Annotated in this window: 786 protein-coding genes, 3 tRNA genes, 3 rRNA genes, 12 pseudogenes and 2 riboswitches (2 of these 806 only partly in view); of the genes and pseudogenes, 392 read left to right on the plus strand and 412 right to left on the minus strand. The window is 60.7% G+C overall.

Annotated elements, in window-relative coordinates:
* Both HU722_RS10330 and HU722_RS10335 read right to left on the minus strand, forming a co-directional pair.
* Window positions 1-28: the 5' end (the start) of a bifunctional diguanylate cyclase/phosphodiesterase gene (locus HU722_RS10330; protein ID WP_065872617.1), read on the minus strand. Its footprint begins 1742 nt before the window's first position; the window shows 28 of its 1770 coding nt (coding positions 1-28); its start codon is at window positions 26-28; its stop codon lies beyond the left edge, outside the window.
* 118 nt (window positions 29-146) lie between these two features.
* The gene (locus tag HU722_RS10335) at window positions 147-2228 is read right to left on the minus strand and encodes a carboxy terminal-processing peptidase (RefSeq protein WP_186755201.1); all 2082 of its coding nucleotides are present in this window, start codon (window positions 2226-2228) and stop codon (window positions 147-149) included.
* Between the two features lie 138 nt (window positions 2229-2366).
* On the opposite strand from HU722_RS10335, the gene HU722_RS10340 reads away from it, so the two are divergent.
* Window positions 2367-3329: a zinc-binding dehydrogenase gene (locus HU722_RS10340; protein ID WP_065882514.1), complete on the plus strand. Its 963-nt coding sequence runs from the start codon at window positions 2367-2369 to the stop codon at window positions 3327-3329.
* Between the two features lie 142 nt (window positions 3330-3471).
* Here HU722_RS10340 and HU722_RS10345 read toward each other — a convergent pair whose 3' ends face one another.
* The 6 genes from HU722_RS10345 to HU722_RS10370 all read right to left on the minus strand — a co-directional run bounded on the left by HU722_RS10345 (window position 3472) and on the right by HU722_RS10370 (window position 8823).
* The gene (locus HU722_RS10345; RefSeq protein ID WP_065872614.1) at window positions 3472-4125 is read right to left on the minus strand and encodes an HAD family hydrolase; all 654 of its coding nucleotides are present in this window, start codon (window positions 4123-4125) and stop codon (window positions 3472-3474) included.
* A 29-nt stretch (window positions 4126-4154) separates the two neighbouring features.
* Window positions 4155-5144: an ABC transporter ATP-binding protein gene (locus HU722_RS10350; RefSeq protein WP_065872613.1), complete on the minus strand. Its 990-nt coding sequence runs from the start codon at window positions 5142-5144 to the stop codon at window positions 4155-4157.
* Window positions 5141-5941, minus strand: a complete 801-nt coding sequence (locus HU722_RS10355) for an ABC transporter permease (protein ID WP_186755309.1) — start codon at window positions 5939-5941, stop codon at window positions 5141-5143. Before HU722_RS10355 ends, HU722_RS10350 begins: the two co-directional genes overlap by 4 nt.
* Window positions 5928-6764: an ABC transporter permease gene (locus HU722_RS10360; RefSeq protein WP_065872611.1), complete on the minus strand. Its 837-nt coding sequence runs from the start codon at window positions 6762-6764 to the stop codon at window positions 5928-5930. Before HU722_RS10360 ends, HU722_RS10355 begins: the two co-directional genes overlap by 14 nt.
* A complete protein-coding gene (locus tag HU722_RS10365) occupies window positions 6761-7567 on the minus strand; it encodes an alkaline phosphatase family protein (RefSeq protein ID WP_065872610.1) in 807 nt (268 codons plus the stop codon). The genes HU722_RS10360 and HU722_RS10365 overlap by 4 nt, the downstream gene beginning before the upstream one ends.
* A gap of 179 nt (window positions 7568-7746) precedes the next feature.
* On the minus strand, window positions 7747-8823 hold the full coding sequence (locus HU722_RS10370; RefSeq protein ID WP_049709160.1) for an ABC transporter substrate-binding protein: 1077 nt from the start codon (window positions 8821-8823) through the stop codon (window positions 7747-7749).
* 347 nt (window positions 8824-9170) lie between these two features.
* Between HU722_RS10370 and HU722_RS10375 the strand changes: the two genes are divergently transcribed.
* Entirely contained in the window at window positions 9171-9884 is a 714-nt protein-coding gene (locus HU722_RS10375; protein WP_065872609.1) for a UTRA domain-containing protein, read from the plus strand.
* Window positions 9885-10038: 154 nt separating this feature from the next.
* Here the strand turns inward: HU722_RS10375 and HU722_RS10380 are convergent, their stop codons facing one another.
* From HU722_RS10380 to soxR, 9 genes are all read right to left on the minus strand, one after another.
* A complete protein-coding gene (locus HU722_RS10380) occupies window positions 10039-10998 on the minus strand; it encodes a metal ABC transporter substrate-binding protein (RefSeq protein ID WP_065872608.1) in 960 nt (319 codons plus the stop codon).
* Entirely contained in the window at window positions 10998-11897 is a 900-nt protein-coding gene (locus HU722_RS10385) for a metal ABC transporter permease (protein WP_049709157.1), read from the minus strand. Before HU722_RS10385 ends, HU722_RS10380 begins: the two co-directional genes overlap by 1 nt.
* A complete protein-coding gene (locus tag HU722_RS10390) occupies window positions 11894-12640 on the minus strand; it encodes a metal ABC transporter ATP-binding protein (protein WP_065882517.1) in 747 nt (248 codons plus the stop codon). The genes HU722_RS10385 and HU722_RS10390 overlap by 4 nt, the downstream gene beginning before the upstream one ends.
* Window positions 12637-13569, minus strand: a complete 933-nt coding sequence (locus HU722_RS10395) for a metal ABC transporter substrate-binding protein (RefSeq protein WP_065882518.1) — start codon at window positions 13567-13569, stop codon at window positions 12637-12639. The genes HU722_RS10390 and HU722_RS10395 overlap by 4 nt, the downstream gene beginning before the upstream one ends.
* A 19-nt stretch (window positions 13570-13588) precedes the next feature.
* Window positions 13589-14149 carry a DUF6162 family protein gene (locus tag HU722_RS10400; RefSeq protein ID WP_049709154.1) on the minus strand — a complete coding sequence of 187 codons (561 nt, stop codon included), beginning with the start codon at window positions 14147-14149 and terminating at the stop codon, window positions 13589-13591.
* Window positions 14146-14475, minus strand: a complete 330-nt coding sequence (locus tag HU722_RS10405) for a hypothetical protein (protein WP_065872604.1) — start codon at window positions 14473-14475, stop codon at window positions 14146-14148. Before HU722_RS10405 ends, HU722_RS10400 begins: the two co-directional genes overlap by 4 nt.
* Complete coding sequence (locus HU722_RS10410) at window positions 14472-15008, minus strand: PA2404 family protein (RefSeq protein ID WP_065872603.1); 537 nt, start codon at window positions 15006-15008, stop codon at window positions 14472-14474. The genes HU722_RS10405 and HU722_RS10410 overlap by 4 nt, the downstream gene beginning before the upstream one ends.
* Window positions 15005-16207: a PepSY-associated TM helix domain-containing protein gene (locus HU722_RS10415; RefSeq protein WP_065882522.1), complete on the minus strand. Its 1203-nt coding sequence runs from the start codon at window positions 16205-16207 to the stop codon at window positions 15005-15007. Before HU722_RS10415 ends, HU722_RS10410 begins: the two co-directional genes overlap by 4 nt.
* A 197-nt stretch (window positions 16208-16404) precedes the next feature.
* Window positions 16405-16854, minus strand: coding sequence for a redox-sensitive transcriptional activator SoxR (gene soxR, locus HU722_RS10420; protein WP_065882524.1), 450 nt, complete (start codon window positions 16852-16854; stop codon window positions 16405-16407).
* Between the two features lie 101 nt (window positions 16855-16955).
* Between soxR and HU722_RS10425 the strand changes: the two genes are divergently transcribed.
* Window positions 16956-17321, plus strand: coding sequence for an antibiotic biosynthesis monooxygenase (locus HU722_RS10425; RefSeq protein WP_065872600.1), 366 nt, complete (start codon window positions 16956-16958; stop codon window positions 17319-17321).
* Here HU722_RS10425 and HU722_RS10430 read toward each other — a convergent pair.
* From HU722_RS10430 to msuE, 4 genes are all read right to left on the minus strand, one after another.
* On the minus strand, window positions 17310-18413 hold the full coding sequence (locus tag HU722_RS10430) for a sigma-54 interaction domain-containing protein (RefSeq protein WP_049709147.1): 1104 nt from the start codon (window positions 18411-18413) through the stop codon (window positions 17310-17312). The two genes, HU722_RS10425 and HU722_RS10430, sit on opposite strands and share 12 nt — an antisense overlap.
* Before the next feature lie 11 nt (window positions 18414-18424).
* Entirely contained in the window at window positions 18425-19612 is a 1188-nt protein-coding gene (locus tag HU722_RS10435) for an acyl-CoA dehydrogenase family protein (RefSeq protein WP_065872599.1), read from the minus strand.
* Between the two features lie 184 nt (window positions 19613-19796).
* The gene (gene ssuD, locus HU722_RS10440) at window positions 19797-20942 is read right to left on the minus strand and encodes an FMNH2-dependent alkanesulfonate monooxygenase (protein WP_065872598.1); all 1146 of its coding nucleotides are present in this window, start codon (window positions 20940-20942) and stop codon (window positions 19797-19799) included.
* A gap of 9 nt (window positions 20943-20951) precedes the next feature.
* Window positions 20952-21515, minus strand: coding sequence for an FMN reductase (gene msuE, locus HU722_RS10445; protein ID WP_065872753.1), 564 nt, complete (start codon window positions 21513-21515; stop codon window positions 20952-20954).
* Between the two features lie 400 nt (window positions 21516-21915).
* On the opposite strand from msuE, the gene HU722_RS10450 reads away from it, so the two are divergent.
* The 3 genes from HU722_RS10450 to HU722_RS10460 all read left to right on the plus strand — a co-directional run bounded on the left by HU722_RS10450 (window position 21916) and on the right by HU722_RS10460 (window position 25437).
* A complete protein-coding gene (locus tag HU722_RS10450; protein WP_065891418.1) occupies window positions 21916-22185 on the plus strand; it encodes a hypothetical protein in 270 nt (89 codons plus the stop codon).
* 233 nt (window positions 22186-22418) lie between these two features.
* Window positions 22419-23579 (plus strand): cysteine desulfurase family protein, encoded by a 1161-nt coding sequence (locus HU722_RS10455; RefSeq protein WP_065891419.1) that lies wholly within the window; start codon window positions 22419-22421, stop codon window positions 23577-23579.
* Window positions 23580-23628: 49 nt separating this feature from the next.
* On the plus strand, window positions 23629-25437 hold the full coding sequence (locus HU722_RS10460; protein WP_186755311.1) for an aminopeptidase P family protein: 1809 nt from the start codon (window positions 23629-23631) through the stop codon (window positions 25435-25437).
* A 51-nt stretch (window positions 25438-25488) separates the two neighbouring features.
* On the opposite strand, the gene HU722_RS10465 is transcribed toward HU722_RS10460, so the two are convergent.
* From HU722_RS10465 to rhtA, 4 genes are all read right to left on the minus strand, one after another.
* Window positions 25489-26079, minus strand: a complete 591-nt coding sequence (locus HU722_RS10465; RefSeq protein WP_065872752.1) for a 2-hydroxychromene-2-carboxylate isomerase — start codon at window positions 26077-26079, stop codon at window positions 25489-25491.
* A 35-nt stretch (window positions 26080-26114) separates the two neighbouring features.
* Window positions 26115-26846 (minus strand): SDR family oxidoreductase, encoded by a 732-nt coding sequence (locus HU722_RS10470; RefSeq protein ID WP_065872594.1) that lies wholly within the window; start codon window positions 26844-26846, stop codon window positions 26115-26117.
* A 111-nt stretch (window positions 26847-26957) separates the two neighbouring features.
* Window positions 26958-27239, minus strand: coding sequence for a hypothetical protein (locus HU722_RS10475; RefSeq protein ID WP_049709138.1), 282 nt, complete (start codon window positions 27237-27239; stop codon window positions 26958-26960).
* A 164-nt stretch (window positions 27240-27403) separates the two neighbouring features.
* The gene (gene rhtA / locus HU722_RS10480) at window positions 27404-28291 is read right to left on the minus strand and encodes a threonine/homoserine exporter RhtA (RefSeq protein WP_065872593.1); all 888 of its coding nucleotides are present in this window, start codon (window positions 28289-28291) and stop codon (window positions 27404-27406) included.
* Window positions 28292-28988: 697 nt separating this feature from the next.
* Here rhtA and HU722_RS10485 point away from each other — a divergent pair.
* The 6 genes from HU722_RS10485 to mrdA all read left to right on the plus strand — a co-directional run bounded on the left by HU722_RS10485 (window position 28989) and on the right by mrdA (window position 36355).
* Window positions 28989-30525: ribosomal RNA gene (locus HU722_RS10485) — 16S ribosomal RNA — on the plus strand.
* An 82-nt stretch (window positions 30526-30607) separates the two neighbouring features.
* Window positions 30608-30684 (plus strand) — tRNA-Ile (locus HU722_RS10490).
* Window positions 30685-30714: 30 nt separating this feature from the next.
* Window positions 30715-30790, plus strand: a tRNA-Ala gene (locus tag HU722_RS10495).
* A gap of 249 nt (window positions 30791-31039) precedes the next feature.
* A 23S ribosomal RNA gene (locus HU722_RS10500) occupies window positions 31040-33931 on the plus strand.
* A 156-nt stretch (window positions 33932-34087) separates the two neighbouring features.
* Window positions 34088-34203 (plus strand): 5S ribosomal RNA (gene rrf / locus HU722_RS10505).
* The 16S, 23S and 5S rRNA genes sit together here with 2 tRNA genes alongside, the layout of an rRNA operon.
* 259 nt (window positions 34204-34462) lie before the next feature.
* Window positions 34463-36355 carry a penicillin-binding protein 2 gene (gene mrdA / locus HU722_RS10510; RefSeq protein ID WP_065874593.1) on the plus strand — a complete coding sequence of 631 codons (1893 nt, stop codon included), beginning with the start codon at window positions 34463-34465 and terminating at the stop codon, window positions 36353-36355.
* Window position 36356: 1 nt separating this feature from the next.
* Here the strand turns inward: mrdA and HU722_RS10515 are convergent, their stop codons facing one another.
* On the minus strand, window positions 36357-36758 hold the full coding sequence (locus HU722_RS10515; protein ID WP_065874594.1) for a GFA family protein: 402 nt from the start codon (window positions 36756-36758) through the stop codon (window positions 36357-36359).
* A 97-nt stretch (window positions 36759-36855) separates the two neighbouring features.
* On the opposite strand from HU722_RS10515, the gene HU722_RS10520 reads away from it, so the two are divergent.
* The gene (locus HU722_RS10520; protein ID WP_049709134.1) at window positions 36856-37323 is read left to right on the plus strand and encodes an SRPBCC family protein; all 468 of its coding nucleotides are present in this window, start codon (window positions 36856-36858) and stop codon (window positions 37321-37323) included.
* A gap of 42 nt (window positions 37324-37365) precedes the next feature.
* Here the strand turns inward: HU722_RS10520 and HU722_RS10525 are convergent.
* Window positions 37366-37953, minus strand: a pseudogene (locus HU722_RS10525) (hypothetical protein).
* Window positions 37954-38098: 145 nt separating this feature from the next.
* Between HU722_RS10525 and HU722_RS10530 the strand changes: the two are divergent.
* The 3 genes from HU722_RS10530 to HU722_RS10540 all read left to right on the plus strand — a co-directional run bounded on the left by HU722_RS10530 (window position 38099) and on the right by HU722_RS10540 (window position 41901).
* Window positions 38099-40456, plus strand: coding sequence for a DNA polymerase II (locus HU722_RS10530; protein WP_065910731.1), 2358 nt, complete (start codon window positions 38099-38101; stop codon window positions 40454-40456).
* Between the two features lie 66 nt (window positions 40457-40522).
* Window positions 40523-41155 (plus strand): glutathione S-transferase N-terminal domain-containing protein, encoded by a 633-nt coding sequence (locus HU722_RS10535; RefSeq protein ID WP_065889176.1) that lies wholly within the window; start codon window positions 40523-40525, stop codon window positions 41153-41155.
* A 164-nt stretch (window positions 41156-41319) separates the two neighbouring features.
* The gene (locus HU722_RS10540; protein WP_065874597.1) at window positions 41320-41901 is read left to right on the plus strand and encodes a DUF4174 domain-containing protein; all 582 of its coding nucleotides are present in this window, start codon (window positions 41320-41322) and stop codon (window positions 41899-41901) included.
* Window positions 41902-42147: 246 nt separating this feature from the next.
* On the opposite strand, the gene HU722_RS10545 is transcribed toward HU722_RS10540, so the two are convergent.
* From HU722_RS10545 to HU722_RS10600, 12 genes are read right to left on the minus strand one after another with little or no spacing between them, the layout of a single operon-like run.
* Window positions 42148-43197 (minus strand): acyltransferase family protein, encoded by a 1050-nt coding sequence (locus HU722_RS10545; RefSeq protein ID WP_065889180.1) that lies wholly within the window; start codon window positions 43195-43197, stop codon window positions 42148-42150.
* A gap of 22 nt (window positions 43198-43219) precedes the next feature.
* Entirely contained in the window at window positions 43220-44629 is a 1410-nt protein-coding gene (locus HU722_RS10550; protein ID WP_065910730.1) for a lipid II flippase MurJ, read from the minus strand.
* Window positions 44629-46056, minus strand: a complete 1428-nt coding sequence (locus HU722_RS10555; protein ID WP_065910743.1) for an O-antigen ligase family protein — start codon at window positions 46054-46056, stop codon at window positions 44629-44631. Before HU722_RS10555 ends, HU722_RS10550 begins: the two co-directional genes overlap by 1 nt.
* A gap of 2 nt (window positions 46057-46058) precedes the next feature.
* Complete coding sequence (locus HU722_RS10560) at window positions 46059-47162, minus strand: glycosyltransferase family 4 protein (protein ID WP_186754586.1); 1104 nt, start codon at window positions 47160-47162, stop codon at window positions 46059-46061.
* The gene (locus HU722_RS10565) at window positions 47153-48370 is read right to left on the minus strand and encodes a glycosyltransferase family 4 protein (protein ID WP_065874601.1); all 1218 of its coding nucleotides are present in this window, start codon (window positions 48368-48370) and stop codon (window positions 47153-47155) included. Before HU722_RS10565 ends, HU722_RS10560 begins: the two co-directional genes overlap by 10 nt.
* 8 nt (window positions 48371-48378) lie before the next feature.
* Window positions 48379-49707: a GH39 family glycosyl hydrolase gene (locus HU722_RS10570; RefSeq protein WP_065874602.1), complete on the minus strand. Its 1329-nt coding sequence runs from the start codon at window positions 49705-49707 to the stop codon at window positions 48379-48381.
* The gene (locus tag HU722_RS10575) at window positions 49697-50887 is read right to left on the minus strand and encodes a glycosyltransferase (protein WP_065874603.1); all 1191 of its coding nucleotides are present in this window, start codon (window positions 50885-50887) and stop codon (window positions 49697-49699) included. Before HU722_RS10575 ends, HU722_RS10570 begins: the two co-directional genes overlap by 11 nt.
* A complete protein-coding gene (locus tag HU722_RS10580; RefSeq protein ID WP_065874604.1) occupies window positions 50887-52878 on the minus strand; it encodes a GumC family protein in 1992 nt (663 codons plus the stop codon). Before HU722_RS10580 ends, HU722_RS10575 begins: the two co-directional genes overlap by 1 nt.
* 15 nt (window positions 52879-52893) lie before the next feature.
* Window positions 52894-53670 (minus strand): polysaccharide biosynthesis/export family protein, encoded by a 777-nt coding sequence (locus HU722_RS10585; protein WP_065874645.1) that lies wholly within the window; start codon window positions 53668-53670, stop codon window positions 52894-52896.
* 29 nt (window positions 53671-53699) lie between these two features.
* Window positions 53700-54611, minus strand: a complete 912-nt coding sequence (locus HU722_RS10590) for a glycosyltransferase family 2 protein (RefSeq protein WP_065945884.1) — start codon at window positions 54609-54611, stop codon at window positions 53700-53702.
* A gap of 1 nt (window position 54612) precedes the next feature.
* Entirely contained in the window at window positions 54613-56073 is a 1461-nt protein-coding gene (locus tag HU722_RS10595; RefSeq protein ID WP_065945885.1) for a mannose-1-phosphate guanylyltransferase/mannose-6-phosphate isomerase, read from the minus strand.
* Complete coding sequence (locus HU722_RS10600; RefSeq protein WP_065874607.1) at window positions 56073-57512, minus strand: undecaprenyl-phosphate glucose phosphotransferase; 1440 nt, start codon at window positions 57510-57512, stop codon at window positions 56073-56075. The genes HU722_RS10595 and HU722_RS10600 overlap by 1 nt, the downstream gene beginning before the upstream one ends.
* A gap of 657 nt (window positions 57513-58169) precedes the next feature.
* On the opposite strand from HU722_RS10600, the gene HU722_RS10605 reads away from it, so the two are divergent.
* Window positions 58170-58799: a LysE family translocator gene (locus HU722_RS10605; RefSeq protein WP_065874646.1), complete on the plus strand. Its 630-nt coding sequence runs from the start codon at window positions 58170-58172 to the stop codon at window positions 58797-58799.
* Window positions 58800-58813: 14 nt separating this feature from the next.
* Here the strand turns inward: HU722_RS10605 and inhA are convergent, their stop codons facing one another.
* Window positions 58814-59494, minus strand: a complete 681-nt coding sequence (gene inhA, locus HU722_RS10610; RefSeq protein WP_065874608.1) for an isonitrile hydratase — start codon at window positions 59492-59494, stop codon at window positions 58814-58816.
* 89 nt (window positions 59495-59583) lie between these two features.
* Here inhA and HU722_RS10615 point away from each other — a divergent pair, with 89 nt between their 5' ends.
* Window positions 59584-60564, plus strand: a complete 981-nt coding sequence (locus HU722_RS10615; RefSeq protein WP_065880032.1) for a GlxA family transcriptional regulator — start codon at window positions 59584-59586, stop codon at window positions 60562-60564.
* On the opposite strand, the gene asnB is transcribed toward HU722_RS10615, so the two are convergent.
* The 6 genes from asnB to HU722_RS10645 form a co-directional block, all read right to left on the minus strand.
* On the minus strand, window positions 60522-62396 hold the full coding sequence (gene asnB / locus HU722_RS10620) for an asparagine synthase (glutamine-hydrolyzing) (protein WP_065874610.1): 1875 nt from the start codon (window positions 62394-62396) through the stop codon (window positions 60522-60524). The genes HU722_RS10615 and asnB overlap by 43 nt on opposite strands.
* A gap of 84 nt (window positions 62397-62480) precedes the next feature.
* Window positions 62481-63356 carry a TauD/TfdA family dioxygenase gene (locus HU722_RS10625; RefSeq protein ID WP_186754587.1) on the minus strand — a complete coding sequence of 292 codons (876 nt, stop codon included), beginning with the start codon at window positions 63354-63356 and terminating at the stop codon, window positions 62481-62483.
* Window positions 63353-64342 (minus strand): L-tyrosine/L-tryptophan isonitrile synthase family protein, encoded by a 990-nt coding sequence (locus HU722_RS10630; RefSeq protein ID WP_065874613.1) that lies wholly within the window; start codon window positions 64340-64342, stop codon window positions 63353-63355. The genes HU722_RS10625 and HU722_RS10630 overlap by 4 nt, the downstream gene beginning before the upstream one ends.
* 520 nt (window positions 64343-64862) lie before the next feature.
* The gene (locus HU722_RS10635; protein ID WP_065880030.1) at window positions 64863-65792 is read right to left on the minus strand and encodes an alpha/beta fold hydrolase; all 930 of its coding nucleotides are present in this window, start codon (window positions 65790-65792) and stop codon (window positions 64863-64865) included.
* Between the two features lie 122 nt (window positions 65793-65914).
* The gene (locus HU722_RS10640) at window positions 65915-67738 is read right to left on the minus strand and encodes a glycoside hydrolase family 15 protein (protein ID WP_065874615.1); all 1824 of its coding nucleotides are present in this window, start codon (window positions 67736-67738) and stop codon (window positions 65915-65917) included.
* On the minus strand, window positions 67731-68531 hold the full coding sequence (locus HU722_RS10645) for a glucose 1-dehydrogenase (protein WP_065874616.1): 801 nt from the start codon (window positions 68529-68531) through the stop codon (window positions 67731-67733). Before HU722_RS10645 ends, HU722_RS10640 begins: the two co-directional genes overlap by 8 nt.
* A 254-nt stretch (window positions 68532-68785) precedes the next feature.
* Here HU722_RS10645 and HU722_RS10650 point away from each other — a divergent pair, with 254 nt between their 5' ends.
* The 15 genes from HU722_RS10650 to HU722_RS10720 all read left to right on the plus strand — a co-directional run bounded on the left by HU722_RS10650 (window position 68786) and on the right by HU722_RS10720 (window position 83497).
* Entirely contained in the window at window positions 68786-69490 is a 705-nt protein-coding gene (locus HU722_RS10650; RefSeq protein WP_065874617.1) for an HAD family hydrolase, read from the plus strand.
* Window positions 69491-69515: 25 nt separating this feature from the next.
* Entirely contained in the window at window positions 69516-70739 is a 1224-nt protein-coding gene (locus tag HU722_RS10655; RefSeq protein ID WP_065874618.1) for a transaldolase family protein, read from the plus strand.
* Window positions 70736-71464 (plus strand): sulfotransferase-like domain-containing protein, encoded by a 729-nt coding sequence (locus HU722_RS10660; RefSeq protein ID WP_065880029.1) that lies wholly within the window; start codon window positions 70736-70738, stop codon window positions 71462-71464. Before HU722_RS10655 ends, HU722_RS10660 begins: the two co-directional genes overlap by 4 nt.
* A gap of 10 nt (window positions 71465-71474) precedes the next feature.
* Window positions 71475-72200, plus strand: coding sequence for an SDR family NAD(P)-dependent oxidoreductase (locus HU722_RS10665; protein WP_065874620.1), 726 nt, complete (start codon window positions 71475-71477; stop codon window positions 72198-72200).
* Complete coding sequence (locus tag HU722_RS10670) at window positions 72197-73333, plus strand: SDR family oxidoreductase (protein WP_065874621.1); 1137 nt, start codon at window positions 72197-72199, stop codon at window positions 73331-73333. The genes HU722_RS10665 and HU722_RS10670 overlap by 4 nt, the downstream gene beginning before the upstream one ends.
* Window positions 73334-73340: 7 nt before the next feature.
* Window positions 73341-74111 (plus strand): class I SAM-dependent methyltransferase, encoded by a 771-nt coding sequence (locus HU722_RS10675; protein WP_186754588.1) that lies wholly within the window; start codon window positions 73341-73343, stop codon window positions 74109-74111.
* 10 nt (window positions 74112-74121) lie between these two features.
* Window positions 74122-75351, plus strand: coding sequence for an MFS transporter (locus HU722_RS10680; RefSeq protein ID WP_065874647.1), 1230 nt, complete (start codon window positions 74122-74124; stop codon window positions 75349-75351).
* A complete protein-coding gene (gene cysC / locus HU722_RS10685) occupies window positions 75348-75962 on the plus strand; it encodes an adenylyl-sulfate kinase (protein ID WP_065874623.1) in 615 nt (204 codons plus the stop codon). Before HU722_RS10680 ends, cysC begins: the two co-directional genes overlap by 4 nt.
* Before the next feature lie 107 nt (window positions 75963-76069).
* Window positions 76070-76714, plus strand: coding sequence for a CGNR zinc finger domain-containing protein (locus HU722_RS10690; RefSeq protein WP_186754589.1), 645 nt, complete (start codon window positions 76070-76072; stop codon window positions 76712-76714).
* Between the two features lie 84 nt (window positions 76715-76798).
* Window positions 76799-77299, plus strand: coding sequence for a sigma-70 family RNA polymerase sigma factor (locus HU722_RS10695; protein WP_065874625.1), 501 nt, complete (start codon window positions 76799-76801; stop codon window positions 77297-77299).
* A gap of 25 nt (window positions 77300-77324) precedes the next feature.
* Window positions 77325-78278 (plus strand): FecR family protein, encoded by a 954-nt coding sequence (locus HU722_RS10700; RefSeq protein WP_065874626.1) that lies wholly within the window; start codon window positions 77325-77327, stop codon window positions 78276-78278.
* A 97-nt stretch (window positions 78279-78375) separates the two neighbouring features.
* Window positions 78376-80781, plus strand: coding sequence for a TonB-dependent siderophore receptor (locus tag HU722_RS10705; RefSeq protein ID WP_065880027.1), 2406 nt, complete (start codon window positions 78376-78378; stop codon window positions 80779-80781).
* Window positions 80782-81042: 261 nt separating this feature from the next.
* On the plus strand, window positions 81043-81942 hold the full coding sequence (locus HU722_RS28825) for a hypothetical protein (protein ID WP_225930682.1): 900 nt from the start codon (window positions 81043-81045) through the stop codon (window positions 81940-81942).
* Between the two features lie 168 nt (window positions 81943-82110).
* On the plus strand, window positions 82111-82365 hold the full coding sequence (locus HU722_RS10715) for a hypothetical protein (RefSeq protein WP_065880026.1): 255 nt from the start codon (window positions 82111-82113) through the stop codon (window positions 82363-82365).
* A 217-nt stretch (window positions 82366-82582) separates the two neighbouring features.
* Complete coding sequence (locus HU722_RS10720) at window positions 82583-83497, plus strand: hypothetical protein (RefSeq protein WP_065874628.1); 915 nt, start codon at window positions 82583-82585, stop codon at window positions 83495-83497.
* A gap of 62 nt (window positions 83498-83559) precedes the next feature.
* On the opposite strand, the gene HU722_RS10725 is transcribed toward HU722_RS10720, so the two are convergent.
* Window positions 83560-84711 carry an MFS transporter gene (locus HU722_RS10725; protein WP_065880025.1) on the minus strand — a complete coding sequence of 384 codons (1152 nt, stop codon included), beginning with the start codon at window positions 84709-84711 and terminating at the stop codon, window positions 83560-83562.
* Window positions 84712-85060: 349 nt separating this feature from the next.
* Here HU722_RS10725 and HU722_RS10730 point away from each other — a divergent pair, with 349 nt between their 5' ends.
* The 5 genes from HU722_RS10730 (at window position 85061) to HU722_RS10750 (ending at window position 92132) form a co-directional block, all read left to right on the plus strand.
* The gene (locus HU722_RS10730) at window positions 85061-86047 is read left to right on the plus strand and encodes a diaminopimelate epimerase (RefSeq protein ID WP_065874630.1); all 987 of its coding nucleotides are present in this window, start codon (window positions 85061-85063) and stop codon (window positions 86045-86047) included.
* 305 nt (window positions 86048-86352) lie between these two features.
* A complete protein-coding gene (locus tag HU722_RS10735; RefSeq protein WP_065880024.1) occupies window positions 86353-88371 on the plus strand; it encodes a type VI secretion system Vgr family protein in 2019 nt (672 codons plus the stop codon).
* Window positions 88371-89207, plus strand: a complete 837-nt coding sequence (locus HU722_RS10740) for a DUF4123 domain-containing protein (protein WP_065889207.1) — start codon at window positions 88371-88373, stop codon at window positions 89205-89207. Before HU722_RS10735 ends, HU722_RS10740 begins: the two co-directional genes overlap by 1 nt.
* Window positions 89200-89967 carry a hypothetical protein gene (locus HU722_RS10745; RefSeq protein WP_186754590.1) on the plus strand — a complete coding sequence of 256 codons (768 nt, stop codon included), beginning with the start codon at window positions 89200-89202 and terminating at the stop codon, window positions 89965-89967. Before HU722_RS10740 ends, HU722_RS10745 begins: the two co-directional genes overlap by 8 nt.
* A gap of 14 nt (window positions 89968-89981) precedes the next feature.
* Window positions 89982-92132 (plus strand): lipase family protein, encoded by a 2151-nt coding sequence (locus tag HU722_RS10750; RefSeq protein WP_065910721.1) that lies wholly within the window; start codon window positions 89982-89984, stop codon window positions 92130-92132.
* A gap of 9 nt (window positions 92133-92141) precedes the next feature.
* Here the strand turns inward: HU722_RS10750 and codA are convergent, their stop codons facing one another.
* From codA to HU722_RS10785, 7 genes are all read right to left on the minus strand, one after another.
* Window positions 92142-93377 (minus strand): cytosine deaminase, encoded by a 1236-nt coding sequence (gene codA, locus HU722_RS10755; RefSeq protein ID WP_065880021.1) that lies wholly within the window; start codon window positions 93375-93377, stop codon window positions 92142-92144.
* Between the two features lie 27 nt (window positions 93378-93404).
* Window positions 93405-94610, minus strand: coding sequence for a PucR family transcriptional regulator (locus tag HU722_RS10760; RefSeq protein WP_065874635.1), 1206 nt, complete (start codon window positions 94608-94610; stop codon window positions 93405-93407).
* Window positions 94607-95875: a cytosine permease gene (gene codB, locus HU722_RS10765; protein ID WP_065874636.1), complete on the minus strand. Its 1269-nt coding sequence runs from the start codon at window positions 95873-95875 to the stop codon at window positions 94607-94609. The genes HU722_RS10760 and codB overlap by 4 nt, the downstream gene beginning before the upstream one ends.
* Before the next feature lie 191 nt (window positions 95876-96066).
* A complete protein-coding gene (locus HU722_RS10770) occupies window positions 96067-96690 on the minus strand; it encodes an NUDIX hydrolase (RefSeq protein ID WP_065874637.1) in 624 nt (207 codons plus the stop codon).
* A gap of 3 nt (window positions 96691-96693) precedes the next feature.
* Window positions 96694-97140 (minus strand): GNAT family N-acetyltransferase, encoded by a 447-nt coding sequence (locus HU722_RS10775; RefSeq protein WP_186754591.1) that lies wholly within the window; start codon window positions 97138-97140, stop codon window positions 96694-96696.
* 92 nt (window positions 97141-97232) lie between these two features.
* Window positions 97233-97589, minus strand: coding sequence for a 6-carboxytetrahydropterin synthase QueD (gene queD / locus HU722_RS10780; RefSeq protein WP_019692825.1), 357 nt, complete (start codon window positions 97587-97589; stop codon window positions 97233-97235).
* A 75-nt stretch (window positions 97590-97664) separates the two neighbouring features.
* The gene (locus HU722_RS10785; RefSeq protein WP_186754593.1) at window positions 97665-98744 is read right to left on the minus strand and encodes a patatin-like phospholipase family protein; all 1080 of its coding nucleotides are present in this window, start codon (window positions 98742-98744) and stop codon (window positions 97665-97667) included.
* 158 nt (window positions 98745-98902) lie between these two features.
* Here HU722_RS10785 and HU722_RS10790 point away from each other — a divergent pair, with 158 nt between their 5' ends.
* From HU722_RS10790 to HU722_RS10805, 4 genes are read left to right on the plus strand one after another with little or no spacing between them, the layout of a single operon-like run.
* Complete coding sequence (locus tag HU722_RS10790) at window positions 98903-99205, plus strand: PepSY domain-containing protein (protein ID WP_065874640.1); 303 nt, start codon at window positions 98903-98905, stop codon at window positions 99203-99205.
* Window positions 99205-99516 (plus strand): PepSY domain-containing protein, encoded by a 312-nt coding sequence (locus HU722_RS10795; RefSeq protein ID WP_065874641.1) that lies wholly within the window; start codon window positions 99205-99207, stop codon window positions 99514-99516. Before HU722_RS10790 ends, HU722_RS10795 begins: the two co-directional genes overlap by 1 nt.
* Complete coding sequence (locus HU722_RS10800; RefSeq protein ID WP_065874642.1) at window positions 99516-100184, plus strand: response regulator transcription factor; 669 nt, start codon at window positions 99516-99518, stop codon at window positions 100182-100184. The genes HU722_RS10795 and HU722_RS10800 overlap by 1 nt, the downstream gene beginning before the upstream one ends.
* Window positions 100181-101494, plus strand: a complete 1314-nt coding sequence (locus HU722_RS10805) for a sensor histidine kinase (RefSeq protein ID WP_065910717.1) — start codon at window positions 100181-100183, stop codon at window positions 101492-101494. Before HU722_RS10800 ends, HU722_RS10805 begins: the two co-directional genes overlap by 4 nt.
* Before the next feature lie 129 nt (window positions 101495-101623).
* Here the strand turns inward: HU722_RS10805 and HU722_RS29365 are convergent, their stop codons facing one another.
* Window positions 101624-103771, minus strand: coding sequence for a methyl-accepting chemotaxis protein (locus tag HU722_RS29365; protein ID WP_065872388.1), 2148 nt, complete (start codon window positions 103769-103771; stop codon window positions 101624-101626).
* Window positions 103772-104010: 239 nt separating this feature from the next.
* Here HU722_RS29365 and HU722_RS10815 point away from each other — a divergent pair, with 239 nt between their 5' ends.
* On the plus strand, window positions 104011-105330 hold the full coding sequence (locus tag HU722_RS10815) for a Na+/H+ antiporter family protein (protein ID WP_175403022.1): 1320 nt from the start codon (window positions 104011-104013) through the stop codon (window positions 105328-105330).
* Between the two features lie 72 nt (window positions 105331-105402).
* Window positions 105403-107082 carry a methyl-accepting chemotaxis protein CtpM gene (gene ctpM, locus HU722_RS29370; protein WP_186754595.1) on the plus strand — a complete coding sequence of 560 codons (1680 nt, stop codon included), beginning with the start codon at window positions 105403-105405 and terminating at the stop codon, window positions 107080-107082.
* A 145-nt stretch (window positions 107083-107227) separates the two neighbouring features.
* Here ctpM and trhP read toward each other — a convergent pair whose 3' ends face one another.
* Complete coding sequence (gene trhP / locus HU722_RS10825; RefSeq protein WP_186754596.1) at window positions 107228-108550, minus strand: prephenate-dependent tRNA uridine(34) hydroxylase TrhP; 1323 nt, start codon at window positions 108548-108550, stop codon at window positions 107228-107230.
* A 237-nt stretch (window positions 108551-108787) separates the two neighbouring features.
* Between trhP and HU722_RS10830 the strand changes: the two genes are divergently transcribed.
* Together HU722_RS10830 and HU722_RS10835 are read left to right on the plus strand one after the other, a co-directional pair.
* Window positions 108788-109996: a cytochrome c biogenesis protein DipZ gene (locus HU722_RS10830; RefSeq protein WP_065872384.1), complete on the plus strand. Its 1209-nt coding sequence runs from the start codon at window positions 108788-108790 to the stop codon at window positions 109994-109996.
* A 103-nt stretch (window positions 109997-110099) separates the two neighbouring features.
* Window positions 110100-111167, plus strand: coding sequence for an AI-2E family transporter (locus HU722_RS10835; protein WP_065872383.1), 1068 nt, complete (start codon window positions 110100-110102; stop codon window positions 111165-111167).
* A gap of 3 nt (window positions 111168-111170) precedes the next feature.
* On the opposite strand, the gene HU722_RS10840 is transcribed toward HU722_RS10835, so the two are convergent.
* The 3 genes from HU722_RS10840 to HU722_RS10850 form a co-directional block, all read right to left on the minus strand.
* A complete protein-coding gene (locus HU722_RS10840; RefSeq protein ID WP_065872382.1) occupies window positions 111171-111353 on the minus strand; it encodes a hypothetical protein in 183 nt (60 codons plus the stop codon).
* 90 nt (window positions 111354-111443) lie between these two features.
* The gene (locus HU722_RS10845; RefSeq protein ID WP_010211349.1) at window positions 111444-111638 is read right to left on the minus strand and encodes a hypothetical protein; all 195 of its coding nucleotides are present in this window, start codon (window positions 111636-111638) and stop codon (window positions 111444-111446) included.
* A 226-nt stretch (window positions 111639-111864) separates the two neighbouring features.
* Window positions 111865-112239: a hypothetical protein gene (locus HU722_RS10850; RefSeq protein WP_065872381.1), complete on the minus strand. Its 375-nt coding sequence runs from the start codon at window positions 112237-112239 to the stop codon at window positions 111865-111867.
* Between the two features lie 155 nt (window positions 112240-112394).
* Here HU722_RS10850 and HU722_RS10855 point away from each other — a divergent pair, with 155 nt between their 5' ends.
* The 3 genes from HU722_RS10855 to HU722_RS10865 all read left to right on the plus strand — a co-directional run bounded on the left by HU722_RS10855 (window position 112395) and on the right by HU722_RS10865 (window position 116339).
* Window positions 112395-113213 (plus strand): shikimate 5-dehydrogenase, encoded by an 819-nt coding sequence (locus tag HU722_RS10855; protein WP_065910713.1) that lies wholly within the window; start codon window positions 112395-112397, stop codon window positions 113211-113213.
* A gap of 95 nt (window positions 113214-113308) precedes the next feature.
* Window positions 113309-114454 carry a nitric oxide-sensing protein NosP gene (gene nosP / locus HU722_RS10860; RefSeq protein ID WP_065872379.1) on the plus strand — a complete coding sequence of 382 codons (1146 nt, stop codon included), beginning with the start codon at window positions 113309-113311 and terminating at the stop codon, window positions 114452-114454.
* A complete protein-coding gene (locus tag HU722_RS10865; RefSeq protein WP_065910712.1) occupies window positions 114396-116339 on the plus strand; it encodes a PAS domain-containing hybrid sensor histidine kinase/response regulator in 1944 nt (647 codons plus the stop codon). The genes nosP and HU722_RS10865 overlap by 59 nt, the downstream gene beginning before the upstream one ends.
* A 130-nt stretch (window positions 116340-116469) precedes the next feature.
* On the opposite strand, the gene HU722_RS10870 is transcribed toward HU722_RS10865, so the two are convergent.
* Together HU722_RS10870 and HU722_RS10875 are read right to left on the minus strand one after the other, a co-directional pair.
* Window positions 116470-117135 carry a response regulator transcription factor gene (locus HU722_RS10870; RefSeq protein ID WP_065872377.1) on the minus strand — a complete coding sequence of 222 codons (666 nt, stop codon included), beginning with the start codon at window positions 117133-117135 and terminating at the stop codon, window positions 116470-116472.
* Between the two features lie 27 nt (window positions 117136-117162).
* A complete protein-coding gene (locus HU722_RS10875) occupies window positions 117163-117702 on the minus strand; it encodes a PQQ-dependent catabolism-associated CXXCW motif protein (protein WP_065880011.1) in 540 nt (179 codons plus the stop codon).
* Between the two features lie 155 nt (window positions 117703-117857).
* On the opposite strand from HU722_RS10875, the gene HU722_RS10880 reads away from it, so the two are divergent.
* On the plus strand, window positions 117858-118484 hold the full coding sequence (locus HU722_RS10880) for a response regulator (protein WP_065872375.1): 627 nt from the start codon (window positions 117858-117860) through the stop codon (window positions 118482-118484).
* Between the two features lie 140 nt (window positions 118485-118624).
* On the opposite strand, the gene HU722_RS10885 is transcribed toward HU722_RS10880, so the two are convergent.
* Both HU722_RS10885 and exaA read right to left on the minus strand, forming a co-directional pair.
* The gene (locus HU722_RS10885) at window positions 118625-119272 is read right to left on the minus strand and encodes a pentapeptide repeat-containing protein (protein WP_065880010.1); all 648 of its coding nucleotides are present in this window, start codon (window positions 119270-119272) and stop codon (window positions 118625-118627) included.
* A 167-nt stretch (window positions 119273-119439) separates the two neighbouring features.
* The gene (gene exaA / locus HU722_RS10890; protein ID WP_083207129.1) at window positions 119440-121332 is read right to left on the minus strand and encodes a quinoprotein ethanol dehydrogenase; all 1893 of its coding nucleotides are present in this window, start codon (window positions 121330-121332) and stop codon (window positions 119440-119442) included.
* 254 nt (window positions 121333-121586) lie between these two features.
* Here exaA and pedF point away from each other — a divergent pair, with 254 nt between their 5' ends.
* The 10 genes from pedF to HU722_RS10940 all read left to right on the plus strand — a co-directional run bounded on the left by pedF (window position 121587) and on the right by HU722_RS10940 (window position 133466).
* A complete protein-coding gene (gene pedF / locus HU722_RS10895) occupies window positions 121587-122048 on the plus strand; it encodes a cytochrome c-550 PedF (protein ID WP_065872372.1) in 462 nt (153 codons plus the stop codon).
* A gap of 3 nt (window positions 122049-122051) precedes the next feature.
* Window positions 122052-122783, plus strand: coding sequence for a quinoprotein dehydrogenase-associated SoxYZ-like carrier (locus HU722_RS10900; RefSeq protein ID WP_186754597.1), 732 nt, complete (start codon window positions 122052-122054; stop codon window positions 122781-122783).
* A complete protein-coding gene (locus HU722_RS10905; RefSeq protein WP_065872370.1) occupies window positions 122780-123745 on the plus strand; it encodes a quinoprotein relay system zinc metallohydrolase 1 in 966 nt (321 codons plus the stop codon). The genes HU722_RS10900 and HU722_RS10905 overlap by 4 nt, the downstream gene beginning before the upstream one ends.
* Window positions 123742-125262 (plus strand): acetaldehyde dehydrogenase ExaC, encoded by a 1521-nt coding sequence (exaC, locus tag HU722_RS10910; protein ID WP_065872369.1) that lies wholly within the window; start codon window positions 123742-123744, stop codon window positions 125260-125262. The genes HU722_RS10905 and exaC overlap by 4 nt, the downstream gene beginning before the upstream one ends.
* Window positions 125263-125496: 234 nt before the next feature.
* Window positions 125497-125568: a pyrroloquinoline quinone precursor peptide PqqA gene (gene pqqA / locus HU722_RS10915; protein WP_010209364.1), complete on the plus strand. Its 72-nt coding sequence runs from the start codon at window positions 125497-125499 to the stop codon at window positions 125566-125568.
* 128 nt (window positions 125569-125696) lie between these two features.
* Window positions 125697-126860 (plus strand): alcohol dehydrogenase-like regulatory protein ErcA, encoded by a 1164-nt coding sequence (gene ercA, locus HU722_RS10920; RefSeq protein ID WP_186754598.1) that lies wholly within the window; start codon window positions 125697-125699, stop codon window positions 126858-126860.
* Window positions 126844-128214, plus strand: coding sequence for an ATP-binding response regulator (locus tag HU722_RS10925; protein ID WP_065872367.1), 1371 nt, complete (start codon window positions 126844-126846; stop codon window positions 128212-128214). The genes ercA and HU722_RS10925 overlap by 17 nt, the downstream gene beginning before the upstream one ends.
* Before the next feature lie 65 nt (window positions 128215-128279).
* Window positions 128280-129752, plus strand: a complete 1473-nt coding sequence (locus HU722_RS10930; RefSeq protein WP_186754599.1) for a DASS family sodium-coupled anion symporter — start codon at window positions 128280-128282, stop codon at window positions 129750-129752.
* 922 nt (window positions 129753-130674) lie between these two features.
* Window positions 130675-132321 (plus strand): MFS transporter, encoded by a 1647-nt coding sequence (locus tag HU722_RS10935; protein ID WP_065880004.1) that lies wholly within the window; start codon window positions 130675-130677, stop codon window positions 132319-132321.
* The gene (locus HU722_RS10940) at window positions 132318-133466 is read left to right on the plus strand and encodes an HlyD family secretion protein (protein WP_186754600.1); all 1149 of its coding nucleotides are present in this window, start codon (window positions 132318-132320) and stop codon (window positions 133464-133466) included. The genes HU722_RS10935 and HU722_RS10940 overlap by 4 nt, the downstream gene beginning before the upstream one ends.
* Before the next feature lie 237 nt (window positions 133467-133703).
* On the opposite strand, the gene HU722_RS10945 is transcribed toward HU722_RS10940, so the two are convergent.
* The 9 genes from HU722_RS10945 to copC all read right to left on the minus strand — a co-directional run bounded on the left by HU722_RS10945 (window position 133704) and on the right by copC (window position 142265).
* Window positions 133704-134633, minus strand: coding sequence for an aldose 1-epimerase (locus tag HU722_RS10945; protein WP_186754601.1), 930 nt, complete (start codon window positions 134631-134633; stop codon window positions 133704-133706).
* 59 nt (window positions 134634-134692) lie between these two features.
* Window positions 134693-135973, minus strand: coding sequence for a TRAP transporter large permease (locus tag HU722_RS10950; protein ID WP_049709055.1), 1281 nt, complete (start codon window positions 135971-135973; stop codon window positions 134693-134695).
* Window position 135974: 1 nt separating this feature from the next.
* Window positions 135975-136502: a TRAP transporter small permease gene (locus HU722_RS10955; protein WP_065872363.1), complete on the minus strand. Its 528-nt coding sequence runs from the start codon at window positions 136500-136502 to the stop codon at window positions 135975-135977.
* 63 nt (window positions 136503-136565) lie between these two features.
* On the minus strand, window positions 136566-137528 hold the full coding sequence (locus tag HU722_RS10960; protein WP_049709053.1) for a TRAP transporter substrate-binding protein: 963 nt from the start codon (window positions 137526-137528) through the stop codon (window positions 136566-136568).
* 51 nt (window positions 137529-137579) lie between these two features.
* Window positions 137580-138455 carry an SMP-30/gluconolactonase/LRE family protein gene (locus HU722_RS10965; protein WP_065872361.1) on the minus strand — a complete coding sequence of 292 codons (876 nt, stop codon included), beginning with the start codon at window positions 138453-138455 and terminating at the stop codon, window positions 137580-137582.
* Window positions 138456-138485: 30 nt separating this feature from the next.
* Complete coding sequence (locus HU722_RS10970) at window positions 138486-139304, minus strand: NAD-dependent epimerase/dehydratase family protein (protein WP_065889244.1); 819 nt, start codon at window positions 139302-139304, stop codon at window positions 138486-138488.
* A gap of 233 nt (window positions 139305-139537) precedes the next feature.
* Window positions 139538-140800 carry an OprD family porin gene (locus tag HU722_RS10975; protein WP_186754603.1) on the minus strand — a complete coding sequence of 421 codons (1263 nt, stop codon included), beginning with the start codon at window positions 140798-140800 and terminating at the stop codon, window positions 139538-139540.
* 238 nt (window positions 140801-141038) lie between these two features.
* A complete protein-coding gene (gene copD / locus HU722_RS10980) occupies window positions 141039-141896 on the minus strand; it encodes a copper homeostasis membrane protein CopD (protein ID WP_065872358.1) in 858 nt (285 codons plus the stop codon).
* A gap of 3 nt (window positions 141897-141899) precedes the next feature.
* Window positions 141900-142265 (minus strand): copper homeostasis periplasmic binding protein CopC, encoded by a 366-nt coding sequence (gene copC, locus HU722_RS10985; RefSeq protein ID WP_065879999.1) that lies wholly within the window; start codon window positions 142263-142265, stop codon window positions 141900-141902.
* A gap of 116 nt (window positions 142266-142381) precedes the next feature.
* On the opposite strand from copC, the gene HU722_RS10990 reads away from it, so the two are divergent.
* On the plus strand, window positions 142382-143002 hold the full coding sequence (locus HU722_RS10990; protein ID WP_186763699.1) for a TetR/AcrR family transcriptional regulator: 621 nt from the start codon (window positions 142382-142384) through the stop codon (window positions 143000-143002).
* A gap of 122 nt (window positions 143003-143124) precedes the next feature.
* On the opposite strand, the gene preA is transcribed toward HU722_RS10990, so the two are convergent.
* The 3 genes from preA to hydA form a co-directional block, all read right to left on the minus strand.
* Window positions 143125-144399, minus strand: coding sequence for an NAD-dependent dihydropyrimidine dehydrogenase subunit PreA (gene preA, locus HU722_RS10995; RefSeq protein WP_065889248.1), 1275 nt, complete (start codon window positions 144397-144399; stop codon window positions 143125-143127).
* Window positions 144399-145766: an NAD(P)-dependent oxidoreductase gene (locus HU722_RS11000; protein ID WP_065872394.1), complete on the minus strand. Its 1368-nt coding sequence runs from the start codon at window positions 145764-145766 to the stop codon at window positions 144399-144401. Before HU722_RS11000 ends, preA begins: the two co-directional genes overlap by 1 nt.
* Window positions 145767-145927: 161 nt before the next feature.
* Entirely contained in the window at window positions 145928-147367 is a 1440-nt protein-coding gene (hydA, locus tag HU722_RS11005) for a dihydropyrimidinase (RefSeq protein WP_186754605.1), read from the minus strand.
* 591 nt (window positions 147368-147958) lie between these two features.
* On the opposite strand from hydA, the gene HU722_RS11010 reads away from it, so the two are divergent.
* Window positions 147959-149446 (plus strand): NCS1 family nucleobase:cation symporter-1, encoded by a 1488-nt coding sequence (locus tag HU722_RS11010; protein ID WP_065879996.1) that lies wholly within the window; start codon window positions 147959-147961, stop codon window positions 149444-149446.
* 160 nt (window positions 149447-149606) lie between these two features.
* Window positions 149607-150890 carry a Zn-dependent hydrolase gene (locus HU722_RS11015; protein ID WP_065872353.1) on the plus strand — a complete coding sequence of 428 codons (1284 nt, stop codon included), beginning with the start codon at window positions 149607-149609 and terminating at the stop codon, window positions 150888-150890.
* Window positions 150891-150901: 11 nt separating this feature from the next.
* On the opposite strand, the gene HU722_RS11020 is transcribed toward HU722_RS11015, so the two are convergent.
* Together HU722_RS11020 and ocd are read right to left on the minus strand one after the other, a co-directional pair.
* Window positions 150902-151399 carry an Lrp/AsnC family transcriptional regulator gene (locus HU722_RS11020; RefSeq protein ID WP_016974875.1) on the minus strand — a complete coding sequence of 166 codons (498 nt, stop codon included), beginning with the start codon at window positions 151397-151399 and terminating at the stop codon, window positions 150902-150904.
* A gap of 121 nt (window positions 151400-151520) precedes the next feature.
* A complete protein-coding gene (gene ocd / locus HU722_RS11025; protein ID WP_186754607.1) occupies window positions 151521-152567 on the minus strand; it encodes an ornithine cyclodeaminase in 1047 nt (348 codons plus the stop codon).
* A 333-nt stretch (window positions 152568-152900) separates the two neighbouring features.
* Between ocd and HU722_RS11030 the strand changes: the two genes are divergently transcribed.
* Window positions 152901-153794, plus strand: coding sequence for a GNAT family acetyltransferase (locus HU722_RS11030; protein ID WP_083207137.1), 894 nt, complete (start codon window positions 152901-152903; stop codon window positions 153792-153794).
* Window positions 153795-153928: 134 nt separating this feature from the next.
* Here HU722_RS11030 and HU722_RS11035 read toward each other — a convergent pair whose 3' ends face one another.
* The 5 genes from HU722_RS11035 to HU722_RS11055 all read right to left on the minus strand — a co-directional run bounded on the left by HU722_RS11035 (window position 153929) and on the right by HU722_RS11055 (window position 160111).
* Entirely contained in the window at window positions 153929-154948 is a 1020-nt protein-coding gene (locus HU722_RS11035) for a branched-chain amino acid aminotransferase (protein ID WP_065872351.1), read from the minus strand.
* A 224-nt stretch (window positions 154949-155172) separates the two neighbouring features.
* Window positions 155173-156552: a dihydrolipoyl dehydrogenase gene (lpdA, locus tag HU722_RS11040; protein WP_065872350.1), complete on the minus strand. Its 1380-nt coding sequence runs from the start codon at window positions 156550-156552 to the stop codon at window positions 155173-155175.
* 3 nt (window positions 156553-156555) lie between these two features.
* The gene (locus HU722_RS11045; protein WP_186754609.1) at window positions 156556-157815 is read right to left on the minus strand and encodes a dihydrolipoamide acetyltransferase family protein; all 1260 of its coding nucleotides are present in this window, start codon (window positions 157813-157815) and stop codon (window positions 156556-156558) included.
* Window positions 157816-158874, minus strand: a complete 1059-nt coding sequence (locus tag HU722_RS11050) for an alpha-ketoacid dehydrogenase subunit beta (RefSeq protein WP_065879992.1) — start codon at window positions 158872-158874, stop codon at window positions 157816-157818.
* A gap of 1 nt (window position 158875) precedes the next feature.
* Window positions 158876-160111 (minus strand): 3-methyl-2-oxobutanoate dehydrogenase (2-methylpropanoyl-transferring) subunit alpha, encoded by a 1236-nt coding sequence (locus tag HU722_RS11055; RefSeq protein WP_065872348.1) that lies wholly within the window; start codon window positions 160109-160111, stop codon window positions 158876-158878.
* A gap of 195 nt (window positions 160112-160306) precedes the next feature.
* Here HU722_RS11055 and bkdR point away from each other — a divergent pair, with 195 nt between their 5' ends.
* Window positions 160307-160795, plus strand: a complete 489-nt coding sequence (gene bkdR / locus HU722_RS11060; RefSeq protein ID WP_065872347.1) for a Bkd operon transcriptional regulator BkdR — start codon at window positions 160307-160309, stop codon at window positions 160793-160795.
* A 137-nt stretch (window positions 160796-160932) separates the two neighbouring features.
* Here bkdR and HU722_RS11065 read toward each other — a convergent pair whose 3' ends face one another.
* A complete protein-coding gene (locus HU722_RS11065; protein WP_065872346.1) occupies window positions 160933-161796 on the minus strand; it encodes an MBL fold metallo-hydrolase in 864 nt (287 codons plus the stop codon).
* A gap of 168 nt (window positions 161797-161964) precedes the next feature.
* Between HU722_RS11065 and HU722_RS11070 the strand changes: the two genes are divergently transcribed.
* Together HU722_RS11070 and HU722_RS11075 are read left to right on the plus strand one after the other, a co-directional pair.
* Window positions 161965-163209 (plus strand): NAD(P)/FAD-dependent oxidoreductase, encoded by a 1245-nt coding sequence (locus HU722_RS11070; RefSeq protein ID WP_065872345.1) that lies wholly within the window; start codon window positions 161965-161967, stop codon window positions 163207-163209.
* Window positions 163210-164016 carry a sulfite exporter TauE/SafE family protein gene (locus tag HU722_RS11075; protein ID WP_065889261.1) on the plus strand — a complete coding sequence of 269 codons (807 nt, stop codon included), beginning with the start codon at window positions 163210-163212 and terminating at the stop codon, window positions 164014-164016.
* Window positions 164017-164058: 42 nt separating this feature from the next.
* Here HU722_RS11075 and HU722_RS11080 read toward each other — a convergent pair whose 3' ends face one another.
* On the minus strand, window positions 164059-164706 hold the full coding sequence (locus tag HU722_RS11080) for a YceH family protein (RefSeq protein ID WP_065910696.1): 648 nt from the start codon (window positions 164704-164706) through the stop codon (window positions 164059-164061).
* A 115-nt stretch (window positions 164707-164821) separates the two neighbouring features.
* On the opposite strand from HU722_RS11080, the gene HU722_RS11085 reads away from it, so the two are divergent.
* The gene (locus HU722_RS11085; RefSeq protein ID WP_065872342.1) at window positions 164822-165331 is read left to right on the plus strand and encodes a DUF1993 domain-containing protein; all 510 of its coding nucleotides are present in this window, start codon (window positions 164822-164824) and stop codon (window positions 165329-165331) included.
* Between the two features lie 63 nt (window positions 165332-165394).
* On the opposite strand, the gene sstT is transcribed toward HU722_RS11085, so the two are convergent.
* Entirely contained in the window at window positions 165395-166615 is a 1221-nt protein-coding gene (gene sstT / locus HU722_RS11090) for a serine/threonine transporter SstT (RefSeq protein ID WP_065872341.1), read from the minus strand.
* Window positions 166616-166854: 239 nt separating this feature from the next.
* Here sstT and HU722_RS11095 point away from each other — a divergent pair, with 239 nt between their 5' ends.
* Window positions 166855-168009, plus strand: a complete 1155-nt coding sequence (locus HU722_RS11095; protein WP_065910695.1) for an MFS transporter — start codon at window positions 166855-166857, stop codon at window positions 168007-168009.
* Window positions 168010-168018: 9 nt separating this feature from the next.
* Here the strand turns inward: HU722_RS11095 and nhaR are convergent, their stop codons facing one another.
* The gene (gene nhaR, locus HU722_RS11100; protein WP_065910742.1) at window positions 168019-168921 is read right to left on the minus strand and encodes a transcriptional activator NhaR; all 903 of its coding nucleotides are present in this window, start codon (window positions 168919-168921) and stop codon (window positions 168019-168021) included.
* Between the two features lie 134 nt (window positions 168922-169055).
* On the opposite strand from nhaR, the gene HU722_RS11105 reads away from it, so the two are divergent.
* From HU722_RS11105 to mnmH, 4 genes are all read left to right on the plus strand, one after another.
* Complete coding sequence (locus HU722_RS11105) at window positions 169056-169307, plus strand: hypothetical protein (protein WP_049709023.1); 252 nt, start codon at window positions 169056-169058, stop codon at window positions 169305-169307.
* Window positions 169308-169348: 41 nt separating this feature from the next.
* Entirely contained in the window at window positions 169349-170098 is a 750-nt protein-coding gene (locus HU722_RS11110; RefSeq protein WP_065872338.1) for a TerC family protein, read from the plus strand.
* A gap of 94 nt (window positions 170099-170192) precedes the next feature.
* Window positions 170193-171227 (plus strand): selenide, water dikinase SelD, encoded by a 1035-nt coding sequence (gene selD, locus HU722_RS11115; RefSeq protein WP_065872337.1) that lies wholly within the window; start codon window positions 170193-170195, stop codon window positions 171225-171227.
* Window positions 171227-172330 carry a tRNA 2-selenouridine(34) synthase MnmH gene (gene mnmH, locus HU722_RS11120; RefSeq protein ID WP_065879989.1) on the plus strand — a complete coding sequence of 368 codons (1104 nt, stop codon included), beginning with the start codon at window positions 171227-171229 and terminating at the stop codon, window positions 172328-172330. The genes selD and mnmH overlap by 1 nt, the downstream gene beginning before the upstream one ends.
* Here the strand turns inward: mnmH and HU722_RS11125 are convergent.
* Together HU722_RS11125 and HU722_RS11130 are read right to left on the minus strand one after the other, a co-directional pair.
* The gene (locus HU722_RS11125; RefSeq protein ID WP_065879988.1) at window positions 172320-173375 is read right to left on the minus strand and encodes a permease; all 1056 of its coding nucleotides are present in this window, start codon (window positions 173373-173375) and stop codon (window positions 172320-172322) included. The two genes, mnmH and HU722_RS11125, sit on opposite strands and share 11 nt — an antisense overlap.
* Window positions 173376-173419: 44 nt before the next feature.
* Window positions 173420-174124, minus strand: coding sequence for a histidine phosphatase family protein (locus HU722_RS11130; protein ID WP_065872334.1), 705 nt, complete (start codon window positions 174122-174124; stop codon window positions 173420-173422).
* 254 nt (window positions 174125-174378) lie between these two features.
* Between HU722_RS11130 and HU722_RS11135 the strand changes: the two genes are divergently transcribed.
* The 3 genes from HU722_RS11135 to hemB all read left to right on the plus strand — a co-directional run bounded on the left by HU722_RS11135 (window position 174379) and on the right by hemB (window position 177012).
* Window positions 174379-175077, plus strand: a complete 699-nt coding sequence (locus HU722_RS11135) for a glutathione S-transferase N-terminal domain-containing protein (RefSeq protein WP_065872333.1) — start codon at window positions 174379-174381, stop codon at window positions 175075-175077.
* Between the two features lie 3 nt (window positions 175078-175080).
* Window positions 175081-175923 (plus strand): PhzF family phenazine biosynthesis protein, encoded by an 843-nt coding sequence (locus HU722_RS11140; RefSeq protein WP_186753055.1) that lies wholly within the window; start codon window positions 175081-175083, stop codon window positions 175921-175923.
* A gap of 114 nt (window positions 175924-176037) precedes the next feature.
* Window positions 176038-177012, plus strand: a complete 975-nt coding sequence (hemB, locus tag HU722_RS11145; protein WP_065872331.1) for a porphobilinogen synthase — start codon at window positions 176038-176040, stop codon at window positions 177010-177012.
* A gap of 67 nt (window positions 177013-177079) precedes the next feature.
* Here the strand turns inward: hemB and HU722_RS11150 are convergent, their stop codons facing one another.
* Window positions 177080-177694, minus strand: a complete 615-nt coding sequence (locus HU722_RS11150; RefSeq protein WP_186753054.1) for a LysE family translocator — start codon at window positions 177692-177694, stop codon at window positions 177080-177082.
* A gap of 146 nt (window positions 177695-177840) precedes the next feature.
* Here HU722_RS11150 and HU722_RS11155 point away from each other — a divergent pair, with 146 nt between their 5' ends.
* A complete protein-coding gene (locus tag HU722_RS11155) occupies window positions 177841-178926 on the plus strand; it encodes a DUF1615 domain-containing protein (protein WP_065872329.1) in 1086 nt (361 codons plus the stop codon).
* Here HU722_RS11155 and HU722_RS11160 read toward each other — a convergent pair whose 3' ends face one another.
* Entirely contained in the window at window positions 178927-179721 is a 795-nt protein-coding gene (locus tag HU722_RS11160) for a DUF4349 domain-containing protein (RefSeq protein ID WP_065872328.1), read from the minus strand. It abuts the gene before it with no gap.
* A 159-nt stretch (window positions 179722-179880) separates the two neighbouring features.
* On the opposite strand from HU722_RS11160, the gene HU722_RS11165 reads away from it, so the two are divergent.
* Window positions 179881-180297, plus strand: a complete 417-nt coding sequence (locus HU722_RS11165; RefSeq protein WP_065872327.1) for a PaaI family thioesterase — start codon at window positions 179881-179883, stop codon at window positions 180295-180297.
* 136 nt (window positions 180298-180433) lie between these two features.
* Here HU722_RS11165 and HU722_RS11170 read toward each other — a convergent pair whose 3' ends face one another.
* Genes HU722_RS11170 through HU722_RS11180 form a run of 3 tightly spaced genes read right to left on the minus strand, consistent with a single transcriptional unit; the run spans window position 180434 to window position 183019 of the window.
* A complete protein-coding gene (locus HU722_RS11170) occupies window positions 180434-181615 on the minus strand; it encodes an acetyl-CoA C-acetyltransferase (RefSeq protein ID WP_186753053.1) in 1182 nt (393 codons plus the stop codon).
* 11 nt (window positions 181616-181626) lie between these two features.
* Window positions 181627-182286 (minus strand): CoA transferase subunit B, encoded by a 660-nt coding sequence (locus tag HU722_RS11175; RefSeq protein ID WP_065872325.1) that lies wholly within the window; start codon window positions 182284-182286, stop codon window positions 181627-181629.
* 34 nt (window positions 182287-182320) lie between these two features.
* Window positions 182321-183019, minus strand: coding sequence for a CoA transferase subunit A (locus tag HU722_RS11180; protein ID WP_010211319.1), 699 nt, complete (start codon window positions 183017-183019; stop codon window positions 182321-182323).
* 133 nt (window positions 183020-183152) lie between these two features.
* Between HU722_RS11180 and HU722_RS11185 the strand changes: the two genes are divergently transcribed.
* Window positions 183153-184058: a LysR family transcriptional regulator gene (locus HU722_RS11185; RefSeq protein WP_065872324.1), complete on the plus strand. Its 906-nt coding sequence runs from the start codon at window positions 183153-183155 to the stop codon at window positions 184056-184058.
* Between the two features lie 61 nt (window positions 184059-184119).
* On the opposite strand, the gene HU722_RS11190 is transcribed toward HU722_RS11185, so the two are convergent.
* From HU722_RS11190 to HU722_RS11215, 6 genes are all read right to left on the minus strand, one after another.
* Entirely contained in the window at window positions 184120-184449 is a 330-nt protein-coding gene (locus HU722_RS11190; RefSeq protein ID WP_025854475.1) for a hypothetical protein, read from the minus strand.
* Between the two features lie 545 nt (window positions 184450-184994).
* Entirely contained in the window at window positions 184995-185840 is an 846-nt protein-coding gene (locus HU722_RS11195) for an NAD-dependent protein deacetylase (RefSeq protein WP_065872323.1), read from the minus strand.
* An 8-nt stretch (window positions 185841-185848) separates the two neighbouring features.
* Entirely contained in the window at window positions 185849-186289 is a 441-nt protein-coding gene (locus tag HU722_RS11200; RefSeq protein WP_065872322.1) for a CBS domain-containing protein, read from the minus strand.
* 130 nt (window positions 186290-186419) lie between these two features.
* Window positions 186420-188369 (minus strand): DNA topoisomerase III, encoded by a 1950-nt coding sequence (locus HU722_RS11205; protein WP_065910689.1) that lies wholly within the window; start codon window positions 188367-188369, stop codon window positions 186420-186422.
* Window positions 188370-188586: 217 nt separating this feature from the next.
* Entirely contained in the window at window positions 188587-190212 is a 1626-nt protein-coding gene (locus HU722_RS11210) for an MFS transporter (protein WP_065872320.1), read from the minus strand.
* Window positions 190213-190277: 65 nt separating this feature from the next.
* Window positions 190278-191924 (minus strand): GMC family oxidoreductase, encoded by a 1647-nt coding sequence (locus HU722_RS11215; protein ID WP_065872319.1) that lies wholly within the window; start codon window positions 191922-191924, stop codon window positions 190278-190280.
* A 130-nt stretch (window positions 191925-192054) separates the two neighbouring features.
* Here HU722_RS11215 and HU722_RS11220 point away from each other — a divergent pair, with 130 nt between their 5' ends.
* Window positions 192055-192948, plus strand: a complete 894-nt coding sequence (locus HU722_RS11220) for a LysR family transcriptional regulator (protein WP_065872318.1) — start codon at window positions 192055-192057, stop codon at window positions 192946-192948.
* Between the two features lie 69 nt (window positions 192949-193017).
* On the opposite strand, the gene HU722_RS11225 is transcribed toward HU722_RS11220, so the two are convergent.
* From HU722_RS11225 to HU722_RS11235, 3 genes are read right to left on the minus strand one after another with little or no spacing between them, the layout of a single operon-like run.
* Window positions 193018-194115, minus strand: a complete 1098-nt coding sequence (locus HU722_RS11225; RefSeq protein WP_065889281.1) for a DNA alkylation repair protein — start codon at window positions 194113-194115, stop codon at window positions 193018-193020.
* Window positions 194116-194145: 30 nt separating this feature from the next.
* A complete protein-coding gene (locus tag HU722_RS11230) occupies window positions 194146-195492 on the minus strand; it encodes a glutamine synthetase family protein (protein ID WP_065889282.1) in 1347 nt (448 codons plus the stop codon).
* Between the two features lie 11 nt (window positions 195493-195503).
* Window positions 195504-196061, minus strand: coding sequence for a helix-turn-helix domain-containing protein (locus tag HU722_RS11235; RefSeq protein ID WP_065872392.1), 558 nt, complete (start codon window positions 196059-196061; stop codon window positions 195504-195506).
* Between HU722_RS11235 and HU722_RS11240 the strand changes: the two genes are divergently transcribed.
* The 3 genes from HU722_RS11240 to HU722_RS11250 all read left to right on the plus strand — a co-directional run bounded on the left by HU722_RS11240 (window position 196050) and on the right by HU722_RS11250 (window position 198140).
* Window positions 196050-196475 (plus strand): nuclear transport factor 2 family protein, encoded by a 426-nt coding sequence (locus HU722_RS11240; protein WP_225930683.1) that lies wholly within the window; start codon window positions 196050-196052, stop codon window positions 196473-196475. The genes HU722_RS11235 and HU722_RS11240 overlap by 12 nt on opposite strands.
* A gap of 85 nt (window positions 196476-196560) precedes the next feature.
* Entirely contained in the window at window positions 196561-196869 is a 309-nt protein-coding gene (locus HU722_RS11245; protein WP_065879977.1) for an RcnB family protein, read from the plus strand.
* A 77-nt stretch (window positions 196870-196946) separates the two neighbouring features.
* Window positions 196947-198140, plus strand: coding sequence for an MFS transporter (locus HU722_RS11250; RefSeq protein WP_065872313.1), 1194 nt, complete (start codon window positions 196947-196949; stop codon window positions 198138-198140).
* Here the strand turns inward: HU722_RS11250 and HU722_RS11255 are convergent.
* Both HU722_RS11255 and HU722_RS11260 read right to left on the minus strand, forming a co-directional pair.
* Window positions 198103-198375 (minus strand): DUF1652 domain-containing protein, encoded by a 273-nt coding sequence (locus tag HU722_RS11255; protein ID WP_065872312.1) that lies wholly within the window; start codon window positions 198373-198375, stop codon window positions 198103-198105. The two genes, HU722_RS11250 and HU722_RS11255, sit on opposite strands and share 38 nt — an antisense overlap.
* A 132-nt stretch (window positions 198376-198507) precedes the next feature.
* Complete coding sequence (locus tag HU722_RS11260; protein ID WP_065872311.1) at window positions 198508-200001, minus strand: PAS domain S-box protein; 1494 nt, start codon at window positions 199999-200001, stop codon at window positions 198508-198510.
* Between the two features lie 196 nt (window positions 200002-200197).
* On the opposite strand from HU722_RS11260, the gene HU722_RS11265 reads away from it, so the two are divergent.
* Complete coding sequence (locus HU722_RS11265; protein WP_065872310.1) at window positions 200198-201166, plus strand: hypothetical protein; 969 nt, start codon at window positions 200198-200200, stop codon at window positions 201164-201166.
* Between the two features lie 48 nt (window positions 201167-201214).
* Here the strand turns inward: HU722_RS11265 and HU722_RS11270 are convergent, their stop codons facing one another.
* From HU722_RS11270 to HU722_RS11280, 3 genes are all read right to left on the minus strand, one after another.
* Window positions 201215-202378, minus strand: a complete 1164-nt coding sequence (locus tag HU722_RS11270) for a hypothetical protein (RefSeq protein WP_175403024.1) — start codon at window positions 202376-202378, stop codon at window positions 201215-201217.
* Between the two features lie 14 nt (window positions 202379-202392).
* Window positions 202393-203280: a nitrilase family protein gene (locus HU722_RS11275; protein ID WP_065872309.1), complete on the minus strand. Its 888-nt coding sequence runs from the start codon at window positions 203278-203280 to the stop codon at window positions 202393-202395.
* 112 nt (window positions 203281-203392) lie between these two features.
* Window positions 203393-205342: a flavin monoamine oxidase family protein gene (locus HU722_RS11280; RefSeq protein WP_065872308.1), complete on the minus strand. Its 1950-nt coding sequence runs from the start codon at window positions 205340-205342 to the stop codon at window positions 203393-203395.
* A gap of 261 nt (window positions 205343-205603) precedes the next feature.
* Between HU722_RS11280 and HU722_RS11285 the strand changes: the two genes are divergently transcribed.
* From HU722_RS11285 to HU722_RS11315, 7 genes are all read left to right on the plus strand, one after another.
* Window positions 205604-205948 carry an FKBP-type peptidyl-prolyl cis-trans isomerase gene (locus tag HU722_RS11285; protein WP_065872307.1) on the plus strand — a complete coding sequence of 115 codons (345 nt, stop codon included), beginning with the start codon at window positions 205604-205606 and terminating at the stop codon, window positions 205946-205948.
* 12 nt (window positions 205949-205960) lie between these two features.
* Entirely contained in the window at window positions 205961-206560 is a 600-nt protein-coding gene (locus HU722_RS11290) for a GNAT family N-acetyltransferase (RefSeq protein WP_065872390.1), read from the plus strand.
* A 563-nt stretch (window positions 206561-207123) separates the two neighbouring features.
* On the plus strand, window positions 207124-209829 hold the full coding sequence (gene mgtA / locus HU722_RS11295; RefSeq protein WP_065879974.1) for a magnesium-translocating P-type ATPase: 2706 nt from the start codon (window positions 207124-207126) through the stop codon (window positions 209827-209829).
* Between the two features lie 16 nt (window positions 209830-209845).
* Window positions 209846-210562: an MgtC/SapB family protein gene (locus tag HU722_RS11300; protein WP_025854501.1), complete on the plus strand. Its 717-nt coding sequence runs from the start codon at window positions 209846-209848 to the stop codon at window positions 210560-210562.
* Window positions 210563-210855: 293 nt separating this feature from the next.
* The gene (locus tag HU722_RS11305) at window positions 210856-211482 is read left to right on the plus strand and encodes a response regulator transcription factor (protein WP_065872305.1); all 627 of its coding nucleotides are present in this window, start codon (window positions 210856-210858) and stop codon (window positions 211480-211482) included.
* 1 nt (window position 211483) lies between these two features.
* Window positions 211484-215098: a transporter substrate-binding domain-containing protein gene (locus tag HU722_RS11310; protein ID WP_186753052.1), complete on the plus strand. Its 3615-nt coding sequence runs from the start codon at window positions 211484-211486 to the stop codon at window positions 215096-215098.
* A gap of 134 nt (window positions 215099-215232) precedes the next feature.
* Window positions 215233-215667, plus strand: coding sequence for an ANTAR domain-containing protein (locus HU722_RS11315; RefSeq protein ID WP_065872303.1), 435 nt, complete (start codon window positions 215233-215235; stop codon window positions 215665-215667).
* On the opposite strand, the gene dkgB is transcribed toward HU722_RS11315, so the two are convergent.
* On the minus strand, window positions 215664-216482 hold the full coding sequence (gene dkgB / locus HU722_RS11320; protein WP_065872302.1) for a 2,5-didehydrogluconate reductase DkgB: 819 nt from the start codon (window positions 216480-216482) through the stop codon (window positions 215664-215666). The two genes, HU722_RS11315 and dkgB, sit on opposite strands and share 4 nt — an antisense overlap.
* 214 nt (window positions 216483-216696) lie before the next feature.
* Window positions 216697-217776: a 3-deoxy-7-phosphoheptulonate synthase gene (locus HU722_RS11325; RefSeq protein WP_065872301.1), complete on the minus strand. Its 1080-nt coding sequence runs from the start codon at window positions 217774-217776 to the stop codon at window positions 216697-216699.
* A gap of 608 nt (window positions 217777-218384) precedes the next feature.
* Here HU722_RS11325 and HU722_RS11330 point away from each other — a divergent pair.
* From HU722_RS11330 to HU722_RS11360, 7 genes are all read left to right on the plus strand, one after another.
* Complete coding sequence (locus tag HU722_RS11330) at window positions 218385-219134, plus strand: carbon-nitrogen hydrolase family protein (protein WP_186753051.1); 750 nt, start codon at window positions 218385-218387, stop codon at window positions 219132-219134.
* A complete protein-coding gene (locus HU722_RS11335; protein ID WP_065872299.1) occupies window positions 219135-219566 on the plus strand; it encodes a GNAT family N-acetyltransferase in 432 nt (143 codons plus the stop codon).
* A gap of 92 nt (window positions 219567-219658) precedes the next feature.
* Window positions 219659-220009 (plus strand): helix-turn-helix domain-containing protein, encoded by a 351-nt coding sequence (locus tag HU722_RS11340; RefSeq protein WP_065879971.1) that lies wholly within the window; start codon window positions 219659-219661, stop codon window positions 220007-220009.
* A gap of 166 nt (window positions 220010-220175) precedes the next feature.
* Window positions 220176-220817 carry a response regulator transcription factor GacA gene (gene gacA, locus HU722_RS11345; protein ID WP_003190387.1) on the plus strand — a complete coding sequence of 214 codons (642 nt, stop codon included), beginning with the start codon at window positions 220176-220178 and terminating at the stop codon, window positions 220815-220817.
* Between the two features lies 1 nt (window position 220818).
* Window positions 220819-222642, plus strand: coding sequence for an excinuclease ABC subunit UvrC (uvrC, locus tag HU722_RS11350; protein WP_065879970.1), 1824 nt, complete (start codon window positions 220819-220821; stop codon window positions 222640-222642).
* Window positions 222643-222675: 33 nt separating this feature from the next.
* Window positions 222676-223236 (plus strand): CDP-diacylglycerol--glycerol-3-phosphate 3-phosphatidyltransferase, encoded by a 561-nt coding sequence (gene pgsA / locus HU722_RS11355; RefSeq protein ID WP_049708976.1) that lies wholly within the window; start codon window positions 222676-222678, stop codon window positions 223234-223236.
* 63 nt (window positions 223237-223299) lie between these two features.
* A tRNA-Gly gene (locus HU722_RS11360) sits at window positions 223300-223375 on the plus strand.
* Between the two features lie 178 nt (window positions 223376-223553).
* Here the strand turns inward: HU722_RS11360 and HU722_RS11365 are convergent.
* The 17 genes from HU722_RS11365 to HU722_RS11445 all read right to left on the minus strand — a co-directional run bounded on the left by HU722_RS11365 (window position 223554) and on the right by HU722_RS11445 (window position 251215).
* Entirely contained in the window at window positions 223554-224912 is a 1359-nt protein-coding gene (locus HU722_RS11365; protein WP_225930684.1) for a coiled-coil domain-containing protein, read from the minus strand.
* Window positions 224909-231220: an AAA domain-containing protein gene (locus HU722_RS11370; protein ID WP_186753050.1), complete on the minus strand. Its 6312-nt coding sequence runs from the start codon at window positions 231218-231220 to the stop codon at window positions 224909-224911. The genes HU722_RS11365 and HU722_RS11370 overlap by 4 nt, the downstream gene beginning before the upstream one ends.
* 14 nt (window positions 231221-231234) lie before the next feature.
* Window positions 231235-231879 (minus strand): 4Fe-4S single cluster domain-containing protein, encoded by a 645-nt coding sequence (locus HU722_RS11375; protein ID WP_065872295.1) that lies wholly within the window; start codon window positions 231877-231879, stop codon window positions 231235-231237.
* Window positions 231880-231881: 2 nt separating this feature from the next.
* Window positions 231882-233714: an AAA family ATPase gene (locus HU722_RS11380; protein WP_065872294.1), complete on the minus strand. Its 1833-nt coding sequence runs from the start codon at window positions 233712-233714 to the stop codon at window positions 231882-231884.
* A gap of 401 nt (window positions 233715-234115) precedes the next feature.
* Window positions 234116-235063 (minus strand): toll/interleukin-1 receptor domain-containing protein, encoded by a 948-nt coding sequence (locus HU722_RS11385; protein WP_065872293.1) that lies wholly within the window; start codon window positions 235061-235063, stop codon window positions 234116-234118.
* A 1070-nt stretch (window positions 235064-236133) separates the two neighbouring features.
* Window positions 236134-236889: an ABC transporter ATP-binding protein gene (locus tag HU722_RS11390; protein WP_065872292.1), complete on the minus strand. Its 756-nt coding sequence runs from the start codon at window positions 236887-236889 to the stop codon at window positions 236134-236136.
* On the minus strand, window positions 236883-237929 hold the full coding sequence (locus HU722_RS11395; protein WP_065872291.1) for a FecCD family ABC transporter permease: 1047 nt from the start codon (window positions 237927-237929) through the stop codon (window positions 236883-236885). The genes HU722_RS11390 and HU722_RS11395 overlap by 7 nt, the downstream gene beginning before the upstream one ends.
* A complete protein-coding gene (locus tag HU722_RS11400; protein ID WP_065872290.1) occupies window positions 237926-239080 on the minus strand; it encodes an ABC transporter substrate-binding protein in 1155 nt (384 codons plus the stop codon). Before HU722_RS11400 ends, HU722_RS11395 begins: the two co-directional genes overlap by 4 nt.
* Window positions 239081-239144: 64 nt before the next feature.
* Complete coding sequence (locus HU722_RS11405; RefSeq protein WP_065945940.1) at window positions 239145-241559, minus strand: TonB-dependent receptor; 2415 nt, start codon at window positions 241557-241559, stop codon at window positions 239145-239147.
* Between the two features lie 101 nt (window positions 241560-241660).
* On the minus strand, window positions 241661-242638 hold the full coding sequence (locus HU722_RS11410) for a FecR domain-containing protein (RefSeq protein ID WP_065872288.1): 978 nt from the start codon (window positions 242636-242638) through the stop codon (window positions 241661-241663).
* On the minus strand, window positions 242639-243154 hold the full coding sequence (locus HU722_RS11415) for a sigma-70 family RNA polymerase sigma factor (protein ID WP_065945939.1): 516 nt from the start codon (window positions 243152-243154) through the stop codon (window positions 242639-242641).
* A gap of 85 nt (window positions 243155-243239) precedes the next feature.
* Window positions 243240-244424 carry an aminotransferase class V-fold PLP-dependent enzyme gene (locus HU722_RS11420; RefSeq protein ID WP_065872286.1) on the minus strand — a complete coding sequence of 395 codons (1185 nt, stop codon included), beginning with the start codon at window positions 244422-244424 and terminating at the stop codon, window positions 243240-243242.
* Between the two features lie 15 nt (window positions 244425-244439).
* On the minus strand, window positions 244440-245684 hold the full coding sequence (locus HU722_RS11425) for an MFS transporter (RefSeq protein WP_065889286.1): 1245 nt from the start codon (window positions 245682-245684) through the stop codon (window positions 244440-244442).
* Between the two features lie 16 nt (window positions 245685-245700).
* Window positions 245701-247551, minus strand: coding sequence for an IucA/IucC family protein (locus tag HU722_RS11430; protein ID WP_065889287.1), 1851 nt, complete (start codon window positions 247549-247551; stop codon window positions 245701-245703).
* A 37-nt stretch (window positions 247552-247588) separates the two neighbouring features.
* Window positions 247589-248737 (minus strand): NAD/NADP-dependent octopine/nopaline dehydrogenase family protein, encoded by a 1149-nt coding sequence (locus HU722_RS11435; protein ID WP_065889289.1) that lies wholly within the window; start codon window positions 248735-248737, stop codon window positions 247589-247591.
* 25 nt (window positions 248738-248762) lie between these two features.
* Window positions 248763-249806, minus strand: a complete 1044-nt coding sequence (locus tag HU722_RS11440; RefSeq protein ID WP_065872282.1) for a PLP-dependent cysteine synthase family protein — start codon at window positions 249804-249806, stop codon at window positions 248763-248765.
* A gap of 14 nt (window positions 249807-249820) precedes the next feature.
* Entirely contained in the window at window positions 249821-251215 is a 1395-nt protein-coding gene (locus HU722_RS11445) for a Y4yA family PLP-dependent enzyme (protein WP_065872280.1), read from the minus strand.
* Between the two features lie 611 nt (window positions 251216-251826).
* Between HU722_RS11445 and HU722_RS11450 the strand changes: the two genes are divergently transcribed.
* The 3 genes from HU722_RS11450 (at window position 251827) to HU722_RS11460 (ending at window position 255443) form a co-directional block, all read left to right on the plus strand.
* Window positions 251827-252717 (plus strand): HpcH/HpaI aldolase/citrate lyase family protein, encoded by an 891-nt coding sequence (locus HU722_RS11450; protein WP_065879966.1) that lies wholly within the window; start codon window positions 251827-251829, stop codon window positions 252715-252717.
* A 26-nt stretch (window positions 252718-252743) separates the two neighbouring features.
* The gene (locus tag HU722_RS11455; RefSeq protein WP_065872277.1) at window positions 252744-253145 is read left to right on the plus strand and encodes a ParB N-terminal domain-containing protein; all 402 of its coding nucleotides are present in this window, start codon (window positions 252744-252746) and stop codon (window positions 253143-253145) included.
* A gap of 99 nt (window positions 253146-253244) precedes the next feature.
* Entirely contained in the window at window positions 253245-255443 is a 2199-nt protein-coding gene (locus tag HU722_RS11460; RefSeq protein ID WP_065872276.1) for a TonB-dependent receptor, read from the plus strand.
* A 292-nt stretch (window positions 255444-255735) separates the two neighbouring features.
* On the opposite strand, the gene HU722_RS11465 is transcribed toward HU722_RS11460, so the two are convergent.
* Window positions 255736-256779 (minus strand): LLM class flavin-dependent oxidoreductase, encoded by a 1044-nt coding sequence (locus HU722_RS11465; RefSeq protein ID WP_065872274.1) that lies wholly within the window; start codon window positions 256777-256779, stop codon window positions 255736-255738.
* 344 nt (window positions 256780-257123) lie between these two features.
* Between HU722_RS11465 and HU722_RS29235 the strand changes: the two are divergent.
* Window positions 257124-258008, plus strand: a pseudogene (locus HU722_RS29235) (cache domain-containing protein); the annotation flags it as partial.
* Window positions 258009-258317: 309 nt separating this feature from the next.
* A pseudogene (locus tag HU722_RS29240) lies at window positions 258318-258914 on the plus strand (methyl-accepting chemotaxis protein); the annotation flags it as partial.
* Between the two features lie 182 nt (window positions 258915-259096).
* Here HU722_RS29240 and HU722_RS11475 read toward each other — a convergent pair.
* A complete protein-coding gene (locus tag HU722_RS11475; protein ID WP_065872272.1) occupies window positions 259097-259582 on the minus strand; it encodes a flavin reductase family protein in 486 nt (161 codons plus the stop codon).
* 322 nt (window positions 259583-259904) lie between these two features.
* Between HU722_RS11475 and HU722_RS11480 the strand changes: the two genes are divergently transcribed.
* Window positions 259905-261311 (plus strand): purine-cytosine permease family protein, encoded by a 1407-nt coding sequence (locus HU722_RS11480; RefSeq protein WP_065872271.1) that lies wholly within the window; start codon window positions 259905-259907, stop codon window positions 261309-261311.
* On the opposite strand, the gene HU722_RS11485 is transcribed toward HU722_RS11480, so the two are convergent.
* The 7 genes from HU722_RS11485 to HU722_RS11515 all read right to left on the minus strand — a co-directional run bounded on the left by HU722_RS11485 (window position 261299) and on the right by HU722_RS11515 (window position 269138).
* Window positions 261299-261865, minus strand: a complete 567-nt coding sequence (locus HU722_RS11485; protein ID WP_065881111.1) for a sarcosine oxidase subunit gamma — start codon at window positions 261863-261865, stop codon at window positions 261299-261301. The genes HU722_RS11480 and HU722_RS11485 overlap by 13 nt on opposite strands.
* Window positions 261866-261868: 3 nt before the next feature.
* Window positions 261869-264766, minus strand: a complete 2898-nt coding sequence (locus HU722_RS11490) for a 2Fe-2S iron-sulfur cluster-binding protein (RefSeq protein ID WP_186753049.1) — start codon at window positions 264764-264766, stop codon at window positions 261869-261871.
* Window positions 264763-265062, minus strand: a complete 300-nt coding sequence (locus HU722_RS11495) for a sarcosine oxidase subunit delta (RefSeq protein WP_012723544.1) — start codon at window positions 265060-265062, stop codon at window positions 264763-264765. Before HU722_RS11495 ends, HU722_RS11490 begins: the two co-directional genes overlap by 4 nt.
* Window positions 265063-265075: 13 nt before the next feature.
* Complete coding sequence (locus HU722_RS11500; RefSeq protein WP_065881107.1) at window positions 265076-266317, minus strand: FAD-dependent oxidoreductase; 1242 nt, start codon at window positions 266315-266317, stop codon at window positions 265076-265078.
* A complete protein-coding gene (gene folD, locus HU722_RS11505; protein WP_065881106.1) occupies window positions 266299-267204 on the minus strand; it encodes a bifunctional methylenetetrahydrofolate dehydrogenase/methenyltetrahydrofolate cyclohydrolase FolD in 906 nt (301 codons plus the stop codon). The genes HU722_RS11500 and folD overlap by 19 nt, the downstream gene beginning before the upstream one ends.
* Window positions 267201-268067 carry a formyltetrahydrofolate deformylase gene (gene purU / locus HU722_RS11510; protein WP_065881104.1) on the minus strand — a complete coding sequence of 289 codons (867 nt, stop codon included), beginning with the start codon at window positions 268065-268067 and terminating at the stop codon, window positions 267201-267203. The genes folD and purU (HU722_RS11510) overlap by 4 nt, the downstream gene beginning before the upstream one ends.
* Before the next feature lie 471 nt (window positions 268068-268538).
* The gene (locus HU722_RS11515; RefSeq protein WP_027603577.1) at window positions 268539-269138 is read right to left on the minus strand and encodes a helix-turn-helix domain-containing protein; all 600 of its coding nucleotides are present in this window, start codon (window positions 269136-269138) and stop codon (window positions 268539-268541) included.
* A 282-nt stretch (window positions 269139-269420) separates the two neighbouring features.
* Here HU722_RS11515 and glnT point away from each other — a divergent pair, with 282 nt between their 5' ends.
* The 5 genes from glnT to HU722_RS11540 all read left to right on the plus strand — a co-directional run bounded on the left by glnT (window position 269421) and on the right by HU722_RS11540 (window position 275171).
* Window positions 269421-270755, plus strand: coding sequence for a type III glutamate--ammonia ligase (gene glnT / locus HU722_RS11520; protein ID WP_065889295.1), 1335 nt, complete (start codon window positions 269421-269423; stop codon window positions 270753-270755).
* 22 nt (window positions 270756-270777) lie between these two features.
* On the plus strand, window positions 270778-271686 hold the full coding sequence (locus HU722_RS11525) for a class II glutamine amidotransferase (protein WP_012723550.1): 909 nt from the start codon (window positions 270778-270780) through the stop codon (window positions 271684-271686).
* Window positions 271687-271697: 11 nt separating this feature from the next.
* Window positions 271698-272372, plus strand: a complete 675-nt coding sequence (locus HU722_RS11530; RefSeq protein WP_065872261.1) for a GltB/FmdC/FwdC-like GXGXG domain-containing protein — start codon at window positions 271698-271700, stop codon at window positions 272370-272372.
* 14 nt (window positions 272373-272386) lie between these two features.
* On the plus strand, window positions 272387-273709 hold the full coding sequence (locus tag HU722_RS11535; protein ID WP_012723552.1) for an FMN-binding glutamate synthase family protein: 1323 nt from the start codon (window positions 272387-272389) through the stop codon (window positions 273707-273709).
* A gap of 136 nt (window positions 273710-273845) precedes the next feature.
* Entirely contained in the window at window positions 273846-275171 is a 1326-nt protein-coding gene (locus HU722_RS11540) for an ammonium transporter (RefSeq protein WP_065881101.1), read from the plus strand.
* 135 nt (window positions 275172-275306) lie between these two features.
* Here HU722_RS11540 and HU722_RS11545 read toward each other — a convergent pair whose 3' ends face one another.
* The 9 genes from HU722_RS11545 to HU722_RS11585 form a co-directional block, all read right to left on the minus strand.
* Entirely contained in the window at window positions 275307-276269 is a 963-nt protein-coding gene (locus HU722_RS11545; RefSeq protein ID WP_083228088.1) for a bifunctional 5,10-methylenetetrahydrofolate dehydrogenase/5,10-methenyltetrahydrofolate cyclohydrolase, read from the minus strand.
* A gap of 16 nt (window positions 276270-276285) precedes the next feature.
* Complete coding sequence (locus tag HU722_RS11550; protein ID WP_065872257.1) at window positions 276286-277965, minus strand: APC family permease; 1680 nt, start codon at window positions 277963-277965, stop codon at window positions 276286-276288.
* A 74-nt stretch (window positions 277966-278039) separates the two neighbouring features.
* A complete protein-coding gene (locus HU722_RS11555) occupies window positions 278040-280349 on the minus strand; it encodes a trimethylamine N-oxide demethylase (protein ID WP_186753057.1) in 2310 nt (769 codons plus the stop codon).
* A 2-nt stretch (window positions 280350-280351) separates the two neighbouring features.
* A complete protein-coding gene (locus tag HU722_RS11560; RefSeq protein WP_186753048.1) occupies window positions 280352-281719 on the minus strand; it encodes a trimethylamine monooxygenase in 1368 nt (455 codons plus the stop codon).
* A 20-nt stretch (window positions 281720-281739) separates the two neighbouring features.
* Entirely contained in the window at window positions 281740-282606 is an 867-nt protein-coding gene (gene purU / locus HU722_RS11565) for a formyltetrahydrofolate deformylase (protein WP_065872252.1), read from the minus strand.
* Between the two features lie 30 nt (window positions 282607-282636).
* Entirely contained in the window at window positions 282637-283767 is a 1131-nt protein-coding gene (locus HU722_RS11570; protein WP_186753047.1) for an aminomethyl transferase family protein, read from the minus strand.
* A 30-nt stretch (window positions 283768-283797) separates the two neighbouring features.
* Complete coding sequence (locus HU722_RS11575) at window positions 283798-284814, minus strand: heme-dependent oxidative N-demethylase family protein (protein WP_065872247.1); 1017 nt, start codon at window positions 284812-284814, stop codon at window positions 283798-283800.
* Window positions 284815-284825: 11 nt separating this feature from the next.
* Complete coding sequence (locus tag HU722_RS11580) at window positions 284826-285755, minus strand: PDR/VanB family oxidoreductase (protein WP_065872243.1); 930 nt, start codon at window positions 285753-285755, stop codon at window positions 284826-284828.
* Window positions 285752-286198: a dimethylamine monooxygenase subunit DmmA family protein gene (locus HU722_RS11585; RefSeq protein WP_065910673.1), complete on the minus strand. Its 447-nt coding sequence runs from the start codon at window positions 286196-286198 to the stop codon at window positions 285752-285754. The genes HU722_RS11580 and HU722_RS11585 overlap by 4 nt, the downstream gene beginning before the upstream one ends.
* A gap of 250 nt (window positions 286199-286448) precedes the next feature.
* Between HU722_RS11585 and HU722_RS11590 the strand changes: the two genes are divergently transcribed.
* From HU722_RS11590 to HU722_RS11600, 3 genes are read left to right on the plus strand one after another with little or no spacing between them, the layout of a single operon-like run.
* On the plus strand, window positions 286449-287495 hold the full coding sequence (locus tag HU722_RS11590) for an ATP-binding protein (protein WP_046035770.1): 1047 nt from the start codon (window positions 286449-286451) through the stop codon (window positions 287493-287495).
* Complete coding sequence (locus HU722_RS11595; protein ID WP_046035758.1) at window positions 287464-288123, plus strand: response regulator; 660 nt, start codon at window positions 287464-287466, stop codon at window positions 288121-288123. The genes HU722_RS11590 and HU722_RS11595 overlap by 32 nt, the downstream gene beginning before the upstream one ends.
* Window positions 288124-288864 (plus strand): PAS domain-containing protein, encoded by a 741-nt coding sequence (locus tag HU722_RS11600; protein ID WP_065881486.1) that lies wholly within the window; start codon window positions 288124-288126, stop codon window positions 288862-288864.
* Between the two features lie 104 nt (window positions 288865-288968).
* On the opposite strand, the gene HU722_RS11605 is transcribed toward HU722_RS11600, so the two are convergent.
* The 5 genes from HU722_RS11605 to ribBA form a co-directional block, all read right to left on the minus strand.
* On the minus strand, window positions 288969-290123 hold the full coding sequence (locus HU722_RS11605; protein ID WP_065881483.1) for an ABC transporter ATP-binding protein: 1155 nt from the start codon (window positions 290121-290123) through the stop codon (window positions 288969-288971).
* A 17-nt stretch (window positions 290124-290140) separates the two neighbouring features.
* Window positions 290141-290950, minus strand: coding sequence for an ABC transporter permease (locus HU722_RS11610; protein WP_065871982.1), 810 nt, complete (start codon window positions 290948-290950; stop codon window positions 290141-290143).
* A 6-nt stretch (window positions 290951-290956) separates the two neighbouring features.
* Complete coding sequence (locus HU722_RS11615) at window positions 290957-291874, minus strand: ABC transporter permease (protein ID WP_064052598.1); 918 nt, start codon at window positions 291872-291874, stop codon at window positions 290957-290959.
* A complete protein-coding gene (locus HU722_RS11620) occupies window positions 291871-292896 on the minus strand; it encodes an ABC transporter substrate-binding protein (protein ID WP_065876286.1) in 1026 nt (341 codons plus the stop codon). The genes HU722_RS11615 and HU722_RS11620 overlap by 4 nt, the downstream gene beginning before the upstream one ends.
* Before the next feature lie 228 nt (window positions 292897-293124).
* On the minus strand, window positions 293125-294234 hold the full coding sequence (gene ribBA, locus HU722_RS11625; RefSeq protein WP_065876285.1) for a bifunctional 3,4-dihydroxy-2-butanone-4-phosphate synthase/GTP cyclohydrolase II: 1110 nt from the start codon (window positions 294232-294234) through the stop codon (window positions 293125-293127).
* Between the two features lie 69 nt (window positions 294235-294303).
* Here ribBA and HU722_RS11630 point away from each other — a divergent pair, with 69 nt between their 5' ends.
* Window positions 294304-294597 carry a DUF1330 domain-containing protein gene (locus HU722_RS11630; RefSeq protein ID WP_065876284.1) on the plus strand — a complete coding sequence of 98 codons (294 nt, stop codon included), beginning with the start codon at window positions 294304-294306 and terminating at the stop codon, window positions 294595-294597.
* Window positions 294598-294744: 147 nt separating this feature from the next.
* On the opposite strand, the gene HU722_RS11635 is transcribed toward HU722_RS11630, so the two are convergent.
* Genes HU722_RS11635 through HU722_RS11665 form a run of 7 tightly spaced genes read right to left on the minus strand, consistent with a single transcriptional unit; the run spans window position 294745 to window position 299934 of the window.
* Window positions 294745-295308: an NUDIX hydrolase gene (locus HU722_RS11635; protein WP_065876283.1), complete on the minus strand. Its 564-nt coding sequence runs from the start codon at window positions 295306-295308 to the stop codon at window positions 294745-294747.
* Between the two features lie 2 nt (window positions 295309-295310).
* A complete protein-coding gene (locus HU722_RS11640; RefSeq protein ID WP_049708916.1) occupies window positions 295311-296063 on the minus strand; it encodes a GntR family transcriptional regulator in 753 nt (250 codons plus the stop codon).
* A gap of 23 nt (window positions 296064-296086) precedes the next feature.
* Complete coding sequence (locus HU722_RS11645; protein ID WP_065876282.1) at window positions 296087-296476, minus strand: carboxymuconolactone decarboxylase family protein; 390 nt, start codon at window positions 296474-296476, stop codon at window positions 296087-296089.
* 13 nt (window positions 296477-296489) lie between these two features.
* Window positions 296490-296975 (minus strand): flavin reductase family protein, encoded by a 486-nt coding sequence (locus HU722_RS11650; protein ID WP_010567340.1) that lies wholly within the window; start codon window positions 296973-296975, stop codon window positions 296490-296492.
* A gap of 12 nt (window positions 296976-296987) precedes the next feature.
* On the minus strand, window positions 296988-298469 hold the full coding sequence (locus HU722_RS11655; RefSeq protein WP_065876281.1) for an aldehyde dehydrogenase: 1482 nt from the start codon (window positions 298467-298469) through the stop codon (window positions 296988-296990).
* Window positions 298466-299299 (minus strand): alpha/beta fold hydrolase, encoded by an 834-nt coding sequence (locus HU722_RS11660; protein WP_049708912.1) that lies wholly within the window; start codon window positions 299297-299299, stop codon window positions 298466-298468. Before HU722_RS11660 ends, HU722_RS11655 begins: the two co-directional genes overlap by 4 nt.
* A 44-nt stretch (window positions 299300-299343) precedes the next feature.
* A complete protein-coding gene (locus HU722_RS11665) occupies window positions 299344-299934 on the minus strand; it encodes an amino acid synthesis family protein (RefSeq protein ID WP_049708911.1) in 591 nt (196 codons plus the stop codon).
* 424 nt (window positions 299935-300358) lie between these two features.
* On the opposite strand from HU722_RS11665, the gene gabP reads away from it, so the two are divergent.
* Both gabP and gbdR read left to right on the plus strand, forming a co-directional pair.
* On the plus strand, window positions 300359-301768 hold the full coding sequence (gene gabP, locus HU722_RS11670) for a GABA permease (protein ID WP_065876280.1): 1410 nt from the start codon (window positions 300359-300361) through the stop codon (window positions 301766-301768).
* Window positions 301765-302841: a choline metabolism transcriptional regulator GbdR gene (gene gbdR, locus HU722_RS11675; protein WP_065876279.1), complete on the plus strand. Its 1077-nt coding sequence runs from the start codon at window positions 301765-301767 to the stop codon at window positions 302839-302841. Before gabP ends, gbdR begins: the two co-directional genes overlap by 4 nt.
* Window positions 302842-302843: 2 nt before the next feature.
* Here the strand turns inward: gbdR and HU722_RS11680 are convergent, their stop codons facing one another.
* The 4 genes from HU722_RS11680 to HU722_RS11695 all read right to left on the minus strand — a co-directional run bounded on the left by HU722_RS11680 (window position 302844) and on the right by HU722_RS11695 (window position 307942).
* Window positions 302844-304187 (minus strand): c-type cytochrome, encoded by a 1344-nt coding sequence (locus HU722_RS11680; protein WP_065876278.1) that lies wholly within the window; start codon window positions 304185-304187, stop codon window positions 302844-302846.
* A 16-nt stretch (window positions 304188-304203) separates the two neighbouring features.
* Window positions 304204-306429, minus strand: a complete 2226-nt coding sequence (locus tag HU722_RS11685) for a xanthine dehydrogenase family protein molybdopterin-binding subunit (protein ID WP_065876277.1) — start codon at window positions 306427-306429, stop codon at window positions 304204-304206.
* The gene (locus HU722_RS11690; RefSeq protein WP_065876276.1) at window positions 306429-306884 is read right to left on the minus strand and encodes a (2Fe-2S)-binding protein; all 456 of its coding nucleotides are present in this window, start codon (window positions 306882-306884) and stop codon (window positions 306429-306431) included. Before HU722_RS11690 ends, HU722_RS11685 begins: the two co-directional genes overlap by 1 nt.
* Before the next feature lie 149 nt (window positions 306885-307033).
* Window positions 307034-307942, minus strand: a complete 909-nt coding sequence (locus tag HU722_RS11695) for a LysR family transcriptional regulator (protein WP_065876275.1) — start codon at window positions 307940-307942, stop codon at window positions 307034-307036.
* Window positions 307943-308048: 106 nt separating this feature from the next.
* Here HU722_RS11695 and HU722_RS11700 point away from each other — a divergent pair, with 106 nt between their 5' ends.
* Window positions 308049-309410: an MFS transporter gene (locus tag HU722_RS11700; RefSeq protein ID WP_065876295.1), complete on the plus strand. Its 1362-nt coding sequence runs from the start codon at window positions 308049-308051 to the stop codon at window positions 309408-309410.
* The gene (locus tag HU722_RS11705) at window positions 309407-310681 is read left to right on the plus strand and encodes a glucarate dehydratase family protein (RefSeq protein ID WP_065876274.1); all 1275 of its coding nucleotides are present in this window, start codon (window positions 309407-309409) and stop codon (window positions 310679-310681) included. Before HU722_RS11700 ends, HU722_RS11705 begins: the two co-directional genes overlap by 4 nt.
* Window positions 310682-310736: 55 nt before the next feature.
* On the opposite strand, the gene HU722_RS11710 is transcribed toward HU722_RS11705, so the two are convergent.
* Window positions 310737-312419 carry an AMP-binding protein gene (locus tag HU722_RS11710; RefSeq protein ID WP_186753046.1) on the minus strand — a complete coding sequence of 561 codons (1683 nt, stop codon included), beginning with the start codon at window positions 312417-312419 and terminating at the stop codon, window positions 310737-310739.
* Window positions 312420-312783: 364 nt separating this feature from the next.
* Between HU722_RS11710 and HU722_RS28830 the strand changes: the two are divergent.
* A pseudogene (locus tag HU722_RS28830) lies at window positions 312784-313269 on the plus strand (XdhC family protein); the annotation flags it as partial.
* Window positions 313270-313284: 15 nt separating this feature from the next.
* On the opposite strand, the gene HU722_RS11720 reads toward HU722_RS28830, so the two are convergent.
* The 4 genes from HU722_RS11720 to HU722_RS11735 are packed head-to-tail and all read right to left on the minus strand — an operon-like array spanning window position 313285 to window position 317943.
* Window positions 313285-313767 (minus strand): response regulator, encoded by a 483-nt coding sequence (locus HU722_RS11720; RefSeq protein WP_049708892.1) that lies wholly within the window; start codon window positions 313765-313767, stop codon window positions 313285-313287.
* Complete coding sequence (locus HU722_RS11725) at window positions 313764-316097, minus strand: ATP-binding protein (RefSeq protein WP_065876272.1); 2334 nt, start codon at window positions 316095-316097, stop codon at window positions 313764-313766. Before HU722_RS11725 ends, HU722_RS11720 begins: the two co-directional genes overlap by 4 nt.
* The gene (locus HU722_RS11730) at window positions 316094-316747 is read right to left on the minus strand and encodes a response regulator (protein ID WP_049708890.1); all 654 of its coding nucleotides are present in this window, start codon (window positions 316745-316747) and stop codon (window positions 316094-316096) included. The genes HU722_RS11725 and HU722_RS11730 overlap by 4 nt, the downstream gene beginning before the upstream one ends.
* Complete coding sequence (locus tag HU722_RS11735) at window positions 316744-317943, minus strand: sensor histidine kinase (RefSeq protein ID WP_065876271.1); 1200 nt, start codon at window positions 317941-317943, stop codon at window positions 316744-316746. Before HU722_RS11735 ends, HU722_RS11730 begins: the two co-directional genes overlap by 4 nt.
* A 172-nt stretch (window positions 317944-318115) precedes the next feature.
* Here HU722_RS11735 and HU722_RS11740 point away from each other — a divergent pair, with 172 nt between their 5' ends.
* Window positions 318116-318634, plus strand: a complete 519-nt coding sequence (locus HU722_RS11740; RefSeq protein ID WP_065876270.1) for an SgcJ/EcaC family oxidoreductase — start codon at window positions 318116-318118, stop codon at window positions 318632-318634.
* A 202-nt stretch (window positions 318635-318836) separates the two neighbouring features.
* Complete coding sequence (locus HU722_RS11745; protein ID WP_065889343.1) at window positions 318837-319613, plus strand: ABC transporter substrate-binding protein; 777 nt, start codon at window positions 318837-318839, stop codon at window positions 319611-319613.
* A gap of 200 nt (window positions 319614-319813) precedes the next feature.
* Here the strand turns inward: HU722_RS11745 and HU722_RS11750 are convergent, their stop codons facing one another.
* The 4 genes from HU722_RS11750 to HU722_RS11765 form a co-directional block, all read right to left on the minus strand.
* Window positions 319814-320440 carry a helix-turn-helix transcriptional regulator gene (locus HU722_RS11750; protein WP_065876268.1) on the minus strand — a complete coding sequence of 209 codons (627 nt, stop codon included), beginning with the start codon at window positions 320438-320440 and terminating at the stop codon, window positions 319814-319816.
* Window positions 320427-321572, minus strand: a complete 1146-nt coding sequence (locus HU722_RS11755) for an NAD(P)/FAD-dependent oxidoreductase (RefSeq protein ID WP_065876267.1) — start codon at window positions 321570-321572, stop codon at window positions 320427-320429. Before HU722_RS11755 ends, HU722_RS11750 begins: the two co-directional genes overlap by 14 nt.
* Window positions 321569-322513, minus strand: a complete 945-nt coding sequence (locus tag HU722_RS11760; protein ID WP_065946268.1) for an ornithine cyclodeaminase family protein — start codon at window positions 322511-322513, stop codon at window positions 321569-321571. The genes HU722_RS11755 and HU722_RS11760 overlap by 4 nt, the downstream gene beginning before the upstream one ends.
* Window positions 322514-322581: 68 nt before the next feature.
* A complete protein-coding gene (locus tag HU722_RS11765) occupies window positions 322582-323520 on the minus strand; it encodes a LysR family transcriptional regulator (RefSeq protein WP_065876265.1) in 939 nt (312 codons plus the stop codon).
* Window positions 323521-323629: 109 nt separating this feature from the next.
* Here HU722_RS11765 and HU722_RS11770 point away from each other — a divergent pair, with 109 nt between their 5' ends.
* The 3 genes from HU722_RS11770 to HU722_RS11780 all read left to right on the plus strand — a co-directional run bounded on the left by HU722_RS11770 (window position 323630) and on the right by HU722_RS11780 (window position 327810).
* A complete protein-coding gene (locus HU722_RS11770) occupies window positions 323630-325129 on the plus strand; it encodes a CoA-acylating methylmalonate-semialdehyde dehydrogenase (RefSeq protein WP_065910669.1) in 1500 nt (499 codons plus the stop codon).
* 240 nt (window positions 325130-325369) lie between these two features.
* Window positions 325370-326308, plus strand: a complete 939-nt coding sequence (locus HU722_RS11775; protein ID WP_065946269.1) for a pectate lyase family protein — start codon at window positions 325370-325372, stop codon at window positions 326306-326308.
* Window positions 326309-326559: 251 nt separating this feature from the next.
* Window positions 326560-327810, plus strand: a complete 1251-nt coding sequence (locus HU722_RS11780; RefSeq protein ID WP_186753044.1) for a glycoside hydrolase family 68 protein — start codon at window positions 326560-326562, stop codon at window positions 327808-327810.
* Window positions 327811-328061: 251 nt separating this feature from the next.
* On the opposite strand, the gene HU722_RS11785 is transcribed toward HU722_RS11780, so the two are convergent.
* From HU722_RS11785 to xylA, 4 genes are all read right to left on the minus strand, one after another.
* Window positions 328062-329198 (minus strand): sugar ABC transporter permease, encoded by a 1137-nt coding sequence (locus HU722_RS11785; protein WP_065881450.1) that lies wholly within the window; start codon window positions 329196-329198, stop codon window positions 328062-328064.
* Window positions 329199-330743 carry a D-xylose ABC transporter ATP-binding protein gene (xylG, locus tag HU722_RS11790; protein WP_175403056.1) on the minus strand — a complete coding sequence of 515 codons (1545 nt, stop codon included), beginning with the start codon at window positions 330741-330743 and terminating at the stop codon, window positions 329199-329201.
* Between the two features lie 5 nt (window positions 330744-330748).
* The gene (xylF, locus tag HU722_RS11795) at window positions 330749-331750 is read right to left on the minus strand and encodes a D-xylose ABC transporter substrate-binding protein (protein WP_065876259.1); all 1002 of its coding nucleotides are present in this window, start codon (window positions 331748-331750) and stop codon (window positions 330749-330751) included.
* A 101-nt stretch (window positions 331751-331851) separates the two neighbouring features.
* On the minus strand, window positions 331852-333168 hold the full coding sequence (gene xylA / locus HU722_RS11800; protein ID WP_186753043.1) for a xylose isomerase: 1317 nt from the start codon (window positions 333166-333168) through the stop codon (window positions 331852-331854).
* A 139-nt stretch (window positions 333169-333307) separates the two neighbouring features.
* Between xylA and HU722_RS11805 the strand changes: the two genes are divergently transcribed.
* Both HU722_RS11805 and HU722_RS11810 read left to right on the plus strand, forming a co-directional pair.
* Window positions 333308-334480 (plus strand): XylR family transcriptional regulator, encoded by a 1173-nt coding sequence (locus tag HU722_RS11805; protein WP_065876257.1) that lies wholly within the window; start codon window positions 333308-333310, stop codon window positions 334478-334480.
* A gap of 88 nt (window positions 334481-334568) precedes the next feature.
* Complete coding sequence (locus tag HU722_RS11810; RefSeq protein ID WP_065876256.1) at window positions 334569-335546, plus strand: sugar-binding transcriptional regulator; 978 nt, start codon at window positions 334569-334571, stop codon at window positions 335544-335546.
* 185 nt (window positions 335547-335731) lie between these two features.
* Here HU722_RS11810 and dhaL read toward each other — a convergent pair whose 3' ends face one another.
* The 5 genes from dhaL to HU722_RS11835 are packed head-to-tail and all read right to left on the minus strand — an operon-like array spanning window position 335732 to window position 340655.
* Window positions 335732-336379, minus strand: coding sequence for a dihydroxyacetone kinase subunit DhaL (dhaL, locus tag HU722_RS11815; RefSeq protein ID WP_065946271.1), 648 nt, complete (start codon window positions 336377-336379; stop codon window positions 335732-335734).
* 3 nt (window positions 336380-336382) lie between these two features.
* Window positions 336383-337384, minus strand: a complete 1002-nt coding sequence (locus HU722_RS11820; RefSeq protein ID WP_065910666.1) for a dihydroxyacetone kinase subunit DhaK — start codon at window positions 337382-337384, stop codon at window positions 336383-336385.
* 36 nt (window positions 337385-337420) lie between these two features.
* Window positions 337421-338179 carry an SDR family oxidoreductase gene (locus tag HU722_RS11825; RefSeq protein WP_065876253.1) on the minus strand — a complete coding sequence of 253 codons (759 nt, stop codon included), beginning with the start codon at window positions 338177-338179 and terminating at the stop codon, window positions 337421-337423.
* A 14-nt stretch (window positions 338180-338193) separates the two neighbouring features.
* Window positions 338194-339171: an ABC transporter permease gene (locus HU722_RS11830; protein ID WP_186753042.1), complete on the minus strand. Its 978-nt coding sequence runs from the start codon at window positions 339169-339171 to the stop codon at window positions 338194-338196.
* Window positions 339168-340655 carry a sugar ABC transporter ATP-binding protein gene (locus HU722_RS11835; protein WP_065881446.1) on the minus strand — a complete coding sequence of 496 codons (1488 nt, stop codon included), beginning with the start codon at window positions 340653-340655 and terminating at the stop codon, window positions 339168-339170. The genes HU722_RS11830 and HU722_RS11835 overlap by 4 nt, the downstream gene beginning before the upstream one ends.
* 255 nt (window positions 340656-340910) lie before the next feature.
* On the opposite strand from HU722_RS11835, the gene rpiB reads away from it, so the two are divergent.
* Window positions 340911-341393: a ribose 5-phosphate isomerase B gene (gene rpiB / locus HU722_RS11840; protein ID WP_049708865.1), complete on the plus strand. Its 483-nt coding sequence runs from the start codon at window positions 340911-340913 to the stop codon at window positions 341391-341393.
* 6 nt (window positions 341394-341399) lie between these two features.
* On the opposite strand, the gene HU722_RS11845 is transcribed toward rpiB, so the two are convergent.
* The 5 genes and pseudogenes from HU722_RS11845 to HU722_RS11860 all read right to left on the minus strand — a co-directional run bounded on the left by HU722_RS11845 (window position 341400) and on the right by HU722_RS11860 (window position 348419).
* Window positions 341400-342665, minus strand: a complete 1266-nt coding sequence (locus HU722_RS11845) for a carbohydrate porin (protein ID WP_186753041.1) — start codon at window positions 342663-342665, stop codon at window positions 341400-341402.
* Window positions 342666-342720: 55 nt separating this feature from the next.
* Entirely contained in the window at window positions 342721-345129 is a 2409-nt protein-coding gene (locus HU722_RS11850; RefSeq protein WP_065910665.1) for a glucose/quinate/shikimate family membrane-bound PQQ-dependent dehydrogenase, read from the minus strand.
* A 309-nt stretch (window positions 345130-345438) separates the two neighbouring features.
* Window positions 345439-345975, minus strand: a pseudogene (locus HU722_RS29245) (methyl-accepting chemotaxis protein); the annotation flags it as partial.
* 324 nt (window positions 345976-346299) lie between these two features.
* Window positions 346300-347382: pseudogene (locus tag HU722_RS29250) on the minus strand (cache domain-containing protein); the annotation flags it as partial.
* A 146-nt stretch (window positions 347383-347528) separates the two neighbouring features.
* Window positions 347529-348419, minus strand: coding sequence for a bestrophin family protein (locus tag HU722_RS11860; protein ID WP_065876247.1), 891 nt, complete (start codon window positions 348417-348419; stop codon window positions 347529-347531).
* A gap of 261 nt (window positions 348420-348680) precedes the next feature.
* Here HU722_RS11860 and HU722_RS11865 point away from each other — a divergent pair, with 261 nt between their 5' ends.
* Genes HU722_RS11865 through HU722_RS11875 form a run of 3 tightly spaced genes read left to right on the plus strand, consistent with a single transcriptional unit; the run spans window position 348681 to window position 351045 of the window.
* Window positions 348681-349559: a hypothetical protein gene (locus HU722_RS11865; RefSeq protein ID WP_225930685.1), complete on the plus strand. Its 879-nt coding sequence runs from the start codon at window positions 348681-348683 to the stop codon at window positions 349557-349559.
* Window positions 349544-350590, plus strand: coding sequence for a GGDEF domain-containing protein (locus HU722_RS11870; protein ID WP_065876245.1), 1047 nt, complete (start codon window positions 349544-349546; stop codon window positions 350588-350590). The genes HU722_RS11865 and HU722_RS11870 overlap by 16 nt, the downstream gene beginning before the upstream one ends.
* Window positions 350587-351045 carry a metallophosphoesterase family protein gene (locus tag HU722_RS11875; protein ID WP_065889366.1) on the plus strand — a complete coding sequence of 153 codons (459 nt, stop codon included), beginning with the start codon at window positions 350587-350589 and terminating at the stop codon, window positions 351043-351045. Before HU722_RS11870 ends, HU722_RS11875 begins: the two co-directional genes overlap by 4 nt.
* An 8-nt stretch (window positions 351046-351053) precedes the next feature.
* Here the strand turns inward: HU722_RS11875 and HU722_RS11880 are convergent, their stop codons facing one another.
* Entirely contained in the window at window positions 351054-351353 is a 300-nt protein-coding gene (locus HU722_RS11880) for an ArsR/SmtB family transcription factor (RefSeq protein WP_065876294.1), read from the minus strand.
* A gap of 92 nt (window positions 351354-351445) precedes the next feature.
* Between HU722_RS11880 and HU722_RS11885 the strand changes: the two genes are divergently transcribed.
* Both HU722_RS11885 and HU722_RS11890 read left to right on the plus strand, forming a co-directional pair.
* Window positions 351446-352537 carry an NADH:flavin oxidoreductase/NADH oxidase gene (locus HU722_RS11885; protein WP_065876243.1) on the plus strand — a complete coding sequence of 364 codons (1092 nt, stop codon included), beginning with the start codon at window positions 351446-351448 and terminating at the stop codon, window positions 352535-352537.
* Window positions 352538-352712: 175 nt separating this feature from the next.
* A complete protein-coding gene (locus HU722_RS11890) occupies window positions 352713-354836 on the plus strand; it encodes a TonB-dependent siderophore receptor (RefSeq protein WP_065876242.1) in 2124 nt (707 codons plus the stop codon).
* Window positions 354837-354857: 21 nt separating this feature from the next.
* On the opposite strand, the gene HU722_RS11895 is transcribed toward HU722_RS11890, so the two are convergent.
* Both HU722_RS11895 and HU722_RS11900 read right to left on the minus strand, forming a co-directional pair.
* Entirely contained in the window at window positions 354858-355580 is a 723-nt protein-coding gene (locus tag HU722_RS11895) for a FadR/GntR family transcriptional regulator (RefSeq protein ID WP_049708856.1), read from the minus strand.
* A gap of 48 nt (window positions 355581-355628) precedes the next feature.
* A complete protein-coding gene (locus tag HU722_RS11900; RefSeq protein WP_065881437.1) occupies window positions 355629-357365 on the minus strand; it encodes an IlvD/Edd family dehydratase in 1737 nt (578 codons plus the stop codon).
* Between the two features lie 193 nt (window positions 357366-357558).
* On the opposite strand from HU722_RS11900, the gene HU722_RS11905 reads away from it, so the two are divergent.
* From HU722_RS11905 to araH, 7 genes are all read left to right on the plus strand, one after another.
* Entirely contained in the window at window positions 357559-358881 is a 1323-nt protein-coding gene (locus HU722_RS11905) for an MFS transporter (RefSeq protein ID WP_065876240.1), read from the plus strand.
* A 15-nt stretch (window positions 358882-358896) separates the two neighbouring features.
* Entirely contained in the window at window positions 358897-359886 is a 990-nt protein-coding gene (araD1, locus tag HU722_RS11910; protein ID WP_065876239.1) for an AraD1 family protein, read from the plus strand.
* Between the two features lie 11 nt (window positions 359887-359897).
* A complete protein-coding gene (locus tag HU722_RS11915) occupies window positions 359898-361478 on the plus strand; it encodes an aldehyde dehydrogenase (NADP(+)) (RefSeq protein WP_065889372.1) in 1581 nt (526 codons plus the stop codon).
* Window positions 361479-361501: 23 nt separating this feature from the next.
* Entirely contained in the window at window positions 361502-362365 is an 864-nt protein-coding gene (locus HU722_RS11920; protein ID WP_065876237.1) for an SMP-30/gluconolactonase/LRE family protein, read from the plus strand.
* A 37-nt stretch (window positions 362366-362402) separates the two neighbouring features.
* Window positions 362403-363407, plus strand: coding sequence for a substrate-binding domain-containing protein (locus HU722_RS11925; RefSeq protein WP_049708850.1), 1005 nt, complete (start codon window positions 362403-362405; stop codon window positions 363405-363407).
* A gap of 63 nt (window positions 363408-363470) precedes the next feature.
* Window positions 363471-365003 carry an L-arabinose ABC transporter ATP-binding protein AraG gene (gene araG, locus HU722_RS11930; RefSeq protein ID WP_065876236.1) on the plus strand — a complete coding sequence of 511 codons (1533 nt, stop codon included), beginning with the start codon at window positions 363471-363473 and terminating at the stop codon, window positions 365001-365003.
* 9 nt (window positions 365004-365012) lie between these two features.
* The gene (gene araH / locus HU722_RS11935) at window positions 365013-365981 is read left to right on the plus strand and encodes an L-arabinose ABC transporter permease AraH (RefSeq protein ID WP_065876235.1); all 969 of its coding nucleotides are present in this window, start codon (window positions 365013-365015) and stop codon (window positions 365979-365981) included.
* Between the two features lie 72 nt (window positions 365982-366053).
* Here the strand turns inward: araH and HU722_RS11940 are convergent, their stop codons facing one another.
* A complete protein-coding gene (locus HU722_RS11940) occupies window positions 366054-367202 on the minus strand; it encodes an aldose epimerase family protein (RefSeq protein WP_065876234.1) in 1149 nt (382 codons plus the stop codon).
* Window positions 367203-367338: 136 nt separating this feature from the next.
* Here HU722_RS11940 and HU722_RS11945 point away from each other — a divergent pair, with 136 nt between their 5' ends.
* Window positions 367339-368106 carry an SDR family NAD(P)-dependent oxidoreductase gene (locus HU722_RS11945; RefSeq protein ID WP_065876233.1) on the plus strand — a complete coding sequence of 256 codons (768 nt, stop codon included), beginning with the start codon at window positions 367339-367341 and terminating at the stop codon, window positions 368104-368106.
* A 134-nt stretch (window positions 368107-368240) separates the two neighbouring features.
* On the opposite strand, the gene HU722_RS11950 is transcribed toward HU722_RS11945, so the two are convergent.
* Window positions 368241-368837, minus strand: coding sequence for a glutathione S-transferase family protein (locus HU722_RS11950; protein ID WP_065876232.1), 597 nt, complete (start codon window positions 368835-368837; stop codon window positions 368241-368243).
* 80 nt (window positions 368838-368917) lie between these two features.
* Window positions 368918-369916 (minus strand): AraC family transcriptional regulator, encoded by a 999-nt coding sequence (locus HU722_RS11955; protein ID WP_065881492.1) that lies wholly within the window; start codon window positions 369914-369916, stop codon window positions 368918-368920.
* A gap of 65 nt (window positions 369917-369981) precedes the next feature.
* On the opposite strand from HU722_RS11955, the gene HU722_RS11960 reads away from it, so the two are divergent.
* Both HU722_RS11960 and yghU read left to right on the plus strand, forming a co-directional pair.
* On the plus strand, window positions 369982-371205 hold the full coding sequence (locus tag HU722_RS11960; protein WP_065889380.1) for an MFS transporter: 1224 nt from the start codon (window positions 369982-369984) through the stop codon (window positions 371203-371205).
* A 103-nt stretch (window positions 371206-371308) separates the two neighbouring features.
* Window positions 371309-372142 carry a glutathione-dependent disulfide-bond oxidoreductase gene (gene yghU / locus HU722_RS11965; RefSeq protein WP_065876230.1) on the plus strand — a complete coding sequence of 278 codons (834 nt, stop codon included), beginning with the start codon at window positions 371309-371311 and terminating at the stop codon, window positions 372140-372142.
* 114 nt (window positions 372143-372256) lie between these two features.
* Here the strand turns inward: yghU and HU722_RS11970 are convergent, their stop codons facing one another.
* From HU722_RS11970 to HU722_RS11980, 3 genes are read right to left on the minus strand one after another with little or no spacing between them, the layout of a single operon-like run.
* Window positions 372257-373183, minus strand: a complete 927-nt coding sequence (locus HU722_RS11970; RefSeq protein WP_186753040.1) for a sugar ABC transporter substrate-binding protein — start codon at window positions 373181-373183, stop codon at window positions 372257-372259.
* Between the two features lie 19 nt (window positions 373184-373202).
* Window positions 373203-373982 (minus strand): TIM barrel protein, encoded by a 780-nt coding sequence (locus HU722_RS11975; protein WP_065876228.1) that lies wholly within the window; start codon window positions 373980-373982, stop codon window positions 373203-373205.
* The gene (locus HU722_RS11980; protein ID WP_065889382.1) at window positions 373979-374998 is read right to left on the minus strand and encodes a Gfo/Idh/MocA family oxidoreductase; all 1020 of its coding nucleotides are present in this window, start codon (window positions 374996-374998) and stop codon (window positions 373979-373981) included. The genes HU722_RS11975 and HU722_RS11980 overlap by 4 nt, the downstream gene beginning before the upstream one ends.
* Window positions 374999-375183: 185 nt before the next feature.
* On the opposite strand from HU722_RS11980, the gene HU722_RS11985 reads away from it, so the two are divergent.
* On the plus strand, window positions 375184-377145 hold the full coding sequence (locus HU722_RS11985) for a sigma-54 interaction domain-containing protein (RefSeq protein WP_186753039.1): 1962 nt from the start codon (window positions 375184-375186) through the stop codon (window positions 377143-377145).
* A 13-nt stretch (window positions 377146-377158) separates the two neighbouring features.
* Here HU722_RS11985 and rtcR read toward each other — a convergent pair whose 3' ends face one another.
* Window positions 377159-378739 (minus strand): RNA repair transcriptional activator RtcR, encoded by a 1581-nt coding sequence (gene rtcR / locus HU722_RS11990; RefSeq protein WP_186753038.1) that lies wholly within the window; start codon window positions 378737-378739, stop codon window positions 377159-377161.
* Between the two features lie 213 nt (window positions 378740-378952).
* Between rtcR and HU722_RS11995 the strand changes: the two genes are divergently transcribed.
* From HU722_RS11995 to rtcA, 3 genes are read left to right on the plus strand one after another with little or no spacing between them, the layout of a single operon-like run.
* Window positions 378953-380179, plus strand: coding sequence for an RtcB family protein (locus HU722_RS11995; RefSeq protein ID WP_065876224.1), 1227 nt, complete (start codon window positions 378953-378955; stop codon window positions 380177-380179).
* A 13-nt stretch (window positions 380180-380192) separates the two neighbouring features.
* A complete protein-coding gene (locus HU722_RS12000; protein WP_186753037.1) occupies window positions 380193-380981 on the plus strand; it encodes a nucleotidyltransferase domain-containing protein in 789 nt (262 codons plus the stop codon).
* An 8-nt stretch (window positions 380982-380989) separates the two neighbouring features.
* Window positions 380990-382015 (plus strand): RNA 3'-terminal phosphate cyclase, encoded by a 1026-nt coding sequence (rtcA, locus tag HU722_RS12005; RefSeq protein WP_186753036.1) that lies wholly within the window; start codon window positions 380990-380992, stop codon window positions 382013-382015.
* Here the strand turns inward: rtcA and HU722_RS12010 are convergent.
* Window positions 382012-383055: a substrate-binding domain-containing protein gene (locus HU722_RS12010; RefSeq protein ID WP_065881422.1), complete on the minus strand. Its 1044-nt coding sequence runs from the start codon at window positions 383053-383055 to the stop codon at window positions 382012-382014. The genes rtcA and HU722_RS12010 overlap by 4 nt on opposite strands.
* Before the next feature lie 162 nt (window positions 383056-383217).
* Between HU722_RS12010 and HU722_RS12015 the strand changes: the two genes are divergently transcribed.
* The 4 genes from HU722_RS12015 to HU722_RS12030 are packed head-to-tail and all read left to right on the plus strand — an operon-like array spanning window position 383218 to window position 386680.
* On the plus strand, window positions 383218-384312 hold the full coding sequence (locus tag HU722_RS12015; protein ID WP_065876220.1) for a fatty acid desaturase family protein: 1095 nt from the start codon (window positions 383218-383220) through the stop codon (window positions 384310-384312).
* A 28-nt stretch (window positions 384313-384340) separates the two neighbouring features.
* Complete coding sequence (locus tag HU722_RS12020; RefSeq protein WP_032888397.1) at window positions 384341-384661, plus strand: MocE family 2Fe-2S type ferredoxin; 321 nt, start codon at window positions 384341-384343, stop codon at window positions 384659-384661.
* A 2-nt stretch (window positions 384662-384663) separates the two neighbouring features.
* Window positions 384664-385863 carry an NAD(P)/FAD-dependent oxidoreductase gene (locus HU722_RS12025; RefSeq protein WP_186753035.1) on the plus strand — a complete coding sequence of 400 codons (1200 nt, stop codon included), beginning with the start codon at window positions 384664-384666 and terminating at the stop codon, window positions 385861-385863.
* Window position 385864: 1 nt separating this feature from the next.
* Window positions 385865-386680, plus strand: coding sequence for a sugar phosphate isomerase/epimerase family protein (locus HU722_RS12030; RefSeq protein ID WP_065881418.1), 816 nt, complete (start codon window positions 385865-385867; stop codon window positions 386678-386680).
* 73 nt (window positions 386681-386753) lie between these two features.
* Here the strand turns inward: HU722_RS12030 and HU722_RS12035 are convergent, their stop codons facing one another.
* Window positions 386754-387626: an undecaprenyl-diphosphate phosphatase gene (locus HU722_RS12035; protein WP_065876217.1), complete on the minus strand. Its 873-nt coding sequence runs from the start codon at window positions 387624-387626 to the stop codon at window positions 386754-386756.
* Window positions 387627-387806: 180 nt separating this feature from the next.
* Here HU722_RS12035 and HU722_RS12040 point away from each other — a divergent pair, with 180 nt between their 5' ends.
* Both HU722_RS12040 and HU722_RS12045 read left to right on the plus strand, forming a co-directional pair.
* Entirely contained in the window at window positions 387807-388313 is a 507-nt protein-coding gene (locus HU722_RS12040; protein ID WP_065881414.1) for a GNAT family N-acetyltransferase, read from the plus strand.
* Between the two features lie 80 nt (window positions 388314-388393).
* Entirely contained in the window at window positions 388394-388660 is a 267-nt protein-coding gene (locus HU722_RS12045) for a hypothetical protein (protein ID WP_065876215.1), read from the plus strand.
* A 5-nt stretch (window positions 388661-388665) separates the two neighbouring features.
* On the opposite strand, the gene HU722_RS12050 is transcribed toward HU722_RS12045, so the two are convergent.
* Complete coding sequence (locus HU722_RS12050) at window positions 388666-389601, minus strand: GlxA family transcriptional regulator (RefSeq protein WP_065876214.1); 936 nt, start codon at window positions 389599-389601, stop codon at window positions 388666-388668.
* A gap of 172 nt (window positions 389602-389773) precedes the next feature.
* On the opposite strand from HU722_RS12050, the gene HU722_RS12055 reads away from it, so the two are divergent.
* The 3 genes from HU722_RS12055 (at window position 389774) to HU722_RS12065 (ending at window position 392281) form a co-directional block, all read left to right on the plus strand.
* The gene (locus HU722_RS12055; RefSeq protein WP_065881410.1) at window positions 389774-390403 is read left to right on the plus strand and encodes a TetR/AcrR family transcriptional regulator; all 630 of its coding nucleotides are present in this window, start codon (window positions 389774-389776) and stop codon (window positions 390401-390403) included.
* Complete coding sequence (locus HU722_RS12060) at window positions 390400-391077, plus strand: type 1 glutamine amidotransferase domain-containing protein (protein WP_065876212.1); 678 nt, start codon at window positions 390400-390402, stop codon at window positions 391075-391077. The genes HU722_RS12055 and HU722_RS12060 overlap by 4 nt, the downstream gene beginning before the upstream one ends.
* Before the next feature lie 79 nt (window positions 391078-391156).
* Window positions 391157-392281 carry an alkene reductase gene (locus tag HU722_RS12065; protein ID WP_186753034.1) on the plus strand — a complete coding sequence of 375 codons (1125 nt, stop codon included), beginning with the start codon at window positions 391157-391159 and terminating at the stop codon, window positions 392279-392281.
* Window positions 392282-392414: 133 nt separating this feature from the next.
* Here the strand turns inward: HU722_RS12065 and HU722_RS12070 are convergent, their stop codons facing one another.
* Together HU722_RS12070 and HU722_RS12075 are read right to left on the minus strand one after the other, a co-directional pair.
* Entirely contained in the window at window positions 392415-393413 is a 999-nt protein-coding gene (locus HU722_RS12070) for an NAD(P)H-quinone oxidoreductase (RefSeq protein WP_065876210.1), read from the minus strand.
* Entirely contained in the window at window positions 393410-394642 is a 1233-nt protein-coding gene (locus tag HU722_RS12075) for a YbfB/YjiJ family MFS transporter (protein WP_186753033.1), read from the minus strand. The genes HU722_RS12070 and HU722_RS12075 overlap by 4 nt, the downstream gene beginning before the upstream one ends.
* A gap of 112 nt (window positions 394643-394754) precedes the next feature.
* On the opposite strand from HU722_RS12075, the gene HU722_RS12080 reads away from it, so the two are divergent.
* On the plus strand, window positions 394755-395630 hold the full coding sequence (locus HU722_RS12080; protein WP_065876208.1) for a LysR family transcriptional regulator: 876 nt from the start codon (window positions 394755-394757) through the stop codon (window positions 395628-395630).
* A 77-nt stretch (window positions 395631-395707) separates the two neighbouring features.
* The gene (locus HU722_RS12085; protein ID WP_186753032.1) at window positions 395708-396094 is read left to right on the plus strand and encodes a DoxX family protein; all 387 of its coding nucleotides are present in this window, start codon (window positions 395708-395710) and stop codon (window positions 396092-396094) included.
* A gap of 55 nt (window positions 396095-396149) precedes the next feature.
* On the opposite strand, the gene HU722_RS12090 is transcribed toward HU722_RS12085, so the two are convergent.
* From HU722_RS12090 to HU722_RS12100, 3 genes are all read right to left on the minus strand, one after another.
* Entirely contained in the window at window positions 396150-396968 is an 819-nt protein-coding gene (locus tag HU722_RS12090; protein ID WP_049708817.1) for an alpha/beta fold hydrolase, read from the minus strand.
* 90 nt (window positions 396969-397058) lie between these two features.
* Window positions 397059-398450, minus strand: a complete 1392-nt coding sequence (locus HU722_RS12095; protein WP_065876206.1) for an alginate export family protein — start codon at window positions 398448-398450, stop codon at window positions 397059-397061.
* Window positions 398447-399343, minus strand: a complete 897-nt coding sequence (locus HU722_RS12100) for a VOC family protein (protein ID WP_065876205.1) — start codon at window positions 399341-399343, stop codon at window positions 398447-398449. Before HU722_RS12100 ends, HU722_RS12095 begins: the two co-directional genes overlap by 4 nt.
* Window positions 399344-399483: 140 nt before the next feature.
* On the opposite strand from HU722_RS12100, the gene HU722_RS12105 reads away from it, so the two are divergent.
* Window positions 399484-400551 (plus strand): NAD(P)-dependent alcohol dehydrogenase, encoded by a 1068-nt coding sequence (locus tag HU722_RS12105; RefSeq protein WP_065946284.1) that lies wholly within the window; start codon window positions 399484-399486, stop codon window positions 400549-400551.
* A gap of 159 nt (window positions 400552-400710) precedes the next feature.
* On the opposite strand, the gene HU722_RS12110 is transcribed toward HU722_RS12105, so the two are convergent.
* Window positions 400711-401010, minus strand: coding sequence for a hypothetical protein (locus HU722_RS12110; RefSeq protein ID WP_065881398.1), 300 nt, complete (start codon window positions 401008-401010; stop codon window positions 400711-400713).
* Between the two features lie 202 nt (window positions 401011-401212).
* On the opposite strand from HU722_RS12110, the gene HU722_RS12115 reads away from it, so the two are divergent.
* From HU722_RS12115 to HU722_RS12125, 3 genes are read left to right on the plus strand one after another with little or no spacing between them, the layout of a single operon-like run.
* Entirely contained in the window at window positions 401213-401872 is a 660-nt protein-coding gene (locus HU722_RS12115; protein ID WP_175405991.1) for a TonB family protein, read from the plus strand.
* On the plus strand, window positions 401869-402414 hold the full coding sequence (locus tag HU722_RS12120; RefSeq protein WP_065876202.1) for an RNA polymerase sigma factor: 546 nt from the start codon (window positions 401869-401871) through the stop codon (window positions 402412-402414). The genes HU722_RS12115 and HU722_RS12120 overlap by 4 nt, the downstream gene beginning before the upstream one ends.
* A gap of 37 nt (window positions 402415-402451) precedes the next feature.
* Window positions 402452-403378, plus strand: a complete 927-nt coding sequence (locus HU722_RS12125; protein ID WP_186753031.1) for a FecR family protein — start codon at window positions 402452-402454, stop codon at window positions 403376-403378.
* Here HU722_RS12125 and HU722_RS12130 read toward each other — a convergent pair.
* Entirely contained in the window at window positions 403375-403995 is a 621-nt protein-coding gene (locus HU722_RS12130) for a type II secretion system protein GspJ (protein ID WP_065876200.1), read from the minus strand. The genes HU722_RS12125 and HU722_RS12130 overlap by 4 nt on opposite strands.
* A complete protein-coding gene (gene gspH / locus HU722_RS12135; protein WP_186753030.1) occupies window positions 403992-404444 on the minus strand; it encodes a type II secretion system minor pseudopilin GspH in 453 nt (150 codons plus the stop codon). Before gspH ends, HU722_RS12130 begins: the two co-directional genes overlap by 4 nt.
* A 93-nt stretch (window positions 404445-404537) precedes the next feature.
* Here gspH and HU722_RS12140 point away from each other — a divergent pair, with 93 nt between their 5' ends.
* Complete coding sequence (locus HU722_RS12140; protein WP_049708807.1) at window positions 404538-404969, plus strand: type II secretion system protein N; 432 nt, start codon at window positions 404538-404540, stop codon at window positions 404967-404969.
* Here the strand turns inward: HU722_RS12140 and gspI are convergent.
* The gene (gene gspI / locus HU722_RS12145; RefSeq protein WP_065876199.1) at window positions 404956-405321 is read right to left on the minus strand and encodes a type II secretion system minor pseudopilin GspI; all 366 of its coding nucleotides are present in this window, start codon (window positions 405319-405321) and stop codon (window positions 404956-404958) included. The genes HU722_RS12140 and gspI overlap by 14 nt on opposite strands.
* Window positions 405322-405469: 148 nt before the next feature.
* On the opposite strand from gspI, the gene gspG reads away from it, so the two are divergent.
* From gspG to HU722_RS12240, 19 genes are all read left to right on the plus strand, one after another.
* Window positions 405470-405919 carry a type II secretion system major pseudopilin GspG gene (gspG, locus tag HU722_RS12150; protein ID WP_049708805.1) on the plus strand — a complete coding sequence of 150 codons (450 nt, stop codon included), beginning with the start codon at window positions 405470-405472 and terminating at the stop codon, window positions 405917-405919.
* Window positions 405920-405927: 8 nt separating this feature from the next.
* Entirely contained in the window at window positions 405928-406797 is an 870-nt protein-coding gene (gspK, locus tag HU722_RS12155; RefSeq protein ID WP_186753029.1) for a type II secretion system minor pseudopilin GspK, read from the plus strand.
* Window positions 406794-407852: a type II secretion system protein GspL gene (gspL, locus tag HU722_RS12160; protein WP_065876198.1), complete on the plus strand. Its 1059-nt coding sequence runs from the start codon at window positions 406794-406796 to the stop codon at window positions 407850-407852. Before gspK ends, gspL begins: the two co-directional genes overlap by 4 nt.
* Window positions 407845-408357: a type II secretion system protein M gene (locus tag HU722_RS12165; RefSeq protein ID WP_049708802.1), complete on the plus strand. Its 513-nt coding sequence runs from the start codon at window positions 407845-407847 to the stop codon at window positions 408355-408357. Before gspL ends, HU722_RS12165 begins: the two co-directional genes overlap by 8 nt.
* Entirely contained in the window at window positions 408354-410654 is a 2301-nt protein-coding gene (gspD, locus tag HU722_RS12170) for a type II secretion system secretin GspD (RefSeq protein WP_186753028.1), read from the plus strand. Before HU722_RS12165 ends, gspD begins: the two co-directional genes overlap by 4 nt.
* Before the next feature lie 727 nt (window positions 410655-411381).
* Window positions 411382-412800, plus strand: coding sequence for a type II secretion system ATPase GspE (gene gspE, locus HU722_RS12175; protein ID WP_065876196.1), 1419 nt, complete (start codon window positions 411382-411384; stop codon window positions 412798-412800).
* Entirely contained in the window at window positions 412800-414011 is a 1212-nt protein-coding gene (gspF, locus tag HU722_RS12180) for a type II secretion system inner membrane protein GspF (RefSeq protein WP_012723647.1), read from the plus strand. The genes gspE and gspF overlap by 1 nt, the downstream gene beginning before the upstream one ends.
* Before the next feature lie 379 nt (window positions 414012-414390).
* Complete coding sequence (locus HU722_RS12185; protein WP_065889406.1) at window positions 414391-415575, plus strand: substrate-binding domain-containing protein; 1185 nt, start codon at window positions 414391-414393, stop codon at window positions 415573-415575.
* 186 nt (window positions 415576-415761) lie between these two features.
* Window positions 415762-427812 carry a filamentous hemagglutinin family protein gene (locus HU722_RS12190; RefSeq protein ID WP_186753027.1) on the plus strand — a complete coding sequence of 4017 codons (12051 nt, stop codon included), beginning with the start codon at window positions 415762-415764 and terminating at the stop codon, window positions 427810-427812.
* A 443-nt stretch (window positions 427813-428255) separates the two neighbouring features.
* Window positions 428256-428849: a transposase gene (locus tag HU722_RS12195; RefSeq protein ID WP_186753026.1), complete on the plus strand. Its 594-nt coding sequence runs from the start codon at window positions 428256-428258 to the stop codon at window positions 428847-428849.
* 59 nt (window positions 428850-428908) lie between these two features.
* Complete coding sequence (locus HU722_RS12200; protein ID WP_186753025.1) at window positions 428909-430492, plus strand: ShlB/FhaC/HecB family hemolysin secretion/activation protein; 1584 nt, start codon at window positions 428909-428911, stop codon at window positions 430490-430492.
* 24 nt (window positions 430493-430516) lie between these two features.
* Window positions 430517-432316 carry a DUF2341 domain-containing protein gene (locus tag HU722_RS12205; protein WP_065946368.1) on the plus strand — a complete coding sequence of 600 codons (1800 nt, stop codon included), beginning with the start codon at window positions 430517-430519 and terminating at the stop codon, window positions 432314-432316.
* An 11-nt stretch (window positions 432317-432327) separates the two neighbouring features.
* Window positions 432328-432753 (plus strand): ExbD/TolR family protein, encoded by a 426-nt coding sequence (locus HU722_RS12210; RefSeq protein ID WP_010211136.1) that lies wholly within the window; start codon window positions 432328-432330, stop codon window positions 432751-432753.
* Window positions 432754-432756: 3 nt separating this feature from the next.
* Window positions 432757-433464, plus strand: a complete 708-nt coding sequence (locus HU722_RS12215) for an energy transducer TonB family protein (RefSeq protein ID WP_065910648.1) — start codon at window positions 432757-432759, stop codon at window positions 433462-433464.
* A 43-nt stretch (window positions 433465-433507) separates the two neighbouring features.
* Window positions 433508-435208, plus strand: coding sequence for a putative porin (locus HU722_RS12220; RefSeq protein ID WP_065910647.1), 1701 nt, complete (start codon window positions 433508-433510; stop codon window positions 435206-435208).
* An 18-nt stretch (window positions 435209-435226) separates the two neighbouring features.
* Window positions 435227-435853, plus strand: coding sequence for a DNA repair protein (locus tag HU722_RS12225; RefSeq protein WP_065910646.1), 627 nt, complete (start codon window positions 435227-435229; stop codon window positions 435851-435853).
* Window positions 435854-435873: 20 nt separating this feature from the next.
* A complete protein-coding gene (locus tag HU722_RS12230; protein WP_065881380.1) occupies window positions 435874-436332 on the plus strand; it encodes a YbjN domain-containing protein in 459 nt (152 codons plus the stop codon).
* On the plus strand, window positions 436329-437270 hold the full coding sequence (locus HU722_RS12235) for a peptidylprolyl isomerase (RefSeq protein WP_065876186.1): 942 nt from the start codon (window positions 436329-436331) through the stop codon (window positions 437268-437270). The genes HU722_RS12230 and HU722_RS12235 overlap by 4 nt, the downstream gene beginning before the upstream one ends.
* Window positions 437271-437321: 51 nt before the next feature.
* Window positions 437322-438299, plus strand: a complete 978-nt coding sequence (locus HU722_RS12240; RefSeq protein WP_065889415.1) for a LysR family transcriptional regulator — start codon at window positions 437322-437324, stop codon at window positions 438297-438299.
* 245 nt (window positions 438300-438544) lie between these two features.
* On the opposite strand, the gene HU722_RS12245 is transcribed toward HU722_RS12240, so the two are convergent.
* The gene (locus HU722_RS12245; protein WP_065910644.1) at window positions 438545-439411 is read right to left on the minus strand and encodes a LysR family transcriptional regulator; all 867 of its coding nucleotides are present in this window, start codon (window positions 439409-439411) and stop codon (window positions 438545-438547) included.
* A gap of 93 nt (window positions 439412-439504) precedes the next feature.
* Here HU722_RS12245 and HU722_RS12250 point away from each other — a divergent pair, with 93 nt between their 5' ends.
* From HU722_RS12250 to HU722_RS12265, 4 genes are read left to right on the plus strand one after another with little or no spacing between them, the layout of a single operon-like run.
* Window positions 439505-440047 (plus strand): DUF4865 family protein, encoded by a 543-nt coding sequence (locus HU722_RS12250; protein ID WP_065889419.1) that lies wholly within the window; start codon window positions 439505-439507, stop codon window positions 440045-440047.
* Window positions 440048-440101: 54 nt separating this feature from the next.
* Complete coding sequence (locus tag HU722_RS12255) at window positions 440102-440656, plus strand: histidine phosphatase family protein (RefSeq protein ID WP_186755161.1); 555 nt, start codon at window positions 440102-440104, stop codon at window positions 440654-440656.
* Window positions 440657-440701: 45 nt separating this feature from the next.
* Window positions 440702-441457, plus strand: a complete 756-nt coding sequence (gene cobF, locus HU722_RS12260; RefSeq protein ID WP_065910643.1) for a precorrin-6A synthase (deacetylating) — start codon at window positions 440702-440704, stop codon at window positions 441455-441457.
* 11 nt (window positions 441458-441468) lie between these two features.
* The gene (locus HU722_RS12265) at window positions 441469-442197 is read left to right on the plus strand and encodes an alpha/beta hydrolase (protein WP_065876181.1); all 729 of its coding nucleotides are present in this window, start codon (window positions 441469-441471) and stop codon (window positions 442195-442197) included.
* A 60-nt stretch (window positions 442198-442257) separates the two neighbouring features.
* On the opposite strand, the gene HU722_RS12270 is transcribed toward HU722_RS12265, so the two are convergent.
* Together HU722_RS12270 and HU722_RS12275 are read right to left on the minus strand one after the other, a co-directional pair.
* Window positions 442258-442812: a DcrB/PsbP domain-containing protein gene (locus HU722_RS12270; protein ID WP_065876180.1), complete on the minus strand. Its 555-nt coding sequence runs from the start codon at window positions 442810-442812 to the stop codon at window positions 442258-442260.
* Between the two features lie 72 nt (window positions 442813-442884).
* A complete protein-coding gene (locus tag HU722_RS12275; protein WP_065889427.1) occupies window positions 442885-444693 on the minus strand; it encodes a monovalent cation:proton antiporter-2 (CPA2) family protein in 1809 nt (602 codons plus the stop codon).
* A gap of 246 nt (window positions 444694-444939) precedes the next feature.
* On the opposite strand from HU722_RS12275, the gene HU722_RS12280 reads away from it, so the two are divergent.
* Together HU722_RS12280 and HU722_RS12285 are read left to right on the plus strand one after the other, a co-directional pair.
* Window positions 444940-445305, plus strand: coding sequence for a type II toxin-antitoxin system RelE/ParE family toxin (locus HU722_RS12280; RefSeq protein ID WP_065910642.1), 366 nt, complete (start codon window positions 444940-444942; stop codon window positions 445303-445305).
* Window positions 445298-445603, plus strand: coding sequence for an XRE family transcriptional regulator (locus tag HU722_RS12285; protein WP_049708781.1), 306 nt, complete (start codon window positions 445298-445300; stop codon window positions 445601-445603). The genes HU722_RS12280 and HU722_RS12285 overlap by 8 nt, the downstream gene beginning before the upstream one ends.
* 48 nt (window positions 445604-445651) lie before the next feature.
* On the opposite strand, the gene HU722_RS12290 is transcribed toward HU722_RS12285, so the two are convergent.
* Window positions 445652-446554, minus strand: coding sequence for an EamA family transporter (locus tag HU722_RS12290; RefSeq protein ID WP_065889429.1), 903 nt, complete (start codon window positions 446552-446554; stop codon window positions 445652-445654).
* Between the two features lie 206 nt (window positions 446555-446760).
* Between HU722_RS12290 and HU722_RS12295 the strand changes: the two genes are divergently transcribed.
* The 3 genes from HU722_RS12295 (at window position 446761) to HU722_RS12305 (ending at window position 450576) form a co-directional block, all read left to right on the plus strand.
* Window positions 446761-447558: an AraC family transcriptional regulator gene (locus HU722_RS12295; RefSeq protein ID WP_065876177.1), complete on the plus strand. Its 798-nt coding sequence runs from the start codon at window positions 446761-446763 to the stop codon at window positions 447556-447558.
* Between the two features lie 103 nt (window positions 447559-447661).
* Window positions 447662-449215, plus strand: a complete 1554-nt coding sequence (locus tag HU722_RS12300) for a DUF726 domain-containing protein (protein ID WP_065876176.1) — start codon at window positions 447662-447664, stop codon at window positions 449213-449215.
* Between the two features lie 41 nt (window positions 449216-449256).
* Entirely contained in the window at window positions 449257-450576 is a 1320-nt protein-coding gene (locus tag HU722_RS12305; protein WP_065876175.1) for an Nramp family divalent metal transporter, read from the plus strand.
* A gap of 27 nt (window positions 450577-450603) precedes the next feature.
* Here HU722_RS12305 and HU722_RS12310 read toward each other — a convergent pair whose 3' ends face one another.
* The 3 genes from HU722_RS12310 to HU722_RS12320 form a co-directional block, all read right to left on the minus strand.
* Window positions 450604-450981, minus strand: a complete 378-nt coding sequence (locus HU722_RS12310) for a type II toxin-antitoxin system VapC family toxin (RefSeq protein WP_065876174.1) — start codon at window positions 450979-450981, stop codon at window positions 450604-450606.
* The gene (locus tag HU722_RS12315; protein ID WP_175403072.1) at window positions 450978-451337 is read right to left on the minus strand and encodes a type II toxin-antitoxin system Phd/YefM family antitoxin; all 360 of its coding nucleotides are present in this window, start codon (window positions 451335-451337) and stop codon (window positions 450978-450980) included. Before HU722_RS12315 ends, HU722_RS12310 begins: the two co-directional genes overlap by 4 nt.
* A 140-nt stretch (window positions 451338-451477) precedes the next feature.
* Window positions 451478-452410, minus strand: coding sequence for a LysR family transcriptional regulator (locus HU722_RS12320; RefSeq protein ID WP_065876173.1), 933 nt, complete (start codon window positions 452408-452410; stop codon window positions 451478-451480).
* A gap of 116 nt (window positions 452411-452526) precedes the next feature.
* Here HU722_RS12320 and HU722_RS12325 point away from each other — a divergent pair, with 116 nt between their 5' ends.
* The 3 genes from HU722_RS12325 (at window position 452527) to HU722_RS12335 (ending at window position 453732) form a co-directional block, all read left to right on the plus strand.
* A complete protein-coding gene (locus HU722_RS12325) occupies window positions 452527-453015 on the plus strand; it encodes a DMT family transporter (RefSeq protein WP_065876172.1) in 489 nt (162 codons plus the stop codon).
* 4 nt (window positions 453016-453019) lie between these two features.
* Complete coding sequence (locus tag HU722_RS12330) at window positions 453020-453472, plus strand: DMT family transporter (protein ID WP_065876171.1); 453 nt, start codon at window positions 453020-453022, stop codon at window positions 453470-453472.
* An 89-nt stretch (window positions 453473-453561) separates the two neighbouring features.
* Window positions 453562-453732 carry a metallothionein gene (locus HU722_RS12335; protein ID WP_082224326.1) on the plus strand — a complete coding sequence of 57 codons (171 nt, stop codon included), beginning with the start codon at window positions 453562-453564 and terminating at the stop codon, window positions 453730-453732.
* Between the two features lie 120 nt (window positions 453733-453852).
* Here HU722_RS12335 and HU722_RS12340 read toward each other — a convergent pair whose 3' ends face one another.
* Complete coding sequence (locus tag HU722_RS12340; protein WP_186755153.1) at window positions 453853-454125, minus strand: hypothetical protein; 273 nt, start codon at window positions 454123-454125, stop codon at window positions 453853-453855.
* A gap of 16 nt (window positions 454126-454141) precedes the next feature.
* The gene (locus HU722_RS12345) at window positions 454142-454384 is read right to left on the minus strand and encodes a DUF6555 family protein (RefSeq protein ID WP_049708769.1); all 243 of its coding nucleotides are present in this window, start codon (window positions 454382-454384) and stop codon (window positions 454142-454144) included.
* 116 nt (window positions 454385-454500) lie between these two features.
* Between HU722_RS12345 and HU722_RS12350 the strand changes: the two genes are divergently transcribed.
* The 3 genes from HU722_RS12350 (at window position 454501) to HU722_RS12360 (ending at window position 456519) form a co-directional block, all read left to right on the plus strand.
* Window positions 454501-455265, plus strand: a complete 765-nt coding sequence (locus HU722_RS12350; RefSeq protein WP_186755163.1) for an AraC family transcriptional regulator — start codon at window positions 454501-454503, stop codon at window positions 455263-455265.
* Between the two features lie 89 nt (window positions 455266-455354).
* The gene (locus tag HU722_RS12355; RefSeq protein WP_082224325.1) at window positions 455355-455528 is read left to right on the plus strand and encodes a DUF1427 family protein; all 174 of its coding nucleotides are present in this window, start codon (window positions 455355-455357) and stop codon (window positions 455526-455528) included.
* A 31-nt stretch (window positions 455529-455559) separates the two neighbouring features.
* Window positions 455560-456519 carry a quinone oxidoreductase family protein gene (locus HU722_RS12360; RefSeq protein WP_065881369.1) on the plus strand — a complete coding sequence of 320 codons (960 nt, stop codon included), beginning with the start codon at window positions 455560-455562 and terminating at the stop codon, window positions 456517-456519.
* A 16-nt stretch (window positions 456520-456535) separates the two neighbouring features.
* Here the strand turns inward: HU722_RS12360 and HU722_RS12365 are convergent, their stop codons facing one another.
* From HU722_RS12365 to HU722_RS12375, 3 genes are all read right to left on the minus strand, one after another.
* A complete protein-coding gene (locus HU722_RS12365; protein WP_065876167.1) occupies window positions 456536-457564 on the minus strand; it encodes a purine-nucleoside phosphorylase in 1029 nt (342 codons plus the stop codon).
* A 14-nt stretch (window positions 457565-457578) separates the two neighbouring features.
* A complete protein-coding gene (locus tag HU722_RS12370) occupies window positions 457579-458541 on the minus strand; it encodes a nucleoside-specific channel-forming protein Tsx (protein ID WP_065876166.1) in 963 nt (320 codons plus the stop codon).
* Between the two features lie 155 nt (window positions 458542-458696).
* Window positions 458697-459635 (minus strand): AraC family transcriptional regulator, encoded by a 939-nt coding sequence (locus tag HU722_RS12375; RefSeq protein ID WP_065876165.1) that lies wholly within the window; start codon window positions 459633-459635, stop codon window positions 458697-458699.
* A gap of 210 nt (window positions 459636-459845) precedes the next feature.
* Between HU722_RS12375 and HU722_RS12380 the strand changes: the two genes are divergently transcribed.
* Window positions 459846-461156 (plus strand): ABC transporter substrate-binding protein, encoded by a 1311-nt coding sequence (locus tag HU722_RS12380; protein ID WP_065876164.1) that lies wholly within the window; start codon window positions 459846-459848, stop codon window positions 461154-461156.
* A gap of 18 nt (window positions 461157-461174) precedes the next feature.
* Window positions 461175-461948, plus strand: coding sequence for an L-iditol 2-dehydrogenase (locus HU722_RS12385; protein WP_186755155.1), 774 nt, complete (start codon window positions 461175-461177; stop codon window positions 461946-461948).
* A 145-nt stretch (window positions 461949-462093) separates the two neighbouring features.
* Here the strand turns inward: HU722_RS12385 and HU722_RS12390 are convergent, their stop codons facing one another.
* Window positions 462094-462786, minus strand: coding sequence for an NUDIX hydrolase (locus tag HU722_RS12390; protein ID WP_186755157.1), 693 nt, complete (start codon window positions 462784-462786; stop codon window positions 462094-462096).
* Between the two features lie 146 nt (window positions 462787-462932).
* Between HU722_RS12390 and HU722_RS12395 the strand changes: the two genes are divergently transcribed.
* From HU722_RS12395 to HU722_RS12415, 5 genes are all read left to right on the plus strand, one after another.
* Entirely contained in the window at window positions 462933-463580 is a 648-nt protein-coding gene (locus HU722_RS12395) for a nicotinamidase (RefSeq protein ID WP_065876161.1), read from the plus strand.
* Window positions 463581-463591: 11 nt separating this feature from the next.
* Window positions 463592-464809, plus strand: coding sequence for a nicotinate phosphoribosyltransferase (pncB, locus tag HU722_RS12400; RefSeq protein WP_065881362.1), 1218 nt, complete (start codon window positions 463592-463594; stop codon window positions 464807-464809).
* A gap of 1 nt (window position 464810) precedes the next feature.
* Window positions 464811-465620, plus strand: a complete 810-nt coding sequence (nadE, locus tag HU722_RS12405) for an NAD(+) synthase (RefSeq protein ID WP_065876159.1) — start codon at window positions 464811-464813, stop codon at window positions 465618-465620.
* A 210-nt stretch (window positions 465621-465830) separates the two neighbouring features.
* Window positions 465831-466961: a hypothetical protein gene (locus HU722_RS12410; protein ID WP_175403071.1), complete on the plus strand. Its 1131-nt coding sequence runs from the start codon at window positions 465831-465833 to the stop codon at window positions 466959-466961.
* 278 nt (window positions 466962-467239) lie between these two features.
* The gene (locus HU722_RS12415) at window positions 467240-468595 is read left to right on the plus strand and encodes an MATE family efflux transporter (RefSeq protein WP_065876158.1); all 1356 of its coding nucleotides are present in this window, start codon (window positions 467240-467242) and stop codon (window positions 468593-468595) included.
* Here HU722_RS12415 and HU722_RS12420 read toward each other — a convergent pair.
* Entirely contained in the window at window positions 468579-469166 is a 588-nt protein-coding gene (locus HU722_RS12420) for a TetR/AcrR family transcriptional regulator (protein WP_065876157.1), read from the minus strand. The two genes, HU722_RS12415 and HU722_RS12420, sit on opposite strands and share 17 nt — an antisense overlap.
* A gap of 141 nt (window positions 469167-469307) precedes the next feature.
* On the opposite strand from HU722_RS12420, the gene HU722_RS12425 reads away from it, so the two are divergent.
* Window positions 469308-470480: an MFS transporter gene (locus HU722_RS12425; protein ID WP_065910637.1), complete on the plus strand. Its 1173-nt coding sequence runs from the start codon at window positions 469308-469310 to the stop codon at window positions 470478-470480.
* On the opposite strand, the gene HU722_RS12430 is transcribed toward HU722_RS12425, so the two are convergent.
* On the minus strand, window positions 470481-470846 hold the full coding sequence (locus HU722_RS12430; protein WP_065876155.1) for a type II toxin-antitoxin system HicB family antitoxin: 366 nt from the start codon (window positions 470844-470846) through the stop codon (window positions 470481-470483).
* Entirely contained in the window at window positions 470843-471094 is a 252-nt protein-coding gene (locus HU722_RS12435; RefSeq protein ID WP_038846635.1) for a type II toxin-antitoxin system HicA family toxin, read from the minus strand. The genes HU722_RS12430 and HU722_RS12435 overlap by 4 nt, the downstream gene beginning before the upstream one ends.
* Before the next feature lie 209 nt (window positions 471095-471303).
* On the opposite strand from HU722_RS12435, the gene HU722_RS12440 reads away from it, so the two are divergent.
* Genes HU722_RS12440 through HU722_RS12450 form a run of 3 tightly spaced genes read left to right on the plus strand, consistent with a single transcriptional unit; the run spans window position 471304 to window position 503608 of the window.
* The gene (locus tag HU722_RS12440) at window positions 471304-482238 is read left to right on the plus strand and encodes a non-ribosomal peptide synthase/polyketide synthase (protein ID WP_210172778.1); all 10935 of its coding nucleotides are present in this window, start codon (window positions 471304-471306) and stop codon (window positions 482236-482238) included.
* A gap of 3 nt (window positions 482239-482241) precedes the next feature.
* The gene (locus HU722_RS12445; protein ID WP_186755385.1) at window positions 482242-490023 is read left to right on the plus strand and encodes a non-ribosomal peptide synthetase; all 7782 of its coding nucleotides are present in this window, start codon (window positions 482242-482244) and stop codon (window positions 490021-490023) included.
* Between the two features lie 10 nt (window positions 490024-490033).
* Complete coding sequence (locus HU722_RS12450; RefSeq protein ID WP_225930686.1) at window positions 490034-503608, plus strand: non-ribosomal peptide synthase/polyketide synthase; 13575 nt, start codon at window positions 490034-490036, stop codon at window positions 503606-503608.
* 111 nt (window positions 503609-503719) lie between these two features.
* On the opposite strand, the gene HU722_RS12455 is transcribed toward HU722_RS12450, so the two are convergent.
* Both HU722_RS12455 and HU722_RS12460 read right to left on the minus strand, forming a co-directional pair.
* Entirely contained in the window at window positions 503720-506140 is a 2421-nt protein-coding gene (locus tag HU722_RS12455; protein WP_202895328.1) for a TonB-dependent siderophore receptor, read from the minus strand.
* Between the two features lie 109 nt (window positions 506141-506249).
* Entirely contained in the window at window positions 506250-507902 is a 1653-nt protein-coding gene (locus HU722_RS12460) for a cyclic peptide export ABC transporter (RefSeq protein ID WP_065876022.1), read from the minus strand.
* A 200-nt stretch (window positions 507903-508102) separates the two neighbouring features.
* On the opposite strand from HU722_RS12460, the gene HU722_RS12465 reads away from it, so the two are divergent.
* On the plus strand, window positions 508103-508930 hold the full coding sequence (locus HU722_RS12465; RefSeq protein WP_065876023.1) for a formyl transferase: 828 nt from the start codon (window positions 508103-508105) through the stop codon (window positions 508928-508930).
* A gap of 135 nt (window positions 508931-509065) precedes the next feature.
* On the opposite strand, the gene pvdO is transcribed toward HU722_RS12465, so the two are convergent.
* From pvdO to pvdM, 3 genes are read right to left on the minus strand one after another with little or no spacing between them, the layout of a single operon-like run.
* The gene (pvdO, locus tag HU722_RS12470) at window positions 509066-509938 is read right to left on the minus strand and encodes a dihydropyoverdine dehydrogenase (protein ID WP_065876024.1); all 873 of its coding nucleotides are present in this window, start codon (window positions 509936-509938) and stop codon (window positions 509066-509068) included.
* 34 nt (window positions 509939-509972) lie between these two features.
* Entirely contained in the window at window positions 509973-511244 is a 1272-nt protein-coding gene (gene pvdN / locus HU722_RS12475) for a pyoverdine-tailoring periplasmic protein PvdN (protein WP_065891207.1), read from the minus strand.
* Window positions 511245-511262: 18 nt separating this feature from the next.
* Window positions 511263-512612 carry a pyoverdine-tailoring dipeptidase-like protein PvdM gene (pvdM, locus tag HU722_RS12480; RefSeq protein ID WP_065876026.1) on the minus strand — a complete coding sequence of 450 codons (1350 nt, stop codon included), beginning with the start codon at window positions 512610-512612 and terminating at the stop codon, window positions 511263-511265.
* Between the two features lie 142 nt (window positions 512613-512754).
* Here pvdM and pvdP point away from each other — a divergent pair, with 142 nt between their 5' ends.
* Window positions 512755-514383 (plus strand): pyoverdine maturation tyrosinase PvdP, encoded by a 1629-nt coding sequence (gene pvdP, locus HU722_RS12485; RefSeq protein ID WP_065891208.1) that lies wholly within the window; start codon window positions 512755-512757, stop codon window positions 514381-514383.
* Window positions 514384-514430: 47 nt separating this feature from the next.
* On the opposite strand, the gene HU722_RS12490 is transcribed toward pvdP, so the two are convergent.
* A complete protein-coding gene (locus HU722_RS12490) occupies window positions 514431-515108 on the minus strand; it encodes a response regulator transcription factor (protein ID WP_175405799.1) in 678 nt (225 codons plus the stop codon).
* Window positions 515109-515651: 543 nt separating this feature from the next.
* On the opposite strand from HU722_RS12490, the gene HU722_RS12495 reads away from it, so the two are divergent.
* The 4 genes from HU722_RS12495 (at window position 515652) to HU722_RS12510 (ending at window position 519787) form a co-directional block, all read left to right on the plus strand.
* Window positions 515652-516242: an antibiotic biosynthesis monooxygenase gene (locus tag HU722_RS12495; protein WP_065876029.1), complete on the plus strand. Its 591-nt coding sequence runs from the start codon at window positions 515652-515654 to the stop codon at window positions 516240-516242.
* The gene (locus HU722_RS12500; protein ID WP_065891210.1) at window positions 516239-518077 is read left to right on the plus strand and encodes an amidohydrolase; all 1839 of its coding nucleotides are present in this window, start codon (window positions 516239-516241) and stop codon (window positions 518075-518077) included. The genes HU722_RS12495 and HU722_RS12500 overlap by 4 nt, the downstream gene beginning before the upstream one ends.
* A 28-nt stretch (window positions 518078-518105) precedes the next feature.
* Window positions 518106-518723 (plus strand): isochorismate family cysteine hydrolase YcaC, encoded by a 618-nt coding sequence (gene ycaC, locus HU722_RS12505; RefSeq protein ID WP_065881774.1) that lies wholly within the window; start codon window positions 518106-518108, stop codon window positions 518721-518723.
* Between the two features lie 182 nt (window positions 518724-518905).
* Window positions 518906-519787, plus strand: a complete 882-nt coding sequence (locus tag HU722_RS12510) for a LysR family transcriptional regulator (protein WP_065876031.1) — start codon at window positions 518906-518908, stop codon at window positions 519785-519787.
* 124 nt (window positions 519788-519911) lie between these two features.
* Here HU722_RS12510 and HU722_RS12515 read toward each other — a convergent pair.
* From HU722_RS12515 to HU722_RS12540, 6 genes and pseudogenes are all read right to left on the minus strand, one after another.
* Window positions 519912-520314: pseudogene (locus tag HU722_RS12515) on the minus strand (NAD(P)-dependent oxidoreductase); the annotation flags it as partial.
* Complete coding sequence (locus HU722_RS12520; protein ID WP_186754667.1) at window positions 520311-521480, minus strand: acyl-CoA dehydrogenase family protein; 1170 nt, start codon at window positions 521478-521480, stop codon at window positions 520311-520313. The gene HU722_RS12520 and the pseudogene HU722_RS12515, both read right to left, overlap by 4 nt.
* Window positions 521481-521696: 216 nt before the next feature.
* Complete coding sequence (locus HU722_RS12525; RefSeq protein WP_065876034.1) at window positions 521697-523046, minus strand: LLM class flavin-dependent oxidoreductase; 1350 nt, start codon at window positions 523044-523046, stop codon at window positions 521697-521699.
* A gap of 12 nt (window positions 523047-523058) precedes the next feature.
* The gene (locus HU722_RS12530; RefSeq protein WP_065876035.1) at window positions 523059-524033 is read right to left on the minus strand and encodes an ABC transporter substrate-binding protein; all 975 of its coding nucleotides are present in this window, start codon (window positions 524031-524033) and stop codon (window positions 523059-523061) included.
* Window positions 524034-524117: 84 nt separating this feature from the next.
* The gene (locus HU722_RS12535) at window positions 524118-525701 is read right to left on the minus strand and encodes a rhodanese homology domain-containing protein (protein WP_186754669.1); all 1584 of its coding nucleotides are present in this window, start codon (window positions 525699-525701) and stop codon (window positions 524118-524120) included.
* Window positions 525698-526309: a cysteine dioxygenase family protein gene (locus HU722_RS12540; protein WP_065881765.1), complete on the minus strand. Its 612-nt coding sequence runs from the start codon at window positions 526307-526309 to the stop codon at window positions 525698-525700. The genes HU722_RS12535 and HU722_RS12540 overlap by 4 nt, the downstream gene beginning before the upstream one ends.
* 217 nt (window positions 526310-526526) lie before the next feature.
* Between HU722_RS12540 and HU722_RS12545 the strand changes: the two genes are divergently transcribed.
* Both HU722_RS12545 and HU722_RS12550 read left to right on the plus strand, forming a co-directional pair.
* Window positions 526527-527432, plus strand: coding sequence for a LysR family transcriptional regulator (locus tag HU722_RS12545; protein ID WP_065876038.1), 906 nt, complete (start codon window positions 526527-526529; stop codon window positions 527430-527432).
* Between the two features lie 370 nt (window positions 527433-527802).
* Window positions 527803-528597: a class II aldolase/adducin family protein gene (locus HU722_RS12550; protein WP_186754671.1), complete on the plus strand. Its 795-nt coding sequence runs from the start codon at window positions 527803-527805 to the stop codon at window positions 528595-528597.
* Between the two features lie 121 nt (window positions 528598-528718).
* Here HU722_RS12550 and HU722_RS12555 read toward each other — a convergent pair whose 3' ends face one another.
* Window positions 528719-529801 carry an LLM class flavin-dependent oxidoreductase gene (locus tag HU722_RS12555; protein WP_065876040.1) on the minus strand — a complete coding sequence of 361 codons (1083 nt, stop codon included), beginning with the start codon at window positions 529799-529801 and terminating at the stop codon, window positions 528719-528721.
* A gap of 268 nt (window positions 529802-530069) precedes the next feature.
* On the opposite strand from HU722_RS12555, the gene HU722_RS12560 reads away from it, so the two are divergent.
* Complete coding sequence (locus tag HU722_RS12560; protein WP_065881756.1) at window positions 530070-530690, plus strand: hypothetical protein; 621 nt, start codon at window positions 530070-530072, stop codon at window positions 530688-530690.
* Here HU722_RS12560 and HU722_RS12565 read toward each other — a convergent pair.
* Both HU722_RS12565 and HU722_RS28835 read right to left on the minus strand, forming a co-directional pair.
* A complete protein-coding gene (locus HU722_RS12565; protein ID WP_065876042.1) occupies window positions 530642-530974 on the minus strand; it encodes a hypothetical protein in 333 nt (110 codons plus the stop codon). The two genes, HU722_RS12560 and HU722_RS12565, sit on opposite strands and share 49 nt — an antisense overlap.
* Window positions 530971-531279 (minus strand): phosphomannomutase, encoded by a 309-nt coding sequence (locus tag HU722_RS28835; protein WP_225930687.1) that lies wholly within the window; start codon window positions 531277-531279, stop codon window positions 530971-530973. The genes HU722_RS12565 and HU722_RS28835 overlap by 4 nt, the downstream gene beginning before the upstream one ends.
* A gap of 230 nt (window positions 531280-531509) precedes the next feature.
* On the opposite strand from HU722_RS28835, the gene HU722_RS12575 reads away from it, so the two are divergent.
* The 18 genes from HU722_RS12575 to HU722_RS12660 all read left to right on the plus strand — a co-directional run bounded on the left by HU722_RS12575 (window position 531510) and on the right by HU722_RS12660 (window position 550730).
* On the plus strand, window positions 531510-531950 hold the full coding sequence (locus HU722_RS12575) for a low molecular weight protein-tyrosine-phosphatase (RefSeq protein WP_065881754.1): 441 nt from the start codon (window positions 531510-531512) through the stop codon (window positions 531948-531950).
* Window positions 531951-531991: 41 nt separating this feature from the next.
* Window positions 531992-534211, plus strand: a complete 2220-nt coding sequence (locus HU722_RS12580) for a polysaccharide biosynthesis tyrosine autokinase (protein ID WP_186754673.1) — start codon at window positions 531992-531994, stop codon at window positions 534209-534211.
* Window positions 534212-534217: 6 nt separating this feature from the next.
* Window positions 534218-535531: a lipopolysaccharide biosynthesis protein gene (locus HU722_RS12585; RefSeq protein WP_065876046.1), complete on the plus strand. Its 1314-nt coding sequence runs from the start codon at window positions 534218-534220 to the stop codon at window positions 535529-535531.
* Window positions 535528-536715 (plus strand): O-antigen ligase family protein, encoded by a 1188-nt coding sequence (locus tag HU722_RS12590; protein WP_065876047.1) that lies wholly within the window; start codon window positions 535528-535530, stop codon window positions 536713-536715. Before HU722_RS12585 ends, HU722_RS12590 begins: the two co-directional genes overlap by 4 nt.
* Window positions 536712-537875 (plus strand): polysaccharide pyruvyl transferase family protein, encoded by a 1164-nt coding sequence (locus HU722_RS12595; RefSeq protein ID WP_065876048.1) that lies wholly within the window; start codon window positions 536712-536714, stop codon window positions 537873-537875. Before HU722_RS12590 ends, HU722_RS12595 begins: the two co-directional genes overlap by 4 nt.
* Window positions 537872-538423: an LbetaH domain-containing protein gene (locus tag HU722_RS12600; protein ID WP_065876049.1), complete on the plus strand. Its 552-nt coding sequence runs from the start codon at window positions 537872-537874 to the stop codon at window positions 538421-538423. The genes HU722_RS12595 and HU722_RS12600 overlap by 4 nt, the downstream gene beginning before the upstream one ends.
* Window positions 538420-539397: a nitroreductase family protein gene (locus tag HU722_RS12605; RefSeq protein WP_065891218.1), complete on the plus strand. Its 978-nt coding sequence runs from the start codon at window positions 538420-538422 to the stop codon at window positions 539395-539397. Before HU722_RS12600 ends, HU722_RS12605 begins: the two co-directional genes overlap by 4 nt.
* A 1-nt stretch (window position 539398) precedes the next feature.
* On the plus strand, window positions 539399-540334 hold the full coding sequence (locus HU722_RS12610; RefSeq protein WP_186754675.1) for a glycosyltransferase family 2 protein: 936 nt from the start codon (window positions 539399-539401) through the stop codon (window positions 540332-540334).
* A 69-nt stretch (window positions 540335-540403) separates the two neighbouring features.
* Window positions 540404-541525, plus strand: coding sequence for a GDP-mannose 4,6-dehydratase (gmd, locus tag HU722_RS12615; RefSeq protein WP_065891220.1), 1122 nt, complete (start codon window positions 540404-540406; stop codon window positions 541523-541525).
* A 2-nt stretch (window positions 541526-541527) separates the two neighbouring features.
* Window positions 541528-542505 carry a GDP-L-fucose synthase gene (gene fcl / locus HU722_RS12620; RefSeq protein WP_065909577.1) on the plus strand — a complete coding sequence of 326 codons (978 nt, stop codon included), beginning with the start codon at window positions 541528-541530 and terminating at the stop codon, window positions 542503-542505.
* Entirely contained in the window at window positions 542505-543713 is a 1209-nt protein-coding gene (locus tag HU722_RS12625) for a glycosyltransferase WbuB (protein WP_065881743.1), read from the plus strand. The genes fcl and HU722_RS12625 overlap by 1 nt, the downstream gene beginning before the upstream one ends.
* 4 nt (window positions 543714-543717) lie before the next feature.
* Complete coding sequence (locus HU722_RS12630) at window positions 543718-544176, plus strand: GDP-mannose mannosyl hydrolase (RefSeq protein WP_065876055.1); 459 nt, start codon at window positions 543718-543720, stop codon at window positions 544174-544176.
* A 23-nt stretch (window positions 544177-544199) separates the two neighbouring features.
* Window positions 544200-545609 carry a mannose-1-phosphate guanylyltransferase/mannose-6-phosphate isomerase gene (locus tag HU722_RS12635; protein ID WP_065881742.1) on the plus strand — a complete coding sequence of 470 codons (1410 nt, stop codon included), beginning with the start codon at window positions 544200-544202 and terminating at the stop codon, window positions 545607-545609.
* Between the two features lie 180 nt (window positions 545610-545789).
* Complete coding sequence (locus HU722_RS12640; protein WP_065881740.1) at window positions 545790-546029, plus strand: hypothetical protein; 240 nt, start codon at window positions 545790-545792, stop codon at window positions 546027-546029.
* A gap of 86 nt (window positions 546030-546115) precedes the next feature.
* A complete protein-coding gene (locus tag HU722_RS12645) occupies window positions 546116-547228 on the plus strand; it encodes a polysaccharide biosynthesis/export family protein (protein ID WP_065876058.1) in 1113 nt (370 codons plus the stop codon).
* 12 nt (window positions 547229-547240) lie between these two features.
* Complete coding sequence (locus tag HU722_RS12650; RefSeq protein WP_275959820.1) at window positions 547241-547894, plus strand: YjbF family lipoprotein; 654 nt, start codon at window positions 547241-547243, stop codon at window positions 547892-547894.
* Complete coding sequence (locus HU722_RS12655; protein WP_186754678.1) at window positions 547891-548658, plus strand: capsule biosynthesis GfcC family protein; 768 nt, start codon at window positions 547891-547893, stop codon at window positions 548656-548658. Before HU722_RS12650 ends, HU722_RS12655 begins: the two co-directional genes overlap by 4 nt.
* A complete protein-coding gene (locus tag HU722_RS12660) occupies window positions 548655-550730 on the plus strand; it encodes a YjbH domain-containing protein (RefSeq protein ID WP_065881736.1) in 2076 nt (691 codons plus the stop codon). The genes HU722_RS12655 and HU722_RS12660 overlap by 4 nt, the downstream gene beginning before the upstream one ends.
* A 136-nt stretch (window positions 550731-550866) precedes the next feature.
* On the opposite strand, the gene HU722_RS12665 is transcribed toward HU722_RS12660, so the two are convergent.
* From HU722_RS12665 to HU722_RS12685, 5 genes are all read right to left on the minus strand, one after another.
* Window positions 550867-552258: an undecaprenyl-phosphate glucose phosphotransferase gene (locus HU722_RS12665; RefSeq protein ID WP_065876062.1), complete on the minus strand. Its 1392-nt coding sequence runs from the start codon at window positions 552256-552258 to the stop codon at window positions 550867-550869.
* 230 nt (window positions 552259-552488) lie between these two features.
* Complete coding sequence (locus HU722_RS12670; RefSeq protein ID WP_065876063.1) at window positions 552489-553145, minus strand: winged helix-turn-helix domain-containing protein; 657 nt, start codon at window positions 553143-553145, stop codon at window positions 552489-552491.
* Between the two features lie 31 nt (window positions 553146-553176).
* Window positions 553177-553872 carry a YuxH family protein gene (locus HU722_RS12675; protein WP_065876064.1) on the minus strand — a complete coding sequence of 232 codons (696 nt, stop codon included), beginning with the start codon at window positions 553870-553872 and terminating at the stop codon, window positions 553177-553179.
* A complete protein-coding gene (locus HU722_RS12680; RefSeq protein WP_065876065.1) occupies window positions 553865-554593 on the minus strand; it encodes a winged helix-turn-helix domain-containing protein in 729 nt (242 codons plus the stop codon). Before HU722_RS12680 ends, HU722_RS12675 begins: the two co-directional genes overlap by 8 nt.
* A 432-nt stretch (window positions 554594-555025) precedes the next feature.
* On the minus strand, window positions 555026-555568 hold the full coding sequence (locus tag HU722_RS12685) for an acyl-CoA thioesterase (RefSeq protein ID WP_186754680.1): 543 nt from the start codon (window positions 555566-555568) through the stop codon (window positions 555026-555028).
* A gap of 108 nt (window positions 555569-555676) precedes the next feature.
* Between HU722_RS12685 and HU722_RS12690 the strand changes: the two genes are divergently transcribed.
* Window positions 555677-556636, plus strand: coding sequence for a GlxA family transcriptional regulator (locus tag HU722_RS12690; protein ID WP_186754682.1), 960 nt, complete (start codon window positions 555677-555679; stop codon window positions 556634-556636).
* An 87-nt stretch (window positions 556637-556723) separates the two neighbouring features.
* A pseudogene (locus HU722_RS12695) lies at window positions 556724-557056 on the plus strand (zinc-binding dehydrogenase); the annotation flags it as partial.
* A 61-nt stretch (window positions 557057-557117) separates the two neighbouring features.
* On the opposite strand, the gene HU722_RS12700 reads toward HU722_RS12695, so the two are convergent.
* Both HU722_RS12700 and HU722_RS12705 read right to left on the minus strand, forming a co-directional pair.
* Window positions 557118-557465 carry a hypothetical protein gene (locus HU722_RS12700; protein ID WP_083213999.1) on the minus strand — a complete coding sequence of 116 codons (348 nt, stop codon included), beginning with the start codon at window positions 557463-557465 and terminating at the stop codon, window positions 557118-557120.
* A 146-nt stretch (window positions 557466-557611) separates the two neighbouring features.
* Window positions 557612-558334: a pirin family protein gene (locus HU722_RS12705; RefSeq protein ID WP_065909592.1), complete on the minus strand. Its 723-nt coding sequence runs from the start codon at window positions 558332-558334 to the stop codon at window positions 557612-557614.
* A 181-nt stretch (window positions 558335-558515) separates the two neighbouring features.
* Here HU722_RS12705 and HU722_RS12710 point away from each other — a divergent pair, with 181 nt between their 5' ends.
* Both HU722_RS12710 and HU722_RS12715 read left to right on the plus strand, forming a co-directional pair.
* Window positions 558516-559466, plus strand: coding sequence for a GlxA family transcriptional regulator (locus tag HU722_RS12710; RefSeq protein WP_065876071.1), 951 nt, complete (start codon window positions 558516-558518; stop codon window positions 559464-559466).
* A 95-nt stretch (window positions 559467-559561) separates the two neighbouring features.
* Window positions 559562-561085 (plus strand): ATP-binding protein, encoded by a 1524-nt coding sequence (locus HU722_RS12715; protein ID WP_065881728.1) that lies wholly within the window; start codon window positions 559562-559564, stop codon window positions 561083-561085.
* On the opposite strand, the gene HU722_RS12720 is transcribed toward HU722_RS12715, so the two are convergent.
* Window positions 561032-563794, minus strand: a complete 2763-nt coding sequence (locus HU722_RS12720; RefSeq protein ID WP_186754684.1) for an ATP-binding protein — start codon at window positions 563792-563794, stop codon at window positions 561032-561034. The two genes, HU722_RS12715 and HU722_RS12720, sit on opposite strands and share 54 nt — an antisense overlap.
* A 57-nt stretch (window positions 563795-563851) precedes the next feature.
* Window positions 563852-564250: a helix-turn-helix domain-containing protein gene (locus HU722_RS12725; protein ID WP_065876074.1), complete on the minus strand. Its 399-nt coding sequence runs from the start codon at window positions 564248-564250 to the stop codon at window positions 563852-563854.
* 204 nt (window positions 564251-564454) lie between these two features.
* On the opposite strand from HU722_RS12725, the gene HU722_RS12730 reads away from it, so the two are divergent.
* Together HU722_RS12730 and HU722_RS12735 are read left to right on the plus strand one after the other, a co-directional pair.
* Window positions 564455-565363 carry a LysR family transcriptional regulator gene (locus tag HU722_RS12730; RefSeq protein ID WP_065876075.1) on the plus strand — a complete coding sequence of 303 codons (909 nt, stop codon included), beginning with the start codon at window positions 564455-564457 and terminating at the stop codon, window positions 565361-565363.
* Between the two features lie 894 nt (window positions 565364-566257).
* Entirely contained in the window at window positions 566258-566695 is a 438-nt protein-coding gene (locus HU722_RS12735) for a carboxymuconolactone decarboxylase family protein (protein ID WP_049708741.1), read from the plus strand.
* Between the two features lie 4 nt (window positions 566696-566699).
* Here HU722_RS12735 and HU722_RS12740 read toward each other — a convergent pair whose 3' ends face one another.
* Window positions 566700-568844, minus strand: a complete 2145-nt coding sequence (locus HU722_RS12740) for a TonB-dependent siderophore receptor (protein WP_186754686.1) — start codon at window positions 568842-568844, stop codon at window positions 566700-566702.
* A 193-nt stretch (window positions 568845-569037) separates the two neighbouring features.
* On the opposite strand from HU722_RS12740, the gene HU722_RS12745 reads away from it, so the two are divergent.
* A complete protein-coding gene (locus tag HU722_RS12745) occupies window positions 569038-569817 on the plus strand; it encodes an acetoin reductase (protein ID WP_065876077.1) in 780 nt (259 codons plus the stop codon).
* A gap of 69 nt (window positions 569818-569886) precedes the next feature.
* Here the strand turns inward: HU722_RS12745 and HU722_RS12750 are convergent, their stop codons facing one another.
* Window positions 569887-571749, minus strand: a complete 1863-nt coding sequence (locus HU722_RS12750) for a sigma-54-dependent Fis family transcriptional regulator (RefSeq protein ID WP_065876078.1) — start codon at window positions 571747-571749, stop codon at window positions 569887-569889.
* Between the two features lie 310 nt (window positions 571750-572059).
* Here HU722_RS12750 and HU722_RS12755 point away from each other — a divergent pair, with 310 nt between their 5' ends.
* From HU722_RS12755 to HU722_RS12765, 3 genes are read left to right on the plus strand one after another with little or no spacing between them, the layout of a single operon-like run.
* A complete protein-coding gene (locus HU722_RS12755) occupies window positions 572060-573037 on the plus strand; it encodes a thiamine pyrophosphate-dependent dehydrogenase E1 component subunit alpha (RefSeq protein ID WP_186754688.1) in 978 nt (325 codons plus the stop codon).
* Window positions 573038-573064: 27 nt separating this feature from the next.
* Entirely contained in the window at window positions 573065-574084 is a 1020-nt protein-coding gene (locus HU722_RS12760) for an alpha-ketoacid dehydrogenase subunit beta (RefSeq protein WP_049708736.1), read from the plus strand.
* Window positions 574081-575184, plus strand: a complete 1104-nt coding sequence (locus tag HU722_RS12765) for an acetoin dehydrogenase dihydrolipoyllysine-residue acetyltransferase subunit (protein WP_186754691.1) — start codon at window positions 574081-574083, stop codon at window positions 575182-575184. Before HU722_RS12760 ends, HU722_RS12765 begins: the two co-directional genes overlap by 4 nt.
* Window positions 575185-575242: 58 nt before the next feature.
* Here the strand turns inward: HU722_RS12765 and HU722_RS12770 are convergent, their stop codons facing one another.
* Window positions 575243-576139, minus strand: coding sequence for a helix-turn-helix domain-containing protein (locus HU722_RS12770; protein ID WP_186754693.1), 897 nt, complete (start codon window positions 576137-576139; stop codon window positions 575243-575245).
* A 138-nt stretch (window positions 576140-576277) separates the two neighbouring features.
* Between HU722_RS12770 and HU722_RS12775 the strand changes: the two genes are divergently transcribed.
* Together HU722_RS12775 and HU722_RS12780 are read left to right on the plus strand one after the other, a co-directional pair.
* Entirely contained in the window at window positions 576278-577366 is a 1089-nt protein-coding gene (locus HU722_RS12775; protein ID WP_186754695.1) for a polyamine ABC transporter substrate-binding protein, read from the plus strand.
* Window positions 577363-578655 carry an NAD(P)/FAD-dependent oxidoreductase gene (locus HU722_RS12780; protein WP_065881714.1) on the plus strand — a complete coding sequence of 431 codons (1293 nt, stop codon included), beginning with the start codon at window positions 577363-577365 and terminating at the stop codon, window positions 578653-578655. The genes HU722_RS12775 and HU722_RS12780 overlap by 4 nt, the downstream gene beginning before the upstream one ends.
* Before the next feature lie 28 nt (window positions 578656-578683).
* On the opposite strand, the gene HU722_RS12785 is transcribed toward HU722_RS12780, so the two are convergent.
* Window positions 578684-579577, minus strand: coding sequence for a LysR substrate-binding domain-containing protein (locus tag HU722_RS12785; RefSeq protein ID WP_065881713.1), 894 nt, complete (start codon window positions 579575-579577; stop codon window positions 578684-578686).
* 128 nt (window positions 579578-579705) lie between these two features.
* Here HU722_RS12785 and HU722_RS12790 point away from each other — a divergent pair, with 128 nt between their 5' ends.
* Genes HU722_RS12790 through HU722_RS12800 form a run of 3 tightly spaced genes read left to right on the plus strand, consistent with a single transcriptional unit; the run spans window position 579706 to window position 581968 of the window.
* On the plus strand, window positions 579706-580710 hold the full coding sequence (locus tag HU722_RS12790) for an aldo/keto reductase (RefSeq protein WP_065881710.1): 1005 nt from the start codon (window positions 579706-579708) through the stop codon (window positions 580708-580710).
* Between the two features lie 17 nt (window positions 580711-580727).
* Window positions 580728-581525 (plus strand): SDR family NAD(P)-dependent oxidoreductase, encoded by a 798-nt coding sequence (locus HU722_RS12795; protein ID WP_065881707.1) that lies wholly within the window; start codon window positions 580728-580730, stop codon window positions 581523-581525.
* Window positions 581526-581551: 26 nt separating this feature from the next.
* Window positions 581552-581968: an SRPBCC family protein gene (locus HU722_RS12800; RefSeq protein ID WP_186754696.1), complete on the plus strand. Its 417-nt coding sequence runs from the start codon at window positions 581552-581554 to the stop codon at window positions 581966-581968.
* A gap of 70 nt (window positions 581969-582038) precedes the next feature.
* On the opposite strand, the gene HU722_RS12805 is transcribed toward HU722_RS12800, so the two are convergent.
* Complete coding sequence (locus HU722_RS12805; protein WP_186754697.1) at window positions 582039-583433, minus strand: sensor histidine kinase; 1395 nt, start codon at window positions 583431-583433, stop codon at window positions 582039-582041.
* The gene (locus tag HU722_RS12810; RefSeq protein ID WP_065876088.1) at window positions 583411-584094 is read right to left on the minus strand and encodes a response regulator transcription factor; all 684 of its coding nucleotides are present in this window, start codon (window positions 584092-584094) and stop codon (window positions 583411-583413) included. The genes HU722_RS12805 and HU722_RS12810 overlap by 23 nt, the downstream gene beginning before the upstream one ends.
* Before the next feature lie 436 nt (window positions 584095-584530).
* Between HU722_RS12810 and HU722_RS12815 the strand changes: the two genes are divergently transcribed.
* Window positions 584531-585436, plus strand: a complete 906-nt coding sequence (locus HU722_RS12815) for a hypothetical protein (protein ID WP_065876089.1) — start codon at window positions 584531-584533, stop codon at window positions 585434-585436.
* Window positions 585437-585594: 158 nt separating this feature from the next.
* Here the strand turns inward: HU722_RS12815 and HU722_RS12820 are convergent, their stop codons facing one another.
* Window positions 585595-586824 carry a multidrug effflux MFS transporter gene (locus HU722_RS12820; protein WP_065881700.1) on the minus strand — a complete coding sequence of 410 codons (1230 nt, stop codon included), beginning with the start codon at window positions 586822-586824 and terminating at the stop codon, window positions 585595-585597.
* A gap of 92 nt (window positions 586825-586916) precedes the next feature.
* Between HU722_RS12820 and pdxR (HU722_RS12825) the strand changes: the two genes are divergently transcribed.
* The gene (gene pdxR / locus HU722_RS12825; RefSeq protein ID WP_186754703.1) at window positions 586917-588329 is read left to right on the plus strand and encodes a MocR-like pyridoxine biosynthesis transcription factor PdxR; all 1413 of its coding nucleotides are present in this window, start codon (window positions 586917-586919) and stop codon (window positions 588327-588329) included.
* 6 nt (window positions 588330-588335) lie between these two features.
* Here pdxR (HU722_RS12825) and HU722_RS12830 read toward each other — a convergent pair whose 3' ends face one another.
* Entirely contained in the window at window positions 588336-589244 is a 909-nt protein-coding gene (locus HU722_RS12830) for a MurR/RpiR family transcriptional regulator (RefSeq protein WP_065876092.1), read from the minus strand.
* Window positions 589245-589527: 283 nt separating this feature from the next.
* Between HU722_RS12830 and HU722_RS12835 the strand changes: the two genes are divergently transcribed.
* The 13 genes from HU722_RS12835 (at window position 589528) to HU722_RS12890 (ending at window position 605031) form a co-directional block, all read left to right on the plus strand.
* A complete protein-coding gene (locus HU722_RS12835; RefSeq protein ID WP_186754705.1) occupies window positions 589528-591465 on the plus strand; it encodes a bifunctional 5-dehydro-2-deoxygluconokinase/5-dehydro-2-deoxyphosphogluconate aldolase in 1938 nt (645 codons plus the stop codon).
* Window positions 591466-591631: 166 nt separating this feature from the next.
* Window positions 591632-592540 carry a myo-inosose-2 dehydratase gene (iolE, locus tag HU722_RS12840; RefSeq protein ID WP_186754707.1) on the plus strand — a complete coding sequence of 303 codons (909 nt, stop codon included), beginning with the start codon at window positions 591632-591634 and terminating at the stop codon, window positions 592538-592540.
* The gene (gene iolB / locus HU722_RS12845) at window positions 592537-593325 is read left to right on the plus strand and encodes a 5-deoxy-glucuronate isomerase (RefSeq protein WP_065876095.1); all 789 of its coding nucleotides are present in this window, start codon (window positions 592537-592539) and stop codon (window positions 593323-593325) included. The genes iolE and iolB overlap by 4 nt, the downstream gene beginning before the upstream one ends.
* A gap of 23 nt (window positions 593326-593348) precedes the next feature.
* Window positions 593349-594170 (plus strand): TIM barrel protein, encoded by an 822-nt coding sequence (locus HU722_RS12850; protein WP_065909617.1) that lies wholly within the window; start codon window positions 593349-593351, stop codon window positions 594168-594170.
* Window positions 594171-594319: 149 nt separating this feature from the next.
* The gene (gene iolD / locus HU722_RS12855) at window positions 594320-596251 is read left to right on the plus strand and encodes a 3D-(3,5/4)-trihydroxycyclohexane-1,2-dione acylhydrolase (decyclizing) (RefSeq protein ID WP_065891235.1); all 1932 of its coding nucleotides are present in this window, start codon (window positions 594320-594322) and stop codon (window positions 596249-596251) included.
* A gap of 19 nt (window positions 596252-596270) precedes the next feature.
* Entirely contained in the window at window positions 596271-597281 is a 1011-nt protein-coding gene (gene iolG / locus HU722_RS12860; protein ID WP_065876098.1) for a bifunctional inositol 2-dehydrogenase/D-chiro-inositol 1-dehydrogenase, read from the plus strand.
* A gap of 156 nt (window positions 597282-597437) precedes the next feature.
* Complete coding sequence (locus tag HU722_RS12865) at window positions 597438-598466, plus strand: Gfo/Idh/MocA family protein (RefSeq protein ID WP_065881691.1); 1029 nt, start codon at window positions 597438-597440, stop codon at window positions 598464-598466.
* A gap of 127 nt (window positions 598467-598593) precedes the next feature.
* Window positions 598594-598779 (plus strand): hypothetical protein, encoded by a 186-nt coding sequence (locus HU722_RS28840; protein WP_083214000.1) that lies wholly within the window; start codon window positions 598594-598596, stop codon window positions 598777-598779.
* A gap of 49 nt (window positions 598780-598828) precedes the next feature.
* The gene (locus HU722_RS12870) at window positions 598829-599764 is read left to right on the plus strand and encodes a sugar ABC transporter substrate-binding protein (protein WP_065876100.1); all 936 of its coding nucleotides are present in this window, start codon (window positions 598829-598831) and stop codon (window positions 599762-599764) included.
* Window positions 599765-599829: 65 nt separating this feature from the next.
* The gene (locus HU722_RS12875; protein WP_065876101.1) at window positions 599830-601383 is read left to right on the plus strand and encodes a sugar ABC transporter ATP-binding protein; all 1554 of its coding nucleotides are present in this window, start codon (window positions 599830-599832) and stop codon (window positions 601381-601383) included.
* Between the two features lie 26 nt (window positions 601384-601409).
* Complete coding sequence (locus tag HU722_RS12880; protein WP_049708715.1) at window positions 601410-602432, plus strand: ABC transporter permease; 1023 nt, start codon at window positions 601410-601412, stop codon at window positions 602430-602432.
* 421 nt (window positions 602433-602853) lie between these two features.
* Window positions 602854-603258, plus strand: a complete 405-nt coding sequence (locus tag HU722_RS12885; RefSeq protein WP_003191666.1) for a TraR/DksA family transcriptional regulator — start codon at window positions 602854-602856, stop codon at window positions 603256-603258.
* Between the two features lie 546 nt (window positions 603259-603804).
* A complete protein-coding gene (locus HU722_RS12890; RefSeq protein WP_371914131.1) occupies window positions 603805-605031 on the plus strand; it encodes a methyl-accepting chemotaxis protein in 1227 nt (408 codons plus the stop codon).
* A 221-nt stretch (window positions 605032-605252) separates the two neighbouring features.
* On the opposite strand, the gene HU722_RS12895 is transcribed toward HU722_RS12890, so the two are convergent.
* The 3 genes from HU722_RS12895 to HU722_RS12905 form a co-directional block, all read right to left on the minus strand.
* The gene (locus HU722_RS12895) at window positions 605253-605489 is read right to left on the minus strand and encodes a DUF2789 domain-containing protein (RefSeq protein ID WP_049708713.1); all 237 of its coding nucleotides are present in this window, start codon (window positions 605487-605489) and stop codon (window positions 605253-605255) included.
* 68 nt (window positions 605490-605557) lie between these two features.
* Complete coding sequence (locus tag HU722_RS12900; protein WP_065876103.1) at window positions 605558-605788, minus strand: hypothetical protein; 231 nt, start codon at window positions 605786-605788, stop codon at window positions 605558-605560.
* Window positions 605789-605894: 106 nt separating this feature from the next.
* Window positions 605895-606176, minus strand: a complete 282-nt coding sequence (locus HU722_RS12905; RefSeq protein ID WP_065876104.1) for a hypothetical protein — start codon at window positions 606174-606176, stop codon at window positions 605895-605897.
* A 417-nt stretch (window positions 606177-606593) separates the two neighbouring features.
* On the opposite strand from HU722_RS12905, the gene HU722_RS12910 reads away from it, so the two are divergent.
* Window positions 606594-607043 carry a hypothetical protein gene (locus HU722_RS12910; RefSeq protein WP_050554011.1) on the plus strand — a complete coding sequence of 150 codons (450 nt, stop codon included), beginning with the start codon at window positions 606594-606596 and terminating at the stop codon, window positions 607041-607043.
* Window positions 607044-607178: 135 nt separating this feature from the next.
* Entirely contained in the window at window positions 607179-608195 is a 1017-nt protein-coding gene (locus HU722_RS12915; RefSeq protein WP_186754709.1) for an ABC transporter substrate-binding protein, read from the plus strand.
* Between the two features lie 138 nt (window positions 608196-608333).
* Here HU722_RS12915 and HU722_RS12920 read toward each other — a convergent pair whose 3' ends face one another.
* Window positions 608334-610460: a TonB-dependent receptor gene (locus tag HU722_RS12920; RefSeq protein ID WP_065876106.1), complete on the minus strand. Its 2127-nt coding sequence runs from the start codon at window positions 610458-610460 to the stop codon at window positions 608334-608336.
* Window positions 610461-610555: 95 nt separating this feature from the next.
* Entirely contained in the window at window positions 610556-610945 is a 390-nt protein-coding gene (locus tag HU722_RS12925; protein WP_065891241.1) for a DUF2946 domain-containing protein, read from the minus strand.
* A gap of 93 nt (window positions 610946-611038) precedes the next feature.
* Here HU722_RS12925 and HU722_RS12930 point away from each other — a divergent pair, with 93 nt between their 5' ends.
* Window positions 611039-611476: a DUF3995 domain-containing protein gene (locus tag HU722_RS12930; protein ID WP_065881684.1), complete on the plus strand. Its 438-nt coding sequence runs from the start codon at window positions 611039-611041 to the stop codon at window positions 611474-611476.
* A 6-nt stretch (window positions 611477-611482) separates the two neighbouring features.
* Here HU722_RS12930 and HU722_RS12935 read toward each other — a convergent pair whose 3' ends face one another.
* Window positions 611483-611866, minus strand: a complete 384-nt coding sequence (locus HU722_RS12935; protein ID WP_065881683.1) for a hypothetical protein — start codon at window positions 611864-611866, stop codon at window positions 611483-611485.
* A gap of 1 nt (window position 611867) precedes the next feature.
* On the minus strand, window positions 611868-616481 hold the full coding sequence (locus HU722_RS12940) for an RHS repeat-associated core domain-containing protein (protein WP_186754639.1): 4614 nt from the start codon (window positions 616479-616481) through the stop codon (window positions 611868-611870).
* 253 nt (window positions 616482-616734) lie between these two features.
* On the opposite strand from HU722_RS12940, the gene HU722_RS12945 reads away from it, so the two are divergent.
* Both HU722_RS12945 and HU722_RS12950 read left to right on the plus strand, forming a co-directional pair.
* Window positions 616735-619236 carry a TonB-dependent siderophore receptor gene (locus HU722_RS12945; RefSeq protein ID WP_186754638.1) on the plus strand — a complete coding sequence of 834 codons (2502 nt, stop codon included), beginning with the start codon at window positions 616735-616737 and terminating at the stop codon, window positions 619234-619236.
* Window positions 619237-619326: 90 nt separating this feature from the next.
* Window positions 619327-619656: a hypothetical protein gene (locus HU722_RS12950; RefSeq protein WP_049713356.1), complete on the plus strand. Its 330-nt coding sequence runs from the start codon at window positions 619327-619329 to the stop codon at window positions 619654-619656.
* A gap of 4 nt (window positions 619657-619660) precedes the next feature.
* On the opposite strand, the gene HU722_RS12955 is transcribed toward HU722_RS12950, so the two are convergent.
* The gene (locus HU722_RS12955) at window positions 619661-620560 is read right to left on the minus strand and encodes a LysR family transcriptional regulator (RefSeq protein ID WP_065876112.1); all 900 of its coding nucleotides are present in this window, start codon (window positions 620558-620560) and stop codon (window positions 619661-619663) included.
* Between the two features lie 109 nt (window positions 620561-620669).
* Here HU722_RS12955 and HU722_RS12960 point away from each other — a divergent pair, with 109 nt between their 5' ends.
* The 3 genes from HU722_RS12960 (at window position 620670) to HU722_RS12970 (ending at window position 622538) form a co-directional block, all read left to right on the plus strand.
* Window positions 620670-621722 (plus strand): AbrB family transcriptional regulator, encoded by a 1053-nt coding sequence (locus tag HU722_RS12960; RefSeq protein ID WP_186754636.1) that lies wholly within the window; start codon window positions 620670-620672, stop codon window positions 621720-621722.
* A 104-nt stretch (window positions 621723-621826) separates the two neighbouring features.
* Complete coding sequence (locus tag HU722_RS12965) at window positions 621827-622273, plus strand: GNAT family N-acetyltransferase (RefSeq protein WP_065876114.1); 447 nt, start codon at window positions 621827-621829, stop codon at window positions 622271-622273.
* Window positions 622274-622277: 4 nt separating this feature from the next.
* Window positions 622278-622538, plus strand: coding sequence for a hypothetical protein (locus tag HU722_RS12970; protein ID WP_083214001.1), 261 nt, complete (start codon window positions 622278-622280; stop codon window positions 622536-622538).
* 266 nt (window positions 622539-622804) lie between these two features.
* On the opposite strand, the gene HU722_RS12975 is transcribed toward HU722_RS12970, so the two are convergent.
* Window positions 622805-623749: a sensor domain-containing diguanylate cyclase gene (locus tag HU722_RS12975; protein ID WP_186754634.1), complete on the minus strand. Its 945-nt coding sequence runs from the start codon at window positions 623747-623749 to the stop codon at window positions 622805-622807.
* Window positions 623750-623889: 140 nt separating this feature from the next.
* Here HU722_RS12975 and HU722_RS12980 point away from each other — a divergent pair.
* Window positions 623890-624024 (plus strand): annotated as a pseudogene (locus HU722_RS12980) (DUF1652 domain-containing protein); the annotation flags it as partial.
* On the opposite strand, the gene HU722_RS12985 reads toward HU722_RS12980, so the two are convergent.
* The gene (locus tag HU722_RS12985; RefSeq protein WP_167345841.1) at window positions 624021-624161 is read right to left on the minus strand and encodes a hypothetical protein; all 141 of its coding nucleotides are present in this window, start codon (window positions 624159-624161) and stop codon (window positions 624021-624023) included. The pseudogene HU722_RS12980 and the gene HU722_RS12985 sit on opposite strands and share 4 nt — an antisense overlap.
* 213 nt (window positions 624162-624374) lie before the next feature.
* Between HU722_RS12985 and HU722_RS12990 the strand changes: the two genes are divergently transcribed.
* The 6 genes from HU722_RS12990 to HU722_RS13015 are packed head-to-tail and all read left to right on the plus strand — an operon-like array spanning window position 624375 to window position 627101.
* Window positions 624375-624686, plus strand: coding sequence for a YXWGXW repeat-containing protein (locus HU722_RS12990; protein WP_065876116.1), 312 nt, complete (start codon window positions 624375-624377; stop codon window positions 624684-624686).
* 29 nt (window positions 624687-624715) lie between these two features.
* A complete protein-coding gene (locus HU722_RS12995) occupies window positions 624716-625294 on the plus strand; it encodes an RNA polymerase sigma factor (protein ID WP_186754632.1) in 579 nt (192 codons plus the stop codon).
* On the plus strand, window positions 625291-625722 hold the full coding sequence (locus HU722_RS13000; RefSeq protein ID WP_065876118.1) for a hypothetical protein: 432 nt from the start codon (window positions 625291-625293) through the stop codon (window positions 625720-625722). Before HU722_RS12995 ends, HU722_RS13000 begins: the two co-directional genes overlap by 4 nt.
* Window positions 625719-626186, plus strand: coding sequence for a periplasmic heavy metal sensor (locus HU722_RS13005; RefSeq protein ID WP_065946424.1), 468 nt, complete (start codon window positions 625719-625721; stop codon window positions 626184-626186). Before HU722_RS13000 ends, HU722_RS13005 begins: the two co-directional genes overlap by 4 nt.
* Window positions 626183-626395 (plus strand): hypothetical protein, encoded by a 213-nt coding sequence (locus HU722_RS13010; RefSeq protein WP_139132535.1) that lies wholly within the window; start codon window positions 626183-626185, stop codon window positions 626393-626395. The genes HU722_RS13005 and HU722_RS13010 overlap by 4 nt, the downstream gene beginning before the upstream one ends.
* Entirely contained in the window at window positions 626388-627101 is a 714-nt protein-coding gene (locus tag HU722_RS13015) for a transporter substrate-binding domain-containing protein (RefSeq protein ID WP_186754630.1), read from the plus strand. The genes HU722_RS13010 and HU722_RS13015 overlap by 8 nt, the downstream gene beginning before the upstream one ends.
* Here HU722_RS13015 and HU722_RS13020 read toward each other — a convergent pair.
* The gene (locus HU722_RS13020) at window positions 627087-627449 is read right to left on the minus strand and encodes an NUDIX hydrolase (protein WP_065876121.1); all 363 of its coding nucleotides are present in this window, start codon (window positions 627447-627449) and stop codon (window positions 627087-627089) included. The genes HU722_RS13015 and HU722_RS13020 overlap by 15 nt on opposite strands.
* 125 nt (window positions 627450-627574) lie before the next feature.
* On the opposite strand from HU722_RS13020, the gene HU722_RS13025 reads away from it, so the two are divergent.
* Together HU722_RS13025 and HU722_RS13030 are read left to right on the plus strand one after the other, a co-directional pair.
* On the plus strand, window positions 627575-628555 hold the full coding sequence (locus HU722_RS13025; protein ID WP_065876122.1) for a Gfo/Idh/MocA family protein: 981 nt from the start codon (window positions 627575-627577) through the stop codon (window positions 628553-628555).
* A gap of 36 nt (window positions 628556-628591) precedes the next feature.
* Window positions 628592-629221, plus strand: coding sequence for a ribonuclease T2 family protein (locus HU722_RS13030; protein ID WP_065876123.1), 630 nt, complete (start codon window positions 628592-628594; stop codon window positions 629219-629221).
* On the opposite strand, the gene HU722_RS13035 is transcribed toward HU722_RS13030, so the two are convergent.
* Window positions 629218-629655, minus strand: a complete 438-nt coding sequence (locus HU722_RS13035) for an Rrf2 family transcriptional regulator (protein ID WP_186754628.1) — start codon at window positions 629653-629655, stop codon at window positions 629218-629220. The genes HU722_RS13030 and HU722_RS13035 overlap by 4 nt on opposite strands.
* A 142-nt stretch (window positions 629656-629797) precedes the next feature.
* Here HU722_RS13035 and HU722_RS13040 point away from each other — a divergent pair, with 142 nt between their 5' ends.
* Both HU722_RS13040 and HU722_RS13045 read left to right on the plus strand, forming a co-directional pair.
* Entirely contained in the window at window positions 629798-630682 is an 885-nt protein-coding gene (locus HU722_RS13040) for an NAD(P)/FAD-dependent oxidoreductase (protein WP_065876124.1), read from the plus strand.
* Between the two features lie 159 nt (window positions 630683-630841).
* On the plus strand, window positions 630842-631429 hold the full coding sequence (locus tag HU722_RS13045; RefSeq protein ID WP_065876125.1) for a LysE family translocator: 588 nt from the start codon (window positions 630842-630844) through the stop codon (window positions 631427-631429).
* Here the strand turns inward: HU722_RS13045 and HU722_RS13050 are convergent.
* From HU722_RS13050 to gloB, 8 genes are all read right to left on the minus strand, one after another.
* Window positions 631371-632264 (minus strand): AraC family transcriptional regulator, encoded by an 894-nt coding sequence (locus HU722_RS13050; protein ID WP_065876126.1) that lies wholly within the window; start codon window positions 632262-632264, stop codon window positions 631371-631373. The genes HU722_RS13045 and HU722_RS13050 overlap by 59 nt on opposite strands.
* A gap of 201 nt (window positions 632265-632465) precedes the next feature.
* Entirely contained in the window at window positions 632466-634067 is a 1602-nt protein-coding gene (locus HU722_RS13055) for an ABC transporter ATP-binding protein (RefSeq protein ID WP_065876127.1), read from the minus strand.
* A 1-nt stretch (window position 634068) separates the two neighbouring features.
* On the minus strand, window positions 634069-635088 hold the full coding sequence (locus tag HU722_RS13060; RefSeq protein ID WP_049708686.1) for an ABC transporter permease: 1020 nt from the start codon (window positions 635086-635088) through the stop codon (window positions 634069-634071).
* A 1-nt stretch (window position 635089) separates the two neighbouring features.
* Window positions 635090-636166 (minus strand): microcin C ABC transporter permease YejB, encoded by a 1077-nt coding sequence (locus HU722_RS13065; protein ID WP_049708685.1) that lies wholly within the window; start codon window positions 636164-636166, stop codon window positions 635090-635092.
* A complete protein-coding gene (locus HU722_RS13070; RefSeq protein WP_186754626.1) occupies window positions 636167-638011 on the minus strand; it encodes an extracellular solute-binding protein in 1845 nt (614 codons plus the stop codon).
* The gene (locus HU722_RS13075; protein WP_065891248.1) at window positions 638008-639837 is read right to left on the minus strand and encodes an extracellular solute-binding protein; all 1830 of its coding nucleotides are present in this window, start codon (window positions 639835-639837) and stop codon (window positions 638008-638010) included. The genes HU722_RS13070 and HU722_RS13075 overlap by 4 nt, the downstream gene beginning before the upstream one ends.
* 234 nt (window positions 639838-640071) lie before the next feature.
* A complete protein-coding gene (locus HU722_RS13080; RefSeq protein WP_065876130.1) occupies window positions 640072-641481 on the minus strand; it encodes a lytic transglycosylase domain-containing protein in 1410 nt (469 codons plus the stop codon).
* Window positions 641482-641579: 98 nt separating this feature from the next.
* The gene (gene gloB, locus HU722_RS13085) at window positions 641580-642347 is read right to left on the minus strand and encodes a hydroxyacylglutathione hydrolase (protein WP_186754625.1); all 768 of its coding nucleotides are present in this window, start codon (window positions 642345-642347) and stop codon (window positions 641580-641582) included.
* A 65-nt stretch (window positions 642348-642412) separates the two neighbouring features.
* Between gloB and HU722_RS13090 the strand changes: the two genes are divergently transcribed.
* From HU722_RS13090 to HU722_RS13110, 5 genes are all read left to right on the plus strand, one after another.
* Window positions 642413-643171, plus strand: coding sequence for a class I SAM-dependent methyltransferase (locus HU722_RS13090; RefSeq protein ID WP_065876132.1), 759 nt, complete (start codon window positions 642413-642415; stop codon window positions 643169-643171).
* 30 nt (window positions 643172-643201) lie between these two features.
* Complete coding sequence (gene rnhA, locus HU722_RS13095) at window positions 643202-643654, plus strand: ribonuclease HI (protein WP_010210917.1); 453 nt, start codon at window positions 643202-643204, stop codon at window positions 643652-643654.
* Between the two features lie 70 nt (window positions 643655-643724).
* Entirely contained in the window at window positions 643725-644465 is a 741-nt protein-coding gene (gene dnaQ / locus HU722_RS13100) for a DNA polymerase III subunit epsilon (RefSeq protein WP_175403081.1), read from the plus strand.
* 371 nt (window positions 644466-644836) lie between these two features.
* Window positions 644837-647092, plus strand: a complete 2256-nt coding sequence (locus tag HU722_RS13105) for an Orn/Lys/Arg family decarboxylase (RefSeq protein ID WP_065876134.1) — start codon at window positions 644837-644839, stop codon at window positions 647090-647092.
* A gap of 8 nt (window positions 647093-647100) precedes the next feature.
* Window positions 647101-647676, plus strand: coding sequence for a GNAT family N-acetyltransferase (locus HU722_RS13110; RefSeq protein ID WP_065876146.1), 576 nt, complete (start codon window positions 647101-647103; stop codon window positions 647674-647676).
* 2 nt (window positions 647677-647678) lie between these two features.
* Here HU722_RS13110 and HU722_RS13115 read toward each other — a convergent pair whose 3' ends face one another.
* Window positions 647679-648572, minus strand: coding sequence for a LysR substrate-binding domain-containing protein (locus tag HU722_RS13115; RefSeq protein ID WP_065876135.1), 894 nt, complete (start codon window positions 648570-648572; stop codon window positions 647679-647681).
* Between the two features lie 109 nt (window positions 648573-648681).
* Here HU722_RS13115 and HU722_RS13120 point away from each other — a divergent pair, with 109 nt between their 5' ends.
* Window positions 648682-649026 (plus strand): hypothetical protein, encoded by a 345-nt coding sequence (locus HU722_RS13120; protein ID WP_065876136.1) that lies wholly within the window; start codon window positions 648682-648684, stop codon window positions 649024-649026.
* A 61-nt stretch (window positions 649027-649087) separates the two neighbouring features.
* Here the strand turns inward: HU722_RS13120 and HU722_RS13125 are convergent, their stop codons facing one another.
* Window positions 649088-649324 carry a hypothetical protein gene (locus HU722_RS13125; protein WP_016979714.1) on the minus strand — a complete coding sequence of 79 codons (237 nt, stop codon included), beginning with the start codon at window positions 649322-649324 and terminating at the stop codon, window positions 649088-649090.
* A 227-nt stretch (window positions 649325-649551) separates the two neighbouring features.
* Here HU722_RS13125 and HU722_RS13130 point away from each other — a divergent pair, with 227 nt between their 5' ends.
* Window positions 649552-650109 (plus strand): NADPH-dependent FMN reductase, encoded by a 558-nt coding sequence (locus tag HU722_RS13130; protein ID WP_049708674.1) that lies wholly within the window; start codon window positions 649552-649554, stop codon window positions 650107-650109.
* 128 nt (window positions 650110-650237) lie between these two features.
* Here HU722_RS13130 and poxB read toward each other — a convergent pair whose 3' ends face one another.
* The 3 genes from poxB to HU722_RS13145 form a co-directional block, all read right to left on the minus strand.
* A complete protein-coding gene (gene poxB, locus HU722_RS13135; protein ID WP_065876137.1) occupies window positions 650238-651962 on the minus strand; it encodes a ubiquinone-dependent pyruvate dehydrogenase in 1725 nt (574 codons plus the stop codon).
* Window positions 651963-652214: 252 nt separating this feature from the next.
* Window positions 652215-652709 carry a DUF934 domain-containing protein gene (locus tag HU722_RS13140; RefSeq protein ID WP_048727764.1) on the minus strand — a complete coding sequence of 165 codons (495 nt, stop codon included), beginning with the start codon at window positions 652707-652709 and terminating at the stop codon, window positions 652215-652217.
* Window positions 652693-654351, minus strand: coding sequence for a nitrite/sulfite reductase (locus HU722_RS13145; RefSeq protein WP_065881088.1), 1659 nt, complete (start codon window positions 654349-654351; stop codon window positions 652693-652695). The genes HU722_RS13140 and HU722_RS13145 overlap by 17 nt, the downstream gene beginning before the upstream one ends.
* Window positions 654352-654761: 410 nt before the next feature.
* Here HU722_RS13145 and HU722_RS13150 point away from each other — a divergent pair, with 410 nt between their 5' ends.
* The gene (locus tag HU722_RS13150) at window positions 654762-655823 is read left to right on the plus strand and encodes an ABC transporter substrate-binding protein (protein ID WP_065881086.1); all 1062 of its coding nucleotides are present in this window, start codon (window positions 654762-654764) and stop codon (window positions 655821-655823) included.
* Here HU722_RS13150 and HU722_RS13155 read toward each other — a convergent pair.
* Window positions 655820-656038: a DUF2970 domain-containing protein gene (locus HU722_RS13155; protein ID WP_065876141.1), complete on the minus strand. Its 219-nt coding sequence runs from the start codon at window positions 656036-656038 to the stop codon at window positions 655820-655822. The two genes, HU722_RS13150 and HU722_RS13155, sit on opposite strands and share 4 nt — an antisense overlap.
* A gap of 206 nt (window positions 656039-656244) precedes the next feature.
* Window positions 656245-659955 carry a methionine synthase gene (metH, locus tag HU722_RS13160; protein WP_065946419.1) on the minus strand — a complete coding sequence of 1237 codons (3711 nt, stop codon included), beginning with the start codon at window positions 659953-659955 and terminating at the stop codon, window positions 656245-656247.
* 165 nt (window positions 659956-660120) lie between these two features.
* Between metH and HU722_RS13165 the strand changes: the two genes are divergently transcribed.
* From HU722_RS13165 to nfuA, 3 genes are all read left to right on the plus strand, one after another.
* Window positions 660121-662412 (plus strand): fatty acid cis/trans isomerase, encoded by a 2292-nt coding sequence (locus HU722_RS13165; protein WP_065946418.1) that lies wholly within the window; start codon window positions 660121-660123, stop codon window positions 662410-662412.
* 87 nt (window positions 662413-662499) lie between these two features.
* Window positions 662500-663525, plus strand: a complete 1026-nt coding sequence (locus HU722_RS13170; protein ID WP_065946427.1) for an acyltransferase family protein — start codon at window positions 662500-662502, stop codon at window positions 663523-663525.
* A 59-nt stretch (window positions 663526-663584) separates the two neighbouring features.
* On the plus strand, window positions 663585-664169 hold the full coding sequence (nfuA, locus tag HU722_RS13175) for a Fe-S biogenesis protein NfuA (protein ID WP_065876144.1): 585 nt from the start codon (window positions 663585-663587) through the stop codon (window positions 664167-664169).
* 190 nt (window positions 664170-664359) lie between these two features.
* Here the strand turns inward: nfuA and cobM are convergent, their stop codons facing one another.
* From cobM to HU722_RS13195, 4 genes are all read right to left on the minus strand, one after another.
* Window positions 664360-665106 carry a precorrin-4 C(11)-methyltransferase gene (cobM, locus tag HU722_RS13180; RefSeq protein ID WP_065910628.1) on the minus strand — a complete coding sequence of 249 codons (747 nt, stop codon included), beginning with the start codon at window positions 665104-665106 and terminating at the stop codon, window positions 664360-664362.
* Window positions 665107-665176: 70 nt separating this feature from the next.
* Window positions 665177-665569, minus strand: a complete 393-nt coding sequence (locus HU722_RS13185; RefSeq protein WP_065876395.1) for a cobalamin biosynthesis protein — start codon at window positions 665567-665569, stop codon at window positions 665177-665179.
* Window positions 665566-666270, minus strand: a complete 705-nt coding sequence (locus HU722_RS13190) for a CbtA family protein (protein WP_065910627.1) — start codon at window positions 666268-666270, stop codon at window positions 665566-665568. Before HU722_RS13190 ends, HU722_RS13185 begins: the two co-directional genes overlap by 4 nt.
* An 11-nt stretch (window positions 666271-666281) precedes the next feature.
* Window positions 666282-666470 (minus strand): CbtB domain-containing protein, encoded by a 189-nt coding sequence (locus HU722_RS13195; RefSeq protein ID WP_012723860.1) that lies wholly within the window; start codon window positions 666468-666470, stop codon window positions 666282-666284.
* A 96-nt stretch (window positions 666471-666566) separates the two neighbouring features.
* A riboswitch (cobalamin riboswitch) is annotated at window positions 666567-666780 on the minus strand.
* A 385-nt stretch (window positions 666781-667165) separates the two neighbouring features.
* Between HU722_RS13195 and HU722_RS13200 the strand changes: the two genes are divergently transcribed.
* The 5 genes from HU722_RS13200 (at window position 667166) to HU722_RS13220 (ending at window position 675498) form a co-directional block, all read left to right on the plus strand.
* A complete protein-coding gene (locus tag HU722_RS13200) occupies window positions 667166-668557 on the plus strand; it encodes a M10 family metallopeptidase C-terminal domain-containing protein (RefSeq protein WP_175403077.1) in 1392 nt (463 codons plus the stop codon).
* Between the two features lie 168 nt (window positions 668558-668725).
* A riboswitch (cobalamin riboswitch) is annotated at window positions 668726-668925 on the plus strand.
* Window positions 668926-669017: 92 nt separating this feature from the next.
* Window positions 669018-670079: a cobalamin biosynthesis protein CobW gene (cobW, locus tag HU722_RS13205; RefSeq protein WP_065876393.1), complete on the plus strand. Its 1062-nt coding sequence runs from the start codon at window positions 669018-669020 to the stop codon at window positions 670077-670079.
* Window positions 670080-670082: 3 nt separating this feature from the next.
* Entirely contained in the window at window positions 670083-673844 is a 3762-nt protein-coding gene (gene cobN / locus HU722_RS13210) for a cobaltochelatase subunit CobN (protein WP_186754624.1), read from the plus strand.
* Window positions 673844-674842 (plus strand): magnesium chelatase ATPase subunit I, encoded by a 999-nt coding sequence (locus HU722_RS13215; protein WP_065946416.1) that lies wholly within the window; start codon window positions 673844-673846, stop codon window positions 674840-674842. Before cobN ends, HU722_RS13215 begins: the two co-directional genes overlap by 1 nt.
* A 53-nt stretch (window positions 674843-674895) precedes the next feature.
* On the plus strand, window positions 674896-675498 hold the full coding sequence (locus HU722_RS13220) for a vWA domain-containing protein (protein WP_065881592.1): 603 nt from the start codon (window positions 674896-674898) through the stop codon (window positions 675496-675498).
* 135 nt (window positions 675499-675633) lie between these two features.
* On the opposite strand, the gene HU722_RS13225 is transcribed toward HU722_RS13220, so the two are convergent.
* Window positions 675634-676581, minus strand: a complete 948-nt coding sequence (locus HU722_RS13225) for a DUF1853 family protein (RefSeq protein WP_065876389.1) — start codon at window positions 676579-676581, stop codon at window positions 675634-675636.
* Between the two features lie 145 nt (window positions 676582-676726).
* Here HU722_RS13225 and HU722_RS13230 point away from each other — a divergent pair, with 145 nt between their 5' ends.
* The 8 genes from HU722_RS13230 to HU722_RS13265 all read left to right on the plus strand — a co-directional run bounded on the left by HU722_RS13230 (window position 676727) and on the right by HU722_RS13265 (window position 685077).
* Window positions 676727-677617, plus strand: coding sequence for an NAD(+) kinase (locus tag HU722_RS13230; RefSeq protein WP_003217892.1), 891 nt, complete (start codon window positions 676727-676729; stop codon window positions 677615-677617).
* Window positions 677614-678588 (plus strand): metallophosphoesterase, encoded by a 975-nt coding sequence (locus tag HU722_RS13235; RefSeq protein ID WP_371913935.1) that lies wholly within the window; start codon window positions 677614-677616, stop codon window positions 678586-678588. Before HU722_RS13230 ends, HU722_RS13235 begins: the two co-directional genes overlap by 4 nt.
* Window positions 678585-679454 carry a rhomboid family intramembrane serine protease gene (locus HU722_RS13240; protein ID WP_065881589.1) on the plus strand — a complete coding sequence of 290 codons (870 nt, stop codon included), beginning with the start codon at window positions 678585-678587 and terminating at the stop codon, window positions 679452-679454. Before HU722_RS13235 ends, HU722_RS13240 begins: the two co-directional genes overlap by 4 nt.
* Before the next feature lie 14 nt (window positions 679455-679468).
* Window positions 679469-679729 (plus strand): YeaC family protein, encoded by a 261-nt coding sequence (locus tag HU722_RS13245; protein WP_049708657.1) that lies wholly within the window; start codon window positions 679469-679471, stop codon window positions 679727-679729.
* Window positions 679726-680556 (plus strand): DUF2797 domain-containing protein, encoded by an 831-nt coding sequence (locus HU722_RS13250; protein ID WP_065876386.1) that lies wholly within the window; start codon window positions 679726-679728, stop codon window positions 680554-680556. The genes HU722_RS13245 and HU722_RS13250 overlap by 4 nt, the downstream gene beginning before the upstream one ends.
* Before the next feature lie 14 nt (window positions 680557-680570).
* Entirely contained in the window at window positions 680571-683228 is a 2658-nt protein-coding gene (gene pepN, locus HU722_RS13255; RefSeq protein WP_065889701.1) for an aminopeptidase N, read from the plus strand.
* A gap of 80 nt (window positions 683229-683308) precedes the next feature.
* A complete protein-coding gene (gene zapE / locus HU722_RS13260; protein ID WP_065881584.1) occupies window positions 683309-684412 on the plus strand; it encodes a cell division protein ZapE in 1104 nt (367 codons plus the stop codon).
* A gap of 173 nt (window positions 684413-684585) precedes the next feature.
* Window positions 684586-685077 (plus strand): GNAT family N-acetyltransferase, encoded by a 492-nt coding sequence (locus tag HU722_RS13265; protein ID WP_065876383.1) that lies wholly within the window; start codon window positions 684586-684588, stop codon window positions 685075-685077.
* A 97-nt stretch (window positions 685078-685174) separates the two neighbouring features.
* Here the strand turns inward: HU722_RS13265 and HU722_RS13270 are convergent, their stop codons facing one another.
* The 4 genes from HU722_RS13270 to HU722_RS13285 all read right to left on the minus strand — a co-directional run bounded on the left by HU722_RS13270 (window position 685175) and on the right by HU722_RS13285 (window position 689967).
* A complete protein-coding gene (locus HU722_RS13270) occupies window positions 685175-685378 on the minus strand; it encodes a hypothetical protein (protein ID WP_065881583.1) in 204 nt (67 codons plus the stop codon).
* Between the two features lie 151 nt (window positions 685379-685529).
* Window positions 685530-687755: a TonB-dependent siderophore receptor gene (locus tag HU722_RS13275; protein WP_065881581.1), complete on the minus strand. Its 2226-nt coding sequence runs from the start codon at window positions 687753-687755 to the stop codon at window positions 685530-685532.
* 114 nt (window positions 687756-687869) lie between these two features.
* Entirely contained in the window at window positions 687870-689627 is a 1758-nt protein-coding gene (locus HU722_RS13280; protein WP_065876380.1) for a phosphoethanolamine transferase CptA, read from the minus strand.
* Between the two features lie 160 nt (window positions 689628-689787).
* Window positions 689788-689967, minus strand: a complete 180-nt coding sequence (locus HU722_RS13285; RefSeq protein ID WP_139113268.1) for a DUF6026 family protein — start codon at window positions 689965-689967, stop codon at window positions 689788-689790.
* Window positions 689968-690237: 270 nt separating this feature from the next.
* Here HU722_RS13285 and gnd point away from each other — a divergent pair, with 270 nt between their 5' ends.
* Genes gnd through HU722_RS13300 form a run of 3 tightly spaced genes read left to right on the plus strand, consistent with a single transcriptional unit; the run spans window position 690238 to window position 693562 of the window.
* Window positions 690238-691221, plus strand: a complete 984-nt coding sequence (gnd, locus tag HU722_RS13290; RefSeq protein WP_065876379.1) for a phosphogluconate dehydrogenase (NAD(+)-dependent, decarboxylating) — start codon at window positions 690238-690240, stop codon at window positions 691219-691221.
* Window positions 691218-692741, plus strand: coding sequence for a glucose-6-phosphate dehydrogenase (zwf, locus tag HU722_RS13295; protein ID WP_065876378.1), 1524 nt, complete (start codon window positions 691218-691220; stop codon window positions 692739-692741). Before gnd ends, zwf begins: the two co-directional genes overlap by 4 nt.
* Entirely contained in the window at window positions 692738-693562 is an 825-nt protein-coding gene (locus HU722_RS13300) for a Cof-type HAD-IIB family hydrolase (RefSeq protein WP_065876377.1), read from the plus strand. Before zwf ends, HU722_RS13300 begins: the two co-directional genes overlap by 4 nt.
* A 66-nt stretch (window positions 693563-693628) precedes the next feature.
* Here the strand turns inward: HU722_RS13300 and HU722_RS13305 are convergent, their stop codons facing one another.
* Window positions 693629-693889, minus strand: coding sequence for a hypothetical protein (locus tag HU722_RS13305; protein ID WP_065881580.1), 261 nt, complete (start codon window positions 693887-693889; stop codon window positions 693629-693631).
* A 343-nt stretch (window positions 693890-694232) separates the two neighbouring features.
* Here HU722_RS13305 and HU722_RS13310 point away from each other — a divergent pair, with 343 nt between their 5' ends.
* Entirely contained in the window at window positions 694233-695558 is a 1326-nt protein-coding gene (locus tag HU722_RS13310) for a sigma-54 dependent transcriptional regulator (protein WP_065876375.1), read from the plus strand.
* Window positions 695559-695643: 85 nt separating this feature from the next.
* Here HU722_RS13310 and fapF read toward each other — a convergent pair whose 3' ends face one another.
* From fapF to HU722_RS13345, 7 genes are all read right to left on the minus strand, one after another.
* Entirely contained in the window at window positions 695644-696948 is a 1305-nt protein-coding gene (gene fapF / locus HU722_RS13315; RefSeq protein WP_065876374.1) for a fibril amyloid transporter FapF, read from the minus strand.
* A gap of 49 nt (window positions 696949-696997) precedes the next feature.
* Window positions 696998-697741 (minus strand): fibril amyloid subunit FapE, encoded by a 744-nt coding sequence (gene fapE, locus HU722_RS13320; protein WP_065889705.1) that lies wholly within the window; start codon window positions 697739-697741, stop codon window positions 696998-697000.
* A gap of 38 nt (window positions 697742-697779) precedes the next feature.
* Entirely contained in the window at window positions 697780-698460 is a 681-nt protein-coding gene (gene fapD, locus HU722_RS13325; RefSeq protein WP_065876372.1) for a fibril amyloid maturation endopeptidase FapD, read from the minus strand.
* A gap of 75 nt (window positions 698461-698535) precedes the next feature.
* A complete protein-coding gene (gene fapC, locus HU722_RS13330) occupies window positions 698536-699273 on the minus strand; it encodes an amyloid-like fimbrin subunit FapC (protein WP_065881575.1) in 738 nt (245 codons plus the stop codon).
* A gap of 67 nt (window positions 699274-699340) precedes the next feature.
* Complete coding sequence (gene fapB, locus HU722_RS13335; protein ID WP_065876370.1) at window positions 699341-699892, minus strand: fibril amyloid subunit FapB; 552 nt, start codon at window positions 699890-699892, stop codon at window positions 699341-699343.
* Window positions 699892-700341 (minus strand): fibril amyloid chaperone protein FapA, encoded by a 450-nt coding sequence (gene fapA, locus HU722_RS13340; RefSeq protein WP_225930689.1) that lies wholly within the window; start codon window positions 700339-700341, stop codon window positions 699892-699894. Before fapA ends, fapB begins: the two co-directional genes overlap by 1 nt.
* Before the next feature lie 327 nt (window positions 700342-700668).
* Window positions 700669-701664 (minus strand): FecR family protein, encoded by a 996-nt coding sequence (locus HU722_RS13345; protein WP_065910619.1) that lies wholly within the window; start codon window positions 701662-701664, stop codon window positions 700669-700671.
* 143 nt (window positions 701665-701807) lie between these two features.
* Here HU722_RS13345 and HU722_RS13350 point away from each other — a divergent pair, with 143 nt between their 5' ends.
* Both HU722_RS13350 and HU722_RS13355 read left to right on the plus strand, forming a co-directional pair.
* On the plus strand, window positions 701808-702077 hold the full coding sequence (locus HU722_RS13350) for a PepSY domain-containing protein (protein ID WP_065910618.1): 270 nt from the start codon (window positions 701808-701810) through the stop codon (window positions 702075-702077).
* Window positions 702078-702550: 473 nt separating this feature from the next.
* Window positions 702551-703588, plus strand: coding sequence for an Ldh family oxidoreductase (locus tag HU722_RS13355; protein WP_186754623.1), 1038 nt, complete (start codon window positions 702551-702553; stop codon window positions 703586-703588).
* A 34-nt stretch (window positions 703589-703622) separates the two neighbouring features.
* On the opposite strand, the gene HU722_RS13360 is transcribed toward HU722_RS13355, so the two are convergent.
* A complete protein-coding gene (locus tag HU722_RS13360; protein WP_010172915.1) occupies window positions 703623-703943 on the minus strand; it encodes an ElaB/YgaM/YqjD family protein in 321 nt (106 codons plus the stop codon).
* Between the two features lie 163 nt (window positions 703944-704106).
* On the opposite strand from HU722_RS13360, the gene HU722_RS13365 reads away from it, so the two are divergent.
* Window positions 704107-704361, plus strand: a complete 255-nt coding sequence (locus HU722_RS13365) for a hypothetical protein (RefSeq protein WP_049708634.1) — start codon at window positions 704107-704109, stop codon at window positions 704359-704361.
* On the opposite strand, the gene HU722_RS13370 is transcribed toward HU722_RS13365, so the two are convergent.
* Window positions 704333-705247: a LysR family transcriptional regulator gene (locus tag HU722_RS13370; RefSeq protein ID WP_186754622.1), complete on the minus strand. Its 915-nt coding sequence runs from the start codon at window positions 705245-705247 to the stop codon at window positions 704333-704335. The two genes, HU722_RS13365 and HU722_RS13370, sit on opposite strands and share 29 nt — an antisense overlap.
* 82 nt (window positions 705248-705329) lie before the next feature.
* Here HU722_RS13370 and HU722_RS13375 point away from each other — a divergent pair, with 82 nt between their 5' ends.
* Complete coding sequence (locus HU722_RS13375) at window positions 705330-706256, plus strand: carbon-nitrogen hydrolase family protein (protein ID WP_065876364.1); 927 nt, start codon at window positions 705330-705332, stop codon at window positions 706254-706256.
* Between the two features lie 22 nt (window positions 706257-706278).
* On the opposite strand, the gene HU722_RS13380 is transcribed toward HU722_RS13375, so the two are convergent.
* The 3 genes from HU722_RS13380 to HU722_RS13390 are packed head-to-tail and all read right to left on the minus strand — an operon-like array spanning window position 706279 to window position 708737.
* Entirely contained in the window at window positions 706279-706830 is a 552-nt protein-coding gene (locus HU722_RS13380) for a GNAT family N-acetyltransferase (protein WP_065876363.1), read from the minus strand.
* 5 nt (window positions 706831-706835) lie between these two features.
* Window positions 706836-707297, minus strand: a complete 462-nt coding sequence (locus tag HU722_RS13385) for an LEA/WHy family protein (RefSeq protein WP_025857294.1) — start codon at window positions 707295-707297, stop codon at window positions 706836-706838.
* 12 nt (window positions 707298-707309) lie between these two features.
* A complete protein-coding gene (locus HU722_RS13390; protein WP_186754621.1) occupies window positions 707310-708737 on the minus strand; it encodes a nucleobase:cation symporter-2 family protein in 1428 nt (475 codons plus the stop codon).
* Between the two features lie 234 nt (window positions 708738-708971).
* Here HU722_RS13390 and HU722_RS13395 point away from each other — a divergent pair, with 234 nt between their 5' ends.
* Window positions 708972-710597: a methyl-accepting chemotaxis protein gene (locus HU722_RS13395; protein WP_065881563.1), complete on the plus strand. Its 1626-nt coding sequence runs from the start codon at window positions 708972-708974 to the stop codon at window positions 710595-710597.
* Window positions 710598-710728: 131 nt separating this feature from the next.
* On the opposite strand, the gene HU722_RS13400 is transcribed toward HU722_RS13395, so the two are convergent.
* The 10 genes and pseudogenes from HU722_RS13400 to HU722_RS13445 form a co-directional block, all read right to left on the minus strand.
* Window positions 710729-711706, minus strand: coding sequence for a 2-hydroxyacid dehydrogenase (locus HU722_RS13400; protein ID WP_065876360.1), 978 nt, complete (start codon window positions 711704-711706; stop codon window positions 710729-710731).
* On the minus strand, window positions 711703-712995 hold the full coding sequence (locus HU722_RS13405; RefSeq protein WP_065876359.1) for an MFS transporter: 1293 nt from the start codon (window positions 712993-712995) through the stop codon (window positions 711703-711705). The genes HU722_RS13400 and HU722_RS13405 overlap by 4 nt, the downstream gene beginning before the upstream one ends.
* Before the next feature lie 45 nt (window positions 712996-713040).
* Window positions 713041-713982, minus strand: coding sequence for a sugar kinase (locus HU722_RS13410; RefSeq protein WP_065876358.1), 942 nt, complete (start codon window positions 713980-713982; stop codon window positions 713041-713043).
* Window positions 713975-714757 (minus strand): sugar phosphate isomerase/epimerase family protein, encoded by a 783-nt coding sequence (locus tag HU722_RS13415; RefSeq protein WP_065876357.1) that lies wholly within the window; start codon window positions 714755-714757, stop codon window positions 713975-713977. Before HU722_RS13415 ends, HU722_RS13410 begins: the two co-directional genes overlap by 8 nt.
* A 144-nt stretch (window positions 714758-714901) precedes the next feature.
* A complete protein-coding gene (locus HU722_RS13420; protein WP_139115321.1) occupies window positions 714902-715930 on the minus strand; it encodes a LacI family DNA-binding transcriptional regulator in 1029 nt (342 codons plus the stop codon).
* A gap of 108 nt (window positions 715931-716038) precedes the next feature.
* Window positions 716039-716626 (minus strand): LysE family translocator, encoded by a 588-nt coding sequence (locus HU722_RS13425; protein ID WP_186754619.1) that lies wholly within the window; start codon window positions 716624-716626, stop codon window positions 716039-716041.
* A 54-nt stretch (window positions 716627-716680) separates the two neighbouring features.
* Window positions 716681-717520: pseudogene (locus HU722_RS13430) on the minus strand (AraC family transcriptional regulator).
* Between the two features lie 73 nt (window positions 717521-717593).
* Entirely contained in the window at window positions 717594-718235 is a 642-nt protein-coding gene (locus tag HU722_RS13435; RefSeq protein WP_065876353.1) for a DUF1345 domain-containing protein, read from the minus strand.
* Window positions 718236-718457: 222 nt separating this feature from the next.
* Complete coding sequence (locus HU722_RS13440; RefSeq protein ID WP_186754618.1) at window positions 718458-721550, minus strand: multidrug efflux RND transporter permease subunit; 3093 nt, start codon at window positions 721548-721550, stop codon at window positions 718458-718460.
* Window positions 721551-721562: 12 nt separating this feature from the next.
* The gene (locus HU722_RS13445; RefSeq protein ID WP_186754617.1) at window positions 721563-722720 is read right to left on the minus strand and encodes an efflux RND transporter periplasmic adaptor subunit; all 1158 of its coding nucleotides are present in this window, start codon (window positions 722718-722720) and stop codon (window positions 721563-721565) included.
* Between the two features lie 316 nt (window positions 722721-723036).
* Between HU722_RS13445 and HU722_RS13450 the strand changes: the two genes are divergently transcribed.
* Both HU722_RS13450 and HU722_RS13455 read left to right on the plus strand, forming a co-directional pair.
* The gene (locus tag HU722_RS13450; RefSeq protein WP_065876350.1) at window positions 723037-723738 is read left to right on the plus strand and encodes a response regulator; all 702 of its coding nucleotides are present in this window, start codon (window positions 723037-723039) and stop codon (window positions 723736-723738) included.
* A gap of 3 nt (window positions 723739-723741) precedes the next feature.
* Window positions 723742-725043 (plus strand): ATP-binding protein, encoded by a 1302-nt coding sequence (locus HU722_RS13455; protein WP_186754616.1) that lies wholly within the window; start codon window positions 723742-723744, stop codon window positions 725041-725043.
* Here HU722_RS13455 and HU722_RS13460 read toward each other — a convergent pair whose 3' ends face one another.
* From HU722_RS13460 to HU722_RS13470, 3 genes are read right to left on the minus strand one after another with little or no spacing between them, the layout of a single operon-like run.
* Window positions 725044-725712 (minus strand): anti-sigma factor, encoded by a 669-nt coding sequence (locus tag HU722_RS13460; RefSeq protein WP_065881549.1) that lies wholly within the window; start codon window positions 725710-725712, stop codon window positions 725044-725046.
* Complete coding sequence (locus tag HU722_RS13465; protein WP_186754615.1) at window positions 725709-726224, minus strand: sigma-70 family RNA polymerase sigma factor; 516 nt, start codon at window positions 726222-726224, stop codon at window positions 725709-725711. Before HU722_RS13465 ends, HU722_RS13460 begins: the two co-directional genes overlap by 4 nt.
* A gap of 50 nt (window positions 726225-726274) precedes the next feature.
* A complete protein-coding gene (locus tag HU722_RS13470; protein ID WP_186754614.1) occupies window positions 726275-726796 on the minus strand; it encodes a DUF3455 domain-containing protein in 522 nt (173 codons plus the stop codon).
* A gap of 141 nt (window positions 726797-726937) precedes the next feature.
* On the opposite strand from HU722_RS13470, the gene HU722_RS13475 reads away from it, so the two are divergent.
* Complete coding sequence (locus tag HU722_RS13475) at window positions 726938-727708, plus strand: class I SAM-dependent methyltransferase (RefSeq protein ID WP_186754613.1); 771 nt, start codon at window positions 726938-726940, stop codon at window positions 727706-727708.
* Window positions 727709-727799: 91 nt separating this feature from the next.
* Window positions 727800-728585 (plus strand): sulfite exporter TauE/SafE family protein, encoded by a 786-nt coding sequence (locus tag HU722_RS13480; RefSeq protein WP_065876344.1) that lies wholly within the window; start codon window positions 727800-727802, stop codon window positions 728583-728585.
* Between the two features lie 794 nt (window positions 728586-729379).
* On the opposite strand, the gene HU722_RS13485 is transcribed toward HU722_RS13480, so the two are convergent.
* Window positions 729380-730618 (minus strand): acyl-CoA dehydrogenase family protein, encoded by a 1239-nt coding sequence (locus HU722_RS13485; RefSeq protein WP_065889723.1) that lies wholly within the window; start codon window positions 730616-730618, stop codon window positions 729380-729382.
* A gap of 254 nt (window positions 730619-730872) precedes the next feature.
* Between HU722_RS13485 and sfnG the strand changes: the two genes are divergently transcribed.
* On the plus strand, window positions 730873-731958 hold the full coding sequence (sfnG, locus tag HU722_RS13490; RefSeq protein ID WP_065889724.1) for a dimethylsulfone monooxygenase SfnG: 1086 nt from the start codon (window positions 730873-730875) through the stop codon (window positions 731956-731958).
* 119 nt (window positions 731959-732077) lie between these two features.
* Here sfnG and HU722_RS13495 read toward each other — a convergent pair whose 3' ends face one another.
* Complete coding sequence (locus HU722_RS13495) at window positions 732078-733175, minus strand: GNAT family N-acetyltransferase/peptidase C39 family protein (RefSeq protein ID WP_186754611.1); 1098 nt, start codon at window positions 733173-733175, stop codon at window positions 732078-732080.
* Between the two features lie 94 nt (window positions 733176-733269).
* On the opposite strand from HU722_RS13495, the gene HU722_RS13500 reads away from it, so the two are divergent.
* A complete protein-coding gene (locus HU722_RS13500; protein ID WP_049708609.1) occupies window positions 733270-734856 on the plus strand; it encodes a RimK family ATP-grasp domain-containing protein in 1587 nt (528 codons plus the stop codon).
* A gap of 7 nt (window positions 734857-734863) precedes the next feature.
* Window positions 734864-735802: a magnesium transporter CorA family protein gene (locus HU722_RS13505; protein WP_049708608.1), complete on the plus strand. Its 939-nt coding sequence runs from the start codon at window positions 734864-734866 to the stop codon at window positions 735800-735802.
* A 232-nt stretch (window positions 735803-736034) separates the two neighbouring features.
* Here the strand turns inward: HU722_RS13505 and map are convergent, their stop codons facing one another.
* Window positions 736035-736790 (minus strand): type I methionyl aminopeptidase, encoded by a 756-nt coding sequence (gene map / locus HU722_RS13510; protein ID WP_065876340.1) that lies wholly within the window; start codon window positions 736788-736790, stop codon window positions 736035-736037.
* Window positions 736787-736990 carry a ParD-like family protein gene (locus HU722_RS13515; protein ID WP_065876339.1) on the minus strand — a complete coding sequence of 68 codons (204 nt, stop codon included), beginning with the start codon at window positions 736988-736990 and terminating at the stop codon, window positions 736787-736789. The genes map and HU722_RS13515 overlap by 4 nt, the downstream gene beginning before the upstream one ends.
* Window positions 736991-737266: 276 nt before the next feature.
* Between HU722_RS13515 and ilvA the strand changes: the two genes are divergently transcribed.
* The gene (gene ilvA / locus HU722_RS13520) at window positions 737267-738307 is read left to right on the plus strand and encodes a threonine ammonia-lyase, biosynthetic (protein WP_083214658.1); all 1041 of its coding nucleotides are present in this window, start codon (window positions 737267-737269) and stop codon (window positions 738305-738307) included.
* A 225-nt stretch (window positions 738308-738532) separates the two neighbouring features.
* The gene (locus HU722_RS13525) at window positions 738533-738802 is read left to right on the plus strand and encodes a DUF1652 domain-containing protein (RefSeq protein ID WP_065876338.1); all 270 of its coding nucleotides are present in this window, start codon (window positions 738533-738535) and stop codon (window positions 738800-738802) included.
* On the opposite strand, the gene HU722_RS13530 is transcribed toward HU722_RS13525, so the two are convergent.
* From HU722_RS13530 to HU722_RS13585, 12 genes are all read right to left on the minus strand, one after another.
* On the minus strand, window positions 738799-739197 hold the full coding sequence (locus HU722_RS13530; protein WP_065876337.1) for a hypothetical protein: 399 nt from the start codon (window positions 739195-739197) through the stop codon (window positions 738799-738801). The genes HU722_RS13525 and HU722_RS13530 overlap by 4 nt on opposite strands.
* Window positions 739198-739277: 80 nt before the next feature.
* Window positions 739278-739535 (minus strand): DUF2790 domain-containing protein, encoded by a 258-nt coding sequence (locus HU722_RS13535; RefSeq protein WP_065876336.1) that lies wholly within the window; start codon window positions 739533-739535, stop codon window positions 739278-739280.
* Window positions 739536-739729: 194 nt separating this feature from the next.
* Entirely contained in the window at window positions 739730-739999 is a 270-nt protein-coding gene (locus tag HU722_RS13540) for a DUF2790 domain-containing protein (RefSeq protein ID WP_065909142.1), read from the minus strand.
* 87 nt (window positions 740000-740086) lie between these two features.
* A complete protein-coding gene (locus tag HU722_RS13545) occupies window positions 740087-741022 on the minus strand; it encodes a carbohydrate kinase family protein (protein ID WP_186755318.1) in 936 nt (311 codons plus the stop codon).
* 12 nt (window positions 741023-741034) lie between these two features.
* Window positions 741035-742516 carry a xylulokinase gene (xylB, locus tag HU722_RS13550; protein ID WP_186755316.1) on the minus strand — a complete coding sequence of 494 codons (1482 nt, stop codon included), beginning with the start codon at window positions 742514-742516 and terminating at the stop codon, window positions 741035-741037.
* Between the two features lie 78 nt (window positions 742517-742594).
* On the minus strand, window positions 742595-744076 hold the full coding sequence (locus tag HU722_RS13555) for a mannitol dehydrogenase family protein (RefSeq protein WP_186755314.1): 1482 nt from the start codon (window positions 744074-744076) through the stop codon (window positions 742595-742597).
* A gap of 18 nt (window positions 744077-744094) precedes the next feature.
* The gene (locus tag HU722_RS13560; RefSeq protein WP_065876331.1) at window positions 744095-745198 is read right to left on the minus strand and encodes an ABC transporter ATP-binding protein; all 1104 of its coding nucleotides are present in this window, start codon (window positions 745196-745198) and stop codon (window positions 744095-744097) included.
* 38 nt (window positions 745199-745236) lie between these two features.
* Window positions 745237-746067: a carbohydrate ABC transporter permease gene (locus tag HU722_RS13565; protein ID WP_064053806.1), complete on the minus strand. Its 831-nt coding sequence runs from the start codon at window positions 746065-746067 to the stop codon at window positions 745237-745239.
* A gap of 10 nt (window positions 746068-746077) precedes the next feature.
* Window positions 746078-746971, minus strand: a complete 894-nt coding sequence (locus HU722_RS13570; RefSeq protein ID WP_049708596.1) for a carbohydrate ABC transporter permease — start codon at window positions 746969-746971, stop codon at window positions 746078-746080.
* A 181-nt stretch (window positions 746972-747152) separates the two neighbouring features.
* Window positions 747153-748424 carry an ABC transporter substrate-binding protein gene (locus HU722_RS13575; protein WP_371905507.1) on the minus strand — a complete coding sequence of 424 codons (1272 nt, stop codon included), beginning with the start codon at window positions 748422-748424 and terminating at the stop codon, window positions 747153-747155.
* A gap of 218 nt (window positions 748425-748642) precedes the next feature.
* Window positions 748643-749548 carry an AraC family transcriptional regulator gene (locus tag HU722_RS13580; RefSeq protein WP_065876328.1) on the minus strand — a complete coding sequence of 302 codons (906 nt, stop codon included), beginning with the start codon at window positions 749546-749548 and terminating at the stop codon, window positions 748643-748645.
* 72 nt (window positions 749549-749620) lie between these two features.
* A complete protein-coding gene (locus HU722_RS13585; RefSeq protein WP_065889737.1) occupies window positions 749621-750910 on the minus strand; it encodes a glycosyltransferase in 1290 nt (429 codons plus the stop codon).
* Between the two features lie 158 nt (window positions 750911-751068).
* Here HU722_RS13585 and tpx point away from each other — a divergent pair, with 158 nt between their 5' ends.
* The 7 genes from tpx to HU722_RS13620 all read left to right on the plus strand — a co-directional run bounded on the left by tpx (window position 751069) and on the right by HU722_RS13620 (window position 764101).
* Complete coding sequence (gene tpx / locus HU722_RS13590) at window positions 751069-751569, plus strand: thiol peroxidase (RefSeq protein ID WP_065876326.1); 501 nt, start codon at window positions 751069-751071, stop codon at window positions 751567-751569.
* A 231-nt stretch (window positions 751570-751800) separates the two neighbouring features.
* On the plus strand, window positions 751801-753099 hold the full coding sequence (locus tag HU722_RS13595; RefSeq protein ID WP_065881531.1) for an MdtA/MuxA family multidrug efflux RND transporter periplasmic adaptor subunit: 1299 nt from the start codon (window positions 751801-751803) through the stop codon (window positions 753097-753099).
* Window positions 753096-756197 (plus strand): MdtB/MuxB family multidrug efflux RND transporter permease subunit, encoded by a 3102-nt coding sequence (locus HU722_RS13600; protein ID WP_186755313.1) that lies wholly within the window; start codon window positions 753096-753098, stop codon window positions 756195-756197. The genes HU722_RS13595 and HU722_RS13600 overlap by 4 nt, the downstream gene beginning before the upstream one ends.
* On the plus strand, window positions 756194-759301 hold the full coding sequence (locus HU722_RS13605; RefSeq protein WP_065876323.1) for an efflux RND transporter permease subunit: 3108 nt from the start codon (window positions 756194-756196) through the stop codon (window positions 759299-759301). The genes HU722_RS13600 and HU722_RS13605 overlap by 4 nt, the downstream gene beginning before the upstream one ends.
* A complete protein-coding gene (locus HU722_RS13610) occupies window positions 759298-760767 on the plus strand; it encodes an efflux transporter outer membrane subunit (RefSeq protein WP_065909151.1) in 1470 nt (489 codons plus the stop codon). The genes HU722_RS13605 and HU722_RS13610 overlap by 4 nt, the downstream gene beginning before the upstream one ends.
* A gap of 436 nt (window positions 760768-761203) precedes the next feature.
* Entirely contained in the window at window positions 761204-763300 is a 2097-nt protein-coding gene (locus tag HU722_RS13615) for a putative bifunctional diguanylate cyclase/phosphodiesterase (RefSeq protein WP_065946399.1), read from the plus strand.
* A 54-nt stretch (window positions 763301-763354) separates the two neighbouring features.
* Complete coding sequence (locus HU722_RS13620) at window positions 763355-764101, plus strand: SDR family oxidoreductase (protein ID WP_065881524.1); 747 nt, start codon at window positions 763355-763357, stop codon at window positions 764099-764101.
* 82 nt (window positions 764102-764183) lie between these two features.
* Here HU722_RS13620 and mapR read toward each other — a convergent pair whose 3' ends face one another.
* From mapR to HU722_RS13635, 3 genes are all read right to left on the minus strand, one after another.
* Complete coding sequence (gene mapR / locus HU722_RS13625) at window positions 764184-765593, minus strand: GntR family transcriptional regulator MpaR (RefSeq protein WP_049708586.1); 1410 nt, start codon at window positions 765591-765593, stop codon at window positions 764184-764186.
* 90 nt (window positions 765594-765683) lie between these two features.
* On the minus strand, window positions 765684-767093 hold the full coding sequence (gene ccoG, locus HU722_RS13630) for a cytochrome c oxidase accessory protein CcoG (protein ID WP_065876319.1): 1410 nt from the start codon (window positions 767091-767093) through the stop codon (window positions 765684-765686).
* A gap of 184 nt (window positions 767094-767277) precedes the next feature.
* Window positions 767278-767517: a DUF3203 family protein gene (locus HU722_RS13635; protein ID WP_065889745.1), complete on the minus strand. Its 240-nt coding sequence runs from the start codon at window positions 767515-767517 to the stop codon at window positions 767278-767280.
* 121 nt (window positions 767518-767638) lie between these two features.
* Here HU722_RS13635 and HU722_RS13640 point away from each other — a divergent pair, with 121 nt between their 5' ends.
* Window positions 767639-768130: an MgtC/SapB family protein gene (locus HU722_RS13640; protein WP_065876317.1), complete on the plus strand. Its 492-nt coding sequence runs from the start codon at window positions 767639-767641 to the stop codon at window positions 768128-768130.
* On the opposite strand, the gene HU722_RS13645 is transcribed toward HU722_RS13640, so the two are convergent.
* A complete protein-coding gene (locus HU722_RS13645; protein ID WP_186755109.1) occupies window positions 768108-768284 on the minus strand; it encodes a hypothetical protein in 177 nt (58 codons plus the stop codon). The two genes, HU722_RS13640 and HU722_RS13645, sit on opposite strands and share 23 nt — an antisense overlap.
* A 204-nt stretch (window positions 768285-768488) precedes the next feature.
* Here HU722_RS13645 and HU722_RS13650 point away from each other — a divergent pair, with 204 nt between their 5' ends.
* The 4 genes from HU722_RS13650 to HU722_RS13665 all read left to right on the plus strand — a co-directional run bounded on the left by HU722_RS13650 (window position 768489) and on the right by HU722_RS13665 (window position 777433).
* The gene (locus HU722_RS13650) at window positions 768489-770477 is read left to right on the plus strand and encodes an alpha-1,4-glucan--maltose-1-phosphate maltosyltransferase (protein WP_186755107.1); all 1989 of its coding nucleotides are present in this window, start codon (window positions 768489-768491) and stop codon (window positions 770475-770477) included.
* Window positions 770478-770633: 156 nt separating this feature from the next.
* Window positions 770634-773981, plus strand: a complete 3348-nt coding sequence (gene treS, locus HU722_RS13655; protein ID WP_186755105.1) for a maltose alpha-D-glucosyltransferase — start codon at window positions 770634-770636, stop codon at window positions 773979-773981.
* Window positions 773978-776215: a 1,4-alpha-glucan branching protein GlgB gene (gene glgB / locus HU722_RS13660; RefSeq protein ID WP_186755103.1), complete on the plus strand. Its 2238-nt coding sequence runs from the start codon at window positions 773978-773980 to the stop codon at window positions 776213-776215. The genes treS and glgB overlap by 4 nt, the downstream gene beginning before the upstream one ends.
* 90 nt (window positions 776216-776305) lie before the next feature.
* On the plus strand, window positions 776306-777433 hold the full coding sequence (locus tag HU722_RS13665; protein ID WP_083207214.1) for a GGDEF domain-containing protein: 1128 nt from the start codon (window positions 776306-776308) through the stop codon (window positions 777431-777433).
* A 73-nt stretch (window positions 777434-777506) separates the two neighbouring features.
* Here HU722_RS13665 and HU722_RS13670 read toward each other — a convergent pair whose 3' ends face one another.
* The 6 genes from HU722_RS13670 to HU722_RS13695 form a co-directional block, all read right to left on the minus strand.
* Window positions 777507-779687, minus strand: coding sequence for an ATP-binding protein (locus tag HU722_RS13670; RefSeq protein ID WP_186755101.1), 2181 nt, complete (start codon window positions 779685-779687; stop codon window positions 777507-777509).
* Between the two features lie 151 nt (window positions 779688-779838).
* Window positions 779839-780690, minus strand: coding sequence for a CAP domain-containing protein (locus HU722_RS13675; RefSeq protein WP_065876311.1), 852 nt, complete (start codon window positions 780688-780690; stop codon window positions 779839-779841).
* 81 nt (window positions 780691-780771) lie between these two features.
* On the minus strand, window positions 780772-782097 hold the full coding sequence (locus tag HU722_RS13680) for an MFS transporter (RefSeq protein ID WP_186755099.1): 1326 nt from the start codon (window positions 782095-782097) through the stop codon (window positions 780772-780774).
* Between the two features lie 58 nt (window positions 782098-782155).
* Window positions 782156-783349, minus strand: coding sequence for an L-2-hydroxyglutarate oxidase (lhgO, locus tag HU722_RS13685; RefSeq protein WP_065876309.1), 1194 nt, complete (start codon window positions 783347-783349; stop codon window positions 782156-782158).
* Window positions 783350-783460: 111 nt separating this feature from the next.
* Window positions 783461-784171, minus strand: a complete 711-nt coding sequence (locus HU722_RS13690; RefSeq protein ID WP_065876308.1) for a FadR/GntR family transcriptional regulator — start codon at window positions 784169-784171, stop codon at window positions 783461-783463.
* A gap of 46 nt (window positions 784172-784217) precedes the next feature.
* On the minus strand, window positions 784218-785402 hold the full coding sequence (locus HU722_RS13695; protein ID WP_186755097.1) for an MFS transporter: 1185 nt from the start codon (window positions 785400-785402) through the stop codon (window positions 784218-784220).
* A 112-nt stretch (window positions 785403-785514) separates the two neighbouring features.
* On the opposite strand from HU722_RS13695, the gene HU722_RS13700 reads away from it, so the two are divergent.
* Together HU722_RS13700 and HU722_RS13705 are read left to right on the plus strand one after the other, a co-directional pair.
* The gene (locus tag HU722_RS13700; protein ID WP_065889751.1) at window positions 785515-786423 is read left to right on the plus strand and encodes a LysR family transcriptional regulator; all 909 of its coding nucleotides are present in this window, start codon (window positions 785515-785517) and stop codon (window positions 786421-786423) included.
* A gap of 20 nt (window positions 786424-786443) precedes the next feature.
* Window positions 786444-787118 carry a GNAT family N-acetyltransferase gene (locus tag HU722_RS13705; protein WP_065889756.1) on the plus strand — a complete coding sequence of 225 codons (675 nt, stop codon included), beginning with the start codon at window positions 786444-786446 and terminating at the stop codon, window positions 787116-787118.
* Between the two features lie 328 nt (window positions 787119-787446).
* On the opposite strand, the gene HU722_RS13710 is transcribed toward HU722_RS13705, so the two are convergent.
* The gene (locus HU722_RS13710) at window positions 787447-788040 is read right to left on the minus strand and encodes a TetR/AcrR family transcriptional regulator (protein ID WP_186755095.1); all 594 of its coding nucleotides are present in this window, start codon (window positions 788038-788040) and stop codon (window positions 787447-787449) included.
* A gap of 69 nt (window positions 788041-788109) precedes the next feature.
* On the opposite strand from HU722_RS13710, the gene HU722_RS13715 reads away from it, so the two are divergent.
* The gene (locus tag HU722_RS13715) at window positions 788110-788709 is read left to right on the plus strand and encodes an NAD(P)H-dependent oxidoreductase (protein ID WP_065889758.1); all 600 of its coding nucleotides are present in this window, start codon (window positions 788110-788112) and stop codon (window positions 788707-788709) included.
* Window position 788710: 1 nt separating this feature from the next.
* On the opposite strand, the gene HU722_RS13720 is transcribed toward HU722_RS13715, so the two are convergent.
* The 3 genes from HU722_RS13720 to HU722_RS13730 form a co-directional block, all read right to left on the minus strand.
* Complete coding sequence (locus HU722_RS13720; protein ID WP_065876302.1) at window positions 788711-789100, minus strand: hypothetical protein; 390 nt, start codon at window positions 789098-789100, stop codon at window positions 788711-788713.
* 32 nt (window positions 789101-789132) lie between these two features.
* Window positions 789133-790389: a 3-phosphoshikimate 1-carboxyvinyltransferase gene (locus tag HU722_RS13725; protein ID WP_065881505.1), complete on the minus strand. Its 1257-nt coding sequence runs from the start codon at window positions 790387-790389 to the stop codon at window positions 789133-789135.
* A gap of 145 nt (window positions 790390-790534) precedes the next feature.
* The gene (locus HU722_RS13730; RefSeq protein WP_065889760.1) at window positions 790535-791089 is read right to left on the minus strand and encodes a UPF0149 family protein; all 555 of its coding nucleotides are present in this window, start codon (window positions 791087-791089) and stop codon (window positions 790535-790537) included.
* A gap of 185 nt (window positions 791090-791274) precedes the next feature.
* Between HU722_RS13730 and HU722_RS13735 the strand changes: the two genes are divergently transcribed.
* Both HU722_RS13735 and nudC read left to right on the plus strand, forming a co-directional pair.
* Window positions 791275-792087: a crotonase/enoyl-CoA hydratase family protein gene (locus HU722_RS13735; RefSeq protein WP_065876299.1), complete on the plus strand. Its 813-nt coding sequence runs from the start codon at window positions 791275-791277 to the stop codon at window positions 792085-792087.
* Window positions 792088-792092: 5 nt separating this feature from the next.
* Window positions 792093-792926, plus strand: coding sequence for an NAD(+) diphosphatase (nudC, locus tag HU722_RS13740; RefSeq protein ID WP_065881500.1), 834 nt, complete (start codon window positions 792093-792095; stop codon window positions 792924-792926).
* Here the strand turns inward: nudC and HU722_RS13745 are convergent.
* The 5 genes from HU722_RS13745 to HU722_RS13765 form a co-directional block, all read right to left on the minus strand.
* Window positions 792894-793673, minus strand: coding sequence for a TSUP family transporter (locus tag HU722_RS13745; protein WP_049708563.1), 780 nt, complete (start codon window positions 793671-793673; stop codon window positions 792894-792896). The genes nudC and HU722_RS13745 overlap by 33 nt on opposite strands.
* A gap of 193 nt (window positions 793674-793866) precedes the next feature.
* On the minus strand, window positions 793867-794583 hold the full coding sequence (gene pcsA / locus HU722_RS13750) for a phosphatidylcholine synthase (protein ID WP_049708562.1): 717 nt from the start codon (window positions 794581-794583) through the stop codon (window positions 793867-793869).
* A 149-nt stretch (window positions 794584-794732) separates the two neighbouring features.
* The gene (locus HU722_RS13755; protein ID WP_065889762.1) at window positions 794733-795647 is read right to left on the minus strand and encodes a class I SAM-dependent methyltransferase; all 915 of its coding nucleotides are present in this window, start codon (window positions 795645-795647) and stop codon (window positions 794733-794735) included.
* Window positions 795648-795697: 50 nt separating this feature from the next.
* On the minus strand, window positions 795698-796186 hold the full coding sequence (locus tag HU722_RS13760) for a DUF1289 domain-containing protein (protein ID WP_049708560.1): 489 nt from the start codon (window positions 796184-796186) through the stop codon (window positions 795698-795700).
* A 16-nt stretch (window positions 796187-796202) separates the two neighbouring features.
* On the minus strand, window positions 796203-797102 hold the full coding sequence (locus HU722_RS13765; RefSeq protein ID WP_065889763.1) for a LysR family transcriptional regulator: 900 nt from the start codon (window positions 797100-797102) through the stop codon (window positions 796203-796205).
* 97 nt (window positions 797103-797199) lie between these two features.
* On the opposite strand from HU722_RS13765, the gene HU722_RS13770 reads away from it, so the two are divergent.
* Both HU722_RS13770 and HU722_RS13775 read left to right on the plus strand, forming a co-directional pair.
* On the plus strand, window positions 797200-798210 hold the full coding sequence (locus HU722_RS13770) for a zinc-binding alcohol dehydrogenase family protein (RefSeq protein WP_065889766.1): 1011 nt from the start codon (window positions 797200-797202) through the stop codon (window positions 798208-798210).
* 86 nt (window positions 798211-798296) lie between these two features.
* A complete protein-coding gene (locus HU722_RS13775) occupies window positions 798297-798596 on the plus strand; it encodes a putative quinol monooxygenase (RefSeq protein ID WP_065889768.1) in 300 nt (99 codons plus the stop codon).
* 86 nt (window positions 798597-798682) lie between these two features.
* On the opposite strand, the gene HU722_RS13780 is transcribed toward HU722_RS13775, so the two are convergent.
* The 5 genes from HU722_RS13780 to HU722_RS13800 all read right to left on the minus strand — a co-directional run bounded on the left by HU722_RS13780 (window position 798683) and on the right by HU722_RS13800 (window position 804464).
* On the minus strand, window positions 798683-798907 hold the full coding sequence (locus HU722_RS13780; RefSeq protein ID WP_083207212.1) for a DUF2188 domain-containing protein: 225 nt from the start codon (window positions 798905-798907) through the stop codon (window positions 798683-798685).
* A gap of 343 nt (window positions 798908-799250) precedes the next feature.
* Window positions 799251-800501 carry a ribonucleotide-diphosphate reductase subunit beta gene (locus HU722_RS13785; protein ID WP_186755093.1) on the minus strand — a complete coding sequence of 417 codons (1251 nt, stop codon included), beginning with the start codon at window positions 800499-800501 and terminating at the stop codon, window positions 799251-799253.
* Window positions 800502-800874: 373 nt separating this feature from the next.
* Window positions 800875-802179 (minus strand): ATP-binding protein, encoded by a 1305-nt coding sequence (locus HU722_RS13790; protein WP_065876406.1) that lies wholly within the window; start codon window positions 802177-802179, stop codon window positions 800875-800877.
* A complete protein-coding gene (locus HU722_RS13795) occupies window positions 802176-802916 on the minus strand; it encodes a response regulator (RefSeq protein ID WP_065876405.1) in 741 nt (246 codons plus the stop codon). Before HU722_RS13795 ends, HU722_RS13790 begins: the two co-directional genes overlap by 4 nt.
* 144 nt (window positions 802917-803060) lie before the next feature.
* Complete coding sequence (locus HU722_RS13800) at window positions 803061-804464, minus strand: aminotransferase-like domain-containing protein (RefSeq protein ID WP_065890844.1); 1404 nt, start codon at window positions 804462-804464, stop codon at window positions 803061-803063.
* 123 nt (window positions 804465-804587) lie between these two features.
* Between HU722_RS13800 and HU722_RS13805 the strand changes: the two genes are divergently transcribed.
* The 3 genes from HU722_RS13805 to HU722_RS13815 all read left to right on the plus strand — a co-directional run bounded on the left by HU722_RS13805 (window position 804588) and on the right by HU722_RS13815 (window position 807639).
* Window positions 804588-805220 carry a LysE family translocator gene (locus tag HU722_RS13805; RefSeq protein WP_065890845.1) on the plus strand — a complete coding sequence of 211 codons (633 nt, stop codon included), beginning with the start codon at window positions 804588-804590 and terminating at the stop codon, window positions 805218-805220.
* A gap of 82 nt (window positions 805221-805302) precedes the next feature.
* Window positions 805303-806361 (plus strand): diguanylate cyclase, encoded by a 1059-nt coding sequence (locus tag HU722_RS13810; protein WP_186755091.1) that lies wholly within the window; start codon window positions 805303-805305, stop codon window positions 806359-806361.
* Between the two features lie 48 nt (window positions 806362-806409).
* Window positions 806410-807639 (plus strand): M20/M25/M40 family metallo-hydrolase, encoded by a 1230-nt coding sequence (locus tag HU722_RS13815; protein WP_065890847.1) that lies wholly within the window; start codon window positions 806410-806412, stop codon window positions 807637-807639.
* A 289-nt stretch (window positions 807640-807928) separates the two neighbouring features.
* Here HU722_RS13815 and HU722_RS13820 read toward each other — a convergent pair whose 3' ends face one another.
* The 4 genes from HU722_RS13820 to HU722_RS13835 form a co-directional block, all read right to left on the minus strand.
* Window positions 807929-808318 carry a hypothetical protein gene (locus tag HU722_RS13820; protein WP_065890848.1) on the minus strand — a complete coding sequence of 130 codons (390 nt, stop codon included), beginning with the start codon at window positions 808316-808318 and terminating at the stop codon, window positions 807929-807931.
* On the minus strand, window positions 808318-812973 hold the full coding sequence (locus tag HU722_RS13825; protein ID WP_225930699.1) for an RHS repeat-associated core domain-containing protein: 4656 nt from the start codon (window positions 812971-812973) through the stop codon (window positions 808318-808320). Before HU722_RS13825 ends, HU722_RS13820 begins: the two co-directional genes overlap by 1 nt.
* A gap of 134 nt (window positions 812974-813107) precedes the next feature.
* Window positions 813108-816191: an efflux RND transporter permease subunit gene (locus tag HU722_RS13830; protein ID WP_065873236.1), complete on the minus strand. Its 3084-nt coding sequence runs from the start codon at window positions 816189-816191 to the stop codon at window positions 813108-813110.
* Window positions 816192-816193: 2 nt separating this feature from the next.
* Window positions 816194-817300: an efflux RND transporter periplasmic adaptor subunit gene (locus tag HU722_RS13835; RefSeq protein ID WP_065889449.1), complete on the minus strand. Its 1107-nt coding sequence runs from the start codon at window positions 817298-817300 to the stop codon at window positions 816194-816196.
* A 101-nt stretch (window positions 817301-817401) separates the two neighbouring features.
* Here HU722_RS13835 and HU722_RS13840 point away from each other — a divergent pair, with 101 nt between their 5' ends.
* The 6 genes from HU722_RS13840 to HU722_RS13865 all read left to right on the plus strand — a co-directional run bounded on the left by HU722_RS13840 (window position 817402) and on the right by HU722_RS13865 (window position 823607).
* Window positions 817402-818607, plus strand: coding sequence for a multidrug effflux MFS transporter (locus HU722_RS13840; protein ID WP_065889451.1), 1206 nt, complete (start codon window positions 817402-817404; stop codon window positions 818605-818607).
* Between the two features lie 76 nt (window positions 818608-818683).
* Window positions 818684-819550, plus strand: coding sequence for a pirin family protein (locus tag HU722_RS13845; protein WP_065880439.1), 867 nt, complete (start codon window positions 818684-818686; stop codon window positions 819548-819550).
* A gap of 312 nt (window positions 819551-819862) precedes the next feature.
* Window positions 819863-820795, plus strand: coding sequence for an IS110 family transposase (locus HU722_RS13850; RefSeq protein WP_065875287.1), 933 nt, complete (start codon window positions 819863-819865; stop codon window positions 820793-820795).
* Window positions 820796-820977: 182 nt separating this feature from the next.
* Window positions 820978-822423, plus strand: a complete 1446-nt coding sequence (locus HU722_RS13855; protein WP_065873232.1) for a mechanosensitive ion channel family protein — start codon at window positions 820978-820980, stop codon at window positions 822421-822423.
* A gap of 47 nt (window positions 822424-822470) precedes the next feature.
* Entirely contained in the window at window positions 822471-822797 is a 327-nt protein-coding gene (locus tag HU722_RS13860; RefSeq protein WP_256534803.1) for an aldehyde dehydrogenase family protein, read from the plus strand.
* Window positions 822798-822992: 195 nt separating this feature from the next.
* Entirely contained in the window at window positions 822993-823607 is a 615-nt protein-coding gene (locus tag HU722_RS13865) for an LbetaH domain-containing protein (RefSeq protein WP_083213991.1), read from the plus strand.
* Here HU722_RS13865 and HU722_RS13870 read toward each other — a convergent pair.
* The 9 genes from HU722_RS13870 to HU722_RS13910 all read right to left on the minus strand — a co-directional run bounded on the left by HU722_RS13870 (window position 823604) and on the right by HU722_RS13910 (window position 833033).
* On the minus strand, window positions 823604-824926 hold the full coding sequence (locus HU722_RS13870; protein WP_186755320.1) for a carbohydrate porin: 1323 nt from the start codon (window positions 824924-824926) through the stop codon (window positions 823604-823606). The genes HU722_RS13865 and HU722_RS13870 overlap by 4 nt on opposite strands.
* A 184-nt stretch (window positions 824927-825110) precedes the next feature.
* Window positions 825111-825881 carry an L-rhamnose 1-dehydrogenase Lra1 gene (gene lra1, locus HU722_RS13875; RefSeq protein WP_049708534.1) on the minus strand — a complete coding sequence of 257 codons (771 nt, stop codon included), beginning with the start codon at window positions 825879-825881 and terminating at the stop codon, window positions 825111-825113.
* 28 nt (window positions 825882-825909) lie between these two features.
* Complete coding sequence (rhaT, locus tag HU722_RS13880) at window positions 825910-826968, minus strand: L-rhamnose/proton symporter RhaT (protein WP_065880441.1); 1059 nt, start codon at window positions 826966-826968, stop codon at window positions 825910-825912.
* A 40-nt stretch (window positions 826969-827008) separates the two neighbouring features.
* Window positions 827009-827329: an L-rhamnose mutarotase gene (rhaM, locus tag HU722_RS13885; protein ID WP_175403029.1), complete on the minus strand. Its 321-nt coding sequence runs from the start codon at window positions 827327-827329 to the stop codon at window positions 827009-827011.
* Window positions 827329-828210: an amidohydrolase family protein gene (locus HU722_RS13890; RefSeq protein ID WP_065891032.1), complete on the minus strand. Its 882-nt coding sequence runs from the start codon at window positions 828208-828210 to the stop codon at window positions 827329-827331. Before HU722_RS13890 ends, rhaM begins: the two co-directional genes overlap by 1 nt.
* Before the next feature lie 70 nt (window positions 828211-828280).
* Window positions 828281-829714 carry an aldehyde dehydrogenase gene (aldA, locus tag HU722_RS13895; RefSeq protein ID WP_065891031.1) on the minus strand — a complete coding sequence of 478 codons (1434 nt, stop codon included), beginning with the start codon at window positions 829712-829714 and terminating at the stop codon, window positions 828281-828283.
* An 11-nt stretch (window positions 829715-829725) separates the two neighbouring features.
* Window positions 829726-830526, minus strand: coding sequence for an HpcH/HpaI aldolase family protein (locus HU722_RS13900; protein ID WP_065891030.1), 801 nt, complete (start codon window positions 830524-830526; stop codon window positions 829726-829728).
* A gap of 10 nt (window positions 830527-830536) precedes the next feature.
* The gene (gene rhmD, locus HU722_RS13905) at window positions 830537-831721 is read right to left on the minus strand and encodes an L-rhamnonate dehydratase (protein WP_065891029.1); all 1185 of its coding nucleotides are present in this window, start codon (window positions 831719-831721) and stop codon (window positions 830537-830539) included.
* Window positions 831722-831737: 16 nt separating this feature from the next.
* Window positions 831738-833033, minus strand: a complete 1296-nt coding sequence (locus HU722_RS13910) for an MFS transporter (RefSeq protein WP_065891028.1) — start codon at window positions 833031-833033, stop codon at window positions 831738-831740.
* Window positions 833034-833149: 116 nt separating this feature from the next.
* On the opposite strand from HU722_RS13910, the gene HU722_RS13915 reads away from it, so the two are divergent.
* The 4 genes from HU722_RS13915 (at window position 833150) to HU722_RS13930 (ending at window position 836103) form a co-directional block, all read left to right on the plus strand.
* Entirely contained in the window at window positions 833150-834091 is a 942-nt protein-coding gene (locus tag HU722_RS13915; RefSeq protein ID WP_065873221.1) for a LysR family transcriptional regulator, read from the plus strand.
* Window positions 834092-834183: 92 nt separating this feature from the next.
* On the plus strand, window positions 834184-834702 hold the full coding sequence (locus tag HU722_RS13920; RefSeq protein WP_049708526.1) for a sigma-70 family RNA polymerase sigma factor: 519 nt from the start codon (window positions 834184-834186) through the stop codon (window positions 834700-834702).
* A complete protein-coding gene (locus tag HU722_RS13925; protein ID WP_065891027.1) occupies window positions 834699-835607 on the plus strand; it encodes a FecR domain-containing protein in 909 nt (302 codons plus the stop codon). The genes HU722_RS13920 and HU722_RS13925 overlap by 4 nt, the downstream gene beginning before the upstream one ends.
* A 280-nt stretch (window positions 835608-835887) precedes the next feature.
* Window positions 835888-836103, plus strand: a complete 216-nt coding sequence (locus HU722_RS13930) for a TOBE domain-containing protein (RefSeq protein ID WP_065891026.1) — start codon at window positions 835888-835890, stop codon at window positions 836101-836103.
* 516 nt (window positions 836104-836619) lie between these two features.
* Here the strand turns inward: HU722_RS13930 and HU722_RS13935 are convergent.
* Genes HU722_RS13935 through HU722_RS13950 form a run of 4 tightly spaced genes read right to left on the minus strand, consistent with a single transcriptional unit; the run spans window position 836620 to window position 839330 of the window.
* Window positions 836620-837771: a MalY/PatB family protein gene (locus HU722_RS13935; protein ID WP_065873218.1), complete on the minus strand. Its 1152-nt coding sequence runs from the start codon at window positions 837769-837771 to the stop codon at window positions 836620-836622.
* Between the two features lie 59 nt (window positions 837772-837830).
* The gene (locus tag HU722_RS13940; protein WP_065873217.1) at window positions 837831-838424 is read right to left on the minus strand and encodes an FMN-dependent NADH-azoreductase; all 594 of its coding nucleotides are present in this window, start codon (window positions 838422-838424) and stop codon (window positions 837831-837833) included.
* The gene (locus HU722_RS13945; RefSeq protein WP_065873216.1) at window positions 838421-838861 is read right to left on the minus strand and encodes a GNAT family N-acetyltransferase; all 441 of its coding nucleotides are present in this window, start codon (window positions 838859-838861) and stop codon (window positions 838421-838423) included. The genes HU722_RS13940 and HU722_RS13945 overlap by 4 nt, the downstream gene beginning before the upstream one ends.
* Complete coding sequence (locus tag HU722_RS13950; protein WP_065873215.1) at window positions 838854-839330, minus strand: carboxymuconolactone decarboxylase family protein; 477 nt, start codon at window positions 839328-839330, stop codon at window positions 838854-838856. The genes HU722_RS13945 and HU722_RS13950 overlap by 8 nt, the downstream gene beginning before the upstream one ends.
* 130 nt (window positions 839331-839460) lie before the next feature.
* Here HU722_RS13950 and pdxR (HU722_RS13955) point away from each other — a divergent pair, with 130 nt between their 5' ends.
* The 3 genes from pdxR (HU722_RS13955) to HU722_RS13965 all read left to right on the plus strand — a co-directional run bounded on the left by pdxR (HU722_RS13955) (window position 839461) and on the right by HU722_RS13965 (window position 843661).
* Entirely contained in the window at window positions 839461-840840 is a 1380-nt protein-coding gene (gene pdxR / locus HU722_RS13955; RefSeq protein WP_065891025.1) for a MocR-like pyridoxine biosynthesis transcription factor PdxR, read from the plus strand.
* Between the two features lie 122 nt (window positions 840841-840962).
* Window positions 840963-842687 (plus strand): gamma-glutamyltransferase, encoded by a 1725-nt coding sequence (gene ggt / locus HU722_RS13960; RefSeq protein WP_065873213.1) that lies wholly within the window; start codon window positions 840963-840965, stop codon window positions 842685-842687.
* A 179-nt stretch (window positions 842688-842866) separates the two neighbouring features.
* Window positions 842867-843661 (plus strand): exodeoxyribonuclease III, encoded by a 795-nt coding sequence (locus tag HU722_RS13965; RefSeq protein ID WP_065873212.1) that lies wholly within the window; start codon window positions 842867-842869, stop codon window positions 843659-843661.
* Window positions 843662-843670: 9 nt separating this feature from the next.
* On the opposite strand, the gene HU722_RS13970 is transcribed toward HU722_RS13965, so the two are convergent.
* From HU722_RS13970 to HU722_RS13980, 3 genes are all read right to left on the minus strand, one after another.
* Window positions 843671-844198 carry an AAA family ATPase gene (locus HU722_RS13970; protein WP_065891024.1) on the minus strand — a complete coding sequence of 176 codons (528 nt, stop codon included), beginning with the start codon at window positions 844196-844198 and terminating at the stop codon, window positions 843671-843673.
* On the minus strand, window positions 844195-844758 hold the full coding sequence (pnuC, locus tag HU722_RS13975) for a nicotinamide riboside transporter PnuC (protein ID WP_049708513.1): 564 nt from the start codon (window positions 844756-844758) through the stop codon (window positions 844195-844197). The genes HU722_RS13970 and pnuC overlap by 4 nt, the downstream gene beginning before the upstream one ends.
* A 204-nt stretch (window positions 844759-844962) precedes the next feature.
* The gene (locus HU722_RS13980; protein ID WP_065891023.1) at window positions 844963-846597 is read right to left on the minus strand and encodes a methyl-accepting chemotaxis protein; all 1635 of its coding nucleotides are present in this window, start codon (window positions 846595-846597) and stop codon (window positions 844963-844965) included.
* Between the two features lie 219 nt (window positions 846598-846816).
* On the opposite strand from HU722_RS13980, the gene HU722_RS13985 reads away from it, so the two are divergent.
* Window positions 846817-847647, plus strand: coding sequence for an undecaprenyl-diphosphate phosphatase (locus HU722_RS13985; protein ID WP_065873209.1), 831 nt, complete (start codon window positions 846817-846819; stop codon window positions 847645-847647).
* Window positions 847644-848027 (plus strand): DUF1294 domain-containing protein, encoded by a 384-nt coding sequence (locus HU722_RS13990; RefSeq protein ID WP_065880453.1) that lies wholly within the window; start codon window positions 847644-847646, stop codon window positions 848025-848027. Before HU722_RS13985 ends, HU722_RS13990 begins: the two co-directional genes overlap by 4 nt.
* Window positions 848028-848533: 506 nt before the next feature.
* Here the strand turns inward: HU722_RS13990 and HU722_RS13995 are convergent.
* Together HU722_RS13995 and HU722_RS14000 are read right to left on the minus strand one after the other, a co-directional pair.
* A complete protein-coding gene (locus tag HU722_RS13995) occupies window positions 848534-848890 on the minus strand; it encodes an MmcQ/YjbR family DNA-binding protein (protein ID WP_065873207.1) in 357 nt (118 codons plus the stop codon).
* Window positions 848887-849795 carry a LysR substrate-binding domain-containing protein gene (locus tag HU722_RS14000; RefSeq protein ID WP_065873206.1) on the minus strand — a complete coding sequence of 303 codons (909 nt, stop codon included), beginning with the start codon at window positions 849793-849795 and terminating at the stop codon, window positions 848887-848889. The genes HU722_RS13995 and HU722_RS14000 overlap by 4 nt, the downstream gene beginning before the upstream one ends.
* 124 nt (window positions 849796-849919) lie before the next feature.
* Here HU722_RS14000 and HU722_RS14005 point away from each other — a divergent pair, with 124 nt between their 5' ends.
* Together HU722_RS14005 and HU722_RS14010 are read left to right on the plus strand one after the other, a co-directional pair.
* Window positions 849920-850531, plus strand: a complete 612-nt coding sequence (locus tag HU722_RS14005) for an FMN-dependent NADH-azoreductase (RefSeq protein ID WP_065880454.1) — start codon at window positions 849920-849922, stop codon at window positions 850529-850531.
* Between the two features lie 241 nt (window positions 850532-850772).
* Complete coding sequence (locus HU722_RS14010; RefSeq protein ID WP_065891022.1) at window positions 850773-851810, plus strand: alpha/beta hydrolase family protein; 1038 nt, start codon at window positions 850773-850775, stop codon at window positions 851808-851810.
* On the opposite strand, the gene HU722_RS14015 is transcribed toward HU722_RS14010, so the two are convergent.
* The 3 genes from HU722_RS14015 to HU722_RS14025 all read right to left on the minus strand — a co-directional run bounded on the left by HU722_RS14015 (window position 851804) and on the right by HU722_RS14025 (window position 856181).
* The gene (locus HU722_RS14015) at window positions 851804-852979 is read right to left on the minus strand and encodes an MFS transporter (protein WP_065880455.1); all 1176 of its coding nucleotides are present in this window, start codon (window positions 852977-852979) and stop codon (window positions 851804-851806) included. The two genes, HU722_RS14010 and HU722_RS14015, sit on opposite strands and share 7 nt — an antisense overlap.
* Window positions 852980-853213: 234 nt before the next feature.
* Window positions 853214-854800, minus strand: a complete 1587-nt coding sequence (locus HU722_RS14020) for an ABC-F family ATPase (RefSeq protein ID WP_082224316.1) — start codon at window positions 854798-854800, stop codon at window positions 853214-853216.
* Window positions 854801-854942: 142 nt separating this feature from the next.
* The gene (locus tag HU722_RS14025; RefSeq protein ID WP_186754965.1) at window positions 854943-856181 is read right to left on the minus strand and encodes an MFS transporter; all 1239 of its coding nucleotides are present in this window, start codon (window positions 856179-856181) and stop codon (window positions 854943-854945) included.
* Between the two features lie 155 nt (window positions 856182-856336).
* On the opposite strand from HU722_RS14025, the gene HU722_RS14030 reads away from it, so the two are divergent.
* Window positions 856337-857149 (plus strand): class I SAM-dependent methyltransferase, encoded by an 813-nt coding sequence (locus tag HU722_RS14030; protein ID WP_065873201.1) that lies wholly within the window; start codon window positions 856337-856339, stop codon window positions 857147-857149.
* A gap of 138 nt (window positions 857150-857287) precedes the next feature.
* On the opposite strand, the gene HU722_RS14035 is transcribed toward HU722_RS14030, so the two are convergent.
* Window positions 857288-857674, minus strand: coding sequence for a TIGR03067 domain-containing protein (locus HU722_RS14035; protein ID WP_065880457.1), 387 nt, complete (start codon window positions 857672-857674; stop codon window positions 857288-857290).
* A 401-nt stretch (window positions 857675-858075) separates the two neighbouring features.
* Between HU722_RS14035 and HU722_RS14040 the strand changes: the two genes are divergently transcribed.
* Together HU722_RS14040 and lpxO are read left to right on the plus strand one after the other, a co-directional pair.
* Window positions 858076-859392 carry an LPS O-antigen chain length determinant protein WzzB gene (locus HU722_RS14040; RefSeq protein ID WP_065880458.1) on the plus strand — a complete coding sequence of 439 codons (1317 nt, stop codon included), beginning with the start codon at window positions 858076-858078 and terminating at the stop codon, window positions 859390-859392.
* A gap of 253 nt (window positions 859393-859645) precedes the next feature.
* Window positions 859646-860545 (plus strand): lipid A hydroxylase LpxO, encoded by a 900-nt coding sequence (gene lpxO / locus HU722_RS14045; protein WP_065873198.1) that lies wholly within the window; start codon window positions 859646-859648, stop codon window positions 860543-860545.
* 19 nt (window positions 860546-860564) lie between these two features.
* On the opposite strand, the gene ligD is transcribed toward lpxO, so the two are convergent.
* Both ligD and ku read right to left on the minus strand, forming a co-directional pair.
* A complete protein-coding gene (ligD, locus tag HU722_RS14050; RefSeq protein ID WP_186754963.1) occupies window positions 860565-863042 on the minus strand; it encodes a DNA ligase D in 2478 nt (825 codons plus the stop codon).
* Between the two features lie 3 nt (window positions 863043-863045).
* Window positions 863046-863879 carry a non-homologous end joining protein Ku gene (gene ku / locus HU722_RS14055; RefSeq protein WP_065891019.1) on the minus strand — a complete coding sequence of 278 codons (834 nt, stop codon included), beginning with the start codon at window positions 863877-863879 and terminating at the stop codon, window positions 863046-863048.
* A 184-nt stretch (window positions 863880-864063) separates the two neighbouring features.
* Here ku and HU722_RS14060 point away from each other — a divergent pair, with 184 nt between their 5' ends.
* Together HU722_RS14060 and HU722_RS14065 are read left to right on the plus strand one after the other, a co-directional pair.
* Window positions 864064-864378 (plus strand): hypothetical protein, encoded by a 315-nt coding sequence (locus tag HU722_RS14060; protein WP_065873195.1) that lies wholly within the window; start codon window positions 864064-864066, stop codon window positions 864376-864378.
* Window positions 864379-864390: 12 nt separating this feature from the next.
* The gene (locus HU722_RS14065; protein WP_065873194.1) at window positions 864391-865548 is read left to right on the plus strand and encodes a PQQ-dependent sugar dehydrogenase; all 1158 of its coding nucleotides are present in this window, start codon (window positions 864391-864393) and stop codon (window positions 865546-865548) included.
* A gap of 84 nt (window positions 865549-865632) precedes the next feature.
* Here HU722_RS14065 and HU722_RS14070 read toward each other — a convergent pair whose 3' ends face one another.
* Together HU722_RS14070 and HU722_RS14075 are read right to left on the minus strand one after the other, a co-directional pair.
* Window positions 865633-866112, minus strand: coding sequence for a nuclear transport factor 2 family protein (locus tag HU722_RS14070; RefSeq protein ID WP_186754962.1), 480 nt, complete (start codon window positions 866110-866112; stop codon window positions 865633-865635).
* Between the two features lie 53 nt (window positions 866113-866165).
* Window positions 866166-866729 carry a TetR/AcrR family transcriptional regulator gene (locus HU722_RS14075; RefSeq protein ID WP_065891018.1) on the minus strand — a complete coding sequence of 188 codons (564 nt, stop codon included), beginning with the start codon at window positions 866727-866729 and terminating at the stop codon, window positions 866166-866168.
* A 125-nt stretch (window positions 866730-866854) separates the two neighbouring features.
* On the opposite strand from HU722_RS14075, the gene pssA reads away from it, so the two are divergent.
* Window positions 866855-868198, plus strand: coding sequence for a CDP-diacylglycerol--serine O-phosphatidyltransferase (gene pssA / locus HU722_RS14080; protein ID WP_065891017.1), 1344 nt, complete (start codon window positions 866855-866857; stop codon window positions 868196-868198).
* Window positions 868199-868259: 61 nt separating this feature from the next.
* Here pssA and efeO (HU722_RS14085) read toward each other — a convergent pair whose 3' ends face one another.
* Genes efeO (HU722_RS14085) through efeU form a run of 4 tightly spaced genes read right to left on the minus strand, consistent with a single transcriptional unit; the run spans window position 868260 to window position 872483 of the window.
* Entirely contained in the window at window positions 868260-869078 is an 819-nt protein-coding gene (gene efeO / locus HU722_RS14085) for an iron uptake system protein EfeO (RefSeq protein ID WP_065891016.1), read from the minus strand.
* Window positions 869079-869105: 27 nt separating this feature from the next.
* Window positions 869106-870410 (minus strand): iron uptake transporter deferrochelatase/peroxidase subunit, encoded by a 1305-nt coding sequence (gene efeB / locus HU722_RS14090; RefSeq protein WP_065891043.1) that lies wholly within the window; start codon window positions 870408-870410, stop codon window positions 869106-869108.
* A gap of 14 nt (window positions 870411-870424) precedes the next feature.
* On the minus strand, window positions 870425-871627 hold the full coding sequence (efeO, locus tag HU722_RS14095) for an iron uptake system protein EfeO (RefSeq protein WP_065880462.1): 1203 nt from the start codon (window positions 871625-871627) through the stop codon (window positions 870425-870427).
* A 10-nt stretch (window positions 871628-871637) separates the two neighbouring features.
* On the minus strand, window positions 871638-872483 hold the full coding sequence (efeU, locus tag HU722_RS14100) for an iron uptake transporter permease EfeU (RefSeq protein ID WP_065873188.1): 846 nt from the start codon (window positions 872481-872483) through the stop codon (window positions 871638-871640).
* A gap of 169 nt (window positions 872484-872652) precedes the next feature.
* Between efeU and HU722_RS14105 the strand changes: the two genes are divergently transcribed.
* The gene (locus HU722_RS14105) at window positions 872653-873669 is read left to right on the plus strand and encodes an AraC family transcriptional regulator (protein WP_065880463.1); all 1017 of its coding nucleotides are present in this window, start codon (window positions 872653-872655) and stop codon (window positions 873667-873669) included.
* A gap of 74 nt (window positions 873670-873743) precedes the next feature.
* Window positions 873744-874280 (plus strand): hypothetical protein, encoded by a 537-nt coding sequence (locus tag HU722_RS14110; RefSeq protein ID WP_139113199.1) that lies wholly within the window; start codon window positions 873744-873746, stop codon window positions 874278-874280.
* A gap of 122 nt (window positions 874281-874402) precedes the next feature.
* Here the strand turns inward: HU722_RS14110 and HU722_RS14115 are convergent, their stop codons facing one another.
* The 5 genes from HU722_RS14115 to HU722_RS14135 all read right to left on the minus strand — a co-directional run bounded on the left by HU722_RS14115 (window position 874403) and on the right by HU722_RS14135 (window position 881741).
* Window positions 874403-875818: an efflux transporter outer membrane subunit gene (locus HU722_RS14115; RefSeq protein ID WP_065880464.1), complete on the minus strand. Its 1416-nt coding sequence runs from the start codon at window positions 875816-875818 to the stop codon at window positions 874403-874405.
* A complete protein-coding gene (locus HU722_RS14120; protein ID WP_065880465.1) occupies window positions 875815-878994 on the minus strand; it encodes an efflux RND transporter permease subunit in 3180 nt (1059 codons plus the stop codon). Before HU722_RS14120 ends, HU722_RS14115 begins: the two co-directional genes overlap by 4 nt.
* Window positions 878995-879009: 15 nt before the next feature.
* Entirely contained in the window at window positions 879010-880248 is a 1239-nt protein-coding gene (gene mexE / locus HU722_RS14125; protein ID WP_065891042.1) for a multidrug efflux RND transporter periplasmic adaptor subunit MexE, read from the minus strand.
* Window positions 880249-880510: 262 nt separating this feature from the next.
* Complete coding sequence (locus HU722_RS14130; RefSeq protein ID WP_065873182.1) at window positions 880511-881035, minus strand: sterol desaturase family protein; 525 nt, start codon at window positions 881033-881035, stop codon at window positions 880511-880513.
* Window positions 881036-881156: 121 nt separating this feature from the next.
* Window positions 881157-881741: a TetR family transcriptional regulator gene (locus tag HU722_RS14135; protein WP_065891015.1), complete on the minus strand. Its 585-nt coding sequence runs from the start codon at window positions 881739-881741 to the stop codon at window positions 881157-881159.
* A 192-nt stretch (window positions 881742-881933) separates the two neighbouring features.
* On the opposite strand from HU722_RS14135, the gene HU722_RS14140 reads away from it, so the two are divergent.
* Window positions 881934-882722 (plus strand): SDR family NAD(P)-dependent oxidoreductase, encoded by a 789-nt coding sequence (locus HU722_RS14140; protein WP_065880467.1) that lies wholly within the window; start codon window positions 881934-881936, stop codon window positions 882720-882722.
* Window positions 882723-882751: 29 nt separating this feature from the next.
* Window positions 882752-883753 (plus strand): NADP-dependent oxidoreductase, encoded by a 1002-nt coding sequence (locus HU722_RS14145; RefSeq protein ID WP_065891014.1) that lies wholly within the window; start codon window positions 882752-882754, stop codon window positions 883751-883753.
* A 9-nt stretch (window positions 883754-883762) separates the two neighbouring features.
* On the opposite strand, the gene HU722_RS14150 is transcribed toward HU722_RS14145, so the two are convergent.
* The gene (locus tag HU722_RS14150; protein ID WP_065891013.1) at window positions 883763-884695 is read right to left on the minus strand and encodes a LysR family transcriptional regulator; all 933 of its coding nucleotides are present in this window, start codon (window positions 884693-884695) and stop codon (window positions 883763-883765) included.
* 117 nt (window positions 884696-884812) lie between these two features.
* On the opposite strand from HU722_RS14150, the gene HU722_RS14155 reads away from it, so the two are divergent.
* Window positions 884813-885208, plus strand: a complete 396-nt coding sequence (locus HU722_RS14155) for a RidA family protein (protein WP_065873178.1) — start codon at window positions 884813-884815, stop codon at window positions 885206-885208.
* 18 nt (window positions 885209-885226) lie between these two features.
* On the opposite strand, the pseudogene HU722_RS14160 reads toward HU722_RS14155, so the two are convergent.
* Window positions 885227-885685: pseudogene (locus tag HU722_RS14160) on the minus strand (transketolase C-terminal domain-containing protein); the annotation flags it as partial.
* Between the two features lie 147 nt (window positions 885686-885832).
* Window positions 885833-886414, minus strand: coding sequence for a helix-turn-helix domain-containing protein (locus HU722_RS14165; RefSeq protein WP_186754961.1), 582 nt, complete (start codon window positions 886412-886414; stop codon window positions 885833-885835).
* A 153-nt stretch (window positions 886415-886567) separates the two neighbouring features.
* Between HU722_RS14165 and HU722_RS14170 the strand changes: the two genes are divergently transcribed.
* Window positions 886568-887461, plus strand: a complete 894-nt coding sequence (locus HU722_RS14170) for a DMT family transporter (RefSeq protein ID WP_065873176.1) — start codon at window positions 886568-886570, stop codon at window positions 887459-887461.
* Between the two features lie 488 nt (window positions 887462-887949).
* Here HU722_RS14170 and HU722_RS14175 read toward each other — a convergent pair whose 3' ends face one another.
* From HU722_RS14175 to HU722_RS28845, 3 genes are all read right to left on the minus strand, one after another.
* Window positions 887950-888603, minus strand: coding sequence for a hypothetical protein (locus tag HU722_RS14175; protein WP_127927330.1), 654 nt, complete (start codon window positions 888601-888603; stop codon window positions 887950-887952).
* 136 nt (window positions 888604-888739) lie between these two features.
* The gene (locus HU722_RS14180; protein ID WP_065873174.1) at window positions 888740-889087 is read right to left on the minus strand and encodes a chorismate mutase; all 348 of its coding nucleotides are present in this window, start codon (window positions 889085-889087) and stop codon (window positions 888740-888742) included.
* Between the two features lie 88 nt (window positions 889088-889175).
* Window positions 889176-891038, minus strand: a complete 1863-nt coding sequence (locus HU722_RS28845) for an NAD(P)-binding domain-containing protein (protein WP_225930618.1) — start codon at window positions 891036-891038, stop codon at window positions 889176-889178.
* Between the two features lie 119 nt (window positions 891039-891157).
* Here HU722_RS28845 and HU722_RS14190 point away from each other — a divergent pair, with 119 nt between their 5' ends.
* Window positions 891158-892018 (plus strand): LysR family transcriptional regulator, encoded by an 861-nt coding sequence (locus tag HU722_RS14190; RefSeq protein ID WP_065873173.1) that lies wholly within the window; start codon window positions 891158-891160, stop codon window positions 892016-892018.
* A gap of 1 nt (window position 892019) precedes the next feature.
* Here HU722_RS14190 and HU722_RS14195 read toward each other — a convergent pair whose 3' ends face one another.
* Window positions 892020-893477, minus strand: coding sequence for an MFS transporter (locus HU722_RS14195; RefSeq protein ID WP_065873172.1), 1458 nt, complete (start codon window positions 893475-893477; stop codon window positions 892020-892022).
* A 222-nt stretch (window positions 893478-893699) separates the two neighbouring features.
* On the opposite strand from HU722_RS14195, the gene HU722_RS14200 reads away from it, so the two are divergent.
* Entirely contained in the window at window positions 893700-894458 is a 759-nt protein-coding gene (locus tag HU722_RS14200; protein WP_056860326.1) for an SDR family oxidoreductase, read from the plus strand.
* 79 nt (window positions 894459-894537) lie between these two features.
* On the plus strand, window positions 894538-895044 hold the full coding sequence (locus HU722_RS14205; RefSeq protein ID WP_083207141.1) for a nuclear transport factor 2 family protein: 507 nt from the start codon (window positions 894538-894540) through the stop codon (window positions 895042-895044).
* A 60-nt stretch (window positions 895045-895104) separates the two neighbouring features.
* Here the strand turns inward: HU722_RS14205 and HU722_RS14210 are convergent, their stop codons facing one another.
* Together HU722_RS14210 and HU722_RS14215 are read right to left on the minus strand one after the other, a co-directional pair.
* A complete protein-coding gene (locus HU722_RS14210) occupies window positions 895105-896499 on the minus strand; it encodes a heavy metal sensor histidine kinase (protein ID WP_065873171.1) in 1395 nt (464 codons plus the stop codon).
* Window positions 896472-897167 carry a heavy metal response regulator transcription factor gene (locus HU722_RS14215; protein WP_056859943.1) on the minus strand — a complete coding sequence of 232 codons (696 nt, stop codon included), beginning with the start codon at window positions 897165-897167 and terminating at the stop codon, window positions 896472-896474. The genes HU722_RS14210 and HU722_RS14215 overlap by 28 nt, the downstream gene beginning before the upstream one ends.
* Before the next feature lie 215 nt (window positions 897168-897382).
* Here HU722_RS14215 and HU722_RS14220 point away from each other — a divergent pair, with 215 nt between their 5' ends.
* The 4 genes from HU722_RS14220 (at window position 897383) to HU722_RS14235 (ending at window position 900796) form a co-directional block, all read left to right on the plus strand.
* Window positions 897383-897994 carry a hypothetical protein gene (locus HU722_RS14220; protein ID WP_056859944.1) on the plus strand — a complete coding sequence of 204 codons (612 nt, stop codon included), beginning with the start codon at window positions 897383-897385 and terminating at the stop codon, window positions 897992-897994.
* Between the two features lie 71 nt (window positions 897995-898065).
* The gene (locus HU722_RS14225) at window positions 898066-898689 is read left to right on the plus strand and encodes a cytochrome b/b6 domain-containing protein (RefSeq protein ID WP_056859945.1); all 624 of its coding nucleotides are present in this window, start codon (window positions 898066-898068) and stop codon (window positions 898687-898689) included.
* Window positions 898682-899452, plus strand: coding sequence for a molybdopterin-dependent oxidoreductase (locus tag HU722_RS14230; RefSeq protein ID WP_056859946.1), 771 nt, complete (start codon window positions 898682-898684; stop codon window positions 899450-899452). Before HU722_RS14225 ends, HU722_RS14230 begins: the two co-directional genes overlap by 8 nt.
* A 951-nt stretch (window positions 899453-900403) precedes the next feature.
* Entirely contained in the window at window positions 900404-900796 is a 393-nt protein-coding gene (locus tag HU722_RS14235; RefSeq protein WP_056860328.1) for a RidA family protein, read from the plus strand.
* A 154-nt stretch (window positions 900797-900950) separates the two neighbouring features.
* Here HU722_RS14235 and HU722_RS14240 read toward each other — a convergent pair whose 3' ends face one another.
* The 4 genes from HU722_RS14240 to HU722_RS14255 form a co-directional block, all read right to left on the minus strand.
* On the minus strand, window positions 900951-901892 hold the full coding sequence (locus tag HU722_RS14240) for an AraC family transcriptional regulator (RefSeq protein WP_065873168.1): 942 nt from the start codon (window positions 901890-901892) through the stop codon (window positions 900951-900953).
* 26 nt (window positions 901893-901918) lie between these two features.
* Window positions 901919-902752, minus strand: coding sequence for an oxidoreductase (locus tag HU722_RS14245; RefSeq protein ID WP_065873167.1), 834 nt, complete (start codon window positions 902750-902752; stop codon window positions 901919-901921).
* Window positions 902753-903428: 676 nt separating this feature from the next.
* Window positions 903429-903785: a type II toxin-antitoxin system RelE/ParE family toxin gene (locus tag HU722_RS14250; protein ID WP_065873166.1), complete on the minus strand. Its 357-nt coding sequence runs from the start codon at window positions 903783-903785 to the stop codon at window positions 903429-903431.
* Window positions 903786-903787: 2 nt separating this feature from the next.
* The gene (locus HU722_RS14255; protein WP_057010991.1) at window positions 903788-904078 is read right to left on the minus strand and encodes a type II toxin-antitoxin system ParD family antitoxin; all 291 of its coding nucleotides are present in this window, start codon (window positions 904076-904078) and stop codon (window positions 903788-903790) included.
* 302 nt (window positions 904079-904380) lie between these two features.
* On the opposite strand from HU722_RS14255, the gene HU722_RS14260 reads away from it, so the two are divergent.
* Both HU722_RS14260 and HU722_RS14265 read left to right on the plus strand, forming a co-directional pair.
* Window positions 904381-905364, plus strand: a complete 984-nt coding sequence (locus HU722_RS14260; RefSeq protein ID WP_065873165.1) for a 5'-nucleotidase — start codon at window positions 904381-904383, stop codon at window positions 905362-905364.
* 146 nt (window positions 905365-905510) lie between these two features.
* Window positions 905511-905669, plus strand: a pseudogene (locus HU722_RS14265) (hypothetical protein); the annotation flags it as partial.
* Window positions 905670-905678: 9 nt separating this feature from the next.
* On the opposite strand, the gene HU722_RS14270 reads toward HU722_RS14265, so the two are convergent.
* Window positions 905679-905996, minus strand: a complete 318-nt coding sequence (locus HU722_RS14270) for a hypothetical protein (RefSeq protein ID WP_057010989.1) — start codon at window positions 905994-905996, stop codon at window positions 905679-905681.
* Window positions 905997-906229: 233 nt separating this feature from the next.
* Here HU722_RS14270 and HU722_RS14275 point away from each other — a divergent pair, with 233 nt between their 5' ends.
* From HU722_RS14275 to HU722_RS14285, 3 genes are read left to right on the plus strand one after another with little or no spacing between them, the layout of a single operon-like run.
* Window positions 906230-911386, plus strand: coding sequence for an AAA domain-containing protein (locus HU722_RS14275; RefSeq protein WP_083213990.1), 5157 nt, complete (start codon window positions 906230-906232; stop codon window positions 911384-911386).
* Complete coding sequence (locus tag HU722_RS14280) at window positions 911379-912401, plus strand: hypothetical protein (RefSeq protein WP_065873162.1); 1023 nt, start codon at window positions 911379-911381, stop codon at window positions 912399-912401. Before HU722_RS14275 ends, HU722_RS14280 begins: the two co-directional genes overlap by 8 nt.
* Window positions 912398-913420, plus strand: a complete 1023-nt coding sequence (locus HU722_RS14285) for a hypothetical protein (protein WP_139114572.1) — start codon at window positions 912398-912400, stop codon at window positions 913418-913420. Before HU722_RS14280 ends, HU722_RS14285 begins: the two co-directional genes overlap by 4 nt.
* Before the next feature lie 85 nt (window positions 913421-913505).
* On the opposite strand, the gene HU722_RS14290 is transcribed toward HU722_RS14285, so the two are convergent.
* Entirely contained in the window at window positions 913506-913712 is a 207-nt protein-coding gene (locus HU722_RS14290) for an RNA polymerase sigma factor sigma-70 region 4 domain-containing protein (RefSeq protein WP_057010985.1), read from the minus strand.
* Window positions 913713-913903: 191 nt separating this feature from the next.
* Here HU722_RS14290 and HU722_RS14295 point away from each other — a divergent pair, with 191 nt between their 5' ends.
* Window positions 913904-914992, plus strand: a complete 1089-nt coding sequence (locus HU722_RS14295; protein WP_065873160.1) for a hypothetical protein — start codon at window positions 913904-913906, stop codon at window positions 914990-914992.
* Between the two features lie 32 nt (window positions 914993-915024).
* Here the strand turns inward: HU722_RS14295 and HU722_RS14300 are convergent, their stop codons facing one another.
* The 3 genes from HU722_RS14300 to HU722_RS14310 form a co-directional block, all read right to left on the minus strand.
* Window positions 915025-915375: a hypothetical protein gene (locus tag HU722_RS14300; protein WP_186754959.1), complete on the minus strand. Its 351-nt coding sequence runs from the start codon at window positions 915373-915375 to the stop codon at window positions 915025-915027.
* 3 nt (window positions 915376-915378) lie between these two features.
* Complete coding sequence (locus HU722_RS14305; RefSeq protein WP_225930700.1) at window positions 915379-915891, minus strand: thioesterase II family protein; 513 nt, start codon at window positions 915889-915891, stop codon at window positions 915379-915381.
* A 173-nt stretch (window positions 915892-916064) separates the two neighbouring features.
* Entirely contained in the window at window positions 916065-916979 is a 915-nt protein-coding gene (locus tag HU722_RS14310; protein WP_065873157.1) for a LysR family transcriptional regulator, read from the minus strand.
* A gap of 247 nt (window positions 916980-917226) precedes the next feature.
* Between HU722_RS14310 and HU722_RS14315 the strand changes: the two genes are divergently transcribed.
* The 4 genes from HU722_RS14315 to pgm all read left to right on the plus strand — a co-directional run.
* Window positions 917227-918249 (plus strand): zinc-dependent alcohol dehydrogenase family protein, encoded by a 1023-nt coding sequence (locus HU722_RS14315; protein WP_049708388.1) that lies wholly within the window; start codon window positions 917227-917229, stop codon window positions 918247-918249.
* A 705-nt stretch (window positions 918250-918954) separates the two neighbouring features.
* Window positions 918955-920379 (plus strand): hypothetical protein, encoded by a 1425-nt coding sequence (locus HU722_RS14320; protein WP_186754955.1) that lies wholly within the window; start codon window positions 918955-918957, stop codon window positions 920377-920379.
* Window positions 920376-921782 (plus strand): aminotransferase-like domain-containing protein, encoded by a 1407-nt coding sequence (locus HU722_RS14325; RefSeq protein WP_065891010.1) that lies wholly within the window; start codon window positions 920376-920378, stop codon window positions 921780-921782. The genes HU722_RS14320 and HU722_RS14325 overlap by 4 nt, the downstream gene beginning before the upstream one ends.
* 105 nt (window positions 921783-921887) lie before the next feature.
* Window positions 921888-922746 carry the 5' portion of a phosphoglucomutase (alpha-D-glucose-1,6-bisphosphate-dependent) gene (pgm, locus tag HU722_RS14330; RefSeq protein ID WP_065880479.1) on the plus strand. The gene runs 785 nt beyond the window's last position, so the window shows 859 of its 1644 coding nt (coding positions 1-859); the start codon lies at window positions 921888-921890; its stop codon lies beyond the right edge, outside the window.

Consider the following 922746-nt stretch of genomic DNA (forward strand, 5'->3'; position numbering starts at 1 on the left):
GTGCATTCAGCTGTTCGGTCATGGTCATGGCGATCTCAATCGAAAAAAAAGGACCGCAGGCTGGAAACCTGCGGTCCTTCATTTCACGACAGAATGATGTCTATATGATGACACTCCGAGGAGCGATCACATTAAATCGCCATCGTTTACTGTTTGGCCACCTGCTTGGTGATCTTCAGGTAGTCCAGAAGGATCCTGCCAGTCTCGGCCAGGTAGGCGTCATCTTCCGGCTTGGTTTTGTCAGCCTCGGCTGGCAGCGCATCTTCGTCTTCTTTCTTCAGCTCCTTGAGTGGATCTTCACCCTTGGCCTTGCGGCGGATGTTTTCCAGTACAAGCTGCTTGTTCTCGATGTCGGAGTGCTGCGCGCGACGGTCCACTTCGTTCAGGCTGACGGTTTTTTCTTCCATCAGCTTCTTGGCCAGGGCCAGCTTGTCGCGGATAAACACGAACTCGGCATCCTTGGCGGAGCGGGTGTCGTGGTCAGCCTTCAACTGCGCCAGGAACGGCTTGAACGGATCCGACGCCGGCTTGATCGCGGGGCGGATGGTGTCCCACGGCATGGCTTCCGGCAGGGCGCTTTCGCCGATTTCCTTGGTGTCGATGATCGACGGGAAATCGATGTCCGGCAGTACGCCCTGATGCTGGGTGCTCTGCCCGGAAACCCGGTAGAACTTGGCCAGCGTGAGCTTCAGTTCGCCATGGTTCAGCGGCTGGATGGTCTGCACGGTGCCTTTGCCGAAGGTCTGGCCACCGACGATCAAGGCACGGTGATAGTCCTGCATGGCACCGGCGAAAATCTCCGAGGCCGACGCCGAGAGGCGGTTGACCAGCAATGCCATCGGGCCTTTGTAGAAGGCGCCAGGGTTCTCGTCTTCGAGCACGTCGACACGGCCGTCAGCGTTGCGTACCAACACGGTCGGGCCCTTGTCGATAAACAGGCTGGTCAGCTCAGTGGCTTCCTGCAGGGAGCCGCCGCCGTTGTTGCGCAGGTCGATGACCACGCCGTCGACTTTTTCCTTCTGCAGCTCTGTCAGGATTTTCTTAACGTCACGGGTGGTGGACTTGTAGTCTGGATCGCCGGCACGGAAGGCCTTGAAGTCCAGGTAGAAGGCCGGGATTTCAATCACGCCCAGCTTGTAGTCCTTGCCATCCTGCTTGAGGTTGAGGACTTTCTTCTGCACGGCCTGGTCTTCGAGCTTCACCGCTTCACGGGTGATCGACACGATCTTGCTGGTCTGGTCGTTCGGCGCATTGGTGTGCGGAATCACTTCCAGGCGCACCACGCTGCCTTTTGGCCCACGGATCAGCTTGACCACTTCGTCGAGGCGCCAGCCGACCACATCGACCATCTCTTTGTCGGCCTGGGCTACACCGATGATCTTGTCAGCCGGAGCGACCTGCTTGGTCTTGTCAGCCGGACCTGCCGGCACCAGACGCACGATCTTCACCTGGTCATTGTCGCTTTGCAGGACGGCACCGATGCCTTCCAGCGACAGACTCATGTTGATATCGAAATTTTCCGCGTTATCTGGCGACAGATAATTGGTGTGCGGGTCGTAGGACATCGCGAAGGTGTTGATGTAGGCCTGGAAGATATCTTCGGCACGGGTCTGGTCCAGACGCGCCAATTGATTCTTGTAGCGCTTGGTCAACAGCTCTTGAATCGCCTTGGGTTCTTTGCCAGCGATCTTCAAACGCAGCACTTCGTCCTTGACGCGTTTGCGCCAGAGGTCGTCAAGCGCAGCGGTGCTGGTCAGCCAAGGGGCGTCCTTGCGGTCCACCAGAAGGGTTTCCTTCTGGGTGAAGTCGAGCTTGTCGACGCCTTTGTTCAACTCACCCAGGGCGAAGTCCAGACGCGCTTTGACGCGGTCCAGGTAACGCTTATAGATGGTGAAGCCAGGCTGCAGGTCGCCGCTCTTGAGGAGGTCGTCGAACTGCGTCTTCCACTTGTCGAACTCAGCGATATCGCTGGCCAGGAAGTAGCTGCGCGACGGATCCAGCAGCTTGAGGTAGCTGTCATAGATGATCACCGAGCGAGCGTCGTCCAGAGGCGGCTTGCTGTAGTGATGACGCTTGAGCAACTCGACGACGTTAAGGCTGGCAATCACCTCATCGCGATCCGGCTGAAGGTTGTCCCAGCTGTTGGCTGCGAACGTATTGGTCGACATCGACGCGAAGCCGAGACCAATGAAAAGAGCGAGGGCGGTGCTGGGTAACAAATGCTTCATGCTGATTCGACGCGGGGGCAATTGATAACGCATATTAGGCCGTCTTTGAGGGAGCCGGTTCCATATGGTCCGGTCGCATAATGCAAAAAGCCCGGCGATACAGCTACGGGCTCAGTCCAGACTCACTATGGAGGCACTGTGAAAGCATTGCAAGGCGTTGACGGTCATGTGGAGTGGTTGGAAGAACCCAGTCCTACCTGCGATGTAGGGCAAGTTCGCATTCGTGTGGCGGCAGCGGGCCTCAATCGCGCCGATTTATTACAGCGTGCGGGGCTTTATCCACCCCCGCCGGGCGCCAGCCACGTGCTGGGCCTGGAGTGTTCCGGGGTGATCAGCGAAGTGGGGGCGGGTTCATCCTGGCAAGTCGGCGACCGCGTCTGCGCGTTGCTCGCCGGTGGCGGCATGGCCGAAGAAGTGGTGGTGGATGCACGCCACGTATTGCCGGTACCGGAAGGCCTGTCGCTGATCGAAGCGGCCGCGTTGCCTGAGGTGTACAGCACGGCGTGGCTCAATCTGTTCCAACTGGCGAGCCTCAAACCCGGTGAAAAAGTGCTGTTGCACGCAGGCGCCAGCGGCGTGGGTTCCGCGGCGATCCAGTTGTGCAAGGCATTTGGCAGCCCGTGCTGGGTCAGTGTCGGCTCGGCGGAGCGCCTGGCCTATTGTGAGGAACTCGGCGCCCAGGGCGGCGTGGTGCGGACCGACGGGATCGAAGGGCTACGGGATTTCGGGCCGTTCGATGTGATTCTCGACCCGGTGGGCGGCAACTATGCGGCGCTGGACCTCAAGCTGCTGGCCCTGGATGGGCGCTGGGTGTTGATCGGTTTGATGGGCGGGCGCGACGCGCAGTTGGACTTGGCGCAGGTGCTCGGCAAGCGTATTCAACTGTTGGGCTCGACCCTGCGAAGCCGCAGTGATCAGTTCAAGGCGGACCTGCTCAGTGATTTGAGCCAGCATGTTTGGCCGTTGTTTGTTGAAGGGCGGCTGAGCCCGCAACTGGCCAAGACCTTCCCGATCGGGGATGCCGAGGCGGCGTTTGCCGAGTTGGCGACCAATCAGATTTCCGGGAAGTTGGTGGTGGTGATTGACGAGAGCCTGGCCTGATTTCAATCTCGAATTGGAATCAAATTCAAACTGTGGGAGCGGGCTTGCTCGCGAATGCGGTGTGTCAGATGAAACATTCTTTACAGGGACACCGCATTCGCGAGCAAGCCCGCTCCCACATTTGATCGCATTGAAGTCGGTTTCAGACCCAGTGATGGATCGGCCAGCCAGCCCTTTCGGCATGCTCGCGCAACACCGGATCCGGATTCACCACCTGCGGATGATCCACCTTCAGCAGCAACGGCAAATCATTGCGCGAGTCCGAATAGAAGTACGCGCCTTCCAGCGATTCGCCTTCCTGCTCAAGCCACTCCATCAACCGCGTGATCTTGCCTTCGCGATACGTCAGCACACCCATCGTCCGCCCGCTGTACACGCCATGGCTGACTTCAAGGTTGATGCCCAGCACTTGATCAATGCCGATCCGCGCCGCAATCGGCGTGACCAGATGCGTGCCCGATGCGGAGATCACCAGAATCCGGTCGCCGTTCGCACGGTGGCGGGCGATGGTCTTGGTGGCGTCGCTGTAGATCAACGGTTCGATCACGTCCTCGACCCATGGCTCGACCAGATGCTCGATTTCCTCCGGCGTGCGGCCGATCATCGGCTCCAGGCTGAAGTCCATGAAGTCTTCCATCAACAACTTGCCCTGGCTGTAGGCGTCCATCAGTTCATTGTTCTTGCGCATGAACGACTCAGGGTCGACCCAGCCCAGGCGGCCCATCTGTTCGCTCCACAGGGTGGCGCAGTCGCCATGGATCAACGTGTCGTCCAGATCAAAAATTACCAATGCCATCGGTCATGCTCTCTCAATAAAACGTTGCATCAGGCTACTTCACACAGGGCGCTTGGGTCGATGGTAAGTGCCAGGCGTTGCCCGTCAGGGTGCAGATCGTCGGCCGAGCGGTTGAGTACGTCCACCACCAATTCCACACCTCGTGCTTCGATGCGGTAGCGAATCACGTTGCCCAACAGGCTATGGCTGCGCACCAGGGCATCCAGCTCGCCGGTGCGGCTGAGTTCGATGGCCTCCGGGCGAATCGCGATGCGGCTATTGAAAGGGCGTTGCAGCAGTTGCGCAGCCTTGTCGGCGTCCAGCAGGTTGTAGTTGCCGATGAAACCTGCGGCGAACACGTCGACGGGGGCTGTGTAGAGGGTTTCGGCATCGCCGCTCTGCACGATCTTGCCCTGGTTCATCAGGAAGATGCGGTCGGACATGGTCAGGGCTTCTTCCTGGTCATGGGTCACGAAGATGGTGGTCAACCCCAGCTCGCGCTGGATCTGGCGGATCTGTTCGCGCAGGTGCTTGCGAATCCGTGCGTCCAGCGCCGACAGCGGCTCATCCAGCAGCAGCAGGCGCGGGCGGGTAACCAGGGAACGCGCGAGCGCCACGCGCTGGCACTGGCCGCCGGACATCTGGTGCGGATAGCGGCCGGCGAGGTCCTTGAGTTCCACCAGTTGCAGCACTTCCTGCACGCGCTTGTGGCTGTCGTCGGCGTTGACCTTTTGCATGCGCAGGCCGAAGGCGACGTTTTGTTCCACGGTCATGTTGGGGAACAACGCATAGCTCTGGAACACCATGCCGATGTTTCGTTTCTGCGGGCTCAGCGGGACGATGTCCTGCCCATCCAGCAGAATTTTCCCACTGTCCACCGAGGTCAGCCCGGCGATGCAGCGCAGTAGGGTGGACTTGCCGCAACCTGACGGGCCGAGCAGGGTGACGAACTCACCCTTGGCGATCTCGCAGTTGATATCACTGAACACCGGGGTGCCGGCGTAGCTTTTTTGCAGGTGTTGGACGCTGACGAAGCTCATTGGCTTTTGTCCTTGTTCAAGATGTTGGCGGCCCAGGTCAGCACCAGCACAAAGAAGAAATAGGAAATCACAACGGCACTGGTGAAGTGGCCGCTGCTGTTGCGCATATTGTTCAGGTACACCTGCAGGGTTTCGTAGCGGGTGCCCACCAGGATGTGGGCAAACACGAACTCACCGAACAGGAACGAAAACGACAGCAACAGCGCGACCATCAGGCCTTTGCGCAAATTCGGCAGCACCACAAAGATCGCGGCCTGCCAGGTGCTGGCGCCGAGTAATTGTGAAGCGTCCATCAGGTCGCGCAGGTTGATGGCTTGCAAGTTGTTGGTGATCGCCCGGTACATGAACGGCAGGGCTACGGTGAAGTAGCAGCCGATCAGGATCCACGGCGTACCGACCATGGCCAGCGGCCCGGAGCCATAAAGTTGCAGCAAGCCCACCGACGACACCACCGGCGGCACCGCAAAGGGCAGCAGGATGAGGATGTTCATCAGCGCATCCAGCTTGGGGAAGTGGTAATGCACCACGAACAGCAGCGGCAGAATCAACACCACCGACAGTATCAGCGCCCCCACGCACACCAGCAGCGATTGCCCGAAGGCCATCAAGAAGCGCGGGTCGCTCCACAGCTGCACGTACCATTTCACGGTAAAACCGGCGGGCAGAATGGTTGCCGACCAACTGCTGGCAATGGAGTAGACAAAGGTGCCCACCAGCGGCAACACCAGGATCGCAAATAACAACCACACCACTACCCGATGGTAGAGGGAGGCCGGGCCGGCTTCAGCGCGAGACATGGTAGCTCCTCTTGAGCAGCAGTTGATGGACCACGGTGACCACGGTCATCAGCGCCACCAGCACCACGGCCAGGGCGCTGGCCATGTTCGGGTCGAGGGACACATCGCCGGACACCAGGCCCGCGATGCGGATCGGCAGCACGTTGAAGTTGCCGGTAGTCAATGCGTAAACCGTGGCGTAGGCGCCCAAGGCATTCGCCAGCAGAATCACGAACGTACCGAGCAGGGCAGGGGTGAGCACCGGCAGGCCGATATGCCGCCAGAACTGCCAGCCATTCGCGCCGAGCAAGGCGGCCGACTCACGCCAGTCTTCGCGCAGCGCGTCGAAGGCCGGGTACAGCAGCAACACGCCGAGCGGAATCTGGAAGTAGGTATAGAGGATGATCAACCCGGTTTTGGAATACAGGTTGAAGTCCTGAATGATCCCCGCCTGCTTGAGCATGATGGTGATGCTGCCGTTGAAGCCCAGCAGGATGATGAACGCGAACGCCAGTGGCACGCCGGCGAAGTTGCTGGTCATGTTGGCGAAGGCGGTGACGAAATTGCGCAGCGGCGAATCCACCCGGCGCAACGAGTAGCTGCCCAGCGTGGCGATGATGATGCCGAAGATGCTGGAGTAGACGCTGATCTCCAGGCTGAACTGAATGGCTTGCAGGTAGAACTTCGAGCTGAAGATGCGTACGAAGTTTTCCAGGCCCCAGCCGGCTTCTTCAGTCTGCAGGCTGTTGATCAGTACCCAGACGAGCGGGGCAATCTCGAACACGATAAAGAACAGTGCGAAAGGCACCAGGCACAGCAGTGCCAGCCATTTGCCACGGGTCATTTCAACAGCTCCCGGCATACAGGTTTGTCGTGGGGCACGCCGAGCAGTTCGCAGACGGTGCCGCAGAGGTCGGTTTGTTTCGGCGTGGCAGTGGTGTCCAGGCTGAACGCATCGCCGAGCACAAACAGTGGTACTTCGCGTTCTTCGGGCAACAGGCCGTTATGGGAGCGGTCGTTGTTCATGCCGTGGTCGGCGGTCACCAGGACCTGGTAGCCAGCGTCGAGCCAGGCTTGCAGGTAATCAGCCAGGATGATGTCGGCCGAGCGTGCGCTGTTGCGGTATTGCGCGGTGTCGAGGCCGTGCTTGTGGCCGGCGTCGTCGATGTTCATCGGATGAACCACCAAAAAATTCGGCGTGTGTTTGAGGCGCAGGCTTTCGGCGTCGGCGAACAAGTGGGAATCCGGGTAATGGTCATTCCAGTAGAAATGCCCGTGTTGTATCGCCAGCGCCTTGTCGTCGGTATGACGGTCGCGGGCGGCGATAAAGGGCGTGCGGTTATACAACTCGCTGACCCAGTGGTAGGCCGCCGCCGCAGTGGTAAGGCCGGCGTCGGTGGCGTAATGAAAAATGCTGCGCTGGTTGGACAGGCGCGAGACGTTGTTGTGGACGATACCGCTCTGGATCGGAGGCACGCCGGTGAGGATGCATTCATACAGCGGGCGGGACAGGGCGGGCAGTTCACATTCCAGCTTGTAGAGGGCTGCGCGTCCTGCGCCGACATAGGCCTGCAAGTGCCCCATGGCGTGCCGGGCAACCTCGAAGTTCAGGCCGTCGAGCACCACAAGGATGACATTGTGCTTCATGGGGGCTGGCGCTCCGCAACAGTAGGCTTGACTCAATTTCTCTGACACAAACGGGTCAAATTGTGGGAGCTGGCTTGCCTGCGATGGCGGTGCATCAGTCGACACAGAGGTTGAATGTCAGACCGCTATCGCAGGCAAGCCAGCTCCCACACTGACTGCATTTCAGGCCGGGAGCCTGATTACTTCATCTCTACGATGACCTGCTCGTTCCACAACTGAGGCAGCTTCTTGGAAGTCGCCTCCCAGGCATCGGCATCCTTGATCGGCTGCGGGTTGGCCTTGGTGTACTGCTCGCCCGGGATCAGGTTCTTGGCGATATCGGCCGGCAGTTTCAGGTCGGTTTCAGCGCGGATCGGACGTGCGTTGCCTTTCGCCAGGTTGAGCTGGCCGGCATCGCTGAAGATGTATTCGCGAGTCAGCTTGGCGGCGTTCGGGTGCTTGGCGTATTTGTTGATGATGGTGGTGTAGCCGGATTTAACCGAACCGTCCGATGGGATCAGCACTACATAGTCATCCGGGTTGGCCATCTTGGCCTTATAGCTCAGGCCGTTGAAGTCCCAGACGATACCCACTTCGACTTCGCCTTTTTCCATGGTGGCAATGGTCGGGTTAGAGAGGCCGAGACGACCTTGCTGGGCAATCTTGGTGAAGAATTGCAGGCCTGGCGCGATGTTCTTCTCGTCGCCTTTGTTGGCAATGGCGGCGGCGAGTACGGCGTTGGAGGCTTGGGCCGCGGTGCTCACGTCACCGACGGAGACCTTGTATTTGCCGGTCTGCAGGTCAGCCCAGCTGGTAGGCACCTCGGAACCGTGCAGCAGCTTTTTGTTGACGATAAACGCGATGGTGCCGGTGTAGGCCAATGCCCAGTGACCGTCTTTATCTTTCGCCCAATCCGGAATCTGGGCCCAGGTCGACGGTTTGTACGGCTGGGTGACTTCCTGCTTCACCGCAATCGGGCCGAAGGCTGCGCCCACGTCGCCGATATCGGCACTGGCGTTGTCTTTTTCGGCTTTGAACTTGGCGATTTCCTGGGCCGAGCTCATGTCGGTGTCGATGTGCTTGAGGCCGTAGGTCTTGGCCAGGTCTTCCCAGGTGCCTTTCCAGTTGGCCCAGTCATCGGGCATGCCGACGCTGTTGACGGCGCCTTCCGCTTTCGCGGCGGCTTCCAGAGTTTTTAGATCGGTATCAGCGGCCATGGCGGCGGTGCACATGGCAATGGTCGAGCCTAACAGTGATGCCAGGAAAAGCTGTTTCATCCGAAGCTCCTTTGGGCGTTTTCAACGCGGCGGTTTTTTCTACGGTGTTGTTGGTCTAGGTCAGAGCAATACCTGAGCCAATCTAGACGCGATGGATGACAGTTTCATGTCGATGTCGTTTTCAAAGCGCCGATGTCGCAGCGCGCAGGCTTAGCGTAGACCATGCCCAAGTGCCCGCTGCGGTTGGACTTGGCCGATGTATTGCAGGGTGTGCTGTGCGGGATCGACGCGGACTGTCATCTGTCGGTCATCTGTAATGCCTAGGCTGGCACGCAGCAGCGCAAGCCCAATTACGGAGCGGTTTGTGCACCTGATCGGTGCTGGTCTAGTCCAGATAGGTAACGTTGATGCGTGATGAGGCAATCAAGGCGGTGACATCCATCGGCCTGGCGCTGCAAGAGCAGATCGACCACGGCCTGCTGCCGCCTGCAAGCAAACTGCCCGCCGAACGCAAGCTCAGCGAGTTGTTTGGTACCACTCGGATTACCGTGCGGGAAGCCTTGTTACAACTGGAGGCCCAAGGGCAGATCTATCGCGAGGAACGTCGCGGCTGGTTTGTCTCGCCGCCACGGCTGGCCTACAACCTGATGCAGCGCAGCCACTTTCACGCCATGGTCGGTGACCAGGGGCGGGTGGCTTCCACTGAAGTGATCTCTGCACGGCTGCAACCGGCGTCGGCGGCGGTGTGTGCGTGGTTGCAGTTGCCGGCGTTGTCCCGCGTGATCCAGATCTGCCGGGGCCGGCGGATTGATGGGCGTTTGGTGTTGTATGTGGAGCACTACCTGAACCCGCAGTATTTTCCGGGCATTCTGGACTGCGACCTGAACCAGTCGATGACCGAGCTGTATGCGCGCAAGTACGACTTGCACTATGGGCGGGTGCGTTTCGAGATTGTGCCGACGTCATTGCCGGTAGAGGCTGCCGCTGCGTTGCGTGTGTCGGTGGGCAGCCCGGGCTTGCGGATAGCCCGGGTCAATTATGACCAGCACCAGAGGCTGATCGATTGCGACCTGGAGTTCTGGCGGCATGATGCCATCCATGTCGGCGTGGATGTGGTGTGACATTCAGGCGGGGACTGATTCAACTGACGCACAGCGATCTAAGTGTGGGAGCTGCGATAGCATCAACTTGACCTGTCTGGTGTACCGAGGCGCCTGCATCGCAGGCAAGCCAGCTTCCACATTTGAACCAAGCTCGACATGATGGATCGCTCACCTATGGCGTGAGTGCCTTGATCACCTGATCCACATTGGTCTCCAACTCCGTCACCGGCTCCGCACCGTCGACATTCAGTACCAACAATTTCGCTTCCCCCGCCGTCACAGCGGCCTTCACCGCTTCACTCGGCTGACGATGATGCAGCACCACCGCCACATCGTTGTCCTTCAACTCTGCGCTGAGTTTCTGCAACGCCTCAGGCGTCCAATCCGCGTCAGGCCGTGCATCGGTGCTGAGCACTTCCAGGTTCAAACTGCTGACCAGATACGCGAAGTGGTCGCTCAGGCTGACCACGCTGAGATTATCCGCCTTGGCCAGCCGCGCTTCGCTGGCGGCGCTCAGTTTGAGCAGGCGCTGCTTGAGGGCGGCAAGGTTGGCGTCGATCTTCGGCTTGGCGTCGGGGCTCAGGCGGCTCAGGTCCGCGGCCAATACATCGGCCATGCGTCCCATATTGTTACTCGACTGCCATGGCTGGCTGTTCAAGCCATCGGTGACGCCCGGCTGCACGGCGATGCCCGGCAAGCCGCCGTCCACCGGGCGTGCGGCGTCGACTTCGACGATGCGGATATTGCTGCGTCGCGCCACCGGGTACAGCGGGTCGTCGGCCCACAGCGAGCGCAGGCCAATAGTGGCGTCGGCGTCCAGCGCCAACGCGCTCAATGCCGGCGCGCCACGACCGGTGAAGTAGGACACCTGCCGCGAACCGGGCAGGTTGGCCGGGGCGGCGCGCTCCAACTGCACATCGGTGCCTTTGAGCAGCACCTCGGCCAGGCCGTAGGTGATCGGCAGCGAGGCTAGGACCTTCACCGGTTTTACGGACTTGGCCTTGCTCAGTGCGGCGTGACCCAGGCCGGGATGGATTTTGAGGGTCTTGGGTTCTGCACCATCGACAGCCAGTGCCGAAGTGCTGATCAAACAAGCGATGGCCAGGGCCAATGGACGAAAGACAGGGCGCATTATCCAAGATTCCCTTTGAGGCTGGGCACTGTACCGCGCGCGATGGCGGCCAGGGCGAAGGCGATACCGGCAACCAGAATGATCGCGGCGCCGGATGGGATCGGCAGGTCGAAGATGATCGGCAGCAGGATCCCGCACAGTGTGCTGACGGTGGCAATCACCACCGAGACCCAGAAGAACCCCTTGAGCGACTGGCTCAGCAGGCGCGCCGCTGCGGCCGGAATCACCAACAGCGCGCCTACCAGGATCGCGCCGATGACCTTGACCGCCGCGACGGTGATCAGTGTCACCAGAATCACAAACAAGTAATCCAGGGTCTTCACCGCCACCCCGCGCACTGCCGCCAGTTGCGGGTTAAAGCTGGCCAGCATGATGCGGTTGTACAGCGGCAAGGCCAGGGCCATCACCAACGAGCCGACAATCGCCAGCACCAGCAGGTCATTGCCATTGACCGTCAGCACCGAGCCAAACAGCACGTTCTCCAGAATATGCACGTTGATCTTGCCGGCGAGGATCAGCAACAGGCTCGCGCCCAATGCCAGTGACACCGACAGGAACACACCGATCAAGGTATCCGGCGCCAGGCCGGTGCGGTTGCGCAGGTAGTTGAGCAGGATGCCGAACAGCAGGCAGTAGCCGAACAGGCTGCCATAGGGCCCGGTGTAGGGTTCGCCCAGCAGAATACCCACGGCCACGCCGGTCAGCGCGGCATGGCCGACCGCTTCGGAGAAAAACGCGAAGCGCTTGACCACCACCAGCGTGCCCAAACCACCCAGCACCGGGCCGATCAGCAGACCGGCGAGCAGCGCGTTGACCACAAACCCATAGGCCAGCGCCTCCGGCAGATAACCGGAAGAGGCCCAGCCCTGGACCATCAAGCGAAAGGCTTCATAACTCATTGCGCCGGGCTCCGAGGGTGGGTGGAGAACAGGGTCAGCAGGCGATCCGGGGTCAGCGCCTCTTTCGGCGTGGCGTCGAACAGCACGCGGCGGTTCAGGCCGGTGACGCGGTCGGCCAGGCGGCCCACGGCTTCCAGGTCATGCTCGATCCATAGCACGGTGATCCCTGCCAGGCGCCAGTCACTCAGCAGGCGTTCGAACACCTGGATTCCGGCTTCGTCGAGCGCCGACATCGGTTCATCCAGCACCAGCAGTTGCGGCGCCGGGATCAATCCCTGGGCCAACAACACGCGCTGGCGTTCACCGCCGGACAGGGCGCCCATGCGCCGCTTGCGTTTGTCCTGCATGCCAACGCGCTCGAGCGCATCACCTATCGCGCCGGCGTAATGTTTGGACAGGCCAAGAAACGCAGGGCGCCGCTGGCACATGGCGGCCATGAAATCATCAACGGTCATCGGCAATCCGCGGTCGAACTCCAGGGCCTGGGGCACATATCCGATGGTGCCGGGAGTGGTCGGCCAGTGCAGGCTCAACCGCCCCTGATGCGGCGTTTGCCCCAGCAAGGTCTTGATCAGCGAGCTTTTGCCACCGCCGTTGGGGCCGACCAGCGCGTGGATGCTGCCCGGTTGTACCTGGAAGCTCACGTCATCAAGGATCACGGTACGACCCAGGGTCAGCGACACCTTGTCGAACGCCAGCGTCGGGCCGACGCTAAGCGCATTCAGTTGCTGCGCCGCGGTCATGACCCGGACTCCTGAATTGCGCGGACCACGGTGTTGAGGTTGCCGGTCATTTCCACTTCGTACTTTTCAGCGCTGTATTCGCCGTAGGAAATGTGCGACAGCGGGTACAGCTTGACCCCGGACTCACGCTGGATGGTGTCGACGTAGGTGGACGGGAAGTCCATCTCCGAGAAGATTACCTTCACGTCCAGTGCGCGTAGTTCATCAATGGTTTTCTTCAACTGGCTGGGGCTTGGCTCAATGCCGTGGGCCGGTTCGACCACGGCGGTGACTTCCAGGCCGAATTCGCGCAGCAGGTAGTCGTAGGCCGCGTGCACGGTGGCCACGCGCAGGTCCGGGTTGGGCGCGCTGGTCAACTTGGCCAGGGCATCGGCGCGCATCTGGCGCAGGCGCTTGCCGTAGGCGCGGGCGTTCTGGGTGTAGGTCTTGGCGTTGTCCGGGTCGAGCTTGCCCAGTTCGCGGGCAATGTTGTTGACCTGGGCAATCGATGCGCTGATCGACAGGAAGGTGTGCGGGTTGACCACCTTGCCCGCACCGCGCGCGGCATTGCCGGTGGCGGCCAGCAGCGGCACATTGGCGTTGGCTTCGATCACCGGAATGTCCGGGCGCTCGCTGGTGGCGATCATGCGATCGGCGAAATCATCATGGCCGACGCCGTTGAGCACGATCACGTCCAGGGTGCCGATGCGCTTGATGTCCTCGGCGCGGGGCTCGTAGGCATGCGGGTTGAAGCCGGCCGGAATCAGCGGCACCACCTCGGCCTTGTCGCCGACGATATTGGCCACGTAGCTGTAATAAGGGTGAAGCGTGATGCCGATACGCAGGCGTTTAGCCGGCTCTGGGTTTGAGAGTGCATTGGCCAGGGGAGCGAGCATCAGGCTGAACAGACCAACCAGCAACAGACGCAACAGGGGAGATGAAATAGACATGGGCAATCGGTCTTCTCGTTCAGTGACGGTGCTGGCGGGTGACGCCGGCATCGAATTGCGCGACCACCTGCTGCCAGCCGGCTGCGATCAGCGCCTGGTCAGTGAGGTCGGAAGGGGCGGCGAGGTTGGCTTGGCGATTGAGCCAGATATCCGGTTCGGCACCGTGCACGCGCATGAGCAGCGAGCCGCTGGTGCCGGGCACTTGGCTCAAGCCCAGGTAGGCCGAGGGTTCCAGCAACTGCCAGCGATGATCGCCACGGCTGACCGAGCTGGCGTCCTGGGCAAACGGCGCGAAGCCCTCTTCGGCCAGTTGCGCCGGGGTGGGCAGTGCACTTTGCTCCTGCTGCAACAGCTGGATCTCATCCAGGGTCACCCGCAGGTCGGCGTAGATGCCTTGCTCGGCGGCGCTCAGGTCGCGACGGGCGTCCAACTGGTGGCTGGGCACGGCCGCGACTTCCTGGGTTTCACCGTGCAAGGCCACCACCGTGCCGGCCACCGCAAGGATGATCAGGCACAACAGCAGCACGTAGAGGGTTTCGTGACCGGCCCCGGCGGGGCGTACAACCTGTGTGGTACTCATTGCGGCTGGATATCCGCTTGGTCGATTTCCACCACGTGGCCCGGGCCTGCATCAAACAGCACATAGAACTCGGCGGACGGCTTCTTGAAGGTCAGGGTCGAGTCTTCGCCAAGCTTGCCGGGCACCAGGATGGTTTCGTCATAGCCGATCACGTCCAGGGTCACGCCGGGCGCGCCGCTACCGTCAGAGAAACCGCCTTTGCATTGGATCTGCTCGCCGGGAATTTCCTTGCACTCGCACATCGGGTTGTGGGCCAGGGCGACGGTACTGAAACCGGCGCAAGCCAACAGGACGGCACAGGCGCGGGTCAGGCGCATCAAAGTCATGGTTTAACTCCTTGCTTGTTCAGCCAGGCAATGGTGGCAGGCGAGGCCTGGCTCAACGGGATGGAACCTTGGTGCATAGCGCCGTCCCAGCCTTCCATGGTGACCCACAGTTCGGCGTCGGCTGGTGTGCGTTCCGGGATCGGCAGGGCAGCGCCCATGCGGTACGGCGTACCGAAGAAGATCACCCCAGCGGCCCGCAGGCTGCGTGGCTTACCGATACGCAGGTAGGTGGCCTTGACCTGGTCGGCGCAGGTGGCGCACAGGGCAGCGTTGAAAAACTTCATCGGGCCGGCCGGGTCTGGGCGCGGTCCTTCATTACGGAATTCGGCGAGGGTCAGGCTCCAGGGCCCGACCTGCACTTCACCGGCCACACGCTCGCCGATGCCAGTGTCGCCGCGAAACAGCGCTGCATCGGCGAAGTACTTGGGCATGAAGCCCAGCGGCACAAGCAACAACAGCACATTGATGTGGAAGCGCCATTTCAGCCAGAAGGCCCGCAGCGGCGAAGGCTTTGCGGTAGCGACCTTGCTCATGATCGAGCCTCCGAGGTTTCAGCCTGCCTGGCCGGAATGGAAACAGGCTTGCGCTGGGTCTTGGCTTCGCGCTTGAGCGCATTGAGGGTGGCCAAAGCGGTGCGCTTGGTCCAGATCAGCAGGCCGCTCAACACCATCATGCTCATGACCAGGCCGAAGAATGCCCAGATCAGTTTGATCCACAGCCCGCCAAAGTCGCCGGTGTGCAGCGGGCGCATGGATTCGGTCACGAACTCCAGCTTTGAACGGTCGGACAGCAAGTGCGCCGCAGCGACTTCGCCGTCATACGGGTTGATTTGCGCGGTCTGGAACATCAGTGGGTACCAGCCTCGCCCGCCAATCTGCAGGTGGCTGTAGGCATTGAGCGGCAGGCTGATGAAACTCGGCTCCAGGCCAGGAATACGCTGGGTGGCGATCTTGATCGCCTCGTCTACCGGGATCATCGGCGCTGGCACGCCGGGTGCCGACATCGGCACTTTCTCCCGGGCAATCACTGGGATGACGGGTTCGGTGGAAATCGAAATCTGGTTGTCGCCCAGGATCGCCCGGATCAAGAACCAGATGCCGGTGATAGAAATCACTGCGATAAACCAGATTGACCAGATACCGCTCAAGCGGTGGAAATCACCCCAGAAGATCCGCGCGCCATGGCGCACACGCAGGGTCGGGCGCAGGAAACCCTTCCAGAACTTCTTGTACACCACCAGTCCGGTGACCAGCGACGCCAGCAGCGGGATGCCGAGCGCCGACACCAAATACCAGCCCCAGCTGTAGCCATTGGTAAACGGCACCAGCCACCAGCCGTGCAGGGCGCGTGTGAATTGCTGGAAGTTGAAGGACGGGCTGATGCCCTGGATCGCTCCGGTGTACGGGTTGACGTAAACCTCCACGGAGCGCCCGTCGGGGTAGCTGAGGTCGACGCTGAGGGCGAAATGCGATTCATCAGGGCGGCTGATCGACTGGACGAATACCTGAGGTTCATCGCGTTTGATCGCGGCGATCACCTGGTCGTAACTCAGTGGCTCGGCATCGTCGGACGGCTTGCTCGCACGGATATCCGGGTTGGCCAGCCAGACGATCTCCTGGCTGACCACCGCCAGGGTGCCGGTGACGCAGACGATCAGTACAAAGAACCAGATGGGCAATGCCAGCCAGCTATGCACGAGAAACCAGAGTTTGGAGCGTGACTTCTTCGACATGTGAATGAGGGTCTTGATCGGAGGGGGGCAGTGAAGGCCCAGAAAAGGCCAGTCGTAGCTTTTGCTGACGCGACAGGCTGTATCTAAGTTAAGACGGATGAGAATGAGAAATCCCTAACCCAGATATGAAAGAAAATGTTTCAGGTTCACATTCAGCGCGTTCGAACACCTGCACCCACAGTGATTGGGGGGGCAGGTCAGGTTTCGGGTGTTGGCTCAAGTAATTGAGCTCCAGGCCCACGCTCACCCAACTGATCATCCTGATTACGCAACGGACACGCTTCCATCGACAGGCACCCACAGCCAATACAACCACTGAGCTTGTCCCGCAGCAGCATCAGCTTATTGATGCGCTCGTCCAGGTCCTCCCGCCACAGCGCCGACAACCGCTCCCAATCCTGAGCGTTGGGCGTGCGTCCATCCGGCAACGTTTGCAACGCGTCACCAATGGTTGCCAGCGGAATCCCCAGACGCTGGGCGATCTTGATCACCACCACGCGGCGTAATACATCCCGTGGATAACGGCGTTGGTTGCCCGCGTTGCGATTGCTCTTGATCAGCCCCTTGGCCTCGTAGAAGTGCAGGGCCGTGACGGCCACACCGCTGCGTGCTGCCAATTGGCCGACAGTGAGTTCTTTTGTAATCATGCAAAAACCCCCAAACAGCGCTTGACCTTGACTTAACTAGAGGTTTTACCCTGCGTGGCATCGAATCACAAGATTCTGCCTACAGAGGAAGGGGAGTGTTCATGCAGGTAACAGAGAAGAATCGCAGTTTCACTCAGGTGATCGAGTTTCAGATCGAGCCCCAGCAACAACTCGCCCTGGTGGCGGCCTTGAGCACCCAGAGTGAGCGTCTGGCGCAGGGCCATGGCGGTTTTATCAACGCAAGTGTGCAGGTCAGCGATGACGGGCGGCGGGTGTTGAATTACCTGCAATGGCGCACGCGCGAAGACGGCGAGGCGGCCTTTAAGTGCTTTGAGCACGGTGAGGAAGATTTCTGGACGCTGATTCGCGCCCACCAGGCGACCGCCGTGACCTTTGGTTCGTTCCAGGTGCTGCGCAGTATTGAGCGCAGCCATGACAACGCGTTGCACTGCCGCCTAAATGGATAAGTGCAGCATGCGCTCGCCCTGCACGTTCTCGCCAGGGCGGCGCTTGTTGACCGCCAGCTCGCCGATCTTGATCAAGCGGGTGCGCGTGACGTTGCGGCTCAGGCCCAACAGATTGGCGGTGTGCACCTGGTTGTAATGGCTGAAGCGGTAAGCGGCGCGGAGCAGGGCGTCTTCAACCTTTTCATGCAGGGCCCCGGCCTGTTCCTCGAACAGTTTCTGGAAGGCGCGCGCCAGCAACGCTTCGGCGCTGTTGTCGGTGCCGTGTTGGCTGTCGTCCTGGCGCTCGATGCGCATGTTCGACAGGCGCAAATCGTCGCGTTCAATCAGGCCGTTGCGGCAGATCAACAGGGTGTGGTGAATCACGTTTTCCAGCTCGCGGATATTGCCCGGCCAGCTGTAGCTTTTGAGTTTGTGCTCGGCTTCGCGGCTGATGGTGATCGGGCCATAGCCAAGGCGTTGGCTGTAGGCTTCGATGAAGTGCCGGGTCAGCGGCAGGATATCGCCAGGGCGGTCGCGCAGCGGGCTGAGTTCCAGGCTGACCACATCGAGACGGTAGTAGAGGTCTTCGCGGAAATGCCCGGCGTTGATGGCTTTTTCCAGTTGCACGTTGGTCGCGGCAAGCACCCGCACATCAATCGGAATGCTCTTGCGCGAACCCAGGCGAACCACCTCGCGCTCTTGTAGGACGCGCAGCAGCTTGACCTGGATCGCCATCGGCAAATCGCCGATCTCATCGAGGAACAAGGTGCCGCCGTCGGCCTCTTCAAACCAGCCGGCCTTGGCACTGAGGGCGCCGGTAAAGGCGCCTTTTTCATGGCCGAACAGTTCGGCTTCCACCAAAGATTCGGAGAACGCCCCGCAGTTCACCGCCACGAACGGCCGGTTACGCCGCGCACTGAGGTTATGGATATGGCGCGCCACCAGCTCTTTACCGGTGCCGGTCTCGCCGATGATCAGCACGCTGGCTTCGCTGGGCGCCACTTGCTGGATATGGTCGAGCAGCGCCTGGGATTTCGGGTCTTCGAAGACCTGTGCCGTGGCGCGGATCGACGTCGCAAGGGCGGGCGAGGGCGGTAAGGTCAAAAGCTGCATGGGCACCTCTCTTAGGAATAGAACGTCGGAATTGGCAGGGATTGGTTCAACGCCCAATCCCCCAGTTCATGGAGCTTGTAGTCCACCGGGTCGTGCAGGGTCTGCGTGCGCAAGTTGCGCCAGTGACGGTCCAGGCGCAGCGAAGCATGGGTGGAGCGCGCGCCGGTGACTTCGAACAGGCGGCTGCATAGCTCCAGGCCCTGGCGGGTCGCGGCCACTTTGGCGGTGGCGATGGCAATCGCCAATTGGCCGCGCTCGTGTTCGCTGAGGTTCGGCCCCTTGGCCCAGGCTCGATCGAGCAAGTCGGCGGCGCGTTCGACTAGAAGACGCACGCCTTCCAGCGCCACCCAGAACTCGCCGTAGTGATGCAGCACGTAAGGGTCTTGGCGAACATCTTCGGCGCTGGATTTATGCCACGAACGGGTTTCGGTAAGCGTGTAGTTGCGCGCCTCTTCAAAGGCGCCCTCGGCAATGCCGAGAAACATGTGCGTGAACGTCAGTTGGGCGATCAACGGGCGCAGGCAGGCGAAGGGCGTACTCAATGGGCCGGGATCGAGCAGCAGTTCCGATTCCTCGACGCGCACCCGTTCGAAGCTGGCGCTGCCGCTGTCGGTCTGGCGCTGGCCGATATTGTTCCAGTCGTTGTGCAACGTGATGCCGCTGCGACCACTGGGAATGGCAGCGATCAACAGCGTGCCGCCGGCGGTCTCATCCACCGCTGAGGCAATCAGCATTTCCGAGTCGCTGGCGCCGGAGCAGAAGCTCTTTTTGCCGGAGAACTCGCGCCAGCCGCCAAAGTCCTTGACCACCGTGCGCGTGTCCAGCGGGTTGAGGGCGTTGCCCCAGAACCAGTTTTTGCGTGCGGTCTGTTCGAACCAGGGTTGCCATTGCTCCGGGCGCGAAAACAGCCGCACCGTGGCGAGCATCAGGTGGTGAAAGCCAAAGACATGGGCGATGGAGCTGTCGACCTTGGCGAACTCGCGGACGATTCCAAGGGTGTCGCTCCAGCGTGCGCCGAGGCCGCCGTATTGGGTGGGAATGCTCAGGGCCAGCAGGCCGCTCTGGCGCAAGGCGTCGCGTTCGGCCTTGGGTGTGCCAGCACGCTCGTCACGTTCGACGGCGGTGAGAGCGAACTCGGCGGCCAGCAGTTTGGCGGTCTGCAGCGGTGAGGGCAGGACGCTGTGGGGTTTGGCTGTCACGCGGTGTTCCTCAATTAGGTCAAAGGCCAAGCGCTATCTGATGGGTGATGAACGTCAAATGTGGGAGCTGGCTTGCCTGCGATTGCATCACTGCGGTCCTACTGGCAGATCGCGTCGCCTGTATCGCGGGCAAGCCCGGCTCCCACAGAAAACCAGGCTCTACCTTCAGCAGATGTAAACGTCCTCAGGTCTTGTTAGTCGTTGGCAATACATCGTTGGCAATCATTTCGCCGAACGGGCCAGTGAGGTTGGTGATGCCACGTCCGGCCAGGCTGGCATAGGGTTCCGGCAGCAATGGAAACACCCGTTCAGCAAAGCGATAGGCTTCTTCCAGATGCGGGTAGCCGGAGAATATGAAGCTCTCGATGCCCAAATCCGCGTATTCCTTGATGCGCTCGGCCACTTGTTGCGGGTTGCCGACCAGCGCGGTACCGGCACCGCCGCGCACCAGGCCGACGCCTGCCCACAGGTTGGGGGCGATTTCCAGATTGTCGCGGCGCCCGTCGTGCAGGGCGGCCATGCGGCGCTGGCCCTCGGAGTCAAAGCGTGCGAAGGACTTTTGCGCGGTGGCGATGGTTTCGTCGCTGATGTGCTCGATCAACTTGTCGGCGGCTTTCCAGGCGTCCTCTTCGGTCTCGCGCACGATCACATGCAGGCGTATGCCGAACTTCACAGCGCGCCCGTGGCGCGCGGCACGTTCACGCACATCCGCGAGTTTTTCGGCGACGGCGGCAGGCGGTTCGCCCCAGGTCAGGTACACATCGACCTGCTTGGCGGCGAGATCGTGGGCGGCGTCGGAAGAACCACCGAAATACAGCGGCGGATAAGGCTTCTGCACGGGAGGGTAAAGCGCTTTGGCGTTCTGGACCCGCAGGTGTTTGCCTTCAAAATCTACCGACTCGCCCTGCAATACGCGGCGCCAGATCTGTAGGAATTCGTCGGAGACTTCGTAACGTTCGCTGTGATCGAGGAAACTGCCGTCGCCACGGTTTTCGTCAGGGTCGCCGCCGGTCACCACGTTGATCAGCAAGCGGCCGTTGGACAGACGATCAAGGGTCGCTGCCATGCGCGCCGAAACGGTCGGCGAGATAATCCCCGGACGAATCGCCACCAGGTAGCGCAGGCGTTCGGTCAGCGGCACCAGCGCCGAGGCGATGACCCAGGAGTCTTCGCACGAGCGTCCGGTAGGAATCAGCACGCCGTGGTAGCCGAGGCTGTCAGCCGCCTGGGCGACTTGTTTCAGGTAATTGAGGGTGACGGGCCGCGCACCTTGGGTAGTGCCCAGGTAATGACCGTCGCCGTGGGTGGGCAGGAACCAGAAAACATCCATGACAAATCCTTAAGCGATTTTCAGCAGAGAGGAGGAATGCGCAGCGAACAAAGGCGCAGCGCGTTCTGCCGCCAGTTGAATACGGGCTTTTAATAATTCACTGGTGATTTGATAGTCGGTGAAGTCGGCTTCGGTGGCGTACACGCCAATCGGCAGGGTCAGTGCCTGGAAGAAGCTGAACAGCGGGCGCAGTTGGTGATCGAGTACCAGCGCATGGCGTTCGCTACCGCCCGTGGCAGCCAGCAATACGGGTGTGTCGATCAATGCGTTAAGGCCGACCAGATCAAACAGGTGCTTGAGCAAGCCTGGGTACGAACCGCGATAGACCGGCGCGGCGACAATCAACAGGTCGGCTTGTTCGATGGTCAGCAATTGGGATTCGACCTCAGCCGGCAGTTCATCACGTGACAGCGCACCGCCCAACGGACGCGCAATGTCGCCCAGTTCGATCAGGGTGGTCTGGATCGGCAGCAAGGTGGTCAGTTCAGCCAGTATGGCTTGGGTCAGCACGAGGGTACGAGACGGGCGCCAGGTTCCGCCGGAGAGGGCAACGACATTCAGGGGACGGGTCATGAACAGTTCCTTTTTCAACAGTGGTTCGTCGCAGGTGGAGTACAACCGGTTGAGCAAGAGCTGTACCAACGGGTGCAGGCCTTGATCGGCGGGGGTTGCAGGCTCACTGCTGAAAAATGCTGCTGTTGTCTGACTGGTGATTTGTTGAACGGCTGTTGCCAGGGCAACAGTTGCGTGGGCAACAGTGCCGTTGGGGCGTAGCAACATTTATAGAGGGTTAGGTTTATTCCGTAAATGAACGTATTTCCATATTTATAGATCATAAAGAAATATGAAGGCGCCGCCATCGGAGGTGCCTTGGCGGTTGATAGCAACTATCACGGGAGGTGATTTTTCACCGTGCGAGGGCGGGAGTAGCCTGTGTTCATTGACTCGAAACCTCTTCTGCAGGGCTACCGCCATGAACCGATTCTTCGCTGTTTCCTTATTGATTGTCAGCTCTGTCCTTGCCGGATGTGCGACCCATCCTTCGCCTGAATTGCGCCCTTACACAGCGGAAGAAACCAGACAGTTGTCCCTGGAAGCGTTAAGCCGTCGTGGGTTGTCGTTTGATGAGTATCAACAACAGCGCGCGGCACTGACCGGCCAACCACAGAAACCTTTCGGTTTTGATCGCCAGGGTGAAATGAACGCCGAACGCAGCGTGACCCTGCATGGTCGTGCCAGTTGAGCCTGCGCTCAGCGGCAAAAAGCCCGAGGCTTCCTTTAAGGAACCTCGGGCTTTTTGTTTGCCATGGCGCGACTTCAGCCTGTTAAGCTGAATTTCAGGAGCGTTCCTACGCACATTTTCATAAAGTGGTCCTTCTTTAATGGCATCCGATCGGTTAAACCTGACGACCTCTGTTCCGGTCGGTGCCCCTGAGACGCTGCTCTCGGGAACCTGCTCTGCGAGTTTTTAACGTCATGAATAAACGTCCGTTGTATTTCGACTACGCCGCCACTACCCCGGTAGATGAGCGGGTTATCCAGGTGATGGTCGAGTGCCTGGGCTTCAATGCCAACTTCGGTAACCCTGCGTCCAGTTCCCATGCGTTCGGCCAAGCGGCCCGGCAAACGGTTGAGCAGGCGCGTCGCCAAGTGGCCGAACTGGTTGGTGCCGATCCCGAGCAAATCGTCTGGACCTCTGGCGCCACTGAGTCCAACAACCTGGCGATCAAGGGCGTGGCCCAGGCGCGGGGTGTGGCGGGTGGGCATATCATCACCAGCCAGATCGAACACAAGGCTACGCTGGATACCGCACGGCAGCTGCAGGAAGCCGGCGTGGCGGTGACCTATCTGGTGCCGGACGCGGATGGGTTGATCAGTGTCGACGCGGTCAGCGAAGCGTTGCGCGAAGACACCTTCCTCGTGTCGCTGATGCTGGTGAATAACGAACTGGGCACCTTCAACGATATCCCGGCCATCGGCGCTCGCGTGCGTGAGCATGGCGCGCTGTTGCATGTGGATGCGGCGCAAGGCGCGGGTAAGGTGGCGATCGACCTTGCGCAGTGGCCGGTGGACCTGATGTCGTTTTCCGCCCACAAGCTGTATGGCCCCAAAGGTATCGGCGCTTTATATGTTGGGCCGCGGGCGCAGCAGAAAGTCTTGGCGCAGATTCACGGCGGTGGGCACGAAGGCGGCCTGCGCTCCGGCACCCTGGCAACCCACCAGATCGCCGGCATGGGCACTGCGTTCGCCCTGGCGGCGGCGTCTTTTGCTGAGGAAAAAGCAGTGATCGTCGCCTTGCGCCAGCGCCTGCTGGATCAGTTGGCATCGGTGGCGGGCGTGCGCCTGAATGGTAGCGCTACACAACGTATTCCCCACACCCTGAGCCTCACGTTCAGTGAAGGCGAATTCAACTCCGCTGCGCTGAGTGCGGGGATCGCGTTTTCCGCGACCTCGGCCTGCAATTCGGCGAGCAATGCACCGTCCCATGTGTTGCTGGCGCTGGGCCATGATGCTCGCAGTGCTGGCCGTACCATTCGCTTGAGCCTGGGCCGGTTTACCACCGAGCAGGATATCGACCAGGCGGTGCAATTGATCAAGGCTTCCCTGGCCAGTGCGCCGGCGTTCTGGGCGGTCTGATTCATCTATCGCAACACATAATAATTATTCGTGGTTAGCAGGAGACACAATGAGTACGCAGCCTTTGACCCATGGAACGGTTACCCAGCGCCTGGCGCATACCCGTGAACTGATGAGCCGCGAGGGCATTCATGCCTTGCTGGTGCCGTCGGCCGACCCACACTTGTCCGAGTACCTGCCGGGTTACTGGCAGGGGCGGCAATGGTTGTCGGGGTTTCATGGCTCGGTGGGAACGCTGATTGTCACCGCGGATTTCGCCGGTGTGTGGGCCGACAGCCGTTACTGGGAGCAGGCCACCAAGGAACTCAAGGGCAGCGGCATCGAATTGGTGAAGCTGCAACCGGGCCAACCTGGCCCGCTGGAGTGGTTGGCCGAGCAAACGCCGGAAGGTGGTGTGGTGGCGGTGGATGGTGCGGTGATGGCTGTGGCCTCGGCACGTACCCTGGGCGGAAAATTGGCGGAGCGCGGTGCACAGCTGCGTACTGATATCGACCTGCTGAGTGAGGTCTGGAAAGACCGCCCGGCGCTGCCGAACCAACCGATCTATCAACACCTGCCACCGCAAGCCACCGTCAGCCGTGGCGAAAAACTCGCGGCACTGCGCGCCAGCTTAAAAGAGAAGGGCGCCGACTGGCACTTCATCGCCACCCTGGATGACATTGCTTGGCTGTTCAATTTGCGCGGCGGTGATGTTTCGTTCAATCCGGTGTTTGTGTCCTTTGCGTTGATCAATCAACAGCAGGCCACGCTGTTTGTGGCATTGAGCAAAGTCGATGCCGAGTTGCGGGCAGTGCTGGAGCTGGATGGCGTGACACTGCGCGATTACAGCGAAGTGGCAGAGGCGTTGCGCGCGGTGCCGGCGGGCGCCAGTTTGCAGGTCGACCCAGCGCGCGTCACCGCCGGCTTGCTGGAAAACCTTGATGCCGGTGTCAAGCTGGTCGAAGGACTCAACCCGACCACATTGGCCAAATCCCGCAAGAGCCTGGCCGACGCGGAGCACATCCGCCAAGCCATGGAGCAGGACGGCGCGGCCTTGTGCGAGTTTTTCGCCTGGCTGGACAGTGCGCTGGGTCGTGAGCGCATTACCGAACTGACCATCGACGAACACCTGACCGCTGCGCGCACCCGTCGCCCGGGTTATGTGTCGCTGAGTTTCAACACCATTGCCGCGTACAATGCCAACGGTGCGATGCCGCATTACCACGCCACTGAAGAGGAGCACGCGCTGATCGAAGGCGATGGCTTGTTGCTGATTGATTCGGGTGGCCAGTACCTGGGTGGCACCACGGATATCACCCGGATGGTGCCTATCGGTACGCCGAGCGAAGAGCAGAAACGTGACTGCACCCGTGTGCTCAAAGGTGTGATTGCGTTGTCCCGTGCGCATTTCCCAAAAGGCATCTTGTCACCGCTGCTGGACGCGATTGCCCGCGCGCCGATCTGGGCCGAAGGCGTGGACTACGGCCACGGTACCGGGCACGGTGTAGGCTATTTCCTCAACGTGCATGAAGGTCCGCAAGTGATTGCCTACCAGGCTGCCACTGCCCCGCAAACGGCGATGCAGCCGGGGATGATCACCTCCATTGAGCCGGGCACTTACCGTCCGGGACGTTGGGGCGTGCGTATCGAGAACTTAGTGTTGAGCCGCGAAGCGGGCAAGACCGAGTTCGGTGAATTCCTCAAGTTTGAAACCCTGACCTTGTGCCCGATCGACACGCGCTGTCTGGAACCGTCGCTGCTGACGGCGGACGAGCGAGAGTGGTTCAATGCTTACCACGCCCAAGTGCGTGAGCGCCTAAGCCCATTGCTCAGTGGCGCGGCGCTTGAATGGCTGCGGGTGCGTACGGCGGCTATCTGATCGCTTGCCGTTCCGGCGCCTTGATCAGGGCGCCGGCTATAGTGTCGACAGCTAACTCAGGGCTTCGCGCACAAACTCCAAACGGTCCTGACCGAAGAACAGCTGGCTGCCTACAAACATGCTGGGTGCACCGAACACGCCGCGCTTAACGGCCTGTTCGGTGTTGTCCTTGAGGGCCGCCTTTACAGCGTCGTCATTGGCAAGGGCCAGGACCTTTTCTGGATCGAAACCGTGCTCGGCAAGCACGGCAGCCACGACCTGGGGGTCTCCCAGGTGACGGCCCTCTACCCACAGGGCACGGAACAGGCAATCCACAAAGTCGTCGAATCGTTCAGGTTGGTGCAATTGGATGCCGGTGACTGCACGCATCAACATCAGCGTGTTGATGGGGAAGTGCGGGTTGAACTTGAGCGGTACGTTGTAGCGACGTGCATAGCGCGCCAGGTCATCAAACATATAGCGACCTTTTGCGGGAACGGTGATTGGAGAGGCGTTGCCGGTAGCCTTGAAAACACCGCCCAGGAGCATGGGCTGATAAACCAACTGCGTGCCGGTTGCCGCGCACAACGCCGGTAGCTGGGTGTAGGCCAGGTAGGTGGCAGGGCTACCGAGATCAAAGAAGAATTCCAGGGTTTTACTCATGGTCGATGCTCGCTGCTTATTGTTATGGGGCATGCTTACCAGGGTTCATTCCAGGGGCGCAGGTCCAGTTCAAATGTCCAGGCGTCACGTGGCTGGCTGTGCAGGTACCAATAGTTCTCTGCGATATGCTCGGGGTTGAGGATGCCGTCCTGGTCCTTGAGCGCGTACTTCTGCGGGAAATTGTCGCGAATGAAGTCGGTGTCGATGGCGCCATCGACCACGATATGAGCAACGTGGATGTTCCTGGGCCCCAATTCCCGCGCCATGCTCTGCGCCAGCGCCCGGATGCCGTGCTTGGCGCCGGCGAATGCGGCAAAACCCGCCGCACCGCGCAGTCCAGCGGTGGCACCCGTGAACAGAATGGTGCCTCGATTGCGTGTGACCATGCGCTTGGCCACTTCGCGGGCATTCAGGAAACCGGAGAAGCAAGCCATCTCCCAGATTTTGAAATACTTGCGCGCGGTTTCTTCCAGGATGCTGCAGGGCACGTTGGCGCCGATGTTGAACACGAAGGCCTCTATAGGGCCCACTTCGGTTTCGATGTGTTCGATCAGCGCGATGACGTCTTCTTCTTTGCGCGCATCGCAGGCAAAGCCATGGGCTTCGCCGCCCGTCAATTGGATGCTGTCAACTAACGGCTGTAGTTTGTCGGCGCTGCGGCGGGTCACGCAGGCGACGTAGCCTTCGCGGGCGAAGCGTTTGGCAATGGCGCCGCCGGTTGCATCACCGGCGCCTACTACCAAGACGATTTTCTTATTGTGCGTCATGGGAACTCCCTTGGCTCGAATGTCGAGCAGGAGTCTAGTCGCAGATGTGCAAAGGGCCGGGTTTGTGTCGGAAACTAGATGTGAGCAGCCAGGAGGTGACTGCTCAAGCGATTACTTACAGATGACGATCATGCTGCGGCTGGTGTAGCCGGCAGGGTTGAGGCCGAAGGGGTAGTCCCCTGGCTCCTCGGAATTGTCACCGGACTTTGCGATTACCCGGTAGCCCTTGGCGCCGCAGGCGTTGGTAGCACTGGTGTAGCACTGGTCCCAGGAAGAAGACAGGCCGGAACAGTTGATATGCAGCCCTTTTTTGCCACGTTTTACTTCTGTCTTGGTGGTCGCGGCGCAGCCAGCAATGGCCATGACCATTAACAGTATCAAAATTCGCTTCATTCCTATCCTTAATAGCCGCCTCGCAAAGAGTGAAGCTTGCTCTACTCGCTCTCGGGTGTCGCGTTCGCGCTGTCCTTGTCGAAATTCTCCATGAAAGACATTCGTTTACGGCTTAAACATGGCCTAAATGCGCGCCAAATGCCAGAGCTACATTCAAACAGATTTCAATCCGCTGGAACCAACGGCTTTGACTCGCTGCGCATCGTTACCGTGGCACCTACGGAGGCCAGAATGATGCAAGTAATTGCCAGCCACTGCGCCAAGGACAGGTGCTCGTGCAGGAAGAACAGGCCAGAGAGCGCGCCAAACGCCGGTTCGATGCTCATGAGGGTGCCGAAGGTGCGGGCGGGGAGGCGCGTCAGTGCGACCATTTCCAAGGTGTAGGGCAGGGCGGTGGACAGGATAGCGACACCGATGGCGACCGGGATCAGCGCGGGAGTCAGTAACGCGCTGCCTGCATGGACGATGCCGATCGGCGCGACAAACAATGCGGCAATCATCACGCCGAGGGCGGCGGTTTGTACGCCGTTGTCATTGCCGGCTTTCTGGCCATACAGAATGTAGAGCGCCCAGCAGACCCCAGCGCCCAGGGCGTAGCCTGCGCCTACCAAGTCGATGCCGCTGCTGGCCTCACCCATTGGGATTAACAGGAGCAGGCCGGTGATCGCGAGGGCTATCCACAGAAAGTCTACCGCTCGACGCGAGGCGTAGATCGCCACGGCAAGCGGCCCGGTGAATTCCAGGGCAACGGCAATACCCAGGGGCACGCTGCGCAAGGACATATAGAAGAGGAAGTTCATGCCGCCGAGTGCCATTCCATAGACGATCACCGTGCGCAGGGACTTGGCTGTCAGTTTGGCGCGCCAAGGACGCAATAGAAGCAGCATGATCACACTGGCGAAAATCAGACGCAGGGTCGTAGTGCCTTGTGCGCCGACGAGAGGGAACATGCTCTTGGCCAGCGAGGCGCCGGATTGGATGGAAGCCATGGCGATCAGCAACAGGCCGACAGGGAACAATGTCGAGCCCAGGCTGCGGGGGGAGGTATTCATTGGGGTGTACGTCCGAGGTCATATTAAGAGAAGCGTCGGCGCTATGATGCTTAACTGTCGGGGGTTGAGCAATATATTGCTCAATTATCCTAGTAGGCAACTTACAGAGTGCGAGTTTTGAGGTTTTCAGCCACTTTGATAGAAAAACCAAATTAAGGGTTGACGGCAGATTCTGGAAGTCTATAATTCGCCCCACTTCCGGCGCAGTCGAAACGGAAAACTCCTTGGTAAACAAAGAGTTATGCGAGATTCGACAGCGAGTTGCTTCAGTTGATCGAAGCCCAGAAGGAGTTGGTAGAGCAGCGTTGTTTGGCTCTATTAACGTTTCGATCCTCTCGGTCGAAAGCGGAGAAAAAGAGGTGTTGACAGCAGCGTTTAACGCTGTAGAATTCGCCTCCCGCTAACGAGAGATCGGAAGCGCAAGTGGTTGAAGTTGTTGAAGAATTCTTCGAAAACTTCTGAAAATAATCACTTGACAGCAAATGAGGCTGCTGTAGAATGCGCGCCTCGGTTGAGACGAAAGATCTTAACCAACCGCTCTTTAACAACTGAATCAAGCAATTCGTGTGGGTGCTTGTGGAGTCAGACTGATAGTCAACAAGATTATCAGCATCACAAGTTACTCCGCGAGAAATCAAAGATGTAACCAACGATTGCTGAGCCAAGTTTAGGGTTTCTTAAAAACCCAAAGATGTTTGAACTGAAGAGTTTGATCATGGCTCAGATTGAACGCTGGCGGCAGGCCTAACACATGCAAGTCGAGCGGTAGAGAGAAGCTTGCTTCTCTTGAGAGCGGCGGACGGGTGAGTAATGCCTAGGAATCTGCCTGGTAGTGGGGGATAACGTTCGGAAACGGACGCTAATACCGCATACGTCCTACGGGAGAAAGCAGGGGACCTTCGGGCCTTGCGCTATCAGATGAGCCTAGGTCGGATTAGCTAGTTGGTGAGGTAATGGCTCACCAAGGCGACGATCCGTAACTGGTCTGAGAGGATGATCAGTCACACTGGAACTGAGACACGGTCCAGACTCCTACGGGAGGCAGCAGTGGGGAATATTGGACAATGGGCGAAAGCCTGATCCAGCCATGCCGCGTGTGTGAAGAAGGTCTTCGGATTGTAAAGCACTTTAAGTTGGGAGGAAGGGCAGTTACCTAATACGTGATTGTTTTGACGTTACCGACAGAATAAGCACCGGCTAACTCTGTGCCAGCAGCCGCGGTAATACAGAGGGTGCAAGCGTTAATCGGAATTACTGGGCGTAAAGCGCGCGTAGGTGGTTTGTTAAGTTGGATGTGAAATCCCCGGGCTCAACCTGGGAACTGCATTCAAAACTGACTGACTAGAGTATGGTAGAGGGTGGTGGAATTTCCTGTGTAGCGGTGAAATGCGTAGATATAGGAAGGAACACCAGTGGCGAAGGCGACCACCTGGACTAATACTGACACTGAGGTGCGAAAGCGTGGGGAGCAAACAGGATTAGATACCCTGGTAGTCCACGCCGTAAACGATGTCAACTAGCCGTTGGAAGCCTTGAGCTTTTAGTGGCGCAGCTAACGCATTAAGTTGACCGCCTGGGGAGTACGGCCGCAAGGTTAAAACTCAAATGAATTGACGGGGGCCCGCACAAGCGGTGGAGCATGTGGTTTAATTCGAAGCAACGCGAAGAACCTTACCAGGCCTTGACATCCAATGAACTTTCTAGAGATAGATTGGTGCCTTCGGGAACATTGAGACAGGTGCTGCATGGCTGTCGTCAGCTCGTGTCGTGAGATGTTGGGTTAAGTCCCGTAACGAGCGCAACCCTTGTCCTTAGTTACCAGCACGTCATGGTGGGCACTCTAAGGAGACTGCCGGTGACAAACCGGAGGAAGGTGGGGATGACGTCAAGTCATCATGGCCCTTACGGCCTGGGCTACACACGTGCTACAATGGTCGGTACAGAGGGTTGCCAAGCCGCGAGGTGGAGCTAATCCCAGAAAACCGATCGTAGTCCGGATCGCAGTCTGCAACTCGACTGCGTGAAGTCGGAATCGCTAGTAATCGCGAATCAGAATGTCGCGGTGAATACGTTCCCGGGCCTTGTACACACCGCCCGTCACACCATGGGAGTGGGTTGCACCAGAAGTAGCTAGTCTAACCTTCGGGAGGACGGTTACCACGGTGTGATTCATGACTGGGGTGAAGTCGTAACAAGGTAGCCGTAGGGGAACCTGCGGCTGGATCACCTCCTTAATCGACGACATCAGCTGCTCCATAAGTTCCCACACGAATTGCTTGATTCATTGAAGAAGACGATAAGAAGCAGCCCGAAATTGGGTCTGTAGCTCAGTTGGTTAGAGCGCACCCCTGATAAGGGTGAGGTCGGCAGTTCGAATCTGCCCAGACCCACCAATTTTGTGTGGGAAACGCCTGTAGAAATACGGGGCCATAGCTCAGCTGGGAGAGCGCCTGCCTTGCACGCAGGAGGTCAACGGTTCGATCCCGTTTGGCTCCACCACTACTGCTTCTACGTTATGAAAGCTTAGAAATGAGCATTCCATCGTTATGATGGTGAATGTTGATTTCTAGTCTTTGATTAGATCGTTCTTTAAAAATTTGGGTATGTGATAGAAAGATAGACTGAACGTTACTTTCACTGGTAACGGATCAGGCTAAGGTAAAATTTGTGAGTTACTCAGTTTTGAGTATTATCGAATTTTCGGCGAATGTTGTCTTCACAGTATAACCAGATTGCTTGGGGTTATATGGTCAAGTGAAGAAGCGCATACGGTGGATGCCTTGGCAGTCAGAGGCGATGAAAGACGTGGTAGCCTGCGAAAAGCTTCGGGGAGTCGGCAAACAGACTTTGATCCGGAGATGTCTGAATGGGGGAACCCAGCCATCATAAGATGGTTACCTTACACTGAATACATAGGTGTATGGAGCGAACCAGGGGAACTGAAACATCTAAGTACCCTGAGGAAAAGAAATCAACCGAGATTCCCTTAGTAGTGGCGAGCGAACGGGGACTAGCCCTTAAGTGGCTTTGAGATTAGCGGAACGCTCTGGAAAGTGCGGCCATAGTGGGTGATAGCCCTGTACGCGAAAATCTCTTAGTCATGAAATCGAGTAGGACGGAGCACGAGAAACTTTGTCTGAATATGGGGGGACCATCCTCCAAGGCTAAATACTACTGACTGACCGATAGTGAACTAGTACCGTGAGGGAAAGGCGAAAAGAACCCCGGAGAGGGGAGTGAAATAGATCCTGAAACCGTATGCGTACAAGCAGTGGGAGCCCACTTTGTTGGGTGACTGCGTACCTTTTGTATAATGGGTCAGCGACTTATTTTCAGTGGCGAGCTTAACCGAATAGGGGAGGCGTAGCGAAAGCGAGTCTTAATAGGGCGTCTAGTCGCTGGGAATAGACCCGAAACCGGGCGATCTATCCATGGGCAGGTTGAAGGTTGGGTAACACTAACTGGAGGACCGAACCGACTACCGTTGAAAAGTTAGCGGATGACCTGTGGATCGGAGTGAAAGGCTAATCAAGCTCGGAGATAGCTGGTTCTCCTCGAAAGCTATTTAGGTAGCGCCTCATGTATCACTGTAGGGGGTAGAGCACTGTTTCGGCTAGGGGGTCATCCCGACTTACCAAACCGATGCAAACTCCGAATACCTACAAGTGCCGAGCATGGGAGACACACGGCGGGTGCTAACGTCCGTCGTGAAAAGGGAAACAACCCAGACCGTCAGCTAAGGTCCCAAAGTTATGGTTAAGTGGGAAACGATGTGGGAAGGCTTAGACAGCTAGGAGGTTGGCTTAGAAGCAGCCACCCTTTAAAGAAAGCGTAATAGCTCACTAGTCGAGTCGGCCTGCGCGGAAGATGTAACGGGGCTCAAACCATACACCGAAGCTACGGGTATCACGTAAGTGATGCGGTAGAGGAGCGTTCTGTAAGCCTGTGAAGGTGAGTTGAGAAGCTTGCTGGAGGTATCAGAAGTGCGAATGCTGACATGAGTAACGACAATGGGTGTGAAAAACACCCACGCCGAAAGACCAAGGTTTCCTGCGCAACGTTAATCGACGCAGGGTTAGTCGGTCCCTAAGGCGAGGCTGAAAAGCGTAGTCGATGGAAAACAGGTTAATATTCCTGTACTTCTGGTTATTGCGATGGAGGGACGGAGAAGGCTAGGCCAGCTTGGCGTTGGTTGTCCAAGTTTAAGGTGGTAGGCTGAGATCTTAGGTAAATCCGGGATCTTAAGGCCGAGAGCTGATGACGAGCTAACTTTTAGTTAGCGAAGTGGTTGATGCCATGCTTCCAAGAAAAGCTTCTAAGCTTCAGGTAACCAGGAACCGTACCCCAAACCGACACAGGTGGTTGGGTAGAGAATACCAAGGCGCTTGAGAGAACTCGGGTGAAGGAACTAGGCAAAATGGCACCGTAACTTCGGGAGAAGGTGCGCCGGTGAGGGTGAAGGACTTGCTCCGTAAGCTCATGCCGGTCGAAGATACCAGGCCGCTGCGACTGTTTATTAAAAACACAGCACTCTGCAAACACGAAAGTGGACGTATAGGGTGTGACGCCTGCCCGGTGCCGGAAGGTTAATTGATGGGGTTAGCTAACGCGAAGCTCTTGATCGAAGCCCCGGTAAACGGCGGCCGTAACTATAACGGTCCTAAGGTAGCGAAATTCCTTGTCGGGTAAGTTCCGACCTGCACGAATGGCGTAACGATGGCGGCGCTGTCTCCACCCGAGACTCAGTGAAATTGAAATCGCTGTGAAGATGCAGTGTATCCGCGGCTAGACGGAAAGACCCCGTGAACCTTTACTATAGCTTTGCACTGGACTTTGAATTTGCTTGTGTAGGATAGGTGGGAGGCTTTGAAGCGTGGACGCCAGTCTGCGTGGAGCCAACCTTGAAATACCACCCTGGCAACTTTGAGGTTCTAACTCAGGTCCGTTATCCGGATCGAGGACAGTGTATGGTGGGTAGTTTGACTGGGGCGGTCTCCTCCTAAAGAGTAACGGAGGAGTACGAAGGTGCGCTCAGACCGGTCGGAAATCGGTCGTAGAGTATAAAGGCAAAAGCGCGCTTGACTGCGAGACAGACACGTCGAGCAGGTACGAAAGTAGGTCTTAGTGATCCGGTGGTTCTGTATGGAAGGGCCATCGCTCAACGGATAAAAGGTACTCCGGGGATAACAGGCTGATACCGCCCAAGAGTTCATATCGACGGCGGTGTTTGGCACCTCGATGTCGGCTCATCACATCCTGGGGCTGAAGCCGGTCCCAAGGGTATGGCTGTTCGCCATTTAAAGTGGTACGCGAGCTGGGTTTAGAACGTCGTGAGACAGTTCGGTCCCTATCTGCCGTGGACGTTTGAGATTTGAGAGGGGCTGCTCCTAGTACGAGAGGACCGGAGTGGACGAACCTCTGGTGTTCCGGTTGTCACGCCAGTGGCATTGCCGGGTAGCTATGTTCGGAATAGATAACCGCTGAAAGCATCTAAGCGGGAAACTAGCCTCAAGATGAGATCTCACTGGGACCTTGAGTCCCCTGAAGGGCCGTCGAAGACTACGACGTTGATAGGTTGGGTGTGTAAGCGCTGTGAGGCGTTGAGCTAACCAATACTAATTGCCCGTGAGGCTTGACCATATAACACCCAAGCAATTTGACTACTCGAAAGAGCATCAGATTGCGGTGTGTGAAGACGATAGAACCGAAAGTTCGATCTCACGAAAACACCGAAAGCTGTCACATACCCAATTTGCTGAAGCGAGGCCATCTGGTCACGACTCAGTACCCGAATTTCTTGACGACCATAGAGCATTGGAACCACCTGATCCCATCCCGAACTCAGTAGTGAAACGATGCATCGCCGATGGTAGTGTGGGGTTTCCCCATGTGAGAGTAGGTCATCGTCAAGATTAAATTCCAGAACCCCTGTTTGCTAACGCGAACAGGGGTTTTGTTTTGGACGGTCGAAAAGTCTCAGGAGTAAGGGCCTGTCACCGTTCCCCTTGCCGTACCCCGAACCTCCATGAAAAATCCCTCATCCGGCATACCGTTGGGGAAATCGATACAAAGTGTTTCTGCATTTTTGGTATGGTGCAGCACATTTTCACAGGGATTGATCTTTCATCCGCAGGACGCGGCGTCGACCTTCTTTAACGAGATGCTGTAGAAATGCCTGAACCGATACCGATCAAAGATCACGAAAAAGAAAACCGCCTGGTCAACAAGCGCCTGCTCGCCTGCGCACTGTTAGTGATCGGCATCACCTGTGCCTTGGTAGGCCGCATGTATTTCCTGCAGGTGGTGCAATATGACTATCACTCTACGATTTCTGAAAACAACCGTGTCCACGTGTTGCCCATCACACCAACGCGCGGGTTGATCTATGACCGCAATGGTGTGGTGCTTGCCGACAACCGCCCCAGCTACAACCTGACCATCACCCGTGAGCGCACCACTGACCTCAAAGGTGAGCTGGATGCCATCGTCAGTTTGCTGCACCTGCCCATCGAAGACCGTGCAGTGTTCGACAAGGCGCTAAAACAAGCACGCCACCCCTTCGTGCCTGTGACATTGTTTTACGAGCTGACCGAAGAACAGATTGCGCTGCTGGCTGTGAACGAGTTCCGCCTGCCTGGGGTAGACGTAGAACCGCAATTCGTTCGCCACTATCCTCTGGGCGCCCACTTTGCCCATTCCATCGGGTATGTGGGGCGGATCAATGAGAAAGAATCCAAAGCCCTCGACTCTGTGGAGTATCGCGGTACGCAATCCATCGGCAAGACCGGTATCGAGCGCTTCTACGAGTCCGAGCTGCATGGTCACGTAGGCTATGAAGAAGTCGAGACCAATGCTCAGGGCCGCGTACTTCGCGTACTCAAACACACGGATCCGATCCCGGGTAAAAACATTGTGCTGAGCCTCGACGTGCACCTTCAGGAAGCGGCGGAAGAAGCCCTCGGTGATCGCCGCGGCTCGGTGGTTGCCCTCGACCCGCAAACCGGGGAAGTGCTGGCCATGGTCAGCAAGCCGAGTTTCGACCCAAACCTGTTCGTTACCGGCATCAGCTTCAAGGAATATGCCGCGTTGCATGACTCCATCGACCGGCCACTGTTCAACCGCGTCCTTAGAGGGCTTTACGCGCCGGGCTCGACCATCAAGCCTGAAGTCGCCATTGCCGGCCTCGACAGCGGTGTCGTCACGCCGCAAACCCGTGTCTTCGACCCTGGTTACTACCAACTGCCGGATTTTGACCACAAATACCGCAATTGGAACCACAGCGGCGACGGCTGGGTAGACATGGACGCCGCCATCATGCGCTCCAACGACACCTACTTTTACGACCTGGCCCACAAGCTTGGCATTGACCGCTTGCACGACTACTTGGCGGAATTCGGCCTGGGCCAGAAAGTGTCGCTGGATATGTTCGAAGAGTCAGCCGGCCTGATGCCATCCCAGGCCTGGAAGCGCGCCACCCGGCGTCAGCCGTGGTTCCCGGGTGAAACCGTGATTCTCGGTATCGGTCAGGGCTATATGCAAGTCACGCCGCTGCAACTGGCCCAGGCCACTGCTTTGATCGCCAATAAAGGTGTGTGGAACCGACCGCATCTGGCCAAGACCATCAACGGCGTGCCGCCCGTGGATGAAAATCCTATGCCTAACGTGGTCCTTAAGGACCCGCGCGATTGGGAGCAGGTCAACCACGGCATGCAACTGGTGATGCACGATCCACGCGGTATTGCCCGCGCGGCGGCACAAGGCGCGCAATACCGCATTGCCGGCAAGAGTGGTACGGCGCAAGTGGTGGCGATCAAGCAGGGTGAGCGTTACAACCGCGAAAAGACCCTGGAGCGCCACCGTGACAATGCCTTGTTCGTCGGCTTCGCGCCAGCGGAGCACCCAAAAATCGTGATCTCGGTGATGATCGAAAACGGCGAGGCCGGCGGCCGCGTCGCGGGGCCGGTAGTGCGTCAGATTATGGATGCCTGGTTGCTCGATCAGGAAGGCCACCTGAAGCCGCAATATGCAACCCCGGCCAAGGCGCCTGGCGACCCAAAGGTTTAAATCAAACCTGCCATTCCTCCCACTGCTCTACGCCTTCGTAGGCAAGCCAGGGCACATCATGGGCTGTCCAGATATGCGCGGTGGGCGTGACGCCTGGATCATCATCCAGCGTCGCCACCCGCACGATGACATGGGGTTGATGCCCACGCTCTGCCATCAGATGTGAGCCACAGCGCGAGCAGAAATGCCTGAGTTTGCCTGGCGAAGATTCGAAAGACGCCAGCAGCTCCACGCCCCGCGTCCAGCGAAAGTGTTCGCGCATCACGCCGGCCGTCGCCACAAAGGCCGCCGCGTGCACCTTGCGGCAGCTGTTGCAGTGGCAATGGCTGATGGGCATGTCGAGGCAGTCCACCTGGTAGCGCACGCCTTTGCAGAAGCAACTTCCATTCAATGGGTCAGTCATAACGTATTGCCGGTTCAAGGAAGGGTCATCATCATTGCTTACAACCCCAGGTTGCGCATTGTTTGATGTCGCCTACTGTCAATGGAGGAGGTGACTTATGCACGTATTAGATCGCATAGAACGTAAAGTCCTGCTCGACGCATCACGTAAACAGGTGTGGGAAGCCCTCACCGACGCCGAGCAATTCGGCGATTGGTTTGGTATCGCCCTCAAAGGTAAGACCTTCGTTGTGGGGCAAAGCATCGAAGCGCCGATCACTTATCCGGGTTACGAGCATGTGGCCTGGAAGGCCAGGATCGAACGCATCCTGCCGCAAACGTTGTTCTCTTTCTGGTGGCACCCTTTTGCGGTAGAGGCGGGGGTCGACTACGACCAGGAAACCCCGACACTGGTGGAATTTACCATCGAGGACCGTGCACCGGGCATTCTGCTGCGTGTGGTCGAGTCCGGTTTTGACACCGTGCCCGAAGCCCGTCGGCAAAAAGCCTTCAAAATGAACTCCCGGGGCTGGGATGAGCAAATGGGCAACATCGAAACTTACCTGAGCCAAGCCCGTCAGGCTTGACCGCAACGGGCATCAGGGTTGATGCCCGCCTCTGCACCGTACTCAGCTTTCGTGAGCGGTGGTGATCTCCAGGGTGTCGGTGTAAGTCACCACCACACTCTGCCCGACTTTAAGGTCTTTGAGGCCGGCGCGAATCTCCGGTTTTTCAACGTTCAACACTTTCGTCGCACCCGCTGGATTCTCCAGGGTCACCTGGTTTTTCTTCAGGTCGATATGGGTAATCTTCAGTTGCACCTGCACCTGGCGGAAGGCTGCACCGCCGGGGTTGGGGTTGTCGGCAATGGCACGGATTACGCCGGTTTTTTCGCTGGCATCCGGTGCGCTCTTGTCTACGTCGGTATCCAGCACGGCCGCGACCGAGTGTGTGGTCAGCACCTTGACCTAGTCGCCGACCTTGAGGTTTCCCAGGTCCTTGGCAGCGTCGGTGAGTTGCACATGCACCTCACGGCCCTCAGCGCCTGCAAGCACAACCTGATGCTTGGCCGCGTCCACCGCCAGCACCTTGGTGGTGACTTCATCGGCTTCAAGGGATTTGGACAGCGGGATATCGGCGGCGTGGGCCACCAGGTGGCCGGCGGACAGGAGGGTAGCCAGGGCAACCGCCTGGCGCAGGGAACGAAATAGCCTCATTGATGAGACTTCCATGTGAGAGGAGTCTTGAGTCTAGTGATGAGTCAGCGATGCGCAAATTCTGCTTTCGCGCACTTAGCCTGCCGCGTGATCGCGGATGCCGAGTAGAATCACGCCCTGAAAGCGATTCCTGAGGTGCGTTACGGTGGATTTACAGCAGGGTTTTGTCCTGACCCGGCATTGGCGTGATACCCCGGCGGGCACGGAGGTGAGCTTTTGGCTGGCGACCGACCACGGCCCTAGGTTTATACGCCTACCCGTGCAGACCTCGGTGATGTTCATCCCCGAAGCCCATCGCAAGCCGCTGGATTGGCTGCTCAAGGGTGAGCGCGATATCGAATTGCGCCCGTTGCAGCTGTGCGATTTTCATCATCGCCCGGTCCTGGGTCTCTACACCCGCCAGCACCGCCAGGCGATGGACGTGGAAAAACGCCTGCGCGCTGCCGGTGTGGATGTCTACGAAGGTGACGTGCGCCCACCCGAGCGCTACATGATGGAGCGTTTCATCACCGCACCGGTGTGGTTCGGTGGCACTCCCGACGCAAACGGCGTGCTCTGCGACGCGCAGATGAAACCCGCGCCCGACTACCGCCCGCCGCTGAAACTGGTGTCCCTCGACATCGAGACCACTGCCCAGGGCGATCTCTATTCCATCGCCCTCGAAGGCTGCGGCGAGCGCCAGGTGTACATGCTCGGCCCGCCGAACAAAACCGACGCGGTGAACTTCAAGCTCGACTACTGCGACACCCGCGTGCAATTGCTCGAACGCCTCAACCAATGGCTTGCCCAGCACGACCCCGATGCGATCATCGGTTGGAACGTGGTGCAGTTCGACCTGCGTGTCCTCCACGAACACGCCCAGCGCCTCAACGTGCCGCTGATGCTTGGTCGTGGCGAAGAGCCGATGGCCTGGCGCGAACACGGTAGCCGTAATCACTACTTCGCAGCGGCGCCGGGGCGGCTGATCATTGATGGCATCGAGGCCCTGCGCTCGGCGACCTGGAGCTTCGAATCGTTCAGCCTGGAGAACGTCGCGCAAACCCTGTTGGGCGAGGGCAAGGACATCTCCACGCCATACCAGCGCATGGACGAAATCAACCGCATGTTTGCCGAGGACAAGCCCGCCCTGGCACGCTACAACCTCAAGGACTGCGAGCTGGTCACGCGGATTTTCGAGAAGACCGAGCTGCTCAAGTTCCTGCTGGAGCGCGCCAGCGTCACCGGGTTGCCGGCTGATCGCAACGGTGGCTCTGTCGCCGCGTTCACCCATTTGTATATGCCGTTGATGCACCGCCAGGGCTTTGTCGCGCCAAACCTGGGCGACAAACCACCCCAGGCCAGCCCCGGCGGATTTGTCATGGACTCGCGCCCCGGCCTCTACGAGTCGGTGTTGGTACTCGATTACAAAAGCCTCTACCCGTCGATCATCCGTAGTTTCTTGATCGACCCGGTGGGCCTGATCGAAGGCCTCAAGTACCCCGATGACAGTGCGTCGGTGGAAGGCTTTCGCGGCGCGCGTTTTTCCCGCACCCGGCACTGTCTGCCCTCCATCGTCGCGCGGGTCTCCGAAGGCCGCGAAGTGGCCAAGCGCGAGCACAATGCGCCGCTGTCCCAGGCCCTGAAAATCATCATGAACGCCTTCTACGGCGTACTCGGTTCCAGCGGCTGCCGTTTCTTCGATACACGGCTCGCGTCGTCAATCACCCTGCGCGGTCACCAGATCATGCGCCAGACCCGCGAACTGGTCGAAGCCCAAGGCTATGAGGTGATCTACGGCGACACCGACTCCACCTTCGTCTGGCTCGGCAGTGCGCATTCCCAGGAAGAGGCCAGCGGCATCGGACGGGCGTTGGTGCAGCACGTCAACGACTGGTGGCACGAGCACCTGCAAACGGCGTTCGGCCTGCAAAGCGCCCTGGAATTGCAATACGAAACCCACTTCACGCGCTTCCTCATGCCCACCATTCGTGGCGCGGAGGAGGGCAGCAAGAAGCGCTACGCCGGCCTTGTCGTGCGTAGCGATGGCAGCGAAGAAATGGTTTACAAAGGCCTGGAAACCGTGCGCAGCGACTGGTCGCCCCTGGCTCGCCGATTCCAGCAGGAGCTGTACCAGCGCATTTTCCATCGCCTGCCCCATCAGGACTACATACGCGACTACGTGCGCCGTACCCTGAGCGGCGAATTCGATGAGTTGCTGATCTACCGCAAACGGCTGCGCCGACGGCTGGACGATTACGAGCGCAACGTGCCGCCGCATGTGCGTGCTGCGCGCCTGGCGGACGAATACAACGACCGCCTGAACCGCCCCCGTCAATACCAGCGCGGTGGCTGGATCAGCTACGTGATCAGCGTCAACGGCCCGGAACCCCTCGAAGTGCGGCAAGCACCCATCGACTACGACCACTACGTCACCCGGCAATTGCAGCCGGTGGCCGACGCGATCCTGCCGTTTGTGAATGACGATTTCAGCACGCTGGTCGGCGGGCAAATGGGCTTGTTTTAAAACACTTGATTCGACTCCGTGGTTACTTGCACTCTTGGGCACAGGCACCGCTAGGAGGACAGGCCCATGTACACGCTCTACGGCATCGACGAATCCGGTTCCTGCATGATTGAAATCGCCCTGCAACGATGTGCGGTGCCGTGGCGAAGGGTAGACGCGGCCTCCTGGGCGGAAGGTGAGGGCAGTGATGAGCTGGCCCGTATCAACCCGCTCAAACAGGTGCCCACCCTGGTCACCCCCGACGGCCAGGTGCTGACGGAAAGCGCAGCGATCCTGATCCACCTGGGCCTGGAGTTTCCCGGCTCCGACCTGCTGGCCGGCAACCGTGCGCAGATCATTCGCGGCCTTGTGTATATCGCAGCCAATTGCTATTCGGCGATCGGCATTATCGACTACCCGCAACGCTGGATCGGCGACGTCGACGAAACGGTGCAGGCGCAGCTTGTTGCGGGCACCCGGCGCTACCTGCACCAGGCCTGGGTGGTATTTGCCGATCAGTTTGCCGGGCAGTTGTTTGGCCCGAACCATACGCCGAATGCACTGGGCTTGATGGCCGCAGCGGTGTCGCGCTGGGACGAGGCACGGGACGCGTTGAACGGGCTGGCGCCGAGCTTTGCCCAGAGCCTGGGGCAAGTGGATGCCGATCCCATTGTCGCCCCCGTATTTGCGAGGCATTGGCCGGAGTGGAAGGTCGCATGATGTTTCCGCAATCAGTGGAAACAATGACGGTTGAACCCATCAAACCCTTGCGCAGCGGGCGCCCTGACCTACGCTTTCTTAAAGTGGTGTAGGAATCATCCTTGAATTTGACTGTCGCAGACATGAAACTCAAGAACCCTGCATGGAATTCAAAGGAGGTGCGCATGCTCATCCGGTCGCTGACCCTGGCTACCTTGATGGCTTTAACGGGGCCGCTGTTGGCTGCTGATGATATCAACCCGCTCAAGCAGGACTTGGGCAAAGCCCGGCCGCTGGTGGTGGTGGAGCTTGATTCTGGCAACGACACCTTGGCGACCCTCAAGAAACAGTTGGACGAGCCTGCGACCAAGCAGTCCTTTGAAGAGCGCAGCATGGTGTTCTACACCGTGAAATTCGGCAGCATCGGTGCCGAAGGGGAGAAGTTCGCCAAGGACCCAAAGGACAACAAAAAGCTCACGCCGCCTGAAACCAACGCGCTGATTCGTGCCCTCAAACTGGGCGCCGGCAGTGGCACTAAAGTGATCCTGGTGGGCAAGGACGGTGAGAAGAAAGTCGAGAAGACCGTGCCACCGGATACCCTTGATCTGAAGGAGTTCTTCAGCGCCATTGACCAGATGCCGATGGCCGAAAAAGAAGCTGCCGCCGCTGCAGAACCTGAACCCGCAGCCCCCGCTGCTGCGCCGGCCAAGGGTGCCAAACCGGCCAAGCACGGCAGCAAGCCAGCCCCGCAACAACTCGACGACTGAAATAAACAACCCACTGTGGGAGCGGGCTTGCCCGCGATGGCTATAAGTACCTACACAACCCTGTAGTGAGCGGGCTTGCCCCGCGCTGGGTGGCGAAGCCGCCCCCATAGAGGCACCGCCGAGTTCCAGACAAAACCAAGTCGCCTGGTTTGGGGCGGCTTCGCCACCCAGCGCGGGGCAAGCCCGCTCACTACAGGTTGCTCTCGAGATGTGTAGCTACCAATGCCGCGCATCTTCCAGTGTTCCTTAAGTTGCCGCCTTCTCCCCGGTCGCCTTACGCAACGGAAAGTAGAAGAACCGCAAAAACGCCACCCGCTTGATCACTTCCCCGATCAACAACGGCACCACCACCGCCACCACAAAACCCACGCACGCCGCCGGCAGCGCAGGCAGCCCCAAGCGCTCCATCAGGTCGAAGGTCTTGTGCTGGATCTCGCCGTGGAAGATCAGCAGGATCAAGGTGTTCTGGCCGATGTAGGTCATGGCCCGCGTGACCCTGTCCGAGACCATCATTACCCGCGCCAGTGCCCAGCAGGCGTACACGCCGATCGCGGCCGACAGGGTGGTCCAGAACCAGTGATCGTAGCGCCGCTGCGCCAGGTCCATGGTGTCCCAGGTGAAGGTGAACACCAGGGCAAACGACGCGATCGAGACCAACAGCGTCAGCCAGGAACCCGAGTGCCGGCGCAACCAATCGCGCAACAGGTAGCCGACAATGAAGTAAGTGCTGCTGATCAGCGTGATATCCAGGCTGAACGGCAGGCCGGGCAGCACCCACGTATGCTCGCCGAAGGTGACCGGCAGTTGCCAGAACCACGGCAGCATCCAGGCGCCCACGATCAATTGCAGTGCCACCAGCGCGAGGCTCAACCACAGCGACAGCTTCAAGCGCTGGATCAACCGCAGCATCACCCAACTGAACAGGATCGCCACCCAGAAGTGCGGCAGAAACCACAGCGCCTGCCACGGGATGGTGTCCACCGAGGCATACAGCACGCCACCCACATCCGGTAGCAGCGGCTGGCCGCGCAGAATGCTGCGCACGATCACATAGGTGAGCATGGTGAAGAAAAACGGCTTGAGCAGGCCATCGGCCTTGCGCACCGCCATCTCCACGAACGGTTGTTCAGGCTTGAAGAATACCCCGGACAAAAAGAAGAACAACGGCAAGATAAACGACGCCAGTACCGGGTACAGCAAGTCCGGCGAGGTGGCGACGAACCAGCTGTGGGCAAATACGATCACCAGGATGCCGATACCCTTGGCAATATCCATTTGAATCCAGCGATGTTTCATCTGAGTCGTCCCGATTGATCGTTCATGCCTTGCGCCACGGCTTCAGCCACAGCCCCATCCCGAGCAACACCACCGCGCCGGCCAGGGTGCTCAGCCCCAGTTGCAGCCACACGTCTTCAACCCGAAACAGCGCCAGCGCCGCCGCGCCCATCAGCACTGCGCTGAGCAGCCAATGCCGGGCCCAGTGCAGGGCGCCAAGCAAGGCCTGGCGCTGCATCAGCAGTAGCGCGGTGCAGATCACCCCGGCCAGCGCAGCCAGGGGAATGCCCGCCATGCCGAACACAAAAGGCAGAGCGCTGAGCAGCAGCACATTGACCAGGCTACCGAGCAATTCGCAGCGCAGTGGCTGGCGCGTATCGCCGGCGGCATAGGCATAGCGCGCGAGCAAGGCGTTCCAGGCGCCGAACACCAGTGGCACAGCAAACCAGGCCAGCAACAGCGGCAACGGCGAGTCCACCGATTGCTTGGGCAGCAGCAACGCCACCAGGCTCGGTGCCGCCGCCACCAGGCCAACGCCAGCGGGCAGGGTCAGCACGCTGGCGGTTTCCAGGCCGCGCTTGAGCAGGGCCAGGCGTTCATCGCGCTGGCGACGGCTCATCATGCCCAGCAGCACCTGGTTGAGGCTCATTAGCGCAATCAGCGGCAGGTTCATCAGCTTGCGCGCCAGGTTGACCCAGGTCACCGCGCCTTCCCCCAGCAACGACGCCACCAGCCGCTCGATCAGCGCCAGGCCCTGGCTCGCGCCATTGCTCAACAACAGCGGGCCGATGCGCTGGCCCAACTCCCGTAGTGGCGCCAATGACAATTGCCAATGCCATGGCCGCCAACCCTGACGCCACATCGACGGCAGCAGCGCCAACGGCATCAACACGCTGCCGGCCAGGCAGGCCAGTGCCAGGGCGTGCGGTTGGGTGGCGGTGCCTGCGAGCGCGAGGTAGGTCACCGGCGGCAGGTTGAACAACAATGAGCCCAAGCCTGCCAGCACAAAACGCTCGCTGGCCTGCAACGGAATACTGAACAGTGCATGCAGCATCAGACCCGGCACGCACCACGCGACAATCTGCAAGTTGCTGCTTGCCAACGCCGTCGCACTGGCCGCCAAGCCCGGCCCGAGCAGTTGCACCAGCCACGGCGCCACCAGCGTCAGCAGCAGGCTGATGAACAGCGCGATCAGCAGCAATGCCGGAAACAACACCGCCAACCAGCCCAGCCGCTCGTCGTCTTTGCGCGCGAGATAAAGCGGCAGCGCAGCGGCACTCAGCACACCGCCAGCCAGGGACATGCGCAACGCCTCCGGCAAAAACAGCGCGATCAGGAACGCATCACTGCGCTCACCCGCCCCCCAGGCCGCCACCAGCAACCATTCGCGGGCGAAGCCCAGGCACAAGCCCAGCAGTGTCGCCAGGGTCAGCCAGACGGCGGAGCCCAGCATCAGGGTTGCGCGCCATTAATCAGCGGTTTGCGCAACGCCACGCTTTTTACCTGTGGCAGGCGCGCCGGAAACAGTCGGCGGGCTTCCAGCACATTGATCCCCACCATCAGCCAGAACAGCGCGACCATCACCACCGCAAAGCTGAAGTAGTGGTCGAACAGGCCGCTGACCAGCGCCGAGAGAATCCCGGCGCTGGTGCCCAGCCATAGCGCATTGTCCTTAGTCAGGCGGATCGGGCCGCTGTCCGGGCGCGCTTCACGCCACCAGCGCACCGTCACCGCCACAAAAAACAGCATGCCGACGATGCCGGTCTTGTAGATGAAGTTCAGCCACAGGTTCGAGATGCCTAGCAAATGCGTGCCTGGCACGGGCGGATCGACCTTGAAGCCAATACCGAACGGGTACGACACCACCGCCTGCGGGAACATGCGGTACTCGTCTAAACGCACTTCGGTACTGGCGTTATCCGACGAAAAGATCGTCGCCAGGCGCTCCTGTAAAGGTGGATAAGCCATCACCAACGCCACCGTCAGCGCCGCGCCGATCATCAGCAGGCGGCCGGTGTAGGGCACCCGGCGAGTGGCCATCCACAGCAGCACCAATGCCAGGCTGACCATCGCGCCGCGGCTGCTGGCCAACAGCAGCGCCGCCGCGCCCAGGCACGCCACGCTCAGGCCCAGCGCGCGTTTCCAGCCTTGCTCGGTCATGCCGAAACAGAAGGCCAGGGGCAGCAGCAACGCCATGATCCCGCCGATGGCATTCGGGTGCATCCACGGCGAGCCCATGCGCGAAGACATGGCCTCCAGGCCAAACTTCAACATGTCGAAGTTGGCGTAGTTGAACAGCCCCAGGATCGGCGCAATGCTGGCCCCGGAGCGCGTGCGCACAAACACTGCAATCGACAGCACCAGCATCGCCAGGCTGCCCAGCAGCAGGGCGATTACCAGCGATTCGCGGTGCTTGTGATCCACCAGCAATTTGGCGCAGAGGAATACCGACGACAGGCTCAACAACCAGCGCAACCAGTTGGCCACACCGCTGGTGTCGGCGTGGATGGTGACCTGGCCGACGATAAACGGGAACACACTGAACAGCATCAGCCACAGCAGCATCTGGTCGGTAGGCCGGCGGGAGAGGCTCGGTGTGTCGGGCAAGCGGGCCAGGAAGTTGTGCCACAGCACCGCGCCCCATGTCAGCGCCAGGATGGCTTCGCTGACGGTACTGCGAATGCCCAGGTTGACCGTGGAGTACGGCATGAACGTGGCGATCAGGGCAAACAGCAACAAGCCCCAGAGCGGAAAGCGCAGAATGGTCACGGTCCCGGCCAGGCCGATCACGGCGAGGAACGCCTTGGCCGGTGACAGCAGCAGCGCGAGGGCGCCAAACAGCAGGCCGAAGAGGATCGCGAAGAGGCTGGGCAAGTTTATTTTCACTTCAGATCCTCAATCAGTTCGCCCAGGCGCCTGCGATAGGCGTGATGGTTGAAGCGCTCCGCCCACTGGCGCTGTTGCTCGGGCAATTCCTCATTGGCGCGTTCGCCCAGGCTGATCATCAACTGCGTCAGTGCCGGGCCATCGGTGGGCGAGAAGCGCGGTGCCGACGGCGGGGTGATTTCATCCAGCGACGTACCGCTGGCCACCGCCACCGGGGTGCCCACGCTCAGGGCTTCGATCACAGGCAGACCAAAACCCTCGGCATACGAAGGTTGCCACAAGCGCGATGCCCGGCGGTACAGCGCGTGCAATTCGGCATCCGACACGCCACTCAGCGCGCGAATGCCCGGCAGGGTGCGCTGGGCTTCGGGCAAATGGTCGAGGCTGCCCACCAGCACCAAATCCGGCACGGCAGGGGATTGGCGTCGCGCTTTCTGCCAGGCCTCCACCAGGAATGGCACGTTTTTGCGCAGCTCGCGGGTGCCCACCAGCAGCCAGTAGTGCTGGGGGAGTTGGCGGGCGCTGAGGTCCGCCGCCAGTTCGGAAAACCCATCGACCTGATTGGGCAGCACACGAATTTTGCCCGCCGACTTGGGAAACAACCGCACCGTTTCATCGGCACTGTATTGCGACGGCGTCCACACCCGGTCGGCGCTGTGCACCGCGTAGGCAATCGACAGGCGATCGCTGGTCTTGTAGATCAGCGCCTTCAAACGGTTGGCGTGGTAGTTGTCCAGGGTGATTTGAAACAGGTCATGCAGCAGCACCACGGTGCGCAATCCTTTCGGCCTGGGCGGCAACGGCAGGCCCATGTTAAAGGTGCTGATGTACAGATCGATATGCTGCTCACGCAACGCGCGCGGTAGAAAACCGGCCTCGAAACGCAGGCGATTCTGCGGCTGGTGCATGGCGGTCTTCGCGCAGCCCCAGGCTGGGCAGTGGGCCTGCAAACGGGTTTCATCGCCCAGGGGCGCCACGGTAAACCGTTCAAGCTCAATGCCCGGCAGGCTGTGCAGGGCGCTTTCCAGCGCGTACACCTGGCGGCTGATGCCCGATTGCGGCGAGGTGCCGACGGTGCGGTAATCCAGGCCTACACGCATACGGGCTCCTTTTGATTCAACGGCGAAAGGCTCGCGTACACCTGCTCCAGCTGGCTGGCGGCGACGCTCCAGTCATGGGCGCGACGCACGTACGCGCGTCCCGCTTCACCCATGGGCACGGCGGCATCGGGGAACTGCAGCAGGCGCACCACGGCGTCTGCCAGGCTCGCGGCGGTCTGTCCGCCCAGGTAGTCCAGGCCTTCTACCAGGTCGAGCCCCGAGACACCTTGCTCGGTACTCGCCAGCGGCAGGCCGGCGGCCAAGGCTTCAAGCACCTTGAGTTTGGAACCGCCGCCATGGCGCAACGGCGCAAGAAAAACCGAGCAACTCGATTGCAGGTCTATCAGGTTGGGCACAAAACCTTGCCACTCAATGCGCGGGTCCTGCCAGCGCTCGCGCCAGCTGGCTGGCATGCCGAAACCACACACGCTCATGCGTGCCTGCGGGCAGCGCTCCCAGACCTTGGGCAGGATCTCATCCAGCGCCCACTCGATAGCGTCCACATTGGGGGCGTATTCGTAATTGCCCAGGAACAGCACGCGGCGTGCCGATGGATCGGGACGGGCCACCGCGAAGTGATCGCAATCCACGCCATTGACCACCACCGACACCGGTTTGCCGGCGATCTTCGTCAGGGTCTGTGCATCGCTGTCAGTCACCGCCACGACCTGCGTGGCCTGGCGCATCACACGACGTTCCCAGCGCGTGTAGCGCCATTGATCGTAGCGAATGAAGGGCAGCGCCCAGCTCGGCAAACGGTCATAGGTGGCCGCGCCGAGGGCCGACTCGACATTGTGTTCGGTCAGCACGAACGGCTGGGATTTACGCGCCAGCGCGTCCTCGTAAGGCTGGAAGCTGTAGCTGTGCTCAACCTGCACCACGTCCCAATGGTCACCCAGCAACCAGTTGAAGGTTTCCTGCAGTTCATTCGACAGGCCATTCACACTGGCCAGCAGCGGGTAGGGTGCAAACAGCCCGGCCACGAGGGTCTTCACACTGCGCAACGGGCGGCGCGGCAGGATGATCAGTTGTTCGAGAAATGCTTCCAGCACCTGGCGGTCTGTGAGGGAGACCGGGTGCTTGTCATGCAGCAGCAGGGTGATCCGATGCCCGCGCGCGGCCAGGCTGCGCAGCAGGTGAAACTGGCGCGTCTTGCCGCCGCTGGTGGCGGGCCAGGGTGAGTAGGGCAGGATCCATAAAATACGCATCGCAGGCCTCAATCCCATAACAGAATTTGCAGGTTCGACTTGACCGGTACAGTCAGGCCGTTGGTGCCGCTCACCGGGGTCTGGGTGCCGCGCAACGGGTCGTACAAGGTGGCGCTGGCCAGGCCCGGCAAATGTGCGTCGCCGCCCTGGGCCGACCAGAAAAACCACAGCTTGCGCCCGTCCGCACGGGTCCAGCCGATGCTGAACAAACCGCCGGGCAACTGGTCGGCAACCGGTGGGTCGCCCGGCGTGAGTTGCGGCCCGCTGACGTCGAGGAAGTTTTTCAGCGCGGTGTAGGCGGGCTTGGGGTTGGCGTCGATATCGAGCAGGCCATACGACTGGTCGCGCACGCTGGCGCGCTGGTCGAGGTCGCTGAGGGTGAACAGGAAGATTTTGTCGTAATCCATCGCGCTCATCAGCGCCACGCGCCGCACGATGTAATCGGCCTGGGCTTTTAGCGTGATGATGTCCTGGGCGTCTTTTGGCCCAGGGTAAGTCGACCAGCCCCACTCGGTGCTCCACAGGGTTTGCACGCCGCCGTTGCGCAGGGCCTGGTTGAGTTGGGTGGTCTTGGCGATGAAGTCCAGGTTCGCCGGATCGTTGCCTTCAGGCAGTTGGGTGTAGGGGTGATAGGAAATTACCGTATTCAAGCTGGCCACACCCAGCGCACCGAGGGCCGCGAGCATGGTCTGCCCATTAGGCATTTCACTGAAGAACGCCATACCAGCGGCCACCACCGGCTTGTTCGGGTTCACGGTGCGCAAGGCATTGGCGGTGGTCGTCAACAGGGCGGCATAACCGGCCGGGTCCGCCACCGGGCGCCAGAAGCCCAGCAGGTTCGGCTCGTTCCACACCTGCCAGGCATCCACACTGGGATAACGCTGGGCCAACAGCGCCATGCGGTTGGCGAACACGTTCGGATCCTTGGGCGGGTATTGATCCTGATACGGCGCACCGGCTGGCGCGGTGGTCGCGAAGGGCGCCGAGCCGACCAGGTAGAACACCGACTTGAGCTGGTTGTCCTGCAACTTGCCGACCAACTGATCCAGGGTTGCGACCTGGTACTGGTTCTCGGCAGGTTCAAGCTGATCCCAGTGCAGATCCAGGCGCACCCATTCCAGGCCCAGGGCCTTTAGGCGGTCGATCTGCATCTGGTAACGCGCAGGGCTGAACCACAGGAATTGCGCGTTCACCCCCAGGAAATCCTTCCACACCACGACCTTGCTGCCCTTGAGCACATGGTTCTCGGCATCGGCCTGGCGCCCCCACAAAAACGCGCTGAGACCCAGGGCTGCGACCACCGCCAGGGTGGCCAGGTAAGTGCGTTTACGCGACATGGCGGGCTCCGACGATGGCCTCGTCAAACAGCGTGACAAATTTCTGCGCCGTCAACGGCCACAACCGTTCGCGACCAATTTCCCCGGCACGCTCGGCCCAATCCCGCGCCAGCAGCGGCGTGCGTGCCAGGCGTAACAGTTGTTCGCCGAGCGCAGCCACATCACCCTCTGGGTAAATGGCGCCGTTGCCACTGGCGACTTCCTCGGCAAACGCGCGCGCATCGGAGGTGATCGCGCCGCGCCCGCAGGCGGTCGCCCAGGACAACGCCCCACTGGTGCCGCGCTGGCGCCCGAGCAGGCCGAGTTTTTTCGATTCGCGGTACGGCAGCACCATCGCATGGTGGGCCTGGATGGTGTGGGCAATTTCATCGGCAGGCAGGTTCAGCCGCCAGTCGATGGACGCGGTCAGGCCCAGTGACGCGATCTGCGCGTTCAGTTGCTCCAGGTAATTACCGCCCGCGCCAAACGCCATCTCCGGGGCAGTGCCGCCGGCCAGGGTCAGGCGCACGCGGTCGCGTAATTCGGGGGCTTGCTTGAACACATCCGCCAGGGCCTGCACCAGGTCTTCGATGCCCTTGCCGCGGTAGATGAAGCCGAAGTACAGCAGGTGCAGCGTGTCCAGTGACGGCAGCGGTGCCGGTGTAATCGCCAGGTTGGCATGGTTGATCACCGCCACTTTGCCGGCGGGCAATTGCATGCGCTGGCTCAAGCACTCGGCACCCAGGCGGGTGAGGGTCACCAGCCGGGTCAGCCCTTTGGCGACCTGGCGTTCTTCGCGCAACGTCAGCGGGTCGGCCAGCACCACGGCCGCCTGGGGCAATGGGCTGGGTAAACGCTCCAGCAAGCTCAAAGGGAACGGCAGATGCTCACGCCGCCACACCATGCGTTCCGGGTCATGCACGGTGGCGGTCAGTGGCAGTTGCGGGTAAGCCTTGCGCAGCTCGCGCAGGGCCAGGAACTCCCCCAGCCGCCCGCCGCCCAGCTCGGCGTGCACCACGTCGACGGTTTGCCAATCGAAGCCAGCAATGGCCAGCTTTATCGCCTCGGCGTTGCCCGCCACTCCGGCCAACGGCGTCAGCACCGTCACACCGAGTTGTTCCAGCGCCGTACGGAAATGGTTCGCGTAGTCGGCGATGCCGTTTTTTTCCGGTGGCAAGGGCGCGAGCAGGGCGATACGCATCAGAACGCTCCCCGGTATTTGCCAATGGTCTGCAGCACCTTGCTCGGCACTTCGAACTTGCGCCGGTTAATGATGATGCCGTCCACCTTGCCGAACGCCGTGTTGAGAATCGACAGCGCATGCTCCACCACCGGCACGGTACTTTTGCGCGCCTCCACCACCAGCGCGATCAGGTCGGCGCGGCGCAGGGTCACAAACGCATCGCGGTTAGCCAGCAACGCCGAGGCATCCAGCAGCACCACCTCGCCGGGCGCCGCCGCTTCAAGCCCTCCGACCCGCACATTGATGCCGTTTTCGGCCAGCAACTGGCGCAGTTGTTCGACCACAAAGGTCACCCCCTCGCCGTGACGCGCCGAGGTCAGCCCGAGTGTCAGGCCCTGTTCAGCGATACGGGCGGGCTGCAGCAAACTGTACAGCCGGTAGATGCTCGCATTGAACGCGTTGGCGCTTTGCGCGGTGGTGGTGTCCAGCTCGGGCAGGGTGGTCCACAGCGGCAGGCCAAACTTGCGCTCCACCAGGCCACCGTCGTGAATACGCTGGTCGAGCAGGTAGCACAGGTAGATCACCAGCAAGCCGACGACGATCGCAAACGGGATTGCCAGGACTAGCATCACCAGGGTTTTCGGGAAGATGCGGCCTGGGTTCAAGGTTGCTTCTTCGATCACGGCAATGTTGCTGATCTGGCTGTTGTCCAGCTCACGGTCGATGCGCGATTTTTCTAGGTTATCCACGTACAACGCGTAATTGCGCTCGGTGGTGTTCAGCTCGCGGGAGAGGCGGGCCAGCTCCGGTTCTATCTCCAGGGCTTGCTTGCGCTGCGCTTCCAGGTTCACCAATTGTTTCTGCTGTTGAACCAGCTGCGTGCGCAGTGCCAGGTTGTTACTGGTTTCATCCAGCAGCACGCGCTGCAAGTGGATTTCCAGGGTGTTCGGCGCGCGGTTTTCCGAGGCTTGAATGGTGTTGCTCTCGCTGGCGACCTGGACCTGCATGGCACGAATCGACGCGTCCAGGGCTTTGACCGGCGGCGCATTGTCCGTGTACGTGCGCATCATGTCGGCCTTTTCCAGCAGCTTCTGGTTAAGCAGGCGACGCAAGTCCTGCTGCTGCGGGTTCAGAGCGATCTGGCGCACCGTGGTGACTTCCTTCGGCTGGCCCTTGAGTTGATTGCGCGTGCTCTGGATTGCGCTGTCGGACGAGGCGATCAGCCGCGTAGTGTTGAAGGTCTCGCCGCGCAGTACGTTGATGCGCTCGGACAAGTCTTCCAGGCGGTCGGTGATACTCGCCGCGCCGATCTCGTTGAGGTGCGTGAGGATCTGTTGCTTGTAGCTCTTGATCTCGGTCGCGCTGTTGGCCGCCTGGCCTTCATAAAAGGCATACAGGCTCTTGCGCCCCAGGGCCTGGGTGCGTTCGTTGATATAGGTTTCGACCCAATCCTTGACCACCGCCTGGGCGATTTGTGGGTCGCCCCACTTGAAGCTGATATCCATCACCGTCGAACCGGCGGCGTGACTCACTTCAAAGTTCTTCTCCAGGCCGGCGGCCAGGCGTTCAACCGGGGTAGTCTTTTCAACCACGCCAACGGTTTCCAGCACCACGCGCAGGCCATCGAATACCGCACCCACGCCGCTCTTGACGTAGTACTTGGTGCGCTTCCAGAAACCTTCCGGCGGTGGCGCGTTGTCGATCACTTCCAAGTAGTGTTCAGCCACCGCGCGCACGATCGGGCGACCGGTGAGCAGGCGCTCTTCGTCGACAATCGGGTCACGCTGCGTGCTGGGCATCACCAGCGCCTGGCGGTTGCTGATCTCGATGGGCAGGGTCGAATCCCGCCCAGGCTTGACCAGCAGGCGCGCAGTGGATTCGTACTTGGCCGGCAGCAAGAAAGCCCCCAGCAGGATGATCACCAGCGCGGCAATCGCCGCCAGTTTGAACTCGCGCCGGAAAATGAAGAACAAACGCAGAAGATCACGAAAAGAACGGATCTCGATCATAGGGATGTCGCTCCTTTAGTTACTGCCGCCGCTGGTTCGTGTGTAGTTGTAGCCAACCCCAATGGACTTGGTGAAGGGGATCAGTTGGTTCAGGTAGGTATCCACCCCTTGGATGCGCTCGCCCACGTTGGATTTGGGCACGAACACCACATCGCCGCGTTGCAGGTGCACGGGCTTGCGCCCGTTGGGGCCGGTCTTGAGCAGTTGGCTGAAGTCCAGGAAGTAGGCGTGATAGGCACCCTGTGCGTCTTCACGCAGCAGGGCGACCATGCTGGCATTGCCCGCCGGGCTGACCCCGCCGGCACCGATGATTGCCTGCTCAAGGGTGTTGGCCGTGGCAATCTGCACTGCCGTCGGGTTGTTCACCGCGCCACCGACGATGATCGAGCTGCCCGGTGCCTGGTTGATGTTTACGGTCACGCGCGGTTCGCGGTAGGTCGGCGCGAGCTTGGTGGTCAGCTCCGTGGCCAATTCCGAAGGCTGGCGCCCGGCCACTTGGATCGGCCCCAGGAACGGGTAGTTGATCTTGCCGTCGGTCTGCACCGTGTACAGCGTCAGCTCATAGATGGTGCTGACGTTGAACGCTGACAGCGTCGGCATCTCACCGGCATCGCGCACGATGCGCAGCTGGTCGCCGATGCGGATACGTTCCACCGCCGGCGGTAGCTGTGCGAGCTGGTCGAGGGCGCGCTTGCCTTCTTCGACGGTCTTGCCGTCCGGCGGCACAATGCGCGCCGGCGTGTTACAGCCTGCCACCGTCAGCAGGGCGAGCACGAGCAGGGTCTGTTTGATCAAGGGGGACTTCCTGTAGGTCATGATGCTCACCTCCAATAACCGGGAAACATGCTGATGCGCCGCTTGAGGGCGAGGGGGAGACGGCGCTCCAGATGGCCCAGCCGGTAGCCGAGCAATTTGAACGCGCTGCGCACCAGCACTTCGGGAATGCGGTGCAGGGCGCCGGCCTTGCGCAAAGCCCTGAGTTCAGCCAGCACATAGCGCTTGCCTTCGCCACCCGCATCGCCGAAGGCCTGCTTGATCCACGGCTCGCGGCCGTAGAACACGCCAATGTCGAAGTAGCGGTGAAACTCATCCATGAGTTTGTAATCGTGGGAGTGGTGCACCATCGCCGTGGCGGCGTAGCGCACCTTGTAGCCTTCGAGCAGCATGCGTGCGGCCACGAAGGCGTCTTCGCTGCCGATCACGTCTGCCGGGAAACCGCCCACCGCTTCCAGCACGCTGCGCCGGTACACGGAAAACGAGTCGGAACTGAAGCAGGTCTTGATCCCTAATTCCGGTGCATCGGCCAGGCTCTTGCTGCGGCTCTGTTCCGGGTAGTTGAAGTGCCGCGATTGCGCGCCCAGCACACCGGCATCGGGGTGTGGCAGTTGGCGACCGTAGGCCACGCCGTTGAGCGGGTCTTGCTGCAATTCTGCGAGCAGGTTGGCGAAGGTTTCCGGGGCGGCGGGGATCGCGTCCTGGGTCATCACGATCAGCGCCTCACCGCCTACTTGTTCGCTGGCCCAGCGCCGCGTGCCGCCATGGTTGAAGTCGCGCGCGTCGATCACCTCGACCCGTGCACCAAACGCGCGAAAGCGCGCCACGGTGTCATCGCTGGAGGCGCTGTCCACCACCAGCATCTCGTCAGGTTGCAGGGTTTGCATCTCCAGCGCCGGCAGCAGGCGTGCCAGGTGGCTGGAGGCGTTACGGGTCGGGATGATCAGAGACGTACGCATGTCATTTTTTCACTTCAGCCGGGGCGCGCCCGTAGATGTCGTCGAAGCGCACGATGTCGTCTTCGCCCAGGTATTCGCCGCTCTGCACCTCGATCATCACCAGGTCGATGATGCCGGGGTTGGTCAGGCGGTGTTTATGCCCGGCGGGGATGTAGGTGGACTCGTTGGCGTTGATCAGGAATTCGCGCTCGCCGTTGGTGATCTGCGCGGCGCCGCTGACCACTACCCAGTGTTCGCTGCGGTGGTGGTGCATCTGCAACGACAGCGACGCCTGCGGCTTGACCACGATGCGCTTGATCTTGAAGCGGCTGCTTTCCTCGAGCACGGTGTAGGTGCCCCACGGCCGGGTGACGGTGCGGTGCAGGCTGTACGCCGGATGGTTCTGGCGCTTGAGTTCGGCGACGATGTAGCGCACATCCTGGCTACGGTGGGCGTCGGCGATCAGCAGCGCGTCGGGCGTGTCGACGATGATCAGGTCGCGCACGCCCACCGCGCCGAGTACGCGCTTGGGCGAGTCGATGTAGCAGTTGTGCACGTCATGCAGAATCGCTTCGCCATTGACTTGGTTGCCATGGGCGTCGCTGGGGGTGAGCTGGCGCAGGGCTTCCCACGAGCCGATATCGCTCCAGCCGATGTCGCAGGGCACCACGGCGACTTGCTTGGACTTCTCCATCAAGGCCACGTCGATGGAAATATCCGGCGCGCTGCCGAAAGCATCCGCGTCCAGCTCACGCTGGCGCGAGGTTTTGTTTTGCAGGCTCTGGCTATGGTCCAGCGCGTTGCGGGCGGCTTCCAGCACGTCGGGCGCATGGGTGGCGAGTTCGTCCACCAGGGTGCTGGCCTTGAAGCAGAACATGCCGGCGTTCCACAGGTGCTTGCCGCCGTCGAGATAGCCCTGGGCGGTGGCCAGGTCGGGTTTTTCGACGAAGCGTTTGACCCGGTTGCCCGTGCTTAGCGGCTCACCCTGTTCGATGTAGCCAAAGCCGGTTTCGGGGTGATCCGGCTGGATACCGAACGTCACCAGGTAACCGGCTTCGGCCAGGTCGCGGGCCTGGGTCACGGCCTCGGCAAACGCCACTTCATTGAGGATCAAATGGTCGGCGGGCATCACCAGCAACTGCGCATCGCCGCCAAAATGCTCCTGCACGTGCAACGCCGCCACCGCAATTGCCGCTGCCGTATTACGCCCGAACGGCTCCAGCAGCAGGTCCAGGGGCAGGTGCGCCTTGTTGACCAGGCGGTAGTCATCCAGTGTGCGGAACAGCAGGTCGCGGTTGGTCACCGTCAACACGCTTTCCACGCCGGGCAGTTTGGCCGCGCGCTGAAAGGTTTTCTGCAGCAGGCTCATGCCATCGCGCATGCGCATGAACGGCTTGGGCATGTTCTGCCGGGACACCGGCCACAGCCGCGTGCCCGAACCACCGGAAATGATGCAGGGAATTAATCCGTTGAGGGTGTTCATCAATAGACTTCCTTGGTGGAAAGGACGGCCGGGACCGTCATGAAGACGATGTACAAGTCAAACCACACCGACCACTTGGAGATGTACTCCAGGTCGTACTCGACACGTTTCTGGATCTTGAACAGGGTGTCGGTCTCACCCCGGTAACCGTTGATCTGCGCCCAGCCGGTGATACCCGGCTTGACTCGGTGCCGCGAGCTGTATTCGCTGACCGCCACTTCGAAGGGCACGCCTGCGGCCTTGGTTGCCGTGGCGTGCGGGCGCGGGCCGACGATGGACATGTTGCCCAGCAGCACATTGAACAGTTGCGGCAGCTCGTCGATGCTGGTCTTGCGGATGATGCGGCCCACGCGGGTGATGCGCGGGTCTGCGCGCGTTGTTTGGCGTTCGGCGGTGAAGTCGCTCTGGTCGGTGTACATCGAGCGGAATTTGAACACGCGGATTTCGTTGTCGTTGTAGCCATAGCGGTTCTGGCGAAACAGCACTGGGCCCTTGGAGTCGAGCTTGATCGCAATCGCTGTCGCCACCATCAGCGGTGACAGGCACACCAACGCCAGGCTGGCCAGCAGGAAATCCTCACAGCGCTTGATCACCGGCGACCAGCCACGCAACGGCAACTGTGAAGTGTTGAACATCAGAATGCCGCCCACATCGGTGATTTTGCTGTGGCCGTAGCGCAGGGCCGCCATGTCCGGCACCAGCATGACGTTCACTGACAACTGCCGCAGGCGGTTGACCAAGCCGTGGATGCGTTGCTCGGCGGCCCAGGGCAGGCAGATCATCACTTGGTTGACCTGCTCGGCACGGATCAGTTTTTCGAGGTCGCGGGTATTGCCCAGCAGGGGCAGCTTGCTCAGCTCCTTGGGAATGCGCTCGGTGCGGTCGTCGATAAAACCGACCAGGCCGGAACGGATATCGCCGTTGCGCTGCAGGTGATCGGCGACGTGCACAGCGGTCTCGGTAAAGCCCAGGATCACCGTGCGTTGCAGGTATTTGCCAGCCCGCATCAGCCTGCGATAAAGGCGCAACATCATCAGGCGTTCCAGGCAGAACAACGCCAGGCTGGCGACGTACCACGTCGCCAGGTTACGCGGGGTTAATTGCGGGAACATCTGCAGGATCTGGTACATGAACAACAGAATGCAAAACGCCGCCGACCAGGCTTTGATCTTGGTTTTCAAGCGCAGCCGGTTGCTGAACAATTCTTCGGAATATATGCCCAGGGCCTGAAACAGAATAATGGTCAGGACCGCGAAAAAAACCAGCAGGCCCACGAAATGAGGGCGCAGTTCAGGGTCCATCGGGTCCAGGAAAAGCACCAGGACCAGAGGGGGCAAAATGGCCGTCAGGCCGTGGATCAATTTGACGAAAACGACAAAGAACTCAACAAAACCAGCACGTGTTAAAAACAAGCTGTCGACTGACGACTTCTCTCGCATAAAACCATCCCTCATTGCACTCCAGGCTGCACTGTTCGACTGTTTGCTCAATAAAGCAGCGGGCTGCTTTAGCGTTCAGCTCGAACTGGTTGCACTGGGTAATACGCAACTTTCCAATTCAAATGCACCATCCAAACACAGCTATTCATTTGAAGTGTTTTTGCGGGGGTAGTGACTAAAGGACTGTTCCCTTTATGTGCTCAGTCAATAAATTGACAATGGTGCGGGAGCTGCGTAGTAGACAGTTTTATCATTCTTTTTAGTGGCATTTTATTGACATTCCTTGTCCGAACACGCGGTGATTGGGTGTGTTTTTGAGTGTAGGAACAAATAAGGAATTTTTCCTGCTTAAAGGAGAAAGCTTTTTTGCAGCGCGGTGGGAAAGAGGGACAAAACAGCGGTGGCAGGGCGCACTAAGTGCCCTGCCCATGGGGCTTTCGCCCGATCAGAAGTTACCTTTCAAACTCACCATAAAAATTACGCGGTTCACGATAGAAGTTGCCGCAAAAGCTACGCCTGCGTTCCATTTCGACAGGGCAGTGTCGAACCGGTAGTCACCCCACTCGCGATTACCAGAAACAATGTATCCAGCACAATTTTTTGTTCGCACACGGTACGCCGATTAATCTGCAGGCTTTTGCGGTGGATGGCTTGAGCATGATTGACCTTGCAACCCTGGCGGTTTTTTCGGGGGCTGTGCTGTTGCTGCTGTTATCGCCTGGGCCGAACATGGCCTTTGTGATCAGCCACGGCGTGACTCATGGCTGGCGCGGGGGAGTGACATCAGCCTTGGGTATCAGCGTGGCCGACCTGTTGCTGACCGCATTGACCGCCACAGGGGTGACGGCATTGGTCGCCAGTTGGCCGCCATCCTTCGATTTGATCCGCTATGCGGGAGTGGTTTACCTGCTGTGGCTGGTGGTCAAGACGTTGCAGAAAACCCCAGGGCTGGGCGCGGCCCAGGTCAATCGCATGCCCCTGGGACGAGTGTTTCTGCAGGCCATGTTCAACAGCCTGCTCAACCCCAAGGCATTACTGTTTTTCGTGGTGTTTTTGCCGCAGTTTGTACGGCCGGAGGCGGGGTCCATTGCCGTGCAGTTGATGGTGCTCGGGGGCGTGCTGACGTTAGTCGCTGGGGTGTTTCATGCGGTGCTGGGCATTTTTGGTGGTGCGCTGAGCCGATTCTTCGCCAGGCGCTCAAAAGGCGCCTGGCTACAGAAATGGGGCTTGGCGACGGTGCTGATGGTGCTGGCCGTGCGCCTGGCGGTGATGTCTCGCCCAAGCTGATTCAACTCACGGTGTTAGCCCAGGCGTGCAGCTGCGCGTGCGACGATCTCGCCGCGTACTCTGCGCGATTCGGCCGTGCGGTTGTTGGCTTCCTCCAATACGTGCTTGGGCGCAGTGTCCGGTCGGCCTGCATCGAACGGTGGCGCTGGCGCGTATTCAATCTGCAACTGCACCAGTTGCGCCGTCGCGTCGCTGTACAACTCGGCCGCCAGGGTCAGGGCGAAGTCGATGCCGGCGGTGATGCCGCCACCGGTGAACAGGTTGCCGTCACGCACCACGCGCTCTTGCACCGGGGTCGCGCCGAGCGGGGCGAGCAGGTCGTGGTAAGCCCAGTGAGTCGTCGCCCGGCGCCCGCGCAGCAAACCCGCCGCGCCCAGTACCAGCGAGCCGGTGCACACCGAGGTCACGTAGCGTGCGGTTTGCGCCTGGGCCTTGAGGAAGTCCAGCGTGAGCGGGTCTTCCATCAACGCGCCCACGCCGGAACCGCCGGGCACGCAGATCACATCCAGCAGCGGGCAGTCGGCGTAGGTTATGGTCGGGGTGAACATCAGGCCGGTGCTGGAGGTGACCGGTTCCAGGTCTTTCCACACCAGGTGCAATTTCACGTCCGGCAGCGAACCAAGTACGTCATAAGGGCCGGTGAGGTCAAGTTGCTGGATGCCGGGGAACAACACAAAGCCGATCTGCAAGGTCATGGATAGCGCTCCGATAAAGGGGTGGACGGCTTCACTTTAGTGATTCAGGATTTGGCCTACACGCCATTACGCCCACGAATTACGCCAACATGACAAAAATTATCCATGTACTCGCCTTTCCAGGCGCTCAGATACTTGATGTTACCGGCCCCTTGCAAGTGTTCTCGTCCGCCAATGACCTGGCGCGACAACGGGGCTTCGCGTTGCCGTACGCGGTCAACGTGATCGCTGCTCAGACCTCGGCGGTCATGACCTCGGCAGGCCTTGCAGTGGTGGCTGAGCCCTTGCCGGTGATTGATGCCCCGTGCGATACCCTGGTGATCGCCGGTGGTTGGGGGGTTTATGGCGCTGCCGAGGACGCTGACCTGGTGGATTGGGTGCGACAAAAGAGTGTCAACTCACGCCGGACGGCGTCGGTCTGCACGGGCGCTTTTTTGATGGCGGCCGCAGGCTTGCTCGATGGCTGTCGTGTGGCTACCCATTGGACGCGTTGTGAGGAATTGGCGCTCAAGTATCCGAAATTGCAGGTGGAGGCTAACCCGATTTTTATCCAGCAAGGGGCGCTGTGGACGTCAGCGGGGGTCACCGCCGGTATTGATTTGTGCCTGGCCCTGGTGGAAGACGATCTGGGTGCCGCCGTCGCCCTGGAAGTGGCACGGCACTTGGTGGTGTTTCTGAAACGCCCGGGAGGGCAATCCCAGTTCAGCGTCACCCTGTCTCTGCAACAGGGCAGTGGTCGGTTTGCTGAGTTGCATGCCTGGATCGCCGAGCGTCTGACGTTGAATTGGAATATCTCGACACTGGCGGCCCAGGCCGGGATGAGCGAGCGCAGTTTTGTGCGTCACTACCGGGCTGAAACCGGACGGACGCCAGCACGGGCAGTGGAGCTGATACGAGTGGAAACCGCACGGCGGCGACTGGTTGACGAAGACACGCCGATCAAGCGAGTCGCCTCGCAGTGCGGTTTTAAATGCGAAGAAACCATGCGGCGCAGTTTTCTGCGCGTGCTGGCGGTGACTCCGCAGGCTTACAGGGAGCGATTTTCTCGAATATCAAGCTCGACAGCGTAGGTGTCAATCCAACGGCTCAGCCGTTCGGCAGACTCCACCAGAATACGCTCGAGATCGGAAAAACTGCCAGTGTCACTCTTCGCGCCTAGTTGCTGCAGTGCGACAGGGTCGATGTACGACGTCAGTGAGCCGTCGTGGTTCTGGATGGAGGCGTTGAGCCTGGCGATCAGTCCTTGGTCGTAGCCCGGGTCCTGAATCGACGGAAAGGCTGATTTACCTCTACGCAGGATCGAGTCAGGCAACAGGTCAGCGGCAGCTGCCCGCAACAGCGCTTTGCTCTCGCCGTTGAAGATCTTCATGGCCCACGGGATGTTGAATACGTACTCCACCAGGCGGTGATCGCAGAACGGGACTCGCCCCTCAAGGCCGCTGGCCATCCCCATGCGATCTTTTTTGTCGAGCAGCATCGGCAGCCATCGGGTGAGTGTGAGGTAGTTCAACTCGCGAGTACGTCGCTCTTCCGCAGACTCTCCGTCGAGCCTGGGGACCTCGGCCAACGCTGTGCGGTAGAGTTCGGCTTCATAGTCGTCCAGTTTCAGGTCATCGATAAACTGTTTATGAAACAGCGCTTTGGGGGACAGCCCGCGATGAGCCCCGAGTTTTAGCCATGGAAAGGTTTGCGCCGCCCGAGCCTGCGGGTCAGAAATCCACAGGTAGCCCCCGAATAGTTCATCGGCAGCCTCGCCGGAAAGCGCGACGGTGGCGTGTTGGCGCACGTTGGCAAACAGTTGATGCAGTGAGATGTCCAAGTCGCCAAAGTTGAAGGGCAAGTCCCAGGCACGCATGACTTTTTCACGCAGAGTCGGGTCAAGTAAACTTGCGCGATCCAGGACGATGTTGTGGTGCCGGCTGCCGATGTGGCGTGCGGCTTCGGCTGCGAAAGGCGCGTCGGCGGAGGGCCGGACGGGATCCGGCCGATAGTTTTCAGTGTGTCCCACAAAGTCGATGCAGAACGTCGATAGTGGATCCTCGCCATTGGCCAGACGCTTCTTTTGTGCGAGTGCAGCGACGGTACTAGAGTCCAACCCTCCCGATAGCAGTGCACACAACGGAACGTCAGCAATCATTTGTCGGGCCACAATGTCATCGAGTAGCTCGCGGATGGTGGCAATGGTGGTTTCAAGATCGTCTGTGTGCGGTTTTGCTTCGAGCGCCCAATAGCGTTCTTCGCGTATTTGTCCACGACGCACCCGCAGCAGGTGGCCAGGCTTGAGTTCTTTCATACCGCTGAAGGGCACTTGCCCCGGAGTACGTAAAAATAGGAGTGCGTCGCAGAGGCTTTCACGAGTGGAGAGTGCTTTGACGTCAGGGTTGGCCAGGAGCGCCTTGGGTTCCGAGCCGAAAAGAACGCCGTCGGCCGTTGGATAGTAAAACAGTGGTTTTACCCCAAGCCGGTCCCTGACCAAAATCAGTTCATCATTCGCGCTGTCCCAAATTGCAATTGAGTACATGCCGTTAAGGCGATGCACGAAGTCAGCGCCCCAGTGCAGGTATGCCTGCAGCACCACTTCGGTATCGCAATGCGTCGCGAATCGATAGCCCGCCTGCATCAGTTCAGCGCGCAGCTCGATGAAGTTGTAGGTTTCGCCAGCATAGGAAATGACGGCTCTGGGCAGATTGCCAGGGCCTGTCTGCTGGCTCTGCATCGGTTGCAAACCACGTTCTGGGTCAATGATCGATAGCCTGCGGTGACCCAGGGCTACGTGCTTGTCGATCCAAACACCGCGTGCGTCAGGGCCACGCAGTTTCAGGGTGTCTGTCATCGCGTCGATGGTGGCTGTTTCGTGTCTCAGGTCGTGGGCAAAGTCAACCCAACCGGTTATTCCACACATGGGAATGTACTCCGCTGAAAAAGAGAAATAATGGGTGTCCCTGACACCTCCCCTTGGGTTAGGACCAGGCGTCAGGACCAGGCGTCAGGCCTGAGATGGGATATGAGGGTTGAGCAATGGCGGATCGCTGTGGATATGAACCCGGCGCAGATGTCGACCATTTTTGCTGGTGAAGCTCTCTCGGCCGTGGAGCAGGCTGAAGTTGTCGGTGAGCACGACATCGCCGGTTTGCCACTGATGGGCGTAGTAGGCACGCGGGTCATGCAATGCGGCGCCAAGGCTATCGAGTAATGCGGCGTGCTCGCTGTCGTCGATCCCGCTGAAAGTGTATTGCGATGGATTTATGAAGTCAGTGTCCCCCGCAACCGGTTGTTCGCAATATCGCAGTACAGGGAATTCCCTCCGCGGATGTCGATTGATGATAGGTGCGCTGGCGCAGTTGCTGTAGAGCTCCACCGTTCGTCGGTACGTGCCTTGGGCCCGGCTCCATAAGTTGCGTGTTTCGGGCGTTGCGATGCGCAATGCAACGGGCGTGCAGGCGAACGTGGTGCGCCCACCGTGGGGACAATCGTCGGCTCTCACGCAATGAAATATCTGGAATTCGGGTACGCTCTCCAGATACATGCCGTCCCAATGCAGTGGTACGTAGCTGTTGGAGAAAATATGGTCGTCCGGTGCCAGTTGCTCCTGCAGCTCCAGTACAGCGCCAAAAGGCCACATCATGATTTCGCCGAACGTAGAGCAATATCGCGTGAGGCTTTCTGCTGTATCAAAACTGTCAAAACCGCGAAGAATGACGAGCTGGTGGTTATGTACCAATATGCGGAGCCAGGCAGTCGATAGCTCCCCGAGATGGACGTCGGGATGCCGTGGTGTGATCATCACGCCGAATTCAGGTGGAGTGAGTGTGGCAGGCAGACGCGCCGTGGTGATCAAGTGTGACAGGTTCGGGTCCGTCATACTGCAGCCGCCAGCAAGGAGGTCGTTTGGGATGAGTCAATCGCATAGTGGCTGCGCAGGTCATCTTGCATGATCAGGTGGGCTCCACAGCGTTGTGCGTCCTTGCGGTTCATTAGCTTGAAGTCATCTCCCATACCTACCGCTACGCCATGCCAAGGCGTAATCCAGCTGTCCTGGGCCGGCATCATATGAATGCCTATCTTCAAGCTGCTAACTGGCTGCGGATGGATGGATAATCTGATGGCGTTGGGGAACTCCTGTGCCAAGAGTTCGCCCCACGCCCAACTGCGTTGAATGACCTCGACGGACAGCAGCTTGGCTTTCTTCTGTAGGGCACTTCGTGATCCTGAATAGCCGGGTATCAGGTTGTCTTCAAACATGAAGCGGGTGATTGCCCGATACAACTCAACGCCCTCTGGCGTTTTCATTAACGTTTTTTTAACTGTCGTCAGTGGTTCTGCATAGCCCTCGATCAATAGCCTACGCAACTGGTCAAAGTCATCTGTTAACGCATTGAGTCGAGTGCAATCTTCGAGATTATAGAGCCGTAAATGATGGGCGTGTTTTTGCGCAATTATATGGCCGATTGCAGATTGATACCGACTCACATCTTCGTCATCGACACCTATCACATCGCTGAATACACGCCCATCTGAGCAGATGGTCAGCCGCGCGCCTGGCGCGTAGTGGGATTTTATATCGGTGCATAACTTATCCAGAGACTGTAAGGAAATTCTTTCCGCCAGATCAGGAAGTCGGCCGATCACTTTATCCGGATTAGGCGATTTGGCGGGAAAGGCAGGCAAGACCAATTCGATCGGTCTACCCGCTTCCACGAATCGTTGGATCCGTGGAATCTGAATGGAGTGGATTTGATCGGCTTCCTCGTCCAGCGCGATGGGCAAGGAGGCCCGCTCATCTCGCCGACGAATACGCAGAATTTCGTTCAGAATAATAGAGGACGTATCACTTGGCATGTTATGCATCGGATGTACCTTTTTTGTAGTTGTTTGGTCATTGTTTTTAAGGCGCGGTTTTTTCTGTTTTGGATGGTATTGCCAGCTGCCGTGCACGGCGCTGGCGTAAAAAATAGTTAAAATGTTAGCGATGCCTCGAGCAAGCCTGTACTAACGTTTTGTTACTTTTGCTTTTTTTTGGGTTGGCTTTTGTTTATGTTTTTTCAAGGTTGAGAAAGTACTGGGGGCAGCATTCTTTTTACGCAGGGGTGGCTGAAGTGTCTGTGCTGTATGGCGTTGAGGATTTTTGATGGTGAATGAGTCGCGCGCTGAGGTGGTTTCTAAAGTATTTATATGTACGCATGTTTAAAGTTTCAAAGGGTTGTGTATATTTTTCTGTTTGTGTCGACATAATGATTTGTTATTTTTTTTGGCGTTTCTTCATTGGTAGGTAGGTTTTTCTTTATCTGTGCGTCGAAATTGGTTCGAACGCGTAGCGCAATGACTTACAGCAAAGTGTCGCCGAAGAGGGTAGGCATGTAGCACTGATCTACTGCGAAAAAATCCTGCGTCCCTTGTCAAATGCGAGTAATTCCAATAGCGCGTCAAGGGTAGTCTGCGGCGCTTCCTGGGGGATATTGTGGCCCACGCCGGGCAGCACCTGGCGCCGGTAAAACCCGCTGAAATGCGCCACGTCATCATCCTCTTCGGGTGGCGGGCCCACCCCATCATCGGCACCGCACAGCGAAATGCTTGGCACCGAAATCGGCGGCTGCAATACCAGGGCTTGCTCGATGGCTTCGAGTGCGGGGTCACCAGGCGCATACATAAAACGGTGGCGATAGGAATGGATCACCACCTCGACAAAATCCGGGTTATCAAACGACGGCGCCGTCTGCTCATACAGCCCCGGTCCTTCGGTCCAGGACGGCGACCACAGTGACCACAGCAGTTCGCAGAGTTCGCGACGGTTGGCGGTCAAGCCGTCGACACCGCGCTGGGTATGAAAGTAGTACTGGTACCACAAGCGGTGTTCCGTCTCGGGTGCCCGTGGCGCCAGCGACTCGGCGATGTCCTGGATGTTGTAGCCGTCACCGGTCACCAATCCACTGACGCGATCGGGCCACAGCGCCGCGACGATACACGCGGCACGTCCACCCCAATCGTAGCCGGCGAGGGTCGCCTGTGGGATGCCCAGCGCATCCATGAAGTCCAGCAGGTCCTTGGCCAACGCCGCCTGCTGTCCGGAGCGCATGACGTGTTCGTTGATAAAACGCGTCGGGCCGTAACCGCGCAGGTACGGCACCAGCACCCGCAAGCCATGCCCGGCCAGTACGGGCGCTATCGCGTCATAGGCGCGAGGGTCGTAGGGGAAGCCGTGCAGCAGGATCACAGGTTTTCCATCAGCGGGGCCGTGGGCTTCATACGCCACATCGAGCATGGACGTACGGACGTAAAGCAGCGGGGCAGTGGTGGTCATGGTGAGCGTTCATCGGCTGGCCAGAGGTGCTGGAACTCTAGCCGAAAGCCGTGAACGGGAGGGGTGGAATTTAAGGCAATAGGCTGACGTGTGTAGCCCGAGGTCAGCGCCGTTCGGCGACCTCAGGGTTGCCAGGTGGTTTTTTCCCCGCTGAGCTTACGGTCCAGGAAGGTCGCAGCGCTGATCAACGCCAAGTGGCTCAAGGCTTGCGGCGTATTGCCCAAGTGGCGGGCCTGGCTGTCGAACTCTTCTGCGTACAGCCCCAGAGGGTTGGCGTAACGCAGCAGTTGTTCGAATTCCAGGTGGGCCTTTTCCACTTGCCCGGCGCGGGCCAGGCATTCGACGTACCAGAACGAGCAGGCCGCAAATGCGCCTTCAGTGCCTTGCAGGCCGTCGATCTGGCTGTCGTCGTTGCGATAGCGGTAGACCATGCCGTCGCGCACCAGGCTTTTCTGGATGGCTTCCAGCGTTGAGAGCCAGCGTGGATCGGTCGCCGCGACGAAGCGCACCAACGGCATCAGTAGCATCGAGCCGTCGAGCGCAGTGCTGCCGATATGCTGCACAAAATGTCCGCGTTCTTCGTTCCAGAAGTTGCTCCAGATGTCGGCATAGATCGCTTGGCGGGTCTGGTCCCAACGTGCAAAAGGCGCCGGCAGCGAACGCTTGGACGCCAGGCGGATGGCGCGGTCCAGCGCGACCCAGCACATCAGTCGCGAGTGCAGGAAGTGATGCTGCTCGCCGCGCATTTCCCAGATGCCTACGTCTTTGGTGTTCCAGATCTCGCAGACCTGATCGGCGACTTCTACCGTATGTTTCCAGCCCTCATGAGAGATGGCTTCGCCGTACTTGTTGACCAGGTACACCGCGTCCATCAGTTCGCCGTAGATGTCGAGCTGGATCTGGTCGAACGCCTCGTTGCCAATGCGCACCGGCTTGGCGCCGCCGTGGCCGCTGAAGTGGTCCAGCTCGGCTTCCGGCAGCTCCTGGCGACCATCGATGCCGTAGAGAATATTGATTTTGGTCGGCTGGCCGCAGCAGTCACTGACCCGGCCTTTGAGCCAGCGCATATAAGCGTTGGCTTCTTCGACAAACCCCAGGCGCATAAAGGCGTAGACGGTGAACGAGGCGTCGCGGATCCAGGTGTAGCGGTAGTCCCAGTTACGTTCGCCACCGGGCGTTTCCGGCAGGCTGAAGGTGGCAGCGGCGATGATTGCGCCGTGTTTGCGCGAGGTCAAAAGCTTGAGCGCCAGGGCCGAGCGGTTGACCATTTCGCGCCAGCGGCCACGGTAGTTCGACTGCGCGATCCAGCCGCGCCAGAACTTCAAGGTGTGGGACAGCGCCAGGTCGGTGCAGCCGCCGTCGACGCGTTCATCCTCCTGGCCGCCCAAGACGAACTCGGCACCTTCTTCCTGGTCCAGGGTAAAACTGGCCACGGCGGCGCCGTCCTTGATCTGCAACGGCTGGCTGCTGGCCAGGCGCAGGCCAGGTTGGCCGTCGGCGCTGAAACACACCTTGCCGTTGTCGAGGCTGGCGTGGGTAGGCGTGCGTGCGTAGTCGTGGCGCACCGCGCAACGCAGATGAAGGGTGGCCTTGCCACTGACCACGCGCACTCGGCGGATCAGCAGCGGCAGGTCTTCGATTTCTTCGCTGATGACCAACAGATCAGTGATCTCCACCACGGCTTCGTCGCTGAGCCAGCGGGTCTGCAGCACGTTGGTGTCGGGCAGGTAAATTTGTTCGCGCCGCGCGTTGGGCAGGTCCGGGGCGAGTTGGAAAATGCCGGCGTCGGGGCTGTCCAGCAGCGAGCAGAAGATCGACGGGCTGTCGAATTCCGGCCAGCAGAAGAAGTCGATGCTGCCTTTATCGTTTACCAAGGCCGCACTGCGCATATCGCCGATGATGCCGTGGGCATCGATGGCGCTTTGTTGTTCGTTCAAATCAACCATTGCCACGAAACTCCGGATAAAGGCTCATGCCGCCATCGATAAAGAGCGTGCTGCCCACGACGTAGTCGGAAGCATCACTGGCCAGCCACACCACGGCGTTGGCTACATCTTCTACATCGCCGACGCGGCCATAGGGAATCAGCTTCAGCAACTCCTTCTCTGCGGCACCTTCAGTGGCCGCACGGTTGATCGCCGTACGAATCGCGCCGGGCGCAATGCCGTTGATGCGGATGCGCTGTTCGCTGACTTCCTGGGCGAGAGTGCGCATCAGCATTTCCACGCCACCTTTGGACGCCGCGTAATTCACATGCCCGGCCCAGGGGATCAACTGGTGCACCGAGCTCATGTGGATGATTTTGCCTGCCGCCCGCGACACACCCTCGCGCACGCCCTGGCGATTGAAGATCCGCACAGCCGCCCGCGCACACAGAAACTGGCCGGTGAGGTTGACGCCGATCACTGCGTTCCAGTCGTCGAGGCTCATGTCGACCAGGTTGGCGTCCTTTTGCATGCCGGAATTGGCCACCAGGATGTCCAGGCGGCCAAAGGCATCCAGCGCCTGGGCAAACAGCCGCTCCACGTCCGCTTCTTTAGACACGTCGGCGCCGATCGCAATCGCCCGGCCGCCGCTGGCATTGATCTGTTCGGCAAGGGCTTCGGCGGGCGCCGCCTGGGCATTGTAATTCAGCACCACGGCCGCTCCGGCCTGTGCCAGAGCCTTGGCCGCGCCGGCACCGATGCCGGAACTGGCGCCTGTCACCAGTGCCACTTGTTGTTCCAACGAAATATGCATTGCTCACCCAGCCTTAAATCCGTGAGTTCAAGTAGCTGACTGATAGCGCGCAAGGGAAGTTCACCCGTGTGAAATTAGCGACTACAACCATGGTGAAAAATGGAATAACAGAACTATAAAAAATAACCATAAGATACTAAAAAACCGCTCAAAAGCGTTTGACAGGCTTTTTCGCCCCGTGTCTTATAGGCACACCTCAACCCGCTCCGTTGGTAGTTCGGAAGTCATCGCGGGGCCAGCAATAAGAGATATCTATGTGCCTCTCGGCCGATATAGGGGAACAGCCCGTTCAGGAAACAGCCGCTGCCTTAGTTGGCGTGCCTAAGTTAGTTATCTTCGATTGCGACGGTGTGCTTGTCCAAAGCGAAGAAATAACCCTGTCTGTGTTGATCGCCCTGCTAAATGCGTTAGTACCGGACGACGCGATGTTAGATGCCACACGTTTTATCGAACACTTCCGTGGGCGCAAGGTTGTTGAGTGTTTACGCGAGGCGGAACAGCTTTTAAATGTTCGCCTGGACAGTGAGTTTGAACAGCGCTTTCGAAAGCAGGCATTGGACGCACTGACAAAACGTTTAAAAGCCACTGATGGAATGATTGAAGTACTGCAAGCGCTGACCGTTCCTTTTTGCGTAGCGTCCAGTGCGCCACGTGACAAGATAGAACACTGTCTGCGCCTTACCGGGCTGCTCTCTTATTTCGAAGGGCGAATATTCAGTTGTTATGAGTTGGGCAGTTGGAAGCCTGATCCCTTAGTGTTTCTGACGGCGTGTGATGCTTACGGTATTGATGTGAGTGATGCATTGGTTGTTGAAGACAGTGTGACCGGTATTCAGGCTGCTGTTGCCGCCCATCTACGTGTCTTGGGCTTTGGCCCTCCGCATCGGCATCCGCAGTTAGTGGCTGCCGGCGCACGGCCGATTGCCGATATACGTGAAATGCTGGCCGTTTTTAATTGATCTTATTACTCAGGGAGGAGGCGTCGTGAATATACGTGGTTACGTAGAACGGCTTAAACGCAACAATCATTATTCAGAAGTGTGGTGGGATTCATCGCCTGCCGTGTACCTGCCTTATAAACAGCACTTGTTGGAAAAGTACCCGGCGGCGACGACTTATATAGATGCGTTGATGCCGGATGATATCGCCCAGCCCAGAGGCTTGTGCAGTGTGACCACCAACCCGCGGTTGGTGACGGCCGTTATCCTCGAAAAGCGCGAGTATTGGTCATCGCGTTTCAACCTCGCGAGCCTGTCTCCCAGTGAGCTGCGCAAGCAGTTGTACAACGAAGTCATCCTCGAAGGCGCCGCGACGCTCAAGCCGCTGTGGGTTCAATCGGCGCAGGTCGAGGGCTGGATTTCCGCCCAGGTCGACCCGGTGGATGTGCGCTGCACCGAGCGCATGACCGCCAGGGGCCTGGAACTGCATCGCCTCGCACCTAACGTGATGGTCAAGGTGCCGGGCAGCCTCGAAGGGATGGCGACTGTAGAACAGCTGGTCGCCCTGGGCGCGTCGGTGAATATCACCTTCTGCTTCACGGTGGCGCAGTTCCAGGCCGGTATCCAAGCCATCGAACGCGGCCTGGCGACTGCACGCCGCAACGGTATCGACACCCGTCGCTGCAAGTACGTCATCACCTTCATGATTGGGCGTTTCGCCTGCCAACCTGAGTTCACGTTGCAGGCGGCGGAGCGTGGTCTGGTCTTGAGTGCCGAGGAACTGCGCTGGGCTGAATTGATGATCTACGAGCAGGTCCAGGCGCTGGTCGCGGCCTCGACCGTGCCGGTCAAAACCTTGCTTTCCAGTATAAAAATCGACGTGGACGAGCGTGGCAACAAGCACTGCTGGCACTTGGAAAAGACCGGGCAGACGGCGACCTGCTACACGCTGACGCCGGAGGTGGTGGAGTTTCTGATCGAGCGCGAGAGCCATGGCAAGCCGGTGGTGCCTGCGGTGGAACCCCAGAAGCCGCCTGCGTCGACCTTCGCCAAGCTGATCCGCATCCCGTATTTCTACGAAGCCTATTTCATCGACAGCATCGAGCCGTACGACTTTGGCAACCACGAGGCGTTTATCAACGCCTGCAATGAAGCCAACAGCGCACACCGGCGCCTGGCGGACTACTGCGTGCGGCTCTGCCCGGTAACCAAACCCTTCAAGCGCGCGCTCAACGCGCTGCTGGCCGCCGAATTCGGGGTGATCGCATGAACCGGATGATCGGGTTGTGGGCCCACCCACGTTCGCGCTCCACCGTATTGGAGCGCGTGTTTATCGAGCGGGGGGATTTCGAGGTCTTCCACGAGCCCTTTGCGCATATGGCGTTTTCAGAGGACTCGGCGATCCCTTCGGATGAGTGGGATCACAGTTTGCCCACCACTTACCAGGGCATAAAAGAACACTTGGTCACGGCGCGCGAACGAACTAACGTTTTTCATAAAGATATGTGTTACCACTGTTTGGATGATTTGAAAGTTGATGTCGGCTTTCTGGCGCAACAGGATAATATCTTTCTTATTCGCGAACCCGCCAGCAGCATTATTTCCCATCATCGAGTCCACCCCGATATGCCGTTGCAGGCCATCGGGCATAAAGCGCTGTACGACATATTCTGTGTGGTCACTAAACTCACAGGCCACGTTCCTTATGTCATTAATGCAGATGATTTGGCCGCCGAGCCGGAGCGGGTGATTCGCAAACTGTGTGATCACTTGGGTATTGAATTTCTGCCGCACGCAATGACCTGGAAACGCGAGTGTCCACAACAATGGAAAACCTGGCGGAGTTGGCATGTGGCTGCGGAAAATAGCGATCGCATTGTTTCGCCGGATCATCACACTATCGATATCGAGGCTTTCGAACAGTACCCAAAGTTAAAGAAAATGTATGAATACCATCGGACTTTTTACGCGCGCATGAATGAGTTTTGTCAATAAGGATATTTGTATGAAGAAGCTGATTATCACCGGAGCGGCCAACGGAATTGGTCGAGCGACTGTCGAGATGGCTATTCAACAGGGTTACTTTGTTATCGGCGCCGACAAAGATGCCGGGGGGCTGAAAGTGTTGCAGGACCTTTACAGCGCGGACGTGTTTGAAGCACAGGTTGCCGACTTTTCTGATATGACCGTTATCAAAAGTTTTATCCCAACCCTGTATGAGCGCCACGCGACTGTTTATGGACTGGTCAATAACGCCGGCCTTTATCACGGCAAAAGTGTCTACGCCTATTCCGATGAGCAAATAGACGAGATCCTCAACGTCAACCTCAAGGCGCTGGTCTATCTCTCCAAAGACTTCGCCGAACGGGAAATGAAGCACGAGGCCCCGCGCAGCATCGTCAATATCGCCTCGGTGGCCGGTGAAGTCGGCAGCTGCGATGCCCTCTACGGTGCCACCAAGGCAGCGGTGATCGGCCTGACCAAGGCCAACGCCTGGAATTTCGCACCGTTTGTGCGGGTGAACGCGGTGTCCCCGGCGCTGATCCACGAAACCGCCATCTACGACACCATCCCTGAATACCGGCGTGCCGAGTACGCACGCCAGGAAGTCCTCAAGGACCCGATCCTGCCCAGCGGCGTTGCCGAGGTCATCATGCTGCTGGTTGGCGATGCAATGCGCCACATCACCGGCAGGGTCATTCCGGTCGACAACGGAGCCTACCCACGATGAGCCAGTCGATGCCCAGGAAAAAACTGCTGCTGGTCGGCGCCGGCAACCTGTGCCTGCAGATCCTCAAGATTCTCGGCCCCAAAAACGCTTTCGACTTTGTAGTACTGGGCCGCAATGAAGAGTCGACGATTCGGCTGTGTAACCTGGTAGAGCTGTCGTGTGCGCAATTAGGGCAATTCATTGCCATCAAGCCGGTGGTCGCCGACCTGACAGATATCGCGACAGTCGCGCAATTGCTGCGTGAAGAAGCGCCGGATATGCTGGTGAACTGCGCGTCGCTGCAGTCCTGGCGGGTTATTACCGGGTTGCCCAAGCTGTCGTTCGAGAAGCTTGACCAAGCTCAGTTCGGTCCCTGGCTGCCCATGCACCTGACGCTGATGCATTGCCTGATGCGAGCGGTAAAAGCCTCGGGCATCACCACTAAAACCGTTAATGCAGCGTTCCCCGATGCGGTCAATCCGATTCTGGCGCGCATTGGCCTGGCGCCGGATATCGGCGTGGGCAATGTGGCCAACCTGGTTCCCGCTGTGCGGTTTTCCATCGCCCGCTTGCTCGAATGCGCGCCCGCTGATGTGCAAGTGCAGCTGTATGCCCAGCATTACTTCAGCCACTACGTGCCGCGTGGTGGCTTGCCCCCGCGTGCCAGTTACCGGTTGTTGTATGAGGTGCGCGATCGGCCGGAGCTGGCTGGTCCGTCGGCCGAGGCGATTTTCTCTACGGTGAAATCCGAATTCCGTCGCCTGGGCGGGGTGGATGGGCAGTTCCTCACGGCATGTTCCGCCGTCACCGTCATCGAAGGGCTGTTCTCACCCACGCCGGTTGTGGTGCACGCACCAGGCCCCCTCGGGCTTCCGGGCGGTTACCCGGTGTTGCTGCACGAGGGGCGGATCGAGGTGCAGTTCTCCGAGGCTTGTCCAAAGGACGAAGCGGTGCGCATCAACACCATTTGCCAGAGCCAGGATGGCATTGACGAAATCCATTGTGACGGCTCAGTCAGCTACAACCCCCAGTGCATGGCCGTCATGCAATCGATGCTGGGGTATTCCAAGAACACCATGTCTATCGAGCAGTCCGCCGAGTTCGCCCTCGAGTTGGCGAGCAAGTACCTGTCCTTCAAGAATTCAACCTGGTAGGTGTGTGATGAATCAGATTTCCGAGCGCAAGCACAACGAAGTTGCCAGTTATTCCACGCAGTACTCGGCGGATTTCGTCGAGCGTTGGGATGAGTTGATCGACTGGGAAAAACGCAAGGCAGGGGAGGGCGGGTTCTTTGAAAACCTGCTGCACAAGCACGGCGTGCGCTCGGTCATAGACGTATCGACGGGCAGTGGTTTTCATGCGGTGCAGCTCAAGCAGGCGGGCTTTGATGTGGTCGCCACGGATGGCAGCAGCACGATGTTGACCAAGGCGCGGGCGAACTTTCGCAAACACGGGCTGGACATTGAGTCCAATTACCGCGACTGGCACTCACTGGACCCGCAGGAGCTGGGCCAATTCGACGCCGTGGTGTGCCTGGGCAGTTCGCTGTGCCATGTGTTCGCCGCTCACGACCGATTGAGCGTGTTGGCGAAGTTCAGGGCATTGCTCAAGCCGGGTGGCCTGTTGATTGTGGACCAGCGTAATTTCCTGGCTATTCGCGCAGGTAATTTCAAGGCCAGCGGCAATTATTATTACTGCGGTACAAACGCATCCGTGAGCTTGGGGCAGGTCGATGAGCACCTGTGTGAGTTCATCTACAACTTTGATAACAAAGAACGCTACACGTTGAAGGTTTACCCGTTGTTGCCGGGCGAGTTGGCCACTGAAATGCTGGCTTCCGGGTTTCGCGCCCATGAGAGCTACGGTGATTTCAAGTCTGTCTACGACATGATGAATTGCGATTTCGTCATCCACACCGCGGGCGCTGAATGAGAGGTCGATGATGAGCACACTGGTTCAGAGCAATACCCGCCCCTTGGACAGCGTCGTATTGGCGGTCGTCCTCACTGGCTTCGTGGCCAGCACCTACGGGTTTGGTGTCTACCTGTTCGCCAACCTCGTGGTGGACATGCGCCGCGACATCGGCTTCGACTACACCACGGTGGGCTTGATCACCGGCGGCGCGCAGATCGGATTCCTGCTGTTCTCGTCGGTGACAAGCGTAATCAGCCGGTTTTTCGAGGGCTGGAAAATCAGCCTGGTGTCCACGGTGATGACCTCCCTGGCGCTGCTGGGCCTGAGTATCAGTGACAGTATCTGGTTGTCGGGCGCTCTTTTGATCCTGCTCGGTGGCTGTTCCGCCTCGGTGTACATCCCGTTGGCGGAAATCGTCACCAAGGGTTTCAGCCCGGGTAATCGCTCCCGGGTCATGGGGCTGATTTCCAGTGGCACCAGCTACGGCGTGTTTATCAATGGCTTGCTGGTGTCGTTCCTGACATTGAATGGCGGCTGGCGCTCGATCTGGCTTACCGCAGGCCTGATATCGGTTGTGCTGTGCGTGGTGGCGTGGTTTCTGTTGCGCACCCTGGCCACGAGCCGGGACACCGGATTTTCCGGGGAGCGCGCCGCTGCATTTGACAGTCAACGACCCTGGCTCAGCCGTTCGTTGTACCTGACGTGGGCCATCGCCTTTCTCAATGGCATGGCACTGCTGCCGTTCCAGACGTACCTCGCGCCGTTCCTGCGTGATGAATTGGGCGTGTCGGTACAAGACGCCGGGTTTATCTGGACCACCATCGGTGCCGTGGGCATGGCGTCGGGCTTTCTGGTGGGGTGGATTGCCGACAAGGTCGGTGTGCGGGCGTCGCTGGCGATGTGTTTTCTCAGTGCCGGGCTGGCCGCCACCCTGGTGTTCAGTTTCAACAGCCTCCCGCTGTTCTACCTGGCGGCGTTTCTGTTTGCACTGGCGTTTTACCCCATCTTCGGGTTGGTCCCCAGTTACATCGGGCAAATCGTGCCGGTCAACCGGTTGACCCAGGCCTTTGGCATCGCCAACGTTCTGATCGGCTTGGGTGGGGTGTGCGGCAACTTCCTGGGCGGCTTTTCCAAGGACCTGACCGGGTCGTTCTCGACGGTCTACTGGGTGGTTGCGCTGTTGCTGTTCGTGCAATGCGTGATGGTGTTCATGTTGGGTAAACAGCCTGTTTCGGTCGAGGAGGGCGAGCAGTCATGAGTTATTTTCCAAACAGTCAAAACCAGAATCTGCATGCGTTTGCGTTCAGCCACCGGCGCGCCGAACACGTGCGGATGAACCACAAGCCTGCCGTCATCTGGATGACCGGTATCTCTGCTTCCGGCAAGTCGACCATCGCTGATGCGTTGGACATTGCCCTGCAGGAACAGGGGCGGATCACGGCCATTATTGACGGCGACTCGGTACGTGGTGGGCTGTGCCGGGACTTGGGTTTTACCGACAGCGACCGCGATGAGAATATCCGCCGGGTCGCCGAGGTCGCGCGGCTGATGCTCGACGCGGGGCTGATGGTGATTGTCGCGCTGATTTCACCCTCGTCGGCCAGCCGGCACTACGCGCGCTCGATTATCGGCAATGAGTACTTCGTGGAAGTGCATGTGGACGCGCCGCTGGAAACCGCCGAACAGCGTGATCCTAAAGGCCTGTATAAAAAGGCCCGCGCGGGGTTGATCAAGAACTTCACCGGTATTGACTCCAATTATGACGTGCCGGTGTTTCCGGAAGTGCACTTGAACACCCAGGCGCTTTCCGTGGCGCAGTCTGTGGCGGCTATCCTTGATTGGGTGGCGCATAACGACAAGCGCACCTAGCCGTCTGTCTTTGCGTCGGGTTTGCGCCGGGATCGCAATGTCTGCCATTCGAAAAAACAAGGTAATCTGCGCCATCGCAAGGAGAATGCGTTTTTTCGGGAGCAGGCATGACACATTTTACGGGCACTGCAAAATCGATCCGTCTGATTGGTGGGGCTCGGGTATTGGACTTTATCAATACCACCAATGGTCGTCGTCCCGGCACCGGACTCAAGGTCCTGGAAGAGCGACTCACGAGCTTTCAGTTCTTCTTTGAATGGGCATTCCATGCGTCGTTGATCTCGGCCCAGGAGTTTGCGGACTACAAGCCGATGGTGCTTGGGTCATCGATCGCCTACCAACCGGACCTGGACGCCGTTATCGCATTCAGGGAGTGCCTGTACGAGGTGTTCTATCCGTTGTCGTTGCGCGGCGCTGCACCCGATGAGGCGTTGCAGCAGATTAACCAAACGTTCCAGCACGGTGTTGCACGGCGCGTGCTGCGTACTGTCGACGGCAAGCCTACCTGGGAGTGGAAGCCTTGCAGTACGGCACAGGAACTGACGGCCACGGTGCTGGGGCGCCTGGCGATAGACGCCACGCAATTGCTGGTATCGGGTGATTTGCAGGCGTTGCGCAGTTGCACCTCGACTGACTGCGATTGGGTGTTTCTGGACATCTCCAAGAACAAACAGCGCAAATGGTGCCAGATGAGCGTGTGCGGCAGCCGCGAAAAACTCAGCCGACTCAAGCAGGTTGGCGGCGCGCAGTAGTTTCGAGGTCATACGGCGGGTAGCAATTGCTCCACTTAATAGGAAGCATTACTATTCACGCCCCGCCTCACCAGTGCACCCGCAATGATCCCTCAGCCGCCCCGCAGAACAGGCTTTTTCGAACACTACGAAGAGTTGATCGGGACCTGGACGCGCCGCCTGAGAAACCGTCAGCAGGCCGAAGACCTGGCCCATGACACCTTTGTGCGGGTCCTTGAATCAACCGCCTCCGAGGTTGCGCAACCGCGCGCCTACCTGCATCAAACTGCGCGCAATATCGCCGTGGACGCCTATCGACGCGAAGACCGTCGCGAGGCCCTCACGCTGCAAGCCTGTGATCAGCGTTCGCCGCACAGTGACGACCCGGAGCATTTCATGCACGCGATCCAGTTGGCGGACTCTATCGAGCGGGCCCTGGCGGAGCTGCCGCTCAACTGCCGCCGAATTTTTATCTGGCAGAAAATCGAGGGCCTGACTCAACAGGAAATCGCCGAACGCCTGGGGCTGTCTAAAAACATGGTGGAAAAGTATATGATCCGCACCCTGCGGCATTTGCGCGACCGCCTGGACGCGATGGCGCCATGACCGCCCGTTTGAAACAGGATCTTCCATGACGGATAACCGTGCCCGAGACGAAGCCGCGCAATGGTTTGTGCGCCTGCAAGACGCCGAGTTGAGCGCTACCGAGCGCCAGCACTTCGACGCATGGCGCAATGCGCATCCCGACCACCAATACGAATTCGATGTGCTGCAAGGCGTGTGGCGCGCTACCGATTTGCTGCCCAAAGCGCATCTGCAAGCGCTGTGCGAAGCCCCGGTGGTGCGGCCCAAGCGTCGCACCGCTTTGCGTTACGCGGTGGCGGCCAGCGTGGTCGGTGTTGCTCTGGGATTGGGCCTGTTCAGCGGGCTTGGTGATCCCAAGCCTTTCAGCGCGGAGTTCAGTACACGCTTGGGCGAGCATCGTCAGGTGGCATTGCCCGATGGCTCGGTGATGGACCTCAATAGCCGCAGCATCGTCGCGGTGCACTATGAAAAAGGCCGGCGCGGTGTGGAGCTCAAGCGGGGCGAAGCGATGTTCAGTGTCGAGCATGACACCCGCCGGCCTTTCGTCGTGGCCGCCGGGGCAGGGCAGGTGACAGTGACCGGCACGCGGTTCGATGTGCGCCGTGATGAAGATCAGACCCGCGTCATGGTCGAAGCCGGTACGGTGAAGGTGCAAGGTAGTGCGCCGGACAACGTGGTGACGCTGACGGCGGGCCTGGGCACCCATGTCGACAATAAGGGGATGGTAGCGGCAGCTTACTCAGTGAATACCGAGGAACTGACCGCCTGGCGCACGGGCAAGCTGGTCTTCAATAACGCTACGTTGGGCGATGTGGCGCGGGAGGTCTCGCGTTACCGCGAGCAACCGCTGCGGGTCAGCACGCCGGCCGTGCGCGACCTGCGGCTGACCAGCGTGTTCAAGGCCAACGATACCGACGCCTTGCTCAAAGCCTTGCCGCACATCCTGCCGGTGGCCCTGCGAACCTTGCCAGACGGCAGCCAGGAAATTATTTCACGCTGACATTCAGGTTTTTTCCACGTTCTTCGTCTTCTCCTGCAACTGCAACTGGTTTGCATTAACAGCCGCGCACTCTTGCGATCACAGGACTGGGTTCGACGTGAAAAAACTTGCCGTCAACAACAATAAAATCTCCCGATGGGCGCCACTGGCCCTGGCGCTCGCGGTCAGTGCCGCGCTTCCTGCGGCTTATGCCGCCGACGCCATTCATATCGAGGCCCAGCCCCTGGGCGCGGCGCTGAGCCAATTGGGCCAGCAGACGGCCCTGCAAGTGTTCTTCAGCCCCGACATGGTCGCTGGCAAACAAGCGCCAGCGGTAGACGGCAACCTTTCCCCTGAACAAGCCCTGCGCCAGTTGCTGCAAGGCAGTGGCCTGGATTACCGGATAGATGCAGGCTCCGTGACGCTGCGCCCGCTGAGCGTTGGCAGTGGTGAGACCGGCTCCCCGCTGGAACTGGGCGCCACTGATATCAAGGTGGTGGGCGACTGGCTCGGTGATGCCAACGCCGAAGTGGTGCAGAACCACCCCGGGGCACGCACGGTGATCCGCCGCGAAGCCATGGCGGAGCAGGGCGCAATGAACGTCGGCGACGTGCTGCGGCGCGTGCCCGGTGTGCAGGTGCAGGAATCCAACGGCACCGGCGGCAGTGATATTTCCCTCAACGTTGGTGTACGTGGCCTGACGTCGCGCCTGTCGCCACGCTCCACCGTGCTGATCGATGGCGTACCGGCTGCATTCGCGCCGTACGGCCAGCCACAGCTGTCGATGGCGCCGATTTCGGCGGGTAACCTCGATAGCATCGACGTGGTACGCGGCGCCGGTTCCGTGCGTTATGGGCCACAAAACGTCGGCGGTGTGATCAACTTCGTGACCCGCGCCATTCCCGAGAAATTCTCCGGCGAAGTCGGCACTACCCTGCAGACCTCCGCCCACGGTGGCTGGAAGCACGTCGAGAACGCCTTTATTGGCGGCACTGCCGACAACGGTATCGGCGTTGCGCTGCTGTACTCCGGTGTCAATGGTAACGGGTACCGTACCAGCAACAATTCCAACGACATCGACGATGTGATGCTCAAGACCCACTGGGCGCCCACCGATCAAGACGACTTCTCGCTGAACTTCCACTACTACGACGCCAGTGCCGACATGCCCGGCGGCCTGACCCAGCGGCAATTCGACGCCAACCCTTACCAGTCGGTACGCGACTGGGACAACTTCAGCGGCCGCCGCAAGGATGTGTCCTTCAAGTACATCCGTCAGATCGACGACCGCACCCAGGCAGAAGTACTGACCTACTATTCCGACAGTTTCCGCGGCAGCAACATCGCTAACCGCGACTTGCGCACCGTTGGTTCTTATCCGCGCACCTACTACACCTTCGGCATCGAACCGCGAGTGTCCCATGTGTTCGATCTGGGCCCGAGCACCCAAGAGGTCAGCGTGGGTTATCGCTACCTCAAGGAAGGCATGCATGAGCAGGCCAGTAGCCTGGGCCTGGTCAACAACGTACCGACGCCGGTCGGTCGCAGTGATGGCCATGTCTACCAGGACCGTACCGGCGGCACCGAGGCCAACGCCTTTTACGTCGATAACAAGATCGATATCGGCAAGTGGACTATCACGCCAGGCATCCGCTTCGAGGATATTCGAACCGAATGGCACGACCGTCCGGTCATCCCTTTGACCGGTCCGCGCACCCTGGAAAAACGCCGCGAAGTCCACAACAACGAGCCGCTGCCGGCGTTGAGCGTGATGTACCACGTCTCTGATGCCTGGAAACTGTTCGCCAACTACGAGACTTCGTTTGGTAGCCTGCAATACTTCCAGCTGGGCCAGGGCGGCACCGGCGACCAGACCGCCAACGGTTTGAACCCGGAAAAGGCCAAGACCTACGAGGTCGGCACGCGCTACAACGACGCTGTCTGGGGCGGTGAGCTGACGTTTTTCTACATCGACTTCTCGGATGAGTTGCAATACGTCAGCAACGATGTGGGCTGGACCAACCTCGGTGCTACCAAGCACACGGGTATCGAAGCCTCGGCCCACTACGACCTGGCAAACCTGGACCCACGCCTGGACGGCCTGACCGCGAACGTCGGTTTCACTTACACCAAGGCCACCTCCGAAGGCGACGTACCGTTCAAGGGCCGTGACCTGCCGTTGTATTCCCGTGAAGTGGCGACGTTGGGCCTGCGTTACGACGTCAACCAGTGGACCCACAACCTGGATGTGTACGCCCAGTCAGGCCAGCGTGCGCCAGGTACAACGAGCACCTACATCACCCAAGGTACCGCCGATGGTCAATTTGGCGATATCCCCGGCTATGTCTCGGTCAACGTGCGCAGTGGCTATGACTTTGGCGAGCAGTTGTCTAACTTGAAGTTGGGAGTCGGCGTGAAAAACGTTTTTGATCAACAGCACTACACCCGTTCGAGCGACAACAATGCCGGGCTGTACCTGGGGGAGCCACGTACGTTCTTTGTACAGGCAAGCGTCGGGTTCTAAGCCTGCATTGACTCGACATGTCCGCTCATCCTGGCCAGGTTGGGCGGCCACCCATGCCGATGGTGTGGTTTGTCTCTCACGCCTTCAGACGTTCTTCCTACCTCGATTCTGGAAACTTTCAGCGGCCTCAGGAACCGGCTCCCACAGTTATGCCACACAGGATATGCCTGCCTCCACTGGTTTCCCTGACGACTCATTAAGCGCCGGGGTCGCTGGAACAGTGAGGCCAGGCACCTGAATACACCGAACTGGAGAACTAGAATGTCGGTATCAGCATACAACCAGAGCGTCGCTCCTTCCCTCGATAACGCCTCCCTCGCAGATGCAAAGCCCAGCACCGAGCGGTCTGCTACCGCGTCTAGTGCCCAGGTCACGATAGGCGTCAACTTCAGCTCGCAGCCTGATCAATGCGGCCCAGTATTCGGTGGCCCGCCGCCGCGCCCAGTCCCAGAAAACGTGCGCCCCAATCCCGGCCCGCCGCCGCGCCCAGTCCCAGAAAACGTGCGTCCCAATCCCGGCCCGCCGCCGCGCCCAGTCCCAGAAAACGTGCGTCCCAATCCCGGCCCACCTCCGCGCCCGACCCCCACGTTGCCAGACCCTTACTACTCCAAGCAAAGCAATGAGCAACTGGCCCAGGGGCTTTTGAATAATTATGACGCGTTCAAGGGCCGCTGGCCTTCGCGCGAGGTCACGCGCCAGAGCTTGCAGAAAATGGCCGATCAACCGTTAACGGGCAACCCCTATAAGGACCCGAACATCCGACTGGCAAACGAGGTGCTGCGGCGTCCCGGGTTGCTGCAATCGCTTGACCGAAATGGCAGCACCGGTGCATTGGATGGCCGTTTGTCCAAGGACGATATCCGGAGCTTTGTTCGTTCAGATAACCCCTTGAAACTGAATGACGACAAGCAGATCGTCCAAGACGTACTGAATAATTTCAACGCATTGAAAGGTGGCTACTTCAGCAGCACGATAAAGCTCAGGGAACTCAACGCACGCGCCATGCAGCCGTTGACGGGCAACCCTTACACCGACCATCTCACCCAGCTGTCGAGGGAAGTCATGTCCCGTTCAGATCTGAGGTCGGCGATGGACAATATTGTCAGTTGGCAACGCGATGGCAAGATCTCTCGACAGGAACTGTACGCGCTGCTTCGTTAGACCTGGCTGTCTTCTGCCGTGCACACGCGGCAGAAGTTGGCAGGCGTTTGATGCAGTAAATACAACCCAGGCGTGCAGAAACCGTTTACGAAAATGCACCACCAAGAAAATATCCACCGGTCATTGATTACCGGTGGGGGCCTTCATCTACCGGATTAGGTCTGGACCATGAATTCGACATCATTTGAATCCCGTCACTCCCAGTACAACGCCTCGGCCCTGGTCGGGCTTGCGCAGGAGGCAGAAAGCCCAACAGCATCCCGGCTACAGGGGCTCAACCTCACATCCTCGCCCAAGTCCAGCTTCAAGGCGCCCACCGCCGAAGATTTTGACAAAGGCTCTCGGGTGTTCATGGAAGAGCCGGCGCCCAGCCCTGTACTTTCGATGTTTGCCAGCTTTTGGAGCAAGTTGTCCCGCCGCTAGCAGGCCGTTCCAGGCCATGGATGGCCCACAAAACTGAGGCGGTTACAAACGCTCAAGGTTCACCGGGGCATATCGGGCGTCTTGGACGACCGTCTGCGGAACCATTGTTTTCTGAGAGCCACTCAGTCGGTGCTTGTGCCATGTTGATTTCGAGGCGTTTTCGAGGATCAGGCAATCAGGCCCAGGCTACGGAATCTAGATAGGGTGGAGGTGAATCATGATTGGTAGTGTCAATAATCCGGGCTTTACGCAAATGGCGGCGCCAGCGACATCAGGGTCGGCGGGAAGCGGTCACTCTCGTTTTGAGGTCGATGCTCGCGCATTAGGTAAACCGCTGCCAGCGGCGCAGCCAATCAACTCCCGATTCGCGAATGGCGCCGACCGGCACTTTGACGGTCAGAATCTGTACGGAGGCATGACGAAGGTTGGTAACCCCTTTGTCAGCTCAGACGATCATCTGTTGGCGACTGACCTGAAGAACAACCTGCCATTGCTGGACGCCTTCAAAAAAGAGGGACGACTGACCCAAAGCTCTTTGCAGGAGATTGCCAAAGAGGAACCCAGCAGCAGTAAGGTCTCCGAGCGCACGATTATGTTGGCGCGAGAGATACTCAACCGCCCCCGGCTGAACGATGCCATTACTGCAAAGGGCGGTGAAATCACCCATGAAAGCCTTACCTCGGCGAGCGACTCACAGATCGGTAATACCAACCCCAACACGCAGAGCGCGGATCCGTTCCATGGGAAAACTAACGCGCAGGTCGTCCAGGCATTCAAGGGGAAATTCAATGATTGGCGGGACAAGTCACAAGACAACGATATTTTGTTTGGATTAGAAAAACATCGCTACGTTCGAAGGGAGACAATTATTGAGATTAGCAAGGACCCTAACGTAACGGATGCTAAGGGTGAGGTTGTGCGGGATCCGCGCACCGGGTTCCCTTTGAAAAAATACAGCGAGGATGAGGTATATCTGGCCAAAAATCTTGTGGGGAGACCAGGCTTATTGGACTCTCTGGACAGTTACAAGGCTAACGGTTACAACATCTTCGGTAGCCGTAACGACGATGGGTGGTTGAAGAACTACAGCATTGATCGCTGGCTGGAGAACGACAAGAAAGAGAGAGGGTAATTAAAGAAGCGCACAGCGGCATGAGCAGCTGAAAGACTCAAGCTGCTCATGCCGCTGTGCGGTCATACCCGCAGTATTTTCCCACTGACCGCCACTGCCGCCAGCAACATGCCTATCAACAGGAAGGCGGTTGCCAGGCTGCTGCCATGGGCGATAAATCCAATCACGGCAGGCCCGGCCAATATCCCCGCGTAGCCCAGGGTTGTAATGGCCGGCACGGCAATGTGTTCTGGCATGACATTCTGTTTGCCAACCGCGGTATAGAGCACCGGGACAATATTGGAGCACCCGGCACCTACGAGTGCATAACCCAACAATGCCACTTCCCAGGCTGGGGATAATGTGGCGAGGAATGTGCCGGCGGCGGCGAGGGCGCCACCGGCCACGATGACCCAGGTCGCGCCCAGCCGGCGCACGATTGCGTCACCGGTCAACCGCCCGGCAGTCATGGTCAAGGCAAATGCCGCGTAACCCAGGCCAGCATAGGCTTCGTCAAGGCTGCGCTCGTCACTGAGGAACACTGCGCTCCAGTCGAGCACCGCACCTTCGGCAAGAAACACGATAAAGCACAGGCAACCGATGAACAGCACCACGCCGTGGGGCACGGCAAAAGCCGGGCCCGAACTCTCACTGCCATAAGGCAACAGATGCGGTGCGGCCTTGAGCAGCGCCGCCAGCGTAATGACGATCACCACGAGGGTTGCCTGCAGCGGCGACAGGCCCAGCCCCAGCAATGCCGAAACCCCCGCCGCGCCGACGATTCCTCCCAGGCTGAACAGCCCGTGAAAGCCAGACATCATGGTTTTGCCGCTGGCCCGCTCCACGATCACCGCCTGCAGGTTGACGGTGGAATCCACCGTGCCCAAGCCAGCACCAAACAGAAACAAGCCCGCCATCAGTAACGGAATTGAACTGACCGTCGCCAGCATCGGCAACGCCAGGCAAATCATGATTGTCCCGGCGCTCAACACCTTTCGGCAGCCATAGCGCGAAGCCAGCGCACCCGCTGCGGGCATGGCGATGATCGAGCCGACACCCAGGCACAACAACAGCAGGCCCAGCGTACCTTCGCTCAGCCCGGCGCGCGCCTTGGCATACGGCACCAGTGGCGCCCAGGCCGCGATGCCGAAACCGGCGATAAAGAAAGCGATACGGGTCGACATTTGCTCCAGCCGCCCGGGAACCACGGGCGCTGAGGTGGGGATGGCAGTCATGAATAATCCTTGGTCTTGCGTTCAACGAACGATGTCCGGCGCGACATCGTTGCATATCAGGCCGTGGCACGCGAGCCGGGCTCCCCTGGGATTCTGCTGGTCGTGGATTTTGTTTTAAAAACCTGGAACGTAAGGGCAGTTTGCAGCCACGTATGCCGTATCGAGTGTGTAGGAGGCGGTCTGGAAGGTGCGTAATCCCTGTGGGCGCTTTTGAACCCCTGGGTGCTCACGGTGGATTACCACCTTCCAGCCCGCCTCCCATCATCGGTAGGTTCTGTAATACGCTGTTGTCTCAATAGGTAGGCAAGCGCACGGACTCATCGATGAAACACTTCAGGCAAACAACGTCATGACCCTGTTCTATGACGCCCGCGGCAATATCTACGGCGTGGTCAGCCCGGCCTCATTAAGAAGCAAGGGTATTGATCTGCCCGAAAGCGCTGCCTTGGCCGCGCAGACTCGTGACCGTTGGGCAACATCCGCCATCGCCCGCGAATGCGATTGGGGCTCGACACCGCGCCCGGCCGGCGCAAAGGCCCACCGCAGCGACGGTCTGCTGGTCGGCCCGTTCCAGGCCGAGCCGCCGTTTGACCTGCTGATCGTTAACACCGACGGCTCTTTGGCCGAGCGCAGTGGCAATGGCTTGACGATTTTCGCCCAGGCGCTCACTGACCAGGGCCTGATGACTGGAGCCAGTGAGTTGCGGGTGCATCACGACAAGTCGGATGCGTTGACACCGGTACCGACACGGGTTGAGCCGGCAGTCCACGAACAGGTTGCCGGGTTCTGGCTTGAGCTGGGTTTTCCAGCTTTCGGGCCCATGGCGGTGGGGGCGCAGGCCGTTGGGCGGACGATGCTAGGCGCAACTGAACTGAGCCACGTGAGCGCGTTGGCGGTGATCAACCCACAGTGGGCAACCAGTCAGTTTGTGCGGGTGGGCAACCCTCATTGTGTGACGCTGGTCGAGCACGTTTCGGCATTGCCGGATAACGCACAGATGCGGCAGCCAGCCCTGTTCGAACCCTTGAAAGCGATTGCCTTCGCGCCCCCAGCGGGTGGCGGTGAACCCTGTGTGGCCGGTATCAACTTGCAATGGGCGGCGCGCCAGCCCGGCAACCGAGTCATCGCACGGGTGTTTGAGCGCGGGGAAGGGCCCACTGCGTCTTCCGGAACCAGCGCCAGCGCTGTGGCTTGCGCGGCATGGCGTGCTGGATGGGTTGAGAGCGGTGAGGTTGCCGTGGTGATGCCGGGTGGCATTGCGCCGGTGCGTTTGCACGCTCAGGGCGAGACGTTGCTGAGTGTCAGTCTCTTCGGGGCTGCACAGCCGCAGGCGTGAGGTTGTTCAGCCGCTGACGCTGCGATCCGGTGTCAGCTGTTTCTCTATCAGTTAGTCATTCCAGCGAAAGTTTGCGTAGGGCATTTCTTATTGTTAGGAAGTGGCTCATTGACTCATTTTCTTATTTTGTAAAAGACACTTCCAACTTCGTCGTACGAAACTTCTTTTTTATTTTAAAACGGCCGATTTTTGCCTGGAATCGCTAAGCTTCGAGGCGTTCAAGGACTTTTTCTCAGCAACTTATTCCATGTTTAGCGAGAGGAAGTATCTCAGGGCGCTCATTCATTAACGGCGGGTAACAACGGATGGTTAACGCGTTTGTTTCGTCACGTTTCAATCTGATTCTTCCACGCATAAATATCGACTTACAAGTACTGGCATTCAAAGGCAGTGAGGTCCTTGATCAACCGTTCTTTATCCACGTGCAGGTGGTCAGTGAAAACCCTTCCCTTGATCTACAGGCGTTGCTTCACCAACCCGCCTACCTGGACTTCGGCGAAATCAACGAAGGCCTGCATGGTCAGGTTTACGCCGTGGGCCGGGATGACCCGGGCCGGCGCATTACTCGTTATCACCTGACCCTGGCGCCCCGCCTGGCTTACCTTGCACACCGGCATGACCAGCGGATTTTCCAGCAGCGCAGCGTGCCGCAGATCATCGCGGCGGTCCTGGAACAGCATGGCATCCTGGCGGACGCCTATGCATTCGAGCTAGGCCCTGTGGTTTATCCGCCGCGCACGTTCTGTGTGCAGTACGCGGAAAGTGACTTGCACTTCATCCAGCGGCTGTGTGAAGAGGAGGGTATTCACTACCATTTTCGTCACAGCGCGGACGCTCACCTGTTGGTCTTTGGTGATGACCAGACCGTGTTTCGCCGCTTGCCCGTGCAGCGCTACTGCCCTGACGGCGGGCTGCAAGCCGATACAAAAGTGATCCAGCGTTTCGACCTGCGCTTGGCCATCCGTAGCCAAAAGACGGTGCGCCGGGATCACGACTTTGAACATCCCTCGTTGCACCTGCAGGACAGCGCTGGTTCTGCTTCGATACTCCCGCTTGAGGACTATCGGTACCCCGCAGGTTTTGCCGGCCATGCCCGCGGCAGGCAATTGGCGCGTCGAGGGCTGGAGCGTCACCAACGCGACCGGCATCGGGCATTGGGCAAGAGTGATCAACCCGCACTGCGCAGTGGGCATTTCCTTGAACTGCGTGATCATCCCGACCCCTCCTGCAACGACCTTTGGCTGATCACTTCGGTGCGTCACGAGGGTTATCAACCGCAGGTGCTGGAGGAGGCTACACCTGCGGCTGACGTGTTCCGGGGGTATCGCAATCGCTTTATCGCGACACCCTGGCAAGCTGTGCATCGGCCGCCCCTCAAGCACCCCAAACCGACCATCAATGGCAGCCAGACCGCAACCGTGACGGGGCCAGACGGTGAGGACGTGCATTGCGACGCCTATGGCCGGGTGAAGGTGCGCTTTCACTGGGACCGCCTGGACAAGGCGGACGACAAAAGCAGTTGTTGGGTTCGGGTTGCGTCCGGGTGGGCCGGAGACGGGTTCGGCGCAACGATGATCCCGCGCGTGGGCATGGAAGTGCTGGTGACCTTCCTGGAAGGGGACCCGGACCGGCCGCTGATCAACGGTTGCCTGCCGAACGCGCTGCATCGGCCGGCCTATCCTTTGCCCCAGCACAAGACCCGCAGTGTTTTGCGCAGCCGCAGTTCCCTTGGCGGCGAGGGCTCCAACGAAATGTACCTGGAAGACCGTCGTGGCGAAGAGCTTGTTTACCTGCGTGCGCAGCGCGACCTGGAGCAACGGGTCGGTCATGACAGTCGGTTGGAGGTCGCGGGGGAACGGCGAGAAGTTATCCATGGTTTAAGCACGACTCACGTTGAAAGTGAAGAGCATCGTCATGTCACCGGCGATCGCAAAGTCGTGCTCAAGGCGAGCGATTACCTTGATGTGCAAGGCGATAGCCGGACCCACGTGACTCAGAACTTGGTCATTGAGGCGGGGCAGCAGCTTCACCTCAAGTCCGGTGCCAGCCTGGTGATCGATGCCGGTGCGCAACTGAGCCTCCGAGCGGGAGGAGAGCATCTGGTCATCCAGGCGGGCGGCATCTTCAGCAGTCGCCCTATCACCCAGGGGGGCTCACCGTCAGGGGGCCTACTGGAGAACACCTTTACGGTGTCCGATGTGCCACGGGTCTCCAAGGTACAAAGCAGCATCATGAACCTGTCCAGGCACCTGGGGGCGGATTACTGCCCGGTGTGCGAGCGCTGTCGTGAAGGCCAGTGTGAGCTGCCGGGGAGGGCTGCCTGATGCAGAACTTGCCAGGCCAATGGATGGCTCAACAGCAGCAGGCTGGGCGACAGCTGTGTTTGATCCTTGAGGGGCACAGTAACGCGCGACAGCCGCTGCTGGCGGCGCGCAGTTTGTCAGAGTATCGCAGCCTCTATGGCCAGACCGTGCTGGCGGAACTGGCGGTGGAGGGCCCGGTGATCCTTCTGTTGAAACAGATGAGCGAGCCCGCGCTGCTCAACCTCTTGCAACAGCCCGAAACGAACTGGGGCTGGCTGGGCGCTTTGCCATGCGAGGACCTGACAGGCGTGGCTCAACACTGGCGCGACCGTTTGCTGGTGGGGCAGGAAGGCGAGCAATCGCTCTACCGTTTTCACGACAACCGCACTCTGGCGCGTGCATTGGCCTATCTGTGCCTGGAGCACTGGCCGGTATTCCTCGGCCCGTTGATCAGCGTGTGCTACTGGCACGAAGACCGCTGGCGCACGGCTGACAACCCAGCCCCCGGTGAGCATTCGCTGCCTGACCCGGTCCCTTGGCTGAACACGCCCAACCCAAACGCCGAAGCCATCCTGCACGCCAATATCCTGCGTTACCTGTTGACCGAACACAGCGAAGACTTGGTCGCACTGGTGGAATTCCAGGACCCGAGAATCTGGCTGACACAGGTGCTGGAACAGGCGCGGGCCTGGCAATGGCAGGGGCCGGAGCAGTTGGAGTTTTTGGTGGTACGCAGGTTGGAGGAGGCCACAAGGAACAGCTTTATCCGGTGGCAACCGAAAGTGGGAGAAACACCGCAGGATCATTTTCAACGGATGGTGGAGCAGTGGGAATTGATGGGGGAAAAGGATGGGTAGGCGAAGTGTTGGAGTGTTGGTCGCGCTGGGTCTAATGGGTTGTGCGGGAGAGCCGGTTGATAGCGTTACGTTGGAGGTGGATTTACCAGCGGAATTTGAACTCAAAACGGCTGCGAATTATCTGCCCGCGACTGGTGAGACCTGCACTTTGCCGCGACGTCGAGGCAAGGGTTCGGAACGGAAAGTGTTCTTTACTGATTACAAATCTTTGCCAAGTCGGGTGAGCTATGAACTACCGCTGAGTGAAAAAATCGAGGGTTGCCCTTCGGTGCTGCGAAGTCTGGAGTTTGAGTTTTATGCGAAGTGGGGTAAGCGTGATACGGACGTAGGTGGGGATCGTGCAGGTATTGCCATTCGAGATGGCTGGAATGATCAACCTGGTATGCCTGAGTCGGGTGTACAGGAGCTAATCGGGCAATGTCAGTGGCGGTTCAGGACGGTGGGGCCGTTTCATGCGATCAGGAAGCTTCTGCGATGTCGCTCGATGAATGAAAGGGGAGAGTTGCAGAATTCTCTGGCCGGTGGTGTTGCTCAACGTGATCAGTTAGCAGGGAAAACGCTCAGGATGGTGCTGACGGTCACTGATGAGGAAGAGCCAGCTGTTGGGGATAACTGGGTAGTCGTACCAGGAGGCTGGAGGCGTTGTAAAGGTAAAAACTTTGAGGACCTTTACGGCTTTTGTGACGGCAATACCACCGACTTTAAGCCTATAAAAATGCCGGATGGTCGTGTTTGTGATGTCTATCCATCGTGTAAATAACAAGGAGCAAGTTCATGACGCTGGATGCATGGAAGCAATCTTTTTTCAGTGATAGAAAGCCGGCCTGTTCAGTGCGTGGGCATTGGGTGAGCTTTTGCCTCGTCGATGAACTGGGCGTGGGAACGGCATACGGTGGCCTGCCTTACACTGTCCACGATAGTGCAGGGCAGCAGTACAAAGGCAGGTTAGATGGAGAAGGGTTTGCCAAGTTGCAAGATATTTATTGTGGGCCTGTGGTGCTTGTTTTTGATGACCTGTATTCAGGTACAGAGCAGCCCTATCATTGGCTGATGTTGCGTTCCACCTACAAGCTACCTATCACCGAGCTTCAAATTCGGGCGGAGCAGACTCGGTTTGCTGCTTCTGATGGCCGGCGGCCCGACAGTAATCCTGCTCAGCAAAAGGCCAACCGGTTTTATCAAGTTGAAGTGCGTGATTTAGTCCGTCATGTCGCCCACTTGCCACCGATTATGCGACGGACTTATCAACCCCAGCAGCATGCATTGAAAATGATGGGTGACTTGGGATTCGGGCCCCCTCAGTCGATCTTGGCAGGAATCGTGTTGTTTCCCAACAACCACACCGCTATGGAGGTTCGACCACTGCGGGCCTTACGCCCGATGCTTTCAACGGCAGACAGTTTCTGTGCCTTGAACCTTTATCAGCTGGCACTGATGGCCACCTTGAGTTATTGCCATTTCGGCCAGGAGCCACCTAAAAAGCCTCACGACCAGGTTCAATTCCCCCTCAACCCAAGCGTCGGCCATCTATTTGCCGAAGAGCTATCGGGTTACCACGAGGCTTGGCGATTTGATGCAGAGCAAGTGGACCGTTTCTACCCCCTTTACGAAGAGGTCCCTTACTCCCGGCGTTTTGAGATTCTACCTTTCGATCCTGAGTTATACCCACAAAACCAACCGGAGCTGGAGGATGAGCAGGAGCACCCAGCCAATTTGCACTTTTTCGATGATGAAAAGTTTGGGACGGATACCCAGGCTTTTATCACCCATCACGATGACGTAATCCTGATTGCCGTGCGTGGTACCGCGAGCGCTGCAGACGGGTTGCGAGATGCCAACGCCCATCAGGTGGATTTTCTCGAGGGTGTCGGCAAGGCTCACGAAGGTTTTTATGAGGCCTACCGGGCAATGCGTAATTTCGTGCTGCGCTACCTAGACCAATTCCACACCGACCAACGAATAATCATCTGCGGCCACAGCCTGGGCGGCGCAATCGCTTTGCTTTTGGCAGAAGGCCTACGCCGAGCACCGGATGCCAACTACAACATCCTCCTCTATACCTACGGCGCCCCCCGCGCCGCTGATGCCGAATTCACAGCAGGCGCCTCCACCTTGGTCCACCACCGCATCGTCAACCACAACGACCCAGTTCCCAGCGTCCCGGCGCCATGGATGAACACCACCGCCAAACTCTGGGTCCCTGGTGCCGTCACCCTGTTCAGTGCCCCTGCACCGGGCGGCCTGCTGTTCGCCGCCGGTCTGGTTCGTTTCGGTGGGAACCCTTATCAGCACCATGGCGAACAACAACACTTCATGCCGATCATGCTCGCGGATGGCACGCGTTCTTCGGTGCTTTGGAAGCCCGGTTGTGAATCCATTCAAGAAGCGGGTTGCAACCGAGCGTTGCAAGTCCACGGCGACATGCCCGACCGCGAAAACCTGCTAAAACAGCTGTTCCAGGCCAACCAGCACTTCATGACCGCCAGCTACATCCCGGCTGCCTGGGCGACGTTGCGTCGCTGGCAACAAACCCAGGAAAGCGACGGCCCATTGGTCACGCCAAGAGAGTTTGAATTACTTGATCATGCACTGGAGGGCATGCGCCAGCAGTTGCGAAACAAACGCAGGGAACTGGCCCGGCTAAGACCTGCCAACGACCGTGGCTATGAACACAACGAAGCCTTGAACGCCGAGATCGATCGCTTGCACACCAGCCGCGAGCGCCTTGCCACCCTGCGCTGGCGCCGTCTGGACGCCCGTGATGTCTACGGCAGTCACGCCCACGGCGCTCATTTGCAACCCAGCCTCAAGCGCTGGTTCAGCCACCGTGAAAACCGTGAACCGGCCCAGGTCGCCAGTATCCCTCCCGCCACGCAAACCGAATGGGGGAGGGCGCAAACGCTGGATATCGACTCGATCGTATGACCGAGACGTTTACATAAACTCCACCTGCGCTGGCTGACGCTTCATCAACACGTTGCCATTGCGGATCGAGTACAGCGGCAAGCCCTGGCTGCGGATGACCTCGTAGTCGCTGTCCGCCGACAGGATCAACAGGTTGGCTGGCCGTCCAGGCTCCAGGCCGTAGCGGTCACCCAGGGCCATGGCCTTGGCGCTGTTGTCGGTGACCAGGTCGAGGGCGCTTTGCAGGTTGCGGTAGCCGAGCATGTGGCAGATGTGCAAACCGGCTTCGAGCACCCGCAGGATGTTGCCGTTGCCCAGGGGGTACCAGGGGTCGACGATGGAGTCCTGGCCGAAGCACACGTTCATGCCGGCTTCCAGCAGTTCGTTGACCCGGGTGACGCCGCGGCGTTTCGGGAAGGTGTCGAAGCGGCCTTGCAGGTGAATGCTCTCGGTGGGGCAGGAGACGAAACTGATACCTGAGTGCCCGAGCAAGCGAAAGAGTTTGGCGCAATAGGCATTGTCGTAGGAGCCCATGGCCGTGGTGTGACTGGCGGTGACGCGGGCGCCCATGTCGCGGCTGCGGGCTTCTTCGGCCAGCACTTCGAGAAAGCGCGAGTGCGGGTCATCGGTTTCGTCGCAGTGCACGTCCACCAGGCAGCCGGTCCGTTCAGCCAGGTCCATCAGGAACTTCACCGAACTCACGCCTTGGTCGCGGGTGTATTCAAAGTGCGGGATACCACCGATCACGTCGGCGCCCAGGCGAATGGCTTCTTCCATCAGCTCGCGGCCGTTGCGGTACGACTCGATGCCTTCCTGGGGGAACGCGACGATCTGCAGGTCGATCAGGTGCGTGCTTTCTTCACGCACTTGCAGCATGGCCTTGAGTGCTGTGAGGTCCGGGTCGGTGACGTCGACGTGGGTGCGCACATGCTGGATACCGTGGGCGGCGAGGGTCTGGATAGTCTTTTTGGCGCGGGCCTTGGTGTCTTCCTGGGTGATGGTGGCTTTGCGTTCGCCCCAGCATTCGATGCCTTCGAACAGGGTGCCGCTCATGTTCCAGCGCGGCTCGCCGGCGGTCAGGGTGGCGTCGAGATGGATATGCGGTTCGACAAAGGGTGGAATCACCAGGTTGCCGGCGGCGTCCAGGGCGTCGGCCGCCGCACTCGGTGCGCCCGATTGTGGGGTGATGCTGGCGATCCGGCCATGTTCCAGGTGCAGATCATGCAGGCCTTCACGGTTGCGCAGGCGGGCGTTGATGATGTGCATGGGCAAGTTCCTCTTGGCTAAAAACAGTCAGGCAGACAGCCGCCAGATCATCAGCGCAATGCCGATGTCCAGGCGATCATAAGCATTATCCAGCGTCAGCCCGCACAGGGCTTCGATGCGCTGGACGCGGTGCGTCAGGGTGTTGCGGTGCACGGCCAGGCGCTGGGCGGCGGCCACAAGGTTACCATTCTCGTGAAACCAGGCTTCCAGCGTGGGCATGAGGCTGGGGCCATGGTGCCGGTCGTGGCGCAGCAAGGGGCCGAGGCGTTCATTCAGGAATTGGTCGAGCAGGGCGCGATCACGCACGCCGCTGAGCAGCTTGAGCACGCCCAGTTCGTCGTACACGCATAGCCCGGCGCGTTCGCTGAAACGCCGCGCAGCCGCGAGTGCCTGGCGTGCTTCCTCCTGCGCCTGGGCCAGGCGTGCGGGTGGGTGAGCGGCGGCGCTGAGGCCAATAAACAATTTAAGCGGCGACAGGCGCAGATTCAGTGGGTTGAGCCAGTTGGCCAATTGCTGGCGGTTGGCCAATGCTGCGGCAGCGTCCTGTGCCGGCAGCAGCAACGTCCATTGGCCGGCTCGACCCTGCACCGGCAACCCGGCCGAGAACTGACGTAAACGGCGGCTGATGGCGTCGTGTTGTCGGGCCAGTTGCGCCTCCACAGAAGCCGCATCACCCTGGGCAAACAGCGATTCACTGCCTTCCAGTTGCAGTTGCACCACCTGCCAATGCCCGGCCAGCGGCATGCCCAACTGCGTGGCCCGGTGCAACAAGAGATCCAGGGATTGGTAGTCGCCGGTCAGCAAGCGTTCCAGTACGTCATGCCGCGAGCGCCCCAACTGCTCGGACTGGATCAGCGCCGAACCGATAGCTTGGGTCACCAATACCATTTTCAGCGAGTAGGGCTGTTCGACCAGCGGCATGCCGGCGGCTTCGGCAGCGTCGAGTAAGCGCTGGGGGATCGCCTGGATATAGGACGGCCCGGTCAGAACCACCAACCCAGCCACTTGACGCTCGCAGGCTTCCTCCAGCAATTGCAGCAGGTTGGCTTCGTCGCGCGGGTGATTGATCCCGGTGACGAATACCAGTTCGCCGCCCAGCACCCATTCGGCGATCCCGCTGTTTTCCGCCACATAAGGCCAGCGCACGCCGTTATCCAGGCCCGCCTCGCCCGCGCGCAGGCGCATGGACTCCAAGCCTGGCAGTGCGAGCACATCGGCAAGGGTCAGGCTCATGCTTGAGCGTCAGCCAACGGCGCTCGCACCCGTAGTACGGCGGTGAGCGCGATGTAGGTCAACGACGCGGCGACGATACCCACCAATGGCGCGACCCAGGGCGAGTTGAACGCCAGCACCGTGCCCACGGCATAGGCGACCAGTCCTGGCCAGTTGAACGCAGGCAGGCGGGCGTCGGCCAGGCGTGGATAGTGGCCGCGATAGCGATAGAAGAAGTCCGCCATGATTACCCCACCAATCGGCGGGATCACCGTACCCAGCACAATCAAATAGGGCACCAGCAAGTCGTACATGCCGAGTAACGCCAGCAGGGTGCCGATCACCGCACCGGCCAGGGTCACGGTCTTGCGCCGTTTGGTGCGCAGCAAGTTGCAGCCGGCCACGGCGAAGTTGTAGATGGTGTTGTCCTGGGTACTCCAGATATTGAGTAGCAACATGGCCATCGCCGCCATGGCAAAGCCTTGCAGCAACAACACTTCGACTACGTCCGGTTGCTGGTAGACGATGGCACCGTAGGCGCCGATCAGCACCATCAAGCCGTTGCCGATAAAGAAACCGATCAGGCTCGCCAGCACCGCCACCTTGGCCGAACGCGAAAACCGCGTCCAATTGGTGGCCTGGGTCGCACCGCTGACAAAGGTGCCGAACACCAGGGTAATCGCCGTGGACAAGTCCAGCTCAGCGGTCGGTACCACTGCCAGCAGTCCGTCCAGTCCACCGACTTTCACTGTGGCTACCCACATCGACAGAAACAGCAGAATGCCCATGGCCGGCACCGCGATATAGGACAGAATTTCCAGCCCACGATAACCAATGTAGGCCGTGGCGCAGAACACCAGACCAAACAACACCATCAACGCAAGCACACTGCCCTGGCTCAGTTCGAAATACTTGCCAAGCACTACGGCAGCAGTGGCAGTACCCCAGGCATACCAGCCGATTTGAGTGAAGCCGAGGATCAAGTCGCTGAGTTTGCTGCCCACTTCGCCAAAGCAGAAGCGCCCCATCAACACTGAATTCAGCCCGCTCTTGAAGGCGATGTAACCCAGGCCTGCGGCGTACATACCCAACAAAAGGTTACCCAGGGCCACCACGCCGAGCATGTCGACGAAACTGAACGCCACCCCCAGCTTGCCGCCGGCAAACATGGTCGCGGTAAAAAAGGTAAAGCCCAGCAGCACCATGGCGGTTGATGCCAGACCCTTGCGCGCATGCATGGGGACTTCGCTGAGGGGGTAGTCGTTGCCCGGTTCTTGCTGCGTCATGTGCCTTGCTCCCTGAGTGAGTGACGCAGCCCTGTTGCACCGTGCGTGCCAAATCGGCAGCAGTGACAAACGCACGGTGGGCGCTGTGCACCGTGCACAGTTTTTATAGCGAAAGAGGGGGGAAGCACAGCAAGGAATGGTCGCAGTGCCCAGTCGGGCACGAAAGCAGTGCAGCAGTGATACAAAGTGGATCAGTCAAACAGCGTCTGAGTCGTCTCGCCGCGATGGAAGGCAAAGGCGGCCTCCAGATCACTTTCGATGGTGCGCCCACGGGACAGCGGCGGCAGTGCACCGAGGCGGAAAAAGCCCACGTCAGTGGTTTCGAACCCGGCCATCGGTGCCGACTGATCCACCGATTCACACAGGAAGTACAGCTTGTAGAAATCCCGCACATCCGGTCGATACAAGCCTTTGGCCTTGTGCGTCACGCTGTACAGTGCCCTGGCGGTTACCGTCAGCCCGGCTTCCTCGCGAATCTCTTTGACGATGTTTTCGGCTGCCGACAAGCCGATATCCGCATACCCACCCGGCAACGCCCAGCAGCCATCGGTCAACTCCCGCACCAACAAAATCCGGTCGCCTTCGATAACCGCACCGCGCACGTCAATCATTGGCGTCGAATAACGCTGGGCAAAATCTGTGACCAGCCCGCAGATACGTTCCAACGGGACATTGCCCAATTGCGCCAGCATGCTGTGGGCAATCTCGGCAATTTCTTCCAGGCGCTCGCGCTCGAAATCATCAGTGCAAAAGTGCAGCCCCGTGGACGCCAGCGCCTGCAAGCGTTTGGCTTGGGCCAGCCAGATGTTTTCCATGGGTTACTCCTGGAGAGGCTTGGTCATGTACACGCGCCGCAGGCCGTGTTCCTCGGCGCGATGGGTTTCAACATAGCCGCGGCGATGGTAGAGCGCGATGTTCTCGGTCATGGCTTCATTGGTGTACAGGCGGATCACAGCGAAACCTGCGTCGATCGCCTGCTGTTCGGCAAAATCCAACAGCAACCGCCCGAAACCCAGGCCCTGGGTCTCAGGGGCGGCGGCCAGGTTATCCAGCAACAGCGCGCAGTCGGCCTCCAGCAGGACAATAAAGCCCTGGACTTGCCGGGCGTTTTCCAGCACGTGCACGTCGCCGGCTTCCACCCGTTGGCGATAATCCTCGAGCATCGGCCCGGGCTTACGGCCGATCCGTGCGATATACGGCGAGTAAGCTGCCTGGACGATGGCCTCGATGGCTGCAACATCATGGACAGTGGCGGGGCGCATCATTGCCGCGTGCTCCTTGTGGCAGGGAAGCCACGACTGTAAGGGAGGCAGGCACAAAAAAACCACCGCGTGGGTGGTTTTTTCATATCGCAGGCTTACTCGCCGTGATAAATGCAGCCGCTGGTGCAGGTCTCGTGGATGCGAATCGCACTGAGCTCAGGCAGCAAGGGTTTCAGCTCATTCCAGATCCACTTGGCGAGCACTTCGCTGGTCGGGTTTTCCAGGCCAGGGATGTCATTCAAGTAGTTGTGGTCGAGGCGTTCATAGAGCGGCTTGAAAATCGCCTTGATCTCCGAGAAGTCGCGAATCCAGCCGGTATGGGGATCCAGGTCGCCGCTCAGGTGGATCGCCACCTTGAACGAATGCCCATGCAGGCGCCCGCATTTGTGGCCTTCCGGTACGTGGGGCAGGCGGTGGGCGGATTCGAATGTAAATTCCTTGAAGATTTCCACAGTGTTTTCAGCTCGGTCGGTGTCTGGCAGGCGGCGAGTTTAACAGCTTGATCCCTTGCCGCGCATACCGCTTGGTCATAGCGCCAGTAAGTGCTCGCCCAATTTGCCGTTATCCGCCAGCTCAAGAAACTCATCCCCCAACCGCCGGCTTTCGCTCATCGCGGTCTGCCAATATCTGTTGCGGCTCGGGTCGTCGCCCATAAAGCGCTTGAAGTCGCTGCGGTCCGGCAGTTTGCCGTGGGGCAGGCGGGCGAGGTAGTCCTTGGACGGCGCCAGCAGCAACACGTCCTGCAAACCCTGTGGATTGCTGCGCCGCCACGGCAGGCCTTTGTCGAACCAGCCGGGAATGACCCGGTCAGTAAAGTGCGGGTACAGCACAATGTCATCGCCTTGATAAGGCAGGTCGAGGTGGTAGTCGAGCAGGCCGCCGTCGCGGTAGGTGCCGGCGCCCGCGCCGGGCAGGTCGCGTACGCCTTGCATCACCATGGGAATCGAGCCCGACGCCAGCAGCGCCTGGCGCAGGTTGCCCAATTCCAGGGCGAGGAAGCGTGACGGGAAATCCTTCAACGGATGCACTGGCGGCGCCTGGCGCGGGTCGTGGATGATCAGCCGTTCGAAGTGCCGCGACAGCCGTGCGCGGCCACGCAAATTATCGGCAATCACCGACGACAGGCCCAGCCCGAGGCGCCCACGGTGATCATCGGCAAGCAGTCCGTGGCTCTTGACCACCATGATGTTGAGGCGATAGTTGGGGTTTTCCAACACCTGCGCATCGCGGCCGGCCAGCAGGTCGTCGAGCATGCGCTGGCAGCTCTGGCTGACCGCAGCCATGGTCACGCCTTTGGCAAAGCTTTGTTCGTTATACAGGCGCCCGAGGTCCAGCAGACCTTGCACCGGGTCCGGCAGGCACGCACTGGCAAACCGCCAGGAGCCGATGGACGCGCCGATCAGCGCGCGTTCCCGTGGTGCACGCGGCAACCAATCGCCAAACAGCGCCAGGTCCAGGCCTTGGATACCCAGCGCCTTGGGGCCGCCGGCCGCGCCAGGCAGGATGCCAACGTCGGCAGACGCCAGGCCCTGTTCGCGAATGCGCGCAAAGGCGCGTTTACCGGCCTTTAAGGTCAGGGCGGAAAACTTGATGTGAATCGCTGTCATACCGGTCTCTGTGGAAGCGAGCAGGGTTGTATAGGAAATCTCGCACAATAACTGGGGAAGGAGGATGTCGGAAATTGCCATGGTGGCAATTCAGTTTCAATTAAGTTGCTACAGGTACGGTGGCCGACGTAGGAAAAATCTTGAAACGGAGACTCCCCATGAAGCGCCTTACAGGGCTGGTCGCCGCCGGTATCATCGCCTTCACGGCGATCCAGGCCCAAGCCGTGGACCCCGACAAACCACTGAAAGTGCCTGCCACTGTTACAATTATCGCCTTTGATCAGCTGGAAGCTACGGCCCTGGCCTTGCACCCGGGTTCAACACTGCTGGATACCGACCTGGACGAGGAATACGGCAAGTATCTTTACCAAGTTGAACTGGAGGATACCGACGGCATCGAGTGGGAGGTTGAATTGGACGCGCTCACCGGGCAGGTTCTCAAGAATCATCAGGAAACGTAATGAAGGTAAATTTATACGCCGGCAGTCGAATGGCGTTGCTGCTCCTGGTTTTTTGCTCAAGCCTGGCAGCCCGCGATCTTGATCAGGACGAGGCCTTGGTCCTGCGCCAGAACGGCGTGATCCTGCCGCTGGAGCAGTTGCTGGAACAGGCCATGGCGCGTCATCCGGGTTCGCGCCTGCTGGAGGCCGAGCTTGAGAAAAAGCACGGTAAATATGCCTATGAAGTGGAACTGGTCACCGCCGAAGGCGTGGTGCGTGAGATCAAGTTGGATGCATCCACGGGTGCGCTGATCAAAGACGAGGAAGACTGATGCGCCTGCTTTTGGTGGAAGACAACGTACCTCTGGCCGATGAACTGTTGGCCGGCTTGCAGCGCCAGGGCTATGCCGTCGATTGGCTGGCTGATGGCCGCGATGCTGTGTACCAGGGACGCAGCGAACCCTATGACCTGATCATCCTCGACCTTGGCCTGCCCGGTTTGCCTGGGCTTGAAGTACTCGCGCAATGGCGCGCCGCCGCGCTGGCCATCCCGGTACTGATTCTCACCGCGCGCGACTCCTGGGCCGAGCGCATCGAAGGGCTCAAGGCTGGCGCCGACGATTACCTGAGTAAACCGTTCCATCCCGAGGAACTGCACCTGCGCATCCAGGCACTGCTGCGCCGCTCCCATGGGCAGACCAACCAGCCCACCCTGCAGGCGGCCGGCCTGCACTTGGATGAAGGGCGTCAGTGCGTGTTGCGTGATGGCGCAGAGATCCAGCTGACCGCCGCCGAATTCCGCCTGTTGCGCTACTTCATGCTGCATCCCGAGCAAATCCTGTCGAAAAGCCACCTGGCCGAGCATTTGTATGATGGCGAAACCGAGCGCGACTCCAATGTGCTGGAAGTCCACGTCAACCACCTACGCCGCAAGTTGGGGCGCAGCGTGATCGAAACCCGGCGCGGCCAGGGTTACCGGTTTGGCGCCAGCGCCGAATGAGGTCGATCCAGCGGCGCCTGAGCCTGGGCCTGGTCAGCGTGATGGTGATTGTCGGCGTTGCGTTGGCGCAAACCAGTCTGTGGTTGTTCGAAACGGGTTTGCAGCGCTACCTGGAAGCGGGGCTGCGCAACGACAGTGAGAGCCTGCTGGTGGCGCTGGTACGCGGCCCGGATGGCTTGCAACTGCATGAAAAGCGCCTATCGCCAGCGTATCAACGGCCGTTTTCCGGGCACTATTTCCGGATTGATTTCGCCGATACGCACTGGCGCTCCCGCTCGCTGTGGGACCAGGACCTGCCGCAACTGCCCGAGGCCGGCCTCAAGGGCAACCTGCAACTGGGGCCGGAAGGTCAGCAACTGTTGGTGTTGCGCGAGGACTACAAGCGCTTCGGGCAGTCGATTTCCATCAGCGTGGCCCAGGACTACACGCCGGTGCGGGAAAGCTTTCGCCTGATGCGTCAGATCGGGCTGGTGCTGGGGCTGGCGGCGCTGCTGCTGGTGTTGATCCTGCAACGGCTCACCGTGCGCCGCGCCTTGCGACCCTTGGAAACCGCGCGTAACCAGATTGCTCAACTGCAACAGGGCCAGCGTTCGCAACTCGACACCCAGGTGCCACTGGAGCTGGAGCCGCTGGTGGCGCAGATCAACCACTTGCTGGCCCACACCGAAGACAGCCTCAAGCGTTCGCGCAATGCCTTGGGCAACCTCGGACACGCCCTCAAGACCCCGCTGGCGGTACTGTTGAGCGCGGCGTCAAGCGAAGCGCTGAAGGATCACCCTGAACTGAGCAAGCTGCTGCGTGATCAGTTGGAACACGTGCAGCAACGTCTCAACCGTGAACTCAACCGCGCGCGCCTGGCCGGTGAAACCTTGCCGGGTGCGTTGTTCGACTGTGACAAGGAATTGCCGGGCCTGCTCGCCACCTTGAACATGATCCACGGGGAGCACCTGGACCTGAGCTATCACGCCGCGCCCGGGCTGCAACTGCCCTGGGACCGTGAAGACCTGCTGGAGCTGCTGGGCAATCTGTTGGATAACGCCTGCAAATGGGCGGATGCCGAGGTGCGCCTGACCGTCACAGAGACTGCGCACAGCTACGTGCTGGCGGTGGAAGACGACGGTCCCGGTATCCCCGAAACCCAGCGCGATCAAGTCTTCAGCCGCGGTGCACGACTGGATGAACAGATTGATGGGCATGGCCTGGGATTGGGCATCGTGCGGGATATCGTCGAGGTGTGGGGCGGGGTGTTGCAGTTGCAGGAAAGTGCGTTGGGCGGTTTGAAAGTAACGATTGAGTTGCCCAAGCGTTAGTGCTGACACACCACAATCAAAATGTGGGAGCGGGCTTGCTCGCGAATGCAGTGTGTCAGTCACTGAATATGTCGACTGATGTACAGCATTCGCGAGCAAGCCCGCTCCCACATTGGATCTATTAAACCTTCAGACCCGGAACTGATCCATCAACCCCTGCTGCTGATTCGCCAGGCTATTCAGCGCCTGGCTCACCCGCGCTGATTCATTCGCCTGTTCCGACAGCGATTCGGTCACATCGCGAATCGTCGCCACATTGCTGTTGATTTCCTCGGCCACCGCGCTTTGCTCTTCGGCGGCGCTGGCGATTTGCAGGTTCATGTCGCTGATCACCGTGACGGCCTCGCCGATCTGGCGCAGGGCGGTCACCGCCTCGCCAACTTGTTCGACGCTGCCCTGGGCCTGGCGATAGCTGTTGCCCATGGCGCTGACGACCTCTTCGGTGCCGCCTTGCAACTGCTCGATGACCTGGCGGGTTTCTTCGACCGACTCCTGGGTGCGTCGCGCCAGGTTGCGCACTTCATCAGCCACCACCGCAAAGCCACGTCCAGCCTCACCGGCGCGGGCTGCTTCGATGGCGGCGTTGAGCGCCAACAGGTTGGTCTGTTCGGCAATACCGCGAATCACTTCCAGCACCGAACCGATTTTTTCACTATTGGCAGCCAGGCCTTCGACCTGGTTCATGGCCGTGCTCATATCCGCCGCCAACTCCCCGATATTGCGGGTGGTGCGGTCGATTACTGTGAGGCCGTCGCGGGTCGCCTGGTCGGCATCGCGTGCAGCTTGGGCCGCCTGCGCAGCGCTGCGCGCCACATCCTGGGCGGTGGCACTCATTTCGTGGGACGCGGTGGCCACCTGGTCGACCTGACGATATTGCTGTTCCATGCCGGCACTGGTTTGCGTAGCAATCGCGGCGGACTGGTCGGCGGTGCCACGGGCGTCCTGCACCGAGCGCTTCACCTCGGCGATAATCGGTTGCAGCTTGTCCAGGAAGCGGTTGAACCAGCCGGCCAGTTGGCCCAGCTCGTCCTGCTTGTCGTAGGCCAGGCGGCGGGTCAGGTCGCCTTCGCCGCTGGCAATGTCTTCGAGCATCTGCGCCACGCCGAGGATCGGCCGGGTCACGCTGCGTGCCATCAGCCACACCAGGATCAGGCCGACCACCGCCGCCAGCAGGCCCAGGCCCAGTTCCAGCAGGGTGCCGCGCGTGTTATCGGCGTCCAGTTGCGCCTTGAGCGCTTCGGCCGGGCCTACCAGGACTTTTTCCGGCACATCCAGCAACACGCCCCACGGCTTGCCATCCGGGATCGGCGCGAACGGCGCCAGCACCTTGAGTTGGTGGTCGCTACGCAGGCTGCGGATGTGGGTGCTGCCAGACAGGGCGCTGATCAATTGCGCGCCGTTGGCGCTGTCGACCTGGTCCAGGCGCTGACTGAGCTTGCTGGCGTCCGGGCTGTGGCCGGCGAGCAAACCTGTAGGGCTGAGGATGCTGACCTGGGTCTGGCCGTCATACAGCTTGTGGCTGGCCTGTTGGCTCACGGCCTGCAGGCTGTTGAGGTTGATGTCGACCGATAACGAGGCGATGACTTTGCCATCGACCATCAATGGGAAAACGATGCTGGTCATCAGCACGTTTTGCCCGTCGATCACATAAAAGTAGGGTTCGATCACGCACGGCTTGAGGGTGGTGCGCGGGCAGGTGAACCAGGCGTTGGCCTTTTCACCGCTGGGGCCGACGCTGGCGTCGGTCATGTCGCTTTCCGGCAAGGCCATTGAGGTCAGCTTGCCGGGTGTCGGCTGCGACCAGTACAGGGCGAAGCGGCCTTTGTCGTTACTGCCCAACTCGGCTTGGCCGGCGAACAACTCATCCTTGCCATCCAGGGCATTGGCTTCGAACACCAGGGACAAACCGAGCAAGTCCGGGTTGGCCTGCAACGCGGCCCTGACCTGGCGGGTCAGGTCTTCGCGGGTGTCGAAGGCGTCGAGAAAGCGTTTTTCCGCCTGTTCGCGCAAGAACAGCACCTGACGGGAAAAACCATGGCCGTACTGATAGGCGTCCATGAACTGCTGCCGAATACCCAGCGCCTGCACTTCGCCTTGGGCTTCGATGCGCGCTTGGGCGGCTTCATCCAGCATCTGCATGCTGGACGCCTTGACCTGCTGCGAACTCTGCTCCATGCGATACAGCGACAGACCCACCAGCAGGGTCACGATTCCCAGCAGGCACAGGCCGGCGAGCAGGGTGATTTTCCATTGAATGGAGAGCTGCCTAAGCGACATCGGTACATCCTTACCTGAAAACACATAGAGCCCGGTTATCGGCTGATTTCACATTTTCTTAATTCAAACGATCAATTTAACCCTGAAAGCGGCGCCGCTTTTTGACATGCGCGCCCACCTGCTGCAAAGTGCGCGCCCTCTAATAAGACCTCCTTCAAGCCTGTACGCCGGCTGCCGCCCGATGGCCGCCCGGGCGCAGGCATGCCTGTTGTTTACGTTTTTTGCTTGAGGTAACCATGATTAACGCAGTTATTGCCGCGGTCGGCACCATGCTGGTGCTCAGCCTGTCCCGCGTGCATGTGGTCATCGCCATCATTGTGGGCGCGCTGGTGGGCGGCCTTAGCGGTGGGCTGGGCATCGAGGCCACGCTCACGGCCTTCAACGGCGGTTTGGGCGGTGGTGCCACCGTGGCCTTGTCCTACGCCTTGCTCGGCGCTTTCGCGGTGGCAATTGCCAAGTCTGGCCTGGCCCACGCCCTGGCCGACAAGGCGCTGCTGCTGGTGGACCGCCAGGAAGCCAGCGGTGGCAGTCACGTCAAATGGCTATTGATCGGCCTGCTGTGGGTGGTGGCGATTGCCTCGCAGAACATCCTGCCGATCCACATTGCGTTTATCCCGTTGCTGGTGCCGCCGCTGTTGTATGTGCTGACCAAGCTGCAACTGGACCGCCGCCTGATCGCCTGCGTGATGACCTTCGGCCTGATCACGCCCTACATGTTCCTGCCGGTGGGCTTTGGCAATATCTTCCTCAACCAGATCCTGCTGGCCAACGTGGCCAAGAGCGGCGTGGACATCAGCCAGGTCAACGTCACTCACGCCATGAGCCTGCCGGCCCTGGGCATGGTGGTTGGCCTGCTGGTGGCGGTGTTTATCAGCTACCGCAAAAAGCGTGTGTACGACCTGGAAAAAATCGAGCGCGTCGAGCAGGTAGCGGTGCAGTACAACCCGTTGACCCTGCTGGTGGCCGGCGTGGCGATCGCCTCGGCGTTCATCATTCAGCTGTGGCTGGACTCGATGATCATCGGCGCGCTGGCCGGCTTCCTGATTTTCTCGGTGTCGGGCATCGTGCGCTGGCGCGATACCGATGACCTGTTCACCGAAGGCATGAAGATGATGGCGATGATCGGCTTCATCATGATTGCCGCGTCGGGGTTTGCCGAAGTGCTCAAGGCCACGGGCGATGTGCGCTCGCTGGTGGAAACGTCGGCGGCGTTCATCGGCCACAGCCGTGGCGTGGGGGCATTGCTGATGTTGCTGGTGGGGCTGCTGGTGACCATGGGCATCGGTTCGTCGTTCTCCACCGTGCCGATCCTGGCCGCGATCTTTGTGCCGCTGTGTGTGCAACTGGGCTTCAGCCCGGTCGCCATCGTGTGCATCGTCGGCACGGCGGGTGCCTTGGGTGACGCCGGCTCACCGGCCTCGGACTCCACCCTCGGCCCAACCTCCGGCCTGAATATCGACGGCCAGCACCACCATATCTGGGACACCGTGGTGCCGACGTTCCTGCACTACAACCTGCCATTGCTGGCGTTTGGCTGGCTGGCGGCGATGACGCTCTGACCGGATCGTCCTACAGAAACTCGACCATTGGCCGTTAACCTCTCAAGTCGCCACTAATAAGAGAGAAAAGCCATGCGTCTGAGCCTCAAGGCCAAAGTCCTGTCCCTCGCCGTAGTGCCGGTGTTGCTGTTTGCGGTGGTCATCAGCCTGACCACCGTGTGGATCTTGCAAGGACAGGCGCGCAACGAGGTGGATGAAACCCGCCAGCGCCTGCTCAACGACGCCAAGGTTACCCTGCAAAGTTATGTAGAAGTGGCCATGAGCACCGTCAAGCCGCTCTACGACGCGGCTGCGCCCGGTGATACCGCCGCGCGCGCAGAGGTGGTCAAGTTGCTCTCCAACACCAGCTACGGCAAGGACGGCTACTTCTTCGGCTACGACTCCGAGACCATCCGCCTGTTCAAGGGCAACAGCCCAGACGGCGTGGGCAAGAGCTTCAAGGACAACCGCGACCCCAACGGCGTCTACGTCAACCGCGACCTGGTCAAGGTCGGCAAGGACGGCACCCACTACCTGCAATACAGCTCGACCCAACCGGGGCAGACCGAACTCGTGCCCAAAATGGGCTACACCGAATACCTGCCTAAATGGGAAATGGTCATCGGTACCTCCGTCAACCTGGACGGCATCGAAGCCCAGGTCGCGGTGGTCGAGGCCAAGGTGCAGAAACGCATGGAAGGCGTGTTGCTGAGCATCCTCGGCGTGGCCGTGGTGGTGCTGCTGGTGATCGCTGCCGTCGGCTTGGTGCTGGCCAATACCATCCTGCGTCCGCTGAACTTGATGAAAGCCAACCTCGACGACATCGCTGCCGGCGAAGGCGACTTGACCCGCCGGCTGGCCATCACCAGCCAGGACGAGCTGGGCGATCTTGCCGGCGCGTTCAACCGCTTTGTCGACAAGATCCATGGGCTGGTGCGCCAGATCACCGAGATGACCACCCAACTCACCGGCCTGGTCAGCCAGGTCTCCGACCAGGCCCAGCGCTCCGAACAGGCCATGGAACGCCAGCGCCACGAGACCGACCAGGTGGCGACTGCGATCAACCAGATGTCGTCCGCTGCGCAAGAAGTGGCGCGCAGTGCCCAGGGCGCCTCGGTGGCTGCCCAGCAAACCGATGCCGAAGGCCAGGCCGCCAAGCGCGTGGTGGACGGCAGCATCGCGCAGATCCATGCGCTGGTGAACGACATCCGTAGCAGCGGCGTGTCCCTCGACAGCTTGCAGCAAGACGTGTCCTCCATCGTCAGTGTGCTCAGCGTGATCCGCTCCATCGCCGAGCAAACCAACCTGCTGGCGCTCAACGCGGCGATCGAAGCGGCGCGGGCAGGGGAGGCCGGGCGTGGTTTTGCCGTGGTCGCCGATGAAGTGCGTGCCCTGGCCAGCCGCACCCAGACCAGCACCCAGGAAATCCAGGGCATGATCGACCGCCTGCAAAAAGGCACCGAAGCCGCCGTGGAGGCCATGCGCCGTTCCAGCGATGCCGGGGACGGCACCTCGGCCCAGGCCAACCAAGCCGGCGCGTCGCTGGACACCATGGCCCAGTTGATTGGCACCATCAATTCGATGAACGCCCAGATCGCCAGCGCCGCCGAAGAGCAGACCGCCGTGGCCGAAGAGATCAACCGCAGCGTGCATCAGATTGCCGTGGCGGTGGACAGCGTGGCCGACGAGACCCAACTGGGTGCGCAGACCTCACGTAGCCTGGCGGATTTGGGGCAACGGTTGGGGCAATTGGTCGGCCAGTTCAAAATCTGACCCCTTCGTAGCAGCTGTCGAGCTTAAGCGAGGCTGCGTCAGCGGCGCGCCTGACACTCCGCAAACGCAGCCTCGCTTAAGCTCGACAGCTGCTACGCAAGCTGACACCACCCATGCTCGGCGGTGTTAAGCCGGTATACAGCGGCTATAAGACATCACGCATCAGCAAGCCAAAGCGCACCTCCATCTCCGCCGGGACCGGTACATACACCGTGTGCCCATCTCCCGGCGCCACCTCGACAGCCTCGCCCCGGCTGTTGTGCATCCTCTCCAGATCAAAGTGAAAATTGCCGGCCGGGGTCATCAATTCCAGGTGATCGCCCACCGCAAAGCGGTTCTTCACCTTGACCTCGGCCAACTCGCCCCTACGCTCGCCGGTCAGTTCTCCGACGAATTGCTGGCGCTCCGACACCGAGCTGCCGTTCTGGTAGTTCTGGTACTCATCGTGCACATGGCGGCGCAGGAAACCCTCGGTGTAGCCGCGTTGGGCCAGGGATTCGAGGTCGTTCATCAGGCTGCGGTCGAAGGCGCGACCGGCCACCGCATCATCGATTGCCCGGCGATACACCTGGGTGGTGCGCGCGCAATAGAAGTGGGACTTGGTGCGGCCCTCGATCTTCAGCGAATGCACGCCCATGTGGGCCAGGCGCTCCACGTGCTGCACCGCGCGCAGGTCCTTGGCGTTCATGATGTAGGTGCCGTGCTCGTCTTCGAAGGCGGGCATCTGCTCATCGGGGCGGTTGGCCTCTTGCAGCAGGAACACCTGGTCGGTTGGTGTGCCAATGCCCAGGGTCGGTTCCGGTTGAAACACCTGGACGATATCGCCCGTGGCGTTTTCCACTGCCGGCGTGGCCTGGTATTTCCAGCGGCACGCGTTGGTGCAGGTGCCCTGGTTGGCATCGCGCTTGTTCATATAACCGGAGAGCAGGCAGCGCCCTGAATACGCCATGCACAAAGCGCCGTGCACAAACACTTCCAGTTCCATGGCCGGTACTTGCTGGCGGATCTCGCCGATCTCTTCCAGGGACAGTTCCCGCGACAGGATCACCCGGCAGATCCCTTGCTGCTGCCAGAACTCTACGCTGGCCCAGTTCACGGTATTGGCCTGCACAGACAGATGGATCGGCATCGATGGGAAGTGTCGGCGCACCAGCATGATCAACCCGGGGTCGGACATGATCAGCGCATCCGGGCCCATGGCGATCACCGGGGCCAGGTCCTTGAGGAAGGTCTTCAACTTGGCGTTGTGCGGCGCGATGTTCACCACCACGTAGAAACGTTTGCCCAGCGCGTGGGCTTCCTTGATACCGAGAGCCAGGTTGGCGTGGTCGAACTCGTTGTTGCGCACGCGCAGGCTGTAGCGCGGCTGGCCGGCGTAGACCGCATCGGCGCCGTAGGCGAAGGAGTAGCGCATGTTTTTCAGGGTGCCGGCAGGGGCGAGCAGTTCGGGGGCGAGGATGGGAGGCATGGGCACGGGTCGCAAAAGGTCGCGAAGGTAGCCGAGCGGTCACGACGGTTTATTGATCCAGGTCGTCGTTTGGGCTTTTTGTATCGCTGTGCATCGACAGGCGCTGTTGATACGTATCGATTTGCCCGCGCGGGTTCTCGACACAGGCGCGATACCTCAGGGGCATTTAATTGACTCCAACGAGGCACACACCGCCTCCACTCCTGAAACCTGGCGTCAATCCATAAGGTGAACATCATGCTGATTATCGCGTTCCTGGGCGGCATCCTGACCGTCCTCAGCCCTTGCATCCTGCCAGTGGTGCCGTTCCTTTTCGCCGGCGTTGACCGCACTCGCCGTTCGGTCCTGCTGACCCTTGGTGGCATGGTCCTGACCTTCGCGTTGATATCCAGCCTGGCCGTGGTCAGCAGTGAGTGGGTGGTGCAGGCCAATGACACCGGTCGCCATGTGGCACTGGTCGTGATGGTGCTGTTTGCGCTGTCGTTGATCTCGGCGCGGGTCGGCAGCTGGCTGGCACGCCCGTTTTTACGGTTGGGCAACCACATCGATCCCGACAGCCGCACACTGTCCGGGCCACTTAAATCGCTGTTGATCGGCGTCGCCACCGGCCTGCTGTGGGCGCCGTGCGCCGGGCCTATCCTGGGGGTGATCCTGACCGGTGCGATGCTGCAAGGCGCCAGCGCGCAAACCAGCTTGCTGCTGGTGGCGTACGGCCTGGGCAGCGCGTTGTCCCTGGGCACCTTGCTGTTTGCCGGACGCGGCCTGGTCAATCGGCTCAAGCGCTCGATTCCCGTCACCGGCTGGCTGCGCCGTGGGGCTGGGGTGGCGGTACTGGCGGCGGCGGTGGTGATCTCAACCGGTACCGACAAAACCTTGCTGGCCGGTACCTCATCCGAAGGTGTCAGCAGGCTGGAAAAAGGCGTGCTGGAAAGCGTCCCCAAGGCGGTCGATTACGTGGTGAGCAAGATCAAGGCCGAGCCGGCGCCGAGTGAAGAACAGGGCGCCATGCCATCGCTGGCCGGTGCGGTCGAATGGCTCAACTCGCCGGAACTGACTTCGCAGGCTCTAGAAGGCAAGGTGGTGCTGGTGGATTTCTGGACCTACGACTGCATCAACTGCCAGCACACCCTGCCCTACGTGAAAGCGTGGGCAAAAAAGTACGAGAAGGACGGTTTGGTGGTGATCGGCGTACATACCCCGGAATACGGCTATGAACGCATCATCGGCAACGTCAAGGACCAGGTGCGCAAGCTGGGCATCACTTACCCTGTGGCCATCGACAACAACTACGCGATCTGGCGCAACTTTGAGAACCAATACTGGCCCGCCCATTACTTGATCGACGCCAAGGGGCAGGTGCGTTACACGCATTTTGGCGAAGGCCGCTATGAGGCCCAGGAGCAGATGATCCAGGCGCTGTTGAAGGAGGCCAAAGCCCTTCAGTGAGGCGGTCTATGCTTGTTCGATAACCGAGGGCACTCCCAGGTTTCGCTGCGGACTAAGCAACAGGGCCTACACGAGGCCACTGCTTTTCTGACATGGACCGGACATGAATCAAACCAACCTGCAATTCAAAACCCTGCTGTTGCTGCTGGTCCTGGTGACCATTGCCTTTATCTGGATATTGCTGCCGTTTTACGGCGCGGTGTTCTGGGCGGTGATCCTTGGCATTATCTTTGCCCCGATGCAGCGCCGCCTGCAGCAACGCTTTGGCTGGAACCGCAACCTCACGTCCCTGGCCACCTTGAGTGCCTGCTTGATCATTGCGATCCTGCCGGTGATCTTCACCAGCGCCTTGCTGGTGCAAGAGGGCGCGACGCTCTATAAAAACGTCGAAAGCGGTAAGTTGGACGTGGCGGGGTATATCGAGCAGTTCAAAAACGTGCTGCCGCCGTATTTCCAGCACCTGCTCGACCGCTTCGGCATGGGCAACCTGGAAGGCTTGCGCGAAAATATCGTCAAGAGCGCGATGCAGGGCAGCCAGTTCTTTGCGACCCAGGCGTTCAGCTTCGGCCAGGGCACGTTCGATTTCCTGGTGAGTTTTTTCATCATGCTGTATTTGCTGTATTTCCTGCTGCGCGACGGCCCGGAGCTGGTGCGCAAGGTGCGCACGGCGGTGCCGTTGGCCGAGCCGCAGAAGCGCCGGTTGCAGCTTAAGTTCAATCGGGTGGTGCGTGCCACGGTCAAGGGCAATGTGCTGGTGGCCGTGACCCAGGGTGCGCTGGGCGGGTTGATCTTCTGGTTCCTCGATATCCCGAGTGCGTTGCTCTGGGCGGTATTGATGGCGTTTCTGTCATTGTTGCCGGCGGTGGGCGCGGGGATTGTGTGGGGGCCGGTGGCCGCTTACTTCCTGTTGAGCGGCTCGATCTGGCAGGGCGTGGTGCTGGCGCTGTTTGGCGTGTTTGTGATTGGTTTGGTGGACAACGTGCTGCGCCCGATCCTGGTGGGCAAGGACACCAAAATGCCGGACTACCTGATCCTGATCTCGACCCTGGGCGGGCTGTCGGTGTTTGGCTTGAACGGCTTTGTGATCGGGCCGCTGGTGGCGGCGCTATTCATGTCCAGCTGGGCGTTGTTTGTGGAAAGCAAGCCGCGGGTCAAGTTGCCATTACCCTGAGCCTCAGGCGTGCAACCTGAAGGTCGAGGCGTGTTGCAGCTGTTTTTCGGCGGCGGACAAGGACGTGAGCGGGCCGCTGATGGCTTCGCCATCGCGTACTACGTACCAGCAGGCGAGCAAGCCCAGCTCTCGAAGAGGGGCGGGGACGGCGCTGCCGATGACGGACATGATCTGAACAGTGGGCATAAGGACCTCCAATCGCTATGGAGGTCACCTTACGGGGCTGGGCGGCGTAGGAAAAATCAACTGTCTCGATAGTCGACATCAACGCGAGCGTCAGTCCACCACCTGATCAAGCATGTTCACCACTTCCTGCTCACTGAGCAGACCCTTGCGCACCAGGTTTTCTGCCAGCAGTGCGAGGAATTTGGCGCTGCGGTGGCCTTCCAGGTGCTTGAGCTCGGTGAGGGCGCTGTACACCTTGCTGGACGTGCAGAGGCCAGCGGTGCGGTGTGGGTTTTGCGTAGGCATGGTCAGTCGTCCTTGTTGTTATTGGGTGGACAGGCTCGATAGTGGGAGTGTGTCGTGACACAAACATGACAGCGTGAGGCCCGGTCGAGCAAGTAGACATTGGTGTTGATGATGTGCGATTACGCGGCGGGCATTGTCCTCGGAGCGACCTTTGCAGGATGAATCCAGACTTTTCAGGCAAAAAAAAAGGCCCCGCAACCTGCGAGGCCCGTTTCAGCGGGATCAATTACCAGCCGCGGCCGTAGTAGCCGTGGGGAGGGCCGTAGCCGCCGCGCGGTGGGCCGTAATAGCCACGCGGTGGACCGTAATACACCGGCGCCGGGCGGTAGTAGACCTGTTGTTGCACATACACCGGTGGCGGCGGTGCGTAGTAGACCGGCGGCGGCGCGGCATACACCGGCTGCGGTTGCACATACACCGGCTGCTGCACATAGACCTCACGTGGCTGGCTGGCAACCACGGAGCCCACGACTGCTGCGCCGACCAGGGCACCCAATACGGCCGGGCCACCCCAACCACCACCGTGGGCGGAGGCTTGGCCTGCCATCGCGAGTGCGCCAACAAGCAAGGCGATCTTGGGGATTGTACGAATCATGGTCATTCCTCGGTTAGCCCCTGCGCTTGTGGTCTGCAATCAATAGACTCAAGTAATGTCGCGGGGATACTTTTAAGACAACGTATTTCTGAAAAACAGCACAGCCGCTAGGTAAAGGTTGTGTAAGGTCTGTATCGAATCGCTTACTCAAGGAGTTACCCATGCAGATGCACCCCAACAAGGACACTCGGCTGTGCATGTCACTGTCGGCGCGCCCCGGGAATTTTGGCCTGCGTTTTCATAACCACCTGTACGAACAGTTGGGTCTGAACTTCTACTATAAAGCCTTCAGCAGCCAGGATTTGCCCGGTGCGATCGGTGGTATCCGCGCGTTGAACATCCGTGGTTGCGGGGTTTCCATGCCGTTCAAGGAGGCCGCCATTGCCTTAGTGGACGAACTCGACGATTCAGTTCAAGCCATCGACTCGCTGAACACCATCGTCAACACCGATGGGCATCTCAAGGCCTACAACACCGATTACATCGCCATCGAGCAACTGCTGAAACAGCACGCCGTGCCGCAGTCATCCACATTCGCCCTGCGTGGCAGCGGCGGCATGGCCAAGGCCGTGGCCAGTGCCTTGCGCGATGGCGGCTACGCGAATGGCGTAATAGTGGCGCGTAACCAAGCCGCAGGCCGCGCCTTGGCGCAGAACCTGGGCTATGAGTGGTTGCCCGAGCTAGGGGACTTGCGCCCGCAGATGCTGATTAACGTGACACCTATCGGCATGACCGGTGGGCCTGAGGCGCACGCCCTGGCGTTTGATGCTGAAGCCGTGGATGCTGCCGAAACGGTGTTCGATGTGGTAGCGATCCCCTCTGAAACCCCATTGATCGTGCGCGGCCGTGCCAAAGGCAAACGGGTAATTACCGGCTTGGAAGTGATCGCGATCCAGGCGTTGGAGCAATTTGTGCTCTATACCGGTGTGCGTCCGACCCCAGAGCAATTCGAGAAAGCCGTGGTGTTTGCGCGTGCCTGAAACCTCATCCCATCGCATCCCCCACCCAGTACCCAAGTAGCATAGGTCTCCCCCCTGGCCCTTCGTACACTTGTGTCTCAGAGGGGGAGCCAACGATGCACAACAGTGAAGGCGTAGTCAGTGCCATGTCCCAGGCCACCGATGCCGGGCAGGCCGCCGAAGAGCTGGCGCGGCAACTGTTGCATCCGTACCTGGGTTTCGTGCTGTTTTTCTGCTCTGCCTCCTATGATTTGCAGGCCCTGGGCCACGCGCTGCAACAGTGCTTCGGCAGCGTGCGCGTGGTCGGCTGTACTAGCGCCGGCGAGATCACGTCCCAAGGCTATGGCCGCAACTGCATCACGGCGGTGGGCTTCAACCACGCGCACTTTTCCATCGCCACTGAGCTGATTGACCAGGTGGAACACTTCAGCCTGATCAACGCCCAGGACATGGTCGAACGCCTGGTCGGCGGTTGCCGCAGCAATACGCTGGCGCCGATCAAGGGCAACACCTTCGCCCTGACCCTGCTCGATGGCCTGTCCAGCCGAGAAGAAATGGTACTCGCGGCCCTCAGCGCCGCGTTGGGTGATATCCCGCACTTTGGCGGTTCAGCGGGTGACGACAACTTCCTCACGCACACCCATGTCTACTTCAACGGCGTGTTCCACAGCGGCGCAGCGGTGGTGGTACTGGTCAATACCTGGCTGGATTTCGAGGTGTTCACCACCCACCACATCCTGCCGCGCTCGGAAAAGCTGGTGGTCACCGGCGCAGACAGCCCGTCGCGACGGGTCTTCGAACTCAACGCCGAGCCTGCCGCCGAAGAATACGCGCGGCATATCGGTGTGGCCGTGGCCAACCTCGACCACCGCACCTTCGCCGCGCACCCGCTGGCGGTGCGCATCCACGACCAATACTACGTGCGCGCGATCCAGCAGGTGCACGAAGACCTGAGCCTGAGTTTCTACTGCGCGGTGGAAAACGGCATCGTCCTGACCGCGATGAAGCCCGGCCCGATCCTGCCGAACCTGCAAACCCTGTTCGACGGCCTGCAGTCGCGCCTTGGCGACCTGCTGCTGACCATTGGCTGCGACTGTTTCCTGCGGCGCCTGGAACTGGAAGACAACGGCACCCTCGAGCAGATCGGCAGCTATCTGAGCGACCAGCGGGTGATGGGCTTCAACACCTACGGAGAACAGTTCAATGGCATGCACATCAACCAGACCTTCACCGGGGTCGCCATTGCCCGAGGCCGACGCTGACCTGCTCGCCCAGGTGGCGCGACTGCAACAGGACAACCACAAGCTGGCGCGGATCAATGCGGCTCTGATCGAGCGCATCGAGTCCGGCATGACCCAGGGCAACAACCCCTACACCACCTTCCAGCATTCGGTGGTATTGGCCGAGCAAGTACGCGAACGCACTGATGCGCTGAACCAGGCGATGGCTGAACTCAAGGCCAGCAACCACCTGCTGATCAACGCCCGGCTGCGCGCCGAAGCCCTGCGCGGCGAACAGGCAGCGGCGCAAAAGGCCCAGGAAAGCGAACGCTGGATCCGCCTGATCACCGACAACGTGCCGGCGCTGATCGGCTACCTGAACGCTGAGCTGGTCTATGAATTCACCAATAAAGTCTATGAAGAATGGTACTGCTGGCCGCGCGGCATGATGCTCGGCCAGAGCCTGCGCGAAGTGCACAGCGAGCAGCATTGCCAACGCCTGGATGCCTACGTCGCCCGCGCCCTGGCGGGGGAAAGCGTGACGTTCGAATTCGCCGAAACCAACATCAACAACCAGGAGCGCTACATGCTGCGCTCCTATGTGCCGAACCTGTTGGCCAGTGGCGAAGTGGTGGGGATCTTCGTATTGATCCGCGACATCACCGAACGTCGTCGCACCGCTGAGGCCTTGCACCAGGCCTACCAGCACCTGGAGCAACGCGTGGCCCAGCGCACCTCGGAACTCACCTCGCTCAACGACCAGTTGCTCAAGGAAATCGACGAGCGCCGGCGCATGGAAACCCGCTTGCGCGAAGCCAAGCGGGAGGCCGAACAAGCCAACCTGTCGAAAACCAAATTCCTCGCCGCCGTCAGCCATGACCTGCTGCAACCGCTGAACGCCGCGCGCCTGTTTACCAGCGCATTGCTCGAACGCCCCAGCGAAACCCTGGTGCGCAACGTCAGCAATTCCTTGGAAGACGTGGAAAACCTGCTCGGCACCCTGGTGGATATTTCCAAGCTGGATGCCGGGGTGATCAAGGCCGATATCGCGCCGTTTGCCCTCCGTGAGTTGCTGGACAACCTCGCCGTCGAATACACCGAACTGGCCCGCGCCGAGGGGCTGGCGCTGCACTTTATCGGCTGCTCGGCGCTGGTGCGCAGCGATATCCAGCTGCTGGCGCGGATCCTGCGCAACCTGCTGAGCAATGCGATCCGCTACACCTACAAGGGCCGCGTGGTGCTGGGTTGCCGACGCCAGCATCAGCGCGTGTTGATTCAGGTATGGGACAGCGGCATGGGCATTGCCGAAGAGCGTCTGGAGGAGATTTTCCAGGAGTTCAAGCGCGGCGACGTGCAGCGCCCCGACCAGGATCGCGGGTTGGGCCTGGGCCTGGCCATCGTGGAAAAGATCGCCGGGATTCTCGGCCATCGCATCAGCGTCAAATCCTGGCCGGGTAAAGGCTCGATGTTTTCGGTAGAGGTGCCGTTGAGCGCCACCGCGCCCAAGTCCTTGCCGGCGCCGTGCATGAGCGAGCCGATGCTCGAACGCTTGCAGGGCGCGCGCGTGTGGGTGCTGGATAACGACGCGGCGATTTGCGCGGGCATGCGCACGTTGCTCGAAGGCTGGGGCTGCCGGGTGGTCACCGCGCTGTCGGAGCAGGACCTGGCGCGACAGGTAGACAACTACCATGCCGAGGCGGACTTGCTGATTGCCGATTACCACCTCGACAACGACCAGAACGGCGTTGACGCGGTGGCCCGCATCAACGCGCGACGGGGCCGAGCGATACCGGCGATGATGATTACTGCCAATTACAGCAATGAGTTGAAACAGCAGATTCGTGAACTGGGGCATACGTTGATGCATAAGCCGGTGCGGCCGATGAAGCTGAAGACCGCGATGAGTCATCTACTCAGTCGGCCCTGACACAGGCAATCTAAATGTGGGAGCGGGCTTGCTCGCGAATGGGGTGTATCAGACAGCACATCTGATACTGATGCACCGCATTCGCGAGCAAGCCCGCTCCCACATTTGGTTTTGTGTTCTGTCTGGAGGTTCAGCGCCGCAGGTAGGAGCCGAAATCAATATCCCCGGCACTGAGTATCGCCTGCACCCGATTATGCACATTCAACTTGCGCAGGATCGCCGACACATGCGCCTTCACCGTGGTCTCGGCAATCTCCAGGGTGTACGCAATCTGCTTGTTCGACTCGCCCTTGGTCATCCGTTCCAACACCAGCAGTTGCTTGCGCGTCAGCGCCTGCAACAGTTCCGGGGCGAAACCGGGGTTGTCGTTCATGCGCCGTTGCCCGGTGTTTTTCTGGGAGCGGATGATGTCCGGCGGCAGGTACACGTTGCCGTTGAGAATCTGCTGGATCGCCTCGGTCATTTGCAGGCGTGGCGAGGACTTGGTGATAAACCCCACGGCGCCATACGTGATGGCTTGCAGCACGATTTGCTTGTCCTGTTCGGCCGAGACAATCACCACCGGGATGGTCGGTGACTCGTTGCGCAGGTTGATCAAACCGTTGAGGCCGTGCATGCCGGGCATGTTCAAATCCAGCAGGATCAGGTCGAGGTCGTCGTGTTCCTGGGTCAGGGCGAGGGCACTCTCCAGGTCGGCGGTTTCCATCACCTCGCTGCCGGGAAAGCCGTCGCTGATAACGTTGTGGATCGCCTCGCGAAACAGCGGGTGATCGTCGGCAATCAAAATTTTGTACATGGCCGTTCACCTTCTTGTTGTGGTTTTTTATTCAAAGGGTTCGGGTGTCGCAGCCATCACTGGCAGGTTTGCCGCTTCCCATGCATCCAAGCCATCGCGATACCAGTACACAGAGGTATAGCCCAGCTCGGCGGCTCGTTTTACCGCGTTCCAACTCAGCCAGCAATCGGAGCGGCAGTAGAACACCAGCGGGCGTGCCAGGTTGCCGCCGGTGAACTTGTACAGATGTCGCACGAGATAGCCTTGCCATTCCGGTGAGAGGTCACCGTCGCCGGTGTTGGCCAGCCAGTGGCTGCCGGGCAGGTTGGCGTGGGGCTGGTCTTCGATGAAACGGCCTTGCAGCCACTGGCGCCGGTACACGTCGATCAGAACCGGTGCGGGCGTCTGGTTGAGCAGGGCTTGCAGGGCCGGGGTGTCGACGATGGTCGCACCGGGCAGTTGATCGGGCGTAGGACTGCGGTACAGGCTGATGCGGTAGCCGTCGGCGGAAAACAGGGGTGGGTCGGCGTGTACGTGCGTGATGAACAGGCACAACAGGGCCGCTAGGGGCAGTCGAACGGGCAGCATGGTGGGTCCAGTCGTTATCGTTATGCACCTATTACACGCCAGTCCCGCTGCCTTGGGAATGCGACGATAGACAGCAAAACCAGTACCAAAGTAGTAGGTCGCGGCGCGGCGCGGGGTTCTAGCATGGGACGAGAGCCGCTGCCATTGGAGGCATTATGAATATCCTGTTGGTCGATGATCACGCCGTGGTCCGCCTGGGCTATGCCGGACTGTTGCGCAGCGGCCTGCCGGGCGTGGTGGTGCGTGACGCGGCCAGTGGCGAAGAAGCCCTGGCGCGCGTGCATGAGGCGGTGCCCAACCTTGTGATCATCGGCTTCGGCCTGCCGGGCATCAGCGGCCTGGAAACCACCCGCCGCCTGCGCCAGCGCTTGCCGCAGTTGCGCGTGCTGTTTTTCAGCCAGCACGCCGAGTTGCCCCTGGTGCGCCAGGCTCTGGAGGCGGGCGCATCGGGCTACCTGACCAAAAGCGCGTCGCCTGCGGTGATGCTGGATGCGGTGGAGCGCATCCTCGACGGTCACACCTATATCGAACAGGACTTGGCGACCCAACTGGCCTATCACCCCACAGACCGCCGTTTGCAGAGCATGACCCAGCGCGAACTGGAGATTTTCCTGATGCTCGCCAGAGGTACCCCGGCCCGCTCGATTGCGGCCCAGCTGAGTATCAGCAGCAAGACCGTGTCCAATTACCTGACCTTGCTCAAGAGCAAGCTGCAGGTGAGTTCCCATGCTGAGTTGGTGCATTTGGGGATTGATATGGGGGTGGTGCGGGTGGCGGGATGACAGTGGCGACGCAAATCCCCTGTGGGAGCGGGCTTGCTCGCGAATGCAGTGTGTCAGTCACCCAATCCATTACTGATCCACCGCATTCGCGAGCAAGTCGAATCGTCGCACCGCCGCTCCCACATTTGGATTGCGTTGTCTCAGCGATCCCAAGTTGTGGGGCAGTCCGTGCAGCCCTCCATATTCGCATCCTGAAAGTTCGCATAGTGCTGGCGACTCCCCGTGAGCGTGGCCTTCTCCAGGTTGCTTTCACCGAACTTGGCCTCCTGCAGATTGGCATCACTGAGGTCCGCGCCTTGCAGGTCGGCCTTGCTCAACCACGTCATTTCCAGGTCAGCCGCACGAAGGTTGGCCTTGTGCATCTTCGCCCCTGACAACCGAGCAAATTGCAGGTAGGCCGCGCTGAGGTTGGCGTTTTCGAATTGCGCGCCCTGGGCAAACATCCCCCAGCCTTGCACGGCCATCAACGTGGCACCGGTAAAGTCGGCCAGGCGCAGATTGGCTTGCTGCAGGCTGGCGCGGGTCAGGTTGGCGCCTTGCAGTTGGGCTTTTTCCAGATTGGCGAGGTCCAGGTTGGCGTGGCGCAAATCCGCATCGCGCAAATCGGCACCGGCCAGGTTCATTTTGCTCAGGTTCTGGTTGCGCAGGTTGGCGCCCTTGAGGTTGGCGCCGGGGCACTGGCTGTGTTCGGCGATGGTGCAACCGTTGATGATCAGGGGGGCGTCGTCGCCGTCGTCGGCATGGGCGAAGGGTAGGGACAGTAGCAGTAATAAAGGCAGGTAGTTCATCTCGAAACCTTGTAGTGAGCGGGCTTGCCCCGCGCTGGGCGGCGAAGCCGCCCCAACAGGGACGGCGCCGTGTTTCAGAGAGACCGAGACGCCTGTGTTTGGGGCCGCTTCGCAGCCCAGCGCGGGGCAAGCCCGCTCACTACAAAGGCGGTCTCGTATTCACAAGGTTATTTCTGGGCGGTCTTGTTATCCCAACTCGGGATCTTGAACACCCAGAACGATCCACCCTGTGCCACCGGCTTGGTCAGCTCGGCCATGTCGCCGCCCCACAGCGGCACCGCGCCGCCATAGCCGACCGTCACGCCGACGTACTGCTCGCCATCCTGTTCCCAGGTGATCGGCGGCGAGACGATGCCGCTGCCGGTCTGGAACTTCCACAGTTCCTTGCCGGTTTTTGCGTCGAAAGCCTTGAAGAAACCGTCGCCGGTCCCGGTGAACACCAGGTTGCCCTTGGTCGCCAGCACGCCGGCCCACAGCGGCAGGGCTTCCTTGTGTTCCCACACCACCTTGCCGGTGGTCGGGTTCATCGCACGCAGGGTGCCAACGTGGTCGTCATACATACGCTTGATGCGAAAGCCCATCCCAAGGTAAGCCGAGCCTTTCTTGTAGTTGACCTCTTCGGTCCAGTACTCCTCTTTCCACTGATTGCCCGGGATGTAGAACAGGCCGGTGTCCTGGCTGTAGGCCATGGGATTCCAGTTTTTGCCACCAAGGAACGGCGGCGAGACTTCCACCGGCTTGCCCTTGGTTTCACCGGGCAATGGCTTGGCCGGACGCTGGCCTTCGTTCTCCACGGGGCGGCCGGTCTTCAGGTCGATGTGGCTGGCCCAAGTGATGTTGTCGACAAACGGGAAGGCGTTCTGCAGCTTGCCGTTGTTGCGGTCCACCACATAGAAGAAGCCGTTGCGGTCAGCGTGGCCGGTGGCCTTGATGACCTTGCCGTCCTTGTCCTTGTAGTCGAACAGCACCAGTTCGTTGTTGCCGGAGAAGTCCCAGGCATCGTTCGGCGTGTGCTGGTAGAACCACTTCACTTCGCCTGTGCTGGGGTCGACGCCGACCTGGCCCGAGGTGTAGAGGCTGTCGAAATCGTGGGGGTTGCCGTCCTTGGAGGTGCGCGCCCAGGTGTTCCATGGGCCAGGGTTGCCGGCACCGACGATGATGGTGTTGGTCTCGGCATCAAAGCTCGCGCTCTGCCAAGGCGCGCCGCCGCCGTGGCTCCAGGCCTCGACTTTGCCGGTTTCGGTGGTCGGGTCATCTGGCCACGAAGGAGCCTTGACGTCGCCGGTCGGGGTGCTGTCCTTGCCGTTCAGGCGGCCCATATGGCCTTCCACGAACGGACGCATCCAGACCTCTTCGCCGGTGTCCGGGTCGCGCGCAAACAACTGGCCGACCACGCCAAATTCATCGCCGGAGCTGCCGTGGATCAGCAGCACCTTGCCGCTGACCTTGTCTTTGACCAGCACCGGGGCGCCGGTCATGGTGTAGCCGGCGGCGTGGTCACCAAACTTCTTGTTCCACACCACTTTGCCGGTGTTTTTGTCGAGGGCAATCAGGCGCGCGTCGAGGGTGCCGAAGTAGATCTTATCGCCAAAGATCGCCGCGCCACGGTTGACCACGTCACAGCACGGGCGAATGTTGTCGGGCAGGCGGTGGTTGTAGGTCCACAGGCGCTTGCCGGTCTTCGCATCAAGGGCGAACACACGGGAATACGAGCCGGTGACGTAGACCACGCCGTCATTGACGATGGCCTGGGATTCCTGGCCGCGTTGCTTCTCGTCGCCGAACGAGTAGGACCAGGCCGGGGTGAGCTTGAACACGTTCTTGTCGTTGACCTGGGCCAGGGGGCTCCAGCGTTGGGCGTTGGTGCCCATGCCGTATTGCAGCACGTCCTTGGTCGTCAGGTGGTCGTTGGCGATGTCTTCCCAGGTGACGTTGTGGGTTGGCTTCGCAGGTTCGGCGGCAGCAGAGCTTGCAGCACTGAGGGACAGGCTGCCCACCAGCAGAAAGGCTTGCACGGCAAGGCTTAGGGGTGAGCGGGCGGGTAGCGATCTTATTGTCATGGTTGCAGTTCCCAGTGGAGGTTTTGGCCTGCACAGGTTGCTGCCTGGACGGGTTGGCGAATACGGAAAAAGTCCCGGTGTTGCCGGGACAATTTCCCGAACCGCCTCTGATTTAGCAGTGCCCCACAAGGCCTGCTACCAACGGATGAGAACCCGCCCACCAAAGCAGCATTCGGGTGCTGCCGGGCGCTTCCTAAGATGGTTGCCATAGCCTCTGCCAAGAGGTTTTGCGTGCACTCCTGAGGGAAAAAATAATGACAACAAAACGCAACGCCTTGCTGACCGCCTGCCTCCTTACCGCTGCGATAGGTGCCGGTTCCGCCTGGGCCCACGGCAACGTGACCCCAACGGCCGTGGAAACCAAAGGCCTCACCCCGATCAAGGAGGCCGGCGTGCCGCTGGACGCCGATGGCTGGGCCGCGACCAACCCGTATCGCACCTCCCCAGAGCATGACAAGGCCGTCGAAGTCGGTGCCTCGGCGTACAACCAGAACTGCGCGGCGTGCCATGGCCTGGAAGCCAAGTCCGGTGGGATCGCCCCCGACCTGCGCATGCTGGATGCCGGTGACGCCGGGGATGAGTGGTTTGTCGAGCGGGTCCGCCACGGCGCCGTACGCGATGGCCGGGTGTACATGCCGAAAATGGCTGACTACCTGAGCCAGGAAGCCCTGTGGGCGGTGCGCACCTACCTCGACAGCGTGCACGTCGAGGAGTAAGCCATGCTTCTGCGCGGGTGGTGGGTCTGCTGTTTGCCGATGCTGGCCTGGGGCGCGCCCGTCGACCCGGTGCCCTCGGTGATGTGGGGCTACTACCACCAGCGTTTCCTCGACAATGCGCCGTTCGTATTCGACGCGCGCGTGAAGCTCTTGGCGCCGCCGTTCGCCGAGGACGCGCGCCAGGTGCCGCTGGAGATTGATGCTCGTGCGTTCAAGGGCGAGGTGGTGAAGATCCTTGCCTGGGCCGAACTCAACCCGCTGCCACAGATTGTCGACTTCCAGCCGGTGCAGCGCGTGCTGCCGTGGCTGTCGATCCGGATTCGCATCGAACAGGCCACGCCGTTGCGCGCAGCGGTGTTGACCCGGGATGGCATGTGGCACGTCGTCGATGCCGCCGGCGGCGGTTGCACGGCGCCGAGCGTGGTGCGCACGCAAGCGGGTTGGGAAGACCACCTCGGCGAAGTGCTCGGCGGGCGCTACCCGCGCGCCGAATTCAGCCGGGTGAAGCTGCAAGTTGCCCATCCGATGGATAACGGCATGGTCAGCGGTATCCCCGAGTTCTTCATCAACAGCGCTGAGTTGCGCGGCGCTGATAACGCCGTCTTGGCGCGCCTGGAACTGTTCCCCGCCGTCAGCGAAAACCCCAACCTGGCCTTCGACATCGAAGGCACCGGCCCCACGCGTTTGACCTTGCGCGACACCAGCGGCAGTCAATTCGAAGCGGTCATCCCATGACCCGGCGCTGGATTCTGCTCTGGCTGATCATGCTCAGCCAGCCGGTGCTGGCCGAGCTGGATTACGGCCTGAAACCCCGCCTGATCGCCGACGACACCTGGCTGCTGGAGGGCAGCACCGACAATTTCGGCAAGGACAATGGCGGCAACATCGTCAACGTCGGGTTCATCGTCACCGAACCCGGTGTGGTGGTGATCGACACCGGGCCGTCCAAGCGCTACGGCGAAGCCTTGCGACAGGCCATCGCCAGCGTCACCGATAAGCCGGTGATCCAGGTGTTGCTGACTCACCACCACCCCGACCATGCGCTCGGCAACCAAGCGTTCAAGGCGGTGCCCATCGGCGCCCTGGCCGGCACCGCCGAGTTACTGCACGAGCAGGGCGACAGCATGGCCGAGAACCTGTACCGCAGGGTTGGCGACTGGATGCGCGGCACTGAAGTGGTGTTGCCGAGTGAAGTGTTGCAAGCGGGTGTAAAAACCTTCGGCAGCCACGACCTGCAACTGCTGCACCTGCGCGGCCATACCGGTGCCGACCTGGCGATACACGACCGGAAGACCGGCGTGCTGTTTGCCGGTGACCTGGTGTTCTACCAGCGCGCGCTCACCACGCCCAATTCACCGGGCCTTGCACTGTGGCTGGCGGATATCGCCACCCTGCAAGGCTTGCCCTGGACCCTGATCGTGCCCGGCCACGGCCCTATTGCGGCGGATGCAAAACCCTTCGAACAGATGCGCGACTACCTCACCTGGCTCGACCAGCTCCTGCGTGACGGCGCCGTCCAAGGTCGCGATATGCCTGAGCTGATCCGCAGCCCGATCCCCGAACGTTTCGCGGCGATCAACCTCAGCCGCTACGAACTGATCCGCAGCGTGACCCACCTGTACCCGCAGTACGAACGCGAGCAGATGCAACGCCTGCACCCCAGACAACACCCACAACAAACAGAGGCCTCACCATGATCTACGCACAACCTGGCACCCCCGGCGCCATCGTCAGCTTCAAGCCGCGCTACGGCAATTACATCGGCGGTGAGTTTGTCGCGCCGATCAATGGCGAGTACTTCACCAATACCTCGCCGGTCACCGGCGAAGTCATCGCCGAGTTCCCGCGCTCCAGCGCCGCCGATATCGACAAGGCCCTCGACGCCGCCCACGCCGCCGCTGATGCCTGGGGCAAGACATCGGCCCAGGACCGCTCGCGGGTGTTGCTGAAAATCGCCGACCGCATCGAGCAGAACCTCGAAGTGCTGGCCGTGGCCGAGACCTGGGACAACGGCAAGGCCGTGCGCGAAACCCTCAACGCCGACGTGCCGCTGGCTGCTGACCATTTCCGCTACTTCGCCGGTTGCATCCGCGCCCAGGAAGGCGGCGCCGCCGAGATCAACGAACTGACCACCGCCTATCACTTCCACGAGCCATTGGGTGTGGTCGGGCAGATCATTCCGTGGAACTTCCCGCTGCTGATGGCTGCTTGGAAACTTGCGCCGGCGTTGGCCGCCGGTAACTGCATCGTGCTCAAGCCGGCTGAGCAGACGCCGCTGTCGATCATGGTATTTGCCGAGCTGATCAATGATCTGCTGCCGCCGGGCGTGCTCAACATCGTGCAAGGCTTTGGCCGCGAAGCGGGGGAGGCGTTGGCCACCAGCAAGCGCATCGCCAAGATCGCCTTCACCGGCTCCACCCCGGTGGGCGCGCACATCATGCACGCGGCGGCCGAGAACATTATTCCGTCCACCGTAGAGCTGGGCGGCAAGTCGCCGAATATCTTCTTTGAAGACATCATGCAGGCCGAGCCGCAATTTATCGAAAAAGCCGCCGAAGGCTTGGTGCTGGCGTTCTTCAACCAGGGCGAAGTGTGCACCTGCCCATCGCGGGCGCTGGTGCAGGAGTCGATCTACGATGCGTTCATGGCCGAGGTGATGAAGAAGATCGTCAAGATCAAGCGCGGCAACCCGCTGGACACCGAAACCATGGTCGGCGCCCAAGCGTCCGAGCAGCAATACGACAAGATCCTCTCTTACCTGAAGATCGCTCAGGAAGAGGGCGCGGTACTGCTGGCTGGCGGCGCGGCCGAGCGTCTGGAAGGCGACCTGTCCAGCGGCTATTACATCCAGCCGACCCTGCTCAAGGGGCACAACAAGATGCGCGTGTTCCAGGAGGAAATCTTCGGGCCGGTAGTGGGCGTGACCACCTTCAAGGACGAGGCCGAAGCGTTGGCGATAGCCAATGACAGCGAGTTCGGTCTTGGCGCCGGTTTGTGGACCCGCGACATCAACCGCGCGTACCGCATGGGCCGAGCGATCAAAGCCGGGCGTGTGTGGACCAACTGTTATCACCTGTACCCGGCGCACGCGGCGTTTGGTGGGTACAAGAAGTCGGGCGTGGGGCGTGAGAACCACAAGATGATGCTCGACCATTACCAACAGACCAAAAACCTGCTGGTGAGCTACGACATCAATCCCCTCGGTTTCTTCTGACAAAACGCGGTCAAAACTGTGGGAGCGGGCTTGCTCGCGAATACGGTGGATCAGTCAACTTAGAGGTAGCTGACCCACCGCATTCGCGAGCAAGCCCGCTCCCACATTTTGATTGATGTGCATCCGAGACTAATGCAGTGCGGCGGCTACTTCGAAAGTAGCATTCGCCACCGTTGATCTGCGTGCATTAATGAAATCACCGGAACCCTCCGGCACAACAAGAGGACTACCCCCATGTGGACCAAACCCGCCTTTACCGACCTGCGTATCGGCTTCGAAGTGACCATGTACTTCGCCAGCCGTTGACCTCCACCCGGCCAGCCCAGCGCTGGCCGGTGCTTGTCGCAGGCATGCCCCTTTGGTCTGATTGCAATCGCAGCCGGATGAGTTAGTGTGAAGCGCATTCTTCCAAAATAATAAAAACAGGCTTTCCAATGAGCCCAAATCTGAGCCTTCTGCGTAAATTCGTCTCGCCTGAAATCATCTTTGGTGCCGGCTGCCGGCACAACGTCGGCAACTATGCCAAGACCTTTGGCGCGCGCAAGGTGCTGGTGGTCAGCGACCCTGGGGTGATCGCCGCCGGTTGGGTGGCTGATGTGGAAGCCAGCCTGCAAGCCATTGGTGTCGACTACTGCCTGTACACCGCCGTGTCGCCCAACCCCCGCGTCGAAGAAGTGATGCTCGGTGCCGAGGTGTACCGCGAAAACCACTGCGATGTGATCGTGGCCATTGGCGGCGGTAGCCCGATGGATTGCGGCAAGGCCATCGGCATTGTGGTGGCCCACGGGCGCAGCATCCTTGAGTTCGAGGGCGTGGATACCATTCGTGTGCCCAGCCCGCCGCTGATCCTCATCCCAACCACCGCCGGCACCTCGGCGGATGTCTCGCAGTTCGTAATCATCTCCAACCAGCAAGAACGCATGAAGTTCTCGATCGTCAGCAAGGCGGTGGTGCCGGACGTGTCGCTGATCGACCCGGAAACCACCGCCAGCATGGACCCGTTCCTGTCCGCCTGTACTGGTATTGACGCACTGGTGCATGCCATCGAAGCGTTCGTCTCCACCGGCCATGGTCCGCTGACCGACCCGCATGCGCTGGAGGCGATGCGCCTGATCAACGGTAATCTGGTGCAGATGATCGCCAACCCCGGCGATATTGCCCTGCGCGAGAAAATCATGCTCGGCAGCATGCAGGCCGGCCTGGCGTTTTCCAATGCGATCCTTGGCGCGGTGCATGCCATGTCCCACAGCCTTGGCGGCTTCCTCGACTTGCCCCATGGGTTGTGCAACGCAGTGCTGGTGGAGCATGTGGTGGCGTTCAACTACAACTCGGCGCCGGAGCGTTTCCAGGTGATTGCCGAGACGTTCGGCATCGACTGCCGCGGCCTCAATCATCGGCAGATCTGCGGACGGCTGGTGGAGCATCTGATCGCACTGAAGCACGCGATTGGCTTCCATGAAACCCTCGGCCTGCATGGCGTGCGCGTGGCGGACATTCCGTTCCTGTCCCAGCATGCGATGCATGACCCGTGCATCCTCACGAATCCGAGGGAGTCGAGCCAGCGCGACGTCGAGGTTGTCTATGGCGAAGCGCTCTGAGGACCAGCAACGCGCCCTCGCGGGGTTGCTGGGGCTGGGCAATCACTCCGCGCGCAAGAGCCATTACCCGGAACTCGCCGCGCGACTGGACGAGCTGGAGGCCGAGCGCAACCGCTATATCCGCCTCAACGATGAGCTGGAACAGCGCGTCGCCGCGCGCACCGATGAACTGCTCGAAGCCAACCTCAACCTGCAACAGCAGATCGCCCAGCGCGAACAGATCGAACAGGACCTGCGCGATGCCCGTGACGCCGCCCAGGCCGCCAACCGCAGCAAGGACAAATACCTCGCCGCCGCCAGCCATGACCTGCTGCAGCCGTTGAATGCCGCGCGATTGCTGATCGCCACCTTGCGCGAGCGACAGTTGCCCAGCGTTGAGCAGGTGCTGGTGGAGCGCACGCACCAGGCGCTGGAAGGTGCCGAGGATTTGCTCACCGATTTGCTGGATATTTCGCGGCTGGATCAGGCGGCGGTCAAACCGGATGTGGCGCTGTATCGCCTCGACGAGCTGTTCGCGCCGCTGGTCTCGGAGTTTCAATCGGTGGCCCAGGCGGCCGGGTTGAACCTGCGGGTGCGCACCGGCTGTTATGCGATCAATACCGACCTGCGGCTGCTGACGCGGATTCTGCGTAATTTCCTCAGCAATGCCTGTCGTTATACCGACGAAGGTTGCATCCTGCTCGGTGCTCGACGCCGAGGGGATCGCCTGCGCCTGGAAGTGTGGGACACCGGTCGCGGGATTGCGGCCGACCGGCTGGAGGCGATCTTCCTCGAGTTCAACCAGCTCGACGTCGGCCGCGCCTCGGACCGCAAGGGGGTAGGGCTGGGGCTGGCGATTGTCGAGCGTATCGCCGAGATTCTGGGGTATCCGATTGCCGTGCGTTCCTGGCCGGGGCGGGGTTCGATGTTCAGCATCGAGGTGCCGTTGAGTGACGAAATGCCCCTGCCGATCAGCCAGTTGCCGGTGCAACCGACCACGGGCAACCCGCTGCCGGGGCGGCGTTTGCTGGTGATCGACAACGAAGTGAGCATCCTCGAGAGCATGCGCGCGCTGCTCGGGCAGTGGGGCTGCGAAGTGGTCACCGCCACCGACCAGGCGGGTGCGTTGCTGGCCTTGCAGGGCAGGGCGCCGGAGCTGATCCTGGCGGACTATCACTTGGACCATGGGGTGGTGGGCTGTGCGGTGGTCAAGCACCTGCGCGAGCATTTCGAGCAGCACATTCCTGCGGTGATCATCACGGCTGACCGTACTGACCAATGCCGACGTGCCTTGCGTCGCCTCGAAGCACCGCTGTTGAACAAACCGGTTAAGCCCGGCAAATTGCGCGCGGTGTTGAGTCAGTTATTGGCCTAGGTCAACACGCCGCAGGTGGTTTTGCCCCATGCTCAGGGCTCTGATCTAGAGCCTTGGAGCACCCGATGAGCGCGGCATCCTTTAAATTACCCTTGGGCCTGGTTATCGCGGTGCTGGTAATGACCGGCGTGCTGCTGTTGCCGCTGCCCGCCGACTTGCCGGTGGCCGGGCACCGCATGCTGGCGATCCTCGCGTTTGCCGTGGTGGTGTGGATCACCGAAGCGGTGTCCTATGAAGCCAGCGCGATCATGATCACTTCGCTGATAGCGTTTTTGCTGGGTACCGCGCCGTCGCTGCAAGACCCGACGCATGTGATCGGCACCAGCCCGGCGATCAGCATGGCCCTTACCGGGTTCTCCAACCCGGCGTTGGCGCTGGTGGCCGGCGCGCTGTTTATCGCCGCCGCCATGACCCACACCGGCCTGGATCGGCGCATCGCCTTGGTGACGTTGAGTCGGGTCGGCACCAGCACCCGGCGCATCCTGCTGGGGGCGATTGCGGTGACTATCCTGCTCAGCCTGGTGGTGCCTAGCGCTACGGCGCGCAGTGCCTGCGTGGTGCCGATCATGATGGGTGTGATCGCGGCCTTTGGTGTCGACAAACGCTCGAATATCGCCGCCGGCATCATGATCGTCGTCGCCCAGGGCACCAGCATCTGGAACGTCGGCATCCAGACCGCCGCCGCACAGAACCTGCTGACGGTTGGCTTCATGGACAAGATGCTGGGGCAGCGCGTGTCATGGATCGACTGGCTGATCGCCGGCGCGCCGTGGGCATTGATCATGTCGGCGGTGTTGCTGTTCCTGGTGCTCAAATTGCTGCCGCCGGAAACCGACAGCATCCCCGGCGGTAAAGAGGCGGTGGCGCAGTCGCTGGTGGAGATAGGGCCCATGACCGGGCCGCAGAAGCGCCTGTTGAGCGTTTCGGTATTGCTGCTGCTGGCCTGGGCCACGGAAGGGCGCCTGCACAGTTTCGACACCACCTCCACGACCTACGCCGGGCTGGTGTTTCTGCTATTGCCGGGTATCGGCGTGATGACCTGGAAGGATGTGCAGTCACGCATTCCGTGGGGCACGGTGATTGTGTTCGGGGTTGGCATCAGCCTCGGCACGGCGCTGCTGACCACCCAGGCCGGGCAATGGCTGGGTTCTGCTGTCGTGGCCCACACGGGGCTGGATCAAGTTGGGCCCTTGGGTGTGTTTGCGATTCTTGGCGCATTCCTGATCCTGATTCACCTGGGATTCGCCAGCGCCACGGCGTTGACCTCGGCGTTGCTGCCGATTTTGATCGCGGTGCTGCAGACCTTGCCGGGGGATTTCAGCCGGTTGGGCATGACCATGCTGTTGGGGTTTGTGATGAGCTATGGGTTTATCCTGCCGATCAATGCGCCGCAGAACATGGTGTGCCTGGGGACGGGGACGTTTACGGCGCGGCAGTTTGCCAACGTGGGGATTCTGGTGACGCTGATTGGGTACCTGTTGATGTTGGTGTTTGCGGCGACTTATTGGAGTTGGTTGGGTTGGGTTGGGTTTGATTGAGTGCATATCCGTTATTTAGGTAAGGGCTGCTATTGGTTCCGCTCTTACAGCGGGTCACTTTTGGAAAGGAGCCCGGAATGCCGGCCCAGCCAAAAGTAACCAAAAGGGCTCTTGCCCCAACACTCGGCACCTCGCCTAGGCTCGGTGTGCCGTAACGAAGGCTTTGGAGCGTGGGCCGCCGCGATGGGCCATCCTTGGCCCAGCGCTGCTAACCCGGCGTCCTGCCGGGTTACCCACGCTCCAAAGCCTGCGTTCGGCCAGCGTGTTTGACGGGGCGCCTCAGATCAAAAGCCAAATCAAAAGCGCGGCGGCCTTAGAGCCGACCGGTTTCAAACTGTCGATCTTGGTCAAAATGTGGGAGCTGGCTTGCCTGCGATGCAGACACCTCGGTGTATCAGGCATACCCAGTTGATGCCATCGCAGGCAAGCCAGCTCCCACAGAAAAGCAGAGCACACAAAATCGCTTTTGATCCACACCACTCAGGCCGGCTGTCAGGCCGCCGTGCTTTTGCTTTTGATCTGAGGCGCCCCGTCAAACACGCTGGCCGAACGCAGGCTTGAATCCGTGGGTAACCCGGCAGGACGCCGGGTTAGCCGCGCTGGGCCAAGGATGGCCCATCGCGGCGGCCCACGGATTCAAGCCGGAGTGAGGGCACACCGAGCCTAGGCGAGGTGCCGAGTGTTGGGGCAAGAGCCCTTTTGGTTACTTTTGGGGCTCTTTTCCAAAAGTGACCCGCCGTAAGGGCGGAACCAATAGCCGCCATGACCGCAAAAACGGATATGTACCCAATCCCCCCAGGCCAGCCTAAAGGCCGCCACACCAATTCCACCCCCAACATGGCAAGATGAACTCCGCTCAGGTTTACTACTCCCTGAGTAACCGTTTTACCGACTCCCCCCGTCGGGTCATCTAGGTCACCGAATGAACACATACACTCCCCACACCTGGGAACCCCACGAGCGGCCAAGCCTCCCCGGTTCACCGTCAACCCCGCTGCACCCCACGCACAAGCGTTGGCTGTTCGCGATGGTCGGCGTGCTGGTGGCAATCACCGGGGGCCTGGGCAACGCGCTGGTGATCGCCAACCTGCAATACCTGCAAGGCGCACTCGGTGCGACCACCGCCGAAATGGCCTGGCTGCCCGCCGCCTATGTCATGACCAACGTATGCATGAACCTGTTGCTGGTGAAGTTCCGCCAACAGTTCGGCCTGCGCGCATTCACCGAGGTGTTCCTGGTGCTCTATGCCCTAGTCACTTTCGGCCACTTGTTCGTCAACGACCTCAGCTCAGCCATCGCCGTGCGGGCGGCCCACGGTATGGTGGGCGCGGCGCTGAGTTCATTGGGTTTGTACTACATGATCCAGGCATTCCCGGCCAAGTGGCGTTTGAAGGCGCTGGTGCTCGGGCTGGGCACGGCGCAACTGGCGTTGCCATTGGCGCGGTTGTTCTCCGAAGATTTGCTGCAAATCGCCGAATGGCGCGGGTTGTACCTGTTCGAGCTGGGCCTGGCGCTGATCTGCCTGGGCTGTGTGTTCCTGCTCAAGTTGCCGCCGGGCGATCGCTTCAAGACCTTCGAAAAACTCGACTTCCTCACCTTCGCCATCCTCGCGACCGGCGTCGCCTTGCTCTGCGCAGTGCTGTCCCTGGGCCGCATCGACTGGTGGCTGGAAGCCCCGTGGATCGGCGTGGCCTCGGCCTGCTCCCTGGTGTTGATCATGGCCGGCCTCGCCATCGAGCATAACCGCAGCAACCCGATGCTGATGACCCGCTGGCTCGGCAGCGGCACCATGATTCGCCTGGCGCTGGCGGTGGTGCTGATTCGCATGGTGCTGTCCGAGCAGTCCACCGGCGCCGTGGGTTTCATGCAGATGCTGAACATGAGCTACCAGCAGATGCACACGCTGTACGTGGTGATGCTGGCCGGGGCAATTGCCGGGCTGGTGGTGAGTGCGTTGACGATCAACCCGGCGCACTTGCTGATGCCGCTGGTGATTTCCCTGGCGCTGATGGCCACGGGGTCGGTGATGGACAGCTTCTCCAGCAACCTGACCCGTCCGCAGAATCTGTACATCAGCCAGTTCCTGCTAGGCTTCGGCGGTACGTTCTTCCTCGGGCCGACCATGGTGCTGGGCACCAAGAACGTGTTGACCAACCCGCGCAACCTGGTGAGTTTTTCGGTGATGTTCGGTATTTGCCAGAACCTCGGCGGCCTGATGGGTGCGGCGTTGCTTGGCACCTTCCAGATCGTGCGCGAGAAGTATCACTCCAGCATGATCGTCGAGCACCTGACGCTGCTCGACCCGCGTGTGGCCGCGCGAGTGCAGAGCGGCGGTTCAGCCTACGGCGGTATTGTCGCCGACCCCGAGCTGCGTAATCTGATGGGCATTCGCAGCCTCGCCACGGCGGCCACCCGTGAAGCGAACGTGATGGCCTACAACGATGTCTTCATGCTGATCGCGATCATCGCGATACTGACCATGAGCTGGATCTTTATCCGCAGTCTGTGGCTGATGAGCACCACCAAGGCAGCAACCACTCCCGTTCAACCCAGCGGCGCACCTTCATGACCGAACCTTCAACCACCACCACCACCACCGCCATCGCTTCCACCCCGGAGGGCAGCACGCCACCAGGCGCCGTGCCTACCGAGTTGCGGCCGTTGCGGGTGCGGATTATCTCGTCCCTGGGCTTTGCCGCGATTGCCATCGTCGGTGTGCTGATCGTGCTGTACGCCTGGCAATTGCCGCCGTTCAGCAGTGCGGTGGAAACCACCGAAAATGCCCTGGTGCGTGGGCAGGTCACGATTATCGGGCCGCAGCTCAGCGGCTACGTGTTCGAAGTGCCGGTGCAGGATTTCCAGTACGTGAAGACCGGCGACCTGCTGGTACGTCTCGACGACCGTATCTACAAGCAGCGCCTGGACCAGGCGCTGGCGCAACTGGCGGTGCAGAAGGCATCGTTGGCAAACGTGGTGCAACAGCGCAACAGCGCCGAGGCCACGATCAAATTGCGCCAGGCCGCGTTGGCGGACAGCCAGGCGCAGGCGCGCAAGAGCACGGCCGATCTGCGCCGTAACGAAGCGTTGATCAGCGACGGCTCGGTGTCCAAGCGCGAGCTGGATGTGACCCGCGCCGCCAACGCGCAGACCATCGCCGCTGTGGCGCAAGCCCAGGCCAGCCTGGAAATCGCGCGGCAGGACTTGCAGACGGTGATCGTCAATCGTGGCTCCCTGGAAGCCGCCGTGGCGAGTGCCGATGCGGCCGTGGAGTTGGCACGTATCGACCTGTCCAACACCCGCATCACGGCGCCGCGTGACGGCCAACTGGGGCAGATCGGCGTGCGCCTGGGGGCTTACGTCAACTCCGGTGCGCAGTTGATGGCGCTGGTGCCGCCGCAGCTGTGGGTGATCGCCAACATGAAAGAAACCCAGATGGATAATGTGCAGGTCGGCCAGCCGGTGACTTTTACCGTGGATGCGCTGAACCACCGCAAATTCCACGGCACGGTACAGCATATTTCCCCGGCCACCGGTTCGGAGTTCAGCCTGTTGCAGGCGGACAATGCCACCGGCAACTTTGTGAAGATCGCACAGCGGGTGCCGGTCAGGATTACGGTGGATCCGGATCAGGCCGAGAGCGAGCGGTTGCGCCCGGGGTTGTCTGTAGTGGTCAGTATCGATACCGCAGGCCGCCTCAAAAACAGCCCACCCTGACGGAATGCGGTCAATGTGGGAGCTGGCTTGTCGAATCGTTGAACCGCTGCGATAGCTCTCTGTCAGCTGATGCAGCGCTCACTGATGTACCGCTATCGCAGCACAGGTATCTACACATTTTAGATGTGATAGTGCGTAGCAGCTGTCGAGCCCTGGCGAGGCTGCGTCAGCGGTGTGTCAGACAGACCGCAAACGCAGCCTCGCCAGGGCTCGACAGCTGCTACGCAGAGGACTCGCTCAAGATGTGTAGATACTTCTGTCTATCGCAGCGGGTCGACGATTCGACAAGCCAGCTCCCACAGTTGGACTGTATTTCAGGGTGAAATCGAGGCGGGTGGACTGGTTTTGTTCCAGCAGTCTCAGGCCCGGCCTGCCGGGCAGGTGATGAGCATTCACCGGATGGCTCACTGGCTCGATGCAAAAGAACCCCAGCCCCGGTGGGCAATACAGCAGGAAATAATCGGCGCCGCTGGCCTGGCATTTCAGCGTATAGCCCAGCTCTGGTTGCTCGATCAGGCAATGCCCATCCCACTGGCAAAAGCCGTTGTCTACCAGGCTTTCGGGCAGGGTTTTCAGTTCCCGGAAGTCCCAGGCATCCGGCACTGGCGCTAGCACCGTAGGCAACTTGGACGCGTCACTCATCCACACCTGTGACGCCTCGGCCTGTAAGCGTGTGCCCGGCCGACGTGGCAAGTAGGGATGCAATCCCAGGCCATGCCACGCGGGCGCTTGCGCCAGATGGGTCACGCTCAGCGCAATGCTCAGTTCACCCTTGCTCAATCGAAAGCGCTGCTCGGCGCGATAGGCGAACGGCGTGTCGCACTCCACTGCCAGTACCACTTCACTTGCTGACTGGCTCACCACCTGCCACGCCTGCTGCCAGGCTGAGCCATGAATCGGCAAGGGGTCCGTGAGGCTATTGGGCGCCAGGGCCAGCCAGCCGTCGGGGTTGTCGAAACCCCCTTGGGCAATTCGGTTGGACCAAGGGGCCAACGGATAGCAGCCCAGCTTGCCCGGCAAACCGGTGTTCAGCGCTTGTTGGTCACTATGGCGCAGCAAAGGCTGCCCGGTGGTGCGTACCGTCCAATTGACGATGCTGCCACCCGTGGCCGGCGCGAGGGTGAGGTGGGTGAGTTGATCGCTGAGTTCGATGAAGGATGAAGACATGGTGTCCCGCCGTATGAAATAGACCCAACGCAGAGGTTCAATGTGTATTTGATAGAGGTTTACAGCACCACGCTCGGCAGCCACAGGGACAATGCCGGGATGTAGGTCACGGCGATCAGCACCAAGAACAGCACGGCGTAAAACGGCAGCAACGCCTTCACGGTCTTCTCGATGGTGGTCTTGCCCACCGCCGCGCCCACGAACAGCACCGCGCCCACGGGCGGGGTGATCAAACCAATGCCGAGGTTCACCAGCATGATCATGCCGAAGTGCACCGGATCGACGCCAATACCCAGCACCACCGGCAGCAGAATCGGCGTAAGGATCAGGATCAGCGGCGCCATGTCCATCACCGTGCCGAGCAACAGCAGCATGGCGTTGATGCACATCAGGATCACGTAGCGGTTGTCTGACAGGGTCAGGAACATCGTGGTGATCTTCGCCGGGATCTGCATCAGGGTCATGATGTAGCCGAAGCTGGCGGCGAAGGCGATCAGGATCATCACGATGGAAATGGTGCGCACCGTGCGGTGCATCAGCTTGGGCAGCTCGCTCCATTTGTAGTCGCGGTAAATGAACATGGTCACGAAGAACGCCCACAGCACGGCGATCGCGGCGGATTCAGTGGCGGTGAAAATGCCCGAGAGGATGCCGCCGAGGATGATCACCATCGCCATCAAGCCCCAGAGCGCGTCGGCGGCAATTTTCAGCGCCTGCTTCAAGGGAATGACTTCACCTTTGGGGTAGTCACGCTTTTTCGCGAAAATCAGGCACAGCACCATCAGGCATGCGCTCATCAGCAAGCCCGGGACCACGCCGGCCATGAACAGCGAGGCGATCGACACCGTGCCGCCGGCTGCCAGGGAATAGAGCACCGAGTTATGGCTGGGCGGGGTCAGCAGGGCCTGCACCGAGCCGCTGACGGTCACCGCCGTGGCAAATTCGCGGGGGTAACCACGGCGTTCCATTTCCGGGATCAGCACCGAGCCGACCGAGGCGGTGTCCGCCACCGACGAGCCGGAAATCGCCCCAAAAAACGTCGAAGCCATGATGTTCACCAAGGACAGGCCGCCGCGTACAAAGCCCACCAGCACCCCGGCAAACGCCACCAGCCGCCGCGACATGCCGCCCTCGGCCATGATCGCCCCGGCCAGCACAAAGAACGGAATCGCCATCAGCGAAAACTTGTTCACCCCGCCGGCCACCTGAATCATCAGGGCCTGGAACGGGATGTCGATCCACCACGCGCCGATTAGCGCCGACAACCCGAGGGCGTAGGCCACCGGCATGCCGATCAGGATCAAGGCGATAAAGCTGCCCAACAGAATCAATGCGTCCATATCAGGCGGCCCCTTCGCTTTCTTCAACCAGGTCGAAGCGCACGACCCGACGGTTGCTCTGGTCACCGAGCAGGAGTTTTTCCACGACAAAAATCAGCGTCAGCAGCCCGCCAATCGGGATCGGCATGTAGGTGATGCCCACCCGCAGAGTAGGAATGGCGCTCATGAACTGGTTCCAGGTGGACATGCATAGCTTGGTGCCCCAGATCGTCATGAACAGGCAGACCGTCGCCATCAGCAATTGGGAAAAAATGCTGACGAGGCGGCGTTGTTGCGCCGGCAAGCGGTCAGTAACCATGGCCACCGACATATGCGCCCCGGCGCGGTAACTCGCGGCGGCGCCGATAAAGGTGAACACCAGCATCAGCAGGATGGCGGTAGGTTCCGGCCAACTGGAGCCGGTGCCGAGGACGTAGCGAGCGAAGATGCCCCAGGGGATGATCAGGGCGACCCCCAATACCGAGAGGCCGGCGACCCAGATGCAGGTCATGTAGATGCGGTCGTTGATGCGCAGCAGTAAATTCTTCATGGCGTTCACCGTAACCGGGCGCGTCAGTGCGGACCGCGCCTGGCCTTGCTAGGAGGAGGGGCGTTATTGAACGGCGTCGATACGCTTGATGATGTCGGCGTAAGGCGCGCCGTACTTCGCACGCACGGCGGCGGTGGCGTCATAGAAGGGTTTTTTGTCGACGGTGATGAACTCGACGCCAGCGGCCTTGAGCTTGGCTTCGCTGCTGGCGGACTTGGCGTCCCACAGCACGCGCTCGTCAGCCTGGGCGGCCTTGGCGGCTTTCTTGACCATGTCCTGTTGCGCAGGGGTGAGTTTGTTCCAGGTGATTTTCGACATCACGATGGGTTCAGGCAGGATCAGGTGCTCGGTAAGGGTGTAGAACTTGGCGTTCTGGAAGTGGTTGTGTTCCAGCATCGTCGGCGGATTGTTTTCCGCGCCGTCGATAACGCCGGTCTGCAGGGCGCTGAAGATCTCGCCGGTGTCCATGGCAATGCCGTTGGCGCCCATGGCATTGAAGGCGTCGATGAACAACGGGTTGCCTTGCACGCGAATCTTCATGCCCTTGAGGTCTTCGATCTTGCGCACCGGCTTTTTCGTGTAGAGGTTGCGTGTGCCGCCGTCCATCCAGGCCAGGGCCACCAGGCCGAACTCGGAGTCGGTGATCTTGGCGAGGATTTCATCGCCGATTTCACCGTCGATGACCTTGCGCATGTGCGCCTGGTCGCGGAACACGAACGGCAGGTTGAACACGTTCACGTCCGGCACTACCGGCCCGACGATGCCGAGGCTGACGCGGGTCATCTGGATGGCACCGACCTGAGCCTGTTCGACCACTTCTTTCTCGGAGCCGAGAACGCCGCCAGGGAAATACTTGAAGGTCAGTTCGCCGTTGCTTTCTTTGGTCAGGGCTTTGCCCATGTTCTCTTCTGCAACGACGGTGGGGTAGCCGGCGGGGTGGATGTCGGCGAATTTGATTTCCAGCGCGTGGGCGGCGCTGCTGAGGGTGAAAAATGCCGCGGCGAGCAAGGTGCGTTTGAAGTCCATGGGGTTTCATTCCTGTCTTGTTATTGTTGTATTCAAGTCACAGCGATGCAGCTAGAGGGTGAACGTGGGCTCCGGTAGACCGGTGATGCCTGGGTTGAGGGCAAACACGCCGCCGGACAGCGACTGCTCACTTTGGTCATCACGGATCGAGGTGACGAACAGGGTGTCCAGGCGGCTGCCGCCAAAGGCGCACATGGTGGGTTTTTTCACCGGTACGGTGAGGGAGCGATCGAGGCGCCCCTCGGGGGTGAAGCGGTGGATGAGCCCGGCGTCATTGGCGCAGATCCAGTAGCAGCCGTCGGCGTCCACCGCCGCGCCATCGGGGCGGCCGAGGTGTTTGTGCATATCCACGAACACGCGGCGATTGGACGGCGTGCCGCTGTCGATGTCGTAGTCGAACGCCCAGATCTGCTGCACCAGCGGGTGCGAGTCCGAGGCGTACATCGTGCGGCCGTCGGGGCTGAAGGCCAGGCCGTTCAGGGTCATGAAACCGTCCAACTGAGCGTGGGGCGCCAGGCCTGACGCGTAGCGGTAGAGGACGCCCTCGGCCGCGTTCAAACCCATGTTCAGCACCATGCTGCCGGCCCAGAAACGACCCTGGCGATCACAGCGGCCATCGTTCAGACGCATGTCCGCGCGTGGGTGCGTAACACTCGCCAGCGGCGTGGTGTCGAGGCTGCCATCGTTGTGAGGGGTGAGCTGGAAGAAGCCGGTTTCCATCCCGGCAACCCAGTTGCCCGCATCGGTGCGGGCGATGCAGGCGAGCATCTGCGGGGCTGTCCACGCAGCGATATGCCCAGTGGCGGCGCTCCAGCGTTGCAGGCCGCCGTTGGGGATATCCACCCAGTACAGGGCGTTTTCCTCGGGCACCCACACCGGGCATTCGCCCACGGCATTGCGCGCATCGACAATCAGTTCAGCGGTCATGGCAACTCATTCCCTTGGGTGGGTGTGCGCTCAGTCACCGAACGGCCCAGCAGCGCAGAATGCGCCACCCTGGTAGACCTTGGCCGGGTCGTCGGCGGCGACCGGTGGCTGGGTTTCGACCTGGGCGCGGAACACTTCGGAGCTGTCTTTGGGGACGAAGCCCAGGTGCGCGGCGTAGCGGTTGTCCCACCAGGTGTCGAGGTTATCCGACATGCCGTAGACCACGGTGTGGCCGACGTTGGGTGTGTACAGCGCGCGTTCGAGCAGTTGGGTCAGGTCGTCGAAGCTCAGCCAGGTGTGCATCATCCGGCGGTTCTGCGGTTCCGGGAACGAGGAGCCGATGCGGATGCTGACGGTCTCGATGCCGTAGCGATCGAAGTAGAAACTGGCCATGTCTTCGCCGTAGGACTTGGACAAACCGTAGTAGCTGTCTGGACGGCGAGGGGAGTGGGCGTCGATTTTCTCGCCTTGTTTATAGAAGCCGATGACATGGTTGGAGCTGGCGAAAATCACGCGCTTCACACCGTGGCGGCGGGCGGCCTCGTAGATATGGAAAATGCCGCTGATATTGGCGCCGAGGACTTCTTCGAACGAACGCTCCACCGAAACGCCGCCGAAGTGCAGGATCGCGTCGACGCCTTCTACCAAGTGGTGCACGGCTTGTTTGTCGGAGAGGTCGCAGGTTTGCACTTCTTCGGACGCGTCGGCAGCCGGGGCCATGTTGGCGATGTCGGACAGGCGCAGCACGTGGGCATAAGGACGCAGGCGTTCACGCAGGACTTTGCCCAGGCCGCCGGCGGCGCCGGTGAGTAGCAGGCGGTTGAAGGGAGCAGGGGTGGTCGTGGTCATGGGGATTCCAAATTTTTGTTGTAGGTTGTCATATGACTATGTCGAAGTATTGTGAGTGATCCCCCAGGTTGTCAACGTCCTTCCGGTCAGGTGATGGCCAGAATGTGGGAGCGGGCTTGCTCGCGAATACGGTGTGTCAGTCGACTCATTCGGGTCTGATATACCGCATTCGCGAGCAAGCCCGCTCCCACAGGGGGTTTGTGTTGGCTGCCAGTCTGGGTCCGACGCGAAACCTACAACAGTGAGATGGGATAGCTGACAAAAATCCGGTTCTCATCAAACTCGTTATTGCTGAAATCCCGACGCATGGTCGAGTTGCGCCATTTGACGTTGAGGTTCTTCAGCGCGCCGCTCTGCACCGTGTACGCCAGCTCCGATTCCCGACCCCATTCCTTGCCATCGGTGATCGCCCCGGTGTGCACGTTACTGCCGCTGATATAGCGGTTCATCATGGTCAGCCCCGGGAGGCCGAGCACCACGAAGTTGAAGTCATGGCGCACCTGCCAGGATTTTTCCTTGGCGTTGTCGTAGCTGGCGTTGTAACTGTCGTTGGCCAGGGTGCCGCCGCTGGTGCCGTTGATCCGCATCCACGCGCTGTCGCCGGTGAGTTTCTGCAGGCCCACGTAGAAGGTGTTGCCATTGTATTTGGCCGAGAGCAGGGCGAAGGCGGTCTTGTTGTCGAGGTCGCCAGCCAGGGCGCTGCCGTCTTCCTTGCCATTGAAAAAGCCGAGGTTAACGCCCAGGGTCCAGTCGCCCACGGGTTGGCTGTGGGTCAGGTTGAAATATTGTTGCTGGTAGATATCGCTGAGTTCGGCGTACCACACGCCGACCTGGGTGCGTTTGTCGTTGAACGTGTACTCGCCACCGCCGAAGTTGAAACGGTCCGAGGTGAACGCGGCTCTGCCGTTCATGAACATGTCTTCCATGCTCGCGTCGTTGCGCGGGCTGTTGCCGCGGAACTGACCGCCGTAGAGGGTCAGGCCGGCAATTTCGTTGGAGGTCACCTGGCCGCCGCGAAACGTCTGGGGCAGGGAGCGACCATCATCGGAGCGCAGGATTGGCAGCACGGGCATCCATTCGCCCACCTTTAATTCCGTCTTCGACAGCCTGGTTTTCAGCGCCACGCCCAGGCGCCCAAAATTATCGGCGGGGCGGCCGTCATCGTGGATCGGCAACAACTGGGTGCCGCCGGTGCCTTTGCCGCCATCGAGCTTTTGCGAGTACAGGCCCAGCACGTCAATCCCGAAGCCGACCGTGCCTTGGGTAAAGCCGGATTTGGCATCGAGAATGAAGCTCTGCGTCCACTCTTCGGCTTTGCCCTGCGGGTTGGTCGGGTTGGTGAAGTTGCGGTTGAAGTAGGCGTTGCGCAGGTTTAGCGTGGCTTTGGCGTCGTCGATGAAACCTTCGGCCTGGGCATTGAGGGGCAGGGTGAACGCCAGGCTGCTGAGGCCGAGAAGGCCGATACGTGCGCAGGAATTGCGGGCGAATTGACTCACAGTGAAGCTCCCTTCTATTGTTGTTTTTATTATTTGTCATACGTTGTCGTACAACATTGGGCGGGATATTTGCGGGGATTTCGTGCCGTGTCAAGCGGAAGTTATACGATGACCTGCCGTGATATGGTCGAGAGCGGGCACAGTCAATGTGGGAGCCGGCTTGCCTGCGATGCGGGCGCTGTGGTCTGGCAGGAGGACCGCAGCGATGCCATCGCAGGCAAGCCAGCTCCCACATGATTTAGCCAGCGATGACCATCGGCGGCAGGGTTCCGAGGAGGGAGACAGCGGCTACCGCTGAAACACCTAGTAACCATTCAATCATCACACTGGCCTTCAAGGCGCCCAGTCGCTGTTCGCAATGCTCAAGACGCAATCGATTCAGCAACGCCAGGGCCAACATACCTAACACTAACATCACCTTGATCAACAGAATCAGCGCAAACCCGCTGAACAATGGCGTCGGCCACAGCTGCCCGGTCAACACGCGCACATTAATCAACCCGGTCACCAGCAAACCGGCAACCAAGCCATAACCCACGCCGCTGAAACGCCGCAGGACTGGCTCCAGCGCAATACCTTGCGGTTGCCGCAGGATCAGCACCAGCACCAGCAACCCCCCAAGCCACGCGCCCACGCAGACCAGGTGCACCACCTGATTAAGGATCAGCAATTGCCCGCTGAGCCCATCCAGCATGGCGCCATGACCCACAGGGGCGAGGGTCGCCAGCAGCAATGCGGTCAACGGCAAGCGCAATAGCGGCCAGGGGGTGATCAGCACCATCACCAGCAACAGGTTCAGCAGCAAATGCCAGACCCACACCTGGCCAAAAAAGGTTTTGCCCAGCACCAACTGGAGGGTGGCCGGTTGCAACGCCGCGTCCCAGCTGCCCGCCATACTGGCGGTGATCAACAGCAGCCAGGCGACGCCGGAGAACAGGCCCAACCCAGCGAGGCTGCGGGTGATACGTTCGAGTTGCCGGTCCAGCACCGGCTGCGGTTCAGCGCCCAATAGCCAGGGCCTGAACGCACAAGCCCCGAACATCAGCAACACGACGATGAAATGCAGGAAACGGCACAGCACCAGCAGGGTCGCCATGGGTTATCGGCCGACCTTGAAACTGTATTCGCCATTGCTCTTGTGGGTATCGACCGAGACGGCGTTCCACACCACTTTGTAGTTACCAGCAGCGAGTGGGGCGGCAGGCGTCACTACCAGGGTTTTCTTGTCGGCGTCCGGGGTTTCCAGGCCCTTGATGGCGATTTCCGTGCCGTCCTTGCTCAGGGACACCTTGGTGAAGGTGGCCTCGACGCCTTCACTGAAGGTCAGGCGCAGAGCATCGGGGGCGGCGACGGTGCTGTCGGCGGCGGGTGTGGCGCTTTTCAGGTGAGCATGGGCAAACGCTGCCGAAGCCCCCAGTAAGGATGCGAGCAGGGCGACGGAGGTCAGGGTTTTCTTGATCAACATTGTTCAATACCAATCAATGGGCAGGAGCAGGCAGTGTACGAAGTTTCGGTTCAGCCTGTCGCCCCGATCTAGAGCGGATGGTAGTCTTTGGGCTCTCTCGTTGTCAGGGAGCCCTCATGGGCAATCACAAGATCGGAATTCGTCGGGTCAACGTCGAAAAAATCCTGCTGGCGGCGGAGAAAATCTTCGCCGAAAAAGGCTATGGCAGCACCGCCATGGCGGATATCGCCGAAGAAGTGCAACTGCCGCGCTCCAACCGGCACTACTACTTCACCACCAAAAGTGAGCTGTACAGCGCGGTGCTGTTCGACCTGCTGGAAGTGTGGAAGCAGGACGCCCTGAGCTTCGAGACCTTTGATGACCCGCGGGTGGTGCTCAGCAGTTACATCCGCGCCAAGATGCAGCGCTCGCGCACCCGGCCGTATGGTTCGAAAGTCTGGGCCAATGAAATCATCCACGGCGCGCCGACACTCGGTGAGGCGCTGGATGAAAGCCTGTACGACTGGGCCAAGATGAAGGAAGCGAAGATTCGCCAGTGGGTGGAGGACAAACGCATCCTGCCAGTTGAGCCGTCGAGCCTGCTATACATGATCTGGGCCTCGACCCAGCACTATGCCGACTTTGATCATCAGGTGAAGATCCTGAATGATCACCAGCCGTTGTCGGATATGCAGTTCGAGAAGGCGATACAGACGGTGACGGGGGTGATTCTGCGGGGGATAGGGTTGGAACCTTGAGCTGTGCGGTGAGGCTTAAGGCCCCATCGCAGGCAAGCCAGCTCCCACAGTTGAGCGCATTTTTCCTGGAGGAATGCAGTCGAATGTGGGAGCTGGCTTGCCTGCGATAGCGATCTAGAGAACTACACAGCCTCGCGATAGGGATTCCTCGGATCCTGCGTCCAGTTCAAATACGGCTTGCCCGAGTCGATCGGCACCATCTCGATGCAGTCGGCCACCGGGCAGGTGATCTGGCACAAATTGCAGCCCACACATTCATCATCGATCACTTCGTACTTATGCGTGCCATCCGCCAATTTCAAACTGGCAATCGCCTGGTGCGACGTGTCCTCACAGGCAATATGGCAACGCCCGCAGCCAATACAGGCTTCCTGATCGATCTTCGCAATCACCTGATAGTTGATATCCAGGTACTTCCAATCCGTCGTATTACCCACCGCGCGCCCGGAAAACTCCTGCAGGCTGGCGTAACCCTGGCTGTCCATCCAGCGCGACAGCCCGTCCTTCATCTCTTCCACAATCCGAAACCCATGCAGCATTGCCGCCGTGCACACCTGCACCGCGCCACAGCCCAGGGCAACGAATTCCGCCGCGTCGCGCCAGTTGCCGATGCCGCCAATGCCGCAGATCGGCAGGCCCTGTGTCTGCGGGTCACGGGCGATCTCGGCGACCATGTTCAGCGCAATTGGCTTCACCGCTGAACCGCAGTAACCGCCGTGGGTGCTTTGCGTGCCGACCACTGGCAGCGCGACCATGCGTTCCAGGTCGACGCTGGTGATGGAGTTGATGGTGTTGATCAGCGACACCGCATCCGCGCCACCGCGATACGCCGCGCGCGCCGCCACGCGAATGTCGGTGATATTCGGCGTGAGCTTGACGATCACCGGCAGCGAGCAATACGTCTTGCACCAGCGCGTGACCTGCTCCACATACTCCGGCACCTGGCCGACCGCCGCGCCCATGCCTCGCTCGGGCATGCCGTGGGGGCAGCCGAAGTTCAGCTCAATACCGTCGCAACCGGTGGCTTCTACCAACGGCAGGATGTTTTTCCAGGATTCCTCAACGCACGGCACCATCAGCGACACGATCAGCGCGCGGTCGGGCCAGTCCTTTTTCACCTGGGTGATTTCCCGCAGGTTGATCTCCAGGGAGCGGTCAGTGATCAGCTCGATGTTATTGATGCCCAGCACTTCACGGTTGGCGCCGTAGTGCGCCGAGTAGCGTGACGACACGTTGACCGCCGCCGGGTCTTCGCCCAGGGTTTTCCACACCACGCCGCCCCAGCCGGCTTCAAAGGCACGGACCACGTTGTAGGCCTTGTCGGTGGGCGGCGCGGAGGCCAGCCAGAACGGGTTGGGGGCTTTGATACCGGCGAACACAATCGAGAGATCGGCCATTACGCAGCCTCCACATTCAGCATGAGTTGGGCGTGCATGGCTTCAGCGGCCAGCTTGCCGTGTTGCACTGCCTGCACGGTGAGGTCCTGGCCGAGGCTGACGCAATCGCCGCCGGCGTATACACCGGGAATGCTGGTGCGCAGTTGTTCATCGACGAAGATTCTTTCACCGACACGCTGCAGTTGCTGGGCCAGCGGATCGTGCAGGGCCTCGCTGTCAAACCCTTGGCCGATGGCCTTGAAGATTGCATCGGCGGCCAGTTCGAAGGTTTCGCCGGTAGGGTGCAGGCGCCCGTTTTCCAGGCGCGTGCGCTGGAAGCGCATGCCGCGCACGTGGCCCTGCTCATCCAGCAGCACTTCTTCAGGCTGGGCCCAGGTCAGCAGGCGGACCTGGTTGGCTTTGGCGATGTCCTGTTCGTGGTGGGTGGCGCCCATATCTGCCAACCCTCGACGGTAGACGAGGTTCACATCACGAGCACCGAGGCGGGCCATTTGTACGGCCATGTCGATGGCGGTGTTGCCGGCACCGAGCACAATGCAGCGGTCGGCCAGGGGCAGTTGGGTCAGGTCGTCGGCTTGGCGCAGCTCGCGGATGTAGTCGGTGGCGGCGAGCAGGCCGGGCGCGTCCTCGTGGGCTAAACCGAGCTGTTTACTGGCGGCCAACCCGAGGCCGAGGAAGACTGAGTCGAATTGCTGGTGCAGGTCGCTCAAGGTCAGGTTGTCGCCCAGGCGCTGGCCGTGGCGGATCTCGATGCCGCCAATCTGCAGGAGGAAATCCAGTTCCTTCTGCGCGAAGTCATCCACCAGTTTGTACTTGGCGATCCCGTATTCATTCAGGCCACCGGCTTTTTCCCGGGCTTCGAAGATCACCACGTCATGGCCGTGCAAGGCGCTGCGATGGGCGCAGGCCAAGCCTGCCGGCCCGGCGCCGACCACGGCGATGCGTTTGCCGGTCGGCGCGGCGCGGTGGAAGGGGTGTTCGCTGAAGTGTGCGTTGTCGATTGCATAACGTTGCAGCAAGCCGATCAGCACCGGGGCGCATTCTTCGGCGTTGTTACGCACGCAAGCCTGCTGGCAGAGGATCTCGGTGGGACACACCCGAGCGCAACTGCCGCCAAGGATATTGGCCGAGAGGATCTTCTGCGCGGCGCCTTGCACGTTTTCGGTGTGGATATTGCGGATGAACGACGGAATGTCGATTTCGCTGGGGCATGCGTTCACGCACGGTGCGTCGTAGCAATACAGGCAGCGCGAGGCTTCCAGTTGGGCCTGGCGGGCGTTGAGTGGTGGCGCCAGGTCGGTGAAATGGCTGGCGAGCGTGGGTCCATCCTCAGCGGGATGGGGGAGGTGGGTCAGGGTCTGGATCACGGTGTTGGCCTCACGGTAGTTGAGGTACTGCCTCTGATGGGCATTGGTTTTTTGTTGTCTGTGCTGGCCTCTTCGCAGGCAAGCCAGCTCCCACATTTGGTCGGGTTCACACAGTTCAAATGTGGGAGTCGGGCTTGCCCGCGATAGGTCGAAGGCCGCTTTCAGCGTTTCACAGCAGTGGGCTTGGAATACGCCGCCCGCTTGCTCAACTGCTCAAATACCGCCGGATACGCCGGCCGCTCCACATACCGCCCGGCACCGCGTTCGGCGCGCAGGTCGCCATCGGCCCAGACCAGCTTGCCCTGGCTGATGGTATGGCTCGGCACGCCGCGCACGGTCTTGCCTTCGAAGATGTTGAAGTCGATTTTCTGATGATGAGTCTTGGCGGAAATGGTCCGTGTACCCTCGGGGTCCCACAGCACCAGATCCGCATCGGCGCCCACGCGGATCGCGCCTTTGCGCGGATAGAGGTTGAAGATCTTCGCGGTATTGGTGGAGGTCAGCGCAACGAACTCCTGCATCGACAGGCGCCCGGTGTTGACCCCCTCATCCCACAGCAGCGCCATGCGGTCTTCGATACCGGCAGTGCCATTGGGGATCTTGCTGAAGTCGTCACGACCAGCGGCTTTTTGCTCGGCGCAGAAGCAGCAGTGGTCGGTCGCGGTGGTGTGCAGGTTGCCAGACTGCAAACCATGCCACAGCGCTTCCTGATGCCCGCGCGGGCGGAAGGGTGGGCTCATCACGTAGCCGGCGGCGGTTTGCCAGTCGGGGTGTTGGTAGACGCTGTCGTCCAGCAGCAGGTGGCCGGCGAGCACTTCGCCATACACCGGTTGGCCTTTGCTGCGGGCGTAGGTGATTTCATCCAGCGCTTCCTTGGTGGACACGTGCACCAGGTACAACGGCGTGCCGATGGTTTCGGCGATGCGAATGGCGCGGCTGGCCGCTTCGCCTTCTACCTGGGACGGGCGCGACAGCGGGTGCGCTTCCGGGCCGGTGATGCCCTGGGCCATCAGCTTGCGTTGCAGGTGATACACCAACTCGCCGTTCTCAGCATGCACCGTGGGCACCGCGCCCAGTTCCAGGCAGCGTTCGAAGCTGGCGACCAGAGTGTCATCTGCCGCCATGATCGCGTTCTTGTAGGCCATGAAGTGCTTGAAGCTGTTGATGCCGTGGTGGCTGACCAGTTCGGCCATTTCCTCGCGCACCTGCTCGCTCCACCAGGTGATCGCCACGTGGAAACCGTAGTCGGAGGCGGATTTTTCCGCCCAGCCACGCCACTGGTGAAACGCTTCCATCAAGGGTTGCTGTGGGTTGGGAATCACAAAGTCGATGATCGACGTGGTGCCCCCCGCCAGGCCTGCCGCCGTGCCACTGAAAAAGTCTTCACTGGCCACGGTCCCCATGAAGGGCAATTGCATATGGGTATGGGGGTCGATGCCGCCGGGCATCAAGAATTGGCCGCTGCCGTCGAGTGTTTGAGTGCCTGCGGGAATCTCCAGATTCGTGCCAATGGCCCGAATTAGACCGCCTGCGCATAAAACATCGGCGCGGTAACTTTCATCATGGGTAATAACGGTGGCGCCACGGATCAACAGCGACATGTCGAGTTCCTCACAGGCTTGACCGGCTTGTGCCAGTTCTAAGTGTTGTAATGCTGCTTACCGATGGCGGGGTGATTCCTGTCATCGGTGACAGGAATAGAAGCTAGCCCGAGTTTTTCGATTGGGCAAGAAGATTTTTTATAAGCATATATCCATATTAAGTTATTGATTTATATGTATAAAAAACATAAATCACCAAAATGTAGCGCTCGCTCACCATTTTGACGCACTTGACAGGTTCTTAAATTGAGCAACATTTCTTATTGCAAATCAGACGCTTGAGATATGCCTCTTGACGGGGGTGGGAAATAAAAATAATTGTGTTGCACCAGATTGAGTCCTGAAGGTTCGGACAACTTTCGCATTGTTTAGCCTGAGCAGTGCGGCAAGTACCGAGGGATAAATCGGAAAGCTGATAAACATCAGCACGTTATATAAGCGGTGCGGGTTCAAGGTGGGTTGTCGGCACGGATATTGAGTGCAGTGGCGGCTGGCCGGACCCGTGATGTCATGTTGTTTACGAGGTACTCCGGCCATCCAGCGCACAGCGCTGGATGAGCAAAAATAATTCGAAAAAATCGTGGAGCGGCCATGCAACAGAACAGATCGCAAGTCATTGAACGCAACGGCCTGTACGAGCTAGACGCCGGCCCCGACGTCCTCGACAGCCCTCGCTATAACCACGACATGGCACCGACCAAGGTGCACGAACGCACTTGGAACAAGTGGCACATCACCGCGTTGTGGGTCGGCATGTCGATCTGCGTGCCCACCTATACGCTGGGTGGGGTGCTTACCGCGTATTTCGGGTTGTCGGTGGGTGAAGCGCTGATGGCGATCCTGCTGGCCAATATCGTGGTGCTGATCCCGTTGACCCTCAACGCCTTCCCTGGCACCAAGTACGGCATACCGTTTCCGGTGTTGTTGCGCTCATCGTTCGGCATCCTCGGTTCGAATGTGCCGTGTCTGATCCGGGCGCTGGTGGCGTGCGGCTGGTTTGGTATCCAGACGATGTTTGGCGGGCTGGCGATTCACCTGTTCCTGGGCTCGATTTTCGAGGGCTGGAAGTCCCTCGGCGGGACCGGTGAAGTGATCGGTTTCATGGTTTTCTGGACGCTGAATCTATGGGTGGTACTGCGCGGCGCCGAGTCGATCAAACGCCTGGAAACCCTGTCGGCACCGCTGCTGGTGGCAGTGGGGATTGGTTTGCTGGTGTGGGCGATGCCTAATGTGTCGATCAGCGAGTTGATGGCGATCCCACCCAAGCGCCCCGAAGGGGCGAGCCTCACCGGTTACTTCATGGCCGGCCTCACGGCGATGGTGGGTTTCTGGGCGACGTTGTCGCTGAATATTCCGGACTTCAGCCGCTACGCCAAAAGCCAGAAAGACCAGATTCTCGGGCAGATCTTCGGCCTGCCGCTGACCATGTTCCTGTTCGCCTCCCTTGGCGTGATCATGACCGCCGCGTCGGTAAAACTGGTGGGTGTGAGCGTGTCCGACCCGGTGACCCTGATCGGCCATATCCAGAGCCCGGTGTGGGTCGCCGTGGCGATGGCGCTGATCATCGTCGCGACCTTGTCCACCAACACCGCCGCGAACATTGTTTCACCCACCAATGACTTTCAGAACATCGCGCCCAAGCTGATCAACCGCACCACCGCCGTGATGCTCACCGGTCTGGTCGGGTTGGCGTTGATGGGGCATGAACTGCTGAAGAAGCTCGGGTTGATCGTTTCCGATGTGAGCCTGGAAACCGTCTATTCCAATTGGTTGCTGGGTTATTCAAGCCTGCTGGGACCGATCGCCGGGATCATGGTGGTGGACTACTTCATCACGCGAAAACAACAGCTCGATCTCGCAGGGCTGTACCGCGACGACGTGTACCCGGCGTGGAACTGGAGCGGATTTATCGCGTTTGGCGTGCCGGTGGTGCTGACCCTGCTGTCGCTGGGCAGCGATGCATTCAGCTGGTTCTACAGCTACGGCTGGTTTACCGGATCGGCGCTGGGTGGCGTGTTGTATTACGGGCTGAATGCGAAGCGTGGTGTCAGCCCGGCCGCAGTGAAAACACCGCTGTAAATAAGTTGAAATGCAATCCAAATGTGGGAGCGGGCTTGCTCGCGAATGCGGTGTGTCAATCACCGCATTTATCAACTGACAGACTGCATTCGCGAGCAAGCCCGCTCCCACATTTTTGACCGCATTCCAATCATAAGAAATATTGCCTGAGGAGATCCCCATGAACGCTGCCCTCGACGTACTGCAATCCACCCATCAGCACATCAACCGCGACCGCCTGTGGCAGTCGTTGATGGACCTGGCCAGACTCGGCGCCACCCCCAAGGGCGGTGTGTGTCGCCTGGCGCTCACCGACCTTGATCGCAAGGCCCGCGACCTGTTTGTGCAGTGGTGCGAAGAGGCGGGTTGCACCGTGACCGTCGACGGCATCGGCAACATCTTCGCCCGTCGCCCGGGACGCAACCCCAACCTGCCGCCAGTGATGACTGGCAGCCATATCGACACCCAGCCCACCGGCGGTAAGTTCGACGGTTGCTTCGGTGTGCTGGCGGGTGTGGAGGTGCTGCGTACGCTCAATGACCTCAACGTTGAGACCGAGGCGCCATTGGAAGTGGTGGTGTGGACCAACGAAGAGGGTTCGCGCTTTCCGCCCTGCATGATGGGCTCGGGGGTGTTTGCCGAGAAATTCACCCTGGCGGACACCCTGGCCAAGGTGGACGTGGACGGCGTCAGCGTGGGCGACGCGCTGAACGCGATTGGCTATGCGGGTTCGCGGCCGGTCAGTGGGCACAAGGTAGGCGCCTATTTCGAGGCGCATATCGAACAGGGGCCGATTCTTGAAGACGAGAAAAAGACCATTGGCGTGGTGCTGGGCGCCCTTGGGCAAAAGTGGTTTGACCTGAAACTGCGCGGGGTCGAAGCGCACGCGGGACCGACACCGATGCACCTGCGCAAGGATGCCCTGGTGGGCGCGGCGGCGGTGGTGGCGGCGGTCAATGCGGCGGCGCTTGGGCATCAACCGCATGCGTGCGGCACCGTTGGCTGCCTGCAGGCTTACCCCGGTTCGCGCAACGTCATTCCGGGGGAAGTGCGCATGACCCTGGACTTCCGTCACCTGGAGCCGGCGCGGCTGGACTCGATGATTGCCGAAGTACGCAAGGTGATCGATGAAACGTGCGCCAAGCACGGTTTGAGTTTCGAGATGGAACCTACGGCAGATTTTCCACCACTGTATTTCGACAAGGGCTGCGTGGACGCTGTGCGTGATGCCGCGAATGGGCTGGGGTTGTCGAACATGGACATCGTCAGCGGGGCAGGGCATGACGCGATCTTTGTTGCCGAACTGGGCCCGGCGGGGATGATTTTTGTGCCCTGTGAAGGCGGCATCAGCCATAACGAAATCGAAAACGCCGCACCGGATGACTTGGCGGCGGGGTGTGCGGTGCTGCTAAGGGCGATGGTGGCCGCGTCGGCGGCCATCGCCAGCGGCAAACTGGCGGCCTGAATGGCGTCCGCTCAGGCCAATTCGGTGGCGGTGTTTTTCACCACCGCCAACTCCGGATGCGCCACCAATTTATCAATGTGCAACTCGTCATTGTTCAACCAGGTCTCGGTCAGCACCCGGTAGTGCTCCATGTCCCGGCAGCGCATGCGCAGGCTGTAGTCAAACGGGCCGCTGATCAGCTGGCACTCGAACACCTGCGGGCAGGCCTTCACACACGCTTCGAAGGCTTTTTGCGCCGAACGCCCGCTCTGGTTGGACAAGGCCACCAACACCAGCAACGACAGGCCTGGTGAGACCATCTGCACATCAATGATCGCCCCATACCCACGGATCACCCCGCGTCGCTCCAGCTTGCGCACCCGCTCCAGGCAGGGCCGAGGCGTGAGGTGCACCAGCGACGAGAGCTTTTCGTAGGTGATACGCCCCTGGTGCCGCAGCACTTCGATGATGGCTTCATCGATGCGGTCCAGCGCGGGGGAAGAATGGGGTCCGTTGGCCTTGGTATCCATGGGGTTCACTTCAAACGGTTGAGAAAAAATGGCGGCAAACGTCTCGCGTTTGCCGGACCCGTCACATGGTACGGCCTTCCTCCGTCAACGTCTGTATGCGGTTGAGGGCTTGCAACACGCCTCAGGCGCGCTTTTTCTGTTGCACGCGTGGTTGCTGCGCCAGGCGTGCGAACAGGTCTTTCGGGTCGGCCAGGTCCGGCACCAGCTCCAGGTCGCTGCCCACGTCCAGCGCCTTGGCCACGTCCAGCACGTAGCGCAGGGCCGAGTAATCTTCGATGGCAAACCCCACCGAATCGAACAGGGTCACTTGGTGCGCATTTTCGCGGCCGGGCTGCTGGCCGTTGATCACTTGCCAGAGTTCGGTCACCGGCGAATTGTCCGGCATGTGCTGGATTTCACCTTCGATGCGGCTTTGCGGTTCGTACTCGACGATCACCCGGGCGCGCTCGACGATACGTCGGTCCAGCTCGGTCTTGCCGGGGCAGTCGCCACCGACCGCGTTAAGGTGCATGCCGGGTTCGATCATGTCATCGGTGAGGATAGTGGCATAGGCCTTGTCGGCGGTGACGGTGGTGACGATGTCCGCACCTTTCACGGCTTCGGCCACGCTGCCGGCCAGGATCACCTTGATCGCCGGGAACGCCTTGAGGTTGGCCGCCAGTTTGGCGGTGGCCTTGGCATCGATATCGAACAGGCGGATCTCATTGATGCCAAGCATGGCATGGAAGGCCAGGGCCTGGAATTCGCTCTGCGAGCCGTTGCCGATCAGCGCCATGCTGCGGCTGTTGTCGCGGGCCAGGTAGCGGGCGACCAGGGCCGAGGTGGCGGCAGTGCGAATCGCGGTAGTCAGGGTCATTTCCGCCAGCAGCACCGGTTTGCCCGTGTCGACATCGCCCAGCGCGCCGAAAGCCATCACGGTGAGCATGCCGGCCAGGGTGTTCTTAGGATGGCCATTGACGTACTTGAAGGCATACAGCGACGCGTCGGATACCGGCATCAGTTCGATCACGCCATCCAGCGAGTGGTTGGCCAGGCGCGCGCATTTTTCGAAGTCCTGCCAGCGCAGGTAGTCAGCGCGGATGTACTCGGCCATCTCGGTGATGCAGGTGGACAGGCTTTTTTGCGAGACCAGGTAGCAGAGGTCGTTGACGTCGATGTAGCGGGTCATGTGAGGCTCCTTGTTATTCGAGGGGGCATTCAGCGTTTTCTGCTGCGCGTGAGGCGGCACCGCAGGCAAGTACAGTCGGGTTATTGTGTGGGTTATCGGCGGATTATCCCGGCTGAAACGCAGGGATGGCTCAGCCGGGAAAGCTGAAAAGGACAGTGGCGCAGCCGAATCGGCTGTTTAGTCTGAAGTGCACTAAAAATGTGGGAGCTGGCTCGCCTGCGATGGCGCTGGGTCAGTGCCGCAGATGTCGACTGACGGACCGCCATCGCAGGCAAGCCAGCTCTCACATTGGTATGGTGGTGGTTGTTATAGCTGTGTCAGTCAGGAGGAATCATGTCGACCGCCGTACGTCTTGCCCAACCCGCCGATGCCGAGGGGATCAGCCAGGTCATCCTGGCGGCTTTGCACAGCAGCAATGCACGGGATTACCCGGCGGATGTGATTGCGCGGGTTGCGACCCATTTTACCCCGGAGGCCGTGCTGGCGCTGCTCACGCGCCGGGTGGTGCTGGTGGCGATCAAGGATCAGGTGATCGTTGCCACGGCGGCCCTGGACGCCAATGTAGTGCGCTCGGTGTTCGTCAATCCGGCGCTGCAAGGGCAGGGCATTGGCCGGCTGTTGATGATCGAGATCGAACTGCGCGCCCGTGAGGCCGGGGTGACGGTACTGAGTGTGCCGTCATCGCTGACCGCCGAGCCGTTCTATACCAAACTGGGGTTTCACACCGTGCGCGATGTTTACCATGGCAACGAGCGCACGTTGGTGATGGAAAAGGCGCTGCTGTCCCGGCATCCCATCGGCCCGTATCGCGACCGTCAGCATCGGGCGCAGGTGGTTGCGTTATGGCAGGAGGCTTTTGGTTACGAGACGGCGCATAACGTGCCAAGCCTGGCGATCGATAAAAAGCTGGCGGTCAACGATGGGCTGTTTTTCGTCGCGACGGATAAAAAGGCCGTGATCGGTACGGTGCTTGCCGGGTATGACGGGCATCGTGGGTGGCTGTATTCGGTGGCGGTGCACGCGGATTATCGGCGGCATGGCCTGGGTTCCTCGCTGGTGAGGCATGCGGAACAGGCGTTGACTGCCTTGGGTTGTATGAAGATCAACCTGCAGATCACCGGGGGGAATGATGCGGTTGTGGGGTTTTATGAGGCGCTGGGGTATGGGGTGGAGCCGAGAATAAGTATGGGGAAGAAGCTTTTGGGGAATATTCCGGCTCAATCCTGAGAACACTGGAAACAAATGTGGGAGCTGGCTTGCCTGCGATAGCGGTGTGTCAGTCAATATTGACAGTGACTGATCTACTGCTATCGCAGGCAAGCCAGCTCCCACAGGGTTTTGTGGTGTAGCGGGTGTTCTGGTTAGACCTTGACGATCCAGCCTGCTGGGGCTTCGACTTCGCCGGTCTGTACGCCGGTCAGCTCTTTGTAGAGCTTCTGGGTGATCGGGCCGACTTCGGTTTCGCTGTGAAACACGTGCAGCTTGCCGTTGTACTGGATGCCGCCGATTGGCGAGATGACCGCAGCAGTACCGCAGGCGCCGGCTTCCTTGAACTGGTCCAGCTTATCGATGAGCACTTCGCCCTCGACCACTTTCAGGCCCAGGCGGGTCTGGGCCAGTTCGATCAGCGACAGGCGGGTGATGCCTGGCAGCACCGAAGGCGACTTCGGCGTGATGAACTGGTTGTCGTGGGTGATCCCGAAGAAGTTGGCCGAGCCGACTTCTTCGATTTTCGAGTGAGTCATCGGGTCCAGGTAGATCGCATCGGCGAAACCGGCTTTTTTCGCTTCCGAACCTGGCATCAGGCTGGCGGCGTAGTTGCCACCGACCTTGGCGGCACCGGTGCCTTGTGGCGCGGCGCGGTCGAAGGTGGAGATCTGGAAGTTGTGTGGCACCAGGCCACCTTTGAAGTAGGCGCCGACCGGGATCGCGAATACCGAGAAGATGAACTCCGGTGCGGTACGTACGCCGATGTTTTCACCGGTGCCGATCACGAATGGGCGCAGGTACAGCGCGCCGCCACTGCCGTACGGCGGGATGAACCGCTCGTTGGCCTTGACCACTTGTTTGCAGGCGTCGATGAACACGTCGGTCGGCACATGCGGCATCAGCAGACGGGCGCAGCTGCGCTGCATCCGGGCGGCGTTCTGGTCCGGGCGGAACAAGTTGATCGAGCCGTCCTTGCAGCGGTAGGCCTTGAGGCCTTCGAAGCATTGCTGACCGTAGTGCAGGGCGGTGGAGCCTTCGCTGATGTGCAGCACGTTGTCGTCGGTCAGGGTGCCTTCTTGCCATTCGCCGTTTTTCCAGACCTGGAGAAACCGCTTGTCGGTCTTGATGTAGTCAAAACCCAGCTTGTCCCAATTGATGCTTTCGTTACCCATGACACCCTCTATCTCTGGTCAACCGCCTGGTCAGAAGCAGGCTTGTCGGTTTTTTACTGGATGGGCGCAACAATACTTCATTCTTGGCCGGTGTGGGAGCAGGTGGGTGGGCCATTCAGCCTGTGTATTGGCTGATCCGCCGCTATCGCAGGCAAGCCAGCTCCCACATTTGGATTGCATTCTTCTGTGGGAGCTGGCTTGCCTGCAATCGCCTCGCTGCGGTTTTACAGGTGTAGCGCGTGGCCCAGGGCCCTTAAGGCGGCTTCCTGCACGGCCTCGCCGAGGGTCGGGTGGGCGTGGATGGTGCCGGCAACGTCTTCCAGGCGTGCGCCCATTTCCAGGCTCAGGCCGAACGCGGTGGACAGTTCCGAGACGCCAACGCCAACCGCTTGCCAGCCGACGATCAGATGATTGTCACGGCGTGCAACGACGCGCACGAAGCCGGTTTTCGACTCCAGGGTCATGGCCCGGCCATTGGCGGCGAACGGGAAGCTCGACACGATGCAGTCCAGGCCGGCAGCCGTGGCCTCGTCTGGGGTCTTGCCGACCACTACCAGCTCCGGGTCGGTAAAGCACACCGCCGGGATCGCGGCCGGGTTGAATTCGCGGGATTGACCGCTGATCAGTTCGGCCACCATTTCGCCCTGAGCCATGGCGCGGTGCGCAAGCATCGGTTCGCCGCTCAGGTCGCCGATGGCCCATACGTTGCGCATGCTGGTCTGGCAGTGGTTGTCGATCTTGATCGCCGCACCGTTCATGTCCAGGTTCAGCGCTTCGAGGTTCCAGCCTTGGGTATTGGGTTTGCGGCCTACGGCGACCAGCACCTGGTCCGTTTCCAGCGACAACGTGTCGCCATTCGGATCGCGCACTTGCAGGCAGTTGTCCGCAAAACCGGTGACGCTGTGCTTGAGGTACAGTTTTACCCCCAGTTGCTTGAGGGATTCATTCACAGGTTGGGTCAGTTCGGCGTCATAGGCTGGCAGGATGCGGTCCTGGGCCTCGACCACACTGACCTCGGCGCCGAGCTTGCGGTAGGCAATGCCCAGCTCCAGCCCGATATAACCCCCACCTACCACGATCAGCCGCTTGGGCACGCGTGTTGGCGCCAGGGCTTCGGTGGAGGAGATGATCGGCCCGCCAATCGGCAGCATCGGCAAGTTGACGCTTTTCGAACCGGTGGCCAGCAATAGATGTTCGCACTGAATGCGTTGGTCGCCGACGTCGACGGTCTTGCCGTCCACCACCGTGGCCCAGCCGTGGATCACTTGCACCTTGTGTTTCTTCAATAGCGCAGCGACGCCCGTGGTCAGGCGGTCGACGATGCCGTCTTTCCATTCCACGCTTTTGCGGATGTCCAGGGTCGGCACATCCACTTCAATGCCCAGTTTCGAGCTCTGGCTGTGGTGGATGGTTTGCTGGAATTGCTCGGCCACGTGGATCAAGGCCTTGGACGGAATGCAGCCGATATTCAGGCAGGTGCCGCCGAGCGCCTGGCCTTCCACCAGGATGGTCTGGATGCCCAGTTGGCCGGCGCGAATCGCTGCCACATAACCGCCAGGGCCGCCGCCGATAATCAGCAGCGTGGTATTCAAGGTCTGAGACATGCCTTACTCCAGAAACAGGCTGGCGGGTTGTTCGAGCAGGCCACGAATGGCCTGGATGAATTGCGCCGCGTCCATGCCATCGACCACGCGGTGATCGAAGGAGCTGGAGAGGTTCATCATCTTGCGCACCACGATCTGGCCCTTGATCACCATTGGCCGTTCGACGATGCGATTGACGCCAACGATGGCCACTTCTGGCAGGTTCAAGACCGGCGTGCTGACGATGCCGCCGAGTGCACCCAGGCTGGTCAACGTGATGGTGGAACCTGACAGCTCATCGCGGCTGGCCTTGCCTTTGCGCGCGGCGGTGGCCAGGCGTGCGATTTCCTCGGCATTGCCCCACAGGCTGCGGGCTTCGGCGTGACGTACCACCGGCACCATCAAGCCGACGTCGCTCTGGGTGGCGACGCCCACATGCACCGCGCCGAGACGGGTGATGACCTGGGCTTCGTCGTCGTAGCGCGCATTGATCTGTGGGAAGTCACGCAGGGCCACAACCATGGCGCGGACGATGAATGGCAGCAACGTCAGCTTGCCGCGCGTGGCGCCGTGTTTTTCGTTGAGGTGCACACGCAGCTCGTCGAGGGCGGTGACGTCGATCTCTTCCACATAGCTGAAATGCGCGGCGCGCCGGGTGGCGTCCTGCATGCGCTGGGCGATCTTGCGGCGCATGCCGATCACCGGGATCTGTTCCTCGGTGTTGCGTTCGGCGTAGGGGTTGGCTGCGTTTTTATTTTGCGTCGGACCCTGGAGCAAGTAAGCGTCCACATCTTCGTGCAGAATCCGGCCCGCCGGGCCCGAGCCCTGGACCAGGCGCAGCTGAATCCCGGCGTCCAATGCGTGTTTGCGCACAGCCGGGGAGGCCAAGGGGCGTTCGTCGGCTTCACGTGCAACAGGCGCCGGGGCCGCGGTCACCGGTGCAGGTTTGCTCTCAACCGCCACCGGCGCAGGCTTGGCCTCCACCACAGGGGCGGCCTTCGGCGCTTCCTTCGCGGCGGGCGCTTCCTTGGCGTTGCCGGCACCTTCCACTTCAATACTGATCAAGATACTGCCTACGGCCATGACTTCGCCTGGCTCGCCGCCGAGGGAAATCACCTTGCCATGCACCGGCGAGGGGATATCCACCATCGCCTTGTCGGTCATGACATCCGCCAGCACCTGGTCTTCGACGACCATGTCGCCGACCTTCACGTGCCAAACCGACAATTCAACTTCTGCGATGCCTTCGCCAATGTCCGGCATCTTGATAACGTGCGTGCCCATTCAGACCTCCATGACCCGTTTCAACGCCGCGCCCACTCGGGACGGGCCTGGGAAATACGCCCACTCCTGCGCGTGCGGGTAGGGGGTGTCCCAACCGGTCACGCGTTCGATCGGCGCTTCCAGGTAGTGGAAGCAATGCTCCTGAACCAGCGCTACCAGCTCGGCGCCAAAGCCGCAGGTACGGGTGGCTTCGTGCACCACCACACAACGACCGGTCTTTTTCACCGACTTGACGATGGTTTCCAGGTCCAGTGGCCATAGGCTGCGCAGGTCGATGACTTCGGCGTCGATGCCGGTTTCTTCGGCGGCGACTTGCGACACATACACGGTGGTTCCGTAGGTCAGCACGGTGACGGCCGAGCCGGGACGCACGATGGCGGCCACGTCCAGCGGCACGGTGTAATAACCGTCCGGGACTTGCGCTTGCGGGTGTTTCGACCACGGGGTTACCGGGCGGTCGTGATGGCCATCGAACGGGCCGTTGTACAGGCGTTTTGGCTCAAGGAAGATCACCGGGTCATCGTTTTCGATGGAGGCGATCAGCAAACCCTTGGCGTCATACGGGTTGGACGGCATGACCGTGCGCAACCCACAGACTTGGGTGAACACCGCTTCGATACTTTGGCTGTGGGTCTGACCACCGTAGATACCGCCGCCACACGGCATGCGCATGGTCAACGGTGCGGTGAACTGGCCGGCCGAGCGATAACGCAGACGTGCGGCTTCGGAGATGATCTGGTCGGTGGCGGGGTAGACATAGTCGGCGAACTGGATCTCGGCGACCGGGCGCAGGCCGTAGGCACCCATGCCCACCGCCACGCCGATAATGCCGCTTTCGGAGATCGGCGCGTCAAACACGCGCGAGCTGCCGTATTTGGTCTGCAAGCCTTCGGTGCAACGGAATACGCCGCCGAAATAGCCCACGTCCTGACCGAAAACCACCACGTTGTTATCACGCTCAAGCATCACGTCCATGGCCGAGCGCAGCGCCTGGATCATGGTCATGGTAGTGGTGGTCATGGCGGTTTCCACTTCAATACTGTTGTTGTGATCGTTCATGTCAGATCCCCAACTCTTGACGCTGGCGCTTCAAGTGCTCCGGCATCTCTTTATAAACGTCTTCGAACATGGTCGCGGCGCTTGGAATCTGGCCGCCGGCGAGGGTGCCGTACTGTTCGGCTTCTTTCTGCGCCTTGACCACTTCGGCCTCAAGTTCGGCACTGATTACCGCGTGTTCCTCTTCGGACCACTGGCCAATGCGGATCAGGTGCTGCTTGAGGCGGGCAATCGGGTCGCCCAGGGGGAAGTGGCTCCAGTCATCGGCTGGACGGTATTTCGACGGATCATCAGAGGTGGAGTGCGGCCCCGCGCGGTAGGTGACCCACTCGATCAGCGTCGGCCCGAGGTTGCGGCGCGCACGCTCGGCGGCCCAGGCGGAAGCGGCGTACACCGCGATGAAGTCGTTACCGTCCACGCGCAGGGAGGCGATACCGCAACCCACGCCGCGTCCGGCGAACGTTGTGGCTTCACCGCCGGCAATGGCCTGGAAGGTGGAGATGGCCCACTGGTTATTCACCACGTTGAGAATCACCGGCGCGCGGTACACGTGGGCGAAGGTGAGGGCCGTGTGGAAGTCGGACTCGGCGGTGGCACCGTCGCCGATCCAGGCGGAGGCGATCTTGGTATCGCCCTTGATCGCCGAGGCCATGCCCCAGCCCACGCCTTGGACGAATTGGGTGGCGAGGTTGCCGGAAATGGTGAAGAAGCCGGCGTCTTTTACCGAATACATGATCGGCAACTGGCGACCCTTGAGCGGGTCACGCTCGTTGGACAGCAGTTGGCAGATCAGGTCCACCAGTGGCACGTCGCGGGCCATCAGGATGCTTTGCTGGCGGTAGGTGGGGAAGCACATGTCGTCGATGTTCAAGGCCAGGGCCTGGGCGCTGCCGATGGCTTCTTCGCCAAGGCTTTGCATGTAGAACGACATTTTTTTTTGACGCTGGGCGACCACCATGCGGTTGTCGAAGATCCGCGTCTTGAGCATGGCGCGCATGCCTTTGCGCAAGATCTCGACGGGGACACCTTCGGCCCACGGGCCCAGGGCCTGGCCCTGGTCGTCGAGCACGCGGATCAGGCCTTTGGCGAGGTCGGCGGTGTCGGCAGGTTCTACGTCGATGGCGGGTTTGCGCACCAGGCCCGCGTCGGTCAGGCGCAGGTAGGTAAAGTCGGTCTTGCAGCCTGGGCGGCCCGAGGGTTCAGGGACGTGCAGGCGCAGTGGTTCATACTGCTGGGTCATGGCTTTCTACGCTCTATCTTGTGAATTTCTTGTAGTGGGCGCGCTAGCTGACAGTCAGTCTCCGGATAGGAGAAATCTTGTCCTACAACAATCATAGGCGGGGCGTAGAAGAATATTTATCTGTGTTTCATTGCGCTCGGGATCATTTGCGGATAAAAAAACTGCATAACCATAATAAACAGGTGATTTTGTCTCATGCGCAAACTGGACCGTACTGATATCGGCATTCTCAACGCCTTGCAGGAGAACGCCCGCATCACCAACGCCGACCTGGCCCGCTCGGTCAACCTGTCGCCCACGCCGTGTTTCAACCGGGTGAAGGCGATGGAGGAATTGGGCTTGATTCGCGAGCAGGTGACCTTGCTGGACGCCGACCTGCTGGGGCTGCACGTCAACGTGTTCATCCACGTCAGCCTGGAAAAACAGAATGAGCTGGCGTTGCAACAGTTCGAAGGCGCAATCGCCGACCGCCCTGAAGTGATGGAGTGCTACCTGATGGCCGGCGACCCGGACTACCTGATTCGCGTGCTGGTACCGACGATCCAGTCACTGGAACGCTTCATGATGGACTTCCTGACCAAAGTGCCAGGCGTCGCCAACATCCGCTCCAGCTTTGCCCTCAAGCAAGTGCGTTACAAAACCGCACTGCCGCTACCCGCCAACGGCATCAACCTGGGTTCCTGAACACCACCGATCTCACTGACCAAACACAGTCCAAAATGTGGGAGCTGGCTTGCCTGCGAAAGCGGTGTGTCAGTAGCAAGTGAGCCAACTGGCCCACCGCTATCGCAGGCAAACCAGCTCCCACAGGGTTAAACATTTCAAAGTTGATTGAGTGGGATCTTCAGGTAAGTCACCCCATTGCTCTCTGCCGGCGGCATATTCCCCGCTCGCACGTTCACCTGGATCGCCGGCAACAGCAACGTCGGCATCCCCAGCCCCGCATCGCGCGTTGTACGCATCTCTACAAATGCCGCCTCATCCACCCCGTCATGCACATGAATGTTACCCGCGCGCTGCTCAGCCACGGTCGTCAGGCATTTCGCCTCACGCCCCTCAGGCGGGTAGTCGTGGCATACGTACAATTCGGTCTCCAAAGGAAAGGCCAGCAACGTGCGCATCGACGCATACAGCTGCCGCGCATCCCCACCGGGAAAATCACACCGCGCCGTACCCACATCCGGCATGAACAACGTGTCACCCACCAGAATCATTCGATCGTCGATCAAATAGGCCATGTCCGCCGGCGTATGCCCAGGCACGTGCAGGGCCTGTGCCTTGATGTTGCCGATATAAAAGATTTCATCCGGCGCAAACAAGTGATCGAACTGCGAGCCGTCGGCACGAAACTCCGGTTCGAGGTTGAACAGGTTCTTGAACACGCCCTGCACTTTGCTGATGGACTGACCGATGGCGATCTTGCCGCCCAGCGTGCGGCGCAAGTACGGCGCGGCGGACAGGTGATCGGCATGGGCATGGGTTTCCAGCAGCCATTGCACCTGCAAGCGATGTTCACGCACATAGGCGATTACTTTGTCGGCCTGGCGTGTGTCGGTGCGCCCGGAGGCCGGGTCGTAATTGAGCACCGAGTCGACGATGGCACAGGGGCCATCATCCGCTTCATGTAGGACATAGGTGTAGGTCGACGATGCCTCATCCAGAAAGGCTTGAATCAACGCGGGCATGGCGGCGGTCCTTGGTAGCGGATTGCGGCTTACATTCGAGATGTTTTCCACATAGGCTTGCGAGCTTAAGGGAAAAAAACGGTCCGAGGCAAAGGATCGACCTGTAACGGGACGTGACGCCATACGGCAACGCCCCTTGTGTGCATTGACGATAAAAGGCGATAGACCATGACCGAACAACACTGGGGCCCAACCATCAGTGGCGATATCGTTGTCATCGGCGGCGGCTCGGCGGGCATCGGCCTGGTGGCCAGCTTGCTCAAGCGCGACTCCCAGCTGAATATCACGCTGATCGAACCGAGCGAATACCATTGCTACCAGCCTGCCTGGACGTTGGTCGGCGGCGGCGCATACGACGTCAAAAAGACCCGCCGGCCCCTGGCCGACGTACTGCCCAATGGCGTCACCTGGGTGCAAGCCGCCGTCACCGAACTGCTGCCGGACGAGCAAACCCTGGTCCTCGACAGCGGCCAGCGCGTCAGCTGGAACAACCTGATCGTCTGCCCCGGCCTGCGCCTGGCCTGGGAAAAAGTCGAAGGGCTGCAGGACACCCTCGGCCAGCATGGCGTGACGTCCAACTACAGCTACGAGCACGCGGCCTACACCTGGCAGCTGGTGCAGCAACTCAAGGGCGGCAAGGCGATCTTCACCCAGCCGGCCATGCCGATCAAATGCGCGGGTGCACCGCAAAAGGCCATGTACCTGTCCTGCGATCACTGGCTAAAACAGGGCACTCTGAACAACATCGACGTGGAATTCAACTTGGCCGGTGCAGCACTGTTTGGCGTGGCGACCTTTGTGCCGCCGTTGATGAAGTACGTGGAAAAATACAACGCCCGCCTGGCGTTCAACGCCAACCTGGTGAAAGTCGACGGCCCGGCCCGCAAGGCCTGGTTCGAAGTGAAAGACGCCGAAGGCAGTGTCAGCGTTGAAGAAAAATCCTTCGACTTGCTGCACGTGGTCCCACCGCAAGTGTCCCCGGATTTCATCCGCCAAAGCCCACTGGCTGACGCTGCCGGCTGGTGCGAAGTGAACCCCCATAGCCTGCAACACTTGCGCTACCCGCACATCTTCGGCCTGGGTGATGTATGTGGCACCACCAACGCCAAGACCGCCGCCGCCGTGCGCAAGCAGATCGTGGTGGTCGCCGAGAATCTGCTGGCCCTGCGCAAGCAGGCGCCTCTGCCGCTCAAATACGACGGCTACGGCTCGTGCCCGTTGACGGTGGAGAAGGGCAAGGTGGTGCTGGCCGAGTTCGGCTACGGCGGCAAGTTGCTGCCGACCTTTCCCCTGGACCCGACCCAGGCCCGACGTTCGATGTGGTTCCTCAAGGCCACCTTGCTGCCGTGGTTCTACTGGAACGGCATGCTCAAGGGCCGCGAGTGGCTGACCCGTTTGAGCAAGGTGGACTGAATGCTGCTGGCCAGTGTGTTGGGATTATTGATGGGCCTGGTCATGGGCCTGACGGGCGCGGGTGGCGGCATCCTTGGCGTGCCGGCGCTGGTGCTGGGCTTGGGCATGAGCATGACCCAGGCTGCGCCGGTGTCGCTGCTTGCCGTCGGCGCGGCGGCAGCGGTGGGGGCGATCGACGGTTTGCGCCATGGCTTGGTGCGCTACCGCGCCGCGTTGCTGATTGCCTTGCTCGGCGCGCTGTTTTCGCCAGTGGGGGTGTTTCTCGCCCACCAGTTGCCGGAAGCGGTGTTGATGGGCCTGTTCAGCGGGTTGATGGTGCTGGTGGCCTGGCGCATGTTGCAGCGCGAAAAGCGCGAGGCCGGGCCGAGTGACCATGGCACGGCGTCCTGGGGCCAGAAGAACTGCATGCTCAACCAGCAGACCGGGCGCTTCGCCTGGACCGCCAAATGCAGCGCGACCCTGGCCGCCCTCGGCGCTGTCACAGGGGCTGTATCGGGCTTGCTCGGCGTGGGCGGCGGCTTCCTCATCGTGCCGGCGTTCAAGCAACTGACCGATGTGCAGATGCGCGGGATTGTCGCCACCTCCCTGATGGTGATCAGCCTGCTCTCACTGGTCGGTGTGGCTGGCGCGTTTCATGCTGGAGTGCGTATCGAGCCGGTGGGCTGGGTATTTATCGGCGCAAGCATCGTCGGCATGTTGGCGGGTCGACGCCTGTGTTCGGTCATCCCTGCGCGCACCTTGCAGGTCGGGTTTGCCAGCCTGTGCGTACTGGTGGCCGCCGGGATGCTATTTAACGCCTTGCGCTGAACCTGTGATGAGGGAGCAGGCTCCCTCACACCGAGGATGCCGTCAGGCCTTTTCTAACTGAGCCAGCCGTTCTTCAAGCGCCGCGATCCGCGCTTCAAGTTCTTCAAGGCGGTCTACCGAAACCCCAGCCCCGCGCTCCACCGGACTGCCACGCGCCGCGAGTATCAATTCGATATCAGCCGGATCACCCAGCGCATGGGTGTAGCGATCTTCGCGCTGGCCCGCCTGACGCGGCACCAACACCGCCAGCCCTCGCGCAATCAGGCGCTCAAGCTGATGCACCACCTGTTCGGCATCTTCAAAATCATGCATGCGCCCGCTGCGGGTGAGCAGTTCATTGACGGTCTGCGGCCCGCGCAAAAACAGCAGCCCGGTCAGGATCACCTGGGCCGGCACCAGTTCCAGCGCCTTGTCCACGCGATGCTCCCAGCGGTCGGCGCGGCTGCCCATCACCAGGCGGGTAAAACCTTGGCCTTCCAGCGCGCGCAGGCTTTGGCCGACCTGGCCCTGGCTCAGGTTCATCACCGGCTCGCGGCTGGTCTTCTGGTTACAGGCCAGGACCAAGGCATTGAGGGTCAGGGGATAGGTTTCCGGGTTGGTCGCCTGTTTTTCGATCAGGCAGCCCAAGACGCGGATTTCCGTGCTGTTCAGGCGCGGCTCAGGGGGGTCGGTGTCGTGCTCGGCGGTCATCGCGCTTTCCCTATGCAGTGAACTGCCTAGCCTAATCCTGAAAAAATAAAAGACAAGCGACGGGCATGGCTATAATCGCCGCTGGTTCCAATCCTGCCATTACCGCGAGACAGCCATGACTATTTCCCTGTACGCCGCTTCCATCCCAGTCTTCAAGCAAATGCTCACCGCCCTGAGCGGCGTGTTGACCAAAGCCGAAGCCCACGCCACCGCCAAGAACATCGAGCCCAACGCCTTGCTGCAAGCGCGCCTGTTCCCGGACATGTTCCAACTGGTACGCCAGGTGCAGATCGCCGTCGACTTCGCCAAGGGCGTTTCCGCGCGCCTGGCCGAGATTGAAGTGCCGAAATATGAAGATAACGAAGTCACCTTCGCCGACCTGCAAGCGCTGATCGCCAAGGTCCTGGCGTTTATCGACACCCTCAAGCCTGAGCAAATCGACGGCAAGGAAGGCATCGAGATCATCACTCGCCCAGGCACGCCTAAAGAGAAGCGCTTCAGCGGCCAGTCCTACCTGCTGACCTATGGCCTGCCGCAGTTCTTCTTCCACGTCACCACGGCTTACGCCTTGCTGCGTCACAACGGTGTGGAAGTGGGCAAGCGCGACTACATGGGCGCGTTCTAAACACCCATAAAAAAACCGGGGCGGTTCATTCAAGAATCGCCCCGGTTTTTTTATACGCGGCGTTTAAGCCGGTTGTTCTTCTTTGCCCAGGCATGCAGCTGCGGTGAACAGCACATCAGTGGACGAATTGAGGGCTGTTTCCGCCGAATCCTGCAGCACGCCGATGATGAAGCCTACGGCCACTACCTGCATGGCGATTTCACTGGGAATGCCAAACAGGCTGCACGCCAGCGGGATCAACAGCAACGAACCGCCCGCGACGCCGGATGCGCCGCAGGCGCAGATGGCTGCAACCACGCTGAGCAGCACGGCGGTGGGCAGGTCGACGGCGATGCCCAAGGTGTGCACGGCGGCCAGGGTCAGCACGGTGATGGTGATCGCGGCACCGGCCATGTTGATGGTGGCACCGAGCGGGATCGACACCGAGTAGGTGTCTTCATGCAGGCCCAGGCGCTTGCTCAACGCCAGGTTGACCGGGATATTCGCTGCCGAGCTGCGGGTGAAGAACGCGGTGATGCCGCTTTCGCGCAGGCACAGCAGCACCAGCGGGTAAGGGTTGCGGCGCAGTTTCCAGAAGACGATGGCCGGGTTGATCACCAGCGCCACAAACAGCATGCAGCCGATCAGCACCACCAGCAGGTGGGCATAGCCGAGCAGGGCGCCGAAACCGGAAGTGGCCAGGGTCGAGGCCACCAGGCCAAAAATGCCCAGCGGCGCAAAGCGGATCACCACGCGTACGATCAGCGTGACGCCGTTGGACAAGTCATCCAGTACCGTGCGGGTGGTTTCGCCCGCATGGCGAATGGCAATGCCCATGCCGATGGCCCAGGCCAGGATGCCGATGAAGTTGGCATTCATCAGTGCGCTGATCGGGTTGTCCACCACACTCAGCAACAAACTTTGCAACACCTCGCCGATACCACCAGGGGCACTGACCGTCGCATCGTGGGTAGCGAGCACCAGCGGCGAGGGGAACAGTGTGCTGGCGATCACGGCGACCACGGCGGCGGCAAACGTGCCCAGCAGGTACAGGAACAGAATCGGTTTGATATGGGTTTCCTGGCCATGCTTATGGTTGGCGATCGACGCCATCACCAGTACAAACACCAGGATCGGTGCCACAGCCTTGAGCGCCGCGACGAACACCTTGCCGATAAACCCGGTGGTTTTCGCCGCCTCGGGCAGCAGCAAGGCCAGCAGAATGCCCGCGATCAGGCCAATGACGATTTGCGTGACCAGGCTGACGCGCGCGAGTCGTTGCAGGAGGGAAGGGGCAGCAGTCATAAGCAGTTGTCTCTAGTTTTTTTAGTAGGGCGCAGCATTGCAAGCAGGAAGGGTATGGGAAGCAGGTGCGGAGTCTAACATGCTGTAGGAAATGTCCCTGCCGGTGCGGCATTCCGTCACCCGCGTTCTCAGGTTTTCGCCTGGCCGGACAGACTCTGTTAAGATTCTCGCCTCTCACGTTTCCTATCCTTCAGCGAGCCCTTCGGGTTGTCGTTGATGTCGTTGTTTCTGGAGTTTTCATGTTGTTTCCTATCCTGCTGCTGTCGGCTGCCGGCTTCACTGTGCTGACCACAGAATTCGTCATTGTCGGCCTGTTGCCGTCCATTGCCCGCGACCTGAATGTCAGCGTGTCCCAGGCCGGGCTGCTGGTGACGTTGTTTGCGTTCACCGTGGCGGCGTTCGGCCCGTTTCTGACGGCCTATTGCGCGCGTTTCCCACGCAAGCGGCTGTTTATCAGCATTTTGATCATGTTTGGCGTGGCGAATACCGTGGCGGCACTGGCACCGAACATCTGGGTGATGGCGGTGGCGCGTTTGATTCCGGCGCTGGGTTTGCCGGTGTTCTGGGCCCTGGCCAGTGAAACGGCGGTGGACATCGTCGGCCCCGAGTTCGCTGGGCGCGCCATCGAGAAGATTGGTTTCGGTATCGTCTGCGCCACGGTGTTCGGCATTCCGGTGGGCACGCTGATTTCCGACATGTTCGGCTGGCGCAGCGCGTTTGCCATTCTCGCGGTGGTGGCGGTGGCCAAGGCCTTGTTGTTGTTTATCTACCTGCCAGTGACGGCGCCGAAGAACGATGAAGTGACGTTGCGCTCGCAATTCAAGATATTGCGCAACCCGCTGATGCAGGGCCATATCCTGCTGTCGATCCTGGTATTCAGCGGCATGTTCACCGCTTACACCTACCTGGCAGACATCCTTGAGCGCCTGGCCGGGTTCGATGGCACGTTGGTGGGCTGGTGCTTGATGGGCTTTGGCGCGGTCGGTCTGATTGGCAATTCATTGGGTGGGCGCGCGGTGGATCGCCATCCGTTGATCGCGTCCATGGTGTTCTGCGGCTTCATGATCGCCGGCATGGTGGCACTGGTGCCGGCGATTCACTCCACTGTCGGCCTGGCGGCAGCGATGGCGGTGTGGGGCGTGACCCAGGCGGCGATGTTCCTGGTCAGCCATGTACGGCTGATGAAAGCCGCGCCCCATGCGCCTGCGTTTGCTGCATCGCTGAATATTGCCGGGGCCAATCTGGGGATCGGGCTGGGGGCGCTGGTCGGCGGCCATGTGATCGACACACTCGGCCTGGGCAGCCTGGGTTTTGCGGCGTCCGGGTTTATCCTGGTGTCGATCCTGCTGGCATTGTGGCTGATGACGGCGAAATCGGTGTCGACCTGTGCCTGATTCATGTGGTCAGGGCAGGGTGGTAAACAACTCGCGTCTGGCCCCCTCGGTAATCGCCACGATACCGGGGTGCTTGACCTTGCGTTCCACCGAGATCGCGTAGAAGGATTCGGTCACCGCGACGGTCTGGCCAATCAGTGCAACGCCATACTGGCGCACCACCTCATCGGCGATCACGCTGGGAGCGATAAAGATCCCGCTGCCGGACTGGCCAAACGCCTGCATCAAGGCGCTGTCATCGAACTCACCGATGATCCGTGGTTGAATCTGTTGCTCGGCAAACCAGCGCTGCAAACGGCTGCGGACGACGGTTTCCGCCCCCGGAATCAATAGCGGTGCGCCGTGCAGGCACTGTGGAAAATCGCCGCCATATCTGTCAGCCAAGGCTTGGGTGGCGAAAAAACTGATGCCACATTCTCCCAGCTTCTGGCTGTAGCCTTTGATATCCAGGTGCGTCGGCATGGGGCTGTCGGAAATCACCAGGTCCAGGCGCTGGATCGCCAGGTCAGCCAGCAGGCGTTCGAGTTTGTCCTCGCGGCAGGTGATGCGGATCGGCTCGCTCAGCTCCATGGTCGGCGCGATCAGCCGGTAGACGATGGATTTGGGCACCACGTCCGCCACCCCGACGCGAAACTGGATCTGTTGTTCGTCGGGTTGTGCGCGCAGCATGGCTTCCAATTCATTACCGGTCTGGAACATCTGCTCGGCATACGGCAAAGCCTGGCGCCCGGCTTCAGTCAGCTCCAACTGGCGACCGACGCGCTGAAACAGCGCGACACCAAAGGTCTGCTCAAGCAGGCTGATCTGCCCGCTGATGGTCTGGGGCGTGAGGTTAAGCTGCTCACAGGCGCGCACGATGCTGCCAGTCTTGGCCACCACCCAGAAGTAGTGCAGTTGTCGGTAATTGAGCATGGCGGCCATCACTTCGTAAAAACCGAAGTATACTCGAGAAAAATACGAATTTTCCTGAACTGTTCTCCTGCATAGAATGCCTCGCTATCGCGGGGCCACTATTTGGACCCAATGGTTCTAACGAGGAATACATCATGAAACTCAATTCTCTGGGCGCGGCATCGTTGCTTGCGCTTTCATTGGTAGTGATCAGTGGGTGTGATCAGGTCGAAAAAAGCGCACAGCAAGTGTTGGGCAAGGCTACCGAGTCGGCCAAGCAAGCGATCGATGACACCCACAAAGCCGCCGAACAGGCATTGAGTGAAGCGACAAACGGCCTGATCACCCCGCAGAAGAAGGATGATCAGCAAGAGAAAGAATCAGAATCGAACAGTAAAGAAGCCTAACTTCCCGCACTTAATTTCCCGCACAACGTCAGGACTGACCTATGGATTACCTGTTACAGCTGGCTGCCAGCCCCACCGCCTGGGTTGCCCTGGCCACCTTGATCGTCATGGAAATCGTGCTCGGCATCGATAACCTGATCTTTATCTCGATCCTCACCAACAAGCTGCCGGAGAAGCATCGGGCCAAGGCACGGCGCATTGGTATCAGCATGGCGTTGATATTGCGCCTGGGCTTGTTGAGCACCATCGCGTTTATCGTGCAACTGACCACGCCGGTATTCGAAGTACTCGGCCAGGGTTTCTCGTGGAAGGACATGATCCTGATCGCCGGTGGCCTGTTCCTGGTGTGGAAGGCGACCACCGAGATCCACCACAGCATGGACCCCGAGCCAGAAGAGAAGGCCAGCGTCGGCAATACGGTAGCCATCGGTTTCGCCGCGGCCATCGGGCAGATCCTGTTGCTTGACCTGGTGTTCTCCATCGACAGCATCATCACCGCCGTGGGCATGACCGAGCACTTGCCGATCATGATCATTGCCGTGGTGACCTCGGTGATCGTGATGCTGGTGGCGGCCGAGCCGTTGGCCAAGTTCATCAATGACAACCCGACCGTGGTGATGTTGGCCCTGGGCTTCCTGATCATGATCGGTATGACGTTGATCGCCGAAGGCTTCGGTGCCCATGTGCCTAAAGGCTACGTGTACGCGGCCATGGCGTTCTCGGCGGCAATCGAGTGCTTGAACATCGCCCGACGCAACCGCCACAAGCGCCTGCTCGCCGCGCGGCAATAACGGCTGACACGTAAAGGCCGGCTGTGCTCACAAGAGCCCAGCCGGCTTTTTGCTGTCTGTTAGAATCCGCGCACTTGATAGCGTGAGGTCCACCATGAACGAGCCGATTCGCCTTACCCAGTACAGCCACGGCGCAGGGTGTGGCTGCAAGATTTCGCCGCAGGTCCTGGAAGTGATCCTCGCCGGCAGCGGCGCACAGAACCTCGACCCCAACCTGTGGGTGGGCAACGCCTCCCGGGACGACGCAGCGGTGTACGCCATCGACGACGAGCGCGGCGTGGTCTCCACCACTGATTTTTTCATGCCGATTGTCGATGATCCTTTCGACTTCGGCCGCATCGCCGCCACCAATGCGATCAGCGACATCTATGCCATGGGCGGCGACCCATTGATGGCCATCGCGATCCTCGGCTGGCCGGTCAATGTCCTGGCGCCGGAAGTTGCCCGGGAAGTGATCCGGGGTGGCCGTTCCGTGTGCGACGAAGCCGGCATTCCCCTGGCCGGCGGCCACTCCATCGATGCCCCGGAACCGATCTTCGGGCTGGCCGTGACCGGCATCGTGCAAAAGCGCCATATGAAGCGCAATGACACCGCCACCGCGGGTTGCCGGTTGTACCTGACCAAGCCCCTGGGCATCGGCATCCTCACCACCGCCGAAAAAAAGGGCAAGCTGCGCGAGGCGGACATCGGCCTGGCCCGCGACTGGATGTGCACCCTCAATAAGCCGGGTAGCCGTTTCGGTAAATTGGCGGGTGTCACCGCCATGACCGATGTCACCGGTTTCGGTCTTTTAGGTCATTTGGTGGAAATGGCTGACGGCAGTGGCGTGACTGCCCGTATCGAATACAACAAAGTCCCACGCCTGCCGGGGATCGAGGACTACCTCGACCAGGGCTGCATGCCCGGTGGCACCTTGCGCAACTTTGACAGCTATTCAAGCAAGCTCGGGCGCCTGCAGGAATTGCACAAGCGAGTGCTGTGCGACCCACAGACCAGTGGGGGGCTGTTGATCGCTGTGACCCCGCAAGGCGATGCCGAATTTCACACGGTAGCTGCCGAACTGGGCTTGAACCTTGAGCCGATCGGCGAATTGGTTGAGCGACAGACCCACGCGGTAGAGGTGTTCTGATGGCAATGGATATCACCGACTACCGCGACATCTTTCTGAGTGACCGGCCGATGATGGACACCCGCGCGCCGGTCGAATTCGCCAAGGGGGCATTCCCTGGCGTGATCAACCTGCCGTTGATGACCGACGACGAGCGCCAGCAGGTCGGCACCTGCTACAAGCAGCAGGGTCAGCAGGCGGCAATTGTGCTGGGCCACGCATTGGTGTCCGGGGCGATCAAGGCCGAACGCATCGAACAATGGGCACGGTTCGCCCTGGCCAATCCCGATGGGTACCTGTACTGCTTTCGTGGCGGGCTGCGCTCGCAGATCGTGCAGCAATGGCTGAAAACCGAAGCCGGTATCGAGTATCCGCGCGTCGGCGGCGGCTACAAGGCCATGCGTAGCTTTCTTTTGGAGACGGTCGAACAGGCCACCGCGCAGTGTGATTTCGTGCTGCTGGGCGGCATGACCGGCACCGGCAAGACCGAAGTCCTGGGCCAGTTGCGCAACGCCCTGGACCTGGAAGGCCACGCCAACCACCGCGGCTCAAGCTTCGGCAAACGGGCCACGGCGCAACCGTCCAACATCGATTTCGAAAACCGCCTGGCCGTGGACGTGTTGAAAAAACGTGCGGCAGGTATCGAGCAGTTTGTGGTCGAGGACGAGAGCCGCATGATCGGCAGTTGTGCGTTGCCCTTGCCGTTGCACAAGGGCATGCAGACATTCCCGATGGTGTGGCTGCAAGACAGCGTCGAAGGCCGGGTCGAACGGATCCTGCGCGATTACGTGGTCGACCTGTGCGCCGAATTCATCGCAGTGTTTGGCGAGCGGGGCCAGGCGTTGTTTGCCGAACGCCTGACCCAGAGCCTCGCCAATATCCACAAGCGCCTGGGGGGCGAGCGGTTCCAACGGTTGCAGGTACTTTTGCAGCACGCCCTGGCGGAACAGGCGCGCAGTGGTTCGGTGGACCTGCATCGCGGTTGGATCGAAGGGTTATTGCGCGAATATTACGACCCGATGTACGCCTTCCAGCGGGAAAGCAAAGGCGCACGCATCGAGTTCGCCGGGGATCAGGACGCCGTCGTGGCGTATTTGCGCGAGCGCGCCCTGATCACAAGATAAGCGCCCCGATCAGCCCACACGCCACGCCCACCAGCATGGTCAGCCCGGCCACCGTCACCAGCACCCGCGCGTCGAAATCCTTGCGCAGCATCAGCAGTGACGGCAGGCTCACGCTCGGCAGGGTCATCAGCAGCGCCACGGCCGGGCCGGTGCCCATGCCCAGGGCCATCATTGTTTGTACGATGGGGATCTCTGCTGCTGTAGGAATTACGAACAGCGTGCCGACAATCGCCAGGGGCACCAGCCATACCAGGCTGTTGGCCATGGCGCCGTCCACATGGGGGAACAACCACACCCGCGCTGCGCCGAGCACCAGCACCGCCAGGATATACACCGGGATTGTGCTCCAGAACAATTGCCACAGCGTGCGCAACCATCGGCTGAAGAAGGGTTGCGATTCAACCACGCTGGCCTCGGCCACGGCGCCCAGTGCCACGTCCGGCACCTGCTCCGGGCGCGCAATGCGTTGCGCTACCAGCGACACGCCCACCACCAGCACGATACCCGCCACCAGCCGCAACGCGGTAAAGCCCCAACCCAACACAAAGCCCATGAACACCAGGGTCGCCGGGTTCAACACTGGGTTGGCGATCCAGAAGGCCAGCGCCGCACCTACCGACACCTGCTGGCGTCGCATGCCCGCGGCCACTGGGGCCGCGCAGCAACTGCACATCATCCCCGGCAAGGCGAACAGCCCGCCGCGCAAGGTCGAACCCAACCCGGCGCGACCGAACAGGCGCAGCAGCCAATCGCGGGGGATCAGCACTTGCAGCAATGAGCCGAGGATCACCGCCAGCACGGCGGCTTTCCAGATTGCCAGGAAGTAAACCTGGGCATAGGCCAGCGCGGCCGCCAGTGGCGAGCTTTGTTGATCGTTGAGAATCGAGGCGCCGATGCTGTGGTTATCCGCCGCGACAAACGCCTTGAGGTAGTAGGGCGACCATTTAACGTAGTAGAGGCCGACGCACGCCACCAGCAGGAACAGCGCAGGCTTGTACCAGAAGGACCAACCCCGGGCGGGCTGGGTAGGGGAAAGATGAGGCATGGTGATGATCCGCAGGTGAGTCAGTAGCGGCGCATCATACGCTGTCAGCTGTTATCGGCACTCACCTGCGTCGACGGCGGGCAGGATTCTTCACCATGGTTCAAGCCCTGCTTGTAGTTGCGACTGAGCAGCGAGGCCTTGCCGTTGTGCCAGGTCAGCGTCAGTACATACAAGGTGTCGTAGTCACTGCCGGACCAGTCGTCGGTGATGGTGTGTTTTTCGCCGGAAGCTTCACTCGCCACCTTGTTGATCAACTCCGGCAGGTAGCCGTGGGACCAGGCCGTGTAGATCGTGGCGTTGTGATACTTGTCTTCTACCAACTCATCGGCCAGGTCACTGGTGTCATTCGCCGAGAAGTTGATATTGACCGGCAGGCCGAGCTTGATTGCACTGGGGCTGATGGTCATCAGCGGGCGGATGTAGCTGTAGGAGTTGTCCTGCTCGCCTTCCTCGACGTTGCGCGTCGGGTTGGCGGCAAACACAAAGTCGGCATTGCCGAATTTTTCCGGCAACAGGGTGGCCAGGTTCATTGCCCGGTTCAGGCCCTGGCAATTGAGTTGGCCCAGGCCGCCGGCGGGTTTTTCGGCGTGGCGCAGGAACACCAGGGTTTGCACGCCATCCACCGGTTGGGCGCGGCTTTCGCGGGCATCGAGGGCCGCGACCAGAGCGCCGCTGACCAGCAGCATCGGTAATACGGTGAAGGAGTAGCGTTTGAGTTGTTGCATAAGGCGCAGAGGCTTGATCGTCATTATAGTTCGAGTCTTCGTGCGTCACGTTAAGGCGGACAAGCCTGGCCCCAATGACGCCGTGGGCGCCTTGTGGGGGATTCCTTGTCGATATAGCCAGGTGCCTCCATTCACCGTAAGCGCGCACTTAAGAGTGCACGCGGGCGTATTGGTTCGCCCATGCGGGATAATAGCCAGCAGATGTTGCGCATTGATGACCCATGCAGGACACCGGGTAGGTGTCTATCATGGGGGCTTTCTGCAAGGGGAAGAACCCGATGAACCCGCTCGCCGCCTTTCCGATCAACCGCAAATGGCCCGCTCAGCATCCAGAGCGCTTGCAACTGTACTCGCTGCCTACGCCCAACGGGGTAAAAGTCTCGATCATGCTCGAGGAATTGGGGCTGCCCTACGAGGCGCACAAGGTCAGTTTCGAGACCCAGGACCAGTTGTCCCCCGAGTTCCTGTCCCTGAATCCCAACAACAAGATCCCCGCGATCATCGACCCCAACGGCCCGGCCGGTCAGCCTCTGGCGCTGTTTGAGTCGGGTGCGATCCTGATCTACCTGGCGGAAAAAACCAGCCAGTTGCTCTCCGAAGATCCGGCGACACGTTATGAAACTATTCAATGGCTGATGTTCCAGGTGGGCGGTATCGGCCCAATGTTTGGCCAACTGGGTTTCTTCAATAAATTCGCCGGCAAGGCTTACGAAGACAAACGCCCTCGTGACCGTTACGCCGCCGAGTCCAGACGCCTGCTGGATGTGCTGGAAAAACGCCTGCTGGGCCGTACCTGGATCATGGGCGACGAGTACAGCATCGCCGACATCGCCACGTTCCCCTGGGTGCGCAACCTCATCGGGTTTTATGAGTCCGGCGACCTGGTTGGCATCGCCGACTTCCCCAATCTACTGCGCGCGCTGGATGGCTTTGTGGCCCGGCCGGCGGTGATCCGTGGTCTCAACATACCGAGCTGAAGCATGCCGACTTTCGATTTCAAACAACTGGATGTGTTCAGCAGCGTACCGCTCAAAGGCAACCCGCTCGCGGTGGTATTGGGCGCTGACAGCCTGACCGACCAACAGATGGCCGACTTCGCTCGGTGGACCAACCTCAGTGAAACCACATTTTTGCTGACACCCCGCGATCCCCAGGCGGACTACCGGGTGCGAATTTTCACCACCTTGAAGGAGCTGCCTTTTGCCGGGCACCCGACGTTGGGCAGTTGCCATGCCTGGTTACAGGCTGGCGGCGTGCCACGAGGCGCGGAGATTGTCCAGGAGTGCGAAATCGGCCTGGTGCGTATCCGTCACCAAGGTGATGAGTTGGCCTTTATCGCGCCGCCGTTGTTGCGCTCAGGTGCCGTGGACGCGCCGTTGTTGGAGCGTGTGCGCCTGGGGTTGGGCCTGGCACAGGGCGCCATTGTGCGCAGCCAGTGGGTCGATAACGGCGCCGGTTGGCTCGCGGTCATGTTGGCCAGCCGTGAGCAGGTCCTGGCGTTGCAGCCGGATTATTCGCAACTGCTGGGGTTGGCCGTGGGCGTGATTGCCCCCTGCGACCCTGCTCGCGACGACGTCGACGCGCAATTTGAAGTGCGTGCCTTTGTCGCAGGCGACGGCGCCCAGGAAGATCCGGCCACCGGCAGTCTGAATGCCGGTGTCGCGCAATGGCTGCTGGCCGAAGGCCTGGCGCCTGAGCGCTATGTGGTCAGCCAGGGCACTGCGTTGGGACGTGCGGGGCGTATTCGCATTGAACGCCAGGGCGAGGAAATCTGGGTGGGTGGTGCTGTCGCGGTGTGTATCGAAGGGCGCCTACAGCTCTAGATCAATAAATTGTTACGGCCCTCGCAATACACTATTGGGCCCTCCGGGTTTGTGTTGCCGGGGCCGGGGGGCATAAGCTTCGCCCCAAAGTGTTGACCTTTATCCAGGATTGCCATGACCAGCCAGTTCCCCCAAGCCCGTCCACGCCGCCTGCGCCGCTCCCCGGAGCTGCGTGGCTTGTTCCAGGAAAGCGAGTTCACCCTCAACGACTTGGTGCTGCCGATTTTCGTCGAAGAAGAAATCGACGACTTCGTGCCCATCACCAGCATGCCGGGCGTGTTACGCATCCCCGAGAAAAAACTCGCCGGTGAAATCGAGCGCTATGCGCGTGCCGGCATCAAGTCGGTGATGACCTTTGGCGTGTCCCACCACTTGGACGCCAACGGCAGCGACACGTGGAAAGAACGCGGCCTGGTTTCGCGCATGTCCTCGATCATCAAGGACGCGGTGCCGGAAATGATCGTGATGTCCGACACGTGCTTCTGTGAATACACCGACCATGGCCACTGCGGCGTGATGCACGGTGCGCATGTCGACAATGACGCGACGCTGGTGAACCTCGGCAAGCAAGCCGTGGCCGCTGCCCGTGCGGGCGCTGATGTAATCGCCCCTTCGGCAGCGATGGACGGTCAGGTCCAGGCCATCCGCCACGCCTTGGACGACGCCGGTTTCACCCACATCCCGATCATGGCTTACTCCACCAAATTCGCCTCGGCCCTCTACGGCCCGTTCCGCGAAGCCGGCGGCAGCGCGCTCAAGGGTGACCGCAAAAGCTACCAGATGAACCCAATGAACCGCCGCGAAGCCGTGCGCGAATCGCTGCTGGACGAACAGGAAGGTGCCGATGCGCTGATGGTCAAGCCGGCCGGTGCCTACCTCGACATCATCCGTGATATCCGCGAAGCCTCGCGTTTGCCAGTGGCGGCGTATCAGGTCAGTGGCGAGTACGCGATGATCAAGTTCGGCGCCCAGGCCGGTGCGATTGATGAGGACCGTGTGGTGCGTGAGACCTTGGGCTCGATCAAGCGCGCGGGCGCGGACTTGATCTTCACCTACTTCGCGATGGACCTGGCACTGGCCGGGATCTAGAAAACACCGCAAGTCTAAATGTGGGATCGGGCTTGCCCGCTCCCACATTATTTGATTGCAGTGTTTATCAGCGCTGCGCAAACGCCAGGTTCAAGCCCAACCCCGCAAAGGCCGCCGCAAAACTGCGGCGCAACCAGTTCTGCACCCGTGGCGACTCGATCACTGCGCGGCGAAACACATTGGCCAGCAGGCCATACATCACGAACACCGCAAACGTCATCACCATGAAAACGGCGCTCAGCACCAGCATTTGCAGGGCAGGGGCCGTGCTGCCTGGCGTGACGAACTGGGGCAGGAAGGCCAGGAAGAAAATGGTCAGCTTGGGGTTGAGAATATTCATCAACAGGCCGCGCCACATCAGGGTTCGCGCACTTGAAAGCGTAGGGGTGTCGCTGACCGCAAACGCCGAGCGATCCCTCCAGGTGGCGTATGCCACGTACAACAGGTAGGCGACGCCCGCGTACTTCAGCATATCGAACGCTAATGCACTGGTGTGCAATAGGGCGGACAGACCAAGAATCGACGCCAGTAAGTGAGGGATGATCCCGGCGGTACAGCCCAGCGCGGCGAACACACTGGCGCGCTTGCCGGCGGTGAGGCCTGTGGACACGGTAAAAATCACGCCGGTGCCGGGAATCAGCACGACGATCAGGCAGGTGATGAAGAAGTTCAGGCTGAGCATGGCATTCAAACTCCGTGTACGAATGGTCGATGACAGATCCTGTCACGTTTGTGATTGACTGGCGAGCACGCCAGGGCGGCGAACCCTGGTTAGACTTACCGGTCGATATCTGCAACGCCCGGCCCGCCGCCATCCAAGGAAACCCCATGTATTCAAGCCGCCTGATCCTCTGCCTTGCCACTTTGCTGGTGCTGGCCGGTTGCTCTACAACACGCAACCCGCAACAGCCGGAGCGCAGCGAGGCCGAGGTGAAGGCGCAGATCGTGCGCCTGCTGCCGGCTAACGTCTCGGACCGCAACGGTTGGGCCCAGGACATCTACACCGCCTTTGACACCCAGAAAATCTACCCCAGTACGGAGAATATCTGCGCCGTGCTGGCGGTGACCGAGCAGGAATCCACTTACCAAGTCGACCCGCCCGTGCCGAACATGGGCAAGATCGCCCAGGATGAAATCCTGCGACGTGCCGGTAAGGTCCATGTGCCAGCGTTTGTCGTGCGCAGCGCACTTCAATTGCGCTCGCCCACAGGCAGGACTTACGCCGATCGCCTGAACGCTGCACGCACGGAGAGGGACCTGAGCGGCATCTTTGATGACTTCATCAGCATGGTACCCCTGGGCAACACGTTATTCGGTGGTTTCAACCCGGTGCATACCGCAGGCCCGATGCAGGTCAGCATCGACTTTGCACAGAAACAGGCACGGGGTTATCCCTACACGGTGGACGGCACCATTCGCCGCGAAGTCTTCACCCGCCGTGGCGGCATGTACTTCGGTATCGCGCATTTGCTGGGTTACCCGGTGAACTATGACCAGCCTCTGTACCGCTTCGCCGACTTCAATGCCGGTTGGTACGCCAGCCGCAACGCCGCGTTCCAGGCCGCCGTCAGCCGTGCCTCGGGCACCGAGTTGGCGCTGGATGGGGATTTGATTCGGTACGGTTCATTGCTGCCCGGCACCACCGAGCTGGCAGTGCGTTCCTTGGGGGCGAAGCTGGATATGCGCAACCCGAGCATCCGCAGCCAGCTGGAGCAGGGTGAGCAACTGGATTTTGAAGAGACCACCCTCTACAAACGCGTGTTTGCACTGGCGGACAAAGCCGCTGGCAAGCCGATGCCACGGGCGATCCTGCCGGGCATCGTGCTCAAGAGTCCCAAGATCACCCGCAACCTGACGACGGCGTGGTTTGCCAAGCGGGTGGATGAGCGGTATCAGCGTTGCATGAAGCGCTGATCAGGTGCGGCGTTTGACAAAGCGGCGCCACAGCCACACCCACAACCACACCACTGGGAACGCCAGGATCACGAACGGCAGCACATAGCTTGAGCGTTCCAGGGCGTCGGCAGTGCCCTCGACCATATTGTCCCCCAGGTTGCTGAACATCCGACTGAACCGTGACGGCTGGTTCGCGCCGTCAGAGGAACGGAAGTTCAGGGTCACGCGGTTGGTGTCGAGACGGCGTTGCTGGCCGGCAGCGACTTGGGCGAGCTCCTGCAATTCGTTCTCTATACCCGCCTGTTCCTTGCTCAGGGCGATCAGGTCACTGACCGTGATGTCCTTGCGTTTGGCCAATTCATCCAGGCGTTGTTGCTGGGCCAGCAGGCGGTCCTGGCGGCGGCGTACGTCGGCGACCGCATCGGCCAGGTCCTCGGCGGTGGTGATGCGTTGGCCGAGTTTGCCGCCTTCAGCGGCCATCGCGACCATCGGCTCCACGCCCGTCGGCGCGATACGCAGGATGATCTGGCCACCGTTGCCGTCTTCGGTGATGCCCAGGATATTGCACGCGCCAAAGCGCGCTGTTTCGCAGGCCTCGCGTGTCGCCTGCATGCGCGGCGCGAGCAGGGCGCCGGGCAGGGCCAGGCTCAGCTCGTGCTCGTAGGCCAATTGTGCGCCGGCGCGGCCTTTTTCGCCGTTGATCACCGTGGCGCGGTTGTGGTCCTTGGGCGAGCAGCCGACCAGGGCCAGGCCGGTGATCAAGATCATTAAGCCGGTGCGAAGCGGATGGGGCTTGCCGTCCAGATGGCGCATTGCTGTTCCTTGCGGGGGGGGCGGGGGAATTTGACGGCGATTAAAGCGGGTCTGGTGGATTAACGCAAAGCATCGTGGGGGATTTGCGTGGTTGATGGTAATGGCCGCTGCGTGTGGCGTGGCGTACATCTCACTCTTCACTTCAAGGAAGAGACCGCCATGATCGCCCACGCCGTGCCCGAAGGTTTCGTTTCGCTGCCCCGCAGCAGCCCTTTGCTTGATCTGCTTGGCCCGGCGTATTGCCGGGGTGAGGGCGTGCACCTGGAAATCGCCCTGCGTGCCGACAATCGCCACGCCAATGGGCGCGGCACGGTGCACGGCGGCGTGCTGGCGACCCTGGCGGATGTCGGCATGGGCTACGCGATGGCGTTTTCCAGTGAGCCGCCACTGCCGCTGATTACCGCGAGCATGACCATGGATTACCTGGGGGCGGTGCAGGTGGGGGAGTGGATTGTGGTGCGCTTGGAGCATCACAAACGCGGGCGACAGATGGCGTTTGCTACGGTGAGCCTGCAGGTGGGGGAGAAGGTGGTGGCGCGGGCGAGTGCGGTGTTTGCGGTGCCGCGTTCTGACTGACCTGTAGTGAGCGGGCTTGTCCCGCGCTGGGGTGCGAAGCAGCCCCAATAGGGCCGCCGCGTTTTTCAAGTAAAGCGCGGCGTCAGGTTTTGGGGCCGCTTCGCAGCCCAGCGCGGGACAAGCCCGCTCACTACAATCAGCTGCGTTCGAGAGCGAGGGCCACGCCCTGGCCGCCGCCGATGCACAGCGTTGCCAGGCCTTTCTTGGCGTCGCGTTTGATCATTTCATGCAGCAGGGTCACCAGCACGCGGCAACCTGAGGCACCAATCGGATGGCCGATGGCGATGGCGCCGCCGTTGACGTTGACCTTGTTGGCGTCCCATTCCAGCTCTTTGCCTACCGCCAGGGATTGCGCGGCGAAGGCTTCGTTGGCTTCGATCAGGTCCAGGTCGCCCAGGCTCCAACCGGCTTTGTCCAGGCAGCGGCGGGTGGCCGAGACTGGGCCGATGCCCATGATGGCCGGGTCGACGCCGGCGTTGGCGTAGCTGGCGATGCGCGCCAAGACCGGAAGACCGAGGGCGCGGGCCTTGTCGGCACTCATCAGCAGCACCGCAGCGGCGCCATCATTCAGGCTGGACGCGTTGCCGGCGGTGACGCTGCCGTCTTTCTTGAAAGCAGGTTTGAGCTTGGCCAGGGACTCGGCGGTGGTGCCGGCGCGCGGCTGTTCGTCTACGGCGAAGGCTACCGGGTCGCCTTTGCGCTGGGGAATCAGGATCGGGGTGATCTCCTCCACAAAGCGGCCGGCTTCGATCGCAGCAGTCGCTTTCTGCTGGGAGGCGGCGGCGAACGCATCCTGGGCTTCACGGCTGATGCCGTACTTATCGACCAGATTCTCGGCGGTAATGCCCATGTGGTAGTCGTTGAACGCATCCCACAGGCCGTCGGTGATCATGCTATCGATCATCTTGGCATGGCCCATGCGCAAACCAGTGCGCGCGCCAGGCAGTACGTACGGGGCCAAACTCATGTTCTCCATGCCGCCGGCAATGATGACCTCGGCGTCACCGCAACGGATGGCTTGGGCGCCCAGGTGCAGGGCCTTGAGGCCAGAGCCGCAGACCTTGTTCAAGGTCAGGCTTGGCACCGCATGGGGCAGGCCGGCGAGGATCGAGGCCTGGCGCGCCGGGTTCTGGCCGCTGCCAGCGGTCAGCACCTGACCGAGGATCACCTCATCCACTTCGGCCGGGTCCAAGCCGGTCTGTTCCAATAAACGACGAATCACGGCGGCGCCCAGTTCAGGTGCCGGGATATTGGCCAGCGAACCCTGGAAGCTGCCCACGGCGGTGCGGGTGGCAGCAACAATCACGACGTCTTGCATGGGATCTGTCCTCACTGGAAGTGCATTTCTGGAACGTGGTCCGGGACGATCAGTTTACCGGCGGTCTTGCTCACAATCTCTTCAACGCTGACGCCAGGTGCGCGTTCCTTGAGGACAAAAGCGCCATTTTCGATTTCCAGGTACGCCAGGTCAGTCAGCACACGCTTGATGCAGTTCGCACCGGTCAGCGGCAGGCTGCACTGGCTGAGCAGCTTGGATTCACCGTCCTTGGACGCGTGGGTCATGATCACGATGATGTTTTCTGCACCGGCCACCAGGTCCATGGCGCCGCCCATGCCTTTGACCAGCTTGCCGGGGATCATCCACGAGGCGATGTTGCCCTGTACGTCCACTTCAAACGCGCCGAGCACAGTGAGGTCGACGTGGCCGCCGCGAATCATCGCGAAGGACTCGGCGGAGGAGAAGATCGACGCACCGATGCGTGCGGTGACGGTTTGCTTGCCGGCGTTGATCATGTCGGCATCAATGGTGTCTTCGGTCGGAAACGGGCCCATGCCGAGCAGGCCGTTTTCCGATTGCAGCATCACTTCCATGCCTTCGGGGATGTAGTTGGCCACCAGGGTCGGGATGCCGATGCCAAGGTTGACGTAGAAACCGTCCTGCATTTCGCGGGCGACGCGTTGAGCCATTTGTTCGCGGGTAAGAGCCATTTTATGAGTCCTTATTGTTCGGGCTGGAGGCGGATTATTTGCGCACGGTGCGCTGTTCGATGCGCTTCTCGAACGTGCCGCAGATGATCCGGTCGACGTAGATGCCAGGGGTGTGGATCTGCGCCGGGTCCAGCTCGCCCGGTTCGACGATTTCCTCGACTTCGACCACGGTGATCTTGCCCGCAGTGGCGGCCAGGGGGTTGAAGTTCTGGGCGGTGTGGCGGTAGATGACGTTGCCGAAATGGTCGGCTTTCCAGCCTTTGACGATGGCGAAGTCGCCGGTGATGGATTCTTCCATCAGGTACGGGCGACCGTTGAACTCGCGGGTTTCCTTGCCTTCGGCAACCGGGGTGCCGACGCCGGTTGCGGTAAAGAAGGCTGGGATGCCGGCGCCGCCGGCGCGCATTTTCTCGGCCAGGGTGCCTTGGGGGGTCAGCACCACTTCGATTTCGCCGCTGAGCAATTGCTTCTCGAACAGGGCGTTTTCACCGACGTAGGACGCGATCACTTTGCTGATCTGCTTTTCTTCCAGCAGCACGCCCAGGCCAAAACCGTCGACGCCGCAGTTATTCGAAACCACGGTCAGGTCGCGGGTGCCTTTGCGCTTGATCTCGGCGATGAGGTTTTCCGGAATGCCACACAGGCCAAAACCGCCGGAGAGGACGGTCATGCCGTCTTCCAGGCCTGCCAGTGCTTCCTCGTAGGACGCCACGCGCTTATCGAAACCTGCCATATGCACCTCTATTATTGTTTGTGGGCCAGCCAATGAACCGAGTGTTGCTCCGACGGATTGATTTGTTAAGTTGTTTTTTAAGGTTGATTGATTTAAAAAACAGCATAGTCGCCCAGCCGTTTGGAGTTGCGTCATGACAGTTAAACAGATGAGGGCGTTTCTCGCCGTGGCCCAAAGCCTGAGTTTTGCCGCCGCCTGCGAGCGCCTGCATCTTTCCCAATCGGCGCTGAGCCTGACCATCAAGGGGCTGGAAGAAGGGTTGGGCGGGCGCCTGTTCAGCCGCAATACGCGTAACGTCGCGTTGACCCCTGAAGGCGAATCCCTGTTGCCCCTGGCGCGTCGACTGATGGCCGACTGGGACAACGCCGAAGACGAACTGCGCCAACGCTTCACCTTGCAGCGCGGGCGCGTCACGGTGGCGGCGATGCCATCGTTTGCCGGCAATTTGCTGCCGCCGATCCTGAAAATATTCCGCGCGCGTTACCCTCAGGTAAATGTGACCGTACATGACTTGATCAATGAGCAGGTGCTGGAGATGGTTCGCGATCGCCAAGTGGAACTGGGCGTGGCATTCGAGCCCTCTGAAGGATCATCGCTGGCGTTTACGCCGCTGTACCTGGACCGGTTTATTGCGGTTGTGCCGGGTGACTCAGTCTTGGCGCAATGCAACGAAATCGATTGGAAAACCCTGCTGGAGCAGCCGTTCATTACGCTGCAACGGCCTTCGACGGTGCGGGTGATGCTGGAAGAACACCTGGGCGCCCTGCAGATGAAGTTGCCGGTAGCACTGGAGAGCCATCAACTGGCGACAGTGGGCAAGATGGTGGCGAATGGTTTGGGGGTCAGTGCCGTACCTGCATTGTGCGCGCGGCAGATGATCGAGGCGGGGGCCCATTGCATCACCTTGAGCAATCCGGTGATTGAACGGCCGATTGGGGTGCTGACCAAGCCTGGGCATGAACTTTCGGCGGCCGCTCAGGTGCTGTTTGATATCTTTTGCGACGAGGCGGGTAAGGGACGGTTACCCGCGTTGTTGTAAAACACCTATTAAAAAGCCCGCTCGAATTAACGAGCGGGCTTAAATGTTTAAGGCCGTGTTATCAGCAGTATCTATCAATCACTTTAACCTGCGATTGGCCTTTGAGGTTCTGCCATTCGGTATTAAGTGTGTGGAAGACCTGTTCGATAAAGTTGCGATCGGCAGCAGCCTTCTTACCCACATAACCTTGGCCACGGCGGTACATCTTCAGGCGCGCCGCCAGTTCACGGTTATTGCGGTCGAACTCGGCTTCTTCGGTATGGGGCGCCAGGCAGTCAATTTGGACTTCGCCCGATTTGCCAATCCACAGGATATGGTCGTCGAGTGTGTCTTTTTGCGCTGCGAACATCTCAGCCAATTCATCGATAGTTGGTTGGTTGTTCAGATTCATGTGTAAGCCCCTTGACCAGTTGGCGATCTATCAATTGATTCGTTAAAACTGCTTAGTTGTCTCCGGTCTTGAATACCGGGCGTCAGCGACTGTCTGCCGAATACGGGCAGGGTCTTGAACCTGATGCATGTAGTCTTGCTGATGAACTGCTACGCAATGCTTTCTCAACGAAGACAAGCAGCATTTGCGCTCCTTGTACCGATCCTCTCGGGCCGGTCAGCTTCATCAATCCGCCTTGTGGGCAGTGCACATCCGGAAAAAACAGCTCGGCGGTCAGACGAGCTCTTTCAAAACGCTTGTTGCCAACGCTCCCGATCCGGGAGACGTCTCGATAATGCAAGGACAAAAACGTTACGTCAACGATTATGTAGTGATTATTTTTGGTCACTACATAATTTGTTGTGGGGGCAGGGGAATGCGGAGAAACGTGACTTGGGCGTCATTTTTTGGAGGGGTGGGTCGTAAGGGCGCGATGGGCAATCCAACACCGAACCCTTGTGGGAGCTGGCAAGCCAGCTCCCACATTTTGATTTGTGGCGTTCTTTCTATCCTAGCCGCTCAACCAGCAACGGCAACAAACGCTCGCAGGACGCCTCGATCTTCACCTGCAGCAGCTCATCCCCCCGAGTCTTGCCCAGGTTGATGGCGATCACCGGTTTGCCTTGCTCGACCATCGCTTTGCACAGACGAAACGCCGAATAGGCCATGAGCGACGAACCCACTACCAGCAAACCTTCCGCATGCTCCACCGCAGCCATTGCCTTGGACGCTGTCGGTGGGGCTACGTTTTCGCCAAAAAACACCACGTCCGGCTTCAGGCGTTCGCCGTTGCAATGGGGGCAGCGGGGGACCTGGAAGCGCTCTTCGAACGCCGGGTCCAGCAAGGTGTCGCCATCGGGCGCTTGCACGGCATCGACGCCGGCCAGGTAGGGGTTTTCGATTTCCATCACGTGCTGGATCACGTCACGCTCGCTGCGCTGCAGGCAATCCAGGCACAGCACCCGGTGCAGGCTGCCGTGCAGTTCGATCACTTCATCGCTTCCGGCTTGATCATGCAGCGTATCGACGTTTTGTGTGATCAGCCCGCTGATGCGCTCGCGATGCTGCAGTGTCGCCAGCGCCAGGTGGGCCTTGTTCGGTTGCGCAATGCGTACCCTCGGCCACCCGAGCATCGCCCGCGCCCAATAACGGCGCCGCGCCTGCGGGGTAGCAAGGAACTCTTGATACATCATTGGCGCTTTACCTCGACGCACGCCTTCGCTGTCGCGGTAGTCGGGGATGCCCGACGACGTGCTGATCCCCGCACCGGTCAGCACCACAAAGCGCCGTTCGGCCATGGCTCGGTGCAGGGTGTCGAGGTGATCCTCTTGATGTTCCAGCGTGTCGAGCATGGGTTCCCCTATTCGCCGCGGATGTATTGCTCCAGCTGCTTGATCAGGTCAGCCTGTTCGGCAATGGCTTCTTTCACCAAGTCACCGATGGACAGCAGGCCCAGCAGTTTGCCTTCTTCCACTACAGGCAAGTGGCGCAGGTGACTGTCGGTCATGATGTTCATGCATTCATCGACGCTCTTGTGGGTGTCGACGGTTATCACCGGAGAGCTCATCACCTCATGGACTTTTGTGGTGACCGACGATAGTCCCTTAAGCATGATTTTGCGTGCGTAATCACGTTCACTGATGATGCCTACCACCGCGCCATCCTGGACGACCGGCAAGGCCCCGACGTTTTTCTCCGACATCCGGACCAGTGCTTCAAACACGGTATGGTCATGTTTGATGGTATGGACGTCCTGGTTTTTCTGGTCCTTGGCTTTGAGCAGTTGTGCAACGGTTTTCATGACGGCCACTCCGGTGTTGTTGTTAGGTAGTCGAGCTCCCCTACAGAATCCTAGACGGCCCGCGCCGGAGCAAGGACCAAAGCGGCGTTAAAACCGTCGAAAAACGTCATCCGCTGGATTTTTTCAGTGTTTACCCGGCATTTGTCGGCTTTTTAGCTCGCTTGGGGCTGGCGGTTGTCTTGCGTGGCGCGCTCTTGCGTTTCTTTTTCCACGGCGCGGCGCCTTGACCCGCCGGGCTGGCCGGGCCGGTGATGGTCATGCGCATACCATTGCAGCGCGCCACTTGCTTGCTCATCCAGGCTGCTTGTTTGGCGACGAATTCCTCCAGGCTCATCTCGCCGCTTTGCACCATATCCAGGGCCTGCTCCCAGATTGCGGTGGTGCCCGGATCTGCGATGGCACGTGGCACCGCGTCAATCAGGCTGAATGCCGCCGGGGTAGCCGACAGCGACTTGCCATTCTTCACCAGGTAACCACGGTCCAGCAGCCCCTGGATAATCCCGGCGCGGGTGGCTTCGGTGCCAATACCGGTAGTGTCCTTGAGCTTTTGCTTGAGCAGCGGGTCCTCCACCAGCTTGGCGACGTTTTTCATTGCCTTGATCAGGTCGCCTTCGGTAAAGGGCTTGGGCGGTTGGGTCCACAAGTCCTTGAGGTTGACCTTGGCCACCGCGTAATCCTGGCCCTGCACCAATGTCGGCAGCGCTTGGGGGACTGGCGCCTCACGCCCCTTGGCTGGCGCGAGCGCTTCGGGCAAGGCGCGTTTCCAGCCCGGTTCGATCACCACTTTGCCCACTGCGCGCAACGCTTGGCCGGCACATTCAAAATCCGCCTGGGTACGATCGTATTCATGGTTGGGCAGAAACTGCGCCAGGTAACGTGCGCGAATCAAGGTGTAGACCGCACGATGCTTGCCGGTGAGTTGCCCGACATCCTTGCCGGCGCCGGTAGGAATGATGCCGTGGTGGGCGCTCACCTTGGCGTCGTTCCAGGCCCGCGAGCGCCGCTGGGCATCGATATGCGGCATCAACTCGTCCACCGCTGCATCGGCGCGCCCCAGTGCCGCAAGGATCTTCGGTGCTTCACTGTGCTGACTCACCGGCAGGTAGCCGCAATCGCTGCGCGGATAAGTGATGACTTTGTGCGTCTCATACAGTGACTGAGCGATATCCAGGGTTTCCTGCGCGCCGAGCCCGAGTTTCTTGGAGCAGATTTCCTGCAGGGTGCCGAGGTCGAAGGGCAGGGGTGCCACTTCGCGCATGCGCTCGGTACGCAACTTCACCAACCGTGCGGTGGCGGCATTGCGCATGGCATCAGCCGCGTCCCGCGCCAGTTGCGGGTTGAGGCAGCGGCCGTGGTCATCACAGGCGTCCTCGGCCGCGCGCCATTGGGCGGTGAAGGTCATGCGCTCATGGTGCAGGTCGACATCGATGGCCCAATAAGCCACCGGCACGAAGTCAGCGATGCTGCGGTCGCGGTCCACCACCAGGCGCAAGGTCGGTGTTTGCACGCGGCCAACTGGCAGCACGCCTTGATAACCCGACTGGCGCCCAAGCAATGTAAACAGACGGCTCATGTTCATGCCGATCAGCCAGTCGGCGCGGGAACGGCCCAGGGCCGAGTGATACAGGCTGAAAGTCTCGGCGCCTGGCTTGAGTGCCGCCAGGGCCTTGCGAATGGAGGCATCATCCAGCGCAGACAGCCACAGCCGCTGGATCGGCCCGCGATAGCGGCAATGCTCCACCAGCTCGCGCGCAATCATCTCGCCTTCACGGTCGGCGTCGGTCGCAATTACCAACTCCTGCGCTTCCCCCAGTAGACGCTTGACCGCCTTGAATTGGCTGGCGGTCTTGGGCTTGACCCGCATCTTCCATTTTTCCGGGACGATCGGCAGGTCGGCCAGCACCCAGCGCTTGTACTTGGCGTCGTAGGCATCCGGCGGGGCGGTTTCCAGAAGGTGGCCGATGCACCAGGTGACGGTGACCCCATTGCCCAGCCAGCACCCATCGCCGCGCCGGCTGGCGCCGAGCACAGCCGCAATATCCTTGGCCTGGGAGGGTTTTTCACAGAGGTACAGCCGCATGGTCGTCACATCAGATCGGGTTGATGCTGTGCAGGATGCTTAGTCAGCGGCGTTCAGGCAACCATTATCTGTATGGATGTACAGCAAATTGTGTGGGCAGCACAAAACAAATGTGGGCTTGCTCGCGAAGACGGTGGATCAGTCAATTCAACTGTGACTGATCCACCGCATTCGCGAGCAAGCCCGCTCCCACAGGGGATCTTCGGCGTGTTGTAGATCAGTTGTTATCGATATCCACGTGCCGCGTTTCCTTGAGGCAGATCATCCCCACAATCAGGCTCACCCCGGTCACCACCACCGGGTACCACAGGCCGTAGAAGATATCGCCGGTGTACACCACCAGGGCAAACGACACGGTCGGCAGGAACCCGCCAAACCAGCCGTTACCGATGTGGTAGGGCAGCGACATCGAGGTGTAGCGGATACGCGTCGGGAACAGTTCCACCATCAGCGCTGCCAGCGGGCCGTAGCACATGGCGGCGATCAGGATCAGCGCCACGATCAGCACCACCACCATGGTCTTGTTGACCTGGGCCACATCCGCCGAAGACGGGTAGCCGGCCAGGGTCACGGCGCCACGCAGGGCTTTTTCGTCAAACCCGTCGATACGCACGTCACCCACGCTTACCTGCACCGGGCTGCCGGCAGGTGCCACGGCGCTGCTGTAGGGCAGGCCTTGCTTGACCAGGAAGGTCTTGACCTTGTCGCATGGGCTGTCAAATTTCGCCTTGCCCACCGGGTCGAACTGGAAGGTGCAGGTCGCCGGATCGGCCAGTACGGTGATCGGTGCCTGGCGACTGGCCTGGTCCATCGCCGGGTTGGTGTAGTGCGCCAGGCTCTTGAAGATCGGGAAGTACAGCACGGTGGCCAGCAGCAGGCCGAGCATCAGCACCGGCTTGCGGCCCACTTTGTCCGAGAGCCAGCCAAAGAAGATAAAGAACGGTGCGCCGATCACCACGCTGATGATCAACAGCATGTTGGCCAGGGCAGGGTCCATTTTCAGGAACTGCGTGAGGAAGAACAGCACATAGAATTGCGCCGCGTAGAAGGTCACCGCCTGGCCGCCGTTGATGCTGAACAGGGCGATCAGCACGATCTTGAGGTTCTCCCATTTGCCGAAGGACTCGCGGATCGGCGCCTTGCTGACCTTGCCTTCCTCTTTCATTTTCAGGAACGCCGGCGACTCATGCAGGCTCATGCGGATCCAAGTGGAAATACCCAGCAGCACAATGGAAAACAGGAACGGAATCCGCCAGCCCCACACTTCGAACTGGTCACCGGTAAAGTAACGGCAGGCCAGCACCACCAGCAGCGACAGCAGCAAGCCGATGGTCGCGGTGGATTGAATCCAACTGGTGTGGAAGCCACGTTTGCCGGCGGGTGCATGCTCGGCCACATAAGTCGCCGCGCCGCCGTATTCGCCGCCCAGTGCCAGGCCTTGCAGCATGCGCAGCACGATCAGAATGATCGGTGCCGCAATGCCAATGCTGGCGTAAGTCGGCAGCAGCCCGACGCAGAAGGTCGCCACGCCCATCAAAATAATGGTGACGAGGAAGGTATATTTACGCCCGATCATGTCGCCCAACCGGCCAAATACCAACGCACCAAACGGCCGCACCACAAAGCCGGCCGCAAAGGCCATCAAGGCAAAGATGAACGCCGTGGTGTCGTTGACCCCGGCAAAGAACTGCTTGCTGATCACCGCCGCCAGGGCGCCGTAGAGGAAAAAGTCATACCACTCGAACACCGTCCCAAGGGACGAGGCGAAGATGACTTTCTTTGAGTCGTTGCTGGTGCTGGCGGTGGTGACCGCCGAGCCCAGGGGTTGAGCACGTTCTGACATCGGGTAGCCCTCACAGTGATTATTTATTGTTGTTCCACTGTCGGCGCCAGTTTCAGCGCCGCTATTCAGATTGCATGAACCAGTTCTTTCTCCGGGGCGAGACTCCTTGTATTCGGCGAAAGGATCAGCTGAGCGGCCTTCTCCGCGATCATCAGCGTAGGTGAACAGGTGTTGCCGGACGTAATGCGCGGCATGATCGACGCATCGGCAATGCGCAATCCAGGCACGCCATGCACGCGCAGCTGGGCATCGACCACCGCGTCTTTATCGCTGCCCATGCGACAGGTGCCAACCGGGTGGAAGATAGTCGTGCCGATGCGCGCGGCGGCTTCGTGCAGTTCGTCCTCGGTTTGCAGTGAATCGCCCGGCAGGTATTCCACTGGCTTGAATTGGCTCAGGGCCGGGGCTGCGACGATGCGACGCGTCAGGCGGATGGCATCGGCGGCCACGCGCAAATCTTGCGGATGGCTGAGGTAGTTAGGGCGGATCAGCGGTGCGTCCGCCGGGTTGGCCGAGCGAATGTCGATACGTCCGCGACTTTGCGGGCGCAGGTCGCAGACCGACGCGGTAAACGCCGGGAACGCGTGCAGCGGTTCGCCAAAGCGCTCAAGCGACAGCGGTTGCACATGGTATTCAAGGTTGGCCGAGGTTTGCTCCGGCCCCGAGCGGGCAAATGCGCCGAGCTGGCTGGGCGCCATCGACAGTGGGCCGCTGCGGTCGTACAGGTAGCGCAGGCCCATGCCCATCTTGCCCCATACGGTGCCAGCGATCTGGTTGAGGGTGCGGGCGTTTTCCAGCTTGTAGATCAGCCGTAATTGCAGGTGATCCTGCAGGTTACCGCCCACGCCCGGCAGTTCATGCAGCACGTCGATGCCCAGCGGCTTGAGCACGCTGGAAGGCCCTATTCCCGAGCGCTGCAAAATCCCCGGCGAGCCGACGGAGCCGGCGCACAGCACAATCTCTTTGCGCGCCTTCCAGCTCACCTGCTGGCCCTGCTGACGACCAACCACCTGTGAGGCCCGGCCGTTTTCCAGCAGCACGCGGTCTACTTCCACTTCGGTCAGCACGGTGAGATTGGGGCGCTGACGGATCGGCTTGAGAAATGCCTTGGCCGCGTTCCAGCGCACACCGGCCTTCTGGTTGACCTGGAAATAGCCGCAGCCTTCGTTGTCGCCCTGATTGAAGTCGCTGATCGGCGCGATGCCACTTTGCGCCGCCGCGTCACGGAAGGCGTCTAGGATCGGCCAGTGCAGGCGCTGTTGTTCGACTCGCCACTCGCCCCCATTGCTATGGAATTCGGAGCCACCGGCAAAATGATTTTCGCTCTGCTTGAACAACGGCAGCACGTCTTTCCAGGCCCAGCCGGCGTTGCCTTCTGCCGCCCAGCCGTCGTAATCCTGGGCCTGGCCGCGCATGTAGATCATGCCGTTGATCGATGAGCAGCCGCCCAGCACCTTGCCGCGTGGATAGCTCAGTGCACGGCCTTGCAGGCCTTCCTGGGCTTCGGTCTTGAAGCACCAGTCGGTGCGCGGGTTGCCGATGCAGAACAGGTAGCCGACGGGGATATGGATCCAGGGGTAATTGTCGCGGCCGCCGGCTTCAAGCAGCAGCACGCGGTGAGCGGGGTTGGCGGACAGACGATTGGCGAGCAGACAGCCCGCGGGGCCGGCGCCTACGACGATGTAATCGTATTCAGCAGTTGCAATGGGCATCTGAAGGTCTCGCTTGTTTTTCTTATTGGTTCCATCCTAGTTGTTAGTTTTCGTCTTAAAAATGTTAGTTTTTACCCAGCTGCTGTGCGTTTTTAAACAGCACGACCCAGGGGCACGGAATGGAGGCGTCATGTTCGATTGGAATGACCTGCGGTACTTTCTCGAGTTGCAGCGTAGCGGCCGCCTGCTCACCGCCGCGCAACGCCTGAAAACCACGCACGCTACTGTGGCCCGGCATATCGAGGCGATCGAGAAAAGCCTCGGCACCGCGCTGTTTGTGCAGCATGCCCAGGGCTACGAACTGACCCCTGCCGGCGAAGCCTTGCTCAAACACGCCGAAGCCATGGAAAACGTCGCGCTGCTGGCCGAGGACGAACTGACCCACTCCGCCGCGCCTTTGGGCAAGATCCGCCTGGGCGTCGCCGAAGGGTTGGGCGTGATGTTCCTGGCCAGCCGCATGGGCGGGCTGTTCGAACGCTACCCCGGGCTGGAAGTGGAGCTGGTGGCCGTGCCGCGCTTTGTCAGCATCCTCAACCGCGAGGCGGAAATCAGCATCCACCTTGAACGGCCCAGCGTCGATCAATTGGTCACGCGCAAACTCACCGACTACCGCCTGGCCCTCTACGCCAGCCGCGCCTACCTGGACCGTAACCCGCCGGTCGAAAAGCGCGAAGACCTTGCGGTGCATGCGTGGATCGATTACGTCGACGACCTGCTGTTCAGCCAGGAGCTGAAATTCCTCAGCAGCTTCTGCCGCAACCCCAAAGTGGTGTTCCACAGCACCAGCGTGATCGCCCAGCACCAGGCGGCACGCTCAGGGTTGGGCATTGCGGTGTTGCCGTGTTTCATGGCCTCGGCTGATCCGGAGCTGGTGGCGTTGCTGCCGGGGGAGGGGATTCAGCGCAGCTACTGGATCAGTTCGCGGCGGGAGTTGCACAAGTCAGTGCGGCTGCGGGTGTTGTGGGATTACGTGGTGGAGTTGTGCGCGCGGGAGCAGGGGTTACTCCTCGGTGAATCCAGCTGAAACCGGATTAACTAGGTGGGAGAGGCAAGCCAGCTCCCACATTGAATCTACGGTATTTCTGAAACCAAGTCAGGCGCGCAATTCGAACTCCGCGCTGCCCAACCGCTCTCCATTCACCAACACGTGCACGCTATGCCTGCCGGGGTAATGCCTGCGCGTGGTCAGCTCGCGGATATGTTGCTCGCGCCGGATGCTGAGATGTTCCCCCGCGCCGAGAGTAAACGCCTTGAGCTTGAACACCTTTGCCGCGCTGTGCCCGGCACTTTTCACATAGTCGATGGCGTAATCCACCACCAGTTTTTGCGCAGTGTCGGCGGTAGATTCCAGGCTGAAGGACAACTCGATCCGTTCCCCCAGGTTGATCACCGCCGGCGTCACCTTAAGGTCATGGATCGTCACCTCGGCCCTGGCCCCGGCGCCCATGATCGTCAGCGCCCGGGTATTGCCTTGCTTGATCAGGCTGCGCAAGGCGTGGCGGGCGATCCAGGCGGTGTGCGGGTTGTCCAGGTTCCAGCCCTCGATCAGGCTGAGCACCCACTCCGGGTGGTCCTTGGTGATGTCGTTGAGGTGGTTGGCCACGGACTTGCGCACATAAAGGCTGCCGTCAGCCTTGAGGTTGTCGAGGATTGACGCGCACAGTTCGGGGTTCGCCTGGACTTCGGCCAGGCGGAACGACCACGGCAGACGCGGCCGCGAGCCTTCGCTGGCGAGGCGGCGCACGTGTTCGTTGTCATCCAGCGACCATGCCTGCATCACCGCCAACGTGCGTTGGAAGTCATCCAGCAGGAAGTGGCGGATGGCGAATTCGGCGGAGCCAAAGGTGGTGAAGTATTTGAGTGCAGCCATGGAGCGCTTGAAGTCATCCCGCCCGTAATTCGCCACGAAGTGCGGCAGGAACAGGCTGACGAACGCGCTGTTCAGGCGCGGGGCGAGGGCGTAAAGCAGCTTGAGGGTTTGCGCATAATCCAGCGGGATCACTGCATGCAGGCTCTCGCTGACCCGCGCCATGCGCTGCATCACCGACAACTCCGTCAGCCCGGACTTGGCGTGCTGGAGGAAGCCCTTGGCGTCGAACGCCGGGTACACCGCCGTCATTTCCGTGGCGATGTGGTGCAGGCGTTCGAGGTTGAAGATTTCCTTGAGCGCCGGGGCGCTTTGTTCGGTCATCGGTGATTCCATGCAGGTGTATGGGCAGATTCAGAGAAACCAGCGGTATTCCCGCGCAGGGATCTCCTGCTGGAAAGCCAAGTGGTCCTGGCGTTTGTTCTCGCAGTACACGTCGATAAATTCGGCGCCCAGCTTATCGCGCAATACCGGTTGATGCTGCATGGCGCGCACGGCGTCGAGCATTTCCACGGGGAAGTCGGTGCCGCTGTTGCGGTCCTCGTTCAATGGGGCGATGGGTTCGCGCTTGGCTTCCAGGCCGTGCTCCAAGCCCACCAAAATCGCCGCCAGCACCAGGTACGGGTTGGCATCCGCACTGGCTAGGCGGTGCTCAATGCGCAGGTTGCGCGGGTCGGACTCGGGAATGCGCACGCACGCATCACGGTCTTCAAAGCCCCAACTGGCGTGCGTTGCCGCGTTGACCGCGCCGCCCAGGCGGCGAAAGGCGTTGTGGTTGGGCGAAAAGATCGGCATGCAGTGCGGCAGCAATTCCAGGCAACCCGCCACGGCGTGGCGCAGCGGTTGTTGCTGGTGCGCCGCCAGCAAATTATTGCCCGCGCCGTCATACAGGCTGACATGCACGTGCATGCCGCTACCGGGGAATTGAAGATAGGGTTTGGCCATGAAGCTCGCACGGTAACCGTGCTTGAGCGCTACGCCGCGGGTGCTGCGACAGAACAGGGCGGCCCAGTCGGCGGCGCGCATACCGTCGTCGAGGTGACCGAAGTTGATTTCGAACTGGCCGGGGCCGATTTCGGCGGTGATCACTGTGATGTCGATGCCTTGGTCCTTGGCGGATTGCGCCATGTCGTCGAGCACTTCGCTGAAGCGTGACAGCCGTTCGATATGCAGGTTGGGTTGGTCGTCAGGGTCATCACTCAGTGGGTCGCGGGCGCATTGCGGCAGGCCATTGTCGAGTTTCTTATCGAACAGGTAGAACTCCAACTCGAACGCTACCACCGGGTGAATGCCCTTGTCTTGCAGGCGTTCCAGCACCCTCGCCAGCACTTCACGGGGTTCGAATTCGATGGGGGCTTCGGTGCCGTCTGAGGTGATCAGCATCTGGCCCAGCGGCTGCGACTCCCAGCTCACCGGCTTGAGCGTGCCCGGCACCAGACGGCGGTTGGCATCCGGGTCGCCGTCGTTGAAGCAATAGTCACCAATCTTGAACAGCCCTCCCTGAACCCCCAGCAGCACGGCGTTCTGCGGCAGCTTCAGCGGGCTGCCGGCGGCGACTTTTTCCAGCATCTCGATGGGGTAACGCTTGCCGTAGAAGTGCCCTGGAATGTCCAAGGCGATCAGGTCTACGTACCGCACGTCGGGATGGTTCTGGCGAAAGGTCCGTACTTCGGCCAGTAACGTGGTGGCATGGCTTTTCACGGGTGCAGCTCCTAGTTGTAAACCCACAACACGCGGGCGGGCAGGTCGGTCAGATTGGCGTAGCGGCAATGGGCGAAGCTGGCCAGGTGGAAGCTGTCGCCGGGGCCGAGGGTGACCGGATCGGTCTCACCTTCGACCCACAGCGTCAATTCGCCCTCCAGTACAAAACCGGCCTGCTCGGCGCGGTCGCTCATGGTTTGTTCACCGCTGTTGGCGCCGGGAGCCAACAGACTGTCGAGCATCGAAAAGGCGCCGTTCATGCTTGGCGAGACGAGGATGTCGGTGATGCCATTGGCGTAATACACCGTGCGCCGCTCGTTGGGCCGGGTGATCCAGTCCACCGCCTTGGGTTTAGGTTGGCTGTAGAAGTACGTGGTGGGGACGTCGAGGGCATGGCTGATGGCGGTCAAATCGGCCACGGTCGGGCGTGACAGACCGCGTTCGACCTGGGACAGGAAACCCACGGAACGCTCGATTTTTTGCGCGAGCTGGGCGAGGGTGAGCTTCTTGTGCTTGCGCAGGTCGTGGATCAGTGCGGCCAGGGTGGCGAGTTCTTCTTGTGGAGTCATGAAATTTATTTCGATAAATTTCATGAAAAATTACAGGATTTATTTCATGGAGGCAATGAAATGGATTTAGGCGCGCACTTGTTTGAGCTTGAACAGGAGCTACAGCAAACGGCTACCCGTTCGAATGCGGCCCGGTTGGCGCAGCTGTTGGCGGATGATTTTGTTGAGTTTGGTGCCAGTGGAAATGTATGGGGCAGTAAGGCAGAGGTGATTTCCGGACTGCAGGATGAGGTGTTTTCTGCGCGCCGTATAACTGATTTCACGGTGAAAAGGCTGACTGAAGGTGTGGCTCTTGTGACCTATCGCTCTCATCGGGACGCAGGTGGGGCTTCGCTGCGCAGCTCGGTATGGCGAGTAGAAGAAGGGCAGTGGCGGATGGTGTTCCATCAAGGCACACCTGTGGCAGTTGCCTAGCTCACTCCGAGGCAAGGCTTGATTGAATGATCAGACGCGCCAGCGGTCCGAACCTGGGTAAGCGCCATTAATTGAAGGAGCACCCATGAAGTCCAAGTCCCTAATCGCCTGCCTGTTGGTTGCCGCCAGCCTGTCCACCGCCAGCTTTGTCGTGCAAGCCGGTGATACCCCCCAGGAAACCGTGCAGCCTTCGACTATCAACGCCCGTGACTTGAAAGAGGGCGACCGCGCGCCGGATATGTTGATGCGCAAGGAATCAGCCGTCAGCGACTGGAAAAAACGCGGCCTCAAGCAGCCTGAAGAAGACAGCCAGTGGGCGCGGGTGGGCGATAAATTCGTCCTGCTCAAGACCACCAACGGCACCATCCTTGAGATCACTCCCGTCAAGAAATGACCTTGCATTTTTGCCCTGTTCCTGAGTTAAGGTAGCCGGCCGTAATGGCCGCGTTACCTTCCAGGAAAGAGAGCAGGATGCTTGCCACAATAAGAAATTACCCCCGCACCGTTAACCTGTTGCTGTCCGCCACGCTGATGCTCACGTTGGCCAAGGCGATCACATTTCCGTACCTGGTGATCTACCTCACCAGCCACTTTGCCCTCGATATCACTCAGGTCGGCCTGGTGATCGGCAGTTCGCTGATTGTCGGCTCGCTGCTCAGTGTGTATGGCGGCTTTCTGGTCGACCGTATCAACAGCTACCGACTGTTGCTCGGCATGAGCGTGCTGTTTGTACTGGGCTTTATCGGCACGCTGCTCGCGCAGGATATCTGGACGTTCTACAGCTGCCTGATCCTGATCAACCTGGCTTACGCGGTGATCGATATTGCGGTCAAAGCCGGTTTTGCCAGCTTGTTGCCCGAAGAGGCACGCAGCGAAGTGTTTTCCATCAAGTACACCCTGACCAATATCGGTTATGCCGTAGGGCCTTTTTTCGGGGCGATGATTGCCAAGCTGGACATCAGCTTGCCGTTTATCCTTTCGGCGCTATTGGGGGTAGGGTTTTTCCTGCTGTATTGGCGTTGGGGTGACCGTACGCTGGCGACCGTCGATGCCACGCAAAAGCCGGTGCCCTTTCTTGCCGTTGGCCGCGTGCTGTTGCGCGATCGTCGCCTGGTCTGCTTCACCGTTGGCGGCGTGCTCAGTGCCGTGGTATTTGGTCAGTTCACCGCATGGCTGTCACAATATTTGGTCACCACCACCACCGCCGAATACACCTACACCGTGGTCAGCGCCGTGCTGACCACCAACGCCGTGTTGGTGATTGCCCTGCAGTATGTGATTGGTCGGCGCATCTCGCATCGCTACTTGGGCCAGTGGCTGATCGCAGGACTGGGCATGTTCATGCTGGGGATCATTGGTTTTGCGCTGTCCACCAGCGTGCTGTGGTGGGTATTGGCAATGGCGGTGTTCACGGTGGGGGAGATCATCGTGTTTCCGGCCGAGTACATGTTTATCGACCGCATCGCTCCGGACCACCTGCGCGGCATGTACTACGGGGCGCAGAACCTGTCCAATCTGGGGGCCGCCCTGGGGCCGGTGTTGTGTGGGCTGGTGCTGGCCAGCCTGCCGGCCCACTACATGTTTTACATGCTGGGGGCGTTTATCGTTGGGGGCGGGGTGTTCTATTTCATTGGTGCGTCGCTGAAGGCAAGTCATCCAGCGTGAGCTTGCCGACGGTGTTGCATTGCAGTTCGTAACGCAGCTCTTCCACCATTTTTTCAACTTCTTGCGGGGTCTGCAGCCGGTTCGTGCTGATCCCGGTGACGACCAGATCAACCCGGCCGGTCTCCGCGTCGTAGACCTTGAGGGTCAGCGAAGCGTCCCGGCACAGGGTGAATTCGCACGTCAGTGGCGACAGACCTTCTTCGATGCAATTGCGCAGTTGAGAGAGGGTAAACATGGGGGTTCCTTCAGGGTGTAAATGCGGTGGCACACGATCAAAGCCTTGTGCCCACGCCCTGAAGGTTAGGGTTTACTTGCCCGCGTCATAAGTTGAATTCGCACTAGCCGCACTAGTGCATTTGCACCGCGTTCACTTGTTCTTGAGCCGCAACTCGCCGGCAAACAGTCCGCGTTCGCGGGCCCAAACGATCGCTGCACTACGACTATGCACCCCCAGCTTGGAGTACACCGTGGCCACATGGTTACGCACCGTGTTGGGCGCCAGTTTGAGGCGCGAGGCAATTTCCTTGTCAGCCAGCCCTTCGCAGATCAACCCCAAAACATCCCGTTCGCGGGCCGTGAGGTCGGTGAACGCGACATTCGGCAGGTTCGGGCTGTTGACGCTTTTGGCGTTCGCCAGTTTCTCGATCAGTGTCTGGCTGAACCATGAAGCGTCTTGCATGACTTCCTCGATGGCGGCCACCAGTTCCAGCTCCGAGCGCTTGCGTTCGGTGATGTTCATCAGCACCAGCAGGTAGCAGGGCACATCCTGAATGATCACGGTGTCCGCGGACACGACACAGTCGATAACCTCATCGCCTTTCTTGCGCACCTTCAAATCCTGGCCGTCAAAGCTTCCGGCTTTTTCCAGGGTGGTGAACAACAGGGCGCCAGCCGGTGCGCTGTCGATAAAGCCAATTTCTTCGATGGCCTTGCCGATCAATTCTTCGCTGGTGTACCCCGTGATCGTCATGAACGCCTCATTCACATCCACCACTTGACGGTTCGCGGCGCTGCAGACCAACGTCGGCACCGGGGTCAGGCGAAATGATTTGGCAAACCGTTCTTCACTCTGGCGCAGCGCGGTTTCGGCCTTGCGCCGAGGCTCCAGGTCCGTGAAGGAGAACAGCATGCAGGCCTCTTCGTTCATGTCCAGCGGCTGGCCGGCGACGATCACCAGTTTGCTGCCGCCTTCGGGCAATCTCAGTTCGGCCTGCATCTGCGGTATGGTCGCGCCATCGCCCAGGCGCTGGATCGCCAGGTCCTTGCGCTCGGCCTGCTCCAGCACGTCCAGCTCATAGACGGACTTGCCGATGACTTGGTCGCGGTTGTAACCGGTCATCTCCAGAAAGCCTTGGTTGACCTTGATATAGCGCAAGTCGCTCAGACGGCAGATCACCGCAGGCGCCGGGTTGGCATTGAAGGTTTTCTCGAAGCGCTGCTCGGCACTGGCCCATTCGGTGGCGTCGCTGAGGATCAGTACCAGCAGCTCCGGTTCGCCACGCGAGTCGGTGATCACCAGACTGCGCAGGCGGTGCACCCAGGTTTTGTCCGAATCGGCGTTTGGAATCACCTCCACCACGACGTCGCTGAATTCGTCGCCAGCAGCAGCACGGGCCAGGGGATAGTTTTCCAGCGTCAGTGGGTGATTGTTGCGATAGCGCAGCGTGAAGCGCTCGGCATACTCCTGCGCATTCGCGCCTAGCCCCATCACGTCGCCCACGCCGTGCATGTTCAGTGCGGCTTCGTTGGCCCACAGGATGGTCTGGTCGACCTCGGCGAGAATGATCCCATCGGATAGTCCGGAAATGATCTGCTGCAGTTGGCGGCGGTTGGTTTCTTTGGCGAGGACGTCCTGGCTCATGATTTCTCCGGATAAAAGCGTATAAAAACTCCGACATCCACGCTTCAGGATAGTGCAGAGAATGTGAGGGGGCCCAAGTGCGAATGCATCAGGCGATCTGGTGCATTTGCGCCACGACCGAACGGATGTCGTTTCGCCACACTCCCACTCAACAAGGCACATTGCCTTGCTCCCATAACTTGTGAAGGACCTCTGTATGACCACTGTCTATGAAACCAATCGCTCGCTGTTTCGCGTGTCCTGGAGCTCGGTATTGGCCGGTAGTGCAATTGCCCTGGTGACCTACCTGGTCCTCAGCGTGCTCGGCACTGCCATTGGCGCCAGTGCAGTTGAACCAATGGAAGCGGGCAACCCATTGAGCGGTTTCGGCACGGGCGCGGGCATCTGGCTGTTTGTCTCCACCCTTGTAGCGATCGGCGTCGGCGCCTTTGTCGCCGGCCGTACTGCACCGGATCGCGGTGGCCTGCACGGCGTGTTGACCTGGACCGTCACCACCTTGCTCACCACTTGGCTACTCGCGGGTCTGGCTGCCAGTGTGGTTGGCACCGCCGGCAACATGGTGGGTAAAGGCTTGTCGGCTGCCGGTAGCGGTATTGCCGCGGCGGCGCCTGGCATTGGCGACAGCGTCAAGCAGCAACTGAACGAACAAGGTATTCAACTGGACTGGAACAGCCTGCAGGGCGAACTCGATACGTTGCTCAAGCAGAGCGGAAAACCAGAATTGGACCCTGCGAACGTCGAGCAAAAAGCTGACCAAGCCAGCGCTGATGGCAAGCAAGCCGCGACGGATGCAGCGACCAATCCCGCACAGGCTGGCGACCAGTTGAAGCAGTGGTTTGAACGCGTGAAAGCGTCCGGTGAACCTGCGCTGAACGCGGCGGATAAAGAAGCACTGGTCAACATCGTGGCGGCGCGTACCGGCAAGAGCAAGGAAGAGGCCACGCAGATCGTCGATAACTACGCCCAGGCTTATCAGCAAGCCATGCAGAAGGTCGAAGAGCTGAAGCAACAGGCTGAACAGAAAGCCCGTGAAGCGTCTGAAGTGGCTGCCAAGCAGATTTCCCGTGCGGCCTGGAGCGCCTTGGCGATGCTGCTGTTGGGTGCGGCGCTGAGCTTCTTTGTGGGTCGTATGGCGCTGACTAATCGTCGTGTGCCGTTGGCCTGACTTCTTGTGATGAGGGTGGTGAGAGGGGGACCTCTCACCACGCTTTTGCTAAACCACTAACCCTCCCACGACTGGCACGATGATCAGCGTACTCAACGCCATAGAAAGCACGTTACCGATGTAGGGGTGGAAGTGAGCCGGCAACTTTCCCGCGATGGCGCACGCTAAAGGCGGAGCAATCAATGCACCGAGCAGCGCACTTGAACCCATCACCATCCAACTTCCTCCATGGGTCAACACGGCAGCCGGTACCACTGACACCAAGGGAACATAGGTGGGATACCATCCTCGCTTGATCCACTCATGTCGCCAGATGACCACGCCCAGCGCAGACGTCAATGCTTGCGCGCCTATCAGGTGCAATATGAGGCCTGAGCCGTACGCCGGGCTCACGGGATTCAGGGCGTACGCCAATAGGACTCCCGCCAACAGACCCAGACTGGCTAGCTCGTTGCCGAAAAAAGGGGCTTCGGAGAAATCTGCCAGCACCCGGCGCAGGCTCCAAGTCACGCCATAAGTGGGAAGAGCGGCAGGCTTCGGTTTGGCCGGTGGGGTAAAGTCCGAGCGCACCATAGAGGGCATCCAACGACATAGCATAAACGCGATCACGCTACCGATAGCCATGCCCATCACGTTGCCAATCACCGCCGGCAACCCCAGCGGCACGCAGACGACGTTGACGATCAACAGGCACATCGGCGTAACCAGCACTGCGCCGAGTGCTGCGCCAGTGAGGGTGACCTTCCACCCGCCGCCAAACATCAGCACCATGGCTGCCGGCAACGAGACGAACGCCGCGAACGTCGGTTGCCATGTCTCAGCGGTGACAGCCCATCCCCACAGCAAGTTGCTGAGTAGCAGGCCGAGCAACGAGCTGGTTATCAGCCAAGGCCATAATCCGGTCCCATAGGAAATGGAGAAACCTTGCCAGGCCTTCCCCTTCCGGCTGGCCCACCAGGCCAGGTAGGCACCTCCCAGCAGGCCGAGCGACGCCAGTTCATGTTTGTAGAAAGCGACCTCGCTGATATCGCCAAGTACCCAGCGCAGCCAGGCAACGGGGTGTGGAAGGCTTTGCACCATATCGGTGTAGCCAGGCCAGGGCTCGGTGAACGCTAACCACACAATGATCAGAGCGCTGGTCAGCGCAATCACAACAACAGTCCTGTCAATGTTGGGCCAGGGGGTTCGTGGTTTTTCTAAGAGGTTACCCATAGTCAACCCTCCAATCAGCGCGGCAGGGCAGGGTGTTGGGCGTAACCGAGCATTTGATCGTAGAGATCATTGCGTCGATCGCGTTGCAGGTCGTTGAGGCTGTTCCAGATCGGTGCACTGCGGGCGCTGGTGATATCAATGTCGGCGAACAAAATCTCCTGGCGATTGGCCGAAGCGACAGCGCCAATCGGCCAGCCATTGGTTCCGGCAATCAATGAGCATCCGAGGTAACGGGCGTTTCGCTCCTCGCCAATGCGGCTGGCGGCAGCGATAAACACGTTGTTGACGTGGGCGGCGGTCATCGTCAGGTATGACGCCATGCATTTGCCCGCTTCATCGAATAGCGGCGGTGGTGTCCACACCCAGTTGTTCAGGCTACAAATAATATCTGCGCCTTGTTGGCTGAGAATGCGTGGCACCTCCGGGAACCAGATGTCCCAGCAAATCAGCAAGCCAATACGGCCGATCGGCGTTTCAAATACCGGAAAGCCTGTATCGCCGGGGGTGAACCAAAGCTTTTCCAGGTTCCACAAATGCGCTTTGCGGTATTTTCCGATGTAGCCTTCGGGCCCTAACAGCACGGCCGTATTGAATAGCTGCATACCGTCTATTTCACACAGGCCTGCTACCAGATACACCTGGTGCCTGCAGGCAAACTCTATCCACGCTTGCACGCTGGTACCGTCTGGCACTCGCTCTGCGTGATCAAAAGCATCCTGGCGGCTGCTGAAGAAATACCCGCAATTGGTGAGCTCGGGCAACACGATCAGGTTGGCTCCGCCGCTCGCGGCTTCGGCCGCCAGTGCGAGGCTCTGACTCAGGTTATTGGCGCGGTTGGCCATGCCGACCTGTGGATCAAGTTGAATGACCGCTACGCGTGCAGGGCTTACTGGTTCGCTCATTGAGGTGACCTCTTATTGTTATACAACCGGAAGATGGTTGGATGTTTATAAGAGGCGACAATATGTTTAATTAAAAGTCAGACGGTTCTCGTTGCTACGTAGTCTATTTCCTTTATTGCTCGGTTTTGTATTCTGGGTAGTCCTGCATATCAAAGCCGCCGTTGAAGTTGGCGCGTGTTTTATTGCAGATGTTTATCACTGTGTCGACGGCGCCTCTGAAGCAAGGCTCAGTCCAGCCAGCATCAACGGAAAACGACTCGCCGCAGAGATAAAGTCCCGACTTATGAGAGAAGTCCCTGTTGTATTTCATTAAGGACACCGCGTGGTAGTAGGTGCCTGCGCGATAGAGCTTTGCACAACCCAGCGAGTGTTTGTCGTTCATCCAGCGTTGAACGACTGCCTGTTTACGGCCTATATACGGTGAGATTTTTTCTTTGATGTTTGTGGACTTCAAGAGGATTCGGTCTAGCTCCTTTATGCATTTATCGACCAGTTGTTCGTCGTCAAATACCGATAGCTTGGTAGCGTCGTCTTCCCACGTGTAGCTGAGCAGGATGCAGTCATAGGTATTATTATTGTGGTAGCGGTAGGTATATACATCATGTAGCCAGCTGTCCGTAATGATCGCTTGAGGTATGTTTTTGTTATCTGAAAGAAACGACTTTTTCAGTGGGGCGTAGACTTTGCAGCTGGTTTCCCAGTGGGCGGTTTTATAGGCTTCTATAATGTCGAATGGGAGTGTTTTCTGGTTGAAGTTTTCAATTGGTATTTGTGTCTCGATCAGCCAGGAGGGGAGTGTCATTACGACAGAGTCACAATCGATAAATACGTTTTCCGTTTGATCTTTTTGTGTGGCGTTCCAGCTGTAATACACGCGTATTTTTCCGTCCTTGAGTTTTTTCAGTTTTGTCACTGCACTGCGGGTCAGTAAACCGGATGGGCTCTTTAAAAGGTGTTCGTACAAAGATTCATCAGTCTCGTCGGGCTTTATGAATAGCAGCGATTCCGCCAGCGATCCAAGGCCAATATAGTGTGGTTTGTTAAATTTAAGCCCTCTGGAGTCCAGGGTCTCTTTAGCATCCAGGTACGGTGCGTCCATGGGGGTACCGTCTGCGTCAACCCGACCGTGAATCAACTGCAGATGACTGCTGAATCCAAATATCGCCGTGCGCAGAGGGTAAAGCGCGCATACGTCATAGAAGGCGCCCCAACTACCATCACCAATTCCGATGGCGTAGAAAACCGCAGATTCCTGGGCACTCATACCCAGGCCGCCAAAGTTTCCAGGATCACTGTGGTGCCACGTATCAATACTTGGCAGCTTGACCAGGTCCCGAAAGGACATACCTTCGTATTTTCTTACTATCGATGCCCACATGTCCTCCCAGCGTTCGGATCCGTAATATTCGGAGACGCACAGCGTCATACGCTCGGCAAATGTCTTCCATTTCGCGAAAACGTTACCCAGCGTTTGCCCTGGCGGGGCTGTTTTTCCATCGGCGTTTTTCCATATCAGTAGGGTGGGTTCACTGCTGTTATCTATGCTCCCTTCTCTTAGGAATATACCGGTTGAGCGGACTGCCGGGCTGCCCGGGTTTGGAAAGTCTGAATGGCGCAAATCGAATTCGTTAGCGTAATAGGCCATCAGTGAACGACCGTCTTTGGGCGGCTCATTTGTCTTGTTGAAGAACGGCATCCTCATTGCACCCATCTCGAAAGGGGGCCTGCCTGGCGTGTTGGTGTGATTGCTCCCAAGGGCGGTAAGGTGTCGGCCGCCAATACGCTTGGATTTTTCAAGTAAGGTAATGTTTGTGAACCCGCACCTGTAAAGCTCGCGCGCAGTCGTCAGGCCGGTAATGCCAGCGCCAATAACGCAGATTTTATGATCGGGTTCAGTGGCGTGGGCAATCCCGTTTACCTGTTCAACCAACGCGCGATAGTCAAAGCACAGGTCGGGTGGATTGGGGAATGTTGCCCTCCATTTGTTCTCGGTAGAGCGCTTTTCTCGATGCTGCCGCTGGGCAATGTCTGCGGGGTAGTTGAAGCCGGAACCGATGGTCATTCTGATATTCCCTATTCAGAGTAATGAACGCTTCATAGGTTGAGCGTTGGCACTGGACGCGAGAAATAGTCTGAAGGTGTTTTTGGGGGAGGGAGCGTCGTGTTTTTTTGTAAGTGCATTTCAAGCAGCAAGCGCAGAGAGAACCCTCTCCCCCTGAAAGGCGCTGCGGCGTGTCGCAACTATCAGTGTTGCGTTTGAAGCTTGCCAAACCCGTTTGATTCTGGGAAAAACGCCATCCTTTGCGTCCTAATGAGACCCCCCATGAGCCACGACGAACTCCAGATCACCGACATCCGCCTCGGCACCGGCAAAGCCGTGGTCAAGGGCGCGTTGATTAACACCCAATACACCGGCACCCTGGAGGACGGCACGGTATTCGATTCGTCCTGGGAGCGCGGCAAGCCGTTCCAGTGTGTGATCGGCACCGGGCGGGTGATCAAGGGCTGGGACCAGGGTTTGATGGGTATGCAGGTGGGCGGTGTTCGCACCTTGTTCGTGCCGGCGCATCTGGCGTATGGCGAACGGTCGATGGGCGCGCATATCAAGCCCAACAGCAACCTGCGTTTTGAGATTGAGTTGTTGGAAGTGCTGACGCGAGATGATTGAGGGCGGATGAACATGGATGTTGATGAGCACGTGTTGCCCGCTTGCTCTGTTGCAGGTATTCGGGTGGTTGAGCTGTGCGCTAGCGACGAGGCCGATCTGCAACGGTTTTTCGAGCGAGCGCCGGATTATTTCATTGCGGTGAACGGCGAGCCGGCCACGCCGACTGAGGCGTGCGAGGAGTTGCACGGGCAACTGCCCACAGGATGGACCTGCCGCCGGATGTATTGGCTGGGTTATCGCGATGCTGACGACCGATTGGTCGCGGTGGTGAACATTGCCGCTGACTTGCTGGCGAGCGGGGTGTGGCATATCGGGCTGCTGCTGGTCGATTCGTGCCTGCATGGCACTGGCCTTGCGCAACGACTGCATGCGGACCTTGAAGTATGGGCTGCGAAGAAGGGCGCCCAATGGCTGCGGTTGACGGTGGTTATCGGCAATATCAAAGCCGAGCGTTTCTGGCCCAGGCTTGGGTATGTGCAGGTACGTACGCGGGAGGGCGTGACGATGGGACGGCAGGTGAACCGGGTGTCGATTCAGGTCAAGGCGCTGGCGGGTGGGGCGGTTGAGGATTACTTGAGGCGGGTGGCGAGGGATCGACCGGGTACGCCATAGCAACGGATGTACGCCAATCGGTGTGGGAGCTGGCTTGCCTGCGATGGCGGCCTTTCAGCATAGCCCCATTGCCTGACACTGCGCCATCGCAGGCAAGCCAGCTCCCACATTTGATCTTCAGCGTATCCGGGAAAACGGCTTTCCTGAACCCACCCTGAAGAATCTTCTCATTCCCCATCGGGAAACTTTCCTACGGTTTACTCTCCTGAAGTCGGGGCGTAAGCTTCGCGCGTTTTCATCAATAGCGGAGACCCTCAGTGGGTACTTGTTCGAGTGACAGTAGTCGGCCGGTTCTGGTAACCGGCACAGGCTTGGCAAGGTAACGCGCATTCTTCCGATGCCGTTGTCTCGCCAATAAAAGCGAGAAGCGGCATCCCGGCAGTAGCCAGTCCTGGCGCCTGCCCGAATCCCTCTCATCGACGCTGACCAGCACCTGACTCACCTCGGGATGCTACGGACGCGCCTGCCTTTACGGTGGGCGGGCCAAGCTGACTGTGCCTGTAAAATGGCGCGGGGCAGACGGCCGTACCTGCACGAGTGTTTCCTCGCGCAGGAGTAACACCATGAACTTCACGCTGCTCAAAGAGTTCTTCGCCGGCTTCCTGCGGACCCGGCATATTGCCCGGCATTTCCGCCGCCTGGCGATGCTCGAAACCGTGACCGACGCCAGTGTCAGCCGCGAAGTACCACCGACCCTGGCACAAACCCTGGTGGTCTCGGCCAACAACAGCGCCGTGCAATTGCTAGGCACGCTAGGCAGTCATTCCGAAGGTTTGAACACCCAAGAGGCCGATGCCCTGCGCGTGCAATACGGCTTCAACGAAGTCGAGCATGAGCAGCCGCTGCCCTGGTGGGTGCACCTGTGGCACTGCTACAAGAACCCGTTCAACCTCTTGCTGACCCTGTTGGCAGTCATCTCCTGGCTGACCGAAGACATGAAGGCCGCCACGGTGATTTTCTCCATGGTAGTGCTGTCGACGCTGCTGCGTTTCTGGCAGGAGGCCAAATCCAACAAGGCCGCCGATGCACTGAAGGCCATGGTGAGCAACACCGCCACGGTGCTGCGTCGCGATGAGGCCAAGCGCATCGAGTTACCGATCAAGCAGTTGGTGCCCGGCGACCTCATTGTGCTTTCGGCCGGCGACATGATCCCGGCCGACTGCCGTGTGCTCAGCGCAAAGGACCTGTTCGTCAGCCAAGCGGCGATGACCGGGGAATCGATGCCGGTGGAGAAGTTCGCCCAGCAGCAGGACGCCAACACCCGCAACCCGCTGGACCTGGAGAATATTCTGTTCATGGGCACCAACGTGGTGTCCGGCGCGGCGACGGCGGTGATCCTGACCACCGGTAACAGCACCTATTTCGGCGCGTTGGCCCAGCGTGTGACGGCCACCGACCGCGCGACCACGTCGTTCCAGCACGGCGTTAACAAAGTCAGCTGGTTGCTCATTCGGTTCATGTTCGTGATGGCGCCACTGGTGCTGTTCATCAACGGTTTCACCAAGGGTGACTGGACTGAGGCGCTGCTGTTTGCATTGTCGATTGCCGTGGGCCTCACCCCGGAAATGTTGCCGATGATCGTCACCTCCACCCTGGCCAAGGGCGCGGTGTTTCTGTCGCGCAAAAAGGTCATCGTCAAGCGCCTGGACGCGATCCAGAATTTCGGCGCCATGGATGTGCTGTGCACCGACAAGACCGGCACGCTGACCCAGGACAGGATTTTCCTGGCGCGCCATGTGGACGTGTGGGGCGAAGAGTCCGACGATGTGCTGGAAATGGCCTACCTCAACAGCTACTACCAGACGGGTCTGAAAAACCTGCTGGACGTGGCGGTGCTGGAGCACGTGGAGGTGCATCGCGAGCTGAAAGTCGGCACCGCGTTCCACAAGGTCGATGAGATCCCGTTCGATTTCAATCGTCGCCGCATGTCGGTGGTAGTGGCCGAGGAAGGCTTGCCGCACCTGTTAATTTGCAAGGGTGCCGTGGAGGAAATCCTCTCGGTGTGCAACAACGTGCGCCATGGCGACACCAACGAGGCGCTGACCGATGAACTGCTGGCACGTATTCGCCAGGTCACCGCTGCGTTCAACGAAGAAGGCTTGCGCGTGGTGGCCGTGGCCGCGCAACCGATGGCACCGGGGCGCGACACCTACAGCCTGGCGGATGAGCAAAACCTCACGCTGATCGGCTACGTGGCTTTCCTCGACCCACCGAAGGAAAGCACCGCACCCGCCCTCAAGGCGCTCAAAGCCCATGGCGTCGCGGTAAAAGTGCTGACCGGTGACAACGAGCTGGTCACCGCCAAAATCTGCCGCGAAGTGGGCCTGGAGCAACAAGGCCTGCTGATGGGCAACGACATCGAGGACATGACCGACGCCGAGCTGGCAGAGGCTGTGGAAACCACCAACGTGTTCGCCAAGCTGACGCCGAGCCACAAGGAGCGCATCGTGCGCCTGCTCAAGGCTAACGGACATGTGGTGGGCTTTATGGGCGATGGCATCAACGATGCGCCGGCGTTGCGTACCGCTGACATCGGTATTTCGGTGGACAGCGCGGTGGATATTGCCAAGGAAGCCGCCGACATCATCCTGCTGGAAAAGAGCCTGATGATCCTGGAGGAGGGCGTGCTGGAGGGGCGGCGTACCTTCGCCAACATGCTCAAGTACATCAAGATGACCGCCAGTTCCAACTTTGGCAACGTGTTCTCGGTGCTGGTGGCCAGTGCATTTATCCCGTTCCTGCCGATGCTGCCGATGCATTTGCTGGTGCAGAACCTGCTGTATGACATTTCGCAGATCGCGATTCCGTTCGATAACGTCGATGAAGAAATGCTCGCCAAGCCACAACGCTGGCAACCGGGCGATGTCGGCCGTTTCATGCTGTTTTTCGGGCCGATCAGTTCGATCTTTGACATCACCACGTTTGCACTCATGTGGTATGTCTTCGATGCCAACACCCCCGACCACCAGACCCTGTTCCAGTCCGGCTGGTTTGTGGTGGGGCTGCTGACCCAGACGCTGATCGTGCACATGATCCGCACCCCGAAAATCCCCTTCCTGCAAAGCCGTGCGGCGATGCCGTTGATGGTGATGACCGGCGTGATCATGGCCGTGGGGATTTTCCTGCCGATGGGACCGTTGGCGCATTACTTTAAATTGCAGGCGCTGCCATCGCTGTACTTTGTGTTCCTGCCCGTGATCCTGCTGGCGTACATGGCCCTGACCCAGGCGGTGAAGGGTTACTACATCCGTAAGTTTGGCTGGCAATAAACAGGGACGATTTCCTATGCAAGCAATCAATAATATCAACCTCAATTCCCTGATCGACACCCTGGTCAGCCTCACTGCGGCATTCATCCTCGGTGGCCTGATCGGTTTCGAACGTCAATACCGCCAGCGCACCGCAGGTCTGCGCACCAACGTGCTGGTGGCGGTGGGCGCGGCGATTTTCGTCGACATGGCCAACCGTCTCGGCGGTGCAGAAGGCGCGGTGCGCGTAGTGGCGTATGTCGTGTCGGGTATCGGCTTTCTCGGCGCCGGTGTGATCATGCGTGAAGAGGGCAATGTGCGCGGGCTCAACACCGCCGCCACGCTCTGGGCGTCGGCGGCGGTGGGGGCTTGCGCGGGTGCCGACCTGATCCTCGAAGCGCTGCTGGGCACGCTGTTCGTGCTGGCGGCCAACACCTTGCTGCGGCCGATCGTCAACAATATCAACCGCCAGCCGCTGGATGTGGTGTCGGCAGAGGTGACCAATATCTTGTATGTGATCGCCCGGCGTACCCAGCAGAAAGCCGTGCTGGCGTTGCTGGAGGCCGAGCTGGCGCGTTGCAATTACCCAGCCAGCGATGTTGACGTGCGCCCCTTTGGCACGGAGGAAGTAGAAATCGAAGCTACCCTGGCCGTGACATCGGTCGACGGTGACGAGTTGGACGCCCTGGTGGCAAGGATATCGATGTCGACTCTGGTGGTGCAGGCGTTCTGGAGTCCGAGTACCACCGAGTAATCTCCAGCTGTAGGGATTTATCCCGCGCAAAGTTGACTATGCTAGGAAAAGTCCCACAAGCAATCAGGACTATCCCTTCATTTGATAAGGCGCCACGTTGCTAAGGTTGCGCGCTTGCGCCTCAGGAACAAGGGCGCGGTTCGACGTGTTTACTGTGCTTTATCAAAAGGAGGGGGTCTGTACTGCCTGAAGTGTCATGCAGAGTAATCAGCACCGTTTGTCGGAACTGTTACTTTTCACAGGTAGATAGGTCCCGTGTGATATGTAAGCGTACCGATCCCTCGGGGAGTCTTATGAGCAAAGCTTTAATTGTGGATGATCACCCTTTCATACGCTCAACCGTGAAGTTTCTGTTGAAGCAGGAAGGCTTCGACAAAATATTTGAAGCAGGCAACGGTGCTGACGCCATGCAGATTGCGCGTGAGGAACGCCCCGATCTGGTCATCCTCGACTTGGCAATGCCCAAGCTCGGCGGCCTGGAGGTGATCAGCCGGATCAAGGCACTGGAACTGCCTTGCAAAATTCTGGTGCTGACTTCGTACTTGGCAGTGTTCTTCTCTACCCGCTGCATGCGCGCCGGAGCCATGGGCTTTGTTGCCAAGACGGGTGAACTCGACGAGTTGCAAAAGGCTATCAGGGCGATCAGGTCCGGTTACAGCTGCTTCCCCAGCGTGGCCACCAGTTCGGTGCGCCGTGATGATTTGCAGACCACCGAGCAAGAACTGGTGGACGCGCTGTCGGATCGCGAATTGACGGTATTGCAAAAACTGGCGCTGGGCCTGGGCAACAAGGAAATCGCTGAGGACATGTTGTTGAGCCACAAGACCATCAGCACCTATAAGACGCGACTCAAGGAGAAGCTGCGTATGTCCTCGGTGGTGCACCTGTCCAAGTTCGCCCAGCGCAATCATCTGATCTGAAATGACCATCTCCCGGCTGTTGATATTCACGGCCTTCCTGCTGATGGGGCTGTTGCCCTGCGCGGCGATGGCCCTGGATGAGCCACATACACTGCGACTGTTCGGCCATTCCACGCTTGAAAACCCACGCCTGGAACTTGAGGAAAGTGACTGGCGTTGGCTGCGCGAGCGACGGGTGTTGGTGATGGGAGTGTCAGCGCCCGACTACATACCTTTCGACCAATCCAACGAAAACGACTTTGAAGGCATCACGGCTGACTATACGTGGCTGATCAGCCTTATTTTAAACATACCTATCGAGGTTCGACGCTACGACACCCGTGATGAAGTCATCGAAGCGCTCAAACGGGGCGAGGTGGATTTAGTCGGGTCTGCCAACGGTTACGAAGCGGCCGATAAGGAACTGATACTGTCGCGTTCCTACGCCAATGATCAACCCGTGTTGGTGACTCGCACGGGTGACAGCCATTCATTGAGCGTCGACCTGGCTGGCAAGCGCGTAGCGATGCTTTACCACTATATGCAGCCTGACGCTGTCCAGGCCTTTTATCCCCAGGCGCAACTGCAGCTGTACGGCTCGACTCACCAGGCGATCGGTGCCGTGGCGTTCGGTCAGGCGGATGTCTACTTGGGCGACGCCATCAGCACTCGCTATCTGATCAACAAGAACCACCTCAATAACGTCCGCATGGCAGATTTTTCCGCACTGGAGGTCAACCCGTTCGGGTTCGCTTTCAACCAGGACAACATCCGTCTGCTGAACATCATCAATGCAGCGCTGGGCATTATCACGCCCAGCCAGCAGATGGAAATCCTGCGCCGCTGGAGTGCAGGCGACAGCGGTTCCCTGGCCGCTGACCGGTTGCGTTTGAGTGAGAGTGAGCAGCGCTGGCTGATAAAGCACCCACGCGTAACAGTGGCTGTGCTCGACAAGTTCATGCCGCTGTCATTTTTCAATGAGCAAGGCCAACCGGTGGGTTTGAGCGACGAGGTGTTGTCGCGGATCAGCTTGCGTACGGGTTTGAAGTTCGAAGTGGTGCAAGGCAGCTCGTTGCCTCAGCAAGTTGACGACGTCAGCACCGGCAAAGTGGACATGCTGGCGGTGATCACGCCCAGCGTCGAGCGTGCCGAAAAGCTGCGCTTTACCCGACCCTATCTGTCCAATCCTTATGTATTGGTGGCGCGCGCCGGCGACGAACGTTTGGTTACGCTCGAAGACATGCCCGGAAAACGCCTGGCGTTTATTGGCGGCAACAGCCTCGCCGCGCAAATTGCCCGCGACTATCCAGGTATCGAATTTGTCGACGTCGCAAACCCGGAGGACGCCATGGATTTGGTCGCCAAGGGCAGTGTCGATGCGACCGTTATTTCGCTGATCAGTGCACGCTACATGATTGCGCGCCATTACCGTGATCGCTTGCGTATCACCAGCACCGTCGGTACGGAGCCAGCGCGGATTGCTTTCGGTGTCAATCGCAGCCAACTGGAGCTGTATTCGATCCTCGAGAAGGCGCTGTTGAGTATCACGCCTGAAGAAATGGACGAGCTGACCAACCGTTGGCGCAGTGAGATCATCATCGAAGACAGCTATTGGATCAGTCATCGCAACGTGATTATCCAAGGATTTGGCGTGGCCGCGTTGCTGCTGCTGATCACCCTGGGCTGGGTGCTCTACCTGCGCAACCTGATTCACAAGCGAACACAGGCCGAACGGGCCCTGAGCGACCAGATGCGGTTCATGAGCGTTCTGATCGACGGCACTCCGCACCCAATTTACGTGCGCGATCGCCAGGGCCGGTTAATGGCCTGCAATAACGCTTACCTCGATGTATTTGGCTTTAAGTTGGAGGATGTGATCGGCAAGACCGTGGTGCAAACCGATACGGGCAACCCGCCCCAGGCACAGTCGTTCCACGCCGAATACTTGAGCTTGATGGCGCGGGGTGAGCCGCAGATCCAGGATCGCGTACTCAAGGTTCCCGATGGCAGTGTGCTAACCATCTACCAATGGATGCTGCCGTACCGAGATAGCAATAGCCACGTTGTAGGCATGATTGCGGGTTGGGTGGATGTGAGCGAGCGCCAGCGGCTGTTGAGCCAGTTGCAGGCAGCCAAGGAGGACGCAGACTCGGCAAACCGCGCCAAGACCACATTCCTCGCGACCATGAGCCATGAGATCCGCACGCCGATGAATGCCGTGATCGGCATGATCGAATTGGCCCAGAAAAACGCCGAGCAGGGCCGCGTCGATCAGGATGCGCTGGAGGTGGCGTCGATGGCCTCGCGAAGCATGCTGGAATTGATCGGCGATATTCTGGACATTGCGAAGATAGAATCCGGCCACCTGTCCCTGACCTTGGCGCCGGCCAATCTCCACGAGTTGTTGGCATCTGTGGCGCGTGTGTTTGAGGGGCTGGCGCGGGACAAAGGCTTGCAGCTGCGAGTGGAGCTCGATCCGATGACTGCCCGCTCGGTGCTCATCGACCCTTTGCGCTTCAAGCAAGTGGTGTCCAATCTGCTGGGGAATGCCATCAAGTTTACCGCCACCGGTCAGGTTCGCCTGGGTGCACAGTGCGCCCCGGCGTTGGCCGGTGACCACTTGAACCTACGGTTGTATGTCGAAGACACGGGGGTTGGCATCAGTGCTGAAGATCAGCAGCGTTTGTTCAACCCATTTATCCAAGGGAGTAATAACGAACAGTCGGCGCGCAGTGGTTCCGGCCTCGGGTTAGTGATCAGTCGCAACCTGTGCGAGATGATGGGCGGTCAACTGCGCTTGAGCAGTGTGCTGGGCAAGGGGACGCGGGTGGACGTGACGTTGGCGCTGGCGTTGACCAGCGCAGCACAGGTTTCGACTCCCGTCGCACGTGTTCCACCGACGCAGGCGTTGAACCTCCTGGTGGTCGACGACTACCCGGCCAACCGCTTGTTGCTGACTCGTCAGCTGAGCTTCCTTGGGCATCACATCGTCACGGCCGAAGATGGCGCCGAGGGCTTTGCACTGTGGCAGGCCGAGCATTTTGATGGCGTCATCACGGATAGCAACATGCCGGTTATGGACGGTTACACGCTGGCACGTAATATCCGTGCCCAAGAGCGTCAGCGTGGTCTGGTGCCGTGCCTGCTGCTGGGGTTCACTGCCAACGCCCAGCCGGAGGAAACCGAACGCTGCAGGCAGGCGGGCATGGATGGTTGCCTGTTCAAACCGACCGGCCTTGATGATTTGCGTGCGGCGCTGGCACCTCGCAGCGCAGCAGCCGTGACGGGTGAGGTCGAGCCGGCGTACGACCTCAGTACGCTGACTACGCTGACAGGCGGTGACACTGCCGCGCTTAACGAGTTACTCGTGCCATTGCTCATCAGTCTTGCAGAAGATCGCCTGCTGCTGCCGACGCTGCAAAATCACGCGGATATCGCCAAGTTGCATGACCTGGCTCATCGCGTGAAAGGGGGCGCTCGCATGGTCAAGGCCCACAGGTTGGTCGCCTGTTGCGAAACCTTGGAAGGGGTGTGTGAAAGACATGACCACCAGGCATTGGCGGCCGCGATACAGGCGCTGGACGCGGCCATCGATGGTTTGCATCACAGCCTGAGCCGGCACAGCAAGCAGGCTTGACTGAGGTGGATAGCCATTCGGCGGATTTGGGAGAACTCCTACATGGAAGGGGAACAAGCCTGATTTTGTCTTCGGCATATGTCTGGAAAATGGGCCTCGCTCACTGACGAGCACTGCCTGCCCAGGGGTTTGCCATGCCAAACAAAGCACTGACTATCCTGATTGCCGATGAGCAACACCTGCAACGCCTGTACATCGAGAAAATGCTCAACAAGCTGGGGTATCACCGGATCGTACCGGTGCAAACCTTCGAAGAGGTCCAGCTACTCACTGCTATCCCGGCCCAACCCTTTGACGTGCTGATCATCAATGCGGGGCTGGCGGTCCACGCTTGCGGGCTTCAACCTCAGGCGCATCATGTGCTGGTCTACGATCACCAGGACCTGAGCCTGGATATGGACGCCACCGCCGACGCAACGCCGGCGGTGCTGGTGCGGCTGCCCGGCGTGCCGGATAGCGTCAACCTCGAACACTTCATGGACATCATCGACCCACCCGCAGCCACCACCGGCCTGCGGGTTTTACCGTGGCTGCGGGAGTTATCGCGCGCGCCCGTGGCCGGGGCCTAGTCCCACTCTGGTGCGATACCTTTCGGGCTGGTCAGGCGGTGGCCGCGCTCCAGCTCGGCAATCTGCGCCATGTCGGCAGCACTCAAGGTCAGTTGCAGGGCCCTGAGGTTGCTTTCCAGGTTGGCACGTTTGGTCGACGATGGGATGACCGCGTAGCCCAGTTGCATGGCCCAAGCCAGCGTCACTTGCGCCGGGGTAGCCTGATGGCGCTCGGCGATTTGCTCGATCACCGGGTCTTTGAGCACTTCGCCGTAGGCCAGGGTCATGTAGGAGGTGATCTGGATACCGTGAGCGGTGGCAAAATCCACGACCTTGCGATTTTGCAGGTAGGGGTGCAGTTCGATCTGGTTAGTGGCGATGTTCTCGGCACCAACGGCAGCAATCGCTTGCTTCATCAGGTCGACGGTGAAGTTGGAGATGCCGATCTGGCGGGTCAGGCCCAGGCGTTTGGCTTCCAGCAGTTGGCCCATGAATTCGGTGACAGATACCTGGTCTTCCGGCGATGGCCAGTGGATCAGGGTGAGGTCCAGATAGTCGGTTTTCAGTTTGCTCAGGCTTTCGCGCAGGCTTGGGATCAACTGGCCTCTGGCGAAATTGGCGATCCAGATTTTGCTGGTGATAAACAGCTCATCGCGCGGGATGCCGCTGGCGGCAATGGCTTGGCCGACGTCTGCTTCGTTCTCATAGATCTGCGCGGTGTCGATGACGCGGTAGCCCAGTTCCAGGCCGGTGCTGACAGAATCGATCACCACCTGGCCTTGCAAGCGGAAGGTGCCTAGGCCGAAGGCCGGAACGTTTTGCGTTGGGATAGACATCAGTAACTCCAGAAGGGGTGTAAACAATGGAGTCGAGTATCCGCTCGTCGTTCCTCTGGAAAAACCGCCGAATCCGAAAAGGACTTTTTACCCCACGTCACGAATAGCGCCTGGGAGCTGGCTTGCCTGCGATGGCGGCGTGTCAGGCTACAAGTCTGTAGCTGATGTACCGCGATCGCAGGCAAGCCAGCTCCCACATTTTTATCTCCATCCGTCAGTTGGCTTTGTGTTGTTCGCGCAACCGCTCCGCCGCACTGCGCAGCAGTTGCTCGGTGCCGCTCCAGCCCAGGCAGCCATCGGTCACCGACACACCGTACTTCATCGACGCGCTCAACGGCTGGCAACCTTCGAACAGATGACTTTCGAGCATCATGCCGATCAGCGCGGTGTCGCCCTGCAGGCGTTGCTCCAGTACGTCGTTGAATACGGCCGGTTGACGCAACGGGTCCTTGCCGCTGTTGGCATGGCTGCAGTCGACCATGATCCGCGCCGCCACCTTGGATTTGGCCAAGTCGTGCTTCACCTGCGCCACGCTTTGCGCATCGTAGTTCGGCCCACGGTGACCGCCGCGCAGTACCAAATGAGTATCGGGGTTGCCCGGGGTCTGGATGATCGCCGGGTGGCCCTGGCTGTCGACGCCGAAATGGCGGTGCGGGTGTGAAGCCGAGCGCATCGCGTCACAGGCAATCGCCACACCGCCGTCGGTGCCGTTCTTGAAACCCACGGGCATGCCCAGGCCACTGGCCATTTCGCGGTGGATCTGCGATTCGGTGGTGCGCGCGCCAATCGCGACCCAACTGAGCAGGTCATCGAAGTAGCCGGCGGCCATGGGTTGCAGCAACTCGGTGGCTACCGGCAGGCCCAGGCGCAGCATTTCGCGCATCAGTTCGCGCGACAGCGTGAGGCCGGCAGCCATGTCATCGCTGCCATCCAAATGGGGGTCGTAGGCCAGTCCTTTCCAGCCGATGGTGGTGCGCGGTTTTTCGACGTAGGCGCGGATCACCAGCAGCATCTGGTCGCTGACTTCAAGCGCGAGCTTCTTCAGGTTGCGCGCGTATTCCATGGCCGATTTCGGATCGTGGATCGAGCACGGGCCGACAATCACCAGCAACCGTGAATCGTCGCCATTGAGGATGGCGCGCACAGCTTGGCGATGGGCGTGGACTTGCTCGTTGAGGAACGGGCTGAGCGGCAGCTTGTGTTTCAACTCAAGCGCACTGGGCAGGCGCTGGGTCAGGGCTTCATTGGCGCTGGTCAGGGCAGAGAGGGGCAGGGCGGCGGTGGCAGTGTTCATATTCAAGGCTTCCTGGGCAAGCGGCGGGCTATTCCCGCGCGCTCTGCCCTACTGGGGTGTTCGACAATTGGCCGTATCGGCTACGTGTGCTGGTGTGCCACCAATAGGTGACCGATCGGAGGCGGCAGGCTGTCCCGAGCGGAGCTTGCTAAATCGCCATGCAGTGGAAGTGTCGTAGCGGTAATAGGTGGCGTAGTTCATGTCATGAGTCCTTTAAGTGTTCTTGCAAAATTGATGGAGGCCTGAAAAAACAAAACCCCCGGTCGGGGAGCCGACCGGGGGTTAGATTTCTCTGGTAGGCGACCCCTTGAGTAGTGGGCGCCGATTTCAGGTATCAGGCGCGCCAGTGGCTAAACCAATACCCAAAATAAAAGCATGCCGCTGCGCTCGAACCGTTCACGCGGGTAGCCGATACCAGGCGCGGGGCGCTGGCAGCAGGGCAAACCTGAGTGTGGGTGAGTTGCAACACGGTATGTCTCCAAATGATGGGGGCAGCTTACTAGAGGCACGCGGGGGGATTCAATCAGAAATTTCTATCGTGCCGGGGTACTTACTGCTATCGGCCGGGATATGCTTGTAACACTTCAACAATTTGCTTGGACGCGACCATGACTGCCCTGACCCTTGCTGCGGCTCAATCCATTTCCATTGCGGGTGATGTGCCGGCCAATATCGAACGGCACGTGGCGTTCATGCACGTGGCGGCCGAACATAATGTGCAATTACTTGTATTTCCCGAGCTGTCGTTGACCGGGTACGAGCCGTCATTGGCTGCCGGTTTGGCGATTACGCCAGATGACCCAGTCTTGGCGCCGCTGCGTGAAATAGCCCGGGTGTTGCGATTGACGGCGGTAGTGGGAATGCCTGTCCGCCTCGCACCCGATGCCGGTGTGTTGATTGGCGCGCTGGTATTGGGCGCGGATGGCTCCCTGGCGCTCTATACCAAGCAGCATTTGCACCCAGGCGAAGAGGTTGCGTTCGTCCCGGGCCAGGGCGGTGCGGCCCTCGAGTGGGAGGATGAGCAGATAGCATTGGCCGTGTGCGCGGACTTCTCCCACGCCAGTCATCCGCGCCTGGCGGCGGAGGCGGGCGCCACTGTCTACGCCGCTGGCGTGCTGGTGAGCGAGGGCGGCTACGCAACGGACAGCGCGTTACTCCAGGGCTATGCGGCTGAGCATGGCCTGCTGGTGTTGATGGCCAACCATGGCGGTCCGTCCGGTGGCTATGTTTGCGCCGGTCGCAGCGCCATCTGGGCGGCTGATGGCGGTTTGCTGGCCGCCGCTCCCGGTGTTGGCGACGCGCTGGTGATTGCCCGTCGTGTTGACGACGTGTGGGCTGGCCAAGTGGTTGCTCTCTAAATGGCGTTCCACTTGCGCGCGGCGACGGACCACGACCTGGCGTTCGCGCGGACGTTGACTTTCGAAGCCATGAGCCGCTACTACGTGCAATACGGCCTGGTGTGGTCCAACGATGGCTTTGATGTTGCCTGGGCGGGCCGTGAAAACTGGCTGATCTGCAATGATGACGTCGTGCTGGGTTTTATCAGCCTGAGCCGCGACAGTCGCGCGCTCTATATCCGTGAGTTGCATATGCTCGAGGCGTGTCGCGGGCTGGGCGCGGGCAGTTGGGTATTGGAGCAGATGGCAATCAAGGCTCAAGCCTTGGGTTTGTTACGCTTGACGGTGTTCAAGGGTAATCCTGCCAGGCAGCTCTATCAGCGCAGTGGGCTGAACGTTGTGGGTGAAGAGGATTGCTTCTGGCGCATGGAGCGTGCCTGTCAATCGAGCTAATCCCTGTGGTCCATTCTAATAAGCGCATACTGGGTACAGCAGGCGACTTTCTTGTTGTCGCTTCAACGTGTCAAACAGGAATATGCATTCAAATGAGTGGAATTGGTTCGCGTTTGAGACAAGAAAGGGAGCGACTTGGCCTGTCGCAAAAAGTGTTTGGTGAAATTGGCGGTGTTGAAGCCAACGCACAGGGTAAGTACGAAAGCGGAGGGCGAGCGCCCAAGGCCGACTACTTGTCGCGTGTCGCCGAAAGAGGTGTAGACGTGTTGTACGTGCTGACCGGTGAAACCACGCCGCTTCAACTGGAGAATCTCAGCCAGATTGAAGAAAAAGTACTGGGGGACTACCGCGCGATGTTCAAGGAAGACCAGGCTGCAATCCGTCGTTTGACGTCTAGCCTTGCCGAGCATTGTGTGACGCATAACGGTAAAACCATGCCGTAGCCCCGGGATTCCTGACCTGTTGCCCAGAAAATTGAGCCGTCCGGCCCGCACTGGGCGGCTACTGTGTGTGCTAACGCTATATATATGACGCTTGCAGCTAGGTCTGCGCCTAGGTTTTTTGCTAAGGTGTTCAGCAACCTATAAGACCATATCGCGAGGTGTCTGCTTGATTAGGGTGCTAGTAGTCGATGACCATGATCTCGTTCGTACAGGCATTACACGAATGCTGGCTGACATCGATGGCCTGCAAGTAGTCGGCCAGGCCGAGTCCGGGGAAGAGTCCCTGATCAAGGCCCGGGAGTTGAAACCCGATGTGGTGCTGATGGACGTCAAGATGCCTGGTATCGGTGGTCTTGGCGCCACGACCAAGTTGTTGCGCAGCCACCCGGACATCAAAGTCGTGGTGGTGACCGTGTGTGAAGAGGACCCGTTCCCGACACGCCTGTTGCAGGCGGGTGCGGCCGGTTACCTGACCAAGGGCGCAGGCCTGGCGGAGATGGTGCAAGCGATTCGCCTGGTATTTGCGGGCCAGCGTTACATCAGTCCGCAGATTGCCCAGCAACTGGCCATCAAATCCTTCCAGCCCACCAGCGACTCGCCATTTGATGCGCTGTCGGAACGGGAAATCCAGATCGCCTTGATGATTGTCGGTTGCCAGAAGGTGCAGACGATTTCAGACAAGCTGTGCCTGTCGCCCAAGACCGTCAACACCTACCGCTATCGCATTTTCGAGAAGCTCGCCATCAGCAGTGATGTTGAATTGACCCTGCTCGCGGTGCGCCACGGCATGGTGGACGCCAGCGCCTGACATGACCACATTGTTTGATCCAAGTGCTTTCCTCTCGACCTGCAGTGGCCGCCCCGGCGTGTACCGCATGTTCGACAGTGAGGCGCGCCTGCTGTATGTCGGCAAAGCCAAGAACCTGAAGAACCGTTTGGCGAGCTACTTTCGCAAGAGCGGTCTTGCGCCCAAGACCGCTGCGCTGGTGGCGCGTATCGCCCAGGTCGAAACCACCATCACCGCCAATGAAACCGAGGCGTTGCTGCTCGAGCAGACGCTGATCAAGGAATGGCGGCCGCCGTACAACATTCTGCTGCGTGACGATAAATCCTACCCCTACGTGTATTTATCCGACGGTAATTTCCCACGCCTGAGCATTCATCGTGGCGCGAAGAAGTCGAAGGGCAAGTATTTCGGACCCTATCCCAGCGCCGGCGCGATCCGCGAAAGCCTGAGCCTGCTGCAAAAGACCTTTTTTGTGCGCCAGTGCGAAGACAGCTTCTACAAGAACCGCACCCGGCCGTGTCTGCAGTACCAGATCAAACGCTGCAAGGCACCCTGCGTGGGACTGGTTGAGCCGGCCGAGTACGCCGAGGATGTGCGCCATTCGGTGATGTTCCTCGAAGGACGCAGCAATGCGCTCACCGACGAACTCTCCAGCGCCATGGAGCAAGCTGCCAGCACCCTGGATTTCGAGAAGGCCGCCGAACTGCGCGATCAGATCTCCCTGCTGCGTCGCGTGCAGGACCAGCAGAGCATGGAAGGCGGCACCGGCGACGTCGACGTGATCGCAGCCTTCGTTAACCCGGGTGGTGCGTGTGTGCACCTGATCAGCGTGCGTGGCGGGCGGGTGTTGGGCAGTAAGAATTTCTTCCCGCAGACCGGTATCGACGAGGAGGTCGCCGAAGTCATGGCGGCATTCCTTGGCCAGTACTACGTCAGCAGCCCCGAGCGCGACCTGCCAGCGGAGCTGATCGTCAACGTGGTGCATGAAGACTTCCCCACGCTGATCGAGGCGATCCACGAACTGCGCGGCCGCGAGCTGGATATCAGCCACCGCGTACGCGGCACCCGCGCGCGCTGGCAGCAATTGGCCGTGACCAATGCCGAACAGGCCCTGGGAGCGCGCCTGGCCAATCGACAGCATGTCGCAGCACGCTTCGATGCCCTGGCCGAAGTCCTCAACCTGGACGAGCCGCCACAGCGTCTTGAGTGCTACGACATCAGCCACTCCAGCGGCGAGGCCACCGTGGCGTCCTGCGTGGTGTTCGGGCCGGAAGGGCCGATCAAATCCGATTACCGGCGCTATAACATTGAAGGTGTCACCGCTGGCGATGACTATGCGGCCATGCACCAGGCCCTTACGCGACGGTTCAGCAAGCTGAAGGAAGGCGAGGGCAAACTGCCCGATATCCTGCTGGTGGACGGTGGCAAAGGCCAGCTGTCCATGGCTCGCGATGTGCTCAACGAACTGGCCGTGCCCGACCTGATCCTGCTCGGCGTCGCCAAGGGCGCCACACGCAAAGCCGGTTTCGAAACGTTGTACTTGAATGATGCCGCCCACGAGTTCACCTTGAAGGGCGACTCGCCTGCGTTGCATTTGATTCAGCAGATCCGCGACGAAGCCCACCGTTTCGCCATTACCGGCCACCGTGCCCGCCGAGGTAAAACCCGGCGAACGTCAACCCTGGAAGGGGTGGCGGGGGTTGGGCCGACACGGCGTCGCGACTTGCTAAAACATTTTGGTGGCTTGCAGGAGCTGTCCCGTGCCAGCATTGACGAAATAGCCAAAGCACCCGGTATCAGTAAAAAGCTCGCTGAGTTGATTTATGCGAACCTGCATAGCGAATAGAATGCCCTTTCCACCTCGTAGCCAGTTGTGCCGATGAATATCCCTAATCTGATCACCGTTCTACGCGTCCTGCTTATCCCTATTTTCATTCTGTTGTTCTATTTGCCGTACGAATGGAGCTATATGGCCTCCAGCTCGGTGTTTGCGTTTGCCGCCGCCACCGACTGGCTCGACGGCTACCTGGCACGTCGCCTGGAGCAGAGCACCCCGTTCGGCGCGTTCCTCGACCCCGTGGCCGACAAGCTCATGGTGGCCGTCGCCCTGGTCCTGCTGGTGCAGGAACACGGCAACCTGTGGCTGACCCTGCCGGCTGCGGTGATCATCGGCCGCGAGATCGTGGTGTCGGCCCTACGCGAATGGATGGCTGAAATCGGCGCCCGCGCCCACGTGGCCGTCTCCAACATGGGCAAATGGAAAACCGCCGCGCAAATGCTCGCATTGGTGATTCTGCTGGCCAACCCGTCGGATTTCTCTTTCTGGGTCCTGACCGGCTATGCCTTGCTGCTCATCGCCGCCGGCCTGACCTTGTGGTCCATGCTCCAGTATTTGCGCGCCGCCTGGCCGCATCTGCGTACCACTGTTGAAAAGAAATAAAACTTTTTTGAATCAAGGGGTTGACGGGTTCTGATATTTCTATAGAATGCGCACCACCAAGACGCGGGAATAGCTCAGTTGGTAGAGCACGACCTTGCCAAGGTCGGGGTCGCGAGTTCGAGTCTCGTTTCCCGCTCCAACATTCAGAAAAAGCCACTCAAATGAGTGGCTTTTTTTGTGCCTGAGAAATACCCGCACTCATTTCGATAGGATGCTTTTGGCCAAAAAACGGACCCTGTCTTGGACGTTCAGTTTCCAAGAAGGACACCCTCAAGGGCTGGAGTTCGATTGAGGTCAAGGCGCCTGTAGTTAGCGGTTCATTTATGAAGTGTCTTTTGCTGAGCAGTAATTGTTTCTACGCCCGGCTCGGAAATATTCGTTTCTTTAAGTGGGACTTCGCCTACCGAAAGCGCACGCTCTATGAGTAACTCGCTGCCTTTGTCTTTCAATAAGTCCTGCAGTCGCTGGAATTCGCCGCACCAGATGGTTTCAATGTCGCGATCCCGTGCCCTATCGCGATCGCTGCTGAGGGCTACAGCGCGAACCTGCAGGCGGCCATTGTCGGCTTTTCCACCCACTTCCACTCCATAACCGGGGGTAGCGGCTTTGCGCAGTACGATCTTGCCGGTTTCTGCCCAGGCAGTCGCCATGCCTTCGCGCACTTCGTAGCCGAGGCTGGCCAAGCCGCTGAGCACGGCTTCGCGGCGGGCGAGGGCGGCCTGGTCCTGTAAGTGGGAAGCGATAAGCGCTTTACACTGCTCGATCAATCCGGTGGTTATCGAAAGCTCGGTGTCGGTTGTAAAAGCGCCAATATGATCGAGCAGGGTCGCGTGTTCGATGCCTGTGTAGGTTTTGACTTCGCTGGCCAGATCCTGCAGTTGTTCGAGACACTCGCGTTGGCGTCGGAAGTTTCGGGTGGACGCGGCGAGGTCGAGTACTAGGCTGTCAAGCAGCAGGTTGCGTCGCTTAGCATCGGTTTGCGTTTCAGCTCTTTCCAGTGCCAAGAGGAACGGCGCGGCACATTCAGCGCCTTGCAACAGTTGCAGCTCCACGATGTGGCGGTCAATGCGTAGCAGCCGTGCGTCGCGCGTTGCATCCGGTTCCCGGGCCGCAATCCATTCGCGCAGGGAAACCTCGGGTTCGTCGACCTTGAGTTGCTGCGCCAGGGCGCGTTGGGTATCGCTCAGAGCTGGCTCCTCGCTTGCCTTGCTCAAGTGGGCGAAACCCTCGGCTAGCAGACGTTCGGCATCTTCCCGACTGGCACCGCTGGCCAGTCGTAAGAGAGACTCCAGCAAGGCCTTATCGACGTTTTCGGGGTTGGCTTGCAAGGCGTCAAGCAGGGTTTTTGCGTTTTCCTGGACGCGTCGGTCGCGTTGGCGTCGCTCGGCGGCACGAATTATCGCGCGTTCTTCGCGGTCCTCCAGGTCACGGCGCAGGTGCTCGATTTCCACTGGTACGGCCTTCTGCAGTTCCGCCAATCGGTCTTCTGCCAGCAGAGTGCGAAGGCGAGTGTGTCGCTCCAGGAAGGCTGAGCGCTCCTGGTCACTAAGTTCGCCCAGCCTTGTGGCCTGTGTCTGCCAGCGGTCCACGGCGCGTTCCAGGCGTTGCATGTGGCCCTCACAAATGGCGATGATTTCTTCGCGGGTAACAATGCGAACGACCTTGGGACCACTCATTGGCAGATTTCCGTATCAACTGAAGTAGGGCTGGGTTGCGGCGGTTGCTCGGCTTGCATGGCGTATTCGATTGCTTCACGCAGTCGTGAGCGTTCGCTGTCGCCGCTGTGATACCAGGCTTGCGACGACACACGATGGATGTGCGGGATGGCGCGGTGCAGCACGGACGGGCGCCAAATTTCCCGGGCGCGGGCACGTTCCAACAGATTATGGCAAGGCGCATCGCACTCGATGCCTATTGCGTACAGGCCCGTGCTTGGATTCTCGATGGCGAAATCGAGCCCGAAAGCGTCGCCTTCACTGGCGGGAGCCGCCTGCCATCCCAGGGAATGAATGAATTCACCGACCAGCCTGACAAAACCATCACTTTGCTGACCTTGCTCACGACGCTGGCTGCTGCTGCGGTCGGTCTGCAGGCGCTCCAGCAACTTGGTGCTGTTGCTGAACTCGCCCGAGGAGAGCGCGCGAGCATATTCCAGATAGCCTTGCAGATAGTCTCTCGGGCTGTTGGGCGCGCGGTGCGTGTTTAGCATGTCCGAGATATCGGCGATTGGCATCGACGTGATCATCACCACCTTGCGACGCGCGCGGGTCACCGCCACGTTCAGGCGTCGTTCGCCCCCCGTCTGCCCCAGTACGCCGAAGCTACGGCGGAATGTGCCTTGGCTGTTGCGCCCAAAGGTGGAGGAGAAGACGATGATGTCGCGTTCATCCCCCTGCACGTTCTCCACGTTCTTGACGAACACCGACATATCCTCGCCGTCTTCGCTGCGCTCGCGCTCCTGGGCGTAGGCGGCGCGGAACAGTTCATCCTGCTCTGCACGCTGCTCCAAGTGCTCCTCGATGAGGTCAGCCTGCTTGCGGTTGAAGGTGACGACACCCACCGAAGGGCGCTGGTCGTAGGGCTTCTGCCACAATTCGCTCAGGTACTCGACGACCCGTTCGGCTTCCTGGGCGTTACTCTGGTTCTGATACAGCCCGCCGACCTGGATCAGCTCCAGCGGCTTAATGCGTTGGATGTTCGCCTGCGGGTGACGGACCGGAACGTTCAGGCGATTGCCATAGAACGAAGCGTTGGAAAAGCCGATCAGTTCACGGTAGGCCGAACGGTAGTGGATCTGCAATGTGGTGCTGGGCAGGGCGTTGCGCGCCAGCTGCAGCAGGTCGGGACAATCCTTGATCTCACGACGGTTCCAAGTGTCTTCGAACGCTTCGCGCTGTTCCTCATCCGCGTCGTCGTCAGGTTCGTCGCCGTCAAACACTTCGGCTTCGTCGCTTTCGATGCGACTGGAAAAGAATGCCGTCGGCGGCATTTGCTTTTCATCGCCGCTGACAACAGTGACCTGACCGCGGAACAGGGTCGGCAGGGCGAACTCAACCGGCATCTGCGAGGCTTCGTCATAGATGACTGTATCGAACAGGCCTGCCTTGAGCGGCAGTACACGACTGGCGACGTCCGGGTTCATCAGCCACACCGGACGCAGGCTCATCAAACCGAGGTTACTACCCAGTTCGATGAATTCACGCAGGCGCCGCGAGCGTTTGCCAGTCAGGCGGGTAACATCCTCCCATTGTTTGCGATTGCCCAGGTTATCGAGGTTGATGCCTTTGGCCAGCAGCTCACGATTGAGCAGCCGCATCTGTGCGTCGGCTTGCGCGAGGCTGCCGACTTTGGCGCGGGCTTCGTCCTGGCTGAGCAGCAGTTCGGGATTGGTTTGCTCTACGCGGTGTTTCCAGCCCAGTCGGGCTTCGCGGTTGAGCAGGCGCCGCACTTCGGCTTCAAGTTGCTCGGGCGCAATGTTGTCCAACTGTTCCTGGCGTTGGCGCAGCAATGCGAGCAGCTCCAGGTCGGCTGCTGTCAACTGAGCGGCGCGCCCGCGGAATGCCTGGTAGGCGGCCAGGAAGGGCAGCGCTTCATGCAGCCGATCAAGAGACAGTTGATTGCTCAGATTGTGCTCGATGGCGTGCTGCAGTTGCTGCACCAGTTCTTCGCCCAGCCAGTCGCCGAGTATCTTGAGTTGCTCGAGGCTGGATTGGCGAACGCCATGGCGCATCAGCGAAGCATCGAGATCGCTGAGCAGCGCCTCGAGATGGTGTTTGTCGCCGGCGAGGGCGGCCTCGTCGGCCTGCCGAGCGCGAGGCGATTGCGCCAGCGCCATGGCCAGAGCCTGGATTTCCAGCAGGTGGCGGATGTCGCTCTTCACGAAGCTGATCAATTCCAGGCAGGCTTGCTGACTCACAGCTTCCAGTTCCAACGCCTGGTGCAGCGTACTCAACTCGGCGCGCAATGGTCGCCACTGGCTTTCAAGGCGGATGGCTGCCTGTAGGGTTGGTAGTGCTTCAATAACACGGCTTTCTCCCTGGCCCTGAAGGAAATTGCGCAGTCGGTTGCGCCGCAACAGATTCATCGGGTTGATGTTCGCCAACCAGGACCGGGTTGCCATGACCTTGGTGCAGTCTTGATCCAGATGCCTGAGGGCCTTGTTTTCGAGCAGGCAGAGGGCCGGTGACAAGGCGGGGGCGTAGTGGTCCTGATCCAGTTGGCCGAGTTGCTGATCCAGTTGCTGTAGTTCACCGAGAATCGACTCTCCCCGTGGAGGTTGGTCCGCTTCGCGGCTGCGGAAAAGCGGTAGCCAGCGCGCAAGGCGCAGACGTTGCTCTTGCTTCAGGTCGAGCAGGGCAGCGACATGGGCCGCTATCCAGTTACGGTACGGCGCCGGGTCGTCGATTTCGAAGCTGGCAGGGTGTGCTTGCAGCGTGGCCTGACGGTTGTGTTCGGCTTGGGTGAAACTGTGCAGATTGTCGGTGAAAGCCTGCAAAGTCGCCCGGTCGGCGGCGAACGACTGCAACTGGGCCAATGGGCTGCCTTCGTAGCGTGCGGGTAACCACAGGCGAATCAGAGGGGCGCAGCTTTCTTCCAAGCGTGTCAGGCTGGCGAGGTCCAAGGAGGCCAGGCGTTGGCGCAGGGCCGGAAACTCGAGCGGGGCCGGGCCGGATTCCAATTCAATTAACTCGCCGAGCAGCCTGCGATAGCTGAGGCCGGTATTCTCATCCAGGCGATGCAGGCTCTGGTGGAAGCGGTCGAGCTCGCCCTCCAGGGCCTCGATGCGGGCCGCGACCTGCTCGCGCTGGCGCTGCCAGCCCTGAGCCTGGCTGCCGTTCGTGAACAGGCTTTCCAGTTGTTCGCGAATACCGCGGATGACGGGCTCGCGGTCTCGGTTCACGTCATTGAGCATGACGATGCGTTGGCCAAGGCCCTCGGCGACCAGGCGTTTGTACACCACCTCGAGCGCCGCATGCTTCTGGCAGACGATAAGCAAGCTGCGCTGGCGGCCGATGGCGTCGGCGACCATGTTGACGATGGTCTGGCTCTTGCCGGTTCCAGGCGGCCCCTCGACCAGCAGTCCCGGGCTTTGTCGGGCCTGGATCACGGCCGCTTCCTGGGAGGGGTCGCTGGCCACGGTGAAATAGCGTTGCAGCTCGCCTGGAGGTGTCTCGTGCGTGGTTTCATCGGCGGTCTTGAGGCGCAACGCCGTTTCCAGGCCGGTACCGGCGGGCGACAGGGTTTTCAGTTGGCGCAGGTCCTCCCCGATGGCTTGTCCCATGAAGGTCACGTGAAACAGCACCGCCGCGCAGTCCAGCTCGTCTTGGTAGGGCGCGATCTCCACGCTGCTGGCGGGCAGGTTGCCAAGGGCGCGTGAGCGAATGGTGGCGAGCATGCCGAAGGCGTCCATCACATCCGTCGCACGAATTGACGAGCGGCCCAGCAGTTCATCGACGGTCTTGCGCCAACGTTTGCAGGTTTCGGCGCCGAGCACGCTTTCCAACGCGGGGTTGAGCCGCACTTCCTCGCGCTCACTGTCAAACGCCAAGGCGGCGTGACCACGAGAACCCAGTTCCAGCAGCAGCTTCACTGGCCATAGCAGCAGCGGGATAATCCGTGTGCGCGTGGTGCCGCGAGGGTCGCGATTGAGCAGGAAAGGGAAGCCCAGGTACAGGCCGTCGATGCCGGTGTCGCGTTTGTACAGCGCGCTTTGCCGGTACAGGGCATGCAGGCGCGATTCCAGCTGGCCGTTGAGCTGAAAACTCTCTGGGTCGAGGCTCACTGCCCGGGCATTACGTTGCAGCAGGTGATCGAGCAAAGCCGCGGCCGGACTGCGCTCGCTGTTCAGTTCACTGATGTCGACCCGTGCGGTGGTCTTGCCGATGCTCATACGCACCAGTGGCCCGCGCATCACTGCGGTCACCACCTTCTTCTCGAAGAAGTCGAGGATCTGTGAGACGTACTGCTGTTTCTGTGGTTCCAGCCAATGACTGGACGGGATGGCCAGCAACACCAGTGCCTGGGCCAACGGCATACGTCGCTCCAGGCGGAACTGCTCGGCCCACTCGTCCACTGCCGGCACGCCACACCGGGCAAAGCCTTGGATGCGTTCATCGACACTGCGGTACAGCTCAAGTCGCGAATGCAACAGCAGTTGGGTTGCCGCTTCGGAGTCGAACCAACCGACATCGGCAGCCCTGGCGAGCTCGGCGGCGGCCTCTACGATTGAGGCCCCCGAACGGAACTGACTGATCGCCGCGCTGAGCAGCACGATCAGGTCTTCTTCGGCGATCACCCGGCGCTCCGACAGAGAGCTCAGTCCCGGATGGTCGGTGTCTGGAAACAGGCGTTGGCGCTCTTGCCATTGCGTGGACAGCTTGGCTCGCGAGGTCGATAGCAGGAATATCCGCAGTTGTTCTTCGACCAACTCGATGTGTTGGTGCAGGGCACGCTGACGTACGTTTTCGGCGCGGGATTTGAGACGCGACAGCCAGTTGTCGGTCTGCAATTGCTCAAGCAGGTCCGGGACCGACCCGCTGATCAGACGATAGCCTTCCAGTGGGTGCTCCAGTAGCCATCCTGGTGTGACGATGTCGCCACGATGAATCAACGGGATTTCCGGATTGAGGATTCTCAGCGCCAGCATTAGACGGAAATCGTCCTCGATCCCTTCGTGCTGAACGACCTGACGCAAGCCGGCGACTAGAGAGGGGGCGAGACTGACCTGCTCGGCCCAGGTCACGATCACACCGCGCAGCAAATGGTCCAGAGCCTGTTGCCAGTTATCCGCCTGGGCTGCCGCCAGGGCGAATACGCCGGGCTTGTGGAAGCGGCGCTCGCCCAGCAGCAGGGTCGCACCTTCACCTTCGTCCGTTTGCTGGACGGAAGAGGCCGGAGCCTCGACCGTAATACCGTTGAGCCAGCCTTCGACCTGTGGCCATTGCCAGCGTTGATGACGGTCGCGCGCCAACAGACCTCGCAGCAGCAGGTGCAGGCGCGGGTCGAGGTCGTTGGGGATCGGTACTCCGTTGGCCAGCACGTGAATAAGAAATGCATTGGCATTGATGCCGTCGAAGCAGGCGCCCTGGGTCAGTTGCTCAAGCAGGATCATGCCCAGGCTCCACCAGTCCGAGGCAGCCGCAACGCCGCCTGCGATGGCTTCGGGCGCCATGTAGCGGCTGGTTTCCAGTGGCGATACGATGTCCAGGTCGAACTCGGACAGGCGTGCCGAGCCGAAGCCGCTGATGACCAGGTCCAGCGGTTCGCGGGAACGTACCAGCAGGCTGGCTGGGCGCAGGTCACGATGGCGCAGGCCAGCCTCGTTGAAAGCGTGCAGCGCCAGGCCCAGTTCGTTGACCACATGGTGCACGCTGTCGCTGTCGCGGATCACGCTGCCAAGTTCTGCCAGGCTCCCGCCGGTGAGTTCTTCAATGACCTCATAGGCACGGTCATCCCAGCGGCCGGTGGCAATGATTTCGGGGACGTGCTCGCGTGGCAGTCGGCGGATCACATCATAGATCGCCGGGTCCGGTTCGGCGCCAGGTCGATACAGGGTCAGGACCGCTTGTTGCGCGGTTTCCTCGTGCTTGGCGAGGTATCGTTCTCGCACGCCGTCGGTACTGCTGATCTGACGAATCAGCCGCCAACCATCGATCAGGGTCTGGGCGATGCCCTCTGGTTCGCTGCTGTCTGGCTGGGCGTCGTAGGACGTTACTTGCGCAAGTGAGCTGCCACATTCAAGGCACATCAGGTCGCCATCGACCATCGGGTGACCATTTTCGCAGAGCAGGTCAGGGACATTCCCTTGAGCCGGACTGACTGGCGGGAGGGTTTCCTCAGTGAAGACGGCTTGCGGCCGCCAGCCGGCGGCACGAATGGGTTCGCCAGCGAGGTCCCAGCCGCAGGGTTGTTCCTGAATGAGCCCTTCGCAGAACATTTCCTGGAGGGCGCGCTCGGTTTTGCAGTTAGGGCAGAAACGTATCATGGGGTGTGCTCCACTCAGCGGCGTCGCGACGCGTGTGCGCTGATCTGTAAATGATGGCCTTGTTCATGCAGCAGATCGCGTAAGCGCAATAGATCGTCACGTCGTGGGATGCCGGCCATCCAGACGCTGCCACTTTCGTCAAACATCAGGTCGAGCGCCTTGTCGGCGGGTTCGAGCGGGCGTTCGTAATGACCCAGGCGTGCCCGGCCCAGTGGCGTGAGCAGGCTCAGGCGTTGATTGTCACTGCCGCGCAAGGCCATGGTCTGACTGAGTGCTTCGATATAAGGGTCGCTGATCAAGGCATCTATCAAGCCCTTGGTCTGGAGCAACGACTCATTGAGTTGCTCCAGGGAGTAGCCACTGTAGACCAGGATGTCGAGCTCGCTGAGCCGACGCAGGCCTTCGAGCAGTGATCGCAGGGCGTCGAACTGGTCAAACGGTTCCCCTCCGGAAATGGTGATTCCTTCGGCCTCGTGCAGCCAGGGGGTTATCTGTTCAAGCAGTTGCTCCAGCGACAAGCGTCTGTGCCCTGGCCCCCAGGTATCGGCAGAGATGCATCCTGGACAGCGGATGCTGCAGCCCTGGAACCAGATACCAATACGCCGCCCCGGGCCGAGGGTAGTGACCGGAAAATGCATGCGCGACAGGCTAAGGTCCATGTTCAGCGACGTTCCATCTTCAGTCCAGTGATGTCCAACTCGGTGATCGTGAAGTGCTCGCCCGGTTGCGCGTCCTGATCGAACAGTGCCCGCGATAGGGGATTGAGCAGGCGTGCCTCTAACTGGTTGCGGATGCCCCGGCCACCGTTGGACAGGTCCTGCAGACAGAGGCTGTGCAGTGTCTGGCGTGCCTGGGGGGCCAATTCGATAAACAGGTTCTGTCCCTGCAGGTCGTCGAAGGTGGCGTTGACCATTTGTTCGAAGATCTGCACTGCAACGCCTTCGCGAATGAAGTCGAAGACGATGATGTTTTCGCCGATTCGATTGAGGATTTCTGGACGATTGAGCACGAGCTTGAAATACCGGTCGATCTCGCTGTGCACCTTCTCCTGGACTTGCTCGAAGGCTTCGTCAGGCAGGACGTTGGCAACGCGTTCGCCATTGTCGCCCTGGCGATAGATTCCCAGGTTGGAAGTGAACACGATCAGGGCCTCCGAAAAGTACACCCGATCACCGCGGCCTGAAGTCAGCACCCCGTCGTCGAGGATCTGCAGGAACTTGTCGAGAATCCGTGGGTGGGCTTTTTCGATTTCATCGAATAACACCACGCTGAACGGTTTCTCGCGGATAGCATTGGTCAGCTCACCGCCGACGTCATAGCCGACGTAGCCGGGCGGTGCGCCGATAAGGCGTTGATCGGCATGCTCGGCGCTGAACTCCGACATGTCGAAGCGGATATATGCACTTTCGTCGCCGAACAGCAGGCTGGTAATCGTTTTGGCGAGTTCGGTCTTGCCTACGCCGGTCGGTCCCGCGAGAAAGGCTACGCCCCGTGGACGGTTGCCCTTGCGACTGGCGCCGACGCCTGTCATCGCACGCTTGACGATGTCGAGCATGTGCGTCACCGCATGCTCCTGGCCTTTGACACGCTGATGGACGACCGCGTCCGCATGCCGGATACGCTGACGGTCGATCTTCAGCCACGGGTCCTCGGTGACACCGATCTTGTAGCGGCGCACCGCATCGGCAATCTGTTCCATGGCTACACCCTCGACCCGCGCCAGTTGCGCAATGGCGCTGAGATCGAGCAGCAGCAATCCCTCGGTGTTCTGGACGAAGGCTTCTACAGCCTGATGCATGACCACTTCGCTGGCGCCCTGGCTGCCACTGAGCCCTTTGAGCAACGCCGGTGCCAATGCACGGCGGGACAATTGATCAGGTTTGGACACGGGGATGTGGCGCAGGCGTGGGTTGTCGACCAGCAACCAGTCGGGCAAATCGCCTTCTTTTTCCACCAGCCATAGCAGGGTATTGAAGAACGGTTTGCGCAGCTCCGTGGCCGGACGGCTGCGAGCCTGATGGGATTGCACCAGGGCCTGGGTGAAGAGCTGGTGTTCAGCCGCGCTGAGGGAGTCGTTGCGAACCACCAGGCGCGAGGCGAAGTCGATGATCAGCGCGATAGGTTCGCCAGCACGACCCACCAGTCGTGGCAGGGTGGCGCCCAGCAGATCGATACCTGCGGGTGCTACGCCATTTACCGGAGTCAGGCCAAGTTCCTGAAGCAACGTCTTGCCGGCTTCAGGGGCGGAACCGGGTTTGTCGACTACCCGGAAACCCGACACGGGATCCCAGGCGATGACCTGGGTGTAGCCAGCATCGAGTAGGGCATTACAGAGGGTTTGGTTGAAGCTCTGCGCGGTCACCGTGCCGGGCGTCACTTCACTGGCCTGCAGGTCGCGGATGTTGCCGGACAGGACGAATTGGCTCTTCAGCGGCAAGAAGCGGAGAAGATCTCGTAGCCAACGTGGGCTTTCAAATATGGCAATCCCTGACATGTTTCAGCTCGTAACGTTGGGGCGGTACGGGCAGGGTATTGCTCAATGCGCCCATTTGCCAGTGCGCTGTTACGAAAAGTTGTGTTGAGAGAGCGCGTCTGACGAGGCGCTTGTTTCACTGGGTGCTTTATGCAACTTGATCGAGAGTCCGTCGGCGTACGAGCTGGGCGGGAAGGGTATCGACCCCCGCGATCAGCGTTGACTCGTGCGCAATGCCTGTTGCCCGGAAAAGCATCTTTCGCCTTTGATACTTGGAGGCGCCTACGAACTAAGGGCGAGCTACGCTGTATTATCGCTTCGGGGCTTCTTTTAACGCGTTTAACGTTCGAACTCACGCTGGAGCCCGGCCTACTGAGCGTGAGTGTTTTGATGCAGTGCATACACTCCAATTCGTGTGCAAGTTACCGCTGCAGCGGTCCGATGAGTATTGACCAAAACAGTTCTGCACCGCCTTCCTGAGTCAGTTTTTGTGAGCGTGAGACATGCATAGCCATACCCAGTGACTTAAGAAATAGTGATTGATCATCATGATCCACCGAAAGCATCTCGTTAAAGCCACCACGAGCAGATGCACTGCTGGAGAATTCAATACTTCGTCCGCCCATGCCGCCAAGTGTTACGGAACATTCGCTGGCTTTGTTGCCCTGGCGATAGATCGCGCCGGTGAAGGTATTGCCGTCGATGCGGCGAAACTGACAGCTGATCCCGTCATTGCGAGCTTCCAGCTCCTGCAGCGAACCTTCGAAAAAGCGTGAGATGAAGTCAAACGATTCCTGCAAGTACCTATCAGCATCCAATTCACTGAACGTCTTTTTAAGGGCGAGGTTGCTGGAGCGAGAGGGGGCAACTACCGACGCTGGGAAAGAGGGCGCAGTTGGAACGGCAAGCGGGGTAGGCGAGTTCACTGACGGTGACATGCGTGTCACCACAGCTCGGATCTGCCTCGCGACATCGGTGTAGGCCTCGTCGTAATTCGGCCACGTCGTGATGGCTTTGCCATCCTTGGGTGCAGCGAGCAGATTGCCCAGCGGGGTTGAATGCCAATCGCAGGGTCGGACGATCACCGGGATGATCTGTGCTTCTCCTGCGGCATTTCGCTCCAAGGCTCGTGCCATTTCGATGGAGTAGCAGTAGCGAGAATCGAGAAAGCTTGAGCTGACGAGCAACAGGATGACGTCGGCCGCATTGATTTGTTGGTCTATTTCATTTCCAAGATGCTGTCCAGCCAGAATTCGCCTGTCGTGCCATGATTCGATGAGCCTTTCATGGCGTAACGATGCCAGGTGTTTTTCTAACTGATCACGGTATTGCTCGTCATCGTGAGAATACGAAAAAAAGACCTTTGCCATTGTCACTCCTAACCTGCCCGTTGATGAATATGCGCTTCCGAATTGTCGTGTCGAAATAGATCATGTGACTTGTGACGACTCAAGGCATATTCGCACAAGGCTGCGCCGGGCGCTCATACGCTTAACACATCAAGGTGGTGACTGGAAGGCGAAACAACGGCAGCGTATGCCAGTAGCTGTCTTGACACCCGAAATTTCGGTTATGCCACTTGAGCTGAGCACTCTGCCGGCTTTCGACCCAAGCTGGAGCTGCTGTGCTGTACCCTGTGCGGGAAGCCCTGTCGGGGAGGCGGATGGAAGTAAGCGTCAGGTTAGTTTATATGTTCATGGCTTCTGACAGAGTTTGACGCGCCCAGCCTTGGTCATTGAGTATCCGGCCAGGCAGTTCATCCAAGACCTCAGAGCCTCGCGGGGGCGCCTGCCCCACCAATAAATCATCTGCCCATCGACGTTACCTGGTTCATCTCTGGTGATTGGCAGAAGGCGCGAATCCCTCAGCTTGGAATAAACTCCCTCTTGACCTTTGAAACACTTCAAAAACAAGTCCAGGATTAAGTCCTTTCCTGCATCGGAAAGAAAATAAAACCTTTAGATTTCAATGGGTCGGACGCTAGATACGAGTTTCGTTTCCCGCTCCAAAATTTGATCTGCGGATGTCCATTGGGCACTGGGATCCACGAAATAGACGCTTAGGCGTCTTTTTTCGTTTCTGCGGGAAAACACTGAAATCCAGGGCAATCCAATCCGGTACGTTTAAGTATCGTTTTAAGTACTGTCTAACGGACAGGCTCAAATTTGTATTGTTGCTGGGTCCTCTCAGGTCTTCAGACGAGTGTCCATCGACGACTCCTGCGATATCCTCCCGTGCCAAGACGGCTAAAACGCCTATCGCTGCTGTAGCTCCCCAGAAAAAACAACCGCTGATCACGCCGGCCTCCAGCAGGGGTGCAGGCTTACGACCTTGATGCATTGCCGCGCCCATAATCCGCATGTTGCTGGGGCCGGAGCTCGCCGCTCTAGCGATACTTGCGAGTCGTCTGTCGCGCTTGCTGGCGCGCGTTGGGTTGCTGTCAAGTTATCCCATCGATCAAAATATGTCGTTGCCCACGGCTGCATTGCTCAATCCGCGCCTCAACCTGGTACACCTCGCGAAGCATGTGTTCGGTGATCACCTCATGACTCGCGCCGCTGCCCTGCGCGGTGCCGTCGGCAATCACCAATACCTGGTCGGCAAAGCGCAACGCCTGGTTCAGGTCATGCAGGGCAATAAACACGATCACCTTCTGTTTGCGGGCCAGTGCGCTCATGAAGTTCAACACTTGCACCTGACGATGCATATCGAGGGCGCTGGTGGGCTCGTCCATCAGCAGGATTTCCGGCTCGCGCACCAAGGTCTGGGCGATTGACACCAGTTGCTGCTGGCCGCCGCTGAGTTCGCCGAGGTTGCGAAAGGACAAGTCACTGATGCCAAGGGCCTCGAGCATTTCGTCCACCAGATTCAGTTCGTCATCGTGGACGGTCCATTGCGGCGACAGTTGCTTGCGGGCCAGGAGCACCGATTCATAGACCGTCAACCGTGCACTGGCATTCAAGCCCTGGGGCATGTAGCAGATGCCTTGCTGGCCCTTTTTCGAGTCCTGCAGGATCACCTGTCCAGGCCCATCGATCAGCCCGGCCATGCGTTTAAACAAGGTGGATTTGCCCGCGGCATTGGGGCCCACCACGGCGACCACCTGGCCGCCGTTGAACGCGGCAGTGGTAACGCCGCGGATGATCGTGCGCTGGCCATAGCGGGCACCCAGGTCTTGCAGCTGAATCTTCACCATGAGTTTTTCTTCCCGCTGAGGATCAGAGATATGAAGAACGGCACGCCGATCAGTGAAGTGACCACCCCGATCGGGAAGATGGCGCCGGGGATCAGGGTTTTGCTCACCACTGAACTGGCGGACAGAATCAGTGCGCCGGTCAGCAGCGAGGCCGGCAGGAAGAAGCGCTGGTCCTCGCCGATCAACATCCGCGCAATATGCGGGCCGACCAGCCCGATAAAGCCGATGGTGCCAACAAAGGCCACGGGGAACGAGGCGAGCAGGCTGACCATGATCAGCGTCTGGAAGCGCAGGCTGCGCACGTTGATCCCGAAACTGGCGGCCTTGTCGTCGCCCAGTCGCAGCGCGGTCAGGGCCCAGGCTCGTTTGGCAAAGATCGGCAGGGTGATCACGATCACCAGGCAGATCACCCCCAGTTTGGGCCAGGTGGCTTTGGTCAGGCTGCCCATGGTCCAGAACACCACGGCCGCTACGGCTTGCTCGGTGGCGAAAAACTGCACCAGAGCCAATAACGCGTTAAACGTGAACACCAGGGCGATACCCAGCAGCACGATGGTTTCTGCGGTGACTCCGCGACGCATGCTCAGAAAGTGAATCAGCAGCGCCGAAAGCATGGCCATGATGAACGCGTTGACCGGCACCATGTACTGCGCCGCTAATGGAAACAGCGCCACACCAAACGCCAGCCCCATGGCCGCACCAAAACTGGCGGCGGCGGAAATGCCCAGGGTGAAGGGGCTGGCCAGCGGGTTATTGAGGATGGTCTGCATCTGCGCGCCGGCCAGTGACAACGCCGCACCCACGGCAACCGCCATCAGGGCGATCGGTAGGCGGATGTCCCACATCACCACGCGAACCTGTGCCGGCGCACTGTCCGGCGCAAAGAGTGCACCGAGCACCTCATTGAAGCTGTAGCTCGCCGGCCCCAGAGCCAGGTCAAGCAGCACACTGCACGACAGCAGCAGGGCCAGGCCCGCGAGGATCAGGCGCTTGCGCAGCACCAGGCGCCGGTAGGTGTCGCGTTGAATCACGGCGCTCATGGCTTGAGGCTCACGAAGTACCCAGGCTCATAGGGCACCGGCAGGAATCGCTCGTGCAATTCGCGAAACGAGGCTTCAGGGTCCAGGTCGGTAAACAATGTCGGATGAAACCACTTGGCCAACTGCTGGATGGCCACGAACTGATAAGGGCTGTTGTAGAACTGATGCCAGATCGCATGGAACGCCTGGTCATCCTGCGCCTTGATCCCGGCATAGGCCGGGCGCTGGGTGTACCAGGCCAATTTGCGCCGGGCTTGCGCCATGTCGGCACCGGGGCCCACACCGACCCAATGGCCACCGGGGGCAAAGGCTTCCCAGTTGGCACTGGTGACCACCACCTGCTCCGGGTTGGCGACGATCACTTGCTCGGGGTTCAACTGGCCGAAGGTGGTGGGAATTATGTCTCTGGCGATATTGTTGCCGCCTGCCATATCGACGAAAAGCCCAAAGTTTTCATTGCCGAAACTCAGGCAGCAATCGTCGGTGTAGCCGCCGATGCGCTCGATGAATACGGCGGGGCGCGAAGGGTGCTGCGCTTTGATCACGTCGGTGACACGACGGATCTGCTGGTTACGAAAGTCGATAAAGGCTTCTGCACGTGCTTCTTTGCCGAATAACTGGCCGAACAGGCGCATGGTCGGTTCGGTGTTTTGCATCGGGTGGTTGCGAAAGTCGACGTACACCACCGGAATCCCCAGGGCGTCGAGCTTCTCGATGTATCGCGCATCCTCGGTAGCATGTTGGGCCTCGATATTGAGGATGATCACATCGGGATGCTGGGAGATGGCCTGCTCGATATCGAAGGTGCCATCTTCAAAGCCGCCGAAGGTGGGGATTTTGGCGATGTCGGGAAATTTACGCAGGTAAGCGCCATAGGTGTCCGGGTCGGACTGGATCAGGTCCTTGCGCCAGCCGACGATTCGCTCGATCGGGTTTTGCGTATCCAGCGCGGCAACCAGGTACAACTGACGACCTTCCCCCAGAATGACGCGCCTGACCGGCAGGTGCACCTTGACCTGACGTCCGAGCAAGTCGGTGACGGTGCTGCGTGTTGCCTGCGGCTCGGCCGCCGCTGACGGCAGTGCCCACCCCAACAAACCAGCAAACAGCAACCCGGCGAAGGCGTGGCTGCGTCGAACAATGGTAACCATGGTTAAAGCCTTTGCAGTGGTCGGGCCGGATGGCGGTGCAGCTAGCCGTGCCGGGCCGAAGGTTTCAGAAATCGACCGTGGTCGACAGTAGAAGGGTGCGTGGCGAGCCTTGAGAGAACGCACCATAGGAAGCGACGCCCGACCAATACTCACGGTCGAACACGTTCTGTACCGTGGCGCGGAAGGTCGTCGGCCGCTGGGCGATACGCGTGCTGTAGCGCACGCCCATGTCGAAGCGAGTCCAGGGGTCCAACTGCTGGGTGTTGGCCTGGTTCACATATTGGCTGGCGGTGTACAGCGCCCCGCTGGTCAGCGTCAGCCCCTCGACCCAGGGCACGTCCCACTCGGCCCAGAGATTGGCTTGCACCTTGGGCACCCCCACCGGGGTATTGCCCCGGTTGGCGGCAACCGCGCTTTTGGTCAGTTGTGCATCCAGCAGCGTCACCCCGCCGAGCAGGCGTGTACCTCGGCCGGCCTCGCCGGATACGTTGAGTTCGAGGCCCCGGTTGCGCTGTTCACCCTGTACCGCAAAGGTTGTGCCTGACAGTTCGCCGCTGGGTTTGGTGATCTGGAACAGCGCGAGTGTGGACATAACCGTGCCGTAGTCGAGCTTGACCCCGACCTCATGCTGGCGTGAGACGTAGGGGGCAAAGATCTGGCCCGCATTCGAGGCTGTGGCGGGAGCGATATCGCCTTTGCTCAAGCCTTCCAGGTAGTTGTAGTAGAACGACACATGATCCCAGGGGCGGACGACTGCCCCGAACAGCGGCGTCGTCTTGCCATCGTCGTAAGCCGTGGTCACCGCACCTGCCGCATCATAGTTGTTGGAGCGGATGGTCTGTTTGCGCAGGCCGACAGTCACCTGCAGGCGCTGATCGAGCATCGACAAGGTGTCGGCAACCGCGACGCCGGACAATTCGGTCGCCGAGACTTTCGGCGTGGCAGGCGTTGGAATGTCTACCTCCGGCCGGGAGATAGGGTGGTAAATGTTCGACAGGATCGGCGGGCCGGAAATAATGCCGCGCGACAACTCATCGCGATAGCGCGTGACTTGCAGCGTGGTGCTGTGGCTGATCGGCCCGGTGTCGAAGCGCAGTCTGGCGCCGGTGTCGACCGTGTAGCGCCGGACCTTGAATTTGTAATAGCCGGGAATCGACGAGGTGTCCCCGGCGGTGTTGACGATGGTCGGGGTCTGGTCGGAAAGGCGTGCCACGTTCGACTTCCCACCGCCGGCATGGGCGAACAGGGTCAGTGCGTCGTTCACGTCATACTCGCCACCCAGCAATGCCGACTCGTCGCGGGTTTTGGACCAGCCCCACGCCTGGCTGACGTTGGTACGCCCGTTGGCGGCGTGGGGAATCGGCACACCGGGAGCGATCAGAAATGGCCGTGAAGCCGCGTCAAATTGCTCTTGCTGGGCGATCAGGTCCAGGCTGGTGCGCAGGCGATCACCCTGGTAATCCAGGGAGATGGCACTCACCCCGACGTCTCGCGATTGCTTGTCGATGACGGTGTCACCCTGCTGCGCGCGGCCGTTGACGCGCACGCCGAATCGCCGGTCCTCGCCAAACCGCCGACTCAGGTCGATGTGGGTGCCCAGTTGCAGGTCTTGGCCATAGGTGGCCGTGACGCGGGTCAGGTCCTCGTCCAGGGAGCGCTTGGGGACCACGTTGATCACGCCACCGACGGCGCTGTTCGGGGACATGCCGTAGAGGAGGGCGCCGGGGCCTTTGACCACTTCGATGCGTTCGGCATAGTCGGTGAAGACCCGGTAATTGGAGGCCACGCCGTACACGCCGTCGAACGCCAGTTCCCCAAGGTTGCCTTCGCCCACCGGAAAACCACGAATAAAGAATGAATCGACGATACCCCCCGTCTGGCCGGTGGAGCGGACCGAGGAGTCGCGCTCCAGCACGTCGCCTACGGTTGTCGCCTGCTGGTCTTTGATCAATGACGCGGTATAGGTGCTGATGCTGAAGGGCGCGTCCATCACATCCGTATTGCCCAGTAGGCCGAGACGCCCGCCCTCGGCTACCTGGCCGCCCGGGTACACCGGCGGCAGGCTATCGGTATGTTTTTGCGCCGCCTCCACCGTGGTCGCCGACAACGTTAGCCGGCGCGGTACCAGGGTGTAGCTGCCATCGCTGCGCAACACCATCTCCAGGCCGCTGCCTTCGAGCAAACGCGTGACAGCCTCCTGGGTGGAGTAGGTCCCGCGCAGTTCGGGGCTGATCAGTCCCTCCGTGAGCGACGGCTGGAACGACAGGGCAATGCCGGCGTCCACGGCAAAGCTTGAGAGCGTTGCGCCGAGCGGGCCGGGGGCAATGTGGTAGGCCTGCAAAGCGACCGCGTCCAATTGGGCCGGTTCGCCCGCCAATGCTGCCGGGCAGACGGCACCGGCCAGTAGCAGGCTGAGCACGACGCCGTGCACCATCGGTTTGAACGGACGAGCCGGACGCAGGGGCCGTGCTACAGGCATGAAAGGAGGACCCAATGGACGAGAGGAAAAGGCTGTTCCTGTCTTTGCCAGCCGAGATCGAAAAAAGTATCACCCCGACCGCCGTTTATTTTTGCGTGAAATCAGGCAGGCGACAGGGTGACCCAATAACCGCGCAAATGACTGTTCGCCAGCACGGGGTAGGTGTGCACCAGCATACTCAAAGTGCGATCGGTATCACCGACCGGAAAGGCCCCGGAAATGCGCAGGTCGGCGATGGCCGGATCACAGCGCAGGAAGCCTCGGCGGTAGCGCGTCAGTTCCGCGACGAAATCCGCCAGGCGCATCTTGTCGGCCATCAACATGCCTTGGGTCCATGAGCCGATATAGCGATCGGTCGGCGCCAGCTCACCAAAGGTCTGTGAGGAGAAGTCGGTGCGCTGCCCGGCGTTGACGATCAACGGTGGGGTCTGGCGGTTATCGGCCAATATCACGCTCACCGCGCCGTCGATCACGGCGAGGTGCGTGCGTGGGCTTACTTCTCGTACGGTAAAACGTGTGCCCAGCGCCTGCATGCGCCCCTGGCGGGTGCTGATCAGGAACGGCCGGGGCTGAGGGGCGTTGTCCACGGCGGTCTGCACCAGGATTTCGCCTTCGCGCAGGTGAATAAGGCGTTGGCGGTCGTCGAATACGACGTCGATAGCGGTATCGGTGTTCAGGGTGATACGCGAGCCATCGGCCAGGGTCAGTTCGCGGCGCTGGCCAACGTCGGTGCGGTAGTCTGCTGACCATTGCTGCGATTGCGCCAGCTTCCAGCTTCCCCAACCCACAGGCATCACCGCCAGCAGGATCGCCAGCTTGCCCAGTGCTGCACGACGTTCCGGGCTGTTTGGCCGGTCCAGCGCCGACATCGCCAGGGAGGGTGGCAGGCCGCCGAACTTGCTCTGCAGCAATTGAGCACGCGACCAGGCACGATCACGCTCCGGGCTGCTGACCTTCCAGCGCTCCCATTCGGCACGCTCGTGCTCGCTCAGTTCGCGTTCGTTCAAGCGCATCAGCCACTCGGCGGCTTCTTCGAGTACCTGCGGGTCCAGCGGTGGCTCCCTGCGCAGACCGAGCATTCATTCCACCAGCATCAGGCATTGTACGAAGGCCTGTTTCATGTAGCGCTTGACGGTGATCAGCGATACACCCAGCTGCTCGGCGATGTCGTCGTACTTGAGGCCGTTGATCTGCGACAGCAGGAAGGCCCGCTTGACCAGCGGCGCAAGGCTATCGAGCATGACGTCGATTTCGTACAGGGTTTCCAGCACCATGAAGTGCGCCTCGGGCGACGGCGCTTCGTGGGTGGGCACGTTCGCCAGTGCATCCAGGTAGGCGCGCTCCAGTGCCTTGCGCTGGTACCAGTTGACCAGAATGCCCTTGGCCACGCAGCTCAAGTACGCCCGTGGCTGGTCAATCACCGTGACTTGTGAGGCGAGGATCCGGGTGAAGGTGTCCTGGGCCAGATCCGCCGCATCCATGGCGTTACCCAGTTTTCTCTTCAGCGTGGCGTACAGCCAGCCGTGATGCCCGCTGTATAGGGCCTCGATGGCACGCAGGTGATTGAGATGATTCGCGGAAGAGGTTTCGCTCATGGCGGCAGATTTGTTTGTAATTGAGAAGTATTCCCAATGCTAGTTGACAACCCGACTTGAGCGCAAGCGCGATTGTCTCCCGTGATCAGGCATGTGACAGGCGTATCAAGGCGTCAATCAATGAATCGATTTCGGCTTCGGTGTTGTAGGCATGAACTGACGCACGGCTGACCTCACGCAAGCCCCGATGTTGCATGTCGAGCAGGGTGGAGCCTGCGTTAGAGGTGCTCACGTTGATACGTTTGGGTTGCGTGGCGAGCCACTGCTGCACCTGTGGGGCGCTGCTGTACCGATGACTGAACGTTACGATGCCGGACTTTACAGGTCCCAGGTCCTGGGGAGTGATAGCCGTCACTTCCGTCAGTCGATGGCGTAAGTAGCCTGCCAGGTGCTGGATGCGCTGCCACATCGGTTCGATGCCCTGCGCCAGCGCATACTCCGTCGCTGCCCCCAGGCCCAGCTTGGCCGCGACGTTGCATTCCCAATTTTCAAAACGTCGGGCATCAGTGCGAATTTTAAAGCTATCCGCCGTGAGCAACGAGGCCGCGTGCAGGTCAAGAAAAACCGGCTCCAAGCGCTGGCACAGGGACGGCTCGATGTACAGGAACCCCATGCCCCTGGGCCCGCGCAGATATTTTCGACTGGTGGCGGTGAGCATATGGCAGCCGATCTTTTGCACATCGATCGGTACCTGCCCCACCCCCTGGCAAGCGTCCAGCAGGAACAATACGCCCGCCGCCCGGGCGAGGGCACCGATCTGCTCGACGGGTTGCACAGGCCCGCCATTGGTGGCGATCATCGGCAGCGATACCAGGGCGACGCGCTCGTCTTCAAGCAGGGTCGCCAAGGCCGCGAGGCACACCTGGCCGTGTTCATCGTTGGGGATGATCCGGATCTCGATCCCGCGCTGCTGCCTCAATTGCAGGTATGGGATGTAGTTGCCGGCGTATTCGGTCATTGATGTCAGCACGGTATCGCCGGGCTTGAGCGCCAGTGAATAGAACGCCATGTCCCAGGCCCGGGTGGCGTTTTCGACCACTGCGATTTCATTGGGACGCGCATTGATCAGGCGCCCGATGGCGGCGTAGACATTTTCCAGTTCAGCCGCGCATTGGGCGGCCGCTTCATACCCGCCGAGGCGCGCTTCCTGTTGCAAGTGCCCAGTGATGACCTGGACCACCGGCTCAGGCATCAGCGCCGCACCGGCATTATTGAAATGGATCAAATGCTCGACACCCGGTGTGTCGGCACGCAGTTGTTCAACGTTCACACCCTCACTCCTTGTTCAGTCGCCGTCCGCAACGCGATTGGAAGGCGCGGACACCGACCAGTACCGCAACGCGATCATGGGAATCAGCGCCACTGCATAGGCCAGGCACACGAAAAGATAGGTGTATTGCAGGCCATAGACCTGGCTCAGCAAGCCACCAATGGAGATGCCGGCAATCGAGGCGAACTGCGCCGTACTTTGAGCAATACCCAGTACGTAGCCTTGTCGCGAGCTGTCGGCGGTTTTCGAGACCAATGCCATCAGTACAGGGGTGGTCGCCCCCAGCAGCACCCCCCAAATGAAGTAGGCAACGATAAATACCACGGGGCTGCGCGTTACGCCTGCCACGGCAGTCAAGGCAATGCAGCCCATGACGATATACGTGATGCGTTGCAGGGTTTCTGCCTGGGAACGATGCTCGAAGTAGCGCGACCACGCCGTTGCCGACAGGATAAAGCCCAGGGCCAGCAACCCATAGCACAGGCCGACGACTGAGTTGCTGACCTCGAACGTCGAGCTCACGTACAGCGAAAAGGATGTCTGCGGCAACATGCGCGCCAGCAGCAGGATCCCCATGACACACAGCAGCGACAGCAGGGGAGAGCTGCGCCATACGCTGTCGGTGTCTGCGGCCGGCGTGCGGGTGGCCACCGCCGGTTTTTTCGGTACGGGAGGCACATCCGGCAACGTCACGGCGGCGATGACGGTACAGAGTGCACAGAGCACTGAGGCGACGATATTGATCCAGAAAAACGTCGCGAAATCGAGGATCAGGCCGCCTACGACCGCGCCCAGCAGTGAGCCGACATTGGTCGATATCTGCAGGATCGCAAATAACCGGGCCCGTCGCGACGGGGCTTCGATACTGACCCCGTAAGCCTGCGCCGGGGCTATATAGCCAGCAAAGGCGCCCTGCAGAAAACGCAGGACCAGGATGACCCAGATGTCACTGAAAAACGCCAGCCCGAGCTGGGTCAGGGACAACCCCGCGAGTGCGCGGATCATCATTAATTTGTGGCCGTAGCGATCGCCGATGCGGCCCCAGAATGCACTGGTCAGCATGATGCCCAGCATCGGCCCGACGTACACGGCGATGCTGGCGAAGCTGAATATCGACTCCGAAGAGGCCAGCCCGCGCAGGTGCACGGGCCAGAACGGCCCGCTCATTTCCATCGCGCCCATGGAGACCAGTTGGATCGCGAACAGAAGATAAATAAGGATTCTCACACTTGAACCCTGGATGGCACCTGCTTGGGACATGAGACGGCCTCGATCGTTAAACGGCAGCTAGCGGGTTGGTCAGGGTGTGCTGCAAACGGTAGTTGGAATACTGCATCAGATGCATGCGCAGCAATGAACGGGTAGGCCAAGGATCCTCGACAAAGGCCTGGCGTTCCACTTCCCACACCTGCGGCGAAACCCGATCGCGTACGGCGGCGAAGGCGTTTTCGGTTTCCTCGCGCAATACTGCCCACAAGCGCGTGTTGTCCATGCCGTATTCCTTGGTCAGCCATAGGGCCATTTCATGCAGGTGCGTGAGGAACGCGGCGTCCAGTACAAACATGCGCACCGGTTCGATATCACCGGTAAAGACCGTAGGCAGAATGCCAGGCTGCACGTGTGGCTGTAACGTATAACCGCGTTCCTCCAGCAGCGGGGCGTAGGTCCTGCCATCGCCAAAGTCGCGGATCAGCAGGCTGCGCGGCAAGCCATCGGGTGAGAACAGCACCATGGTGTTCTGCTGGTGCGCTTCGAGCCCGATACCGTACAGCAGGTAGATTGCCACCACGGGGTGGGTGACGACTTTGGCATAGTGGCGAAACCACCGTTCTACGCTGGCGGCGTCGGCGCGCTCCCCGTCGCGTTCGATCAGGTCGGTAAACAGCGGCCGACCGCTGCCCGGCAAACGGGTGAACAACGAAGCTACAGTGATCGGCAGGCGATCATCGTTGCGTTCGAACGCTTGCCGGCTGGCACGAAATACCACGGACAGGTGTTTTCCCGGTACGTCGTCCTGGGTGATCGCGTGTCGGTAGCGCACGCCGATTTCTTCAGGGAAGATTTCCAGTTGCTGGTCGAAACCGTTTTCGGCTTCCAGGATTTGCGTGATCACCGTGCTGATGCGCGGCCCCATATGGATCGACTTGGCTTGCAGGCTGCGCAACTCGCTGGTCATCCACAACGCGATGGGCAATTTGATCAGCGGCGCAGCGTGGTCCAGTACCGGCATCATCGTGCGGTATGACATGGTCGGCAACGTCTGAATATCCGGCCCCTCGGTGATCAGGAGACCTTCTTCGATTTCTGCGGCAAACGTCTTGAGCACATAGGCCTGCAAATGCCAGCCATGAATCGGCAGTGGCAGCCATTGTGTTTCATCCAGTCCCTTAGCGTTCAGCGCCGCCTTCCATTGCTCCCAGTGTGCCGGGAAGTTGCTGGCGAACCAGGCGGGGTAGCTGGTCACGTGGGGCATGCTTTCGCTTTTGGCCATGTCAGCACGCAAGGCGGCAATTCGCAGGGGTACCTGGGCGTTGAACTCCGGAGACAGTTGCTCGACCTCAGAGTCATTCAGTCCGGGGCGGGCTTTCCAGGTCGGGTAGTAGGGGTGACCTTCCAATGAGCCCCACTGGTCCAGCAGGATGGCGGCGTCCTTGGTGCTCGAATGCCGGCGTAAGTAATCGGTAAGGCTGATGAGGCCCTGGCGTTGAGCGGCCTGGGCCAGGCGTGCGTTCCAGTGTTGGCGATACTGGCGTGCATGGGCGTCGTTCAGCAGGCTGTTTTCCATATCCGACTTGAGACCGGCCACGCCTTCGTCGCTGGGCTCAAAGTCGAAACTGTCGCGCAGTACATCCAGCAAGTCTTGATGGCGGGTGATCGCCTGGCGCACGCCTTCGGCCGTCAGCAGCACCACGTCGCCGTCATTGACCAGCGTGTCGGCCGGCCCCAGTGCAATCTCGGAGAAAAACAGCTGCGCGCCGCGCTGCTTGAGCGGGTAGGTGGCCTGGCGGCCGTCAGGGGTAAACGCCAGCGCCGAACGATCCAGGATATTTTCCGCAAACAAGCAACGAATCAGTCGGCGCAGGGCGTTTTTGCGGGAGTAGGCGATCAAGGTGTTGAGGTCATCCATATCAGCTATCTGCTCGTTGAGTCATTCATTAAAAGGGTTATGCCGTGCGAGGCCATTGGCTCGGGAAGTAATCCAGCGCCGAGTCGCGCAGGCCTTGCATGTAGGCAACGCTCCAGTGCAGGACTTCTTCGATATAGGGCACTTTCAGTTCAAACCGCCTGGCCATTTCCACCAGCAACACCAGCCCATAGGCGACGTCTTCGTTGAACGCGCGGCTCTCACGCTCGATCACATACCCGGCGCGGTTATCGCCGGCCGGCACCATGGGGGCGAGGATGTCGTTGTAGGCCTGGTTGGTGCGCAGAATCGACAACATGCTGCTCTGGTCGCGAATCTGATCGCCGTACGCCTCGACGATTTCCTGTTTCAAGGATTTGACGGACGACAGATCGACGCCCATGCGCTCACTGATGACCGCGCACAGTTCCTGGCTTTCCTGATCCATGCGTTCCAGGAAGTAAGCGCCCAGTTCGGGGCACTCCGTCCACCAGCACAGGCGCTGCGGAAAGATCTTGCGGTGCCATTGGCCGTAGGGGCCGATCAACCCGTAGATCACCGAGCTGTGCATGATCGGGTTGCCGGGCGTCAGGGTGATTTCCAGGTAGTGATCGAGCAGCGTGACGCAAGGGCCGTAGAGCCGTTTGAGGATGTCGTGCAGGTGCTGGCGCGACGCCTGGGATTCTCGCGAATGGGTCGCGACATACAACTGGCTTTTGCCGCCGCCCATTTTTATCGACCGGCCGGGTTTGAGTTCGAAGGCGGTATGAGGCACGTCCTTCATGCCCCATATCACCAGGTTCGGGTGATTTGCCAGTGTGGCCTCGGCCAGCCAGTCGAACCCGCAGAAGCCCGGAATCGCCCCGATGTACACCGGTTTACTCGTGCTCAGTTGCGGCGCGATGGCTTGCAGGATTTTGGCGCGGGCATGGGCTGGCACCGTGATGATGACGATATCGGCGTCTTCGACGGCGGGCCTGGCCTCGGCGGTCACCCGGTCCAGCCGGGCGGTCAGCGTGGATCCGTCCGGCAGCACAGCCTGGAGCGGCACCTGCCGGGCGTGGTGGTCGATGACGTCCAGATTGCTGGTCAGCAGCGCAACCTGGACGTCGGGCAGTTGTTTGAACAGGATGGCGTTGAGATGACCGGTCCGGCCACCGCCGCAAATGGCGACTTTCAGCGGTTTCATGAGGCGTTCCTTAGTCGAAAGAGGGTCATGCAACGCTGAGTTGCAGCGGGGCGGAGCTGGACTCCTGCCAATGGTTCTTGCCCAACCAGGCATCCAGCTGCGACGCGACGCCGGGGTCGAGCAGGTCGCGTTCGTCCAGCCACTTATCATCGAAGACCGTGTGCAGGTATTTTTCGCCGCCATCGGCAATCGGCACCACTACGTTGCCGCTCAGTACACCTTTGTGAATCAGTTCCAGGGCCTTGAAAATCGCACCACCGGTTGAGCCGCCTACGAGCAGGGCGAGGTGGCGGGCGATATAGCGGGAGGTCTCGAAGGCTTGTGAGTCGGTAACCTGCACGCCCAGGTCGATGCAGCTGTAATCGAGCACCAGCCCCACTGTGTCCCCGGCAGGCGTGCCGGTACCGGACTGATAATACGGATAGCCGGGGTGCCCGAAGACGATGGAGCCTGCGGGTTCCACTGCCACTGTGACGATGTCGGGGTTGTGCTGTTTAAGGCCTCGGGCAATTCCGGTCATCGACCCGCCGGTACCGACGCAACCGACATACGCGCCGATAACACCTTCGGCCTGAACGATGGTTTCCCGCACAAAGTCGCTGTAGCCGCCGGCGTTGGCCGCGTTATCGGACTGGTTCATGAACACGGCGCCCGGGATCTGCTCGGCGAGTTCGGCCGCCAGGCGCTGGCGCTCTACCACCGCGACTTCATCTTCGCGATAGGTCCCCGCGACAAACCGAATATCCGCGCCCAGTGCCTTCATCACCGCGATCTTGTCCTGCGCCGCGTGATGGTCAACCACCGCGATAAACTGCAGGCCGAATTCAACGGCGGCCATGGCCAGGCCGATGCCGGTATTGCCCGACGACGACTCGACCACCACACCGCCCGGTTTCAGGCGTCCGGATTTGAGCGCGGCGAGTACCATGTTGCGCGCCATGCGGTCTTTGATACTGCCACCGGGGTTATTTTTCTCTATCTTTAATAACAGCCGGGCGTCAGTTCCCGGGATATAAATACCCAACATGGGCGTATTACCAATCAGTTCGGAAACTTTGTTCAGTATCATAGGAAGTACTCCCTCTAGTAGTCAGGTGAAAACGCGTAGTTACCGTGCGTGCAACAGGTCGCCACCATTCGCCGAGGTAAGGGGTGACGATGAAACTCGTTCTCCAGCAAGTCCATTTGGTAGCCGGCGGTATTGGCATAAATCAATAAGTCGCCGGCCTTGGGGGACGTAGTAAAGTTGATCAGGCGCTGGGTGATGACGTCATCATCCAGACAACTATGCCCGGCAATATAGGCTTGCATCGGCGTGGCCGATGTTGGTGCCGCGCTGATTAATATCGGGTCGACCAGGTATTCCGACGCGAACCATGTTTCGCACGCGCTGAAACTACTGCCTTCGACAAACAACACAGTTTTGTTATTTGCCAGTTTTTTGCTGCGTGTAATGCGGAACACTGAAATGGCGGCTTGGTCCACCAGGCTTCGGCCTGGCTCCAATCCCAGTGTGATGTTGTTGGCTTTCAAATACTGGGCAATGTTCTGGTGCGGCGAGTAGGCACTTTCCAGAAATGAATGCAGCCACTGGCTCGCCGTCAAGTTGCTGCCGTAAGGGTAGTAAGAGTTGGGCACGGATTGGTTGTAATAGTGACTGGGTGTATTGTCGTTGTGTATAAAACGATCGTAGGCGTGTGGCTCAATATAGCGAATGGGCAAGCCTCCCCCGATATCGATCATGGTCGGGTTCAATCCCATCTTTCGAGCCTCATCGACGAAATCCGTCACTTCACGAAAGGCCTGTGCTCGGGATTCGAACCCATAGCCACCCAGGTGGAAATGGAAACCCTCGAAGTCAAAAAAAGCCCGAAGCCCGGTCAGTAAGTGCAAACACACCAACACGTCCGAGGCCCCCATTCCGAAGCGGCTGGTCGCACAGTTTTTGGGCCTGTAACGCAATAAAACCCGGGCTTTGATGGCCTTGCTGCGGGCTTCGAGCAGTGTTTTCAAATGGTCGAATTCTTCCAGTGAATCCACGCAGATCAGTGCGCCGGCCTGGACGAGCTGCCGATGAAAATCCTCGGTTTTGGCAGGACCGGTGGCACACAACTGATCGGCTGGCACACCGGCGCGCAGTGCTGCCTGCATCTCGTAAAGGCTGGAAACGTCGACGCCGATACCGGACGCCTTGGCCGCGCCCAGCAAACATTGCGACTTGTTGGCTTTGGCGCCATAGAAGATCGCATGCTGGACTTCATGCTGTTCCAGCACTGATCGCAATGCGCAGGTGTTCAGTGCAAAAGCATGTGGCCATACAAGATTCAGGGGCGAGCCGTGTTGTGCAACGAGTTCAAGCAGGGTGTCGGGCTGGCTATGTAACAGCTGTGCGATGCTTACATCCAATAATGGATTAAGCATTTTCGAAAGATGAACTTCAGTGCGCACTTTATTTGGGTGCGTTGTTGCAATGGACATAACTATCCCCTGGCGCTTATAGCGTCGTCATTCATATTTTAATCTCTAAAAGAGATCGATGAATGCGGTCTTGTCGCTTGTCGTGTTTTTACGCTTATGTGTTTGGCGGTGGATGCCACACGAATCCTGCAGGCGAAACTGTGGCTTTGACAGTCATAATCGGTTCACAAAACAATTGCATAAGAACCCCATTTCATAAGGTTTATACGGATGTAGCGATCAGCCACTAACTGCTGATTTTCTTGATCTAATTCACCGGCGAGTGATGGGTAAATGATGTCGCGAGGCCATACTTTCGGTGAACATTAGGATTTGCATGTGCACAAGAAAAGTTTCTCTTGGCGGCGTGAACAATATTGCTACCGAGAATGATTATCAAGTAAGGTTTTCAAATATTTCACATTAATGCCCGCTGAAGATCAGTGCGCGAACCCGTATTTGCACGCTCTTTCGGGCGTTCGTCCCTAGTTTGAAAGCGTTGTTAATTCATTGATCAATAAGGGGTTAAACGTTGATCGGCGAGGGTGACGCCAGAGGCGCAATTTACCCCCTCGGTGCCCCTGAAAATTTTTTTCAAAAACCACGACTGATGCACGCCAAGGAGAGATGCCATGAACACTGATCGTCAGAGCACGACCACGCTGCTTCCCATCAGCTACCTGTTCGTTCCGGGGAACCGTCCGGAGCGCTTTGCCAAAGCCGTTGAGGCCGGGGCGGATGCAATCATCCTGGACCTCGAGGATGCGGTTCATCCCGAGAGCAAAGCCGCTGCCCGAGCTGCCGTGTGGGCGTGGCAGGAAAGTACGTCGAGCGTTGCGTGCCAGCGGTTTATCCGGCTCAACAGTGTCGGCAGCGCGTTGTTCCGCCAGGACCTGACGTGGTTGGGCGACATGCGTTACCCCGAGCGTTGCACCGGGGTATTCCTGCCCAAGGCCGAGGCTCCCCAGGCGTTGGCGCGGGTGGTCGAGCAGCTGCTGGCATGGCAACCCCAGTTGCACATTGTCGCGATCATCGAGACGGCCAAAGGCTTGCAGCAGGTGGAGGCGATTGCCGCGATTCCCGGCCTGGCGCGCCTGGCCTTCGGCTCGCTGGATTTTTCCCTGGATATCAATTGCGGCCAGGTGCCCGAGGCGTTTCTGTACGCACGCAACCGCATCGTGCTGACCTCTCGCACTGCGGGTTTGCCGGCGCCAATCGACGGGGTAACGCCTGCGATCAACGACCTGGCGGTGGTCGCCCAGGACTCGCTTTACGCGCGCTCCCTCGGGTTCGGGGCCAAGCTGTGCATCCATCCCGCGCAGCTGTCGACGGTGCAGCGCGCGTTCTTGCCCGATGCCCACCAATTGGCCTGGGCGGATCGGGTGATGAGTGCCGTGGCCGGCGGTAGCCACGCGGTGCAAGTTGACGGAGAAATGGTCGATCTGCCGCTGATCGAGCAGGCGCAACGTCTGCTGGATCTGGCCCATCGATACGCAGCGGTCGCCAAGACCGGGACCTGCTGAACATGCTGCCAGGGCAGGGGGGAACCATGGGGCAGACCTATCAGATTGCGCTGCGGCCGGTGTGCGAAGTACGGCAATCGGAACAGGTGGACCCAGCCAATGTTCAGTGGCTATGCGACTCGATTATCCGCGCAGGGCATTGGCTGGAACCGATCATCGTCGAGCGCTCGCATGGCATCGTGATGGACGGTAACCACCGCCTGAATGCAGCGTTGCAGTTGGGTCTGTGTCGAGTACCGTGCATCCAGCTCGACTATACGGACCCACGGGTGTGCGTAAGGCACTGGCGCACGGGGCATGCGTTCGAGGTCGCGCGGATTTTCAACACCATCGCTCGCGGCGAGATCTTTCCGTACAAGACCACGCGGCATGTGTTTGATCCGGCGTTGCCGGTCATCGCGATACCGCTGGATCGCCTGTACGAATGAGCCGTGCAAAAAAAATCATGGGGAGGGTGATACTTTTTCGCACGTCGACTGGCATTAGGAGTGATTCCCATTTTCCCTCGTTGAAAGGATCCTCTCGTCATGCCTGTTGCCAGTCGGCCCTGCGGTGAGCGCGTGTTAACACTCGCCATTCGAACCGCCCTGTTGAATTTTGTCATGGTCGCAGCGGGCGCCAATGCCTGGGCTGAGACACCAACGCCTGCCGCCACGGATGACAGCACGCCCAGCCTGACACTCGACACCACCACCATCGACGGTCGCTACAACGGCCCGACGGCGCTGCCCGACGTTCTCCCCGGTGGGCAGGTAGCGCGCGGCGCGCGGCTGGGCATGATGGGCAACAAAGACGTGATGGATACACCCTTCAGCGTCACCAGCTACACCGCCAAAACCCTCGCCGACCTGCAAACCGTCACCGTTGCCGATGCGCTGGAACGTGACCCCTCGGTGCGCTCCACGGGGCAGACGGGCGGGATCGTCGATTCGTTTTTCATTCGCGGCTTTGCGATTGGCGAAGGCAACCTGGGTGAGCTGGCCTACGACGGCGTGTATGGCGTAGCCCCCAACTACCGGGCCTTTACCGAGTACGCCGAACGTGTCGAAGTGCTCAAGGGGCCGGGCGCCTTGATGTACGGCATCTCGCCCAACAGCGGTGTCGGGGGGGTCATCAACATCGTGCCCAAGCGGCCGCTGGAGCAGGACCTGACCCGTTTTACCGGCAGCTACGCGTCGGACTCCCAAACGGGCGGACACCTGGATATCAGCCGGCGTTTCGGTGAGGAAAACCAGTTCGGCGTGCGCTTCAACGGCAGCCTGCAGGGCGGCGACACGGCCGTGAACGACCAGCATCGCGACGTGGGGATCGGTGCGATTGCCCTGGATTATCGCGGCGAGCGGCTGCGCCTGAATCTCGACTACATCAGCCAGAAAGAAAGCTTCGACGGCGCATCACGCCCGTTTACCATCGCACCGGGCGTTGACGTGCCATCCGCCCCGAATGGCCGCACCAGCCTGCCGCAGAAATGGGGTTGGTCGGATACCAAGGAACAGTCCGCGTTGCTCGGCGGTGAATATGATCTGAGCGACAACCTCACCGTGTTCGCGCATGCAGGGGGCGGCAAGTCGGATGTGAAGCGCCTGTCTGACCAGGTGCCGCGCATCCTCAATGATGCCGGTGACACCAGCAACGTCCCGGGCTATTACAAATTCAACGTCGACCGTTCTACCGCCGATGTGGGGATGCGCGGGCTCTTCGCCACCGGCCCGGTCACCCATACCACCACGTTGATGGCGACCCGTTACCAGGATGAGCTGTCGCGGGGCATCAACAACGGCACGACAATCCTCTCCAATATCTACCACCCGGTGGACACGCCCAAGCAATACATCAATACGCCCAAGGTGCTGCGAGTCTCCGAGTCGGAGTTGTCCGGCGTGGCGTTGACCGACACCTTGGGGATGCTGGATGACCGTTTTCAACTGACCCTGGGCGTGCGCCGGCAGTTTATCGAGTCACGTAACTATAATGCTGCCGGCTCCGTCAGCTCTCGTTACAACGCCAACGCCACCACGCCGTTGCTGGGTGTGGTGGTCAAGCCCTGGGAGGACGTCTCCCTCTACTACAACTACGTCGAAGGGCTGAGCAAAGGCGATGCGGCACCGGGCACGGCGAGCAACGCCGGGGAAACCTTTGCGCCGTACGAGTCCAAGCAACACGAACTGGGGGTGAAGTATGAACACGGCACCTTCATGACCACGCTGGCGTTGTTTCAGATCGAGAAACCAGCCGGTGAACTGGGCGCCAATGGCGTGTATTCGGTGCAGGCCGAACAGCGCAACCGTGGCCTGGAACTCAGCGTGTTCGGCGAAGTGGCCACCGGCACCCGTTTGATGGGGGGAGTGACCTTCCTTGATGGCGAGCTGACCAAATCTGCGACTGCCGCTAACCAGGGCAACAAGCCGGTCGGCGTGCCCGACATCCAGGCCAACCTGTGGGCGGAATACGACACCCCCTGGCTGGAAGGTTTGACCCTTACCGGTGGCGCGATCTACACCGACAGCCAATACGTCAACCAGGCCAACACCCAAGCGCTGGACGCCTGGACCCGTATCGATGCAGGCGCGCGCTATGCCACCAAAATTGAAGGGCGGCCGACGACTTTCCGCGCCACGGTGCAGAACGTATTCGACCGTGAGTATTGGTCGGGCGTGGCCTCTTATAGTGCGTTTTCCCCGGGGTATCCGCGCACGTTACAACTATCGGCTACCGTCGATTTTTGACGGGGGCCGTTTGATTTCAATGACTCGGACGCCAGATGCGAGTCTCGTTTCTCGCTCCAAATACAAGAAAAAGCCACTCTGGTGAGTGGCTTTTTTTTGCCTGCGATTTATGAAATGGACGCTTAAATGTCTATTTTGTAAAAACCGTCAGTAGCCTGCTGTGCAGGCGTTTATCCCCAAGCAGATGGATCCTGCCCGAACCCGTAAGAGCGGTGAGGAGCGGGGGACAAGCGTTGCACCCCGGCTTCACCCAGTGTCCGCAGCTTTTCAATCTACGCAGTTCACCGCGTACTCAACGAAACGCCGGCACCACATGCTTGATAAACAATTCCAGGGATTTTTTCTTCTCTGCGTGGGGCAGGCTGTTGTCACACCAGAAGCTGAACTCGTCGACACCCAGTTCCTGGTAGTACTGGATGCGCGGAATGATCTCTTCCGGCGTTCCGATCATCGCGGTCTTATGCAGGCTTTCCAGTTCAAACTCAGGGCGACCGGCGAATTTTTCTTCCGGGCTAGGGTCGAGGAAGCCGTTGACCGGCACGCTCTTGTTACCAAACCAGGCATCGAAGGTGCGGTAGAACTTCGAGATTGCCTTGGCCCCGACTTTCCAGCCTTCCGGGTCGTCAGCCGTATGCACATGGGTGTGGCGCAGCACCATCAGTTGCGGGCGTGGTACGTCAGGGTTGTTGTCCAGGGCGGCCTGGAATTTGTTTTTCAGGTCGAGGACTTCTTCATCACCCTTCATCAGCGGCGTGACCATTACATTGCAGCCGTTGGCGACGGCGAAGTTGTGGGAGTCCGGGTCGCGGGCGGCGATCCACATCGGCGGGTTGGGCTGTTGGATTGGTTTGGGCACGCTGGTGGAGGTGGGGAATTTCCAGATATCGCCGTCGTGGGCGTAGTCGCCTTTCCACAGTGCACGTACCACCGGCACCATCTCGCGCAGGGCCTGACCGCCGCTTGAGGCGGGCATGCCACCAGCCATGCGGTCAAACTCGACCTGATAGGCGCCCCGGGCCAGGCCGACTTCCATACGCCCGTTGCTGATCACGTCGAGCAGGGCGCATTCGCCTGCCACCCGCAATGGATGCCAGAACGGCGCAATGATGGTGCCAGCGCCCAAGTGAATGGTGGTGGTCTTGGCCGCGAGGTAAGCCAGCAGCGGCATCGGGCTTGGCGAGATGGTGTATTCCATGGCGTGGTGCTCGCCAATCCATACGGTGCTGAAACCACCGGCCTCGGCCATCAGGGTCAGTTCGGTCAAGTCTTCGAACAGCTGGCGATGGCTGACACTCTCATCCCAACGTTCCATGTGTACGAACAGGGAAAACTTCATGACGCTTACCTCGGATCTATTGTGATCGGCCTGTCGACTGCGGGCCCTTAAGTGCTCTCGCCACTGTGAAGCGTGCCGGTGATAACGGCTGTTCGGCGGATTGATTGTTGGTATACCATAATACGGAATATCCGCAAAACTTTTCTCTCCAACGGTTGCACCCTCACCTCACAAGGAAGGCGAGCTCGATGAACATAAAACAAAAATTAATCCTGGCCTTTGCGGTGATCGCCAGCCTGCCGGTGATTCTGGTGGCTGTGCTGATCATCCTCAATGTGCGCCATGAGGCCAGGGACGGCTTTGTCGACAGCAGTGGGCGCGAGATCCGCCAGGTGGACAACGCGATGCAGCTGTTTTTTGAAGGCATCAGCCAGAACGTCGCCTATCTGGCCGGACACCCGCAGTTGCAGAGTATCAATGGTGATGTGAAACGCTACTTGGCCAGTGATGCGGCGCAGATCGCTCCCGGCGCGCGTGACGGGCAACTTTTCACGTTGTTCGAGGGCCTGGCCAAGAGTCACTCGGCCTACACCTATCTGTCCCTGGGCACCGAGGACGGCGGTTATGTGTTCTGGCCCGGCGACCCCAAGCTAGCCAACTACGACCCACGCACACGGCCTTGGTATAAAACGGCCATGGCCCAGCCGGGCAAGACCCTGCGCACCGAGGCCTATTACTGGGCCGCCGACGATGTGGTGCTGGTCAGCACCGTGCAAAGCTTCAACGATCGCCAGGGCAAGGCGAGTGGGGTGGTGAACATCGACGTGTCCCTCAAGCAACTGACCGACCTGGTCAAGCAGATCAAGCTGGGCGAGAGCGGCTACCTGATGCTGATGGAAGCCAATAACACCGTGCTGGTGGACCCGAATGACCCGTCCCACAATTTCAAGAAGCTTGGCGAGCTGGGGGAAGGCTATCGGCAGTTGAGCGAAGCCGGCCAGGGGCTTGTGCAAGTCGAATTGGCGGGTGAGCGCTATATGGCCTTGGTATGGCCATCAAAGGCCTTGGGCTGGCGGTTTGTCGGGCTGGTGCGCGAGAGTGAAGTGATGGCCGGCGCAGCACGCCTGACCTGGCTGATTGCGGCCATTGCGCTGGTGTGCGGTGCGTTATTCGCGGTGGCCGGCGCCTGGTTTGCCGGGCTGATCGTCAAGCCGATTCGCGGCGTGGCCAGCGGCCTGGAAGGCATTGCCCAAGGTGAGGGCGACTTGACCGCGCGCCTGGATGTGAAAGGTCGCGATGAAACGGCGCAGCTTGCCGGTTGGTTCAACCAGTTCCTCGAAGCCATCCGCACGCTGATCCAACGTATCGGCCAGGCCGCCGCGCAGATCCACACCAGCTCAGGCAGTGCCACTGAAGTCTCGGTGGAGATGGCCGAAGTCGCCGAGCGACAGCGTGAAGCGGTGGATATGGTTTCGACGGCGTTTCATGAAATGGTCGCCACCTCCAACGAAGTCGCGCGCTCCTGCAGCCAGGCGGCCGACTCGGCCGACAACGGTCAGCGTCAGGCCCATACCGGGCAGCAGCAGATCGACGCGGCGGTGAGCAGTGTCGGGCGCTTGAGCCAGGAAATCGGCCACTCCGCCCAGGCCATGGAGCAGCTGGAAAAAGACAGCAATGACATACAGTCGATCCTCGGCACCATCCGCTCCATCGCCGAGCAGACCAACCTGTTGGCGCTGAACGCCGCTATCGAAGCCGCGCGGGCGGGTGAGCAGGGTCGCGGTTTTGCGGTAGTGGCGGACGAGGTGCGCGCACTGGCCAAGCGCACCTCCGACTCCACCGGTGAAATCGACGGACTGCTCGGCAACCTGGCACGCCGCACTCATCAGATGGGCAAGCAGATGCATGCGAGCTTGGAGGTGTCCCAGGAAACGGTGGTGTCGATCAACGACGCGCGGGCCAGCTTTGGCCTGATCCGCGAGTCGGTCGACGTGATCCGCGACATGAACACGCAAATCGCCACCGCCGCCGAAGAGCAGCACCAGGTTGCCGAGGACATCAATCGGCACATCAGCCAGATTCATGGGGATGCGCAGTTAGTGGCAAGCCTGGCCGACTCCACGCGCCAGGATGCGCAGCAATTGACGGCGTTGTCGCAGACGTTGAATCAATTGGTCAGCCGCTTCCGCACCTGACTGGCACCCTAGCGCAAACATGGACACCGGCAGACACGCTTTGGAATGCAGTCAAAACTGTGGGAGCGGGCTTGCTCGCGAAGGCGGTGCATCAGTCACTGAATCCAACGACTGAAATACCGCCTTCGCGAGCAAGCCCGCTCCCACATTTGATCTTCGGTGTTTTCAGAAAGGGTCGGGGATCAGGCAACCAAGGGCAGGGCGCCCATCTTGCCGTGGCAATACACCAGTGGCCCGGCGTTCTGCTGGGGCACGATCAGGTTTTTCACCGAGCCGACCATGATTGCGTGGTCGCCGCCTTCATATTCGCGCCACAACTCGCACTCGATCACCGCCGTGGCATTGGCCAGGATCGGGTTGCCCAACTCACTGAGCGTCCATTCGATGCCCTGGGCCTTGTCCTTGCCTTTGCGCGCAAAGGCATAGGCTTCGGTTTGCTGCCCCCCGGAAAGCACGTGAATGGCAAAGCGCTTGTTCTTGATCAACACCGGGTACGAGTCGGAGCTGTAGTTGGGGCAGAACAGCACCAGGGCCGGGTCCATGGACAGTGAACTGAAGGCACTGGCGGTCAACCCGACGATTTGCCCCTCGTCATCGAGCGTGGTGATCACGGTGACACCGGACGGAAACGAACCCATCACTTGTTTGTAGATAGCGGCATCAATCATGGGACGGTCCTCTGCGGGTAATGTGGTTTTTATGAGTTTGTAGGTCTGATGGTATACCGTAATACAATCGATGCAACCGCTTTTTCAATCGCCCGATGAACGTCAATTCTGGGGCTTATCATCAATAAATACGGGAGCTATGGCGGGAAATAACAGGGTGCGCTGTGGCACAATTGCGGATCAGATGCGCGCTAAGACTACGGATCAGTCTTGTGAAAATGTTGGAATACCATAATATGGTGTTCATCTGAGGGGCAGCCAGAGAGCTCCCCCGGTTTGGCGTCAAACAACTATAAGATCAGACAAACGCGAGTTCATTTCCATGCCCCAGATGTCCCGGCAAGACCCCCTGATCGAGCATCACACGGTCGATTACGTCCCCCTCGCAGAGCGCCATGGAAAGGCCCGCGACCTGTTCACGTTATGGTTCAGCACCAACATCGCGCCGCTGCCGATCGTCACGGGTGCCATGGTCGCCCAGGTGTTCCATCTCAATCTGGTGTGGGGGCTGCTGGCGATTGCCCTCGGGCACCTGCTCGGCGGCATCGTGATTGCCCTCGCATCGGCCCAAGGCCCGCGCATGGGCATCCCGCAGATGGTGCAGAGCCGTGGCCAGTTCGGCCGTTACGGCGCGCTGCTGATCGTGTTCTTCGCCGCGCTGATCTACATCGGCTTTTTCATCTCCAATATCGTCCTGGCTGGCAAGTCCATCGTCGGCATCGTGCCGTCGGTGCCGGTGCCGGCGAGCATCCTGATCGGCGCCCTCAGCGCCACCGCCATCGGCGTGATCGGCTATCGCTTTATCCATACCCTCAACCGCATCGGCACCTGGGTGATGGGCAGCGCTTTGCTGGCCGGTTTTATCTACATTTTTGCCCATGACCTGCCGGCAGATTTCCTTACCCGTGGCGGCTTCAACGCGGCGGGCTGGTTGGCTACCGTGTCGCTGGGGGTGATCTGGCAGATCAGCTTTTCGCCCTACACCAGCGACTACTCGCGCTACCTGCCGGCGGACATTGGCATCACTCGGCCGTTCCTCGCCACCTACCTGGGCGCGACCCTCGGCACCATCCTGTCCTTCGCCTTTGGCTTGGTAGCTGCACTGGCCACGCCCGAAGGCACCGAAGCCATGGTCGCGGTCAAGCAAGCCACCGGCTGGCTGGGGCCGATCCTGATGGTGCTGTTCCTGCTCAATATCATCAGCCACAACGCCCTGAATCTGTACGGCGCGGTGCTGTCGATCATCACCTCGGTCCAGACCTTCGCCAGCCACTGGACACCGAGCATCAAGGTGCGCGTGGCGCTGTCGGGCGTGGTCCTGGCCGGTTGCTGCGTGGTGGCGTTGGGCGCGTCGGCGGACTTCATCTCGCAATTTATCGGCCTGATCCTCGCGCTGTTGCTGGTGTTGGTGCCGTGGGCGTCAATCAACCTGATCGACTTCTACATCATCAAGCGAGGGGTCTATGACATTGCCTCGATCTTCCAGGCCGATGGCGGGGTGTATGGGCGTTTCAACCTGCATGCGATCGTGGCGTACTTCATCGGCATCATCGTGCAACTGCCGTTTGCCAATACGTCGCTGTATGTGGGGCCGTGGGCCAACCTGGTGGAAGGCGCGGACTTGTCGTGGTTGGTGGGGTTGGTGGTGACGTGCCCGTTGTATTACTGCCTGGCGACACGTCAACACACCCAAAAGGTCAGGGCGGCGCGGTTGGGCTACACCGACTGACCCACGCCGCCGAACTCCTCCAGCGCATCCCGCAACGCGCCCTCGAAGTATGCCTTCGAGGCGCGATCCCAGAGGATATGAAACGCCGGCAGCTCCACACTGCCTGTGTGGATGACAATCGCATTGACCCGCGCCACCGAGGTCTGTGCCACCATCCCCGGCTTGAAGGCCGGGAAACTGAGATCCACCCCGCACAGCTTCGCCATCACCTGCGCAATCACCTCCCCGCTGAGCCGCACACAGGCATGGCTGTCCTGGCGCGGCAGCCGGTAGTTGGCGCGGTGGTCCAGTTCCCAACGCGCTTCTTCATCGGCAATCCGTTGCCCCTGATCCTGCAGGCTGCCCAGCACCAGGTATTCGTTCTGCGACAGGCGCGCCACCCAACTGCCGTCCGCTTGCGCGCAGGCTTGGTTAGGCGCGCCTGGCAACGTGAAGCCGCGCGCCGTGAGGTACTCGGCGCTTTGTGCGCCGCGAAAGCCGACCCGGGGCAGGTCGGTCTGGTCCTGCAGTTGGCAGGGCGGCGTGAACAATTCGTGGGCCTTCAGACTGGTCATGGCTTAACCCTCCTGGCGTTGGTTAGTGGGGTCGAAGAACGGCAGTTGCACCACCTCGGCCTGGACGACGATGCCGCCTTCGACGCGAATCGGAATACGCTGCCCCGGTGTGCTTTGGTCGATCCCGGCGTAGGCCAGCCCGATGATGCGGCCCAGGCTGGTGGAGTATTCGCAGGAGGTGACGTTGCCGCTGATGTCCGCGCCGTTGAGCACCAGGTGGCCTTCCAGCGGTTGCACACTGCCCTTGGGCAGGCTGAAACCCACCAGTTTGCGTTTCAGCGGCTGGGCTTCGAGGATGTCCACCGAGCGGCGGCCGACGAAGAACGGCTTGTTGCGGCTGACTGCCCAGCCCATGTCGATTTCCGCCGGGTGGGTCATGCCATCGGTGTCCTGGCTGATGATCACGTGGCCTTTTTCCAGGCGTAGCAGGCGCTGGGTCTCGACGCCGAAGGGGCGAATGTCAAAGGCCTTGCCGGCCGCCATCAACGCGTCCCACAACGCCAGGCCGTGGCGTGCCGGTACGTGGATTTCATAGCCCAGTTCGCCGACGAACCCGACCCGCAGCAGGCGTGCCTTGATCCCGGCCACCGTGCCCTGGCGCACGCCCAGATAGGGAAAACCTTCGGCACTGAGGTCGAGATCGCTGCACACCTGCGCCAGCACCTTGCGCGAGTCCGGCCCGGCCACGTTGACCGCACAGATCGCGGCGGTGACGTTGGTCACGTCCACATCCAGGCGCCACTGCGCGTTCCACTTGAGCATCTGCTGGTAAATACGATCGACGCCGCTGGTGGTGGCGGTGACGTAGAAATGGTTGTCGGCCAGCCGCGCGCACACGCCGTCGTCGATCACCACTCCGTGCTCGTTGGTCATCAGCGCATAACGCGAACGGCCCACCGGCTGCTTGAGGAACGCAAAGGTGTACATACGGTTGAGCAATTCGGCGGCGTCCGGGCCGCGCACGTCGAGACCGCCGAGTGTGGACACATCGATCAGCCCGACCTTGTTGCGCACGTGCAGCGCTTCGGCCTGCATGCACGCTTCGCGGTCCTGGGCCTTGCCGTAATAGGCCGGGCGCTGCCAGATCCCGGCGGGCATCATCTTCGCCCCGGCTTGCACATGGCGCGCGTGCATCGGTGTTTGGCGGTAGGGGTCGAAGGCGCGTCCGGCGACATGCGCGAGTTTCTCCGCCACGAACGGCGGCCGTGCGGTGGTGACCCCGGTTTCGCTGATAGTGCGCTGGGTCGCCCAGGCCACCAGCCGTGCGGTCGGCAGCGCTGAGTGGCGCCCCTGGGACGGGCCCATGCCGACCGTGGAATAGCGCTTCACCAACTGCACATCGCGGTAGCCAATGCGGGTGGCGTTGACGATGTCCGCCACCTGCAGGTCTTCGTCGAAGTCGACGAAATCCTTGCCCTTGGGGTGCGGGAAGATCGGCCAGGGGAAGTTGACCTGAGCTTCAGGGCGCAGCGCTGCAGGCGGGCTGGAGCTGTTCAATCCGAGGGCGAGCAGGCTGTCGGCGGCGGCGTTGGTCGCATCCGCCAGCACATTGTCCAGTTGATGCCGACCGTGTACGGAACCGGCCACGCCCAGATTGCGCGGCAGGCCACTGAGGCTGAACTCCGCCCGCGAGTCTTCATAGGCCAGCTTGCCACCGGCCTGGCACAGCAACTGATAGACCGGCATATAACCGGCCGACATGCACAGCAGGTCGCAGTCGATCACTTGCCCGCTGGCGCTGACCTGGCCCTGGCCAGTGATCTGGCGCACGTCGACGCCCTTCACATGGCGCAGGCCTTTTTCATGCAGGGCCTCGAACACCGTGCTGTTGCTCAGGCACGCGATCTTGCGCTGGGCCAGGGCGCCCGGCAGGGCTTTGTCCGCCGGGGCCTGACGCAGGTCGATCACGGCGGCCACGTCCACGCCCTGGTCATGCAGGTCGAGGGCGGCCAGGTAGCCGTCATCGTTGCCGGTGAGCACCACCGCGCGCCTGCCGGGCTTGACCGCATACAGCTTCATCAGGCGTTGCGCGGCGCTGGTGAGCATCACGCCCGGCAGGTCGTTGTTGCGGAAGACCACCGGTTGGTCGAATGAACCGCTGCACACCAGGCACTGTTTTGCGCGCACTTTGTACAGGCGCTTGCCCTGGATCACCGGCAGGTAGTTGTCGGTGAACCAGGCATTGCAGGTGGCGTCGGTGAGCACCTGGATATTCGCGTGTTGCTGCACCGCGCCCAGCAACTCGCGGCGCAAGGTGTCGGCACGGGTGCCGGCAATATCGAAGCGCGCGTAGGTCAGCGACCCGCCGAGGATCGGTTGCTGCTCGATCAGCAGCACCTTGGCGCCGGCATTCGCGGCGGTCAGCGCGGCCTGCAGGCCAGCGGGGCCGGCGCCGATCACGGCGAGGTCGGTAAACAGGTAGGCCTTGTCGTAGTACTCGGGTTGGAACGTCAGGTCGAGCACGCCCAGGCCGGCCTTTTTGCGGATGATCGGCTCCCAGACTTTCCACATGCCCTTGGGCTTGTAGAACGAACGGTAGTAGAAACCCACCGGCATGAACTTGGAGAACTTGCCCAGGTAGGCGTCCTTGTCGTTGTCCAGCGAGCCGTTGACGTTCTGCGCCGTCACCGCCAAGCCGGCGGACAGCGCGTGGGCGTCGGCTAATACGTTGGGTTCGCGAGGCAGTTGCACCAGGCTGTTGGCGTCCTGGCCGGCCATGGTCAACGGGCCGCGTGGGCGGTGGTATTTGAACGAGCGCGACATCAGGAAACGCCCGTTGGCGAGCAGGGCGCTGGCGATGCTGTCGCCCTGCAAACCTTGGTAGGGCAGGCCGTCGAAGCTGAAGTCGAGTGGCTGGTCACGCTGGATCAGCAGGCCCATGGGGGCGGGGAGGCGGTTCATCCGGCGATCTCCTTGGCGGTGGTGAAGTCGACGCGGGTGGTGAACACTTCGCGCGGATCGAAGGTGCGCACGATCTCGTCGGTGACCGTGTGGCGCTCGGCGAGGAACCAGTAGCTGGACGGCGTGTGCATCCACCATTCGCGCACCACGCCGGCAAGGTTGTCGGTGTTGAACACGTAGTCGGCCCATTCGGCATCGCTGCAGGTCAGCGGGTCGGGCATCGGTTTGAATTCACCGCCGTAGGTGAACTCGCTGATATTGCGCGGCCCGTTGAGCGGGCAAATCATGATTTTCATCGTCTGCTCTCCGTCAGTGGCTGGCCGCTGTGGCGCCCATTTCGTTGACTTGCTGGAAGGTTGAAAAGCGCTCGAGGCCGAAGGGTTTGATCAAGTCCGGCACCTTACCGCCGCTGGCGACCAGCTCGGCCATGGTCTTGCCGCAGATCGGCGTGGCCTTGAAGCCCCAGGTGCCCCAGCCGGCGTCGAGGTAGTAATTCTTCACCGGCGACAGGCCCATGATCGGGCTGTAGTCGGGGGTCATGTCGGTGATCCCGGCCCACTGGCGCATCAACTTGGCGTTAGCCAGGAACGGGAACATCTCGATGGCATGGGCCAACAGGCTTTCCTTGAGGTCCAGGGTCGAGCGCGTGTTGAACAGCGGGTACGGGTCGGAACCGCCACCGAACACCACTTCGCCACGGCTGGTTTGCTGCACGTAGCAGTGCAGCGCCGAGGAACTTACCAGCGGATCGAGGAACGGCTTGAACGGCTGGGTGACCATGGCCTGCAGCGGGAACGTCTGGATCGGCGAGCGGATGCCGGCCTTGGCCATCAGCAGCGAACTGTGCCCGGCAATCGCCTGCACCGCGCAACCACACTTGATGGTGCCGCGATTGGTTTTCACGGCGGTGATAGTGCCGTTTTCGATGACCAGATCCTGCACTTCAGTGAGCTGGTGGATTTCCACGCCGCGCTTGGCCGCCTGCTTGGCGTAGCCCCACGCCACGGCATCGTGGCGCGCGGTGGCGCCGTCGATATGCCAGAGCCCGGCGATCACTGGCAGGTGGCCGGGGTCGAGGTTAAGGCTGGGCACCAGCTCGCGGATCTGCTGGCGATCGATCATCTCGGTACGCCCGCCGAAGTGCTTGTTGACCTCGGCGCGCTGGCGGAACGAACGCACGGTGGCGTCGGTGTGGGCCAGGGTCAGTTGGCCGCGCTCGGAGTACATGATGTTGAAATCGAATTCGTTGGACAACGACTGGAACATCTTCACCGACTCGGCGTAGAAACGAACGCCTTCGCTGGTGAGGTAGTTGGAGCGGATCACCGCCGTATTGCGCGCGGTATTGCCGCCACCCAGGTAGGCCTTTTCCAGCACCGCGATATTGGTGATGCCGTGGTACTTGGCCAGGTAGTAGGCCGTCGCCAGGCCGTGGCCACCGGCGCCGATGATCACCACGTCGTAACTCGACTTGAGTTCCTTGGGCGGTGGCAGGTCCACCTCCACCGGGTACTCGGAACTCAGCCCGTATTTCAATAGATTGAATGGCATACGGCCTCCGATTGGCTGCGTAGGGCGTGGTGTTGCGCCTGGGCGGCGGCCACGGTGTTTTTCATCAGAAAGGCAATGGTCATCGGCCCGACACCGCCGGGCACCGGGGTGATGGCGGCGACATGGGGCAGGGCGCTGTCGAAGTCGACATCACCCACCAGGCGGCTGCGGCCGTCGTCGTCGATGCGGTTGATGCCGACATCGATCACCACCGCGCCGGGTTTCAACCAGCTCGCGTCAATCAAGCGGGCGCGGCCCACGGCAGCGATCACGATATCGGCCTGGCGGCACAGGGCCTGGGCGTCGTGGCTGCGCGAATGCAGCACGGTCACCGAGCAATCCGCCTTGAGCAGCAGCGCGGCCATGGGCTTGCCAACGATGTTCGAGCGGCCGATCACCACCGCGTGTTTGCCGCGCAGGTCGCCGCAGGTGTGTTCCAGCAGGTACAGGCAACCACTCGGCGTGCACGGCGTGAGCACCGCGCGCCCTTGGCTGAGGCCGCCGACGTTCTGGCTGTGAAAACCGTCGACGTCCTTGTCCGGCGCGATGGCCTCCAGGGCGCGCAGTTCGTCCATCTGCGCCGGCAACGGCAATTGCAGGAGGATGCCGTGGATCGCCGGCTCGGCATTCAATTGGCCGATCAGGATCAACAATTGTTCGGTGCTGGTATCGCTCGGCAGGCGATGCTCCACGGAGCGGATGCCCACCTCTTCGGCGCGCAGGATCTTGTTGCGCACATACACCTGGCTGGCCGGGTCGTTGCCCACTAGGATCACTGCCAGCGCCGGTTGAATAGCCTGCCCATGCAGACGCGCCACGTCCTCGCGCACTTGCAGCAGCACCTGTGCGGCGGCGGCTTTGCCGTCGATCAGTTTATGCGCGTTCACCGGAACACCACCGTTCTGTCCTGATTGAGGAAGACCCGGTGCTCCAGGTGGTACTTGACCGCCTTGGACAGGGCCACGGTTTCGGTGTCGCGACCGATGGCGACCAGGTCGTCGGGCTTGTACACGTGGTCGACACGCTGCACTTCCTGCTCGATGATCGGGCCCTCATCCAGGTCGCTGGTCACGTAGTGCGCGGTGGCACCGATCAACTTCACGCCGCGTTGATAAGCCTGGTGATAGGGCTTGGCACCCTTGAAACCGGGCAGGAACGAATGGTGGATATTGATCGCCCGCCCCGACAGTTGCCGGCACAGGTCGTCGGAGAGGATCTGCATGTAGCGCGCCAACACCACCAGTTCGGTGTGGGTGTCGTCGACGATCTTCATCAACTCGGCTTCCTGCGCGGCCTTGTTGTCCTTGGACACCGGCAGGTAGATAAAGCGAATGCCCTCGCGCTCGGCCATCGGCCGCAGATCGAGGTGGTTGGAGACGATGGCGGTGATGGTCATGTCCATCTCGCCCTTGTGGTATCGGTAGAGCAGGTCGGTGAGGCAGTGGTCGAACTTGCTCACCATCAGCATCACGCGCATCGGCTCGCGGGTGTCGTGCAGCTCCCACTGCATGTCGAAGGCCTGGGCGACATCGGCGAAACCGTCTCTGATCTCTTGCAGGTTGCCTTCGTGGCCATCGTTGAAGCGGAACACGGCGCGCATGAAGAAGCGGCCGCTGAAATCGTCATCGAACTGCGCCATTTCCCCGATGTAGCACGCGTTGTCCGCCAGGTAAGTGGTGACGGCCGCAACGATGCCGGACACGGCGGGGCACGTCACCTTGATGATGAAATGGTTTTTTTCGTGTTGCATGACACGTCCTCGGGATGATGGCGGCAGCTCATCGCATAGCGAAAAAATGTCTGAGGACAGCAGGCTCATTCCTTGAGCGCGTTTTCTTGTGGGGAATAAAATATTCCTGAAGTGGCTTTATAGGGGAATGAAGGCGGGGCGTCCAGGGGTTTTGGGAAAGATTTTTAACTGGGGGGAATTTTTTGCGGGGCGACTGGGAGGTCCAATGCGATCAAAGGTGGGCGCTGGCTTGCCTGCGATGGTCATAGGTCTCTGCAAAAACTGTAGTGAGCGGGCTTGCCCCGCGCTGGGCGGCGAAGCCGCCCCAAACCAGGCGACTTGGTCTTATCTGGAACTCGGCGATGTTTTTACTGGGGCGGCTTCGCCGCCCAGCGCGGGGCAAGCCCGCTCACTACAAGGTGCTCATGTGCCTTTAAAAGATGTGCAGATACCCATCAGGCTCCCACAGCAGAGCCGCTCTCGGTTCGTTCATCACTCTTTGTCGTTACCGTAGTTCATGATCGACAACAACCGAATCGGCACCCGCACCAACTCCTCAGGCCCATGGGGAATCTCGCCCTCAAACGTCAGGCTGTCCCCGGCCTCCATGCGATACAACTGGTTGCCGTGGCGATAAATCAGCTCCCCTTCAAGCAGGTGCAGAAACTCGGTCCCTGGGTGCGCAAACGTAGGAAACTCCTCACTGGCGTCATCCATGCTGACCATGTACGCCTCGAAGCTCTTCTTCGGCCCGCGCGTATGGTTGAGCAGGTGATAGGTATGCCCCTTCTCGGTCCCCCGGCGCACCACTTCCATGCCTTGGTCGGCCTTGACCAGCAAGGCGCTGCCATCCTGCTGGTCGTATTCGCTGAATAATTTCGAGAGCGGCAGCCCGAGCACATCGCACAGGCGGCTCAAGGTATCGAGGCTGGTGGAGACCTGGGCGTTCTCGATCTTGCTCAACATGCCCTGGCTGATATCGGCAATTTTTGCCACGTCAGATAGCTTCAGGTCCTGGGCCTGGCGCTGGCGTTTGATCTGCAGCCCCAGGTATTGCTCGAGCTTGAGGCGCGGGGCGGTTTCGGTGGACATGATCATCGGCTCCTGCACGGTTTCCGTTCAGTAATATTATTTTCGCACTGGGAAAGTGCAACGTCTGGCGCTTAAAGGCCACCCTGCTGTACGTATTCCTGCAGGGAAAAGAATTTTCCCATATATACAGCACAAAAGCGCTTTCACCGGCACGTCAAACAGCCGTCCGCGAATCTGGCAAGGGTATTGCATTCCTGTAGGGAAACTAACTTTCTTTTTAGGAATAAAAAGACAGCCTAGGCCCACCCACACGGTTTTGCCTTTCGCGAGGAGTGACACGCAATGTTGCCAGCAGAAACCCAGCGCATCATCGACAAGCACGGGATCAAGTACGTGCTTGCGCAGTTTGTGGATATACACGGTGCGGCCAAGACCAAGTCGGTGCCCATCTGCGGGCTCAAGACGGTGGCCGAAGAGGGCGCGGGGTTTGCCGGGTTTGCCATCAGCGGCATGGGCATGGAGCCCCACGGTCCGGACTTCATGGCGCGCGGCGATCTGTCGACATTGACCCCGGTACCCTGGCAGCCAGGTTATGGGCGCGTGGTGTGCGTCGGCCATGTCGACGGCAAACCCCACCCCTACGACAGCCGCTACGTGTTGCAGCAACAAGTGCAGCGCCTGCAGGACAAGGGCTGGACGCTGAACACCGGCCTCGAACCCGAGTTCAATCTGATGCGCCGTGACGAGCAGGGCACGTTGCAATTGGTCGACCCCAGCGACAACCTCGACAAGCCTTGCTACGACTACAAGGGCCTGTCGCGTTCGCGGGTGTTCCTCGAGCGCCTGACCGAAGCCTTGCAGGCGGTGGATTTCGAGGTCTATCAAATCGACCACGAAGACGCCAACGGCCAGTTCGAGATCAACTACACCTACAGCGACGCCCTGACGTCCGCCGACCGTTTCACCTTCTTCCGCATGGCCGCCGGCGAGATCGCCAATGACCTGGGCATGATCTGCTCCTTCATGCCCAAGCCCGACCCGAAACGCGCCGGCAATGGTATGCACTTTCACCTGTCGATCAGCAGCGCCGAGAACAAAAACCTGTTCCATGACGCCAGCGACCCGAGCGGCATGGGCTTGTCGAAACTCGCCTATCACTTCGCCGCCGGCTTGCTCGCCCACGGCCCGGCGCTGTGTGCGTTCGCTGCGCCCACCGTCAACTCGTACAAGCGCCTGGTGGTCGGCAACTCGTTGTCCGGCGCCACCTGGGCCCCGGCCTTCATCGCGTTTGGCGCCAACAACCGCTCGGCCATGGTGCGCGTGCCGTACGGTCGCCTGGAATTTCGCCTGCCGGATGCCGGCTGCAACCCCTATCTGGTCAGCGCCGCGATCATCGCCGCGGGCCTGGACGGTATCGATCGCCAGCTGGAAATCGACCACGTCTGCAACGAAAACCTCTACAGCCTGAGCCTCGAGCAGATCGCCGAGCGCGGCATCAAGACCCTGCCGCAGTCCCTCAAGGAAGCCTGCGACGCGCTGGAAGCCGACGCGCTGTTCGCCGAAGTGCTCGGCCCGCAGATTGTGGGTGAGTTCATCAAGCTCAAGCGTATGGAGTGGGTGGAGTACAGCCGCCATGTGAGCGACTGGGAAATCCAGCGCTACACCGAATTTTTCTGACACCGTGTGACGGAGACTTGTTATGTGTGGAATCGTAGGCCTGTACCTGAAGAATCCGCAGCTGGAACCCCAGCTCGGCAAGCTGTTTGAACCCATGCTGCAAGCCATGACCGACCGTGGCCCGGACAGCGCCGGTTTCGCCATCTACGGCGATGAAGTCGCCGATGGCTGGGTCAAGCTGACCCTGCAAGCCACCACCGAAGCCTTCGACTGGAAAGGCTTGATGGGCGAGCTGGAAGGGCGCCTCGGCTGTTCCCTGGATTGGTTCCAGAACGCCAGCGCCGCTGTACTTAAGATCCACGCCGACGAAGCCCCGGTACGCCTGGCCCTGGCCGAACTGGCGCCGAGCGTGCGCATCATGAGCGCCGGGCAGAGTATCGAGATCCTCAAGGGCATGGGCCTGCCCCAGGAGATTTCCCAGCGCTTCGGCCTGGCAAACATGCAGGGCAGCCACATCATCGGCCATACGCGCATGGCCACGGAAAGCGCGGTGACCATGGAAGGCAGCCACCCGTTTTCCACCGGCGCCGACCTGTGCCTGGTGCACAACGGCTCGCTGTCCAACCACTTCCGCCTGCGCCAGGAACTCAAGCGCGAAGGCATCCATTTTGAAACCGACAACGACACCGAAGTCGCCGCCGGCTACCTGACCTGGCGTCTGCAACAGGGTGATTCGCTCAAAGAGGCGCTGGACCATTCCCTGGAAGACCTCGACGGCTTCTTCACCTTCGCCATCGGCACGCGCAACGGCTTTGCGGTGATCCGCGACCCGATTGCGTGCAAGCCGGCGATCCTCGCCGAGACCGACGATTACGTCGCCATGGCCTCCGAGTACCAGGCGCTGTCGAGCCTGCCGGGCATCGAGAACGCGCGGATCTGGGAGCCGGCACCGGCCACGTTGTACATCTGGGAACGCGAGTCAGCAGCTTAAGGAGCGCACACATGAAAACCATCGATCTTTCCACCGCCACCGTGCGTGACCTCAACCAGGCGTTGCACGCCCAGGCCATCGACAACGAGTGGCGCGTGACCCATTCCAACGGCAAGCACAATCTCGCCGTGGGCGTGAACCAGGCCGTGTCCATCGATATCGAGGGCCACGCCGGTTATTACTGCGCAGGCATGAACCAACAGGCCTCGATCACCGTGCACGGCAATGTCGGCGTGGGCTGCGCCGAGAACATGATGTCCGGCTTTGTGCGCGTCAAAGGCAGCGCGTCCCAGGCTGCCGGGGCCACGGCCCATGGCGGTCTGCTGGTGATCGAGGGCGACGCGGGCGCGCGTTGCGGGATTTCCATGAAGGGCATCGACATCGTCGTCGGCGGTAGCATCGGCCATATGAGCTGCTTCATGGGCCAGGCCGGGCGTCTGGTGGTGTGCGGCGACGCCGGCGATGCGCTGGGCGATTCGCTCTACGAAACCCACATCTACGTGAAAGGCACGGTGGAGTCCCTGGGCTCGGACTGCGTCGAAAAAGAGATGCGCAGCGAACACCTGCACGAGCTGCAGGAACTGCTCGACCGCGCCGGTTTCGCCCACCAGGCGGCAGATTTCAAGCGCTACGGCTCGGCCCGTCAACTCTACAACTTCAAAGTCGATAACGCCTCCGCGTACTGATCAGGAGCTCCACCATGACTGAACAAACCCCTCCGGTCCTGCGCGAGTCGGCCACCTTCGACCGCCTGACCATCCAGGAAATCCAGCGTGCCGCCGAAACTGGCATCTACGATATTCGCGGCGGCGGCACCAAGCGCAAGCTGCCGCACTTCGATGACTTGCTGCTGCTCGGCGCCAGCGTGTCGCGCTACCCGCTGGAAGGTTATCGCGAGAAGTGCGGCACCGATGTGATCCTCGGCAATCGCTTCGCCAAGAAGCCTATCCACCTGAAGATCCCGGTGACCATCGCTGGCATGAGTTTCGGTGCGTTGTCGGCCAACGCCAAGGAAGCCCTGGGCCGTGGCGCGACCATCGCCGGCACCAGCACCACCACCGGTGACGGCGGCATGACCCCGGAAGAGCGCGGCCAGTCCCAGCACCTGGTGTATCAGTACCTGCCGTCGCGCTACGGCATGAACCCGGATGATCTGCGCAAGGCCGACGCCATCGAGATCGTCCTCGGCCAGGGCGCCAAGCCCGGCGGCGGCGGCATGTTGCTCGGCATGAAGGTCACCGAGCGTGTGGCCGGCATGCGCACCTTGCCCATCGGCGTGGACCAGCGCAGCGCCTGCCGCCACCCGGACTGGACCGGCCCGGATGACCTGGCGATCAAGATTGCCGAGCTGCGTGAAATCACCGATTGGGAAAAACCGATCTACGTGAAAATCGGCGCGAGCCGGCCGTATTACGACGTGAAGCTGGCGGTCAAGGCCGGTGCCGATGTGATCGTGCTCGACGGCATGCAAGGCGGCACCGCCGCGACGCAGGAAGTGTTTATCGAGCATGTGGGCATCCCGATTTTGTCGGCCATCCCGCAAGCGGTACAGGCTTTGCAAGAGATGGGCATGCACCGCAAGGTCCAGTTGATCGTGTCGGGCGGGATTCGCAACGGTGCCGATGTGGCCAAGGCCATGGCGATGGGCGCGGACGCGGTGGCCATCGGCACGGCGGCGCTGATTGCTCTGGGCGACAACCACCCACGGCTGGACGCGGAGCTGAAAAAGATCGGCTCGGCCGCCGGCTTCTACGACGACTGGCAGAACGGCCGCGATCCGGCGGGCATCACCACTCAGGACCCGGAGCTGTCCAAGCGCCTTGACCCGGTGGAAGGCGGGCGGCGGTTGGCCAACTACCTTCGGGTGATGGTGTTGGAGGCACAGACCATGGCGCGTGCGTGCGGCAAATCGCACCTGCACAACCTCGACCCCGAGGACCTGGTGGCGCTGACCGTGGAGTCGGCCGCCATGGCCCGGGTACCGCTGGCGGGGACCCGTTGGGTACCCGGTTCCGGCTACTGAGTTTACCCCCCTGTAGGAGCGAGCTTGCTCGCGAAGGTCGTCAACGATAACGCAGGCATCCTGGATGCCCACGTTGCCTGCGCGTTTTTCGCGAGCACGCTCGCTCCTACACATTTCTTTTGCAGGAGCTTTGAACATGGTCAATCGTCTTCTCGGCAAATCCCTCTTCGGTTTATTAGTGGCCGGTGCCTTTGCACCCTTGGCGTACGCCGCTGATGCACCCACTTTGAACACCGGCAGCACCGCCTGGATGGTCACCGCCGCCGTGCTGGTGCTGTTCATGTGCTTGCCGGGGCTTGCGCTGTTCTACGGTGGCCTCGTCCGTGCGAAAAACATGCTTTCGCTGTTCACCCAGTGCTTCGGCATCGCCGGGTTGGTGGGCGTGCTGTGGGTGATCTACGGCTATAGCATGGTGGTCGACACCACCGGCATGGTCGAAGGGCAGGTGACCTTCAACAGTTTTGTCGGCGGCCTCAGCCGGGCCTTCCTGGCAGGCATGACCCCGGAGAGCCTGGTGGGGGATATCCCGGAAGGGGTGTTCGTGACCTTCCAGATGACGTTCGCCATCATCACCCCGGCCCTGATCGCCGGCGCCTTTGCCGAACGCATGAAGTTCTCGGCGGCGCTGTGGTTCATGGCGCTATGGTTCACCCTGGTGTATGCCCCGGTGGCGCATATGGTCTGGGGCGGTTCGGGGGCCTTGATGCATAACTGGGGCGTGCTCGACTTTGCCGGCGGCACCGCCGTGCATATCAATGCGGGTGTGGCCGCGCTCGCCGCGTGCCTGATCCTCGGCAAGCGCAAGGGCTATCAGAACACGCCGATGCCTGCGCATAACCTCAGCCTGACCATGGCCGGCGCGGCGATGCTCTGGGTCGGTTGGTTCGGCTTCAATATCGGCTCCGGCGGCGGCCTCAGCGGCACCTCGGGCATCGTCATGCTCAACACTCAGTTGGGCGCCTGCGCCGGGATTCTCGGCTGGATGTTCACTGAGTGGTTCAAGGTCGGCAAGCCCAGCGCCCTTGGCCTGGCCAGCGGTGCATTGGCGGGGTTGGTGGGGATTACCCCGGCGTGCGCTTATGTCGGTGTCGGCGGTGCATTGGCCATCGGCTTGCTGTGCGGGGTGTTCTGCTACCTGAGCGTGACCGTGTTGAAGCGCCGCTTCGGCTACGACGACAGCCTCGATGTGTTCGGCTTGCACGGCATCGGCGGCATGATCGGCGCGGTGTTGACCGGCGTATTCTGCGTGCCGTCCATGGGGGGGCTGGTGGAAGGCGTGACCATGGGCGGTCAGGTGGTGGCGCAAATCAAGGGCGTACTGTTGACCACGGTGTATTGCTTTGTGGTCAGTTGGATCATCCTCAAGGTGGTCAATGCGCTGGTCGGTCTGCGTGCCCATGAATCGGTGGAAGAGATGGGGCTGGACCTCGCCGAGCATAACGAGCGGGCTTACAACCACTGATCATCCGATTGCATGAATGCAGGTCAATAATGTGGGAGCGGGCTTGCTCGCGAAGGCCGTGGATCAGCCAAATGCATAGGCTGACTGACACGCCTTCGCGAGCAAGCCCGCTCCCACATGGGGTTTGTATCAGGCTCAGACTGCCGCCAGTACCTGGGGCAAGGCGGCGCGCTGCAACTGCGCAGCCACCAGCGTGTTCTTCAGCAAGTAGGCAATCGTCATCGGCCCCACACCGCCGGGCACCGGCGTGATTGCGCTGGCCACGGTGCGTGCGCTGGCGTAATCCACATCCCCCACCAACCGCGTACCGGTCTCGGTCGTGATGCGGTTGATCCCCACGTCGATCACCACCGCGCCAGGCTTGAGCCAACGGGCATTGATCAACTGCGGTCGGCCCACGGCGGCGACGACGATGTCGGCCAAACGGCACAAGGCCGGTGCATCGACGCTGCGCGAGTGCACCACGCTGACCGAGCAGTTGGCTTGCAACAGCAAGGTCGCCATGGGCTTGCCGACAATGTTCGAACGACCGATCACCACCGCGTGCAAGCCGCTCAAGTCGCCGCAGGTTTCGTGCAGCAGGCGCATGCAGCCGCTGGGTGTGCAGGGCGTGAGCACCTCGATGCCTTGCACCAGGCCGCCGACGTTTTCGCGGTGGAAGCCATCCACATCCTTGATCGGGTCGATCGCGTGGATCACCGCCGCTTCGTCGATCTGCGCCGGCAGCGGCAATTGCACCAGGATGCCGTTGACCGATGTGTCGGCATTCAACTGGGCAAGCAGGTCCAGCACCTGCGCCTGGCTGGCATCCTCCGGCAGCCGGTATTCCAGGGAGCGAATCCCGACGTCCTTGGCCCGCAGCAGTTTATTGCGCACGTAGACGTGGCTGGCCGGGTCGTCGCCCACCAGCAATACTGCCAGGGCCGGGTAGATCTGCTGTGAGGCAAGCAGCAGGACCTCTTCGCGAACCTCGTCGAGCACCAGGGCAGAGATGGCCTTGCCGTCAATATCGCGGGCAAGCGTGGGGAGAGAACTGGTCAAAAGCGTCACCGTTGTCTGGGGAATCAAGGCGCTGAGGGATAAGAATCCCTCAGCCATAGGCAGGCCAGAAGGCTCAGGCTACCAGTTGATGGCAGGCATACACCACCAGCACACCGGCGACCAGCGTGGCATAGGGCAGCCAGCCGGCGCGGCGTTGCCCGTCATCGGCCTGTATATACAGGTCAGTGAGCATGGCGGCGGGGAAGCGGCCCTTGTCCTGCACATAGTGGCGGTAGCAGAACACCGGCAGGATCAGCAGCGCCAGCAACAAACCGGTGACCAGCGTGCCCGCGCCCCAGATGTCCGCGCCCAGGCCCATGCAGGCCAGGTTGACGAAACTCAGCACGCCGCCGGCCGCCAGCAGCACGGTGGGGGCTTTGTACGGGCGCACCCAGTCGGGACGGTCCAGGCGGTGGATCCAGCCGGCATTGAGGTTGAGGAAGTTGAAGATGATGTAGCTGACGTTTGAAGCCGCAAGCACGAATACATAGTCCGACATCAGCAACAGCAGCAGGTTGAACGACAGGTCGGTCCACATCGCCGCCGTCGGCGCGCCATGTTCGTTGGTGCGCCCCAGGTACTTGGGCAGCCAACCGTCCACCGACGCCTGGTACAACGTTCGCGACGAGCCGGACATCGAGGTCATGATCGCCAGCAACGTCGCCAGCACCAGCATGATCAATACGATATTGGCCACCACCTTGCCGCCGCCAATGCTGTCGGCCATCACCTGGCCAACGCCCATGCCGCTGTAGATCGCCGGCGAAAGCAGGCCGCTGTACACCGCGGGCGTGACGACTGCGCCGCTGCCATCGAGCACCGCTGGCGTCACCAGCTGCCCCAGCCCGAGGCTGCCTTGAAACGCCAGCGGCACCAGGGTGAACACCAGGATGCACAGCAGGCCGGCGTAGAAAATCGCCTTGAAGGTGTCGCGCTTGGGGTCCTTGAACTCGCGGGTGTAGCACACCGCCGTTTCAAACCCGTAGGTGGACCACGCCGCCATGAACAGCCCGCCGGCCATCAATGACCAGCCGGACATATCCCATGGCCCATCGATGACTTGCCCGGCTGCGTCATGGGCCAAGGGGAACAGCGGCAGGAAGTTGGCCTGGGTCGCATCCCCGGTGAACAACGGCACCACGCCCACCAGCAGCAGCGGAATCAGCGAGGTCACGCCGAGCACCAAGGTCAGGCGCGCCGAGCGCAGGATGCCGCCATGCTGCACGGCAAACACCGTGAGCAGAATCAGCAGGCCAATACCGAACGTCGCGTTGATGCGCAACGACAGACCGCTTTTCACCCAGCCCAGGTCCAGCAGGGTCAGTTGCCAGGTGTTGATCAACGCATCGGCGGGAAACAGCGCCGTGAGGATATACCCCGCCGCCAGCCCCGAACCGATGGACAGCACCGGTGACCAAGCCAGCCAGTTGCACCACACCGACACCGGGGCGATCAGCTTGCTGTAGCGCACCCACGCCACCGCGCCGTACACCGAGGCGCCGCCGGATTTGTGCGGGAACAGCCCCGCGATCTCGGCGTAGGTGAAGGCCTGGATAAACCCGAACAGGATCGACACGATCCACACGATCCACGCCGGTTTGCCCACCGTGGCGGCAATCGCACCGATGGAGAACAGCACCAGCGCGGGTACGCCACTGGCGACCCAGAATGCCCCGCGCCAATCGATCTTGCGGTGCAGGCTGCCCACCGAGCCGGCAGCCTGCGGTACAGCCTCGAACGTCGTCGCTTCCATCTTCGTATTCCCATGTCTGAATAGCGGTTAGGTTGGGGCAGTCAAAATGCGCTGGCACTCCCGTTTCGGGACGATCAGCTGCGCACCCGGCTTTTGTCCGGGTCGTAGAAAATCGCGGCGCTGACCGTGGCGCTGATGCGCTTCTGCAGGCCATCGACTTTGCCGATCTCAAGTTCAGTGCCGGGCTCGGCGCAGCTCACGTCGACCCGGCACAGCGCGATATTGCTGGCCAGCAGCGGTGAGCGGCAGGCACTGGTGATTACCCCGACCTGGGCGCGGCCCTGGTACACCGGGTCGCCGTGGTGGGCGACCTCATTGCCGCTCAGGTGCAGGCCGACCAGTTTGTGGCTGGGGTGGGCGCTGCGCCGTAGCAGGGCGTCGCGACCGATAAAGTCATCCGTCTTGCTCTTGAGCGGCACGCTGAAACCGATACCGGCCTCGAACGGATCGGTCTGGTCGCTGAACTCGTAGCCGGCGAAAATCAGCCCGGCTTCGATGCGCAGCAGGTCCAGCGCTTCCAGGCCCAGGGGCACCAGGCCCAAGGGTTGGCCGAGTTGCCAGATGCGGTCCCAGACCTGTACGGCGTCTTCGGGCTGGCACCACACCTCAAAGCCCAGTTCGCCGGTGTAGCCGGTGCGCGAAATCATCAACGGGCAGCCGTCGAAACCGTCCAGCCGACCGACCAGGAAGCGAAACCAGCCGAGGGTCTCCACACTCGGTTGCGTGGGCGGCGTCCAGACCATCTGCTTGAGCAGCTCGCGACTCAGCGGCCCTTGCACCGCCAGGTTGTGAATGTGCTCACTGGCCGACTTGACCCACACCTTCATGCCCAGTTTCTGTGCCTGCTCGCGCAACCACACGCCGGCGTAGTCTTCGCCGCAGATCCAGCGGAAGTTGTCCGGGCCCAGGCGCAGCAGGGTGCCGTCGTCGAGCATGCCGCCGTGGGCGTGACACATCGCCGAATACACCACCTGGCCCACCGCCAGGCGCCGTACGTCGCGGGTCAGGCAGTACTGCAACAGGGCTTCTGCGTCGGGGCCGATGATTTCGAATTTGCGCAGGGCGGTCAGGTCCATCACCGCCACCCGTTCGCGGCAACCGAGGTATTCCTCAGTCACGCCGTAACCGTCGTAGCGCAGCGGCAGCCACCAATTGCGGTAGTCGGTGAAGCTGCCGGTGAGGGCGCGGGTGCGTGAGTGGAACGCGGACTCACGGGTGAGGATCGGGTCGGCATCCGCCGTGGTTCGAGTGCTCATGGCGATGGAAAAACGCTCCTTCTCGCTGTAGATGCGGACATGGATATCGGTCGGGTTCCAGCCGTTGGCCGGGTCAATGTCATCCGGGCACGAGGTACTGCCGCACAGCAGGTCGTTCATTGCCCGCAGCAGCACGTAATCGCCGGGCCGCGACCAGGGTTCATCCAGGGTCATCTGCTGGTGCGCATCGATGCCGGTGTTGAAGAAGAAATTGATCGCCGGCCAGCCGTTGCGCGCCTGCACGCCATGGGGCGCAAGGACGCGGCTGAGGTTGTCGCTGCAGTTGTCGTGCCCGAAATAGCCATGGGTTTCGTAGTAGCGCGCCGCGCAGGCCAGGGCGAATGAATCGTGGCGCCCGACTGTGTCTTGCACCACCTCCAGCATCGGTTGCATATGGCGGTCGAAAAACTTCGAGAACAGCCCCGGTGCCGGGTAGGCGCTGCCGTTGAGCGTACGTGTGACGGTCTGGTCCAGGTCCAGCTCCACGCCGCGATCCAGGGCGCGACGGTCGAGGGCGACGAAGTCCGAACACTGGCGGCCCGCCACGTCCAGCACCTGGATGTACTGCCCCTTGGCGACGGTGTAGCTGCGCGCCGTACCCGCTCTCAGGGTGAATTCGTCCAGCACGTCGCCCAACGGCTCGGGCAGGGCGGGCACCAGCAGCGGCGACGGGTTGGCCCGCGTCACTATCAGGCGCAGCTCGCTGGGCCGGTATTGCCGGTCGACGGCCGTAGCCTCGGCGGGTGCGGCGACAATCACCAGCAGCGCGTCCTCGGCGACAAACTGTCGGCTGTGGCCGGGCGGGCTGTCGGCGTCCCATAGCGAGGCGGCCAGCGGCAATGCCTGTGCGTCGATGCCGCGCCGCTGGAGCGCCTGGCCGATACGCCCAGGCACACGGCAAGCCGTTGACGCGTTCAGCCCCCAGCTTGCCAGGGCGCTGCGACCGCCAGCGTCGAGGGCCAGCAGTGTGCAGGTTTGCCGGCCTTCGACGTCGATCACTTGCAGGCCGTCGCCGGGTTGCAAGTCGACCAGGGTCACACCGCCGGCGGCCACGCGGTAGCGTTCCAGGTTCGGCGCGCGGGCAAACAGCCCGGGCTCTCGGGGATGGGAAACACGGGGTGCATTCATCATCAGCCGACCGACTTGATGGGGGTCGTGGGCTCTCCCAAGTAGGCCGCCATCGAGTCATCCAGGGCCTGCAACCAAGGCGTGTGGTGCGGCGGCGACTGGGTGCCGGTCATCAGCGAGCGATAGGACTTGTCGCGATAGCCCATGATGTTTTCCGCCTTGTCGTGCTTCCAGTGCAGAAAGGTTTCGTTGACGGCGGCGATGTCGAAACTCGGGTAGTCGGTGGCGTCCACCAGTTGCTGGATGTAGGCGCCCTGGTACTCGAACATCTGCTGGTTGGTTTCCAGGGCCTGTTCCCGTGCGTGCCACGCTTGGCTGTCGGCGACCATGTCAGCGTGGCCGGGCAGTGGTATGCGCCCGAGGATCACATCGCGGGCATACCAGGCCTGGGCGTCGAACATGTTGAAGGAGTACCACTGGTCCTGCATGCCCAAGTAGATCAGGCGGGGGTTGGGTTCCCAGAACACGCCCTTGTAGAGGTTCATCGGCCACAGGCGGTTTTCGGTCTTGAGGCTCAGTTCGTCCGGCAGGAACGGGAAGTGGTGCTTGTAGCCGGTGCACAGGATCACCGCGTCGATGTGCTTGCTGCTGCCATCCACAAAGTAGGCGCGGTTGTTTTCCAGGCGCTGGAGCAGCGGTTTTTCTTCCCAGTTATCCGGCCAGGCATAGCCCATGGGCGCGCTGCGGTAGCAACTGGTGATGCTGCGCGCGCCGTACTTGTAGCATTGCGAGCCGATGTCCTCGGCCGAATAGCTGCTGCCGATAATCAGCAGGTCCTTGTCCTTGAACTCCAGCGCCTCGCGAAAATCGTGGGCATGCAGGATGCGCCCGGCGAACTGTTCGAAGCCTTCGAAGTACGGCACCTTGGGCGTGGAGAAGTGGCCGCAGGCGTTGATCACGTAGTCGAATGCTTCGCAGGTCAAGGTGTCGCTGGTGTAGTCGTGGGCGTAGACGGTGAAGCGCTGGCTCTGTTCGTCGAAGGTGACTTGGCGCACCACGTTGTTGAAGCGAATGTAGTCGCGCACGCCGGCCTTTTCCACGCGGCCCTTGATGTAGTCCCAGAGCACTTCACGCGGCGGGTAGGAACCGATGGGCCGGCCGAAGTGCTCTTCGAAGGTGTAGTCGGCAAACTCCAGGCATTCCTTGGGGCCGTTGGACCACAGGTAGCGGTACATGCTGCCGTGCACCGGCTCGCCGTTCTCGTCGAGGCCGGTGCGCCAGGTGTAGTTCCACATACCGCCCCAGTCCTGCTGTTTCTCGAAGCACACCAGTTCGGGGATGGCGGCGCCTTTGTCGCGGGCCGACTGGAAGGCGCGAAGTTGCGCCAGGCCGCACGGGCCGGCGCCGATGATTGCAACACGTAGGGTCATGAGCGTGCCTCCTGAAGGGTTCAGCGAAAGATCACTGTCTTGTCCTGGTTGATGAACACCCGGTGTTCCAGGTGGTATTTCAGGGCTTTGGAAAGGGCTACGGTTTCGGTGTCACGGCCGATGGCGACCAGCGAGTCGGGCAAGTGGGTATGGTCGACGCGCTGGATTTCCTGCTCGATGATCGGGCCCTCATCCAAGTCGCTGGTGACGTAGTGGGCGGTGGCGCCGATCAGCTTGACGCCTCGGTCATAGGCCTGGTGGTAGGGCTTGGCGCCCTTGAAACCGGGCAGGAACGAGTGGTGGATATTGATCGCCCGGCCCGACAGTTGCTGGCAGAGGCCGTCGGACAGGATCTGCATGTAGCGCGCGAGCACCACCAGGTCGGTCTGGGTGTCTTCGACGATGCGCATCAGCTCGGCTTCCTGGCTGGCCTTGGTGTCCTGGGTGATCGGCAGGTAGATGAAACGAATGCCTTCGCGCTCGGCCATCGCCCGCAGGTCCAGGTGGTTGGAGACCACGGCGGTGATGTGCATGTCCATCTCGCCCTTGCGGTGGCGGTAGAGCAGGTCGGTGAGGCAGTGGTCGAACTTGCTGACCATCAGCAGCACGCGGGTCGGTTGGCGTGAGCTGAACAACTGCCAGTGCATGTCGAAGCCACCGGCGAGGTCGCCGAGGCCGTTGCGCAGGGCACCGATGTCGCCGCTCACGCCGGTGTTGAAACGGAACACCGCGCGCATGAAAAACTGCCCGGTGAACTCGTCGTCGAACTGCGCCAGCTCGCTGATGTAGCACTGCTGTTGGGCCAGGCACGCGCTGATCGCGGCGACAATCCCGGACGCCGCCGGGCAGGTGATCTTGAGGATGTAATGTTCGCGTGAGGCGTCCATCGAAGGCTCCTGAATTCGGTGAAGGAAGGCTCAGCCCTTGGCCGTGCGCTTGGTTTTTTGCGGGTCGTCGAAGGGCAGGGCGTGGGTGCTGGCGCTGACCTCAAGGCTGCCGCGAACCTGCAAGGCAATACCGGGTTCGGAACAGGCGACGCTCATGCGCGCGATGGCCATCGAGCGTTTGCTCAGGCGCGAATACATGCCGCAGGTGATCACGCCGACTTGCTGGTTGCCTTGCCACAAGGTGTCGCCAGCCTCGGCGGCGCGGACGCCCTCAAGCAGCACGCCGGTGATCTTGAAACGCTCCTGGCCGCGCAGGCGCAGGTGTTCTTCGGCGCCACGGAAGGCGTGCTTGCCAGGGGAAACGGTGAAGTCCAGGCCCATTTCCCAGAGGGTGTCGCCGGCCTTCTGGTCGGCGAAGGGGTACATCTGCGAGTTGTCGTAAGGGAAGAACATCAGCGAGCTTTCCACCCGCAGCCAGTCCAGGGCGGTGAAGGCGCAGGGGATGATCCCCAGGCTCGCCCCTTGTTCAAGAATGCTGTCCCACAGGAACGGCGCATCGGCGGCCTTGCAGAAAATCTCGTAGCCGCGCTCGCCGGTGTAGCCGGTGCGGGAGATCATCACCGGGCGGTCGAACAGGCGGGTTTGCAGGTGATGGAAGTACGCCAGTTGGCGGATGCCGGGCACGTGTTCGGCGAGGAAATCCACCGCCAAAGGACCTTGCAGCGACAGGTCGTGCAGGTCGTCATCGAACAGCACCGCCACTTGCCGGCCCTGGGCCGAGCGCACGAGCATTTCATGCCCGGTGCCAGCGCCATGCACCACCATGAACGCATTCGGACCGGTGCGATAGACGATGCAGTCATCGACGAACTTGCCGTCCTCGTCGAGCATCGAGGCATACACCGATTTGCCGGGGTAGAGCTTGGCAATGTCGCGGGTGGTGGCCCACTGCAACAGGCTCTCGGCGTGGGGTCCCACGTAGTGGACTTTTTTCAGCCCCGACACGTCCATCAGTCCGGCGCGGGTGCGGATCGCCTGGTGGTGGTCGGCGAGGTCGCTGCTGTAGGTCCAGGCAGTGCCCATGCCGTTCCAGTCTTCGAGATTCGAGCCGAGGGCGCGGTGCCGTTCGGCCAATGCAGAAATACGCCATGAGTGGGTCATGTGAGGTTCCTTGTCGTAGAAGAGGGGGCGTCAGGCCTGTGGGTCGAACTGGCTCAGCCACTCGACCAGCGTGTGGCGGTAGCGGGTCATGCCCTTGTAGTCGGCGATGGGGTCGGGCAGGTCGCGCAGCACGCGGTGCAGGCGGCAGCCCCAGCCGGGTTGCGTAACCAGCTCGTCCAGGCTGATCAGGTAGGTACGGATGCTGAACATCACCGCGTGGCTGCGCGGCAGGCGCGCCATCACTTGCAGCTCGACCCGCAGGTGTACCTGCTGCCCGACGTTTTGCGCGGTGATCTGGCCGCGATCGGCGCCCCATTCATGGAAGGTTTCCGGCGACGAATCCAGGCGCGGGTTGATGGTCAGGGTCCAGTTCAAGCGCCGTACCGGTTGGCCGACCTGCAAGTTGAGCAGGTACTTCAGTGCCCGCTCGAACACACCCATCTGATGGGCCATGGGCACCGGTGCGTGCCATTGCTTGAAACTCATGCCGGCGTCGAACGCCAACGACCAGTCGGCCGGGCTGGTGACCAGGCCGGCGTCCATGTACAGGTCGCCGTCGCGCTGGTCGAGCAGGGCGAAATCCCCCTGCACCTGGCGGCCGATGTACTCCAGCGGCGCGCAGGGCAGGCTGGTGGTATCGCCGAAGATGAACGGCTGGTCGATGTCCAGCAGGTGGTTGCGCCACTGCCAGCGCTCGCCGTCTTGCACCAGGCTGAACCACTGCGGGTAGTCGGTAGCCAGGTGCTCCATGATCATCTGCAGTGCATCCCAGGCGGCCACTTGCATGTGTGGCATCACCAGGTAGCGGCGCGGGTCCTTGTCCAGCACCAGGGCGCGCTCGGCCATTTCCGAGCGGTAGTGTTCGTCGATGTCGAAGGCGTGCTCATAGATCGAGCCGGGGTCGCGGGAGATGGCCGGTTCGATGTTCACCGAGTACAGGTAGCTGTCCTCGATAAAGGGAAAGGGAAAACGGCGGATCGCTGCCGGGCTGTTGCGAAAACTGAAATCGTCGCGATAGCTCAGCACGGGGCTCGTTTGCAGAGGCATGGCACTCACTCCTATAGGTCCAGCGAAACGCAGGGGCCGCTGCCGCGCGAGACGCAGGGCATCAGAAAGTCGGCCTGCTCGGCCGGGCTGAGGAAGCTGTCACGGTGTTCGATGGCGCCGCCTTGGTGGCGCGTGATGCATTGCCCGCAGACCCCGCCACGGCACAGGTTGGGCACTTGCAGGCCGGCCTGCTCCAAGGCTTCGAGCAGGCTTTGCTCGGCTTCGACCCGCAGTCGTCGGCCGCTGCGCAGCAGCTGCAGGTCGAACGGCTGGCCGGGTTGTGCGCCCTTGAAGGCTTCCGAATGCACACGCTTACTCGGCCAACCGAGGCGTGCGGCGTGTTGCTCAACCGCCTCGAGCAAGGGCTGCGGACCACAGGTGTAGACGTGGCTGCCCAGCGGCCGGTTGTCGAGGATTGGGTTCAGGTCCGGGCGCCGGTCGTAGGTGTGCAGGCGCGGGCCGAGGCGCTGTTGCAGCTCGTCGAGATAGGCGTCGCTGAGGCCCCGGCGGAACAGGTAATGCAGTTCGAAGTCGGCCTGCTGTTGTTCCATTGCGGCGATATAGGCCATGAACGGCGTGATCCCGATCCCGGCGGCGATGAGGATATGCAGGCGCGCGGTGCCATAGGGCGCGAACAGATTGGCCGGCGGCGAAATTTGCAAGGTGTCGCCGACCTGCACCTGCCTGTGCAGGTACTGCGAGCCACCGCGCGAGGCGTCTTGCAGGCGCACCGCGATTCGGTAGTGCTGGGGGTACGCCGGGTCGCTGGTGAGTGAATAGGCGTTGCGCACCGTGCCTTCGGCCAGCGGCAGATGCACCTGCACATGGCTGCCGGGCGAGAAGCCGGGCAGGCTGCCCGTGGCGGGCGTCAGGGTGAATTCGCGAACTACGGGCGTGAGCATGCGTGCTGCGCTGACTTGGACGTTGAGGGCCGCGCTCATGGCTGGAACCCCGCGTAGGGCTGGTCAGGGTTGATGCACACGCCGAGGTACGCCCCCAGGCGCCGGGAAAAATGCGTGCGGACCTCCAGCCCGACGTGGCAGCCAATGCAGTTCAACAGCGGGGCCGGCCCGGCCGCCTGGGTCAGGCCGCAGTGCGCGCAATACACTTGGCGCAGGCCCGGCGTGGTGCAGGTCATGTCGATCTCGTCGTCTTCCAGGCCCGCGGCGCGGGCCTCGCCGTGCACACGCCAGATAAAGGCTTCGTCGCCCAACAGGTAGAGCCGGCACCCCACGGTGGCGCTGGCCAACGCGTGTTGCAGGCGCCGCGCAAAGTCAGGGTGTTCGCCGTTCAACAACACGGGCATGTGCAGTTCACTGATGAACGCTGCGCGGGCGGTGGCGGATTGCATCACCACGATGGGGCGGCTGCGGGTGAACGTCATGCGGGCTCTCCACGGTGCGTTTTTGTTTCCTGTTGGGAGAGATACTTTCCTATGGGGAAAATGTTCTCAATCTGGAAAAAGGGCTATGCCTTTGGAGATAAGCCTTGTGCGCCGGCCATTCGGGGCATGGAAGTTGCTGGGCTTCTTGACCACGCAGAGCAACCGGACGGGGAGTTATCAAAGAGTGCTGACACGACCAAAAGGCTGGCCGCTCTGGTTGGGGCCTGTACGACCCGAACAGGCGCGCAGCGTGCGCAGGTTGTTGGCCGGGTTGCCCCTGCACGCTGACGGTGCCTTGTCGGGTTTCCTGGACCGTTTCGACGCACTGCTGCCGCCTGCCAGGCTTAACCTGATCCTCGGCGGCGAAGACCTGGGCCCGACGCGGCGAGGGGCGGTCGACGGCTGCCAGGCCGTCGCGCGCTGCCCCTGGCGCGACGCCAGCGTGACGGACGCTCCCCAAGCCTGCGGACCTTGCCGGCAAAGGGGCGTGCACCGTCTGGTGTGCGCCTTGCCCGAGGGTGAAAAGGGCGCATTGCTGCTCGACACCCCTCGGCGGGCCGGTGCCAGTTGGCGCCGGATACTGGAAGAGGCGGCGCAGGCGGTGGGCGTGACCGTACGCCTGCGCTGCCACAACCGTGAGCAGCAGCGCAAACAGGCGACTTCCCGCCACGGCGCCCTGGCCCGTGAGCTGCACGATTCGGTGGCGCAGCAGTTGGGCTACCTGTCGTTCCAGGCCCATGGCTTGCAGTCGCAACTGGGCGAGCCGGCCCTGCAGGACCTGTGCACCGGCCTGAGCCAACTGCAACGCCAGGTGCGCGAGCTGATCACCAGTGCGCGCCTGACCATGGACGGGCGCTCGCTGCGCCAGGCCCTGGCCGATTCGGTCGCGGAGTTCTCGCGGCGTTGCATCATTGTCTTCGAACTCGACAACCGCCTGGCCGACGACGCCCTGAGCCCGGAAACCGAATTGCAGATCCTGCAGATCATCCGCGAGGCCCTGACCAACGCAGTGCGGCATTCCCACGCGCGCCACGTGCGGATCGAACTGCGCCAGACCCAGGAGGGCGACGCCTCGGTGTCGGTGGAAGACGATGGCATCGGCTTGATCCCGGCCTGCGACGAGCACAACCATTTCGGCCTGGCGATTATCCGCGAGCGCGCCGCCAGCATCGGCGCACGGCTGAGCATAGAGGCGATCCGTCCGCACGGGGTGCGTGTGCACCTTGGCCTGCGTCGCCATCACGATCTGCCACAGGGGAGTCTCGATGGACTGCACGACCTTATTACTGATCGATGATCACCCGTTGTTTCGCAAGGGCCTGGCGCAGTTATTCGATGCCAGCGGCGACTTCGAAGTGGTGGGGCAGGCGGCCAGCGGCCGAGAGGGCATCAACCTAGCCGTGAGCCTGACGCCGCAACAGGTGCTGCTGGATTTGCACATGCCCGGCCTCAGCGGTTTGCAGGTACTGGACGAACTGCGCCAGTTGCGCCTGGATTGCCAGGTGGTGGTGCTCACCGCCTCCATGGACCGCGCCGAGTTGCTCACGGCCTTGCGCCTGGGCGCCAGCGGTTATGTGCTAAAGGAAACCGAGCCGGATGCATTGCTGGCGTATATGCGCAACTGTCACAAGGGCGCGATCGTACTGGACTCGACCCTGATTGCCTTGCTCGCCGACCAGGCTGAGCCGTCGCCGTCGTGCGACCCCATCGACAGCGGCAACCTCACCGAGCGCGAAGGCCAGACCCTGGCGCTGATCGCCGCCGGCATGAGCAATAAACAGATCGGCCGCGAACTGGGAATCAGCGACGGCACGGTGAAGATCTACGTGCGCAGCCTGCTGCAGAAACTCGGCCTGCATTCGCGCCTGGAGCTGGCGGCCTGGGTGCACAGCGGCGCCTTGATGAAACACGAGGAGCGCCACTAGATGAGGGACAGCCCCGAAGCGTTTGCGCCGCCGCCCATGGACGTGATGGATTGCTTTCCCGCCGCCTTAGTGCAACTGCGCGACAACGGCCAGATCGCCCACTCCAACCTGGCCTGGGCCGCGTTGATGGGCCCGCACGGCGCGGAGCGTAACCTGATGGACTACGTGCACCAGGAAGACCGCCCGCTATGGCGCCAGGCCTTGAATGAACTGCGCCGCCGCCCCGACACCTCATTCAACCAGCGCCTGCGTTTTGTGCACCCCAGCGGCGAATTGCGCTGGTTCGAGATCAGCCTCAAGCGCGGCCCCCAAGGCTTCTACCTGGTGGCCGGGGACGTTACGGCCCACAAACGCCGCGAAACCGCCTTGCAGGCCAGCCAGCGCAGCAGCATGAGCTTGCTCGACAGCATGCCGGGCCTGATCTATCGCGGCCGCAACAACCGCGACTGGACTATGGAATTCGTCAGCGCCGGCTGCCTGCAACTCACCGGCTACCCCGCCGAGCGCCTGGTGGACAACCATGAGTTCACCTACAACAGCCTGATTCTCGCGCAGGATGCCGACTACGTCTGGCGTGAGGTGCAAAATGCGTTGTCGCGTCAGGAGCCGTTCGAACTCAGTTACCGGATTCGCTGTGCTGATCAGTCGATCAAGCAGGTGTGGGAGAAAGGCGTGGGGATTTATGCCGATACCCGTGAGGTGCTGGGGATCGAGGGGGCGATTTTCGAACGCACGCTTTAACGGGCAAACGCAGTTCAAAATGTGGGAGCGGGCTTGCTCCCACATTTTGGATCGAGGTGTATCAACCGCCCCGTGCAACTTTAAAAGAGGGACCCAAGGGTGACTCAATGCGCGCCAGCCGCCTTGTTCAGGTCGCTTTCGGCCCACTCCGTATACACACACGCATCCGCCGTCGCCCAGCGCACACGTACCGGGTCGCCGGCCTTGAGCGGCATGCCCGCAGCGGACAACGCCTTGACCGTCATCGACGTGCCACCGAGGGTTTTCACCGTGCAGGTCTGGCTTTCACCGAGGAACAGCACTTCACCCACGATCGCCGATACTTCATTCCAGCCCGCCGCCAACGGCTGCTCGGCGGCCTGTTCGACATTCAGCGCCAGGGCTTTTTCCGGGCGCACCATCAACAGCACATCCTGCTCGGTGTGCAGCCCGATGGTCAGGCGGATCGACAGCGCCTGGCCTTCGAACGACGCCACTGCGTTGCCCTGGGCCTTGAGCTTGAGGAAGTTGGAGTTGCCGAGGAACGAGGCGACAAACGCGTTCGGCGGGTTCTGGTAGAGGTCGAAGCCGCTGCCCAGGCCGACGATCTTGCCGTGGCTGAAAATCGCGATGCGCTGGGACAGGCGCATGGCTTCTTCCTGGTCGTGGGTCACGTAGACGATGGTGATGCCCAGGCGCCGGTGCAGTTGGCGCAGTTCGTCTTGCAGGTCTTCACGCAGCTTCTTGTCGAGGGCGCCGAGGGGTTCGTCCATCAGCAGGATGCGTGGCTCGTACACCAGCGCGCGGGCGATGGCGACCCGTTGCTGCTGGCCGCCGGACAGTTGCGATGGGCGGCGATGGGCGAACTGTTCCAGCTGCACCAGCTTGAGCATGGCGTCGACGCGCTTTTCGCGTTCGGCGCTGGCCAGTTTGCGAATCGCCAGGGGGAAGGCGATGTTGTCGCGCACCGACAAATGCGGGAACAGCGAGTAACGCTGGAACACCATGCCGATGTCGCGCTTGTGCGGCGGCACGTTGACCAGGGATTGACCGCTGACCAGGATCTCGCCGCTGCTCGGCGTTTCGAAGCCGGCCAGCATCGACAGCGTGGTGCTTTTGCCCGAGCCGCTGGAGCCGAGGAAGGTGAGGAATTCGCCGTCCTGGATGTCCAGCGAGATGTTGTCCACGGCAGCGAATTCACCGTAGTGCTTGTTCAGGTTGCGCAGGCTGACCAGGGGGTGGCCGTGGCTCTGTGCGACATCGTTGATCACTGCACTCATGTTCTTCTCCTCGGCGCTCAGGCGCGGGTTTCGGTACGCCGGCGAACGGCGGCGGCAATCACCATGACCAGTACCGACAGGCCGATCAGCAGCGTCGACGCGACGGCGATCACAGGCGTCAGGTCCTGGCGCAGGGTGGTCCACATTTTTACGGGAAGGGTTTGCAGGGTCGGGCTGGCCATCATCACGCTGAGCACCACTTCGTCCCACGAGACCAGAAAGGCGAACAATGCGCCGGCCACCATCCCCGGGCGGATCGCCGGGAAGGTCACCTTGAACACCGCCTGCAAGCGCGAGGCGCCGCAGATCACCGCCGCGTCTTCAATCGACTGGTCGAACAGCTTCAGCGAGTTGATGATCGAGATGATGGTGAACGGCAGCGCAACGATCACATGGCTGACCACAAAGGCGAACATCGTGCCGGTGTAGCCCAGCTTGAGGAACAGCGCGTACACCGCCACGGCGATGATCACCAAGGGCACGATCATCGGCAGGGTGAACAGGCCGTAGAGCAGCTCGCGGCCGGGGAAACGGCCACGCACCAGGGCAAAGGCGGTGGGCAAACCCAGCGCCACCGCGAAGATCGTGGTCAGCACCGCCACCTTGAGACTGGCCATCGCAGCGTTCATCCAATCCGCGTTGGAGAAGAACTGGCCGTACCATTTGAGCGTCCAGCCGGGCGGCGGGAACACCAGCCATTGCGATGAACCGAACGACAGCAGCACGATAAACACAATCGGCAGCAGCAGGAACAGGCCAATCAACCCGGTGGTGGTGTAGAGGCCCAAGCGCATCCTGCGACTCATGGCATTGGGGGTCAGGAGCATGACGGCTTACCTCGCGTTGCTGGCGCCAACCGGGGATTCCGGCTGGAGCTTCAGGTAGAAGTAGAACAGCACCAGCGTGATGAAGATCAGCAACGCGGCGCCGGCACTGGCCAGGCCCCAATTAAGGAACGATTGCACCTGCTGGATGATGAACTCGGGCAACATCATGTTCTGCGCACCGCCGAGCAGCGCCGGGGTGACGTAGTAACCGAGGGACATCACGAACACCATCAGGCCGCCGGAAAACAAGCCCGGCCGGCACAGCGGCAGGAAGACGCGGAAGAAGTTGGTCCACGGGCTGGCGCCGCAGATCGAGCCGGCCTGCAGGATCATCGGGTCGATGGCCTGCATGGTCGCCTGCAACGGCAGCACGATGAACGGGATCATGATGTAGCTCATGCCGATCACTACGCCCGTGAGGTTGTGCACCATCTCCAGGGGCACATCGATGATGCCCATGGCCATCAGCGCCTTGTTGATCACCCCGGAGGCTTGCAGCAAGACCAGCCAGGAGTAGGTGCGGGCGAGCAGGCTGGTCCACATCGACAGCAGCACGATGTTGAGGATCCAGCGTCCCCAGCCGCGTGGCACCAGGGTGATCGCCCAGGCCAGCGGAAAGCCCAGCAGCAGGCTGAACAAGGTCACCAGGCCCGCCACCGAGAACGTGTTGAGCAGCACTCGGGCGTAGGCCGAGTTGGCGAACAGTTGTTCATAGTTGCCCAGGCCCGGCACCGGCTCCAGCACGCCGCGCAGCAACAGGCCGATCAGCGGCGCCAGGAAAAACAGGCCGAGGAACAGCAGGGCCGGGATCAGGTTGCTCGACCCCCGCCAGCGCTGCGCCAGGGACGGCGCCCCGGCCTTGGCCGAAACCGCGCCGGCAGCGCCGAGGGCGCTCCCGGTCGGTGTGGTTGCCGTCATTTTCATTTGACTAGCCATTCATTCCACCGTGTCGCAATGGCCGGGCCGTTCTTGGCCCAGTAGGCGAAATCGAGGGTGATCTGATCCTTGACGTAGGCGGTCGGCAGGTTCGGCGCGAGTACCGAATCCAGGCGCTGCACACTGTCGATATTCACCGGTGCGTAGGCGGTCAGGTTGGAGAAGTCAGCCTGGCCCTTGGCGCTGCTGGCGTTGGCCAGGAATTTCATCGCGGCGGCTTTGTTCTTGCTGCCTTTAGGCACGACGAGGATGTCGGCCATCACCAGGTTCTGCTTCCAGCTCACGCCAACCGGCGCGCCGTCTTCCTGCAGGGCGTGAATGCGGCCGTTCCAGAACTGGCCCATGCTGACTTCGCCGGAGGCCAGCAGCTGTTGCGACTGCGCGCCGCCGCCCCACCAGACGATGTCTTTCTTGATGGTGTCGAGTTTCTTGAAGGCGCGGTCCAGGTCCAGCGGGTAGAGCTTGTCGGCGGCTACGCCGTCGGCCAGCAGCGCCAGTTCAAGCACGCCAGGGCTTGGCCATTTGTAGAGGGCGCGTTTGCCAGGGTAGGTCTTGGTGTCAAACAGCGCGGACCAATCCTGAGGCTTGCCAGCGCCGAGCTTGCCTTCGTTGTAGCCGAGCACGAAGGAGAAGAAGAACGAGCCCACACCATGGTCGGAGACAAACCGCGGGTCGATCTTGTCGCGCTGGATCACCGAGAAATCGAGGGGTTCGAGCAGGCCTTCGGCGGCGGCGCGCAGGGCGAAGTCGGCTTCGACATCCACCACGTCCCACTGCACGTTGCCGCTTTCGACCATGGCCTTGAGTTTGCCGTAGTCGGTGGGGCCATCCTGGACCACGGTAATGCCGCTGGCCTTGCTGAACGGGTCGGCCCAGGCCTGCTTCTGCGCATCCTGGGTGCTACCGCCCCAGCTCACGAAATTGACGCTTTCGGCTGCCAGGGCCGCGTGAGTGGCCGTAGCCAATAAACCCGCGAACAGCACCGCGGTTGCACGTTTGTTCAACACCATTTTCACGCCCTCATTTGTTTTGTTATTGAGCGGGCTTGGTAATGCCCGCCTATCGGGAGCAGTAGGTCCATCGGGAGCCTCTGATCGAGACCCCAAAAGGCGACCGTGCCAAGGGCTTTTATTGGTGCTCTCCCTGGCGGGCGCACTTGGCAGAAGCGTTCGGTCTATGGAATATCATATTATGGTATTCCAAACTTTGTGCAAGCATTTTGCCTTACCGGTTATCCGTCATTCGGTGAAGGGAATGCTCTCGATCACCTCCAGGTTGTAGCCGGTCAGCCCGGCGTATTTGAGGGGCGGGCCGAGGTGACGCAGCTTGCCGACGCCGAGGTCCTGCAAGATCTGCGCCCCGGTGCCCACTTCAGAATAGATGCGCGACTGCGAACGGTTGAACTGGCGCGGCGCCTGGGTCAGTTGCGGCACGCGTTCCAGCAGCGCCTGGGACGACTCATGGTTAGCCAGCACCACCACCACGCCGCTGCCTTCAGCGGCGACACGTTGCAAAGCCGCCCACAGCGTCCAGTTGGACGGGCCGCTGTAGTCGGCGCCGACCAGATCGCGCAGCGGGTCGATCACGTGCACGCGCACCAGCGCAGGTTCATCGCGGCGCAACTGGCCCATCACCATCGCCATGTGCACGCCGCCGTCGATGCGGTCTTCAAAGGTGATCAGGCGGAACGTGCCGTGCACCGTGGGTAGGTCGCGTTCGCCGATGCGCACCACGGTGCGTTCGGTGCTGAGGCGGTAGTGGATCAGGTCGGCGATGGTGCCGATCTTGATCCCGTGTTTGCGCGCGAAAATTTCCAGTTCGGGACGCCGCGCCATGGTGCCGTCGTCATTCATGACTTCTACGATCACTGAGGCGGGCGTGTGCCCGGCCAGGCGCGCCAGGTCGCAACCGGCCTCGGTATGGCCGGCGCGGGTCAGTACACCGCCGTCTTTAGCGCGCAACGGGAAGATATGCCCCGGCTGCACGATATCGGCAGGCCCGGCATTAATATCGACTGCGGCCGCGACGGTGCGCGCGCGATCGGCGGCTGAGATGCCGGTCGTCACGCCGGTGGCGGCCTCGATGGACACGGTAAACGCCGTGCTGAACACGCTGCCGTTGCTCGGCACCATCTGTTCCAGGCCCAGGCGCTGGCAATGTTCATCGGTGAGAGTCAGGCAGATCAGGCCACGGGCTTCGCGGGCCATGAAGCTGATAGTCTCGGCGGTGCAGCACGCTGCGGGCAGCAACAGGTCGCCTTCGTTTTCTCGGTCTTCGTCGTCCACCAGGAGCACCATCTTGCCCTGGCGGTAGTCTTCAATGATGTCTTCGATGCTGTTGAAGGACATGTAGGATGCTCGGTCAGTTGGTTGTATGTATTATGGTATACCACAAAAATACAGCAAGAGGATGTCACGATGAAGGCCTACTGGATTGCTCATGTGGATGTGTCTGATGCAGAGCAGTACACGCAATACACCCAACGCGCGCCGGCGGCGTTTGCCTTGTATGGCGGACGATTCCTGGCCAGGGGCGGGCGCAGCGAGGCGCTGGAAGGCGGGCCGGCACGCCAGCGGAATGTGGTGATCGAGTTCGACAGCTACGAGCAGGCGGTGGCTTGTTATGAGTCGGCGGAGTATCAGGCGGCGAAGGCGCACCGAGAGGGCGTGGGACAGGCGCAGATTATTATTGTGGAAGGCCTGGCACCTTAGATTTTTCGGGTGTAAGCCGATTTAAATGTGGGAGCGGGCTTGCTCGCGAAAGCGGTATGTCAGATACCGAATGAATCGACTGAAACTCCGCCTTCGCGAGCAAGTCGAACCGCCGCTCCCACATTTGTAACCGGTTCGGCCTGGAGGTTAGCGGATGAAGTGGATTTTTCCGCTGTCGTCATTCCCGATATAAATGCCATACACCCCAGCCTGCCGCTCTTCGATATACCGCTCGAGAATCTGCCTGATCGCCGGGTAGTAGATACTGTCCCAGGGAATATCCTCAGGCGCGAAGAACTTATAGTCCATGGTCTCCGGCCCGAACTCCCCGGTGATCTCCAGCGCAATGGCGCGGAAGATGATGTACACCTCGCTGATCCTGGGCACGCTGAAGATCGAGTAGGGCGAGAGGATCTCCGCGCGTACACCGCTTTCTTCCCAGACTTCGCGCAATGCGGCCTGTTCGGTGGTTTCGCCACCTTCCATGAAGCCGGCGGGCAGGGTCCAGGTGCCGGGGCGCGGTGGAATCGCGCGTTGGCACAGCAGGTATTTGCCGTCCTGCTCAATGATGCAGCCAGCGATGATCTTGGGGTTGATGTAATGGATATAGCCGCAGCCCCGGCACATCAGGCGCTCATGGGTATCGCCCGGTGGCAGCTGGTGACCGAGGTCACTGCCGCCGCATGTCGGGCAAAAGCTGGGGCTGGGCATGGTCAGTGACCTATGCGCGGTTCTTTGAGCGCGATGGGCAGGGTGATCTCGGGGAGTTTGCCGGTCTCTTCCTGTTTACGCTTGAGGTAATCCAGGGCCACGGCGGCGGCGGCGCGCACGTGATCGACACAGGCCTGGTGGGCGGCGAGGGGGTCACCGCTCTTGATCGCCTGGACCATGCGTTCCATTTCCTGGTTGCTGGCGCCACGGCGGTTTTCCTGGGACACCGAGGTCGCTCGCAAGTAGCTGATACGCGCCTGCAACTGGCGCAGCTGGGTGGCGGCCACATGGTTGCCGGAGCCTTCGAGCAGCACGTCGTAGAAACCCTGCACCGAATCGATCACTTGCTGCAATTCGCCTTCCTTGAGGGCCTTGCGGTTTTCCTCGAGGGCTTTTTCCAGGGCCTTGATGTCCTTGGCCTTGGCGCGCAGGGTGAATAACTGCACGATCAAGCCTTCAAGCACGCAACGCAGTTCATAAATATCGACGGCATCGGCGAGGGTAATGATCGCCACCTGCGGACCCTTGGCATCGGCGAACTCCACCAGACCTTCCGACTCCAGATGGCGCAAGGCTTCGCGCACCGAGGTGCGGCTGACGCCGAGGCGGTCGCACAGGTCGCGTTCCACCAGGCGGTCACCGGGCAGCAGTTGGAAGTTCATGATGGCGCTGCGCAGTTTCTCCAGCACGATTTCGCGCAGGGTGACCGGGTTGTGATTGACCTTGAAGCTGTCGTCGAGGGGCGCGCGTTTCATGGGGTCTGCTCTGAATGTAACGGTTAACTGGAGGCCTCGGCATCGGCTTCGGCGAAGGCTTCTCGGGCCAGCCGGAAGCTGTCCACGGCGGCGGGAACCCCGCAATAAATACCGACTTGAAGCAAAATTTCGCGTATTTGTTCACGACTCAGCCCGTTACGCAAGGCGCCGCGTACATGCAGCTTGAGTTCGTGGGGCCGATTGAGGGCCGAAATCATTGCCAAGTTTATCATGCTGCGTTCTTTAAGCGACAAGCCCTCCCGGCCCCACACGTGGCCCCAGCAGTACTCGGTGACCATCTCCTGCAGCGGCCGGGTAAAGTCGTCGGCATTCTCGATCGAGCGCTGCACGTAGGCTTCACCCAGGACCTGAGTACGAATCTTCAGGCCCTGCTCATATTTGTCGTTACGCATGCTTCAGCACTCCTCAGGCCAGGGTGGGCAGCGGGCCCAGCTTGCCTTTGTGATAGATCATCGGTGTGACCGGCTGCTCGGGCAGGATCAGGTTCTTCACCGCGCCGACGATGATCGCGTGATCGCCGCCGTCGTATTCGCGCCACAGTTCGCACTCGATGATCGCGGTGGCCTTGGCCAGCAGCGGGTTGCCCAGTTCGCTCAAGTGCCACTCGATACCTTTGGCTTTTTCCTTGCCCTTGCTGGCAAAGGCATAGGCTTCGGCGGTCTGGTCGGCTGACAGTAAGTGAATCGCAAAGCGCTTGCTGTCGCGCAGGATCGGGTAGGTGTCGGAGGCGTAGTTGGGGCAGAACAGCACCAGCGCCGGGTCGATCGACAGCGCGCTGAACGCACTGGCGGTAATGCCGACGATGCCGCCGTCCGGGTCAAGGGTGGTAACCACCGTGACGCCGGAAGGGAAGGAGCTCATGACGTCTTTGTAAATGCCGGGTTCGATCATGGTGGTGGACTCTTAACGCATCACAAAAGGATCAGGCATGGGCGCCTGGGAGAGGTTGATCCACACCGTCTTCAGCTCGGTGTAGGCCAGCACCGAATCGATGCCGCTTTCACGTCCGTAGCCGCTGTTCTTGAAGCCGCCGATGGGCGCCATGGCCGAGACGGCACGGTAGGTGTTGACCCAGATGATACCCGAACGCACGTCGCGGGCCAGGCGATGGGCGCGGCCCAGGTCACGGGTCCAGATGCCGGCGGCAAGGCCGAACTGCGAGTCGTTGGCGATGGCCAGCGCTTCGGCCTCGTCCTTGAAACGGATGACCGACGCCACCGGACCGAACACTTCTTCCTGCATGATCTTCATCGAGTTGCGGTCGCACTCGAACAACGTCGGTTCGTAGAACCAGCCTTCGCCAAGGTTCTGCGGGCGCTTGCCGCCGGTACGCAGGCGTGCACCTTCAGCGATGGCATCCGCCACCAGGCCTTCGACCACGGCCAGTTGCTGTGCGGTGGCCATGGGGCCCATTTCACTGGCGTCGTCCTGAGGGTTGCCGATGCGGATACGCTGGGCGCGCGCCACCAGGCGCTCGACGAACTCGTCGTAGATTTCATCCTGCACCAGCAGGCGCGAACCGGAGACGCAACTCTGGCCGGACGCAGCATAAATGCCGGCAATCGCACCATTGATGGCGCTGTCCAGGTCCGCGTCGGCAAAGATGATATTCGGTGACTTGCCGCCCAATTCCAGGGATAACTTGGCGAAGTTCTCCGCGCTGCTGCGCACCACATGCCGCGCCGTGGCCGCGCCGCCGGTAAAGGCGATCTTGCGCACCAGCGGGTGGCGGGTGAGGGCGGCGCCGGTACTGGGGCCATACCCTGTGACCACGTTGACCACGCCAGGTGGGATGCCCGCTTCCAGGGCCAGGCGCGCCAGTTCGAGGATGGTTGCCGAGGCATGCTCGGAGGGTTTGATTACGATGGTATTGCCTGCTGCCAGGGCCGGCGCGAGTTTGATCGCGGTCAGGTACAGCGGGCTGTTCCATGGAATGATCGCGGCGACCACGCCCATGGCTTCGTGCACGGTGTAGGCGAAGAGGTCGGGCTTGTCGAGGGGCAGGGTGCCGCCTTCGAGCTTGTCGGCCAGGCCTGCGGTGTAGTGGAAGAACTCCGGCAGGTAGGTGACCTGGCCACGGGTTTCGCGGATCAGCTTGCCGTTGTCGCGGCTTTCCAGCTGGGCCAGTTGCTCTTTGTTCTCGGCGATCAGGTCACCGAGGCGGCGCAGCAGTTTACCCCGCGCGGTGGCGGTGAGGCCACGCCAGGCCGGGCTGTCAAAGGCCGTTTGGGCCGCCTGTACGGCGCGCTCCACATCCGCTTCGTCGGCGTCGGGCAGTTGCGCCCAGGGCTCGGCCAGGGCCGGGTTAAGGCTGTCGAAGGTCTTGCCGGAAAGGGCATCGACCCATTCACCGCCGATGCACATCTGGAAGCGTTCAAGCGTCATGCAACGATCCCCTTTATTGGATTATTTTGGGCGTATACGGTGTCAAGAAACCCCAGCAGCAACTGATTGACCAGGCGCGGCGATTCCACCGGCATCATATGCCGTTGCTCAGCCAGCACCGCAACCGTGGCCCCCGGAATACGATCGGCGAGTTGCCGGGCCATTTCCGGCGTCGAGCCGGGGTCCAGTTCGCCGGTGGCGACCAGGGTGGGGGCGCGCAGACCCTTGAGGTCATCGGCGCGGTACATGTCCTGGGTTGCAAACAGCTCATACGTGGTCAGGTAGCCTTGGGGGTCGTTGCCCGCCAGGGTCTGACGCAGCGCGGCGATCTGCGCCGGGTTGGCCGCCTGGTATTCGCGGCTGAACCAACGCGACAGCGCCGCTTCGGCATTCGCATCCGGCCCGTGTTCGGCGGCCTGGGCGGTGCGTTCGATCACGCCGGCACGCTGCTCGGGGCTGCGGTTGAACACACTGTTGAGCACCACCAGGCTTTTGAGGCGGTCGGGGTAGTGCAGGGCAAACGCTCGCGCCACCAAACCGCCCATGGAAAACCCGATCACAGTGGCCTGGGGCAGTTGCAGGTGGTCGAGCAGCTCCAGCAGTTGGTCGGCATAACCCAGCAGCGGCGTGCCGGCGGCCGGGCGCGGGCTGGCGCCATGGCCGAGCATGTCGTAGGTGATCACGCGGTAGTGTGTGGCCAGGCCAACGACTTGCCCGCCCCACATTTCTTTGTTCAGGCCCACGCCGTGGATCAAAACCACAGGCTGGCCTTGGCCGGTCGCCAGATAACTGGTGCCAGCCGGGGTGCGTTCAGCGGTGAGCCGAATCATGGAGCGCTCCTGCATGCCTTTTTTTATTGGGGGGCTTGCCTGGCTTACTGGGCCTTTTCGGCGGCCAGTTCTTCCAGGTCGATATACCGGTTGCCGATGCGCGGGTGCAGGCGGCCGCCATCGGCGCAACCCAGCACCACGACGATTTCGTCGGCCCGCGGCGCGTCTTCGATCTGCATTTCCAGGGTGATGTAGTGCGAGCGCAGGCCTTCGTCGTCCTTGTGCATCATCGGGATCTGGATCGAGGTGCCCGGGCCGCCGCGCTTGTTGGTGAAGCTCAGGTAGCTTTTGGCTTTGACCGCTTCGCGGTAGTGGTTGCCGAAACGCAGGGTATGGATGATCGCGCTGGCATGTTCGATCTCGCCGTCGGCACCGACCACAGCCGCTTTACCGTAGGCCTCAATGTTCTCGGCACCGCCGATGATGCCCACCAGGCGCTCGACCATCAACGCGCCGAGGTCGGAGCAATTGGCACGGATCTCCGGCTTCAGGTCTTCGACAAAACCACGGCCCAGCCAGGGGTTTTTCAGCACAACGGCCAGGCCGACCATTTTCACGGGGGTGTCGGAGGCTTTGCCGCCTTCGATGAAGGTTTCTTCTACGTAGCTGACGATCTTGCGGATTTCGAAACTCATGGCTGCTCCAACGGGATGCGATTGGTTTGCGTATGATGGTATACCATAATACCAGAAGCGCAAGAGTCAGAAATAAACCGAGGACGCAGTGATGCGATGAAAGGTCCAAGAGATGACTTTTTGTGGCGGGGTGTAAACGTCTGCTCATCAAGGTGAGTGGTGTGGAGCAGGGAGCACCAAGTGGTCATGAACGTTGTCGACAATCAGCAAGGCGAACACGCCGGGGCTCCGCGAGAGTCTGCCCATAACAGAGCGGTATAAACGCAGGCCCCGCACCGATGTCGATATCAGACCAATCCCTGCCGCTTTCAGGCTGTTTTCAGGAAAGTCAGGCCGCGTAAGGTGACCCATCATTAAGAAATGATGATCGCCTGACCCTTCAGTCAGTACGCCCTGACGTCGATCACCGAGAACAACAAAAACAATGAATAGCCTGAATTCCAACGATTCGAACGGCCAGTTGGCGCAGGGCTTCAAGCCGCGTCATGTCACCATGCTTTCCATTGCGGGCATCATCGGCGCGGGGTTGTTCGTCGGTTCCGGACACGCGATCGCCGCGGCTGGGCCGGCAGTGCTGCTGGCCTATCTGTTCTCCGGCACGCTGGTGGTGCTGGTCATGCGCATGTTGGGGGAGATGGCGGTGGCCAACCCCGATACAGGGTCATTCTCGACCTATGCCGACCAGGCCATCGGCCGCTGGGCCGGGTTCACCATCGGTTGGTTGTACTGGTGGTTCTGGGTGCTGGTGATCCCCATCGAAGCCCTGGCCGCCGGGCATATTCTCAACCAGTGGTTCCCACAGATCGACGCTTGGCTGTTTGCCTTGCTGTCGATCTTTTTGTTGGTGGTCACCAATCTGTTCAGCGTGTCCAAGTACGGTGAGTTCGAGTTTTGGTTCGCCATGGCGAAAGTGATTGCGATCATCGGCTTCATCGGTCTGGGCTTCGCGGTGTTGATGGGCTGGATTCCCGAGCGGGAGGCCAGTGGCTTGAGCCGATTGATGGAGGACCATGGCGGTTTTGCGCCTAACGGGCTGTCGGCAGTGGTCGGGGCTTTCATCACGATCATGTTCAGTTTCATCGGCACCGAAGCGGTCACCATCGCAGCGGCCGAATCCAGCAACCCGGCGCAGAACATCGCCCGGGCCACGCGCTCGGTGATGTGGCGCATCGGCGTGTTCTACCTGTTGTCGATTTTCGTGGTGATTTCCGTGGTGCCATGGAATGACCCGCTGTTGGCGTCTGTAGGCTCGTATCAACGGGCGCTGGAGCTGATGAACATTCCCCACGCCAAACTGCTGGTGGATGGGGTGGTGTTGATCGCCGTGGCCAGTTGCATGAATTCCTCGATCTACATCGCCTCGCGCATGCTGTTTTCCCTGGGCAAGCGGGGCGACGCACCCAAGCTGATGAGGAAGACTTCGGCGGCGAGCGTGCCGAGGGCGGCGGTGATTGCCAGCACGATCCTGGGCGCGGGAGTGACTCTGTTCAGCTACTTCGCGCCGGCCGGGCTGTTCCAGTTCCTGCTGGCCAGTTCGGGCGCCATCGCCTTGCTGGTGTACCTGGTGATCGCCATTTCCCAGTTGCGCATGCGCAAGATCCTACGGCAGCGCAACGTCACGCTGACCTTCCAGATGTGGCTGTTTCCGTGGCTGACCTGGTTGGTCATTGCGTTCATCTGTACCGCATTGACGGTGATGCTGGTGACCCCCGAGCACCGTTCTGAAGTGTCCTCGACAATCGGCCTGGCCTTGATAATTTCCCTGATCGGCTTGCTCACCGCGCGGCAGCCTGAACGCGCGCAAAAAACAGTGGCCGCAGCTTCGCAGCCATGAGTGCCCGTCCTGTCAGCAGCATCGTTTTCGTGTTGCTGGACCAGTTCACCTTGATGTCACTGGCGGCTGCAGTCGAGCCGTTGCGCATGGCCAATCAGCTGTCCGGCCAGGAGCTTTACAAGTGGCATACCGCGAGCCCGGACGGCAACCCTGTGTGGGCCAGTGACGGCGTGCCCATCACGCCTGACGGTTCGATACTCGGCGTGCCGCCAGCCGACATTGTGATTGTCTGTGGCGGCATCGGCATCCAGGGCACCGTGACTGGCGAGCTGGTCAAGTGGTTGCGCAGCCAGGCGCGTTACGCCAAGCGACTGGGCGGTATTTGTACCGGTAGCTTTGTGTTGGCGCGGGCCGGCTTGCTGGATGGCTATGAATGCAGCGTGCATTGGGAGTGGTTGGCCGCCATGCAGGAGGCCTTCCCACGGGTGACTGTCAGTTCCAGCCTGTTCAGCCTCGACCGGGACCGTCTCACCAGCTCGGGCGGTACCGCGCCCTTGGACATGATGCTGCACTTGATCGGTCGGGATCACGGGCATGAGCTGTCGGCGGCCATTTCCGACATGTTTGTGTACGAGCGGATCCGCAACGAGCAGGACCATCAGCGCGTGCCCCTCAAGCATATGCTGGGCACCCAGCAACCCAAGTTGCAGGAAATCGTGGCCTTGATGGAGGCGAACTTGGAGGAACCGATCAACTTGGACGAGCTGGCCGCGTATGTCGCGTTGTCGCGTCGCCAACTTGAGCGCATGTTCCAGAAGTACCTGCACTGTTCGCCTTCGCGCTATTACCTCAGGCTGCGGCTGATCCGTGCGCGGCAGTTGCTCAAGCAGACACCCATTTCAATCGTGGAATTGGCCGTGCTTTGTGGCTTTGTGTCCACGCCGCACTTTTCCAAGTGCTACCGCGAATACTTCGGCGTACCGCCCAGCGATGAGCGTTCAGTCACGGACAGCGAGCGATCCGTCGTGCTCAAGCCGGTGCTGCACGCGTTGCCTGCGCCCGCGCCCATGAACGTGTTGGAGCAGGCGCGGGGCGAGGCAACGTTTGCCAGCGTGAAGAACCTGAAGTCCTGAATTCAGCGCATATGCAGGATGATCGGGCTGCTGCTCGCCGGGTCGGTATGCCCGCGCAACTTGCCCACCGCCTTCGCCTCAACCGCACCGCCGTTATTACCCCAGGTGCCGCGCACGTAGCTCAGCACCTCAGCAATTTCCTGGTCGGACAATTGCTCGCGAAACGCCGGCATGCGGTAGGCGTCGGGTACGCCGGCGGCGACCACGCGTTGCGAGCCGTTGAGGGTGATGTTGATCGCGGAGGCGCTTTCCTTGGCCAGTGCCGACGTGGCGCCGGCCAGGGGCGGCATCCACTCGGGCTGGCCCTTGCCGTCCAGGCCATGGCACGAGGCGCAACGGGTCGCGTAAGTGCGGGCGCCGGGGACGTCCTGGTTCGTGCTCACCGCCTGATACTGCCAGGGCGTGCCGTCGCGCTGCGGGTCGCCAGGCAGCGACTTGAGATAGCGCGCGATGGCGGCCAAGTCGTCGTCCTGCATGAACTGCGTGGAATTGTTGAAGGCTTCGGTCATTGAGCCATAGACCACTGCATGCGCGTTACGCCCGGTCTTGAGGAACTGCACGATCTGCGGCTCAGTCCAGCGTCCCAGCCCGGTGTTGGGGTCCTGGCGCAGGCTCGGTGCGTACCAGCCGTCGAGCAGGGCGCCGGCGAGGAACGGCTTGCCGGATTCATCCAGGGCTTTTTCGTTAAAGGCCAGGCCGCGTGGTGTGTGGCAGCTGCCGCAGTGGCCGGGGCCCTGGACGATATAGGCGCCGCGGTTCCACAGCGCGTCCTGGTCTGGCTTGGCTGCATAGGTAGCGGTTGGGGCGAACACGCCGTTCCACAGTGCGATGGGCCAGCGCATATTCAACGGCCAGGGAATATCGCTGGGGATATTCGGTTGGTTGGCCGGCTGTATGCCCTGCATGAAGAACGCGTACAGCGCTTTTATGTCGTCATCGCTGAGTTTTACGTAGGACGGGTAGGGCATGGCCGGGTACAGCCGTCGCCCACCCGGCGCCACGCCATGGCGCACTGCGCGGTCGAAGTCAGCCAGGCTGTAAGTGCCGATCCCGGTGTTTTTGTCCGGCGTGATGTTGGTGGCGTGAATCGCCCCCAACGGCGTGGCCATTTCCAGCCCTCCGGCGAACGGCGCCTTGCCTGCCAAACTGTGGCAGGCCACGCAATCGCTGAGGCGGGCGACATACTCGCCACGGCTGACCAAGGCGGGTTCGAAGCTGGCACCCGCCTGTTCCTGTTCGAACGCAGTAGCAGGTTCACGGGTGACATACCAGGCCAGCAGGCCTGCGGCGACCAGGCAGGGCAGCGCCAGCCAGCCTGCGGTTCTTGCGAATCGACGGTTGTTCATGGGCGTTTCCTGAGGGTCAGCTGAAAGTGTGTCGGCTCAAAGGCAGGCTGCGCACGCGCTGGCCCGTCAACTGCGCCACCGCATTGGCCACGGCCGGTGCCACGGCGGGCAACGGCGGCTCGCCGATACCGCCCATTTTTTCGCCACTCTCGACCACCCGTACATGCACCCGCGCCATCTGTGCGGGCGCCAGGATCGGGTACAGGTCGTAGTTGCGCGCCCGTGGTTTTCCATCCACGTACACCGCTTCTTCCAGCAAGGTCTGGGACAAGCCCAACGCCACGGCACCATTGACCTGCGCCTCGACAATCGCCGGGTTGACGATGCTGCCCGGGTCGATGGCCTGCCAGATATCGTGCACCTTGACCTTCCCATTCTCGATGGACACTTCGGCGATCGCTGCCGTGTGGGAGCCGAACGGCGAGGCCATGGCCACGCCGCGAGCGCGTCGGGTGCCGTCCTCGGCGGTGAAGGGGCCACGCTTCCAGCCACCGGACAATTCACCCGCCACTTGCAGCAACGTGGTCAGCCGTGGGTTGTCGCGCAGCAAATGCAAGCGCAGCTCATAGGGATCATGTCCGCCTTTGTCCGCCAGCTCGTCGAGAAACGACTCATAGAAGAAGTCGTTGAGCGAGTTGCCCACCGAACGCCAATAGCCGAGCATGGGCGCGCCTTTGACGTAGATCTGCGCGATGCGTTTGTTGGGAATGGTGTAGGACTTGCCCGACAACCCTTCGAGGGCCGTGGGGTCGATTTTATCGCCCTGTTTGCCGGCAAGCGCTTCGGTCGGGCCTTCGGTCGCGCTGACCGCTTCGATGGCCACCGGGAAGCCTTTGTCATCCAGTGCGGCACGGAACTTGACCACGGCCACCGGGCGCAGCACGTCGCGCAGGAATTCTTCTTCACGGCTCCAGATCAGCTTGATCGGACGCCCCACTGCCTTGGCCAGCGCAATGGCCTGCGGGTAGGGGTTGGCCGAGTCATACAAGAAGTGCCGCCCAAAAAAGCCCCCCAGCAATGGCGAGTGCAGGGTGATTTTGTCGAGGTCGAGGCCGGTGCGCTTGGCGATGTCGGCGCGGAACATGTCCGGCGCCTGGTTAGGCAGCCAGATCTCCAGAGTGCCATCGGGGTTGAAGCGTGCGAGGGCGGATGGCGGTTCCAACTGGGCGTGGTTGAGGTACTGGTTGTGATACGTCGCTTCGATTTTGGTCTTGGCGCCTGACAGTGCGGCCGCCACGTCACCTTCATTTTCGTCGTCACGGGCCGGGCCTTGCTGAGCGGCGAGGAAGTCGCGGTGCTTGTCGCTGGAGAAGTCCGCCGGCATGACGCGCAGTGTCGAGTCGGCAGCCGCTTCTTGCCAGTCGACCTGGACCGCTTCAACCGCACGCTTGGCGTGCCACCAACGTTCAGCCACCACCGCCACTGCGCCGGGGAGCACGTGCACCGAATGCACGCCTTTCATGGCTTGCACGTGTGACTGGTTACGCAGGCTGCCCACGGTCATGCCCAGGCGTGGCGCATGCTGCACAGCCGCGTGAAGCATGCCGTCGACTTTCAGGTCGATGCTGTATTGCGCCTTGCCGGTGGATTTGTCGTAGGCATCCAGGCGTTTGACCGGCTTGCCGATCCAGCGGAACTGGCTTGGGTCGCGCAGCGTGATGCTGGCCGGGTCGGGCACCGGCATGTCCAGGGCGCGACTGGCCAATTCGCCGTAGCCCAACGAACGGCCGGAAGCCGTATGTACCACCCGGCCAGGCTGGGTGGTCAGTTCGGCAACCGGTACACCCAACTGCGCGGCACCGGCTTGCAGCAGCATCGCGCGGGCGAGGGCGCCCAGGCGGCGCATGGTCGGGTAGCTCATGCGCACCGACATGCTGCCGCCGGTGATGCGCAGGCCGTTGTCCATCACCACATACGCTTCGCCGGGTGGCGCGGCTTCGACGATAAACGTAGCGGGGTCGGCATCCAGCTCTTCGCCGACAATCTGCGCCATGGCGGTGTGGGTGCCTTGTCCGCCTTCCATGAACGGACTGAGCAGGCGCACCGTGCCGTCCGGGCGAATTTCAAGAAACGCCGGCACCTGAGTGCCACGTTCTGCCGCGTTGGCCGTGGCCGCCTGCACCCTCGACGCGCCAAGCGGCAGGCCGAAACCGATCACCAGCGCGCCCACCGCCGTGCTCGCCAGGAAGCGGCGGCGCGACAGGTTTACCGGTGCTTCGAGCAGTTCATTGAGGATGCTCATCAGACGCTCTCCTGCTTGGCCAGTGCGTCGACCGCCGCATGGATGGCGTTATAGGTGCCGCAACGACACAGGTTGATCATCGCCGCGTCGATCTGCGCCTTGCTAGGGGCGGGGGTGTGCTTGAGCAGCGCAGTCGCGGCCATTACCTGCCCGGACTGGCAATACCCGCATTGCGCCACCTGATGCTCGACCCAGGTCGCGACCACACGCTTGCCCACCTCATCGTCTTCAATCGCTTCGATGGTGGTGATTTCACGCCCGACCACGCCGGCCACTGGCGTGACACACGAGCGCACCACATTACCGTCCACCAGCACCGAGCAGGCCCCGCACTGGGCCAGGCCGCAGCCGTATTTGGTGCCGGTCAGGCCCAGGTCGTCGCGGATCACCCATAGCAGTGGCGTGTCGGCGTCGGCTTCGACCTGATAGGTTTTCTGGTTGATTCGTAATTCCATGGCTCACCTGCTGATCATCGGTGTATGCGGCCATTTTTAGTATGAGGTTGCGGCGGCCGCTCATTGTCGAACTCTAGACCACGGTGCAAGGGCTATCTATCCGAAATCCGAGAAGTCGGAGGATCAGGCAAGTATTCAAGAGGATTGAGCTAGCGTGCCTGATCCCATTCTTGACGTACCGCACTGCGAATCCCGTCCAGCAACATTGCAAACGCCGGGTTGTCGTTGTTCTCGCGCCAGATCAAATGCAGCTCACTTTGCGCCCCTTCGCCCAAGTCGATATCGCGGAACACCACGTTCTTGAACACCACACTGCTGGCGCAACGCGGCACCAGTGCCAGGCCCATACCGGCATTGACCAGCGCCAGGATGGTCAGGGATGACCCCAGCCACTGCACAAACTCCGGAGCAACGCGCGCTGAGCGCAGCAGGCCGGTGAGCAGTTCGTTGAACGGCGGGTAGGCCGAGTGGGCGTACATCAGGAAGGGCTGGGCGTCCAAGTCGTGCACGCTGACCGTCTCGGCATTGGCCAACCGATGGCTGCTGGGAACTGCCAGCACGAAGGGCTCGCGCACCAGGCATTCGGTGGCGTAGCCCGGCTCCAGCAGCGGCGCGCGGACAATCCCCAGGTCGATCCGGCGGGCGCGCAGCGCTTCATATTGCTGGTAGGTGTTCATCTCTGACAGGTCGATCTTCACCTGGGGCTGCCGGAGCCGCGCCTCGGCGATCACGCGTGGCAAAAACTCGTACACCGCGCTGCCGACGAAGCTGATATTGACCGTGCCGATATCGCCCTCAGCGAAGCGACGCGCCGTCACCGCCGCTTGCTGGGCACGTTCCAGCAAGTTCTGCGCCTCGATAAAAAAGGCGCGGCCGGCGGCGGTGAGGGCAACGCTGCGGGTGGTGCGGGCAAACAGTTCGACCCCCAAGTGATGTTCCAGCAATTGGATCTGTCGGCTGAGCGGCGGCTGGGTCATGTTCAGCCGTTCGGCCGCGCGCCGAAAATTCAGCTCGGTGGCCACAGTGGTGAAGCAACGCAGTTGAGTGAGTTCGAACATTGATCTAATCCAGGTATCAATCGGATGCCAAGTTAGATTAGACGGGATCAATGCCCGACGTCCATGATCAACGCGTCCCTAAAAAAACAATGATTGGGAGTTGCCCTTGGACACTGTTCAGAATCCGCCAGACCCGACCGTGCTCGCCCGTGCGGCCACCAAGGTCAAGCGTCATGTACTGCCATTATTTGTGGTGATGTTCATCGTCAACTACATCGACCGGGTCAACATTGGCTTTGTGCGCAGCCATTTGGAGATCGACCTGGGCATTGGCGCGGCCGCCTACGGCCTCGGTGCCGGTTTGTTCTTCATTGGCTACGCGATCTTTGAAGTGCCGTCCAACCTGCTCCTGCAGCGCTACGGCGCAAGGGCCTGGCTGACGCGCATCATGTTCACCTGGGGCGCGGCCGCGATGGCCATGGCCTTCGTCAAAGGTGAAACCAGTTTTTATGTCCTGCGTTTTGTCCTCGGCGCCGCCGAGGCCGGTTTTTTTCCCGGTGTCATCTACTACTTCACGCAGTGGCTGCCAGCCTCCGAGCGCGGCAAGGCCATGGCGATTTTCCTCAGCGGCTCTGCCATTGCCTCGGTGATTTCCGGCCCGGTGTCGGGGGCCTTGCTGCACATCAATGGTTTTAGCCTGCATGGCTGGCAGTGGATGTTTCTGATTGAAGGGTTTGCCTCGATCGTGCTCTGTGGCTTTGTATGGTTCTGGTTGCAGTCCCGTCCCGATCAGGCGACATGGCTCAGCGCAGAGGAAAAACACGCGTTGGTGAGTGCCATCGAGGCGGAACAGCTAGCGCGTGAAGCCGTCCGGACTGTCCGACCCTCGATGTTCAAGCTGCTCGCCGACAGACAAATCGCGCTGTTTTGCTTTATTTACTTTTCCATCGCCCTGACCATCTATGGCGCCACCTTCTGGCTGCCCAGCATGATCAAGAAAATGGGCAACCTGGGCGACTTCCAGGTGGGCTTGTTCAATTCGATTCCCTGGTTGATTTCCATCGTCGCCATGTACGGTTTCGCCGCCCTCGCCAGCAAATGGAAGCACCAGCAGGCATGGGTTGCGCTGATGCTGGTGATTGCCGCGTTCGGTATGTTCATGTCTACCACCGGCGGGCCGGTGTTCGCCTTTGTCGCCATCTGTTTTGCCGCGATTGGCTTCAAGGCCGCCTCTGCCTTGTTCTGGCCAATTCCCCAGGGTTATCTGGATGCCCGGATCGCCGCGGCGGTGATTGCCTTGATCAATTCGGTCGGCAACCTGGGAGGCTTTGTCGCCCCCACCACCTTTGGTTTGCTGGAACAGACCACCGGCTCCATCGAAGGCGGGCTGTATGGCCTGGCCGCTACCTCCCTGGTGGCGGCGGTGGTGGTGTTTTTTGCGCGCACCGCACCAAGGGGCACCGTGCCCCCCACACCGACTACACATCAGCACGCTTCGCGTCCAGGCCCACAGGGAGCAGCCTCTTGAAAATCGTCCGCGTTACCGTCACGCCCATTGCCTTTCGCGACCCGCCGCTGCTTAACGCCAGCGGTATCCACGAAGCCTTCGCGCTGCGCTCGATCATCGAGGTCGAGAGCGACACCGGCTACATCGGCCTTGGCGAAAGCTACGGCGATGCCCCGGCGCTGGCGATCCAGCAACAGGTGCAGCCGCAACTGATCGGCCTCGATCCCTTCAACCTGAACGGGCTGCGTGCAATCGTCCAGGCCACGGTGGCCGCGCACAAGCCCGTGAGCCTCAGCGGCGCAGAACTGGCGCCGGGCTCCCACGCCAGCAAGGCCGTGAGCAATGCCTATTCGGCGTTCGAAGTGGCCTTGCTCGACCTCCAGGCCCACGCCTTGAACGTGCCGCTGGTGGACTTGCTCGGTGGGGCGATCCGCGACCGGATCCCGTTCAGTGCCTACTTGTTTTTCAAGTACGCCGAACACATCGACTCGCCCTACAAGCCCGACAGCTGGGGCGAAGCGCTCAACGAAGAGCAGATCGTCGCCCAGGCCCGGCGGATGATCGAAGCCTACGGCTTCAAAAGCATCAAGCTCAAGGCCGGCGCGCTGGAACCGGAACATGAGGTGCGCTGCATCAAGGCGCTGAAAAAAGCTTTCCCCGGCGTGCCGCTGCGCATCGACCCGAATGGCAATTGGTCGCTGGAAACCTCGATTCGCATGGCTGAACTGCTGGGCGATGACCTGCAGTATTACGAAGACCCGACCCCGGGCCTGGACGGCATGGCCGAGCTGCACAAACGCACCGGCCTCCCGCTGGCGACCAATATGGTGGTCACCGATTTCGACGAATTCCGCCGTAGCGTAGCGCTGAACAGCGTGCAGATCGTCCTCGCCGATCACCACTACTGGGGCGGCCTGCGCGACACCCAGGTGTTGGCCAAGATGTGCCAGACCTTCGGCCTGGGCGTGTCGATGCACTCCAATTCACACCTGGGCATCAGCCTGATGGCGATGGCCCATGTGGCTGCGTCGGTGCCCAACCTTGATTACGCTTGCGACACCCATTACCCCTGGCAGGAGCCGGACGAGGAAGTCATCAAGGGTGGCAAGGTGCCGATTGTCGATGGCTGCGTGACGATTACCCGTGCACCGGGCCTGGGCCTGGAACTTGACCATGACCAACTGGGCAAGCTGCATGACCAGTACCTCAGTTGCGGCATTCGCCAGCGCGACGACGTAAAACAGATGCAGCGTTACCAGCCGGATTGGAAGACTGTGAAACCGCGTTTCTGAAGCTTGGTCGCTTCGCTTTGCCCGGTGACACATCCGCGTGTGTCACCGGGCTTTTTTATGCGAAATCTTCCTCGAAGTGTTCCTGCTCGCCGCGTGTATCGCTCTGACGACGCAGTACCTCCATCTGGCGCAGTTCAACGCGGCGGATCTTGCCGGAAATGGTCTTGGGCAGCTCGGTGACGAACTCGATACGTCGCACCCGCTTGTAGGGCGCTAGGTGTTCGCGGGCAAAGGCAAGGATATGCCGGGCCAGCTCGGCGCTGCCGGGGGCATCATGGGCCAGGATCAGGAATGCCTTGGGCACGGCGAGGCGCACGGGATCGGGGCTGGGCACTACGGCCACTTCCATCACTGCCGGGTGTTCGATCAATGCGCTTTCCAGCTCGAATGGGCTGATGCGGTAGTCGGAGGCCTTGAACACATCGTCGGCGCGGCCCACGAAAGTGATGTAGCCGTCGGCGTCGATTTGCGCGGTGTCGCCGGTGCGGTAATAGCCGTCACGCATGACTTCTGCAGTTTTTTCCGGGCTGTCTTCGTAGCCCAGCATCAGGCCGAGCGGGCGCACGTCCAGAGGCAGGGCGACTTCGCCTTCATTGGCGGGGTTGCCATCCGGGTCGAGCAGGGCCACGTGATAGCCCGGCAGCGGGCGGCCCATGGAGCCTGGCTTGAGCAACTGCCCAGGAGTGTTGCCCACCAGCGCCGTGGTTTCCGACTGACCGAAACCATCACGCAGCGGCAACCCCCAGGCCTGCTGGATCTGCTCGATGATTTCCGGGTTCAGTGGCTCACCGGCGCCGACCAGTTCGCGCAGGTTCAGGCGCGATTTGTAGCTGGCCAGATCTTCCTGGATCAGCATGCGCCACACGGTGGGCGGCGCGCACAGGCTGGTTACGCCGTAACGTTCCAATGCACTGAGCAAGGCCGGCGCGCTAAACCGCGCGACGTTATGGATAAAAATGCAGACGCCGGCGTTCCACGGCGCAAACAGGCAGCTCCAAGCATGCTTGGCCCACCCCGGTGAGGAAATATTTAGGTGCAGGTCGCCCGGCTGCAGGCCGATCCAGTACATCGTCGACAGATGGCCCACCGGGTAGCTCTGGTGGCTGTGCAACACCATCTTCGGTTTTGATGTGGTGCCCGAGGTGAAATACAGCAGCATCGGGTCGGTGGCCAGGGTGCGGCCTTCGGCTTCGAACTGCTCGGGATATTCATAGGCGGCGCTGTGTGCGACCCAGCCGGCAGGCGCCGAACCCACGCAGATGCGGCTGCAGCCTTCAGCCAGCCCGGCGAATTTGCTCACATGTGCCTCGCCGACCACCAAGTGACGAACCTGCCCGCGCTCAATACGGTCACGCAGGTCGTCGGCATTCAGCAGGGCGGTGGCGGGGATGACCACTGCACCGAGCTTGAAGGCGGCGAGCATGGTTTCCCAAAGCGCCACATCATTGCCGAGCATCAGCAGTACGCGATCACCGCGCCCAACCCCGTGGGCGCGAAGGTGGTTGGCCACTTGGTTCGAACGTGCGGCCAGTTGCTCGAAGCTGTAGCGCTGCTCGCTGCCGTCTTCCTCGACGATCCACAGCGCATTGGCCGCATTGCCCTCCGCCAAGGCGTCGAAATAGTCCCGGGCCCAGTTGAATTCGAGCAGTTGCGGCCAGCGGAAATCCCGTACGGCGGTGGCGTAGTCGGTGCGGTGAGCGAGTAGAAAATCCCGAGCGGCCAGGAAGGGCTGGGTCATGGTGGCTGTCCTTAATTATTGTTGTGGGACTGGCCCTCGGCTGAACCGAGAGGCTGGGCCGAGTATAGGCACGCATAAATCAGAGCAGAACGCCCAAAAACACCAGAGCGTTGTGCAAAAAAGTCATGTCTGTGGCATTCCTCATATGAGGCCGCGTGTTCAGGCTTGTCGTTGGATTGGGCAACAAAATCCCTCGATCAGGCAATTGCCCCAGCGCGTCACCCCACATACTCAAGTCAATACAGTCCGAGTTGAGAGGGCCGGTTCGCAACGCATGAAAAATCTAGACCTTCAGGTAATCCAGCAAGCACTGGCATGGCTCGAGCAAGGCCATAGCGTATGGCGAGGGAGGGCTCGCGCCGTCATTGGCGCTGCCCAGCGCCTGCTGATTGCCGGTCTGTCGCCAGTGGCGGAGTTCTGTGCCAGTTTTGCAGCGGCGTTGGGTTTTGAAGTGATTGTGTGCGACCCGCGACCCGAGTTGACGGACGGTTTCACGATGGCGGGCGTTGAGTTGGTCAAGCTGTTTCCAGCCACCTATATTGCTCAAGGGGGTTGCCACGCCGCCACGGCCATCGTGGCCCTGACGCATGACCCGCGCATGGACGATCTGACGTTGTTGGAGGCGGTCAGGACTCCGGCGTTTTACATCGGCGCCATGGGTTCCAGGCGCACTAGCGAAAAGCGTATGGAGCGTGTCCAGCGTATTGGTGGAATAGGGCAGCAGGACCTTGACCGCATTCATGCACCGATTGGCCTGAAACTTGGCAGCAAGACCCCGGCAGAGATTGCCCTTGCGGTCATGGCGGATATCGTTCGCGTGAGCAACGGTGTCTCGCGTGACCAGTTGTAGACCTGACCTTGTGACCTAGCAGCGGCGGATGTTCGGTGCGGTAGATGTCGAGTCGCGCCGTTGCAGCAATTCAATCTGGTCCGCCGGCACCAAGGTGCGCAGCCGCTTGTAGAGCATGCGGGTTTCCAGCAGGTTCCACACCCGCAGCATGGTTTCCAGCGCGTCCAACGGTTTACTGATGAAGTCCCTGGCGCCCAACGCCAAGGCGCGCAGGCGCGTGTCGCGGGTAGCGTCGGCGGTCAACACTAGGATCGGCAGGTATTCGCCGCTCGGGATGCGCCGGTTGAGCTGTTCCAGCACCGCGAACCCGTCGAACTGCGGCATGTGCAGGTCGAGAATCACCAGGTCCGGCTCGAAGCTGTTGAACAGGTCCAGGGTGCGCAGCGGCTCGGTGCTGCTCAGCACGTTGGTCAAACCCTCGCGCGCGAGCAGTTGCTCGACCAGGTCGAGATTGGGGCGTTGGTCGTCGATGATCAGGATACGCAGGTCGGTGGTCACACGGGCTCCGGGAAGCAGTGGTCAAGGTGGGCGAGAAACGACGGCACGTTGATCGGCTTGCTCAGCACCGCCGTCGCGCCAGCGTCGTGCAAGGCCAGGCGGGTGAGGGTGCTGGCGTCGGCGGTAATCATCAGTACTGGCGTGTTGCGCGTGATCGCGGACTGACGCAGGCGCCTGAGCACGCTCAAACCATCGATGTCCGGTAGCGACACGTCCAGCACGATCAACTGCGGCGCGTGCTGCGCGGCCAGGTCCAGCCCCAGTTGGCCTTGCATGCTGGAGAGCAGCTTTATCCCCGGACGACGTTGCAGCAAGGTTTCGATCAGCGCCAGGCTGGAGAGGTTGTCTTCGATACACAGCACCTTGCCCTGGGTGGCCGGGGAGGCGAGGGCAGGCGCCGGCGTCGGCGTCGGGCTCTCGATGACGGCGACGGTCATGCCTTGAGGCTCTGGCAACCGCGCATACGGTAACGCCAGGGTAAAGCGCGAGCCGCTACCAACCTGGCTTTGCACGTTCAGGCTGCCTTGCATCATCTCCAGCAAGCTTTTACTCAGCGCCAGGCCAAGGCCGCTGCCTTCCACATTGGGGTCGGCCCCCAGGCGTTCGAATGGCTTGAACAACTGGCCCTGGCTATCCAGGGCAATACCGTTGCCCGTGTCGCACACCGATACGCGGAGGTGCGGTGGCTCAACCTCTACCTCAATGCTGACCTGGCCCTGCGGCCGGTTGTACTTGATCGCGTTGGACAGCAGGTTCAGCAGCACCTGGGTCAGGCGCTGCCGATCAGCAACAATCCCGAGGTCGGCGGCAAGGGCGGGCACCGGTTTCAACTGGATTCCCGCGTCAGAGGCCATGGGCGACACCAGTGTCAGCGCCTCGTGCAGCGTGATCGCCAACGGGATCGATTCGATGTTCAACGGCAAGCGCCCGGCTTCGATCTTGGCAATGTCCAACACTTCGTTGATCAGCGTCAGCAGGTGTTGACCGGCACGCAGGATGTGGCCGATCTGTGCCTTCTGGCTGCTCGGTGCGTCCATGTCCAGCAGTTGCGCAAAGCCCAGGATCGCGTTGAGCGGGGTGCGCAGCTCGTGGCTCATACGCGACAGAAACTCGCTTTTGGCCCGGCTCGCACGTTCGGCTTCCTCACGCGCGGTGCCCAGCGCAATCTCGGCCGCACGGCGGTCGGTAATGTCGCGGGTGATCTTCGAGAAGCCGCGTAATGCGCCGGTCGCGTCAAACTGCGCAGTGATCACCACGCTGGCCCAGAAGCGCGTGCCATCCTGGCGGCAGCGCCAGCCTTCTTCCATGTAATCACCGTTGCGGGTGGCTTCGGCCAACGCCATGGCCGGGTGTTGCGGGCATTCCTGCGGCAGGTAGAACACCGAGAAGTGCTGGCCGAGGATTTCCTCCTCGGTGTAGCCCTTGATCCGCTCGGCACCGGCATTCCAACTGGTGACGTGGCCCGCCGTGTCGAGGGCGAAAATCCCGTAGTCCTTGACCCCGTCGATGATCAGCCGCAGGCGCTCTTCGTTCTCGCGCAACGCGCGTTCGCGCTCGGCCAGCAGCATCCCGGCTTCCACCAGGCGCGTGCCCAGTTGGCCAATTTCATCGTTTTCCGGGGGTTGCGGCAGCAGGGGCTGACCCAATGCCAGGCGTTGCGCATTGCCTTGAACATTCTGCACGCGCGCGACAATGCCCTTGGACAGAAACAGCACCGCAACGATGGCCCCGAACAGCCCACAGATGGCGGCCAGCCAGGTCGACAGCAGTAGCCGCTGGCGCGTTTCGGCCGCGGCTGCGGTGCGCTCGGCGAGCAACGAGTCCTCAAGGGTGAGCATGGTGCCGATGTGCTGACGCAAGGCATCCAGGATGTGCTTGTTGCTGACCAGAATCGTGGTGATCGATGCCTGGTTGGTGGTCGGGTCGCCGAGCATGTCCTCCAGGCCGTCGATTTTGCTGTTGATCAGCGGCGTGATCGCCGCGAGCTGTTCACGCACCCGTTGATCACGAACGTTGCCGTCGAGCCGGCGCAGGGCCGATTCGATCTGCGGCTTGGCGTTGCGGTAACTCGGCAGGAAATCCTCGCGGCGGGTCAGCAGGTAACCTCGCACGCTGGCGGCCGCTTCTGCCAGCAGGGTATGCACGGCGCGGATGTCGCCTTGCACCCGCAGTACACGGCGCACGTCTTCTTCGGCGCGGGCGGTCTGGCGCTCGGTGATGTAGATCAGTACCAGCGACAACAGCAACACCACCAAGGGCAGCGAAATCACCACGAGGGCCTTGCCCCGTAGCGGCAGGTCAGCCCAACGCCTGGCGTAGAAGACCTTCATGCGTGTGTCACCAGGCCCAACGCGATGCCCCGCACGGCCGCCTGGGTGCGATCTGCCGCACCGAGCTTGCCGATGACCCGTTCCACATGGGCTTTGGCGGTGCCGGTGGTAATGCCCAGCTGTTCACCTATCTCGCGGTTGCTCTTGCCGTTCGCCACCAGCCCCAGCACCTGGCGTTCGCGTGGCGTGAGGTTTTCCGTGGGGGTGGCGCCTGCTGCGCTGCGCTCGGTCATGCGCCGCAGCAAGCGTGCGCTGACGGCGCTATTGAGCGCTTCTTCACCCGCTGCGACCTGTTGCAGTGCATGGATCACTTCATCACGGCTGGCGTCTTTGAGCAGGTAGCCCACGGCGCCGGCGTTCATCGCCGCTTCCAAGTGATCAACGCTGTCGTCCATGGTGAACATCACCACCTTCAGCGCCGGCAGCCGTTGTTGCAGCAGGCGCGCGGCACCGAGGCCATTGAGCACCGGCATACGAATATCGAGGATGACGATGTCGGGCAGCAACTGCTCGCACAGGTCTACCGCTTGCTGGCCGTCACGCGCCTGGCCGACCACTTCGAATTGCGGATGACCGGCCAGCAGCGCGACGAACCCCGTGCGCGTGACTTCATGATCGTCCGCCAGTACCAGGCGTAATACGTGGGTCATTGCGGCGCTCCATTCAGTTGAGCCGGCACGCGGGCGTGCAGTTGGGTACCGCAGTCGATTGCACTGGTGCACGTGAGCTGGCCACCCAGCAGGCTCGCGCGTTCCTGCATGGTGGCCAGGCCCAGATGCTGAGCGTCCTGGGTGTCGAGCGGTTGGTCGAAGGCAAAGCCTTTGCCGTTATCGCTCACGCGCAATGAGACAGCGTGCTCGTGCAGTCCCAGGGCCAGTTGCACGTGGCTTGCCTGCGAATGCTTGAGGACGTTGTTAATCGCTTCCTGGCCGATCCTGAACAAGGCGATTTCCACCTGGCTGGGCAAGCGCCCCGTGTAACCTGCGCTCCACTGCACGCTGATGGCGGCGTCGCGCAGGCGGTCGGCCTCTTTGTCGAGCGCTTTGAACAAGCCGAAGTCATCCAGCACGGTGGGGCGCAGGCCGGCGATCAGTTGCCGGCCTTCACCGACCGAGTGCTGGGCCAGGGCCAGGATCGCCTGCAGGTCCGCGTCCAAGGTGCCTGGCAGTGTCGGACAACGGCCGGCAAACCCTTGCAGGCGCTGATGCAAGCCGGCGAGGGTTTGCGCCAGGCCGTCGTGCAGGTCGTAGGCCACGCGCTTGCGCTCGTCTTCCTGGGCACGCAGCAGTTGGTTGACCAGGTCCGACAGGGTCCGGTCGCGGGTCTTGAGGGTGGTCAGCAGCCGGTCGTTTTCCAGGTGCGCGGCCAGCAGCGTGGCGAGCAATTGCAGGGACTCGCTGTCTTCATTATCCGGCGCCCGCAGGCTGACGCTGTTGGCCAGGATCAAGGCGCCGAAGGCATTGCCGTCACCCCCGCGCAACGGCACTTGCAACACACTGGGCAGGGCGCCGTCCGGCAACTCCTGCCAGCAGGGCGTGCGTAAGCGGCGGTCAGCAATGCCGGTCAGGCTGCCCAAGCGCGCCTGGCTGCCGTGGCTGGCGGTGGTGCTGACGTTGCCCTCGGCGTCCCACTCCTGCAGCACGCCATGGTCCATCGCGAGAAATGCGCACGCCCGCGCCAGCACCCTCTCGCGCATGGCGTGTGGGCTCAGTTGGGTTAATTCCTGGCCGGTCTCGACCAACAGTCGCAGGCGCGCAGTGCGGCTCTCGGATTGCCGATAGTGCGCGCGAATAGCCAAGGCGCTGTTGGGATCAGGGGGCGTGGCGTCGTGTGGCGGGTTTTGCATGTTTCGGCTCCGGTACGGGCACACGCTGCGGGCGCAGGCGCGGTTATTAAACCGCGTTAACCGCACGGGGCGCCATCTGCCAAATGGCATAGATAAACGGCCCCGGTTGGCCGATGTCCGGTGGCCGGCGGGTTGGCAAAGTGTGCTCACGGACCACCACTGGAGTATCGCCATGAAGTTCAACACCGCCACGCTTGCCCTGATGTTCGCCTTGAGCGCCCCGTTTGTCCAAGCGGCTCAAACAGTCCCGTACGTGTACCGCGACGTGGCTCAGGCACCGGCCAATGTCAAAGACCGCGAGATTGCCGGTTTGTTTGACCGTTGGAACAGCGCTTTGCAGACCGGTAACGTGCAAACGGTGGTCGACTTGTATGCGCCGGGCGCGGTGTTGCAGCCCACTGTGTCCAACCAAGTGCGCACCACCCCGGATCAGATCAAGGACTACTTTGATCACTTCCTGGCGCTCAAGCCCGTCGGCCAGATCAACTACCGTGAGATCCGCCAACTGGGCAGCAACGTGGCCATGGACAGTGGGGTCTACACCTTCACCCTGACTGAAGCGGGCGGCAAGGTCCGTCATGTGCAAGCGCGCTACACCTTTGTCTACGAGCAGGTCGGTGGCCAGTGGAAGATTCTCAATCATCATTCTTCGGCGATGCCTGAAGCCCAGGCGAAACACGCCAAGCAATAAACGCTTGAGCAAAAATGTCCACGCCCTTTGCAGGGCGTGGACATTTTTTATTTGATTCGGGAGAAGATTTACCTGACAGCCTGGGAGTCGATGTGATTGACGATTAATACATAAAAGTCCAGTATGGAATTATAAGTACAAAAAAGTGACTCATCTTTTTCTTCAATCTTGCCAAACCAACAACAACTTGCGAGAAACCCTCATGAAGAAACTTCCCCTCATCACCGCCCTGGCCCTCGGCCTGATCGCCTCCAGCCATCTACTGGCCGCCGAGAAAACCCTGCGCATTGGCATCGAGGCGGCTTACCCGCCGTTCGCGTCCAAGACCGAGGAAGGCAAGATCGTCGGGTTCGACTACGACATCGGCAATGCGCTGTGCGCGCAGATGAAGGTCAAGTGTGTGTGGGTTGAAGGTGAGTTCGACGGTCTGATTCCTTCCCTCAAGGTGAAGAAAATCGACATGGCCCTGTCGTCCATGACTATCAACGAAGACCGCAAGAAGTCGGTGGATTTCACCCACAAGTACTACTTCACCTCGTCTCGGCTGGTGATGAAGGAGGGGGCGGTGGTGGATGACCAGTACGCCAGCCTTAAAGGCAAGACGGTGGGAGTGCAGCGCGCTACCACCACTGATCGTTATGCCACCGAGGTATTTGAACCCAAGGGCATCAACGTCAAGCGCTACAGCAATAACGAAGAGATCTACATGGACTTGGCGGCAGGGCGGCTGGATGCGATTTTCGCCGACACCATCCCGTTGAACGACTTCCTGCAGATGCCGCGTGGCAAGGGCTACGCGTTTGTCGGACCCGAACTCAAGGACCCGAAATACGTGGGCGAGGGCGCCGGGATTGCGGTGCGCAAGGGTAACAGCGCGTTGGTCAGCGAGTTGAACGCGGCCATCGATGGCATTCGGGCCAGTGGCGAGTACCAGAAGCTTTCGCAGCAGTACTTCAAATCCGACATCTACGGCGATTGATTGTGAGCACGGAATCTTCCGAGGGCACGGGGCAACTGTAGTGAGCGGGCTTGCCCCGCGCTGGGTGGCGAAGCCGCCCCAAATCAGGCGACTTGGTTTTATCTGGAGCTCGGCGTTGTCTTTATTGGGGCGGCTTCGCCACCCAGCGCGGGGCAAGCCCGCTCACTACAGGCAGCAAACCAGCCCCCCAGTTGATTTGTTCAGCCCTTCAATTCCTTCAAATGCTTGTAGACCGTCGCCCGCCCCATGCCCAGCACATTGGCCACATAGTTCGACGCGCTCTTGCCCTTGAACGCCCCTTCGGCATGCAGCGCCAGCACCAGCTCACGCTTGTGGTCACGGTTCAGCAGGTTCAGGCTCAACTGACGCTCGCGCATCCAGGCATGCAGGAAGGTATTGATGCGCTCCTGCCAGTCATCGCGAAACAGCGAGTCCGGTTGCGGGATCAGTTTGCTCGGCGACAGGAACAGGTCCAGCGCCGCCTTGGCGTTTTCAAACAGTGAAATATTCAGATTGATGCACAGTACCGCCAGCCGACGACCTTTATGGTCATGCAGCACCGTGCTCAGGCTGCGGATTTTCTGACCGTCCCAGTTGAGCTTTTCGTACGGGCCGATGTTCACTTCGCTGACGTCATCACTGAGCATGTCCTCCAGCGCCGAGTCATCGCCGATGCTGCGCTTGGACAGGTTGTTGGCAATGTAATCGACTTTTTGCGAGCGCAGGTCATGCAGCACCACTTCCGCATGGGGGAAAAACAGGGTGGCAATGGCGTCGGCCATCGCGCGGAAGTTCTGCATGACGTGGTCTTGTTCAACGGTGTTCATCGAGGGGCTCCAGGCGGGCAGGGGAGAGCATACCAGCGTCGAGGCCGAACCGCGTCAATCCCTCTGGCAGCGGTGCGCCGCGCACCAGTGCCGCACTGGCCTGGCCCATGGCGGGAGAGGTCTGGATGCCATAGCCGCCCTGTGCCGCCACCCAAAACAAGCCCGCTACCCGAGGGTCATAACCCGAAATCAAATCACCGTCGTGCACAAAACTGCGCAGACCGGCCCAAGTGCGCGTCGGGCGGCGAATGGTCAGCGTGGTGGCTTCCTCGATCTGGTAGATGCCCATGGCGATGTCGAGCTCTTCGGGCTGGATATCCTGGGGTTCGACCGGGTCGGCGTTGGCCGGTGAACCGAGGAACATGCCAGCGTCGGGTTTCATATAGAACGACTCGTCCAGCGCCACCAGCATCGGCCAGTGATGGCTGTCGACGCCTTCGGGGCCGGCGAAGATAAACGCCGAGCGGCGCTTGGGTTGCAGCCCGATGGACGCGGCCCCGGCAAGCCCGCCGATGTGATCAGCCCAGGCGCCGGCGGCGTTGATGATGATCGGCGCGGTATAGGTCGTGTCCTGGGTCTGCACCTGCCAAACGCCGGCGGCGTCGCGACTCAAACCGAGCACGTGGCTGTCGGTGCGCACTTCGCCGCCGTTGCGGCGGATACCGCGCAGGTAGCCCTGGTGCAGGGCGTCGGTGTCGATGTCGCTGGCAGTCGGGTCATACAGCGCACCGCGGACTTTTTCGCGGCGCAGGATCGGCAGCTTCGCGCAGGCTTCGTCGGCGCTGAGCAGTTCAACCTGCGACACGGTGGCCTTGGCGCTGAGGTACTGGGCGTTCAACTCGGCTGCATCGCCAATGAAATCCACCGTCATTTCGCCGCGTGGCGTAAGCAATGGATGTTCGCAAAAGCCCGGCGGCGGGTTGTCGAAAAACTCGCGGCTGGCCAGGGTCAACGCGCGCACCTGCGGTGTGCCATAAGCGGCGGTATACAGGGCTGCAGAACGCCCGGTGGAGTGATAGGCCGGGTGGCTTTCGCGTTCCAGCACAATCACCTTGCCGTGCTGCGACAGCCAGAACCCCGTGGAAGCTCCGGCAATGCCGCCGCCGATGATGATGAAGTCTGCGTGGCTCATAGTTGTCTCCAGAGGGCATTGGCCAGTGCGATGTCTTCCAGGCCCAGGCCGATGGAACGGAAAAATACGTGGCGGTCGTAGGACGGGCGCTGGACGTGGTCGCTGAGCAGTTCGGGCAGGTCGCCGACCACAGCGCGCGGGTCCCAACCGTGTTGTTCAGCGGCGATCAGCATTTCACCGGCTGAGCCTGGGGTGGTCTGGCGATAATCGCAGAAAACCTGCATGCCATTGAGGGACTGCGACGGTACTTCATGGGCGCGCGGGGCGTTGGTGCTGATGGAAGTAATCAACGCCGGTTTGCTCAGGCGCGTCGGGTCGAGCACCGGCCCGGCTGACGAGGTGCACAGCAGGATCACGTCGGCGTCTTCTACCGCCTCATCACAGCTCTTGGCGATGACCACACGTGGGTCCAGGCTTTTGAGCTGCTCGATGGTCTCGGCGGGCGCCTTGGCCAGGCTTGGCGAATACACGCTGATGGTCTGCCAATCCCTGAAATCCTTCACATAGTGCAAATGCGCTTGCGCCACCTTGCCACTGCCAATAATCGCCAAACGCCGCGCGGCTAAAGGCGCCAACGCATCCACCGCCAGTGCAGTCGTAGCGGCCGTACGTGCCGTGGTCAGCTCGGCGGCATCGCACAGCAGCAGTGGCTGGCCGGTCTGCATTGACATCAACAAGGTCCATGCGGTCACCAGTGGCCCCTGCTCACGCACGATATACGGCGAGGTCTTGACCCCGTACACCCCATCCTCGGCCAGCACGCCCAGGTAATTGATGAAGTCGCCAGCCGCTTGCGGGAACTCCACCAGTTGCTGCGCCGGCTGTACTGCTTGCCCGGCCGCCAGGTCATGGAACAGCTTGCGCAGGATCTGCGGCACATCGATTTTGGCGAGCAGTTCGCGGGCCTGGGCCTGGTGGATCACGTGAGGTGTGCTGGGCATGAGTGTCTCCGCAGGTAAACTAATTTGTCCATTATGGACTTTTGGTTCTGCTGAGCAAGAGGTAAACCTCACCTCGTAAATCGAAATCCACTCGACAGTTTGTCCTTCAGGTAGCCGACCAACACACTCACCGCCTTCGGCACATGCGGCGAATACGGCCGGATCAGGTAGATCTCATCAGCAAACGCGCCCTTGAGCACCCAGCCTTTGAGCACCTGCACCAATTTGCCGCTGGCCAGCGCGGCGTGAGCGCTGAAATCCGGGAGCAGGGCGATGCCCAGGTGGTTGAGCGCCGAGTCGCGCAAGGCTTCGCTGTTATTGGTGGCGAAGCTGCCGGAGATCGGCACGGTGAGGCGTTCGACGTTTTTAGTGCCGCGCTCGAAGGTCCAGGCGGGCTGGTCGGTGCCGCGCGGGTAGAACAGGCAGTTGTGCGCGGACAGGTCGCCGGGCTCGCGGGGTTCACCGTGGCGTTGCAGGTAATCCTGGGTGGCCACCAGCACCGAGCCGGTATCGCACAATTTCCACGCCACATGGGTTTCCGGCACCTGGAAACCGTGGCGCACGGCCAGGTCGTACCCTTCGGCGGCCAGAGAACTCAGGGCGTCCGACACATCCAGTTGGATGCGCACCTGCGGGTACTGTTGCAAAAACTCCGACAGATGCGGCACCAATTGCTGACGGGCAAACGCCACGGGCGCCGTCAGCCGCACCAGCCCGCGAATCTCTCCGACCGAGTCGCGCACAGACGAGAAGCTGCGGGCGATTTGCTCGTAGGCGCTGCGCACTTCACGGGTCAGCGACAACCCCGCATCGGTCAGCCTGACGCTGCGTGTGGTCCGCGTTACCAGCCGCGTCCCGGTAGCCTTTTCCAGGTCAGAAATGCGCTGGCTCACGGCGGACTTACTGACGCCCAGACGCGCGGCAGCGGCGGTGTAGGTGCCTTGTTCTTCCAGCACCGACAGCCAGTGAATATGGGTCCACAGCCCTTCGATCTCAGCTTTTTCCATAATTGTATTGTTCGCATTAATGGACAATAAGTTCTGGATTCTGCTCTGGTTTGGAACAAATCGAAAGCCTATCGTGTGTCCCAACGCTACCCACCTGGGATTTACTGCCATGACAACCACAATCGAGCACTACATCAACGACCAGCGCGTGAGCCGCGATGATCGCTATCAGGACGTCTACAACCCGGCCACCGGCGAAAAGACTGGCCGCGTCGCCTTGGCCAGCCGCCAAACTGTCTCCGAAGCCGTTGCCGCTGCCCAGGCTGCCTTCGCCGACTGGGCCGACACTCCGCCCATCCGCCGCGCCCGCGTGTTGTTCGAATACCTGCACCTGCTGCGTGCACGCAAGGATGACCTGGCGCGCATCATCGTCGCCGAGCACGGCAAGGTCTTTACCGACGCCCAGGGTGAAGTCGACCGTGGCATCGACATTCTCGAATTTGCCTGCGGCATTCCCAACCTGCTCAAGGGCGAACACTCCGACCAGGTTTCCCGTGGCATGGACAACTGGACGATGCGCCAACCGCTCGGCGTTGTGGCCGGTGTTACACCGTTCAACTTCCCGGTGATGGTGCCAATGTGGATGTACCCGATCGCCATCGCGGCGGGCAATACCTTCATCCTCAAGCCAAGCCCGACCGACCCAAGCGCGTCGCTTTTCATGGCCGAACTGCTGCGCGAAGCCGGCTTGCCCAAAGGCGTGTTCAACGTGGTGCAGGGCGACAAGGAATCGGTTGATGCGCTGATCGAACACCCGGACGTCAAGGCCGTGAGCTTCGTTGGCTCTACCCCGATTGCCCAATACATCTACGAGACCGGCGCGCGTAATGGCAAGCGCGTGCAAGGCCTGGGCGGCGCCAAAAACCACATGGTGGTGATGCCCGACGCGGATATCGAAAAAACCGTCGACGCCCTGATGGGTGCCGCCTACGGCAGTGCCGGCGAACGCTGCATGGCCATCTCCGTCGCCGTGCTGGTGGGTGATGTGGGTGACAAAGTCATCGCCGCCTTGACCGAGCGTGCCAAGCAACTGCGCATCACCGACGGACGCGACCTCAAGGCCGAAATGGGCCCGATCGTATCCCGCGCGGCGCTGGAGCGTATCAGCGGCTACATCGAACAAGGCGTACAGGCCGGCGCGCAACTGCTGCTCGACGGGCGCGACTACGTGCCCACCGAAGCGGGCCTGGAAAATGGCTTCTGGCTCGGCGCGACCTTGTTCGACCACGTGACCAAAGAGATGAGCATCTACCGCGAAGAAATCTTTGGCCCGGTGCTGGCGTGCGTGCGCGTAAATGACTTCGCCGAAGCGATCAAACTGGTCAACGACCACGAGTTCGGCAATGGCGTGAGCTGCTTCACCCGCGACGGCAATATCGCCCGCGAGTTTGCACGACGGATTGAAGTGGGCATGGTCGGCATCAACGTACCGATCCCGGTGCCGATGGCATGGCACGGGTTCGGCGGCTGGAAGAAGAGTCTGTTCGGCGACATGCATGCCTACGGCACTGAGGGCGTGCGCTTCTACACCAAGCAGAAGTCGATCATGCAGCGCTGGTCGGAGAGCATCGAGCAGGGCGCGGAGTTTGCGATGCCTGTGTCCAAGTAACGGCCAAAAGAACACAGCAGGGCAAATGTGGGAGGGGGCTTGCCCCCTCCCACATTTTTTGGCTGCGTAAGGGTTGACGATCCAGTGAATCGAGAATACTGTACATAAACACAGTTTTTAAGCGCTGATCGACCAACACCCGGCAACCTCAGTCCTGCCAAACACTGTGTGCAAGTTAACGGATTAACTTGATGCACAGGCTCGTCTTACCGAGCCATTTTATTGATAGAGAGGGAACTCATGTCCTATCCAGAAAGCAAACTCGCCGGTTTGACCGGTTTCGCCCAAGCGGCAAAAGTGACAGGTGGCTGGTCCGGCCCTGTGGTCAGTATCACCACACTCGATCAACTCAAGGCTAATATCGGCGATACCACCCCACGGGTACTGGTGATCAACAGTAATATCTCGGCGTCGAGCCTGACCAAAGTCAACATGGGCGCCAACAAGACCCTGATTGGCTCGTTCCAGAACCGCACCCTGGAGAATATTCACCTGCGTGCAACGGCGCAGTCGCAGAACATTATTCTGCAGAATCTTATCTTCAAGCATTCGGCAAATATCAAGGCCAATGACGATATTCAGGTCTACTTGAACTACGGCAGCAAGTATTGGATTGACCATTGCTCTTTCGTCGGGCACAGCTGGTCCATCACTGACGGCAGTGAAGATAAACTGCTGTATATCGGTGAAAAGGCCGATTATGCCACCATCAGCAACTGCTTCTTTGGCAGCCACAAGTATGGCCTGATCTTCGGCCACCCGGCCGATGATAATAAAGCAGAGTTCAATGGTTATCCGCGCCTGACGCTGTGCCATAACCGCTTCGACAACATGGAAGTGCGTGCGCCTGGCTTGATGCGTTACGGTTATTTTCATGTGTACAACAACTACATCAATAACTTCCACCTCGGTTTTACCCTGGCACAAAACGCCAATATCCTTTCTGAAAGTAACTACTTTGGCGAAGGCAGCCAAAATAAAGGCATGTTGGACGACAAAGGCACTGGCACGTTCACCGATACCAACAGTGTCCCGCCGATCACCAACCAGAAGTCGCCTAAAGCGCAATGGACGGCCCTTTCCAACTATGGCTATACCTTGAAGACCGCCGCACAAGCCAAGGACTTTACCCAGAAGAATGCCGGCGCCCAGTCGGTAGCCCTGATCTTTGGTAGTTGATTAGCTAGCTTTCTACTTAACGATCATTTAATACGGGTGCCACTGTATTTATATCAAGGATATAAATACAGTGATGGCCTTTGTAATCTAAATAATTCTTCATGTTGCGACAGGTAGGCTTCCATGTTAAACCTTATTTCGCACTTGCAGAGCCAACTATCTCTTGCTCTTTCAGCCACTATTAAGTTGTTGGCTGTCATGTGCTATTTAATCTTCGCTTGTCACTTAAGCGTCAGCAAAAGGACATCATCATGAAACACGCGAATCACACACCCACTCGCTGGACACGGGCCGATGCGCTGAAAGTTAATGAGAATGACCCGACGACGACACAGCCGTTAGTGAGTCCTGACTTTCCTGTCATGAGTGACACGGTCTTTATCTGGGACACCATGCCCTTGCGTGAACTGGATGGCACGGTGGTATCGGTCAATGGCTGGTCGGTGATCTTCACCCTGACCGCCGACCGTCGCCCCCATGATCCACAATTCATCAACGCCGATGGCCGCTACGACATCAAGCGCGATTGGGAAGACCGCCATGGCCATGCGCGTATCTGCTATTGGTACTCGCGCACCGGCAAGGACTGGATCTTCGGCGGCCGGGTCATGGCCGAAGGGGTTTCGCCGACCACGCGTGAATGGGCAGGCACACCGATCCTGCTGAATAACAACGGTGATATCGACCTGTACTACACCTGCGTCACACCGGGCGCCACCATTGCCAAAGTCAGGGGCCAAGTGGTTACGTCGGATACCGGCGTTACCCTGCAGGGCTTTGATCAGGTCAAATCACTGTTTGATGCCGACGGCATCTATTACCAAACCGAAGCGCAAAATTCGACCTGGAACTTTCGCGATCCCAGCCCCTTTATCGATCCCAAAGATGGCAAGTTGTACATGGTGTTTGAAGGCAACGTTGCCGGCGAGCGCGGGACTCACGAAGTGGGCCCGAATGAAATAGGCCTGGTGCCGCCAGGGCATGAAGATGTCGGCGGGGCACGTTATCAGGTTGGCTGCATCGGCATCGCCGTGGCCAGAGACCTTAACGGTGACGAGTGGGAAATTCTGCCGCCCCTGGTCACTGCCGTGGGGGTCAACGACCAGACCGAGCGTCCGCACTATGTGTTCCAGGACGACAAGTATTACCTGTTCACCATCAGCCACAAATTCACTTACGCGGACGGCGTGACCGGCCCGGATGGCGTTTATGGGTTTGTCAGTGATCACCTGTTTGGTCCCTATACGCTGATGAACGCTTCCGGTCTGGTGCTTGGCAATCCGCCTTCGCAGCCATTCCAGACGTATTCCCATTGCGTGATGCCCAATGGCCTGGTGACCTCGTTTATCGACAGCGTGCCCACCAGCGGCGATGACTACCGCATCGGCGGCACCGAAGCACCCACCGTGAGGATTGTATTGAAAGGCGATCGCTCGTTTGTGCAGGAGGCTTACGACTACGGTTACATCCCGGCGATGCGCGATGTTGTGTTGAGCCAGTAACTGACTAAAAAGCCACTCTTCGGAGTGGCTTTTTTACGCCTGTTTTTTATGCCTGCGCTGTTGATGGCTTCAGGCGCGCGAGGGTGGATCGCAGGCTCGCCATTGATTCCTGCAGGCACAAGGCGACAAAGATTGTCTAGGAAACGTCCTGCAATTAAACGCGACACGCCTTGCTGGCGCTTCTCAAACCATGACCAAATGCCGCTAACGCCACCTCTCAAATGTGGGAGCTTCGGTGTTTTTCCGGACCGTTACCGACGACCTGTCCGCGTACTCACATCCACCCACACCGCCAACACCAGAATGCTGCCCTTCACAATCATCTGCCAGTAACTGTCCACATCCAGCATCGACATGCCATTGTCCAGGCTGGTAATCACCAACGCGCCCAACAACGCGCCGTACACCGTGCCCGAGCCGCCACGCATGGACGTGCCGCCGATAAAGCACGCAGCGATGGCATCCAGCTCGCCCATATTCCCCGCCGACGGCGAACCGGCAGCGAGGCGGGCGGTGTTGACCAGGCCGGCGAGGGCGCACATCACGCCCATGATGCCGAAGATCCACAGCTTCACCGCCTGCACGTTGATGCCCGACAGGCGCGTGGCTTCCATGTTGCTGCCCACCGCGTAGACGCGGCGGCCGAACACGGTCTGGCTGGTGACGTAGCTGAATACGCCCAGAAGCACGAGCAGAAGTAAGACGGGGACGGGAATGCCGTCGTAACTGTTGAGCGTGGTGACAAACCCGGCCAGCACGGCGCCGATAAGTACCACGCGCACCAGGTCACGCACGAGGGAATGTGCCGCAAGACCATGCAGCGCGCGATTGCGTCGTTGTTTCCACGTGAGGAACAGCGTCAGTGCAAACAACAAGACGCCGAGCCCAATACCCACCGAATGCGGCAGATACCCCTGGCCCACATACACCAGCGACGGCGAAACCGGCGCAATGGTGGTACCGCCCGTGATCCCCAGCAGAATCCCGCGAAATGCCAGCATCCCACCCAAGCCAACGATAAACGAAGGAATCCGCAGGTACGCGGTCATGTAGCCGTTCGCCAGGCCGATCATCAGCCCACACAACGCCACCAGGCTCAGGTTGGCCAGCAGCGGCACGTGATAAACCACATCGAGGATCGCCGCCAACCCGCCCAGCAACCCGAGCAATGACCCCACTGACAAATCGATCTCGCCGCTGATGATCACCAGCACCATGCCGCACGCCAATATCCCGGTGATCGACATCTGCCGCAGCAGGTTGGACAGGTTACGTGGTGTGAGAAACCCGCCCTCGGTCTGCCAGCTGAAAAACAGCCAGATCACCGCCACGGCGATCACCAGGGCGAGCATTTTGTAGCGGGTAAACAGCTGTTTGAGCTGATTCATCTACGCGGTCTTCCGATCATTATTGTTATGGCTGAGCGCAGCCGCGAGCACCTGTTCCTGGGTGAGGCCGTTGTTGACGAAGTCACCGCGCAGCTGGCCTTCGCCGATCACCAGCACGCGGTCGGAGACCCCGAGTACTTCGGCCAGCTCCGAGGACACCATGATAATTGACACCCCTTCGGCCGCCAGGGCGTTCATCAACTTGTAGATCTCATATTTGGCGCCCACGTCCACGCCGCGCGTGGGTTCGTCGAGGATCAACACCTTGGGTTTGGCCATCAGCATTTTCGCCAGCACGGCCTTTTGCTGATTACCCCCGGACAGGCTGGTGATCGGCAAAAACGGGCTGGAGGTCTTCAGGTGCATGCGTGCGATCTGCTGGTCGATGCTGCCCAGTTCGGCTTCGGCATCGATACGCGTCATGTGCGCATAGGTATCGAGCACCGCCAGGGTGATGTTCTGGCCCACGCCCAGGTCGGGAATGATGCCCTGGCGCTTGCGGTCCTCGGGCACCATGCACAGCCCGGCGCGGATGGATTTGAGCGGCGTGCGTGTGTCGATCACCTGGCCGTCCAACCACACCTCGGCGCTGTAGCGCCCTGGGTAGGCGCCGAACAGTGCCGACACCAGTTCCGTACGCCCGGCGCCCACCAACCCGGCAATGCCGAGGATTTCCCCGCGTTTGAGCACGAAGGAAATGTCGTCCACACGCTTGCGCTTGGGGTTGTCGACGTCATAGCAGGTGACGTTGCGCGCCTCGAAAATCACCTCGCCTACGTCATGCGGCTCGGTGGGGTAGAGGTTGCTCATCTCGCGGCCGACCATTTGGGTGATGATCTGCGCGATGTCCATGTCGGCCATGGCCGTGGTCGCGATGTGCTTGCCATCGCGGATCACCGCAATGGTGTCGCACACCGCCGCCACTTCATCGAGCTTGTGGGAGATGTACACGCAGGCCACGCCCTTGGCCTTGAGGCCGCGGATGATGTCCAGCAGTACTTCGATTTCAGAGCGCGTCAGGGCCGAGGAGGGCTCATCGAGAATCAACAGGCGCGCCTGTTTATTCAGGGCCTTGGCGATTTCCACCAGTTGCTGGTAGCCGCCGCCGTACTGCGACACCGGCAGCGCGACGTTCATGTCCGGTACCTTGAGCTCACGCATCAAGGCTTCGGCGCGGTGGATCATCGCCGGGTAGTTCATGCGCCCACCCGGCAAGGTCATTTCGTGGCCCATGAAGATGTTTTCGGCCACCGACAAGTCAGGCACCAGGGTCAGTTCCTGGTGAATGATCACGATCCCCGCCGCCTCGGTCTCGCTGATTGACTGAGCCTCGAGCGGCTGCCCGTCCCAGAGGATTTCACCGTCCCAGGTGCCGTACGGATAAACCGCCGACAGCACCTTCATCAGGGTTGATTTACCGGCGCCGTTCTCGCCGCACAGGCCGACGCATTCCCCCGGCCGTACCTTGATGTCGATGCCGTTGAGGGCGTTGACACCGCCAAAGGTTTTGACGATGCCGTTCATTTGCAGCAGGTAGTCGGACATGGCGGTCACTGCCCGGCAATCTGCTCTTTGGTATAGAACCCGTCTTTCTCCAACAGATCGATATTGGCTTTGGTCAGCGGGGTAGGCGTGAGCAGGATGGTGTCGACCTTCTTGCTGCCGTTGTCGTACTGCGAGCTGTAGGTCGGCTTCTCGTTACGCGCCAGTTGCACCGAGAGCTTGGCGGCTTCGGTGGCGATCAGCTTGAGCGGCTTGTACACGGTCATGGTTTGGGTGCCGTCGATCACACGCTTGATCGCGGCCAGGTCGGCGTCTTGCCCGGAGATCGGCACCTTGCCTGCCAGTTTCTGCGCGGCCAGGGCCTGGATTGCACCGCCGGCGGTGGCGTCGTTGGAAGCCACGATGGCGTCGATCTTGTTGTTGTTCCGGGTCAGGGCGTTTTCGACGATGCTCAGGGCTTCAGTGGGGTTCCATTCTTTCACCCACTGCTGCCCGACAATCTTGATGTCGCCCTTGTCGATGGCCGGTTGCAGCACCTTCATCTGGCCTTCGCGCAGCACTTTGGCGTTGTTGTCGGTGGGCGCTCCGCCGAGCAGGAAGTAGTTGCCCTTGGGCGCCGCTTGCAACACGCCGCTGGCCTGCATTTCGCCGACCTTTTCGTTATCGAAGGAGATGTAGGCGTCGATGTCAGCGTTAAGGATCAGGCGGTCATACGACACCACTTTGATCCCGGCTTTCTTGGCTTCGGCGACGGCGTTGGTGAGGACGGTAGCGTTGAAGGGCACGATGACGATCACGTCGACACCCCGGGAGATCAGGTTTTCGATCTGGGAAATCTGCTTCTGCTCGTTGGCATCGGCGGACTGGACGAAGACCTTGGCATCGAGTTTTTCTGCCGCCGCGACGAAGTAATCACGGTCACGGGACCAGCGCTCCAGGCGCAGGTCATCGATGGAAAAACCGATTTTCGGGTGGGCTGAGTCGGCCATGACCGGCAGGGCGAGCAGGGCCAGGGCAGTGGCGAGCAGGGTACGTTTGAATGACTTCATGGTGGTGCGTCCTTTTATTGTTGTTGGAAAGACACAGCGTGATGCGGGTAAAACTGTAGAGCGTCCTTCGACGCTCTGTGCAGAGATTTGTCGCGCAAATGTCACCGGTAGATAAAGCGATTCACGACACCTTCAAGCATCTCCTGGCGACCACTCACGGCCTGTGGGTTCAGTTCATGGGCAAACGCATGTTCAGCCAGCGACTCCAGGCTGAATTCTCCCGCCAGCACGGCCTGGCCCAACGGTTGCTGCCAACCGGCGTAGCGCTGGTCCTTGAACTGCTGCAATCGATCGTTCTCGACCATAGCCGCCGCGCGTTCCAGGGCCAGGGCCAATACATCCATGGCGGCTACATGCCCATGGAACAGGTCCACATCGTCCAGGCTCTGGCGGCGCACTTTGGAGTCAAAGTTATAGCCGCCGTTCTTGAACCCGCCAGCCTTGAGGATTTCATAGGTGGCGAGGGTCATCTCCTCGACGCTGTTGGGGAACTGGTCGGTGTCCCAGCCGTTCTGCGGGTCGCCGCGGTTGGCGTCGATGCTGCCGAAGATGCCCAGGGACACGGCGGTGGCAATTTCATGGTGAAAGCTGTGCCCGGCCAGGGTCGCGTGGTTGGCCTCGATATTCACCTTGATCTCATGCTCCAGCCCGTATTCATGCAGGAAGCCGAACACGGTGGCGCTGTCGTAATCGTATTGGTGCTTGGTCGGCTCCTGGGGCTTGGGCTCGATCAGCAGGTCGCCTTTGAAGCCGATCTTGTGCTTGTGCTCCACGACCATGCGCATAAAGCGTCCAAGCTGCTCGCGCTCACGTTTCAGGTCGGTATTGAGCAGTGTTTCGTAACCTTCACGGCCGCCCCACAGCACATAGTTGGAACCCTTGAGCCGCAAGGTCGCATTCATGGCGCTGAACACTTGGGCGGCGGCGTAGGCAAACACCTCCGGATCCGGGTTACTGGCAGCGCCGGCGGCAAAGCGTGGGTTGCTGAAGCAATTGGCGGTGCCCCACAGCAGCTTGATCCCTGTCTGTTCCTGGTGACGCTCCAAGTGATCGACCATCTGCGCAAAGTGGTGGCGGTATTCCTTGAGCGAACTGCCTTCGGGGGCGACGTCCGTGTCGTGAAAGCTGTAGTAGTCGATGCCCAGCTTGGAGAAAAACTCAAACGCTGCGTCCGCCTTGCCGATGGCCAGTTCCATTGGGTCGCCGTTGCGCTGCCATGGCCGTTTGAAGGTGCCGACGCCAAACATGTCCGCCCCTGGCCACACGAAGGTGTGCCAATAGCACGCAGCCATGCGCAGGTGCTCGCGCATGGGTTTACCGAGGATGATTTTGTTGGCGTCGTAATGGCGAAAGGCGAGGGGGGCATCGCTGCTGGGGCCTTCGAAGCGAACCTTCTCGACACCGGGGAAGTACGGCATGGCGTTTTCCTTATTGTTCTTGGCGGTGTCCCGATACTAGCAACGGCGGTGGGGCTGCCGATTATGAAAATCACCAAGGGAGGGTGCGATTTTGAGTGGCAGGGGCTAGTCTGTGTCCACCGGCCCCAGGATAAAAACAATGAAAACCCTACCGCCCGTGCACCGCATCGCCTTGCTCTTCAACGGCAGCAAAATCTATGACCGCGGCATCATCGCCGGCATTGGCAACTACCTGAGCAGCACCCGCGCGTCCTGGGATTTGTTCCTCGAAGAAGACTTTCTGTGCCGCCTCAAAGGCATTGAGCGCTGGCAGGGCGACGGCATCATTGCCGACTTCGACGACCCGCTGATCGGCGAAGCGCTGGCCGGGAGCAAGGTGCCGGTGGTGGCGGTGGGAGGCTCCTATGAGGATGCGCGCGCCTACCCCAAGGGCATTCCCTACGTGGCCACGGACAACGATGCCTTGATGAAGATGGCGTACGCGCACCTGATCGAGGCTGGCCTGACCCGCTTTGCCTGTTTCAGCCTGCCCGAAGCCCAGGCCAATCGCTGGGCCCAGGAACGGGAAAAAGCTTTCAAGCGTTTGATGCAACGGGATGGTTTGCCGGTGCAGATCTATCGCGGCCTGGGCACCAGCGCGCCACTGTGGGACAGCGCGGTTGAGCAGCAAATCGCCTGGCTGCAAAGCCTGCCCAAGCCCATCGGTATCATCGCTGTCACCGACGCCCGCGCCCGGCAACTGCTGCAAGCCTGTCTCACCGCCGGCATCGCGGTGCCGGAAGAAGTGGCACTGATCGGCATCGACAACGACCCGCTGACCCGCACCCTCACACGCGTACCATTGAGTTCGGTGATCCAGGGCACCGAAACCATGGGCCGCACCGCCGCTGCCCTGTTGCATCAGATGCTGCACGGCAAGCCCTGCGAGGGCACGCAGGTGCTGGTGCCGCCGGATGCGATCAACGTGCAGGCATCCAGCCTGCATCAGCCGTTGGGGAACCCCTACGTGATGCAGGCGCTGCTGTTTATCCGCCAATACGCCTGCCAGGGCATCAAGACTGCCCAGGTAGCGGCCTATGTCGGCGTGTCGCGTTCATCGTTGGAGTCGCACTTTCGCAAGGCGCGCGGCTGCAGCGTGCATGACGAGATCCTGCGCTTCAAGCTCGCCAACGCCGCCAAGGGCCTGCAGGGCAACCACCTGGCGATTGCCGATATCGCCCAGCAATGCGGCTTCAAATCCGCGCAGTACCTGCACACCGTGTTCCGTCGCGAGTTCGGCTGTACGCCACGCGAATACCAGCAGAGTCATTAGAAACTTTGCCGGCCAGGCCTATTCGCTGCTGGACTTGCACCGTACAGACTAGGGAGAATGGTTTTTTGTGGCGTAAATGGAAGCTCCCATGACCGACAGTGCCCAGCGTGCCGCCAGCGACATCGACCTGATGACCGAAGTGGCCATGCTTTATTACCTCGACAACATCACTCAGGAAGCCATTGCCAAGCGCTTCGACCTGTCTCGGGTCAAGGTCAGCCGGTTGCTCAAGCGCGCCCGTGATGAAGGGGTGGTGGAGGTGCGGGTGTTGCAACACCCGGCGCTGAACACTGAGCTGGAGCAGGCGCTGGTCGAGCGCTTCCAGCTGGACCGCGCGTTGATCGCGGTCGACCACGGCGACCCCGACACCCAGCGTTCGGCCGTCGCCAGCCTGGTCGCCAACTACCTGAATAAAACCCTCAGTGACGGCATGATCATCGCCGTCGGCATGGGCCGCAATGTCGGCGCGGTGGCCGACAATGTGTTCCTGCCGGTGACGCGCAACTGCACCTTTGTGTGTGCGATTGGCGGCTCGCTCAAGGCCGGCGAATACATGAACCCCGACCATATCTGCCGGCGCCTGGCCCTGCGCTTCGGCGCCGAGAGCGAAACCCTGTACGCACCGGCCCTGGTGGCCAACCCGGAACTGCGCAGTGCGCTGATCAACAACGACACCGTACGCTCGACCCTCGACCGCGCGCGGCGCGCCGATATCGCCTTGATTGGCATCGGTGACATGAGCGAGAACAGCAACATGGTGCGCATGGGCTGGTTCTCGCCCCAGGAAATTGCCCAGGCCCGCGTATCCGGTACGGTCGGCGACATGATGGGCTACGACTTCATCGACATCCACGGCCAGCCGGCGGTCAACGCCATGCAGGGCAGGGTGATTGGCTTGTCGGTGCAGGAACTGGTGCGTATTCCGGATGTAGTGGCGATTGCCAGCGAGAACACCAAGGCGGCGGCGACCCTCGGCGCGTTGCGTTCCGGGGTGATCAACACCCTGGCGACGACCGTGTCGAATGCCTACACGATCCTCGCCCTGGATGATGCGACGCGCCGTTAGGTGCATAGGAGCGCAGCCTTGGCGGGTGCGTCGGATCTTCGCTCCCACAAGGATGGGGGGTGTGCTCAGTTGACCGGCCAGGCGCAGAACCCAATGTGGGATCTGGCTTGCCTGCGATAGCGATGGGGCAGCCAGCATTTATGCCAACTGACACACCGCCTTCGCGAGCAAGCCCGCTCCCACAATTACACCACCAGTCGCGCCTCCACCGAATCGGCGAGGTTGGTGAGGATCAGGCAGCAAGACACCGCGCCTGCGTCCAATACTCCCAGCGAACGTTCGCCCAGACGGCTGGCGCGGCCGATTTTTGCCACCAGGTCGCGGGTAGAATCGCGGCCCTGGGAGGCCGCATTTTTCATCTGGCGCAAGGCTTCGGCAAACGAAGCGCCGCTGGCTTCGGCCCGTTCAAAGGCCTCCACGGCCGGAATCAACGTGTCCATCAAACACTTGTCGCCCACCCCCGCATCGCTGATGTCTTGCAGTGACGTGAGGCCGCCGCGCAGCAGCCTGGCGAAACTCGCCGCGTCAATGCTGTCGCGGCCGCGCACTTCGTCGGCCATGCCGATAAACAGGCTGCCGTAGAGCGGGCCCATGGAGCCGCCGATGCCCTCCATCAGCGCCAGGGTCAGTTCGTCCAGCGCCTCGGCCAGCGACAGTTCGCGCCCTTCCAGGGTCTTGCCGCAGCGCGAGAACCCCTTGGCCATGTTGATGCCGTGGTCGCCGTCGCCGATGGCGCCGTCCACTTCGCTGAGGTATTCGCGGTTGGCAACGATGATCGACACCAGGTTGGTGACGATGGCGCTACCGGTGTTGCTCAGGAAATGCTCGCTCATGCTTCACTCCGACTGTGTCATGCCGATGGAGCGGCAGGGTTGGTCGATCAGGGTGGTCAGCTCGGCATCGAGGCCGAGCAGGGTCAGGGTCACGCCCATCATTTCCAGCGAGGTAAAGTAATTGCCTACGTAGCAGCGGTGAATGCGCAGACCCTTGGCACGCAGTTGCTGCGCGACCTCGGCGTAGAAAATGTACAACTCCATCACTGGCGTGGCGCCCAGGCCCGAGACCAGCACCACGACGCTGTCGTCTGCGCTGAAGTCGCGGTCGGCCAGGATCGGCGCGAGCATGCGTTTAGCCATGGCGGCCGCGGATTCCACCGGCACCACTTCGATGCCGGGTTCGCCGTGGTGGCCTATGCCCAGTTCCATTTTGCCGCTTTCGATCTGGAAGTTGGGTTTGCCGACTGCCGCAATGGTGCAGGGCGTAAGGCCCACGCCGATGGAGCGGCACCGGTCCACGGCTTTCTGGGCCACGCGGATCACGCCGTCGAGGTCGTAGCCCTGGGCAGCGGCGGCTCCGCCGATCTTCCACATGAAAATCTCACCGGCCACGCCGCGCCGCTTGGCGATATCCGCCGCAGGGGCAGAGGCCACGTCATCGTTGGCGACCACGGTGCGGATGTTCATCTCTTTGCTGGCGGCCATTTTCATCGCCAGCTTCACGTTCATATTGTCGCCGGCATAGTTGCCGTACAGGCAGGCCACGCCCGCGCCCTGGTCCGCGGCGCGGAAGGCATCGAAGAAGCTTTTGGCGGTGGGTGAGGAGAAAATCTCGCCGACCGCCACCGCATCCACCAGGCCAGGGCCGACATAGCCGAGAAACGCCGGCTCATGGCCCGAGCCGCCGCCGGTAACAATGCCCACCTGGCCGGCCGGTGACGTTTTACGTTTGCGGATGACCCGTGGATTGCTCTCGTACTGCACCAGCTCCGGGTGCGCCACGAGAATGCCCGCGAGCATGTCCTCGACCACCAGGTCTGGGTCGTTTATCACTCGATTCATGCGCTGTTTCCTTATTCTTATTCGTGAGCAAGCGGATTACTGAATGCTGTAGCCGCCGTCGATCACCACGTTCTCGCCGGTGATCATCTTGGCTGCGTCGCTGACCAGGTAGAGCACCAGGCCGGCGATTTCTTCCGGCTGAGCGAAGCGCCCCACCGGGATCTGCAATTTGGCGCGCTCGCCCAGTTCACCGGCCCAGGCCTTCTTGCCCAAGGCTGTTTCGACGATGGTTGGCGACACGGCGTTGACGTTGATGCCGTGGGGCGCCCATTCCATGGCTAACACCTTGGTCATGCCGACCACGGCGGCCTTGCTGGCGCAGTAGGCCACATGGCGATCCAGCCCGATCACGGCGGCCTGGGAAGCGAGGTTGACGATGCGCCCGCCGCCGCTTTCGATCATGTGCCGGGCACAGGCCTGGGCCACGAAGAAGCTGGCCTTGAGGTTGATGTCGAGGGTGGTGTCCCAGGCGTTTTCGCTGACCTCCAGCGCCTTGTCCAGCAGCGCAACGCCGGCGCTGTTGACCAGGTAATCGATACGCCCGAGCGCGGCGGCAGCCTGGTCGACGGTGGCCTGTACCGAGTCGAGCTGGCGCAGGTCGACCACCAGGCCCAGGTGGCCGGCGCCGAGGCTGGCGGCGACATCCACCACCGCCGGGTCGCGATCCAGCAGGGCCACCCTGGCACCTCGTTCCACCAATAAGTTGGCACAGGCCAGGCCGATACCGGCCGCGCCCCCGGTGATCACGGCGCAACGGCCGGTGAGGTCGAACGCCTGGTTCCAGAAATTGGACATTGCACACACTCCCCTTAGCGTTTTTTCTTGCGCCAGACATCGATCAACACGGCGAGCACGATGATCAACCCCTTGGCCACTTGTTGGTAATACGACGACACCCCGAGCAGGTTCAAGCCGTTGTTGATCACGCCGATCAACAGCGCGCCGAACAGCGTGCCGACGATACTGCCGGTGCCGCCGGACAGGCTGGTACCGCCGATCACCACGGCGGCAATCGCGTCCAGCTCATACGACACGCCTGCCTGGGGCAACGCCGAGGTGGTGCGCGCAGCCAGCACCACACCCGCCAGGCCCGCCAGCAGGCCGGAAATCACATACACCGAGAACGTCACCTTGCGCACGCCGATGCCGGAGGTGCGTGCGCTTTTTTCATTGCCGCCCACGGCGTACACGTAGCGGCCATAGGTGGTGTAGCGCAGCACCATCCAGAAAATCAGCGCGACCACCGCAAAGATAATGATTGGTACGCCAATGGGCCCGAACTTGCCGATACCCATGGCGAGGAAGCTGTCGGGCAGGTCGGTGACGGGACTGCCGTCGTTCAGAATAAAGGTCATGCCCCGCGCCACGCTGAGCATGCCAAGCGTGGCGACAAACGGCGGGATGCTCAGGTTGGCGACCATAAAGCCATTGACCACACCCAGCATGGCCCCGGCAAACATCCCCGCACTCACCGCTGCCAGCAGGCCATAGCCCTGGGTGGCGACCAGCGCGCTGCACAAGCCGGCAAACGCCAGGATCGAACCCACCGACAGGTCGATGCCCTTGGTCAGGATCACGTAGGTCATGCCCACGGCGAGGATGCCGTTGATTGAGGTCTGGCGCAGGATGTCCATCCAGTTGCGCCACGTCATGAAGTACTCGCTGGAAAACGCCATCACCACGCACAACAGGATAAACACCAGCGGCAGGCCGAAGCGGTCCAGGGATAGGCGCAGGCGATTGCGCGGCGCGGCGGTCACGGGTGCAGCAAGGACTTTGCTATTCATGAGGCAAGACTCAACAAGGCTTCCTGGGAGAGGGCGGTGTCGGTGCTGACGGTCACCAGGCGGCCGCCCTTGAATACCGCGATGCGATCACTCAGATGCAGCAGCTCCGGCGCTTCGGACGAGACCACGATGGCCGCGCCGCCGGCACGCACAAATTCATCGAGCAGGTGATAGATCTCCTGCTTGGCGCCCTCGTCGATGCCGCGCGTGGGTTCATCGCAAAGCAGGCAGATCGGCTGGGTCGACAGGCATTTGGCGAGCACCACCTTTTGCTGGTTGCCGCCGCTCATGGATTCCACCGGCAGGTCCAGGGACGAGACCTTGATCTGCAGGCGCTTGACCATGCTTTGCGCCAGGGCTTGCTCCTTGCGTGCGTTGATCACCGACCAGCTCGACAGCTGCTTGTAGGCCGACAGCGCGATATTCGCGAGGATGCTGGCGCTGAGCACCAGGCCACTGTCTTTGCGGTCTTCGGTGACCAGTGACATGCCGGCGCGAATCGTCGCGGCCGGGGTGCCGGTGGGCAGGGGTTGGCCTTGCAGGGTGGCACTGCCGGCGTCGGGCACGGTGAGGCCATACAGGCAGTTGAGGAACTCACTGCGGCCCGAGCCCATCAGCCCGTAGATACCGAGGATTTCGCCTTGGCGCAGTTGCAGGCTGATGTCCTGGAATTCGCCGTTGCGGCTCAGGCCGTTGACGTCCAGGCAGGTGGCGGCGGCGCATTCGCGGCCGGCTTTGTGGTCGATGCGTTGCAGCTCCTGGCCGACGATACCGCGTACCAGATGAGCGCGGTCGATATCGGCCATGCGCCCGCTTTCGACAAAGGCGCCGTCGCGAAAGATGCTGTAGTCGTCGGCGATCTGCGCCAGTTCGCTGAGGCGGTGAGACACATAAATGATGCCGGCACCGCGCTCGGTGAGGCGGCGGATGGCCTTGAACAGGGTTTGCGCCTCGTGTTCGCCGATGGCCGAAGTGGGCTCGTCCATGATCATCACCTGGCAGTCATGGCTGAAGGCTTTGGCAATTTCCACCAGTTGGATCTGCGCCACGCTCAAGCGGTGCATCGGGCTGGTGGCATCCACGTCGAATTCGAGGCTTTGCAGGAGTTCGCGGGTGCGCCGGTTGAGCGCCTTGCTGTCGACAATGCAGCCGGCGCGCCGCGGCTCGCGACCCAGCCAGATGTTCTCGGCGACGGTCATGTAGGGAATCGGTTCCAGCTCCTGGGTGATCATCGCCACGCCGGCGGCGAGTGCCGCGCTGGGGCGATCGAACTGCACCGGCTGGCCGTTGAGCAGGATGCTGCCGGCGTCGCGCCCGGTGATGCCCATCAAGATACTGAGAAAAGTCGATTTGCCGGCACCATTGCCGCCGCACAGCGCGTGCACGCTGCCGGCACGCAGGGAGAGGCGCCCGTCGCGCAGGGCCGGAACCCCCGCGTAGGCTTTGGAAACGTGTTCAGCGTGGAGCAGTAATGGCGGGGCCATTGGTGTGTCCTCTTGCTGATTTTCTTATTAGGTGTTTTATCCAGTAGCCTGATCATATGATCGGATAGTGATCATATGTTTAAACTGCTTGAGTCGGTTTTGTCAATGGCTCGGTACAACGTCTTCCAGTGCTATGGCAGTTTTGAACGGTTTGATCACTTAAATAAGCCTTGACACCACCCTGCCAGTCGTCCGCTAATGGTTGTGCATAATTTCAGTGAGTGATCATTTGATCGGACTGGTGGAGAAACAGTGATGGGTGCACAAACGACGTTTTCGGTGGCCGTCGGATGCGACGAGGCGGGCTTCGAGCTCAAGGAATTGCTCAAGCGCTTTATCGAAAGCCTGGGGTATGGAGTTGAGGACTTTGGCTGCCATTCGTCCAGCCCGGTGCTCTATCCGGATATCGCGGCGGCTGTCGCGATGGCGGTTGGTGCCGGTGAGCAGCGCCTGGGTGTGTTGATTTGCGGCACGGGCATCGGCATGGCGATTTCAGCCAACAAGATCAAGGGGGTACGAGCGGCCCAAGCCCATGACACGTATTCCGCCGAGCGGGCGCGCAAAAGCAACGATGCGCAGATCCTGTCGATCGGTGCACGGGTGATCGGGCCCGAGCTGGCCAAGAGCATCGTGAAGGTGTTTCTCGAGTCAGAATTCGAAGCGGAGCGCTCCGGGGCGAAAGTCGAGCGCATCACTGCGCTCGAACGGGCGAACAGGGCGTTGCCGTCAGACGACTGAGCCGGGTCAGAAGACTGCTTTGACCTGCAGGCCCAGCACCAAAGCGTTGTCGATGTTGTCACCGGAAAACGCTCCCGGCTTGATGATGTATTGCACATCCGGGCGCAGGGTCAGCCATGGCGTAGCCTGGTAGCCATAGCTCAGTTCGATCAACTGTTCGGCATTGTTCAGGTTGGGATAATCCGTGCCGGCGTTGACGGCGGCCAGTTCCTGCGCGTCACGGCTGCGCGGGTTCGGTACGGCGCGACCATAACCCAGGGCCAGGGTGTCACGCGGCCGGCCTTCGAACGGTTTGTACAGCACCACGCCTGCGCCGTACCACTTGCTGAACGGCGACGCCGCTGCGCTGGCAGCGGAGTATTGGCCGAAGGCGTGTAGCACGCGGCCGGCGGACGAGTCCGACGCCCACACCGCCTGGTCGATCAGCAGGTAGTGACCGCCGCGTCCGCTGACCTCCTTGTTGCTGCCGATGCGTTTCACGTCGGAGCTGTCGTAGTAATAGCCCAGTTTGTATTCGCCCGGCAGCGTGCCCGCGTGTTTGTACACCAGCTCTATCGGCACCACGGTGCCGGTGGTGTGCTTGGGGCTCAAGTGCCAGGCGCGGCTGGAATCGCCATTGCTGTCGGGGTCCACATTGAACGCGGCGACGCGCAGTTGCCAGGACGGCGAGAAGTCATATTTCACCCGCGCACCCAGGCGCGCGTTCGGGTAGTTGGTCCAGCCGCTGCCGCCGGACATGTTCAGTGGGTGCCCGCAGAAACCGGCGTTCATGAAGTTGCACAGGATGCCGCTGTCCAGGCCGCCGAGGTCATTGCCCATGGCCATGTAGCCGAGCTTGACGTTCAGTGCCGGGGTGAAGAGGGTGCGTTCGTAACTCAGCTCGGTCAGGCGGGTGTAGAGGCCACCGTAGTTTTCCTGGATCGGCAGGCGGTTGCCGACCAAATCCTCGGAAGCACTGTTGCCGCGCCGGTCATTGATCGTGACCTGAATGCGGTCGCCATGGTTGAAACCGTAGAGCTTGCCCAGGTCGAACTGCACGCCGAGCTTGAGGTTTTGCGAATAACGCGCCGAGCGGTGTTGGCCGCCGTGGGCGTTGTAGGCGGTTTCGCCGCTGTAGTCGCCGGTGAAGCGGATGCCTTGTTCGTCGAGTTCACGGCGCAGGCCGCCCCAGTCGCCGGTCAGGGTGGTATCACTGGCTTGAACGGGCAGGGCGGCGCCAAAGGCCAGGCCGAGCAACAGGCGCCCAAGGGAAAGATGAGAAACGGGGGGCATGCGGGTTCTTCCAAAGCAGAAGGCGCGGTGCAAAGCGCACCGCGCTTGAAGGAGGTTATGGCAGGGCGTAAGCGATCACGTAGTCGCCACGGTCAGTGGACTGGCGTGCGCCGCCAGCGGTGACGACCACGTACTGCTTGCCGGTTTTCGGCGAGACGTAGGTCATCGGCCCACCCTGGCTGCCTACCGGCAGGCGGGCTTTCCAGACTTCCTCGCCATTGCCGCTGTTAAAGGCGCGCAGGTAGAAGTCCTGGGTGCCGGCGATGAAGATCAGGCCGCCCTGGGTCGACAGGGTGCCGCCAAGGGTCGGCAAGCCGATCTTGATCGGCAGGTGCATGCGGATACCCAGCGGGCCGGTGTCCTCCACGGTGCCGACCGGCACTTGCCAGGCGACTTTCTGGGTCTTCATGTCGATCGCGGTCAGGGTGCCGAAGGGCGGCGCCTGGCACGGAATGCCGGCCACCGACAGGAAGCGGTTTTTGTTCACGGCATACGGCGTGCCCTTGAGCGGCACGGCGCCCATCCCGGTGTTCAGCGCTTCGCCACCGGACGCGGCCAGGGCCTTGTTCTGCGACGGTATCATCTGGATCCACAGGCCCAGGCGCATGTCGTTGACGAAGATAAAGCCGTGTACCGGGTCGGTGGAAAGACTGCCCCAGTTCATGCCGCCCAGCGATCCCGGGAAACTCAGCGATTTGTCCGTGCCCGGCGCGGTGTACAGGCCGTCGTAGCGCATGCCTTTGAAGTCAATGCGGCACAGCAATTGGTCAAACGGCGTGGCACCCCACATGTCCGATTCGGTCAGGGTTTGCGCGCCGATCTGCGGCATGCCGACGGATTTTGGCTGGGTGGGCGAGTAGGGCTCGTTAGGGATGTTCGCGGCCTTGACCGGTACTTCTTTAACCTCGGTCAGTGGCTTGCCGGTGGCGCGGTCGAGCACGTAGATCTGCCCGGCCTTGGTGCCGATCACCACCGCTGGCACAGCCTTGTCGCTGCCGGGCGGGGTGAAGTCGATCAGGCTTGGCTGCATCGGCAGGTCGAAGTCCCACAGGTCATTGTGGACGGTCTGGTAGACCCATTTTTCCGCGCCGGTGGAGGCGTCCAGCGCCAATACTGAAGCACCGTATTTATGGTTAAGCTCGGTGCGCTCCACACCATAGATGTCGGTGGACGAACTGCCCATCGGCAGGAAAACCGTGTTCATCAGCGGGTCATAGGACATGGGTGCCCAGCTGTTCGGGGTGCTGCGCACATAGGTGCTGCCGTCGGCCGGGGCCTGCTTGTCTTGCGGGTTGCCCGGGTCGAAAGCCCAGCGCATCTGGCCGGTGATCACGTCGAAACCACGGATCACGCCGCCCGGCATGTCGGTCTGTACGTTGTCGGCCACGCGGCCACCCACCACTACAGTGGTACCGGCGATCAACGGAGCGGAGGACAGTTGGTAGTAGCTGTCCGGCACGTTACCCAGGCCGGCTTTCAAGTCGACTTGGCCGTGGCTGCCGAAGTCTTCGCAGAATTTGCCGGTGTCGGCATCCACCGCGATCAGGCGCGCATCGATAGTGTTGGTCAGCAAGCGACGCTGGCATTGCGCACCGGCCGGAACGCTGGCGGCGATGATCGGCGAGCTGTTGGGCTGGCTTGGCTGGGCAATCGGCGCGGTGGCGTCGAAATACGCCATGCCACGGCAACGTTGCCACACCGCGGATTTGGCGTTGACCTCGTTCTTCCACAGCTCTTTGCCGGTGTCGGCGTCGAGGGCGATCAGGTTGTTGTGCGGCGTGCAGATGAACACTTTGTTGCCGATCTGCAAGGGCGTCAGTTGGTCTTCGGCGCCGTTGCCGTCGCTGATTGCCACGTCGCCGGTGTGGTAGGTCCACGCCACTTTGAGCTGGTTGACGGTGTCACGGTTGATCTGGTCCAACGCGGCGAAGCGGCTGCCGCCTTCGGTGTTGCCGTAGTGCGCCCAGTCTTTCTGAGCATCGGCGGGGGCTACCGGCGTGATGCCAGGGCCGGTACCGGTCGGAGCCACGCTGGGGTGGGCGACAAACATATTGCCCGCCGCCACGGCCACGCCGACCGCCAATACCGCGGCAACGCCATAGGCACCGCGTGCAGGCTTATTGACGAGCAGCGGGTAGACCAGCGCTACCACCATGCCGATGGCCGCAAACATGAATACACGCGAGAACAGCGGCCAGAACACCAGGCCCACATCCGCCACCGCCCAGATGGCCGTGCCGACCAGGAAAGCCGCAAACAGCCACGCGCCCGCCGGTTTGCGCCGGGCAATCAGCAAGCCGGCAATCGCCATGGCCAGGCCGCCGATCAGGAAGTACCAGGAACCTCCCAGGCTGACCAGTTTGACGCCGCCGATGGCCAGCGCGAGGCCGAGCAGGGCGATGATTACGCCCAGGCCCAGCAGTAAAAATCTAGAGGCGCCAGCGGCGCGCGATGCTCGTTTCATGTCGAAAGGACTCGAATGTGAGAGGGCAAAGACGCGATTTTAGCAATATAAGTAACTGGTTAGTACATTAGAGTCCTGCAATAGACTATTACAGGTGGTGCGATGATGGGTTGAGGCTAAATGTCGCGTATGGCGGCGCTCTGTAGTGAGCGGGCTTGTCGCACCGCCCGCGCTGGGTGGCGAAGCCGCCCCAATAAGACCGCAGCGTTTTTTCAGAAAGAACGCGGCGCCTGGGTATGGGGCGGCTTCGCCACCCAGCGCGGGGCAAGCCCGCTCACTACAGGCGGGCTGGACGGGTAGCGCGTCAGGTTAGAACTTGAACCGGCCCACCAACCCCTTGAGCTGACCCGAAATATCCGTCAGTCGCCCTGATCCGGTCTGCGCCGAGTGGGCAAACTCTTCGACCAATTGCGCATCGGCATGGATCTGCGCGATATGCCGGTTGATCTCTTCGGCAACCTGGTGCTGTTCTTCGGCGGCCGTGGCGATCTGGGTATTCTGGTCGCGGATCGAGTCCACCGAGCCCCGGATCTTGTCAAAGCTGTCGCGGGCCTGCTGGATGCGTTCCACGCTGGTGTGGGACACCAGCAGGCTGCCTTGCATCTGCTGCGTCACTTCCTGGGTGCGGCGGGCGAGGTTGCCGAGCAGGCTGTCGATTTCGCCGGTGGAGTCGGCGGTGCGGCGGGCGAGGGCGCGGACTTCGTCGGCAACTACCGCAAAACCTCGGCCCTGGTCACCGGCACGCGCGGCTTCAATGGCCGCGTTGAGCGCCAGCAAGTTGGTCTGTTCGGCAATCGAACGGATGGTGTCGAGGATGGTGTTGATGTTTTTACTGTCCTGCTCCAGCAATTGCATGGTCTGCGTGGACTTTTGCAGGTCTTCGCTCAACTTGAGCACGCTGCCGGTGGCTTCGCCAATGTGCTGCTGGCCGTCGTGCACGTCGCGGTAGCCTTCGTCGGCACTGGTGGCGGCAGCGCTGCAGGAGCGTGCGACTTCGTTGGCGGTGGCCACCATTTCATTGAACGCGGTGCTCACCAGTTCCACGGCTTCACGTTGACGGCCGGCCGCCTGGTTCATGTTGTTGGCGACTTCGCTGGTGTCAGCGGCGGCGGTCTGCAGGTCGGACGAAGCATTGCCGATGCGCTGCACCAACTGGGCGATCATGCCGAGGAACTGGTTGAACCAACCGGCCAAACTGGCGGTTTCGTCCTTGCCTTGTACCTTGAGCTGGCGGGTCAGGTCGCCTTCACCTTCGGCGATTTCTTGCAGGCCCTCGGCCACGCCGCGAATCGGGCGCACGATCACGCTGGCAAAACTGGCGCCGACAATCGCGAACACCAATGCCAATACCGCTGCGATGGCCCCAATTAACCACGTCAGGCGGGTGGCGCCGGCCATCACTTCATCACGCTTGATCAGGCCGATAAAGCGCCAGCCCAGGTCTTTGGAGCTGACCATGTTGGCCATATACGCCACGCCATCAATGTCGATCTGGGTCACGCCGTCGCCGCGCTTGGCCAGTTCGGCATAGTTGGGACCCAGGTCGGCCAGGGGTTTGAAGTTGTGCTTGGCATCGCTGGGGTCGACCAGCACGTTGCCGTTGCCTTCCACCAGCATCAAGTAACCGCTGTCACCCAGCTTGATGTTGCGCACCAGTTCGGTGAGTTGCTTGAGCGATACGTCCAGGCCAACCACGCCGAGGATATTACCGCTGGCATCGGCGACGGTGTGCACGGTGCCGATCAGCGTCACATCATCGGGCGCCCAGTAGTAGGCGCCGGTGCGCACGGTTTTACCCGGCGCGGCGATGGCCGCCTGGTACCAGGGGCGTACGCGCGGGTCGTAGTTATTCAGTTTGGTGTCGTCGGGCCAACTGGCGTAGCCGCCGTCCTTCAAGCCCAGGGACAGGTAGGCCGTGCTCGGATGGCTTTTGGCAAACTGGTCGAAAATCTCCAGCAGCTCTTTGTTGGTCGGGGTCAGCGGGATTTGTGCGGCGTCGGCACCGGCGTAGCTCTTGAGGTCCTTGGCCGCGACAACGCGCGGGTCCTTGGCCACAAAATCGACGTTCTGGCTGATGCCGTCGAAGAACTGCTTCATGCCATTGTCGATCTGGCGGATCTCGCGGCCGCTGCTGTCGAGGAAATTGGCCAGGGCCCCCTCGCGCAGATTCAGTACCACCAACACAGCGACCAAAATGACCGGCACGCACGCGATGGCGGCAAACGCCCAGGTCAGCTTTTGCTTGATATTCATGACTTCACCCGCGGGTATTTATAATTTTGGCAAGGAGAAAACAGTAGCGTCGAGCGTCGCATGTGTTGTTATGACGGAAGGTGTGGACCATGCGTACCCCCTGTATATCGACTGCGGGGGCACGCACTTGAGGCCGAAGGGAGTGTTTAACCGATGCGCTCGCCACCCTGCGCATCACGCTGCATCGACTGCAGGTTTTTCTCGATGGTTTCGCAGATGCTTTCCATCTGGATCTGATGCTCGCTGGAGCTGAACGGGCTTTGCAGGTCGGTGCCGATCCGTTCGATGGCCAGTAGCATAAAACCGACTACCGTCGAGGCCAGCGGAGTGAACCAGCCAAGGGATTCCACCAGGCCCACCGGCACGATCAGGCAGAACAAAGAGATAAACAGGCGCGGGAAATACACGTAGGGGTAGGGCAGTGGCGTGTTGGCGATACGCTCCATGCCGCCCTGGGCGTTGGACAAGTCCACCAGCGTCGACTCCAGCCGCGCCAGGCGGATGCTGTCCAGGTGACCGGCCTTGTATTCCTTGGCCAGCAGCGCGGCCGAGCCGGTGAGGATGTCGTTGGCGAAGTTATTGGTGGCGCCATTGCGGGCGAATTCCTCGGCGGGAATAAACGCGCGCACTTCTTCGGGGCACGGCTCGCCCTTGAGGTGAGCGGCCAGGCAGTTCACGTAGGCCACGTGGCGGCGCAGCAGGGTGGATTTGACCGGGTTCACTTCATGGTCAGGGTCGTCGAGCAGGGTCAGCACCTGACGCGCAAAGCTGCGTGAGTTGTTGACCATCGCGCCCCACAGCGTGCGGGCTTCCCACCAACGGTTGTAGGCGCTGCTGTTACGAAAGCTGATCAGCACCACCAGGGCCGAACCCAACAGAGTGAGGGGCATCAGCGGCAAATTGATCTTGGCGGTGAGAAACAGCATGAAGTCCACGGTGACGGCGACATCCCACAGCAACAGCCAGAACAGGGCCCAGCCCACGTAGCCCATGGTCTTGATGATCAGGCGGTACTTTTTAATGATAGCGGCTTTCAAACGAGGCCCTCGCGGCGAGCAGTAAGCAACAGTGCCTAACTCGGACGTCGGCTTGCGGGGAAGGTTCGCTGCGGCGACTGAAACGGTTAAGCCATCGAGGTCTTTTTGGAACAATTTTGGTAGCGACGGTGTCCTCTGCGCTAATCACGATAGATTGCGCTCAAGGCGAAACGCCATTATCGGTGCTGCAATTGAGATCAGTGAATCCAAGTTGTTTGATCAGGGCTCTTTCTCATGTGCGGTGGTTCGTTGAAGTTGGCGATGGAACAGTCGGCGCGGGCGTTTGAGCGCCATGTGGATTTTGAAGCGTGTATTCGTTCCCATTATTCGATTTTGTTGGAGTCCTATTCAAAAAGACCGTTTTTCTATAAGACCGCACTCAAGTTCAGTCGCTTGATGGTGTCCTATACCTTATTGAGCACGTATTTCTCCAAGCCCGTTCCCTTACTGTCCGAGGTGAAGGCGTTTTGTGTGACGCGCGGGTTCTGTTCCAGAAACAGCCTGGAGTCGATCTTCCTGCTGTTCAGGGCGCTGGGGTTCATGACGGTATCCAGGCATCCGGATGACAGCCGTTTGCGGGTATTCAGCCCGTCATCCCAAGCCTGCGAGGAGATCCGGCGGATGCTCACCTCCGTGGTCGAGCCGCTGGGTGTGATGTGCTCGGAAACGGCGGTGTGCGGGTCAATGGGCGGGTTGGATGATCGCGCCTATCTGGCACGTTATTTCAAAGGGTTTTCGGTCCTTTTCTCCCATAACGTGACCATCGACCTGTTGATGCCTGATTGTTATTGGCTGGTAAAACGCGATGCCGGGCATATGTTGATGCTGGCGATCTATAACGATGCGTGTGCGCTCGATAATCAAGGGGCAAGTTTCAGGTCTTCATCCTACCTTTCCATCGCTGAGCAACTCTCGGTGTCCAAGACCCACGTTATTCGTCTGGTTCAAGAGGGGGCCGACCGGGGTTATTTCAAGATTCATTCCAAGACATTGCTTGAAGTCCTGCCACCTTTTATGGTGTTGGTCAGGCGGTTTATGGCTTACTCGTTTGCGACCTGCCTCCACAGTCTTCAACTGAGTCATGCCGATAGCACACCGGCCACTCATGCACAGGGAGTGACGGGATGCCGGCTAATGTGAAGCTCAGGCCACGGATGCAAAGACTGTTGTCGCCCGCGATCGCCAAGGCTGAACTGATCGGGATTTTTGCCTGGCTGGCGGTGTTGCTGGTGGACCGCTGGGCGATGTTTGGCTGGCCGGTCGCGCTGGTCACGATGGGGCTGTGCGGGGTGTATGGGGTTCACCGAGTGGTGACTCATTATGTGCTGTGGCGGGCGCTGGGGGTGGCCTACATGGTGCTGCTGTCTGCGGGTTTTGCCTATGTGGTTCACGTCCATCCCGCGCTGCAGGTGTTTGCCTTGCCGCTGGCCGTGACCTTGGTGCTGAGCAGTGCAATCCTGTTTATCGTGGTTCAGGATTTTCTGGTCTGCGCCGCCTTGGTCTGGTTACTGACGTGGCCCAGCATTCAGATGAGCCTTTACGAAGGCGTCGATATCTACGTGTTTATCTTTTGTGCCGCGTCGGTGGCGATCGGTTTTATCTTGAATGTCTACTACCTGAAGAACCTGCGTTCGGTGTTAATGGTGGAGAGTGAGTTTCGAGAGTTGGCCGAGACCGATTACTTGACCTCCATCCTGAACCGGCGGGCCTTCATGGAGAGCTTCGCCAAACTGATTGCGGCCGGCGATACCGGCTACTTCATGATGCTGGATATCGACAGTTTCAAATTAAAGAATGACCAGTTCGGTCATGACGTCGGCGACAGGATTCTCTGCGCCATGGCCGCGTGCCTTAAATCCACCCCAGGCAGCCACAGTTTCGGCAGGATTGGCGGCGAAGAATTCGGGGTGCTGCTGGTGGGCGATGACCCTTGTCTCGCCACCGATTACGCGCTGCGCCTGCTGCAAGCGATCCGCAGCAGTGTGGCGCCGCCCCATGACTACACCTGCAGTGCGGGCATGACGCATTTTGCGCTCGGGGCCGATATGTCGGCGGTCCTCAAGCGTGCCGACCGCAACCTCTACACCGCCAAGGGCAACGGCAAGGACCGCGTGTATCTAGATGGCGCGCTAGTGTCTCACGGTTCGATTTCCACCCCGGAGGCCCTATGAAAGTTGGCGTGATTTCCGATACCCATGGCCTGCTGCGACCTGAAGCGGTCGCAGCTTTGCAGGGATGTGAGCAGATCATTCATGCCGGCGATATCGGCACCTCTGAAATTCTTGAGCAATTGTCACAGATCGCGCCGCTGCACGCGGTGCGTGGCAACAATGACCTACAGGCGCCGTGGGCACGGCAGGTGCCTGATTATCTGATGCTTGATGTGGACGGATGGCAAACGTTGCTGGTGCATGACATCGCCGACGTACCTGCATTAATCGATACGTCTACGCGGCTGGTGATCACCGGCCATTCGCACAAGCCCCTGATCGAATGGCGCGGCGCAACGTTGTACGTGAACCCCGGCAGCGCAGGACGGCGGCGCTTCAAGTTGCCGGTGACGTTGGTGGTGCTGGAGGTGTTGGAGACGTCCATCGAGCCGCGCTTGATTGCGCTGCTGGACTGAGTCGGGTCTTACCGCTGCGCAAGAATGCTTTGCAGCAATCCCGGGAAGCGCTCCTCGAGCAGATCGGCGCGCAACGAGTTCAGATGAGTGGTGCCGGCACTGCGGGTCTGCACCAGCCCGGCATCGCGCAACACGCGAAAGTGATGGGACATGCTCGACTTGGGCCGCCCGCCGTCCAGCTCGCCACACGTGGCTTCGGGCACACCCGCCAGGCAGCGCACGATTTCCAGGCGCACCGGATCACTCAGCGCGTACAGCAGGCGCTCGAGAGTCAGGTCTTGAAGAAGTGGGTGTTTAAAGGCTCGCATGAAACGAATCATAACAGGGGGGTATCGCTGAATACTATAGTTCGATTACCATCGAACAATCGAATCAGCCATTCACTCCCTGGAGCTCTCTAATGTCCGCTTTGTTCGAACCGTTCAAACTCAAAGACGTCACCCTGCGCAATCGCATCGCCATCCCGCCAATGTGCCAGTACATGGCCGAGGACGGCATCGTCAACGACTGGCACCTCGTGCACCTGGCCAGCATGGCCCGTGGCGGTGCCGGCCTCCTGGTGGTCGAGGCCACTGCGGTCGCGCCGGAAGGCCGTATCACCCCAGGCTGTGCTGGTCTCTGGAGCGACGCCCACGCCGAGGCCTTCGTGCCGATGGTCAAGGCCATCAAGGCCGCCGGTTCAGTGCCAGGCATCCAGATCGGCCATGCCGGTCGCAAAGCCAGCGCCAACCGCCCTTGGGAAGGGGACGACCATATGCCTGCCTCCGATGCTCGCAGTTGGGAAACCATCGCACCTTCGGCCATCGCATTCGGTGCCAACTTGCCCCAGGTCCCGCGCGCCATGACCCTGGACGACATCGCCCGTGTGCGCCAGGACTTTGTCGACGCTGCCCGCCGTGCCCGTGACGCCGGCTTTGAGTGGATCGAACTGCACTTCGCCCACGGCTACCTGGGCCAGAGCTTCTTCTCCGAGCACTCCAACCAGCGCACCGACGCCTACGGCGGCAGCTTCGACAACCGCAGCCGTTTCCTCCTGGAAACCCTGGCGGCCGTGCGTGAAGTCTGGCCGGAAAACCTGCCACTGACCGCGCGTTTCGGCGTGATCGAATACGACGGCCGTGACGAGCAGACCCTCACCGAGTCCATCGAACTGGCGCGTCGCTTCAAGGCTGGCGGCCTGGACCTGCTGAGCGTCAGCGTTGGTTTCACCATTCCCGACACCAATATTCCGTGGGGCCCGGCGTTCATGGGGCCTATCGCCGAGCGCGTGCGTCGCGAAGCCGGCATTCCGGTCACTTCGGCTTGGGGCTTTGGCACGCCACAACTGGCAGAAGGTGCGTTGCAAGCCGGGCATCTGGACGTGGTCTCGGTGGGTCGTGCGCACCTGGCTGATCCACATTGGGCGTACTTTGCAGCCAAGGAACTGGGCGTCGAGAAGTCGTCCTGGACCTTGCCTGCACCGTATGCGCATTGGTTGGAACGCTATCGCTGAGTCGAAATAGCCCAGCGTCAAACATCGAAAGCCACTCCCAGGAGTGGCTTTTTTTCATCTGTCGAAAAGTAACGAATGAGAATACATGTCAATCGTTAATTGTTTGCTATAACATGCGCGCCAAAATAATTGGCAAATATGCCGCTCCATCTGGCTCATTTACTAGGTCATTCCCATGCGTCGTACCCTGCTTTCAATGTGTGTGCTTCAGGCGTTTTCCCCGTTGAGTTGGGCAGCGGTCGAGCCGGTTGAAAAAACCGGCATCGAGCTGCAAACCACCAGCATCACCGGCACTGCCGACTATGAAACCGCGCAGGGGCCGGTGCAGGGCTACCACGCCACCCGCTCGGCGAGCGCGACGCGTACGGATACCTCGATTCATGAAACGCCGCAGTCCATCACCGTGGTGTCCAAAGATGTGGTCGAGGACATCGGCGCCACCCGTTTGCAGGACGCGCTGGACTACGCCGGCGGTGTCGGCCGCGCCAACAACTTCGGCGGGCAGGGCCTGACCACGTTTACCGTGCGCGGCTTTACCACCGGCGAGTTCTACCGCAATGGTTTCCCGATCAACCGTGGCTACCCAAATATGCCGGACGCCAACACCATCGAGCGCCTGGAAGTGCTGCGCGGTCCGGCGACCATGCTCTACGGCCGTGGCGATCCTGGCGGCACCTTCAACGTGGTCTCCAAGCAACCGCTGGCCGAACGCACGGTCACATTAGGCAGCCAGTTGGATGATCAAGGCATGAAGCGCGGCACCCTGGATGCCTCCGGCCCGTTGGATGAGGAGGGCCGCCTGGCCTATCGCCTGAACGTGGTGGGTGAGGGCGGTGACACCTTCCGTGACCATGTGGAAACCGAGCGCTACGGCGTGACCCCGGTGATCACCTGGCAAGCCACCGATGACACTAAGCTGATCTTCGAAGGTGACTTCATGCGCAACAACCACCCGCTGGATCGTGGCTTGACCCGCTTCGCCACTCAGAAAGGCACGGCGTCCCGCGATACCTTCTGGGGTGATAAAGACGTTGGTAAATTGCACAACGACAACAGCATGGCACAGCTGCGTTTCGAGCATCTGCTCAATGAAAACTGGACCCTGGGCGGCGGTTTCCAATGGCTCGACGGTACGTTGCAAGGCAACGCGATTGAAGCCAATAGCTTGGCTGCTGACGGGCACACGCTCAACCGCAATTTTAACTACCGCAAGCTGGAGTGGACGGACAAGGACACCCAGCTCAACCTCACCGGGCATTTTTCCACGGGTGGGTTCGATCACACTTTGCTCACGGGCGTCGAGTTTGAAGATTACGACTACAAGTCGATCATCCAGCGTTCGTCCGCTTCCTACACCAGTGATATTTTCAACCCAGTCTATGGAAAGCCGCGTCCTGCGCTCACCAGCACGCCTACCCATGACAAGGAAAACCTCAAGACCTACGCAGCCTTTGTTCAGGATCAAGTCGCCCTGACCGAGCGTCTGAAAGTATTGGCTGGCGCGCGTTTCGAGCGTTTTGAGCACCAGTACGAGAGCTATGTGCCGGGTACAAAAAACTGGGAAGCCAGCGATAACGCCGTAACACCACGGGTTGGAGTGATCTACGACCTGACCGACTCGCTTGCCGTGTACGCCGATGCAGCGCGTTCATTCAAGCCCAATACTGGCGCCGCCCGCACAGGTGAAGGCTTTGAACCGGAGAAAGGCAAGTCGTATGAAATGGGCATTAAGTGGGAAGCGCTGGATCACCAGTTGAGTGTCGACGCTGCGATTTACCAGATCGACAAAAAGAATGTGCTGACCACCGATCCTGCGGACCCCACCGCCACCTTCAAGGTCGCAGCGGGCCAAGTACGCAGCCGTGGTTTCGACTTGAACGTCGCCGGCAACCTTACTCCAGAGTGGCGCGTGATCGGTGGCTATGCCTATGTGGACGCAGCAGTGACCAAGGACAACACCCTCCGTGTTGGCTCGCACCTGGCCAACATCCCGCGCAACAGCTTCAGTCTGCTGAACGTCTACGAATTCCAGGATGGCAGTCTCAAAGGACTTGGGCTGGGCGCGGGAGCGAAATACGTCGATGAGCGTGTCGGCCAGACCTCCAACACCCCGTTTACGATGGACGCCTACACCGTGGTCGATCTGCTCGGTTACTACAAGGTCAACGAAAAAGTCCGGCTCAACCTGGATGTGAAGAACTTGTTCAATCGCGACTTTGAAGAGGGTGCGTTCGGTAACTTCTACGCCTACCCAGGCGCGCCACGCACGGTGCAGGTGGGCATCGCCTACACCTTGTAACTCCTGAGCAACGGCCCCGCTTTAAAGCGGGGTCAATACATTCATCACCGTATCCAACGCCACCCGCGTGTCATCCAACTGCACCAGCGACGCATGCCGCGCCCCAAGGGCGTCGCGGTTCTGGATCGCGGTGAGGATCGCCTTGTGCCGGGGCAGGCTCAAACCCTGGATATCCGGGCGGCGGTTGGTGATGTTGATCGACTCGCGCAGCGGCAACGACAGCATGTTGCACATATACGCGAGCAGGTCGTTGCGGGTGGCGTCGGCAATGGCGCGGTGGAAGTCCAGGTCGGCCTGCAACAGGTCTTCGTGGGTCTTCGCGGTTTCCATGCCTGCGTAGGCTTTTTCGATGGTGGCGATGTCTTCATCGGTGGCGGTAGTCGCGGCCATGGCCGCGATTTCCGGTTCAAGGATGCGCCGCACACCGGCCAACGTGTTGAAGAACTCGCTGTGGGGCGTGGACTGCATCAACCAGGACAACACGTCCGGGTCGAGCAGGTGCCATTTCAACCGTGGTCGCACCACCGCGCCCACCCGTGGCTTGGAATACACCAGGCCCTTGGCGCTGAGTACCCGCGTAGCCTCACGCAACACCGAGCGGCTGACCTTGTACTCCTCGCAGAGCGTGGCCTCCATGGGCAGCCGTTCTTCGGGCTTGAAGCGACCGGAAACGATGTGCATGCCCAAGTCTTGAACGATCTGGGCATGCTGGCTCTTGCGCGGCTTGGGCGGCTGGTGATCCATAACGGGAGAGATGCTCTGACTTAAATTCGCGGCATCATAGCATCCCACTTAGTGGGAATGCCGTGGGACTTCCGCGCCTCGGCAACCTACCAGGAAGTCAAAGTCGCAACCCTGGTCGGCCTGCAGCACATGGTCGATGTACAGCTGGCGATAGCCGCCGACGATGAGCTTTTCAGGTGGCGCAAGGTCTGCCATGCGCGCCGCCAGCTCTGCGTCGGGGATGTCCAGGTGCAAACGGCCATTGGCGCAGTCGAGTTCGATCCAGTCGCCTTCCTTCACGGTGGCTAACGGTCCGCCGGCAGCGGCTTCCGGGGCCACGTGCAACACCACCGTGCCGTAGGCCGTGCCGCTCATGCGCGCGTCGGAAATCCGCACCATATCCGTCACACCCTGGGCCAGCAGCTTGGCCGGCAGGCCCATGTTGCCGACCTCGGCCATGCCTGGGTAACCCTTGGGGCCGCAGTTTTTCATGACCAGGATCGAGTTGGCGTCCACGTCCAGCTCGGGGTCGTTGATGCGTGCCTTGTACATGTCGAAGTTTTCGAACACCACGGCGCGGCCACGGTGCTGCATCAACGCCGGGCTGGCGGCGGACGGCTTGAGGACCGCGCCGAGTGGCGCCAGGTTACCGCGCAATACGCAGATGCCGCCGTCAGCGCGGATCGGGTTGTCGAGGGTGCGGATCACTTCATCCTGGCCGTAGATCGGCGAGTCCTTGGTGTTCTCGCCCAGGGACTTGCCGTTCACGGTCAGGGCGTTCGGGTGCGGGATCAGGTTGGCTTCACCGAGGCGACGCAGCACGGCGGGCAGGCCACCGGCGTAGTAGAACTCTTCCATCAGGAAGCGCCCGGACGGTTGCAGGTCGACGATGGTCGGCATGCCACGGCCCATGCGGGTCCAGTCATCCAGGTCCAATTCAACGCCGATGCGCCCGGCGATGGCTTTCAAGTGAATCACCGCGTTGGTCGAACCGCCGATGGCGGCATTCACGCGGATCGCATTTTCAAACGCTTCTTTGGTGAGGATCTTCGACAGCTTCAAGTCTTCGCGCACCATCTCTACCGCGCGCATGCCCGACATATGCGCCAGCACATAACGCCGTGCATCCACCGCCGGAATCGCCGCGTTGTGGGGCAGGGAAGTACCGAGTGCCTCGGCCATACAGGCCATGGTCGACGCGGTACCCATGGTGTTGCAGGTGCCCGCCGAACGCGACATGCCGCCCTCGGCCGCGAGGAAATCATCCAGCGTAATGGTGCCGGCCTTGACCTGTTCGCTGAGCTGCCACACCACCGTGCCCGAGCCAATGTCCTGGCCCTTGTGCTTGCCATTGAGCATCGGCCCACCGGTGACCACGATGGCCGGCACGTCGCAACTGGCGGCGCCCATCAGCAAGGCCGGGGTGGTTTTGTCGCAGCCGGTCAGCAGCACCACACCGTCAATCGGGTTGCCGCGAATGGCTTCTTCCACGTCCATGCTCGCCAGGTTGCGGGTGAGCATCGCGGTGGGGCGCAGGTTGGATTCGCCGTTGGAGAACACCGGGAATTCCACGGGGAAGCCACCGGCCTCGATCACGCCGCGTTTGACGTGGTCGGCGATCTGGCGGAAATGCGCGTTGCACGGCGTCAGCTCCGACCACGTGTTGCAGATGCCGATGATTGGCTTGCCATGGAACTGATGGTCGGCAATGCCCTGGTTCTTCATCCAGCTGCGGTACATGAAGCCGTTTTTGTCGGCAGTACCAAACCACTGGGCGGAGCGTAGGCCGGGCTTTTTATCAGACATGATCGATTCTCTTATTGTATGACTATATGTTCTATCTGTGCCTAAACATAAGCGCAAAATCGATGCTTTGGAAGAGTTGTTTTGTAAATAGTCCTACTATATAGTTTGGCTTAACTGAGGTATGACCCTGGCGGAATTTCGCGAGAGGCGTCCCCCGAGCTTCTATAAAAACAACAATCGGAGATCGACCCCCATGAGCCAGGAACTGCGGCTTATTCGGCGCATTACGCTGAAACTGATTCCCTTCCTGATCCTGCTGTACCTGATCGCCTACGTAGACCGCTCCGCCGTGGGCTTTGCCAAATTGCACATGGGCGCCGACGTCGGTATTGGCGACGCCGCCTATGGCCTGGGCGCGGGGTTGTTCTTTATTGGCTACTTCCTTTTCGAGATCCCCAGCAACCTGATGCTCGACCGCTTCGGCGCGCGGCGCTGGTTTGCGCGGATCATGATCACCTGGGGCGCCATCACCATCGGCATGGCCTTTGTGCAGGGCCCACACAGCTTCTATGTGATGCGCTTTCTGCTTGGCGCGGCGGAAGCGGGATTCTTTCCGGGCGTTCTCTACTACATCACTCAATGGTTCCCGGTGCGCCATCGCGGCAAGATCCTCGGGCTGTTTATCCTGTCGCAACCCATCGCAATGATGATCACCGGCCCGGTGTCCGGCGGCCTACTAGGCATGGACGGCATTCTTGGTCTGCACGGCTGGCAGTGGCTGTTTATCGTGATCGGCAGCCCGGCGATTCTGCTCACCTGGCCGGTGCTGCGCTACCTGCCGGACGGCCCCAAGCACGTCAAATGGATGAGTGAGGAGGAAAAAGCCTGGCTCGCCGGCGAGTTGAACAAAGACTTGCAAGCCTACGGCCAGACCCGCCACGGCAACCCGCTGCATGCCTTGAAAGACAAGCGGGTGTTGCTGCTGGCGCTGTTCTATCTGCCGGTGACCCTGAGCATTTATGGCCTGGGCCTGTGGTTGCCGACGTTGATCAAACAATTCGGTGGCAGTGATTTGACCACCGGCTTCATCTCCGCCGTGCCGTATATCTTCGGCATCATCGGCCTGCTGATCATCCCGCGCAGCTCCGACCGTTTGAACGACCGCTACGGCCACCTGGCGGTGCTTTATGTACTCGGTGCCATCGGCCTGTTCTTCAGCGCCTGGCTGAGCGTGCCGGTGCTGCAAATGGCGGCGCTGTGCCTGGCGGCGTTCGCGATGTTTTCTTGCACGGCGGTGTTCTGGACCTTGCCGGGTCGGTTTTTTGCTGGCGCCAGTGCAGCGGCGGGCATTGCGTTGATCAACTCGGTTGGCAACCTCGGCGGCTACATCGGCCCGTTCGTGATCGGCGCGCTCAAGGAATACACCGGCAACCTGGCATCGGGCCTGTACTTTTTGTCCGGGGTGATGCTGTTCGGGCTGGTCTTGACCTTTGTGGTCTACCGCTTGCTGGAGCGCAAGCATGTGCTGCCTGCCGACCAATTCGCCGCCAGTGCCCGTGGCGCGACACGTACTTAATCTGGGAGAAGTTTCATGCGTTTAGTTCAGTTCGAGTTAAGCAATGGCGAGCGTCGGGTCGGCGTTGTAGAGGGCGACAGCCTGCGCGAAGTCCAGACGGCGCGCAGTGTGCGCGAATTGGCCCTGGCCGCCATCGAAGCGGGCGTCGGCCTGGCACAACAGGTGAACAGCCTCGGTCTGGGCGACAGCCACGACTACGCCGCACTGCTGGCCGAGCTGAAAATCCTGCCGCCGCTGGATCACCCGGACCCGGCGCACATGTTGATCAGCGGTACCGGCCTGACCCACTTGGGCAGCGCCTCGGCGCGGGACAAAATGCACCAGGCCGGCGATGAAACGGCACTGACCGATACCATGCGCATCTTCAAATGGGGCGTGGAGGGCGGCAAGCCAGCAGCGGGTCAGGCGGGCGTGCAACCGGAGTGGTTCTATAAAGGTGACGGCAGCATCGTCGTGCGCCCAGGCGCCGCCTTCCCGGTGCCACCGTTTGCCGAAGATGCCGGCGAAGAACCGGAGATCGGCGGTCTGTACGTGATCGGTCCGGACAGCAAGCCCTACCGTGTGGGTTTTGCGGTGGGCAACGAATTCTCCGACCACATCATGGAGCGCAAGAATTACCTGTACCTGGCCCACTCCAAGCTGCGCAGTTGCAGCTACGGCCCCGAGTTGCGCGTGGGCGAGTTGCCCCAGCACCTGGCGGGCACCAGTCGCCTCCTGCGTAACGGTGAGGAAATCTGGCGGAACGAATTCCTCAGCGGCGAGGCCAATATGTGCCACAGCCTGGAAAATCTCGAGTATCACCACTTCAAATACCGCCAGTTCCTCAAGCCCGGCGATGTGCATATCCACTTTTTCGGCACCGCCACCTTGTCATTCGCCGACGGTATACGTACTCAACCGGGCGATGTGTTTGAGATCAGCCAAGCCGAGTTCGGCGCGCCATTGATCAACAGCGTCGGCAGCAGCGATGCGGCATTCGAACCCGGCCACGTCATCACCCTTTAATGGAGAACCCCATGACCCAGTTCCTCGGCCACAACTACATCGGCGGCCAGCGCAGCGCCAACGGCAGCGTCAAACTGCAAAGCGTCGATGCTGCCACTGGCGAAGCCTTGCCCCAGGATTTCTACCAGGCGACCCCGGAAGAAGTCGACGCCGCCGCCAAGGCTGCCGCGCAGGCTTACCCTGCGTACCGTGCCTTGAGTGCGGCGCGCCGCGCGCAGTTCCTCGATGCGATTGCCGATGAGCTGGATGCGTTGGGCGATGACTTTGTCGAGCTGGTCTGCCGCGAAACCGCGCTGCCGGCTGCGCGTATCAAGGGCGAGCGTGGGCGCACCAGCGGCCAGATGCGCCTGTTCGCGACCGTGCTGCGTCGCGGTGATTTCTACGGCGCGCGCATCGACAAGGCGCTGCCGGATCGCCAGCCGATGCCACGCCCGGATTTGCGCCAATACCGCATCGGCCTCGGGCCGGTTGCTGTGTTCGGCGCTAGCAACTTTCCCCTGGCCTTTTCCACGGCGGGCGGCGACACCGCAGCCGCACTGGCGGCGGGCTGCCCGGTCGTCTTCAAGGCGCATAGTGGGCATATGGCGACCGCCGAGCGGGTGGCCGATGCGATCATTCGGGCGGCCGAAACCACCGAGATGCCGGCCGGCGTGTTCAATATGATCTTCGGCGGTGGCGTCGGTGAAGCGCTGGTCAAGCACCCGGCGATCCAGGCCGTAGGCTTCACGGGTTCGCTCAAGGGCGGGCGCGCCTTGTGCGACATGGCAGCGGCACGTGCGCAGCCGATCCCGGTGTTTGCCGAGATGTCGAGCATCAACCCGGTGATCGTGCTGCCCCAGGCTCTCACAGCACGGGCTGAAAGTGTTGCGCGTGACCTGACCGCCTCGGTGGTGCAAGGCTGCGGCCAGTTCTGCACCAACCCAGGCCTGGTGATCGGTATCGCTTCGCCTGCATTCACGGCGTTTACTCAACAGGTTGCGCAACTAATCGGTGAACAACCGACGCAGACCATGCTCAACGCCGGCACCCTGGGCAGCTACGGCAAAGGCCTGGAAAAACTGCTGGCGCACCCCGGCATCCAGCACCTGGCGGGCAGTGCCCAGGCCGGTAACCAGGCACACCCGCAATTGTTCAAGGCCGATGTGCGCCTGTTGATCGACGGCGATGAAGTGCTGCAAGAAGAAGTGTTCGGTCCCACCACGGTATTTGTCGAGGTCGCCGACCAGGCCCAACTCAGCGCTGCCTTACATGGCCTGCACGGTCAATTGACGGCGACGATCATTGGCGAGCCGGCAGACCTGCAACAGTTCGCCGAACTCACGCCACTGCTCGAACAGAAAGTCGGGCGCATCCTGCTCAACGGCTACCCGACCGGTGTGGAAGTCTGCGATTCGATGGTGCACGGCGGACCGTACCCCGCGACGTCCGATGCGCGTGGCACCTCGGTCGGCACCCTGGCCATCGACCGTTTCCTGCGCCCGGTGTGCTTCCAGAATTACCCTGATAGCCTGCTGCCCGACGCGTTGAAAAACGCTAACCCGTTGCGTATCCAGCGGCTCGTGGATGGCACGCCTTCGCGCGACGCGCTGTAAACAACAATGAACCAGGAGGTTTCATGTCGCTGAGCGCCGTCACCGCGCACCGTGCGCAATTGGGGGAGGGCCCGTTCTGGGACGTGCCCACCCAGGCCCTGTACTGGGTCAACATTGCCGGCAAACAGGCATTGCGCCTGATGGACGGGCAGTTACAGGTCTGGCAATTGCCCGAGCATGTCTCGGCGTTTATCCCGTGTGAAAGCGGCGATGCCGTGGTGACCTTGAGCAGCGGCGTGTACCGCCTGGACCTGGTCACCGAAGCCTTGACCTTGCTGTGTGTGGCCGACCCGCAATCGGGCAACCGTGGCAATGAAGCGCGCTGCGATGCCCAGGGCCGCCTGTGGCTGGGCACTATGCAGAACAACATTGGCGAGCAGGGCGAAGACCTGCCCATCACCCGACGCTCCGGCGGCCTGTTTCGCATTGATGCCGATGCGCAGGTCACGCCGTTGCTGAGTGGCCTGGGCATTCCCAACACCTTGCTGTGGAGTGATGACGGCCGCCATGTGCATTTTGGCGACAGCATGGAGGGCACGCTGTACCGGCATGGGATTCTGCCGAACGGCCAACTCGAGCCCGCACACGTCTGGTTCGGCCCACATGAACGTGGCGGGCCGGACGGCTCGGCCATGGACGTCGAAGGCTGTATCTGGAATGCGCGCTGGGACGGCAGTTGCCTGCTGCGCCTCACGCCCGAAGGTGAAGTGGACCGCATCATCGAGTTGCCCGTGAGCCGCCCCACCAGTTGCGTATTTGGTGGCCCGAACCTCACCACCCTCTATATCACCAGTGCCGCCAGCCCATTGGATCACCCTTTGGACGGCGCGGTATTGGCCATTGAGGTCGACGTGCCAGGCAAACCCTGTCACCGCTTTGCCGGCTAAATCCCGATTTTAAAAACAACAACAAGGAGTCACCCGTATGAATCGTCGTCGAGGTTTGCGTTCCCTGTGCTGCGCCGCTGTGGCGGTCTCGGCCATGAGCCTGAGCGGGCTGCTGCTGGCCGCTGAGGAAGTGAAGATCGGTTTTCTGGTCAAGCAGGCTGAAGAGCCTTGGTTCCAGACCGAATGGGCCTTTGCCGAAAAAGCCGGCAAGGAGCATGGCTTCACCGTGATCAAGATCGCCGTGCCCGACGGCGAAAAAACCCTTTCGGCCATCGACAGCCTGGCGGCCAACGGTGCCAAGGGCTTTGTGATCTGCCCGCCGGACGTGTCCCTGGGCCCGGCCATTGTCGCCAAGGCCAAGGCCAACGGCTTGAAAGTGATTGCCGTGGATGACCGCTTCGTCGACGCCAAAGGCGCCTTTATGGAGGACGTGCCGTACCTGGGCATGGCCGCGTTTGAAGTCGGCCAAAAGCAAGGCGCCGCCATGGCCGCCGAAGCTAAAAAACGCGGCTGGGACTGGAAGGACACCTATGCGGTGATCAACACCTTCAACGAGCTCGACACCGGTAAAAAACGCACCGACGGATCGATCCAGTCCCTGAAAGAGGCCGGCATTCCTGACGACCATATTCTCACCGCTGCGCTTAAAACCCTCGACGTACCCGGCAGCATGGACGCCACCAACTCGGCGCTGGTCAAGCTGCCCAGCGGCGCGAAAAACCTGATCATCGGTGGCATGAACGACAACACCGTACTCGGCGGCGTACGTGCGACCGAAAGCGCGGGCTTCAAAGCCGCCAATGTAATCGGCATCGGCATCAATGGCACCGACGCTATCGGTGAACTGAAGAAAGCCAACAGCGGCTTCTTCGGTTCGATGCTGCCTAGCCCGCACATCGAGGGTTACAACACTGCGCTGATGATGTACGAGTGGGTCACCAAAGGCACCGAGCCGCCGAAGTACACCGCCATGGACGAAGTGACCCTGATCACCCGCGACAACTTCAAGCAGGAACTGGAAAAGATCGGCCTGTGGAAATAAGGCAGTTCGCTTTCCTCGGCAGCCCCGGCAACGGGGCTGCCTGATCGGTGTGATGAGGTGGTTATGCACGCGCAAGTCAATGAACAACAACACACTGCCGGGGCCAGTCTGCGTTTTGACGGCATCGGCAAAACCTTTCCCGGGGTCAAGGCGCTGGATGGCATCAGCTTCACCGCCCACCCTGGGCAGGTGCACGCCTTGATGGGCGAGAACGGCGCGGGCAAGTCGACGCTGCTGAAGATCCTCGGCGGCGCCTACATTCCCAACAGCGGCACGCTGCAGATCGGCGAGCAGACCATGGCGTTCAAGAACGCGGCGGACAGCATTGCCAGCGGCGTGGCGGTGATCCACCAGGAATTGCACCTGGTGCCCGAAATGACGGTGGCCGAGAACTTGTTCCTCGGGCATTTGCCGTCGCGTTTCGGGGTGGTCAATCGGGGACTGTTGCGCAAGCAGGCCTTGGCTTGCCTCAAGGGCCTGGCGGATGAAATCGACCCTGCCGAGAAGCTCGGCCGCCTGTCCCTGGGCCAACGGCAACTGGTGGAAATCGCCAAGGCGCTGTCCCGTGGCGCCCATGTGATCGCGTTTGATGAACCCACCAGCAGCCTGTCGGCGCGCGAGATCGACCGCTTGATGGCGATCATCACGCGGCTGCGCGATGAGGGCAAAGTGGTGCTCTACGTATCGCACCGCATGGAGGAAGTGTTCCGCATCTGCAACGCGGTCACGGTATTCAAGGACGGTCGCTACGTGCGCACCTTCGAGGACATGAGCGCGCTGACCCATGACCAGTTGGTGACCTGCATGGTCGGGCGCGATATCCAGGACATTTACGACTACCGCCCGCGTGAGCACGGCGAGGTCGCGCTCAAGGTCGATAGCCTGCTCGGTCCCGGCCTGCGTGAGCCGATCAGTTTCAACGTGCGCAAGGGCGAGATTCTCGGCCTGTTCGGGTTGGTGGGGGCTGGGCGTACCGAGTTGTTCCGCTTGCTCAGCGGCTTGGAGCGTGCGAGCGCCGGTCAACTGGAGCTCTGCGGTCAAGCACTGCAACTGCGCTCACCGCGCGATGCCATCGCCGCGGGCGTGCTGCTGTGCCCGGAAGACCGCAAGAAGGAAGGCATCATCCCGCTGTCCAGCGTCGCCGAGAACATCAACATCAGCGCGCGCGGCACCCACTCCCGATTCGGCTGGCTGTTGCGCGAGGGGTGGGAGAAGGGCAACGCCGACCAGCAGATCAAGGCGATGAAGGTCAAAACGCCCAACGCGGCGCAGAAGATCATGTACCTGTCCGGCGGCAATCAGCAGAAGGCGATCCTGGGTCGCTGGCTGTCGATGCCGATGAAAGTCCTGCTGCTGGACGAGCCGACCCGTGGCATCGACATCGGCGCCAAGGCCGAGATCTACCAGATCATCCATAACCTCGCCGCCCAAGGCATTGCAGTCATTGTGGTGTCCAGCGACCTGATGGAAGTGATGGGCATCTCCGACCGCATCCTGGTGCTGTGCGAAGGCGCACTGCGGGGTGAACAAACCCGCGAGCACGCGACTGAATCCAACCTGCTGCAACTGGCTTTGCCGCGCAGCCTGGCGAACTGAGAGACGACTATGACAACCCAAGACAACGCGTTGCCCTCGGCACGCAAACCCCTGGACATGCGCGCACTGCTCGACAACTGGGCGATGCTGCTGGCCGCGGTGAGCATCTTCCTGCTGTGCGCCTTGCTCATCGACAACTTCCTCTCGCCGCTGAACATGCGCGGCCTGGGCCTGGCGATTTCCACCGTGGGCATCGCCGCGTGCACCATGCTGTTCTGCCTGGCGTCGGGGCACTTCGACTTGTCGGTGGGCTCGGTGATTGCCTGCGCCGGGGTGGTGGCGGCGATTGTGATGCGCGACACCGACAGCGTCATGCTCGGTATCGGCGCCGCCTTGCTGATGGGCCTGGTGGTGGGGCTGATCAATGGCATCGTGATCGCCAAGCTGCGGGTCAATGCGCTGATTACCACCTTGGCGACCATGCAGATCGTGCGCGGGCTGGCGTATATCTTCGCCAACGGCAAGGCGGTGGGCGTGTCCGAGGAGCAGTTCTTTATCTTCGGTAACGGCCAACTGCTGGGCGTACCGGTGCCGATCCTGATCACCATTTTGTGCTTCGTGTTTTTCGGCTGGCTGCTCAATTACACCACCTATGGGCGTAACACCATGGCCATCGGCGGCAACCCGGAAGCGGCGTTGCTGGCGGGTGTGAACGTTGATCGCACCAAGATCCTGATATTTGCCGTGCACGGTGTGATCGGCGCCCTGGCCGGGGTGATCCTGGCGTCGCGCATGACCTCCGGCCAGCCGATGATCGGCCAAGGTTTTGAGCTGACAGTGATCTCGGCGTGTGTGTTGGGCGGGGTGTCGTTGAGTGGTGGGGTTGGCATGATTCGCCATGTGATTGCCGGCGTGTTGATTTTGGCGATCATTGAGAATGCGATGAACCTGAAGAACATCGACACGTTTTATCAGTACGTGATTCGCGGCTCGATCCTGCTGCTGGCCGTCGTCATCGACCGCATGAAGCAACGCTGAACCCTTGCCATGTGAAGATCCAAATGTGGGAGCTGGCTTGCCTGCGATAGCGGTAAGCCAGCTCCCACAGTTTTAATCGGCGGAGAACTTGAAGACGGTGTTCTGGGTGTAGGTCTGCCCTGGATTCAGGCGGGTTGATGCAAACTTCGGCTGATTAGGCGCATCCGGAAAATGCTGGGTCTCCAACGTGAAACCGCTCCAGTGCAGATACGTCTTCCCAGCCTTGCCCTTCACCGAACCATCGAGGAAGTTGCTGGTATAGAACTGCACACCGGGCTCTGTGGTGTAGAGCTGCAACCGCCGACCCGACTCAGGATCATGCACCTCGGCAGCCAACTGTTTCACGTCACCCTTGGTATCGAGTGCCCAGTTGAAGTCAAACCCGCCCTGTTTCGGCTCGGCGAATTTGAGCTGTGGATGATCCTCCTTGATGTGCTGACCGATCGGCGTCGGTTTCAGGAAGTCCATCGGCGTGCCTTTCACCGGCGCGACTTCGCCGGTTGGAATCAAGGTGGCGTTCACCGGCGTGTAATGGCTGGCATGCAAGGTCGCCACCTGCTTGAGAATGTCACCATTCCCCGCACCGGCGAGGTTGAAATAGCTGTGGTTGGTAAGGTTGAGCACCGTGGGTTTGTCGGTGGTGGCCTTGTAGTCGATGTGCAGTTCGTTTTTCTCGTTGAGGCTGTAGGTGACCTCGGTTTTCAGGTTGCCGGGAAAGCCCATTTCACCGTCCTTGGACAGGTAGGTGAGGGTCACGCCGACCGAGTCCTTGCCCTTGACCTGTGCGGCCTTCCACACCTGTTTGTCGAAGCCCTGGGCGCCGCCATGCAGTGAGTTGGGACCATCGTTGAGCGGCACCTGGAAGCGCTTGCCGTCGAGCTCAAAGGCACCGCCGGCCAAGCGGTTGCCGAAGCGCCCGATGGTCGCGCCGAAAAACGCCGTGCCGGCCTGGTAGCCTTGCACGTCGTCAAAGCCCAGCACCACGTCGTCGATCTTGCCGGTTTTGTCCGGCACTTTCAGCGACTGCAACACGCCGCCGTAGGTGATCACCGTGGCTTGCATGCCATGGCTGTTGCGCAAGATGTACTGCTCGACGGCGGTGCCGTCGTTGGTTTTACCGAAAGGCTTGTGTTCACTGGAGAGGCCTGCGGCGTGGGCGCCGCCACTGGCGATCAATACGGACATGGCGAGACCTGACAGCAGATAACGAGGGTGCTTCATGGTCGAACTTCCTTTTGTTGTTTTGAGTGGAATAGTTCTACTAATAGCGATATTTTGTCGGTAGGACAGCGAATTTATAGCCTTAAAAGCCGTTTTTGCAAAATAAAATAAGACTAATTGAGCGAGGCAAGATGTTATGAGTACTCAACACGCCGTGTATCCCGACCTTGAAGGCAAAACCGTCCTGATCTCCGGAGGGGCCTCAGGGATCGGCGAATTCATGGTGCGGGCCTTCGCCGCCCAGGGCGCCAAGGTGGGCTTTGTCGACCGCGCGCAAAGCCAGGGCGAACGCCTCGCGGCGCTGCTCAGTTCCCGCGGGCACACGGTGGAGTTCGTGAACTGCGACATCACCGACGAGATTGCCTACAAAGCCGCCATCGCTCGTTTCGAACACTCGCTGGGGCCGATCACCGTGCTGGTAAACAACGCCGCCAATGACGTGCGTCACACCCTGGAAGAAGTCGACTCGGAAATGTTCGACAGGCTGATCTCCGTCAACCTCAAACACGCTTTCTTCGCAGCCAAGGCTGTGGTGCCCATGATGAAAAGCGCCGGTAGCGGCTCGATCATCAACCTCGGCTCGGTCGGCTGGATGATGGCGTCCGCCGGCTACCCGGTGTACGCCGCCAGCAAGGCCGCCGCCCACGGCATGACCCGCGCGTTGGCTCGCGAACTGGGGCCGAGTCGCATCCGCGTGAATACGCTGGTGCCGGGTTGGGTGATGACAGAGAAACAACTGGCGATGTGGGTCGACGATGCCGCCAGGGAACTGATCAGCCGCAGCCAATGCTTGCCGGGCAGTGTGCTGCCTGAACACATCGCCAATATGGCGTTGTTTCTTGCTTCCGATGCGTCGGCGATGTGTTCGGCACAGAACTTTATTGTGGATGGCGGCTGGGTCTAGGCACACGGACCTGAGGACGAAGGAGAGCAATGTGGGAGCTGGCTTGCCTGCGAAGGCGGTGTGTCAGCGACTACAGCGCTGAATGACACACTGCTATCTCAGGCAAGCCAGCTCCCACAGTTGAACGGCGGTGTTTATTCGATCGGGTACTTCTTGAAAACCGGGTGCTGCTCCAGGCGCTCGGCGTGGCGCTTCAAGTTGGGAAACGCATCCGCCTCAACCACCGACGCCACGGTGAACTGGCTGAACGACCAGGCCACCGCCGCTGTAATCGAAGCCTGAGTCAGCGCCTCGCTGTCGGCCAGTTGCTTGTCCAGCAGCGAATAAGCCGCCAGCAATTGCCCGCTGACACGCTCAAGCCAAGGCTCATGCAGCTTCTCGGCCGGGCGCAGGTTGTGCTCATACACGATCTGCACGCTCTTCTCACAGGCCGCCAGCGCCAGCCCAAGTACATGCAAGTCATGGGCGCGCGCGGCGGGCTGCTGGGGCAGCAGCTTCTTGTCAGCCGGGGCGAGGGTTTCCAGATAGTCCAGGATCAGGCTGGAATCCATCAGCACCGTGCCATCGTCCAGCACCAGGGTCGGGGCCTTGACCACCGGGTTGATCTGCGCGAATTCGTTGAAGGTGCGAAACACCGACAGCGGTTCATGCACGAAATCCACGCCGTACAGCTCCAGGGAAATCGCCACGCGGCGTACGTAAGGCGAGTCCAGCATGCCGATCAGTTTCATGAAGCCTCCATTGCTTGCTAGGTGGTGAGCTCAAGAGAGTAAGGGCGCGGGATCAGCCTGCGCAATGGCTTGGCGCTGGTTTATGCCGGGCTTCGGGCGCCCTGGCGGCTGGCGCCAGGCGGCTGGCCGGTGATGCGCTTGAATGCGCGACTGAAAGCTGCCTGGGAGGTATAGCCCAGGCGCAGCGCCACTTCTTCGATGGGCAATCGCTCAAGCGTCAACCATTGGCTGGCCAGGCGCATGCGCAATTGCGTCACGTAGCGCAGCGGCGGAAGACCCAGGGTGGCCTGGAAGCGTTCGGCGAACACCGAGCGGGAGGTATGACTGCGCGCGGCCAACTCGGCCACGCTCCAATCGCGGCCTGGTTGCTGATGCAGGGCAAGCAAGGCACCGGCCAGCCGTGCGTCGCGCAACGCTGCCACCAGCCCCGATGCATTGCCGCAGGCGCATTCCACCCAACCCCGCACGATCATGGCGGCCACCACATCGGCCAGGCGCGCGAGGATGCCCGAATAGCCAACGCGAGCACTGGCGACTTCGCGCTCCATCACCGCCAGGATCGGCATCAGGCCGGGGTAACGCTGGCCCTTGGTGTCGATCAGCATCAAGGCCGGCATGAGGCTGCCGAGCCCCTGGATACTGCCGAGTTCGAATTCCATGCAGGCGCTGAACAGCAACGTGCTGGGGGGCGTGTCGGGCGATGCATCCACGGCGCAGACGGTATCGCCCAGCGGGGTGGCGTCAAATCCATTGATGTCCTGCACAGCGACATCCGCCGTGGACAACAGCGCATGTGCGCCGCCGTGGGAGATGAACACGGCATTGCCCGCCGACAATTCAAACAGGTTGCCGTCGTCGGTGCGCAGGGTGGCCACACCTGCGGCGAGGAAGTGGAAGTAGGCGTGCCCGGGTTTGGCGTCGAAGCCCATGCCGAAGCGGGGTCCGGCTTGGATGCGCTGGTACTGCACCCCGCGCAGGCGCATGCCGCGCAGCAGCTCATCGATAAGGTCGGAGGACAGATTGAACGGGGCCGGTGCAGTCATGTTCGGGGTTTCGGTCAAAAACTCAAGGGTTTGCATCATAGATCATCCGGGTTGGCGAACCTAGACTGGCGGTCGCGCTAATTTCCTGAGGATGTCGTGTAATGAATGATTGTGTAGCTCAAGCCTCTATCTGTTCCAAGGCGGAGCCCGCTACCCCGGCCTGGATGGCGGTGTTTTCCCTGGCCATGGGGGTATTCGGGTTGTTGACGGCAGAATACCTGCCGGCCAGCCTGTTGACGCCGATGGCGATGGACCTTGGGGTGTCGGAGGCCCTGGCTGGTCAGGCAGTAACCGTGACGGCGGTGGTGGCGTTGTTCGCTGGCTTGCTGGTGCCCGGCCTGACGCGCGGGATCGACCGGCGCGTGGTGCTGCTGGGGTTTTCCATGCTGATGATTGCGTCCAACCTGTTGGTGGCGCTTTCTTCGAGCCTGGCGGTGCTGCTGTTGATGCGCATCCTGCTGGGCGTCGCCCTGGGCGGTTTCTGGAGTATGGCGGCAGCAGTGGCGATGCGCCTGGTGCCGGCGGCGTTGCTGCCCCGTGCGCTGTCGATCATCTTCAGTGGCATTGCGGTGGGCACGGTGGTTGCCGTGCCGCTGGGCAGCTACCTCGGCGATGTGTATGGCTGGCGCAGTGCGTTTGTGGCTGCGGCCGCCGTTGGCGTGGTGACACTGGCGTTCCAGCTGTTCACGCTGCCACGCCTGGCCCCCACTGGCAGTGCACGCCTGCGCACGGTATTGGATGTGCTGCTGCGCCCTGGCATCGCCATCGGCATGTTTGCCTGCGTATTGGTACACACCGCGCACTTCGCGCTGTTCACTTACATTCGGCCATTCCTGGAAAGCACCACGGGCGTGCAGACTCAAGGGCTGGCCTTGATGCTGCTGGGGTTCGGCGCCGCAAACTTCATCGGCACGCTGCTGGCCGGTTGGCTGCTGGTGCGCTATCCGCTCGGCACATTGGTGCTGATGCCGGTATTGGTCGGCGTCGCGGCGCTCGCCCTGGTGCTGGTGCCTGCCTCTCTGCCAGGCCAGGCGCTGCTGCTGGCGCTGTGGGGCATGGCCTTTGGCGGGGTGCCCGTGGCCTGGTCGAACTGGGTGGCTCGCGCCGTGCCGGATCAAGCTGAAAGTGCGGGTGGCATGGTAGTGGCTTCGGTGCAGTCAGCCATCGCGGCGGGGGCGGCCGGTGGGGGGGCGATGTTCAGTGTCAGCGGCATTGCCGGTGTGTTTCTCGGCGCCGGTGTGCTGATGTTGTTGGCAGCCTTGTTGATTGCGCTGCGGGTACACGTGCCGCGTGATGGCGCCGCTGGCGTACCGTTGCATCTTTAAACCGACCTTGCAGATTGGCCGGCATTCACGGTGTGACGCGCCATCAACCTTTGGTTTAGTCTGGGGCGCTTCGCTGATCGCAAACGCCTCTGGAGCAGTAAGCATGACCGATTACGTACCCCCGAAAGTCTGGACCTGGGACACCGAAAATGGCGGCACCTTCGCCAGCATCAACCGACCCATCGCCGGCGCGACCCATGATCAGCAACTGCCGGTGGGAGAGCACCCGCTGCAGGTGTACTCCCTGGCCACGCCTAACGGTCAGAAGGTCACCATCCTGCTCGAAGAATTACTGGCCCTGGGGCACAGCGGGGCAGAATACGATGCCTGGCTGATCAAGATCGGCGACGGCGACCAGTTCGGCAGCGGCTTTGTCGGGGTCAATCCCAACTCCAAGATCCCGGCATTGCTGGACCGCAGCGGCGCCACGCCGATTCGTGTGTTTGAATCTGGTGCGATTTTGCAGTACCTGGCAGAAAAGTTCGGCGCATTCTTCCCGACTGAGCCTGCGGCGCGTGCGGAATGCTTGTCGTGGTTGTTCTGGCAGATGGGCAGTGCGCCTTACCTGGGCGGTGGTTTCGGGCATTTCTATGCGTACGCGCCAAGCAAAATGGAGTACGCGATCAATCGGTTTGCCATGGAGACCAAGCGACAGCTGGATGTATTGGATCAGCGCCTGGCGGTGAGTGAATACATTGCCGGGGATGAGTACACCATCGCCGATATCGCGATCTGGCCTTGGTATGGCGGGTTGGTAAAAGGCCGTTTGTATGGCGCGGCGGAGTTTTTGGCGGTGCATGAGTACACGCATGTGTTGCGCTGGGCGGATGCGATTGAAGCGCGGCCGGCGGTGCAGCGGGGGCGTAGGGTGAACCGGGTATCCGGCGAGCCTGCGGAGCAGTTGGCCGAGCGCCACTCTGCAAGCGACCTGGATTAAAACTGTGGGAGCGGGCTTGCTCGCGAATGCGGTGTGTCAGTCAACAGATTCATTGGCTGATCCACCGCATTCGCGAGCAAGCCCGCTCCCACATTTGGATTTGTGTACCCAAGTTTATTTGTAGCGCTGCTCAAACACCGCCACCTGTTCCGGCTTGATTAGCTCAAACGGCACCCACACTTCCGATTCAATCGGCTCGCCCTTGATCATCCGGATCGCCGCCTGCACCGCTTGGGTTGCCTGGGCTTTCGGGTCCTGAAACACCGACGCCGTCAGCAAGCCACGCTTGATCGCCGCCAGGCCATCGGGCAAGCCGTCGATGCCGATAATCGCCACCTCGCCCTTGGCTTTGCCGGCTTGCTGCAACGCCATGGCTGCGCCAATCGCCATTTCATCGTTGTTGGCGACGATCGCATCGAACTGTGTACCCGCCAGTAACCAGTTGCTGGTCAAGTCCATGCCCTTGCTGCGTTGCCATTCGGCGCTTTGCTGCTCCACCACCTTGATGCCGGGAAAGTCCTTGAGCACCTGTTTGGCGCCCTCGGTGCGGTCATGGGTGGCGTTTTGCGCAAGGTCACCCATGATGATCGCCACGTTGCCCTTGCCGCCAAGTTTTTCCGCGAGGTAGCGCATCTGCAATTGCCCGGCCTCGATGTCGTTGGAGGCCACGGTGACGACGCCCTTGGGCAGCGTGCGTTCATCCGGGTGGCGGTTGACGTACACCAGTGGCGTCTTCGCGGCGGTGGCTGCGCGGGTGATGTTGGCGGTGGCGGCGGTATCCACCGGCAGCACGATCACCGCGTCGACTTTCTGGTTGAGAAAGCCTTCGACCTGGTTGAGCTGGCGCACCACGTCGCCCTGGGCGTCTTCGAACTGGATCTGCACGTCCTGCTGTTGGGCGGCGGTTTCGAGGCCGGTGCGCACGTAGGTCATGAAGTTGTCGTCGACCCGGGCAATGCTCACGCCGATACGGTAAGCGGCGAACGTCCATTGGCTGAACAGCAGTAACAGCGTGGCAACGAACAACGAATAGCGGTTCATAAGGGTGATCCTTTTATTGTTATAGGGTGAATGCTTGGCGGAAACGCTCCAAGGCCAGTTCGCTGTCGCCGCTGGCCCAGCCTTCCAGTCCGACCACGCCGCTGTAGCCCATGGCGTGCAACGCCCTGGCAATGGCCGGGTAGTGGATTTCTCCCGTGCCGGGTTCCTGGCGGCCCGGCACGTCGGCGACCTGGATTTCACCGATGGCGCTACCGGCGCGCTGGATCAATTCGATCAGGTTTCCTTCGCCGATCTGCGCGTGGTACAGGTCCAGGTTCATCTTCAGGTGTGGGCTGCCCACGGCTTCGATCAGCGCCAGGGTGTCGTCGGCGCGGGCGAATGGGGTGCCGGGGTGATCGACGTCGGTGTTGAGGTTTTCCAGCAGGAACACGCGGCCGGCGTCTTCGCCCAGGCGGGCGATTTTTTCCAGGGTTTTGCAGGCGCTCAGCCACATGCGCGCGGTGGTCCGGGACACCGGCTGCACGGGCAGGCCGCCGTCACCCAGGCCGGTGCCGTGCAGGTTGAGGCTGGGGCAGTTCAATTGCTCGGCTACCCTCAAGGATTCGCGGGCGCTGTCGAGCAATTGGCGGATGCCGTCGGGGTCGGTGAGGGTGCCGGTGATGTAGCCGGTCATCGAGGTGAAATCGGCACCGGTGGCGGCGAGGGCATTGATGTCCTTGTCGGTCCAGTTCCAGATCTCGGCGCTGAACCCCAGCGCGTGAATACGCTGTACGCGCTCGATAAAGGGCAGGTCGAGAAACACCATCTCGGCACTGACCGCCAGTGTGAACGGGATCATCGCTGGGCTCCCTGCACGGCGACGGCCTTGCCCGTTTCGAACGACTCGATGCAGGCGCGCGCAATCGCCAGGGCCGCGCGCGCATCTTCGCCGCTGGCCAGGGGCTTGGCGCCGCTGCGCAGGCAGTCGACGAAGTGGTTGAGCTCGGCAATGTAGGCGTCGCGCAGCAGGTCAGTGTCCAGGCGTAGAGTGTCGGCCTGGATGCCTTGGGCCAGGTAGCGCACCAGGTCGGATTCAGTGACGCTGCCCATGCTCAGCATGCCTGCGCTGCCGAACACTTCGCCGCGCACATCGTAGCCATACACGGCCTGGAAGTTGGCCTCGGCGGTGGCAATCGCGCCATTGTCGAAGCGGATCGTGACCACGGCGGTGTCGAGGAAACCTTTGCTTTTGTATTCCGGAGCGATCAGGGCGTCGGCCATTACGTACACCTGTACCGCTTCGGCGCCGGGGTTGAGGTAGCGCAGGGTGTCGAAGTCGTGGATCAGGGTTTCCAGGAAAATCACCCATTGCGGTGAAGCGGCCGGGTTGTTCAATGCCGGGTCGCGGGTCAGCGAGCGCAACAGTTGCGGCGTGCCGATACGGCCGGCGACGACGTCGAGGTGGGCAGTACGGAAGCTTTTGGCGAAACGCCGGTTGAAGCCGACCTGCAAGGGCACCCGCGCATCGGCTGCGGCGGCGATGGCGCGGTCGGCTTCGTCCAGGGTGATGGCCATCGGTTTTTCGCAGAAGATGCCTTTGCCGGCGCGCGCGGCGCTGATCACCAGTTCGGCGTGGCTGCGCGCGGGGGCGGCGATGAGTACGCCGTCGATATCCGGGTCGTCGAGCAGTTGTTGCGGGTCGGTGTAGACCTTGGCTACCCCCAGTTCAGCGGCAAGGCGGGCGGCTTGGCCCGGAGTCGGGTCGGCAATGGCGGCCAGGCTGGCACCGGGGATGTGTCGCGCAGCCGTGAGTCCGTGGAAGCTGCCCATGCGACCAGCCCCGATCAAGCCAAGGCGGATGTTCTGTGTACTCATGAAATAAACCCCTTTTTATTATTGGCCTCAGGACAGTCCTGATGGGCGAAAAGGTAGGAGCAAGGGCTGTGCCAATTCATAACTTGCTGATATTTATGAATTTATAAATGCATATAAACAAAAAGTGTTCATTCTGATGACATGTCTATACTGACATGTCAAAAACATGAACACGGATGCCCCCAATGACCATGACGTTCAGCGTGCAAGACCTCGACTACCTGACGGCCTTGGGGCCTGCCGCGCTGAATGACGGACCTGTGTCCGCGCTGGAGCAGGCGTGGCGGGAGTGCCTGGCCGGCCGGGTCGAGCGCCCTGGCGACGTCCGGCAAGTCATCTGGGATTCCTGGCGGCGCAGCGTCGAGGCCGGTATCGATCCCGATGACAGCGGGTATCGCTTCGTGGCGCCCCGCGACCTTGATGCCACCCTGGCAACTCACCGCGTGCTGATCGCTACCGCCGCGCAAGTCATGCACGGCTTGCTGGCCTACAACCCGCGCGGCCATATCAACCTCACTGATGCCGACGGCACCACCCTGTATTTCTGCGGGCTGGACATCACCCCGGTGGGCAGCCGCCTGCTGGAATCCGTGCAAGGCACCAACTGCACCGGGTTGGCCCTGGCCGAAGATCGCCTGGTGTATGTGCTGGCCGAGGAAAATTTTGGTCGTGGCCTGCGCCAGCGCCGCATGCACTGCGCCGCCGCGCCGATCAAGAATGCCCAGGGTGAAACCCTGGCGATGCTGACACTCACCGCCGAGCCCGGCTGGTTTCACTTTCATACCCTCGGCACCGTGCAGGCGGCGGCCGAAGCCGTATCACGGCAGATGGCCCTGCAAGGCCTGCTGGAAGAACAGCAAACCGTCCTCGAAGTGCTCAACGAAGGCCTGGTGGTGCTGGACGCGCGCGGCTGCATCAAGGCGCTCAACCGCTATGCCCGGCAATTGTTCCGGGTGGGGCTGGAGCTGATCGGTCGCCCGTTCCAGCACCTGGGCCGCAGTGAGTTGGGTGATGCGACGGGGGAGCCTGTGCGCGACCTGGATTGCACCTTTCATCTGCACGACCGCAGCCAGCTCGCTTGCCTGGTTTCAGTCTGCCCGCTGGAGCAGGGCGGGGTGATCGTATCGGTGCGCGAGAACCGCCGTATCCGCGAAATTACCCGGCGCATTATCAGCACCCAGGCCCGCTACACCTTTGAAACTATCCAAGGCCACTCGCGCGCTATCCAGGACGCGCTGCACCTGGGCCGCATCGCCAGTCGCAGTGAGTCCACCACCTTGATCCTCGGCGAAAGCGGTACCGGCAAAGAGCTGTTTGCCCAAGCGATCCATAACGGCAGCGACCGTTGCACTGGGCCCTTTGTGGCGGTCAACTGCGGCGCCATCCCGCGAGACCTGGTGCAAAGCGAGCTATTCGGGCATGTCGAAGGCGCGTTCACCGGCTCAGCCCGTGGCGGCTCAGCGGGCAAGTTCGAACTGGCGGAGGGCGGCACTATCTTCCTGGATGAGATTGGCGACATGTCTTTCGATGCCCAGGTCAGCCTGTTGCGGGTGTTGCAGGAGGGTGAAATCACCCGCGTGGGGGCGAAGAGTTCGCGCCAAGTGAACGTGCGCATCATCGCCGCCACCAATCGCAATTTGAGCCAGGCGGTGGCAGAGGGCGCGTTTCGCGAAGACCTCTACTACCGCCTCAACGTGTTGAACCTGACCGTGCCGCCACTGCGCATGCGCCGCGACGATATACCGCTGCTGGCGCGGCACTTTCTTGCCCGCTGCGCGCGTTCACTGCGTAAATCGGTGCAGGGTTTTTCCCCGGACGCCATGGCGCTGCTCTCGGCCTACGGCTGGCCGGGTAATGTGCGGGAGTTGGAAAACAGCATTGAACGGGCAACCAACCTGGCGACGGGTGAACTGATCCAGCCTGTCGACCTGCCCTTGGAAAGCAAGCCGCGCGCAACGCTGCGCACTGACGAAGCGCAACCGCCCCAGAACCTGAGCAGCCATGAAATGCACGCCATCGTCGCCGCGCTCGAAAGCACCCGCGGCAACATCCGCCTGGCCGCCCGGCAGCTAAACGTGTCGCGGGGCGGGTTGTATAACAAGATGAGCCGGTTCGGCCTGAATGCCACGGATTTTCGTGGCGGCTGACCGCGTCGCAGGGCTAGGGCTTCAACTGCTTCCAGTCAATCGCAAAGCGCGCCAGGTATTTACGCAGGCGATCCGCATCGTTGGGCTGGGCCTTGGCCTGGCGGGATACACCGAACAAGCGGCGGCCGGCGTCGGATAGGCTATCGGATTGCAGGCACACCTCGATGACGGCCTTGAGTTGCAACTGGTCGAACAGGTCCAGGTCGGCGGGCAGCAGGGTGTGTGGCTCGGACAGCCCCCAGGCGTAGCGCAGGCGTTGGATTTCTTCTTCGGCCTGGGCCTCATCGATACGTCCGCTGTCGGCCAGGGTCGCCATGCGCGTGATCGACGCAGACAGCTCGCGAAAGTTACCCTGCCACGCCGCTTCGCTGGAACAGGCGAACGCCAGGTAGCGGCGGCGCGCTTCGAGGTTGAAGCGCACGCGGCGGCCTTGCTCGCGGGCGTGGCGCTCCAGCTCGAAATCGATATTGGGCTCGATGTCTTCGCGCCTCCCCGCCAAGCCCGGCAGATCAAAGGTCCACAGGTTGATGCGCGCGTACAGGTCTTCGCGGAACAGCCCTTCGGCCACGCGCCCGCGCAGGTCGCGATGGGTGCCGGCGATGATCAGGAAGTCACTGGCCACTTCGCGGTCGGCGCCCATGGGGTAGAAGCGCTTTTCTTCGATGGCTTTAAGCAGCATCGCTTGTTCATCAGGGCCCAGTTCGCCGATTTCATCAAGGAACAACATGCCGCCATCCGCCGCGCGCAGCAGGCCGTCGCGCGCGTTTTGTGCGCCGGTGAAGGCGCCCTTGGTATGCCCGAACAACGCCGACATAGCACCATCGCCGCGCAGCGTGGCGCAGTTGACTTCCACGAAGCGCCCTTGCACTTGATGGCGGCTGCGCTTGAGTTCGTAGATGCGGCGGGCGAGGAACGACTTGCCCGCGCCCGTGGGGCCGATCAGCAGCATCGGCGCCGTGGAGCGCACGGCCACGCGTTCGATCTGCTCGATGGAGGCATTGAACGCGCTGTTGCGTGTGGCGATCCCCGACTTGAGAAACGCCAGGCCTTCCAGGCGCTGGTGGGCGAAGCGTGAGGCGATGCGGTCGTAGCGTGACAGGTCGAGATCGATCAGGGTGTGTGTGCCCGTGGCGGGCGCGGTGTCGTCAAGGCGGCGGCTGGGCGCGGTCTGGATCAACCGAGCGGGCAGGTTGCGCGCCTCGGTCAGCAGGAACCAGCAAATCTGCGCCACGTGCGTACCGGTCGTGATGTGGACCAGGTAGTCCTCGTGTTCGGTGTCGAAGCGGTAGTCGGTGGTGAAGTCGTGCAGCGCGCCGTAGACCTCTTCGAAATCCCAGGGGTCGTTCAGCGGCATGGGGTGCAGGCGCACCTCGGTGTGGGGCGAGATCTGCTGGACATCGGCGCGCAGCCGCTCGGCGAGGCTGACGTCCCGGGCGTCGATGTCGTGGATCAGCTCCAGGCGATCAATCTGCAGGGTGTCCTGCTGGCACAGGCCGACGCTGGGGCGCCAGTGGTTCCAGCGGTTGGCACCTTTGCCGACGCGATCCAGTTTGGAGCCGATAAACCCGATGGCGACGGTGCGCTTGTGTTTCATGGGTAGACCAAAATATAAGTAACGATATGTGAGGATATGAAGTTGACGATCGGCTTGTCATGGTTTTTTTAGGTGTGAGTTATCATTTGTTAAAAATAACGATATAAAACAATTAGATAAGTATTTTTAGAACGGCTTTTAAAAAACTGGCACGCCCGCTGCTATGTCTCTATCAACGCCGCAGCGCCGGCTTTCAAAAAAAGAATCGAGATCATGCAAGAGAAAACCTACCAACTGCTGGAAGTCGCCGACGGCAAGCCGATCAAACTCTGGACCCAGGGCGTGCCCGTCGAGCCCGAGGCCCGCCAGCAACTGATGAATACCGCCAAGATGCCGTTTATCTTCAAGCACCTCGCGGTGATGCCGGATGTGCACTTGGGCAAGGGTTCGACCATCGGCAGCGTGATCCCTACCGTGGGCGCAATCATCCCGGCAGCGGTGGGCGTGGATATTGGCTGCGGCATGATCGCCGCGCGTACCACGCTGACCGCCAGCGACTTGCCCGACAACCTCCACGGCCTGCGTTGCGCCATCGAGGCCGCCGTACCCCATGGCCGCACTCGCAGCCGTAAAGGCCGCGACAAAGGGGCATGGGAAGACGTGCCGGCCCAGGCCGATCAGGCATGGACGGCGTTGCATCCGCGCTTCAAGGCGATCACTGACAAGTACCCGCAACTGGAACGCAGTAACAACCGCCAGCACCTCGGCACCCTGGGCGGCGGCAACCACTTTGTCGAGGTGTGCCTGGATGAAGCCAACCGTGTCTGGTTCATGTTGCACAGCGGTTCGCGTGGCGTGGGTAACGCCATCGGCAACCTGTTTATCCAGTTGGCCCAGGCGGACATGCAGCAACACCTGGCGAATTTGCCGGACCGCGACCTGGCGTATTTCGAAGAGGGCAGCCAGCACTTCGATGACTACGTGGAAGCGGTGGGCTGGGCTCAGGATTTCGCCCGGCAGAACCGCGAGTTGATGATGCGCGCGGTGGTCCAGGCCACACGCCAAGTGATCAGCAAACCGTTTGAAGTGGCGCTGGAAGCGGTGAACTGTCATCACAACTACGTGCAAAAAGAGCGGCATTTTGGCGAAGACATCCTGGTGACGCGCAAGGGCGCGGTGTCGGCGAAGAAGGGCGAGCTGGGGATTATTCCGGGCTCCATGGGCGCCAAAAGCTTCATCGTGCGTGGACTGGGCAACGAAGAGTCGTTCTGCTCGTGCAGCCACGGCGCCGGCCGCACCATGAGCCGTACCAAGGCGAAGAACACCTTCACCCTGGCCGACCAGATCCGCGCAACAGCCCATGTGGAGTGCCGCAAGGACGCCGATGTGATCGATGAAATTCCGATGGCCTACAAGGACATCGACCAAGTCATGCACGCCCAGCGCGAGCTGGTGGAAGTGCTTCACACCTTGCGTCAAGTGGTGTGCGTCAAAGGATAAGAGGGGAATAGAGATGGAAAGGGAAGAACGCCACCCATTGAGCGACGCCATGCGCGCGCGGGTGCTTCAGGAGTTGGAGCGCATAGAGCGCGAGCGCAATGTGACGGTGCTGTATGCCTGCGAATCCGGCAGCCGGGCCTGGGGTTTTGCCTCCACCGACAGCGACTACGACGTGCGTTTTGTCTACGTGGAAAAACCTGATTGGTTCATGCAGGTGGATACGCCGCGCGACGTGATCGAACGGCCGTTGGATGACGAGTTGGACGTGAGCGGCTGGGAGTTGCGCAAGACCTTGGGCCTGTTGCGCAAATCCAACCCCACGCTGCTGGAATGGCTTGATTCGCCGCTGGTGTATCGCCAGGAGACCGCGGCCACGGCGCAATTGCATGCCCTGGCCGAGGCGTTCTACAGCCCGCCGGCGGCGCGCAATCATTACCTGTCGATGGCCAAGAAGAACTTTCGCGGCTATCTGCAAGGCGACACGGTGCGGTTCAAGAAGTACTTCTACGTACTGCGACCGTTGTTGGCAGTGCGTTGGATCGACCTGGGGCTGGGGCGGCCGCCGATGACCTTCGCCGATTTGTTGAGCACAGTGGATGACGCACAACTGCTCGATGAGGTCGCAACCCTGCTGGTGTTGAAACGCAATGCCGGGGAAGCGGCCTACGGGCCACGGCGCCCGGCATTGCACGCCTACATACAGCGTGAACTGGAACGCGAAGTGCCGGTATTGCCACGCACCCATGAAGACTCCCAACAACTGGACCACTACCTGCGGGACACGGTCAAACGCTTTGCTTAAGGATAGATATGAAACAGGACCTCATTGAACTCGACGGCGCCATCGGCGGTGGCCAGGTACTGCGCAGCGGGCTCAGCCTGTCGATGGTGACCGGGTTGACCCTGCGCATCAAAAACATCCGCGCCAAGCGCAGTCGGCCAGGCTTGATGCGTCAACACCTGACCGCCGTGCTGGCGGCGGCGCAGGTCTGTGGTGCCAAGGTGCAAGGTGCTGAACTGGGCTCGCAAACACTGGTGTTCGAACCCGGGCCGATTCAAGGGGGCGAATACCGGTTTTCAATTGGCACAGCCGGCAGTTGCACCCTAGTGCTGCAGACCTTGTTGCCGGCATTGCTGCGCGCACCCACGGCCAGCCGCGTGACGATCTGCGGCGGCACCCATAACCCGCTGGCACCGCCGGTGGACTTTCTGCAGCGCGCCTGGCTTCCATTGTTGCAGCGTATGGGCGCGCGCATCGAATTGAGCCTGAACCGCTACGGGTTTGTACCGGCTGGCGGTGGTGAGTTAGAGGCGTTTATCCAACCCAGCGAGCTGATGCCGCTGCAGTTGATGCAGCGCGGAAAACTGCTCGCAGCCCGCGCGGTAACCCTTAACGCAGGGTTGCCCGCCCAAGTGAGCGAGCGCCAGTTCAAGCGCGTGCGCCAGCGTCTATCGTTTGCGGACACGCAACTGTTCCCGGTCGAGATTGACCCGGAACAGGGCCCAGGCAACGTGCTGATGCTGGAGTTCGTCCACGAGCATGTCACCGAACTATTCAGTGCCTTTGGCATGGCCAAGGTGCGCGCCGAAACGGTGGCCGACCAGGCTATCGACCAGGCCAGTGAGTGGCGAGGCACCGACACGGCAGTAGGCGAACACCTGGCCGATCAGTTGCTGTTGCCAATGGCACTGGCGGGTGGTGGCCGTTTCACCACGTCGCACATGAGCGAGCATTTGCACAGCAACATGCTGGTGATCCAGCGCTTCCTGCCCGTGGTGATCGAGAGTCACATTCTGGAGGCGGGCGGCTTGAAGGTCGAGTGCCGAGCGCGCTAGAGATTCTCCGACGTCACAATCTGCGGCGGTATATGCACCCGATGCCGCACCGGATCGAACCCCTCGGCGCTCTGCAATTCCACCATCAACGCCACCAATGCCACGGCCGTCCGCCCCGGCTGCGAGTCCATCACCACATCAATCAAACCCTGGCTCAGCGCTTGGCGCGACAGCTCGGTCGATTCCTGCAAAATGCAACACAACGTCGGCCGTTTGGGCAGTTGGGCCAGGGCGCTGATGATGCCATCACCGCCGCCGCCCACCACGCACAGCCCGCGCAGGTCACTGTGACGGCTGATCAGGTCGAGGGTGGCTTCTTCGGTGATGTCGCAGTTATCCAGGTTGATCAGCGGCTCCAACGGCTTGAGCCCCGGCGCGTGCTCGGCCAGGTAGCTGTGCAGGCCTTCGACCCGCGCCTGGTGGCCGAGAAAACGATGGCCGCCGAGCAAGATCCCCACGCTGCCTTTGCGTGCGCCGCAGGTGCGGGCGAGCAACCAGCCCATGGTGCGGCCGACCACGTGGTTGTCCTGGCCCACATAGGGCTCCTCGGCGTTTTCGTGGATATCCGAAAGCAGGGCGACCACCGGCACGCCGGCTGCGCGGATCTGCGTCAGGCAGGCGTTGATCAGTGGGTGGGCAAAACTGACCACCGCGAGGCCATCGCACTGCACGGCCAACTGTTCGATTTGCGCGACGATGGCGCTGGGCGTGCGATCGATGATGTATTCGAACTGGCATGTGAGGTTGGCACCGGCATGCTGCTCGGCTGCATCGCTGATGGCACGGGCCAGGTTGGCGTAGAACGCCTGGGCGGTGCCCAGCAACAGGATGCCTAGGCGGTAGGTCGGGCGCCGTTCGCGAATGCGCTGGCCAATCAGCCGCGCGGCAAAGTAACCCACGGCTTCGGCGGCCTGGAACACCTGTTCGGCTGTGTCAGGATTGACCGGCGCACGGGCATTCAATACCCGGTCGACGGTGGCCACACTCAGCCCGGCCTGGGCGGCGACGGTGGCAATGGTTGGGCGTTTATTGTTGTTCATGACAAGCCCCTTGAGCGTCTTGATAGAAAACTATCAAGCTCCGCTGGGCCTGGATGATAGCTTGATAGGGAATGGATTCAAGGCCTTGAGGGTGATTTAGGCGTTCTCTATCGTGGGTTTCACAAAGCACCTGAAACCACCCGCTTGCGGAGAACAATAACAATGCCTGAACACACCGCTCATCCCGCCCGCCGCGACTACAGCCTCACCGGCCCCGAAGCCGCCCGCGCTTTTGATAAAGGCCTGGTCTCGGCCAGTTGGTACCAGTCGCCCGTCTCGCGTAAACGCATGAAAGAACTGATGCAGCGCCGCGACGGCCCGGCCTTGCTCGACACCGCCATCTGGATGACCGCGCTGTTCGCCACTGGCTTTGGCGGCTATTGGTTCTGGGGCACCTGGGCCTGCGTGCCGTTTTTCCTGGCCTATGGCGTGCTGTACGGCACCGCGTCTAACCCGCGCTGGCACGAAACCGGCCATGGCACGGCGTTCAAAACCCGTTGGATGAACGACGTGCTGTACCAGGTTGCAAGCTTCATGTGCATCTTCGAGCCCCATGTGTGGCGCTGGAGCCATGCCCGTCACCACACCGACACCATCGTCGTCGGCCGCGATCCGGAGATTGTCGAGCCGCGCCCACCGCGCTTCTCGATGATGTTCTTGAGCCTGTTCAATTTGCCCCTGGCCTGGAAGACATTCAGCGGCGTGGCGCGCCATGCCATTGGCCGGATGAGTGCCCAGGAGGCAGACTTTATCCCCGAATCCGAATGGCCCAAGGTGTTCCGCGCGGCGCGAATCTGGGTCGGCATCTACGCCGTGGTGATCGGCACCGCCTTGTACCTGCACAGCTGGCTGCCGCTGATGCTGATTGGCCTGCCGAGTATCTACGGTGCCTGGCTGGGCTATGTTTTCGGCCTCACTCAACACGTGGGCCTGGCCGAGGACGTGCTCGACCACCGCAGCAACTGCCGCACCATTTATATGAACCGTGTGCTGCGCTTTATCTACATGGACATGAACTACCACCTCGAACACCACATGTACCCGATGGTGCCGTATCACGCCCTGGCGCAATTGCACGAAGAAATACGCGGCGACTGCCCGCCGCCGTACGCGAATATTTTCGAGGCGTACAAGGAAATCCTGCCGACCATCTGGAAGCAGCGCAGTGATCCAAACTATTTCATCCAGCGCCCGATACACCCGCGAACCGAACCGGCGGCCAATGCCCCGGTGCATGCAGAAGCCGCTGCCGGCTGAACTCCCTCCAAGAACAAGAGAAAACGCCATGAACGATCAATGGATCGACGTCTGCGCCGTGGGCGAAATAGACGAAGAAGACGTGCTGCGCTTCGACCATGGGCCGCACACCTACGCGGTGTACCGCTCGGCCGACAATGAATTTTTCGCCACCGCGGGTCTGTGCACCCACGAAAAAATTCACCTGGCCGACGGCCTGGTGATGGACCACATCATCGAGTGCCCCAAGCACAACGGGCGCTTCGATTACCGCACCGGCAAGGCCATGGGCGCGCCGGTGTGCGTCAACCTCAAGACCTACCCGGTGCGGGTCGAAGCGGGGCGGGTATTGCTCGCCGTCACGGCTTGATGATGAACGAGGCTCTGATTATCGTCGGCGCCGGCCATGCCGGTGGCCGTGCGGCGCTGACCTTGCGCGAAGAAGGTTATACCGGGCGGCTGATACTGATCGGCGATGAGCCGCACCTGCCCTACGAGCGGCCGCCGCTGTCCAAAGGCCTGTTGCAGGGCACAGCGGATTTGGCCGGGTGCAGCCTGTGCGACAGCGCGCGGCTGGCCGAACTGGACATTGAGCATATCGCCTGTAATCCGGTGACTCGCTTGGAGCCGCAACACCATCGCCTGCAACTCGCCGACGGCCAGTGGCTGCCGTATGCCGGTCTGCTGTTGGCCACTGGCGGCAGGGCACGACGATTGCCTCAGGCGCAGGCCAATGTGCTTTACCTGCGCACCCACGATGAGGCGCTGGCCTTGCGCAGTGTCCTGAACCCCGGCACGCGGCTGATGGTGGTGGGTGGCGGGTTTATCGGGCTGGAAGTGGCGGCGACAGCACGCGGCCTGGGTTGTGAGGTGACGGTGCTGGAAGCCGGACCGCGCCTGGCGGGCCGGGTGTTGCCGGCGGTTATCTCCCAAGCGTTGCTGGATTTGCATCGTCGCCAAGGGGTGGATGTGCGTTTGAACGTGGCGCTGGAATCCATCCAGGCCGACGCCGTGCTGTTGGTGGACGGGCAGCGGTTGCCCTGCGACTGGGTGGTGGTCGGCATCGGCATGCAGCCCAACATCGAACTGGCCGCATTGGCAGGGTTGGAAGTAGGGCAGGGCATTCGTGTCGATGCGTACCTGTGCACCAGCGCGCCGAACATTTATGCAGCCGGCGACGTGTGTGAGTTTGAGCGCGACGGCCTTTATCAGCGTCAAGAAACCTGGCGCAACGCCGAAGCCCAGGGGCGGCATGCGGCGCTGAATATGTTGGGGCGCAATGTGCCGTTCGAGACACTCCCCGGCTTCTGGTCCGATCAGTACGATTGGGGTGTGCAGACCGTGGGTGTGATCACGCCGCTTACGGTCAGTCGGCCATTGCCGGGCGGCGGCTTGCTGCTGTTCTACCTGGATGCCGAGCATCATCTGCACGGTGCGTGCGGTTGGGCGCCGGGCAACAGCGTGGCCAAGGACATCAAGCTGTGCGAACGCCTGATCACAGCACGCGTTGCGCTCAATACGACCAGCCTGGCCGACCCCGAACTGTCCCTCAAACACATCCTGCGAGGCTGATATGCGCCAATTCCTGGTGTTCCAATCCCTGTGGGCCATGCAAACCGAGCCCGGCCCCCTCGAAGCCCAGCTCGAGCGCATCAAAGCCGCCGGTTTCGACGGCATCACCGACCATTACTTCAAGCCCGCCGACGTTTCACGCCTGCACGCCGCCGCCACGGCCAGGGGCTTGCAGATCGAAGGCCAGCTGTTTCCGCAATCGGTGGATGATCTGGCGGCGGCACTGGACGTAATCAGCCGCTACGGCTGCCACCACCTCACCCTGCAAGCCGACGTGCGCCCGCGCACCCAAGCCGAGGCCGCGCGGTTGGTCGAAGGCTGGCAGCGCTTGGCCGAGCAGGTGGACTTTCCTGTGCTGCTGGAAACCCATCGTTATCGGCTCACCAATGATCTGTTGTTCACCCTCGACCTGCTGGCACAGATGCCCGATTTGAAGCTGCTGGCCGACCTGTCCCACTACGTGGTTGGGCGTGAGTTGCCGGAGCCAGGGGCCGATGAAGATGATGAACAGATCCGCACGATATTGCGCCACAGCTGGGGCTTCCATGGTCGCGTGGCCAGCAGTGAACAGGTGCAGGTGTCGCTGGACTTTCCCCAGCATCAAGGCTGGGTACAGCGTTTTACCCAGTGGTGGCGCTACGGGATCGAAGACTGGCTGGCCCGGCCCGATACGCCGCAAAGCCTGAGCTTCACCTGCGAATTGGGCCCGCCGCCCTATGCGATCACCGGCGCGGATGGGCGTGAGATCAGTGATCGCTGGGCGGAAGCGCTGAAGCTGCAGGCGCTGATTCGGCAGGTGTGGCAGAGCTGTCAGTGATGACCTTGGACCCGGTGTTCAAGACAAAGCAGCTCCCAGATTAGATTTGTGTTGGTTTTAAGATAGCGTCAGTTCAACTCAACAACCCGGTACTCACCGCCACAATCAGGAACATCCCCAGCAGCGCGCGATAAATCACGAACGGCCAGGTGGAGAATCGCTCCAAAAACTTCATCAGGCCCCAGATCGCAAAAAACGCCGAGACGCTCGCCACCACCAAACCAAAGATCAAATGCGGCCAGGCATGGGCCGGCATATCGGCGTGCAGCAGCACCCACAGTTCTTTCAAACCGGCGAGGGCGATGGCGGGCAGGCCCAACAGGAAAGAAAAGCGCGCCGCTTCCTCACGTTTGAAGTTGAGAAACAGTGCCGCCGTCAGCGTGGAGCCGGAGCGCGACACCCCTGGAATCAACGCGCCAATCTGCGCCACTCCCACGATCAACGCATCCCGCAGGCGCATTTCACTCACCTCCCGGGTGTGGCGTGCACGGACTTCCGCCACCGCCATCAGAATCGCCATGACCACACAGGAAATCCCGATCACCATCAGCCCACGCAACGGCGAGTTGCAGGCATTCAAGGTCGAAGACAGCGCCAGGCCGGCGATGCCGATAGGAAGGGTCGCCAGCACTATTGCCACCGCCAGCTTGAACCACCGGTCGTTGTAGTCACCCCGGCGCACCGCGCTGATGCTGCCGGTGGTCACTTGGCGTACATCGCGCCAGAAATAACTGACCACCGCGGCCAGTGCCGCCAACTGCATGGCTGCGGAAAACGCCGAGCCGGGGTCTTGCCAGCCGAGCAGGGCGGGTACTACGCGCATATGGGCGGTGGACGACACCGGCAGCAGTTCAGTAATGCCCTGGATCACGCCCAGGATGAAGATCTGCAGGTAGTCCAGGGAGGCAAAACCTACATCCAGGCCGGCGGTACAGACGTTTGTCAAAATACATGTCCTTGAAAAAGAGCGGCAATTTCGCGGAGTTTATTCGAAATGTTTCAAGGTTTCGGAAGGGGCAACACCTTTTTGCATTCGGTTCAGCAAGTAGAAAGGTTGGCCACGCTATTGGACCTGTGCCCAGGTTTTGTGAACAATGGCGCCCTGCGTTTTTTCAATGAGGGTCCCATGCCTGAAACCACCGTCGAATTGATCCAGACCGGCCCTGAAGAAGCCGAGCTGATCCGCAATCTCTACCAGTATTACGCCTATGAGTCCTCGGACTGGGAACAGGAAGATGTCGAGGCGGACGGCCGTTTCTACATTCACGACGAACACCTGGCCCGCTATTGGCAAGACCCGCAATGGAGCGCCAACCTGCTGCTGGTCGATGGCTACATAGCCGGCTTCCTGCTGATCGAAGGCAGCGAACTGCCGGGTATCGACGCTCTGGAACTGGCTGACCTGTTCATCCTCAAGCGCTATCGGCGCAAAGGCATCGGCCGCGCCATCGCCAGCCAGGTGCTGTGCAGCGGCGAGGCGGATTGGCTGGTGCGCTTTTACGACCAGGATGAAGTGTCCCAGGCGTTCTGGCGCACGGTGCTGGACAACCTGCCGCGCCCGGTACAGGCGATTGAGTTGGCGGATGATCCGCAGTTGGTGAGTTACCTGGTGACACGCGCGGTGTTGCACTAAGCGCGAGGTTGAACTTAACGCAGGGGGGCGCCTCAGAGGCTTGTCGGCCGCTGGGGCCCTGAATTTCACAAGGATGCGAAATGAACACGTCTTCTCTGTTCAAACACCTGCTTGGCGCTGCGGTGCTGCTGGCCTTGGGCGGTTGCCTGACGATGTCGGGCGATTACAAGGTCACCGCAGTGGACGCCAACGGCGCCCCGGTCAAAATGGTTTTCACCACCCGTGGCAGCGGCATCTACTCCGTGCGTAACGCGTTCTGCCTGAACTACCCCAAGGGCACGGTGACCATCCGCGACCTGAACACCGGGGAAGAACTCAGCAGCGAAAGCCCTTACCACTGCCGCTAGACGCTCTAGCTCCTGAACAACGCCTGCTGCATCGCCTGCGGCGGCTGCCCGAACGCCCTGAGAAACGCCTGGCGCATGCGTTCGCGGTCACCAAACCCGGTCTCACGGGCCACCACTTCCACGGGATGACGACTGGTTTCCATCATCGCCCGTGCGGCCTCTACCCGCAGGGACTCGATCGCCTTGGCCGGCGTTTGCCCGGTTTCTTCGCGAAACACCCGGCTGAACTGGCGTGGGCTCAGCCGGGCAACATCGGCCAGGGCTTCCACCGAGAGATCATGGGTCAGGTTCTCACGGGCATAGGCCAGGGCCAGTTGTACGCGGTCTGACTTGGGGTCCAGTTCCAACAGTGCCGACAACTGCGATTGTTCACTGCCCCGACGTTGGGCGATCACCAGCTTGCGTGCAATGCGCCGCGCGAGGTCGCTGCCCAGGTCGTTCTCCACCATTGCCAACGCCAAGTCCACCCCGGCGCTCATGCCGGCGCCGGTCCATACCTGGCCGTCGACGACGAACAACTTGTCTTCTTCCAGGTGGATATCCGGGTAGCGCTTGCGAAAGGCCGGCGCGTGAATCCAATGGGTGGTGGTGCGCTTGCCCTCCAGCAAGCCGGCTTCTGCCAGCACGAAGATGCCCATGCACAACGAGGCGACGCGTCGCGATTGGGCTGAGGCGGCCTTGACCAGTTCCAGCAGGTTCGCTTCCGGCAGGCGAAACTCCAGGTAGCCGCTGACGATAAGCGTGTCGTAGCCCTGCGGCCGTATCGGCATGGTGTTCACCGAGAATCCCTGGGAGGTCATCACCGCGCCGCCACTTTCCGACACCAGGTGAAACTCATAGGCCGGCTCGCCGCGCAGCAGGTTTGCACACTCGAACACCGAGCCCAGGCTGAGGCTCAAGGATTGGAAGTTCGGGTAAACCATCAGCGCAACGCTGTGCATCGCATGTCTCCAGAAGCGTGGGAGGGGGGATTGTCGGTGGCTGCCGGAAAAACGGCAACCGACTTTGCCGCATGTCCGGAATCCTTGCGGATCTGACATTGTGCGCGTTTTACCCGGCCCCTAACATTCACTCAACGAACTAGACGACTGGTCTAATCGGACGGGATGAAAAATGAGCCGCGAAACTAAAAGTGCAAGGCAGACGATTCTGGAAAGTGCGCAGCCAATTGTGGGCGCCAAGGGATTTTCTGCCGTGGGGTTGAACGAAATACTTCAAGCCGCCGATGTGCCTAAAGGCTCGTTCTATCACTACTTCAACTCTAAAGATGCGTTCGGGGTGGTATTGCTCGACACCTATTTCGACAACTACTTGAGCGGTATGGAACAGCTGTTCAATCAGCCGGACTTATCCCAGCACGCCAAGTTGATGCGCTATTGGCACCGCTGGATCGACAACCAGACCAGTTGCACCGACGCGGGCAAATGCCTTGCCGTCAAACTGGGTGCAGAGGTGTCAGACCTTTCAGAGCCGATGCGCCTGGCCCTGCAGCGCGGCACCGCACGCACTATCGCGTTGCTCGCAATTGCCTTGCAACGCGGCATCGAAGACGGCTCGCTGAAGGTTGCGCAACACCCTGAAAGCCTGGCCCAGCGCTTGTATGCGTTGTGGTTGGGGACCAGCGTCATGAGCAAGATCACACGTACTTGCGCGCCGTTCGACGAGGCGCTGTGGCTGACCCAACACCTGTTGGGCAGCCCTGGACACACTGACGCTCACACCTATCGAGGCACTGGAAAATGAAAGTATTAATGGTACTGACCTCTCACGACCAGCTTGGCGATACCGGGCGCAAGACCGGCTTCTGGCTCGAAGAATTTGCCGCACCGTATTACGCGTTCAAGGACGCCGGCGCCGAGGTGGTGCTGGCCTCCCCGGCGGGCGGTCAACCGCCGCTGGATCCGGTGAGCGACCAGCCGGACTTCCAGACCGAACAGACCCATCGCTTCGCCGCCGACCCGGCTGCACAGCAGGCCCTGGCCACCACACTGAAACTGGAAACCGTCAACGCCGACGCCTTCGACACCGTGTTTTACCCAGGCGGCCACGGCCCGCTGTGGGACCTGGCGGAGTCACCGGTCTCGATTGCCCTGATCGAGTCCTTCGAACGCGCTGGCAAACCGATCGGTTTTGTCTGCCACGCACCGGGCGCACTGCGTCACGTCAAGGCGGTCAATGGCGACCCGTTGATCAAGGGCCGTCGCGTCACCGGGTTCTCCAACTCGGAAGAAGCGGCGGTGGAGTTGACCGACGTGGTGCCGTTCCTGATTGAAGATGAGTTCAAGAAACTCGGCGGCCATTACGAGAAGGGCGCCGATTGGCAATCCTTTGTCATCACAGATGGCCTGTTGGTCACTGGGCAAAACCCTGGCAGTTCCAGCGATGTGGCCAAAGCCCTGCTGACACTCACCGCTTAATCTAAAAAAACGCTGTATTCATTGGCGACTTTTATAAGTCGCCAATGCTTTAGCACGTCCGCAATTTGGAAAACTTTACATGACTGACAATGTTCTGAGTACGCCGGTAAAACTGGGTCACCACACGTTAAACAACCGTATCGTCCTGCCGCCGTTGACGCGCCAGCGCAGCGCTCAGCCTGGCGATATCGCGACCGACCTGATGGCCGAGTATTACCGCCAGCGTGCCACGGCTGGTTTCATGGTCAGCGAAGGTACGCAGATCGAGCCGCGTGGCCAGGGTTATGCGTGGACGCCGGGCATTTACACCCCGGCGCAGATCGACGGCTGGCGCAAAGTCACCGACGCGGTGCACGCCGAAGGCGGGGTGATCTTTGCCCAGTTGTGGCACGTTGGCCGGGTCTCGCATAACGCGTTGCAGCCAGACGGCGCCGCACCCGTCGCGCCGTCGGCGATCCAGGCGCAGCAGGCCAAGGCCTTTATCGAAACCGGTCCTGGCGTGGGCGAGCTCAAGCAGCCGCCGGTACCGCGTGCATTGAGCGCTCTTGAGATCGAAGAGTTGGTCGGGCACTACGCCCAGGCCGCACGCAATGCACTGGATGCCGGGTTTGACGGGGTGGAAATCCATTCGGCGAATGGGTACTTGGTCAACCAGTTCATCTCGGCCCATGCCAATCAGCGTGACGATGAGTACGGCGGGTCACTGCACAATCGCTTGCGCTTTCTGCGTGAAATCGTTGAGGCCGTGAGCGCCGTGGTCGGGCCGGAGCGCCTGGGTGTGCGATTCTCGCCCTTGTTCAGTGGCACTGATCAGGATCGCGTGTACATCGGCCTGGTAGAAGACGACCCGCATCGCACCTATATCGAAGCGATCAAAGTGTTGGAAGAGTCAGGCATCGCCTATGTGTCCATCGCTGAAGCCGACTGGGACAACGCCCCAGTCTTGCCGGAATCGTTCCGCCGCGCGGTGCGCGAAACCTTCAGTGGCCGCATCATCTACGCCGGTCGCTATACCGCTGAACGCGGCGCTGGTCTGGTAGAAGCGGGGTTGGCGGACTTGATTGCGTTCGGGCGGCCATTCATTGCCAACCCGGACCTGCCGCAGCGGATTTTCAACGGATGGCCGTTGAACCCGTTGAAGGCCGAGGGGTTGTATGGCGGGACGGAAGCGGGGTACATCGATTACCCGGTGTACGCCAAATAGCCCTGCGACGCTGATCCATGTGGGCGCTGGCTTGCCTGCGATAGCGTCACCTCGGTTCAACTGAATGACCGAGGTGTCTGCATCGCAGGCAAGCCAGCTCCCACACTGGATCTTCACAAGGCCTGGATCAGCGTCACTCCACCCGCAACACAATCTTCCCAATATGGTCCCCACCCTCCATCCGCGCATGCGCCTGGGCGGCGTCGGTGTAGGCGTACACCTTGTCGATGATCGGCAAGCACCGCCCGGCGGCCAGTACCGGCCAAATGTATTCGCGCAGTTGTTCGGCAATGGCGGCTTTTTCGTCTTTGCTGCGTGCTCGCAGGAGTGAGCCGGTAATCACCGCGCGTTTGCCGAGAATGCTCAGCAGATCGACATCATTGGCCTTGGCGCCGCCGAGGAAGCCCAGCATCACCAAGTGACCGTCCATGGCCAAGGCCTTGAGGTTGTTGTTGAGGTAGGAGGCTCCCATGATGTCGAGGATCACATCGACGCCCTGGTTGTCGGTCTGCTGCGCAATGACTTCGGCAAAATCCTGCTCGCGATAATTGATAGGTTCAGCGCCCAGCTTGGCAATTGCGGCACATTTGTCGGCGCTGCCAGCGGTGGCAAACGCCTGGATGCCAAACTCGCGGCACAGCATCAAGGCGGTGGTGCCGATGCCGCTGGTACCGCCGTGAATCAACACGCGCTGACCGGTGTGTGCATCGCCAAGGCCGAACAGGTTGGCCCACACGGTGAAGAACGTTTCCGGCACGGCGGCGGCTTGAATCCAGTCCATGCCCTCAGGGATCGGCAGGGCCTGGCTGGCCGGCACGCTGCAAAACTGTGCGTAACCACCGCCATTGGTCAAGGCGCAGACCTTGTCGCCCACCTGGTATGCGTTCACGCCTTCACCCAGCGCCACCACTTCACCGGCTACTTCCAACCCGGGGATCGGGCTGAAGCCGGGTTTCATCGGGTACTTGCCGGCACGTTGCAGGGCGTCAGGCCGGTTGACCCCGGCGGCATGCACGCGGATCAGGATCTCGCCGGGGCCTGCGACAGGCACCTCGGCGCGGCGCGGTTGCAGCACTTCAGGCCCGCCAGGGGTGGTGATTTCGATCAGGGTCATTTCTTGAGGAAGCGTCATTTCAGATTACCTGCAGCGATGAGCGTATGGGTTGGGACCGTGTCGAGCGGCCGACGGTTCAGCAGGAACATGCCCAGTTCCAGTGCCAGGGCAACGACGATGGCGCCGGCGGCGATCATGAACAACAGCGCGTGTTGCCCGCCACTGCTGTTGAACAGTGCCGAATAAGCAAACCCGGACAGCGCCTGGAACGTCGCGAAGGACACTGTGGCGCGGCTCCATGCCACTTGTTGCTGGTGATGGTTGGGCAGCAACTCATGCACCCGCGCCAGTGCCAGCGGCACGATGCCCGGCGGGAATGAACCGAGGATCACTGCCAGCACCGCCAGGGCGGTAAACGAACCGGCAAACGGTAACAGGCCGACCGCAATCGCCTGCACCACCAGCACCACGCGAATACTCAAGCGGGCCCCGAGTTTATCGGCGAGGAACCCGTAAGTCACCGGCCCCACAATCGCGCCCAGGCCGCACATTACCCAGATCATCGCGCCGATATGGGCGCCGTCACCCAAGCCACGGGCCACGTAATCCACCAGGAACACCATCGCCGGCACCAAGCCCGCCGCCATAAAAGCGTACTGGGCGAACAACAGGTACACGCCAGAAGGTGTCGGTGCGCAAGTGTCTGCTCGTGCCGGTGCCTCATGCAGCGTACCGCTGGGCCAGGCGAACCAGCTCGCAACCGTCAACACCAGCGCCAACAGGCCGAGGCCAAACCAGGTCTGCTGCAAACCCAGGCTCAACAGCGGCGGCACGATAGTGCCGGAGCCAGCAATGCCCAGGCCGATCCCCAGGAAGATCGCACCGCTGGCCAAGCCACGGCGTGCCGCCGGTACATGGGGCAATACGGTTGCCGCTACCAGCACCATGATTGCGCCACCGGCAATCCCCGACAACAAGCGCCAGGCGAAAAACCACACCACCGACAGCGCAAAGCCACAGGCGAAAAACGCCAGGGTCACCGCCACCATCATGATGCGCAGGGCGGTCTTGTTGGAGGTGCGCTGGGCGAGGGGGCGGCCGATCAGCGCGCCAATCAGGTAACCCACCAGGTTGGCGGCGCCGAGGTAGACCACGTCATTGGCGGAAAACCATTGGGCCTGGATCAGGCTTGGAATCAAAGGCGTATAGGCAAACCGCGCCAAGCCGATGCTGACCAGGCTGGCGCAGAGGCCGGCGAAGATGGGGAGCCAGACTGAGCTGCGGGGTGGGGCGTGAGTGTCGAGCATGATGGCGGTCCTGGGTATTTTTCTCTGGCGCCCAGCATAGCCAGGTTTGTTGATGCAATAATGCTGCGAATACACGGCGCAGCGATGCATATATGCATCATAAGGGGCAGGCATGAATTGGGATGATGCACGGGTCTTTCTGGCGGTCTGCCGCGAATCAACGCTGCGCGGCGCCGCACGGGTGTTGGGCGTGGATCAGGCCACGGTGGGTCGACGAGTCAACGCCCTGGAAAAGTCCCTGAGCGCCACCTTGTTCCTGCGCACGTCCGAGGGCTATGCGCTGACGGCCGTGGGCGAGGCCGCCTTGCGTTCAGTGGAGAAAATGGAGCGTTCGGCCCTCGACCTGGAACGCCAGATCCAAGGCCTGGACGACCGCCTGACCGGCACTGTGCGGGTCAGCACCACGGACTCCCTGGCCATCGACTTCCTGATTCCGGCCATCGCCTGCCTGCACGACAAACACCCCGACGTGCGCGTGCAGCTGGACGCCTCCACCCAGATCCTCAGCCTGGCCAAGCGCGAAGCCGATATCGCTGTGCGCAACACCCGCCCCGACAATCCTGACCTGATCGCCCGGCGCATCGCGCGTTGGCCGCTGGGGCTGTTTGCCTCGCAGGCCTACATCGACCGCCACGGCGTTCCCGAGCCGGGCAGCCTGTTCGAAGGCCATGACTTGGTCGTTTATCAGCCCTACCTGCAAAGCCAGAAAGACCTGACCCTGGTCTCCGAACCGCTGGGGCGCGGGCGCATTGTTGCGGCCCTGAGTTCAAGCCTGTTGGTGCGCCGCTCTATTGCTGCGGGCATCGGCATCGGCGAAATCCCGGTGTACACCGGCGAACGTGACGGGCTGGTACGTCTGTGGCCCGAGCGCACGCGGCCGTTGCCGTACGACGTGTGGCTGGTGACCCACGCCGATCTGCGCCACACCGCGCGAGTGCGGGTGGTGATTGATGAAATCGTCGCAGCATTTGCCGGTACGGGGGAGTGAGGTCAGCACAGGCTTGCAAGCAGGCGGATGGCGCCGTTGACACAATCGACGTTTGTCTCGACCAACAGAGAGCACGTATGAACGAATCAAAACAACAGGACCTGGGGTTGTTGTTTCTACGGGGCAGCGGGGCGCTGTTCCTGCTGTGGGTGCACGGTTTGCCGAAACTGTTGAACTACAGCGAACAGCTGCAGCTGATCGAGGACCCGTTTCACTTGGGCGCTCACATCACGCTGCTGCTGGCGATATTTGCCGAGGTGCTGTGCCCGCTGCTGATCATTGCCGGGGTGCTGGTGCGCCTGGTGTGCCTGCCGATCCTGGCGGTGCTGTTGATCGCCATGCTGGTGGTGCACCCGGAGTGGACGTTGCTGGAAGGGCAATTCGGCTGGCTGCTGTTGATCATTTTCAGCAGCGTGTTGGTCGCCGGGCCGGGGCGTCTGGTCGTGAGCCAACGTTTCTCCTGAGCAAAAAAAGGCCGGGCAAGCCCGGCCGAAATAAGGAGAGGGTGGTTCAGGTGTTTCAGCGGTTCAGGAACGCCAGCAGGTCTTCATTCAAGGCCTGGGCATGGGTCACGGCGAAACCGTGTGGTGCGTCCTTGTAGACCTTCAGCTCGGCGCCTTTGATCGAAGCCGCGGCGGCTTTGCCGGTGGTTTCGAACGGTACGATCTGGTCGCCGTCACCGTGGATGACCAGGGTCGGCACGTCAATCTTGGCCATGTCCGGGCGGAAGTCGGTTTCGGAGAAGGCGGTGACGCAATCCACGGTCGATTTCAGTGACGCCAGCATTGCCACCTGCAGGGTCTGCGTCAGCACGCCTTCGGAGACTGTCTGGCCCTTGTTGATACCAAAGAACGGCGTGTTGAAATCGCTGATGAATTGCGCGCGATCCTTCAGCAGCCCGGCCTTGATGCCATCGAACACTTCAGTCGGCACGCCCTGCGGGTAATCCGGTTTCTGGCCGAACAGAGGCGTCACCGCACCCAGCAGTACCAGGCCGGCGACGCGGGCGCTGCCGTGGCGGGCGATGTAGCGCGCCACGTCGCCGCCGCCCATGGAGAAGCCCACCAGGGTCACGTCCTTGAGGTCCAGGTGTTCGATCAACTGCGCGATATCGTCGGCGAAGGTGTTGTAGTCGTTACCCGTCCACGGCTGGTCCGAGCGCCCGAAGCCACGGCGGTCAAACGCGATGGTGCGAAAACCACGGCTGCTCAGGTATTCCATCTGGTATTCCCACATGTCGGCATCCAGCGGCCAGCCGTGGCTGAACAGCACGGGCTTACCGCTGCCCCAATCCTTGAAGTAGATCTGGGTACCGTCTTTGGCAACGAATGTGCTCATGGAAAACTCCTTGGTGAATAGGCTGGAAAACTCAGGATCACTATTGCCCTTAAGCGTTTCGAGGGCTTGTACGGGTGTGCTTGCTTGGGGTTACCAACTGAACTTGAGCTCGACCCCCAGGTAATTGCTGTCATCACCGCCCGCATCGCGCAGGGTCTGGCCGACGTCGTAGTGCACGGCTTCGACGGCGCCGGTGAGGTTGGCGTTGAACACATAGTCAGTGCGCAGTTGTGCGTAGGCGCCGGTCCAGCGATCACCGCTGCCAGCGGTGCCGGCCACCGGCAGGTTGGGCTGGGTGTACACCGCATCGCTGGTGGTTTGCCGCCAGAGCAGGCCGATGGCGGTTTGCACGCTGAGCTTGTCGATCGGCTTGACGGTGATCGACGGCTTGAAGTGGATCAGGTTGCTGTAGCCCGTGTAGCCTGCGAGGGAAAAGTAGTAGCCGTTGGGAAACAGCGGGTTGAATGTGCCGACAGTGCCATCCCCGGTCTTGCGGTCGCCCGAGGCAATGTCCAATTGCAGGCCGAGGCGCGGCTTCCAGGCCAGGCTGTCAAAGGTGTAGCCCGTGCGACTGCCACCGGCCCAGGCGCGGATATCCTTGTTGCCCACCGAGCCACTTTGCAGCATCGCTTCGATGTCCCAGTCAAAGCCCATGGCCGCGCCGCCCAGGCGGGCGTCGAACAGGTGGCGGGTTTCGTCGCCGTCCGCGTCAAGGTAGTGCGCCGCGCTGCGTTCATACACGCCGTAGTAGGCCGACAGTTCGTTTTTACCGCCCACCAGCCGCTCGACCCGCACCATGTGGAAGCGTGCGTCACTATTGGATTTGTCGTCGAAGTGGCGCCCGTCCTGATACTGCACCGGCTGGCTGGCAATTCCGATAAAGCGCCAGTTCGACGTCTCCCAGTCCGCCCACAGCGCATCGAAGGATTGCCGCACGTTCGGGCCATCCCGCGATGAGATGAAGCGCTGCAAGTCGAAAGCGAAATCCTGGCGCCCGACACGTGCTTTCAGCGTGCCGCTGCTGAAGGCATTGACGTATTCGGCAAAGGCCAGGCGCAGGTCGACGCGGTTCTGGTCGGCGCCGCCGATCGTCGTCTTGTCATACGCGCGCACGTCTTCAAGCTGGGTGAACACCCGCCAGTTTTCGTTCAGGTGCAGGTCGGCATGCACCTGGAAGCGTTGGATCAGGTAGCGATCACGCTTCACATCGCGCACGCCAAAACCACTGGCATCGTTCATCTCGAAGCGCTCGCGCAACGTGGCGCCCAGGGACAAGTAGGTGAACGGGTTGGCAGCTGACAATGGGATGTACTTCAAATTGTCCAACGGCTGCGTGCGCAGCGCCGGGTTTTGCAGTACCGACCAGTCTTCCTGCCAGCGGTTGGCCTTGATGGTCGGGCGTGTCGCTTGCTCGTCGGCGTGGACGCCGCCGGCGAGCAGCGGCCACAGCACGGCCAGGCCCCAGCCTGTGCGACGCTTCATTTTGCCGCGTTGAGTTGGTGAATCTCCGCGACATAGCCGCCCGGGAACTCGACCAAAGCGCTGCGACGGCCTTTGCTGTCAAAGGCAGGCACCAGCACTGTGGCGCCGGAGCCAGTGGCCTTGCCCAGGGTCGCCGCCAGGTCAGCCACCTGATAGCCGGTGGTTTCATGGCCGAACGGGTAGGGCAGTTGACCGTTGGTGACCAGCACCGCCATGCGGCCGAACGGCGACTCGATGTCGACGCGGCGATAAGTGCCGCTGGCTTGACCGATATCCACGCCCGGTGCGTGCCTGTCATCGGCCAGGACTTTGCCGTGGGAGAAGCCCAGGAACGACTTGATAAAGCTGTCGGCACGGTCGGCGCTGAGGTACACGCGGTTTTCCGGCACGGTCTGGAACGCGGCGTAATCCGGGGTCTTGGTGTGCCAATAGAGCTGCATATTCACGCCGCCTGGCCACTGCACCACGGCGTCACGCCCGATCGGGTCGGGGAAGTCGCTGACGATCACCGCCGCACCGTTTTCCCGGGCGGCCTTGAGCGCTGCGTCCATGTCCTTGACCAGGTAACCGTTGCGCTCCTGGCCGAACGGGTGCGGGATCGGCGTGGTGAAGCCAAACAACGACACCGTGCCCGCCGGGGTCTGCAGCAATTGCGAGGTGGTGCTGCTCGGCACCGGCAGCACGTTCACCACCACCTGGGCCGTGCTTTTGCCGCCGAAGGTGGCCAGGAAACTCTGGGCAAAACGGTCGACATCGGCCGGCGCCACATAGACGTGGCTGGTGTCATATTGCGGGGCCACCGCTACCGCGGGTGTTGCCGCAAAGGCACTGCCCATCATGGCCCCGGCCAGCAACGTGACAGCCAGCGATACCGTCCTCACTTTTTTACACATGCCCACTCTCCAGCGTCTTGAGAAAGTCAGGAGCTTAGGGGCCGCGCAGTAACGCGGATTGTATGGACGTGCTCGGTTGAACGATTCAGCGTCTATGCGGGTCATCTGACTTCCAGCATCCGATCACACAGGTGAACGAAATGGCCAAGACTTACAGCTACGCCGCCCAGAACGCCAAGGATTCCCTCAAGCCCTTTACCTTCGAGCGCCGCTCGCCGGGGGCGGATGATGTACAGATCGACATTCTCTATTGCGGGGTTTGCCACTCCGACCTGCACACCGCGCGCAACGAATGGAATAACACCCTGTACCCCTCCGTACCCGGCCATGAAATCGTCGGCCGCGTCACGGCAGTAGGCGCCAATGTCAGCCAGTTCAACGTCGGTGATTTGGCGGGTGTCGGCTGCATGGTCGACAGCTGCCAGCACTGTGCGTCCTGTGCCGAGGGCGAGGAGCAGTACTGCGAGAGCGGCTTTACCGGCACCTACAACGGCCCGGTATTCGGCGGCGAAAACACCTTTGGCGGCTACTCCGACAGCATCGTGGTCAAGGAGAAGTTCGTGCTGCGCATCTCCCACGACGCTTCCAACCTGGCCGCCGTCGCGCCGCTGCTGTGCGCGGGCATCACCACCTATTCGCCGCTGCACCACTGGAAGGTTGGCCCCGGCAAGAAGGTCGGTATAGTCGGTCTCGGTGGCCTGGGCCATATGGCGGTGAAGATCGCCCACGCCATGGGCGCGCACGTCACGCTGTTCACCACCTCACCCAACAAACGCGAAGACGGCCTGCGCCTGGGCGCAGACCAAGTGGTGGTATCGAAAAACCCGGACGAAATGGCCAAGGTCGCCAACAGCCTGGATTTCATCCTCAACACCGTCGCCGCACCGCACGACCTAGACGCCTTCCTCAACCTGCTCAAGCGCGACGGCACCATGACCCTGGTCGGTGCACCCGACAGCCCGCACCCGTCGCCCACCGTGTTCAACCTGATCTTCAAGCGCCGCAGCCTGGCCGGCTCCCTGATCGGTGGCATCCAGGAGACCCAGGACATGCTGGACTTCTGCGCCAAGCACGGGATTGTCTCGGACGTGGAAATGATCGATATCCAAGGCATCAACGAGGCGTATGAGCGGATGCTCAAGGGCGATGTGAAGTACCGGTTTGTGATTGATATGGACAGCTTGAAAAAGGAAAGCCACGCGGCTTGAGATACGCTGTAAGTCCAAACTGTGGGAGCGGCGGTTCGACGCTTCGACTTGCTCGCGAATGCAGAGTGTCAGTCACTGATGATTTGACTGATCCACCACATTCGCGAGCAAGCCCGCTCCCACATTTGTCACATGTGTACTCAGACAATTTCTAACGGCTCAAGGCCGCTGCGGCTTCACCGACGTACCAAACGTGTTGCCCATACGCACACTGGTCGCCGCCGGAGTGGCTAGACCCACTTTATTGGGCTGCCGCTTTTCGACGGAAATGTTCTGTGCCTCCTGGTTCTTCTTCGCCGCCTGTGCCGCATTCGTGTCATTGCCCATCTGCTGGCTCAAACAACCGTAGTCGGGCGCCTTATACCCATCCACCGTGACCTCTGCGCAATTGTCGGCATGGGCACTCAAGGGCAGGGCGACGCACAGCAACAGGCTGACAAGGGACGGTAACACGTTCATTCAGGGCCTCCTGGCAGGCCCGGGAGGTGGGCCGTTATGGCTAGCAAGTCTAGTGCAGCAGGCCTTACGTCACTGTGATGTTTTTTTTGCTATCACCGTAACATCAGGTTCATAAACTGGCCTCAGGATGACGGTTTTCTAGGGCGCGTCGGCCGTGCAGCGATGCAGAGCAGGGGGTGAACAGGGAGTCTGGAGGCGCGTCATGTGCGCCCTGGTCTTGCTGTTGCTGCTGGCCGGTGGTCGTACGGCACTGGCAGCGTCACCCCTGCTGTCGTTGGACCTGCCGGCGCAGGACCTGGAGCACGCACTGCAAGCCTACAGCCGCGCCACCGGGATGGCGGTGCTGGTGGACCGCGAGTTGACGCGGGGCCGGCGCTCGATTGGGGTGCGCGGGCGCTTTACGGCGCAAGAGGCACTGGCGATGTTGCTGACAGGGAGTGGCCTGATGGCACGTTATGCACGCAACGATGCGTTTACCTTGCAGACACCGCAGGTCAGCCAGCCGCCGCCCACCCAGGGTGCGGCTGCACGCAGCGTCGCGCGGATCAACAACAGCTACGCGACGGCGTTGCAACACGCCATAGAAACCAGCCTGTGCCGTTCGCCGCTGACCCGGCCCGGTAGTTTTCGCGCGCTGGTGCAGGTATGGGTCAACCCGGACGGGGTGATTGAACACAGTCGGCTGGTCAGTTCCACCGGCGATGAACAACGCGATGAAGCACTGGTGCGCAGCCTGAGTGCGGCCCGGGTCGAACGCCCGGCGCCGAGCTCAATGCGCCAACCGGTGACTTTACTTTTGATGCCCGACACAACAGGAACGCGCATGGAATGCACAGTAGCGAAAGGAACCTGGGGCGGATGAAAAATACCGGGCACAGTCCGATGGTCAGCTTGTTCCTGGCCTCCTACGAAGACTTCAAGGTGCGTTTGCGCAAGCGCCTGGGCTCGGAGGACCTGGCCAACGACGTGCTGCACGAAACCTACCTGCGGGTCGACCGCATGGACGTGCCGCCGAACCTGCAACAACCCAACGCCTACCTGTACCGCATGGCCTTGAACATCGCCGCCGACCGCCGCCAGGCCGACGCGCGTCTGCTCACCGGCAGCGAAGTGGAGGAACTGTTGCAAAGCGCCGACGAAGCCCAGGACCCGTCGCGGGTGGTGGGTGGCCAGAAAGAAATCCAATCCTTGGTCAAGGCCCTCTACGAACTGCCGGCACGCCGCCGCAAGATCCTCATCGCCGCGCGACTGGAAGAAGCCCCGCACCTGGAAATTTCCCAGCGTTTCGGCATCTCCACGCGCATGGTCGAGAAGGAAATCAAGGCAGCCCTGGGCCACTGTGCCAAGCGCCTGGAAAGAAAAGTGATTCAGCGGTTCGGTCCCGGGGCCGGAAAACCGTCTTAGTGTCGAGTCCCTGATAAATCCGTGAGTACGTGCGCGCTTGAATATTTTTAGCCTCTCCACTGCCCGGCAATCCGCCGCCAGCCCCCTGCACGATGAAGCCCGCGACTGGCTGCTCCTGCTGACCTCGGGCCGCGCCACCGTGGCCGACGCCAAGGCCCTGCAGGCCTGGTGCGCGCAGAGCACGGAACATGCCCAAGCGTTCGAACAGGCCAAGGCGTTATGGCGCGACGTGGTCCCGGCCCTTGAACAGGTGTCGCAACCGCGCAGCTTTGGCCGTCGTGCCTTCCTGGGCGGTGCGATTGCTGCCTCGGCGGCCGTGGTGATGGTCCGTGCCGGCGTACCGGGCGGTTTCGCCGGACTCACGGCGGACTACCGCACCGAAGTCGGCGAGCAGCGCCAGGTGATGTTGAGCGAAGGAATAAGCCTGGAACTCAATACCCAGACGCGCATCAGCCGAGTGGGGCAGGGCATTGAATTGCTTGAGGGTGAAGTCGAGGTGCTCGCCCACATTGCGCAGCCGCTCAAGGTCCAGGCCGGCGAAGGCTGGGTCAGTGCGGCGCAGGCCCGCTTCAATGTGCGCAACACCGACCACAACGTGTGCGTGACCTGTATCGAGGGCTCGCTCATGGTGGACATCGCCGGGCGCAGCGTGCGCCTGGACGGTGGCCGGCAACTGACCTATGGCAACGTCGGGGTCAGCGAAGTGACCACGGTAGACACCCAGGCGGTGGTTGCCTGGCGTGAACAGGTCCTGGTGTTCAACAACGCCACGCTGGCGACGGTGGTGGATGAGATCAACCGCTATCGACCGGGGATGCTGGTGTTGCTGAACAGAGAACTCGGCCAACGCCGGGTGCAGGCGCGGTTCAGCTTGCAGCAGTTGGCAGGGGTGGCGTTGTTGATTCGCGATGCGTATGGGGCCAAATGTACGGAATTGCCGGGTGGAGTGGTGTTGTTGAGTTAGTTCAACGACCTCAACGGCCCCACCACCTGGCGATATTTTTCCACGCCTAGCGGCGTCTGCCGCACCAGGCTGATTTCCAGCCCCAGCGGGTCCTCGCGGCGATTACCACTCAACTGCCGCCATCCCTTATCCGCCTCCCACACCCGCACCTGCAAATCGCTCACGCCGGTCAACACCACCACGCCATCCTTCGCTGCCGGCAGCGGATAGCGGTCCCGCGCGGGCGCCGCTGCCCGATACAACGAGTCGCCTTTGAGCCACCAGCGAACCCGTTGCAGCCCGTCACCTGCCACCGGGGCGCTGCGGATCACGTCCAGGCGAAAGCCCTTGCTGTCGGAACTGCGCACCGTCACCGCAGCCAGCCCCTCTGTTTTAGCCGCCCCATCTTCCGGCGCGCTGGGGACGGCGAGTTCAACACTGGCCCGCAAGCTGATATCCCGCTGCATCTGATTCAACGCTCTCAGCAGCACCTCTGTTTGCTCGGTGCTCGCCTGCAAATGCTGATCAGCGCGGGTCACGCTGTCGAGGCCGCGCCAGGCGATCACGCTGACCAACGCCATCAGCATGATCGCCACCATCACTTCGATCAGGGTGAAGCCTTGCTGGGCGTTGTTCATGGCTGGCTCACCACGCGCATCAAGCCGGCGGCGTCGCGTTGCAGGCTGAGGCTGTGTTGCCCATCGGACAGCACCACCCGCAGCGGTGGGTTGATCCATTCGGCATTCAGCACCAGGGTTTGCCGGGGTTCGATGTTGATTTGCATTGGCGTGCTTTCCCATAGCCGTGGGCGCAGTTGGTCGTCGTTTTTAAACGTCTCGATACCTGTCCCATCATCCCTTTGACGATTGAAGCGAAAGCCCTTGGCATCGGCCCGCCAGGTGATGGGGCGGCCGTCGGCGTGGGCTTCGGCCTGGGCGACTTGCAGCAGTTGGCTCAGGCGCTCGGCGTCTTTGCGCAGCAGGTGCAGTGGGTCGGGTTTGATCGTGAGGCTGATGGCGGCGCTGGCGATGCCGATGATCACCAGCACGACCATCAGTTCGATCAGGGTGAAGCCTTGCTGTTTCATCGCGCGCTTCCTGGAAAACTGGGGAGTGTGTGAAATAAAAGCGTGCGAATTGACCTGTAGGCTGGTGCGACGGACAAACAGGAGGTCCACCCCATGGCATTTGCCCATCGTTTCACCCTGGCCCATGGCGTGCAGGCGCTGGGTGTGTTGGCCGCACTGGCTGGCCTGGCGGTCTGGACGCCGCTGCTGCTCACCAGTGCCGAATCCCATACGCCCCAAGCCACGCCCCAGGCATTGGCGGCGCGCAGCGATAACCCGGCGCTGCAATGGTTTTCCAATGCGCCGACGGCGCTGCAGGTGAAGGTCACCGGCGTGCTGGCAGGTGCTCGTGGTGCGGTGGCCATCCTCAGTCTGAATGACGGCCCGCCGCGCAGTTTTCTGCTGGGTGAGCGCCTCAGCCCCGGCGTGCGGCTGACGGCCATCGAAGGCGATGGTGTGGAGATAGAACGCGGTGGCGAGAAACTGCGCGTCAACCTCGACAAGCTGCCGCAGGGGCCCGCGTTGCCCATGCTCACTCGGCCATGACCTGGGTGTCCAGGCGGGCCAGTGGCGGCGCTTCGCGGCTGGCGTCGAGCACCTGCAGGTTGACCTGAAACAGGCGCCCATCGGCGTTGATGGTCTGCTCGCACCGCAGTTTCAAGCGGCCCTGGTCGCACTCGAAGTTTTTCTTGCCGCTGCGCAGGTGCCCCTCCAGGCGCAACTCCGCCAGGCGACTTTGCGCCGCCAGCAACGCGATCGACTTGTCGCGCAACAAGCCGTTGCTCTGGGTCATCAGCCCGGCCACGCGCACGGCGGCGGCCATGGCCACGGCGATGATTGCCAGCGCCACCAGCACCTCGATCAGGGTAAAACCTTGCTCCTTGCGTCGGCCGTACATGGCGCTCTCAAAGCCGGGAAACAGGCCCGCAGACTAGCGCCGGCAGTTGACCGATTGGCGACCGAACCTCCCGAGGATTTTCAATACGACTGACATGTGTTCTTGCAACACTGCGCCACGAATTGCACTCAAGCCAAGGAATGTCGAGATGGATATCGCGCGCCTAACGTCCCCATTGCCAGGCCCTCGCGGGCAGCGTGGCTTCACGTTGATCGAGATCATGGTGGTGGTGGTCATCCTCGGGATCCTGGCCGCGATGGTGGTGCCCAAGGTCCTCGATCGGCCGGACCAGGCACGGGCCACCGCAGCGAAGCAGGACATCGGCGGGTTGATGCAGGCGTTGAAACTCTATCGCCTGGACCACGGCACTTATCCGAGCATGAACCAGGGTTTGAAAGTACTGGTGGAACGCCCGGCGGATGCGAAGAACAACAACTGGCGCGCCTACCTGGAACGCCTGCCCAATGACCCTTGGGGCCACCCTTATCACTACCTCAACCCGGGCGCCAATGGCGAGGTCGACGTGTTCTCCCTCGGCGCCGACGGCCAGCCGGATGGTGACGGCGTGAATGCCGATATCGGCTCCTGGCAGTTGTAAGGCGCGCCATGAAACGGTATTCGCCCCCAGCGGCGAAGCAGCGCGGCATGGCGATTATCAGCGCGTTGCTGATCGCCGCGGTGGTGGCGGTACTGGCCGGCGCCATGCTCACGCGCCAGACCGTGTTCACCCGCAGCCTGGAAGCCGAGCAGTTGCGCATCCAGGGCCAATGGCTGTTGCAAGGTGGCCTTGAGCGCAGCCGGCAGATGCTCTGGGACGCGCGCCAAAAAGACGTGCTGACCCGCCTCGATCAACCCTGGGCCCGTGCCCAAGGTGGCGTGTTTGAGGGGCGGATTGTGGACGAGCAGGGCAAGTTCAACCTGCGTAACCTGGTCAATCGCCAGCAGGTGGACACCGAGCAGTTGCAGAGCTTCGAGCGGCTGTGTCGCCTGATCGGCGTCGACCCGGCGGTGAGTCGGCGTATCAGCCAGCGAGTGATCGCCTCTTATGTCCCCCCCGCCAAATACCCGATGCTGCGCAGCCTGGATGACTTGAGCGGGATCGAAGGTCTCGACCCTATCGTGTTGCAGCGCATGCAGGCGTATATCAGCGTGTTGCCGGGCCCTACCTGGGTCAACGGCAATACCGCCAGCGCCGAAGTGCTCAGCGCGGTGGTGCCACAGCTCAGCGTGTCCCAGGCCCATGGGCTGGTGGCCGAGCGTGACGGTGGGCACTGGTTTATCAACCGCGGGGATTTCGTCAACCGCTTGCGGCTGCCCCACATCGAGGTGGACTCGGTGCAAGTGGGCATTACCAGTGAGTGGTTCCGCTTGCAGGGGCAGGCTCGCCGTGAGCAGCGGCGGGTGACGATTGATGCGTTGTTGCATCGCCCCGAAGACCGCGAGCCACGGGTGATCTGGTCGCGGGTGGGTGTATGAAACGCTTGCGCATTGGCTTGCCGCCGCTGGATCAGCTGACCCTTGAGAGCCAGGTAAAATTTGCCTGGCTGGACCGTGGCGTGGTCATTGAAGAGGGCTACGCAAGCCTGGCGCAGTTGGGCAAGGCCCGCCAGGCCGTGGAGTGTTTCCTGCACCCGCGCGACAGCTTGCTCACCAGCCTGGAGCTGCCACCGTTGCCGGCCGCGAAAACGGCGGCCGCCGTAGCCTGCGCCGCGCAGGCGTTGATCCTGGGCCCGGTGGAACAGATGCAGGTGGCCCACGGCCCGCGTGAAAGCGATGGGCGCGTGCAGGTGGCTTGGGTGCCCAAGGCTGCTTTGGAGCGGTTGGCGCAGGTGCCACTCAAGCTGCGCGGCGTGTACCCGGCGCCCTATGCCTTGCCGGTGGGCACTGCGGCGCTGGACGAAGGTTATCTGTTGACGCGTGACAGCCTGCAACAAGGCGCGGTGCACCCGTTGGGCTTGCAGGCGCTGGGCGTGCAGCGGGTGGATGCGCAGCAACGTTGGAGTGGGCCAGTGCCCACATGGGGGTTGCACGGTCGCCTGCGCCAACCCTCGACTGCCGGATGGGGCAGGGCGCTGGCGTGTGTGGCGCTGGCGACGGCCATCTGGACCGTTGGGCTCAACCTGTACGCCGCGCGCCAAGTGGATGAAGGTCAGCGACTCAAGGCCTTGATGAGCCAGCAGGTGCGCCAGGCGTTTCCCGAATTGCCGGTGGTGCTCAACCCCTTGCAACAGGCCCGTCAGCAATTGGCTGCGCGACAGACCGGCGCGGCCGCAGACCCAGGGCAACGCTTCACCAGCCTCCTGCAACTGGCGGGCAGCAGCCTGCCGTTCATGGTCGGCAGCGTCGACAACCTGACCTTTGAACAAGGCCGCTTGCACGTGGAATTACTCGCCGACAGTCGTAACCCGACGGCTGAGGGTGAATGGCAGGCGGCGTTGGCCCAGGCCGGCTTTACGGCCACCCGCGATGACCATGCCTGGACCATTGGCCCGGCGCCGGCAGCGGAAAAGCCAGGGGCCAGCGATGAATAAAGTGCAGCGACTGCGCAGCCAGGCCCAGGTGTTCTGGCGCGGCCTGGCCCTGCGCGAAAAACGCATGCTCGGCGGCGCCGGCCTGGTCCTGGCGAGCCTGCTGACCTGGCTGGTGCTGGTGCAGCCCGCGTTGAAGAAGATCGACTACTGGCAGGCCGAAACCCCCAAGTTACGTGCCCAGGCCGCCGCTTTGCAGGTGTTGTTGCAGGATGTCGCTGCGCCTCGCCAGGGCGATGAAACTGCGTTGCGCCAAGCCCTCGATGGCGCCGGCCTGCAAGGCCATTACCAGTTGCAGGCGCTGGAACCCGGCGGCTGGCGCCTGACCTTCGACAACGCCCCGGCCGATGCGGTGGTGGGGTGGCTGCTGGGCAATGCCCGCGCGTTTTCTCTGGAGGTGTCCGAGGCGCGTTTGCAGCGCACCCTCGACACCGTCGATAACTCGGCCGGCACTGTGTCCGGGACCGTTCGCATGGATCAGGCGCTTGGCGCTAAGGAAGCTTCATGAAGTGGTCAGTCCCCCCTTTTCGCATGGTCGCGCCGCTGCTGGTGCTGGCCCTGAGTGCGTGCAGCAGTCAGTCAACCACGCCATTGCTGGTGGACAGTGAACTTGGCCAACCCTTGGCCGACACCCGCCGCAGCGGTGAGACGGTGTTGGATCGCCAGCGTGAACCCGCATCCCAACCGCCCGTCCAGCACCGGGTTACCAACAGCGCCCGCAGCCACGCCCCGGCGGTGGTCAAGGCCCGCAACCCACTGGGCGACCAGCCGGTGCAGCTCAATTTTGTCGACGCCGATATCCAGGCGGTAGTGCGCGCGCTGTCCCGCGCCACCGGCCAGCAGTTCCTGGTCGACCCACGTGTAAAGGGCAACCTCACCCTGGTCAGCGAAGGCCAGGTGCCGGCGCATCAGGCCTACGACATGCTATTGGCGGCGCTGCGCATGCAGGGCTTCAGCGTGGTCGATGTGGGCGGCGTCGCCCAAGTGGTGCCCGAGGCCGATGCCAAGTTGCTCGGCGGGCCGATCTACACGGCCGGCAGCAGCGGCATGCAAACCCGCACCTTCCGTCTGCAATATGAAAACGCGGTGAACCTGATTCCTGTGCTGCGCCCCATCGTGTCGCCGAACAACCCGATCAATGCCTACCCCGGCAACAACAGCATTGTCATCACCGACTACGCGGAAAACCTCGCGCGTGTCGCGCAGATCATTAACGGCATCGACACCCCCAGCGCCATCGACACCGACGTGGTGAAGGTGCAGAACGGCATTGCCGTGGACATCGCCGCCATGGTCGCCGAGCTGCTGGAAACCCAGGGCGCCGACCAGACCCAGAAGATCAACGTGATCGGTGACCCGCGCTCCAACTCGATCATCATCCGCTCCGGCAGCCCGGAGCGTACCGACCTGGCGCGCAACCTGATCTACAAACTCGACAATGCACAAAGTAACCCCAGCAACATGCACGTGGTGTACCTGCGCAACGCCCAGGCGGGCAAGCTGGCGCAGTCGCTGCGCGGGTTGCTCACCGGTGAAAGCGACTCCGGCGTCAGTGACGATGCCCGTGGCAAGCTCAGCGCCATGGGCGGCAATGGCAAGAACACCGAAGGTGCGAGTAACGCGCAAAACAGCAGCGGCACACCCACTGGCAGTGGTGTGCAGTCGGGCTACGGCCAAACGGCCGGTTCGACCAGCAGCACCGCTAATGGCGGCATCTCCGGCGATGCAGACAGCGCGTTCAGCGCCGGCGGCGTGACCATCCAGGCGGACGCCACCACCAACACCTTGCTGATCTCCGCGCCGGACCCGCTGTACCGCAACCTGCGCGAAGTGATCGACATGCTCGACCAGCGCCGCGCCCAGGTGGTGATCGAAAGCCTGATCGTGGAAGTGAACGAGGACGACGCCACTGAGTTTGGCGTGCAATGGCAGGCCGGTAACCTGGCGGGCAAGGGCGCTTTTGGTGGCGTGAATCTCGGCGGCAGCGGCGTGATTGGCACGCCCACCAGCCCGACCAGTATTGATGTGCTGCCCAAAGGCCTGAATATCGGGTTGGTCAACGGCACCGTGGATATTCCCGGCATTGGCAAGGTGCTCGACCTCAAGGTGTTGGCCCGCGCATTGAAGAGCAAGGGCGGCACCAATGTGCTGTCCACGCCGAACCTGCTGACCCTGGATAACGAAGCCGCGAGCATTTTTGTGGGCCAGACCATTCCGTTTGTCACCGGCAGTTATGTGACCGGGGGTGGGGGCACCAGCAACAACCCGTTCCAAACCGTGCAGCGTGAAGAGGTGGGGCTCAAGTTGAATGTACGGCCGCAGATTTCCGAGGGCGGCACGGTGAAGCTGGATATTTACCAGGAAGTCAGCACCGTGGATGAGCGGGCTTCGGTGACGGCGGGGACGGTGACCAATAAGCGCGCGATCGATACCAGTATTTTGTTGGATGACGGGCAGATCATGGTGCTCGGCGGGTTGCTGCAGGATGGGTATAGCCAGAGCAATGATGCGGTGCCGTGGTTGTCGGATATTCCGGGGTTGGGGGCGTTGTTTCGCAATGAGAAACGCAGTGTGAACAAGACCAACCTGATGGTGTTTTTGCGGCCTTACATTATTCGGGACAGTGGGGCGGGGCGCAGTATTACGTTGAACCGGTATGAGTTTATGCGCCGGGCGCAGGGGGGGTTGCAGCCGGAGCATAGTTGGGCGATGCCGGATGTGCAGGCGCCGCAGTTGCCTTCGGTGGAGAAGGCGATTCCTGGGCAGCAGGGGCCTCGGGCGGTGATTCGGGCGGTGCCTAAGTGAGTGTACATATCCGTTGCTGCGGTCACGGCCGCTTAGGGTTCCGCTCTTACAGCGGGTCACTTTTGGCAAACGCCCCAAAAGTAACCAAAAGGTCTTCGCCCCACCACTCGGCACCTCGCCTAGGCTCGGTGTGCCCTCACTCCGGCTTTGGAGCGTGGGCCGCCGCGATGGGCCATCCTTGGCCCAGCGCGGCTAACCCGGCGTCCTGCCGGGTTACCCACGCTCCAAAGCCTGCGTTCGGCCAGCGTGGTTTTACGGGGCGCCTAAGATCAAAATCAAGAGCAAAAGCAGAGCGCGGCGGCCTTAGAACCGACCGGGTTTTTGAGGCCGATCTCGGTCACCTGTGGGAGCTGGCTTGCCTGCGAAGGCATCAACTGGATATGCCTGATTCACCTGGGCGTCCGCATCGCAGCAATGCGGCGATCCGACAAGCCAGCTCCCACAGAAAAGCAACCTACGGTGCACAAAAAACTGCCTTTGCTCCACACCACTCAAGCCGGCTGTCAGGCCGCTGTGCTTTCGCTTTTGATCTTGATTTTGATCTTAGGCGCCCCCCAAATCCCTGTCGGATTACGGGCACACCGAGCCTAGGCGAGGTGCCGAGTGTTGGGGCAAGAGCCCTTTGCTTACTTTGGGGCTTTTCCAAAGTGAGCCGCCGTAAGGGCGGAACCATAATCAGCCGTTACCGCAGCAACGGATATGTACACCTTCAAAAAGGGCCAACCCCATGAGCCTTCTGCCCTACGCCTGGGCCAAATCCCAACGCATCCTCCTGCGCCCCGGCGAGCAAGGCATGCTACTGACGGTGTGCCCCTCGACCCCAGGCTGGTCCATCAGCGAAGTCCACCGCCAGTTCGGCCAGGCCCACCTCGAACAGGTGCGCGACGACGAACTCGACGGCCTGCTCACCAGCGCCTACGCCGACACCGGCAGCGCCGCCGCTGTAGTGGGCGCCGCCGAAAACGAGGTCGACCTCGACCGTCTGATGCAAGACATGCCCGAAATCACCGACCTGCTCGACACCCAGGACGGCGCGCCGGTGATTCGCATGATCAACGCCTTGCTCACCCAGGCCGCGCGCGACGAGGCCAGTGATATTCATATCGAACCTTATGAGACCCATTCCGTGGTGCGCTACCGCGTCGATGGCACCCTGCGTGACGTAGTGTCGCCGCGCAAGGCGTTGCATGGCGCGCTGGTGTCGCGCATCAAGATCATGGCCCAGCTCGATATCGCCGAGAAACGCCTGCCCCAGGATGGCCGCATCGCGCTGCGTGTGGCGGGGCGGCCGATTGATATTCGGGTGTCCACGGTGCCCACCGGGCATGGCGAGCGGGTGGTGATGCGGCTGTTGGACAAGCAGGCCGGGCGTTTGCAGTTGGAAACCCTGGGCATGGAGCCACAATTGCTCGCCCGCCTGGACACGTTGATCCGTCAGCCCCATGGCATTGTGCTGGTCACCGGGCCCACCGGCAGCGGCAAGACCACCAGCCTGTACGCCGCGCTGGCGCGGCTGGATGCGAGCACCAGCAATATCCTCACCGTGGAGGATCCGGTGGAATATGACCTGCCGGGCATCAGCCAGATCCAGGTCAACGCCAAGATCGACATGACCTTTGGCCTGGCCTTGCGCGCGATTCTGCGTCAGGACCCGGACATCATCATGATCGGCGAAATCCGTGACCTGGAAACCGCACAAATCGCCGTGCAGGCTTCGCTTACCGGCCACTTGGTGCTCGCCACCTTGCACACCAACGACGCGGTGTCGGCGGTCAATCGTTTGATCGATATGGGGGTTGAACCGTTCCTGTTGGCGTCGTCGTTGCTCGGCGTGTTGGCCCAGCGCCTGGTGCGGCGCCTGTGCCCGCATTGCAAGCAGGAAGACTTTGCCGCGCCCGGCACGTGGCGCCCGGTGGGCTGCGCGCAGTGCAACCAGATCGGCTACAGCGGCCGCACCGGTATCCATGAATTGTTTTGCGTCGATGACGACGTGCGCAGCCTGATCCACCAGGGCGCCAACGAACAGGACCTGCGCCTGGCCGCGCGCCGTGCCGGGATGTTCAGCATGCGTGAAGACGGCGAACGTTGGGTGCGCAGCGGCGCCACCGCGCCCGAAGAAATCCTGCGCGTGACACGGGACGCCTGATGAATCGCTATCGCTACGAGGCTGCCGATGCCAGCGGCAAAGTCGAGGCCGGGCATGTGGAGGCCGACAGCCAGAGCGCGGCCTTCGCCAGTTTGCGCAGCCGGGGTTTGACCGCGTTGCTGGTGCAGATCGAAGGCGGCCAGCCCGCGGCGGCGGGCAGCAGCCTGTTCACTGCCAAACTCTCAGACAATGATTTGGCCTGGGCCACGCGGCAACTGGCGAGCCTGCTGGGCGCCAGCCTGCCGTTGGAGGCGGCGTTGAGCGCCACGGTGGAGCAGGCCGAGAAAAAACACATCGCCCAGACCCTCGCCGGTGTGCGCGCCGATGTGCGTGGCGGCATGCGCCTGGCGGAGGCGTTGGCGGCGCGGCCACGGGATTTTCCGTCGATCTACCGCGCGCTGATCGCGGCGGGGGAGGAGTCCGGCGACCTGGCCCAGGTGATGGAGCGCCTGGCTGATTACATCGAGGAGCGCAACAACCTGCGCGGCAAGATCCTCACTGCGTTCATCTACCCTGGCGTGGTGGGGTTGGTGTCCATAGGCATCGTGATTTTTTTGCTGAGCTACGTGGTGCCCCAGGTGGTCAGTGCGTTTTCCCAGGCGCGCCAGGACCTGCCGGGGCTGACCCTGGCGATGCTCAACGCCAGTGACTTTATCCGTGCCTGGGGTTGGCTGTGTTTCGCCGGGATCGTCGGCGGTTTCTGGAGTTGGCGCCTGTATTTGCGCAACCCGGTGGCGCGTTTGAATTGGCATAGCCGCGTCTTGCGCCTGCCGCTGATCGGGCGCTTTGTACTGGGCCTGAACACCGCGCGGTTTGCCTCGACCCTGGCGATTCTTGGCGGTGCCGGCGTGCCGTTGCTAAGGGCCTTGGAGGCGGCGCGGCAGACCCTGTCCAATGACCGCCTGAGCCAGTGCGTCAACGACGCCACCGCCAAAGTGCGCGAAGGCGTCAACCTGGCCCCGGCGCTGGCGGTGGAAAAGGTGTTCCCGCCGGTGCTGATCCACCTGATCGCCAGCGGCGAAAAAACCGGCTCGCTGCCGCCGATGCTCGAGCGCGCGGCGCAGACCCTGTCGCGGGATATCGAACGCCGCGCCATGGGCATGACCGCGTTGCTGGAACCGCTGATGATCGTGGTGATGGGCGCCGTGGTGCTGGTGATCGTCATGGCGGTGCTGTTGCCGATCATCGAGATCAACCAGTTGGTCACCTGACTGACGAAACCCACATTTGAACTGCGCCCATTCAGTTGGTTTGCCGACATCCTGGCCGCCACGCCCAACCTCGGGTTCCTCATTCCGTCACATCCCACCCCCCTCGACACACGCCACACCGCCTCCAGCAACCCCGCACTGAAACCTCGCTGTCACCTGCCCCGAAACCGCTCAAAACCATGACCAAAACACCCGAGAATCTTTTTAAAATCAAGGCGTTCCTCCCGAGGTTTTTTCCCATAACCGTCATCGGAAACTGCGACTTTCTCTCCATGGTTTTCACCCCTGGCCACCCCCGCAACATGGCTTGGGACCGAAGCCATGGCGTCATGCAAGAGCCATCTACCCAACGTACAAACACGACGAAAGGAGCTTCTTCATGTTTAAGCGCAACGTTCTCGCGGTATCCATGACCCTCGCTGCACTGTGCTCGGCACAGGCTGCATTCGCTGACGTAAACGGCGGCGGTGCAACCCTGCCACAACCGCTGTACCAGACTGCCGGCGTACTCACTACCGGTTTCGCCCCTTACATCGGCGTGGGCAGCGGCAAAGGTAAACTGGCGTTCCTGAACAACGACTACAGCCAGTTCGGCACTGGCACCAAGAACGTGCACTGGGCTGGCAGCGACTCGAAGCTGAGCTCGTCTGAACTGTCGACCTACGCTTCCGCCAAACAACCTGCCTGGGGCAAGCTGATCCAGGTGCCTTCAGTCGCTACTTCGGTTGCCATTCCGTTCAACAAGGCTGGCGATGCAAACGTTGACCTGAGCGTTCAAGAGCTGTGCGGCGTGTTCTCCGGCCGTATCGTCGATTGGAGCGAAATCTCTGGCGCCGACCGTACCGGCCCGATCACTGTGGTTTACCGCACTGACAGCAGCGGCACTACCGAGCTGTTCACCCGTTTCCTCAACGCCAAGTGCACCGAAAACGGCGAGTTCGCTATCACCACTTCGTTCGGTTCCAGCTTCGCCGGTGGTCTGCCTGCAGGTGCTGTACCGGCCACTGGCAGCCAAGGTGTGATGACTGCCCTGGCAGCTGGCGACGGCCGCATCACTTACATGAGCCCTGACTTCGCTGCTTCCACCCTGGAAGGTCTGGACGACGCTACCAAGGTTGCGCGTGTAGGTAAGAATGAAGAGACCGGTGCTGAAGGTAAGTCGCCAGCTCCGGGCAACGTTTCCGCTGCTATCGGCCAGGTACCGGTGCCTGCAGCCACCCCTGCCAGCATCCGCGCCAACCAGGACAACTGGGTACCTGTATTCGGCAAGAATGGTGTAGCCGGTGTTCAACCTTACCCAACCTCGGGCTACCCAATCCTCGGCTTCACCAACCTGATCTTCAGCCAGTGCTATATCAACGCTGACCAGACCAACCAAGTACGTGGTTTCTTCACCAAGCACTTCGGCGCAACTGCCAACAACGACGCCGCCATTTCGGCCAACCGTTTCGTGCCACTGCCAACTAGCTGGAAAACTGCCATCACCGAAACGTTCGTGACTTCCGGCAGCGATCTGAGCATCGGCAAAACCAACATTTGTAACGGCAAAGGTCGTCCGCTGTAACCCAGGCTTTCAACGACCCGCAACACCTGATCAGCAACGGCCTGTGCCGTTGCTGATTTTTTTTGCGTACCAGCCCCATGTGAACTTTCCATGACAGAAGTTCAGTCGCGCCCCTCGCCAACCGCCTAACCCTCATACGTGAGCCTGTCTTGCTCCCTGCGTAATAACAAAGAAGGAAGATTCCCGATGGTCCGCTGCAAATCACCGGTTAACCTGAAAGCCCAAGATACCGTGCTGCGCCTCAAGCCCCTGGCCCACGCCATTGCCTTGTTGATGGTGGCAGGCAATGCGCAGGCGGCTACAGCGTTCAGTTCCAGCTGGTTTGCCGACAAAGGCGCGACCCAGGCGGCGACTGCTGCACGGCTCAGTGCAGGGCAGGTGCCGGGGATTCCGACGCTGAATCAGCAGGCGCGGGTCAATCAGCAACTGGCGCGCTCCATCAGCACGCTGAACACCAGTGTCGCGGCGATTGCAGCGCAGCAGGCGGCGCAGGCGGCGGGGCGGCAAGCGGCGTTTGGCCAGGTTTCGAACATTCCCGACGGACTGGGCAAGGGCGGCCTGCAGGTGGATAACAGCCTCACCCAGGGTTGGCTCAACGCCAACGGGCCTAAGCAAAGCCAGTCGGGCGGCAAGACCACGGTGACCATCGAACAGACCGCCGACAAGGCGATCCTCAACTGGGAGACCTTCAACGTCGGGCGCAACACCACGGTGGATTTCCAGCAGCAGTCCAGCTGGGCCGTGCTCAACCGCGTCAACGACCCCAACGCGCGGCCCAGTGAGATCCAGGGCCAGATCAATGGCGCCGGTACGGTGATGATCGTGAACCGCAACGGTGTGGTCTTCAGTGGCACCAGCCAGGTCAATGTGCGCAACCTGGTCGCAGCGGCAGGGAATATCACCGACGAGCAGTTCACGCAGCGCGGTATCTACGTCGACTCCACCGGCTCCCAACCGACTTTCACTGACGCTGCGGGCAAGGTCGTGGTGCAGCGCGGTGCATTGATCCAGACCCACAACCCCGCCACCTCCACCGACGCCGGCGGCTATGCCTTGCTGCTCGGCTCGGAAGTCGAGAACGCCGGTACAATCATCACCGCCAAGGGCCAGACCACCCTCGCAGCCGGCGACAGCTTCTACATCCGCAAGGGCGTGGGCACCACCGGCAACGATCGTTCCACCACCCGTGGTAACGAAGTGGCAACTAGCCTCAACGCCGGCAGCAGCGCCGGCAAGGTCACCAACAGCGGCCTGATCATGGCCTCTACCGGCGACATCACCCTGACCGGGCATCAGGTGCAGCAAAATGGTGTTGCGCTGGCCAGTACCTCGGTGGACACCCGCGGCACCATCCACTTGCTCAACTCCGCCACCGACGCCACCGGCAGCGTGACCCTGGGCGAAGGCAGCACCACTGCGATCCTGCTGGACAGCAGCGGCAGTACCGCGCTGAACAGCCAAAAGGGCAACGGGCTGGTCAACCTCGACGGCACCCCTGCCAACCTGATCACCGGCCAGTTCAACAACCTCAGTGCCGTGGCTGACCGCACCGACCAGTCGCGTATCGAGATCGTCAGCGGCGGCACCGTGGACTTCCAGAAAGGCTCGATCACCCTGGCCACTGGCGGGCAGGTGGCGGTCAGCGCGGCCGGCCGCAGCCTGGTGCGTGATGGGGCGATGATTGATGTATCCGGGGCTGTCGGCGTCAAGGTGTCGATGGAATCCAACAACATCAAGATCAACGTACAGGGCAACGAGCAGCGCGATGCGCCGGTCAACCGTGACGGCGGCCAGTTGATCAACAATGATGTGTGGGTCGACCTGCGTGAGCTGGTGTTTGTGCCGGCCGGTACCAACGGTTACGCGACGGATCGCTGGTACACCGCCGGCGGCTTGCTGGAGGTGGGCGGTTACCTCGGTACCCAAGGCCACTCGGTAGGCGAATGGATGGCCCAGGGCGGCACCGTGACCTTTACCGGCAAGGATGTGGTGACCCAAAAGGGCGCGCAGATCAACCTGTCGGGCGGCACCGTGGATGTGCAGGCCGGGTATATCCAGCAGACCTGGCTCAAGGGCCCGGATGGGCGTTTGTATGAGGTCTCCAACGCGCCGGGCGACATTCTCTATTCCGGGTTCTACAAAGGTTATGAGGACACCAGCAAGCGCTGGGGCCAGACCGATTATTACTACAACCCGATGATCGCCAAGCAACGCCGTTACGAGAGCGGCTATACCGTGGGCCGTGATGCCGGCAAGCTGGTGATCGGCACCACCAGCGCGGTGCTCGAAGGTCAGGTGATCAGCGACGTGTTCCAGGGCGATCGCCAGACCCAAGCGCCGAACATCAACCTCGACGGTTACCAGCAATCGCAGAAGGCGATGGCCCAGCGCGCGCAGTTGATCATTGGCGGGTACACGCCGGTCTACAACAAGACCACCGGCACCCTGCGCTATGCCCTGACGGGCACCACCGATCAGGTACTGATCGACAGCAATACACAGAAAATCGCCGATGGCCTGGACCTCACCACCGCCTTGCCGGCGGATCGCCAAGGCAAGATGGTGCTCGACAGTGATCAGCTCAATGGCTACCAACTGGGCGCGATCAAGGTCGGTGCCACGCAGCAGATTACCGTCAACGGCGCGCTCAAGGTGGCGGACGGTGGCGATATCACCCTGTTCGGGCCGGGTGTGAATATTAATGCCAACCTCACCGCCCACGGCGGAAGCATTAATGCAGGCAACATTCTTTACCAGGTCGATCCGCTTAAAGGCACAGTCCTTGATGCGATTGTGCCGGGGAATGGCGGTGTCAATGTTGCCTCCGGGGTCAAGCTGGACACCACGGGGCGCTGGAATAACCTGTTGCTGGAACCGACGAACAACAGCGGCGTGGCCTATGTGAACGGCGGCAAGGTATCGCTGCGCAGCACCGGCAACGTGAGCCTGGCGGCCGGCAGTGTGGTGGATGCTTCCTCTGGCGGCATTCTCGGCCTGGATGGCAAACTCACCGGCGGCAAGGGTGGCGATGTGACCTTGGCTTCCCTCAGTAGCCTGGCGCTGGACGGCGAGATTCGCGGCTATGGCGTCAGCGGTGGCGGCACCCTGGCGTTGCAGGCACGCAAGGTGCAGATCGGCGACAGCGCCACCGTGCCTGACGCGGGCACCGTGCAGTTGGCCGCAGATTTCTTCAACAAGGGCTTCTCGGCCTATGACGTCACCGGCAACGAAGGGCTGCTGGTCACGGACGGCACCCAGGTAAATGTCACCACGCCGGTCTATCGCTTGGGCGACCAGACCTCCGCTGCGCCCAGTGGCAGCGACCCGGCCACGGCCCTGGAGCGTTGGACGCCAGCGTTGTATCAGGAAGACGCGACCAAAGGCGTGCTGACCCAGCGCCGTGGCGCCAGCCTGACCTTGACCGCCGGCCACCAGGAGTCCACGGCCGCCGAACTGGCCACCACGGCGTTGACCGTAGGCCGGGGCGCGGTGATCAACGTTGACCCTGGCCAGGGCATCAACCTGCGCAGCGTTGGCCAGTTGACCCTGAACGGCACCCTCAATGCCTGGGGCGGGAGTGTCAGCCTGGGTGGTTTGACAGTGACGGTTTCAGAACAGGCTAACGCCGCTGGCCATGGCCGCTCGATCTGGGTGGGCGAGAACGCGCTGATCGATGTTGCTGCGCGTGCGGTCACGGCGGTGAGCAGCCGTGGCGATGTCTACGGCCAGGTGCGTAATGGCGGCAAGATCAGCATCGGTGGCGACATCGACCTGGCCACCGGCATTGCCAAGGCCAGCGACCTGTTTGTGGTCGTACGCGACGGCGCCCGCCTGGATGCTTCCGGCGCCCAGGCGGGCCTGGATATTCCGGGCCAGGGCCGGGTGCAGGTGGCCAGCAATGGCGGCAGCATCAGCTTCGCGTCCAACAACGGTCTGTACCTGGATGGTAGCTTCGTCGCCAGGGCCGGTGGCGTCGGCGCGGCGGGCGGCAGTTTGTCCGTGGCCCTGGAAAGTCCTTACTACGCCAAGAATGCCGTCACTGACCGCGTACTCAACCTTCGCGAACTGGTACTGAGTCAAACCCACCAGGGCAGCACATTGCCGGACACCGCCGACGCGGCGGCCGCCAGCCTGGAATATGGTCATGGTCGCCTTGGGGTGGACCAGGTCAGCGCTGGCGGGTTCGACAACCTCGCTTTGTTGAGCGACGGCGTGCTGGGTTTCGACGGTGACGTATCGCTGAAAATGGGCCAAAGCCTGCGCCTGTACAGCGGCGCCATGGGGCTTACAGAGCAGGCTGCGGACAATTCACGTATCAACCTGTCGGCGCCGTACCTGCTGCTGGCGGGCATCCTTGAACCGTTGGAAGCCAAGGACCAGTACCTGCATCCGGTATTGACCAACGGCACGTCTCAACGCGCCAGCCAGGCGCTGTTTGCAGCCAACGCTAACCTGATTGATGTGCGCGGCAGCGTGCAGTTCGGCAATAACAGCAACCTGCCGCTGAGCGACACCAGCCTGGTAAATGTCGACCGCCGAGGGTTCGATGATGTGCAACTGACCAGCCAGGGCGACCTGCGCTTTCTGGCCGGGGCGGGGGCGGATGCGATCGCCACGGGTATCAGTACGCAACTGATGACCCGGGGGGACATGACCCTGCGTGCGGTGCAGTTGTATCCGGGGACCGAGGTTGGGGCGCGGGTACTGGCTGGCTTTCTGAGCGAACGTGATGGCACCAGCTTCAACTACGATCCAGACCGCACCCTGACTATCGCCCGCACCGGCAACAGCAATGCCCAGATGCCCTACTCGGCGTTCGGCCGCTTTCAACTGGGAGCCGCCACCATCAAGCAGGGCGGCGTGATACGCGCGCCCCTGGGGCTGATTGAGGTTGGCGTTATGGGAGGCAACAGGGTCGAGTTGCTGCCCGGCAGCCTGACCTCGGTGAGCGGCAAGGGCCTGGTGCTGCCATACGGCGGCACGGTTGATGGTCAAGTCTACAAATACAACGGTAAGACCGTGACGTTTATCGGTCTGGGCGGACGAGACAACAACGGCCTGAGTGTCGGGTTGACGTTAGGGGGGCAGTCGGTTGCGGTGCTGCCTGACGCTACGGTGGAACTGTCCGGCGGCGGCGAACTGCTCGGCGCCGGGTTTATTTCCGGGCGCGGTGGTTCTACGGATGCGCGCTACAACCCGTTGGTACAATTCGGGGCGAATGGCGGGTTTGTGCTGCCGGGGCTGGGCACCAACCCGATCTATGCGATCGTGCCGGGTGCGCAACCGGGTTATGCCCCCGTGGCGCCGGAAGGGGGTGCAGTCGATCCGTTGATTGGCCAGCAAATCACGATTGGCGCCGGCGTACCGGGGCTTGCGGCGGGCACCTATACCTTGATGCCGTCCACCTATGCCTTGATGCCGGGCGCTTTCCGGGTGGAAATCAATGGCCTGGCCGGCCTCGGCAGCGACAGCACGACCCAGGCCATGCGCAATGGCTCGTGGTCCACGTCGGGGCGCCTGTCCATCGCCAATACCGAGATTGGCAACAGCATTGCAAGCCAGGTGATTCTGACCTCTGCCGATACCCTGCGCCGCTATTCGCAGTACAACGAAACTGGCTATGCACAGTTCGCCGTAGCCGACGCCGCCAGGCTGGGTGTGCCACGCGCATTGCTGCCGGTGGACGCTAAAACCCTGCAATTGATACTGCGAGCAGGCGCAGGGGAGGACTCCTTTTCGTTCCAGGGTATCGGTCGCTTTGAGGCAGCCGACGGCGGTTACGCCGGCACCGTTTCGCTGAACAGTTCAGGTGGAGGCGCCGGGCGAGACATCGAAATTATTGCGGCGGGCAAGGGCGCCACCAGTGGGTTTGCCGGTATTACCGTAGGGGCACAAAACCTCAATGCACTGGGCGCTGCACGCCTGGTGATTGGCGGGACGATGGTGGTCAATTATGGTCAGGGTGGCAACTACGTCACCCTCAGTGGCGGTAATACGGGGGTCCTCACCCTGCGCGATGGCGCGACTCTGGCCGCGCCGGAAGTATTCCTGGTGGCCTCGACCGGCTCCATCGTGGTTGAACAGGGCGCCTCCATCAATACCATCGGGCGCGGCAAGGCCAGTTATGATGCGCGCGATGGCTTTGTCTACAACTTGGCCAACGTATTGGCAGTGTCTAATGGCTTGCTCAATGTGGTCGCCCAGACGCAACCGCAGGCGGGTAAAGGTATCCAGATAGGGGTCTGCAACAGTGCGCCATGCAGTGGGCAAACTGCTCTGTATTCAGAAGGCAGCATCGTCGCCTTGACTGACAACACCTTGCAGATGAGCGATCAGGTGCGCTACGGCACCCGCCACCTCAACCTGGGGCTGGCCAGCATCAACGTCGGCAGCCCGCAAGCCCTGGCCGATGCGGCGGCGGCCAATCGCCTGCCGGCGGGCCTGACCCTCACCCAGGCAGTGCTCGACCGCCTGCTGCGCGGCGATACCCAGTTCGGCGCACCGGCCCTGGAAACCCTGCAACTGTCGGCACGCGACAGCTTCAACTTCTACGGCACCGCGACCCTGGACACCTACGATGCGGTGACCGGCAAGTCTCTGTTGAACAACCTGATGCTCTCCACCCCGGCCATCTACGGTTCCGGCGGTGCGAATGATGTGGCGACTATCCACACCGCCAACCTGATCTGGCAGGGCGCCGAGGCGGCGCCTGGCACGGTGGTGGCGGGTGGCGCGGGCACCGGCGGCGGGCGCCTGGATATCAATGCCGAGCGCATTGAGTTCGGCTACGGCGAGTTTGCCCAGGCCAGCACCACAGCGACCTTGAACCGCCTGGCCCTGGGCTTTGCCAACGTCAACCTCAAGGCCAGCGACCGCATCACCGCCAACCATAAGGGCAGCCTCTCGGTGTACCAGAACCAGGGCGCCTATGACCCGGTCAAGGGTTTTGCCTACAGTGGCGGCAACCTGAATATCCTGACACCGTTGATGACCGGCGCGGCGGGCTCAGTGAACAAAATCACCGCCGGGGGTGCGATTGATATCAGTGCGTCGGCCGGCCCGGTGGGCAAGGTGGAGGGCCTGGGCGGCGAGTTGTCGCTGCAGGGCGACAGCATTCGCCTGGCCAGCGCGGTGGTACTGCCCAGCGGCAAGGTGACCCTGGGCGCCCGTGGTGACGTGGTGCTGACCGACAACGCATCGATTGATGTGTCCGGTCGCGCCATCGTGTTCAATGACCTGACCAAATACAGCGCGGGCGGTGAAGTGCTGCTGGAAAGCCGCGCAGGCAATGTACTGCAGGGGGCGGGCTCGACCATCGACCTGTCGGCCAACTACAACCAGGCGGGCAAGCTGCGCGCCGTGGCGGTGGGCGGCGCGGCCGGCACCGTCGACCTGGCGGGCAAGATTCTCGCCGGCAGCAGCGGCTACTACGATGCCGGCGGCACCCTGGTGCCGTACCTGGCAGGTGCGGTGGAGGTCCAGGCGCAGCACTTGGGCGGCAACGGCACCTTGAGCGACCAGTTTGCCGCGCTCAACCAGCGCCTCAACCAGGGCCAGGTGTATGGCACGCGCAGCTTCCAACTGAAACAGGGCGACCTGGTCATCGGCAATGGTGTCAAAGCCAACACCGTGAATGTTTCGGTGGACAACGGCAGCTTGCGCGTGACCGGCCTGGTGGACGCCAGCGGCGAGCGCGTCGGCAGTATCAACCTGGCCGGCAAGAACGGCCTGACCCTGGACGGCAGCGCTGTACTCGACGCCCATGGCACGCAATTGCGCGTGGACAGCTACGGCAAGATCATTGATTCGCCGAACCGCGCCATCGTGGTGCTCGGTTCCGGCACCGGCCAGCTGACCCTGGCTGGCGGTGCGCGTATCGACCTGCGTCATGGCACCGATACTGCGACTGGCAATAACGGGCGCAACCGTGGCACGTTGGAACTGAATGCGCCGCGGTTGGGCGCGGATGACATTGCCATCGACGCCAGTGGGCACCTGACCATCGACGGCGCGCGATCGATCGCCCTAAACGGCATGGCTACCTATGACGATGCCGATTTCGGCACGGGCACGACTGCCAGCGGCAGGCCGTATCAGGAAATCACCCAGGATTACCTAGATAAGAAGCACGACCTGAGCACGACGTTCATCAATGCGGCCTTGAAAAATACCAACCTGGTGCAGAACAAGCTGGCCGGCCTGAACAACGCGACCTACGGTGATACCTTTCACCTGCGCCCTGGCGTGGAAATCATCAGCAAAACCCCGGATGGCGACTTGGTGGTGCAGGGAGACCTGGACCTGTCCGGCTATCGCTACGCGAGCCTGAAATCGCCGACCCAAGCGGTGACCGAGGCCGGCAGCCTGACCCTGCGTGCCGGTGGTGATCTGAATATCTACGGCAGCATCAACGATGGTTTTGCAGAGCCGGCGGCGACCCCGGATGATACCGGCTGGGTGCTGCGCGCTGGCATTGACTACACCGGCGGCACGATAACGGTGCCCGGTGACGGCGTGACCCTGGCGGACGGCACCACGTTCCCTGGCGGCACGATTCTCAATTTCGACCTGCCGATCAAGGCCCGCAGCCTGACTGCCGGTACGCGATTGCCGGTGGCGGTGACCCTCAATTCGACCTTGGCATTGCCGGCCGGTACGGTCCTGGCGGGTGCGGTGCGTAATGCCTCGGGTACCGTGTTGTACCCGGCAGGCACGATATTGACTGCGCGCGTGAGCTTACCGAAAGACAGCATCCTGGATGCCGGTACGGTGTTGGTGAGCCTCACCAGTGTGAAGGCCATGACCTGGCCGGCGGGCGTGCCGTTACCTGGGAAACTGGGCAGCACCGCGATAGTGACCCTCAATGGTCCCAAGCTGCTGCTGCGCGGGGCCTTGTTGCCGGTGGGCACCGACGTCAAGCTGCAGGGTGGCGTGCCGTGGGTGAACCTGCGTACGGGGGGCGAGGGCAAGCTCTGGGCTGTGGCGCCGATGCTGGCCGAGGGCTCGCAGTCCTGGTCGATGCGTCTGGTGGCCGGGGCCGACACACAGGCGGCCGACAGTCGCTTGCTGCAGCCGCATCCAGAGGCGGGTAATCTCCGTTTGGCGGACAGCCACTCCTCCGTCAAGATTATCTCCGCCAATGATATTAGGGCGGGCAGTCCGCGTTTCAGCGTGATCCGCACCGGTGCGGCAGACCTCGAGCTGCTGGCCGGGGGCGACTTGAGCATGGATTCGCTCTATGGCGTCTATACCGCCGGCAGCTCCGCCGCGAGCGCGTCTGGCGAATGGTTCCCGGAAGGCGGCGGTAATTTGCTGGTTAAGGCGGGTGGCAACCTGACTGGGAACATCACCAGTGAAGCCCCGGACATTGATGATCGGCCGGTCGCGGGTGACGTGGGTAATGACTCCGCCAACGTAGGCGCTTGGTTGTGGCGTCAAGGCAATGGCCTGTCTGGTAGCCAGGCCCAGGCGACCAGTTGGTGGATCAACTTTGGCGCCTATACCCCTAACTATTTAATAAAAAATGCACCTGACCAGATGGTTGGCTTTACCGGCTTTGGCACGCTGGGCGGGGGTAACCTGAATGTTGACGTCGGCGGGGATGCCGGGATCCTGAGGCCACTGACATTGAACGGGGCCTTACCTGCGAGCGTTAACGCCCGTAGCCAAGGCCTGGTGTTGGCAGTGGGCAGCACCGGTCGGGTTGGGGCCGATGGCAGCCTGCAACTCACGGGCGGCGGCGATATGAATGTGCGGGTCGGCGGGGCGGTTAACCCTGGCAGTCAAATCACGTCGGGTCACCTTAATGGTGCGGTGGTAGATCTTCGCGGGCATGTTCAATTGACGGGCGGCGCCCTGGGTAGCTTGACCTTGCGTTATGGCAACCGGTCAACGGATCAGAGCCCTGGCGAAGTCCGCGCCTACGATTCGATGCGCTCGACTTCCGCGACGGCGGCCGGGGGCTGGAGCCTGTTACCTGGGGACGCAACCTTCAGTGTGGCCACCCGTGGGGACCTGGTATTGCAAGATGTGGCCGATCCGGGCCGCGCGCCGCAAATGAATGCCTCGGCCTATGTGAAAGGCGCGGATCTTGGTTTTGGTCAGAGCTGGTTCAGTTTGTGGACCGAACGCACTGCGATCGATCTGTTCTCCGCCGGCGGCAACCTCACGCCACTGACAGACACCACAGAGTCGGATATGGCGGCGGTATATCCCGCGACATTACGTGCGGTCGCGGCCAACGGCAGTCTGTATTACGGGCGTGCTTCGGCACTTAACAACAGCCCGCCACCGCCGCTCAAAGCGCTGGTGCTGGCGCCGTCGGCCAACGGTCAGTTGCAATTGCTGGCGGCGGACTCGATCTATGGCGGTGACTTGACCATCAGCCGCTCCAGCGCAGCACCGGATACCCTGGCGACGATCCTGCGCCCAGCGTTCCAAGGGTATGTCAAAGACCCCACGAGCGGAAATTATCAACTGGTTGGCAGTAATACTTCCACGGATTCCGTTCGGGCCGATCTGGGCCGCGTCTCTCCCCTGTTTGCCTTCGGTCCGAATACCGCCAGCACGTCATGGGGCGATGCCTTGGACCCCGCGCGTTTCTATGCTGTAACCGGCGATCTGCTGGGCGTCAACAGCGGGCGTTCGATCACTATTACCACCGCTACCGACCCGCGCTTTGGGCAGACCTATCATGAAGGCGCAGGCGCGGTGTGGATGTTGGCTGGGCGAGATGTCGTCAGCAGCGGCACAACCTTGAGTGGTGCCAGCGGCGGTGACGGTGGGAGTGGGGAATACACCATCGCCGGCAATCTGTTCGTCCACAACAGCCCCACCGATATCTCTATTGTCAGTGCCGGCCGCGACATCCTCTACAGCAGCTTCAACGTCGCCGGCCCCGGCAACCTCGAAGTGACCGCCGGCCGCAATATCCTGATGGATGACAAGGTCGGCATCACCAGCCTGGGCGCCGTGGCCGCAGGCGACAACCGCCCCGGCGCAAGCATCACGATGCAAGCCGGTGTAGGCCCCAACGGCCCGGATTACCTGCGCTTCGTCGAGGCCTACCTGAACCCCGTCAACCTGGCGCAACCGGGCGAATCGATCCAGGGCGGCAAGGTCGCCAAGACCTACGAAAATGAACTGGTCGGTTGGCTCGCCGCGCGCTTCGGTTTTATCGGCAGCCCCGACCAGGCCCGCACCTATTACGCGGCACTGCCGGCCGAACAACAACGGGTCTTCGCCCGCGACGTGTACTTCGCTGAACTCAAGGCCGCCGGCCGCGAGTACAACCAGGTCGGCAGTGTGCGCCAGGGCAGTTACCTGCGTGGCCGCTCAGCCATCGCCGCACTGTTCCCGGACAAGGACGTGTCCGGCAACCCGATCACCTACAAAGGCGACATCACGATGTTCGGCGGCGCTGGCGTGCACACCAACTTCGGTGGCTCGATTCAGATGTTCACCCCAGGCGGCAGCCAGACCTTCGGCATCGAAGGCGCGGCGCCACCGTCGACGGCGGGTGTGATTACCCAAGGTGCCGGTGATATCCAGCTGTACTCCATGGGCAGCATCCTGCTTGGCCAGAGCCGCATCATGACCACCTTTGGCGGTTCGATCATGGGGTGGACCAGCGAGGGCGACATCAACGCCGGTCGCGGCTCCAAGACCACCGTGGTGTACACGCCGCCCAAGCGTGTCTATGACAACTGGGGCAACGTCGGCCTGTCGCCGTCGGTGCCAAGCACTGGCGCGGGGATCGCGACCTTGAACCCGATTCCGGAAGTGCCGGCGGGGGACATCGACCTGATCGCACCGTTGGGCACCATCGACGCAGGGGAGGCGGGGATTCGTGTATCCGGCAACGTCAACATCGCCGCGTTGCACGTGGTGAACGCGGCGAATATCCAGAGCCAGGGCAAGTCGTCCGGGGTGCCGGTGTCAGCCACGGTCAACACGGGGGCCATGAGCTCGGCCAGCGCGGCGGGGGCAGCGGCATCCCAGGCGGCCGAAGACGCAGCACGCAGCCAGCAGGCGGCGGCCAAGCAGGGCCGGCCTTCGATCATGACGGTGGAAGTGTTGAGCCTGGGCAGCGAGCCGTTGCCGCGTGAACCGGAACCGCAGCAGAAAAATTCCGCCTACAACCCCAACAGCCCGGTGCAAGTGCTGGGCGCGGGGCCGCTGAGCGAACAGGCGCGGGCGCGGTTGACGGATGAGGAGCGCAAGCAGATCAGCTTATAAGGCTTTGGAAAGGACCTCTCGATGTACCGTTCGGGGCGATCAATGATCGCCCCTTTTTTTGGGCGTTTCTCGGTCTGCGGTGGGCGCTGGGTTGCCTGCGATGGCTATGTGTTAGGCGCTAGAGGGTTTTTGGTTGGGGTACATATCCATTGCTGCGGTAACGGCTGATATTGGTTTCGCCCTTACGGCGGGTCACTTTGGGGCTCTTCCAAAGTGAGCCGCCGTAAGGGCGGAACCATAACCCGCCGTTACTTAAATAACGGATATACACCCCGACCAACCATCAAAAAAATTGCCCCCCTCCCAATCCCAAATGAAGCTTTCATGACAAAAGTTCGGTAGCTCCCGGCCACCCCCGTCTCTCCTATGTAACGCGCTGGAGGCCGCCACAAGCTGCCTCCCCAGCCGTCAGCAAGACGCCAGGAGTGGGGCAAGTGGGAACTATGGAACGTTACTCGAAAGTAGGCATGCAGGAGCTCGACCAGCGCCTGTCGAAGATCGTTGAAGCCGCGCGCAAGAAGCCGGTTTCGGTGTACCGCTACGGTGCGCCGTGGGTGTGGATCGTCTCTCAGGACGACTGGCAGGGCGCGTTGAAGGAAGTGTCCAGCTACATCCCGGCGGGCCATTCCCTGGTGTTGCTGCGCCCGCAGATCGACGAAGTGCTCGACCAGCACCGTGAGTGGCTGTTGGCCGAATCCGCGATGTCGATCGCCCCGCACACTGTGCTGCAAGTCCTCTTGCTGCAACTGCTGTATTCGGTGCCCAGCGAGCAGCAACTGCATGAACAGCTGAACTACAACCTGCTGTTCCGCTGGTTCGTCGGCCTGGACCTGAACCAAAAGGTCTGGAGCCTTCATGTCCTCACCCGCGACATCGCCACGCTGCTGAATAACCCGCGTGCGGTGCAACTCATCCAGAAAATCATCGGTGACGTGTTTTGTGGCGCCTTGCTGCACATGCCGGAGTTCTCGCTGAACTTCGCCCTGTTGCACACCTGGCTGGCACGCCACGGCAACACCTCGATCACCAGCAATTGAGCAGGCCGCATGCCGGGCAATCGGTGGCGGCGCAAAAAATCAGAATGTCAGGGGGCGGTGTGGAGCATCTGTTCAAATTAACGCTGGCGCTGTGTTGCGTGACGCTGGGGAGCGTGACGCAAATCGCGTTGGCCGAGGAAGAGCAAGCGGCGCGCACGGTCGACGTCAACGAGTACTTCGTGCGCGGCAACACGGTGCTCGATGCGGCGACGATCGAGGAGGCTGTGTACCCGTTTCTCGGTCCGCAAAAGACCTTGGGCGATATCGAAGGCGCCCGCGATGCGCTGCAGAAGATCTACCAGTCGCGGGGCTACCAGTCGGTGTTTGTCGAGCTGCCGGAGCAGAAGGTCGACGACGGTATCGTCTACCTGCAAGTCAGCGAAACCAAGGTAGGACGCGTGCGTGTGGTCGGCGCCAAGCACTATTCGCCGGTGGAAATCCGCGAGCAGGTGCCGGCGCTGGAAGAGGGCGCGGTGCCGGACTTTGCCACGGTGCAAACCCAGTTGGCCGGCCTCAACCGCAGTGCCGGGCGTCAGGTCACGCCGCTGGTACGCGAAGGCCAGCGCCCCGGCACCATGGATGTGGATTTGCAGGTGGAAGACCAGAACCCCTGGCACGCCAGCCTCGGCCTGAACAACGACTACAGCGCCGACACCGAGAAGCTGCGCTCGGTGGCAACCCTGGGTTACGACAACCTCTGGCAACTGGGCCACAGCATTTCGCTGACGTACTTCACCGCCCCCCAGGACACTGAGAATGCCAAGGTCTGGTCCGGTTCCTATACCGCCCCGTTGAACGAGCGCTGGACCTTGCAGTTCTCCGGTTACCAGTCCGACAGCAACATCGCCACCATCGGCGGCAGCAACGTGTTGGGCAAGGGGCATTCCTATGGGGTGTCGGCGATCTACAACCTGCCCGCTGCCGGTAACTGGGCCAACTCGTTCTCGTTCGGGGTCGACTTCAAGGACTTCGACGAGGAAATGAAATTTGGCTCCAGCAGCGACCAAGTGCCGCTCAAGTACGCGCCATTCACGTTGGGCTACAACGGCTATCGCTACACCGAGCAATCCCAGCTGGGGCTTGGCTTGAACCTGGTCGTCGGCACCCGTGCGTTCTTCGGTTATGGCAGCGACGCCGAGGAGTTCGACTACAAGCGCTACAAGGCCAGCGCCAGTTTTGCCGTGCTCAAGGGCGACCTGAATTACACCTACACCTTCGCCAACGATTGGCAGTCAGCCACCAAAAGTGGCTTCCAGCTGGCTTCGGGGCCGCTGGTCTCCAACGAGCAGTATTCCGCCGGCGGCGCCACTTCGGTGCGCGGCTACCTGGCGGCGGAGCGCACCGGGGATGAGGGTTACTTGCTCTCCCAGGAACTGCGCACGCCGTCCATGGCCAAGTTTCTCGGCAGTTATGTGCAGGAATGGCGCTTTTATGCGTTCGCCGAAGGCGCGCGCATGCGCCTGCACGACCCGCTGCCCGAGCAAGAAGACGAATACAGCCTGGCCAGTGTCGGCCTGGGCACCCGCGCCAGTTTGAGCAAATGGTTGTCCGGCAGCCTGGATTGGGGCTACCCGCTGCTCGATGGACCGAACACCCAGAAACAGGACTCGCGACTGCACTTCAGTGTGCAGGCGACTTTCTGACTTTTTCTTTCGGAGACTTCACCCATGCAACGCCTATTCCTGAGCCTGTTGATCTGCCTGGGCTTCGCGCTCCCGGCCACCGCCCATGCCTGGTGGCAGGACGATTGGCACTACCGCAAACAGATCTCGGTAGACACCACCGCCCAAGGCGCCGCGATCAACCAGGCCCTGGGCCGCACCGCGCTGCTGGTGCGCCTGCACACGGGCAATTTCACCTTTGACGGGGTGAAGGAAGACGGTGCCGACCTGCGTTTTGTCAGCGCCGATGACAAGACCGTGTTCAACCATCAGATCGAAAGCTTCGACCCGTTGATGGGCATGGCGCTGATCTGGGTCGATGTGCCCAAGGTCGAAGGCGGCCAGCGCCAGGACCTGTGGATGTACTACGGCAATCAGAAAGCCCCGGCCACCGCCAACGGCCAACTGACGTTTGATCCGAACTACACCGCGCTTTACCACTTTGATGGGGCCAATGCGACACCGCCCCGGGACACCACGGCCTACGCCAACACTGCACTGAACGCCACTGGCGCGAGCATTGACGGCGTGATCGGCCGCGCCTTGCAGTTCGGCGGCCAGCCCTTGATGTTGCCGGCCAGCCCATCGTTGCAGCACGCAGCCGGTGGCGCATTCACCTTCAGTGCCTGGCTGCGCCTGGACCAGGCCAGTGGCGAGCAAGTGGTGCTGGCCCGTCGCGACGGCTCTCACAACCTGCTGCTGGGCTTGAACCAAGGTATGCCGTTTGTGGAAATCGACGGCCAGCGCGCCGTGTCGACCCAACCGCTGAACCCCGGCCAATGGCAGCACCTGGCGTTCACCGCCGAGGGTGAAAAGGTCTCGTTGTATGTGAATGGCCGCGAAACCGCGACCCTCGCCGTCGCCTTGCCAGCGTTCAATTCCCAGTTGGCCATTGGTGCCGACCTGCCGGAAGCGGGCAGCACGCACCAGCCATTCGCCGGGGCCATCGATGAGCTGCGCCTGTCCAAGGTGGCGCGCCCGGCCGCGCTGTTGCTGGCCGACGCCAGCGCCCAGGGCGCCGAGTCGAAGCTGGTGGCCTATGGCGTGGATGAAGAACAGTCCGGCATGGGCTTCGGCAGCCTGGGCTTCTTGCTTAATGCCGTACCGGTCGACGCCTGGGTGATCATCCTGGTGCTGGTGGCGATGATGTTCCAGTCGTGGGTCATCATGCTGCGCAAGAACCGTCAGGTCAGCCGCCTCAGCAGTGCCAACGAGGTCTTCCGCGAGCATTTCGCGCAGATCGGCACCCGCCTGGAAATGTACGCCGACGACACGCAATTGGCTGAGCGCCTGACCCATTCTTCGCTGTGGCGCCTGTACCTGGTGGCGGTCAAGGAAATCCGCACCCGTCGCGCCCAGGGCGCCGACACCTCGTCGGTCTCGGCTGCCACCATCGAAGCCATCCGCTGTTCCATGGACGGCGTGCGCACCCGCGAAAACCAGGCCCTCAGCTCCAAGCTCTCGACCCTGTCCAACGCCATCGCCGGCGGCCCGTACATCGGCCTGCTCGGGACGGTGCTGGGGATCATGGTGGTGTTCCTCGGTACCGCCATGGCCGGTGACGTGAACATCAATGCCATCGCGCCGGGTATGGCGGCGGCCTTGCTGGCCACGGCCATGGGCCTGTTTGTCGCGATCCCGGCGCTGTTTGGCTACAACCGCCTGATCACGCGCAACAAGGAAGTGAGTGCGGACATGCGCGTGTTTGTCGATGAGTTCATCACCCGCCTGGCGGAGATGCACGGCGAGAGCCAGCACAGTGAAGCCGCGCACCGCGCACCGCATCACGCACCGGTTCCGGCCTGAGGAGAGTTGCCATGGCTTCTGTAAATGCCTCCCACGACGATGACGATGATGCCGCCGTCGACAGCATCAACATCACGCCCCTGGTGGACGTGCTGATGGTGGTGCTGGTGATGTTTATCCTCACCGCCACTGCCCAGGTCTCGGGTATCCAGATTCACCTGCCCAAGGCCAGCGCTTCGGTGTCGTTGTCGGAGGCCAAGACCAAGGCGATCTCCGTGAACGACGGCGGCCAGGTGTTCCTTGACGCGTACCCGGTGACCCTTGGCGAACTCGAAGAGCGCCTGCGTATCGAGAAAGCGCTGAACCCGGATTTCCCGGTGATCGTGCGCGGCGATGCGATGGTGCAGTACCAGAAGGTGATCGAAGTGCTCGACTTGCTGCGCCGGCTGGAGCTGTCCCAGGTCGGGCTGGTCACCGGCAAGCCGAGCCAGGGCTGAGCCATGACCGCACAGATCCCAATCGCGCCACTGCCCGTGAAAAAGAAGCCGCCATTGCGCCCGTTGAAGTGGGGCGCGGGCCTGTTGCTGGGCGCCGTGGCGGCCTGGTTTTTGTGGCAGTGGGCCAATGACATGAGTGGCGTGCGCCGCGAAGCGCCCAAGGTGCCGACGATTATCCCGTTGCCGCCACCACCGCCACCGCCTCCAGAGAAACCCAAGGAGCCCGAGCCCCAGGTCGAAGAAAAAGTCCCGGAGCCGGTGCCAAGCCCCGAACCCGAAGAGGTCAAGCCGGCCGAGGAAGCGCCGCCTTCGCCCAACGAAGACCTGGCCAACCCGATGCAGATCGATGGCGACGCTCAGTCCGGCAATGACGGTTTCAACATCGGCGCTGGTAAGGGCGGCGGCATGGCCGGCAGCGGTGGCGGCGGCGGGTTGGGTACCGGCACGTACAAGCAGTACCTGGCCGGCACCTATCAACGGCTGATGCGCGAAGACCCGGAATTACGCAAGAAGGCTTTCTCGATACAGATAGACCTGTGGTTGGGCACCGATGGCCAGGTCACTAAAGCGCTGGTGGCCAAGTCCAGCGGGGATGCCGAGACCGATGCCCAGATGCTCGCGCTGATACGTGCACCGCGTTCCACACAGAAGCCGCCGGCCTCGCTGACGCTGCCCATGCGCCTGTCCCTGAAGGGCCGGCGCCCGGATTAATTGAATGCTTTTTTCAACGGTTTTTTACAGGAGTTGCGTACACATGATTTCCCCCGTGAATCGACTGACCCTGGCGGTCGGCATGGTCATCGCGACCCTGGTCGGCCAGGCGACTGCAGCCCCGGTCGCGCCCTCGGAAAACGTCACTATCAACCTGATCCGCCTGTTGGTGCAGCAAGGCGTGCTCAAGCAGGAAACCGCCAATGGGCTGATCGCCCAGGCCGAAAAGGAAGCCCAGCAGGCACGCCAGGCCAATGCCGCGTCGGTGGTTGCCGCAGGCCCGGTCGCCGCGCCCGGCGACGTGCGTGTGCAATATGTGCCGCAGGCGGTCAAGGATCAGATCCGCGATCAGGTCAAGGCCGAGGTCATGGCCACCGCCAAGCAGGAAAACTGGGCGCAGCCCAATACGTTCCCGGACTGGATCTCGCGCATCAGCTTTGATGGCGATATCCGTTTGCGCGACGAGTCGCGCTATTTTTCGGGTAACAACAGCAACAACATCACTGACTTCGCGAAGCTCAATGACACCGGCCCCTACGACGTCAACAAAAACTCCAATACCAAGTTCCCACCCTTGCTCAACACCCGCGAGGACCGTGAGAACCTGTTCCGCCTGCGCGCACGCCTGGGCATGAAGGCGGTGATCTCTCCGGATTGGACAGCCGGCATACGCATCGCCACCGGCTCTGACAATAACCCGGTGTCCACCACCCAAACCCTGGGCGGCGGTTTCGGCAAAAAAGACGTCTGGCTTGACCAGGGTTACCTCACCTGGGCAACCACCGACTACATGAAGTTGACCGCCGGCCGCATCGGCAACCCTTTCTACTCCACCGACATGATGTATTCCAACGACCTCAACTTCGACGGTGTGGCCGCAGTCTTCAACCACGCCCTCAATAGTGAATGGGGCCTGTTCGGCACGCTCGGCGCCTTCCCGGTCGAATACACCTCCGACACTGCCAGCGCCAACGGTATCGACAAGGAAGACAGCGAGACCAAATGGCTGTTCGGTGGGCAGATTGGCGCTGACTGGAAGATCAATCGCAGCAACCGTCTCAAGCTGGCGGCTGCCTACTACCAGTTCCAGGACATCGAAGGCGAGCGCTCCAGCCCTTGCGCGCCATGGGCGGGCGCGGCGGGTTGCGACACCGACGGCACGCGCGTGGCCTTCATGCAAAAAGGCAACACCGTGTTCAACTTGCGTAACAACACCACCAACCCGGCTGATCCTGCCAGAACACCCGACCCGCAGTTCGTAGGCCTGGCGTCCAAGTTCGATGTGCTGGACCTCAACCTGGTCTGGGACAGCGAGCTGCCGAGCGATTTCAAGCTGCGCAGCCAAGCTAACTTCATCCACAACCTGGCTTACGACAAGGGCGAGATGCTCAAGCGCAGCGAGGGCGAGATCGTCAACAACATCAACAGCAAAGGCCAGTTTGAAAGTGGCGGCAATGCGCTGATGGTCTCGTTCACCCTCGGCAGCGCGTTGGAGATGCGCAAGCGCGGCGATTGGAATGTGCTGGCCGGTTACAAATACATCCAGCCCGACGCCTTGCCCGACGGCTTCAACGATTCCTCGTTCCACCTGGGCGGCACCAACGCCAAGGGGTACTTCATCGGCGCCAACTACGGCATCGAAAAGAACATCTACGCCAGTGCGCGTTGGTTGAGCGCGTCCGAAGTGTATGGCCAGCCGTTCGAAGTCGATGTGATGCAACTGGAACTCAACACGCGCTTTTGATGCGCAGGGAGATGCCACATGAACACGCGAATCTGCGGGCTGCTCTTGGTATTCGTTGCCACGGCGGCCTCGGCTGAAGGCATGGAGGAGCGCTTGCGTACGCAATTGCGCAGCACCACCCAGCAATTGCAGGCGCTGCAAAGCGAACAGGCTCAGGCCAGTGCGGCGCGTATCGCCGCTGAAACCCAGGCCAAGCAGGCCCAGGCGCAAATCAAGCAACTGACCGCTGAGCTGGAGAAGACCCGTGGCGTGGCCGAGCAAATGGCCGGCCAGCAACAGAGCCTGCACAGTCAGGCGCAAGCCCAGGTCGCGGCGAGCAATGAGCAGATCGGCAAGTTCAAGAAGGCTTATGACGAACTGCTGGTGCTCGCCAAGGGTAAAGAAGCCGAGCGCGCTCGCTTGCAGGCACAACTGAGCGAACGTGACACACAAGTGCAGCAATGTTCAGTCAAGAATCAACAGATGTACGGCGTGGCCCAGCAACTGCTCGCGGCCTACGAAAAAATCGACGTGGCCGAGGTGATGAGTATTCGCCAGCCGTTCGCCAGCAGCGCGCGGGTCAAGTTCGAGGAACTGGCCCAGGGCTTTGGCGATGATTTGTACAAGAGCCGTTTCGACGCGCCTCAGGCAACTGCCAATCATTGATAGACAGGGAAGAGATCTCCATGAGCGAATTGATCACCAGCGTCACCACCCAGAGCCTCACCGAGCTGTTGCAGGAATCCGGCTACCGGGTCAATCAGACCGAGCAGAACGGTATCGTGCAATTGCTCAGCGCCAGCCAGGGCATCGGCTTTGCCGTGCGCTTCGGCAACCCGGCGGCGGAGCAGGGCAACTACGTGGATTTCACCTACAGCTGCGCGCTGCGTATCCAGGGCGAGTTGCCTGAAGGCCTGGCCCAGGTGTGGAACGCCTCGCGGCGCTTTGCGCGGTTATCGGTGCAGGGCGAATTCCTGCTGATGGAAATGGACGTGGTGGTGGCCGGTGTTGGCGCCACGCACCTGCGCAGCCAGCTGGAACTGTGGGATCGCCTGTTGCAGGAGTTTATCGTCTACCTGCGTGAATACAGCCAGCAGGCGGCGCAGTTGCAGGCCCAGGCCGACGTCGAGGCGCCCGTATTGTGAAAAAGCCAACCTTGATGGTCGGCGCGGGTGCGCTGGCCCTGCTGGTGGTGGCGGTGGGTTTGAGCGTGCGACCGGGCAGCGACCCGGTGGCGGCTCAGCAACCGGCACCGGTGCTCAACCTTGCGCCGAGCGGTCCAGCGGTGGCTCGCCTGGGTAATCAGCAGATCGACCTGACGGAACTGAAAAGCGTGCTTGCCAGCCTGCCGGCCGAGTCTCGCGAGCAATTACGCGGCAACCGAGGTGCGTTGGAGACCTGGATCCGTTCACGTCTGGCACAAAAGGCGGTGCTCGAACAGGCCGACGCGCAAGGCTGGCGCCAGCGCCCGGAAGTGGAACAGCAAACGCGAGCTGCCACTGAGCAAATCGTGTTTCGCGACTACATGCTCTCGGTCAGCCAGGTGCCGGCCGACTACCCCAGCGCGGCTGAATTGCAACAGGCCTACGACAGCGGCAAGTCGCAATGGATGACGCCGCCGTTGTATCGGGTGAGTCAGATTTTCCTCGCGGTGAATGACCCGCAAACCCTCGACACAGTACGCCGCCAGGCCCAGGAATTGAGCCGCCGCGCCCAGGCGGCACCGGGTGATTTCGCCGCCCTGGCCACGCAATTTTCCCAGGACACCGACTCTGCCGCGCGAGGTGGGGACTCGGGGATGCAGCCATTGCAGCAACTGGTGCCGGAAGTGCGCACTGCGGTGTCGCGCCTCAAGGTCGGTGCCGTATCGGATGTGGTGCAGAGTGCGGCAGGGTTCCATGTGCTCAAGCTCACCGGCCAGCAACCGGCGCGCACGGCGACCCTGGACGAGCTGCGCGAACGCCTGACCCAGGCCCTGCGCACCCAGCGCCAGGAGCAGATCGCCAAGGCTTACCTCGAAGGCATGCTTAACACCGCGACCCTGAGTATCGACGGCGCAGAGCTGAACAAGGTGCTGGAGTAACGCGTTTCAACCCGCATTGGATGCACAGACAGACAAGACAGGGAGTCTCCCATGGCATTTCTAGAACCGTCTGGCCTTCAGGGGCCGTCCGCTTATCGCGCACCTGGCGAGGGGCGTAGTACCTGGCTGGTCCTGGCCAATGAGATTGACCCGGAGGTGGCGCGCTACTTTCTGGTGAGTGCGCGTTGCGGCTGTTTCATGCAGGCGGCGCGCAGTTTGAATATCAAGGCGACGCTGTTGCGCAAGCGCTTGGCGCAGTTGGAAGAGCATCTGCGCCATTCGCTGTTCACCTATCAGGGCAATGGCTTGGTACTTAGCCGCGATGGTCAGCAGTTGCAGGCTCAGTTGATTGCCCTGGCCCATGAGCGGCGCCTGCCGGTCACGGAGCAACCGCTGATTCGGCTAGCGGTGGCTGAGCCGATCCTGCACGACATCCTTGGGCGCGACCTGATTGCCTTGCTGCGACGCAACGCCAGCGTGCGCCTGGAGATCATCTCCATCGACAGCCAGTTGTCGCTGCAAGCAGTGGAGGTAGACGTGGTGCTGTGGTTGTCGGACGCCGACGGCCCGGTGCCGGGCCCGAGCTTTGTCACTGAGCCGCCACGGGCCCTGGCGCGGCTGCAATATTTGCCGCATATCGCCAAGCGTTATTCACGGCTGACAACACGGCCGGACAGCGTGGAAGACCTGAATGACTACATGCTGGTGCAGTGGCAGCCGGATGCGCAGGTTGGCGCGCTGCAGCCGTGGAATCGGGTGGTGGAGCAGCGTTTGGCGGCGGTGGTGCAGGTGCATGCGTATTCGCTGATGCTGGAGATGATTCGTTGTGGCGCCTGTATTGGGTTGCTGCCGCACTACATGAGCAGTTTTGACCGGGGGCTTGTGGCGTTGCCGGGGTTGTTGGCCGAGAGCATGCAGCGCCACGTGTGGCTGGCAGTGAATGCGCAAGTGGGGGATGCGGAGGCGGTGCGGATGATTGTGGCGTTGATCATCAGCACCTTCGAAGGCCGCCGTGAGTGGTTTGATTGACGATGTCATGTCGCCACACATCTTTTGAGAGCACAGAAGCAACCTGTAGTGAGCGGGCTTGCCCCGCGCTGGGTGGCGAAGCCGCCCCAATAAAGACACCGCCGAGTGCCAGATAAAACCAAGTCGCCTGGTTTGGGGCGGCTTCGCCACCCAGCGCGGGGCAAGCCCGCTCACTACAATTGTGAAAATGGCATCACCTGGGCAAGCCAGCTCCCACAAAAAAAGCACACTGGCGGGGGCTGGTTTCAACGTTGCAGCACACCACGAAAGGTCGCGCTCAGGGCGCGCAATGTTTCCCTGGAGCGTGCGTCACTGATCCGGCTGTGAAGCACCACTTCACTCACGGGCAATGCCGGCAACCCATATTGCTCGCTCACCTCAGCCGCGCCAGCGGGTGCCACGCGGTGGGCGAGGGCGGCTACGCCGAGGCCGGCGCTGACTGCCGCCCCCACGGCCATCACACCGCCGCCGACGAATACTTCGGTCCAGTCGATGCGCGCCGCGTCCAGTGCGCGTGTGGCCAAGTGGCGAACGCCGCAGGGCGCAGCCATGGTCGCCATGCGCAGTGGCGTGCCGGGGCTGTGTTGCCAGGTGGGCGCAGCGAACCAGCCGAAGCGTTCCACCACCAAGACTTCGCCGTCCTGGCGGTCACCCTCGTTGCGCACGATGACCGCGTCCAGCTCGTTGCGATCGAAGGCGGCGACCAGGTCGCGGGAGGAGGCGATGCGGACTTCGAGGATCACCAAAGGGTCATAGGCGGCCAGGCGGCTGAGCCAGGTCGGCAAGTCCGGGCCGGCGACGTGGTCGCTGATGCCGATCACCAAGCGACGCGGTGCGTGGGTGCCCATGTCGCCCAGCGCGCGTTCATGGGCGTTGAGCAGCGCACGCGCGGCCACGATGAACTGCTCGCCCTTGGGCGACAGCCGCACGTGCCGTGGCGTGCGCTCAAGCAGGCGATAGCCGAGGCGCTCTTCAAGGCGCTTGAGCTTAAGGCTGATCGCGGCCTGGGAGGTGTCAAGGGCCTCGGCGGCACGGGTGAAACTGGCGAAATCCGCCACCAGTACGAAGGCGTGTACGGTGTCGATATCCAGAGGTTTGAGCGCGTCAGTCATATCGGATCCTTATCGCATCTATATCGGCTCATATCTTGTTGAAATCATCACGGGTGCGCAAGCTGGAACCTCATCTTGCCAGGGCGCTTTTTTATGTTCGCCAAACAGTATTCACACCGCTTGCCCGCCGACTACGACATGAACGTGATTCGCCGACGCGCCGCGCAGTTGGGGCCGTTGTGGGATCACGCTGAAGGGTTGCTGTTCAAGGCGTTTATCGCCCAGGAGACTGGCGGCAATGTGTATTCCTCGGTGTACCTGTGGGCCGACCCCTTGCAGGCCGCTGACTTTTTGCTGGGGGAGCGTTTCCAGAAAGTGCTCGACAGCTTCGGTCGTCCGCATATCGAGAGTTGGCTGCCGCTGGATGTACAACGCGGCCCGGCGCAGAACGCGCTGAGTGTGTATCGGGAGGAATGGCCGCTGGCGCCTGGCGCGGACCGCGCGGGCATAGTGGCCGATGAGAAACGACGGAATCAGCACTTGGCGGATAGCAACGACACGTTCGCGGTGTTCCTCGCGCTGGACGTACAAGCGTGGCGCTTGGTGCGGTTTACGCTGTCGGCCAAGACGCTGGATGCCGAGCATCCAGGCACGGGCTACCAGGTGCTCTATCTGGCACAAGGCGTTGCGCCCTAGCGATAACTGCGCCAGTCTTGGTGGCCTTAATCCTTGTCGTTGAAACAATCCGTGATCCAGGCCACCCGTTTGACACTCATCTGCCATGCCGCCACGCCGCTGCAAAAGCGCGGGCGTTTTCAGGACGACGAGGCGGTGGCGATGGATTGGCAGGGGGCGGCGCTGTCCCTGGCCGGGCGCTATAAAAAACCCCGGCGTTTGTTGTGCGGGCCGGAAATGCGCGCACGGCAGACTGCCGGCTTGTTCGGCGGTGACGCAGGAGTCGAAGACGCCCTGCGTGACGCTGATTTCGGCCAGTGGAAAGGCCAGGCCATCAGCCAACTGAATGGCGATCAGTTAAACACCTGGCTCACTGACAGCACGTGCGCACCCCATGGCGGCGAGTCGGTGGATGACGTTTGCACGCGTGTCGCGCAGTGGATGAAATCCCTCGAAACCCAACCCGGCCATGTGGTCGCCATTACGCACCCCTTTGTGATCCGCGCCGCACTGCTGTACGTGATGCGGTTTCCGCTGTCGATGTTCTATCTCATCGACGTCGAAGCGCTGTCAGCCACTGAACTTCGCTTCAACAAGGCCTGGCGCCTGCGCCTGGAAACTCACGCCTAGGCGCCTGAACATGGCAAAATCCACGCCCCGCACTGAGAGCTACCCATGAAACGCATCCTGATCATCGGCATTGGCGCCGGCAACCCTGACTACATCACGATGCAGGCCGTGAAAGCGCTCAACCGCACCGACGTGTTTTTCCTGATGGACAAGGGCCAGAGCAAAGACAAGTTGATCGACCTGCGCCGCGAGATCTGCGAGACCTATATCACCGAGCCTGGCTACCGCTTCGCCGAGGCCGATTGCCCCGAGCGTGTGCGCGGCGATATCGACTACACCACCGCCGTGCAGGACCTCAACCGCGACAAGCAGCAGACTTTCGAGCGCATGATCAATGAGGAAATGGCCGACGGTGAAGTGGGCGCTTTCCTGGCGTGGGGCGATCCTGCGCTGTACGACAGCACCATCCGCATTCTGCAGGCGATTTTGGCCAGTGGCCGCTGCACCTTTGAGTTCGACGTCATCCCCGGTATCACCAGCGTGCAGGCCCTGGCCGCCCAGCACAAAGTGCCGTTGAACCGCATCGGCAAGTCGGTTGAGATCACCACCGGGCGCCGTCTGGCGGCGGGGCAGGCGAGTGATGCCGACACCCTGGTGGTCATGCTTGACGCCGAAGATTCCTACCGTAGCGTGGCCGATCAGGACCTGGACATCTACTGGGGCGCCTACCTCGGCACGCCGGATGAGATCCTGATCAGCGGCAAGGTGAGTGAGGTGGCCGAAGAAATCCAACGGGTGCGCAAGGCCGCGCGCCTGGAGAATGGCTGGATCATGGACACTTATCTGCTACGCAAACCCTGAGGTAACGTCCCATGCTTAAACTGTTTGCCCTGGCGCTGACCCTGCTAGCCGGTGCCGCTCATGCCGACGATACGCTGCACACCGACTTGCCGCTGTCGTACCTGGAGCAAACCCAGGGCGATGCGCGCAACCAACCGCTGGTGATTTTCCTGCATGGCTTTGGCAGCAACGAGGAAGACCTGTTTGGCATCAAGGACGCGCTGCCGTCCACGTGGACTTATTTGTCGGTTCGGGCGCCCATGCCGGTCGATCCGAATGGATTCCGCTGGTTTACCAAGACGCCGGGTGACGGCGATTACGATGGTGTCACGGCCGATCTTCAGCGCAGTGCGGGGCTGATCAAGGACTTCGTCGCCAAAGCCACCGCCAAGTACCACACCCGGAGCGATCGGGTGTTCCTGATTGGTTTCAGCCAGGGCGCGATCATGTCGTATGAGGTGGCGTTGCGTGACCCGCAGCTGGTGCGGGGGATTGCGGCGTTGAGTGGCAGCGTGTTGCCGGTGCTCAAGGCTGAGCTGAAACCGGATGAATCATTGGGCAAGCTGGCGATCTTTATTGGTCACGGCACCTTGGACCAGGCGCTGCCGTATGCATCGGCGACCCGGGCAAACGAGGTGCTGACGGGGCTGGGGTTGAAGCCGGAGTTTCATGGGTATCCGGGGATGAACCACACCGTCAGTGAGGCGGAAGTGCAGGACTTGAAGATTTGGCTGGAAAAAAGCCTGAGGCAAACGCCGTAAAAAATGTGGGAGCTGGCTTGCCTGCTCCCCCATTGGTTTTGTGTTGCTTGGGAGATCGGGTTACTTACCGCCTGTAATCTGCTTCACCAACGCCGCATGCCCCTTGGCATCATCCGCCCGCGAAATCGCCTGGATCACCAGCAAATGATTGCCCGAACCGCCGAGGAACGTGGATTGCAACGTCTTGCCGCCACCCTGGGTGGCGGTGCTGTCCACTTGGCGCAGGCCCAGGCCCTTTAAGTTCAGCTTCTTCTCGCTCTGCTTCTTGAAGTCAGGCAGCGCTGCGCTCTGGTCCTTGACGAAGCCGGCCACGGCGCCATCGAGGAACTGCGCGTCGTTATCCCCGATGGTTACTCCATCGTTACGCACGGTTTCGGCGACGATCACCACACTTTTCGTGGTTTGGTTGGCGTACATCGTGCCTTGGGTATCGGCGGTGCCATCATCCGCCTTGCCAGCCGGCAAGGTGTCGGCAGCGTAGGCCTTGGGCAGGTTGAAGGTGAACTTGCCGCCCAGGGTAGAGATGGTTTGCGTAGTTGGCTTGGAGGCGGCGAAGACACTGCCGGCAGTAAGCGCGAGGACCAGCAGGGCGGCGGTCTTGGTGAAAGTGGCCATGAAGCGCTCCAGGGATGAACGAAATTGCGGCATATTCTGTCAGAATTTTCGCAAGATCGTTCACCGATAGCCTCACACCTTGTCGGACTCTTCCTCGAGTCGGTCCATCTCAAACAGCCGCGCCAACTCCGTCCGCGCTTCTTGAGCGGTCTGCATCACTTTCGCTGCATCGTCGTACACCGCGTGTTGCGCCGCCAGCACTTGCAGGTCGTGGTTCTTGAAGCGCGTGATGCGCGCATCGGCCTGAGCCTGGCTCAAGCCCAGGCCGACCAGGGTGCGACGGCTCATTTCCAGGCTGGAGTAGAAGGTCTCGCGAATCGGTGAGGCGTCCAAGTCCACCAGGCGGTGCACGTGCTGGCGGTTACGCGCACGGGCGATGATCTTCATGTGCGGGTAGAGGTTGCGCACCAGTTCGGCAGTCTTGATGTTGATCTCCGGGTCATCCATGGCGATCACAAAGAACTCTGCCTGGTCGACCTTGGCCGCGTGCAGGATCTCCGGGCGTTGCGGGTCACCGTAGAACACCGGCATGCCACCGAAGCTGCGGGTCAGTTCGATGGTCTCCACCGAGGTGTCCAGGGCGATAAACGAGATGTTCTGCGCACGCAGGATCCGCGCCACTATTTGGCCCATACGGCCCATGCCGGCAATCACCACGCGCGGTGCATCGCTCTCGATGGCGCGGTATTCCTCCGGCACTTCCACCGGTTTGACCTTGGGCTTGAACAGCTTCGGGCACACCAGCAACAGCAGCGGCGTCACGGCCATGGAGAGGGTGATGGTCAGCACCAGCACATCATAGAGATGAGGTTCGAACAGGCCCTGGTCGCGACCGATCTTGAACACGACAAAAGCAAACTCACCCCCGGCCGCCAGCACCACGCCCAGGCGCAGGGCGCTTTCGCGATTGAGGTCGCCCACCCGTCGGCCCACGGCGTACAGCAGCGGCAGCTTCAAGCCGATCAGCAGCAGCGTCAGCCCGATCACCACCCATGGCGAGCTGAGCAACAGGCTGAGGTTCGCGCCCATGCCCACGCTGATGAAGAACAGGCCCAGCAGCAGGCCCTTGAACGGTTCGATCTGGGATTCCAGTTCGTGACGGTACTCCGAATCCGCCAGCAGCAAGCCAGCGAGAAACGCGCCGAGGGCCATGGACACGCCCACCAGTTCCATCAACCAGGCTGTACCGATCACCACCAGCAACGCCGTGGCGGTGGACACTTCGCGCAGACCGGTCTTGGCGACGATGCGAAACACCGGCCGCAGCAGGTAGCGACCGCCGATGATGACCACGGCGATGCTGCCGAGGATCTGCAAGACATGCTGCAGGCCCTGGGCTTCGGTGGTGGGGTGATCGCTGCCGGCCAACAGCGGCACCATGGCGATCAGCGGGATTGCAGCGATGTCCTGGAACAACAGAATCGCAAACGCGAGGCGACCGTGTGGTTGGTTCAGCTCTTTGCGCTCGGCAAGGCTTTGCAGGCCGAACGCGGTGGACGAAAGCGCCAGGCCCAGGCCGAGCACAATGGCACTGTTCCACGACTGGCCAAACAGCCACAGGGCCACCACGCCCATCACCAGGCCGGTGAGCAGCACCTGGGCCAGGCCAACGCCAAACACGGCCTTGCGCATTACCCACAAACGCTTGGGTGACAGCTCCAGGCCGATGATGAACAGCAGCAGTACCACGCCCAGTTCAGAGAATTGCGCGACGCTTTGCGGGTTGCCGATCAGGCCGAGCACCGACGGCCCGATGATCACGCCGGCAAACAGGTAGCCCAGCACCGCGCCCAGTTGCAGGCGTTTGGCCAGGGGCACGGTCAGCACGGCGGCGAGCAGGAATACCACGGCTGCTTGTAACAGGTTGCCTTCATGGGGCATTGCGAACTCCAGAATCTTTAAAGCCAATCAACAGGCGGGTATTAGAGCGCTTTTTACATGTCGAAAATTGTGTTTTTGCAGCGCGTGAGGCTGCATTGGGCGCTTTTCCTGCGGTAGATCGATGGTTTTGCCGGCTGGTCGGAAGGATGTACAAACAATTTCCCGGTGTGGGCGGGTGGCAGCTCATCCAATTCATCTACTAGGTTTTATGCTCTTGAGTTTATATTCCTTGGGTGGCATATTTGCATGGACTGGGACATTGAATACACGGATGAATTCGGAGCTTGGTGGGAAGCGTTGGGCGCAAAGGAGCAAGTCTCGGTGTCTGCCAGCGTTGATCTATTGGGGCTATTCGGGCCGGGTTTGCGCTTCCCCCACAGCAGCGATATCAAGGGCTGCCGGCACGGTAACCTGCGGGAACTGCGCATACAGCACGCGGGTAGGCCTTATCAGGTCTTGTACGCGTTCGATCCGCGACGATGCGCGTTATTGCTGATCGGCGGTGATAAAACCGGGCAACACCGATGGTATGAGGAACACGTCCCAGTGGCAGAAAAGCTGTACGACGTGCATTTGGATACATTGCGTAAAGAGGGCCGTACCCATGGCTAAAAAATTCGCTGAACTTCAAGCCCGCATGACGCCGGAATCCCGTGCCGAAGCGCAGCAGTTGTTCAAGCAGCATCTCAAGGAAATGCCCCTGCATGAGCTGCGCAAGGCTCAGCAGTTGAGCCAGGAAAGCCTGGCCAAAGCATTGAATATCAACCAGGCGGCGGTTTCCAAGATGGAGCGTCGCACCGACATGTACATCAGCACGTTACGCGACTATATCCGCGCGATGGGCGGCGAACTGGAGATTATTGCGACGTTTCCCGATGGCCAGGTCAAGATCGACAATTTCGCGTATTGAGTGCCATGCGGAAGCCTGGCCAGGTGCTGGGCTTGTCTGCTGCCGTTGTTACTTATCAGCCTGCATCACGGCGTGAGGCCCGACCGGCGCCAGGCTCACCGGCCTGCGGTATAACCCCACCGCCAACCCGACGATGATGGTCCCGATCGAGATCAGGTTGGGCGTGGAAATGCGCTCGTCCAGCATCAGCATCGAGCTGGTAATGCCAAACACCGGGATTAGCAACGACAGCGGCGCTACGGTGGACACCGGGTACAACTTGAGTAGGGAGTTCCAGCCCCAGTAGGCGAAGTGCGTGGCCAGGTACACCTGGAAGAGGATGGACAGGATCGCCGTCAGGTCGAGGTTGGCTTGCAAACCCTCGAACGCAGCGCCGCCATGCATCAGCCAGGCGGTGAGGAACAGTGGAATCGGTGGGATCAGGCTGGCCCACACCATGAACGAGAAGATCTCCTTGACCCCGGATTTCTTGATGATCACGTTGCCCACGCTCCAGGCTACTGCGCTGAGTACGATCAGCATGACGCCGAGCACCGCATGGTTGCCGTCCTGGGTGGAAATGATTCCCGCCAAACCGATCAGGGCCAGCACGGCACCGAGCATCTGCGCGCCGCGGATTCTCTCCTTGAACAGCACAACGCCCCAGCCCAGGGTGAAGAACACGCTGAGTTGAATGATCAACGATGCAATACCGGGGCTCACACCCACCTGGATGCCGTAGTTGATCACGCCCCACATGCCCAGCCCGAAAATAATGCCGTAGGCGGTCACATAGCGGAACTTGACGGCAGGGCGCTTGATGAAGAACACCAGCGGCAAGGCGGCAAGGGCAAAGCGGATGCCGGTGAGGACAAACGGATCGATAGCGCGCAGGCCCAGTTTGGTGATGGGGAAGTTGACCCCCCATACCAGGGTGACGAGCACCGCAAGCGACAGATGTTTTTTCAGCATGGACCCTCCTTGGGTCAGGCGGCACAGCGCGATTGCGATGTGTCGCCGGAAATTCAGTTCAAGGCGAACCGTTGCGGGCTGGGAGTTTTTGACACTCATTTTCCGGAAACCCCTTCGATATCAGCCCAACATGGGGAGCAATGATTCTAGGTTGCAGCGTTATGGCCCGCTTGCTATGCCAGGTCATATTTTGACAAAATTGGGCCATGTCGCCGACCTTCACTTACACCCCTTACACACCGGATAGCCCCGAAGCGGTGGTGACGCTGCGCGAGTACCCGTCCGGTACCGTGTTTCCACGCCACACTCACCGGCGCGGGCAGTTCGCCTACGCCTCGGCAGGCGCGTTGAAAATGTTTACTGACCTGGGCAGTTGGGTGGTTCCGCCGCAGCGGGCAATCTGGGTGCCGGGCGGGGTGTCCCACGAGATGCACATGCGCGGCGACGTGGTGATGCTCAATACCTACCTGGACGACGACGCGGTACGGCGCACGGGGTTGTTGGACCATTGCCAGGTATTTGGCGTATCGCCGCTGTTGCGCCACCTTTTGGAAGCGGCGCTGGCGATTGGGCCGTCGGCGTCTCCCGGCGTTCGCGACCGGTGCGTGCTGACCCTGTTGGTCGATGAAATCGGCGCCATGCCCGAGTTGCCCCTTAGCGCGCCGTTGCCTTCCGAAGCCCGGCTGGCCCGCTCCTGTCAGCGCTTCCTCGAAGCGCCCACACAGAGAATCTCCATCTGCGAGATGGCCGATTGGTCGAGCATGAGCCGGCGCACCTTTACCCGAAACTTTCGCGAGTGCACCGGCATGACCTTTGTGTCGTGGCGCCAGCAGGTGTGCTTGCTGGAGGCTACTGCGCGACTCAGTCACGGCTCGTCCATCACCGAGGTGGCGTTCGAGTTGGGTTTCAGCAGTCCCAGCGCATTCACGTCGGTATTTCGTCGTAACTTGGGCGATTCGCCAGCGCGCTACCTGGCCAAGTCCAAGGCCGCTTCCATGTTCTGAAAGGAGGAGGGCGCCAACGTCGTGCCTTTTCCCCCAGCGGTACGGCATTGAGCCTCACCCTTTGTTACTATCGCCGTCCCTTTTCACCAGGAGTCACCGCCCCATGCAGCACCAGTGGGATGAAATGCACCGCACCCGCAAACCCACGTTCGTACTGTGTGGCGAGCCTCAGGGCGATGTGCTCAATCTCTACGTTCACGGTTATTCGGCGTTCTTCAACCGGCAACAATTGGGCAGCTTCAAGGCGCAGTTGGCGGGCATCGAAGGCTCGACCAACCTGATGCTGTTCTGGCCGGCGGGGCATTTTCTGGAAAACTTGTTCGCTCCCTTCAAGGATGTACTGGGCGCGATGCTCAGCGGCGGCAACCTGGGCGCGGCGACTGTGGGGGTGGGCAAGGCGATTGCTTATTTCCTCGATCACTACAAAAGCGTCGAGTCCCGGGTGGACGAAGTCGCCAGGAGCCTGTTACCGGAACTCGCCAGCTACTTGCACGGTGAGTCCCTTGAAGTACGGCGTATCAACCTGATCGGCCATTCCCTGGGTGCGCGCATTCTGGTCAAGAGCCTGTTGGCCAGCCCTGAAACTGCCCGCGAACTGCCATTGGACAACCTGTTGTTGATGGGCGGCGCGATCTGTACGTCGAGCCCGTGGGATGAAGTCTCGGCACCGCTCAAGGGGCGTGTGATCAACTGCCATTCCAGCAAAGACTGGGCCCTGGCGATGAAACCGGATACCGAACGTTGCATCGGCCGCTATGCGATCCCGGTCACGCCAGCGCTCAAGGCCAAGGTTACCAATGTGCACCTGGCGACGTTCGACCACGCCGCCTATTGGCCGCAGTTGCGGACGGTGGTGCAGTACACCGACCTGTTGCACGAGCGACGCGGCATGATCCGTTCCGATCAACGCAGCACTGAGGTACGTTTTGCCGAAGAGGACGCGGAACTGTTCCCGGCGCTGGTGCAGGCACGGCCGGAAGAATTGAAGTTCCTTGCTGAGTTAATGGCGCAAAAGCGCAGCGCTTCAATCGACGCCAGCGTGCGCGAGCCACTCAAATTGGCCATCGAGTTGCAACGCATGGGCGGTGATACTTTTATGAACCTGGCCCGCGGCCATGGCGTGAGTTACCGCCAGATCGCCGAAGATGTGGTGCAACGGTTGGGGATCAAGTTTGACGAACCTCTCGATACCGTCGAATTGGCAGACCTGGAAGCCCAGGTTGCGGAAAAGCTCATCGAACAATACAAAGACAAACTCAGTAACGCTGACCGGCAGGTGTTCGATGCGGAGCTCAAGGCGGCCGCGCAAAAGGAGCAGGGGCTGTTCAGCCGTTTCGATGTTGGCCGATCGGCCACCACTGCGTTGAGTGGTACGGCGTTGGCCGGGCTGACCGGGTTTATCCTGCGCCGTGGTGCCGCCACAGCGATTCCGGTGGTGGGTCAGGCTGTGGCAGCGGCGATGCTGCTGGTGAGCGGTGTACGCGCGTTTTCCGGCCCTGCGTATTCGATCACCACCCTGGCAGTACTGGTGATTGGGTTGATCCGCCAGCGCATGGAGCGCGAAGCGATGAGCCAGGAGATGGACCTGGTGGTGCAAGTTGTCGAAGCGTTCGATCTGCCGCGGGAGACGGTGATGCGCACGGTTGCGTCTGACTGATAAGCTGCGTCTCTATCGAGTGTGTTTGCCTGGGATACCGCGTGAAATTCAGCCTGCCAAAAATCGCTACCGCCCCGTTTTGCCCGCCGGAAGTGGCCGGCTCCGTCGCCGTTGATCCCAAGGCTTCGTTCTTCAAGCGCGTGTTGATGTTCGCCGGGCCAGGCCTGCTGATCTCTATCGGCTACATGGACCCAGGCAACTGGGCCACGGCCATCGAGGCCGGCTCGCGTTACGGTTACAGCCTGCTATTCGTCGTGCTGCTGGCCAGCCTGGCTGGGATGGCGGTGCAATGCCTGTGCTCGCGCTTGGGCATCGCCACCGGCAAGGACCTCGCGCAACTGTGCCGTGAACGCTATAGCAAGCGATCCGCCCGCACCCAGTGGGTGTTGGCAGAAATCTCCATCATCGCCACCGACCTTGCCGAAGTGCTGGGCTGCGCCTTGGCGTTTCACCTGCTGCTTGGCGTGTCGCTGACCACCGGCATTGTGATTACCGCTTTTGACACATTGTTGATCCTGGCGCTGCAAAACCGGGGTTTCCGCCGCCTGGAAGCGATCATGCTGGCGTTGGTGGCGACCATTGGCGTGTGTTTCTTTATTGAACTGGTACTGATCAAGCCTTACTGGCCGGACGTGTTCAGTGGTTTTGCGCCTTCACTGTCGGCCATCAGCGATGCCGCGCCGTTGTACCTGGCGATTGGTATTCTCGGTGCCACGGTGATGCCGCATAACCTTTACCTGCATAGCTCCATCGTGCAAACCCGCATGATCGGCAAGGACCTCGCCAGCAAACAGGACGCGGTCAAGCTGGCGCGCATCGACACCATCGGTTCGTTGGCCCTGGCCCTGCTGGTCAACGCTGCGATCCTGGTACTCGCCGCTGCCGCCTTCCACAAGACCGGCCACACCGACGTAGTCGAGATCCAGGACGCCTACCACCTGCTTGACCCGCTGGTCGGTGGCGCTTTTGCCAGCATCCTGTTTGGTGTGGCCCTGCTGGCTTCCGGTCAAAGCTCTACGTTTACCGGTACCATTGCCGGGCAGGTGATCATGGAGGGCTACCTCAACTTGCGCATTCCTTGCTGGCAGCGGCGCCTTATCACTCGTGGGCTGGCGCTGATCCCGGCGTTTCTCGGGGTATGGCTGATGGGCGACGATGCCATCGGCAAGCTCTTGATCCTCAGCCAGGTGGTACTCAGCCTGCAACTGCCGTTTGCGCTGTATCCGCTGATTCGCATGACCGGCGATAAGCAACTGATGGGGCCGTTCGTGAATCGGCTGCCGACACGGTTGCTGGCGTGGTTCCTGTTTGCGGTGATCAGTGGGGCGAATGCGTGGTTGATTGCGCAGTGGGTGTTTTGATTGGCGCTGTGCAGCCATTGCGAATCTCTACACCAGGATCGCCAACGGCGTGTACTGGGCGATCTGGGGGGCGGCCGTCAATAACTTCATCGGTTCGCTCACGGCCGTCGCAACGATGAGCCGATCAAAGGGGTCCTTGTGATGGTGCTCGAGATCCTTCACCGCAATGGTATGTTCTGAAGTGATGGGCAGTTCGACGAACCCGCTTTCCAGGCAGTACCAACGGATTTCCTCCAGATCGACAGTGAGTTTCCCTAACCCGACCTTGATTGCCATCTCCCAGAATGTTGCAGCGCTGATGTAAATATCTGCAGCATCCTCAATCAGTTTTTTGGCTTTGCTCGATAGCTTGGGATCATCAGTCAGTGTCCAAAGCAGGATATGGGTATCGAGCAGCACTCTCACGCTGGGTTGCCTTCGAAAGCATCCAGTAGATCGTCAGGTAACGGTGCGTCGAAGTCTTCGGGTATGACGAATTTCCCTTTCATGGCCCCGATTCTCCGGCCTTTGGCTTTGCCCACGGGGACAAGCTGGGCCATCGCACGCCCATGCTTGGCAATCGTGATGACTTTGCCAGCAGCGGCCTGATCAACCAGTTTTGACAGATTGTTTTTCGCTTCGCCCAAAGGAACAATAATCATGTGGTTATCCCCATATTTTGGCCACATATAGCCAAAACTAGGTGCGCTATCAGAGACAGCGCGACCGCTGGCTGAAGCGACTCGCTCAGAGCGCGATTTTTTGTTGTAAATGACGTCCATGGCAGGTCTCCAAAAAGATGTCAGCGAAGTCTGCCGCAGCGCGTCTAGCAGAGAAATGCTGGCCCGAAAAATCAGAACGGACCTACTTTTTCCAGTAAGAAAACTTCCTGCGTAGGCACGCTCCTCACGCGCTGTATCGCTCACCGATCCCAATATGGCACGACCCCAAAACACTCCACGAAGTAATCAATCACTGTGCGCACCTTCAGTGACATGCGCCGGCTCCCTGGCCACAGTGCCGCGATCTGCTGCGGTTCCAAGGTGGTAGCCACTTCGTATTCCGTGAGCACCGTCTGCAAGGTGCCGGCACGCAGGCCTTCGCCGATCAACCAGGAAGGAAACACCACCAGCCCGAGGCCTTGCTCGGCAGCGTGGCTCAGGGTGTCGGCGTGGTTGCCGGTGATCGGGCCCTTGACGCTATAAGGCGTCCAGTCGCCTTGGCCTCTGCGGAAGAACCAGCGTTGTTGTCCGGTGATGCCCTTGTAGGCCAGGCACTGGTGGTTGATCAGTTCGTCGGGATGTTGGGGAGTCCCGTGCCTGGCCAGGTAGGCCGGGCTTGCGGCGATGCGAAAGCGTTGGGGCGCGAAGATGCGCGCCTGCATGCTGGAGTCGTTGAGCACACCAATGCGGAACAGCAGGTCAGTGCCGTCTTGCAGCGGGTCGACGAACGTATCGGTTTGCTGGATATCCAGTTGCAGTTTCGGATAGCGCCGGCATAACTCGCCCAGCCACGGTGACAGGTGACGCTGGCCGAATACCATGGGTGCATTGATGCGCACCAGGCCGCTGGGTTCGCTTTCCTGCTCTTGCAGGGCTTGGCTTGCAGCTTCCAACTGCTCCAGCACCAGGCGTGCATGCCGCCCGAGCAGGCGCCCGGCTTCGGTAGGGCTGACCGCCCGGGTGTGGCGGTACAGCAACTGTTGCCCCAACGCCTGTTCCATCAGCTGTATTTGCCGGGAAATAGACGAAGGCGCCAGGCCCTCACGCCGCGCCACTTCGGAAAAGCTGCCGAGGTCCAGTACCGCGACGAAGAGACGCAGCGCCTTGAAACTCAGTTCATTCAAACCGTGCATCCTGCCTCCAGGCTGTGCGCTGTACGCAAAGGTGTTGTTGGCATACTCCCATTTATCGCACAGGACGGCCACTGGATAATGCGCGCCATGTTTCCCTTCTGAAGCGCAGGTGATGTATGCAGGCAAGTTCTATCGAGGGTGTGGCGCAGGCCACGCCGAAAAAAAACGTTCTACGGTTGCTGTTGTTGCCCCTGGTGATCCTGGCGGGCATGGGCCTGTCGGTAGAGGCAGGTTTGCTCGGTCCACTGGGTGTGCAGGTGGGGCATTTGTGGGCAACGTTGAGCATCTTTGGCGTGGGTTCGGCGATTCTGTTTTTGCTGCTGCTGTTCAGTGGCCCGCAAAAGGGGCCGGCGCTGACCGACTTGCCACGCTGGCAGTTGATTGGAGGCTTCCTGGGGCCTATGTACGTCGTCGTACTCACCCTGGCTACGCCGCACATTGGTATCGCCATGACCATGATCGCGATTCTGTCCGGGCAAGTGGGCAAGAGTGTGCTGATCGACCATTTCGGCTGGTTCGGCACCGCGCGCAAACGCGTCAATGGCGAGCGCTGGATAGCGTTGGCGTTGATTGTGGCGGCACTTGTTCTGATTGCGCGAGGATAAGACGATGAACCTGATTGTGTTATTGGTGCTGGTGATTGCCGCCGGAGCGGTGTTGAGTGTGCAGGCTGCCATCAACGGGCGTCTGGGCCAGGCGGTCGGTGTATTGCGCAGTAGCTTGCTGACCTTCGCGGTGGGTGCCCTGACGACCGCGCTGTTGATTTTCTTCTTCGAACCGGCCCAGGCCGTGAGCTTGCTGGACGTGCCGAAATGGCAACTGACCGGCGCGTTGTTCGGCGTGGTGTACATGATGGTGATGGTCGGCGCGGTGCCCATCGTCGGAACGGCCGTCGCGACGGTGGCGGTGATCGTTGGGCAATTGGGCATGGGTATGCTCATCGATAACTTCGGCTGGCTGGGCAACCCGGCCATCGAGTTATCGGGCAGCCGGATTGTCGCGATGGCGTGTCTGGCTCTGGCCCTGGTGTTCATGTACCGCAGCAATACCCGCACCGACTGATGGTTTGAACCATCGCTGGCGGCTGGCAGTCACTGCTTTAGGTGCTGGCAGTCGCCAGACCGCGACGACCATGAAAAAGGAGTCTGACCATGCCAGATAAGACCTGTGCCTGCCCGCACTGCAAGTGCGTATTGGGCGTTGACGCGGTAATGAAAGACGGTAAGGGCTATTGCTGCCAGGGATGTGCCGAGCACCATGCGCATGGTGAACCGTGTGCGGCTGCTACGGGCTGTGAGTGCGCCAAATCAACCCATGGCTGAACTCGGTCGAAACTGTGGGAGCGGGCTTGCTCGCGAAGGCGGTGTGTCAGCCAACAAATTTGCTGACTGACACAGCCTTCGCGAGCAAGCCCGCTCCCACATTGGTCTGCTTTGTTGCGGCTACTGGGTTTCCAGTTCAAGCCTGAGGCTATGGTCGGACAGGCGCTGCCTGCCTTTGACTACACCGCTCGTGCGTCGCCCCTCCAACGCAAAAACCACCGTCTGCGCCGAGTGCAAGTCATCCGGCAACGGCTGGAATATCTTCAGCACTATCCGGCCGGGTTGGCGCTGTAGGCTCACTTGGCACTCGACATGCTTGGCCATCGGCCCGAATAGCGTGTCCTGGGTGTAGTCAATGCGTGCTTTGCCACGAACCGGTACAGGTAAAACCATGGTTATCGCTCCTTGATCAAGCCTGGGCGCGCGCGTCCGAGCGGCGCCATTGCACATTAGTGATGCCGTACTTCTCGGCCTGCTCCTGGCTGGTCTTCTTGACGTGCTCGCGCGCGAAACGGCCGATACGCCCAATGCCCGCGTCACAACTCGCCCAGTGCCAGGCCTCCAGGGTATCGAGCTTTTCCAGGCGGATGATGAAGGACTTGGGTTCACCGTGCAGGATGTAGTCGATCACAAACAATTTTGCATTATTCATTGGCCCATTAACCCTCCGTGTATAACCAAGTGATCTCTACTGGCCGCAAAAATTCATTCGGATTGTCGAGCGGTGGTCATTACCATGGTGGCTCACCCTTGATAGATGTGCCCCCCATGGCCCTGGCCGCGCCGCCCGACCTCAGTGATCACGCCGTTCCCGTGCAGCCCCTGGCGCGCACCTATCCGCGTGGGTTGTATGTTGAACCCCATAGCCACGATTGGGGCCAATTGCTTTACGCCATGAGCGGCGTGATGTGGGTCGAGACGCCGCGCGAAGCCTTGGTCGTGCCGCCGCAGCGTGCGGTATGGCTGCCACCGGGGGTGGAGCATGGGATTCGCGTGGTCTCGGATTTGCAGATGCGCAATATCTACCTGCGACCGGCGCTAGCGGCCACGCTGGACAGTCAGGTGCAGGTGATCGAGGTCGGTGGGTTGCTGCGTGAGTTGATCGTCACGCTGGTGGAGGAGGGCGATAGCGGCGATGCGGCGTATTACGACGCCGTGGTCAACCTGGCCTTGCTGGAGCTGCAACGGGCGCGACGCTCGCAGATCCGCATCGCCATGCCGGTGGAGGCAGACCGTCGGCTGATCAACGGCTGCCAGGCGGTTATGGCCGCGCCCTCCCTGGAGATTTCTTTCGAGCAGCATGCGCAAACGGCCGGAGCCAGCGTGCGCACCTTGTCACGCCTATTCCAGAACCACTTGGGTATGGGCTTCGCCGAATGGCGGCGTCAGGTGCAGTTGGCTACGGCGGTGGCGGAATTGATCCAGGGTCAGCCAGTCAGTGCTATCGCACGCTCCCTCGGCTATTCGCCCAGCAGTTTCAGCGATATGTTCCGGCGTGAACTTGGCGTGGCACCCTCGCAGTACGTCGGTTGAAGATTTGGCCGAAAGCCTGAAGCACTTGGCCGATGCTTCAGGAATGTGCTCTCTACACTGAGCACATCCACTCATAAGGCACCGTCCCCATGAACTACCTGATTTCTCTCGCCATCGGCCTGTTTGTCGGCGTGATCTATGGCGCCCTGGATTTCCGCTCGCCTGCGCCGCCGGCCATTGCCCTGGTCGGCCTGATGGGCATGCTGCTCGGCGAAAAACTCTGGCCCATGGGCCGACAGCTGGTGGGCGCTTGGTTGTCTTGATCTGTTTTTTTCACTTCGATGGATATCGGCTATGAAAGCACTGCAATTTTCCGCCACCGGCGACCTCGCCGCCCTCAGCTTCGTCGACGTCGCCACCCCGGTGCCGGCTGCCAATGAAGTGTTGGTACAGATTAAGGCCGCCGGCCTCAACCCCAGTGACGTCAAAAATGTGCTTGGTCGCTTCCCCTACACCACGCTGCCGCGCATTCCCGGCCGTGATTTCGCCGGTGTTGTGGTGCAAGGCCCGCAGGAACTGCTCGGCCAGGAAGTCTGGGGCACTGGTCGCGACCTCGGTTTTTTTGCTGACGGTTCCCACGCTCAATACCTCACCGTGTCGGCCAAGGGCGTGGCGCAAAAGCCTGGCCATTTGAGCTTCGCCCAGGCTGCCAGCCTTGGCGTGCCGTATACCACCGCCTGGGACGCCCTGGAGCGCAGTGGTGTGACCAAGGGCACACGCTTGCTGGTCATCGGCGCCAATGGCGCCGTGGGCAGCGCGACCCTGGCCCTGGCGAAAGTTCGTGGCGCCCAGGTGCTGGCCGCTGTGCGTCGGCCGGAGCAAGTCCACGTGTTGCAGATGCAGGGCGTTGAGGCGATTGCCTTGGGTCAACCGGAGGCATTGGGTGCGCAGGTCAATGCGGTGTTCAAGGGCGGCGCCGATGTGATCTTCGACACCACCGGTTTCTGGCTACCGCCAGCCGTGGCAGGCCTGGCGCCGTTCGGTCGCATCGCGATCATCGCGGCACCGGTGGATGGCCATGTACAACTGCCGGCCCTGGCCCTGTACCGCAAGGGCGGCTCGGTGGTGGGGATCAATTCGTTGCTCTACAACTGCGAGCAGTGCGCGGTGATGCTGAGGCAGTTCGGGCGCTTTTTTGATGAAGGCTTGCTGCCGCTGCCCACCGGCCTGCGTGAAGTGGCGCTGGCTGATGGGTTGCAGTGCTACGAGGACGTGAACCAAGGCAGTGCGGACAAAATCATCTTCCTGCCCTGACACGGTTTGATCTTTACTAGGCTTCGGGAACACCTTTTTCCCAGGCTGACCAGTTCTTGAGGATTGCCTGTACCAGCGGGTTGCCCGTGCGATACAGGTTCTCCAGCGCTGGCACGAACCCACCCTGATCCGCGTATTTCAGCAGGTTGTCCACTTCGCTGTAGCCAGGATAGGGGCGGTCGAAGTCTGAACCTGCACGCACCACCGCCAAGCGCTGGATATCCACCAACCCCTCACGGCTTGCACGCAACAGCGCTTCATAGGTGGAGTTGTCTTCCTGCTGGGTAGTGCAGTACTCACCTTTGTTGTCCGTCAGCAACTTGGTCCAGACTTCCGCACGTTCGCTCAGGCGCGTGCCGGAAAACCACGTATTACCCGCCAAGGTGTCGCAGCGGGTGACCTGTGGTGGCTGGTTGGCCGGGGCGGCAGGGTAGTGTTTGCGCCAGGCGCTGGACGCTTTGCTTTCAGTCAGTTCAACCGTGTGCGACAAGGCAAACGCCTTGGCCTGCAACTTGGGGTTCAGCTCGAACACTTCGGTCTTGTAGTCCAGCGGTGGTTTCTCGTTGGGCCCCTTGGTGTTGATGCCAATGTAGCCGGTCGGCCAATCCTTGGGTGCGTCCCGCGAATCCAGCTCCCACTGAGTGCCGAACTCCACCAGGTAGTGTGCCCAGGCGGTGGTGCCGATGGTGCCATGCTTGGGGCTGATGCCGGCGATCCCGGCGATCAGGAAATAGCTCTGGCGCAAGTCGAACTTGGGAGACAAGGCCAGGGCCAGCGTGGACGCGGCGGCATTGGTCTGACCCATGCCGGTCACCAGCAGGCACACATCCTGGGTGTTGCAGCGGATCACCGGGTATTCGGCGGACAGCCCCGGTACGCGCACTTCCTGCTTGAGTTCCAGGCGATCGATCCAGGTTTGTGCCTCGGGGGCGAACATGGTGATCAGCATCACTTTGGGTTTGATCGGCGTCGGCGTGTCAGCCATTGCCACGTGAGGCAGTATGGCCAGGCCCGCGGCGATTGAAAATCGAGTCAGCGTATTCATCTAATGCTCCTTTATCAGAATTGGTAGCCGACGCCGGCGTAATAGCCCCAGCCATCGGAACGGGCGCGGAAGTTGCCCTCGCCGAAATTCAACTCACTGCCGTCTTCCCAGTTGCCGCCGTTATGAAAGTAACGGCCAACCAGGGTGAAACGCAGGTGGGTGAACGAGTACAGCAGCACGTTGGTGGCCACCAGGGAATTGGCGGTGCGCGCCGGATTGTCCTTGTGCAGGTCTGAGCCGAAATCGTAGTTGGTGAAGCCGATATAGGTCAGTGAGGCGCCGTTGTCGAACTTGCTGATGGGCACGATGTACTTCATTTGCGCGCGGTAACCGTCCCACGAGTATTCATTGCTGGCGCCGTAGTTCTCCCACTGGTAACGCCCGTAGAAGTTGGCCGACAGGTTCACCCGCGAGTGGGTGTCGATGTCAGTGCCCAGGCCGCTGTACAGCGTGTTCGCGCGGTTTTCCTTACGGCTGCCGTGGTCGTAGATCCAGTCAAACGCCACATACCATTCCTTGAACGGCCCGATGGCCAGGCTGCGGCCTGCCAGGTAGTCGATGGAAATACGCGGCTCGTGCTCCATGAATACCGGCGAGCCGTGGTCCCACACGCCCTTGTCATTGCTGTTACCGATGGTGAGGATCTTCGGCACATCGATGTATCCGTACAGCTCGAATGGCCCTTTGCGGCCGAAATACTCGTATTCCAGGTAGACATCATCCTGTGGCTTGGGGCCGAAGCTGATGTCTTTGCTGCCGATCAATGTCAGGTCCTGGTTGAACCAGTCCGACAGGTACGGGCTATTTTTTGCCGGGCTGGCTTCAGGGCTCTTGGTTTTTGGGCTTAGGGTTTCGCCCTGTGCTGAGTCATCCACTGGTTTTTCCTGCGCCAAAATGGGCACGCTGAGTACTCCCGTAACGGCGGCCAGTAGCAAGGAAACACCAAAGGGAGCAGGACGCCTTGAGGTGGGTTGCATTGAAAATCCCTATTCGTACGCGGTTTGAACCCGATTCCTCGGGTGAGGAAGAACTTGGCTGGCAAGTTCGTTCCGCAAACGTTTGCACAGGCTGTACCAACTTTGCTCAATCAATTGATCAGCCTGAAAAAAACCGGGATTAGTCAACCTTTTGGTCAGAATTGACGGGGTGTCATTTTTTCGATTCGGTTAAACAAATGCATCGCGGTTTCCCTTCGATAGTCACTCGGCGTCTGGTCCATCTCGATACGAAAGTGCCGGTTGAAGTTCGACAGGTTGGCGTAGCCCACTTCAAAGCAGATGTCCGCCACCGACATATCGCTTTGCAGCAACAACCGGCAGGCGCGCTGCACGCGGAATTTACGCATCAAGTCGATAAAACCATGGCCGGTGTTGCGCTTGAAGAAGCGCGAGAAGCCCGGTTCGCTCATTTCCAGCTGCTGCGCGATCACCGAAAGGCGCACATCGCCGGTGAGCTCGCGCATCAAATAGTCGAATGCCTTGTTGATGCGTTCGGCGCTGCGGGCGTCCAGGGTCGGCGCGTAGCAGGGGCTTGCCAGGGCCTTGACCTGCGGTGTCGGGGCGTTTTTCAGGCAGTCCAGCAGTTGCAGGAATAGGATCAACCGTTGCAGGCCATGGGCGCGCCCGATGTCTTCCATTAAACGCGCGGCCTGCAGCGCCGTCTCGCCCGTGAATTCGAGGCCGCGTCGGGCGTGCTCGAACAACGGCTGCAAGTCGCCGAGTTCAGGCAGGGTCTTGCGCAGGGCGAGGAGGGCGGCGCCGTCGAATTGCAAAACCACATCGCGACCGGCCAGGTACTCACCCGGGGCCAGTTCGCCGATCCAGTCGTGGGGCAGGTCGGGGCCGATCAAGGCGACGTGCCCGGCACTGAACGCACCGATGTAGTCGCCGGCGACCAGTTTGCCGCTGCCTTGGCGGATCAGGTGGATTTCAAATTCGGGGTGGTGGTTCCAGCGCGCCAAATCATAGGGGTAGTCGTGTTCGAACCAACGGAAGCAGTGGTCCGGTTCGGGCAGGATCACTTCCAGCTCGGCGGGGCGGTGCTCGAACAGCTTGGCGCGGCTGGCAGGCATGGGAGGCTTCTTGTGATTCTTGGATCGATCCAAAATACGCGCCTCGGTCGTGGGAGCGCTACCCCCGGTTTCGCTTGGCACTGATACTTTTTTAACGTCGAGCCCAAGGTTAAAAAAGTACCAGTCAAGCATTCGTCACGCGTTTGTGGAGGGCTTGGACGAGCTGCTGTAATTGGCCCTCAACAACAAAAACAACAGGTAGAAACCGCTATGTTCAAGCTCCCGCAAGCGTTGTTCCTGCTGTCAGGCCTGGCGCTGGCCATCCCCAGCTATGCCGTCGACACCGTCACCATCGCTACGGTCAACAACAGCGACATGATCCGCATGCAGCGCCTGTCCAAGGTGTTCGAAGCACAGCATCCGGATATCAAGCTCAACTGGGTCGTGCTGGAGGAAAATGTGCTGCGCCAGCGCCTCACCACCGATATCGCCACCCAGGGCGGGCAGTTCGACGTGCTCACCATCGGCACCTACGAAACTCCATTGTGGGGCGCCAAGCACTGGCTGGAACCGCTGACCCAACTGCCGGCCGACTACGACGCCGATGATATCTTCCCCTCGGTGCGCCAGGGCCTGTCGGTCAACAACACCCTCTACGCCTTGCCGTTCTACGGCGAAAGCACGGTGACCTACTACCGCACCGACCTGTTCCAGCAAGCCGGCCTGAGCATGCCCACGCACCCGACCTGGACCCAGCTCGGCGAGTTCGCCGCCAAGCTCACCGCCAAGGACAAAGGCCAGTACGGCATGTGCCTGCGTGGCAAGGCTGGCTGGGGCGAGAACATCGCCTTGCTGAGCACCATGGCCAACGCCTTTGGCGCACGCTGGTTCGACGAGCAATGGAAGCCCGAGCTGACCAGCCCCGAGTGGACAGCGGCCGCCAACTTCTACGTCAACACCCTCAAGCAATACGGCCCGCCGGGCGTCTCCAGCAACGGCTTCAACGAGACCCTGGCGCTGTTCAACAGTGGCAAATGTGCGATCTGGGTCGATGCCAGCGTGGCCGGTTCCTTCACCACCGATAAAACTCAAAGCAAGGTCGCCGACAGCGTAGGTTTCGCTGCCGCACCTACCGAAGTCACGGATAAAGGTTCCTCGTGGCTCTACGCCTGGTCCCTGGCCATCCCGGCTACCTCAACGCACAAGGACGCCGCAAAGGCCTTTATCACGTGGGCCACCTCCAGGGACTACATCCAACTGGTCGCTGACAAAGAAGGCATCACCAACGTACCGCCAGGCACCCGCCAGTCCACCTACAGCGAGGCGTATTTGAAAGCCGCACCGTTTGCCCAAGTAACTTTGGAAATGATGAAACACGCTGACCCCGCGCATCCGTCGGCAAAACCGGTGCCTTATGTGGGCATCCAGTATGTGACCATTCCCGAGTTCCAGGCCATCGGCACATCGGTCGGCAAGTTGTTCTCGGCGGCGCTGACCGGCGGTATGTCGGTTGACCAGGCCTTGCACCAAGCGCAGTCCACTACCGAGCGCGAGATGAAACGCGCCGGCTATCCGAAGTAATTTCTACAGGACATTTTCATGAAACGTCTCGAAGGTAAAAGCGCGCTGATCACCGGATCGGCGCGCGGAATCGGCCGTGCGTTTGCCCAGGCCTACATCGCTGAAGGTGCTAAGGTCGCCATCGCCGACATCAACCTGCAACAAGCCCGGGTCACGGCTGCCGAGTTGGGCCCACAGGCTTACGCGGTAGAGATGGATGTCACCGACCAAGCCTCCATCGATGATGCAATTGCCGCCGTGGTGGCCGAGGCCGGCAAGCTGGATATTCTGGTCAACAACGCCGCGCTGTTCGATTTGGCACCCATCGTCGACATCACCCGCGAGAGCTTCGAACGGCTGTTCTCGATCAACGTCGCCGGCACACTCTTCACTCTGCAGGCCGCCGCGCGGCAGATGATCAGCCAGGGCCACGGCGGCAAGATCATCAACATGGCCAGCCAGGCCGGGCGCCGGGGCGAGCCGCTGGTGGCGATCTACTGCGCGACCAAGGCCGCGGTGATCAGCCTTACGCAATCGGCAGGGTTGAACCTGATCAAGCAAGGGATCAACGTCAACGCCATTGCACCGGGTGTGGTGGAGGGTGAGCATTGGGACGGGGTGGATGCGCTCTTCGCCAAGCATGAAGGGCTGGCGCCAGGCGAGAAAAAGAAGCGGGTAGGGGATGAGGTGCCGTTTGGGCGGATGGGCACGGCGGAGGATTTGACGGGAATGGCGGTTTTCCTGGCTTCCAAAGACGCTGACTATGTTGTGGCGCAAACGTACAACGTGGATGGCGGCAACTGGATGAACTAAAGCCTGTTCAGACAAAAGGAGATCCAATGTGGGAGCTGGCTTGCCTGCGATAGCGATGGGTCAGGCAATAAGGTTATAGCTGACAGACCGTCATCGCAGGCAAGCCAGCTCCCACCTTGGAATCTCATTGTTCTCGAAAGAGGTGCTACTCGGCAAAACTGCGATCAAAGAAGTAAACCTCCCCAGGCTTCAGATTCTTCAGCGTCGCCTGGGGCCGGCCGCCTTCACCATTCTTCTTGCGGCCCGTCTCGCATAAATACCCTGCCTCAGTCAGCTTCAACAAACGCTGGCGAATACTGGTCTTCAACACCGGCCGCGCGAGCACCAGGGAAAAGATCGTGGTCGCTTCGGGCGCGCTGAATTCATCGCCCAAGAACATCAACGGCAAGCTGCTGTACAGCGACTTGGAGAACAAGCGTTCCTGCACGGCGGCCACGATGCTGTTGTGATCGAACGGCAACTTGATGCTGCCATCGGCCACCGCGCCCAACGAAAACCAGCCCTGGTGCTCACCCAGCGTCACTTCATCCGCGACAATCGCCAGGTAGTACGTGGACGACGACCAGCACCGCGGATCACGAAACGCATCCCCCACCGTGCCCACTTGCTCGCTCCAGGCCAGGTCCAGGCCGACCTTGTCGCTTGCACGCAAACGCTCCACCGCATCCTGGAGGCTCAGATCTTGCACGCCGCCATTCACCACCACGCCGGGTAATGCCCAATGCCCAGCGAACGGTTCGGCTTCGCGCTTGTTCAGCAACAGCTTCAATTGGCCGGAGGTGCGGCAGTAAAACAGCACACACAGGTCGACGGTATGGAGGTAGGCGCTCAGTGTCATGTGACGTCCTTCTAAACAGCGGTGGGGCACAGTCTAACGAATCGAACAGATATGTCATGTACTGGCGTCAAGATAGATAACTAAATGTTTCTTGCAATGAAAGTACATGACGTGTACTTTTGTTTCCAGGCCAAAGGAGAGCTGCCATGACCCTCGCGAAAACTGCCATTGCTTCATTCGACGTCGACGCCCAGAAGAGCTTCACGCCGCTGTGCCCCGATGAGTTACCGGTGGCCGGCGGTGACCAGATCGGTGCCGAGCTCAACTTCATGGCGAGCCTCGCCGGCCACCGTGTCGGCAGCAAGGACGCCCACACCCCGCACGCGCCCTGGGTGGTCACCCAGCACAGCGAGATGCTGCGGCCCACCGGCCTGGCCCATGCCGATGTGACGTGGGTGAGCCACTGCGTTCCCGGCACCGAAGGCTTTACCTTGCTCGACGAGCTGCCCACCCCGTATGACTACGATTACTTCATCTGGAAAGGCGTCGAACCCGACCTGCACCCCTACGGCGCCTGCTACCACGACCTGCACGACAAGCTGTCCACCGGCGTGATCGAGTACCTGAACGCCAGAGGCGTCAGGCGTGTGATCGTCGGCGGCCTGGCCTTGGACTACTGCGTCAAGACCACCGCGTTGCAACTGCTCAAGGCCGGCCTGGAAGTGGTCCTGCACCTGCCGGCGTGCCGGGGTATTACCGAGGAGGGCGGCGTACAGGCCGTCAATGCGTTGCTCAAAGCCGGTGCCGTCATCAGCAGCACCCGCGAAGAACTGGCCGCGATGGCCGCGCGTTAAGGAGACACACCATGGAAAGTGCATACGACTACGAATCCCCGGTGATCCAGGGTTTGCTCGACACCGACTACTACACCTTCACCATGATGCAGGCGGTGTTGCACCAGCACCCCAATGTCGATGTGGAATACAACTTCATCGTCCGGTCCAAGGAAAAGCTCGGCCACTTGATCCCGCAACTGCGCGACGAGCTGGAGAAGCTCGCCGGCCTGCAGATGCGTGAGGGCGAGCTGCGCTTCTTGTTCAACCCGCGTTTTCGTGAGTACCTCACGCCGGATTACGAGCGCTTTCTCGGCCTGTTCCGCTTCAACCTGCGTTATATCCACGTCAGTGAGGTCGACGGCCAACTCAACATCCGCGTGGTCGGCCCGATGCTGCATTGCATCATGTTCGAGCAACCGGTACTGGCGCTGGTCAGCGAGCTGCGCAACCGCGATAAATACCCCGACGTGACCCTGGAAGACATCACCCGCAAGCTCTACCAGAAGTTCGACTGGCTGGAGAAAAACCTCAGCCGCGACGAGCTGGCCGACTTGCGCGTCTCCGATTTTTCCACCCGCCGGCGCCTGTCGTTCAAGGCCCAGCGCGAAGTGGTCGACATCATGCGCCGCGACTTCCCCGGCCAGTTCGTCGGCACCAGCAACGCGCACCTGGCCTACGAATTCGACCTGCCGCTGATCGGCACCATGGCCCACCAGTGGATGATGGTGCACCAGCAACTGGGCCGGCTGCGCGAAAGCCAGAACGCCGGCCTGGAAAACTGGGTGCGTGAATACCGCGGCCGCTTGGGTATTGCCTTGACCGACACCATCAGCACCGACTTTTTCCTCAAGGATTTTGACCTGTACTTCGCCAAACTGTATGACGGGCTGCGCCAGGACTCCGGCGACCCCATCGTCTGGGCCGACAAAGTCCTGGCCCGCTACAAGCAACTGGGCATCGACCCGATGACCAAGGACCTGATGTTTTCCGATGGCCTGAACTTCGAAAAATGCTTGCCGATATTGCGCCACGTGCGCGGCAAGGCCAAGTTCGGTTTCGGCATGGGCACCAGCCTGGCCTGCGATGTGGAAGGCGTCGAACCGCTGAGCATCGTGATGAAACTGGTGCGGGTGCACGGTGAGCCGGTGGTGAAGTTCTCGGATGACCCGATCAAGAATGTCTGCGAAGACCCCTCGTTTTTGCAGTACGCGGCAAAGGTGTTCAATGTCGGCAGCGTGGAGGTGTGACATGCAAAATCGTATCGCGCAGGAACTGAATATCAATCGGCAACTGGTCAAGGGCGGTGAAGCCAAGGAAATTCAACGGCGCATCGACTTCATCAAGACCACCTTGCGCAGCTCCGGCTGCAAGGCCCTGGTGCTGGGCATCAGTGGCGGCGTCGATTCCCTCACCGCCGGCCGCCTGTGCCAACTGGCAGTCGAGCAGTTGCGGGCCGAGGGCTACGCCTCACGCTTTGTCGCCATGCGCCTGCCCTATAAAACTCAGGCAGACGAAAGCGACGCCCAGGCCTCCCTGGATTTCATCACCCCGGACCACACCGAAACGCTGAACATCGCCGCCAGTGTCGACGGCCTGATGGCCAGCCTGACCGCTACCGAAGCCAACGCCAGCCAAGTTGACTTCATCAAAGGCAACGTCAAGGCGCGCACACGGATGATTGCCCAGTACGCTGTAGCCAATCTGCACAACGGCCTGGTGGTCGGCACCGACCACGGCGCCGAAGCACTGATGGGTTTTTTCACCAAATTCGGCGACGGTGCTTGTGATCTGGCACCGCTGTCGGGCCTGACCAAAACCCAAGTGCGCTTACTGGCCAGCGCCCTCGGCGCGCCGGACAACCTGGTGCATAAACATCCCACCGCCGATCTCGAAGAGCTGGCGCCGGGCAAACTGGATGAACACGCCTACGGCTGCACGTATGCAGAGATCGATGCCTACCTGATGGGCGAACCGGTGAGTGAGCACGTGAGGTCGATTGTCGAGGGGGCGTACAGCAAGACAGCACACAAACGCTCGCTGCCTATCACCCCCGCGTGATCGTTCCCCAAACAACTAAGATCCACCGTGGGCGCTGGCGTGCCTGGGATAGCGGTGGGTCAGCGAACAGTCATGCTTCCTACCGGTGAAAATCGCTCCCCAGCCGTCCGCGGGAACTGTTTTTCCGCTCATGACCACAGATGGAATGTTGATCCAGCGCCCAGTCGGTTGGGGTTGGCAGTTATCGATTCCAGTATCTGAGGTCTTGCTATGTCCTATGTAAATCTTCGTCAGGAAACACCTTATTGCGGTGATTTCAGCCCTCGCTGCGAGCAACCCAAGGCTACCTCTGATAATGCTGGTTGGCGTGCACCCAACTCAGTGGTTGCGCGGGACTTCGCTAGAAACTTCGATTACTTCCAGAGTGCTGACAGCGGGTTTGTGACGCAGAAATCCCTTCAGAACGCGGCTAACCGCCCACTGACCGGAAATCCGTTTCATGATCAGATGACGTTTTTGGCAAGGGAGATTCTCCAACGGCCTGAATTGAACGCCATGCTTGACGGAATCAACCATGGCGGTTCATCAGATGGGTTAATCAGCAAGGGCGACGTGGACCGGACCGTTGCTCACATCGATCAGCAAGAAGCACCTCCCATGCGGGAATTTCCAGGGCGGTACAGCGGCGCCATGCAGCGCCAGCGCCTCGAAAACCAATATGCACCTCAGGCTGATTGGCAACAGCCAATCATGTCTGCACCGCACTACGCTAATGAAAACCAATGGGATGGCTCAATGTCAGCGTCGGGGCAGCGTCCTTATGCGAACGACAGCAAGCAAGATCTTCTCAACAAGATACTGGCGCGTTTCAGTTCATTTGAAGATCCAAACTCCCCGGGTTTGATCACCGACAAATCACTCACTGCGGTTGCCAGCGGTTATCACTTGGATGGTCGGCCCGCCACGAGAGCCGAGATGGCGTTGGCCAATGAGCTGCTTGAGCGCGGTGAGGTGTTCAAGGAACTTGATCAAAGCGGCACGGGCGTTCTTGATGGGGCGTTCTCCAGGGATAACCTGGCCTACTCGTCGGACAAGTACCGGAATATGGATAACCACGACCTGATTCAGGGCATAAAGGATAACTTCAGGCAGTTCACCGCTGGCACAAACGACGACTACATTAACGTCAATGAGTTGAAGGAGGCTGCTGGAGTTATTCCGTCGAATCGAATGTTCAGCCCAGAAGCACAGCAACTTGCGGCTGAGCTGCTCAAGCGTCCCGGACTGTTGCGCGAGCTGGATATTGGGACTAACAGCCAGGGCGGGGTGGGCTACGAGGACAATCGTTTCGATATGGCTAACATCGACTACATACTCAATAACGGGCACGCGCCGGCCTGAGCCAGAGTGAACAACTGCCCCACGGCGGCCACAAAAAAGCACGGGGTTTGAGACGACGGTATTTTTGTAGTGAGCGGGCGTGCCCTAATGCCAGTCAGTCAAGGGCGAAGATGTACCTGTGGCGGGGGAGTTTTGCCGCTCTTCCGACTTCTAAACTGACTGCATTAGGGCACGCCCGGCCACTACAAAGGTCATGTTCAGAATCCCGTCCCTTAACTGATGGGATCCACTTACGGTATAACCTTCGGACGCTTTAGTTATCCGAGGCCCCGTTTTTCATGCAAAGCCCCTTGCAACGTCCGCTCTGGCAGATCTACCTGATCTTTCTGGCACCGATGGTGCTGTCCAACTTCCTGCAAAGCTTTTCCGGCACCCTCAATGGTATCTACGTCGGTCAAATGCTCGGCACCCAGGCGCTGGCAGCGGTGTCGGGGATGTTTCCCATCGTGTTTTTCTTTATCGCCCTGGTGATTGGCCTGGGGGCGGGTGCCTCGGTGTTGATCGGCCAGGCCTGGGGCGCCCAGGAAACAGGGATGGTCAAGGCGATTACCGGCGCCACCCTGACCCTGGGGGCGCTGGTAGGTATGATCGCCGCAGTGCTGGGCAGCCTGTTTGCGCGCTCGGCCTTGCAGGCGTTGGGCACGCCGATTGATGTGCTCGACGATGCGGTCGGTTATGCCCAGAAAATGATGCTGATCATGCCGTTGCTGCTGGTGTTCATTCTCTACACCCAATTGCTGCGTGGCGTCAGCGATACGATCTCGCCGCTGCTGGCACTGATGGTCTCGACCCTGGTCGGCCTGCTGCTGACCCCGGCGCTGATTCGCGGCTGGATCGGCTTGCCGCCCATGGGTATCCAGAGCGCGGTATATGCCGGACTGGTAGGCAACGCCCTGGCAATGCTGTTTTTGATCTTGCGGCTGCGCCATAAAAACCATGTGATGGCGCCGGATCGCGAACTGCTCGCGGCCTTACGCCTGGACCGCGTGATTTTAGGAAAGGTCCTGCGCATAGGCCTGCCTACCGGCTTACAGATGGTGGTGCTGTCGCTGTCAGAATTGGTCATTCTCGCCCTGGTTAACGGTCATGGCTCCCAGGCCACCGCGGCGTATGGCGCGGTGACGCAAATCGTCAACTATGTGCAGTTTCCGGCACTGTCGATTGCCATCACCGCATCAATCCTCGGTGCGCAGGCCATTGGCGCCGGGCGCCTGGAACGCATTGGGCCGATCCTGCGCACGGGCTTGTTGATCAACACCTGCCTCACCGGCGGCCTGATTGTGCTGGGTTATGTGCTGTCCCACTGGTTACTCGGCCTGTTCATCACCGACGACGCGGCACGGATCAACGCCGAACACCTGCTGCACATCATGTTGTGGAGCATCCTAGTATTCGGCTTCCAAGCTGTGATCGGCGGGATCATGCGCGCCAGTGGCGTGGTGCTGATGCCGGTCGCGATCTCGATCTTCTGCGTGCTCTGCGTCGAGTTGCCGATTGCTTACCTGTTCAATGCCCACTTCGGCCTGGAAGGGGTGTGGATGGCGTTTCCGGTGACTTACCTGGCAATGCTGGCATTGCAGGCCGCGTATTACCGGTTGGTCTGGCGGCATAAGCAGATCAAGCGGCTGGTGTGAGGTACAGGCCTCGCAGCAACAGCTCCAGGCCCTGCAAGCCCTGCTCCAGTCGCTCGCCGGGGTGTTCATCGCGGGCGATCCATAGGGCGGTGTTGACCAGGCTGCCATTGATCAATTGCGCCAGCGCGACGCTCGGGGCCTGGTGGATGAGACCGGCCTGCATCAGGGCCTCCAGCAGTTGGCGCAATGATTCAACACACTGTTGCTGAGAGCCGGTATCACCCAATACGGCCGGCGCATCCTGCAACACAATGCGCTGTATTTCATTCTCCTGAGCCATGCGCAAGTAGGCGCGGCAGCGTTCGCAAAAACCACTCCAGGGGTCTGCGGCCTCATCCGAAATGCGCTGCAAGCTGGCGTCCATCTCGCTGTCGAGTTGGGCAACTACCGCAGCCAAGAGCCCTTTTTTGTCACCAAAGTGGTGGTACAACGCACCGCGGGTCAGGCCAGCACGGGCGGTGAAATCATCCATCGAAGTGTTGGCATAACCTTGCAAGGCGAAGGCCTGGCGCGCGCTGGCGATCAGCCGGGCGCGGGTGTCTTCGATCATTTCAGCACGGGCTCGGCTCATGGTAGGACTCACAATGGGCAAGTGAAAGATTGACATACGCTGCGTATGTTACGCATGATTTGACACATACGCACCGTATGTATTTTGCCTTGAGCCTTGCAGATAGCAAGTTCCAGGGCAATCAGGAAGAGGTCAAGCAGGATGGCAAACCCTTACGCCGAGTTGTTCCAGGTCCCTGGCGCCCGAGCTTTTGTGCTGGCGGGTATGCTGGCGCGCATGCCGATATCGATGACAGGCATTGGCTTGATCACCATGCTCTCGCAGGTGCATGGCGGGTATGGTCTGGCGGGCTCGGTGGCGGCGGTATTTGCCTTGGCCACGGCATTTTGCGCGCCGCAGGTGTCCAGGCTGGTGGACCGCCATAGCCAAGGGCGAGTACTGCCGATTGCCGCGCTGATCGGCGGCGGGGCGCTGCTGTTGTTGCTGCTGTGCACCCGCTTGCAGGCGCCGAACTGGATGCTGTTCCTGTTTGCCGCCTTGGCCGGGTGCATGCCAAACATGTCGGCCATGGTGCGGGCGCGGTGGACCGAGTTGTACCGCGGCCAGCCCAAGCTGCAAACCGCCTTTGCCCTGGAGTCGGTGCTGGATGAGGTGTGCTTCATCGTCGGCCCGCCGATTTCGGTGGGCCTGAGCGTGGTGCTGTTCCCGGAAGCGGGTCCGTTGGTGGCGGCGCTGTTGTTGGCGGTGGGCGTCACGACCTTTGTGTTGCAACGCGAGACAGAACCCCCTGTGCATGAGCATCAGGACCATCACGGCCGTTGGCTGATCGCTTCCCCCTCCGTGTTGATCCTGATGATCCTGCTGCTGGCCATGGGCGTGATCGTTGGCGTGGTGGATGTGGTCAGCGTCGCCTTTGCCCAGCATCAGGGCCAGCCGGCGGCGGCGAGCATTGTGCTGTCGGTATACGCCATTGGCTCGTGCCTGGCAGGGCTGGCGTTTGGCACCCTTAAACTCAAGGCCCCGTTGCCCCGGCAGTTCCTGTTCTGTGGCGTGGCTACGGCGTTGACCACCTTGCCATTGCTGCTGGTGACCAACATTCCTGGGCTTGCGGTGGCGATCTTTATTTCCGGGCTGTTCTTCGCTCCGACCCTGATCGTGGCCATGGCCCTGGTAGAGCAGATCGTGCCCGTCAGTCGCCTGACCGAAGGCATGACCTGGCTGATCACCGGCCTCAGCATTGGCGTGGCCATCGGCGCCGCCAGTTCCGGTTGGATGATCGACCACTTTGGCGCCACCAGCGGGTTCTGGGTCGCATTGGTGGCGGGGGCGGTGGTGCTGGGTTCCGCGGTGTTGGGGTCTCGGCGATTGGGGTAATCAGCCAAGCGCCGGGCAAGTATCTGCACTGTGATGCTGTAAAAATTCATTCAGTGCCTGGCGTGTCAGGTCATTGAGCGTCACTTTCTTGCGAGTCGCCGCCAGGGCCGCCGCCAAGTGCAGGTCATGGCCGACCCGGACATTAAAGGAGCCTTTGCAAGGCTTCTCCGGTGTATGCCCAAGGGTCTGGCAGGTGGTGAGATAGTCGTCCACTGCCTCACGAAATGCGGCGTCCAACTCGGCGACGGTTTTGCCTTCGTAGCTCACCAACGCCTTGATGAACAGAATCTTGCCGAACAGGCAGTTGTCTTCGAGGCTGGCTTCAATAGAGCCGATGTAGCCTTTGTGTTTCAGTTGGTTGTTCACTGAATCAGTTCTCCTGATTTCAATTGCTCGATGATCTGGCGCCGAATGTAGTGTTTCAGTTCGTTACCAGGGTGAGGCTTGTGCAAGGTGATCATTGCACTGGGGTCACCGATGTCGAATTTGACGCGGCTTCCAGCCCCTTCAATCTGTGTGTAGCCGAGCCGACGCAGCAGCGTGACGAGTTCGGGCCAGGTAAATGCCATGTGCTCGTTGAGCAGTTTGGCGAGCAGCTTTTCATTTTTGGACACGGCGTTCCCTGCGTGTAACTAAATGTAGTTGCAAAAAGTGGGGTCCGTCAATGCTAGCTCGGGTTCGTGTGGTCTTCCTGAGATTGATGTAACCCCTGATGACACCTCGCGCCACGCCGCCCATCCCCCGCTAATTTTTCCCTCTCCGGTTCGTTTTATAGGGACGACGTGCCTTTGTGCTTCCTGCCTATTGCTCCGGACTCCAAGAAATGAATGCTGAAGACTCCTTGAAACTTGCTCGCCGGTTTATCGGGTTGCCCCTGGAAAAGCGCCAATTGTTCCTGCAGGCCTTGCAGAAAGAAGGCGTGGATTTTTCCCGGTTTCCGATTCCGGCAGGGGTGGCAGTGGAGGATCGCCAGGCGCCGTCCTACGCGCAGCAGCGCATGTGGTTTCTATGGCAATTGGATCCCGCCAGCGGCGCCTACAACCTGCCGGGTGCGGTGCGTCTGACGGGCGCGTTGAACCTGGGCGCACTTGAGCAGGCATTCGCCAGCTTGGTCGCGCGCCACGAAACATTGCGCACGGTGTTCCAGCGCCAGGCTGATGAGCGCCTGTTGCAGGTGGCGGCGCAAACGTCGTTAAGCGTCGAGCAACTCGATCTGAGCAATCTGGCCCACGCTGAGCGCGAACAGGCCGTCAACGAAGCGGCGACCCGTCAATCGCTGCTGCCGTTCGACCTGGAAAACGGCCCGCTGCTGCGCATGCAATTGCTCAAGCTCGATGCCCAGGAACACGTATTGCTGTTGACCTTGCACCACATCGTTTCTGACGGCTGGTCGATGAACGTGCTGATCGATGAGTTCATCCGCTGCTACGACGCCCATGAGCGTGATGAAACCCCGCAATTGCCGGCCTTGCCGATCCAGTACAGCGACTACGCCCTGTGGCAACGCCGCTGGCTGGAGGCCGGCGAACAGGCTCGCCAACTGGACTACTGGCAGGCGCGCCTGGGCGATGAGCATCCGGTGCTGGAACTGCCCACGGACCGCCCGCGCCCGGCCATGCCGAGCTACCAAGGCACGCGCTATAACTTCGCAATCGGCCCGCAGTTGGCGACACAACTGCGCACTTGCGCACAAAAACACAACGTCACCCTGTTCATGCTGTTGCTCGGTGCTTTCAACGTGCTCCTGCATCGCTACACCGGGCAAGGCGACATCCGCGTTGGCGTGCCCATTGCCAACCGCAACCGGACTGAAGTCGAAGGGTTGATCGGCTTTTTCGTCAACACCCAAGTCTTGCGCACCGAATTGACCGGGCAAACCCGCATCAATGAACTGCTGCAAGGCATCAAAGAGCATGCCTTGGGTGCGCAGGCCCATCAGGATCTGCCGTTCGAGCGTCTGGTAGAAGCCCTCAAGGTCGAGCGCAGCCTGAGCCATACGCCGCTGTTCCAAGTGATGTACAACCACCAGCCGGTGGTCGCCGACATCGCAAGCGTCAGCACCGCCTCCGGCCTGGAGCTGGCGCTGGTGGAATGGCAAGGCCGCACCACCCAGTTCGACCTGACCCTCGATACCTATGAAAAGTCCGGCACACTGCACGCCGCGCTGACCTACGCCAATGACCTGTTCGACGCGTCGTCTATCCAGCGCATGGCCGCGCACTGGATCAGCCTGTTGCAGTCCATGGTGGGCGACGGTGAGCAGCGCATCGGTGAATTGCCGATGCTGGCCGCGCATGAACAGCAGGTGTTGATCCAAACCTGGAACCGGACCGACGAGGCATATCCGACTGAGCGCGGCATTCATCACCTGATCGAAGACCAGGTACGGGCCACGCCCGATGCGCCGGCGCTGGTGTTTGGCGCTGCCACGCTGACTTACGCTCAGTTGGATGCGCGTGCAAACCAACTGGCGCATGCCCTGCGCGCGAAGGGCGTTGGCCCCGACGCCCTGGTGGGGATTTGCGTCGAGCGTTCCATCGAAATGGTGGTCGGTCTGCTGGCGATTCTCAAGGCGGGTGGCGCCTACCTCCCGCTGGACCCCGAATACCCCCCGGAACGCCTGGCCTACATGGTCGAGGACAGCGGCATCCAGTTGTTGCTCAGCCAGCGTAGCCTGTTGCCGTTGCTGCCTGCCGATGGCATTCAGGTGATTGCCCTGGACCAGCCCGCCGGCTGGCTCGATGGCTACCGTACTGAATCGCCAAACGTCAGCCTGCACGCGTTGAACCTGGCCTACGTGATCTACACCTCCGGCTCCACTGGCAAGCCCAAGGGCGCCGGCAACAGCCATCGTGCGCTGGTCAATAGGCTGTGCTGGATGCAGCAGGCCTATGGCTTGGACGCCAGCGATGCGGTCCTGCAGAAAACGCCTTTCAGCTTCGACGTCTCGGTGTGGGAATTCTTCTGGCCGCTGATGACCGGTGCACGCCTGGTAGTCGCAATGCCGGGCGAACACCGCGAGCCGGCTCGTCTGATCGAGACCATCAGGCAACACCGCATCACTACGCTGCACTTCGTGCCGTCGATGCTCCAAGCGTTTATCCATGAGCCAGGTGTGCAGTCTTGCATCAGCCTGCAACGTATCGTCTGCAGCGGCGAAGCCTTGCCACTGGACGCGCAGTTGCACGTGTTCGCCAAATTGCCCCAGGCCGGGTTGTTCAATCTCTACGGCCCGACCGAAGCGGCCATCGACGTTACCCACTGGACCTGCGTCGACGAAGGCGCCGACAGCGTGCCCATTGGTCGGCCCATCGCCAACCTCGGCACCTATGTGCTCGACGCCCAGCTCAACCCTGTTCCCACGGGCGTCAGCGGCGAGCTGTACCTGGGCGGCACTGGCCTGGCGCGCAGTTACCATCGGCGGCCGGCGCTCACCGCCGAGCGTTTTGTGCCGAGCCCCTTCGGTGAAGGCGCACGCCTTTACCGCACCGGCGACCGCGTGCGCCAGCGGGCCGACGGGGTAATCGAATACCTTGGCCGCCTCGATCACCAGGTCAAGTTGCGCGGCCTGCGGATCGAGCTGGGTGAAATCGAGGCGCGCCTTATGCAGCACCCATCGGTGCGTGAAGCCGTCGTGCTGGTGCAGGGCGGCAAGCAGTTGGTGGCCTATCTAGTGTTGGAAGGCGCAGCGCCGCGCGACCTCAAGGCCTGGTTGCTCAGCAGCCTGCCGGAATACATGGTGCCCACCCACATGGTGCCCCTGGACAAGTTGCCGGTGACTGCCAACGGCAAGCTTGACCGCAAAGCCTTGCCATTGCCGGACGCCACCCCACAGCAGGCCTATGTCGCGCCGGAAAATGACCTGCAAAAAGCCTTGGCGGCGATCTGGAGTGATGTGCTTGGCACGCCGCAGATCGGCCTGGAAGACAATTTCTTCGAACTGGGCGGCGACTCGATCATCTCCATCCAGGTGGTCAGCCGTGCGCGCCAGGCGGGCATACGCCTCAGCCCGCGGGATTTGTTCCAATACCAGAGCGTGCGCAGCCTGGCGCTGGTGGCCGCCTTTGAGCAGGCAACCGTTATCGAACAAGGGCCAGTCACCGGCGAGGTGATCCTCACTCCTGTGCAGCACAGCTTCTTCGAGCAGGCGATCCCGGCGCGTGAGCATTGGAACCAGTCATTGCTGCTGACCCCGCGCGAAACCCTGGAGCCCGCGCGCCTTGCAGCAGCCTTGACCCAGTTGATCAACCACCACGACGCCCTGCGCCTGCGCTTTGTGCAACAGGCCGAAGGCTGGCAGCAAACCCATGCCGAGCCGGTGACAACCCCCGAGTTGTGGCAAGCCAACGTCGCTGACGACGCCGAGTTGGCCGCACTTTGCGATAGCGCCCAGCGCAGTCTCAATCTTGAACACGGACCACTGGTACGCGCGGTCCTGGTCGCGATGGCCGATGGTACCCAGCGCCTGCTGCTGATGATCCATCACCTAGTGGTGGATGGCGTGTCGTGGCGCATCCTGCTTGAAGATTTGCAACAGGCTTACCGCAACGCCGCACTGCCGCCCAAGACCAGCGCCTACCAGCGGTGGGCGCAGCAATTGCAGGCCCATGCGCAGACGCTGGACGACCAACTGCCGTATTGGCAGGCACAGACTGCGAGCGCCGACTTGCCGTGCGACAACCCTCAGGGTGGCCTGCAGAACCGTCTGGGCAGCAAGCTGGAAATCCGCCTCAGTGCCGATTACACACGCCAACTCCTGCAAGACGCCCCGGCGGCCTATCGCACCCAGGTCAACGACCTGTTGCTGACCGCACTGGCGCGCGTCATCAGCCGTTGGAGCGAGCAACCCGCCGCACTGATCCAACTGGAAGGGCATGGCCGCGAAGACCTGTTCGACACAGTCGACCTGAGCCGCACGGTTGGCTGGTTCACCAGCTTATTTCCCGTACGCCTGCAAGCCGACGGCGAACTGTCGAGTGCGATCAAGTCGGTGAAGGAGCAGCTGCGCGCCGTGCCGCACAAAGGAATCGGCTACGGCCTGTTGCGCTACCTTGGCGCGCCTGACGCCCGCGAGGCCTTGTCAGGCCTGGCCGCGCCGCGCATCACCTTCAACTACCTGGGCCAGTTCGACCGCCAGTTCAACGAATCGGCGCTGTTCGTTCCGGCGACCCAGGGCAGCGGCCAGGCCCAGGACCCTGAAGCGCCGTTGGCCAACTGGCTGACGGTGGAAGGGCAGGTGTACGGCGGTGAATTGGCCCTGCAGTGGGGCTTCAGCCGCGAGATGTTTGAGGTGTCGACCATTCAGCGCCTGGTGGATGACTACCAGCAGGAGCTGCTGGCGCTGATCGAACATTGCGTCGACCCGCAACAGGGCGGCCTGACCCCCGCCGACGTGCCGTTGACCCGCCTGACCCAGCCACAGTTGGACGATTTGGCCTTGCCATGCCGGGGCGTGCAGGACCTGTATCCGCTGTCGCCCATGCAACAAGGCATGCTGTTTCACAGCCTGTACCAGCAGGGGCAGGACGACATTTACGTCAGCCAATTACGCGCTGATATCCAGGGCCTGGATGTGCCACGTTTCCAACGTGCCTGGGCGCAGGTGCTGGCGCGGCATGACATGCTGCGCACCGGGTTTGTCTGGCAGGACGCGCAGACGCAGCCGTTGCAAGCGGTCTACCGCGATGCCGTGTTGCCGTTCGCCGAATACGACTGGCAGGCGCGCCCCGACCAGCAAGCGGCACTCGACGCATTGAGCGAGGCCACACGGGCACAAGGGTTTGTGCTGGAACGGGCGCCGCTGCTGAGCCTGAAACTGGTGCGTACCGGTGCCGAGCGTTTTCATCTGATCTATACCAACCACCACATCCTGCTGGACGGTTGGAGCCGTGCCCAGCTGTTTGGCGAAGTCTTGCAGCATTACGCCGGCCAGCCGTTGCCGGCGATCCAGGGGCATTACCGCGACTATATCGCCTGGTTGCAGGCGCAGGATGTGGCGGCCAGCGAGGTGTTCTGGAAAAGCCAATTGGCGGCGCTGCAAACGCCGACGCGTCTGGCGCGTGGCGTATCGACGCATCCTTCGTCGAGCAAAGGCACGCTGCATCTGGCCCTCGATCAGGCGCAGACCGCGCAACTCAGGGCATTTGCCCTGGCGCACAAGGTCACCCTCAATACCGTGGTTCAAGCCGCCTGGCTACTATTGCTGCAACGTCAGACCGGCCAGGACACGGTCGCCTTCGGCGCCACCGTTTCCGGTCGGCCAGCGGGGTTGCAGGGCATCGAGCAGCAGGTCGGCTTGTTTATTAACACCTTGCCGATCATCGCCACGCCCAGCCCGCAGCTGTGGGTCGGCGAATGGTTGCAGCAGTTGCAAGAACTGAACCTGAGCCTGCGCGAGCACGAACACACACCGCTGTTCGATATCCAGCGCTGGGCCGACACGGGCGGTACGGCATTATTCGACACCCTCCTGGTCGTTGAAAACTACCCGGTCTCTGCGGCATTGGCACAGGGCGCGCCGGCCGGGCTGGCGTTCAGCAACGTGCAAAATATCGAGCAGACGCACTATGCATTAACCGTGCTGTTGGGTGCAGGTGCAGCGCTGGAATTCGAATTCAGCTTCGATACAGAACTGTTCGGCGAGGGCGAGATTCGCCAACTGGCCGAGTACTACCAGCACCTGCTGCACAGTTTGAGCGGTGCGGCCGAGCAACGCCTGGGCGATCTACCGACCCTGGCGGACGCTGTGCGCCAACACGTGGTCTACGACTGGAATGCCACTGCGCGCGATTACCCGTTGCACCGCAGCGTGCATCAGTTGATCGAAGAGCAGGCCGCGCGCACGCCGGATGCACCTGCGCTGGTCTTCGCGCAGCAGCGTTTGAATTATGCGCAGTTGAACCGCCGCGCCAATCGCCTGGCCCATCGCTTGATCGAAGCGGGGGTGGGCCCGGACGTGTTGGTGGGCCTGGCTGTGGAACGCTCTATCGACATGGTGGTGGGCTTGCTCGCCGTCCTCAAGGCCGGTGGCGCCTATGTGCCGCTGGACCCGGAATACCCGCGTGAGCGCCTGGCCTACATGCTCGACGACAGCGGCGTAAAGTTGCTGTTGACCCAGGCCCATCTGCTTGAGCAATTGCCGCTTCCGCCCGGTGTCGAGAGCCTGGTACTGAGTGACGCGGGGTTCGACGCTTACAGCGAAGCCAATCCAGACGTTGCACTGGATGGCGAAAACCTCGCCTATGTGATCTACACCTCAGGCTCCACCGGGCAACCCAAAGGCGCCGGTAATCGGCACTCGGCATTGGCCAACCGCTTGCAATGGATGCAGGAAGCCTATGCACTGGACGCCAGCGACAGCGTGTTGCAAAAGACCCCGTTCAGCTTTGACGTGTCGGTGTGGGAGTTTTTCTGGCCGTTGATGACCGGCGCGCGCCTGGTGGTCGCGGCGCCTGGCGATCACCGTGATCCGGCCAGGCTGATCCACCTGATCAATCAAGCGCAAGTCACCACGCTGCACTTTGTCCCGTCGATGTTGCAGGCGTTCCTGCAGGATCCGACGGTATCGAGCTGCCAGTGCCTGCAACGCATCGTGTGCAGCGGCGAAGCGCTGCCGATTGATGCCCAGCAGCAAGTCTTCGCCAAGCTGCCCGAAGCCAGGCTCTTCAACCTGTACGGTCCGACCGAAGCGGCCATCGATGTGACCCACTGGACATGTGTCGATGAAGGCTGCGATGCGGTACCGATTGGACGCCCGATTGCCAACCTCGGTTGCTACATCCTTGACAGCAACTTCGCGCCCGTCCCGGTCGGTGTGCTGGGCGAGCTGTACCTGGGCGGTATTGGCCTGGCCCGTGGTTATCACCGTCGGCCGGCACTCACGGCCGAGCGCTTTATCGCGCACCCATTCGTCAAAGGCGAACGCCTGTACCGCACCGGCGACCTGGCACGCTACCGTGAAGACGGCGTGATCGAGTACGCCGGGCGTATCGACCATCAAGTCAAGCTGCGCGGCCAGCGCATCGAGCTGGGTGAAATCGAAGCGCGCCTGCTGGAACACGACTGGGTCCGCGAGACGGCGGTGTTGGCGGTAGGCGGCCAATCCTTGGTGGGCTATCTGGTGCTGCAAAACGCGGGTGATGATTGGCGCGATGTATTGAGCGCCCACCTGGCCCAGCACCTGCCGGACTACATGATACCGGCGCAGTGGATGCTGCTGGCACAGATGCCCCTGAGCCCGAATGGCAAGCTGGACCGCAAGGCGTTGCCTTCGGTCGACGTGCAAACCCGTGAATACGTGGCGCCGCACACTGAACTGGAACGCCGGGTCGCCGCCATTTGGGCCGAGGTATTGGGCGTGGAACAGGTCGGCCTGAATGACCATTTCTTTGAGCTGGGCGGACACTCCCTGTTAGCCACCCAAGCCATATCGCGCACTCGCCATGGTCTTGGCCTGGATGTCGGGTTGAAGGCACTGTTCGACCAGCCGGTCCTCGGTCGCTTCGTGGAGGCGTTGACTGACGCCAGGGTTGAAACCAGCCCGATAGCGCGGGCCGAGCGCAACCAGCCATTGGCGCTGTCCTACGCTCAGGAACGCCAGTGGTTCCTCTGGCAACTGGACCCGCACAGCGCGGCCTATCACGTGCCCAGCGCACTACGCCTCAAGGGGCAACTGGATCACATCACGTTGCAGCGCGCTTTCGACACCCTGGTCGCACGCCATGAAAGCCTGCGTACTCATTTGCAGCAGGATGCTGACCGTACGGTGCAAGTGGTCAGCCCTGAACTACGCATTGAAATCAGCTTGGCCGAAGCGAATGAGGCGAACCTGAAGGCGTTGGTAGAAGCCCGCATCACCCAGCCGTTCGACTTGCGCCAGGGCCCGCTGATGCGCGTCAGCCTGCTGCGCCTGGCCGCGGATGAGCATGTGCTGGTGCTGGTGCAGCACCACATCATTTCCGATGGCTGGTCGATGCAAGTGATGGTCGATGAATGGGTACAGCTCTACACCGCCTATAGCCAGGGGCAGCCGCTGCAACTGCCGGCGCTGCCGATCCAGTACGCCGACTACGCCGCGTGGCAACGCCAGTGGATGGAAGCGGGGGAGACCGCGCGTCAACTTGACTATTGGCGTGAACTGCTCGGCGGCGAACAACCGGTGCTTGAGCTGCCATTCGATCACCAGCGGCCCGCGGTGCCGACTCATCGCGGGGCACGGCTGAACATGCCATTGCCTGCGGCGCTGCTCGACAGCCTCAAGGCCCTGGCCCAGCGCGAAGGCGTGACGTTGTTCATGCTGTTGCTGGCGTCCTACCAGGCGTTGTTGCATCGCTACAGCGGCCAGCAGGATATTCGCGTGGGTGTGCCGATCGCCAACCGTAACCGGGTCGAAACCGAGCGGCTGATCGGTTTCTTCGTCAATACCCAGGTGCTCAAGGCCGATATCGACGGGCAGACCACCGTTGCCCAGTTGCTCGCTCAGGTCAAGCAGCGTGCGCTGCAAGCCCAGGCTCATCAGGACTTGCCGTTCGAGCAATTGGTGGAAGCGCTGCAACCGGAGCGCAGCCTGAGCTTGAGCCCGTTGTTCCAGGTCGCGTTCAACCACCATGTCAGCCTGGCGGGCGGGCATCTGCGGCGCCTGGAACAGCTGCAGATCAGTCCGGTCAGCTGGGATGAGGCGGTTGCGCAGTTTGACTTGACCCTCGATATCGAAGAGTCCCAGGACGCATTGCGCGCCTCGCTGAGCTACGCCACTGACCTGTTCGACGCTGCCACCATTGAGCGCATGGCGCGGCATTGGCAGAACCTCTTGCAGGCGATGGTTGCCGATCAGCAACAGAACATTGGTCAGTTGAACCTGCTGGACCGTGACGAGCAACAGCACATTCTCCAACTGTGGGATCGCACCGACTCTGGCTTCCCGGCCACGCGCCTGGTCCATGAACTGTTCGCCGACCGCGCGGCTGAAAACCCCAATGCGGTGGCGGTGAAGTTCGATGCGCAAACCCTGAGCTATGGCCAGCTGGACAGCCAGGCCAACCGCCTCGCACATGCCTTGATCGCTCGAGGCGTCGGCCCGGAAGTGCGCGTGGCGATTGCCATGCCGCGCAGTGCCGAGAGCATGGTGGCGTTTCTTGCGGTGATGAAAGCCGGTGGCGTGTATGTGCCGCTGGATATCGAATACCCGCGTGATCGCCTGCTTTACATGATGCAAGACAGCCGTGCGCAATTGTTGCTGACGCACACCCGTGCCTTGCAGCAACTGCCGATCCCCGACGGCCTGGATAGCCTGGCGATTGATCGCACCGAAGACTGGAGCGATTACAGCGATACCGCACCGCACGTCGAATTGGATGGCGACAACCTGGCGTACGTCATCTACACCTCCGGCTCCACGGGCATGCCGAAGGGCGTGGCCGTCTCCCACGGCCCATTGGTGGCGCACATTATCGCGACCGGCGAGCGCTACGAAACCAGCCCGGCGGACTGCGAACTGCACTTCATGTCATTCGCTTTCGACGGCGCCCACGAAGGCTGGATGCACCCACTGATCAACGGTGCCAGCGTGCTGATCCGTGACGACAGCCTGTGGCTGCCCGAATACACCTACGAACAAATGCACCGCCATAACGTGACCATGGCCGTGTTCCCGCCGGTGTACCTGCAACAGCTGGCCGAACACGCTGAACGCGACGGCAACCCACCGGCTGTTCGTGTGTACTGCTTCGGCGGTGATGCCGTCGCCCAAGCTAGTTACGACCTGGCGTGGCGGGCACTCAAGCCGACCTACCTATTCAATGGCTACGGCCCCACCGAAACCGTGGTCACGCCGTTGCTGTGGAAGGCCCGCAAAGGCGACCCATGCGGCGCCGTCTACGCGCCAATCGGCACACTATTGGGCAATCGCAGCGGCTATGTTCTGGACTCGCAACTCAACCTGCAACCCATTGGCGTGGCGGGCGAGTTGTACCTGGGCGGCGAGGGCGTAGCCCGGGGGTACCTGGAGCGTCCGGCACTCACCGCCGAACGTTTTGTGCCGGATCCATTCGGCAAACCCGGCAGCCGTGTGTATCGCAGTGGCGACCTGACCCGTGGCCGTCCGGATGGCGTGGTGGATTACCTTGGTCGTGTCGACCATCAGGTGAAAATCCGTGGCTTCCGCATCGAGCTGGGTGAAATCGAAGCCCGACTGCGCGAGCAGGACAGCGTCGGCGAAACCGTTGTAGTCGCCCAAGACGGCCCGACCGGTAAGCAACTGGTCGCCTATGTGGTTCCGGCAGACGCCACCCTGGCCGACCAGGCCGAGTTCCGCGACAGCCTGCGCCGCGCCCTGAAAACCCGCCTGCCGGACTACATGGTGCCAGCGCACTTCATGTTCCTGGCGCAGATGCCACTGACCCCCAATGGCAAGCTCGATCGCAAGGGCCTGCCCGAACCGGATGCGAGCCTCATGCAGCAGGCTTATGTGGCCCCGGAAACCGAGCTGGAACAGCAGATCGCCGCGATCTGGGCCGACGTGCTGCGCCTGCCGCAGGTGGGCCTGAACGACAACTTCTTCGAGGTGGGCGGCCATTCCCTGCTGGCGATCCAGATCACCTCGCGGGTCCAGGCCGAACTGGGCTTGGAAGTGCCGTTGGTGGAAGTGTTCCAGACTGAAACGCTGCGTGCCTATGTGCAGGCCGCCGCCACCTTCCGCGCCGGCAGTGCGGAAGATTTTGATGATCTTCGTGACTTTTTGAGCGAACTAGAGGCGATTTGAACCATGCTTTCCAACCCTAATATCGATCTGGTTTCACGCTTTCTTCGCCTGCCTCTGGAACAGCGCCAGCAATTTTACCAACGCCTGCAAAGCCGGGGCATGAGCTTCGCGCAATTGCCGATTGCTTCGATCCGCGAGGACGGCCAGCACCTGCCGCTGTCCTACGCCCAGGAACGCCAGTGGTTTCTCTGGCAGTTGGACCCGGACAGCGCCGCCTATCACGTCCCCGGCGCCCTGCGCCTGAGCGGACGCCTGGACAAGGCCGCCCTGCAACGCAGTTTCGACACGCTCGTGGCACGTCACGAAAGCCTGCGCACTCGCTTGCACTTGGACGGCGAGCAGCGCGCCCAGGAAGTGCTGGCTCATGCACAGGTCAAGATCGCCGAAAGCGCGGTTGATGAAGCCCACCTCAAGGCGCAGGTTGAAGCCGAAATCGCGCGTCCCTTCGATTTGCAGCAAGGTCCTCTGCTGCGGGTCAGCTTGCTCGCGGTGAGTGAAGACGAGCACGTGCTGGTGCTGGTGCAGCACCATATCGTCTCCGATGGTTGGTCGATGGGCGTGATGGTGAAGGAGCTGATGCAGCTCTACGCCGCCTACAGCCAGGGCCAGGATTGTGTGTTGGCGCCGCTGCCGATCCAGTACGCCGACTACGCGCTGTGGCAGCGCAGTTGGATGGAAGCGGGGGAGAAAGCCCGTCAACTCGGATACTGGCGTGAACTGCTCAGCGGCACGCAGCCGGTGTTGGAGTTGCCCTTCGACCAGCCGCGCCCGGCGCAGCAAAGCTTCCGTGGCGCACGCCAGGACATCGCGCTGGAGCCGGCATTGGTCGCAGGGTTGAAGGCCCTGGCCCAGCGCGAAGGCGTGACGATGTTCATGCTGCTGCTGGCCTCGTTCCAGGCGTTTTTGTACCGCTACAGCGGCCAGCAGGATATTCGCGTCGGCGTGCCGATCGCCAACCGCAACCGCGTCGAGACCGAATCGCTGATCGGTTTCTTCGTCAATACCCAGGTACTCAAGGCCGACCTCGATGGCCAGATGAGCTTCGCCCAGTTGCTGCAGCACACCAAGCGCCGCGCGCTGGAAGCCCAGGCCCATCAGGACTTGCCCTTCGAGCAATTGGTCGAGGCGCTGCAACCGGAGCGTAGCCTGAGCCATAACCCGCTGTTCCAGGTGATGTTCAATCACCAGGCCCACTCGCACACTGCCGCGCAGCAATTGCCAGGCCTGCGCGTAGCCAACCTGGAATGGGACAGCCACAGCGCCCAGTTCGATCTGAGCCTGGATACCCAGGAAAGCGGCGAGGGCATCTGGGCTTCGCTGACCTACGCTACCGACCTGTTCAACGCGGCTACCGTTGCGCGCATGGGCGAACACTGGCTGAGCCTGTTGCGTGCCGCTGTAGCGAATAGCGCATTGCCTTTGCAGGACCTGGCGATGCTCAACGCCCATGAGCGCGAGCAAATCCTGCACCAGTGGAACGCCACCGAGCGTGACTACCCGCGAGGGCAGTGGGTGCATCATCTGTTCGAAGCGCGGGCCCTGGCACAACCGGATGCACCGGCGTTGCGCTTCAGCGACGTGTCCCTGAGCTATGCCGAATTGAATCGTCGCGCCAACCGCCTGGCCTATCGCCTGATCGAAGCCGGTGTAGGCCCGGACGTGTTGGTGGGGCTGGCTGTGGAGCGCTCCATCGAAATGGTGGTGAGCTTGTTTGCCATCCTCAAGGCCGGTGGCGCCTATGTGCCGCTGGATCCGGAATACCCGCGTGAGCGTTTGGCCTACATGCTGGAAGACAGTGGCGTGAAACTGCTGCTGACCCAGGCACATTTGCATGAACAGTTGCCCATTCCCCAAGGGCTGGAAACCCTGGTGTTGGGCGAGTCCACCTACGAAGGCTACAGCGATGCCAACCCAGGCATCGCTGTGGACGGCGAAAACCTCGCCTACGTGATCTACACCTCAGGCTCCACCGGCCAACCGAAAGGTGCAGGTAACCGTCATTCGGCGTTGCTGAATCGCCTGCAATGGATGCAGGAAGCCTATGGCCTTGACGCCAGCGACACCGTGCTGCAAAAGACCCCGTTCAGCTTTGACGTGTCGGTGTGGGAGTTCTTCTGGCCGCTGATGACCGGCGCGCGCCTTGTGGTCGCGGCCCCTGGCGATCACCGTGATCCGGCCAGGCTGATCCACCTGATCAATCAAGAGCAGGTCAGCACGCTGCACTTTGTGCCGTCGATGTTGCAGGCGTTCTTGCAGGATCCGGCGGTGTCGACCTGCCAAAGCCTGCAACGCATCGTGTGCAGTGGTGAGGCATTGCCGGTGGATGCGCAGCAACACGTCTTCGCCAAGCTGCCGCAGGCCGGGCTTTACAACCTGTACGGCCCGACCGAAGCCGCCATCGATGTGACCCACTGGACCTGCATCGATGAAGGCCGCGACGCCGTACCGATTGGCCGTCCGATTGCCAACCTCGGCTGCTACATCCTCGATAGCCATTTCGAACCGGTCCCGGTCGGCGTGCTGGGCGAACTGTACCTGGGCGGCATCGGCCTGGCCCGTGGTTACCACCGCCGCCCGGGGCTGACTGCCGAACGTTTTGTCGCCCATCCTTTCATCAAGGGCGAGCGCCTGTACCGCACCGGCGACCTGGCGCGCTACCGCGAAGACGGCGTGATCGAATACGCCGGGCGTATCGACCATCAAGTCAAACTGCGTGGCCTGCGCATCGAGTTGGGTGAAATCGAAGCGCGCCTGCTGGAACACGATTGGGTGCGTGAAACTGCCGTGCTGGCAGTCGACGGTAAATATCTGGTGGGCTACCTGGTGCTGCAAAACGCCGGCGATGACTGGCGTGACGTGTTGAGTGCCCATCTGGCCCAACATTTGCCGGACTACATGGTACCTGCGCAATGGCTGCTGCTGGAGCAGATGCCCCTGAGCCCCAACGGCAAGCTGGACCGCAAAGCCCTGCCCAAACCCGAAACCACTCACCACTACGAAGCCCCGCAAAATGGCCTGGAACAGCGGATCGCCGCGATCTGGGCTGAGGTGCTTGGCGTGGAACAGGTCGGTTCGAACGACAACTTCTTCGAGCGTGGCGGTGACTCGATCATCTCCATTCAAGTGGTCAGCCGCGCCCGTGCCGCCGGTATCCACTTCACCGCCAAGGCGCTGTTCCAGCACCAGACGGTGCGCAGCCTGGCCCGCGTGGCGCAGTTGCAGACGGCACAGGTGATTGACCAGGGGCCGGTGCAGGGCGAGACGCCGTTGTTGCCGTTCCAGCAGTTGTTCTTCGAGAGGGAACTGCCGGACCGCCACCACTGGAACCAATCCCTGCTGCTGACCCCCCGCCAGCCCATTCGTGGCGAGCAGTTGGACGCTGCGCTGCAAGCACTCATCCAGCATCATGATGTACTGCGCCTGAGCTTCAGCCAGCAGACCGAAGGCTGGACTGCACGGCATGACGCGCAGCCCGCGACCCTGCTGTGGCAGGCAAGCGTGCAAGATGCCGCCGAACTGCACACCCTGTGCGAGCGTGCCCAGCGCAGCCTCGACCTGCAACAGGGCCACGTGTTACGCGCGGTACTCGTAGATATGGCGGACGGTTCGCAGCGCTTGCTGTTGGTGATGCACCATCTGGTGGTGGACGGCGTGTCCTGGCGGGTGTTCCTCGAAGACCTGCAAAGCCTGTATCGCCACCAACAGTTGCCGGCCAAGACCTCGTCGTTCAAGGCCTGGGCCGAGCGGTTGCAGGCCCATGCGCGCAGTGAAGCGGTGCAACCGGAAAAAGCGTTCTGGCTGCAACAACTCCAGGGCGTGTCTACCGACTTGCCATGCCGTGATCCACACGGCGCGCGCCCTGGTCGACTGGCCCAGACCGTGGTCAGCCGACTGGATGCCGAGCGCACCCGGCAATTGCTGCAACAGGCGCCCACGGCTTATCGCACCCAAATCAACGACCTGCTGCTGACGGCATTGGCGCGTGTCATCTGCCAATGGAGCGGGCAGGCCTCCAGCCTGATACAGCTGGAAGGTCATGGCCGTGAAGACCTGTTCGACGACATCGACCTGACCCGCACCCTGGGGTGGTTTACCAGCCTGTTCCCGGTGCGCCTGACGCCGGCCGAATCCCTCGCCACTTCGATCAAGCAAATCAAGGAACAGCTGCGCGCCGTACCGGACAAAGGCCTGGGCTTCGGCGCACTGCGCTACCTGGGCGATGACGCCACGCGCCAGGCGTTCAGCCAGTTGCCGGTGCCGCGCATTACCTTCAACTACCTGGGCCAGTTCGACGGCAGTTTCGATCAGCAGGACGGTCTGTTCACTCCCGCTGCGGAAAACCCCGGCGCCGAACAAAGCCCGGAGGCCCCATTGGGTAACTGGTTGACCCTGAACGGCCAGGTGTACGGCGGTGAATTGCAAATGGGTTGGACCTTCAGCCCGCTGATGTTTGATGCGCCGCAGATCGAAGCCCTGAGCCAGGCTTTTATCCGCGAATTGACCGCGTTGGTCGAACATTGCTGCACCCCTGGCAACAGTGGCGTGACGGCCTCCGATTTCCCGCTGTCGCGCCTGAACCAGCAGCAGCTTGAATCCTTGCCGCTGGCCGCAGATGCCATTGAAGACATCTACACCTTGTCGCCCATGCAGCAAGGCATGTTGTTTCACACCCTCTACGAACAGGCGGCCGGCGACTACATCAACCAGATCCGCGTGACGGCAGACGGCCTGGATGTGGCGCGGTTCCAGCGGGCCTGGGACGCTACGGTGCAAGCCCACGACGTGCTGCGCAGTGGGTTCTTCTGGCAGGGCCAACTGGAATGGCCATGCCAGGTGGTGTACCGCGAGGCCCGGTTGCCGATCGAGCACCTCGATTGGCGGGCCATGCCGGAGCGTGAGCTGGAACTGCAAAATCTCCAGCAAGCCGAGCGTCGCCAGGGTTTTGACCTGGCCAAGGCACCCCTTGTACGCCTGGTGCTGGTGCGCACCGACGAGCAACGCCATGAGCTGATCTACACCCATCATCACATCCTCATGGACGGTTGGAGCAATTCGCGGCTGTTCGGTGAAGTGCTGCAACGTTACGCCGGCGTAGAGGTGCCTGAAACGGCCGGACGCTATCGTGATTACATAGGCTGGTTGCAGCAGCGGGATGCAGCGGCGACCGAAACCTTCTGGCGCGAGCAACTGAGTGCGCTGCAAGCACCGACCCGCCTGGGCAGCAGCCAGCCAATGACGGTAGACGGGCAGGGTGAACACCGACTGAGCCTGGATCGCCAACTGACGGCACGCCTTGAATCTTTCGCACGCAGCATCAAGGTCACCCTCAACACGCTGATCCAGGCGGCGTGGTTAATCCTGCTGCAACGCCACAGCGGGCAATCGGTGGTGTCCTTCGGTGCTACCGTGGCCGGGCGCCCGGCAGAACTGGCGGGCGTGGAGCAGCAGATCGGGCTGTTCATCAACACCTTGCCAGTGATTTGCGCGGTGGATAGCCAGCAGCCGGTGGCGGACTGGTTGCAAGCGGTGCAGGCGCAGAACCTGGCCCTGCGTGAGCATGAGCACACCGGCCTCTACGACATCCAGCGCTGGGCCGGGCAGGGCGGTGAAGCCTTGTTCGATAGCATCCTGGTGTTCGAAAACTACCCGGTGTCCAAGGCCCTGGAACAAAGCGGCGGCAGCGGTATCCGTTTTGGCCTGCCGGACTCCCGCGAGCAAACCAGCTTCCCGCTGACGGTACTGGTGGACGTCGGTGACACGCTGTCGGTGCAGTTCAGCTTTGCCCGCGCGCATTTCGGCGCAGGCGCGGTGCACACCTATGGCCGCCATCTGCTCAATCTGCTGCAAAGCATGCTCCAGGGTGGCGAGCAACGTCTGGGCGAGCTGGCGATGCTGGATGTGGCCGAGCGTCAGCAGGTGGTACAGGACTGGAACGCCACTGCACGGGACTACCCGTTGCAGCAATGCGTGCATCAATTGATTGAACAGCAGGTAGCCCGCACGCCGGAAGCAGCGGCCCTGGTGTTTGCCGAGCAGCGCTTGAGCTATGCCGAGTTGAATCGCCGTGCCAACCGCCTGGCGCATCGACTGATTGAAGCGGGCGTAGGCCCCGACGTGCTGGTGGGACTGGCGGTGGAGCGCTCTGTCGAAATGGTGGTGGGCCTGCTGGCGGTGCTCAAGGCGGGTGGTGCTTATGTGCCGCTGGACCCTGAATACCCGCGTGAGCGCCTGGCCTACATGCTTGAGGACAGCGGCGTGAAACTGCTGCTGACCCAGGCGCACTTGCTTGAGCAACTGCCGATTCCGGATGGGCTGGACAGCCTGGTGCTGGGTGCAACCGGGTTCGACGGCTACAGCGACGCTAACCCCGGGGTGGCGCTGGACGGTGAAAACCTCGCCTACGTGATCTACACCTCCGGTTCCACTGGCCAACCCAAAGGTGCCGGCAACCGTCATTGCGCCCTGACCAATCGCCTGCAATGGATGCAGGAGGCCTATGGCCTGGATGTCAGTGACAGCGTGCTGCAAAAGACCCCGTTCAGCTTCGACGTGTCGGTGTGGGAGTTTTTCTGGCCGCTGATGACTGGCTCGCGCCTGGTGGTCGCGGCGCCTGGCGATCACCGTGATCCGGCCAAGCTGATCAACCTGATCAACAAGGAACAGGTCACTACGCTGCACTTTGTACCGTCGATGTTACAGGCGTTCCTGCAGGATCCGATGGTTGCAACCTGTCATACCCTGCACCGTGTTGTGTGCAGCGGCGAAGCCCTGCCGGTGGACGCGCAGCAGCAGGTATTTGCCAAGCTGCCGCAAGCCGGGCTCTACAACCTGTACGGCCCGACCGAAGCCGCCATCGATGTGACCCACTGGACCTGCGTGGATGAAGGCCGCGATGCGGTGCCGATTGGCCGTCCGATTGCCAACCTTGGGTGCTACATCCTCGACAGTAACGTTGAACCGGTCTCGGTCGGCGTGCTGGGCGAGCTGTACCTGGGCGGCATCGGCCTGGCCCGTGGTTACCACCGCCGCCCGGGGCTGACTGCCGAACGTTTTGTCGCCCATCCTTTCATCCAGGGCGAGCGCCTGTACCGTACCGGCGACCTGGCGCGCTATCGCGAGGATGGCGTGATCGAATACGCCGGGCGTGTCGACCATCAAGTCAAGCTGCGCGGCCTGCGCATCGAGTTGGGCGAAATCGAAGCGCGCCTGCTGGAACACGACTGGGTGCGCGAGGCTGCCGTGCTGGCGGTCGATAGCAAATACCTGGTGGGTTATCTGGTGCTCCAAAACACCGACGATGACTGGCGTGACGTGCTCAGCGCTCACCTGGCCCAACACCTGCCGGACTACATGGTCCCGGCCCAGTGGATGCTGCTGGAGCAAATGCCCCTGAGCCCCAACGGCAAGCTCGACCGCAAAGCCCTGCCAGCCGTGGACGCGAGCCTGCAAGCGCGGGAATACGTCGCGCCGCACAGCGAGCTGGAACAGCAGATCGCCGCAATCTGGGCTGAGGTGTTGGAAGTAGAGCGGGTGGGGATGAACGACAACTTCTTCGAACTGGGCGGGCATTCCCTGCTGGCAACCCAGGTGGTGGTGCGCCTGCGCGAGCAATTGCATGCCGAGTTCGACGTCAAATCGATCTTCACCACCCCGACCCTGGCCGATTTCAGCGCGCATGTGGCGGCCCGGCAGACAAATAATTCGCCGGTGCAGGACGCATTGGCTAAATCCTTGGAGGCCCTCAAACGTCTATCAGCAGAAGATTTGGATAAATTGATTTCCTGAGGGGCGTGGCGTGCAAGCATTAATCGAGTCGGTAGGTTCACTTTCTGCGCAACAAAAGAAAGCGTTGGCGGTAATGCTCAAGCAGCAAGGCATCAACCTGTTTGAGATTGCCCCGGTTTTCAAGCGCCAGGAAGGTGAGCCGCTTCGGCTCTCTTATGCTCAGGAAAGGCAGTGGTTTTTGTGGCAATTGGAGCCGCACAGCGCGGCCTACCACCTGCCGCGCGCCCTGCGTTTGAAAGGCCGCCTGGACCGCGCGGCCTTGCAACGCAGCTTCGACAGCCTGATCGGCCGCCACGAAAGCCTGCGGACCTATTTGCATCAGGATGTCGACCACGTGCTGCAAGTGGTCAGGCCCGAGTTGCACCTGGAAATCGCCCTTGAAGCCGGCGACGCCGCGCAGCTGGAAGCGCGGGTGCAAGCGGAAGTCGCCAAGCCTTTCGATCTGCAACAAGGCCCGCTGCTGCGGGTCAAGTTGCTGCAACTGGCGCCCGATGATCACGTGTTGGTGCTCGTACTGCATCACATCGTCTCCGATGGTGGGTCTATGCAAGTGATGGTCGACGAGCTGGTGCAGTTGTACGTCGCGTACAGCCAGGGCCAGGACGTGCACCTGCCGGGCTTGTCGATCCAATACCCGGACTACGCCCTGTGGCAACGCAGCTGGATGGAAGCCGGTGAAAAAGAGCGTCAGCTGGGCTATTGGCGTGAGCAGTTGGGCGGTGAGCAGCCAGTGCTGGAGTTGCCGCTGGATCACCCGCGCCCGGCAGTGCAGAGCTATCGCGGTGCACGGGTCGAGATTGGCCTGGACGCGGCACTGGTGAACGGTCTCAAGGCGCTGGCCCAGCGCGAAGGCGTGACCCTGTTCATGTTGTTGCTGGCGTCGTTCCAGACCCTGTTGTATCGCTACAGCGGGCAGTCGGATATCCGCGTCGGCGTGCCGATTGCCAACCGCAATCGGGCAGAAACCGAGCGCCTGATCGGCTTCTTCGTCAACACCCAGGTACTCAAGGCCGACATCGACGGGCAAATGACCTTCAGCCAGTTGCTGGCCCAGGTCAAGCAGCGTGCACTGGAGGCCCAGAGTCACCAGGACCTGCCGTTCGAACAGTTGGTGGAAGCCTTGCAGCCCGAGCGCAGCCTGAGCCATAACCCGCTGTTCCAGGTGATGTTCAACCATCAGGCCGAAGGCCGCCGGCCGCGTGGCGAGCAGCAGTTGCCGGGCCTGGGCGTGGAGGCGCTGGAGTGGGACAGCCAGAGCGCACAGTTCGACCTGAGCCTGGATACCCAGGAATCGCCCGAAGGCATCTGGGCGTCGCTGACCTACGCCACCGACCTGTTCGACGCTGCGACTGTGCAGCGTATGGCCGAGCATTGGCAGAGGGTGTTGCGGGCAGTGGTGGGGCGTGCCGGCAATCGTATTGCGCAGCTTGGGATGTTGGTTGATGACGAGCAACGCCGGTTGTTGCAAGACTGGAACCGCAGCACGGCGGCGTTCGAAGACGTCGCGGGTGTACACGGTCTGTTCGAAGCCCAGGTGCGGCAACGGCCCGACGCGATTGCCCTGTGTCTGGGCGACCAGTCCATCAGCTACGCCGAACTGAATCGCCAGGCCAACCGCCTCGCGCATCACCTGATCGGCCAGGGCATCGGCCCGGAAGTGCTGGTGGGCGTGGCGGTCGAGCGTTCGTTCGACATGGTGGTCAGCCTGCTGGCGGTGCTCAAGGCCGGTGGCGCCTATGTGCCGCTGGACCCGCAATACCCGCGTGAACGCCTGTTGCATATGCTTGAAGACAGCGGCGTGCGCCTGGTGCTGACCCAGTCTCATGTGGCGATGCCATTGCCCGAAGGCATGGCGACGGTCGATCTGGCGGATGCGCACCTGGCGTTGTGCCCTGAAAGCGATCCGCAGATAACGGTTTTTTCGCAGAACCTGGCCTATGTGATCTACACCTCCGGCTCCACCGGCAAACCCAAGGGCGTGGCGATCAACCATGCGGCGCTGACTGAGTTTTCCAGCATTGCTGCTGGCTATTCACGGTTGACCTCGGAAGATCGCGTTCTTCAATTCGCAACCCTGAACTTCGACGGTTTTGTTGAACAGCTGTACCCGGCGTTGACCCATGGCGCCACGGTTGTGCTGCGCGGTCCCGAGCTATGGGACAGTGCGCGGCTGTACGAGGAAATCATCGCCCAGGGCATTACCCTGGCCGACTTGCCGACCGCCTACTGGAACCTGTTCCTGCTCGACTGCCTGGCCGCTGGCCCGCGTGCTTACGGTTCGCTTCGCCAGATCCACATCGGTGGCGAAGCCATGCCGCTGGACGGCCCGGCGCAGTGGCTCAAGGCCGGGCTCGGCCATGTGCGTTTGCTCAATACCTACGGCCCGACGGAGGCCACTGTTGTATCGAGCGTGCTGGACTGCACATCAGGCACCGAACTGATCGGCGCCACCGCCAGCCCGATTGGCCGCTCGCTGCCAGGGCGTGCGTTGTATGTGCTGGATCGCGATTTGAATTTGGCCCCGCTGGGTGCCGTGGGCGAACTGTACATCGGCAGTAGCTGTGGCTTGGCGCGCGCCTATCTGAACCGGGCGTTGCTGACGGCCGAGCGTTTTGTACCGGACCCGTTCGGCGAAACCGGCGAGCGCCTGTACCGCACGGGTGACCTGGCGCGCTACCGCGCTGACGGTGTGATCGAGTACGTCGGCCGGGTCGACCATCAGGTGAAAATCCGCGGTTTCCGTATCGAACTGGGGGAAATCGAAGCGCTGTTGCTGGCCCAGGATGGCGTACGTGAAACCCTGGTGTTGGCGGCCGACAACCAGTTGGTGGCCTATCTGGTCAGCGAGCAAACCGACGCCGAAGCACTGAAGTCGACTCTGCGTGAACAACTGCCGGACTACATGGTGCCGGCGCACCTGGTTTTCCTTGAACGCATGCCGCTGAACCCGAATGGCAAACTGGATCGCCAGGCGCTGCCAAAGCCCGATGCCAGCCAATCGCAGCAGCTGTGGGTCGAGCCCGTCACCGAGCTGGAGCAACAGGTCGCCGCTGTCTGGGCTGATATCCTGGGCGCCGAGCGGGTAGGGCTGACGGACCACTTCTTTGAAATGGGCGGCCACTCGTTATTGGCCATGCAGGTGGTCTCGCGCCTGCGCCATGTATTGGGCCGTGAAGTCCCGCTGAAGCTGGTCTTCGAGCAACCCAGGCTCGAAGGTTTTGCCAGCGCCCTGCAAGCCTTGGAAGCGCCGGAAGGTGAGCAGGCGCCGCCACTTATCGCGGTCGGTCGCGAACAACCGCTGCCGCTGTCTTACGCCCAGGAACGCCAATGGTTCCTCTGGCAACTGGACCCGGACAGCGCGGCGTACCATATCCCCAGCGCCTTGCGCCTCAAGGGGGCGTTGGATGTCTCGGCCCTGCAACGCAGTTTCGATGCCCTGGTGGCCCGTCACGAAAGCCTGCGCACCTGTGTGCAGGTACAGCCGGACGGTGCGCGGCAAGTGATTCAGCCTGATGGCGCGTTGCCGATCAACGTGCGTGGGGTCAACGAAGCTGATCTGCAAGCGCAGGTCGAGGCCGAGATCGCCCGTCCCTTTGATTTGCAGCAAGGGCCGTTGCTGCGTGTGACCTTACTGCGTTTGGCTGAAAACGAGCATGTGCTGGTGCTGGTGCAGCATCACATCGTGTCCGATGGCTGGTCGATGCAGGTGATGGTCGACGAGCTGGTGCAGTTGTATGCCGCGTTCAGCCAGGGCCAGGCGCCGCAACTGCCGGGCATGCCGATCCAGTACGCCGACTATGCCGTGTGGCAGCGCACCTGGATGGAAGCCGGCGAGAAGGCCCGCCAGCTCGACTACTGGCGCGAAATGCTTGGCGGTGAACAACCCGTGCTGGAGCTGCCGTTCGATCATCAGCGCCCGGCGCAGCAGAGCCATCGCGGCGCGCGCCTGGAGGTGCCGCTGCCAACCGCGCTGGCCGCCGATCTCAAGGCCTTGGCCCAGGCGCAGGGCGTGACGCTGTTCATGTTGCTGCTGGCCTCGTTCCAGACGTTGTTGCACCGCTACAGCTGCCAGCAGGATATTCGCGTCGGTGTACCCGTCGCCAACCGCAATCGCGTCGAAACCGAGCGGCTGATCGGCTTTTTCGTCAACACTCAGGTGCTCAAGGCCGATATCGACGGGCACACCACCGTTGCCCAGTTGCTGGCCCAGGTCAAACAGCGTGCCCTGGATGCCCAGGCGCACCAGGACCTGCCGTTCGAGCAACTGGTCGAAGCCTTGCAGCCCGAGCGCAGCCTGAGCCTCAACCCGCTGTTCCAGGTGATGTTCAACCACCAGGCCGAAGGGCGCCCGGGCGACGCGCCGCAAGCCTTGGCCCACTTGCGTATTGAAGGCTTGGCGTGGGATCGGCGTACCGCCCATTTCGACCTCGACCTGGATGTGCAGGAGAGTGCGGACGGGCTCTGGGCGTCGCTGGGGTACGCCACCGATCTGTTCGACGCTGCCACCATTGAGCGCATGGCGCGGCATTGGCAGAACCTCTTGCAGGCGATGGTTGCCGATCAGCAACAGAACATTGGTCAGTTGAACCTGCTGGACCGTGACGAGCAACAGCACATTCTCCAACTGTGGGATCGCACCGACTCTGGCTTCCCGGCCACGCGCCTGGTCCATGAACTGTTCGCCGACCGCGCGGCTGAAAACCCCAATGCGGTGGCGGTGAAGTTCGATGCGCAAACCCTGAGCTATGGCCAGCTGGACAGCCAGGCCAACCGCCTCGCACATGCCTTGATCGCTCGAGGCGTCGGCCCGGAAGTGCGCGTGGCGATTGCCATGCCGCGCAGTGCCGAGAGCATGGTGGCGTTTCTTGCGGTGATGAAAGCCGGTGGCGTGTATGTGCCGCTGGATATCGAATACCCGCGTGATCGCCTGCTTTACATGATGCAAGACAGCCGTGCGCAATTGTTGCTGACGCACACCCGTGCCTTGCAGCAACTGCCGATCCCCGACGGCCTGGATAGCCTGGCGATTGATCGCACCGAAGACTGGAGCGATTACAGCGATACCGCACCGCACGTCGAATTGGATGGCGACAACCTGGCCTACGTGATCTACACCTCCGGTTCTACCGGCATGCCGAAGGGCGTGGCCGTCTCCCACGGCCCATTGGTGGCGCACATTATCGCGACCGGCGAGCGCTACGAAACCAGCCCGGCGGATTGCGAACTGCACTTCATGTCATTCGCTTTCGACGGCTCTCACGAAGGCTGGATGCACCCACTGATCAACGGTGCCAGCGTGCTGATCCGTGACGACAGCCTGTGGCTGCCCGAATACACCTACGAACAAATGCACCGCCATAACGTGACCATGGCCGTGTTCCCGCCGGTGTACCTGCAACAGCTGGCCGAACACGCTGAACGCGACGGCAACCCACCGGCTGTTCGTGTGTACTGCTTCGGCGGTGATGCCGTCGCCCAAGCCAGTTACGACCTGGCCTGGCGCGCACTCAAGCCAACCTACCTGTTCAATGGCTATGGCCCCACCGAAACCGTGGTCACGCCGTTGCTGTGGAAGGCCCGCAAAGGAGACCCATGCGGCGCCGTCTACGCGCCAATCGGCACACTATTGGGCAATCGCAGCGGCTATGTTCTGGACTCGCAACTCAACCTGCAACCCATTGGCGTGGCGGGCGAGTTGTACCTGGGCGGCGAGGGCGTAGCCCGGGGGTACCTGGAGCGTCCGGCACTTACCGCGGAACGTTTTGTGCCGGATCCATTCGGCAAACCTGGCAGTCGCGTGTATCGCAGCGGCGACTTGACCCGTGGCCGTCCGGATGGCGTGGTGGATTACCTTGGTCGCGTCGACCATCAGGTGAAAATTCGCGGTTTCCGTATCGAGCTGGGTGAAATCGAAGCGTGCCTGCGTGAACAGGACAGCGTCGGTGAAACCGTCGTAGTCGCTCAGGAAAGCCCAACGGGCAAGCAACTGGTCGCCTATGTGGTTCCGGCAGACCCGCTGCTGGCCGAGAACTCCCCGGCCCAGGTCGAATTCCGCGAAGCGCTGCGTCGCGCCCTGAAAACCCGCCTGCCGGACTACATGGTGCCAGCGCACTTCATGTTCCTGGCGCAGATGCCACTGACCCCCAATGGCAAGCTGGACCGCAAGGGCCTGCCGCAGCCGGAGGAGGCTCAATCCCAAGGGGTGTGGGTTGAACCGGTGACCGCGTTGCAGCAGCAAGTCGCCGCGATCTGGGCCGATGTGCTGGGGGTTGAACGTGTTGGCCTGGCGGATCACTTCTTCGAGCTGGGCGGGCATTCATTGCTGGCCATGCAGGTGATTTCGCGCCTGCGCCAGTTGCTGGAGCGGGAAGTCGCGCTGCGCACCCTGTTTGAACAGCCGCAACTGGAAGGTTTTGTGCTGGCTTTACAGGCCCTGGACGCAACGCCGCTGGCGCCGCCGATGCGCGCGCTGGCACGTGACCGCGCGTTACCGCTGTCGTATGCCCAGGAGCGCCAGTGGTTCCTCTGGCAATTGGAGCCCGACAGCGCGGCCTATCATGTGCCCACTGCATTGCGCCTGAGCGGGCAGTTGGATCGCCCCGCGTTGCAACGCAGTTTCGACGCCTTGCTGGCGCGTCATGAAACCTTGCGCACGGTGTTTGTCAGCGAGGGCGAGCGCACCGTACAGCGTGTCCTGCCGGAGTCTGCGCTGTTGCTGGATTACGCCCGGCTTGAGGACACCTCACCCGAGCAGTTGCAGGCGCGGGTGGAAGCCGAGATCGCCAAACCCTTCGACCTGCGTCAAGGCCCGCTGCTGCGGGTCACGCTGTTGCAGCTGAGCGAGCTGGAGCATGTACTGGTAGTGGTCCAGCACCATATTGTGTCCGATGGCTGGTCGATGCAGGTGATGGTCGATGAGCTGGTGCAGCTGTATGCCGCGTTCAGCCAGGGCCAGTCGGCGTCACTGCCGCTGATGACGCTGCAATACGCCGATTACGCCGTGTGGCAGCGCGACTGGATGGAGGCCGGCGAGAAGCAGCGCCAGATGACGTACTGGCGCGACCTGCTCGGCGGCGAGCAACCGGTACTTGAGCTGCCGCTGGATCATCCACGCCCGGTTGTTCAGAGTTACCGTGGCGCGCGGCTGGATATCGGTCTTGAGGCCGACGTCGTCGCAGCCCTCAAAGCCCTGGCGCAGCGCGAAGGCGTGACCTTGTTCATGCTGTTGCTGGCCTCGTTCCAGACCTTGCTGCATCGCTACAGCGGCCAGTCGGATATCCGCGTGGGTGTGCCGATCGCCAACCGCAATCGTGTAGAAACCGAGCGTCTGATAGGCTTCTTCGTCAACACTCAGGTACTCAAGGCCGACATCGACGGGCAAATGACCTTTGCCCAACTGTTGCAGCAGGCCAAGCGCCGGGCCCTGGATGCCCAGGCCCATCAGGACTTGCCTTTCGAGCAGCTGGTGGAAGCGCTGCAACCTGAACGCAGCTTGAGCCTCAACCCACTGTTCCAAGTGATGTCCAACCATCAATCCGAGGCCCGCGTGCCGCGTGGCGAGCAGTTGCCCGGCTTGCGCGTGGAAGGGTTGGAATGGGACAGCCACACGGCGCATTTCGATCTGAGCCTGGACACCCAGGAGTCCGCTGAAGGCCTGTGGGCCTCGTTGAGCTATGCCACTGACCTGTTCGAAGCCGCGACAGTAGCGCGCTTGGCGCAGCATTGGCAGAACCTGTTGGCCGCCGTGGCCAGCGATGCGCGGCAGCCGATTGCTGCACTCGCGTTGCTTGACAGCGCTGAGCAGCAGCGCCTGTTGCACCAATGGAATGCTGGCGGCGCAGCGGCACCTGTTCAACAGGGCGTACATCGTTTGTTCGAAGCCCAGGTGCGGCAGCGCCCAGACGCGATTGCCCTGTGTCTGGGCGACCAGTCCATCAGCTACGCCGAACTGAACCGTCAGGCCAACCGCCTCGCGCATCACCTGATCGGCCAGGGCATTGGCCCGGAAGTGCTGGTGGGCGTGGCGGTCGAGCGTTCGTTCGACATGGTGGTCAGCCTATTGGCAGTGCTCAAGGCCGGCGGCGCCTATGTGCCGCTGGACCCGCAATACCCGCGTGAACGCCTGTTGCATATGCTTGAAGACAGCGGCGTGCGCCTGGTGCTGACCCAGTCTCATGTGGCGATGCCATTGCCCGAAGGCATGGCGACGGTCGATCTGGCGGATGCGCACCTGGCGTTGTGCCCTGAAAGCGATCCGCAGATAACGGTTTTTTCGCAGAACCTGGCCTATGTGATCTACACCTCCGGCTCCACCGGCAAACCCAAGGGCGTGGCGATCAACCATGCGGCGCTGACTGAGTTTTCCAGCATTGCTGCTGGCTATTCACGGTTGACCTCGGAAGATCGCGTTCTTCAATTCGCAACCCTGAACTTCGACGGTTTTGTTGAACAGCTGTACCCGGCGTTGACCCATGGCGCCACGGTTGTGCTGCGCGGTCCCGAGCTATGGGACAGTGCGCGGCTGTACGAGGAAATCATCGCCCAGGGCATTACCCTGGCCGACTTGCCGACCGCCTACTGGAACCTGTTCCTGCTCGACTGCCTGGCCGCTGGCCCGCGTGCTTACGGTTCGCTTCGCCAGATCCACATCGGTGGCGAAGCCATGCCGCTGGACGGCCCGGCGCAGTGGCTCAAGGCCGGGCTCGGCCATGTGCGTTTGCTCAATACCTACGGCCCGACGGAGGCCACTGTTGTATCGAGCGTGCTGGACTGCACATCAGGCACCGAACTGATCGGCGCCACCGCCAGCCCGATTGGCCGTTCACTGCCAGGGCGGGCGTTGTATGTGCTGGATCGTGACTTGAACCTGGCGCCGCTGGGCGCCGTGGGCGAGTTGTACATCGGCAGCAGCTGCGGCTTGGCGCGTGCCTATCTGAACCGGGCGTTGCTGACGGCCGAGCGTTTTGTACCGGACCCGTTCGGCGAAACCGGTGAGCGCCTGTACCGCACGGGTGACTTGGCGCGCTACCGCGCTGACGGTGTAATCGAGTACGTCGGCCGGGTCGACCATCAGGTGAAAATCCGTGGTTTTCGTATCGAGCTGGGGGAAATCGAAGCGCTGTTGCTGGCCCAGGACGGCGTACGTGAAACCCTGGTGTTGGCTGCCGACAACCAGTTGGTGGCCTATCTGGTCAGCGAGCAAACCGACGCCGAAGCCCTGAAGTCGACTCTGCGTGAACAACTGCCGGACTACATGGTGCCGGCGCACCTGGTTTTCCTTGAACGCATGCCGCTGAACCCGAATGGCAAACTGGATCGCCAGGCGCTGCCAAAGCCCGATGCCAGCCAATCGCAGCAGCTGTGGGTCGAGCCCGTCACCGAACTGGAGCAACAGGTCGCCGCTGTCTGGGCCGATATCCTGGGCGCCGAGCGAGTAGGGCTGACGGACCACTTTTTTGAAATGGGCGGCCACTCGTTATTGGCCATGCAGGTCGTCTCGCGCCTGCGCAACCTGCTGGGCAGGGAAATCGCCCTGCGAAGCCTGTTCGAACAACCGCGCTTGCAGGGGTTTGTTGCTGCCTTGTCGACCGACAGCGGCACACCGCTGGCGCCGCCGCTGTTGGCCGTGGGGCGAGATCAACCCTTGCCCTTGTCCTACGCCCAGGAGCGCCAATGGTTCCTCTGGCAACTGGACCCGGACAGCGCGGCGTATCACGTGCCGGGTGTCTTGCGTTTGAAGGGCCAACTGGACCAAGCCGCATTGCAGCGCAGTTTCGACACACTGGTCGCGCGTCATGAAAGCCTGCGTACCCACCTGCAACAAGACGGTGAGCGTGCGGTGCAGGTTATTGCGGCGAACACATCGGTAGCGATCACCCGTAGCGACGTAGAAGAGGCTGCACTGCGTACTCATGTGGAGGCGTTCATTGCACAACCGTTCGACCTGACCCAGGGGCCGCTCATGCGTGTGGGCCTGCTGCGCGTCGCCGACGATGACCATGTATTGGCGCTGGTGCAGCACCACATCATTTCCGATGGTGGGTCGATGCAGGTGCTGGTTGATGAACTGGTGCACTTGTATGTTGCGTACAGCCAGGGCCAAACGCCGCAGTTGCCGGACCTGCCGGTGCAATACGCTGACTACGCGGTGTGGCAGCGCAATTGGATGGATGCCGGCGAAAAAACACGTCAGCTCGATTACTGGCGCGGCCTGCTTGGCGGTGAGCAACCGGTCCTGGAGCTGCCACTGGATCACCCGCGTCCGACCCAGCAAAGCCATCGCGGTGCGAGCCTGGAGATCAACGTTCCCTCGGCGCTGGTCAGCGCATTGCGCACGCAGGCCCAGCGTCAAGGGGTGACGCTGTTCATGCTGTTGCTGGCGTCGTTCCAGACCTTGTTGCACCGCTACAGTGGCCAGCGCGATATCCGCGTCGGCGTCCCCATCGCTAACCGCAATCGCGTGGAAACCGAGCGTCTGATCGGCTTTTTCGTCAACACCCAGGTGCTCAAGGCCGACATCGATGGGCAGCAGACGGTCGCCCAGTTACTGGCGCAGGTCAAACAACGTGCGCTGGACGCCCAGGCGCATCAGGACCTGCCTTTCGAGCAACTGGTAGAAGCCTTGCAACCTGAGCGCAACCTGAGCTTCAACCCGTTGTTCCAGGTGCTCTTCAATCATCAAACGCAGGCCTCCGCCCGCGATGAGTGCCAGCCACTACCTGGCCTGAGTGTCAGTGGCCTGGAGTGGGACAGCCAGACCGCCCAGTTCGACCTGAGCCTCAATACCCACGAATCCACCGAAGGGCTTGCTGCCTCGCTCACCTATGCCACGGACCTGTTCGAGCCCGCTACGCTGGAGCGCATGGCGCGTCATTGGCTGAACCTGTTGCAGGGCATGGTGGGTGATGTGCAGCAGCGTATCGGCCAGTTGCCGTTGCTTGACCACCGTGAGCAGCAAACGGCGGTGCACGGCTGGAACGCCACGGCCCGCGACTACCCGCTGCAAAGCTGTGTGCACCAATGGATCGAAGATCAGGCTGCGTTTACACCCGATGCGCCGGCGCTGGCGTTTGCCGGGCAACAGCTGAATTATGCCGAGCTGAACCGCCGCGCCAACCGCCTGGCCCATCGTTTGATCAGCGCCGGTGTAGGCCCGGACGTGCTGGTGGGGCTGGCCGTGGAGCGCTCCATCGAGATGGTGGTGGGGCTGCTGGCAGTGCTCAAGGCCGGGGGCGCCTATGTGCCGCTGGACCCGGAATACCCACGCGAACGCCTGGCCTACATGCTGCAGGACAGCGGCGTGAAGCTGCTGCTGACCCAGGCGCATCTGTTGGAACAGTTGCCGATCCCGCAAGGCTTGGACAGCCTGGTGCTCGGCGAGTCCTGGTTTGAAGGGTATGCCGAACACAACCCAGGCATCGCCCTGGACGGCGAAAACCTCGCCTATGTGATCTACACCTCCGGTTCCACCGGGCAACCCAAAGGGGCGGGCAACCGACATTCGGCGTTGACCAACCGGTTGTGCTGGATGCAGGAGGCCTATGGCCTGACGGCCCGCGACAGCGTGCTGCAAAAGACCCCGTTCAGTTTTGATGTCTCGGTGTGGGAGTTCTTCTGGCCCTTGATGACCGGTGCGCGCCTGGTGGTTGCAGCGCCTGGGGATCATCGTGATCCGGCCAAGTTGGTCAGCCTGATCAACCACGAGCACATCACCACGCTGCACTTTGTGCCCTCGATGCTCCAGGCGTTCCTGCAGGATCCACAGGTCACCACCTGCCGAAGCCTGCAACGTATTGTCTGCAGCGGCGAAGCACTGCCGGTGGATGCCCAGCAACAGGTATTCGCCAAGCTGCCGCAGGCCGGGCTCTACAATCTTTACGGCCCAACGGAAGCTGCCATCGACGTGACCCACTGGACGTGCGTCGATGAAGGCCAGGCCACCGTGCCGATCGGTGAACCGATCGCCAACCTGCGCACCCATGTGCTGGACGCCGGTTTATCGCCGGTGCCTGTCGGGGTGGCGGGCGAGTTGTACCTGGGCGGCCAAGGCCTGGCGCGCAGCTATCATCGCCGTCCCGACCTGACCGCCGAACGTTTTGTACCTTGCCCATTCCATGCCGGTGCCCGCCTGTATCGCACCGGCGACCGCGTACGCCAGCGCGCTGATGGTGTCATCGAGTACCTCGGGCGCCTGGATCATCAGGTCAAGCTGCGCGGCCTGCGGATTGAGCTGGGTGAAATCGAAGCGCGTCTGCTCGAACACCCGGATGTGCGCGAAGCCACCGTGCTGGTGGTGGACGGGCAGCACTTGGTGGGTTATGTGGTGCTGCAACAGGCTGGCGACGACTGGCGTGACCGCCTGGGCGCCTATTTGGGGAATCACCTGCCGGACTATATGGTGCCAGCTCAATGGGTGATGCTGGAACAGATGCCGTTGAGCCCCAACGGCAAGCTGGACCGCAAGGCGCTGCCCAAGCCCGACGCAACGGGCCGCGAATACGTTACGCCGCACACTCGGTTGCAACAGCAGATTGCCGCCATCTGGGCACAGGTGCTGGACGTCGAGCGCGTGGGCTTGCACGACAACTTCTTCGAACTGGGCGGCCACTCGCTGTTGGTGCTGATGCTCAAGGACCGACTCAACAAGGCGTGCGGTGTGTCGCTGGCGGTCAATCAACTGATGCTTCATCCGACGGTAGCCGCGCAGGCGCGCTGCATGGAGGGTAACGGTCCGGCGTCGCTGATCGTGCCGCTCAACGGCCAGACTGAAGGCACGCCGCTGTACTTATTCCACCCAAGTTTTGGCTCGGTACATTGCTATAAAGCCATTGCCCTGGCGTTGCGTGAACAGCGCCCGGTGATGGGTGTGGTGTGCCGCGCCTTGGTGGAAGAGGGCGGCGAAGTGCCGAGCTGGGCGCAAATGGTTGAGGATTACGCCCAGCAGTTGCTGCGTGCCCAGCCGCAGGGTGCCTTTTGCCTGGCGGGCTGGTCACTGGGCGGCAACCTGGCCATGGAAGTGGCCTATCACCTGGAACAGGCCGGCCGTCAGGTTGAATCGGTCGGCTGGATCGATGCGCCGCCACCGGCTCGCTTCACCGCGTTCTGGAATCAGGGCGCGCTGGTGGACGACCGCGCGATCTCTGCTGCTGAGCGGCGTGCCGAGCTGCTGGCGGTGATGTTCCCTCACTATGCCGAACAGATCCAACGTGTCTGGCAAGCGGCTCCCGGCAACGAGGATGAACAATGGCAGTGCCTGTCCGACTGGGCGGAATCGACCCTGGGCGACAGCTTCCGTGTACTCAAGGACGAGCTGCAGGAGGGCGGCGAAACCGAGCGCTCCTGGGCGATCAAGCAACTGCTGGATGAGCGCCTGCAAGACACCGACTACCGTGCGATCAAGGCACCGGTCAACTGCTGGTGGGCGGCGCTGAGTGAGGGCGGTATTCACCAGGCGCTGATCGAAAGCGGCATGCGCGAGGTGATCGGCCAGGCGGGTATCCAGCGCTCGGTGGTGATCGACACGACTCATCATCGGATCGTGGATAACGCTGAGTTCATCCGCAGCTTTGTGGCTGCCATGGAGTAAGCGGTTGAGGTAAGAAACGCCCCTGATCATCAAGCATGATCAGGGGCGTTTTGTTAGGTCCATGAAAAAGCCCCTGGTCACATGGTGAGCAGGGGCTTTGGGGCTTGCGGATTAGAAGTCGTAGCGGGTGGTGACCATGAAGTTACGTGGGTCGCCAGGGTAGGCGGAGTCATAGAAACCGATGTTGGTGTAGTAGTGCTTGTCGAACAGGTTGTTGACGTTGAGGGTGGCCGACAGGTTCTCGGTCACTTGGTAGCGGGTCATCAGGTCAACGAGCCAGTAGGGTTCCTGGGTGAATTTTTCGGAGCGGCCGCCGCCGGGGTAGCCCCAATTCCGGACAGTCTGCCAGCCTGCGCTCTGCCAGCGTGCGCCGCCGCCGACGGTGAGCTTGTCGAGGCTGCCTTGCAGTTTGTAGGTGGTGTAGAGGCTTACCTGATCCTCTGGTTCCCAAGTCGAGATCTTCTCACCATCGGCATCGCGGGCGACTTTGTGGGTGTAGCCAGCTTGCAACTGCCAGCCTTTAGCGAGCTCGCCGGAGATCTCCGCTTCGTAACCTTTAGTTTTGCTTTTAGTGCCCAAGTACGAGTAATCGACGGCTGGCTGCGAGTTCCAGACAGTATCGGCGATTGGGCGATTAGTCTCGTGTACCTCAAAGTAGGCGAGACTGCTGTTCAGGCGACCATCGAAGAATTCGCCCTTGAGCCCAATCTCGTAGTTTTTGCCCTCGTCAGGTTGAAGCATGGTGTTGGTTCGGTCGCGATACTGAGTTTGCGGCTTGAAGATTTCCGTGTAGCTGGCGTAGGCGGTGAAGTTGTCGTTCAAGTCGTACGTCAGACCGGCGTAAGGCACTACCTTGCCGCTTTCTTCGGTGTCGCTGGTGCCGGTGACCTGATAGTTGGCGACCCGGGTACCGAGCAACAGATGAAGCTCGTCCGTCAGGCTGAAACGACCAGTGACATAGGTGCCGGTCTGGCGGGTGATTTCATCGCTGAACCGGGAAGCTTTGCCCCATGCAGGTTCAATGGCTTCACCGTGCCAGTTGTAAAAATCATAGGAGTTGCTGAAGTAGACCGGATTCCGGTAGTCCTTTCCCTTCCATCGGGAGGTCGATACTGACTGGCCAATCACCAACTCGTGCTCACGCCCGAACAGGTCAAAAGGCCCAGATGCGTAGACATCCAGACTATCGCTGGTCGTTTCTCCGGTGTACTTGGCCGCATAGATCGAACTGGCCGTGGCGGAATCCTGGGAGATATAGCCCAGCGGCGCGTCGTACCCATTGACCTGATGGTTGTACTGGCCTTTGGTGACCCAGCCGTTGTCGAAACTGTGCTCCAGCGTGGCGAATACCGTGTGACTGTATTGTTGCCATGAGCCCCATTTGGGCCCGTTGTTGAATGAGCGAGGCAGGTCCAGTTTGTTGCCGGTGGCGTCGAAGATGGTGCGGGTGCCGGTCCAGCTGGAGCCTTTGGGGTCGCTGTCTTGATAGTCAGCACCCAGTGTGAGTAGGGTGTCCGGGGTCAGGTCCACTTCAAGGATGCCGTAGTAAACGCCGGTCTTGCGGGAGTAGTGGTCGAGGAACGACTTCTTGTCCTGGTACGCCGCCACTGCGCGGCCGCGCACGTTACCGGTTTCGGTTAAGGGGCCGCTGACGTCGACTTGGGAGCGATAGTTGTCCCAGGAGCCTGCGCCCAGTTCGATACTACTTTTGAACTCGGAGGTCGGCTTCTTGCGGATCAAATTGATGGTGCCACCAGGTCCACCGGCACCGGTAAGTAAGCCAGTAGCGCCCTTGAGCACTTCGACGCGATCGTAGATCGCCATGTCAGTCATGGTCTGCCCGGCGGAATACTGAGCATCGCGCAGGGTCGGAATGCCGTCGTACTGGAAGTTCTCGATGGAGAATCCACGGGAATAGTAGTTGGTACGCTCGGTGTCGAAGGTCGACACCGTGATACCCGGTGTATGGCGCATCACATCGTCAATGGATTTGAGCCCAAAATCATCCATCACCTGGCGCGTCACCACCGAAATCGATTGCGGCGTCTCCCGTGGCGTCAGCACCAGGCGCGTCGCCGTGGCGATGGTGCCTGGGGTGTACGAACCGGTGCCTTCGGTCACGGTGCCCAATTGGTTGGCCGTCACCTGGGTGGCACCCAGTTCCAGCCCTGAGGTTGCGACCGCACTGATGGTCACGGCGTTGCCCTGCAGCGTGTAATCGATGCCGGTGCCTTTGAGCAGGGTGGCGATGGCTTGCTTGGGTTCCTGCTTACCTTTGACGGCGGTGCTGGTTTTGCCCTGCACGTCGGTAGGGCTGTAGAGCACTTGCAGGTTGCTCTGCTGGCCAAACGCTTGCAGTGCCGTCCCCAACGGCTGTGCAGGGATGTCGAGCTCGATCTCTTGGGCCTGGACGTACCCGGCAATGGGCATCGATACCGCAAGGGCCAGCGCGCTTGGCAACAGGTTGAAGTTCAGGGCCCGTCGCATCGATAGCGCTTTGCTCAGGGGGCTCAGACCGAGTCGTACTGACATGGATGCTTTCTCTTCTATGTTTTAGTTGGCAGATTCTAAGTGTTTATTGAGTGTGGTTCTCATTCCCACTAGTGAGACGTTCCTACTTGCAGAAACCGGAAAAGAAATTTCACGCAGGCTCCATTTCATGTACCACCTGGCCGGCACGCAGGCGCACGAGCTGGTCGGCGATGTCGAAATAGCGGTCGTCGTGGCTGATCACGATGATGGTCTTGCCCAGTCGCTTGAGGTCCGGCAGCAGTTCGGTATAGAAAATGCGGCGGAAGGCCGGGTCCTGGTCGGCGGCCCATTCATCGAACACCAGCACCGGACGTTCTTCGAGCCAGGCATTGACCAGTGCCAGGCGCTTGCGTTGGCCGGTGGACAGGTCGGTGGTGCTGAACACGCCATCCTTGACGCTGACTTTGTGCGCGATTTCCAGGCGCTCCAGGTAGTTGGCGGCGCTGTCCAGCGACTGTGTGGCACTGCCCTGTACCAAGTCATCGAACAGGTAGTAGTCAGCAAATACCGTGGTGAACAACTGGCGATAGTCGTCGCGGACCGGGTCGGTCACGGTTTCCCCGTTGAGGCGGATTTCACCGGCCTGGGGTTGATACAGGCCCAGCAGCAGCTTGATCAGGGTGGTCTTGCCGCAGCCGTTTTCGCCGACGATAAACACGATATCGCCCTGCTTGATGCTCAGGTTGATCGGGCCCAGGTGGAAGGGCTCGCTGCCTTCCACCGGCGGCGGGCTGTACGTCACGCCGCGCAGTTCCAGGCTGTGCACCAGAGGGTGCGGCGCCTCGGTATCGGCCATCAGCAGGTGCGGTTCCGGTGACGAGAAGCGTTCGGACAGTTCGGTAATGCGCGTAAAGGCAATGCGCGCCTTGCCAATGATCGGCAAGTAACCCACCACATGCTCCAGCGGGCCTTTCATGTACAGCAGCACCAGCACGAAACCGGTGATCACTGCCGGGTCCGGGTTGGGGCTGTAGGCCTGCATCGCCAGGGCGATGCCGATAACCACGAAAAACAGCATCGAACCGAACGTCTTGGCGATGATGTAGATGTTGACCGAGCGCACCTGAATGTCGCTGATCCGGTCGGCGGTTTCCTGGATGCGGTGGGTATTCATCCGATAGCGGCGTGGGCGATGGATGCGCAGCTCCTTGGCGCCCGAGGCAATGGCCGAGTAGTAACGTTGCAGCTCGTCTTCGAGGTCGCGGGCTTCGTCGAAACCGCGAATGCCCTTGGCGCCTGCAATGAACTGCACACTGCTGCCGATGATGATCGCCACGATCATCATCACAAACATCGGCACCGACAGGTACGCCAGGTAGCCCAGGCAACCCAGGGTCACTGTGGCGGCAATGGCCAGCGGGGTGAATGCGAAGGAAAAGTCACTGATGGTGTCGACGTCGTGGGTCAGCACCGGGATCAGGCGGTGGGAGCGGTAGCGCTCGATCTGCTCGATCGGCGCCGACAGCACCTTCTCACCCAGTTCCTTGCGCAACGCCGCGATGATGCGCTGGCCCACGTAATTGGTGCCGATGTCCGACACAATCGAGCTGGTCAGCGCCAGCACGCACAGGGCGGCGAAGGTCAGCACCACGCCTTGAGTCATGCCGGTGGAGGAGTGCAGGGCATTATTGATGGTCGCCAGCAAAAAGGTGATGGCCAGGCCGCCGGCCATGCCCAGGGCGACGGAGACGCTGACGATGGTGCGAAAGGGCCTGAGCAATGCGAGCAAACCGTTGAAGGCGCCGCGCTTGGGGTCGGTCATAAATACTTCCCGGAAAGTGAAAAAGAGGGGGCTGGGCACACAGACCCTTACCCATGACAAACGAAGGATTGGCGCGACTATTTAGCTCGGTGCGCTCGGCGGTGGCGGTGGCGGATAAATTGCGCGGCGGCTGGTTCGTTCTTGTGGTGTAGGCGCACGCGCATTGGCGCGTGCCTGATCTATCCAGCGAGAGCGAAGCAATGACGAAAAAGAATCTGGTGTACGTGTGGTCCCTGCGCAATGCCGCGGCTGACAAGGCCGGGCAGCCAGTGGCCTACAAGGACCACGAGCGCTACATGATGTCGGTGCTGGAATCCCTGGCGGGCGCACTGAACGACACGCCGCTGGGCGAGGCCTACAACCTGGTGGGCGTGGTGTATGACGACGACGAGCAAAACCCACGGGACCAGCAGTTGGTCCGCGATTACGGGTTTGCCTACAAACCGGGTCGCCAATGGCTATACCCGGCCGACCTGCGGGTGCAGGGGCGCCTGGTCAATGATCTGCTGCTGAGCGTGCCGTCCACCTACCGGCGGCTGCCACGCGGTAGCGCGGAACACATCGCCGGCAAGCAGGATTTCGAACGCCGCCTGCACGACACGCTGGTGGAGCTGAAGGCAGATATCGTGGTACTGGACGGTTTGTTGGTGATCCTCGACGAGCTGGTGCGCCCGGGCGCGCCGTTTGCCCGCCGCATCATGAACATCCACCCGGGGATTACCCGCATCGAATCGCCCTACGAGCGCCGTGGCGCCTACGCCACCTGGAACGCGCTGTACGGTGCGCGTGGGCAAACGGTGGTGGATTGGGCGACCAAGGAGACCCGGCCCTCGGAGCCGCTGTACCTCACCGGCGCTTCGTTCCACTACGTGGACAACGGCATTGACTCGGGCGAAGTGTTCCACGACGTGCTCAAGACTGAGATCGCGCCGGATGACACCATCCTTGAATTGCGCTGGAATAACTTCAACAACAGCCTGTTCCCGGCGTTGCACGAAGGGTTGGCGTTGTTGGCGCAGAAGGGCTGACCGCAATCTTCTTGAGCCTTGCGGTCCAAATGTGGGAGCTGGCTTGCCTGCGATAGCGGTGGGTCAGACACATTGATGTTAGCTGACCTGCCGCCATCGCAGGCAAGCCAGCTCCCACACTGGAGGGTGCCCGTGTTACAGGTCGCGCACTACCCGAAACCCGATCCAGTCCCCGCGCGTCTGCGGGTAGATGTTATTGCGGTTGCCCGAGCGCGAAAACACCGGCGCTTCGCCCCAGTCGTTGCCGCGAATCTGATACAGCTCGCAGGTCGGCTCCACCCAGGCACTGCCATCGGTGGGGGCGCCCTTGTAGTCCGCGTGGTAGCAGTCGGCGACCCGCTCATACACGTTGCCATGCATGTCGTACATGCCAAAGGCATTCGGCGGGTAGCTGCCGACGGGTGACGAGTAGCTGTACCCATCCGCAGGGCCGTAGGTGTTGGCATGCTTGGCGATGCTGTAGCCCTTGCCCTCATCGAACGGGAACGGGAACGGCCCGGTCGAGCCTGCGCGTGCAGCATATTCACGCTGCGATTCGCTGACCATGTGGTACGGCTGCCCAGTCTTTTTCGACAGCCAGGCCACATAGCCTTTGATGTCATCCATGTCCATGCACACCGCCGGCTGGCGTGGGCCCTGGGGGTAGCGCGGCCTGCTGGCGATGCATTCGCGGCCGGGGCGGGTGTCGCCATCGGCGATGGTCACGCCGGTCTGGCGGACATAGCTGTCCCATTCGCCGGCGGTGATGTGAAAACGGCTCATGGCAAACGGCTTGGCGAAGGTCACTTCATGCATCGGGCTTTCATCCGGCTCGCGGCCGACTTCATCGTCCGGCGTGCCCATGGTGAAGGTGCCGGCGGGCAGCACCACCATTTCCGGGCAGTCCTTGCAGTCCTTGAACACTTTGCCGGGTTGCGGCGCGGCGGCTTGGGCCAGGTTGGGCAGGAGTGCGCCGCACAGGGCGGTCAGTGCCAATGCCGTGAGGGGTTTGAGTCGGGATGGATTCATGTGGGCATCTCGTTCAAAGGAAAAAGGGTGGGCGTCACACCTGCTGGCGAAGCAAGGTCATGAAACGCTGGATTTCATCGGAGGAATTGAGCAGGCCAGGGGCAGTGCGAATCACCGGGCCGACATCCCGGTTCACCGCGTCGATCACCACACGGCGTTTCATCATGTTGGCCGCGACGGCATCACAGTCCTTTCCTTTGACGCGGAAGAAGGTGAAGCCGGCCGACAGTTCGGGGCTGCGCGGCGTGACCAGTTCGATCTGCCGCTGCGCCAACAGCTGCTCCTTGAGTTCGGTATTCAGCGCACGAATGCGTGCCTGCACCTGCGCCTTGCCCAGTTGCAAGTGCAGCTTGAACGCCTCATCCGCCGCCCAGCGATGCTCGAAGGCGTGGTAGCCGCCCGGCGTCATGCGGGTGGCGAAGTCTTTGTCTTCGGAGAAGGTTGGCACCATCGGTGTCACGTATCGGTTGTCCGCGTCGCGGGCGCAGACAAGCCCGGTGCCGCGTGGGCCGAACATCCACTTGTGGGTGCCGGCGATAAAGAAGTCGCAATGCATGTCCGGGAAGTCGAGGTTTTCCACGCCGAAACCATGCACGCCATCCACCACATAGAGGATGCGGTCCTGGTCGTCGCGGTTGCGGTTGTGTTCGTCCACCAGCGTGCCGATTTCGCCAATGGGCAGTTTCACGCCACTGCCGGACTGCACCCAGGTCATGCCAAGCACGCGGGTGTTGGGGCGGATATGGCGCTGGATGTTGCCCAGCACCTCGTCGGCGGACACGCGGTGGGCGCTCTCGAATAACTTGATCCGGCGCACCTGCGTGCCTTCCTTGAGTGCGCGATAGTCCAGCACATTTTGGGTGGCGTAGTGCTCGTGGACGGTCGTAAGGATTTCCTGGTCGGGCCGTACCTTGATCCCGCCGTAGATCATCGCCAACCCTTCCGAAGTGCTGCCGGTGAGGGCGATCTGTGCAGGCGTGGCCTGCAAATAGCGGCCGGCCCACTCACGTACCTGGCCTTCACGCTTCCAGGTTTCCTGCAGGTCCCAGTCCATCGCCAGCCCTGGGTTGCGGTCGATCTGCGCCCGGTAACGCTCGATGGCCTCGCGTACCGGCTTGGGGTGCGAAGCCACCAGGAAGTTGGAGAAGTGCAGGTAATCCGGGTCTTGGTTGAACAGCTGCTTGAGGCCCGTCCATGGGGCATCTGTGGTGTTGGCGGCGATTGCTTGCGGGAGCAGCGCGGCGCCCAGTGGCAGGCTGGCGGCAAATACACCCGCCTGCTTGAGGAACGTACGGCGGTCGGTCATGGACGTGCTTCTAAGTGATTAGCGGTTGGCCAATGGCTTGGCGGCTTTTTGTACTTGGTCCCACACGCGCAGGAAGTTACCGCCCCACAGTTTGGCGATATCGGCTTCGGAATAGCCGCGCTGGATCAGTTCGGCGGTGACGTTGCGTATCTCGCCGACGTTCTCCCAGCCCTGGATGCCGCCGCCGTCGTTGAAGTCCGAGGAGATGCCGACGTGATCAATCCCGATCTTGCGCACCGTGTAGTCGACGGCGTCGCCCCAATCCTTGAGCGTGGCCTTGGGCTCCTCTTCAAGAATGCCGTACAGGCCTTGGGCATATTGGCCGAATTTCTGCTCGGGCCAGGCGGCAATGATCGCGTCGCCCGGCATCAAGGCCATGGCCAGGTTGGGCAGGGGAGGCAGGTCGAAACGTGCGCGCAGGGCATTGAGCTTGTCCTGGGTCGGCTGGCTCAAGGGGCGTAGATACGCCGGGAACCCCACGACCTGAACCACGCCGCCGCTGTTCTTGATCAGTTGCAGTTCCTTGTCACTGAGGTTGCGCGGGATATCCACCGACGCGCGTGGCGCTGAATGGGAGGCCACCATCGGTGTGCGGCTCAGCTGCGCCACTTGCTCGAGGGCCTTGGTCGACATCTGCGACACATCGATGATCACGCCCAGGTCGTTGAGGCGGTGCACGGCTTGTTGGCCAATCGGCGACAAGCCTTCGAGTGCGTCGGCGGAGTCATTGAAAAACGGCAGTGGGCGCGAAGAATCGGACCAGGCGTTATTGCCGATATAGCTGAACCCGAACATGCGCATGCCGCGTGCGGCCCACAGGTCCAGCTGGTTCAAGTCGTTGCCCAAGGGGTAGGCATTGAGCATGCTGATAAAGATCGCGAACTTGCCCTCGCCATGCAGGCGCCGGAAGTCGTCCGGGGTGTAGGCAATGCCCACCTGGTTGGGAAAGTCGCGGACCATGCCGGAGATGATCTTGAAGCGCACCTCTTGCTCATGGCGCGCCTCTTCGACAAAACCGTCGGTGGGCTTGTGCGGGGCGTTGGGGCCGTTCCAGATTTCCGGCCAGCCAAAAATCGTCAGGGCCGCGCCGGACAAGCGGCCACGAGCCGCCTTGGCCAGGTCGAATTGGCCGTTGCCATCCTTGTCGGCCTCGTTGTCGATGCCGCCGAAATCCAGGGGCACGGTGATATGGCTGTCGAATGACAACAGGCGATCCTGCATTTCATTGGCCTGCTTGATCACTTCCAGCGGGTAGCCGGCATTGCCCCTGAACCAGTGATCCCAGGCCAGGAAGCCGGCTCCGGCGCCAATGGCGAGTGCCAGCGGCAGGCCGATATACAACGCCTTTTTCGAACGTGGTTTTGTCATTGCCATCTCAGTCAGTTGAGGCCTTTGCTATCAGGGAAGAACGAGCGTCGGGCACAGAAATTTAGGCGGCGGGCAGGTCGCGGTAAATTTCCCCGGCCTGCAAACGTTCTAGCTCTGATTAAGCCGTTTCCTAAGGTAGACAATGACGATCTCTCGACGTGGGTTCATCGCAGGCCTGGCGCTGACTGGCGCGGCTGTGCCCGCGGCCTTGTATGCCCATCGCGAGTTGACGCGTGAAGAGTTTCCCATCACCCCTGGCGAAGCCACCGTGGACTTGGCGGATACCGACGGCCAGCACCTGGCGAACACCCTGCGAGGGGTGTGGAACCTGCGCCTGGAAGGTCGCGACGCGGGCCTCAAGGGCTTACCGTTGCAAGGCCTGATGTTGCTGCTCGACATTGCCCCCCGTGGGCGCGGCCTGCGCGGCTACCTGGACACTGCCGCCAACCTGCGCGCCGAGGGTGAGCCTCGTTACCGGGTGCTCGGGGACCTGCTGACGGGCGAGGGTGCCGTGCTGTATTGGCGATTGATCGACCGCGACTCGGCCGACGGCATACCCGCCTACGAATTCAAGATGACCCTTGATGAAGTCTGGGCCAACTTCGCCAATGCCGGCAGCGCTACCCTCAGCGGGCAGATTCTTGAGCTGGACCGGCCGCTGGCGCTGGTTGAGCGCGACAATCGTTTTATCGCCCACAAGCAAGCGTTTCCTGAAGCGCGCGAACGCATCGGCCTCAACCCGGCCCTGTTGGCCTGGCTGATTGCTCCCGAGCACCGCTTGTTCCACCAACTGTGGCACGCCACCCGCGACCAATGGCACAAACTCTCCGAAGAAAAACGCGACGCTCTGCGCGGCATCGGCTGGCAACCCGGCCCGCGGGGCCAGGAGCGCGACGCCCGGGGCAAGCGCAAAGACCGCAACGGCTCGGGCATCGACTTCTTCTTCATGCACCGGCACATGCTCGGCACCGCGCGCTCCCTGCAGGATTTGCCCTCGTGGCCGCAATTCCCCGAACCGCAGCCGGCGTTGGAACGTGATCGACTGGGCTTCCTGCGTTACTTCGACAACCACGACGGCTTCGCGCTGCCGCCCACGTGGTCGGCGCCGGATGACAGCGCCTACACCCAGTGGGTCAGCGACATCAAGGCCGCCGAGACCTATCACAGCAACTTTCAGGTGTGGGAATCCCAATACCGCGACCCCCGTTATTTGTCCAAACTGACACTCGGGCAGTTGGGTTCAGAGATGGAGTTGGGCCTGCACGACTGGCTGCACATGCGCTGGGCCTCGGTGCCGCGTGACCCCTCCAACGGTGCGCCGGTGCCGTTCGCCCGTGACCCGTCCGACTTCGCCCCACGCTGGTACACGGCGGAGAACGACTTTCTCGGCGACCCGTTTTCCTCCCATGTGAACCCAGTGTTCTGGCACTTTCACGGCTGGATCGACGACCGTATCGAAGACTGGTTTCGCGCCCATGAGCGCTTCAATCCGGGTGAAGTCCGCCGCATGCAAGTCAACGGCGTGGCCTGGTTCGCGCCGGGCCGCTGGGTCGAGGTGGGAGACCCGTGGCTGGGCCCGGATACGCATGGCTGCAGTACGACGCCGGGGTTGCAGATGGGGCGGTCGATGGAAATGGACCCGGAGACCATGAAACTGGCGCTGCGGATCACCTTTGGCGAAGACGAAGGCATGTTGCAGGGGCTGTTCAAGCGAGTGCCGAAGCGGCCCTGGTATGCGCGGCACCTGAAGCTGAAGCCGCGCGAGGTTTGAGTGCCCGGCTGCGACCCGACAAGCCAGCGCCACAGGGCGGTGGTGCTTCATGGATGTGCAGCCGTGTCATCCTCCGTCGAATACAGCCACCGCAACAACGAATGCCGCCCACTGATCCCCAGCTTGATCGCTGCGCGTTTCAAGTAACTCTCGATGGTATTGACCTTCAATGCCAACTCCTCTGCCAGCTCCGGCGCCGTGCGCCCGGCCAGCAGCCCCAGGCACACCTCGAGCTCACGGTTGGACAACGTTAGCCCTGACTGTACCAACCGCTCTTCAATGCGCCGGCGCAGGGTTTCGATACCCTGGTTTTGCGGCATCACCGGGTCGCTGTCCTGGCGGCACGGGTGGATTGCCGCGATGTGCTTTTCCACCATGGGCAACAGCAGCGTGGAGAAGTCCTGCAGCATGCTGCGTTCCTGCGGCGAGAAGTTGTCTGACGGGTGTGAGCGATACACCGACAGCACGTAGCGTACGTCGTCCTTGTGGCGGGTGAGGTGCAATTGCGCGGCGTGCTGTTCCCCGTCCAGGGTTGCCACCGAGTCGGTATAGACCGGGCTGATCTTGCGGCGGGTGTGCCCGTCGGTACTGACCTGCAATTGGGTGATATGGGTGGCGTCCACTGCCAGTTGGGTGAGGATAAGGTCATGCAGCATGCGTGGGAAATGGCGACTGCCGGTGCTGGCGATGACCTTGCCAATATGAGGAAACAAGTGTGCGTTCATCAATTCGTCCATGAGGCGTGCAGGTGCTCGGCTTTATAGCGGCGGGGATTGAGAGGCTAGCCAATGCGAACAACCTGCCGTGATAGTCCTTCCCGCCGGGACCTATGCTAGTACAGCCTGGCGGCGGGAAGGGGATCCAATCTGAAAAGATCGGCTCAAGCACTCACAAGCTGAGTACGACGCGGCGCGGCGCGCGCGCACTTAGCCAGCTCCCACAGGAAAGCAGACCTGCGGAGTACCCCAAAACTGCTTTTGATCTGCTCTGCTTTTGATCTGGCTTGTGATCTTGATCTGAGGCGGCCCTGAGGGCACGCGGAGCCTAAGCGAGGTGCCGAGTGGTGGGGCAAGAGCCCTTTGCTTACTTTGGGCTGGGCCGGCATTCCGGCTTTTCCAAAGTGAGCCGCCGTAAGGGCGGAACCCTAAGTTGCCGTTACCCAAATAACGGATATGTACCCCCCAAACAGCACGTACATCCAATTTTCCCCACCCCAACCCCCTGCAAACTACCCTCATCGCTGAAACATCAAGGCAGAGGGACACCCCATGGACCCAGCACCAAAACCAGGCTCCGACGAAGTCGTCACCCTGGTGGTCAAACACCTGATCAAACAAGGCAGTGAAGCCGATTACGAAGCCTGGCTACGCCGCATCGTGCGCATCGCCGGCGACCGTCCTGGCCATCTGGGCGTCGATGTGGTGCGCGGTAAGCAGGGCAAGCTGGCGTTGTTCACCTGCGTATTGCGCTACCGCTCCACCGATGACCTGAAAACCTGGCTCGACTCCCCAGAGCGCAAAACCCTGATCGCCGAAGCCACGCCCATGCTGGCCGACGGCGACAAGACCGAAATCGGCGCCGCCAACGAATTTTGGTTCGCGCCCCTGGCCGACAGCGCCGCCAAGCCGCCGCGCTGGAAGCAGGCGGTGGTCAGCCTGTTCGTGATTCTGCCGCAGACCTTGCTGTTGCCGTTCATCTGGGGGCCGATCCTGCGTCTGCACCCGTTCTTGTCCAACTACGTGGTCTCCACCTTTCTGGTCACCCTGACCATCGTCCTGCTGGTGGTCTACCTGCTGATGCCGGCGGCTACCCGCCTGTTCGCTCCCTGGCTTGAAGCCTCTGTAAAGGAAACCCTATGAACGCCGATCTGATTCTGTTCAATGGCCAGTTCCACACCGTGGACCGTGAAAACCCACGTGCAACCGCCGTCGCCATCAGCCAGGGGCGATTTGTTGCCGTAGGCACCGACGGTGAAGCCATGGCGCGACGTGGCAGCGGCACGAAGGTAATCGACCTCAAGGGCCGCACCGTCATCCCCGGCCTCAACGACTCGCACCTGCACCTGATCCGTGGCGGCCTGAACTACAACCTTGAACTGCGCTGGGAAGGCGTGCCGTCCCTGGCCGATGCCTTGCGCATGCTCAAGGACCAGGCTGATCGAACCCCGACGCCGCAATGGGTGCGTGTGGTCGGTGGCTGGAACGAATTCCAGTTCGCGGAAAAGCGCATGCCAACCCTGGAAGAGTTGAACCAGGCCGCGCCGGATACCCCGGTCTTCGTGCTGCACCTTTACGACCGTGCCTTGCTCAACCGTGCCGCGCTGCGTGTGGCCGGCTACACCAAGGACACGCCAAACCCTCCGGGTGGCGAGATCGTGCGTGACAGCAATGGCAACCCCACTGGCATGCTGGTGGCGCGGCCTAACGCTATGATCCTGTATTCGACCCTGGCCAAGGGCCCGAAACTGCCGCTGGAATACCAGGTCAACTCGACCCGCCAGTTCATGCGCGAGCTCAATCGCCTGGGGCTCACCAGCGCCATTGATGCCGGCGGTGGTTTCCAGAACTACCCCGATGACTACGCGGTGATCGAGCAACTGGCCAAAGACGAACAGTTGACGGTGCGCATCGCCTACAACCTGTTCACCCAGAAGCCCAAGGAAGAACTCAGCGACTTCAAGAACTGGACCGGCAGCGTCACCCTGCACCAGGGCGATGACTACCTGCGCCACAACGGCGCGGGCGAGATGCTGGTGTTCTCGGCGGCGGACTTCGAAGACTTCCTTGAGCCGCGCCCCGACTTGCCGCTGACCATGGAGCAGGAGCTGGAGCCGGTGGTGCGCCATCTGGTGGAGCAGCGCTGGCCGTTCCGTCTGCACGCGACTTATGACGAATCCATCTCGCGCATGCTCGACGTGTTTGAGAAGGTCAACCGCGATATCCCGTTCAACGGTTTGCCGTGGTTCTTCGATCACGCCGAAACCATCACCCCGAAAAACATCGAGCGCGTACGTGCCCTCGGCGGCGGGATTGCGATTCAGGACCGCATGGCGTTCCAGGGCGAGTACTTCGTCGAGCGTTACGGCGCCAAAGCAGCCGAAGCCACGCCGCCGATCAAACGCATGTTGGCCGAAGGCGTACCGGTAGGGGCGGGCACTGACGCCACGCGGGTGTCGAGCTACAACCCATGGACCTCGTTGTACTGGATGGTCAGCGGGCGCACCGTCGGCGGCCTGGAGCTGCACGCCGAAGGCCTGCCGCGCCTCACCGCGCTGGAACTGTTCACCCATGGCAGCGCCTGGTTCTCGTCCGAACAGGGCAAGAAGGGCCAGATCAAGGTTGGGCAATTGGCGGATGTGGCCGCGCTGTCGGCGGACTTTTTCAGTGTCGATGAAGAAGCCATCAAGTGGATCGAATCGGTACTGACCGTGGTCGGCGGCAACGTGGTCTACGGTGCTGGCGATTTCGAAGATTACGCACCGCCACGGGTTCCGGTGCTGCCGGACTGGTCGCCGGTGGTCAAGGTGCCGGGTCACTGGCGTCCAAGTTCGCCTTTGCAAGCTCAGGTTCACCACTGCAGCGGCCCGTGCGGCGTGCATTCCCACAGCCATGAAAAGGCGCGTCTTTCCAGCGTGCCGGTCAGCGACTTCCAGGGTTTCTGGGGGGCGTTTGGCTGCTCGTGCTTTGCTTTCTGAATCCCCTACATCCCACAGGAGTTACCCCATGACTTACAAGCGCTTGAACAAAGATGACGCCGTTGTCCTGTTGGTCGATCACCAGACCGGCCTGATCTCGCTGGTACAGGACTTCTCTCCGAACGAATTCAAGAACAACGTACTGGCCCTGGCCGACGTCGCGAAGTTCTTCAACCTGCCGACCATCCTCACTACAAGCTTTGAAAGCGGCCCTAACGGTCCGCTGGTTCCAGAGCTCAAAGCCATGTTCCCGGACGCGCCGTACATCCCGCGCCCTGGCCAGATCAACGCCTGGGACAACGAAGATTTCGTCAAGGCCGTCAAGGCAACCGGCCGCAAGCAGATCATCATCGCCGGCGTGGTGACTGATGTCTGCGTGGCGTTCCCAACCCTGTGCGCCCTGGATGAAGGCTTCGAAGTGTTCGTGGTCACCGACGCTTCCGGCACCTTCAACGAAACCGTGCAACAGGCTGCCTGGGCGCGCATGACCGCCGCCGGTGCCCAACTGGTGAACTGGTTCTCGGTGGCCTGTGAGCTGCAAGTTGACTGGCGCAACGACATGGAAGGCCTGGCCAACCTGCTGTCGCCACGCATCCCTAACTACCGCAACCTGATGAACAGCTACTCGGCGTTTACGGCCAAGTAACTGTATAAACACCGCACTGCTGAACCCTGTGGGAGCCGGGCTTGCCCGCGAGGGCGGTGTGTCAGCTGACAGCAATGTTGGCTGACACACCGCCATCGCAGGCAAGCCAGCTCCCACATTTTGTTTTGTGGTGTGGCCACTCACAGGCTATAAGTCCGCTAAATGTCCACCGAGAAGCGACAATGAACCCCTTTGAAGACATGCGCCTGTTCTGCCAAGTCATGGAATCCGGCAGTTTTACCGCCGCCGCCGAACAGCTGGGCCTGTCCAAGCAGTTCGTCAGCCGCCGCCTGATCCAACTGGAAGATCGCCTGGGCGTGCGCCTGCTCAACCGCTCCACACGCCGCCTGGATGTCACGCCACTCGGCCAGAGTTATTACGAATCCGCCTTGCGCCTGCTCAGTGAAGTCGAGCAAGTGGAGCAGGGCATTGCCGGGCAGAACAGCGAGCCACGCGGCACCATTCGCCTCAGCGCGCCGTTGTCGTTTGCCATGGCCCATTTGGGCTGCCTGTTGCCGCAGTTTTTGCAGCGCCATCCGCAGGTGTCGGTGGAAGTCGACTTAAGCGATCGCCCCGTGGACCTGATCGGCGAGGGCTACGATCTGGTGCTGCGCATTGGCACCTTGGAAGATTCCACCCTGATCGCCCGCCGTATTGCCAGCATCCCACGGGTGTACTGCGCCAGCCCCGAGTACCTGGCCCTGCGCGGTACGCCGTTGCAGCCCGAGGACCTGGCCCAGCACGATTGCCTGCCTTATGGCCATGGCCGCCAGGTGCAATGGCGCTTCAAGGGCAAGGTGCAGGCGCTGAATGTCAGCGGGCGCATGCGCGTCAATAACGGCGACCTGCTGCGCGATACCGCCATTGCTGGGCTGGGCGTGACGTACCTGCCGACCTTTATCGTCGGCGATGCGTTGAAGGACGGCCGCCTGGTCAGCCTACTGGACGAGTTCGCCCCCGAAGCCCTGACCCTGTCGGCCGTGTACCCGCAACACCGGCAGAGCTCGCGACCGGTGCAGGCGCTGGTGGAGTTCCTGCGTGAGCGCCTGGCGAATGATGGTTAACCAAGTGCAGATGTCCAGGGCTTGTATGGGTTCCTGGATCTTGTTTGTGAAGGCCGCAAGCGAACCCTTTGACGTGGTGACAATGGGGGCTGATGTAACGATTTCCCGCCTGCACGGTTGGCTAAGGCTCGGCCACATCCAGCGACGCCAGCCCTATCTGCCCATTGTCCAGCGCTTCCAGCAGCGCCTCCTGATCCAGCAAACCACCTCGGGCAATGTTGATCAGATGCAGCCCCGGCTTGGCACTGCCCAGCACATCACGGTTCATGATATGCCGCGTGGCCTCGGTCAGCGGCGCTGCCCCGCGAGGTGGTCACCGGGGGCCGTTGAACAGCCATTGCGGATAAAAGTCGATGCCTGACGACACCAGGTGCACCCACTGTGCGCCGTAAGGCCAACCCGGAGGCAGGGTGTCCGGGGCGGTGTAGCCGCGCACGTTGATCGGGCGCAGCAGCAGGATATTCGCGCTCGCGGATCACGTCGTTGTAGTCTTCGTCCAACTGGCTGGCAATCATCACCTGACTCATGAGCGTTCCTTCTGGCGTTGGGCAAAAACGGCTTTGCCGACGCCTTGCAGGACGGCGTCGTTCTGCGGGGTATGCACGCGACTGCACAGCACGTCACGGTAATGCCGCTGCAACGGGCTATGACGTGACAGGCCAGGGTTGCCCGACGCCTCGATGGCCAGCTCCACGGCGCGGATGGCGTTGTGGGTCACCAGGTACTTCAACTGCGCCGCATTGGCCGCTGGGGTGTGGCCCTCGGCGGCGGCGTCGAGCAGGCTGCGGTTGGCAAACAGCAGGGTGTCGATATGACCGACGGTTTCCTGGAAGCGCGGCAAGGTCGACAGCGCGGCGCCGAGGTTGGACGGTGCGCGCGCTTCCAGCCACGTCACCAACCAGTCCCGCGCGGCCTGGGCCACGGCGTCATACACCGAGGACAGCAACACCGACATCCACAGCAAACCTTCGCCATCCAGCTCCGGCGTCGGCGCGCTCCACGGGCTGACGCTGACGGCGTGGTCCAGTGGCACCAGCACATTGTCGAGCACCACTTCATGGCTGCAAGTAGCACGCATGCCAAGGTGATCCCACGTGTCGATGATGCTGACGCCGGGGCTGTCTTTTCGCACCAGCCAAGCGCCAACCAGCGGGTCGGCGTCATCGCTGCGCGCCCACACGCTGAACCAGCTCAAGCCATGGCTGCCGGTGGAGTAGATCTTTCGCCCGCTGATGCGCCAGCCTTCGGCGGTGCGCACGGCGGTGGTCGCCGGAAGGCCGCCACGGGCCGGGGTGCCGAGGTCGGGTTCGACGCGCAGGGCGTTGATCAAGGCGCCGTTGCGCACCGCGTCTTCGGCCACTTGCTTGCGCAGGTGGGGCGGCCAGGTCTTACTGCCTTGCAGGCGCGTGTGCTGCAGGTACTGCATCACCAGGATCAGCGCGGTGGAAGGCTCACCCTTGGCAATCGCACGGATTGCCTTGCGCGCCTGGGGCAGGCTGGCGCCGCCGCCGCCCAAGGATCTGGGCACGGTGAGGGCGACCAAGCCGTGCTCGTGCAGCAACGTGAAGTTGGCGTGGGGGAAGACGCCGCTCTCGTCATAGACGTGCGCGGTGCCTGCCAGCTCGGCGCTGAGGCGTTCGAGCAGGGCGTCGAAGTTGGCGACTTCCACGGAGCGGAGAGACGGTTGGGTCATAAGCATGTACTCGGTCAACAATGGGGGAGCGGCTTGTGTGCGCTGGTCGTGGGGCATAGGCGTGTAGTGAGCGGGCTTGCCCCGCGCTGGGTTGCGAAGCAGCCCCAAACCAGGCGAATCGGGTCTATCTGGAAATCGCAGTGTCTTTAGTTGGGCTGCTTCGCAGCCCAGCGCGGGGCAAGCCCGCTCACTACAGGTTCTGGCTGCGGGTGGCGGTCATGCCAGCGCCTCTTGTTTTTCTTCAAGCTCGGCGGCGACACTGTAGCGATTGGCCGGCACGTCCAGGCCGAGGTTGTCGCGCAGGGTATGCCCGCTGTAGTCGGTGCGGAACAGACCGCGCTGTTGCAGCACCGGCACCACTAGTTCTGTGAAGTATTGCAAGCCATCCGGCAGCACCGAGTTGATGATGAAACCATCGCTGGCGCCGCTTTCGAACCAGGTCTGGATGGCATCGGCGACGTGTTCCGGCGTGCCGACAAAATCACGTTTTGGCCGCGAGAAGCGCAGGGCCACTTCGCGCAGGGTCAGGCCTTCGTCCTTGGCCAGTTGCTTGATGCGGTCGGAGCCGCCTTTCTGGCTGTTGGAACCGAGGTCGCCGAGTTCCGGAAAGGGCGCGTCCAGCGGGTATTGACTGAAGTCATGGTCGTTGAAGGGGCGGCCGAGGGCGACGATGGCGTCTTCCACGGTGACCAGGTCCACGGCCTGCTGGTAGCGGCTTTCCACTTCTGCTTGATCACGGCCGACAATCGGGCGGATACCCGGCAGGATCGACAGGCTGCCCGCGTCACGGCCAAAGCTTTTAGCGCGGCGTTTGAGGTCTTGGGTATAGGCCCGGCCTTCCTCGATGCTCTCCACATGCACAAAGATCGCATCGGAGTGTTGCGCGGCAAAGTTGCGCCCGTCTTCCGACGTGCCTGCCTGGAAAATCACCGGCTGCCCCTGGCGCGAGCGCGCGATATTCAGCGGGCCTTTGACCGAGAAAAACTCGCCCTTGTGGTTCAGCGCATGCAGTTTGCCGGGGGTGAAAAATTCGCCGGTCTGCTTGTTGTAGGCAAACGCGTCGTCTTCCCAGGAGTCCCACAGGCCCTTGACCGTGTTCAGGTGTTCCTTGGCAATGCGGTAGCGCACGGCATGCGGCGGATGTTCCGCTTTGCCGAAGTTGTCCGCAGTGCCGCTGAGCCACGAGGTGACGACGTTCCACCCGGCGCGGCCGCCGCTGATATGGTCCAGGGACGAAAACTGCCGCGCCACCTGGTAGGGCTCGGTGTAGCTGACGGTCACGGTGGCAACCAGTCCGATATTCGTCGTGATCGCGGCCAGCGCCGAAAGGATGGTCAGCGGCTCAAACCGATTGAGGTAATGCGGGCTGGATTTGGCGTGGATATGCAGGCTGTCGGCGATAAACACGAAGTCGAACTTGGCGGCTTCGGCCAATTCAGTCTGCTGCTGGTAGAAACCAAAGTCGGTGCTGGCATTCGGTTGGGCCTGCGGGTGGCGCCATTCGCCCCAACCGTGACCGACTCCGTGGACCATGGCACCGAGTTTCAATTGACGTGGCTTGCTCATGTTCTGCTCCTTCTAGCGCGATGCTTGGGAAAGTGGGACACGCTTGGCGTTAAAGCTCTTGTCGAAGCCCTGCGACACATCGATGTGCTTGGTCAGCAGGCCTTCTTGTTGATAGGTGTCGGCGGTCGCTTGCAAGCCGCGGATGACCGAGTCGTCGATAGCGACCGGCGTCAGGTGGGTGTCCTTGGCCACTTCTACATGCACTTCCAGCGGCAGGCCGGTGATCTTGGCCTGGGCGGCAGCGTATTCGTCGGGGTGGGTATTGGCCCAGGCGTAGGCACGGTCGACGCGGGCGACAAAGTCGTCGAGTTGCGGGCGCTTGTCGGCGATGGCTTGGCTGGTAGCCGCGAGGTACAGGTGATTGCTCAACAGCTGGCGGCCGCTGACCAGTACGCGGGCCTGGCTTTGCGAGGTGACTACGGTGGTGTACGGGTCCCAGGTGGACCACGCGTCGACGCTGCCGTTATCCAGCACCAGGCGTGATTCGCTGGGCAGCAGGAAAATGAACTGCACGTCCTTGGTGGTAAGGCCGGCGCTGGCGAGCGCCTTGATTGCCAGGTAATGCCCGATGGAACCGCGCCCGGTGACGATTTTTTTGCCCTTGAGATCGGCGACGCTCTTGATCGGCGAGTCCTTGGGCACCAGCAGGGCGGTGGTGTTGCGCCCTTCGGCGTGGATGATGCTGACCACCTTGAGCGACCCACCGGCGCCGAGGGCAAACACGTAAGGCGCATCGCCCAGGGCGCCGATGTCCACCGCATTGGCATTCAAGGCTTCGCCCAGCGGCGAGGCGGACGGGAATTCCGACCACTGGATTGCATAGGGCACGTTTTTGGTTTCGCCGGAGACTTCCAGCAGCGCCTTGATCGTCGATTTCTGATTGGCTACCCGCAGCGGTTGCAGGTCGGCGGCATGGGCGCTGGACATCAGGCCGAGCGCCAGGGCTGTGCCCAGGAACAGGCGCTTGAAGGGTTGGGTGTAAAGCATGGGCAAACTCCAGGCGTTTATTGGACTTGAAGGCATACCTCCGCCTGGAGAAGGGGTCGGTGCCGAGCGTGGTGCAGGGGGTGGTCAGATAACGTGGAAACCGTGGGTGCCGTCGCGAGCCAACTGATCGACCAGGCCGAACTCCCAATCCAGATAGGCCTGCATGGCTTCCTTGGGGTTATCGGTGCCTTCATATGGGCGGCGATAACGGTCGATACGCGGCGAGGCCAGGTGGGTTTCACCTTCTTCCAACGGCAGTTGCGCGTTGATCCAGCCGGTGGTGCCGTCTTGCAGCAGGAACACTTGCTTGCCGGTGATGGCTTCGACTTCGGCCACCGCCAGGCGCGCCAGCTGGCTGCTGCCACAGGTCAGCACATAACGCTGGGCGGCGGGCACCTTGGCCAGGGCTTGGGGCAGTTGTGCACGCAAGGCCCACCAGGCACCGGGGATATGGCGCTTCACGTAGTTGGCGCTGGCGGTGAAATCCAGCACCACGGTGTCGCCATGCTCCAGCCAGTCGGCGAGGGTGTGGGGGCTGATCAGTTCGGCTTGTGGCGGCGTCGGTACGGGGGCGATCCAAGCGCCTTTTTCGCTGAAGTCCGCCGGTTGCAGGTCATCCAGCACATGCACTTCCCAGCCCAGTTGGGCCAGCCAGGACGCCGACATATTCGCGCGCACGCCGTCGTCATCCCCCAGCACCAGGCGGGCGCCGCGCACGCTGGCGACGTGGTCGGTTTCCTGAACCAACTGGCCGCCTGGCGTGGAGCGCGCGCCCGGCAGGTGACCGACTTCGAATTCTTCCGGGGTGCGAACATCGAACAGGTAGGTCGTGCGGGCCGCGTCCTGCCGCCAGGCTTGCAGATCGGCGAGGGTAGCGCGACCCACGCGCGCCTTGTCGGCGACGCGGCGCGCATCGACGGCGGCGATTTGGCGATGTTCTTCCGAGGTTGGTGCAAAACGGCGCGATTGGCCGTGGGCGAGTTTCTGCCCGGCGAGGGTCCAGCCGATGGTGCCGTTGCGCAGGGCCGACACCGGGTTGGCCACGCCGGCGTTGATCAGCGACTGCGTGCCGATAATGCTGCGGGTACGCCCGGCGCAATTGACGATGATGCGGGTGGTCGGGTCCGGCGCCAGTTCGCGGGCACGCAACACCAACTCGGCACCGGGCACGCTGATGCCGGTGGGGATGCTCATGGTCTGGTATTCGTCGAAGCGGCGGGCGTCGAGCACCACCACATCGGCCTGGCTGTCGAGCAGCGCTTGCACCTCTTCAGCCGCCAGGGACGGCGTGTGCCGCTCGCTTTCCACCAGCTCGCCAAAGGCTTTGCTTGGCACATTGACATCGATAAACAGCTCGCCACCGGCCTTGCGCCACCCCTGCAGGCCACCTTCAAGCAGGCTGACCTGACTGTAGCCCAATGCGATAAGACGCTCGGCGGCGCGGGCGGCGAGGCCTTCGCCATTGTCATACACGATGACCTGGGTATCGCGCCGTGGAATGCGCGAGTACACCTCCAGTTCCAGCTTGGACAGCGGGATGTTCGCGGCAAACAGCGGGTGGGATTCGGCAAACGGCGCTTCTTCGCGCACGTCGACCAGAGCGACTTCCTGACGGTCCAACAGGGCCTGGCGAATCTGGGCAAAGCTGCGGGTCGATACGGTGGTCATAGGGCAGGGCTCTTTTCTTTGGACAAATCCCAGATATTCGGGAGGAAGGCGTTGGAATAGCCGGAGATGAACAGTTTCTCGCTGCCATCGGGCTGGTACACCGCACGGCGCACCGCACCGATATTGGCGCCGTACACATGAATGCTGATCGACACCTGGTCGCCGTGGGCATTGCTCACTTGATGGATGTCGCCGACTTTGGGCGACACGGCTTCAACCTGGCCCGGCACCAACTTGATCGGCTTGCCTTCGGCGGCCAGGCTGCCATCGGGTGCGCGTTCAAAACCCTGGGAAAACTCTGCCCCGCGCAGCATTCCGATTAACCCCCACACCCGATGATCATGGATCGGCGTGCTTTGCCCCGGCCCCCACACAAAACTGACGATGCTGAAGCGCTGGCGCGAGTCGGCATGCAGCAAGAACTGCTGGTAGCGCTCGGGGTCAGGTTGGGCAAATTCGTCGGGGAGCCAGTCATCATGGCTGACCAGTTGCGCCAGCAGCTTGCCGCCACGATGCAGCAGGTCACCTTCGCGTGGATTGCCGTCAATCAACTCCGCCAGGGCGCCTATAAAGGCTCGAAGTCTCTCGGGGTGTCGGGCCTGGGTCATGGCAGCTCCATCGTGTGGTCGGTTGCGATGGGTTTATCTAAGCATAATGTTTATATTTAATATGCTATTTTTTAATGATTAGCTTATAGCTGAAGGTAATTTAGAACCGGCTTGAATAGCGTTAGACGTTATCGATCACAGGGCGGGCTATCCAGATAGCCCGCCTGCAACTATGCTTCGCACACATCTTAATGACTGTTCTCTATGTGCGGCCCAAATGAAAATTGACGATATCGATGCCTTTGTCGAAGTGATTCGTTGCCAGTCCATCAGCCATGCCGCCGAGTCATTGCAACTGACCCAGCCGGCTATCACCCGCCGCGTGCAGAACTTCGAGCAGGCGTTGGGTGTGGAGCTGTTCGACCGCAATACCAAGCCTCTCAAGCCGACACTGATCGGCACCCGCGTCTACGAGCAGTGCCGGCTGATCCTGCGCGAGATGGATGCCCTGCGCGAATTGGTCGCCACCGACGCACCGCCCACCGGCCTGCTGCGCCTGGGCGTGCCGCAGACCATCGGCGACGTGGTGCTGCTGGACGCGCTCAAGCACCTGCGTACCGAATACCCGGACCTGCGTGCACAGGTCGCCACAGGCTGGGGCAGCCAGTTGGTGGGCAAGATCGAACGCGGCGAGCTGGACGCAGCGGCGGCGTTGTTCCCGGCCGGCAAGATTTTCCCGGACAACATCGTCGGTGAGTCGATCGGCAAGATGGAATTGGTGGTGGTGTGTGCCAAATCCCAGCTGCCGAAGAAGCCCTGCAAATTGGCGGATGTGTATCAGAATGGCTGGATTCTCAACCCGGACGGCTGCGGTTTCCGCGCCGGTTTGCAGCGCACGTTGTCGGATCAGGGCCTGTCACTGCGGGTGAACCTGGAAACGTTCGGTACCGAGTTGCAGTTGGGATTGGTGGCGGACGGTTTGGGGCTTGGTCTGGTGCCGCGCCCGCTGTTGGAACGCAGCGCCCACTTTGAGCAGTTGGCGGTGATGCCGCTCAAGGACTTCAAGCCGGTGATGGATTTGTGGCTGATCTATCCGCACTTCCTCGGCAACCTGCAAGGGCCGGTGGATGCGTTTGGCAAGTTGGTCGCCGCTTCCCTGCACAAAATCCGCAACGCCGCCTGACATTGTGGGAGCTGGCTTGTCGAACCGCTGCGATGGCCATAAGTATCTACACATCTTCAAAGTGAAATTGCGTAGCAGCTGTCGAGCCCTGGCGAGGCTGCGTCAGCGGTGTGTCAGACAGCCCGCAAACGCAGCCTCGCCGGGGCTCGACAGCTGCTACGCAGAAGGCTCCCTCAAGTTGTGTAGATACCTATGGCCATCGCAGCGGTTCGACGATTCGACAAGCCAGCTCCCACATTTGATCTGTGCCGTGACCAATGTAGTTATGAAAAAAAATAATAATTAGCTTAGATTAAAATGTGCTTTTTATTATTTTTTTGCATCCCATAGGCTGCCTGGAAGTCCTTAAGGCCATCCAGGAAGTTTTGCCATGAGCAGCGTCACCTCGATTTCCAGTGTTTCCAACACTGTTCGCAGCCGCGTCACCCCGGAAGAATGGGACGTGCGCGTCAAACTGGCCGCCGCCTATCGCCTGGCGGCGTTGTACAAGTGGACCGATCACATCTACACCCACTTCTCCGCCCGTGTTCCAGGCCCGGAGGAGCATTTCCTGATCAACGCCTTCGGGCTGTTGTTCGATGAGATCAGCGCCTCCAACCTGGTCAAGGTCGACCTCGACGGCACCCTCGTCGACGACCCGACCGGCCTGGGCATCAACTACGCCGGCTACGTGATTCACAGCGCCATCCACGGCGCACGTCACGACCTGCAAGCGGTGCTGCACACCCACACCCGTGACGGCATTGCGGTGTCGGCGCAAAAAAGCGGGTTGTTGCCGATCTCCCAGCATTCCATTGGTTTCTCCGGGCGCGTGGCGTACCACGGCTATGAGGGCATTGCCCTGGATCTGGACGAGCGCGAGCGGTTGGTGGCGGACTTGGGTGACAAGAGCGTGATGATCCTGCGTAACCATGGGTTGTTGACGGCGGGGGTCAGCGTGGAGCACGCCTTCCAGCAGCTGCAGCAGTTGGAGCGCGCGTGCACCATCCAGGTCGCGGCGCAGGCGGCGGGGAATGCGGAATTGATCTTCCCGCCAGCGGACGTGGTGGAGAAGGTCGAGCAGCAGGCCAAGGTGTTTGCCAGTGGCGAAGGACCGGGGGTGGCGCGGCATTGGAATGCGTTGATTCGGCAATTGGAGCGCAGCGATACCGACTACAAAAACTGATCTTCAAGCCACTGAAGATCTAACAATGTGGGAGCTGGCTTGCCTGCGATAGCATCAACTCGGTACCGCTGAAACACCGAGGTGTACGCATCGCAGGCAAGCCAGTTCCCACACTGTTTTGTTAAGCGACCTGTTGGGCCTGCTCGCGCTCTGCGATCAGTTGGCGGGTGAGGGGGATCAGGCGCTTGCCATAGTCAATCGCATCGTTGAGCGGATCAAACCCGCGAATCAGGAACGTGGTAATCCCCAGGTCGTAGTAATCCAGCAGCGCTTCTGCGACCTGTTCGGCCGTGCCCACCAACGAAGTCGAGTTGCCCTGCGCCCCCAGCAGCCCGGCAATTCCAGTCCACAAGCGCTTGTCCAGGCGCGACCCCTGCGCGGCTGCCGCGAGCAACCGGCGTGAGCCTTCATTCGGCGGTTCACGCCGCACAAAGCCATTTTTTTCTGCCAGCTCGGTCGCCTGCTGCAAGATGCTGTCGGCGCGTGCCCACGCCAGCGCTTCGGTTTCGGCGAGAATCGGCCGCAACGACAAACTGAAACGAATCGTGCGCCCATGCTTGGCCGCTTCAGCGCGAACCTGGGTCACGGTCTCGCGCACCTGCTCGTAGGTTTCACCCCACAGCGCATACACATCGGCATGCTTGCCCGCGACAGCAATCGCGGCTGCAGAAGAACCGCCGAAATACAGCGGAATATGCGGCTGTTGCGGCGACTTCACTGTGGAGTGCGCGCCTTCGACCTGATAGTAGGTGCCCTCAAAGTCAAAGGGCTGTTCGCTGGTCCATTCCTGGCGCACCACGCTCAGGTATTCGTCGGTACGTGCGTAGCGTTCGTCCTTGCCGATATGGCTGCCATCGGCACGCAGTTCGCGGTCGTCGCCACCCGTGATGATGTGCACCGCCGTGCGCCCGCCGTTGAACACATCCAGCGTGGTGAATTGACGTGCCGCCAGGGTCGGCTGGGCAAAGCCCGGGCGGTGAGCGATGAGAAACTGCAGTTTCTTCGTGACGCTGGCGGCATGGGCGGCGATCAGCGTGCTGTCCGGGCTGTTGGAATGGAAGGCTACCAGTGCGCGGTCAAAGCCAGCGTCTTCGTGGGCGCGGGCCACGGTCTCGACATAGTCGGGTTGCAGGGTAGGGCCGCTGCGCGGGTGAATCTCGGAAGCGTGATGGCCGCCAATGTAGCCGATGAATTCGATGCTCATGGTCTGTCCTTGTCGAGTAGGGATCAACACCTCCGCCGAGTAGGGGTCGGTCATGCTCGTCCAAGGTAGGGTCAGCAACAGCCTATGTAAAATGCCGTTTGGTTCTATTCTAATTATTAAAATACAGAATCATGTTTTTGTATTTTTATCAGTAAATCGCATTTTATGCAGGGTGCGCAGTGCAAGGCTGACCATTGATAACGTTGTATTTCGCCTTGGGCTGAGGTCTGATGGGCGCCGAATCAGGCACGTCAACGGTAGGAGATTTATGCGGGCAGAACTTGCGCAATATGGCGGCATCACCGTCATGGTTCCGGCCGCGATAATCATTGCTGTGTGGCTCTGGTATTCCAATCCTCGGGCACTTCGGACCTGGGTGCTGACCGTCGGCGCCACTTACTCACTGGTTGCACTCAGCAAGTTGCTGTTCAAGGGGTGGGGCTTATCGTTTCAACACTTGGACATTGCCGTATTAAGCGGTCATGCGATGAACACGTGCTTGATGGTCACAGTTGGGGCGAGTCTGGTGGCGCGTCAGTTCAACCCGGCTTTACGTTGGCCGGCGGCGCTGGCGGGGTTATTGGCCAGTCTGTGGTTCAGTGCCTATTGCGTCGCGCCTTATATCCATCCGTTGAATGAAGCCTTGGCTGGCGCGGTGCTGGGTGTGGGCGCGGCTCTCGTGTTTCTTTGGCGGATTGAAGCCACCCCTGTCGAGGTATCCCCCTCGTTTATCGGCGGTGGGTTGGTGGTCTTGTTGGCCTGTGCGCTGTTGCCCAAGTACAACGCAGAGTTGCTGCTCAATCGTGTCGCAATCACGCTGTCGGGGGCCGAGCACGCCCATCAAGAACCTTCCTGGCGGTCGGATGCGGCGCACAGGAAGGCCGAGTAAGTCACCAGGTCCAAGGCCCGGTTGCTTTCCACCATAAGCTCCAGCAACACAGTCTGCGCGTTGAAGCGCCGCACATCGCCGCGCCGCCGCGCCTCTTTCATCTGCTTGAACAGCGTATGGGTGACTTCCTGCGGGGAACTGCCGTGCAGTTGTTCAAGCCAGCGCCCGATGGCCTGGGTATTGCGCCGATACTGCGCGCCCATCGCCGGCTCGGCAAAGCCTTCGAACATCCCCGTGAGTTTCCTCAGCGCATAGCTGCGGATCACATCATCCAGCAGGCTCATGGCCGCTCCTCGGTGCCGGAGATGTTCGCCAGCAACTCGGCGGTCTTGACCAGCATGAACTGGCTGTCGCCGCGGCTTTCCACGCACAGGCACACCGACAATGCGTCACTGACCTGCAACTTGAAGCGCCAATTGGCAAAGACCATGGACAACCCGGAACAGGACTCATCGCTGTCCAGCGAATTGTCGCCGTATAACCGGTGCATGCGCTCGACGACGCGCGTTGAGTTATTCACGTCAACATGAATATTTCCCGAAGAAGGAAATAGGCCAATACGCTCTACCAATAACTTTGAAGTGTTCATGGCCGTCCCTTCGTTGTTGCAGTCAGGCGGCACTTTATTATGTAGAGGGGGAAAAGTACTGGAATGTTATTTTTCGTCGGTTAATACAACTGTTGTTATTTTTTGTCTTGCGCGATAGATGGTCGCGCTTTATCAGCTGTGGTCATAATTACTCGGAAGTTAGTTGTTGGTTAGTTAATAAGGTCGTCCCTTTTGCCGAAGAATAAGCATGCGGTGCGTGGGAGGTTGCCTTGTTCAAAAAGATATTAATCGTGTGCATCGGCAACATTTGCCGCAGCCCCACGGCGGAACACTTGCTGGGCGTCGCGCTTGCACCTTCCGGCATCCGGGTGAGCTCGGCCGGCCTGGCAGCACTGCGTGATCACCCGCTGGAGCCGCTGGCGGGGCAAGTGTTGCAAGAGCATGGGCATATGCCCCAAGTGCACAAAGCGCGGCAACTCAGCGTGGAGGCGGTGAGCGAAGCCGACCTGATCCTTGTGATGGAGCAACGGCACATCGACGGTGTGCTCAACCTTGCCCCTGAAGCACGGGGCAAGGTGTTCCTGCTGGGCAAATGGCAGCACGACCGCGAGATCACCGACCCCTATCGCCAGGGTAAGCCTGCCTTTGTGCAGGCCTATGCATTGATCGAACAGGCCGCGCAGGCCTGGGCCCAGCGCTTGGCGCGCTGATGCTCCCTCTTTAAATGATTGCAAGGACGAAGACGCGATTTATGTATTCACCCCAGAACGCCTCCCCGGACACCCCTCACCGTGACGAGATCGATGTGCTCGGCATGCTCGGCACCCTGATCGATCATAAGTGGCTGATCGCGGGGATTACTGGCACGTGCATGCTGATCGGCGCGGCCTACGCCATCCTGGCGGCGCCGGTGTACCAGGCGAATGCGTTGATCCAGGTGGAACCGAAGAAAAACGACATGCTTGGTTTCTCTGATGTCAGCAGCCTGCTGGGGAAAGAGTCGCCGGCGGTGACTGAGATCGAGCTGATCAAGTCGCGCACCATCATCGGTAAGACCGTGGACACCTTGGCGCTGGATATCACCATCACCGCGCAGCATTTTCCGTTGATTGGCGGCTTCCTGGCACGGCGTTACGCACCGGAGCACAAAGGCGATATCGCGCCGCCGCTGTTTGGGTTCAGCCGCTACTCGGCCGGTGGCGAGCAACTGTTGCTGACCACGTTGAACCTGCCTGCCGGGTTGCTGGGCACCCAGTTGATACTGGTCGCCGGCGCTGACCAGGCCTACACGCTGTTTGATGAGGACGGCAATCAGATCGCCGCAGGTCGCGTCGGTGTGCCATTTGCCGCCGACGGTGTCGAGGTCCTGATCAAGGAGCTACGCGCCAACCCCGGCACACACTTCAAAATTGTGCGCAAGCCACGGCTGGATACCGTGGCCGACTACCAAGACCTGCTCACCGTGGTCGAGCGCGGCAAGGAATCTGGGATCATCAGCCTGTCCCTGGAGAGCACGCGTCCGGCGTTGGCGATTCGCACGTTGAATGAAATCTCTAATCTCTATGTGAAGCAAAACGTCGACCGCACCTCGGCCGAAGCGGCGCAAAGCCTGTCGTTCCTCAACGACCAACTGCCCCAGGTGCGTCGCGACTTGGAAAAGGCCGAAAACGCCTTGAACCGCTTTCAGACTCGCAGCAAATCCATCGATATCAGTCTCGAAGCCAAGGCCGTGCTGGACCAAGTGGTGGCCCTGGACACCGGCATCTCCGAGCTCAAGCTGCAACAGGCCGAGATGGACCGCAAGTTCACTCCGCAACACCCGGCCTATCGCGCGTTGATCGCCAAGCTCGCTGAACTCAACGCCAAGCAAGCGCAGATGACCAAGCGCGTCGAAGGCTTGCCCAGCACCCAGCAGGAACTGCTCAGCCTGACCCGGGATGTGCAGGTGGGTACCGAGATCTATACCCAGTTGCTCAACCGCTCCCAAGAGCTGGACGTGATGCGTGCCGGGACTGTGGGCAACGTGCGTTTGATCGACAGTGCCGACGCCAACCTTGCCAAGCCCGTAGAACCGCGAAAAGTCATCGTGGTGCTGCTCGCCATGGTGTTGGGCGGCATGTTGTCGGTCGGCCTGGTACTGGTGCGCAGCCTGCTCAACCGAGGCCTGGAAAGCCCGGATGACATCGAGAAACTCGGGCTACCGGTGTACGCCTCGATTCCTTTCAGCCTGTTGCAGAAGGCCGAGGAAACCAACGCAGCCAAGGGCCGCTCGGCCGCACCGTCGTTGCTGGCGCTCAATCACCCTCACGACTTGGTGATGGAGGCCATGCGCAGCCTTCGCACCAGCCTGCACTTCGCCATGATCGAGGCCAAGAACAACCGATTGATGATCACCGGTCCCAGCCCCGAAGTGGGCAAGACATTTGTCTCGGCCAACCTGGCGGCGATTGTCGCGCAGTCGGGCCAGCGCGTACTGCTGATCGACGCCGATATGCGCAAGGGCTACTTGCATAAGATGCTTGGCAAGGCAGTGGAAGAGGGGTTGTCCGACCTGCTGGCCAAACGGTGCGATTTGCAGCAGGCGATTCATCCGACGGCTGTGGAGCGTTTTGATTTTATCGGACGTGGGCAGATTCCGCCGAACCCGTCCGAGCTACTGATGCACCCCAATTTTGCCGCTCTGCTGGCTGAGGTCAGCGAACACTATGACTTGGTGATCATCGATACGCCGCCGCTGCTGGCCGTAACCGACGCCGCGATTGTCGGACGCCAGGCGGGCACCAGCCTGTTGGTGACGCGATTTGGAGTGAACTCGGCGAAGGAAATCGAGCTGACCCTGCGGCGCTTCCACCAGAACGGCATTGAGCTCAAAGGGGCGATCTTCAATGGCGTGGAAAAACGTCGTTCCGCCAGCTACGGCTACGGCGACTACGGCTATTACAGCTATGCCTATCAGTCCGACAAGGCCTGATGAGCTATGAACAAAGTGCTTGAAATGCCCCGTTCGTTGTCGCGTCGTTTTCGCCTCAACGTGCTGAGTTATGGCTACACCCAATTGGTGACGTTGGCAGCGCAACTGGTGCTGGTACCGTTTTTCCTGCATGCCTGGGGCACGGGGCGCTATGCCGACTGGCTGGTGCTCACCGGTATCCCGTCGATGCTCAGCCTGCTCGACTTGGGGGTGGCTCAGGCCTCGGCCACCAGCGCTACGTTGCGCGCTAGCCAAGGCGATGTGCCCGGTGCGCGGCGCAGTGTGCAGACCGCATTGGCGTTTACCCTGGTGGTGGTCGCGTGGGTGCTGGTGTTCGCCCTGACCGTGGGGCAGTGGGTCGACTGGGTGGGGCTGCTCAAGCTTAAGACCCTGGTCCCCGAACAGGCCAGTCTGGTGGTGCTGTTCATGTCCGGCTACCTGTGCACGCGTCTGCTGGGTGGGCCGATTGACGCCTGGTTCCGGACCATCGACAAGACTGTCGGCGGGGTCTTTATCATGGCCAATCGCAGGACCCTGGATATTGTGCTGTCCATCGTTGTGCTGCTGCTCGGCGGCTCGGAGCTGCAACTGGCGCAGGGCATGTTTTTCAGCCAAGTGCTGTTCCTAGTGTTGGTGACCCTGTTTGTCCGGCGTATTTCACCTTGGCCGCTATTGGGCCTGGCGTCGGCATCCTGGGCCGAGTTTCGGGGAATCTGGAAACCGGCGCTGGGCAGCGCGGCGATCCCGCTGGCCCAGGCGATCACTCTGCAAGGCGGTCTGCAAGTGCTCAACCAGATCGCCGGCCCGGCCGTGGTGGTGGGTTACACCATGGCACGCACCCTGATGCGCCTGATCATTCAGCTGGGCATCACCTGCAGCAATGCCCTTACACCGGAAATCTCGCGGCTGGCCGGGCGCGGTCAGTTCGAGCAGGCGCGGCGTTTCACCCAGCGCGCCAGTTCATTGGTGCTGGGCCTGTGCTTGCTGGTGTATGCCGCTGGTATCTGGGCCGGGCCGCAGATCATCCTGTTGTGGAGCCATGGACTGGTGCAGGTCGACCGCGTGTCCCTGGCGCTGATCGGCTCCCACACGATCTTGAATGTGGCGTGGTTCATCCTCGCGGCCATGCTCATTTCGACCAATCGTCACACCCGCACTTCGCTGATCTATGCGGTGAGCAGCGCGGTGGCCTTGCTGCTGTGGCTGGCGTGCAAGGAGCGCATTGAGCCGCTGCTGGGCGCCTCTTTGCTGCTCTCTCTGCCGGAACTGGTGGTGCTGGTTTACCTGCGGGTGCTGCGTGCTGGGGAGGTAGGGCCATGATGCTATCCCAGGCGCGACTGACCCTTTACCTACCGCTGACGTTTTTCGCTTTGCCGCTGGCGCTCAGTAACAACCTGTCGCAGCCCTTGGCGCTGCTGCTGTTACTGCCGTTCGTGGTGTATGCGGCGCGTGGTTTTACCCGTGCGTTGCCGTTACTGGCCCTGGTGATTGGCTCCAGCGTGTTGCAGGTATTGGTCAGCAGCGGCGCGAAAATTTCCCTGTACCAGTTCCTGCGTTCGGGCATTCCGTTTTTCTATTTTGTACTGCTGTTGGCCGGCTACAGCTATGTGTTGGCCAATGTGGAAAAAATTGCCCGGGCTCATCGTTTCAACTACCGCCAGATCATCGAGCGGGTCATCTATATCTTTGCCCTCGGCCAATTGCTGCAGGTCAGCCTGTACGGGGTTGGCATTGACCTGACCAACGCCGCCTCCAAGTCCAGCGACGAGGTGGGCCGCATCATGCTGTTCCCCACCAGCTCGGCGGTGCTGCTGTTTTTCTATGCCTGCTGCCAGCGCAAGATCGGCCTGATGCTGATCCTTGCCGTCACGCTGCTGGCCGCTGGATCCAAGACAATCCTCGCGGCGATGGCGGTGATGATCCTGCTGTCGGCCATTACCCAACGCAAGCTCAAATCCCTCGCGGTGCTGGTGGTCGCCATCGGCGCCCTGGGCACCTTGACGTTCTATGCCAGCCCCCTGGCGGTGTCGCGCTTTGCCACTTACCTGTTTGAAGAGAAAGGTGAGGACGTGACCCGCGCGTTCGAGATCGCCCATGCCAAGGAGTCGTTCCTGGAAAACCCGGCCACGGTGTTTCTCGGCAATGGCCTGGCCAAGCAGCTGACGCCTGGGGTGCCCACCAACGATGAACGCTGGTTCGAGAACTCCAAGTTCGACATCGAGAACGGTTATTGGGGGGTGATCGCCAAGCTCGGGGTGATCGGTGTGGCGTTGTTCTGCCTGCTGTTCAGCACACTGCCGCGCAACCCTGTGTCGCTGGCGGTGGTGGCGATCCTGCTGATTTTTTCGTTCAAGACCAGCTACCAGTTCTTCACCACCTTTGATGGCAGCTATTTGCTGGTGTGGTCGATGTTTATCGGCTTGCTCAACCAAGCCGCGCCTGCGCGCCAGGCCTTTGTCCCGCCACACCCTTCACATTCCTTATTAAGACAGGCTGGATCATGAGCGCATCTGCACGCCCCGTCAGGGCCGGGATACTGACGTACCATTTCAGCGAGAACTTCGGTGCCGTGCTGCAAGCCTATGCCTTGCAGCGCTGGCTGCAGCAACAGGGCTTGCAGGTGAGCCTGATCAACTACCATCCGGCCTACGTCGAGGATGGCAGCGAGATCCGGCAGCTGTTCAACCCGCGCCAGCTCAAAGCCAATCTCAAGGCGGTTTACCTCAAGGCCCTGGCCTTGAAAACCCAGGTGCTGGGGCCGAATGCCCAATCCCGCCAATTCCAGGCGTTCAAAGCGCGTTTCCTGAATATCCAGGAGCCGCGCTACGCCCATGCCGACCAGCTCAACCAGGCCGTCGCCGGTCAGCAGTTGCTGGTGGCGGGCAGTGACCAGATCTGGAACCCCTCGGGCCAGACTGGTCTGGATCCGGCGTACTTCCTGGCGTTCGATTGCGACAAGACGATTCGGCGCATCTCCTACGCCGCCAGTTTCGGCAAGGAATACCTGGAGCCCGAGTACCACGCCCGGGCCGAAGGCCTGCTCAAACAACTGTCAGCGATCAGCGTGCGCGAAGAGAGCGGTGTGGGCATTGTGCAACAGGTCAGCGGGCTCACCGCCCAATGCGTACCCGACCCGACGTTGCTGCACCGTGATTATTCAGCGCTGCTCGCCACTGCCACTCAGACCCGTACTGGCCACGTGTTCTGCTACGCCTTGCGCACGGGCGTGGGCGTGCGCGAAGTGGCCCATGCTCTGTCCCAGCATGTAGCCGGGCCGATCGTTTCGCCGTACAACGCGCACCGCCGCTGGCGGCAGATCGGCGAGACCGTGCAGGTCGGCCCCCAGGACTGGCTCAAGTTGCTCAAGGAGTCGGCCTACGTGGTGACCAATTCCTTTCATGCGACGGTGTTCTCGATCATTTTTGAGAAGCCCTTTATTGCTGTGGGGTTGCCGGGTAACAAAGCCTCGCTGAATGCCCGGGTGCGTAACTTGCTGGAGAAGCTGGAACTGTCGCAACGCTTTCTACCGGCGGACAACGTCGACCAGGTTCAGGCCCTGATCACGGTGCCGATTGATTGGGTGGCGGTGCGTGCACGGCGCCAGGCCTTGCAGCAAGTCGGCGAGCGCTACCTGTTGGAACAACTGGCGGCGCTGCACTCATGAGCGATTTTGCCCAACTCAAGTATGTCGACACCTTGCCCCGTAGCAACAAGGCCCGGCGCCTGTTGTGGGGCGTCGTCTATCAACTGCTGTTTCGCCCCACACCGCGCTGGATGCTGCACGGCTGGCGCAGTTGGTTACTGCGTCGCTTTGGCGCCAAGGTCGGCGTGGGTTGCCGGATTGCGCCTACGTGCAGCATCTGGGCCCCGTGGAATTTGGAGATCGGCGATTACACCGCCATTGCTGACGGCGTGGATGTGTACGCCATGGCCAGGATCACCCTGGGTTCGAAGGTCGCCATCAGCCAGCGCAGCTTCCTGTGCACAGGCACCCACGATACCCGCAGCCTGCTGCGGCCCTTGGTGACGCGAGAAATCCTGATCAAGGACCACGTGTGGGTGGCTGCCGAGTCCTTTATCCATCCCGGCTGCGTGCTGGAGGAGGGCTGCGTGGTGGGGGCGCGATCAGTAGTCATCGCCAACCTGCCGGCCTGGATGATTTGCGTTGGTGCGCCGTGCCGACCCCTCAAACCGAGAGACATCACACTATGAAACAGTTGAAACGCATGATGGATAAGGCGTGGAAGTTGATGTTTTTCATCAGCGAATTCTTTCGCGACATGCTCATGTTTATTCGCCACAACGGTTACTCGCCGCTGGAGAGCCGCAACAAGAAGCTGTTCTACAAGATCCTGATCGAAACCCACACTGTGGAAAAAGGCTTGTCCCTCAAGGAGCCCAAACCGCTGTTCGGCAAGGACAAGATCAACGGCATCATCCATATGCTCAACGAATACGATCGCACCTATTCGGCGTTGCCATTGGAGATGGCCCTCGGCGCTTTCCAGGGTTACCTCGACTTGCACCGCACCCTAGGCGTGAGCGACGAATTCGTGTTTTACCTGGATGCCTATGTTGAGCACCTCAAGCGCGACGGTACCCTCGGCACGGGCGGCATTAAGCGCGCCGCGGCGTGGCCGGGCAGTGGTGGGCTTGATGCCAAGGCATTCCTGCAATCACGCTCCAGTTGCCGGATGTTCCAGGCCGGCAAGATCGACAGCCACCTGCTGACGTCGCTGGTGGAGCTGGCGCAGTCGTCACCCTCGCAGTGCAATCGCCAGTCATCGCGAGTTCATGTGTACCAGGACCGTGCAGTGATCGCGCAGTTGCTTGAGCTGCAAGGTGGATCGCGCGGCTTTGCCCAGTCGGTGGACAACCTGTTTGTGGTCACCTCGGAAGTCACCGCCTGGGGCGGTGCCGGCCAACGCAACCAGCTTTACGTCGACGGCGCCCTGTTTTCTATGGGGCTTTTGTTGGCGTGCCACGCCAACGGCCTGGGTGCGTGTCCGCTGAACCTGGCGATCCTCAATTCGGTGGAAAAGAAAATCCGCAGCATCGGCGCCATTCCTGCCAGCGAGCGGCTGATCATGATGATCGCCGTGGGCCTACCCCTGGAGAGCCATTTCCGCGCCGCGCGTTCACCACGCAGGCTGACCACCGAAGTCCTGCAACTGCACGGAGGTTGATATGAAGCGCGAAACCGTCAGCGTAATCATCCTCACCTACAACGAAAGCCTGCACATCGCCCGTGCCATCGATTCAGTGCGGGCCTTCAGTGATGAAGTGCTGGTGGTCGACTCATTCTCCACCGACAACACCTGCGACATCGCCCGCAGCCACGGCGCGCTGGTCGTGCAGCATCCATTCATCAACCAGGCCAAGCAGTTCCAGTGGGCGCTGGACCATTTGCCGATCACCGGCAATTGGACCCTGCGCCTGGACGCCGATGAAATCATTGAGGCTGACCTTGCCGCCGAGATCAACACGCGGCTGCCGACGTTGGCCAGCGATATCACCGGGATCAACTTCAAGCGCAAGCATATTTTCATGGGCCGCTGGGTGCGCCATGGCGGGCGTTACCCGTTGAAGATGCTGCGGTTGTGGCGCACCGGCCTGGGGCGCATGGAAGACCGTTGGATGGACGAGCACATTTCGGTGGCTGAGGGCCGCACGATCACCCTGGAGGGTGGGTTTGCCGACCATAACCTGCATGACTTGACGTTCTTCACCCACAAGCACAACGGCTACGCCACCCGTGAAGCGATTGAAGTGCTTAACGCACGGCTCGGGTTGTTCGCGATCCGCGATGAGCTGCATACGGGGCAGAGTTCGTTCCAGGCCAAGGCCAAGCGCCTGGTCAAGAACCGTGTGTATAACCGCGTGCCGTTCACCCTGAGTTCGACGGCGTATTTCTTGTGGCGCTACATCATCCAACTGGGGTTTCTCGATGGCCGCAGCGGCTTGGTCTATCACTTGCTGCAGGGCTATTGGTACCGCTTCCTGGTGGGCGCCAAGGTGCTCGAACTGGAAACCGCGATTGCTCATTTAAACGATAAGGACGCCATTGTCCGGGAACTTTCAAAGTTGACCGGACATAACTTGAACCTGCCCACACCGAAGTAACTGACCGTTTTTAACAAACACCCAAGTTTGGGTGTCGGCCTTCGCTCGCCTATCAATTGGGAGACAGACATGAATAAAGTCGCGCTTATCACCGGAATTACCGGTCAGGATGGCTCGTATCTGGCGGAACTGCTGCTGGAAAAAGGCTATACCGTGCACGGCCTCAAGCGACGTTCTTCGTCGTTCAATACGCAGCGTATCGATCACATTTACCAGGACCCGCAGGCCCTGCATAAAAACCTGATCCTGCACTATGGCGACCTGGCGGATTCGTCGAACCTGACGCGCATCATCCAGCAGATCCAGCCCGATGAGATCTATAACCTCGGTGCGCAATCCCACGTGGCGGTGAGCTTCGATTCGCCGGAATACACCGCCGATGTGGACGCCCTGGGCACCTTGCGCATTCTCGAAGCAATACGCCTGCTTGGCCTGGAAAAGAAGACCCGTTTCTACCAGGCCTCGACCTCCGAATTATACGGGCTGGTGCAGGAGACCCCGCAGAAGGAAACCACGCCGTTCTACCCGCGTTCGCCCTATGCCGTGGCCAAGCTGTACGCCTACTGGATCACCGTGAATTTCCGCGAGGCCTATGGGCTGTATGCGTGCAACGGGATTCTGTTCAATCACGAGTCGCCGCGTCGCGGTGAGACCTTCGTGACACGCAAGATCACCCGCGCCCTGGCCAACATCGCCCTGGGCCTGGAGCCGTGCCTGTACATGGGCAACATGGATGCCCTGCGCGATTGGGGGCATGCCAAGGATTACGTGCGCATGCAGTGGATGATGCTGCAACAGGACAGCCCCGAGGACTTTGTGATCGCCACCGGCGTGCAGTATTCGGTGCGTGATTTTATCCGCTGGTCGGCGGCGGAACTGGGACTGGGCTTGCGCTTTGTCGGTGAGGGCGTGGACGAGGTGGCGGTGGTCGAGCACATCGACGGCGACCTGGCGCCGGGCATCCTGGTGGGCGATGTGATTGTGCGCGTCGACCCGCGTTACTTCCGCCCGGCAGAAGTCGAGACGCTGCTCGGTGACCCGTCCAAGGCCAAACGCTCGCTCGGTTGGGTGCCTGAGATCACGGCGCAGGAAATGTGCGCGGAGATGGTCCGCGAAGACCTGAAGATCGCCCGGCGCCACGCCCTGTTGCGCCTGCACGGGCATGACGCACCGATTGCCGTGGAGAACTGAGCATGGCACGTGATCTTGATGCGCGGATCTTTGTCGCCGGCCATCGTGGCATGGTCGGCTCGGCCATCGTGCGCCGGCTGTGGGCGCTGGGGTATACGCAGATCCTCACCGCCGGCCGCAATGAGCTGGACCTGCTCGACCCGGCGGCGGTGCAGGCGTATTTCGCCAAGCAGCGTGTGGACCAGGTGTACCTGGCGGCGGCCAAGGTGGGCGGGATTCATGCCAACGCGACTTACCCGGCGGATTTCATCTACCAGAACCTGATGATCCAGGCCAACGTGATCCATGCCGCCCACAGCCATGGCGTGCAGCACCTGTTGTTCCTCGGTTCGTCGTGCATTTACCCGGTGCATGCGCCGCAACCGATGATCGAGGCGGTGTTGTTAGATGGCGCGCTGGAACCCACCAACGAGCCTTATGCGGTGGCCAAGATTGCCGGGATCAAGCTGTGCGAGAGCTACAACCGCCAGCATGGCCGCGATTACCGCAGTGTGATGCCGACCAACCTGTACGGGCCGGGCGATAACTATCACCCGGAAAACAGCCATGTCATCGCAGCCTTGTTGCGGCGTTTCCATGAGGCGACCCAGCGCGGTGATGAGGAGGTGGTGATCTGGGGCAGTGGCCGGCCGCGACGTGAGTTTTTACATGTGGATGACATGGCGGCGGCCAGCGTGCATGTCATGGAACTCGACGCCGCGCGTTACCGCGAGCAGACCCAGCCAATGTGCTCGCACCTGAACGTCGGCACCGGAATGGATTGCACCATCGCCGAACTGGCCCAGGCCCTGGTACGCGTGACCGGCTTCCAGGGGCGTTTGCGCTTCGACGCCAGCAAGCCCGATGGCGCGCCACGCAAGTTGCTGGATGTGAGCCGTATCAATGCCCTTGGCTGGGAGGCCTACGTGCCGCTGGAGGAGGGCTTGCGCGACGCCTACAACGCTTATCTCGCGGCCCTCGAACAGCCTCGGGGCCAGTGATGAAAATCCTTCTGTATGGCATCAATTACAGCCCGGAACTCACCGGTATCGGCAAGTACAGCGGTGAACAGGCACGCTGGTTGGCCGAGCAGGGGCATGAGGTGCGAGTGGTGACGGCGCCACCGTATTACCCACAGTGGCAGGTGGGCGAAGGGTATTCGCCGTGGCGCTTTCGCACCGAGCAGGACGCGGGCGTGACGGTGATTCGCTGCCCACTGTATGTGCCGCGCCAGCCCACCGCGTTGACCCGCCTGCTGCACCTGCTGAGCTTTTCCGCCAGCTCGTTTCTGGCGGTGCTGGGGCAACTGCGCTGGAAACCCGACCTGGTGATGCTGGTGGTGCCCACGCTGTTGTGCGCGCCCCAAGCGTTATTGCTGGCCAAGCTCAGCGGTGCACGGTCGGTGTTGCATATCCAGGATTATGAAGTGGATGCGATGTTCGGCCTGGGCATCGGCGGCGGTTCCTTGTTGCGGCGCCTGGCGTTTGGGATCGAGCGCTGGTTGCTGCGACGTTTTGATCGGGTCTCGACGATTTCCAGCGGCATGCTCGACAAGGCCCGTGGCAAAGGTGTGAACAGCAAGCGCCTGCTGTTTTTTCCCAATTGGTCGGAAACCTCGCGTTTTCGCCAAGTAGCGCACAGCCACGCTTTGGTTGAGCGCCTGGGTGTGCCGCCGGGAGCACGGGTGTTGTTGTACTCCGGCAACATCGGTGAGAAGCAGGGCTTGGAGCTGATCCTTGACGCCGCCCAGGCCCATGCCGATCGCCCGGAGCTGGTATTTCTGGTCGTCGGCCAGGGCACCGGCAAGGCGCGCTTGCTCGAACGGGTGCAGCGCGATGGCCTGCGCAATGTGCTGTTCGCGCCGTTGCAGGCCTACGAGGATTTACCGGCGCTGCTGGCCTCGGCCGATGCGCACCTGGTGATCCAGAAGCGCGGAGTGGCGGACGCGGTGTTGCCGTCCAAGCTCACCAACATCCTGGCGGTGGGTGGCAATGCAATTATCACCGCCGACCCAGACACCACACTCGGCCGCCTGTGCCAGGAACACACGGGCATTGCGGTGTTGATCGAGCCGGAATCCGTCGCGGCGCTGAACGCAGGAATCGAGCGGGTGCTGGCCTTGCCCGCGCGCAATGAGGTGGCGTTGAACTACGCCAAGGAGTTCCTCGACAAGGAACGCATTCTGCAACGCTTTCTGGCACAGGTTTGATGGTATGTGGCTTGATTTATCGACCTTCCAAACGGTCGTGGCATCGACGCCATTAGTGGCGATCGACCTGGTGGTGAGAAACCGCCGTGGCGATGTTTTTCTCGGCCTGCGCGTCAACCGGCCGGCCTATGGTTTCTGGTTCGTGCCCGGTGGGCGCATCCAGAAAAACGAAAGCCTGGACAGCGCTTTCCGGCGCATCACCCTGGATGAGTTGGGGCGCACATTCGAGCGCGCCAGTGCACGGCTGCTGGGGGTGTTCGAGCACTTTTACGATGACAGTGTCTTCGCCAACGCCGGGGCCGGGCCGGACACCCACTACGTGGTGCTCAGCTATTGCCTGGAGCTTGACGACGACCCAACGCTGCAGCCACCTGTCGAGCAACACCAGCATTACCGCTGGTGGCCGCAGGATGAGCTGCGCTTCAGTCCGCGAGTGCATAAACACACCCGTGCCTACTTCTGAATCTCTGTCCCAAGGATGCTCTCATGTTAATACCCGTGATCATGGCAGGCGGTTCGGGGTCGCGCCTGTGGCCGCTCTCGCGGCAACTGAACCCCAAGCAGTTCCTGCGCCTGACCGACGCGCACCTGTCGATGCTGCAGCAGACCATCACGCGACTTGCTGGTGCCAACGTGGCGTTGCCGCAGCTGATCTGCAACGAACAACACCGCTTTCTGGTGGCCGAGCAATTGCGCCAGCTGGGCATGGAACAGGCGAGCATCCTGCTCGAGCCCGTGGGGCGAAACACGGCGCCAGCCATCGCCCTGGCGGCGTGCAAGGCCGTCGCCGAGGCCGAGGACCCGATCCTGCTCGTGCTGGCGGCAGACCATTTGATCGAAGACATCCCGGCGTTTCATGCCAGCCTGGAAGTGGCACTGCCGCTGGCCAGGGACGGCAAGCTGGTGACCTTCGGCATCACGCCCACCAGCGCGCATACCGGCTACGGCTATATCGAGCAAGGTGCTGGGGTGGGCGAGGGCGGTTATCGGGTCAAGCGCTTCGTCGAGAAGCCGGACGCGGCCACGGCGGCGCAGTATGTGGCCGGCGGTGAGCATTACTGGAACAGCGGCATGTTCATGTTTCGCGCCAGCCGCTACCTAGAGGAGCTCGAACACTTCCAGCCGGCGATTCTCGAAGCCTGCCGCGTGGCACTGGAGGGCGGTAGCCAGGACCTGCCGTTTACCCGTGTGCATGCCGCGACCTTTGCCACGTGCCCGGACGACTCCATCGACTACGCCGTCATGGAAAAAACCAGTGACGCGGTGATGGTGCCGTTGCAGGCTGGCTGGAGCGATATTGGCTCATGGTCGGCGTTGTGGGAGGCCAGTGCAAAAGACGCCTGCGGCAATGTGTTGCGCGGCGATGGGTTGCTGCTGGATAGCCACAACACCTATGTCCACGCCGACAGCCGATTGGTCGCCACGGTTGGCGTGCAAGACCTGATCATCGTCGAGACCAAGGACGCCGTGCTGGTGGCCCACAAGGACCAGGTGCAGCAGGTCAAAGGCATCGTCGACCAGCTCAAGCAGGCCGGGCGGCATGAACACCTTAACCACCGTGAGGTATATCGGCCCTGGGGCATGTATGACTCGGTGGATAACGGCCAGCGTTACCAGGTCAAGCGCATCACCGTGAAGCCGGGGGCCAAGCTGTCGGTGCAGATGCATCACCACCGTGCTGAGCACTGGATCGTGGTCAGCGGCACGGCTCGGGTTACCAATGGCGAGCAGACTTACCTGGTCTCGGAAAACCAGTCGACCTATATCCCCATTGGCCAGGTGCACGCGCTGGAAAATCCGGGGGTGATCCCGTTGGAGTTGATTGAAGTGCAGTCGGGCTCCTACCTGGGTGAAGACGACATTGTGCGTTTTGAAGATAAGTACGGACGGACCTGAAGTTTCCGACAATTAATAACGTTTTATACAACTTCAATAGCACTCAATGCAGGGGCGGCCGGGCACTTCGCCGGGAAAACGTTATTTTCAACTAATCACGTTAAATCTTACCTGTCTGGTGTGCTGTTTAGTTGGGTGGCACTATCGGCCTGACTACTCACTGACGATAAGGAGTCTGTTATGAGGAAATCACTGGCTATTATTATGCTCAGTGTCTTGAGTACGTCCGCGTTGGCTGCCGAGTTGCCGTTGGGGCTCGACACCGCCGTGGTGGGGTCTGTGACAGTAGGGGAAACCCTGCTGGTCGGCAGCGCCCTTGTTGCCGGCGTTGCCGCTGCATCCAGCAGCGGCGGCAGTTCCAACGGCGGCACCACCACGGGTACCACTGGCACGACCGGCACCACAGGTACCGGCAACTAGTTGTAAGCCTTCCGCTTTTGGACCGCTTGGATTCCCCGCCCAAGTGGTCTTTTTTTCTTGTCGTTTATCGCGAGTGTCCTAGCACTATGATGCGTATTTTTTCTGTTGCGGCCGTGGCCGCTGCATTGTTGCAAGGCTGCATGTTTGCCCCAGGCCAATATATGGATACCGCGGCGTTGACCGAGGAGGGCGGGGCTGAAAACAGTCGGGTGGATTTAATTCCTATCACGCCAAAGTTGCTCGCCATGGACGCGGCAACCCAAGTGCCTTATTCCATACCAGCGGAACTATTAAGTTATAAGCCTGGCCCCTATTTGATCGGCGCCAATGACGCGCTGTATATCACCGTGTGGGATCACCCTGAACTCACCGCACCTTCCGGTCCACAGCAGCAGATCGACGCCAACGGGCGGCTGGTCAACCCCGACGGCAAACTGTTTTACCCCTATGTGGGTCCGCTGGTCGCCAAGGGGCGTTCGATTGAAGCGCTGCGCAATGAGATCACTGACAAGTTGCGCCAATACATCGACAGCCCACAGGTAGACGTCAGCGTGCTGCGTTTTGCCAGCCAGCGCGTGGTGGTGACTGGCGCTGTCGCCAAGGCGGGGCCGCTGCCGATCACCACCATCCCGATGAGTGTGATGGAGGCTGTCTCCACGTCGGGGATCGACCCGCTGAATGCCGACCTGTCGAACCTGACGCTCACCCGTGGCGGCAAGCGCTACACCCTGGACCTCGACACGCTCAACCTGGAGCAGTCGCGCTTGAACGACATTTACCTCAAGGACGGCGACCAGCTGTACCTGGCCTACAACGACCGCAAACGCATCTATGTGATGGGCGAGGTCATGCAGCCGCGTGCGCTGAGCTTCAAGACCCGCAGCATGAACCTTTCCGACGTGCTCGGCTCGGTGGGTGGGGTCAACCAGAACACCTCCAACGCCGACGCCATCTATGTGATCCGCGGCGCGCAGAATATCGCGGCAGAGCCGGCCAAGGTGTTCCAGCTGGAAGCGGCTTCTCCTTCGGCCATGGCCCTGGCCACGCGCTTTGAGGTGCAGCCTCAGGATGTCGTGTTTGTCGGCCCCGCCAATATCACGCGCTGGAACCGCTTTATCAGCCAGTTGATCCCTTCCGCCACGATCGTCGGCATCGGCGCGTCCACTCAGAACAACCTGAGCGAAGTCAGCAACCGATAGGGTGGAACCTGCGTGAACACTCTTAAAATCGCTACTTACATGGGGTTGGCGTGGCTGCTGGGTGGCTGCAATCCGCTGATGACCGCCTCCCTCGACACGTTCAGGGCGGCCGTGGCCGGGCCCGCGCCGCTGGTGTTGACCCAGGCGCAGGTGGATGCCGTGCCGTTCCCGCAGATCAAGGTCACCACAGTGTCCGGCCAAGGGGTGATGGCGCTGATTCGCCAGCGCGGCGACCTGCAATTCTGGGTGGCGTCGGGCAAGCAGGTGCTGCTGATGCGTGACGGCCTGGTGGTGCGCACGGTTGGCCTCGGTGCCGAGCTGGATGGCACGCACTGGCAGGGGCAATCACCGTTTCAGCTGGGGTTGCACCGTGTGCCGGATGGCTATCGCAGTACGCGGCAAATCGATTGGGTGGGTGGCTATCGCATGGGTATCCCACTGACCAGTCGCATGACGCGCAAGGGCATCGAAACCATCGAGATTCTCGACAAACCCTATGCCTTGTTACGGATCGACGAAGACGTTGAAGGCGCTGGTTTTAAGGCGCGCAACCGTTACTGGGTCGACCCCGCCGACGGTTTTATTGTGCAGAGCGAGCAGCACCTTTCGCCCAGCCTGACCCTGACCATCACCCAGTTGCAACCCACCCGTAAGGACGCCCGATGACCCGTCGAACCCTCACGGCGCTGGTCCTGTTGTGCAGCTGTGCCAGTGTGAGCCAGGCCGCCATGACGGTCAGCGGCCAGGTACGCAACCCAGGCCCCATTGCGCTGCAAACCGGGGCACGCTTGTTGGAGGTGATCACGGCGGCGCAACCGGATGCCGAAGGCTATTGGCTGGGCGCTGCCTGGCTGCATCAACCGTTGCTTGAAGGTCAGGCGCGGCTCAAGGCCGGCGTGTTGTTTGACCTGCAAACCCTGCACCAGGCCGCGTTGGCGGCGGGGCACGTAGGTCGTGCCGCTGTTGCCGCGCAGGTGTATCAACAGGTGCAGGCCTTACCGGTGACCGGCCGCCAGTTGGCGGTGCTGGACCCGGTGGCGGTGGAGGTCGGTTTTGCGCCGAACCTGCCGGTCAGCGAGGGCGACCGCCTGGTGTACCCGCCGAGGCCTGACAGCGTGCGTGTGCTGGGCGCGGTGGCCGCGGCGTGCACCTTGGTATTTCAGCCACAACAGCAGGCGCGCGACTACCTCGTCGCGTGCCCGCCATCCGTGGAAGCGGACGCCGATTACCTGTGGCTGATCCAGCCCGACGGGCAGGTCACGCGTTTGGGCATTGCCCCCTGGAACCGCAAAGACGGCGCCGCCCCTGCGCCCGGCAGCACATTGTTGGTGCCGATTCGCAGCGATGACCTGGACCCGCTCACCCCTGAACTGAATCAGCAATTGGCCGAGTTTCTCGCCACCCAACCCCTGGCCGAGGTCACGCCTTGAAATTATGTATTGCGGCCGTGCTGCTGGTGCCCTGTGGCGTCGCGCATGGCGATCCCCGTTACACTCAAAGCGATTTTGGCGGGGTGGGATTGCTGCAAACCCCCACCGCGCGCATGGCGCCCGCCGGCGAGCTGAGCATCAACGCCAACCGCACCGAGCCCTATAGCCGCTACAGTTTTTCGGCGCAGCCGCTGGACTGGCTGGAAGGCACCTTTCGCTACACCGCGATCACCAACCGCCTGTATGGCGCCGAGTCGTTCAGCGGCGGCCAGAGCTACAAGGACAAGGCCGTCGACGCCAAAGTGCGCCTGTACCAGGAAAGCCATTGGCTGCCGGAAGTGGCGCTGGGGTTCATGGACCTGGGCGGCACCGGCTTGTTTTCCAGCGAGTACCTGGTGGCCAACAAGCGTTATGGCGATGTGGATTTCAGCGCCGGCATCGCCTGGGGTTACATGGGCAGTCGCGGTGATTTCGGCAACCCGTTGGGCGTGTTGGATGATCGTTACAACAGGCGGCCCACCGCCGAAGGTTCCGGCAGTTTTTCCAACGGCTATTTTCGCGGCCGGCCCGCGTTGTTTGGCGGGATCGCTTACCAAACGCCCTGGGCGCCGTTGAGCCTCAAGCTCGAGGTTGAAGGTAACGACTACAAGGACGAACCCCGGGACAACTCGTTTCGCCAGGACTCGCCGTTCAACCTGGGCCTGGTCTACAAGCTCGCCGACTCCATCGACGTGAGTGCTGCCTGGGAACGCGGCAACACCGCGATGTTCGGCATCACCCTGCACACCAATCTTGCCAGCCGCAAGGCACCGGTAAAAACCTACGACCCACCGGCCCCCCCATTGCCGGCCAAGGCACCGAGCACACCGCCCGACCAGGTGGACTGGGCAGCAGTCTCCCAGCGCCTGCATGACAATGCCGGCTATAACGTGCAGCGCATCACCCAACGCGGGCCGGAGCTGGTGGTGTATGGCGAACAGCAGCGCTACTTCCACAGCGCCAAGGCGGTAGGGCGTGCCAGCCGTATCCTGGACAACAGCGTGAACGACCAGATTGATTGGTTCACGTTGGTCAGCGAACGTTATGCCATGCCGATCGAGGAAACCAGCGTACCCCGCGAGACCTTCCGCGAGGTGGTCAACAACCGCGAAGACTTGCAGGACCTGCACCGCCAGGTCGAAGTCAATCGCGCCAGTGAACGCACGCAGACACTGCTCTATACCCAACCGCCCAAGCCGTTCAGCTATGGCATCGGCCTTGGCTATAAGCAGAACGTCGGCGGGCCGGATGGCTTGCTCTACCAGATTTCCGCCGATCTCGACGCCGAATACCGCTTTACCCGCAACACGTGGTGGAGCGGCTTGTTGAGCGTCAACCTGCTGAACAACTACGACGGTTTTACCTATGACGCGCCCACGGGTTTGCCCCGGGTTCGTACCGACCTGCGCAAGTACATGACCAGCGCTGACGTCACCCTCCCGACCTTCCAGCTCAACCATGCGCAGCGCCTGGACCAGGACCTGTACGGCATGGTCTACGGCGGTTTGCTCGAGTCGATGTACGCCGGTGTCGGCAGCGAACTGCTGTACCGGCCGATGGGCCAGGGCTGGGCCGTGGGGGCCGACCTGAACTACGTGCGCCAGCGCGGCTTCGAGCAGGATTTCAGCCTGCGTGATTACCGCACGGTGACCGGGCATATCACCGGCTACACCGACCTGCCGTTCAACCTGCAGGGCGCCTTGAGCGTCGGTCGATACCTGGCCAGGGACTGGGGGGCGACGCTGGACCTGTCGCGGGAATTCAACAATGGCGTGCGTATCGGTGCGTGGATCACCCGTACCAACGTGTCCAAGGAAGAGTTTGGTGAAGGCAGCTTCGACAAAGGCCTCTACCTGTCCATTCCGTTCGATGAGTTGATGAGCCTGTCGACCATGCGCCGTGCCAACCTGGTGTGGGCACCGCTGACGCGTGACGGCGGCGCGCGGTTGAATCGCGCCTATTCATTGCATTCGATGACGGATGGACGGGACAGTGACTTGTTCTACAAGAACATCGACAAGATGACGGAGTGAGGCGGGAAGGGGGGCTTGAAGGTCTAATCCCAGTCCGCCAAAGGCTAACACCGTACCTGTGGCGAGGGAGCAAGTACCTTTCGCCTTAGCGGCGGTTTAACTGACGGGTATCAGACTTGAACGTCCAGCTTTTCTGTCAGTAGATATCCTTGGACAGCAGCGTAAATGGCGTCTTCACCAGGATCTTGATATCTAGCCACAGCGACCAGGTATTGATGTAGAGCAGGTCGATATCGACGCGTTTTTGCATCTTCTCCAGTGTCTCGGTCTCACCCCGGCAACCATTGATCTGCGCCAGCCCCGTGATACCGGGCTTGATGCGATGACGCGCCATGTACGCGTGAATCTTCCCCGAGTAATAGTCGTTATGCGCAACGGCATGGGGCCGCGGGCCGACCAGGGCCATGTGCCCTTGCAGCACGTTGAACAGCTGTGGCAATTCATCGATGGAGGTACGCCGGATAAACCGGCCGACCGGGGTGATGCGCGAGTCGTTGCGGCTGGCCTGGCGTACCTCTTGGTCGTCATGCATGCGCATCGAGCGGAACTTCCATACCTTGATCACCTCGCCATTCCAGCCATGGCGGTCCTGTTTGAAAATCACCGGGCCGGGAGAGGTGAGCTTGATCAGCAGGGCGAACACCAACAATAACGGGCTCAGCACCAGGATCGCCAGCAAGGCCAGGCTCTTGTCCAGCAATGACTTGCTCAGGGCAGCGGTGGGGCGGCTGGTCAGCGGGCTTTCGTTGAGGAAGATCGCCGGCAACCCATCCACTTCGGCCACGCAATGATTGAGTAGCAGCATGTTGTTGAGGTCGGGCACCCAGATCACATCGACGCTGATTTCCAGCAAGTTGAGGTACAGCGCCTCGATGTGGGTGGCATCCTGCAACGAGTGAGTGATGTAGAGCCGGCGAATGCCGTGCTGCCGGATCAGTTGCGGTAATTGCGGCAGTTCGCCGAGTATCTGCGATTGCGCCTCCGACGCCGCATCGGCGTGGCTACCGACCAGTCCAACCAAAGGTGAACGCTTCTGGCGCGACAGCGTTTTGGCCAAGTCGACCGCCAGTTTGCCGGTGCCCACGATCAATGACTTGTGCCGCTGGTGAAGTTGGCGATGGTAATACCTGGACAGGCTGTGCAACGGGATATAACACAGTGCCAACAGTGGGTAACTGACTGCCGCCCACAACAGTAAAATTTCCAGAGGAAACAATGAACTGGCATTACAGGCAATGCCCACGGCAAACAATATACCTATGGTCAGCAACCAACCCATGAATAGTCGACCTAGGCCCACGCCATAATCGTCTTTCTTACTATACACATCACACAGGCTATACGCAGGCAGCGACGCCAGTATGGTAAAGGCGGCCAAGACACGATAGTTATATTCAAGTTGACCGGTTTTCAAGAACACCAACATAAACAACAGTGTCACGACCAAACCCGATGCGAGCGTCCACTGGCCCCAGAACGTCAAACCCTTGGGCGTCAGGTTGCGATGCATTCTAGTGTTGTTCAGCATAGTTCTGCTCCCGGTGGTGACCACGTGCGTGGTGGCAGGGTTTAATCACGCGGTGCAATACCGCACTAAAACGACAGGCACGCGCAAGCGCGTACCCGTGGATAGTAATGAACGGCAGGGAGCATTGGCTGACGACTTATAACAAGGCCAGCGAGATCTTATTAGAGGGTGTTATAAAAAGGCAGGTATCAATAGGCAGGGTGAGTGATAAAGTGTCAGTTGTCTTATAGTTATCGGCGTGACTGAGTCAGCTCGAGCGGCTTTTTGATTTTTTGGGTGAGGCAATAACCACGGTTTCTGACTGCACGAAACAAACGTTCGCCGTCGTTGGCCCGCTTGAACTTTTCTTGCAGTCGACTCAGGCACATTTCCAATCCGCGATATAACTCGGGCTCGCGCCCGATATTACGGATCAACTCTTCCTTGCTCACGACGCGCTCTTCATGATGCAACATTTTTTTAATCAATGCGGATTCAATGGTGGTCAAGGAGATGCGCAAGCCGCCCTTGACCAGGGTTCGGTCATGCTGGGTCAGCAGCCAGAAATCCTGAGACAGTTGAGTTCGCTCAGGGGTTATTTCCGCAGGACGAGTATGGTTTTTTGGCGTGCTGTCATGATCCTTTGGCGTGGGCATTCTGGATTCTTGTCGCACGGCGGTAGAAGAATGTAAGGGTAGCGTTATGGTATGGGTAATGACATAGGTGTTCAGCCGTGGGTGTTCACTGGGGCTGGAATGTCGATGGCTAACTCCGCGTTTTTTGTCGGCGACCTGCGTGGTTGCTGGCTCACCAATATCATAATGAAACAGCTCTGCATTGGGCGTGAAGTCCCGCAGTGCGATAGCGGGAACTGTCGGTGTAAAGGCGTATTTCTTGAGAGAACTCATGGTGTTCACCGGTATCAGGAAGATGCAGTTGTTATAAGCGGTCAGCAGGAGAGTAATAACCGCCCTGAAAGTATTCGAAAGGCAGGTTTTTAGCCAGAACGGCGCTGTCGGCAAATTCAACCGTGTCAGCAATGAAACATACCCGGGTCGCACTGATCAGCTCTAGCATGCGGTCGTAGAGCCGATCGAACAGATCGGAGCGTGTGTTGAGACTCAGCCGGAGCGCGGAATCCGGGAAGGGCATTTTTATATAGTCGTAAAGCTTGAGGTCGATCAACAGATCTGCCGGCTTTGTATCGAGTCTGTAATTATTGTAGGCAAGTGTGAGGCTGCATTGGTCTTTTAGTTTATATAGCTGGCGCACCATCGCCCTGCGTTCAACCGGACCGGGCAGGGCATCCAACGGGTTATCGATACTGAGGGTGAAGGGAAGTTTGTGCTTTTCCAGTGACTGGGCAGTCTGAATAATGCACGTATGAAAGTCTTCGTTCATTAATACGGCTTGATTAATCCGCAGGAACGTGTGGCTTACCGTTGGGTTCAAGGCATTGCGCCGTGCGCTGATACGCTGAAGTGCCTCGCTGTAGGCACTTTGAGGTAATGCCTGAGTGTCCTTGGACGTCAGGCTGATTTCATTGCCCCAGAGTGTATGGTTGCGGTCAACAATGGCTTGCCTGACAAGGTTGAAGTCCACACTGTGCGCAGGGGATATTCTCTCGCTATTCACGATTCGACCTCTCTTGGGCGGTTTGCAAATGGCTGGCGCAAATAAGACCGCGGCTTAGTTTGTATCCATAACCGCGGATATTCTGAATGATATTGTCACCGTAGTGTGCCTTGATTTTACTGCGCAATCGGCTGATGGATTTTTCCAGCGCGCGGGAGTCATAGTATTTGGTATTAAGTCCCATGACGGCGGCGATCTCATTGTGACTGAGTAGTCGACGCTGGATAAGCGCTTCCAATACTTTCATTTCAACAAAAGAGATTTCCAGTTTTTTGCCGTCACCGTGAATGCACATGCGGTCCTGATCGAGCACTAGGGCGCAACGATTCAGTCGTGCCGTCTCGCTGAGTAAGTCTTCAAACAGGCTCGATTTTTTTTCAGGGGATGTTTCTATCACTTTGATGCAGTAGTCCGCACCGGCCAGATAGTATTTGGTTTTACTCAAGGTCGAGGCAAAAGTGATAACGACGAATATCGTGCAGCCAGGGTTTTTATCTCGGGTTTTTCTTATTATCTCCAGCGTTTGATTGCTGGCCGAGGGGGTGTCGATTTCTATAATGATGGCACGGTAGTTTCCGTGGCTTTCGTGGGGGTCAACTAGTTGTTCGTAGTAACGTGTATCGACTTTTAAATCATCCGTTACAGTGCGAACTATGAGCGCTCGAAAGTCCTCCGATTTAGATTGAGTCCGTGCAATAGCGAGGACATTGGAAAAATGCATCACCTACTCCCTTTTCCGGCATGCAAGGCCGTCAGTTCAATCGCTGCTAGCGTTTAGATACTAATCGAATTGAATACGGCAAAACGTGACAAATTTTAACATTCGCCACTTTGTTTTTCAGAGAGGGAAGGGGTAATGCGCGGCTATTGCGAGGGTGTTTGTACGAACGTACACATATGCTAGTGCAAATTCTTAATGCTCGATAAGTATTTTAGACCAAACGCTTTTTTGGTGGAATCGGGTAAACCCTTGCATCGCTAGTGGCAAGGGGGGACTGGATTAAGCCTGCGACGCTTCGGCGAACTCATCGATTGCGGGGCTGCGCGGTCATGCCCACACGTTAGCCAGCAACGTCGGCCAGGGCGATCTACGGCTGGCCCAGACCAGGTGCAACCGACGCCGGGGAGGGGCTGTTGTGCAGGTTGCCAACACTCAAACCTGCTCCTCCTCCCGCAACTGCACACTCATGTCATCACAACTTTGCGCCCAGTCGCTGAGCCATTGCGGCATTGGCGGTGACGCTTCACCCAGCCCCAGCTCACGTAAAAAATCCGCTGGGGGCAGGGTGCCTTTGGCCGAGCGGAACAGCCCGCGCATCACAACCACGCCGACCACCCGGCCCTTGCTCACAAAGCGGTGCTCCATCAGGCTCCATTTGTGGTCCCAGCCGAGCATGCGGGTGTGCACCTCGAACACTTCGAACAGCTTCAACTCCCGGCGGAACTTGCCCCAGGTATCGCCCACGATCGGCAGCGCCTTGTTGCGCAGCGCCACGCGAAAGGCGCCGGTGCGCAACACAAAATCCATTCTGGCGACGTCCGCCAGGGAAAAGTAGCGGCCATTGGTGACGTGCCGGTTAATGTCCAGGTCCAGCGGCCAGACGCGCATGCGCACCACGGTGGTGGCCAGGCCATGGACAGGTGTGCGCCAGGGGCGCCGCGACAGCATGAAGAGCAAACGAAACCAGAGATTCATCAAGACACCCGATAGTTGATCAGTGGCAGCACTGTAAAGATGCGGAATCGGCTAAGGTAGGTGCACAAATGACTTATTACATGTGAAAAGCGCAACCGAGTTCCTTTCATGCACATTACCTTGCTTCTGGCCGACCGTTGTTCCGCCGCCAGTGCCACCCTGGCCCTGGAGATGCTCAGCGCCGCCAACCTGTTCGCCGACAGCCCACCCTTTGACGTGGTCGTTGCCTCTTTGGACGGCCAGGCCGTGGACGCTTGGGGCGGGCAGTGCTTGCAGGTGGACCGCGCGCTGGCGCAGATCGCGCAGACCGACCTGGTGCTGATCCCCGGCTTTCTGTTCACCTTGAAGGAGGCCCTGCCGAACTTTCCTGCGTACGCACCGTGGCTGCGCGAACAGCATGCACGCGGCGCGGTGTTGGCTTCGATGTGCACCGCAGCGTTTCTGCTGGCAGAGTCCGGCGTGCTGCAAGGCCTGCGCGCCACGACTCACTGGGCGTTTGCCGAGCTGTTTCGACGACGCTACGCGGACGTCAACCTGGATGACGCGCAAATCCTCTGCGAAGAAAACCGTGTGATCACCAGCGGTGGGGCAAGCGCGGCGATGGACTTGATGTTGCATCTGATCCGTCGTTTCGGCTCTCCGGAACTGACCCACACCTGTGGTAAATACTTGCTGATCGATAATGTGCGTAGCGAACAGTCGGTATATGCCATGTGGTCGCTGCCCAAAAGCCATGGCGATGGCGAGATCCTGCGCGTGCAGCACTGGCTGGAGCAGCACTTTGCCGAGGCCTTGGTCATTGACGATGTGGCCCGGCGCTTTGGGTTTGGCGTGCGCAATTTCAAGCGGCGTTTTAAGGACGCTACCGAGTACACCCCGATTGCCTACCTGCAAACCCTGCGCCTGGAGCGGGCCAAGCAAATGCTGGAATCGACCCGCATGACCCTGGAAAGCATCACCTACGCGGTGTGTTACGAAGACAGCAATTCTTTCCGCCGCCTTTTCCAGCAACGGGTGGGCCTGTTGCCGGCGGCGTATCGCAAGAAGTTCCTCGCCCATCCAGGTTGATTCAGCGCCGTAACTGCGGTTCGCCCTCGATGCAGGCCACCAGGAACTCCATCACCACCTTTCATTACGACGATGGCCGATTCGCCGACCATGTGTTGCAGTTTTCGCGCCTGCCGCACACGCGGTTTGATCGTTAACTATGGCAATGTTTCGGGCTCGCTGACGGACCTCGACCCGATTGAACTGGGCGAAGCCGGATCGTTATTTTTGAAACGGCCACGGCTGGCCGACCACATGGCCGATGGGGCCACCGTGCAGCGACGCGCCAATGCGGTCTTTGCGGCGATGCTCGAAGGGGCTTTGACGGTGGATATCGAGGGGCATTACACGCTGGAGACCGTGCAGCGGGTGCACGAACGCATCGAAGCGCGGCAACAGGTCGGCAAGGCGGTGCTGTGGGTGGACCGTGAGTTGCATTAATAGCGGGCGAAAAAAAACCGGCTGATCAGGCCGGTTTGGGGTTCCCGCAAGCAGCGGGAGGTTAAGCGTTGTTGCCTTGCAGACGATCAGCACCGCCTTCAGCCAGACCGCGTTCTTGCAGACGATCAGCACCACCTTCAGCCAGACCGCGTTCTTGCAGACGATCAGCACCGCCTTCAGCCAGACCGCGTTCTTGCAGGCGATCAGCACCGCCTTCAGCCAGACCGCGTTCTTGCAAGCGATCAGCACCGCCTTCGGCGACACGGCGGTCCAGCAGGCGGTCCGAACCACCCTCTGCAACACGACTTTCGATCAGGCGATCCGAACCGCCTTCAGCAACCACTGGGTGAGCAAATGCATTTGCAGCAAGTACCGAGAAAGCGAGGCTAAGCAAGATTTGGCGTTTCATGATGGTGTGCTCCGAGTGTTTTAGTTTGGGTGTTGCCTGGTATGGGTTTGATGGTACGCGTTGCATTTTTTAAGAGAACTTCATTGGGCTGATGGTGACTATCGACGCCAGCGATGGCTCGTGTTGGCGGGCCATCGCGGGGCCGGTCATGGCATCTGCGGCAATTCCTGTGGGCGCAGGTCGAACACCAGCACTTCGGCGTCTTCACCCTGGCTCAAGCGGATCTGCCGCTCATCCCGTACCCGAGCGCCATCGCCTTCCTGCAAGCGCTGGCCGTTCACTTCAACGCTGCCCCGGGCCACATGGATGTACACGTGGCGGTCCGGCGGCAGGTTCAGGGTTGCGGCTTCGTCACCGTTGAACAGCCCGGCATACACCCGTGCGTCCTGACGCACGCTGAGGGCGCCGTCATTGCCCTCTGGCGAGATGATCAACTGCAGGCGCCCACGTTTCTGCGCCTCGCTGAAGTGCTCCTGCTGGTAGCGCGGCTCGGCGCCGGCCACCGCGGGCACGATCCAGATTTGCAGGAAGTGCACGCCACGGCTTTGGCTGTGGTTGAACTCGCTGTGGGCTACACCGCTGCCGGCGCTCATCAGTTGCACGTCGCCAGGGCGGATCACCGAGCCGGTGCCCAGGGTGTCCTTGTGTTCCAGGGCGCCTTCGAGCACATAGGAGAAAATCTCCATGTCGCGGTGTGGGTGCTGGCCGAAGCCTTTGCCAGCGGCGACGCGGTCATCGTTGATCACCAGCAGGTCGGAAAACCCTTGTTCATTCGGGTTCCAGTAGTTGGCGAACGAGAAGGTGTGGAACGACTTCAACCAACCGTGATTGGCGGCGCCGCGTTCGGAAGCTTTGCGAAGGGTCAACATGGTCTTGTCCTCAAGTGGGAGCGGGCTGCGACATGCAGGGCTCCGTCGTTGAGAAAGAGATTAATGGTTACTGGACGGTTGATTAAGAAGGTGGATTCTGAATAACTGTCGCTTATGAGTTGACAGTTTCAGGCATGGCATACTGTCCGCCGTTTTCCTTTTTTGATGGACCTTTCCCTGTATGAAAACCGTGGCCATGGCGCTGTTTCCGGACTTCCTCCTGCTCGACATGGCCGGGCCGCTCGAAGTGTTCTCCATTGCCAACCGCTACCTGCCGGCGGCCGCGCACTACCAGATCCTCACTATCGGCACCGAGCCCGGCCCGTTGCGTGCTTCCAACGGCGTGATGGTGCAGACCGATCTGCTGCTGGACCAGGCCCTGGATGCCTACGACTTGCTGCTGGTGCCCGGCGGGCCCGGTGCCTATAACGAATGCCACCCCGCGCTGTTGCCCTGGCTCAAGGCTGCGGCCCCACGGGCGCGGCGCTTCGGCTCGATCTGCACCGGTGCGTTCGTGCTGGGGCATGCAGGCCTGCTCGACGAGCACCGTGTAACAACCCATTGGCACTACACCGAACGGCTGATCAAGGCGTTTCCCAAGGCGATTGTCGAGACGGATCAAATCTACTTGCAGGACGGGCGCTTGATCACTTCGGGTGGCGTCACGGCCGGTATCGACCTGGCGTTGTCGGTGGTGGCCCAGGACCATGGCAAGCAAGTCGCGGTGGACGTGGCCAAGGTGCTGCTGGTGGTGATGAAGCGCCAGGGCGGCCAAGCTCAGTTCAGCCCGATGACAGCAGCGGTTGCGCCCCAGGAAACCGCGATTACCCGCGTGCAGAACTATGTCCTGGCGCATTTGGAGCAGCCTTTCACCATCGAATCCATGGCCGAGCTGGCCGGCATGAGCGCACGCCATTTTGCGCGGCTGTTTGCCAAGGATGTGCAAATGACGCCCATGGCGTTCCTGCAAGGTGCGCGCATCGACCGCGCCCGGCAGTTGCTGGAATCCACCGACCTGCCGCTCAAGACCGTGGCTTTCCACGCAGGCTTCGGCAGCGTGCGGCATATGCGCTTTTTGTTCAGTGAGAAGCTGGGCCTCAACCCGACCCAATACCGACAGCAGTTCAGTTAACGACAGAATGTCCGTCTCGCGCACCCGATTGTCCGTGTCGCTCCCCGTTCCAGCATTGTCCTGTCATCGCCAACTGGCAAGATAGCGTCAAGCCCATGGAAAAGGATGCGCAAACGCCCAAGGCTGGGTGTTTCAGCGCGATGACCCACATGAATAACCCTCAGGCGATTGACGCTGATGGCACGGTCCGCTTCGGCGCCTATGTCTTTCACCGGCAACAGCGGTTGGTCAGCAAGGCCGGCTGGCCCGTACCCTTGGGCGGACGTGCGCTGGATATCCTCACGGCGCTGCTCGAAGCGCCTGGGCAGTACATCAGCAAGGCCACCTTGATCGAGCGGGTCTGGCCGAACAGCGTGGTGGAAGAAAACAACCTGCGCGTGCACATCGCCGCACTGCGCCGCGCCCTCGATGGGCAACGCTTCATTCTCAACGACCCGCAGCGCGGCTACTGTTTCACAGCACCTGTACAGGACGCGGTACACGTCATGCTGCCCCGGCACAATCTGGCAGCGCGGCTCAGCCCTGTGATTGGCTGCGATGAACTGTTGGGTGTGCTGGTGCGGCGCCTGTCGGGGCAGCGCCTGATGACGCTCACCGGGTGCGCCGGCGTAGGCAAGAGCACCTTGGCCCTGGCGCTGGCCGAGCGCGTGTTGCCGCGTTATCGGGACGGTGTGTGGTGGGTCGATCTGGCCACCGTGGAAGCGCCGATGAGTATGCTGTGCCACCTGGCCACCGCGCTGAACCTTGAACCGAGCGCCAGCGCTACCGAGTTAAGCCGTCAATTGACCTCCCGCCAGCTGTTGCTGGTGCTCGACGGCGCCGACCTTCTGCTCGGCGCCTGCCGTCACCTGGTGCGGGTGCTTGGCAAAACAGCGCCTCAAGTCAGTGTGCTGGTGAGTAGTCGTGAGGCCCTGAAAGTCCACGGCGAATGGGTGCAGCGCGTGCCCCGGCTGGCGGTGCCTGCACCGTCGGCACTGAGCAGTGTTGAACAGGCGATGGCCTATCCGGCCGTGCAATTGTTCGTTGCCCGCGGGCGTGCCAGTCAGCAGGGCTTCGTGTTGCGGCCCCAGGACTTGGCGCCGCTGCGGGATATCTGCCGACGCCTGGATGGCATTCCCCTTGCCCTGGAACTGGCGGCCGCTCAAGTGGATGCCCTGGGTGTGCGCGGGCTGCAGCAGCAACTGTGCAAGGGCTTGCAGGTGCTGACCCGCGGCCGCCGTACGGCAGTGGAACGTCACCAATCCCTGACCGCCGCCCTGGACTGGACCTGCGAGCGCCTGAGCCTGCCGGAGCGCTGGCTGTTCCTGCAATTGGGGTTGTTCAAGATGGCGGTAACCTTGCCCACCTTGAGTGAACTGGTCGCCGGCACCGAGCTGGAACACGCCGATCTGTCCTACCTGCTGAGGCGTCTTGTCGGCGTGTCGTTGCTGACCCTCGAGCCCGGCCCCGGCAACCCGCGTTACCGTCTGCTCAATTGCGTGCGCAGCTATGCCCTGGCACAACTGCGCGATCCGGAGCAGGTGGCGCGTTTGCAGCAGGGTTATGGACATTACCTGGGACCGTTTTCAGGCCGGCCGTTTGTCCTCAAGCTCGTCGAGCAGGCTGCGTACGCGAACTAGGTCCTGGGTGGCGAAGCCTTCGGTGAATCGCGCGTAGATTGAACTCAACAGGTCGCGTGCAGCTTGCTCGCGACCTTGGGACAGCCACAGCCGCGCCAATGATGTCGCGCAACGCAGCTCCCAGGCGAGCGCGCCTTGCTGGTGCGCCAGCGCCAGGGCATCGTGCAGCAGTGCTTCGGCCGCGTGGATATCCGCCATGCTGTTGGCGCGTACCCGCAGAATTTCCGGCGCACACCAGCCCGCGTCGCCTGTGCGTGCGCGGTCGAAGGCAGGCTCATCGACCGTGTGTGCATCGAGCGTGATCAGGGTGTCCTCGATCAGCCCCAAGCCTTGCCAGTCTTTATGCCCGAGGATGCCGGCGTAGTGCCCCGCCCACGTCTGGAACAGTTGCACCGAATGCTTGTGCGCGTGTTCCAGCAACAATGCCTGCAGCGTCTGAGCGCTGTCCTCTTCACCGTTGTAGCGGGCGATCACCACGCCTGCCAGGGCCAGGGTGTAGCAGATGGAAGTGCCATGATTGATTTGCAGCGCCAGTTCCAACGCCTGGCTGGCGGTACGCCAGGCTTGCTCGGGGAAACCTTGCAGCCAGAGGATTCGCGCCAATACGGTCAGGGAGGCAACGTTTTGGTCGTATTGCACGCCAATCCCGTGGGCGAACCGGTTGAGGTGGCCGCTGTGCGCCATGCGTTGGATCAATTGTTCGGCGTTATGCCGGGCGAGTGCCTGATTGCCGTTGTAGTGCTGCGCCAATACCCGCAGGCGTTGGGCGCTCAAGTCCAGTAGCGGGTCAGTGCGTGGGTCGAGGCGATCAAATTGCATGCTCTGCGCCAACGCCTGGCGATAGCGGCCTGCGCACAAGTTCACCGCCAAATGACCGGAGATGGCGCGCATTTGGCCAGCGACATCCTGGCGCTCCTCAGCCAGGCGCTGAGCCCCGACAAAGGCTGCGATGGTCTGGGGAGCAGCCCCCATGGCGTGGTAAGACAGGCTGCCCAGCGCCAATTGCAGTTGCATTGTCAGTTGAGTGCAGGGCGTACGGACCTGCTCAATCAACGCCAGCGCCTTGCCCACATACAAGCCGTGTTCCCGGAGCAACGACAACTCTTGCCAGAGCGGCATTGCGCTGACCGTCAAGCGGACAGCCAACAGGTGTTCACCGCCCTGTCCAAGTCCCCAGTCGAGCGCGGCGCGGACGTCTTCGCGCAGCGGTGCGTAGCGGTCGATCCAGGGCTGGGTCGCGATCAGCTCCCAATCGCCGCGCGCCTGCTCCATCAGTGCCAGGCAGCGCGCTGCATGGCGCTCGCGGGTGGCGTCGAGCTCATGGGCAACGCTGAGTTTTTCCAGGGCGTAGGTGCGCGTGATGTCCAGCAGCCGATAGCCCATCTCGTCATCACCGGCCTCCACATTGAGCAAGGATTTGGCCACCAATTGCGTGATCGAACCCAGCACCTCAGCCGGCGCCACCTGTTCCCCGGCAATCACCGCTGCGGCGCTCGCCAGGCTGAACCCACCTCGGAACACCGCCAGGCGCCGCAGGCAGACTTGCTCGCAGGCGGTCAGCAGCTCAAAGCTCCAGTCCAGCGTGGCGCGCAGGGTCTGATGCCGCGGCAGCGCACTGCGTCGGCCACGGGTGAGCAGGCGGAAGTTGTCTTCCATCTGCACCAGTAGCCTGGGCAGGCCGAAGCGTTCGATTTGCGCCGCCACCAACTCGATCGCCAGGGGGATGCCGTCCAGGCGCTGACAGATATCAATCGCCAGCGGCAGTTCGGTTTCACTCAGTTCAAAACTGTCCTGATGGGACATGGCCCGCTCGATCAACAATTGCAGGGCCGGGTAGCCCAATGCCTGGGCGCGGTTACCGGTGGCAGGCGGGCAGGCCAGGGGTTCCAGGCGCTGCACGTACTCGCCCTCGGCGCGCAATGCCTCGCGGCTGGTGGCCAGGATGTTCAGCCTGGGCGCGTGGCGCAGCAAGGTTTCGCTGATCAGGGCGATGTCATCGAGCAGGTGTTCGCAGTTGTCGATCACCAGCAGCAACTGGCGCTCCTGCAAACTGCGGGCGAATGTGGCCAATGGTTCGTGCTCGACGTGGGTCAGGTCGAGCAGGGCGGCGAGATTGGGCAGGATCATCGATGGCGCGCTCAGCGGCGCCAGGTCGAGCAAGCGAATACCGTCGCGGTAATGCCCGATCAGCAATTCCGCCACGCGCAACGCGACGGTGGTCTTGCCGATGCCGCCGGCGCCGGTCAGGGTGATGAAGCGTTGTTCGGGCAGTTGTTGCACCAGGCTGTCGATCAGGGCCTGGCGGCCGATCATCCGGGTGCGGCGCAAGGGCAGGTTGTGGCACGGGCTTTGGGGAGCGCCGTCGGTGGGTAGCGTCATCGGTTCGATGCTCAGTGGCGCAACAAAACTGTAGCCGCGCTGGGCCACGGTGACGATATAGCGCTGCCCGGCCTGGCCGTCGCCCAAGGCCTTGCGCAACGCCGCCATGTGCACGCGCAGGTTGCCGTCCTCGACCACGCTTTTCGGCCAGACCCGGGCGATCAGTTCCTGCTTGCTCACCACATTGCCGGCCTGCTCCAGCAGGATCAGCAGGATATCCACTGCCCGCCGTCCCAGGCGCAACGGGCGACCCGCCTCCAGCACCAGGCGTTGGCGCGGGTGGATGCGGTAAGGGCCGAAATGCACGGCCTGATCGCTGAGGTCACTCATGGGTGGCCATGCTCGGGAGGGGGGAGCGGCCAGCATATTCCAGGTCCGTACAGACCACTAGGCAGCAATCACTTGAGGCTTGTGGCGCGAGTGGTGATTTCGCCAGGTCATCGGGTTGACGCCCTCGCTGCGGGTGAACATATGGCAGAAGTGCGCCTGGTCGCAAAACCCGCACTCCAGGCTGATTTGCGTGAGGCTCAAGGAGGAACTGGTGATCAATTCCTTGGCTCTCTGGATGCGCTGTTGGCGGATCCACTCCTGCGGCGACAGCCCGGTGCTGCACTTGAAGGCGCGTGAGAAATGGCTGCGCGACAACGCACAGGCCTGGGCCAGGTCGGCAATGGCCAGGCTTTCGCCGAGATTGGCCAGGATCAATTGCTTGGCGATACGCTCGCGCCGGGGGCATAGGCCACCGGTGGCGGATAAACGAGGGGCATATTGCTCGAGTCGGGCCATGACAAATATCCGCAGTCGATGGGAGCGTTCCCGTTGAATGGATGCAGTGTAGACGCCGCTAATCTTGTTGCCGGACCGCCCGGCTGACGAGTTAATCGTTGTTAATTTCGTCAGGTGCCGGCCTGGAAAAGACAGCACAGCCATGCAATCCCAACTGCGCTTCGTGTGTTTATCTGTAGGCTCTCCAATCGTTTGGATACCACCATGAACCGCAACGACCTGCGCCGCGTCGACATGAACCTGCTGGTGATTTTCGAAGCGCTGATGTTCGAGAAGAACCTGACCCGGGTCGCCGAAAAACTCTTCATGGGCCAACCCGCGGTCAGCGCGGCGCTGGGGCGTCTGCGCGATTTGTTCGACGACCCATTGCTGCTGCGCAACGGGCGGGGCATGGAGCCCACGCCACGCGCGCTGGCGATACTCAAGGAGTTGCAACCGGCGATGGACACCATTTCCGGCGCGGTCAGCCGTGCCAAGGATTTTGATCCTTCCACCAGCTGTGCGGTGTTCCGCATCGGCCTTTCCGACGACGCCGAGTTCGGCCTGTTCCCGCCACTGCTCAGCCAACTGCGCGAAGAGGCCCCAGGCATCATCGTGGTGGTGCGTCGGGCTAATTACTTGCTGATGTCATCGTTGCTGGCCAGTGGTGAGATATCCGTTGGCGTGAGCTACACCACCGAACTGCCGGCGAATGCCAAGCGCAAGAAGCTGCGGGACATCCCATGCAAGGTCCTGCGTGGGGACGACGGCGCCGAGCCGCTGACCCTGGATGACTACTGTGAGCGGCCCCATGCGATGGTGTCGTTTTCCGGGGACTTGAGCGGCAATATTGACCTGGACTTGGCGCGCATTGGCAGGGCGCGACGGGTGGTGCTGGCGGTGCCGCAGTTCAGCGGCTTGCGCGCGTTGCTGGCGGGCACGCAGATTATCGCGACGGTGCCGGATTACGCGGCGTGTGCGTTGACCGAGGGCACGGCGTTACGGGCGGAGGATCCGCCGTTTGCGATCGAGGCGGCGGAGTTGTCGATGGTGTGGAGCGGGGTGCATGACAATGACCCGGCGGAGCGGTGGTTGAGGGGGAGGATTGGGGAGCATATGGCGCGGGTGGTTTGACCTTCTGGGTACATATCCGTTATTTGCGTAACGGCGGCTTATGGTTCCGCCCTTACGGCGGGTCACTTTCGAAAAGCGCGAAAGTAACCAAAGCGCTCTTGCCCCAACACTCGGCACCTCGCCTAGGCTCGGTGTGCCCTCACTCCGGCTTTGGAGCGTGGGCCGCCGCGCTGGGCCATCCTTGGCCCAGCGCGGCTAACCCGGCGTCCTGCCGGGTTACCCACGCTCCAAAGCCTGCGTTCGGCCAGCGTGTTTGACGGGGCGCCCCAGATCAAAAGCAAAAGCGCGGCGGCCTTAGAGCCGACCGGTTTTTAACTGTCGATCTCGGTTCAAGTGTGGGAGCTGGCTTGCCTGCGATGCAGACACCTCGGTGTATCAGGCATACCCAGTTGATGCCATCGCAGCGGTGCGGCGATCCGACAAGCCAGCTCCCACAGAAAAGCAGAGCACACAAAATCGCTTTTGATCCACACCACTCAGGCCGACTGTCAGGCCGCCGTGCTTTTGATCTTGATCTGAGGCGCCCCGTCAACCACGCTGGCCGAACGCAGGCTTGAATCCGTGGGTAACCCGGCAGGACGCCGGGTTAGCCGCGCTGGGCCAAGGATGGCCCATCGCGGCGGCCCACGGATTCAAGCCGGAGTGAGGGCATGTCGAGCCTAGGCGAGACACCGAGTGGTGGGGCAAGAGCCCTTTTGGTTACTTTTGGGGCTCTTTTCCAAAAGTGACCCGCCGTAAGGGCGGAACCATAAGCCGCCGTTACCCCAATAACGGATATGTACTCACCCCCACCCCAAGAAAATTGGTCACCCATTCTTCCCCAAAATTGGATATTCCTCCCCAACCCCCCGGTGACTAACCTAGCCACCAACCCCACCGTTCCGGAGCAATACCATGCAAACCCGTACCGATTTCTACACCGCCTCCCCAGACGCGATGAAAGCCATGCTCGCCTTGGAGGCCGCCGTCGGCAAACTGTCCATCGAGCTGCCATTGCTGGAGCTGATCCGCCTGCGTGTGTCGCAGATCAACGGTTGTGCCTTCTGCCTCGACATGCACACCGCTGATGCGCGCAAAGGGGGCGAGACCGAGCGGCGCCTGTACACCGTGTCGGCCTGGCGTGAAACGCCGTTTTTCACACCGCGTGAGCGCGCCGCGCTGGCCTGGGCCGAGAGCTTGACCCTGCTGAGCCAGACCCACGCCCCGGATGAAGATTTCAACGCGCTGGCCGCCGAATTCAGCGCCCAGGAGCAAGTCGACTTGAGCGTGGCCATCGCCACCATCAACAGCTGGAACCGCCTGGCGGTAGGTTTTCGCAAGATGCCGAAGTAACCCGTCAGAAATTGACCGACGCACTCAGGCGCGCCGTCAATGGCGCGCCTTGGAACAGGTAGTCATCGCCCATGTACTCGCCCGCGTCGCGCCAGTAGCGCTTGTCGAACAGGTTGTCGACGCTCAGGCGGAACACCGTCTCATAGCCGTCCACCTTGGTGGTGTAGCGGCTACCCACATTCACCACCGCGTAATCGCCCACTTCCACCTTGCCGGTGCGGTTGGCGGACTTCTTGGCGCTGTATTGCACGCCACCCAGCACCGCGAGGCCATTCACCCACGGCAAGGCATAGTCGGCATACACGCTGGCACGCAGCTTGGGCACGTTGATCGCCTGGTGACCTTCGTACTCCGGCGTGCCGCTGCCGGTGACCCGCGCACGAATCGCCGCCACGCTGGTTGCAATTTGTAGGCGGTCGGTGGCCCAGCCGTTGGCCGACAACTCCAGCCCGGTGTTTTTCTGCTCGCCTTGTTGCACATAGGTGAAGTTGCCCGCGCCGTCGGGCTGGGCGTACTGGTAGGCCTGGCGGGTCTGGAACACGGCGGCGGCGAAGCTGATGCGGCGCCAGTCGTACTTCACCCCGGCTTCGATTTGCCGTGAGGTGGTCGGGGCCAGGGTTTCATTGGCGTTTCTGGCGTACCAGGGGGCGGTGCCGCCCAGGGACAGGCCCTTGCTGTAGCTGGTGTAAAGCGAGAGGTTGTCCACCGGCTTGTAGATAATCGATGCCTGGGGCAGGAACACATACCGTTGAGTGTGGCGGGCTTCATTGCCGTTATCGTCAAAGGCGCGCTCATCCAGGCGCACTTCACGGCCGCCAAGAAGGGTTTGCCAGTGCTCGTTGAAGCGAATGCGGTCGCTGGCAAACAGGCCGTATTGGCGGCTGTCGAGGTTGCGATGGCTGTCATTCAATGGGACGTCAGTCGGTGTAAAAGTCGGGGCGTCGGCGTTGATATTGCCGCTGCCGATCCACTCGTTGACTGGTTTGCGCTTGTGGATCACGCGGCGAAACGCGCTGGTACCGAAAGTCAGTTCATGGCCCAGGCCGGCGGTGTCGAACAGCCCGGTCATTGCCGCTTGTACTTCATCGTCGCGACGGGTGTCGTCCGGGCTGCGGTAGTCGTAGATGTCGTAGTTGCCTTCGGGCGTGAAGGTGTTGCCAACGCCGCTGGTGGCGCCACCCCAGGCAAACGAACTGTAGTCATCGATCACCACCTTGCTGCGGGCGGCACTGACACTGCCTTTCCACTGGTCGCTGAAACGGTATTCAAACTTGCCGTTGAGGTTCAGTGATTCAATGCCCACCTGCCTGGAGCCGCTTTGGTGCCCCAGCAGTTTTTTCGGCGAGGCGTCGTGTGGAACCTCAGTGCCGCCCAACAACTGGTAACCCGGCACCGAGCGCTGTTGCTTGTCCTGGTATTCGGCATCCAGTTGCAGCACCGCATCGGGGCTGATGTTCCAGTCGAAGGCCAAGGAGACGAAATCGCGCTGGCCATTGGCGTGTTCGACATAGGCATTGAGGTCTTCATGGGCCACGTTGGCGCGCAGGCCGAACTGCTGCTCGCTGCCAAACCAACCGCCGACGTCGGTGGCGATGTAGCCGCTGCCGCGATCGTCGGTGGAGACGGTCACCGAGCGCACATCTTCCGGGCGCTTGGTCACGTAGTTGATCACGCCGCTCGGCTCGGAGATCCCGCTCTGCAAGCCCGCCAGGCCTTTGAGTACTTCCACCTGCTGCTTGTTTTCCAGGGCGACGTTTTGCTCGCCGGTGATGGTGCGCCCGTTGATCTTGTAGCTGCTCGCCGCGTTCAGCGAGAAGCCGCGCACCACGAAGTTTTCGTAATAACCGATGGGCGCATAGCTGTCGCCCACCGAGGCGTCGTTGCGCAGCACTTCACTGAGCAGGCGCGCTTGCTGGTCTTTGATCAGCGCGGCATTGATCACGCTGATCGACGCCGGGGTGTCCAGCAGCGGCGCGTCATCGAAGCCGCCCACTGAGGCGGTTTCACTGCGGTAGCCGGACTCATCCTGGCCCTGGACCTTCACCGCCGGCAGTTCAATTTCAGCCGCCAGGCTGCTACCGATGCCGCCGCTGAGTAGCAAACCGAGGGCGAAACGTGAGGTGACGACGGGACGAAAACGCAAAACCATGGGGGCAAGGCCTTAAAGCGCAGGGCGGGGGGCGCATAAACTAGGCATAACCGCGCACTTTTACAAGTTTTCGAGAATGGTTCGCGGCTTGAGACAATCCGTCTCAACCTTCCCACCGATCCCACTGCGCCTCGACAGGCCAAGGTGCACCTGCGATAGACAAGGCTTCCTTCATCATTCGCAGGAGATAGCCATGAGTATCGCTGGAAAAGTTGCGCTGGTAACCGGCGCCGGGCAGGGCATTGGCCGGGCCATCGCCCTGCGCCTGGCACAGGACGGTGCCGACATCGCCCTGGTGGACATCAATGGCGCCAAGCTCGAAGCGGTGGCTGCCGAAGTCGTGGCGTTGGGACGCCAGGCCTCGGTGTTTGTCGCCGACGTGTCCAAGCGTGAGCAAGTCGTGGCGGCGGTGGAGCACGCGCACCAGACCTTGGGTGGCTTCGACATCATCGTCAACAACGCCGGGGTCGCGCAGATCGACTCACTGCTGGACGTCAGCCCGGAACAGGTCGAGCGCACCCTGGGCATCAACGTGCAAGGCGTGCTCTGGGGCATCCAGGCTGCCGGCAAGAAATTCAAGGCGCTGGGGCAGAAGGGCAAGATCATCAATGCCTGCTCCATCGCGGGCCACGAAGGCTTTGCGCTGCTCGGCGTGTACTCGGCGACCAAATTTGCCGTGCGCGCCTTGACCCAGGCGGCGGCCAAGGAACTGGCCAGCGCCGGGATTACGGTGAATGCCTACTGCCCGGGTGTGGTGGGCACCGATATGTGGGTCGAGATCGACAAGCGCATGGCCGAGATTACCGGGGCTGAAGTGGGGGCGACGTACAAAAAGTATGTGGATGGGATTGCCCTGGGTCGCGCAGAAACGCCGGAGGATGTGGCGGGGTTGGTGTCTTATCTGGCAGGGCCGGACTCCGACTATATGACCGGGCAAGCTCCGCTGATTGACGGCGGCCTGGTCTACCGCTGATCCCCCAAGGCCTACTCGGTTGAATGTGGGAGCAGGCAAGCCAGCTCCCACATTTTTGGTCTCACTGTGTCAGGTGGTTTTGCCGGGCATGTCGATACCTAGCTGGTTAACTCGGCGATACAGCGTTGCCCTTGAGATGCCCAACGCCTGCGCCGTCGGCAACGGCTTCCAACGATGCCGAATCAACGCATCCAGCACCACCTGCCGCTCCGGACTCACGTTATCTTCCACCCGCGCCTCAACCTGATCCCCTCGCACCTCCACCGGCAGATCCGCCACCTGCAGCGTCCCGCCTTCACATACCGCACACGCATACGCCAGCACATGCCGCAATTGCCGCACGTTGCCCGGCCAGGCGTAACCCAGCAGCAGTTCCAGCGCTGCCTGGCCGATGCCCACCGCGACGCCGCTGTTGCGCGCTTCCTGCTCCAGTAGTCGATTGATCAAGGCCAGTTTGTCGGTACGCTCGCGCAACGGCGGCAGGCAGAAACGCGCGCAGCCGAGGCGAAAGTACAGGTCTTCACGAAAACGGCCCTCAGCGACCAACACCGATAAATCTCGGTGGCTGGCGCAGATCACCTGGATATCCACCGCGCGGGTTTTCGCCGCGCCCAGCGGCGCAACTTCCCCTTCGGCCATCACCCGCAGCAGGCGCGTCTGCAAGGCCAGGGGCATGTCGCCGATTTCATCCAGGAACAACGTGCCGCCATCGGCCTGTATCAACAGCCCCGGCATGCCTTTGCTGGAGGCGCCGGTGAACGCGCCGGCGACGTAGCCGAACAGCTCGCTTTCAATCAGGTTCTCTGGAATCGCCGCACAGTTCACCGCCACAAACGGCCCATCGCGACGGGCACTGCGCGCATGCAGTTGGCGGGCGAAGACTTCCTTGCCGGCACCGGTTTCACCCTGCACCAGCACGGGCAGGTTGCGGTCCTTGACCCGCACGGCCAGGCGCAGGTGCTCTTCCACGCGCGCATCGACCAGCGGGATCAACGCCGCACGCGCCGGTTTGCGGCGCGGTGCATTGACGCGTACATGCAGGGCGCCAGGCTCGCCAATCCAGTGCAGTTGCTGGGCCGATTGGTCGGTCACTGCGCGCAATGCATCCAGGTCGAACACTTCACCGATATGCTCCGGCACCTGGCCAAAGCGCAGGCGCAGGGCCTGGCGCGCTTTGCTATTGAGGGCATGCAAGCGACCGTCTCGGTCCCAGGCCAGCAGCAGGTCGGGCTGGCTGTCCACATAGCCGGGCGTGCTGTGGGCTTGCAGCACCCAATGCTCGCGGGCGCTGTGCATGAAAAACGCGTTTTCGATGGCCTGGGCACTCTGCGCCACCATCTGCCGCACCAAATGCTGGCTGCGGCGGTCATCCGGGGATTTGAACGCGGAGGCGTCCATCACCCCGAGCAGGTTGCCCTGAGGGTCGAAGATCGGCGCGGCGGAGCAGGTGAGGCCGATAAATGCCGCACGAAAGTGGTCGCGCTTGTGCACCGTCACCGCCGACTTGCTGGTGAGCACCGTGGCCACGCCGCACGTGCCTTCTTCAGCTTCCGACCAGCAGGTGCCCAGGTACAGGCCGGCCTTGCGGCAGTCGGTGCGTATCGAGGTGTCCACGCGGTGGTCGATGGTCTGGCCCTGGGCGTCGGTGAGCATCACGCAGTAGTCGGCCTGGCGCACGCGGTGGTGCAGTTGCCCGACTTCTTCGCTGGCGATGCGCATGAACAGTTCGGCGCGCTCGCGGCATTCCTTGAGCAAGGGCTCGCTGAGGATGCGCGGGCCCTGCAGGGAGCCGGGGTCCAAATGGTGTTGTTCCATGGACCGCCGCCACGAATCGAAAATCAGCGACGGCACCGGCGCCTGGGGCAGGCGATCGGCATTGCGGACCACGCGACTGACGCAGTCGACGTGCTCCCTGGAGTTCGCGGCGAGCATAAGGCCTCCGGTTCTCGGTCTTTGTTGTTATGCCCGCCATTAAGCGCGCATGCGTCGGGTGGGACAAGCAGGGACTGACCAACTGCCAGGGCTGAGACGCAGCGTCTCAAACAGCTTGAGACACGGCGTGCACTGTGCAATGCGCCGTCTCATTCTGCGCTGGCAAGTCGTACCCGCACAACGCCAAGGCACTGCTCTGGATCAATGCTTTGCAACGTTTTTCGGAGGCTTGGCACAGCCTGTGCTGAATGCCCTTGTAGCTGGCCGCAGCCAGCCTTTTGTGTGTCGAGACAACCTGGAGAACAACAAGATGTCCACTCACCTGTCCACCGATCAACTGCTGCATGCCTACACCGTGATGCGCACCATCCGTGATTTCGAAGAACGCCTGCACGTGGAATTCGCCACCGGCGAGATTCCCGGGTTCGTGCACCTCTACGCCGGCCAGGAAGCCAGCGCCGCCGGGGTCATGGCCCACCTCAACGATGAAGATTGCATCGCCTCCAACCACCGTGGCCACGGCCATTGCATCGCTAAGGGCGTGGATGTGTTCGGCATGATGGCCGAGATCTATGGCAAGAAAACCGGCGTGTGCGGTGGCAAAGGCGGCTCCATGCACATCGCCGACCAGGAGAAGGGCATGCTCGGCGCCAATGGCATTGTCGGCGCCGGCGCGCCGTTGGCCGCTGGGGCGGCGCTGGCCTCCAAACTCAAGGGCAGCCAGGGCGTGGCCGTGGCGTTTTTTGGCGACGGTGGTTCCAACGAGGGCGCGGTGTTCGAAGCGATGAACCTGGCCTCGATCATGAAACTGCCGTGCCTGTTCGTCGCCGAAAACAATGGCTATGCCGAGGCCACCGGCTCCGGCTGGTCGGTGGCGTGCAAGGACATTGCCGAACGCGCCGTGGGGTTTGGCATGCCGGGCGTGATCGTCGATGGCAATGATTTCTTCGCCGTACATGAGGCGCTGGGCGTCGCCGTGGCGCGAGCGCGCAACGGCGAGGGGCCGACGCTGGTTGAGGTGAAATTGAGCCGCTTTTACGGCCATTTCGAAGGTGATGCGCAAACCTATCGCGGCCCGGATGAAGTGAAAAAGCTGCGGGAAAGTGCGGATTGCCTGGCGCTGTTCCGCCAACGCTGCAGCGCCGAAGGCTGGCTGGATGCGGCGCAATTCGAACGCATCGACGGCGAGGTTGCACAGTTGATCGAAGACGCCGTCCGCCTGGCCAAATCCGATCCCAAGCCGCAGGCCGCCGACCTGCTCAGCGATGTCTACGTCGCCTACCGCTAATAACAACAACTACGTGGAGAGAACTTTATGGCTCGCAAAATCAGCTATCAGCAGGCGATCAACGAAGCCCTGGCCCAGGAAATGCGCCGTGACCAGAGTGTGTTCATCATCGGCCAGGATGTGTCCGGCGGCACCGGTTCCCCTGGCGAACAGGATGCCTGGGGCGGTGTACTCGGCGTGACCAAAGGCCTGTACCCGGAGTTTCCCGACCGTGTACTCGACGCGCCACTGTCCGAAGTCGGCTACGTCGGCATGGCCGTCGGCGCCGCCACCCGTGGCATGCGCCCAGTGTGCGAATTGATGTTCGTCGACTTTATCGGCTGCTGCCTTGACCAGTTGCTCAACCAGGCCGCCAAGTTCCGCTACATGTTCGGCGGCAAGACCACTACGCCGCTGGTGGTCCGCGCGATGTACGGCGCCGGCCTGCGTGCGGCGGCCCAGCATTCACAGATGCTCACTTCGATGTGGACCCACATTCCCGGCCTCAAGGTGGTGTGCCCGGCCACGCCCTATGACGCCAAGGGCATGTTGATCCAGGCGATCCGCGACAATGACCCGGTGATCTTCCTCGAGCACAAGATGCTTTACAGCCTGCAAGGTGAGGTGCCGGAGGAGCTGTATACGGTGCCTTTCGGCGAAGCCAACTTCGTGCGCGAAGGCAAAGACGTGACCCTGGTGACCTACGGGCGCATGGTGCATATCGCCCTGGAGGCCGCCGCCAACCTGGCCCGCCAGGGCATCGACTGCGAAGTGCTGGACCTGCGCACCACCAGCCCGCTCGATGAAGACAGCATCCTCGAAAGCGTGGAAAAAACCGGGCGGCTGGTGGTGATCGACGAGTCCAACCCACGCTGTTCCATTGCTACCGATATCAGTGCCTTGGTCGCCCAGCGGGCGTTTGCCTCCCTGCGCGCACCGATTGAGATGGTCACCGCGCCGCACACGCCGGTGCCGTTTTCCGATGCGCTGGAAGACTTGTACATCCCCAACGCCGCGAAGATCGAGGCCGCCGTGCTGAAGATCGCTGACAAGAGGAATGCCGCATGATCCATACCCTGACCATGCCCAAGTGGGGGCTGTCGATGACCGAGGGCCGCATCGACGTCTGGCTCAAGCAGCCCGGCGATCGGGTGGAGAAGGGCGAGGAAGTGCTGGACGTGGAGACCGACAAGCTCTCCAGCAGTGTCGAAGCGCCCTTCAGTGGTGTGTTGCGCCGGGTGCTGGCGCTGAGCGACGAGACCTTGCCGGTAGGTGCATTGCTGGGGATTGTGGTGGAAGGCGAGGCCACCGAGGCCCAGATCGATGCGGTGATCGAAAGCTTCAACGCCGGGTTTGTCTCAAGCAGCGCCGAGGCCGAAGCAACTGGGCCGAGTGCGCAGAAGGTCGAAATAGGCGGGCGCTTGCTGCGCTATCTCGACCTGGGCGAAGGCGGCACGCCGTTGGTACTGGTACATGGGTTTGGCGGTGACTTGAACAACTGGCTGTTCAACCAACCGGCATTGGCCGCCGAGTGCCGCGTGATCGCCCTGGACCTGCCGGGGCACGGCGAGTCGGGCAAGCACCTGCAAAACGGCGATGCGCAGGAGTTGAGCCAGGCGGTGTTGGACTTGCTTGACCACCTCGATCTTGACCGCGTGCACCTGGCCGGGCACTCCATGGGTGGGCTGGTTTCGCTGACGGTCGCTGGCCAGGCACCCGAGCGTGTCGCTTCGCTGACCCTGATCGCCAGCGCCGGCCTGGGCCCGGATATTAACGGTGATTACCTGCAAGGGTTTGCCGAGGCCAATAACCGCAATGCGCTCAAGCCACAGTTGACCCAACTGTTCAGCGACCCGGCGTTGGTGACGCGGCAGATGCTGGAGGACATGCTCAAGTTCAAGCGGCTGGAAGGCGTGGACCAGGCATTGCGGCAGCTCAATCAAAAGCTGTTTGAGGGCGGGCGGCAGATGATTGATGTGCGCAATGTGGTGGGCCGACAGCCGAGCTTGGTGATCTGGGGGAGTGAGGATGCAATCATCCCGGCCAGGCATGCCGAGGGCTTGGACGCCCAGGTGGAAGTTTTGCCAGGGCAGGGGCATATGGTGCAGTTGGAGGCAGCAGAGTACGTCAACCAGCTAATGGCGACCTTCCTCAAATCCCAAGCCTGACGGAGATCCAAATGTGGGAGCTGGCTTGCCTGCCAGCTCCCACAGTTTTGGGCGCATTTCAACCATGGCGCTTCAGGGTTTCGCTGGGCAACTCCTTGAACAACGCCCGATAACTATTGGAAAACCGCCCCAAATGCCAGAACGACCAGTTCATCGCCACTTCGGCCACGGTTGAGTCAGGTGAACCCAGCAACTCCCGCCGCGCCCCGTTCAACCGGCGCAACCGCAACCACTGCGCCGGGCTCATCCCCGTATAGGTCTTGAACCCTTGCTGCAACTGACGCAACGGCACGCCGGCAATCTGTGCCAGTTCCAGCAGGTTGACGGCTTCATCCGGCGCATCCGCCGCCCATTCGCCAATGCGCGCCATCAGCAGGCGCGCTTCGCCGCGTCGTTGCAATGAACTGCTGTCCAGGCACACACAGGCGTTGTCGAGGATGAACAGGCAATCGTCGAGTAATTGCTGGCTGAGCGCGTCACGGCTGGCAGGGTCGATCACGGCGGACAAGCGGGTGAGGGTGCCACTCAGCCAGCGGGTGAACAGTGCATTCTGCTGGCAGGTCAGCGGCGCCATGAACAAACCTTCCAGCTTTGCCAGGTCCAAGCCATGGCGCTGCACGAACTGCGGCCCGAACACCACCGCCACTTCACGGTAGTTTTCCGGGGTGATCCAGGTGTTGCGGCTTTCGCCATTGAGCAGGTACAGCGCGTTATCGCTGCCGTCGAAACAGAACGCGAGGGCGCCGGTTGGCGCGTTGAAATGTTGTTCCACCCGCGTGTTCATGCACTCTTCGTAGACCTCCACGCCTTGCAGGTCGAGGTAGCGGATCTGCCCCGCAAAATGCCCCGGGGACATCTGCTGGTACTGTTGCACCCAGCCGGGTGTCGCACTGCATTGGGCGGCCACATCACCGGTGGTGAAGGCCTGTACGCGCAAAGCGGTTGCCTGTGTCATGGGTGATCCGTGCGCACTCTATTGGTGCGTTGTGGTGCGTGCAAAGTGGATAGAGGTGGTTCGACATACGGCTCAAGATAGACCTCAATGCGCGGGCAGTTCAACCCGGCGCGGCATCCCCTCTGCGAGGTTTCCGATATGCGTCTTGTGAACAAGCTTATCCCCCTGGCCTTGGTCGCCGCCCTCAGTAGCACCAGCGAAGCGGCACAAACCGTGAGCGTCTACAACTGGACCGACTATATCGGCGAGACCACCTTGGCTGACTTCCAGGCCAAGACCGGGATCAACGTGGTCTACGACGTGTTCGATTCCAACGAAACCCTGGAGGGCAAATTGCTCGCCGGGCGCACCGGTTATGACGTGGTGGTGCCGTCCAACCACTTCCTGGCGCGCCAGATAAAGGCCGGCGCATTCCTCAAGCTGGACCGCGCGCAATTGCCCAATTTCAAGAACCTCGACCCCAAATTGCTCGCGCTGCTGGCAAAAAACGACCCGGGCAACGCACACTCGGTGCCGTACCTGTGGGGCACCAATGGCATCGGCTACAACGTCGACAAGGTCAAGCAGGTGCTGGGCGTCGACCATATCGACTCGTGGGCGGTGCTGTTCGAGCCAGAGAACATCAAAAAGCTCAATCAGTGCGGCGTGGCCTTCCTCGATTCGGCAGACGAGCTGTTCCCGGCGATCCTCAACTACATGGGCAAGGACCCACGCAGCGAGAATCCCGAGGACTATAAGCAGGCCGAGGCCAAGCTGCTGACGCTGCGGCCGTACGTCACCTACTTCCATTCCTCCAAGTACATTTCGGACCTGGCCAACGGTGATATCTGTGTGGCCTTCGGTTATTCCGGGGACGTGTTCCAGGCGGCCAACCGTGCCAAGGAAGCCAAGAACGGGGTGAACATCGCCTATTCGATTCCCAAGGAAGGCTCCAACCTGTGGTTCGACCTGCTGGCGATTCCCGCCGACGCGAGCAACCCGAAACAAGCTCACGCGTTCATCAACTACCTGCTCGACCCTGAAGTGATCGCCAAGGTCAGCGCCTCGGTCGGTTACGCCAATGCCAACCCGGCGGCCAAGGCCTTCATGGCCCCGGAGCTGGTGAACAACCCTGAGGTGTACCCGCCGCAGGAAGTGCTCGACAAACTCTACATTTCCACCACGCCAACCCCGGCGACCATGCGCCTGATGACCCGCGCCTGGAGCAAAGTGAAGACCAACAAATGACCCCATCCAGTGACCACGCCCGATCCTATTACCGTGCTTCGGCCAATGCCCTGCCGGAGCGCCCGTCACTCGGCGCAGACTTGAATGCCGATGTGTGCGTGATCGGCGGCGGGTTCACCGGCGTGAATACCGCTATCGAACTGGCGCAGCGCGGGCTCTCGGTGATCCTGCTGGAGGCCCGGCGCATCGGCTGGGGCGCCAGTGGGCGCAATGGCGGGCAGTTGATTCGCGGTATCGGCCACGATGTGTCGGGGTTTGCCAAGTATGTGGGCGAGGAGGGCGTGCGTTACCTGGAGCGCGCCGGTATCGATTCGGTGGCGCTGGTGGGCGAACGGATTCGTGAGCACAACATCCAGTGCGACCTGCGCTGGGGCTTTTGCGAACTGGCCAATACGCCGGCGCAGTTTTCGGCGTTCAACGCTGAACAGGAGCACCTGGCGAAGCTGGGGTACACCCATGAAACCCGGCTGGTTGGCCCGCAGGACATACAGCAAGTGGTGGGCTCGACGGTGTATGCCGGTGGCCTGGTGGACATGGGCTCGGGGCACTTGCACCCGCTGAATCTGGTGTCGGGTGAAGCGCAGGTCGCCGAATCCCTCGGGGTGCGAATTTTCGAGCATACCGAGGTGTTGGAACTGACCCATGGCGACACGGTTCAGGTGCGCTGCGCAGGGGGCACGGTGCGCGCCGCCCATCTGGTGCTGGCGTGTAATGCGCATCTGGAAGAACTCGAACCGCGCTTGAGCGGCAAAGTGCTCCCGGCCGGCAGCTACATCATTGCCACCGAGCCGCTGTCGGGAGAAATGGCCAACCAACTGATCCCGCAAAACCTGGCGCTGTGCGACCAGAAAGTCGGCCTGGATTACTACCGGCTGTCCGCCGACCGTCGCCTGTTGTTCGGTGGTGCCTGCCATTACTCCGGACGCGATCCGGCGGACATCGCCGGCTATATGCAGCCGAAAATGCTCAAGGTGTTCCCGCAGTTGGCCAATACCGCGATTGAGTTCCAGTGGGGCGGCAAGATCGGCATCACCGCCAACCGCTTCCCCCAGGTCGGGCGCTTGAAGCAATACCCCAATGTGTTCTACGCCCAGGGGTATTCCGGGCATGGGCTGAACGTGACCCACTGGTGCGCGCGGTTGTTGGCTGAAGGGATTCATGCAGGCGCGGGCCAGGGCCTGGATATTTTCAGCCAAGTGCCACACATGACCTTCCCCGGCGGCAAAGCGTTGCGCTCGCCGCTGCTGGCGTTGGGGATGATGTGGTATCGCCTGCGGGAGCTCGTCTAGCAGGCGCCGCAATCCAAACGTGGGAGCGTCAGCCCTTGGGTTCGGTGAGCACTTTGCGAAAGGTTTCCACCAATGGCCGCAGGTTGATCCGATGCCACGCCGCCCATAACGGAGTGGTGTAGGTCAACCACGGCAATTCCCGCAGCACCACGCCGGGCGGTGCATTGCGGCTCAGGCCTTTTTGCACCATCGCCACGCCCAGCCCTGAGGCCACCAAACCCAATGCGGTGAACGGCTCGCTGGCTTCCATGGGTATCTGCGGGGTAAAACCGGCGCGGATGCAGGCGGCGACAAAGTCATCGGCAGGGTTGGCGCTGGGTTTGCGCTGCACGCCGATCCACTGTTCGTCCGCCAAGTGTTCGGGCAGCAAGTGGTTTTCTCGGGCCAGCGGATGATGCTCCGGCAAGGCCAGCAGCATCGGGTCGTCCAGCACTTGCAGCGCGGTCAGATCGGGATCGTCGGCGGCTGGCGGCTCGCCGACCAGGGCGATGTCCAGGCTGCGTTGGCGCAGGCCTTCGAGTTGTTCCAGGGAGGGCAGGTTATACAGCTTGATATGCACGTTGGGCCGGTCGTCGCGTAGGACGCGCAGGGCGTTCGGCAGCACGCCGGCATGCATGGCGTTTTCGATATAGCCGATGCACAGGCCGCCTTCCTCGCCACGACCCAGGCGCTTGCCCAGGGATTCCAGGCGATTGGCATGGGTCAGCAGCGCCTTGGTTTCGGCGAGAAAGGTCTGGCCGTCGCGGGTCAGGCGGATGCGTTGCTGGCTGCGTTCGAACAGGGTCAGGCCCAGGCGTTCTTCGAGCTGGGCGATCTGCCGACTCAGCGGCGACTGGGAAATGTGCAGGCGCTCGGCCGCGCGGCCGACGTGTTCTTCTTCAGCGACCACTTCGAAGTAACGCAGTTGGCGTAGATCAATCATGTCAGACCTCTTCTTTTAAGACCTGAGAGGACTCAAGTTCGTCGCAGTATGTCTTGGACGGTCCGATCTAGGCAATCTAGGATTTGCTCAACGGTCACAGCGACCTCTTACCCAATTGAGGATCCACCATGAGCTTGAAAGACAAACTCCCAGGCCAACTCGGCTTTGGCACCGCACCCCTGGGCAACATGTTCCGCGCCATTCCTGAAGACGAAGCCCAGGCGACCGTCGAGGCCGCCTGGAACGCCGGAGTGCGCTACTTCGACACCGCGCCGTTCTACGGCTCGGGGCTGTCGGAAATTCGCCTGGGCCAAGCCCTGTCGAAGTACAACCGCGATGACTTCGTGCTCAGCACCAAAGTCGGCCGGGTGATTCTCGACGAAGTCGAAGAAAGTGCCCGTGACCTTGGCGAAAAGAGCGGCGTGTTCGAACACGGTCGCCCGAACAAAATGGTCAACGACTACAGCGCCGACGCGACGATGCGTTCGATTGAAGACAGCCTGACTCGCTTGAAAACCGATCGCCTGGACATCGTGTGGGTTCATGACATCGCCCAGGACTTCTACGGCGACCAATGGCTGGAGTACTTCAACCAGGCTCGCACGGGCGCCTTCAAGGTCCTGACCCGCCTGCGCGAAGAGGGCGTGATCAAGGCCTGGGGCCTGGGTGTGAACCGCGTCGAACCGTGCGAACTGACCCTGGACCTGACTGAAGCGCAACCCGACGGCTTTTTGCTGGCCGGCCGCTACACGCTGCTGGACCACGATCGTGCCCTGCAACGCTTGATGGACGCGGCCCTGGCGCAGAACGTCGAGATCGTCGTCGGTGGCCCCTACAGCTCCGGCATCCTCGCCGGTGGTGCGCACTTCGAATACCAGAAAGCCAGCCCGGCGATCATCAGCAAGGTCGAACAGATCAAGGCAATTGCCCAGGCATTCGGCATCAGCGTAAAAGCTGCGGCGCTGCAATTCTCGCTGGCGCATCCGGCAGTGGCCGCGGTGATTCCAGGTGCCAGTCGTCCGGGGCGGATTGCCGAAGACGTCGCAGCGTTGTCAGAGAAGATCCCGGCAGCCTTCTGGCAGGCCCTGCGCGATGCCCGATTGATCTCGGACCGCGCACCACTGCCGCTCTAACTTCAGGAGTAATAACCATGAAAATTGATGTAAGTGGCAAAGTCGCCATCGTCAGCGGCAGCACCGCCGGCATTGGCCTGGGCATCAGCCAGGCGCTGGCGCAGTCCGGCGCTACCGTGGTGGTGATCGGGCGTGAAGCCGGCAAGGTGGATGAGGCTTTGGCGAGCATTCGCCAGGCCGTCCCCGGCGCTGACTTGCGCGGATTGGTGGCGGACCTGGGCACGGCTGAAGGCGCAGAAAAACTGTTTGCCGCCGAACCGCGTGCCGACATCCTGGTCAACAACCTGGGCATCTTCAACGATGTGGATTTCTTCGAAACGCCAGACAGCGAGTGGACGCGTTTCTATGAGGTCAATGTGATTTCCGGCGTACGCCTGGCGCGGCATTATGTGCCGGGCATGGTCGGGCATGGCTGGGGGCGGGTGATCTTCCTGTCGTCGGAGTCCGGCGTGGCGACGCCCGCGGATATGATCAATTACGGCGTGACCAAAAGCGCCAACCTGGCGGTGTCCCATGGCTTGGCCAAGCGCCTCGCGGGCACCGGTGTGACGGTCAACGCTGTGCTGCCGGGCCCGACCTTCACCGACGGGCTGGAGCAGATGCTCAAGGACGCGACGCAAAAGTCCGGGCGCAGTGCGCGGGACGAGGCGGACGTATTTGTGCGTAACGCGCGGCCGACCTCGATCATCCAGCGTGCGGCGAATGTGGATGAAGTCGCCAACCTGGTGGCGTACATTGCTTCACCCCTGTCGTCTGCCACCACCGGTGCCGCGTTGCGGGTCGACGGTGGTGTGGTCGACAGCATGGCGATCTGATTTTTTTCATTTCTGGAGTATTTATTGTGGCAACAGCCTCTTCTGTGATTGAAATCCCGGTATCGGCCGATCAGGTCTGGCAATTGATCGGCGGCTTCAACAGCCTGCCGGACTGGCTGCCGTTTATCGTCAAGAGCGAACCGAGCGAGGGCGGCCGCGTGCGTCACCTGCAAACCGCTGACGGTGGCGAAATCGTGGAGCGTTTGCAGACGTTTGATAACGTGGGGCGCACGTACAGCTACACCATTGAGCAATCGCCGTTTCCGGTGAGTGCGTACCTGGCGACGTTGCAGGTTGAGGCGTTGAGCGAGTCGTCGGCGAAAGTGACCTGGTCGGGTGTTTTTACGCCGGCTGCGGGGACCACGGATGCGGCGGTAGAAGAACTGTTTGCTGGTGTTTACGGCGGTGGGCTTGAGGCGCTGCGGGCTAACTTCCCGGCCTGATCTGCAAAGCACTGCACATCGAATGTGGGAGCGAGCAAGCCTGCTCCCACATTTTTGATCGGTGTGAACCTCAGGCTTTGGGCATCAGCTGCTGGCGGCATTCCAGCACCAACCTGGCACCGCCGCGCTCGCTGCTGCCCACCACCAACTTGAACCCATGCAAGTTGATGATCGCCGCCACAATCGACAAGCCCAACCCGAACCCGCCTTGTTGGTCACTTTCATCCACGCGATAGAAGCGTTGGAATACCGCTGCACGTTCTGCCAGTGGTATGCCCGGCCCGGAGTCGTGGACTTCGATGCGTGTGCTGCCAGCGTCATTCACCGCGCGCAAGATCACTTCGCCGCCCGGCGGGGAGAACTTGATCGAATTGCTCAGCAAGTTGGACAAGGCTTCGAACAGCAGCGCGCGGTCGCCGGTGATCCAGGGCAGGGACTCTGGGGTGTCGAGCACCAACTGCAATTCGCCTTCCTCGGCCAGGGGCAGGTAGAAGTCGTGCAGTTCACGCAGCAGGGGCAGTGGGTCCATCACCAGAAAGCCGGAGCGGCGCTGGTGGTCTTCCAGCTCGGAGATGCGCAGCAGCCCGCGAAAGCGCGCCATCAGCGTGTCGGTCTCGGCAATCGCGTCGTCGAGTTTCACCGCGTAGCCCGACTCGGCTTCAGCCTCCTGCTTGATGCGATACAGCTGTGCGCGCAGCCGCGTCAGTGGCGTGCGCAGGTCGTGGGCGATGTTGTCGCACACACCCTTGACCTCGTTCATCAGCTTCTCGATGCGGTCGAGCATGGCATTGACGATGGCGGCGAGCATGTCCAGTTCGTCGCGCCGGTTGGACAGCGGCAAACGGTGGGTGAGGTCGCCGGCGACGATGGCTTCGGCGCTGGCCTGGATCCCGCGAATCCGACGCAACGGGCGCCGACGCAGCAAGTGCCAGCCAGCCGCGCCTGGGATAATGGTCAACGACAGGGCCCAGAGCAGGGCATGCCAGATGATCCGGGTCACGCCAAACAGCGAACCGTTGGCGCGCACCAGCACCAGCCAACGGGCGTCTTCGGTGTGGGTGGCCACGGCGTCGCAGCTGTCCTTGGGCAGCTTGGGGTCGTCGGAGTCGACGCAATTGGCCAGGGCGTGGATCTTGCCATCCAGGGGCAGGTCCGGCGGCACGCCGCGGATCGGTCCACTGAGAGGGCGGAAGTGCTCATCGAACAGGCCGTAGGCGTCCACGCCCTTCATGTCGAAGGTCATGCTGGTGGTCAGGGCTTCCACCAGTTCTTCGCCGTCGAAGCGCTGGAATAAGTGTTGGCGCTGCATCAGGGAGTGGCGCGACAGGTCGCTCAGGTAACCCGACACCTCGTAATACAGCACCCCCATCAGGATGCAGCTCCAGGCCACGAACAACGAACTGTACAGCGCCAGCAGGCGGCTGCTGGAAGAGCGCCAGCCCTTAGATGGGTTCAGCAATGACATAACCGGAACCTCGTACCGTGCGGATCAGCGGCGTGAGGCCCGGTGGGTCGATCTTCTTGCGCAGGCGGCCGATGTGCACGTCGATCAGGTTGGTGCCCGGGTCGAAGTGATAGCCCCAGACTTCTTCAAAGATCATCATCCGCGACAGGATCTGCCCGGTGTTGCGCATCAGGAATTCGAGCAGTTTGTATTCGGTGGGCAGCAAGCTCAGCGGTTGGTCGGCGCGGCTGGCTTCGCGGCTGATCAGGTTCAGTTCCAGGTCGGCCACGCGCAGGGCGGTTTCGAATTCCTTGACCGTGCTTTTTCGCCGCAGCAACACTTCGACGCGCGCCGCCATTTCGTCGGACGCGAACGGCTTGGTGAGATAGTCATCACCCCCGGCGCGCAGGCCGCGCACACGCTCGTCGACGTCGGACAGAGCGCTGATCATCAGGATCGGCGTCGACACCCCGATAGTGCGCAACGTGGTGACGATGGCCAGGCCATCGAGTTCCGGCAGCATGCGGTCGAGGGTGATCAGGTCGTAATCCCCACTCACGGCACGGACCAGGCCTTCGCGGCCGTTGTCCACCCAATCTACATCCAGTCCATGGCTACTCAGCTCGGCGACGATCTCGCGGGCTGTTACGGCGTCATCCTCGATGGTCAAAATACGGGTCATAGGATTACCTGGTGAGCGATTCACACTAGAAGTGTGGGCATTTTGCCAAGAAATGGCTGAACGCTTCCTAAATAAAACGTCATCTTGGCGAAACTGACACAGATTTCATGGCTGCGAAGGATTGTAGTGAGCGGGCTTGCCCCGCGCTGGGTGGCGAAGCCGCCCTAAAACCTGACATCTCGCTCCAACTGGAGAAACTGGGTGTCTGGGTTGGGGCCGCTTCGCAGCCCAGCGCGGGGCAAGCCCGCTCACTACGTGGAATGCATAACGCCCGCCTCAAACGATCAATTCTTGCAACTTGCATGGTTTTTGTAAGTTCAAATTACTTAACTTATTGATCTGCAACGATATTAAATTTAATAGCGACTGGCACGCTGCCTGCACTGTCCTTTTTGAGACTTGTAACACCATTTTTCCTGCCGGGAGCAAAAAAACAATGATCACATCCTCATCCACGCTACAAGAGTCGAGCACGCTCTCCGGGGTTTCCTGGGGGGCGATTTTTGCTGGGGCTGCGGCGGCGGCTGCACTGTCGCTGATCTTGGTACTGCTGGGTTTCGGCCTGGGCTTTTCGGCGGTGTCGCCGTGGGCTGACAGTGGCATCAGCGCCAAGGGCCTTGGCATTTCCACGATTATCTGGCTGGCCTTTACCCAGATCGTCGCGTCCGGGCTGGGCGGCTATATCGCCGGCCGGTTGCGTGTGAAGTGGGCGAATATGCACGGCGATGAGGTGTACTTTCGCGACACCGCCCATGGCTTCCTGGCCTGGGCTGTTGCCACGCTGATTACCGCAGTACTGGTGGTCGGCTCGGTCAGCAGTGTGGTGAGCGGTGGTGTGAAAGCCGGTGCCAGCGTTGCAGCCGGCGCGGCCAGTGGCATGACGCAGGCCGCCGGCAGTGCAGCCAAAGGCGTCAGCGGCGGTGATTTCGACTACTACGTCGACAGCCTGTTTCGCGATGATCGCCCGGTGGCCGTCGGTGACGACGCTGCACATGGCGTGGTCGCGCGCATCTTCACCCGCACGCTGAGCAATGACGGTCAACTCGCCGCTGAAGACCGTGCTTACCTGGCCCAGTTGATCAGCCAGCGTACCAACCTCAGTCAGGCTGATGCTGAAGCCCGTATCGACAAGGTCTATGGCGATGCCCGTAAAGCCGTTGAAGACGCCAAGCTCAAGGCCAAGCAAGCCGCTGATGCCGCTGCGAAAGTCGCTGCCTATACGTCGCTGTGGACCTTCATTGCCCTGCTGATCGGCGCCTTCTTTGCCAGTTTCGCTGCAACCTATGGCGGTCGTCGTCGCGATGCCGTGGTGTATGTCGAAACCGAACACTTCGTCCGTTAATTAATTCAAGGAGAACATCATGCGCTCATTACTTCTGTGGTTCCTCGGCATTCCAATCCCGATCATTATCCTGATTGCGATCTTCGTGCACTGATACTGAGCCTGGCTCGGTCCCCCTGTGGGAGCGGGCTTGCTCGCGAAGACGGTGTGTCAGCTACTCATGGGGTGACTGATACACCGCCTTCGCGAGCAAGCCCGCTCCCACATTTGGTTGTGCGCAGTGTCAGCCAGCTTGCCACCAGCAACACGCTCGCCACCGCTGTCATGATCACCAAAGGTCCTGACGTACCATCTGACAACAAGCCAGTTGCCCAACTGCTTACCGCTGTCAGGAACATCTGGGTAAAAAAGAACAGCCCCGATGCTGTCCCGGCAATCGCGCCATACGGCTGCAAAACCGAGAGCTGACAGGCCGGAATCACCATCCCCACCGACACCATGATCACCACCATCGGCAGCACAATCGCCAGCCATTCCCCTGGCAGTGTGGTTGTAGCGACCGCGAGCACGACACTGCCAAGCACGTTCAGGCCTATCGCTGCGGCGATCAAACGGTCTGGTTCAAAGCGCAGCACCAGCCGCCGAAACAGATTCGCGCCCAGCATGTAGCCGCTGATCGTGGCAGCGAATACCAGTGCATAAGCCGTGGCAGACAACTGGAAGCCCCGTTGCAACAGCGCCGAAGACTCACTGATAAACGGAAAGTACGTGCTGTAGACGCAGCCAATCGCCAGGGAATAGCGCAGGAAATGACGGTCACGCAAAAGCTGCCCGTAGAGGCGCAGCAAACCACTCGGTGGTGCCGCGGCGACTTGCGGCGGACGGGTTTCAGGCAGGCGGCGATACACCACTACGTACAGCAGTGCGCCAATCATCGCCAGCAACACAAATAGCCCGCGCCAGTTGACGACGGGCAACAGCACGCTGCCCAGCACCGGCGCGGCCATCGGCGAAACGGCCATGGCCATGGAGATCAAACCGAGCAAGCGCGCCTGTTCGTCGCGGTCGAAGTAATCGCGCACGATCACCCGGCCGATCACCGTGGTGCAGCAGCCACCCAATGCCTGGAACAGGCGGACGATGATCAGCACGGTGATGCTGTCAGCCAGGGCGCAAGCCACTGTGGCCACGACGTACAAAAACAGCCCGGCCAATAGCACCGGACGCCTGCCGAAGCGGTCGGTGAGCGGGCCGCTGACCAGCAGGGAAATCGCCGAGCCCAGCGTGTAGAACGTCAGGGTCAGTTGTAACTGGCTGTCGCTGGTCTGGAAGTAGTCGGCCATGGCGGGCAAGGCTGGCAGGTGCATGTCCAGCGTAATACGGGGCAGGGCGATGAGGACGGTCAGCAGCACCAGCCAGAACCCGGTAGAGAGGGCGCGTTGAGTCATTGGACGTCTCGATGCAAGAGGTAGAGCCCGGACTCTAGCGGCTTTGTGGTTTAATCCTCAGGGCCACTAATGCCTTGATGGATAGGACCACTATGAGCCGGGGAAAAACCGCATCCGCCCTCGACCTGCCGCGCCCGGATACGCTGGACGCGGGCAAGCAGCAAGGCGCTTACGAAGCCCTGCGCGGGGCGATCCTGAACCGGCAGTTGCCCGCCGGGAGCCGCTTGCCCTCCACGCGCAGCCTGGCCGAGCGCTGGTTGGTATCCCGTGGCACGCTGGAGGCGGCGTTTGACCGCCTGCACAGCGAAGGCTACGTGCAGCGGGTGGCGGGGTCTGGTACGCGGGTGTGCGCGGTGATCCCGGAACAATTCATTGCAGCACCTTTAGCCAGGGAAATCCCACGGCGCCGTGTGGAGCCTGATCAGCCGGATGCGGGCGTGCAGAGCCATGTGCCCTTCGTTGCGCGGCGTCCGGATGCCAGCCTGTTTGATCTGAAAACCTGGGCCCGCTGCATCTCCCGTGGGTTGCTGACGGTAGGCCCGGGTGTGCTGGAAGCGGCGCACCCGGCCGGTCTGCCCGAGCTGCGCGCGCAGATTGCCGATTACCTGCGCAGCTATCGCGGTATGCAATGCGAGGCCGATGAGGTGATCGTCACCACCGGCATCCGCCATGCCCTTGACCTGATTGCGCGCAGCGTGCTCAAGCCGGGTGACACGGCCTGTGTCGAAGACCCCGGTTATCTGCCGGCACGCCGTTTGTTCGCCCTGGCGGGGGCGCACATCCACGCAATTCCCGTCACTGCCGACGGCCTCGACACTGCCCAACTGCCCGAGACGGCGCGTCTGGCCTATGTCACGCCCGCCCACCAGGCGCCATTGGGCATGACGTTGTCGGTGTCCCGTCGCCTGGCGCTGTTGGACTGGGCCGCCCGCGCCGACGCCTGGGTGGTCGAAGACGATTACGACAGTGAATACAACTACAACACCGCGCCGCTGGCCGCGCTTAAATCCCTGGATTCGGGCGACCGTGTGATCTATTGCGGCAGCTTCAACAAGAACCTGTTCCCCGGTTTGCGCGTGGGCTTCATGGTGGTGCCCAACGTGCTGCGCCGCTCGTTGTTGCGTACCTTGCAACTCACCGGGCACTCGGTGGGGGCCAGTGATCAACTGGGGTTGGTGGAGTTTCTGCGCAGTGGCGCGTTTGTGCGTCACCTGCGTGCCTCGCGGCAGGCTTATCAGGCACGGCGCGATGCGCTGCTGGAATGCCTGGGTGGGCGCTGCACCGTCAGCGGGCAGCAGGCAGGATTGCACTTTGTGTTGTGGCTGCCGGAAGGTGTCGAAGAGGGGGATTTCTGTCGCCGTGCCGCTGCAGTCGGGTTGACGCTACAACCGCTGGGCAAGTTCTGTCATGCGCTGACATTGCCGCCGGCGGTGATCATCGGCTACACCGCGTTGACCCTGGCGCAGATCCGCTTTCACGGCCGCGCGTTGGCGCAGTTGGTGTAGGCGCGGTCAGTCGTCGAAGCCGACCTGCTCATGTATCTCGTCCACCTTCAATTCCAACCGATACGCCACCGCAATAAACAATGCCTGGCACAGGCACAACGTGGCGCTCAACGAACGAAACGCAAACGACGAGCCCTCATTCACCAACAGCACCGCGTTCGCCCGCTTGGCCAGGGGCGACAGGTTGCTGTCGGTGATAATCAACGTCTTGGCCTGATGATGCTGGGCAATCCGCAGGCAATGCTGGGTCTCTTTGCCGTAGGGCGAGAAGCTGATTGCAATCACCAGGTCATTGGCGCGTACGCTGCGCATCTGCTCGCGGTAGCTGCCGCCCAGGCCCGAGATCAGGTGGATGCGCTTGTTGGTGTGCTGCAGGTTGTAGACCAGGTAATCGGCCACCGCAAACGAGCGGCGCACGCCGACCACGTAGATGTTGTCGGCGTTGACCACCAGGTCCACGGCCTTGTCGAATGCCACGTCATCGAGTTCCAGCCCCAGGCGCTCGATGCCGGAGAGGGTAGCGTTGACGCACTCACGCGCCAGGTCGCCGCCGCTGGCCTTCTGCGACTTGTTGGCGATCATGCTGCGGATGCGCTGCTGGTAGTTCTGCACCGGGGTGGTCTTGTGGGTGTAGGCCTCGCGAAACAGCGCCTGCATCTCACTGAAACCGCTGAAACCGAAACGCTGGGAAAACCGCACGATCGCCGACGGGTGCACTTCGCACTCGCGGGCGATGTCGCTGATGCGGTCGACCATGATCCGGTCGCTTTGCTGGCTCATGTAGCTGGCGATGCGTTTGAGTTGGCGTGGCAGGCTTTCGTATTCGTCGGTGATCAGCTGCAACAGGCGTTCGGCATTGATCGGAGGGCTGGCGGGCGTTTCTTCCAGGGGGGTCTCATGATCGGTGCGGGACATGGGCAATCCTTCTGACGGTTCTTCTGATGCGCTGATAAGTGGCGCAAGTCTACAGGGTAGGCGCAAAAAAATACCTGCGCATCACGGCCACCGTGGCCTGCTTAAACGAGGCAGTCTCGCTGGGCTGCCCCTGTGCAAGCTTAATGGAAAAAATATTCCAATGAAAAAATATCTAGAATAAATATTGATTGGCGTCGCCGGACGTTCTAGTCTGCTCCCACCAAGAGCGTTTGCCGCCACCACGACGGCACAACGCAGGCTGATAAAAATAACAGGAGCCAGCATGGGCCAGACTCGTTTTGCCAGTGGGCGTCAATTGGATTTGATTTGCCTCGGGCGCCTGGGCGTCGACCTCTATGCACAACAAGTCGGTGCACGGCTTGAGGACGTGTCCAGCTTTGCCAAATACCTCGGCGGTTCTTCTGCCAATATCGCCTTTGGCACCGCACGGTTGGGCCTCAAATCGGCGATGTTGAGCCGGGTGGGCGATGACCACATGGGCCGTTTCCTGCTGGAATCCCTGGCCCGCGAAGGTTGCGATGTCAGCGCCATCAAGGTCGACCCTGAGCGCCTGACCGCCCTGGTGCTACTCGGCCTCAAGGACCGCGAAACCTTCCCCCTGGTGTTCTACCGCGAAAACTGCGCCGACATGGCCCTGCGCGCCGAGGACATCAGTGAAGCCTTTATTGCCTCCAGCAAGGCGCTGTTGATCACCGGCACGCATTTCTCCACCGACGGCGTGTACAAGGCCAGCATCCAGGCGCTGGACTACGCGGCCAAGCACAACGTCAAGCGCGTGCTGGATATCGACTACCGCCCAGTGCTGTGGGGCCTGGCGGGCAAGGCGGATGGAGAGACGCGGTTTGTCGCCGACCAGAACGTCAGCCAGCATGTGCAGAAAATCCTGCCGCGCTTCGACTTGATCGTCGGTACCGAAGAAGAATTCCTCATCGCGGGTGGCAGTGAAGATTTGCTCACCGCACTGCGTAAAGTCCGCGAGCTGACACCGGCGACCCTGGTGGTCAAGCTCGGCCCGCAGGGTTGCACGGTGATTCACGGCGCCATCCCCGCGCGACTGGAAGACGGCGCCATCTACCCCGGTGTGCGCGTTGAAGTGCTTAACGTGCTCGGTGCTGGCGATGCATTTATGTCGGGCTTCCTCAGCGGCTGGATCAATGACGCCAGCGATGAGCGCTGCAGCCAGTTGGCCAATGCCTGCGGCGGGCTTGTGGTATCGCGCCACGCCTGCGCACCGGCCATGCCGACGCCTGCCGAGCTTGAGTACCTGTTCAACAGCCCGGTGCCGATCACCCGGCCAGATCAAGACGTCACCTTGCAACGCCTGCACCGCGTCTCGGTGCCGCGCAAGGCCTGGAAGCAACTGTTCGTGTTTGCTTTCGACCATCGTTGGCAGTTGGTGGACCTGGCGCAAAAAGGTGGCCAGGACCCAACGCGCATCAGCGATATCAAGCAGCTGTTTATCCAGGCCATCGAACGCGTCGAGAAAAAGCTCGCCGAGCAAGGCATAGATGCCGATGTGGGCCTGCTGGCCGACCAACGCTTCGGCCAGGACGCCCTTAATGCGGCCAGCGGCCGTGGCTGGTGGATCGCACGCCCGGTGGAGGTGCAGAACTCGCGCCCACTGGCGTTCGAGCACGGCCGCTCGATTGGCAGCAACCTGATCGCTTGGCCTCAGGAGCAGATCATCAAGTGCCTCGTGCAATTCCACCCCGACGACGAGCCGTTGCTGCGCCTGGAACAGGAAGCCCAACTCAAGGCGGTGTACGAGGCATCTATTGTCAGTGGCCATGAATTGTTGCTGGAAGTCATCCCGCCCAAGGACCACCCGTCCACTTACCCGGACGTGCTCTATCGCAGCCTCAAGCGCTTGTACAACCTGGGTATCTACCCGGCGTGGTGGAAGATCGAGGCGCAGTCGGCCGAGGACTGGAAGAAGCTTGACGAACTGATCCAGGACCGCGACCCGTACTGCCGTGGCGTGGTGCTGCTGGGCCTGAATGCCTCGGCCGAATTTCTCGCCGATGGCTTCCAGCAAGCCCGCCTGAGCACCACCTGCCGAGGTTTTGCCGTGGGCCGCACGATCTTCCAGGAGCCGAGCCGGGCGTGGATGGCGGGGGAGATTGATGATGAGGTTTTGATTCAGCAAGTACAGGCCACGTTTGAACAGCTGATCAATGCCTGGCGAAGTGCCCGAACCTAAACACGCTTCTCGAATGTGGAATGCAGTCAAATGTGGGAGCGGGCTTGCTCGCGAATGCGGTGGTTCAGTTACAGAAGTGTTGCCTGACAGACCGCATTCGCGAGCAAGCCCGCTCCCACATAAAGCAGATCCCGGTGATCTCTAGATAAAAACAAAAGGTGCAGCCATGCCCGCAATCCGAATTGGCATCAACCCGATTTCCTGGAGCAACGACGACCTCCCAGCTCTGGGCGGCGAAACGCCCCTGAGCACCGCCTTGAGCGAAGGCAAGGAAATCGGTTACGAAGGCTTCGAACTCAACGGCAAATTCCCCAAGGACGCCAAAGGCGTCGGCGATGTGCTGCGTCCTTATGACCTGGCACTGGTCTCCGGCTGGTACTCGAGCCGGCTGGCCCGGCGTTCAGTGGCCGAAGAAATCGAGGCCATCGCCGGCCATGTCGAGTTGCTCAAGCAAAACGGTGCCAGTGTATTGGTCTACGGCGAAGTCGCCGATTCGATCCAGGGTTCGCGCATCCGCCTGATCGAGCGCCCGCGCTTTCACAGCGAACAGGCCTGGCAGGATTATGCCGACAAGCTCACCGAACTGGCGCGCTTCACCCTGTCCCAAGGCGTGCGCCTGGCGTACCACCACCATATGGGCGCCTACGTCGAATCCGCGGAAGACATCGACCAGTTGATGAAGCGAACGGGCCCGGAAGTCGGCCTGCTGTTCGATTCGGGCCACTGCTACATGGGCGGCGGCGAACCAGTGGAGGTGCTGCGTAAACACATCGACCGCATTTGCCACGTGCATTTCAAGGACGTGCGCAAGCCTGTGGTGCAACTGGCGCGTAACCAGATGTGGAGTTTTCCCGACTGCATCGTCAACGGCACCTTCACCGTGCCCGGCGACGGTGACATCGACTTCGCCGAATTGCTCGATGAGTTGCTGGCCGCGAACTATGAAGGCTGGCTGGTTGTGGAGGCCGAGCAGGACCCGGCTGTGGCGCCCAGCTATATCTATGCGAAAAAAGGATACGACACCCTACGTGCTCTGCTGAGTGATGCCCTGCTGAATGAGAGGACTGCAAAATGAGCTTGTTGGTCAAGAGCAGCAAACGCGGACAAACCATGGTCGCGCTGGAAGCGGGGCGCCTGGAGTACGTGGGCTTTTCCGCTTACCGCCTGAGCCTGGGCGAAACCCTGCCGGTCAGCGCCGGTGATCAAGAGCTGTGCTTGGTACTGCTCAGCGGTCGCGTGAACATTGAAGGCGAAGGCTTCAACTGGCAGAACCTGGGGGATCGCCAGTCGGTGTTTGAAGACAAATCCCCCTTCGCCGCCTACCTGCCACCGGGTACCGATGCCCAGGTCACTGCGTTGAGCGATGTACAGATTGCCGTCTGCGCCGCGCCGGGGGCGGACGGCTACGAGCCGCGCCTGATCCGCCCGGAAGACTGCAAACGCAGCGTGCGCGGCAAAGGGGCCAACACCCGCTATGTGTGCGACATCCTGCCCGACAGCGAGCCGGCCCATTCACTGCTGGTGGTGGAGGTACGCACGCCGTCCGGGCATTCGTCGAGCTACCCGCCGCACAAGCACGACACCGACGACCTGCCGCACCAGAGCTTTCTTGAAGAGACCTACTACCACCAGATCAACCCGCCCCAGGGCTTTGTGTTCCAGCGCGTCTACACCGACGATCGCAGCATTGACCAGGCCATGGCCGTGGAAAACAGCGACCTGGTGGTGGTGCCCAAGGGTTACCACCCGGTCAGTGTGCCGTATGGCTACGAATCGTATTACCTGAACGTGATGGCCGGCCCCAAGCGCGCCTGGCATTTCCATAACGACCCACAGCACAGCTGGCTGCTGGACCTCTAAGCGGTTTTGGACGGAGAACAACAATGAAGTCGCCTTTACGTTTTGCCCTTAACCGCATGGTCGCCCCCAACCTGTCCCTGCCGGACTTCATCCAGTTGGCCGCAGCGCTCAAGTGCGATGCCATCGAGATCCGCAATGACCTTGCGGACAAGCAAATCGAATTCGGCACCCCGGCCAGCCGCGTGCGCGAGTTGTGCGCAGCGCAGGGCATCCAGGTGCTGTCGATCAACGCGCTGTACCCCTTTGACGTGTGGAACGAGGAGCGTCGCGCCCAAGCGATCCAGCTCGCCACCTATGCCCGCGAGTGCGGCGCCCAGGGCCTGGTGATGTGCCCGTTCAACGAGCGAGGCGATACGCGCAACGAAGCGCAGCGTGCCGCCGGGTTGCGCACGGCCTTGAGCGAGCTGGCGCCGATCCTGCGTGAATACGGGATTCTCGGTTTTATCGAACCCCTGGGCTTTGAGGAATGTGCGCTACGCCGCAAGCGCGTGGCGGTGGATGCGATCCAGTCCATTGGCGGCCTGGATGTGTTCCGCCTGGTGCACGACACCTTCCATCATCACTTGGCCAGCGAACATGAGTTCTTCCCCGAATTGACCGGGCTGGTGCATATCTCCGGCGTGGAAGATGCCGAGGCGCCGCTCAATTCGATTCGTGACGGCCACCGCGTGTTGGTGGGCGAGGGTGACATCCTTGGTAACGCGGCGCAGATCGACACGCTGCTCAGCACGGGATACAGCGGCTATTTGTCGTTTGAGCCGTTTGCCGAGAGCGTGCATGAACTGGCGGATATACAACAGGCGTTGGGCGCGAGCATTGCCCATCTGAACAAATCCCGGAACTGACAGCGGATAACGTGTGGGAGCGGGCTTGCTCGCGAAGGCGGTGGACCAGTAAGTAAATCCGGTGACTGACACACCGCATTCGCGAGCAAGCCCGCTCCCACATGGGATCACTGTTGATCGAAAGATTTGCATTCATTCAAGGTGCGAACATGACCACAACAAGACTGACCATGGCCCAAGCCCTGGTGAAGTTCCTGGATAACCAATACATCGAAGTCGATGGCGTGCAGAGCAAGTTTGTCGCCGGGGTGTTCACGATTTTCGGCCACGGCAACGTGCTGGGCCTGGGCCAGGCCCTGGAGCAAGACAGCGGTGACCTGGTGGTGCACCAGGGCCGCAACGAACAGGGCATGGCCCACGCCGCCATCGGTTTTGCCAAGCAGCACCTGCGCCGCAAGATCTACGCGTGCACCGCTTCTGTGGGCCCCGGCGCTGCCAACATGCTCACCGCCGCCGCGACCGCGACCGCCAACCGTATCCCGCTGCTGCTGTTGCCCGGCGATGTGTATGCCAGTCGCCAGCCCGACCCGGTGTTGCAACAGATCGAACAGTTCCACGACCTGAGCATCAGCACCAACGATGCCTTCCGCTCCGTGAGCAAATACTGGGACCGCATCAACCGCCCCGAGCAGTTGATGACCGCCGCAATCCACGCCATGCGCGTGCTTACCGATCCGGCTGAAACCGGTGCCGTGACCCTGGCGTTGCCCCAGGACGTGCAGGCCGAGGCCTGGGACTATCCCGACTACTTCCTGCAAAAACGCGTGCACCGTATCGAACGTCGCCCGGCCACCGCCGCGATGATCAGTGATGCGCTGGCGGCCTTTCGCGGCAAGCGCAAGCCGCTGATCATCTGCGGCGGCGGTGTGAAGTATTCCGGTGCCAATGCTGCACTGCAGGCGTTTGCCGAACGGTTTGATATCCCCTTCGCCGAAACCCAGGCGGGCAAGAGCGCCGTGGTCTCCAGCCATCCGCTGAACGTCGGCGGGATCGGAGAAACTGGCTGCCTGGCGGCGAACCTGCTGGCGCCCGAAGCCGACCTGATCATCGGTATCGGCACGCGTTATACCGACTTCACCACCTCGTCCAAATCACTGTTCAAGCACGCCGAGGTGAGGTTTCTCAACCTCAACATCAGTCCCTGCGACGCCTTGAAACTGGACGGCGTGCAGGTGTTGGCTGACGCACAAGTCGCCCTTGAAGCACTGGCCGATGCCCTGGGCGATTATCGTTCGGGCTGGGGCGAGCAGATCCGTGAAGCCAAGGCGCAGCTGGACACCGAAGTGGACCGTGTGCATCAGGTGGAATATGACGGTGACGGCTTCGTGCCGGAGGTCGACGACCACCTGGACCGCGCGGTGCTGCGTGAATTCATCGAGCTGACCGGTTCGTGCCTCACCCAAAGCCGTGTGCTTGGCGTGCTCAACCAAACCCTGGCCGATGACGCAATCATCGTCGCAGCCGCCGGCAGCCTGCCCGGTGACCTGCAGCGCGCCTGGCGCAGCAAGGGCGTCAACACCTACCACGTCGAGTACGGCTATTCGTGCATGGGCTATGAGATCAACGCCGCCCTCGGCGTGAAACTCGCCGAGCCGACCAAAGAGGTCTACGCCCTGGTCGGCGATGGTTCCTACATGATGCTGCATTCGGAGCTGGCCACCTCGATCCAGGAGCGCCGCAAGATCAACGTGGTGCTGCTCGACAACATGGCTTTCGGCTGCATCAACAACCTGCAGATCGGCAATGGCATGGACAGCTTCGGCACCGAGTTCCGCTACCGCAACCCCGAGAGCGGCAAGCTCGACGGCGGCCTGGTGCCGGTGGATTTCGCCATGAGCGCGGCGGCCTATGGTTGCAAGACCTACAAGGTCAGCACTGTGGAGCAACTCGAAGCGGCGCTGGCCGATGCACGAACTCAAACGGTTTCGACGCTGATCGATATCAAGGTGCTGCCCAAGACCATGATCCACGGCTACCTGTCGTGGTGGCGGGTGGGTGTGGCGCAGGTGTCCACCAGCGAACGTACGAATGCCGCCGCGAAAAAACTCAACGAACACCTGGCGAAGGCCCGGCAGTACTAATAACAAAAGGAGTGAATGTATGTCTTTGAAGTTGGGTGTTATCGGTACCGGCGCCATCGGCCGCGACCATATTCGTCGTTGCAGCCAGACCTTGCTCAACAGCCAGGTGGTGGCGGTAACCGACATCAATCTTGAGCAAGCCGCCAAGGTTGTCGCAGAGTTGAAGCTGGACGCCGAGGTGTACGCCGACGGCCATGCGCTGATCAATTCGCCACAGGTCGAGGCCATTCTGGTCACTTCATGGGGCCCGAGCCACGAAGAGTTCGTGCTCGCCGCCATCGCCGCCGGCAAACCGGTGTTCTGCGAAAAACCCTTGGCCGTGACGGCTGACGGCTGCCGCAAGATCGTCGACGCCGAAGTGGCCTACGGCAAGCGCCTGGTGCAAGTCGGCTTCATGCGCCCGTACGACGAGGGTTATCGCGCATTGAAAGCGGTGATCGACAGCGGCCAGATCGGCGAACCCCTGATGCTGCACTGCGCGCACCGCAACCCGACGGTGGGCGAGAACTACAAGACCGACATGGCGATCACCGACACCCTGATCCACGAGCTGGATGTGTTGCGTTGGCTGCTCAACGACGACTACGTCTCGGTGCAAGTGGTATTCCCACGCAAATCCAGCAAGGCCCTGGCTCACTTGCGTGACCCGCAGATCGTGCTGCTGGAAACCGCCAAGGGCACGCGTATCGATGTCGAAGTGTTCGTGAACTGCCAGTACGGCTATGACATCCAGTGCGAAGTGGTGGGGGAGACCGGTATTGCCAAGCTGCCGGAGCCATCCCAGGTGCAAATGCGCAGTGGCGCGAAGTTGTCCAATGCGATTCTGATGGACTGGAAGGATCGGTTTATTGGTGCCTATGACGTCGAGTTGCAGGCGTTTATCGACAGCGTACGCGCCGGGCAGGTTGGCGGGCCGTCGGCGTGGGATGGTTTTGCGGCGGCGGTGGCGGCGGATGCGTGTATTGAGGCGCAGAATAGCGAGCAGATTGTGAAGGTGAGCTTGCCGCAGCGTCCGCACTTCTACGGCTGACCGCGATCCCACAGATGGAATGCAGTCAGTGTGGGAGCGGGCTTGCTCGCGAATGCGGTGTATCAGATACAAGTTCTTTAACTGATACACCGCATTCGCGAGCAAGCCCGCTCCCACATTTGAATTGGGTTTCCACTTCAAGTAAGGAGTGTATGCATGCGAATCGGTCTAGTCGGCTACGGCCACGGAGGGCGCTTCTTTCATGCGCCGCTGATTGCAACCCTGCCAGGTGCGACGTTTGTCGGCGTCGTGACTCGCTCACCCGAGCGCCGCCAGCAACTGGCAACCGACCACCCCGGTGTCAGGGCTTTTGACAACATCGGCCAAATCGTCGAAGCCGGCGTCGACGCCCTGGTTATCTCCACCACCCTCAAGGGCCGCCCGGCCCTGGTGCTCGAAGCTATCGAGCACGGCGTGACCGTGGTCAGCGACAAACCCTTCGCCGCCAACGCCGAACAGGCCCAGGCGCTGATCACCGCGGCCGAACGCCAAGGCTCGCTGCTCAGCGTCTACCAGAACCGACGCTGGGACTCGGATTACCTGACCCTGCGCAAACTCATCGACGCCGGCGCCTTGGGCACGATCACGCGTTTCGAATCCCGCGTGGAACGCTACAGCCCGCAAGCCGTAGGTAACGCCAGCGGCGGTGGTTGGCTGCGCGACCTGGGCAGCCACTTGGTCGACCAGGCCCTGCAACTGTTCGGCCCGGTAGATCGGGTGTTCGCGCAACTGCAATACACCGCCGAACATCCCACGGTGGACCATGGTTTTTTTGTGTCCCTGACCCACGCCAACGGTGTGATTTCCCATCTGTGGGGCAATGCCCTGCAAAACAGCCAGGCGCCGCGCTTTCGCGTCAGTGGCACCTCTGGCTGCTACACCGTCGAAGGCTTGGACGGCCAGGAAGAAGCGCTGATGGCCGGCAAGTCGCCGAAGACTGAAGGTGAGCATTGGGGCTCTGAAGAACACCGCCGCTGGGGCTGGTTCGAACAAGGCCCGGACCGCGAGCGGGTGCCGTCGGAAAAGGGCTGTTGGACGCAGTTCTATCGACAGTTGCAATTGGCCGTGCAAGGGCAGGGGCCGCTGCCGGTGGATGCCTATGATGCGCTGGAAACCACCCGTATATTGGACGCCGCACGCCTGAGCGCGGAGCGCCAGCAGGTGGTTTCAACAAAAATAGAATAAAATTCTAAAACAGGTTGATGTGGAAATTATTTTCCAATAAAGTCTTTTCCAGGTTGCATAAAGTACGTTCGGACTCGATCTGCACGACTCAACAAAAACAAGATCAAAAACAACCAGGTACCGTCAGATGAAAATCTTCAACGCTGTACTGCGAGTTTTACGCCCTGTCCTAGCGCCACGCGGTCTGCCCCGCGCCCGGCCGTTCTACTTCTCCTTCCTTAATGTGCTGTGCGTCGAAAACAAAGGCGCGCTGGTCTGCTGCATTCCAGGCGCGCCGGTGGTTCGACTGTCCAATTCGCAAGCCCCGCTCTGATCAACGTAACGTCCAACAAAACCAACAAGAATGTGGAGACAGACCGTTCATGAAGACCCCGATCCGTTTTACCGCGCTGGCCTTGTCCATGATGCTGGCCAGTGGTTTTGCCAGTGCCGCCGATATCAAGGTGGGCGTGAGCATGTCCGCCTTCGACGATACCTTCCTGACTTACCTGCGCGAGGACATGGACAAGCAAGCCAAGTCCTACCCCAAGGGTGACGGTGTGCAATTGCAGTTCGAAGACGCGCGTGCCGACGTGGTCAAGCAGTTGAGCCAGGTCGAGAACTTTATCAGCCAGAAAGTCGACGCCATCATCGTCAACCCGGTGGATACCGCGTCGACCAAGAACATCATCAGCGCCGCCACCAAGGCGGGCATCCCGCTGGTCTTCGTCAACCGCCGTCCCGACCAGAAAGACTTGCCCAAGGATGTGGTCGCTGTGACCTCCGATGACATCGAGGCTGGTCGCCTGCAAATGCAATACATCGCTGAAAAGCTCGGCGGCAAAGGCAAGATTGTGATCCTGCTGGGTGACCTGGCGAACAACTCCACCACCAATCGCACCAAGGGCGTGAAGGAGGTGCTGGCCAAATACCCGGATATCAAGATCGAACAGGAACAGACCGGCATCTGGCTGCGTGACAAGGGTATGACCCTGGTCAACGACTGGCTGACCCAAGGTCGCGAATTCAACGCGGTGCTGGCCAACAACGATGAGATGGCCATCGGCGCGTCGATGGCCCTGAAGTCGGCGGGTACCAAGCCGGGCAGCGTGCTGATCGCGGGTGTCGACGGCACCCCGGACGGTCTGAACGCGATCACCAAGGGTGACATGGCCGCGTCGGCGTTCCAGGACGCCAAGGGTCAGGCGGTGGGCTCGGTGGAAGCGGCGCGCAAAATGGCCAAGAAGGAGCCGGTCGAGCAGAACGTGATTATTCCGTTCCAACTGATCACTCCGGAAAACGTCGCCAAGTTCAAGTAGCCCTGACATAACAACAATAAACCGGCAGGGCGGTCGTGCCCGCCTTGCCGATGGAGTACCTCCTTATGCTCGCTCAAGCCACTGTCTCGCAGCCTCCCGGTATCCAACCCCAGCTGTTGGAAGAACCCTACCTGCTGGAAATCGTCAATATCAGCAAAGGCTTTCCCGGTGTCGTGGCCCTGGCCGATGTACAGCTGCGCGTGCGCCCCGGTACCGTGCTGGCGCTGATGGGCGAGAACGGTGCAGGCAAGTCGACATTGATGAAAATCATCGCCGGCATCTACCAGCCCGACGCCGGTGAAATTCGCCTGCGCGGCAAGCCGATCGTGTTTGAAACACCCCTGGCGGCCCAAAAGGCCGGGATCGCGATGATCCACCAGGAACTCAACCTGATGCCGCACATGAGCATCGCCGAGAATATCTGGATCGGCCGCGAGCAGCTCAACAGCCTGCACATGGTCAACCACCGTGAAATGCACCGCTGCACCGCCGAGTTGCTGGCGCGCTTGCGCATCAACCTCGACCCCGAGGAACACGTGGGCAACCTGAGCATCGCCGAGCGGCAGATGGTCGAGATTGCCAAGGCCGTGTCCTACGACTCCGACATCCTGATCATGGATGAACCGACATCGGCCATTACCGACAAGGAAGTGGCCCACCTGTTTTCGATCATTGCCGACCTCAAGTCCCAGGGCAAAGGCATCGTCTACATCACCCATAAAATGAATGAAGTATTCGCCATCGCCGATGAAGTGGCGGTGTTCCGCGACGGCCAGTACATCGGCTTGCAACGCGCGGACAGCATGAACAGCGACAGCCTGATTTCGATGATGGTCGGCCGTGAGCTGAGCCAGCTGTTCCCGGTGCGCGAGACGCCCATCGGTGACCTGTTGCTGTCGGTACGCAACCTGACGCTGGACGGCGTATTCAAGGACGTATCGTTTGACCTGCATGCCGGCGAGATCCTCGGTATTGCCGGGTTGATGGGCTCGGGCCGCACCAACGTGGCCGAAACCATTTTTGGCATCACCCCTAGCAGCAGCGGCCAGATCAGTCTGGACGGCAAGGCGGTGCGCATTACCGATCCACACATGGCCATTGAGAAGGGCTTTGCTCTGTTGACCGAAGACCGCAAGCTCAGTGGCCTGTTCCCCTGCCTTTCCGTGTTGGAAAACATGGAAATGGCCGTGCTGCCGCACTACTCGGGCAACGGTTTTATCCAGCAGAAAGCCCTGCGTGCGCTGTGCGAAGACATGTGCAAGAAGCTGCGGGTGAAAACCCCGTCCCTTGAGCAATGCATCGACACCTTGTCCGGCGGCAACCAGCAGAAGGCCTTGCTGGCGCGCTGGCTGATGACCAACCCGCGCCTGCTGATCCTTGATGAACCCACGCGGGGCATTGATGTGGGCGCCAAGGCCGAGATCTACCGGTTGATCGCCTTCCTCGCCAGCGAAGGCATGGCGGTGATCATGATTTCTTCCGAGCTGCCCGAAGTACTGGGCATGAGCGACCGAGTCATGGTGATGCACGAAGGTGAATTGATGGGCACCTTGGACCGCAGCGACGCGACCCAGGAAAAAGTCATGCAGTTGGCCTCCGGGATGACGGCAGTCCACTGACGTACAGAATAAAAAGGTGATGGGCTATGAATGCAATAACGGATAACAAACCCGCGACGGTGCCAACCAAAAGTCGCCGACGCATGCCCACCGAGCTGAGCATCTTCCTGGTGCTGATCGGCATCGGCCTGGTGTTTGAAGTGTTCGGCTGGATCGTGCGTGACCAGAGCTTCCTGATGAACTCCCAGCGATTGGTGCTGATGATCCTGCAAGTGTCGATCATCGGCCTGCTCGCCATCGGTGTGACCCAGGTGATCATTACCACTGGTATCGACCTGTCCTCGGGCTCTGTATTGGCGTTGTCGGCGATGATCGCTGCCAGTTTGGCGCAAACCTCTGATTTTTCCCGAGCCGTGTTTCCCAGCCTGACCGATTTGCCGGTGTGGATTCCGGTGGCGATGGGGCTTGGCGTCGGGCTGCTGGCAGGGGCGATCAACGGCAGCATCATCGCCGTCACCGGTATTCCACCCTTTATTGCCACCCTCGGCATGATGGTTTCGGCCCGTGGCCTGGCGCGTTACTACACCGAAGGCCAGCCGGTGAGCATGCTCTCGGACTCGTACACGGCCATCGGCCACGGCGCGATGCCAGTGATCATCTTTCTGGTGGTGGCCGTGATCTTCCATATCGCCCTGCGCTACACCAAGTACGGCAAATACACCTACGCCATCGGCGGCAACATGCAGGCGGCGCGTACGTCGGGGATCAACGTCAAGCGCCACTTGATCATCGTCTACAGCATCGCCGGCTTGCTGGCTGGTCTGGCCGGTGTGGTCGCTTCGGCACGTGCTGCAACCGGGCAGGCCGGCATGGGCATGTCTTATGAGCTGGATGCGATTGCGGCTGCGGTGATCGGCGGCACCAGCCTGGCGGGCGGGGTAGGGCGCATCACGGGGACTGTGATCGGTGCACTGATTCTGGGGGTGATGGCCAGCGGGTTTACGTTTGTCGGGGTGGATGCGTACATTCAGGACATCATCAAGGGCCTGATCATTGTGGTGGCGGTGGTGATCGACCAGTACCGCAACAAGCGCAAACTCAAACGCTGAGATCGTCTTACGACCAACACAAATCAAGTGTGGGAGCTGGCTTGCCTGCGATTGCATCAACTCGGTAGCCCTGACGGACCGAGTCGCCTGGATCGCGGGAAAGCCCGACGCCCACACTTGCATCTTTATCAGGCAGTTCTAACCGTTTGTCTTCTATATAGCTCCACAACACTGAATTTCTTGCTATAAACGCACTCCGATAACCATTCGCCGAGCCCGTCCTGGTGCTTTTGGGGGTTATCTCGGAAAAATTGCCTGTCTTTTCAGTTGCTGTGCCCTCAAGTCGGCCTTAGACTGCCGCCCCTCGTAAATTGAGTGCCGGGTGGCGCTTGAAATGGACGGCGCCCTTCCGAGACCTGCAGAGGTCGGCCGGAACGCTCCCTTATTCGCCTTAATGCACGTATTTTTTATAGAGAAATCAATGACAAAGGAAAAGTTGCTGGCCATGCCGGCGGATGACTACATGAATGCCGAACAGCACGCTTTTTTCGAGAAGTTGCTGCAAGACATGAAAGTGGAGCACCACGAGCGCATCGAACAGAACCGTATCGCCATTGAAAGCCTGGACACTCCGGCCGACCCTGCCGACGCCGCTTCCGTTGAAGAAGAGCGCACCTGGCTGGTGAACGCCATCGACCGCGACCAGCGCATGTTGCCGCAGCTTGAGCGTGCACTGGAACGCATCAAGGAAGATTCCTTTGGCTGGTGCGATGACAGCGGCGAGCCTATCGGCCTCAAGCGCTTGCTGATCAGCCCTACCACCAAGTACTGCATCGAAGCGCAAGAGCGCCACGAGCAGATCGACAAGCACCAGCGCCAAGCCTGATGTGGTGAAGCTGGGGGATCGCTGAGCGGTCCCCCAGGGAAAGACTCGTTACACCCCCGTCTATTGATCTGTTGCAAACCACCCCACTAAAGGCCCATGGATAATGGCCCGATAGTGGCGTTTAATGCAGCGACAATAACGATAAGCAGTGGGGTGACGAAGATGGCTGGAGACGGATCTCTGACGGGCGCAGCAGTGGCACCGCAATCGGTGGTGCGCGGGTTGCCCGCCTGGTTGACGCAGCTTACGCAGAGCATCGCCCTGGTGCTGATACTGTTGGGCCTGGCATTTGCCATCCTGCCGTTGTACCTCTGCCTGCCACTGGCCGTGCTGGTGATCTGGCTGCCTCGCCTGACAAGTCGCACGCCCGTTGTTGCGTCTTGCGACGCCGTCGATGCGATTGGCGAGTTGACTCGCGACCTGTCCTATACCACCAGCCATAACGCACTGTCCGCTGCCGGCGTGGCCTATTCGGTCAAGCAACTGGCGGCTCGCTTGCAGTCTCAGTTGAGTGCAGCCAAGCAGATTGTCAGCAGTGCCGAGGTGATGATTGGCACCGAAAAGGTCACCTCCCAACTCAGCCGCGAGGCCCTGGGGGCAGCCAGCCAGGCCCATCAACGCAGCACCGAAGGCCGCGAAGTACTGGCCCAATCGATCAGCCGCATGCACCAGCTCAGCCAGCGCGCCGATGCCAGTCGTGAACTGATCGAAGCCTTGAGCCAGCGCAGTGAGGAAATCCAGCGGGTGACCCTGGTGATCCAGTCCATCGCCAGCCAGACCAACCTGTTGGCACTCAATGCAGCGATTGAGGCGGCGCGAGCCGGTGAGCATGGTCGGGGGTTTGCAGTCGTGGCGGATGAGGTGCGCGGGCTGGCGGGCCGTACGGCCACAGCCACTGATGAGGTTGGGGTGATGGTGGCCGATATCCAGCAACGCACCGCTCAGGTGGTGGAGCAGATTCGCCAGCTCTCGGCAGACTTGCACACGGGCGTGGAGCAAGTGGAGCGCGCCGGTGAGCAACTGCATAGCATCGCCAGCCTGGCGGCGGATGTCGAAGGCCAGGTGAATGAAATTGCCCAGGGCACCGACACCAACCGCACCCAGCTCGACAGCCTGTTCCATGCTGTGGAACAAATGCGCAGCGACCTGGCCGTCAGCGATCAGCAAACCCGCCAACTGGCCGACGCCGCCGTGCAGATGGAAGGCCAGGCCGAAACCATCAGTGAGCGCTTGGCGGAAGTTGGCCTGGATGACTATCATCAGCGTATCTACGACTTGGCCCGTGAAGGCGCTAGCCGAATTGCCGCGCAATTCGAGGCCGACGTGCTACAGAACCGCATCAGCCTGGATGACCTGTTCGACCGCAGCTATACGCCGATTGCCAATACCAGCCCAAGCAAGTACCACACCCGGTTTGACGGCTATACCGATCAGGTGTTGCCGGCGATCCAGGAAGATCTGCTGCCGAGGCATGAAGGGTTGGTGTTCGCCATTGCCTGCACGCCCCAGGGTTACGTGCCGACGCACAACAAGGCGTTTTCCCAGGCGTTGACCGGCGATGTGCAAGTGGATGCTGTACAGAACCGCACCAAGCGCAAGTTTGAAGACCGCACCGGGATCCGCTGTGGCAGCCATCAACAGGCGGTTTTGTTGCAGACCTACACCCGCGATACCGGTGAGCTGATGCACGACCTGTCGGTGCCGATCATCGTCAAGGGCCGGCATTGGGGTGGTTTGCGCCTGGGCTATAAACCCGAGGCTGTAAGGCGTTGACGTGAATTGGGCTTTTCCGGAATGGGCATAGCTATCGACACATATTGTAGTGAGCGGGCTTGCCCCGCGCTGGGTGGCGAAGCCGCCCCAATAAAGACATCGCCGAGTTCCAGATAGAACTAGGTCGCCTGGTTTGGGGCGGCTCCGCCACCCAGCGCGGGGCAAGCCCGCTCACTACAGGGAGATTTTTCAGCCTTTGAACGTTGTGTAGATATCTACCGTCAGTGCGGTTGATGCAGGCGTTGGTTCAGTTCGTCCACCGCGATCGCCCATTCGGCGTCTTCGCGCAGCTCTTCCTTGAGAAAACTTGCCTGTTGTGCGGACCAGAAAGGCGCATCGATCAACTTCACGTCGTCAGGCAAAGGGTGCGCGGCGATAAAGGCGTCGATAGCGTCCGGGGTTGAATCCAGGCCCAATTGGTCAAACAGGGTTTCAAGGGTAGGGATTGGCGCGTCCATATCGTTCTCCATGCAGGGTGGTCGTTATGCATGGGAGGGTTGTGACGCAGTAGAGTTCTATCGGATTGTCAGGAATTCAGGGCGCCGGAATCTACGGCGGTTTTTAACGCTTTGGCGGCGTCCTTTGCTGCGATGGCGGCGGCGTCGACGGTTTTGAACCAGCGGTCTTTTTCAACCTGGTGGGTGGTGACAGTGGTCAGCGGTGGCTTGGCCCGCATGATGATCACGGCTTGGAACTCACCGTCTACTTCCCTTGCGTCGCCATGGATAAAAAATTCGCCGATATCAAATTCCGTCACGTAGAGCCTTCCCTTGGAGATAACTGCACTGGAGAAACCTGGCCCGGGTGGACACAAACTTCAGTGGACGGGCCAGTATGGCAGTTGTTGCGGGTCGGCGGCGCAGTTAAGTTAGCGGGCTGACGAAACGATTGCTCCGTGGGGCCGCTTGTAACATGGCTTCAAGTTTCTTGGCCAGTTCGCAGGCCTTGACATGGTCGCTGCGAAAGCCTTTGATTCGACCGCTGAGCACTTCGCGGATATGGAAAAAGTTTCGGCCGGCAGGTACGACTTGGTAAAGAATCGAATCCGAGTACCCTTCAAAGCCGTTCAAGCGGTAGTATTGAGCTTCGTCCTGACAGGATGGACGGGTGTGCGAAGACATCGCGTTGTAGGCTGATCGTTGCATGGCCTGCTCCTTTCGATCGATCCGGATGACTTGATTGCAGTGTTGTAGGTGGTTTTGATCGGTGTTGCTGTTTTAGTATTGTCGTCGGCGGCCAGCGCCCGGTTCCATGGCAGTGTGTTTATTTGTGTTTGTGTGTCGGAAAACTGCATTTTTAATTGGGTTATTCTCTGAAGTTGGTCGGGCCGTATTCTCGGGCCGTTGAACCTGTGATCTCCTGTGGTGCCTGATGACCTTGCACAAGGTCCATCACGTACGTCTGTACTAGTCTTGTGACGCGACAGTGGGATCTTCTTCAGTTTTTTTCAAAGAATGAGTGATGTGATCGTGCCGTGATGGCCGTTTTTTTGTGCTGCCCGCTCTGGCGGACAGCGCTCTTTTCGATGTGGGGGCGTTTCCTTGGCAGTCAGTAATCTGGATATGCACGCGTTGTTCGTGCTGGGTGATTTGCGCGCAAAGTTGGTCAAGCAGTTTCAATCCCGTTTCGTTTACATCACCGAGCAGACGCCGGAAGGTATCTACATCGCCGAAATCGACACCGAGGCGGCGATGGTGGTGGACGACAAACCTCGCCTGGAACTCAAAGTCGGCGATCACTTCCGCGCGGCGGTATTGCCCAGTCGTGAGGGTGGCAAGTTCGAATTGAAGTTCCGCGACATCAAGTTGACCGTCTATGGCTTGGGCGACTACGCCTTCGTGTCCTCGGCCGAAGGCCAGGGCATCGTGTTCAAGGAAGGCCACAGCGTGATGCTGGTGTTTGCCGCCAATGAGCAACTGCAGGAAGGCCTGACCAAAACCCTGAAGGCCGTGACCGGCAAGGCTGCCAAGTGGCGCAAGGGCGAGCTGGTCACGTTCAAGGCCAGCGAATAATCAGCAAAAAAACGCGAACACCCGTTATCTCCCGGAACCTCTACTACAGTTGAGTTGACTTAATTGTTCAGAGGCTTCGCGCATACGCAGCAAAGCCTTCCGCTATTGGTTGCGATATCGCGAGGTGCCTGAGGCATGAAAGGATTGAGAACGCTGTTGGCTGCGTCCCTGGCGACCCTAGGGCTGTCAATGGCCGCATTGCCGGTGCGCGCCGCTGAGGCGCCGATACATTTTGCCGACCTGAACTGGGAAAGCGGCAGCCTGATCACCGAAGTGCTGCGGGTTATTGTCGAGAAGGGCTACGACTTGCCCACCGACACCTTGCCCGGCACTACCATCACCTTGGAAACCGCGCTGGCCAAGAACGACATCCAAGTGATCGGCGAAGAATGGGCCGGCCGCAGCCCGGTGTGGGTCAAGGCGGAGGCCGAAGGCAAGGTGGTGGGTCTTGGGGACACGGTCAAAGGCGCAACCGAAGGCTGGTGGGTGCCGGAATACGTGATCAAGGGTGATCCCGCCAAAGGCATCAAGCCACTGGCGCCGGACCTCAAGAGCGTAAAGGACCTGGCGCGCTACAAGGATGTGTTCAAGGACCCGGAATCCCCAGGCAAGGGCCGCTTTCTCAACAGCCCTATCGGCTGGACCTCGGAAGTGGTCAACAAACAGAAGCTCAAGGCCTACGGTCTGGATGACAGCTACGTGAACTTCCGCTGCGGCTCAGGCGCGGCACTGGATGCCGAGATTGCCTCGTCGATCCGCCGGGGCAAGCCGGTGCTGTTCTACTACTGGTCGCCGACGCCGTTGATGGGGCGCTACAAGTTGATCCAACTGGAGGAACCGCCGTTCGATGCCGAGGCCTGGAAGACCCTGACGGATGCGGATAATCCTGATCCGAAGCCCACGCGCTCGTTGGCGTCCAAGTTGAGTATCGGGGTGTCTACGCCGTTCCAGAAGGCCCATCCGCAGATTGCGCAGTTCTTTGAGAAAGTTGAGTTTCCGATCGAGCCGCTGAATAAGGCCTTGGCGACCATGAGTGAAAATCACACAGCGCCACGGGATGTGGCCCAGGCGTTTCTCAAGGAACATCCGCAAGTGTGGAAGGCTTGGTTGACCGAGGATGTGGCGGAGAAGGTTGAGGCGAGCCTGAAATAAACACCGGTCTCACTGCCAAGTGAGCTCAAAATGTGGGAGCTGGCTTGCCTGCGATAGCGCTGTATCAGTCAAGGATTCATCAACTGACACACCGCTATCGCAGGCAAGCCAGCTCCCACATTGGTGTGTATTCCAAAGTCAGAACCGGGTCTGTACTGCCAGCTCGAAGGTCCTCGGCGCCCCCAGATAGTACGCCGGCGACACATGGGCGAACTCGGCATACACCTCGTTCGTCAAGTTGCGCACCCGGCCCGTGACCGAGGTATGCGAGTCCACCTTATAACGCAGGAACGTCCCGAACAGCGTATAGGCCGGCACCGTTTGCGTATTGGCATTATCCGCATACACCTCAGCCACATACCGCGCATCCACACCACCTTGCCAATCCTCGGCAAAATCATAAGTCAGCCACAGATTACCCACGCGCGTGGGTACGTTGGTCGGCGTGTTGCCCTTGCGCGAGACCACCGCGCCACTGGCAATTTTCTCATTGAAATCCTTGTACTCGGCGTTGACCCAGGCGAAGTTGCCCTCCGCCAGCAGACTTGGCGTGATGCGCAATGAGCTGGCCAACTCGATGCCTCTGGATGACTGCGCGCCGACCGGGATGCTGCTGGTGGGATCCTGCGGATCGGTCACGGCAAAATCCTTGCGCTCGATCTTGTAGGCGGCCACGGTGGCCGAGCCACGGCCGTCCATATAGTCGAACTTGCTGCCCACTTCCCACTGTTTACCCGTCGAGACGTCAAACACTTGTGTGGTGGTACTTGGCTGCTCGGCGGCGGTGCTGTATTGCACGTACACATTGGCTGATGGGATGAATTGATAGGTCAGGCCTACGCGGCCGGTCAGCGGTTCCCAGCTGCGTTTGAAGTGCCGAGGGTTGGTGGCCGTGACCACTCGGTGGTTGGTGACATCCAGGTCGATGGCGTCGTAACGCAGGCCGGTCAACAGCGACAATTTGTCGGTGAGGCCCAGGCGATTCTCCACGAACAGCGCCTTGGTGGTGACTTCGTTGGTCTTGTCGTTGCCGAAGTTCTCCCGGGTTCGCGGAATATCGTAGAAGTGCCCAGGGTTGAAGGTATTCGGATCCACCGCACTGTTACCCGGCACATTCCACGGCGTGCTAGTGGTGCTGTTGACCTTGTACTCGAAGCCGCCGGACCAGGTGGTCGACAGTCCGTAGAGGCTGTCATCGTGGCGCAGCTCGAACTGGTTGCCGTTCTGTTCGCCCTGATGGCGTACCTGGTAAGCCGTCGAGCGGTTCACCGCGCTGTTGTCGGCGCTGTACTGGTAGGTTTCCAGGTTGCGGTAATCACGTTGGCTGTCCAAGTGGTACAGGGTGTTTTTCAGGGTGGTGCTGTCGTTGATGCGGTAGTCGATGATCGAGCGCGCCCAGATCGTGCGCTGCTCGTAGCGGCCGTCGGCGACGTTGTAGTTGTTGAACCGGTTGTGCTTGTCGATCTTCAGCTCGCCGGCCTTGGGATTGAGCACCGGCGTGCCCCAGTAGGGGCTGTCTTCATGCTCATCCTGGTATTCCAGTGCCAGGGTATGAGACAGGTTGGGCGTGAGGTCGCTGAGCAGGGAAAACGCCAGGCTCCAGGCCTCGCGCTGGTCGCGGTCGATGTAGCTGTGATTGGTGTTGCGGCTCACATCCAGGCGCGCGTAGTGCTGCACGTCGGCACCGGGCTCGGTCAGGGCGTGATTGACGCCGAACGCCATACCGGCGGTGTCATAGCTGCCATAGGTGAGCTGGCCCTCTGCCGCCTGTTCCTCACGGGTGGCCAGCTTGGTCACGTAATTGAGCGAACCGCCCACGGAGCCTGCGCCGTTGATCAGGGAGGAGGGGCCGCCGACCAGTTCCACCCGATCATAGATCCAGGCATCCACAGGCCGGGCCAGGCCTGTGGCGACGTTGATCCCGTTGAACATCTGGGTGATCTGGCTGCTGGTAAAACCCCGATAGGAGACAAACCCGCCAAAGCCCGGCGGGGCGCTGGCGTTGACGCCGGGCAGGGTGTTGGCCGCATCGCGGAAAGTCTTGGCGCCGTGGCGCTCGATGTCACTGCGCTTAGCGATGGCCACCGACGCCGGGGTTTCCCGTACGCTCAATCCCAACCGCGACGCCACGCCGCTGGGTTGGTCCAGGGCCAGGCCGGGCTCGGCGGTTTGTTCGCCATCAATGGTCGTCGGGGCCAACTCAAGGGCCCAGGCGCAGACAGGCAGGCAGCCGAACAGGCCCGCCAACAGGGGTAGATGTTTCATGGTTGAATCCTGAAAAACTTGGCTTGAAAACAACGCACAGCCGCCCGTATTTCCTTGCGGAAACGGCGGTCAGTGCAGATCAGAAAGCGAAGGGATCAGGCGAAAGCAGGCGGCGCGCGCGGATGAGCCGTGGGCCAGGTGAAGCGGGCAGGGATGTCAGCAGCCAGGACAATAGCTGGCGGTGGCGCATGGGGCTGGGGCAACACCGCCACATTCAGGCTGGAACTCAGCGCCGGGCCCATACCGCCAGTGGAACACAGCGGGCAGCCAAACGCCTTGGACAGCGTGGGCAAGTTCTCCTCAGTGGAGTTGGACGGCTTGGGCGCCTGGGTGCGCGGGTCCACTGTACAGAACTGACCGCCGATGCCATTGAGCTGCATCCCGACCATCTGCCCATGACCGATACTGCAGGCGAACACATTGAACAGGACGCAGCAATAGAGCATCCAGGCAATGAGCGAGCGGTCGGCACGGGCAAGTTTCATGGGGCGGCACTTTACCATCAGCCGCCGACGAAATGCCTGCAGAAAATCTCAGGGGGGCTATCCTGATGCGGACCTTTTCAGGGAGAGCCAGTCATGAGCTTTGTAGTCGCACGATGGATTGTCGGCGTTTTTACATTCATCAGCATGGTGCATCTGTACTGGGCTGCCGGCGGCAAACTCGGCTTCTTAGCCGCCATCCCCCAACTGCCCGGAGAATTCGCCAGCGGACCCAAGCCAGCGTTCAAGCCCTCGGCGCTCGCCACGTTTCTGGTCGCATTGGGATTGGTGGGGATTGCGCTGATGGTGTGCCTGCGGGCGGGGTTGTACTTTTCGGCGGTGTCCCATGGGGCGTTGCAGTGGGGGATCAGTGCGATTGCGTTGGTGATGTTTGCCAGGGCGATTGGGGATTCGGAATTGGTGGGGTTTTTCAAGAAAGTCGGCGGGTCAAGGTTTGCGAGGTTGGATACGTATTTTTATTCGCCGTTGTGTTTGGTGTTGGGGGTGGGGTTGTTGGTGGTGGCGTGGGGGTGAGGGGGGTTAAATATTTGTTGGGTATAGGACGATTCTGGTTGCCCGCACGTCAACGTAACCAGATTTTTGAGTGATTGGTCGGTCGAGTTCAACAAGAACTATAGAGTCGCCAAGTTGTAATGCAGCACATTCTTCGTCCGCGACTTGAGTCAATTCGGCTGTTATTTGAGTGATACCCTTTATCTCGATGATCTGCGGGGTCGTATCGGAGGACGGAGTAATGCTTCGCCCCCAAGAAAAGATTTCATCCAGATCGAACTCTACGTCGTGTTCATCGCCGATTTTGGGAGTGATCCCGGCCCATAGAGCGGCGCCACTACCGATAGATGATTGGAACCTGACGAGTAAAGTGTCCGTAGTAGAAAGTATTTCGGTAATTCGTATCTTCATTTCACTTCTTCGGTAGTGGGACTCTAACAACAGTGTTGTCCACATTCATGGTGTTGGCTTTAAGCTCAAGAGTCCATGTCTCCTCATGGTAGTGATGTTTGCTTGGTTTGCTGTTCATTTCGTGCGCGCCATAGCGAATACTTCTTTTTGCGTCACTAGAAACTATCCTGTCGCGATCAGGTTTTCCAGTTCGCGGGTTGGTGTTCGTGTGGGGACGTGGCCCTAGAAATTCATCCCACTTTCGGGTGGTTTCTTCCGGTTTAACTGGTTTGTTGGCATAGGTTTCTTTGTGATATCCCATTTCAGGCGGGATATTTGAGGTGGTGGGGGGGAGTGGCTCCCCATAATTAGCTTTTGCCTCCGTTTCTGGTTCTTCAGCTTCGGTCGTCGGTTTGCACTTTTTGCCACCTGGACAAGAGTTCAAGCCTAGCGGATCTACCCAACCTGTCGGGTTGGGTACGTACTGGTATGCATTGATCCCACCCGCCAGCTTCACCGGGTCAGGTGTCAGGTAGCGACCAAGATCCGGATTGTAGTAGCGATGGCGGTTGTAGTGCAGCCCGCTTTCCGAGTCGAAGTATTGGCCTTGGAAGCGCAGCGGGTTGTCGACTTTTCCTATGTCGAGGCGGGTGATTTCGCCGTAGGCGCGGTAGTGCGCGGACCAGACGATTTTGCCTCCCGGGGCGGTGAGTTCCTGTGGGGTGCCGAGGTGGTCTAGTTGGTAGTGGTAGGGCTTGGTTTCTTTTGGACCGAAGCCTTCTAGTAGGGTCAGCGGACGAAAGCTGTCCGGTTCATAGAGGTAGCTGCGGTGCCGATCCGCGTGGTGTTCGGCGATGAGTTTGTCGCCTTGCCAGAAGAATTCGGTAGTTTTGCCGTCAACGGTTTTGCTGATGCGGCGGCCAAACGGGTCGTAGCGGTAGCTGGCAGTTTGGCCGTTGGGTTGGGTGAGGCCGATGAGGCGGTGCTGGCAGTCGTAGCGGTATTCGGTGACGAGTTGATGGCCCTTTCCGCGACGTTCACGGATCAAATTGCCGAAGGCGTCGTAGTCGTAGTGGCGGTCGCCTTGGATCATCAGGCGGTTGCCGGCGACGATGTCCGGGCCGGGGCGGTCTTGCATGAGCAGGTTGCCGGCCGGGTCGTGGCCGAAGCGTTCCTGCTCGCCTTGGGAGTGATCGGCTCGGGTCAGGCGGGCGAGGGGATCGTAGTGGTAGTGGTGTTCGCCTTTGCGGGTGTCGAGGAGGCGGGTGAGGTTGCCGGATTTGTCGTAGTCGTATTGGCGTTGGTAAAGGTAGTGTTCCTGTTGGGTGACGGCGTGGGCGTGCAGGCGTTGCTGATCGTCATAGTGGTAGTGGCTGATCAGTTGGCCTTGTTGGCGTTGCTGTTCCTGGTCGGCTTTGAACAGGTGCGAGGTGAGGGTTTCACCGTTCAAGTCGACAGTGGCTAGATGGCCGCCTTTATCGTGGTTGAAGGTGAGACGGTTGTTATCCGGCAGGCGCAGGTTTTTCAGCTGACCGCAGGCGTCATAGCCATAGCGCAACGTGCCCCAGCCTTGGTGTTCAGCGGTAAGGCGGTTTTGCGGATCGTATTCGTAGGCCAGCGCCCAGTGGCCGTCGTCGACGCTTAGGAGATTGCCCTGGCGGTCGTAGGCGTAATCGACGATGTTGCCGTCGGGCAGGGTTTTTCTTACGAGTCGTCCGGCGTGATCGCGCTCGTAGCGGGTGACTAGCTGACTGCCATCGTCGCCGTGTTCGGTCTTTTCCTGAAGGTTGCCGTTCAGGTCATAAACGTAAGCGGTGCGCTGGCCGTCAAAACCAGTTTCTTGTTGGATCAGGCCGTTGCTGTGATACTGGAACCGGTAGGTTTCGCCGACTTCGTTTTCGATCTCGGTCAGCAACAAACGAACGTTGTCGTAACGGTATTTGACCTGGGTGCCATCGGCGTGGATGCGGCGGCTGATCAGGTGCAAGCCGTCGGCATATTCGTAACGGGTGACGTGCCCCAGTTCATCGCGTTCGGAGGTGATTTTTCCGTAAGCGTTGTAGGTATATTTACGCGTGTCACCACTCGGCAAGACGATTTGGACTAGGCGCCCAGCGTTGTTCCATTCGAACTGTGTGAGCGCACCATATTCATCCTCACGCGCAACCTGCCGCCCCAGATCGTCATAGCGATAGCGCTTGATACCGCCATTCGGCAATTGCTCTTCAAGCAGTTGTCCGCGTTCATTCCAGACCAGCCGCTGACAGCTGTTATCGGGATACCAAACCCCAATCAGCTGCCCGTATTTGTTGTAGCTGTAGTCCGTGGAATTGCCGTCTGGATCGGTCTTACGCGTAACGTCGCCCTGGTCATTCCGCTCATACTTCCAAACCGCTTCACCACGCCGCACAACCCGTACGAACCCATTCTCATGCTCGTAGGAAGTGGGCTCATCATCCCCCGGAAACAACGACACCAAGCGTCCGGCTTCGTCGTACTGGTAGGCTGTGATCGCGCCGAGAGGATCCTGCTCAACCGTCAGCCGGCCTTTGTCATCGTAGGACTTGAAGTGCTCAGCACCATCCGGATCCACCCGCCGCACCAGCCGCGCTCGCTGGTCATGCACGTAGACTTCCTGGCTGCCATCGGCGTTATGAACCGTGACCTGCCCGTTGTCCTCCCACACATACCGCGTGTCCATCTGCGAAAAGCTCGCCCAGTGCCGGACACACCGCGCCGCCTTGCCAGACCTTTCCCACGCCCAAAAGAAACTCGCCCCACCGGCCAGTCCGCGCTCAAGAATGACGTGCTGTTCGTCGTACCGATAAACCTCACTTTCACCTACAGCATTGGTCGCTGAAACCAACCGCCCGACATCGTCATAGGCGTAGGAAACAACGTTCTGCTCTGTCACCCAGACAAACGGACCGTCATCCACAGCCCGCTCAACCTGGTAATCCACCGCAACAATGCGGCCCGACGCATAGCGCAAAAACAACGAGCGCCCCACACCGTTGTCCAACCGCTCAATCTGCCCCAGGTAGTTACGGGAAATACGCAGCCGGTTGTCATACGCATCGCTGATCGCTGTCAGCACACCGTCGCGGAAATGGTAGAAACGCGACGCCTGAGCCAGCACCAACTCATCAGGCAAAGACCCCAGGTAGATCGCGGCTTCGGCCAGGCTGTTGGTGATTGCGGGCCGAGAAACAGACGGCAAGGGCAGGGTAGTCGAGCGATTCTCATGATCTGTCCACACCACCGAATCACCGGAAACACTAAGCCGATGTGCTAGCGAATGACTCCAGCCAAACCCCAACCCGCAATCCACTTCCACCGCACTGGTGCGATACAACCGAGTCCACTCAAACGGCAGAATCCCGTCCAGCGCACCATCGGTCAGGGTAAGCAGTTCCTCCCCGGTAACCATCGACACCGGGCAGCCATTGGTCGCGGTCTTATCCGAAGCAGCCGCCGCATCTCCCGCGGGATTTTTCGAACCAACAGGCACATCATCGACATGCTCTGTCTGCTTCAGCACCGCGTTCTGCCGCGCCTTCCAGCGCATCTGCATCGTGCCTTGCTTCAGCCCGCCAACCACCCCGCGAACGGCCACCGCCTTATAGCGATCCACGGCCTGCATAAACTTCGTCAGAATCACCAGAAGCCCCCTGACAAAGCCCACCGCCGCCTCGAGGATCTGCGCGCCATACTTGACCAAGCGCAAACTCAAATACGCCACGCCCGCCGCAGGCAACGCGATGGTCAACACCACGCCAATCACCAGGTCAATCAGCAACGCCACCACTAACCCAGCCGCCACCTCGGCCATTTCACCGGGCGGCAACGCGTCCAGCCAGATCATCGCCGTGCGCACCAACAGGAACAGCGCCGCCTCATCACTGGCCAGCAACATTGCCTGCTCCATGACCTTGGGTGCGTCTGTGGCGATTTGCGCCAACTGGGCGGCCTGATCTCCCAGTTGCTCGACGAACTTCAGTGGGTCTTCAAGAATTGCCTGCACCCGCTTGATGCTGTCCCACACATCACGGATCGCCGCCCAACTGCCCGCCAATAGGCCGCTGCCAATTGCGCTGGCAGTAGATCGCTCCCAATGCGGCTTAAACCCGGCCCACTGCGACCGAAGCCACTGCTCCAGATCCGCCATCAACCCGGCGTAAGAGGCAAACAACGCGTCCACCTGTTCCTCGGAAACGCCGCCCTGCACCCGCACCTGATACCGCCCGCCAGCCGCGCAGTGGTGTGAGCCTTTACCTTGTTCATCCAGCAAGATCACGGTGGAACTGCCGTCATCCAGCCCCATCACCTCCACCGGGATATCGCCGATCGGCACGTCATACACCGACTCGAACAGGCTCTGAATCTTCAGCTCACCGCCCAGCGGGCACTGGGCCACGGTCGCAAAGTCCGTATCAGCCATGCTCACCGACCGCTGCGAATCCCCGACCCGCAACACCCGATCCATCCCCAGCAACGACGGCATGTCCAACCCATGGCTCACCGAATCCAGCGCACGCGAATACCAGGCACCCATCTGCTGGCGATAAATCTCCAAGCTCTGATGAAAGCCATCCAGCTCAAATTCGATAAGGGCGATGTGGGAAGCGTGGGTCATCCGTGACGGCTCGGCAAAGGGCAAGGCGTCGGAGCATGCCGCAGGAAAAAGCGCCTGGATGAACGGTTGAGAAATTCAGAAAAGGCCCACTACAACGGGGAAGAAACCGCGCAGCACGAACCCCAAGAGCTACATAAAAAAGCGATAAAACTGATTGCAGCAACCACTCTCAAATAAAAATCGCTCTCATCCTTGCCCGATTCCCCGACATGGCCGTCATGGTTAATAGAACCTCCATTACGCAGGATTTCCCATGTCGCGCCTTGCTCGTCCCTTGCACCCACTGACCCTGTCAGTGGCGATGGCTTTTGCCGCCGTGCCGTTGCTGACTGCCCAAACCGTCTTCGCCGAAGAAAGCAGCAGCGCCGTGCGCAGTTTCTCGATTCCTGCCGGTGACCTTAGCCAGGCGCTCAATAGCTTGGCCGAGCAGGCGGGCCTGGTGTTGGCCTTCGATGCAAGCTTGACCCGGGGCAAGCGCAGCAAAGGGTTGAGCGGGCAATACGACACCGACGTGGCGCTGAACCAACTGCTCGCCGGCAGCGGCCTGCAGGCCATGAAACTCTCCGCCGATCGCTACCGCCTGGAAGCTATCCCGGATAACGGCGCGGCCATGGAGCTGCAGGCCACCACCATCAGCGGCGCGTACCAGGCCGAAAGCCCGACCGGGCCGGTGTCGGGCTATGTGGCCACGCGCAGTTTGTCGGGCACCAAGACGGATACCGCGTTGATCGAAACCCCGCAGTCGATCTCCATCGTCACCAAAGACCAGATGCGTGCGCAAAACGCCGAGAGCCTTAACCAGATCCTGCGCTACAGCGCCGCTGTCATCCCTGAAACCCGTGGCGCCACTGCGTCGCGTCTCGATCAGTTGACCATCCGCGGTTTCGCCCCGGCCACTTACCTCGATGGCTTGCGCATGCCTTCGAGCCGTGACGCCTTGCCGCAAAAGGATGCGTTTGACTTGGAACGCGTCGAAGTGCTGCGTGGCCCAGCGTCGGTGTTGTATGGGCAGGGCACGCCGAGCGGGGTGATCAACATGGTCAGCAAGCGCCCGTTGGACACGCCGTTTCATGAAATAGGCGTGGAATACGGCACCTTCAACAAGAAGCGCACCACCTTCGACCTCAGCGGCCCAATCGACGACCAGGGCGTTTATTCCTACCGCGTGGCAGGCCTTTTCGATGATGCCGATGGCCAGGTCGAACACACTGAGACGCGTCGCCAATCGCTCTCCAGCGCTTTCACTTGGCGCCCGGATGATGCCACCTCGCTGACCCTGCTCGGGCATTTCCAGAAGGACCCCAAAGGCGCGTCCTACGGCTCGGTGCCGGCCTGGGGGTCGGTGCTGCACAGCCCGACCGGGCGCAGCATCGATGTGGATCTCTACGATGGCGAAAAGAAGTTCGAGAAAAGCGACCGCGAGTATTACTCGATCGGCTGGGCGTTCGAGCATCATTTCGATGACGTGTGGACTGTGCGCCAGAATGCCCGTTACCTGCGCACCGAAGGCCGGTACCGCAGCCTCTACAGCAATATCCTGTTATCGGATTACCGCACCATCCAGCGGTCGACCATTGCCAGTGATGTCGATATGGATGCCTACACCCTCGACAACCAGTTGCAGGCCAAATTTGACACGGGGCCGTTGCAGCACACCTTGTTGATGGGCCTCGATTACCAGAACACCAGCACCGATACGCTGTCCGGCTCAGGCGTGTACAAGGCCGGACCTACCCTGGATATCTTTGATCCGGTCTACGGCGCGGCGGTCCCGGTGCCGGCCTACACCACCGACGGCACCTCGCGCAGCGAACAAACCGGCGTCTACCTGCAAGAGCAGATGAAGTGGGACAAGTGGGTATTGCTGCTGGGCGGTCGCTATGACTGGGCCAGCACCGATAACAGCACCCAGACCCTGCGCAGCGGCGCCAAGAGTAAATCGTCGTTGGACAGCAAGGCGTTTACGGGCCGTATCGGCCTGGTCTACCTCTTCGATAATGGCTTGGCACCGTATGCCAGCTACGCGGAGTCCTTCAACCCGCAATCGGGCACCGGGTATGGCGGCTCGGTGTTCAAGCCGACTGAAGGCAAGCAGTATGAAGTCGGCATCAAGTACCAGCCGCCGGGGAGCAACAGCTTTATTACGGCGGCGATCTTCGACCTGCGCCAGACCAACGTCCTGACTACCGACCCGGACCCCACCCACCTGTGCGGCAGCGGGCGCTGCCAGAGCCAGGACGGCGAAGTGCAATCGCGTGGCTTTGAGCTGGAAGGCAAGGCTAGCCTCAACGATAACCTGGACATCACCGCGGCCTACGCCTATCTGGACAACCGCATCAGCCAGTCCAACAACACCGTGCGCTATTCGCCCATCGGCGATATCGGCGTAGGCCCGAACCTCGCCGCCGAAGGCACCACCACCTACGCCGTACCGCGCCACACCGCGTCGGCATGGGCCGACTACACCTTCCACGATGGCCACCTCAAGGGCTTCGGTGCGGGGGCGGGCGCACGTTACATCGGCTCGTCCTGGGGCGATACCGCCAACACCCTGAAAGTGCCGGGCTACACCTTGTTCGATGCGGCGGTGCACTACGACATCCCAAACATCACCAGTCTTAAGGACAACCTGCGCCTGGCGCTCAACGCGACCAACCTGGCGAATAAAGAGTACGTCGCTTCCTGCTACTCCTACTCGTGGTGCTGGTATGGCTCGCAGCGCACCGTGCAGGCGAGCGCCACTTACCAATGGTGATGGCACTCAGTAAGGCAATTTAATGGCCCCTTTGTAACAAAATCCTCGCCAGAATCGCTTTTATTTTCAGGTGGTTAGGTGGGGATGCAAATGCGCACTGTTGGAATCATGCTGATCGCCTGCTCCCTGGCCGGCGGCGCAGCTGCCGTGCAGGCACGGGAGCTGCGCGAGGGTGACAAGTACATGTGCAGTTGGGGTGCTGGCACCGCCGCCAGGGCCCAGGAACTCAAATTGTCGGGGGTGTCGCTGTACGCCGCGCGGCAGAAAATCCAGACCATCAAGTTCAATAAATCCTGGATGCGCATGATGGCCATGGGCATCACGGAACAGACCTACGACAGCGGCTCACGGCTGAAACCCGAGGCAATTCGCCAGAGTTTCTATCAGGACTGCGTGCGCTACAAAGTTGCGCGCAAATGACCGCTTAGTGCGACAGCGGTGAGCTGGCATCTTCCTGGAAATACACCTTTGCCGTTTCAATAAACCGTCTATTGGCCTGTGACAGGTATTCACTGGCGCGCCAGCACAGGTTGAAGTGCATGAATTGCGCGGGTTCGAAAGACACTCCCGCGAGCCCCGGCTCCTGCTCTTGCACTGAACGCAGCAGGGTCGATACGCCCATGCCGCTGCGGGTAGCGGTAATCACCAGCGGGACAAAGTTGCTTTCCAGGGCGATGTTGAAACGCACGCGGGCGTTGCTGCAAAACGCATCCAGCAAATGGCGTTGCAGGAAGGTGTTGTCGAAGACCAGCATGGGTTCGTCTTGCAACCGCGCAGCCGGGATAGATGAAGCGGCCGCCAGCGGATGCTGCTCATGCATGCACAACACCATCTCGTCGCTGCCGAGCAGCACTGACTCCCATTCCGGGTCGACCCGCCGCGACTCCAGCAGCGCCACGTCAATATCCCGCGTGGCCAGGCGCTCGCTGATGTCATCGGCACTGCCTTCCACCACATGCATCGCAATGCCGGGGTAGCGCGCGCGAAATTGCATCAGCAGTTCGGGGATGTGGCGGATGCCATACATCGGCGGCACACCGACGCGGATTTCACCGCTGTGCAGTTGCGTCAGGTCCTGCAGCTCACGGCGTGCACCGGCCAGCCCCTCCAGGCAGGCTTCGGCGCGCGTCAGGAACAACTGGCCTTCAGCGGTCACGCTGATTTGTCGCGTGGCGCGGTTAAACAGCGCCACGCCCAATTCTTCCTCGAGTCGGCCAACGGCCATGCTCAGTGCCGGTTGCGCCACATGCAGCGCCTGCGCCGCCTTTGTGAAGCTGCCTTGGCGGGCGATCTCTACGCAGTACTCCAGCGCTTTCAGGTTCATACGGGCTCGCATAACAAAGAGTGATGACTGGTTTCACAAATGGATATTTTCTGTGATGCGAACGAGTCTATAACCTGTCGGCATTCTTCTCCATGCCGAGTGCTTCCTGATGCCCAATCTTCGCCAATACTGGCTTGTAACCCTGATCGTCGGCGCTTTGGGCGGCAGCATTGCCAATTGGGCGGGGTGGCCGTTGCCTTGGGTGATTGGCGCGTTGGTCGCGGTGATGTTGACTCGCTGCGCCGGCAGCCTCGTACCGGAAATCCCCCATGGTCGCCAAGTCGGGCAGCTTATCGTGGCAGTTGCCATTGGCTGTCATTTCACATTGCCAGTGATGCAACAGGTGGCGGCCCATCTCGGGCTGATTCTCTTTGCGGTGTTACTGACGCTGGTGTTGGCGTTGTGTTCGGTGCTGGTCCTGCATCGCTGGGGCGTGCCCTTCGGCACCGCGTTCTTTGCCTTGATGCCAGCCAACTCCAGCGAGATGGTGCACCTGGGCCGACAACGCCAGGCGGACACCAGTTTTATCGCCGCCGCCCACAGCATTCGCCTGCTGCTGATCCTGTTGACGGTGCCTGCGGTCGCAACCTTTGGCATGCCGCAGGTCGTGGCCCATGCCCCGTTGCCGGTGATCTGGCCGTGGCTGATTTTCATCCTGGCGATGGGCTGGCTCGCGGCGCTGGGTTTCAAACACTGCAAGCTGCCCAATCCCTGGACGTTCGGGCCGTTCCTGATCTGCGCGGTGGGGGTGGGCTGCAATAACTTGTCAATGAGCATGCCGGGCTGGCTGAGTGGCTGCGGCCAGTTGTTGATCGGCTGTGCATTGGGCGTTGCGTTTGACCACAGCTTCTTGCGCCGCGCCCCAGGACTACTAAGCAAGGTGCTGCTGCTGTTGACGGGCTCGGTGATCACCACGGCGATAGCCGCATGGGCGCTCGGCGCCGGCTTGGGCATGCCATGGCTGTCGCTTGCCCTGGGCATGATGCCTGGCAGTGCGCCGGAAATGAGCCTCACCGCCGAGGCCTTGGGCCTGGCGGTGACACTGGTGACAGCGATGCAGGTGATCCGCATGTTGGTGATCCAGGCGGCGTGCCTGCCGCTGTTTCGCCTGCTGGACCAGACCGCGCCGGTCCAAGCACCGGCCAGTGCAAACGCCGCGTAAGCCTGGCCAACTTCGTCCTCGCACCTGTAGGGCGCTTTACAAATCCACGACATTCACTGTGTTTCTATTTGCATACAATTGCGTCCTCTATCAGGGAGGCCAGTATGCAAACGCTAATCCGCACGGCGACGCAGGACGATATCGACACGCTGTTCAGCATCCGCACGTCGGTGGTGCAGAACCATTTGAGTGTCGAACAGATGGCTGAGTTGGGCATCACGCCGCAGGTGCTGGCTTCGAGCATCGAAGCAGCGCCCTGCGTGTGGGTCGCTGAAGTGGATGGCCGCGCCGTTGCCTTTGCCATGGTCGACCTGGCCGAAGGCGAGGTATTTGCGCTGTTCGTACGGCCCACTCACGAAAACCTGGGCCTGGGCCGTCAACTGATGGCGGTCGCCGAAGCCGCGCTGTTTGAACACCATGACCGACTGTATCTGATCACCGATGGCCGCGACGAAATACGCGCCAACGGTTTTTATCAGCGGCTGGGTTGGGTCGTGGTCGGCCAGGTCGACGGCGATGATGTGCGATACGAGAAGAGCAGGGCGCAGTAGTCTCATGAACGCGCCCGAGCCTTCGTCTTCTAACAGCGTGCGCTACTTCGTGCTCGGAGTGCTCTGCGTTGCAGTAGTGCTGGGGATTTATTTTGTCCAGCTCAACGCCCAGGTTGACCGCGAGCGGGAAGCCGCCAACGAGCGCTTGGCACTCTGTCGGCAGGTGGAAAGTATCGCGCGTTCATTACTGCCTAATAGCCTTGATACACGCGAGACATGTGAGCCGTTGAACGGGCGTATGTCGAAAAGTGCGACGCTGCCTTAATTCAATAACCCTTTTTTATAAGTGGAAATTTGGGTGGTACTTGCACCAAAAAGTGGCACTCATAGCGTCCGCCACCTTAAAAAATGTGTGGTTATTGAATGACTTACAGCGCTTTTAATCCGACGAAAGGATTAAAATAATCTTGTTACAGCTTTTTACAGTCGTTACTATAGCCGGGCGTTCACCTCCCACGGTTTATGCATTTTTAAATCCCAAGTTTCCATCAGCTACTTGGGATTTTTTTTGCCTGCAATTTGACCTCAACGTCAAACTTCACCGGTGGCGAACTCTGCACGCATCCGCCCGTTGCGTTTGGCCTGGTACAGCAACTTATCGACCTTTTCGACAAACTCCAGCATCGGGCTATCGGGTTTTACGATGTGCGTGCCGACGCCCAGGCTCAAGGTCAACAGATTCGATACCGCCGAAAAACCATGTTCGATCTGCTGCTGGCGAATCAGGTGCAGGCAGCGTTGCGCCACTTGCCTGGCCGACGCTGCATCGGTTTCCGGCAGCAACCATACAAACTCTTCGCCGCCGATACGCGCAATGAAATCCCGTGGCCGGTTGGCCGCCTGTGACAGGGTGCGCGCGACTTGGCGCAGGCATTCGTCGCCCTTGATATGGCCATAGTGGTCGTTGTACTGCTTGAAAAAATCGATATCCAGGATGATCAGCGACAGTGGCAACTGGCTGCGCTGGGCGCTGGCCCATTCCCGTTCCAGCACCGTGTCGAACATGCGACGGTTAGCGATGCCGGTCAGTCCATCCTGATAGGAATATTCCTCAAGTTGTTTTTGCAGGCGCACCAAGTGTTCTTCGGTCTTCTTGCGCTCGCTGATATCGAACATAAAGCCGATCAGCGCGTCGACTTCGCCGTCCTTGCGCACCACGTGCACCACGTCGCGAATCCACACGTAGTCGCCATTCGCGGTCAGCGCCCGGTAATCCGCCTCGTGGTCGACGCCTGCGCGGGATTGCGACACGCAGAAATTCACCACGTATTCACGGTCGTCCGGGTGCATGCGTTCGACCCAATCGTCCACGCTGACCCAGCTTTGCGGGGTCCAGCCGAGCAGGGGCTCGATCTGCGGGCCGATATAACTGAAGGTCATGCTCTGCCAATCAATGCGCCAGGGGATGGCCTTGGTCGACTCCAATAACGTCTTGTACACATCGCTGTCGGGCTGGCTGGGAGGGTCGATACTCATGGGGGCTTGGCTCAGAGTGATGGCGAAAGGCCAAGAGCCTCTTGTGATCGACGCGTGGAGTCAAGTGCCCTCCGAAACAGCAGACGAGAGGTTGCAGGCAGGGGTTTTTGACGTCAGCGAATCGACATCTTCGAACGGTGTCCGGCCGGGTCGACCTGCTGCTGACCGGCGTGTCCCCCGAGGGTTTGGACAGCATCCGTTCCATCTCAAACCTGATTGTCGAGTTGCGCACCGAGATCAAGGCCGGGCGCCGTGGGTTTGCGGGAGTAGGCTAGCCGTTGACGGTGTGGGTCGGTGTATCGAGCGCGCCGTAATAGCGCCAGCAACAATGGCGGTGTTCCGGCAGGATCACGCAGCCGCTGAGGCTGACGATCAGCAACGCGGCAACCAGCATGGAAAGTCGACGGTACATGGTGTGTCCTCTTGGGTTGATAGGCGTTAATCCTTCAACGCTGCCAGCGGCGTAAATCCGTCGCGAAGCTTTCAAACATTTCATCAAGCGCCGCCATCCCCCGGGCAATACTGCCTGCGCAAATAACCTGCACATTCTGCGACGGATTTTTTTGCACCCACCGTTCAACCCATCAGCAACCCGCACTTTCGCGCGTTGAATGAAGGAGTTGCCATGAGACCCCTGGCCAAATTGCGTTTTGCCTTGCTTGCTCCGCTGGCGCTCGCCGCGTTTGTCAGCACCCCCACGTTTGCCCAGACCGAAATCATCATCCGCCAGGCGCCGCCGCCGGAGCGCGTGGAAATGATCCCCGTGGAGCGCCCGGGTTACGTCTGGGACCGTGGACACTGGCGCTGGGAGGGACGCGGCTACGCTTGGAAGCCCGGCCACTGGCAGCCTGTGATGCGCAATGCGCGCTGGGAACCTGGCCATTGGGAAGCCCACGGCCCCAATTGGTACTGGCGTGAGGGGCATTGGATCCGCTGAATCAGCCACCCGGACTGAGAGTTGCCCGATTGAAAGACACTGATCCGGATGTTGAACTGCTGGCACGCATCGGCAACAACGAACCCGCGGCCGTCAACGAAATGGTGACGCGCAAACTGCCGCGTCTGCTGGCGCTTGCCAGCCGGATCCTGGGGGATGCCGACGAAGCCAGGGACGTGGCCCAGGAAAGTTTCCTGCGCATCTGGCGCCAGGCGGCGAGTTGGCGCAGTGGCGAAGCGCGCTTCGACACCTGGTTGCATCGGGTCGCGCTGAACCTGTGCCATGACCGCCTGCGCCGGCGCAAGGAGCGCCCTCTGAGCGACGAGGAAGCGCTGGCGCTGGCCGACAGCGCGCCGTCCCTGGATGAGCAGCTGGAAACCGCCGACCGCAGCGAACGCATGGCCGCCGCCCTGGCGGTATTGCCCGAGCGCCAGCGCGAAGCCATTGTGTTGCAGTACTACCAGGAGCTGTCGAACATCGACGCCGCGGCCCTGATGAATATCAGCGTCGAGGCACTGGAGAACCTGCTGTCGCGGGCCCGACGTCAGTTGCGCAGCAGCCTTGCCGACACACCCGGGCTTGCCCGCCCAGGAAGGGGAAAGACATGACACCCGAACGATTTGCGTATCTGGCCGACGCCTATGGGGCCGATTTAAAGCGCTGGCCTCTGGCGGAGCAAGGCGCAGCGCAGGCACTGCTTGAAAGTGCTCATCCCAGTGCCCGCGAGGCCTTGGAGGAGGCTGGTTGGCTCGACGTCCAGCTGAACAGCTATCTACTGGCGCTCACCGACCCGGCGCTGGCGAGGCAGATCCGCCAGTCTGCGCCGCGCCGCAGGTCGTTCTGGTCGCGCTACGCCAACTGGTTATCGCCGGCGGGCTTGGTGGGCGTGGGCATTGCCGGCATCGTTACCGGAATGCTGGTAGCGTCGATGAGCGTGCCGCTGCCCATGTTGTCATCCGAAGTGTTGCCCAGTGTCTTCGACCAGGGCGATGCGCAAGTGATCTTTACCGTCAACGCCGAGGACACCGAGCAATGACCGCTAAATCCCTGAAACCGTGGTTGCTTGTCTCGGTATTGCTCAATGTATTTTTGATCGGCGGCGTAGGCGGAGGCCTCTACCATTGGAGGGTCAACGCCAAGCCCGCCGTAGCGATGGTCAACCAGCACGGCCTGCGCCAGGCCATGGTCAACTTGCCGCCGGAGCGGCGCAGGGAGTTGCGTCAGCTGTTGCGCCGTAACAGCGCTGACAGCCAGCCGCTGGTCATGGCTGGCCGTGAGGCGCGGCTTGGGGTGATCAAGCAGTTGGAAGCGCCGGCGTTGGACCGGGATGTGCTGGTGACTGAATTGGCCAAGGCGCGTGAGGCGGATATGGCGCTGCGGGCGTTGGTGGATACGACATTGGCGCAGTTTGCCAGTACGTTGCCTCGGGAAGAGCGGCAGACGTTGGTGGAGGCGTTGTATGTGCGCGGGCAGATGGCCGGGAAAAAGCCTCGGTCTTGAGCATTGGTCTTGGCGACACCAAGGATCAAAATGTGGGAGTTGTCGAGCGCCAGCGAGGCTACGATGGCATCGCCGCGCAGCAACTGCCAGACCACAACACCCGCATCGCAGAGCACGTTCAACTTGCTTCCTTTAGCAGTTCGCGGTTATTACCTGAGCCGCGTGGCAACCCTCTAAAACCTGATTCGCAAGGACCGCTCAATGATTGACCCCCAGGTACTGCAACAACTGGCCCCCAACGGCGTGCTGTGCGCCGCCATCAACTTCGGCAACCCGGTGCTGGCGCAACGCGGTGCGGGCGGTGAACCCCTGGGCGTGTCCGTGGCACTGGCCAAGGCGCTCGCCGATGAACTGGGTGTCGAGTTGGAGCTGATCACCTTCGAGTCGGCGGGCAAGGTGTTTGCTGCATTGGCTGAGGATGTGTGGCGCGTGGCGTTCCTGGCCATCGAGCCGGTGCGTGAGCAAGAGATTGCCTTCAGCGCGCCGTACGTGGCAATCAAGGGCACCTACCTGGTGGCGAAGGACTCACCCTTCACGCAGGTTGCGCAATTGGATGCGCCGGGTCGACGTATCGCCGTCGGCCAGGGTGCGGCCTATGACCTGTATTTGAGCCGCACGGTCCAGCATGCCGAACTGGTCCGGGCACCCACCTCATCTGCGGCGGTAGACGTGTGTATCGAGCAAGGCCTGGACGCAGCGGCGGGCGTACGGGATTTCCTGCAAACCAGGGTTAACGAGCAGTGGCGGCTGGTAGAGGATGACTTCATGACCATCCGCCAGGCCATGGCAGTACCGATTGCGCACGCAGCCGCTGCCGCGTTCGTCAGATCCTTTGTCGAACGGCAAAAAGAGAATGGCAGGGTGAAGCGAGGATTGTTCGCCAGCGGGCAGAGCGCTGAACTACAGGCGACGTAGGAAGGATTTAACGATGTGCCGGGTGGCGTCGGTGGTGTCGAGTTCTTCCATCGCGCCGTAGGGATGCCACTGGCAATCGATTATTTCGTTGCAAGGTTTTGCATCGGCGATGTTCACAACGGATGCTTCGAAAACGTGGTGAACGGTGTCGCGGGCTTTCAGCTCCTGCAAGTAGAGCAAGCCGTCCACGTTCAATCCGGTTTCTTCTTGCAGCTCGCGTTCGGCGGCGCCGACCGGGCGCTCGTTGCGTTCTACCTTGCCGCCCGGCAAGGCCCATTTTGATCTGGCCTTACGCACGAAGAGGATATGCCCCTCGTGTTCGCAGATGACCGTGGCGCGTATTTTCATCGTTTAGCCCCGCAGCGCAATGAATGTCATAAAAGTGTAATGCAATTGTCATGCTAAGTGGTTATGGCGCTGACGTGTGGGGATGTGGATACTGCCCGATTGATCAAAACGGACGAGGAGAGCAGATGAGCACCGTACGCTGGGGCATGATCGGCTGTGGCAGTGTCACTGAATTGAAGAGTGGACCGGCTTTCTACAAAGCGCCAGGTTCTGCGCTGGTGGCCGTGATGGGGCGCCGTGAAGCTGCTGTGCGTGATTATGCGGCACGCCACGGTATTGCACGCTTTTATACCGACGCCCAGGCACTGATCAACGACCCCGACGTTGACGCGGTCTACATCGCCACGCCGCCCGACAGCCACCTCGAATACAGCCTGATGGTGGCCGCAGCCGGCAAACATTGCTGCGTCGAGAAGCCCATGTCGCTGAATGCCGAGCAGAGCGCATTGATGCAGCGCACCTTCGAACGCGCCGGTTTGCATCTGTTTGTCTCCTACTACCGCCGCTCGCTGCCGCGCTTCCAGCGAGTGCGTGACTGGCTGCGGGACGGACGCATCGGTGAGCTGCGTCACCTGAGCTGGACTTTGTGCAAACCTGCGGGTGCCGACGACGCCAGCGCTGCCAACTGGCGTACCGACCCGACGATTGCCGGTGGCGGCTATTTCGCCGACCTGGCCAGCCATGGCTTCGACCTGTTCCAGTACCTGGCCGGGGACATCATCGAAGTCTCGGGCTTCACCGCGCGCCAGGCCGGGCGCTATGCGGCCGAGGATGCAGTGACGGCGTGCTGGACCTTCAGCTCCGGCGCGCTGGGCATGGGCTGCTGGAACTTCGTCGCGGACCGGCGTGAAGATGTGGTCGAGATGATCGGCAGTCGTGGGCGCATCCGGTTCTCGGTGTTCGAGGACCAGCCCCTGCACCTTGAGGGCGAGACCCATGAGGTGCTGGAAATACCCTGCCACGCGCATATCCAGTGGCATCACGTATTGGCCATGAATGCGCATATCCGTGGCGAAGCCGAGCATCCGTCATTGGCCATCGAAGCGTTGAAGACCGATCGGATCCTGGACAAGGTGCTACAACGTAACCCTCATCATCCTGGGTAGTCGCGATAGGGTTTTCTTTTTCCAAGGAACAGACCGATGAAATATTGGATGATGGTGTGGCTGGTACTCGCCACAAGTGCAGTGGCGGCCCCGCGTAGCCAAGGCACGCCGGGAGAGTTTGATTTCTACGTGTTGTCGTTGTCATGGTCGCCAACCTTCTGCCTCACGCACCCGGACAATGAACAGTGTTCGGGCAAGGGCTACGGCTTTGTGCTGCATGGCTTGTGGCCGCAGTACGCACGGGGAGGGTGGCCGGCTTCGTGCTCAGCGCAATCGCAGTTGAGTCGCGAAGAAATCGAAAAGGGTGCTGCACTGTTCCCGACCCGTTCACTGCTCCGGCACGAATGGGCCAAGCATGGCACCTGCAGCGGGCTGGAGCCGCTGGCGTATCTGGAAAAAACCGACGAGGCGCTAGGCGTGGTGACCATTCCGCAGCAACTGCAGCCGTTCAATACGCCGCCATCGTTACAAGCCCGTGAGATCGAGGCGTTGTTTCGTGAGAGCAACCCGCGCATGGGCAACCATGGGCTGGCGGTGATCTGCAAAGGTAAAGTGTTGTCGGAAGTGCGCGTGTGCCTGACCAAGGACCTGGCCTTCGCCGGTTGCCCGCGCAGCGTCAAAACCCAGTGCCGCGACGGCGATATCCGCATTCCCGCCCAGCGCTAGGGCAGCATCGCGACGCGGGAGCGCTCGTCAAAATCCTCGGCCAACTGCGCCAGCGTGACCTTGCCCAGGCGTTCCAGCAGCAACGCCTGGGCTTGCTCGAAAGCCCCCGTGAGTGCCGCATTGACGGCCTGTTCCACCAGGCACTCCGGATGATCGGTGGACAGGCCGATAGCAAACAGCGACGGCGTGCCCAGGGCGTTGTGAATATCCAGCAGGGTGATTTCACTCAAGGGCTTGCCCAGGCACCAGCCGCCCTGGTGGCCTTTTTCCGAGCGTACGTAACCCTTTTCCTTGAGCAGCCCGAGCGTGCGCCGCACCACCACCGGGTTGGTGCCGAGCATCTGCGCGATGGTCTCCGAGGTGGCGCGCTCTTCATGGCGGCCCATATGGATCAACACGTGGAGCATGCGCGAGAGGCGGGTGTCGTTTCTCATCAAGGGATCTCTGATCAATTCGGCGGAAAGTATCGTTTGTAACCTGAAAAGTTGCGAGACCCTTGACGGGGTATTTTCACGTAACTTATGGTGTGTCGTGAAAGCGCTCGGATAACCGAGTGCACCACCTGGGGTTACTTTCATGATGTACGACGTGATTATCGTGGGCGGCAGCTATGCCGGGCTGTCGGCGGGCCTGCAATTGGCGCGGGCGCGACGCCAGGTGCTGGTGATTGATGCAGGGCAGCGGCGCAATCGCTTTGCGGCCACGTCCCACGGTTTTCTCAGCCAGGACGGCCAGGCGCCGGCGGTCATCGCCGCGCAAGGGCGCAGCCAATTAATGGCGTATCCGACCGTCACCTGGGTGCAGGGCAATGCGGTGCAGGCGGTGGCGCAGCCGGAAGGTTTCAGTGTGCGCACCGAACATCACGCTACGTTTCACGGTAAGCGCCTGATCCTTGCCACCGGCGTGGTCGACGACTTGCCTGACATCGAAGGCCTCGAAGAGCGTTGGGGCAAGCACGTGTTCCACTGCCCTTACTGCCATGGCTATGAGCTGGATCAAGGCCGCATCGGCGTACTGGCCACATCACCCCTGGCCATGCACCACGCGCTGATGCTGCCCGACTGGGGCACCACCACCTTGTTCACCAATGCTGTGTTTACCCCAGATGCCGAGCAGCAAGCGCAGTTGGATCGACGTAGGGTCAGCGTCGAACACGGCGCTGTACGGCGCATCCGCGGTGAGCGCGCCGACCTGGAATTGGATGATGGCCGGGTGTTCGCCCTCGATGGCATCTTCACCATGGCGCGCACTCGCATCAGCCCATTGGCGGAGCAACTGGGCTGTGAGCGCGTCGATGGCCCGACCGGCCGTTATCTGCACACCAATGAAATGCGCCAGACCTCCGTGCCCGGTGTGTTTGCCGGTGGTGATGTCTCCCTTGCCGCCGGTTCCGTCGCGCTGGCCGTGGCCGAGGGCGTGCGTGCCGGCGTGGGCGCGCACTTCTCGTTGATCGACGGTTGAGGCGCCCAGACGGCACTGGCACCGCGCCGGGCACGTGAAAGCCCGGGATCGGGAGTTGTTTGTCAAATAAGCCGGCGGGGGGCATTTTCTTCAATACCGCCGCTGTTTTGCCCTTTACCGTGATGCCATCTGCACCCATCACCCTAAAAGGGAACCTCCATGAGCTTGATCATTTCCATGGCTGCCTTCGCCCTGGCGACCTCCATCACACCGGGGCCGGTGAATGTCGTCGCGCTTAGTACAGGCGCACGCTTCGGTTTTGCCGCCAGCCAGAAACACGTGCTTGGCGCCGCCGTGGGCTTTACGTTGCTGTTGGTGTTGATTGGCCTCGGCTTGCATCAAGTGCTGCTGCGTTGGCCGATCCTGACCCAGTTGATCCAGTGGGGAGGGGTGGCGTTTTTGCTGTACATGGCCTGGAAACTGGCGGTGGACGACGGCCGGCTGGACGCCGACGGCACGGCCACTGCGCCGTCGATACTCTATGGCGCGATCATGCAGTGGCTCAATCCCAAGGCCTGGCTGGCCTGCGTGGCGGGGATGGGCTTGTTTGTGGCGGATGGCGATACCGCACAGGTCTGGCTGTTTGCGGCGATTTACCTGGTGATCTGTTACCTGTCGGTCGCTTGCTGGGCCTACGCCGGCACGTTCCTGCGTCGCTACCTCAGCAACCCCCAGGGCGTGCGGCTGTTCAACCGCTCGATGGCCGCGTTGCTGGTGGCCAGTGTGGGTTATTTGCTGATGGCTTGAGGCGGTCACGGTACTGCCCCGGCGTGGCGGCGAAATGCTGTTTGAACGCGCGCTGGAAATGCGCCTGGTCGGCAAAACCTGCGGCCAGGGCCACATCGGCGATCAGCTCGCCCTGGCGCAATTGCGTACGGGCGAACTGGATACGCTGGTTGACCAGGAAGGCATGGGGCGTCAGCCCGTAATACTGCTTGAAGGCGCGGATCAGGTAAGACGCCGACAACTCGGCCGCCGCGCAGATATCTTCCAGTTTCAACGCCAGGGTGCAGTGTTCGCGGATGTACTCGGCGGCGCGCTCCAGCTTGTGGTTGACCTCGCGTACCGGGGTGTCGGAGGGGTTGAGGCGCTGTTGCACCTCGGTGAAGTAACTCACCAGCGCGCTCTGTTTTTGCAGGTGTTCAGCCTGTTCGTCCACCAGTATTCGATACAACGCCAGCAGGCCGTTGTACAGCAGCGAGTCACGCGTGTAAGGCGTATCAAAGGGCCGGTAACCCTGGTCCGTGCTGAAACCCAACTGGTGCTGCAAGTCGGTCAGCCAAGGCGTGTCGAGGTACACCATCTGGTAGGACCACGGTTCATTCTCGATGGGATTGCACGCGTGGACATCACCGGGGTTCATCAACACCACGGTGCCGGCGCTGATCTCAAAGGTTTGCGCGCCGTAGTGGTAGTAGCTCCTTCCGGTGGTGATCGCACCAATGGAAAAGTGCTCATGAGCATGACGGGTGTAGGTGACCTTGCGCCCGTCGTCGATGGTCCGCGCTTCAATGAACGGCAAGCGCTCATCACGCCAAAAGCGTGGTGCGTGTGCGGGGTGAGCGGTGGTGTTCAACGACATGGCGGTGGTTCCATCCCTTGAAATCGAGGCAAGATCATTGCACAGACCGCCAGGGTCGTCAGCCCGCAAATCGGTCAAAAATGTGGGAGCGGGCTTGCTCGCGAATGCGTTCGATCAGTGAATACATCGTTGGCTGACACACCGAGTTCGCGAGCAAGTCGAAGCGTCGAACCGCCGCTCCCACATGTCTATCTATGTACGTCAGGCGGGTACGAGGAAGGCGGCTTCCAACAGTTGTCGAGTATAGGCATGCTGCGGATCGGCAAAAATCGCCCGCGCATCGCCTTGCTCCACCACCTGCCCGTGCTTGACCACCATCAACTGGTGACTCAACGCCTTCACCACCGCCAGGTCATGGCTGATAAACAGGTAGGTCAGGTTGTACTTGGCCTGCAAACTGCGCAGCAGTTCCACCACTTGGCGTTGCACCGTGCGGTCCAGCGCGGAGGTGGGTTCGTCAAGCAGGATCAGGCGAGGCTTGAGCACCAGCGCGCGGGCGATGGCAATGCGCTGGCGCTGGCCGCCGGAGAACTCGTGGGGGTAGCGGTGCCGGGAATCCGGGTCGAGGCCCACTTCCTTGAGCGCTGCGATGATCGCCGCTTCCTGCTCGGCGGCTGTGCCCATCTTGTGGATGCGCAGGCCTTCGCCGACGATCTCGCTGACGCACATGCGTGGGCTCAGGCTGCCGAATGGGTCCTGAAACACCACCTGCATTTCCCGGCGCAACGGGCGCACCTGTTGCTGGGTCAGTTGATCCAGTTGCTGGCCTTCGAAGCGAATCCCGCCCTTGCTGGCGATCAACCGCAGAATCGCCAGGCCCAGGGTGGATTTGCCCGAGCCACTTTCGCCGACGATGCCCAGGGTTTGCCCCTGGGGCAGGCTGAAGTTAATGCCGTCCACCGCCTTGACGTAATCGACGGTGTTGCGCAAAAAGCCCTTCTTGATCGGGAACCACACTTTCAGGTCATCGACTTCCAGCAACGGCGGGCCGACTTCATTGGTCGCCGGCCCGCCGCTGGGTTCAGCCGCGAGCAGTTCCTGGGTGTACGGATGCTGAGGTGATTGGAACAGCGTCTCGCAATCGGCCTGCTCAACGATGCAACCCTTTTGCATCACGCACACGCGATGGGCGATACGCCGCACCAGGTTCAAGTCATGGCTGATCAGCAACAGCGCCATGCCCAGGCGTGCCTGCAACGCTTTGAGCAATTCGAGGATCTTCAATTGCACCGTGACGTCGAGGGCGGTGGTCGGCTCGTCCGCGATCAGCAACTCCGGCTCGTTGGCCAGGGCCATGGCGATCATCACCCGCTGGCGCTGGCCGCCAGACAGCTCGTGGGGCAGGGCCTTGAGGCGCTTGTGCGGTTCGGGAATACCCACCAGCTCCAGCAGTTCCAGGGTGCGCAGGGTGGCGGCCTTGCCGGTGAGCCCCTTGTGCAGGCCGAGCACTTCGTTGATCTGCTTTTCGATGTTGTGCAGCGGGTTCAACGAGGTCATTGGCTCCTGGAAGATCATCGCAATGCGGTTGCCGCGAATGTGCCGCAGGCTTTTTTCCTGGAGCGTCAGCAGGTCTTGCCCGGCGTAGTTGATGGTGCCGGATGGGTGCCGCGCCAGCGGGTAGGGCAGCAAGCGCAGGATCGAGTGGGCGGTCACCGATTTGCCCGAGCCACTTTCGCCGACCAGGGCCAGGGTTTCGCCGCGCTTGATATCAAAGCTGACGTTGTTCACCACACGGTGGTGATGTTCGCCCGTGACGAACTCGACAGAGAGGTCGCGGATTTCGATCAGATTGTCCTGATTCATCTCATTTCCTCGGGTCGAAGGCATCGCGAGCAGACTCGCCGATAAACACCAGCAAACTCAACATGATCGCCAGCACGGCAAAGGCACTCATGCCCAGCCACGGCGCTTGCAGGTTGGATTTGCCCTGGGCCACCAGTTCACCCAGCGACGGCGAACCGGCCGGCAAGCCAAAGCCAAGGAAGTCCAGCGCGGTGAGGGTGCCGATGGCGCCGGTAAGAATGAACGGCATGAAGGTCATGGTCGACACCATGGCGTTGGGCAGGATATGCCGGAACATGATCGCGCCGTTCTGCATGCCCAAGGCCCTGGCCGCGCGCACGTATTCCAGGTTGCGTCCGCGCAGGAACTCGGCGCGCACCACGTCCACCAGGCTCATCCAGGAAAACAGCAGCATGATCCCCAGCAACCACCAGAAGTTGGGCTGCACGAAACTGGCGAGGATGATCAACAGGTACAGCACCGGCAACCCGGACCAGATCTCCAGGAAGCGTTGCCCGGCCAGGTCGACCCAGCCGCCGTAGAAGCCCTGCAACGCGCCGGCGATCACGCCGATGATCGAGCTGAGCACGGTGAGTGTCAGGGCAAACAGCACCGACACACGAAAGCCGTAGATCACCCGCGCCAACACATCGCGGCCCTGGTCGTCGGTGCCGAGCAGGTTGACGCTAGAGGGTGGCGCCGGAGCTGGCACTTTCAGGTCGTAGTTGATGCTCTGGTAGCTGAACGGGATCGGCGCCCACAAGGTCCAGGCATCCTTGGCCTTGAGCAGTTCCTGGATGTACGGGCTCTTGTAGTTGGCCTCCAGCGGGAATTCACCGCCGAACGTCGTTTCCGGGTAACGCTTGAGCGCCGGGAAGTACCAGCCGCCGTCATAGTGCACGGCCAGCGGCTTGTCGTTGGCAATCAGCTCCGCGCCCAGACTCAGCACGAACAGCACCAGGAACAGCCACAGCGACCACCAGCCACGCTTGTTGGCCTTGAACCGCTCGAACCGGCGGCGATTGAGGGGGGACAGGTTCATCTCAATGCTCCCGGCTGGCAAAGTCGATACGCGGATCGACCAGGGTGTAGGTGAGGTCGCCGATCAGTTTTACGATCAGCCCCAGCAAGGTGAAGATAAACAGCGTGCCGAACACCACCGGGTAGTCGCGGTTGATCGCCGCTTCAAAGCTCATCAGGCCCAGGCCGTCGAGGGAGAAGATCACCTCCACCAACAGCGAACCGGTAAAGAAAATACCGATAAACGCCGACGGGAAACCGGCGATCACCAGCAACATCGCATTGCGGAATACATGGCCGTAGAGCACGCGGTGGTTGGTCAGGCCCTTGGCTTTGGCGGTGACCACGTACTGCTTGTTGATTTCGTCGAGAAAGCTGTTCTTGGTCAGCAGGGTCATGGTGGCGAAGTTGCCGATCACCAACGCGGTGATCGGCAGCGCCAGGTGCCAGAAGTAATCTAGGATCTTGCCGCCCCAGCTCAGCTCGTCGAAGTTGTTCGACGTAAGTCCGCGCAAGGGGAACCAGTCGAAATAACTGCCCCCGGCAAACACCACGATCAACAGGATCGCAAACAGGAACGCCGGGATTGCGTAGCCAACGATGATTGCCGAACTGGTCCACACGTCGAAATGGCTGCCATGCCGCGTGGCCTTGGCGATCCCCAGGGGGATCGACACCAGGTACATGATCAGCGTGCTCCATAACCCAAGGGAAATCGACACCGGCATCTTTTCCTTGATCAGGTCGATGACCTTGGCGTCACGGAAGAAACTATCGCCAAAATCCAGCGTGGCGTAGTTCTTGACCATGATCCACAAGCGTTCCGGCGCCGATTTGTCGAAGCCGTACATCTTTTCGATTTCCTTGATCAGCGCCGGGTCCAGGCCCTGCGCGCCGCGGTAGCTGCTGGAGCCGGCCACCGAGACCTCGGCGCCGCCACCGGCTATGCGGCTGGTGGCGCCTTCAAAGCCTTCAAGCTTGGCGATCATCTGTTCCACCGGCCCACCGGGAGCGGCCTGGATGATGACGAAGTTGATCAGCAGAATTCCGAACAGCGTGGGGATGATCAGCAACAGGCGACGAAAGATATAGGCCAGCATTTAATCGCCTCCGCTCGCCGAATCGGCGCTCGTGTTTGTGCTTGTGTCTAGGGTGACAGCCGGTTTGACGTCGGGTTTTGCCCACCAGGTGGCGGTGCCGACGTCGTAGCGCGGCGGGACTTTGGGGTGACCCAGATGGTCCCAGTACGCCACGCGGAAGGTCTTGATGTGCCAGTTGGGAATCACGTAGTAGCCGAACTGCAGTACGCGGTCCAGGGCCTTGGCATGGGCCACCAGGCTTTTGCGCGAATCGGCGTCGATCAGCTCTTCCACCAGTTGGTCGACGGCCGGGTCCTTGAGGCCCATGTAGTTACGGCTGCCGGGTTTGTCGGCGCTTGAAGACTTCCAGAATTCCCGTTGTTCGTTACCCGGCGAGGTGGATTGCGGAAAGCTGCCCACCAGCATGTCGAAGTCCCGCGAGCGAATGCGGTTGACGAATTGCGAGACGTCAACCCGGCGGATCACCAGGTCGATGCCCAGGTCGGCCAGGTTGCGCTTGAACGGCAGCAGGATACGTTCGAACTCGGTCTGCGCAAGCAGGAACTCAATGGTCACCGGTTTGCCGGTGGTGTCGACCATCTTGTCATCGACAATGCGCCAGCCGGCTTCCTGCAACAGTTGGTAGGCTTCGCGCTGCTGTGTACGGATCATGCCGCTGCCGTCGGTTTTGGACGGTTCAAACGCCTGGGTGAAAACTTCGGGCGGGATCTTATCGCGCAGGGGCTCGAGGATTTTCAGCTCATCCGGGCCGGGCAGGCCGGTGGCCGCCATCTCCGAGTTTTCAAAGTAGCTGCGGGTGCGCGTGTAGGCGCCGTTGAACAGCTGTTTGTTGCTCCACTCGAAATCCAGCAGCAGGCTGATGGCCTTGCGCACGCGCACGTCCTGGAACATCGGCTTGCGCATGTTGAACACAAAACCTTGCATGCCGGTAGGGTTGCCGTTGGGGATCTCTTCCTTGATCAAACGGCCTTCTTTGACTGCCGGGATGTTGTAGGCGTTGGCCCAGTTCTTCGCGCTGAATTCCAGCCAGTAGTCGAACTGCCCGGCCTTCAAGGCCTCCAGGGACACGGTGCTGTCGCGGTAGTAGTCGGTGATGCGGTTATCGAAGTTGTAGAAACCTTTGGCGACCGGCAGGTCCTTGGCCCAGTAGTCTTTGACCCGCTCGTAGCGGATCATGCGCCCGGCCTTGACCTCGGCCACTTTGTACGGCCCGCTGCCCAGTGGTATCTCGAGGTTGCCCTTGGCAAAGTCGCGGGTCGCCCACCAATGCTTGGGCAATACCGGCAATTGCCCGAGGATCAGCGGCAACTCGCGGTTGTTGGTGCGCTTGAACTTGAACAACACCTTCAGTGGGTCTTCGGCGATCACTTCGTCGACGTCGGCGTAATAGGTGCGGTAGATCGGCGAGCCGTCCTTGATCAACTCCTGAAAGGTAAACACCACGTCTTCGGCGCGGATCGGGTGGCCGTCGTGGAAGCGTGCCTCGGGGCGCAGGTAGAAACGCACCCAGCTGTTGTCCGGGGCTTTTTCGATCTTGCCGGCGACCAGTCCATATTCGGTGATCGGCTCATCCAGGCTTTGCATGGCCAGGGTGTCGTAGATCAGGCCCAGGTTGTCGGCCGGCACGCCCTTGCTGATGTAGGGGTTGAGGCTGTCGAAACCGCCCATGGCCGACTCTCGGAACGTGCCGCCCTTGGGCGCTTGCGAGTTGACGTAGTCGAAGTGCTTGAAGTCGGCCGGGTACTTCGGCGGTTCGTTGTAAAGCGTCAGTGCATGTTGCGGAGCGGCATGGGCGGCGGTGCACAGCAGCAGGCTGCCGAGCAGTGCGTTGCGCAAATACATCATTGGGCTTTCTCCGAAGCTTTCAGCCACCATGCGCTCAGGCCCAGGGTATAGGGCGGCGTGGTGACAAAGGCGAACCGGTTGCGGTAGGCCAGGCGATGATAGTTGAGGTACCAATTGGGAATGCTGTAGTGCTGCCACAGCAACACGCGGTCCAGGGCACGGCCGGCGGCCAGTTGCTCTTCGCGGGTCTGCGCCGCCAGCAGTTGTTCCAGCAAGTGATCGACAATGGGGTTGTTGATGCCGGCGTAATTCTTGCTGCCCTTGATCGCGGCCTGGCTGGAGTGGAAGTACTGCCACTGCTCAAGGCCCGGGCTCAGGGTCTGGTTGAGGGTGATCAGGATCATGTCGAAGTCGAATTGATCCAGGCGCTGCTTGTACTGGGCGCGGTCGACGGTGCGCAGGCGCGCGTCGATGCCAATGCTGATCAGGTTCTCGACATAGGGCTGCAGGATGCGCTCAAGGTTCGGGTTGACCAGCAGGATTTCGAAGCGCAGCGGTTGCCCATCCTTGTTCAGCAGGCGCTGACCCGATAGCTTCCAGCCGGCTTCACCGAGCAGGGTGAGCGCATGGCGCATCGTCTCGCGGGGGATGCCGCGACCATCGGTCTGCGGCAGGCTGAACGGCTGGGTAAGCAGGCTGGTCGGCAACTGCTCGCGGTACGGTGAGAGCATCAGCCACTCACGGCCGGTTGGAACACCGGTAGCGGCGAATTCGCTGTTGGGGTAGTAGCTCAAGGTGCGTTTATAGGCATTGCTGAAGAGGGTGCGGTTGGTCCATTCAAAGTCGAACATCAGCCCCAGTGCTTCGCGCACCTTGGTCTGGCTGAAGGTTGGCCGACGGGTGTTCATGAACAGGCCCTGGCTCTGGGTCGGGATCTGGTGGGCAATCTGCGCTTTGATCACATCGCCACGGTTCACCGCCGGGAAGTTGTAGCCATTGGCCCAGTTCTTGGCCTGGTGTTCGATATAGATATCGAATTCGCCGGCCTTGAAGGCTTCGAAGGCCACATCGCTGTCGCGATAGAACTCCACTTCGACCCTGTCATAGTTATAGAAGCCCTGGTTGACCGGCAGGTCTTTGCCCCAGTAATCCTTGACCCGTTCGAACACCAGTTGCCGGCCTGGGCTGACTTTGCTGATGCGGTATGGCCCGCTGCCCAACGGCGGTTCGAAGGTGGTGGCCTTGAAATCGCGATTTTTCCAGTAGTGCTGGGGCAATACCGGCAACTCGCCCAGGCGCAGGATCAGCAGCGGGTTGCCGGCGCGCTTGAACACAAAGCGGATGCGGTGACGATTGAGGATGTCCACCCGCGCCACTTCCTGCAGGTTGGTGCGGTATTGCGGGTGGCCTTCGGTGAGCAGGGTGCGATAGGAAAACGCCACATCATAGGCGGTGATCGGCTTGCCATCGTGGAAGCGTGCTTCCGGGCGCAGGTTGAACACCACCCAACTGCGGTCCTCGCTGTACTCCACCGACTGGGCGATCAGCCCGTAGCTGGAGGTGGGTTCGTCGCCGGAGGGCGCGTACTGGCCGGTACCGACCATCAACGGCTCGTTCAGCTCATTTATGCCGTATTGCAGGAAATTGGGGGTGGAAACCGGGCTGGAGCCCTTGAAGGTATAGGGGTTGAGCGTATCGAAGGTGCCAAAGGCCATTACCCGCAATGTCCCGCCTTTCGGCGCTGCAGGGTTTACCCAGTCGAAGTGGGTGAATTTGGCCGGGTACTTGAGCCTGCCGAACTGCGTATACCCGTGGCTCTCGGTAATCGTCGCGTTCGCACCAAAGCTCAAGGCCAGACTTATTAGTAGAAGGAGGGGACGCTTCAAGTCAGAGATCCGATCCAGGCGGCTTGGGCTTTATGATCGGTACAGTAACAGCTTGTTCCGGTTGGAAAAAGGCCGTTGGGAAGGCCCTTTGAGGGCTGGCGCGGTATTGAATGGTGTGAAGATCAAATGTGGGAGCTGGCTCGCCTGCGATAACATCACCTGGGTGTCATTGATACACCGCGGTGTCTGCATCGCAGGCAAGCCAGCTCCCACACAAGCCAGCTCTCATGCGGCTTATCTTGGTCCGGAAACCACCAGCATCTGCCCCGGCTTGAGCGCCTGGCCAGTGCGTGGGTTCCAACGCTTGAGATGTTGCATCTCGACGTTGAAGCGCTTGGCGACGATATACAGCGAGTCGCCTTTCTTGACCTTGTATTGCACCGGCTTCTTGCTACTGGCTACCGCGCGGCGGGTGTCCTGCATCACCAGGGTCTGGCCGACCTTGAGGGCCTGGCCGTTGAGCTGGTTCCAACGTTGCAGGTCATGCACGTCGACCTTGTTGGCCTTGGCAATCAGCGTCAGATTGTCACCCGTACGCACCTTGTAGCTGCGGGTACGCCCGGCAACCCGTGCGGTCTCAACTTCGTCGAACACCTGCTTTTTCGGACGCATCGCCAGTAATTCTTCCGGCTTCATCGTCGAAAGGGTGCTGGTGAGCAGTTGCGCCTTGGAACTTGGCACCAGCAGATGCTGCGGGCCGTCCAGGGTGGTGCGCTGTTTCAGGGCCGGGTTGAGCTGGAACAATTCGTCTTCGTCGATCTCGGCCAGCGCGGCAACCCGTGACAGGTCCATGCTTTGCTTGACTTCAACCACTTCGAAGTACGGTGTGTTGGCAATCGGGTTCAGGTTGACGCCGTAGGCTTCCGGCGCCAGCACTACCTGGGACAGCGCCAGGAACTTGGGCACGTAGTCCTTGGTTTCCTGGGGCAGCGGCAAGTTCCAGTAGTCGGTCGGCAGGCCGAGCTTCTCGTTGCGCTCGATCGCCCGGCTCACCGTACCTTCGCCGGCGTTATAGGCAGCCAGGGCCAGCAACCAGTCACCGTTGAACATGTCGTGAAGGCGGGTCAGGTAGTCCAGGGCGGCGGTGGTGGAAGCAGTGATATCGCGGCGGCCGTCGTAGGCGCGGGTCTGGCGCAGGTTGAAGTAGCGCCCGGTGGAGGGAATGAACTGCCACAGGCCGACCGCATCGCTGCGCGAGTAGGCCATTGGGTTATAGGCACTTTCAATCACTGGCAGCAGCGCCAGCTCCAGGGGCATGTTGCGTTCTTCAAGGCGTTCGACGATGTAATGAATGTAGAGGCTGCCGCGTTCGCCGGCGTTTTCCAGGAAGGAGGGGTTGCTGGCGAACCACAGGCGCTGTTGCTCGATGCGCGGGTTGACGCCTACGCCGTCCTGCAATTGAAAGCCGCGTCGCATGCGTTCCCAGACGTCTTGTGGGACTTCGGGAGCAGGCTTCTCTGAAAGCCAGATGACGGGTTTCTGTTTGATCTTGGCGGTAAGGTTTGGCTTGGGTTGCACGGTGGATTGTGCGGTGAAATTGTTTGATTGGCAGCCCGCCAGCGTGGCGGACACAGCCACCGCCACAGCTTGAGCCAGGCGGGTCAATGCGTCTGAATGGTTGGATTTACGAATAGATGACGACATTGGCTGGAAGTAAGTTCCGGGCAAAAATGTCGGGCGATTCTAGAAAGCGCTTTGGTTCCGGTCAACCATTCAGAAATTACGTATCAGATTGCTTCCTGTTAGAACTTATCTTTCCAGGCCCTCAAGCTAGCAAACACCTCGGCCCCAGAGCGGTTGTCGCGCCCATTCCGTTCGTCCGCTTTTTGTTTAACGGATGTTTCAGAGGTGCGCAGAAAGGGGTTGGTGCGCCTTTCCAGGGCCAGGTTGGAAGGCAACGTGATCTCGCCGCGGGCCCGCAGTTGAAGGACGTTTTCCACGCGTTCGGCGATATCGGCGTTGTGGGGTTCCACCGCCTGGGCAAACTTGAGGTTACTTTGTGTGTATTCGTGGGTGCAGTACACCAAGGTATCGGCAGGCAGCGCGGCCAGACGCTCAAGAGAGGTATACATCTGTTCTGGCGTGCCTTCGAACAGGCGCCCGCAACCGGCGGCGAACAGGGTGTCGCCACAAAACAGCACGCCTGGGTGATAAAAGGCGATATGGCCCAGCGTATGGCCAGGCACTGTATAAATGTCGAAGTCCCAGCCGAGCACCGTGATGCGGTCATTGTCGTTCAACGCTACGTCCCGCGCCGGGATCATCTCGTTGGCCGGGCCGGAGACCTTGGCGTCGGTAGCACCTTTGAGCTGTTCGACACCGCCGACATGATCATGGTGATGATGGGTAATCAGGATGTCGCTGAGGGCCCAGCCAGGGTTTTGCTCGAGCCAGGCCAGTACGGGCGCGGCGTCGCCGGGGTCGACCACGGCGCAGCGCTGGGTGCGGGGGTCTTGTAACAACCAGATGTAGTTATCGGTGAAGGCGGGCAGGGCAGTGATCTGTATCATTCTTCGATTCGCCAAGCTGAACACATTGGTGCATCTTAGAACGTCTAGGCGAGTTGGAGAATGCAATGACTGATAAAGCGTTCGCCCAGGCCGATCCTGAGTGGCTGGCCCTGATCAGCGCAGCCCGTGAATGGCTGTCCGGACCCATCGGGCAATTTCTGCTGGACGAAGAACGGCGCATGCTCGAAGACGAGTTGGGCCGGTTCTTTGGTGGCTACCTGGTGCATTACGGACCATCAGCCGAAACGCCACCCACCGCGCCCCAGGTGCAACGCAATGTGCGCCTGGGCGCACCGCTGCCGGGGGTGGAGATTGTGTGCGAGGAACAGGCCTGGCCGTTGAGCGAGCACGCCGCCGACGTGGTGGTGTTGCAGCATGGCCTGGATTTCTGCCTGTCACCCCACGGTTTGTTGCGCGAAGCAGCGAGCAGTGTGCGCCCCGGTGGCCATTTGCTGATTGTGGGCATCAACCCCTGGAGCAGTTGGGGCCTGCGCCATGTGTTTGCCCATGACGGCCTGCGCCAGGCGCGCTGCATCTCGCCGCAACGGGTGGGGGACTGGCTGAACCTGCTGGGCTTCGCGCTGGAGAAACGCCGCTTCGGGTGCTATCGTCCGCCGCTTGCTTCGACCAAGTGGCAAGGCCGCCTGGCTGGCTGGGAGCGCCGCGCAGGTGCCTGGCAGCTGTCGGGCGGCGGCTTCTATTTATTGGTCGCACGCAAGATCGTGGTCGGGCTGCGGCCGGTGCGTCAGGTACGTCGCGAGCCTATCGGCAAGCTGGTGCCGATGCCGCTGGCCAAGGTCAGCCGTGAGCAAAGCGATACGTAACTTCTTTTTTGAATTCAGACCGAGCAACCGATGACCGATAGCGTAGAACTCTTCACCGATGGCGCCTGCAAGGGCAACCCGGGCCCTGGCGGCTGGGGCGCACTGCTGGTGTGCAAGGGCGTGGAGAAGGAATTGTGGGGCGGTGAACCCAACACCACCAACAACCGCATGGAGCTGATGGGCGCCATTCGTGGCCTGGAAGAACTCAAGCGCCGCTGCAACGTGCTGCTGGTGACCGACTCGCAGTACGTGATGAAGGGCATCAACGAGTGGATGGTCAACTGGAAGAAGCGTGGTTGGAAGACCGCGGCCAAGGAACCGGTTAAAAATGCTGACCTGTGGCAACTGCTCGATGAGCAATGCAATCGCCACGACATCACCTGGAAGTGGGTGCGTGGTCACATTGGCCACCCTGGCAACGAACGTGCCGACCAACTGGCCAACCGTGGCGTGGACGAAGTGCGCGGCTACAAGCAGAGCTGATGCCGGCTCACGTGTTAACATCGCGCCCTTTGATTCACACCACACCGTTGAGAGCTGAACCCTGATGGCCATCCGATCTGTTGTACTCGATACCGAAACCACCGGCATGCCGGTGACTGACGGCCACCGGATCATTGAAATCGGCTGTGTCGAACTGATGGGCCGCCGCCTCACCGGGCGTCACTTCCACGTCTACCTGCAACCGGACCGGGACAGTGACGAAGGCGCGATCGGCGTCCACGGCATCACTGACGAATTCCTCAAGGGCAAGCCGCGCTTTGCCGAAGTCGCCGATGAGTTTTTCGATTTCATCAATGGCGCCCAGCTGATCATCCATAACGCAGCGTTCGACGTCGGCTTCATCAATAACGAGTTTGCCCTGATGGGGCAGACGGATCGCGCCGACATCTCCAAGCACTGCTCGATCCTCGACACCCTGATGATGGCCCGTGAGCGTCACCCGGGCCAACGCAACAGCCTCGATGCCTTGTGCAAACGTTATGGCGTCGATAACTCCGGCCGTGAACTCCACGGCGCCTTGCTCGACTCCGAGATCCTCGCCGACGTTTACCTGACCATGACCGGCGGGCAGACCAGCCTGTCCCTGGCCGGCAATGCGTCCGATGGCAATGGTTCGGCGGAAGGTTCGGGCAACCGCCCTTCGGAAATCCGCCGCTTGCCGGCGGATCGCAAGCCGACCCCGATTATCCGCGCCAGTGAGCAAGACCTGGCCGAGCATGCGGCGCGGTTGGAGGCGATTGCCAAGTCAGCGGGTGCGCCGGCATTGTGGACCCAGCTGACCCAGCAATAACCCCAAGACTGAACACGGTCCAATGTGGGAGCTGGCTTGCCTGCGATAGCCATAGGTATCTACACATCTAGCGCAGAGCCTCGGCGTAGCAGCTGTCGAGCCTTGGCGAGGCTGCGTCAGCGGTGTGTCAGACAGACCGCAAACGCAGCCTCGCCAAGGCTCGACAGCTGCTACGCAATATCACATTTAGAATGTGTAGATACCTATGCTGCGATAGCGGTGGGCCAGCTGGCCTGACTGTTGCTGATACACCGCCATCGCAGGCAAGTCAGCTCCCACGCTTGATCTCCATTGCTTTCAAAATCTTCATTCGCGTCATCGCCCCCTAGCTTCTACCCTTGAGTGCATAGCCCTCAGGACTCCACGCCCTTATGTACAAAGACCTGAAGTTCCCCATCCTCATCGTGCACCGCGACATCAAGGCCGACACCGTCGCCGGTGACCGGGTCCGAGGTATCGCCCGGGAGTTGGAACAAGAGGGCTTCAGTATCTTTTCCGCCGTGGACTACGCCGAAGGCCGGCTGGTGGCTTCTACCCATCATGGCTTGGCCTGCATGCTGATCGCCGCCGAAGGTGCTGGCGAGAACACCCACCTGCTGCAAAACATGGTCGAACTGATCCGCCTGGCGCGGTTACGGGCGCCGAACCTGCCGATCTTTGCCTTGGGCGAGCAAGTCACCCTGGAAAACGCGCCGGCCGACGCCATGAGCGAACTCAACCAACTGCGCGGCATTCTCTACCTGTTCGAAGACACCGTGCCGTTCCTTGCCCGGCAAGTCGCCCGCGCGGCCCGCACTTACCTGGATGGCCTGTTGCCGCCGTTCTTCAAAGCGTTGGTGCAACACACCGCCGACTCCAACTATTCCTGGCACACCCCCGGCCATGGCGGTGGCGTGGCCTATCGAAAAAGTCCGGTGGGGCAGGCGTTTCATCAGTTTTTTGGGGAAAATACCCTGCGCTCGGACCTGTCCGTCTCGGTGCCGGAACTGGGCTCGCTGCTGGATCACACCGGCCCGCTGGCCGAAGCCGAAGCCCGCGCGGCACGCAATTTTGGCGCCGACCACACCTTCTTCGTGATCAACGGCACGTCCACCGCCAACAAAATCGTCTGGCATTCCATGGTCGGCCGCGATGACTTGGTGCTGGTAGACCGCAACTGCCACAAGTCGGTGTTGCACTCGATCATCATGACCGGCGCGATCCCGTTGTACCTGTGCCCGGAGCGCAACGAACTGGGGATCATCGGGCCGATTCCCCTGAGCGAATTCAGCCCCGAGTCGATCCGCGCCAAGATCGACGCCAGCCCGCTGACCCGTGGCCGAGCGCCGAAAGTGAAGATGGCGGTGGTCACCAATTCCACCTACGACGGCCTGTGTTACAACGCCGAGCTGATCAAGCAGGAATTGGGCAACAGCGTCGAGGTGCTGCACTTTGACGAAGCCTGGTATGCCTATGCGGCGTTTCACGAGTTCTTTGCCGGGCGCTACGGCATGGGCACGTCGCGCACGCCGGACAGTCCGTTGGTGTTCACCACTCACTCCACCCACAAACTGCTGGCAGCCTTCAGCCAGGCCTCGATGATCCACGTGCAGGACGGCGGTGCGCGCCAGCTGGACCGTGATCGTTTCAACGAAGCGTTCATGATGCATATCTCAACCTCGCCGCAATACAGCATTATCGCTTCGTTGGACGTGGCTTCAGCGATGATGGAAGGCCCGGCCGGGCGCTCGCTGTTACAGGAAATGTTCGATGAAGCCTTGAGTTTCCGCCGTGCCCTGGCCAACCTGCGCCAACACATTGCCGCCGAGGACTGGTGGTTTTCCATCTGGCAGCCGCCGTCGGTGGCGGGTATCGATCGGGTGGTGACCGCCGATTGGCTGTTGCATCCTCAGGACGATTGGCATGGCTTTGGTGATGTGGCCGAGGACTACGTGCTGCTGGACCCGATAAAAGTGACACTGGTGATGCCCGGCCTGACCGCCGGCGGCGCTCTGAGCGATTGCGGGATTCCTGCTGCGGTGGTCAGCAAATTCCTGTGGGAGCGTGGCCTGGTAGTGGAAAAAACCGGGTTGTATTCCTTCCTCGTACTGTTCTCCATGGGTATTACCAAAGGCAAATGGAGTACCCTGCTCACCGAATTGCTGGAGTTCAAGCGCAGTTACGACGCCAATGTCAGCCTGGCCAATTGTTTGCCATCGGTCTTTGCACAAGGGCCGGCGCGCTATCAGGGCCTGGGTTTGCGCGACCTGTGCGATCAATTGCACAGCTGTTACCGCAGCAATGCCACCGCCAAACACCTCAAGCGCATGTACACGGTGTTACCGGAAATTGCGATGAAACCGGCCGACGCCTACGACCAATTGGTAAGAGGTGAAGTCGAAGCGGTATCGATTGACGCCTTGCCAGGGCGCATCGCAGCAGTAATGCTGGTGCCGTATCCACCTGGCATTCCATTGATTATGCCGGGCGAGCGGTTTACCGATTCGACGCGCTCGATCATCGACTACCTGGCCTTTGCCCGGACGTTCGATAGCAGTTTTCCCGGTTTTGTCGCCGATGTTCATGGGTTACAACACGAAGATGACGGCAGTGGTCGTTGTTACACCGTCGATTGCATCAAGGGTTAAGAATGTTTATGCAAGCTGTAATGAACCCGAAGTATCCGGGGCTCAGTGTACGGGTCGCTGACGAAGGTTTTGATGCCTACGTGTGGGGCAATGACTTCAGCTTTGAGGTCAGCGCCTATGGGCAGCCGCAGATGGGCGCGCGGGTCGATCAATGGCCCGTGGAGCGCATCGTGCCGTACCGCAAGTGCTATGGCATTGATCCGGAGGAGTTCGCCAGTTTTCGCGATGCGCCCGACAGCGCGATCTTCATGGCCTACCTGGACGACCGCCCGGTCGGGCATATCGTGGTCAGTACCAATTGGAACGGCTATGCCCATGTCGATGAACTGGCGGTGGTCTTGCCCGCACGGCGTCATGGGGTGGCCAAGGCATTGCTGGATGTGGCGCAGTTCTGGAGCCGCAAGAAAAACCTGCCCGGCATGATGCTGGAAACCCAGAACAACAACCTCGGCGCCTGCCGTTTGTATGAACGTTGTGGCTACGTGATGGGGGGCATTGACCACCTGCGCTATCGCGGCATCGATCCGCAAACCCGCGAAGTGGCGATCTTCTGGTATCGGTTATTCAAAAGCGAAGTCAAATAGGCTTAGCCCACCAACAGGCCTTCAGCCTTCTGCGTCACGATCTCCAGCAGTGCATTCAGCGCCGGGGAAGTCACGCCATCCTTGAGGGTCAGCGCATACAGGTTGACCATGATCGGCGGCGACACCGGGCACGCATCCAGCCCGGCTTCACGCGCGCCAAACGCGGTGAACGGGTCAACCACCGCCAAGCCTTCTCCCGCTTCCACCATGCTGCGCATCATTTGATAGGTCTGTACGCGCGTCTGCACCACCGGCAGCGGGCGCAACGCTTGCAGCTTGGCGTCCAGCTGGCGGCTGAGCGGGTCCTGGCCCTCCAGGCCAATCATCGATTGCCCCGCCAGGTCCTGCAGCGCGATGTACTTTTGCTTGGGTTTGAGCCAGCCATGGGGCGCGAGCAATTGCAGCTTGCCCTGGGCCAGTACGGTGCTGTGGATCTGTGGGTGTTCCGGGTCATGCAGGCTTAAACCGACGTCAGCCTCGTGCAGCAGCAGGCTCCTGACGATCTCCCGTGTCGGCTGGCTCGACAGGTTGCACGGTGTGTCCTGGAAGCGTCGGCGCAGCACCGCAATACTGTGCGGCAACAGTTGGTTGGCCAGGGGCGGCGTGCACAGGGCGCGGAGGGTCGGGGCGTGATGGTGTTTCAAGCGACTGGCCAGGCGTTGCACCGGCTCCAGCGCCTCGTACACATGGGCGATTTCCGCCTGCAGCTCCAGGGTTTCCCGCGTCGCCTGCAATCGCCCACGGACGCTGGCGAACAGCATAAAGCCCAATTGCGCCTCGGCTTCCTTGAGCGCCGCGTCCACGTCGCCCACGGGGAGTTGCAACCACTCGGCGGCCAAGCCTGGGTGTCCGGTCTGCAAGATGGCCTGAATCACTTCGATATGACGTAAACGCATCGCCGGAGTCTATGTGCAGCGCGCCGCGTATTCAATAGAATGGCTACACTGATCATCAATGACCACAGCCGGCTACCGGCATTAACAACAAAAACAGGTCTGGTCTCAAATGCCTCTACCCTCGATATTCCTCGGGGTAACGGCCAAGCAACTGCTGGTTCTGGTGACCGTAGGGTGCGTGGCTGCTTATCTCTTCAATACCCAAAGCGAAACCACGCCGGAAAACCTGGCACTTGAAACGTTTATCCGTTCCCAGGAACAGGTGGCCGAACAGGTGGGGGCAGTCCTTGGCATTGAGTTGGTCAGGCAGGTGGACGCGCATCCCGGTTACAACTCGGCGGGCTACCAGCGTTCGATGTTTGCGGTGGAAGGCGAGCGTGGGCGGGTAGTGGTGACGTTGAAAAAGGTCGAGGGGGAGCAGGGCATTGAAGTCACGGAGATCCGCCGCCCGTGATCACCCCAGCCCAGTCAATGCCATCAATGGCCAGGACTGAGCAGGTGGATAGGGCGAGATCTTATGAAGCGAGGGTGGTTTGCGATTCGCGCACGAGAATGGTGCCCGACTGAATCAACTTGAATTCGTCGCCTTCCAGTTTCTCTACACGGTCGCCAATGGCCAGCTTGTAGGTGGTGGTAGGTGCCGAGCCAGCCAGGTCGCCTTGCGCCGGGTTGGATTCCTGGAACTCATGCACCGAATACACGCGTCCTTCTGCGTCTCTGGCATGAAACTGTCCGACTAGTACTGCTGCCATCTGTTTAGAACCTCTGGAGATAAACACTCGATTTGCGGTTCTGTAGACCGTTATGGAGCGGGGTAGTTTACTTACGGAATAAAAATACTATTCGCTGATCTTTTTGGACGCTTCCTACACGTTGTAGGGCGATGCAAACGTCCGGAGGAGGAGCAAAACCTTCTGGTGAACATGCCGCGAAGACTTTATAACTACAAGTTCCTTTAGTCAGACGTCGAGAAACCCCAATGAGCAAGGTCTACACGGTAGCCGTCCTGGTTGGCAGCTTGAGAAAAGACTCGATTAACCGCAAGGTTGCCCTGGCATTGGCCGAACTGGCCCCTGCCAACCTGAAGTTGAACATCGTGGAAATTGGCGATTTGCCGCTCTACAACGAAGACATCGACGGCGCTGCACCGCCCGCAGCCTACAGCACTTTCCGCCAACAGGTGAGCTCATCCGACGCGGTGCTGTTTGTGACCCCGGAATACAACCGCTCCGTGCCCGCTCCGTTGAAGAATGCCATCGACGTGGGTTCTCGGCCGTACGGGCAGAGTGCCTGGAGCGGCAAGCCGGGTGCGATCATCAGCGTGTCGCCGGGGGCCATTGGTGGCTTTGGCGCCAATCATCATCTGCGCCAGTCCCTGGTGTTCCTGGATGTGTGGTGCATGCAGCAGCCGGAGGCCTACTTGGGTGGCGCTGGCAGTGTGTTTGATGAGGCGGGCAAAGTGTCGGAGAAGACCAAGCCGTTTTTGCAGGCGTTCATTGATGCCTACGGCAAGTGGGTGGAAAAACAGAAGGGCTGAGAACGCTGAAGATCCAATGTGGGAGCCGGGCTTGCCCGCGATAGCGTCAGCGCGATGCAGCAGTCAGATCGCGGTGATGCTATCGCAGGCAAGCCAGCTCCCACATTCGGACTGTGCCGACCTTTTGATCAGCGTAGCCAGTTAGTCCGCGCCAGTTCAATCACTTCATCACCGCGCCCGCTCATCACCGCCTTGAGCATATACAGGCTGAACCCCTTGGCCTGTTCCAGCTTGATCGTCGGTGGCATCACCAACTCCTGCGTCGCCGTGACCACATCCACCAACACCGGGCCGTCATGGGCCAGGGCGCGGCGCAACGCCGGTTCGAGGTCTTCGGATTGCTCCACGCGAATGCCTAGAATGCCCATCGCGTTGGACATAGCGGCAAAGTCCGGGTTTTTCAGTTCGGTGCCGGCATCCAGGTAACCCGCCGCCTTCATTTCCATGGCGACAAAGCCCAGGGACGAGTTATCGAACACGATGACTTTGACCGGCAGATTCAACTGCGCCAACGAGATGAAGTCGCCCATCAGCATGGCGAAACCGCCGTCACCGGACATTGAAATCACCTGGCGACCCGGGAAGGCTGCCTGCGCACCAATGGCCTGGGGCATGGCATTCGCCATCGAACCGTGGTTGAACGAACCGATCAGGCGGCGTTTGCCGTTCATCTTCAAATAGCGTGCCGCCCAGACAGTTGGCGAGCCGACGTCGGCAGTGAAGATCGCATCATCATCAGCCAGCTCGCTGAGCAGGCGCGCCACGTACTGCGGGTGGATTGGTCGATTGGCTTTCGACGGTTGAGCAAGATCGTCCAGCCCTTGGCGGGCCTTTTCATAGTGCTTCAAGGACGTTTCGAGAAAGCTGCGATCGGTCTTGCGTGTCAGGCGCGGTAGCAACGCGCCAATGGTTTCACTGACGTCAGCGGCGATGCCCAAGTCCAGCGTGGCACGACGGCCCAGCGCCTGCGGGTTGCGGTCAACCTGGATGATCTTCGCGTCAGTCGGGTAGAACTGACGGTACGGAAAGTCGGTGCCGAGCATGATCAAGGTGTCGCAGTCGAGCATCGCGTGGTAACCGGAGCTGAAGCCGATCAGGCCGGTCATGCCCACGTCGAACGGATTGTCCCACTCCACGTGCTCCTTGCCGCGCAGCGCATGCACCACGGGGGCGCCGAGTGCGTCGGCCAGGGCGACCACTTGGTCATGTGCGCCGGCACAGCCGCTGCCGCAGAGCAGGGTGGTTTTATGGCTGCTTTCAAGGATTTCGGTAAGGCGTTGCAGGTCCTGTTCAGCCGGCAACGTGCGTGGCGCGTGCAGAGCGGGCCAGGGTTTGAGCGTGTCTTCCACTTCCAGCAGCGAAACGTCGCCCGGAATCACTACCACCGCGACGCCGCGATTGAGGATCGCCGAGCGCATGGCGCGGTGCAGCACATGGGGCATCTGCTCGGGGTTGGTCACCAGCTCGATAAAGTGGCTGCACTCCTTGAACAGCTCCTGGGGATGGGTTTCCTGGAAGTAGTTGAGGCCGATCTCCGAGGACGGAATCTGCGCGGCAATCGCCAGCACCGGCACATGGTTGCGATGGCAGTCAAACAAGCCATTGATCAAGTGCAGGTTGCCCGGCCCGCAGCTGCCGGCGCAGACCGTCAGCTCCCCCGTGGCCGCGGCTTCGGCACCGGCGGCGAACGCGGCTACTTCTTCGTGGCGCACGTGCATCCACTCGATGCTGTCCATGCTGCGCAGGGCGTCGGTGAGGCCGTTGAGGCTGTCGCCGGTCAGGCCCCAGATGCGCTTGATGCCCGCCTGTTCAAGGGTGGTCGCCAATTGCTGGGCCAGGTTGATTTTCGCCATGAAGAACTCCAATCGTCAGTGAGGTTAAAAACTGCTGATCAATAGGGGACAGTTCGATCACGGCGAATGCTCCGCCTTTAATGTGAAGATTGCGTCAGAGAGGGACTTCACCGCCGATCCCCTGTGGGAACCGTCGAGCTTCAGCGAGGCCGCGATAGCGGTGGGGCAGGCGGCGAGGATTCGTTGATGAACCTCATCGCCAGTGCCCATAAAAAAGCCCTGGCATGCCAGGGCTTCTTCTTTCGCTAAGACTCAGCGACGACGAAACAACGGCAACGGTTCATCCGTTGCTGCCTGGTACGTCACGGAGAAGTCCTTGAGGCTTTCCAGCGCTTCGTACGGGTCTTTGTCGGCGCGCAGGGCGAAGGCATCGAACCCGCAGCGACGCAGGTAGAACAGTTGGTCGCGCAGTACGTCGCCAATGGCGCGCAACTCGCCCTTGTAACCGTAACGGTCACGCAACAGGCGCGCGTTGGAGTAGTTGCGACCGTCGGTGAAGGCCGGGAAGTTCAGGGCGATGACTTGGAAGTGTTCCACGTCGTCGCCGATCTCTTCGGCTTCTTCATCGGCGTCCAGCCACACACCCAGGCCGCCGTCGCGGGCCTTGAGGGCGTGGCCGTGTTCGCGCCACAGCGCCAACGGCACGATCAGGTCGTCGCAATTGGAGATGCCGTCGAAGCTCGCGTCCTTGGGCAGCAGGTGCCAAGTTTCGTCGAGGACCTCGTTGTTCTTAATGATTCGCTGCATAGACGCGCTCCTTGAACAGGTCAATGCCGATGCGCTGGTAGGTGTCGATGAAACGCTCATCTTCGGTGCGCTGTTCGATGTACACATCGATCAGTTTGCCGATCACCTCGGGCATGGCTTCCTGGGCGAAAGACGGGCCGAGGATCTTGCCCAGGCTCGCATCGCGGCTGGCGCTGCCACCCAGGGACACTTGGTAGAATTCTTCGCCTTTCTTGTCCACGCCCAGGATGCCGATGTGGCCGACGTGGTGGTGACCACAGGCGTTCATGCAACCGGAGATGTTCAGGTCCAGCTCGCCGATGTCGAACAGGTAGTCCAGGTCGTCGAAACGACGTTGGATCGATTCGGCGATCGGGATCGACTTGGCGTTGGCCAGGGAGCAGAAATCGCCACCCGGGCAGCAGATGATGTCGGTCAGCAGGCCGATGTTCGGCGTGGCGAAACCACCTTCGCGCAGCTCGCCCCACAGGGTGAACAATTGGCGCTGCTCAACGTCCGCGAGAATGATGTTCTGCTCGTGGGAGGTGCGCAGTTGGCCAAAGCTGTAGCGCTCGGCCAGGTCGGCGACGGCGTCCAGCTGCTTGTCGGTGATATCGCCCGGTGCAACGCCGGTAGGTTTCAGCGACAGGGTCACCGCGACATAACCCGGCTTCTTGTGCGCCAGGGTGTTGCGGGTACGCCAACGGGCGAAACCTGGGTGCTGCTGGTCGAGTGCCGCGAGCTCGGCGTCCTGATGCGTCAGGGCCTTGTACTCGGGATCAACGAAGTGTTTGGCTACGCGGTGCACTTCGGCTTCGGTCAGGGTGGTCTGGCCGCCGCGAAGGTGTTCCATCTCGGCGTCGACTTTCTGGGCAAACACCTCAGGGGTCAGCGCCTTGACCAGGATCTTGATCCGGGCCTTGTATTTGTTGTCACGACGGCCATAGCGGTTGTAGACCCGCAGGATGGCGTCGAGGTAGCTCAACAGGTCCTGCCACGGCAGGAACTCGTTGATAAACGCGCCGACCACCGGGGTCCGGCCAAGGCCACCACCCACCAGTACGCGGAAGCCCAGCTCACCGGCCGCGTTGTGCACCGGCTCCAGGCCGATATCGTGCACTTCGATGGCCGCGCGGTCCGAAGTCGAGCCGTTGAGGGCGATCTTGAACTTGCGCGGCAAGTAGGCGAATTCAGGGTGGAAAGTGGTCCACTGACGGATGATTTCGCACCAGGGGCGTGGGTCGATCAGTTCATCGGCTGCAACGCCGGCGAATTGGTCGGTGGTCACGTTACGCAGGCAGTTACCGCTGGTCTGAATCGCGTGCATCTGCACGGTCGCCAATTCAGCCAGGATGTCCGGCACATCTTCCAGCGCCGGCCAGTTGAACTGGACGTTCTGGCGGGTACTGATGTGGGCGTAGCCTTTGTCGAAGTCGCGGGCAATCTTGGCCATCATGCGCGTCTGGCGCGACGTCAGTTGGCCATAGGGCACGGCCACCCGCAGCATCGGCGCAAAGCGCTGCACATAGAGGCCATTTTGCAGGCGCAGAGGGCGGAACTCTTCTTCGCTCAGTTCACCTGCTAAGTAGCGTCGGGTCTGATCACGGAACTGCTTGACGCGGTCCTCGATGATGCGCTGATCGTATTCGTCGTATACGTACATATAGGTCCTGTTCTCGGCAAATCTGCGCGCACGGCCGCGCACTCCCAACGGAGCCGGCGCACGATACCAGTTTGCGTTTATGCGCAAAAGTGATGTTTGAGTATATGCAAATAACCAGATCGCCTAATGAGGGCCATTATCGAGATACCCACATTTGTCATGCGGGCAATCATCAACTTTACTGTGAGCGTGTTTGACTGCAATCACCTATAAAACCGACAAGAGGCGATGCGATGAGCAATCCTACAAAAGCCCGTAAACCCGACAGTACCGTTGATGCCTGGGCCATTCTGTTTTTGATCATCCTGGTGGTGGGAACTGCCGTGTTCTGGGTGAGCCACCAGTAAACGGCCTCGATTGACTGTCGCATTGACACTATCATGGCGGTCAATGTTCTAGGTTTGATAACCATGTTGAAGGTGCTGATTGCGTGTGTCTGGTGGCTGGGATCGGCGTATGGGGCAACGGCCCATGCCACGTCGGTTGTGTTTCTTAACCCGGGCATGTCGACGGAAACCTTCTGGGTCAGCTACACGCAATTCATGCAGGCCGGTGCCAAGGACCTCGGCCTGCATTTACGCGTGCGCTATTCCGAGCGCGATACCCAAAACACGCTGATCCAGGCCCGCGAGGCGCTGCAAGGCAACGAGCGGCCGGATTACCTGGTGCTGGTGAATGAACAATACGTTGCCCCGCAGATTCTGCGCATGGCCCAGGGCAGTGGGGTCAAGCTGCTGATGGTGAATAACGCGCTGACTGCCGACCAGGTGCAAATGCTCGGCCACGACGTCGATTGGCTCGGCAGCATCGTTCCCGACAACGAGCAGGCCGGTTACCTGATGCTCATTGATCTACTGCGCCAGCACGGCCCTGTCGCACCAGGCGAGAGCATTGAGTTGTTGGCCTTCTCCGGCGTCAAGAACACTCCGGCCGCGCAGCTGCGTGAACAGGGCCTGCATCGCGCCTTGGCCGAGCACCCCGAGGTGCGGCTGCGCCAGTTGGTCTATGGCGAATGGAGCCGTAAGCGCGCGTTCGAGCAAGCCACGCAACTGTTCAAGCGCTACCCGAAGACCGCGCTGGTGTGGTCGGCCAACGATGAGATGGCACTGGGTGCCATGCAGGCGCTGCAGGGCCGCGGGCAAATGCCGGGCAAGCACGTGTTGTTCAGTGCGGCCAACAACTCGCCGGAGATCTTGCAGGCGCGGTTGGACGGCCGACTGAGTACGCTGGTGGCCGGGCATTTCACCCTGGGCGGGTGGGCGATGGTGTTGATTCATGATGATGCCAAGGGCGTGAATATCGGTGCATACGGTGGGCGCGACCGCCAGGAGGCGTTATTCCAGCTGATTGATGCCGCCCAAGCGCAGCGCTTATTGGGGCCCACAGCGCGAGTTGATTTCCACGCACTGTCTGCCGTCGGCAAGCCGGTGCCCTACCGTTACCCCTTCAGCCTGCAACTGCTGCTGCGCTAGACCCCGGCCAGGAGCAGCACCAGCTTGACGATGCCGAACAACGCTAAGGCAAACACCGCTGTGAACAGAATGCCCAGCACCACAAAGTGGCTGGGCTTGCCGTGGGTAAAGTCGCGGGCGCGGTTCTTGCCACTCTGCACGCCAAAGGCGGCCGCCATGACGCTGTGCAGCATCTGCCAGAAAGTAGGGGGCTTGTTGTTGACTGGATCGTCCATAAATCCCTCGACACAAGGTGTGTGAGGGACAGCATAGCTGACGATGTTTAGATCTGTAGTGAGCGGGCTTGCCCCGCGCTGGCTGGCGAAGCCGCCCCAATCCAGCCATCTCGTTTTACCTGAAAGAACGCGGTGGCTATGTTGGGGCGGCTTCGCCACCCGGCGCGGGGCAAGCCCGCTCACTACAGAACCTGGGGGGCGGTCAATCAGTTGTCGTAACCCAGGTTCGGCGCCAGCCAGCGTTCAGTCACAGCAAGCTCCTGGCCTTTGCGTGCGGTGTAGCTCGTCACCTGGTCCTTGTCGACCTTACCCACGGCAAAGTACTGCGCCTGCGGATGGGCGAAGTACCAGCCGCTGACGGCTGCCGCCGGAAACATCGCGTAGTGCTCGGTGAGGAATACGCCGCTGCGGCCGGCCTGCATTTCGCGGGCCTCGGGATCGAGCAGTTGGAACAGTTGGGCTTTCTCGGTGTGATCCGGGCACGCGGGGTAGCCCGGGGCAGGGCGGATGCCGCTGTATTGCTCCTTGATCAGCGCTTCGTTATCCAGTTGCTCGTCCCTGGCGTAACCCCAGTAGTCCTTACGGACTTGTTGGTGCAGCCACTCGGCGCAGGCTTCGGCCAGGCGGTCGGCCAGGGCCTTGACCATGATTGAGTTGTAGTCGTCGCCAGCGTCCTGGTAGGCCTTGGCGACTTCTTCGGCACCGATGCCGGCGGTGGTGATGAAACCACCGATGTAGTCGGTTACACCGCTGTCTTTTGGCGCCACGAAGTCGGCTAGGGAGAAGTTCGGCTTGCCGTCGGTCTTGATGATCTGTTGACGCAGGTGATGCAGTTGGGCAATCGGCTGGCCGTCGTCGCCGTAGACTTCCAGGTCATCATCCTGCACCTGGTTGGTCGGCCAGAAGCCGAATACCGCGCGGGCGCTGATGAGCTTTTCGTCGATCAGCTTGGCGAGCATTTCCTGGGCGTCGGCGTACAACGCGGTGGCCGCTTCACCCACGACTTCATCGGTAAGGATGCGTGGGAATTTGCCGGCCAAGTCCCAGGAGATAAAGAACGGGGTCCAATCGATGTACTCGGCCAGCACCTTGAGGTCGATATTGTCCAGCACCCTGGAGCCGGTGAACGTCGGTTTGGCCGGGGTGTAGTTGCTCCAGTCGAACTGTGGCTTCTTGGCGATGGCCGCCGGGTAGCTCAGGCGTTCGGTCCGCGCGCTGCGGTTCGAGGTGCGCTCACGCACGTCGATGTATTCCAGGCGGGTTTTCTCGACGAAACCGGCCTTGAGTTCCTTGGACAGCAATTGCGTGGCCACGCCCACGGCGCGCGAGGCGTCGGTCACGTAGATCACCGCGTCGTTGCTGTACTTGGGCTCGATTTTCACCGCCGTGTGCGCCTTGGAGGTGGTGGCGCCACCGATCATCAGCGGCAGGTGGAAGTCCTGGCGCTGCATCTCACGGGCGACATGCACCATCTCGTCCAGGGACGGCGTGATCAGGCCTGACAGCCCGATGATGTCGCATTTCTGCTCCTTGGCCACCTGCAGGATCTTCTCCGCCGGCACCATCACGCCGAGGTCGACGATGTCATAGCCGTTGCACCCCAGCACCACGCCGACGATGTTCTTGCCGATGTCGTGCACGTCGCCTTTCACGGTGGCCATCAGGATCTTGCCCTTGGCTTCCGGCTTGTCGCCTTTTTCCAGTTCGATGAACGGAATCAAGTGGGCCACGGCCTGCTTCATCACACGGGCGGATTTCACCACCTGGGGCAGGAACATTTTGCCGGCGCCGAACAGGTCGCCGACGATGTTCATGCCGGACATCAGCGGGCCTTCGATCACTTCGATCGGGCGCGCGAATGACTGCCGGGATTCCTCGGTGTCGTCGACGATGTGGGTGGTGATGCCCTTGACCAGCGCATGTTCCAGACGTTTGTTGACCGGCCAGCCGCGCCATTCTTCGGTCTCGGCTTCCTTGACGCTGCCGTCGCCTTTGTACTTGTCGGCGATGGCGAGGAGCGCGTCGGTGCCTTCCGGGGTGCGGTTGAGCACCACGTCTTCCACGGCGTCACGCAGCTCGGCCGGGATCTGGTCGTAGATCTCCAACTGGCCGGCGTTGACGATACCCATGGTCAGGCCGTTGCGGATCGCGTACAGCAGGAACACCGAGTGGATCGCCTCACGCACCGGGTTGTTGCCACGGAACGAGAACGACACGTTGGACACGCCGCCGGAGGTCAGCGCATACGGCAGCTCGTCACGGATATAGGCACAGGCGTTGATAAAGTCGACGGCGTAGTTGTTGTGCTCTTCGATACCGGTGGCGACCGCGAAGATGTTCGGGTCGAAGATGATGTCTTCCGGCGGGAAGCCGACTTCATTCACCAGGATGTCGTAGGAGCGTTTGCAGATCTCTTTCTTGCGCGCTTCGGTGTCGGCCTGGCCGGCTTCGTCGAACGCCATCACCACCACGGCGGCGCCATAGCGCTTGCACAGCTTGGCGTGGTGAATGAACTGCTCGACGCCTTCCTTCATGCTGATTGAGTTGACGATGCCCTTGCCCTGGATGCACTTCAGGCCGGCCTCGATCACTTCCCACTTGGAGGAGTCGATCATGATCGGCACGCGAGAGATGTCCGGCTCGCCGGCAATCAGATTGAGGAAGGTCACCATGGCCTTCTTCGAATCGAGCATGCCCTCGTCCATGTTGATGTCGATCACCTGGGCGCCGGCTTCCACCTGCTGCAAGGCGACTTCCAGGGCTTCGGTGTAGTTGTCTTCACGGATCAGGCGGGCGAAACGCGCGGAACCGGTGATGTTGGTGCGCTCGCCGACGTTGACGAACAACGAGCTGCGATCAATCGTGAACGGCTCCAGGCCCGACAGGCGGCAGGCCTTGGGGATGTCCGGGATCTGGCGCGGCGCATAACCGGCCACGGCCTTGGCAATCGCTTCGATGTGGCCGGGTGTGGTGCCGCAGCAGCCGCCGACAATGTTGAGGAAGCCGCTTTGGGCGAACTCTTCGATGACCTTGGCGGTTTCCGACGGCAGTTCGTCGTACTCACCGAATTCGTTGGGAAGGCCGGCGTTGGGGTGCGCGGACACATGGGTGCTGGCTTTGTTCGACAACTCTTCCAGGTACGGGCGCAGTTCGCTGGCGCCCAAGGCGCAGTTGAGGCCCACGGAAATCGGCTTGGCGTGGCTGACGGAGTTCCAGAACGCTTCAGTGGTCTGGCCCGACAGGGTGCGGCCGGAGGCGTCGGTGATGGTGCCGGAGATCATGATCGGCAGTTCGATATTCAGCTCTTCAAACACACCCTGCACGGCGAAGATCGCCGCCTTGGCATTGAGGGTGTCGAAGATGGTCTCGATCAGGATCAGGTCGGCGCCGCCCTCGATCAGGCCTTTGGTGGCTTCGGTGTAGTTTTCCACCAGTTCATCAAAGGTCACGTTGCGGTAGCCGGGGTTGTTCACGTCGGGCGACAGCGAGCACGTACGGCTGGTCGGGCCGAGCACGCCAGCCACGAAACGCGGCTTGGCCGGGGTTTCCAGGGTCTTGGCATCAGCGACCTTGCGCGCCAGGCGAGCGCCTTCTACGTTGAGCTCGTAGGCCAGTTCTTCCATGCCGTAATCGGCCATGGAAACGCGAGTGGCATTGAAGGTGTTGGTTTCGAGGATGTCGGCACCGGCATCCAGGTAGGCTTTTTCAATACCGCCGATCACGTCCGGACGGGTGATCACCAGCAAATCGTTGTTTCCCTTGACGTCACTTGGCCAGTCCGCGAAGCGTTTGCCACGGTAGTCCTGTTCTTCCAGCTTGTAGCTCTGGATCATCGTGCCCATACCGCCATCGAGGATCAGGATACGTTCCTTGAGGGCTTGGTGAAGGGATTGCAGACGAGCGCTACGATCGGACATGGGACTACTCTGGTCAGGCATTTCGGAGGGCGTGAATCATAGCAAACCTGTGCCGATTTGGAGCATGCACGGGTTTTACATGAATATCGTTCATGTTGGCTGGGGGGATGGCCCGGTAGAATCACCGCCACTTTTCGCCGCACGCATTGAATCGGGACCGGATCCATGTCATTTCGCCTCATCACCAGCGCCGTCCTGGCACTGGTTGCCTGCACTGCGCAGGCCGACGGACCCGCCCCGGCGATTTCGTATACCCGCGACATTCAACCGATCTTCACCGAGAAGTGCGTGGCCTGCCATGCCTGCTACGACTCTGCCTGCCAGCTCAACCTGGGCAGTGCCGAAGGCGCGGTGCGCGGTGCGAGCAAAATGCCGGTATATGACGGCGAGCGCAGCCAGGCGGCGCCGACCACCCGCCTGTTTATAGATGCCTCTGGCAAGGCGGCCTGGCAACAGAAGGGCTTTTACTCGGTGCTGGACGCGCAGGGCAGCCAGGCTGCATTGATGGCGCGCATGCTCGAACTGGGGCACAACGCTGCACTGGCACCCAATGCCAAGTTGCCTGAAGACATCGTCCTGGGCCTGAACCGCGCGAATATGTGCGCAATGCCCGGCGAATTCAACGCCTACGCCGGCGCCCACCCCAAGGAAGGCATGCCACTGGCCGTCACCGGCCTGACCGAGCAGCAGTACCAGACGCTGCAACGCTGGCTCGCGTCCGGCGCACCTATTGATGAACAAAGCCTGGCGCCGAGTGCCAGCGAAGCCTCGCAGGTGCAGCAGTGGGAGAACCTGTTCAACAAGCCGGGCGCCCGCGAAAGCTTGGTGGCACGCTGGTTATTCGAGCATTTGTACCTGGCGCATATTTACTTCGAGCATGGCGAGCCGGGGCATTTCTTCCAGTGGGTGCGGTCGCGCACCCCGAGCGGGCAGCCGATTGATCTGATCAATACCCGTCGCCCCAACGATGACCCCGGTACCCAGGTGTATTACCGCCTGTGGCCAGTGCAGGGCGTGATCGTGCACAAAACCCACATCACTTACCCCTTCAGTGCTGCGAAAATGGCGCGCATCAAGGCGCTGTTCTACGCCGGCGACTGGCAGGTCAGCGCCTTGCCGGGCTACGGCCCAGCCCGTCGCGCCAATCCATTCGAAACCTTCGAGGCCATCCCCGCCAAGGCGCGTTACCAGTTCATGCTGGATAACGCCGAATACTTCGTGCGCACGTTCATTCGTGGGCCGGTGTGCCGTGGGCAGATTGCCACGGATGTGATTCGCGATAACTTCTGGACCCTGTTCCAGGACCCGGACCACGACCTCTACATCACCGATGCGCGCTATCGCGGCCAGGCCACGCCATTACTGGCCATGCCGGGACAGAATGACGATGTGGGCAGCGTGCTCAGCCTGTGGCGGGCCTACCGCGACAAACGCAATGAATACGAGGCCCTGCGCCGTGACAGCTATGCTGACCTGCCGCCGCCAAGCTGGTCGAGCCTGTGGGCGGGCAATGATGATGCCTTGCTGAGCATTTTCCGCCACTTCGACAGCGCCTCGGTGACCAAAGGCCTGATCGGCGATGTGCCGCAGACGATGTGGCTGTTCGACTATCCGCTGCTGGAGCGCACGTATTACCAATTGGCGGTGAATTTCGACGTGTTCGGCAATGTCTCGCACCAGGCCCAGACCCGGTTGTACTTCGACCTGATCCGTAACGGCGCCGAGCAGAACTTCCTGCGCCTGATGCCCGCCGATACCCGCGAAGACTTCCTCGACGACTGGTACCAGAACAGCGGCAAGATCAAGCTCTGGCTGGACTATGAGGCCATTGATGATGACAAGCCCACGGGTTTGCACCTGAACGAAAACGACCCGAAGCGCGACTTTGCCAACCAGTTGTTGACCCGTTATGCCAGCTTGAACGCCAGCCCGGACCCGTTTAACCGATGTGTGAGTGCGTATTGCTCGCGCAGCGGTATTGATCCGGTTTTGCAGGATGCGGAGCAGGCGTTGAGCCGCTTGACCTCACGCCCGGCCGCCGGGCTCAAGGTGATCGATCAATTGCCCGAAGCCACGATGTTGCGCATTCAAACTGCCAGCGGCAAGCGCGAGATCTACAGCCTGCTGCGCAACCGTGCCCACAGTAATGTCGCGTTTTTGCTGGGCGAAGCCTATCGCTACCAGCCGGGACTCGACACCTTGACCCTTTACCCCGGCGTACTCAGCAGTTACCCGAACTTCATGTTCAATATCCCCGCCCAGGAAGTGCCCGAGTTCGTGGCTGAAATGGAGCGGGCCAAAGATGCCAATCGTTTCGAAAAGATCGTCGACCGCTGGGGCGTGCGGCGCAGTCATCCGTTGTTCTGGCAGTACTTCCACGATCTGTCGCAGTACCTCCACGAAGTCGCGCCCGTGGAAGAGGGTGTGTTGGACATGAACCGTTATGAGAACCTATAACTACAGGCACTGATCCAGTCATCTCTCCAGGCGGGCGTTGAAGTAATCGGATATCTACTGTGCGGGGTTCTAAAAGGTAGTCCGATGATGTTGATTTCAGTGCAGTTTCTTCGCGCCTTGGCTGCGTGGCTGGTGGTGGGTCATCACTTTATGCAGCTGTTTTTCAACTTTGAGGTGCACAACGCGCTGGAGTACCTGTTCGTCGAAAAAGGCGGCGCAGGGGTGGATGTGTTCTTTGTCATCAGCGGCCTGGTGATCTTCCTTGCGACCGCAGACAAAGCCCTGACACCTTGGCGTTTCATGCTCATGCGCGTGGCACGGATCGCGCCGGCGTATTGGTTCTATACCTTGCTGCTGGCCCTGCTCACCCTGGCTGTGCCCTCGATGTTCCCCGATGTTCAACTCGCGCTGGGCCATGTGCTCCTGTCGTTGCTCTTTATCCCTGCCCAACACCCGGCAGGCTACGGCGTCTATCCGCTGCTGGATGTCGGCTGGACCCTGAACTTCGAGATGCTGTTCTATGGCCTGTTCGCCGTCGCCTTGTGGGTTCGTGGGGACTATCGGTTGTGGGTGGTGGCCGTGCTGTTGTACCTGGTGTGCTACCTCATCGGTCCCGCCCTGGACTTGGCCGACGGTTTTTACAGCAATGATATTGTCCTGGAGTTTCTTATGGGTATCGTCATCGGCATGCTGTATCGCCGCGGCCTTTGCCGGGTCAGGGCGTGGGTGCCGTTGCTGGGGATTGTGGTGGCGTGTGTGATGTTTTATCACGGGGCGGATGTGCCCCGTGCATTGGAGTGGGGCGTGCCCAGCGCGATCCTGGTCATCAGTTGCGTGGCACTGGAGCCTTACTTCCATGGCTCACGCGTGTTGAAACTGATGGGGGACTGCTCTTACTCGGTGTATCTGATCCACGTGCTGGTTCTGTGCGCTGGGCTGTGGGTGGTCAAGCGTACGGGAATAGATCCCTATGCGATGCTGCCTGTTTGCATTGTATTAACAGCGCTTTGCGCCTTTGCGAGCTATCAATGGCTGGAAAAGTCGACCTATCGCACGCTCAAGCGTTGGTTCGGCATTGATGATCCCGCAGTCCTTTCCCGACAAAAATACTAGGACTTTGTACCTCTGTAATAATTTGGCGTAAACTGCCGGCAAGCCTGTGAGGAGTTTCCATGACTGCCATAACCATTACCGACGCCGCCCACGATTACCTGGCTGACCTGCTGTCCAAGCAGAACACCCCAGGTATCGGTATTCGCGTCTTTATCACCCAACCCGGCACCCAATACGCCGAGACTTGCATTGCCTACTGCAAGCCAGGGGAAGAGAAGCCTGAAGACACCGCCCTGGGGCTGAAAAGCTTCACCGCGTACATCGACGCCTTCAGCGAAGCCTTCCTCGACGACGCCGTGGTCGACTACGCCACCGATCGCATGGGCGGCCAACTGACCATCAAGGCGCCGAACGCCAAGGTGCCGAACGTCAACGCTGATAGCCCGGTGAACGAGCGTATCAACTACTACCTGCAAACCGAGATCAACCCGGGCCTGGCCAGCCACGGCGGCCAGGTCAGTCTGATCGACGTGGTGGATGACGGCATTGCCGTGCTCAAGTTTGGCGGCGGCTGCCAAGGCTGCGGCCAGGCGGACGTGACCCTGCGCGAAGGCATCGAGCGCACCCTGCTGGAGCGTGTCCCAGAGCTCAAGGGTGTACGTGACGTGACCGACCACACGCAGAAAGAAAACGCCTACTACTGAGTAAGGTGTTCACTGCGGACAAAAAACGGCGCCCCGTGAGCGCCGTTTTTTTATTGTTTAAATTCAATGTCTTGAGATGCCTATCTAACAAAACAAATCAACTGTGGGAGCGAGCAAGCCCGCTCCCACAGTTTTAATAGTGTTTATTCATATAAATCAATATGTTGTATCTTTAATTTAATTTGGCTTGTTAAGATCGGTAAAGATGCGCATGCCCTGCGCGATACAGCGAAGACTCACTAAAACCGTCACTGCCCAACACCCGACCCACCACAATCAACGCCGTCCGCCGAAATCCCTTCTCGGCCACCTTCCCGGCAATATCGCTCAGCGTCCCAACGACCCAATCCTGGTCCGGCCACGTCGCGCGGTGCACCACGGCAATCGGGCAATCTGCGCCATAGTGCGGCAGCAGTTGCGCGACGATTTTCTCCAAGTGATTGACCCCCAGATGGATCGCCATGGTGGTGCCATGTCGCGCCAGGCTGTCAAAGTCCTCGCCAGCGGGCATGCTGGTTTTATCCGCATAACGGGTCAGGATCACACTCTGGGCGATGTCCGGCAGGGTCAGCTCGGTTTCCAACAACGCTGCACAAGCCGCCACTGCGGTGACGCCGGGAATGATCTGGAATGGAATGCCCAGCTCACGCAAATGGCGGATCTGCTCGCCAATCGCTCCATACAGGCTTGGGTCGCCAGAATGCACGCGTGCCACGTCCTGGCCTTTCGCATGGGCGGTCTTGATCAGGTCGATAATCTGTTCAAGGTGCAATTCGGCACTGTTGACCAACTGTTCTGCCTGGTGGCCTTTGAGCACTGCCGTCGGCACCAGCGAGCCGGCATAGATGATCACCGGGCAACTGCGGATCAGCCGCTGGCCTTTGACGGTGATCAATTCCGGGTCGCCGGGGCCTGCGCCGATGAAGTAGACGGTCATGGGAATATCCTATGGAAAAACGCACGAGCATGAACAACGCTCATGATCGGAACGGGCGATTATCAGGTTTTCAGCCGGCGCAAGCCAATGCGAAGGTGGCCTGGGCGGTTTGCTTGCGGCTAATCAACAGGCGAGCAGGGGCGTTGGCGAGGTATTCAGCCAGGGCCAGGGCGGCGCTTTCGGCAATGCCGTAGCAGCCCGTATGGGCAAACGCGATCGCGGATTTGTGGCTCAGCTGTTCTGCATAACCCGCCAACTGATCAGCATCGAAACACTGGAATGGCAAGTTCAACAGATCGGCCAGGGCTTGAAGGCCAGGTTCATCGCGCTTGCGGTCGATACTGGCCAGCGCGGTGATCCGTTGAAGCTCGATACCGCCCTCGGCGAGGGCGCTGTCGAGCAGGGCCCGCAGGGTGTGAACGTCACAACCCCGCTGGCACCCCAGGCCGACCACTAAAATCATGCTGAGTATTGATCATCACGATTGCGGCGGAACAGCCAGGCGCTGATCAGGCCCAGCGCCAGCCAGAAGGCGACATTGGTCAACTGCGAAGCAATCTTGAACTGCGCTTCCAAGGCTTCGGGGGCTAGCATCGAATGCACTTCCGGCTGCGGCGCGCCGATCACGTGTGGCACGACCAGAATCGCTACGCCCAGCGCTTTGAGCAGCCAATTGCGGCCGAACACGATCAGCGCTATGCCCGCAGCGGTGGAGGCGGCGGTGCCCACCCACCAGATCTGCCGTTGTGCGAGATCAGCGGCAGCAGTGCCTGGCAGCTCAGGCGGTAGGCCCATTGTCGGCGCCAACACGAAGGTCGCGTAGCCGGCCAAACCCCAAAGCAGGCCCTGGGCAGTGCGGGTGGGTGCGCGCAGGGTATAGAGGCCGGCGAGCATCAGCGCGAAACCGACAGCCACCACCAGATTACCGCCGGTGGTAGACAATACGCGCTGCCAGCCGTCTTCCGGTTCCCAGGCTTCGGCGTCGTGGGTGTGCGCGGCATTACCGGCTGCGTGCTCATGCACCACTTCAGTCGCGGCCGGGGCCTTTTCAAAGGTTTCCGCCTGCAGAATTAATGGGGCGACCCAGAAGCTTTGCAGCAGGGTCAGCAGCAGGGCAGCCAGAAGACCGGTGAAACCTGCAGTTTGCGCAATACGCTTGATCATGTCGGCAGGTCTCAGTGGCACGGGAACGCGGCGCTGTGGCGGGTATCGTGGGCAGCGTTATGCACCGCCTCGATGTGCGAGAAACCGGCGAAATACACCAGGCACGCGCCCAGGATCGACGCGCCGATTGCGGCGGTCAGGCGTTGGCTCAAGGTGGAGGTGCTGCTGGCGGAGTGCGAAGTGCTGCTGATGATCGACATGGCGCGTCCCTTTCAGGTGTCAGGGTGAAACGAGCGCATGAAAACCCCGCGAGCCAGGCACGCAGGGTTCTGAACAGCGCCCGCCCACCGCGGGTTTGTTATCTGATTTTTCGGGCCGGTCTCCGGGCTTGCGAGGGGCGGCTCTTGAAAGAGCCCAGCCTGATAAGCATCTCCTTCCCATGCACAGCACAGTGGATTTGACGCTTCGCTCGCTTACCGTTGCGGGGGCAGCACCGGACTTGCCATAGATCTATGGCGCACCGGTTTCCCGTTTCACCCTGTGAAGGGCACCCGAAACAAGATGTGTAGGAGAGCATGGAGAGAACGCTCCCGTCAAATGAGGACTGCGCCGCCTTGATGGCACGAGAGGTGAAAATGTCTGACGCCGGAGTTTCTATTGGCGGGCTGATGCAGGGGCTTATCCTCCCATGTGTTTCATAAGTTTCGCCTGTTGTTCATCCTGTTGCTGAAATCTAAAAATATATTGTGTAGATATTTGAGTTTAAGTTGAATTTTGCTTTTTTTTCAGTCGGCCATTGGGGCGGCCAGATGCCGTGGAGTAATGTTAAATTGTTATCGTTGCCAGTTATTGTATTTCCAGATTTTAAAGATTGCCGGGTTATTCAGGAACGGGTTGAGTGATTTTTTCCAAATTGTGCTTGTGATCGAGGTTTATCTCCGTCGAATAATTAAATATGGTGGTGATTTTGAAAATAACTAATAGCCAGCAGCCTTCCTATAATCCGTCCGCCGGCCTTCAGCGAGCCGGTTCCTCAGATCCCACGTTGCGCAGCGCCGACCCGCATATAAGGCGGAACTTTGCCAAACCGATCTTTACCGTGGATCAAGTTGCTCAGCAGCTCACTCGAGAAAATGTGAAATGGGCTGACAGAAACGGTGATGGTGTCACGGCAATCTCCTTTTCATTCAACAAATTGACGAGAGGGGATAGAGAGTTCAATACCACACAGAAAAACCAAGCCAGACTGTCCATGCAATCTTGGGCCGATGTGGCGAATGTGTCGTTCGAAGAACGTACCGGCCGTGGCGAAGGACGCTTGGCTTTTTCCAACAACGAGGGCCCCGCGGTTGCTTTTGGCCAGTACCCAGGCCAAGACGGTAAAGTGTTCATCAATCCCCACTATGGCACCAATACTTCTCCTGCACTTCATAATCATGGCCGATATACACTAACCCATGAAATAGGCCATACGTTGGGTCTTGCGCACCCCGCAGACTATGACGCTTCTAATTCTACCTCTCCCAGTTACGCTCGCAGTGCCGTTTATGCGCAGGATACTCGTGGTCATACTGTCATGAGCTACTTCGACGCTCACGAAGGTGGTCAGAACCATAAAGAAAATTACTCTGCTGCTCCATTGATGGGTGATATTGCTGCTGCCCAGCGTTTGTATGGTGCCAATTACAGGACGCGCAATTCAGACACCACTTACGGTTTTAACTCCAATTCGGGTCGAGACTATTATCAACTCAATAATCCCAATGATACGGCACTCTTCTGCGTGTGGGACGGTGGCGGTAACGATACGTTGGATTGTTCCAAGTATCGCCAAAACCAGACTATCAACCTCAACCCTGAATCCTATTCCGATGTTGGAGGCTTGCGGGGGAATGTTTCTATCGCCAAAGGCGTTACGCTGGAGAACGCAATCGGCGGTTCTGGCCATGATGTGATCATCGGTAATCATGCAGACAACATGCTCAAGGGGGGAGCGGGCGCTGATTGGCTCAGGGGGGGAGGGGGGGCAGATACCTTTGTCTACGACAACGTCAGCGACTCCACACTGGAACGCCCTGACCAGATCATGGACTTTGTGAGTGGCACCGACAAAATCGACATTTCGGTCTTGTTGAAAAACGCCGGTATTACCGCGTTAACGTTTGTAAAGCGGCTGTCGGGTGAGCCGGGTCAAGCCGTTCTGCATTACAACCGCAACACCAACGAGTCGAGGTTGGCTATCGATCTGACGGGCAACGGCCGTTTTGACTTTTTCCTCAAAAGCCGCGGTCCGATAAATACACCCGATATCGTCAGTAACGTCCCGATTATGTGGCGTTATTCCTGAAAAAGAGCTTCCAAGATGCCGGATTTTTCCTGATGAGGGTGCGAGCTGAATGCGCGTTACGGCGGCATTCCCCGCCATTTGTTCGCGGGCATATGGCGGGTTTGTTATTCGTGTTTCGTGATATTCAAGCAATCGCTACACCGACATTGACCGGCTGTCACTCACTGCGTAGCCTTGCACCTTCGAGGTTCTTCGGCCCAGGCCGAAGCTAAGAAGGGAACGCGGTCCAAGCCGCGGCTGCCCCCGCAACTGTGAAGGGTTTATCTGACTGCCACGCCACTGCCGATACGGCGGGAAGGCGCAGCCAGCGCCGGTCGCAAGACCCGCAAGCCCCAAGCCAGGAGACCTGCCTCGCAACCGATTTTCAATTCAACCGGGCGGGGTGATCCGGTGACGAAATCCGCTGCTGCGCGCCGTCGCAGGGCCTATCGTCCCGTATGCCCGCCCCAAAGGGCATCCGATGAAAACACTGGCCAAACTCCCTGTCACCATCGTTACCGGCTTTCTCGGCTCGGGCAAAACCACCTTGCTGCGTCATATGCTCGACAACGCCCAGGGCCGTCGCATTGCCGTGATCGTCAACGAATTCGGTGAACTGGGCATTGACGGTGAAATCCTCAAGCAGTGTTCCATTGGTTGCACCGAAGAAGAAGCCAGCGGCCGCGTGTACGAATTGGCCAACGGCTGCCTGTGCTGCACCGTGCAGGAAGAATTCTTCCCGGTGATGCGCGAACTGGTCGCCCGTCGCGGTGACCTTGACCATATCCTGATTGAAACCTCCGGCCTGGCCCTGCCAAAGCCTCTGGTGCAAGCCTTCCAGTGGCCGGAAATCCGCAGCGCCTGCACCGTTGATGCGGTGATTACCGTGGTCGACAGCCCGGCCGTGGCCGCTGGCACGTTCGCGGCATTCCCGGATCAAGTGGATGCCCAGCGCAAACTCGACCCGAACCTGGACCACGAATCGCCACTGCACGAACTGTTCGCTGACCAACTGGCCAGCGCCGACCTGGTGATCCTCAATAAATCCGACCTGATCAGCCCTGAAGACTTGGCCCGGGTGCGCTTGGAAGTCGCCGAAGAGCTGCCGCCGGCGGTAAAGATCATCGAAGCCAGCAGCGGTCGCGTGCCGTTGGACGTATTGATTGGCCTGGGCGCTGGCTCTGAAGAGCACATCGACGGTCGTCACAGCCATCACGATCACCACCACGAGGGCGAGGACGATCATGACCACGATGCCTTCGACTCCATTTCCATCGACCTGCCGCAGGCTGACGAAGCGCTGCTGCTCGATGCGCTGACCCAATTGGTCGTGCAACACGGCATCCTGCGCGTCAAAGGCTTCGCCGCTATTCCGAACAAGCCGATGCGCCTGCTGATCCAGGGCGTGGGCACGCGTTTCGACAAACACTTTGACCGCGCCTGGGGCGCCGACGAAGCCCGCATAACGCGGCTGGTGCTGATCGGCCAGGCGCTGGACGCGGCGGGCCTTGAAGCGCAATTGCGCGCCGCCCTCAGCGTTTAACCCATGCACCTGCTCAGGACCCAGCCCGGTGGTTTCGTCTCGGACGACAATATTGCCGACCTTGGCCAAACCCCCGCTGAACTGGTGATCCTGTGCAGCGGCGATTCGAGCCTCGCACTGCTGGCCGAAGCGGCCCAGCACTTGCCGGACGATTACCCGACGTTTCGCCTGGCCAACCCGATGCAGGTGCAGAATCATGCCTCGGTCGACCTGTACGTCGATGAGGTGTTGCGCCACGCCAAGGTCATCCTGATTTCGCTGCATGGTGGCATTGGTTATTGGCGTTACGGCATCGAGCGTCTGGTGGAGTTGGCGGAACGCGGCGTGCAACTGATCCTGGTGCCGGGGTGTGATCGCCCGGACCCTGAGCTCAGCGGCTTGAGCACTGTTGGCGCACAGGCGCGTGACCGCCTGTGGCACTTCCTACGCCAGGGTGGCTTGGCTAACGCGCTGGATTTTTACCGCTGCCTGGCCAGTGCTTACCTGGGCCGCGACTATGCCTGGGCTGAACCGCAAACCCTGCCGCGCACGGCGATTTATCACCCGCGCAACGCCAATGCTCGCCTGAATGATTGGCAGGCGGATTGGAACGCTGATTGGCCGGTGGCGGCGGTGCTGTTCTACCGCTCGCATTTGCAGGCGGCCAATACCGGCTTTATTGATGTGTTCTGCCAGCGCTTGCAGGCGGCGGGGTTAAACCCGTTGCCGATGGCGGTGGCCAGTTTGAAAGAGCCCGGCTGCCTGACGGTGGTCGAGGATTGGCTGGATGAGGTCGGCGCGGCGGTGATCCTCAACACCACCGGCTTTGCCCAATCCAGCCCCGAAGCGCCGCACGTGCGTCCGTTTCGCCGCAATATTCCGGTGATCCAGGCGATCTGCGCCCAAGACAATCAGCCCGGCTGGGAGGCCAGTGCGCAAGGCCTCGGCCCGCGCGATCTGGCGATGCACATTGCGTTGCCGGAGCTGGACGGGCGCATCATCAGCCGGCCGATCAGCTTCAAGGACCTGGCCTGGCGCAGCGAGCGCAGCCAGTCGGATGTGGTGTGCTATCGGGCAGCGCCCGAGCGTATGGATTTCGTGGCTGAGCTGGCGCGGCGCTGGGTCGAACTCGCGCGGGTGCCGAATGCGCACAAGCGTATCGCATTGATCCTCGCCAACTACCCGACCCGCGATGGCCGTATCGGTAACGGCGTAGGCCTGGATACGCCTGCAGCGGCGCTGAATATCCTGCGTGCCCTACAGGCCGAAGGCTATCCGCTGCCGGACACCTTGCCCGACAGCGGCACTGCACTGATTCATCAACTGCTGGGCGGTGTCACCAACGACCTGGACAGTCTCGACCTGCGTCCGTGCCATCAAAGCCTGGGCCTGGACGACTACGAGACACTGTTCAGTCGCTTGCCCGAGGCCAATCGCCAAGCGGTGATGGAGCGCTGGGGCACGCCTCATAACGATCCGATGTTCCGTGAAGGTCGCATGATGATCGCCGGTCTGCGCCTAGGGCTGACCTTCGTCGGTATCCAGCCGGCACGAGGTTACCAGGTGGACGCCAGCGCGGTGTACCACGACCCGGACTTGGTGCCACCCCATGGCTATCTGGCGTTCTACTTCTGGTTGCGCCACACCTACGGCGCCCACGGCGTGATCCACGTGGGCAAGCACGGCAACCTGGAGTGGCTGCCGGGCAAGGGCGTGGGCCTGTCGGAAAACTGCTGGCCCGATGCGCTGCTGGGCCCGCTGCCGAATATCTACCCGTTTATCGTAAATGACCCGGGCGAGGGCGCCCAGGCTAAACGACGCACCCAGGCGGTAATCATCGATCACTTGATGCCGCCGCTGACCCGCGCCGAAACCTACGGCCCGTTGCGTGACCTGGAGTTGTTGGCCGACGAGTATTACGAGGCGCAACTGCTCGATCCACGCCGCGCCCTGGAATTGCAGAAAGACATCCTCAAGCTGGTGCGCGAAACCCGTATCGACCAGGAGCTTGAGCTGGACAAGGACGCCGACGCCGCCATCTGGCTGCCGCGCCTCGATACCTACCTGTGTGACTTAAAGGAATCGCAGATCCGCGACGGCCTGCACATCTTTGGCGAGTCGCCTGAAGGCCGCTTGCGTATCGACACCTTGCTCGCCTTGCTGCGCATCCCGCGTGGTGACGGCCGAGGTCCGCAATCGAGCGTACTGCGGGTGTTGGCCAAGGCTTTCGAGCTGGACTTCGACCCACTCGACTGCGCCCTGGCCGAACCCTGGACCGGGCGTCGGCCCGACGTGTTGCTGAACATCGATGAGCAGTTGTGGCGCACCGCCGGCGATACCCGCGAGCGCTTGGAGTTGTATGCAGCGCGGTTGATCGAACAGGCGCTGGAAGGGCCGCTTGAACAGTTGGAAGCGCCCGGTTGGGAGGAGGTGAAGGCGGTGATTGAAAGTCTGCGCAAGGTGGTGGCGCCGTGCCTGGACGCCTGTGGCCCGGCAGAAATGCGCGGGCTGCTGGACGCCTTGAGCGGCCGCTTCGTGCCTGCCGGCCCCAGTGGCGCACCGAGTCGTGGGCGTTTGGATGTGCTGCCGACCGGACGCAACTTTTTCACCGTCGACGTGCGCAACCTGCCGACCACTACGGCCTGGCGCATCGGCTTCCAGTCGGCCAACCTGATTCTTGAGCGGCACCTGCAAGACCATGGCGACCACCTGCGCCAGCTCGGCCTGTCGGTGTGGGGCACCGCCACCATGCGCACCGGCGGCGACGATATCGCTCAGGCCATGGCGCTGATGGGTGTGAGGCCGGTGTGGGCGACGGGCAGCCAGCGCGTGGACGACTTTGAAATCCTGCCGATCAGCCTGTTGGACCGTCCGCGCGTTGACGTCACGTTGCGCGTGTCTGGCTTTTTCCGTGACGCCTTCGCCAACCTGATCCGCCTGTTCGACGCGGCGGTGCAGGCGGTGGCCGCGCTGGACGAACCAGACGACATGAACCCGCTGGCGGCCAAAGTGCGCAGTGAACGTGAGGCGTTGCTCAAGTCGGGCCTGGACGCCGAAGCCGCGGCGAAACAGGCCGGCTGGCGCATCTTCGGCGCGAAACCCGGTGCCTATGGTGCGGGTGTGCAGGGCGCGATCGATGGTCGCCTGTGGCAAAGCCGCGAAGACCTGGCCGAGGTCTATTTGAACTGGGGTGGTTACGCCTACGGCGGCTCCGATGAGGGCACCGCCGCCCGCGAGCAATTCGCCCAGCGCTTGAGCCAGGTGCAGGCGGTGTTGCAGAACCAGGACAACCGCGAGCACGACCTGCTCGACTCCAATGATTACTACCAGTTCCAGGGCGGCATGCTCGCCGCCGTGGAAACCCTGAGCGGCGAAAAGGCCGCCAGTTACCACGGTGACCACAGCCAACCGGACCTGCCGAAGATCCGAACGCTGAAGGAAGAGCTGAACCGGGTGATCCGTTCCCGCGCCGCCAACCCCAAGTGGATCGACGGCGTGAAGCGCCATGGCTATAAAGGTGCGTTTGAAATGGCCGCGACCGTGGACAATCTGTTCGCGTTCGATGCCACCACCGCGCTGATCGACGATCATCAATACGCCTTGCTCGCCGACGCCTACCTGCTGGACCCTGACACCCGGGCCTTTGTGCAACAGCACAATCCCGGCGCCCTGCGTGACATGACCGAACGCATGCTGGAAGCGCAGCAACGTGGCCAGTGGCAAGAGCCGGGGGCTTATAAAGAAGCGTTGGAAAACCTGTTGCTGGATATAGAAGAAGACAGCTGATGACTGATATTCCACATTTTCCGCTGTCCGCCGTGGTCGGCGCCGACAACTTGAAGTTGGCCCTGTGCCTGACTGCCATCGACCCGAAGATCGGCGGCGTGCTGATCGAAGGCCCACGCGGCATGGCCAAGTCCACCTTGGCGCGGGGCCTGGCGGACCTGCTGGCCAGTGGTCAATTCGTCACCTTGCCCTTGGGCGCTACCGAAGAGCGGCTGGTGGGAACGCTGGACCTGGACGCCGCATTGGGCGAAGGCCGCGCGCAGTTTTCCCCCGGCGTCTTGGCCAAGGCTGACGGCGGCGTGCTGTATGTCGATGAAGTCAACTTGCTGGCCGATCACCTGGTGGACCTGCTGCTCGACGTGGCGGCCAGCGGCACCAACCTGATCGAGCGTGACGGCATCTCCCATCGCCATTCGGCGCGTTTTGTACTGATCGGCACCATGAACCCGGAGGAGGGCGAGTTACGCCCGCAACTGCTCGACCGCTTCGGTTTCAACGTGGCTTTGAGTGGGCAGACCCTGCCAGCCGAGCGCGGGCAAATCATCCGTCGTCGCCTGGATTTCGACAGCGACCCGGCGGCGTTCTGCGCGCACTGGGCAGCGCCCCAAGCCGCCCTGCGCGAGCGCTGCACCCAGGCGCGGGCGCGACTCGACACTATCGAACTGGATGACCAGGCACTGGCGCAGATCACCGAGCGGTGCTTTGCCGCCGGTGTCGATGGCTTGCGTGCGGATCTGGTTTGGCTGCGCGGCGCCAGGGCGCATGCGGCATGGCGCGGGGCGAATGCCATCGCCGAGGAGGACATTGAAGCCGTCGCCGAGTTTGCCCTGCGCCATCGCCGCCAGGCACCATCGCCGCCGTCTAATGCGCCGAGCGAAGGGCAGTCGCCAACGTCCTCCGACACGTCGCCGGGTCAAGGCCAATGGGGTGACATGCCCGCACCGGCCCTGCCCACGGGCGCACGCCGGGATGTACCCACCTGGCCAAAAAAGCCCTAGGCATTCGCCCTCGACCTGACGCGGGGGCGGATGCCCGGCCCAAGGCAGGGCGGCTGGATAGAGGCAGGCACGGTAAGGCGCGGAGTGCGAAACAGGGTTCGATCAATTGGCCGGGCACTTTGCTCGATGGCCGGCCGCAATCGCGAGAAGATCTACGGTTTCACCTGCGCAGTCGCTCGCCCCATGAATTATGGCTGGTGATTGTCGATGCGTCGGCGTCGACCCGGCGCCATCGCGCGCTCACCGATGCCAAAGGTTTGCTGGCCCAGTTGTTTGATGACGCCTACCGCCAACGCGCGCGGATGGCCTTGTTGACGGCCAGCGGGCAATCGCCCAAATGGCAGGTACAGGGGCTGAAAGCGGCGAAGGGTTTGGCCGGATGGCTGGACCAGTTGGGGGCGGGCGGGGGCACGCCGTTGCTCGCGGCGCTGACTGAGGCTGGGCATTGGCTGGCGGTGCGACGTGAGCGGTTTCCGACTGAGGAGCAGCGGTTGTTGGTGATTACCGATGGCCGGCTTAAGGATGTCGCAGGACTGCCGTTGCTGGAGTGCTCGGGAGTGTTGATAGATATCGAGCGTGGGCCGATCCGGTTGGGCCGGGCTCAGGAATTGGCGGCCGGGTTGCAGCTGGATTATCGGCATATCGATAGCGTGTAGTGAGCGGGCTTGCCCCGCGCTGGGCTGCGAAGCTGCCCCAAAATCAGGCACCACGGTTTTCCTGACAAAAAACGGTTGCCTTATTGGGTCTGCTTCGCAGCCCAGCGCGGGGCAAGCCCGCTCACTACAAATCCTTCAGCCTGCCCCCGGCACATTCGGCCAAAGATCCGCCACCAGAAACAGCCGCTCAGCCTCTTCCCAATCCTCACCCACCTGAACCAGCCGCACTAATAGCTGCGCTGGCGCCATCGGATCCAAGTCCGCCAGCCAACCCTGCATCTGCTCTTCACTCCATACGTCATCCACCGGGTAATGCGCCGGCGCCAGCCATGCATGCCGAGGCAGGGGTTGCCAGCGGCCGGGTGCGCTGGCGCTGACAAATGCCCGCCAGTCGCGCTGATGCAACCAGCGCCCACGCAAATGCTGCGGGTGGGCACCCACGGGTGCCTGCGCTTCACCGGGCCAGGGATACAGCAAATACCCGCCCAGCCACAAATGCGCATCGAACTGCTGGATATCCAGCGCCGCCAACACCTCGCGGCTCTCCGCCCGCGCCGAGATTGGCAATTGGTGCTGGGCCAGATGCGCCAGCTTGCGATCCAGCCGATCATGACAGCCCGGCCCCAGCCACTGCGCCGTGTCCTGGCCGTCGCCGTCCTGCGGCCCCAGATAGAGTTTGATCGCCAGTTCCAAGTGATGCACGCCATCGCGGTCGCGCAGCAACATATCCAGCTCGCCGAGGGTATGCCCGGCGCGACGGATCGGCAGGTTGGCGGCCAGCAACTCCACGCCCGGCGCGTGCTGCACGGCGAACTGCCATAACCGCTCGTAATAAAGCCCAAGACGACGGGTACGGGCCAGGCTCAGCCAGTGTTGCAAGGGGCTGCTGTCGTGATCGAGTGCACGTAACCATTGTTCGAGCAGGTGCGGCGCTTGCACCCAGTCACTGCCGGCCAACGGGTGGCGTTGCGGCCACGGCGTCTGCGCCAGCATTGGCGGGGCGAGCATCACCCACGCCAGGTCGCGCACTTCAGGGTGGCGCAGCTGGCGGGGCAGGGTGTGCAGATCCGGGAACACAGTCATGGTCCGAGCATAGCCTTTTAACGGTGGCGCAGGTGGCTGAGAACCGTTGTCATTAAGGGTTCATGGCGACAAAGGATTTTGCCTGGGGCGGCCTTTCGCCCATAATCGTTTTTTTTTGCCCCACCCCAAATCCCGCAGGAGCCCCATGGAGCAATTTCGCAATATCGGCATTATCGGTCGCCTGGGCAGTACCCAGGTGTTGGACACCGTCCGCCGGCTGAAAAAATTCCTGCTGGAACGCCACCTGCATGTGATCCTCGAAGACACCATCGCCGAAATCCTCCCCGGCCACGGCCTGCAAACCTCGTCGCGCAAGATGCTCGGCGAAGTCTGCGACATGGTCATCGTGGTCGGTGGCGACGGCAGCCTGCTCGGCGCCGCCCGGGCCTTGGCGCGGCATAATGTGCCGGTGCTGGGGATCAACCGGGGTAGCCTGGGGTTTCTCACCGATATCCGCCCGGATGAGCTGGAAGTCGAAGTGGCCAAGGTGCTCGACGGCCACTACCTGGTGGAAAACCGCTTTCTGCTGCAGGCCGAAGTGCGCCGCCACGGCGAAGCCATCGGCCAGGGCGATGCGCTCAATGACGTGGTGCTGCACCCCGGCAAGTCCACGCGAATGATCGAATTCGAACTGTATATAGACGGCCAGTTCGTGTGCAGCCAGAAGGCTGACGGCCTGATCGTCGCCACGCCGACCGGCTCCACCGCCTACGCGCTGTCGGCGGGTGGCCCGATCATGCATCCCAAGCTGGATGCCATTGTGATCGTGCCGATGTATCCCCATATGTTGTCCAGCAGGCCCATCGTGGTCGACGGCAACAGTGAGCTGAAAATCGTGGTGTCCAAAGACATGCAGATCTACCCGCAGGTGTCCTGTGACGGTCAGAACCATTTCACCTGCGCGCCCGGTGACACCATCACCGTGAGCAAGAAGGCACAGAAGTTGCGGTTGATCCACCCGCTGGACCACAACTATTACGAAGTGTGCCGCACCAAGTTGGGCTGGGGCAGCCGCTTGGGGGGTGGAGGCGACTGATGCTCGATCCCGCGCGTAGCTACGACCTGATTGGTGACGTGCACGGTTGCGCCCATACCCTTGAGCACTTGCTCGAGCGGCTGGGGTACCACAAGCAGGGCGGCACCTGGCGTCATCCTTCGCGTATGGCGGTGTTCCTCGGCGATATCATCGACCGTGGCCCGCGTATCCGCGAGGCGTTGCATATCGTCCACGACATGGCCGAGGCTGGCCAGGCGCTGTGCATCATGGGTAACCACGAGTTCAATGCGCTGGGCTGGAGCACGCCAGCGCCGCCGGGCAGCGGCAAGCAGTTTGTGCGTGAACACAACCCACGGCATGCACGGTTGCTCCAGGAGACGCTGACCCAGTTCGAACACCACCCGGCCGACTGGCACGACTTCCTCGGCTGGTTCTATGACATGCCGCTGTTTGTCGACGCCGGGCGTTTCCGCGTGGTCCACGCGTGCTGGGATGACGGGTTTATCCAGCCGCTGCGCGCGACCTTCCCGGACGGCTGCATCGACCAGCACTTCCTGCAGGCCGCCGCTGTCCCGGGCAGTTTTGCCTGCAATGCGTTCGACCGCCTGCTGCGCGGCACCGACATGCGCCTGCCGGATGGCCTGACGCTGACCGGCGGCGACGGCCTGACGCGCTCGTTCTTCCGCACCAAGTTCTGGGAAGACGACCCCAAGACCTACGGCGACATCGTGTTCCAGCCCGACGCACTGCCGGAGCCGGTAGCACGCACGCCGTTGTCGTCCACTGAAAAGAATTCCCTGCTGCGCTACGGCGTCGACGAGCCTTTGCTGTTCGTCGGCCATTACTGGCGCAGCGGCAAACCGGCGCCGATCCGCCCGAACCTGGCCTGCCTGGACTACAGCGCGGTGCTGTACGGCAAGTTGGTGGCGTACCGCCTGGATCAGGAAACCCGCCTGGATCCGCGTAAATTTGTATGGGTCGACGTTGAGCGGCCCGAGGTCATTACATGAGTACTGTGGCTGTATTGCGCCTGCCGCTGAGCGTCGACCTGGGTGGCTTCGTGAAGTTGCTGCAACGCATGCAAGTGCCCCATCGCATCAGCGAGGAAGCGGGCGAGCAAGTGTTATGGGTGCCCGAGACCATCAGTGACGACGTGCGCGTGCTGTATCAGCGCTTTCCTGCGGGTGATCCGGACCAGCAATTGGATATTCCTGAACAGGCGCCGGTCAAGCGCCCGGGTTTTGTCGAGCAATTGCGGCATAGCCCGGTAACGGCGTTGGTGCTGCTGGCGAGCATCATCGTTGGCGCGGTGACCTTGCTTGGCGAAAACCTGCAAGCCATGAGCTGGCTGACGTTCCTGCCGTTTCGCATTCTCGGCGAGTACATCCAGTTCACGCCGCTGGCCGAGACACTGGCCTCGGGCCAATGGTGGCGGCTGGTTACGCCGATGCTGATCCACTTCGGCATCCTGCACCTGGCCATGAATGGCATGTGGTATTGGGAGCTGGGCCGGCGCATCGAAGCGCGCCAGGGCAGTATCAACCTGCTGGGGCTGACGCTCTTGTTCAGCCTGGTCTCCAACTACGCTCAATACGCCTATGGCGGCCCCGGGCTGTTTGGCGGTTTGTCCGGCGTGTTATATGGCCTGCTTGGGCATTGCTGGATTTTTCAACTGCTGTCGCCGAACCCGGCGTATCGCCTGCCCCGTGGCGTGCTGGCGATGATGCTGATTTGGCTGGTGCTCTGTATGTCCGGGCTGATCTCGATGATCGGCTTCGGCGAAATCGCCAACGCTGCCCATGTCGGCGGCCTGGTTATCGGTTGCTTGACCGGCTTGCTGGGCGGGTTGTACAGCCGCCGCAAATCGTCTATTTGATAAGGAAGAGCCTCATGTCCTCTTTTGCTGAAATGATTGAAAACATCACCCCGGACATCTACGAGAGCCTCAAGCTCGCCGTGGAAATCGGCAAGTGGTCCGATGGCCGCAAACTGTCCCCTGAACAGCGTGAGCTGTCCCTGCAAGCCATGATCGCCTGGGAACTCCAGAACTTGCCGGAAGACCAGCGCACCGGCTACATGGGGCCGCAGGAATGCGCGTCCAAATCCGCGCCGGTGCCGAACATCCTGTTCAAGTCGGACGCGATCCATTGATTGAAATTGGACGTGGTGCAGTCAGCAAGATGTCGGCGCAACTCGGTGAGCCGACCGTTCAATACGCGTTTCGCCTGGGCGATGCCGAGGTGCCAGTCAACCCGTTGATCGGCACGCACATTCGCCTGGAATACTTGGGTGCCATCCATTGCAGCCATTGCGGCCGCAAGACCAAGACCAGCTTCAGCCAGGGGTATTGCTACCCGTGCATGACCAAGCTGGCCCAGTGTGACCTGTGCATCATGAGCCCCGAACGTTGCCATTACGATGCCGGCACCTGCCGCGACCCAGGCTGGGGCGAGAAATTCTGCATGACCGACCACGTGGTCTACCTGGCGAATTCGTCGGGGATCAAGGTCGGCATCACCCGTGCCACTCAACTGCCGACGCGCTGGCTGGACCAGGGCGCGAGCCAAGCGCTGCCGATCATGCGCGTGGCGACCCGCCAGCAATCCGGTTTCGTCGAGGACGTGCTGCGTAGCCAAGTGGCCGACAAGACCAACTGGCGCGCGCTGCTCAAAGGCGATGCCCAGCCTGTCGACCTCAAGCACGTGCGCGACGAACTGTTCGCCTCCTGCGCCGAGGGCCTGCTGAGTTTGCAGGAACGCTTTGGCTTGCAGGCCATCCAAACGATTGCCGACATCGAACCGATCGAAATCCGCTACCCGGTCGAGCAGTATCCGACCAAGATCGTCAGCTTCAACCTGGACAAGAACCCGATTGCCGAAGGCACGCTGCTGGGGATCAAGGGCCAATACCTGATCTTCGACACCGGCGTAATCAACATTCGCAAGTACACGGCCTATCAGCTCGCCGTGCATCAGTAAAAAGGATGCCACCCATGCGCACCGAACAACCGAAGATGATTTACCTGAAGGACTATCAGGCGCCGGACTACCTGATTGACGAGACGCACCTGACCTTCGAGTTGTTCGAGGACCACAGCCTGGTCCATGCGCAACTGGTGATGCGCCGCAACCCGGAGCGCGGCGCCGGTTTGCCGCCGCTGGTGCTGGATGGCCAGCAACTGGAGCTGTTGAGTGTCAACCTGGCCGATCAGGAACTGACGGCCGATGATTATCAACTGACCGACAGTCACCTGACGGTGCATCCGCAGAGTGCGACGTTTACCCTGGATACCACGGTAAAAATCCACCCGGAAACCAACACCGCCCTGGAAGGCTTGTACAAGTCCGGCAGCATGTTCTGCACCCAGTGCGAAGCCGAAGGCTTCCGCAAGATCACTTACTACCTTGACCGCCCAGACGTGATGAGCACGTTCACCACCACGGTGATCGCCGAGCAACACCGCTATCCGATCCTGCTGTCCAACGGCAACCCGATCGCCAGCGGCCCCGGCGAAGACGGCCGCCACTGGGCGACCTGGGAAGACCCGTTCAAGAAGCCTGCCTACCTGTTCGCTCTGGTGGCCGGTGATTTGTGGTGTGTTGAAGACACCTTCACCACCATGACTGACCGCACTGTGGCGCTGCGCATCTACGTCGAGCCGGAAAACATCGACAAGTGCCAGCACGCCATGACCAGCCTGAAAAAATCCATGCGCTGGGACGAAGAAACCTACGGCCGTGAGTACGACCTCGACATCTTCATGATCGTCGCGGTGAACGACTTCAACATGGGCGCCATGGAAAACAAGGGCCTGAATATCTTCAACTCCAGCGCCGTGCTGGCCCGCGCCGAAACCGCCACCGACGCCGCGCACCAGCGGGTGGAAGCGATCGTTGCCCACGAATACTTCCACAACTGGTCGGGCAACCGCGTGACCTGTCGTGACTGGTTCCAGCTGTCGCTCAAGGAAGGCTTCACGGTATTCCGTGATTCGGGCTTCTCGGCTGATATGAACTCGGCCACGGTCAAGCGCATCCAGGATGTGGCGTACCTGCGTACCCACCAGTTCGCCGAAGACGCCGGCCCCATGGCTCACGCCGTGCGCCCGGACAGCTTTATCGAAATCTCCAACTTCTACACCCTGACGGTGTACGAAAAGGGCTCGGAAGTGGTCGGCATGATCCACACCCTGCTCGGCGCCGAAGGCTTCCGTAAAGGCAGCGACCTGTATTTCGAACGCCATGACGGCCAGGCTGTGACCTGCGACGACTTCATCAAGGCCATGGAAGATGCCAACGGCGCCGACCTGACTCAGTTCAAACGCTGGTACAGCCAGGCCGGTACGCCACGCCTGGCGGTGAGCGAGTCCTACGACGCAGCGGCCAAGACCTACAGCCTGACCTTCCGCCAGAGCTGCCCGGAAACCCCGGACAAGGTAGAGAAACTGCCGTTCGTGATCCCGGTGGAATTGGGCTTGCTGGACGGGAAGGGCGCGGGTATCGCCTTGCGCCTGGCCGGTGAAGCGGTTGCGGGCGGCACGTCGCGTGTGATCTCGGTGACCGAGGCCGAGCAGACCTTCACTTTTGTCGATATCCCTGAGCAGCCTTTGCCTTCGCTGCTGCGCGGTTTCTCGGCGCCGGTGAAGCTGAGCTTCCCGTACAACCGCGATCAACTGATGTTCCTGATGCAGCATGACAGCGATGGCTTCAATCGTTGGGATGCCGGTCAGCAGCTGTCGGTGCAGGTGTTGCAGGAGCTGGTTGGTCAGCATCAACAAGGCCAAGCGTTGAAGATGGATCAGCGCTTGATCACCGCGCTGCGCAGCGTGTTGAGCGACGAACGCCTGGACCAGGCGATGGTGGCGGAAATGCTATCGTTGCCGGGTGAAGCCTACCTGACCGAAATCAGCGAAGTGGCGGATGTGGATGCCATCCACGCCGCCCGTGAGTTTGCGCGCAAGCAACTGGCCGACAACCTGCATGAAGAACTGTGGCTGCGCTACCAGGCCAATCGCGAGCTGTCCAAGCAAACGCCGTATGTGGCTGCGGCTGAGCATTTTGCCCGTCGCGCGTTGCAGAACATCGCGCTGTCGTACCTGATGCTCAGCGGCAAGCCGGAAGTCCTGGCCGCGACGCTTGAACAGTTCGACAGCAGCGACAACATGACCGAGCGCCTGACCGCACTGGCGGTGCTGGTGAATTCGCCGTTCCAAGCGGAGAAGGCCCAGGCGCTGGCCGTGTTTGCCGAAAACTTCAAGGACAACCCGCTGGTCATGGACCAGTGGTTCAGCGTTCAGGCCGGCAGCACCTTGCCGGGTGGGCTGGCGCGGGTCAAAGCGTTGATGGAACACCCAGCGTTCACGTTGAAGAATCCGAACAAGGTTCGCGCCTTGATCGGCGCCTTTGCCGGGCAGAACCTGATCAACTTCCACGCAGCGGACGGCTCGGGTTATCGCTTCCTGGCGGACTTGGTGATCGAGCTCAATGCCTTTAACCCGCAGATCGCTTCGCGCCAATTGGCGCCACTGACCCGTTGGCGTAAATACGACAGCGCGCGCCAGGCGCTGATGAAGGCGGAGTTGGAACGCATTCGTGGCTCTGGCGAGCTGTCGAGTGATGTGTTTGAGGTGGTCAGCAAGAGCCTTGCCTGAGTCACTGCACTGAAGGAAAAAACGGCCTGTCGGGCCGTTTTTTACGGCTGTAGATTTCTCCGTAGGTCATAATGGCGGGCATGACTTCTGACTCGCCCCTCGCTGCCTACCAATACGCCATTGCCCAACAGGGCTTCGTTGCCGACGACGCCCAGCGTCGCGCGGTGGACGCGTTACAAACCTGCCATGAAGCCCTGCATAAAGGCCGCACGCCGATCACCGGCGTATACCTATGGGGCCCGGTCGGCCGTGGCAAGACCTGGCTGATGGACCAGTTCTATCAAAGCCTGCGGGTGCCCGCGCGACGCCAGCATTTTCATCACTTCATGAAGTGGGTGCACCAGCGACTGTTCCAGCTGACCGGCACCCACGATCCGTTGCAGGCGCTGGCCCGGGAGCTGAGCGCGGAGGTGCGCGTGCTGTGCTTTGACGAGTTGTTTGTGAGTGATATCGGTGACGCAATCATTCTCGGGCGCTTGTTTCAAGTCATGTTCAAGGAAGGCGTGGTGATGGTGTGCACCTCTAACCAACCGCCTGACCAGTTGTATGCCGATGGCTTCAACCGCGATCGACTGTTACCGGGCATTGCGGCGATAGAGCAGCATATGCAGGTGGTCGCGGTGGATGGCGCTGAGGATCACCGTTTACACCCAGGCGTTGGCATTCAGCGCTATTGGGTGAATCAGCCCGACGCGCTGGCAGATGTGTTCAGACAGTTGGCCCCAGGGCAGGCGGTGCATAGCGGACCGGTCGTTGTCGGGCATCGTTCCATCGTCGCCGTGCAGTCTTGCGACACCGTGCTCTTGTGCCGCTACGCCGACCTGTGCGAGCAACCTCTGGCGGCGATGGACTTCATGTTGCTGTGCGATCGCTTCAAGGCGATCCTGCTGGGCGAGGTGCCTGACCTTAGCGCGCAACAACGCCCGGGCCGCATAGCCCGTGGCACCGAAGACGGGGCCCAGCGCATAGCGGCCGGGGATCGTGAATTGCCGCAGCTGTCGGTGCGTGATAACGGCGTACGTCGGTTCATTGCTTTGGTGGATGAGTGCTACGACCGCAGGGTGCCTTTGTATGTGGAGGCTCAAGTGCCGTTGGAGTGCCTCTACACCGAGGGTTACCTGGAATTTCCTTTCCGCCGCACCCTGAGCCGCTTACGAGAGATGCAGTTGCAGCGTTACGGCTGAAGCGTGTGCGAAAAGATCCGCAAATGAATGATTCGCGCTTTTTTACCGGCGCAACCTTCGCGTTTTCAAACGCATATTTGTAGTTAATCTCCTTCAGCAGGCGGTGCTTCCACGCTTACAATTGGGCCTCTCAAAGGGAACCGAATCCCTTGTTGCCGTTATCGAGGAAGGAAATGGACACCCCTGACATCCTGGTGCTGCAAGCCAGCTACACCAACGCCGTGCATGCCGAAGCCATTTCGCTGGTGCTCAACCATTACGCCGAAGATCCGATGGGGGGTGGGCACAGCCTGGACCCGGATTTGCTAGCGCAACTGCCGGCCGAATTAGCCAAGCGTGCGCACGCGTTCAGCGTGTTGGCGTTTGTGAATGGAGAGCCGGCGGGGTTGGTGAATTGTTTTGAAGGTTTCTCGACCTTCGCCTGTCGCCCATTGGTCAACGTCCATGACGTGGTGGTAATGGATCAGTTCCGTGGCTTGGGCTTGAGTCAGAAAATGCTGCAGAAGGTTGAGGAAATCGCCCGTCAACGCGGTTGCTGTAAGATTACCCTGGAAGTGCTTGAGGGCAATGAAGTAGCGAAGGCCGCGTACCGCAAGTTCGGATTTGATGGCGCTAAGTTTGATCCCGCGTATGGCGCCATGTTGTTTTGGAATAAGTCGCTGTAAAAAACAGGGGTTTGACGGGCAATTAAAAAGGCGCCATTACATGGCGCCAAGTTAATCTTTGTCAACGGAGCGGAATGATAAAGAGTATTACAGTACATCAACTTTTTGGTTGCTGTGCGTCATCGCTTTTCGAGTTTTTTACATCGCTGGAGGCCGTTTGCTCGGTTGTGCCGTGCGCCTTGTCCTGCATGAAATTAAAGTTAGCGTAAAACTCTTTGGAACGCTCTGAACCGCCTTCGGCAAAGGCGGCGGCGGAACTCAAGGTCATTAAGCCAGCAAGCATCAGCGTCGAGATTTTCATTGTCGGTATTCCCATAAAGTGTGATCGGTGTCTGTTCTCTTGGATCAGACTCGTGGGGCCGATTATGTGCAGGGTGGATTAAGCGAAGCTTAACGGGATAGCCGCCAACCTTAACGATTTTGTTAAGCTTGGCGGTCATATAAGCTGTATTTTAAAGCTTCCAATCCAGCGCAAGCGTGATAGCGCGCGGGTCGCCCCAATAAACGCCGTTATAGAAGCCGACGCGTTCGTAATATTTTTTATCAAATAGATTATTGACGTTGATCGACGCCGAAACGTGTTCGTCGAACTGGTAGCGGGACATCAGGTTGACCACTGCGTAGGCCTGCTGGATGATTTTCGCCCGTTCGGTGACCAGCCGATTACCGACACGTTGCCCTGTAGGCCTGTCGCTGAACTCATAGATATCGCTCTGCCAGTTGACGGCCCCCCCCACCGTCAGGTTTCGCCACGTCCCCGGCAAACGGTAGGCGCTGGACACCTTCAGCAAATTCAATGGCTGCCCGGTGTTGTTGCGCTTGTCCGAGCCATTAACGGAGTGGGTGTAGGTGTAGCCCGCCGTCAGGTTCCAGTCCGGCATCACTTCGCCGGCAACCTCCAATTCGAAGCCGTTGACCTTGTTACCTTTGCCGCCGGACTTGTAGTACTCCTCACCCGTGGTCGGGTTAGGCAGGGCCGATTCATCCCGCTCAGCGACGTTGTCCTGTGTGCTCCAGAAGTACGCTGCCGCCACGTTCAAGCGTTCTTTCAGCAAACTTCCCTTGAGACCCACCTCATAGTTGCTGCCCACCACCGGTTCCAGGTACTTGCGGTTGACGTCCTTGAGGCTTTGCGGCTTGAAGATGTCGGTGTAGCTGGCGTAGACGGTGTATTCCGGCGTGATGTCGTAGAGCAGGCCGGCGTAAGGCGTCCACAGGTCATTGTGGGTCTGGCGAGTCTTGTTGGCCGCGATCAACTGATCATCGTCACCGTATTCGGGCGTCGCGCTCTCCAACGCCCAACTGCCATAGCGGCTGCCCAGTACGGCGTGCAAGCGCTCGGTGAGACTCAAGCGCGTGGCCAAGTAGCCGGCTTTCTGTTGCTTGCTGCTGTGTTCACCCTTGAGGTCGGTAACGGTGTCGCCGAACTTGCCAATCCCGCCCATGTATTTCCAGTCGTCGATCGTGTAGTAGCCACCTGGGATGCTGCTGCGCATCACTGGGGACACGTCGCGCTGCGTGGCCTCGCCATAACCCATCATCAGTGCATGTTCGCGGCCCAGCAACGCGTAGCTGCCGGCAAGGTTGAGGTCGACAGCTTCCATTCTTGAGGTGCCACGCATGTGGCTGGCCCAGGCAGTCATGCCGCTGCGGTCGTCATTGGGGAAACCCGCGCCGCCGTAGTACACCTTGCCATCCGTGTCGCTCTGGCGATGGGTATAGGCTGCCTTTAAATGCCAATCACCGCCCAGCCGATGATCGAGGCTGGCGAAGGTTGTCTTGTCGGTCAGCGGCCAGGAACTCCAGTGCGCCGCCATATTGGTCGAGCGCGACAGACCGGCCTTGCCACCCTGGCTATTCCAGTAAGGCACGGTGCCCCAGGACGTGCCTTGCACTTGCTTGTTCTGGTAATCAAAACCTACGGCCAGTACGGTTTCGTCTGATAAATCTGCTTCAAGAATGCCGTAGCCAACCGCCCGTTGCAGCGCGTAGTTATCACGCAAGGATTGGCTGTCGCGGTAGGCCAGCACCGTGCGCCCGCGCAGCTTGCCGTCGAATGCCAGCGGACCGCCCACATCCATGTAGCTGTAGTAGTTGTCGTAGCTGCCGGCCTTTACCCCGGTTTGCGCCTGCCATTGAGCGGTAGGGCGCTTGCGCACCATATTGACCGTGGCGGAGGGGTCGCCGGCGCCGGTGGTCAAGCCGGTGGCACCACGAACCACCTCGATGTGGTCGTAGATGATGGTGTCGGCATCGGATTTCATGTAGCCAAAGGTGTTGAGCATCCCATCAATCTGGTAGTTGCTGATGCCATAACCACGCGAGGAGTAGGAGACGCGGTCGGAGTCGTTGTGCTGAACGTTGACCCCCGTGGTCTGGCGCAGCACCTCTGTCAACGTATTGAGATTGAAATCATCCATCTGCTGGCGAGTGATCACCGAGATCGACTGCGGGGTTTCCTTGACGGACAGGTTAAGGCGGGTGGCGGTACTCATCGAACCGGTCGTGTAGGCGCCCGTGTGTTCAGTGGTGGCGCCAAGGCTTTCGGCGGTGATGCTCGTGGCGCCCAGTTCGAACGTTTTCTGTTCGGGGTCGGTTTCAGCCAACAGATCCGGGCTCGCGACCACGCTGAAGAGGCCGAGGGTGAAGGTCATGGAGCGGGTAAGAGGCGCAAACATCGCAGAAGACTCCTTGTCGTCTTTTTGGCCTTTCCGGTCGGGAAAGGCCATGGTTCAAAGACGAAAGGAGTGGGCGAACTTTAGGCTTAAACGAGAATGATTGTTATCTTTCTGTTACGGCGCCGGCTGTTCCTGGAAGACTACGTCAGCCGGGCTTACCTTTTTCGGCTTGATCAGGCTGAAGTCAATCAGGGGTTTTTGTTGGCGCAGGTAGGGGTTGCCTATCATCTGCGGGCGTGCCGTGAAGCTGTCGCTCACCAGGCTTTTCGTACGGTCCAACTCGTTGAAACTCAGGCCGGCGAGGTCGGCCCACGTATGAATCAGCTGCGAGCTGCTGTAAGGCCGTTGCAAGTCGCCGGCAAAGCTCCAGTCGTGGTTTTCACGCCATTTTGGTGAGGCGTAGGCCATGAACGGAATGGTGTACATCGGCGCCGTCGGCTTGCTTTCGTTGCGTCCCAGCGTGCTGTGGCCCGCCGAGTCGAACACGTCTTCGCCGTGGTCCGACAAGTACAGCAGGAAACCGTTTGGATCGGTCTTGGCGTAGTCCTTGATCAGGCTCGACACCACAAAGTCGTTGTAGAGCACGGCATTGTCATAGCTGTTGTAGGTGGGCAGTTGATCGTCGGTCACCCCAGCCGGCACGCCCTGGCGGTCGGTGAATTTATCGAAGGTCTGCGGGTAGCGATACTGGTAGCTCATGTGGGTGCCCAACAGGTGCACCACGATGAACTTACGCTCGGCCGGGTCGGCCAGGGCCTTGGAAAACGGCGCCAGTACGTCGCCGTCGTATTGACGGGCGTTCTGGTTGCGGTTGTTGTTCAGGTACACCTGCTCGTCGGCCTGTTCGGAAAAGGTCGTGAGCATGGTGTTGCGCTTCGTCATGGTCTGTTGGTTGGTGATCCAGTAGGTCTTGTAGCCGGCCTGTTTCATCACGCTGACAATGGATGGCGTCTTGAGGTACAGGTCCGGGTTCTCTTCGTCAGCGAAGGTCAATACCTGTTGCAGCGCTTCGATGGTGTAGGGGCGCGGGGTGATGACGTTGTCGAACACCGCCAGTTGGTCGCGCAGTTTGTCCAGCTCCGGCGTGGTGTTACGCGGGTAGCCGTAGAGGCTCATGCGCTGACGGTTGGTGGACTCGCCGATCACTAGGACCAGGGTTGATGGCTGGCCGGCCATGCTGTCCTTTAGGTTTGTGAGGGGCGGGATCTGGCTGGCGCTGTCGAGCATGCCTTGCATGTTGTCCAACTGCTCGGTGTAGCGGCGGTAGGCGACGATCATCTGCCACGGCACCGCGGGTTCGATGCGCGATTCAAAGCGGTCGATGGCATCGTCCATCGTGTCGCTGCGGGCGATCTGCTTGACCAGCGGGTAACCAATGACGCCCACCAGGATCGCCGTGGCTGCGAGCAGCGCCTGGCCACGTGGCAGATACACCGGGCGTACGCGGGTCCATAGGAAAATGGCCACGGCGGTGTGGGCGATGAACGCAAGCACGATCCACCAAGCGAAATATTGGGTGGCGTATTCACCGGCTTCAGAGATGTTCGACTCGAACATGATGAAGATGACGCTTTGGGAAAATTCCTGCTGGTAGATGAAGAAATAGCCCAGGCTGGCCATGGAGCAGGCCCACAGGACTACACCGATCAAGGCGGCGAACAAGCGTGTACGGCGGGGGAATATCAGCAGTGGCGCCAGCCAGATCGCACTCATGAAGAACGCTTGGCGAAAACCACTGAAACCAGAGGTGCCACTGAGCTGAATCAGCAGTTGGGTAATACCCGAGAAGTACCAGAAAAACAGGAATAGCCAGCCAAGACCGGCCCAATCAAAGCTTTTCGCAGACTTGGTGCTGCGTTCGAACATCGCCATCCAGCGCTCCAACCCGATAATTTTTCAGTCGACGCGCAGGGCTGCGCGCAACAGAGGCCACCCTTGCATGGGGTGGCCCTTCGGGCGGGAGTATCGGGAGGGACGTGTGAAAACTTTGTGAGATTTTTGTAGGTGTAATCTTACAAAGTGATGACGGGGTTTAGCAGAGCGCCGGCTGGGCGCCGGAAGGCTGATCCAACTGGGCCTGGATGATGTGCGAACGCAGGCGTATGACTTCCTGCTGCAGTTGTTCGCGTTCGTCTTTCAACTGGCGCAGCTCGTCGCGTCGAATGGTGACGTAGAGGGTCTGTGGCGGACGGTTCATCTGTGCAGTGCTCATTGCTTACCTCGCAAATAGCCAGTGTGTCGCGGTGTGCCAGAACGCTTGAGTCGAGGTTCTCGGCAGCAGTCAGGGCAATTCTGAATTCTTTTTGCGAGCAATGGAACTTTTTTATTTTTGAAGGTCGTGTGACTTTTTGTGCAGTGATGCTGAAATGATGGCAAATTTTTTGTCATGAAACTACAGGTATCCGCGCTGGACTAACCCTCATTAGCCTCATTGCGCTATAAACTATGTCACACATTTTTTAGTAGTTAGGAGCATCAGCACATGCAACTGGGGATTATTGGACTAGGCCGCATGGGCGGGAATATTGCACGGCGCCTGATGCTCAATGGGCATACCACCGTTGTTTACGACCGTAACGAAGCATTTGTAAAAGGCTTGAGCGAAGAGGGCGCCACTGGCGTTGCTGACCTTAAGGCCCTGGTTGCCGGGCTGCAAAAGCCACGCACCGTGTGGGTAATGTTGCCGGCAGGCGCGCCTACCGAAGACACCATCAACGAACTGAGCACACTGCTGGAAGACGGTGATGCAATCATCGACGGCGGCAACACCAACTATAAGGACGACGTTCGCCGGGCCAAGGCGCTGGCGGAAAAAGGCCTGCACTATGTCGACGTCGGTACTTCCGGCGGCGTCTGGGGCCTGGAGCGTGGCTACTGCATGATGATCGGTGGCGATACCGGGACCGTGCAGCGCCTTGATCCTATCTTCAAGAGCCTGGCCCCGGGCCTGGGCAACATTCCGCGCACCAAGGACCGTTCTGCCAGCGCTGACCCTCGCGCCGAGCAGGGCTATATCCACGCCGGCCCTGCGGGCTCCGGGCATTTCGTCAAGATGATCCACAATGGCATCGAATACGGGATGATGCAGGCGTTCGCCGAGGGTTTTGACATCCTCAAGACCAAGAATTCGGAAAACCTGCCGCAAGACCAGCGTTTCGACCTGAACGTTGCCGATATTGCCGAAGTCTGGCGCCGTGGCAGTGTGGTGTCGTCCTGGCTGCTGGACCTGACCGCCGACGCCTTGGCCACCGACCCGAAACTCGACGGTTACTCCGGTTCCGTTGCCGACAGTGGCGAAGGCCGCTGGACCATCGAAGCCGCCATGGAACAAGCCGTGCCAGTGCCCGTACTGTCCACCTCGCTGTTCGCCCGATTCCGCTCGCGCCAGCAGAGCACGTACGGTGACAAAATGCTCTCAGCCATGCGCTTCGGCTTTGGTGGTCACGTGGAGACTTCCAAAAAATGACCGCCAACGGCAAAAAAACCAAGGCCGAACCCGCACCTCCGACCACCTTGTTTCTGTTTGGCGCCCATGGCGACCTGGTCAAGCGCCTGCTCATGCCGGCGCTGTACAACCTCAGTCGTGATGGGCTGCTGGGCGACGGCTTGCGCATCGTCGGCGTTGATCACAACGCGATCAGCGACGCCGATTTCGCCAAGAAACTCGAAGACTTCATTCGCACCGAAGCGGCGAGCAAGGTCAAGGGGAATGCGGATAACGCCCTGGACCCACAATTGTGGGCGCAGTTGGCCAAGGGCATCAGCTACGTCGAGGGTGATTTTCTCGACGACAGCACCTACGCCGACATCGGCAAGAAGATCGCCGACAGCGGCACCGGCAACGCGGTGTTCTACCTGGCCACCGCACCGCGTTTTTTCAGCGACGTGGTGCAGCGCCTGGGCAGTGCTGGCCTGCTGACGGAAACCGATGACAGCTTCCGTCGCGTGGTGATCGAAAAACCTTTCGGCTCCGACCTGGCCACCGCCGAAGCGCTGAATGCCAGCCTGCTCAAAGTGATGAGCGAGAAGCAGATCTATCGCATCGACCATTACTTGGGCAAGGAGACGGTGCAGAACATCATGATCAGCCGTTTCTCCAACGTGCTGTTCGAAGCGTTCTGGAACAACCATTACATCGACCACGTGCAAATCACCGCCGCCGAAACCGTCGGCGTTGAAACCCGTGGCAATTTCTTCGAGAAGACCGGCACCCTGCGCGACATGGTACCCAATCACTTGTTCCAACTGCTGGCAATGGTGGCGATGGAGCCACCTGCCGCCTTTGGTGCCGACGCCGTGCGCGGTGAAAAAGCCAAGGTGATTGGCGCCGTACGCCCCTGGTCATTGGAAGATGCGCGGACCAACTCGGTACGCGGGCAGTACACCGCCGGTGAAATCGGCGGTAAGCCACTGCCGGGTTACCGCGAAGAAGCCAACGTTGCACCTGACAGCAGCACTGAGACCTTCGTCGCCCTCAAGGTGATGATCGACAACTGGCGCTGGGTCGGCGTGCCGTTCTACCTGCGCACCGGCAAGCGCATGAGCGTGCGCGACACCGAAATCGTGATCTGCTTCAAGCCGGCACCCTATGCACAGTTTCGCGATACCGAAGTCGATGAGCTCAAGCCCACCTACCTGAAAATCCAGATCCAGCCGAATGAAGGCATGTGGTTCGACCTGCTGGCAAAAAAGCCCGGGCCGACCCTGGACATGGCCAACATCCAGCTGGGTTTTGCCTACAAGGACTTCTTCGAGATGCAGCCCTCGACCGGGTACGAAACGCTGATCTACGACTGCATGACCGGCGACCAGACCTTGTTCCAGCGTGCGGACAACATCGAAAACGGCTGGCGCGCCGTGCAGCCCTTCCTCGATGCGTGGCAGGAAGATGACGGGATCCAGGCCTACAAGGCGGGTGAAGATGGGCCTGCAGCCGCCGATGCGTTGCTGGCCCGTGATGGCCGTGCCTGGCACAGCCTCGGATGAGTGACGCAGCGATTCATCCCATCCGTTTTATCCTCAGTGATGTGGACGGCACGTTGTTGCATCCTGATCACAGCCTCAGCCAGCGCACTGCCGATGCCGTGCGCGCCTTGCGCGACAGTGGGGTGTTTTTCAGCCTGGCCAGCGGGCGACCGCCCAAGGCCATGCTGCACCTGATCGAAACCTTCGGCATCGATGTGCCGGTGGCGGGCTTTAACGGTGGCACGCTGATCAACCCGGATGGCAGCATCCTGGTCGCCCACCATCTGCCGGCAGAAGCGGCGCTGGTCACCCTGGCGCTGTTTTCAGCGGAGCCGGAGGTGGAAGTGTGGGTGTTTGCCGATGGCGACTGGCTGCGCCGTGACCCGCCAGGGCCGATGGAGCAGCGCGAAGCCGATGGTCTGGGATACGGGCCGGTAGTGGTGGAGAGTTTTGAGCCGTACCTGGACCGGATCGACAAGATTGTCGCTGCCAGCAACAACACGCAATTGCTGGTGGAGCTGGAAGCGCAGCTGCAGCCCAAGGTGCAGGGGTTGGCCCAAGTGTCACGCTCGCAACCGGTGTACCTGGATGTCACCGCGATGTTGGCCAACAAGGGCGAGGCCTTGAAAACCCTGGCGGCGCACCTTGGGGTCCCCTTGGAGCAGACGGCGGCTATCGGCGATGGTGGCAATGACCCGGCGATGTTTCATGTAGCCGCGTTATCGATTGCCATGGGGCAGGCTGAAGAAACCGTCAAGCGCCAGGCCAGTGTGGTCACTGGCAGCAATCTCGAAGACGGCGCTGCCGAAGCGATCGAGCGGTTTATTCTCGCGAAGCGATAAGCGGTTTTCGCTCTAACACTGAACTTGCGCTCATTTAAACCGATGAGCGCAAGTTACAGCGTTGGATTACTTGGGCATTGCCCAGGATTGCAACTGATGGCCATCTTTATCGAGCTCGGCACGGGCTTGCAACAGCAAGTTTTCCAACTGCGTCGGGTCGGTATAGGCACTTGAGGACAGTTGTTTGCTGCCGATGCGGGTATTGGTGCGGTCGATGACACTCAGGCTCAGGGCGCCGTTGCCATCGTGCCAAGCCACGCACTGAAAGGGTTGGAAGGCACGGTCTGCGATCAAAAGAGCTTCGTTGATGCGGAGCGGGGCGTTCATGTGGGTTCTCTCTCATTGCCCATTCAAGTGAGTGCCGGCGGTTGGGCTGACCGTGCGGCGGGTTACTTGTACTGATGCACGATGGCCGGGTACGGGTCACATATTAGAACAACTATTTTCAACATTTAGTGATTAACGTCATGTAAGCGGCTGTTTTGAAAGCTGATTGAAAGTTTCAGCGTCGCGTAACTTTTATCGGCTCGAACGCAAGGAGATGGCTTTCTGCCCAGACTTATAGCGAAACGTTACAAGGACTGCGTCAAGACCTTGCTAGGGTTAGCAACAGACGTTCCAAACTGTTGTTTCTAAATAAATTTAATGATTTTGACGCCAAGGAACAGTCATGGGTGGACCCCCCGTTCAACGCCGATTGCTAGTAGTTGATCCTTGTGATGACTGCCACGGGCTGCTGCCCGGTTTGCGCACGGCGGGGTGGGAAGTCGACAGTTGCAGCTTGGACGCGGTGGGCGACCGATCCTGCGACGTCGGCCTACTGCGCTTGCAGCCCGCTCACCTGGAACGACCCGAAGCCGTCAAAGAGCTGATCGGCCGCAGTGGGACCGAGTGGATCGCCGTGCTCGACCAGGATGTGCTACGGCTGCAGAACTTCGGTGACTTTGTCTGCGAATGGTTCTTTGACTTCCATACCTTGCCCTTCGACGTCGCCCGCGTGCAGGTGACCCTGGGCCGTGCCTTTGGCATGGGACGGTTGCGGGGCAAGGGCCATACCCCGGTGGACGAGCCCGAGCACGAATTGCTCGGTGACAGCCGGCCCATTCGCGAACTGCGCAAATTATTGTCGAAACTGGCGCCTACCGAATCTCCCGTGTTGATTCGAGGCGACAGCGGCACCGGCAAAGAGCTGGTGGCCAAGACCCTTCATCGCCAATCCCAGCGGCATGCCAAGCCGTTTGTGGCGATCAACTGCGGTGCGATCCCTGAACACTTGATTCAATCCGAATTGTTCGGCCATGAAAAAGGTGCGTTCACCGGCGCCCATCAACGCAAGGTCGGGCGAATCGAGGCGGCCAATGGCGGCACGTTGTTCCTGGATGAAATTGGCGATCTGCCGATGGAGCTGCAAGCCAATCTCTTGCGGTTTCTCCAGGAAAAGCAGATCGAGCGGGTCGGCGGCAGCCAGCCGATCCCGGTGGATGTGCGGGTATTGGCCGCCACCCACGTCGACCTGGAAGCCGCGGTGGAGAAGGGCACCTTTCGCGAAGACTTGTATTACCGCCTCAATGTCCTGCAAGTGGTGACCGCACCGTTGCGCGACCGCCATGGCGACATCGCGATGCTGGCCAACCACTTTTCACGTTTCTACAGTCAGGAAACCGGTCGTCGCCCGCGTAGTTTCAGTGATGACGCCCTCGTCGCGATGGGCGAGCACTCTTGGCCTGGCAATGTGCGCGAGTTGGCCAACCGCGTACGCCGCGGGCTGGTGCTCGCCGAAGGACGCCAGATCGAAGCCGTTGATCTGGGGTTGCACGGCCAGCAGGCAATTTCGCCGCCCATGGCTACACTGGAAGACTATAAGCACCGCGCCGAACGCCAGGCGCTGTGCGACGTGCTCAATCGGCACAGCGACAACTTGAGTGTGGCGGCCCGTGTACTGGGCGTTTCCCGGCCCACGTTCTACCGGTTGCTGCACAAACACCAGATCCGCTAGGGCGGGTAAACCGAAAAGCCCCGCAACGACCCTTATCGTTGCGGGGCTTTTCCTTGTGCGCTGTATTTACTTGGGCTGCGTGGTGTCAGAAGTAGTACGGGAATTTCAGGCTAAACGTAAAGTCCGGCGCATCATCCGTCATCCCGATCGCCAGGTTAGGCACGATCGTCAGGTTTTCCGTCGCCGCAATCGTCATGCCCACGTTGAAGTAACCCGCGTTGGCATCGCTGGACACCACCGACTGCCAGTCCCCACCGTTAGGCTTAAGCTTGCTCTTGCGCTGGATCAGGTCGGACACCGAGAACGACATACTCATCTTCTCGTTCAGCGCGAAGGCCACACCAAGGCCGAGCTGGAAGCTGTCACCCAGGCTGACCTTGCCGCCGACCTTCTGGTTGACGTCACTGCTGATATCGTCAAACGACTCCTCGAAGTTATGGGTATACGACAGCGAGCCAAACAGCACGGCCGGGTCGAACGTCTTGACCAGCGAGATACCCGGCGTGATCGACCACACCCCGTTACCCGTAGGCAGGTTTTCCGGCACATACAGGTTGTCGTTGGCGGTAGACCGCACCAGCTTGATGCCAAACGGTTCTTTGCCCGTAGGCGCTTTGACGCGTACCGACACCACGGCATCCGGCAGGGTCGGGGTTTCGTCGAGGAACTTGTAGGCCACACCGAAGTTGACGTCGCCGATGGTCGGGTCTCGACTCACCGATTCTTCCGAGGTGGCGTTGGCGTTGTTGCCGGCACCGCCGGACTGGTAGGTCGATTCGCGGTACACCACCGGCACGTTCACGTCGAACTGCCAACGGTTGTCGACGTTGTAGCGGCCGGTCAGGTCCAGGGTCCAGTTATCCGACTTGATCCGGTCCAGGTTGATATTGCCCAGGAAGATCGAGTCCAGCGCCAGGAAGCCGTTGAGCGTAAGTTGGCGAGCGTCGTAGCGCGCATAGGTCACACCGGTTTCAAAGCTGAACTTGCCATTGCCAAAAAAGCCGCTGGCCTCGTTGTAGAGGTTGCTCACGCTTTGCGCCGGCGCCGAATCGTCCTTGAGCGACTGACCGTAGGAACTGCCACCACCTCCCGCACCGCCTGATGCCGCTGCCGCGCCGGTACCGGCGACAGTTGTGCCGCTGGCCTTCTGAAAGTCTGCCGGGGATTTGGCCAGGCGTTTGGGCGCCGGTGTGGCCGGTTGGTCCTCGACTTGACGAACCCGCTGCTCCAACACCGCCAAGGCTTTTTGTTGTACTTCGTACCGCTGCTTGAGTTCCAGAAGTTCCTGTTTGAGGGTTTCGATATCGGCGTCTGGCGCGGCATACAACATGGATGCGGGCAAGAGCGTACTTAAACAGACCACCGCGCGTAGCGATAACGATCGATGCATGAAATAAGCCGTCCTTTTCTAATGCGAAAGTGTCGAGGGTCAGCGTAGTTCAATACCCGAGAGTACGTAGGCCTTTGAGTTGGTCCAGATTGCAGTTCAATGCCGGGTTGGTCAGGCCGTTGTTCATCACCACATTGAGCTGGGTCATGTTGGTGACGAAGTTTCTATCGCCGGTCAACACCGTGCCTTGGAGCACTTGCCCGCCGCCAATCTGCTGGAGGCTGTTGCCCTGGTTATGATTGCCTTGGATCGCCATCTGCAAGCCGCCATTGTTGGCCGATACGCTCACACGGCCGGCCGCGCTGTCGCCGCTGACTGTGCCACCTGCCACCAGCACTTGCCCCGATTGCACGATGTTGGACGGGGCGAAGCCATTCTCTGTGACGTTGATACCGACATTGTTGTAGGCGGTGTTGCCATCGCCGGCGGTGCGTACGCTTTGGGTCACGCCCGTGCCGGTGCCCAGGCCTGCGCCCCCGACCACGTTACCGGTGCCGGTATTCTGGTGGGTGCCCGTGCCGGACGAGCCGGTGGTCTGCACGTAAAACTGCGGTGTGAGGGTGGACGAGTCGACTTGCATGCTGGCCTTGCCGGTGATGGTGTCGCCTATGGCATTGGTCCAGGTGCTGCTCATGACAATACCGAAACTGATAATCCGCCCCGGCATCACATACCGGCCGCGCAGTTCGGCCATTTCCGAATCCTTGAGCTCAATCGGCTTGAACCCCGATGAAGCATAAGCGGGCATTGAGGCTGCCAGACACAAGACCGTCAGCCAACGGGAAGTGTTCATCTCTTGCTCCTGGAGCGTCCTGCCCCTTGTTGCGCTTCTTAGAAGAAGTCGCTCTGGATGAAACCGAAGTCCATCAGCTCGGCATCGCCTACGGGCCTGAACTCATTCAACTGGTTCTTGGCGGTCAGTGGCGTGGGCGGGTCAAGCAAGGCGTTGGCCTTGTCGTAGCCTTCACCCAGCACGGCGAAGACGATGCCATTCCAGCCTTTGACGAAGTCGTCGTGTGAATAGCGCTTGTGGCCCAGCACTGGGTCACCGACATAGACCCACTCCTTGTCCGCGCGCTGCAACACCACGAAGTGCTTGTAGCCACGAATTTCCAGCAACACCACCACGGGGATCTTCACGGTCGCCAGGGTATCTGGCCCGATTTTGTAGCCCCGGGCACGCATGCCGATGCTTTCGAGGTAGCGCTTCATGTCCAGCATGGAAAAGCCCTGGGTACGTACCAGGTCCTGGTCTGCATTGACCAGCATGCCTTTGATGACGTGGTCTTCGTCTACGTCGAGCCAATAGCCCTGGCGCAGGATGGTGGCGAGTGCCGCAGCACCGCAGCTGAAATCGGTTTTCTGTTCCACCAGGTTGGCGAACCGGCGTTCACGGATACTCTCGACCTTTTTGTAGATGACTGCACCGCCAGGCATGGCGGAGATCGCCATGGTGCCTGCCCAGGTAGGGCCGGTGAGCAGCATCAAGAGGCTGAGGGTTGCTAAGCGCATGATCGTATGACCTGCTGGGTACTGATACAAAAACCAGGAAATAAAAAAGGGCCTTGTTGCCAAGGCCCCGTTGGATCAGAAGCGCACGCCGCTGGCGCAGACGCTGCAACCCTGGCCGATCGACAGGCTGTTGCTGCCTTGGTTGCCGGCACCGGATTGAAGGTTCACACCCACGTTGCCGGAGTTGCGGTTAATCGAGTTGTCGGCGCTGGAGTTGTTCGACACGTATTGAGGTTTGCCGTAATGGCCGTACCCGCTAGCGGCGGTATTGAGGTAGTTGTTGGCGAGCGAGTTTTGCTCGGTGTTGGCGGCGGCTGCGATGTTTTTGCCATCAGCCGTGGTGATTGCCAGGTTGTTTTTGCCTTGGTTGCCTTGACCGGCCTGGCCGTTGTAGCCCAGGTTGCCGGAGTTACCGTTAGCCGATCTATCCAAGGAGGCGTTGTTTTGAGTGCCTTTGTTGACGAAGTTGTTCAGGCCGCTGTTTTGATTCACATCGACTACGGCAAACACGGTGGCGAAGTCGCCTTTGGCGCTGGAGATGGCGCCAGAGTTGTCTGCCTGGTTACCGCTGCCGGCTTGAACGTTCACACCGACGTTACCGCTGTTCCCGGTTACCGAGTCATCGGCAGAGGCGTTATTTTCGGTTTTGGTGTCGTCGAACTTGTTGCCCGCGCTGTTTTGTACATCCGTAACCACGGCGGCAACAGTACCGGTTGGCTGAGGCGCTGGGTGCCAGCCACCAGCTTGAGCGGCGGCAGCCATGAGTGCGGCGAGAGCGAAAACCATTGGTTTCAGAGCCATTTGAGGTTTCATGGTGTTTCTCCTTGCTTCTAATTAGTTGGTTAAGTGTTGGTACGGTCTAACGTGTGCTACCAAGCGGTTACTTGATAGTGATGCCCAGGGTGTTAGCCACTCGGTTCCCCACCCCTGCACTCTGGTTCACCTGAATCACTCCTCGGCTGCCGGTGAAGGCCTGGTCGCTTGTCACGACCTGGCGGCTGCCAGTGGTGGGGGTGAGCCCTGAGTCGGTTGCCAGCGTCGTCGTGTTCTGTTGCAACAGGACGCTGTCGTCGATGCTTTGCGGGCCAGGGTTGATGCTGATCCGCACGGCATTGATTGATTGGTTATTGGCCCCGGCGGACTGGTTGATGCCCACCATGCCGTTGCCATTGGTAAAAGAAGTGCCCTCGATCGACGCCTTGGCGTTCAGGGAGGGGTCGACCTTACCGTTCATGTTCTGGATGTTGCTGGTGGTGGCCTGGCCACCGAGTGCGACGGCACGGTTGTTGGCCATCTGCTGCTGATTGCCCGCCGCCTGGTTGATCATTACGTTGCCGTTGTAGTCTTTGCCGCTGTTGTTGATCACCGCGGTGTTGTCGGCCATGGCCGCCGCGCTGCCCAGCAGGGCGAGAAGCAGCAGGGAACGTTTCATTATTTGCCCCCCATCATGCTGCCGATATTGTTCAGAGGGGCCATGCCACGCTGGATCGAATCGCTGATCTGCCCGCCCACGGAGGCGCCTGCACCATGGCTGACGGCGGCGCCGGAACCGAGTGTCGACACGCTGCCTTGGGTATTATTCAAACCGGGGATGTTGCCGTTTGGGATGATGGCGTGGGTGATGCTTGAGCCGCTGCTGATGACACCGATGTCCATGTCACTGAGCTCGCCGGTGGACCCCAGGATCTCGCGGCTCGGGTTGGCATTGGCGGTGGAGGGGTAGGGGTCTTTGCCAAATGCAGATCGGCCATACATGTGGCCCTGTACGTCGCGGCCAGTCACGATAACGCCGTCACCCGCATAGCTCGGAACACTGAGGCCGGCACTGAGTGCACAGCTGATCAGCAAAACGTTCATCGAACCTTGAGTGAATGTATTCACGGCGGCATTCCTTATTCTTCGCGCTGACCCTAAACAGCGCTGTAAGGGATAGAGCAGAAGCCGTGCCGCTTTTTATTTAGCCTTGGTATTCAATGTGTTATGGGAATTGATGGGCAAAGTGATGGCATCGCTGTTTCATCCATGAAACAGCACCCTGCGTGGGCCCACAGGCTTAGCCACTGCGCAAACGCTTCACTGGCTGTATCAGCGCTGTAACAACACGCATGACAAAACGGTGAATGCGCTGAGCACGGGCGATTCAGGGCAGGGGGGTGTTAAAAAAATGGACACTTGTGGCGCGACAGCGCCCAGGCGAGCAGGCAGGGGTCAGCCTTTGGGTGTTTTACGCGGAATAGAATTGAGTACGGGGTTGCCGTCCTGGTTCTGGGTCAGGTACACCGGCAAAACCTTGGGCAGGGAGGGAATGAGGTTATTGACCTCATCAATGTTGTAGATACCACCGATGCGTATTGCACCGGTCGTGGCGTCGGCCAGCATCACCGGTTTGCTCAGGTAGCGGTTGATCAGCGGCAACGCGTCGGCCAGGGCCAGGTTGTCGAGGATCAGTTTGCCCTGGCGCCAGGCCAGCGCGGTGTCATTGGGGTTGATCGTGCGCACGCGTGGCGTGGCATCACCCTGCTGGTAGCTGGCCTGCATGCCGGGTGTCAGGGGCACGCTTCCGTGGACCTGGTCGCTGGCAATCTGCACCGAGCCTTCGAGCAACATCACCCGCACCTGGTCTTCATATTTCCAGACGTTGAACTGGGTACCCGTGACACGCACCTGGCCATTGCCTGCGTGCACAATGAACGGATGGGCGCTGTCATGGCTGACCTTGAAGAACGCTTCGCCTTTTTTCAGCGTGACCCGACGTTGGTCCTTGTAGTTGCTGTAGACCAACTCGGTACCCAGGTTGAGTTCCACCTGGCTGCCATCGTCGAGGATGACCTGGCGCAGGCCATTAGCGGCCTCGAAGCGCTCATAGGAACTGGGCAACCAACCGGCTTCCCAGCCAGTGAAGGCGGCCAGAGGCAGGGCGCCCAGGCAGATCGCCGCAGCCACCGCATAGAGGCGCGACCGGCTAAGGGGCTTGAACGGCACCACCGTCGGTGTGGTGTCGTGGCGTGGCAGGTGGTCCGCAACGTCCCAGATCTCCAGCATTGCCGCGTATTCGAAGGCGTGCAGCGGGTGCGAATCGTGCCATTGGGCAAAAGCCTGACGCTCACTCGCGGTGCAATCACCCGCGTGCAGGCGCATGCACCAATGCGCGGCGGCGTCGGTGATGGCGTCATATTCGGCTTCTGAAATGGACTTTTCGCTCATTAACTCATCCTGATTTCTTACATTCTAACCTCCCAGGGTGGACCGCGAGAACAGCCATCATGGCGATTGCACATCAATTGGAACTTATTCTCGTTTGAAAGCACCTAAGAAATTCAGGACATTTCCCACAATGGAGTACGAAAATGCTGAAGAAAACCTTAGTCGCTTTGTGTGCAACCTCTGCGCTGCTCAGCGCCGGTGCAGCCCTTGCCGATAAGCCGGGGGCAGGTTGGATCCCGATCGAGAAGGCGATTGAAGTCGCCAAGACCAAAGGCGGATACGTCGAGGTGTACGCCGCCGAGGCAGACGACAATGGCTACTGGGAAGTCAAAGGCCGCAAGTCTGACGGCACCGTGTATGAAGCCCGCATTGATGGCGCCTCGGGCAATATCCTGCGCGACCAGAAAGACTGATACCCCCCTCGGGGGCCTGTTCAGGCCCCCGGACCCAGCTTGCACACACGCCAACGGGGCAGATTGTCCAGGCCTCTCAATACCCATTTTTCGACGGCCACAGACGGCTCACGGCTTTGACGCCCGGCGTCGGTGTCGGTACCGGTATCGGTGTAGTCATCAGCTGCTCGAGATCCTTCAGGGTCAAGCCCAGCGCGCGCGCTGTCTGAAGAGTGTTTGCGAGTGATCGGGCGCAGGAATTCATCGAAAAAATACGCAGGAGTTACGCTTGCAATGGGTTGCTCTCTCAGCACCAGGGGGCTGTCTCGAGCGCAAGATTAGGCAGCGATGGTGCCGTTGCAGCGCTAGATAACGGATGCAAACACAAGTGCTCTGGCAAACGTTGATTGACAGCAGGCGCACGCCGCGTTGTTTAATCACAGGCTCGAGTCTCCCGTCTTGTCGCCCCTTCCAATCATAATTCGGAGCTTCAGATGTCTACGCCGTCCAAGGTCGTTGAGAGTTCCAATGTCTCCATTAGCTTCAGTGCGCTGGTGGCCTTGTTGCAACAGGTCTTTGAGCGCCATGGCACCTCGCCTGAGGTGGCTGCGATCCTCGCCCACAATTGCGCCAGCGCTGAACGCGACGGCGCCCATAGCCATGGCATTTTTCGTATTCCCGGTTATCTCAGTACCCTGGCCAGCGGCTGGGTGGATGGCCATGCGGTGCCGCAGGTTACCGACGTGGCCTCGGGGTTTGTGCGGGTAGATGCCGCCAACGGCTTTGCCCAGCCGGCCCTGGAAGCTGCCCGTGCACTGCTGGTGGAAAAAGCCAGGAGTGCCGGGATCGCCTTAATGGCGATCCATAACTCCCATCATTTCGCGGCCTTATGGCCGGATGTCGAACCGTTCGCCGAGCAGGGGCTGGTGGCGTTGAGCGTGGTCAACAGCATGACCTGCGTGGTGCCCCACGGCGCCGACCGCCCGCTGTTCGGCACCAACCCTATCGCCTTCGCAGCCCCACGCGCCGATGGTTTACCTATCGTATTTGACCTGGCCACCAGCGCTATCGCCCATGGTGACGTGCAGATTGCCGCGCGCAAAGGGGAGCGTTTGCCTCTGGGCATGGGCGTTGATGGGTTGGGTCAGCCGACTCAGGACCCAAAGGCGATTCTTGAAGGGGGCGCCCTGTTGCCGTTTGGCGGGCACAAGGGGTCGGCGCTTTCGATGATGGTCGAACTGCTGGCCGCGGCGTTGACCGGCGGGAACTTCTCGTTTGAATTCAACTGGTCCGATCATCCTGGAGCGCGTACGCCATGGACAGGGCAGTTGCTGATTGTGATCGACCCCAGCAAGACCGCAGGGCAGAGCTTCGCCGAGCGCAGCCAGGAGCTGGTGCGACAGATGCATGCGGCGGGGTTGCGGCGTCTGCCGGGAGATCGGCGGCACCGGACGCGGCTCAGGTCCGAGCAGGAAGGGATCGTCTTGGACGCTGAGGAGTTGCAAGGCCTGCGGGCTTTGGCCGCCGGCTGAGCGGGCTGCGCCATGGGCGCAGCCTTTTTATACATCAGTTGCGACGACCCAACAGCAGGCCTACCACCAGGCCAAAGCCTGCGGAAATCGCAACGGTCTGCCAAGGGTGGCCACCGATGTAGGTTTCGGTGGCATCCACCACTGGCTTGCTGCGTTCGCGCACGTTGGACACCGAATCCAGCGCCTGCTTGAGCTTGATGGCGACCTGTTCGCGCAGGGTTTCGCCTTCTTCGCCTACCAACGACGCGCTGCTTTTGAGCAGTTTGTCCGATTCTTCGATCAGCGCCGTCAGTTCACTGAACGCTTGATCCTTGATTTGCTCTTCGACGGCTTGGGCGGCAGATTTGCGGGCCATTGTGTGACTCCTTGCAGGTGAATGTGACAGTGAACAATGGAGTGTCGGGCGTTGGTAAAAGTTGCAGTTTTTTTGCCTGCACCCACTCCCGAGCAAAATCCGAATCAGGATGTTTCGACCTACAGTGTAAGATGTCGTCTATTTGTACAGCAGGAAATTCAACATGAGCTTTAATCTCGCCAACAAGACCCTCGCCGAACGTGCCGAGCTGGAAGATGAAAAGTCGCGCCTCTATGACCTGTGGCAAAGCAACCTGGGCAAGGCCAAGGGCGAGGCCGCGCGGTTGTTCGGCGAACGCGCCAAGCGCAAGGGCAAGTGGGCCGAGTGGGTGCGTGCCGAGCTTGACGGTATGTCGCCGCCAGAGTTTTCCAACATGGTGCGCAGTGAGGTCAACAAGTTGATGGCGGCGACCAAGTAAAGCTCGCCACAATCGCTTCACGCACTTTCAGTAACAGCGGATCGAGCTGCGCCTGGGTTCGCCAGCCCAGCTCGATCGGGTAGCGCGGCAGGGCCAGCGGGCACGCCAGTACGCGCAAACCGGTCATCGCACCGATGACTTCGGCGGCGTGGCCGGGAATAGTCGCAACCGCCTGGCTGCCCTTGAGCAAAAACGGCAGCGCGGCGAAGTGGCTGGTAGACGCACACACCTGACGACTGAGGCCCTGCGCCGCCAAGCCCTCGTCGGTAATCCCGATAAACCCGCCTGACGACACCAGCACATGCTCGCGGGTGACGAACTCGTCCAGGCTCATGCTTGGCTGGTCGGCGTCCACCAGGCAGCGATAATCACCTTCCCCCAACACTTGGCGACTCAGCCTGCTGTGCGCGAACCCGCCTGCGGTAATCGCCAGGTCCAACGTGCGCTCAAGCAGCGCTCCGGCCACGATCTGGCTGTGGGTCTGACGGAAAATCACCCGCAGTCTTGGTGCGCGTCGGGTAATTTCATCCATCAGCCGTCGGCCGTAGGCTATTTCGAAGTCATCGGACAAACCCAGCACCACGGACCGACCTTGATACTGCTGATTGTCCGGATTAACCATGGCCAGGCTCTGTCGGCAGCGGTCCAGCGCTTCACTGATCAGCGGTTTCAATTGGTTCGCCCGCAAGGTCGGCGCCAGGCCGCGTCCGGTACGCACGAACAATTGATCGCCATATACCTCGCGCAGGCGACGCAACCCTGCGCTGATGGCCGATTGTGTGACGCCCAGGCGCAATGCCGCGCGGCTGGCGCTGGACTCATCATGCAGGGCTTCGAAGGTTTTCAGCAGGTTCAGGTCGACCTGGGCGATATTCATTTGGCTCATATCATTCAGCAGTGAAGAGGGCTTTATTCATGATCGAGGCTGGCGGGAGAATGGGCAACCCCCTGACTTCGGAGTGATCGTGATGCCTGTATCGACTGTAGCGGCCCTGCAAATTGGCTCCTTGCCGGGTGGCAAGGCTGAAACCTTGGCGCAGATTCTCGCCTATGAAGACGAAATATCGCGCAGCGGCGCGCAATTGGTGGTGATGCCCGAGGCATTGCTGGGTGGCTATCCCAAAGGCGAGGGCTTCGGCACGCAGCTGGGATATCGCTTGCCCGAGGGGCGGGAAGCCTTTGCCCGATATTTTGCCAATGCCATCGATGTGCCGGGCGCCGAGACCGAAGCGCTGGCCGGCCTGTCGGCGCGTACCGGTGCCAGCCTGGTGCTTGGCGTGATCGAGCGCAGTGGCAGCACGTTGTATTGCACGGTGTTGTACTTCGAACCGGCGGGTGGCTTGGTCGCCAAGCACCGTAAATTGATGCCTACCGGCACCGAACGACTGATCTGGGGCAAGGGCGATGGCTCAACCTTGCCGGTAATCGATACGGCAGTCGGGCGCATCGGCGGCGCGGTGTGTTGGGAAAACATGATGCCGCTGCTGCGCACGGCGATGTACGCCAAGGGTGTGGAAGTGTGGTGCGCACCGACAGTGGACGAGCGTGAGATGTGGCAGGTGAGCATGCGCCATGTGGCTCATGAGGGGCGCTGCTTTGTGGTCAGTGCGTGTCAGGTGCAGGCTTCGCCCGAGGCGCTGGGGGTGGCGGTGGCCAACTGGCCGTCGGAGCGTCCGTTGATCGCGGGCGGCAGCGTGATTGTCGGGCCGATGGGCGATATTTTAGCGGGGCCTTTGCTGGGTAAGGCGGGGTTGTTGACGGCGCAAATCGATACGGCTGACCTGGTGCGAGCGCGGTATGACTATGACGTGGTGGGGCACTACGCCCGGCCGGATGTGTTCGAGCTGACGGTGGATGAACGAGCGAAGCCGGGCGTGCGCTATATCACGGACTGAAACGCGGTAGAAAAATGGGTTTTCATTGGCTGAGGGATTTGGATTTCAGCCATTCATCGCGGGTCATTTCCCAGATGTCTTTTGGGAAGCTGCCCTCGACAAACTCGCCTTTCTCCGTCCTGATCAAACGCATGCCTGTGCGTTCGGAGATGCGCCGCGATCCCCGGTTAGGCGCGGCCTTGGGCACGCGCATCACCGGGCGTTTAAGCACACCAAACCAGTAGTCGGTCACCGCCGCGCTGGCTTCACTCATCAACCCTTGCCCCTGCCACTGTGGGCCGAGCCAGAAGCCTCGGTTGTTGTCCTGCTCATCCATCAAGCTGACATTGCCGATCAACTGCTCCGGCGCGCTTTTCAAGCGGATCGACCAGTGCCATTCCTCGCCACGGGCCATGGCGGGCAGGGCGATCTGTTCCAGGTAAGCGTGTGCACCATTGGCCGGGTAAGGCCACGGCACCAGGGCGTTCAGGTAGCGCACCACTTGCCAATGGGGGAACTGCTGTTGGATTCCCTCTGCATCGTCGAGGGTCAGCGGGCGCAGGATCAGGCGGTCAGTCAGCAATACAGGCTGCATGGCGTTTACCAGGTCACCGTATTCGGGAGGTCCAGCGTGCCACGGTCGACAAAGCGCATCGTACCGAACAAGCCACCCGCCAGTTTGCCCCGCAGCACGTAGGGCAGGTTGTTCAAGCTTTGGGTTTGGCTCAGGCCCAAGGTCTGGCGCAACACGGAAAACGCCGAAACACTCACCGGCACCATCAGCACCGTCTCGGAAAACCGAGGGATAGACCCGCTCTGATCACTCACCCCAGACGCCAACGGCCGTCCATTGACCTCCAGGTCCAGGGCCACGCCGTTGTAGTCAATCGCCGTTTCATTGGGGTTTTGCACCCGCAGCTTCACGGCAAAGCGTACTTCCAGATCCTGGCTTTGCAGGGGTTCGATGCCCACCACGTTGATGTTCACCGGGTCGCGATTGGGGAACAGCGCGCAGGCGCTCAGGGTCAGCAGCAGTAGCGATAGAACCATGAGCTTGCGCATATAACAGTGCTCCTATTTCGTGACGTCCGGGTCCTGCATCACCTTGAGGGTCGAGGACTCCGGATCAAATTCATCTTCTTCCAGCTCTATGAACTCTTCCGGCAGGAAAATGTTCAGCAGGATTGCACAGAATGCGCCCACGGTGATCGGCGATTCGAAGATGTTGTGCAGCGCCTTGGGCAGCTCGCGCAGTACTTCCGGCACAGCGGCAACGCCCAGGCCCATGCCCAGGGAGATCGCCACGATCAACACATTGCGTCGGTGCAACCCGGCTTCGGCGAGGATCTTGATACCCGCCACGGCCACGGTGCCGAACATGATCAGGGTCGCGCCGCCCAATACCGGCTTGGGCATCAATTGCAGCACCGCGCCGATCATCGGGAACAGCCCCAGCAACACCAGCAGGCCGGCGATAAAGTACGCCACGTAGCGGCTCGCCACGCCGGTCAACTGGATCACGCCGTTGTTCTGGGCGAAGGTCACCATCGGCAGGCTGTTGAAGGTGGCCGCCATCGCCGAGTTGAGGCCATCGGCCAACAGGCCGGACTTGATGCGCTTGATATACAGCGGGCCCTTGACCGGCTGTTGGGAAATCATCGAATTGGCGGTCAGGTCGCCCGCCGCTTCCAGGGGCGAAATCAGGAAGATCACCGCGACCGGGATAAACGCCACCCAGTCGAACGAGAACCCGTACTTGAAGGGCACCGGCACGCTGATCAACGGCACCTGTGGCAGTGCCGCCAGGTCCACACGGCCCATCACCCAGGCCACCACGAAGCCCAGGGTCAGGCCGATCACGATGGACCCCAGGCGCAGGAACGGGTTGTTAAAACGGTTGAGCACCACGATGGTCAGCAGTACCAGCGCTGCCAGGCCCATATTGCTGGCGGCGCCGAGGTCGCTGGCGCCAAAGCCGCCGGCCATGTCGGTCACCGCGACTTTGATCAGTGACAACCCCATCAAGGTAATGATGGTGCCGGTGACCACCGGGGTGATCAGCTTGCGCAGCTTGCCGATGAACTGGCTCAGCACCACTTCGATAAATGCCGCGAAAAAGCAGATGCCGAAGATCGTCGAGAGGATCTCATCCGTGCCGCCGCCCCGGGCCTTGACCATAAAACCCGCGCTGAGAATCACACTGATAAAGGAAAAACTGGTGCCCTGCAGGCACAGCAAACCCGAGCCAATCGGGCCGAATTTGCGTGCCTGCACAAAGGTGCCGAGCCCCGACACAAACAGCGCCATGCTCACCAGGTAGGGCACTTCGCTTTCCAGGCCCAGCACGCCACCGACGATCAACGTGGGCGTAATGATGCCGACAAAGCTGGCCAGCACATGCTGCAACGCGGCAAAAATCGCCGCAGTGAAGTGTGGGCGGTCTTCCAGGCCGTAGATCAGGTCGGATTTATAGCGCGGGCGGGGGGCTTGAGCGTCAGACAAAATGCGGGCTCGGGTCAGAAAATGGAGGCGCAGGATGCCAGAAATGGCCAGTCGTCAGAAGTGTAAATAAATATTTATAAAACCCTGCGTAAAACGTCGAAGCCTGCCGATACCTCGTATAGGCCCACATATCAATAACAACAGTGGTGACCAAGGTTTGAGCAGCGCGTTGACGCTGACAGATCGTTTCGCGGCAGGGATGCTCGCAAACACTATTTCTGAGAGCTGCCCCCTATGTCCCTTCGTCAGCTGAATATTGCCCCACGAGCGTTTCTCGGATTCGCGTTCATTGCACTGTTAGTGGTTGTTTTGGGGGTGTTTGCGGTCAACCGCATGACGCAGATACGCCAGTCCTCCATGGACATGGGGACCAACCAACTGCCCAGCGTGACGTTCCTGGGCAACATCACTGAAAACGTGCTGCGCCTTCGCATCCTGTCGTTCCGTGTGCTGGTCAATCGCGAACCGGCCGCCCTGCAGGAAGCCGAAACCCGCATAGGTGTGTTAGCTGATAAGGTCAAGAAGGCCCAGGCTGGCTACGACGAGCTGCCTTCCGGCCCGGAGGAGGCGGCCGTGTACAATGCGTTTGTCACGACGCTGGACAACTACCTCAAGGCCCAGGCTGAGATGCTTGCCCTGTCCAAGCAAGGCAAGGTCGATGAAATGCGCGCCCTGATCAACAGTCGCATCAAGGACGGCACCGACCAGATGGGCGAACAGTTGAACAAGCTGATCGCGCTCAACGCGGCCGATGCCAAGACCGCCGATGCCGAAGCAGGGCAGAGCTATGAAGGTGCGATTACCGGCGTTATTGCCGTTTCGGTCGCTTCCGCATTGCTCACCGTGCTGCTGGCCTGGCTGCTCACCCGCAGCATCGTCACGCCGCTGCGCAAGGCCCTGGCAGTCGCCGAAACCATCGCCAGTGGTGACCTCAGCAAACCCATCGAAGACGATGGCAAAGATGAGCCGGCGCGGTTGCTCAGTGCGCTGGCAGCCATGCAAACCAACCTGCGCCAGACCATCCAGCATATCGCCGGTTCGGCCACGCAACTGGCCTCCGCTGCTGAAGAGTTGAGCGCGGTCACCGAGGAAGCCTCCAAAGGCCTGCAACAACAGAACAATGAAATCGACCAGGCCGCGACGGCAGTCAACGAGATGACCGCCGCTGTGGAAGAAGTCGCACGAAATGCTGTGTCGACGTCCGAAGCGTCCGGGCAGTCCAACCAGGCCGCGCGCGAAGGCCGCGACCGAGTGATGGACACCGTCGGTGCGATCCAGACCATGACCCAGGACGTGCAAAATACCGCCGTGATGATCGAAGGCCTGGCTACCCAGGGCCGCGACATCGGTAAGGTACTCGACGTGATCCGCGCGATTGCCGAGCAGACCAACCTGCTGGCGCTCAACGCCGCCATCGAAGCGGCGCGTGCCGGTGAAGCCGGGCGTGGCTTTGCGGTGGTGGCCGATGAAGTGCGGGCCTTGGCCCATCGCACCGCCCAGTCCACTCAAGAGATTGAGAAAATGGTCGCCGGTATCCAGAACGGCACCGGTGAAGCCGTGCAATCGATGCAGCAGAGCAACCAACGCACCCAAAACACCCTGGAAATGGCCCGCGCCGCCGGGGTGGCTTTGGAGCAGATCACCCAATCCATCAGCCTGATCAACGAACGCAACCTGGTGATCGCCAGTGCCTCGGAAGAGCAGGCCCAGGTCTCCCGCGAAGTGGACCGCAACCTGGTGAACATCCGCGACCTGGCGACTCAGTCTGCAGCAGGTGCCAACCAGACCAGCGCGGCCAGCCATGAGCTGTCGCGGTTGGCAGTGGATTTGAATGGGATGGTGGCGCGGTTTGTGATCTAACAGTCACTGCACGTCAACTGTGGGAGCTGGCTTGCCTGCGATAGCAATCTGTCAGTCAGTACTTCAATGACTGATCTACCGCTATCGCAGGCAAGCCAGCTCCCACATTGGTTTTTGTGGTGTGTCAGGGGTTAGCGTTTCCAAGCCCCTGGATTTACCAGGTTTCGCGGCTTTTCCCCGGCCAACGCCTGCAACAGATTATCCACCGCACATTGGGCCATTGCCTCCCGCGTCTCATGGGTCGCCGAGCCGATATGCGGCGTGGCCACCACATTGTTCAAGCGCAACAAAGGCGAATCGTGATTCAGCGGCTCGCGCTCAAACACATCCAACCCTGCCGCCCGAATCGTGCGCTGTTGCAGCGCTTCGACCAGCGCCGCCTCATCCACCACTTTGCCCCGCGAGATATTGATAAAGATCGTCTCCGGGCCCATCAGTGCAAACGCCTCCGCGCCAATCAATTTCTCGGTTTCAGCGGTGAGCGGCAGGGTCAGGCAGACAAAGTCGGCCTGTTGCAGCAAGTCGTTCAAGCTGCGGTACTGCGCGCCAAAGCGTGCTTCCACCGCCGGCTTGGGCGAGTGGCTGTGGTAGATCACCGGCATGCCAAACCCAAAATGCCCACGCTGGGCCAAGGCTTCGCCGATGCGGCCCATGCCGATGATGCCCAGGGTCTTGCCATGCACGTCGCTGCCGAAATGCGCCGGGCCAACGTTTTTGTTCCACTGGCCGGCGCGCACCATATCCGCCAGTTCGACCACACGCCGGGCCGTCGCGAGGATCAGCGCAAAGCCTGTGTCGGCGGTGGTTTCGGTGAGCACGTCCGGGGTGTTGCTGAGCAGGATGCCGCGCCTCGTCAGGTAGTCGATATCGTAGTTGTCGACACCCACCGACACACTGGCGATCGCTTCCAACTGCGGCGCCAGATCGAGCAGTTTTGCATCCAGGCGCAGGCTGGCCCCCAGCAGGCCATGGGCGCCGGGCAGGGCGTCGCGCAGCTTGGCCAGGCCAGCGTCATCCAGCGCTTCGATCAGCGTGACGTCGGCCTTTTCATGCAGGCGCGCCATCAGCGGCGCGGACAGTTTCTTGTACAACACGACAGACTTTTTCATGAGGGCTTTACCTTCAACTCCAGGGTTGGCGCCGGCGAGCGGTCGCTGGCGCCGGGCTTGAGGAAAATCGTCAGCACCACCGCAAACATGAGCGCGCCGCTCATCAGCAGGTACGAGGCGCCGGGCGAGCCGGTGCTGCTATTGAGGTAACCCACCAGGTACGAACCGCCGAACGAACCGAGGGCGCCCATGCTGTTGATCAGTGCCATGGCGCCCCCGGCGACGTTGGCCGGCAGGATTTCCGGGACGATGGCGAAAAACGGACCGTAGGGCGCATACATGCAGGCGCCGGCAATCACCAGCAAGGTGTACGACCACCAGAAGTGTTCGGCGCCCAGTACGTAGGATGCGTAGAAAGCGATGGCGGCAATCAGCAGCGGCGGCCACACAAAACGCTTACGTTTTTGCAGCTTGTCCGAACCCCAGGAGACGACGAGCATGCCGATCACCGCCGCCAGATACGGCAGCGCCGACAGCCAGCCGGCCTCGACCATGTCCATCTGCAAGCCGGCCTTGAGAATCGACGGCAGCCACAGCACAAAACCGTACACGCCGATGCTCCAGCAGAAAAATTGCAGCGCGAGGATGATCACCTTGGGCGAACGGAAGGCTTCGGCGTAGTTCTTCACTGCTTTGATGCCGACCTGTTCAGCGGCCAGCGCGGTTTCCAGGTCTTGTTTCTCAGTATCGCTGAGCCACTTGGCATCCTTTGGACGCTCATCGGCCAGCTTCCACCAGATAAACGCCCACAGCACCGCTGGCAGGCCCTCGATAATAAACATCCAGCGCCAGCTGAAATGCTGCACCAGATAGCCCGACACCACCGACATCCACAGCATGGTCACCGGGTTGCCAAGGATCAGGAAGGTGTTCGCGCGGGAACGTTCGGCACGTGTGAACCAGTGGCACAGGTACACCAGCATGGCCGGCATCACCGCCGCTTCCACCACGCCCAGCATGAAACGGATTACGATCAGCATGTAGGCGTTGGACACCACGCCGGTCAGGGTAGCCAGGCCGCCCCACAGGATCAGGCTGACAAAAATCAGTTTTTTAACGCTGCGCTTTTGCGCGTAGATCGCGCCCGGCACCTGGAAGAAAAAGTAACCGAGGAAAAACAGTGCACCCAGCAACGACGACATGCCGGGGGTGATCATCAGGTCTTCGGCCATGCCGGAGGCGGCGGCGAAGCCATAGTTGGCGCGGTCCAGGTACGCCAGGCTGTAGGTGATAAACACGATAGGCATGATGTACCACCAACGGCGGGTGGCGAGTTTCACGGTTTCCATGGAGTTGCTCCTGAGCTTGTTGTAGTTGTGGCAACAGGGTGTGGGTTACGCGACGGATCGGGTGGGTAACTCTGAACGGGTGGGCAAACCCTCCATGTCGCCACGGCTCTGCACGGCGCGGCTGCCTATCCAGTTGCCGCGCCGAACCGCCTCGGGGAAGCTGAGGTTTTCCAGCAGAGCGCTGATCATGCCCACGGCAAAACCGTCACCGGCGCCGACCGTGTCCACGACCTTGTCCACCCGCACGGCGGCGACAAAGCCTTGGTCCATCTGGGTGCGGTAGTAGGCGCCGTCCGGGCCGAGCTTGATGGCCACGGCTTCGGCGCCCTGGTCGAGGTAGAACGCGGCGATGTCGGCCGGGTCATCGAAACCGGTGAGCAAACGGCCTTCACTCAACCCCGGCAGCACCCAATCAGCAAGAGCCGCGAGGGCGTTGATTTCGCGGATCATCGTTTGTTGGTCGGGCCACAGCGACGGGCGCAGGTTGGGGTCGAACGACACGCTGCGCCCGGCCTTGCGCATTTGTGTCATCAATTCGGTGGACAGCTCACGCGTCGCCTCAGACAACGCCGGCGGAATACCGGTGGCATGCAGATGGCGGGCTTGCAGCAAGGCAGGGCTGATGGCCGCGATCGACAGATGGCTGGCCGCTGAACCCTTGCGAAAGTACTCCACTTGGGGATCATCGCCGTCCTCTTCGCGGGACTTGAGCTGAAAACCGGTGGGGTGCAACGTATCGACCGCCACATGCCGGCAATCCAGGCCTTCTTTCTTCAGGGTGTCGACCACAAAACGCCCGAGGGAATCGTTGCCCACCCGGCTCAGCCAGGCCACGTTGAAGCCCAGGCGCGACAGGCCAATCGCGACGTTGCTGTCGGCGCCCGCGATGCGTTTATGGAATTGGGCCACGTCGGCCAGATCGCCGGTTTGCTCGGCGACAAACATCGCCATGGTTTCACCAAACGAGAGGATATCGATCTCAGACATGCGCATTCTCCGCACGAGGTTGGCCCAGCAGGGTGAGGGCGGCGACTTGCTGCGCGGTGATTTCGATCAAGTCATCACCTTGCAGCGGAAATTCCACGGCCCGGGTAATACCTGGAGTCATGTGTTTGAGCAGTTGTTCCCACAGATGCAGGTCGGTGGCGCCAGGCGGCAGGGCGACCAACTTGCCATCTGCGCGGCGGGCCACCGCCTTGCAGTGCAGGTAATCCACATGTCGGCCCAGCAGGCGTGCGGCGGTGAGGGCGGATTGGTCCTGCCATTGCCAGTTGCCGATATCGAAAGTCATTTTCACCGGTAGGCCGAGGCGTTCCACCTCGGTGAAGAAACGTTGCATTGGCTCGATCCGGCCGCCGTGCAGGGTCTGGTCGTTCTCTACCAGCAGTTGGACCGGGTGGCGGCTGAGCAGGGCGTGCAAGCTTTCCAGGTCGTTGGTGTCGGTGAAGTAGCCGAGGGAAACTTTCAACCAGCGTGAGCCAAACGCCTGCGCCCGATCCAGGGTCGCCGCGAGTTCGGCATTGGGTTGGGCGCGGCCGGCGACCCAGAGCTCTAAGGGGGACGAGAACACCGATTCCAGAGCCTGCTGCGCCGCGGCCTGGGCCAGTTCGGTAGGCTGTTCATCCGTTAAAAGCTCTTCGCGCCATTCGATGCGCTGGGCGCCGGCGGCGGTGAGTATCTCGACAAAACTCAATTGGCCCTGCTGGCGTACCAAGTCGGCGCCGTAGCTGGAAAGGCTGATGGAAACGGGGTATTTATGCATTGTTGTGTACCTCTGAAACCGGTTTCATTTTTATACGAAAATGTTGAAACAAGAGTGGCGTAGCAGCTGTCGAGCCCCGGCGAGGCTGCGTCAGCGGTGTCTCTGATGTACCGCCGACGCAGCCTCGCTCGGGCTCGACAGCTGCTACGGGGTGTTTCCTCGCTGAGGCTGGGTTGAGCCGCGAATGATCAGTTGTGGCAAGAAATCCACGGTACGCGTTGGCTCGGTATCGCCGCGCAATCGCTTGAGCAAACAGTCGAACGCCGTGGCGCCAATCGCCTCGGTCGGCTGGGCGAGGGCGGTGATGCCAGTGCCCACCAGCGGGTACCAATCCAGGTCATCCAGGGCGATCAGACCGACATCCTCAAACAGGTTGCAGCCTAGATTCTTGAGCGCACGGGTACAGGCCAGCGCGGCGACGCCGTTCGCGCAGAACAACGCTTTGGCGCCGGGTTTGGCAAGAAAAGTGCGCAGATGAGTTTCCAGCTCGCCATCCAGCTCCAGTACCGCACCGGTCAACGCCGGGCGGCTGGCAACCTCAGCCTTGAAGCTCTCCAGGCGCTCCAACCGCGAACTGGTGCCGTCGGTGGCTTCGCTCACCAGCAGCACATCGCGGTAACCCTGTTGCTCCAGGTGTTCCACCGCCATACGCACCGCCGCCGGGTTGTCCAGGCCGACCAGGTCGCTGTGCAGCGGTTCGACCTTGCGGTCCACCAGCACCAGTGGCATTTCCCGTTGCAGTTCCAGCAGTTGGTCCACGTGATGGCCGAGGGTGTTCACGATCAACCCTTCGATGTTGTACGAACGCAGCGCCGCCAAGTGCTGGCGTTCTTGCTCGTCGTCGCGGTCGGTGTTGCACACCACCAGGCTGTAGCCGTGCTGGCGGCAGGCGGTTTCGACGCCGTGCATCACGGCAATGGAATAGGGGTTGCGGATATCGGCCACCAACATCCCGATCAGGCGGGTGCGGCCGCGTTTCAGGCCTCGGGCCATCTGGTTGGGACGGTAGCCAAGGTGTTCGATGGCTTGCTCGATGCGCAGGGCAATGGCATCGGAGAGCAGGGCGCGGTCGTCGCCGATAAAGCGCGACACGCTGGCCTTGGACACGCCGGCGCGCTCGGCCACGTCAAGCATGGTCACACGGCTGCGCTGGGCGGCAGAAAAGTTGTTCACGGTCATCGACCTTCTATTTTTATTGGAATGACTGAAACCGGTTTCAGGAAACCATCAAATGAGGAAAGTCGTCAAGTTGTTGTAGGACAGAGTCAGATAGCCGGTGCGTCAAACCACCACACTCAGCCAGGTCGCGACCAGCAACAACAGGGCCATGCCTCGGTTGAAACGCTGCATGGCCTTGGCCGAACGAAACACCCTAGCCGACCCGGCGCCCAACAGCGCCCAGGTGCCCAGGCACGGCAGCGAGATCAGGAAAAACACCAGGGACAGGTACACCACCTGGCTCTGGCGATCAGCACCATTGCCGGCAAACACACTGACTACCGCGAGGGCCATCATCCAGGTCTTCGGGTTGATCAATTGCAGGCTGGCCGCGCCGATCAGGCCCAGAGGCTTTTCGGGGGTATCCACTTCGAGGGCCTTTGCAGGTGCGCTGAAGATCTGCCAGGCCAGGTAACTCAGCCAGGCGACGCCGATCCATTGCATGGCCATCTGCACTGTTGGCAACTGCACCAACGACTGGCCAACGCCGCTCCCCACCAGCAATACAAGGCTCGCAGCTCCGGCGCAGGCGCCGAGAATGATCGGCAAAGCGGCTTTGAAACCATGACGCGCGCTGTTACTCAGGATCAGGATGTTGGTCGGGCCGGGGGTGATAGACGCAACAAAAGCAAACAGCATGAACGGCAACATGGCAGCAGACTCCGAAAGACCAAGCGATGGTGTCGATCTTCACAAGCCTGTGCGTCACCTGTCTGGAAGATTTGAGCAGCGCTTGCGGTACGCCGCAGGCGTGAGGCCGTAGGCGCGCACAAACCAGCGGCCCAGATGGCTCTGGTCGGCAAAGCCCAGGGCAATCGCTACGTCTGCCGGTTGTTCGCCCTTGGCCAGCAAGTGCCGGGCACGGGCCAGGCGCAGTTGCACCAGGTAAGCGTGGGGAGGTAGGCCAAACGCGCTTTTGAAGGCGCGGCTCAGGCGGAAACGGTCGACGCCGCAGGCCAGGGCCAGTTCGTCCATACCCACATCAACGTGCAGATGGGAATGCAGGTATTCGCGCGCCTTGTGTGCCACCAGCGGCAATCGTGGATCTTCACGGTAACGGGTGCGCCAATAGAGTTGGCCGGTGAGACGTTCGAGTAAGTGGTCCATGGCCTGTTGCCGAACGATACGCAGCTCACCGCAGTGCAAGGTCTGGAAGGCTTGGCTGGTGGCCAGGGCCAAGCGTGGGTCGCTGGTCAAGGTGCTGGCGAAACCCAGTTGGCTGCCCTGCGGTGCCTCTTCGAACACTGCACTTACTTCCCGCGCCAACTAGTGAGGGTCGAGGTAAAGCATGTGGTAGGTAAACCCGTCGGCGGTGGGCGCGTCGCCGTCATGCAGCTCGCCGGGTTCCACCAGAAACACTTGGCCGGGCACGCTGTTGTGGCGGGCGCGGCGACAGTTGAATTGCTGCACGCCTTGTTCGGTAACGCCGATCAGATAGCTGTCGTGCCAGTGCGGGTCGTAGGCGTGGCCTTCAAAGTGCGCGCGCAGGGTCTCGATGCCGGTGTCGGCGTCCTGGGACAGGTCGATCCAATTGTGCGCGGCCATAAAACACCGAGGCGGAATAAGTGAGGCTATTAGCGCCCGGCGCTTGATGGGCGTCTAGAAGGTTTGTGCAGCGTCAACCGAACAGCCCGGCGGCGATATTGATCGAGAAGCCCAGGATCGCGGTATTGAATAGAAAACCGATCAGCGATTGCCCCAGCACGACTTTACGCATGCCACGGGTGGCGACGCCCACGTCGGAGGTCTGTACCGCCACGCCGATGGTGAAGGAGAAGTACAGAAAGTCCCAATAGTTAGGCGTCAGCAAACCTTCGGCAAAACGCAACGCCGGCTCCTTGCCGCCCCAGGTGTAATACAGGCGCGCGTAATGCACGCTGAAAATCACCCCAATCAGCAACCATGAGCCGATCACCGTCAGCCCGGTAAAGCCGTAGTGCAGCAGGCGCTCAGAGGTGGCCAGGTCCTTGCTGCCGACCAGTTCGAAGGTAATGGTTGCCAGGCTGGCGATGGCGGCGATGCACACCGTGAACAGGACCGAACCGGCGTTTTCATCTTCGATCTCGGCGATGCGCTTGACGTCCTCGGCCTTGGCACGACGGGTCAGCCACAGCATCAGCACCAGGTAGGTCCAGACCCCGGCGTTCCAGCCGATGAGGATTTTGCTGACGAGCGTATCGGCGGGCGCCAGGATGCCCACGGCAAGCCCGAACACGGCGGCGGCGGAGAGGCGAGGGTGGGTGCGGGCGAGGAAGGGCATGGTGGCTCACTGCTTACTGTTTGTGAGCACCATAGCTTATTCGACTGAACGCGATCATGAATGTGATCAATAACCCCTGTGGGAGCTGGCTTGCCTGCGATGGCTGCTTGTCAGGCGACCGGGCCTTATGTGTGTAAACCGATTTAAATGTGGGAGCGAGCAAGTCGAATCGTCGCACCGCCGCTCCCACATTTTTGATCCAGTACCCATTCAAGGATGGGTCTACCGGGGGCGTTTCTTCACCAACTTCATGACCACCACAAAAAACACCGGCACAAACACCACCGCCAGTGTCGCGGTGATCATCCCGCCGATCACCCCCGTACCAATCGCCTGCTGGCTGGCCGAGCTGGCACCTGTCGCAATCGCCAACGGCACTACGCCGAGGATGAACGCCAGCGACGTCATGATGATCGGGCGCAAGCGCAACCGTGCGGCTTTCAACGTGGCGGTGATCAGGTCTTCACCCTGGTCATACAGGTCCTTGGCGAACTCGATGATCAGGATCGCGTTTTTCGCCGACAGACCAATGATCGTGATCAAGCCGACCTTGAAGAACACATCGTTGGGCATGCCGCGCAAGCTCACCGCCAACACGGCACCGAGTACGCCCAACGGCACCACTAGCAATACCGAGGTCGGGATCGACCAGCTTTCATACAGCGCCGCCAGGCACAGGAACACGATCAGCAGCGACAGGCCCAACAGTATCGGCGCCTGGGAACCGGACAGGCGTTCCTGCAACGACAAACCGGTCCATTCCTGGCCCAGGCCGGCCGGCAATTGGCTGACCAGGCGCTGGATTTCATCCATCGCCTCACCGGTACTGTGGCCCGGTGCCGCTTCGCCGGAAATCGCAATGGCCGGGTAGCCGTTGTAGCGCGTCAATTGCGCCGGGCCCTGGGTCCACTTGGCTTCGACAAAGGCCGACAGCGGCACCATCTTGCCGGCGTTGTTGCGCACGTGGATCTTCATCAGGTCCGCCACCTGGCTGCGCTGGTCGCCTTCGGCCTGCACCACCACCCGTTGCATGCGGCCCTGGTTGGGGAAGTCATTGATATAAGCCGAGCCGATGGCCGAGGACAGCACGTTGCCCACGTCGGCAAAGGCCACGCCCAGTGCGTTGGCCTGCTTGCGGTCTACTTCCAGCTGCACTTGCGGTGCTTCGGCCAGGGCGCTTTCGCGCACGTTGGCCAGGATCGGGCTTTTCTCGGCGGCGGCCAGCAATTCCGTGCGCGCGGCCATCAACGCGGCATGGCCGACACCGCCCCGGTCCTGCAAGCGGAACTCGAAGCCGCTGGACGTGCCGAGGCCATCCACCGGCGGCGGCAAGACCGCGTAGGCAATCGCATCTTTCAGTTCGGTAAAGGCCATGTTGGCGCGGTCGGCAATCGACGCGGCGGAGTCATCGCTGCCGCGCTCCGACCAATCCTTGAGCGTGGTAAACGCCAGCGCGGCATTCTGCCCCGAACCGGAGAAACTGAAGCCCATGATCATGGTGGTGTCGCCCACCCCAGGCTCTTTGGCGTTATGCGCTTCGATCTGTTCGGCCACCTGCACCGTGCGGTTCTTGCTCGCGCCCGGTGGCAACTGGATGTCAGTGATGGTGTAACCCTGGTCTTCCACCGGCAGGAACGAGGAGGGCAGGCGGCTGAACATCCACCCCAGGCCCACCAGCAGCACCAGGTAAATCAGCAGGTAACGGCCGCTGCGCTTGAGGGCATAGGCCACCCAGCCTTCGTAGCGGTCGGTGAGGCGTTCAAAGCGCTGGTTGAACCAGCCGAAGAAACCGCCTTTGGCATGGTGCTCATCCTTGGCGATCGGCTTGAGCAAGGTGGCGCACAGGGCCGGGGTCAAGGTTAGCGCGAGGAACGCCGAGAACAGGATCGACACCGCCATCGACAACGAGAACTGTTGGTAGATCACCCCCACCGAACCCGCCATAAAGGCCATCGGCAGGAACACCGCCACCAGCACCAGGGTGATGCCGATGATCGCGCCGGTGATCTGGCCCATGGCCTTGCGCGTCGCTTCCTTGGGCGACAGCCCCTCGGCGACCATGATCCGCTCGACGTTTTCCACCACCACAATCGCGTCGTCCACCAGGATACCGATGGCCAACACCATGCCGAACATGGTCAGCACGTTGATCGAGAACCCCAGCAACAACATGGTGGCGAAGGTGCCCATCAACGCAATCGGCACCACCAGTGTCGGGATCAGGGTGTAGCGCACGTTCTGCAGGAACAAAAACATCACCGCAAACACCAGCGCCATGGCCTCGAGCAGGGTGTAGACCACCTTGGTGATCGAGACTTTGACGAACGGCGAGGTGTCGTACGGGATTTTGTATTCCACATTGGCCGGGAAGTAGCGCGACAGCTCGTCCATCTTCGCCCGCACCAGGGTGGCGGTGTTCAGCGCATTGGCGCCAGGTGCCAGCTGCACGCTGACTGCGGTGGACGGTTTGCCATTCAGGCGCGTGGAGAACTGGTATTCCTGGCTGCCGACTTCCACCCGTGCCACATCGCCGATGCGCACAGTGGAGCCGTCGGGATTCGCCTTGAGCACGATGTCGGCGAACTCGGCCGGCGTGGACAGCTGGCCCTTGACCAGGATCGCGGCGGTGATTTCCTGAGTCTTGGTACCCGGCAAATCACCGATGCTGCCCGCCGATACCTGGGCGTTTTGCGCGCTGATCGCGGCGTTTACATCGGCCGGGGTCAGGTTGAAACCGATCAGTTTCTGCGGGTCGATCCAGATCCGCATGGCACGTTCGGCGCCATACAGCTGGGCCTTTCCCACACCGTCGAGGCGCTTGAGTTCGTTCATCACGTTGCGCGCCAGGTAATCGCTGAGCGCTACATCATCGAGCTTGCCGTCGCTGGACGTGAGGGTCACCAGCAACAGGAAGCCGGCGGAGACTTTCTCCACCTGCAAGCCTTGCTGGGTCACCGCTTGCGGCAGGCGCGGCTCGACCGCTTTCAGGCGGTTCTGCACATCCACCTGCGCCATTTCCGGGTTGGTGCCCGGCTGGAACGTCGCGGTGATGGTTGCCGAACCCAGGCTGCTCTGGGACTCGAAATACAGCAGGTGATCGGCGCCGTTGAGCTCTTGCTCGATCAGGCTGACCACGCTCTCATCCAGGGTCTGCGCCGAAGCGCCGGGGTAGACCGCGTAGATTTCGACTTTTGGCGGCGCGACGTTGGGGTACTGCGCCACCGGTAGCTGCGGGATTGCCAGCAAACCGGCGAGCAGAATAAACAGGGCAACCACCCAGGCGAAGATCGGGCGGTCAATAAAGAACTGCGGCATGGTCAATGATCCTTATTGGCCGGAGGCCTGGGCGAGCGGCGTCGGGCTGTCATCTACGTCGACTTTTTCACCGGGGCGCGCGTGCTGGAGGCCTTCGACGACGATGCGGTCACCGGCCTTGAGGCCGCTGCTGACAATCCAGCGATCATTGATCACCGCGCCCAGCTCCACCGGCTGCTGGCTGACGGTTTGTTCGGCGTCCAGCAGCAAGACCATCGGGATACCGGCGCTGTCACGGGTAATGGCGCGTTGCGGCACGCTGATGCCTTGCTTGTCGACGGCTTGCTCCAGGCGCACCCGCACAAAGCTGCCGGGCAGCAGGTCGAGGCCCGGGTTGGGGAATTCGCTGCGCAGGATGATCTGGCCGGTACCGGGGTCGACGCTGATCTCGGCAAACAGCAATTTGCCCGGCAACGGGTAGAGGCTGCCGTCGTCCTCGATCAAGGTGGCCTTGGCCTGGTCCTGGCCGACCTGCTTCAAGCTGCCGGCACGGAAGGCACGGCGCAGGTCATTCAGCTCGCGATTGGACTGGGTCAGGTCGGCGTGGATCGGGTCCAGTTGCTGGATGATCGCCAGCGGCGTGGCCTCATTCTGGCCGACCAGGGCGCCCTCGGTCACCAGCGCACGGCCAATACGCCCGGAAATCGGTGCGGTCACGGTGGCGTAGCCCAGGTTCAACTTGGCTCGCTCGACGGCAGCCTTGTTGGCGGCGACCTCGGCGTTGGTCTGGCGCACGGCGGCGCGGGCGTTGTCGTAGTCCTGGCCGCTGATGGCGTTGCCTTCCACCAACTGGCTGTAGCGCTGCTCTTGCAGGCGCGCCTGGAAGGCATTCGCCTCGGCCTTGTTCAGATTGGCCTGGGCGCTGTCGAGGTCGGCCTTGAAGGGCGCCGGATCAATGCGAAACAGCACGTCGCCCTGTTTCACGTCACGACCTTCCTTGAACACCCGCTGCATCACCACACCCGCGACCCGTGCGCGCACTTCAGCGATACGCGGCGCAGCAATACGCCCGCTCAGTTCGCTGGTGATCGACAGGGGCTTGGCTTCAAGGGTTTCGATGCGCACTTTGGCCAGCGGCATTTGCGGCGCTTCGCCCGCGGAGTCACCGCACGCGCTCAGGGCAAGGGTGAGGGCCAGCAGGCAAAACGGCGCAAACAGATTCTTCGACATGCTCTTATCCCAATATTGACTGGCGCATCCTAAAGTCACCTGCGCCGTGGTGCTGTGAAGCTGTGTAGCGGGTCTGTGAAGAAATGTAAGGTGCAACGCGTTGTGAGCGTTGGGCGTATATCCTTGCACAATCCTGCAAGCGCCAACGATTCAACATGTGGCAACCGGCTTGTGTGGGAGCTGGCTTGCCTGCGATAGCATCACCTCGGTCTACCTGATAGACCGCAGTGCCTGTATCGCAGGCAAGCCAGCTCCCACACAAGCAGCGCCCACATTGGATTTGTGTACCGCCCATCACTGCTTATTTGGAAACACCATGCCCAACATTCTCCTGGTGGAAGACGACGCCGCACTCTCCGAGCTGATTGCCAGCTACCTGGAGCGCAATGGCTACCACGTCAGCGTGCTCAGCCGTGGCGACCACGTGCGTGAACGCGCGCGCTTGAATCCGCCGGACCTGGTGATCCTCGATCTGATGCTGCCCGGACTCGACGGCCTGCAAGTATGCCGATTGCTGCGGGCCGACTCGGCGGGCTTGCCGATCCTGATGCTCACGGCGCGGGACGACAGCCACGATCAGGTGCTGGGCCTGGAAATGGGCGCCGACGACTACGTGACCAAACCTTGTGAACCGCGCGTGCTACTGGCCCGTGTCCGCACGTTATTACGGCGCAGCAGCTTGTCCGAACCCCAGGCGGCCAACGACCAGATCATCATGGGCAACCTGTGCATCGACCTGTCTGAGCGCACCGTGACCTGGCGTGAACAACCGGTGGAGTTGTCCAGCGGCGAATACAACCTGTTGGTGGTGCTCGCACGGCATGCCGGCGAAGTACTCAGCCGTGACCAGATCCTGCAACGCTTGCGCGGTATCGAGTTCAACGGCACCGACCGTTCGGTGGACGTGGCGATTTCCAAGCTGCGCCGCAAGTTCGACGACAACGCCGGTGAAGCGCGCAAGATCAAGACGGTGTGGGGCAAAGGCTACCTGTTCAGCCGTTCCGAGTGGGAATGCTGATCGATGGTTCGCGTACTGTTTCGCCTCTATCTGATCACCATCGTCACCTACAGTGCGGCGATCTACCTGGTGCCCACGCTGGTGATCCAGCTGTTCGAACACCGCTACGTGAATTACAACATCGAGCAGACCCGCGGCCAGCAAAAGCTGATTGTCAAACAATACCTGCGCGCACCTGTGGAGCGCTGGTCACAGGTCACCGACCAACTGGGCCGCGAATTCGCGCCGCTCAGGGTTCAATTGCTGCTGCGCCAGGACGCCAGCTACACCCCGGCTGAGGAAAAGCTACTGGAGCAGGGCAGGTCGGTAGTGCGCCTGGGCGAATGGGGCTGGATGGAGCAAATCAGCACTCCGATCAATGAGCAATTCGTGGTCAAGCTGACGATACCGCCTGACCCGATGGACATGAACGTGCTGTATTGGGCGATCAACGTGTTGATTGTTGCCGCGCTGCTGGCCTGCCTGTTGGTGTGGCTACGCCCGCACTGGCGCGACCTGGAACGCCTGAAAAGCACCGCCGGGCAATTGGGCCAGGGCAATATGGCGGAACGCACGCGCATTCCGGCCAGCTCCAGCATCGGCAGCCTGGCTTCGGTGTTCGACACCATGGCCGACGACATCGAATACCTGCTCAATCAGCAACGCGACCTGCTTAACGCGGTCTCCCACGAGCTGCGCACGCCGCTCACGCGCCTGGATTTCGGCCTGGCCCTGGCGCTCTCCGAAGACTTGCCCGAGGCCAGCCGTGAACGCTTGCAAAGCCTGGTGGCGCATATCCGCGAGCTGGACGAACTGGTGCTGGAGCTGCTGTCCTACAGCCGCCTGCAGAACCCGGCGCAATTGCCGGAGCGGGTGGAAGTGGTGCTCGATGAGTTTATCGACAGTGTGCTGGGAAGCGTCGATGACGAACTGGAAAACCCCGAGATCGTCATTGATGTGGCGCTCGACTGCGCCGTGGAGCGCTTCAATCTCGACCCGCGCCTTACTGCCCGCGCGTTGCAGAACCTGCTGCGCAATGCCACGCGTTACTGCGAAAAGCGCATTCAGGTCGGCGTGAAGGTCTGCCCCAAAGGCTGTGAAATCTGTGTGGACGACGACGGCATCGGCATCCCGCTGGACCAGCGAGAGCGCATCTTCGAGCCGTTCTACCGCCTTGATCGCAGCCGTGACCGCGCCACCGGCGGTTTTGGCCTGGGCCTGGCCATCAGCCGACGCGCCCTGGAAGCCCAGGGCGGCACCTTGACGGCATTGGCTTCGCCGCTGGGCGGTGCACGCTTTCGCGTGTGGTTGCCCAGCGTCGCCTGATCAGAGCACCTTGACCGCGCGGCCAATTGCCTGGATCGGCCCGGTGGGTTTGCCGGTCGGCGAGCCGCGCGGGTCTTCCAGGGTCAACTCGAACAGCTGGTTCTGCGTGAGCGGCGGCAGCTTGTCCAGCGGTACCGACAGCGTTTGCCCGGGTTTGACCAGGCCCAGGGATACCGGCCCCTGCCAACCGTCACCCTTGGTCCAGAACTGCAGGGCTTTGTCCGCCGGCACTTCCATCACGCCCAGCGGGATCAACTGAATCTGCTGATTGTCACTGGCCTGGATCACCCAGCCCGGGGCCTGGCTTTGCGGCGCAACCAGCACCACGACAAAGGTCGGGTCGGCGGTGGGCGGGCGGGTCAGCAGCAGCGTGGCCAGTACCAGGGTTGTCACCAGCCCGGCACCGGCCAGGCCGCGCCACACGGCCAGCAGATCCCACCAATGCGTGCGGGCGCTGGCGATGTTGCGTTCGATACGCCGCCACAGCTCAGAGGAGGGTGGCACCGGCTCCGCGAGTGCGGTCAGCGGCAACAGGCGATGCTCCCAGGCGTCCACTGCGGCGCGTAATTCGGCGTCGTGCTTGAGCCGTTGTTCCACCTCGGCGCGTTGTTCGCCGGGCAGGGTGCCCAGCACGTATTCGCTGGCCAGTTCGTCCAGTGGGTTGCTCATGCCATGCACTCCCGCAGCGCCGCGAGGCTACGTTTGATCCAGGCTTTGACGGTCCCCAGTGGGGTGTCCAGTTTCTGGGCGATTTCGCTGTGGGAATAACCGTCGACGTAGGCATGCAGGATGCAGGTACGACGGGCCGGGTCGAGTTGCTCCAGGCAGATGTGGACCTGCCCGGCGCGTGCGCTGAATTCAAAGGTGTCGGTTGCCGCGACTTGCTCGTGTTCTTCGCCCAACGGAACTTCGCGGTAATGGTTACGCACAACGTTGAGCGCCAGGTGCCGGGTCACGCTGAACACCCAGCCACGCGCCGAGCCGCGACTGGGGTCGAAACTGCCGGCACCGCGCCAGATCTTGATAAATGCGTCGTGCACGATGTCTTCGGCCAGGGACTTGTCCCTCGCTATGCGCAATGCCACGCCGAGCAAACGGCTGCTGTCCTGCTCATAGAGCTGGCGCAAGGCGCGTTGATCGCCACGGGCGCAGGCCTGCAGACAGGCTTCGTAATCAAACACGCGGTGCTCCCCCCAACGATCGGCATTGGGGGCAGCGTAGCCGACTTTGCTCAGTTGGCTGCCCAGAAAATGTAGTCGGCCTGGTACTTCACCACGGCCTGCTTGCCCTTGTTGGCCGCCGTGCAGGCACTGCTCGGTGCCACGCCGCCCTTGAGGGCAACCCGCTGGATGTAACTCACGCCGCTCATCGCGCCCTTGCCTTCAGCCGGGTTGGCCTTGACCAATTGGTACGGCAGGTTGCCCGCACCCGACGGCGCCACCGCCAACTGAGTGCCGGTGATTTTCGAACCGTCCGTGGCTTGCCAGGTGGCGGGCGGGCCGAAATAGGTGCCGACTTGCTTGCCGCTACGGTCATTCAGCACGGCCTTGGGGCCGACGAAGGTCCACTCGGTCTGGCCGGCGGCGTTGGCGTTGTCGCGGCACTCGTAGGTGATTTCGCCGACACCGGTGGTTTCCAGTGCCACCTTGTGGCCGTCCGGCACCTTGATGCTGTCCGGCAAGCCGGTCTGGGCGAAGGCAACGGGTGCAGCGGCCAGCAGGGCAGTGAGGCAGAACAGTGCTTTAGCGTTCATGGGTGTTTCTCCATTTCAGTAAAACAGCGGGGTGACTGAAAGGACTACCCAGGTTGCGCAGGATTGGATGCACGGATTAGAAAATAAAAGTTTGAAGGCGCACACTGTGCCCCCCGCTTCACCCCTGAGGAGAGATTGGCAATGACTGGTGTCCACGCGTCTGCTCAACAAGGTTTCTCCACCCAGGCGGTCACTTACGCCCAAGGCCGGCCGAATTACCCCAGGCAACTCACTGGCTGGCTCACCGAAACCCTACGGATTGACGCACAGTCGACGGTGATCGACCTGGGCGCCGGCACCGGCAAATTCACACGTTTGCTCAGCACCCTGGCGCCAACGCTGATTGCCGTCGAGCCTGTGGCGGCGATGGGCGCGCAGCTGGCTAAGCTGCTGCCGGGCGTGCGCCTGGTGAATGGCACTGCCGAATCCATCCCCCTGGCGTCTGCCAGCGCCGATGCGCTGGTCTGTGCGCAGGCATTTCATTGGTTCTCCACCCAGGCCGCACTGGCGGAAATCCATCGCGTACTCAAGCCCGGAGGGCGCCTGGGGCTGGTGTGGAATGTGCGCGACGAATCGGTGGGCTGGGTGGCGGCAATCACCGAAATAATCACACCGTACGAAGGCGACACCCCGCGCTTTCATAGCGGACGTTGGCGTGAAGCCTTCACCGGCAAGTACTTTTCCGACCCTGAAGTCACCTGTTTTGCGTACAGCCACGTCGGCAGCCCCCAGGAAGTGGTCATGGATCGCTTTCTGTCAGTGAGCTTTATCGCGGCGCTCCCAGCCGCAGAAAAGGCCAGCGTTACCGCGCAATTGCGCACTTTGATCGACACCCATCCCGACTTGCGCGGGCGGGACACCATCGCCTTCCCGTATCAAACCCAGGCCTATGCCTGTCATCGCCTGCCATAAAAGGCATAAAGTCAGATCATATTGATATAAGTCGTTATAAGAAAAATCGCTATCCTGCGGCCAGAAATTTATAAGGCCGCAGGTAGCGTTGATGGAAGTGGGTAATTTTGGTTTTGTGATTGCCGGCCTGATCGTTGGTTTTATCGTGGGCATGACGGGGGTGGGCGGGGGCTCGTTGATGACCCCGATCCTGCTGTGGTTCGGCATCAACCCGGCGACGGCCGTGGGCACCGACTTGTTGTACGCGGCCATCACCAAGTCCGGTGGGGTGTTGGTGCACAGCAAGAACAAGAACATCGACTGGACCATCACCGGTTGGCTTACCCTGGGCAGCGTGCCTGCGGTGTTGCTGACCCTGTGGTTCCTGGCCAGCCTGCACACCGACCCCAGCGCGATGAACGCGGTGATCAAGCAAGCCCTTGGCGTGGTGTTGCTGCTGACGGCCCTGGCGATTCTGTTCAAGAAAAGCCTGTTGGCTTTTGCCCAGCGACATGCCGGTGATGACTATCACATGAGCCCGCGCAACCTGAACATGCTGACGGTGGTGACTGGTGCCATCCTGGGCACCATGGTTGCCCTGACGTCCATCGGCGCGGGTGCTCTGGGGACTGTGGCGCTGTTTATCCTGTATCCGTTCCTGGCCACGCGGCGGCTGGTGGGGACCGAGATCGCCCACGCCGTGCCTCTGACCCTGGTGGCGGGCTTGGGGCATGCGAGCATGGGGAACATGGACTGGCATTTGTTGGGTTTTTTGTTGATGGGGTCGTTGCCGGGGATTTACTTCGGCAGCCATATGACCGGCAAGCTGCCGGACGGGATATTGCGGCCGTGCTTGGCGGTTATGTTGATGGCGATTGGTTACAAGCTCGCGTTCTGATTTTTGCTGGGGCGGCGGTGGGGGGGGTATATCCGTTATTTAGGTGACGGCCACTTATGGTTCCGCTCTTACAGCGGCTCACTTTGGAAAAGCCCCAAAGTAAGCAAAGGGCTCTTGCCCCAACACTCGGCACCTCGCCTAGGCTCGGTGTGCCCTCACTCCGGCTTGAATCCGTGGGTCGCCGCGATGGGCCATCCTTGGCCCAGCGCGGCTAACCCGGCGTCCTGCCGGGTTACCCACGAATTCAAGCCTGCGTTCGGCCAGCGTGTTTAACGGGGCGCCCCAGATCAAAAGCAAAGCGCGGCGGCCTTAAAGCCGACCGGTATTGTGTGGCCGAACTCGGTCAAAACTGTGGGAGCTGGCTTGCCTGCGATGGCATCACCTCGGTGTAACTGACATACCGAGTTGCCTACATCGCTGGCAAGCCCCTAAAAACAGCGCTTTTGCTCCCCACCACTCAGGCCGGCTGTCAGGCCGCCGTGCTTTTGCTTTTGATCTTTTTGATCTTGATCTTAGGCGCCCCGTTAAACACGCTGGCCGGAATTCGATATTGATTTGGGGGGTAAACCGGCAGGGATGCCGGTTTAGCCGCCCCGCGCCATGGATGGCGCGTGGCGGCGGCCCCCCAAATCAATGTCGGATTACGGGCACACCGAGCCTAAGCGAGGTGCCGAGTGTTGGGGCAAGAGCCCTTTGCTTACTTTGGGGCTTTTCCAAAGTGACCCGCCGTAAGGGCGGAACCCATATCCGCCATCACCCAAATAACGGATACACCCCCCTACCAAAACCGCAACTCAACCCCGGCCCGGCCCATTCCCAATCTGCCAAACAAACGGCGGCTCAGCCCCATTGACCACCCAATCCCCCACAATCCGCGCCTTGTAGATCACCGGATTATGCGACGACACCGTCCGCGCATTACGCCAATGCCGATCCAGCGCTTTACCCTGGCGCACATCCGAAGCCCCCAGTGCGTTAAACAATTCACTGGTAGCCCGCTGAATCAATTCCGACACCACCACTTGAGCCGTCGCCGATTCAATCTCGGCCGCCACATTGGCTTCGCGCTCCACCGCGTCATCCCCACCAAAGCGCGCCACATACGCCCGTTGCGCCGGCACCGTGGCCTTCAATGCGCTGGCTTCGGCCGCATACACCAGCGCTGCCACTTCACCTACCACCTGCTGAACCTGTGCGTCCTGGCTGACATGGGCCGCATTGCCATGGCTGTAGATCCGCTTGCGGCTGCGCACCTGATGCGCCACATCGCGCAACGCTGCACGGCCAATACCGGCCAGGCTGGCGAGCAGAACAAGCTGATAGAACGCGGTCTGGTATTTGAAGCGGGTGGCAAAGTCGATAACGTTTTCCGCCTCCACCACCGCATCGGTAAAGCGCGACGTGCCGCTGCCGGTGGTGCGCTGGCCAAAGCCGTCCCAGTCGTCGCTGTGCACCACGCCAGGCTGGCGTGCGCGGGTGGCCGCTATCACATCGCCGCCGGTGTCGCTGCGCCGGGCGTATACATCGATCCAGTCGGCGAAAATGCTGCCTGTGCTGTAGAACTTTTCGCCATTGAGTTTCCAGGCATCGCCGTCGGGGCTGACCTGGGTGACCACATCGCCGATGGCCACATTGCCGATTTCGGTCCAGGCGCAGCCGACGATGTCGCCGTCCACAAAGCGCTTGAACCACAGGTCGCGGCCAGCACTGGGCGGCGCGTTCAGGCGGTCTTCGGCAAAGGCGAAGTGCCCACGCAAGGCCTGGGGCACGTTGGAGTCGGCTTCGGCCAGTTCGATCAACAATTCGAACAACTGCGGCAGGGAGGCGCCACCACCGCCGTATTCCACCGGCACCCGTAGCGCGCCAAAACCGGCCTCTTTGAGCCACTGGATGGGTTCATGGGGCAGGGTGCGGGTGTGTTCGCGCTCTACCGCGCCATCCGCGATGCGCTGGAAGATCGGTCGGAATCGCGCGGCTAACGTGGGGTAGTCGACGCCAATGGACAGTGGGTTGATGACGTGGTGGTCGGTCATGGGCAAGGTTCCTGGGCAGTGATCGGTACCGGGGTGATTGCACAGTCCGTGCCGGGTGCCGGCGCCCGTATTTGCTGAAAAAAGCCCTGATGCACTGTTGCCCTGGCAACAGTTGATCGACAAACCTGCCCAATCCGCGACATTGGCCTCTGCACCCAGCATTGGCGGCAACCCCCTTGGCCTGGGCGTTTCCCCGGCCTGGCACGCTTGCTGCTCAAGCCCTCGGTACATCCCTTTGTGCGAGGTACCGATTGATGAGTCAGCAAGCCGTGAAATTTGCCTATTGGGTGCCCAATGTCAGTGGTGGGTTAGTGGTCAGCAAGATCGAGCAACGTACCGATTGGGGTATCGACTACAACCGTAAACTGGCGCAACTGGCCGAAGCCGCGGGCTTCGAGTATGGCCTGACCCAGATCCGTTTCACCGCCGGCTACGGCGCTGAGAACCAGCACGAATCCGTGGCGTTCAGCCATGCGCTGCTGGCCGCGACCACCACACTCAAAGTGATCGCCGCGATCCTGCCCGGCCCCTGGCAGCCGGCGCTGGCGGCCAAGCAACTGGCGACCATCGACCAGCTCACCAACGGCCGTATCGCGGTGAATATCGTCAGCGGTTGGTTCAAGGGCGAATTCCAGGCCATCGGCGAGCACTGGCTGGAGCACGATGAGCGCTATCGCCGCTCCGAAGAATTCATCCGCGCCCTCAAGGGCATCTGGACCCAGGACGATTTCACCTTCAAAGGCGACTTCTACCGCTTCAACAATTACACCCTCAAGCCCAAGCCCATCGGCCAGCCGGAAGTGTTCCAGGGCGGCAGTTCACGGGCGGCGCGGGACATGGCCGCGCGGGTCTCGGACTGGTACTTCACCAATGGCAATACCCCAGAAGGCATCAAGGCCCAGGTCGATGACATCCGCGCCAAGGCGGCGGCGAATAACCATTCGGTCAAGGTCGGCGTCAACGCTTTCGTGATCGCCCGTGACACTGAGGAAGAAGCCCGCGCGGTGCTGGCGGAGATCATCGACAAGGCCGACCCGGAAGCGGTGAATGCCTTCGGTGACGCGGCCAAGCAGGCGGGCAAGGCCTCACCGGAAGGCGAGGGTAACTGGGCCAAGTCCAGCTTCGAAGACCTAGTGCAATACAACGACGGCTTTAAGACCAACCTGATCGGCACGCCACAGCAAATCGCCGAGCGCATCGTTGCGCTCAAGGCGGTCGGTGTGGACCTAGTGCTCGCGGGCTTCCTGCACTTCCAGGAGGAGGTCGAGTACTTCGGCAAACGCGTCTTGCCGTTAGTGCGCGAGCTGGAGGCCAAGGCCCAAATCAAACAGGTCGCTTAAGGACAAGCCCCGTAGCAGCTGCCGAGCGTAAGCGAGGCTGCGTCAAGTGCGCTGCGATGTATCAGGGAAAACGCGATGCAAGTTTTGGGGCCGCTGCGCAGCCCAACGCAGCCTCGCTGCTACGGGTTGGAGAATAGGATGACGGCTGCGCGCAATTTGTTATTGCCGAACCGGCACATGCGCTCGAACTCCCCATGGCTGACCGGCAAGTGCTGGCAGTCTAGGGGTTGGCGGTGCTGGCTGTGGTCGACGTCCGGGTCGTGCAGGTAGACGAAGTCCTCGTCGCAATCGGTGATCATCACCCAGTGCGGTGACTTGGAGCGGGTGAGGCGGTAGCTGCTGATCAGCACCAAGGGCTGGCCGCCGTCGCGCAGCACTTGGGGCAAGTCCAGTGCGCCGGCGAACACTTGCTCGACGGCACTGCTGGCCAATTCTTCTTCAAAGGCTTCATGCACCAGGCGCATGACATCCTTTTTATGCGCATCGCGCACGCCATCCAGAAACAGCGGCCCGCGCACATTGACCTGCATGCGCACGGCAAACCCGCGACGCCAGGCCGCCAGTGCCAACCCTTGTGGGCTGCAGCCGCCATGGCCGGCAGTCATGAACACGGTGGTTGCTTCGCGCCAGATCTGCAGCTCTTCGCGCCGCTGCGCCGTGCGCGCCGGCATCAGTGCGCCCATGGCCATCAGCAGGCAGGCGGCGCCACAGGTGAAGTCGGTGGTCTGCTGGTAATACGGCACGCTTTGCGGGCGCGCATCCTGGTGCTGGACGATGCGTTTCTCCAGGCGCAGGGCGGCGGTGTGGTCTTCGTAATAGTCGTTAATCACGGCGAAGCGTCGGTAGCCGGCGCCTTCGTACAGCGCAAGGGCGCCGGGGTTGTCGGTGCGCACTTCCAGGCGCAGGTAGGCACAGTCGTGTTCCACGGCGATTGTCTCGATGCGCTTGAGCAACTGTTTGCCCAGCCCCAAACCGCGCGCAGGCTCGGCGATGGCGATGGAGTACAGGCGCGCCAACGAAGTGCCACGGTGGAACAGCACCAGCGCATAGCCGAGTAACTGTCCATCCGCCTCGGCCACCAGCAACTGCGCATGGGCGCGGCTGACCATCCAGTGGAAACTGCGCGATGACAGCCGGTCAGTGGTGAAACAGTGCTGTTCCAATGCCACCAATTCAGGCACATCGCAGGGGGTTGCAACGCGAAAGGAAAGAGCCATATGACCGCCGTAAAAGTTGCGTAACGAAACGGGACTTCTCTAAAAGATCGTGCTTAATAGAAAAGGTCGAGTTCTCTAAAGCGGATCAAATATTATGTCGGCGGTACAAGGTCATTGGCGTGAAGTATCCGAGCAAACCGTCGCGGCGACAATAACCAATAAGGGTTATTTTTCCGCCCCCCTCAAAGGAGCAAGCCAAGTAGTGATCATTGTCGAGCGCAAGGAAGATTGGGCCTCCTACTTCCCCAGCGAAGACATCGTCACTGCTCAAGAGTACCTGGAGCAAACCCGGGAAAACGAGACCGGCAAGCGTGTGCAGGTGATTAACCTGTGCCGCAGCTACAAGTACCTAGGGCACGGCTACTACTGTTCGCTGCTCGCCGAGGCGCGTGGGCACAAGGTGATCCCATCGGTGCGCACGATCAGCGAACTGACGAAAAAGTCGCTGTATGGTCTGGCCCTGGACGACTTGGATAAAACCCTTGATAAAGCCTTGAATCATCATCTTTACAGCAATACCGAAGGCTTTACCCTGACACTTTACTTTGGCCGGACCAATATAGAACCGTTGCAGGATCTGGCCCGACAATTGTTTGAAGCGTTCCCGTGCCCCATCCTGTTAGTTGATTTCAAAAAGAATAACGGCTGGCACATAGAAGGGGTCAAGTCCGGCGTGTTGCATAAGTTGCGCGATGACCAGGAAGATCAATTCGCCCACGCCCTGGACAACTTCAGTCGCAAGATCTGGCGCCAGCCGCGTTCACGCCGCCTGGCCCGTTATGACTTGGCGATCCTGCACGATCCCCAGGAACAACTGCCGCCCTCGAACGCCAAGGCGCTGGATAATTTTATCCGCGTGGGCAAGGGCCTGGGCATCGATGTGGAGTTGATCGAACGCAAGGACTATTCGCGCCTGGCCGAATACGACGCCTTGCTGATTCGCGAGACCACCAGCGTCGACAACCACACCTATCGCTTCGCCAAGAAAGCCGAAAGCGAAGGCCTGGTGGTGATGGACGACCCGGCGTCGATCCTGCGTTGTACCAACAAGGTCTACCTCACCGACCTGCTCAACAGTCATCAACTGGGCATGCCCGCCACCGAAATCCTCTACAAGGAACGACCGGAAGATTTCGAACGGGTCGGCGAGCGCCTGGGGTTCCCGCTAGTGCTGAAGATCCCCGACGGTTGCTTCTCCCGTGGGGTGATCAAGGTCGAAAGCCAGGAAGCCTTGCTCAAGGCCACCGCCGAGTTGTTTGAGCATTCGGTACTGTTGCTGGCCCAGGAGTTCTTCTACACCGAGTACGACTGGCGCATCGGCGTACTCAACCGCAAGCCGATCTTTGCCTGCCAGTACTTCATGTCCAAGGGCCATTGGCAGATCTATAACCACAAGGCCATCGGTCAGGATATCAACGGCGAATGCCGCACCCTGGCGGTCCACGAAGCGCCCAAGGCGGTGGTGGAACTGGCTGTGAAGACCGCCAACCTGATCGGTGACGGGCTCTACGGCGTCGACCTCAAGCAGTCCGGCGACAAGGTGGTGGTGATCGAGGTCAACGACAACCCCAACATGGATGCGGGAATCGAGGACGCCTATTTGCAGGACGACCTGTACGGCTTGGTGCTGGAGGAGTTCGTGCGGCGCCTGGAGTTGAAACGCCAGGGCCAGGTCTGGTGACCCGGCGATGATCCAGCGTTTTGAGCTGACCGATGGCAAGCTGCAGAGTGGGGAACATGACGACGCCCCGATCATGTTGTTCAACAACCCTGACCTGGCCGAGCGTGAGTGGCTGCGCGACCACCATAAGCTGGACGAACACGCCCTGGCCTCGGCGCTGGACCCTGACGAAGTCTCGCGAATTGAGTTTCACCCGGACAATCTCTTCCTGATCTGGAAACGCCCGGAAAACTACTCGGGTGGCGGCAACCTGGTGTTTGAAGTGTCGTCCTGCGGCCTGCTGTTTTCACCCAGCCGCCTGTTGGTGATCGCCACCGATGAAACCCCACTGACCGGCCTCGGCAAGCGCCGCCCGCTGCACACCCCGCTGGATGTGTTGCTCGACCTGCTGCTCAACAACATCCACCACTACCTCGGCCACCTCAAGGTGATCAAGCTGGTCGCACGTGAGTTGCAGCAGCAGTTCAACGCGTCGATGAGCAACCATCACCTGATGCAGATGTTCAGCCTCAGCGAAAGCCTGATCTATTACATCAACGCGCTGCACAGCAACGGCGCGGTGCTGTCGAGACTGCGCAACCACGCGGAGAAAGAGCATTTCGGTGCCGAGATTCTCGGGCTGATCGACGACCTGATCATCGAAAACCACCAGTGCTACAAACAGGCCGAGATCTATTCCAACGTGTTTTCCGGGCTGATCGACGCGCGCGGCAACTTGATGAATAACAGCATGAACAACCTGTTGCGCAAGCTCACACTGATCAACGTGGTGTTTTTGCCGCTCAACCTGATTGCGAGCATTGGCGGCATGTCGGAGTTCAGCATGATGACGGCAGGCACGCCGTGGTGGGTGTCATATCCGCTGTTCCTGCTGGCGATGGGGCTTGGGGCTGGGCTGATGGTGTTGGGGCTCAAGCGCATAGCCGGCGGCGCGAATGTCGTGTGAACACCGATCCCCTGTGGGAGCTGGCTTGCCTGAGCATAGGCATCTACATAACTTGAGCAAGCCCTCTACGTAGCAGCTGTCGAGCCCCGGCGAGGCTGCGTCAGCGGTGTGTCAGACAGGCCGCAAACGCAGCCTCGCCGGGGCTCGACAGCTGCTACGCATATTACATTTGAAAATGTGTAGATACCTATGGTCATCGCAGGCAGGCCAGCTCCCACAGGTTTCGAGTTGCTCAGGCGTCAGGTTGCAGGGTCAGGACTTCGAAGCCATCCGCTGTCACCGCCACGGTATGTTCCCACTGCGCCGACAGGCTGTTGTCCTTGGTCACCACGGTCCAGCCATCCTTCAGGCTGCGCACTTTGCTGCTGCCCTGGTTGAGCATCGGCTCAATGGTAAACACCATGCCTTCGCGCAGTTCCAACCCGGTGCCGGGGCGGCCGAAGTGCAGGATCTGCGGTTCTTCATGCATCTGCCGGCCAATGCCATGGCCGCAGTACTCGCGGACCACGCTGTAGCCGTTGGCTTGCGCGTGGCTCTGGATGGCGTGGCCGATATCGCCCAGGCGGGCGCCGGGCTTGACCTGGCGGATGCCGGCCCACATGGCCTCGAAGGTCATTTCCACCAGGCGCCGGGCTTTGGGGGCGACGGTGCCGATCATGTACATCTTGCTGGAGTCGGCGATAAAACCGCCTTTTTCCAGGGTGATGTCGATGTTGATGATGTCGCCGTCCTTGAGAATCTCCTTGGCGCTGGGCATGCCGTGGCACACCACCTCGTTGATCGAAGTGTTGATGGAGAAGGGGTAGTCATACTGGCCAAGGCTGGCAGGGCGGGCCTTGAGCTCATTACGAATGAAGGCTTCGACGGCGCTGTCCAGCTCCAGGGTAGAGCGGCCGGCGGCGACAAAACCGTCGAGCATGCTGAAGACCTGGGCCAGCAGACGTCCGGCTTCACGCATCACGGCCAGTTGCGGGGCAGTCTTGATCATGAATTACGCCCCCGGATCAGGTCAGGCTTGTCGAGCAACAGCTTGTTGATCAACGCATTGTAGGGCAGGTCGGGGTTGAGTTCGGCAAGCAGGCCGATCTTGATCCAGAACTCGGCCTGGGCGTTGATGGAGCGGTCCATCGCGGCGCTGGCCAGGCGCAGTTGTTCGTGCAGTTGGTCGGTGATCTTGACGATGCCCATGATGTTCACTGTGCGGTATGAATATACAAATCGTATACGTTTCGTATATTAATCGTAAAGCCCCATGCGTTAAATGGCGCTTCGCCATTGACGAAGTCACGGGCTGCCGGTTAGTTTCGTCACATGACCTTTCAAGCCTTGTGCAGCCAGCAGAACATTATTATTACCGCCATTCCTCATTTGGCGGGATAGCGCACGGCTGTACCCAAACCCGCCCTAGAGGCGGGTTTTGTTTTTCCGTCTCCCGGGCCCTTTACAAGAAGCCAGGAGATACCTATGAGCACCTGTACCGCGCCTCACACCGCCGACCCGGGCCTGCTTGAACATTATGTGAAGAAGATTCTCGCCGCCCCGGTGTATGACCTGGCGGTGCGTACGCCCTTGCAGGCCGCTCCGGCGTTGTCAGCGTTGTTGGGTAACCAGGTGCTACTCAAGCGCGAAGACCTGCAACCGACCTTTTCCTTCAAGATCCGTGGCGCCTACAACAAGTTGGTGCAGCTCACGCCTGAGCAAAAGGCGCGTGGCGTGGTCACGGCCTCGGCGGGCAATCATGCCCAGGGCGTAGCGCTGGCAGCAAAGGCGTTGGGGATCCAGGCGCGGATCGTCATGCCCAGCACCACGCCGGAGTTGAAAGTAGTGGGCGTACTCTCACGGGGCGCCGAAGCGGTGCTGCACGGGGCGAGCTTCCCCTTTGCCCTGGCCCATGCGCTGCAGTTGGCCGAGTCATCCGGGTGCACCTTCGTTTCGCCCTTCGATGACCCGGAAGTGATCGCCGGCCAGGGCACCGTGGCCATGGAAATCCTGCGCCAGCAGCAAGGCCCGCTGGACGCGATCTTCGTGCCGGTTGGGGGCGGTGGCTTGATCGCCGGAGTGGCGGCCTACGTCAAATACCTGCGCCCCGAAGTGCGCATCATCGGTGTCGAGCCCGAGGGCTCCAGTTGCTTGTTGGCGGCGCTGCGGGCCGGTGAGCGGGTGGTGCTCTCCAGCGTTGACGGGTTTGCCGACGGCACGGCGGTGGCGCAGGTGGGCGCCTATGGGTTTGAAATCTGTCGGGACTGGGTGGATGAGGTCATCACCGTGAGTAATGACGAACTCTGCAGCGCAATCAAGCTGATCTACGACGATACGCGCTCTATCACCGAACCTTCAGGCGCTTTGGCGGTAGCGGGGATTTGCAAGCATGTTGGTGAGCATGGCGTGCGCGGGCAGACGCTGGTGGCGATTAATTCCGGGGCCAATATCAACTTCGATAGTTTGCGATATGTTGCTGAAAGAGTGGTTGCGCAGCACGCTGACTTCCGCGAGGTAAAGGGTTAAACGTTTAATCAAGGCCATTCGACGCTTATCTAACTAAGTCTATAAGTTCAAGTTTTAATTATATGAAATGGAAGCCTGCTTATGAGGAATGGTTACAACGAGGTCGGATTTTGCCGAGTACGCTTGGGTGTCATAAGCGTCTTCCAAGGTCGGTAAGACGCGGCGGGCAAGCGCTCGCTGAATTCACAACAACTGTTGGCAGTCTCAAGAAAGGAGAGGTTGACCATGCTTTCGGAATTAGAACTTCGCAGCATTATTGAAGGAAGTTTCCTGCCCAAGCGGTGCGAATGCACCAAAGCCGAAGATGCTTCGCTGACGATCAAAGTCTATGACGACCGCGACCGTGATCGGGTGGATTTGGAAGTCAAAGGCATAAACGCAGACAAACTCGACAGCAGTCGAGCCATCTGCAACCTGATCACCGGTTTGCGTGAAAACCTCAAGCACACCCAGGCACCCGTCCTGCAAAAAGTAGCAGGGCGCAGCTACAACTAACAGGACGCCTGAGGTTGGACGACCGAAGACCTGTGGGCCTGGATAAACGCCAGGCCCAATACGGTTTCCGTTGCCACCGCCAGTAGAATGCCGGGTCCGGCATTGCCGTTTATCCATTCACTGAACCCCAACGCCGCCAACACCAGGCATCCGGTGATAAAGCCGGTGGTCATGGCGCGTCGCGTATCGGAGGGCGGTGCGTGGCGAGCGCGATAAAATATCACGCCGATGGCCAGGAACAGTGCTGCGTTACGCCGGGCAACCAGGCCCGTGGTGCTGGTGTATTCCACGCTCCACAGCCACAACATCCATTCGGGGCGCAGGCCCCATATTAAGGCCAGGGCGAAGCAGAGCACGGCGGTAAAGAGGGCGAGCGTGTGAAAGCGCAGTTGCATGGCGAATCCTTTCAGCCGTTTGACGAGCGCGCAAGGATATCGCGTGTTGACGCACTACGCCGCCCTTATCTGCAGCCTGTTCAGTTTTGGAACAGGCAAGCCTCGGACATTTTTTTGTAGCTCACATAGTGCAGTTCACCGGCCTTGTCCAAGAACTTGATCTGGGCGTCGATGACCTTGCAGTCATTGGTCTGGGGCTCGGTCATGGCAATCACTTTCTGAATGTCCATGGGCATGCCGTAGTGATACGGCACGGGTTTTGTTTCAGCCTGTGCCATTGCCGATAGGGTGGTGAGCGCCAAGGTGCAGCCGAGCAGGAATACGCTGTGCATGTTCATGAGGATTCTCCGTCAGTGGTCCGGTTCATCAATGCGATGAAGCGGTGACCGCCCCTTCAGCCAATAGCCTCGGAAATGCGGTTGGGCTCACTGTTATCTCTCCACCTTAATCATTGATTAAATTAGGGTTTTTGAGAAAAGTCCTACATGTTCATGCGGTGAAAACCGACGGTATAGCCCGATCTTTTAACGGCTCAGTTCTGGAAATCACAGGCTTCGGACATTTTTCGATAGCTCACGTCTTCCACCTTGCCCGCCTTATCCAAAAACTTGATATCGGCCTTGATGACTTTGCATTCGTCGGTCGGGGTTTCGTTCATCGCCAGCACCTTGTCGATATTCATCGGCATGCCGTACTGGTAAGGCACGGGTTTGGCAGTGGCGGGTTGATCGTCGGCCTGGGCCAGGCCTGAGGCTGCGGCCAGCGCCAAGGCGCTGCCGAGCAGTAAAGTGCGCAGTTTCATGGTGGTTCTCCGCAAGTGGGTACGACTTGACTGTCGACTTGCGGGATTAACCATCGATTAATTTCTACTTGGCTGACAAAACCTTCATCAGAGCTGCTCGCGATACGGCAGGTCGGGCCCGGTCTTGCCGCAGGTCAGGGCAGCGGCGCGGATGGCGAAACCCAGCATGGCATCAATCTGCGCGCGCGTGAGCTGTTGCAGGCCTTGCACCGAATCCAGCTGCTGTTCGGTCAGCCAGGCAATCAAGGCGGCCTGGAAGGTATCGCCGGCACCCACCGTGTCGGCCATCACCACTTTGACCGCAGGGGCAGACCAGGTGCCATGCTGACGGCTGAATACGCTGGCGCCATCGCCACCGCGCGTCAGGAACACCAACTGACAACGGTGTTGCAGCCAGCCCTGCAGCACGCTTTCAGGCGATTGGTCGGGGTAGAGCAGGTGCAGGTCTTCATCGCTGACTTTGATCAGGTCGGCATGCTTGACCAGCTCGGCCACGCGATCGCGCCACAGTTTGATGTCCGGTTGCGGGTTGAGCCGCACGTTGGGGTCGAGGCTGATCAGGCGCTTGCCGCTTTCGCGTTTGATCAACTCCAGCAGGGTGTCGCCAATCGGCTGCACCACCAGCGAAAAGGAGCCGATATGCAGGCCGCGAATGTCATCGCCCAACTCCGGCAGGTGGGCGATTTCCAACAACCGGTCGGCACAGCCTTCGCCACGGAAGTTGTACTGCGGTGAGCCATTGGCGCCCACGGCGACCATCGACAAGGTGGTCGGCGCGGCAAATTCCACCAGGAACTGCTCGCTCACGCCTTCATCCTTGAGCACCTGCAACAAGCGGCGCCCCAGGAAGTCGCTGGATAAACCGCCAAACAGCCCGGCGTCGATACCCAGGCGACGCAACCCGACCGCGACGTTGAACGGCGAACCGCCGGCAATCGCCTTGTAATTGACCTTGGAAGCCTGCCCGCTGGGATCTTCTTCGCTGAAGAAATCAAACAGCGCTTCGCCACACACCAGATACATAGTCGTTCGCTCTTAAAGGGTTGCCACAAGCTGCTGATAGCGCTCGTAAGCCTGTTGATAGGCGCTGACATTGGCCGTCACCGGTAGGGTCCGGCTGGCCGGGTCGACGCTCACGCATTTGTTGCACAGGCTGGCCAGGGGTTCGCCAGACTGGCTCCATGCCGCCTGAATCGCTGCGCCCAGGGCGGCGGCTTCGCTTTGTTCAGTGCAGATGACTTCGGTGTTCATGATATCGGCGACCATCTGCCGCCACACAGGGCTTTTCGAACCGCCGCCGATCAGGCGGATGCTGTGGCTTTGCAGGCCGGTCTGGCGCAGCAGGTCGAGGCCGTAGCGCAGGCCGAACGTGGTGCCCTCGACCACCGCGCGACACAGGTTAGCGCGGGTCAGGTTGGTCATGGTCAGGCCATGCAGGCTCCCAGTAGCGTGGGGCAGGGCGGGCACGCGTTCGCCGTTGAGGAAGGGCAGCATGCTCACGCCCTCGGCCCCAATAGGCGCGTGTTCGACCAACGCATTGAACGCGGCCAGGTCGAGGTCGAACAGCTCGCGGATCACCCCGGTGGCGTTGGTCAGGTTCATGGTGCAGATCAACGGCAACCAGCCGCCGCTGGATGAGCAGAACGTGGCGACCGACGCCAGCGGGCTCACGTTAGGCTGGTCGGCGAACGCATACACGGTGCCCGACGAACCCAGGCTCATGGTGATAACGCCTGGGGCAATGTTGCCGGTGCCGATGGCGCCCATCATATTATCGCCGCCGCCACTGGAGACGATGGCGTTGGGGTTGATGCCCAGGCGTTCGGCAATCGCCGGAAGCACGCTCCCCACGCTTTGATCCGCTTCAATCAGTTGCGGCAAGGCATGTTCCAGGCGACCGCTTGGGTCGATGTGCTTGAGCAGTGCCACATCCCATTCACGGCTGCGCACGTTGAAATAGCCCGTGCCTGACGCATCGCCGTATTCCGCGACCGCACGGCCGGTGAGCCAGTAATTGAGGTAATCGTGGGGCAGCAGGATGTGCGCGATGCGCGCGAAGATGTCCGGATGCTGCTCGCGGGTCCAGAGCAATTTGGACACGGTGTAGCCCGGCGCAATCGCCACGCCGAGGCGTTCCAGCGAACCGCTTTCACCACCAAGGTGTTGCAGCAGGCGGTCGTTCTCCGGTGCGGTTTCGGTGTCGCACCATAACTTGGCCGGGCGCAGCACCTCACCGTTCTCGTCCAGCAGCACCAGGCCATGTTGCTGGCCGGAAACACCGATGCCGAGGATGTCCTGGCCATCCACGCCGGCCTGTTGCAAAGCGCGGTGGGTGGCTTCGGTGAAAGCGTCCAGCCATTCCTGGGTGTGCTGCTCGCGACGGCCATTGGCGCCGCTGATCAGCGTGTGCGCAGCGGCGCCGAGGCCCAGCACCCTGCCGCTGGAGGCGTCGAGGACGATGGCTTTAGTGCCCTGGGTGCCGCAGTCGATGCCGAGAAACAGGTTTTGCTGGGTCATGAGGATTTGCTCAGCAGTATTATTGTTGGAGTGCTAACCCGATCAACTGTGGGAGCAAGCAAGCCAGCTCCCACCTGTTTAATTCGGTTTCTTCATTAGGTGCTGCAGGGTTGCGGTGACGCCGTTGTCACGCAAGCTGACAAAGCACCGCTCGAAAGCTGCCACAAACTCAGGCGAGTTGGGAATAGCCGTACCAAAAATCTCTTCCACCCCCAACAGGCGTTGGCTGACCAGCGCGTCATCACTCACCAGCCCCTGGCAAAATTCCGCACGCGGATCCGGGATTTTGTAGTTCACCCCATTCTCATCCACGCCCTTCAAATACAAGGCCCAGGCCGCCACCACCAACGCCGCACGCTCGGTCTCGCGCCCATCCGCAATCAATCGGTTAATGGTCGGCACGGTGAACTTGGGAAACTTCGACGAGCCGTCCGAGCACACGCGCTCCAACTGATCGGCAATCGCCTGATTGGAGAAACGATCCACCAGGGTCTGCTTATAGTCCGTCAGATCAATACCCGGCACAGGCGCCAGGTTCGGCGTGACATCAAGGTCCATATAGGCACGCATATAGGCGACAAACACCGGATCGTTCATGGTCTCGTGCACAAACCGATAGCCCTTGAGAAAGCCCAGGTAGGTCAGCGCCAGGTGGCTGCCATTGAGCAGGCCGATCTTCATTTCTTCATACGGCGTGACGTCATCGGTGAACTGCACGCCGACCTTTTCCCAGGCCGGGCGACCATTCACGAACTTGTCTTCCAGCACCCATTGCACAAAAGGTTCGCACACCACCGGCCAGGCATCGTCGATGCCGTGGTCATCATGCAGTTGCAGGCGGTGGGCAGTGCTGGTCATCGGCGTGATGCGGTCGACCATGGCATTCGGAAAGCTCACATTCACCTTGATCCAGTCATGCAACTCGGCATTGTGCAGGGCGGCGAAGGCCAGCAACGCCTTGCGCGTAACGGCGCCGTTGTGCGGCAGGTTATCGCAGGACATTACGGTAAACGCCGGGATGCCGGCGGCGCGGCGTTTGGTCAGGGCGGCGCAGATAAAGCCAAATACGGTTTTCGGTGACGTGGGGTGCGCCAGGTCGTGCTGGATCTGCGGCAAGTGGGCCATGAACTCGCCATTGCTGTCGTCGATGCAGTAGCCGCCTTCGGTGATGGTCAGCGAGACGATGCGAATCTGCGGGCTGGCCAGTTTGTCGATCAGCGCCTGGGCGCCGTCTTCAGCCAGCAGCATGTCGCTGATCGAGCCGATGACACGCACTTCGGTGTCGTCGGTATCGCCCAGTTCGTACAGGGTGAACAGGTAGTCCTGGCCAGCCAGGTCGTCACGGGCCTTGCGGTCCTCACTACGCAGGCCGACGCCGCAGATGCTCCAGTCCAGGCCTTCGCCCGTGTTCATCAGCGCATCGGTGTAATACGCCTGATGCGCGCGGTGGAAACCGCCGACGCCGATGTGCGCAATGCCTTGGCGGGTGCCGGCGATGGCGTAGGCGGGCAGCTTCACTTCCGGCGCCAGTTGGGTGAGGTTCTGTTTATTCAGCTTCATGACGGAATACTCGCGAAATCAGGCGGCAGCGCGCAGTGGGCGGGCCACGGCAACACCGTCGGTGTCGAACAGATGGCAGTGCGCCGGGTCCAGGTGCAGGTGCAGCGTCTCGCCGTACTGGCTGGCCATATCGCCACGAATCCGCAGGGTCAGCGGCTCGCCGTTGGCGGTGATGACGTGACAGAAGGTGTCGCTGCCCAGGCGTTCGCCGACATCGGCGGTGACGGTCAAGGTGGTTTGCCCCGGCGCGGCAATTTCCAGGTGCTCAGGACGGATGCCCAGGGTCACCGCACTGCCGACGCTCAAGCTGGGACCGCTCAACGGCAGGCTGATGGTTGTGCCGGCGTCCAGCTGCACGTCGCAGCCCTGGCCCTCGACACGGGTGACCTTGCCCTTGAGGAAGCCCATTTTCGGCGTGCCGAGGAAGCCCGCCACAAACAGGTTGGCCGGCTGGTGGTACAGCTCCAGTGGCGAACCGACTTGCTCGATGCGGCCGCTGTTGAGTACCACGACCTTGTCGGCCAGGGTCATGGCTTCAACCTGATCGTGGGTCACGTAGATCATGGTCGCCTGCAGCTCTTTATGCAGGCGCGCCAGCTCCAGGCGCATCTGCACACGCAGGGCGGCGTCAAGGTTGGACAGCGGTTCGTCGAACAGGAAGATCTTCGGGTTACGCACAATCGCGCGGCCGATCGCCACACGCTGGCGCTGCCCACCGGACAGCTGCTTGGGCTTACGCTCCAGCAACGGGCCCAGCTCGAGGATGCGCGCCGCTTCGCTGACCTTGCTGTCCACCAGCTTCTTGTCGACACCGGCCAGGTCGAGCGCAAACGACATGTTCTTGCGCACGCTCATGTGCGGGTACAGCGCGTAGGTCTGGAACACCATCGCCAGGTCACGCTTGGCCGGGGTCACTTCGGTGATGTCGCGACCATCCAGCTCGATGGTGCCTTCGCTGACTTCTTCAAGGCCGGCGATCAGGCGCAGCAGCGTGGATTTACCGCAGCCCGAGGGGCCGACGAATACTACGAATTCCTTGTCGTTCACTTCCAGGTCGATGCCCTTGATGATGGAAAAGCCTTCGAAGCCTTTTTGCAGATTCTTGATTTTCAGGTTGGCCATGGGATGGGCCTCCGCTTTGAATTTTTATTAAGCAGCCGTTACTTCACGGCGCCGAAGGACAACCCGCGCACCAGCTGTTTCTGGCTGATCCAGCCAAAAATCAGGATCGGTGCGCAGGCCAGGGTCGAGACGGCGGACAATTTGGCCCAGAACAACCCTTCGGGGCTGGAGTAGGAGGCGATCAATGCGGTCAACGGCGCAGCGGTGGATGAGGTCAAGTTCAGCGACCAGAACGCCTCGTTCCAGCACAGGATCAGCGACAGCAACACGGTGGACGCCAGGCCGCCCTTGGCGATCGGCAGCAGCACGCGGACCATTTCCTGCCACAGCGTGGCGCCATCCAGGCGGGCGGCTTCGAGGATGTCCTTGGGGATGTCCTTGAAGTAGGTGTAAACCATCCACACCACAATCGGCAGGTTGATCAGGGTGTAGATGATGATCAGCGCAATGCGCGTGTCCAGCAGGCCAAAGCTCTTGGCCAGCAGGTAGATCGGCATCAGCACGCCCACTGGCGGCAGCATCTTGGTGGAGAGCATCCACAGCAGCGTGCCCTTGGTGCGCTTGGTCTCATAGAACGCCATGGAGTAGGCGGCCGGCACCGAGATCAGCAGGCACAGGGCGGTGGCGCTGAAGGAAATCAGCACCGAGTTCCACGCATAACTGAAGTAATTGCTGCGCTCGTTGATGTGCAGGTAGTTCTCCAGCGTTGGCGTGAAGATGAACTGCGGCGGCGTGGCGAACGCGTCGATTTCGGTCTTGAAGCTGGTCAGCACCATCCAGAAGATCGGGAAGAAGATCAGGATCGCGATGGCCCAGGCCAACGTGCCGAGCAACAGGCTTTGCAGGCGGCGGGATTGTTGAAGCGTCATGGCGCGGCCCTCAAGGCTTGTCAGTCAGGTTTTTGCCGATCATCCGCACCAGGATGATCGCCGCGATATTGGCGATGACCACGGCAATCAAGCCGCCGGCCGAAGCCATGCCCACGTCGAATTGCACCAGCGCCTGGTTGTAGATCAGGTAGGCGAGGTTGGTCGAGGCGTAGCCGGGGCCACCGTTGGTGGTGGTGAAGATTTCGGCGAATACCGAGAGCAGAAAGATCGTTTCGATCATCACCACCACGGCAATCGGGCGCGCCAGGTGGGGCAGGGTCAGGTGCCAGAAGATCGCGATAGCACCGGCACCGTCGAGGCGCGCGGCTTCCTTTTGTTCCTGGTCCAGGGACTGCATGGCGGTCATCAGCAGCAGGATCGCGAAGGGCAGCCATTGCCACGACACTATGATGATGATCGACAGCAACGGGTAGTGCGCCAGCCAGTCCACCGGCTCGGCGCCGAAGAACTTCCACACGGCGGCGAGAATCCCCGACACCGGGTGGAAAATCAGGTTCTTCCAGATCAGCGCACCGACGGTGGGCATGATGAAGAACGGCGAAATCAACAACACCCGCACCAGGCCGCGACCGAAGAACTCACTGGCCTCCAGCAGGGCACTGATCAACACGCCGAACACCACGCTGATCAGCAGCACGCTGCCCACCAGCAACAAGGTATTGGTGGCACCGGGCAGGAAGCCCGAATCGGTGATGAAGTAGGTGAAGTTCTCCAGCCCCACGAACTGGTTTTCGCCGGGGTAGAGCAGGTTGTAGCGGATCAGCGAAAAGTACAGGGTCATGCCCAGGGGCACGATCATCCACAGCAGCAACAAGGCCACCGAGGGGCTGACGAGGAACCAGCCGGGGTTGGCCAGGCGGTTTTTGGGTGTGGTTGTATTCATGGTGATCAAAGCCAGTCGATTACATGCAGAACCAGAGTCGGAGCGCGATCAAATGTGGGAGCTGGCTTGCCTGCGATGGCGGTGTGTCAGGTAACAGAATCATCAACTGACAGGCCGCCATCGCGGGCAAGCCCGGCTCCCACATAAAGCGGGTTCCCACAGTTAGAGGGGGGAGTCGGGCCTATTTGGGATAACCCGCCCGCTTCATTTCCCGCTCAGTGGTGGTCTGCGCAGCAGTCAATGCAGCATCCACCGTCTGCTGACCGGTCAACGCGCCCGAGAAGAATTTACCGACCTGGGTCCCAATTGCCTGGAACTCAGGAATGGTTACCAACTGGATACCGATATACGGCACTGGCTTGAGCGTCGGTTTGGTCGGGTCCGCGACCTTCAGCGATTCCAGGGTCACCTTGGCAAACGGAGCGGCCTTCATGTACTCGTCGCTGTAGGTCGACTTGCGCGTGCCTGGCGGTACGTTGGCAACGCCATCGGTCTTGGCGACCAATGCGCCATATTCCTTGGAGGTGGCCCAACTGGTGAACACCTTGGCGGCGTCCTTGGCCTTGGAACTGGTAGGGATTGCCAGGCTCCAGGAGTACAGCCACGAGGTGCCCTTGTCGGTTTTCTCGTGGGGGGCAAAGGTGAAGCCGACGTGGTCAGCCACTTTGCTTTGGGTCTTGTCGGTCACGAACGAACCGGCGACGCTGGCGTCGACCCAAATCGCGCACTTGCCGCTGTTGAACAGCGCCAGGTTTTCGTTGAAGCCGTTGCTGGAGGCGCCCGGCGGGCCGGATTTCTTCATGTTGTCGACGTAGAAGTTCAGCGCCTCCTTCCATTCAGGGCCGTTGAATTCCGGCTGCCACTTCTCATCGAACCAGCGCGCACCGTAGCCGTTGGCCAGGGTGGTGATCAGCGCCATGTTCTCACCCCAACCGGCTTTGCCGCGCAGGCACAGGCCGTATTGCTCTTTGCTCTTGTCGGTGAGTTTGCTGGCGAATTCGCCGATCTGCGTCCAGGTCGGATGCTCGGGCATGGTCAGCCCGGCGTTCTTGAACAGGTCGGTGCGGTAGTAGGTGATCGAACTTTCGGCGTAGAACGGCAGGGCATACAGCGAGCCTTTGACAGACAGGCCGTCACGCACCGAAGGGAATACGTCATCGAGATCGTAGGACGCCGGCAAGTCCTTCATCGGCTCCAGCCAACCCTTGGCACCCCAGAGTGCAGCTTCGTACATGCCGATGGTCAACACATCGAACTGCCCGCCCTGGGTGGCGATGTCGGTGGTCAGGCGTTGGCGCAGCACGTTTTCTTCGAGCACCACCCAATTCAGCTTGATCTCCGGATGCTCGGCCTCGAAGGTTTTCGAGAGCTTTTGCATGCGGATCATGTCGCTGTTGTTGACGGTGGCAATGGTCAGGGTTTGCGCGCCAAGGCTGACGGCGCTGAGGGTCATACAAGAAAAGGCAATTAGAGCTTTTGCTGTGAACTTCATCGCGCACTCCATTTCCGCGCCCAGGGGGCTACAGAAGGACAGTTATTGTTGTTGTGTCTTCCCACAAGGAGTCAGGAAGAGTGTGCGTTGATTACAGCCTTCTAATGGCGCTGTGACAAATCCTTGGGAGCACTGGGACTGATACTTTTTTGCACTCGATAACCCAGCAGCTGAAGCCATTAAGCCAGGTTCTGCTCGGTCAAGCGCTGCACTGCCAGGCGTCGGTAGTGGGAAGGGGTCATGCCTTTTAGCTGTTGAAAACGCCGGTTGAAGTTGGAGATGTTGTTGAAACCCGATTCAAAGCACACGTCGGTCACGGCTTTATCACCATCGGCCAACAGCTCGCACGACTTGCTGATGCGCAGCCGATTGACGAATTCGATAAACGTGCGCCCGGTGGCCTGTTTAAACACCCGTGAGAAATAGGTGGGCTTCATCCCCAAGTATTCCGCAACCTCTTCAAGGGACAGCTCACGCGCGTAGTGGGCAAAGATGTAGTCCACCGCGCGGTTGGTACGGTCGATACTGTGCTCGTCGGCCAACTGCGGTGTCGTCACCCCTGAAAGCAACTGGTAGTCCTCACACGCGCTGAGTACTTCCAGCAGGATAAAGAAATGTCCCAGCCGCGCCATGCCCTGTGCGTCCTCAATGCGCTGCATCAAGGTCATCGCTTGGGCAATCGTGCGCTTGCAGCGAAACTCGATGCCGTACTGCGCCCGTTCCAGCAGCGGCGCCAGGGTCTTGAGTTCGGCGAAGATATGGCTGCCGCCTTCAAACAGCTCATCGGTGAAATTCACCAACATGTCGCGCTTGGGCACTACCTCGTCTTCCTCGACCTGGCTGATCCAGTTGTGGGGCAGGTTGGGGCCGGTGAGGAACAGGCTTTCCGGGTAGAAGTTGCCGATATAGTCGCCGATAAACACCTTGCCCGAGCTGGCGACGATCAGGTGCAGCTCGTATTCCTTGTGAAAGTGCCAGCGCACCAGCGGGCAGGGGAAACCGTGCTGGCGATAGATGATGGACAGACCGTTGTGATCGTCCATCAGCTCGTAGGAAGGGTCGGTGATTCGTGTTGCTCGGGTCATACTGCCGTCGCTTTATTGTGGTTGCTGCGTAGGATAATGCCCCCTCGCGCGCAACCTCGCCAGCGTCGCCGTTTAGACGCTGCGGTTTTTTGCCTCGATCCACTGGGACATGTATTGCGTACTTTTATGGGCGTGGTGGCGCAGCATGCTGCCGGTGAAGTTATCGCGGCGATGGGCGGCGAGATGGCTGCGGCACTGTTGCAGACATGCCACCAGCGCGGGGCCATGAATGTTCTGGTCATAGCGGCGCGCTAACAGCTGGCGACCGTTTTCCTGGGCCTGGGTCCAGCGTTCGCGGTCCTGGTAGAGCGCCACGGCGGCGGCGGCGAGTGCAGGTGCGCTGTGTTCGATCAGCCCCGGCCACGGCTGCTCATCACCCATGGCCTCGGCGCCGATGGGCGTGGTGATATTCGGTGTGCCGCAGAGCATCGCATCCGCGAGTTTGCCCTTGATGCCGGCGCCGAAGCGCAGTGGCGCCAGGCAGATACGCGCGGCCGTCATCACCTGCAAGGCATCTTCGGCCCAGTTCATCACATGAAATCCCTGCGCCGGGTTATGCAGCGCAGTGGCCTTGGGCGGCGTGTAGGCGCCATAGATATGCAACTGGGCGTCCGGCAATTGCTGGCGAATCAGCGGCCACAGGCTGTTTTTCATCCATAACACCGCGTCCCAGTTGGGCGCGTGGCGGAAGTTGCCGATGCTGAGGAAGTGCGCCCGGTCTTCAAATGGCGCGAAGGGCTCGGCGGGTGGTTCCAGCATCAGCGGGCACCAGTGGAGCAGGGCAGCCGGCACTTTGAACTGCTCGGTCAGCAGGCGGATTTCCACGTCAGAGATCATCAGGCTGATATCGCAACGGTAGATCGCCGCGATTTCGCGCTTGGCCAGGTCAGTGTCGGCCATCAGCTGGAACTCTTCGTGCAACGCCGGGGAAAACAGCGCGCTGAAGTCGTCGCTGTCGGGGTCGGCCTTGAGGTGGTCCTTGAGGCGCTGATGCCGTGCGTCACGCAGGCTTTGCAGGTCAGAGGTTTCCAGTACGCGCAGGGCATCGGGGCAACATTTCTCGACGCGCCAACCGAACTGTTCTTCCATCATGAAGCGGTCGAACAGCACGATATCCGGAGCGAGTTCGCAGATAAAATCGTCGAAACTGCTGTTATTCAACTCGATAGCGCATTCGGCTATGCCCAGGGCGGGCAGATCGGCCTTGTGCTCGCCGATGGTTGCGGGGCTGCTGAAGGTAATGTTCCAACCTTGCGCCAGAAAACTCTCAAGAATCTGCATCATATGCCCGCCTGCGGCCGAGGAACGTGGTTCCGGCCAGACATAACCAATGACCAGGACTTTGGTGGCGGGCTGATTCATCGACAACGGTTTCCTTGAAGGGCAGGTGAAAAGCGCGCAATTAAACCACAACCGGTGGCATGACAATTTGTGTCTGGCGGTAGGTCGTCATCGTAGTTTGTGGTTAACTTCGGCCTCTTGAATTCGTTTAACCAAAACCCAGCATAAGGATTCCGTTCATGGCTCAAGTCACTCTCAAAGGCAACCCGGTCCAGGTTGAAGGCGAACTGCCGAAAGTCGGCGCCAAAGCCGCAGACTTCACCCTGACCGCCGGCGATCTGTCCAACGCCACCCTGGCCACCTTTGCGGGCAAGCGTAAGGTGCTGAACATCTTCCCAAGTGTCGACACCCCAACCTGCGCGACTTCGGTGCGCAAGTTCAACGCCCAGGCCAACGATGTGGAAAACACCGTGGTGCTGTGCATCTCCACCGACCTGCCGTTCGCCCAAGCGCGTTTCTGCGGCTCCGAAGGCCTGGAAAACGTGAAGAACCTGTCTGATTTCCGCGATTCGGATTTCGCGGTTGATTACGGTGTGGCGATTGCCGACGGCCCGCTCAAAGGCCTGACCGCTCGTGCCGTCGTAGTGCTGGACGAAAACGACAACGTGCTGCACAGCGAGTTGGTCAAGGAAATCGCTGAAGAGCCAAACTACGAAGCAGCCCTGGCTGTTTTGAAGTAACTGTTTCGGTACGTTACTGTCGTTTGGCAGTAACACGTATGATGCATGCTTGCGGCCTGGCCTAGTCCAGGCCGTTTTTATTTGTCGCTCAGGTGCTTAGCGAAATAGCGAACGGACTAAGCGCAGATGTTTAAAGTTGTAAGCCCAAGGTAAATAGCCGGTAAAGGCGCTTTTCTTAACGCGCTCCAGTGCTTATCTTTCAGCCTCCCAAAGAAGAAGCTCTCGCGCCCAATGGTTGATCACTCCATGCAATCCTCCCCCCGCAACTCCCGCCGCTGGTTGTTCGGCCTGCTCGTGCTGCTGGTTATCGCCGGCCTGTGCTGGAAATTCTGGCCCAGCGGTGCCGCCCATAAAGACGCGCCGGCCGGCCATGCGAGCAAGACCGGCATGGCGCGCCCTGGGTTTGGCGGTTCCACTGGCCCGGTGCCGGTACGCGTGGCGCCTGCGGTGCTTGGCGAGTTCCCGGTGTACTACAAGGCCTTGGGCACGGTTACCGCACTGAACACGATCAATGTGCGCAGCCGGGTGGGTGGCGAGTTGGTGAAGATCGCCTTTGAAGAAGGGCAGATGGTCAAGGCCGGCGACCTGCTGGCCGAGATCGACCCGCGCAGCTACCAGAACGCCTTGCTCCAGGCCCAGGGCACGCTGATGCAGAACCAGGCCCAACTGAAAAACGCCCAGGTCGACGTGCAGCGTTATCGCGACCTGTTCGCCCAGGACAGTATTGCCAAGCAGACCCTGGACACCGCCGAAGCGCTGGTTTTGCAATACCAGGGCACGGTCAAGACCAACCAGGGCGCGGTGGATGACGCCAAGCTCAACCTCGAATTCACCAAGATCCGCGCACCGATCAGTGGCCGCGTGGGCCTGCGCCAGGTGGACGTGGGCAACCTGGTGGCGGCCAACGACACCACCTTCCTGGCCGTGATCACCCAGACCCAACCGATCAGCGTCGCCTTCACCCTGCCGGAAAATACCCTGGAAACCGTGCTTGCTCGCTACCACGCCGGCAACAAACTTCCTGTGGAAGCCTGGGACCGTGGCGATGTGAAAGTACAGGCCACCGGCGTGCTGCAGAGCCTGGACAACCAGATCGACGTCACCACCGGCACCCTGAAATTCAAGGCGCGCTTCGATAACAAGGACCAGGCGCTGTTCCCCAATCAGTTCGTCAATGTGCACCTGTTGGCTGACACCCTGCATAACGTAGTGCTGGCGCCGTCGGCGGCGATCCAGTTCGGCAACACCGGCACCTTCGTCTACGTGCTCGACGGCGACAAGAAGGTCAAGGTGCAGCCGCTGGTAGTCGGCGATACCGATGGCGATAACACCGTGATCAAGCAAGGTCTCAAGGCCGGCGACCGCGTGGTGCTGGAAGGCACTGACCGTTTGAAGGACGGCAGCGAAGTCGAAGTGGTGAATGAGAGCAGCGAAGTGCCGACCACGCCGACCGAACACCTGCAAGGCAAGCCCGCCGCGAAAGGGGAGACCGGCGCTGCCGCCGGCAAGGCGCAAAAGGTCGGTTCATGAACCTGTCGCGACTGTTTATCCTTCGCCCGGTCGCCACCACGCTGAGCATGCTGGCCATTGTGTTGGCCGGCATCATTTCGTACCGCTTGTTGCCGGTTTCGGCGTTGCCCCAAGTGGACTACCCGACCATTCGGGTGATGACCTTGTACCCCGGCGCCAGCCCGGATGTGATGACCAGTGCGGTCACCGCGCCGCTGGAACGCCAGTTCGGGCAAATGCCCGGCCTCACGCAAATGGCGTCCACCAGTTCCGGCGGCGCGTCGGTGCTGACCCTGCGTTTCAACCTCGACATCAATATGGATGTCGCCGAGCAACAGGTGCAGGCCGCGATCAACGCCGCAACCAACCTGTTGCCCAAGGATTTGCCGGCGCCGCCGGTGTACAACAAGGTCAACCCGGCGGACACCCCGGTGCTGACCCTGGCCATTACCTCAAAAACCATGTTGCTGCCCAAGCTCAATGACCTGGTCGACACGCGCATGGCGCAGAAAATCGCGCAGATCAGCGGCGTCGGCATGGTCAGCATCGCCGGTGGCCAGCGCCAGGCCGTGCGCATCAAGGTCAACCCCGAGGCCCTGGCGGCCAACGGCTTGAACCTGTCGGACGTGCGCACCTTGATCGCCGCTTCCAACGTCAACCAGCCCAAGGGTAACTTCGACGGCCCCACCCGCGTGTCGATGCTTGATGCCAACGACCAGTTGGTCTCGCCCGCGCAGTACGCCGAGTTGATCCTGGCCTACAACAATGGCGCGCCGTTGCGTCTAAAAGACGTGGCACAGATCGTCGACGGCGCCGAAAACGAGCGCCTCGCGGCTTGGGCCAATGAAAACCAGGCCGTGCTGCTGAATATCCAGCGCCAGCCGGGGGCCAACGTGATCGAGGTGGTGGACCGCATCAAGGCGCTGCTGCCAAGCATCACCGACAACCTGCCGGCCGGCCTCGACGTGACGGTGCTCACTGACCGCACCCAAACCATCCGGGCGTCGGTGAAAGACGTGCAGCACGAATTGCTCATCGCCATCGCCCTGGTGGTGATGGTGACGTTCCTGTTCCTGCGCAGGGTCAGCGCCACGCTCATTCCGTCCATCGCCGTGCCGCTGTCGCTGGTGGGCACCTTTGGCGTGATGTACCTGGCGGGTTTCTCCATCAACAACCTCACGCTGATGGCCTTGACCATCGCCACCGGTTTCGTGGTGGACGATGCCATCGTGATGCTGGAGAACATCTCGCGCTATATAGAGGAGGGCGAAACGCCCTTGGCCGCGGCGCTAAAGGGCGCCAAGCAAATCGGTTTTACCCTGATTTCCCTGACCCTGTCGCTGATCGCGGTATTGATTCCGCTGCTGTTCATGGCCGACGTCGTCGGGCGCCTGTTCCGTGAGTTCGCCATCACCCTGGCAGTGGCTATCCTGATTTCCCTGGTGGTGTCCCTGACCCTCACGCCGATGATGTGCGCGCGGCTGCTCAAGCGTGAACCCAAGGAAGAGGAGCAAAGCCGATTCTACAAAGCCAGTGGTGCGTGGATCGATTGGTTGATCGCGCGTTATGGAAGCATGTTGCAGTGGGTGCTCCGGCACCAACCGCTGACCCTGCTGGTCGCCATCGCGACCCTGGGCCTGACCGTGGTGCTGTACCTGGTGGTGCCCAAAGGCTTCTTCCCGGTGCAGGATACGGGCGTGATCCAGGGTATTTCCGAAGCGCCGCAGTCGATTTCCTTCGCCGCCATGAGCCAGCGCCAGCAGGACCTGGCGAAGATCATCCTGGCCGATCCAGCGGTGGAAAGCCTGTCGTCCTACATTGGTGTGGACGGTGACAACGCTACCCTCAACAGTGGGCGCTTGTTGATCAACCTCAAGGCTCACGGCCTGCGCGACTTGAGCGCAGCCCAAGTGATCACCCGCTTGCAGCCGCAAATCGACAAGCTGGTGGGCATCCGCCTGTTCATGCAGCCGGTGCAGGACTTGACCATCGAAGACCGTGTCAGCCGCACCCAGTACCAGTTCAGCATGTCTTCGCCGGATTCCGAGTTGCTGGCGTTGTGGAGCGAAAAACTGGTCCACGCGTTGAGCCAGATGCCCGAACTCACCGACGTTGCCAGCGACCTGCAGGACAAGGGCCTGCAGGTGTACCTGGTGATCGACCGCGATGCGGCGTCACGCCTGGGTGTCAGCGTGTCGACCATCACCGACGCGCTTTACGATGCCTTCGGCCAACGGCAGATTTCTACCATCTACACCCAGGCCAGCCAGTACCGCGTGGTATTGCAGGCCCAGTCCGGCGAAACCCTGGGCCCGGATGCGCTGAACCAGATCCATGTGAAAACCACCGATGGCGGCCAGGTGCGCTTGTCCAGCCTGGCCCATGTGGAACAGCGCCAGGCGCAACTGGCGATTGCGCACATCGGCCAGTTCCCGGCGGTGATGATGTCGTTCAACCTGGCGCCTGGTGTCGCGTTGGGCGAAGGCGTGGAGCTGATCAACCAGACCCAGAAAGACATCGGCATGCCGGTGGGCGTGCAGACCCAGTTCCAGGGCGCGGCCCAGGCGTTCGAAGCCTCGCTGTCGAGCACCTTGCTGCTGATCCTGGCGGCCGTGGTCACCATGTACATCGTGCTGGGTGTGCTCTACGAGAGTTATATCCACCCGATCACCATCCTCTCGACCTTGCCGTCGGCGGCCGTGGGCGCGTTGCTGGCGTTGCTGCTCAGTGGCAATGACCTGGGCATGATTGCGATCATCGGCATCATTTTGCTGATCGGTATCGTCAAGAAGAACGCGATCATGATGATCGACTTCGCCCTCGATGCTGAACGCAACCAGGGGCTCGACCCGCAGACCGCGATCTACCAGGCGGCGCTGCTGCGCTTCCGGCCGATCCTGATGACCACCTTGGCCGCATTGTTTGGTGCAGTACCGTTGATGCTCGCCACCGGTTCCGGCGCTGAACTGCGTCAACCTCTGGGCCTGGTGATGGTCGGCGGTTTGTTGGTGAGCCAGGTGCTGACCCTGTTCACCACGCCGGTGATTTACCTGTACTTCGATCGCCTGGGCCGTCGCTGGCGCAAAGAGCCGCAAAGCCTGGAGCCGGTTGAGTCATGAACCTGTCCGGACCTTTCATTCGCCGGCCGGTAGCGACCATGCTGCTGAGCCTGGCGATCATGTTGCTGGGCGGTGTCAGCTTCAATCTGCTGCCGGTGTCGCCGCTGCCGCAGATTGATTTTCCGGTGATCGTGGTGTCGGCCAGCTTGCCTGGCGCAAGCCCCGAGGTGATGGCGTCTACCGTGGCCACGCCGCTGGAGCGCTCGTTTGGCGCGATTGCCGGCATTACCACCATGAGTAGCTCGTCGAGCCAGGGCTCTACCCGGGTGATCCTCGCGTTTGACTCCGACCGGGATATCAACGGCGCGGCGCGGGAAGTGCAGGCGGCAATCAATGCCTCGCGCAACCTGCTGCCCAGCGGCATGCGCAGCATGCCCACCTACAAAAAGATCAACCCGTCCCAGGCGCCGATCATGGTGCTGTCGCTGACCTCGGACGTGCTGCAGAAAGGCCAGTTGTACGACCTGGCCTCGACCATTCTTTCGCAAAGCCTGTCCCAGGTGCCGGGCGTAGGCGAAGTGCAGATCGGCGGCAGCTCCCTGCCGGCGGTGCGCATCGAGCTGGAGCCCAAGGCCCTCGACCAGTACGGCGTGGCCCTCGACGATGTGCGCAACACCATCGCCAACGCCAACCAGCGCCGGCCCAAAGGCTCCCTGGAAGACAGCCAGCGCAACTGGCAGATCCAGGCCAACGACCAACTGGAAAAAGCCAAGGACTACGAGCCGCTGCTGATCCGCTACCAGAACGGCGCCGCCTTGCGCTTGAGTGATGTGGCGAAGATCAGCGACGGCGTTGAAGACCGCTACAACAGCGGCTTCTTCAACAACGAACCGGCGGTGCTGCTGGTGATCAACCGCCAGTCCGGTGCCAATATCATTGAGACGGTCAGGCAGATCAAGGCGCAGTTGCCGGCGTTGCAAGCGGTGCTGCCGTCCAGCGTCAAGCTGAGCCTGGCGATGGACCGCTCGCCGGTGATCACGGCGACCTTGCACGAAGCCGAGATGACCCTGCTGATCGCCGTGGGCCTGGTGATTCTGGTGGTGTACCTGTTCCTCGGTAACTTCCGCGCCTCGCTGATCCCGACCCTGGCAGTGCCGGTGTCGCTGGTGGGCACCTTCGCGGTGATGTACCTGTACGGTTTTTCGTTGAACAATTTTTCCTTGATGGCGTTGATCCTGGCCACCGGCCTGGTGGTGGACGATGCCATTGTGGTGCTGGAGAACATTTCCCGGCATATCGACGAAGGCGTGCCGCCGATGAAGGCGGCGTACCTGGGAGCCGAGGAAGTCGGGTTTACCTTGCTGTCGATGAACGTGTCGCTGGTGGCGGTGTTCCTGTCCATTCTGTTTATGGGCGGGATTGTCACCAACCTGTTCCGCGAGTTTTCTATCACCTTGTCGGCGGCGATCATTGTGTCGCTGATTGTCTCGCTGACCCTGACGCCCATGCTGTGCGCGCGCTGGCTCAAGCCCCACGTCAAAGGCCAGATGACCGGCTTGCAGCGTTGGAGCCAGAAGGTCAACGACCGCATGGTTGCCGGCTACGCGACCAGCCTGGATTGGGTGCTGCGCCATCGTCGCCTGACCCTGCTTAGCCTGTTGCTGACCATTGGTTTGAACGTGGCGTTGTACGTGGTGGTACCGAAAACCTTCATGCCGCAGCAGGACACCGGCCAATTGATCGGTTTTGTGCGGGGCGATGACGGCCTGTCGTTCAGCGTGATGCAACCGAAGATGGAAACCTTCCGCAAAGCCGTGCTCAAGGACCCGGCGGTGCTCAGCGTGGCCGGCTTTATCGGCGGCAACAATGGCACCAACAACGCGGTGATGCTGGTACGCCTCAAACCTATCAGCGAGCGCAAGATTTCCGCCCAGGCGGTGATCGAGCGGCTGCGCAAGGACGTGCCGCTGGTGCCGGGCGGGCGGCTGTTCCTGATGGCCGACCAGGACCTGCAGTTCGGTGGCAGCCGCGACCAGACCAGTGCGCAGTATTCCTACATCCTGCAAAGTGGCGACCTGGCGGCACTGCGCCTGTGGTATCCGAAGGTCGTCGCGGCCTTGCGCGAGCTGCCGGAACTCACCGCCATCGACGCCCGCGAAGGCCGGGGTGCGGCGCAGGTCACGCTGATTGTCGACCGCGACCAGGCCAAACGCTTGGGTATCGACATGAATATGGTCACGGCGGTGCTCAACAACGCCTACAGCCAGCGGCAGATTTCCACCATCTACGACAGCCTCAACCAGTACCAGGTGGTGATGGAGGTCAATCCCAAATACGCGCAGGACCCGATCACCCTTAACCAGATGCAGGTGATCACCGCTGACGGCGCGCGGGTACCGTTATCGACCATTGCCCATTACGAGAACAGTTTGGCGGACGACCGCGTCAGCCACGAAGGCCAGTTCGCTTCGGAAAACATTGCCTTCGACATGGCGCCAGGTGTGACAGTGGAGCAGGGCACGGCCGCTATCGAGCGGGCGATTGCCAAGGTCGGCTTGCCAGAAGATGTGATCGCCAAGATGGCCGGCACCGCCGATGCCTTCGCGGCCACACAGAAGGGCCAGCCGTTCATGATCCTCGGCGCGCTGGTGGCGGTGTACCTAGTGCTGGGCATTCTGTATGAAAGCTACATCCACCCATTGACGATCCTCTCGACCCTGCCGTCGGCCGGTGTTGGCGCGATGCTCGCCATTTACCTGACGGGGGGCGAGTTCAGCCTGATCTCCTTGCTGGGCCTGTTCCTGCTGATTGGTGTGGTGAAGAAGAACGCGATCTTGATGATCGACCTGGCCCTGCAGCTGGAGCGTAACGACCGCATGGGGCCGATGGAGTCGATTCGCAGCGCCTGCCTGATGCGTTTGCGGCCGATCCTGATGACCACCCTGGCGGCCATCCTCGGTGCGTTGCCTTTGCTGTTGGGCAGTGGTGATGGCGCGGAAATGCGTCGCCCCCTGGGCCTGACCATCATCGGCGGCCTGGTGTTCAGCCAGGTCCTGACCCTTTACACCACCCCGGTGGTTTACCTCTATCTCGACCGCGCGCGCCATCGCTTCAACAAATGGCGCGGTGTGCGTACCGATGCTGCCCTGGACACTGCGCTATGACCGATTCAACCTTTGCCCAATTGGCCATGTTCCGTGGTTGCCGCGTGGCGAGCCTGGTGCTGTGTGGCGTGTTGCTCAGCGCCTGCGCTATTGGCCCCGACTACAAGCGCCCGGAAGTCGTCGAGCCCGCCCAATTCAAAGAAGCCCAAGGCTGGCGCCAGGCAACCCCGAGCGACGCCTTGGCCCGTGGCGCCTGGTGGGAGCTGTACGGCGACCGCCAGCTCAATGACCTGGTGCTGCGCCTCAACAATTCCAACCAAACCGTCGCCCAGGCCGAAGCGCGCTTTCGCCAGGCCCAGGCGCTGGTGCGCAGTTCCCGTGGTGCGTTTTACCCCAGCGTTGACCTCAGCGTCGGTAAAACCCGCGCCAGCCAAGGCACCGGCAGCAGCAGCGCCAGCCTGAGCAGTTCCAGCAGTGGTATCCGTGACACCCTGAATGCACAGTTAGGCGTGAGCTGGGAGGCGGATATCTGGGGCAAATTGCGCCGTGGCCTGGAAGCCAACGAGGCCAGCGCCGAAGCCAGCTCGGCGGACCTGGCGGCGATGCGCCTGAGCCAACAGTCGGAACTGGTGCAAAGCTACCTGCAACTGCGCGTCATGGATGAACAGACGCGTTTGCTGCAAGCCACGCTGGAGGCCTATCAGCGCTCCCTGCAAATGACCCAGAACCAATACCGCGCCGGTGTCTCCGGCAAGGACGCGGTGGCCCAGGCGCAAACCCAGCTCAAGACCACCCAGGCCAGCCTGATCGACCTGATCTGGCAACGTGCCCAATTGGAAAACGCAATTGCCGTGCTGATCGGCGAGGCGCCGGCCAACTTCAACCTGGCGGTGAGCAAAGACATCCCGGCACTGCCGCAGATTCCGCTGAGCCTGCCGTCGCAATTGCTTGAGCGTCGCCCGGATATCGCCTCGGCCGAACGCTCGGTGATCGCCGCCAACGCCAATATCGGCGTGGCCGAGGCCGCTTACTATCCGGACCTGAGCCTGAGCCTGGCCGGCGGCTATTCCAGCAGTACCTATTCCGACTGGATCAGCCTGCCGAACCGCTTCTGGTCGGTAGGCCCCAAGCTCGCCATGACCCTGTTCGACGGCGGCCAGCGTTCGGCGGAAGTCGACCGCACCGTGGCCAGCTATGACGAGACCGTCGCCAAGTACCGCCAGACCGTGCTGGATGGTTTCCGCGAAGTGGAAAACTACATGGTGCAGCTCAAGGTGCTGGAAGACGAGGCGGTGGTCAGCAATGAAGCGCTTGAGGCCGCGCGTGAATCGCTACGGCTGACCCAGAACCAGTACAAGGCCGGGCTGATTGCCTACCTCGACGTGGTCACCGTGCAAGCGACGGCCCTGAGCAACGAACGCACCGTGTTGACCTTGTTGCAGACGCGTCTGGTGGCCAGTGTGCAACTGATCGCCGCATTGGGCGGTGGCTGGGATGGGAAGACACCCATTGCCGAGAAAGACTGATCAACACCTGTGGGAGTTGGCTCGTCTGCAATGACCCTAGGTATCTACACATTTTCAATGTGATAGTGCGTAGCAGCTGTCGAGCCCCGGCGAGGCTGCGTTGGCGACCTGCCTGACACACCGCTGACGCAGCCTCGCCGGGGCTCGACAGCTGCTACGCAGAGGGTTCGCTGTAAATGTGTAAATACTTATGCTGCGATGACATCAACTCGGTCTGCCTGATGCACCGAGGCGCCTGTATCGCGGGCAAGCCAGCTTCCACAAAAAAGCCAGCCAGGCACACTGTCCACACCGTTTTCGAGCCATCCGATTGACGTCAAAGTGCCAGTGATAGCTATACGATAATTAATCAACTGTACAAGAATTATTCTCGCTACAATCGCCCGCTTTGCCACTTTGCACGGGCCTCTCAGGCCTGCTGCGCACGAGAAGTCCCATGCTCATCGGTAGTTATTCACCCTCCCTGGTTGCGATCTCACTGCTTGTCGCGATCCTTGCTTCCTACACCGCGTTAGATCTGTCCGGCCGCATTGCCACCGCCAAAGGTCGCGCGGTCTATCTATGGATAGCCGGCGGCGCGATGGCGATGGGGGTCGGGGTGTGGTCGATGCATTTCATCGGCATGCTCGCGCTGCGTTTGCCGTTTGCGCTGGGCTTTGATACGGGCATCACGGCGTTGTCGTTGTTGATCGCGGTGCTGTCCAGCGGCTTTGCGTTGTGGCTGGTCAGCCAGCCGCGTTTACCTGCCTGGCAACTGGCGTTTGGTGCGCTGATCATGGGCACCGGCATCGCCTGCATGCACTACACCGGCATGGCCGCGATGCGCATGACGCCGGGTATCGACTACGACCCGGCCTTGTTTGGTGCCTCTTTGTTGATTGCCGTCGGGGCCTGCGGCGCAGCGTTGTGGATCGCCTTCAATCTGCGCCGTAATACCCCGTACGTGCGCCTGGCACGGGGTGGCGCAGCGGTCGTGATGGGTTTTGCCATCGTCGGCATGCATTACACCGGTGTGGCGGCAGCGCAGTTCGCCGATGACAGTTTCTGCGGTGCCGCACTGGACGGCTTGAGCGGCAATGGCCTGGACAATCTGGTACTGGTCACGACCCTGGCGGTGCTCGCCATCGCCTTGCTGACCTCACTGCTCGACGCGCGCCTGGAAGCCCGCACGGCGGTGCTCGCTGACTCCCTGACCCAAGCCAACCAGGAGCTGACCCACCTGGCCCTGCACGACATGCTCACCGGCTTGCCCAATCGCACCTTGCTCGCTGACCGTATTCAACAAGCCATGCAGGCCGTCAAGGAGCAGGGCGGTTGCTTCGCACTGATGTTTATCGATCTGGACGGCTTCAAACCGGTCAACGATGCCTTCGGCCACCACATGGGCGATCAGTTGCTGCGTGAAGTTGGCCAGCGCCTGCGTGAAGATTTGCGCAGCCAGGACACCCTGGCGCGTATCGGCGGGGATGAGTTTGTATTGCTGGTGCAACTGACCCAGCCGGATGACGCACTCGGCCTTGCCGAACGCCAGGTGATCCTCATCAATCGCGCGTTCCAGGTTGCCGAGCATGAGCTGAAGATCTCCGCCAGTGTTGGTATCGCCATGTTCCCGGGCAACGGTAGCAACCCCCAGGAACTGCTGATGAACGCCGACGCCGCGATGTACCACGCCAAGGGCGTGGGCAAAAACGGCTACAGCTTTTTTGATGCATCGATGAACACCAATGCGCGCAAGCAGTTGCAGTTATTGCAAGACCTGCGCAATGCCCTGGAACAGCAGCAGTTGCAGCTCTACTACCAGCCCAAGTTCGACGCGGTCAGTGGTATTCCGGTCGGCGCCGAAGCGCTGTTGCGCTGGGAGCATCCGCAACATGGCCTGCTGCTGCCCGCGATGTTCATCGAACTGGCGGAAAAGTCCGGGCTGATCATTCCCATCGGCGAGTGGGTGCTCAATGAAGCCTGTCGCCAAATGAGTATCTGGTACGCCCAGGGCTACGAAGACTGGCGCATTGCGGTGAACCTTTCGGCCATGCAGTTTTGCCATGCCGGACTGGTCAAGAGCGTGGCTGCGGCCCTTGAACGCCATCAGTTGCCAGCCAACAACCTGACCCTGGAAATCACCGAAACCACCGCCATGAGCGATGCCGATGCCAGCATGACCGTGTTGCAGGCGCTGTCGGACATGGGGGTCGATTTGTCCATCGATGACTTCGGCACGGGTTACTCCAGCCTCATGTACCTCAAGCGCCTGCCGGCCAATGAGCTGAAGATCGACCGTGGGTTTGTCCGTGACCTGGAGCACGACAGCGATGACGCCGCCATCGTCTCGGCCATCGTCGCACTCGGCCAGGCGTTGGGGTTGCGCATTGTTGCCGAAGGCGTGGAAACCAATGTGCAGCAGCGTTTCCTGACTCGGTTGGGGTGTGATTCCCTGCAGGGTTACCTGCTGGGGCACCCGTTGCCGGCGGAGGGGTTCATGGCCGATATACAGCGCGCCGAAATAGGCGTTATGCCTGACAAAAGCCGTGCGTGACGGGTATTCTCGGATACGACCCTAAACATCAGGTTGAATCAGGAGAACGCACGCATGGACAAAGTCGTCATCATCACCGGGGGCGGCCGTGGGATCGGCGCCGAGACGGCCTTGCTGGCCGCTCGCGAGGGCTATCGCATCTGCATCAACTACCAATCCGACGAAGAGGCTGCGCACCGTGTGCTCGAGCAGGTCCGTGCGCTGGGCGTCCAGGCGATTGCCGTGCGCGCCGATGTGAGCAGCGAAGATGAAGTGATCGCCTTGTTCAACCGTGTCGACGCCGAACTGGGCCGCGTCACCGCACTGGTCAACAATGCTGGCACCGTGGGGCATAAGGCGCGGGTTGATGAGATGTCCGAGTTCCGCATCCTCAAAATCATGAAGACTAACGTGCTCGGGCCGATCCTGTGTGCCAAGCACGCGGTGCTGCGCATGTCGCCCAAGCATGGCGGGCAGGGCGGCAGCATCGTCAACGTCTCGTCGGTGGCGGCGCGACTGGGCTCGCCGGGTGAATACGTCGATTATGCGGCCTCCAAAGGCGCGCTCGACACGTTCACCCTGGGCTTGTCCAAGGAAGTCGCGGGCGAGGGCATTCGTGTTAACGCGGTTCGCCCTGGTTACATCTTCACTGACTTCCATGCCCTGAGCGGCGACCCGGATCGCGTCAGCAAACTCGAGTCCGGCATCCCCATGGCCAGGGGCGGGCGCCCGGATGAAGTGGCGGAGGCGATTATCTGGTTGCTGTCGGATAAGGCTTCGTATGCGACGGGCACATTCCTGGACCTGGGTGGCGGCCGCTGACCGGACTGACGCCATCGCGGGCAAGCCCGGCTCCCACATTGGAATGCGTACACCTGTGGGAGTCGGGCTGGCCCGCGATGGCTCAAAATGACCGCACAATCCGCCCCAACGTCTCCATGGCCTTCTCTGACGCTTCGGTCCACGGGCTGCCGTAGTTCAAGCGAATACAGTTCCTGAACCGTTGGGTCGCCGAGAAAATCGGTCCCGGCGCGATGCTGATACCTTGCGCCAACGCCATTTGGAACAACTTCAACGAATCCGTCTGCTCCGGCAATTCCAGCCACAGGAAATAGCCGCCGGCCGGTTGACTGACGCGCGTCTGCGCCGGGAAGTAGCGCGCGATGGCAGCCAGCATGGCGCTTTGCTGCTCTTCCAGGGCATAGCGCAATTTGCGCAGGTGCCGGTCATAGCCGCCGTGTTGCAGGTAATCGGCGATCGCTGCCTGGGCGGGCATCGACGGGCACAGCGAGGTCATCAATTTCAAGCGTTCGACCTTCTGCGCAAAGCGCCCGGCTGCGACCCAGCCCACGCGATAGCCAGGCGCCAGGCTCTTGGCGAAGGAACCGCAATGCATCACCAGGCCTTCGGTATCGAAAGCCTTGGCCGGTTTGGGGGCCTGTTGGCCGTAATACAGCTCGGCGTACACATCGTCTTCGATCAGCGGCACCTGATGGCCGCGCAACAGTTCCACCAGCGCCTGTTTCTTGGCTTCCGGCAAGGTCGCGCCCATCGGGTTCTGGAAGCTGGTCATGGTCCAGCAGGCCTTGATCGGGTAGCGCTCAAGGCTTTGTGCCAGGGCGTTGAGGTCAATGCCATCGCGCGGGTGCACGGGGATTTCCACCGCCTTGAGTTTCAAGCGCTCCAGCACTTGCAGGCACGCATAGAACGCGGGGGCTTCGATGGCCACCAGGTCGCCCGGCTCGGTGACGGCTTGCAGGCACAGGTTCAGTGCTTCCAGCGCGCCGTTGGTAATCAGCAGCTCTTCCATGGGCAACATCAGCCCGCCGACCATATACCGCAGCGCGATTTGCCGGCGCAGTTGGGGGTTGCCCGGTGACATGTCGGTAACGACCAGGCGCGGGTCCATCTCGCGGCTGGCGCTGGCCAGGGAGCGGGCCAGGCGCGGCAGCGGGAACAGCATCGGGCTGGGGAAGGCCGAGCCGAAAGGCACGGTGTTCGGGTCCTTGATCGAGTCGAGCACCGAGAACACCAGTTCGCTCACGTCCACTTCGGTGGATTCATGCACCTGTTCACTCACTACCGGCTCGGAGAACGGGCTGGGCGCATGGGTGTTGACGAAGTAGCCAGAGCGCGGCCGGGCGCGGATCAGGCCACGACGCTCCAACAGGTAATAAGCCTGGAACACCGTGGACGGGCTGACGCCGTAGGTCTGGCTGGCATAGCGCACCGACGGCACCCGCTGGCCGGGGCCGAGCACGCCAGAGCGGATCAGTTCTGCAATGTCGTCGGCGAATTTTTCGTAGCGTTTCATGGGGCCTAATCACTTTCTAAAATTGTACGCAGGGCTAAGTGGGAGCTGGCTTGCCAGCTCCCACCTTGGATCTTCAGTGCCTGACAGGTCTCAGCGATTCAGCGGCGCCACAAAGCGGCTATCAGCCGCGCTGTAGATCCACGGTTCATCCACATCCGTCACCTTGAAGCGCAGGGTTTGCGAACTGCTCGCCGGTTTATCCGCCAGCAAGGCCACCGACACCGGCACATCGCTGATTTCCCCCGGCGCCAGGCTGATCTCGGTCTTGCCTTGCAGCTGGAAGCCATCGGCGTCCACCAGTGCCAGGCGGTAGTCCTGGTGCTGTTGGGTCTTGTTGATCACCTTGAGGCTGTAGATGTTTTCGATCAGGCCCTCGGCGTTCTCACGGAACATGCCACGGTCCTTGGTGACATCCAGCGACACCATCGGCCGTTCCACCAGCGCCACCACCAACGCTGCAATCATCAACAACAGCACGGCACTGTAGCCGATCAGGCGCGGCCGTAGGAGGCGGGTCTTGCCGCCGTGCAGTTGATGTTCACTGGTGTAGCTCACCAAGCCGCGTGCGTAGCCCATCTTGTCCATGATCGAATCGCAGGCGTCGATGCACGCCGCGCAGCCGATGCACTCCATTTGCAGGCCGTCGCGGATGTCGATACCGGTCGGGCAGACCTGCACGCACAGTTGGCAGTCAATGCAATCGCCCAAGCCGACGTCGGCGGGGTTGACCTCACGTTTGCGCGGGCCACGGTGTTCGCCGCGCGCCACGTCGTAGGAAATGGTCAGGGTGTCCTTATCAAACATGACGCTTTGGAAACGCGCATACGGGCACATGTGCATGCACACCGCTTCGCGCAGCCAGCCCGCGTTGAGGTAGGTGGCGCCGGTGAAAAACAGCACCCAGAACAGGCTGACGCCGCCCATTTGCCAGGTCAGCAATTCGGCGGCCAGCGGGCGGATGGGGGTGAAGTAGCCGACAAAGGTCAGCCCGGTCAGCACGCTGATGCCCAGCCACATCGTGTGTTTGGCCGAGCGTCGCGCCAGCTTGTTCAGGCTCCAGGGCGCGGCTTGCAGCTTGATGCGCTGGTTGCGTTCACCTTCGGTGACCTTCTCGCACCACATGAACAGCCAGGTAAACGAGCTTTGCGGGCAGGTATAGCCGCACCACACGCGGCCGGCAAAGACGGTGATCGCAAACAGGCCGAAGGCGCAGATGATCAACAATGCCGACAACAGGATGAAGTCCTGCGGCCAGAACGTGGCGCCAAAAATGTGGAATTTACTTTCCGCCAGGTCCCACAGCACCGCCTGCCTGCCACCCCAGTTCAGCCACACAGTGCCGAAAAAGGCCAGGAACAGAACGCCTGCACCGCACACGCGCAAGGTGCGGAACAGGCCGGTAAAGCTGCGGGTATGAATCAAGGTGTCGCTGGATTTGGCCTTCACCTTCTTTGGGTGTATAGGCTCAAAGGTTTCCACGGTGGGGATTCGTTCGCTCATGGTCGTTCGCTCATCAGCCTCCATCAGGCGGATGAACTATGCGCGCGGCTCTGTTTGCATAACAGACTCAGCTAGGGCGATAAAAAGCGGATCAGATGGGCTATGGGGGAGTCGCTGCGACAATGTGCTGCACCCCGTGGAGCAAGGGGCGCAGCGTTGTCCGGTATGTGCTGATGCAGATCAATTAAATCAACGAACCAGGCTCGTCGGCCTTTACATGTTGACGCCCATCGTGGGCGCCCGCGACCGTCAGCGCGTCTGCCTCGGCTTCGGTGATATAGATCCGCTCGGCCGCCAATTCCACATAAGACATGGCTTTTTCGAGGTCGGTGACAATATTGACCCGGGTCGCTGGCACGCTCTGTTCCTGGCCGTTGTCATCAAGCATGAAGTAGCACAGTTGGTTTTCGATACGAATGGGCATGCCAATCTCCTGTTTTGTGAGCTATAGAAGGTTAGGGGACGGCGGCGCGCAGGGGTTCCAGGCAACTGACTGGCGGTCGCCGCTGTCCATCCTTTACCAACAATGACGAAGGACAGCTGAGATGGACGCTTGGTGGCATGAAGTGTGGCAAACCCTGCAGGCCGAATTTGCCGACATCGGCGACGCCAGGCAGCTCACGCAGATCACTGTGCGCCTGCTGATCGCCGCGATCCTCGGTGGCATTCTCGGTTTTGAGCGAGAGAGCAAGGGCAAGGCCGCCGGGGTGCGCACACACATGCTGGTGGCGTTGGGCGCTGCGCTGTTCGTGATGGTGCCGCAGATGTCTGGCAATCAGGCGGATGCCATGAGCCGGGTGGTACAGGGCGTGATCGCCGGGATCGGTTTCCTCGGCGCTGGCACGATCATCAAGGGCAAGGATGATGAAGAGGGCCATGTCAAAGGCCTGACCACCGCAGCCGGCTTGTGGATGACCGCTGCGATTGGGGTCTCGGCCGGGTTGGGCCGGGAATCGACAGCGGTTCTGAGCACATTGCTGGCCTTGGTGGTGTTCAGCGTGATGCCGAAAATCGTCAAGCGTTTCGAGAAGGACTGACGATCACCGGGGGCATGGTCGTCGGCGGTTCTTCGACCGGCGGCGGCTCATTTTCTGACGGCTCCTTTTCCGGAATGGGCGCCGGCTCGGTGGGCGGCAGGGTCGGGTTGTCGATATTTGGGTCCGGCGTTTCAGCCGGGATTGGGATATTCATCGGTGTGGCCTCCTTTGTGCTTGGCTCCAGCGGTGGACAGCCGCCGGGCCGAATTGATTCCCGCCCAGTGGCGACACATTCACCTGAACTTTTAACAGCGGCGCAGGCTCGGACCTATAAGCGGCCCTGCTCAGGGAGAGCATGGCCGCATCAGAATTCGGATCAAGCAAAGAGCGTCCATAGGGCGTAAGGGGAAGATGCTCGATGACTGCTGAAACACAGGTTCCAGAAAACGCCATATTGCCGCTGTCCCAGGCACTGTTGCTGCCCAGGATCGCTATCGAAAGCACCACCCCCGTAATTGACGGCGGCGAATTCGCCGTCAAGGCGGTGGTGGGTCAAAGGGTCAATGTCACCAGCACCGTGTTCGCCGACGGCCATGACAAGCTCGCCGTACTGATCCGCTGGCGCCCTCTGCAGGAAGAGAGCTGGCACAGCGTGGTGATGACCGATGTCGGCAACAATGGCTGGGAGGGCGCGTTCACCGTCACCCAACAAGGCCCCCACGAATATTGCATTGAAGCCTGGATCGATACCTTCGCCAGCTTCTGCTACGAGTTGCGCAAGAAGCATGAAGCCGGCGTACCGGTCAGCCTGGAGTTGCAGGAAGGCCGCAGCCTGGTGCTGCAGGCCGCCGAACGCAGCGACAATGAACTGCGCGACCGCCTGATGCTGCTGCACCACGAACTCTCCGGCCTGCTGGAAACCGAGCAAGTCGCGAAGTTCCTGCACGAAGACAGTGCACACCTGATGACCCAGGCCGATCACCGCGCCTATTTGAGCATCAGCGCCGTGTACCCGATTGATGTGGAGCGCGAGGCCGCGCTGTTCGCCAGTTGGTACGAGCTGTTTCCGCGCTCGATCACTGACGATCCTGCGCGTCATGGCACCTTTAATGATGTGCACTCGCGGCTGTCGATGATCCATGACATGGGGTTTGATGTGCTGTACTTCCCGCCCATCCATCCGATCGGGCGCAGCCACCGCAAAGGCAAGAACAACTCCCTGACGGCTGGCCCTGATGATCCGGGCAGCCCGTATGCGATTGGCAGCGAAGAGGGCGGCCACGAGGCCATTCACCCGCAACTGGGCAGCCGCGATGACTTCCGTCGCCTGGTGCAGGCCGCTGCCGACCATGGCCTGGAAATCGCCCTGGACTTCGCCATCCAGTGCTCCCAGGACCATCCGTGGCTCAAGGAGCACCCGGGTTGGTTCAACTGGCGCCCGGATGGCACGATCAAATACGCGGAAAACCCGCCGAAAAAGTACCAGGACATTGTTAACGTCGATTTTTACGCGGCGGACGCGATCCCAGGCCTGTGGACCGAACTGCGCGACGTGGTGGTGGGTTGGGTGGAAGAGGGCGTGAAAACCTTCCGAGTCGACAACCCGCACACCAAGCCGCTGCCATTCTGGCAATGGTTGATCAGCGACGTGCGCGCCAAATACCCGGACGTGATTTTCCTCGCGGAAGCGTTCACCACGCCGGCGATGATGGCGCGCCTGGGCAAGGTCGGTTATTCCCAGAGCTACACCTATTTCACCTGGCGCAACACCAAGGCCGAGCTGAGCGAATACCTGACGCAGTTGAACGCGTCGCCATGGCGCGAATGCTACCGGCCGAATTTCTTCGTCAATACGCCGGATATCAATCCGCCGTTTTTGCATGAGTCAGGCCGCCCGGGCTTTTTGATCCGCGCTGCGCTGGCCACCATGGGTTCGGGCCTGTGGGGCATGTATTCGGGCTTTGAATTGTGCGAAGCGGCGCCGGTGCCAGGCAAAGAGGAATACCTGGATTCAGAGAAGTACGAAATACGCCCGCGAGACTTCACCGCCCCCGGCAACATCATCGCCGAGATCGCTCAGCTCAATCGCATACGCCGGCAAAACCCGGCGCTCCAAACGCACCTGGGCTTGAAGCTTTACAACGCCTGGAACGACAACATCCTGTATTTCGGCAAGCGCAGTGAGGATGGCAGCAACTTCATTCTGGTGGCGGTCAACCTTGACCCTTATAACGCGCAGGAGGCCAGTTTCGAGTTGCCTCTGTGGGAGTTGGGGTTGCCGGATGATGCCGAGACGCAGGGCGAAGACCTGATGAACGGCCATCGCTGGACCTGGTACGGCAAGACCCAGTGGATGCGCCTTGATCCGCAGATGCCGTTTGGAATCTGGCGTATCACCACATCCTGAGCCGAGTGAAGATCAACTGTGGGAGATGGCTTGCCGGCGATAGCGGTACATCAGTCAACACGTGCTGTGCTGACACACCCTTATCGCAGGTAAGCCAGCTCCCACATTAAACCGCGTTCATTCAGCCGGTTTTTTCAGAATTTCCAGGAGTTTCCAATGGCGAAGAAACCCAACGCTGCCACCTTTATCAAAGACCCGCTCTGGTACAAAGACGCGGTGATTTACCAAGTTCATGTCAAATCCTATTTCGACTCCAACAACGACGGCATCGGTGACTTCCCCGGGCTGATCGCCAAGCTCGACTACATCGCCGACCTGGGTGTAAACACCATCTGGCTGCTGCCGTTCTATCCTTCGCCACGCCGTGATGACGGCTACGACATCGCCGAATACCGGGGCGTGCACAGCGATTACGGGACCATGGCCGACGCCAAGCGCTTCATCGCCGAGGCGCACAAGCGCGGGCTGCGAGTGATCACCGAGCTGGTGATCAACCACACCTCCGACCAGCACCCTTGGTTCCAGCGTGCGCGCAAGGCCAAGCCGGGCTCGGCGGCGCGGGACTTCTACGTATGGTCGGATGACGACCAGAAATACGACGGTACGCGCATCATCTTTCTCGACACCGAGAAATCCAACTGGACCTGGGACCCGGTCGCCGGCCAGTACTTCTGGCACCGCTTCTATTCCCACCAGCCGGACCTCAACTTCGACAACCCGCAAGTGATGAAAGCCGTGCTGTCGGTGATGCGTTACTGGCTGGACATGGGCATTGACGGCCTGCGCCTGGATGCCATCCCGTACCTGATCGAACGCGACGGCACCAACAACGAAAACCTTCCCGAAACCCACGATGTGCTCAAACAGATCCGTGCGGAGATCGATGCGCATTACCCGGACCGCATGCTGCTGGCCGAAGCCAACCAGTGGCCGGAAGACACGCAGTTGTACTTCGGTGACAAAAAGGGCGATGACGGCGACGAATGCCATATGGCCTTCCACTTCCCGTTGATGCCGCGCATGTACATGGCGCTGGCCCAGGAAGATCGCTTCCCGATCACTGACATCCTGCGCCAGACGCCGGAGATTCCCGCCAATTGCCAGTGGGCGATCTTCCTGCGCAACCACGATGAACTGACCCTGGAAATGGTCACTGACAAAGAACGCGATTACCTGTGGAACTACTACGCCGCCGACCGTCGCGCGCGTATCAACCTGGGTATTCGTCGTCGCCTGGCGCCGTTGATGGAGCGAGACCGTCGCCGTGTCGAGCTGCTCAACAGCCTGTTGTTGTCGATGCCCGGCACGCCGACTCTGTATTACGGCGATGAAATCGGCATGGGCGACAACATCTACCTCGGCGACCGCGATGGCGTGCGTACGCCGATGCAATGGTCCATCGACCGCAACGGCGGCTTTTCCCGCGCCGACCCGGCCAGCCTCGTGCTGCCGCCGATCATGGACCCGCAGTATGGCTACCAGTCGGTCAACGTCGAGACCCAGGCCCAGGACCCGCATTCGTTGCTCAACTGGACCCGGCGCATGTTAGCGGTGCGCAAGCAGTCCAAGGCGTTTGGCCGTGGCAGCTTGAAAATGCTCTCGCCGAGCAACCGTCGCATCCTCGCGTATACCCGCGAATTCACCGGCGAAGACGGGCGTCACGAGATCATCCTGTGCGTGGCCAACGTGTCGCGCAGTGCCCAGGCGGCCGAGCTGGACCTGTCGGCGTTTGCCGGCATGGTCCCGGTGGAGATGCTCGGCGGCAATGCCTTCCCGCCCATCGGCCAGCTGAATTTCCTGCTGACCCTGGCACCTTATGGTTTCTATTGGTTTGTCTTGGCGGCCGAGAATCAGATGCCCAGTTGGCATGTGGAACCTGTGCAAGGCATGCCGGATTTCACCACCTTGGTACTGAAAAAACGTATGGAAGAACTGTTGGAAGAACCCTGCCGCACCTCGCTGGAGCAGACCGCGCTCCCGGCCTGGCTGCCCAAGCGCCGTTGGTTTGCAGGTAAAGACACGGCTATCGACAGCGTGCGCATTGCCTATGGGGTACGTTTTGGCGACCCGCAACATCCGGTTTTGCTCAGCGAGCTGGAGGTGACCGCGGGCGGTCAAGTCAGTCGCTATCAATTGCCGTTTGGCTTCCTCGGCGAAGACCAATTCACCAGCGCATTGCCGCAGCAACTCGCGATGGCCCGTGTGCGTCGGGTGCGCGAAGTGGGCCTGGTGACCGACGCGTTCAGCCTTGAGCACTTTATCCGCGCGGTGATCCAGGGCCTGCAGGCTGGCACGGTGCTGAACTCCAGCGAAGGCGACCTGCGGTTCGAAGCCACTAAACATCTGGACGCACTGCAACTGACAGACGAAGTACAAGTGCGCTATTTGTCCGCCGAGCAGTCCAACAGCTCGGTGGTGGTGGGCGAGGCCCTGGTGCTCAAGCTGATCCGCAAAGTCAGCGCCGGTGTGCACCCGGAGCTGGAAATGAGCGCCTACCTTACCGCAGCCGACTACCCGAATATTTCGCCGCTGCTGGGTTCGGTGATTCGCCGCGACGCCGACGGCCAGGACAACCTGCTGATGATTGCCCAGGGTTACCTGAGCAACCAGGGCGACGCATGGAGCTGGACGCAGAACAACCTGGAACGGGCGATCCGCGACGAATTGGCTGAAGCCATCTCGGAGCAGGAACAGCACTACAACGCCCTGGGCGAACTAGCCGACTTTGCCGGATTGCTCGGCCAGCGCCTGGGTGAAATGCACGTGGTACTGGGCGCAAAGACCACAGACAAAGACTTCAAGCCTGAAGTGACTACGGCCAAGGACACCCAGGCCTGGGCCAAGGATGTCGGCGCCCAGCTGGACCGCGCGCTGCAGTTGCTAGAGCTGCATCAAAATCACTTGAACCCTGCGGATCAAGCATTGGTCAGTGAGTTACTGGCGCAGAAAAAGGCCATCGCCAGTCATGTTCAAACCCTGGCGAAAGCCACGGCGGGCGGGCTGCGCATCCGCGTCCATGGTGATTTGCACCTGGGCCAGGTGCTGGTGGTGAAGGGCGATGCCTACCTGATCGACTTTGAAGGTGAACCGGCACGGCCGCTGCACGAACGACGCGGCAAGCACAGCCCGTATAAAGATGTGAGCGGCGTGTTGCGCTCCTTCGATTACGCGGCGGCCATGGCGTTGAATGTGCAAGGGGTGGATCACTCGCCCGAAGCGGACATATCGCGCAAGCGTGTGACCGATCGTTACCTGAAAGAAGCACGCCAGGCCTTTATCCAGGCCTATCAGTCAGCGACGTCTACACTGGCGCATGACTGGCAGGATGCCAATGGCCAGGACGCAGCGCTGACCCTGTTCAGCCTGGAGAAGGCCGCGTATGAAGTGGCTTACGAAGCGGAAAACCGCCCGACCTGGTTGCCGGTGCCCTTGCAAGGGTTACACGGCCTGTTGAGCGGGCTAACACCTATATCGAAAACTGCACGCGGTGGGGAAAAGTCATGAGTTTTACACATAAAGAACCGCTGCAACCGAAGTTGACTGCATTGCCGGCGTCCAAGGACGTCGAAGCGCTGGTACGCGCCGAACACCATGACCCGTTCTCGGTGCTCGGGCCACACGATGATGACCACGGCGGCCAGTTTATCCGCGCGTTCCTGCCGGAGGCCTTGAGCGTCCAGGTATTGGCACGCGACAGTGGCGAGCAGATCGGCAGCCTGGATGCGAGCCAGGTGCCGGGGTTGTTTGTCGGGCACTTCACTACGCGCCAGGCGTACCTGCTGAAAATCCAGTGGGCCGGTGGTGAACAGATCACCGAGGACCCGTACAGCTTCCAGCAACTGTTGCTCGGTGAAATGGACCTTTACCTGTTTGCCGAAGGCAATCACCGCGACCTCAGCAGTTGCCTCGGTGCCCAAGTGACCACGGTCGACGGCGTGCAAGGTGTGCGCTTCTCGGTGTGGGCACCGAATGCGCGGCGCGTATCGGTGGTGGGCGACTTCAATATCTGGGACGGTCGCCGTCACCCGATGCGCCTGCGCCATCCTTCCGGCGTATGGGAGATTTTTATCCCACGTCTGCAACCGGGGGCGGCCTACAAGTACGAGGTGCTTGGCGCCAATGGGATCCTGCCGCTCAAGGCCGACCCGATGGCCCTGGCGACTCAACTGCCACCCGACACCGCTTCCAAGGTTGCCGAACCGTTGCAGGTCGATTGGCAGGATCACGAATGGATGCAGTCACGCCTTGAAAAGCAAAAATCCACGGCGCCACTGTCGATCTACGAGTTGCACGTGGGCTCCTGGCAATGCGAGTTGGACGAGGCGGGCGAAGTAGCGCGCCAATACAACTGGCGCGAGCTGGCTGAGCGGTTGATCCCTTATGTGCAGCAACTGGGCTTCACGCACATCGAGCTGATGCCGATCATGGAGCACCCGTTCGGCGGCTCCTGGGGCTACCAGGCGTTGTCACAGTTCGCGCCGACGGCGCGGTTCGGTTCGCCGGAAGATTTTGCCTATTTCATCAATGCCCTGCACCAGGCCGATATCGGCGTGATCCTTGACTGGGTGCCGGCGCATTTCCCGACGGATACCCACGGCCTGGCGCAATTCGACGGCACCGCGCTGTACGAATATGCGAACCCGCTGGAAGGCTTCCACCAGGATTGGGACACGCTGATCTACAACCTGGGTCGCACCGAAGTGCATGGCTTCATGCTGGCCTCGGCCCTGCATTGGCTCAAACACTTCCACATCGACGGTTTGCGTGTGGATGCGGTGGCGTCGATGCTCTACCGCGATTATTCGCGCAAAGCCGGCGAATGGGTGCCCAACCGCCATGGTGGACGCGAAAACCTCGAAGCCATCGACTTCCTGCGTCACCTCAACGATGTGGTGGCCCTGGAAGCGCCGGGCGCCTTGGTGATTGCCGAGGAATCCACCGCCTGGCCGGGTGTGAGCCAGGCGACCCAACAGGGCGGCCTGGGCTTCAACTACAAATGGAACATGGGCTGGATGCACGATTCCCTGCATTACATCCAGCAGGACCCGGTGTACCGCGCCCATCACCACAACGAACTGAGTTTTGGCCTGGTGTATGCCTGGTCCGAGCGCTTTATCCTGCCGATCTCCCATGATGAAGTGGTACACGGTAAGCACTCGCTGATCGACAAGATGCCCGGCGACCGCTGGCAGAAGTTTGCCAACCTGCGCGCCTACCTGGCGTTCATGTGGATGCACCCCGGCAAGAAACTGCTGTTCATGGGCTGCGAATTCGGCCAGTGGCGCGAGTGGAACCACGATCAGCAACTGGACTGGTACCTGTTGCAGTACGCGGAACACAAGGGCGTGCAGAAGCTGGTCGGCGACTTGAACCGCCTGTATCGCGAGGAACCGGCCCTGCATGAGCAGGACGACGCGCCGCAGGGCTTCCAGTGGTTGATTGGCGACGATGCGATCAACAGCGTCTATGCCTGGCTGCGCTGGAGCAAAGACGGCAAGCCGGTGCTGGTGGTGGCCAACTTCACCCCGGTGCCGCGTGAGGGCTATCAAGTTGGTGTGCCGTTTGGCGGGCGTTGGAGTGAGGTGATCAACAGCGACGCCGACATGTACGCAGGTTCCAATTATGGGAACGGTGGCGAGGTGTTTACCCAGGATGAACCACTTCATGGTCAACCGCTGTCGCTGAGGTTGAACGTGCCGCCACTTGGGGTGCTGATTCTGCGGCCAGAAACGCTTTAAAGGCTCTACCGTGCTGGATTCTGTTGTCCATGGTAGTGGCAGGGTGCCACAATAGCGCCATTGTCGAGGGCAGCAGATCAGGCGGATTTCATGAATGGCCTTGGGCGTGGGCAGGACCAGGATTGCGTTATAGAGGAGCAGGTGCGAACTGACCGTTTGCACCAGCTGTTTCGGCAGTCATTTGCCGCCATTCTCGGCAGTTTCCTGGCAGCGGTCATGCTCTGCTGGCTCTGCTGGGACCGGTTTGACCATCAGGTCATCCTGGTCTGGCTGGTGGTGTTGGCGGGCTCATCCCTGTTGCGCGTCAAGATGTTTGTAGAGTGGTTTCGCTGCCCCAACGCCGAGCGCACGCCGGATCGGTGGGAGCGCCGTTATTGGATGACGCTGGTGTTTTCCGCCGGGATCTGGGGCCTCGGCGCCTTGGCGGTGATGCCGACGGATGATCGCCTGTCCCAGGTGCTGGTCATGTTGTTTACCGTGGGCATGTCGGTCAGCGCGGTATCCTGTTACTCGGCTTATCGTTACATGACCCTGGCTTCCATGGGCCTGGTGCTGCTGCCCTGTACGCTGTGGCTGCTGTTCCAGCCGTCTTCGATGCAAGTGGGCGTGGCCATCGCCGTACTGGTGTTCTCCACCTTTGTCGTCAGCGCCACGCGCAAGTTGTCCGATGCATTGGAAAAGGCGTTTCGCCTGACCCGGCAGATGGAACGCGCCCACAATATCTCCACGCGCGCCGCACAGACCGATGAACTCACCGGCCTGATGAATCGTCGCGCGTTTTTCGAACATGCCCAGCGGTTGTATGAACAATGCCGCCATCACCAGCAGCCGCTGTGTGCGCTGATGATGGACATGGACCACTTCAAGGAAATCAACGACACCTACGGCCACCAGACCGGTGACCAAGTGTTGCGACAGATTGGTGGGGTGATCAGCGCGTCCTTTCGCAAAGCTGACGTATATGGGCGCGTGGGTGGCGAGGAGTTTGCGGTATTGCTGCCCAATACTTCGCTGGAAACGGCGCGGGGTATTGCCGAGCAACTGATCAAGGCCATTTCCAGCCTGGCCTCTGAACCCGTGCAAGGGTTGACCGCCAGCCTGGGCGTGGCGTCCACCCATGCCCAGGACCAAGACCTGCACGGCCTGATGCATACCGCCGACAAGGCGCTGTACCGCGCCAAGGCGCAAGGTCGCAATCAGGTGGCGGTGGCGGAGTAGACGCAGGGCGCAAAGCAAACTGTGGCCAGGGAGCAAGCTCCCTCGCCACAGAAGCGCACGATGTTATCCGCTTCTAGAGCATTGCCTTGCTCAGCGCCCGCGCAACCTGGTCGGCGGAGTAGGGCTTGGCCAGGAACTCGACGCCTTCATAGCCACTTTCGGCCAGCTCTTCGCTGTAGCCGGAGGTGAGCACCACCGGCAAGTCCGGGCGCCGTTGACGCAGGATTTTGACCATTGCCACACCGGTCATGCCAGGCATCACGACATCCGAAAATACCCCATCGAATGCCAGGGCATCCGCACCGGCCAGCGCGAGTGCCTGTTCGGCATTGGTGGCCCAAGTGGTCTGGTAACCCAGGTCCTGCAGGATCTGGTTGGCAAAGCGACCCACTTCCAGGTTGTCTTCCACGATCAGGATATGGCGCTGGGTCGTGTCTTGGGGCGGCGGCTGGCCTGTCGCTATCGGCGTGTGCTGCGTCACCGGCGGCGCGACTTCCGGCAGGTACAGGGTAAACACCGTTCCCCGGTCTGGGTGGCTGGCCACGTCAACGTTACCGCCGGACTGCTTGGCAAACCCGAATACCTGGGACAACCCCAGCCCAGTGCCTTTGCCTACAGCCTTGGTGGTAAAGAACGGCTCGAAAATGCGCTCGAAGGTGTCAGCGGGAATTCCGCTGCCAGTGTCAGCCAAGGAGACGGTTACAAAGGGTTGGCGTACTTGCTGATCACCGCGGATGCGCGGCATCGCGTCCACAGTGGCCACGTGCAAGGTCAGGGTGCCTTGGCCGTCCATCGCATCCCGGGCATTCAGGGCGATATTGATCAGTGCGGTCTCGAACTGGCTGGTGTCGACACGCGCATAGCAAGGCCGCTCGGGCAGTTGCACCTGCACATGGATACGCGCGCCGGTGACGCTTTCGAGCATCTCGCCGATGTTCTTGACCCGTTGGCCCACATCGAAGACTTCCGGGTTCAGGGGTTGGCGCCGGGCGAAGGCGAGCAGTTGGCTGGTGAGCTTGCTGGCGCGCTCGACGGTGTCGGAAACCGCGCTCATATAGCGTTGGCGTCGTGCCTCGGAGAGCCCGGGCTGACGCAGGAAATCCACGGACGAACGAATGATGGTCAACAAGTTGTTGAAGTCATGGGCCACGCCACCGGTCAATTGGCCGATGGCTTCCAGCTTCTGCGACTGGCGCAGCGCGGCTTCGGCTTGGGTGAGGGCGGCGGTGCGCTCTTGCACGCGTTGTTCCAGGGTAGCGTTCAGCTCGGTGAACGCGGCCAGGCCTTCGCGTACGGCGGCGTCGGCACGCACCCGCTCGATATGCGCCCAGGAACGCTCGGTGACTTCGCCGACCAATGCCAGGTCATAAGGCGACCAGGCCCGGGCGGTTTTGTGGTGCACGGCCATCAAGGCGGTCAGGCGGCCGTTCTTGATGAGTGGGAAGCACGCCGTCGCCAGCACACCCAGGGCCTGATAGCTGGCGGCAACCTCGGGGGCGAACTCAATGCGATTGTCTTCGACCACCAACGGTTCACCGCCGCGCAGTTGTTGCACCGCCCTTGCGCCGAACGAGGCCAGGCTGTAGCGCCCCACGATGCTTGGCGAGCCGGGCGCGGCCCAATTGCCACGAATGGTAAAGCCGTCTTCATCGTCGTCCATATCGGCGTAGGCGCAATTGGAAACTTGCAGGTGCTCGGCAAGCAGGCGCGTAGTGATCGACATGATGCTTTGCGCATCGGTGGCATTGGCCACGGCGCTGCCCACGGCGTCCAACACGGCCAGGCGGCGGTTCAGGAATACGGTGGCGGTGGTTTCGGTGACGGTATCGAGCATGCCCACCACATTGCCCTTGGGATCACGGATGGGGCTGTAGCAAAAGGTAAAGTACGCTTGTTCGACACCCATGCCGCGCTCGATCTGCAGCGGGAAGTTCTCGATGTAAGTGGCACGGCCTTCGAATGCCGCGTTGGCGATAGGGCTGACATCGGCCCAGACCTCACGCCAGACTTCGCTGAACGGGCGGCCCAATGCATCGGGTTTATCGCCGAGGATCGGAATGAAGGCGTCGTTATACAGCATGGTCAGTTGAGGCCCCCACACGATGGATTGGGGGAAACTCGAGGCAAGGCATAACGCGACGGTGGTCTTGAGCACGTCCGGCCACTGCTCCGGCGGCCCCAGGGGCGTTTTCGCCCAATCATGCTGGCGAACCCGCTCAGCCATGTCGCTGCTGCTTTGCAGCCATTTCATCATTGCAAGAGCACCTTGTTTGCCTCGGTCTATTCATTTGCCCCAGACATCAGGCTGCCAAGCTACAGACCGGGACGGCCGCTGCCAGTTCAGCGGGATTATCCATGAGATGGCAATTTGATGCTCCCTGCATTTCAATCTGCCAGTACCGCCTTTACTGCGCGCCGAAAACCCCCGTCCAATAGATGCCTGCGTCACTCTTCGGGTCCATCGCATAGGCCGCACCCAGCTCGCGGAATTGCGGGTTCATGAGGTTGGCGCAATGGCCCGGGCTGGCAAGCCAGCCGTCCACGACCTTGCGCGGGGTGTCCAGGCCGGCCGCGATATTTTCGCCAATGGTCTTCGCGGTGTACCCGGCCAGTTCGGCGCGGTCGCCGGGGGTACGGCCGTCGTGGTCGAGGTGGTCGAAGAAGTTACCGTTGGCCATGTTGCGCGTATGGCTGTTGGCGGCGCCGGCCAGGTCTTCATTCCAGGACAATGGCGTGGTCGCGGTAAACGCCTGGGTACCGCATTGGCGCGGTTGGGCGCGGGCGGTATTGATCAGGTTGAGCAATTGCTTACCTTCGGTCTGCCAATCGCCGAGGCCGCTGGTCAGCAGCGGGCGGGCGAGCACGATGCGCCAGTCCTGGCCGCTGTTGCTCACGCCGATGTCGACAAATTGCGGGTCCAGCACCACACGGCAGAAGCTTTCGCGCACGGCCTTCATGGCTGACTGCGCATCCTTGGGCCCCGACAGGCTGATGGCCTGTACGTTGACCATCGGGTACGCGGCCCGCGCCAGCGCTTGCTGCAAGTCGCCCACATTGTTGGCGGGCAGCACCAATCGCGTGTCGCTGGCCAGCGGTGGCAGTTCCTGGGAACCCTGGTCACCGCAGCGTTGCACCTGGCTGCGGTATTGGTTGATCTGTTGGACTAGCTGACTTTCTTCATTCGCCATCGCGCTGGCGCAGAACACCGTAGTGGCGGCCAGCGTCGTAAGACCCATCATCAATGACAGAACGCGCATGGACGTTACCCTTGAGCTTGAAAGTGCCCATGATGCGCGATCCGGGTGCATCCATGCACCCGTTAGTCCGAACTTTTTCCTTTAGTTTTTGAATGCCGAGTGTTTACGGCCCTGATCGCACAAAGCGAACACCACCACCAGCGCTGCAGAAATGGCGAGGATGATCACAACGCCATCAGTGGAATGCGTGGCCGAGGCCGCCACCATCGACAAGGCACCCAGCGGCGCCAGGCCTCCCGCGATGGCCGTGCCGATTTCGCGGCCAGTGCCAAAGCCTGATGAACGGGTCTGGGTGGGGAACTGTCGGCTCAGGAACGAACCCTGGGGGGCAAACATCATCGGCGCAAGAATGCCGGTGCCCACGCCAATGGCGATGTAGATCATCAGGCTTTCGCCCGTGTTGAGCAGGGCCAGGAACGGGTAGGCGAACAGCAACGAAAACACCCCGCCGAGCACCAGCACGGTTTTGCTGCTCCACGTGTCGCACAGCCAGCCGAAGCAAGGCACGGCGACGATAGCAATCAAGCTGGCGATGGTCACCGACAGCGAGGTGACGTGCACATCCACGCCTTTGAACTGGGTCAGGTACGCCAGCGAGAAGGTCTTGAAGATGTAACTCAACGCGTTGTAGCCGATGGCCACGAAGAACACCACGGCCATGCCCTTCAGGTCGTTCTTGAACAAGGCCTTGAGGGGCGAGGCTTTTTCCTGAGTCGCTGCTTTGCTCAGCTCATTGAATTGCGGGGTTTCCGGAATGCTGTTGCGCACCCACAGGCCGACACCCACCAGAACGATGCTGCAGATAAACGGAATGCGCCAACCGCCGGCCAGCAGGAATTCGTTGCCGTTGATGGTCAGCAGGTACACGGTGAGCGATGACAGCAACAGGCCCAGGTTCAGGCCCAGCGCCGGCCATGCACCCTGGCTGCCGCGCTTGCCCTGGGAGGCGTGTTCATAGGAGGTCACCGCCGCCCCGGACAGCTCGGCACCGGCGCCCAGGCCCTGGATGATGCGGATAAACACCAGCACGATCGGCGCCCAGATGCCGATAGAGGCGTAGCTGGGGATCAGGCCGATCAGCGTGGTGCACACGCCCATCAGGCAGAAAGTCAGCACCAGCACTTGCTTGCGGCCGAACTTGTCACCCAGGTAGCCAAACAGAATGCCGCCGAATGGACGCGCGATGAAGCCGATGGCAAAGGTGGAAAAGGCCATCAACGTGGCGGTCTTCGGGTCGCTGTTATCAAAGAAGATCTTCGAGAACACAATGGCCGCCATGGTGGCGTACAGGTAAAAGTCATACCACTCCAGCATTGAGCCAAAGATCGTGGCAGCGGCGACTTTGCGCAGGCGCTTGCGGGTCTGTTCGGGCGTTTCCGTGGTGGGGATGGAGGTTGATGCCGTCATGCTGTACTTCCTTCTGGGTCTTTATAGTTATTGTCAAATGGACGCGTATTGGCGGGTGTTACTCGGGCTTGAACAGGCGGTCGGCGATCATCGCGCCGATGGGCATGGCTGAGGTGGCGGCGGGTGAGGGCGCGTTGCATACGTGGAGCATTCGCGGGGTCTGGGCGAACAGGAAATCGTGCACCAGGCTGCCGTCGCGCATCACTGCCTGGGCGCGGATACCGGCCTCGTAGGGCAGCAAATCGTCAAGGGTCAGCGACGGGCAGTACTTGCGGCATTGCGCGAGGTAGCCGGACTTGAACAGCGAGTTCTTCATCTCGGTGGTGCCGGAGCCGAGGTTCTGCCAGAGGGTTTTCCAGAAACCGGGAAAGCGGGCGTATTGCGCCACGTCGCGCCAGTTCACCGAGAACTTGCGGTAGTTCTCGCGGCCCAGGCCCAGCACGGCGTTGGGGCCGACGGTCACACTGCCGTCGATCATGCGGGTCAGGTGCACGCCGAGGAACGGCAGCTCCGGGTCGGGAATCGGGTAGATCAGGTGATTGACGATGTTGTTTTTCGACGCCGGCAGACGAAAGTATTCGCCGCGAAACGGGATGATCTGGTGGTCGATCTTTACCCCGGCCAGGGTCGCCAGGCGGTCGGACTGGAGCCCGGCACACACCACCAAGTGGCGCGCCTGCCAGGTTTCACCACGGGTGCTGACGGTGACTTTGTCGGTGTCTTCGTGGATGGCGGTGACGGTGCGTTCCAGGCAGATCTCGCCGCCGCTGCGACGGATCACTTGGGCCATGGTCTCGCACACCTGGCGGTAATCGACGATGCCGGTGGCATCCAGAAACAGCCCGCCCAGGCCGACGATGTTCGGTTCACGCTGACGCAACTGCTCGGCGTCCAGGCGCTCGACCTTCATGCCATTGAGCTGGGCGCGCGCGTACAGGGCTTCCATGCGCTGCATTTCCAGCGGGCTTGAGGCGACCAGCAGCTTGCCGCACACCTCGAACTTGATGCCGTGTTCGGTGCAGAACTGTTTGGTGGCTTCGGCGCCGCGCTTGCACAAGTCGGCCTTGAGGCTGCCGGGTGCGTAGTAAATGCCGGCGTGGATCACACCGCTGTTGTGGCCGGTCTGGTGCTTGGCCAACACCGATTCTTTTTCCACGATCACCAACGAGGCACCGGGCTGGCGTTTGAGCAGCTCCATTGCGGTGGCCAAGCCAATGATGCCGCCCCCGATAATGCAAAAATCATGAATCATTGTGTGAAGTCCCCAAGCGTGCACATTTCGGTCTGCTTATCAGGTTGTCAGACTAATGGTTTTGTTAAAAAAATGGCGTGTCAGGGACACGCTGTAAAAAGGGTTAATCGGTCAATGGGTGGCCGGCAATTCCAGTTGCAGGCGCCGCGCCGCCGCACGCAAGTGGGCTTCGGCGCTGGCCGCGGCGCGTTGGGCGTCGCCGTCTGCAATAGCCTGGTACAACAATTGGTGTTCCTCGGTGGCGTCGGCAGAACCGTTGGCAAAGCGCGATGCCGAGTTTTCCCAAGCGGTTTTGCGCGCACTGGCCAATTGGCTTCTTAGGAAGTCATGGAAGGCCACGAAGTAGTCATTCTTGCTGGCGTCGGCGATGGCGCGGTGGAATTCCACATCGGCCAGCGCCGCTGCTTCAAAGTTGTCGCGGTTGTCTTGCATGTCCTGCAAGGCGCTCTTCATGCGTTGCAGGTCGGCGTCGTCGCGGCGTTGGGCGGCAATCGAGGCGGCCGTGGTTTCGATCCACAGGCGCACTTCGAACATTTGCGCCAAGTCAGCGCGACGTCCGTTCTGCTGAGGAAAACGGAACACCGTGCCGGCGGGCGTCTGCGAGATAAATGAACCCAGGCCACGGCGGGCGGTGATCACGCCGTCGGCTTTGAGTTGAGCAATGGCTTCACGCACCACGGAGCGACTGACGTTGAGTTGTTCGGCCAGTTGCTGTTCGGTGGGCAGGCGCGACTCAGGCGGCAATTGGCCGGATTCGATTTCTGCGCGAATCGCGCTGACAACCCGTACGACAAGCGAATCGGGGCGCTGGAGCTCAAGCATGGGACAACCTTATTGATCAGGTTGTCAGACAATAGTCGTTACGATTTTATCTTGTCAATGTCCGTATCGCACCTGCGAGCAGGATCACACCCAGCGCCACGCCGAAGGTGACGTGCAGGCCGTTGGCCACTGATTGCGCGGTGGCGTGAGTCACCTCCGGCGTGGCCCAGGCGAACACCGCGCCGAGGACCGACGCGCCGACAATCAAGCCGAGATTGCGCGACAGGTTCAGCAGGCCGGAGACAGTGCCTCGGTTCGCTGGCTGCACATCCTTCATTACAGCGGTGTTGTTCGCGGCTTGGAACAGGCTGTAGCCGGTGGTCAGAATGACCAGCGCACCCAGGTACATGAACAGCCCCGAGGTGAATGACAGCAGCAGTGTGCCACAGGCCAGCACGCCCAGCCCGGCGAGTGTCATGCGTCGGCTTCCGAGGCGGTCGGTCAGGCGGCCGGCGGGTACGCCGGTCACGGCCGCGATACACGGCCCGACCGCCATGGCCAGGCCCATCCACTCAGGCGCAAGCCCCAGGCCACGGGACAAATAAAACGGCCCCACCACAAAGGTGGCCATGATCACGGCGGCCACCAAGGCACTCATGGCCAGGCCGGCGCGCAACGAGGCGTCCTGCAATGACGACCAGAAGTTTGAGCCTGTGGGCGATGACTCACGCTGCCCATCGACCGGTAAATAACGATAGGCGAGGGCGACCGCCATCAACCCCAGCGGAACGCCGACCAGGAATATCGAGCGCCAGCCCCAGACGCTCAGTAACACACCACCGACGCTGGGCCCCATGGCGGTACCGACGGCCGACATCGTGCCCAGCAAGCCCATCACTCGCCCCGTACGTTGCTTAGTCACCGTGTCACCCACCATCCCCAACGCCATCGCCATCATGACTGCCGCGCCCAACCCTTGCAGGACGCGCGCGACAATCAGCCATTCAAGCGCAGGTGCCATGCCGCACAGCCCACACGCCACGGCGAACAGCAGCAGCCCCGCAAGCAGCAACCGTCGACGGCCCAGTCGGTCGCCCAGGCGTCCGGCACTCACAATCACCGCCGTGATCGCCAGCAGGTAGGCCAGCACCACCCACTGCACGGCGTGGAAAGACGCATCGAACGCCCGCGCCAGGCTGGGCAGGCCGACGTTGGCAATGCTGGTGCCGAGGGAGGCCAGCAACATGGAAAGCGACAGGCTGACGAGGCTGCCGCGTGAGGCGTTATGCATGGGGAATCCTTGAATGAAGGCAACTGTCGCAAATCTACGGCGTGGCCTAACATGGCGGAAGACGCATGGGTTGCAGTTAATACCTGCGCGTAACGCCTGATAAGGAACGCCGATGCCCGATCTCAATCTGCTGGTCACTCTGGATGTATTGCTTGCCGAAGGCAGCGTCGCCGCCGCGGCCAGGCGCTTGTGCCTGAGCCCTTCGGCGATGAGCCGTGCGTTGGCACGCTTGCGTGAAACCACCGGCGACCCGTTGTTGGTGCGCGCCGGGCGCGGCTTGGTGCCGACGCCAAGGGCAGTGGAGCTGCGCGAACAGGTCAGCCGCCTGGTGCAGGAGGCCACTGCGGTGCTGCGCCCTGTGCAATCGGTGGACATGGCTCAGGTCGAACGCACGTTTACCTTGCGTACCAGCGAAGAGTTCGTCGAAAACTTCGGCCCGGCGTTGCTCGCCCGCATCGCTCAGGATGCACCCGGCGTGCGCCTGCGGTTCATCAACAAGACCGATAAAGCCAGCGCGTTGCTGCGTGAAGGCAGTGTCGACCTGGAAACCGGCGTGGTCGACCCCGCCGCCAGCCCGGAAGTGCTGACCCAGGCATTGTTTCGTGACCGTCTGGTTGGCGTAGTGCGCAGCGGCCATCCGATCAGCCAGGGCGAGGTGACTGTCGAACGCTATGTCAGTGGCCAGCATGTCTACGTATCGCGCCGTGGCCAGGCGCGGGGGCAGATCGATGACGTACTTGAAGCCATGGGCCTCACGCGGCAGATCAGTACCCTCGTCGCCGGTTTCGCCACCGCCATTGCCCTGGCTCGCGACACCGACCTGATCGCCAGCGTGCCCGAGCGCTACACCGTCCATCAACGTGAAGGGCTGCACACCTTTGTGCTGCCGCTGGCGTTACCCACGTTTACCGTGGCGATGCTCTGGCACCCCAGGCTGGATGCCGACCTTGCCCATCGCTGGTTGCGCGGATGTTTGCGTGAGGTGTGCAGGCTGCAACGGGTACAATCGCCGCTGCCTTGATGCTAAACCCAGGAATTTGCATGTTCAGCCTTACCCGCTACACCACACCGTGCCCCGAGCCTGTAAATGGCCAGATCCTGCAGATGGTGGTGGACAACCTCACCGACATCAGCAGCGTGGGACTGCCGCCGAGCAACCTGCTGTACAACATCTACCAGTACGCCACCGGCTTTGAGGTGCACCTGTACCTGGAAGCACTGAACGGTTCAAAGGGCATTGCCGTCGAGTTGGTCGTGGCGACCGATGCGCAGGACCCGGAAAAGGTCATTGGCTTTGTGCTGTCTCTGCCAGTGAAGGATGACCCCGAGGCCTGTGGCGTCGCGTTCATGGCGGTGCAAGTCGGTTACCGGCGCCAGGGTGTGGCACGCGCGATGATGCGCGACGTGCTGAGTCGTTATCCCCATGCGGAGCTGGCGTGCTCAGTGGAAAAGGTGCCGGCGTTTGAAGGCATGGGCTTTCAAGTGCGCGGCGCGCGCGGCACCCAAGTGCTGATGAACACGCGGGACTACGGCACCGATGGCTTGATGGGTGTGTTGGATGTGGCGGCGATCTACAACTCGCTGGAAGTGCGGCAGATTCATACGTACCTGCTACAAAAACACGGCAAGCGAGCGATGGTGGATGCGGAAAAGCAGCGCGATCGGCACCTTGATCAGTTGGCGCGCAAGGTTCAGTTGTTTGTGGCTGGGCACTGACTCGCTTGTTGTCGTGGCCCAAGTGCACTTGTAGTGAGCGGGCTTGCCCCGCGCTGGGCTGCGAAGCGGCCCTAAATCCTGATATCGCGTTCTACCTGAAAAAACGCGGCGGCCTTATTGGGGCCGCTTCGCAGCCCAGCGCGGGGCAAGCCCGCTCACTACAGTGCGATGTGGCCTTGTCAGTCACCCTTTCAGTGGCAGAATCACCGCGATCGCAGGCAAGCCAGCTCCCACATTTGAACCTCATTTACACCTGATAGGGCTCGAGCGACTATCAGGCCGCCACGGGAGCAAGCTCCCTCGCCACAACATCCCAAGTAGCAATGACCTAAACGCGGCCGCGATTAACCATCGCCAGTATGGTCGCCAACAACTCCTGCTGCGCCTCTTCACGACTGATCTCGCCACTGGCTGCCGCCTGGGACAGCGCCTCTGCAGCCCCCAGCATCGCCCGCAAACCGGCCTGGGATAAGCGCCCAAAGGGCGACAGCGCAGCGCGGCACTTGTCGAGGAAGATCGCCTCGTACTGGCGCTTCAGGGATTCCAGCTCCGGCGAGCTGCTGAGTGCCGCAATCACCCCAGGAATTTCCCGGCCTTGCAATAACACACAATCCACATAGGACTCGGCGATCACCCAGGCCTGATCGTCAAGGGTGGCGCTGCTGGCCGCTATGGCGTTGGCAAATACCCGATCCTGGCGCGCATCAAAATCCTCATACAACGCAACCAGCAACCCGGCACGGGTAACGAAATGGTCGTAGACCACCGGCTTGGTCACCCCTGCCAGTTCTGCCAGGCGGCCAAGGGTCAGGGCTTCGGTGCCTTCATCGCGCACCAGTTGCCAGGCCACATCCAGCAATTGGCGCAGGCGGTCTTCGCGGGACAGGCGACGACGTGGGGTAGGGGATTCACTGCTTGACATGCTTATGTACCAAAAGTAACTTACTAATCGTAACTTAAGCCCAGCGTAACCCCAAAGGGAGTCAATGTCATGCACGCACTCATCGTTGTTGCTCATCACGACCCGCAATCTCTCACCCATGGCGTGGCTGCCCAAGTCGCCGTTGGCCTGACAGCCGCGGGTCACACCTACGAAATCGCCGACATTGCCGCAGAAGGTTTTGACCCGCGCTACACCGCTGCCGACCATCTGGTCCATCGCAGCCGCGCCACGCCACCGGCCGACGTACTGGCCGAACAGGCGCGCATCGACCGCGCCGATGCCTTGGTGCTGGCGTTTCCGATTTACTGGTGGTCGTTGCCGGGCCTGCTCAAGGGCTGGATCGACCGCGTCTTCATCAATGGGTGGGCGATCGACTACAGCCCCGATACGCCGGTGGTGAAGAAACTGCGGCACTTACAGGTGCACCTGCTGGCCTTGGGCGCCGCCGATGACGATGCGTTTGACCGACACGGCTATGCCAAGGCAATGCGCACGCAGATCGACTACGGGATCTTCGACTATTGTGGCGCGCAGGTGGTGACGTCGCAGCTGATGCTGGAATCGGAAAGCGGCGGGGCGCAAGTGCATCTGCAAAAGGCCAAGACCGTGGGCCAGGGTCTGTTCGAGAGCGAGACGGTCGCCGGTTGATTCAACCTTCGCGAAACAGGTCGTGGGCATCCAGCAGGCGGTAGGCGATCTCTGGTCGTTTCTCCAGGCCTCGGCGGATCGCGGCCGGGATCGATTGGCGGGTTTTGCGGCACATGCCCGGCAGTTCGTCGATCACGATCTGGATCCCACGCATGCTCTTGACCTCGGTGTGGCCCGGTGCGATATGCACGCGAATGCCCAATTGCTGGTACATCAGCTGTTGCAGGCGTTCCAGGTCTTGCAAGCTCTTGAGGTCTTCAAGGCGGTCGAGCAGTTTCTTCTCTTCCTGACGCGTCAGGTTGAGGATGCGCAAGTCGGCACCTGGCGCTTGCAGCAGGTCGTCGCGGTCGCAGACGCAAGCGCCAGGTGGGCAGGGTTGGCGAATCGTCATGTGCACTGCCTCCCCATTCCGACGCTGATCGCTCAGTAGGTCAGCACGACCCCAAGACTGCCCAAAGCCTTCCAGTACTCAGGATAGGTCTTGGCTACGCAGTCCGGGTCCTGAATACGGATGCCCGACACTTTCAGCCCGGCCAGGGCAAAGCACATGGCGATGCGGTGGTCGGCGTGGGTGTCGATCAGCGCGTTGCACGACGTGCCGGCCAGCGCAGGATCACTGGCGACCAGCAGGTCGTCGCCCTCGATGGTCGCCAGGCCCGGGCGGATCTCGTTCAGGCCGTCATGCAGCGCTTGTACGCGGTCACATTCCTTGACCCGCAGGTTGGCGAGCTCAGTGAAACGCACCGGGGTGTTGTTGAACGCAGCGAGCACCGCCAGGGTCGGGATGGCGTCCTGCATCTGCGAGCCGACCACGGTCGCCTGCATGTCTGGGAATTGCGCGATCACGGCCTGCGCCTTGGCGTCCGGCTGGGTAAAGTCTTGCGCGGCTACGCCGATGTCGATGCGGCCACCGGTCAACACTTCAGCGGCCCACAGGTAAGTGGCGGCGGAGGCGTCGGGTTCGATCAGATAATCATGGGCGCTGTAGCCGGTAGGGGCGACGCGCCAGGTGGTGTCGTTGACTTCTTCAACCTGGGCACCGAAGGCACGCATGCAGTCCAGGGTCAGGTCCACATAGCCACGCGCACCGATGTCCTTGCCGGTCAGCGCCACTTCAATCGGCGCTTCACCGCAGGCGGCGAGCATCAGCAGGGCCGATACGTATTGGCTGGACAGGCCGCCGTCGATCTCGAAGCGCTTGGCTTTGATTTTGCCTACGCCGTGTACGGTGACGGGTGGGCAACCGGTGGGGCTGTCAACCTGGATACCGTTTTGGCCGAGGGTCGCCAGCAGCGGGCCGATCGGGCGTTTTTGCATGTAGTCATCGCCGTCCAGCACAACGGTGCCGTCAACCGTGGCAACGGCAGCGGTGAGAAAGCGCATCGCGGTGCCTGCGTTGCCGAGGAACAGCGGTTGACCCGGCAGTTGCAGTTTGCCCTGGCCGGTGACGACGAAGGTGGTGTCGTCCGGCTCGTCGATGGTTACGCCCATTTGGCGCAGGGCCACTGACATATGGCGGGTGTCATCGCTTTTGAGCGCGCCGCTGAGGCGGCTGGTGCCCTTGGCCAGGGCGGCCAGCAGGAGGGCGCGGTTGGTAATGGATTTGGAGCCGGGGGGCGCGACCTTGCCATTGAGGGGGAAGTTGGGCGGTGTAACGGTCACGGTTTTCTGCGAACTCAAGGTACAGGGCTCCTGATTCAAGGCAAGGTGGCACGGAGTGGCCGACAGGCGGATTCGAATAATCGGGTATAGATGCTGTGCTTGTCGAGCCTGCGTTCGGCCAGCGTGTTTGACGGGGCGCCTGAGATCAAGATCAAAAGCCAAATTATCGTTTTGTCAGCCAGTAATCATGCAGCGCCCGCGCTGCCGGTTCGATTTGGCTGACACGCTGCTGGTGCGCCTGCACATCCAGGTCTGCCGGCAGTTCGAAATTGTCCTGCTCGGCGCACCAGGAAATTTTCTCCAGTGCTGCGGCTTGCACGGCTGGCAGTTCCGGCCAGTTGCCGATGGCGGCGCCGCGGATGTAGCCAAAGCACCATTCTTCGGCGAGGGTTACGGTTTGGCCCTGGTGTTCGGTTTCATCGAAGCGGGCCTTGAAACCCTTGGCATCAATCGCCAGTTGTTCGGCCAGGGTGTTGATATGGCGAACGCACAGTTCAAGGAAGCTTTGCGCTTCGTCCATGTTGTCCCATTCCGGGTTCTGGCCACCCCAGATGGCCGGGAACCACTCAGCCACATCCACCTGGACCGGGCTGGAAACCAGCGCGGTGAAGTAGCCGTCGAGTTCGGCCAGGTTCAATACGGAATGGTCGTCGCCGTATTTGAGCAGGGCATCTTCGATCGATTCGAATTCGGCGGGGGCGAGGGGGTGGGCGTGCATGGGCATATCCTTTAAACGTCGAGCGCCGCGCGTGGGGCGGCTTAAAGCGCGAAGGATGGCGTGTACGCAGGGTTTTATCCAGCGTCTTTTCCTTCACGGTGTACAGTCCCGCTTTTGGCCGATGCGTCCTTGTGCACCCTTGTTATAGTTCGGGCCTAATTACTCGCCAGCCAGGGATTACTGCCATGTCCGAATACCAAGCTTTCGTCGTCGAACTCACCGGCAACGTTGCCCATGTGCAGATCAACCGCCCGGAAAAGATCAACGCGATGAACGCGGCGTTCTGGACCGAAATCATCGACATCTTCCAATGGGTCGAAGACACCGACGCCGTGCGCGCCGTGGTGCTCAGTGGCGCCGGCAAGCACTTCTCCTCAGGGATAGACCTGATGATGCTGGCCTCGGTCGCCAACGACTTCGGCAAGGACGTGGGCCGCAACGCGCGCCTGCTGCGACGCAAGATTCTCGAACTGCAGGCTTCGTTCAACGCGGTCGACAACTGCCGCAAGCCAGTACTGGCGGCAATCCAGGGTTACTGCATCGGCGGCGCCATCGACCTGATCAGCGCTTGTGATATGCGCTACGCCGCCGAGGGTGCGCAATTCTCGATCAAGGAAATCGATATCGGCATGGCCGCTGACGTTGGCACCCTGCAACGCCTGCCGCGCATTATTGGCGACGGCATGCTGCGTGAGCTGGCCTACACCGGCCGCCAGTTTGGCGCCGAGGAAGCGCGCAGCATCGGCTTGGTCAACCGTGTGTACCCCGATCAGGACAGCCTGCTGGCCGGCGTCATGGAAATCGCCCATGAAATCGCCGCCAAGTCACCGATTGCGGTCACTGGCACCAAGGCTATGATCAGCTACATGCGTGACCACACCGTCCATGATGGCTTGGAATACGTTGCCACCTGGAACTCGGCTATGTTGCAATCCAACGACCTGCGTGTGGCCATCGCGGCCCACATGAGTAAGCAGAAACCCGAATTCGTGGATTGACTGACATGACCCCAGGCTGGATTACCACAACGCTGCTGGACAACGACACCCCGGGTGGCTGGGCCGTTGCCCGTAGCCGCGAGGGCTTTTTGCACGACACCAATGGCCCGTTGTTCCCCCGTGAATGGCTCAAGCGCCAGGACCTTTCGGTGTTTGCCGAACATGGCATCGGCCACCTCGACGGCGAGCCGGTGTACCTGCTGGAACTCAACGCGGCGGCCGAAGTGCCGGGCTGCAGCTGGCAGGGCCTGCGCGGCTTCATGCTGCAAGGCGATCACACCCTGTACAAAGTGCTGGGCTACGCGGCGCAGATCGGCACGTGGGCACGGGAGCATCGGTTTTGCGGCAGTTGCGGCCAGGCCATGGTCCAGGTGCCACGCGAGCGTGCGATGTATTGCCAGGCCTGTGACCTGCGCAGCTACCCGCGAATCTCGCCGAGCATGATCGTGCTGGTGACCCGTGGCGACGAGATCCTGCTGGCGCGTTCGCCGCGTTTTGTCACCGGCGTGTACAGCACGTTGGCGGGGTTTGCCGAACCGGGCGAATCGGCCGAAGACTGCCTGATCCGCGAGGTCCGCGAAGAGGTGCAGGTGGAGGTCAAGAACATCCAGTACATGGGCAGCCAGTGCTGGCCGTTCCCGCATTCGATGATGCTGGGTTTCCACGCTGAATACGCGGGTGGCGACATCGTGCCCCAGGCTGACGAGATTGAGGACGCGCAGTGGTTCAATATCCACGACCTGCCGCCGTTGCCGGCGTCACGTTCGATTGCGCGTTACCTGATCGACCTCTACCTGGCCCGTCGTCTAGGCCACGCTGAACCAGTGCTGCCAGGCTAGGCGCACGGTCAGGCCGAGGACCACGGTGATAAACACTGGGCGAATGAATTTGGCGCCGCCGCTGATCGCGCTGCGTGCGCCAAAGAACGCGCCACCCATTACCGAAATGCCCATCGCCAGGCCGACGATCCAATCCACCGAGCCGTTGAAGATAAACACCGACAGCGCCGCCGCGTTGCTGACGAAATTCATGCTGCGCGCCACGCCGCTGGCTTTGACCAGGTCGATGGGGTGGAGCAGCATCGTGCTCACCGTCCAGAACGCCCCGGTGCCGGGGCCCGCTACGCCATCGTAGAAGCCCAGGCCAAAGCCCTGGGTGGCTTGCCATTTCTTCTTGATCGGCGCGTCGGCGTCCAGCGGCGCCTTGGGCGTACCACCGAACAGCAGGTACACACCACAGGCAAATACGATCACCGGCAGCATTTTGTTCAGGGTTTCAGCAGGCAGGTAGTGGGCGACTACTGCGCCAGCGAGTGCACCCACCAGCGTACCGACGATGGCGTGCACCCACTGGCGCGGGTGGAACAGCTTGCGGCGGTAGAAGGTAAAACTGGCGGTGGCCGAGCCGAACGTGGAGCTGAGCTTGTTGGTGCCCAGTACCAGATGGGGCGGCATGCCTGCGGTGAGCAGGGCCGGCGTGGTGAGTAAGCCGCCGCCGCCGGCGATGGCGTCGATGAAACCGGCGATAAACGCAACGACGGCCAGGATGGCGAGGGTGGTGAGGTCTACGCTGAGTTCGAAGGGCATGGGCAGGACTTAGAATGGCGGGGCGCAGAAAGGTGCTGCGCCGAAGTGTGCCATCTTACCCGCCGGATGTACGCAGATCCAAATGTGGGAGCTGGCTTGCCTGCGATGGCAGTGTGTCAGTTGACGTATCTGGGGCTGACTCACCGCTATCGCAGGCAAGCCAGCTCCCACATTTTAAACCGTGCCCGCTTGACTAGCGGCGTGCCTCGATCCACTCCAGGGCGGTGCGCCAGACACAAATCCCCAGGAAATACGCCGACATCACCGACCACAACCCAAACGTCCACGGGTTGGTGTTCGGATAATCCACCACCATCAAAAAGCTGCACAGCAACCAAATCGTGGTCACCGCGATATTGATCGGCATGAATCGTTTAACCCGGAACGGGTGCAAGAACTTCATTGGCGTTACGGTCAGCAGCGCCAGGCCAATCACTGTGAGCAAGGTGACCCAGGCTTCCGGCTGGATGATATAGACACACAGTGCAACCACGTTCCACGCGGCGGGGAAGCCGACGAAGTAGTTGTCCTTGCTCTTCATGTTCACGTTGCAGAAGCAGAACAGCGACGAGACCAGGATCACCGACACCGTAAACAGGTGGGTAAACTCCGGCAGGTCGATATAACGGTAGATAAACAGCGCCGGAATAAACACATACGTCAGGTAATCAATCACCAGGTCCAGCACCGAGCCGTCGAAACTCGGCAAGACGGTGCTCACGTTGACCCGTCGCGCCAATGAACCGTCGACGCCGTCCACCACCAGCGCCAGGCCGAGCCACAGCAGGCAAGCCTTGGGTGAGTTTTCCAGCAGCGCCAGGGTGGCCAGGAAGGCCAATACCACACCGGTGGCGGTAAAGCCGTGGGCGCCCCAGGCTTTGAGTCTGGCTACATGCAGGGTCGATATCACGGGCGGTTCTCCAAAAGGTGAAACGGGGCAGCCGACAACGTGACGCTGTCGAGTCTGGCCGGGGAATGCAGGTATCGACCGGGAAGGAGGTCAGAAGGTTCACCAACCCGGTGTATCACTTAGCGTAGCAAGCGTAAGACGTTTCGGCATCAGCCCTGGCGAAACACCAAGGCCTTTAAGCCGCTTTGCGCGTCAATATCAGGAAATTCCGGCGGGTTTTGCAGCCGTTCCACGAATCGTAACCCGGGTGCCTCTTGTGTCACACCGTCGATCAGGAAGTCCTCGCCGAAGGCCGGGTCGTTCATGCACGCCAACACGGTGCCCTGTGGGGTCAGCAAGTCCGGCAGGCGCCGCAATACGCGCTGGTAGTCCTTGGTCAGCAGGAAACTACCTTTCTGGAACGACGGCGGGTCGATGATCACCAGGTCATACGGGCCGCTGTTAGTGACCTTGGCCCAGGACTTGAACAGGTCATGGCCCAAAAAGCTGACCTTGCTCAGTTCATGACCGTTCAGGCGATGGTTGTCGCGGCCACGGCTCAGGGCGCCACGTGCCATGTCGAGGTTCACCACATGCTCGGCGCCACCTTCGATGGCGGCCACGGAAAACCCACAGGTATAGGCAAACAGGTTGAGCACGCGCTGGCCCTTGGCCTGTTCGCGCACCCAGTTACGCCCGTAGCGCATGTCGAGGAACAGCCCGCTGTTCTGTTTTTTACCCAGGTCGATCAGGTAACGCAGCCCGCCTTCGGTGATGGTCAGCTCATCGACAGGGTTGCCTGCCAGCCATTCGGTGGTGCTTTGCGGCAGGTACCGGTGTTGCAGGGCGACGGTGTAGGCACCGAACTGCGTCTGCAGCAGCTGTTTCAGGGCGTGCAGGTGTTCTGCCTCAGGCTCCTTGAACAACGACACCAGCAGCACGCCTTCTAGCCAGTCCACCGTCAATTGCTCTAGGCCCGGCCAGCAGCGACCACGGCCGTGGAACAGGCGCCGGGTTTCAGCCGGTGGGCTGGCCAGGGCGGTGAGCAAGTGAGTGTGCAGGGTGGTGAGTGCGTCTGGGTTCATCGTTAAACGTCGGTCGTTGAGCGGGCGGCATTTTAAACACAATTGCGTCGTTAGAAGGCAGCGATCAAGGGTGAACCAAACACGTCCCGAATAAACCCCGGCGCGATATACCGTTCGTAATGCGCTTCGGACAGCAGGAAAAACTCCCGATCAATCGCGTCGCGCAGGTCCGCCAAATGGCGCTCACGAAACTCTGGCAACAGCGCCAGCCCATACGCATCCAACTTGGAAATCACCCGCGCACCCCGGGCTATCAGCTGGTACGCCCAGCAATACGGCGACTGGTGCGGCATAAAGCGGATCTTGCGATTTTCAAGCTGCTGGCGCAGCAGGTGCGCATCAAACACTTCCAGTTTGCTGGCCATCACCTGCACCAGCAATTGCTCCAGGCGCAGCCACACGGCCTGTTTCTCGTCGGCGTTGTAGCCGTTCCACTGGATCACTTCGTGGTGATAACGCTTGCAGCCCCGGCACACCAGGTCCCCGTAAACGGTGGAGCATAGGCCGACGCAGGGTGTCTTGATGGTTTGATTGGGCATAAATAAAGACTGTTGTTTATTCCGGAACAGGAGGGTTCAAGGCGTTGAACCGGTTGCTCAGCCACTGATGCAACTGAGTGACAGCGCGTGACATTTGTCCACGGTGAGGGCAGGCGAAACTCAAGGGGTACACATCCCCAGGGTGGTCGGGCATCAGTACGACGAGGCGGCCGGCTTTCACATCCGTACTTACATCCAGCCTGCACTTGTAGGCGATACCTTCTCCGTCCAGCGCCCAGCGCCGGACCACGTCGGCGTCATCGCTGAACAGTGGCCCCGAGACTTTCACGGTCTGTGTGCCCAATTGCCAGCGATCATGGATCCGACCATTTTGCAGATAAAGCAGGCATGCGTGGTGGGCCAGGTCGTCCGGTTCAACGGGCGCTCCCTGTCGCGCCACGTAGTCCGCAGAGGCCACCAGCACGCGGCGGTTCTGGGGTGCCAAGGGCAGGGCGATGTAGTTGGCGTCCTCGTTGAGTCCGTAACGAATCGCCACGTCCACTGGGTCACGGAACAGGTTGCTCACTTGGTCGGAGAGAAAAAACCGCAGGTTCAGCGCTGGGTGCATGCGCCGAAATTCCGTGAGCCACGGCAACAGGACGTTACGCCCCAGGTCCGACGGTGCCGCGATCTGCAGCGTACCGCGCAGGGGCGCATGGTCACCGCGCAGGTGTTGCCGCCCTTGCTCCAGTTGCTCGAGTACGGAGCGTGCGGTGGGCAAATACTGCTCGCCTTCCGCGCTCAGGCGCAGGCTGCGCGTGGTGCGTGTAAACAGGCGCACCTCCAGCTCGCGCTCCAGCCGCTTGATGGCCGCCGCTACTTGCCCCGGCAGCAAGTCGGCTTCGACCGCCGCCGCGGTGAAACTGCCCAGGGCGGCGCTGCGCATAAACAGCGCCAGATCATCGATGCGGATCATTTTCACTCCAGCAGTGAAAGTGTTGCTGCATTGTGTCTATTTTTCTTTGAAGTGGGAACGGTAAAGATGCACGCAACCCCATCATCAATGAGTTGCCATGAAAGCCATCACCTTTACCGAGCACGGTCGGCCCATCGACGATCCGCGCTCCCTGCAAGATGTGAACATCGCCGCACCCACACCTGGCCCCAAGGATTTGCTGGTGGAAGTCGAGGCCGTTGCGGTCAACCCCGTGGACACCAAAGTGCGCGCCGGTACCTTCGCCAAAGAACCGAAGATTCTGGGTTGGGACGCGGCCGGAACGGTGCGTGAAGTCGGCGTTGACGTCACGTTGTTCAAGGCGGGCGACAAGGTTTACTACGCCGGTTCCCTGACCCGGGCAGGCAGTTACAGCGAACTGCAAGTGGTAGACGAGCGTATTGTCGGGCATCGCCCGCAGTCGCTGAGTGCGGCCGACGCGGCGGCGTTGCCGTTGACTTCGATCACCGCCTGGGAATTGCTTTTTGATCGGCTTGGCGTTACCGAGGATGGCGGCGACGGCGATGTACTGCTGATTGTCGGCGCCGCCGGCGGAGTGGGTTCGATGCTGGTGCAATTGGCCCGTAAACTGACCGGCATGACCGTCATCGGCACCGCCTCGCGCCCGGAAACCGCCGCCTGGGTCAAACGCATGGGCGCCGACCATGTGATCGACCATCGTCAGCCGATGCTTGCCCAACTGCAGGCGCTCGGCATTGCAGAGGTCAGTCATGTGGCCAGCCTGACGCATACCGAGGAGCACCTGGCGCAGTTGGTCGAAGTGCTGCGCCCACAGGGTCGCCTGGGGGTGATCGATGATCCGCGCAGCCTGGATGTGATGCCACTCAAGCTCAAGTCCTTATCCCTGCACTGGGAGCTGATGTTCACGCGCTCGCTGTTCGAAACCCCGGACATGATCAATCAGCACCACCTGCTCAATCGCATCGCTCAGTTGATCGACCAGGGCATCCTGCAAACCACCCTGGGCGAGCATTTCGGCGCCATCAATGCCGAAAATATGCGCCGAGCCCATGCCCTGGTCGAAAGCGGCAAGGCCCGGGGCAAGATCGTGCTCGAGGGCTTCCTGTGAAAACACTGACCGTGTGGCTGTGTGCGCTATTGATCGCAGGCTGTTCAAGCCAGCCCCCATTACGTTCTACAACCGGAGCCACTACCATGCAAAAACCTTTGGTGTCCCTCGCTGTACTCAAGGCCAAACCCGGCAAGCAGGAGGCTCTCAAGGCAGGTTTGTTGACCCTGATCGAACCTACTCGGGCCGAGCCGGGCAATCTGGATTACGTGTTGTTCGAACGTCGCGATGAGCCCGGCACGTTCTACATGCGTGAGGCGTTCAAGGACCAAGCGGCCCTTGATGCGCATTTTGCGACGCCGTACTTCCAGCGCTTTGCCGCCACGACGGATGATCTGCTCAGCGAGCCGTTGCAACTGATTTTTTTGGAGCAGGTTTCCAACTAAGGTCTCCCATGGGCCGCTTTAGGGCGGTCCATGGGGCAAAGCCTAGTTTCTACGCTCGCCGGAAATATACCCTTGAGATATTGCACTCAGCCGTTTGGTGGAAATGGATCATCTCCGTAAGTATTGCGTTCGCGAATCTGGCCATTCTGTCCATGGATGAACATTTCGCTCTCCTGGTTTATTGCGATTTCACGAGCGAGCTTAATGGCTTCCGCTTGAGTACTAACAACCTTCGTGGCTTTTGAGTTTCCTGCACCTTTTACGGCCCAGTCGTTCCCGTGGGGGACTACATGTTGATTTTTTTTAGACATGGCTAATAACCTCTTCAAAACTGATGTCTGAGATCAGGCAAATAATTTGCCTGCTCGTAGGGTTAATTTTGGAATCCAAGATGTCTTACAGAATCTTGTCTCCGACGATCAGCCGTTGACACCGCTTGAAGGTCCGCCATAATCACGCCCCGCATTTCCTCAAATGCTTTCGTGATTGTGGTTCTCCCCAATCGCGGCCCGTGTAGGTGGGCTTCGTTCACTTGTACGGTCAAGACCCATAGCAGCCGCATGAACGGTTGCTATGGGTTTCTTGTTTCTGGTCTCTTCTACTTGAATCCTTCGATCGCAGACCTCGATCTTACTTGCACCCTGCGTCCTAGAATCAATCCCAGCTCAACGCGCCGCCAGTCTGATACTCAATAACCCGCGTCTCAAAGAAATTCTTCTCTTTCTTCAAGTCCATGATCTCGCTCATCCAAGGGAACGGGTTCGTCGTCCCTGGATACTCTTCCTTCAACCCAATCTGCGACAAACGACGGTTCGCGATGAACTTGAGGTAGTCCTCCATCATCGCCGCGTTCATGCCCAACACCCCGCGCGGCATGGTGTCGCGAGCGTATTCGATCTCCAACTGCGTCCCTTGCAGAATCATCTGGGTCGCTTCTTCCTTCATCTCGGCATCCCACAAATGTGGGTTTTCGATTTTGATCTGGTTGATCACATCGATACCGAAGTTCAGGTGCATCGACTCATCGCGCAGGATGTACTGGAACTGCTCAGCCACGCCGGTCATTTTGTTGCGACGGCCCATGGACAGGATCTGGGTGAAGCCGCAATAGAAGAAGATGCCTTCGAGGACGCAGTAATAGGCGACCAGGTTGCGCAGCAATTCTTTGTCAGTCTCAACGGTGCCGGTTTCGAACTTCGGATCGGAGATCGAGCGGGTGTACTTCAAACCCCAGGCGGCCTTTTTCGCGACCGATGGAATCTCGTGGTACATGTTGAAGATCTCGCCTTCATCCATGGCCAGCGATTCGATGCAGTACTGGTAGGCGTGGGTGTGGATCGCCTCTTCGAAGGCCTGGCGCAGGATGTACTGGCGGCACTCCGGGTTGGTGATCAGGCGGTACACGGCCAGGACCAGGTTGTTCGCGACCAGCGAGTCGGCGGTGGAGAAGAAGCCGAGGTTGCGCATGACGATGCGGCGTTCGTCGTCGGTCAGGCCTTCGGGGTCTTTCCACACGGCGATGTCGGCGGTCATGTTGACCTCTTGCGGCATCCAGTGGTTGGCGCAGCCGTCGAGGTATTTCTGCCAGGCCCAGTCGTACTTGAACGGCACGAGTTGGTTGAGGTCGGCGCGGCAGTTGATCATGCGTTTTTCGTCAACGGCGACGCGGGCGGAGGCGCCTTCGAGTTCGGCGAGGCCTTCGGCGACGTCGAGTTTGTCGAGGGCGGCCTTGGCGCGGACTATGGCGGCGGAGTCACTGGCGGTGACGGCGCGGGCTTCAAGGGCGGCGGCAGCGCCGGCACCGTCGAGGCGGTCCATGTTGGCTTCGGTGGCGTGGCCGGCGTTGGCGCCCTTGATCACCGCTGCACCGGTGTCTTCGTTATCGACTTCATCCCAACTCAGCATCGAAATATTCCTTTCAGATCGGGTTTGACGGCCCTTGGAGCCGCCAAAAAATAAGTAAATTGCAGGCTTCAGGCATTGAAATACTGCGCATAGTGTGGTCGATAAATACCGATACTGCACACTATGTAGTGGTCTGTTCTGTTTGTGGGCACACTATATGGTGTGTGGTTACGATGGTCAACGCGCAAGAGGGCAGTGAATGTCGCAGGCCTGCCAGCCGACCTGATCGATGAGGCGTACGCGTTTCCCTGTGGACGCTGGCTTGCCTGCGAAGGCATCGCCCCGGTGTGCCTGATGAACCCGGGCTTCTGCATCGCCGGCAAGCCAGCTTATACATTCGGACTGAGTAAGGCTTAGGGAGCCCGACTCAACCTCACACACTGATCTTGATCTGCGCGCACAATCCGCCTTCCGGGCGGTTACTCAAGGTCAGCGAGCCACCAATCGCCACCACCAGTTGCTGGGCAATCGCCAGCCCCAGGCCGGTGCCGCCGGTGCCACGGTTGCGCGAGCTTTCGATGCGGTAGAACGGCTGCATCACCTGCACCAGTTCGTCCTCGGCAATGCCGGGGCCGTTATCCAAGACCTTGATCGACAATTCCCCGTTGGCCATCGAGCCCACTTCCAGTTGCGCGGAGCCGGCGAATTTCAGGGCGTTGTCCACCAGGTTCACCAGCACACGCCGCAGAGCGTGGGGGCGGGTGTCGAGGACCACCGCGCTTTTGCCGCTGAGGCTGACGTGTTTGTGCATGTCTTGGTAGTCGAACACCAGGCTGTCGAGGAACGCGTCGAGGTTGATGCGGTGGCTGGCTTCGGTCGCACCGTGGACGCTGCGCGCATAGGCCACGCCTTCGCGTACCAGGTGTTCCATCTCGCTCAGGTCGCCCCAGAGTTTGTCGCGGTCGGCGGAGTCGTCCATGAATTCGGCGCGCAGTTTCATGCGGGTGATCGGGGTTTGCAGGTCATGGGAAATGGCCGCCAGGATCTGCATACGTTCCTTGAGGTATTCGGCGATACGTTTTTGCATTTCATTGAACGCGGCGGCGGCATGCGCGACTTCGGTCGGGCCATTCTCGTCGAGCAGCGTGGGATGTGCGTTGGGGTCCAGGGTTTCCACCGCGCGGGCCAGGCGCGTCAGCGGGCGGATGGCCAGGCGCACGGCAAACCAGGTACAGCCGAGCAGCAGTGCCAGTTGCAGCACCAGTACCACCGGCAACCAGTAGGCGACGGGGACCATCGCGGGGCGCACGTCGATGGTGATCGGGCTGCCATCCGCCAGGGTCAGGTGCGCCTGGAAGTGTTTTTGCAGGCCGGGGATGTCGCGCAAGGTCAGCGCGTAGCGTTCACCCAATGCATCAGCAATCGAGGTGGCGGCCATGGGCACAGCGTTGCTGCTCATCGGCTCACCGGTTTCGCCGTCGTCGAGCAGGTAGCGGTAATTCTGCCGGTCGAGACGCGGTAGCCAGCTGGCGCGCTCGTTGGCGGGCAGACGGTCGAGGATCGCCACCGAGGTGGACACATCGTTTTCCAGGTTGCCCAACATGGCGGTGCGCGCGCTGATGTAGCGCTCGTAGAACTGCGCACTGAAAGACAGGCCATGGGCGCAGACCAGGCTGATCAAGAAGATCAGCGACAACTGCGACGCCAGGGTGCGGGGCCAGCCAAGCTTGAAGCTCATTGATCGGCCCCGAGGATTTTCACCGGCAGCGAGAACACATAGCCCTCGCTGCGCACCGTCTTGATATAGGCCGGTTCGCGGGCGTCATCCAGCAGGCGCTGGCGCAGGCGGCTCACCAGCAGGTCGATGGAGCGGTCGTACAGGTCGGCGTCGCGGCCCTGGGTCAGGTTGAGCAACTGGTCGCGGTTGAGCACGCGTTGGGGGTGGTCGAGGAACACCCGCAACAGGCGGTATTCGGCGCCACTCAGGGCCACCAGGGTGTCGTCCGTGTCGAGCAGGTGGCGTGCGGTGGTGTCCAGGCGCCAACGGCCAAACCGGAGCAAACGACCGGTCTCGCTGATGATCAGGTTCGGCGGCAACATCCGTGTGCGGCGCAGTACCGCGTTGATACGTGCCAGCAGTTCACGGGCGGCGAACGGTTTGACCAGGTAATCGTCAGCGCCCATTTCCAGGCCGATAATGCGGTCGGTTTCATCGTTGCGCGCGGTGAGCATCAGCACTGGCGTGGCCTTGTGCTTGCCCACTCGCAGCTCGCGGCACAGCTGCAAGCCGTCGTCGCCCGGCATCATGATATCCAGCACGATCAAGTCCACCGGGGTGGTGTCGAGGAAGCTGCGCATCTGGCGCCCGTCGGCGACCACGGTGGTGCGCAGGCCGTTTTTCTTCAGGTAGTTGCCTACCAGTTCACGGATCTCCCGGTCGTCATCGACAATCAGGATGTGATCGACATGATCCATGCTGCCACCCTCGTTAAATACTCAGTGCGCGCAGTCTAGCCATTGGCGCCGCTGCTGCCTTGTGCCCTTTGTATTGCAGTGTATCTGGCGATAATGAGATACACGACGAAGCAAAAAAACGCTCAACGAACGTATCGGCCTGCGCTAGAGGGCGCTACCCAGCAGCGCCTCAAACACCTGCTGCACCCGTGGCTCGTCACTGTGGGCCACATTGAAGCGCATCAAGTCGCGGTGCGCCGGGTCATAACCAAACAGCGCGCCCGGCGCCAGCACCATGCCTTGTTTCAATGCCGCCTGGGCCAGCTGCTCGCCGTTGATCCCAGGCGGCAGGTGCGCCCAGATAAACATCCCGCCTTCGTAACCCATGGGTAATTCGCAGCCGCAACGCTTGAGCCATTGCTCGACCCGCCCACCGGCCTCCATCAAGCGCTGCACCATGCGCTTGCGGTGCTTGGCGTAGCTGCCTTCGCTGAGCATGCGGTACACGATCTGCTCGAACAGCTCCGAGGTCACGCCGCCGCTCATCAACTTCATATTGGTCAGGTTGGCCGCCAATTGCGGCGCGGCGACCACGAAGCTGACACGGGCGTTGGCGCTGAGGATCTTGGAGAACCCCGACAAGTAGGTGACTTGGTCCAAGCCGGCGAGGGCAGCCAGGCGCGGCGGTGGGTTGGGGTGCAGGTCGCCGTAGAGATCATCCTCGACGATATGGCAATGGTAGTGCTGGGTCAGTTGCAACAAGCGAAACGCTTGGCCAGGGCTGAAGGAGTGGCCGGTGGGGTTCTGCAGCACGCTGGTGGTGAGGTACAGGCTGGGTCGGTGTTCGGCCAACAGTTGTTCAAGTGCAGTAAAATCAAAACCGTCGGGGCGGCGCTGGATCGTCACGACCTTGACCCCATGCAGGGCCAGGTTGGCGTGGAAGTTGAAGTAGCATGGCGTATCCAGCAGCACGGTGTCGCCGGGGCGCGCCAGCAGGCGCATCAGCATGTCCAGGCCTTGCACGGTGTTGGGGGTGGTGATGATCTGCTCCACCGATACCGACAACCCTTCGCCGTGGAGTTTCTGTTGCAAGGCCTGGCGCAACTGTAATAGCCCGGCCGGTGTGCCCAGCCCGGCGATGCGCAACGAGGGCGCACGCACCACGCTGCGCATGGTTTGGCGAATGGCTTCGCTGTCCAGCCACGCTTCCGGCAAGTGGCCGCCACCGGGGCGCAGGTCGCCATATGCCGTGGCAAGCGGGCGGCGCAGTACGCTGAGCAGGTCCTGAGGCAGTAAATCAACCCAGTTCGCCGTGGCCGGGCGCACGCGGTCTATTGCTACGAAATAGCCACGACCTTGACGGGAGGTCAGCAGATTGCGCCCGCGCAGACGGTCGAGGGCTTCGTTGAGGGTGAATTTGCTCACGCCCAGGGTCTGGGTCAGCTCGCGCACCGACGGTAACTGGCTGCCGGGCGCCCATTCACCGTTTTCGATGGCCTGGCTGAACGCCTCCACAATCTGTTGCACCTTAGAGGTGCCCTCTATAAAGGCAATGGCCGATACGAACATGCAAATTCCTTGTCTTTGCCGGTTATTTTACCGGTGAAGTTCGGGCGAATTAGGCCTCACTTTACCTGCCCTGCGCAACGCCCACTGCCTAGACTGCTGGCTCTCTTCCTCGGGGCCCCGGCCATGACCAGTGCGTTAACCCTCTCTTCGTTTCTCTACTTCCTGCTGTTTTGCGCCACCATGACGTTCAGCCCTGGCCCCATGACCCTGCTGCTGTTGAGCCTGGGCTTGCGCGACGGCCTGCGCCGTTCGATCCCGGCGCAGGTCGGTGCCAGTGTGTCGTACCTGATATCGATCCTGATCTTCGCCGTGGGCTTCTCGGAGTTGATCAAGGGCAACCTTGCCATCACCCAGGGCATCCAGATTGTCGGTGTGGCCTACATCCTGTACCTGGCCTACAAACAGTGGACCAGCAGCGGCCCGTCGATCGACCGCGTCGGCGCTGTGGAGGGCTCGCGCAGCCTGTTCGGCAAGGGTTTGCTGACCGGGTTTTCCAACCCCAAGACCCTCATCATGTTCAGCGCAGTGTTCCCGCAGTTCGCCGGGACCGGTGGGCAGGGTTCGACGGTGGACATTGCCATCCTTGGCATGACGTTCCTGGTGCTGCAATTCGCCAGCGGCTGCCTGTATTGCTACTTCGGCCAGCGCATCAAGCATGTGTTGGAAAACCCCAAGCGCCGCGTGGTGTTGCAGCGGGTCACGGCAGTATTGCTGCTGGGCGTGGCGCTGATGCTGGCGCGAGGCTTTTCCCACTGAGGGTTTTGAGCTTATGAAGGGTAGTGGCGATTTGCCGGTACCCTGATAGACTCCAGGCAATCACTCAGGATTTCATCTCATCATGTCAGCTGCAGAAGGACACGGGCTTCGGCTTGCTTCACGGCTGTACAAATCCCGTACCCTCGGGCTGACGCTAGGCTTTGTGTGCGTGGTGTTCGGGATGTATCCGCTGGACCCCGCATGGTGGGTGTGGGCCTGGATGGTCATCAACGCGTTTGTCTGGCCGCACCTGGCGTTTCAACTGACCTTACGCACCGCCAATGCACTGCGCAGCGAACGACGCCACCTGCTGTTCGATTCGTTTTGCGGTGGGTTCTGGGTCGGCGCCATGCACTTTAATCCACTGCCCAGCGTGACCACGTTGTCGATGATGACCATGAACAACGTGGCCATCGGCGGTCCCCGCTTCATGCTGGCGGGGTGGGTGGCGCAGGCGCTCGGCATCGGCACCTCGTTACTGTTATTCGCCCCCGCTTTTATCGCGGTGACGACCCAAACCCAACTCTATGCCTGCCTGCCGATCCTGATGCTGTATCCGTTGGCATTGGGCTGGATCTGCTATCGCCAGGCGGTGACGCTGGCGCGCCACAAGCGCGAGCTTTTGGCGCTGAGCCGTACTGACAGCCTGTCCGGCCTGCTCAATCATGGCGCCTGGAAGGATCACCTTGAAATCGAATTCCAACGCTGCCGCCGAGGTTTCTCACGCGGCGCCATCGCGTTGATCGATATCGACCACTTCAAGACCATCAACGACACCTACGGCCATGTCACCGGTGATATCGTCCTGCGCCAATTGAGCAAAGTCCTGCGCCAGAACCTGCGCGCCACCGACCTGGCCGGGCGTTACGGTGGTGACGAATTCTGCGTGATCCTGCCGGACATGCCGCTTAACCGCGCCACCGAAGTGATGGACGCGTTGCGCGATCGCTTCAACGCCCTGGCCTACGCCCAGGACCCGACCTTACGTGCCAGTTTGAGCATCGGCCTGGCGCCGTATCAGCCGACCCATGCCGACTCCACAAGCTGGTTGAACGACGCCGACCAGGCGTTGTACGAGGCCAAGAGCAGCGGGCGCAACCGCGTCAGCTCCACGAAGGGGAGTTGGTTGCGATCGGTCTAGTGGGGTAGGGTGTGGCGGCACCCTCCCACAAAAAACAAGGATCGGTTCATGCACTTCAACTTCCCGCGTACTCTCCTGGCCGCCACCCTGGCCTTGTCCTTCGCCGTGCCGGCCTACAGCGCCGAACCCCATAAACAGATCCAGGCGCAGTCCGAACAGTACAAGGCCGAAGCCCTGAAATTGCTGGAACGCCTGGTGAACATTGACTCGGGTTCGGGTTATGAGCCGGGCCTGACCCAAGTGCGCGACATCGCTGTTGATGAACTGAAACAACTGGGCTTCAGCATCGAGTTGGTACCGGATAAAGCGGCCAATAACAGTCATGTGGTTGCCACGCTCAAGGGCACCGGCAAAGCCAAGATCCTGCTGATGGCCCACATGGACACCGTATTCAAGGAAGGCTCGGCCGCCGAGCGACCGTTCCACATCAAGGACGGCCGCGCCTATGGCCCCGGCGTAATGGATGACAAGGGCGGCATCGTCGCCGGCATCTACGCGCTCAAAGTCCTCAAGAACCAAGGCTTCAAGGACTACGCACAAATCACCTTCCTGCTCGACGCCAGTGAAGAAACCGGCTCCGACGCCGCTTCTGAACTGATTCGCCAAACCGCCAAGGCCCACGACGTTACCCTCAACCTCGAACCCGGCCGCCCAGCCGACGGCCTGGTGGTCTGGCGCAAAGGCAGCGCCACTGCCTTGGTAGAAGTCAAAGGCAAAGCCGCCCACGCCGGCGTCGCCCCGGAACTGGGCCGCAACGCTGCCATGGAGGTTGCGCACCAGATCCTGCAACTGGGCAAGCTGGGCGATGAAGAGAAGAAAACCACCATCAACTTTACCGTGCTCAAGGCGGGCGACCGTACCAACGTGATTCCTGACCAAGCTACCGCCAAGGCTGACGTGCGTGCGGCGTTGCCGGAAGAGTTTGATCGCATCGAGAAGGACTTGGCGCGGGTGTCGGCGAACAAGCTGATCCCGGACACGGAAGTGAAGACCACCCTGCAACGCGGCTTACCACCGATGCCGCAGACGCCGGAGTCGGACAAGTTGGTGGCGATTGCCCAGGGGATTTATGGGGAGTTGGGCAAGAAGCTGACGATTGAAGGCAGTGGTGGGGCGGCGGATGCGAGTTTGTCGGCTGGGGTTGGGACGCCGACGTTGGATGGGTTTGGGATTGTCGGGGGGGGTATTCATACGGCGGAGGAGTATGCGGAGGTGGAGAGCGTGGCGCCGCGGGTTTATTTGTTGAGTCGGATGATTATGGAGCTTTCGAAGCGGTGATCTCTGCTGATTGAGGTTCTCTTGTAGTGAGCAGGCTTGCCCTGCGCTGGGCTGCGAAGCAGCCCCAAAACAGCCAATGCCTATTTAACTGAAAATACCCATTGTCTGTACTGGGGCCGCTTCGCGGCCCAGCGCGAGCAAGCTCGCTCGCCACAGGAGGGCGGTGTGGCCTTGAAGATTGGAGTTACCTGTTAATTGGTATTTGAGGATGGCTTTTTCGAGAGCGTCTTCATGACCTCGTTGGCTAACCGATAGGTATCGCCATTAAATATAACTATCTTTATTGGCTTTATGCCGAGATTACGCAGTTATGGTCGTCCAAATGTATCAAGAACGTTAGCTCGCTATCTGTCACCCAAAACGGATAACCGGTTGTTTCCCCTAAAATATCTGCAAGATCATGCGAGTTGTTGATTTTCCATGCTCTATAGTCAGTGTCGAAGACCATTAGTGTCAGATCTGTCTTTTTTATACGGTCCTTTATTTCTCGCCAGAAATTTGGGTTGTGTTCGCTACTTATGTTGTTGAACTCCATAGGATCTAATAGGGTGTTTTCGAATTTGAAAAACTTTTTAGTTAAAGCGCTTATTAGTTTGTTGATGTCTTCCGCGGTTAGCTTCCTGTGTGCGATTTTCAGCGCAATGACTGCTTCGTCTATTTCTGCTTCCAGATAATTCATCAACGTACTCCTATTTTTGAGCGGCTAACTGGAAGCACTTTGAGCAGTATGTGCCCTCTTACTGCTCCTCCATCGATTCTTTTTCCGTGAGTCTGATAGCCAATATGTGGTGACTGCGGACCTTGTTTACTAGGGACTAGCGTAGGGTCATCTATATTCACTTCTGCGCCTTTCTTTGGGCCTTTCTCAACCCTCCATTCGGTTGGAAAAGATTTTCCGTATTTGTCCTTTCCCCACTTTGTCACGCTGTAGTCATCCTTTGGTATACCTGTTCTGCGAAAGGCCTCATCCAAACCTTTATGCATTTGCTCATGACCATTGCCATTTTGATTGCGCCAGTCTAGATCGACACCAGCATTTAATTCCCATTCTTTTTTTGCACTCTGTTGAGGGCAATTCGTAGGCGTACACGCTAGTCCTAGTGGGTCGACCCACCCGGTAGGGTTATGCACGTACTGGTACGCATTGATCCCACCCGCCAATTTCACCGGATCGGGCGTCAGGTAACGACCAATATCCGGATTGTAGTAGCGGTGGCGGTTGTAGTGCAGCCCGCTTTCCGAGTCGAAGTACTGGCCTTGGAAGCGCAGCGGGTTGTCGACTTTTCCTATGTCGAGGCGGGTGATTTCGCCGTAGGCGCGGTAATGCGCGGACCAGACGATTTCGCCATCCGGGGCGGTGAGTTCCTGTGGGGTGCCGAGGTGGTCGAGTTGATAGTGGTAGGGCTTGGTTTCTTTTGGGCCGAAACCTTCCAGTAGCACCAGTGGGCGAAAGCTGTCGGGTTCGTAGAGGTAGCTGCGGTGGTGATCCGCGTGGTGTTCGGCGATGAGTTTGTCGCCTTGCCAGAAGAACTCGGTGGTTATGCCGTCAACGGTTTTGCTGATGCGGCGGCCAAACGGGTCGTAGCGGTAGCTGGCGGTTTGGCCGTTGGGTTGGGTGAGGCCGATCAGGCGGTGCTGGCAGTCGTAGCGGTATTCGGTGACGAGTTGCTGGCCTTTGCCTCGGCGTTCACGGATCAAATTGCCGAAGGCGTCGTAGTCGTAGTGGCGGTCGCCTTGGATCATCAGGCGGTTGCCGGCGACGATGTCCGGGCCGGGGCGGTCTTGCATGAGCAGGTTGCCGGCCGGGTCGTGGCCGAAGCGTTCCTGCTCGCCTTGGGAGTGATCGGCTCGGGTCAGGCGGGCGAGGGGATCGTAGTGGTAGTGGTGTTCGCCTTTGCGAGTGTCGAGCAGGCGCGTGAGGTTGCCGGCTTTGTCGTAGTCGTATTGGCGTTGGTAAAGGTAGTGTTCCTGTTGGGTAACGGCGTGGGCGTGCAGGCGTTGCTGATCGTCGTAGTGGTAATGGCTGATCAGTTGGCCTTGCTGGCGTTGGTGTTCCTGGCCGGCTTTGAACAGGTGCGAGGTGAGGGTTTCACCGTTCAAGTCGACAGTGGCCAGATGGCCGCCTTTGTCGTGGTTGAAGGTGAGGCGGTTGTTGTCGGGCAGGCGTAGCTTTTGAAGTTGGCCGCAGGCGTCGTAGCCATAGCGCAAGGTGCCCCAGCCCTGGTGTTCGGCAGTGAGGCGGTTTTGCGGGTCGTATTCGTAGGCCAGCGCCCAGTGGCCGTCGTCGACGCTTAGGAGGTTGCCTTGGCGGTCGTAGGCGTAATCGACGATGTTGCCGTCGGGCAGGGTTTTTCTTACAAGTCGACCGGCATGGTCGCGCTCGTAGCGGGTGACTAGCTGACTGCCATCGTCGCCGTGTTCGGTCTTTTCTTGCAGGTTGCTGTTGAGGTCATAGACGTAAGCGGTGCGCTGGCCGTCAAACCCGGTTTCCTGTTGGATCAGGCCGTTGCTGTGGTACTGGAGCCGGTAGGTTTCACCGACTTCGTTTTCGATTTCGGTCAGCAACAACCGCACGTTGTCGTAACGGTATTTGACCTGGGTGCCATCCGCATTGATGCGGCGGCTGATCAGGTGCAAGCCATCGGCATATTCGTAACGGGTGACGTGCCCCAGTTCATCGCGTTCGGAGGTGATTTTTCCGTAAGCGTTGTAGGAATATTTGCGTGTGTCACCGCTCGGCAAGACGATTTGGACTAATCGCCCAACGTTGTTCCACTCAAATTGTGTGAGCGCGCCGTGCTCATCTTCTTGGGTGGTTCTCCGCCCAAGGTCGTCATAGCGATAGCGCTTGATTCCGCCATTCGGCAATTGCTCTTCCAGCAACTGCCCACGCTCATTCCACACCAGCCGCTGACAGCTGTGATCGGGATACCAAACCTGCGTCAGTTGTCCCTGTTTGTTGTAGCTGTAGTCCGTGGAATTACCGTCTGGATCGGTCCTGCGCGTTACGTCGCCCTGGTCATTGCGCTCATATTTCCAAACCGCCAGACCCCGCCTTACAACCCGTACGAACCCATTCTCATGCTCGTAGGAAGTCGGCTCATCATCCCCCGGAAACAACGCCAACAAGCGCCCAGCTTCGTCATACTGATACGCCGTCACCGCCCCCAGCGGATCCTGCTCAACCGTCAGCCGGCCTTTGTTATCGTAGGATTTGAAATGCTCAGCACCATCCGGATCCACCCGCTGCACCAGTCGCGCCCGCTGGTCATGCACGTAGACTTCCTGGCTGCCATCGGCGTTATGAACCGTGACCTGCCCGTCGTCATCCCAGACATACCGCGTGTCCATCTGCGAAAAGCTCGCCCAATGCCGGACACACCGCGCAGCCTTGCCAGACCGTTCCCATTCCCAAAAGAAACTCGCCCCACCGGCCAATCCGCGCTCAAGAATGACGTGCTGATCGTCGTACCGATAAACCTCACTTTCGCCTACAGCGTTAGTCGCTGAAACCAACCGACCAGCAGCGTCATAGGCGTAGGAAACAACGTTCTGCTCCGTCACCCAGACAAACGGACCGTCATCCACAGCCCGCTCAATCTGGTAATCCACCGCGACAATGCGGCCCGACGCATAGCGCAAAAACAACGAGCGCCCCACACCGTTATCCAGCCGCTCGATCTGCCCCAGGTAGTTACGGAAAATGCGCAGCCGGTTGTCATATGCATCGCTGATCGCTGTCAGCACACCGTCGCGGAAATGGTAGAAACGTGACCCTTGAGCCAGCACTAACTCATCAGGCAAAGACCCCAGGTAGATCGCCGCTTCGGCCAGGCTGTTGGTGATCGCGGGTCGAGAAACAGACGGCAAGGGCAGGGTAGTCGAGCGATTCTCATGATCCGTCCAAACGACCGAATCACCAGAAACACTAAGTCGATGCGCCAGCGAGTGACTCCAGCCAAACCCCAACCCGCAATCCACTTCCACCGCACTGGTGCGGTACAACCGGGTCCATTCAAACGGCAAGATCCCATCGAGCGCACCATCGGTCAGCGTCAGCAATTCCTCCCCGGTAACCATCGATACCGGGCAGCCATTGGTCGCGGTCTTATCCGCAGAAGCCGTCGCATCCCCCGCCGGATTTTTCGAACCAACAGGCACATCGTCCACAGGCTCCTGCCGCACCAACACCGTCCGCTGGGCCTTGTCCCGAACCATCGGCACCGGATTGGAAACCACCTGATCCCCAGCCTTCAACGGCACATCCGGAATCACCTTGATCGGCGTCCCGGCGCCCCCCAGTAACAGCGGCTTGGCCGCTTCAACATGCTGTTCCAACCGCGGCCCGACAAGCTGATCAGCCAACATCTCCAGCCATTTGCGTACCCGGCCGGACTTGATATGGCCTAACACCTGCGTACCCAGGCGCACGGTGACACCCATGGCACCCGCTACCCTCACCAGCAGCAGCGTGATCAACACCTCGCCGGTAATTTCGCCCATCACTTCGTTCATTTCTTGTGGCGGCAACATCCGTATCCAACTGGATATCGCCGACAGGTAGATGAACATCAGAGGCTCATCGCTGACCACCAGCAGACCACGGGCCAGGGTGTCTTTGCCTAGTTTCAGCAGTTCATCAAGTTCGGTCTGGGAGACGTATTGCAGCCACTTCTCACTGTTGGCCCGGATATCCGCCAGCAGGTCGTACAGTTGTGTGAAATTGTCCCAAAGGCTGTAAAGCGCCTTACCCATTCCCTGAAGAAATGCCTTCTCCAGCATCCTGCGTTGATCAAGCGGGTTGGCGTCTGTGTAGTCTTTCCACTGGGCTTCGAAAGTGCTTTTCCACTCGTTGCGCAGGCGAACTTCCAACGCATCAATCACCGATTGATAAGACGCATACAGCGCTCGGACATGATCCTTGGAAACATTGGGGTAAAAGCTGACCCGATACTGCTGGTTACGCTCACACTCGTTGATTTCGAGAATGCCGCTCGGGCCGATGGTCTTGTGAACAGGCTCGCCCAGTGGGCCGCCGTTGGGATCGACGCGTTGCAGCATCACCGGCGTGTTGCCGATGGGCACGAATCGCGTGCTTTGAAACATGTGCACCAGGGTTAACGTGCCGTTGGCCTGGCAGGTAGCGGTGGTGGTACTGGGATAAAGAGAACGGTTGATCGGCGCGACCAACGCTACCTCATCCCCAACCTTGAACACCTGCTCGATATCCAGCGCGGAAAAGCTCCAGAAGCTTTCCGCCCAGTCATCAAACGTGTTCAGGCATTCACGGAAATCGAGAAAGACGGCCTCGACATCGACCGTCTTCACATCCATTGGCGTCAGGGCCAGCCTGCCAATGGCCGGGTTCAAGAAACAGCTCCAACAACAGAAAAGTCCATCTGCAATCCCTCGCACTGTGTATTCAGGCGAGGGACTTTGCAGACCTTTTCAGCGGAGGGGAGTAGAGCTTATCCGGCGGTTATGTGGGAAGTTTCGACAGCTTTCGTCTTCTCTCGCCCAAGCACCAAACTGCACAGCGCCGGCAAAAACAACAGCGTCAACACCGTCCCCACCAACACTCCGCCAATCAGCACAAAGGCCAGGGACGACCAGAACACCGACAACGTCAGCGGAATAAACGCCAACGCCGCCGCCAATGCGGTCAAAATCACCGGCCTGGCGCGGCGCACCGTGGCTTCGATGATCGCCTCGCGAATCGGCATGCCGTGGTCCTGGTTCTGACGGATCTGGTCGGTAAAAATCAGCGTGTTACGCATCAGGATCCCGCCAATCCCGATCAAACCCAGGATCGCGTTGAACCCGAACGGCTGGTTGAACAGCAGCAAGGTCGGCACCGCACCGATCAATCCCAGCGGCGCGGTAGCGAAGACCATGAACATCACGCCGAATGAGCGCACCTGAAACATGATCACCGTGAGGGTCAGCAAAATCATGATCGGGAACAGCGCAGCCAGGGCGACGTTGGCCTTGGCGCTTTCTTCGACCGGGCCGCCGATGTCGATCTGGTAACCGGCGGGCAATTTCGCGATCAGCGGTTGCAGGTCTTTGTAGACGGCCATTTCCACGTCGGGCGGTTGCACGCCGTCGATGATGTCGGCGCGTACTTCCACGGTGGTCGCGCGGTCGCGGCGCTTTAGGATCGGTTCTTCCATCACCGCCTGGAAATGCCCGACCTGGGCCAGCGGTACCGAGGTGCCGGCGCTGTTGGTCAGGGTCATGTTGTTGAGGTTGCCGAGGTTCTCGCGCTGGCTGCCCTGGGCGCGCGCAACCACGGACACCGTGCGGTTGCCTTCGCGCACTTCGGTGATGGGGTTGCCGCTGAGCAAGGCATTGAGCTGGGATTTGACCTCGTTGGGGGTGAAGCCGAGCAGGCGCAGGCGGTCCTGATCCAGTACCAGGCGATAGCCGCTGGTGCGCTCGCCCCAATCAAGGAAGGCGTCCTTGGTCATCTTGTTAGCTGCGACGACCTTGCGCACGTCTTCGGACACGCCGCGCAGTACGTCCAGATTCGGACCTGAAACACGGAACACCACCGGGAACGGGACGGGCGGGCCGAACAGCAGTTGCGTCACGCGGACCCGCGCCGAGGGAAACTCACCGGCGGCAATTCGCTCGCGCATGCGCACTTTCAATGCGTCGCGGGCATGAGAGTCCGGGGTCTGAACGATCAGTTTGGCAAACGCCGGATCGGGTAACTCGGGGTTCAGCGACAGGAAAAAGCGTGGCGCACCGCCGCCGACATAGGTATCTACCATTGTGGTTTGCGGCTCTTGCAGCAGCGCTTTTTCCAACTGTGCGGCCACCGCCTCGGTGCTTTTGAAGGCACTGCCGGGCGGCATGTACACCTCGAGGATCAGCTCGGAACGGTCGGAGTTGGGGAAAAACTGCTTCTTCACCACACCCATGCCCAGCCCGCACAGCACAAACGCGGCCACCACCAATCCGGTTACCAGCCAGCGCTGACGCACGCAGGCTTCGACCAAACCCCGTAGTTTCTGGTAATAGCGTCCGGCGTAAATCGCGTCGTGGCCGCCGGGCACCGGTTTGATCTGCGGCAGCAGCTTTACGCCCAGATACGGCGTGAACACCACCGCCACCAACCAGGACGAAATCAACGCAAAGCCGACGATCCAGAAGATATTGCCGGCATATTCCCCGGCACCCGAGCGCGCAAAACCCACCGGCAGGAAGCCAATAATCGTGACCAACGTCCCGGTCAGCATCGGTGCGGCCGTAGAGCTCCAGGCAAAAGTAGCGGCATGAATGCGGTCGAAGCCTTCCTCAAGCTTCACCACCATCATCTCGATGGCGATGATCGCGTCATCCACCAGCAAACCCAGGGAAATGATCAGTGCGCCCAGGGTGATGCGGTCGAATTCGCGCCCGGTGAGCAGCATGATCACAAACACCACCGACAAGGTCAGCGGCACCGCTGCCGCCACCACCAGGCCCACCCGAAAGCCCAGTGCCAACAGACTGATCAGCATCACCACCGCCAGGGCGACGAAGAATTTCAGCATGAATTCATTGACTGCCAGGCTGATGTTTTTTGCCTGGTCCGAGACTTTGGCGAAATTCACGCCCAAGGGCAGGTCGGCCTGGATTTTGGCCTCCTGGGCCTTAAGGCTTTTGTCCAGTTCCAGGCCGTTCCAGTGCTTCTCCATGATCACGCCGAGCATCAACGCCGGGTCGCCCTGGTGGCGAATGCGGTAGCTGGGCGGGTCTTCATAGCCACGGCTGACGGTGGCCACATCGGCGATGCGCAACACGCGGCCATTGACTTCCAGCGGTACGTTTTCGATCAGCGACAGGCTGTCGAAAGCCCCGTCGATACGAATATACGCGCGGGCGCCGGCGGTCTCGACAAAGCCCGAGGGCGCTACCGCGTTCTGCGCGGCGAGGGCGGCAAAGATCTGGTCCGGCTTGATGCCCAGGGTCGCCAGGCGCTCATAGGAAAACTCGACAAACACGCGCTGCGCTTGCTCGCCGAGGATATTGACCTTCTTCACCCCCGGCAGGTTAAGGAAGCCCTGGCGCAGTTCTTCGGCCATCTGCACTTGTTGCCGATGCGGCAAATGCTCGGCCTCCAGGGCATACAACGCGAAGTACACATCGGAATATTCGTCGTTGAAGAACGGCCCGATCACGCCGTTGGGCAATCGCGCCGCTTCATCGCTGAGCTTTTTGCGGGTCTGGTAGAACAGGTCCGGGACGTCGCTGGGGCGCGCGGATTCCTTATAGGTCATGCGCATCGATACAAAGCCCGGTTGGGCGATGGTCTCGACACGGTCGTAGTAGTCCAGTTCCTGCAAGCGTTTTTCCAGGCGGTCGGCCACCTGTTCCTGCATTTCCTGCGCCGTCGCGCCGGGCCAGGCGGCGGTGATGGTCATCACCTTGACCGTGAACAACGGGTCTTCGGCGCGTCCCAGCTTGCCGAACGAGAAGACCCCGGCCGCAAGGATCGCAATGATCAAAAACAGCGTGACCGCGCGGTGTTTGACCGCCAGTTCGGAGAGGTTGATGCCGCGCATACTCAGTTGTCCTGTTTGCGGTTGAGGGCCAGCACTTGCGCAGGCAGCAGGCGCACCGCGTCACCGCTGTGCAGCAGGTGCGCGCCGAGGGCGACGATGATCTGGCCGGGCGTCACGCCGCTGTCGAGCAGGGCGTCTTCCTGGCCAAGACTGGCGACTTTCACCGGCGCGAAGCTGACCTTGTCATCCGCGCCGATCAGCCATACGCCAGTGCCTTGTCCCGAATCCTGCAGCGCGCCGATGGGCACCCGGGTTTGCTGCGCCTGCCCGTTGCCTTGCAGGCGCACGGTGATGGTGGAGCCGAGCGCAAACCGGTCGACGGCGCCATGCAGTACATAACGCGCGCGGTAGGTGCGGGTGACCGGGTCTGCGCTGGCGGACAGTTCGCGCAGGGTGGCGGTCACCGCCTGGTCCGGGGAGCCGAAGGGAGAGGCCAGGGCTTTCTGTGAAGCCTGGGCGCGGCTGTTTTCCGGCAGGTTGACGATGGCTTCGCGGGCGCCGTCATGGGCCAGCCGCGCGACGATCTGCCCTTCGACCACCACCTGTCCTCGGTCCGCTCGTACGTCGGTGATGATGCCGTCGCCATCCGCCTTGAGCACTGAATAGGTGCGGCGGTTTTCGATCTGGCTGGCGTCGGATTGCGCCGCGGCCAGTTCCGCTTCAGCGACGCGCAGGTTGGTCGCCGATTGGTCGAAGATCTGCCGCGATACCGCACCGGTACTGGCCAGGCGCTGGTAGCGGTTTTCATCGTCGCGGCGCTGGCGAAGTTGCGCCTGGGCGGCGTTGACGCGGTTTTTAGCCGAGCGCAGGGCCAGTTCGAAGTCACCGATGTCCAGCACCAGCAGGGTATCGCCACGGGACACGTGCTGGCCCGGATCGACCTTGCGCTCGATAACCTTGCCACTGACCCGAAAGCCCAAGTCGCTTTCGGTACGTGCTGCCACCACACCGGTATAGGCGCTTTGCTGGGTGCCGGCGGCTTCGACTTTGGCGGCCAGGACCGGGCGCGGCTGAGGCACTTCAGCAGCCGTGTCGGCCTGGCTGTTACAGCCACTGAGGATGATCAATAGCGCCAGGGGCGTGAGAAGACGCAGGGGGAGAGGGTGCATGGCGGGCTCCGGGGTAACCATAGGGCAAAAAATTATGGACATAATTTTTCGCTCATATTATGGTCGAAATATAAATTAATCCAGCCCCCCGGATGCCTCGCATGACAAACGCCCCGGTCCCACCGCGCAGCTTGTTGTTTTTACTGGTGGCCCTGACGGCACTGGGTGAGGTTTCGACCCAATTGATCATCCCCGGCCTGGGGGCCATCGAACAGGCATTGGCAGCGCCAACGGGGTCGGCACTGATGTCACTGTCCGCATTTGTCGCCGCTTTCGGCCTCGGGCAACTGCTGTTCGGCCCGCTGTCGGACCGCATTGGCCGGCGCCCGGTGCTGATCGGCGGCCTGGTGCTGTATGTGCTGGCCACCTTGTCGATGTTGCTGGTCCACGACATTCATCAGTTCATCGCCGCCCGCGTGCTGCAAGGCCTGGGCGCCTGCGCCGCGTTGGTTTTGGCGCGCACGGTGGTGCGTGATGTGTGGAAGGCCGAAGCCGGCCCGGCCCTGGCGCTGACCATGATCGGCATGCTCTACGCCATTGTGGTGGCCCCGATGGTGGGGGGCCTGCTGATTAAATTGTTTGGCTGGCACGCGCCGATCCTCCTGGCGCTGGCGATTGGCAGCGTGGTGCTGCTGTTGGCCTTGCTGTTCTTCCGTGAGAGCAACCACTACCTCGATCCCAAGGCCGCCCATTGGCGCACCCTCGGCGGTCAATACCTGGATCTGCTCAAGGGCCGCCAATACCGCGCATTCGCCGTGGCCCTGGCGTGTACCTATGGCGCCATGTTTGCGGTGATCGCCGGTTCATCCGCGGTGTTTATCAACTTGCTGGGCTTCAGCAGCCTTGAATACGGCATCAATTTCGGCCTGATCGTGTCGATGCTGATCGTGGGTTCCACCTACACCCGACGCAACATCATGCGCCTGGGCCCGCAGCGGATTGTGGCGATGGGCGTGACAATGGTGGCCATTGGCGGGGTGTCGGCGCTGGTCATCTATGCGCTGTTCGGCCTGTCGGTCCTCGGCCTGGACATCCCGATTGCCCTGGTCACCCTCGGTGGCGGCCTAGTATTACCGGGCTCGGTCACGGGCGGGGTTATGCCCAACGCGCATCGCGCGGGTTTGGCTGCTGGCTTGATGGGGTTTGCGCAGATGTTCGGTGCGACCTGCAGCGGTGTGTTGTTGAGCCAATTGCGCGATGGCAGTGCCGCGCCGATGATCATTATCCAGGCGTGCTTTGCGGTGGCGGCATTCGTCGCGTTTCACCTGCTGCGTCAGCGCCAGGCCAAGGGATTGTCCTATACATAGGACGAACAAGGTCGCTTTTGCCGGCTAGTCTTCAAGCGTTGGCAGACTTATGGTGTAGGCACTTTGGAGGTACACCATGAAAAAACTTATCGGCATCTACACCAGCCCCCGCGCCCATTGGGTCGGCGACGGCTTTCCGGTACGCACACTGTTTTCCTACGACAGCATGGGCAAGCACATCAGCCCATTCCTGTTGCTGGACCACGCCGGCCCGGCTGATTTCACCCCGACTGAACAACGTCGCGGCGTCGGCCAACACCCCCATCGCGGTTTTGAAACCGTGACCATCGTCTACGACGGTGAGGTCGAACACCGCGATTCCACCGGCGCCGGCGGCAAAATCGGCCCGGGCGACGTGCAATGGATGACCGCCGCCAAAGGCATTCTCCACGAGGAGTTCCACTCCGAAGCCTTCGCCCGCAGCGGCGGTGCGCTGGAGATGGTGCAACTGTGGGTCAACCTGCCGGCCAAGGACAAAATGGCCGACGCCGGTTACCAGACCATTGTCGACGGCGACATCCCGGTATTGCCACTGGCCAACGACGCCGGGCAACTGCGCCTGATCGCCGGTGAATTCGCCGGCAGCCATGGCCCGGCCCGCACCTTCACGCCGATAGACGTGTGGGACGTTCGCCTCAACGCCGCCAAGCCAGTCACCCTGGACCTGCATGAAGGACGCAACACTGCACTGGTAATTCTGCGTGGCACGGTGCTGGTCAATGGCGAGGAGGTAGCGCGTCAAGGGCAATTGGCGTTGTTCGAGCGCGCTGGCAGCCAGCTCAGCCTGGAGGCCAGCGACGACGCCAAGGTCTTGCTGCTGAGTGGCGAGCCTATCGACGAGCCGATCGTGGGGCATGGGCCGTTTGTGATGAATACCGAGCAGGAGATTCATCAGGCGTTTGCTGATTTCCACGCAGGCAAGTTCGGGCAGATGCACGCCTAGGGAGCGACCACAGCTCTAATGTGGGAGCGGGCTTGCTCGCGAATGCGGAGGATCAGTCAAAGATATTCCAACTGAACCACCGCATTCGCGAGCAAGCCCGCTTGTGTCTTGAACCAGGCTTAAACTGAAGGTGAGAGCGGTGAGTGACAAGCTGAATGCCCGAAGTGCTTAAAGCACGTGTGGGAGCCCATGCTGTCACTCACCTCTCCACTCTGGTCATTGAGCCCGAACAGTTGAACGAGCCCACCTCGAACAGTTACAAGCGTGGGCCAAGCCAGAGCGCTCTCACCTTGAGTGTAAGAGGATTTGGCTATGTTTTCCTATCCAGCAGGTATTGATGTCTCCAGCGGTAGCCTCGAGATTCGGGTTGATCAACTGGATGTAGCGATGAGTTGTTCCAATTCGCAGAGTGATTTTCCTGGGTTAATTGGATGGCTAACCCTGCATCGCGTGGGTCGAGTGTTGCTGGAGGCCACTGGCGGTTACGAGCGCAAAGTCATGAAAGCGCTTCAAGCTGCGGGCTTTGAAGTCATACGGATCAACCCTTGCCGAGCCAAAAGCTTTGCCCGGGCTATGGGGCAACAAGCCAAAACCGATCCGATAGATGCACGCCTTCTTGCGCAGTTCGCAGCGGTCATCAAATCGCCCGATAGCCGGGTTACCAGCGCCGAGCAGGATGATTTGCGCGCCCTAGTCCAACAGCGAGAGCACTTTGTTCAGCAAAGAGATGACGACAAACGGCGGCTTAAAACGGCCTCCTCTGACGTGGTCAAGCCTGCGCTGCAGAGTCATATCGACTATTTGCAAAAAGTGCTGAAGGAGCTGGAAAGCCTGATCCGCCAAAGTACAGAACGTCTGGATCGTAAAAAAGTAGCCCTTCTGTGCTCAGTCAAAGGCATAGGACTTGTTACAGCGGCCAGCTTGATGTCCTATCTTCCGGAGCTAGGCGAGGTGGGTAGACATCAGATTGCAGCATTGAGCGGCACTGCGCCCTACAACGACGATAGCGGCAAGCACAAAGGCAAGCGTCATATCAGCGGCGGCAGGTTCGCCGCGAGGCGCTCACTGTATATGGCCTGTTGGTCAGTGATCCGGTTTCAGCCTGAGTTTGCCGCGCGATATAAGGCGCTGCGCGAGAAAGGAAAATGCGCCAAAGTGGCACTCATCGCGTGTATGCGTGTTTTGCTGGTACGCCTAAACGCAATGATCCGTGATGGATCTGAATGGAAAGAGCACGCCGCCTAAAATCCTGCGGTAGCTATTTCCTAAAGCAGTTACACGGAGTACAGCCGTGGGAGCGTTGCCGCCTCTGGAAAAAATGGCTTGATGAAAACCATCAAGACAGTTGCTCCCACATTTTGTCCTGCGCTATACCCCATCTCTTCATTTCATGCGATCTTCCCGTCATTCGCCCTGGAGTCGCCTGGATGCCCTCATTTATCGCTGAACACCCGATGCTGTGCGCCCTGGCGCTGATCTTTATCGACATCGCCGTGTGGCGGCTCATTTCCGCCGACCTCGCCAATTGGAAGCTGGCGGCGCGGTTGGTGATCTTCGCGGTATTCAGTGCGGTGCTGTTCAACGACGGCATGAACCCCATGCAGCTCGCGCCCTATGCGGACAACACCGCCTTGCACCTGGCGGCCACCGCGTTGCAGATCGGCTGGTGGCTATTTGCGGCGCGTACGCTGACCGTGTTGCTCGGTACGCTGATGATGCAGCGGGTCGGGCACACTGGGCGGTTGTTGCAGGATCTGATGGGCGCGGTGATTTTCCTGATCGCGATCATTGCCGCCATGGCTTATGTGCTCGACTTGCCGGTCAAAGGCGTGCTCGCCACGTCCGGCGCGGTGGCGATCATCGTCGGCCTGGCCCTGCAGAGCACGTTGAGCGACGTGTTTTCCGGCATCGTACTCAACACCACCAAGCCGTATCAGTTGGATGACTGGATCTCCATCGACGGCACCGAAGGCCGGGTCACGGACATCGACTGGCGCGCCACGCGCTTGCAAACCTCCCAGGGCAGCATGGCGGTGATCCCCAATTCCTTGGCGGCCAAGGCCAAGATCATCAATTTTTCGCGCCCGGCGGACATGTTTGGCCTGGCGGTCAGCCTGCAAGTCAGCCCGCATGCGCGTCCGCAAACGGTGATCGAGTCGCTGGAGCGGGCGATGCAGGGTTGCCGGCCACTGTTAAGCAAACCTGCGCCGAGCGTGGCGTTCAAGACCTCGGCCAGTGGCGGCGTCGAGTATGAAATCAGTGGGTTTGTACCGGCCATGACCCTCAAGCGCGAAGTGCGTAACCAGCTCTACGACCTGGCTTTCCGGCACCTGCAGGCGGCGGGCGTGAGTTTGTTGTCCGCCGTCGAAAGCGCCACGCCGGCGGCAACGTCACGGGCGCGGGCGCTGCTGGACAACTCGACGATCTTCTCCACGTTGCGCCAAGAGGAAAAAGACACCTTCAGCCAGAACATGACCCTGCACACCTACCGTACCGGCGAGATGATTTTGCCGGCGGGAGAGGTCAGCGATCATTTGTTTATCATCGAGTCCGGCGTGGTGTCGGTGATGCTGACCAAGGCTGGGCACAAATTCGAAGCCGGACGCATGGGGCCGGGCGAGGTGATTGGCGAGGCGGGGATCCTGACGGACCAGGCCGCGCTGGCGGACTTTTCCGCGAAGACGTTCTGCACCCTGTACCGCATCGAGAAGGAATACTTGACGCCATGCCTGGACGCCCGCCACGACATCAGTGACGCGATGAAAACCCTGCTCGACTTCCGCATGCACGCCGCGCAGGCCCTGACCCAGGAGACGCCGGTGGTGCCGGTGAAGAAGGGCTTCCTGCAGTGGCTGCGTACGCGCGGGTTCTGACCACCGAAACCGACTAACCTGCGTTTTTTTGCACGTTACCCCACGCAATAAGTCGTTTGTCCAACGGCTGGCCGATGACAAAACTGCATGTCACTCGGATAACAACAACGTTGGGCATAATCCAGGAAGAAATCTTCGGCCCAGTGCTGCCGGTGCTCAAGTACCGCGATATCGACGAAGCACTGGCCAGGGCTAACGACCACCCGCTCGGCCTGTCGTCGGTGCTCTACACCGAGAACTACCGCACGGCGATGAACGTGGCGAACACCATCGAAGCCGGCGAGTTGTACGTCAATCGCACCCCGGCAGACCCTTACCAGGGCTTTCACGCCGGCTGGAAACGTTCAGGGCTGGGCGGCAGGGCGCCGACCTGATCCTCCAAGACGCTCACTGACCTGTAGTGAGCGAGCTTGCTCGCGCTGAAGTGCGCAGCGCTCCCGTTTTTTGGGGCCGCTTCGCAGCCCAGCGCGAGCATGCTCGCTCACTACAAGGTTTCAGCCACCTGTAGATCCATTACAAGACGAATAATGCTAGCGTCTGACCTTCTCCGACCGTTAGAGGGTTCGACGTTGATCCGACTCACCGACTACATCGCCCATTTCTCCCAATCCGCGCTGGCACCCTGGGCGGACCTGACGCCGTGGGCGCTGGTCACCCAGGCGCCTGCCGTGGTTCGCCAACTACTGGCCGAGCTGCCAGCCGACGAGTACCTGATTCGGGATGACATCGCCATCCACCGTACGGCCACTGTCGAGCCCGGCGCCTTGCTCAAGCCGCCCCTGATCATCGGCGCCGATTGTTTTATCGCCAGTGGCGCGCTGCTGCGCGGTGGTTGCTGGTTGGATGAGGGCTGCATCATCGGCCCTGGTGCCGAGTTGAAAACCTCGTTTGTGTTCAGCGCCAGCAAGCTGGCGCATTTCAACTTTGTCGGCGATTCGGTGCTGGGGCATGGGATCAATCTGGAGGCGGGGAGCATCGTCGCCAACTACCGCAACGAGCGCGATGACAAAAATGTGCAGGTGCGGGTCGACGGGGCCTTGAAACGCACGGGCTGTGACAAGTTTGGCGCGTTGCTCGGTGATCAATGCCGGATCGGCGCCAATGCGGTGTTGGCGCCGGGCGCCGTGCTCAAGCCCGCCAGTGTGGTGGGGCGCGGGCAGGTGTTTGATGCAGAGAACGACTAGAAGTCAGCGATAAACTGCACGCCACCAACGACCGCGCCGGTGGTTTGCGCCAGTCCGCCGGGGTATTTCACGTATTGCAGGTTGGGCCGCACCATCAGCCACTTCGTCGCTTGCACGCCGTAGTTGATTTCGTAGCTGTACTCGCGACGCTGCTCGGGTACATACAGCGGGTCGTCGATGGCGATCACGCCATTGGCCTCGTTAAGCATCTGCGTGTTACGCGTGTAGCGGTCGCTGACCTGCAGTTTCGACGCGCCAATGCCGAAGGTGTCGTCCGGGCGTGAATCGAACGGGCCCCGGTAGATCAGGCCGACCTGGATCAGGTTTTTGATCACGCTCTTGTCCGGGTCATTCATCGTCAGGTTGGCGAACACGTTGAGTCCGCGTTTGCTGTTGCCGTCGACCGTGGTCAGTTGCTGCTGGCCCGACAGCCACCAGCCGTCGTTGCTCGAATACATCCGATACGGCTTTTGCGAGCTGGCGGCAAAGTTGCCGTCGGCGTCCTTGAGCATGTCCTTGGTGTCGGCGTTGGCGTAGTAGTAACCCACGTGGTATTCGGCATTCAGCCCGGCAACCTGGCCTTTCCAGATGGCTTCGATGGGAAAGCTGGTGCCCTGGGAGCCGCTGATAAACGGTTTGAAACCATTGCTGGCTTCAGCGTTGCCGGGGTTCTTGTCGTAGGCACCGACCTGCACCGCGAACGCGTCGGTGAACTGGTACTTGGCGCGCACCGCCCACTGGCTGATGGGGAAGCTGTTCCACACGCCGTTCCAGTTGCCTTCCTGGGAACCGCACAGGGTCACGTTCTGGAATTCGCAGGGGAACTGATCGAAGTCTTCGCTATGGCCGAACCGCCCCAGTTTCAGGGCGAACTTGCGCTCAAAGAATTTCTGTTCGTACCAGAACTGCGATAGCCGCCAGGCATTGCCGCCGCCGAAGACTTCCATGGTGGAGGTCAGTCCGGTGGCGTTGGGCTGGTGCACGCGGTCATTGGTGATGTCCTTGCCATGGCGCTCGCCGATGCCGATGCGAAAGGTCGCGTCGCGCCAGCCAAGGAGTTTTTGCAGGTCCATGTTCACGCCAAGAATCAACTGGTCGCTCCAGCGCGCGGTGGTGTGCGAGTTGTACCCACCGCCAAGGTTGGAACCGACTTCGCCGACATATTTGAGGGTGAAGTCATAGCCTTGCTCGGCCAGTTGCGGGCGCAGGCCGTTCCAGTCGCCGAGCATGGCGGGGGAGTTTGGGTCCAGCAAACCGGCGCTGAAGGCACAGGTGGACATGGCGCTGCAGAGCAGGGCCAGGGGGAGGGTGGTGCGCATGGGAGGCTCCTTGGATTGTTGTTTTTATTGGGTTCAGCACAAATTTCAGGCACACAGAGGCCCCCTGTGGGAGCGGGCTTGCTCGCGAAAGCGGTGGTTCAGGCATGAATCTGGTGACTGACACACTGCATTCGCGAGCAAGCCCGCTCCCACATTGGAACTGTGGTGTCAGGAAGAGCGGGGGTTACTGCAGGTTAACGAACAACCCGCCATCCACCAGCAACGACGCACCGGTCACATAGCGCGCCATGTCCGACGCCAGGAACACGATCGGCCCTGCCACGTCATCCGGCTCGCCGAGTCGACCCAACGGCGTGCGCGAGGTCATGTAGGCGAGTTTTTCCTCATCCGCGAGATCCTCCTTGTTGATGTCGGTGGCGATAGTCCCCGGCAGTACCGAGTTGCAGCGAATGCCATAAGGCCCCAGGGCAATCGCACAGGACTGCATCAGCGAATGCAGCCCAGCCTTGGTCGGCGTGTAGTGGGTTTGCATACCGCCGCCGACGAGGGCGCTGATGGAGCTGACGGCAATGATTGCGCCGCCGCGCCCCTGGTTTTTCATCTGGTTGGCCGCCGCCTGCACGGCGAAGTAGGCGCCGTTGAGATTGGTGTTGACAGTTTTCAGGTACACCTCGCGGGGCATGTCGAGGAACGAGTGGAACGGGCAGATGCCGGCGTTATTGACGAACACGTCGACGCTGCCAAAGGCCTTGACTGCGCCCGCCACCAGTTTGTCGCCGGTGTCCGGGTCCGCAGCGTCGCCGCCCACTTCGATGGCTTCACCGCCAAACGCCTGTATCTCTTCAATCAACGAATACGCCGCCTCCGTGCCTTGGCCACTGCCGCTGTGGCCGATGACTACGCGGGCGCCTTGGCGTGCGCATTCACGGGCGGCGGCGCGGCCGATGCCACGGGAGGCGCCGGTGATGATCACGGTTTTGTCTGCAAGCAACATAAAAACACTCCTTCAAAAATGGGTGGCGTCAGCCGAGGTAATTGCCGTAGCCGACCATGGCAATCGCGCCGAGGATCACCGCGATACCGGCTACCAAAACGCCCTTGTTGGCGGCGCTCGTGCCGTGCCATTCGCGGAAATACAAGCCCCAGCAGTTGGACACGATGATGATGAACGACATGTGCAGCACCCAGGAGCTGGCGTCGTTCTGCAGGCGGCTTTCGCCCATGCCGTAGAAGAAAAACTGCAAGAACCACAGGGTGCCGGCGATGGCCACCAGCAGGTAGTTGCCCAGCAACGGGGTGCTACGGTCGGTGTAGTTATGAAAGGTACGGTTGCGCCAATTCAGCCACAGGCACCAGATGCCGTTCGTGGTCAGTCCGCCCCACATGATCACCATAAAGGTCACGTTGTTCTGGAACAGGCTGTTGGCGCCGTGCTCTACCGCTGCGGCGGCCAGCGGGCGGCCGGCAGAAATGCCGTAGCTGAAACACGCACTCAGCACCCCGGAAATCACCGCCACCAGCATGCCCTTGCCCAACGCGAACTCGCTGACACTGGCGAACTTCACCGCCTGCGACACTTCGCGTTCCTTGATCAGTCCGGCCTTGCCGCACACCGCAATACCGATCAACGACACCGCGACGCCCCACAACACCCAATGCCCACCTTGAGAGGCCAGCATCGAGGTCAGCGTGCCTTCGGTTTCAGTGGTGAACAGGTCGCGGTACAGCGCCGGCATCAAGGCGCCGAGGGCCGAGGTGAGGCCCATGATCAGCGACATGCCAAGGGACAAGCCGAGGTAGCGCATGGTCAGGCCGAACGTCAGCCCGCCGATACCCCACAAAACGCCGAACAGGTAGGTCCAGAGCAGGGTGCTGGTGTCGGCATTGCGCAGGATGTCCACCCAGCCGGGCACCGTCAGTTGCGCCGCGATCAGCGGCACGATCAGCCAGGACACCAGGCCGCCAGTGATCCAATAACTTTCCCAGGCCCAGCCGCGGACCTTCTTGTAAGGGATGTAGAAACTGCCGGAAGCGAAGCCGCCGATGAAGTGCAGAATCACACCAAGGAGAATGATTTCCACGTAGTCGAATCCTTTTTATTGTTGTTGTGGGTCAGTTGGATCAGGGCCGCGTCAGTTCGAACATCGGCAGCAGGTCGACACTGATCGGCGAGGCATCCGCGTGGCTGGGCATGATGTCTTGCATGTAGTTCCACCAGCGTTGCATCAGTGCGGTGCCAGGCAGTTCATCCAGGCCATGGACGTCTTCGTGGGTCAGCGTGGCGAACAGCGCGTTGGCGGGCTCATCGAGGAAAATCCGATAATCCACCACGCCGGCCTCCAGCAGCGCCTGGGCGAGTTCCGGCCAGATCTCATCATGACGTCGGCGGTACTCGGCGGCCTGGCCCGGGTTGAGGTTCATGCGAAAGGCACGGGTCTGCATCACTGCGCTCCAGCGTGAGGGCCGGGGGTGTAGATCCGCACCGCGTTGTGCACGAAGAACTTGCCTTGCACGGTCTCGGATTTGTCGGCCATGCAGCGCTTGACGAGCCCGAGCGTGGTGGCGAAATCTGCCAGGTGATCGCTGTTGGGCCAGTCGCTGCCGAAGAGGCAACGGTCTTCGCCAAAGGCTTCCCAGAGCACGGCCAGGCGGTCGTTGTAGAACGCCGTGTCGGTGATCAAGCCGTGCGGCCCGAGCTGGGGGATTTCTGCCAGTTTGGCGAACACATTCGGGCGCTCTGCCAGGCGCAACAGGTCCGCGTGATACGCCGCTTCTTCACCCGCCGGCACCTGGGCGTTAGGCAGGTGATCGACGACAATGCGCAGCGCTGGCAGGGCATCGCTCAACGTCAGCAGGCCCTTGATCAGGCGCGGGTTCGGGTTGGCGCTGTCCAGGCTGCGGCCCGTGGCGGCGAGCTGGCGCAGGCCGTCGATAAACCCTGGGCGTGTCTGGTCCAGCAACAGGTCGCGGTCCCACAGGTTGCCGTAGCGCAGGCCAAGGAACAGCGGCTCATCCGCCAGGGCATCGAGGTCGGCGGCAAAGCGTGCGTGCAGCGGGTCCAGGTTGCCCACGAAGCCGAGCATGCGCGGATCGCTGCGTAATGTGTCGAGCAGCCAGCGGTTATCGTCGCGCCACGGGCTGGCTTCCACGGCAATCGCGCCGACCACGTTGTGTGGCTTGGCCAGGGCCCAGTAATCCGCTGGCAGGTGCGCGGCGTACAGCCGGTTACCCGGCTCGGGCCATGGAATGCCCTGGGGCCGACGCGGGTCGAACAGGTGCAAATGGCTGTCGATGATCGGGCCGCTATAGGAGGTCAGGGGCATGACGCCGTCCTTATCAGAAGCAAATTCGAAGGGGCCAGCACGCTAGCGTGCCTGGCCCGGTTTAACCAACTCAGCTCTGCAGGTACACCACGTGCGTGTGGGTGTACTCGTACAGGCCGTGCTTGCCGTCGGCGCCGCCGATGCCGGATTTGCGCACGCCGGCGTGGAAACCTTGCATGGCCTCGAAGTTTTCGCGGTTGACGTAGGTTTCGCCAAAGTCGATCTCGCGCACCGCGTGCATGGCCTTGCCCAGGTCACGGGTGTAGATCGACGAGGTCAGGCCGTAATCGCAGTCATTGGCCAGTGCGATGGCTTCGTCGAGGTCGTCGACAATCTGGATCGGCAGTACCGGGCCGAAGATCTCTTCGCGCATGATCTCCATGTCGGCGCGGCACCCGGCCAATACCGTCGGCTCGAAGTGAAAACCCGCACCCAGGTCGGCAATCTGCCCGCCACTGACCAAGCTCGCGCCCTGGCTCAACGCGGTGCGCACCTTGCGGTTGACGCTGTCCAGGCCCTGGCGATTGATCAGCGGACCCATTTCCACGTCGGCCCTGGCGATGGGGTCGCCGTAGCGGGTGGCGGACATGGCTGCGCTGATGCGCTCGATGAATTGATCGGCGACCTTGCGCTCCACGTACACGCGCTCGGCGCAGTTGCACACTTGGCCGGTGTTGATGATGCGCGAGTCACGGATGGCTTTCACCGCCAGGTCCAGGTCGGCGTCCGCCAGCACGATGGCCGGGGCCTTGCCGCCCAGTTCCAGGTTGAGTTTGGTGATGTTGGGGGCGGCGGCGGTCATGATCCGCGAACCGGTGGCCACGCTGCCGGTGAAGCTGATCATGTCTACGCCTTTGTGCGCCGTGAGTGCGCCGCCGACCTGGCCGTCGCCGCAGACCACGTTGAACACGCCGGCGGGCAGGTCGGTCTCGGCGACGAGCTTGGCGAATTCAAAGCAGTTGTTCGGGGTTTCTTCGCTGGGCTTGATCACGATGGTGTTGCCGGTGAGCAGCGCCGGCGCCATTTTGCGCGCGATCAGGAAGAACGGAAAATTCCACGGCAGGATGCCGGCCACCACGCCCAACGGCTTGCGGAACAGGAAGATATTTTCGTCCTGGCGGTCGCTGGTGATGATCTCGCCTTCAATGCGCCGCGCCCACTCGGCCATGTAGTCGAGGTAGTCGGCGGTGAAATTCACCTCCACTTCGGCCAAGCCACTGATTTTGCCTTGTTCCAGGGTGATGGTGCGCGCCAGGTGGGCGACGTTCTCACGCAGTTTGGCGGCGATGCGCCGCAGGTGCCCGGCGCGTTCGATGGCGGGTTTGCGCGCCCAGGCCTTTTGCGCCTGGCGCGCGGCGGCCAGGGCCTGGTCGACATCGGCAGCGGTGGACGCCGGCACCTTGGACAGCAGCGCGCCAGTGGCCGGGTTGAGCACGTCAATGTGCGCTTCGCTGGGCGTGAAGCGGCCATTGATGAAGTTCTGGTAAACGGGAACGGATGACATGGGCAGGTTCCTCAGTAAGTGCGCGAAGGCGCTTGTGTGTCGACAGCAGGGCGATAGCGGGCGAGGGTGGCCAGGGCGCTCTGGCGCAGCAGGCTGATGTCGATAGCCACCGCGATAAAGCGGCAACCCCAGGCCTGGTAGCGGCGTGCGTCGTCTTCGTTGGGCGCCAGGATGCCGCTGACCTTGCCGGCGGCGAGGGTGGCGTCGATGGCGTGTTTGATGCGCTCCTGCACCTCGGGGTGGCCGGGGTTGCCGGCATGGCCGAGGCCGATGGACAAGTCGGCGGGGCCGATGAACACCGCGTCAACACCTTCCACGGCGGCAATCGCAGCGACGTTTTCCACGCCAAGGCGCGATTCCACCTGCACGATCAGGCACAGCTGTTCATGGGCGGTGTCCAGGTAGTTGTCCACCCCGTCCCAGCGTGTGGCGCGGGTCAAACCGCCGCCGACGCCACGAATACCGTGGGGCGGATAACGCATGGCACGCACCAGGGCCTGGGCCTGTTCGGCGGTTTCGACCATGGGGATCATCAAGGTCTGGGCGCCGACGTCGAGCAGTTGCTTGATCAGGCTGGCGTCACCGTTGACGGCACGCACCACGGGCGCCGTGGTGTACGGCGCGACCGTCTGCAACTGGTTGAGCACACTGGGCACAGTGTTGGGTGCATGTTCACCGTCGATCAGCATCCAGTCGTAACCCAGGCTGGCGACGATCTCGGCGGCGTAGCCGGTGGCGAAACCGGCCCAGATGCCATACTGAGTGGCGTCCTTGGCGAGGGCGGCCTTGAAGCCATTGCGGGGCATGTGCATGGCGCTTTCCTCAGCGGTTGTAGGGACGGTGCAGTTGGCAATCGGGGTTCAGGTCCACGCCGAAGCCGGGCTTGTCCAGTACCGATAAACGCATGCGGCCATTCACCGGCACCGGTTCGCCCAACAATTGCGGGTGGAACATCGGCACCACTTCATCCGCCTTCGGCGCCATCATCAGGAACTCGGCGAATGGGCTGTTATGGCGGGTGGCGACAAAGTGGTAGCTGTACACCGATGAACCGTGGGGCACGACCATTGCGTTATGCGCGTCAGCCAGCGCCGAGATTTTCACCAGCTCAGTGAGGCCGCCACACCAGCCGACGTCGGGCTGGATGATGTCGCAGCAGCCCATCTCTAGCAGCATGCGAAAGCCCCAGCGGGTGGCTTCGTGTTCGCCTGTGGTGACCAACATGCCTTTGGGCACGTTTTTGCGCAGGGCCGCATAGCCCCAGTAATCGTCCGGGGACAGCGCTTCTTCGATCCACTTCAAGCCATGTTCATGGGCGCCAATCGCGAGCTTGGTGACGTAGTTCAGATCCAGGCTCATCCAGCAATCAAGCATCAGCCAAAAGTCCGGGCCGACCCGTTCGCGCATGGTCGCCAGCGCTTCGAGGTTCTTGCGCAGGCCTTCTTCGCCTTCACTGGGGCCGTGATGCAGGGGCATCTTGCCGCCGATAAAGCCCATCTTCTGCGCGAGGTCCGGGCGCGCACCGGTGGCGTAGAACTGCAACTCGTCACGCACCGCGCCACCGAGCAATTGGTGCACCGGTTCCTGGCGGATTTTGCCGAGCAAGTCCCACAGCGCTAGGTCGACGCCGGAAATCGTGTTGATCACCAAACCCTTGCGGCCGTAATAGAGGGTGGACTGGTACATCTGGTCCCAGATTTTCTCGATATCGGTGACGCGGGCGCCTTCGATAAAACGCGCCAGGTGTTTCTCGACGATGTAGGCGGCCGGTTCACCGCCGGTGGTCACGGCAAAACCAACGGTGCCGTCACTGGCTTCGATTTCCACCACCAGGGTGCCGAGTACGTTGATGCCGAAGCTGCGGCGACTCTGGCGGTACTCGGGGTACTTGCTCATCGGCGTGGAAATATGGTCGTCGATCCAATGCCCATCGGCCTGGTCGTGGTAATCGGCGCCGCCGCCTCGCAGTACAAAGGCGCGGACGTGTTTGATGGTGAGATTACCCATGGTGTGACTCCTGGCGTTAAACAGTGGCCGGCGTTTTCGACGCTGTGCGGCCGGGTGAATGGATGCCCAGCACCAGCAATGCAGCCAGTACCGTGGTGGCGGACAGCAGGTACAGACCGGCTGCCGGGGAATTGAAGGCGCCTTCGGCCCAGTGCTTGATCACAGGGGCTATAAAACCACCGAGGGCACCGAAGGAATTGATCAGCGCAATGCTGGCTGCGGCGGCGCTGCCGGCGAGGTAGCTGGAGGGGAAGGTCCAGAACACCGGTTGCACCGCGATAAAACCGGAGGCGGCGAAACACAGCGCGAGCATGCCCAGCAGCGGGTTGGCGAAGGTCACCGAGCAAGCGATGCCGGCGGCGGCCATCAGCAGGGTCAGGCAGGCGGTCTGGCGGCGTAGGCCGGTACGGTCGCAATAGCTGGGGATCCACCAGGCGGCGAACAGCGCGCACAGCCAAGGGATGGCCGAGACCAGCCCGACCATCAAGCCGACCTTGGTGCCGAGCAGGCCGCCGACCTGGGTTGGCAGGTAAAACACCACGCCGTACACGCTGGCCTGGATCAGCAGGTACACCAGGCACAGGTACAACACCGAGGGTTGGCACAGCACGGTCAGCAGGCTGCGGCCGTGGGAGGTTTTGTGTTGGTCTTCGCTGTCCAGCAGGCGTTGGATCTGCTGGCGTTCATCCGTGGTCAGCCACGTGGCATCGGCGGGGCGATTGTCCAGGTACCAATACGCCCAGATGCCCACTGCCGTTGCCATCAGGCCTTCGACCGCGAACAGCCATTGCCAGCCGTGAATCCCAGCGAAGCCGTCCATTTCCAGCAGCAAACCGGACAGCGGGCTGCCGAAGATGAAGGCCAAGGGCGCGCCAAAGTAGAAGAAGCCCATGGCCTTGCCGCGCACGGCCTGGGGGAACCAATAGGTGAGGTAGAGGATGACGCCGGGGAAGAATCCGGCTTCGGCCACACCGAGTAAAAAACGCAGCACATAGAAGCTGGTTTCGTTATGGGCAAATACCATGGCCGCCGAAACCAGGCCCCAACTGACCATGATGCGGCACATCCACAGGCGGGCGCCGACACGGTGCAGGATCAGGTTGCTCGGTACTTCCAGCAGCGCATAGCCGACAAAGAACACGCCCGCGCCAAATGCGAATGCGGCATCGCTCAAACCGGTATCGGCCTGGAAGGCTTGCTTGGCAAACCCGACGTTGGCGCGGTCGAGAAAGGCCATGATGTACATCAACAGCAGGAAGGGCAGCAGCCGCCAGGAAATTTTGGCGAGCAGGGGCGCAGGCAGGGTTTTCATAGTGGCGTCCGATGTTTTGTTCTTATGGGACGGACTGTACGGCGGGCGAGCAATGCGCTACAAATCGAATCTCGCTTACAACTGATAACCTCAGGGTATCGATAAAAAGGAAATTGATGAGTAGTCCGCCGATCTCCCGCAGCCTGTTCAACCGCCTGCGCTACAAGCATTTGCATATGCTCGTTGCGCTGAGTTCCAGCCAGAACCTGCACCGTGCGTCCCAGGCGCTGAACATGTCGCAGCCGGCCGCCACGCGCATGCTGCGTGAGATCGAGGACATGTTTGCCTGCGACCTTTTCGAGCGGTTGCCCAGGGGCATGCGCCCGACGGCGCTGGGCCAGGAGTTGATCCGCTTTGCCGAATCAGCCTTGAGCGGGCTGGACCGTTGCGCCGAAGACTTGATGGCACGCCAGCAGGGCGGCTATGGCTACCTGTCGATCGGCACCATCATGGGCGCCGCACCGGACTTGGTGATGGACTCCATCGCGCAGATCAAGTCGCTGAACCCGCAACTGCGTATCCGCATCATGGGTGACACCAGCGACCAGGTGATCCAACTGCTTGAGCAGGGTCGCATCGACCTGGCGATCTCGCGGCGCAACGCCGCCACTGACAGCGAGCATTACAGCTTCGAACCCCTGGGCAACGAGCGCTTGCTGGTGGTGGTGCATGCGGGCCATCCCCTGGCTCAGCGTGAACACGTGCCCTTGGAGGAATTGGTGCGTGACTGGCCGTGGATCCTGCAACCGCAAACCAGCCCGGCGCGTATCGGCTTCGACCAGGCGCTGCAGGACCTGGCGCTGCCGAGCCCGGCGGACATTATCGAATGCAGCTCGGTGTACTCCATGCAGCAGTTGATCCAGCTGACCGATGCGGTGATGGTGCTGTCAGAAAGCGCGCTGCGTGATTACCTGAAGATGGGTTTGGTGGTGGCGTTGCCGGTAGCCCTGGAGGTGCGGCTGGCGCCGTTTGGCATGCTATTGCGCAAAGGCGAGGTGGTGAGCCGTGAATTGGGGTTGTTTATCGACTTGCTGCGGCAGAAAGCCGCCACGCTCTAAACGCATTGTTGAAAAGGGCATGGTGTGTCGGCGCGATATTAAATAGAATGAATCTCATTTGAGACTCACTCGCGCCGCGCAGGTCGCTCGCCATGAATGATGCTGTTGTACCGACCCACGCCCCCGAACTGACCTTGTCGAGCCTGTACCGCGACCATCGCAGCTGGCTCGAAAGTTGGCTGCGCCGGCGGCTGGGCAATGCCTGGGATGCCGCGGACCTGAGCCAGGATACGTTTTTGCGTGTGCTCGCCAGCGCCCAGCCGATTGCGCAGATGCAGGAGCCGCGGGCGTACCTGGTGACCGTCGGCAAGCGCCTGCTGGTGAATTTTCATCAGCGGCGCAGCCTTGAACAGGCTTATCTGACTGCCTTGGCGAACCTGCCGGAAGCGTGCGTGCCATCGCCCGAGCAGCGCTGGTTGGTGTTGGAGACGCTGCAAGCCTTGGATGAATTACTCGACGGCTTGCCGGTGCTGGTCCGCCGCGCCTTCCTCTGGAGCCAACTGGAAGGGTTGGGCTACCGCGAGATCGCCGAGCGCCTCGACGTGTCCGAACGCACGGTAAAACGCTACATGGCCCAAGCCTACGAGCACTGCCTGCTGGTGGACCTGTGAGCCGCGACGTCGCCCGCGCCGCTGCTCAGTGGTTGGCGCTGCTCGAATCCGGCGCGGCCACCGAGCGTGATCACGCCGCGTTGCAGCATTGGCGTGACAGCCATCCCCAACACGAACAGACCTGGCAGAAGGCCCAAACCCTGCGCCAGCGTTTCAGCGACGTGCCCCAGGCCCTGGCGATGGCCAGCCTCGATCGCCCACAACCGGGGCGACGCGCTGTGCTCAAGCGTGCCTTGGGGATCGCGGCATTGGTGCCGACTGCCTGGCTGGTCAGCCGCCAATTGCCCATCGAGGTATGGCGCGCCGACCTGCATACCGCCACCGGTGAGCGCAAACGCCTGCCATTGGCCGACGGCGGCAGCTTGCAACTCAATACCGCGACGGCAGTGGACATGGACCTGGCGCAGCGCCGCATCACCTTGGTGGACGGTGAGTTGGCGCTGAATGTACCTGGCGCGGCGGCGATGACCGTGCACACCCGATACGGCGAGTTGAGGGTCAGCCAGGCCGACGTGTGTGTGCGGCAACTGGCCGCCGGCTGTCGGGTGTCGGTGCTCAAGGGCTCGGTTGAAGTACGCGACCTGAACGGGCAAATGACGACCTTGCAGGCGGGCCAGCAAGCCCCCCTGAACGCCAGTGGGCTGGCCGCCTGGGCGTCGTTCGATGTGTTGCAGTTGGGCTGGCGCGAGGGGGTGTTGACGGCGCAGAACCAACCGTTGGGGGATTTTCTGCGGGAGCTGGAGCGCTATCGCCCAGGGGTGTTGCGCTGGGATTCACGCCTGGAGCGTTTGCGGGTGACAGGCAGTTTTCGTCTGGACGACACGGACCGAATCCTCAACCTATTGGCCTCGACGCTGGGGTTCGAGGTGCAGGCGCGGACGCGGTATTGGGTCACACTGAGTTAAGTGTGGGAGCTGTTTCAATTCAAATCGCATGGGCGCGTTGCAGCTCGTTCAAGCACAGCGCCTTCAGCTGCGCCAGCACCGGATCACGCCGATTCGCTGGCGCTCGGCGGCTACGGAGGTTGGCAAATGGTTGAAGTGCTGTTGGCAGGGCAACAATCTGCATATATCTTAATCGTATAAATAAAGAGATATATATTCTTTTTAATGTGGTCGGCAATGGCGCATTTTGAGGGCCTGCGCATTCGTGCGGATTGACCCAACAGCCAAAAGGAAAGCCGACATGACCATTAAAGCGATCAACGTGCGCAATCAGTTCAAGGGTGTGATCAAGGAAATTCTGCTGGGGGAAGTGGTGTCGGAAATCGACGTGCAAACGGCGTCCGGTGTCGTCACTTCGGTGATCACTACCCGTTCGGTACGTGATCTGGAATTGAAAGTGGGCAGTGAGGTGATTGCCTTTGTGAAGTCCACTGAAGTGTCCATCGCTAAGCTTTGACGATCCACTCATCGCCGCATAGGTGCGCCTGTGGCGAGGGAGCTTGCTCCCGTGGCGGCCTGATAGTCGCCCAAGCTTTATCAGTTGTAAATGAGGTTCAAATGTGGGAGCTGGCTTGCCTGCGATGGCTATGTGGTAGGCGCTAGAGTTTTCTGGTCGGGGTACATATCCGTTGCTGCGGTCACGGCCAGTTAGGGTTCCGCCCTTACGGCGGCTCACTTTGGAAAAGCCCCAAAGTAAGCAAAGGGCTCTTGCCCCACCACTCGGCACCTCGCCTAGGCTCGGTGTGCCCTCACTCCGGCTTGAATCCGTGGGCCGCCGCGATGGGCCATCCTTGGCCCAGCGCGGCTAACCCGGCGTCCTGCCGGGTTACCCACGGATTCAAGCCTGCGTTCGGCCAGCGTGGTTGACGGGGCGCCTGAGATCAAGATCAAGATCAAAAGCTTAGAGCAGAGCAGATCAAAAGCTGAGCAGATTACGGCTCATCGCCGGCAAGTTGGCTCAGGTTTGGGTGAGTCAGGCCTGGCGTTGGCGTAGCGCCTGCTCCATACGCTGCAAACCTTCTTCCAGCATCGATCGTGGGCAGCCGAAGTTCAGGCGTACGAATTGCTGGCTGTCGTCACCGAATTCGATCCCTGCGCTCAAGCCTACCTTGGCCTGTTCCAGGAAGAACTGTTGCGGGTCATCCAGGCCCAGGGCGCTGCAGTCGAGCCAGGCCAGGTAGGTGCCTTGCGGTGCATGCATCACCACACCGGGCAGGCGGGTTTGCACGGCGTCGAGCAGGTAGTCACGGTTGGCTTGCAGGTATTGCACCAGCGCGTCGAGCCATTCACCGCACTGGCTATAGGCGGCGCGGGTGGCTTCCAGGCCGAGGGGGCTGACGCTGTCGACCATGCCGCAACGGGCCGCGTTGAAGCGCTCGCGGATCTCGGCGTTCTGGACCACCGCGAAGCAGGTCTTCAAACCCGCCACGTTGTAGGCCTTGCTGGCCGACATCAGGGTGATGGTGCGCTGGGCGATCTCATCGCTGAGGCTGGCGGTGGGGATATGGCGGCGGCCGTCAAAGCACAGCTCGGCGTGGATTTCATCGGAGATGATCAGTGCGCCGTTTGCCAGGCAGGCATTGGCCACGGCGAGCAGTTCTTCGCGCGGGAAGACTTTGCCAATGGGGTTGTGCGGGTTGCTCAGCAGCAGAGCACCCGCGCCGGCCAGCGCATCGCGCAGGGCGGGCAGTGGCGTGAGGTATTCAGTGTCGATCAGTTCGAAAGGGACTTCGATGCGCGGCAGGTTCCAGTGTCCTGGGGCCAGGCGGATCGGCCGATAGTTCGGGGTTTGCAGCACCACCGGCTGGCCCGGCTGTACAAACGCGTGCAGCGCCATGTTGAAACCCGGTTCGACGCCGGGCAGGAACAGCAGCTCATCCGGTTGTACGCGCCAAGCGTATTTGGCCCACAGGTCGGCAACGATCGCCTCGCGCACATCCGGGCCGGCGACGCTGTAGCCGAGGACCTGCTGGTCAAGACGTGCATGCAGCGCCTGCAGCACGGCGGGGGGCGCGGCGATGTCCATGTCGGCGATCCACATCGGCAAAACGTCCTGCGGGTAGCGGTTCCACTTGGTGCTGCCGGTGCCGAGGCGTGGGTGGATCGTGTCGAAATCAAAGCTCATGGGGGGCTCGTATCAGGAAGTCAGGCGCAAGAATGGCGCTGATTCTAGCGCCATTATTTTTATAGGCCAGAGCTGATTGCCGCGGACAATTGCTGATGCGCCTGTTCCAGCGCGCGGTTGACCGCTTCCGCGCCGCGCACCATGGCCGGTAAATACACGAAGTCGACTGACTGAATGCCCACGGTAGACAGGATCGCGGTCATGTACGGCGTGAGAAAGTCCGGCTCATGGCCCTTGCGGGCGTTACCCGAACTGACCAGCACAAAGGTGCGTCGGTCCTTCAGCAAGCCGACTTTTTCAAACTGCTCATTCAGCGTAAAGCTGCGTTGGATGCGCACCACGTGGTCGATCCAGGCCTTCAGCGCCGCCGGCACGGTGAAGTTATGCACCGGCGTGCAGAGGATCAGCAGGTCGCAGGCTTCGAGTTCCAGGATCAACTGTTCCGACAGCGCGGTCGCGCTGCCGCTGAGTCCGCCGGGGGTGGTCAGCGCGTTAGCGTATTCACGGGTCAAGGGCGGCAGCGCCTGGCGGCCATAGTCGCGCTCGGTCACCTGCGCGTCCGGCACCACGTCGCGTAACAGTGCGCGGGACAGTTTGAAGCTCTGCGCGGCTTTGCCGTGGGGGCTGAAACTGAGGAGCAGGGCGTGGGTCATTGGCTCAAATCCTGGGAAAAGTGCATGCCCAGGGGCAGCAGGCCCTGGCGGAAATAAAAACGCTGGGCCAGGGCCATGTGCATGCCGGTGTCCAGCACCAGCCAGCGATAGCCACGCGCGCGGGTTTCTTCGCGCACGCGATCCAGCAGGTGTTCACCCAGCCGGCGACGCTGCAATGCGGCGTCTATCACCAGGTCATCCACGTAGATAAAGCGGCCATACAGGGTGTTTTCGGTCAACCGGTAGCCGGCCAGCCCAATCACCTGGCCGTTTTCGCGTGCAGCCAGCAGGCGATAGCCGTTTTGCCGTTGGCGCTGGATTTGCGCGGCAAAGGCGGTGGCGTCGGTGAGGTGCGGGCGCAGCTGTTGCATCACTGCGAAGCTGGCAATGAAATCGGCCTGGGTTTCCATCTGTACGCATTCGACGTGTTCATTCATGGCCTTGGTTCTCCAGGTGCGCCTTGATCGCTGCCGGCACTTTGCGGAAGCTGATCGCAACGCGGTTAAGCGCGTTCATCAACGAAATGGCCAGGGTGAGATCGGCGACTTCCTTCTCACTGAACACCGCCGCGACCTCTGTGTAATCCGCATCCGGCACTTGGGTTTGCGCCACGGAAGTGACCACTTCGGCCCAGGCCAGGGCGGCACGCTCACGCGGGGAAAAGAGCGGGAGCCCTTCGCGCCAAGCGGCCAGCAGCATGATTTTTTCCAGGCTCACGCCCTGTTTGAGCAAGTCGCGGGAGTGGCTGTCCAGGCAATAGGCGCAGCCATTGAGTTGCGAGACCCGCAGGTACACCAGGTCGATCAGTTCTTTCTCCAGGCCGCAGGCATGGATGTAGCTGTGCACCGCGCCCAGGGCTTTGTAGCCGACAGGGGCGGCCTGGGCGTAATCGAGGCGGTGTTTCATGGGCAATCCTTTGTTCGGTCAGGGATGCGCCATTGTCGTGGGGGTGAACGGGGGCCGACAGGGGCATGATTGGACAAGTGGGTTGGGACATGATCAGACTTCGGCCTGTCTTCCCGTCGAGCCACTTGTGATGTCGTCACTGCCCAAATACCAGGAAATCTACCGGCGCTTTCGCCAAGCCATCGACCAGGGCCAATTGCGCCCCGGTGAGCGCGTGCCGTCGGTGCGGGCGCTGGCCCAGGAGCTCAAGGTGGCGCGCGGTACGGTGGAGACGGCGTACCAGCTATTGGTCAGCGAGGGCTTCTTTGAGGCGCGCGGGCAAGCGGGAACGGTGATCGCCGAGGCGTTGCCGCCGATGTCGGTCAAGCCAACACCGGTTGCGTTGCCAGGCACTTCAGGGCCGCGTCCGCTGCAGATGGGCCTGCCTGCTTTGGACGCGTTCCCGCGCAAGCTGTGGGCACGGTTGGTCACCCAGCAAGTGCGCCGCACTGACGCCGACAGCTTGGCGATGGGTGATGTGCGTGGCGCCCAGGCCTTGCGCGTGGCGATCGCGAGTTACCTGGCGTTGTATCGGGGCGTGGAGTGCTCGTCACAGCAGGTATTTGTGTGCGCCGGGTATGCGGGGTGCCTGACGTTGGTGTGTGACGCGCTGGCGATGGCGGGGCAACGCTGCTGGTTTGAAGACCCTGGATATTTGCATGCGCGGCAATTGCTGGAGCATCACGGTGTGGAACTGGTGCCGGTGCCGGTGGATCGCGATGGCCTGGATGTCGAGCAAGGCATGGTGCGCGAGCGCGAGGCGCGACTGGCGATTGTCACCCCGGCGCATCAGAGCCCTTTAGGTGTGGCGTTGAGCCCGGCGCGCCGGCAGGCCTTGCTGGAGTGGGCACGGGCGCAAGGCAGTTGGGTGGTAGAGGATGATTACGACAGTGAGTTTCGCTATCGCGGCCAGCCGCTGGCAGCGCTCAAGAGCCAGGATGTGGATGATCGGGTGATCTATGCCGGGAGCTTCAGCAAAATGCTGTTCCCGGGGTTGCGGTTGGGGTATCTGGTGGTGCCCGTGTCGTTGGTCGAGGTGTTTGAGCGGGGTGCCCATGCGTTGCAGCAGCGCAGCGCGCAGTTGTTGCAGCTGACGGCGGCGGATTTTCTGGAGCAGGGGCATTTCACCCGGCATCTGAAGAAAATGCGGCAGTTGTATGCGCAACGAAGGGGGTATTTGGTGGAGGCGTTGCGGGTGCATTGCGCAGCGTTTTTGCGGGTGGATGAGCAGGCGGGCGGGATTAACTTGTTGGCGCGGTTGGTGGTGGATGTGCCGGATCGGGCTGTGGCTGAGGCGGCTGATCGTGCGGGGTTGGCAGTTCAAGCGTTGTCATCGTGGACGCTCGAGGTGGGGCGGGGGCAGGGGTTGATGATGGGATTTACCAATGTCGCGACGGCTCAGGAAGCGAAGGACTTGGCGTTGGTTCTGCGCAGCGTTCTCGCCGAATGTGCCGGCCTGAGCACGCGATAGAACATGGGGTTTTTCAGGTCCGTTCTGTGACCGACAGGTTCTGTAATAAAAACGCCATTGCGCTGGGGATTAAATCCGCAACGGGCTATTTTGGTGCATCTCAATAACCAGAGTAGCCATGGATGAAATACCAACCCTTCAGCCGTACCTTGATTGCCACCGCCCTGGTGTTGACGGTCAGTGGTGTGCAAGCCGCGTCCCAGGCCCCGGTGGCCGGTGAAAATGGCATGGTGGTAACGGCCCAGCATCTGGCAACTCATGTGGGCGTGGATGTGCTCAAGGCCGGCGGCAACGCGGTCGATGCGGCCGTCGCCGTGGGCTATGCGCTGGCCGTGGTATACCCGGCGGCGGGCAACCTGGGCGGTGGCGGTTTCATGACCGTGCAACTGGCTGACGGGCGCAAGACCTTCCTCGATTTTCGCGAAAAAGCGCCGCTGGCGGCCACCGCCAATATGTACCTGGACAAAGATGGCAACGTCGTCGAAGGCCTCAGCGCCAAGGGCCATCTGGCTGTCGGCGTACCCGGCACCGTCTCGGGCATGGAGCTGGCCCTGAGCAAATACGGCACCCTCAAGCGTGCCCAGGTCATCGCCCCGGCGATAAAGCTGGCGGAAAACGGCTTCGCCCTGGAGCAGGGTGATATCGACCTGCTGCATACCGCTACCGGCGAGTTTGAAAAAGACAAGGACATGCGCGGAATCTTCCTGCATAACGGCCAACCGCTGCAGGTGGGCCAGAAACTGGTGCAGAAAGACCTGGCCAAGACCCTCAAGGAAATCTCGGCCAAGGGCAGTGACGGTTTCTATAAAGGTTGGGTTGCCAAGGCCCTGGTGGATTCCAGCCAGGCTGGCAAAGGCATCATCACCCAGGCAGATCTCGACAAATATAAAACCCGCGAGCTGGCGCCCATCGAGTGCGACTACCGTGGCTACCACGTCGTTTCGGCACCGCCGCCGAGCTCCGGTGGCGTGGTGATCTGCCAGATCATGAACATCCTCGAAGGCTTCCCGATGGCCGACCTGGGCTATCACTCGGCCCAAGGCCTGCATTACCAGATCGAAGCGATGCGCCACGCCTATGTGGACCGTAACAGCTACCTCGGTGACCCGGATTTCGTAAAGAACCCGATCGAGCACCTGCTGGACAAAAACTACGCGACGAAACTGCGTGACGCGATTGATCCGCAGAAGGCCGGTGATTCCCAGGCGATCAAGCCGGGTGTATCGCCCCATGAAGGCAATAACACCACCCACTATTCCATCGTCGACAAGTGGGGTAACGCGGTGTCGGTCACCTACACCCTCAACGACTGGTTCGGTGCGGGCGTGATGGCGAGCAAGACCGGGGTGATCCTCAACGATGAAATGGACGACTTCACCGTCAAGGTCGGCGTGCCGAACATGTACGGGCTGGTCCAGGGTGAAGCCAACGCCATTGCACCGGGCAAGGCGCCGCTGTCGTCGATGAGCCCGACCATCGTGACCAAGGATGGCAAGGCGGTGATGGTAGTGGGTACGCCAGGTGGCAGCCGCATCATTACCGCGACCTTGCTGACCATCCTGAATGTGATCGACTACAAGATGAACATCCAGGAAGCCGTGGACGCGCCGCGTTTCCACCAGCAGTGGATGCCTGAGACGACTAACCTGGAGACCTTCGCGGTCAGCCCGGACACCCAGAAGATCCTTGAAAGCTGGGGCCACAAGTTTGCAGGTCCCCAGGACGCCAACCACTTGGCGGCGATCCTCGTGGGCGCACCTTCCCTGGGTGGCAAGCCGGTGGGGAATAACCGCTTCTATGGGGCGAATGACCCGCGTCGCAACACCGGGCTTTCCCTCGGCTACTGAGGCCTGACGCAATCCACATGTGGGAGTTGGCTTGCCTGCGATGCAGGCGATTCGGTAGATCAGGCTGACCCGGTTGATGCTATCGCAGGCAAGCCAGCTCCCACACTTGGAGCCATGCTGGACGGAACATCTGCACACCTTCCAGGCTCTACCCCAAGAGCCCTGGAAGGACCCGCTCCATGAAAGCGCTGAAAATCGCAACCTTCAACATCAACGGTATTCGTGCCCGGCTGCCTAACCTGCTGCAATGGCTGGAACGGGACCAACCGGACATCGTCTGCCTGCAGGAACTCAAGGCGCCTGAAAGCCTGTTCCCCTACGCCGAATTTGAAGCGGCCGGTTACGGTGCGATCTGCCTGGGGCAGGCGTCCTGGAACGGGGTGGCGATTTTGGCGCGGGACGCTCAGCCATTGGAGAGCCGGCGCGGTTTGCCCGGCGATGACAGTGACACGCAAAGCCGCTATATCGAAGCCGCCGTGCATGGCGTATTGGTCGGCTGCCTGTATTTACCCAATGGCAACCCGCAACCCGGGCCGAAATTCGACTACAAGCTGGCGTGGTTCGAGCGGCTGATCGACTACGCAGCGGCGCTGCAAGCCAGTGAACATCCGGTGCTGCTGGCTGGGGATTTCAATGTGGTGCCCACGGACCTGGACATCTACAACCCGCGCTCCTGGCTCAAGGACGCGCTGCTGCAACCGCAAAGCCGTGACGCTTACCAACGCCTGCTGGAACAAGGCTGGACCGATGCGCTACGCCATTTGTATCCCGATGAGCGGGTCTACACCTACTGGGATTACTTCCGCCAGCACTGGCAGAAAAATGCTGGCCTGCGCATCGATCATGTGCTGCTCAACCCCGCGCTTACACCCTATCTGAAGGGCGCGGGCGTCGATGCGTGGGTGCGCAACGAACCTCACGCCAGCGACCATGCGCCGACGTGGATCCAACTGGGTACACGCAAAAAGCGCTGATATCGCGGATCAGTTCGAGGCCAGCAAGTGCGCGACGGCGTCGAATGCCTTTTTGCGGCGTTGCTCCCAGTCGCCACCCACGACCACCACCGGTTGCCGGTGCTGGTGCATCCAATCCAGGCTGGCTTGGTAAAACGCTTGGCGATCCGCCAGTTCCGGTTGGCAGCGTTGGCCGTCGGCGGTCCATTCCACATCATCCGGCGAGAGCAGCAGGTGCAGGTCGTAATGCCGCGCCAGCAGTTCGCTGTCCAGCCACGCCGGGTAGTCGCCGAACAGGGTCTGGCTCCAGAGTCTGTTGGTCAGCAAATGCGTGTCGAGGATCAACAACTCGGGCTGTTTGGCGCGGGCGGTATCCTCCCAGGCCAGTTGGCCGCGGGCGATGGCCGGGATATCGGCCAGGGTGGTGTCACGTTGATGGTGATCGATGAAGTGGCGCACATATTCCCCGACCATCAGCCCGCCGAAGTGCGCTTGCAATTCAGCCGCCAGCCAGCTCTTGCCGCTGGATTCGGGACCCGCCAGTACCACCACTTTCATGCGTGCAACGCCGGGTCGGCGCGCCATTCACGCCAGCCTTGCACGGCGATCACGGTGAACAGCGCGTACAGCGCGGCGGTGAGGTAGAGGCCTTTGTAGAGGAACAGCCCGACAAAGATCACGTCCACGACAATCCACAACGCCCAGCACTGCACACGTTTCTGCGCCATCCACATTTGCGCCACCAGGCTGAAACCGGTGAGCGCGGCGTCGAGCCAGGGTTGGGCGGCGTCAGTCCAATGGGCCATGGCGGCGCCGAGCAGCAGGCTGCCGACGGCGCCCACCGTGAGGCTGGCCATGATTGCCGGCACACCCAGGCTGGTGACCTGGCGCCCTTGCTTGACCTGGCCGGCGCGGGTCCACTGCCACCAGCCGTAGACTTGCAGGGCGGCGTAAACCACCTGCAGCAGCATGTCGGAATAGAGTTTCACGTCGTAGAACACCCAGGTGTAGAGCAGCACCATGACCAGCCCGATCGGCCAGCACCAAGGGTTTTGCTTGACCGTCAGCCACACAGCGATCACCCCCAGGGCAGCGGCGAACAGTTCAAGCCCGGACATGGTGGTTCCTTGGGAGAGTGGGAGAGGGCGGGGATTGTAACGAAAGAAGATTGGCGTAGGAATTGGCTTGTAGTGAGCGGGCTTGCCCCGCGCTGGGCTGCGCAGCAGCCCCAATAAGAACACCGCATTCTGTCAGACAGAGCGCGGCGACTGGTTTGGGGCTGCTGCGCAGCCCAGCGCGGGGCAAGCCCGCTCACTACAGGACTAGACTTTGAACTGGCGCAAGAGGCCGTCGAGCTGGTCGCTCAGGCCGCGCAAATGCACACTCGCCACGCTCGACTGTTCCGCCGCCAACGCCGTGCTGTGGGACAAACCGGCGGCCTGGGTGACGTTCTGGTTGATGTCTTCCACCACATGCGCCTGCTGCAGCGTGGCGCTGGCAATCGACGCGTTCAGGCCGTTGAGGTTGTGCAGGGCCTGGCCGATGGCGGTCAGGCTGGCGCCGGCCTGGCCGGCTTGCTCGATGGTCAGTTGCGACGCGCTGTGGCTGTCGCTGATCACTTTGACCGCCGCTTCGGAGTGGCCTTGCAGGCGCTCGATCATGCCCTGGATCTCAGCCGTGGATTTTTGCGTGCGCTGAGCCAGCAGGCGCACTTCATCGGCCACCACCGCAAAGCCGCGGCCTTGCTCGCCGGCGCGTGCCGCTTCAATCGCCGCGTTCAAGGCCAGCAGGTTGGTCTGGTCGGCGATGGAACGGATGACCTCGAGCACACTGCCGATCTGGGTACTTTCAGCGGACAGGGTACGAATCACCTCCACGGCCTGGCTGATGGTGTTGGACAGTTGGTCGATCTGTTGCAGGCTGCCGTCGATATTGACCTGGCCTTGTTGCGCCTGAGCCTGTGCGTCGCGCATTTCGCTGGCGGCGTGCTCGGCGTTCTTGGCCACATCCTGCACGCCGTAGGTGACTTCATTGATGGCGGTGGCCACCAGTTCCATCTGCTGGGACTGTTGCTGGCTGCGGTCATGGGCCTGGGTCGCATTGTTGCCCAGTTCCAGTGAGGATTGGCCCAAGGCATTGGCGCACACCTGCAGCTGGCTCACCACCTGGCGCAGCTTGGCGGTGAAGCTGTTGAAGTGATGGGCCAATTGGGTGACTTCGTCCCGGCCGTGGGTGTCGAGGCTGCGGGTCAGGTCGCTTTCGCCGCTGGCAATGTTGCCCATGGCGTTCACCGCGTCCTGCAACGGTCGGACGATGCTGCGCGCGATGAGCGACACCAGAACGGCCATCATCAGCGCGATACCCAGGCCGATAAACGAGGCTTTCCAGACCTGGGCGCTGAACTCGGCCTGCACATCATCCACGTACACACCGGAACCGATAATCCAGCCCCACGGCTGGAACAGTTGGATATACGAGGTTTTTGCGACTGGCGCGTCGGCACCAGGCTTCGGCCAGCGATAGTTGACGATGCCGGCGCCCTTGGCCTTGGCGAGGATCACGAACTCGTTGAACACGGCAAACCCGTCAGGGTCACGAATGGCCGAAAGGTTCTGGCCATCGAGCTTGGGGTTGGCCGGGTGCATGATCATCACCGGCGTGAGGTCGTTGATCCAGAAATAGTCGTCATCGTCGTAGCGTAAGCCACGCACCACGCTCAGGGCCTGTTTCTGCGCGGCTTCGCGGGTCATCACGCCAGTCGTCTCGAGGCTGTGATAAAACGTCAGGATCCCGCTGGCGGCCTGGACCACGTGTTGGGTCTGTAGGCGCTTGGCCTGGTACAAGTCGTCATGGATCTGCTTGAGCATCAGCAAACCCAGGGCCAACAGCATCAGCACGGCGACTATCAGGATCAGCCAGAGGCGCCGGCTGATCGACATATTGCGCAAACTGTTCATCGTCCTGTCACTCCGGGCTTTTTATAATTGTGGGCGTTGCATCGACTTTTCCGCCTTGTCTGATAGGCTTTCGGCCTGTATTCGGAAAACCTGAGTACTGTCTGATTTTTCACAGGATTTTTGCGGGTTGGGGGTAAAACCCAGCATCGTGTCTTGTCGTCAGTGAACCATTAAAAAGATCAACGAGGCTTGCCATAGAGCAAGACCTTTGGGGGAAGCATGGATTTTTGGACCGCCATACAGGCATTGATTCTTGGCGTTGTGGAGGGGCTTACCGAGTTCCTGCCGATTTCCAGCACTGGCCACCAGATCATCGTCGCCGACTTGCTCGACTTTACCGGCGACCGTTTCAACGCGTTCAACATCATCATTCAGCTGGGCGCCATCCTGGCCGTGGTGTGGGAATTCCGTGGCAAGATTTTCGAAGTGGTCAGCGGCCTGCCGACCCAGCGCAAGGCCCAGCGGTTCACCGTCAACCTGCTGATTGCGTTCTTCCCGGCCGTGGTGTTGGGGGTGATTTTCGCCGACCTGATTCATCATTACCTGTTCAACCCGGTCACCGTAGCCACGGCGCTGGTGGTGGGCGGCGTCATCATGCTGTGGGCCGAGCGCCGCGAGCACGAAGTACACGCCGAGACCGTCGATGACATCACCTGGAAAGACGCGCTCAAGGTCGGCCTGGCGCAGTGCCTGGCGATGATTCCGGGCACGTCGCGGTCCGGCTCGACCATTATCGGCGGCCTGTTGTTCGGCCTGTCGCGCAAGACCGCCACCGAGTTCTCGTTCTTCCTGGCGATGCCGACCATGGTGGGTGCGGCGGTGTATTCGGGCTACAAGTACCGTGACCTGTTCCAGCCTGCGGACTTGCCGGTGTTCGCCATCGGCTTTGTGACCTCGTTCATCTTCGCGATGATTGCGGTCAAGGGCTTGCTCAAATTCATCGCCAGCCACAGCTATGCAGCGTTTGCCTGGTACCGCATTGCGTTTGGCTTGCTGATCCTGGCGACCTGGCAATTCGGCTGGATCGACTGGGCTGCGGCCAAGGCATGATGATTCAGCATCCACGCTTGAAGGCAGCGCTCTTCGTGCTGCTGTGCGCGGCGCCGCTGTTGGGTTCGGTATTGGTGTGGCAGCGCGGCGAGACCGTGATCCCGCTGGCGGCGTATGGCGTGGTCAGCGTGATTGCGTTTTTCCTGTATTGGAGCGACAAGCGCAAGGCGCGCACTGACAGTTGGCGTACGCCGGAGAATATCCTGCATGCCGTGGAACTGGCGGGCGGTTGGCCGGGGGCGTTGATTGCCCAGCAGGTGTTCCGGCACAAGACGCGCAAGGTGTCTTATCAGGTGCTGTTTTGGGTGATTGTGTTGCTGCACGAGGTGTTTTGGCTGGATCAGCTGTTTTTGGGTGGGACACTGGTTTCGGTGCTTTAGGCTTGGGTATCTGGTACTACGCCAGACCTGTGGCGAGGGAGCTTGCTCTCGTGGCGGCCTGATAGTCGCTCGAGCCCTATCAGGTGTAAATGAAGTTCAAATGTGGGAGCTGGCTTGCCTGCGATGGCTATGTGTCAGGCGCTAGAGTTTTCTGGTTGGGGTACATATCCGTTGCTGCGGTCACGGCCACTTAGGGTTCCGCCCTTACGGCGGCTCACTTTGGAAAAGCCCCAAAGTAAGCAAAGGGCTCTTGCCCCACCACTCGGCACCTCGCCTAGGCTCGGTGTGCCCTCACTCCGGCTTGAATCCGTGGGCCGCCGCGATGGGCCATCCTTGGCCCAGCGCGGCTAACCCGGCGTCCTGCCGGGTTACCCACGGATTCAAGCCTGCGTTCGGCCAGCGTGGTTGACGGGGCGCCTGAGATCAAGATCAAGATCAAAAGCAAAGCAGAGCAAATTAAAAGCAGAGCAGCCGATAGTCACTTAGATAACTAGGGTGCTTTTGCGTCAATCATCCAGCAACAGCCCGACCTGCGTGCGCTTGGGCAACTTGCTGACCACCAACTGGTGGGACCGCTGCAACAAGTCACGCAGTTCATCGGCCCCAAGCGGGTAGGGCGTGTTCATGATGATCCACTGCGCGCGGGCCAGATACGGCGCCGGGTGGATGCCTGGGCGGTCCACATGGCCGAGGAACAGTTCCTTATCGACCTTGAACGCCAGCGATTCACCGCGCAGGTTCTGCAGGGCGAACATCTTGTTGCCGGCAATCGAGAACACACGCACACCGCCCCATTTATAGTCCTCCCGCGCACCGGGCAGGCTCAGGCAGAAGCTGGCGACGTGTTCTTCGGTCATCCTCATAGCAAGCGGTCTCCACAGCCTTTGAAGCCCTCTTCCAGGTAGTCGATCCAGGCACGTATCGCCGGCAGCACGCCGCGCCGATGCGGGTAAACCGCCTGCAGCCAGCCGCCCGGCAACGACCATTCAGGCAACAATTGCACCAATCGGCCGCTGGCCAGCTCTTCTTCGCAATACATCATCGGTAACACGGTAAAACCCACGCCCATGATGGCGCTGGCTTTACGCACAATGAAGTCTTCGATGCCCAGGCGGGCCTCCATCACCAGTTCGTGAGGGGTGCCCTGTGGGTCGAGGATACGTTGATGCACCATGCGGTCTGCCTCCAGTGCGCCGAGTATGGGCAGTTGCCTGAGGTCGTCGAGGCTGTTGACCCGGCGCTCGCGCACGAATTCGGGACTGGCGACCAGCACGGTCTGGGCCTGGCGCAAGCGTTTGGTCACCAGTAGCGGGTCTTCATCACCGAGTTCACGCACGCGCAAAGCCACATCGATACCTTCCGCCACCAGGTCGACACGGCGATTGACCAGGGTCATTTCCAACTGCACCTGGGGGTGGGCAGCGAGAAAGCCCGCGACCAGCTCCGGCAGAATATGCTGCGCCATGCCCACCGGGCAGCTGACCCGCAGCCGACCACGGGGTTCGCTGGACATGCTGGCCACGGCCTCATCGGCCATTTCCGCTTCCAGCAGCATGGCCTGGCAGTGGCGCAGGTAGCGCTCGCCGACGGCGGTGAGGGTCAATTGGCGGGTGGTGCGTTGCAGCAGGCGCGCGCCCAGGCGTTCTTCCAGCTCGGCGATGCGCCGCGACAGCCGCGACTTGGGAATTCCCAGCAATCGCCCGGCCGCCGCGAAGCCACCGGCTTCCACGACTTTGGCGAAATAATAGAGGTCGTTGAGGTCTTGCATGGTCAGCCTATTGTCCTGTCAGTGGGACGAACTATCGCATTTAAGCTGCCTTATCGGCTATTGGTTTCATGCGTAGCATCACCACCATCTGATCGCCCCTGACGATCCTAACCGGAGATCCCACATGAAACTCTTGCATATCGATTCCAGCATTCTCGGCGACAACTCGGCGTCCCGTCAGCTCAGCGCGGGTGTGGTCAAGGCCTGGCAAGCGGCGGAGCCGGGTGTGGAAGTGACTTACCGTGACCTGGCGGCCGAAGGCATCAACCACTTCTCCGGCGCGACCCTGGGCGCCCTGGGCACCCCGGCCGAACAGCGCAACGCCGCCCAGCAACAAGAGGCCGACCTCAGCGCCAAGACACTGGCTGAATTCCTCGCCGCGGATGCCGTGGTACTGGCTGCGCCCATGTACAACTTCACCATCCCGACTCAATTGAAAGCCTGGATCGACCGCATCGCCGTCGCCGGCCAGACTTTCCGTTACACCGAAGCCGGCCCGGAAGGCCTGTGCGGCAACAAGAAGGTCATCATCGTATCGACGTCGGGCGGCCTGCACGTCGGCCAAGCCACCGGTGTTGCCCACGAAGAATATCTGAAAGTGCTGCTGGGTTTCCTTGGCATCACCGACATCGAGTTCGTCCGCGCCCATGGCCTGGCGTATGGTGATGAGTTCCGTAGCAAATCCCTGAGCGACGCCAACGTACTCATCAACGAACAATTGTTTGCCGCCGCGTAAAGCTTATGTAAAACAGCACGTTTCCCCGTTTCAATCTGAAGCGGTGCGTCTAAACTCTGTATTCTGATCGCCTCAAAACGACCGGAATACGGAGTTTTTTCGTTTACCCGCTGTCATTACTCTGGCCCAGGTTATGCACGCATTGGGTTATCACCCGGTGCGAGCGCCTTGAACCATGGACTTTTCAACCAGATATGCCGCGGATGTTGAACGTGGGCACACAGCAAAGGTGGCCATCCCCATGATGCGTCTTTGTGCTGTTATGGTTCTTTCCCTGCTCGGCAGCCTGGTTTCAGTGCACGCCGCCCCTGCACCGCACCCCCATTGGAGTGTGGGCTTCCACCGCATGACTTTTCTCGACCCGCTGGACTTGCAGCCGATGAAAGCCATCGCGTTCTACCCGTCCACCGACGCTGAGCACACCACGCCGTTGGGCGCCTATCACGTCGCGGCCTCTGAAGATTCCAAGATTGCCATCGGCCGATTTCCGATGTTGATGTTGTCCCACGGCAACACTGGCACACCTCTGGCCCTGCACGACCTGGCCACGTCGCTGGCGCGTAAAGGTTTTGTGGTGGTGGCGGTGCTGCATCCTGGCGACAACTACAAAGACCACAGTCGACTGGGCACGGTGAGCAACCTGTATGGTCGGCCGATCCAGATTTCTGAAGCGATCACTGCCACCCTGGGCGATCCGATGCTGTCGCCCTTTGTTGACGTCGATCAGGTGGGCGTTATCGGTTACTCGGCCGGGGGGGAAACCGCGTTGATCCTGGCGGGCGCCAAGCCGGATTTCGACCGCTTGCGCCGTTACTGTCAGCAGCGCCCGGAAGATCGTGATGCCTGCACCACCAAGGGCGAATTGGTGGTGGACCGCGATGACCTGCAACCGCAATCCGACCCGCGCATTCACGCCTTGATGCTGATGGCACCGTTGAGCCTGATGTTCGGTCGTCACACCCTGGCCGACGTGCATGTGCCGGTGCTGCTCTACAGTGGCGATGGTGACAAGTTGGTGGCCGTGGACAAGAACGCTGCCGCCCTGGCGCGCAAGCTGCCTGAGCCGCCGGACTTCAAGCTGCTGGCCGGGGCAGGGCACTTCGTGTTCATGGCGCCGTGTGACAGCGACCAATTGGCGGCGATGCCGGCGATTTGCACGGATGCTGACGGTGTCGACCGTGAAGGCATTCACCGTGACTTGATCTCTGAGGCGGGGCGTTTTTTCAGCCACACCCTCGGTCAATCCACCCGCGCCGGTATGCAAACGGCTGATCAGTAAGCGCGGCGCATGAGCAACAGGGTCACGCCCAGGGCGGTGATCGACAACAGCGCGGCGCAGAAGAAGATCCAGCCGTAGCCGAGGTTCAAGGCCACGGCGCCCATCAACGGCCCGGCGATCGCGAGGGCCAAGTCAAAAAACACCGCATACGCACTCAGCCCCGCGCCTCGGCTGCTGTTGGGCACCTGCTTGATGGCTTCCACCCCCAGCGCCGGGTACACCAGTGACAAGCCAAAGCCGGTCAGCCCGGCTCCAATCAACGCTACCCCGGTGGACGGCGCCAGCCATAGCAGCGTAAGGCCGAGGGTTTCGATGGTCATGCAGGCAATCGCTGCCCGAAAGCCACCAAAACGGCTGATGGCGGAAATAAACACCAGCCGTGACAGGATGAAGCACGCGCCAAATACCGTGAGGCAGTACGCCGCGCCGACCCAGCCTCGATTGAGGTAGTACAGGGTGATAAAGGTGGTGAGGGTGCCATAGCCAATCGATGCCAGGCACAGGCTGGCGCCAAACGGCGCGATACGCCCGAACACTGCCCAAAATGGCAGGCGCTCGCCACGCACAACCGGCACCGATGGTTTGTTGCGGATCAGCACCAGGCCCAGCGCCGCCAACACTGACAGCGCAAGGCCGAGGCTGGTATAGCCGTATTCGGCCACCATCACCACACCCAGCGGTGCACCAATGGCAATGGCACCGTAGGACGCGATGCCATTCCACGAAATCGACCGCGCGGTGTGTTCGGCACCGACCTGGCCCATGCACCAACTAATGGTGCCCACGCCGATCAACCCTTGGGCCACACCCAACAACAGACGTGCGACGATCAGAATGCCCAGGCTCAGCGACGGCAGGCTTTCCACCAGCGTCGCGAAGAACGTCAGCACGCCACTCACAAGAATCCCGGCCAACCCCAACACAATTGCACGCTTGGTGCCGACGTTATCCGACATGCGCCCGGCCATGGGACGGCTGAGCAGGGTGGCGAGGTATTGCGAGCCGATTGTGATGCCGGCCACTACAGCGCTGAACCCAAGTTGCTCGTGTACATAGCCAGGGATGACCGCAATCGGCAGGCCGATGCAGATAAAGGCGATGAAGGTGTAGAAGACGATGGAGACGATCTGCAGGGTGATCGACAGGGAGTTGGGGGTGGCGGCAGGCATGGCACTCGTTCGCTGGCGGGCGGTAGGCGCATCATGGCAAGGGGCCGGGAGAAAAGAAAGCAGCCTAACTATGTAGTGAGCGGGCTTGTCCCGCGCTGGGTGGCAAAGCCACCCCAATAAAAAACACCGCGGTCTGTCAGACAGAGCGCGGTGTTTGGTTTTAGGGCGGCTTCGCCACCCAGCGCGGGACAAGCCCGCTCACTACGGTAAGTCCGGTCAGCAGGGCAAGTCGGGTTAGAACACCACGCCTTGGCTGCGCAGGTAGTCGTCATAGGTGCCGCTGAAGTCGATCACGCCGGTGGCGCTCAACTCGATGATGCGGGTGGCCAGGGAGGATACGAACTCACGGTCGTGGCTGACGAAGATCAGCGTGCCCGGGTAGTTCTCCAGTGCCAGGTTCAGGGCCTCGATGGATTCCATGTCCAAGTGGTTGGTCGGTTCGTCCATGATCAGCACGTTCGGCTTTTGCAGGATCAGCTTGCCGAACAGCATGCGGCCTTGCTCACCACCGGAAATCACCTTCACCGACTTCTGGATCTCGTCGTTGGAGAACAGCATGCGACCCAAGGTGCCACGGATCATTTGCTCGCCTTGAGTCCACTGGCCCATCCAGTCGAACAAGCTCATGTCGTCTTCGAAGTCATGGGCGTGGTCCTGAGCGTAGTAGCCCAGCTCAGCCGCGTCGGTCCACTTGATGCTGCCGGCATCCGGCGTCAGTTCGTTGACCAGGGTGCGCAGCAGCGTGGTCTTGCCGATACCGTTCGGACCGATGATCGCCACGCGCTCGCCCGCTTCAACTTGGAAGCTGAAGTCCTTGAACAGCGGTTTGCCATCGAAGCCTTTGGCCATGCGCTCGACAATGACCGCCTGGCGGTGCAGTTTTTTGTTCTGGTCGAAACGGATGAACGGGCTCACACGGCTCGAAGGCTTGACCTCGGCCAGCTGGATCTTGTCGATCGCCTTGGCGCGGGAGGTGGCTTGCTTGGCTTTCGAGGCGTTGGCCGAGAAGCGGCTGACGAAGGATTGCAGTTCGGAGATCTGCGCCTTCTTCTTGGCGTTGTCCGACAGCAATTGCTCGCGGGACTGGGTCGCTACAGTCATGTACTCGTCGTAGTTGCCCGGGAACAGGCGCAGCTCGCCGTAGTCCAGGTCAGCCATGTGGGTGCACACGCTGTTCAGGAAGTGACGGTCGTGAGAGATGATGATCATCAGGCTGGAACGCTGGGTCAGGATGTTTTCCAGCCAGCGGATAGTGTTGATGTCCAAGTGGTTGGTCGGTTCGTCGAGCAACAGCACTTCAGGGTCGGAGAACAGCGCCTGGGCCAGCAATACGCGCAGTTTCCAGCCAGGGGACACTTCGCTCATCGGGCCGAAGTGCTGTTCCAGGGGAATGCCCAGGCCCAAAAGCAGCTCACCGGCGCGGGATTCGGCGGTGTAGCCGTCCATCTCGGCGAATTCGGTTTCCAGCTCGGCCACGGCCATGCCGTCTTCTTCGCTCATTTCCGGCAGCGAGTAGATACGATCGCGTTCGGCCTTGACCTTCCACAGTTCCTCGTGGCCCATGATCACGGTGTCGAGCACGGTGAATTCTTCGTAGGCGAACTGGTCCTGGCGCAGCTTACCCAAGCGCACGTTCGGCTCCAGCATGACCTGGCCGCCGGACGGATCGAGGTCGCCACCGAGGATTTTCATGAAGGTCGACTTGCCGCAACCGTTGGCACCGATCAAACCATAACGGTTGCCTGCGCCGAACTTGACCGAGACGTTCTCGAAGAGCGGCTTGGCGCCGAACTGCATGGTGATGTTAGCTGTGGAGATCAATTACTTTACCTATCAATGGGTTGCGAGCGTGTCGGCAGGAGCCTTCAGGCATGCGTCAACAGCGACATCAAGGCGCGAAACCCGGTCGCTGAGCAGAAAATTTTGGATGTGTGTTGGAATTTGGCGCGCATTGTCGCATATGTCAGGCGACAGTTGTATGTCGAGCGAAGGATGGTTTTACCAACGTCTCCGGCATCGCCAGCCATAAGAGCGCCAGGGCCAGCGCGGCAACGCCGGCGAGTGTCAGGAACGCCGCGTTGTAGCCCGCTTGCTGCACCACGAAACCGGCCAGGCTGCTGCTCAGCGCCGCCCCCAGGCCGAATACGGTGGAGAGGGCGCCCAGGCTGACGTTGAAGCGGCCGGCGCCCTGGGTCAGGTCCTTGACGATCACCGGGAACAACGCGCCGAAAATCCCTGCGCCGATGCCGTCGAGCATTTGCACCGCCACCAGCCAGTAAGGATCGCTGGACAGCGTATAGAGCACACCGCGCAGCGGCAGGATCATGAAACCGGCCATCAGCAAGGGTTTGCGCCCCCAGATGTCGGCCTTGAGCCCGACCAGCCAGGCCATCGGCACCATCACCAATTGCGCGGCGACAATGCAGGCTGATGTCAGCGGCGTGGCCATTTGCAGGTTTATCTGTGAGAGCTTTTGGCTGACCAGCGGCAGCATGGCGGCATTGGCCAAGTGGAAAAGGGCGCAACAGATGGCGAATAACAACAGCGGGCGGTTCGCCAGCAATACCTTGAGGCCGGAAGGTTGTTCATGATCGGTGTGATGCTCAGGATCGAAGCCGCGGGCAACTTCGTGGTCGATCGCTGCTGCTGACACGCAGCTCACTGCCAAGACACTGGCGACTGCCATAAACGCCATCAGGTAAAACACCACCACAGGACCAAACAGGTAGGCCAGGCCACCAGCCAGCAGTGCGGCCACGGCGTTACCCGCGTGGTTGAAGGTTTCGTTACGCCCTGTACGACGGGTGAAGGCGCGTGGCCCGGTAATGCCCAGGGAAATCGCGCTGATCGCCGGAGCGAACACCGAAGCGGCAACAGCACTGGCGGCCTGGGTCAGCGCTACCAGGCCGAAAGAACTGACGAAAGGCAGCAGCACGCAACTGAGGGTCACTACGATGGCGGCCAGCGCAATCACGGCGCGCTTGCTGCGGGTGCGATCAATCAGCGCGCCCGCCGGGCCCTGGGTGAGCAGCGCGGCGATACCGGCCAGGGTCATGACCACGCCGATACTGGCCGGGTCCCATTTATGCACGGCCAGCAGGTAGATGGCGAGGTAGGGGCCCAGGCCATCGCGGACGTCCGCCAAGAAGAAATTGAGGCTGTCCAGGGACAAGGCGTTACGCAGGTCAGACTGTTTGTCCATGGCGAGATCTTCGGAGGCGGCGTTCGAGGGCAGAACGCGCATTGCGTTAATGACCCATGGGATTTGCGATAAGTTTCGCACGCTGCTCGGGGTTTTAATCCATAGGCGCTTGGCTTATTTTCTGAGTCCCGCCGTATTGATTATCTGGAGATGCAATGGACATGCCCTCAGCGCAACAGGCGATTGCCAGCAACAAGGACGCCTGGGACCAATCTGCCAACCTGCATAAAACCACCGACACCTGGAACGCGTTGCTCAACAGCGTGGGTGACGCCGGTTTTTCTTGCCTGGACCCCACCCTTACCGGCTTGCTGCAAGACATCGGCGTGGCCGGCAAGGATGTGGTGCAACTGTGCTGCAACAACGGTCGTGAAACCTTATCGTTATTTGGCCTGGGCGCGCGTTCGGCGGTAGGAGTGGATCAATCACGGGCGTTTCTGCAGCAGGCCCGTGAACTAGCCAGTGTCTCGCCGCACAATCCCGAGTTCATTGAAAGCGATATCCATCACCTGCCGCAGGATTTGCACCAACGCTTCGATATCGCCTTGGTGACTATCGGCGTGCTGGGTTGGATGCCGGATGTGGCGCTGTTCATGCGCCACGTCGCCAGCACCTTGAAACCTGGCGGCACGCTGGTGATGTATGAAACCCATCCGTTCCTGGAGGTGTTTGATCCTCGGGCGCAAAACCCCTTCTTGCCAGCCAGCTCTTACTTCCAGCGCGAGCCCTTTGTGCTGCAGGAGTCAATTGTCTATGAAGGCCAGGGCGAAGTTGCCGGGCCAACGTCCTACTGGTACGTGCACACGTTGGGTGAGGTGGTAAATGCCGCGATCTGCGCGCAGTTACAAATCAGCGACTTGCAGGAATATCCCCACTCCAATCGCGAAGAGCTTTACGACCGGTACGAACACCAGCCTGCGCAATTGCCGATGTGCTTCACCCTGACCGCCATCAAGCGCGCCGATTGAACCGATAGTCGACAGGCAAAAAAAAGCCCGCGAGGAGAGGCGGGCTAAGGGATTCACTGGAGTAGGTAGGCTTCACCCTATAGACCCGAAGGTGAAGGTTTTGTGAAAATACTGTCGCTCATTCGGATGGCGTTCCGATCAGGCGCGCCGCACGAAAGTGCGCATGGTTTGACCTGGGCCAGTACTGAACGCAATTGGCCTGGGCATACTTTCATCGGCTGCAATAAACACGAATTCATCCTCTTCAAGGCGATAACTGGCAGGCAAGTGCTTGCCCGCGTCATCCCCTATGGAGTCGACCCAGGTAATGCTCTTGGGAACGGTGCTGCTGTCCAGGGAAAACCGGCCAGCCAGCAATACCTCGCCGCTGACGGTCTTCACTTCGAATCGGTCGCCGGTAATAGTGGTGATTGCACCCGGGGCGCTGTGGGCATCGACGGGGTTGAGCACGCCATTGTCTTCGAGCGCTATTTGCTCCCAGGCACCTTGAAGGGCTTGGAAATCGGGGTCTGTTATGGATGACATACAAATTCCTTTTTGCTGAAGGGGGTTCCGTCGTTCATTAGAGGAAATGCAGCATTTCTTATTACTTTTTGCGTAATTACGCGTAGGAATAATCCTATTTTTTAGTTTTCACAGAAATTCTTCCTTAAAAGACAGGCAATTCGCGTTACGTTGCCTGGCCTCCGGGTAACGTCTTGTAACGGACCTCCTTTACGCTCGGTGCCTGTCAGTCATGACACCCGTGTCACTGAAATGAAGCCTCTTGTTGCTTAGGTGTAATGCTTCAGTGGATGGGGGTGGTCCCTTTGCCGGCAGAGGGCCGCGTAATGCTCCGGCCCGGACGTTGCCCCCTGTTTATTCAGTCGCTATCCAGGTCTGTGTTTTATGGGCGCTGGATTTCAACTCACCAGGGTGTATTAATTTTGAATAACACTCCCCAGCTGCATCGCCATTTACCGTCGGATGAAATCGATCTCTTTGAACTGTTCGGTGCTATCTGGAAGCAAAAAAAACTGGTCATTGGTTGCACGATCCTGGCGGGCCTTCTGGGAGTAGGCTACGCGTATCTTGCGACCCCGGTTTACCAGGTCAGCAGTGTGCTGCGGCCTGCCGCAATCAATGAACTGGATGCGCTCAACCGTTCCGAAGTGTACAAGCTACCGCCGGCCGAGGCGCTGGGCAAAGTAGGCGCACAGTTGGACTCATACGAAGCGCGCCTGGGCTTCTTCAGGGCCAATCCCGCGCTGTTCGAGGCGTTTGAGCAGCCTGGGCGCAGCCTGGAGCAGAGCTTTGAGACATTCAACAATAATGCCATTCGCCTGGTGCTGCCGGACCCCAAGAAGCCTGACGTCCTCAACACGTCCATCCGCTTGGAAATGCAGTACCCCAATGGGATCGACGGGGTGGCAATTCTCAACGGGTTTGTGGCTTACGCCATCGCGCAGCAGCGCGATCAGGTGGGGGCGGACCTCAAGGTGATCGTCAACAATCGCCTCAATGAGCTCAAAGGCAAGATCGATGCGGCACGTGCCAACTATGAAGCAGGCAAAACGTCGCAAATCGCCAGATTGCTGGAGGCGGATAAGGTCAAACGCGCTCAGTTGCAAGACGAGCTCACCGCGTTACGCCTGCAGATGAGGACGCAACGCACCAATCGGCTGGCCGAACTGGCTGAGGCTATCTCGATAGCCAAGTCGATCGGCATCAAGCACCCCACCACGCCTTCTGCCATGGGCGCTGATGCACTTCGTGGCGCGAACCAAGTGATGCGCACTGAAGTGACCAACCAGAAGATTCCGTTGTACTTCATGGGCACCGAGGCGTTGCAAGCCGAGCGGACCGCGTTGACCCAACGAACCAATGATGATTTTACCAACAGTCGCATTGCTGAGATTGGCAAGGAATTGCGCATGCTTGACGTCAATCGCCAAGTGGAGGTCCTCGAAAGCCGTAAAAATGAAGACATGTTCCTGCAAGACGTTGAACCCCTCTGGGCAGAGGAGGCCCGGCTGCGTGGCCTGAATATCGACATGAGTGCGCTGAAACTGGTGACAGTCGACCGGCAGGCGCAAGAGCCCTTGAACCCAATCAAGCCAAGGAAGGCCTTGATCATTGCATTGAGCTTGGTGGCAGGGCTGATGTTGGGCGTGTTGGTGGCGTTGATCCGGCATTTCGTCCAAGTTCGTCGGGAATCCGGACCTTTTTCTGTGTTAGATGAGCGTCGGCTGCCACGCCAATAGGACGGGCCGAACCCCTCGCGGGCTTGCCACACAACAAGCCCGCCCATCACATTCACAAGACAGCTTTTCACAATTCTTGTTTAACTTTTGGTTACAACTTGTGGCTAAATAACGGCAAAGGGCTACGGGTCGGATTGTCACTTAGCCGGTCGTGCCGATTGTGTGAATTGTGATTTCAGGTGTTGCTCTCCAACCTCGGCCGTAGTGGGCACGCAGGAGCTGCCTGTTTTCTTCTGACGTGTGACGAATCCCCGTGAAACTCATCATTGTAATGCTCTACGTTGCCTCGATTGCCTATGTACACCTGCGCGGTCGGGTGCGGCATAAGCTAGGCCGCCAACTCAGTGATCATTCGACCTTCCTGGCACCGGTCAACTGCTTTCTCTACCTCTTCTCTAAACTGCCCAGCCGACCTTATCTGTCGCCCGGCGATTTCCCGGACCTGAGCCCGCTGCAGGCGCACTGGCAAGAAATCCGCCAGGAAGGCCTGGCCCTGATGCGCGCCGGGGAGATCAAGCGCTCGGACCAGTACAACGACGTAGGTTTCAATTCCTTCTTTAAATCCGGTTGGAAGCGCTTTTACTTGAAATGGTATGGCGACAGCCATCCTTCCGCGATGAAGCTCTGCCCGCGCACCACTGAGCTGGTCCAGGGCATTGGCTCGATCAAGGCCGCGATGTTCGCCGAACTGCCGCCAGGTTCCAGGCTGGTGCGCCACCGCGACCCGTATGCAGGCTCGTATCGCTATCACTTGGGCTTGGATACCCCGAATGACCCGGGCTGCTACATCAATGTGGATGGCGAAAACTACTACTGGCGTGATGGCGAGCCGGTGATGTTCGACGAGACCTACATTCACTACGCCGAAAACACCACGCAGCAGAACCGCATCATCCTGTTCTGCGATATCGAGCGTCCGATGAAGTACCGCTGGGCCGCGGCGTTCAATCGCTGGTTCAGCCGTACCGTCATGGCCGCTGCGGGCTCGCCTAACGATGCCGGTGACCAGACCGGGGGGCTCAACCGCGCCTTCGCGCGCCTGTATAAAATCCGTCTGCGCGGCAAAGCGCTGAAAAAGCGCAACCGCATGCGCTACTACCTGGAAAAGTGGGCGATCTTCGCTGGGTTGGCGTTGATCTTTGTACTGATCTGAGGCGCACTCTGGGCGCTCTTCACGGCGGCGGATGGGCGCCCAGCTTATCCCACATCTTCTTGCTGATTTTCTGGCGATTGGCATACCCGTCCCAGGGATCAACCTTCAACGCCTTTAAACGCTCATGCACGTTGACGACCGTCCATTGCTGGGCACCACGCAAGCCCTTCAATTCCTCACGACTGACCGGCACCGACACCGGCAATCCAGGCCGCGCACGCACGGAGTAGGCTGCCACGGTACTGGCGCCTCGAGCATTGCGCAGGTAGTCGATAAAGATCTTGCCGACACGGTTTTTGGGCCCTGACGTTGCGGTAAAACGCTCCGGCAATTGCGCGGTCATGAACTGGGCAATCGCCTTGGCGAATGCCTTGACGGTGTCCCAATTGTCGCGCCGCGCCAGTGGCACGACCAGGTGCAGGCCCTTGCCACCGCTGGTCTTGACGAACGCTTGCAGCCCCAATTCGTCAAGCACCGACAGCGTGAGCTGCGCCGCTTCCAACATGGCTTTCCAAGGCAGTGCCGGGTCGGGGTCGAGATCGAGCACAAACAGGTCCGGGGTTTCGATCTTGTCGGTGGTGCCGCCCCAAGTGTGGAACTCCACGGTGCCCATTTGCACCGCACCGATCAATGCAGCGGCGCTGTCGATTTCCATCAGGCGTGCATGACCAGGGTCGAGCGCCTGATCCAGTTGCTTGATGTTAGGAATCGCGAGCCGCTCGGAATGCTTCTGGAAGAACTGCTCGCCTTCAATGCCCTCAGGCGCTCTGAGCAGCGAAACCGGACGGTGCCGCAGGAAGGGCAGAATCCATTGGCTGATGCTGTCGTAGAACTGCGCCAGTTGCTGTTTTTGCGTACCGGTTTGCTTATCGATTACGCGGTCGGGATGGGTGATGTTCACGTTGCCGCTGTTTTTTTTTGCGGTTTTCATGGATTTGGCCGTGCGCGGTTGCTCATGAATGATCTGCGCAGCCGGTTTATCGGTCCGCATGCCGACGAACGCGGCCTGGCGAACCACGCCTTCCCGGGTCCATTCGGCAAATTGCACCTCGCCAACCAGCGTCGGCTGCACCCAATGCACACCGCGGGCCTGGGCGCTGGTCAGCGGTTTTTCCAGGGGGGACGTGCTGCACTCCAATGGCGTAAGTTGCGCGTAGATCGACTTCAGCGACGCCTGATCAAAGCCTGTGCCCACCCGCCCGGCGTACACCAGCCCGGAATCATCATTCACCGCCAGCAACAGCGCCCCGAAACCACTGCGTGAGCCCTGCGGCCGGGTGTAGCCAACAATCACAAACTCTTGGCGCAAGCGGCATTTGAGCTTGATCCAATCGGCACTGCGACTCGACACGTAGGGGCTGCCCAGGCGTTTACCGATCACGCCTTCCAGGGCCAGGTCGCATGCGCTTTCAAAGATGTCACGATGGTGCGCAGTGAACGCTTCGGAGAAGCGCAGCAACTTGCTTCGACTACCGGCCAGCGCGGCCTTGAGGGCTGCGCGGCGCTCCTCGACAGGCGCCTGGCGTTGGTCCTGGCCATTGAGGAACGGCGCATCGAACAGGTAGTAGACAATGTCCAGGCTGCGCCCAATATCAAACGCGTTTTGCAGCGCCTGGAAGTCCGGCAGGCCGTCGCCGTTTAGGCTGACCACCTCACCGTCGAGCCAGCTGTCCTTGAGTTTCAGCGCTTGCAGGGCCTTGGCTTGACGGGGCAGGCGTTCGGTCCAGTCATGGCCATTGCGGGTGAACAGGCGTACCTCGCCGTCACGAATGCGCGCGAGCATGCGGTAACCGTCGAACTTGATTTCGTAATGCCAGTCGCCTTCTGGCGCGCGGTCCACCAGCGTGGCCAATTGCGGGGCGAATTGCTCGGGGAGGGTGGCTAAGGTTTTTTGCGGCTTGGGCTTGGGTTTGGCTTTAGCGTTGGGTTTGCCGACCGAGGCGTTGCTGAGCACGCTGTTCGGTTGGGCCTGGACAATATCGTAGTCATCGGCAGGGCGTGCCTGTGCGTCCTTTTCCTTGATCAGCAGCCATTGTTGTTTATCGCCGCTGCCCTTCAGGCGGGTGCGCACCAGGGTCCAGTCGCCTGAGAGCTTCTCGCCAACCAAGGTGAATTTGAGCTTGCCGGCGGCGTAGGCCTTGTGCGGGTCGTCATGGGGTTGCCACACGCCGCGGTCCCACACGATAACGTCGCCTGCGCCGTACTGACCCGCCGGAATATTGCCTTCGAAGCTGCCATAGCCGAGGGGGTGATCTTCAACGTGGACGGCCAGGCGTTTCTGGCTCGGGTCCAGGCTCGGGCCTTTGGGTACCGCCCAACTGAGCAACACGCCATCAAGCTCCAGGCGGAAGTCATAGTGCAGGTTGCGCGCGTCATGTTTCTGGATCACGAAGGACAGCGCCGAGGCCTTCCGTTTGCCGGCGGGCGCACTGCCTGCCGGTTCGGCGGTAATCCCGAAGTCGCGCTTGCGGTTGTAGTCGCTGAGGGGCTTTGGCATGACTTATGAGGCCTTGGTAGATTTCTTCACCGCAGGCTTCTTCGCCGGCTTACCGGCCAGGCTGCGCTTGAGCAATTCCGTCAGGTCAATCACATCGGCAGATTTACGCTCCTCACCGTCCGTGCTGCTTTCCACGTCCTCGATCTTGCCGGCCTTGGCCTTCTTGGCCACCAGCGCCATGATTTTCTCTTGGAAGCTGTCGCGGTAGTCATCCGGTTGCCAGTCGGCGCTCATGTCTTCCACCAGACGCTTGGCCATGTCCAACTCACCTTTGGCCAACGTGGGTTTGGTCACGTCGCTGCCCAGTTCCAGATCGTCCAGGCTGCGCACCTCGGCGGGCCAGCGCAACATCACCAGTATCAAGGCCGAGTCCAGGGGCATCAATGCGGCCAAGTGCTGCTTGGTGTGCAGCACCACATTGGCCAGGGCGACTTTACTGGTTTTTTTAAGGGTTTCCCTGAGCAACGCATACACCTTGCCGCCGCGTTTGTCCGGGGCGAGAAAGTAGGGGGTGTCGATGTTCTGCAACGGAATCTGGTCGCTGGCAACAAACGCGATGATTTCAATGGTCTGGGTCGACTTGGGGTGGGCCGAGCGGATTTCTTCTTCGCTGAGCACCACGTAACGGCCTTTCTCGAACGCGACGCCTTTGACGATGTTCTCTTTCGTCACTTCCTTGCCGGTGGTCTTGTTGATGCGCTTATAGCCCACCGGGTCCATGCTGCGTTTGTCGAGCCAGTCAAAGTCAACGCCCTGTGATGATGTGGCCGAGACCAGTGACACCGGTATATGCACCAGGCCAAAGCTGATGGCGCCTTTCCAGATTGCCCGTGGCATATGTGCGATTCCTTACATAGAGGCTGTGTTCTGGTGACTCGGACCCTGTGCGAAAAGTTTCCACGGGCAGATGCACGGACAGATCGTGTTACACCTGATGAGAAACTATTTAGTGTCGAAAGCCGAACCTGAGGCGTAGCGTGTTATCGAAAGCACGTACTCCTCGCCCCAGAGAGGCTTTGTCATGAACAGCTGTGTGCGTCACGTTGCGGCGCTGGTGTTGAGTTTGGCCCTTGCCCCTTTGGCCTATGCGCAAAACCTGCCCGGCAACAACAACTCCAACAACGGTCCGATTCACCGGGCCAACCCCAATAGCATGCAGGGCACCCAGCCCAATGCGCCGGCCATTCGCGGTATTCAGACTGGGCCGACCACACGTACGCCGACCCTGGAGAACGGCGGCATCGGCAACCGCTATCCCCAGCGCGATGCCACCCCGAACCGCCCGGCCACCGAAACCAAAGCCCCTACTTATGACGCCAGCGGCAATCGCCGGTAAGGATCCCGCCTTATGTTTCTACGCAAAACCTTGTTAGCCGCCCTTTGCGCAACCACGCTGCTGCCGTTGACGGCCGCTGTCGCCGCCGAGGCCCAGCAGTTTCCCAGCGAACAAGGCAGCATCACTGCCACCCCGATTGCCAAAGGCCTGGACCATCCATGGGCGGTGGCCTTTCTGCCGGACAAGCAAGGCTTCCTGGTGACGGAACGCCCCGGCCACCTGCGCTTTGTCAGCCCGGACGGCAAGCTCTCCGCGCCACTCAAGGGCGTGCCTGAAGTGTGGGCCAAAGGGCAGGGCGGTCTGCTCGACGTGGTGCTGTCGCCGGATTTCAAACAGGACCGCATGGTCTACCTGTCCTACGCGGAAGGCGGCGGCGAGGGCGGCACGGCCGGCACTGCAGTGGGCCGTGGTCGCCTGGCGGCTGACCTCAGTGGCTTGACCGACTTCAAAGTGATCCTGCGCCAGGAGCCTAAGCTGTCCACCGGCAATCACTTCGGCTCGCGCTTGGCCTTCGACCGTGACGGCTACCTGTTCGTGACCCTTGGGGAAAACAACGATCGCCCGACGGCCCAGGACCTGGACAAGTTGCAAGGCAAGGTCGTGCGCATCTACCCGGACGGCCGCGTGCCGGATGACAACCCGTTTGTCGGCCAGCAAGGCGTACGCCCGGAGATCTGGTCCTACGGCCAACGTAATCCCCAGGGCCTGGCATTGAACCCGTGGAGCGGCACGATCTGGGAAAACGAACATGGGCCGCGCGGCGGCGATGAGATCAACATCATCGAACGGGGCAAGAATTACGGCTGGCCGCTGGCAACCCATGGCATCAACTATTCGCTGACACCCATACCCGAAGCCAAGGGCAAGACGGTGGAGGGCACGGTGCCGCCGCATCACGTCTGGGAGAAATCACCGGGGATCAGCGGGATGGCGTTTTACGATGCAGACCGCTTCAGAGCCTGGCAGCACAACGTATTTATTGGCGCGCTGGCCAGCCAGGAGTTGATTCGGTTGCAGTTCGATGGCGACAAGGTCGTTCACGAGGAGCGTTTGCTGGGCGGCTTGAAAGCGCGGATCCGCGATGTGCGGCAGGGGCCCGATGGCTTTTTGTACGTGCTGACGGATGAGGAGGATGGCGTGCTGTATCGGGTTGGGCTGAATCAGGACTGAGGTAGGCCGACACGTCCATGTGTGAGCTGGCTTGCCTGCCATGCAGGCACCTCGGTGTATCGCAGGCAAGCCAGTTCCAAAGGGTTACAAGCCCAGGTCGGACAGCCCCGGATGATCATACGGGCGCCGGCCCAGCGGCCAGTGGAACTTGCGTTCGCTTTCCTTGATCGGCAGGTCGTTGATGCAAGCAAAACGATTGGCCATCAAGCCGTTCTCATCGAATTCCCAGTTCTCGTTGCCATAAGAGCGGAACCAGTTACCCGAATCGTCGTGCCACTCATAGGCATAGCGCACCGCGATGCGGTTATCGGTGAACGCCCACAGCTCCTTGATCAGCCGATAATCCAGCTCCTTGGCCCACTTACGGGTCAGAAAGCCTTTGGCTTCTTCGCGGTTATGCGCGAATTCGGCACGGTTGCGCCACTGCGTGTCCAGGGTGTAGGCCAGGGACACCCGTTGCGGGTCGCGCGAATTCCAGCCGTCCTCGGCCAGGCGCACTTTTTCGATGGCCGACGCGCGGGTAAACGGCGGCAAGGGCGGACGTGTTTCTGCAATTGATGACATCGGGCAATTCCTCAAACAATAGGTTTTATCGAGCGTTGCGCCTGCCAGTGCGTTCAAAGTCCCAATAACGTTTGCGCCATGCATTGCGCATTATCGGCCGCTGTTGAATCGCCCATCACCAGGGCAACGGTAATGGCGCCATCGATCAGGATCAGCAGTTGCGCGGCCTGCCGTTCAGGGTCGGGGGTACCATGTGCCTGACACAGTTCAAGTGCATACTCGAACAGTTTTTGTTTATGCGCCTTGGCCAGCAGGCGCACCGGGTCTTGCGGGTCGCCGGTTTCGCCACTGGTGTTGATAAAGGCGCAGCCACGAAAATCCGCAGTACCGAACCAGGCCTTGAGCGCGCTGAACAGCGCAAGCAGGCGCTCACCTGTGCCTTCGCTGCGCTCCACCTCGTCGCGCAGCCACTGCATCCAGCGCTCATCGCGGCGCTGCAGAGCGGCAATCACCAGTTCGTCTTTATTGGCGAAGTAGCGGTAAATGCTTTTTCTCGAGACACCGGCGGTTTTCACCAGGAAGTCCATGCCGGTGGCGGCGATACCATGGCGGTAGATCAACTTTTCGGTGACGTCGAGGATGATTTCGCGGGTTTCATTACTGATCATGTCGTTCATGTGGCGAACAGTAGAACGATCGTTCTTCTTGGTCAATTAAATTTTTTCCATGCCGCACAGCGAGACCTGAGCACCCCCATGGTGTAAGCTCGGGGCCTCTTCGGATTCGACCCATTGCGAGCCTTATGCCGTCGTTCTTCAAACGCTCCCTGTTGCCCAAACTGCGCGGTTTCCCCCTCACTCCCGACGCCCTTGAGGTGCTGTCCGGCGCCGACGCGTATCGCCGTTGCCTGCTGGAGAAGATTGCCCAGGCCACGCGGCGTATCTACATTGTTGCGCTGTACTTGCAGCAGGACGAGGCGGGGCAGGAGATCTACGATGCGCTGCACGCGGCCAAGGCTGCGCGGCCGGCGTTGGACATCGTGGTGGTGGTCGACTGGCTGCGCGCCCAGCGCGGTTTGATCGGCGCCGGCAAACAGCCAGGCAACAGCGCCTGGTATCAGTCCATGACCCACAGCCACAGCACTGAAGTGCCGGTGTATGGCGTACCGGTGCAAACCCGCGAGTTGTTCGGCGTGCTGCACCTCAAGGGCTTTGTGATCGACGACACGGTGCTGTACAGCGGTGCCAGCCTGAATAACGTGTACCTGCACAAGTTCGACAAGTACCGCTTCGACCGTTACCACCTGATCCACAGCCAGCCGCTCGCCGACTCGATGCAGCACCTGGTGGAACACGGGCTTGTCGCCTCCAAGGCAGTTAATCGCCTGGACCTGCCCAATCCCCCGACCACGCGCAGCTTGCGCAATGATATCGGCGACTTGCGCAGCCGTTTGAAACACGCGACCTACGACACCACGACGGGGCAGTTGCCCAATGGTCACCTGTCGGTCAGCCCGTTACTCGGGGTTGGCAAGAACAACCCGCTGAACCGGGTGATCCTCGAACTGATCGCCAGCGCCCAGCATCAGCTGACCATCTGCACGCCGTACTTCAACCTGCCGCTGCCGGTGACTCGCGAAATCAACCGCGCCCTGGCGCGGGGTGTGAAGGTCGACATCATCGTTGGCGACAAGACCGCCAACGACTTCTACATTCCGCCGAGCGAGCCGTTCAAAGTCATTGCCGCGCTGCCCTACCTCTACGAAATCAGCCTGCGCCGCTTCGCCAAGCGGCATCAGCGCGACATCGACCACGGCCAGTTGAACCTGCACCTGTGGCACGACGGCGACAACACCTACCACCTCAAGGGCATGTGGGTCGACCAGCGCTACACGTTGCTCACCGGCAACAATATCAACCCGCGAGCGTTCCGCCTCGACTTGGAAAACGCTTTGCTGATCGACGACCCGCAAGGCCATTGGCTTGAACCACGCCGCACCGAGCTGGCGCAGATTTTCCAGCACACCACGCGTATCGAGCGTTATCAGGACCTGCAAACGCTGCTGGACTACCCGGAGGCGGTCGGCAAATTCCTGCGTCGGGTCAGCCGCGTTCGGATCGAGCGGTTGCTGTACCGCATCCTGTAGAACTGCAGGCGAAAAAAAGACCCAGCCCCTCAACAGGGCTGGGTCTTTTTTTATCCAGCGTTTAGTTCAGGCCCAGCTTGCCACGCAACATGGACAGGTCTTCAGCCAGGGTGTTGACCGGACCCACCAGCGCCTTGCGGTCGCTTTCCTTGACCTTGTCGTAGGTCTCGAAGCCGCCGTCCTTGGTTTTGTACTTGGCCAGGATCTTGTCCACGGCGGCGAAGTTCTTGTCGACTTTGGCCAGGAAGGTTTTGTCTTGCTTCTCGATCTGGCCACGGAACAGGTCGACGATTTTCTTCGCGCCGTCGATGTTGCCCTGGAAGTCGTACAGGTCGGTGTGGCTGTAGCGGTCTTCCTCACCGGATATCTTGGTGGCGGCGACTTCTTCAAGCAGCGCTGCGGCGCCGCCGACGACTTTTTCCGGCGGGAAGGTCAGGCCGTCGACGCGGGTCTTGAGGTCGTTGACGTCGGTGTTGAGTTTGGCCGTGAGGGTTTCCAGGCCCTTGGTGCTGTTCTGCGAGAACAGTGCGTATTCGATGCGGTGGAAGCCGGTGAAATCTTCGGCGGTCACGCCTTTTTCATGGTCATCGACGCGGGAGTCGATGGACGCATCAAGGTCGCTGAACAGCTCGGCAATCGGCTCGATGGACTCATAGTGCACGCGGGTCGGCGCGTAGAGCTTCTTGGCGGTGGCCAGGTCGCCTTTGTTGATGGCGTCGGTGAACGCCTGGGTCTGGGTGACCAGCTCACCGATTTCTTCGGTGACGTAGATCTTGTAGTCCGACACCGGGCCTACCAGGTCCAGCGGCGCGGTAGCGGCAAACGCCGCCAGCGGCGAAAGGGTCAGCAACAACGAAAACGCAATGGTCGACTTCTTCATGGGACGATTTCCGCTCTGGGGGTTGTTTTAGGTAGTGGCAGTGGTTTGAGGGTGCGTTGCAGCCAGCAGCGTGCGCCCGATGAAATCCTTCGGTCCCGTGACCCCTGGCAAGGTGAAGAAGTACCCGCCGCCGACCGGCTTGAGGTACTCCTCCAGGGGCTCGCCGTTGAGCCGGGTTTGTACGCTGATAAAGCCTTTCTCCAGGTCAGCCTGGTAGCAGATGAACAACAGCCCCATGTCCAGCTGACCGTTTTTGTTGACGCCGTTGGAGTAGTTGAACGGCCGGCGCAGGATCAGGTTGGCCTGAGTCTGCGGGGTGCGCGGGTTGGCCAGGCGGATATGGGCATCGAGCTTGGTCAATTTGCCTTCCGGGTCCTTGCTGTAGTCGGGCACCTGGGTTTCTTTGTCGCCGTCCATCGGCGCGCCGGTCGGCTTGATGCGGCCGATGATGCTTTCCTGCTCTTGCAGCGGCGTTCGGTCCCAACGCTCGACGAAGTTGCGGATGATGCGCACGGCCTGATAGCTGCCGTTGGCCGCCCAGGCCGGTTCGTCGCTGCCAGGCTGGACCCACACAATCTGGTCCATGGTCGTGGCGTCGTTGGAATTCGGGTTGGCCGAACCGTCACGGAAACCAAGGAAGTTACGCGCGCTCTGCGCAGGCTCTCCGGGTTTACTCGGCGCCTGCGGCGGAACGCTGCCTTCCTGCTTCCAGCGCACCAGCAGCAGGTCCGGCAGGTTTTTCACGATATCGCGCAGGGCGTGGATATTGGTGTCAGTGGTGTTGGAGCAAAATTGCAGGCTCAGGTCACCGTGGCACTGCGCCGGCTCCAGCGCGTCGTTGGGGAAACCGACCATGCGGCTCAGGTGCTTGGGCTTGACTGCTGTGAGGCCGAAGCGCTCGTCGAACAGCGATTCACCGACAGACACGGTGATGGTGAGGTTGTCCGGCGTCACCACCGGGCCGAGGATGCCGGAGTCGGTGGGCGGCAGTTTCGGATCGACTTGCGGCACGGTGCCGCCGGTCATCAGAAAAGCGATGCGTTCATTCAACGTGCGGAACAGGCGTTCCAAGTCTTCACGGTCGCTGGCCAGTACATCGAACGCCACCAGCATGCCGCAGGCCGGGCGTGGAGTGACGATGCCAGTTTGGTGCTTGCCAAAAAAATCGTGGTGGTCCTGGGTTTTGTCACTGCGGGGTGCCGTGGTGACTTGTTCCGCTGCGGCGGCCATGGCCGGGCAGCTCAATGTGCTACCGGCAATCGCGGCGCCGGTGGCGGCCATGCCCAGCAGGACACGGCGGCGCTGAAGGTCAAACTGTTCTGAATTACTCATATAGGCGGTCGTCTTCACTGCAGGCCGGAAAGGCCAAGGGCGGGGTCGATTCCATCGAGTGCAACGGCCAGAGCCTTGGCCTTGTCGGCGATCTGCTTGCGCTGATCGGCGGTCACGCTGTCGTAGCGGCGGTACTGGCCGTCGACTTTCAAACCATTGAGTTCGCTGTCGAAGGCCGCGAGGGCGCTGTCGACGTTTGGTAACAGGTCGGCGGCGGACTTGGTCAGCAGCGGGCGCATCAGCTCGACAACCTTGTGGGCGACTTCCAAGTTAGCGGCAAAACCATTCAGGTCGACGTGGCTGTAGCGCTCTTCTTCACCGCTGATGGCGCGCACATCGGCCAGGCTATTGAGGTTGCGCACCACGATGCTCACCAGTTGCTCCGGCGGCAGGGACTGGGCCAGCAGTTGTTGCTTCAATGTCGTGACGTCGGTTACCAGGCGCTGCGCAATCGGCGCCAGGCCTTCGAGGCTGCGTTGTTGGAATAGGCTGTATTCGACGCGGTGGAAGCCGCTGAAGGCTGGGTCCTGTTCGCGTTTCTCGAAGTAGTCGGCGCGGGCGTTGATCGCGTTGTCCAACTCCGCCAGGCGTTGCGACGCCGGGGCCAGTCGCTGGTAAGCCTCGCGCGCCGGTAGGTAAAGCGCTTGGGCTTGCGCCAGGTCACCCGCGTCGATTGCTTGCTGCAAGGCGGTCACGGCCTTGACCAATGCGCTGCCTTGGCTGCTCAAGTACACGCGGAATTCCGACAGCGGGCCAATAAACGCGACCATCGACGGCTTGGCCTTGGCCTGTGCGTCGGACTCGGCGGTGGGCGTCACATGCAAGGTGCCACGTGGATTGCTCAGCAGGCCGCAGGTGATTGCATAGTCGCCGGGCAACAGGTTGGCGTTGATCACCTGGCTGAGGCCGGGGGCGATGTTTTCCCGTTCTTCGACCACCAGCACGCCGTCGAGGATTTCCCATTCCACCGCACGCTCGGAGCGGTTGATGATGCGGAAGCTCGCGCGGCCGGCCGGTACCGTCAGTTCATTCGGTTCGCAGGCATGGCCGTGGATCGTCACGGCAATTTCATTGTGGTTGGCCTGGCGCTTGCTGGCCGCCAGTTGCGAGGCGTAATAGAACAGGCCACCGGCGGCGATCATCACGACCACCGAGCCTGCCACGGCCCAACGCAGGGCGCGGGGTGGCAGAGCCGGTTGAGGAGTTGGGTTGGACAAGAGGCGGTCCTTAGTGGGTGGAAACGGAAGAAGGCGTGGTGGCAGGCTTGGGCGGTGCGGCGGGCAGGAAGAACATCACCAGCGCCACCACCAGGTAAATCAGGTAAGCACCGAGGGTGCTGACGGTGGGCGCTTCCTGATAGCCGAACATGCCGGCCAGTACCGAACCCAGCGGGCTGTCCATCGGCAAAGCAGCGCTGAAGTCGAACAGCACGGTTTGCAGGTGGTTCCACACGCCCGCTTCGTGCAGGGCTTGCACCGAGTTGGCGAGGATGCCGGCGGCGACGACAAGGATAAATAGGCCGGTCCAGCGGAAAAACGCGCCGAGGTTCAGGCGCATGCTGCCGGTGTAAATCAGGAAGCCGACGATGATCGCCAGGACCAGGCCAAGCAGGGCACCAATCGGCGCGCCCGGGCCTTCACTCTGCTGGAACACCGCCAGCAGGAAGAACACAGTTTCCAGGCCTTCACGGGCCACCGCGAAAAACACCATCAGGATCAGCGCGGTCACCTGGTGTTTGGAACCGGCCAACGCATGGTCAAGGGAGGCGTGCAGGGAATGCTTGATGGACCGCGCCACTTTGCGCATCCAGAACACCATCGAACTGAGGATGCCCACGGCGACCAGGCCGACGATGCCCTCGAACAGTTCCTGCTGCTTTTGCGGGAACTCCGCGCTGACCAACTCAAGGCCGCCACCGACCAGCAGGGCCAGCGCAGCGGCGAGGAATACGCCGATCCAGACAGCCGGCATCCACTGACCACGGCCAGTCTGTTGCAGGTAGCTGGCGATGATGCCAACGATCAATGCGGCTTCAATGCCTTCGCGCAGCATGATGAGAAAGGGAACGAGCATTCGGCACCGCGGGGTGAACTAGTTAGGAGGCTAAGTTGTAACATAATGATACTCATTGCTAAACAACAATTCTTGACGTTTGCTGAACAGGGACTGAACGGTGGTGGCAAATCGCGGCCCACCTTATGATGCACGCCACTATTGTGTGCAGCCGGATGCCCGATCGCTCATGTCGGAAAAAGACACCATCTCCCTCCACCTCGTGCGCGAAGCCTTGTTGCAGAGCTGCGCACCCGGTGAAGCCGCCGTCGAAGTGTTGAACAAAGCCGGTATCGCCCCGGCACTGTTGGACCAGCCCGATGCGCGCGTCTCGGCCACGACCTATGCGCGTCTATGGCGCCTGCTGGCGCGGCGTATGGACGATGAGTTCTTCGGCATGGACCCGCGCAAGCTCAGGTCCGGCAGCCTGGCCTTCCTTTGCCGCGCTTCCATGGCGCAACCCACCCTCGGCGCAAGCCTGGAAACCGGCCTGGGGTTTCTGTCACTGATGCTGGAGCGAATGCCGGCCCAACTGGTGCGTCAACAAAGTCTGGCGGAGATCGTGCTGCTGGAACCGGAGCCCGAACCCAACAGGGCCTTCACCTACTTTACGTATTGGATGATTGTGCACGGCGTAGCCTGTTGGCTGGCCGGACGGCGGATTCCGATCCTGGCCATTGAGCTGCGCTGCCCAAAACCGGATTTCTGCGCTGACTATCAGGTGATGTTCTCCGACAACCTGCGTTTCGACCGGCCGCGCACCCGCATGATCTTCTCCGCCGACTGCCTCGACGTGCCGATCAAGCGCAGCCCGGAAGAACTCAAGCGCTTCCTGGCCCACGCGCCGGCCAATATTCTGGTCAAGTACCGCGACCCCGATAGCCTCGCTACTCGCATCAAACACGACTTGCGCCAAATGCCCCCCGACACCTGGCCGGAAACCGAAGGCCTCGCCACGAGCCTGTGCATCTCGGCCTCAACCTTGCGCCGTCGCCTGGCGGAAGAGGGGCAGACTTATCAGGGGCTCAAGGACAGTGTGCGCAAGGAGTTGGCGATTGTGTGGTTGGCGGAGCCACAGATCAGCTTTGCTGAAATTGCCGAGCGACTCGGATTTGCGGACACCAGCTCCTTCTATAAGGCATTTCGTAAGTGGGCGGGGTCGAATCCGGGGCATTACCGCAGTCTGATTCTCAACGAAAACCGGTGATCCCTGGCGCCAACCCCCTTCGCTTTACGCGCCTGCCGTAGTAGTTTGCGCCGGTACATTCAAGGAGAGTGATCGTGCGAAAGTCATTGGCTATGTTGCTGTGCTGGGCGCTTTTCCCGCTGACCGCCTGGTCGGCGTTGGGCATTGGTGATTTCACCCTGGGTATGTCACGTCAGCAGGTCCTTGACACGCTCAAGCCCTACTTTGCGCAGGTAAACAGGGAATACAACTTGAGCTATTCAGTTCCAATGCCTTACTACAGGGCGCTAGAGCCCAACCATCCTTACAGCTTGGGCGATGTTCCGATCTATGTCGTGGGTGCCTATTTTGATGATGCTGACCGTCTCAAACAGTTGAGCATCTCGTTTAATACCACTGACGTTGAGCGCGTCAAACGGCAGGTTCCCTTGATGCAGAAGGCGCAATTGGTACCCGACACCGATGGCCGTCATGAGGTGTTTCTCACGGACGGCGAGTTGATCTATCGCGTGTCCAATGTGTTTGATTGGACCACCGTCGAGATTGCGGACAAAGCTACCTCAGCCTTGAACATCGAAACACGTGCGCACTATGACAAGATCGACAGGGCACGAAGGGCGAAATCCAAGTGACGTGATCGTCGCGCCCGTCCCGCTCAGTGAACTCGGGTTTCAGGCAAAAAAAAGCCCCGTGACCGAATGGACCACGGGGCTAAAAATTGGCTGGATGCGACCAACCAAAGGAGCTCTTTACTTCACTTGGCGGTGGCGACAACCGTGTCCGGCTTCCAACCACCCCCCAGCGCCTTGTAGATCGCCACAATCCCGCGATACAAGTCGACTTCGGCCTGCGCCTGGGAGTCTTCAGCGGCCAGACGCTCACGTTGCGCGTCGAGCAGCACCAGGAAGTCCACGGTGCCTTCGCGGTAGCGGATCGCAGCCAGGTCGGCGGCGGCGCGGCTGGATTCGCTTTGGCGGATCAGTGAGACCAGGCGTTGCTGACGCTTGCCGTAGTCACTGAAGGCGTTCTCGGATTCTTCCAACGCCAGCAACACTTGTTGCTCGTAGCTTGCCAGCGCGCCATCAGCCTCGGCATCCGCGCCGCGCAAACGGGCGCGTACGCTGCCCAGGTCAAAGGCTGCCCAGGTGATGCTCGGGCCAAGGGCCCAGGCATTCGCGGCGGACGAGCCGATCTGCGAACCACGCCCGGCGGTAAAGCCGAGGAAGCCGCTGAGGCTGACCCGTGGGAACAAATCGGCCTTGGCCACACCGATACGCGCAGTGGCGGCGGCCAGTTTGCGTTCGGCGCTGAGGATGTCCGGGCGACGTTGCAGCAGTTGCCCCGGGTCGCCAATCGGCAATGCCTTGGCAATCGCTGGCAGGTCTTTAGGACCAAGGTCTACGGTGAGCTTGTCGGGCCGCTGGCCGAGGAGGGTGGCGATGCGGTTGCGCTCGCGCACTTGCTCGGCCTGGAGTTGCGGCACGCTGGCTTCAACCGCCGCGAGGCGTGCGTCGGCACGTTCCACATCCAACTGATCACCCACGCCGGCATCGCGCAGGCTTTCGGTGATGGTGCGCGATTCCTGCTGGTTCTTCAGGTTGTCCAGGGCAATGCGTTCACGCAGTTGCGCGCCGCGCAGTTGACCGTAGGCATCCACCAGTTCGGCAATCATGGTGACTTGCAGTTGGTACAAGTCAGCCTCGGCGGCCTGCTGGTCGGCGTCGGTGGCTTCCAGGTTGCGCTGGATGCGGCCGAACAGGTCCAGCTCCCAGGCCATGTCCAGGCCCAGGTCGTAACGCTCGGTCTTGACGCGGCTAGTGGTCTGGCCCGGAATCTGGCCTTTGCCCTGGTCACTGCTGACGCGGCTGGTGATGGTCGGCATCGCGTCATTGCTGGCGTCATCGCGGATGGCGCGGGCGGCCCGCAGACGGGCAAAGGCGACGCGCAAATCACGGTTGCCCTGCAGCGACTGAGTCACCAACTGGTTGAGGGTCGGGTCCTCGAACTGTTGCCACCAGATGCCTTCGAACTTGGCGTGGTCATATTTCTTGGCATCGGCGGCGGCCATCACATTGGCCGCCTCCGGGGTCTGGGTTTTGTAGTCCGGGCCTACGGCACAGGCGCTCAGCGCCAGTACCAGCAAGCTCGGCAAGAATACTTTCACACTCATTGCTGTGTCTCCAGCTTCAAGGCCTTGGCCGCTTTGCGCGCTTCCTGGCGCTCCACATAGCGACGGATCAGTACGTAGAACACTGGCGTCAGCAACAGACCGAAGAAGGTCACACCGATCATCCCGGAGAACACCGCCACGCCCATTGCGTGACGCATCTCGGCACCTGCACCGCTGGACAACACCAGTGGCACCACACCCATGATGAAAGCGAACGAGGTCATCAGGATCGGCCGCAGACGCAGGCGGCAGGCTTCCAGCACCGCAGCGAGCGGGTCGAGGCCTTCTGCCTGTTTATCCTTGGCGAACTCGACGATCAGAATCGCGTTCTTACACGCCAGGCCTACCAATACGATCAGGCCGATCTGGGTGAAGATGTTGTTGTCGCCACCCGAGATGATCACCCCGGTAATGGCCGACAGCAGCGTCATTGGTACGATCAGGATCACCGCCAGCGGCAGGCTCCAGCTTTCGTATTGAGCGGCGAGTACCAGGAACGCCAGCAGCACGCAGAGCGGGAACACGAACAGTGCGGTGTTGCCCGAAAGGATTTGCTGATACGTCAGGTCGGTCCACTCATAGGTCATGCCGTTGGGCAGTTCGTCTTTCAGCAGTTTTTCAATCGCAGCTTCTGCCTGGCCCGAGCTGTAGCCCGGTGCAGCGTTGCCGTTGATTTCAGCCGTGATAAAGCCGTTGTAGTGCATCACGCGGTCCGGGCCCGAGGTGTCGCTTACCTTGATGAAGGTCGCCAACGGGATCATCTCGCCTTTGTTGTTGCGCACTTTCAGCTGGCCGATCTGGTCTTCATCCAGGCGGAACTGTTGTTCAGCCTGCACGTTGACCTGGTAGGTGCGACCGAAGCGGTTGAAGTCGTTGGCATACAACGAACCCAGGTAGATCTGCAGGGTGTCGAAGATGTCGCTGATCGCCACGCCGTGGGTCTTGGCCTTTTCACGGTCGATAGCCGCATCGACCTGGGGCACGTTGACCGTGTAGCTGGTGAACAGGCCGAACAGCTCCGGCGTGGTGCGGCTCTTGGTGATGATGTTCTGCACTTCTTTGTACAGCTCGTCGTAACCCAGGTTGCCACGGTCTTCGATCTGCAGGCGGAAGCCACCAATCGTACCCAGGCCCTGTACCGGCGGCGGTGGGAAGATCGCCATGTAGGCTTCCTGGATGTCGCTGTATTTACCGTTCAACGCGCCGGCAATCGCACCGGCGGACATGCTCGGGTCTTTACGTTCGTCGAACGGTTTCAAGGTCACGAACACGATGCCGCTGTTCGGGCTGTTGGTGAAACCGTTGATCGACAGGCCCGGGAAGGCCACGGCGGCCTCCACACCCGGTTGTTTCAGCGCGATGTCAGACATGCGCTTGATCACGTCTTCAGTGCGGTCCAGGCTCGCGGCGTCCGGCAATTGGGCGAAGGCGACCAAGTATTGCTTGTCCTGGGCCGGTACGAAACCGGTCGGGGTGTGGGCAAAACCGAACCAGGTCAGCACCATCAAGCCGGCATACAGGAACAGCGCGATACCGCTACCGCGAATCACCCGGCGTACGGTGCCGACGTAGCCGTGGCTGGCTTTGTCAAAGAAGCGGTTGAACGGTTTGAACAACCAGCCGCCGAACAGCTTGTCGAGAACCTTCGAGAAACGATCCTTTGGCGCGTCATGGCTGCGCAGCAACACGGCGGCCAGGGCTGGGGACAAGGTCAGCGAGTTGAAGGCCGAGATCACCGTCGAGATCGCAATGGTCAAGGCGAACTGTTTATAGAACTGCCCGGTCAAGCCGCTGATGAATGCCGCCGGAATGAACACCGCACACAGCACCAACGCGGTGGCAACAATCGGGCCGGTCACTTCGCTCATGGCTTTTTCAGTCGCCGCAAACGGTTCCAGGCCAAGCTCAATGTTGCGCTCGACGTTTTCCACCACCACGATGGCGTCGTCCACCACGATACCGATGGCCAATACCAGGCCGAACAGCGACAACGCGTTGAGCGAGAAGCCAAACAGGTGCATTACCGCAAACGTACCGATCAACGATACCGGCACCGCCACCAAAGGAATGATCGACGCGCGCCAGGTCTGCAGGAACAGGATCACTACCAAGACAACCAGGATCAGCGCTTCGAACAGGGTGTGCACCACCGCTTCGATGGAGCCGCGCACAAAGATGGTCGGGTCATAGACGATGCTGTAGTCCATCCCTTGCGGGAAGCTCTTTTTCAGCTCGTCCATTTTGCCGCGCACTTCGTTGGAAATCTCGATGGCGTTGGAGCCAGGGCGCTGGAAGATCGGGATCGCCACGGCCGGTTGGTTGTTGAGCAACGAGCGCAGGGCGTATTGGCTGGAGCCCAGCTCGATCCGTGCGATGTCTTTGAGGCGGGTGATTTCACCGTTGTCGCCTGAGCGAATCACGATGTTTTCGAACTCTTCCTCCGTCACCAGGCGACCTTGGGTGTTCACCGACAACTGGAAGGCGGTGGCAGTCGGCGCGGGTTGCGCACCCAGGGCACCGGCAGCCACTTGACGGTTCTGCTCACGGATCGCGGTCACCACATCGGTGGCGGTCAGGTTGCGCGAAGCGGTCTTGTTCGGGTCCAGCCACACACGCAGGGAGTAATCGCCCATGCCGAACAGTTGCACGTCACCCACACCGCCCAGACGCGCCAGCTCATCCTTCACATTGAGCAACGCGTAGTTGGACAGGTAGAGCATGTCGTAGCGCTGATCCGGGGAGGTCAAGTGCACCACCATGGTCAGGTCGGGGGAGGCCTTGTCCACGGTAATACCGATGCGCGTCACTTCCTCAGGCAGTTTCGGCTGAGTCCGCGTCACACGGTTTTGCACTTGCACCTGCGCGTTGTCCAGGTCGGTGCCCAGGGCGAAGGTGATGGTCAGGGTCAGCTTGCCGTCGGCGGTCGACTGCGAGGACATGTACAGCATGTTCTCGACGCCGGTGATCGCCTGCTCCAGCGGAGCGGCGACGGTTTCACCGATGACCTTGGGGTTGGCGCCCGGGAAGTTGGCGCGGACCACCACAGTCGGCGGCACCACTTCCGGGTATTCGCTGATCGGCAATTGGAACAGCGAGATCGCACCGGCGATCAGGATCAACAGCGAGAGCACTGCTGCGAAGATCGGCCGCGAAATGAAGAACTTGGAAAAATTCATCTTGAGTCGTATCCCTTAACCGCGTGGAGTCGCGCTGGCAAGTTTGGGCGCGGCTTTATCCGGCGCCACTTGTTCCAGGTTGCTGGCTTCAAGCGCTTGTCGTTGTTTGGCCAAGGCGGCGAGGGTTTCCTGGCTGGCCATCGGAATGGTTTCCGGGGCCACCGGCGACCCTGGGCGCACGCGCTGCAGGCCCTTGACGATAATGGTGTCGTCCTTGTTCAGGCCGCTGCGCACGATGCGCAAACCTTCGATCTTCGGCCCCAGTTCCACCGAGCGATAGGCCGGCTTGTCGCCTTCCATCACCAGCACGAATTTCTTGCCCAGGTCGGTGCCGACGGCTTCGTCAGTGATCAACACGGCAGAGTAGGTGCCGCTGCCGACCAGTTTCAGGCGTGCATACAGGCCGGGGGTGTATTCGCCCTTGCTGTTATCGAACACAGCGCGACCACGGATGGTGCCGGTGGCCGGGTTGACCTGGTTGTCGACGAAGTTCATCTGGCCCAAGTGCGGGTTGCCGGTTTCGTTGGACAGGCCCAGGTACACCGGCGTGGTTGCACCACGGCGGCCTTGGCGAGCCAGCTCGGTGTACTTGAGGAACACGCGCTCATCGGCGTCGAAGTAGGCGTAGACCTTGTCGGTGGAGACCACGCTGGTCAGCGCGGTGGTGTCAGCGGTCACCAGGTTGCCGGCAGTGATTTCGGCACGGCTGACGCGGCCGCTGATCGGCGAGGTCACACGGGTAAAGCTCAGGTTCAGCTTGGCCAGGTCCAACTGCGCCTGGATCCCGGCGACGGCCGCGCGGGCTTCCTGGGCAGCGGTGGTGCGCGAGTCGGCCAGTTCGGCGGAAATCGCATTACTCTGGCGCAGGCGCTCGCCACGTTGCGCTTCGTTATCGCTGCGGGTGGCGGCGGCGCGGGTTTGTTGCAACTGGGCTTCAAGGCGGCGCACTTCAGCCTGGAACGGACGCGGGTCGATCTGGAACAGCAGGTCGCCTTTCTTGACCAAAGCGCCTTCGGTGAAAGCGACTTGGTCAATCTGGCCAGAGACCCGTGGACGAATCTGCACGATTTCTGGGGCTTCCAGGCGACCGGTGAATTCATCCCACTCGTTGACTGGTTGTTCCAGCACCTTCGCCACGCTGACTTTGGCAGCAGGCATGGCGGCCGCTTGTTCCGGGGTCTTGCCGCACGCGCTCATCACCACTACGGCCAAAATCGCCAAGGGGAAGCGCAAATGTTTGAGTGACTGTTCCATGAGGTGCATCCGCCAATGTATTTGAGATGGGCGGATCATGCGCGGCGATGTGCTATGTCACGAATCGAATGAAGCAAAGGTAACTATCATTCGGAATGATATAAGCGCGAGTTTAGCCCTCTAGCATGGGGCTTTCGTTAGGGAGCTATCAATGGCCGTGATAGCAAAGGTCTTTTACGGGAGCTGCAAGGAAGGTTGCCACTAAGCGGATGACGTTGTGTGTCACTGCACATTGACGGCATGACCCTGAATGGCTACCCGGCTAGCGTGCCCGGGCGACCTCAGCCCGAATGTAAGTACGAAACACATGGTCCCACAGCGGCGAAGACACGCCGAAGTTCTTCTCGATACCCTGGCGATGGTGCAGATCATGATTGGCCACGAGCCCTGGAATAAAGGCATAGGCCCAGTGCTGCGGGCGGTGCATCACGTAGTGGACCGAGATGTAATAGAGGTAGCCCACCACGGCGCCGATAAAGGCCGACGTCAGCTCGGTGTACCAGGCGAACAGCAGTAGCGCGGCAAAGGTGGAGCTGGTTTTCCAGCTGGACACACCGATAAAGGCGAGCACATCGACATGGTGGGTCCAATGCTCGCGGCGGTACAGCGAGTGGAATAGGAAGCGGTGTGCCGAGTACTCCACCAGCGTCCATACCAACAGGCCCACGAGCGCCAGGCCGAGGTCAAAGGGAGCGAGGCAGAGGGCGAGGATGACGAAGAGGGGGACGGTGAAAAAGTCGAGGTAATAAGCGACTGAAGACATCAGCCATTTATTTGAAGCAGCCATGTGCAGAATATCCCTGTAGTGCCCGATGGTCGGGGGCGCGATTCTGGGTGATCGCGCCGTCGCCGACAACTGTTTCACACGGCACTGCGACACACGTCTCAGGCTGCGGTTGCTGTGACGTTCAGTCAATCAATTCACGGGTGTCATCTGGCGTCAACGACGCGAAGATTGCTTCGCGACAAACCTGCAGAATCTCATCAGCCAGCGGCGAGTCGTCAGGGCAGGCGCGCGACATGACGATGGCGCCCAATGCATGCGCCATTGTGGCGAGGCGCTTTGCCCGAGCCTCGGCAGAGTCCGCACTGTCGGACTTGCCTCGTAACGCTGCTAATTGAGCCTCGATGCCAGCAGCAAATGTGGCCCGCACGTCGTCCTCTTTGCGCGCCGCATCCCCGCACAACGCCGCAATCGTGCAGCCGGTGGCGCGGTTGTCGCGATGCTCACGAGAGAGATACACCTTCAAGAATTCGGACGCTGAACCCTCAGCCGTCAATGCGGTGGACTGCATCAAGCCGCAAGTGGCCGATTCTGCCATCAGATCGGCTTTGGACCGGAAGTGCTTGTAAAAGCCTCCCTGGGTAAAGCCCGCCGCCGACATCAGATCGGCAATACCGACGCCGTCATAACCGCGCTCGCGAAAAAGCGCGGAGGCGGTTTCAACGATGTGCGCCCGGTTGGCCTGTGCTTGCTGTTTAGTGACCTTCATCGAATACCCAACAACGTTTTGTTCAAGTGTGAGTGCTTCATCATACATTGATGTTGATCGACATCAAACTGTTGACATTTTAGATTATGTCCGTAATCATAAGTGCGTTCCAACAGCAGAATCCTTGAATCTGCGGCTGAAGCTCACACCGTTTCAGCCCGTGCCAAAAACCCTTATGAAGGAATTCATCGCATGACAACGCCTGCTACTGTGCTGATCACTGGCGCCTCCTCCGGGATTGGCGCCACCTACGCCGAACGCTTTGCTCGTCGTGGCCACGACCTGGTGCTTGTTGCACGTGACAAGGCACGCCTTGAGACCCTGGCCGAACGTCTACGTAAAGACACCGGCGTGGCGGTCGACGTGCTGCAAGCCGACCTGACCCGTAGCGCTGATCTCACCGCCGTCGAAACCCGCCTGCGCGTCGACTCCCGTATCGGCATTCTGATCAACAATGCCGGCCTGGCTCAGTCCGGCAGTATGGTCCAGCAAAGCACCGAGGCGATCGAAGGGCTTATCTCACTGAACATCACCGCGGTGACACGCCTTGCAGCAGCAGTCGCGCCACGCTTCGCGCAGGCCGGTACAGGCTCGATCGTCAATCTTGGATCAGTGGTGGGGTTCGCACCCGAGTTCGGCATGACGATTTATGGCGCCACCAAGGCTTACGTGCTGTTCCTGTCCCAAGGCCTGAACGTGGAGTTGTCGCCCAAAGGCGTGTATGTGCAGGCCGTGCTGCCAGCGGCAACCCGCACCGAAATCTGGGAGCGCGCCGGGATCGACCTCAACACGCTTTCCGACGTCATGGATGTTGAAGAGCTGGTAGACGCTGCATTGGTCGGCTTTGACCGTCGCGAGCTCGTCACTGTTCCGCCACTGCACGCGGCGGGTCGTTGGGATGCGCTGGATCAGGCGCGCCAAGGGTTGTTGAGCGACATTCGCCAAGCCCATGCCGCCGAGCGTTATCAAGCGCAAGCCTGATATCCATCCCTCTACGGAATCACAGCACCATGAAAGCGCTCACCTTCAAACGCTATGGCAAATCTCCAGGCATCGAATTTGCCCAAGTGCCTCGTCCAGTGTTGAAACCCAACGAAATGCTGGTCGACGTGCATGCCGCAGCCGTTAACCCGGTCGACAACATGATCACCGCAGGGGTGTTCAAGCCGGTCTTGAAGTTCCAATTGCCGGCCGTCATGGGCAGCGACCTGGCCGGCGTGGTGGCCGAGGTGGGGAGCAATGTGACCCGCTTCAAGGTGGGCGATGCCGTGTTTGCCAATGTGTTCGACCTGGGCACCGGCTCAATCGCTGAATATGTGGCGGTGCCCGAGGCTGTCGCTGCGCCAAAGCCTGCCAACCTGGACTTTGTGCAAGCCGCTTCGATTCCGATGGTCGGGCTCACCTCGTGGCAAGCCCTGAAAGAGCGCGCCGATCTGCAACCCGGCCAGAAAGTCTTCATTCCTGCGGGTTCCGGCGGCATTGGGACGTTTGCGATCCAGCTGGCCAAGTACCTCGGTGCCAAGGTGGCAACCAACACCAGTACCGCCAATGTCCAGATGGTCGGCATCCTGGGCGCCGATGAGGTGATCGATTACAAGCAGCAAGCGTTCGAGAACGTGCTGCACGGCTATGACCTGGTGCTCGGTACGATCAGAGGAGATGCCATCGAGAAGGCCGTCGAGATCCTCAAGCTTGGCGGCAAGATCATTTCCCTCGTCGGGCCGTTGGATAAAGCGTTTGCTCGCGCTCGTCGGTTGAATATCTTTCTGGAGTTTGTCTTCGGATTAATGAGTCGCAAGATCGTGCGGCTGGCGAGAAAAAACGGCGTGGCGTATTCCTTTCTGTTTGCGCGTCCTGAAGGCGTCCAACTGACTGAAATTGGCAAACTGCTTGAGTCGGGCCAAATCCAGCCGGTGATCGACAAGGTGTTTGCGTTCGAGCAGGCCAAGGAAGCGCTCGACTATCTGGCACAAGGCCGTGCCAAAGGCAAAGTGGTGATCAAGATCAAATGAAACGGAACATCATCTGCCGGGCGAGGGCGGGGCAATCTGCGGTACATGCTCTGCCATCAACTCCATCACCCAGTCCATGAACACCCTTAACTTGCGGCTTACATGGCGGTTCGGCGTGTAGGCGATGTGCAGCGGCATCGGCGCGATGGTCCAGTCTTCGAACAGCCGGACCAGTTCGCCATTCGCCACGGGTTGCATCGCCATGTAGTGCGGCAGCCATAGCACGCCCAGCCCGGCCTGGCCGGCGGCCAGGTAGGCATTGCCATCGTCGACTGTCAGCGCGTGCCGGCCGTGCACTACCACGGTTTCTTCTGTGCGTCGCAGCGTGTAGGGCAGCGCCTTGCCGGTACGCGCCTGGCGATAACCGACGACACGGTGCGTACCTTCCTGCAATTCTCGCGGGTGAGCGGGCGTGCCATGCAGTGCCAGGTAACCGGGCGCCGCGTACACGCCCAGCGGCAAGTCCGCGATGTGCCGTGCCACTAGCGAAATATCGGTGATTTCTCCACCGCGAATCACGCAATCAACGCTGTCATCGATCAGGCTGATATTCCGGTCGCTTACGCCCAGGTCCAGCTGGATATCCGGGTAGTGCTCATGAAACGCCGGCAAGGCCGGGATCAGGATCAAACGGGCCAGTGGGCTGGGCACGTCGACCCGCAGGCGTCCGCGCGGCGCGGCTGCGGCCCCGGACAGCGCGGTGTCGGCATCATCCAGGGCGGCCAACAGTAATTGCACCCGCTCGTAGTAGGCGAGGCCATCAGCGGTGACTTTTACCGTGCGTGTGGTGCGGTTGAGCAGCTTCACGCGCAAACGCGCTTCCAATTGTTGGATCAACTGGGTGACGGTGGTTTTACTCATGTGCAAGGTGCGGGCGGCGCGGGTGAAGCTGCCTGTCTCTACCACTCGCGCAAAGGCTTGCATGGCGTCGAAACGGTCCATGGACGCTCCAGATTGTTTGGGAATCGCAAACAGTGATGGCCAGCATTGCTGGTTTATCCGCCCTGGGCAAGCGCCCTACAGTGTTGATGTCGCTGACCAACCACTGGAGTTTTGCTGATGAACACTCGAGACGCAGTATTTCCCGCCGCACGCCAGGACCTTTACGAGCGCAATCGTTACTCGGCTGCGGTGCGCAGTAATGGCCTGCTGTTTGTTTCAGGACAAGTCGGCAGCCGTGAAGACGGATCGCCCGAACCGGAGCTCAAGGCTCAGGTTCACCGTGCCTTCAACAATCTCAATGCCGTATTGGCTGCTGCCGGTTGCACCTTTGATGATGTGCAGGACGTGACCGTCTTCATGGTCGATCCGCAAAAAATCTTCGAAGACGTATGGGAAGTGGTACCGCATTACTGGGGGCAAGCGCCTTTTCCAACGATCACGGCGGTCGGCGTGACCTGGCTGTATGGTTTTGATTTCGAGATCAAGGTCGTTGCGCGGTTGCCGCAGGCCTGAAGCTGCGGCCGATAGCCCTTATAGCCAGTCCTTGATCTGCGCGCACACCGCCTGGATAGAAATACCGTAGCGATCGTGCAACGTCGGGAGTGCGCCGGCATCGAGAAACGCATCCGGCAGAGCGATTTGCCGGAAGGTCGGCGTCACCCCGTTGCGCAACAGCACGGTCGCCACGGCTTCGCCCAAGCCGCCGATAATGGAGTGGTTTTCCGCCGTCACGACCAGGCGCCCCGACTTTCTGGCCTCGGCCAGAATAGTCTGCTCATCCAGAGGCTTGATGGTCGGTACGTGCAACACCGCGACATCCACGCCTTCCGCCTGGAGTTCCTTGGCCGCTTCCAGTGCGCGCATGGTCATCAGCCCGGTGGAAATGATCAGGACATCGTTGCCCGTGCGCAGGGTCTTGGCTTTGCCAATCTCGAATTTATAGCCGTATTCGTCGAGCACCAACGGTACGTTGCCACGCAGCAAGCGCATCGCACTCGAGCTTTCCCAGGGTCAGGCGTTTCCTGGAGTGGATGGAGGGAGAACTCGGGCACAGTTTCGTCTTTTAGGCCGCCGGTTTATCCGCCGACAGCGCACCGGTTAGGCCGCGCTCGGAGGCCGCTGAAGCCTTTCGCACCCTCAGGGATGTTCTATCACCATCACCGCAGTGGTGTCCGCCTCGAGTGCTTCGAACACGTGAGGCACATTCGCCAGGTAGCTGATGTAGTCGCCAGCATTCAGCAACACAGGTCCCGTCGCCGGGCCGACATGGGCACTGCCGCTGCACAGCACCACGTGCTCTACGGTGCCCTGTGGGTGGGGCTGAGACCGCCGAACTTCGCCGGGTTGCACGTTGAGCCGGTAGATATCGCGCTGCACGCCCGCCGGGCAATCAGCGAGCAGTGTCGCTGCATAATGGGCAGTCTCGGCATAGGCCGTCATGCCCTCATTGGCGCGAATTATCCTCAGTACCTGCTGGGGTTGTTCGAAGAACCGGGTGACTTGCAAGCCCATTGCAATCGCCAGTGACCACAAGGTTTCGATGCTGGGATTACCGATGCCTGACTCCAGCTGAGACAACGTCGACTTTGCCACCCCGGCGCGCTTCGCCAGCTCGGTCAAGGAAAGCCCGGCGGCCAGGCGCTCGCGTTTGATTGAAAGGGCCAGTAACTCAATTCGGCTGGCGTTATTCCTCAACGTTTCGTTCGTTTTGCTGTTCATTTGTTCTGCATATCATCCTGAAATGGGTTGACGCTTACCCGTGCGCTGTTCAGTATAACGGCCATTAATTCATTATAAAGTTCTATTTTTGAGCCAGGCCCGCGAATGGCGGGTCAGGGTGCGTCAATGCCAACAGCAGGGAAGCAGTGAGTGATGAAGTCGAAAACCCGTGGGACGCTGGAAATGATTTCGGCCATGGTGATCTCCGGCACGGTGGGCTGGTTCGTCATCATGTCGGGACAGAGTCCTGAGGCGGTGGTGTTCTGGCGGTGCCTGTTTGGCGCAATGGCGATGCTGATCGCGTGCCTGATGCTCGGTGTGCTGCGCCGTTGCCGCATCAACGCTCGGCAGTTCTTGCTGGTATGCCTGGGCGGTGTGGCGCTGATTCTGAACTGGGTGCTGCTATTCAGTGCCTACAAACATTCCACTATCGCCATTGCAACGGTGGTCTACCACGTTCAGCCGTTCATGCTGGTTGGTCTGGGTGTGCTGTTCTTCGCGGAACGCCTCAACCTCGCCAAGGTCGGCTGGCTGCTGCTGGCCTTCGCCGGTCTGATGCTGATCGTGTCCGCCAAAGGCAATGGACAGGCCGCAGGCGCCGACTACCTGCTGGGCGTTTGCCTGGCCTTGGCTTCAGCCTTTTTCTACGCTGTCGCGGCGGCGATCACCAAGCGCCTCAAGGACTTGCCCGCGCACCTGATCGTGCTGATCCAGATGGTGGTAGGCGTGCTGGCCCTGGCACCGTTCGTCGACTTCACCAGAGTCACTATGATCGAGGGTGCCTGGGCTTACCTGATCATTATCGGCGTGGTCCATACCGGTCTGATGTCGACCCTTTTGTACAGCGCCATCCAGAAAATCCCCACGACGCTGGTCGGCGCACTGTCATTCATCTATCCGATCGTGGCCATCCTGGTTGACTGGGTTGCCTTCGCGCATCCGCTTGGAGGCCTGCAGGTGATCGGGGCGGGCGCCATTCTGCTGGCGGCTGCGGGCATGAACTTCGGTTGGTCGCTGGGCTGCGCGCCGCGCCAGGAAATGACGTAGAGCCTGTCGCGATGTCGCCGTCGCCTATGACATCACCGCTGCCGGCAGCGGCTTCATGTAGGCTGCGTTCGTTGACCCGATGCGCAGGCACCTGCTTGATGACGCTGAGCAGTTCTTGTTTGTTTTGAGGGACTGCCATGAGTCACCCGCACCTTTTAAAGAACCAATTATGAAAGGTCTTTATATAATCTAGTGGAGTTCTGTTACAGGCTGTCCGGATCACCAAAAAACATTTTGACTAGGCTCTAGGAAGGCGTTTTCAGGTCGATAATGCTGTTATTTGCCCCCCCTTTTGCCCCCAATCGCATTGAGTGTGCGAGTGATCTTGAATGGTGACCTGCGACTGACTCCAGTATGGCAGTACCTGGTATTCGGTGCGCCTTCGCGTTCTTTTGGCACGCAAGCTAAAGCGGCGCTCCCGAGCAACGCAATCAGCGTGAGCGAGGATCTTTATTTGATCCGAAACACACTGGTTTTATGCTTGCCTCTCATTCAGCCCTGATTGTTTCGTGAAATATTTCTGCATAAAGCCGAGCGACGGTCGGTGTGAGGTTGTGTACTGAAGGAATCAGAAAATTTGAGTTGGGGGCGAGTCGTTTTGCGTAGATGACTTCGTAAACCCTGCGAACGATTCCTGGCTCTGTTTCCTCTTGGTCGAAGCCAGGCATTATTCCTACGGCTTTGTAACCCGCATGCTCCAATGCTTGTTGCATATACGGAGCGCTGGTTGTCGCCATACCATAGATCAAGCCCGCTCCCATGAACCTTCCCATTTTTTCTCCGAGGTCTTGGGCAGCTACGGCCAGTTTGGTTTGTCTATGATGTTTGGCTACCGCGCCCACTCGCCCGAAGATGACATCAGCGCCGTCAATTTTTTCCCACGTTGCTATCGCGACGATTTCATGATTTCGGCGGACCACTATAGCGAACATCGCCCGCTCCAGATCGTCTTCGAGCACCACGTTGTCTTCATAAAATTGCTGGTTCAGAAAAGGGCTCCCTAACCCCACCGTAATGGAGGGAAACCACGTCTGGAAAAAAATTATCGCTACATCGATCTCCTCGCGTTTCAGGTAATCCCATGTGTAGCCAGAGGGTAAAACAGTGAAACTGCGAATCTGATCGATCATTGGCCATTTCATGCGGTTCTGCTCGTCTTGATAGTCTAATTGCCTTTCAGGAATCGGTCGGAGAAAGGGGCTTATTCAGTCGCTTCTCTATCGAGTTGTCTGCGATCTATCAGCAATTCCCGGGCGTCTAGTGAGGGGAGGCGGCGGGTTAGACGGCGGTGTTTTCAGGTTTGAGGACAGCGCCCTCGCAGAGTCCTGGGTTATGCCTGGTCGCAAATTGTCTGTGGCGGTCGACCACTTCACCGATGACAAACTGCATCAGCTTCTGGACGAAGGCCGTATCGAGGTTGGCCTCCTGGGCGAGGGCTGTCAGACGTTCGTATTGATGCTGCTCTCTCTTCTTGTCCACCGCTGGCAATTGATGTCGGGCTTTAAGCAAGCCGACCTCATCAGTACAGCGGAACCGTTCAGCAAGCATGTGGATGAGCGCGGCGTCGATATTGTCGATGGTTTGTCTGAATGCCGAGAGTTGACGCGTGATGTCGGAATTGTCCATGGATAACCTCGTGGCAGTTGTTCTAAGGGGCTTGTCTGTACCCTTCCTTGGTCCTTCCATGATTGGACGGAGAACCTGAGCAGGCGCTTTACGCGGGATCGGGCATGTTCAACGATTCCTCCAGCCACTGCATGACTACCTTGAAAGCCGAGTCTGAATTGCGTTCATAGATCAATCCGTGGCCGTTGCCGTGAATACCCAGTGCCGGTAGATCCAGGTGGTGAATGTTGGCACCGGCATTTCGCAGGAAAGGGACAATGCTGGATGCGTAAGAAGCAAACGCTGATGTCTCACCTGTCATCAGCGCTACCGGAACGCCCTGCAATCCGGGAATTTTCAGGGTTGATGGTTCTGCTGTGCGGACTTGCTCCGCCGTCTCGCGAGGCGGATCAAAGGTCAAAGGGGCGGCGGTCAGTCCCCATTCGAGGCTGCCTATACCCGGCGTATGGCCAAATACCGGCCCCATAGGCTCCACTGCCACAATCCCTGCGATCAGGTCGGGTCGACGATCGGCGACCAACCAGCCACTGGGCCCGGAAGCGGAATGCGTAACGATGATGGCCTTACCGATTCTGTCGAGCAGTTTGGCCAGTCGGTCCGCGTCCAGGGTCTGCGAGGCCGCAAGGTCAGCCGGCATGGGGCCGTAAGCTGCAATGAAGGCGTCAAACGCTGCTTCGTCATCCGACTCAAACGGCCACTGCGTTTCTCCACCTCCCTCTGGAAAGTAAACTTCGCGGGCGCGTTCATAGGAGAACGCTGGCCCCATCGGTCCCATGATGTCGGGGTGATACGGCGATCGCCCGTGGCCGGGTCTGTCGACGCGAAAGACTACGAAGCCCGCTTCGAGGAACCGCTGCGCCCATCCCGGGCGACCATCGGGTGTATCCAGCCATTCGGTGCCCTGCAGCGTGCCGCCGTGCACCAGCACCACGGGATAGGCTTGAGTGATGTGCTCAGGGGATTCCCAGGCTACGTACATCGGACCCTTCTGGAAATTTTTACCGTTCTGGGTAACACGGGCGCCGGTCACCCAGAAGTTGCCACGCCGCGTACGTTTTATCGGTGCGCTTCGCCAGGGTTGCTGGGCATGAACGGCTGATTGGGTAAGTGTCTGTGTAGCGAAGACCGACCAGTCCTTGTGCCCGTCTCCCCGGGCTACTGCCGACGTCATTTTCGATCGCACTGCATCCGCAGCAGGCAGTTCCAGGTCCTTGAGACGGCCCGCATCAATAGCCAGATTTATATCCTTGAGGCCAAGAGACAGTTTGAAACCCGGTTCAAAGCTGTTGTTGGCGATGTTCTGCCCATACCGTTGATAACTGGGGCAGGCGAACAGGGTCTGGGTCATGAGGTTGACGAAAATCGAAGGGGTCAGTCCGTGGCGTTGAACGAGTCCGCTTGCTTCGCCCAGCGACTGGATGGCTTGAGTGATCATCATGTTGCCGGCGATTTTCGCGATACACGCGTGTTCAGGCTGATCGCCCAGATACCAGGTTTTTTTCCCGAGCAGGTCAAACAGCGGTTGAACCGTCGAGACAGCTAGCTGCGATCCGGCCGCCAGGATGTTCAACTCGCCGCTCGCGGCCACGGCGGGCACGCCGAAAACCGGTGCCGCGACCAATGCCATGCCGATTGCATCATGCATGCCCTGCAACTCGACCATGAGTGAAGGCGACAAAGTCGACATCACGACATGCACGCAGGCCTTGTCTGCATTTTCCAGAGCAGCGCTGGACAGCAGCACTTCCCTGACGGCGGCATCATCGGCCAGCAGGCTGATGACGACCTCTTGCTGAAAGGCCGAGGACGGGGATTCGAGAACGCTTACTCCTTCGAGATCCATAATCGCAGCGTGACTACGGTTCCATGCCGATACGTGATGGCCGGCCCGGATGAGCAACGGAATGATCGCTCTGGTCATGCTTCCCACACCGATAAAGCCAATCTTCATTTGCAGTCCCTCGGTTGGTGTTTCGACGAAGGTGTATGCAGAGAAGTATGTCGAGCCTGGGATTGCTACGGCACTGCCATTACTGCACTCTCACTGTTCATTTTTGTACGGGGTAGAGTATGGACTGGAGTGATGTGCGGATCTTTCTCGCGATTGCCCGCAGTGGGTCATTGGGCGCTGCCGCCAAGCTGTTGGGTGTTAGCCATCCGACCGTGGGGCGGCGCTTGCAGGTGCTTGAGCAGTCCAGTGGCCAGCCCATTTTCCTGCGTACCACCCAAGGTTTGGTACTGACCGACAGCGGAGAGAAGCTGCTCAGCCTAGCGCAGGAAATGGAGCAGAGTGCGTTGGCCATCGAAAGGCGCCTGGCGGGCGACAGCGCCCAGCCAGAAGGTGTGTTGCGCATTTCTTGCGCTGACTGGTTTGCCTGTTATGTGCTGGCCCCCGTCCTCAGTGAACTGGGGCGACGTTACCCTCTGATTGTGCCTGAGGTTATCGCCGGGCATCGATTGTTTGACCTGGCTCGTCGCGACGCCGATATCGCGTTTCGAATCGTCCCTTTCACCGAACCCGATATTGTTCACCGCAAGCTGATCTCCCTGAGCTATGGGTTATACACGGCCGTCGGATCTGCTGATCCCGAGCCACAGGGCGAGGGGGTTGGTTTGATTACCATGAGTGTTGCCCAGTCTCATTATCCCGATGTGCAGTGGCTGCAGCAGCGTTACCCTCTGGCGCGTACCGTGTTCACCAGTAGCAGCCGCACAGTCCAGGCGCAAATGTGCACGCAGGGGCAGGGCGTTGCCGTATTGCCCCGCGCCTTGGGTGACCAATTAACGGCGCTGCGGTTGATTGATCCGCACGAGCCGCCACCGGGTCGCGACATATGGATGGGCTACCACCAGGACATGCGCCAGATGGACAGCCTTCGTGCTCTTGCCGATCTTGCTTCCATCATGATCGGCAATCAGGCATGCGGTTGACTCACTCTGCTGGGTGCATGGCCGCCGTTTGCGGATCAGTAGCAGGTTGGCGCGTCAGGGTAAGGCTCAATCCCGCGCCTACCGCCAGGCATGCTGCGATGCAGAGTATGGAGACGGTGAAAGCGTGGGTGATGGCAGCCGCGTCCGTATCCGTGCCTAGAAGGGTGTAGAAAATGCCGCCTATTATTGCCACGCTCAGTGACGTGCTGATTTGCAGGGTGGAGCTGGTAATGCCTGCAATCATGCCGGAGTATGCGGGTGCCACACGTCCTGTGATCATGCGCATCAATGTCGGAAGGGCTAATCCTTGTCCGAAACCGATCAGAAACAGAATGACGGCAAGGGGCAGCGCAGCGGGGCTGGCGGACATCGGCGTGTGCGCCACGAGCCAGGCCAAGAGCACAAATCCCAACACTTCAAGCCCCATTCCGACGGGATTGACGTATGCCCCCAGAAAACGCCTGAACTGAGGGGTGGAAAGCGGTCCCAGCAAAAATCCCGCGCCGAAAGGAAGGAAGACGAGGCCTGCATTGAGTGGGCTCGTGTGCAGCGCTCCCTGTAGATAAATGGAAAGCAGCAGGAAAAACACGCCGATCGCGTAAAAGGTGAGGGCGACGAGCAGTGCCCGGGCAAGACCGGGCGCGCGCAGTGCGGCAGGATTCAGCAACGGAGCACCTTGCGCTTGATGCAGGCGGGCTTCGTAGCGCCAGAACAGCCAGGCCAGCAGCGGCACCGCTGCAAGCGACAGCCAGGCCCACAAAGGCCAACCCGATTCACGCCCCTCGATCAGAGGAATGATCAGAGCCGCAAGCGTCACCATCGACAATAGCGTTCCGCCCAGATCCAGCTTGCTTGTCTGTGGTGCGTGGGTTTCCTTGACCACTGGAATGGCGACAAGGATGACCAGTAACGAAATCGGTAAATTCACCAGAAATATCGCCCGCCAGCCCAGGTTCATCAGGTTGAGCGATATCAATATTCCGCCAAGTGCCTGGCCGACTACCGAAGCCAGACCAAAGACCGCGCCATACAGGCTCAGTGCCAAGGGCTTTTCGGAGTCGGGGAATATCGCCTGCACTGATGCGAGTGCCTGAGGTGCCATGATGGCTGCCGTCACGCCTTGCAGCGAACGTCCGGCGATCAACACCCAGGGTGACTCGGCTACACCGCAGATCAGTGAGGCAACGGCAAAGCCAACCAGACCAACGAAGAACATTCTCATGCGGCCATAGATGTCACCCAGCCGTCCACCGGTAATCAGTGTCACGGCATAAAGCGCCGCATACGAGGAGATGATCAACTGTTCGGCGGAGGAGGCCGTGCCTAGCGATTGCTGAATTGAAGGCAGCGCTACGTTGACGATGAAAAAATCCAGCGGCGGTAAAAATGCACCGACCAACAAGATGGTGAACATCAACCAACGCCGCGGTTCCGGGGGGGCGACTTTTGTCTTAGGCATAAGGTCTCCTTCCTGGAACCCTTCGGTTCCAGAATATTCTCGATTGCAGGTCATGCTCTGAATCAGCTGACTCCAATCTAAACGATCAAACCTTCCCTTACGCCTCACATAAATGAACGGCCAATGTTCATTTATGGCAGTGCCGCTCAGCCCCTGACTCCTCTCAAAATGGCCGCACTGTGGTTCCAGTCGAGCCACATAATCGAGACTGAGGAGTCAGATATGTCAGGCAAATTCGCTAATCAGGTTGCAGTCGTCACCGGGGCATCCACAGGGATCGGGTTTGCAATTGCGCAAGGTTTGATTGCCGAGGGAGCCAAGCGTGTTTACATCACGGGTCGTTCTGCAGCCACGCTAGAGGCGGCGGTGGCGAAGCTAGGCGACAGAGTCGTAGCGGTCATTTCCGATGTCGCCAGCCAGGCTGATCTCGATAAACTCAAAGCTACAATTGAGGCGCGCGACGATCAGCTGGACTCAGTGTTTGCCAACGCGGGTATTTGCGAAAAGAACCCGCTGGGCGAGACCACCGAGGCGGCTTATTTCAACATGTTCGACATTAACGTGAAGGGGGTTTTTTTTACCGTTCAAACGTTGATGCCATTGTTGAAAAACGGTGCGTCGATCGTGTTGACGGCCTCTATCTGTTCCAGCAATGGGATGGAAGGACTGAGCCTCTACAACGCATCCAAGGCCGCAGTACGGTCCTTCGCCAGGACTTGGGCCAACGAACTCAAAGGTCGCAAGATTCGAGCGAATGTCCTGAGCCCTGGCTTCACCCGCACGCCTCTGATGGATAACGGCTTGAAGATGAGCGAGAGCGACATTGCCGCGCTGCGCCAACACGTCGAGCAGATCACTCCGCTGGGGTATATGGCCCAACCTGAAGAAATCGCCTCGTCGGCGCTGTTCCTTGCATCTGCCGATGCGAAATATGTCAACGGTGTGGAGCTGATGGTCGACGGCGGCCTGTCGCAGATCTGAACACGTGCTCAACCGTAGCGCAGCCCTCGCGGAGGGCTGCCTTCGTCGCTTATGCGAAGCCTCAGCAGGAAACCCCATCATGAACATGGAACAACTGACCGCCCGACTGGACGCCCTGGAAAGTCGCGCCGCCATCGAGTCGCTGATAAACGCCTACGCCAATGCCTTCGACCGCATCGACGCCTCGCTCCTGAGCGGTATCTGGCACGAAGAATCAGCACTGGATCTACCGGGTTTTGGCCAAGCCGGAAACCGTGACGAAATCCTCGCGATGGCGCAAAACAGCTGGCGCCAGATGCCACATATGCATCACTGGATGGCCAACCCGCTGATCGATATTAAGGGTGACAGCGCGGTGGGTACGGTGGCTGCGGATTGCCTGTTTCACGACATTGAAAAAGGCCCGGTGCAAGTCAGCGGGCTGTACCACGACAGGTTTGAACGTCGGGACGGAAGATGGGCGTTCTTGTCACGTCGTTTTGAACTGCACTTTCTTACACCTTTGAAGGACTGGGTACCCGTTGCTGGCGAAGAAAAGTATGCGCCGGTCGAGCACCAGAGCCTGGGCAAGCCCTCAGACAGTTGACCTGCGCGCATGAGTTTCAGTTGGGGGCAGCGAACGACAAGCACTGTCCGCCGACGTCGTTCAAGCTCCAGGGAATGACAGCGAAAAACAGATAACCCCGGGCTTTGGCTGTTCGACACGCACGTGACCTTCATGCAGTTGCATGATTGCCACGACGATGGCGAGGCCAAGGCCGTAGGAGTCAGAGTTCTGGTGGCGAGACGCATCGCCGCGGTAAAAGCGGTCGAAGAGTTTGCCCACGGTTTCGTCACTCAGCACAGGCCCTTGGTTCTCCACTTCAATGCGGGCTCCGCCGGGGGTTTCCATCACCCGGATCTGAATCTCGGTGCCCTCGTAGGCATAGCGAACGGCGTTTGCCACCAGGTTGCTCAAGGCTCTGCGCAGCAGCAAAGGGTCAGCGAGCACGTTTCCATCGCCTGTTATCTGTACGGTCATTCGCCGCTCTTCAGCCAAGCCTTCAAAATAGTCGGCAATGCGCTGCGATTCGTCATGCAGCGATAGTTGCTGGCGCTCCACCAGTGCGTGCGCTTCATCGGCGCGCGCAAGGAACAGAATGCTTTCGACGATGCGCGAGATCCGTTCGAGCTCTTCAAGGTTCGAAGCGATCAGTGCCTGATAGTCATCCTCGCTGCGGCGCTGGCGAAGGGCGACCTGGCAATGCCCCATCAGCGACCCCACCGGCGTGCGGATTTCATGGGCAAGGTCAGCGGAAAATTGCGTCAATCGTTGATAACCCCGGGCAAGACGATCGAGCATCGCGTTATAGGCGTCACTCAGCTGTTGCAGTTCAACCGGCGTATCGGAGCTGTCCATACGGCTGTGCAGACGCTCGGGTGTTATCGCTGCCGCATGCGCGGCCATCTTGCGTAACGGACGCAGCCCTCGACGCAGTACCAGGTAACCCAGCAACGCGGTGGCCAGAAACGCAAGGGCAACGGCCAGGTAGATACGTTCGCGATACGCCGCGAGCATAGCCATTTCCTTGCCCATGAGGTGCGCGGCGGTCAGGCGCACTTCACGTCCCCCCGACGTCGTGACGACGGAGGCGGCGCGCAGCATTGTTCCCGAGTCGGTCACGCCGCTACGCAGGTCACTGACGCTCAGCTTTGTATCCTGGCCGATCACGGGCAGTTCAGGCAACGTGACGTTCAGTGGATTTACCTGGATTACCGGTTGCTGTCCGGGCTCTTCAATGATGAAGATGTCGTCTTCGCTGTCGAGCATGTTCTTGAAAATCTGCGGGCTGTCGCGCAGCTTTTCGATGGCGAGTTCGTAGTGCAGCAGCTTGCGAAAATGTTCCAGGCGGCCCATGACCGCATGATCGCTGTACACCAATACCGAGGCTTTCATCGTCTGATACAGATAAACGCCTGCACCGGCCACGGCCAGCATCGCTACCATGGAAAACGCCACGGTCGATCGCAGGGTCAGAGAGGGTTGGCGTCGGGACCGCATGGCCTCACCTCGCAGACATAGCCGATACCGCGAATGGTATGGATCAGCTTGATAGGGTAGGGCTGATCGACCTTGCTGCGCAGGCGCTTGACCGCTACGTCCACCACGTTGGTATCGCTGTCAAAATTCATGTCCCAGACTTCCGAAGCGATCTGTGTCCTGGACAGCACATCGCCTGCCCGGCGCAGAAACAGATGCAGCAGGGCGAACTCCTTGTTGGTCAGCACGATCACCTGCTGCTGGCGTGTAACGCGGCGCCGGACCAGATCCAGCTCGAGGTCGGCGAGGTGGAAATGGTCGGCTTCGCGCACGACACCGCGACGCAAGATGGTGCGGATGCGTAACAGCAGTTCAGTAAACGAAAAAGGTTTGACCAAGTAGTCATCGGCGCCCAGTTCCAGGCCGCGAATGCGGTCCTGCAACTGGTCGCGCGCGGTCAGGAACAGCACGGGGACGTCTTGTCTGGCGCGCAAAAGCTCGATGATCTGAAACCCGTCAATCCCGGGCAACATCACGTCCAGCACGATCAGATCGTAGGTCGTATGCAAGGCCATGTGCAGGCCGTCGGCGCCGTGCTGGGTCCAGTCGACGTTGTAACCGGACTCGCCGAGCCCCTTTTTGAGGTACTCACCTGTTTTGGTGTCATCTTCGATCAGCAGGATATGCATCGTGAGGCGCGCTCGGGTCTCTTCATGACAGGATTCAGCCCGCGACATCGGTATCTCGGCTGTGCAGTGTAACGGGATGAGCGGGCGCAGTCGGTTACATTTCTGTCATTCATGGGCAGGGCTGACGAATGACAAAAATGTCATTCGGCGGTCATCGTGACGTCCCGGTCTGCGGTCGAGGATGGCGGCACATCACCCCATGAGGAATCGTCACCATGCAACTAAAAAACGCCTTGTCTACCACATTCGGTTTGTTGATGCTCAGTGCTGCCGTCATTGCTACCGCGGCTGACATGCCGGTGATCAAACCGCTGCGTGGCACGGTGGAAAGCGTCAGCAACAATACGCTGACATTCACTGTCCGCTCCGGCGCCCAGCAGACTATCGGACTGACTGACAAGACCGGTATCAACCGGGTATCGAAGGCCAATATCGAATCGATCAAATCCGACAGCTTCATTGGCTCGGCGGCCATCCCGCAGGCCAACGGAACATTGAAGGCGCTGGAGGTGACGGTTTTTGACGCCAGCCTGAAGGGCAGCGGCGAAGGTCATTATGGCTGGCAGAACGCGGATGGCAGCACAGGCACCATGACCAACGGTACCGTGGGGAAACTGTCCAAAGCTGACGGCCGCACATTGACCGTCAACTACAAGGGTGGCGAGAAACAAATCGTCGTACCGGACGATGTGCCAATTGCCTACGTCGAGCCAGGCAAAGCCGATGAACTGGTCAAAGGTACGAAAATTGTCGTGTTCCCCGCCGCAGATGGAACCACCGCGCGCGGCATTGCAGTTGGCAAGGATGGCTTCCAGCCACCGATGTAATCACCTGAAAAGGCAGGGGCGCTGCCGCTTGGCAACGCTCCGCTACATGGCTGGTTTCGAGGGGGAAACACGTGAGACAGAAAAAGCTTCATCCCTGGCCGGTTCGCCTCACCCACTGGCTCAACGCCGCCTGCATGGTCTGCATGTTCATGAGCGGTTGGGCCATTTACAACGCCTCGCCACTGTTCGGCTTCAGGTTTCCAGTGTCGGTAACCGTGGGCGGGTGGTTGGGTGGGGCGCTGGCCTGGCACTTTGCATTCATGTGGCTGCTGCTGATCAACGGCGCAATCTATGTGCTGTATGGCGTCGTCAGTCGCCATTTCAAACGTGAGTTGCTGCCCATTGGGCTTGTCGCATTGAAGCGTGATTTTACGGACGCTTTGCGCTTCCGGCTCGTGCATGAAAAGGGTGTCTATAACGCTGTGCAGCGCCTGATGTACTGGATGGTGCTGGCAGCAGGCGCACTCGTCGTCATTTCGGGTGTGGCGATCTGGAAACCCATTCAACTTCAAGAGCTGGTCGCGCTACTGGGCGGCTATGACGTCGCTCGCTACGTACATTTTGCGGCGATGGCGGTAATTGCTGCATTCGTCGTGATTCATCTTGGGTTGGTAATGCTGGTACCCAAAACCCTGCTGCCAATGATTTCAGGTGGGGTGCGGTCGCTTGATATCAGGAGAAATGGCCATGACTGAATCCAGAAAAGGAACTGTTCAGCGCGTCAGGCTTGAACCTGCGCAACAGCTTGAGTTGGAGAATATCCAGCGCCGGCATTTCCTTCGTGCCGGCTTGACCGTGGGTGCGATGTCGATGCTGACCGGCTGCAACCTGCAGGACGGCGATCAGGTTGACAAGGTCCTTTGGGCCATGTCGCGCTGGAACGATAGGGTCCAGGCATGGCTGTTCAGCGGACAGAAACTGGCGCCGACCTTCACCCGCGCGCAGATCACTACGCCATTTCCGTTCAACGCATTCTATGGCCAGGACGATATCCCTGAAGTGGACCTCGCCAGTTACTCGCTCGCCGTCTCCGGTCGGGTCAGGGACAAGGCTCCATGGACACTCGAAAGCTTGCGCAAACTGCCGCAACGTAGCGATATCACCCGTTTGATCTGTGTTGAAGGTTGGAGCGCCATAGGACAATGGGGAGGTGTACCGCTCAAAACCTTTCTGGAACACATCGGTGCCGATACCACAGCGAAATTCGTCGGTTTCAAATGTGCTGATCGCTATTACTCCAGTCTGGACATGCCGACGGCCTTGCACCCACAGACACTGCTGGCGCTGGATTACGCTGATGTCGCGTTGCCGCCCGAGTACGGCTATCCGCTGCGGGTTCGAGTACCCACCAAATTGGGCTTCAAAAACCCCAAGCATGTTGTCGAGATTTTCGTGAGCAACGACAACCCGGGCGGGTATTGGGAAGACCAGGGATACAACTGGTTCAGCGGGATCTGATAGCGCAAAAACTGAACAGCCACGCCAGGAATGCTGGCGAGACTCATGACACCAGACCTGATATGAGGCGTCCCCATGACCTATATATCTGCGGTACCGCCAGCTTCATCAGTGTTACCGACTTCAGAAAACAAGAAGCGGGCAACGACCCATAGTGCAGATTTCCAATCCCAATTGCAGGCTCAGTCCAGATCACCTGTGCAGGAGCCGGATACAACCCGCGCTCATCTGTTATCGGAATCGACCACAAACCTGTCATGCCGGCCGGAGATGCGAGCGCTGCTTCAATTGTTGCCATGGCGAAGGAACGCCGACGGTTCTTTCAGCAGACCGGGCCGATCAGTGCCAGGTACGCGAGCCAGTGGCTTGGATATTGCGGACTTCAACTTCCCTGATCGAAACATTCTGGATAGCAGTGAGATTATCAAACACACCTGCGGAAATGAGGAGGGTAGACGGCCCTACTCAAAGTCCTTTGATGAGCGAATCGTGTGTACTTTCAATGGCGAGGAAAGCGAATTCTCTTCTGATGTGATCTGCAAAGAGGGATTGAATGCGTTCGCTACCGCAGTGGCTCTTTCCCCGATAACCCTCACCTGGTTACCGATTGAGATTGTTAGAGCACCGCTACGGTCGCCTGGCGTACGGATTTTTCGCCGTCGCAAGTCCTCTTCAGTCGAGAGCCACCTTCTCGACAAGTCAATTTCAGAGTAAGGGCGTTAAACGGGCGGATCTCGATAGCTCTTTCGCCGCGGGGCTAGTATTTCTATCGAGAAAGCAGCTACGCCAATGCGCGTCTTTATTTATTAGTGGTCTGTCGTTCGCTTACTGGCCGGGGTTTCTAGAGTGGCGAATGCGGTTTTATGAGGCTGAGTCCCAGTGACCCGATTGGACGCCGTTCTGGCACGTGAGTTAGCTTTCGTATCCGTTTATATTTTGGGCTCCACAACCATGACTGATCGTCAGATCATTGTTCCAGATGGCATGAGATTGCTCTGCGAGCATGCTGGTTATGCACCAGCTGTAAAGGTAGGAAAGACTCTTTACTGCGCTGGTCAGGTAGGCCGGACGCCGGAATTATCAGTTATCGAAGACCCAGAGCAGCAGTTTTTGGCAGCTTGGGACAATCTCCGGCTCGTCTTGGAAGCCGGCGGGTGCGAATTTGAAGATGTCGTCGAAATGACAACTTATCACGTCGATATGCACCGCCACATGCCAATTTTTAGACGAGTGAAGGATAAAGTCTTTCCTCGGAGTACTTGTGCATGGACATGCATAGGTGTCGGTGAACTGGCTCGCCCCGGCCTTCTCGTGGAGATCAAATGTATCGCCGTAGAACGATAACTTTTCTGATAGGCACCTGAATATACAAATCCTGGATGGGTGTTTATCTATGCGGCAGCAGATGTGACACTTCACTCGCCCGTTGTGTCGGCAGGCACGCCATCCGCACGTTCCCACGCCTACTGGCGACGGGCAAGACAGGATTGTTTGAAGCTCAGTGTGATGACACGAAGGGCGACGGGGTTGTCGGTGCCGGCAACGCATAAGCCTGCTTCATCCGCGCCACCTCCGCTATTGGCGTGCGTCCGAAGAGGCGCTTGAAATCGCGGCTAAATTGCGAAGCACTTTCATAACCCACCAGAAATGCCGACTTGGCCGCTGTCAGGTCGTTACGCAGCATCAGTAATCGCGCTTGATGCAACCGCGTCGACTTGAGGTACTGCATAGGCGAGGAATCGGTCACCTTGCGAAAATGCAGATGAAAGTTAGGCACGCTCATCTGCGCTTCCTGGGCGAGGATTTCTACATCCAGATGCTCGTGGTAACAGCGGTGGATTTTGTGAATGGCGCGCGTCACCTTGCCGAACTGACCCTGCTGGGCGATAGCCGCGCGTAGGGTACCGCCTTGTTCGCCAGTGAGGATGCGGTAGTAGAGTTCGCGCAACATTGCTGGTCCGAGGATTTGCGCGTCGGCGCAGTCGCCCATGACTTCCAGAAAACGCAGGGTCGACTGGCGCAGCGGTTCGTCCATGGGCGAGGCGTACATACCCATAGGCTGAGCCACGCGGATGTTCCATACCTCATCTACCTGCTGAATCAGCTCGCCGGCCAGATTGAAATCCAGACGTATGTACACCGCCAGCATTGGCTCCGCCTCGCTAGCGTCGGTCTCCATTGTAAAAGGCACTGGCACTGACACCACCAGATAATGCTGGGCGTCATAGATGTAAACTTCATCACCCAGATAGCCGCGTTTCTGCCCCTGACAGAGGATGACAATGCCCGGTTCATATAAAACCGGCGTGCGCGTCAGCGGCCGGTTGGAACGCAGAAAACGCACATCATCCAGCGGACTCAGGTTGTAACCCTCCAGCGGTGCAAGCTGGTCCATCAACTGCACCATACGCGCAGTGCTCAGGTTCTTGGGTTTCGGCATCGATTGCCCGTTCTCCACTGTTATGCTCAGCCATCCGTGGAACAGCTAAGCGCTTCCCATTGCTCAATACTCTCCGCCGTCCGGTGCAGCTTGTCACGCACCAGAGCCAGGGCGTCACTGCCCAGCAGCAGTTGAGCCGGCGGGTTAGGGCTGTTGATAATAGTCATCATGGCGCGTGCGGCTTTCTGCGGGTCGCCCAGTTGAAGGCCGCTTTTTTCCTCACGGGCTTTTCGCACCGGGTCGAAGGTCGCATCGTAGTCACTGATGCTGCGCGGCGTACGCTGCATCGAACGACCTGCCCAGTCCGTTCGGAAAGACCCCGGCGCCACGGCCGTTACAAAAATATTGAAGGGTGCAAGTTCCTTGTTCAACGTATCAGAGATGCCCTCCAGGGCAAATTTGCTACCGCAGTAGTAAGCAATACCTGGCATGGTGATATAACCACCCATGGACGTGATATTGAGGATATGCCCCGCCCGTCGCTGGCGGAAAAAGGGCACAAACGCCTTGGTCATCGCCACCGCGCCGAATACATTGACGTCGAACTGACGGCGCATTTCCTCCAACGACGACTCCTCGAAAACCCCTTCGTGGCCATAACCCGCGTTGTTAACCAGCACATCCACTGGGCCATACTGATCCTCAACAGCGACGACGACGGCGTCGATGGCATTAAAGTGGGTAACGTCCAGCACCACGCCATGGGCTCTCTCAGGCAAGAGCGTTTGGAACGTTGCCAGAGAGGATTCGCTGCGAACAGTGCCGATCACTCGATGGCCCTGAGCGAGAGCTTCCTTAGCCAGGGCCTGGCCAAAGCCGCTACTAACGCCCGTGATAAAAATGGTTTTTTCTGCACGCATGGGGCGCACTCCTGAATATATAAGGTCAGGCTATGCTAGGGCGGAGAGTGGTTGGGAACTGTGCCTGATTCGATTTTAGTATTGCCTGATTCTATCGGAGTGCTCGGTGAGCAACTTGAAATCTGCTGGCAAAAAACGAGGCCAAAGGAAGAAAAACGACGGGCTTATTTACCTGCTCTAATGTCTGCTTCGTGTCGCAAGTCGTTTTTCGGTAACGCTGATGTGCATGCGGTCTGGCCGAAGGTGTCGCACCTGCGCTCCAAGGTTTTCGCATTGGCAGTAAAGGCTGCGCGCGCAGTTAATCGCCGAACAGATCGAACATCAGGTGCCTGAACCATTTATTGACGGGGCGCGGTTGTATTTGCTGGGCCAGAATAAATTGATGGCGATTTCGGTGAGGCAACGGGACTGGCGGGCTTGCAAATGAATGGATCTCCATGCCCATGAAAAGCCAGAAATGCTCAGCTAAACAGCCTGCCAGACGAAGCCTAAAGGCTCTCAGGGGCGCCAAAAAACATTTTGACTAGGCTCTGGGACAATGTTTTCAGGTCGATAACACTTTTGTTTGCCCCCACTTTTGCCCCCATTCATACCGAGTGTGCGAGTGATCGCAAATGGCGATCTCCGACGGACTTCGCTATTCCCGGCCAGTTAAGCCGTTGGGCCAGGTCGCTGATCAGTCGTTAGGCAAGTGCAACTGCACTTCCATGGCGTCATGAAGGAGTCTGACGACCTCGATCACGTCGTCGTTTGTCACACGATAGAACACTATATGGCGTGGGCTTTTGACCGTTCCATGGGTGTGTTTGGCCTGCTGGCGTGAATAAATGAGGTGATAGCTGCGAAGGCCCGGTGCAAGTTCATCGCGGTCGTGGCTGCCAATGCGATAAGGCGTGTCGGCAAGCGCTTGCAGCGCCGCGAGGATCAGCGCCTGGTAGCGCTGGCGTGCTTGATCGCCGAACTGCGTCTGGGAGAGCCTGAGGATGTCAACAATGTCGGCACGAGCCGGGTTGGAGATCCGATACTGCGGCATACTCAGTGTTTCTCTCTCGCAGGGAGGGTTGCCTCCAGGCTCAAGCTCTCGAGGTAGTGCTCCAGATCACCCTCGTTCACCTGAGTAAAGCGCCCGTGCTCAAGATCCATGATACCGATCGAGGTCGCCTGACGCAGTGCCTCAATTTTGGCGGTGTCTTCGGCGACGCGCTGCTCCAATAAACGTAAACCTTCTCGCATCACTTCGCTGGCATTCTGATAACGGCCGGACTGCACCAAGTCATGGATAACCTGGTCCTGGTGAGGGGTGAGCACAACGTTTCGCGTCGCCATAACTAGCTCCAGTTCTATGCAGACAGGTACTTTTGATGTTGGCATATTATGCCAATTTCGCTCAGGAGAATAGCTTGGGGCCGAAATCCGGCGATCAGGTGACGGCTGACTCGGCGCCAATCAGCAAGGTTCAAAGTCATCCTCACATAATGAAAGCAACCGGCAGATTGATTTGAAGATTGATATGCCTGACTGTGCGTGGGAGGAGGCGCGCGATGTGTGCTTCTCGATCCGCCCTGAAATCGATCGGCATGTTCGATGCCCATCAATATTTGCGTTTAAAGGCATCAAGAGAGGTTCCAATGCCCTACGAGTTAGAAAATCGCCTAGTGATCGGCGTCGCTTCCAGCGCTGTGTTTGATTTGCTGGCATCGGACGCAGTGTTTCAGAGTCAGGGGGAGGAGGAATACCGCAAGTTTCAGCAAAACAATCTGCACGTCCCGCTTCCTAAGGGGATAGCGTTCCCCTTCATCAAGCGTTTACTGTCAGTGAATGACCTGAGCGTCGATCCTACGGATCCGCTCGTCGAGGTGATACTTCTTTCGCGCAATGATCCCGACACTGGGCTGCGCGTACTGAAGACTATCGAGCACTACGGGCTTGGGATGACAAGGGCGATTTTCATGCAGGGAAAATCTCCTTATGAATATATACCAGCACTGAATATCGCTTTATTTTTGTCGGGTGACAAAAAAGACGTGGAAGCGGCTATCAGGGCCGGGTACCCGGCTGGCCAGGTTCTCGATTCAAAATTTGAAGACGACGAAACTGATAAAACCCTACGCATCGCATTCGACTTTGACGGCGTGCTCGCTGGCGATGAGTCCGAAACAATCATGCAGGCCTCTGGATTGTCTGAATTCCATGCGCACGAAGTGAAGAATGTCATGCAGCCCCATAACCCTGGGCCGCTGAAGGAATTCATGGTGCGGATATCCAAAATCCAGTCGGTCGAGGAGAAGCACAAAAAGCTCAATCCTGAATACGAAAACCGCATACGCGTCTCGATCGTCACAGCCCGCAATGCTCCGTCTCATGAGCGTGCGATGAATACACTCAAGAGTTGGGGTGTCATGGCCAATGACGCATTCTTCCTAGGCGGCATCGAGAAAGGAAAAATTTTAGGTGTATTGAAACCACACATCTTTTTCGATGACCAATCAGGGCACCTTAAATCGACTAGCGCAGTTGCTCCATCCGTGCACATTCCTTTCGGCATCACCAACCATGTCGCTACTGTGGATGCGCTAGAGCCTGAAGCGGATCAGGTCCAGCAGGTGATGTAACACGGTGGCTTGAGCGCGTAGTACCACAGGAATTCGTATCGGTTCTGTGCTTGAACTGGCCTAATGATCCCGGACACCTCTTAAGGGCGATATGATTCGCCCAATCAGGAGGTTCCATGCAAGAGCGATAGACCTACACCCGCGAGTTCAAGCAACGTGCTGCAAGCATGGTTCTTGATAGCTGCTCAGTTCCCGACGTCTGTGCATCTATGGACGTTGGGCCTACGGCTCTGCGCCGCTGGATTGGTCAGGTCCAATCGTTGTGTAGATACCTATGCCGATCAATGGGCCGATCAATGGGTTAAAACACGTGGCTACCAGCCACCGGGAAACCATTGCCGGGCGAGCTGCACCGTTACGCGCAAGGTGTGCTGGCTTTGTTCGCACGCAAGCGCCTGTTCTTCAGGCGACGCCGGTTTGCTCCACTTTGGCTGGGTTGCCAAGCGCTGTGCATAGCTAGCTTTAAACGCAGGGCTGGCCTCGCCAGTCAGCCGCATCGCTTTAGCATAGTCCGCCTCGAGATCTTCGGGCAGCGAACCACAGGCCAGTTTGGCTTGCTGATAGCGCACGGCGTACATGAAGCCATCGGTGGGGGCTTCGTCGTAGGTGTAGCGGGAGGGTTCTGCGGCCATGGCAGTACCGGTGAGGAATAGGGCGATGAGGAGGGGGCGTCCGTGCATGGGCGGGGAAAGTCTCGGGTGGTTGACGGTGCGTTTGACCTGAACACGAGTTGTATAGCATTGAACAGGCCACTCGTTAACTATGCGTGCCCGGTTTGAATTGCAGCGACCAAGGCAATGGGCCGTCATTGTTGGCCGCTACGAGCCATTCTTCGTATGCCGTTCGGATTTATAGGGTGTAAGAAATGTTTAGGCGTCTCATGGACTTGAGCAAGCGGTTGCGCAAGGATTTTGCTGCTGTAGCGGTTTCCAAGGAACAGGTTCTGCACTCGATGGAGGTGGACCCTCAGGCAGGACCCGTCGGGAGTTTGCCCGTGAATGTGCTGGACTACTGGCACAGAGCGCTGATTGCCGATGACTTGGGTGGCCTGCAAGCCACCGATGTCCGCATCCCGGTGACAAATTTCGCGGGGCTGGCCTGGCCCAACTTCAATCTCGGTTTCGGCAAGCGTCGGGCGCTGGCACTGGGCATTCTCACTGAGCGTGCCGCAGAGGCCCGGCGAAAACAGCAAGCGCAGGCGCTTGAGGCCTCAGAGGACGACGCAGAGGGGGCGCAGGAGGCGGACGAGCCGGATGACGATCCGCGTATTCCCATGGCGCTGGTGTTCCATCAAACCACCTCATCAAGCGATGAGGTCCAGGTCACGTGGCCCGACCCGGATAAAAAGCCTGCGCCGGGCGCGAAAAAAAAACGCCTCAAGCCCGACCGGCTGAATATCGCGTTCTGGTTTCCTTTCGACCTGAACGACAAAAACCAAATATGCCTACCACGCGACCCCAACGATTGCCGGCCGCGTGTGGTCCGCCAATGGCTTGAACCGCAGCCATTGATGGCGGCCAACGACCTGCCGCCGGCCATTGGCCACTTCGATTGCTATCGCGACGAGCTCAAGCTATTTCTCGCGACGTTGAGCCAAAGCGCCAATTTGAGCGGTTATGTCGACGCCTGTTTTGCCTTGTTCGCCCGCGTTCAAGCGGATGGGGTTGAGACGGGAATGGCCCCGATCACGGGGCAATGGGTTGCGGTGCCGCGACAGCCTGGCTATGCAACACGTGCGCTCGCCAACGTGTATGAAGCGATCCCCAATGCGCCGTCCATCGGCGCACTGGAGCAGCTCATAGGCGCCGGACGACACCGTTCGGCTGTCCAGGCAGGCGGCATGGCAGCGCCGCAGGTGACGATCCGGCACGTGGCCATGGTCGATAAGGCCACACACCTCGACAAGCCAGACGTCAATCGCGGCGCAGACCCCTTGAACGAATCGCAGCGCCGCGCATTGCACGCCCTCGGCCGGTTGGGTGAGCAGGTCGGGGTGGTTGCGGTCAGTGGGCCGCCGGGCACCGGGAAGACGGCCATGCTGCGTGCGATGATCGCCAACCAATGGGTGTTGGCGGCTTACGATAACCGCGAACATTGCCCCGTCACGTTTGTGTGCGGGGCGACCAACCAGAGTGTCGAGAATGTGATGGGCACGTTCAATGGTGCCGTAGGCAGGAAGCATGCCCTGGCACGTCGTTGGTTGGACCCTACGGGCAAGCCACTATTGGGTTTCACCGCCAGCGCACCGTCCAAGGCCAAGGGAAAAACCCATCGCAGCAAGTTCACCACGCTTGAGATCCGGCAAAAGCAGTTGCGCATCTTGGGCGTCGGGTCCTCCAGCCTCAAGCAATCGAACGAAGACGGTGTTGCGGCAGCCCTTGCTTTGGCGCGGCACTTTGAAGATGCCTTCCGCGAGCTGCCAGAGTTGTTCAATGCTTTGTTTAGCGTTGAGCAGAAACATCAGGTCAGTGATGCCACGCGTTTTATCTATCTCATGCAGAAGAGTGCTTCGACAACGCCTACGGCGTCGACCCTCTGCGAGCACTTGAATACGCTGAGCCAGGTATTGCGCAGTGGGTTGGCCTCAGCAATCGAGCGCCAGGCTGACATCGACGCGTTGATCGAGCCCGGTGAACTGGCTGCGCGCTTTCCCAGTGAGGCATGGGCATCTTCCTGGGCCATCGACATCCTCGCGGATTTGCGTGTGGCCGCAACCCCCGAGGCGCGCCAGGCGCAGCAGCAGAAATTGCTGGACGTGGTGTGGCGGCCGATTATTTTCCAGTTGGCCGCGCGTTACTGGGAGACGCGTTGGCTGGCCAGTGTGATCGCAACCCCCGAGCCTGGCAGCCGAAAGAACGCACTCAGGCACGCAGCCATGCTGTTTCCGTGCATTGTCGCCACCTTGCATAGCGCCCCACGGTTACTGGGAGAGGGCCGTAGGCCGCTGTTCGCGTTCCTGGATTTGCTGATTATCGATGAGGCGGGGCAAGCTGCGCCGGAGCTGGGTGTGCCGGTGCTTAGCCTGGCTAAAAAAGCCGTGGTGGTCGGCGATATGAAGCAGCTCTCCCCCGTGTCTTCGGTAACACCCGAGGTCGACGCGCGCCAGGTGCAGGACCGTTGGGCCGATCCGTCGTCTTTGGGCGCCTTGCTCGTGCGTGGCGCGGACTCCGCCACGGGTTCAATCATGAAGCTTGCCGGAACCGGGGCATCGTTTGCCGAGGCCATGCCGGACGGACGGCTACGGGACGGACTGCTCCTGCGGGAGCACTACCGTTGTGCAGAGTCGATCATCAATGTGTGTATCGATTTGCTGTACCACGATCACGACCGTGATGCCGAGGGCGGGTTGCTCAGCAAAGAGTTGGAACCCAAAGTGCCCAACCCGCTGGCAGGGCTGTTCGCGGATGCCGAGTTGCCCTTGCTCGAGGGCGAAGCTGAAATGCAGTTGCGCAAACGCATGAAGGCAACGTTCCCGCTACCGCCGCTCGGGTTCTATCAGACCGGTGGCCCGAACGATGAGCCCTGCAAAGGCGACTCATGGTCCAACCCTGGAGAAGCCAAGGCCATCGTGGACTGGCTTAAAGAGCACGGACCGCGTCTGGCGAAGTGGGTCGCCAGGGTCGAAGGCCACCCGGAGCAGCCGATAGGGTTGGAAAAACTTGTCGCGGTCGTCACGCCCTTTCGAGGCCAGGTCGAAGCGATAAAGCGTCGGGTGCGCGAAGAACTCGACCCTGATGACGCTGACCTGAGTGAGCGTTTGACCATCGGCACGGTTCATACCCTTCAAGGGGCGGAGAAACCTGTGGTGTTGTTCAGTGCCGTGAATCGGGAAAGCCGCGCCAGCCGTCGAACCGATACCAATCATCGTGAGCGGGTGTTTATCGATCGTGACGATGGGCGCCTGCTCAACGTAGCGATCAGTCGTGCGCAGAAAAGCTTCATTATGTTTGGCCATTCCGATCTGTTTTTTTCCCAGCAGGCGATGGACCCGAACAACGATTTGCCTTCGGCTGTGGTAGGACGATGCTTGGCCGGTGTGCGTGAGCCAGAGCATGAGCGGCTCACCTGCGCCCCGCGGGTGCCAGCGTGCAAGCTCGGTCCCGCCACGCTGATGGTTGTCGAATCCTTGCACAAGGCGAAAATCATTCAAGAACTGGTACCTGGCGGTACTCAGGTGTTCGGCTGTGGCGGTCATATTCGTGACCTCCCAGGCCCCGGTGCGATCAGTTGGCGTGATGGGTTCAAACCGCACTGGCAATTGAGCGAGCGCGAAGGCAGTGACCTGGCGGCGTCCCTACGCAATACCGGCAGCCGTTTACTGCAATGCACTGAGCTGGTGTTGGGGACGGACGATGATGCCCAAGGCGAAGCTATCGCCTGGCACATGATCCAGGTACTCAAGGAAGCACCGTGGTTCATGCATATCCAGAGGGTGCGTCGGGTAAGGTTTCATGCATTGACCACCCTCGAAATGGCCCGATCATTTGAGGAGGGTCGGTGTGTACAGGTCGAGGGCGCTACCGCCGACGAGCGAGCTGGCAGCGCTTGCCGGGCCTTGAATATGGGCTTGGCATATGGAGCCATTGCCCAGCGGGTGCTGGACAACCTCATCGGCTCGGTCTACATGCGTCACGGTATTGTCGGGGGCGGACGGGTCAAGGGGCCCTTGCTCAGGGTACTGGCGGGCCATGGTGACTCCCCGGGGTTACCCGGTAAACGGTTGGGTGTCGCGATAAGCCTGAAAGTGAACGATACCCTCGTGCCGGCTCGCTTGATGGTGCGGCGCGGCAGCGAAGCCTGGCGCGCGTGGGGCAGTGACCGCACAGAGAGCGTTCACACCTTGATCGACCAACTGAGCGACGCGGTGGTTTCACCGACACCTTGCCTGCTCGAGCATGAGGACTTGCTGCTGGCACCTGCTCAAAGCCTGGGCACTAACCTGGTCCTGCAAGAGGCGTTCAGGCGATTTGGCTGGATGCCGTCGAGCACCATGAGCACGTTGCAAAAACTGTATGAGATGCGCGAGGGGCAGGACGAGCCCGAGTCAGCACCGAACGACAATGGTTGGGCTGCATTGGATGCGCAGGGGCGCCTGTTCCTGACCGAGTCCGGACGGCGCCAGGCAGATAAGGTGCTGAACAACCCTTGGCTGAACACAATCAGCGCCAATGCGTTGTTGATGGCCTTCGACGATGCGCTGACTCACCTGTCCCAATTGCCGGATGCAGGGGAGGCGGACTACCTTGCGTTCGTGCACACCTGGGCGGCGCAGTTTGATGATCAGTGCGGCGCGCAGCCGGTTGCGGGCCCCCATGCACCAACGGTCGATGCGCAAGGCGCTGAGGTCGCGCTGTTTTCCCTGCAGCCCGCCGTCGAGCTGAATACGTGGGGCGCGCCTGCCGGTTCGCCTTCACCCGCTGAGGCCGAGCAGCACGACGATGATCCCGCGCCTGGTGCGCAAACCCACCCGGTTTCGGACGGCGGCCGCAGCGGTGCCCACGGAGCACTGGTGCCTCTGGACATCAGCCTGGAGGCCGACAACCCCAAGATGGCCGCGCTTACCCCGAGGCAGCGGCAACTTTACGACCTGATCTCCAAACTGATGTTGGCCTCTTCCCTGCGAGATGGACAGTTTCAGACTGTACGCCGGATTTACACCCTGACGTGGCCGGGTAAACCGGCTGTCCGGCAGGTTGAAATTGGTGTCGAGGTGATAACAGGCAAGCCGGGCAGCTACCCAGGCTGGTTTACGCTGGACCCCGATGGCCTGCACCAGCACACGCGCAATTGGGCGTCGGCAGAGATGGAGGCAGTGCTCGATGAGCAAAGCCCTCGCTTGCAAGTGATAGTGCAAGACCACGGCATACGCACCCGCTCGCTGCTTGAGCCGACAGTCGATCATTTATTGGCGTGGATGCAAGCGCGTGGACACGGTAGGCCCTCGACATTCGGCAAGCACATCGATGATCTCGTACGTGGCAATACGTCGAACGCGCGCGCGGAGGGCACTGCCGATGAATAGCAGTTTTGCCGCCATGACCCTGATGCGAAACGCCTATGAGGCCGCATTGCGCGACCCCTCGGACGCAGTTGCCCAGGCAGCGTTCGTCGCTGCGCACCAAGCGCAACAGCACACGTTCGTTGATTCATTCGACGTCGCGGGCATTACCTACCCGCGTACTGATGGGCACACACTGAGTGAGCGTGAAGCGCGCGAGGTGATTTCCAGAATCCTGTCCAACCCGGCGTACAGCGTATCGGACCTGCGGCCCAGCGTCATTGAAGCGGCCTACCCGCTACAGGCAGACGTGCTGCGTGTGGAAATCGAAGCCACGGTCGCGCGGGCCAATAAAATCAATGGGCTCGACTGGCGAACCGACGCGCTCGATGCCAGCACCAAGCAAGCGATGCGTGAACTGCTACGCATGCCCACCTTGGCGGGCGGCTACAAAATCATTTCCCAGGTCAAGTCCGCGGCCAACGCCCAGGTGTTGAATATCTACCGTGGCTACGATGCCGATCACTTGATCCCCGACAAGGCACTGCGAGGGTCACTGCACAGGGGGCAGTCTTTCAGCCTTGACCAGAGCTACGCGACGTTTATGCAGGATTCACAGAACAGAGGATCGCAGCATAAATTTGTGACGGACGCCCAGAAACACACACGCAAACGGCTGCGCGGCAATCCGACACTGCTCGCGAAAAACCCAACGACTGGCGAGTACCTGGAGCATGTGCTTGAGTGGATGACCCATGTCTATACCACCGCGGATCTGGGTGTGGATGTGGCCGTCAGGAACAGTGGCCTTGCCAACTCGGATGAATTCAAACGTTTCAACGTCAAAGGTTTTGCCTTGGCGCAGGCAGGGTTCATGACGTGGAATGAACGCAAAAGTGTCGGCCGCGCTGTCGCCATGGTGCTCCTGATTGAGGCGCGAGAGTTCTACACGGCGGTCGGCTGGCCCATGGACAGGGAGTTGCCTTTGTTCTACGACGTACCTTCTACAGTGACCCAACAACCGGTGCCTGTGACATGAGCGACAACATAAACCCATCAACACCCGCCCATGGCGTCCGGCGCTACCAGCTTGCCGACCTGACAATGGCCGCCGGTGTGCCCTGGTTTGCCGTGCACGTGTCGGACGAAAGCGGTCATACATCGTCCTGGATTATCAGGGGGGAACTGGACGGTGAGCATTTACGCCTGCAACCACAGGTTTGGGTGCCAGATGCCATCCAGGCCATCGTCAATGATAGCGACGGCCAAGTCTGGGCGATCACTAGCGAAGATGAACTGATCACCAACACCGTCCTTGGACAGGTGGCTGGATGGCGGCAGGTTACGCCCCATCCACAGCTCAACGCGCGCGATGAGTGGTACTCCCGCACACTGGGTTATGTGGCCACGGATGGCCAGAACGTCGAGCTTGCTGAATGCCTGTGTTGGGCGAGCGATGGCTTGTTGATCGGTACGTTCAGCCGCCGGTTGTATCGTTGGACATCGGGCGATGTTGCTCGCCTTGAACACGACGATCACATTGTCGGAACGCTGGGTGGTGTCAACAACATTGTCCAGACGCAAGACGCAATATACGCGCTGGGGTATGCGGGCCTGATCCTGCGTCGGCCGGTGGGCGGGACCTGGCAGCGAATTGATGGACCATGGCCGACTGAGGCCGGCGCGTTCATCAATATGATTGCCGGTGTCGAAGGTCCGAGAGGGGAATTGTGGGCCATTGCGGCGGGCGGTTCGGTCGTCAGCGTTGCGGGTGATGTGACCCGCACCATTGCACAAGTACCCGGTGAGCCTCTGGGCATCACCCGGTTCCAGCGCCAGTGGTTCGTGTCGACCCTCGACGGTTGCTACGAACTACCGGGGGATGGTGACACGGTCCTGATCAAACGCGATATTTTGATGGGTAAATCGATTGATGCCGGGAACTGCCTGATTGCCGTCGATGCCGAGCCACAACACGCCGATCACGCGCAGGTCCACCTGTGGTTGCGCACCAGAAACCGCGATGCTTGGCTGCGCCCAATCATTTGCCGGGCCTGATTGAGGCGTTAAGGCGCAAGCGCGCGGGATACGGGCTTGCTTTCGAGGCCCAAGCCCGTGGTTTCACCTGGTCGGCCAGGCAGGCTCAATTGGTTTGTGGGCCGCGCCCGCGATGCGCGGTGATGCGGTTGTAAATGTTGGGTGCCGTGACCGCCATTTCTTTGCTGATCTCCGGGACTGAGTAGCCTTTGTCATAGAGATGTTGCAAGAAAGCGTCTTGGTCACGCCGGGCAAGCTGGCCGTAAAAGCCGCGATTTATTTCTTTCTGGATGCCTGAGAAAAAACCAAACATAGGGACCTCTGTATTCGACTCGCGTCATGTTGATGGTGGGAGGAGAAGGCGTGGCTTGGGCCGCTCCTTCTGTATGCAAGCCCCTTGTAAACCCCGGATTTGGAGTCTGAGTGAGCTAGCCGGTTGCAGGTTATTCACTCTGCTGCTTATCGGCCATCCCAACCTGGGTAGCACCCAGCATGGTGTGATTTATGCGAACAGACGAATACACGGATGACGAAGTCGAGACAAAGGACAAGTGGGACAAACTGTTCTGGATTGAGCTCGCTAAGCGCAAAGAGCGTTTGGTAACCGGGGATGCACACCTGATGCTTGTTCAATTGCATGATCAAATAGCCCAGGCCATCGATACACCCGGCCAAGTGATGGATGAGCCCATCGAAGGCATAAGGGGGGCTGCGGTCCTTTTGGACGCGTTTCAGTGGCAGTACGACCCGGCTGATGAGGCTGATGACGAACACCAGGCTCAGTTGTTGCGGGACACGATGAATCGCTTCGGAAGCCAGATTGATGAAGTTTGGTCAAGGTTGCAGTTCACGCGGGGCTTCCGACTTGCCGACCTAGCCGTAGAAAACGAACTTGAGCTGATGTGGGGTTGGTGGGTATTCATCAACTCTTCAGCCGGGCGTGAGGAAATGGGTATCACCACCGGAAAGTTCTCATACCATGGCAAGCAGAGCCGAATGGACGAGGACCATGAGCCGCCACGGATGATTGAGGTCCATACGTTCTATAACCGCCCCGGGCAGTCTCCCATCCCTGTTTCCAATCGCAGTGTCAGGAGCTTCACCACTGACATGGATGAAGTGATCATCAACGGCAAACGGGTCACCGATAGTGTAATTGTGGTGTTTGACTCCGAAACTCCAGCGCCATCCAGAAGGGAAATCGTGAACGCCGCTTATTCCGGCAGAGGAATGATTCGGGCACGGCGTTTAGCGGATGCCCGTGCAAAAGGCGATTACGCCAGACTGCAACGCTTGCTCGACGAACCGTCGCCGACCACGGATTTTGTCGACTTATTCGAGCCTGTACAGGCGCATAAATTGTTCAAGACACTCACCAGCGTTGCGCCGTTGATTCGAGGGCTATTCGCTTGGGATCTTCACCATGACCAGGGACTCAGCAAAGCGCAGGCTTGCCGAGTTACGGCGGAAAAACTACCTGGAATGGGCACTACCCCACGCAGCGTCAACAATGCGCTTATATCAGTGGGAAAAAAGATCAACGGCTACCAACCCGAGCAATTGCCTTGGATTTTTCAACGCTTTAGCGATTGAGGGTTCCGTCGCCGGAACCCGGTCGCGTTGAGCTAGGCAGCGCCGTATTGGGCGATACGCCGTTGTGCCCGCGCCTCGCCCTCGGCCTGCGTCGCCGCGGTTTCATAACGGATGCCAGAGGCTTGTTCGCCAATCTTGCCCATGGCATCGAAATGCGCACGACGCGCCTCATCGGCAAGCACGCTGATCAAGCTGATACACAAATGGCCAAAGGCCTCCTTGTGCGTCTTCAACCACAGGCTGCGCAGCTTGCGGTCGGCGTGGGCTTCGTCGTCCCCAGGTTCCAGGTAGATCAACACAAAGGGTACGCCATGGGCCATGACGGCCTCGATTTCGGCTTGCCACTGTGCACCGTAGCCCTGTACGACCACGTCGTTGCGCACTATTCAGCGCGGCGGGTGTTGCAGGGCTTCAGACAGCCAGCCCAATAGCTGCGTGCGTTGCTGACGCAGGAAAAAGTGCCCGCCGTCCACCAGGCGCCAGTCGAAACCGGCTGCTGCGTGCCGTTTCCAGCGGCGCGCGGCTTCCACCGTGACCAGGTGATCATCGCTGGCGGCAATCATCACCATCGGCACCGCCAGGGTCGTATCGGTTGCTACGCAGTAGCCTTCCGACAAGGCACTGTCGCGTGCCGCCCAGGTGTCGGACTTCGAGGGCGAATCCTCCTCGCTGTAGTCCGACACTTTGCGCTGGATCGGAAAACTCGGCGCCGGGCACGCCATCAGGAACACCAACTGCGGGTGGCGACCCTCGCTGGCCAAGGTCCGCGCCACTTCGAGGGCGATCTTGCACCCCAGGCTGCAACCCAGCAATGCCCAGGGTTTGTCGGTGTAGGGCCGGATCGCGTCCATGAGCTGGCGCATCAGTTCCGTCATGTCCTGAATGCTCGGTTCGGCGATGCGGCTTTCGCTGAATCAATAGCCCACTTGGCCTAAGGCTGGGGGCATCCTTTTCAAACCATCCAAAGCATGTCCTCAAATTTGCCCCAAATGTAGCAATTCGCTGGAAGTAAATGGCTATTCGAGACTAGAAAAACGTAGAAATGATCAGCTAACAAGCATGCGCGAAGCCTCTAAAGACTCTCAGGATCGCCAAAAAACATCTGAATCCGCGACCGCAACCAGCGCTCGCCCGGGTCATTATCCTGTGATCCACGCCACGCCATATGCAACTCAAAGCTGCGCACGGGCAATGGCGGGTCTTCCGCACGCAACCCACCCGCCGAGGTCAACGCCTCGGCCGCGTAGTCCGGCACGGTCGCGAGGATGTCCGTGCCCGCGAGCAAGGTGCCCAGGCCGTTGAATTGCGGTACGGCCAATACCACGTGGCGTTTGCGGTCGAGTTTTTCCAGTTCTTCATCAATGAACCCGCTCAAGTCGCCGGCAAATGACACCAGCGCGTGGGGGCGGGCGCAGAAGTCGTCCAGGCTCAGCGAGCCCGGCACGCTGTCGGCGCGCAGCAGTTTTGGCAGGCTGCGGCGCAGCACTTTGCGCTTGGCGTTGGCCGGCAAGTCCGCGGTGTAGCTGACACCGATGGAGATTTCGCCGGAGGCCAGCAAGCCGGGCATCAGGATGTAATTGACGCGACGCACGACCAGCACGATACCGGGTGACTCGGCGCGCAGGCGTTTGAGCAGTTGGGGCAGCAGGGCGAACTCGACGTCGTCGGACAGGCCGATGCGGAATACCGCGGTGCTGGTGGCCGGGTCGAATTCAGCGGCGCGGCTGACCGCGGTGGAAATCGAGTCCAGCGCCGGGGAGAGCAGGGCGAAGATTTCTACCGCCCGGGCCGAAGGTTCCATGCTGCGGCCGGTGCGCACGAACAACGGGTCATCAAACAGCCCGCGCAGGCGTGACAACGCCGCGCTGATGGCTGGCTGGCCGAGGAACAGTTTCTCGGCGGCGCGGGTCACACTGCGCTCATGCATCAAGGTTTCGAATACGATCAAGAGGTTAAGGTCGACACGACGCAGGTCGTTACGGTTCATCTTGTGTCCTGGAAGAGTCAGCTGACTTGACGAGAGCGGGCATATAACAACAATGGCCAGCACGAATCTTACGGGGAAAGGCTGTTACTCTGCACAGGAAAATTGAGTTTTCTTACAAGAGCTGAGGTCTATTCCTCAGACGCGGAATCAATGACAGACATGTCGACTATTAATGGCGACCGGTGGTCTTACCCGTAAAGCCCAGATAAAGTTCATGGCATTAGAGGTTACTTTGACGAGGTTTGCGATGTCCCGCACGATCCGTTTTCACAAGTTTGGTCCGGCCGAGGTGCTCAAATGCGAAGAGCATGCAGCCGCGCAGCCCGCACCGGGCGAAGTGCAGGTGCGTGTCGAAGCGATTGGCATCAGCTGGTATGACATTTTGTGGCGCCAGAACCTGGCGTCTTCCCATGCAAGATTACCGTCCGGTCTTGGCCATGAAATGGCCGGGGTGGTCGTCGCCGTAGGCGATGGCGTGGATGACTTGGCAGTGGGCGATAAAGTGGCCAGTTTTCCGGCCGAGAGCCCCAATGACTACCCGGTGTATGGCGAGCAGATCGTCCTGCCCCGTTCTGCCCTGACCCGGTACCCGGATGTCTTGAGCCCTATTGAAGCGAGCGTGCATTACACGCCGCTGTTGATCGCCTACTTCGCCTACGTGGACTTGGCACGGGTCAAGCCCGGGCAATTTGCCCTGGTGACTGACGCCAGCCACTGCGCCGGTCCGTCCTTTGTACAGCTGGGCAAGGCCCTGGGTGTGCGGGTGATTGCCGCCACCAAGGACAGCGCGGAGCGTGAGTATCTGCTGTCGCTCGGTGCGGAAAAGGTCATCGTCACCGAAGAGCAAGACCTGCTGATGCAAATCAACAAGTTCACCGACAACCGCGGTGTCGACGTGGTGTTCGACGGTTTGGGTGGCCCGCAGATGTCCTTGCTCGGTGACGTACTGGCACCGCGTGGCAGCCTGGTGCTGTATGGCTTGCAGGGCGGTAACCAGACGCCCTTCCCGGCGTGTGCGGCGTTCCAGAAGAACATTCAGTTTTTTGTGCACTGCATCGGTAACTTCACTGGCAAACCGGAGCTGGGCATCATTCAGGACCACGTAGCCTTGCAACGGGCGTTGCGCGATATCAACCAACTGACAGCTGACCGCGTGCTGGTGCCGTTGAAAACCACCGTGTTTCCGTTCAATCAGTTCGTGGAAGCGCACCGATATATGGACGAATGCCCGTGCCGCGAGCGTGTTGCGTTGCAGGTTGAGGCTGTTTAGTACGTAGGAAGGTTCTCAAACGAGTCTTCCTGGCACCTGGCGCATGGGGCAAATGCGCCATTTGACAGGGCTTAAACTGTACCCCGCTTCAGGTGCCTGGCTGGCACTTTAACCCCTGAATCCTGACTTTTTCGCTGACGCCGCCCTGAATTCCAGTGCGGCGTCTTTGTGTGCGCGTGATTTATGCGCTGGCCGTTGCTCATCTGCACTGGTTTTCGCCAGGGTTCTGTATCTATTAATCATTATTCCAGCATTGATAATTGCGTCTTCACTTTCATCTCAAGGACTGAGCAATGATTGAATATCTGACACTACTGTTGCGAGCGTCTGAAACTAATGTCGCGGCGTTCGCGTGGCCTGAAGGAAATAGGTGCGCTCATGAAAAGTTTCGTGCCCATGAGTGGGAAAGTTGGTGGGTACGCGTGTCGGACACTTCTTTTAATAGTCGGTTAACGGTGTGTAAGAGTTTGTCGGAAAGTTCCTAGGACTGTGATCGGATTTGTTTTGGCCCAATAGATCCAGAGGTTTGCGCGCTTGCAGGGCTTTTGGCTTTGTCCTCGGACATTCGTGTCGTTGTGTTGCGCGGTGATAGTGTCTAGTCATCGGCGCACAAGGCTCTGCGCGAATTTCTTACATGCGCAATCGGTCGAGCAAACACTGTCAGCAGTTGCTTGAAACTAATATTTCAACTCAGGTAGTAAAACGATGAGCACTATCCATGAACAGGCTATGAACTATGTTTACCAGCAAGTTCTGCAGCGTTTGATCGGGCACTTTACTCGCGCAGAACGCACGGCACTCCAATTGCTGGTCCAGCGAATCGTCGTGGCAGCCGGCGGCATGGAGCAAGTGGGAGGTTACAAGGTGCTGGTGGCGCATGGTGGTGGCGAAGTGAGCAGCTACACCTTGGCGTTGTTGCGTGCCGCGCAGTTGACGATCGCTGGCCGCGCCCCGCATACCTTTCACTTGCGGGTTGCGACGCTGCGGCATGCTGGCATGACCGAGGGCAGGCTCGACAGCCTCAATCAAGGCTATGGCCGCCTGTTTCTGCACGATGATCCACGGGTTGATCTACTGATGGTAGATCGTGAGGAAGTATTGCCCTTCAACCACCTGCGACCCGCCTCTGTCGTTGGGCGAGAAAGCAGCCAGCGCAACAGGTTGATTGTCGGCCATCTGAGTTCCGGTGACTGCCGCGCCACGGTGTGCAGTGACACCTACCTGGCGTTGGGGGATTTTTACCAGCGCGTTACCTCTTGGAATGGCGGGGTACACGCACTGGTCAGCGGGGATTCCCCGCGCAAGCAGAGTCAGTTTATTGCCTGGCTCAAGAACACGGCTGTGGGCGCTGGGATGGCGATGCCTGAGGCCTGGCCGTCGTCGCTTACCGCGCTGTTCGCACGTATGGAGGAATGGAGTACCGGTTATTACCGTGATGCATACGGGGAGCATTATGTCGCCAGTGACAACCCCAGCAAGACCGGACACCGTAACCTGTCCTACATCGGCGTTGCCGATTTGCTGGACAACGTAGACCTCTCATCCTCGCCCATGCTCACCGAGTTCATGGCCTTTGCCCCTGATCCACTGGGGTTTCATTTCAGCCATCCAAGCTATTCCATCCCGCTGCTGATGGCCCATCTGCGCGGGTTGCAGGCTCAATGCCTGCGAGATATGGACTATGAAGAAGGGGTGCAAGGCTTTATCCAACAGGCAGGACACTTTTTGAGGCGCATGCACATGCCCGAAGAGTTACTCACGCAGGCGGGGACCCGTGAAGGGCGCAGCCAGGCGAGCACCCACGCCCAGCAGTTCTTCGGTCTGGACGAGACTCAATTGATTTGCCTGCTGTTCTCGCCGTTTATCCATCATGGTGAACGCCTGGAAGGCTATTTGCGCCAGTGCCATCCGGGCATGCTGGTTGCTTTGCCCGAGCTGCACAAGGTCCTGCAGGGCAAGCCGTCCGCTGAGATGTTGCAACAATGGATCACTGACACCAGCGGCTTGCCAATGCCCTTGCTGCAGCAGCTCTATCGCAAACGTCCGTTGGTCAATGCGGGCGGCAAATTGCGCAGTGCGGGTGCCACGGCCCATGACAGCGCGCAGGCCTGTCAATTGTCCGGGCAATGATACTGCGCGGCGAACGGCGGGCGGATTTCGCGTATCAGGCGGTTTACCGCTACATGATCAACCTGATCAACGACGTCAGTACTGACGCGCGGGTAAAGCTGCCGTCCCTTCGGCAATTGGCGGGGCGGCTGAACGTGTCGATCTCGACGGTCCAGTACGCGTACTCGCTGCTTGAGAAGGAGGGCAGGGTCTATTCGGTGGCCAAGTCGGGCTATTACGCCTGGCCTATGTCGGCAAACCCGCTGGCGTGGGCGGCTGGCGACCTGCTCGATCGGCTTTACGCAGCGGCGCGCCGCCCGGGCATGGTGGTGCTCAGTGGCGATGAACCTGCGTTGCTGGTGTCACTGGATAGCAACCTGTTGCGCCTGGAGCGGGAGTTGGTGCGCCACTACCCGCAACATCTGCAACCCTGGGCCCAGCCCTGCGGTGTCTGGGAACTGCGCGCAGCGCTGGCGGCGCGTTATACCTCTTCGCCCACTCGCTGTTGGCATGCCGATGACGTCTACATCGGCGCCGACCTGCGCGGTGTGCTGGACATCCTTGTCGAAGTCTTGGGCCTGAGGGGGACGACGGTAATTGTGGAATCACCCTGCGACTGGCTGGTCTTGCGCCTGCTCCAAGATGCCGGGGTACGTATTATCGAGTTGCCCTGGACGCTGCAGGGGCGCCTGGACCTGGTGACTCTTGACCAATTGTTGTGCGATGAGCCGGTGCACCTGGTGTTGCTGTCGTCGGCCGTCAGCCTGCCGGCAGGTGTGGCTATGCCGACCCAGGACCGCCTGGCCGTTGCGCAAATGCTCGATCAGTACGGTTGCTGGCTATTGGAAAACGACACCTATGGCGAATTGGGGTTCACAGAACCGCAGGCAGCCTTGCGCGAACTGGTGAACCCCGAGCGACTGATGGTGTTTTCCTCTTTCGAGAAAGTCCTTGGGTCGGAAGCCCCTTATGGTTATCTGCTGTCTCGGCGCATGAGCAGTGAATTGCAGCGCCAGTTCCTGCTGCGTTCCTTTCGGTTGTCGTCGATTCGCCAGCGAGCGATTGCCCGCCTTTATCAAAGCGGGCGCATCGACCAGCACCTGCGCACACTGCACCTGCAGTTACGCCAGCAGGCAGAGGAAATGCGTCACCGCCTGGATCAGCATCTGGGGGACCAAGTGGCCTACCGCGCGCCGACTGCCGGGGCGACGTTTTGGTTGGGCGCCACAAAGCCCGTGGATATGCGCCAGGTGTTCCAGCGCCTGCTCGCCCAGCAGATAGTGATTGCACCCGGCGAGCTGTTTAGTGTCAGTGGCCTGCATCAACAGAACCTGCGCCTGAGCTACGCCTTTCACGGGCAACCCGACCTGGATATCGCCCTGGCTGCTATAAGCGAAGCACTGCATCAGGCGCAGACCGGATGATCGCGTGAAGTTTCTCTTACTGTTGTAGGATCGATAACGTCGCGCAGCAGTCCAACTCTCAGTAAACTGCCATTTTTTCCAAATTCTTCTTTCCGAGGTTTATGCATGACAATCAGTCCTTTTGCGGGCAAGCCGGCGCCAGCCCAGTTGCTGGTGGATATCCCGCGACTGGTCACGGCCTATTACACCGGCCAGCCTGATGCAGCAATCTCCACCCAACGTGTGGCTTTTGGTACCTCCGGGCACCGGGGCAGCTCATTCGAATTGAGCTTCAACGAATGGCATGTGCTCGCCATCAGCCAAGCCATCTGCCTGTATCGTGAAGCCCAGGGCATCAACGGCCCACTGTTTGTCGGCCTCGACACCCACGCGCTGTCCACGCCCGCCGGTGCCAGCGCGCTGGAAGTGCTGGCTGCCAATGGCGTGCACGTGATGCTGGCCGAAGGCGATGAGTACACGCCGACCCCGGCAATTTCCCACGCGATCATCTGCTACAACCGTGGCCGCACCAGCGGCCTGGCCGACGGCATCGTCATCACGCCGTCGCACAACCCGCCGCAGAGTGGCGGCTATAAGTACAACCCACCCAACGGCGGCCCGGCAGATACGCACGTCACCAAGTGGATCGAAGCCAAGGCCAATGAACTGTTGGCCAACAAACTGGCCGGGGTCAAGCGCATCACCCATGCACAGGCGCTCAAGGCCGACACCACCCATCGCCATGATTACCTCAACAGCTATGTGGCTGACCTGGTCAATGTGATCGACATGGACGCCATCCGCAGCGTCGATCTGCGCCTGGGTGTGGACCCGCTGGGCGGAGCAGGGGTGCGCTACTGGTCGGCGATTGCCGAGCACTACCGCCTGAACCTGGACGTGGTGAACACGGAAGTCGACTCGACGTTCCGCTTCATGAGCGTTGACTGGGACGGTCAGATCCGCATGGACCCGTCCTCCAGCTACG

Source organism: Pseudomonas tritici (genome assembly GCF_014268275.3).
GTDB classification, from domain to species: domain Bacteria; phylum Pseudomonadota; class Gammaproteobacteria; order Pseudomonadales; family Pseudomonadaceae; genus Aquipseudomonas; species Aquipseudomonas tritici.

Excerpts from the sequence above, each read along its gene's own strand:
- HU722_RS10335 (WP_186755201.1), bottom strand. The coding sequence starts at position 2,228 with ATGAAGCATTTGTTACCCAGCACCGCCCTCGCTCTTTTCATTGGTCTC.
- HU722_RS10345 (WP_065872614.1), bottom strand. The coding sequence starts at position 4,125 with ATGGCATTGGTAATTTTTGATCTGGACGACACGTTGATCCATGGCGAC.
- HU722_RS10350 (WP_065872613.1), bottom strand. The coding sequence starts at position 5,144 with ATGAGCTTCGTCAGCGTCCAACACCTGCAAAAAAGCTACGCCGGCACC.
- HU722_RS10355 (WP_186755309.1), bottom strand. The coding sequence starts at position 5,941 with ATGTCTCGCGCTGAAGCCGGCCCGGCCTCCCTCTACCATCGGGTAGTG.
- HU722_RS10360 (WP_065872611.1), bottom strand. The coding sequence starts at position 6,764 with ATGACCCGTGGCAAATGGCTGGCACTGCTGTGCCTGGTGCCTTTCGCA.
- HU722_RS10365 (WP_065872610.1), bottom strand. The coding sequence starts at position 7,567 with ATGAAGCACAATGTCATCCTTGTGGTGCTCGACGGCCTGAACTTCGAG.
- HU722_RS10370 (WP_049709160.1), bottom strand. The coding sequence starts at position 8,823 with ATGAAACAGCTTTTCCTGGCATCACTGTTAGGCTCGACCATTGCCATG.
- HU722_RS10375 (WP_065872609.1), top strand. The coding sequence starts at position 9,171 with ATGCGTGATGAGGCAATCAAGGCGGTGACATCCATCGGCCTGGCGCTG.
- HU722_RS10380 (WP_065872608.1), bottom strand. The coding sequence starts at position 10,998 with ATGCGCCCTGTCTTTCGTCCATTGGCCCTGGCCATCGCTTGTTTGATC.
- HU722_RS10385 (WP_049709157.1), bottom strand. The coding sequence starts at position 11,897 with ATGAGTTATGAAGCCTTTCGCTTGATGGTCCAGGGCTGGGCCTCTTCC.
- HU722_RS10390 (WP_065882517.1), bottom strand. The coding sequence starts at position 12,640 with ATGACCGCGGCGCAGCAACTGAATGCGCTTAGCGTCGGCCCGACGCTG.
- HU722_RS10395 (WP_065882518.1), bottom strand. The coding sequence starts at position 13,569 with ATGTCTATTTCATCTCCCCTGTTGCGTCTGTTGCTGGTTGGTCTGTTC.
- HU722_RS10400 (WP_049709154.1), bottom strand. The coding sequence starts at position 14,149 with ATGAGTACCACACAGGTTGTACGCCCCGCCGGGGCCGGTCACGAAACC.
- HU722_RS10405 (WP_065872604.1), bottom strand. The coding sequence starts at position 14,475 with ATGACTTTGATGCGCCTGACCCGCGCCTGTGCCGTCCTGTTGGCTTGC.
- HU722_RS10410 (WP_065872603.1), bottom strand. The coding sequence starts at position 15,008 with ATGAGCAAGGTCGCTACCGCAAAGCCTTCGCCGCTGCGGGCCTTCTGG.
- HU722_RS10415 (WP_065882522.1), bottom strand. The coding sequence starts at position 16,207 with ATGTCGAAGAAGTCACGCTCCAAACTCTGGTTTCTCGTGCATAGCTGG.
- soxR (WP_065882524.1), bottom strand. The coding sequence starts at position 16,854 with ATGATTACAAAAGAACTCACTGTCGGCCAATTGGCAGCACGCAGCGGT.
- HU722_RS10425 (WP_065872600.1), top strand. The coding sequence starts at position 16,956 with ATGCAGGTAACAGAGAAGAATCGCAGTTTCACTCAGGTGATCGAGTTT.
- HU722_RS10430 (WP_049709147.1), bottom strand. The coding sequence starts at position 18,413 with ATGCAGCTTTTGACCTTACCGCCCTCGCCCGCCCTTGCGACGTCGATC.
- ssuD (WP_065872598.1), bottom strand. The coding sequence starts at position 20,942 with ATGGATGTTTTCTGGTTCCTGCCCACCCACGGCGACGGTCATTACCTG.
- msuE (WP_065872753.1), bottom strand. The coding sequence starts at position 21,515 with ATGACCCGTCCCCTGAATGTCGTTGCCCTCTCCGGCGGAACCTGGCGC.
- HU722_RS10450 (WP_065891418.1), top strand. The coding sequence starts at position 21,916 with ATGAACCGATTCTTCGCTGTTTCCTTATTGATTGTCAGCTCTGTCCTT.
- HU722_RS10455 (WP_065891419.1), top strand. The coding sequence starts at position 22,419 with ATGAATAAACGTCCGTTGTATTTCGACTACGCCGCCACTACCCCGGTA.
- HU722_RS10460 (WP_186755311.1), top strand. The coding sequence starts at position 23,629 with ATGAGTACGCAGCCTTTGACCCATGGAACGGTTACCCAGCGCCTGGCG.
- HU722_RS10465 (WP_065872752.1), bottom strand. The coding sequence starts at position 26,079 with ATGAGTAAAACCCTGGAATTCTTCTTTGATCTCGGTAGCCCTGCCACC.
- HU722_RS10470 (WP_065872594.1), bottom strand. The coding sequence starts at position 26,846 with ATGACGCACAATAAGAAAATCGTCTTGGTAGTAGGCGCCGGTGATGCA.
- HU722_RS10475 (WP_049709138.1), bottom strand. The coding sequence starts at position 27,239 with ATGAAGCGAATTTTGATACTGTTAATGGTCATGGCCATTGCTGGCTGC.
- rhtA (WP_065872593.1), bottom strand. The coding sequence starts at position 28,291 with ATGAATACCTCCCCCCGCAGCCTGGGCTCGACATTGTTCCCTGTCGGC.
- mrdA (WP_065874593.1), top strand. The coding sequence starts at position 34,463 with ATGCCTGAACCGATACCGATCAAAGATCACGAAAAAGAAAACCGCCTG.
- HU722_RS10515 (WP_065874594.1), bottom strand. The coding sequence starts at position 36,758 with ATGACTGACCCATTGAATGGAAGTTGCTTCTGCAAAGGCGTGCGCTAC.
- HU722_RS10520 (WP_049709134.1), top strand. The coding sequence starts at position 36,856 with ATGCACGTATTAGATCGCATAGAACGTAAAGTCCTGCTCGACGCATCA.
- HU722_RS10535 (WP_065889176.1), top strand. The coding sequence starts at position 40,523 with ATGTACACGCTCTACGGCATCGACGAATCCGGTTCCTGCATGATTGAA.
- HU722_RS10540 (WP_065874597.1), top strand. The coding sequence starts at position 41,320 with ATGCTCATCCGGTCGCTGACCCTGGCTACCTTGATGGCTTTAACGGGG.
- HU722_RS10545 (WP_065889180.1), bottom strand. The coding sequence starts at position 43,197 with ATGAAACATCGCTGGATTCAAATGGATATTGCCAAGGGTATCGGCATC.
- HU722_RS10550 (WP_065910730.1), bottom strand. The coding sequence starts at position 44,629 with ATGCTGGGCTCCGCCGTCTGGCTGACCCTGGCGACACTGCTGGGCTTG.
- HU722_RS10560 (WP_186754586.1), bottom strand. The coding sequence starts at position 47,162 with ATGCGTGTAGGCCTGGATTACCGCACCGTCGGCACCTCGCCGCAATCG.
- HU722_RS10565 (WP_065874601.1), bottom strand. The coding sequence starts at position 48,370 with ATGCGTATTTTATGGATCCTGCCCTACTCACCCTGGCCCGCCACCAGC.
- HU722_RS10570 (WP_065874602.1), bottom strand. The coding sequence starts at position 49,707 with ATGTCGCGTAAACGCACTTACCTGGCCACCCTGGCGGTGGTCGCAGCC.
- HU722_RS10575 (WP_065874603.1), bottom strand. The coding sequence starts at position 50,887 with ATGCGTATCGCCCTGCTCGCGCCCTTGCCACCGGAAAAAAACGGCATC.
- HU722_RS10580 (WP_065874604.1), bottom strand. The coding sequence starts at position 52,878 with ATGATCGAGATCCGTTCTTTTCGTGATCTTCTGCGTTTGTTCTTCATT.
- HU722_RS10590 (WP_065945884.1), bottom strand. The coding sequence starts at position 54,611 with ATGCGTACGTCTCTGATCATCCCGACCCGTAACGCCTCCAGCCACCTG.
- HU722_RS10595 (WP_065945885.1), bottom strand. The coding sequence starts at position 56,073 with ATGAACACCCTCAACGGATTAATTCCCTGCATCATTTCCGGTGGTTCG.
- HU722_RS10600 (WP_065874607.1), bottom strand. The coding sequence starts at position 57,512 with ATGCGAGAGAAGTCGTCAGTCGACAGCTTGTTTTTAACACGTGCTGGT.
- HU722_RS10605 (WP_065874646.1), top strand. The coding sequence starts at position 58,170 with ATGATTGACCTTGCAACCCTGGCGGTTTTTTCGGGGGCTGTGCTGTTG.
- inhA (WP_065874608.1), bottom strand. The coding sequence starts at position 59,494 with ATGACCTTGCAGATCGGCTTTGTGTTGTTCCCCGGCATCCAGCAACTT.
- HU722_RS10615 (WP_065880032.1), top strand. The coding sequence starts at position 59,584 with ATGACAAAAATTATCCATGTACTCGCCTTTCCAGGCGCTCAGATACTT.
- asnB (WP_065874610.1), bottom strand. The coding sequence starts at position 62,396 with ATGTGTGGAATAACCGGTTGGGTTGACTTTGCCCACGACCTGAGACAC.
- HU722_RS10625 (WP_186754587.1), bottom strand. The coding sequence starts at position 63,356 with ATGACGGACCCGAACCTGTCACACTTGATCACCACGGCGCGTCTGCCT.
- HU722_RS10630 (WP_065874613.1), bottom strand. The coding sequence starts at position 64,342 with ATGCATAACATGCCAAGTGATACGTCCTCTATTATTCTGAACGAAATT.
- HU722_RS10635 (WP_065880030.1), bottom strand. The coding sequence starts at position 65,792 with ATGACCACCACTGCCCCGCTGCTTTACGTCCGTACGTCCATGCTCGAT.
- HU722_RS10640 (WP_065874615.1), bottom strand. The coding sequence starts at position 67,738 with ATGGTTGATTTGAACGAACAACAAAGCGCCATCGATGCCCACGGCATC.
- HU722_RS10645 (WP_065874616.1), bottom strand. The coding sequence starts at position 68,531 with ATGCATATTTCGTTGGAACAACAAGTGGCACTGGTGACAGGCGCCAGT.
- HU722_RS10650 (WP_065874617.1), top strand. The coding sequence starts at position 68,786 with ATGTGCCTCTCGGCCGATATAGGGGAACAGCCCGTTCAGGAAACAGCC.
- HU722_RS10660 (WP_065880029.1), top strand. The coding sequence starts at position 70,736 with ATGAACCGGATGATCGGGTTGTGGGCCCACCCACGTTCGCGCTCCACC.
- HU722_RS10665 (WP_065874620.1), top strand. The coding sequence starts at position 71,475 with ATGAAGAAGCTGATTATCACCGGAGCGGCCAACGGAATTGGTCGAGCG.
- HU722_RS10670 (WP_065874621.1), top strand. The coding sequence starts at position 72,197 with ATGAGCCAGTCGATGCCCAGGAAAAAACTGCTGCTGGTCGGCGCCGGC.
- HU722_RS10675 (WP_186754588.1), top strand. The coding sequence starts at position 73,341 with ATGAATCAGATTTCCGAGCGCAAGCACAACGAAGTTGCCAGTTATTCC.
- HU722_RS10680 (WP_065874647.1), top strand. The coding sequence starts at position 74,122 with ATGAGCACACTGGTTCAGAGCAATACCCGCCCCTTGGACAGCGTCGTA.
- cysC (WP_065874623.1), top strand. The coding sequence starts at position 75,348 with ATGAGTTATTTTCCAAACAGTCAAAACCAGAATCTGCATGCGTTTGCG.
- HU722_RS10690 (WP_186754589.1), top strand. The coding sequence starts at position 76,070 with ATGACACATTTTACGGGCACTGCAAAATCGATCCGTCTGATTGGTGGG.
- HU722_RS10695 (WP_065874625.1), top strand. The coding sequence starts at position 76,799 with ATGATCCCTCAGCCGCCCCGCAGAACAGGCTTTTTCGAACACTACGAA.
- HU722_RS10700 (WP_065874626.1), top strand. The coding sequence starts at position 77,325 with ATGACGGATAACCGTGCCCGAGACGAAGCCGCGCAATGGTTTGTGCGC.
- HU722_RS28825 (WP_225930682.1), top strand. The coding sequence starts at position 81,043 with ATGTCGGTATCAGCATACAACCAGAGCGTCGCTCCTTCCCTCGATAAC.
- HU722_RS10715 (WP_065880026.1), top strand. The coding sequence starts at position 82,111 with ATGAATTCGACATCATTTGAATCCCGTCACTCCCAGTACAACGCCTCG.
- HU722_RS10720 (WP_065874628.1), top strand. The coding sequence starts at position 82,583 with ATGATTGGTAGTGTCAATAATCCGGGCTTTACGCAAATGGCGGCGCCA.
- HU722_RS10725 (WP_065880025.1), bottom strand. The coding sequence starts at position 84,711 with ATGACTGCCATCCCCACCTCAGCGCCCGTGGTTCCCGGGCGGCTGGAG.
- HU722_RS10730 (WP_065874630.1), top strand. The coding sequence starts at position 85,061 with ATGACCCTGTTCTATGACGCCCGCGGCAATATCTACGGCGTGGTCAGC.
- HU722_RS10735 (WP_065880024.1), top strand. The coding sequence starts at position 86,353 with ATGGTTAACGCGTTTGTTTCGTCACGTTTCAATCTGATTCTTCCACGC.
- HU722_RS10740 (WP_065889207.1), top strand. The coding sequence starts at position 88,371 with ATGCAGAACTTGCCAGGCCAATGGATGGCTCAACAGCAGCAGGCTGGG.
- HU722_RS10745 (WP_186754590.1), top strand. The coding sequence starts at position 89,200 with ATGGGTAGGCGAAGTGTTGGAGTGTTGGTCGCGCTGGGTCTAATGGGT.
- HU722_RS10750 (WP_065910721.1), top strand. The coding sequence starts at position 89,982 with ATGACGCTGGATGCATGGAAGCAATCTTTTTTCAGTGATAGAAAGCCG.
- codA (WP_065880021.1), bottom strand. The coding sequence starts at position 93,377 with ATGCACATCATCAACGCCCGCCTGCGCAACCGTGAAGGCCTGCATGAT.
- HU722_RS10760 (WP_065874635.1), bottom strand. The coding sequence starts at position 94,610 with ATGAGCCTGACCCTTGCCGATGTGCTCGCACTGCCAGGCTTGGAGTCC.
- codB (WP_065874636.1), bottom strand. The coding sequence starts at position 95,875 with ATGACGCAGCAAGAACCGGGCAACGACTACCCCCTCAGCGAAGTCCCC.
- HU722_RS10770 (WP_065874637.1), bottom strand. The coding sequence starts at position 96,690 with ATGGAAAACATCTGGCTGGCCCAAGCCAAACGCTTGCAGGCGCTGGCG.
- HU722_RS10775 (WP_186754591.1), bottom strand. The coding sequence starts at position 97,140 with ATGATGCGCCCCGCCACTGTCCATGATGTTGCAGCCATCGAGGCCATC.
- HU722_RS10785 (WP_186754593.1), bottom strand. The coding sequence starts at position 98,744 with ATGACAGCGATTCACATCAAGTTTTCCGCCCTGACCTTAAAGGCCGGT.
- HU722_RS10790 (WP_065874640.1), top strand. The coding sequence starts at position 98,903 with ATGAAGCGCCTTACAGGGCTGGTCGCCGCCGGTATCATCGCCTTCACG.
- HU722_RS10795 (WP_065874641.1), top strand. The coding sequence starts at position 99,205 with ATGAAGGTAAATTTATACGCCGGCAGTCGAATGGCGTTGCTGCTCCTG.
- HU722_RS10800 (WP_065874642.1), top strand. The coding sequence starts at position 99,516 with ATGCGCCTGCTTTTGGTGGAAGACAACGTACCTCTGGCCGATGAACTG.
- HU722_RS10805 (WP_065910717.1), top strand. The coding sequence starts at position 100,181 with ATGAGGTCGATCCAGCGGCGCCTGAGCCTGGGCCTGGTCAGCGTGATG.
- HU722_RS29365 (WP_065872388.1), bottom strand. The coding sequence starts at position 103,771 with ATGTCGCTTAGGCAGCTCTCCATTCAATGGAAAATCACCCTGCTCGCC.
- ctpM (WP_186754595.1), top strand. The coding sequence starts at position 105,403 with ATGCGTCTGAGCCTCAAGGCCAAAGTCCTGTCCCTCGCCGTAGTGCCG.
- trhP (WP_186754596.1), bottom strand. The coding sequence starts at position 108,550 with ATGCCTCCCATCCTCGCCCCCGAACTGCTCGCCCCTGCCGGCACCCTG.
- HU722_RS10830 (WP_065872384.1), top strand. The coding sequence starts at position 108,788 with ATGCTGATTATCGCGTTCCTGGGCGGCATCCTGACCGTCCTCAGCCCT.
- HU722_RS10835 (WP_065872383.1), top strand. The coding sequence starts at position 110,100 with ATGAATCAAACCAACCTGCAATTCAAAACCCTGCTGTTGCTGCTGGTC.
- HU722_RS10840 (WP_065872382.1), bottom strand. The coding sequence starts at position 111,353 with ATGCCCACTGTTCAGATCATGTCCGTCATCGGCAGCGCCGTCCCCGCC.
- HU722_RS10845 (WP_010211349.1), bottom strand. The coding sequence starts at position 111,638 with ATGCCTACGCAAAACCCACACCGCACCGCTGGCCTCTGCACGTCCAGC.
- HU722_RS10850 (WP_065872381.1), bottom strand. The coding sequence starts at position 112,239 with ATGACCATGATTCGTACAATCCCCAAGATCGCCTTGCTTGTTGGCGCA.
- HU722_RS10855 (WP_065910713.1), top strand. The coding sequence starts at position 112,395 with ATGCAGATGCACCCCAACAAGGACACTCGGCTGTGCATGTCACTGTCG.
- nosP (WP_065872379.1), top strand. The coding sequence starts at position 113,309 with ATGCACAACAGTGAAGGCGTAGTCAGTGCCATGTCCCAGGCCACCGAT.
- HU722_RS10865 (WP_065910712.1), top strand. The coding sequence starts at position 114,396 with ATGGCATGCACATCAACCAGACCTTCACCGGGGTCGCCATTGCCCGAG.
- HU722_RS10870 (WP_065872377.1), bottom strand. The coding sequence starts at position 117,135 with ATGTACAAAATTTTGATTGCCGACGATCACCCGCTGTTTCGCGAGGCG.
- HU722_RS10875 (WP_065880011.1), bottom strand. The coding sequence starts at position 117,702 with ATGCTGCCCGTTCGACTGCCCCTAGCGGCCCTGTTGTGCCTGTTCATC.
- HU722_RS10880 (WP_065872375.1), top strand. The coding sequence starts at position 117,858 with ATGAATATCCTGTTGGTCGATGATCACGCCGTGGTCCGCCTGGGCTAT.
- HU722_RS10885 (WP_065880010.1), bottom strand. The coding sequence starts at position 119,272 with ATGAACTACCTGCCTTTATTACTGCTACTGTCCCTACCCTTCGCCCAT.
- exaA (WP_083207129.1), bottom strand. The coding sequence starts at position 121,332 with ATGACAATAAGATCGCTACCCGCCCGCTCACCCCTAAGCCTTGCCGTG.
- pedF (WP_065872372.1), top strand. The coding sequence starts at position 121,587 with ATGACAACAAAACGCAACGCCTTGCTGACCGCCTGCCTCCTTACCGCT.
- HU722_RS10900 (WP_186754597.1), top strand. The coding sequence starts at position 122,052 with ATGCTTCTGCGCGGGTGGTGGGTCTGCTGTTTGCCGATGCTGGCCTGG.
- HU722_RS10905 (WP_065872370.1), top strand. The coding sequence starts at position 122,780 with ATGACCCGGCGCTGGATTCTGCTCTGGCTGATCATGCTCAGCCAGCCG.
- exaC (WP_065872369.1), top strand. The coding sequence starts at position 123,742 with ATGATCTACGCACAACCTGGCACCCCCGGCGCCATCGTCAGCTTCAAG.
- ercA (WP_186754598.1), top strand. The coding sequence starts at position 125,697 with ATGAGCCCAAATCTGAGCCTTCTGCGTAAATTCGTCTCGCCTGAAATC.
- HU722_RS10925 (WP_065872367.1), top strand. The coding sequence starts at position 126,844 with ATGGCGAAGCGCTCTGAGGACCAGCAACGCGCCCTCGCGGGGTTGCTG.
- HU722_RS10930 (WP_186754599.1), top strand. The coding sequence starts at position 128,280 with ATGAGCGCGGCATCCTTTAAATTACCCTTGGGCCTGGTTATCGCGGTG.
- HU722_RS10935 (WP_065880004.1), top strand. The coding sequence starts at position 130,675 with ATGAACACATACACTCCCCACACCTGGGAACCCCACGAGCGGCCAAGC.
- HU722_RS10940 (WP_186754600.1), top strand. The coding sequence starts at position 132,318 with ATGACCGAACCTTCAACCACCACCACCACCACCGCCATCGCTTCCACC.
- HU722_RS10945 (WP_186754601.1), bottom strand. The coding sequence starts at position 134,633 with ATGTCTTCATCCTTCATCGAACTCAGCGATCAACTCACCCACCTCACC.
- HU722_RS10950 (WP_049709055.1), bottom strand. The coding sequence starts at position 135,973 with ATGGACGCATTGATTCTGTTGGGCAGCTTTATCGCCTTGATCCTGATC.
- HU722_RS10955 (WP_065872363.1), bottom strand. The coding sequence starts at position 136,502 with ATGAAGAATTTACTGCTGCGCATCAACGACCGCATCTACATGACCTGC.
- HU722_RS10960 (WP_049709053.1), bottom strand. The coding sequence starts at position 137,528 with ATGGACTTCAAACGCACCTTGCTCGCCGCGGCATTTTTCACCCTCAGC.
- HU722_RS10965 (WP_065872361.1), bottom strand. The coding sequence starts at position 138,455 with ATGACCGCTGAACTGATTGTCGATGCGCGCAATGCCGTGGGCGAATGC.
- HU722_RS10970 (WP_065889244.1), bottom strand. The coding sequence starts at position 139,304 with ATGACCACGACCACCCCTGCTCCCTTCAACCGCCTGCTACTCACCGGC.
- copD (WP_065872358.1), bottom strand. The coding sequence starts at position 141,896 with ATGGCGACCCTGCTGGTGCTGTGCCGTTTCCTGCATTTCATCGTCGTG.
- copC (WP_065879999.1), bottom strand. The coding sequence starts at position 142,265 with ATGTTGATCAAGAAAACCCTGACCTCCGTCGCCCTGCTCGCATCCTTA.
- HU722_RS10990 (WP_186763699.1), top strand. The coding sequence starts at position 142,382 with ATGGGCAATCACAAGATCGGAATTCGTCGGGTCAACGTCGAAAAAATC.
- preA (WP_065889248.1), bottom strand. The coding sequence starts at position 144,399 with ATGGCCGATCTCTCGATTGTGTTCGCCGGTATCAAAGCCCCCAACCCG.
- hydA (WP_186754605.1), bottom strand. The coding sequence starts at position 147,367 with ATGTCGCTGTTGATCCGTGGCGCCACCGTTATTACCCATGATGAAAGT.
- HU722_RS11010 (WP_065879996.1), top strand. The coding sequence starts at position 147,959 with ATGCAACAGAACAGATCGCAAGTCATTGAACGCAACGGCCTGTACGAG.
- HU722_RS11015 (WP_065872353.1), top strand. The coding sequence starts at position 149,607 with ATGAACGCTGCCCTCGACGTACTGCAATCCACCCATCAGCACATCAAC.
- HU722_RS11020 (WP_016974875.1), bottom strand. The coding sequence starts at position 151,399 with ATGGATACCAAGGCCAACGGACCCCATTCTTCCCCCGCGCTGGACCGC.
- ocd (WP_186754607.1), bottom strand. The coding sequence starts at position 152,567 with ATGACCCGCTACATCGACGTCAACGACCTCTGCTACCTGGTCTCGCAA.
- HU722_RS11030 (WP_083207137.1), top strand. The coding sequence starts at position 152,901 with ATGTCGACCGCCGTACGTCTTGCCCAACCCGCCGATGCCGAGGGGATC.
- HU722_RS11035 (WP_065872351.1), bottom strand. The coding sequence starts at position 154,948 with ATGGGTAACGAAAGCATCAATTGGGACAAGCTGGGTTTTGACTACATC.
- lpdA (WP_065872350.1), bottom strand. The coding sequence starts at position 156,552 with ATGTCTCAGACCTTGAATACCACGCTGCTGATTATCGGCGGCGGCCCT.
- HU722_RS11045 (WP_186754609.1), bottom strand. The coding sequence starts at position 157,815 with ATGGGCACGCACGTTATCAAGATGCCGGACATTGGCGAAGGCATCGCA.
- HU722_RS11050 (WP_065879992.1), bottom strand. The coding sequence starts at position 158,874 with ATGAACGATCACAACAACAGTATTGAAGTGGAAACCGCCATGACCACC.
- HU722_RS11055 (WP_065872348.1), bottom strand. The coding sequence starts at position 160,111 with ATGACCCAGCAGTATGAACCACTGCGCCTGCACGTCCCTGAACCCTCG.
- bkdR (WP_065872347.1), top strand. The coding sequence starts at position 160,307 with ATGCGCAAACTGGACCGTACTGATATCGGCATTCTCAACGCCTTGCAG.
- HU722_RS11065 (WP_065872346.1), bottom strand. The coding sequence starts at position 161,796 with ATGCCCGCGTTGATTCAAGCCTTTCTGGATGAGGCATCGTCGACCTAC.
- HU722_RS11070 (WP_065872345.1), top strand. The coding sequence starts at position 161,965 with ATGACCGAACAACACTGGGGCCCAACCATCAGTGGCGATATCGTTGTC.
- HU722_RS11075 (WP_065889261.1), top strand. The coding sequence starts at position 163,210 with ATGCTGCTGGCCAGTGTGTTGGGATTATTGATGGGCCTGGTCATGGGC.
- HU722_RS11080 (WP_065910696.1), bottom strand. The coding sequence starts at position 164,706 with ATGACCGCCGAGCACGACACCGACCCCCCTGAGCCGCGCCTGAACAGC.
- HU722_RS11085 (WP_065872342.1), top strand. The coding sequence starts at position 164,822 with ATGACTATTTCCCTGTACGCCGCTTCCATCCCAGTCTTCAAGCAAATG.
- sstT (WP_065872341.1), bottom strand. The coding sequence starts at position 166,615 with ATGACTGCTGCCCCTTCCCTCCTGCAACGACTCGCGCGCGTCAGCCTG.
- HU722_RS11095 (WP_065910695.1), top strand. The coding sequence starts at position 166,855 with ATGTTGTTTCCTATCCTGCTGCTGTCGGCTGCCGGCTTCACTGTGCTG.
- nhaR (WP_065910742.1), bottom strand. The coding sequence starts at position 168,921 with ATGCTCAATTACCGACAACTGCACTACTTCTGGGTGGTGGCCAAGACT.
- HU722_RS11105 (WP_049709023.1), top strand. The coding sequence starts at position 169,056 with ATGAAACTCAATTCTCTGGGCGCGGCATCGTTGCTTGCGCTTTCATTG.
- HU722_RS11110 (WP_065872338.1), top strand. The coding sequence starts at position 169,349 with ATGGATTACCTGTTACAGCTGGCTGCCAGCCCCACCGCCTGGGTTGCC.
- selD (WP_065872337.1), top strand. The coding sequence starts at position 170,193 with ATGAACGAGCCGATTCGCCTTACCCAGTACAGCCACGGCGCAGGGTGT.
- mnmH (WP_065879989.1), top strand. The coding sequence starts at position 171,227 with ATGGCAATGGATATCACCGACTACCGCGACATCTTTCTGAGTGACCGG.
- HU722_RS11125 (WP_065879988.1), bottom strand. The coding sequence starts at position 173,375 with ATGCCTCATCTTTCCCCTACCCAGCCCGCCCGGGGTTGGTCCTTCTGG.
- HU722_RS11130 (WP_065872334.1), bottom strand. The coding sequence starts at position 174,124 with ATGACGATCAAGCCTCTGCGCCTTATGCAACAACTCAAACGCTACTCC.
- HU722_RS11135 (WP_065872333.1), top strand. The coding sequence starts at position 174,379 with ATGAACCCGCTCGCCGCCTTTCCGATCAACCGCAAATGGCCCGCTCAG.
- HU722_RS11140 (WP_186753055.1), top strand. The coding sequence starts at position 175,081 with ATGCCGACTTTCGATTTCAAACAACTGGATGTGTTCAGCAGCGTACCG.
- hemB (WP_065872331.1), top strand. The coding sequence starts at position 176,038 with ATGACCAGCCAGTTCCCCCAAGCCCGTCCACGCCGCCTGCGCCGCTCC.
- HU722_RS11150 (WP_186753054.1), bottom strand. The coding sequence starts at position 177,694 with ATGCTCAGCCTGAACTTCTTCATCACCTGCCTGATCGTCGTGCTGATT.
- HU722_RS11155 (WP_065872329.1), top strand. The coding sequence starts at position 177,841 with ATGTATTCAAGCCGCCTGATCCTCTGCCTTGCCACTTTGCTGGTGCTG.
- HU722_RS11160 (WP_065872328.1), bottom strand. The coding sequence starts at position 179,721 with ATGCGCCATCTGGACGGCAAGCCCCATCCGCTTCGCACCGGCTTAATG.
- HU722_RS11165 (WP_065872327.1), top strand. The coding sequence starts at position 179,881 with ATGATCGCCCACGCCGTGCCCGAAGGTTTCGTTTCGCTGCCCCGCAGC.
- HU722_RS11170 (WP_186753053.1), bottom strand. The coding sequence starts at position 181,615 with ATGCAAGACGTCGTGATTGTTGCTGCCACCCGCACCGCCGTGGGCAGC.
- HU722_RS11175 (WP_065872325.1), bottom strand. The coding sequence starts at position 182,286 with ATGGCTCTTACCCGCGAACAAATGGCTCAACGCGTCGCCCGCGAAATG.
- HU722_RS11180 (WP_010211319.1), bottom strand. The coding sequence starts at position 183,019 with ATGGCAGGTTTCGATAAGCGCGTGGCGTCCTACGAGGAAGCACTGGCA.
- HU722_RS11185 (WP_065872324.1), top strand. The coding sequence starts at position 183,153 with ATGACAGTTAAACAGATGAGGGCGTTTCTCGCCGTGGCCCAAAGCCTG.
- HU722_RS11190 (WP_025854475.1), bottom strand. The coding sequence starts at position 184,449 with ATGAATCTGAACAACCAACCAACTATCGATGAATTGGCTGAGATGTTC.
- HU722_RS11195 (WP_065872323.1), bottom strand. The coding sequence starts at position 185,840 with ATGCTCGACACGCTGGAACATCAAGAGGATCACCTCGACACCCTGCAC.
- HU722_RS11200 (WP_065872322.1), bottom strand. The coding sequence starts at position 186,289 with ATGAAAACCGTTGCACAACTGCTCAAAGCCAAGGACCAGAAAAACCAG.
- HU722_RS11205 (WP_065910689.1), bottom strand. The coding sequence starts at position 188,369 with ATGCGGCTGTACCTCTGTGAAAAACCCTCCCAGGCCAAGGATATTGCG.
- HU722_RS11210 (WP_065872320.1), bottom strand. The coding sequence starts at position 190,212 with ATGTCAGAACGTGCTCAACCCCTGGGCTCGGCGGTCACCACCGCCAGC.
- HU722_RS11215 (WP_065872319.1), bottom strand. The coding sequence starts at position 191,924 with ATGCCCATTGCAACTGCTGAATACGATTACATCGTCGTAGGCGCCGGC.
- HU722_RS11220 (WP_065872318.1), top strand. The coding sequence starts at position 192,055 with ATGTTCGATTGGAATGACCTGCGGTACTTTCTCGAGTTGCAGCGTAGC.
- HU722_RS11225 (WP_065889281.1), bottom strand. The coding sequence starts at position 194,115 with ATGACCGAACAAAGCGCCCCGGCGCTCAAGGAAATCTTCAACCTCGAA.
- HU722_RS11235 (WP_065872392.1), bottom strand. The coding sequence starts at position 196,061 with ATGACTCCACAAGAAGAACTCGCCACCCTGGCCGCACTGATCCACGAC.
- HU722_RS11245 (WP_065879977.1), top strand. The coding sequence starts at position 196,561 with ATGAAGTCCAAGTCCCTAATCGCCTGCCTGTTGGTTGCCGCCAGCCTG.
- HU722_RS11250 (WP_065872313.1), top strand. The coding sequence starts at position 196,947 with ATGCTTGCCACAATAAGAAATTACCCCCGCACCGTTAACCTGTTGCTG.
- HU722_RS11255 (WP_065872312.1), bottom strand. The coding sequence starts at position 198,375 with ATGTTTACCCTCTCTCAACTGCGCAATTGCATCGAAGAAGGTCTGTCG.
- HU722_RS11260 (WP_065872311.1), bottom strand. The coding sequence starts at position 200,001 with ATGAGCCAGGACGTCCTCGCCAAAGAAACCAACCGCCGCCAACTGCAG.
- HU722_RS11265 (WP_065872310.1), top strand. The coding sequence starts at position 200,198 with ATGACCACTGTCTATGAAACCAATCGCTCGCTGTTTCGCGTGTCCTGG.
- HU722_RS11270 (WP_175403024.1), bottom strand. The coding sequence starts at position 202,378 with ATGGGTAACCTCTTAGAAAAACCACGAACCCCCTGGCCCAACATTGAC.
- HU722_RS11275 (WP_065872309.1), bottom strand. The coding sequence starts at position 203,280 with ATGAGCGAACCAGTAAGCCCTGCACGCGTAGCGGTCATTCAACTTGAT.
- HU722_RS11280 (WP_065872308.1), bottom strand. The coding sequence starts at position 205,342 with ATGACCATCGGTTCCGGCTTCAACTACCCCGCAGACATTGCCCAGCGG.
- HU722_RS11285 (WP_065872307.1), top strand. The coding sequence starts at position 205,604 with ATGAGCCACGACGAACTCCAGATCACCGACATCCGCCTCGGCACCGGC.
- HU722_RS11290 (WP_065872390.1), top strand. The coding sequence starts at position 205,961 with ATGGATGTTGATGAGCACGTGTTGCCCGCTTGCTCTGTTGCAGGTATT.
- mgtA (WP_065879974.1), top strand. The coding sequence starts at position 207,124 with ATGAACTTCACGCTGCTCAAAGAGTTCTTCGCCGGCTTCCTGCGGACC.
- HU722_RS11300 (WP_025854501.1), top strand. The coding sequence starts at position 209,846 with ATGCAAGCAATCAATAATATCAACCTCAATTCCCTGATCGACACCCTG.
- HU722_RS11305 (WP_065872305.1), top strand. The coding sequence starts at position 210,856 with ATGAGCAAAGCTTTAATTGTGGATGATCACCCTTTCATACGCTCAACC.
- HU722_RS11310 (WP_186753052.1), top strand. The coding sequence starts at position 211,484 with ATGACCATCTCCCGGCTGTTGATATTCACGGCCTTCCTGCTGATGGGG.
- HU722_RS11315 (WP_065872303.1), top strand. The coding sequence starts at position 215,233 with ATGCCAAACAAAGCACTGACTATCCTGATTGCCGATGAGCAACACCTG.
- dkgB (WP_065872302.1), bottom strand. The coding sequence starts at position 216,482 with ATGTCTATCCCAACGCAAAACGTTCCGGCCTTCGGCCTAGGCACCTTC.
- HU722_RS11325 (WP_065872301.1), bottom strand. The coding sequence starts at position 217,776 with ATGAACACTGCCACCGCCGCCCTGCCCCTCTCTGCCCTGACCAGCGCC.
- HU722_RS11330 (WP_186753051.1), top strand. The coding sequence starts at position 218,385 with ATGACTGCCCTGACCCTTGCTGCGGCTCAATCCATTTCCATTGCGGGT.
- HU722_RS11335 (WP_065872299.1), top strand. The coding sequence starts at position 219,135 with ATGGCGTTCCACTTGCGCGCGGCGACGGACCACGACCTGGCGTTCGCG.
- HU722_RS11340 (WP_065879971.1), top strand. The coding sequence starts at position 219,659 with ATGAGTGGAATTGGTTCGCGTTTGAGACAAGAAAGGGAGCGACTTGGC.
- uvrC (WP_065879970.1), top strand. The coding sequence starts at position 220,819 with ATGACCACATTGTTTGATCCAAGTGCTTTCCTCTCGACCTGCAGTGGC.
- pgsA (WP_049708976.1), top strand. The coding sequence starts at position 222,676 with ATGAATATCCCTAATCTGATCACCGTTCTACGCGTCCTGCTTATCCCT.
- HU722_RS11365 (WP_225930684.1), bottom strand. The coding sequence starts at position 224,912 with ATGAGTGGTCCCAAGGTCGTTCGCATTGTTACCCGCGAAGAAATCATC.
- HU722_RS11370 (WP_186753050.1), bottom strand. The coding sequence starts at position 231,220 with ATGATACGTTTCTGCCCTAACTGCAAAACCGAGCGCGCCCTCCAGGAA.
- HU722_RS11375 (WP_065872295.1), bottom strand. The coding sequence starts at position 231,879 with ATGGACCTTAGCCTGTCGCGCATGCATTTTCCGGTCACTACCCTCGGC.
- HU722_RS11380 (WP_065872294.1), bottom strand. The coding sequence starts at position 233,714 with ATGTCAGGGATTGCCATATTTGAAAGCCCACGTTGGCTACGAGATCTT.
- HU722_RS11385 (WP_065872293.1), bottom strand. The coding sequence starts at position 235,063 with ATGGCAAAGGTCTTTTTTTCGTATTCTCACGATGACGAGCAATACCGT.
- HU722_RS11390 (WP_065872292.1), bottom strand. The coding sequence starts at position 236,889 with ATGGTGAAGATTCAGCTGCAAGACCTGGGTGCCCGCTATGGCCAGCGC.
- HU722_RS11395 (WP_065872291.1), bottom strand. The coding sequence starts at position 237,929 with ATGAGCGCCGTGATTCAACGCGACACCTACCGGCGCCTGGTGCTGCGC.
- HU722_RS11400 (WP_065872290.1), bottom strand. The coding sequence starts at position 239,080 with ATGGTTACCATTGTTCGACGCAGCCACGCCTTCGCCGGGTTGCTGTTT.
- HU722_RS11405 (WP_065945940.1), bottom strand. The coding sequence starts at position 241,559 with ATGCCTGTAGCACGGCCCCTGCGTCCGGCTCGTCCGTTCAAACCGATG.
- HU722_RS11410 (WP_065872288.1), bottom strand. The coding sequence starts at position 242,638 with ATGCTCGGTCTGCGCAGGGAGCCACCGCTGGACCCGCAGGTACTCGAA.
- HU722_RS11415 (WP_065945939.1), bottom strand. The coding sequence starts at position 243,154 with ATGAGCGAAACCTCTTCCGCGAATCATCTCAATCACCTGCGTGCCATC.
- HU722_RS11425 (WP_065889286.1), bottom strand. The coding sequence starts at position 245,684 with ATGTCCCAAGCAGGTGCCATCCAGGGTTCAAGTGTGAGAATCCTTATT.
- HU722_RS11430 (WP_065889287.1), bottom strand. The coding sequence starts at position 247,551 with ATGGATGACCTCAACACCTTGATCGCCTACTCCCGCAAAAACGCCCTG.
- HU722_RS11435 (WP_065889289.1), bottom strand. The coding sequence starts at position 248,737 with ATGAAACCGCTGAAAGTCGCCATTTGCGGCGGTGGCCGGACCGGTCAT.
- HU722_RS11440 (WP_065872282.1), bottom strand. The coding sequence starts at position 249,806 with ATGATACTGAACAAAGTTTCCGAACTGATTGGTAATACGCCCATGTTG.
- HU722_RS11445 (WP_065872280.1), bottom strand. The coding sequence starts at position 251,215 with ATGTCCATTGCAACAACGCACCCAAATAAAGTGCGCACTGAAGTTCAT.
- HU722_RS11450 (WP_065879966.1), top strand. The coding sequence starts at position 251,827 with ATGAACACTGATCGTCAGAGCACGACCACGCTGCTTCCCATCAGCTAC.
- HU722_RS11455 (WP_065872277.1), top strand. The coding sequence starts at position 252,744 with ATGGGGCAGACCTATCAGATTGCGCTGCGGCCGGTGTGCGAAGTACGG.
- HU722_RS11460 (WP_065872276.1), top strand. The coding sequence starts at position 253,245 with ATGCCTGTTGCCAGTCGGCCCTGCGGTGAGCGCGTGTTAACACTCGCC.
- HU722_RS11465 (WP_065872274.1), bottom strand. The coding sequence starts at position 256,779 with ATGAAGTTTTCCCTGTTCGTACACATGGAACGTTGGGATGAGAGTGTC.
- HU722_RS11475 (WP_065872272.1), bottom strand. The coding sequence starts at position 259,582 with ATGATTGATGCCGCTATCTACAAACAAGTGATGGGTTCGTTTCCGTCC.
- HU722_RS11480 (WP_065872271.1), top strand. The coding sequence starts at position 259,905 with ATGCCCCAGATGTCCCGGCAAGACCCCCTGATCGAGCATCACACGGTC.
- HU722_RS11485 (WP_065881111.1), bottom strand. The coding sequence starts at position 261,865 with ATGACCAGTCTGAAGGCCCACGAATTGTTCACGCCGCCCTGCCAACTG.
- HU722_RS11490 (WP_186753049.1), bottom strand. The coding sequence starts at position 264,766 with ATGAACCGCCTCCCCGCCCCCATGGGCCTGCTGATCCAGCGTGACCAG.
- HU722_RS11495 (WP_012723544.1), bottom strand. The coding sequence starts at position 265,062 with ATGAAAATCATGATTTGCCCGCTCAACGGGCCGCGCAATATCAGCGAG.
- HU722_RS11500 (WP_065881107.1), bottom strand. The coding sequence starts at position 266,317 with ATGCCATTCAATCTATTGAAATACGGGCTGAGTTCCGAGTACCCGGTG.
- purU (WP_065881104.1), bottom strand. The coding sequence starts at position 268,067 with ATGCAACACGAAAAAAACCATTTCATCATCAAGGTGACGTGCCCCGCC.
- HU722_RS11515 (WP_027603577.1), bottom strand. The coding sequence starts at position 269,138 with ATGTCCACCGAAACCGCCCCGCGCCTCAAGCTCGAGCAATACCTGGGG.
- glnT (WP_065889295.1), top strand. The coding sequence starts at position 269,421 with ATGTTGCCAGCAGAAACCCAGCGCATCATCGACAAGCACGGGATCAAG.
- HU722_RS11525 (WP_012723550.1), top strand. The coding sequence starts at position 270,778 with ATGTGTGGAATCGTAGGCCTGTACCTGAAGAATCCGCAGCTGGAACCC.
- HU722_RS11530 (WP_065872261.1), top strand. The coding sequence starts at position 271,698 with ATGAAAACCATCGATCTTTCCACCGCCACCGTGCGTGACCTCAACCAG.
- HU722_RS11535 (WP_012723552.1), top strand. The coding sequence starts at position 272,387 with ATGACTGAACAAACCCCTCCGGTCCTGCGCGAGTCGGCCACCTTCGAC.
- HU722_RS11540 (WP_065881101.1), top strand. The coding sequence starts at position 273,846 with ATGGTCAATCGTCTTCTCGGCAAATCCCTCTTCGGTTTATTAGTGGCC.
- HU722_RS11545 (WP_083228088.1), bottom strand. The coding sequence starts at position 276,269 with ATGGCTGAGGGATTCTTATCCCTCAGCGCCTTGATTCCCCAGACAACG.
- HU722_RS11550 (WP_065872257.1), bottom strand. The coding sequence starts at position 277,965 with ATGGAAGCGACGACGTTCGAGGCTGTACCGCAGGCTGCCGGCTCGGTG.
- HU722_RS11555 (WP_186753057.1), bottom strand. The coding sequence starts at position 280,349 with ATGAATGCACCCCGTGTTTCCCATCCCCGAGAGCCCGGGCTGTTTGCC.
- HU722_RS11560 (WP_186753048.1), bottom strand. The coding sequence starts at position 281,719 with ATGACCCTACGTGTTGCAATCATCGGCGCCGGCCCGTGCGGCCTGGCG.
- purU (WP_065872252.1), bottom strand. The coding sequence starts at position 282,606 with ATGGACGCCTCACGCGAACATTACATCCTCAAGATCACCTGCCCGGCG.
- HU722_RS11570 (WP_186753047.1), bottom strand. The coding sequence starts at position 283,767 with ATGACCCACTCATGGCGTATTTCTGCATTGGCCGAACGGCACCGCGCC.
- HU722_RS11575 (WP_065872247.1), bottom strand. The coding sequence starts at position 284,814 with ATGCCTCTGCAAACGAGCCCCGTGCTGAGCTATCGCGACGATTTCAGT.
- HU722_RS11580 (WP_065872243.1), bottom strand. The coding sequence starts at position 285,755 with ATGAGCGCGGCCCTCAACGTCCAAGTCAGCGCAGCACGCATGCTCACG.
- HU722_RS11585 (WP_065910673.1), bottom strand. The coding sequence starts at position 286,198 with ATGACGTTCACCCGCAGCCGCCCCATCGTGGTGATGCAATCCGCCACC.
- HU722_RS11595 (WP_046035758.1), top strand. The coding sequence starts at position 287,464 with ATGGACTGCACGACCTTATTACTGATCGATGATCACCCGTTGTTTCGC.
- HU722_RS11600 (WP_065881486.1), top strand. The coding sequence starts at position 288,124 with ATGAGGGACAGCCCCGAAGCGTTTGCGCCGCCGCCCATGGACGTGATG.
- HU722_RS11605 (WP_065881483.1), bottom strand. The coding sequence starts at position 290,123 with ATGAGTGCAGTGATCAACGATGTCGCACAGAGCCACGGCCACCCCCTG.
- HU722_RS11610 (WP_065871982.1), bottom strand. The coding sequence starts at position 290,950 with ATGCTCCTGACCCCCAATGCCATGAGTCGCAGGATGCGCTTGGGCCTC.
- HU722_RS11615 (WP_064052598.1), bottom strand. The coding sequence starts at position 291,874 with ATGAAAATGACGGCAACCACACCGACCGGGAGCGCCCTCGGCGCTGCC.
- HU722_RS11620 (WP_065876286.1), bottom strand. The coding sequence starts at position 292,896 with ATGGTGTTGAACAAACGTGCAACCGCGGTGCTGTTCGCGGGTTTATTG.
- ribBA (WP_065876285.1), bottom strand. The coding sequence starts at position 294,234 with ATGTCCTTCAACAGCATCGAAGACATCATTGAAGACTACCGCCAGGGC.
- HU722_RS11630 (WP_065876284.1), top strand. The coding sequence starts at position 294,304 with ATGAAGGCCTACTGGATTGCTCATGTGGATGTGTCTGATGCAGAGCAG.
- HU722_RS11635 (WP_065876283.1), bottom strand. The coding sequence starts at position 295,308 with ATGCCCAGCCCCAGCTTTTGCCCGACATGCGGCGGCAGTGACCTCGGT.
- HU722_RS11640 (WP_049708916.1), bottom strand. The coding sequence starts at position 296,063 with ATGAAACGCGCGCCCCTCGACGACAGCTTCAAGGTCAATCACAACCCG.
- HU722_RS11645 (WP_065876282.1), bottom strand. The coding sequence starts at position 296,476 with ATGCGTAACGACAAATATGAGCAGGGCCTGAAGATTCGTACTCAGGTC.
- HU722_RS11650 (WP_010567340.1), bottom strand. The coding sequence starts at position 296,975 with ATGATCGAACCCGGCATTTACAAAGACGTCATGAGCTCCTTCCCTTCC.
- HU722_RS11655 (WP_065876281.1), bottom strand. The coding sequence starts at position 298,469 with ATGACGCTTGAACGCTTCCAGATGTGCATCGGCGGTGAATGGGTCGAT.
- HU722_RS11660 (WP_049708912.1), bottom strand. The coding sequence starts at position 299,299 with ATGATTCGGCTCACCGCTGAACGCACCCCGGCTGGCACCAGTTATCTG.
- HU722_RS11665 (WP_049708911.1), bottom strand. The coding sequence starts at position 299,934 with ATGAGTTTCGAAATCCGCAAGATCGTCAGCTACGTAGAAGAAACCTTC.
- gabP (WP_065876280.1), top strand. The coding sequence starts at position 300,359 with ATGAATAGCCTGAATTCCAACGATTCGAACGGCCAGTTGGCGCAGGGC.
- gbdR (WP_065876279.1), top strand. The coding sequence starts at position 301,765 with ATGAGTGCCCGTCCTGTCAGCAGCATCGTTTTCGTGTTGCTGGACCAG.
- HU722_RS11680 (WP_065876278.1), bottom strand. The coding sequence starts at position 304,187 with ATGAACAACCGTCGATTCGCAAGAACCGCAGGCTGGCTGGCGCTGCCC.
- HU722_RS11685 (WP_065876277.1), bottom strand. The coding sequence starts at position 306,429 with ATGAGCATCCTCAATGAACTGCTCGAAGCACCGGTAAACCTGTCGCGC.
- HU722_RS11690 (WP_065876276.1), bottom strand. The coding sequence starts at position 306,884 with ATGGAATTACGAATCAACCAGAAAACCTATCAGGTCGAAGCCGACGCC.
- HU722_RS11695 (WP_065876275.1), bottom strand. The coding sequence starts at position 307,942 with ATGTTCGAACTCACTCAACTGCGTTGCTTCACCACTGTGGCCACCGAG.
- HU722_RS11710 (WP_186753046.1), bottom strand. The coding sequence starts at position 312,419 with ATGACCCAGCCCTTCCTGGCCGCTCGGGATTTTCTACTCGCTCACCGC.
- HU722_RS11725 (WP_065876272.1), bottom strand. The coding sequence starts at position 316,097 with ATGAAGGTCTTCTACGCCAGGCGTTGGGCTGACCTGCCGCTACGGGGC.
- HU722_RS11730 (WP_049708890.1), bottom strand. The coding sequence starts at position 316,747 with ATGACCCACGTATTACGCCTGGTACTGGCGGACGATCATGAAGTCACG.
- HU722_RS11735 (WP_065876271.1), bottom strand. The coding sequence starts at position 317,943 with ATGCAAAACCCGCCACACGACGCCACGCCCCCTGATCCCAACAGCGCC.
- HU722_RS11740 (WP_065876270.1), top strand. The coding sequence starts at position 318,116 with ATGAAGTTCAACACCGCCACGCTTGCCCTGATGTTCGCCTTGAGCGCC.
- HU722_RS11745 (WP_065889343.1), top strand. The coding sequence starts at position 318,837 with ATGAAGAAACTTCCCCTCATCACCGCCCTGGCCCTCGGCCTGATCGCC.
- HU722_RS11750 (WP_065876268.1), bottom strand. The coding sequence starts at position 320,440 with ATGAACACCGTTGAACAAGACCACGTCATGCAGAACTTCCGCGCGATG.
- HU722_RS11755 (WP_065876267.1), bottom strand. The coding sequence starts at position 321,572 with ATGAGCCACGCAGACTTCATCATCATCGGCGGCGGCATTGCCGGAGCT.
- HU722_RS11760 (WP_065946268.1), bottom strand. The coding sequence starts at position 322,513 with ATGCCCAGCACACCTCACGTGATCCACCAGGCCCAGGCCCGCGAACTG.
- HU722_RS11765 (WP_065876265.1), bottom strand. The coding sequence starts at position 323,520 with ATGGAAAAAGCTGAGATCGAAGGGCTGTGGACCCATATTCACTGGCTG.
- HU722_RS11770 (WP_065910669.1), top strand. The coding sequence starts at position 323,630 with ATGACAACCACAATCGAGCACTACATCAACGACCAGCGCGTGAGCCGC.
- HU722_RS11775 (WP_065946269.1), top strand. The coding sequence starts at position 325,370 with ATGTCCTATCCAGAAAGCAAACTCGCCGGTTTGACCGGTTTCGCCCAA.
- HU722_RS11780 (WP_186753044.1), top strand. The coding sequence starts at position 326,560 with ATGAAACACGCGAATCACACACCCACTCGCTGGACACGGGCCGATGCG.
- HU722_RS11785 (WP_065881450.1), bottom strand. The coding sequence starts at position 329,198 with ATGAATCAGCTCAAACAGCTGTTTACCCGCTACAAAATGCTCGCCCTG.
- xylG (WP_175403056.1), bottom strand. The coding sequence starts at position 330,743 with ATGTCCGACTACCTGCTGCAAATGAACGGCATCGTCAAAACCTTTGGC.
- xylF (WP_065876259.1), bottom strand. The coding sequence starts at position 331,750 with ATGAAGTCATTCAAACGTACCCTGCTCGCCACTGCCCTGGCCCTGCTC.
- xylA (WP_186753043.1), bottom strand. The coding sequence starts at position 333,168 with ATGCCGTACTTCCCCGGTGTCGAGAAGGTTCGCTTCGAAGGCCCCAGC.
- HU722_RS11805 (WP_065876257.1), top strand. The coding sequence starts at position 333,308 with ATGAAAACCCTACCGCCCGTGCACCGCATCGCCTTGCTCTTCAACGGC.
- HU722_RS11810 (WP_065876256.1), top strand. The coding sequence starts at position 334,569 with ATGACCGACAGTGCCCAGCGTGCCGCCAGCGACATCGACCTGATGACC.
- dhaL (WP_065946271.1), bottom strand. The coding sequence starts at position 336,379 with ATGAGCGAGCATTTCCTGAGCAACACCGGTAGCGCCATCGTCACCAAC.
- HU722_RS11820 (WP_065910666.1), bottom strand. The coding sequence starts at position 337,384 with ATGAATCGAGTGATAAACGACCCAGACCTGGTGGTCGAGGACATGCTC.
- HU722_RS11825 (WP_065876253.1), bottom strand. The coding sequence starts at position 338,179 with ATGTCCAATTTCTGGAACCAGGCGTTCGACCTCACCGGCCGTTGCGCC.
- HU722_RS11830 (WP_186753042.1), bottom strand. The coding sequence starts at position 339,171 with ATGAATAGCAAAGTCCTTGCTGCACCCGTGACCGCCGCGCCGCGCAAT.
- HU722_RS11835 (WP_065881446.1), bottom strand. The coding sequence starts at position 340,655 with ATGGCCCCGCCATTACTGCTCCACGCTGAACACGTTTCCAAAGCCTAC.
- rpiB (WP_049708865.1), top strand. The coding sequence starts at position 340,911 with ATGGGTGCACAAACGACGTTTTCGGTGGCCGTCGGATGCGACGAGGCG.
- HU722_RS11845 (WP_186753041.1), bottom strand. The coding sequence starts at position 342,665 with ATGCCCCCCGTTTCTCATCTTTCCCTTGGGCGCCTGTTGCTCGGCCTG.
- HU722_RS11850 (WP_065910665.1), bottom strand. The coding sequence starts at position 345,129 with ATGAAACGAGCATCGCGCGCCGCTGGCGCCTCTAGATTTTTACTGCTG.
- HU722_RS11865 (WP_225930685.1), top strand. The coding sequence starts at position 348,681 with ATGGAACAGTCGGCGCGGGCGTTTGAGCGCCATGTGGATTTTGAAGCG.
- HU722_RS11870 (WP_065876245.1), top strand. The coding sequence starts at position 349,544 with ATGCCGGCTAATGTGAAGCTCAGGCCACGGATGCAAAGACTGTTGTCG.
- HU722_RS11875 (WP_065889366.1), top strand. The coding sequence starts at position 350,587 with ATGAAAGTTGGCGTGATTTCCGATACCCATGGCCTGCTGCGACCTGAA.
- HU722_RS11880 (WP_065876294.1), bottom strand. The coding sequence starts at position 351,353 with ATGCGAGCCTTTAAACACCCACTTCTTCAAGACCTGACTCTCGAGCGC.
- HU722_RS11885 (WP_065876243.1), top strand. The coding sequence starts at position 351,446 with ATGTCCGCTTTGTTCGAACCGTTCAAACTCAAAGACGTCACCCTGCGC.
- HU722_RS11890 (WP_065876242.1), top strand. The coding sequence starts at position 352,713 with ATGCGTCGTACCCTGCTTTCAATGTGTGTGCTTCAGGCGTTTTCCCCG.
- HU722_RS11895 (WP_049708856.1), bottom strand. The coding sequence starts at position 355,580 with ATGGATCACCAGCCGCCCAAGCCGCGCAAGAGCCAGCATGCCCAGATC.
- HU722_RS11900 (WP_065881437.1), bottom strand. The coding sequence starts at position 357,365 with ATGTCTGATAAAAAGCCCGGCCTACGCTCCGCCCAGTGGTTTGGTACT.
- HU722_RS11905 (WP_065876240.1), top strand. The coding sequence starts at position 357,559 with ATGAGCCAGGAACTGCGGCTTATTCGGCGCATTACGCTGAAACTGATT.
- araD1 (WP_065876239.1), top strand. The coding sequence starts at position 358,897 with ATGCGTTTAGTTCAGTTCGAGTTAAGCAATGGCGAGCGTCGGGTCGGC.
- HU722_RS11915 (WP_065889372.1), top strand. The coding sequence starts at position 359,898 with ATGACCCAGTTCCTCGGCCACAACTACATCGGCGGCCAGCGCAGCGCC.
- HU722_RS11920 (WP_065876237.1), top strand. The coding sequence starts at position 361,502 with ATGTCGCTGAGCGCCGTCACCGCGCACCGTGCGCAATTGGGGGAGGGC.
- HU722_RS11925 (WP_049708850.1), top strand. The coding sequence starts at position 362,403 with ATGAATCGTCGTCGAGGTTTGCGTTCCCTGTGCTGCGCCGCTGTGGCG.
- araG (WP_065876236.1), top strand. The coding sequence starts at position 363,471 with ATGCACGCGCAAGTCAATGAACAACAACACACTGCCGGGGCCAGTCTG.
- araH (WP_065876235.1), top strand. The coding sequence starts at position 365,013 with ATGACAACCCAAGACAACGCGTTGCCCTCGGCACGCAAACCCCTGGAC.
- HU722_RS11940 (WP_065876234.1), bottom strand. The coding sequence starts at position 367,202 with ATGAAGCACCCTCGTTATCTGCTGTCAGGTCTCGCCATGTCCGTATTG.
- HU722_RS11945 (WP_065876233.1), top strand. The coding sequence starts at position 367,339 with ATGAGTACTCAACACGCCGTGTATCCCGACCTTGAAGGCAAAACCGTC.
- HU722_RS11950 (WP_065876232.1), bottom strand. The coding sequence starts at position 368,837 with ATGAAACTGATCGGCATGCTGGACTCGCCTTACGTACGCCGCGTGGCG.
- HU722_RS11955 (WP_065881492.1), bottom strand. The coding sequence starts at position 369,916 with ATGCAAACCCTTGAGTTTTTGACCGAAACCCCGAACATGACTGCACCG.
- HU722_RS11960 (WP_065889380.1), top strand. The coding sequence starts at position 369,982 with ATGAATGATTGTGTAGCTCAAGCCTCTATCTGTTCCAAGGCGGAGCCC.
- yghU (WP_065876230.1), top strand. The coding sequence starts at position 371,309 with ATGACCGATTACGTACCCCCGAAAGTCTGGACCTGGGACACCGAAAAT.
- HU722_RS11970 (WP_186753040.1), bottom strand. The coding sequence starts at position 373,183 with ATGAACCGCTATTCGTTGTTCGTTGCCACGCTGTTACTGCTGTTCAGC.
- HU722_RS11975 (WP_065876228.1), bottom strand. The coding sequence starts at position 373,982 with ATGATCCCGTTCACACTGGCGGTCAGTGCCGAGATGGTGTTTCTCGAC.
- HU722_RS11980 (WP_065889382.1), bottom strand. The coding sequence starts at position 374,998 with ATGAGTACACAGAACATCCGCCTTGGCTTGATCGGGGCTGGTCGCATG.
- HU722_RS11985 (WP_186753039.1), top strand. The coding sequence starts at position 375,184 with ATGACCATGACGTTCAGCGTGCAAGACCTCGACTACCTGACGGCCTTG.
- rtcR (WP_186753038.1), bottom strand. The coding sequence starts at position 378,739 with ATGAAACACAAGCGCACCGTCGCCATCGGGTTTATCGGCTCCAAACTG.
- HU722_RS11995 (WP_065876224.1), top strand. The coding sequence starts at position 378,953 with ATGCAAGAGAAAACCTACCAACTGCTGGAAGTCGCCGACGGCAAGCCG.
- HU722_RS12000 (WP_186753037.1), top strand. The coding sequence starts at position 380,193 with ATGGAAAGGGAAGAACGCCACCCATTGAGCGACGCCATGCGCGCGCGG.
- rtcA (WP_186753036.1), top strand. The coding sequence starts at position 380,990 with ATGAAACAGGACCTCATTGAACTCGACGGCGCCATCGGCGGTGGCCAG.
- HU722_RS12010 (WP_065881422.1), bottom strand. The coding sequence starts at position 383,055 with ATGAACAACAATAAACGCCCAACCATTGCCACCGTCGCCGCCCAGGCC.
- HU722_RS12015 (WP_065876220.1), top strand. The coding sequence starts at position 383,218 with ATGCCTGAACACACCGCTCATCCCGCCCGCCGCGACTACAGCCTCACC.
- HU722_RS12020 (WP_032888397.1), top strand. The coding sequence starts at position 384,341 with ATGAACGATCAATGGATCGACGTCTGCGCCGTGGGCGAAATAGACGAA.
- HU722_RS12025 (WP_186753035.1), top strand. The coding sequence starts at position 384,664 with ATGAACGAGGCTCTGATTATCGTCGGCGCCGGCCATGCCGGTGGCCGT.
- HU722_RS12030 (WP_065881418.1), top strand. The coding sequence starts at position 385,865 with ATGCGCCAATTCCTGGTGTTCCAATCCCTGTGGGCCATGCAAACCGAG.
- HU722_RS12040 (WP_065881414.1), top strand. The coding sequence starts at position 387,807 with ATGCCTGAAACCACCGTCGAATTGATCCAGACCGGCCCTGAAGAAGCC.
- HU722_RS12045 (WP_065876215.1), top strand. The coding sequence starts at position 388,394 with ATGAACACGTCTTCTCTGTTCAAACACCTGCTTGGCGCTGCGGTGCTG.
- HU722_RS12050 (WP_065876214.1), bottom strand. The coding sequence starts at position 389,601 with ATGCACAGCGTTGCGCTGATGGTTTACCCGAACTTCCAATCCTTGAGC.
- HU722_RS12055 (WP_065881410.1), top strand. The coding sequence starts at position 389,774 with ATGAGCCGCGAAACTAAAAGTGCAAGGCAGACGATTCTGGAAAGTGCG.
- HU722_RS12060 (WP_065876212.1), top strand. The coding sequence starts at position 390,400 with ATGAAAGTATTAATGGTACTGACCTCTCACGACCAGCTTGGCGATACC.
- HU722_RS12065 (WP_186753034.1), top strand. The coding sequence starts at position 391,157 with ATGACTGACAATGTTCTGAGTACGCCGGTAAAACTGGGTCACCACACG.
- HU722_RS12070 (WP_065876210.1), bottom strand. The coding sequence starts at position 393,413 with ATGACGCTTCCTCAAGAAATGACCCTGATCGAAATCACCACCCCTGGC.
- HU722_RS12075 (WP_186753033.1), bottom strand. The coding sequence starts at position 394,642 with ATGCTCGACACTCACGCCCCACCCCGCAGCTCAGTCTGGCTCCCCATC.
- HU722_RS12080 (WP_065876208.1), top strand. The coding sequence starts at position 394,755 with ATGAATTGGGATGATGCACGGGTCTTTCTGGCGGTCTGCCGCGAATCA.
- HU722_RS12085 (WP_186753032.1), top strand. The coding sequence starts at position 395,708 with ATGAACGAATCAAAACAACAGGACCTGGGGTTGTTGTTTCTACGGGGC.
- HU722_RS12090 (WP_049708817.1), bottom strand. The coding sequence starts at position 396,968 with ATGAGCACATTCGTTGCCAAAGACGGTACCCAGATCTACTTCAAGGAT.
- HU722_RS12095 (WP_065876206.1), bottom strand. The coding sequence starts at position 398,450 with ATGAAGCGTCGCACAGGCTGGGGCCTGGCCGTGCTGTGGCCGCTGCTC.
- HU722_RS12100 (WP_065876205.1), bottom strand. The coding sequence starts at position 399,343 with ATGTGTAAAAAAGTGAGGACGGTATCGCTGGCTGTCACGTTGCTGGCC.
- HU722_RS12105 (WP_065946284.1), top strand. The coding sequence starts at position 399,484 with ATGGCCAAGACTTACAGCTACGCCGCCCAGAACGCCAAGGATTCCCTC.
- HU722_RS12110 (WP_065881398.1), bottom strand. The coding sequence starts at position 401,010 with ATGAACGTGTTACCGTCCCTTGTCAGCCTGTTGCTGTGCGTCGCCCTG.
- HU722_RS12115 (WP_175405991.1), top strand. The coding sequence starts at position 401,213 with ATGTGCGCCCTGGTCTTGCTGTTGCTGCTGGCCGGTGGTCGTACGGCA.
- HU722_RS12120 (WP_065876202.1), top strand. The coding sequence starts at position 401,869 with ATGAAAAATACCGGGCACAGTCCGATGGTCAGCTTGTTCCTGGCCTCC.
- HU722_RS12130 (WP_065876200.1), bottom strand. The coding sequence starts at position 403,995 with ATGAACAACGCCCAGCAAGGCTTCACCCTGATCGAAGTGATGGTGGCG.
- gspH (WP_186753030.1), bottom strand. The coding sequence starts at position 404,444 with ATGAAACAGCAAGGCTTCACCCTGATCGAACTGATGGTCGTGCTGGTG.
- HU722_RS12140 (WP_049708807.1), top strand. The coding sequence starts at position 404,538 with ATGGCATTTGCCCATCGTTTCACCCTGGCCCATGGCGTGCAGGCGCTG.
- gspI (WP_065876199.1), bottom strand. The coding sequence starts at position 405,321 with ATGTACGGCCGACGCAAGGAGCAAGGTTTTACCCTGATCGAGGTGCTG.
- gspG (WP_049708805.1), top strand. The coding sequence starts at position 405,470 with ATGGATATCGCGCGCCTAACGTCCCCATTGCCAGGCCCTCGCGGGCAG.
- gspK (WP_186753029.1), top strand. The coding sequence starts at position 405,928 with ATGAAACGGTATTCGCCCCCAGCGGCGAAGCAGCGCGGCATGGCGATT.
- gspL (WP_065876198.1), top strand. The coding sequence starts at position 406,794 with ATGAAACGCTTGCGCATTGGCTTGCCGCCGCTGGATCAGCTGACCCTT.
- HU722_RS12165 (WP_049708802.1), top strand. The coding sequence starts at position 407,845 with ATGAATAAAGTGCAGCGACTGCGCAGCCAGGCCCAGGTGTTCTGGCGC.
- gspD (WP_186753028.1), top strand. The coding sequence starts at position 408,354 with ATGAAGTGGTCAGTCCCCCCTTTTCGCATGGTCGCGCCGCTGCTGGTG.
- gspE (WP_065876196.1), top strand. The coding sequence starts at position 411,382 with ATGAGCCTTCTGCCCTACGCCTGGGCCAAATCCCAACGCATCCTCCTG.
- gspF (WP_012723647.1), top strand. The coding sequence starts at position 412,800 with ATGAATCGCTATCGCTACGAGGCTGCCGATGCCAGCGGCAAAGTCGAG.
- HU722_RS12185 (WP_065889406.1), top strand. The coding sequence starts at position 414,391 with ATGTTTAAGCGCAACGTTCTCGCGGTATCCATGACCCTCGCTGCACTG.
- HU722_RS12190 (WP_186753027.1), top strand. The coding sequence starts at position 415,762 with ATGGTCCGCTGCAAATCACCGGTTAACCTGAAAGCCCAAGATACCGTG.
- HU722_RS12195 (WP_186753026.1), top strand. The coding sequence starts at position 428,256 with ATGGAACGTTACTCGAAAGTAGGCATGCAGGAGCTCGACCAGCGCCTG.
- HU722_RS12205 (WP_065946368.1), top strand. The coding sequence starts at position 430,517 with ATGCAACGCCTATTCCTGAGCCTGTTGATCTGCCTGGGCTTCGCGCTC.
- HU722_RS12210 (WP_010211136.1), top strand. The coding sequence starts at position 432,328 with ATGGCTTCTGTAAATGCCTCCCACGACGATGACGATGATGCCGCCGTC.
- HU722_RS12215 (WP_065910648.1), top strand. The coding sequence starts at position 432,757 with ATGACCGCACAGATCCCAATCGCGCCACTGCCCGTGAAAAAGAAGCCG.
- HU722_RS12220 (WP_065910647.1), top strand. The coding sequence starts at position 433,508 with ATGATTTCCCCCGTGAATCGACTGACCCTGGCGGTCGGCATGGTCATC.
- HU722_RS12225 (WP_065910646.1), top strand. The coding sequence starts at position 435,227 with ATGAACACGCGAATCTGCGGGCTGCTCTTGGTATTCGTTGCCACGGCG.
- HU722_RS12230 (WP_065881380.1), top strand. The coding sequence starts at position 435,874 with ATGAGCGAATTGATCACCAGCGTCACCACCCAGAGCCTCACCGAGCTG.
- HU722_RS12240 (WP_065889415.1), top strand. The coding sequence starts at position 437,322 with ATGGCATTTCTAGAACCGTCTGGCCTTCAGGGGCCGTCCGCTTATCGC.
- HU722_RS12245 (WP_065910644.1), bottom strand. The coding sequence starts at position 439,411 with ATGACTGACGCGCTCAAACCTCTGGATATCGACACCGTACACGCCTTC.
- HU722_RS12250 (WP_065889419.1), top strand. The coding sequence starts at position 439,505 with ATGTTCGCCAAACAGTATTCACACCGCTTGCCCGCCGACTACGACATG.
- cobF (WP_065910643.1), top strand. The coding sequence starts at position 440,702 with ATGAAACGCATCCTGATCATCGGCATTGGCGCCGGCAACCCTGACTAC.
- HU722_RS12265 (WP_065876181.1), top strand. The coding sequence starts at position 441,469 with ATGCTTAAACTGTTTGCCCTGGCGCTGACCCTGCTAGCCGGTGCCGCT.
- HU722_RS12270 (WP_065876180.1), bottom strand. The coding sequence starts at position 442,812 with ATGGCCACTTTCACCAAGACCGCCGCCCTGCTGGTCCTCGCGCTTACT.
- HU722_RS12275 (WP_065889427.1), bottom strand. The coding sequence starts at position 444,693 with ATGCCCCATGAAGGCAACCTGTTACAAGCAGCCGTGGTATTCCTGCTC.
- HU722_RS12280 (WP_065910642.1), top strand. The coding sequence starts at position 444,940 with ATGGACTGGGACATTGAATACACGGATGAATTCGGAGCTTGGTGGGAA.
- HU722_RS12285 (WP_049708781.1), top strand. The coding sequence starts at position 445,298 with ATGGCTAAAAAATTCGCTGAACTTCAAGCCCGCATGACGCCGGAATCC.
- HU722_RS12290 (WP_065889429.1), bottom strand. The coding sequence starts at position 446,554 with ATGCTGAAAAAACATCTGTCGCTTGCGGTGCTCGTCACCCTGGTATGG.
- HU722_RS12295 (WP_065876177.1), top strand. The coding sequence starts at position 446,761 with ATGTCGCCGACCTTCACTTACACCCCTTACACACCGGATAGCCCCGAA.
- HU722_RS12300 (WP_065876176.1), top strand. The coding sequence starts at position 447,662 with ATGCAGCACCAGTGGGATGAAATGCACCGCACCCGCAAACCCACGTTC.
- HU722_RS12315 (WP_175403072.1), bottom strand. The coding sequence starts at position 451,337 with ATGGACGTCATTTACAACAAAAAATCGCGCTCTGAGCGAGTCGCTTCA.
- HU722_RS12320 (WP_065876173.1), bottom strand. The coding sequence starts at position 452,410 with ATGCACGGTTTGAATGAACTGAGTTTCAAGGCGCTGCGTCTCTTCGTC.
- HU722_RS12325 (WP_065876172.1), top strand. The coding sequence starts at position 452,527 with ATGCAGGCAAGTTCTATCGAGGGTGTGGCGCAGGCCACGCCGAAAAAA.
- HU722_RS12330 (WP_065876171.1), top strand. The coding sequence starts at position 453,020 with ATGAACCTGATTGTGTTATTGGTGCTGGTGATTGCCGCCGGAGCGGTG.
- HU722_RS12335 (WP_082224326.1), top strand. The coding sequence starts at position 453,562 with ATGCCAGATAAGACCTGTGCCTGCCCGCACTGCAAGTGCGTATTGGGC.
- HU722_RS12340 (WP_186755153.1), bottom strand. The coding sequence starts at position 454,125 with ATGGTTTTACCTGTACCGGTTCGTGGCAAAGCACGCATTGACTACACC.
- HU722_RS12345 (WP_049708769.1), bottom strand. The coding sequence starts at position 454,384 with ATGAATAATGCAAAATTGTTTGTGATCGACTACATCCTGCACGGTGAA.
- HU722_RS12350 (WP_186755163.1), top strand. The coding sequence starts at position 454,501 with ATGGCCCTGGCCGCGCCGCCCGACCTCAGTGATCACGCCGTTCCCGTG.
- HU722_RS12355 (WP_082224325.1), top strand. The coding sequence starts at position 455,355 with ATGAACTACCTGATTTCTCTCGCCATCGGCCTGTTTGTCGGCGTGATC.
- HU722_RS12360 (WP_065881369.1), top strand. The coding sequence starts at position 455,560 with ATGAAAGCACTGCAATTTTCCGCCACCGGCGACCTCGCCGCCCTCAGC.
- HU722_RS12365 (WP_065876167.1), bottom strand. The coding sequence starts at position 457,564 with ATGAATACGCTGACTCGATTTTCAATCGCCGCGGGCCTGGCCATACTG.
- HU722_RS12370 (WP_065876166.1), bottom strand. The coding sequence starts at position 458,541 with ATGCAACCCACCTCAAGGCGTCCTGCTCCCTTTGGTGTTTCCTTGCTA.
- HU722_RS12375 (WP_065876165.1), bottom strand. The coding sequence starts at position 459,635 with ATGCCTGCCAGCCGCGCCAAGCTGTTCGAGCACCGCCCCGCCGAGCTG.
- HU722_RS12380 (WP_065876164.1), top strand. The coding sequence starts at position 459,846 with ATGTTCAAGCTCCCGCAAGCGTTGTTCCTGCTGTCAGGCCTGGCGCTG.
- HU722_RS12385 (WP_186755155.1), top strand. The coding sequence starts at position 461,175 with ATGAAACGTCTCGAAGGTAAAAGCGCGCTGATCACCGGATCGGCGCGC.
- HU722_RS12390 (WP_186755157.1), bottom strand. The coding sequence starts at position 462,786 with ATGACACTGAGCGCCTACCTCCATACCGTCGACCTGTGTGTGCTGTTT.
- HU722_RS12395 (WP_065876161.1), top strand. The coding sequence starts at position 462,933 with ATGACCCTCGCGAAAACTGCCATTGCTTCATTCGACGTCGACGCCCAG.
- pncB (WP_065881362.1), top strand. The coding sequence starts at position 463,592 with ATGGAAAGTGCATACGACTACGAATCCCCGGTGATCCAGGGTTTGCTC.
- nadE (WP_065876159.1), top strand. The coding sequence starts at position 464,811 with ATGCAAAATCGTATCGCGCAGGAACTGAATATCAATCGGCAACTGGTC.
- HU722_RS12410 (WP_175403071.1), top strand. The coding sequence starts at position 465,831 with ATGTCCTATGTAAATCTTCGTCAGGAAACACCTTATTGCGGTGATTTC.
- HU722_RS12415 (WP_065876158.1), top strand. The coding sequence starts at position 467,240 with ATGCAAAGCCCCTTGCAACGTCCGCTCTGGCAGATCTACCTGATCTTT.
- HU722_RS12420 (WP_065876157.1), bottom strand. The coding sequence starts at position 469,166 with ATGAGCCGAGCCCGTGCTGAAATGATCGAAGACACCCGCGCCCGGCTG.
- HU722_RS12425 (WP_065910637.1), top strand. The coding sequence starts at position 469,308 with ATGGCAAACCCTTACGCCGAGTTGTTCCAGGTCCCTGGCGCCCGAGCT.
- HU722_RS12440 (WP_210172778.1), top strand. The coding sequence starts at position 471,304 with ATGAATGCTGAAGACTCCTTGAAACTTGCTCGCCGGTTTATCGGGTTG.
- HU722_RS12445 (WP_186755385.1), top strand. The coding sequence starts at position 482,242 with ATGCTTTCCAACCCTAATATCGATCTGGTTTCACGCTTTCTTCGCCTG.
- HU722_RS12455 (WP_202895328.1), bottom strand. The coding sequence starts at position 506,140 with ATGTCAGTACGACTCGGTCTGAGCCCCCTGAGCAAAGCGCTATCGATG.
- HU722_RS12460 (WP_065876022.1), bottom strand. The coding sequence starts at position 507,902 with ATGACCGACCCCAAGCGCGGCGCCTTCAACGGTTTGCTCGCATTGCTC.
- HU722_RS12465 (WP_065876023.1), top strand. The coding sequence starts at position 508,103 with ATGACGAAAAAGAATCTGGTGTACGTGTGGTCCCTGCGCAATGCCGCG.
- pvdO (WP_065876024.1), bottom strand. The coding sequence starts at position 509,938 with ATGAATCCATCCCGACTCAAACCCCTCACGGCATTGGCACTGACCGCC.
- pvdN (WP_065891207.1), bottom strand. The coding sequence starts at position 511,244 with ATGACCGACCGCCGTACGTTCCTCAAGCAGGCGGGTGTATTTGCCGCC.
- pvdM (WP_065876026.1), bottom strand. The coding sequence starts at position 512,612 with ATGACAAAACCACGTTCGAAAAAGGCGTTGTATATCGGCCTGCCGCTG.
- pvdP (WP_065891208.1), top strand. The coding sequence starts at position 512,755 with ATGACGATCTCTCGACGTGGGTTCATCGCAGGCCTGGCGCTGACTGGC.
- HU722_RS12490 (WP_175405799.1), bottom strand. The coding sequence starts at position 515,108 with ATGAACGCACACTTGTTTCCTCATATTGGCAAGGTCATCGCCAGCACC.
- HU722_RS12495 (WP_065876029.1), top strand. The coding sequence starts at position 515,652 with ATGGACCCAGCACCAAAACCAGGCTCCGACGAAGTCGTCACCCTGGTG.
- HU722_RS12500 (WP_065891210.1), top strand. The coding sequence starts at position 516,239 with ATGAACGCCGATCTGATTCTGTTCAATGGCCAGTTCCACACCGTGGAC.
- ycaC (WP_065881774.1), top strand. The coding sequence starts at position 518,106 with ATGACTTACAAGCGCTTGAACAAAGATGACGCCGTTGTCCTGTTGGTC.
- HU722_RS12510 (WP_065876031.1), top strand. The coding sequence starts at position 518,906 with ATGAACCCCTTTGAAGACATGCGCCTGTTCTGCCAAGTCATGGAATCC.
- HU722_RS12520 (WP_186754667.1), bottom strand. The coding sequence starts at position 521,480 with ATGACCCAACCGTCTCTCCGCTCCGTGGAAGTCGCCAACTTCGACGCC.
- HU722_RS12525 (WP_065876034.1), bottom strand. The coding sequence starts at position 523,046 with ATGAGCAAGCCACGTCAATTGAAACTCGGTGCCATGGTCCACGGAGTC.
- HU722_RS12530 (WP_065876035.1), bottom strand. The coding sequence starts at position 524,033 with ATGCTTTACACCCAACCCTTCAAGCGCCTGTTCCTGGGCACAGCCCTG.
- HU722_RS12535 (WP_186754669.1), bottom strand. The coding sequence starts at position 525,701 with ATGACCACCGTATCGACCCGCAGCTTTGCCCAGATTCGCCAGGCCCTG.
- HU722_RS12540 (WP_065881765.1), bottom strand. The coding sequence starts at position 526,309 with ATGACCCAGGCCCGACACCCCGAGAGACTTCGAGCCTTTATAGGCGCC.
- HU722_RS12545 (WP_065876038.1), top strand. The coding sequence starts at position 526,527 with ATGAAAATTGACGATATCGATGCCTTTGTCGAAGTGATTCGTTGCCAG.
- HU722_RS12550 (WP_186754671.1), top strand. The coding sequence starts at position 527,803 with ATGAGCAGCGTCACCTCGATTTCCAGTGTTTCCAACACTGTTCGCAGC.
- HU722_RS12555 (WP_065876040.1), bottom strand. The coding sequence starts at position 529,801 with ATGAGCATCGAATTCATCGGCTACATTGGCGGCCATCACGCTTCCGAG.
- HU722_RS12560 (WP_065881756.1), top strand. The coding sequence starts at position 530,070 with ATGCGGGCAGAACTTGCGCAATATGGCGGCATCACCGTCATGGTTCCG.
- HU722_RS12565 (WP_065876042.1), bottom strand. The coding sequence starts at position 530,974 with ATGAGCCTGCTGGATGATGTGATCCGCAGCTATGCGCTGAGGAAACTC.
- HU722_RS28835 (WP_225930687.1), bottom strand. The coding sequence starts at position 531,279 with ATGAACACTTCAAAGTTATTGGTAGAGCGTATTGGCCTATTTCCTTCT.
- HU722_RS12580 (WP_186754673.1), top strand. The coding sequence starts at position 531,992 with ATGTATTCACCCCAGAACGCCTCCCCGGACACCCCTCACCGTGACGAG.
- HU722_RS12585 (WP_065876046.1), top strand. The coding sequence starts at position 534,218 with ATGAACAAAGTGCTTGAAATGCCCCGTTCGTTGTCGCGTCGTTTTCGC.
- HU722_RS12590 (WP_065876047.1), top strand. The coding sequence starts at position 535,528 with ATGATGCTATCCCAGGCGCGACTGACCCTTTACCTACCGCTGACGTTT.
- HU722_RS12595 (WP_065876048.1), top strand. The coding sequence starts at position 536,712 with ATGAGCGCATCTGCACGCCCCGTCAGGGCCGGGATACTGACGTACCAT.
- HU722_RS12600 (WP_065876049.1), top strand. The coding sequence starts at position 537,872 with ATGAGCGATTTTGCCCAACTCAAGTATGTCGACACCTTGCCCCGTAGC.
- HU722_RS12605 (WP_065891218.1), top strand. The coding sequence starts at position 538,420 with ATGAAACAGTTGAAACGCATGATGGATAAGGCGTGGAAGTTGATGTTT.
- HU722_RS12610 (WP_186754675.1), top strand. The coding sequence starts at position 539,399 with ATGAAGCGCGAAACCGTCAGCGTAATCATCCTCACCTACAACGAAAGC.
- gmd (WP_065891220.1), top strand. The coding sequence starts at position 540,404 with ATGAATAAAGTCGCGCTTATCACCGGAATTACCGGTCAGGATGGCTCG.
- fcl (WP_065909577.1), top strand. The coding sequence starts at position 541,528 with ATGGCACGTGATCTTGATGCGCGGATCTTTGTCGCCGGCCATCGTGGC.
- HU722_RS12625 (WP_065881743.1), top strand. The coding sequence starts at position 542,505 with ATGAAAATCCTTCTGTATGGCATCAATTACAGCCCGGAACTCACCGGT.
- HU722_RS12630 (WP_065876055.1), top strand. The coding sequence starts at position 543,718 with ATGTGGCTTGATTTATCGACCTTCCAAACGGTCGTGGCATCGACGCCA.
- HU722_RS12635 (WP_065881742.1), top strand. The coding sequence starts at position 544,200 with ATGTTAATACCCGTGATCATGGCAGGCGGTTCGGGGTCGCGCCTGTGG.
- HU722_RS12640 (WP_065881740.1), top strand. The coding sequence starts at position 545,790 with ATGAGGAAATCACTGGCTATTATTATGCTCAGTGTCTTGAGTACGTCC.
- HU722_RS12645 (WP_065876058.1), top strand. The coding sequence starts at position 546,116 with ATGATGCGTATTTTTTCTGTTGCGGCCGTGGCCGCTGCATTGTTGCAA.
- HU722_RS12655 (WP_186754678.1), top strand. The coding sequence starts at position 547,891 with ATGACCCGTCGAACCCTCACGGCGCTGGTCCTGTTGTGCAGCTGTGCC.
- HU722_RS12665 (WP_065876062.1), bottom strand. The coding sequence starts at position 552,258 with ATGCTGAACAACACTAGAATGCATCGCAACCTGACGCCCAAGGGTTTG.
- HU722_RS12670 (WP_065876063.1), bottom strand. The coding sequence starts at position 553,145 with ATGAGTTCTCTCAAGAAATACGCCTTTACACCGACAGTTCCCGCTATC.
- HU722_RS12680 (WP_065876065.1), bottom strand. The coding sequence starts at position 554,593 with ATGCATTTTTCCAATGTCCTCGCTATTGCACGGACTCAATCTAAATCG.
- HU722_RS12685 (WP_186754680.1), bottom strand. The coding sequence starts at position 555,568 with ATGAATCTCTGGTTTCGTTTGCTCTTCATGCTGTCGCGGCGCCCCTGG.
- HU722_RS12690 (WP_186754682.1), top strand. The coding sequence starts at position 555,677 with ATGCACATTACCTTGCTTCTGGCCGACCGTTGTTCCGCCGCCAGTGCC.
- HU722_RS12700 (WP_083213999.1), bottom strand. The coding sequence starts at position 557,465 with ATGAAACGCCAAATCTTGCTTAGCCTCGCTTTCTCGGTACTTGCTGCA.
- HU722_RS12705 (WP_065909592.1), bottom strand. The coding sequence starts at position 558,334 with ATGTTGACCCTTCGCAAAGCTTCCGAACGCGGCGCCGCCAATCACGGT.
- HU722_RS12710 (WP_065876071.1), top strand. The coding sequence starts at position 558,516 with ATGAAAACCGTGGCCATGGCGCTGTTTCCGGACTTCCTCCTGCTCGAC.
- HU722_RS12715 (WP_065881728.1), top strand. The coding sequence starts at position 559,562 with ATGGAAAAGGATGCGCAAACGCCCAAGGCTGGGTGTTTCAGCGCGATG.
- HU722_RS12720 (WP_186754684.1), bottom strand. The coding sequence starts at position 563,794 with ATGAGTGACCTCAGCGATCAGGCCGTGCATTTCGGCCCTTACCGCATC.
- HU722_RS12725 (WP_065876074.1), bottom strand. The coding sequence starts at position 564,250 with ATGGCCCGACTCGAGCAATATGCCCCTCGTTTATCCGCCACCGGTGGC.
- HU722_RS12730 (WP_065876075.1), top strand. The coding sequence starts at position 564,455 with ATGAACCGCAACGACCTGCGCCGCGTCGACATGAACCTGCTGGTGATT.
- HU722_RS12735 (WP_049708741.1), top strand. The coding sequence starts at position 566,258 with ATGCAAACCCGTACCGATTTCTACACCGCCTCCCCAGACGCGATGAAA.
- HU722_RS12740 (WP_186754686.1), bottom strand. The coding sequence starts at position 568,844 with ATGGTTTTGCGTTTTCGTCCCGTCGTCACCTCACGTTTCGCCCTCGGT.
- HU722_RS12745 (WP_065876077.1), top strand. The coding sequence starts at position 569,038 with ATGAGTATCGCTGGAAAAGTTGCGCTGGTAACCGGCGCCGGGCAGGGC.
- HU722_RS12750 (WP_065876078.1), bottom strand. The coding sequence starts at position 571,749 with ATGCTCGCCGCGAACTCCAGGGAGCACGTCGACTGCGTCAGTCGCGTG.
- HU722_RS12755 (WP_186754688.1), top strand. The coding sequence starts at position 572,060 with ATGTCCACTCACCTGTCCACCGATCAACTGCTGCATGCCTACACCGTG.
- HU722_RS12760 (WP_049708736.1), top strand. The coding sequence starts at position 573,065 with ATGGCTCGCAAAATCAGCTATCAGCAGGCGATCAACGAAGCCCTGGCC.
- HU722_RS12765 (WP_186754691.1), top strand. The coding sequence starts at position 574,081 with ATGATCCATACCCTGACCATGCCCAAGTGGGGGCTGTCGATGACCGAG.
- HU722_RS12770 (WP_186754693.1), bottom strand. The coding sequence starts at position 576,139 with ATGACACAGGCAACCGCTTTGCGCGTACAGGCCTTCACCACCGGTGAT.
- HU722_RS12775 (WP_186754695.1), top strand. The coding sequence starts at position 576,278 with ATGCGTCTTGTGAACAAGCTTATCCCCCTGGCCTTGGTCGCCGCCCTC.
- HU722_RS12780 (WP_065881714.1), top strand. The coding sequence starts at position 577,363 with ATGACCCCATCCAGTGACCACGCCCGATCCTATTACCGTGCTTCGGCC.
- HU722_RS12785 (WP_065881713.1), bottom strand. The coding sequence starts at position 579,577 with ATGATTGATCTACGCCAACTGCGTTACTTCGAAGTGGTCGCTGAAGAA.
- HU722_RS12790 (WP_065881710.1), top strand. The coding sequence starts at position 579,706 with ATGAGCTTGAAAGACAAACTCCCAGGCCAACTCGGCTTTGGCACCGCA.
- HU722_RS12795 (WP_065881707.1), top strand. The coding sequence starts at position 580,728 with ATGAAAATTGATGTAAGTGGCAAAGTCGCCATCGTCAGCGGCAGCACC.
- HU722_RS12805 (WP_186754697.1), bottom strand. The coding sequence starts at position 583,433 with ATGTCATTGCTGAACCCATCTAAGGGCTGGCGCTCTTCCAGCAGCCGC.
- HU722_RS12810 (WP_065876088.1), bottom strand. The coding sequence starts at position 584,094 with ATGACCCGTATTTTGACCATCGAGGATGACGCCGTAACAGCCCGCGAG.
- HU722_RS12815 (WP_065876089.1), top strand. The coding sequence starts at position 584,531 with ATGATCACATCCTCATCCACGCTACAAGAGTCGAGCACGCTCTCCGGG.
- HU722_RS12820 (WP_065881700.1), bottom strand. The coding sequence starts at position 586,824 with ATGACTCAACGCGCCCTCTCTACCGGGTTCTGGCTGGTGCTGCTGACC.
- pdxR (WP_186754703.1), top strand. The coding sequence starts at position 586,917 with ATGAGCCGGGGAAAAACCGCATCCGCCCTCGACCTGCCGCGCCCGGAT.
- HU722_RS12830 (WP_065876092.1), bottom strand. The coding sequence starts at position 589,244 with ATGTCCCGCACCGATCATGAGACCCCCCTGGAAGAAACGCCCGCCAGC.
- HU722_RS12835 (WP_186754705.1), top strand. The coding sequence starts at position 589,528 with ATGGGCCAGACTCGTTTTGCCAGTGGGCGTCAATTGGATTTGATTTGC.
- iolE (WP_186754707.1), top strand. The coding sequence starts at position 591,632 with ATGCCCGCAATCCGAATTGGCATCAACCCGATTTCCTGGAGCAACGAC.
- iolB (WP_065876095.1), top strand. The coding sequence starts at position 592,537 with ATGAGCTTGTTGGTCAAGAGCAGCAAACGCGGACAAACCATGGTCGCG.
- HU722_RS12850 (WP_065909617.1), top strand. The coding sequence starts at position 593,349 with ATGAAGTCGCCTTTACGTTTTGCCCTTAACCGCATGGTCGCCCCCAAC.
- iolD (WP_065891235.1), top strand. The coding sequence starts at position 594,320 with ATGACCACAACAAGACTGACCATGGCCCAAGCCCTGGTGAAGTTCCTG.
- iolG (WP_065876098.1), top strand. The coding sequence starts at position 596,271 with ATGTCTTTGAAGTTGGGTGTTATCGGTACCGGCGCCATCGGCCGCGAC.
- HU722_RS12865 (WP_065881691.1), top strand. The coding sequence starts at position 597,438 with ATGCGAATCGGTCTAGTCGGCTACGGCCACGGAGGGCGCTTCTTTCAT.
- HU722_RS28840 (WP_083214000.1), top strand. The coding sequence starts at position 598,594 with ATGAAAATCTTCAACGCTGTACTGCGAGTTTTACGCCCTGTCCTAGCG.
- HU722_RS12870 (WP_065876100.1), top strand. The coding sequence starts at position 598,829 with ATGAAGACCCCGATCCGTTTTACCGCGCTGGCCTTGTCCATGATGCTG.
- HU722_RS12875 (WP_065876101.1), top strand. The coding sequence starts at position 599,830 with ATGCTCGCTCAAGCCACTGTCTCGCAGCCTCCCGGTATCCAACCCCAG.
- HU722_RS12880 (WP_049708715.1), top strand. The coding sequence starts at position 601,410 with ATGAATGCAATAACGGATAACAAACCCGCGACGGTGCCAACCAAAAGT.
- HU722_RS12885 (WP_003191666.1), top strand. The coding sequence starts at position 602,854 with ATGACAAAGGAAAAGTTGCTGGCCATGCCGGCGGATGACTACATGAAT.
- HU722_RS12890 (WP_371914131.1), top strand. The coding sequence starts at position 603,805 with ATGATTGGCACCGAAAAGGTCACCTCCCAACTCAGCCGCGAGGCCCTG.
- HU722_RS12895 (WP_049708713.1), bottom strand. The coding sequence starts at position 605,489 with ATGGACGCGCCAATCCCTACCCTTGAAACCCTGTTTGACCAATTGGGC.
- HU722_RS12905 (WP_065876104.1), bottom strand. The coding sequence starts at position 606,176 with ATGCAACGATCAGCCTACAACGCGATGTCTTCGCACACCCGTCCATCC.
- HU722_RS12910 (WP_050554011.1), top strand. The coding sequence starts at position 606,594 with ATGCACGCGTTGTTCGTGCTGGGTGATTTGCGCGCAAAGTTGGTCAAG.
- HU722_RS12915 (WP_186754709.1), top strand. The coding sequence starts at position 607,179 with ATGAAAGGATTGAGAACGCTGTTGGCTGCGTCCCTGGCGACCCTAGGG.
- HU722_RS12920 (WP_065876106.1), bottom strand. The coding sequence starts at position 610,460 with ATGAAACATCTACCCCTGTTGGCGGGCCTGTTCGGCTGCCTGCCTGTC.
- HU722_RS12925 (WP_065891241.1), bottom strand. The coding sequence starts at position 610,945 with ATGAAACTTGCCCGTGCCGACCGCTCGCTCATTGCCTGGATGCTCTAT.
- HU722_RS12930 (WP_065881684.1), top strand. The coding sequence starts at position 611,039 with ATGAGCTTTGTAGTCGCACGATGGATTGTCGGCGTTTTTACATTCATC.
- HU722_RS12935 (WP_065881683.1), bottom strand. The coding sequence starts at position 611,866 with ATGAAGATACGAATTACCGAAATACTTTCTACTACGGACACTTTACTC.
- HU722_RS12940 (WP_186754639.1), bottom strand. The coding sequence starts at position 616,481 with ATGACCCACGCTTCCCACATCGCCCTTATCGAATTTGAGCTGGATGGC.
- HU722_RS12945 (WP_186754638.1), top strand. The coding sequence starts at position 616,735 with ATGTCGCGCCTTGCTCGTCCCTTGCACCCACTGACCCTGTCAGTGGCG.
- HU722_RS12950 (WP_049713356.1), top strand. The coding sequence starts at position 619,327 with ATGCGCACTGTTGGAATCATGCTGATCGCCTGCTCCCTGGCCGGCGGC.
- HU722_RS12955 (WP_065876112.1), bottom strand. The coding sequence starts at position 620,560 with ATGAACCTGAAAGCGCTGGAGTACTGCGTAGAGATCGCCCGCCAAGGC.
- HU722_RS12960 (WP_186754636.1), top strand. The coding sequence starts at position 620,670 with ATGCCCAATCTTCGCCAATACTGGCTTGTAACCCTGATCGTCGGCGCT.
- HU722_RS12965 (WP_065876114.1), top strand. The coding sequence starts at position 621,827 with ATGCAAACGCTAATCCGCACGGCGACGCAGGACGATATCGACACGCTG.
- HU722_RS12970 (WP_083214001.1), top strand. The coding sequence starts at position 622,278 with ATGAACGCGCCCGAGCCTTCGTCTTCTAACAGCGTGCGCTACTTCGTG.
- HU722_RS12975 (WP_186754634.1), bottom strand. The coding sequence starts at position 623,749 with ATGAGTATCGACCCTCCCAGCCAGCCCGACAGCGATGTGTACAAGACG.
- HU722_RS12985 (WP_167345841.1), bottom strand. The coding sequence starts at position 624,161 with ATGTACCGTCGACTTTCCATGCTGGTTGCCGCGTTGCTGATCGTCAGC.
- HU722_RS12990 (WP_065876116.1), top strand. The coding sequence starts at position 624,375 with ATGAGACCCCTGGCCAAATTGCGTTTTGCCTTGCTTGCTCCGCTGGCG.
- HU722_RS13000 (WP_065876118.1), top strand. The coding sequence starts at position 625,291 with ATGACACCCGAACGATTTGCGTATCTGGCCGACGCCTATGGGGCCGAT.
- HU722_RS13005 (WP_065946424.1), top strand. The coding sequence starts at position 625,719 with ATGACCGCTAAATCCCTGAAACCGTGGTTGCTTGTCTCGGTATTGCTC.
- HU722_RS13015 (WP_186754630.1), top strand. The coding sequence starts at position 626,388 with ATGATTGACCCCCAGGTACTGCAACAACTGGCCCCCAACGGCGTGCTG.
- HU722_RS13020 (WP_065876121.1), bottom strand. The coding sequence starts at position 627,449 with ATGAAAATACGCGCCACGGTCATCTGCGAACACGAGGGGCATATCCTC.
- HU722_RS13025 (WP_065876122.1), top strand. The coding sequence starts at position 627,575 with ATGAGCACCGTACGCTGGGGCATGATCGGCTGTGGCAGTGTCACTGAA.
- HU722_RS13030 (WP_065876123.1), top strand. The coding sequence starts at position 628,592 with ATGAAATATTGGATGATGGTGTGGCTGGTACTCGCCACAAGTGCAGTG.
- HU722_RS13035 (WP_186754628.1), bottom strand. The coding sequence starts at position 629,655 with ATGAGAAACGACACCCGCCTCTCGCGCATGCTCCACGTGTTGATCCAT.
- HU722_RS13040 (WP_065876124.1), top strand. The coding sequence starts at position 629,798 with ATGATGTACGACGTGATTATCGTGGGCGGCAGCTATGCCGGGCTGTCG.
- HU722_RS13045 (WP_065876125.1), top strand. The coding sequence starts at position 630,842 with ATGAGCTTGATCATTTCCATGGCTGCCTTCGCCCTGGCGACCTCCATC.
- HU722_RS13050 (WP_065876126.1), bottom strand. The coding sequence starts at position 632,264 with ATGTCGTTGAACACCACCGCTCACCCCGCACACGCACCACGCTTTTGG.
- HU722_RS13055 (WP_065876127.1), bottom strand. The coding sequence starts at position 634,067 with ATGAATCAGGACAATCTGATCGAAATCCGCGACCTCTCTGTCGAGTTC.
- HU722_RS13060 (WP_049708686.1), bottom strand. The coding sequence starts at position 635,088 with ATGAACCTGTCCCCCCTCAATCGCCGCCGGTTCGAGCGGTTCAAGGCC.
- HU722_RS13065 (WP_049708685.1), bottom strand. The coding sequence starts at position 636,166 with ATGCTGGCCTATATCTTTCGTCGCCTGTTGCTGATCATCCCCACGCTG.
- HU722_RS13070 (WP_186754626.1), bottom strand. The coding sequence starts at position 638,011 with ATGATGTATTTGCGCAACGCACTGCTCGGCAGCCTGCTGCTGTGCACC.
- HU722_RS13080 (WP_065876130.1), bottom strand. The coding sequence starts at position 641,481 with ATGTCGTCATCTATTCGTAAATCCAACCATTCAGACGCATTGACCCGC.
- gloB (WP_186754625.1), bottom strand. The coding sequence starts at position 642,347 with ATGATACAGATCACTGCCCTGCCCGCCTTCACCGATAACTACATCTGG.
- HU722_RS13090 (WP_065876132.1), top strand. The coding sequence starts at position 642,413 with ATGACTGATAAAGCGTTCGCCCAGGCCGATCCTGAGTGGCTGGCCCTG.
- rnhA (WP_010210917.1), top strand. The coding sequence starts at position 643,202 with ATGACCGATAGCGTAGAACTCTTCACCGATGGCGCCTGCAAGGGCAAC.
- HU722_RS13105 (WP_065876134.1), top strand. The coding sequence starts at position 644,837 with ATGTACAAAGACCTGAAGTTCCCCATCCTCATCGTGCACCGCGACATC.
- HU722_RS13110 (WP_065876146.1), top strand. The coding sequence starts at position 647,101 with ATGCAAGCTGTAATGAACCCGAAGTATCCGGGGCTCAGTGTACGGGTC.
- HU722_RS13115 (WP_065876135.1), bottom strand. The coding sequence starts at position 648,572 with ATGCGTTTACGTCATATCGAAGTGATTCAGGCCATCTTGCAGACCGGA.
- HU722_RS13120 (WP_065876136.1), top strand. The coding sequence starts at position 648,682 with ATGCCTCTACCCTCGATATTCCTCGGGGTAACGGCCAAGCAACTGCTG.
- HU722_RS13125 (WP_016979714.1), bottom strand. The coding sequence starts at position 649,324 with ATGGCAGCAGTACTAGTCGGACAGTTTCATGCCAGAGACGCAGAAGGA.
- HU722_RS13130 (WP_049708674.1), top strand. The coding sequence starts at position 649,552 with ATGAGCAAGGTCTACACGGTAGCCGTCCTGGTTGGCAGCTTGAGAAAA.
- poxB (WP_065876137.1), bottom strand. The coding sequence starts at position 651,962 with ATGGCGAAAATCAACCTGGCCCAGCAATTGGCGACCACCCTTGAACAG.
- HU722_RS13140 (WP_048727764.1), bottom strand. The coding sequence starts at position 652,709 with ATGCAGCGAATCATTAAGAACAACGAGGTCCTCGACGAAACTTGGCAC.
- HU722_RS13145 (WP_065881088.1), bottom strand. The coding sequence starts at position 654,351 with ATGTACGTATACGACGAATACGATCAGCGCATCATCGAGGACCGCGTC.
- HU722_RS13150 (WP_065881086.1), top strand. The coding sequence starts at position 654,762 with ATGTTGAAGGTGCTGATTGCGTGTGTCTGGTGGCTGGGATCGGCGTAT.
- HU722_RS13155 (WP_065876141.1), bottom strand. The coding sequence starts at position 656,038 with ATGGACGATCCAGTCAACAACAAGCCCCCTACTTTCTGGCAGATGCTG.
- metH (WP_065946419.1), bottom strand. The coding sequence starts at position 659,955 with ATGTCCGATCGTAGCGCTCGTCTGCAATCCCTTCACCAAGCCCTCAAG.
- HU722_RS13165 (WP_065946418.1), top strand. The coding sequence starts at position 660,121 with ATGTCATTTCGCCTCATCACCAGCGCCGTCCTGGCACTGGTTGCCTGC.
- HU722_RS13170 (WP_065946427.1), top strand. The coding sequence starts at position 662,500 with ATGTTGATTTCAGTGCAGTTTCTTCGCGCCTTGGCTGCGTGGCTGGTG.
- nfuA (WP_065876144.1), top strand. The coding sequence starts at position 663,585 with ATGACTGCCATAACCATTACCGACGCCGCCCACGATTACCTGGCTGAC.
- cobM (WP_065910628.1), bottom strand. The coding sequence starts at position 665,106 with ATGACCGTCTACTTCATCGGCGCAGGCCCCGGCGACCCGGAATTGATC.
- HU722_RS13185 (WP_065876395.1), bottom strand. The coding sequence starts at position 665,569 with ATGATTTTAGTGGTCGGCCTGGGGTGCCAGCGGGGTTGTGACGTTCAC.
- HU722_RS13190 (WP_065910627.1), bottom strand. The coding sequence starts at position 666,270 with ATGATCAAGCGTATTGCGCAAACTGCAGGTTTCACCGGTCTTCTGGCT.
- HU722_RS13195 (WP_012723860.1), bottom strand. The coding sequence starts at position 666,470 with ATGTCGATCATCAGCAGCACTTCGCACTCCGCCAGCAGCACCTCCACC.
- HU722_RS13200 (WP_175403077.1), top strand. The coding sequence starts at position 667,166 with ATGGTGGTGATTTTGAAAATAACTAATAGCCAGCAGCCTTCCTATAAT.
- cobW (WP_065876393.1), top strand. The coding sequence starts at position 669,018 with ATGAAAACACTGGCCAAACTCCCTGTCACCATCGTTACCGGCTTTCTC.
- cobN (WP_186754624.1), top strand. The coding sequence starts at position 670,083 with ATGCACCTGCTCAGGACCCAGCCCGGTGGTTTCGTCTCGGACGACAAT.
- HU722_RS13215 (WP_065946416.1), top strand. The coding sequence starts at position 673,844 with ATGACTGATATTCCACATTTTCCGCTGTCCGCCGTGGTCGGCGCCGAC.
- HU722_RS13225 (WP_065876389.1), bottom strand. The coding sequence starts at position 676,581 with ATGACTGTGTTCCCGGATCTGCACACCCTGCCCCGCCAGCTGCGCCAC.
- HU722_RS13230 (WP_003217892.1), top strand. The coding sequence starts at position 676,727 with ATGGAGCAATTTCGCAATATCGGCATTATCGGTCGCCTGGGCAGTACC.
- HU722_RS13240 (WP_065881589.1), top strand. The coding sequence starts at position 678,585 with ATGAGTACTGTGGCTGTATTGCGCCTGCCGCTGAGCGTCGACCTGGGT.
- HU722_RS13245 (WP_049708657.1), top strand. The coding sequence starts at position 679,469 with ATGTCCTCTTTTGCTGAAATGATTGAAAACATCACCCCGGACATCTAC.
- pepN (WP_065889701.1), top strand. The coding sequence starts at position 680,571 with ATGCGCACCGAACAACCGAAGATGATTTACCTGAAGGACTATCAGGCG.
- zapE (WP_065881584.1), top strand. The coding sequence starts at position 683,309 with ATGACTTCTGACTCGCCCCTCGCTGCCTACCAATACGCCATTGCCCAA.
- HU722_RS13265 (WP_065876383.1), top strand. The coding sequence starts at position 684,586 with ATGGACACCCCTGACATCCTGGTGCTGCAAGCCAGCTACACCAACGCC.
- HU722_RS13270 (WP_065881583.1), bottom strand. The coding sequence starts at position 685,378 with ATGAAAATCTCGACGCTGATGCTTGCTGGCTTAATGACCTTGAGTTCC.
- HU722_RS13275 (WP_065881581.1), bottom strand. The coding sequence starts at position 687,755 with ATGTTTGCGCCTCTTACCCGCTCCATGACCTTCACCCTCGGCCTCTTC.
- HU722_RS13280 (WP_065876380.1), bottom strand. The coding sequence starts at position 689,627 with ATGGCGATGTTCGAACGCAGCACCAAGTCTGCGAAAAGCTTTGATTGG.
- HU722_RS13285 (WP_139113268.1), bottom strand. The coding sequence starts at position 689,967 with ATGAGCACTGCACAGATGAACCGTCCGCCACAGACCCTCTACGTCACC.
- gnd (WP_065876379.1), top strand. The coding sequence starts at position 690,238 with ATGCAACTGGGGATTATTGGACTAGGCCGCATGGGCGGGAATATTGCA.
- zwf (WP_065876378.1), top strand. The coding sequence starts at position 691,218 with ATGACCGCCAACGGCAAAAAAACCAAGGCCGAACCCGCACCTCCGACC.
- HU722_RS13300 (WP_065876377.1), top strand. The coding sequence starts at position 692,738 with ATGAGTGACGCAGCGATTCATCCCATCCGTTTTATCCTCAGTGATGTG.
- HU722_RS13305 (WP_065881580.1), bottom strand. The coding sequence starts at position 693,889 with ATGAACGCCCCGCTCCGCATCAACGAAGCTCTTTTGATCGCAGACCGT.
- HU722_RS13310 (WP_065876375.1), top strand. The coding sequence starts at position 694,233 with ATGGGTGGACCCCCCGTTCAACGCCGATTGCTAGTAGTTGATCCTTGT.
- fapF (WP_065876374.1), bottom strand. The coding sequence starts at position 696,948 with ATGCATCGATCGTTATCGCTACGCGCGGTGGTCTGTTTAAGTACGCTC.
- fapE (WP_065889705.1), bottom strand. The coding sequence starts at position 697,741 with ATGAACACTTCCCGTTGGCTGACGGTCTTGTGTCTGGCAGCCTCAATG.
- fapD (WP_065876372.1), bottom strand. The coding sequence starts at position 698,460 with ATGCGCTTAGCAACCCTCAGCCTCTTGATGCTGCTCACCGGCCCTACC.
- fapC (WP_065881575.1), bottom strand. The coding sequence starts at position 699,273 with ATGAAACCTCAAATGGCTCTGAAACCAATGGTTTTCGCTCTCGCCGCA.
- fapB (WP_065876370.1), bottom strand. The coding sequence starts at position 699,892 with ATGAAACGTTCCCTGCTGCTTCTCGCCCTGCTGGGCAGCGCGGCGGCC.
- HU722_RS13345 (WP_065910619.1), bottom strand. The coding sequence starts at position 701,664 with ATGAGCGAAAAGTCCATTTCAGAAGCCGAATATGACGCCATCACCGAC.
- HU722_RS13350 (WP_065910618.1), top strand. The coding sequence starts at position 701,808 with ATGCTGAAGAAAACCTTAGTCGCTTTGTGTGCAACCTCTGCGCTGCTC.
- HU722_RS13355 (WP_186754623.1), top strand. The coding sequence starts at position 702,551 with ATGTCTACGCCGTCCAAGGTCGTTGAGAGTTCCAATGTCTCCATTAGC.
- HU722_RS13360 (WP_010172915.1), bottom strand. The coding sequence starts at position 703,943 with ATGGCCCGCAAATCTGCCGCCCAAGCCGTCGAAGAGCAAATCAAGGAT.
- HU722_RS13365 (WP_049708634.1), top strand. The coding sequence starts at position 704,107 with ATGAGCTTTAATCTCGCCAACAAGACCCTCGCCGAACGTGCCGAGCTG.
- HU722_RS13370 (WP_186754622.1), bottom strand. The coding sequence starts at position 705,247 with ATGAGCCAAATGAATATCGCCCAGGTCGACCTGAACCTGCTGAAAACC.
- HU722_RS13375 (WP_065876364.1), top strand. The coding sequence starts at position 705,330 with ATGCCTGTATCGACTGTAGCGGCCCTGCAAATTGGCTCCTTGCCGGGT.
- HU722_RS13380 (WP_065876363.1), bottom strand. The coding sequence starts at position 706,830 with ATGCAGCCTGTATTGCTGACTGACCGCCTGATCCTGCGCCCGCTGACC.
- HU722_RS13385 (WP_025857294.1), bottom strand. The coding sequence starts at position 707,297 with ATGCGCAAGCTCATGGTTCTATCGCTACTGCTGCTGACCCTGAGCGCC.
- HU722_RS13395 (WP_065881563.1), top strand. The coding sequence starts at position 708,972 with ATGTCCCTTCGTCAGCTGAATATTGCCCCACGAGCGTTTCTCGGATTC.
- HU722_RS13400 (WP_065876360.1), bottom strand. The coding sequence starts at position 711,706 with ATGAAAAAGTCTGTCGTGTTGTACAAGAAACTGTCCGCGCCGCTGATG.
- HU722_RS13405 (WP_065876359.1), bottom strand. The coding sequence starts at position 712,995 with ATGGAAACCGTGAAACTCGCCACCCGCCGTTGGTGGTACATCATGCCT.
- HU722_RS13410 (WP_065876358.1), bottom strand. The coding sequence starts at position 713,982 with ATGTCTGAGATCGATATCCTCTCGTTTGGTGAAACCATGGCGATGTTT.
- HU722_RS13415 (WP_065876357.1), bottom strand. The coding sequence starts at position 714,757 with ATGCATAAATACCCCGTTTCCATCAGCCTTTCCAGCTACGGCGCCGAC.
- HU722_RS13425 (WP_186754619.1), bottom strand. The coding sequence starts at position 716,626 with ATGTTGCCGTTCATGCTGTTTGCTTTTGTTGCGTCTATCACCCCCGGC.
- HU722_RS13435 (WP_065876353.1), bottom strand. The coding sequence starts at position 718,235 with ATGCCCTTCCTCGCCCGCACCCACCCTCGCCTCTCCGCCGCCGCCGTG.
- HU722_RS13440 (WP_186754618.1), bottom strand. The coding sequence starts at position 721,550 with ATGCCGCAGTTCTTTATTGACCGCCCGATCTTCGCCTGGGTGGTTGCC.
- HU722_RS13445 (WP_186754617.1), bottom strand. The coding sequence starts at position 722,720 with ATGTCGAAGAATCTGTTTGCGCCGTTTTGCCTGCTGGCCCTCACCCTT.
- HU722_RS13450 (WP_065876350.1), top strand. The coding sequence starts at position 723,037 with ATGCCCAACATTCTCCTGGTGGAAGACGACGCCGCACTCTCCGAGCTG.
- HU722_RS13455 (WP_186754616.1), top strand. The coding sequence starts at position 723,742 with ATGGTTCGCGTACTGTTTCGCCTCTATCTGATCACCATCGTCACCTAC.
- HU722_RS13460 (WP_065881549.1), bottom strand. The coding sequence starts at position 725,712 with ATGAGCAACCCACTGGACGAACTGGCCAGCGAATACGTGCTGGGCACC.
- HU722_RS13470 (WP_186754614.1), bottom strand. The coding sequence starts at position 726,796 with ATGAACGCTAAAGCACTGTTCTGCCTCACTGCCCTGCTGGCCGCTGCA.
- HU722_RS13475 (WP_186754613.1), top strand. The coding sequence starts at position 726,938 with ATGACTGGTGTCCACGCGTCTGCTCAACAAGGTTTCTCCACCCAGGCG.
- HU722_RS13480 (WP_065876344.1), top strand. The coding sequence starts at position 727,800 with ATGGAAGTGGGTAATTTTGGTTTTGTGATTGCCGGCCTGATCGTTGGT.
- HU722_RS13485 (WP_065889723.1), bottom strand. The coding sequence starts at position 730,618 with ATGACCGACCACCACGTCATCAACCCACTGTCCATTGGCGTCGACTAC.
- sfnG (WP_065889724.1), top strand. The coding sequence starts at position 730,873 with ATGAGTCAGCAAGCCGTGAAATTTGCCTATTGGGTGCCCAATGTCAGT.
- HU722_RS13495 (WP_186754611.1), bottom strand. The coding sequence starts at position 733,175 with ATGGCTCTTTCCTTTCGCGTTGCAACCCCCTGCGATGTGCCTGAATTG.
- HU722_RS13500 (WP_049708609.1), top strand. The coding sequence starts at position 733,270 with ATGTCGGCGGTACAAGGTCATTGGCGTGAAGTATCCGAGCAAACCGTC.
- HU722_RS13505 (WP_049708608.1), top strand. The coding sequence starts at position 734,864 with ATGATCCAGCGTTTTGAGCTGACCGATGGCAAGCTGCAGAGTGGGGAA.
- map (WP_065876340.1), bottom strand. The coding sequence starts at position 736,790 with ATGATCAAGACTGCCCCGCAACTGGCCGTGATGCGTGAAGCCGGACGT.
- HU722_RS13515 (WP_065876339.1), bottom strand. The coding sequence starts at position 736,990 with ATGGGCATCGTCAAGATCACCGACCAACTGCACGAACAACTGCGCCTG.
- ilvA (WP_083214658.1), top strand. The coding sequence starts at position 737,267 with ATGAGCACCTGTACCGCGCCTCACACCGCCGACCCGGGCCTGCTTGAA.
- HU722_RS13525 (WP_065876338.1), top strand. The coding sequence starts at position 738,533 with ATGCTTTCGGAATTAGAACTTCGCAGCATTATTGAAGGAAGTTTCCTG.
- HU722_RS13530 (WP_065876337.1), bottom strand. The coding sequence starts at position 739,197 with ATGCAACTGCGCTTTCACACGCTCGCCCTCTTTACCGCCGTGCTCTGC.
- HU722_RS13535 (WP_065876336.1), bottom strand. The coding sequence starts at position 739,535 with ATGAACATGCACAGCGTATTCCTGCTCGGCTGCACCTTGGCGCTCACC.
- HU722_RS13540 (WP_065909142.1), bottom strand. The coding sequence starts at position 739,999 with ATGAAACTGCGCACTTTACTGCTCGGCAGCGCCTTGGCGCTGGCCGCA.
- HU722_RS13545 (WP_186755318.1), bottom strand. The coding sequence starts at position 741,022 with ATGTATCTGGTGTGTGGCGAAGCGCTGTTTGATTTCTTCAGCGAAGAA.
- xylB (WP_186755316.1), bottom strand. The coding sequence starts at position 742,516 with ATGACCCAGCAAAACCTGTTTCTCGGCATCGACTGCGGCACCCAGGGC.
- HU722_RS13555 (WP_186755314.1), bottom strand. The coding sequence starts at position 744,076 with ATGAAGCTGAATAAACAGAACCTCACCCAACTGGCGCCGGAAGTGAAG.
- HU722_RS13560 (WP_065876331.1), bottom strand. The coding sequence starts at position 745,198 with ATGGCCAACCTGAAAATCAAGAATCTGCAAAAAGGCTTCGAAGGCTTT.
- HU722_RS13565 (WP_064053806.1), bottom strand. The coding sequence starts at position 746,067 with ATGACGCTTCAACAATCCCGCCGCCTGCAAAGCCTGTTGCTCGGCACG.
- HU722_RS13570 (WP_049708596.1), bottom strand. The coding sequence starts at position 746,971 with ATGAATACAACCACACCCAAAAACCGCCTGGCCAACCCCGGCTGGTTC.
- HU722_RS13575 (WP_371905507.1), bottom strand. The coding sequence starts at position 748,424 with ATGACCCTCAGCGCCGTCAGCCTTGGCGCGCAAACCCTGACCATTGCC.
- HU722_RS13580 (WP_065876328.1), bottom strand. The coding sequence starts at position 749,548 with ATGACCCGAGCAACACGAATCACCGACCCTTCCTACGAGCTGATGGAC.
- HU722_RS13585 (WP_065889737.1), bottom strand. The coding sequence starts at position 750,910 with ATGAATCAGCCCGCCACCAAAGTCCTGGTCATTGGTTATGTCTGGCCG.
- tpx (WP_065876326.1), top strand. The coding sequence starts at position 751,069 with ATGGCTCAAGTCACTCTCAAAGGCAACCCGGTCCAGGTTGAAGGCGAA.
- HU722_RS13595 (WP_065881531.1), top strand. The coding sequence starts at position 751,801 with ATGGTTGATCACTCCATGCAATCCTCCCCCCGCAACTCCCGCCGCTGG.
- HU722_RS13600 (WP_186755313.1), top strand. The coding sequence starts at position 753,096 with ATGAACCTGTCGCGACTGTTTATCCTTCGCCCGGTCGCCACCACGCTG.
- HU722_RS13605 (WP_065876323.1), top strand. The coding sequence starts at position 756,194 with ATGAACCTGTCCGGACCTTTCATTCGCCGGCCGGTAGCGACCATGCTG.
- HU722_RS13610 (WP_065909151.1), top strand. The coding sequence starts at position 759,298 with ATGACCGATTCAACCTTTGCCCAATTGGCCATGTTCCGTGGTTGCCGC.
- HU722_RS13615 (WP_065946399.1), top strand. The coding sequence starts at position 761,204 with ATGCTCATCGGTAGTTATTCACCCTCCCTGGTTGCGATCTCACTGCTT.
- HU722_RS13620 (WP_065881524.1), top strand. The coding sequence starts at position 763,355 with ATGGACAAAGTCGTCATCATCACCGGGGGCGGCCGTGGGATCGGCGCC.
- mapR (WP_049708586.1), bottom strand. The coding sequence starts at position 765,593 with ATGAAACGCTACGAAAAATTCGCCGACGACATTGCAGAACTGATCCGC.
- ccoG (WP_065876319.1), bottom strand. The coding sequence starts at position 767,093 with ATGAGCGAACGAATCCCCACCGTGGAAACCTTTGAGCCTATACACCCA.
- HU722_RS13635 (WP_065889745.1), bottom strand. The coding sequence starts at position 767,517 with ATGCCCATTCGTATCGAAAACCAACTGTGCTACTTCATGCTTGATGAC.
- HU722_RS13640 (WP_065876317.1), top strand. The coding sequence starts at position 767,639 with ATGGACGCTTGGTGGCATGAAGTGTGGCAAACCCTGCAGGCCGAATTT.
- HU722_RS13645 (WP_186755109.1), bottom strand. The coding sequence starts at position 768,284 with ATGAATATCCCAATCCCGGCTGAAACGCCGGACCCAAATATCGACAAC.
- HU722_RS13650 (WP_186755107.1), top strand. The coding sequence starts at position 768,489 with ATGACTGCTGAAACACAGGTTCCAGAAAACGCCATATTGCCGCTGTCC.
- treS (WP_186755105.1), top strand. The coding sequence starts at position 770,634 with ATGGCGAAGAAACCCAACGCTGCCACCTTTATCAAAGACCCGCTCTGG.
- glgB (WP_186755103.1), top strand. The coding sequence starts at position 773,978 with ATGAGTTTTACACATAAAGAACCGCTGCAACCGAAGTTGACTGCATTG.
- HU722_RS13665 (WP_083207214.1), top strand. The coding sequence starts at position 776,306 with ATGAATGGCCTTGGGCGTGGGCAGGACCAGGATTGCGTTATAGAGGAG.
- HU722_RS13670 (WP_186755101.1), bottom strand. The coding sequence starts at position 779,687 with ATGATGAAATGGCTGCAAAGCAGCAGCGACATGGCTGAGCGGGTTCGC.
- HU722_RS13675 (WP_065876311.1), bottom strand. The coding sequence starts at position 780,690 with ATGCGCGTTCTGTCATTGATGATGGGTCTTACGACGCTGGCCGCCACT.
- HU722_RS13680 (WP_186755099.1), bottom strand. The coding sequence starts at position 782,097 with ATGACGGCATCAACCTCCATCCCCACCACGGAAACGCCCGAACAGACC.
- lhgO (WP_065876309.1), bottom strand. The coding sequence starts at position 783,349 with ATGATTCATGATTTTTGCATTATCGGGGGCGGCATCATTGGCTTGGCC.
- HU722_RS13690 (WP_065876308.1), bottom strand. The coding sequence starts at position 784,171 with ATGCTTGAGCTCCAGCGCCCCGATTCGCTTGTCGTACGGGTTGTCAGC.
- HU722_RS13695 (WP_186755097.1), bottom strand. The coding sequence starts at position 785,402 with ATGCATAACGCCTCACGCGGCAGCCTCGTCAGCCTGTCGCTTTCCATG.
- HU722_RS13700 (WP_065889751.1), top strand. The coding sequence starts at position 785,515 with ATGCCCGATCTCAATCTGCTGGTCACTCTGGATGTATTGCTTGCCGAA.
- HU722_RS13705 (WP_065889756.1), top strand. The coding sequence starts at position 786,444 with ATGTTCAGCCTTACCCGCTACACCACACCGTGCCCCGAGCCTGTAAAT.
- HU722_RS13710 (WP_186755095.1), bottom strand. The coding sequence starts at position 788,040 with ATGTCAAGCAGTGAATCCCCTACCCCACGTCGTCGCCTGTCCCGCGAA.
- HU722_RS13715 (WP_065889758.1), top strand. The coding sequence starts at position 788,110 with ATGCACGCACTCATCGTTGTTGCTCATCACGACCCGCAATCTCTCACC.
- HU722_RS13720 (WP_065876302.1), bottom strand. The coding sequence starts at position 789,100 with ATGACGATTCGCCAACCCTGCCCACCTGGCGCTTGCGTCTGCGACCGC.
- HU722_RS13730 (WP_065889760.1), bottom strand. The coding sequence starts at position 791,089 with ATGCACGCCCACCCCCTCGCCCCCGCCGAATTCGAATCGATCGAAGAT.
- HU722_RS13735 (WP_065876299.1), top strand. The coding sequence starts at position 791,275 with ATGTCCGAATACCAAGCTTTCGTCGTCGAACTCACCGGCAACGTTGCC.
- nudC (WP_065881500.1), top strand. The coding sequence starts at position 792,093 with ATGACCCCAGGCTGGATTACCACAACGCTGCTGGACAACGACACCCCG.
- HU722_RS13745 (WP_049708563.1), bottom strand. The coding sequence starts at position 793,673 with ATGCCCTTCGAACTCAGCGTAGACCTCACCACCCTCGCCATCCTGGCC.
- HU722_RS13755 (WP_065889762.1), bottom strand. The coding sequence starts at position 795,647 with ATGAACCCAGACGCACTCACCACCCTGCACACTCACTTGCTCACCGCC.
- HU722_RS13760 (WP_049708560.1), bottom strand. The coding sequence starts at position 796,186 with ATGCCCAATCAAACCATCAAGACACCCTGCGTCGGCCTATGCTCCACC.
- HU722_RS13765 (WP_065889763.1), bottom strand. The coding sequence starts at position 797,102 with ATGATCCGCATCGATGATCTGGCGCTGTTTATGCGCAGCGCCGCCCTG.
- HU722_RS13770 (WP_065889766.1), top strand. The coding sequence starts at position 797,200 with ATGAAAGCCATCACCTTTACCGAGCACGGTCGGCCCATCGACGATCCG.
- HU722_RS13775 (WP_065889768.1), top strand. The coding sequence starts at position 798,297 with ATGCAAAAACCTTTGGTGTCCCTCGCTGTACTCAAGGCCAAACCCGGC.
- HU722_RS13780 (WP_083207212.1), bottom strand. The coding sequence starts at position 798,907 with ATGTCTAAAAAAAATCAACATGTAGTCCCCCACGGGAACGACTGGGCC.
- HU722_RS13785 (WP_186755093.1), bottom strand. The coding sequence starts at position 800,501 with ATGCTGAGTTGGGATGAAGTCGATAACGAAGACACCGGTGCAGCGGTG.
- HU722_RS13790 (WP_065876406.1), bottom strand. The coding sequence starts at position 802,179 with ATGAGCTTCAAGCTTGGCTGGCCCCGCACCCTGGCGTCGCAGTTGTCG.
- HU722_RS13795 (WP_065876405.1), bottom strand. The coding sequence starts at position 802,916 with ATGGATCATGTCGATCACATCCTGATTGTCGATGACGACCGGGAGATC.
- HU722_RS13800 (WP_065890844.1), bottom strand. The coding sequence starts at position 804,464 with ATGTTCGTATCGGCCATTGCCTTTATAGAGGGCACCTCTAAGGTGCAA.
- HU722_RS13805 (WP_065890845.1), top strand. The coding sequence starts at position 804,588 with ATGACCAGTGCGTTAACCCTCTCTTCGTTTCTCTACTTCCTGCTGTTT.
- HU722_RS13810 (WP_186755091.1), top strand. The coding sequence starts at position 805,303 with ATGTCAGCTGCAGAAGGACACGGGCTTCGGCTTGCTTCACGGCTGTAC.
- HU722_RS13815 (WP_065890847.1), top strand. The coding sequence starts at position 806,410 with ATGCACTTCAACTTCCCGCGTACTCTCCTGGCCGCCACCCTGGCCTTG.
- HU722_RS13820 (WP_065890848.1), bottom strand. The coding sequence starts at position 808,318 with ATGAATTATCTGGAAGCAGAAATAGACGAAGCAGTCATTGCGCTGAAA.
- HU722_RS13825 (WP_225930699.1), bottom strand. The coding sequence starts at position 812,973 with ATGGATGTGAAGACGGTCGATGTCGAGGCCGTCTTTCTCGATTTCCGT.
- HU722_RS13830 (WP_065873236.1), bottom strand. The coding sequence starts at position 816,191 with ATGCGCGGCATCAACCTCTCCGAACTGGCGGTCAAACACCGCGCGGTC.
- HU722_RS13835 (WP_065889449.1), bottom strand. The coding sequence starts at position 817,300 with ATGCACCCTCTCCCCCTGCGTCTTCTCACGCCCCTGGCGCTATTGATC.
- HU722_RS13840 (WP_065889451.1), top strand. The coding sequence starts at position 817,402 with ATGACAAACGCCCCGGTCCCACCGCGCAGCTTGTTGTTTTTACTGGTG.
- HU722_RS13845 (WP_065880439.1), top strand. The coding sequence starts at position 818,684 with ATGAAAAAACTTATCGGCATCTACACCAGCCCCCGCGCCCATTGGGTC.
- HU722_RS13850 (WP_065875287.1), top strand. The coding sequence starts at position 819,863 with ATGTTTTCCTATCCAGCAGGTATTGATGTCTCCAGCGGTAGCCTCGAG.
- HU722_RS13855 (WP_065873232.1), top strand. The coding sequence starts at position 820,978 with ATGCCCTCATTTATCGCTGAACACCCGATGCTGTGCGCCCTGGCGCTG.
- HU722_RS13870 (WP_186755320.1), bottom strand. The coding sequence starts at position 824,926 with ATGCGCACCACCCTCCCCCTGGCCCTGCTCTGCAGCGCCATGTCCACC.
- lra1 (WP_049708534.1), bottom strand. The coding sequence starts at position 825,881 with ATGTTGCTTGCAGACAAAACCGTGATCATCACCGGCGCCTCCCGTGGC.
- rhaM (WP_175403029.1), bottom strand. The coding sequence starts at position 827,329 with ATGCAGACCCGTGCCTTTCGCATGAACCTCAACCCGGGCCAGGCCGCC.
- HU722_RS13890 (WP_065891032.1), bottom strand. The coding sequence starts at position 828,210 with ATGCCCCTGACCTCCTATAGCGGCCCGATCATCGACAGCCATTTGCAC.
- aldA (WP_065891031.1), bottom strand. The coding sequence starts at position 829,714 with ATGTCATCCGTTCCCGTTTACCAGAACTTCATCAATGGCCGCTTCACG.
- HU722_RS13900 (WP_065891030.1), bottom strand. The coding sequence starts at position 830,526 with ATGCACATGCCCCGCAATGGCTTCAAGGCCGCCCTCGCCAAGGACGCC.
- rhmD (WP_065891029.1), bottom strand. The coding sequence starts at position 831,721 with ATGGGTAATCTCACCATCAAACACGTCCGCGCCTTTGTACTGCGAGGC.
- HU722_RS13910 (WP_065891028.1), bottom strand. The coding sequence starts at position 833,033 with ATGAAAACCCTGCCTGCGCCCCTGCTCGCCAAAATTTCCTGGCGGCTG.
- HU722_RS13915 (WP_065873221.1), top strand. The coding sequence starts at position 833,150 with ATGAGTAGTCCGCCGATCTCCCGCAGCCTGTTCAACCGCCTGCGCTAC.
- HU722_RS13920 (WP_049708526.1), top strand. The coding sequence starts at position 834,184 with ATGAATGATGCTGTTGTACCGACCCACGCCCCCGAACTGACCTTGTCG.
- HU722_RS13930 (WP_065891026.1), top strand. The coding sequence starts at position 835,888 with ATGACCATTAAAGCGATCAACGTGCGCAATCAGTTCAAGGGTGTGATC.
- HU722_RS13935 (WP_065873218.1), bottom strand. The coding sequence starts at position 837,771 with ATGAGCTTTGATTTCGACACGATCCACCCACGCCTCGGCACCGGCAGC.
- HU722_RS13940 (WP_065873217.1), bottom strand. The coding sequence starts at position 838,424 with ATGACCCACGCCCTGCTCCTCAGTTTCAGCCCCCACGGCAAAGCCGCG.
- HU722_RS13945 (WP_065873216.1), bottom strand. The coding sequence starts at position 838,861 with ATGAATGAACACGTCGAATGCGTACAGATGGAAACCCAGGCCGATTTC.
- HU722_RS13950 (WP_065873215.1), bottom strand. The coding sequence starts at position 839,330 with ATGAAACACCGCCTCGATTACGCCCAGGCCGCCCCTGTCGGCTACAAA.
- pdxR (WP_065891025.1), top strand. The coding sequence starts at position 839,461 with ATGTCGTCACTGCCCAAATACCAGGAAATCTACCGGCGCTTTCGCCAA.
- ggt (WP_065873213.1), top strand. The coding sequence starts at position 840,963 with ATGAAATACCAACCCTTCAGCCGTACCTTGATTGCCACCGCCCTGGTG.
- HU722_RS13965 (WP_065873212.1), top strand. The coding sequence starts at position 842,867 with ATGAAAGCGCTGAAAATCGCAACCTTCAACATCAACGGTATTCGTGCC.
- HU722_RS13970 (WP_065891024.1), bottom strand. The coding sequence starts at position 844,198 with ATGAAAGTGGTGGTACTGGCGGGTCCCGAATCCAGCGGCAAGAGCTGG.
- pnuC (WP_049708513.1), bottom strand. The coding sequence starts at position 844,758 with ATGTCCGGGCTTGAACTGTTCGCCGCTGCCCTGGGGGTGATCGCTGTG.
- HU722_RS13980 (WP_065891023.1), bottom strand. The coding sequence starts at position 846,597 with ATGAACAGTTTGCGCAATATGTCGATCAGCCGGCGCCTCTGGCTGATC.
- HU722_RS13985 (WP_065873209.1), top strand. The coding sequence starts at position 846,817 with ATGGATTTTTGGACCGCCATACAGGCATTGATTCTTGGCGTTGTGGAG.
- HU722_RS13990 (WP_065880453.1), top strand. The coding sequence starts at position 847,644 with ATGATGATTCAGCATCCACGCTTGAAGGCAGCGCTCTTCGTGCTGCTG.
- HU722_RS13995 (WP_065873207.1), bottom strand. The coding sequence starts at position 848,890 with ATGAGGATGACCGAAGAACACGTCGCCAGCTTCTGCCTGAGCCTGCCC.
- HU722_RS14000 (WP_065873206.1), bottom strand. The coding sequence starts at position 849,795 with ATGCAAGACCTCAACGACCTCTATTATTTCGCCAAAGTCGTGGAAGCC.
- HU722_RS14005 (WP_065880454.1), top strand. The coding sequence starts at position 849,920 with ATGAAACTCTTGCATATCGATTCCAGCATTCTCGGCGACAACTCGGCG.
- HU722_RS14010 (WP_065891022.1), top strand. The coding sequence starts at position 850,773 with ATGATGCGTCTTTGTGCTGTTATGGTTCTTTCCCTGCTCGGCAGCCTG.
- HU722_RS14015 (WP_065880455.1), bottom strand. The coding sequence starts at position 852,979 with ATGCCTGCCGCCACCCCCAACTCCCTGTCGATCACCCTGCAGATCGTC.
- HU722_RS14025 (WP_186754965.1), bottom strand. The coding sequence starts at position 856,181 with ATGGACAAACAGTCTGACCTGCGTAACGCCTTGTCCCTGGACAGCCTC.
- HU722_RS14030 (WP_065873201.1), top strand. The coding sequence starts at position 856,337 with ATGGACATGCCCTCAGCGCAACAGGCGATTGCCAGCAACAAGGACGCC.
- HU722_RS14035 (WP_065880457.1), bottom strand. The coding sequence starts at position 857,674 with ATGTCATCCATAACAGACCCCGATTTCCAAGCCCTTCAAGGTGCCTGG.
- ligD (WP_186754963.1), bottom strand. The coding sequence starts at position 863,042 with ATGCCAAAGCCCCTCAGCGACTACAACCGCAAGCGCGACTTCGGGATT.
- ku (WP_065891019.1), bottom strand. The coding sequence starts at position 863,879 with ATGCCACGGGCAATCTGGAAAGGCGCCATCAGCTTTGGCCTGGTGCAT.
- HU722_RS14060 (WP_065873195.1), top strand. The coding sequence starts at position 864,064 with ATGAACAGCTGTGTGCGTCACGTTGCGGCGCTGGTGTTGAGTTTGGCC.
- HU722_RS14065 (WP_065873194.1), top strand. The coding sequence starts at position 864,391 with ATGTTTCTACGCAAAACCTTGTTAGCCGCCCTTTGCGCAACCACGCTG.
- HU722_RS14070 (WP_186754962.1), bottom strand. The coding sequence starts at position 866,112 with ATGTCATCAATTGCAGAAACACGTCCGCCCTTGCCGCCGTTTACCCGC.
- HU722_RS14075 (WP_065891018.1), bottom strand. The coding sequence starts at position 866,729 with ATGAACGACATGATCAGTAATGAAACCCGCGAAATCATCCTCGACGTC.
- pssA (WP_065891017.1), top strand. The coding sequence starts at position 866,855 with ATGCCGTCGTTCTTCAAACGCTCCCTGTTGCCCAAACTGCGCGGTTTC.
- efeO (WP_065891016.1), bottom strand. The coding sequence starts at position 869,078 with ATGAAGAAGTCGACCATTGCGTTTTCGTTGTTGCTGACCCTTTCGCCG.
- efeB (WP_065891043.1), bottom strand. The coding sequence starts at position 870,410 with ATGAGTAATTCAGAACAGTTTGACCTTCAGCGCCGCCGTGTCCTGCTG.
- efeU (WP_065873188.1), bottom strand. The coding sequence starts at position 872,483 with ATGCTCGTTCCCTTTCTCATCATGCTGCGCGAAGGCATTGAAGCCGCA.
- HU722_RS14105 (WP_065880463.1), top strand. The coding sequence starts at position 872,653 with ATGTCGGAAAAAGACACCATCTCCCTCCACCTCGTGCGCGAAGCCTTG.
- HU722_RS14115 (WP_065880464.1), bottom strand. The coding sequence starts at position 875,818 with ATGAGTGTGAAAGTATTCTTGCCGAGCTTGCTGGTACTGGCGCTGAGC.
- HU722_RS14120 (WP_065880465.1), bottom strand. The coding sequence starts at position 878,994 with ATGAATTTTTCCAAGTTCTTCATTTCGCGGCCGATCTTCGCAGCAGTG.
- mexE (WP_065891042.1), bottom strand. The coding sequence starts at position 880,248 with ATGGAACAGTCACTCAAACATTTGCGCTTCCCCTTGGCGATTTTGGCC.
- HU722_RS14130 (WP_065873182.1), bottom strand. The coding sequence starts at position 881,035 with ATGGCTGCTTCAAATAAATGGCTGATGTCTTCAGTCGCTTATTACCTC.
- HU722_RS14135 (WP_065891015.1), bottom strand. The coding sequence starts at position 881,741 with ATGAAGGTCACTAAACAGCAAGCACAGGCCAACCGGGCGCACATCGTT.
- HU722_RS14140 (WP_065880467.1), top strand. The coding sequence starts at position 881,934 with ATGACAACGCCTGCTACTGTGCTGATCACTGGCGCCTCCTCCGGGATT.
- HU722_RS14145 (WP_065891014.1), top strand. The coding sequence starts at position 882,752 with ATGAAAGCGCTCACCTTCAAACGCTATGGCAAATCTCCAGGCATCGAA.
- HU722_RS14150 (WP_065891013.1), bottom strand. The coding sequence starts at position 884,695 with ATGGACCGTTTCGACGCCATGCAAGCCTTTGCGCGAGTGGTAGAGACA.
- HU722_RS14155 (WP_065873178.1), top strand. The coding sequence starts at position 884,813 with ATGAACACTCGAGACGCAGTATTTCCCGCCGCACGCCAGGACCTTTAC.
- HU722_RS14165 (WP_186754961.1), bottom strand. The coding sequence starts at position 886,414 with ATGAACAGCAAAACGAACGAAACGTTGAGGAATAACGCCAGCCGAATT.
- HU722_RS14170 (WP_065873176.1), top strand. The coding sequence starts at position 886,568 with ATGAAGTCGAAAACCCGTGGGACGCTGGAAATGATTTCGGCCATGGTG.
- HU722_RS14175 (WP_127927330.1), bottom strand. The coding sequence starts at position 888,603 with ATGAAATGGCCAATGATCGATCAGATTCGCAGTTTCACTGTTTTACCC.
- HU722_RS14180 (WP_065873174.1), bottom strand. The coding sequence starts at position 889,087 with ATGGACAATTCCGACATCACGCGTCAACTCTCGGCATTCAGACAAACC.
- HU722_RS28845 (WP_225930618.1), bottom strand. The coding sequence starts at position 891,038 with ATGAAGATTGGCTTTATCGGTGTGGGAAGCATGACCAGAGCGATCATT.
- HU722_RS14190 (WP_065873173.1), top strand. The coding sequence starts at position 891,158 with ATGGACTGGAGTGATGTGCGGATCTTTCTCGCGATTGCCCGCAGTGGG.
- HU722_RS14195 (WP_065873172.1), bottom strand. The coding sequence starts at position 893,477 with ATGCCTAAGACAAAAGTCGCCCCCCCGGAACCGCGGCGTTGGTTGATG.
- HU722_RS14200 (WP_056860326.1), top strand. The coding sequence starts at position 893,700 with ATGTCAGGCAAATTCGCTAATCAGGTTGCAGTCGTCACCGGGGCATCC.
- HU722_RS14205 (WP_083207141.1), top strand. The coding sequence starts at position 894,538 with ATGAACATGGAACAACTGACCGCCCGACTGGACGCCCTGGAAAGTCGC.
- HU722_RS14210 (WP_065873171.1), bottom strand. The coding sequence starts at position 896,499 with ATGCGGTCCCGACGCCAACCCTCTCTGACCCTGCGATCGACCGTGGCG.
- HU722_RS14215 (WP_056859943.1), bottom strand. The coding sequence starts at position 897,167 with ATGCATATCCTGCTGATCGAAGATGACACCAAAACAGGTGAGTACCTC.
- HU722_RS14220 (WP_056859944.1), top strand. The coding sequence starts at position 897,383 with ATGCAACTAAAAAACGCCTTGTCTACCACATTCGGTTTGTTGATGCTC.
- HU722_RS14230 (WP_056859946.1), top strand. The coding sequence starts at position 898,682 with ATGACTGAATCCAGAAAAGGAACTGTTCAGCGCGTCAGGCTTGAACCT.
- HU722_RS14235 (WP_056860328.1), top strand. The coding sequence starts at position 900,404 with ATGACTGATCGTCAGATCATTGTTCCAGATGGCATGAGATTGCTCTGC.
- HU722_RS14240 (WP_065873168.1), bottom strand. The coding sequence starts at position 901,892 with ATGCCGAAACCCAAGAACCTGAGCACTGCGCGTATGGTGCAGTTGATG.
- HU722_RS14245 (WP_065873167.1), bottom strand. The coding sequence starts at position 902,752 with ATGCGTGCAGAAAAAACCATTTTTATCACGGGCGTTAGTAGCGGCTTT.
- HU722_RS14250 (WP_065873166.1), bottom strand. The coding sequence starts at position 903,785 with ATGCCGCAGTATCGGATCTCCAACCCGGCTCGTGCCGACATTGTTGAC.
- HU722_RS14255 (WP_057010991.1), bottom strand. The coding sequence starts at position 904,078 with ATGGCGACGCGAAACGTTGTGCTCACCCCTCACCAGGACCAGGTTATC.
- HU722_RS14260 (WP_065873165.1), top strand. The coding sequence starts at position 904,381 with ATGCCCTACGAGTTAGAAAATCGCCTAGTGATCGGCGTCGCTTCCAGC.
- HU722_RS14270 (WP_057010989.1), bottom strand. The coding sequence starts at position 905,996 with ATGGCCGCAGAACCCTCCCGCTACACCTACGACGAAGCCCCCACCGAT.
- HU722_RS14275 (WP_083213990.1), top strand. The coding sequence starts at position 906,230 with ATGTTTAGGCGTCTCATGGACTTGAGCAAGCGGTTGCGCAAGGATTTT.
- HU722_RS14280 (WP_065873162.1), top strand. The coding sequence starts at position 911,379 with ATGAATAGCAGTTTTGCCGCCATGACCCTGATGCGAAACGCCTATGAG.
- HU722_RS14285 (WP_139114572.1), top strand. The coding sequence starts at position 912,398 with ATGAGCGACAACATAAACCCATCAACACCCGCCCATGGCGTCCGGCGC.
- HU722_RS14290 (WP_057010985.1), bottom strand. The coding sequence starts at position 913,712 with ATGTTTGGTTTTTTCTCAGGCATCCAGAAAGAAATAAATCGCGGCTTT.
- HU722_RS14295 (WP_065873160.1), top strand. The coding sequence starts at position 913,904 with ATGCGAACAGACGAATACACGGATGACGAAGTCGAGACAAAGGACAAG.
- HU722_RS14310 (WP_065873157.1), bottom strand. The coding sequence starts at position 916,979 with ATGAACCGTAACGACCTGCGTCGTGTCGACCTTAACCTCTTGATCGTA.
- HU722_RS14315 (WP_049708388.1), top strand. The coding sequence starts at position 917,227 with ATGTCCCGCACGATCCGTTTTCACAAGTTTGGTCCGGCCGAGGTGCTC.
- HU722_RS14320 (WP_186754955.1), top strand. The coding sequence starts at position 918,955 with ATGAGCACTATCCATGAACAGGCTATGAACTATGTTTACCAGCAAGTT.
- HU722_RS14325 (WP_065891010.1), top strand. The coding sequence starts at position 920,376 with ATGATACTGCGCGGCGAACGGCGGGCGGATTTCGCGTATCAGGCGGTT.